Annotated in this window: 848 protein-coding genes, 12 tRNA genes, 3 rRNA genes and 7 pseudogenes (2 of these 870 cut by a window edge); 445 read left to right on the top strand and 425 right to left on the bottom strand. The window is 65.3% G+C overall.

The window, feature by feature from the left end; genetic code table 11:
- Window positions 1-817: the 5' portion of a DUF255 domain-containing protein gene (locus NKH51_RS16845; protein ID WP_254762828.1), read on the bottom strand. 812 nt of this gene lie to the left of the window's left edge; only the first 817 of its 1,629 coding nucleotides appear in the window; it begins with the start codon at window positions 815-817; its stop codon lies off the left edge, out of view.
- A 159-nt stretch (window positions 818-976) separates the two neighbouring features.
- On the opposite strand from NKH51_RS16845, the gene NKH51_RS16840 reads away from it, so the two are divergent.
- Window positions 977-1,564, top strand: coding sequence for an FxsA family protein (locus NKH51_RS16840; RefSeq protein WP_254762827.1), 588 nt, complete (start codon window positions 977-979; stop codon window positions 1,562-1,564).
- 67 nt (window positions 1,565-1,631) lie between these two features.
- Window positions 1,632-1,705, top strand: a tRNA-Ile gene (locus NKH51_RS16835).
- 807 nt (window positions 1,706-2,512) lie between these two features.
- Here the strand turns inward: NKH51_RS16835 and NKH51_RS16830 are convergent.
- From NKH51_RS16830 to NKH51_RS16810, 5 genes are all read right to left on the bottom strand, one after another.
- Window positions 2,513-3,961 carry an aldehyde dehydrogenase family protein gene (locus NKH51_RS16830; RefSeq protein WP_254762826.1) on the bottom strand — a complete coding sequence of 483 codons (1,449 nt, stop codon included), beginning with the start codon at window positions 3,959-3,961 and terminating at the stop codon, window positions 2,513-2,515.
- Window positions 3,962-4,256: 295 nt separating this feature from the next.
- Window positions 4,257-5,264, bottom strand: a complete 1,008-nt coding sequence (speB, locus tag NKH51_RS16825; RefSeq protein WP_254762825.1) for an agmatinase — start codon at window positions 5,262-5,264, stop codon at window positions 4,257-4,259.
- On the bottom strand, window positions 5,257-6,579 hold the full coding sequence (locus NKH51_RS16820) for an aspartate aminotransferase family protein (protein ID WP_254762824.1): 1,323 nt from the start codon (window positions 6,577-6,579) through the stop codon (window positions 5,257-5,259). The genes speB (NKH51_RS16825) and NKH51_RS16820 overlap by 8 nt, the downstream gene beginning before the upstream one ends.
- A gap of 15 nt (window positions 6,580-6,594) precedes the next feature.
- Entirely contained in the window at window positions 6,595-7,728 is a 1,134-nt protein-coding gene (locus tag NKH51_RS16815) for an ABC transporter ATP-binding protein (protein WP_254762823.1), read from the bottom strand.
- A gap of 39 nt (window positions 7,729-7,767) precedes the next feature.
- The gene (locus NKH51_RS16810; protein ID WP_254762822.1) at window positions 7,768-8,931 is read right to left on the bottom strand and encodes an ABC transporter substrate-binding protein; all 1,164 of its coding nucleotides are present in this window, start codon (window positions 8,929-8,931) and stop codon (window positions 7,768-7,770) included.
- 373 nt (window positions 8,932-9,304) lie between these two features.
- On the opposite strand from NKH51_RS16810, the gene NKH51_RS16805 reads away from it, so the two are divergent.
- The 3 genes from NKH51_RS16805 (at window position 9,305) to NKH51_RS16795 (ending at window position 12,417) form a co-directional block, all read left to right on the top strand.
- The gene (locus NKH51_RS16805) at window positions 9,305-10,105 is read left to right on the top strand and encodes an ABC transporter permease (protein WP_254762821.1); all 801 of its coding nucleotides are present in this window, start codon (window positions 9,305-9,307) and stop codon (window positions 10,103-10,105) included.
- A gap of 2 nt (window positions 10,106-10,107) precedes the next feature.
- A complete protein-coding gene (locus NKH51_RS16800) occupies window positions 10,108-10,944 on the top strand; it encodes an ABC transporter permease (RefSeq protein ID WP_254762820.1) in 837 nt (278 codons plus the stop codon).
- Window positions 10,945-11,073: 129 nt separating this feature from the next.
- Complete coding sequence (locus NKH51_RS16795; protein WP_254762819.1) at window positions 11,074-12,417, top strand: aspartate aminotransferase family protein; 1,344 nt, start codon at window positions 11,074-11,076, stop codon at window positions 12,415-12,417.
- Between the two features lie 132 nt (window positions 12,418-12,549).
- On the opposite strand, the gene NKH51_RS16790 is transcribed toward NKH51_RS16795, so the two are convergent.
- On the bottom strand, window positions 12,550-14,886 hold the full coding sequence (locus NKH51_RS16790) for an aminotransferase class III-fold pyridoxal phosphate-dependent enzyme (protein ID WP_254762818.1): 2,337 nt from the start codon (window positions 14,884-14,886) through the stop codon (window positions 12,550-12,552).
- A gap of 250 nt (window positions 14,887-15,136) precedes the next feature.
- Window positions 15,137-16,444, bottom strand: coding sequence for a glutamine synthetase family protein (locus NKH51_RS16785; RefSeq protein ID WP_254762817.1), 1,308 nt, complete (start codon window positions 16,442-16,444; stop codon window positions 15,137-15,139).
- Between the two features lie 159 nt (window positions 16,445-16,603).
- Here NKH51_RS16785 and NKH51_RS16780 point away from each other — a divergent pair, with 159 nt between their 5' ends.
- Window positions 16,604-17,233 carry a type 1 glutamine amidotransferase gene (locus NKH51_RS16780; protein ID WP_254762816.1) on the top strand — a complete coding sequence of 210 codons (630 nt, stop codon included), beginning with the start codon at window positions 16,604-16,606 and terminating at the stop codon, window positions 17,231-17,233.
- A gap of 31 nt (window positions 17,234-17,264) precedes the next feature.
- Here NKH51_RS16780 and NKH51_RS16775 read toward each other — a convergent pair whose 3' ends face one another.
- Window positions 17,265-18,590, bottom strand: a complete 1,326-nt coding sequence (locus tag NKH51_RS16775; RefSeq protein ID WP_254762815.1) for an aminotransferase family protein — start codon at window positions 18,588-18,590, stop codon at window positions 17,265-17,267.
- A 213-nt stretch (window positions 18,591-18,803) separates the two neighbouring features.
- On the opposite strand from NKH51_RS16775, the gene NKH51_RS16770 reads away from it, so the two are divergent.
- The 3 genes from NKH51_RS16770 (at window position 18,804) to NKH51_RS16760 (ending at window position 22,433) form a co-directional block, all read left to right on the top strand.
- Window positions 18,804-19,811, top strand: a complete 1,008-nt coding sequence (locus NKH51_RS16770) for an ornithine cyclodeaminase family protein (protein ID WP_254762814.1) — start codon at window positions 18,804-18,806, stop codon at window positions 19,809-19,811.
- Between the two features lie 416 nt (window positions 19,812-20,227).
- Window positions 20,228-20,722, top strand: coding sequence for an Lrp/AsnC family transcriptional regulator (locus tag NKH51_RS16765; protein ID WP_254762813.1), 495 nt, complete (start codon window positions 20,228-20,230; stop codon window positions 20,720-20,722).
- Between the two features lie 190 nt (window positions 20,723-20,912).
- Complete coding sequence (locus tag NKH51_RS16760) at window positions 20,913-22,433, top strand: aldehyde dehydrogenase family protein (RefSeq protein WP_254762812.1); 1,521 nt, start codon at window positions 20,913-20,915, stop codon at window positions 22,431-22,433.
- A gap of 195 nt (window positions 22,434-22,628) precedes the next feature.
- Here the strand turns inward: NKH51_RS16760 and NKH51_RS16755 are convergent, their stop codons facing one another.
- From NKH51_RS16755 to NKH51_RS16740, 4 genes are all read right to left on the bottom strand, one after another.
- Complete coding sequence (locus tag NKH51_RS16755) at window positions 22,629-22,988, bottom strand: hypothetical protein (RefSeq protein ID WP_254762811.1); 360 nt, start codon at window positions 22,986-22,988, stop codon at window positions 22,629-22,631.
- 759 nt (window positions 22,989-23,747) lie between these two features.
- Window positions 23,748-24,362: a rod-determining factor RdfA gene (gene rdfA / locus NKH51_RS16750; protein WP_254762810.1), complete on the bottom strand. Its 615-nt coding sequence runs from the start codon at window positions 24,360-24,362 to the stop codon at window positions 23,748-23,750.
- A gap of 252 nt (window positions 24,363-24,614) precedes the next feature.
- Window positions 24,615-25,385, bottom strand: coding sequence for an IclR family transcriptional regulator (locus tag NKH51_RS16745; protein ID WP_254762809.1), 771 nt, complete (start codon window positions 25,383-25,385; stop codon window positions 24,615-24,617).
- 135 nt (window positions 25,386-25,520) lie between these two features.
- On the bottom strand, window positions 25,521-26,684 hold the full coding sequence (locus NKH51_RS16740; RefSeq protein WP_254762808.1) for an acyl-CoA dehydrogenase family protein: 1,164 nt from the start codon (window positions 26,682-26,684) through the stop codon (window positions 25,521-25,523).
- Between the two features lie 223 nt (window positions 26,685-26,907).
- On the opposite strand from NKH51_RS16740, the gene NKH51_RS16735 reads away from it, so the two are divergent.
- From NKH51_RS16735 to NKH51_RS16720, 4 genes are all read left to right on the top strand, one after another.
- Entirely contained in the window at window positions 26,908-27,948 is a 1,041-nt protein-coding gene (locus NKH51_RS16735) for a TAXI family TRAP transporter solute-binding subunit (RefSeq protein WP_254762807.1), read from the top strand.
- A gap of 5 nt (window positions 27,949-27,953) precedes the next feature.
- Window positions 27,954-30,119 carry a TRAP transporter permease gene (locus NKH51_RS16730; RefSeq protein ID WP_254762806.1) on the top strand — a complete coding sequence of 722 codons (2,166 nt, stop codon included), beginning with the start codon at window positions 27,954-27,956 and terminating at the stop codon, window positions 30,117-30,119.
- 105 nt (window positions 30,120-30,224) lie between these two features.
- Entirely contained in the window at window positions 30,225-31,781 is a 1,557-nt protein-coding gene (locus tag NKH51_RS16725; RefSeq protein ID WP_254762805.1) for a long-chain-fatty-acid--CoA ligase, read from the top strand.
- A 319-nt stretch (window positions 31,782-32,100) separates the two neighbouring features.
- Window positions 32,101-33,240 (top strand): acyl-CoA dehydrogenase family protein, encoded by a 1,140-nt coding sequence (locus tag NKH51_RS16720; RefSeq protein ID WP_254762804.1) that lies wholly within the window; start codon window positions 32,101-32,103, stop codon window positions 33,238-33,240.
- Window positions 33,241-33,477: 237 nt separating this feature from the next.
- On the opposite strand, the gene NKH51_RS16715 is transcribed toward NKH51_RS16720, so the two are convergent.
- Window positions 33,478-34,620: a thiolase family protein gene (locus tag NKH51_RS16715; protein WP_254762803.1), complete on the bottom strand. Its 1,143-nt coding sequence runs from the start codon at window positions 34,618-34,620 to the stop codon at window positions 33,478-33,480.
- Between the two features lie 185 nt (window positions 34,621-34,805).
- Between NKH51_RS16715 and NKH51_RS16710 the strand changes: the two genes are divergently transcribed.
- Together NKH51_RS16710 and NKH51_RS16705 are read left to right on the top strand one after the other, a co-directional pair.
- Complete coding sequence (locus NKH51_RS16710; RefSeq protein ID WP_254762802.1) at window positions 34,806-35,693, top strand: 3-hydroxyacyl-CoA dehydrogenase family protein; 888 nt, start codon at window positions 34,806-34,808, stop codon at window positions 35,691-35,693.
- A 419-nt stretch (window positions 35,694-36,112) separates the two neighbouring features.
- Window positions 36,113-39,196 carry an FAD-binding and (Fe-S)-binding domain-containing protein gene (locus tag NKH51_RS16705; RefSeq protein ID WP_254762801.1) on the top strand — a complete coding sequence of 1,028 codons (3,084 nt, stop codon included), beginning with the start codon at window positions 36,113-36,115 and terminating at the stop codon, window positions 39,194-39,196.
- A 343-nt stretch (window positions 39,197-39,539) separates the two neighbouring features.
- Here NKH51_RS16705 and ahbB read toward each other — a convergent pair whose 3' ends face one another.
- Window positions 39,540-40,580, bottom strand: a complete 1,041-nt coding sequence (gene ahbB / locus NKH51_RS16700) for a siroheme decarboxylase subunit beta (protein WP_254762800.1) — start codon at window positions 40,578-40,580, stop codon at window positions 39,540-39,542.
- 170 nt (window positions 40,581-40,750) lie between these two features.
- On the opposite strand from ahbB, the gene NKH51_RS16695 reads away from it, so the two are divergent.
- Together NKH51_RS16695 and NKH51_RS16690 are read left to right on the top strand one after the other, a co-directional pair.
- Entirely contained in the window at window positions 40,751-41,818 is a 1,068-nt protein-coding gene (locus NKH51_RS16695; protein ID WP_254762799.1) for an anthranilate phosphoribosyltransferase, read from the top strand.
- Between the two features lie 98 nt (window positions 41,819-41,916).
- Window positions 41,917-42,714 carry an enoyl-CoA hydratase/isomerase family protein gene (locus NKH51_RS16690; protein WP_254762798.1) on the top strand — a complete coding sequence of 266 codons (798 nt, stop codon included), beginning with the start codon at window positions 41,917-41,919 and terminating at the stop codon, window positions 42,712-42,714.
- 489 nt (window positions 42,715-43,203) lie between these two features.
- Here NKH51_RS16690 and NKH51_RS16685 read toward each other — a convergent pair whose 3' ends face one another.
- On the bottom strand, window positions 43,204-43,941 hold the full coding sequence (locus NKH51_RS16685; RefSeq protein ID WP_254762797.1) for a 3-hydroxyacyl-CoA dehydrogenase family protein: 738 nt from the start codon (window positions 43,939-43,941) through the stop codon (window positions 43,204-43,206).
- A gap of 132 nt (window positions 43,942-44,073) precedes the next feature.
- Between NKH51_RS16685 and NKH51_RS16680 the strand changes: the two genes are divergently transcribed.
- The 8 genes from NKH51_RS16680 (at window position 44,074) to NKH51_RS16645 (ending at window position 52,989) form a co-directional block, all read left to right on the top strand.
- Window positions 44,074-44,325 (top strand): hypothetical protein, encoded by a 252-nt coding sequence (locus NKH51_RS16680; protein WP_254762796.1) that lies wholly within the window; start codon window positions 44,074-44,076, stop codon window positions 44,323-44,325.
- Complete coding sequence (locus NKH51_RS16675) at window positions 44,322-45,710, top strand: APC family permease (protein ID WP_254762795.1); 1,389 nt, start codon at window positions 44,322-44,324, stop codon at window positions 45,708-45,710. Before NKH51_RS16680 ends, NKH51_RS16675 begins: the two co-directional genes overlap by 4 nt.
- A gap of 81 nt (window positions 45,711-45,791) precedes the next feature.
- A complete protein-coding gene (locus NKH51_RS16670; RefSeq protein ID WP_254762794.1) occupies window positions 45,792-46,724 on the top strand; it encodes a ferritin family protein in 933 nt (310 codons plus the stop codon).
- A gap of 114 nt (window positions 46,725-46,838) precedes the next feature.
- The gene (locus tag NKH51_RS16665; RefSeq protein ID WP_254762793.1) at window positions 46,839-48,002 is read left to right on the top strand and encodes a CaiB/BaiF CoA transferase family protein; all 1,164 of its coding nucleotides are present in this window, start codon (window positions 46,839-46,841) and stop codon (window positions 48,000-48,002) included.
- Window positions 47,999-48,406 (top strand): hypothetical protein, encoded by a 408-nt coding sequence (locus tag NKH51_RS16660; protein WP_254762792.1) that lies wholly within the window; start codon window positions 47,999-48,001, stop codon window positions 48,404-48,406. Before NKH51_RS16665 ends, NKH51_RS16660 begins: the two co-directional genes overlap by 4 nt.
- A 99-nt stretch (window positions 48,407-48,505) precedes the next feature.
- Entirely contained in the window at window positions 48,506-50,191 is a 1,686-nt protein-coding gene (locus NKH51_RS16655; protein WP_254762791.1) for a long-chain fatty acid--CoA ligase, read from the top strand.
- A 24-nt stretch (window positions 50,192-50,215) separates the two neighbouring features.
- Window positions 50,216-51,484: an acyl-CoA dehydrogenase family protein gene (locus NKH51_RS16650; protein WP_254762790.1), complete on the top strand. Its 1,269-nt coding sequence runs from the start codon at window positions 50,216-50,218 to the stop codon at window positions 51,482-51,484.
- Window positions 51,485-51,552: 68 nt separating this feature from the next.
- Window positions 51,553-52,989: an amidase gene (locus NKH51_RS16645; protein ID WP_254762789.1), complete on the top strand. Its 1,437-nt coding sequence runs from the start codon at window positions 51,553-51,555 to the stop codon at window positions 52,987-52,989.
- 40 nt (window positions 52,990-53,029) lie between these two features.
- Here NKH51_RS16645 and NKH51_RS16640 read toward each other — a convergent pair whose 3' ends face one another.
- A complete protein-coding gene (locus tag NKH51_RS16640; protein WP_254762788.1) occupies window positions 53,030-53,815 on the bottom strand; it encodes an SDR family NAD(P)-dependent oxidoreductase in 786 nt (261 codons plus the stop codon).
- 160 nt (window positions 53,816-53,975) lie between these two features.
- Here NKH51_RS16640 and NKH51_RS16635 point away from each other — a divergent pair, with 160 nt between their 5' ends.
- The 3 genes from NKH51_RS16635 to NKH51_RS16625 all read left to right on the top strand — a co-directional run bounded on the left by NKH51_RS16635 (window position 53,976) and on the right by NKH51_RS16625 (window position 58,135).
- Complete coding sequence (locus NKH51_RS16635; protein ID WP_254762787.1) at window positions 53,976-55,145, top strand: thiolase family protein; 1,170 nt, start codon at window positions 53,976-53,978, stop codon at window positions 55,143-55,145.
- Window positions 55,146-55,316: 171 nt separating this feature from the next.
- A complete protein-coding gene (locus NKH51_RS16630) occupies window positions 55,317-56,567 on the top strand; it encodes an acyl-CoA dehydrogenase family protein (protein WP_254762786.1) in 1,251 nt (416 codons plus the stop codon).
- A gap of 317 nt (window positions 56,568-56,884) precedes the next feature.
- A complete protein-coding gene (locus NKH51_RS16625; protein ID WP_254762785.1) occupies window positions 56,885-58,135 on the top strand; it encodes an acyl-CoA dehydrogenase family protein in 1,251 nt (416 codons plus the stop codon).
- Window positions 58,136-58,282: 147 nt separating this feature from the next.
- Here NKH51_RS16625 and NKH51_RS16620 read toward each other — a convergent pair whose 3' ends face one another.
- Together NKH51_RS16620 and NKH51_RS16615 are read right to left on the bottom strand one after the other, a co-directional pair.
- Window positions 58,283-59,137, bottom strand: coding sequence for a hypothetical protein (locus NKH51_RS16620; protein ID WP_254762784.1), 855 nt, complete (start codon window positions 59,135-59,137; stop codon window positions 58,283-58,285).
- Window positions 59,138-59,189: 52 nt separating this feature from the next.
- Window positions 59,190-59,765, bottom strand: a complete 576-nt coding sequence (locus NKH51_RS16615) for a hypothetical protein (RefSeq protein ID WP_254762783.1) — start codon at window positions 59,763-59,765, stop codon at window positions 59,190-59,192.
- Between the two features lie 184 nt (window positions 59,766-59,949).
- Between NKH51_RS16615 and NKH51_RS16610 the strand changes: the two genes are divergently transcribed.
- Window positions 59,950-60,231 (top strand): hypothetical protein, encoded by a 282-nt coding sequence (locus NKH51_RS16610; RefSeq protein WP_254762782.1) that lies wholly within the window; start codon window positions 59,950-59,952, stop codon window positions 60,229-60,231.
- Window positions 60,232-60,306: 75 nt separating this feature from the next.
- Window positions 60,307-60,885, top strand: a complete 579-nt coding sequence (locus NKH51_RS16605) for an RDD family protein (RefSeq protein WP_254762781.1) — start codon at window positions 60,307-60,309, stop codon at window positions 60,883-60,885.
- A gap of 5 nt (window positions 60,886-60,890) precedes the next feature.
- On the opposite strand, the gene NKH51_RS16600 is transcribed toward NKH51_RS16605, so the two are convergent.
- From NKH51_RS16600 to NKH51_RS16565, 8 genes are all read right to left on the bottom strand, one after another.
- The gene (locus NKH51_RS16600) at window positions 60,891-61,976 is read right to left on the bottom strand and encodes an ABC transporter ATP-binding protein (RefSeq protein ID WP_254762780.1); all 1,086 of its coding nucleotides are present in this window, start codon (window positions 61,974-61,976) and stop codon (window positions 60,891-60,893) included.
- 43 nt (window positions 61,977-62,019) lie between these two features.
- Window positions 62,020-62,892, bottom strand: a complete 873-nt coding sequence (locus NKH51_RS16595; RefSeq protein ID WP_254762779.1) for a carbohydrate ABC transporter permease — start codon at window positions 62,890-62,892, stop codon at window positions 62,020-62,022.
- Window positions 62,889-63,842, bottom strand: a complete 954-nt coding sequence (locus tag NKH51_RS16590; RefSeq protein WP_254762778.1) for a carbohydrate ABC transporter permease — start codon at window positions 63,840-63,842, stop codon at window positions 62,889-62,891. Before NKH51_RS16590 ends, NKH51_RS16595 begins: the two co-directional genes overlap by 4 nt.
- 99 nt (window positions 63,843-63,941) lie before the next feature.
- Window positions 63,942-65,300, bottom strand: a complete 1,359-nt coding sequence (locus NKH51_RS16585) for an ABC transporter substrate-binding protein (RefSeq protein WP_254762777.1) — start codon at window positions 65,298-65,300, stop codon at window positions 63,942-63,944.
- Window positions 65,301-65,595: 295 nt separating this feature from the next.
- Entirely contained in the window at window positions 65,596-67,137 is a 1,542-nt protein-coding gene (locus tag NKH51_RS16580; protein WP_254762776.1) for a molybdopterin-dependent oxidoreductase, read from the bottom strand.
- 131 nt (window positions 67,138-67,268) lie between these two features.
- Window positions 67,269-68,576 (bottom strand): MFS transporter, encoded by a 1,308-nt coding sequence (locus tag NKH51_RS16575; protein WP_254762775.1) that lies wholly within the window; start codon window positions 68,574-68,576, stop codon window positions 67,269-67,271.
- 97 nt (window positions 68,577-68,673) lie between these two features.
- On the bottom strand, window positions 68,674-70,254 hold the full coding sequence (locus NKH51_RS16570) for a class I adenylate-forming enzyme family protein (RefSeq protein WP_254762774.1): 1,581 nt from the start codon (window positions 70,252-70,254) through the stop codon (window positions 68,674-68,676).
- A gap of 98 nt (window positions 70,255-70,352) precedes the next feature.
- Window positions 70,353-71,126: an SDR family NAD(P)-dependent oxidoreductase gene (locus NKH51_RS16565; RefSeq protein WP_254762773.1), complete on the bottom strand. Its 774-nt coding sequence runs from the start codon at window positions 71,124-71,126 to the stop codon at window positions 70,353-70,355.
- Window positions 71,127-71,830: 704 nt separating this feature from the next.
- On the opposite strand from NKH51_RS16565, the gene NKH51_RS16560 reads away from it, so the two are divergent.
- Entirely contained in the window at window positions 71,831-72,862 is a 1,032-nt protein-coding gene (locus tag NKH51_RS16560; protein ID WP_254762772.1) for an FAS1-like dehydratase domain-containing protein, read from the top strand.
- A 30-nt stretch (window positions 72,863-72,892) separates the two neighbouring features.
- On the opposite strand, the gene NKH51_RS16555 is transcribed toward NKH51_RS16560, so the two are convergent.
- Window positions 72,893-73,318 carry a Zn-ribbon domain-containing OB-fold protein gene (locus tag NKH51_RS16555; protein WP_254762771.1) on the bottom strand — a complete coding sequence of 142 codons (426 nt, stop codon included), beginning with the start codon at window positions 73,316-73,318 and terminating at the stop codon, window positions 72,893-72,895.
- Window positions 73,315-74,463 carry an acetyl-CoA acetyltransferase gene (locus NKH51_RS16550; RefSeq protein ID WP_254762770.1) on the bottom strand — a complete coding sequence of 383 codons (1,149 nt, stop codon included), beginning with the start codon at window positions 74,461-74,463 and terminating at the stop codon, window positions 73,315-73,317. The genes NKH51_RS16555 and NKH51_RS16550 overlap by 4 nt, the downstream gene beginning before the upstream one ends.
- Before the next feature lie 226 nt (window positions 74,464-74,689).
- On the opposite strand from NKH51_RS16550, the gene NKH51_RS16545 reads away from it, so the two are divergent.
- The 3 genes from NKH51_RS16545 to NKH51_RS16535 all read left to right on the top strand — a co-directional run bounded on the left by NKH51_RS16545 (window position 74,690) and on the right by NKH51_RS16535 (window position 78,316).
- The gene (locus NKH51_RS16545) at window positions 74,690-76,282 is read left to right on the top strand and encodes a class I adenylate-forming enzyme family protein (protein ID WP_254762769.1); all 1,593 of its coding nucleotides are present in this window, start codon (window positions 74,690-74,692) and stop codon (window positions 76,280-76,282) included.
- Window positions 76,283-76,285: 3 nt separating this feature from the next.
- The gene (locus tag NKH51_RS16540) at window positions 76,286-77,224 is read left to right on the top strand and encodes a D-2-hydroxyacid dehydrogenase (protein ID WP_254762768.1); all 939 of its coding nucleotides are present in this window, start codon (window positions 76,286-76,288) and stop codon (window positions 77,222-77,224) included.
- 102 nt (window positions 77,225-77,326) lie between these two features.
- Window positions 77,327-78,316, top strand: coding sequence for a TIGR03617 family F420-dependent LLM class oxidoreductase (locus tag NKH51_RS16535; protein ID WP_254762767.1), 990 nt, complete (start codon window positions 77,327-77,329; stop codon window positions 78,314-78,316).
- On the opposite strand, the gene NKH51_RS16530 is transcribed toward NKH51_RS16535, so the two are convergent.
- Together NKH51_RS16530 and NKH51_RS16525 are read right to left on the bottom strand one after the other, a co-directional pair.
- Complete coding sequence (locus NKH51_RS16530; RefSeq protein ID WP_254762766.1) at window positions 78,289-79,287, bottom strand: MBL fold metallo-hydrolase; 999 nt, start codon at window positions 79,285-79,287, stop codon at window positions 78,289-78,291. The two genes, NKH51_RS16535 and NKH51_RS16530, sit on opposite strands and share 28 nt — an antisense overlap.
- Window positions 79,288-79,296: 9 nt before the next feature.
- Window positions 79,297-80,493: an acyl-CoA dehydrogenase family protein gene (locus NKH51_RS16525; RefSeq protein ID WP_254762765.1), complete on the bottom strand. Its 1,197-nt coding sequence runs from the start codon at window positions 80,491-80,493 to the stop codon at window positions 79,297-79,299.
- A gap of 194 nt (window positions 80,494-80,687) precedes the next feature.
- Between NKH51_RS16525 and NKH51_RS16520 the strand changes: the two genes are divergently transcribed.
- Together NKH51_RS16520 and NKH51_RS16515 are read left to right on the top strand one after the other, a co-directional pair.
- Window positions 80,688-81,461, top strand: a complete 774-nt coding sequence (locus NKH51_RS16520) for an IclR family transcriptional regulator (protein ID WP_254762764.1) — start codon at window positions 80,688-80,690, stop codon at window positions 81,459-81,461.
- A gap of 720 nt (window positions 81,462-82,181) precedes the next feature.
- Window positions 82,182-82,286: pseudogene (locus NKH51_RS16515) on the top strand (SDR family oxidoreductase); the annotation flags it as partial.
- Here NKH51_RS16515 and NKH51_RS16510 read toward each other — a convergent pair.
- The 5 genes from NKH51_RS16510 to NKH51_RS16490 form a co-directional block, all read right to left on the bottom strand.
- Window positions 82,287-83,258 carry a succinylglutamate desuccinylase/aspartoacylase family protein gene (locus NKH51_RS16510; protein ID WP_254762763.1) on the bottom strand — a complete coding sequence of 324 codons (972 nt, stop codon included), beginning with the start codon at window positions 83,256-83,258 and terminating at the stop codon, window positions 82,287-82,289.
- 838 nt (window positions 83,259-84,096) lie between these two features.
- Complete coding sequence (locus tag NKH51_RS16505) at window positions 84,097-84,864, bottom strand: IclR family transcriptional regulator (protein WP_254762762.1); 768 nt, start codon at window positions 84,862-84,864, stop codon at window positions 84,097-84,099.
- A 207-nt stretch (window positions 84,865-85,071) separates the two neighbouring features.
- Window positions 85,072-85,863, bottom strand: a complete 792-nt coding sequence (locus NKH51_RS16500) for an enoyl-CoA hydratase/isomerase family protein (protein WP_254762761.1) — start codon at window positions 85,861-85,863, stop codon at window positions 85,072-85,074.
- 127 nt (window positions 85,864-85,990) lie between these two features.
- Complete coding sequence (locus NKH51_RS16495; protein WP_254762760.1) at window positions 85,991-87,562, bottom strand: acyl-CoA carboxylase subunit beta; 1,572 nt, start codon at window positions 87,560-87,562, stop codon at window positions 85,991-85,993.
- Window positions 87,559-89,235, bottom strand: coding sequence for an AMP-binding protein (locus tag NKH51_RS16490; RefSeq protein ID WP_254762759.1), 1,677 nt, complete (start codon window positions 89,233-89,235; stop codon window positions 87,559-87,561). Before NKH51_RS16490 ends, NKH51_RS16495 begins: the two co-directional genes overlap by 4 nt.
- A gap of 238 nt (window positions 89,236-89,473) precedes the next feature.
- On the opposite strand from NKH51_RS16490, the gene NKH51_RS16485 reads away from it, so the two are divergent.
- From NKH51_RS16485 to NKH51_RS16430, 12 genes are all read left to right on the top strand, one after another.
- Window positions 89,474-91,138, top strand: a complete 1,665-nt coding sequence (locus NKH51_RS16485; protein WP_254762758.1) for an AMP-binding protein — start codon at window positions 89,474-89,476, stop codon at window positions 91,136-91,138.
- Window positions 91,135-91,908 (top strand): enoyl-CoA hydratase/isomerase family protein, encoded by a 774-nt coding sequence (locus NKH51_RS16480; protein ID WP_254762757.1) that lies wholly within the window; start codon window positions 91,135-91,137, stop codon window positions 91,906-91,908. The genes NKH51_RS16485 and NKH51_RS16480 overlap by 4 nt, the downstream gene beginning before the upstream one ends.
- A 517-nt stretch (window positions 91,909-92,425) precedes the next feature.
- Entirely contained in the window at window positions 92,426-93,694 is a 1,269-nt protein-coding gene (locus NKH51_RS16475) for an ABC transporter substrate-binding protein (RefSeq protein ID WP_254762756.1), read from the top strand.
- 16 nt (window positions 93,695-93,710) lie between these two features.
- Window positions 93,711-94,574 (top strand): branched-chain amino acid ABC transporter permease, encoded by an 864-nt coding sequence (locus NKH51_RS16470; RefSeq protein ID WP_254762755.1) that lies wholly within the window; start codon window positions 93,711-93,713, stop codon window positions 94,572-94,574.
- A complete protein-coding gene (locus NKH51_RS16465) occupies window positions 94,571-95,545 on the top strand; it encodes a branched-chain amino acid ABC transporter permease (protein ID WP_254762754.1) in 975 nt (324 codons plus the stop codon). The genes NKH51_RS16470 and NKH51_RS16465 overlap by 4 nt, the downstream gene beginning before the upstream one ends.
- On the top strand, window positions 95,538-96,290 hold the full coding sequence (locus NKH51_RS16460) for an ABC transporter ATP-binding protein (protein ID WP_254762753.1): 753 nt from the start codon (window positions 95,538-95,540) through the stop codon (window positions 96,288-96,290). The genes NKH51_RS16465 and NKH51_RS16460 overlap by 8 nt, the downstream gene beginning before the upstream one ends.
- Window positions 96,287-96,985: an ABC transporter ATP-binding protein gene (locus NKH51_RS16455; protein ID WP_254762752.1), complete on the top strand. Its 699-nt coding sequence runs from the start codon at window positions 96,287-96,289 to the stop codon at window positions 96,983-96,985. Before NKH51_RS16460 ends, NKH51_RS16455 begins: the two co-directional genes overlap by 4 nt.
- Window positions 96,986-98,140: 1,155 nt before the next feature.
- A complete protein-coding gene (locus tag NKH51_RS16450) occupies window positions 98,141-98,659 on the top strand; it encodes a peptidylprolyl isomerase (protein ID WP_254762751.1) in 519 nt (172 codons plus the stop codon).
- Between the two features lie 97 nt (window positions 98,660-98,756).
- Window positions 98,757-103,337: a PAS domain S-box protein gene (locus NKH51_RS16445; RefSeq protein ID WP_254762750.1), complete on the top strand. Its 4,581-nt coding sequence runs from the start codon at window positions 98,757-98,759 to the stop codon at window positions 103,335-103,337.
- A 105-nt stretch (window positions 103,338-103,442) separates the two neighbouring features.
- The gene (locus tag NKH51_RS16440; RefSeq protein WP_254762749.1) at window positions 103,443-104,393 is read left to right on the top strand and encodes an oxidoreductase; all 951 of its coding nucleotides are present in this window, start codon (window positions 103,443-103,445) and stop codon (window positions 104,391-104,393) included.
- 69 nt (window positions 104,394-104,462) lie between these two features.
- Entirely contained in the window at window positions 104,463-104,804 is a 342-nt protein-coding gene (locus NKH51_RS16435; RefSeq protein ID WP_254762748.1) for a ferredoxin, read from the top strand.
- Window positions 104,805-104,890: 86 nt separating this feature from the next.
- Window positions 104,891-104,974: transfer RNA gene (locus NKH51_RS16430), tRNA-Leu, on the top strand.
- Between the two features lie 219 nt (window positions 104,975-105,193).
- Here NKH51_RS16430 and NKH51_RS16425 read toward each other — a convergent pair.
- From NKH51_RS16425 to NKH51_RS16410, 4 genes are all read right to left on the bottom strand, one after another.
- Window positions 105,194-106,351 (bottom strand): MFS transporter, encoded by a 1,158-nt coding sequence (locus NKH51_RS16425; protein WP_254762747.1) that lies wholly within the window; start codon window positions 106,349-106,351, stop codon window positions 105,194-105,196.
- Between the two features lie 108 nt (window positions 106,352-106,459).
- Window positions 106,460-107,932, bottom strand: coding sequence for an aldehyde dehydrogenase family protein (locus NKH51_RS16420; RefSeq protein ID WP_254762746.1), 1,473 nt, complete (start codon window positions 107,930-107,932; stop codon window positions 106,460-106,462).
- 89 nt (window positions 107,933-108,021) lie between these two features.
- Complete coding sequence (locus NKH51_RS16415; RefSeq protein ID WP_254762745.1) at window positions 108,022-108,450, bottom strand: hypothetical protein; 429 nt, start codon at window positions 108,448-108,450, stop codon at window positions 108,022-108,024.
- A gap of 91 nt (window positions 108,451-108,541) precedes the next feature.
- Entirely contained in the window at window positions 108,542-109,204 is a 663-nt protein-coding gene (locus NKH51_RS16410) for a DUF5806 family protein (RefSeq protein ID WP_254762744.1), read from the bottom strand.
- Window positions 109,205-109,392: 188 nt separating this feature from the next.
- Between NKH51_RS16410 and NKH51_RS16405 the strand changes: the two genes are divergently transcribed.
- The 4 genes from NKH51_RS16405 (at window position 109,393) to NKH51_RS16390 (ending at window position 112,671) form a co-directional block, all read left to right on the top strand.
- Window positions 109,393-110,529 carry a thiolase family protein gene (locus NKH51_RS16405; protein ID WP_254762743.1) on the top strand — a complete coding sequence of 379 codons (1,137 nt, stop codon included), beginning with the start codon at window positions 109,393-109,395 and terminating at the stop codon, window positions 110,527-110,529.
- Window positions 110,530-110,899: 370 nt separating this feature from the next.
- The gene (locus NKH51_RS16400; RefSeq protein ID WP_254762742.1) at window positions 110,900-111,217 is read left to right on the top strand and encodes a hypothetical protein; all 318 of its coding nucleotides are present in this window, start codon (window positions 110,900-110,902) and stop codon (window positions 111,215-111,217) included.
- Window positions 111,218-111,297: 80 nt separating this feature from the next.
- On the top strand, window positions 111,298-112,062 hold the full coding sequence (locus tag NKH51_RS16395; RefSeq protein ID WP_254765171.1) for a TraB domain-containing protein: 765 nt from the start codon (window positions 111,298-111,300) through the stop codon (window positions 112,060-112,062).
- Window positions 112,063-112,119: 57 nt separating this feature from the next.
- On the top strand, window positions 112,120-112,671 hold the full coding sequence (locus NKH51_RS16390; RefSeq protein ID WP_254762741.1) for an HD domain-containing protein: 552 nt from the start codon (window positions 112,120-112,122) through the stop codon (window positions 112,669-112,671).
- A 117-nt stretch (window positions 112,672-112,788) separates the two neighbouring features.
- Here NKH51_RS16390 and NKH51_RS16385 read toward each other — a convergent pair whose 3' ends face one another.
- Window positions 112,789-114,474 (bottom strand): aldehyde ferredoxin oxidoreductase family protein, encoded by a 1,686-nt coding sequence (locus tag NKH51_RS16385; RefSeq protein WP_254762740.1) that lies wholly within the window; start codon window positions 114,472-114,474, stop codon window positions 112,789-112,791.
- Between the two features lie 149 nt (window positions 114,475-114,623).
- Here NKH51_RS16385 and NKH51_RS16380 point away from each other — a divergent pair, with 149 nt between their 5' ends.
- Window positions 114,624-115,193 carry a DUF2391 family protein gene (locus NKH51_RS16380; protein WP_254762738.1) on the top strand — a complete coding sequence of 190 codons (570 nt, stop codon included), beginning with the start codon at window positions 114,624-114,626 and terminating at the stop codon, window positions 115,191-115,193.
- A 24-nt stretch (window positions 115,194-115,217) separates the two neighbouring features.
- Here NKH51_RS16380 and NKH51_RS16375 read toward each other — a convergent pair whose 3' ends face one another.
- The 3 genes from NKH51_RS16375 to NKH51_RS16365 all read right to left on the bottom strand — a co-directional run bounded on the left by NKH51_RS16375 (window position 115,218) and on the right by NKH51_RS16365 (window position 120,369).
- A complete protein-coding gene (locus NKH51_RS16375) occupies window positions 115,218-117,086 on the bottom strand; it encodes a cation:proton antiporter domain-containing protein (protein WP_254762737.1) in 1,869 nt (622 codons plus the stop codon).
- Window positions 117,087-117,328: 242 nt separating this feature from the next.
- Entirely contained in the window at window positions 117,329-119,287 is a 1,959-nt protein-coding gene (locus NKH51_RS16370; RefSeq protein WP_254762736.1) for an AMP-dependent synthetase/ligase, read from the bottom strand.
- 161 nt (window positions 119,288-119,448) lie between these two features.
- Window positions 119,449-120,369, bottom strand: coding sequence for an MBL fold metallo-hydrolase (locus tag NKH51_RS16365; protein ID WP_254762735.1), 921 nt, complete (start codon window positions 120,367-120,369; stop codon window positions 119,449-119,451).
- Window positions 120,370-120,522: 153 nt separating this feature from the next.
- On the opposite strand from NKH51_RS16365, the gene NKH51_RS16360 reads away from it, so the two are divergent.
- Window positions 120,523-121,662, top strand: a complete 1,140-nt coding sequence (locus NKH51_RS16360) for a sensor histidine kinase (protein ID WP_254762734.1) — start codon at window positions 120,523-120,525, stop codon at window positions 121,660-121,662.
- On the opposite strand, the gene NKH51_RS16355 is transcribed toward NKH51_RS16360, so the two are convergent.
- Window positions 121,663-122,577, bottom strand: coding sequence for a cation diffusion facilitator family transporter (locus tag NKH51_RS16355; RefSeq protein ID WP_254762733.1), 915 nt, complete (start codon window positions 122,575-122,577; stop codon window positions 121,663-121,665).
- Window positions 122,578-122,706: 129 nt separating this feature from the next.
- Between NKH51_RS16355 and NKH51_RS16350 the strand changes: the two genes are divergently transcribed.
- From NKH51_RS16350 to NKH51_RS16335, 4 genes are all read left to right on the top strand, one after another.
- Window positions 122,707-123,111 (top strand): CrcB family protein, encoded by a 405-nt coding sequence (locus tag NKH51_RS16350; protein WP_254762732.1) that lies wholly within the window; start codon window positions 122,707-122,709, stop codon window positions 123,109-123,111.
- Between the two features lie 20 nt (window positions 123,112-123,131).
- Entirely contained in the window at window positions 123,132-123,557 is a 426-nt protein-coding gene (gene crcB, locus NKH51_RS16345; RefSeq protein WP_254765170.1) for a fluoride efflux transporter CrcB, read from the top strand.
- 141 nt (window positions 123,558-123,698) lie between these two features.
- Window positions 123,699-124,274, top strand: a complete 576-nt coding sequence (locus NKH51_RS16340) for a magnesium transporter (RefSeq protein WP_254762731.1) — start codon at window positions 123,699-123,701, stop codon at window positions 124,272-124,274.
- Window positions 124,274-124,855, top strand: coding sequence for a magnesium transporter (locus NKH51_RS16335; protein WP_254762730.1), 582 nt, complete (start codon window positions 124,274-124,276; stop codon window positions 124,853-124,855). The genes NKH51_RS16340 and NKH51_RS16335 overlap by 1 nt, the downstream gene beginning before the upstream one ends.
- 123 nt (window positions 124,856-124,978) lie before the next feature.
- Here NKH51_RS16335 and NKH51_RS16330 read toward each other — a convergent pair whose 3' ends face one another.
- Window positions 124,979-126,187, bottom strand: coding sequence for a potassium channel family protein (locus NKH51_RS16330; RefSeq protein WP_254762729.1), 1,209 nt, complete (start codon window positions 126,185-126,187; stop codon window positions 124,979-124,981).
- Window positions 126,188-126,305: 118 nt separating this feature from the next.
- On the opposite strand from NKH51_RS16330, the gene serS reads away from it, so the two are divergent.
- Window positions 126,306-127,685: a serine--tRNA ligase gene (gene serS / locus NKH51_RS16325; protein WP_254762728.1), complete on the top strand. Its 1,380-nt coding sequence runs from the start codon at window positions 126,306-126,308 to the stop codon at window positions 127,683-127,685.
- Between the two features lie 121 nt (window positions 127,686-127,806).
- Window positions 127,807-127,953: a hypothetical protein gene (locus tag NKH51_RS16320; protein WP_254762727.1), complete on the top strand. Its 147-nt coding sequence runs from the start codon at window positions 127,807-127,809 to the stop codon at window positions 127,951-127,953.
- Window positions 127,954-128,228: 275 nt separating this feature from the next.
- On the opposite strand, the gene NKH51_RS16315 is transcribed toward NKH51_RS16320, so the two are convergent.
- Window positions 128,229-130,415, bottom strand: a complete 2,187-nt coding sequence (locus NKH51_RS16315) for an elongation factor EF-2 (RefSeq protein ID WP_254762726.1) — start codon at window positions 130,413-130,415, stop codon at window positions 128,229-128,231.
- A gap of 309 nt (window positions 130,416-130,724) precedes the next feature.
- Between NKH51_RS16315 and NKH51_RS16310 the strand changes: the two genes are divergently transcribed.
- The 4 genes from NKH51_RS16310 (at window position 130,725) to NKH51_RS16295 (ending at window position 137,068) form a co-directional block, all read left to right on the top strand.
- Window positions 130,725-133,196, top strand: coding sequence for a hypothetical protein (locus NKH51_RS16310; protein WP_254762725.1), 2,472 nt, complete (start codon window positions 130,725-130,727; stop codon window positions 133,194-133,196).
- A gap of 109 nt (window positions 133,197-133,305) precedes the next feature.
- A complete protein-coding gene (locus NKH51_RS16305) occupies window positions 133,306-134,061 on the top strand; it encodes a DUF5781 family protein (protein WP_254762724.1) in 756 nt (251 codons plus the stop codon).
- A 142-nt stretch (window positions 134,062-134,203) separates the two neighbouring features.
- Window positions 134,204-134,902 carry a DUF7504 family protein gene (locus NKH51_RS16300; RefSeq protein ID WP_425606706.1) on the top strand — a complete coding sequence of 233 codons (699 nt, stop codon included), beginning with the start codon at window positions 134,204-134,206 and terminating at the stop codon, window positions 134,900-134,902.
- 300 nt (window positions 134,903-135,202) lie between these two features.
- Complete coding sequence (locus NKH51_RS16295) at window positions 135,203-137,068, top strand: hypothetical protein (RefSeq protein ID WP_340674292.1); 1,866 nt, start codon at window positions 135,203-135,205, stop codon at window positions 137,066-137,068.
- Window positions 137,069-137,070: 2 nt separating this feature from the next.
- On the opposite strand, the gene NKH51_RS18950 is transcribed toward NKH51_RS16295, so the two are convergent.
- The 3 genes from NKH51_RS18950 to NKH51_RS16285 form a co-directional block, all read right to left on the bottom strand.
- On the bottom strand, window positions 137,071-137,199 hold the full coding sequence (locus NKH51_RS18950) for a DUF7503 family protein (RefSeq protein WP_425606675.1): 129 nt from the start codon (window positions 137,197-137,199) through the stop codon (window positions 137,071-137,073).
- 290 nt (window positions 137,200-137,489) lie between these two features.
- A complete protein-coding gene (locus tag NKH51_RS16290; protein WP_254762721.1) occupies window positions 137,490-138,104 on the bottom strand; it encodes a 30S ribosomal protein S7 in 615 nt (204 codons plus the stop codon).
- Between the two features lie 2 nt (window positions 138,105-138,106).
- On the bottom strand, window positions 138,107-138,535 hold the full coding sequence (locus NKH51_RS16285; protein ID WP_004267302.1) for a 30S ribosomal protein S12: 429 nt from the start codon (window positions 138,533-138,535) through the stop codon (window positions 138,107-138,109).
- Between the two features lie 314 nt (window positions 138,536-138,849).
- Here NKH51_RS16285 and NKH51_RS16280 point away from each other — a divergent pair, with 314 nt between their 5' ends.
- On the top strand, window positions 138,850-139,575 hold the full coding sequence (locus tag NKH51_RS16280; protein WP_254762720.1) for a hypothetical protein: 726 nt from the start codon (window positions 138,850-138,852) through the stop codon (window positions 139,573-139,575).
- 71 nt (window positions 139,576-139,646) lie between these two features.
- On the opposite strand, the gene NKH51_RS16275 is transcribed toward NKH51_RS16280, so the two are convergent.
- Genes NKH51_RS16275 through NKH51_RS16250 form a run of 6 tightly spaced genes read right to left on the bottom strand, consistent with a single transcriptional unit; the run spans window position 139,647 to window position 147,835 of the window.
- Window positions 139,647-140,072 (bottom strand): NusA-like transcription termination signal-binding factor, encoded by a 426-nt coding sequence (locus NKH51_RS16275; protein WP_254762719.1) that lies wholly within the window; start codon window positions 140,070-140,072, stop codon window positions 139,647-139,649.
- Between the two features lie 3 nt (window positions 140,073-140,075).
- The gene (gene rpoA2, locus NKH51_RS16270; RefSeq protein ID WP_254762718.1) at window positions 140,076-141,269 is read right to left on the bottom strand and encodes a DNA-directed RNA polymerase subunit A''; all 1,194 of its coding nucleotides are present in this window, start codon (window positions 141,267-141,269) and stop codon (window positions 140,076-140,078) included.
- Window positions 141,262-144,189: a DNA-directed RNA polymerase subunit A' gene (locus tag NKH51_RS16265; RefSeq protein WP_254762717.1), complete on the bottom strand. Its 2,928-nt coding sequence runs from the start codon at window positions 144,187-144,189 to the stop codon at window positions 141,262-141,264. The genes rpoA2 and NKH51_RS16265 overlap by 8 nt, the downstream gene beginning before the upstream one ends.
- 3 nt (window positions 144,190-144,192) lie before the next feature.
- On the bottom strand, window positions 144,193-146,022 hold the full coding sequence (gene rpoB / locus NKH51_RS16260) for a DNA-directed RNA polymerase subunit B (RefSeq protein WP_254762716.1): 1,830 nt from the start codon (window positions 146,020-146,022) through the stop codon (window positions 144,193-144,195).
- Window positions 146,023-146,026: 4 nt separating this feature from the next.
- Complete coding sequence (locus NKH51_RS16255) at window positions 146,027-147,607, bottom strand: DNA-directed RNA polymerase subunit B'' (protein WP_254762715.1); 1,581 nt, start codon at window positions 147,605-147,607, stop codon at window positions 146,027-146,029.
- The gene (locus NKH51_RS16250; protein ID WP_254762714.1) at window positions 147,608-147,835 is read right to left on the bottom strand and encodes a DNA-directed RNA polymerase subunit H; all 228 of its coding nucleotides are present in this window, start codon (window positions 147,833-147,835) and stop codon (window positions 147,608-147,610) included. It lies immediately after the preceding gene.
- 324 nt (window positions 147,836-148,159) lie between these two features.
- Here NKH51_RS16250 and NKH51_RS16245 point away from each other — a divergent pair.
- The 4 genes from NKH51_RS16245 to NKH51_RS16230 all read left to right on the top strand — a co-directional run bounded on the left by NKH51_RS16245 (window position 148,160) and on the right by NKH51_RS16230 (window position 151,527).
- Window positions 148,160-148,232: transfer RNA gene (locus NKH51_RS16245), tRNA-Asp, on the top strand.
- Window positions 148,233-148,421: 189 nt separating this feature from the next.
- Window positions 148,422-148,494 (top strand) — tRNA-Asp (locus tag NKH51_RS16240).
- Window positions 148,495-148,723: 229 nt separating this feature from the next.
- A complete protein-coding gene (locus tag NKH51_RS16235; RefSeq protein ID WP_254762713.1) occupies window positions 148,724-149,134 on the top strand; it encodes a group I intron-associated PD-(D/E)XK endonuclease in 411 nt (136 codons plus the stop codon).
- 230 nt (window positions 149,135-149,364) lie between these two features.
- Window positions 149,365-151,527 carry a bacterio-opsin activator domain-containing protein gene (locus NKH51_RS16230; RefSeq protein ID WP_254762712.1) on the top strand — a complete coding sequence of 721 codons (2,163 nt, stop codon included), beginning with the start codon at window positions 149,365-149,367 and terminating at the stop codon, window positions 151,525-151,527.
- Window positions 151,528-152,077: 550 nt separating this feature from the next.
- Here NKH51_RS16230 and NKH51_RS16225 read toward each other — a convergent pair.
- The 5 genes from NKH51_RS16225 to NKH51_RS16205 all read right to left on the bottom strand — a co-directional run bounded on the left by NKH51_RS16225 (window position 152,078) and on the right by NKH51_RS16205 (window position 156,008).
- The gene (locus tag NKH51_RS16225; RefSeq protein WP_254762711.1) at window positions 152,078-152,848 is read right to left on the bottom strand and encodes a protein-L-isoaspartate O-methyltransferase family protein; all 771 of its coding nucleotides are present in this window, start codon (window positions 152,846-152,848) and stop codon (window positions 152,078-152,080) included.
- A gap of 71 nt (window positions 152,849-152,919) precedes the next feature.
- Window positions 152,920-153,549: a protein-L-isoaspartate(D-aspartate) O-methyltransferase gene (locus NKH51_RS16220; protein ID WP_254762710.1), complete on the bottom strand. Its 630-nt coding sequence runs from the start codon at window positions 153,547-153,549 to the stop codon at window positions 152,920-152,922.
- A 72-nt stretch (window positions 153,550-153,621) separates the two neighbouring features.
- Window positions 153,622-154,275 (bottom strand): HVO_0476 family zinc finger protein, encoded by a 654-nt coding sequence (locus NKH51_RS16215; RefSeq protein ID WP_254762709.1) that lies wholly within the window; start codon window positions 154,273-154,275, stop codon window positions 153,622-153,624.
- 51 nt (window positions 154,276-154,326) lie between these two features.
- Window positions 154,327-154,908, bottom strand: a complete 582-nt coding sequence (locus NKH51_RS16210; protein WP_254762708.1) for an LURP-one-related/scramblase family protein — start codon at window positions 154,906-154,908, stop codon at window positions 154,327-154,329.
- 143 nt (window positions 154,909-155,051) lie between these two features.
- On the bottom strand, window positions 155,052-156,008 hold the full coding sequence (locus tag NKH51_RS16205) for an aminopeptidase (RefSeq protein WP_254762707.1): 957 nt from the start codon (window positions 156,006-156,008) through the stop codon (window positions 155,052-155,054).
- A gap of 226 nt (window positions 156,009-156,234) precedes the next feature.
- Here NKH51_RS16205 and NKH51_RS16200 point away from each other — a divergent pair, with 226 nt between their 5' ends.
- Window positions 156,235-157,248 carry a type II glyceraldehyde-3-phosphate dehydrogenase gene (locus NKH51_RS16200; RefSeq protein WP_254762706.1) on the top strand — a complete coding sequence of 338 codons (1,014 nt, stop codon included), beginning with the start codon at window positions 156,235-156,237 and terminating at the stop codon, window positions 157,246-157,248.
- Between the two features lie 94 nt (window positions 157,249-157,342).
- Window positions 157,343-157,744: an Hsp20/alpha crystallin family protein gene (locus NKH51_RS16195; RefSeq protein ID WP_254762705.1), complete on the top strand. Its 402-nt coding sequence runs from the start codon at window positions 157,343-157,345 to the stop codon at window positions 157,742-157,744.
- Window positions 157,745-157,777: 33 nt separating this feature from the next.
- Here NKH51_RS16195 and NKH51_RS16190 read toward each other — a convergent pair whose 3' ends face one another.
- The 3 genes from NKH51_RS16190 to NKH51_RS16180 all read right to left on the bottom strand — a co-directional run bounded on the left by NKH51_RS16190 (window position 157,778) and on the right by NKH51_RS16180 (window position 159,871).
- Window positions 157,778-158,650: an ATP-grasp domain-containing protein gene (locus NKH51_RS16190; RefSeq protein WP_254762704.1), complete on the bottom strand. Its 873-nt coding sequence runs from the start codon at window positions 158,648-158,650 to the stop codon at window positions 157,778-157,780.
- A 278-nt stretch (window positions 158,651-158,928) separates the two neighbouring features.
- Window positions 158,929-159,459: a 50S ribosomal protein L16 gene (locus NKH51_RS16185; RefSeq protein WP_254762703.1), complete on the bottom strand. Its 531-nt coding sequence runs from the start codon at window positions 159,457-159,459 to the stop codon at window positions 158,929-158,931.
- A 181-nt stretch (window positions 159,460-159,640) separates the two neighbouring features.
- On the bottom strand, window positions 159,641-159,871 hold the full coding sequence (locus NKH51_RS16180; protein ID WP_254762702.1) for a helix-turn-helix domain-containing protein: 231 nt from the start codon (window positions 159,869-159,871) through the stop codon (window positions 159,641-159,643).
- A 210-nt stretch (window positions 159,872-160,081) separates the two neighbouring features.
- Between NKH51_RS16180 and NKH51_RS16175 the strand changes: the two genes are divergently transcribed.
- The 3 genes from NKH51_RS16175 (at window position 160,082) to NKH51_RS16165 (ending at window position 163,258) form a co-directional block, all read left to right on the top strand.
- On the top strand, window positions 160,082-161,335 hold the full coding sequence (locus NKH51_RS16175; RefSeq protein ID WP_254762701.1) for a site-2 protease family protein: 1,254 nt from the start codon (window positions 160,082-160,084) through the stop codon (window positions 161,333-161,335).
- Window positions 161,336-161,447: 112 nt separating this feature from the next.
- On the top strand, window positions 161,448-162,464 hold the full coding sequence (locus NKH51_RS16170; protein WP_254762700.1) for an ABC transporter ATP-binding protein: 1,017 nt from the start codon (window positions 161,448-161,450) through the stop codon (window positions 162,462-162,464).
- The gene (locus NKH51_RS16165; RefSeq protein WP_254762699.1) at window positions 162,464-163,258 is read left to right on the top strand and encodes an ABC transporter permease; all 795 of its coding nucleotides are present in this window, start codon (window positions 162,464-162,466) and stop codon (window positions 163,256-163,258) included. Before NKH51_RS16170 ends, NKH51_RS16165 begins: the two co-directional genes overlap by 1 nt.
- Window positions 163,259-163,625: 367 nt before the next feature.
- Here the strand turns inward: NKH51_RS16165 and NKH51_RS16160 are convergent, their stop codons facing one another.
- A complete protein-coding gene (locus NKH51_RS16160; RefSeq protein WP_254762698.1) occupies window positions 163,626-164,642 on the bottom strand; it encodes an NADP-dependent oxidoreductase in 1,017 nt (338 codons plus the stop codon).
- Between the two features lie 123 nt (window positions 164,643-164,765).
- Here NKH51_RS16160 and NKH51_RS16155 point away from each other — a divergent pair, with 123 nt between their 5' ends.
- The 8 genes from NKH51_RS16155 to NKH51_RS16120 all read left to right on the top strand — a co-directional run bounded on the left by NKH51_RS16155 (window position 164,766) and on the right by NKH51_RS16120 (window position 171,137).
- Window positions 164,766-164,984, top strand: a complete 219-nt coding sequence (locus tag NKH51_RS16155; protein WP_254762697.1) for a hypothetical protein — start codon at window positions 164,766-164,768, stop codon at window positions 164,982-164,984.
- A 112-nt stretch (window positions 164,985-165,096) separates the two neighbouring features.
- The gene (locus NKH51_RS16150) at window positions 165,097-165,291 is read left to right on the top strand and encodes a cold-shock protein (RefSeq protein WP_005554588.1); all 195 of its coding nucleotides are present in this window, start codon (window positions 165,097-165,099) and stop codon (window positions 165,289-165,291) included.
- A 130-nt stretch (window positions 165,292-165,421) separates the two neighbouring features.
- Window positions 165,422-166,294, top strand: a complete 873-nt coding sequence (locus tag NKH51_RS16145; RefSeq protein ID WP_254762696.1) for a hypothetical protein — start codon at window positions 165,422-165,424, stop codon at window positions 166,292-166,294.
- A gap of 47 nt (window positions 166,295-166,341) precedes the next feature.
- Window positions 166,342-166,707, top strand: a complete 366-nt coding sequence (locus NKH51_RS16140; RefSeq protein WP_254762695.1) for a cupin domain-containing protein — start codon at window positions 166,342-166,344, stop codon at window positions 166,705-166,707.
- A 120-nt stretch (window positions 166,708-166,827) separates the two neighbouring features.
- Window positions 166,828-167,937, top strand: a complete 1,110-nt coding sequence (locus tag NKH51_RS16135; protein WP_254762694.1) for a FecCD family ABC transporter permease — start codon at window positions 166,828-166,830, stop codon at window positions 167,935-167,937.
- On the top strand, window positions 167,937-168,794 hold the full coding sequence (locus NKH51_RS16130) for an ABC transporter ATP-binding protein (RefSeq protein WP_254762693.1): 858 nt from the start codon (window positions 167,937-167,939) through the stop codon (window positions 168,792-168,794). The genes NKH51_RS16135 and NKH51_RS16130 overlap by 1 nt, the downstream gene beginning before the upstream one ends.
- Before the next feature lie 43 nt (window positions 168,795-168,837).
- Entirely contained in the window at window positions 168,838-169,947 is a 1,110-nt protein-coding gene (locus NKH51_RS16125; RefSeq protein ID WP_254762692.1) for an ABC transporter substrate-binding protein, read from the top strand.
- A gap of 56 nt (window positions 169,948-170,003) precedes the next feature.
- Window positions 170,004-171,137, top strand: a complete 1,134-nt coding sequence (locus NKH51_RS16120) for an ABC transporter substrate-binding protein (RefSeq protein WP_254762691.1) — start codon at window positions 170,004-170,006, stop codon at window positions 171,135-171,137.
- Window positions 171,138-171,212: 75 nt separating this feature from the next.
- Here the strand turns inward: NKH51_RS16120 and NKH51_RS16115 are convergent, their stop codons facing one another.
- On the bottom strand, window positions 171,213-173,606 hold the full coding sequence (locus NKH51_RS16115; protein WP_254762690.1) for a methyl-accepting chemotaxis protein: 2,394 nt from the start codon (window positions 173,604-173,606) through the stop codon (window positions 171,213-171,215).
- Window positions 173,607-173,797: 191 nt separating this feature from the next.
- Here NKH51_RS16115 and NKH51_RS16110 point away from each other — a divergent pair, with 191 nt between their 5' ends.
- Both NKH51_RS16110 and NKH51_RS16105 read left to right on the top strand, forming a co-directional pair.
- Complete coding sequence (locus NKH51_RS16110; protein WP_254762689.1) at window positions 173,798-175,918, top strand: DEAD/DEAH box helicase; 2,121 nt, start codon at window positions 173,798-173,800, stop codon at window positions 175,916-175,918.
- Between the two features lie 147 nt (window positions 175,919-176,065).
- Window positions 176,066-176,755 (top strand): DUF7504 family protein, encoded by a 690-nt coding sequence (locus tag NKH51_RS16105; RefSeq protein WP_254762688.1) that lies wholly within the window; start codon window positions 176,066-176,068, stop codon window positions 176,753-176,755.
- 16 nt (window positions 176,756-176,771) lie between these two features.
- On the opposite strand, the gene NKH51_RS16100 is transcribed toward NKH51_RS16105, so the two are convergent.
- Window positions 176,772-177,020 (bottom strand): pro-sigmaK processing inhibitor BofA family protein, encoded by a 249-nt coding sequence (locus tag NKH51_RS16100; protein ID WP_254762687.1) that lies wholly within the window; start codon window positions 177,018-177,020, stop codon window positions 176,772-176,774.
- 158 nt (window positions 177,021-177,178) lie between these two features.
- Between NKH51_RS16100 and NKH51_RS16095 the strand changes: the two genes are divergently transcribed.
- The 3 genes from NKH51_RS16095 to NKH51_RS16085 all read left to right on the top strand — a co-directional run bounded on the left by NKH51_RS16095 (window position 177,179) and on the right by NKH51_RS16085 (window position 182,770).
- Window positions 177,179-177,251 (top strand) — tRNA-Pro (locus NKH51_RS16095).
- Between the two features lie 999 nt (window positions 177,252-178,250).
- Window positions 178,251-178,898: a DUF502 domain-containing protein gene (locus tag NKH51_RS16090; RefSeq protein WP_254762686.1), complete on the top strand. Its 648-nt coding sequence runs from the start codon at window positions 178,251-178,253 to the stop codon at window positions 178,896-178,898.
- Between the two features lie 353 nt (window positions 178,899-179,251).
- Window positions 179,252-182,770, top strand: coding sequence for an LAGLIDADG family homing endonuclease (locus NKH51_RS16085; protein ID WP_254762685.1), 3,519 nt, complete (start codon window positions 179,252-179,254; stop codon window positions 182,768-182,770).
- A gap of 1 nt (window position 182,771) precedes the next feature.
- On the opposite strand, the gene NKH51_RS16080 is transcribed toward NKH51_RS16085, so the two are convergent.
- The 4 genes from NKH51_RS16080 to NKH51_RS16065 form a co-directional block, all read right to left on the bottom strand.
- Window positions 182,772-183,671, bottom strand: a complete 900-nt coding sequence (locus NKH51_RS16080) for a transcription initiation factor IIB (protein ID WP_254762684.1) — start codon at window positions 183,669-183,671, stop codon at window positions 182,772-182,774.
- 542 nt (window positions 183,672-184,213) lie between these two features.
- Complete coding sequence (thrC, locus tag NKH51_RS16075) at window positions 184,214-185,473, bottom strand: threonine synthase (protein ID WP_254762683.1); 1,260 nt, start codon at window positions 185,471-185,473, stop codon at window positions 184,214-184,216.
- A 52-nt stretch (window positions 185,474-185,525) separates the two neighbouring features.
- Window positions 185,526-185,903, bottom strand: coding sequence for a helix-turn-helix domain-containing protein (locus tag NKH51_RS16070; protein WP_254762682.1), 378 nt, complete (start codon window positions 185,901-185,903; stop codon window positions 185,526-185,528).
- Between the two features lie 80 nt (window positions 185,904-185,983).
- Complete coding sequence (locus NKH51_RS16065; protein ID WP_254762681.1) at window positions 185,984-186,232, bottom strand: DUF8001 family protein; 249 nt, start codon at window positions 186,230-186,232, stop codon at window positions 185,984-185,986.
- Window positions 186,233-186,341: 109 nt separating this feature from the next.
- On the opposite strand from NKH51_RS16065, the gene NKH51_RS16060 reads away from it, so the two are divergent.
- Entirely contained in the window at window positions 186,342-186,809 is a 468-nt protein-coding gene (locus NKH51_RS16060; protein WP_254762680.1) for a histidine kinase, read from the top strand.
- A gap of 415 nt (window positions 186,810-187,224) precedes the next feature.
- On the opposite strand, the gene argF is transcribed toward NKH51_RS16060, so the two are convergent.
- From argF to NKH51_RS16010, 10 genes are all read right to left on the bottom strand, one after another.
- Window positions 187,225-188,148 carry an ornithine carbamoyltransferase gene (gene argF / locus NKH51_RS16055; RefSeq protein ID WP_254762679.1) on the bottom strand — a complete coding sequence of 308 codons (924 nt, stop codon included), beginning with the start codon at window positions 188,146-188,148 and terminating at the stop codon, window positions 187,225-187,227.
- Window positions 188,149-188,171: 23 nt separating this feature from the next.
- Complete coding sequence (locus tag NKH51_RS16050; protein ID WP_254762678.1) at window positions 188,172-189,242, bottom strand: [LysW]-lysine hydrolase; 1,071 nt, start codon at window positions 189,240-189,242, stop codon at window positions 188,172-188,174.
- The gene (locus NKH51_RS16045; protein ID WP_254762677.1) at window positions 189,239-190,381 is read right to left on the bottom strand and encodes an aspartate aminotransferase family protein; all 1,143 of its coding nucleotides are present in this window, start codon (window positions 190,379-190,381) and stop codon (window positions 189,239-189,241) included. Before NKH51_RS16045 ends, NKH51_RS16050 begins: the two co-directional genes overlap by 4 nt.
- Window positions 190,378-191,250, bottom strand: a complete 873-nt coding sequence (locus NKH51_RS16040) for an acetylglutamate/acetylaminoadipate kinase (protein ID WP_254762676.1) — start codon at window positions 191,248-191,250, stop codon at window positions 190,378-190,380. The genes NKH51_RS16045 and NKH51_RS16040 overlap by 4 nt, the downstream gene beginning before the upstream one ends.
- Window positions 191,250-192,326 carry an N-acetyl-gamma-glutamyl-phosphate reductase gene (argC, locus tag NKH51_RS16035; RefSeq protein ID WP_254762675.1) on the bottom strand — a complete coding sequence of 359 codons (1,077 nt, stop codon included), beginning with the start codon at window positions 192,324-192,326 and terminating at the stop codon, window positions 191,250-191,252. The genes NKH51_RS16040 and argC overlap by 1 nt, the downstream gene beginning before the upstream one ends.
- Window positions 192,326-193,201, bottom strand: a complete 876-nt coding sequence (gene lysX, locus NKH51_RS16030; protein ID WP_254762674.1) for a lysine biosynthesis protein LysX — start codon at window positions 193,199-193,201, stop codon at window positions 192,326-192,328. Before lysX ends, argC begins: the two co-directional genes overlap by 1 nt.
- Window positions 193,202-193,292: 91 nt before the next feature.
- Entirely contained in the window at window positions 193,293-193,457 is a 165-nt protein-coding gene (gene lysW, locus NKH51_RS16025; RefSeq protein ID WP_005554620.1) for a lysine biosynthesis protein LysW, read from the bottom strand.
- A 228-nt stretch (window positions 193,458-193,685) separates the two neighbouring features.
- Window positions 193,686-195,242: an argininosuccinate lyase gene (argH, locus tag NKH51_RS16020; protein ID WP_254762673.1), complete on the bottom strand. Its 1,557-nt coding sequence runs from the start codon at window positions 195,240-195,242 to the stop codon at window positions 193,686-193,688.
- A 2-nt stretch (window positions 195,243-195,244) separates the two neighbouring features.
- The gene (locus NKH51_RS16015) at window positions 195,245-196,483 is read right to left on the bottom strand and encodes an argininosuccinate synthase (protein WP_254762672.1); all 1,239 of its coding nucleotides are present in this window, start codon (window positions 196,481-196,483) and stop codon (window positions 195,245-195,247) included.
- Between the two features lie 432 nt (window positions 196,484-196,915).
- Window positions 196,916-198,055: a helix-turn-helix transcriptional regulator gene (locus NKH51_RS16010; RefSeq protein ID WP_254762671.1), complete on the bottom strand. Its 1,140-nt coding sequence runs from the start codon at window positions 198,053-198,055 to the stop codon at window positions 196,916-196,918.
- 86 nt (window positions 198,056-198,141) lie between these two features.
- Here NKH51_RS16010 and NKH51_RS16005 point away from each other — a divergent pair, with 86 nt between their 5' ends.
- Entirely contained in the window at window positions 198,142-198,336 is a 195-nt protein-coding gene (locus NKH51_RS16005) for a DUF7554 family protein (protein ID WP_254762670.1), read from the top strand.
- A gap of 55 nt (window positions 198,337-198,391) precedes the next feature.
- Window positions 198,392-198,892: a 2'-5' RNA ligase family protein gene (locus NKH51_RS16000; protein WP_254762669.1), complete on the top strand. Its 501-nt coding sequence runs from the start codon at window positions 198,392-198,394 to the stop codon at window positions 198,890-198,892.
- A 26-nt stretch (window positions 198,893-198,918) separates the two neighbouring features.
- Here the strand turns inward: NKH51_RS16000 and NKH51_RS15995 are convergent, their stop codons facing one another.
- Window positions 198,919-201,090: an ATP-dependent DNA helicase gene (locus NKH51_RS15995; RefSeq protein ID WP_254762668.1), complete on the bottom strand. Its 2,172-nt coding sequence runs from the start codon at window positions 201,088-201,090 to the stop codon at window positions 198,919-198,921.
- A gap of 138 nt (window positions 201,091-201,228) precedes the next feature.
- On the opposite strand from NKH51_RS15995, the gene NKH51_RS15990 reads away from it, so the two are divergent.
- Window positions 201,229-201,636 carry a hypothetical protein gene (locus tag NKH51_RS15990; RefSeq protein ID WP_254762667.1) on the top strand — a complete coding sequence of 136 codons (408 nt, stop codon included), beginning with the start codon at window positions 201,229-201,231 and terminating at the stop codon, window positions 201,634-201,636.
- Window positions 201,637-201,648: 12 nt separating this feature from the next.
- On the opposite strand, the gene NKH51_RS15985 is transcribed toward NKH51_RS15990, so the two are convergent.
- On the bottom strand, window positions 201,649-202,596 hold the full coding sequence (locus tag NKH51_RS15985) for a cation diffusion facilitator family transporter (protein WP_254762666.1): 948 nt from the start codon (window positions 202,594-202,596) through the stop codon (window positions 201,649-201,651).
- Window positions 202,597-202,730: 134 nt separating this feature from the next.
- On the opposite strand from NKH51_RS15985, the gene NKH51_RS15980 reads away from it, so the two are divergent.
- From NKH51_RS15980 to NKH51_RS15965, 4 genes are all read left to right on the top strand, one after another.
- Window positions 202,731-203,252, top strand: a complete 522-nt coding sequence (locus NKH51_RS15980) for a metallophosphoesterase (protein WP_254762665.1) — start codon at window positions 202,731-202,733, stop codon at window positions 203,250-203,252.
- Between the two features lie 396 nt (window positions 203,253-203,648).
- Entirely contained in the window at window positions 203,649-203,798 is a 150-nt protein-coding gene (locus tag NKH51_RS15975) for a DUF7859 family protein (RefSeq protein WP_254762664.1), read from the top strand.
- Window positions 203,799-203,906: 108 nt separating this feature from the next.
- The gene (locus NKH51_RS15970) at window positions 203,907-204,944 is read left to right on the top strand and encodes a hypothetical protein (RefSeq protein WP_254762663.1); all 1,038 of its coding nucleotides are present in this window, start codon (window positions 203,907-203,909) and stop codon (window positions 204,942-204,944) included.
- Window positions 204,945-205,027: 83 nt separating this feature from the next.
- Window positions 205,028-206,122 carry an aminopeptidase gene (locus tag NKH51_RS15965; RefSeq protein ID WP_254762662.1) on the top strand — a complete coding sequence of 365 codons (1,095 nt, stop codon included), beginning with the start codon at window positions 205,028-205,030 and terminating at the stop codon, window positions 206,120-206,122.
- Between the two features lie 923 nt (window positions 206,123-207,045).
- Here NKH51_RS15965 and NKH51_RS15960 read toward each other — a convergent pair.
- The 3 genes from NKH51_RS15960 to NKH51_RS15950 are packed head-to-tail and all read right to left on the bottom strand — an operon-like array spanning window position 207,046 to window position 208,969.
- The gene (locus tag NKH51_RS15960) at window positions 207,046-207,699 is read right to left on the bottom strand and encodes an alpha/beta hydrolase (protein WP_254762661.1); all 654 of its coding nucleotides are present in this window, start codon (window positions 207,697-207,699) and stop codon (window positions 207,046-207,048) included.
- Window positions 207,696-208,319, bottom strand: coding sequence for a VOC family protein (locus NKH51_RS15955; protein WP_254762660.1), 624 nt, complete (start codon window positions 208,317-208,319; stop codon window positions 207,696-207,698). The genes NKH51_RS15960 and NKH51_RS15955 overlap by 4 nt, the downstream gene beginning before the upstream one ends.
- Before the next feature lie 41 nt (window positions 208,320-208,360).
- Window positions 208,361-208,969, bottom strand: a complete 609-nt coding sequence (locus NKH51_RS15950; protein ID WP_254762659.1) for an NAD(P)/FAD-dependent oxidoreductase — start codon at window positions 208,967-208,969, stop codon at window positions 208,361-208,363.
- Between the two features lie 1,347 nt (window positions 208,970-210,316).
- Here NKH51_RS15950 and NKH51_RS15945 point away from each other — a divergent pair.
- Window positions 210,317-210,709 carry a type IV pilin domain-containing protein gene (locus NKH51_RS15945; RefSeq protein WP_254762658.1) on the top strand — a complete coding sequence of 131 codons (393 nt, stop codon included), beginning with the start codon at window positions 210,317-210,319 and terminating at the stop codon, window positions 210,707-210,709.
- A gap of 588 nt (window positions 210,710-211,297) precedes the next feature.
- Here the strand turns inward: NKH51_RS15945 and NKH51_RS15940 are convergent.
- Window positions 211,298-211,372, bottom strand: a tRNA-Arg gene (locus NKH51_RS15940).
- A gap of 248 nt (window positions 211,373-211,620) precedes the next feature.
- Window positions 211,621-211,950, bottom strand: a complete 330-nt coding sequence (locus NKH51_RS15935) for a hypothetical protein (protein WP_254762657.1) — start codon at window positions 211,948-211,950, stop codon at window positions 211,621-211,623.
- 383 nt (window positions 211,951-212,333) lie between these two features.
- Between NKH51_RS15935 and NKH51_RS15930 the strand changes: the two genes are divergently transcribed.
- The 3 genes from NKH51_RS15930 (at window position 212,334) to NKH51_RS15920 (ending at window position 214,369) form a co-directional block, all read left to right on the top strand.
- Window positions 212,334-212,918 carry an AAA family ATPase gene (locus tag NKH51_RS15930; RefSeq protein WP_254762656.1) on the top strand — a complete coding sequence of 195 codons (585 nt, stop codon included), beginning with the start codon at window positions 212,334-212,336 and terminating at the stop codon, window positions 212,916-212,918.
- Window positions 212,915-213,328, top strand: coding sequence for an RNA-binding domain-containing protein (locus tag NKH51_RS15925; protein ID WP_254762655.1), 414 nt, complete (start codon window positions 212,915-212,917; stop codon window positions 213,326-213,328). The genes NKH51_RS15930 and NKH51_RS15925 overlap by 4 nt, the downstream gene beginning before the upstream one ends.
- A gap of 105 nt (window positions 213,329-213,433) precedes the next feature.
- Window positions 213,434-214,369 (top strand): CBS domain-containing protein, encoded by a 936-nt coding sequence (locus NKH51_RS15920; RefSeq protein ID WP_254762654.1) that lies wholly within the window; start codon window positions 213,434-213,436, stop codon window positions 214,367-214,369.
- Between the two features lies 1 nt (window position 214,370).
- Here NKH51_RS15920 and NKH51_RS15915 read toward each other — a convergent pair whose 3' ends face one another.
- The gene (locus NKH51_RS15915; protein WP_254762653.1) at window positions 214,371-215,369 is read right to left on the bottom strand and encodes a hypothetical protein; all 999 of its coding nucleotides are present in this window, start codon (window positions 215,367-215,369) and stop codon (window positions 214,371-214,373) included.
- A 123-nt stretch (window positions 215,370-215,492) separates the two neighbouring features.
- On the bottom strand, window positions 215,493-216,884 hold the full coding sequence (locus NKH51_RS15910; RefSeq protein WP_254762652.1) for a signal recognition particle protein Srp54: 1,392 nt from the start codon (window positions 216,882-216,884) through the stop codon (window positions 215,493-215,495).
- Between the two features lie 189 nt (window positions 216,885-217,073).
- Here NKH51_RS15910 and NKH51_RS15905 point away from each other — a divergent pair, with 189 nt between their 5' ends.
- From NKH51_RS15905 to NKH51_RS15895, 3 genes are all read left to right on the top strand, one after another.
- Window positions 217,074-217,295 carry a type II toxin-antitoxin system HicB family antitoxin gene (locus NKH51_RS15905; protein ID WP_254762651.1) on the top strand — a complete coding sequence of 74 codons (222 nt, stop codon included), beginning with the start codon at window positions 217,074-217,076 and terminating at the stop codon, window positions 217,293-217,295.
- A 102-nt stretch (window positions 217,296-217,397) separates the two neighbouring features.
- Window positions 217,398-218,927 carry a dihydrolipoyl dehydrogenase gene (locus tag NKH51_RS15900; protein ID WP_254762650.1) on the top strand — a complete coding sequence of 510 codons (1,530 nt, stop codon included), beginning with the start codon at window positions 217,398-217,400 and terminating at the stop codon, window positions 218,925-218,927.
- A gap of 31 nt (window positions 218,928-218,958) precedes the next feature.
- Entirely contained in the window at window positions 218,959-220,536 is a 1,578-nt protein-coding gene (locus NKH51_RS15895) for a sensor histidine kinase (protein ID WP_254762649.1), read from the top strand.
- 38 nt (window positions 220,537-220,574) lie between these two features.
- Here NKH51_RS15895 and NKH51_RS15890 read toward each other — a convergent pair whose 3' ends face one another.
- Window positions 220,575-221,324 (bottom strand): hypothetical protein, encoded by a 750-nt coding sequence (locus tag NKH51_RS15890; RefSeq protein ID WP_254762648.1) that lies wholly within the window; start codon window positions 221,322-221,324, stop codon window positions 220,575-220,577.
- Between the two features lie 79 nt (window positions 221,325-221,403).
- On the bottom strand, window positions 221,404-222,204 hold the full coding sequence (locus tag NKH51_RS15885; RefSeq protein WP_254765169.1) for a sulfurtransferase: 801 nt from the start codon (window positions 222,202-222,204) through the stop codon (window positions 221,404-221,406).
- A gap of 281 nt (window positions 222,205-222,485) precedes the next feature.
- On the opposite strand from NKH51_RS15885, the gene NKH51_RS15880 reads away from it, so the two are divergent.
- Window positions 222,486-223,343: a sulfurtransferase gene (locus NKH51_RS15880; RefSeq protein WP_254762647.1), complete on the top strand. Its 858-nt coding sequence runs from the start codon at window positions 222,486-222,488 to the stop codon at window positions 223,341-223,343.
- 105 nt (window positions 223,344-223,448) lie between these two features.
- On the opposite strand, the gene NKH51_RS15875 is transcribed toward NKH51_RS15880, so the two are convergent.
- Window positions 223,449-224,681: a polysaccharide deacetylase family protein gene (locus tag NKH51_RS15875; RefSeq protein WP_254762646.1), complete on the bottom strand. Its 1,233-nt coding sequence runs from the start codon at window positions 224,679-224,681 to the stop codon at window positions 223,449-223,451.
- 162 nt (window positions 224,682-224,843) lie between these two features.
- On the opposite strand from NKH51_RS15875, the gene NKH51_RS15870 reads away from it, so the two are divergent.
- Window positions 224,844-225,479: a rubrerythrin family protein gene (locus NKH51_RS15870; RefSeq protein WP_254762645.1), complete on the top strand. Its 636-nt coding sequence runs from the start codon at window positions 224,844-224,846 to the stop codon at window positions 225,477-225,479.
- Between the two features lie 380 nt (window positions 225,480-225,859).
- On the opposite strand, the gene NKH51_RS15865 is transcribed toward NKH51_RS15870, so the two are convergent.
- The 4 genes from NKH51_RS15865 to NKH51_RS15850 all read right to left on the bottom strand — a co-directional run bounded on the left by NKH51_RS15865 (window position 225,860) and on the right by NKH51_RS15850 (window position 228,383).
- Window positions 225,860-226,132: a DUF7553 family protein gene (locus NKH51_RS15865; RefSeq protein WP_254762644.1), complete on the bottom strand. Its 273-nt coding sequence runs from the start codon at window positions 226,130-226,132 to the stop codon at window positions 225,860-225,862.
- A 93-nt stretch (window positions 226,133-226,225) separates the two neighbouring features.
- A complete protein-coding gene (gene thiM / locus NKH51_RS15860; RefSeq protein ID WP_254762643.1) occupies window positions 226,226-227,056 on the bottom strand; it encodes a hydroxyethylthiazole kinase in 831 nt (276 codons plus the stop codon).
- Entirely contained in the window at window positions 227,053-227,718 is a 666-nt protein-coding gene (thiE, locus tag NKH51_RS15855; protein WP_254762642.1) for a thiamine phosphate synthase, read from the bottom strand. The genes thiM and thiE overlap by 4 nt, the downstream gene beginning before the upstream one ends.
- 59 nt (window positions 227,719-227,777) lie before the next feature.
- Window positions 227,778-228,383, bottom strand: coding sequence for a GNAT family N-acetyltransferase (locus NKH51_RS15850; protein WP_254762641.1), 606 nt, complete (start codon window positions 228,381-228,383; stop codon window positions 227,778-227,780).
- A gap of 281 nt (window positions 228,384-228,664) precedes the next feature.
- Here NKH51_RS15850 and NKH51_RS15845 point away from each other — a divergent pair, with 281 nt between their 5' ends.
- On the top strand, window positions 228,665-229,624 hold the full coding sequence (locus NKH51_RS15845) for an AEC family transporter (RefSeq protein WP_254762640.1): 960 nt from the start codon (window positions 228,665-228,667) through the stop codon (window positions 229,622-229,624).
- Window positions 229,625-229,668: 44 nt separating this feature from the next.
- Here NKH51_RS15845 and NKH51_RS15840 read toward each other — a convergent pair whose 3' ends face one another.
- The 6 genes from NKH51_RS15840 to rpl18a form a co-directional block, all read right to left on the bottom strand.
- Complete coding sequence (locus NKH51_RS15840) at window positions 229,669-231,390, bottom strand: Coenzyme F420 hydrogenase/dehydrogenase, beta subunit C-terminal domain (protein ID WP_254762639.1); 1,722 nt, start codon at window positions 231,388-231,390, stop codon at window positions 229,669-229,671.
- Window positions 231,380-233,080: a nitrite/sulfite reductase gene (locus tag NKH51_RS15835; RefSeq protein ID WP_254762638.1), complete on the bottom strand. Its 1,701-nt coding sequence runs from the start codon at window positions 233,078-233,080 to the stop codon at window positions 231,380-231,382. Before NKH51_RS15835 ends, NKH51_RS15840 begins: the two co-directional genes overlap by 11 nt.
- Window positions 233,081-233,381: 301 nt before the next feature.
- Complete coding sequence (locus NKH51_RS15830) at window positions 233,382-234,014, bottom strand: hypothetical protein (RefSeq protein ID WP_254762637.1); 633 nt, start codon at window positions 234,012-234,014, stop codon at window positions 233,382-233,384.
- A 64-nt stretch (window positions 234,015-234,078) separates the two neighbouring features.
- Window positions 234,079-235,596, bottom strand: coding sequence for a signal recognition particle-docking protein FtsY (gene ftsY / locus NKH51_RS15825; protein ID WP_254762636.1), 1,518 nt, complete (start codon window positions 235,594-235,596; stop codon window positions 234,079-234,081).
- 25 nt (window positions 235,597-235,621) lie between these two features.
- Window positions 235,622-236,080 (bottom strand): prefoldin subunit alpha, encoded by a 459-nt coding sequence (gene pfdA, locus NKH51_RS15820; protein ID WP_254762635.1) that lies wholly within the window; start codon window positions 236,078-236,080, stop codon window positions 235,622-235,624.
- The gene (rpl18a, locus tag NKH51_RS15815; protein WP_254762634.1) at window positions 236,077-236,253 is read right to left on the bottom strand and encodes a 50S ribosomal protein L18Ae; all 177 of its coding nucleotides are present in this window, start codon (window positions 236,251-236,253) and stop codon (window positions 236,077-236,079) included. The genes pfdA and rpl18a overlap by 4 nt, the downstream gene beginning before the upstream one ends.
- 151 nt (window positions 236,254-236,404) lie before the next feature.
- Between rpl18a and NKH51_RS15810 the strand changes: the two genes are divergently transcribed.
- Window positions 236,405-236,716, top strand: a complete 312-nt coding sequence (locus tag NKH51_RS15810; RefSeq protein WP_254762633.1) for an ASCH domain-containing protein — start codon at window positions 236,405-236,407, stop codon at window positions 236,714-236,716.
- A 32-nt stretch (window positions 236,717-236,748) separates the two neighbouring features.
- Here NKH51_RS15810 and NKH51_RS15805 read toward each other — a convergent pair whose 3' ends face one another.
- The 8 genes from NKH51_RS15805 to NKH51_RS15770 form a co-directional block, all read right to left on the bottom strand.
- Window positions 236,749-237,414: a translation initiation factor IF-6 gene (locus NKH51_RS15805; RefSeq protein WP_254762632.1), complete on the bottom strand. Its 666-nt coding sequence runs from the start codon at window positions 237,412-237,414 to the stop codon at window positions 236,749-236,751.
- 2 nt (window positions 237,415-237,416) lie between these two features.
- Complete coding sequence (locus tag NKH51_RS15800) at window positions 237,417-237,695, bottom strand: 50S ribosomal protein L31e (RefSeq protein ID WP_254762631.1); 279 nt, start codon at window positions 237,693-237,695, stop codon at window positions 237,417-237,419.
- 2 nt (window positions 237,696-237,697) lie between these two features.
- The gene (locus NKH51_RS15795; RefSeq protein WP_006184874.1) at window positions 237,698-237,850 is read right to left on the bottom strand and encodes a 50S ribosomal protein L39e; all 153 of its coding nucleotides are present in this window, start codon (window positions 237,848-237,850) and stop codon (window positions 237,698-237,700) included.
- Between the two features lie 113 nt (window positions 237,851-237,963).
- Window positions 237,964-238,911: a hypothetical protein gene (locus NKH51_RS15790; protein ID WP_254762630.1), complete on the bottom strand. Its 948-nt coding sequence runs from the start codon at window positions 238,909-238,911 to the stop codon at window positions 237,964-237,966.
- Between the two features lie 128 nt (window positions 238,912-239,039).
- Window positions 239,040-239,597 carry an RNA 2',3'-cyclic phosphodiesterase gene (thpR, locus tag NKH51_RS15785; protein ID WP_254762629.1) on the bottom strand — a complete coding sequence of 186 codons (558 nt, stop codon included), beginning with the start codon at window positions 239,595-239,597 and terminating at the stop codon, window positions 239,040-239,042.
- 42 nt (window positions 239,598-239,639) lie between these two features.
- Window positions 239,640-240,281, bottom strand: coding sequence for a helix-turn-helix domain-containing protein (locus NKH51_RS15780; RefSeq protein WP_254762628.1), 642 nt, complete (start codon window positions 240,279-240,281; stop codon window positions 239,640-239,642).
- 98 nt (window positions 240,282-240,379) lie between these two features.
- Window positions 240,380-241,471 (bottom strand): LeuA family protein, encoded by a 1,092-nt coding sequence (locus NKH51_RS15775; protein WP_254762627.1) that lies wholly within the window; start codon window positions 241,469-241,471, stop codon window positions 240,380-240,382.
- Window positions 241,472-242,689 (bottom strand): CaiB/BaiF CoA transferase family protein, encoded by a 1,218-nt coding sequence (locus NKH51_RS15770; RefSeq protein ID WP_254762626.1) that lies wholly within the window; start codon window positions 242,687-242,689, stop codon window positions 241,472-241,474.
- 249 nt (window positions 242,690-242,938) lie between these two features.
- Between NKH51_RS15770 and NKH51_RS15765 the strand changes: the two genes are divergently transcribed.
- The 6 genes from NKH51_RS15765 (at window position 242,939) to NKH51_RS15740 (ending at window position 250,597) form a co-directional block, all read left to right on the top strand.
- Window positions 242,939-245,002: a hydantoinase/oxoprolinase family protein gene (locus tag NKH51_RS15765; protein ID WP_254762625.1), complete on the top strand. Its 2,064-nt coding sequence runs from the start codon at window positions 242,939-242,941 to the stop codon at window positions 245,000-245,002.
- Window positions 244,999-246,864, top strand: a complete 1,866-nt coding sequence (locus tag NKH51_RS15760; protein WP_254762624.1) for a hydantoinase B/oxoprolinase family protein — start codon at window positions 244,999-245,001, stop codon at window positions 246,862-246,864. Before NKH51_RS15765 ends, NKH51_RS15760 begins: the two co-directional genes overlap by 4 nt.
- 22 nt (window positions 246,865-246,886) lie before the next feature.
- Window positions 246,887-247,528, top strand: coding sequence for an isochorismatase family protein (locus tag NKH51_RS15755; RefSeq protein ID WP_254762623.1), 642 nt, complete (start codon window positions 246,887-246,889; stop codon window positions 247,526-247,528).
- Between the two features lie 126 nt (window positions 247,529-247,654).
- Window positions 247,655-249,283: a hydroxysqualene dehydroxylase gene (locus NKH51_RS15750; protein ID WP_254762622.1), complete on the top strand. Its 1,629-nt coding sequence runs from the start codon at window positions 247,655-247,657 to the stop codon at window positions 249,281-249,283.
- Between the two features lie 90 nt (window positions 249,284-249,373).
- Entirely contained in the window at window positions 249,374-250,303 is a 930-nt protein-coding gene (locus NKH51_RS15745; RefSeq protein ID WP_254762621.1) for a tetratricopeptide repeat protein, read from the top strand.
- The gene (locus tag NKH51_RS15740) at window positions 250,304-250,597 is read left to right on the top strand and encodes a DUF424 domain-containing protein (RefSeq protein WP_254762620.1); all 294 of its coding nucleotides are present in this window, start codon (window positions 250,304-250,306) and stop codon (window positions 250,595-250,597) included.
- Window positions 250,598-251,977: 1,380 nt separating this feature from the next.
- Here NKH51_RS15740 and NKH51_RS15735 read toward each other — a convergent pair.
- The 5 genes and pseudogenes from NKH51_RS15735 to lipA form a co-directional block, all read right to left on the bottom strand.
- A pseudogene (locus NKH51_RS15735) lies at window positions 251,978-252,073 on the bottom strand (ABC transporter permease subunit); the annotation flags it as partial.
- A gap of 378 nt (window positions 252,074-252,451) precedes the next feature.
- Window positions 252,452-254,098 carry a dihydrolipoamide acetyltransferase family protein gene (locus tag NKH51_RS15730; protein WP_254762619.1) on the bottom strand — a complete coding sequence of 549 codons (1,647 nt, stop codon included), beginning with the start codon at window positions 254,096-254,098 and terminating at the stop codon, window positions 252,452-252,454.
- Between the two features lies 1 nt (window position 254,099).
- Window positions 254,100-255,095: an alpha-ketoacid dehydrogenase subunit beta gene (locus NKH51_RS15725; protein ID WP_254762618.1), complete on the bottom strand. Its 996-nt coding sequence runs from the start codon at window positions 255,093-255,095 to the stop codon at window positions 254,100-254,102.
- A gap of 4 nt (window positions 255,096-255,099) precedes the next feature.
- Window positions 255,100-256,206, bottom strand: coding sequence for a pyruvate dehydrogenase (acetyl-transferring) E1 component subunit alpha (gene pdhA / locus NKH51_RS15720; RefSeq protein WP_254762617.1), 1,107 nt, complete (start codon window positions 256,204-256,206; stop codon window positions 255,100-255,102).
- A gap of 256 nt (window positions 256,207-256,462) precedes the next feature.
- Window positions 256,463-257,536: a lipoyl synthase gene (lipA, locus tag NKH51_RS15715; RefSeq protein WP_256527482.1), complete on the bottom strand. Its 1,074-nt coding sequence runs from the start codon at window positions 257,534-257,536 to the stop codon at window positions 256,463-256,465.
- 108 nt (window positions 257,537-257,644) lie between these two features.
- Here lipA and NKH51_RS15710 point away from each other — a divergent pair, with 108 nt between their 5' ends.
- The 3 genes and pseudogenes from NKH51_RS15710 (at window position 257,645) to NKH51_RS15700 (ending at window position 261,262) form a co-directional block, all read left to right on the top strand.
- Window positions 257,645-258,160, top strand: a complete 516-nt coding sequence (locus NKH51_RS15710) for a PH domain-containing protein (RefSeq protein WP_254762615.1) — start codon at window positions 257,645-257,647, stop codon at window positions 258,158-258,160.
- Window positions 258,161-258,218: 58 nt separating this feature from the next.
- Window positions 258,219-258,820 (top strand): annotated as a pseudogene (locus NKH51_RS15705) (DUF7978 family protein).
- A gap of 84 nt (window positions 258,821-258,904) precedes the next feature.
- Complete coding sequence (locus tag NKH51_RS15700; RefSeq protein ID WP_254762614.1) at window positions 258,905-261,262, top strand: DEAD/DEAH box helicase; 2,358 nt, start codon at window positions 258,905-258,907, stop codon at window positions 261,260-261,262.
- 23 nt (window positions 261,263-261,285) lie between these two features.
- Here the strand turns inward: NKH51_RS15700 and NKH51_RS15695 are convergent, their stop codons facing one another.
- Together NKH51_RS15695 and NKH51_RS15690 are read right to left on the bottom strand one after the other, a co-directional pair.
- A complete protein-coding gene (locus tag NKH51_RS15695; RefSeq protein WP_254762613.1) occupies window positions 261,286-261,942 on the bottom strand; it encodes an HAD family hydrolase in 657 nt (218 codons plus the stop codon).
- A gap of 81 nt (window positions 261,943-262,023) precedes the next feature.
- A complete protein-coding gene (locus NKH51_RS15690) occupies window positions 262,024-262,626 on the bottom strand; it encodes a DJ-1/PfpI family protein (protein ID WP_254762612.1) in 603 nt (200 codons plus the stop codon).
- Window positions 262,627-262,948: 322 nt separating this feature from the next.
- Between NKH51_RS15690 and NKH51_RS15685 the strand changes: the two genes are divergently transcribed.
- The 8 genes from NKH51_RS15685 (at window position 262,949) to NKH51_RS15650 (ending at window position 269,862) form a co-directional block, all read left to right on the top strand.
- On the top strand, window positions 262,949-263,479 hold the full coding sequence (locus tag NKH51_RS15685; RefSeq protein ID WP_254762611.1) for a hypothetical protein: 531 nt from the start codon (window positions 262,949-262,951) through the stop codon (window positions 263,477-263,479).
- 7 nt (window positions 263,480-263,486) lie between these two features.
- A complete protein-coding gene (locus NKH51_RS15680; RefSeq protein ID WP_254762610.1) occupies window positions 263,487-263,861 on the top strand; it encodes a hypothetical protein in 375 nt (124 codons plus the stop codon).
- A 158-nt stretch (window positions 263,862-264,019) separates the two neighbouring features.
- On the top strand, window positions 264,020-265,174 hold the full coding sequence (locus NKH51_RS15675) for a helix-turn-helix transcriptional regulator (RefSeq protein WP_254762609.1): 1,155 nt from the start codon (window positions 264,020-264,022) through the stop codon (window positions 265,172-265,174).
- A 150-nt stretch (window positions 265,175-265,324) separates the two neighbouring features.
- Complete coding sequence (locus NKH51_RS15670; protein ID WP_254762608.1) at window positions 265,325-266,047, top strand: hypothetical protein; 723 nt, start codon at window positions 265,325-265,327, stop codon at window positions 266,045-266,047.
- A gap of 104 nt (window positions 266,048-266,151) precedes the next feature.
- Entirely contained in the window at window positions 266,152-266,382 is a 231-nt protein-coding gene (locus NKH51_RS15665; protein ID WP_254762607.1) for an Lrp/AsnC ligand binding domain-containing protein, read from the top strand.
- A gap of 77 nt (window positions 266,383-266,459) precedes the next feature.
- Complete coding sequence (locus NKH51_RS15660; protein ID WP_254762606.1) at window positions 266,460-267,242, top strand: endonuclease NucS domain-containing protein; 783 nt, start codon at window positions 266,460-266,462, stop codon at window positions 267,240-267,242.
- Window positions 267,243-267,537: 295 nt separating this feature from the next.
- The gene (gene endA / locus NKH51_RS15655) at window positions 267,538-268,608 is read left to right on the top strand and encodes a tRNA-intron lyase (protein WP_254762605.1); all 1,071 of its coding nucleotides are present in this window, start codon (window positions 267,538-267,540) and stop codon (window positions 268,606-268,608) included.
- Window positions 268,609-268,701: 93 nt separating this feature from the next.
- Window positions 268,702-269,862: an FtsZ/tubulin family protein gene (locus NKH51_RS15650; RefSeq protein WP_254762604.1), complete on the top strand. Its 1,161-nt coding sequence runs from the start codon at window positions 268,702-268,704 to the stop codon at window positions 269,860-269,862.
- A 35-nt stretch (window positions 269,863-269,897) separates the two neighbouring features.
- Here NKH51_RS15650 and NKH51_RS15645 read toward each other — a convergent pair whose 3' ends face one another.
- Window positions 269,898-270,827, bottom strand: coding sequence for an ornithine cyclodeaminase family protein (locus NKH51_RS15645; protein WP_254762603.1), 930 nt, complete (start codon window positions 270,825-270,827; stop codon window positions 269,898-269,900).
- A 65-nt stretch (window positions 270,828-270,892) separates the two neighbouring features.
- The gene (locus tag NKH51_RS15640) at window positions 270,893-271,288 is read right to left on the bottom strand and encodes a methylated-DNA--[protein]-cysteine S-methyltransferase (RefSeq protein WP_254762602.1); all 396 of its coding nucleotides are present in this window, start codon (window positions 271,286-271,288) and stop codon (window positions 270,893-270,895) included.
- 104 nt (window positions 271,289-271,392) lie between these two features.
- Here NKH51_RS15640 and NKH51_RS15635 point away from each other — a divergent pair, with 104 nt between their 5' ends.
- Both NKH51_RS15635 and NKH51_RS15630 read left to right on the top strand, forming a co-directional pair.
- The gene (locus NKH51_RS15635) at window positions 271,393-272,988 is read left to right on the top strand and encodes a tryptophan--tRNA ligase (protein ID WP_254762601.1); all 1,596 of its coding nucleotides are present in this window, start codon (window positions 271,393-271,395) and stop codon (window positions 272,986-272,988) included.
- A 105-nt stretch (window positions 272,989-273,093) separates the two neighbouring features.
- Complete coding sequence (locus NKH51_RS15630; RefSeq protein WP_254762600.1) at window positions 273,094-274,386, top strand: ICP22 family protein; 1,293 nt, start codon at window positions 273,094-273,096, stop codon at window positions 274,384-274,386.
- An 11-nt stretch (window positions 274,387-274,397) separates the two neighbouring features.
- On the opposite strand, the gene NKH51_RS15625 is transcribed toward NKH51_RS15630, so the two are convergent.
- On the bottom strand, window positions 274,398-276,065 hold the full coding sequence (locus NKH51_RS15625; RefSeq protein WP_345779986.1) for a histidine kinase N-terminal 7TM domain-containing protein: 1,668 nt from the start codon (window positions 276,063-276,065) through the stop codon (window positions 274,398-274,400).
- A 125-nt stretch (window positions 276,066-276,190) separates the two neighbouring features.
- Window positions 276,191-277,132 (bottom strand): UbiA family prenyltransferase, encoded by a 942-nt coding sequence (locus NKH51_RS15620; RefSeq protein WP_254762598.1) that lies wholly within the window; start codon window positions 277,130-277,132, stop codon window positions 276,191-276,193.
- 377 nt (window positions 277,133-277,509) lie between these two features.
- On the opposite strand from NKH51_RS15620, the gene pheS reads away from it, so the two are divergent.
- The gene (gene pheS / locus NKH51_RS15615) at window positions 277,510-279,036 is read left to right on the top strand and encodes a phenylalanine--tRNA ligase subunit alpha (protein ID WP_254762597.1); all 1,527 of its coding nucleotides are present in this window, start codon (window positions 277,510-277,512) and stop codon (window positions 279,034-279,036) included.
- Window positions 279,036-280,748 carry a phenylalanine--tRNA ligase subunit beta gene (gene pheT, locus NKH51_RS15610; protein ID WP_254762596.1) on the top strand — a complete coding sequence of 571 codons (1,713 nt, stop codon included), beginning with the start codon at window positions 279,036-279,038 and terminating at the stop codon, window positions 280,746-280,748. The genes pheS and pheT overlap by 1 nt, the downstream gene beginning before the upstream one ends.
- 159 nt (window positions 280,749-280,907) lie before the next feature.
- On the opposite strand, the gene NKH51_RS15605 is transcribed toward pheT, so the two are convergent.
- Entirely contained in the window at window positions 280,908-281,105 is a 198-nt protein-coding gene (locus NKH51_RS15605) for a hypothetical protein (protein WP_006111025.1), read from the bottom strand.
- A gap of 237 nt (window positions 281,106-281,342) precedes the next feature.
- Between NKH51_RS15605 and NKH51_RS15600 the strand changes: the two genes are divergently transcribed.
- From NKH51_RS15600 to pheA, 3 genes are all read left to right on the top strand, one after another.
- Window positions 281,343-281,651, top strand: a complete 309-nt coding sequence (locus NKH51_RS15600; protein WP_179261340.1) for a non-histone chromosomal MC1 family protein — start codon at window positions 281,343-281,345, stop codon at window positions 281,649-281,651.
- A 476-nt stretch (window positions 281,652-282,127) separates the two neighbouring features.
- Window positions 282,128-283,432, top strand: a complete 1,305-nt coding sequence (locus NKH51_RS15595; protein ID WP_345779976.1) for an MFS transporter — start codon at window positions 282,128-282,130, stop codon at window positions 283,430-283,432.
- A gap of 87 nt (window positions 283,433-283,519) precedes the next feature.
- Window positions 283,520-284,335 (top strand): prephenate dehydratase, encoded by an 816-nt coding sequence (pheA, locus tag NKH51_RS15590; RefSeq protein ID WP_254762594.1) that lies wholly within the window; start codon window positions 283,520-283,522, stop codon window positions 284,333-284,335.
- 35 nt (window positions 284,336-284,370) lie between these two features.
- Here pheA and NKH51_RS15585 read toward each other — a convergent pair whose 3' ends face one another.
- Window positions 284,371-284,535, bottom strand: a complete 165-nt coding sequence (locus NKH51_RS15585; RefSeq protein ID WP_254762593.1) for a hypothetical protein — start codon at window positions 284,533-284,535, stop codon at window positions 284,371-284,373.
- 400 nt (window positions 284,536-284,935) lie between these two features.
- Here NKH51_RS15585 and NKH51_RS15580 point away from each other — a divergent pair, with 400 nt between their 5' ends.
- From NKH51_RS15580 to NKH51_RS15570, 3 genes are all read left to right on the top strand, one after another.
- Entirely contained in the window at window positions 284,936-285,391 is a 456-nt protein-coding gene (locus NKH51_RS15580; RefSeq protein ID WP_254762592.1) for a peroxiredoxin, read from the top strand.
- Between the two features lie 59 nt (window positions 285,392-285,450).
- Window positions 285,451-285,870 (top strand): Hsp20/alpha crystallin family protein, encoded by a 420-nt coding sequence (locus tag NKH51_RS15575; protein ID WP_254762591.1) that lies wholly within the window; start codon window positions 285,451-285,453, stop codon window positions 285,868-285,870.
- 171 nt (window positions 285,871-286,041) lie between these two features.
- Complete coding sequence (locus tag NKH51_RS15570; RefSeq protein ID WP_254762590.1) at window positions 286,042-286,839, top strand: hypothetical protein; 798 nt, start codon at window positions 286,042-286,044, stop codon at window positions 286,837-286,839.
- 25 nt (window positions 286,840-286,864) lie between these two features.
- Here NKH51_RS15570 and NKH51_RS15565 read toward each other — a convergent pair whose 3' ends face one another.
- On the bottom strand, window positions 286,865-287,635 hold the full coding sequence (locus NKH51_RS15565) for an SDR family NAD(P)-dependent oxidoreductase (protein WP_254762589.1): 771 nt from the start codon (window positions 287,633-287,635) through the stop codon (window positions 286,865-286,867).
- Between the two features lie 187 nt (window positions 287,636-287,822).
- Here NKH51_RS15565 and leuS point away from each other — a divergent pair, with 187 nt between their 5' ends.
- The 4 genes from leuS to NKH51_RS15545 all read left to right on the top strand — a co-directional run bounded on the left by leuS (window position 287,823) and on the right by NKH51_RS15545 (window position 294,726).
- The gene (leuS, locus tag NKH51_RS15560) at window positions 287,823-290,471 is read left to right on the top strand and encodes a leucine--tRNA ligase (RefSeq protein WP_254762588.1); all 2,649 of its coding nucleotides are present in this window, start codon (window positions 287,823-287,825) and stop codon (window positions 290,469-290,471) included.
- Between the two features lie 431 nt (window positions 290,472-290,902).
- On the top strand, window positions 290,903-293,071 hold the full coding sequence (locus tag NKH51_RS15555; RefSeq protein ID WP_254762587.1) for a methyl-accepting chemotaxis protein: 2,169 nt from the start codon (window positions 290,903-290,905) through the stop codon (window positions 293,069-293,071).
- Window positions 293,068-293,832 carry a bacteriorhodopsin gene (locus NKH51_RS15550; RefSeq protein ID WP_254762586.1) on the top strand — a complete coding sequence of 255 codons (765 nt, stop codon included), beginning with the start codon at window positions 293,068-293,070 and terminating at the stop codon, window positions 293,830-293,832. Before NKH51_RS15555 ends, NKH51_RS15550 begins: the two co-directional genes overlap by 4 nt.
- A gap of 132 nt (window positions 293,833-293,964) precedes the next feature.
- Entirely contained in the window at window positions 293,965-294,726 is a 762-nt protein-coding gene (locus NKH51_RS15545) for a YqjF family protein (protein WP_254762585.1), read from the top strand.
- Window positions 294,727-294,842: 116 nt separating this feature from the next.
- Here the strand turns inward: NKH51_RS15545 and thrC (NKH51_RS15540) are convergent, their stop codons facing one another.
- From thrC (NKH51_RS15540) to rio1, 7 genes are all read right to left on the bottom strand, one after another.
- Window positions 294,843-296,072: a threonine synthase gene (gene thrC, locus NKH51_RS15540; RefSeq protein ID WP_254762584.1), complete on the bottom strand. Its 1,230-nt coding sequence runs from the start codon at window positions 296,070-296,072 to the stop codon at window positions 294,843-294,845.
- Between the two features lie 140 nt (window positions 296,073-296,212).
- Window positions 296,213-297,211 carry an ornithine cyclodeaminase family protein gene (locus NKH51_RS15535; RefSeq protein ID WP_254762583.1) on the bottom strand — a complete coding sequence of 333 codons (999 nt, stop codon included), beginning with the start codon at window positions 297,209-297,211 and terminating at the stop codon, window positions 296,213-296,215.
- 62 nt (window positions 297,212-297,273) lie between these two features.
- Window positions 297,274-298,053: a class I SAM-dependent methyltransferase gene (locus NKH51_RS15530; RefSeq protein ID WP_254762582.1), complete on the bottom strand. Its 780-nt coding sequence runs from the start codon at window positions 298,051-298,053 to the stop codon at window positions 297,274-297,276.
- A gap of 438 nt (window positions 298,054-298,491) precedes the next feature.
- A complete protein-coding gene (gene thsA, locus NKH51_RS15525) occupies window positions 298,492-300,156 on the bottom strand; it encodes a thermosome subunit alpha (RefSeq protein WP_254765168.1) in 1,665 nt (554 codons plus the stop codon).
- Window positions 300,157-300,351: 195 nt separating this feature from the next.
- The gene (locus NKH51_RS15520; RefSeq protein ID WP_254762581.1) at window positions 300,352-300,909 is read right to left on the bottom strand and encodes a KH domain-containing protein; all 558 of its coding nucleotides are present in this window, start codon (window positions 300,907-300,909) and stop codon (window positions 300,352-300,354) included.
- 107 nt (window positions 300,910-301,016) lie between these two features.
- Window positions 301,017-301,520, bottom strand: a complete 504-nt coding sequence (locus NKH51_RS15515) for a metallophosphoesterase family protein (RefSeq protein WP_254762580.1) — start codon at window positions 301,518-301,520, stop codon at window positions 301,017-301,019.
- A gap of 61 nt (window positions 301,521-301,581) precedes the next feature.
- Window positions 301,582-302,451: a serine/threonine-protein kinase Rio1 gene (gene rio1, locus NKH51_RS15510; protein WP_254762579.1), complete on the bottom strand. Its 870-nt coding sequence runs from the start codon at window positions 302,449-302,451 to the stop codon at window positions 301,582-301,584.
- Window positions 302,452-302,617: 166 nt separating this feature from the next.
- Between rio1 and NKH51_RS15505 the strand changes: the two genes are divergently transcribed.
- The 4 genes from NKH51_RS15505 to ligA all read left to right on the top strand — a co-directional run bounded on the left by NKH51_RS15505 (window position 302,618) and on the right by ligA (window position 307,232).
- Window positions 302,618-303,022, top strand: coding sequence for a 2Fe-2S iron-sulfur cluster-binding protein (locus tag NKH51_RS15505; RefSeq protein ID WP_254762578.1), 405 nt, complete (start codon window positions 302,618-302,620; stop codon window positions 303,020-303,022).
- A gap of 62 nt (window positions 303,023-303,084) precedes the next feature.
- A complete protein-coding gene (locus NKH51_RS15500; protein WP_254762577.1) occupies window positions 303,085-304,506 on the top strand; it encodes a selenium-binding family protein in 1,422 nt (473 codons plus the stop codon).
- Window positions 304,507-304,522: 16 nt separating this feature from the next.
- Window positions 304,523-304,897, top strand: a complete 375-nt coding sequence (locus NKH51_RS15495; RefSeq protein ID WP_254762576.1) for a 2Fe-2S iron-sulfur cluster-binding protein — start codon at window positions 304,523-304,525, stop codon at window positions 304,895-304,897.
- 91 nt (window positions 304,898-304,988) lie between these two features.
- Window positions 304,989-307,232, top strand: a complete 2,244-nt coding sequence (gene ligA, locus NKH51_RS15490) for an NAD-dependent DNA ligase LigA (protein WP_254762575.1) — start codon at window positions 304,989-304,991, stop codon at window positions 307,230-307,232.
- 318 nt (window positions 307,233-307,550) lie between these two features.
- Here ligA and NKH51_RS15485 read toward each other — a convergent pair whose 3' ends face one another.
- The 5 genes from NKH51_RS15485 to NKH51_RS15465 all read right to left on the bottom strand — a co-directional run bounded on the left by NKH51_RS15485 (window position 307,551) and on the right by NKH51_RS15465 (window position 311,133).
- Window positions 307,551-307,745, bottom strand: a complete 195-nt coding sequence (locus NKH51_RS15485) for a multidrug transporter (RefSeq protein WP_254762574.1) — start codon at window positions 307,743-307,745, stop codon at window positions 307,551-307,553.
- Window positions 307,746-307,790: 45 nt separating this feature from the next.
- Entirely contained in the window at window positions 307,791-308,774 is a 984-nt protein-coding gene (locus NKH51_RS15480) for an ArsA family ATPase (protein ID WP_254762573.1), read from the bottom strand.
- A 90-nt stretch (window positions 308,775-308,864) separates the two neighbouring features.
- Entirely contained in the window at window positions 308,865-309,815 is a 951-nt protein-coding gene (locus tag NKH51_RS15475) for an ABC transporter permease (protein WP_254762572.1), read from the bottom strand.
- Window positions 309,812-310,741, bottom strand: coding sequence for an ABC transporter ATP-binding protein (locus NKH51_RS15470; RefSeq protein WP_254762571.1), 930 nt, complete (start codon window positions 310,739-310,741; stop codon window positions 309,812-309,814). The genes NKH51_RS15475 and NKH51_RS15470 overlap by 4 nt, the downstream gene beginning before the upstream one ends.
- Before the next feature lie 122 nt (window positions 310,742-310,863).
- On the bottom strand, window positions 310,864-311,133 hold the full coding sequence (locus NKH51_RS15465; RefSeq protein ID WP_254762570.1) for a DUF7967 family protein: 270 nt from the start codon (window positions 311,131-311,133) through the stop codon (window positions 310,864-310,866).
- 148 nt (window positions 311,134-311,281) lie between these two features.
- On the opposite strand from NKH51_RS15465, the gene NKH51_RS15460 reads away from it, so the two are divergent.
- The 8 genes from NKH51_RS15460 (at window position 311,282) to NKH51_RS15425 (ending at window position 318,648) form a co-directional block, all read left to right on the top strand.
- Window positions 311,282-312,019 (top strand): hypothetical protein, encoded by a 738-nt coding sequence (locus NKH51_RS15460; RefSeq protein ID WP_254762569.1) that lies wholly within the window; start codon window positions 311,282-311,284, stop codon window positions 312,017-312,019.
- A 26-nt stretch (window positions 312,020-312,045) separates the two neighbouring features.
- Window positions 312,046-313,803 carry an excinuclease ABC subunit C gene (locus tag NKH51_RS15455; RefSeq protein ID WP_254762568.1) on the top strand — a complete coding sequence of 586 codons (1,758 nt, stop codon included), beginning with the start codon at window positions 312,046-312,048 and terminating at the stop codon, window positions 313,801-313,803.
- 102 nt (window positions 313,804-313,905) lie between these two features.
- Window positions 313,906-314,106 (top strand): hypothetical protein, encoded by a 201-nt coding sequence (locus NKH51_RS15450; protein WP_254762567.1) that lies wholly within the window; start codon window positions 313,906-313,908, stop codon window positions 314,104-314,106.
- A 146-nt stretch (window positions 314,107-314,252) separates the two neighbouring features.
- Window positions 314,253-314,546 carry an SUI1 family translation initiation factor gene (locus NKH51_RS15445; RefSeq protein ID WP_254762566.1) on the top strand — a complete coding sequence of 98 codons (294 nt, stop codon included), beginning with the start codon at window positions 314,253-314,255 and terminating at the stop codon, window positions 314,544-314,546.
- Window positions 314,547-314,591: 45 nt separating this feature from the next.
- Window positions 314,592-315,131 (top strand): GNAT family N-acetyltransferase, encoded by a 540-nt coding sequence (locus NKH51_RS15440; protein WP_256527529.1) that lies wholly within the window; start codon window positions 314,592-314,594, stop codon window positions 315,129-315,131.
- 130 nt (window positions 315,132-315,261) lie between these two features.
- Entirely contained in the window at window positions 315,262-315,744 is a 483-nt protein-coding gene (locus tag NKH51_RS15435; RefSeq protein WP_254762564.1) for a GNAT family N-acetyltransferase, read from the top strand.
- Between the two features lie 167 nt (window positions 315,745-315,911).
- Entirely contained in the window at window positions 315,912-317,234 is a 1,323-nt protein-coding gene (gene nrfD / locus NKH51_RS15430) for an NrfD/PsrC family molybdoenzyme membrane anchor subunit (protein ID WP_254762563.1), read from the top strand.
- Window positions 317,235-317,421: 187 nt separating this feature from the next.
- Window positions 317,422-318,648: a putative manganese transporter gene (locus NKH51_RS15425; RefSeq protein ID WP_254762562.1), complete on the top strand. Its 1,227-nt coding sequence runs from the start codon at window positions 317,422-317,424 to the stop codon at window positions 318,646-318,648.
- Window positions 318,649-318,651: 3 nt separating this feature from the next.
- Here NKH51_RS15425 and NKH51_RS15420 read toward each other — a convergent pair whose 3' ends face one another.
- From NKH51_RS15420 to NKH51_RS15410, 3 genes are all read right to left on the bottom strand, one after another.
- On the bottom strand, window positions 318,652-319,854 hold the full coding sequence (locus NKH51_RS15420; protein WP_254762561.1) for an outer membrane protein assembly factor BamB family protein: 1,203 nt from the start codon (window positions 319,852-319,854) through the stop codon (window positions 318,652-318,654).
- Between the two features lie 77 nt (window positions 319,855-319,931).
- Window positions 319,932-321,989 (bottom strand): excinuclease ABC subunit UvrB, encoded by a 2,058-nt coding sequence (gene uvrB / locus NKH51_RS15415; protein ID WP_254762560.1) that lies wholly within the window; start codon window positions 321,987-321,989, stop codon window positions 319,932-319,934.
- A 208-nt stretch (window positions 321,990-322,197) separates the two neighbouring features.
- On the bottom strand, window positions 322,198-322,908 hold the full coding sequence (locus NKH51_RS15410) for a DUF4397 domain-containing protein (protein WP_254765167.1): 711 nt from the start codon (window positions 322,906-322,908) through the stop codon (window positions 322,198-322,200).
- 306 nt (window positions 322,909-323,214) lie between these two features.
- On the opposite strand from NKH51_RS15410, the gene NKH51_RS15405 reads away from it, so the two are divergent.
- The gene (locus tag NKH51_RS15405) at window positions 323,215-323,484 is read left to right on the top strand and encodes a DUF7553 family protein (RefSeq protein WP_254762559.1); all 270 of its coding nucleotides are present in this window, start codon (window positions 323,215-323,217) and stop codon (window positions 323,482-323,484) included.
- Window positions 323,485-323,553: 69 nt separating this feature from the next.
- Here the strand turns inward: NKH51_RS15405 and NKH51_RS15400 are convergent, their stop codons facing one another.
- Window positions 323,554-325,494 carry a multicopper oxidase family protein gene (locus NKH51_RS15400; protein WP_254762558.1) on the bottom strand — a complete coding sequence of 647 codons (1,941 nt, stop codon included), beginning with the start codon at window positions 325,492-325,494 and terminating at the stop codon, window positions 323,554-323,556.
- 463 nt (window positions 325,495-325,957) lie between these two features.
- Between NKH51_RS15400 and NKH51_RS15395 the strand changes: the two genes are divergently transcribed.
- Complete coding sequence (locus tag NKH51_RS15395) at window positions 325,958-327,973, top strand: SLC13 family permease (protein ID WP_254762557.1); 2,016 nt, start codon at window positions 325,958-325,960, stop codon at window positions 327,971-327,973.
- 42 nt (window positions 327,974-328,015) lie between these two features.
- Here NKH51_RS15395 and NKH51_RS15390 read toward each other — a convergent pair whose 3' ends face one another.
- On the bottom strand, window positions 328,016-329,146 hold the full coding sequence (locus NKH51_RS15390) for an ORC1-type DNA replication protein (RefSeq protein WP_254762556.1): 1,131 nt from the start codon (window positions 329,144-329,146) through the stop codon (window positions 328,016-328,018).
- Between the two features lie 131 nt (window positions 329,147-329,277).
- Between NKH51_RS15390 and NKH51_RS15385 the strand changes: the two genes are divergently transcribed.
- A complete protein-coding gene (locus tag NKH51_RS15385) occupies window positions 329,278-329,601 on the top strand; it encodes a hypothetical protein (protein WP_254762555.1) in 324 nt (107 codons plus the stop codon).
- 14 nt (window positions 329,602-329,615) lie between these two features.
- Here NKH51_RS15385 and NKH51_RS15380 read toward each other — a convergent pair whose 3' ends face one another.
- Together NKH51_RS15380 and NKH51_RS15375 are read right to left on the bottom strand one after the other, a co-directional pair.
- Entirely contained in the window at window positions 329,616-329,783 is a 168-nt protein-coding gene (locus NKH51_RS15380; RefSeq protein WP_254762554.1) for a DUF1059 domain-containing protein, read from the bottom strand.
- Between the two features lie 64 nt (window positions 329,784-329,847).
- Window positions 329,848-331,881 (bottom strand): MutS-related protein, encoded by a 2,034-nt coding sequence (locus NKH51_RS15375; RefSeq protein WP_254762553.1) that lies wholly within the window; start codon window positions 331,879-331,881, stop codon window positions 329,848-329,850.
- 242 nt (window positions 331,882-332,123) lie between these two features.
- Between NKH51_RS15375 and NKH51_RS15370 the strand changes: the two genes are divergently transcribed.
- Together NKH51_RS15370 and NKH51_RS15365 are read left to right on the top strand one after the other, a co-directional pair.
- Window positions 332,124-333,083, top strand: a complete 960-nt coding sequence (locus NKH51_RS15370; RefSeq protein WP_254762552.1) for a DUF368 domain-containing protein — start codon at window positions 332,124-332,126, stop codon at window positions 333,081-333,083.
- Between the two features lie 183 nt (window positions 333,084-333,266).
- Window positions 333,267-334,442, top strand: a complete 1,176-nt coding sequence (locus NKH51_RS15365; RefSeq protein WP_254762551.1) for a glutamate-cysteine ligase family protein — start codon at window positions 333,267-333,269, stop codon at window positions 334,440-334,442.
- A gap of 26 nt (window positions 334,443-334,468) precedes the next feature.
- Here the strand turns inward: NKH51_RS15365 and NKH51_RS15360 are convergent, their stop codons facing one another.
- Window positions 334,469-335,038 (bottom strand): DUF6789 family protein, encoded by a 570-nt coding sequence (locus tag NKH51_RS15360; protein WP_254762550.1) that lies wholly within the window; start codon window positions 335,036-335,038, stop codon window positions 334,469-334,471.
- Window positions 335,039-335,165: 127 nt separating this feature from the next.
- Between NKH51_RS15360 and NKH51_RS15355 the strand changes: the two genes are divergently transcribed.
- The 3 genes from NKH51_RS15355 to NKH51_RS15345 all read left to right on the top strand — a co-directional run bounded on the left by NKH51_RS15355 (window position 335,166) and on the right by NKH51_RS15345 (window position 337,667).
- Window positions 335,166-336,179: an alcohol dehydrogenase catalytic domain-containing protein gene (locus NKH51_RS15355; protein WP_254762549.1), complete on the top strand. Its 1,014-nt coding sequence runs from the start codon at window positions 335,166-335,168 to the stop codon at window positions 336,177-336,179.
- A gap of 93 nt (window positions 336,180-336,272) precedes the next feature.
- On the top strand, window positions 336,273-337,121 hold the full coding sequence (gene larE / locus NKH51_RS15350) for an ATP-dependent sacrificial sulfur transferase LarE (protein WP_254762548.1): 849 nt from the start codon (window positions 336,273-336,275) through the stop codon (window positions 337,119-337,121).
- A 189-nt stretch (window positions 337,122-337,310) separates the two neighbouring features.
- Entirely contained in the window at window positions 337,311-337,667 is a 357-nt protein-coding gene (locus tag NKH51_RS15345; protein ID WP_254762547.1) for a hypothetical protein, read from the top strand.
- A 1-nt stretch (window position 337,668) separates the two neighbouring features.
- Here the strand turns inward: NKH51_RS15345 and NKH51_RS15340 are convergent, their stop codons facing one another.
- A complete protein-coding gene (locus NKH51_RS15340) occupies window positions 337,669-337,953 on the bottom strand; it encodes an amphi-Trp domain-containing protein (RefSeq protein WP_254762546.1) in 285 nt (94 codons plus the stop codon).
- A gap of 84 nt (window positions 337,954-338,037) precedes the next feature.
- Entirely contained in the window at window positions 338,038-339,807 is a 1,770-nt protein-coding gene (locus tag NKH51_RS15335; protein WP_254762545.1) for a nitrite/sulfite reductase, read from the bottom strand.
- Window positions 339,808-340,134: 327 nt separating this feature from the next.
- Between NKH51_RS15335 and NKH51_RS15330 the strand changes: the two genes are divergently transcribed.
- A complete protein-coding gene (locus tag NKH51_RS15330) occupies window positions 340,135-340,404 on the top strand; it encodes a hypothetical protein (protein WP_254762544.1) in 270 nt (89 codons plus the stop codon).
- A gap of 139 nt (window positions 340,405-340,543) precedes the next feature.
- On the opposite strand, the gene nasA is transcribed toward NKH51_RS15330, so the two are convergent.
- Both nasA and tatC read right to left on the bottom strand, forming a co-directional pair.
- Window positions 340,544-342,658, bottom strand: coding sequence for an assimilatory nitrate reductase NasA (gene nasA, locus NKH51_RS15325; RefSeq protein ID WP_254765166.1), 2,115 nt, complete (start codon window positions 342,656-342,658; stop codon window positions 340,544-340,546).
- Between the two features lie 347 nt (window positions 342,659-343,005).
- Window positions 343,006-343,986: a twin-arginine translocase subunit TatC gene (gene tatC, locus NKH51_RS15320; RefSeq protein ID WP_254762543.1), complete on the bottom strand. Its 981-nt coding sequence runs from the start codon at window positions 343,984-343,986 to the stop codon at window positions 343,006-343,008.
- Window positions 343,987-344,125: 139 nt separating this feature from the next.
- On the opposite strand from tatC, the gene NKH51_RS15315 reads away from it, so the two are divergent.
- From NKH51_RS15315 to NKH51_RS15305, 3 genes are all read left to right on the top strand, one after another.
- Window positions 344,126-346,465 (top strand): twin-arginine translocase subunit TatC, encoded by a 2,340-nt coding sequence (locus NKH51_RS15315; protein ID WP_254762542.1) that lies wholly within the window; start codon window positions 344,126-344,128, stop codon window positions 346,463-346,465.
- Window positions 346,466-346,514: 49 nt separating this feature from the next.
- Window positions 346,515-346,736 (top strand): hypothetical protein, encoded by a 222-nt coding sequence (locus NKH51_RS15310; RefSeq protein ID WP_254762541.1) that lies wholly within the window; start codon window positions 346,515-346,517, stop codon window positions 346,734-346,736.
- Between the two features lie 128 nt (window positions 346,737-346,864).
- Window positions 346,865-347,041 carry a ribbon-helix-helix domain-containing protein gene (locus NKH51_RS15305; RefSeq protein WP_254762540.1) on the top strand — a complete coding sequence of 59 codons (177 nt, stop codon included), beginning with the start codon at window positions 346,865-346,867 and terminating at the stop codon, window positions 347,039-347,041.
- A gap of 9 nt (window positions 347,042-347,050) precedes the next feature.
- On the opposite strand, the gene NKH51_RS15300 is transcribed toward NKH51_RS15305, so the two are convergent.
- On the bottom strand, window positions 347,051-347,827 hold the full coding sequence (locus tag NKH51_RS15300) for an RlmE family RNA methyltransferase (RefSeq protein ID WP_254762539.1): 777 nt from the start codon (window positions 347,825-347,827) through the stop codon (window positions 347,051-347,053).
- Between the two features lie 154 nt (window positions 347,828-347,981).
- Between NKH51_RS15300 and NKH51_RS15295 the strand changes: the two genes are divergently transcribed.
- Both NKH51_RS15295 and NKH51_RS15290 read left to right on the top strand, forming a co-directional pair.
- Complete coding sequence (locus NKH51_RS15295) at window positions 347,982-348,725, top strand: DNA polymerase sliding clamp (RefSeq protein WP_254765165.1); 744 nt, start codon at window positions 347,982-347,984, stop codon at window positions 348,723-348,725.
- A 107-nt stretch (window positions 348,726-348,832) separates the two neighbouring features.
- Window positions 348,833-349,147: a HalOD1 output domain-containing protein gene (locus tag NKH51_RS15290; protein ID WP_254762538.1), complete on the top strand. Its 315-nt coding sequence runs from the start codon at window positions 348,833-348,835 to the stop codon at window positions 349,145-349,147.
- 44 nt (window positions 349,148-349,191) lie between these two features.
- Here the strand turns inward: NKH51_RS15290 and NKH51_RS15285 are convergent, their stop codons facing one another.
- Window positions 349,192-350,061, bottom strand: a complete 870-nt coding sequence (locus NKH51_RS15285) for an alpha/beta fold hydrolase (RefSeq protein ID WP_254762537.1) — start codon at window positions 350,059-350,061, stop codon at window positions 349,192-349,194.
- 254 nt (window positions 350,062-350,315) lie between these two features.
- Between NKH51_RS15285 and priL the strand changes: the two genes are divergently transcribed.
- On the top strand, window positions 350,316-351,401 hold the full coding sequence (gene priL / locus NKH51_RS15280) for a DNA primase regulatory subunit PriL (RefSeq protein WP_254762536.1): 1,086 nt from the start codon (window positions 350,316-350,318) through the stop codon (window positions 351,399-351,401).
- Window positions 351,402-351,406: 5 nt separating this feature from the next.
- Here the strand turns inward: priL and NKH51_RS15275 are convergent, their stop codons facing one another.
- Both NKH51_RS15275 and NKH51_RS15270 read right to left on the bottom strand, forming a co-directional pair.
- Entirely contained in the window at window positions 351,407-351,796 is a 390-nt protein-coding gene (locus NKH51_RS15275; RefSeq protein WP_254762535.1) for a hypothetical protein, read from the bottom strand.
- Between the two features lie 42 nt (window positions 351,797-351,838).
- The gene (locus tag NKH51_RS15270; RefSeq protein WP_254762534.1) at window positions 351,839-352,105 is read right to left on the bottom strand and encodes a DUF7472 family protein; all 267 of its coding nucleotides are present in this window, start codon (window positions 352,103-352,105) and stop codon (window positions 351,839-351,841) included.
- 197 nt (window positions 352,106-352,302) lie between these two features.
- On the opposite strand from NKH51_RS15270, the gene NKH51_RS15265 reads away from it, so the two are divergent.
- On the top strand, window positions 352,303-352,932 hold the full coding sequence (locus NKH51_RS15265; protein ID WP_254762533.1) for an SWIM zinc finger family protein: 630 nt from the start codon (window positions 352,303-352,305) through the stop codon (window positions 352,930-352,932).
- 177 nt (window positions 352,933-353,109) lie between these two features.
- Window positions 353,110-354,948: an acyl-CoA dehydrogenase family protein gene (locus NKH51_RS15260; protein WP_254762532.1), complete on the top strand. Its 1,839-nt coding sequence runs from the start codon at window positions 353,110-353,112 to the stop codon at window positions 354,946-354,948.
- Between the two features lie 37 nt (window positions 354,949-354,985).
- Here NKH51_RS15260 and hjc read toward each other — a convergent pair whose 3' ends face one another.
- From hjc to NKH51_RS15245, 3 genes are all read right to left on the bottom strand, one after another.
- On the bottom strand, window positions 354,986-355,510 hold the full coding sequence (gene hjc, locus NKH51_RS15255; RefSeq protein WP_254762531.1) for a Holliday junction resolvase Hjc: 525 nt from the start codon (window positions 355,508-355,510) through the stop codon (window positions 354,986-354,988).
- A gap of 94 nt (window positions 355,511-355,604) precedes the next feature.
- The gene (locus NKH51_RS15250) at window positions 355,605-356,414 is read right to left on the bottom strand and encodes a CPBP family intramembrane glutamic endopeptidase (protein WP_254762530.1); all 810 of its coding nucleotides are present in this window, start codon (window positions 356,412-356,414) and stop codon (window positions 355,605-355,607) included.
- Between the two features lie 90 nt (window positions 356,415-356,504).
- Window positions 356,505-361,364 (bottom strand): PAS domain S-box protein, encoded by a 4,860-nt coding sequence (locus NKH51_RS15245; RefSeq protein WP_254762529.1) that lies wholly within the window; start codon window positions 361,362-361,364, stop codon window positions 356,505-356,507.
- A gap of 273 nt (window positions 361,365-361,637) precedes the next feature.
- Here NKH51_RS15245 and ddfA point away from each other — a divergent pair, with 273 nt between their 5' ends.
- Together ddfA and NKH51_RS15235 are read left to right on the top strand one after the other, a co-directional pair.
- Complete coding sequence (gene ddfA / locus NKH51_RS15240) at window positions 361,638-361,895, top strand: DdfA family disk-determining factor (protein WP_254762528.1); 258 nt, start codon at window positions 361,638-361,640, stop codon at window positions 361,893-361,895.
- A 105-nt stretch (window positions 361,896-362,000) separates the two neighbouring features.
- Window positions 362,001-362,822, top strand: a complete 822-nt coding sequence (locus NKH51_RS15235; protein WP_340674291.1) for a PAS domain-containing protein — start codon at window positions 362,001-362,003, stop codon at window positions 362,820-362,822.
- A 15-nt stretch (window positions 362,823-362,837) separates the two neighbouring features.
- On the opposite strand, the gene NKH51_RS15230 is transcribed toward NKH51_RS15235, so the two are convergent.
- The 3 genes from NKH51_RS15230 to NKH51_RS15220 form a co-directional block, all read right to left on the bottom strand.
- Window positions 362,838-364,127: an adenosylhomocysteinase gene (locus NKH51_RS15230; RefSeq protein WP_254762527.1), complete on the bottom strand. Its 1,290-nt coding sequence runs from the start codon at window positions 364,125-364,127 to the stop codon at window positions 362,838-362,840.
- Window positions 364,128-364,303: 176 nt separating this feature from the next.
- Window positions 364,304-364,984: a hypothetical protein gene (locus NKH51_RS15225; RefSeq protein ID WP_254762526.1), complete on the bottom strand. Its 681-nt coding sequence runs from the start codon at window positions 364,982-364,984 to the stop codon at window positions 364,304-364,306.
- A 163-nt stretch (window positions 364,985-365,147) separates the two neighbouring features.
- Window positions 365,148-366,446, bottom strand: a complete 1,299-nt coding sequence (locus NKH51_RS15220) for an amidohydrolase (protein ID WP_254762525.1) — start codon at window positions 366,444-366,446, stop codon at window positions 365,148-365,150.
- A 94-nt stretch (window positions 366,447-366,540) separates the two neighbouring features.
- Between NKH51_RS15220 and NKH51_RS15215 the strand changes: the two genes are divergently transcribed.
- Complete coding sequence (locus NKH51_RS15215) at window positions 366,541-367,212, top strand: stage II sporulation protein M (protein WP_254762524.1); 672 nt, start codon at window positions 366,541-366,543, stop codon at window positions 367,210-367,212.
- A gap of 105 nt (window positions 367,213-367,317) precedes the next feature.
- Window positions 367,318-368,193: a DUF4382 domain-containing protein gene (locus NKH51_RS15210; RefSeq protein ID WP_254762523.1), complete on the top strand. Its 876-nt coding sequence runs from the start codon at window positions 367,318-367,320 to the stop codon at window positions 368,191-368,193.
- Between the two features lie 52 nt (window positions 368,194-368,245).
- Here the strand turns inward: NKH51_RS15210 and NKH51_RS15205 are convergent, their stop codons facing one another.
- Both NKH51_RS15205 and NKH51_RS15200 read right to left on the bottom strand, forming a co-directional pair.
- Window positions 368,246-370,843, bottom strand: a complete 2,598-nt coding sequence (locus tag NKH51_RS15205; protein ID WP_254762522.1) for a heavy metal translocating P-type ATPase — start codon at window positions 370,841-370,843, stop codon at window positions 368,246-368,248.
- An 84-nt stretch (window positions 370,844-370,927) separates the two neighbouring features.
- Complete coding sequence (locus NKH51_RS15200; RefSeq protein WP_254762521.1) at window positions 370,928-371,515, bottom strand: AsnC family transcriptional regulator; 588 nt, start codon at window positions 371,513-371,515, stop codon at window positions 370,928-370,930.
- 127 nt (window positions 371,516-371,642) lie between these two features.
- On the opposite strand from NKH51_RS15200, the gene NKH51_RS15195 reads away from it, so the two are divergent.
- On the top strand, window positions 371,643-371,840 hold the full coding sequence (locus NKH51_RS15195) for a CopZ family metallochaperone (protein ID WP_254762520.1): 198 nt from the start codon (window positions 371,643-371,645) through the stop codon (window positions 371,838-371,840).
- A 60-nt stretch (window positions 371,841-371,900) separates the two neighbouring features.
- Here the strand turns inward: NKH51_RS15195 and NKH51_RS15190 are convergent, their stop codons facing one another.
- A complete protein-coding gene (locus NKH51_RS15190) occupies window positions 371,901-373,289 on the bottom strand; it encodes a permease (RefSeq protein WP_254762519.1) in 1,389 nt (462 codons plus the stop codon).
- Window positions 373,290-373,681: 392 nt separating this feature from the next.
- Between NKH51_RS15190 and NKH51_RS15185 the strand changes: the two genes are divergently transcribed.
- Together NKH51_RS15185 and NKH51_RS15180 are read left to right on the top strand one after the other, a co-directional pair.
- Window positions 373,682-374,050, top strand: coding sequence for an SHOCT domain-containing protein (locus tag NKH51_RS15185; RefSeq protein ID WP_254762518.1), 369 nt, complete (start codon window positions 373,682-373,684; stop codon window positions 374,048-374,050).
- Window positions 374,047-374,733 carry a hypothetical protein gene (locus tag NKH51_RS15180; RefSeq protein WP_254762517.1) on the top strand — a complete coding sequence of 229 codons (687 nt, stop codon included), beginning with the start codon at window positions 374,047-374,049 and terminating at the stop codon, window positions 374,731-374,733. Before NKH51_RS15185 ends, NKH51_RS15180 begins: the two co-directional genes overlap by 4 nt.
- 26 nt (window positions 374,734-374,759) lie before the next feature.
- On the opposite strand, the gene NKH51_RS15175 is transcribed toward NKH51_RS15180, so the two are convergent.
- The gene (locus NKH51_RS15175; protein WP_254762516.1) at window positions 374,760-377,144 is read right to left on the bottom strand and encodes a heavy metal translocating P-type ATPase; all 2,385 of its coding nucleotides are present in this window, start codon (window positions 377,142-377,144) and stop codon (window positions 374,760-374,762) included.
- A gap of 120 nt (window positions 377,145-377,264) precedes the next feature.
- On the opposite strand from NKH51_RS15175, the gene hisG reads away from it, so the two are divergent.
- The gene (gene hisG / locus NKH51_RS15170; protein WP_254762515.1) at window positions 377,265-378,125 is read left to right on the top strand and encodes an ATP phosphoribosyltransferase; all 861 of its coding nucleotides are present in this window, start codon (window positions 377,265-377,267) and stop codon (window positions 378,123-378,125) included.
- Window positions 378,126-378,139: 14 nt separating this feature from the next.
- Here the strand turns inward: hisG and NKH51_RS15165 are convergent, their stop codons facing one another.
- Entirely contained in the window at window positions 378,140-378,559 is a 420-nt protein-coding gene (locus NKH51_RS15165; protein ID WP_254762514.1) for a DUF7344 domain-containing protein, read from the bottom strand.
- A 327-nt stretch (window positions 378,560-378,886) separates the two neighbouring features.
- Window positions 378,887-379,447: a TATA-box-binding protein gene (locus NKH51_RS15160; RefSeq protein WP_006671604.1), complete on the bottom strand. Its 561-nt coding sequence runs from the start codon at window positions 379,445-379,447 to the stop codon at window positions 378,887-378,889.
- A gap of 505 nt (window positions 379,448-379,952) precedes the next feature.
- Between NKH51_RS15160 and NKH51_RS15155 the strand changes: the two genes are divergently transcribed.
- Window positions 379,953-381,071 (top strand): THUMP domain-containing protein, encoded by a 1,119-nt coding sequence (locus NKH51_RS15155; protein WP_254762513.1) that lies wholly within the window; start codon window positions 379,953-379,955, stop codon window positions 381,069-381,071.
- A gap of 24 nt (window positions 381,072-381,095) precedes the next feature.
- On the opposite strand, the gene NKH51_RS15150 is transcribed toward NKH51_RS15155, so the two are convergent.
- Entirely contained in the window at window positions 381,096-381,533 is a 438-nt protein-coding gene (locus NKH51_RS15150) for an acyl-CoA thioesterase (protein ID WP_254762512.1), read from the bottom strand.
- A gap of 98 nt (window positions 381,534-381,631) precedes the next feature.
- Between NKH51_RS15150 and NKH51_RS15145 the strand changes: the two genes are divergently transcribed.
- Window positions 381,632-382,147 carry a DUF21 domain-containing protein gene (locus NKH51_RS15145; protein ID WP_254762511.1) on the top strand — a complete coding sequence of 172 codons (516 nt, stop codon included), beginning with the start codon at window positions 381,632-381,634 and terminating at the stop codon, window positions 382,145-382,147.
- A gap of 22 nt (window positions 382,148-382,169) precedes the next feature.
- Here the strand turns inward: NKH51_RS15145 and NKH51_RS15140 are convergent, their stop codons facing one another.
- Together NKH51_RS15140 and NKH51_RS15135 are read right to left on the bottom strand one after the other, a co-directional pair.
- The gene (locus NKH51_RS15140; RefSeq protein ID WP_254762510.1) at window positions 382,170-383,174 is read right to left on the bottom strand and encodes an AAA family ATPase; all 1,005 of its coding nucleotides are present in this window, start codon (window positions 383,172-383,174) and stop codon (window positions 382,170-382,172) included.
- 126 nt (window positions 383,175-383,300) lie between these two features.
- On the bottom strand, window positions 383,301-384,434 hold the full coding sequence (locus NKH51_RS15135) for a DUF7282 domain-containing protein (RefSeq protein WP_254762509.1): 1,134 nt from the start codon (window positions 384,432-384,434) through the stop codon (window positions 383,301-383,303).
- Window positions 384,435-384,755: 321 nt separating this feature from the next.
- Between NKH51_RS15135 and rnz the strand changes: the two genes are divergently transcribed.
- Both rnz and NKH51_RS15125 read left to right on the top strand, forming a co-directional pair.
- Window positions 384,756-385,697, top strand: coding sequence for a ribonuclease Z (rnz, locus tag NKH51_RS15130; RefSeq protein ID WP_254762508.1), 942 nt, complete (start codon window positions 384,756-384,758; stop codon window positions 385,695-385,697).
- 66 nt (window positions 385,698-385,763) lie between these two features.
- The gene (locus tag NKH51_RS15125) at window positions 385,764-387,740 is read left to right on the top strand and encodes a DUF460 domain-containing protein (RefSeq protein WP_254762507.1); all 1,977 of its coding nucleotides are present in this window, start codon (window positions 385,764-385,766) and stop codon (window positions 387,738-387,740) included.
- A gap of 9 nt (window positions 387,741-387,749) precedes the next feature.
- Here the strand turns inward: NKH51_RS15125 and NKH51_RS15120 are convergent, their stop codons facing one another.
- Both NKH51_RS15120 and NKH51_RS15115 read right to left on the bottom strand, forming a co-directional pair.
- Complete coding sequence (locus tag NKH51_RS15120) at window positions 387,750-388,004, bottom strand: DUF8015 family protein (protein WP_254762506.1); 255 nt, start codon at window positions 388,002-388,004, stop codon at window positions 387,750-387,752.
- 67 nt (window positions 388,005-388,071) lie between these two features.
- A complete protein-coding gene (locus NKH51_RS15115; RefSeq protein ID WP_254762505.1) occupies window positions 388,072-388,251 on the bottom strand; it encodes a DUF7470 family protein in 180 nt (59 codons plus the stop codon).
- Between the two features lie 132 nt (window positions 388,252-388,383).
- On the opposite strand from NKH51_RS15115, the gene eif1A reads away from it, so the two are divergent.
- A complete protein-coding gene (gene eif1A, locus NKH51_RS15110; RefSeq protein ID WP_254762504.1) occupies window positions 388,384-388,674 on the top strand; it encodes a translation initiation factor eIF-1A in 291 nt (96 codons plus the stop codon).
- 457 nt (window positions 388,675-389,131) lie between these two features.
- On the opposite strand, the gene NKH51_RS15105 is transcribed toward eif1A, so the two are convergent.
- The 3 genes from NKH51_RS15105 to NKH51_RS15095 form a co-directional block, all read right to left on the bottom strand.
- Complete coding sequence (locus tag NKH51_RS15105; protein WP_254762503.1) at window positions 389,132-390,244, bottom strand: pyridoxal-phosphate-dependent aminotransferase family protein; 1,113 nt, start codon at window positions 390,242-390,244, stop codon at window positions 389,132-389,134.
- A gap of 250 nt (window positions 390,245-390,494) precedes the next feature.
- Window positions 390,495-390,980, bottom strand: a complete 486-nt coding sequence (locus NKH51_RS15100) for a plastocyanin/azurin family copper-binding protein (RefSeq protein ID WP_254762502.1) — start codon at window positions 390,978-390,980, stop codon at window positions 390,495-390,497.
- 124 nt (window positions 390,981-391,104) lie between these two features.
- Window positions 391,105-392,337 carry an MFS transporter gene (locus tag NKH51_RS15095; RefSeq protein WP_254762501.1) on the bottom strand — a complete coding sequence of 411 codons (1,233 nt, stop codon included), beginning with the start codon at window positions 392,335-392,337 and terminating at the stop codon, window positions 391,105-391,107.
- Window positions 392,338-392,475: 138 nt separating this feature from the next.
- Between NKH51_RS15095 and NKH51_RS15090 the strand changes: the two genes are divergently transcribed.
- Window positions 392,476-393,129 (top strand): DUF6517 family protein, encoded by a 654-nt coding sequence (locus NKH51_RS15090; RefSeq protein WP_254762500.1) that lies wholly within the window; start codon window positions 392,476-392,478, stop codon window positions 393,127-393,129.
- A 16-nt stretch (window positions 393,130-393,145) separates the two neighbouring features.
- Here the strand turns inward: NKH51_RS15090 and NKH51_RS15085 are convergent, their stop codons facing one another.
- Window positions 393,146-393,484 carry a DsrE family protein gene (locus NKH51_RS15085; RefSeq protein WP_254762499.1) on the bottom strand — a complete coding sequence of 113 codons (339 nt, stop codon included), beginning with the start codon at window positions 393,482-393,484 and terminating at the stop codon, window positions 393,146-393,148.
- A gap of 162 nt (window positions 393,485-393,646) precedes the next feature.
- On the opposite strand from NKH51_RS15085, the gene NKH51_RS15080 reads away from it, so the two are divergent.
- The 3 genes from NKH51_RS15080 (at window position 393,647) to NKH51_RS15070 (ending at window position 397,116) form a co-directional block, all read left to right on the top strand.
- Window positions 393,647-394,993, top strand: coding sequence for an O-acetylhomoserine aminocarboxypropyltransferase/cysteine synthase family protein (locus NKH51_RS15080; protein ID WP_254762498.1), 1,347 nt, complete (start codon window positions 393,647-393,649; stop codon window positions 394,991-394,993).
- Window positions 394,990-396,198, top strand: a complete 1,209-nt coding sequence (gene metX / locus NKH51_RS15075; RefSeq protein ID WP_254762497.1) for a homoserine O-acetyltransferase MetX — start codon at window positions 394,990-394,992, stop codon at window positions 396,196-396,198. The genes NKH51_RS15080 and metX overlap by 4 nt, the downstream gene beginning before the upstream one ends.
- 138 nt (window positions 396,199-396,336) lie before the next feature.
- A complete protein-coding gene (locus NKH51_RS15070) occupies window positions 396,337-397,116 on the top strand; it encodes a DUF7978 family protein (protein WP_254762496.1) in 780 nt (259 codons plus the stop codon).
- Between the two features lie 169 nt (window positions 397,117-397,285).
- Here the strand turns inward: NKH51_RS15070 and NKH51_RS15065 are convergent, their stop codons facing one another.
- Entirely contained in the window at window positions 397,286-397,663 is a 378-nt protein-coding gene (locus tag NKH51_RS15065; RefSeq protein WP_254762495.1) for a hypothetical protein, read from the bottom strand.
- Window positions 397,664-397,850: 187 nt separating this feature from the next.
- Window positions 397,851-398,495, bottom strand: a complete 645-nt coding sequence (gene serB, locus NKH51_RS15060; protein ID WP_254762494.1) for a phosphoserine phosphatase SerB — start codon at window positions 398,493-398,495, stop codon at window positions 397,851-397,853.
- A 121-nt stretch (window positions 398,496-398,616) separates the two neighbouring features.
- On the opposite strand from serB, the gene NKH51_RS15055 reads away from it, so the two are divergent.
- Entirely contained in the window at window positions 398,617-399,300 is a 684-nt protein-coding gene (locus tag NKH51_RS15055) for a DUF7978 family protein (protein WP_254762493.1), read from the top strand.
- A gap of 15 nt (window positions 399,301-399,315) precedes the next feature.
- On the opposite strand, the gene NKH51_RS15050 is transcribed toward NKH51_RS15055, so the two are convergent.
- The gene (locus NKH51_RS15050) at window positions 399,316-399,777 is read right to left on the bottom strand and encodes a universal stress protein (RefSeq protein WP_254762492.1); all 462 of its coding nucleotides are present in this window, start codon (window positions 399,775-399,777) and stop codon (window positions 399,316-399,318) included.
- Window positions 399,778-399,915: 138 nt separating this feature from the next.
- Between NKH51_RS15050 and serA the strand changes: the two genes are divergently transcribed.
- The 4 genes from serA (at window position 399,916) to NKH51_RS15030 (ending at window position 403,610) form a co-directional block, all read left to right on the top strand.
- Window positions 399,916-401,502 (top strand): phosphoglycerate dehydrogenase, encoded by a 1,587-nt coding sequence (gene serA, locus NKH51_RS15045; RefSeq protein WP_254762491.1) that lies wholly within the window; start codon window positions 399,916-399,918, stop codon window positions 401,500-401,502.
- 191 nt (window positions 401,503-401,693) lie between these two features.
- Complete coding sequence (locus NKH51_RS15040; protein WP_254762490.1) at window positions 401,694-401,963, top strand: hypothetical protein; 270 nt, start codon at window positions 401,694-401,696, stop codon at window positions 401,961-401,963.
- A 98-nt stretch (window positions 401,964-402,061) separates the two neighbouring features.
- Window positions 402,062-402,430 (top strand): phosphoribosyl-AMP cyclohydrolase, encoded by a 369-nt coding sequence (gene hisI / locus NKH51_RS15035; protein ID WP_254762489.1) that lies wholly within the window; start codon window positions 402,062-402,064, stop codon window positions 402,428-402,430.
- Between the two features lies 1 nt (window position 402,431).
- On the top strand, window positions 402,432-403,610 hold the full coding sequence (locus tag NKH51_RS15030) for a DUF7118 family protein (protein ID WP_254762488.1): 1,179 nt from the start codon (window positions 402,432-402,434) through the stop codon (window positions 403,608-403,610).
- A gap of 108 nt (window positions 403,611-403,718) precedes the next feature.
- Here the strand turns inward: NKH51_RS15030 and glmM are convergent, their stop codons facing one another.
- The gene (glmM, locus tag NKH51_RS15025) at window positions 403,719-405,095 is read right to left on the bottom strand and encodes a phosphoglucosamine mutase (protein WP_254762487.1); all 1,377 of its coding nucleotides are present in this window, start codon (window positions 405,093-405,095) and stop codon (window positions 403,719-403,721) included.
- Window positions 405,096-405,197: 102 nt separating this feature from the next.
- Here glmM and NKH51_RS15020 point away from each other — a divergent pair, with 102 nt between their 5' ends.
- The 3 genes from NKH51_RS15020 (at window position 405,198) to NKH51_RS15010 (ending at window position 407,679) form a co-directional block, all read left to right on the top strand.
- Window positions 405,198-406,112: an HVO_0234 family beta-propeller protein gene (locus tag NKH51_RS15020; protein ID WP_254762486.1), complete on the top strand. Its 915-nt coding sequence runs from the start codon at window positions 405,198-405,200 to the stop codon at window positions 406,110-406,112.
- A 68-nt stretch (window positions 406,113-406,180) separates the two neighbouring features.
- Window positions 406,181-407,038: a ribose-phosphate diphosphokinase gene (locus NKH51_RS15015; RefSeq protein ID WP_254762485.1), complete on the top strand. Its 858-nt coding sequence runs from the start codon at window positions 406,181-406,183 to the stop codon at window positions 407,036-407,038.
- 101 nt (window positions 407,039-407,139) lie between these two features.
- A complete protein-coding gene (locus NKH51_RS15010) occupies window positions 407,140-407,679 on the top strand; it encodes a heme NO-binding domain-containing protein (RefSeq protein WP_254762484.1) in 540 nt (179 codons plus the stop codon).
- A 57-nt stretch (window positions 407,680-407,736) separates the two neighbouring features.
- On the opposite strand, the gene NKH51_RS15005 is transcribed toward NKH51_RS15010, so the two are convergent.
- The 3 genes from NKH51_RS15005 to NKH51_RS14995 all read right to left on the bottom strand — a co-directional run bounded on the left by NKH51_RS15005 (window position 407,737) and on the right by NKH51_RS14995 (window position 413,440).
- Window positions 407,737-409,803 (bottom strand): hypothetical protein, encoded by a 2,067-nt coding sequence (locus NKH51_RS15005; protein WP_254762483.1) that lies wholly within the window; start codon window positions 409,801-409,803, stop codon window positions 407,737-407,739.
- Window positions 409,804-409,911: 108 nt separating this feature from the next.
- Entirely contained in the window at window positions 409,912-413,118 is a 3,207-nt protein-coding gene (ileS, locus tag NKH51_RS15000; protein ID WP_254762482.1) for an isoleucine--tRNA ligase, read from the bottom strand.
- Between the two features lie 91 nt (window positions 413,119-413,209).
- A complete protein-coding gene (locus NKH51_RS14995; RefSeq protein ID WP_254762481.1) occupies window positions 413,210-413,440 on the bottom strand; it encodes a DUF8151 family protein in 231 nt (76 codons plus the stop codon).
- A 139-nt stretch (window positions 413,441-413,579) separates the two neighbouring features.
- On the opposite strand from NKH51_RS14995, the gene NKH51_RS14990 reads away from it, so the two are divergent.
- The 4 genes from NKH51_RS14990 to NKH51_RS14975 all read left to right on the top strand — a co-directional run bounded on the left by NKH51_RS14990 (window position 413,580) and on the right by NKH51_RS14975 (window position 415,567).
- Window positions 413,580-414,302: a uracil-DNA glycosylase gene (locus tag NKH51_RS14990; RefSeq protein WP_254762480.1), complete on the top strand. Its 723-nt coding sequence runs from the start codon at window positions 413,580-413,582 to the stop codon at window positions 414,300-414,302.
- A 102-nt stretch (window positions 414,303-414,404) separates the two neighbouring features.
- Entirely contained in the window at window positions 414,405-414,824 is a 420-nt protein-coding gene (locus NKH51_RS14985; protein WP_254762479.1) for an HIT family protein, read from the top strand.
- A 149-nt stretch (window positions 414,825-414,973) separates the two neighbouring features.
- The gene (locus NKH51_RS14980; RefSeq protein WP_254762478.1) at window positions 414,974-415,279 is read left to right on the top strand and encodes a hypothetical protein; all 306 of its coding nucleotides are present in this window, start codon (window positions 414,974-414,976) and stop codon (window positions 415,277-415,279) included.
- A 60-nt stretch (window positions 415,280-415,339) separates the two neighbouring features.
- Entirely contained in the window at window positions 415,340-415,567 is a 228-nt protein-coding gene (locus NKH51_RS14975; protein WP_254762477.1) for a hypothetical protein, read from the top strand.
- On the opposite strand, the gene NKH51_RS14970 is transcribed toward NKH51_RS14975, so the two are convergent.
- Entirely contained in the window at window positions 415,568-416,581 is a 1,014-nt protein-coding gene (locus tag NKH51_RS14970; protein WP_254762476.1) for an A24 family peptidase, read from the bottom strand.
- A gap of 171 nt (window positions 416,582-416,752) precedes the next feature.
- On the opposite strand from NKH51_RS14970, the gene NKH51_RS14965 reads away from it, so the two are divergent.
- Complete coding sequence (locus tag NKH51_RS14965) at window positions 416,753-417,262, top strand: HPP family protein (protein WP_254762475.1); 510 nt, start codon at window positions 416,753-416,755, stop codon at window positions 417,260-417,262.
- A 187-nt stretch (window positions 417,263-417,449) separates the two neighbouring features.
- Here NKH51_RS14965 and fer read toward each other — a convergent pair whose 3' ends face one another.
- The 3 genes from fer to NKH51_RS14950 form a co-directional block, all read right to left on the bottom strand.
- Window positions 417,450-417,839, bottom strand: a complete 390-nt coding sequence (fer, locus tag NKH51_RS14960) for a ferredoxin Fer (protein WP_254762474.1) — start codon at window positions 417,837-417,839, stop codon at window positions 417,450-417,452.
- Between the two features lie 277 nt (window positions 417,840-418,116).
- On the bottom strand, window positions 418,117-419,298 hold the full coding sequence (locus NKH51_RS14955; RefSeq protein ID WP_254762473.1) for an inorganic phosphate transporter: 1,182 nt from the start codon (window positions 419,296-419,298) through the stop codon (window positions 418,117-418,119).
- A gap of 125 nt (window positions 419,299-419,423) precedes the next feature.
- Complete coding sequence (locus NKH51_RS14950) at window positions 419,424-420,605, bottom strand: inorganic phosphate transporter (protein WP_254762472.1); 1,182 nt, start codon at window positions 420,603-420,605, stop codon at window positions 419,424-419,426.
- A 303-nt stretch (window positions 420,606-420,908) separates the two neighbouring features.
- Between NKH51_RS14950 and NKH51_RS14945 the strand changes: the two genes are divergently transcribed.
- Complete coding sequence (locus NKH51_RS14945) at window positions 420,909-422,183, top strand: carboxylate--amine ligase (protein WP_254762471.1); 1,275 nt, start codon at window positions 420,909-420,911, stop codon at window positions 422,181-422,183.
- Between the two features lie 27 nt (window positions 422,184-422,210).
- Here the strand turns inward: NKH51_RS14945 and NKH51_RS14940 are convergent, their stop codons facing one another.
- Window positions 422,211-424,073 carry an SLC13 family permease gene (locus NKH51_RS14940; protein WP_254762470.1) on the bottom strand — a complete coding sequence of 621 codons (1,863 nt, stop codon included), beginning with the start codon at window positions 424,071-424,073 and terminating at the stop codon, window positions 422,211-422,213.
- Between the two features lie 118 nt (window positions 424,074-424,191).
- Here NKH51_RS14940 and hisA point away from each other — a divergent pair, with 118 nt between their 5' ends.
- A complete protein-coding gene (gene hisA / locus NKH51_RS14935) occupies window positions 424,192-424,953 on the top strand; it encodes a 1-(5-phosphoribosyl)-5-[(5-phosphoribosylamino)methylideneamino]imidazole-4-carboxamide isomerase (protein WP_254762469.1) in 762 nt (253 codons plus the stop codon).
- An 87-nt stretch (window positions 424,954-425,040) separates the two neighbouring features.
- Here the strand turns inward: hisA and NKH51_RS14930 are convergent, their stop codons facing one another.
- Complete coding sequence (locus tag NKH51_RS14930; RefSeq protein WP_254762468.1) at window positions 425,041-425,295, bottom strand: DUF8028 family protein; 255 nt, start codon at window positions 425,293-425,295, stop codon at window positions 425,041-425,043.
- Between the two features lie 274 nt (window positions 425,296-425,569).
- Here NKH51_RS14930 and hisB point away from each other — a divergent pair, with 274 nt between their 5' ends.
- Complete coding sequence (gene hisB / locus NKH51_RS14925; protein WP_254762467.1) at window positions 425,570-426,157, top strand: imidazoleglycerol-phosphate dehydratase HisB; 588 nt, start codon at window positions 425,570-425,572, stop codon at window positions 426,155-426,157.
- 9 nt (window positions 426,158-426,166) lie between these two features.
- Here hisB and NKH51_RS14920 read toward each other — a convergent pair whose 3' ends face one another.
- Window positions 426,167-426,973: a hypothetical protein gene (locus NKH51_RS14920; RefSeq protein WP_254762466.1), complete on the bottom strand. Its 807-nt coding sequence runs from the start codon at window positions 426,971-426,973 to the stop codon at window positions 426,167-426,169.
- A gap of 134 nt (window positions 426,974-427,107) precedes the next feature.
- Here NKH51_RS14920 and trpY point away from each other — a divergent pair, with 134 nt between their 5' ends.
- Window positions 427,108-427,611 (top strand): TrpY family transcription regulator, encoded by a 504-nt coding sequence (trpY, locus tag NKH51_RS14915; protein WP_254762465.1) that lies wholly within the window; start codon window positions 427,108-427,110, stop codon window positions 427,609-427,611.
- A gap of 9 nt (window positions 427,612-427,620) precedes the next feature.
- Here trpY and NKH51_RS14910 read toward each other — a convergent pair whose 3' ends face one another.
- Window positions 427,621-428,037 (bottom strand): DUF7522 family protein, encoded by a 417-nt coding sequence (locus NKH51_RS14910; RefSeq protein WP_254762464.1) that lies wholly within the window; start codon window positions 428,035-428,037, stop codon window positions 427,621-427,623.
- A gap of 196 nt (window positions 428,038-428,233) precedes the next feature.
- On the opposite strand from NKH51_RS14910, the gene NKH51_RS14905 reads away from it, so the two are divergent.
- Window positions 428,234-428,842, top strand: a complete 609-nt coding sequence (locus NKH51_RS14905) for an IMPACT family protein (protein WP_254762463.1) — start codon at window positions 428,234-428,236, stop codon at window positions 428,840-428,842.
- A 29-nt stretch (window positions 428,843-428,871) separates the two neighbouring features.
- On the opposite strand, the gene NKH51_RS14900 is transcribed toward NKH51_RS14905, so the two are convergent.
- The 3 genes from NKH51_RS14900 to upp all read right to left on the bottom strand — a co-directional run bounded on the left by NKH51_RS14900 (window position 428,872) and on the right by upp (window position 431,165).
- Window positions 428,872-429,759: a hypothetical protein gene (locus NKH51_RS14900; RefSeq protein WP_254762462.1), complete on the bottom strand. Its 888-nt coding sequence runs from the start codon at window positions 429,757-429,759 to the stop codon at window positions 428,872-428,874.
- Window positions 429,760-430,045: 286 nt separating this feature from the next.
- Window positions 430,046-430,423 carry a cupin domain-containing protein gene (locus NKH51_RS14895; protein WP_254762461.1) on the bottom strand — a complete coding sequence of 126 codons (378 nt, stop codon included), beginning with the start codon at window positions 430,421-430,423 and terminating at the stop codon, window positions 430,046-430,048.
- A 64-nt stretch (window positions 430,424-430,487) separates the two neighbouring features.
- Window positions 430,488-431,165: a uracil phosphoribosyltransferase gene (gene upp / locus NKH51_RS14890; protein WP_254762460.1), complete on the bottom strand. Its 678-nt coding sequence runs from the start codon at window positions 431,163-431,165 to the stop codon at window positions 430,488-430,490.
- Between the two features lie 274 nt (window positions 431,166-431,439).
- On the opposite strand from upp, the gene NKH51_RS14885 reads away from it, so the two are divergent.
- From NKH51_RS14885 to NKH51_RS14870, 4 genes are all read left to right on the top strand, one after another.
- Window positions 431,440-432,183 (top strand): four-helix bundle copper-binding protein, encoded by a 744-nt coding sequence (locus NKH51_RS14885; RefSeq protein ID WP_254762459.1) that lies wholly within the window; start codon window positions 431,440-431,442, stop codon window positions 432,181-432,183.
- Between the two features lie 87 nt (window positions 432,184-432,270).
- Window positions 432,271-432,993 (top strand): DUF5828 family protein, encoded by a 723-nt coding sequence (locus NKH51_RS14880; RefSeq protein ID WP_254762458.1) that lies wholly within the window; start codon window positions 432,271-432,273, stop codon window positions 432,991-432,993.
- 91 nt (window positions 432,994-433,084) lie between these two features.
- The gene (locus tag NKH51_RS14875; RefSeq protein WP_254762457.1) at window positions 433,085-434,278 is read left to right on the top strand and encodes an inorganic phosphate transporter; all 1,194 of its coding nucleotides are present in this window, start codon (window positions 433,085-433,087) and stop codon (window positions 434,276-434,278) included.
- A 48-nt stretch (window positions 434,279-434,326) separates the two neighbouring features.
- Window positions 434,327-435,070: a hypothetical protein gene (locus NKH51_RS14870; protein WP_254762456.1), complete on the top strand. Its 744-nt coding sequence runs from the start codon at window positions 434,327-434,329 to the stop codon at window positions 435,068-435,070.
- A 15-nt stretch (window positions 435,071-435,085) separates the two neighbouring features.
- Here the strand turns inward: NKH51_RS14870 and NKH51_RS14865 are convergent, their stop codons facing one another.
- The gene (locus tag NKH51_RS14865; protein WP_254762455.1) at window positions 435,086-436,498 is read right to left on the bottom strand and encodes a hemolysin family protein; all 1,413 of its coding nucleotides are present in this window, start codon (window positions 436,496-436,498) and stop codon (window positions 435,086-435,088) included.
- Window positions 436,499-436,610: 112 nt separating this feature from the next.
- Here NKH51_RS14865 and NKH51_RS14860 point away from each other — a divergent pair, with 112 nt between their 5' ends.
- From NKH51_RS14860 to NKH51_RS14850, 3 genes are read left to right on the top strand one after another with little or no spacing between them, the layout of a single operon-like run.
- Window positions 436,611-436,916: a glutathione S-transferase N-terminal domain-containing protein gene (locus NKH51_RS14860; RefSeq protein WP_254762454.1), complete on the top strand. Its 306-nt coding sequence runs from the start codon at window positions 436,611-436,613 to the stop codon at window positions 436,914-436,916.
- Window positions 436,916-437,431 carry a redoxin domain-containing protein gene (locus tag NKH51_RS14855; RefSeq protein WP_254762453.1) on the top strand — a complete coding sequence of 172 codons (516 nt, stop codon included), beginning with the start codon at window positions 436,916-436,918 and terminating at the stop codon, window positions 437,429-437,431. The genes NKH51_RS14860 and NKH51_RS14855 overlap by 1 nt, the downstream gene beginning before the upstream one ends.
- A 57-nt stretch (window positions 437,432-437,488) precedes the next feature.
- On the top strand, window positions 437,489-438,076 hold the full coding sequence (locus NKH51_RS14850) for an L-threonylcarbamoyladenylate synthase (protein ID WP_254762452.1): 588 nt from the start codon (window positions 437,489-437,491) through the stop codon (window positions 438,074-438,076).
- Here NKH51_RS14850 and NKH51_RS14845 read toward each other — a convergent pair.
- Window positions 438,073-438,756 (bottom strand): CRISPR-associated protein Cas4, encoded by a 684-nt coding sequence (locus NKH51_RS14845; protein WP_254762451.1) that lies wholly within the window; start codon window positions 438,754-438,756, stop codon window positions 438,073-438,075. The genes NKH51_RS14850 and NKH51_RS14845 overlap by 4 nt on opposite strands.
- A 212-nt stretch (window positions 438,757-438,968) precedes the next feature.
- Window positions 438,969-439,559: a conditioned medium-induced protein 4 gene (locus tag NKH51_RS14840; protein WP_254762450.1), complete on the bottom strand. Its 591-nt coding sequence runs from the start codon at window positions 439,557-439,559 to the stop codon at window positions 438,969-438,971.
- 180 nt (window positions 439,560-439,739) lie between these two features.
- Here NKH51_RS14840 and NKH51_RS14835 point away from each other — a divergent pair, with 180 nt between their 5' ends.
- A complete protein-coding gene (locus NKH51_RS14835) occupies window positions 439,740-441,926 on the top strand; it encodes a (Fe-S)-binding protein (RefSeq protein WP_254762449.1) in 2,187 nt (728 codons plus the stop codon).
- Between the two features lie 254 nt (window positions 441,927-442,180).
- Here NKH51_RS14835 and NKH51_RS14830 read toward each other — a convergent pair whose 3' ends face one another.
- From NKH51_RS14830 to alaS, 4 genes are all read right to left on the bottom strand, one after another.
- Window positions 442,181-442,906, bottom strand: coding sequence for a type 1 glutamine amidotransferase (locus NKH51_RS14830; protein WP_254762448.1), 726 nt, complete (start codon window positions 442,904-442,906; stop codon window positions 442,181-442,183).
- A 101-nt stretch (window positions 442,907-443,007) separates the two neighbouring features.
- Window positions 443,008-444,264 carry an AMP-binding protein gene (locus tag NKH51_RS14825; RefSeq protein WP_254762447.1) on the bottom strand — a complete coding sequence of 419 codons (1,257 nt, stop codon included), beginning with the start codon at window positions 444,262-444,264 and terminating at the stop codon, window positions 443,008-443,010.
- Between the two features lie 357 nt (window positions 444,265-444,621).
- Entirely contained in the window at window positions 444,622-445,407 is a 786-nt protein-coding gene (locus NKH51_RS14820) for an alpha/beta fold hydrolase (RefSeq protein WP_254762446.1), read from the bottom strand.
- Between the two features lie 69 nt (window positions 445,408-445,476).
- Window positions 445,477-448,251 (bottom strand): alanine--tRNA ligase, encoded by a 2,775-nt coding sequence (gene alaS / locus NKH51_RS14815; RefSeq protein ID WP_254762445.1) that lies wholly within the window; start codon window positions 448,249-448,251, stop codon window positions 445,477-445,479.
- Window positions 448,252-448,494: 243 nt separating this feature from the next.
- On the opposite strand from alaS, the gene NKH51_RS14810 reads away from it, so the two are divergent.
- Window positions 448,495-450,630: a GAF domain-containing protein gene (locus NKH51_RS14810; RefSeq protein ID WP_254762444.1), complete on the top strand. Its 2,136-nt coding sequence runs from the start codon at window positions 448,495-448,497 to the stop codon at window positions 450,628-450,630.
- Between the two features lie 20 nt (window positions 450,631-450,650).
- Here the strand turns inward: NKH51_RS14810 and NKH51_RS14805 are convergent, their stop codons facing one another.
- Window positions 450,651-451,643, bottom strand: coding sequence for a replication factor C small subunit (locus tag NKH51_RS14805; RefSeq protein ID WP_254762443.1), 993 nt, complete (start codon window positions 451,641-451,643; stop codon window positions 450,651-450,653).
- A 131-nt stretch (window positions 451,644-451,774) separates the two neighbouring features.
- On the opposite strand from NKH51_RS14805, the gene NKH51_RS14800 reads away from it, so the two are divergent.
- The 5 genes from NKH51_RS14800 to NKH51_RS14780 all read left to right on the top strand — a co-directional run bounded on the left by NKH51_RS14800 (window position 451,775) and on the right by NKH51_RS14780 (window position 454,771).
- Entirely contained in the window at window positions 451,775-452,869 is a 1,095-nt protein-coding gene (locus NKH51_RS14800) for a bactofilin family protein (RefSeq protein WP_254762442.1), read from the top strand.
- A gap of 105 nt (window positions 452,870-452,974) precedes the next feature.
- Window positions 452,975-453,298: a ubiquitin-like small modifier protein SAMP2 gene (gene samp2 / locus NKH51_RS14795; protein ID WP_254762441.1), complete on the top strand. Its 324-nt coding sequence runs from the start codon at window positions 452,975-452,977 to the stop codon at window positions 453,296-453,298.
- 39 nt (window positions 453,299-453,337) lie between these two features.
- Window positions 453,338-453,880 (top strand): redoxin domain-containing protein, encoded by a 543-nt coding sequence (locus tag NKH51_RS14790; RefSeq protein WP_254762440.1) that lies wholly within the window; start codon window positions 453,338-453,340, stop codon window positions 453,878-453,880.
- A gap of 3 nt (window positions 453,881-453,883) precedes the next feature.
- On the top strand, window positions 453,884-454,330 hold the full coding sequence (locus NKH51_RS14785; protein WP_254762439.1) for a GNAT family N-acetyltransferase: 447 nt from the start codon (window positions 453,884-453,886) through the stop codon (window positions 454,328-454,330).
- Between the two features lie 72 nt (window positions 454,331-454,402).
- A complete protein-coding gene (locus NKH51_RS14780; RefSeq protein WP_254762438.1) occupies window positions 454,403-454,771 on the top strand; it encodes a hypothetical protein in 369 nt (122 codons plus the stop codon).
- A 74-nt stretch (window positions 454,772-454,845) separates the two neighbouring features.
- On the opposite strand, the gene NKH51_RS14775 is transcribed toward NKH51_RS14780, so the two are convergent.
- Window positions 454,846-455,268, bottom strand: coding sequence for a hypothetical protein (locus NKH51_RS14775; RefSeq protein WP_254762437.1), 423 nt, complete (start codon window positions 455,266-455,268; stop codon window positions 454,846-454,848).
- A 150-nt stretch (window positions 455,269-455,418) separates the two neighbouring features.
- On the bottom strand, window positions 455,419-456,597 hold the full coding sequence (locus NKH51_RS14770) for an aspartate kinase (protein ID WP_254762436.1): 1,179 nt from the start codon (window positions 456,595-456,597) through the stop codon (window positions 455,419-455,421).
- Window positions 456,598-456,812: 215 nt separating this feature from the next.
- Between NKH51_RS14770 and NKH51_RS14765 the strand changes: the two genes are divergently transcribed.
- Window positions 456,813-457,250, top strand: coding sequence for a hypothetical protein (locus tag NKH51_RS14765; protein ID WP_254762435.1), 438 nt, complete (start codon window positions 456,813-456,815; stop codon window positions 457,248-457,250).
- 180 nt (window positions 457,251-457,430) lie between these two features.
- Here NKH51_RS14765 and NKH51_RS14760 read toward each other — a convergent pair whose 3' ends face one another.
- The gene (locus tag NKH51_RS14760; protein ID WP_254762434.1) at window positions 457,431-459,035 is read right to left on the bottom strand and encodes a DNA-directed DNA polymerase II small subunit; all 1,605 of its coding nucleotides are present in this window, start codon (window positions 459,033-459,035) and stop codon (window positions 457,431-457,433) included.
- A gap of 113 nt (window positions 459,036-459,148) precedes the next feature.
- Between NKH51_RS14760 and NKH51_RS14755 the strand changes: the two genes are divergently transcribed.
- Window positions 459,149-460,039: a S26 family signal peptidase gene (locus tag NKH51_RS14755; RefSeq protein WP_254762433.1), complete on the top strand. Its 891-nt coding sequence runs from the start codon at window positions 459,149-459,151 to the stop codon at window positions 460,037-460,039.
- A gap of 64 nt (window positions 460,040-460,103) precedes the next feature.
- Window positions 460,104-461,051, top strand: coding sequence for a S26 family signal peptidase (locus NKH51_RS14750; protein ID WP_254762432.1), 948 nt, complete (start codon window positions 460,104-460,106; stop codon window positions 461,049-461,051).
- 195 nt (window positions 461,052-461,246) lie between these two features.
- On the opposite strand, the gene NKH51_RS14745 is transcribed toward NKH51_RS14750, so the two are convergent.
- Entirely contained in the window at window positions 461,247-462,977 is a 1,731-nt protein-coding gene (locus tag NKH51_RS14745) for a Cdc6/Cdc18 family protein (RefSeq protein WP_254762431.1), read from the bottom strand.
- Between the two features lie 1,150 nt (window positions 462,978-464,127).
- On the opposite strand from NKH51_RS14745, the gene NKH51_RS14740 reads away from it, so the two are divergent.
- The 5 genes from NKH51_RS14740 to NKH51_RS14725 all read left to right on the top strand — a co-directional run bounded on the left by NKH51_RS14740 (window position 464,128) and on the right by NKH51_RS14725 (window position 467,349).
- Window positions 464,128-464,766: an Era-like GTP-binding protein gene (locus NKH51_RS14740; RefSeq protein WP_254762430.1), complete on the top strand. Its 639-nt coding sequence runs from the start codon at window positions 464,128-464,130 to the stop codon at window positions 464,764-464,766.
- 4 nt (window positions 464,767-464,770) lie between these two features.
- Complete coding sequence (locus NKH51_RS14735; RefSeq protein WP_254762429.1) at window positions 464,771-465,172, top strand: DUF2073 domain-containing protein; 402 nt, start codon at window positions 464,771-464,773, stop codon at window positions 465,170-465,172.
- Window positions 465,172-466,092, top strand: coding sequence for an OapC/ArvC family zinc-ribbon domain-containing protein (locus NKH51_RS14730; protein WP_254762428.1), 921 nt, complete (start codon window positions 465,172-465,174; stop codon window positions 466,090-466,092). The genes NKH51_RS14735 and NKH51_RS14730 overlap by 1 nt, the downstream gene beginning before the upstream one ends.
- Before the next feature lie 385 nt (window positions 466,093-466,477).
- Window positions 466,478-466,567 (top strand): hypothetical protein, encoded by a 90-nt coding sequence (locus NKH51_RS18945; protein ID WP_425606674.1) that lies wholly within the window; start codon window positions 466,478-466,480, stop codon window positions 466,565-466,567.
- Entirely contained in the window at window positions 466,567-467,349 is a 783-nt protein-coding gene (locus NKH51_RS14725; RefSeq protein WP_254762427.1) for a DUF7089 family protein, read from the top strand. The genes NKH51_RS18945 and NKH51_RS14725 overlap by 1 nt, the downstream gene beginning before the upstream one ends.
- A gap of 93 nt (window positions 467,350-467,442) precedes the next feature.
- Here the strand turns inward: NKH51_RS14725 and NKH51_RS14720 are convergent, their stop codons facing one another.
- Window positions 467,443-468,021, bottom strand: coding sequence for a DUF7090 family protein (locus NKH51_RS14720; protein ID WP_254762426.1), 579 nt, complete (start codon window positions 468,019-468,021; stop codon window positions 467,443-467,445).
- A 380-nt stretch (window positions 468,022-468,401) separates the two neighbouring features.
- Here NKH51_RS14720 and NKH51_RS14715 point away from each other — a divergent pair, with 380 nt between their 5' ends.
- The gene (locus tag NKH51_RS14715) at window positions 468,402-469,082 is read left to right on the top strand and encodes a class I SAM-dependent methyltransferase (RefSeq protein WP_254762425.1); all 681 of its coding nucleotides are present in this window, start codon (window positions 468,402-468,404) and stop codon (window positions 469,080-469,082) included.
- Window positions 469,083-469,342: 260 nt separating this feature from the next.
- Here the strand turns inward: NKH51_RS14715 and NKH51_RS14710 are convergent, their stop codons facing one another.
- Complete coding sequence (locus NKH51_RS14710; protein WP_254762424.1) at window positions 469,343-469,924, bottom strand: DUF1684 domain-containing protein; 582 nt, start codon at window positions 469,922-469,924, stop codon at window positions 469,343-469,345.
- Between the two features lie 443 nt (window positions 469,925-470,367).
- Between NKH51_RS14710 and NKH51_RS14705 the strand changes: the two genes are divergently transcribed.
- Window positions 470,368-472,740, top strand: coding sequence for an ATP-dependent DNA helicase (locus NKH51_RS14705; RefSeq protein ID WP_254765163.1), 2,373 nt, complete (start codon window positions 470,368-470,370; stop codon window positions 472,738-472,740).
- A gap of 38 nt (window positions 472,741-472,778) precedes the next feature.
- On the opposite strand, the gene NKH51_RS14700 is transcribed toward NKH51_RS14705, so the two are convergent.
- Window positions 472,779-473,291 carry an FAD synthase family protein gene (locus tag NKH51_RS14700; RefSeq protein ID WP_254762423.1) on the bottom strand — a complete coding sequence of 171 codons (513 nt, stop codon included), beginning with the start codon at window positions 473,289-473,291 and terminating at the stop codon, window positions 472,779-472,781.
- Entirely contained in the window at window positions 473,288-473,596 is a 309-nt protein-coding gene (locus tag NKH51_RS14695) for a DUF7521 family protein (protein WP_254762422.1), read from the bottom strand. The genes NKH51_RS14700 and NKH51_RS14695 overlap by 4 nt, the downstream gene beginning before the upstream one ends.
- A gap of 294 nt (window positions 473,597-473,890) precedes the next feature.
- On the opposite strand from NKH51_RS14695, the gene NKH51_RS14690 reads away from it, so the two are divergent.
- Window positions 473,891-475,762, top strand: coding sequence for an SLC13 family permease (locus NKH51_RS14690; protein ID WP_254765162.1), 1,872 nt, complete (start codon window positions 473,891-473,893; stop codon window positions 475,760-475,762).
- A gap of 37 nt (window positions 475,763-475,799) precedes the next feature.
- On the opposite strand, the gene NKH51_RS14685 is transcribed toward NKH51_RS14690, so the two are convergent.
- On the bottom strand, window positions 475,800-476,063 hold the full coding sequence (locus tag NKH51_RS14685) for a hypothetical protein (protein ID WP_254762421.1): 264 nt from the start codon (window positions 476,061-476,063) through the stop codon (window positions 475,800-475,802).
- A gap of 206 nt (window positions 476,064-476,269) precedes the next feature.
- On the opposite strand from NKH51_RS14685, the gene NKH51_RS14680 reads away from it, so the two are divergent.
- Both NKH51_RS14680 and NKH51_RS14675 read left to right on the top strand, forming a co-directional pair.
- Window positions 476,270-477,391: an AI-2E family transporter gene (locus NKH51_RS14680; protein ID WP_254762420.1), complete on the top strand. Its 1,122-nt coding sequence runs from the start codon at window positions 476,270-476,272 to the stop codon at window positions 477,389-477,391.
- Window positions 477,392-477,465: 74 nt separating this feature from the next.
- On the top strand, window positions 477,466-477,981 hold the full coding sequence (locus NKH51_RS14675) for a DUF5518 domain-containing protein (RefSeq protein WP_254762419.1): 516 nt from the start codon (window positions 477,466-477,468) through the stop codon (window positions 477,979-477,981).
- A gap of 36 nt (window positions 477,982-478,017) precedes the next feature.
- Here the strand turns inward: NKH51_RS14675 and NKH51_RS14670 are convergent, their stop codons facing one another.
- Together NKH51_RS14670 and NKH51_RS14665 are read right to left on the bottom strand one after the other, a co-directional pair.
- Window positions 478,018-479,328, bottom strand: a complete 1,311-nt coding sequence (locus NKH51_RS14670; RefSeq protein WP_254762418.1) for an ABC transporter permease — start codon at window positions 479,326-479,328, stop codon at window positions 478,018-478,020.
- Window positions 479,325-480,089 (bottom strand): ABC transporter ATP-binding protein, encoded by a 765-nt coding sequence (locus NKH51_RS14665; RefSeq protein WP_254762417.1) that lies wholly within the window; start codon window positions 480,087-480,089, stop codon window positions 479,325-479,327. Before NKH51_RS14665 ends, NKH51_RS14670 begins: the two co-directional genes overlap by 4 nt.
- Before the next feature lie 141 nt (window positions 480,090-480,230).
- Between NKH51_RS14665 and rpiA the strand changes: the two genes are divergently transcribed.
- The gene (gene rpiA / locus NKH51_RS14660; protein WP_254762416.1) at window positions 480,231-480,938 is read left to right on the top strand and encodes a ribose-5-phosphate isomerase RpiA; all 708 of its coding nucleotides are present in this window, start codon (window positions 480,231-480,233) and stop codon (window positions 480,936-480,938) included.
- 69 nt (window positions 480,939-481,007) lie between these two features.
- On the opposite strand, the gene NKH51_RS14655 is transcribed toward rpiA, so the two are convergent.
- Together NKH51_RS14655 and NKH51_RS14650 are read right to left on the bottom strand one after the other, a co-directional pair.
- The gene (locus NKH51_RS14655) at window positions 481,008-481,466 is read right to left on the bottom strand and encodes a hypothetical protein (RefSeq protein ID WP_254762415.1); all 459 of its coding nucleotides are present in this window, start codon (window positions 481,464-481,466) and stop codon (window positions 481,008-481,010) included.
- Window positions 481,467-481,632: 166 nt separating this feature from the next.
- Window positions 481,633-481,800 carry a DUF1931 family protein gene (locus NKH51_RS14650; RefSeq protein WP_254762414.1) on the bottom strand — a complete coding sequence of 56 codons (168 nt, stop codon included), beginning with the start codon at window positions 481,798-481,800 and terminating at the stop codon, window positions 481,633-481,635.
- A gap of 268 nt (window positions 481,801-482,068) precedes the next feature.
- Between NKH51_RS14650 and larB the strand changes: the two genes are divergently transcribed.
- The 5 genes from larB (at window position 482,069) to NKH51_RS14625 (ending at window position 485,970) form a co-directional block, all read left to right on the top strand.
- Complete coding sequence (gene larB / locus NKH51_RS14645) at window positions 482,069-482,827, top strand: nickel pincer cofactor biosynthesis protein LarB (RefSeq protein WP_254762413.1); 759 nt, start codon at window positions 482,069-482,071, stop codon at window positions 482,825-482,827.
- Between the two features lie 119 nt (window positions 482,828-482,946).
- Complete coding sequence (locus NKH51_RS14640; RefSeq protein ID WP_254762412.1) at window positions 482,947-483,096, top strand: DUF7563 family protein; 150 nt, start codon at window positions 482,947-482,949, stop codon at window positions 483,094-483,096.
- A gap of 72 nt (window positions 483,097-483,168) precedes the next feature.
- The gene (locus NKH51_RS14635) at window positions 483,169-483,417 is read left to right on the top strand and encodes a GIY-YIG nuclease family protein (protein ID WP_254762411.1); all 249 of its coding nucleotides are present in this window, start codon (window positions 483,169-483,171) and stop codon (window positions 483,415-483,417) included.
- Window positions 483,418-483,507: 90 nt separating this feature from the next.
- Window positions 483,508-484,506: a DUF8054 domain-containing protein gene (locus NKH51_RS14630; protein ID WP_254762410.1), complete on the top strand. Its 999-nt coding sequence runs from the start codon at window positions 483,508-483,510 to the stop codon at window positions 484,504-484,506.
- Between the two features lie 72 nt (window positions 484,507-484,578).
- On the top strand, window positions 484,579-485,970 hold the full coding sequence (locus NKH51_RS14625) for a phosphoglucomutase/phosphomannomutase family protein (protein ID WP_254762409.1): 1,392 nt from the start codon (window positions 484,579-484,581) through the stop codon (window positions 485,968-485,970).
- A 79-nt stretch (window positions 485,971-486,049) separates the two neighbouring features.
- On the opposite strand, the gene NKH51_RS14620 is transcribed toward NKH51_RS14625, so the two are convergent.
- From NKH51_RS14620 to NKH51_RS14590, 7 genes are all read right to left on the bottom strand, one after another.
- Window positions 486,050-486,931: a HEAT repeat domain-containing protein gene (locus NKH51_RS14620; RefSeq protein ID WP_254762408.1), complete on the bottom strand. Its 882-nt coding sequence runs from the start codon at window positions 486,929-486,931 to the stop codon at window positions 486,050-486,052.
- 470 nt (window positions 486,932-487,401) lie between these two features.
- Window positions 487,402-488,070, bottom strand: coding sequence for a hypothetical protein (locus tag NKH51_RS14615; protein WP_254762407.1), 669 nt, complete (start codon window positions 488,068-488,070; stop codon window positions 487,402-487,404).
- A gap of 1,111 nt (window positions 488,071-489,181) precedes the next feature.
- Window positions 489,182-489,592 carry a hypothetical protein gene (locus NKH51_RS14610; protein ID WP_254762406.1) on the bottom strand — a complete coding sequence of 137 codons (411 nt, stop codon included), beginning with the start codon at window positions 489,590-489,592 and terminating at the stop codon, window positions 489,182-489,184.
- A 285-nt stretch (window positions 489,593-489,877) separates the two neighbouring features.
- Window positions 489,878-492,838, bottom strand: a complete 2,961-nt coding sequence (locus tag NKH51_RS14605) for a hypothetical protein (RefSeq protein ID WP_254762405.1) — start codon at window positions 492,836-492,838, stop codon at window positions 489,878-489,880.
- A gap of 53 nt (window positions 492,839-492,891) precedes the next feature.
- Window positions 492,892-493,401, bottom strand: coding sequence for a serine O-acetyltransferase (gene cysE / locus NKH51_RS14600; RefSeq protein WP_254762404.1), 510 nt, complete (start codon window positions 493,399-493,401; stop codon window positions 492,892-492,894).
- Between the two features lie 200 nt (window positions 493,402-493,601).
- Window positions 493,602-494,270, bottom strand: coding sequence for a metallophosphoesterase family protein (locus NKH51_RS14595; RefSeq protein WP_254762403.1), 669 nt, complete (start codon window positions 494,268-494,270; stop codon window positions 493,602-493,604).
- A gap of 337 nt (window positions 494,271-494,607) precedes the next feature.
- Complete coding sequence (locus tag NKH51_RS14590; protein WP_254762402.1) at window positions 494,608-495,198, bottom strand: IMP cyclohydrolase; 591 nt, start codon at window positions 495,196-495,198, stop codon at window positions 494,608-494,610.
- 110 nt (window positions 495,199-495,308) lie between these two features.
- On the opposite strand from NKH51_RS14590, the gene NKH51_RS14585 reads away from it, so the two are divergent.
- From NKH51_RS14585 to NKH51_RS14575, 3 genes are all read left to right on the top strand, one after another.
- The gene (locus tag NKH51_RS14585) at window positions 495,309-495,866 is read left to right on the top strand and encodes a homing endonuclease associated repeat-containing protein (protein ID WP_254762401.1); all 558 of its coding nucleotides are present in this window, start codon (window positions 495,309-495,311) and stop codon (window positions 495,864-495,866) included.
- 135 nt (window positions 495,867-496,001) lie between these two features.
- Window positions 496,002-496,074 (top strand) — tRNA-Gln (locus tag NKH51_RS14580).
- A gap of 129 nt (window positions 496,075-496,203) precedes the next feature.
- Window positions 496,204-496,902, top strand: coding sequence for a rhodanese-like domain-containing protein (locus NKH51_RS14575; protein WP_254762400.1), 699 nt, complete (start codon window positions 496,204-496,206; stop codon window positions 496,900-496,902).
- A gap of 9 nt (window positions 496,903-496,911) precedes the next feature.
- Here NKH51_RS14575 and NKH51_RS14570 read toward each other — a convergent pair whose 3' ends face one another.
- Window positions 496,912-498,279: an oxidoreductase gene (locus tag NKH51_RS14570; protein ID WP_254762399.1), complete on the bottom strand. Its 1,368-nt coding sequence runs from the start codon at window positions 498,277-498,279 to the stop codon at window positions 496,912-496,914.
- A 175-nt stretch (window positions 498,280-498,454) separates the two neighbouring features.
- A complete protein-coding gene (locus NKH51_RS14565; RefSeq protein WP_254762398.1) occupies window positions 498,455-499,498 on the bottom strand; it encodes an NAD(P)-dependent alcohol dehydrogenase in 1,044 nt (347 codons plus the stop codon).
- Between the two features lie 186 nt (window positions 499,499-499,684).
- Here NKH51_RS14565 and NKH51_RS14560 point away from each other — a divergent pair, with 186 nt between their 5' ends.
- Window positions 499,685-500,749 carry an amidohydrolase family protein gene (locus NKH51_RS14560; protein ID WP_254762397.1) on the top strand — a complete coding sequence of 355 codons (1,065 nt, stop codon included), beginning with the start codon at window positions 499,685-499,687 and terminating at the stop codon, window positions 500,747-500,749.
- Window positions 500,749-501,546, top strand: coding sequence for an iron-sulfur cluster assembly protein (locus NKH51_RS14555; RefSeq protein ID WP_254762396.1), 798 nt, complete (start codon window positions 500,749-500,751; stop codon window positions 501,544-501,546). Before NKH51_RS14560 ends, NKH51_RS14555 begins: the two co-directional genes overlap by 1 nt.
- 18 nt (window positions 501,547-501,564) lie before the next feature.
- Here the strand turns inward: NKH51_RS14555 and cgi121 are convergent, their stop codons facing one another.
- Together cgi121 and NKH51_RS14545 are read right to left on the bottom strand one after the other, a co-directional pair.
- Entirely contained in the window at window positions 501,565-502,101 is a 537-nt protein-coding gene (cgi121, locus tag NKH51_RS14550; protein WP_254762395.1) for a KEOPS complex subunit Cgi121, read from the bottom strand.
- Complete coding sequence (locus NKH51_RS14545; protein WP_254762394.1) at window positions 502,101-504,515, bottom strand: ATP-dependent DNA helicase; 2,415 nt, start codon at window positions 504,513-504,515, stop codon at window positions 502,101-502,103. Before NKH51_RS14545 ends, cgi121 begins: the two co-directional genes overlap by 1 nt.
- Before the next feature lie 335 nt (window positions 504,516-504,850).
- Between NKH51_RS14545 and NKH51_RS14540 the strand changes: the two genes are divergently transcribed.
- Window positions 504,851-505,282: a universal stress protein gene (locus NKH51_RS14540; protein WP_254762393.1), complete on the top strand. Its 432-nt coding sequence runs from the start codon at window positions 504,851-504,853 to the stop codon at window positions 505,280-505,282.
- Window positions 505,283-505,303: 21 nt separating this feature from the next.
- Here NKH51_RS14540 and NKH51_RS14535 read toward each other — a convergent pair whose 3' ends face one another.
- The 3 genes from NKH51_RS14535 to NKH51_RS14525 form a co-directional block, all read right to left on the bottom strand.
- Window positions 505,304-506,509, bottom strand: coding sequence for an inorganic phosphate transporter (locus NKH51_RS14535; protein ID WP_254762392.1), 1,206 nt, complete (start codon window positions 506,507-506,509; stop codon window positions 505,304-505,306).
- Window positions 506,510-506,602: 93 nt separating this feature from the next.
- Window positions 506,603-507,397 carry a class I SAM-dependent methyltransferase gene (locus NKH51_RS14530; protein WP_254762391.1) on the bottom strand — a complete coding sequence of 265 codons (795 nt, stop codon included), beginning with the start codon at window positions 507,395-507,397 and terminating at the stop codon, window positions 506,603-506,605.
- Window positions 507,398-507,743: 346 nt separating this feature from the next.
- A complete protein-coding gene (locus NKH51_RS14525) occupies window positions 507,744-508,391 on the bottom strand; it encodes a hypothetical protein (RefSeq protein ID WP_254762390.1) in 648 nt (215 codons plus the stop codon).
- 510 nt (window positions 508,392-508,901) lie between these two features.
- On the opposite strand from NKH51_RS14525, the gene NKH51_RS14520 reads away from it, so the two are divergent.
- Window positions 508,902-509,147, top strand: coding sequence for a ferredoxin (locus tag NKH51_RS14520; RefSeq protein WP_254762389.1), 246 nt, complete (start codon window positions 508,902-508,904; stop codon window positions 509,145-509,147).
- Between the two features lie 123 nt (window positions 509,148-509,270).
- Here NKH51_RS14520 and mdh read toward each other — a convergent pair whose 3' ends face one another.
- On the bottom strand, window positions 509,271-510,185 hold the full coding sequence (gene mdh, locus NKH51_RS14515) for a malate dehydrogenase (protein WP_254762388.1): 915 nt from the start codon (window positions 510,183-510,185) through the stop codon (window positions 509,271-509,273).
- 184 nt (window positions 510,186-510,369) lie between these two features.
- Between mdh and NKH51_RS14510 the strand changes: the two genes are divergently transcribed.
- The 3 genes from NKH51_RS14510 to NKH51_RS14500 all read left to right on the top strand — a co-directional run bounded on the left by NKH51_RS14510 (window position 510,370) and on the right by NKH51_RS14500 (window position 512,723).
- Window positions 510,370-510,828 carry a TIGR00725 family protein gene (locus tag NKH51_RS14510; RefSeq protein ID WP_254765161.1) on the top strand — a complete coding sequence of 153 codons (459 nt, stop codon included), beginning with the start codon at window positions 510,370-510,372 and terminating at the stop codon, window positions 510,826-510,828.
- A 71-nt stretch (window positions 510,829-510,899) separates the two neighbouring features.
- Window positions 510,900-511,619: an Sjogren's syndrome/scleroderma autoantigen 1 family protein gene (locus NKH51_RS14505; protein WP_254762387.1), complete on the top strand. Its 720-nt coding sequence runs from the start codon at window positions 510,900-510,902 to the stop codon at window positions 511,617-511,619.
- 243 nt (window positions 511,620-511,862) lie between these two features.
- The gene (locus NKH51_RS14500; protein WP_254762386.1) at window positions 511,863-512,723 is read left to right on the top strand and encodes a phosphatase PAP2 family protein; all 861 of its coding nucleotides are present in this window, start codon (window positions 511,863-511,865) and stop codon (window positions 512,721-512,723) included.
- 36 nt (window positions 512,724-512,759) lie between these two features.
- Here NKH51_RS14500 and NKH51_RS14495 read toward each other — a convergent pair whose 3' ends face one another.
- Window positions 512,760-515,186, bottom strand: a complete 2,427-nt coding sequence (locus NKH51_RS14495; protein ID WP_254762385.1) for a DEAD/DEAH box helicase — start codon at window positions 515,184-515,186, stop codon at window positions 512,760-512,762.
- Window positions 515,187-516,406: 1,220 nt separating this feature from the next.
- On the opposite strand from NKH51_RS14495, the gene NKH51_RS14490 reads away from it, so the two are divergent.
- Window positions 516,407-516,907, top strand: coding sequence for a TspO/MBR family protein (locus NKH51_RS14490; RefSeq protein WP_254762384.1), 501 nt, complete (start codon window positions 516,407-516,409; stop codon window positions 516,905-516,907).
- A 23-nt stretch (window positions 516,908-516,930) separates the two neighbouring features.
- On the opposite strand, the gene NKH51_RS14485 is transcribed toward NKH51_RS14490, so the two are convergent.
- The 4 genes from NKH51_RS14485 to NKH51_RS14470 all read right to left on the bottom strand — a co-directional run bounded on the left by NKH51_RS14485 (window position 516,931) and on the right by NKH51_RS14470 (window position 521,759).
- Window positions 516,931-518,142: an MFS transporter gene (locus tag NKH51_RS14485; RefSeq protein ID WP_254762383.1), complete on the bottom strand. Its 1,212-nt coding sequence runs from the start codon at window positions 518,140-518,142 to the stop codon at window positions 516,931-516,933.
- A gap of 130 nt (window positions 518,143-518,272) precedes the next feature.
- Window positions 518,273-518,857 (bottom strand): diacylglycerol/polyprenol kinase family protein, encoded by a 585-nt coding sequence (locus tag NKH51_RS14480; RefSeq protein ID WP_254762382.1) that lies wholly within the window; start codon window positions 518,855-518,857, stop codon window positions 518,273-518,275.
- Window positions 518,858-519,151: 294 nt separating this feature from the next.
- Window positions 519,152-520,912: a glycine--tRNA ligase gene (glyS, locus tag NKH51_RS14475; RefSeq protein WP_254762381.1), complete on the bottom strand. Its 1,761-nt coding sequence runs from the start codon at window positions 520,910-520,912 to the stop codon at window positions 519,152-519,154.
- Window positions 520,905-521,759 carry a CBS domain-containing protein gene (locus tag NKH51_RS14470; protein ID WP_254762380.1) on the bottom strand — a complete coding sequence of 285 codons (855 nt, stop codon included), beginning with the start codon at window positions 521,757-521,759 and terminating at the stop codon, window positions 520,905-520,907. The genes glyS and NKH51_RS14470 overlap by 8 nt, the downstream gene beginning before the upstream one ends.
- Before the next feature lie 133 nt (window positions 521,760-521,892).
- Between NKH51_RS14470 and NKH51_RS14465 the strand changes: the two genes are divergently transcribed.
- Window positions 521,893-522,054, top strand: coding sequence for a DUF7556 family protein (locus tag NKH51_RS14465; RefSeq protein ID WP_176548145.1), 162 nt, complete (start codon window positions 521,893-521,895; stop codon window positions 522,052-522,054).
- A 20-nt stretch (window positions 522,055-522,074) separates the two neighbouring features.
- Here NKH51_RS14465 and merB read toward each other — a convergent pair whose 3' ends face one another.
- Complete coding sequence (merB, locus tag NKH51_RS14460) at window positions 522,075-522,617, bottom strand: organomercurial lyase (protein ID WP_254762379.1); 543 nt, start codon at window positions 522,615-522,617, stop codon at window positions 522,075-522,077.
- 184 nt (window positions 522,618-522,801) lie between these two features.
- Here merB and NKH51_RS14455 point away from each other — a divergent pair, with 184 nt between their 5' ends.
- Together NKH51_RS14455 and NKH51_RS14450 are read left to right on the top strand one after the other, a co-directional pair.
- On the top strand, window positions 522,802-523,176 hold the full coding sequence (locus tag NKH51_RS14455) for a winged helix-turn-helix transcriptional regulator (RefSeq protein ID WP_254762378.1): 375 nt from the start codon (window positions 522,802-522,804) through the stop codon (window positions 523,174-523,176).
- A 54-nt stretch (window positions 523,177-523,230) separates the two neighbouring features.
- Entirely contained in the window at window positions 523,231-523,737 is a 507-nt protein-coding gene (locus NKH51_RS14450) for a hypothetical protein (RefSeq protein ID WP_254762377.1), read from the top strand.
- 64 nt (window positions 523,738-523,801) lie between these two features.
- On the opposite strand, the gene NKH51_RS14445 is transcribed toward NKH51_RS14450, so the two are convergent.
- The 6 genes from NKH51_RS14445 to NKH51_RS14420 form a co-directional block, all read right to left on the bottom strand.
- Window positions 523,802-523,960, bottom strand: coding sequence for a hypothetical protein (locus NKH51_RS14445; protein WP_254762376.1), 159 nt, complete (start codon window positions 523,958-523,960; stop codon window positions 523,802-523,804).
- Window positions 523,961-524,175: 215 nt separating this feature from the next.
- Entirely contained in the window at window positions 524,176-525,495 is a 1,320-nt protein-coding gene (locus tag NKH51_RS14440; RefSeq protein ID WP_254765160.1) for an ABC transporter ATP-binding protein, read from the bottom strand.
- Between the two features lie 10 nt (window positions 525,496-525,505).
- Complete coding sequence (locus NKH51_RS14435; RefSeq protein WP_254762375.1) at window positions 525,506-526,669, bottom strand: ABC transporter ATP-binding protein; 1,164 nt, start codon at window positions 526,667-526,669, stop codon at window positions 525,506-525,508.
- 2 nt (window positions 526,670-526,671) lie between these two features.
- Complete coding sequence (locus NKH51_RS14430) at window positions 526,672-527,712, bottom strand: ABC transporter permease (protein WP_254762374.1); 1,041 nt, start codon at window positions 527,710-527,712, stop codon at window positions 526,672-526,674.
- Between the two features lies 1 nt (window position 527,713).
- Window positions 527,714-528,760 carry an ABC transporter permease gene (locus NKH51_RS14425; RefSeq protein WP_254762373.1) on the bottom strand — a complete coding sequence of 349 codons (1,047 nt, stop codon included), beginning with the start codon at window positions 528,758-528,760 and terminating at the stop codon, window positions 527,714-527,716.
- Between the two features lie 136 nt (window positions 528,761-528,896).
- A complete protein-coding gene (locus NKH51_RS14420) occupies window positions 528,897-530,483 on the bottom strand; it encodes an ABC transporter substrate-binding protein (RefSeq protein WP_254762372.1) in 1,587 nt (528 codons plus the stop codon).
- 266 nt (window positions 530,484-530,749) lie between these two features.
- On the opposite strand from NKH51_RS14420, the gene NKH51_RS14415 reads away from it, so the two are divergent.
- Complete coding sequence (locus NKH51_RS14415) at window positions 530,750-531,169, top strand: PPC domain-containing DNA-binding protein (RefSeq protein ID WP_254762371.1); 420 nt, start codon at window positions 530,750-530,752, stop codon at window positions 531,167-531,169.
- 1 nt (window position 531,170) lies between these two features.
- Window positions 531,171-534,806 (top strand): DNA polymerase II large subunit, encoded by a 3,636-nt coding sequence (locus NKH51_RS14410; protein WP_254762370.1) that lies wholly within the window; start codon window positions 531,171-531,173, stop codon window positions 534,804-534,806.
- A 249-nt stretch (window positions 534,807-535,055) separates the two neighbouring features.
- On the opposite strand, the gene NKH51_RS14405 is transcribed toward NKH51_RS14410, so the two are convergent.
- Entirely contained in the window at window positions 535,056-535,967 is a 912-nt protein-coding gene (locus tag NKH51_RS14405; RefSeq protein WP_254762369.1) for an alpha/beta fold hydrolase, read from the bottom strand.
- Between the two features lie 401 nt (window positions 535,968-536,368).
- Here NKH51_RS14405 and NKH51_RS14400 point away from each other — a divergent pair, with 401 nt between their 5' ends.
- The 3 genes from NKH51_RS14400 (at window position 536,369) to NKH51_RS14390 (ending at window position 538,062) form a co-directional block, all read left to right on the top strand.
- A complete protein-coding gene (locus NKH51_RS14400) occupies window positions 536,369-536,707 on the top strand; it encodes a DUF7130 family rubredoxin-like protein (RefSeq protein WP_254765159.1) in 339 nt (112 codons plus the stop codon).
- A gap of 95 nt (window positions 536,708-536,802) precedes the next feature.
- Window positions 536,803-537,096 carry a DUF7130 family rubredoxin-like protein gene (locus NKH51_RS14395; protein WP_254762368.1) on the top strand — a complete coding sequence of 98 codons (294 nt, stop codon included), beginning with the start codon at window positions 536,803-536,805 and terminating at the stop codon, window positions 537,094-537,096.
- A gap of 63 nt (window positions 537,097-537,159) precedes the next feature.
- Window positions 537,160-538,062 (top strand): ketopantoate reductase family protein, encoded by a 903-nt coding sequence (locus NKH51_RS14390; protein ID WP_254762367.1) that lies wholly within the window; start codon window positions 537,160-537,162, stop codon window positions 538,060-538,062.
- Window positions 538,063-538,167: 105 nt separating this feature from the next.
- Here the strand turns inward: NKH51_RS14390 and NKH51_RS14385 are convergent, their stop codons facing one another.
- The gene (locus NKH51_RS14385; protein WP_254762366.1) at window positions 538,168-538,530 is read right to left on the bottom strand and encodes a NifU family protein; all 363 of its coding nucleotides are present in this window, start codon (window positions 538,528-538,530) and stop codon (window positions 538,168-538,170) included.
- 82 nt (window positions 538,531-538,612) lie between these two features.
- Entirely contained in the window at window positions 538,613-538,930 is a 318-nt protein-coding gene (locus NKH51_RS14380) for a DUF5783 family protein (RefSeq protein ID WP_254762365.1), read from the bottom strand.
- A gap of 194 nt (window positions 538,931-539,124) precedes the next feature.
- On the opposite strand from NKH51_RS14380, the gene NKH51_RS14375 reads away from it, so the two are divergent.
- Window positions 539,125-539,517, top strand: coding sequence for a hypothetical protein (locus NKH51_RS14375; RefSeq protein WP_254762364.1), 393 nt, complete (start codon window positions 539,125-539,127; stop codon window positions 539,515-539,517).
- Between the two features lie 32 nt (window positions 539,518-539,549).
- On the opposite strand, the gene NKH51_RS14370 is transcribed toward NKH51_RS14375, so the two are convergent.
- The gene (locus NKH51_RS14370; protein ID WP_254762363.1) at window positions 539,550-540,350 is read right to left on the bottom strand and encodes a DUF7260 family protein; all 801 of its coding nucleotides are present in this window, start codon (window positions 540,348-540,350) and stop codon (window positions 539,550-539,552) included.
- Window positions 540,347-541,276, bottom strand: a complete 930-nt coding sequence (locus tag NKH51_RS14365) for a DUF7551 domain-containing protein (protein WP_254762362.1) — start codon at window positions 541,274-541,276, stop codon at window positions 540,347-540,349. Before NKH51_RS14365 ends, NKH51_RS14370 begins: the two co-directional genes overlap by 4 nt.
- A 1,046-nt stretch (window positions 541,277-542,322) precedes the next feature.
- Here NKH51_RS14365 and NKH51_RS14360 point away from each other — a divergent pair.
- Window positions 542,323-543,078, top strand: a complete 756-nt coding sequence (locus NKH51_RS14360; protein WP_254762361.1) for a CehA/McbA family metallohydrolase — start codon at window positions 542,323-542,325, stop codon at window positions 543,076-543,078.
- Window positions 543,079-543,464: 386 nt separating this feature from the next.
- Here NKH51_RS14360 and recJ read toward each other — a convergent pair whose 3' ends face one another.
- On the bottom strand, window positions 543,465-544,988 hold the full coding sequence (recJ, locus tag NKH51_RS14355; RefSeq protein ID WP_254762360.1) for a RecJ family nuclease: 1,524 nt from the start codon (window positions 544,986-544,988) through the stop codon (window positions 543,465-543,467).
- Between the two features lie 163 nt (window positions 544,989-545,151).
- On the opposite strand from recJ, the gene NKH51_RS14350 reads away from it, so the two are divergent.
- From NKH51_RS14350 to NKH51_RS14340, 3 genes are read left to right on the top strand one after another with little or no spacing between them, the layout of a single operon-like run.
- Window positions 545,152-546,030, top strand: coding sequence for a complex I NDUFA9 subunit family protein (locus NKH51_RS14350; RefSeq protein WP_254762359.1), 879 nt, complete (start codon window positions 545,152-545,154; stop codon window positions 546,028-546,030).
- 56 nt (window positions 546,031-546,086) lie between these two features.
- Window positions 546,087-546,770 carry a DUF4166 domain-containing protein gene (locus NKH51_RS14345; protein WP_254762358.1) on the top strand — a complete coding sequence of 228 codons (684 nt, stop codon included), beginning with the start codon at window positions 546,087-546,089 and terminating at the stop codon, window positions 546,768-546,770.
- Window positions 546,767-547,801 carry a YndJ family transporter gene (locus NKH51_RS14340; protein ID WP_254762357.1) on the top strand — a complete coding sequence of 345 codons (1,035 nt, stop codon included), beginning with the start codon at window positions 546,767-546,769 and terminating at the stop codon, window positions 547,799-547,801. The genes NKH51_RS14345 and NKH51_RS14340 overlap by 4 nt, the downstream gene beginning before the upstream one ends.
- Window positions 547,802-547,817: 16 nt before the next feature.
- Here the strand turns inward: NKH51_RS14340 and NKH51_RS14335 are convergent, their stop codons facing one another.
- From NKH51_RS14335 to hemC, 3 genes are read right to left on the bottom strand one after another with little or no spacing between them, the layout of a single operon-like run.
- Window positions 547,818-548,555: a uroporphyrinogen-III synthase gene (locus NKH51_RS14335; protein WP_254762356.1), complete on the bottom strand. Its 738-nt coding sequence runs from the start codon at window positions 548,553-548,555 to the stop codon at window positions 547,818-547,820.
- Window positions 548,556-548,558: 3 nt separating this feature from the next.
- Window positions 548,559-549,371: a uroporphyrinogen-III C-methyltransferase gene (cobA, locus tag NKH51_RS14330; protein ID WP_254762355.1), complete on the bottom strand. Its 813-nt coding sequence runs from the start codon at window positions 549,369-549,371 to the stop codon at window positions 548,559-548,561.
- 15 nt (window positions 549,372-549,386) lie between these two features.
- Window positions 549,387-550,520: a hydroxymethylbilane synthase gene (hemC, locus tag NKH51_RS14325; RefSeq protein WP_254762354.1), complete on the bottom strand. Its 1,134-nt coding sequence runs from the start codon at window positions 550,518-550,520 to the stop codon at window positions 549,387-549,389.
- A 145-nt stretch (window positions 550,521-550,665) separates the two neighbouring features.
- Between hemC and NKH51_RS14320 the strand changes: the two genes are divergently transcribed.
- The 3 genes from NKH51_RS14320 to NKH51_RS14310 all read left to right on the top strand — a co-directional run bounded on the left by NKH51_RS14320 (window position 550,666) and on the right by NKH51_RS14310 (window position 554,831).
- Window positions 550,666-551,031, top strand: a complete 366-nt coding sequence (locus NKH51_RS14320; protein WP_254762353.1) for a group I truncated hemoglobin — start codon at window positions 550,666-550,668, stop codon at window positions 551,029-551,031.
- A 199-nt stretch (window positions 551,032-551,230) separates the two neighbouring features.
- Window positions 551,231-553,546: a nitric-oxide reductase large subunit gene (locus tag NKH51_RS14315; RefSeq protein ID WP_254762352.1), complete on the top strand. Its 2,316-nt coding sequence runs from the start codon at window positions 551,231-551,233 to the stop codon at window positions 553,544-553,546.
- Window positions 553,547-553,646: 100 nt separating this feature from the next.
- Window positions 553,647-554,831: a sensor histidine kinase gene (locus NKH51_RS14310; RefSeq protein ID WP_254762351.1), complete on the top strand. Its 1,185-nt coding sequence runs from the start codon at window positions 553,647-553,649 to the stop codon at window positions 554,829-554,831.
- Window positions 554,832-554,844: 13 nt separating this feature from the next.
- Here NKH51_RS14310 and hemL read toward each other — a convergent pair whose 3' ends face one another.
- From hemL to NKH51_RS14290, 4 genes are all read right to left on the bottom strand, one after another.
- Complete coding sequence (hemL, locus tag NKH51_RS14305) at window positions 554,845-556,191, bottom strand: glutamate-1-semialdehyde 2,1-aminomutase (RefSeq protein WP_254762350.1); 1,347 nt, start codon at window positions 556,189-556,191, stop codon at window positions 554,845-554,847.
- 367 nt (window positions 556,192-556,558) lie between these two features.
- Window positions 556,559-558,235, bottom strand: a complete 1,677-nt coding sequence (locus NKH51_RS14300) for an ammonium transporter (RefSeq protein WP_254765158.1) — start codon at window positions 558,233-558,235, stop codon at window positions 556,559-556,561.
- 496 nt (window positions 558,236-558,731) lie between these two features.
- A complete protein-coding gene (hemB, locus tag NKH51_RS14295; RefSeq protein ID WP_254762349.1) occupies window positions 558,732-559,766 on the bottom strand; it encodes a porphobilinogen synthase in 1,035 nt (344 codons plus the stop codon).
- Between the two features lie 45 nt (window positions 559,767-559,811).
- On the bottom strand, window positions 559,812-561,437 hold the full coding sequence (locus NKH51_RS14290; RefSeq protein WP_254762348.1) for a succinic semialdehyde dehydrogenase: 1,626 nt from the start codon (window positions 561,435-561,437) through the stop codon (window positions 559,812-559,814).
- A 204-nt stretch (window positions 561,438-561,641) separates the two neighbouring features.
- Between NKH51_RS14290 and NKH51_RS14285 the strand changes: the two genes are divergently transcribed.
- The 3 genes from NKH51_RS14285 to NKH51_RS14275 all read left to right on the top strand — a co-directional run bounded on the left by NKH51_RS14285 (window position 561,642) and on the right by NKH51_RS14275 (window position 564,269).
- On the top strand, window positions 561,642-561,791 hold the full coding sequence (locus NKH51_RS14285; RefSeq protein WP_254762347.1) for a hypothetical protein: 150 nt from the start codon (window positions 561,642-561,644) through the stop codon (window positions 561,789-561,791).
- A gap of 364 nt (window positions 561,792-562,155) precedes the next feature.
- Complete coding sequence (locus tag NKH51_RS14280; RefSeq protein WP_254762346.1) at window positions 562,156-562,980, top strand: hypothetical protein; 825 nt, start codon at window positions 562,156-562,158, stop codon at window positions 562,978-562,980.
- A 500-nt stretch (window positions 562,981-563,480) separates the two neighbouring features.
- Window positions 563,481-564,269, top strand: coding sequence for a TrmB family transcriptional regulator (locus NKH51_RS14275; RefSeq protein WP_254762345.1), 789 nt, complete (start codon window positions 563,481-563,483; stop codon window positions 564,267-564,269).
- Window positions 564,270-564,328: 59 nt separating this feature from the next.
- Here NKH51_RS14275 and NKH51_RS14270 read toward each other — a convergent pair.
- Window positions 564,329-564,469: pseudogene (locus NKH51_RS14270) on the bottom strand (plastocyanin/azurin family copper-binding protein); the annotation flags it as partial.
- 70 nt (window positions 564,470-564,539) lie between these two features.
- Here NKH51_RS14270 and NKH51_RS14265 point away from each other — a divergent pair.
- The gene (locus NKH51_RS14265; RefSeq protein ID WP_076582629.1) at window positions 564,540-564,863 is read left to right on the top strand and encodes a 4Fe-4S dicluster domain-containing protein; all 324 of its coding nucleotides are present in this window, start codon (window positions 564,540-564,542) and stop codon (window positions 564,861-564,863) included.
- A 2-nt stretch (window positions 564,864-564,865) separates the two neighbouring features.
- Here the strand turns inward: NKH51_RS14265 and NKH51_RS14260 are convergent, their stop codons facing one another.
- Together NKH51_RS14260 and NKH51_RS14255 are read right to left on the bottom strand one after the other, a co-directional pair.
- On the bottom strand, window positions 564,866-565,030 hold the full coding sequence (locus NKH51_RS14260) for a DUF6757 family protein (RefSeq protein WP_254762344.1): 165 nt from the start codon (window positions 565,028-565,030) through the stop codon (window positions 564,866-564,868).
- Between the two features lie 51 nt (window positions 565,031-565,081).
- The gene (locus tag NKH51_RS14255; RefSeq protein WP_254762343.1) at window positions 565,082-565,867 is read right to left on the bottom strand and encodes a PHP domain-containing protein; all 786 of its coding nucleotides are present in this window, start codon (window positions 565,865-565,867) and stop codon (window positions 565,082-565,084) included.
- A 158-nt stretch (window positions 565,868-566,025) separates the two neighbouring features.
- On the opposite strand from NKH51_RS14255, the gene NKH51_RS14250 reads away from it, so the two are divergent.
- Window positions 566,026-566,313: a DUF5789 family protein gene (locus tag NKH51_RS14250; protein ID WP_254762342.1), complete on the top strand. Its 288-nt coding sequence runs from the start codon at window positions 566,026-566,028 to the stop codon at window positions 566,311-566,313.
- Window positions 566,314-566,653: 340 nt separating this feature from the next.
- Here NKH51_RS14250 and NKH51_RS14245 read toward each other — a convergent pair whose 3' ends face one another.
- Together NKH51_RS14245 and NKH51_RS14240 are read right to left on the bottom strand one after the other, a co-directional pair.
- The gene (locus NKH51_RS14245; protein WP_254762341.1) at window positions 566,654-567,715 is read right to left on the bottom strand and encodes a zinc-dependent alcohol dehydrogenase family protein; all 1,062 of its coding nucleotides are present in this window, start codon (window positions 567,713-567,715) and stop codon (window positions 566,654-566,656) included.
- Between the two features lie 107 nt (window positions 567,716-567,822).
- A complete protein-coding gene (locus tag NKH51_RS14240) occupies window positions 567,823-568,830 on the bottom strand; it encodes a DUF5784 family protein (RefSeq protein ID WP_254762340.1) in 1,008 nt (335 codons plus the stop codon).
- A gap of 118 nt (window positions 568,831-568,948) precedes the next feature.
- Between NKH51_RS14240 and NKH51_RS14235 the strand changes: the two genes are divergently transcribed.
- A complete protein-coding gene (locus NKH51_RS14235; protein ID WP_254765157.1) occupies window positions 568,949-569,122 on the top strand; it encodes a DUF5786 family protein in 174 nt (57 codons plus the stop codon).
- Window positions 569,123-569,232: 110 nt separating this feature from the next.
- On the opposite strand, the gene NKH51_RS14230 is transcribed toward NKH51_RS14235, so the two are convergent.
- Complete coding sequence (locus NKH51_RS14230; RefSeq protein ID WP_254762339.1) at window positions 569,233-570,294, bottom strand: YkgJ family cysteine cluster protein; 1,062 nt, start codon at window positions 570,292-570,294, stop codon at window positions 569,233-569,235.
- Between the two features lie 121 nt (window positions 570,295-570,415).
- Here NKH51_RS14230 and NKH51_RS14225 point away from each other — a divergent pair, with 121 nt between their 5' ends.
- Window positions 570,416-570,661 (top strand): DUF7561 family protein, encoded by a 246-nt coding sequence (locus tag NKH51_RS14225; protein ID WP_254762338.1) that lies wholly within the window; start codon window positions 570,416-570,418, stop codon window positions 570,659-570,661.
- Window positions 570,662-570,782: 121 nt separating this feature from the next.
- Here the strand turns inward: NKH51_RS14225 and NKH51_RS14220 are convergent.
- Window positions 570,783-570,871: transfer RNA gene (locus NKH51_RS14220), tRNA-Gly, on the bottom strand.
- Between the two features lie 192 nt (window positions 570,872-571,063).
- Between NKH51_RS14220 and NKH51_RS14215 the strand changes: the two genes are divergently transcribed.
- Entirely contained in the window at window positions 571,064-572,911 is a 1,848-nt protein-coding gene (locus tag NKH51_RS14215; RefSeq protein ID WP_254762337.1) for a helicase C-terminal domain-containing protein, read from the top strand.
- A gap of 200 nt (window positions 572,912-573,111) precedes the next feature.
- Here the strand turns inward: NKH51_RS14215 and NKH51_RS14210 are convergent, their stop codons facing one another.
- The gene (locus NKH51_RS14210) at window positions 573,112-574,329 is read right to left on the bottom strand and encodes a class I SAM-dependent methyltransferase (RefSeq protein ID WP_254762336.1); all 1,218 of its coding nucleotides are present in this window, start codon (window positions 574,327-574,329) and stop codon (window positions 573,112-573,114) included.
- Entirely contained in the window at window positions 574,322-575,491 is a 1,170-nt protein-coding gene (locus tag NKH51_RS14205) for a 60S ribosomal export protein NMD3 (protein WP_254762335.1), read from the bottom strand. The genes NKH51_RS14210 and NKH51_RS14205 overlap by 8 nt, the downstream gene beginning before the upstream one ends.
- Window positions 575,492-576,009: 518 nt before the next feature.
- On the opposite strand from NKH51_RS14205, the gene htpX reads away from it, so the two are divergent.
- From htpX to NKH51_RS18865, 7 genes and pseudogenes are all read left to right on the top strand, one after another.
- Window positions 576,010-576,897, top strand: coding sequence for a zinc metalloprotease HtpX (htpX, locus tag NKH51_RS14200; RefSeq protein ID WP_254762334.1), 888 nt, complete (start codon window positions 576,010-576,012; stop codon window positions 576,895-576,897).
- 24 nt (window positions 576,898-576,921) lie between these two features.
- The gene (pspAB, locus tag NKH51_RS14195) at window positions 576,922-577,527 is read left to right on the top strand and encodes a PspA-associated protein PspAB (RefSeq protein WP_254762333.1); all 606 of its coding nucleotides are present in this window, start codon (window positions 576,922-576,924) and stop codon (window positions 577,525-577,527) included.
- 751 nt (window positions 577,528-578,278) lie between these two features.
- Window positions 578,279-578,623 (top strand): hypothetical protein, encoded by a 345-nt coding sequence (locus NKH51_RS14190; protein WP_254762332.1) that lies wholly within the window; start codon window positions 578,279-578,281, stop codon window positions 578,621-578,623.
- 50 nt (window positions 578,624-578,673) lie between these two features.
- Window positions 578,674-579,867 carry an outer membrane protein assembly factor BamB family protein gene (locus NKH51_RS14185; protein WP_254762331.1) on the top strand — a complete coding sequence of 398 codons (1,194 nt, stop codon included), beginning with the start codon at window positions 578,674-578,676 and terminating at the stop codon, window positions 579,865-579,867.
- Between the two features lie 163 nt (window positions 579,868-580,030).
- Window positions 580,031-581,062 carry a DNA repair and recombination protein RadA gene (gene radA, locus NKH51_RS14180; protein WP_254762330.1) on the top strand — a complete coding sequence of 344 codons (1,032 nt, stop codon included), beginning with the start codon at window positions 580,031-580,033 and terminating at the stop codon, window positions 581,060-581,062.
- A gap of 413 nt (window positions 581,063-581,475) precedes the next feature.
- A pseudogene (locus tag NKH51_RS14175) lies at window positions 581,476-581,769 on the top strand (aminotransferase class III-fold pyridoxal phosphate-dependent enzyme); the annotation flags it as partial.
- A pseudogene (locus NKH51_RS18865) lies at window positions 581,752-581,928 on the top strand (sugar phosphate isomerase/epimerase family protein); the annotation flags it as partial. The pseudogenes NKH51_RS14175 and NKH51_RS18865, both read left to right, overlap by 18 nt.
- 133 nt (window positions 581,929-582,061) lie before the next feature.
- Here the strand turns inward: NKH51_RS18865 and sufU are convergent.
- The 9 genes from sufU to NKH51_RS14130 all read right to left on the bottom strand — a co-directional run bounded on the left by sufU (window position 582,062) and on the right by NKH51_RS14130 (window position 587,804).
- Window positions 582,062-582,481: a Fe-S cluster assembly sulfur transfer protein SufU gene (sufU, locus tag NKH51_RS14170; protein ID WP_254762329.1), complete on the bottom strand. Its 420-nt coding sequence runs from the start codon at window positions 582,479-582,481 to the stop codon at window positions 582,062-582,064.
- Window positions 582,482-582,623: 142 nt separating this feature from the next.
- Window positions 582,624-583,076, bottom strand: a complete 453-nt coding sequence (locus NKH51_RS14165; RefSeq protein ID WP_254762328.1) for a response regulator — start codon at window positions 583,074-583,076, stop codon at window positions 582,624-582,626.
- 139 nt (window positions 583,077-583,215) lie between these two features.
- Entirely contained in the window at window positions 583,216-583,638 is a 423-nt protein-coding gene (locus NKH51_RS14160) for a CBS domain-containing protein (protein WP_254762327.1), read from the bottom strand.
- A gap of 191 nt (window positions 583,639-583,829) precedes the next feature.
- Window positions 583,830-584,036, bottom strand: a complete 207-nt coding sequence (locus NKH51_RS14155) for a hypothetical protein (protein WP_254762326.1) — start codon at window positions 584,034-584,036, stop codon at window positions 583,830-583,832.
- A 235-nt stretch (window positions 584,037-584,271) separates the two neighbouring features.
- On the bottom strand, window positions 584,272-585,519 hold the full coding sequence (locus tag NKH51_RS14150; RefSeq protein ID WP_254762325.1) for an aminotransferase class V-fold PLP-dependent enzyme: 1,248 nt from the start codon (window positions 585,517-585,519) through the stop codon (window positions 584,272-584,274).
- A 342-nt stretch (window positions 585,520-585,861) separates the two neighbouring features.
- The gene (locus NKH51_RS14145; protein ID WP_254762324.1) at window positions 585,862-586,719 is read right to left on the bottom strand and encodes a sensor domain-containing protein; all 858 of its coding nucleotides are present in this window, start codon (window positions 586,717-586,719) and stop codon (window positions 585,862-585,864) included.
- Window positions 586,716-587,063, bottom strand: coding sequence for a DUF7521 family protein (locus tag NKH51_RS14140; protein ID WP_254762323.1), 348 nt, complete (start codon window positions 587,061-587,063; stop codon window positions 586,716-586,718). The genes NKH51_RS14145 and NKH51_RS14140 overlap by 4 nt, the downstream gene beginning before the upstream one ends.
- A gap of 79 nt (window positions 587,064-587,142) precedes the next feature.
- Window positions 587,143-587,460: a hypothetical protein gene (locus tag NKH51_RS14135; protein ID WP_254762322.1), complete on the bottom strand. Its 318-nt coding sequence runs from the start codon at window positions 587,458-587,460 to the stop codon at window positions 587,143-587,145.
- 2 nt (window positions 587,461-587,462) lie between these two features.
- Window positions 587,463-587,804, bottom strand: coding sequence for an ArsR/SmtB family transcription factor (locus NKH51_RS14130; RefSeq protein WP_254762321.1), 342 nt, complete (start codon window positions 587,802-587,804; stop codon window positions 587,463-587,465).
- A gap of 102 nt (window positions 587,805-587,906) precedes the next feature.
- Here NKH51_RS14130 and NKH51_RS14125 point away from each other — a divergent pair, with 102 nt between their 5' ends.
- The 3 genes from NKH51_RS14125 to lpdA all read left to right on the top strand — a co-directional run bounded on the left by NKH51_RS14125 (window position 587,907) and on the right by lpdA (window position 591,539).
- A complete protein-coding gene (locus tag NKH51_RS14125) occupies window positions 587,907-588,884 on the top strand; it encodes an ABC transporter ATP-binding protein (RefSeq protein WP_254765156.1) in 978 nt (325 codons plus the stop codon).
- Entirely contained in the window at window positions 588,881-589,756 is an 876-nt protein-coding gene (locus NKH51_RS14120; RefSeq protein WP_254762320.1) for an ABC transporter permease, read from the top strand. The genes NKH51_RS14125 and NKH51_RS14120 overlap by 4 nt, the downstream gene beginning before the upstream one ends.
- A gap of 313 nt (window positions 589,757-590,069) precedes the next feature.
- Window positions 590,070-591,539: a dihydrolipoyl dehydrogenase gene (lpdA, locus tag NKH51_RS14115; protein WP_254762319.1), complete on the top strand. Its 1,470-nt coding sequence runs from the start codon at window positions 590,070-590,072 to the stop codon at window positions 591,537-591,539.
- 90 nt (window positions 591,540-591,629) lie between these two features.
- On the opposite strand, the gene NKH51_RS14110 is transcribed toward lpdA, so the two are convergent.
- Window positions 591,630-591,926, bottom strand: a complete 297-nt coding sequence (locus NKH51_RS14110; RefSeq protein WP_254762318.1) for a DUF7521 family protein — start codon at window positions 591,924-591,926, stop codon at window positions 591,630-591,632.
- Window positions 591,923-592,300 (bottom strand): winged helix-turn-helix domain-containing protein, encoded by a 378-nt coding sequence (locus NKH51_RS14105; RefSeq protein WP_254762317.1) that lies wholly within the window; start codon window positions 592,298-592,300, stop codon window positions 591,923-591,925. The genes NKH51_RS14110 and NKH51_RS14105 overlap by 4 nt, the downstream gene beginning before the upstream one ends.
- Window positions 592,301-593,176: 876 nt before the next feature.
- Here NKH51_RS14105 and NKH51_RS14100 point away from each other — a divergent pair.
- The 5 genes from NKH51_RS14100 to NKH51_RS14080 all read left to right on the top strand — a co-directional run bounded on the left by NKH51_RS14100 (window position 593,177) and on the right by NKH51_RS14080 (window position 598,459).
- Window positions 593,177-594,648: ribosomal RNA gene (locus tag NKH51_RS14100) — 16S ribosomal RNA — on the top strand.
- Window positions 594,649-594,785: 137 nt separating this feature from the next.
- Window positions 594,786-594,857, top strand: a tRNA-Ala gene (locus NKH51_RS14095).
- A 224-nt stretch (window positions 594,858-595,081) separates the two neighbouring features.
- Window positions 595,082-598,001 (top strand): 23S ribosomal RNA (locus NKH51_RS14090).
- Between the two features lie 124 nt (window positions 598,002-598,125).
- Window positions 598,126-598,247, top strand: a 5S ribosomal RNA gene (gene rrf / locus NKH51_RS14085).
- Together the 16S, 23S and 5S rRNA genes with 2 tRNA genes alongside form the textbook arrangement of a ribosomal RNA operon.
- Before the next feature lie 136 nt (window positions 598,248-598,383).
- Window positions 598,384-598,459, top strand: a tRNA-Cys gene (locus NKH51_RS14080).
- A 300-nt stretch (window positions 598,460-598,759) separates the two neighbouring features.
- Here NKH51_RS14080 and NKH51_RS14075 read toward each other — a convergent pair.
- From NKH51_RS14075 to NKH51_RS14065, 3 genes are all read right to left on the bottom strand, one after another.
- Window positions 598,760-598,833 (bottom strand) — tRNA-Lys (locus NKH51_RS14075).
- 59 nt (window positions 598,834-598,892) lie between these two features.
- A complete protein-coding gene (locus tag NKH51_RS14070) occupies window positions 598,893-599,588 on the bottom strand; it encodes a DUF7119 family protein (RefSeq protein ID WP_254762316.1) in 696 nt (231 codons plus the stop codon).
- 56 nt (window positions 599,589-599,644) lie between these two features.
- Window positions 599,645-599,785 carry a hypothetical protein gene (locus NKH51_RS14065; RefSeq protein WP_254762315.1) on the bottom strand — a complete coding sequence of 47 codons (141 nt, stop codon included), beginning with the start codon at window positions 599,783-599,785 and terminating at the stop codon, window positions 599,645-599,647.
- A 595-nt stretch (window positions 599,786-600,380) separates the two neighbouring features.
- Between NKH51_RS14065 and NKH51_RS14060 the strand changes: the two genes are divergently transcribed.
- The 4 genes from NKH51_RS14060 (at window position 600,381) to NKH51_RS14045 (ending at window position 602,186) form a co-directional block, all read left to right on the top strand.
- Window positions 600,381-600,662: a DUF6360 family protein gene (locus NKH51_RS14060; protein WP_254762314.1), complete on the top strand. Its 282-nt coding sequence runs from the start codon at window positions 600,381-600,383 to the stop codon at window positions 600,660-600,662.
- Window positions 600,663-600,784: 122 nt separating this feature from the next.
- Complete coding sequence (gene rimI, locus NKH51_RS14055) at window positions 600,785-601,258, top strand: ribosomal protein S18-alanine N-acetyltransferase (protein WP_254762313.1); 474 nt, start codon at window positions 600,785-600,787, stop codon at window positions 601,256-601,258.
- 42 nt (window positions 601,259-601,300) lie between these two features.
- Window positions 601,301-601,741: a DUF5810 domain-containing protein gene (locus NKH51_RS14050; protein WP_254762312.1), complete on the top strand. Its 441-nt coding sequence runs from the start codon at window positions 601,301-601,303 to the stop codon at window positions 601,739-601,741.
- A gap of 25 nt (window positions 601,742-601,766) precedes the next feature.
- Window positions 601,767-602,186, top strand: a complete 420-nt coding sequence (locus tag NKH51_RS14045) for a DUF5809 family protein (protein ID WP_254762311.1) — start codon at window positions 601,767-601,769, stop codon at window positions 602,184-602,186.
- Window positions 602,187-602,210: 24 nt separating this feature from the next.
- Here NKH51_RS14045 and NKH51_RS14040 read toward each other — a convergent pair whose 3' ends face one another.
- A complete protein-coding gene (locus NKH51_RS14040) occupies window positions 602,211-602,402 on the bottom strand; it encodes a hypothetical protein (RefSeq protein ID WP_254762310.1) in 192 nt (63 codons plus the stop codon).
- A gap of 45 nt (window positions 602,403-602,447) precedes the next feature.
- On the opposite strand from NKH51_RS14040, the gene NKH51_RS14035 reads away from it, so the two are divergent.
- Together NKH51_RS14035 and NKH51_RS14030 are read left to right on the top strand one after the other, a co-directional pair.
- Window positions 602,448-603,029: an NUDIX hydrolase gene (locus tag NKH51_RS14035; RefSeq protein ID WP_254762309.1), complete on the top strand. Its 582-nt coding sequence runs from the start codon at window positions 602,448-602,450 to the stop codon at window positions 603,027-603,029.
- Window positions 603,030-603,107: 78 nt separating this feature from the next.
- Window positions 603,108-603,482, top strand: coding sequence for a rhodanese-like domain-containing protein (locus NKH51_RS14030; protein ID WP_254762308.1), 375 nt, complete (start codon window positions 603,108-603,110; stop codon window positions 603,480-603,482).
- A gap of 146 nt (window positions 603,483-603,628) precedes the next feature.
- Here the strand turns inward: NKH51_RS14030 and yciH are convergent, their stop codons facing one another.
- The 6 genes from yciH to NKH51_RS14000 form a co-directional block, all read right to left on the bottom strand.
- A complete protein-coding gene (yciH, locus tag NKH51_RS14025) occupies window positions 603,629-603,922 on the bottom strand; it encodes a stress response translation initiation inhibitor YciH (RefSeq protein WP_254521485.1) in 294 nt (97 codons plus the stop codon).
- Between the two features lie 161 nt (window positions 603,923-604,083).
- The gene (locus tag NKH51_RS14020) at window positions 604,084-606,387 is read right to left on the bottom strand and encodes a transglutaminase TgpA family protein (RefSeq protein WP_254762307.1); all 2,304 of its coding nucleotides are present in this window, start codon (window positions 606,385-606,387) and stop codon (window positions 604,084-604,086) included.
- Window positions 606,384-607,454, bottom strand: coding sequence for a DUF58 domain-containing protein (locus NKH51_RS14015; RefSeq protein WP_254765155.1), 1,071 nt, complete (start codon window positions 607,452-607,454; stop codon window positions 606,384-606,386). The genes NKH51_RS14020 and NKH51_RS14015 overlap by 4 nt, the downstream gene beginning before the upstream one ends.
- A 2-nt stretch (window positions 607,455-607,456) precedes the next feature.
- The gene (locus NKH51_RS14010) at window positions 607,457-608,437 is read right to left on the bottom strand and encodes an AAA family ATPase (RefSeq protein ID WP_254762306.1); all 981 of its coding nucleotides are present in this window, start codon (window positions 608,435-608,437) and stop codon (window positions 607,457-607,459) included.
- A gap of 209 nt (window positions 608,438-608,646) precedes the next feature.
- Entirely contained in the window at window positions 608,647-608,841 is a 195-nt protein-coding gene (locus NKH51_RS14005) for a cold-shock protein (protein ID WP_049991716.1), read from the bottom strand.
- A 96-nt stretch (window positions 608,842-608,937) separates the two neighbouring features.
- Window positions 608,938-609,156, bottom strand: a complete 219-nt coding sequence (locus tag NKH51_RS14000) for a DUF7573 domain-containing protein (RefSeq protein WP_254762305.1) — start codon at window positions 609,154-609,156, stop codon at window positions 608,938-608,940.
- Between the two features lie 83 nt (window positions 609,157-609,239).
- Between NKH51_RS14000 and NKH51_RS13995 the strand changes: the two genes are divergently transcribed.
- Complete coding sequence (locus NKH51_RS13995; RefSeq protein ID WP_254762304.1) at window positions 609,240-609,434, top strand: DUF8024 family protein; 195 nt, start codon at window positions 609,240-609,242, stop codon at window positions 609,432-609,434.
- Window positions 609,435-609,454: 20 nt separating this feature from the next.
- On the opposite strand, the gene NKH51_RS13990 is transcribed toward NKH51_RS13995, so the two are convergent.
- The 5 genes from NKH51_RS13990 to NKH51_RS13970 all read right to left on the bottom strand — a co-directional run bounded on the left by NKH51_RS13990 (window position 609,455) and on the right by NKH51_RS13970 (window position 615,615).
- Window positions 609,455-610,474: a 5,10-methylenetetrahydromethanopterin reductase gene (locus NKH51_RS13990; protein WP_254762303.1), complete on the bottom strand. Its 1,020-nt coding sequence runs from the start codon at window positions 610,472-610,474 to the stop codon at window positions 609,455-609,457.
- Complete coding sequence (locus tag NKH51_RS13985; protein ID WP_254762302.1) at window positions 610,471-611,241, bottom strand: coenzyme F420-0:L-glutamate ligase; 771 nt, start codon at window positions 611,239-611,241, stop codon at window positions 610,471-610,473. Before NKH51_RS13985 ends, NKH51_RS13990 begins: the two co-directional genes overlap by 4 nt.
- Before the next feature lie 69 nt (window positions 611,242-611,310).
- On the bottom strand, window positions 611,311-612,924 hold the full coding sequence (locus tag NKH51_RS13980) for a hydantoinase B/oxoprolinase family protein (protein ID WP_254762301.1): 1,614 nt from the start codon (window positions 612,922-612,924) through the stop codon (window positions 611,311-611,313).
- Complete coding sequence (locus NKH51_RS13975; protein WP_254762300.1) at window positions 612,921-614,969, bottom strand: hydantoinase/oxoprolinase family protein; 2,049 nt, start codon at window positions 614,967-614,969, stop codon at window positions 612,921-612,923. Before NKH51_RS13975 ends, NKH51_RS13980 begins: the two co-directional genes overlap by 4 nt.
- Window positions 614,970-615,063: 94 nt before the next feature.
- Window positions 615,064-615,615 carry a metallophosphoesterase family protein gene (locus NKH51_RS13970; RefSeq protein ID WP_254762299.1) on the bottom strand — a complete coding sequence of 184 codons (552 nt, stop codon included), beginning with the start codon at window positions 615,613-615,615 and terminating at the stop codon, window positions 615,064-615,066.
- Window positions 615,616-615,772: 157 nt separating this feature from the next.
- On the opposite strand from NKH51_RS13970, the gene NKH51_RS13965 reads away from it, so the two are divergent.
- A complete protein-coding gene (locus NKH51_RS13965; protein ID WP_254762298.1) occupies window positions 615,773-617,137 on the top strand; it encodes an eIF2B alpha/beta/delta subunit family protein in 1,365 nt (454 codons plus the stop codon).
- A gap of 34 nt (window positions 617,138-617,171) precedes the next feature.
- Here NKH51_RS13965 and NKH51_RS13960 read toward each other — a convergent pair whose 3' ends face one another.
- From NKH51_RS13960 to NKH51_RS13940, 5 genes are all read right to left on the bottom strand, one after another.
- The gene (locus NKH51_RS13960) at window positions 617,172-617,765 is read right to left on the bottom strand and encodes a DUF7504 family protein (RefSeq protein ID WP_425606705.1); all 594 of its coding nucleotides are present in this window, start codon (window positions 617,763-617,765) and stop codon (window positions 617,172-617,174) included.
- Window positions 617,766-617,767: 2 nt separating this feature from the next.
- The gene (locus NKH51_RS13955; protein ID WP_254762296.1) at window positions 617,768-618,184 is read right to left on the bottom strand and encodes a DUF7522 family protein; all 417 of its coding nucleotides are present in this window, start codon (window positions 618,182-618,184) and stop codon (window positions 617,768-617,770) included.
- 185 nt (window positions 618,185-618,369) lie between these two features.
- Window positions 618,370-618,933, bottom strand: a complete 564-nt coding sequence (locus tag NKH51_RS13950) for a S26 family signal peptidase (protein ID WP_254762295.1) — start codon at window positions 618,931-618,933, stop codon at window positions 618,370-618,372.
- A 138-nt stretch (window positions 618,934-619,071) separates the two neighbouring features.
- Entirely contained in the window at window positions 619,072-619,665 is a 594-nt protein-coding gene (locus tag NKH51_RS13945; RefSeq protein WP_254762294.1) for a DUF7504 family protein, read from the bottom strand.
- Between the two features lie 2 nt (window positions 619,666-619,667).
- The gene (locus tag NKH51_RS13940) at window positions 619,668-620,084 is read right to left on the bottom strand and encodes a DUF7522 family protein (protein ID WP_254762293.1); all 417 of its coding nucleotides are present in this window, start codon (window positions 620,082-620,084) and stop codon (window positions 619,668-619,670) included.
- Between the two features lie 196 nt (window positions 620,085-620,280).
- Between NKH51_RS13940 and ddh the strand changes: the two genes are divergently transcribed.
- Both ddh and NKH51_RS13930 read left to right on the top strand, forming a co-directional pair.
- The gene (gene ddh, locus NKH51_RS13935; RefSeq protein WP_254762292.1) at window positions 620,281-621,210 is read left to right on the top strand and encodes a D-2-hydroxyacid dehydrogenase; all 930 of its coding nucleotides are present in this window, start codon (window positions 620,281-620,283) and stop codon (window positions 621,208-621,210) included.
- A gap of 118 nt (window positions 621,211-621,328) precedes the next feature.
- On the top strand, window positions 621,329-621,769 hold the full coding sequence (locus NKH51_RS13930; protein WP_254762291.1) for a hypothetical protein: 441 nt from the start codon (window positions 621,329-621,331) through the stop codon (window positions 621,767-621,769).
- A gap of 196 nt (window positions 621,770-621,965) precedes the next feature.
- Here NKH51_RS13930 and engB read toward each other — a convergent pair whose 3' ends face one another.
- Window positions 621,966-622,583 (bottom strand): GTP-binding protein EngB, encoded by a 618-nt coding sequence (gene engB / locus NKH51_RS13925; RefSeq protein WP_254762290.1) that lies wholly within the window; start codon window positions 622,581-622,583, stop codon window positions 621,966-621,968.
- A 155-nt stretch (window positions 622,584-622,738) separates the two neighbouring features.
- Between engB and NKH51_RS13920 the strand changes: the two genes are divergently transcribed.
- A complete protein-coding gene (locus tag NKH51_RS13920; RefSeq protein WP_254762289.1) occupies window positions 622,739-624,028 on the top strand; it encodes a TIGR00341 family protein in 1,290 nt (429 codons plus the stop codon).
- A gap of 83 nt (window positions 624,029-624,111) precedes the next feature.
- Window positions 624,112-624,564 (top strand): archaellum stator protein ArlG, encoded by a 453-nt coding sequence (arlG, locus tag NKH51_RS13915; protein WP_254762288.1) that lies wholly within the window; start codon window positions 624,112-624,114, stop codon window positions 624,562-624,564.
- 36 nt (window positions 624,565-624,600) lie between these two features.
- Here the strand turns inward: arlG and NKH51_RS13910 are convergent, their stop codons facing one another.
- Together NKH51_RS13910 and NKH51_RS13905 are read right to left on the bottom strand one after the other, a co-directional pair.
- The gene (locus NKH51_RS13910) at window positions 624,601-625,464 is read right to left on the bottom strand and encodes an SDR family oxidoreductase (protein WP_254762287.1); all 864 of its coding nucleotides are present in this window, start codon (window positions 625,462-625,464) and stop codon (window positions 624,601-624,603) included.
- A gap of 167 nt (window positions 625,465-625,631) precedes the next feature.
- Complete coding sequence (locus tag NKH51_RS13905) at window positions 625,632-626,621, bottom strand: NOG1 family protein (protein WP_254762286.1); 990 nt, start codon at window positions 626,619-626,621, stop codon at window positions 625,632-625,634.
- An 82-nt stretch (window positions 626,622-626,703) separates the two neighbouring features.
- On the opposite strand from NKH51_RS13905, the gene NKH51_RS13900 reads away from it, so the two are divergent.
- The 3 genes from NKH51_RS13900 (at window position 626,704) to NKH51_RS13890 (ending at window position 630,016) form a co-directional block, all read left to right on the top strand.
- The gene (locus tag NKH51_RS13900) at window positions 626,704-627,075 is read left to right on the top strand and encodes a DUF5518 domain-containing protein (RefSeq protein WP_254762285.1); all 372 of its coding nucleotides are present in this window, start codon (window positions 626,704-626,706) and stop codon (window positions 627,073-627,075) included.
- A 58-nt stretch (window positions 627,076-627,133) separates the two neighbouring features.
- Complete coding sequence (locus NKH51_RS13895) at window positions 627,134-628,588, top strand: citrate/2-methylcitrate synthase (protein WP_254762284.1); 1,455 nt, start codon at window positions 627,134-627,136, stop codon at window positions 628,586-628,588.
- Window positions 628,589-628,855: 267 nt separating this feature from the next.
- A complete protein-coding gene (locus NKH51_RS13890) occupies window positions 628,856-630,016 on the top strand; it encodes a citrate synthase (RefSeq protein ID WP_254762283.1) in 1,161 nt (386 codons plus the stop codon).
- A 13-nt stretch (window positions 630,017-630,029) separates the two neighbouring features.
- Here the strand turns inward: NKH51_RS13890 and NKH51_RS13885 are convergent, their stop codons facing one another.
- The 10 genes from NKH51_RS13885 to NKH51_RS13840 all read right to left on the bottom strand — a co-directional run bounded on the left by NKH51_RS13885 (window position 630,030) and on the right by NKH51_RS13840 (window position 639,519).
- Window positions 630,030-631,121 carry an AAA family ATPase gene (locus NKH51_RS13885; RefSeq protein ID WP_254762282.1) on the bottom strand — a complete coding sequence of 364 codons (1,092 nt, stop codon included), beginning with the start codon at window positions 631,119-631,121 and terminating at the stop codon, window positions 630,030-630,032.
- A gap of 62 nt (window positions 631,122-631,183) precedes the next feature.
- Window positions 631,184-632,638, bottom strand: a complete 1,455-nt coding sequence (locus NKH51_RS13880; protein ID WP_254762281.1) for a hypothetical protein — start codon at window positions 632,636-632,638, stop codon at window positions 631,184-631,186.
- Window positions 632,639-634,090: a DUF58 domain-containing protein gene (locus NKH51_RS13875; protein WP_254762280.1), complete on the bottom strand. Its 1,452-nt coding sequence runs from the start codon at window positions 634,088-634,090 to the stop codon at window positions 632,639-632,641. It lies immediately after the preceding gene.
- A complete protein-coding gene (locus tag NKH51_RS13870) occupies window positions 634,087-634,926 on the bottom strand; it encodes a DUF7269 family protein (RefSeq protein WP_254762279.1) in 840 nt (279 codons plus the stop codon). The genes NKH51_RS13875 and NKH51_RS13870 overlap by 4 nt, the downstream gene beginning before the upstream one ends.
- Entirely contained in the window at window positions 634,923-637,142 is a 2,220-nt protein-coding gene (locus NKH51_RS13865; RefSeq protein WP_254762278.1) for a DUF4129 domain-containing protein, read from the bottom strand. Before NKH51_RS13865 ends, NKH51_RS13870 begins: the two co-directional genes overlap by 4 nt.
- Window positions 637,143-637,285: 143 nt before the next feature.
- Entirely contained in the window at window positions 637,286-637,570 is a 285-nt protein-coding gene (gene hisE, locus NKH51_RS13860; protein ID WP_254762277.1) for a phosphoribosyl-ATP diphosphatase, read from the bottom strand.
- Window positions 637,571-638,038, bottom strand: coding sequence for a bifunctional nuclease family protein (locus tag NKH51_RS13855; RefSeq protein WP_254762276.1), 468 nt, complete (start codon window positions 638,036-638,038; stop codon window positions 637,571-637,573). It lies immediately after the preceding gene.
- 93 nt (window positions 638,039-638,131) lie between these two features.
- Window positions 638,132-638,758, bottom strand: coding sequence for a pyridoxal 5'-phosphate synthase glutaminase subunit PdxT (gene pdxT / locus NKH51_RS13850; protein ID WP_254762275.1), 627 nt, complete (start codon window positions 638,756-638,758; stop codon window positions 638,132-638,134).
- Window positions 638,759-638,806: 48 nt separating this feature from the next.
- Window positions 638,807-639,199, bottom strand: a complete 393-nt coding sequence (locus tag NKH51_RS13845) for a hypothetical protein (RefSeq protein ID WP_254762274.1) — start codon at window positions 639,197-639,199, stop codon at window positions 638,807-638,809.
- A 158-nt stretch (window positions 639,200-639,357) separates the two neighbouring features.
- Window positions 639,358-639,519, bottom strand: coding sequence for a preprotein translocase subunit Sec61beta (locus NKH51_RS13840; protein WP_097379553.1), 162 nt, complete (start codon window positions 639,517-639,519; stop codon window positions 639,358-639,360).
- 117 nt (window positions 639,520-639,636) lie between these two features.
- Here NKH51_RS13840 and NKH51_RS13835 point away from each other — a divergent pair, with 117 nt between their 5' ends.
- Window positions 639,637-639,906, top strand: a complete 270-nt coding sequence (locus NKH51_RS13835) for a thioredoxin family protein (RefSeq protein WP_254762273.1) — start codon at window positions 639,637-639,639, stop codon at window positions 639,904-639,906.
- A 112-nt stretch (window positions 639,907-640,018) separates the two neighbouring features.
- On the opposite strand, the gene npdG is transcribed toward NKH51_RS13835, so the two are convergent.
- Both npdG and NKH51_RS13825 read right to left on the bottom strand, forming a co-directional pair.
- Window positions 640,019-640,687: an NADPH-dependent F420 reductase gene (npdG, locus tag NKH51_RS13830; protein ID WP_254762272.1), complete on the bottom strand. Its 669-nt coding sequence runs from the start codon at window positions 640,685-640,687 to the stop codon at window positions 640,019-640,021.
- A 276-nt stretch (window positions 640,688-640,963) separates the two neighbouring features.
- Window positions 640,964-641,221, bottom strand: a complete 258-nt coding sequence (locus NKH51_RS13825; RefSeq protein ID WP_254762271.1) for a hypothetical protein — start codon at window positions 641,219-641,221, stop codon at window positions 640,964-640,966.
- A 121-nt stretch (window positions 641,222-641,342) separates the two neighbouring features.
- On the opposite strand from NKH51_RS13825, the gene NKH51_RS13820 reads away from it, so the two are divergent.
- From NKH51_RS13820 to NKH51_RS13805, 4 genes are all read left to right on the top strand, one after another.
- On the top strand, window positions 641,343-642,170 hold the full coding sequence (locus tag NKH51_RS13820; RefSeq protein ID WP_254762270.1) for a glycerophosphodiester phosphodiesterase: 828 nt from the start codon (window positions 641,343-641,345) through the stop codon (window positions 642,168-642,170).
- Window positions 642,171-642,471: 301 nt separating this feature from the next.
- On the top strand, window positions 642,472-644,946 hold the full coding sequence (locus NKH51_RS13815; protein ID WP_254762269.1) for a cbb3-type cytochrome c oxidase subunit I: 2,475 nt from the start codon (window positions 642,472-642,474) through the stop codon (window positions 644,944-644,946).
- A gap of 114 nt (window positions 644,947-645,060) precedes the next feature.
- Window positions 645,061-645,828, top strand: coding sequence for a Nif3-like dinuclear metal center hexameric protein (locus tag NKH51_RS13810; RefSeq protein ID WP_254762268.1), 768 nt, complete (start codon window positions 645,061-645,063; stop codon window positions 645,826-645,828).
- Between the two features lie 62 nt (window positions 645,829-645,890).
- A complete protein-coding gene (locus NKH51_RS13805; protein ID WP_254762267.1) occupies window positions 645,891-646,961 on the top strand; it encodes a deoxyhypusine synthase in 1,071 nt (356 codons plus the stop codon).
- Between the two features lie 83 nt (window positions 646,962-647,044).
- Here the strand turns inward: NKH51_RS13805 and NKH51_RS13800 are convergent, their stop codons facing one another.
- The gene (locus NKH51_RS13800; RefSeq protein ID WP_254765154.1) at window positions 647,045-647,458 is read right to left on the bottom strand and encodes a pyridoxamine 5'-phosphate oxidase family protein; all 414 of its coding nucleotides are present in this window, start codon (window positions 647,456-647,458) and stop codon (window positions 647,045-647,047) included.
- A 126-nt stretch (window positions 647,459-647,584) separates the two neighbouring features.
- On the opposite strand from NKH51_RS13800, the gene NKH51_RS13795 reads away from it, so the two are divergent.
- A complete protein-coding gene (locus NKH51_RS13795) occupies window positions 647,585-649,885 on the top strand; it encodes a PAS domain S-box protein (RefSeq protein ID WP_254762266.1) in 2,301 nt (766 codons plus the stop codon).
- A 13-nt stretch (window positions 649,886-649,898) separates the two neighbouring features.
- On the opposite strand, the gene NKH51_RS13790 is transcribed toward NKH51_RS13795, so the two are convergent.
- Window positions 649,899-650,582: a glycosyltransferase gene (locus NKH51_RS13790; protein ID WP_254762265.1), complete on the bottom strand. Its 684-nt coding sequence runs from the start codon at window positions 650,580-650,582 to the stop codon at window positions 649,899-649,901.
- Between the two features lie 274 nt (window positions 650,583-650,856).
- On the opposite strand from NKH51_RS13790, the gene NKH51_RS13785 reads away from it, so the two are divergent.
- The 4 genes from NKH51_RS13785 to NKH51_RS13770 all read left to right on the top strand — a co-directional run bounded on the left by NKH51_RS13785 (window position 650,857) and on the right by NKH51_RS13770 (window position 653,742).
- Window positions 650,857-651,063, top strand: coding sequence for a hypothetical protein (locus tag NKH51_RS13785; protein ID WP_254762264.1), 207 nt, complete (start codon window positions 650,857-650,859; stop codon window positions 651,061-651,063).
- 198 nt (window positions 651,064-651,261) lie between these two features.
- On the top strand, window positions 651,262-651,762 hold the full coding sequence (locus tag NKH51_RS13780) for a hypothetical protein (protein ID WP_254762263.1): 501 nt from the start codon (window positions 651,262-651,264) through the stop codon (window positions 651,760-651,762).
- On the top strand, window positions 651,759-652,721 hold the full coding sequence (locus tag NKH51_RS13775; protein WP_254762262.1) for a tyrosine-type recombinase/integrase: 963 nt from the start codon (window positions 651,759-651,761) through the stop codon (window positions 652,719-652,721). Before NKH51_RS13780 ends, NKH51_RS13775 begins: the two co-directional genes overlap by 4 nt.
- Before the next feature lie 304 nt (window positions 652,722-653,025).
- On the top strand, window positions 653,026-653,742 hold the full coding sequence (locus NKH51_RS13770; protein WP_254762261.1) for a hypothetical protein: 717 nt from the start codon (window positions 653,026-653,028) through the stop codon (window positions 653,740-653,742).
- Window positions 653,743-654,040: 298 nt separating this feature from the next.
- On the opposite strand, the gene NKH51_RS13765 is transcribed toward NKH51_RS13770, so the two are convergent.
- Window positions 654,041-654,220 carry a hypothetical protein gene (locus tag NKH51_RS13765; RefSeq protein ID WP_254762260.1) on the bottom strand — a complete coding sequence of 60 codons (180 nt, stop codon included), beginning with the start codon at window positions 654,218-654,220 and terminating at the stop codon, window positions 654,041-654,043.
- Between the two features lie 96 nt (window positions 654,221-654,316).
- On the opposite strand from NKH51_RS13765, the gene NKH51_RS13760 reads away from it, so the two are divergent.
- On the top strand, window positions 654,317-654,964 hold the full coding sequence (locus tag NKH51_RS13760; RefSeq protein ID WP_254762259.1) for a DUF8102 family protein: 648 nt from the start codon (window positions 654,317-654,319) through the stop codon (window positions 654,962-654,964).
- A gap of 446 nt (window positions 654,965-655,410) precedes the next feature.
- Here NKH51_RS13760 and NKH51_RS13755 read toward each other — a convergent pair whose 3' ends face one another.
- Window positions 655,411-656,466, bottom strand: coding sequence for a hypothetical protein (locus tag NKH51_RS13755; protein WP_254762258.1), 1,056 nt, complete (start codon window positions 656,464-656,466; stop codon window positions 655,411-655,413).
- Window positions 656,467-656,678: 212 nt separating this feature from the next.
- Between NKH51_RS13755 and NKH51_RS13750 the strand changes: the two genes are divergently transcribed.
- The 3 genes from NKH51_RS13750 (at window position 656,679) to NKH51_RS13740 (ending at window position 658,714) form a co-directional block, all read left to right on the top strand.
- Window positions 656,679-657,191: a DUF8109 family protein gene (locus NKH51_RS13750; protein WP_254762257.1), complete on the top strand. Its 513-nt coding sequence runs from the start codon at window positions 656,679-656,681 to the stop codon at window positions 657,189-657,191.
- Between the two features lie 112 nt (window positions 657,192-657,303).
- A complete protein-coding gene (locus NKH51_RS13745; protein WP_254762256.1) occupies window positions 657,304-657,636 on the top strand; it encodes a hypothetical protein in 333 nt (110 codons plus the stop codon).
- An 82-nt stretch (window positions 657,637-657,718) separates the two neighbouring features.
- Window positions 657,719-658,714: a DNA repair exonuclease gene (locus NKH51_RS13740; RefSeq protein ID WP_254762255.1), complete on the top strand. Its 996-nt coding sequence runs from the start codon at window positions 657,719-657,721 to the stop codon at window positions 658,712-658,714.
- Window positions 658,715-658,845: 131 nt separating this feature from the next.
- Here NKH51_RS13740 and NKH51_RS13735 read toward each other — a convergent pair whose 3' ends face one another.
- The 5 genes from NKH51_RS13735 to NKH51_RS13715 form a co-directional block, all read right to left on the bottom strand.
- On the bottom strand, window positions 658,846-660,894 hold the full coding sequence (locus NKH51_RS13735; RefSeq protein ID WP_254762254.1) for a type IV secretory system conjugative DNA transfer family protein: 2,049 nt from the start codon (window positions 660,892-660,894) through the stop codon (window positions 658,846-658,848).
- Window positions 660,895-660,977: 83 nt separating this feature from the next.
- Complete coding sequence (locus NKH51_RS13730; RefSeq protein WP_254762253.1) at window positions 660,978-661,949, bottom strand: DUF8128 domain-containing protein; 972 nt, start codon at window positions 661,947-661,949, stop codon at window positions 660,978-660,980.
- Between the two features lie 4 nt (window positions 661,950-661,953).
- Window positions 661,954-664,347: an ATP-binding protein gene (locus NKH51_RS13725; protein ID WP_254762252.1), complete on the bottom strand. Its 2,394-nt coding sequence runs from the start codon at window positions 664,345-664,347 to the stop codon at window positions 661,954-661,956.
- A complete protein-coding gene (locus NKH51_RS13720) occupies window positions 664,341-665,270 on the bottom strand; it encodes a TrbL/VirB6 family protein (protein WP_254762251.1) in 930 nt (309 codons plus the stop codon). The genes NKH51_RS13725 and NKH51_RS13720 overlap by 7 nt, the downstream gene beginning before the upstream one ends.
- A 98-nt stretch (window positions 665,271-665,368) precedes the next feature.
- Window positions 665,369-665,734, bottom strand: a complete 366-nt coding sequence (locus NKH51_RS13715) for a hypothetical protein (RefSeq protein WP_254762250.1) — start codon at window positions 665,732-665,734, stop codon at window positions 665,369-665,371.
- Window positions 665,735-665,790: 56 nt separating this feature from the next.
- Between NKH51_RS13715 and NKH51_RS13710 the strand changes: the two genes are divergently transcribed.
- The 5 genes from NKH51_RS13710 to NKH51_RS13690 all read left to right on the top strand — a co-directional run bounded on the left by NKH51_RS13710 (window position 665,791) and on the right by NKH51_RS13690 (window position 668,360).
- The gene (locus NKH51_RS13710; protein WP_254762249.1) at window positions 665,791-666,894 is read left to right on the top strand and encodes a hypothetical protein; all 1,104 of its coding nucleotides are present in this window, start codon (window positions 665,791-665,793) and stop codon (window positions 666,892-666,894) included.
- A 99-nt stretch (window positions 666,895-666,993) separates the two neighbouring features.
- Complete coding sequence (locus NKH51_RS13705) at window positions 666,994-667,317, top strand: hypothetical protein (protein ID WP_254762248.1); 324 nt, start codon at window positions 666,994-666,996, stop codon at window positions 667,315-667,317.
- A 38-nt stretch (window positions 667,318-667,355) separates the two neighbouring features.
- The gene (locus tag NKH51_RS13700; protein ID WP_254762247.1) at window positions 667,356-667,631 is read left to right on the top strand and encodes a hypothetical protein; all 276 of its coding nucleotides are present in this window, start codon (window positions 667,356-667,358) and stop codon (window positions 667,629-667,631) included.
- A 90-nt stretch (window positions 667,632-667,721) separates the two neighbouring features.
- Window positions 667,722-667,874, top strand: coding sequence for a hypothetical protein (locus NKH51_RS13695; protein WP_254762246.1), 153 nt, complete (start codon window positions 667,722-667,724; stop codon window positions 667,872-667,874).
- Between the two features lie 33 nt (window positions 667,875-667,907).
- Window positions 667,908-668,360 (top strand): DUF8104 domain-containing protein, encoded by a 453-nt coding sequence (locus tag NKH51_RS13690; RefSeq protein WP_254762245.1) that lies wholly within the window; start codon window positions 667,908-667,910, stop codon window positions 668,358-668,360.
- On the opposite strand, the gene NKH51_RS13685 is transcribed toward NKH51_RS13690, so the two are convergent.
- Window positions 668,346-669,404, bottom strand: coding sequence for a Cdc6/Cdc18 family protein (locus NKH51_RS13685; RefSeq protein ID WP_254762244.1), 1,059 nt, complete (start codon window positions 669,402-669,404; stop codon window positions 668,346-668,348). The two genes, NKH51_RS13690 and NKH51_RS13685, sit on opposite strands and share 15 nt — an antisense overlap.
- A gap of 211 nt (window positions 669,405-669,615) precedes the next feature.
- On the opposite strand from NKH51_RS13685, the gene NKH51_RS13680 reads away from it, so the two are divergent.
- Together NKH51_RS13680 and NKH51_RS13675 are read left to right on the top strand one after the other, a co-directional pair.
- A complete protein-coding gene (locus NKH51_RS13680) occupies window positions 669,616-670,422 on the top strand; it encodes a Cdc6/Cdc18 family protein (RefSeq protein ID WP_254762243.1) in 807 nt (268 codons plus the stop codon).
- An 83-nt stretch (window positions 670,423-670,505) separates the two neighbouring features.
- On the top strand, window positions 670,506-671,513 hold the full coding sequence (locus NKH51_RS13675) for a DUF932 domain-containing protein (RefSeq protein ID WP_254762242.1): 1,008 nt from the start codon (window positions 670,506-670,508) through the stop codon (window positions 671,511-671,513).
- 134 nt (window positions 671,514-671,647) lie between these two features.
- Here NKH51_RS13675 and NKH51_RS13670 read toward each other — a convergent pair whose 3' ends face one another.
- Window positions 671,648-672,346 (bottom strand): hypothetical protein, encoded by a 699-nt coding sequence (locus NKH51_RS13670; protein WP_254762241.1) that lies wholly within the window; start codon window positions 672,344-672,346, stop codon window positions 671,648-671,650.
- A gap of 75 nt (window positions 672,347-672,421) precedes the next feature.
- Here NKH51_RS13670 and NKH51_RS13665 point away from each other — a divergent pair, with 75 nt between their 5' ends.
- The 8 genes from NKH51_RS13665 (at window position 672,422) to NKH51_RS13630 (ending at window position 684,533) form a co-directional block, all read left to right on the top strand.
- Window positions 672,422-672,997 carry a hypothetical protein gene (locus NKH51_RS13665; RefSeq protein WP_250140241.1) on the top strand — a complete coding sequence of 192 codons (576 nt, stop codon included), beginning with the start codon at window positions 672,422-672,424 and terminating at the stop codon, window positions 672,995-672,997.
- Between the two features lie 113 nt (window positions 672,998-673,110).
- Window positions 673,111-676,605: a DEAD/DEAH box helicase gene (locus NKH51_RS13660; protein WP_254762240.1), complete on the top strand. Its 3,495-nt coding sequence runs from the start codon at window positions 673,111-673,113 to the stop codon at window positions 676,603-676,605.
- A gap of 608 nt (window positions 676,606-677,213) precedes the next feature.
- On the top strand, window positions 677,214-678,353 hold the full coding sequence (locus NKH51_RS13655; RefSeq protein WP_250140239.1) for a hypothetical protein: 1,140 nt from the start codon (window positions 677,214-677,216) through the stop codon (window positions 678,351-678,353).
- Window positions 678,346-679,221: a phospholipase D-like domain-containing protein gene (locus NKH51_RS13650; protein WP_254762239.1), complete on the top strand. Its 876-nt coding sequence runs from the start codon at window positions 678,346-678,348 to the stop codon at window positions 679,219-679,221. Before NKH51_RS13655 ends, NKH51_RS13650 begins: the two co-directional genes overlap by 8 nt.
- Window positions 679,222-679,445: 224 nt before the next feature.
- Window positions 679,446-681,467 carry a serine-rich family protein gene (locus NKH51_RS13645; RefSeq protein WP_254762238.1) on the top strand — a complete coding sequence of 674 codons (2,022 nt, stop codon included), beginning with the start codon at window positions 679,446-679,448 and terminating at the stop codon, window positions 681,465-681,467.
- Between the two features lie 606 nt (window positions 681,468-682,073).
- The gene (locus NKH51_RS13640; RefSeq protein WP_250140236.1) at window positions 682,074-683,324 is read left to right on the top strand and encodes a tyrosine-type recombinase/integrase; all 1,251 of its coding nucleotides are present in this window, start codon (window positions 682,074-682,076) and stop codon (window positions 683,322-683,324) included.
- Between the two features lie 278 nt (window positions 683,325-683,602).
- On the top strand, window positions 683,603-683,926 hold the full coding sequence (locus NKH51_RS13635) for a hypothetical protein (RefSeq protein WP_254762237.1): 324 nt from the start codon (window positions 683,603-683,605) through the stop codon (window positions 683,924-683,926).
- A 97-nt stretch (window positions 683,927-684,023) separates the two neighbouring features.
- The gene (locus NKH51_RS13630; RefSeq protein WP_254762236.1) at window positions 684,024-684,533 is read left to right on the top strand and encodes a GIY-YIG nuclease family protein; all 510 of its coding nucleotides are present in this window, start codon (window positions 684,024-684,026) and stop codon (window positions 684,531-684,533) included.
- A 96-nt stretch (window positions 684,534-684,629) separates the two neighbouring features.
- Here the strand turns inward: NKH51_RS13630 and NKH51_RS13625 are convergent, their stop codons facing one another.
- The 6 genes from NKH51_RS13625 to NKH51_RS13600 form a co-directional block, all read right to left on the bottom strand.
- A complete protein-coding gene (locus tag NKH51_RS13625) occupies window positions 684,630-687,119 on the bottom strand; it encodes a DUF262 domain-containing protein (RefSeq protein ID WP_250140233.1) in 2,490 nt (829 codons plus the stop codon).
- An 84-nt stretch (window positions 687,120-687,203) separates the two neighbouring features.
- The gene (locus NKH51_RS13620) at window positions 687,204-688,769 is read right to left on the bottom strand and encodes an ATP-binding protein (RefSeq protein WP_254762235.1); all 1,566 of its coding nucleotides are present in this window, start codon (window positions 688,767-688,769) and stop codon (window positions 687,204-687,206) included.
- Between the two features lie 2 nt (window positions 688,770-688,771).
- Window positions 688,772-690,016: a tRNA-guanine transglycosylase gene (locus tag NKH51_RS13615; RefSeq protein WP_250140231.1), complete on the bottom strand. Its 1,245-nt coding sequence runs from the start codon at window positions 690,014-690,016 to the stop codon at window positions 688,772-688,774.
- Window positions 689,994-690,476 (bottom strand): DUF6884 domain-containing protein, encoded by a 483-nt coding sequence (locus NKH51_RS13610; RefSeq protein WP_254762234.1) that lies wholly within the window; start codon window positions 690,474-690,476, stop codon window positions 689,994-689,996. The genes NKH51_RS13615 and NKH51_RS13610 overlap by 23 nt, the downstream gene beginning before the upstream one ends.
- Window positions 690,477-690,674: 198 nt before the next feature.
- On the bottom strand, window positions 690,675-691,124 hold the full coding sequence (locus NKH51_RS13605; RefSeq protein ID WP_254762233.1) for a DUF6884 domain-containing protein: 450 nt from the start codon (window positions 691,122-691,124) through the stop codon (window positions 690,675-690,677).
- Window positions 691,125-691,132: 8 nt separating this feature from the next.
- A complete protein-coding gene (locus NKH51_RS13600; protein WP_254762232.1) occupies window positions 691,133-692,065 on the bottom strand; it encodes a hypothetical protein in 933 nt (310 codons plus the stop codon).
- 108 nt (window positions 692,066-692,173) lie between these two features.
- Between NKH51_RS13600 and NKH51_RS13595 the strand changes: the two genes are divergently transcribed.
- From NKH51_RS13595 to NKH51_RS13550, 10 genes are all read left to right on the top strand, one after another.
- Entirely contained in the window at window positions 692,174-692,614 is a 441-nt protein-coding gene (locus NKH51_RS13595; protein ID WP_254762231.1) for a hypothetical protein, read from the top strand.
- 208 nt (window positions 692,615-692,822) lie between these two features.
- Window positions 692,823-693,215 (top strand): hypothetical protein, encoded by a 393-nt coding sequence (locus NKH51_RS13590; protein WP_254762230.1) that lies wholly within the window; start codon window positions 692,823-692,825, stop codon window positions 693,213-693,215.
- Window positions 693,216-693,347: 132 nt separating this feature from the next.
- Entirely contained in the window at window positions 693,348-693,731 is a 384-nt protein-coding gene (locus tag NKH51_RS13585) for a hypothetical protein (protein WP_254762229.1), read from the top strand.
- Between the two features lie 146 nt (window positions 693,732-693,877).
- A complete protein-coding gene (locus tag NKH51_RS13580; protein ID WP_254762228.1) occupies window positions 693,878-694,411 on the top strand; it encodes a hypothetical protein in 534 nt (177 codons plus the stop codon).
- Window positions 694,412-694,542: 131 nt separating this feature from the next.
- Window positions 694,543-694,701 carry a DUF1059 domain-containing protein gene (locus tag NKH51_RS13575; protein WP_254762227.1) on the top strand — a complete coding sequence of 53 codons (159 nt, stop codon included), beginning with the start codon at window positions 694,543-694,545 and terminating at the stop codon, window positions 694,699-694,701.
- 12 nt (window positions 694,702-694,713) lie between these two features.
- Window positions 694,714-695,481, top strand: a complete 768-nt coding sequence (locus tag NKH51_RS13570; RefSeq protein WP_254762226.1) for a helix-turn-helix transcriptional regulator — start codon at window positions 694,714-694,716, stop codon at window positions 695,479-695,481.
- A 149-nt stretch (window positions 695,482-695,630) separates the two neighbouring features.
- Window positions 695,631-695,966 carry a HalOD1 output domain-containing protein gene (locus tag NKH51_RS13565; protein ID WP_254762225.1) on the top strand — a complete coding sequence of 112 codons (336 nt, stop codon included), beginning with the start codon at window positions 695,631-695,633 and terminating at the stop codon, window positions 695,964-695,966.
- Window positions 695,967-696,019: 53 nt separating this feature from the next.
- Entirely contained in the window at window positions 696,020-696,424 is a 405-nt protein-coding gene (locus NKH51_RS13560; protein WP_254762224.1) for a DUF7344 domain-containing protein, read from the top strand.
- A gap of 173 nt (window positions 696,425-696,597) precedes the next feature.
- Window positions 696,598-697,437 (top strand): ion transporter, encoded by an 840-nt coding sequence (locus tag NKH51_RS13555; protein ID WP_254762223.1) that lies wholly within the window; start codon window positions 696,598-696,600, stop codon window positions 697,435-697,437.
- Between the two features lie 57 nt (window positions 697,438-697,494).
- Window positions 697,495-698,856: a hypothetical protein gene (locus NKH51_RS13550; protein WP_254762222.1), complete on the top strand. Its 1,362-nt coding sequence runs from the start codon at window positions 697,495-697,497 to the stop codon at window positions 698,854-698,856.
- 69 nt (window positions 698,857-698,925) lie between these two features.
- Here NKH51_RS13550 and NKH51_RS13545 read toward each other — a convergent pair whose 3' ends face one another.
- The 3 genes from NKH51_RS13545 to NKH51_RS13535 form a co-directional block, all read right to left on the bottom strand.
- Window positions 698,926-699,390, bottom strand: a complete 465-nt coding sequence (locus NKH51_RS13545) for a pyridoxamine 5'-phosphate oxidase family protein (RefSeq protein ID WP_254762221.1) — start codon at window positions 699,388-699,390, stop codon at window positions 698,926-698,928.
- A gap of 79 nt (window positions 699,391-699,469) precedes the next feature.
- Window positions 699,470-700,525, bottom strand: coding sequence for an LEA/WHy family protein (locus NKH51_RS13540; RefSeq protein ID WP_254762220.1), 1,056 nt, complete (start codon window positions 700,523-700,525; stop codon window positions 699,470-699,472).
- 120 nt (window positions 700,526-700,645) lie between these two features.
- On the bottom strand, window positions 700,646-701,350 hold the full coding sequence (locus NKH51_RS13535) for a lysophospholipase (protein ID WP_254762219.1): 705 nt from the start codon (window positions 701,348-701,350) through the stop codon (window positions 700,646-700,648).
- A gap of 156 nt (window positions 701,351-701,506) precedes the next feature.
- Between NKH51_RS13535 and NKH51_RS13530 the strand changes: the two genes are divergently transcribed.
- The 5 genes from NKH51_RS13530 to NKH51_RS13510 all read left to right on the top strand — a co-directional run bounded on the left by NKH51_RS13530 (window position 701,507) and on the right by NKH51_RS13510 (window position 706,657).
- Entirely contained in the window at window positions 701,507-703,102 is a 1,596-nt protein-coding gene (locus NKH51_RS13530; protein WP_254762218.1) for a GMC family oxidoreductase, read from the top strand.
- 100 nt (window positions 703,103-703,202) lie between these two features.
- Window positions 703,203-703,871 (top strand): AIM24 family protein, encoded by a 669-nt coding sequence (locus NKH51_RS13525; protein ID WP_254762217.1) that lies wholly within the window; start codon window positions 703,203-703,205, stop codon window positions 703,869-703,871.
- A 68-nt stretch (window positions 703,872-703,939) separates the two neighbouring features.
- Window positions 703,940-705,325, top strand: coding sequence for a sodium:calcium antiporter (locus NKH51_RS13520; RefSeq protein WP_254762216.1), 1,386 nt, complete (start codon window positions 703,940-703,942; stop codon window positions 705,323-705,325).
- A 45-nt stretch (window positions 705,326-705,370) separates the two neighbouring features.
- Entirely contained in the window at window positions 705,371-706,108 is a 738-nt protein-coding gene (locus NKH51_RS13515; protein ID WP_254762215.1) for a hypothetical protein, read from the top strand.
- Window positions 706,109-706,198: 90 nt separating this feature from the next.
- Complete coding sequence (locus NKH51_RS13510) at window positions 706,199-706,657, top strand: DUF2391 family protein (protein ID WP_254762214.1); 459 nt, start codon at window positions 706,199-706,201, stop codon at window positions 706,655-706,657.
- A 100-nt stretch (window positions 706,658-706,757) separates the two neighbouring features.
- On the opposite strand, the gene NKH51_RS13505 is transcribed toward NKH51_RS13510, so the two are convergent.
- From NKH51_RS13505 to NKH51_RS13490, 4 genes are all read right to left on the bottom strand, one after another.
- Window positions 706,758-707,576 (bottom strand): GNAT family N-acetyltransferase, encoded by an 819-nt coding sequence (locus NKH51_RS13505; protein WP_254762213.1) that lies wholly within the window; start codon window positions 707,574-707,576, stop codon window positions 706,758-706,760.
- A gap of 71 nt (window positions 707,577-707,647) precedes the next feature.
- Window positions 707,648-708,073, bottom strand: coding sequence for a universal stress protein (locus NKH51_RS13500; protein WP_254762212.1), 426 nt, complete (start codon window positions 708,071-708,073; stop codon window positions 707,648-707,650).
- Between the two features lie 115 nt (window positions 708,074-708,188).
- A complete protein-coding gene (locus NKH51_RS13495) occupies window positions 708,189-709,844 on the bottom strand; it encodes an acetate--CoA ligase (RefSeq protein WP_254762211.1) in 1,656 nt (551 codons plus the stop codon).
- 59 nt (window positions 709,845-709,903) lie between these two features.
- Complete coding sequence (locus tag NKH51_RS13490) at window positions 709,904-710,200, bottom strand: hypothetical protein (protein WP_254762210.1); 297 nt, start codon at window positions 710,198-710,200, stop codon at window positions 709,904-709,906.
- Window positions 710,201-710,332: 132 nt separating this feature from the next.
- Between NKH51_RS13490 and NKH51_RS13485 the strand changes: the two genes are divergently transcribed.
- Together NKH51_RS13485 and NKH51_RS13480 are read left to right on the top strand one after the other, a co-directional pair.
- Window positions 710,333-710,887: a Rieske (2Fe-2S) protein gene (locus tag NKH51_RS13485; protein WP_254762209.1), complete on the top strand. Its 555-nt coding sequence runs from the start codon at window positions 710,333-710,335 to the stop codon at window positions 710,885-710,887.
- Between the two features lie 197 nt (window positions 710,888-711,084).
- Complete coding sequence (locus NKH51_RS13480) at window positions 711,085-711,528, top strand: response regulator (RefSeq protein WP_254762208.1); 444 nt, start codon at window positions 711,085-711,087, stop codon at window positions 711,526-711,528.
- Between the two features lie 18 nt (window positions 711,529-711,546).
- Here the strand turns inward: NKH51_RS13480 and NKH51_RS13475 are convergent, their stop codons facing one another.
- On the bottom strand, window positions 711,547-712,428 hold the full coding sequence (locus tag NKH51_RS13475) for a TIGR01548 family HAD-type hydrolase (protein WP_254762207.1): 882 nt from the start codon (window positions 712,426-712,428) through the stop codon (window positions 711,547-711,549).
- An 81-nt stretch (window positions 712,429-712,509) separates the two neighbouring features.
- Window positions 712,510-712,914 (bottom strand): UPF0146 family protein, encoded by a 405-nt coding sequence (locus NKH51_RS13470; protein ID WP_254762206.1) that lies wholly within the window; start codon window positions 712,912-712,914, stop codon window positions 712,510-712,512.
- A 39-nt stretch (window positions 712,915-712,953) separates the two neighbouring features.
- Here NKH51_RS13470 and NKH51_RS13465 point away from each other — a divergent pair, with 39 nt between their 5' ends.
- Window positions 712,954-713,475 carry an archaemetzincin family Zn-dependent metalloprotease gene (locus NKH51_RS13465; RefSeq protein WP_254762205.1) on the top strand — a complete coding sequence of 174 codons (522 nt, stop codon included), beginning with the start codon at window positions 712,954-712,956 and terminating at the stop codon, window positions 713,473-713,475.
- A 39-nt stretch (window positions 713,476-713,514) separates the two neighbouring features.
- Here the strand turns inward: NKH51_RS13465 and NKH51_RS13460 are convergent, their stop codons facing one another.
- The 5 genes from NKH51_RS13460 to NKH51_RS13440 all read right to left on the bottom strand — a co-directional run bounded on the left by NKH51_RS13460 (window position 713,515) and on the right by NKH51_RS13440 (window position 718,530).
- Window positions 713,515-715,329, bottom strand: coding sequence for a ribosome biogenesis/translation initiation ATPase RLI (locus NKH51_RS13460; protein ID WP_254762204.1), 1,815 nt, complete (start codon window positions 715,327-715,329; stop codon window positions 713,515-713,517).
- Window position 715,330: 1 nt separating this feature from the next.
- The gene (locus NKH51_RS13455; RefSeq protein WP_254762203.1) at window positions 715,331-715,648 is read right to left on the bottom strand and encodes an EMC6-like membrane protein; all 318 of its coding nucleotides are present in this window, start codon (window positions 715,646-715,648) and stop codon (window positions 715,331-715,333) included.
- Window positions 715,649-715,786: 138 nt separating this feature from the next.
- The gene (locus NKH51_RS13450; protein ID WP_254762202.1) at window positions 715,787-716,674 is read right to left on the bottom strand and encodes a hypothetical protein; all 888 of its coding nucleotides are present in this window, start codon (window positions 716,672-716,674) and stop codon (window positions 715,787-715,789) included.
- Between the two features lie 276 nt (window positions 716,675-716,950).
- A complete protein-coding gene (locus NKH51_RS13445; protein WP_254762201.1) occupies window positions 716,951-717,997 on the bottom strand; it encodes a hypothetical protein in 1,047 nt (348 codons plus the stop codon).
- Window positions 717,994-718,530, bottom strand: a complete 537-nt coding sequence (locus NKH51_RS13440; RefSeq protein WP_254762200.1) for a DUF7344 domain-containing protein — start codon at window positions 718,528-718,530, stop codon at window positions 717,994-717,996. The genes NKH51_RS13445 and NKH51_RS13440 overlap by 4 nt, the downstream gene beginning before the upstream one ends.
- Before the next feature lie 452 nt (window positions 718,531-718,982).
- On the opposite strand from NKH51_RS13440, the gene NKH51_RS13435 reads away from it, so the two are divergent.
- From NKH51_RS13435 to NKH51_RS13405, 7 genes are all read left to right on the top strand, one after another.
- On the top strand, window positions 718,983-719,474 hold the full coding sequence (locus NKH51_RS13435; protein WP_254762199.1) for a hypothetical protein: 492 nt from the start codon (window positions 718,983-718,985) through the stop codon (window positions 719,472-719,474).
- 48 nt (window positions 719,475-719,522) lie between these two features.
- Window positions 719,523-720,674, top strand: a complete 1,152-nt coding sequence (locus NKH51_RS13430) for a CARDB domain-containing protein (RefSeq protein WP_254762198.1) — start codon at window positions 719,523-719,525, stop codon at window positions 720,672-720,674.
- Between the two features lie 160 nt (window positions 720,675-720,834).
- A complete protein-coding gene (locus tag NKH51_RS13425; RefSeq protein WP_254762197.1) occupies window positions 720,835-722,010 on the top strand; it encodes a signal peptidase I in 1,176 nt (391 codons plus the stop codon).
- Window positions 722,011-722,170: 160 nt separating this feature from the next.
- A complete protein-coding gene (locus NKH51_RS13420) occupies window positions 722,171-723,346 on the top strand; it encodes a DUF5305 domain-containing protein (protein ID WP_254762196.1) in 1,176 nt (391 codons plus the stop codon).
- Between the two features lie 200 nt (window positions 723,347-723,546).
- Window positions 723,547-725,157, top strand: a complete 1,611-nt coding sequence (locus tag NKH51_RS13415; protein ID WP_254762195.1) for a long-chain-fatty-acid--CoA ligase — start codon at window positions 723,547-723,549, stop codon at window positions 725,155-725,157.
- A 210-nt stretch (window positions 725,158-725,367) separates the two neighbouring features.
- Window positions 725,368-725,661, top strand: a complete 294-nt coding sequence (locus NKH51_RS13410; protein WP_006180348.1) for a MarR family transcriptional regulator — start codon at window positions 725,368-725,370, stop codon at window positions 725,659-725,661.
- Window positions 725,662-725,704: 43 nt separating this feature from the next.
- Window positions 725,705-726,118 (top strand): hypothetical protein, encoded by a 414-nt coding sequence (locus tag NKH51_RS13405; protein ID WP_254762194.1) that lies wholly within the window; start codon window positions 725,705-725,707, stop codon window positions 726,116-726,118.
- 19 nt (window positions 726,119-726,137) lie between these two features.
- Here the strand turns inward: NKH51_RS13405 and NKH51_RS13400 are convergent, their stop codons facing one another.
- Both NKH51_RS13400 and NKH51_RS13395 read right to left on the bottom strand, forming a co-directional pair.
- Window positions 726,138-727,055 (bottom strand): NAD+ synthase, encoded by a 918-nt coding sequence (locus NKH51_RS13400; RefSeq protein WP_254762193.1) that lies wholly within the window; start codon window positions 727,053-727,055, stop codon window positions 726,138-726,140.
- Between the two features lie 283 nt (window positions 727,056-727,338).
- Window positions 727,339-727,941: a hypothetical protein gene (locus NKH51_RS13395; protein ID WP_254762192.1), complete on the bottom strand. Its 603-nt coding sequence runs from the start codon at window positions 727,939-727,941 to the stop codon at window positions 727,339-727,341.
- 165 nt (window positions 727,942-728,106) lie between these two features.
- Between NKH51_RS13395 and NKH51_RS13390 the strand changes: the two genes are divergently transcribed.
- From NKH51_RS13390 to NKH51_RS13375, 4 genes are all read left to right on the top strand, one after another.
- Window positions 728,107-728,832: a bacteriorhodopsin gene (locus tag NKH51_RS13390; protein ID WP_254762191.1), complete on the top strand. Its 726-nt coding sequence runs from the start codon at window positions 728,107-728,109 to the stop codon at window positions 728,830-728,832.
- Window positions 728,833-729,047: 215 nt separating this feature from the next.
- Window positions 729,048-729,923, top strand: coding sequence for a bacteriorhodopsin (locus NKH51_RS13385; RefSeq protein ID WP_254762190.1), 876 nt, complete (start codon window positions 729,048-729,050; stop codon window positions 729,921-729,923).
- A 201-nt stretch (window positions 729,924-730,124) separates the two neighbouring features.
- Window positions 730,125-730,910, top strand: a complete 786-nt coding sequence (locus NKH51_RS13380) for a lycopene cyclase domain-containing protein (protein ID WP_254762189.1) — start codon at window positions 730,125-730,127, stop codon at window positions 730,908-730,910.
- Window positions 730,900-731,961, top strand: coding sequence for a Brp/Blh family beta-carotene 15,15'-dioxygenase (locus NKH51_RS13375; protein ID WP_254762188.1), 1,062 nt, complete (start codon window positions 730,900-730,902; stop codon window positions 731,959-731,961). Before NKH51_RS13380 ends, NKH51_RS13375 begins: the two co-directional genes overlap by 11 nt.
- 60 nt (window positions 731,962-732,021) lie before the next feature.
- Here NKH51_RS13375 and NKH51_RS13370 read toward each other — a convergent pair whose 3' ends face one another.
- On the bottom strand, window positions 732,022-733,896 hold the full coding sequence (locus NKH51_RS13370; RefSeq protein WP_254762187.1) for a PINc/VapC family ATPase: 1,875 nt from the start codon (window positions 733,894-733,896) through the stop codon (window positions 732,022-732,024).
- 155 nt (window positions 733,897-734,051) lie between these two features.
- Between NKH51_RS13370 and NKH51_RS13365 the strand changes: the two genes are divergently transcribed.
- From NKH51_RS13365 to NKH51_RS13345, 5 genes are all read left to right on the top strand, one after another.
- Window positions 734,052-735,692: a globin-coupled sensor protein gene (locus NKH51_RS13365; RefSeq protein WP_254762186.1), complete on the top strand. Its 1,641-nt coding sequence runs from the start codon at window positions 734,052-734,054 to the stop codon at window positions 735,690-735,692.
- Window positions 735,693-735,813: 121 nt separating this feature from the next.
- A complete protein-coding gene (locus NKH51_RS13360) occupies window positions 735,814-736,908 on the top strand; it encodes a M20 family metallopeptidase (RefSeq protein WP_254765153.1) in 1,095 nt (364 codons plus the stop codon).
- 53 nt (window positions 736,909-736,961) lie between these two features.
- Complete coding sequence (locus tag NKH51_RS13355) at window positions 736,962-738,491, top strand: carboxypeptidase M32 (RefSeq protein ID WP_254762185.1); 1,530 nt, start codon at window positions 736,962-736,964, stop codon at window positions 738,489-738,491.
- 93 nt (window positions 738,492-738,584) lie between these two features.
- Window positions 738,585-739,328 (top strand): SDR family oxidoreductase, encoded by a 744-nt coding sequence (locus NKH51_RS13350; RefSeq protein WP_254762184.1) that lies wholly within the window; start codon window positions 738,585-738,587, stop codon window positions 739,326-739,328.
- A gap of 103 nt (window positions 739,329-739,431) precedes the next feature.
- A complete protein-coding gene (locus NKH51_RS13345; RefSeq protein ID WP_254762183.1) occupies window positions 739,432-739,938 on the top strand; it encodes a hypothetical protein in 507 nt (168 codons plus the stop codon).
- Between the two features lie 146 nt (window positions 739,939-740,084).
- Here NKH51_RS13345 and NKH51_RS13340 read toward each other — a convergent pair whose 3' ends face one another.
- Complete coding sequence (locus NKH51_RS13340) at window positions 740,085-741,200, bottom strand: family 43 glycosylhydrolase (protein WP_254762182.1); 1,116 nt, start codon at window positions 741,198-741,200, stop codon at window positions 740,085-740,087.
- Between the two features lie 221 nt (window positions 741,201-741,421).
- On the opposite strand from NKH51_RS13340, the gene truA reads away from it, so the two are divergent.
- Entirely contained in the window at window positions 741,422-742,267 is an 846-nt protein-coding gene (gene truA, locus NKH51_RS13335) for a tRNA pseudouridine(38-40) synthase TruA (protein WP_254762181.1), read from the top strand.
- Between the two features lie 27 nt (window positions 742,268-742,294).
- On the opposite strand, the gene NKH51_RS13330 is transcribed toward truA, so the two are convergent.
- The 3 genes from NKH51_RS13330 to hpt form a co-directional block, all read right to left on the bottom strand.
- On the bottom strand, window positions 742,295-743,668 hold the full coding sequence (locus NKH51_RS13330; protein WP_254762180.1) for a M28 family metallopeptidase: 1,374 nt from the start codon (window positions 743,666-743,668) through the stop codon (window positions 742,295-742,297).
- A 69-nt stretch (window positions 743,669-743,737) separates the two neighbouring features.
- A complete protein-coding gene (locus NKH51_RS13325; protein ID WP_254762179.1) occupies window positions 743,738-745,138 on the bottom strand; it encodes a uracil-xanthine permease family protein in 1,401 nt (466 codons plus the stop codon).
- 175 nt (window positions 745,139-745,313) lie between these two features.
- A complete protein-coding gene (gene hpt, locus NKH51_RS13320; protein WP_254762178.1) occupies window positions 745,314-745,859 on the bottom strand; it encodes a hypoxanthine/guanine phosphoribosyltransferase in 546 nt (181 codons plus the stop codon).
- Between the two features lie 167 nt (window positions 745,860-746,026).
- On the opposite strand from hpt, the gene pepF reads away from it, so the two are divergent.
- From pepF to NKH51_RS13300, 4 genes are all read left to right on the top strand, one after another.
- Window positions 746,027-747,820, top strand: a complete 1,794-nt coding sequence (gene pepF, locus NKH51_RS13315) for an oligoendopeptidase F (RefSeq protein ID WP_254762177.1) — start codon at window positions 746,027-746,029, stop codon at window positions 747,818-747,820.
- 196 nt (window positions 747,821-748,016) lie between these two features.
- Window positions 748,017-749,249: a proteasome-activating nucleotidase Pan2 gene (pan2, locus tag NKH51_RS13310; protein ID WP_254762176.1), complete on the top strand. Its 1,233-nt coding sequence runs from the start codon at window positions 748,017-748,019 to the stop codon at window positions 749,247-749,249.
- A gap of 292 nt (window positions 749,250-749,541) precedes the next feature.
- A complete protein-coding gene (locus tag NKH51_RS13305) occupies window positions 749,542-750,021 on the top strand; it encodes a pyruvoyl-dependent arginine decarboxylase (protein ID WP_254762175.1) in 480 nt (159 codons plus the stop codon).
- A 60-nt stretch (window positions 750,022-750,081) separates the two neighbouring features.
- Complete coding sequence (locus NKH51_RS13300; RefSeq protein WP_254762174.1) at window positions 750,082-750,480, top strand: DUF5811 family protein; 399 nt, start codon at window positions 750,082-750,084, stop codon at window positions 750,478-750,480.
- Between the two features lie 44 nt (window positions 750,481-750,524).
- Here the strand turns inward: NKH51_RS13300 and NKH51_RS13295 are convergent, their stop codons facing one another.
- The 3 genes from NKH51_RS13295 to NKH51_RS13285 all read right to left on the bottom strand — a co-directional run bounded on the left by NKH51_RS13295 (window position 750,525) and on the right by NKH51_RS13285 (window position 751,986).
- Window positions 750,525-750,929: a DUF6276 family protein gene (locus NKH51_RS13295; RefSeq protein ID WP_254762173.1), complete on the bottom strand. Its 405-nt coding sequence runs from the start codon at window positions 750,927-750,929 to the stop codon at window positions 750,525-750,527.
- A 32-nt stretch (window positions 750,930-750,961) separates the two neighbouring features.
- Window positions 750,962-751,678, bottom strand: coding sequence for a V-type ATP synthase subunit D (locus tag NKH51_RS13290; protein ID WP_254762172.1), 717 nt, complete (start codon window positions 751,676-751,678; stop codon window positions 750,962-750,964).
- A gap of 104 nt (window positions 751,679-751,782) precedes the next feature.
- Window positions 751,783-751,986 (bottom strand): zinc ribbon domain-containing protein, encoded by a 204-nt coding sequence (locus tag NKH51_RS13285; RefSeq protein WP_254762171.1) that lies wholly within the window; start codon window positions 751,984-751,986, stop codon window positions 751,783-751,785.
- A gap of 64 nt (window positions 751,987-752,050) precedes the next feature.
- Here NKH51_RS13285 and NKH51_RS13280 point away from each other — a divergent pair, with 64 nt between their 5' ends.
- Both NKH51_RS13280 and NKH51_RS13275 read left to right on the top strand, forming a co-directional pair.
- The gene (locus NKH51_RS13280) at window positions 752,051-752,338 is read left to right on the top strand and encodes a DUF8143 family protein (RefSeq protein ID WP_254762170.1); all 288 of its coding nucleotides are present in this window, start codon (window positions 752,051-752,053) and stop codon (window positions 752,336-752,338) included.
- Window positions 752,339-752,695: 357 nt separating this feature from the next.
- Window positions 752,696-753,583, top strand: a complete 888-nt coding sequence (locus NKH51_RS13275) for a PH domain-containing protein (protein WP_254762169.1) — start codon at window positions 752,696-752,698, stop codon at window positions 753,581-753,583.
- A gap of 278 nt (window positions 753,584-753,861) precedes the next feature.
- Here the strand turns inward: NKH51_RS13275 and NKH51_RS13270 are convergent, their stop codons facing one another.
- The 8 genes from NKH51_RS13270 to ahaH form a co-directional block, all read right to left on the bottom strand.
- On the bottom strand, window positions 753,862-755,274 hold the full coding sequence (locus NKH51_RS13270) for an ATP synthase subunit B (protein WP_254762168.1): 1,413 nt from the start codon (window positions 755,272-755,274) through the stop codon (window positions 753,862-753,864).
- 2 nt (window positions 755,275-755,276) lie between these two features.
- Entirely contained in the window at window positions 755,277-757,040 is a 1,764-nt protein-coding gene (locus NKH51_RS13265; RefSeq protein ID WP_254762167.1) for an ATP synthase subunit A, read from the bottom strand.
- 4 nt (window positions 757,041-757,044) lie between these two features.
- Window positions 757,045-757,374 carry a V-type ATP synthase subunit F gene (locus NKH51_RS13260; protein WP_254762166.1) on the bottom strand — a complete coding sequence of 110 codons (330 nt, stop codon included), beginning with the start codon at window positions 757,372-757,374 and terminating at the stop codon, window positions 757,045-757,047.
- Window positions 757,371-758,423 carry a V-type ATP synthase subunit C gene (locus NKH51_RS13255; RefSeq protein WP_254762165.1) on the bottom strand — a complete coding sequence of 351 codons (1,053 nt, stop codon included), beginning with the start codon at window positions 758,421-758,423 and terminating at the stop codon, window positions 757,371-757,373. Before NKH51_RS13255 ends, NKH51_RS13260 begins: the two co-directional genes overlap by 4 nt.
- A complete protein-coding gene (locus tag NKH51_RS13250) occupies window positions 758,420-759,001 on the bottom strand; it encodes a V-type ATP synthase subunit E (RefSeq protein ID WP_254762164.1) in 582 nt (193 codons plus the stop codon). Before NKH51_RS13250 ends, NKH51_RS13255 begins: the two co-directional genes overlap by 4 nt.
- Window positions 759,002-759,025: 24 nt before the next feature.
- Window positions 759,026-759,292, bottom strand: a complete 267-nt coding sequence (locus tag NKH51_RS13245; protein WP_254762163.1) for a hypothetical protein — start codon at window positions 759,290-759,292, stop codon at window positions 759,026-759,028.
- Window positions 759,293-759,496: 204 nt separating this feature from the next.
- Window positions 759,497-761,761 carry a V-type ATP synthase subunit I gene (locus NKH51_RS13240; protein WP_254762162.1) on the bottom strand — a complete coding sequence of 755 codons (2,265 nt, stop codon included), beginning with the start codon at window positions 761,759-761,761 and terminating at the stop codon, window positions 759,497-759,499.
- Window positions 761,748-762,080: an ATP synthase archaeal subunit H gene (gene ahaH / locus NKH51_RS13235; RefSeq protein ID WP_254762161.1), complete on the bottom strand. Its 333-nt coding sequence runs from the start codon at window positions 762,078-762,080 to the stop codon at window positions 761,748-761,750. Before ahaH ends, NKH51_RS13240 begins: the two co-directional genes overlap by 14 nt.
- A gap of 157 nt (window positions 762,081-762,237) precedes the next feature.
- Between ahaH and NKH51_RS13230 the strand changes: the two genes are divergently transcribed.
- Complete coding sequence (locus NKH51_RS13230) at window positions 762,238-762,861, top strand: methyltransferase domain-containing protein (RefSeq protein ID WP_254762160.1); 624 nt, start codon at window positions 762,238-762,240, stop codon at window positions 762,859-762,861.
- Between the two features lie 25 nt (window positions 762,862-762,886).
- Here NKH51_RS13230 and NKH51_RS13225 read toward each other — a convergent pair whose 3' ends face one another.
- Both NKH51_RS13225 and NKH51_RS13220 read right to left on the bottom strand, forming a co-directional pair.
- Window positions 762,887-763,348, bottom strand: a complete 462-nt coding sequence (locus NKH51_RS13225) for a type IV pilin domain-containing protein (RefSeq protein ID WP_254762159.1) — start codon at window positions 763,346-763,348, stop codon at window positions 762,887-762,889.
- A 132-nt stretch (window positions 763,349-763,480) separates the two neighbouring features.
- Window positions 763,481-764,722 (bottom strand): DUF7096 domain-containing protein, encoded by a 1,242-nt coding sequence (locus NKH51_RS13220; RefSeq protein ID WP_254762158.1) that lies wholly within the window; start codon window positions 764,720-764,722, stop codon window positions 763,481-763,483.
- 170 nt (window positions 764,723-764,892) lie between these two features.
- Between NKH51_RS13220 and NKH51_RS13215 the strand changes: the two genes are divergently transcribed.
- The gene (locus NKH51_RS13215; protein ID WP_254762157.1) at window positions 764,893-766,224 is read left to right on the top strand and encodes a helix-turn-helix transcriptional regulator; all 1,332 of its coding nucleotides are present in this window, start codon (window positions 764,893-764,895) and stop codon (window positions 766,222-766,224) included.
- A gap of 9 nt (window positions 766,225-766,233) precedes the next feature.
- Here the strand turns inward: NKH51_RS13215 and NKH51_RS13210 are convergent, their stop codons facing one another.
- Complete coding sequence (locus NKH51_RS13210; RefSeq protein WP_254762156.1) at window positions 766,234-766,929, bottom strand: hypothetical protein; 696 nt, start codon at window positions 766,927-766,929, stop codon at window positions 766,234-766,236.
- 216 nt (window positions 766,930-767,145) lie between these two features.
- Window positions 767,146-768,141 (bottom strand): radical SAM protein, encoded by a 996-nt coding sequence (locus NKH51_RS13205; RefSeq protein WP_254762155.1) that lies wholly within the window; start codon window positions 768,139-768,141, stop codon window positions 767,146-767,148.
- Between the two features lie 125 nt (window positions 768,142-768,266).
- Here NKH51_RS13205 and NKH51_RS13200 point away from each other — a divergent pair, with 125 nt between their 5' ends.
- From NKH51_RS13200 to NKH51_RS13190, 3 genes are all read left to right on the top strand, one after another.
- Complete coding sequence (locus NKH51_RS13200) at window positions 768,267-769,799, top strand: sensor histidine kinase (protein ID WP_254762154.1); 1,533 nt, start codon at window positions 768,267-768,269, stop codon at window positions 769,797-769,799.
- Between the two features lie 102 nt (window positions 769,800-769,901).
- Entirely contained in the window at window positions 769,902-771,815 is a 1,914-nt protein-coding gene (locus NKH51_RS13195; RefSeq protein ID WP_254762153.1) for a PAS domain S-box protein, read from the top strand.
- A 129-nt stretch (window positions 771,816-771,944) separates the two neighbouring features.
- Complete coding sequence (locus tag NKH51_RS13190) at window positions 771,945-773,060, top strand: DUF373 family protein (protein ID WP_254762152.1); 1,116 nt, start codon at window positions 771,945-771,947, stop codon at window positions 773,058-773,060.
- A gap of 6 nt (window positions 773,061-773,066) precedes the next feature.
- Here NKH51_RS13190 and NKH51_RS13185 read toward each other — a convergent pair whose 3' ends face one another.
- From NKH51_RS13185 to NKH51_RS13175, 3 genes are all read right to left on the bottom strand, one after another.
- Window positions 773,067-773,909, bottom strand: a complete 843-nt coding sequence (locus tag NKH51_RS13185; protein WP_254762151.1) for a polyprenyl synthetase family protein — start codon at window positions 773,907-773,909, stop codon at window positions 773,067-773,069.
- Window positions 773,910-774,056: 147 nt separating this feature from the next.
- The gene (locus tag NKH51_RS13180; protein WP_254762150.1) at window positions 774,057-775,010 is read right to left on the bottom strand and encodes an electron transfer flavoprotein subunit alpha/FixB family protein; all 954 of its coding nucleotides are present in this window, start codon (window positions 775,008-775,010) and stop codon (window positions 774,057-774,059) included.
- Complete coding sequence (locus NKH51_RS13175; protein WP_254762149.1) at window positions 775,007-775,795, bottom strand: electron transfer flavoprotein subunit beta/FixA family protein; 789 nt, start codon at window positions 775,793-775,795, stop codon at window positions 775,007-775,009. Before NKH51_RS13175 ends, NKH51_RS13180 begins: the two co-directional genes overlap by 4 nt.
- Before the next feature lie 205 nt (window positions 775,796-776,000).
- Here NKH51_RS13175 and NKH51_RS13170 point away from each other — a divergent pair, with 205 nt between their 5' ends.
- The 3 genes from NKH51_RS13170 (at window position 776,001) to NKH51_RS13160 (ending at window position 778,305) form a co-directional block, all read left to right on the top strand.
- Window positions 776,001-776,474: a TRAM domain-containing protein gene (locus NKH51_RS13170; RefSeq protein ID WP_254762148.1), complete on the top strand. Its 474-nt coding sequence runs from the start codon at window positions 776,001-776,003 to the stop codon at window positions 776,472-776,474.
- A 174-nt stretch (window positions 776,475-776,648) separates the two neighbouring features.
- A complete protein-coding gene (locus NKH51_RS13165) occupies window positions 776,649-777,641 on the top strand; it encodes an MBL fold metallo-hydrolase (RefSeq protein WP_254762147.1) in 993 nt (330 codons plus the stop codon).
- A gap of 205 nt (window positions 777,642-777,846) precedes the next feature.
- Window positions 777,847-778,305 carry a Tfx family DNA-binding protein gene (locus NKH51_RS13160; protein WP_254762146.1) on the top strand — a complete coding sequence of 153 codons (459 nt, stop codon included), beginning with the start codon at window positions 777,847-777,849 and terminating at the stop codon, window positions 778,303-778,305.
- A gap of 40 nt (window positions 778,306-778,345) precedes the next feature.
- Here NKH51_RS13160 and NKH51_RS13155 read toward each other — a convergent pair whose 3' ends face one another.
- Complete coding sequence (locus NKH51_RS13155) at window positions 778,346-778,558, bottom strand: hypothetical protein (RefSeq protein WP_425606673.1); 213 nt, start codon at window positions 778,556-778,558, stop codon at window positions 778,346-778,348.
- 141 nt (window positions 778,559-778,699) lie between these two features.
- Here NKH51_RS13155 and NKH51_RS13150 point away from each other — a divergent pair, with 141 nt between their 5' ends.
- The 3 genes from NKH51_RS13150 (at window position 778,700) to NKH51_RS13140 (ending at window position 781,480) form a co-directional block, all read left to right on the top strand.
- Window positions 778,700-779,485, top strand: a complete 786-nt coding sequence (locus tag NKH51_RS13150) for an SDR family oxidoreductase (protein WP_254762144.1) — start codon at window positions 778,700-778,702, stop codon at window positions 779,483-779,485.
- A gap of 48 nt (window positions 779,486-779,533) precedes the next feature.
- Window positions 779,534-780,505, top strand: a complete 972-nt coding sequence (locus tag NKH51_RS13145) for a hypothetical protein (protein ID WP_254762143.1) — start codon at window positions 779,534-779,536, stop codon at window positions 780,503-780,505.
- A gap of 75 nt (window positions 780,506-780,580) precedes the next feature.
- A complete protein-coding gene (locus NKH51_RS13140) occupies window positions 780,581-781,480 on the top strand; it encodes a DUF5518 domain-containing protein (protein ID WP_254762142.1) in 900 nt (299 codons plus the stop codon).
- Between the two features lie 75 nt (window positions 781,481-781,555).
- Here the strand turns inward: NKH51_RS13140 and ubaA are convergent, their stop codons facing one another.
- Window positions 781,556-782,392 carry an SAMP-activating enzyme E1 gene (ubaA, locus tag NKH51_RS13135; protein ID WP_254762141.1) on the bottom strand — a complete coding sequence of 279 codons (837 nt, stop codon included), beginning with the start codon at window positions 782,390-782,392 and terminating at the stop codon, window positions 781,556-781,558.
- A gap of 136 nt (window positions 782,393-782,528) precedes the next feature.
- On the opposite strand from ubaA, the gene NKH51_RS13130 reads away from it, so the two are divergent.
- The 4 genes from NKH51_RS13130 (at window position 782,529) to NKH51_RS13120 (ending at window position 786,142) form a co-directional block, all read left to right on the top strand.
- Complete coding sequence (locus tag NKH51_RS13130) at window positions 782,529-782,714, top strand: HVO_0416 family zinc finger protein (protein WP_254762140.1); 186 nt, start codon at window positions 782,529-782,531, stop codon at window positions 782,712-782,714.
- Window positions 782,715-782,860: 146 nt separating this feature from the next.
- Window positions 782,861-783,019, top strand: a complete 159-nt coding sequence (locus tag NKH51_RS18940; protein ID WP_425606672.1) for a DUF7563 family protein — start codon at window positions 782,861-782,863, stop codon at window positions 783,017-783,019.
- A gap of 64 nt (window positions 783,020-783,083) precedes the next feature.
- Entirely contained in the window at window positions 783,084-784,958 is a 1,875-nt protein-coding gene (locus NKH51_RS13125) for a UvrD-helicase domain-containing protein (RefSeq protein ID WP_254762139.1), read from the top strand.
- Complete coding sequence (locus tag NKH51_RS13120; protein WP_254762138.1) at window positions 784,955-786,142, top strand: M24 family metallopeptidase; 1,188 nt, start codon at window positions 784,955-784,957, stop codon at window positions 786,140-786,142. Before NKH51_RS13125 ends, NKH51_RS13120 begins: the two co-directional genes overlap by 4 nt.
- Before the next feature lie 71 nt (window positions 786,143-786,213).
- Here the strand turns inward: NKH51_RS13120 and NKH51_RS13115 are convergent, their stop codons facing one another.
- Window positions 786,214-786,468 carry a DUF7533 family protein gene (locus NKH51_RS13115; RefSeq protein WP_254762137.1) on the bottom strand — a complete coding sequence of 85 codons (255 nt, stop codon included), beginning with the start codon at window positions 786,466-786,468 and terminating at the stop codon, window positions 786,214-786,216.
- Window positions 786,469-786,734: 266 nt separating this feature from the next.
- On the opposite strand from NKH51_RS13115, the gene NKH51_RS13110 reads away from it, so the two are divergent.
- Both NKH51_RS13110 and NKH51_RS13105 read left to right on the top strand, forming a co-directional pair.
- A complete protein-coding gene (locus tag NKH51_RS13110; protein WP_254762136.1) occupies window positions 786,735-788,642 on the top strand; it encodes a sensor histidine kinase in 1,908 nt (635 codons plus the stop codon).
- Between the two features lie 45 nt (window positions 788,643-788,687).
- Window positions 788,688-789,296: a riboflavin synthase gene (locus NKH51_RS13105; protein ID WP_254762135.1), complete on the top strand. Its 609-nt coding sequence runs from the start codon at window positions 788,688-788,690 to the stop codon at window positions 789,294-789,296.
- 2 nt (window positions 789,297-789,298) lie between these two features.
- Here NKH51_RS13105 and NKH51_RS13100 read toward each other — a convergent pair whose 3' ends face one another.
- The 3 genes from NKH51_RS13100 to NKH51_RS13090 are packed head-to-tail and all read right to left on the bottom strand — an operon-like array spanning window position 789,299 to window position 792,347.
- Window positions 789,299-790,318: a PrsW family intramembrane metalloprotease gene (locus NKH51_RS13100; RefSeq protein WP_254762134.1), complete on the bottom strand. Its 1,020-nt coding sequence runs from the start codon at window positions 790,316-790,318 to the stop codon at window positions 789,299-789,301.
- A 57-nt stretch (window positions 790,319-790,375) separates the two neighbouring features.
- On the bottom strand, window positions 790,376-790,843 hold the full coding sequence (locus NKH51_RS13095) for a response regulator (protein ID WP_254762133.1): 468 nt from the start codon (window positions 790,841-790,843) through the stop codon (window positions 790,376-790,378).
- 22 nt (window positions 790,844-790,865) lie between these two features.
- Window positions 790,866-792,347: a sensor histidine kinase gene (locus NKH51_RS13090; RefSeq protein WP_254762132.1), complete on the bottom strand. Its 1,482-nt coding sequence runs from the start codon at window positions 792,345-792,347 to the stop codon at window positions 790,866-790,868.
- 147 nt (window positions 792,348-792,494) lie between these two features.
- Here NKH51_RS13090 and NKH51_RS13085 point away from each other — a divergent pair, with 147 nt between their 5' ends.
- A complete protein-coding gene (locus tag NKH51_RS13085; RefSeq protein ID WP_254762131.1) occupies window positions 792,495-792,872 on the top strand; it encodes a DUF7532 family protein in 378 nt (125 codons plus the stop codon).
- Window positions 792,873-792,978: 106 nt separating this feature from the next.
- Window positions 792,979-794,412, top strand: coding sequence for a ribonuclease FAU-1 family protein (locus NKH51_RS13080; protein WP_254762130.1), 1,434 nt, complete (start codon window positions 792,979-792,981; stop codon window positions 794,410-794,412).
- A gap of 233 nt (window positions 794,413-794,645) precedes the next feature.
- On the opposite strand, the gene NKH51_RS13075 is transcribed toward NKH51_RS13080, so the two are convergent.
- From NKH51_RS13075 to NKH51_RS13065, 3 genes are all read right to left on the bottom strand, one after another.
- The gene (locus tag NKH51_RS13075; protein WP_254762129.1) at window positions 794,646-795,098 is read right to left on the bottom strand and encodes an NUDIX hydrolase; all 453 of its coding nucleotides are present in this window, start codon (window positions 795,096-795,098) and stop codon (window positions 794,646-794,648) included.
- A 144-nt stretch (window positions 795,099-795,242) separates the two neighbouring features.
- On the bottom strand, window positions 795,243-795,377 hold the full coding sequence (locus NKH51_RS13070; RefSeq protein ID WP_254762128.1) for a DUF7560 family zinc ribbon protein: 135 nt from the start codon (window positions 795,375-795,377) through the stop codon (window positions 795,243-795,245).
- A gap of 183 nt (window positions 795,378-795,560) precedes the next feature.
- Window positions 795,561-796,220, bottom strand: a complete 660-nt coding sequence (locus NKH51_RS13065) for a helix-turn-helix domain-containing protein (RefSeq protein WP_254762127.1) — start codon at window positions 796,218-796,220, stop codon at window positions 795,561-795,563.
- Window positions 796,221-796,304: 84 nt separating this feature from the next.
- On the opposite strand from NKH51_RS13065, the gene NKH51_RS13060 reads away from it, so the two are divergent.
- The 3 genes from NKH51_RS13060 (at window position 796,305) to NKH51_RS13050 (ending at window position 797,909) form a co-directional block, all read left to right on the top strand.
- Entirely contained in the window at window positions 796,305-797,081 is a 777-nt protein-coding gene (locus NKH51_RS13060; RefSeq protein ID WP_254762126.1) for an SDR family oxidoreductase, read from the top strand.
- Between the two features lie 313 nt (window positions 797,082-797,394).
- Complete coding sequence (locus NKH51_RS13055; protein WP_254762125.1) at window positions 797,395-797,574, top strand: hypothetical protein; 180 nt, start codon at window positions 797,395-797,397, stop codon at window positions 797,572-797,574.
- 65 nt (window positions 797,575-797,639) lie between these two features.
- On the top strand, window positions 797,640-797,909 hold the full coding sequence (locus tag NKH51_RS13050) for a hypothetical protein (RefSeq protein WP_254762124.1): 270 nt from the start codon (window positions 797,640-797,642) through the stop codon (window positions 797,907-797,909).
- Between the two features lie 92 nt (window positions 797,910-798,001).
- Here NKH51_RS13050 and NKH51_RS13045 read toward each other — a convergent pair whose 3' ends face one another.
- The gene (locus NKH51_RS13045; protein WP_254762123.1) at window positions 798,002-799,057 is read right to left on the bottom strand and encodes an aldo/keto reductase; all 1,056 of its coding nucleotides are present in this window, start codon (window positions 799,055-799,057) and stop codon (window positions 798,002-798,004) included.
- Between the two features lie 145 nt (window positions 799,058-799,202).
- Here NKH51_RS13045 and NKH51_RS13040 point away from each other — a divergent pair, with 145 nt between their 5' ends.
- The 4 genes from NKH51_RS13040 to NKH51_RS13025 all read left to right on the top strand — a co-directional run bounded on the left by NKH51_RS13040 (window position 799,203) and on the right by NKH51_RS13025 (window position 801,365).
- Window positions 799,203-799,409 (top strand): hypothetical protein, encoded by a 207-nt coding sequence (locus NKH51_RS13040; protein ID WP_254762122.1) that lies wholly within the window; start codon window positions 799,203-799,205, stop codon window positions 799,407-799,409.
- 91 nt (window positions 799,410-799,500) lie between these two features.
- Window positions 799,501-800,388: an acyltransferase gene (locus tag NKH51_RS13035; protein ID WP_254762121.1), complete on the top strand. Its 888-nt coding sequence runs from the start codon at window positions 799,501-799,503 to the stop codon at window positions 800,386-800,388.
- A gap of 98 nt (window positions 800,389-800,486) precedes the next feature.
- Window positions 800,487-800,816, top strand: a complete 330-nt coding sequence (locus NKH51_RS13030; protein ID WP_254765152.1) for a DUF7577 domain-containing protein — start codon at window positions 800,487-800,489, stop codon at window positions 800,814-800,816.
- A gap of 234 nt (window positions 800,817-801,050) precedes the next feature.
- On the top strand, window positions 801,051-801,365 hold the full coding sequence (locus NKH51_RS13025; protein WP_254762120.1) for a HalOD1 output domain-containing protein: 315 nt from the start codon (window positions 801,051-801,053) through the stop codon (window positions 801,363-801,365).
- Window positions 801,366-801,400: 35 nt separating this feature from the next.
- Here NKH51_RS13025 and NKH51_RS13020 read toward each other — a convergent pair whose 3' ends face one another.
- Window positions 801,401-802,150: a TraB/GumN family protein gene (locus NKH51_RS13020; RefSeq protein ID WP_254762119.1), complete on the bottom strand. Its 750-nt coding sequence runs from the start codon at window positions 802,148-802,150 to the stop codon at window positions 801,401-801,403.
- A 470-nt stretch (window positions 802,151-802,620) separates the two neighbouring features.
- Here NKH51_RS13020 and thsB point away from each other — a divergent pair, with 470 nt between their 5' ends.
- From thsB to NKH51_RS13000, 4 genes are all read left to right on the top strand, one after another.
- Window positions 802,621-804,288 carry a thermosome subunit beta gene (thsB, locus tag NKH51_RS13015; RefSeq protein WP_254762118.1) on the top strand — a complete coding sequence of 556 codons (1,668 nt, stop codon included), beginning with the start codon at window positions 802,621-802,623 and terminating at the stop codon, window positions 804,286-804,288.
- 952 nt (window positions 804,289-805,240) lie between these two features.
- Window positions 805,241-805,313, top strand: a tRNA-Glu gene (locus tag NKH51_RS13010).
- 21 nt (window positions 805,314-805,334) lie between these two features.
- Window positions 805,335-805,628, top strand: a complete 294-nt coding sequence (locus tag NKH51_RS13005) for a hypothetical protein (protein WP_254762117.1) — start codon at window positions 805,335-805,337, stop codon at window positions 805,626-805,628.
- Window positions 805,629-805,673: 45 nt separating this feature from the next.
- Complete coding sequence (locus tag NKH51_RS13000) at window positions 805,674-807,146, top strand: RtcB family protein (RefSeq protein ID WP_254762116.1); 1,473 nt, start codon at window positions 805,674-805,676, stop codon at window positions 807,144-807,146.
- 118 nt (window positions 807,147-807,264) lie between these two features.
- Here NKH51_RS13000 and lrp read toward each other — a convergent pair whose 3' ends face one another.
- Complete coding sequence (gene lrp / locus NKH51_RS12995) at window positions 807,265-807,729, bottom strand: HTH-type transcriptional regulator Lrp (protein ID WP_254762115.1); 465 nt, start codon at window positions 807,727-807,729, stop codon at window positions 807,265-807,267.
- A 123-nt stretch (window positions 807,730-807,852) separates the two neighbouring features.
- Here lrp and glnA point away from each other — a divergent pair, with 123 nt between their 5' ends.
- Window positions 807,853-809,205 carry a type I glutamate--ammonia ligase gene (glnA, locus tag NKH51_RS12990; RefSeq protein WP_254762114.1) on the top strand — a complete coding sequence of 451 codons (1,353 nt, stop codon included), beginning with the start codon at window positions 807,853-807,855 and terminating at the stop codon, window positions 809,203-809,205.
- A gap of 75 nt (window positions 809,206-809,280) precedes the next feature.
- Here the strand turns inward: glnA and NKH51_RS12985 are convergent, their stop codons facing one another.
- Window positions 809,281-809,928, bottom strand: coding sequence for a metallophosphoesterase family protein (locus NKH51_RS12985; protein ID WP_254762113.1), 648 nt, complete (start codon window positions 809,926-809,928; stop codon window positions 809,281-809,283).
- Window positions 809,929-810,076: 148 nt separating this feature from the next.
- Between NKH51_RS12985 and NKH51_RS12980 the strand changes: the two genes are divergently transcribed.
- Window positions 810,077-810,346, top strand: coding sequence for a hypothetical protein (locus tag NKH51_RS12980; protein ID WP_254762112.1), 270 nt, complete (start codon window positions 810,077-810,079; stop codon window positions 810,344-810,346).
- A gap of 141 nt (window positions 810,347-810,487) precedes the next feature.
- On the top strand, window positions 810,488-811,006 hold the full coding sequence (locus NKH51_RS12975) for a gamma carbonic anhydrase family protein (protein ID WP_254762111.1): 519 nt from the start codon (window positions 810,488-810,490) through the stop codon (window positions 811,004-811,006).
- Between the two features lie 17 nt (window positions 811,007-811,023).
- On the opposite strand, the gene NKH51_RS12970 is transcribed toward NKH51_RS12975, so the two are convergent.
- The 4 genes from NKH51_RS12970 to NKH51_RS12955 all read right to left on the bottom strand — a co-directional run bounded on the left by NKH51_RS12970 (window position 811,024) and on the right by NKH51_RS12955 (window position 814,216).
- Window positions 811,024-811,512: a hypothetical protein gene (locus NKH51_RS12970; RefSeq protein WP_254762110.1), complete on the bottom strand. Its 489-nt coding sequence runs from the start codon at window positions 811,510-811,512 to the stop codon at window positions 811,024-811,026.
- Window positions 811,513-811,590: 78 nt separating this feature from the next.
- On the bottom strand, window positions 811,591-812,718 hold the full coding sequence (gene pdhA / locus NKH51_RS12965; RefSeq protein WP_254762109.1) for a pyruvate dehydrogenase (acetyl-transferring) E1 component subunit alpha: 1,128 nt from the start codon (window positions 812,716-812,718) through the stop codon (window positions 811,591-811,593).
- A 70-nt stretch (window positions 812,719-812,788) separates the two neighbouring features.
- Window positions 812,789-813,880 carry a CAF17-like 4Fe-4S cluster assembly/insertion protein YgfZ gene (gene ygfZ, locus NKH51_RS12960; RefSeq protein ID WP_254762108.1) on the bottom strand — a complete coding sequence of 364 codons (1,092 nt, stop codon included), beginning with the start codon at window positions 813,878-813,880 and terminating at the stop codon, window positions 812,789-812,791.
- A 39-nt stretch (window positions 813,881-813,919) separates the two neighbouring features.
- Window positions 813,920-814,216, bottom strand: coding sequence for a DUF6432 family protein (locus NKH51_RS12955; RefSeq protein ID WP_254762107.1), 297 nt, complete (start codon window positions 814,214-814,216; stop codon window positions 813,920-813,922).
- A gap of 210 nt (window positions 814,217-814,426) precedes the next feature.
- Between NKH51_RS12955 and NKH51_RS12950 the strand changes: the two genes are divergently transcribed.
- The 3 genes from NKH51_RS12950 to NKH51_RS12940 all read left to right on the top strand — a co-directional run bounded on the left by NKH51_RS12950 (window position 814,427) and on the right by NKH51_RS12940 (window position 816,507).
- Window positions 814,427-815,374, top strand: coding sequence for a DUF7093 family protein (locus tag NKH51_RS12950; RefSeq protein WP_254762106.1), 948 nt, complete (start codon window positions 814,427-814,429; stop codon window positions 815,372-815,374).
- Window positions 815,375-815,574: 200 nt separating this feature from the next.
- A complete protein-coding gene (locus tag NKH51_RS12945) occupies window positions 815,575-815,961 on the top strand; it encodes a DUF5611 family protein (RefSeq protein WP_254762105.1) in 387 nt (128 codons plus the stop codon).
- A 357-nt stretch (window positions 815,962-816,318) separates the two neighbouring features.
- Window positions 816,319-816,507 carry a hypothetical protein gene (locus NKH51_RS12940; RefSeq protein WP_254762104.1) on the top strand — a complete coding sequence of 63 codons (189 nt, stop codon included), beginning with the start codon at window positions 816,319-816,321 and terminating at the stop codon, window positions 816,505-816,507.
- A gap of 42 nt (window positions 816,508-816,549) precedes the next feature.
- Here the strand turns inward: NKH51_RS12940 and NKH51_RS12935 are convergent, their stop codons facing one another.
- Window positions 816,550-818,052: a heme-binding protein gene (locus NKH51_RS12935; RefSeq protein ID WP_254762103.1), complete on the bottom strand. Its 1,503-nt coding sequence runs from the start codon at window positions 818,050-818,052 to the stop codon at window positions 816,550-816,552.
- 169 nt (window positions 818,053-818,221) lie between these two features.
- On the opposite strand from NKH51_RS12935, the gene NKH51_RS12930 reads away from it, so the two are divergent.
- Window positions 818,222-818,749 (top strand): PadR family transcriptional regulator, encoded by a 528-nt coding sequence (locus NKH51_RS12930; RefSeq protein WP_254762102.1) that lies wholly within the window; start codon window positions 818,222-818,224, stop codon window positions 818,747-818,749.
- 27 nt (window positions 818,750-818,776) lie between these two features.
- Here the strand turns inward: NKH51_RS12930 and NKH51_RS12925 are convergent, their stop codons facing one another.
- From NKH51_RS12925 to NKH51_RS12910, 4 genes are all read right to left on the bottom strand, one after another.
- On the bottom strand, window positions 818,777-820,618 hold the full coding sequence (locus tag NKH51_RS12925; RefSeq protein ID WP_254762101.1) for a site-2 protease family protein: 1,842 nt from the start codon (window positions 820,616-820,618) through the stop codon (window positions 818,777-818,779).
- A gap of 65 nt (window positions 820,619-820,683) precedes the next feature.
- Window positions 820,684-822,351, bottom strand: coding sequence for a lysine--tRNA ligase (gene lysS, locus NKH51_RS12920; protein ID WP_254762100.1), 1,668 nt, complete (start codon window positions 822,349-822,351; stop codon window positions 820,684-820,686).
- A complete protein-coding gene (gene pyrH / locus NKH51_RS12915) occupies window positions 822,348-823,073 on the bottom strand; it encodes a UMP kinase (RefSeq protein ID WP_254762099.1) in 726 nt (241 codons plus the stop codon). The genes lysS and pyrH overlap by 4 nt, the downstream gene beginning before the upstream one ends.
- A gap of 92 nt (window positions 823,074-823,165) precedes the next feature.
- Complete coding sequence (locus NKH51_RS12910; protein WP_254762098.1) at window positions 823,166-824,203, bottom strand: CapA family protein; 1,038 nt, start codon at window positions 824,201-824,203, stop codon at window positions 823,166-823,168.
- 179 nt (window positions 824,204-824,382) lie between these two features.
- Here NKH51_RS12910 and NKH51_RS12905 point away from each other — a divergent pair, with 179 nt between their 5' ends.
- From NKH51_RS12905 to NKH51_RS12895, 3 genes are all read left to right on the top strand, one after another.
- On the top strand, window positions 824,383-825,219 hold the full coding sequence (locus tag NKH51_RS12905) for a molybdopterin synthase (protein WP_254762097.1): 837 nt from the start codon (window positions 824,383-824,385) through the stop codon (window positions 825,217-825,219).
- Between the two features lie 250 nt (window positions 825,220-825,469).
- Window positions 825,470-825,715, top strand: a complete 246-nt coding sequence (locus NKH51_RS12900; protein WP_254762096.1) for a DUF7123 family protein — start codon at window positions 825,470-825,472, stop codon at window positions 825,713-825,715.
- A 342-nt stretch (window positions 825,716-826,057) separates the two neighbouring features.
- Window positions 826,058-827,215: a site-2 protease family protein gene (locus NKH51_RS12895; protein WP_254762095.1), complete on the top strand. Its 1,158-nt coding sequence runs from the start codon at window positions 826,058-826,060 to the stop codon at window positions 827,213-827,215.
- A gap of 39 nt (window positions 827,216-827,254) precedes the next feature.
- On the opposite strand, the gene thiL is transcribed toward NKH51_RS12895, so the two are convergent.
- Window positions 827,255-828,133 carry a thiamine-phosphate kinase gene (thiL, locus tag NKH51_RS12890; RefSeq protein WP_254762094.1) on the bottom strand — a complete coding sequence of 293 codons (879 nt, stop codon included), beginning with the start codon at window positions 828,131-828,133 and terminating at the stop codon, window positions 827,255-827,257.
- A 93-nt stretch (window positions 828,134-828,226) separates the two neighbouring features.
- On the opposite strand from thiL, the gene NKH51_RS12885 reads away from it, so the two are divergent.
- From NKH51_RS12885 to NKH51_RS12875, 3 genes are all read left to right on the top strand, one after another.
- A complete protein-coding gene (locus tag NKH51_RS12885) occupies window positions 828,227-828,682 on the top strand; it encodes a 30S ribosomal protein S19e (RefSeq protein WP_254762093.1) in 456 nt (151 codons plus the stop codon).
- Window positions 828,683-828,788: 106 nt separating this feature from the next.
- Window positions 828,789-829,139, top strand: a complete 351-nt coding sequence (locus NKH51_RS12880) for a DNA-binding protein (protein WP_254762092.1) — start codon at window positions 828,789-828,791, stop codon at window positions 829,137-829,139.
- Complete coding sequence (locus tag NKH51_RS12875; protein WP_254762091.1) at window positions 829,139-829,729, top strand: DUF7411 family protein; 591 nt, start codon at window positions 829,139-829,141, stop codon at window positions 829,727-829,729. Before NKH51_RS12880 ends, NKH51_RS12875 begins: the two co-directional genes overlap by 1 nt.
- Before the next feature lie 12 nt (window positions 829,730-829,741).
- Here the strand turns inward: NKH51_RS12875 and NKH51_RS12870 are convergent, their stop codons facing one another.
- Window positions 829,742-830,788: a sensor histidine kinase gene (locus NKH51_RS12870; protein WP_254762090.1), complete on the bottom strand. Its 1,047-nt coding sequence runs from the start codon at window positions 830,786-830,788 to the stop codon at window positions 829,742-829,744.
- A gap of 173 nt (window positions 830,789-830,961) precedes the next feature.
- Here NKH51_RS12870 and hisS point away from each other — a divergent pair, with 173 nt between their 5' ends.
- Window positions 830,962-832,260 (top strand): histidine--tRNA ligase, encoded by a 1,299-nt coding sequence (gene hisS, locus NKH51_RS12865; RefSeq protein ID WP_254762089.1) that lies wholly within the window; start codon window positions 830,962-830,964, stop codon window positions 832,258-832,260.
- 89 nt (window positions 832,261-832,349) lie between these two features.
- Here hisS and NKH51_RS12860 read toward each other — a convergent pair whose 3' ends face one another.
- The gene (locus tag NKH51_RS12860; RefSeq protein WP_254762088.1) at window positions 832,350-832,568 is read right to left on the bottom strand and encodes a hypothetical protein; all 219 of its coding nucleotides are present in this window, start codon (window positions 832,566-832,568) and stop codon (window positions 832,350-832,352) included.
- Window positions 832,569-832,697: 129 nt separating this feature from the next.
- On the opposite strand from NKH51_RS12860, the gene NKH51_RS12855 reads away from it, so the two are divergent.
- The gene (locus NKH51_RS12855; RefSeq protein ID WP_254762087.1) at window positions 832,698-834,188 is read left to right on the top strand and encodes a sulfatase family protein; all 1,491 of its coding nucleotides are present in this window, start codon (window positions 832,698-832,700) and stop codon (window positions 834,186-834,188) included.
- A gap of 96 nt (window positions 834,189-834,284) precedes the next feature.
- The gene (locus NKH51_RS12850) at window positions 834,285-834,731 is read left to right on the top strand and encodes a hypothetical protein (RefSeq protein WP_254762086.1); all 447 of its coding nucleotides are present in this window, start codon (window positions 834,285-834,287) and stop codon (window positions 834,729-834,731) included.
- Between the two features lie 7 nt (window positions 834,732-834,738).
- Here NKH51_RS12850 and NKH51_RS12845 read toward each other — a convergent pair whose 3' ends face one another.
- Together NKH51_RS12845 and NKH51_RS12840 are read right to left on the bottom strand one after the other, a co-directional pair.
- A complete protein-coding gene (locus tag NKH51_RS12845; RefSeq protein WP_254762085.1) occupies window positions 834,739-835,182 on the bottom strand; it encodes a desampylase in 444 nt (147 codons plus the stop codon).
- On the bottom strand, window positions 835,179-836,180 hold the full coding sequence (locus NKH51_RS12840) for an ABC transporter substrate-binding protein (RefSeq protein WP_254762084.1): 1,002 nt from the start codon (window positions 836,178-836,180) through the stop codon (window positions 835,179-835,181). The genes NKH51_RS12845 and NKH51_RS12840 overlap by 4 nt, the downstream gene beginning before the upstream one ends.
- A gap of 140 nt (window positions 836,181-836,320) precedes the next feature.
- Between NKH51_RS12840 and NKH51_RS12835 the strand changes: the two genes are divergently transcribed.
- Window positions 836,321-836,500 (top strand): hypothetical protein, encoded by a 180-nt coding sequence (locus tag NKH51_RS12835; protein WP_254762083.1) that lies wholly within the window; start codon window positions 836,321-836,323, stop codon window positions 836,498-836,500.
- Window positions 836,501-836,681: 181 nt separating this feature from the next.
- Window positions 836,682-837,272 (top strand): hypothetical protein, encoded by a 591-nt coding sequence (locus NKH51_RS12830; RefSeq protein WP_254762082.1) that lies wholly within the window; start codon window positions 836,682-836,684, stop codon window positions 837,270-837,272.
- Between the two features lie 174 nt (window positions 837,273-837,446).
- Here the strand turns inward: NKH51_RS12830 and NKH51_RS12825 are convergent, their stop codons facing one another.
- The gene (locus NKH51_RS12825; RefSeq protein ID WP_254762081.1) at window positions 837,447-839,312 is read right to left on the bottom strand and encodes a molybdopterin biosynthesis protein; all 1,866 of its coding nucleotides are present in this window, start codon (window positions 839,310-839,312) and stop codon (window positions 837,447-837,449) included.
- A 123-nt stretch (window positions 839,313-839,435) separates the two neighbouring features.
- On the opposite strand from NKH51_RS12825, the gene NKH51_RS12820 reads away from it, so the two are divergent.
- Window positions 839,436-840,569, top strand: a complete 1,134-nt coding sequence (locus NKH51_RS12820; RefSeq protein WP_254762080.1) for a serine hydrolase domain-containing protein — start codon at window positions 839,436-839,438, stop codon at window positions 840,567-840,569.
- 78 nt (window positions 840,570-840,647) lie between these two features.
- On the opposite strand, the gene NKH51_RS12815 is transcribed toward NKH51_RS12820, so the two are convergent.
- Window positions 840,648-841,943 carry a molybdopterin molybdotransferase MoeA gene (locus tag NKH51_RS12815; protein WP_254762079.1) on the bottom strand — a complete coding sequence of 432 codons (1,296 nt, stop codon included), beginning with the start codon at window positions 841,941-841,943 and terminating at the stop codon, window positions 840,648-840,650.
- Window positions 841,944-842,221: 278 nt separating this feature from the next.
- Window positions 842,222-842,398, bottom strand: coding sequence for a hypothetical protein (locus tag NKH51_RS12810; protein WP_254762078.1), 177 nt, complete (start codon window positions 842,396-842,398; stop codon window positions 842,222-842,224).
- 150 nt (window positions 842,399-842,548) lie between these two features.
- On the opposite strand from NKH51_RS12810, the gene NKH51_RS12805 reads away from it, so the two are divergent.
- The 8 genes from NKH51_RS12805 to NKH51_RS12770 all read left to right on the top strand — a co-directional run bounded on the left by NKH51_RS12805 (window position 842,549) and on the right by NKH51_RS12770 (window position 852,091).
- A complete protein-coding gene (locus tag NKH51_RS12805) occupies window positions 842,549-842,911 on the top strand; it encodes an Hsp20/alpha crystallin family protein (RefSeq protein WP_254762077.1) in 363 nt (120 codons plus the stop codon).
- A gap of 76 nt (window positions 842,912-842,987) precedes the next feature.
- On the top strand, window positions 842,988-844,595 hold the full coding sequence (locus NKH51_RS12800; protein WP_254762076.1) for an ABC1 kinase family protein: 1,608 nt from the start codon (window positions 842,988-842,990) through the stop codon (window positions 844,593-844,595).
- An 85-nt stretch (window positions 844,596-844,680) separates the two neighbouring features.
- Window positions 844,681-846,357, top strand: a complete 1,677-nt coding sequence (locus NKH51_RS12795; protein ID WP_254762075.1) for an asparagine synthase-related protein — start codon at window positions 844,681-844,683, stop codon at window positions 846,355-846,357.
- A 50-nt stretch (window positions 846,358-846,407) separates the two neighbouring features.
- Window positions 846,408-847,493, top strand: a complete 1,086-nt coding sequence (locus NKH51_RS12790) for an enolase-like domain-containing protein (RefSeq protein WP_254762074.1) — start codon at window positions 846,408-846,410, stop codon at window positions 847,491-847,493.
- A 395-nt stretch (window positions 847,494-847,888) separates the two neighbouring features.
- A complete protein-coding gene (locus NKH51_RS12785; RefSeq protein ID WP_254762073.1) occupies window positions 847,889-849,880 on the top strand; it encodes an AAA family ATPase in 1,992 nt (663 codons plus the stop codon).
- Between the two features lie 188 nt (window positions 849,881-850,068).
- Window positions 850,069-850,443 (top strand): translation initiation factor IF-5A, encoded by a 375-nt coding sequence (locus NKH51_RS12780; protein WP_254762072.1) that lies wholly within the window; start codon window positions 850,069-850,071, stop codon window positions 850,441-850,443.
- Window positions 850,443-851,327 carry an agmatinase gene (gene speB, locus NKH51_RS12775; RefSeq protein ID WP_254762071.1) on the top strand — a complete coding sequence of 295 codons (885 nt, stop codon included), beginning with the start codon at window positions 850,443-850,445 and terminating at the stop codon, window positions 851,325-851,327. The genes NKH51_RS12780 and speB (NKH51_RS12775) overlap by 1 nt, the downstream gene beginning before the upstream one ends.
- Window positions 851,328-851,560: 233 nt before the next feature.
- A complete protein-coding gene (locus NKH51_RS12770; RefSeq protein ID WP_254762070.1) occupies window positions 851,561-852,091 on the top strand; it encodes an 8-oxo-dGTP diphosphatase in 531 nt (176 codons plus the stop codon).
- 17 nt (window positions 852,092-852,108) lie between these two features.
- Here the strand turns inward: NKH51_RS12770 and NKH51_RS12765 are convergent, their stop codons facing one another.
- The 3 genes from NKH51_RS12765 to NKH51_RS12755 form a co-directional block, all read right to left on the bottom strand.
- Complete coding sequence (locus tag NKH51_RS12765; protein ID WP_254762069.1) at window positions 852,109-852,624, bottom strand: PIN domain-containing protein; 516 nt, start codon at window positions 852,622-852,624, stop codon at window positions 852,109-852,111.
- On the bottom strand, window positions 852,624-852,914 hold the full coding sequence (locus NKH51_RS12760) for a hypothetical protein (RefSeq protein ID WP_254762068.1): 291 nt from the start codon (window positions 852,912-852,914) through the stop codon (window positions 852,624-852,626). The genes NKH51_RS12765 and NKH51_RS12760 overlap by 1 nt, the downstream gene beginning before the upstream one ends.
- A 74-nt stretch (window positions 852,915-852,988) precedes the next feature.
- On the bottom strand, window positions 852,989-853,963 hold the full coding sequence (locus NKH51_RS12755; RefSeq protein WP_254762067.1) for a quinone oxidoreductase family protein: 975 nt from the start codon (window positions 853,961-853,963) through the stop codon (window positions 852,989-852,991).
- Window positions 853,964-854,150: 187 nt separating this feature from the next.
- On the opposite strand from NKH51_RS12755, the gene NKH51_RS12750 reads away from it, so the two are divergent.
- Window positions 854,151-854,543 carry a DUF7994 family protein gene (locus tag NKH51_RS12750; protein WP_254762066.1) on the top strand — a complete coding sequence of 131 codons (393 nt, stop codon included), beginning with the start codon at window positions 854,151-854,153 and terminating at the stop codon, window positions 854,541-854,543.
- A gap of 93 nt (window positions 854,544-854,636) precedes the next feature.
- Window positions 854,637-856,118, top strand: coding sequence for a proline--tRNA ligase (proS, locus tag NKH51_RS12745; RefSeq protein WP_254762065.1), 1,482 nt, complete (start codon window positions 854,637-854,639; stop codon window positions 856,116-856,118).
- A 28-nt stretch (window positions 856,119-856,146) separates the two neighbouring features.
- On the opposite strand, the gene NKH51_RS12740 is transcribed toward proS, so the two are convergent.
- Window positions 856,147-856,731 (bottom strand): hypothetical protein, encoded by a 585-nt coding sequence (locus NKH51_RS12740; RefSeq protein WP_254762064.1) that lies wholly within the window; start codon window positions 856,729-856,731, stop codon window positions 856,147-856,149.
- A gap of 448 nt (window positions 856,732-857,179) precedes the next feature.
- On the opposite strand from NKH51_RS12740, the gene gltB reads away from it, so the two are divergent.
- Window positions 857,180-861,739, top strand: coding sequence for a glutamate synthase large subunit (gltB, locus tag NKH51_RS12735; RefSeq protein ID WP_254762063.1), 4,560 nt, complete (start codon window positions 857,180-857,182; stop codon window positions 861,737-861,739).
- 51 nt (window positions 861,740-861,790) lie between these two features.
- Here gltB and NKH51_RS12730 read toward each other — a convergent pair whose 3' ends face one another.
- The 4 genes and pseudogenes from NKH51_RS12730 to NKH51_RS12715 all read right to left on the bottom strand — a co-directional run bounded on the left by NKH51_RS12730 (window position 861,791) and on the right by NKH51_RS12715 (window position 865,540).
- Window positions 861,791-862,399, bottom strand: a complete 609-nt coding sequence (locus NKH51_RS12730; protein WP_254762062.1) for a peroxidase-related enzyme — start codon at window positions 862,397-862,399, stop codon at window positions 861,791-861,793.
- 45 nt (window positions 862,400-862,444) lie between these two features.
- Window positions 862,445-862,835: pseudogene (locus NKH51_RS12725) on the bottom strand (GIY-YIG nuclease family protein).
- A gap of 75 nt (window positions 862,836-862,910) precedes the next feature.
- Window positions 862,911-864,290, bottom strand: coding sequence for a hypothetical protein (locus tag NKH51_RS12720; RefSeq protein ID WP_254762061.1), 1,380 nt, complete (start codon window positions 864,288-864,290; stop codon window positions 862,911-862,913).
- Window positions 864,291-864,535: 245 nt separating this feature from the next.
- On the bottom strand, window positions 864,536-865,540 hold the full coding sequence (locus NKH51_RS12715; protein WP_254762060.1) for an RAD55 family ATPase: 1,005 nt from the start codon (window positions 865,538-865,540) through the stop codon (window positions 864,536-864,538).
- 150 nt (window positions 865,541-865,690) lie between these two features.
- Between NKH51_RS12715 and NKH51_RS12710 the strand changes: the two genes are divergently transcribed.
- Window positions 865,691-866,680: an NAD-dependent epimerase/dehydratase family protein gene (locus NKH51_RS12710; protein ID WP_254762059.1), complete on the top strand. Its 990-nt coding sequence runs from the start codon at window positions 865,691-865,693 to the stop codon at window positions 866,678-866,680.
- Here NKH51_RS12710 and NKH51_RS12705 read toward each other — a convergent pair whose 3' ends face one another.
- A complete protein-coding gene (locus NKH51_RS12705) occupies window positions 866,681-867,760 on the bottom strand; it encodes a M48 family metalloprotease (protein ID WP_254762058.1) in 1,080 nt (359 codons plus the stop codon).
- A gap of 119 nt (window positions 867,761-867,879) precedes the next feature.
- Here NKH51_RS12705 and NKH51_RS12700 point away from each other — a divergent pair, with 119 nt between their 5' ends.
- Window positions 867,880-868,941: an NAD(P)-dependent glycerol-1-phosphate dehydrogenase gene (locus NKH51_RS12700; RefSeq protein ID WP_254762057.1), complete on the top strand. Its 1,062-nt coding sequence runs from the start codon at window positions 867,880-867,882 to the stop codon at window positions 868,939-868,941.
- A 14-nt stretch (window positions 868,942-868,955) separates the two neighbouring features.
- On the opposite strand, the gene NKH51_RS12695 is transcribed toward NKH51_RS12700, so the two are convergent.
- The 3 genes from NKH51_RS12695 to NKH51_RS12685 form a co-directional block, all read right to left on the bottom strand.
- Window positions 868,956-869,777 carry an ABC transporter permease subunit gene (locus NKH51_RS12695; protein WP_254762056.1) on the bottom strand — a complete coding sequence of 274 codons (822 nt, stop codon included), beginning with the start codon at window positions 869,775-869,777 and terminating at the stop codon, window positions 868,956-868,958.
- On the bottom strand, window positions 869,774-870,715 hold the full coding sequence (locus NKH51_RS12690) for an ABC transporter ATP-binding protein (RefSeq protein ID WP_254762055.1): 942 nt from the start codon (window positions 870,713-870,715) through the stop codon (window positions 869,774-869,776). Before NKH51_RS12690 ends, NKH51_RS12695 begins: the two co-directional genes overlap by 4 nt.
- 76 nt (window positions 870,716-870,791) lie before the next feature.
- Window positions 870,792-872,642, bottom strand: coding sequence for a S9 family peptidase (locus NKH51_RS12685; protein ID WP_254762054.1), 1,851 nt, complete (start codon window positions 872,640-872,642; stop codon window positions 870,792-870,794).
- A gap of 204 nt (window positions 872,643-872,846) precedes the next feature.
- Between NKH51_RS12685 and NKH51_RS12680 the strand changes: the two genes are divergently transcribed.
- The 3 genes from NKH51_RS12680 to NKH51_RS12670 all read left to right on the top strand — a co-directional run bounded on the left by NKH51_RS12680 (window position 872,847) and on the right by NKH51_RS12670 (window position 875,045).
- Window positions 872,847-873,392 (top strand): hypothetical protein, encoded by a 546-nt coding sequence (locus NKH51_RS12680; RefSeq protein ID WP_254762053.1) that lies wholly within the window; start codon window positions 872,847-872,849, stop codon window positions 873,390-873,392.
- Between the two features lie 109 nt (window positions 873,393-873,501).
- Window positions 873,502-874,563, top strand: coding sequence for a glycosyltransferase family 4 protein (locus tag NKH51_RS12675; protein WP_254762052.1), 1,062 nt, complete (start codon window positions 873,502-873,504; stop codon window positions 874,561-874,563).
- Between the two features lie 65 nt (window positions 874,564-874,628).
- Complete coding sequence (locus NKH51_RS12670) at window positions 874,629-875,045, top strand: HIT family protein (RefSeq protein WP_254762051.1); 417 nt, start codon at window positions 874,629-874,631, stop codon at window positions 875,043-875,045.
- A 41-nt stretch (window positions 875,046-875,086) separates the two neighbouring features.
- On the opposite strand, the gene trpB is transcribed toward NKH51_RS12670, so the two are convergent.
- From trpB to NKH51_RS12655, 3 genes are all read right to left on the bottom strand, one after another.
- Window positions 875,087-876,238: a tryptophan synthase subunit beta gene (gene trpB, locus NKH51_RS12665; protein ID WP_254762050.1), complete on the bottom strand. Its 1,152-nt coding sequence runs from the start codon at window positions 876,236-876,238 to the stop codon at window positions 875,087-875,089.
- A gap of 117 nt (window positions 876,239-876,355) precedes the next feature.
- Window positions 876,356-876,664, bottom strand: a complete 309-nt coding sequence (locus NKH51_RS12660; protein ID WP_254762049.1) for a hypothetical protein — start codon at window positions 876,662-876,664, stop codon at window positions 876,356-876,358.
- Window positions 876,665-876,874: 210 nt separating this feature from the next.
- Window positions 876,875-877,489, bottom strand: a complete 615-nt coding sequence (locus tag NKH51_RS12655; RefSeq protein ID WP_425606704.1) for a trimeric intracellular cation channel family protein — start codon at window positions 877,487-877,489, stop codon at window positions 876,875-876,877.
- A gap of 232 nt (window positions 877,490-877,721) precedes the next feature.
- Here NKH51_RS12655 and NKH51_RS12650 point away from each other — a divergent pair, with 232 nt between their 5' ends.
- Window positions 877,722-878,654 (top strand): phosphatase PAP2 family protein, encoded by a 933-nt coding sequence (locus NKH51_RS12650; protein ID WP_254762046.1) that lies wholly within the window; start codon window positions 877,722-877,724, stop codon window positions 878,652-878,654.
- A gap of 70 nt (window positions 878,655-878,724) precedes the next feature.
- Here the strand turns inward: NKH51_RS12650 and NKH51_RS12645 are convergent, their stop codons facing one another.
- A complete protein-coding gene (locus NKH51_RS12645) occupies window positions 878,725-879,522 on the bottom strand; it encodes a prolipoprotein diacylglyceryl transferase (protein WP_254762045.1) in 798 nt (265 codons plus the stop codon).
- Window positions 879,523-879,811: 289 nt separating this feature from the next.
- Between NKH51_RS12645 and NKH51_RS12640 the strand changes: the two genes are divergently transcribed.
- The 6 genes from NKH51_RS12640 (at window position 879,812) to NKH51_RS12615 (ending at window position 888,727) form a co-directional block, all read left to right on the top strand.
- Complete coding sequence (locus tag NKH51_RS12640; RefSeq protein ID WP_254762044.1) at window positions 879,812-881,335, top strand: sulfatase; 1,524 nt, start codon at window positions 879,812-879,814, stop codon at window positions 881,333-881,335.
- A gap of 175 nt (window positions 881,336-881,510) precedes the next feature.
- Window positions 881,511-881,807 carry an Hsp20/alpha crystallin family protein gene (locus NKH51_RS12635; protein WP_254762043.1) on the top strand — a complete coding sequence of 99 codons (297 nt, stop codon included), beginning with the start codon at window positions 881,511-881,513 and terminating at the stop codon, window positions 881,805-881,807.
- Window positions 881,808-882,011: 204 nt separating this feature from the next.
- Window positions 882,012-883,334 (top strand): WD40/YVTN/BNR-like repeat-containing protein, encoded by a 1,323-nt coding sequence (locus NKH51_RS12630; protein WP_254762042.1) that lies wholly within the window; start codon window positions 882,012-882,014, stop codon window positions 883,332-883,334.
- Between the two features lie 265 nt (window positions 883,335-883,599).
- Entirely contained in the window at window positions 883,600-884,727 is a 1,128-nt protein-coding gene (locus NKH51_RS12625; RefSeq protein WP_254762041.1) for a GNAT family N-acetyltransferase, read from the top strand.
- Window positions 884,728-884,817: 90 nt separating this feature from the next.
- Window positions 884,818-887,322, top strand: coding sequence for a heavy metal translocating P-type ATPase (locus NKH51_RS12620; RefSeq protein ID WP_254762040.1), 2,505 nt, complete (start codon window positions 884,818-884,820; stop codon window positions 887,320-887,322).
- A 166-nt stretch (window positions 887,323-887,488) separates the two neighbouring features.
- Window positions 887,489-888,727, top strand: a complete 1,239-nt coding sequence (locus NKH51_RS12615; RefSeq protein WP_254762039.1) for an MFS transporter — start codon at window positions 887,489-887,491, stop codon at window positions 888,725-888,727.
- A gap of 88 nt (window positions 888,728-888,815) precedes the next feature.
- On the opposite strand, the gene NKH51_RS12610 is transcribed toward NKH51_RS12615, so the two are convergent.
- Window positions 888,816-889,202, bottom strand: coding sequence for a DCC1-like thiol-disulfide oxidoreductase family protein (locus NKH51_RS12610; protein WP_254762038.1), 387 nt, complete (start codon window positions 889,200-889,202; stop codon window positions 888,816-888,818).
- A gap of 132 nt (window positions 889,203-889,334) precedes the next feature.
- Between NKH51_RS12610 and NKH51_RS12605 the strand changes: the two genes are divergently transcribed.
- Window positions 889,335-889,529, top strand: a complete 195-nt coding sequence (locus NKH51_RS12605; RefSeq protein WP_254762037.1) for a hypothetical protein — start codon at window positions 889,335-889,337, stop codon at window positions 889,527-889,529.
- Between the two features lie 51 nt (window positions 889,530-889,580).
- Window positions 889,581-890,828 (top strand): hypothetical protein, encoded by a 1,248-nt coding sequence (locus tag NKH51_RS12600; RefSeq protein WP_254762036.1) that lies wholly within the window; start codon window positions 889,581-889,583, stop codon window positions 890,826-890,828.
- An 88-nt stretch (window positions 890,829-890,916) separates the two neighbouring features.
- Here the strand turns inward: NKH51_RS12600 and NKH51_RS12595 are convergent, their stop codons facing one another.
- From NKH51_RS12595 to NKH51_RS12550, 10 genes are all read right to left on the bottom strand, one after another.
- Entirely contained in the window at window positions 890,917-891,678 is a 762-nt protein-coding gene (locus NKH51_RS12595) for a DUF2270 domain-containing protein (RefSeq protein ID WP_254762035.1), read from the bottom strand.
- 153 nt (window positions 891,679-891,831) lie between these two features.
- A complete protein-coding gene (locus tag NKH51_RS12590) occupies window positions 891,832-892,158 on the bottom strand; it encodes a hypothetical protein (protein WP_254762034.1) in 327 nt (108 codons plus the stop codon).
- A gap of 2 nt (window positions 892,159-892,160) precedes the next feature.
- Complete coding sequence (locus NKH51_RS12585) at window positions 892,161-892,655, bottom strand: calcium-binding protein (RefSeq protein WP_254762033.1); 495 nt, start codon at window positions 892,653-892,655, stop codon at window positions 892,161-892,163.
- A gap of 576 nt (window positions 892,656-893,231) precedes the next feature.
- Entirely contained in the window at window positions 893,232-893,489 is a 258-nt protein-coding gene (locus NKH51_RS12580; protein ID WP_425606671.1) for a HalOD1 output domain-containing protein, read from the bottom strand.
- Between the two features lie 212 nt (window positions 893,490-893,701).
- Complete coding sequence (gene gnd, locus NKH51_RS12575; protein WP_254762031.1) at window positions 893,702-894,601, bottom strand: phosphogluconate dehydrogenase (NAD(+)-dependent, decarboxylating); 900 nt, start codon at window positions 894,599-894,601, stop codon at window positions 893,702-893,704.
- Between the two features lie 69 nt (window positions 894,602-894,670).
- Window positions 894,671-896,647: a sensor histidine kinase gene (locus tag NKH51_RS12570; RefSeq protein WP_254762030.1), complete on the bottom strand. Its 1,977-nt coding sequence runs from the start codon at window positions 896,645-896,647 to the stop codon at window positions 894,671-894,673.
- Window positions 896,648-896,724: 77 nt separating this feature from the next.
- The gene (locus NKH51_RS12565; protein WP_254762029.1) at window positions 896,725-897,159 is read right to left on the bottom strand and encodes a hypothetical protein; all 435 of its coding nucleotides are present in this window, start codon (window positions 897,157-897,159) and stop codon (window positions 896,725-896,727) included.
- Window positions 897,160-897,247: 88 nt separating this feature from the next.
- Complete coding sequence (locus NKH51_RS12560) at window positions 897,248-897,712, bottom strand: copper resistance protein CopD (RefSeq protein WP_254762028.1); 465 nt, start codon at window positions 897,710-897,712, stop codon at window positions 897,248-897,250.
- A gap of 85 nt (window positions 897,713-897,797) precedes the next feature.
- Entirely contained in the window at window positions 897,798-898,352 is a 555-nt protein-coding gene (locus NKH51_RS12555; RefSeq protein ID WP_254762027.1) for a metal-dependent hydrolase, read from the bottom strand.
- A 96-nt stretch (window positions 898,353-898,448) separates the two neighbouring features.
- Window positions 898,449-898,931: a deoxyuridine 5'-triphosphate nucleotidohydrolase gene (locus tag NKH51_RS12550; RefSeq protein WP_254762026.1), complete on the bottom strand. Its 483-nt coding sequence runs from the start codon at window positions 898,929-898,931 to the stop codon at window positions 898,449-898,451.
- A 286-nt stretch (window positions 898,932-899,217) separates the two neighbouring features.
- Here NKH51_RS12550 and NKH51_RS12545 point away from each other — a divergent pair, with 286 nt between their 5' ends.
- Window positions 899,218-901,188: an aconitate hydratase gene (locus NKH51_RS12545; protein WP_254762025.1), complete on the top strand. Its 1,971-nt coding sequence runs from the start codon at window positions 899,218-899,220 to the stop codon at window positions 901,186-901,188.
- Between the two features lie 136 nt (window positions 901,189-901,324).
- Window positions 901,325-902,245, top strand: coding sequence for an LLM class oxidoreductase (locus tag NKH51_RS12540; RefSeq protein ID WP_254762024.1), 921 nt, complete (start codon window positions 901,325-901,327; stop codon window positions 902,243-902,245).
- 69 nt (window positions 902,246-902,314) lie between these two features.
- On the opposite strand, the gene NKH51_RS12535 is transcribed toward NKH51_RS12540, so the two are convergent.
- The 4 genes in view from NKH51_RS12535 to NKH51_RS12520 are tightly spaced (at most 44 nt apart) and all read right to left on the bottom strand, a layout consistent with a single transcriptional unit that may run on beyond the window.
- Complete coding sequence (locus NKH51_RS12535; RefSeq protein WP_254762023.1) at window positions 902,315-903,532, bottom strand: serine/threonine-protein kinase; 1,218 nt, start codon at window positions 903,530-903,532, stop codon at window positions 902,315-902,317.
- A 17-nt stretch (window positions 903,533-903,549) separates the two neighbouring features.
- Window positions 903,550-905,232, bottom strand: a complete 1,683-nt coding sequence (locus NKH51_RS12530; RefSeq protein ID WP_254762022.1) for a protein phosphatase 2C domain-containing protein — start codon at window positions 905,230-905,232, stop codon at window positions 903,550-903,552.
- The gene (locus tag NKH51_RS12525; protein WP_254762021.1) at window positions 905,229-906,497 is read right to left on the bottom strand and encodes a serine/threonine protein kinase; all 1,269 of its coding nucleotides are present in this window, start codon (window positions 906,495-906,497) and stop codon (window positions 905,229-905,231) included. Before NKH51_RS12525 ends, NKH51_RS12530 begins: the two co-directional genes overlap by 4 nt.
- 44 nt (window positions 906,498-906,541) lie before the next feature.
- On the bottom strand, window positions 906,542-907,388 hold the 3' portion of the coding sequence (locus NKH51_RS12520) for a vWA domain-containing protein (protein ID WP_254762020.1). 359 nt of this gene lie beyond the right edge of the window; only the last 847 of its 1,206 coding nucleotides appear in the window; the start codon falls outside the window, past its right edge; the stop codon is at window positions 906,542-906,544.

The raw sequence follows: 907,388 nt of genomic DNA, 5'->3' as shown, positions 1-907,388 counted from the left end.
GGCTGTTCGCGAACGCCTCGGCCTCGTCGTTCCACAGCGTCGTCGTCAGGTACTCGACCGTGCGCTCGGCCGGTTCGCGGTACTCGTCTTTCCCGGTCAGGAGGTAGGCGTTCGCGAAGGCGCGTACGAGCGCACCGTTCGAGTCGAGGAGCTTCTCGCGCTGGAGCCCCGACCAGTCGCGCTCGGTCGCGAAGCGGTAGAAGCCGCCGTCGTACTCGTCTAACAGGTTCGCGCCGACCGCGTCGTAGGAGGGCAGCGCCATCTGCCGGTCGCGCTTGAGCGCGAACTCGAGGGCGTCGGGTAAGGGGAACTTCGGGCTCTCGCCCCAGCCACCGGCGGTCTCGTCGTAAGTGTCGGTGAGGTGACCGATCATCCCCTGTTCGATCTCGGCGGTCAACTCGCCCGCGGGCGGGTTGTCCTCGCGGAGCGGGCGGGGGACCCGGGCCGCGCCGTCGCCTTTCGTCTGCCACATGGTCCGAACGCTGTCCAGAACCTGGCGCATCCCGTCGGGGCCCAGATAGCCCGCGCCGGTCAGCACCTCGCCGTTCGGCGCGAGAAAGACCGTCGACGGGAAGCCGCCCATGTTGTACCGATCGCGGACGCGCGGGTGGCGGTCCACGTCGACCCGGACGGGCACGAAGCTGTCGTTGACGTTGGCCGCGATGCGCGGTTCCGCGTACGTTTCGGCGTCCATCTCGTGGCAGTGGTCACACCACGTCGCGGTCAGCGAAAGCAAGACGGGCACATCCTCGGCCGACGCCTCGTCGAAGGCGTCCTGCCCCCACTCGCGCCACTCGACGCGGGTCGTCTCGTTCATATCGGAGCGACGGGAGTCGCCGGCGTAAGCCCTTCGTTCGCCTGCGGAGCCCCGACGGTCACGGCCGGCCTCGAGTCACGGGCCTCGCCGCGAACGGCCGCGATTCCGTCGCTGGAACGAGAGTAAAGGATTTTCACCCTTCGGGCGCTAGATCGAGGTATGCTCCGGTGGATCTTCGCGCTGTTGCTCATCCCGTTTCTCGACGCCGTGTTGCTCGCGGTCGTCGTCAGCCAGACGAGCTACGTCGGCTGGGTCGGGATGGTCCTGCTCGTCGTCCTGACGGGCCTGATCGGCATGCTCCTCGTCCGCGCGGAAGGCCGGCGAACGATCGGGAAGATGCAGCGGTCGCTGGCCGCGGGGAAGCCACCGACCAACGAACTGCTCGACGGGGGCCTGCTGATCGCCGCCGGAGCGTTCCTGCTGACTCCCGGGCTGGTGACCGACGCCATCGGGTTCCTGCTCGCGATCCCGGTGACGCGAGTCCCGATCCGCGCCGCACTCAAGCGCTTCGTGATCATCCCCTATGCGGACAAGAAGACGAGCGGGCTCGCCAGCGGTACCGTCTGGACGTTCGGCTTCCCCGATCAGGGCGGGGCCGGCGGAGCAGACTCGAGCGACGGCGGGACCTACGATCTCGGCGACGACGACTACAGCGTCGACGACGAGGATTCCTATACGATCAACTTCGGCGACGATCGGACGGACGACGCGAGCGACGATCGGGACGACGATCCCCTCGCCCGGTAGCGGTTCGCACGGCCCCAGCAGAAAGAAACGCTTAAACGTCCCACCGAGCAACTACTGAGTGCGACCCGGGCCAATAGCTCAATCAGGTTGAGCGCCACTCTGATAAGGTGGAGGCTCTCGGTTCAAATCCGAGTTGGCCCACTATTCTCGGCGAACAACGTCGTGAGCCGAGACTATGTGCTGCCGCGAGGATTTGAGCCCTGGAAGTCGCACGCCCGGGAGCGAACGAAGTGAGCGACCCGGAACGTCTTCCTTCGGTTCAAATCCGAGTTGGCCCACTCAGTTTCTGAGCGGTTCTTAGATGTCCGACAACGCTAGTTTTAGCGTTCAACAGTTCCGTTCACGACGATCGAGTGAATCGGTCCCCTGGAATTCGCCGTGTAGTTACTTCGCTTCGAACGCGGGTCGTCGACAGCCCTATTGATCAGACTATAACCAATATAGGAGCCTGGTAGTATTGATGGTTTTGAGAAATAATATTGACCTATGTGTTCTCTCTTCCTCACTTTTACAGCGGATCGGCTCGGATGGAGCAGCCATCAGCCGATCACCGAAATCCTTCGATACCACCCAATAAATGTACGAACATTCATTCTAGACAGATATAGTCGATGTTATCGATAGATAGGGGGGATTCGTAATTTGATGGCTTCGAAATCGTATCGACGATCGGTTGTTTCTCAACTCGCGAATAGGAGCGGGATAAAGTGGGTTGTATTGTCCTATTCATGCACAGCTATGGGGCGAGTACGCCACTCTACCCATATCTATTACATACCTGTTGAGGCGTGAAACCGGAGCGTGACAATTGGAAGACCGATCAGCGCCTCGAGTTCGATGCTCGTTCCTCGAGCGCGGGGCCTCCCACCACGAGGAGCGACGTGCAGTCACCGGTTTCGGTCCCGTTTCTCCGGCAAATCGGCTGCCGAGCAGCGACTGTGACCGACGCTACTGGATCGTCTCGTCGAGATTCACCGAGATATTTTTCGTCTGCAAATACGATTCGAGCGCTTCGAGGCCCTTCTCGCGGCCGATTCCGCTCTTTTTCATCCCGCCGAACGGCGTTTCGATCGAACCGCCGAACCACTCGTTGACGTAGACGCTCCCCGCGTCGATGTCGCGAGCCAGGCGCAACGCCCGCTTGATATCTCGAGAGAACACACCGCCCGTGAGTCCGTACTCGGTGCCGTTCGCGATGTCGATCGCCTCCTCGCGATCGGCGAACGGGATCACCGAGAGCACGGGACCGAAGATCTCCTCGCGGGCGATCCGCATCTCCGGCTCGACATCGGAGAAGATCGTCGGCGGAAGGAAATGCCCGTCTCGATCGAGCGGTTCGCCGCCGGTCTCGAGGGTGGCACCTTCGCTTACGCCGATGTCGACGTAGTCCAGCACGGTCTCGAAGTGGTCGGCGTGGTTGAGCGGTCCCATATCCGGATCGTCGACGCCGGCGTCGAGCGTATACGACTCCGCTCGGTCGACGAGTCGCGCGACGAACTCGTCGTAGACCGATTCGTGAACGAGGGCGCGATCGGCCGCCGAACAGATCTGCCCGGCGTTCGTGAAGATTCCGGTCGCGACCCAGAACGCGGCCTCGTCGAGATCGGCGTCGGGCATCACGATCGCGGGGTTCTTGCCGCCCAGCTCGAGCGTCACGGGGGTGATCGTCTCGGCCGCGGATTTCATCACCGCCTCGCCCGTGGGGACGCTGCCCGTGAACGTGAGTTGGTCGACGCCGTCGTGCGATGACAGCGCGGCACCGGGTTCAGCGCCGCCGGTCACGACGTTGACGACCCCATCGGGGACACCCGCTTCCCGGCAGAGTTCGGCGAAGTGCAGCGCGGAGAGCGGCGTCGTCGGCGCCGGTTTCACCACGACCGTGTTCCCGGCGACGAGCGCGGGCGCCACGCCGCGAGCGGTGATACTCAGCGGGAAGTTCCACGGGACGATCTGCCCGCTGACCCCGTAGGGTTCGCGGGTGGTCATATCGAACGTCTCCGCTCCCCTCGGGACGCTCTTGCCCTCGAGTTTGTCGGCGACGCCCGCGTAGTACTCGAAATAGCGGACCGCGTCGTCGACGTCGCTGCGCGCCTGCTCGAGGGGTTTCCCCTGGTCGAGGCTCTCGATTCGTGCGAGGTCGTCGGCGTGCTCTCGAAGGAGATCCGCGACCCGGTGTACGGTTCGTCCGCGTTCGACGGGGGAGTTCGCTTGCCAGGCCGACAGCGACTCGCGAGCCGCCTCGACCGCGCGATCGACGTCGGCGCTGGTCGCCGCCGCGAACCGCGCGATGGGATCACCGGTCGCCGGATCCGTGGTCGTGAGGGATTCGTCGGTCGACGCCTGGACGAACTCGCCGTCGATGAACAACTGATAGCGGTCTTCCGTTTCGATAGTCATGAGCTCACCATTGGTGGACTTTTTCGGATTTCTTCCGAAATATTCCCCTGTGGTTGATTCGATGAGGGCAGACCCAATAACGCTATTCATACTCGTCCGTCAGCACTAACTAGAAACGGTTTCGAAACCGCGGCAAAAGTGGATGATCGTAGCCGGAAATAGTTACCGACACGTTCATCCAGTGGACGCTATCGGAGCTTGAAGAAACGGGATTCGGGTTCGAAAACGACGTGAGCGACCGTTGCTCGGAAGCCGATGCGGTTCACCAGGTCGCCGCTGTCACCCGGACCCGATATTACTCCGCGAACTGGCGTTCGACGAGCGTGACGAGGAGATACGCCGCGAGTGTCTGCGTCGACCGCGTCGGATCGCGTTCGGGGGCGACCTCCATGAGGTCTGCGGCCCCGACTGCGTCGTGTGCCCCGAGGGTCTCCATTATCTGGAGCGCCTCGTGGCTACCCAGTCCGCCGGGTTCGGGCGTGCCCGTCCCCGGCGCGATGCCCGGATCGACCGAGTCGATATCGAACGTGACGTAAACCGCGTCCGTCTCCGCGGCCGCTTGCTCGATCGCGTCCGTGACGACGTCCTCGACCCCCTTCGTCCTGACGTCCCGCATCGTGTAGAGGTTCAATCCAGATTCGTCGGCGAACTCGAAGAACCCCGGCGATTCGTACCCGCGGATCCCGATCTGACTGATATGCTCGTAGTCCGAATAGTCGGACTCGGCGATCAGCCGGGTGGGCGATCCGTGGAAGTGCTCTCCGAAAACGGGACTGTCCTCGGCGGTGTCGGTGTGCGCATCGATCTGGACGAGTCCGACGCTGTCGGCGTCGCTGGCCTCGGCGAAGCCACGAAACGACGGATACGTACAGTAGTGGTCACCACCCAACAGGACGGGAAACGCCCGCTCGGCCGCCGTCGCTACGTGCGCGGCGATACTTTCAGCGGACTTCTCCTGATCGAGCGGGAACACCGGAACGTCGCCGCAGTCGGCGACCGTCACGTCGCCGAAATCGACCTGCGCGCGCGTGTTCATGTTCGTCACTCCGCCTTTGTACCCCGACAGGTAGGCCCACCAGGCGCTCGCTTCGCGGATGGCCGTTGGCCCGTAACGCGCGCCTGGCCTGTTACTCGCGGCCGCATCGAGGGGCGCTCCCAGTACCGCGACGTCGGCATCTGCGAGATCCTCCACGTCGCGGGGCTCGCCCTTGAGGAACGTCCGCCTGCCGGTGTAGGCGAGTTCGGCGTCGGTCCCCTCGTATCGGTCGTGGAACACCTCGGCGCGCGACCGCTCGTCACTCATCGTCGGTCTCGGTGTCGATTGCTCTGCGGAGCGTCTCTACGGTCCGCTCGAGATCGGGACGGTCGATCGTCAGTGGCGGCTGGAATCGCATGACGTTCTTGTAGTAGCCGCCGACGCCCATAATGATCCCCTGCTCGCGGAGTTCGTCGGCGACGGCCGCGGCCAGCTCCTTGTCGGGAGCCGGGGCGATACCGCGCGGCCCCGTTTCGGACGGGTCGACGAGCTCGACGCCCTGCATGAGGCCGAGGCCTCGAGTCTCACCGACCGCGTCGAACTCGGCCTCGAGTTCGGCGAGTCGGTCGGCGAGCCACGCCCCCTGCTCGCGAGCGTGCTCGATGATGCCGTCCTGCAGTTCGTCGATCGTCGCGAGCGCCGCGGCACACGCGACGGGGTTGCCGCCGAACGTGGAGAGGTGATCGCCGGCCTCGAAGGCATCTGCAATCTCCGCGGAGGCGGTAAACGCGCCCAGCGGGAGTCCGTTCGCGATTCCCTTCGCCTGGGTCAGGATGTCGGGCACGACATCGAAGTGTTCGCTGGCGAATAACTCGCCCGTGCGACCGTACCCGGTCTGTACCTCGTCGACGATCAACAGCGCGTCGTGTTCGTGGGCGATCTCCCGGACGCGCTCGAGCCAGCCCTCTGGCGGGACGATGATACCGCCCTCTCCCATCACCGGTTCGACGACGATGGCGGCGAGGTCGTCGCTCGTGTGAGTGCCGATCACATGTTCGATCTCGGCCGCGGCTTGCTCCGCGACCGTCGCGTCGGAGCCCTCGTCGGCCCAGCGATAGCGGTAGGGCGCCGGGGCGTGGACCGCGTCGTTGATCGTCGGTCCCATCTCGTGTTTGTACGTGTGGTTGCCGGTGAGCGCGAGGCTCCCCAGCGTTCGGCCGTGGAACCCCATCTCGAGAGCGACGACCTCCTTGCTCCCCGTGTACTTGCGGGCGAGCTTCACCGCACCCTCGACGGCTTCGGTCCCGGAGTTACAGAAGAAACTCTTCTGAAGGTCGCCGGGCGTCACGTCCGCGAGGCGCTCGGCGAGGTCGGCGACCGGCTGATTGGGGTGGACGTACGAACACCCGTGAACGAACTCCTCGAGTTGCGTCTTCGCGGCGGCGACGACGGCGTCGTTCCCGTGACCGACGTTCGTCACCGAGATGCCGGAGAACACGTCGAGGTACTCGTTTCCGTCGAAGTCCTCGACCGAGCACCCCTCTGCTCGCCGAACGGGGACGTTCAGCGACTTCCAGATCGGCATCAGGTGTTCGTCGTACTGTTGCGTGACCCGTTCGTTCGACTGCATCTGTTGTGACATCCTGGCACCTCGTAGCTACGCTTCGATGACGTTACCGACTTTTGCCGGGAACCCAACTGTTACCCGATCTCCGACGTCGAAATCGGCAGTTTCCTCGTTTATCTGCCGTTCGATCTCCAGTGTCTGCGAGCCGATATCGACGTAATAGTTCTTCAGCGATCCTTTGTAGATCGTTTCGTCGACGGTTCCCTCCCACTCGTTCTCGAAGCCGGGACTTTCGTCCGAGCCGACCACCGCGATCTCTTCGGGCCGGACCGAGACGACGGCGCGGCGATCGCCGAGGGCCGGTTGTGCCTCGATGCGGACGTCGCCGTCGTCGCCTCGAACGCTCGTCCCGTCGGACGAGACGGTCCCCTCAAAGAGGTTCGTTTCGCCGAGGAACGTCGCAACGAACTTCGTCGCGGGATCCTTGTACAGTTCGTCGGCCGGCCCGACCTGCTCGATCTGGCCGTCGTTCAGGACGGCGATCCGATCCGACATCGTCAGCGCTTCCTCCTGATCGTGCGTGACGTAGATGAACGTGATCCCCAACTCTTCCTGAATCTTCTTGAGTTCGACCTGCATGTGCTGTCGGAGTTTGCGGTCGAGACTCGCAAGGGGTTCGTCGAGCAGCAAGACGTCGGGTTCGCGGACGATCGCACGCGCCATCGCGATCCGCTGTTTCTGCCCGCCCGACAGCTCCGTCGCCTTCCGATCCTGATAGCCCGGGAGTTCGACGAGCTCCAGCGCTTCGGTGACTTTCTCCTCCCGCTCGTCGGCTGGGACGCCGTCCATCTCGAGTCCGAACGAGATGTTCTCCTCGACGGTCATGTGCGGGAAGAGCGCCCACTCCTGAAACACCATACTGGTGTTGCGCTTGTTCGCGGCCGCGCTGGTGACTCGCTGACCGCTGATGAACACGTCGCCCGAGGTCGGCGTCTCGAGACCGCTGATCATCCGAAGCGTGGTCGACTTCCCACAGCCGGACGGGCCGAGCAGCGTGAGGAACTCGCCCGGGTTGATCTGCAGATCGACCCCGTCGACGGCGGTTACGTCCCCGAACTCCTTCCGCAATCCGTCGAGCTCTACGGTCCCGGATCGAGTCGCATCCGACTCGCCACGTTCGCTGGTCGCCGTTCCCGTGTTGTCGACTGCTGTTTCTTCTATCATAGACTCGCTTTTCGAGGATGTCGTGGTATCGCTTTCCATTTACACGTCGCTTTGCGCTTTCGCGTCTTCCCACATGTCCGTCCACGCGTCCGTATTCTCCGAGAATTCGTACGGTGTCGTCTGTTCCGAGATTGTCTGCGCGGCGTCGAACCCGTCCTCGCTGAACATGAGCGCCTCTTGCTGGTCCGCGTCGAACTGATCGAACGAGGCGGTGTTCACCGGCGGACTCTTGGCTGCGGGCTCCCAGGCGACGCTGTACTGTCCCTTCGGGGAAATCACCTTGTTCATGAAGTCGACCGCGAGGTCGGGGTTGGCGGGATCCTTGACCATGCACATTCCCTCGGTCCACCCCATTCCGCCCTGTTCGGGGAGGACGACGTTGACCCAGTCGTTGCCCTGAGCGCGGAGTTCGGACATCGTGAAATTCCCGACTGGGGAAATGACGATGTCTTCCTGCAGGAACGCCTGTCGGATCGCGCTGGTCCCGCTGTAGATCGCTCCCATGTTGTTGAACATCTCGACGAGTCGCTCCTTGATGTCGGCGAGTTGTTCCTCGTTCTGCTCGAAGGGCGGGTAACCCAGCGACTGCGCGATCTTCGGAATGTTCCACGTCGGCCAGTCCATGATACCCATCTTGCCCTCGTACTCGCCGTTCGGACCGCCGGTCCAGAGGACCTCGTAGGAGGAGTAATGCTCTTCGGGAACTACGTTCGTATTGACCGTCAGCGTGTCCCAGCCCCACCGAGTCGGTAGCGCGTACATCTCGTCTTCGTACGCGAACGACTCGAACGGCCACTGGAACTTCTCGAGGAAGTTGTCCATCTCCGGGAAGTCGTCGGGATTGAGCGATTCGATCGTCCCGGCCTCGGCGTGGCGGGCCGCCCAGGTGTTGTTCACTGTGAGCAGGTCGTAATCGGACGTCCCGCCGCTCTTGAGGATATTGAACCCTTCCGGGTCGCTGGCGAGGAGACTGATGTTGACCGTAGCGTCGTGCTCGGACTCGAACTCGTTGACGATCGTGTCGGTACCGTACCCCTCCCACGTCAGCACGTTGAGAGTCGTCCCGCCGCCCAACGCGTCTCCGAGACAGCCCGCCATCGCCGCCGTTCCGGCGATGCCGGCCGACTGAAGGAAGGTTCGTCGCGATGCACCGATACGTGCGCGTCCGTTGTCGTCGCCCGTTATGTCTTCGAATTTTCTCATTACGGCTCGTGTTACGTTGTCTCATAGGGATATATAATACTTTCCCACACTATCCAACGCACAGAGTTGTGATCTGACACCATCCAGCTATTAGTTATAATACTGAATCTGAGACAAGAGACCGTCGCCGTTCGTTCGGAATACAGGGTGATATAATCTGACAGTGTACGCGCTTCTGGGTAAATCCGCCCTGAGAACCGGAGAACGACCACATCGAAGCGACGGGCTCGGTGAGTGAATCACAAGCTATATTGTGCGCCGTTTTAACATAGCGGATATGGTAGCCGATTCAAGGGAAAATGATAGTCTATTTCGGACTATAGTCAACCGAGTCAGGGGATCGAACGGGTTCCTCGCGACGGGAGGGCCGATCTTGTTCCTCGAGCTGTTGTTCTTCATCGGTCCGCTCGCGATCATGTTCTTCATCGCGACGATGCGGATGGAGGACTTCGCGCTGCAACAGGCCTACACGCTCGAGAACTACATCGGAGTGTTCACCGGTCCGGCCAACCGCGCCGCGTTCATCAATACGACGACGATGGCGGTGCTGACGACGGTCACCGCAGTAATCGTCGCGTACCCGTTCGCCTACTACATCGCCAGACGTGGCGGGGAGTACCAGAACCTCCTCTTAATTCTGGTCATGATCCCGTTCTGGACGAACTATATCGTCCGAATCTACGGCTGGCAGATCATCCTCGGATCGAAGGGCATCCTGAACAGCATGCTCATCTGGATAGGCGTGCTCAACGAGCCGATCTCGTGGATCATCAACACGAAGTTCTCCATCTGGCTCGGGCTGACGTACCTCTGGCTGCCCTTCATGGTCCTGCCGCTGTACTCCAGCCTCGAGAAGATCGACGAGAGCCTGATCGAGGCCGCGTACGATCTCGGCGCGTCGCGACTGGCGGTGTTCCGTCGGATCGTCCTCCCGCTATCGATCCCGGGGCTCGTCGGCGGGATCATTTTCGTCTTTATCTTCAGCATGGGCGCGTACATCGTCCCGGCGATGATCGGCGGCGGCGAACTGTTCGTCGGAACGCGGATCGGGTACGCGTTCGGTATCGGCGGCGACTGGCCTGTCGGCGCGGCGCTGGGGAGCGTCCTCATGCTGATCGTCGCCGGCGTCCTCTGGTCGCTCATGGGCTACACTGACGTGGAGGAGATGTTCTAACGATGAGTACGAAAACGTCTGAGACCAACGCTGGCAGCGAGACCGTGACCAACTCGATCGGTTCGATCCTCGCGGTCGCGGAGCGGTACTGGCTCCCGATCTGGACCGTGCTCGTGTTCACGTTCCTCTACGCGCCGATCGCCGTGTTGATCCTCTTCTCCTTCGAGAAGGGGACGTTCTCGTCGGTCCCCTGGGACGGGTTCACGATGCAGTGGTACGCGGAGATGGTGAGCGACACGCGCCTCATCCGCGCGACGATGAACAGTCTCTACGTCGGTACCGTCGTGACGTTCGGAGCGACCACCCTCGGAACGCTCGGTGCGATCGCCCTCGTGCGGGCCGATTTCCGGGGTAAGGGGTTCTACCGCGCGCTCGTAGTCGCGCCCATGACGATTCCCGGACTCATCCTCGGGATCGCTCTCCTGCTCTGGTTCAACTTCCTGAACATCAACACGTCGCTAGTGACGGTGATGATCGGCCAGCTCGTGTTCGTCACGCCGTTCGTCTTGATCACCGTCAGCGCGCGCCTTCGCGGCTTCGACCCCGAACTCGAGGAGGCCGCTCGCGACCTCGGTGCCAGCAAGTGGCAGACGTATCGCCGGGTGACGCTCCCGATCCTGATGCCCGGTATCGTCAGCGGTGCGCTGTTCGCCTTCACCCTGTCGTTCGACGACTTCCTGATCGCGTTCTTCACCAGCGGCGTCCAGAACACGCTCCCCATCTACATCTGGTCGAAGGTCCAGCACGGGACCGACCCCGTCATCAACGCAATCAGCACGATGGTGTTGCTGTTCAGTATCGGGCTCATCGTCGCGAGCGAACTCATCCGCCGGCGCTGATTTCGCTCAGTCCGCGTCTGTACCCATTTTCGACAAAACATCTACGACTGATAGGACATAGTCCTATCAAATGGCATCCTTTTGAATGTAGTATAAATATTTATTACGGTACGAACGAACGAGCGACACATGGAGATCTGGGACAGTCTCGAGTCAGAATACGTCGATCGCACCCCCAAGAGCAAGGAACGGTTCGAAGAAATTCGGAACCACGTCCCCGCCGGCGTGGCCAGCACGTACCGCGCGTGGGATCCGCATCCGTTCGTGGTCGACCGGGCGGAGGGCGTCCACCTGCACGACGTCGACGGCAATTCCTATCTCGATTTCGACATGAACAACGGAGCGGGGATGGTCGGACACGCGCATCCCGCCGTCACTGACGCGGTCAAGACCCAACTCGACGAGGGGACGCTCTTCACCCATCCGCACGACCTCCTTGCGGAGGCCGCCGAGGAACTCAAGAAGCGGTGGGACCCCGTCGACCTCGTCCGGTTTACGAACAGCGGGACGGAGAGCACGATGCACGCCATTCGAATCGCGCGGGCGTACACGGGCAAGGACAAGCTTCTGAAGATCGAAGGATCGTATCACGGCGTCCACGACGCCGTCCTAATCAGCAAGTCGACGCCGAAAGGGAAACTGGGCCATCCCGAACGTCCGACGAAGCTGATCGAGAGCGAGGGGATCCCCGAAGCGATCGCCGACACGGTCGAGATCGCCCCGTTCAACGACCTCGAGTCGGTCGAAGCGATCATGCGCGAGCACATGAACGAGATCGGTGCCCTCATCGTCGAACCGATCGTGATGAACGTCGGCGTGACGCAACCGTACAAGGAGTTCCTGCAGGGGCTCCGCGAGCTCTGTGACGAGTACGGCATCGCCTACATCTTCGACGAAGTGAAGACCGGCGTCAAGGTCGCCCCCGGCGGCGCGGCCGAGTACTACGACGTCGAACCCGACCTCGTCGCGATGGCCAAGAGTATCGGCGGCAACTTCCCCGTCGGCGCTTTCGGCGGTCGCGAGGAAGTCATGCGAACGATCGAGGACGGCGCGGCCCACTACGGAACGTACAACGGGAGCCCGCTCGTGTTGCAGGCGGTCACGACCGTCCTCCGCGACGTGCTCACCGACGACGCCTATCAGCACGTCAACGCGCTCGGCGAGAAACTCGTCGGGGGCTACGAGGATATCATGGCCGACGCCGGGATCGACGGCCACGTCGAGAACGTCAACTCGCAGGGAATCGTCCACTTTACCGAGGAGCGGATCGAGAACTATCGCGATTACCTCGAGCACGTCGACACCGAGTTCCACGAGAACTACTGGTTCGCGATGCTCAACCAGGGCGTTCTGCCGCACCCGCACGACGCCTCCCAGCAGTGGACCATCAGCGTCCAACACGAGGAAGAACACATCGACGAGCACCTCGAGGCGTTCAAATCCGTCGCCCCGCTGCTCGCCGAGAAGCAGTAACCGAACCGGCCGCGCCGCTGCTCGCGCGACGGCACACCCGCTTCCTGCGAGAGAACGTGATTCGTTTTGCCCGTCCAGGACTGCTCGAAGAGTGCTATCGCCCGGCCGGGGCCCCGGCGGAACTTTCGGGAGTTAGTTCCCGGCGCTCCGTTCCGAGAGTGCGTCGTCTAACGCTTCCAAGAGGCGGTCCGCGTGTCCTTTTTCGAACACCAGCGGCGGGCGGATCTTCAGCACGTTACCCTCTTTGCCGGTCGAGCCGATGAGCACCCGACGCTGACGGAGCCCGTTGACTACTGCCGTCGCCTCGTTCGGTGCCGGCTCCCGGGTCGCTCGGTCTCTGACCAGTTCGACACCGATCATCAGTCCCCGTTGACGGACCTCGCCGATGCGTTCGTGTTCGACGGCCAGTTCCCGCAGCCCGTCACGAAGGTACTCGCCGACCTCGGCGGCGTGAGTCAGCAGGTCCCTCTCCTCGATCTCGTCCAACACCGCCAGCGCAGCCACACAGGACACTGGATTCCCGCCGAACGTACTGAAAAAGCCCGTCCGGTCGTACAGGGTCGACGCGATGTCCGACCGCGTCACGACGGCCGCGACGGGATGTCCGTTGCCCATCGGTTTCCCTATCGTGACGATATCGGGGATGACACCTGCACTCTGGAACCCCCACATATTCGAGCCGCTTCGTCCGTATCCAGCCTGTACCTCGTCCGCGACGACGACACCTCCGGCCTCGCGGACACGATCGATCATCGATCCCAATCGGCCTCCCTCGGGAGGGAAGATTCCGTCGCTGGTGAACAGCGAGTCGAACACGAACGCCGCAGTTCCCCGCCCTCGTTTCTCGAGAGTCTCGAGCGACTCGTTTATATCTTCGACCGGGTCTCGATCCGCGCGCGTCCGGCGGGGGAGTTCGTCGACCGGCGGCCGGACCGTCTCGACGTGGTCCGGGCGGAAACTCTCGGGCCAAATCGTGGGCGATTGCGCCGTCGTCGCCTCGGTGATACCGTGATACGCGTTCTCCGAAACGATCGCGCCGTCGTTTCCGGTGGCCGCCGTAGCCAGCCGCCAGGCGGTGTCGGTCGCCTCGCTACCGGAGTTGACGAACAGGACTCGGTCCAGTTCGTCGGGCATCGTTGCCAGAATGCGATCGGCTAACTCGACTGGTGCCTCGTGCAGGTACCGAGTGTTGGTGGCCAGTTTGCGCGCCTGTCCGCCGATGGCGTCCGCGACTGCGGGGTTCGCGTGACCTACGACCTGTACGTTGTTGTACGCGTCGAGGTAGCGACGGCCGGACGAATCGTACAACCACACCCCTTCGCCGCCGACGAAGTGGACGGGGTCGCGGTACGAGAGGGGCGACGGTCCGAGAACCCGGCGTCGCCGAGACTCCAAATCGGCCGTGTCCGTTCGAGAGTACGGAACGTTACCGGCCAGCGCGGCGGTTCGCAGGCGTCGACCGACGGTGTCCAACCCCAGTTCGTCGAGCGATCGCAACAGTTCCCATCCGTCGTCGACGCCGGCGACGCTGTGTTCGTCGGTCTTGTCGGGATGTTCGTCGAGCCGCCACGCGACCGTGACTCCCCAGGTGAGGTGCCGGGCCGCGACGAGGTCCGCCAGCAGGCCGGCCTCCTCGTCCTCGAGCGGCGTGACGCTGACGTAACCCCGGATCACCGCCTGGGCCGCTTCGATCGGGTCTTCGCGGCGATACATTACGCTCGCGATCGCCATCGCGAGGTCGCTCACGAGGGCCGTATGGGTGAGATCGCCGAAATCGACGATCCCGCTGACCCGATCGCGCTCGTCCAGCAGGACGTTGTCGAGCGTGAGGTCGTTGTGGATCACTTGCGCGCGGAGCGAATCGAAAACCGGTTCGACCCGATCTTCGAACCGATCGAGGATGCGGCCGGCGAGAGCGCGTCGCTCTTCGTCGGTGACACTGTCGAGTAGCGATCGAAGTTCGGCGGTGTGTCGCAGGTCCCACAGTATGTCGTAGTCCGCGTCGGGGTGGAAGAAGCCGCGAAGGGCCTCTCCGAGTCTCGCCGCCGTCGCTCCGTACTCGTACAGGGCCTCCCCGTCGAGTTCCGTCCCCGAAACGGTTCGCCCGGGCACGTGCGTAAACATCCGCACGAGATACGTCTCGTCGTCGTCGACGGACGTCCAGGGCGAGCCTTCGATGGTCGGAACGATCTCCATCACTGGGAGGTCGGGATCGGTCCGAGACACGTGCCGCAGGGCCTCGGCTTGCAGCTCGAGCGACGAAACGTCGTCGGCCGGACTGGAGATCTTCAGTACGTACGTCTCGCCGTCGTCGGCATCGATTCGGAAGTTCTGATCTCGCTCCCCGCCGAGTTCCGTCACCGTCCCTCGCTTACCGAACTCGCGTTCGGCGATCCGTGCCGCCCGCTGTTCGTCTAACGTCGGGGGCTGTACAATAAACGGGTCTAACAGCTCAGACGCGTCCGTCATCGGTCGTTCACGTCCGTTCGTAGGCGATTACCTTTCATATAGATTCCCCCATATATCATCAAAACACCACTCTATCCTGCGAATAGTGTTCGTAGTAGCGCTGTGCCAACGAGAGAGATTTTGGAATCGCGCCCCGATGCTTCCGGTTCGCTATGACTGCGATCAGTCGCTCAAGGGCCACGTCCTCCGCTTCACGTCGGGTGACCCCGATCGCCGCACCACTCTATGACTGCGCTTCCGATTCGCGCTGTCAAATCGTCTCCACGTACTGGTCGCGCTCCCAGTCGGTGACGTGATCCCGAAACGCCTGCAGCTCGCGCCGCTTGGAGGCCGCGAACATGCGCACGACATCCTCGCCGAGGAGATCGACGAGCGCGTCGTCCGCCTCGAGCGCGCGCAGGGCGAGCTCGGGCGAGCGCGGGAGCTCCGGGCGATCCCCAGTCGGGTCGCCGTCGGTCGGCGCCGGCGGCTCCAGCTCGCGCCGGAGCCCGTCGAGGCCCGCGGCGATCGTCCCGGCGATGACCAGATAGGGGTTGGCGTCGGCGCTGGCGATCCGCGCCTCCAGACGCGGCTCCCCCAACGGGACGCGGACCGCGGTCATCCGGTTGTCGTACCCCCACGAGGCGGTGTAGGGGACGAACGAACTCGGTTCGAACCGCTTGAATCCGTTAATGTTCGGTGTGCCGAGCGCGGTCAGCGCGTCGGCGTGTTCCATCAGGCCGCCGACGAAGTGCCGGCCCCGCTCGGAGAGCGTATCGCCCGTGTCGGCCTCGAAGGCGTTCTCCCCGTCGTCGAACGCGCTCACGTGGAGGTGATAGCCGCTGCCCGGCCGGTCGGCGAAGGGCTTGGCCATGAACGTCGGCCACTGATCGAAGCTGCGGCCGACCTGTTTGACGAGCCGCTTGAAGTCGAAGGTCGTGTCCGCCTGTTCGAGCGGTCGGCCGTAGTCGAATAGCACTTCGAGCTGGCCGGCACCGTGCTCGTGGTGGAGCGCGGTGAGGTCGATGCCGTAGTCGCCGGCCCACCCGGCGAGTCGGTCGTAGAAGTCGGAGACCTCCTCGGTCGCCCACGAGACGCACTCGTGGTTGCCGTCGGTCGCGGGGACATACTCGTTCCCGGAACCCTCCTCGAGGAGGTAGAACTCGAGCTCGCTCCCGGCGTAGAAGTCGAACCCGAAGTCATTGGCCGCGAGCACCGACTCCAGGGCCGCCCGCGGCGAACTCGCCAGCCGCTCGCCCTCGTGGGTGAACGTACACAGGACCCGGACGGCGTTCTCGCGCCAGGGCAGCCGCGTCGTCGTCTCCGGGATCGGGTGAACGATCCCGTCGCTGTGTCCGATCTCCGCGCCGAGTCCGGAGCCCTCCGGGACGTGATTGCGCGGCGTCTGGGCCAACATCACGAGGTTCATCGTGAACCCGTCGGCCCACTTCTCGAGGAAGGTGTCGGCGGTGAGCTGCTTCGAACGAGAGATGCCGTTGACATCGGCGAACTCGATGAAGACGTGGTCGATCGCGGGGTCCTCGACCGCTTCGATCATCCGATCGGTCGCGTCGGTCATTCGAGCATCGCCTCCTCGCGGATCCGTCCCCCGCGGTTCGGCCCCTCACGGATCGATTGCTGTGTGGTAGATATTCTCATTGAGGGTGTGGCACCGTCTGAATGGAGATTGCGGTAGAGGTACTATAATTTATTGTTCTCGGGTCAGTACCGAGCGTTGATGATACTCGTCCTCGACGACGAAGTCAGACCGGAGTATCGCTATCTCGGTCCGGAGATCGAACACTTCACCCCCGAAAGCGACTATCACGTGTACGCGGAGGATCGCGATCACCCACCGCTCGAGGAGTACGACGGCGTCATTATCAGCGGAAGTACCGCCAGCGTCTACGAGGAGGGATATCCGTGGTTCGACACGCAGATGGAGCTCGTTCGGACGGGTCGCGACCAAGAACTGCCGCTGCTCGGCGTCTGCTTCGGCCACCAATTGATCAACGCCGCGCTCGGCGGCGAAGTCGTCGAGGACCGGCGCCGAGCCACGTTCGTCGAAATGGTGAGCGTCGACGCGGACGACCCCGTCCTCGCCGGGGTCGAGCCGATCGTTCCCGTGCTCCACTCCGATCTGGTCGTCGAGCCCGGATCGGGAATGGAGGTCATCGCCGAAACCGAGTACAACGAGTACTTCTGTACTCGCCACGCCGACGCGCCGATCTGGACGGTCCAGTTCCACCCCGAGTTCACGACGCGCGTTCGCGATCGTCCCAGCGACTGGAGCGACGGCGATCACTCGTTCGACGAGTGCAACGCGACGGCGGTGCTCGAGAACTTCGCCGCGTACTGTCACCGATAGTCGCGACCGGAGAGAATCGATCGGGCAGCGCTTACTCGAAGACGGCAGTGAACGCCTCGTCGAGCGTCTCGACCGCGTCGTAGATGTCGGATTCGTCGATACAGAGCGGCGGCGCGACGAGCAGTTGGAAGTTCGGCCGGCCGACGCCGACGAGGAGCCCCGCATCCCGCGCCGCCTCGGCGACATCCTCGACCGGGTTCTCGGCGTCGTCGTCGACCCACGCGTTCGCGAACGGCTCCCCGGTTTCGGGGTCCTCGACGACGACCCCCCAGAGGAACCCTCGACCGCGGACCTCGGCGACGACATCGTGGCGTTCCGCGAGGGCCTCGAGTTCCTCCCGCAGGACGGGCGCCAGGGACTGGACGTTGTCGATGAGGCCGTCCTCGTACGCCTCGAGCGCGGCGAGGCCGGCGGCGCAGGCCACCGGATGGCCGGCGAACGTCTGCCCGACCGCGGTACCGCCGTCGCGGACGCGATCGGCGATCGCCTCCCGCATGAGCACACCGCCGAGCGGGACGTACGAACTCGTGACGCCCTTCGCGAACGTGATCATGTCCGGATCCACACCCTCGGTCTGCATCCCGAACATCTCCCCGCAGCGACCGAACCCGGTGATCACCTCGTCGGCGATCAGGAGGATGTCGTACTCGTCACAGAGCTCGCGGAGCCGTTCGAAGTATCCCGGCGGGGCCGGAAATCCACCGCTGGATCCCGCGACGGGCTCGATGACGATCGCAGCGATCGAATCGGGTCCTTCGTTCCTGATGACGAACTCGACGTGGTCGGCGGCCTTCTCCGCGAGCTCCGCTCCTTCGGCGTCGAACACGTCAGGGAGGGGCGGCAGGAACTTGACGCCGCCGGTCGTCGCCGCGTGAGATTGAACGGCGTTTCGAGTTTCGGGATCGCCGGTCAGGCTCGCCGCGCCGTACGTACTCCCGTGATAGGACTGCCATCGAGTCAGCACCTTCGGCGCGTCCTGACTCTCGCGAGCGATCTGGATCGCCAGTTCGTTCGCCTCGCTCCCCGAGACGGAGAACGTTACGTCCGTGAGCGGCTCCGGTGCCACGTCCGCCAGCGCGTCCGCCAGCCTCGCTCGCGCGTCGTTTTCCTTCGCCGAGGAGACGTACGGGATCCGTCCGAGCTGATCGGTGATCGCCTCGATGATCCGCTGGTCGTCGTGACCAGCGTTGACGCAGTACAGCGACGAGACGAAATCGAGGTAGGAGTCGCCGGCGGCGTCGGTCACCGTCGCGCCGCATCCCTCGGTCAGGGGGACTCCATCACCCTCCGGGTCGTACCAGTGGGGGATGTTGCTTGAGAGCTCGTCCAACTTTATGGCCGAATCATTGGATTTCATTCTAACCAACCTATTACAGTAGATGCTATATATTATTACCGGCGCTCCGAACCGAGGAATACCGGCCCGATCGACCGACGCGTCGGACGGACCCGTCGACGACCGCCGGGCGACCGGCATTAAACTGAATCCGATATTATAATCGAATGTGAGATATAAGACGATATTGCCGGGACGGGTCGAACTATTACGGTATGTGATACGTCTTGAGGTATGTCTGTTCGTCTGCTTTCCAGCGAGGACGTCAGCGAGAACGCGCAAATGTCGGACGTGGTACCGGCCGTTCGAGAGGCCTTCGCCGCGTACGAACGCGGAACGGCCCAGATGCCGCCGAAATCGTACGTGGACCTCGAGCGGTACAACGGCGACTTCCGTGCCATGCCCGCTTACCTGGACGCCGGCGAGTGGGACGCCGCCGGCATCAAGTGGGTCAACGTTCACCCCGATAACGGCGAGAAGCACGACCTGCCGACGGTGATGGGAACGATGATCTACTCCGACCCCGAGACCGCCCTCCCGCTCGCCATCATGGACGGGACCGAACTGACGATGAAACGGACCGGCGCCGCGGCGGCAGTCGCGACCGACGAGCTCGCCGTCGAAGACGCGACGAGCCTCGGTATCGTCGGTGCCGGGATCCAGTCGTACACGCAGGTCGAAGCGATCGCCGAGGTGCGGCCGATCCGGGAGATCGTCGTCAGCGATCTCGACGAGAGTCGGGTTCGAGCGTTCGCCGACCACTTCGACGACCGGTTCGCCGTCCGCGAGGGCGACGTCGGCGATGCCGCGTCCTGCGACGTCCTGTCGACGGTGACGCCCGTGAGAGACCCGATCGTCGAGTTAGACGATATCGGCGACCACACGCACGTCAACGCGATGGGTGCTGACGCTGCGGGAAAACAGGAGCTCGCCGACGACGTGCTCCTCGAGGCCACGCTGGTCATCGACGATCACGCCCAGACGACTCACTCCGGCGAGATAAACGTCCCCTACTCGACGGGCGTGCTCACTGACGAAGACATTCACGCCGCTCTCGGCGAGATCGTCGTCGGAACGAAAGCGGGCCGAGCGGGCGACGATGGTATCACCGTCTTCGACAGTACCGGCCTCGCGATCCAGGACGTCGCGACCGCACGCATCGCGTATCAGTCCGCGACCGAAAACGGGAGCGGAACGACGTTTGACCTCCTCGGCGTCGCAGACTCCCACGCCGAACGGTAGGGCTACTCGCCGCCGCCCCGACGCCGTCGCGTTTCGGCCGCGTTCGATTTCGGCTCGCATCCGACGGAACTCACGCGGAGTCTCACGCGACGCCGGTCCGACTCGTAGTCGTCAATCTGACAGTCCCTATCGATCTTATCCAAATATAGTGATTGCAACTGGACGAGATACGATAGATATATATTTCGTCGATCTGGATTCAGACCAAGGGAGGTAGTCATGGTTTTACACCCATATGCCTGTAATTTGAATCCGGCGTCCGCTTGCGGGTCGTGATCCATCGATCGAGACCGTCTCGAGGGACCGAATCGCTACTGGCATCCCTCATCCGTTTTAAATAACATACTTGCATATAACAATACAATAAAGTAGATAGGATACGACATACTGTCTACCAGACACCACGGACTCAAACCATGGACAGAAAAGATATCCGGATTCTTAACGCTATTGCGAAGATCGAAACGGGAAGTGCCGAAAAAATCTCCGAGGAAACCGATATTCCGAAATCGACCGTCCACTATCGGCTGGATAACCTGCAGGAGAAGAACGTGATCAGAAACGATCTGTTCGACCTGAATATGGAGAAGGTCGGACTGAATATCACGGTCATTACCGAGGTCTGGGCGGACTACGATAAAGGGTATCACAACGAAGTCGGAGAGCGACTGAGCGAGGTCGACGGCGTCAATCAGGTCTACTTCACGATGGGCGACACGGACTTCGTCGTCATCTCCCGACTGGCGAACCGAAATATGGTCGAACATATCGTCGAACAGTTCGAAGCGATCGACGAGATTAATCGGACGAGTTCCAAGTTCGCGATCAAGACGATCAAAGACGAGAACCGTCCACTCAACGACTTCGATCTCGAGTTACTGTTCGATAACCTGGAACCGCTTCAGGACTGAATCGGCCGTCGCTTTCACCGGTAACCTGTCGTCATGCCTTCCTATCGGCCCACACTATTTTGGAAGAATTTATAACTTATGCACACTATGATTGTCTCATGTTCCAGGCAAAAAGGAAAAGTCGAATTAATAGACGGGAAACCGATCCGACCGAACGCGTATCGACTCTCGCGTCGGTCCCCGAGTACCGATGACGACCGACGGCTTCACCGACACGCTCCAACGGAATCACGAACGAGCGATCGACGAGGCGACAGCGGACGTTCAGTTCGACGCCTGGATCGACGGCGCGTCGGTTCCGTCCGATACCGGCCGACGCTTCGAGACGCGTACGCCCGCAGTCGACGACCCGATCACGACCGTCCCGCGCTGTGCTGCGGCCGATGTCGACGCGGCCGTCGATGCGGCCGAGGCGGCATCCGACGGCACGTGGGGATCGATGACTGCCGACGAGCGATCGGACGCCATCCTCGAGTGGGCGTCGGTCCTCCGGGCGAACAGCGAAGAGTTGGCCCTGCTCGAGAGTCTCGACGCGGGCAAACCGATCGCGAACGCGACGTACGAAGTGGGTAAGGCACTCGATTACATCGAGTACTACGCGCACGTCGTCCGGGGCGAACAGGGCCACCAGATCCCGGTCGCCGACGACGTCCACGCGTTCACGAAACGCGAGCCCTACGGCGTCGCCGGACTCATCGTTCCCTGGAACTATCCCCTCATACTCACGGCGTGGAAGCTCGGCCCGGCGCTCGCGGCGGGGAACACCGTCGTGTTGAAACCCGCAGAGCAGACGCCGCTTTCGGCGACGCGGATCGCCCAGCTCTCCGAGGGTGTCCTCCCGGCCGGCGTACTCAACGTCGTCCACGGCTTCGGCGACGAGGTCGGCGCTCCGCTGACGCGTCACGAGGGCGTTTCCAAGCTCTCGTTTACCGGCGAGGATGCGACCGGTGAAACGGTGATGAAAGCCGCCGCCGAGGGAATCACCCCCGTGACGCTCGAGCTCGGAGGGAAATCGCCGTTCATCGTCTTCCCGGACGCGGACCTGGAAAAGGCGGCTTCGATCGCCGCCGAGGGCGTTTTCTACAACACGGGTCAGTCGTGTGAGGCTTTCTCCCGAACACTGGTCCACGAAGACGTCCACGACGAGTTTATGGACCTATTCGAGGCCGAGGCAACCGCACGGACCGTCGGCGATCCGCTTCGAGAGGAGACCACGACCGGGCCACTCGCGTCGAAACAACAGTTCGAGAAGGTCAACGAGTACATCGAACTCGGCCGGCGCGAAGGTGCGACGGTGGTCCGTGGCGGCGGAACAGATACGCTCGATGACGAACTCGCCGGCTGGTATGTGGAACCGACCATCTTCGACGACGTCACGAACGACATGCGGATCGCACAGGAGGAAATCTTCGGCCCGGTGGCATCCGTGCTCACGTTTTCCGACTACGACGAAGCGATTGCCATCGCGAACGACATCGACTTCGGCCTGGCCGCGGGGGTGGCGACGACGAACCTCTCGCTCGCCCACGCCGCTGCGGACGATATCCGAGCCGGCACGGTCTGGGTAAACCAGTACGGCCGTCTGGTTCCGGGGACGCCGTTCGGCGGATACAAACGGTCCGGAATCGGTCGGGAGTGTGCGAAAGAGACGCTCGAGGAGTATCAGCAGACGAAGACGATCAACATCCAGATCGACGATCCCGAACTCTAATCCGTCGTCTCTCCCCAGCCAGGAGCCGTCAGCCAGTCGACGCCCCCGCCGTTACTCGATCCCTTCGTCGTCGAGAACTTTCTCACAGGCGATATCAGCGATACAGAGAGCGGTTCGCAAGCGACGGGCCTCGTTCTTCGTCCCGACGCACGGATCGGATGCCGGCGGCAGCCGGCTCGGGACAAGCCGTCTCGGTCACGACAAGACCGGGGCCAGTAACGGTTCGCGAGACAGCAGGAGCACAACGTTGTTACTCGCGAAGAGCGCGTAGAGGACGACGATGGAAGTCACGAAGGCGATGTCGAACGGTTTCGAGAGGACGTAACCGATACCGACCACGAATCCGGCATAGATAAGGGCGGCGAGAACGACGCCGGCGAGACCGAACAGATCGTGCAGAAAGACCGTGACGGGATTCATCTCGGTGGCGTACGGCACGATAAAGAACAGAACCGTGGCGACGAGGTCGACGAACCAGAGGCTGAAGAACGTGGCCCGCAGTCCGGTGGTACCCGGTAAATCGAACCGCCTGTCGTGTCCGATTGCGTTCACCATAGATTCTAGCACGGGTTTGCGAGGGTTAGTGGTTCTACTTGCGGATTATGGCAGTGTCGGACGTTATTCATTCTCAAGGGGTAGCCGACCCGCCGGCGGGCGTCGGCACAAAATCAGCAGCCGGCGGCTCAAATTCGAGGCGTCGTCCGCGGACAGCGACACGTCCGACTGTCCGTTCGCCGACGCGGCCGGGCCGAGTTCGGTTCGATTGGCGACCGCGGCCGTGCGTCCGATGGCCACGCCTCCGAGACGATGGGTTCATCAGTGCGTGTTCGGAACGACCGCGATACGAGAGTGCGACGGTAAAACGTGTGCTGAAAGAGATAGATCCGAGAACATGTTCCGATCTAGAAGTTAATTAGCTCGATCGGCGAACGCCCGTCAATTCAGCCCTTCGAGCACGGTTAATGTCGATTTTTCGGGGAGCAAGCCCCAGTTCGACCGAAAAATGGATCGGGAACGCGGGTCGGGGACCGAGCGCGCGGAATCACCCTCCTCGTCGTGGATTGCTGCAACTATATCGCCGAGAAGGCCGATCGCTATCGGTTTCGTCGAGCTGAAACCGGTTCTGCCGACCGCCGCATCAGTTCACCACGTGAGACGACTACCATAATATTGAACTGTATATTCGATCGACACCATCGAGAGGATATCGCCGAACGAGCCGGAGCGGCGAAACGGGACGTGAGAGAAACATATAACATCAGTACGGATGTTACGGCTTTTGGACGAGTCCGCCGACCCACTTGAGGCCGGACGCTACGAGTCGTAACACTCGCACGCACCGCTCTCGAGCAGCGTGGCGACATCGTACTGTCGACCGCATTCCTCACAGAGAACCTGGATATCGGCGAGGACGCGGTGGGAGCCGAGCTGCAGGCGGTCGGCGTCGCACAGACGGTCGAGTTTGCTCTCGGTAACGGCGACCGTTCGCTGGCGAAGCCCCTCGATGGCGCTCACTTCCGTCGCACACGTCTCGTCGTCGGTCTCGGGAAGCGAGGCGTTTCGGTATCCCGTCAGATACGATCTGATCGCGCCGTAGGAAACGAACTCGTCGGTGATCGTCGCCACGTCGACGCCCGCCCGCTCGAGCCGTCGGCGGGCCGCGGTCTGCTCACCGCGGCTCCCCGCGTCGCCGTTGAGGAGGGCGTACAACCGGCTGACATCGTCGGTGATCGTCTCCACGTCGGCTTCGGCCAGCGCGGCGCGAAGAAGTCGCTCGTTGAACGAATCGGCGAGCGTTCGCAGGCTCGTTCGGTCCTCGGGACGAGTCCACTCTGCCTCGAGATCGTCGCCGAGGCCCTCGAAATCGTACTTTCGGATGAGCCGCAGGACCTTGGGGTCCGGCCCCGGTCCCGTAGATCGCTCGTTCATTGTACGGAAATTCGACTGGCTTAGGAAAGTGATTTCGAAGCGAAGGGCGAGGAAATTCACTTTCCGAAACGAACCGTCCGCGTGTCGGGTCGACTTTCCCATGCGGCGGCATAGAAGACAGTCGCGCGCTCGACGAGCATCGAGCAACTCGGCTTCGTTTCGACCCGTGAAACGATCGGATCGATCACCGATCGTCCGGTCGAAACCGGACGCGTATCGAACGTCGTAGGGGAAAGCGATTGCAAGAGATCGTTAGCCGTACGCGAGCGTAACTCTGATCTCGCCGGCCTTGTCTCGGAGGCGCGTCGGAAGGTCGTCGTGGACGTAGTCGTCCGTGAATCGGCTGGTCGGCCCGAACGCGGCCAACGCGCCGAGGAACTCGTCGTCGGGCGTGTAGACTGGAACGGCGACCCCGCGAAGGCCGTCCATGTGTTCCTGGTCGTTTACCGCGTACCCGCGGTCGCGAATCGTCTCGAGTTCGTCGAACAGCGCGTCGGGATCCGTGATCGTGTTCGCTGAAAGGGCTTCGAGGCCGACGGAATCGACGTAGTCGGCGACCGCGACGTCGTCCCACTCCGCGAGAATGACTTTTCCCGACGCCATCGAGTGGAGCGGCCGCCGATGCCCGATCATCGTGTTCGAGAGACTCCCGTATCGGTGGACGTAGACGGCCTCGTTGTCCTCTTCGACGATGAAGACGGCGCGTTCGTCGGTCTCCTGACCGAGTTCGAACACCGCCCGCTTGGCCGCCGTGTATCCCACTCTCCGGGAGCGGGCCTGCTCGCCGAGTTCGACGAAGCGAAAGCCGACGTAGTAGTGCCCGTCGCGTTCGATCACGTAGCCGAGGTCGGTCAGCGTCTGCAGATGCCGGTACGCCGTGCTCTTGCTCAGGTCAGTTCGGTCGGTAAGCTCCGCGATGGTGACGCCTTCCTCGTCTTTGAGCGCCTCGAGGAGTGCAAACGTCTTCCGCGTCGTCGAGACGCCGACCTCCTCGGCGTCGTTCTCGTCGCGATTCGTGCCCATGTCCAAATTCTACTCGTAGACTGCAATCAATGTTCCGGAGAGTGAAACGCGCTGTTCGTCGGTCGGAACAGCATCGGGAGACGGAGAGACGAGAGACGGGACGCAAAAAGCGACGGTCGAGAACGACAGAGACGGTTACTGGTAGGCCTGCAGCCCCGTGAGGTCCTCGCCGAGGATCAGCGTGTGGATGTCGTGAGTGCCCTCGTAGGTGTAGACCGTCTCGAGGTTCGCGAGGTGGCGCATCGGCGAGTAGTCGGTGGTGATGCCGTTGCCGCCGAGCATCTCGCGGGCGACGCGGGACTGCTCGCGGGCCATGCGGACGTTGTTGCGCTTGGCCATCGAGATGTGCTGCGGGCGGAGGTCGCCGCGCTCTTTGAGGTCGGCGACGCGGTAGACGAGCAGCTGGCCGAGCGTGATCTGGGTGGCCATCTCCGCGAGCTTGCGCTGCTGGAGCTGGAAGCGGCCGATCGGGCCGCCGAACTGGTCGCGGTCCTGTGCGTACTGGCGGGCCTCCTCGAAGCAGTCGCGGGCCGCACCGACCGCGCCCCAGGCGATACCGTAGCGGGCCTGCGTGAGACAGGACAGCGGCCCCTTCATCCCGGAGACGCCCGGCAGGACGTTCTCCTCGGGAACGTGGACGTCGTTGAGACCGATCTCGCCGGTGATCGAAGCGCGCAGCGAGAGCTTCTCGGTGATCTTGTTGGTCGTGACGCCGTCGCGGTCGGTCTCGACGAGGAAGCCCCGCACCGGGGAGTCCTCGGCCGACTGGTCGCGCGCCCAGACGACGGCAACATCGGCGATCGGTGAGTTCGTGATCCACGTCTTCGAGCCGTTGAGAACGTAGCCGTCACCGTCGCGCTCGGCGCGGGTCTCCATCGCCGTCGGGTTCGAGCCGTGTTCGGGCTCGGTCAGACCGAAACAACCGATCGCCTTCCCCTCGCCCAGCGCCGGCAGCCACTCTTCTTTCTGTTCTTCGCTCCCGTACGCGTGAATGGGGTACATCACGAGCGCGCCCTGAACCGACGCCATCGAGCGCAGCCCCGAGTCGCCCGCCTCGAGTTCCTGCATCAGGAGCCCGTAGGCCGTCTCGGAGACGTTCGGCGAACCGTAGCCCTCGAGATTCGGGGCGTAGAAGCCGAGCTCACCCATCTTCGGGATGAGCTCCTTCGGGAACGTCCCGTTCTCGAAGTGCTCGCCGATGTCGGGTTTGACGTGTTCCTCGACGAACTCCCGGGCCGTGTCCCGGATCATCCGCTCTTCCTGATCGAGATCTTCCTCGAGCTGAACGAAATCCAGCATACATAGACTTATGCGAATGGCACAATAGGCGTTGCGATACCGATGGTCTCGTGATCGACGACGAAACGGCGACTGGGGAGGATTCTTGCTGTCCGGAAACGAAGGCCACTTTCCAATCGGACCGAATGTTATCATTCTTACATATATATGATAACATACAAATAACAGCCAATTTCGGCAGATAGCGCAAGGACTATAATAGGTAACTATGAAGAAATGTCTCATGGCGAACGAACACAGTCACACGGATAGGCGTTCGACTCGACGATCGATTCTCGCAGCGACCGGTATCGGAGCCGCAACGGCGCTAGCCGGCTGTTCCGGGAGCGGTAGTGGAAGCGACGAAACGACTATTCGAATGCGGACGTCGACATCGAGTACGACGGCATACAGCGCGAATCAGGGGCTCGCGAGCGCGGTCAACGATCAGACCGACGAGCTCTTCGTCGAAGCACAAACGAGCCAGGGGACCGAAGCGAACCTCGGCGCTCTCCAGAGCGAGGACGCAGAGATGGTCTACCTCCAGAATTGGTCTGCCTACGACGTTCAACAGGGCAACGATCCGTACGGGCAGCTCAATTTCGACATGGTGCAGATCTTCCATTACTACGATCTGCCGTGGTTCTTCATCACCAACGACTCGGAGCTCGAGACGCTGTCGGACATCGGTGCTAACACGAAGGTTTCGCCGACACCGGAGGGATCCGGAACCGCACCCGCGCTCGAGAAGGCACTCAGTTACGCGACTGACGGATACGAGCGTGCCAGTGTCGGTTACGGCAGTCAGGGCAGCGCAATGAACGAAAACCAGCTCGATGTCGGTATGGGGACGCTAATGAATTTCGCAGTGACGCCCAGTTGGCTTCAGCAGATCGCAAGCGAAGTCGACATGAAGGTTCTCGATGTCGAAGACGCGACGGCCCAGGCGTGGGAGGACGACGAACGGCTGCTGTCCCAGACGGTCGACACCGGCTCGATCGAGAACGCGACGACGCCCGGCGAGATCGCCGCCCCGACGTTCGCGTACAACTTCGTCTCGCGCAACGACCTCGACTACGACGCAGTCTACAATTTCCTCACCGCGATGCACGAGCAGCAGTCGGAGCTCGCGGACTACCACGGCCTCTTGGCCACCTTCGAGAGCAACGACTTCTGGATCAAAAACATGTACGACGGGGTCCCGTTCCATCCGGCCGCGGCCGACTTCTACAAGGACGAGCTCGGCGTCTGGAGCGAAGACTTCGAGCGCGCTGACGAGAAATAGCATCGATGTCTACAACGGATCGACGTTCCGAACGAGGCGTTCCTCTGCGTGCCCTCGATGGCATTACCTACTGGTTAGGCGCCGGTTTGACGCTGTTTACCCTGCTGTACGCCGTCTCCCTCGTGTTCGGATGGCCGCTGGAGGGGATCATCGCCGAACCGGAGTGGGTGACACGGGTCGAACGGTACATGATCCTGTTCTTCGGAATGGGGGTAGCGCTGTACTATCTCGATTACGCCCAGGATCGATTCGGCGTAACGGGGGAAGACACCGACGACGGAGCTGGCGGCGATGCAGCGGCCGAATCTGGACTCCGAGGCATCTACGCGGTGATCGATCCATACATCGCCATCGCGTTGGCCGTGACGGCAGTCGCAGCGACGGCCTATATCTACGCCAACTTCACCCGACTTCAGGGAGACGCGTTCATCCTCGGATACAATACCATAGATCACGTTATCGGCGGGATAGTGATTGCGCTGGCGATCGACGTGACTCGTCGAGCGTTCGGGACGGTCATCGCGGCTGTCGCCGTCCTCTCTATCCTGTACGCTCACTCGATGGTCGGCACGCAGCTGTTCGGCGTGTTCCGCCACTCGGGAATGAGCTGGCAACAGATCGCCGAAAACGGCGCGGTCGGGATCAGTGGCGTCTACGATCCGACTCTCATGCGGGTCGGATCGACTTGGGTCGCGATCTTCATCATGTTCGCCGGGCTCGCCAAGACCTTCGGCCTGATGGAGTTCGTCCGCGAAATCGGCGAGGAACTCGGGACGAGTCTCCGGACCGGCGTCGTCCAGATCGCCGTCATCTCCAGCATGATCATGGGATCGATCACCGGCAGCGCGGCCGCGAACACCGCGACGACCGGCAGCTTCACGATCCCGATGATCAAGGACCAAGGCGTCAGCGACGACGTCGCTGCCTCGATCGAGGCGGTCGCCTCCGCGGGCGGCCAGATGCTGCCGCCGGTGATGGGCGTCGCAGCGTTCCTGATGGCAGACATTATTCAGGTCCCGTATCTGGACATCGTACAAGCGGGGGTCATTCCGGCAGCGCTGTTCTACTTCAGCGTCTGCCTGGCCGTTCACTTCACGATCCTCAAATTCGGCTGGATCTCGAGCGACCTGACGCCGTTCAACTGGCGGCTCCTCCTCCGGGGCTTGCACTTTACCGTCCCGATGGGCGTGCTCTTGGTGACGCTCGTGGTACTCCGATACTCACCGTTCACAGCGGGGATGTACACCATCTTCACGACCGTCGGTGTGATGTACGTCCGGAACCTCGTCGTCAGATTCCTCGAAGTAGATCTCGAGGACGGATTCGAACTCGAGACAGAAGACGTCTCGGGCGACGAGATCGTCGCGAGCGTAGCCCGGACGACCAAACAGACGCTTGACGGACTCAAACAGGGGGGCATCGACATGGCACCGCTCGTCGGCGTGCTCGCGGCGATGGGCGTGATCATCAAGCTACTCGAGGGGACCGGATTGACGGCCCGCGTCGCGACGAGTATCATCGGTATGAGCGAAGTGAGCATCCTCGGGTTCGGCGGAGGACTGTTCGTCGTGTTGTTCCTCGCGATGATCGCGAGTATCCTGTTCGGGCTGGGAATGCCGACGCCCGCGGCGTACATCCTCGTGGCCATTCTGGTCGCTAAACCGATCACTGACCTCGGGACGCCGACCATCGCGACGCACATGTTCGTGTTCTACTTCGCGATGCTGTCAGCGATCACGCCACCGGTCGCAATCTCGGTTGCGGTCGGCGCACGTATCGCGAACGCGAGCTTCCTCCAGTCGTGTAAGCAGGCGCTCCGTCTCGGTGCACCCGGGTTCGTCATCCCCTACGCCTTCATCGCGAACGACAGCCTCATCTACTGGTCGAGCGAGACGCTGCTCGCCTTCCCGCTCGTGTTAGCCGGCACCGTCGGCCTGATCGTCGCGACGATCGGTTTCGACGGAGCGCGAGACCTCTCCACTCCGGTCCGCGCGCTCTACGTCGTCGGCGCGCTCGGTGCGATGTTCGGCTCACTCGTTCACGTCGGGGTACAGCTCGTCGCCGCGGCCGCCATCGTCGGCGTGCTTCTCCACGCTCGAGTCGTCGTCGGATACGAGATGCCCGCGGAGACCGAAACGACTCCCGAAGCCGAGCGCTCGGCGCTCGACTGATCGGGTAATCGGCGCGGCATCCCGCTACTCCGCTTCGTCCACTACGCTTGCGTTGATTTGCAAGTAACAACCCTTTTGTGAATGCGTGCGACACACACCCAGAGGATGACGAATCTTGTCACTGACGTCGCCGAGACCGTCGAGGAACACTCGGACTCGGCCGCGATCGTCTACGAGGGGACCGAGCTGAGCTACGCGGAGTTCTGGGAGCGTACCGGCCAGTTCGCGCAGGCGCTCGAGGACCGCGGGATCGGCGAGGGCGACCGCGTCGGGATCTACCTGCCGAACCTCCCGCAGTTCGTCACGGCCTTCTATGGCATCTTGCGCGCCGGCGGGGCCATCGTGCCGATGAACCCGCAGTACAAAGCCCGCGAGATCAGCCACCTGCTCGGTGACAGCGAGGCGAAGGCAGTCGTCTCGCTGGCCGACAACGTCCCGAACGTTCTCGAGGTGCTCGACGACACCGACGTCGAGGAGGTCGTCAGCGTGGGCGGGGACGTCGACGGCGCGACCGAGTTCGACGAGTTCCTCGCCGACGAGACGAAAGACATCGTCGAGCGCGCGGACGACGACGTCGCGGTTCAGCCCTACACGTCGGGGACGACGGGCACGCCGAAAGGCGTCCTGCTGACGCATCACAACATCGGCTGGACGACGCGAGCGAACGCGGACGTCCCGCCGGGCGGGTTCCAAGCCTCCGACCGACTCGTCGGCGTCCTGCCGCTGTTCCACATCTACGGTATGTCCGTCGTCATGAACGGCGCGATGTACAGCGGCGGCACCTACTACCCCGTCCCCGAGTGGGACGCACCGACCGTGATGGACCTCCTCGAGGACGAGGAGCTCTCGATCATGTTCGGCGTGCCGGCGATGTTCAACGACATGATCAACCAGCCCGACGCCGAGTCCTACGAGTTCGAGGCGCTCCGATTTACCAACTCCGGCGGCTCGAGCCTGCCGATCGAGGTCTTAGAGCGCTTCGAGGACCTGTGGGGCGTCGAGCTCTACGAGGGGTACGGCCTCACCGAGACGAGCCCGGTGACCCACGCCAACCGCGAGAACGCCCGCCGGAAGGGGAGCATCGGTCAGCCGCTCGAGGGCGTCGAGGCGAAGATCGTCGACGAGGACTTCAACAAGGTCCCGCGAGTCGAGGAAGGGCCGATCGACGAGGACGAGGCCGCGATCCACGAGATCACGGGGGAACTCGTTATCCACGGCCCGAACGTGATGCAGGAGTACTACGGGCTGCCCGAGGCAAACGAGGAGGCCTTCACCGAGTCCGAGGGCAAGCGCTGGTTCCACACCGGCGACATCGGCTACTGGGACGAGGACGACTTCTTCTACGTCGTCGACCGCGAGAAGCACATGATCGTCACCGGCGGCTACAACGTCTACCCGCGCGAGGTCGAGGAGCTCCTCTTCGAACACGAGGATGTCGCCGACGCCGCCGTCGTCGGGATCCCGGACGAGCGCCGCGGCGAGACCGTCAAGGCCTTCATCGTCCCCACGCCCGACGCCGAGGCGACGCCCGAGGACATCAAACAGTACTGTCTCGAGAACCTTGCGGAGTACAAACACCCGCGCGAGGTCGAGTTCGTCAAGGAACTGCCGCGGACGACCACCGGGAAGGTACAGAAGTTCGAACTTCGCGACGAGGACTGATCGCCCCGCTCGACTTTCGTTCTCGAGGCGCGAGGGAGCCGCTCTGGCCCACCTCCCGGCCAGGTTCGATTCGCCCATCTAGACGAACGAGCCCGCGTAACGCGGGCTACAGACGCCACCTAATAACAGTTACTGAAACGAGTGACACACTACTCGCAACGCTGTCGTGCGACTAGATGTGCCATGTCGCCCCATGACACCGATAACGCGGTAGCCGTTCTACGGAAACGTATTAACATCGTTAGAACGGAGGAGTCGATCTTTTGCAACTGTTGAATATATCGAAGCTATTTTGGTACCGCTCTCCTAGTGGTTACGTATGGCATTCACGCTGTCCGACGAACAAAAGGCGATTCGCGACGCCGTGCGCGAGTTCGGCGAAAACGAGATCAAGCCGGTCGCAGAAGAACACGATCAGGAAGGCAAGTATCCCGAAGACCTCCGTAGGACGGCTGCCGAGTACGACTTCGTCGCACCGAGTATTCCCCTCGAGTACGGTGGTGCCGGGATGGACAAGATCGCCTCGACGATCGTCACCGAGGAACTCTGGCGTGCGGACCCAGGGATCGGCTCCGCGATCGGTAGCGCCGGGTTCGGCTCGAACATGATCATGGAGTTCGGCGACGAGTGGATGAAAGAGGAGTGGCTCCCCAAGATCGCCGACGGCGAGATCGCGTCGGTGTCGATGATCTCCGAGCCCGCACACGGCTCGAACGTCGCCGGGATCGAGACGGTCGCCGAGAAAGACGGTGACGAGTTCATCGCCAACGGCAACAAGATGTGGATCACCAACGGGACCGTCGCCGACATCGGCGTCCTCATGGCCAAGACGAGCCCCGGCGAGGGCCACCGAGGCATCACCGCCTTCCTCGTCGAGATGGACTGGGACGGCATCAAGACCGAAAAGATCGACAACAAACTCGGTATCCGCGCCTCCGACCTCGCGGAGGTCATTATCGACGATGTCCGTATTCCCGAAGAGAACGTTATCGGCGAAGTCGACAAGGGCTTCTACCAGCTGATGGAGTTCTTCGCCGCCGGTCGTGCCAACGTCGCTGCCCAGGCCGTCGGCGCTGCTCAGGGCGCGCTCGACGCCGCCATCGAGTACGCGAACCAGCGCGAGCAGTTCGACCAGAAAATCTCCGAGTTCCAGGCCATCCAGCACAAGATCGCCGAAATGGCCACCAAGGTCGAGGCAGCCCGCTCGCTGACCTACCGCGCCGCCTCGCAGGTCGAGAAGAACAACCAAGACGTCGCTGCCCAGTACTCGAGCATGGCGAAGTACTTCGCGTCCGAGATCTCGGTCGAAGTCGCCGACGAGGGCATCCAGGTCCACGGTGGCTCGGGCTACGTCACGGACTACCCCGCCGAGCGCTACTACCGCGACGCCCGGATCACGAAGATCTACGAGGGCACCAGCGAGATCCAGAAGAACATCATCGCCGACCAGATCCTGTAAGCGGCTCGGTTCGACGGTCGAACGTTCGGACTTTTTTGGAGACTGCGATCGGATAGTGGACGCGTTCCAGAGCACCTTTCGAGCCCTATCTCGGCGATTACATTCGTACTCGAGTCCGAATTTGAATCTCTCACAGAATTATATAGAGACCGAAAAGAGGGAGAGGCGGTCCGGCTCGATCGTCTCGAGTCGGGCCCGATCCGGCTCGACTCAGGTCCGACCGTACTCGAGCCGACCTTACTGCTCGGGGACGCGGAACTCGACGGCCGCGCCCTGCCCGTAGCCGACGCACATCGTCGAGAGCCCGAGGCCGCCGCCCCGACGCCGGAGTTCGTGGATCAGCGTGACCGGCAGGCGCGCGCCCGAGGCACCCAGCGGGTGACCGATGGCGATCGCGCCGCCGTTGACGTTGAACGTCTCGTCGTCGAAACCGAGTTCGTCCCGGCAGTAGATCGTCTGGCTGGCGAAGGCCTCGTTGAGTTCCACGAGGTCGTAGTCCTTCGCCGAGCGGCCGTTGCGCTCCCAGATCCCGCGGACGGCAGGTACCGGGCCGATCCCCATGACGGTGGGGTCGACGCCGGCGACGTTGTGGTCCTCGATTTCGGCCATGATCTCGAGGCCGTGCTCCTCGGCGAACTCGCGGCTCGTGAGCATGACGCCGGCCGCGCCGTCGGAGATCTGGGAAGCGTTGGCGGCGGTGACGGTGCCGTCTTCTTCGAAGGCCGGCGGGAGGCCGGCGATCTTCTCTTTCGTCGTGCCCGGACGGAGCCCCTCGTCCTCGGTGACGGTGCCGTCTTCGGTTTCGATGGGGACGATTTCGTCGTCGAATCTGCCTTCTTCCGTCGCTTCGACCGCGCGCTGCTGGCTGCGCGCGCCGTACTCGTCCTGAGCATCGCGGGAGATATCGTACTCGCGAGCGACCGTCTCCGCGGTCTGGCCCATCGCGAGGCCGGCCGCGTCGTACTGCTCGGCGATCCCCTCGTAGGAGCCGATCCCTTTGCGGCGCTCGTTGCGGGACATGTTCTCGACGCCGCCCGCGACGATGGCGTCGCGCTGGCCCGCCCGGATGGCGTCGCTGGCGCTCATAATCGCCTCCGCCGAGGAGGCACAGAGCCGGTCGATCGTCGTTCCCGGGACGCCCTCGCCCAGTTCCGAGAGCAGGGCGATGACCCGCGCGATGTTGTTGCTCTGCTCGTTGACCTGCTTGGCACAGCCCCAGCGCACGTCGTCGACGTCCTCGCCGGAGAGGCCCGTTCGCTCTATCATCTCGTCGACGAGCGGCACGGAGAGCTGTTCGCTTGGCGTCTCGGCGTAGACGCCCCCGTGTTTGCCCTGCGGAGTCCGGACTGCCTGCACGATGACTGGCTGCCGATCGCTCATTGGTAGGCAGTAACTCACTCTCCGACCGTAAAGTAGCTCCGCTCTGTCGCTCGGTTTCGCGCCGCCTTTCGTCGGCTTCCCGTCGCTCGAGACGATCGTTCGGAGACGGGAGCCGCCATACGATGTCATCGCCCTCGTTTCGCCGTATGAGAATCCTTTTGACCATTTCCCCAGAGATGTCGCACATGCAAATCGCAGTGCTCGGCGCCGGAAGCATGGGACACGGAATCGCACAGGTCTCCGCGATGGCGGGCCACGACGTGGTCCTCCGGGACATCGAAGAAGAGTTCGTCGAGAGCGGCCTCGAGGGGATCCGCGAGAACCTACAGGGCGGCGTCGACCGGGACAAGCTCACAGAATCGGAGATGGACGCCGCCCTCGAGCGCATCGAGGGGACGACCGACCTCGAGGCGGCGGTCGAAGACGCCGATCTGGTCGTCGAGGCCGTGCCCGAGGACATGGACCTGAAGAAGGAGGTCTTCTCGGACGTCGAAGACGCCGCGAGCGAGGACGCCGTCATCGCCTCGAACACCTCCTCGCTGTCGGTGACCGAGATGGCCAGCGCCCTCGAGCACCCCGAGCGCGCGGTGGGGCTGCACTTCTTCAACCCGCCGCATCTGATGGACTTAGTCGAGATCGTCATCGCCGAGCAGACCGACGAGCGCACGGAGGAACTCGCGATCGACTACGTACGTGACGTAGAGAAGGAGGACGTTGTCGTTCGGGACACGGCCGGCTTCGCCAGTTCGCGGCTGGGCCTCGCGCTCGGCCTCGAGGCGATCCGGATGGTCGACGAGGGCGTCGCCAGCCCGGCCGATATCGACGAGGCGATGTCGATCGGCTACGGCCACCCGATGGGGCCGCTGACGTTGACCGACCACGTCGGGCTGGACGTGCGCCTGCACATCGCCGAACACCTCCGTGAGGAGCTCGGCGAGCGGTTCAAACCGCCGCAGTCGCTGCGCCGGAAGGTCCGAGCGGGCAAGCTCGGCAAGAAAAGCGGCGAGGGCTACTACGTCTGGGAGGACGGCGAGCGCGTCGGGATGAGCGGCGACTGGGGCGACGACGCGTAAAGCAGGCGCGCGGGTCCCGACATCGAACGACCGGCCGCCTGTCGGTCTCGGCTATCCCAACTAGTTAGGCGTTCCGCTTGTTTTGTATCCCCGCTTACAAGCCAGTACCGCCCGAGTCATCGGGCGGCGGCCCCGGGGGCGCACGTGGGAAAACGACGGGGCCACTTTCGGACTCGGTCACCACTCCCAGCATCGGAACGCCCCGCGTGCCGGCCGAGCGGTTCGAGATCCGCCGTTCGGCCACCCCAATTCGTTCTCGAGCGGACCATCGAACGTAGACGCCACGGTTCGCGACACACCCCAGTCGACGCGGCGACGGCGTGAGCGGACGGACGAACGGCGGTCGTTCGCCCGCCCTCGTCGTCGGCCTGCGATCGGTAATGCGGGCACTTTTAGCCGCCCCTGAGCAAGAAAACGGTATGTCCCTGGAGCCGAGCGCGGACCCGGCCGCCGACCGGCGCGCGAACTACGACTACCGGAGCGACGACGTCGATCGCCCGGCGCTGGTCGCGGACCTCGAAGCCCTCGTCGACTGCGAGGTCAGGGCCGACTCGTACTCCCGCGAGCTGTACGCGACCGACGCGAGCCCCTACGAGGTGACGCCGATCGCCGTCGCCTTCCCCGAGTCGACCGCCGACGTAGCGGGCATTCTCGAGTACTGCGCCGCCCGCGGGATTCCGGTTCTCCCGCGTGGCGGCGGGACGAGCCTCGCCGGCCAGACGGTCAACCGAGCCGTCGTGCTCGATTTCAGTCGGCACATGACCGAGATCCGTGAAATCGATCCCGGCGAGCGGACGGCGACCGTCCAGCCCGGGACGATCCTCGGGACGCTGAACGAGGCGCTCGCCCCCCACGACCTCAAGTTCGCCCCCGACCCCGCGTGGGGCGACAAGAGCGCCATCGGCGGTGCGATCGGCAACAACTCGACGGGCTCGCACTCCCTGAAGTACGGCAAGACCGACGCCTACATCGAGGAGGTCGAGGCCGTGCTGGCCGACGGTACCGTCACCCGCTTCGGCGAGGTCACCACGGCGGAGATCGCCGAGCGGGCCGATCCCGACGGCGATCTCGAGGGCCGGATCTACGCCGAAGTCGACCGAATCCTCACGGAGGAGGCCGATCGCATCGACGAAACGTATCCCGATCTCAAGCGAAACGTCTCCGGATACAACCTCGATCGGCTCGTCGCGGAGGCTCGCGGCGACGAGTTGCCGGGCGGCGAGCAGACCGGCGAGCCCGGCACCGTCAACCTCGCGCGCCTGCTGGCCGGCAGCGAGGGCACGCTGGCGGTCGTCACCGAGGCGACGGTCTCGCTCGAGGCCGTTCCCCAGACGAAGGCGGTCTCCTTGCTCTGCTATCCCGACCTCCACCAGGCGATGCGAGACGTCGAACCGATCCTCGCACACGAGCCTTCGGCCGTCGAGGTCCTCGACGATGTACTGCTCGACCTCGCGCGCGACACCGCCGAGTTCGGTCCCGTCGCCGAGATGCTTCCCGATGGGACCAACGCCGTCCTCCTCGTCGAGTTTTACGCCGAGGACGCCGCCCACGGGAAAGCGCAGGTCGCCGGCCTGCTCGCCGACCGCGTGCCGTCGGCGACGCCCACGGGCGAACCGGCCGCCGACGCGGCGAAAAGCGAGGCCGAGACGCTCGCCATCGAGGCGCTCGAGGCCTACGACGACGCTGAGCGCGCGAAGCTCTGGAAACTACGCAAGTCCGGGCTCCCAATCTTGCTCTCGCGGACGACCGACGCGAAGCACATCTCCTTCATCGAGGACACCGCGATCCCGCCCGCCCGGCTCCCGGAGTTCGTCGAGCGCTTCGAGGAGATCCTCGAGGCCCACGACACCTACGCCAGCTTCTACGCCCACGCTGGCCCCGGCGTGCTCCACGTCCGGCCGCTCGTGAACACGAAGACGGAGCTCGGGCTCGAGCAACTCCACGGTATTGCAGACGACGTGACCGATTTGGTGGTCGAACTCGGTGGCTCGGTCTCGGGCGAACACGGCGACGGCCGCGCCCGGACCCAGTGGAATCAGAAGCTCTACGGCGACGAACTCTGGGAGACGTTTCAGGGCCTCAAGACGGCGTTCGATCCGGACTGGCTCCTCAATCCGGGGCAGGTCGTCTTCCGCGAGGACGACCCGACGGACCTGCGTGAACACCTGCGGTTCTCGCCGGACTACGAGTTCGAGACGGGATTCGAGCCCGAACTCGAGTGGGACAACGACAACGGGATGCAGGGCATGGTCGAGCTCTGTCACGGCTGTGGCGGCTGTCGCGGCGAGCAGTCGACCACGGGCGGCGTGATGTGTCCGACCTACCGGGCCAGCCGGGAAGAGATCACGGCGACTCGCGGCCGCGCGAACGCGCTCCGGCAGGCGATGAGCGGCGATCTAGCGCCCGACGAGGCCGTCTCCGACGAGTTAGTCGAGGAGGTGATGGACCTCTGTATCGGCTGCAAGGGCTGTGCCATCGACTGTCCGAGCGAGGTCGACATGGCGAAACTCAAAGCCGAAGTGACCCACGAGTACCACCAGCGAAACGGCGCGACGCTCCGGGACCGGCTCTTCGCCAACGTCGAACCCCTCTCGAGGTGGGGCTCGCGGCTCGCGCCGGTTTCGAACGCCCTGCCGAAGGTTCCGGGCGCGCGCAAGCTGCTCGAGGCCGTCGTCGGGATCGATTCGGGCCGGCCGCTGCCGACGTTCCGCGCGGAGACGTTTCGGGACTGGTTTCGAGAGCGAGGCGGCTCGCGGATCGGCGAGGCGGCAGCCCGGCGGACGGCCCTCCTCTACCCCGACACCTTCACCAACTACAGCAATCCCGAGGCCGGCAAGGCGGCCGTCCGCGTCCTCGAGGCCGCGGGCGTCCGCGTCGCCGTCCCCGACGACCTCGGCGACACCGGCCGGCCGGCCTTTTCGAAGGGGTTCCTCGAGACGGCGCGTGACGCGGCCCGCGAAAATGTGACAGCGCTCGCGCCGCGGGTCGAGGACGGCTGGGACGTGGTCGTCATCGAGCCCTCCGACGCGGTCATGTTCCAGTCGGACTATCTCGACCTGCTCTCGACGGAAGCGGCGGAGACGCTGGCGGGGGCGACCTACGGCGTCTGCGAGTACATCGATACCTTCCGTCTGGACGAGGAGATCGACTTCGACCCCGCGGCGGTCCAGCAGGACCTCACGTACCACGGCCACTGCCACCAGAAGTCCGTCGCGAAAGACCACCACGCCGTCGGCGTTCTCCGGCGGGCCGGCTACGCCGTCGACCCGCTCGATTCGGGCTGTTGTGGCATGGCCGGCAGCTTCGGCTACGAGGCCGAACACGCCTCGATGAGCGATGCCATCGCCGAGATCCTCTACGAACAGGTCGACGACAGCGACGGCGACCGCGTCGTCGCACCCGGCGCGTCCTGTCGCACCCAACTCGAGAACCGTCCGGGAGCCAGCACGGAGCCGCCGACGCCGATCGAGGTCGTCGCCGAAGCGCTCGAGCGGAGACGATAGCGCCGTTGACGCGTCGCTATTCGACGCGTCATCGCTCGCGAGACGACCGTGAAATCGACCGATGGCGCACTATCTGTCGCTTCGAAAGAGCGAAATCATTTATTAGGGATGTCGACAAACCACGAGACGCTTCCGGCGACGGAAGCTGCTGTGTGAGGGTCAGAACGGTAGGTGGTGAACGACCCTCACACATAGCGCACCTCGCGGTGCAGTTCGCCCATTCTCGCCCTGATCTAAAGAGACTATCCCCTGTTAATTTGGTCATTGTTGAACAATCGCAATGGATGATCGGTCTCGCGGCCGCCGACGGTTCAACGGTCAAACTGCCGATTCGGAACCGCGGTCAGATGCCGACCAGTTCGTCGTAGCGCGCGCCCGTCTGTTTCAGCGTCTCAGTCGAGTAGAGCCGCTCGTGGTCGACGGGGAGGTAGTCCGCGGCCAGTTCGTCGATCTTCTCGTCGACGGCCTCGGGGTCGCGGCCGTGAATCATGGTAAAGAGGTTGTACGACCACTCCTGATCGGGTCTGCGCGGTCGGTGATAGCAGAGCGTGACGTAGGGCAGGCCGCCCGCGCGCTCGCCCCACTCGTCGAGGCGGTCGTCGGGGACGTTCCAGACGACCATGCAGTTTGCGTCGAAGCCCGTCACGACGTGGTTGACGACACAGCCGATGCGCTTGAGACAACCGTTCTCGAGCAGGCGCTCGACGGCCGCGAGCACGTCCTCGACGGCGTATCCCAGCCGCTCGGCGACGTCCCGATACGGCGTCGCCGACAGGGGAAAGCCGTCCTGAATCTCGAGCAGCAACTCGGCCTCGAGCGCGGAGAGGCCGCCGGTCGCCGCCTCGCTGATCCGAGTCGCCGAGGCGTCGGTGCGCTGTTCGAGCGATTCGCGCGCGAAACGGTCGGCGTTGACCACCGGGAACTCGAGGTCGATGTAGTAGTCAGTCAGCATCGGGAGGTTCAACACGGCACAGCCGGTTCGCTCTTCGATCTCGGCGAGGATCTCGTCGCGGGTCTCCCGCGAGCCCGCGGTGACGACGAACCACATGTTCCACTCGTGGTCGCGGGCGTAGTTGTGGTTGACCTGCCGGTACTCGTTGACGATCGCCGCGACCTCGTCGAACCGCTCCTCGGGGGCCTGCACCGCGGCGAGCGTCGACGAGCCGATGACGGGCGGGTTGAGGACGGCACCGAACCGGCGGACGACGCCCGCCTCCTTCAGGTCGCGAACGCGGTCGACCGCGGCCGACTCCTCGAGGCCGATCTCGGCACCGACGCGGCGGAACGGTCGCTCGACGACGGGGAAGCCGCTCTGATAGCCGTCGATCAGCGCCGCGTCCGCGTCGTCGATGGCCTCGCGCCAGTCCCCCGACAGGCTACTCATTGATTGCTCTAGGGAGAAGGGGCCCGTATCGTTTTCGGGTCGGCCCGGATACCGGGAACGGTCGGTTTTTTCGGTTCCACCGTCCATCGGCTCGAAACCCGTCGTTTGACGGGCGAACGTCCGCCGGAAGCGGGAGGCTTTTGCGCGATCCGCCCCAACGCTTGCACGATATGGCGCAGGCAACCCAGGAATTCGGCGACTGGCCGCTCGAGCGGCTGATGACCGAGGTCGTCGGCTCCGGCCCGAAGTCGGCCGACGACATGACCCGCGAGCAGGCCCGCGACGCCTTCCAGCGCATTCTGGCGGCCGAACCCGACCCGACCACGCTCGGCGCGTTCTGGCTGGCCAACCGCTGGAAGCGAAACAACCCCGAGGAGCTGGCGGCCTACACCGACGTCATGCGCGAGGAATCGGTCGTCACCGCCGAGCCGAACTGCGAGCCGGTCGACTGCGGGGCCAACTACGACGGCAAGCACACCTCCGCCGTCCTCGGCGTGGGTGCCGGTATCGTCGCCGCCGCGGCCGGCACCCCCGTCGTCGTCCACTCCGGTGACCGCGTCCCGACCCAGAAGGCGACGGCCTACAAACACGTCCTCGACGAACTCGACGTTCGGACGGAGATAGAGCCCGCCGAGAGTGCCGACATGGTCGACGAGACCGGCTTTGGCTTCTACTACCAGCCCGCGTTCAATCCCGGGATTCAGGACCTCTACGACCGGCGCGATCGGATGGGCGTGCGCACGTTCGTCAACACGATCGAGACCATCGCCAACCCGGCGAACGCCGACGTCCACCTCGGCTCGTTCTACCACCTCGCGTTCGCGAAGAAGCTGAGCGACACGCTGGCCGAGAGCGAGCGACTCGACTACTCGCGGGCCATCTTCTTCCAGGGAATGGAGGGGTACGACGACATCCGACCCGGCTATACGAAAGTCGCCGAGTGGAACTCGGGCGAGGACCTCGAGGACTACGAGATCGAGACCGCCGAGTACGGGATGGAGATGGAAGCCGAGGACCTCGAGGTCGAGGACGTGACTGCCGACTCGGCGACGATCACCGAGGACGTCCTCGCCGGCGACCGCGAGGACCACTTCGCCGACGCGATCGCGTTGAACGGCGCGTTCCGGATGTACGCCCGACAGGACGTGGATAGTCTCGAGGATGGCCTCGAGCGGGCCCGCGAGGTCATCGCCGACGGCAGCGCGGCAGCAGTGCTCGAGGAGCTACGGGCCTTCTGAGAGGGGCGTCGGCGCTCGAGTGCTCGCCTCCGGCGGCGGCCGGTTGTTCGGGGCGACGAACAGTGTACCTTTTTGATCGTTGCCCGTGACCACCGTGCATGGACGAATCACTCGACACCGTCCTGGTAGAGTACGACGAGGACAGCGGCGTTGGCACGCTCACGATGAACCGGCCGGACGCGCTGAACGCACTGAGCGCCCAGTTGCGCGAAGACATCGTCGCCGGCCTCGAGTTGCTCGAGGAACAAAACGAGGGCGCCGACGGCGTCGCCCTGCGCGCGGTGGTGCTCGAAGGGGCCGGCGAGAAGGCCTTCTGTGCCGGCGCGGACATCGGCGGCTTCTCCGACGAGTCGTCCGGCGGCTCCTCGGCCCGGTCTCACTACGACTTCATCCGGGACTTCCCGGCACCGGTCATCGCGAAGATCGACGGCTACTGTCTGGGCGGCGGCTTAGAGACCGCGCTGGCCTGTGACTTCCGGCTGGCGACCGAGAGTTCGACGTTCGGCTTCCCGGAGGTCAACCTCGGCATCCTCCCCGGCGCCGGCGGCGTCCAGTACGTCACGAAGATCGCGGGCCCCGCCGTCGCGAAGGAGCTGGCGATGACCGGCGAGCACATCTCGGCGGCGCGCGCGGACGAGGAGGGCATCGTCAACCACGTCTACGACGACGACGAGTTCGAGGACGCGGTCGACGAGTTCGTCACCGACCTCGCCGGCCAGGCCCCGCTGGCCATCCAGTCGATCAAGAAGTCCGCCGACATGGCGGTTCACAGCGGGCTCGAGGAGGGGCTCGCCTACGACAGCTCCCTCTTCGCGGAACTGCTCAAGACGGAAGACCACGCCGAGGGCGCAGCCGCGTTCGGCGAGGACCGCGAACCCGAGTTCGAAGGGAAGTAACGGGACGAGTTGGGCGACCGACGTCTCACTCGGCCGATTTTTCGGCCTGCGGTGGCGCGCACTGTCGGTCGGCCGAACGATAGTGAAGGCGGCCGATGATACTGCGCGAGGTCTTCGTGAACGGAGTGAACGAAGGCCTGGAAGACGCGAAGCGTCTTCCTTCGGATGAGCGAGCGTCGCAAGCGAATCGGCTGGGGAGGGCGTGGTCCCCCCGTGTTGCCACGATAGCAGCGCGCGTTTTCTTGGTCACGGATACTCGTCGAACGGTGTTTAGAACTGACGAGTAAGAGCGTCCTGCTATCGTGGCAACTAGGGATTCCGCGTCCTCCCCAGCCGATTCGCTCAGTCACTCCGTTCCTTCGCTCATCCCTCGCGCAGTATCGAACCGCAGTTCGCTCGTCGCTCACTGCGGTTCAGCGCGCGCCACCGCATACCGATTCATCGGTCGGAGACTGACGGGACTCCCCAACAGTTGGCGAAACGGATCTTTCAGTCCCACTCCTCGCCGAGGCCGGCCAGCGAGAACGGACCAACGGGGAGGTTGTAGCCGTCCTCGAGGGCCTTGTCGACCTGCTCTTTCGTGGCGATGCCTTCGTCGACGATCTTCTTCGCTTCCTCGCGCATGGCCGCGTGACAGCGGTTGGCGAGGAAGCCGTAGGAACCGGGGTCGTCGTCGATGGTGACGCGGGTCTTGCCGAGTTCGTCGACAAGTTCCTCGGCGCGCTCGACGACGGCCTCGTCGGTTTCGGGTGCCTGGACGATCTCGACCATGTCCATGACCGCGACCGGGTTGAAAAAGTGGGTCACCGCGACGCGGGAGGGGTCGTCGACGGCGTTGGCGATCGACGTGACCGCGAAGCCGCTCGTGTTCGAGTACAGCGGCTGGTCGTCGGTGACCTCGTTTAGGTCGCGAAAGACCTGCCCCTTGATGGCGAGGTTCTCCGTCACTGCCTCGATGACGAAGTCGGTACCGTTGGTGGCCTCGTCGAGATCGGTGGTGAACGTCAGCCGGTCGAGGACTTCCTGTTTTTCGTCCTCGGAGAGATAGCCGCCTTCGACGGCGTCGTTCAGTCCGTAGTTACCCGAGACGATCCGTTCCTCGGCCTCCTCGGCTAACTCCTCGTTGATCTCGCGGACCGAGACCTCGTAGCCGTTGCGTGCGAGTACCTGTGCGATACCGGCGCCCATGATGCCGCCACCGACGACGGCTGCACTCTTTTGTGCCATGACACCATCCTTCACGAGAATCAACTTAATTCTTGGTAACCCGGCGGAACGAACGCTGTCACCGGCATCCGCCGCCCCCGGAGGTATCAGCTCCCCGAAAGATACTTTGCCGAGATCGTGGTGAGTCATTGCATGGCAATCGGACGGTACCGGGACGCGCCGGCGGAGATGGACGACATCGAACGGGAAGTGGCCGCGGCACAGTACCCGGAAGGTGGGCTCGTACTCGGGCTCGGCGTCGGGATCGTACTCCCGTTGCTGACGCTCGAGGCGCTGCTTCTCGCCGCGCCCGTGCTCTGTGGCGTCGCCGGGTTCGCCGCTGGCCGGCGGCTTCGCGACCGCGAGATCCGTCGCCGACGGGCCGAGCGGGCCGACGGGAGATGAGCGGATCGACGGAGAGCGGGTCGGAGACGCTCTCCTCGAGCATCGGCATCGTCGGCGTGCTGGCGCTGCTGGTCGGCAACGCGATCTCGGTGCCGATATTCGTCCTGCCGGGACCGCTGGCGGGGGCCGCCGGTCCGTCGGTCGTGCTGGCGATCGTGTTGGCAGCGATTCCGGCGAGTTTCGTCGTCCTCTACAACGCGTTGCTCGGCTCCGCGATGCCGGTCGCTGGCGGGCTGTACGTCTACATTTCCCGGCTTACGGCCCCCTACTGGGGATTTCTCGTCCCCGCTACCGTTCCCCTGGTCGCGTGGGCATCGCTGCTCGTGACGGCGACCGGCTTCGCCGAGTACACTCGTATCTTCTTCGACGTGCCGTCGATGGTGTTGATCTACGTCCTGCTCGGCTTCGTTCTCCTCATCAATCTGATCGGCCTCAGGCTGGTCGCGCAGGTGCAACTCGTCTTCTTCGCCGGGCTCGTACTGGTGTTGTTGACGTTCATCGTGCCCGGCGCGACCGCCGTCGACGCGGCCAACTACGCGCCGTTCTTCCCGGATTACGGCGCGTTCGGGCTCGCCGTCGTCGCGCTGTTCTACCCGTTCCTCGGCTTCGGGCTGCTGGTCGAACTCGGCGAGGAGATCGACGATCCCCGACGGACGATCCCGCTCGTGCTGGGGCTGGGAATCGGGATCGTCGCGCTGTTCTACGTGGCGCTGATCGCTGTCCTCGTCGGCGTCGTTCCGTTCGCACAACTGGGCGGCGAGGCCGACCTCGCGCTCGCCGCCTCGAGATTTCTCCCGTGGTGGGGCGAGTACGTCGTCGCCGCGGGCGCGATCTTTGCGGTCGTCACCACGGTCAACACGACGCTGCTGGTTTTCTCCCGGACGCTCATGCGCGCGAGCCGCGACGGCATCCTTCCGGGGGCGTTCTCGCGGATCCATCCCCGGTTCGATACACCCCACTACGCCGTCGCCGTCCTCGGTGTCCCGCCGTTCGTACTCGTTCCACTCGCGAACGAAATCGTCGGCCTCTCCGTCTTTATCGGACTGGCCAGCCTCACCGCGTACTTCTTCTGTGCGATCGGCCTCTGGAACCTCCCGCGGGAGTTCCCAGACCACTACGCCAATGCGCCGTTCCGGCTCCGGCGCTCGCGCGGTCTCCTCGCGGCGGTGATCGGCGGCGCGCTCGTCACCGGTGCGTTCTGGGTCGTCACGCTCCTCCAGCGACCCGTCGTCGGCGTCGTCCTCGTCGGCTGGTTTGCCGTCGCGTACTGCTACTACCGCTACCGTCTCGGCAAGACCGACCGCGTCGAGACCTATCGGACGATGACCTCGCTCGAGGGCCACGAGCGCGTCGACGGGGACGCGACCGACCGCGGCGGAGACTGAAATCGCTCGAGTGACCGTCGTGCGTGCGAGCGGATATCATAGCGACCATACATTTAATAGTTCGATCGGCGTCTTTGGTATATGGCAACGGAGTACACGCCAACGGAGATGATGGATCGGGAGTCCAGATCGAACCGGTACTATCGGAACGCGGTCGAACGCCACTGGGACCCCGGCGAGATCGACCTCGAGCGAGACGTCGAGAACTTGCTCGAGTATATCGAGGGAGCGGAGGAGTACGATCGGGAGTCGTGGTACGGCACGCTAAACGGCATCGCGAAGTTCGGCGCGGGCGAGGACGCGGTCACCGAGGACCTCGCGCCGCTTGGTGCAGTACTCGATAACATCGACGATCAGCTGTTCCTGACGACCCAGCTGTACGAGGAGGCAAAGCACGCGGACTTCTTCGACCGGTACTGGCGGGAGGTGATCTGGACGGTCGAGGACGAACTGGGCTGGGAGCGATCGAACCCGCGCCACGACAGGTGGTTCAACGATCCCTACATCGAACTCTTCGACCGGAACCGAAAGGCCCAGTTCCGGCTGCTCGAGGCGGACACCCCCGAGAACCGGGCAAAAGCCTACTGCCACTACCACCTCACGGTCGAGGGCATCCTGGCACAGACCGGCTACTACGGGATGCAGACCTCCTACGGCGGCGAGTTCGAGGAGCTACCGCACCTGCCGGGGCTGGTCGAGGGCTTCACGAAGATCCGCAGCGACGAGGGCCGCCACGTCGGCTTCGGGATGAACCAGCTCAAGAAGCTCATCGCCGAAGGCGTCGACCCCACAATTATCGAGGAGACGGTCGACGAGCTCCTCCCGCTGGTCCAGGGGATCACCGAAGACGAGCGGTTCCAGCCCGACGATCCCGACGAGCGCGTCGGTCTAGAGGAGGGGAAACTCGCCGCCTACGCCGTCGACAAACACACCGACCGGATGCAACAGATCACCGACGCCGCGGCCGACATCCCGGACGTCGACGAACTGGTGTCCCTCGAGGGCGACGACTGACGACGAAGCGACGGCGGGTCGTCGGGAGATCCCTCGAGCGGCGGGCGGGTCGTCGGGCGATTCGCCGAACGGCCGCGACGGTAGGCTTTTGGAACCCGCCAGAGACGTGATAGCATGCGACTCGATTCGGTGCGGATACTCGATCTGTCGCGGCTCCTGCCGGGGCCGTACGCGACGCAACTGCTCGCCGACGCGGGGGCGGACGTGGTGAAAGTCGAGGACACCGACGCGGGCGACTACGCCAGATACTCGCAGCCGACGACCGAACGCGGCGTCGGCGGCCTGTTCGACGGCGTCAACCGCGGCAAGCGAAGCGTCGGGCTCGACCTGAAATCGGAGGGGGGCCGCGAGGCGTTCTACCGGCTCGTCGCGGAGGCCGACGTGGTCTTCGAGCAGTTCCGGCCCGGCGTCGCCGAACGCCTCGAGATCGACTACGAGACGCTGCGCGAGTACAACGAGGAGCTGGTGTATTGCTCGCTATCCGGCTACGGCGGGACCGGTCCCTACGCCGAGCGCGCAGGCCACGACTTGAACTACGTCGGGGTGGCCGGCTTACTCGATATGACCCGGGAGGACGAGGAAATGGCCCCGCAGATCCCGGGCTATCAGATCGGCGACTTGGGCGGCGGGCTGTTCGCTGCCTTCTCGATCGTCGGCGGACTGCTCTCGCGCGAACTCGGCAACGGCGGCGAGTACGTCGACGTGGCCATGACCGACGTGGTCGCCTCGTTCTCGCAGGCCGTCGCCCACGACGCGCTCACCGGCGGCGACCCGCGACCCGGCGAGACGACCCTCACCGGCGCGGTCCCCTGGTACGATGTCTACGAGACCGCCGACGGGCGCTACGTCACCTTCGCGGCGCTCGAGCCGAAGTTCTGGCAGGCCTTTTGCGAGGAGACCGACCGCGAGGACCTCGTCGATCTGCACGGAACGGACGACCCGGCCGAACTGGAAGCCGTCCGCGAGGAACTCGAGGCCCTGTTCGCGAGCCGGTCGCGGGACGCCTGGCTCGACGAGCTGAGCGACGAAACGATGACCGGACCGGTCTGTACGCCGGCCGAGGCCGTCGAACACCCCCAACTCGAGGCCCGCGGGCTGGTCGAGCGGCCCGACGACGCGCCGCCGCGGGTCGGCTTCCCCGCGGTGGGGTCGAACGTCCCCGAGAGCCACGACGAGTCGGTGCCTGACCACGGCGAGCACACCGACGACCTGCTCGCCGAGGTGGGGTACGACGAGGGCGAACTGGCCGCCCTCCGCGACGCCGGGTCGATCCTGTGAGACTGTCTGCTGTCCGTACGAGCGCCGACGCGGTCGACGCGCTCGGTGTGTTCGACCAGATAGTCGCTGACTCGGTTCGCCGCGGCAGCGAGTTCAGCGACGGTGTACGTCTCGGTCTCGCCGCACTCGAAGTCGCGGATGTGGAGTCCCGTATCCTCGGAGTCGGCGTGACGGCCCAGCGCCTCCTCGGCGATGTTGAGCGACGCCTCGTCGCCGACGTGGACGTGCCCGTCTCACCCCATCCCCGACTCGTACCGGTCGTCGACGGCTTCATGTATGCTATCATCTGTCATCACCTACCGCTCCACGACCGCGTGTATAGTTTTTCGGCTACGTTGACAGGACGACGCTGGCGAAATGTAGCCGGTGGTCACGGGAGCGATCGTCTCCGAATACCGTGCTGAGCGCGCGAACGGGACGGTAACGATCCCCGAAAACGAGTTCAAGAGGCGACATCGACCCAAACCATAAGTCGCTGGACAGAATCACTGCAGACGGCCATGATGGGTGCCCAGTTAACACTTGACAAGATGCTCGAGCGGGCGGTCGACCTGTTCCCCGACCGGGAACTGGTGACGAAACTGCCCGACGGCAGCACGCACCGATACACGTACGCCGACGCGTACGAGCGGATCAACCAGCTCGCGGGCGCGCTCGACGACCTCGGGCTCGAGGAAGGAGACCGGGTCGGCGTCGTCGCGACGAACCACTATCGACACTACGAACTCTACTTCGGCCCCGCGTGTTCGGGGCGGTCGATCCACATGTGTAACATGCGGCTACCCGATCACCACTTCGTCCACACGATCGACGACGCCGAGGACCGCGTGATCTTCGTCGATCCAGGGCTCATCGAGAAGGTCGAGGCCAACGCCGACGACCTCGAGACCGTCGAGCAGTACGTCGTCCTCGACGACGAGGTGCCCGAGACGAGCCTCGAGCCGGTGACCGACTACGAGTCGCTACTCGAGGGCCAGTCGACCGACTACGAGTGGCCCGACCTCGACGAGGACGCGGAGTACGGGATGTGCCACACCTCCGGGACCACGGGGCTGCCCAAGGGCGTCGCCTACTCCCATCGGGCGATGTTCCTCCACAGCATCATGGGCGGTCACACCGACGCCAACGCGATCAGCGAGCGCGACACCGTGCTCCCGGTCGTCCCGATGTTCCACGCCAACGGCTGGGGAATCCCCTACGGCGCGACGCTCGTCGGCGCGAAGCAGGTCTTCCCCTCGGTCCACACCGATCCCGAGACGATCGCCCGCCTGATCGACGAGGAGGACGTGACGTTCTCCGCCGCGGTGCCGACCATCTGGCTCGAGATGGCGGAGTTCTTGGACGAGAACCCCGAAGTCGACATCTCGAACATCGACCGGCTGACGGTCGGCGGGTCGGCGCCGCCCGAATCGCTCATCCGGAAGTACGACGAGGAGTACGACGCGCCGATCATCCAGGGCTGGGGGATGACCGAAACCTCGCCGCTGGGCTCGCTCAGCACGCTCCGCAAGGAGGTCGCGGAACTGCCCAGCGACGAACAATACGAGTACCGCGCGAAGGCGGGGCTGCCCGTGCCGGGCATGCAGACCCGCATCGTCGACGACGACGGCGAGGAAGTGCCCGCCGATGGCAAGACGATGGGCGAACTGCTGGTCCGCAGCCCCTGGGTGACCGACGGCTATCACAACCGACCCGAGGAAAACGAGCAGTCGTTCACCGACGACGTCCCCGCGAGCGACACGAGCGGGGAGTCGGCGGACTCGTCCGCCGGAAGGTACCTGCGGACCGGCGATATCGCCACCCGCGACGAGATGGGCTACATCGACATCGTCGACCGCGACAAGGACGTCATCAAGTCCGGCGGCGAGTGGATCTCGTCGGTGCAACTCGAGAACGAACTCATCGCCCACGAGGGCGTTCGCGAGGCGACGGTCATCGGCGTCGACCACGAGCGCTGGCAGGAGCGCCCGCTCGCGGTCGTCGTCCCGACCGCGGACGCGGACGTCGACGAAGACGACCTCGAAGCCCACCTCTTGGAGACGTTCCCCTCGTGGTGGCTGCCCGACGAGTATCGGTTCATCGAGGAGATTCCCAAGACCTCGACGGGCAAGTTCGACAAGAAATCGCTGCGCGACGAGTTCGACATCGTCCTCGAGGCCGAGGACGACGAGCCCGCGCCACACCAATAAGTACGCGGAATGAGAGAGTCCACCATGGGAGTAAACACCACCGGCGGCGTGAGTTTCGACACGGACGAGGAGACCGAACTGATCCTCGATAGCATCGACGAGTTCGTCGAGCGCGAGGTCGAGCCGATCGTCGAGGACCTCGGCGACACCTATACGAATCCCCGAAAGGGTCACCACGAGAACGGTCGCTGGACCGACGAGCTGCTCGAGGCCCGCGAGGAGATCCGGCGCAAATCGGCCGAGGCAGGTTTCTACGCGATGAACCTGCCCGAAGACGCGGGCGGCGACGGGATTTCGCCAGTCACCTGGTATCGAGCGAAAAAGCACCTCGCGACCCACGGCGGCGGCCTCGAGCGCTACGTCCTCGCCGGCCCCGAAGGCCCGAAGCCGCTGCTCTTACAGGCCGAGGGCGACCAGCGCGAGAAATATCTCGAGCCCGTGGTCCGCGGCGAGAAGTCGACGGCGTTCGGTCAGACCGAGCCCGGCGTCGGGTCGGATTCGCCGAACATGGAGACCACTGCCGAAAAGAGCGAGGCGCGGAGCGCCTCGGAACGGAGCGGCGCAGCCGCGGAGAAGGACGGTGACGAATGGATCATCAACGGGCGCAAGCAGTGGATCACCAACGCGCCATACGCGGACTTCATCCAGCTCTTCGCGCGGACCACGCCCCAGAAGGAGGTCGGCCGTTACGGCGGCATCACCTGCTTCATCGTCGAGGCAGACGAGTACGAGATCGGGTCGTACAACAACGCCGTCGGCGCGGAGGGGTCCCAGGCCGAAGTGATTCTGGATGGCGTGCGCGTCCCCGACGACCGCGTCCTCGGGGAGGTCGACGAGGCCTTCTACGCCGCGATGGAGTTCCTCTCGCTGGGCCGACTCGAGCTCGGCGCCGAGGCCGTGGGGTACTCGGAGTACCTACTCGAGGAGGCCGGCGAGTACGTCACCGAGCGCGAGGCGTTCGGACGATCGATCGGGAACTTCCAGCAGGTCTCCGCCAAGCTCGCGAAGGGGCGGGCGAAGACCTACGCGGCCGACGCGGCGGGGCTCAAACTCGCCTGGAAGATGGCCGAAGGCGAGCGGACGATCATGGACTCGTCGGTGCTGAAGTGGTTCGCGACGAACGTCCTCTGGGAGGTCGCCGACGCGGCCGTGCAGGTCAACGGGGCCAACGGACTGGCCGAGGAGAGCCCCTACATGGACCTGGTCCACCAGGCGCGCATCCTGCGGATCGTCGAGGGGACCGACGAGATCCAGCTGAACACGATCGCGAAGTCGATGGGGATCACGGACTGACTCACGGTCGCGGCCCGAGGTTTCCCGTAGACGAACGTTTTTCACTCGGTACGCTGATACGCCATGCTATGGTAACACGGGTCACAGACAGAACCGCCGCCGGGATCGCGCGAGCGATCCGAGACGGCGACTACTCGGCCACGGAGGTCGTCGAGTCCACCCTCGAGCGCATCCACGATCGAAACGACCGGACGAACGCGTTCGTCACCGTCACGGACGAGTTGGCCCGCGAGATGGCCGCCGACGCCGACCACGCGATCGACGAGGGCGAGCCGCTCGGGCCGCTCCACGGGGTTCCCGTCGCGATCAAGGACTTAGACGACGTCGAGGGGATCCGAACGACCTCGGGATCGCTGCTCTTCGAGGACCGCGTCGCCGAGTCGGATTCGCCGTTCGTCGCCCGGCTCAGGGAAGCGGGCGCGATCGTGGTCGGGAAGACGAACACACCCGAGTTCGGGCTCGGGGTGACGACCGACAACCGCGTCGCCGGGCCGACGGGGACCCCGTTCGATCCCGACCGCGTCTCGGGGGGCTCCTCCGGCGGAGCCGGGGCGGCGCTCGGCGATCGGCTCGTGCCGCTGGCACCCGGCTCCGACGCCGGCGGCTCGGTCCGGGTTCCGGCGAGCTTCTGCGGCGTGTACGGACTCAAGCCGACGCAGGGAGTGATCCCGAACGTCAGCCGGCCCAACGCGTTCGCCAGTCACACCCCGTTTTCGACGAACGGACCGCTGGCCCGGACGGTCGAAGACGCGGCGCTGTCGCTGGACGTGATGGCGGGGGCGCACCCGCGCGATCCGTTCTCGATCCCGAAGGGTGGCGAATACCGCGACGCGGTCGACCGGCCGATCGACGACCTGAAAATCGCCTACAGCCCCGATATGGGGATCTATCCCGTCGCCCCCGAGGTCCGCGACGCGCTCGAGGACGCCGTCTCGGCGCTCGAGCGCGTCGGCGCGACCGTCGACGCGGTCGATCCCGACCTCGGACACAGTAACGAGGAGATCCTCGATGCCTACTACACGATGGCGACCGTGCGGTGGGGGTCGCTGCTCGAGAACTTGGAGGACGAGGGCTTCGATCCGCTCGGCGAGGACCGCGACCGCCTCCGGCCGTATCTCGTGGAGCTCATCATGGAGGCCGACGAGCCGACCACGCGGGAGTACAAGCGCGCGGACGTCGTTCGGACGCACGTCCTCGACGGACTGATCGACCTCTTCGGGGAGTACGACCTCCTTGCGACGGCCACCTGCGGGACGACGCCGTTCCCCCACGGAGAGGAGCCCGAGGAGATCGACGGCGTCGAGATCGAACCGTACCGCGGCTGGGTGCTCACGCAGCCGTTCAACCTCACCGGGCAGCCGGCGGCCTCGGTCCCGGCTGGCGTCGTCGACGGGCTCCCCGTCGGGATGCAACTCGCGGGCCCGCGACACGCCGACGACGACGTGCTCGCGGCCAGCGCCGCCCTCGAGCGGCGGCGACCGTGGCACGACGCGTACCCGGCGTAACGAAACGCACGGCGGATTCGAGACGGTCCCGAGTCCGCGATCAGAAACTGAAGAGGTCGATCCCGCCGGTGACGCCGACGATCTGTCCCGTGACGTAGGAAGCCTGCTCCGAGCAGAGGTAGGCGACCATGTTGGCCACGTCCTCCTCCGTCCCGAGGTGGCGCATCGGCGTCGCCTCGGCGATCCGGGCGTAGTACTCGTCGACGTTCTCGCGGAGTTCGTCGGGGCTCATCTCCGACCACGGACCGACGACGATGTTCGGCGCGATGACGTTCGAGGTGACGCCCGACTGGGCCCCCTCGAGCGCCATCGTCCGGCCGACGCCGATCATGGCGGCCTTCGTCGCCGAGTACGAAATCTGGCCGAAGCCGCCGTACCAGCCGGCCATCGAAGACATGTTCACGACGCGGCCCCAGCCGCGGTCGCACATCTCCGGGAACACCTCCGCGCTGATGTTGTATGTGCCCGTAAGGTTGATTTCCACGTCGCGGTTCCAGACGTCGTCGTCGTAGTCGGCCAGCCGCGAGCGCGCGTCGACCATCGCGGCGTTGTTCACGAGGATGTCGACGCCGCCGAAGGCGTCGCGGACCTCGTCCATGGAGTCGGCCACGTCCCCCCGGTCGGTCAGATCGCACTCGAGGGCCATCGCCTCGCCGGCGTCGGCCGTCTCGTCGATCTCGTCAGCGACTTCCCGCGCGCCGTCGGCGTCGACGTCGAGGACGACGACGTTCGCGCCCTCCTCGGCAAGCGTTCGACAGTCGGCACTTCCGATGCGGCCGGCCCCGCCGGTGACGACGGCGGTCCGGTTCTGGATACCAAAGTCCATGCCCGAGCGAATACTTCGTTATCTGACTTAATCATTGGGGAGCGGTACCAGATTTCACTGCCAAGGCGGGGAAAGATTCGACGGTACAGTCTCCATCTCGAACGATCGCGAATTTATGCACAACCTCTATGATCGATCGTGGAATACTCACGCACACGTCATGAACTCCGCAGTCATCGTCGACGCCGTCCGCACACCGTTCGGGAAACGCGGCGGCTCGTTCCGGGATACCCATCCGCAAGACCTCGCCGCCGAACCGCTCGAGGCGCTTCGCGAGCGCAACGGGTTCGAGCCGGAGACGATCGAGGACGTCATCTACGGTTGCGTGACGCCCGTAGACGAGCAGGGGCTGAACATCGCCAGACTCGCGCCGATGGTGGCCGGCTGGGGCGACATCGTCCCCGGCGTCCAGTTGAATCGGATGTGTGGCTCCGGCCAACAGGCGGCGAACTTCGCCGCGGCGAACGTCATGGCCGGCCAGCACGACGTGCTCATCGCGGGCGGGGTCGAACACATGACTCGCGTCCCGATGGGGTCCGACGGCGCGGACGGGGCGGACAGCGGCGACAGCCTCACCGACACCTACTTCGAGCACTTCGACGAGGTGACCCATCAGGGCGAGGGCGCCGAACGGATCGCCGAGGAATACGGCTTCTCGCGCTCGGAGCTCGACGAGATCGCCGCCGACTCCCAGCGCCGCTGGAAGGAGGCCTGGGACGAGGGCCGCTACGACGACCAGATCACGCCCGTCGAGACCGAACTCGACGGCGAGGAGGTCGTCGTCGAGCAAGACGAACACCCGCGTCCCGGCACCGACGAGGAGACGCTGGCCGAACTGCCACTGTCGTTCCGCGAGGAAGGCAACGGCTTCCACCACCCCGGGAACTCCTCGGGGATCGTCGACGGCTCCTGTGCGTTGCTGATCGCGAGCGAAGAAGCCGCAAACGCACACGGCTGGGAACCGATGGCCCGCATCGTCCAGACCGAAGTCGTCGGCGTCGACCCGATCACGATGCTGAAGGGGCCGATCCCGGCGACCGAGAACGTCCTCGAGCAGGCCGACATGACGATCGGCGATATCGATCTGTTCGAGGTCAACGAGGCGTTCGCCTCGGTGCCGGCGGCCTGGCTCGAGGAGACCGGCGCCTCCTGGGAGGACGTCAACGTCAACGGCGGCGCGATCGCCCACGGCCACCCGCTGGGCGCGACCGGCGCGATGTTGCTGACGAAGTTGGCTCACGAACTCGAGCGCACCGGCCAGGACACCGCGCTCTCGACGATGTGTATCGGCTTCGGTCAGGGGGTCGCGACGATCATCGAGCGGGTCTGATCGCCCGCTCGAGCGAGGGGTATCGCGGTTCGCTGGAGAGGGAACGGACGGGGATGTGAAGCGAACGAGGGCGGCGACAGGGGTCGAGGAGCCGATAGTCTCGGCGCCGTTTGCCAATTCATGTGAACCGGTACCTATAGCTTTACAGTGCTGTATGCGATCATGGGTGATATGGAGTACCACGACTCCGAGAAAGCCACGGAGGTCGCAGGCCGCGTAGAGGAGTTCATGGACGAAGTCGTCATCCCGCGCGAGCGGGAGGCACTGGCCACGGGCGAGGAGATCACGATGGACGAGATCCACGAGATGTGGGACATGGCCAAAGAACGGGACCTGTTCGCACCGCAGGTGCCCGAAGAGTACGGCGGCCAGGGGCTCGACTTCAGCGACATGCTGCCCTCGTTCGAACAGGTCGGGCGCTCGCTGATCGGTGCGCTCGCGATCCGTGCGAACGCGCCCCAGGAGGGCAACATGCACACCCTCGAGATGGTCGGCACGGAAGAGCAGAAAGAGGAGTGGCTCCGACCGCTCGTCCAGGGCGATATCCAGACGGCGTTCGCGATGACCGAGCCCAAGGTCGGGGCCGGCTCGGACCCGAAGATGCTCCAGAGCACCGCCGTCAAGGACGGTGACGAGTGGGTCATCAACGGCCACAAGTGGTGGACGTCCGACGGCCTCGGCGCGGACTACTATCTGGCGATGGTCCGGACCGACCTCGACGCCCATCCCTACGAAGGTACCTCGATCATCATGGTACCCCGCGACGCCGACGGCGTCGAAGTCCAGCGGAACATCCCTCACCTGGGTGGCCACGGCATCACCGAACGCGAAGGTGGCCACGCCGAAGTGAAGTTCGAGAACGTCCGCGTCCCCGTCGAGAACACCATCGGCGAGGAGGGCGAAGGCTTCCGGATCGCCCAGATGCGACTCGGCGGCGGCCGACTCACCCACTGCATGCGCTACTCCGGCATGGCCGAGCGCTCGCTCGACATCGCGAAAGCCTACCTACAGGAACGCGAGGCCTTCGGCACGAAACTCGAGGAGAAACAGGCGCTTCGCCACCGCATCGCCGACGCCGAAACGCGGCTCCACGCCGCGCGAACGATGGTCCGTCACGCCGCACGCGAGCTCGACCGCAGCGACGCCCGTATCGAGGTCGCGATGTCGAAGATGTTCACCGCGAACGTCACCAACGACACCATCGACCTCGCCTTGCAGTGTTGTGGCGGTAACGGGATCGGCAAGGACCTGCCGATCGCCCACTTCTACGAGAACGTCCGCGCCTTCCGCATCGTCGACGGGGCCGACGAGGTCCACCGGCGTTCGATCGCTCGCTGGGCCTTCGAAGATGTCGACGCGGCCGAGATCGAGAACACCCTCCAGTTCGACGAGGACCTGCGAATCGACGCGCTCGACGAGTAATTCGGTCGCTCTCGGAGCCAATTTTCGCTCTCTTTTGGCGAGCGTCGTTCCCGATGCAACCGCCCGTCTGTACGCGAAGAGGTCGCTACGTTCGTTCGAGCGGGGGCCGACGTATCGGCCTCGAGCGAGTCCGAACCGCTCGAGCGGGGGCCGACGCGGTGAGCCACGATGGGGAGAGGAAAGGAGAGAAGAGGAGATGAGAGACGATTGCGGGGTACGGTGGCAGGTCTCGAGGGATCGAGAGCACCACGAGCAGTTTCCAATTAATGCGATTCGTTACCTATATCTTTACAGTACTGGAGTTAGTCGTCGGTGATATGGAGTACCACGACTCCGAGAAAGCCAGGGAGGTTGCGGGTCGCGTAGAGGAGTTCATGGACGAAGTCGTCATCCCCCGCGAGCGGGAGGCGCTCGCGACGGGCGAGGAGATCACGATGGACGAGATCCACGAGATGTGGGACATGGCCAAGGAACGGGACCTATTCGCGCCACAGGTGCCCGAAGAGTACGGCGGCCAGGGGCTCGACTTCAGCGACATGCTGCCGTCCTTCGAGCAGGTCGGGCGCTCGCTGATCGGTGCGCTCGCGATCCGCGCGAACGCGCCTCAGGAGGGCAACATGCACACCCTCGAGATGGTCGGCACGGAAGAGCAGAAAGAGGAGTGGCTCCGACCGCTCGTCCAGGGCGACATTCAGACGGCGTTCGCGATGACCGAGCCCAAGGTCGGGGCCGGCTCGGACCCGAAGATGCTCCAGAGCACCGCCGTCAAGGACGGCGACGAGTGGGTCATCAACGGCCACAAGTGGTGGACCTCCGACGGTCTCGGCGCGGACTACTATCTGGCGATGGTCCGGACCGACCTCGACGCCCATCCCTACGAGGGCACTTCGATCATCATGGTACCCCGCGACGCCGACGGCGTCGAAGTCGTCCGCAACGTCCCCCATCTGGGCGGCCACGGCATCACCGAGCGCGAGGGCGGCCACGCCGAAGTGAAGTTCGAGAACGTCCGCGTTCCCGTCGAGAACACCATCGGTGAGGAAGGTGAAGGTTTCCAGATCGCCCAGATGCGCCTCGGCGGCGGCCGACTCACCCACTGCATGCGCTACTCGGGCATGGCCGAGCGCTCGCTCGATGTCGCGAAAGCCTACCTGCAAGAACGCGAGGCCTTTGGCACGAAACTCGAGGAAAAGCAGGCGCTGCGCCATCGCATCGCCGACGCCGAGACCCGACTGCACGCCGCCCGCTGTATGGTCCGCCACGCCGCGCGCGAACTCGACCGCAGCGACGCCCGCATCGAGGTGGCAATGTCGAAGATGTTCGCTGCGAACGTCACCAACGACACCATCGACCTCGCCCTGCAGTGTTGTGGCGGTAACGGGATCGGCAAGGACCTGCCGATCGCCCACTTCTACGAGGCCGTCCGCCGGTTCCGTATCGTCGACGGGGCCGACGAGGTCCACCGGCGTTCGATCGCTCGCTGGGCCTTCGAAGACGTCGACGCGGCCGAGATCGAGAACAGCCTGCAGTTCGACGAGGATCTGCGCATCGACGCACTCGACGAGTAACGCTTCCGCTCGAACGCTCCGTTTTCGGCGCCGTTTTTCGTCCGTGACTCGTCACCGCCGTTCCGCCGAGCGGATCGCACGCTCGCAGCGCCACCGGCGAGACGATGATCGGCAGGGCAGAGACGCCCTCGAGACGATCGACCGCGGTCAGTTGCCGAACTGTTCCTGTGCCGCCGCGAAGTCGTCCTCGAGCCGCTCATAGCCCCAGTCGTAGGCCTCTCCAACGCTCATCGAATCGGTGACGACGCGATTAACCATCCCGCCGTAGAACTGCTGGTGTCGCATGTACAGAGCCTCAGGCGAGGAGATGTCGGCCTCGTCGACGCTGCCGTAGTGGTCGCCCCAGATTTTCTCCTGGACGTACTCGAGTTTCTCGAGCAGGTGCGGATGCATCTGGCAGAGGTCCTGGTTCCGGAACTCGTCGGACTCGATCACGTCGGCGTAGGCCGGCAGGAACCGTCCGGGGTCCGTCTCGTAGAGACTGACGGTCCGTTCCATGCTGTCGGCGTAGAGCCACTCGAACCACTCCTTGGTGCCGGCGATGTTGCCTCCCCCCGAGAAGACGTGGTGGCCGTCGGGTGTCGGCGACGAGAGCCAGTTCTGGTCCGGGTCGACGCCGTCCAACATCGGGTACGCGATGACCTCGGTATTCATGGCAAGGGAGCGCAGCGCGTCGCTGTCCTCTGATTCGGCGACGTGGGCGGTGACGCCAACTGGCCAGCAGTTGATGTGGTGACACTGTCCGTACCGGCCCTGGACCCAGTCGCTGAGCGAGTTCGCCCACCCGATGTCCGTCGGATCCGTCGAGTACTCGGAGAGACGCTCGACGTACTGCAGGACCTCGGTCACCGTATCCTCGGGCCAGTGGATCTCGAGTTCCTCGCGGGCGTTCGGGTCCTGCCACCGAAGACCGATCCCGGGGATACCCGCGCTCGCCAACATGACGAGGAGTTCGTCCTGACTCTTGCCGGTCGGTGAGCCGGCGAGTCCGTACCCGCGCATGTGGGGGAATTCGTCGGACTCGTCGACGGCCTTGGCGTTCTCGAGGATATCGCTAAATCTCGGGCTCTTTGAGTCCGAGGGCCTCGTAGACATCTGCCCGGTACTGGAAGTTCGAAACGGTCAGTCCGTGGGGGATCTGATAGAGTTCGTCCTCTTCGCCGAGGAACGCGCCGCCGGCGTTCAGTTCCCCGTTGACCCCCTCGATCGAGGAGACGATGTCGGTGACGGTCTCGAGCTTGCCCGCCTCCCAGACGCCGGCCACCTGGTCGAACGTGGACGTATTCGCGCCCGGCGGCGTCCCCGCTTGGATCAGCTGAACGAGACGCTTCACACCCGTCCCGGATGTCCCGCTTTCTTCGATGGTCAGCTGGATGTCGGTCTCGTTCTGGAACTCGGACTCGAGGTCACCCCAGAGAGACTCCCACGCGGCGGTGTAGTAGTCAGTGAGGAAGTGAACCTCGCCGCCACTGCTGTGCTCGTCGATGTCGGCGCTCTCATTGAGACCGTCAGTGTCACCGGTATCGCCACCGTCAGTTCCGGTGCTGTCGCAACAACCTGCGATCAGACCGGCGCCACCGATACCGGCACCATACAGTATCCGGCGTCTGGTTGACTCCGACCCCCACACATTCTATCCAATTGTTCTAGTGTGATGTCAATTCACTGATGGAGACATCCCTGCCATCCCGGCTGATACCGCGACACGTGAGACGAACGGGCAACTGCTAGCGGGTGGCTGAGCGACCTGAGATCGCGTCCCGTGGCACCGACACCCATAGATATTTACGTTCGGCTGGGAATATCGGGTACATATGAGCGAAGATACCACATCACGGAAAACGGACAGTGCAGGACTTGAAAACATCCGAAGGGCGTCGGATGCGGTCGAGAAATCCACGACGAGCATCGCCCTCGAGAAGATTCTGGAACGCTGGCGGACGGTCGGTGCTATCGTCGTACTGGCGGTCACGAGCGTTCTGCTATACCAAGTTGACAACTATCTCTCTATCGACGTGCAGGTGTTTGGCGGGATCACGATTCTCATGTTGGGTTACTTCCTTGCAACGCTACGGACCGACATCCGCATGGAGTGACTGCGGGCAGACGACGGTAGGTATTTTGTGCTCACCGGCGAAAGAAGTCACCATGAACGGCGAGGCGGTGGGCCCGTGATCGACTGGAAGCTAGATGGATTTCTACCGAGTCAACGGCAACCGGAACCGAGAGTCGAGACCGCCAGCGATCGAGACGTGTTGCTTGCCCGCGGCGCCGCTGCGGCTATCGATCTGTTCATCTGCTACGTACTGATCGAGTTCCCGCTGATCTATGCCGTAGGTGAAGTCTTCAGCGGTCCCTACGAAGCGCTCGGTGGAGCTATCGTCCCACTGTCGCTGCTCTTGCTCGTACCGCTTTACGCCAGTTACTCGTTCGTCTTCGAGTGGCGCTATGGGCGGACGCCGGGAAAAGTCAATCGCGGTCTCCTGGTCGTCATGAATGACGGTCGCCCGTGTACCTATCGAGCCAGTGCCGTACGGAACCTCTGTCTATACGTCGATCTGCTCGGTGTCCCCCCACTGGTCATCGGCCTCGCGTTGGCGCTGGTGACTGACGGCCGTCGCGTCGGGGACCACGTCGCGGGGACAATTGTCGTTCGCTCGACGGCACCAACGGATCTAGACGCTGCGGCCGCGTCCGAGATTGACACGAGTGCCGCCGCTCGCGGAACGAGCGACGGCAAAAAGAACTGACCGAATCAGGAGATTCGGACGCCGGAATCAGCGTCGAACAGCTGGATGTACTTGTCGTCGAAGACAAGGCTGTACTCCTTGCCGTTGCCATTGAAGTCGGGGCTGGTGACGACGACGACCTCGCCGAACTCGGTATCGAAGAAGCTGTGGGTCGCATCGCCGAGCGGTTCGTCGAGCAGGTGCGTTGCTGGGATACCAGCATTGGGGTCGTCACTGACGCCGATGTACTGTGGCCGGAGGCCGACGCGGACGTCCTCGCCAGCCCAGCCTTCGAGGCCGTCGCGGGCGAGATCGTACTCGTAGCCACCGACATCGAGCTCGGCGGTCCCGTTGACGGAGCCGACCGATCCGTCGAAGAACTGCGTCGATGGCTGGCCGATAAATTGGCTGACGAACTGCGAGGCCGGTTCGTCGTAGACTTCCTTCGGCGGGGCGACCTGTGCCAGTTCGCCGTCGTTGATGACCGCGACGCGGTCGGACATGGTCATCGCCTCCTCCTGATCGTGGGTGACGTAGAGGGTCGGACAGCCAATCTCGTCGGTCACTTTCTCGATGACCGGCCGTAGTTCGGCCTTCAGTTTCGCGTCCAAGTCCGACATCGGCTCGTCGAACAGGAATATCTCCGGATCGCGGACGAGCGATCGCCCCAGCGCGACGCGCTGTTGTTGACCGCCCGAGAGGTCTGCGGGCATCTTTTTGAGCTGGTCCGTGATCTGGAGTAACTCTGCGGCCTCGTCGACACGAGCCATACGCTCCTCTCTCGAGAAGCCGGCGATCTTGAGGCCGTAGGCCATGTTCTCCTGAACGCTCATGTGCGGGTACAACGCGATGTCCTGGAAGAGCAACGCGATGTTACGCTCTTGGACCGGCTTGTCCGTCACATCGCGATCGCCGAACTTGATCGTGCCGCTGGTCGGCTTGTTCAGTCCCGCGACGCAGCGAAGCGTCGTGGTCTTCCCACAGCCCGAGGGGCCAACCAGCGTCACGAACTCGCCGTCCTCGATCGTGAGGTCGACGTCGTCGACTGCGATGATTTTGTTGCCCGATTCCTCGTACACTTTCGTCAGATTTCGGATCTCGATGTCTGGCATATGTTTGTGTTTCTGGTGGTGTTAGTTGTAAGGTTGGTGACTCTCAGAGCGCTCTGACCTGGAACCCCTGCAGCAGGTAGCTCTGCATGAAGTAGGCGAACAGCAGCGGTGGCACGGTCATGGCCAGCGAAATCGCCATCAGGTAGGCATCCGGCAGGAACTGGGCCTGCCCCATCGCCCGGAGGATACCGGGTGCGAACGTCGTGGTGTCAGTCTGGGGCAGAAGGATCTGCGCGAACGTGAAGTCGTTCCACGCGAGCGCGAAGGCAAACAGGGCCGCGGCGATGATCGCCGGTCGGCACTGCGGCACGACGACATCGCGGAAGCCACGCCAACGCGATGCGCCGTCGACCCACGCCGCCTCCTCGTGAGCCTCTGGAATCGTCATGATGAACTTCCACATTAGCCACACGGCGAACGGCATCGAAATCGCCGACAGGGCAATGATGAGCCCGAAACGGGCACCGAGGAGACCGATGCTCTGCCAGATCTGGTAGAGCGGAATCCCGATGACGATGGGACTAAAGAGGTACCCGATCAGGAGAACCCGCGCGAAGTTCTCCTTTTGCGGGAAGTCCAGACGCGCAAGACCGTAGCCAGCGAGCAATGAGACGAGGACAACCGTCACGATCGTACCGATAGCCACGACGACCGTGTTGAACATGTAGGTGTACATCACCGGATCCGTCAACACCGAGAAATTCCCCAGCGTGAAAATATCCGGTGTGGGGAAGATGGTGACAGCGTCCTCAACCGTCTCGTAGTCCGTGAACGCCAACTGGGCCATCCAGTAGATCGGCCACGAGCCGACGATGACGATGATCGCGGTGCTGAATAATTTCAGTGCTTCTATGATTCGGGTCTCGCCGTCGTATGAGAGGCCGAAGACGCCTCCCGGAGGTTCGCTCTGACTCATGTGGTTGTCTCCACCTCTTCGCTCGGGTTGAAGAGTTTGAAGTAGATGATTGCCGACGCCAACAGGAACAGGAACATGACGACGGAGATCGCGTTTGCGAGCCCGTATGCCTGATCCGTATAGACCGTTTTGTAGGCCAGCACTGGCAAGGTCGTCGTTGCGTTACCGGGCCCGCCTTGGGTGAGCTGCCAGATGATGTCGAACTTGTTGAACATGAAGACCGAACGGAGCAAGACGACGACCGTCACGATCCCCATGAGACGCGGCAGCGTAATGTCGCGGAACATCTGCCACCGGTTGGCTCCACAGACCTTCGCCGCCTCGTAGAATCGATCCGGGATCGCTCGCAGCTGCGCGAGCGTGAAGATCGTGACGAAGACGGCGAACTTCCACGTACCGATGAGGATCAGTAGCTCCATCGCCCAATCCCGCGAACCGAGTGGCGCCTCGTTGACACCCCAGAGGCCGAACCACTCGGCACCCATCATCTGGAAGACGCCCCCGAGCGGGTCGAACACTCGTAGTGCCACCAGCGAGACGATGATTGTCGGGATCAGGTAGGCGGTAAAGACCACTGCGGTGAGCAACTTCTGCCCGTACGTGATACGATTGAGCACGAGCGCCATCCAGAGCCCGACGGAGAGTTGGATGAGCGTGCTCCCAACCATGTAGATGACACCGCGCCATAACGATCCCCAGAAGGTGGAGATATTCAGGACCTCGCGATAGTTTGCGAGGCCAGCCCACTGCCACTCGGGATTGAGCGTGTGAATATCGTGTAACGATGCCCAGAACGCGAACGCGACCGGGAGCACCGCGATGAGCAAGTACAGAACGACGACGGGAAGAACGGTCCCGATACCGGCGACCGTCTCCCGCTGTACCGGCAGGTCGTCCCACGGGATGTACGTCCTGCCAGGTCGTATTGATTCTCCAGTTTCACTGGCCATATCTAGATCTCCTCTCCATGCATGTATGTTAATCTCACGGTTAGCCATAAACGATTCGCCTGCTCCGAATCGACCGAACGGGGACCGGCTACGATCGGATTATCCGCCGAACGATTCCTGTGCCTCAGCAAAGGCCTCCTCGAGCTGGCCGTAACCCCACTCGTAGGCCTCCTGGACGGTGTTTGTATCGGTGATCACGCGGTTGATCATCTCGCCGTAGAACCACTGCCGCTGCATGTACAGCGTCACGGGCGAGGAGGTGTTCGCCGCCTCGACGCTGCCGTAGTGGTTGCCCCAGATCTCGTCTTGGACGTATTGGAGTTTCTCGAGCAGGTGGGGGTGGGCCTGGAAGATGTCCTGATTCTGGAACTCGTCCGACCCGAGCACGTCGGAGTAGGTCGGGAGGAACCGACCGGGGTCCGTCTCGTAGAAGCTCACCGTTCGCTCCATGCTGTCTGCGTAGAGCCACTCGAACCACTCCTTGGCGTCGCCCGGACGACCGGAGTTCGAGAAGATATGGTGGCCGTCGGGGGCCGGAGATGACAGCCAGTTCTCGCTCGGATCGACCCCGTCCAGCATCGGGTACGGGATGATCTCGGTGTTCTCGGCGACGAAACGCAGTCCGTCGCTGTCGTTCGCTTCGGCCGCCTGTGCGGTGACGCCGACCGGCCAAGCGTTGAGATGATAACACTGGCCGTACTGTCCCTGCACCCATTGGCTCAGCGACTCGGCCCAGCCGATGCTGGTTGGGTCCGGGGAGTACTGGGAGATATCCTTGGCGAACTGCAGCACCTCGGTGACTACGTCTTCGGGCCACCAGATCTCGAGTTCGTCTTGTGCCTCCGGATCCTTCCAGCGAAGCCCGATACCGGAGATCCCCGCGCTCGCGAGCATGACGAGCATTTCGTCCTGACTCTTACCGGTCGGCGCCCCGGCGAGCCCGTAGCCGCGCATGTCCTCGTAGTCGCCGCCGGCCTCGTCGATGGCTCGCGCGTTCTCGAGGATATCGCTGAACGTCTCCGGCTCCTCCAGCCCGAGTGCCTCGTAGACGTCGGCCCGGTACTGGAAGTTCGAGACGTATACACCGTGGGGGATCTGGTAGATCTCGTCCCCCTCACCGAGGAACGCCCCACCGGCGTTCAGTTCCCCGTTGACTTCTTCGATCGACGAGACGACATCGTTGGTCGTCTCGAGTTGCCCAGTCTCCCAGATATTGGCCACCTGATCGAACGTCGATGAGTTCGCTTCCGGCGGATTACCCGCCTGAATCAGCTGTGAGAGCCGCGATTCCTGGCTTCCGGACATTCCGGCTTCCTCGATGGTGACCGGGATATCGGTCTCGTCTTCGAACGCCGGCTCGAGTTCATCCCAGAGCGCTTGCCATGCGTCGTTGTAGTAGTCTGTTAGGAATTGGACATCGCCGTCACCACCCCCACCGCCACCGATGCAACCTGCCATCGCTGCCGTAATTCCTGCACCAGCACCCGTAAGCACCCGCCGCCTGTTGATGTTATCCCGTGTCATTGGTTCACAATCACTCTTGTCCATTGCTATCATCCAACTACAGGCATATAAACATTCACGTTTTTTTCAGACAGATTCCAGCGTTGCTTTTTAGCATCAATATATTCCAGTACTTTATGTTACTCATCATACGTTGGCAACGACCGGTAAGACACCGCAGCCGATCCGCGAGACGGAAGTCGGACGACGGCCGGACGGACCCCGACCGACTGACAGTGAGCGGGTACATTCACCGCGGCTCCACGGTTTCGGAAACCCAGCCGGTAGCACCGTCGGGTTTCGGCCCGTCTTTTTCGGGGATCTGTAGGTTCCCGTTCCCGTCTCGAGCACGGACGATCACTTCGTGTCTCCCCGCCGCCCCGTACTCGTAGCGCCACTGTCGCCAGACATCGTCACCAGGGAGTGGTTCGGACAGTTCGGCCTCGGTCCAGGTGTCGCCGCCGTCGATCGATACCTCGACGGCGCTGATCCCTCGAGTACCGGCGTAGGCGTGGCCGGCCACCTCGATGCGGCCGCCGCTGCGGTGGTTGACCTGCCAGAGCTTGGCCACGGTGTGGACCGGACCGGTGCCGTGCCAGCCGCGGTGCTCCCAGTAGCCCATCGACTCCTCCTCGCGGACCTCGATCTCGGTCAGCCACTTCACGTTGATCTCGCCCCAGTGGCCGGGAACGAGGGCGCGAACCGGAGCACCGTGGCCCCGTGGCAGCGGGCGCCCGTTCATCCGATAGGCCAACAGTCCCGGCCACAGCGCCTCGATCGGGAACTCGTTGTAGTAGCCGTCGGCCCCGCTGAGGACGACGTAGTTGCCCTGAGGACCGGCCGCCTCGAGCAGCGACCGAACGGACACGCCGCTCCAGAGGGCGGTGTCCATCTGCCGGCCGTTGAGTTGATCGCCGACACAGCGCAGCGTGACGAACCGATCTTCGAGTGTCATCGCCTCGAGGTCGGCGATATCGTACGTCGCTTCCTCCTCGACGGCCCCCGTAATCGAGAGCGTCCACGCCTCGCGGTCGACGGCGGGATCGACGTTGTTGATGTCGACCTGGTAGAAGTCCGTGCTGACCAGCGGCTCGAGCCCCTCCACGTCGAACGACTGGTCTTTCGCGCGCGTGAGCAGCGTTCGAACCTCGGGTCGGGCGTCCTCGGGGATCACGAGGGGCGAGGCCACGGATTCAGTGTCGGTCCCGCGGACGAACAGCCCGAGCGCGCTCAGGCCGATCGCCGACCCGACGGCCCCGAGGACGCGCCGGCGGTCCGACGAGCCGAGGGGAGCGTCCGCCGTCGCAGCGCGTTCGACTCCGACCGCCACCAACACGACGAGGGCGGCCCCGGCGGCGGCACCGGCGCTCGAGGGCAGCGAGCGCGTCAGCCCGAACGCGACGGCCGCCGGCAGAACCGCTCCGACGATCACGCCGGCGGCGGAGACGTACCGCTGGTGGGACAGTGCGCTGTCGGCGGACGGGGCCCTTCGGAGGAGCGCGACGCCGGGCAGGGCCGCGAGTCCGAAGACGAGACTGGTCAGCACGATCGCCGTCAGGAAGGCCAGCCGGTGGCCGAGCGTCCCGAGTTCGGTGATCGCGAAGGTCACGAGCGCCTCGGGACTGAGGGTGACGACGAGCCGGTCGATCGGCGTCGCGACGAACGCCGGCCGTCGGCCGACGAAGAGGTACGAGCCCCCGACGGCGGCGAGTCCGGCGGCGAGCGCCACGGCGACCGCGGGAAGCCACGGACGCACCCGGGCGACCGCCCCCGATATGCGCTCCTTTGTCATGATAATACATACCAATAGTCGCGACTACACATGAAAGCTTCGCGCACGTGAGTAGGCTTCGTCGCGGAATCGCGCCGGTGAGCCCGACGGCCCCGCGTTCGCCCTTGCGTGGACGCGGGTCACCGCCTCGTTCAGTCGGCTTTCACTCCCGTCCGGGTGACCTCGGGGTTACGCAGTAGCGGCAGCGAGACGATCGTCAAGCAACTCAAGACGAGCACCGCACAGAGGACGTACGTCAGCCGATAGCCGAACCAGCTCTCGACGGCCGGAATCGCCAGCAGCGGGCCCAGGCTGAGCCCGATATCGCCCATCACCTGGTAGGCACCGCCCATCCGGCCGAGTTCGTCGCCGGGGGTGAGATCGCCCATGATCGCCAGCAGCGACGGCGCGGCCGCGCCCATACCGCCGCCGACGAGGACGATCGCACCGAGTAGCGCCTCGATCGTTGGCACGTAGGCGATAACCAGAAAACCGACCGCCATCGCCAGAAAGGCCGGCACCGTCAGAATCGTCCGATCGTCGACCAGATCCGATGCCCAGCCGGTGACGATCGTCAGCGACCCCGAGGTGAGCACGCCAAGGCCCATCACGATGCCGCTGATTCCGGCCGCCTCGAGAAAGGAGAGCTCGAGGCCGTAGACGCTCGCGTAGCTCGCGAGCGTCGAGAGGATGACGCCGCCCCAGAGGAATCGGACGGCAAAGTTCCCGTAGCCGACGAGGACGACGGTCGGATTGCCGGCCAACAGCGCGGGGACCTCGCGGAGGCTCACCGATCGGCTCTCCGAGCCCGCACCCGCGTGAACGTCCGGGAGGACGAGCGTCGCGACGGTGCCGGCGACCAGCGCGAGCGCGCCGGCGACGAGAAACGCCGTTTGCATATCGGCCAGGTCCGTCAGGATGCCCCCGAGGATGAGCCCGGTCGGGAAGCCAAGCGACTGGCCGCCGCGCATGTAGCCGACCCACCGCCCCCGGTTGTTCGTCGTCGTGACGTATGTGATCGTCGCGAACGCGCCGATGAAGACGAACGCGCTGCCGATCCCCCAGAACAGCCGCGCCAGGACGAAGACGACGCCCGGAAGCGACACGTCGCCGAGTACTGGCACTACGCCCAGATCGATCGGGGGCGTGTGGAGGCCGACGATGTAACCGAAGGGAGCCAGCGCCTGGGTGAACAGCCCGAAGATCATCGGTTTGCGCGAGCCGACCCGATCGATGATCGTCCCCGCCGGCGTGTTCATGAACAGCCGCGCGATGCGGTTGGCCGAGAGGATCACGCTCAGCATGATCGCGCTGATCACCAGCTTCTCGTCTAACAGCGGCAGCGTCGGGAACGCGACGCCCGTCGCGACCCCGCCGAAGAAGATGCCGGCGATAACCGCGAGCGCGATCGTCCGGATCTCCGCGTTCGAGTACGTGGAGTCGGCGGTCTCGTCAGTCATCGGCGGACGAGGGCGGTCGCCGAGAGCGGTCTCGGGCCCAGTAGCGCTACGTTCCGTCCAGTAGCGGTTCCTCGAGAGTTCGACCGATCGTGTCCCATCACGATTCCAGCCCGTGTTCCTCGACGAACTCGTCTTGCAGTTCCGTCTTGCGGATCTTGCCGCTGCCGGTCTTCGGGAGTTCGCGCCGGATCTCGACGACGCGAGGATGTTTATAGGGGGCGAGTTCCCCGAGGACGTACTCCTCGACATCGTCCTCGGTCAGTTCCGCGCCCTCCTTGGGCGTGATCGCGGCCGCGACGGTCTCGCCGCGGCGCTCGTCGGGGAGCCCGAAGACCGCGGCCTCGTGGATGTCGGGGTGTTCGTAGAGTAGGTTCTCGACCTCGCGCGGATAGACGTTGTACCCCGCGGTCAGGATCATCTCCTTCTCGCGACCCTTGATGTAGTAGTAGTTGTCCTCGTCTCGCATACCGATGTCGCCGGTGCGGAAGAAGCCGTCCTCGGTGAAGACGTCGTCGTTCGCCTCGGGGTTCTCGTAGTATCCCTTCATGACCTGTGGGCCAGCGATGAGGATCTCGCCTTCCTCGCCAGCGCCGAGTTCGTTCCCTTCCTCGTCGACGACCTTCGAGCGCGTGTGGCCAACCGGCTGGCCGACGCTCCCGGGCCGGTTGCCAAGGGACGACCACCGGATGGTGTGGCTCGTCGCGGTCGTCTCCGTCAGCCCGTACCCCTCAGAGAGCGGGACGTCGAACGCCTCCTCGAACTGCTCCTGTGTCGGCTTCGGGAGCTTGTCCCCGCCCTGCCCCGCCTTGATCAGCGTCGACAGGTCGTACTCGTCGGGCTCGTGGGCGTCGAGCAGGTCGACGAACATCGCGGCGACCCCGACGAAGGCCGGAATGTCGTGTTCGTCTAACTTCTCGAGGACCAGTTCCGGGTCCCACTGGTCGGGGCGAAGCAGGTGCAGCGTCCGACCGGCACACAGCGAGGACATCATGCCGAGCATCCCGGTGATGTGGTACATCGGCAGGACGATGATCCCGTCGCCCTCGATCGGGCCGGCGCTGTAACTCGAGACGCTCTGGGCGATCTGGACCCGAAAGTTGCGGTGGGTCAGCAGGACGCCCTTCGGTTTGCCCGTCGTCCCCGAGGTGTAGGGCTGGAGCAACACGTCGTCGTCCTCGCGGTCGACCACGTCCGGGTCGGCGTCGGCCGCGCCCAGTTCCGGCAGCGACCGGTAGTCGCCGCCGGAGGTCGTGGCGACGATCTCCGTCTCGAGGTCGGCGACGGCCTCGACGACGTAGTCGTCGGGCTCGCCCTCGACGAGGACCGCCTTCGCGTCAGCGTGCTCGAGCTGGTAGGCGATCTCACGACGGCGGTACTCGGGGTTCAGCGGGCTCGCGATGACCCCGGCGTGACAGCAGGCCCAGACTGCAGTGCAGAAGGGAATGCCATTAGGCATGTAGAGCCCGACCCGGTCGCCGGCCTCGAGGCCGAGTTCCCGAAGCCCGTCGGCGAAGCGCTCGACGCGGTCGCCGAACTCGCGGTAGGTGATCGTTTCGCCGGCGTGTTCGATCGCGAGCGCGTCCGGCTCGTCCGCTATCGCTCGCTCGAGCAGGTGTGCGACGTTCCCATCGTAGGGGGCCTCTAAAAGCGTCTCTGCGGGGACGACATCGAGTTCCATGTGCCCCGCGTTTGTCGTTCGGGATGAAAAATATACGGGTGGTGGTAACAGAGGACGTGTTTCGGGTCCCCAAGGGGAGTGTCTCGAGTCCGGTCGGCCTACTCGCCGAGACGCGGGAGCCCCTTGATCTCGACCGTCTCGCCGACCATGTAGGAGGAAGCCGGACTGGCGAGGAACTGCGCGAGGTCCGCGACCTCCTCGGGTTTGCCGATGGTGCGGTCCGGTGAGGTGCGGGCGATCTCGTCGGCGTCGTCCTCGACGCCCATCTGGGTGCGGACGCCCTCCGTCGCGACGAGGCCGGGCGCGATGCAGTTGACCCAGACGCCGTCTTCGGCCCAGTCGGCCGCGGAGGAGGTGGTGAAGTTGACGACGCCGGCTTTGGCCGCGCCGTAGTGGCTCATCGTCTTCGAGCCCCGGGTGCCCGCGACGCTGGCGAAGTTGACGATCCGGCCGCCGCCGTTGTCCCGCATATACTCGACGGCGAGTTGCGAGCAGTGGAAGGTGCCGTGGAGGTTGATGTCGACGATCGTCTTCCAGCCGTTCTCGCTAATTTCCGAGGGTGGCGCCTGAAAGCTCGCCCCCGCGTTGTTGATCAGGATGTCGAGGCCGCCGAACTCGTCGACGGTCTCGTCGATCATCTCCTGGACCGCCTCGCGGTCGGTCACGTCGCACTCGATCGCCAGCGCCTCGCCCGGTCGGTCGCTCTCGTTGATCGCGTCGGCGACCGGCTCGACGTTTTCCATCTCCCGCGAGGTGACGACGACGTTCGCCCCGTCGTCGGCGAACCGCTCGACGATCATCTTCCCGATCCCGCTCGAGGAACCCGTGACGATCGCCGTCTCACCCTCGACGCTGAACTGGTCCGTCGTCATCGCCGTCCCTCCATGTTCGCCGTGGTCTGAGCAGCCGATACGCCGGTTCCAGCGGTGACAGTGACTGGCATTCGTGTCTACGGATTCATCGACGTTCATTATAAGCTATTCGACCGGTGTGGGGGAGAGCGCTCGAGTCGGCCAGTGGTAGCGGAACCGAGCGACACGCGATCGGCCGACCACGTGCGGGTGGCGCGCGCTGGGCCGCGGTTTGCCTTGGCGAACCGCGGTCCGACGCCGTGCGAGGTCTTCGCGAGCCTGCGAGCGAAGTCGTTCGAGACGGCTTCGCCGTCTCGTGATGCCGAAAACGCGACGCGTTTTCGAGCAGCTCGGAAGACGCAATGCGTCTTCCGGTGGATGAGCGAGGGAGCCCTGTGACCGAGCGTTAGCGCGGGACCTGCGGTCCCGCGAACCATCCGAACGGCGCGGAGCGCCGTGAGGAGAAATCGGCTGGGGAGGACGTCGAAATCCCTTGTGTCCACGGAAGCAGACGCTCGGTTGCCCTCCGGTAGATGAACTATCGAAACCGGCTGCCTCTCACACAACCCTCGGATACGATCGACCCGGGTTCCGAGAGAGGTACTGTTATGCCAGTCGTGCTCAAATCGTCGTGGCAATGCAAGGCGGAGACGGCCCCGACCGACAGCGCAGGACGACCGAACGACCGGCGACGATCGGCAGCGAGCCCACAGAGGTGACTCGAGATGCCGAATAGACCGATCGAGGAACTCGAGGCGATGGTTGGCGACAGCCGCGTCACCGTCGAAGAGTTCCGCGTCGAGGCCGGCAAGGTCGAAGAGTTCGCGCGCGCGATCACGTCCGAAGACCCGATCTTCCGCGACGAGGCGGCGGCCGCCGAGCGGGGCTACGACCGCGTGCCCGCGCCGCTGACCTACAGCCAGGTCGGCCGGTTCCCGCGGTACACCCCCGAAGACGTCGACGGGAAGGGCTTCGACCTGGCCTTCCAGCCCGAGTACGTCCTCCACGGCGAGCAACACCACGAGTACGAGCGCCCGATGGCCGTCGGCGACGTCCTCGAGGGGACGACCACGCTCGCGGATGTCTTCCAGCGCGAGGGACCGCGTGCGGGCACGATGACATTCGCCGTCCTCGAGACCGAGTACCGAAATCGAGACGACGAACTCGTGTTAACCGACCGCACGACCGCCATCGAGACCTCGGGAGCGGTCGACGACGACGCCGACGAGGAGAGCACCGAAAGCGAGAGTGACGACGCCTCGAGCGAATCCGCCGAGGCAGCGACGAACGGCGGCGCCGCCGCGGCCGAGTCGGACGTGCCGCCGGCGACCGTCGGCAACTTCGATCGCGTCGGCGACCTCGCCGACATCGCGGTCGGCGACACCGGTCCGAACGTCGTCGTCGAGGACCTCGATCGCCAGCAGTTCGTCAAGTACGCCGGCGCGAGCGGCGACTTCAACCCGATCCACTACGACGAGCCCTACGCCACGGCCGCGGGCAACGAGAGCGTCTTCGGGCAAGGGATGTTCACCGCCGGCGTCACCTCCCGCGTCGTCGCGAACTGGTTCGAACTGCGGGATATTTCGAGCTTCGGCGTCCGGTTCCAGTCGCGGGTCTTCCCCGGCGACACCGTCGTCGCCAGCGGCGAGGTCGTCGAGATCAACGAGGCCGACGGAACGGTGGAGATCGAACTCGAAGCGTGGACGGACGGCGGCGAGACGCTGCTGACCGGGACGGCGACGGCCAACCTCGAGTGAAAAGACGGTCGCTGCTTTTCGAAGGGGCGCTCACTCCGGCACGAACACCGGCATGGCGGCCTCGTCGGAGATCCGCCAGAACCGTACCGCGACGGGCGTCCCGACCTCGAGGTCGTCGGGATCGGCGTCGATCATCGCGAGCAGCCGCGGCCCCTCGGCGAGTTCGATCGCGCCGACGACGTACGGGGTTCGGTCGCCGAAACCGGGTTCGCCGGGGACGTGGCAGACGGTGTAGGTGTAGATCGTTCCGACGCCCTCGCTCTCCTCGAACGGCGGGTCCTCCGCGCCGCAGTCGGTACAGACCGCCCGCGGGTAGAGCTGGCGGTTGCCGCAGTCACACTCCTGAAAGAGGAGGTCGCCCTCGAGCGTGGCCTCCCAGAACGGTTCCGTCGCGCCGGTCGGGACGGGGACAGGTCCCTCCCACTCCTCGCGGCGGTCCTCGACGGGCGCGTTCATGCTTCCCTCCGGAGGACGACGGTGCTACTCGAGGATAGGATGCCGCCGGTGCCGTGGGCGACCGCGACCTCGGCGTCGTCGACCTGGCGCTCGCCCGTGTAATCGCCCCGAAGCTGTCGGACGGCCTCGATGAGGACGAAGACGCCGAAGTGACCTGGATGGCAGTACGAGAGGCCGCCGCCCTGCGTGTTCATCGGGAGCTCGCCGCCGGGGGCGGTCGTCCCGCCCGAGACGAACTCGCCGCCCTCGCCCTTTTCGCAGAAGCCGAGGTCCTCGAGGGTCACCAACGCGGTGTAGGTAAACGAGTCGTATAGCTGGGCGACGTCGACGTCGTCGTGGGTAATCCCGGCTTGCTCGAAGGCTTTCGGTCCCGTGACCGCCGCGCCGGTCGTCGTCATGTCGGGCATTTCGCTGATGTCCTGACGGTGGGTGCTCGTCGAGGCGACGCCCGCGACCGAAATCGGGGGGACCCCGAGTTCGCGGGCCTTCTCCTCGCTGACGAGGACGACCGCCCCGCCACCGTCGGAGACCAGACAGCAGTCCAGCAGGTTGAACGGCTCGGCGATCTGTCGCGACTCGAGCACGTCGTCGACGGTAATCGGCTCCTGCTGAGCGGCTTTGGGGTTCATCGACGCCCACTCGCGGGTCGCGACCGCGATCTCAGCCAGCTGCTTCTCGGTCGTCCCGTACTCGTGCATGTGCCGGCGGGCGGCCATCGCGTACGCCCCCGGCGGTCGGAACAGGCCTGTGGGTCGAACGAAGCCGTCGACGGGATGGGTGACCTCGAGCGACTGGTCCCTGCCGGGCCCGGTCTTGCCCGTCGAGCCGTAGGCGACGACCACCACGTCGGCCTCGTCGCGGGCCATCGCGTCGCGGACGTGGCCACAGAAGTGCTCGAACGACGAACCGCCGATCTCCGTGCCCTCGAGGAACGAGGGCTCCTCGAGGTCGAGGTACTCCGAAAGGATCAGCGCCGGCATGTAGTCGTTCCCGCCGGCGACCGCGACGCCGTCGACCTCCTCGAGGGCACAGCCGGCGTCCTCTAAGGCGCGAACGGTCGCGATCGCCGCGTTGTCGAGCCAGTTCCGGTCGGGGGTCTCGCCGAGGTCGCTCTCGGCGACGCCCGCCAGGATCGGTTCAGCCACGGGTCTCCCTCCGTCTCGCGGACCGTGTCATCGTCTCCCGATATCGTCACCGAACCCAAATAACTTGTGGTAGAGGGTACCAATGCACGTATTCTTGCTCTCGGGTCGGCTCGCGTGACCGCTGGCGGTGCAGAGAGCCGCGAACGGACCGCGAGTCGGTCACAGGCCCGGCGTCAGCACGCCACACATGGATACTATTTTATATCATTCCATGATACCAATACCCATGGATTTGGCAAGCGTTAGCGAGGGTGCCAGAGCCGGCAACGTCGCCCGACTCCACGACGAGACGGTGCGCCACCACGGGGACGCGCAGGCGATCGAATACCACGGACAGACGCTGACTCACGAGGATCTCCAGGCCGCGAGTTCGCGCTTCGCCGGCGGGCTGGCCGACCTCGGGATCGAACCCGGCGACGTGATGCTGCAGTACCTGCCGAACTGCCCGCCGTACCTGATCGGCGCGCTCGGCGCGTTCAAAGCCGGCGCGATCGTCTCGCCGGTCAACCCCCAGTACCGCAAACGCGAGCTGACCTACCAACTCGAGGACACCGAGGCCACAGCCGTCCTCACGCACGTCGCGTTAGAACCGTATCTCGAGGAGGCCCTCGAGGCGATCGACTGGGACCCGGCGGTCATCTCGGTCGACTCCGAGAGCGAGGGCGTCCACGCCTTCGAGGATGTCCGCGGCGAGGAGACGTTCGTCGAGCGCGACGACGACGATGTGGCGCTCCTGCCCTACACCTCCGGGACGACAGGCAAGCCCAAGGGCGTCCAACTGACCCACCGCAACTTCCGCGCCCAGACGTTCTCGGTGCTCTCCCAGGAGAGCGAACTCGACGACGAGGACGTACGCAGCCTCGTCTGGCTGCCGCTGTATCACATCACCGGCTTCACCCACACCGCGTGGCAGCCGCTGGTCCGGGGCGGGAGCGTCTACCTGCGGAGTGCGGCCAACTGGGACGGCGACGCCGCGATGGAACTGATCGAGGAAGCCGGCATCACCCACTACGTCGGCGTCACCGCGATGTACGTCGACATGATCAACAGCGAGCGCTTCGGCGAGTACGATCTGACCAGCCTCGAGTCGGCCGGCGAGGGCGGCGCGAAGATGTCCGTCGCGGTCCAAGAGGAGTTCGAGGAGACCGCGGGCGTCGAGATGAGCGAGGGGTACGGCCTGACCGAGACCAACGGCGCGACCCACTCCCAGAGCGGGTCGACCTTCGGCCTCCGTCACGGCACGATCGGCCAGCCGACCCGGATGACCGAGGCCAAGATCGTCGACGGGAGCGGCGAGACGGTCGCCATCGGCGAGGAGGGCGAACTCCTCGTCCGCGGCCCGCAGGTCATGAAGGGCTACCACGGGATGCCCGAGGCGACCGAGCGGGCCTTCACCGACGACGGCTGGTTCCGCACCGGCGATATCGCCCGCCGGGACGCCGACAACTACTACGAGATCGTCGACCGCAAGAAGCACATGATCAACTCCGCGGGGTACAACATCTACCCGAGCGAACTCGAGGAGCTCCTCTCGGAACACGAGGCCGTCGCGGAGGGCGCAGTCGTCGGGATTCCGGACGAGCGGCGCAACGAGGTGCCCAAAGCCTACGTCGTCACCGCGCCGGGCGTCGTGGCCGGCGAGGACATCACCGCCGAGGAGATCAAGGAGTACTTCCTCGACAACGTCGCCTCCTACAAACACCCCCGCGAGGTCGAGTTCATCGACGAGCTGCCGCGGACCACGTCGGGGAAGATCCAGAAGTACAAGCTCGAGGAAGCGGACGGAAGCGAGGACGCCGAGGAAGCGGAGGACAGCTAACGCGTGACGATCGTCGTCTCCCCGCACATCCTCTCGGGCGGCGGACCGCGACTGGTCGCCGCAATCTGCGAGCGTCGGCCGGAGATCGACCTCGAGCACGTCGAAGACGAGGACGACCTCCTCGACGCAGTCGCCGACGCGGACGTGCTCGTCACCCACCGGCTCCCCGACGACGTGCTCGAGGCTGCCGGCGACCTCGAGTGGGTACAGGCGCTGAGCGCCGGGACAGACTTCTTCGATCACGATGCGCTGGCCGACCGCGGCGTGGCGCTGACGAACGTCTCGGGGATCCACGCGAAACCGATCGGCCAGCAGGTGCTCGGCTACCTGCTGCACTTCGAACGGGGCTTCGACCGGGCGGTCGCCCAGCAACGCCGGCGGGAGTGGGAGCGGTACATGGGCGGCGAACTCGGCGACCGAACGGTCGGCATCGTCGGCGTCGGCGCGATCGGCTCGAAAGTGGCTGAGTACTGCCGGACCTTCGACGCCCGCGTGATCGGAACCAAGCGGGACCCGACCGACGCGCCCGACGGCGTCGACGAGATCTACGGGGCGGACGAACTCGAGTCCGTCCTCGAAGCGAGCGACTACCTCGTCCTGGCCTGCCCGCTGACCGACGAGACGCGGGGGCTGATCGACGCCGACGCCCTCGCGACGCTCTCGGACGACGCGGTGCTGGTCAACATCGCCCGCGGCGGGGTCGTCGACCAGCCCGCACTCGTCGACGCGCTCGAGGCCGACGAACTTGGCGGAGCCGCGCTGGACGTCTTCGAAGCGGAGCCCCTCCCAGCGGAGTCGCCGCTGTGGGACCGCGACGACGTGCTCGTGACGCCGCACATGGCGGGCAGCACGCCCCACTACTGGGAGCGCTGCGCCGACATCTTCCTGCGGAACTACGACCGGTTCCGCGAGGGCGAGGCCCTCGAGAACCGGGTCGTCTGAGCGGGCGAAGACGCGGCCGGCTCGCCCCTCGTGCTCGTTTTTTGCTCGAGCGGCCGCGAAACGCGGCCATAGATTGAAGCCCCGTCACGTCGAGGATCGTGTATGTCAGACCTTCGCATCGACGCGATGGTGCCCGGCTTATCAACCGACTCCGGCGACGCGGCCGCGCGTGCCGAGGAACTCGGCTTCGACGGCGTCTGGACGCCCGAGATGGACAACGACGCGTTCCTTCCCCATCCGCTGATCGCCGACCGAACGGACGAGATCCAGCAGGGGACACGCATCGCGCTGTCCTTTACCCGCAGTCCAATGGCGCTCGCCTACACCGCCTGGGACCTCGCACGGTACTCCGACGGCCGGTTCGTCCTCGGGATCGGCACGCAGGTCAAGGGCCACAACGAGCGGCGCTTCAGCGTCGACTGGGAGTCGCCGGGGCCGCGGCTGCGCGAAGTGGTCGAGTCCCTCCAGCACATCTTCGACGTCTTCCAGGGCGAGGCCGACTTAGACTATCAGGGCGAGCACTACTCGTTCTCGCTGATGACGGACAACTTCAATCCGGGGCCGATCGACCACCCCGACGTGCCCATCTACATCGCGGGCGTCAACGAGTACAACATTCGGCTCGCGGGCGAACTCTGCGACGGGCTGGACATGCACGTCTTCAACACCCCCGGCTACACCGACGACGTCATCGCGCCGACCGTCGCCGAGGGGGCCGACCGCGGGGACCGCTCGCTCGAGGACGTGTCGCTCTCGGCGAGCCCGTTCGTCGTGACGGGCGAAACCGAGGAGGAACGCGAGCAGTCCCGCGCGGAGGTCAAGCGGCGAATCGCCTTCTACGGCAGCACCCGCACCTACCACGACGTGCTCGCCCACCACGGCTGGCGCTCCCTCGGGGAGGAGTTACATGAACTCTCGAAGGAGCAGCGCTGGGACGAGATGACCGACCTGATCACCGACGAGATGGTGGCGACGTTCGCGATCGAAGCGCCGCCCGAAGAATTACTCGCGGAGGCGGAGGACGTCTACGGCGGCATCGCCGACCGCATCGTCCTCCCGCTCGATCACGGCGAGGCCTTCTTGACCGAGTAGTGGCGGACCCCGTCGCGCTCTTTGTACTGGACCCGATCGCGGCCCTCGAGCGTGCCGAGCGCGCCGAGCGTATCGAGCAACTGCGCCGGATACCGGACCTCGCCGGCGCGGTGGCGGGTGATCTCCATCGGCGTCGCGGGGCCGACGCTCGCGACCGCCTCGAACGTCTCGCCGGTGAGCGACTCGAGCGCCGATCGCGTGCTCTCGATCGCCCCCTCGTAGTCGGTAAAGACCGGTCCGTGACCGGGGTAGACGCGATCGAACGGTCGGCCCTCGAGACGGTCCATCGCGCGGTGGAACGCGTCGACGGCGTCGTAGGCCTTGTAGTCGATCCCGACGTGGATCGCGCCGGGCCGGAACGGCTCGATGAGCGCGTCGCCGCTGAACAGCGCGCGCTCGCCGTTCAGTTCCGTCGCGAGGCTTGCATGGTGAATCTGGTGGCCGGGCGTGTGGATCGCTTCGAACTCGCGGCCCGCGACGGTAAACGGCTCGTCGAACTCGAACGGGACAGCCTCGTCGGGCGCGAGCAACCGCCGGTTGCGCCGCAGTGACGACTGGGCGCGCTCGACCTCGCGTTCGATCGCCTCGCCGCGGTAGCCCGCCGAGCGGCCGACCTCGCGGACGCCCGCCGCGAGGTCGGTCGCGTCGCGCTCGAGTTGCTCGAGAACGGTCCGGGGAGCGTATACGGTCGCGCCGGCCTCGCGCAACAGCGGCACCTGTCCGATGTGGTCGCTGTGCGGGTGAGTGACGACGACCGCTTCGATATCCTCGAGATCGTACCCTTTCGCGGCCAGCCCCTCGCGGATGGTCGCTTCGCCGCGGTCTTCCGGATCGCCGGTGTCGATCAGGGTCGGGGCCGGTTCCTCGATGAGATAGGCCGCGGCGTGTTTCGGCGGCCACTCGATGTCGAAGTCGAGCCGGGAGACCTGCGAGGTGGCGGCTTTCGTCCGCTGTTCCGTCGGGTCGTCCATCGTCGACCCTCAGATGAGTTCGCGGGCGATCGTCCGTTTCTGGATCTCGTCGGTCCCCTCGAAGATGCGGAAGACGCGGGCCGAGCGGTAGTTGCGTTCGATCGGGAGATCCTTCATGAAGCCGGCGCCGCCGTGGACCTGCATCGCGATGTCGGCGGCGTCGTTGGCCAGTTTCGCGCCGCGGAGCTTCGCCATCGACTCCTCCTTGCGGGCGCGCTCGCCGTTGTCCATCTTCCAGGCGGCGTAGCGGTAGAGTTGGCGGACCTGCTCGATGTCCGTCGCGAGTTCGGCCAGTTGGAACGAGATCCCCTGCCGGTGGCCGATCTTTTTGTCGAACGTCTTCCGCTCGCGGGCGTACTCGACGGACATGTCGAGCAGGTACTGCGCCGTCCCGACGGAGCCGGCGGCGATGTTGATCCGGCCGCCGCCGATCCAGTCCATCGCGGCCTGGAAGCCCTTGTCGACCTCGCCCAGGACCTGTTCCTCGCCGACGCGGCAGTCGTTGAAGTACAGCTCCGAGTGCGTGCCGGGAGTCATCCCCATCGCACGGTGAATCTTCCCCACCTCGAAGCCGGGGTTGTCGTCCTCCACGAGGAAGCACGTGATACCGCCTAAGTCGCCGTCGTCGCCGCTCGTCCGGGCGAACACCATCGCGAAGTCGGCGTACGGGCCGTTCGTGATGTAACACTTCTGTCCGCTGATGACCCACTCGTCACCGTCTTTCTCCGCAGTGGTATCCATGTAGTGAGCGTCGCTCCCGTGGCCCGGCTCGGTCAGCGCGAAACAGGTCGTGATCTCGCCGTCCATCAGCGGCTCGAGGTACTCCTCGCGCTGGCGGTCATCACAGGCGAGCAAAATGGGGGTCGGACCGCCCGCGCCGCCGAAGATCGAACTGTGGAAACCCGGCGGCCGGTTCGACATGTGCTCGCCGACGATCGCTCGCGTGAGGATGTCGACGTCGCCACCACCGACCTCTTCGGGCATCGTCATCCCGTAAAAGCCCGCCTCGACGGATTTCTGCCGAATCTGTTCGACGATGTTGCGATACTCGGGGACCTGCCGATGCTCGTCGTCGACGATCTCCTTTTCGTAGTCCGCACCGAGGAACTCGTCGTACTCGTTCTCGAGGGGAGCGACTTCCTGGTCGATGAAATCGTCGAGCGCCTTCTTGATCTGCACGGCTTCGGACGGTTCGCTGAAGTCCATAGCTTATCTCGCATAACTTACTACTTAAGCGTTATCGTGTGATTGGCTTTCAATGTGCATAGGAGCGGTCGGTCGGCCGATATCGACGGAGCCGATACCGAACGCGATGAAATTCGGCTCGGCAGGATTTTTTCGACCGAACACTGCGTTCAGCAGAGCGGAACAGTTTTGGTTCGTTTCGTCGAATGCGGAGTATGGCAACATCGGACACCAACGGGGGAAATCGGGTGGCGGCAGTGGTGAAAACCCTGGACATCCTCGAGGCGCTGTGGCAGGCCGGGGGTGCCGGGGTGACGGAACTCACCGAGCGAACGGATCTCGCCAAGAGTACGGTCCACGCTCACCTGACGACGCTGCGCTCGAAGGGGTACGTCGTCCAGGAAGGCGACGAATATCGCCTGAGCCTCCGCTTTCTCTCCTTCGGCGAACACGTCAAGCACGCCGAACCGCTGTACGCCGCCTCGGAGACGCCGCTGGACGAACTCTCGGCGGACGTCGGCCAGCGAGTGCTCTGTTCGACACACCAGAACGGGCTCGGCACCATCATCAACGTCAGTGAGGGGAGTCGGTCGTTCACCAGCGACATCGACATCGGCACGCACGTCTACCTCCACAGTTCGGCCGGCGGCAAGGCCATGCTGGCACACTTCCCGGAGGAGCGCGTCGACGAGATCGTCGACCAGTGGGGGCTGCCTGCCTTTACCGAGAGGACGATTACGGACAGAGAGAACCTCTCCGACGAGCTCGCGACGGTTCGTGACGAAGGCGTGGCCTACACTCGCGGGGAGTACTTGCCCGGCATCAGCGCGATCGGCGCGCCGGTTCTCGACAACGACGGCACCGTCTACGGCGCGGTCACCGTCACCGGTCCCGAACACCGACTCGAGAACGAGTGGGAGGAAAACGATCTCCGCACCCAGTTGCTGTCGACGGCGAACACGATCGAAGTGAATATGATGTTCTCATAACGGTTCGGCTCTGCTGAACAGACGTGTGGATTGCCCGCACGGGCCAAATGGTGTTCGACGGGAGTGTTCGACCGATACTCGAGCGATCGCCGACCGCGACCAGCCTCGCGGGCCCTTTTGGTTTACAAGCATATGTTTGTAATGTACTGGAGAGTAACTCGCGCAGACGGTCGGGACGCGCGTTCGAGACGAATGAACGGTGGAAAACTCGCATACGATTCAAAGAGTCTCGACGGGGACGGACGGTGTCAATAAGTGGCATCCGATCGGTATCGGATGCCCATACCTACCTATTCTATTTATAACTATAGTATCCGATACGATAGATCGAGTGCCCATCTCAGATCACAGGCCCGGAACTAGTTTCGACCGGCGCTCGAGGCACAGCGCAACGATCGATGTCACCGGTTTTCGCCGTCAAAAGCCGTTTCGGTTCCGATTTTCCGACATCCGGGTCGTTCGGCCGACCTCGGAGAGACCGGATCTGCCGCAGAATCGGTTTCACGTCTCACTACGCGTTTATTCACCCGACTAACCGACGTTCGATCTCGATCGAGGCCGTAGCGACGGGGCAACGACGCACAGCTACAGTTATGATGGGTTTCAGACTGATTCTTCGAATAAACAGTAGATTGATACTCCAGATTGCGGCGATTCGGTGCCGGTGCATCCGACAGCGACGGTTCGGACCGCGTATCCTTCGAGCGAAGCGCGTGAAGCGAGCGCGAGGAGATCGCGAACGCGATTCTGTTCCTCGCCAACGACGAATCCTCGTTCGTCAGCGGTCACGGGCTGGTCGTCGACGGCGGGTTCTCGACCTGCTGACTACGCCTCACGAGGCAGCGCCACGCTCGCGAGTTGGTCGCCCGCGGTGACCGTTGCCTCTTGTGTGAGCGCGTAGAGGATGCCGCTCCGGTCGGCCGACGCCTCGTGGAGCGGCGCGTACGTCGTCGGATGGTAGACCGTCCCGAGCGGGGTTCCCTCCTCGACCGTCTCGCCGACCTCGAGCGACGGGGTCGGCCTGAAGAGCCCCGACTCGTCGGCGGTGACCTGGCCGAGGTGATTCCGGGCCACCGGCAGGTCGCGGTCGGGGACATCGCCGGGGAGGAGGCCGAGATAGCGACAGACGTCGAGCAGGCCCTCGACGCCCGCCTCGACGGCGTCCTCTAGGATTTGCTTATTGTGTGCCAGTTCGGGCGTGATCGACGGGATCCCCGCGTCGGCGGCGACGACGCGGAGTTTGCCCGCGAAGTCCCGTCGATGCCACTCGCCGGGGGCGTCCTCGTCGGCCTGCTCGGACAGCAGGAGGTCAGTCCCGAACGCTTCGCCGAGGCTGCGCGAGCGCTCGTCTCCCTCACGGTAGACGACGTGGGGGAGCATGTCGGGGCTGCCCGTATGGAGGTCGACGAGAGCGTCGGCCGCCGTAACCGACTCCCAGAGCCGGGCGGCCATCCGCTGGTGGAGGCTGCCGTTCTCGTTGCCGGGCCAGATCCGATTCATGTTCTGGTTGACGCTGTCGAGTTGCTCCGGCGTCGTATACGAGACCCGATCGAACGTCAGCGGATTCGCGACCGGAACGGCGACGATCGTCCCCGACAGCGACTCGAGCGAAACGCGGTCGTGGAACCGTCTGAGTACCTCCGTGCCGTTGACCTCTCGACCGTGCTGGGCCGCCTGTACGTACAGCGTCGGCCCCGGCTCGTCGCCGCGGTAGGTGTGGACCGTCGTCGTCAGTTCGACCCCCGACGGCAGCCGTGCGAGCGTGATCTGCTCGGCCGTGTGCGTACCACCGCTCATGAAATGCCGTTCCACGGCCGGCGGTATGTAGCTGCGGCCGGCCATCGGAACGCGAGACCATCACGAGTTCCGTTGGAGGGCTGCAAGGTTCGTCTCTCGGGCCGACAACGACCCTCGGCGCAGTAGCTAAGGCGTTCCCACGCGACGGGAGAACGTATTGATCCGAGTATTGACGGCCTCTGCTCTGGTGCGATAAAAGTGACACATATCTGGTAGTACAGGTATGGAACCGTTCTATAAACATATAATCTGCAGTATCTGTGTGGAGGCCATTACGTCTGGAGCAACGATTGCACGCTCGCTACAGCCGGCTACTCTATCGACGAGAGAACGTCTGCCGGGCGCTGTCGTCGTAGCGTTCCTCGGAAGTTCTCGAGGCACCGTCAGATCACCGGAGAGCGGCCATCGTACGAAGAAGATCGGCGCAGAATCGACAGCGATAGACGGTCGATATCGGTCGCCGTCGAGTCGTACTTCGGTCTCGTCGCTCTCCCGATGCCCGGACTCGCACTCCGAGCGATCGTCGATCAGTTTTCAGTTGGGAGCAGTCGATAGACGGGAATAGTGGCCGATTATCGAGAAAAGTAACTGTATCCGAAAGAGGTATGAATTCGAACAGACGATAGCTATCGATCGCGGCTTTCGATCCGTGTAGTCGGTTCGGCCGACGATCCGCGGCAGGATAGAGCGCTCCGGAACTGGTAGCGAGAGGCAGCCGTCGCCGAATTGCTTTACATCCATATGCCCGTAATCCATTCGGCACCGTCGGCCGGTCGAATCGAGGATCCGATAATGCTGGATCCAGTGCGGCGATGGCTCCGAACGGGCATCTCGTCCGTTAGAGCAGGAGGTTTACCTCGATCTCGTTGGCCGCCTTCTCGACCGTGTCGACGAGTTCTCGGCAGTACTCTTCGTCATCCAATCGCTTAATCGGACCGGCGATCTCGAGCGCTCCGTGCGGTCGTTCGTCGTCGGAGAGGATCGGTTTCCCGATCTCGAACATCCCTTTGAAACTCTCCTCGCGCGCGTAAGCGATTCCGTCCTCCCGGATCGATTCCAGCGACGCGTTCAGTTCCTCACGCTCCGTGATCGTGTTCGGTGCCTGCGGCGGCATCCCCCATCGTCGGACGATCTCGTCGACTTTCTCCGGCGGCAGGAACGCGAGTATCGCTTTCCCCGAGGCGGTGGTGTGCATCCGCGTCTGCCCGCCCGGCAGAAACTGATGTTGAATCGATTTTTCGCCTTCGGTAATCGCGATATTCGTGGCGAGTCCGTTCTCCTCGACGGCGAAATAGACCCGTTCACCGGTCTCTTCTGCGATATTCTCGACGACCGGGGCGACTATCTGGCGGAGGTCGTGTGATTCCTCGATCGACCGACCGAGATGGACGAGGCGAAAGCTGAGGCGATAGGTTCCGTTGTCGTTCGCCAGATATCCGAGCTGATTCAGCGTCGAGAGGTGGGTGTGAACCGTGCTCTTCGGGAACCCGAACTGCTGCGAGACTTCTTTCACGCTCCCGGAGCCGTTCTCTTTGAGATGTTCGATGATCTTGAACGCCGTCCGCACGGACTTGAGCGGTTTCGTTCCGTTCTGGTGCCGGGCCATACCCGATACCGTATCCGTCAGAATATAAGTATATCCGATGATATCGGATGTGAGTCGCTGAGACAAAACGGTGACCGCGTCCGAACCGGCGGCGTGATCGCGGCGAATCGCGCAGAAACGCGGCCGCTAACCGGGCACGACGGGTATCAGTTCGTTATCTATCGGTCGAACGCCGTTTCGACGGGTCGAACGGGGAGCGCGATCCCGCTACGTCCCCTGAAACTCGGGGTCGCGACCCTCGAGGCGCGCCGTGAACCCCTCTGTGTAGTCGTCGGTGTCGGTCAGTTTCCGACCGAGTTCTCGCTCGAGTTCGAGGCCCTGATCGAGGGGCGTCTCGAGCGCCGAGTTCAACAGCTGCCGGCCGTACTCTATCCCGAGCGGGGCGTTCTCGGTGAGCGAGTCCGCCCACTCGCGGGCGCGTTCGTCGGTGTCCGCGCCCTCCGCGACGACCTCGTGGACGAGTCCGCACCGTTTCGCTTCGACCGGATCGATGTAGTCTCCCGTGAGAACGAGTTCTTTCGCCTTCGAGAGGCCGATCAATCGAGGGAGGCGCTGCGTCGCGCCGCCGGACGGGAACAGCCCCAGTTCGACTTCGACGACCCCGTACTTGGCGTCCTCGCTGATGATCCTGAAATCGACCGGGAGGACCAGTTCGAACGCGCCCGCGATCGCCGCCCCCTCGATGCTCGCGACCGAGGGGATCCGCATGTCGTCGATGAAGTGGGTGATGTCGTCGAGTTCGGTCTCGAGTTCGAACTCCGCTTCCTCGCCGCGTCGCTTCATCATCTCGAGGTCCATGCCGGCACAGAAGACGTCGCCCTCGCCGAGCAACGTCATCGCGCGGACGTCTTCGTTCGCGTCGACCTCCTCGAGCGCGGTCCGGAGGTCCCGCAGGAGGGACTCGTTCATGGCGTTCCGTCGCTTCGGGCGATTCAGGACGACGTCCGCGCGGTGATTTTCGATACCGAGTAGTACGTTACCGCTTCCGATCTCTCGCATGAGCCCTACTATCACGAACCGTTATATAAATTTTCAGTTAGATAGCGGCGCGGATCGGTCGAAACGAGCGGGGTCACGGTTCCGGTGTGCGACGGAAAAGACGGGCTCCGCTCCCGGGAGTCACCGCTCAGATGGGCGTGATCGGGCGTTTTTTCGGCGGCCAGTCCGAGTCGGACGCGTCGCTCGCCCGATCGAACGCGCGCCGAATTCGCTCGCGCGTCTGTTCCGGCTGGACGACGCCGTCGGTGCCGACTCGAGCCGCCGCGCGGACGGCGTCGGTTCGGTCCTCGAACTTGTCGATCAGTTCCCGTCGGCGGGCGTCGGAATCGGACGCGGCCTCGATTTCCCGCTCGTAGGCGATGTCGACGGCACCTTCGATCCCCATGGCGGCGATCTCGGCGGTCGGCCAGAGCACCGTCAACTCGGAGTCGAGCGAACGCCCGCCGCCCATCGCCACGTATCCGAACCCGTAGCCGCGTCGGAGGACGACGTTCGCGATGGGGACGGTCGCTCGCGCCAGTTCGAAGGGGAGCTTCGCCGAGTGGCGAGCGATCCCCTCCCGTTCCGAGTCCGGTCCCGGCAGAATTCCGGGAACGTCAGTCAGGGTAACGATCGGGAGCTCATAGGCGTCGCAGATCGCTGCGAAGTGGGCCGCCTTCTCCGAGGCCGCGGTGTCGATCGTGCCCGCCTTGATCCGCGGGTTGTTCGCGATGACGCCGATCGGATCACCGTCGAGGCGGGCGAACGCCGTCACGATGTTCCGCGCGTGGGTGGGTTTGAGTTCGAACGTCGAGTCACGATCGACGATCCCGTCGACGATCGCGTAGATGTCGTACCCCTTCCGCGTGTTCGCGGGGATGACCTCCCGCAACCGCTCGAGCGCCTCGTCGGTCGGCGGTTTCGGATCGGCGGTCGGCGGCTCGCGCCGAGCGTTCCGCGGGAGATAGGAGAGGAACGTCCGGATCGCGTCGAGACACGCTCTGTCGTCCTCGCAGGCGAGGTCCGCCATTCCCGTCTCGGTCGTCTGGAACCGCGCGCTTCCGAGGTCGTCCTTGTCGCCGTCGACGCCGAGCGCCGCTTTCACGAGCGACGGGCCGGCGACGCCCATCGTTCCCGTTCCGTCGACGATCGGGACGAAGTCCGAGAGCGCCGCGAAGTTCGTCGGCGCCGCGAAGGCCGGCCCCATCATCGCCGAGACGACGGGCACCCATCCGGACAGCGTCGTCTGCAGTTTCGAGAACCCGTTGTCGCCGCGGGCGAACGGTGCCGCATCGAGCCCCTCCTGAATGCGGTGTCCGCCGCCGTCGTGGAGCATGATCAGGGGGAGTCCGCGGTCCAACGCCCGTTCGGCGACGCGTTTCATCTTCCGCCCGCCGGCGTGACCGATCGAGCCGCCCTTCACGGTGAAGTCGGTCGCGAACAGCGCGACCGGCCGCCCATCGATCTCTCCGAACCCGGTCACGACGCCGTCGGCGGGAGCGTCGTCGCGTTCCCAGTCGACGGTCTCCGGCGTAGTCGGCATCGGTGCCGCGAGGCGTCCGATCTCGTCGAACGTGCCGTCGTCGAGGAGGTAGTCGATTCGCTCCCGGGCGGTCAGCTTGCCTAACCCGTGCTGGGACTCGACGGCGTCTTCGCGGGCCTCGTCCGAAAGCGACCGTTTCGCCTCGGCGACGTACTCGAACGGATCGTCGTCCGTCATTCGAGGAGTCGCTCCCTGAGTTCGACCTTCCGCATCTTGTTCGTCTCCGTCGTGGGGATCTCGTCGACCACGAACGTCTCGTCCGGCCGCATGAACTCGGGGATGCGGCCGGTGAGATGGGACGCGATCGCCTCCTCGTCCAGTTCGTCTCCGGCTCGCGGTTCGACCGCGAGTCCGACCTGATCCTCCCCGCCCTCCGGCGCCGGGATCGGGAACGCGGCCGCCGCTTCGACGGCGGCGTGGCTCGAGACGGCGTCCTGAATCTGCATCGAGGAGATGTTCTCGCCGCGGCGGCGGATGACGTCACCGAGCCGGTCGACGAAGTAGAAGTTCCCGCTCTCGTCCCGGTAGGCGGCGTCACCGGTGTGGAACCAGAGGTTGCGAGTCGCCTCGAGCGTCCGTTCCGGTTTCGCGTGGTACCGCTCGAGGAGCAGTCCCGGTCGCTTCGGTCTGATGCAGAGTTCGCCGACCTCGCCGGGCGGGAGCTCGCGGTCGCGATCGTCGAGGACCGCGACCTCGACGATGTCGTCGCGGACGCGACCCATGTATCGCTCCTCGTCGACGCCGTCGACGACCGGGAGGTTCAGTTCGCGGGCGCGCTCGGCGACCGCCTCGGGACCGAGACCGCGCCGATACGAGTCCGGGGTCCCGCCGAGCTCGTCCGTTCGGACGACGCCGACGATGGGGGAGCCGGTCTCCGTCTGGGCGAACGCGACCGTCACGATGTCGAACCCGAACCGCTCGGCGATCGTCTCGTACTCCTCCGGCAGCGGTTGCATGTGGACTTTGCTGAGCGTGTTCTCGCGGTCGGAATTGGTCTCCGGGGCGTTCGTCAGCCACGGCATCATCACCGAGATGAGCGTCGCCGACGTGGCCTCGTACTCCGCGATGCGATCCCAGAACGCCTGCGGGGAGAACTGGTCCCAGAGCGCGACGGTGCCCCCGGCGACCAGTCCGGCGACGACGTCCGCGTAGACGCCGCCGATGTGGTACAGCGGCAGCGACGTGTGGACGACGTCGTCGGCGTTCAGGACGGCGCGCTTCGGTGCGATGTAGTTCGCGAAGATCCACCGGTGGGGCAGGACGACCCCTTTCGGCATCCCCGTCGTCCCGGACGTGTAGACGATACTCGCGGTGTCGTTCCAGGAGACATCGACGTCGGGCTCGTCGGCGGACCCTTCTCGGAGTTCGGCGAAGGGCGTCGTCTCGAACGACGTCTGCGGCGTCTCCGCACCCGTGTCCATCACTACCACCTCGAATCCGACCTCGAGGTCGTCGCGAACGGCCTCGACGCGGTCGACGTACCGGTCCTCGATGACGAGCACCTCGGGATCGGTATCGTTGAGCTGATAGGAAAGCGCCTCGCCCTCGTATTCGAAGTTGATCGGCGAGTAGACGCCGCCGGCCTTGTTGATGCCGAACATGCCTAACAGCGTCTCGAGCGGGTGAGCGGCCATCAGGGAGACGTTCGATCCCCGTTCGACGCCGCGCTCACGGAGCCCGTTGGCGATGCGATTGGCGGTCTCGTTCAACGCCGCGTACGTGACGCGGCGATCGTCCGGCCCGTAGATCAGCGCCGTCTCCGACGGGATCCGATCGGCGCGCGTTCGGAGCATACTGTCTATCGTTATCTCCTCGATGGGTCTGGCGTCCAACGATTCCGGAGTTCCCATACCTCCCTAATCGATAACTACGATTGATAAGTATTTGGGTGTGTTAACAATGGTCTCGAGCCCCCGTCGGGTACCGTGCGGTTCGGTGGAGACGGCGAACCGAGACCGTGTCCGAGAGCGAACGGTCGAGCGATGTCCCCGAGCGACGACGGGACCGTCGCCGTCGACGCTAGTTGCGGAACCGACGACTGACCCGAATTTTTATCTGTCACCCCGATGCAGGTTGGTACCTGTACGCATGGTTACGACAGAGGCGGACGACTATCCAGCAGAGATTCCCCCCGAGCCCGAGTTCCCGCGGGGCGAGCAACCGCTGCACGAGTACCTCCGGGACCAGGCGGCCGAGACGCCGGACCGCGTCGCGATCAACTACTACGGGCGGGAGATCACGTACGGCGAACTCGACGAGAGCGTCGACCGGTTCGCGACGTACCTCCACGAGCTCGGCTACGAGAAGGGGGATACGCTACTGCTGTATCTCCAGAACTGCCCGCAGTACTTCATCGGGTATCACGCCGCCCATCGGCTCGGAATGGCCGTGAGCCCGTGCAGTCCGATGTCGAAGGAGCATCGCCTCGAGTACCAGCTCGACGACGGTGACGTGGAGGTCGTCCTGGCCCACGACACCTTCGCGGACACCATCGCGGCGGTCGCGGACGAGACCGACATCACGGACGTCGTCTACGCGCGGTTCGACGAATATCTGCCGGACGATCCGGTTCCGGCGATCCACGAGGACATGGCGGCGGCGATCGCGGCCGATCGGCTCGACACGGGCGGCGACGCGGTCTACTTCACGGACGCCCTCGAGGAAACGGACCCGGAGCCGCCGTCGGTCGACCACCACATGGACGACGTGATCCTCTTGCAGTACACGTCCGGGACGACGGGGATGCCGAAGGGGTGTGAACACACGTACTGGACCGTCCTCCACAAGGCCGCGGCGACGGCGACGATCTACGGGTTCGACGCGGAGACGAGCCATCTGGCGGTAATGCCGGTGTTTCACGTCGCCGGGAAGCTCAACGCCGTCGACGCGCCCGTCGTGGACGGCGGCACCGTCGTCCTGCTGACCCGGTTCGAGACCGAGCCGCTCATGCACGCGGCCGGCGCCCATCGACCGACGACGGCCTGGCTGACCACGCCGATGGTCAGGGGGGTGTTGAACCACCCGGACCGCGACGAGTACGACCTGACCTCCTTCGAGGAGATTCCGGCCACGAGCTTCGGGCAGTCGCTCACCGACGAACTCTGCGAGCGCTGGAAGTCGGTCACCGGCTGCGAGATGTACGAGGCCGCGTACGGTCTCAGCGAGACCCACACGATGGACACCTTCACTCGAGGACTCGGCGTCGTCGAGGAGGACTTCATGGGCCGCCCCGCCTACAACGTGGACATCGTCGTCCGCGACTGGGACACCCACGAGGAGGTCCCCCGCGGTGAACTCGGCGAGATCAGCGTCGAGTCGCCGTCCGTGATGAAGGGGTATCACAACAAGCCCGAGAAGACCGAACAGACGATGCACGACGGATACGTGCTCACCGGCGACATCGGCAAGATGACCGAGGAGGGGTACCTCTACTTCCTCGGTCGGCGCAAGAACATGATCAAGTACAGCGGCTACTCGATCTCGCCCGCGGAGGTCGAGACGATCCTCAAAGAGCACGACGGTATCGACAACGCGGTCGTCGTCGGCCGCGACCACGAGAGCAAAGGGGAGGAGGTCGTCGCGACGATCACGCTCGCCGACGAGTCACTGACGGCCGACGACGTTATCGAGTGGAGCAAAGAGAACATGGCGTCCTACAAGCGGCCCTGCGACGTGGTCATCGTGGACGAGTTACCGACGACGGACGTCGGGAAGCTAGATCGGCAATCGATCGAAGAGAGGGTCGACGGATGAGTTTCGAGACCATCGTCACCGAAACCGACGGCAACGTGCGAACGATCACGCTCGACCGCCCGGACGCCGGCAACGCACTGGATACGTCGACGCTAGAGGAGCTCACCGAAGCGCTGGAGGCGGCCGATTCCGACGACGCCGTCCACGCCGTGATCCTCGCGGCGAACGGAAACGTCTTCGTGGCGGGGTCGGACCTCGACGAGATGAAGTCGTACGATCCGGCGTCGTACATCGGCTACCTGGACTCGTTCAACGAGACGATGAACACGATCAGGGCGGTCGACGTTCCGGTCGTCGCCGCGGTCGACGGGCCGGCCTACGGTGGCGGGAACATCCTGGTCGGTGCGACCGACCTCGCCGTCGCCGGTGAATCGACGTCGTTCGGCCAGCAGGAGATCAACGTGGGAATCGTCGGCGGTGCCGAGCTGGTGCAGGATCTCCCGCGGAAGGTCGTCAACGAAATCGTCATGCTCGGCGAACCGTTCTCGGCCGATCGGGCGCGCGAACTCGGACTGGTCAACCGCGTCGTCTCCGATAGCAAGGTCGACGCCACCGTAACCCAGCTAGCTGAAAAGCTCGCCGCCAAACCGCAGGTCGCGCTCGCCGTCGGGAAGCGCGCGATTCGCGCCGCGGAGGACGCCGGTCCGCTCGGAATCGAGACGATGGAGGCGTTCGGTCTCTCGCTGTGCTTCGGTACCGACGATCAGGTCGAGGGAATGGAAGCGTTTCTCGAGAACCGCGAGCCGGAGTTCACCGACACGATCGGCTAATTCCGGTCACACCGTCACGCATCGTTGCGGTTTCGACGAAGGGGGCGGCCGCGGACGAAATGCGTTTCACGGACGCGTTCGCGTCTCGACGGCTGTGACGGCTCGACGTCGTGGCGGTCTCCATCGATACTTGCCTCGACAGGAAGGAAGCCGGTCCGTCACGAGGGAGCGTTGACGACGTCCGACCGGTGACCGGCCAAATCACCGCTCTGACGAAATCAGCGATCACTGGATGCCGTCCGACTGCCGTAACGTCCGAATTCAGGAACGCATACATAAGCGCTCGCCCGCCTGGAAAATTGGTCGAACAAGCTACTGGCTATCGAACGGGAGCCGAAAACGTCCGATCGCAGTCGTATTTGTAAGCGTTTTCCCCTAGATATATTAGAGAGAGTGATGAACGGGGGCCGTGATGGTCGATACCACAGACCAAACTACAGTCGGACTCGAGGACAAGTCAGACGAATCGAATGTACCTCGCCGAAGGACGTTTCTCAAGACGTTAGGGGCCGGCAGTATGGCCGCAACCGCCGGCTGTACGCTGATGAACAGCGGGGACTCGAGCGGTTTGCAGAATCGGGACGAAGTCCGAATCGGTCTCGTCACCGCGACTCAGTCCACCCTCGGCAAGGGTATGGTTCGATGTGCCGAGGCGGCAGTCGAAGACATCAACGACAACGGCGGCATCGCCGGCAAGGATGCGAAACTATTCGTCGGCGACACGAAGGCCGATCCCCAGAAGGGACTGACCGCCTATCAGAAACTCCGTGACAACGATAACATCGACGTCCTCTCGGGGATCTGGATCAGCGAAGTCGGGATGACGCTCCTCGAGCGGATCGCTCGGGACAACATGGTGACGATGGCCACGGCGATGGGGACGCCGCAGGCGACCAAGAAAGTCGACGAGAACTACGAGAAGTACAAGTACTACTTCCGGTCGCAGGTTCACACGAACCAGATGGTGGAGTGGTCGAAAGACTACATTCAGGAGTACATGCTCGAGCAGTTCGACGTCAATCGAGTCGGCCTCCTCGTCGAGGACGCGCTCTGGACCGAACCCTACGGGGCCGGCCTCCGAGATTTCTTCGAGAACGAGACCGACGTGACGCTCGCGTACGACGAACGGCCCGCGACGGACACGAACGACTTCAGTCCGCTTCTACAAAGCGCCGCGGACTCGGACGTAGACGCCCTGTACACGATCTTCTCACATCTCAGCGGAACGAACTTCTTCCAGCCGTGGAAACAGAACCAGTTCGACTATCTCCTCGACGGGTTCATCGCCACGGCAGGGAGTTTCAACTACTGGAAACAGACGAACGGAACGTCGAACTACGCGGCCTCACAGCTCCAGGCCGGGATGTCGGCGAAATCGCCCGAGTTCTACCGGCGGTTCATCGAACGCCAGCCCGACGACGACGTCGTGTTCCCGAACCCCCAGACCTACGACGGCATCCGCATCCTCGCGAACGCCATCGGCTCCGCCGAGACGCTGGACCCGGACGAACTCGTCGCCCAGCTCGAGGAGACGAGCCATCAGGGGCTCAACGGCCTCATCGAGTTCCACGGGAAAGACGAGGACCACACGCACAACCTCATGATGGACAAGGATCACTTCTACATGCGCAAAGTTCAGTGGCAGGGCCTCGATCAGACGGATCCCGTGACCGGAGGCGGTTACCCCTACTCCATCTGGCCCGCCCACGACATCGATGCCGACACGAGCGGCGTTCCGACCATCGAACAGGGCGAGTACGAGGTCCCTCCATGGGTCAGCCAGTAGCGATCACGGAGGGACCATGGTAAACGTCGGCTCGATACTCATCTCGGGGCTCATCATGAGCGCCCTGTACGCGCTCGTCTCGCTGGGATTCACGCTCATCTTGAGCCTTCGAGGGGTCGTGAACCTCACGTACGGCGGGTTCTTCCTGATCAGCGCCTACACCTACTTCACGCTGGTGAGCCAGTACGGGGTCAACGCCTTCGTCGCGGCGTTCGTCGGCGTCGCGGCGGCGGCCGTCGCCTCGCTGGTGTTGTACCTCGTGCTCGTTCGGTACATCGAACACAACGAGGAGCAGACGTTCATGGCGACGTTCCTCATCGTGTTCATCCTGCAGGAACTGTTCACCTATCACTACGGGAGCCCCGACCAGCTCCTGGCGAATCCGGTCGAAGGCGTCGTCGATGTCGGCGGTATCGCCGTGTCCTACTCCGAGATCGGCGCGCTGCTGTCGGCGACCGTCATCATCGGACTGTTCGTGGCGTTCGTCAACTACACGACGACCGGACAGTCGATCATCGCCATGTCGCTCGACGAGGTCGGTGCCACCCTCGTCGGCGTCAACGTCGACCGAGTCAACTACCTCACGTGGCTCATCTCGGGGGCGATGGCCGGGGTCGCCGGCATCTTCCTCGGGCTGTTCTTCAGCGCGTCCCCGACGATGTGGCTCGACCCGCTGCTCATCGCGTTCGCGATCGTCATCGTCGGCGGTATCGGTAGCATCAAGGGAACGGTCGTCGCCGCGCTACTGATCGGCTACGTACAGACGCTCACCGTGACGATGTGGTCGCCGGCCTGGCGCGGCGTCTTCGCGTACGCCATCCTGATCGCGATCATCCTCGTCCGCCCGCAGGGCCTGTTCGGCCGGGAGGTGTTGGAATGAGCGTCGAAGAAGGGCTCGTCTCCGGTCGGCTCACCTCGCTCCGAGAGCGACCGGCGTATCTCGTCCCGATCGTGCTCGCGGCTTCGCTGTTCGTGCTCCCGTTCGTAACGACCAGGTACATCCACTCGATCGTCATCATCGCGAACATCTTCGCGATTTACGCGATGGCCTGGGACATCCTCTCCGGGTACACCGGCTACATGAACTTCGGCCCCTCGTTCTTCGTCGGTGCCGGCGCTTACGTCGTCGGGATCCTCACCGTCAACTTCGGGGTGCCGGTCTACGTAGCGATTCCCGCCGCGTTCGTCATGTCGATCGTCACCGGCCTGGTCGTCGCCTACCCGTCGTTGCGAACCAGCGGCGTCTACTTCACGCTCATCACCATCCTGTTGCCGCTGCTGGGCCTGAAGTTCGTGACGATCTTCTCGGGCTACACCGGCGGGCGGCTCGGACTGCAGGGGCTCCCCCTGCTGTCGGTCATGGAGAGTTACTACCTCTCTGTGGTGTTCATGATCGTGACGTTCCTCGCGCTGTACTGGCTGGCGGCCTCCGACTTCGGGCTCGTACTCCGCAGCATCAAGGCCAACGAGCTCGCCGTGGCGAGCGCCGCTATCAACCCGACGAAGTTCAAAGTCGGCGCGTTCGTCGTCTCCGCGCTGTTCTCCTCGCTCGGCGGGATCATCTACGCCTTCTACGTGGGGATCGTCGCTCCCTCGACGACGATCGACCTCCACGTCTCGATCGTCCTGATCATCGCCGCCGTCATCGGCGGGACCGGGACGATCTACGGCGCGATCGGCGGCGCGTACTTCTTCATCGTCGCGAGGGAGCTACTGTCTCCCCTCGGCGATATCCGATTCGCCATCCTCTACGCGTTCGCGCTCGTCGTCGTGCTGGTCTTCCCGAAGGGGCTGACCCGATTCGCCTGGGAACGAACCAAGGAGATCATCGACGGTGATACAGATGACTGACCCGATCCTCGAGCTCTCGTCCGTGACCAAGGCCTTCGGCGGGCTCACCGCCATCGACCGCGTCGACCTCTCCGTCGACGACGGCGAGATCCTCGGACTCATCGGTCCGAACGGTGCCGGGAAATCGACGCTGTTCAAGCTGATCTTCGGCGTTCTCCCGGTCAGCGACGGAACGATCACGTTCGACGGGGCGGACATCACGGACGAACCGACCCACGAGATCGCCGAGCGGGGCATCGCGCAGTTCTACCAGGAGTCGACGCTGATGGACGACGTCACGGTCCGGGACAACGTCCGCGTCTCCGTCGTCCCGAACTCCCTCAGGAAGTTCAGGACCAGCCGCCGGCGAAGCGATCTCGTCGACGAGACGCTGGCGATGACGAATCTCGCCCACGTCGCCGACGAGCAGCCGGCGGACCTGACGCACAAGGAGAAACAGCAGCTCGAGCTGGCGAAAGCGATCGCCTGCGAACCGTCGTTGCTGCTGTTAGACGAGCCGTTCGCGGGCCTCACGAAAGACGAGGCCGACGAGATCGTCGAGATCATCGAGACCCTCAACGACGAGGGCGTCACGATCTGTATCGTCGATCACAACCTCCGCTGGCTCCGGTCGTTCGTCGACCGAATCGTCGTGCTGAACTACGGACAGATCATCGCCAACGGGCCCCCGTCGGAGATCGTCACCGACGAGGAGGTCCAGTCGGCCTACATCGGCGAGCGTAGCGAGGAGGTGACCGACGCGTGAGCCTCCTCGAGATCGACGATCTCTCGGTCAGTTACGGCCAGTCCGCGGTGCTGAACGACATCGACCTCTCGCTCGAGGCCGGCTCCCAGACCGGACTCATCGGCCCCAACGGGGCCGGAAAGACCACGATGCTCAAGGCCATCTCCGGCCGCAAGGAGTACGACGGGTCGATCACCTACCGGGGGACCGAGGTGAGCGAGCTCTCGACGAACGAGCTCGTCGACAGGGGACTGGTCCAGGTCTCGGAGGCCGGCAACCTCTTCGGTCCGATGACCGTCCGGGAGAACCTCGAGCTGGGCGCGATCGCCGCCGACGATACCGAGACGCAACTCGAGCGCGTCTTCGATGTCTTCCCGCGGCTCGAGGAGCGAAGCGACCAAGACGCCAACACGCTGTCGGGCGGCGAGCAGCAGATGTTGGCCATCGGTCGGGGCCTCATGGCCGATCCCGACCTGTTGATGGTCGACGAACCGACCCAGGGTCTGGCTCCGGTGATCGTCGACGATCTCTCGGAGGCGATAGATAAACTGTACGACGACCTCACGCTCTTCATCGTCGAACAGAACGCGTTCTTCGTCTTCGAACACACCGACTACGCCTACCTGCTCGAGAACGGACGGATCCACCGGTCCGGTGCGACAGCGGACCTCAGAGCCGACCAACACATCAGGGACGCGTACCTCGGCGTCGACTGAGGACGCGGAACGCGCCCGATCGATGGGATACCGTTCGCGTCGGCGCGTGACCGTTCGTCCGCGACCGATACCACCCATTTCTCCGACGGCGCGAGTGACCCTCCCGCTTCGATACGGCGCGAGTGACCCTCCCGCTTCGATACGGCGCGGGGACGTGCCGATTCGGCGATCGCACTGCGGACAGCGGTTTGGCCCGTCTACCGGACTCGACCGGTAATGCCCCGAGCTCGCTGCCGATCGCTCGTCCACTGTACCCTCGAGACGGGTCCAAACAGTCGACACCGTTATATGATCGTCCGGTGATAAGGCGTATGGCGAGGACGGGCTCCGCACCGTGTCGTTGTCCGCGTCGGTGAATCACAGTCACTCGTACGCACCGTCCTCCGCTACCCTTTCGGGATGGGGCGCTCGTTCTCGAGACCGTGACGTGTCCGTTCGGTAGTGCGGTCGATCACCGTACCCACGGCGGTACTCCCGGCGCCGACGCATCGGCTCGAGCAGCAGCGCCCCCTTCTCGCCGGTTTCCGTACCGACGAAAGATGATATGATATCCGACCATTTATCGATCCCATAATAGATGATATATTTTCGTTCGTGTTCGAGTTCCGAGGACATCGCCCCGAACCGGCAGTCGCGACGACAACGCGGCGCTCGGGGTCCCGACACCGCAGCGGAGCGGATCCGCGTCGTCGACGCGTCCCGTTTCGAGGGGGCCCGAGGATGCTTCGAGCACATATTGGAGATCCCGGCGGATAGGGCGGATACATAGCGGGAATCCGATACGGAACCGACGCGGACGTGCGACCGATATCGGTGTTCGCTGCGCCGGTTTCGAGGTCATCGACCGCACGGCGATCCGGATCCGTGCCGTCGCCCACCGTCCGGTCGCGCATCGCCGATCGATGGGGTCGAGACCCGAAGTACCAGCCTGTCATACTACATATAGAGCTGATCGTTTCTGGACGAGGCGGACCCGAAGGTCGTCGACGACTCTGCACAGTTTCCCGTTCTCACTGGAGGAGCGACACCCTCGATGACACGGGCGGTTCGATCAGCGATCGGCCGACCCGTACGGTTCCGTCCCTCGTCCTCGGCTGAAACGCGATCGCGGCTCGAGACCACTATCGTTTTCAGTCGGCCCGTCGACCCCGACGTATGGGAGACGTAACTGCAACCCTGCACACGAACAAGGGCGATATCGAGGTCGAACTCTACGACGAACGCGCGCCGCGAACCGTCGACAACTTCGTCGGGCTCGCGACCGGTGGCAAGACCTGGACCGATCCCGAGACGGGCGAAGAGATCGAGGGCGAACCGCTGTACGACGACGTGGCCTTCCACCGCGTCATCGAGGACTTCATGATTCAGGGCGGCGACCCGACCGAGACCGGTCGCGGCGGCCCCGGCTATCAGTTCGACGACGAGTTCCACGAAGACCTTCGCCACGACGACGAGGGTATCCTGAGCATGGCCAACTCCGGCCCCGACACGAACGGCTCGCAGTTCTTCATCACGCTCGATCCCCAGCCCCACCTCGACGACCGCCACTCCGTCTTCGGCAAGGTCATCGACGGGATGGACGTCGTTCGCGAGATCGGCAGCGTCGACACCGGCCCGAACGACCAGCCGCGGGAAGAGGTCGTCCTCGAGTCGGTCTCCGTCGACTACGAGTAACTGCGCGTCGATTGCGACCGACGGGTCCACCGCCGTTCCGTAGCGAATCGCTATCGACCGAGATATTTTACTGCCAGCGCTTCTGTGTACGGGTAGAATGGGACCGTCTTCACCCAGAGATCCGACACACGGTGCGTGGCTCCGCCAGCAGCAGGTGGTCGCGGATCTCAGCCAGCAGGCGCTGGAGACGGACGATCTCGAGGAACTGTACCGAGATGCGACGGCCGCCGTCGCGGAGACGCTGGGAACCGAGTACGCCGCCGTCTTCGAGTTGTTGCCGGGCGGAGCCGAGAGCGTGCTGCGTGCGGGTGTCGGCTGGAGCGAGGGGTCGATCGGGGTAGCGACCGTGCCGATGGATGCGCGCTCCCAACCGGGGTGTGCACTCCGCACGTCGGAACCGGCCGTGGTCGACGACCTGCTCGACGACGGGGGTGCCGCCGAAATAGTCGCCGACCACGGCATCACAAGCGGCGTGAGCGTCCGCATCGGCTCGGAAGACGACCCGTGGGGTGTTCTGGGCGCGTACGCGAGCGAGCGAGAAGGGGTTTCCGAGCGCGACGCCGCGTTCGTTGCCCGCGTCGCCGAAATCCTCGAGTCGGCCATCGAACAAAACGGGGCACGGGGCGACCCCGAGGAGGTGTACGGCCGGATCACGGATGCCTTCGTCGCGCTCGACGAGGAGTGGCGGTTCACCTACCTCAACGAGCGGGCACAGGAGCTGATCAACCCCGACGGACGGCGACTGGTCGGGGCCCGCATCTGGGAGGAGTTTCCCGCAACGCTCGGGCGGAAGTTCAAACCGAAGTGCGAGCAGGCGATAGCGGACGGAGAGACCGTCTCGTTCGAGGAGTACTATCCCGAGCCCCTCGAGGCGTGGTTCGAGGTTCGGGCCTATCCGTCCGAGACCGGGCTCTCCGTGTACTTCCGGAACGTCACCGAGCGCAAGGAACGCGAGCGCGAATTGCGGGAGAGCGAAAAGCGGTTGCGACTCGCTCTGGAGGCGGGAGAGATGGGAACGTGGGAGCTCGACCTCCAGACCAGAGACTCGTCCGTTCGTTCCCCACAGCACGACCGCATCTTCGGCTACGACGATCCGCTCGACGAGTGGGGCTTCGAGACGTTCATCGGCCACGTCCACGCCGACGACCGCGAGGAGGTGAAACGGCGCTTCGAGGAGGCGTTCGAAACTGGTGAGTGGGACTTCGAGTGCCGGATACTCCGAACCGACGGCGTACAGCGCGTGATATCGGCTCGAGGGGAGTTTCACTTCGACGGCGAGGGGGAACCGACTCGTGCGGTCGGCGTCGTCCAGGACGTCACCGAGCGCAAGCAACGCGAACGCGAACTCGAGGAGTCCGAACAGCGCTACCGGACCATCGCCGAGCACGTCCCGAACGGGCTCGTCACGCTGTTCGATCACGACTTCCAGTACACGCTGGCCGCGGGCCAGGGGTTCGACCGGCTCCCCGTCGAGCCCCGCGATCTCGAGGGGAAAGCTTTCGACGACGTCTGGCCCGCCGAGACCGCCGCCGAACTCCGGCCGGCGTTCGAGGCCGCGCTCGCGGGCGACGAACGCTCGGTCGAACTCGAGTACGCCGGCCGCGAATGGCTCCTCCACGCGGTGCCGATCACCGACGAGCGCGGCGATGTCTTCGCCGGGATGACGATGGCCCAGGACATCACCGAGCAGAAGGAACGCGAACGGTACTTCCGGGACGCCAAGTCTCAGCTCGAGGCGGCGACGGAAGCCGGCGCAGTCGGGACATGGGAGTGGGACATTCGGACCGACGAGATAGTCGTTGGCCCGTCGTTCGCCCGGACGTTCGGCGTCGACCCCGAAGCGGCCCATCGAGGCGTCTCGCTCGATCGCTTCATCGACGCCATCCACGAGGACGACCGCGAGCGGGTCGTCACGGCGATCGAGGACGCCGTCGATCGCTGCGGCGAGTACGAGTGCGAATACCGCGTCTGGAACGCCGACGGCGATCTCCGCTGGGTCGTCGCACGCGGTCGCGTCGAGTGTGCCGACGACGGCGAACCGCTGACCTTCCCCGGCGCGCTGACCGACATCACCGAGCGCAAGGAGGCCGAACTCGAGCGCCGGCGGACCACGGAGCAGTTGGAGACGCTGGTCGGGATCCTCCCGGTCGGCGTCGTCGTCGCCGACGCGGACGGGTCGCTGGTCAGAGCCAACGACACGGCGAAGGAGATCTGGGGCGGTGACGTGTTCGACGCCGAGTCGGTCGCGGAGTACGACAAGTATCCCGCGGTGTGGGCGGAGACCGGCGAGCCGGTCGCTCCGGAGGACTGGACGATGTCCCAGGTCCTCCGCGGAGCCGAGGTGACGGAGCCGAACGTCTACGAGATCAGCGCGTTCGACGGCGAACAGCGCATCATCATGGAGCACGGCATGCCGGTCAGAGACGAGTACGGCGACGTGAGCCGCGCCGTCGTCACCCTGTCGGATATCACCGAGCGCCGCGAGTACCAGCGCAAACTCGCCGAGAGCGAGCGCCGATACCGAACGCTCGTCGAACACTTCCCCAACGGCGCGGTGGGCCTGTTCGACGAGGACCTGCGCTATCGGATCGCCGGCGGCTCGGCCTTCGACGAGCTGAGTGACGGCCCGGAGGCAGTCATCGGCGAAACCCTCTGGGACCGCTACCCGCCGGAGTTAGCTGAGCGATTCGAGCCGAAGTTCGAAGCCGCACTGGCCGGCGAGACGGAGACGTTCGAGGTGTCGTTTCACGACCGAGAGTGGCTCGCGCACACGGTCCCCGTCACGGACGACGACGGCGAGATCTTCGCCGGCATGGTCATGGTCCAGGAGATCACCGAACGCAAAGAACGCGAACGGAAACTCCGCGAGCGCGAGCGTCGCCTCGAGGAGTACAAGGAGTACGTCGACGACATCCTCGACGCGATCGACGACGTGTTCTACGTCATCGGAGCAGACGGCGGGCTCCAGCGCTGGAACGAGAGCCTGTGCGAGGTGACGGGCTATACGGACGCGGAAATCACCGAGATGGAGCCGCTCGATTTCTTCGCCGAGGACGATCGCGCGGCCGTCACCGAGCGGATCGGCGAGGCCTTCGAGACGGGATCGGCCACCATCGAACTGGACCTGCTGACGAAAGACGGAACCGCTATCCCCTTCGAGTTCGCCGCGTCCGCGCTCGAGGACCCCCAGGGGAACGCGGTGTTGGCCGGCATCGGCCGCGACGTGACCGACCGCGTCGAACGCGAGCGCCACCTCGAGCGCTACGAGACGATCGTCGAGGAAGTCAACGACGGCGTCTACGTCGTCGACGGCGACGGCCAGTTTACCATGGTCAACGAGACGTACGCCGAGATGCTCGGCTACGAACCCGACGAACTCGTCGGTACCGACGCGTCCGTGGTCGTCGACGATGCGGTGATCGAGCGCCTACGCGAGCTCGAGGCGGCCGCGGCCGAGGGAGAGATCGACTGGCCGACGATCGAGGCGGCAGTCGAGACGGCCGACGGCGAGCGCGTCCCCGCCGAGGCGACTTTCTCGATGCTGCCCGACGACGATAGCGGTTGGTACCGCGTCGGCATCGTTCGGAATATCAGCGAGCGGAAGGCCCGTGAACGCCAACTCGAGGAGTCCGAACGCCGGTACCGAACGCTCGTCGAGAACTTCCCCGAGGGGTCGGTGGCCCTGTTCGACGACGACCTGACGTACACGGCCGTCGGCGGCCAGCTGCTCGAGGAGGTCGGCGTCGACGCGGACGACCGCGTCGGAACCACCGTCTACGAGATCTATCCCGACCGATTGGTCGAGGAGTGCGAGTCGTACTTCCACGCCGCCCTCGAGGGCGAGTCGAACTCCTTCGACCTCGAGCTCTACGACCGACACCTGTACGCCCACACGCTGCCGGTCAGAAACGCCGACGACGAGATCTTCGCCGGCATGATCGTCGTTCAGGACGTCACTGAACGCCGGGAGTATCAACGCAAGCTCGAGGAGTCGAACGAACGACTCGAGCAGTTCGCCTACGCCGCCTCACACGACCTGCAAGAGCCCCTGCGGATGGTGACGAGTTACCTCCAGTTGCTCGAGAAGCGATACGGCGACGCCTTCGACGAGGACGGCGAGGAGTTCCTCGAGTACGCGGTCGACGGCGCCGAGCGGATGCGCCAGATGATCGACGCCTTACTCGAGTATTCGCGGATCGAAACGCGGGGCGACCCGTTCGAACCGACGGATCTGAACGCGGTCGTCGACGACGTGCTCGCGGATCTCCAGCTCCAGATCGAGGAGACCGACGCCGAGATCGTGGTCGCTGACCTCCCGCGCGTCGAGGGCGACGCCAATCAGCTTCGACAGGTGTTCCAGAACCTGCTGGGCAACGCGGTCACCTACAGCGCCGACGAGCCCCCGCGGATCCACGTCAGCGCCGACCGCCGCGACGGCGAGTACGTGATCTCGGTCGACGACGAGGGGATCGGCATCGCGCAGGACGATCAGGACCGGGTGTTCACGATCTTCGATCGGCTCCACAGCCGCGAGGAGTACGACGGGATGGGCATCGGGCTCGCGCTCTGTGAACGCATCGTCGAGCGCCACGGCGGCGAGATCTGGGTCGACTCCGAGCCCGGCGAGGGGTCGACGTTTTCGTTTACCCTCGCCGTCCCGGGTGACGGGGAGGAGTGACCGGCGTCCGGGAACCACGAGCGCGACGCCACCCCTGCGACCCGACCCCGCTCGAGCGCCGTCTGCAGGGTGGTGATTTAGGGGACGGACGGCGTAGCGCGGGGTATGGGCTGGACAGCCGACGATGTTCCCGACCAGTACGGACGCACGATCGCCATCACGGGCGCGAACAGCGGCATCGGTCTCGAGGCGACCCGCGAACTCGCACGCAACGGCGCGACGGTGATCATGGCCTGTCGAAGCACGGAGCGCGGCGAGGAGGCCGCCAACGACGTTCGCGGCGACATCCCCGACGCCGACCTCCGCGTCGAGGAGTGTGATCTGGGCGATCTCGACTCCGTTCGCGCCTTCGCAGACCGCCTCGGCGACGAGCCGATCGACGTGCTCATCAACAACGCCGGAGTGATGGCGATCCCCCGCTCGGAAACCGAAGACGGCTTCGAGACCCAGTTCGGCGTCAACCACCTCGGGCACTTCGCGCTCACCGGTCTCCTGCTCGAGAACCTGCACCTCAACGAGGAACCCGACTCGCGGATCGTCACCGTCTCGAGCGGCGTCCACGAGCGCGGCCGGATCGACTTCGACGATCTCCAGAGCGAGGTGTCCTACGACAAGTGGGGTGCCTACGCCCAGTCGAAGCTGGCGAACGTCCTCTTCGCCTACGAACTCGAGCGGCGATTGCTCACCGCGGACGCCCACGCGAAGAGCATGGCAGTGCATCCGGGCTACGCGAACACCCAGTTGCAGTTCCGCGGCCCCGAACAGAGCGGCAGCCGGCTCCGAAAGGCCGCGATGAAGGTGACGAACACCGTCCTCGCGCAGTCGGCCGAGATGGGCGCGCTGCCGACGCTGTACGCCGCGACCGCGACCGACGCCGAGGGCGGCGCATACTACGGCCCCGGCGGCTTCCAGAACATGCGCGGCACCCCCGAGCGACAGGCCTCCTCGGATCGCTCCTACGACGAGGAGACGGCCCGTCGGCTGTGGCGAGTCTCGAGCGAGTTGACCGGCGTCACGTACGATCTGCCGGAGCCGAAAGAGGAGGTGCCGGCGTAACGATCGGCGGCTGTCCCTGTCGTTCGCACCAACCGTAACGCGAAAGACGGCTCGCTCGAACGGGTACACATGAGCGACGACGACGGCATCCAGCGCGCCAGCGATGTCGGCTCCAGCGACGCGCCGCCGGTCGAGGAGAAGCCCTACAAGATCATCTTCGAGGCCAACAAGTGCTTCGGCGCGGGCAAGTGCGCCGAGGTCAGCGCCAACTGGGAGATGTCCATCGCCTCGGGCATGGCCCAGCCCAACGAGTACTTCTTCGGCGAGGAGGATCTCGAGCACAACGTCCGTGCGGCCGAGGTCTGTCCCGCGAAGAAAGACGACGGCTGCATCCACGTCGTCGACCGCCGGACCGACGAAGAGATCGCGCCCGATCCCCACGGCGACGGCACGTTGAGCGTCGACTGGTAGGACCGTTCCACAGTGCAATCGACAGTCGTCGAGAGCACACCGAAACGCACATCCCCACCCCGTGACAACGGTCGACTGCGTTCTGCGCGAGGGTAGCCAAGCAGGCCAACGGCGGTGGGCTTAAGACCCGCTCTCGTAGGAGTCCTTGGGTTCAAATCCCAACCCTCGCATACCGACTCGAACGATAGTGAGAGTCGTGTATGCGAGACGCGGGATTTGAATCAGGGAAGTCGCAGCGCGAACGGAGTGAGCGACCGTCTTCCCGTGGTTCAAATCCCAAGCCTCGCATGTCGCCGCGACTCGACGCTGAGAGTCATCTACAGGTCATGAACGGTATCCACTCGAGCGCCACCAGTGTCGGACCCGAAACAGCGGATCGGCAGTCGGAGCTAACTCGGGAGTCGCCCCGCCCGCTCGAGCGCGGCCAGAACGACGATCGTCGCGCCGAGACACAGCGCGGCACCGGCGAACACCGCATCGTAAGTGTAGCCGCGCTCGAGGAAGAAGCCGACCGCGGACGAGCCGAGCGCTTGCGTCAGCATCCAGACGGAGCTGAAGACGGCGTAGGCGCTGGCTCGGGTCGAATCGGGGAGGGTATCGAGGAGGTAGGTGTCGGTGGCCGGGAACAGCGCGTGGACGACGAAGCCGAGGACCGCGGTGACGGCGGCGATCGCGAACAGGCCCTCGACGGCGGTCAGCGCCAGAAGCGCCGCGGCGAACGCGCCGACGATGCCGAGCAGGTAGGGGACCTGTGGGAGCCGATCGGCGAGATCGCCACCGACGAAAAAGGCGGGGACGCCGGCGGCGAAGACGAGCGTGAGCAACGCGCCCGCGGTCCGGTCCGAGAGCCCTTTCCATTGCATATAGAGTTCGTAGAAGTTGAACACGCCCTGCCAGACGAACACGGCCGCGCCGACGATCGCCAGCGCCGTCGCGATGATCCGCCACTCCGAGAGCGCCCCGGCGACGAAGTCGCGATCTGCCGCGCCGGCGTCCGGCAGGTCGGTCCGCTTCGCGGCGATCCACGTTACGGCCGTAATGACCGCCGCACCCGCGGCGATCGCCCACAGCGAGAGCCGCCAGTCGACGACGAGCGCGAGCGCGACGAACGGCGCGGCGATCACCGCGGCGATCTGGCTCGAGGCCCCGTGGATCCCCATGACGCGGCCGACGCGGGCCGGGTAGAGCTCGCTCAGGAGCGGGTTCGCCGAGACGAAGTAGATCCCGGAGGCGATGCCCATGAGGAAGGCCCCGGCCATGAGGTGGCGGACCGTGGTCGCGGTCGCGGCGATGGCACTCGAGAGCGCGAGCACGACGCCGGAGCCGAGCACGATTCGGTGTCGGGGGACTCGCGTGAGCAGCCAGCCGGTGGGAAGTCGGAGAGAGGCGCTCCCGACCCAGACGAGCGTCGCGATGAGGCCGGCGGTCGCCTCGGTGATCCCGAACTCGGCGATGAAGACGTCCAACAGCGGCGCGAAGACGATTCTGGCGAGATTGATGAGAAAGACGAAGCCGCAGAGGGAGGCAAAGAGTCGGTCGCGGGACACAGCCGCACTTCCTACCAGCGCGCCTCAAACGTTCCGAAACCGGCTGGTTCGTCGGCCGAAGCGTGGGGGCTCACTTCGAGCGCCTCTTCCGGGCTCGGCTCGAGTCCCTCAGAACGGGTACTCGCGGGGCTCGTGTTGGACCGAGATCCACTTCGTCGTCGTCACTTCCTCCAAGATCTGGTCGCCGTTGTACCGGCCCACGCCGGACTGTTTCATCCCGCCGAAGGGGACGTGGGGCTCGTCGTTGACCGGCTGGTCGTTGATGTGGATCATTCCCGTCTCGATCCCGTCCGCGATCACGCGGGCCTGCTCTAAGTCCTCGCTGTGGACCGAGCCCGAGAGGCCGTGGATCGTGTCGTTGGCGAGTTCGATCGCCTCCTCGTCGCTCGAGTACGGGATCACGGGCGCGACGGGGCCGAAGTGTTCGTTGCAGGCCGCGGCCATGTCGTTGTCGGCGTCGGCGAGGACCGTGGCCTCGACGACGAGGCCGTCGTGGTCGCCGCCGGCCGCGACGGTCGCGCCCTGGTCGGCCGATTCCTCGACGTAGTCGACGATCTGATCGCGCTGGCTCTCGTCGATGATGGGGCCGACGACCGTCTCCTCGTTGCGCGGGTCGCCGGTCGGCAGCGAGGCGGCCCGGTCGGCCAGCGCGTCGACGTAGTCGTCGTAGACGTCCTCGTGGACCAGATGGCGGTTGATCGAGATGCAGATCTGGCCCTGGTGGAGGAACGAGCCGAACGTCCCGCCGTCGACGGCCCGCTCGAGGTCGGCGTTCTCGGTGACGACGTGGACGTTGTTGCCGCCGAGCTCGAGGGCCGGCAGCGCGCAGTTGCCGGCGGCCTTCTCGGCGACGCGCTGACCGATCTCGGTCGAGCCGGTGAAGGCGATGACCCGCGGCGTCTCGTGCCCGGCGACCGCGTCGCCGATGTCGGAGCCGCGGCCGGTGACGACGTTGATAATGCCCTCCGGCGCGCCGGCCGCTTCGAATATCCGCGCAAGCAAGAGCCCGCCGGTGATCGGCGTGCTCGAGGCGGGTTTGAGGACCACGGCGTTGCCGGCCGCGATCGCGGGCGCGACGGCGCGCATCGAGAGGTGTAGCGGAAAGTTCCACGGCGAGATGACGCCGACGACGCCGACGGGAACTCGTTGCGCGATGTTCTCTTTCCCCGGCGTGATCGAGTCCGAGTGCTGGCCGTCCATGCGGAACGGGTAGCTCGCGGCCTGTTGCATCATCCCGCGGGCGGTCTGAATCTCGGCTTCGCACTTGACCCGCGTGCTGCCGCTCTCGACGGTCAGCAACTCGGCGATCTCCTCGCGGTGGTCGTCCACGTACTGGATCGCGGCGCTGATCACGCCCGATCGGGCCTGTGGCGGCTGTGTTGCCCACTCCGCCTGTGCCTCGGCCGCGGCCTCGTAGGCCGCGTCGACGTCCGCTTCGGTGCCCGCCGGGACGGTCGTGAGCTCCTCGCGCGTGTAGGGGTTTGCGTCGCTGATCGCGTCTCGGTCGCCGGCGTCAGCCCACTCGCCGGCGAGATACAGCGAGTTCCAGCCGTTCTCGGGTTCTAGAGGCAGGTCGGTCATACAACGCGGGTTAGCGCTCGAGCGAACAAAAAGAGCGGACGCGCAAGCGCAACGGGCCAGGGCTCGAGCGGCCGCCCGACTCGCCGTCGTTACGCGAGGCGCTGGGGAAGCAACACCGCCAGCGAGAGGTAGATCACCGCCGCGGCGAGGAGGGCCAGGAGGAGGCCGGTGAGGAGAGTCTCCGAGACGAACCGCCACCCGAACAAGACGATCCCGGCCGGCGGGAGCGCGAGCCCGGCCGCGGTTCGGTGGAAACCGCGGAGTCGCGTGCCGACATCGGCCGACGGGACCTCGTCGCCGGCCTCGCTCTCGTCGGCCATGACCTTCGGCAACAGGAGGTACATTCCGAGTCCGATGACGAGCCCGACGACCGCGCCGAACAGCAGGTCGTCGAACAGCACGAGGCTGACGTACGCGAACACCGGGACGTCCGTGGCACCGACGCCGAGCGCGATCAGTTCGAGCGGCGGCCCCCCGTCGTCGACGGAAGTCGCCTGCGCGTCGCGTGAGCCGTTCATTCGTATGCCGACCGAGTCACTGCAGCCACATTATAGTTCTCTGTCGGCCCCGCCCGGCGATCCCGATTTCTCGTCCACTCGCGAGTGAGAGCTACTCCGCGTCCCGCTCGCGGAGTTCCTCGCTGGCCTCGCGGACCTCGCGCATCACGCTCGAGATGCGCTCTTCGGCCTCGAGTTCGTCCTCGACGGAGAGGTCGACGCCCTCGACCTCGAGGAGGAACTTGGCGACCTCGGTGGCCTCGTACATCACGTCGTCGAGTTCCTCGGCGGTGAAGAAGTCACACATCGCGCCATAGAGGAACGTCGCGCCGGCCGTGCGGACCTTCTCTTCGAAGGAAGAACGGGCCTGATTGACCGCCTGCGGCGTGTAGGTGTCGGTCATAAACGGGACGAGTTCGGGCAGGTTCTCGCCGATCTTCGTCATCTCGACGCCGGTCTCGGTCCGGAAGTCCGAACAGAGCCGCGCGATGGCCCACTCGCGGGCGGTGATGTAAGTCCGGTCGCGCAGGAACTCGTTGACCCGGTCGTACTGCGCGCCGTCCATCTTCTTGAATCGGGCGTACTTTCGGACGTCTTCCGGCACGTCGTCGTCCTGCGGTTCCGGATCCGGAACGCTCGGCATCGATCCGCCGTCAGCGTCCACGGGGCCGCTCGCACCCGAGTCGTCGGGAGCGGCGTCGTCAGCGCTTTCGGTGTGTGTCGCCGAGTCCGCGTCACCGTCGAGTCGAGCCGCGTTCGGTCCGTCCTCGTCCATGCCCGCGTATTACCAGCAACCCGAGATAAGGGTTGTTCTCGAGCGAGCCGGTCTCGATCCCGCTGGATCGGTCTCGAGTCCCGCAATCGGCCGTGACGGCAGCGTCGGTGGCTCGTCGGCCCGTAAACGGTTCGCCTGTGAACGGGAGTTCGACCGGATTTAAGTCCGTGAGGGACATTCGGTAGTATATGTCACAGACACCGGTCGTAGTGAAGGCGGTCCGGACGCCACAGGGGAAAGAAGACGGCGTGTACGCCGACGTTCGCAGCGAGGAGCTGTCGGTGCCGCTGATCAACGAGATTCTCGCGGAGACCAGTCTCTCCGGCGAGGAGATCGACGACCTGATGTGGGGCTGCGCCCAGCAGCGCGGCGAGCAGGACAACAACCTCGCCCGCGTCATCGCCCTGCTGTCGGAACTCGGCGAGTCGGTCCCGGCGACGACGATCAACCGCTGGTGTGCCTCCTCGATGCAGTCGGTCATCTCCGCGTCGGACGCCATCGCGGCCGGCAACCGCGATGCCATCATCGCCGGCGGCGTCGAGAGCATGAGCCGCGTCCCGATGGGCGGCGGCTTCGAGGACATCAGCCCGCGACTGGCCGAGATGTACGACCTCGGTGATCTCCAGATGGGGATGACCGCCGAGAAGGTCGCCGAAGAGTACGGCGTCAGCCGCGAGGAACAGGACGAGTACGCCGCGCGCAGCCAGCAACGCGCCGTCGAGGCCACCGAATCGGGCCGCTTCGACGACGAGATCGTCCCGATCGAGACCGAAGACGGCACCGTCGAGGAAGACGAGGGCCTGCGTCCCGGCACCACCGCCGAGAAGCTCGCCGAGCTCCCGACGGTGTTCAAAGAGGACGGCTCCGTTACGCCCGGTAACGCCTCCCAGATCTCCGACGGCGCGGCTGCCCTGCTCATCACGAGCGAGGCCTTCGCCGAGGAACACGACCTCGAGATCATGGCCGAGGTCGGCCAGAACAACGTCGCCGGCGTCGACCCCACCGTCATGGGCATCGGCCCGGTCCCGGCCACGAAGGGGCTGCTCGAGCGCAACGGCCGCGACATCGACGACTACGACCTCGTCGAACTCAACGAGGCCTTCGCCAGCCAGGCGCTGTACTCCCGCGACGAGCTCGGCATCGACCCCGAGATCTTCAACGTCAACGGCGGCGCGATCGCCGTGGGTCACCCGCTCGGTGCCTCGGGTGCCCGCCTGCCGGTCACGCTGATCAACGAACTCCAGAAGCGCGGCGGCGGCCGCGGTCTCGCGACGCTCTGTGTCGGCTTCGGCCAGGGTGCGGCGATCGAGTTCGACGTCAACTGAGACGAGCAGTCGTTCGAATTTTCCGTTTCTTTAAGAGGGTGAGCGATAGCCAGCGGTGCGATTCACGTGCGGTGGCGCGCGCTGTCGCCGGCCGAGCGCTAGCGTGGACGGGCGACGATGTTGCGCGAGGGATGAGCGAACGAACGGCGTGAGTGAGCGAATCGGTTGGGGAGGACGTTGCGATTCCGTGTTGCCAGGGGAGCAGAAGCGCTTCGTTTCGTCCGAAGCGGAGACGGTGACTCACCCCATCTCGATCCAGCGCACCTCCTGGACTGTGGCTCGAGCAGAACCCGTTTTCAGTCGAAATACCGACCGATCGGTTCGAACGGACGACCGGCGATTTAGGTAGCTCGAGCCCGTCAGGACACGCATGAGCACGGCCCTACAGGCGATCATCGTCGGGATTCCGCTCGCCTGGCACCTCGGCCTGACCGCCGTCGCCTACTGGGACGCCGGACGAGTCGGCTTAGAGCCCCCGAAGAAATGGGCGGCGATCACCTTCTGTATCCCCATCATCGGCTTCTTCATCTACCTCTTCGAGCGCAGCGAGCTCTCCTACGACCCGGAGACCGACCCCTACCGGGGGAACAACTTCAACGTCCACCCCTCTCGAGCCGACGACACGCCACTGCCGTCGCGGGGCGACGATCGGCTCTCGCCGCTCGAGGACGACGACGAAGACGGATAACGGGGTACTCGAGCGCCGTCGGCAGCCACCCGCCGCGGGGTCGTGGCTTCAAGCCCGTGGCCGTCGAACGGGCGAGCGAGATGACAGCTACCGGCACCATCACCCTCGTCCCGAGCGTCCACTTCTCGGCGGTCCATCGCCGCCGAGTGCGGGAGACGATCCGCGAAATCGATCCCGACCTCGTCGCCGTCGAACTCGACGAGACGCGATTCGAGCGGCTCGAGGATCGCGACCGGCCGGAATCGACCGAACTGGCCCACGAGCTACCGCCGCCGGCCGCGGCGACCTACGCCACCCTGCGGGCGATCCAGCGGACGGTCGTCCGGCTGTACGGGCTCGAGCCCGAACAGACGGATATGGAGACGGCCGTCGAGACCGCCGCCGAACTCGACCGCGACGTGGCGCTCATCGACGAGCCGATCGCCGAGACCGTCACCGAAATCTCGCGCCGGCTGGGCCCGGAGACGCTCCCGAAGCTGATTATCCGCACGTGGGCGATGGGGCCCGAGCAGTACGCGACCCAGTTCGAGATGCTGTCGCTGCCGCTCGACGACGTTCGAGATGGCGACGACGTACAGCCGGCGATCGATCACCTGCGGCACCTCCTCCCCGAAGTCGCCGACGTGCTGATCGACCGGCGCGACCGCGCGATGGCCGAACGGCTCCACGTGCTTCGTCGAGAGGGCTACGACGTGGTCGCGGTGATCGGCGCGGGCCACCACAACGGGGTCGAGCGAGGGCTGGCCGACCTCGAGTCGGAGGAGTTGGACAGAGACGCAGTATCGGCCACGACGGTGCCGATCAGAGCGCCCGCTCGATCGGTGACCCGGATCCCGATACAGTAACGGCAGTCAGTAACTGCGAGACAAATATTTGTAGTGCTGAATAGAGACACCAGAGGCATGAGCGAGGATGGTGTCAGGGCCGCGTTCCCCGAACTCGAGACGATCGAGGACGACGATCTGCGAGCAGGCGTCGTCAATGCGTGGGCGACAGCCATCGAAGCGAACGATATCGACGACCTCACCGAAGTTCCGTGGCTACCCCCGACACAGCGTGCGTTAGGATTGGAGAACGAACGGCTGGTGAGCCACGTTCGGGACGTAACCGCCTGTGCCGTCACACTCGCAGAGACGCTCCGTGAGCGGCGTGAGATCGACCTCTCACTGGATACTGTAGTGGCTGGTGCGCTCATCCACGACGTGAGCAAACTTGCCGAATTCGACGGGCTGGCCGAGACGCCAGTTTACAACTTGCTTGGACACCCCTACTACGGTGTCTACGTCGTTGCAGCGGCGGATTTGCCGGTCGAGCTGGCACATATCGTCCTCTCCCACACGAGTCGGACGACGGTCGAGCCGGCGACGATCGAAGCGGAACTCATCAGGCGGGCCGACGAAGTTGCGGCAGCCGCCATCCGGTCACAGGCGACAGACGATCTTCGAACCGTGTAACTGCTACACTAAACGGTAGGCGCTTCGTCTGTACGTACTCCCAGTTCACGCGCCGTCTACGGAAAGAGATCGTGCTGCGGTCTACTGAGAGGAACGCCGATCGGCGACCGCGAGCGCTCAGTCGTCGGCCGGCGCGCCGTGGCCGCCCTCGAGCGCCGCATCGGGGACGGTCCCGTCGTCGTTCCAGCCGCGTTCGTCGTAGTACTCGGCCAGTCCCTGCTCGAAGTCCGGAATCTCGTAGGGTAGCGCATCGTCGTCGCTGTCGAAGCCGCGCTGGTTGTTGAAGTGGCGTTCCATCGCGACGACCTCGCCGCCGAGTTCGAGTAAGTCCTCGTAGTCGGCGTCGAGCAGCGTCTCCATGCGCTCGTGGCTCAGGAAGTCCCGCGAGAACTTACAGAAGACGGCACTGTCTTTGATCGCGTTGACGTTCTCGAGTTCGACGACCTTCGGCGGCTTGCCCTCGAGGCCTTCCTTGTCGAAGGCGTCGTCGGCGTCGACAAGCGGGTACTCGTAGGGGTAGAACTCGGCGTACATGTGGTCTGCGCCGCGGTTCGAGGTGGCAAATGCCAGCCCCTGGCCGTTCAGGGTGCGGCCGTCGTGGGCGGAGAACTCCATGCCCTTGACGGTCCAGTTCTCGACGCCGAGGTCGTCGTGGATTCGGTCGACGCCCTCGGCGAGGGTGTCGCCGACGCCCTCGCGGTGGGCGATCTTCTCGACGAGATCGTGGATGAGATCGGCGTTACCGAACTCGTCCTCGCTCGCGAGGTAGGCCGCGACGGTGTCGCCAGCCGAGATGGTGTCGAGCCCGTACTCGTCACAGAGCTTGTTCGACTTCATCAGGTCGACGATGTCGTCGATGCCGGAGTTCGAGCCAAAGGCCATCAGCGTCTCGTACTCTGGCCCTTCGGTCTCGAGGCCGGACTCCTCGTCGCGGGTCGGCAGTTTGCAGGCGAAGGCACACGCCGAGCAGGTGCCTTTCTTGTACTTCTTCTCCTCGACGCGGTCGCCGCTGATCCCGTCGATCCCCTCGAAGGACAGCTCCTCGAAGTAGTAACTCGGCAGGGCTTCGACCATGTTCGCGTACTCCGCGACCGAGGTCGTCCCCTGTGCCTTCATCGGGTGGTCGGCCTGAGCGGCCTCGCCGTGGATCTGCATCTGGACCGGCGGAATCTCGACCTCGCGGGTCGAATCGCCGTCGAAGGTGATTGCTTTGACGTTCTTCGCGCCCAGCACGGCGCCGAGCCCGCCGCGGCCGAAGGCCCGTTCCTTCGAGGTCATGATCGAAGCGAATCGGACCTCGTTTTCGCCGGCCGGCCCGATGACCGTGGTGTGCTCCGGTCCGAGGCCGTGTTCGTCCTCGATGTACTCGCAGGTCTCGGGAACGGTCGCCTCCGCGAGGTCGGGTACCGCCTCGAACTCGACGCCCTCGTCGGTGACGTGGACGATGACGAGCTCATCGCTCTCGCCGGTCAGTTCGACGGCGCTGTAGCCGGTTCCGGTGAAGTTCCGCGAGAGGAACCCGCCGGCGTTCGAGGAGAGCAGCCCGTCGGTCAGCGGCGAGACGCCGGTCGCCGACATCCGTCCCGTGAAGCTCATCGTCGAGTGTTGCATCGGCCCCGTCGCGAAGTAGAGCCGGTTGTCCGCTCCCAGCGGATCGGCGTCGAACGGGACCCGATCGTGGGCGAGTTTCGTCCCGAGCGCCCGGCCGCCGATATAGGACTCGAGGAGGTCGTCGATTGCCTCGGTCTCAGCCGTTCGCTCGCCAAGGTCGATCGAGCACAGTGGTCCCCGTACGTGTTTCATGATACCACAGTGGTGGTCACGGGCGCAAAACGGTATCGGTTTTTCGAGCGGCGAGGGCCCGTGTATCGAACGATCGGGGCCGAATGCAACCGATCACGACAGTCACACGTTCGGGTGCGTTTATCATCCCGCGGCGTCTGGGCTCGCTCATGTCGCGGCCGGACGACCTCCTCGAGCAGCCGACGATCGACGACGTCTACGAGCAACTCGAGGCACTCGAGGAGACGGTCGATACGGCCGACGAGCGGACGGAGGTGCGTCGGACGATGCGGCTGGTCGACAGGCTCTCGCACAACGCGGCGGTCGGGAAAGTGATCACCGAGTTCACGCGCAAGGACAAAGCCGAGGCGTTCGTCGGCAGCGTCATCGTCGGGCTGCCGATGCTGGTCGAGGACGGCGTCATCACCGTCGGCACGCATCTGGCCGCACATCCGGCGCTGTTGCTCGCGAATCTGGCGTTCACCGCCGCACTCGTCGTCGGGATCCTCTACGTCGCCGACTTTCGGGAGGTACAGATCCACGATCCGTACGTCGGCGTCGTGCCGCGACGGCCCGTCTGGGTGCTGGTGATCGCGTTCGCGACCGCGGCGGGACTACTGACGCTGTGGGGTCGCGTTCGGTGGAGCGAACCGTGGCTCGCGCTGTGTCAGGCCTCGGTCGTCTTCACGGCGATGGCGATCGGTGGCTCGCTCGGCGATATTCTCCCCGGCGAAGACTGACCCCGATTCCGGTGGCCGCCGGCGCTACACCGGCGTCCCGCAGCGTTCGATCGCTTCGCGGACCGCCTCGGTCCGACCGATGAGCGTGATGTGGTCGCCTTCCTCTAAGACCACGTCCGCGGAGGGAACCTCGTTGGTCCCGTTCCGGCTGACGAGCGCGATGAGGACGCCGTTCGGGAGTTCCTTTCCGACGTCGACGACCTGCTTGCCGACGAGGTCGGCGTCGGTGACCTTGATCTCCTGGACGTCGCCCGAGCGGCCGAGTTCGGACATCCAGTTCGAGAGCGCGGGTCGTTCGATCACGTTGTCGATCGCCCACGCAGTCGATTCGGCCGCCGAGATCGTCTCGACGCCGAGGTCCTCGAACGCCGACGCGTTCGACGGGTTATTCGCGCGGGCGACCACCGTCTCGACGTCGAATCGCGACTTCGCGAGTTGCGCGACGAGGAGATTCACGTCGTCGTCGCCGGTCGCCGCGACGATGATGCGAGCGTTCTCCGCGCCGGCAGATCGTAACACCTCGACGTCGGTCCCGTCGCCCTCGCGGGCGGTGTACCCGTCGTTTCGGAGGTTTTCGAGGGCTTCTCGATCGTCTTCGATCAGTACCACGTTTTCACCGCGCGCTTCGAGCCGTTCTGCCAGCGAGCGACCGACGCGGCCGCCGCCGACGATGAGTACACGCATTGGTATCACGTCGAGTTTCTCCGCGATCTGTCTGGCGAAGCCGCCCTCGAGGACGACCGTCACCAGGATAACGAGAAAGACCGTTCCGACGAGCAGATCCGCGCCGGCCGGATCGGTCTCCTGCAGCCGGATCGCAAACAGCGTCGCGACCGACGCCGGGATGATCCCCCGCGGGCCGACGAAGCTCATGAACAGCGTCTCGCGGAACGTAAACCGATCGCCGCGAGTCGAGAGGAACACCAGCAGCGGCCGCAAAATAAACATCACGGCGAGAACGACGGCCACGCCGCCGAGCCCGAGCGAGAACAGCTGCTCGAACTCGAGCAGCGCCGCGAGCGTGATGAAGACAAAGGAGAGCACGAGCAGCGTAATATCGCCTTTGAACGCCTCGATCTCCTCCTCGTAGGGGAGCCCGGCGTTGCCGAGGATCAGTCCGGCGGTCGCGGCGGCCGCGACGCCGGCCTCGGTGAAGATGTAGTTGGCCGCGCCGTAGGCGACGATCGCACCCGCTAGCGTGAGCAAGCGCGCATTTTGGGGCGCGTTGTCCGGTGAGAGATCGACGTACTGGAGCAGCGCCCAGATGACCGTCGCGACGATGATACCGACGAGCAGGCCCGTCCCTAACCGCTCGGCGAACAACTGCAAGTAGACATCGAGGCTCGGCCTCGAGGCCATCGCCTCGAACAGGACGACCGCGAGGATCGCCGCCGTCACGTCGTTGACGATCCCCTCCGTCTCGAGCGTCGCCGCGACCTGATCGCGAACGGGGACGACTTTCAGGATCGGCGTGATGACCGTCGGCCCGGTCGCGACCAGCAGCGCGCCGATCAACAGCGCGATGGTCCAGTGGGCGTCGAGGAAGTACCAGACCGCGGCACCGGTTCCGAGGAACGCGATCGCCGCCCCGATCGTCGTCAACCGCACCGCGGCCGCGGGTGCTTCCCTGAGCTTGTCGAGTTTGAGATGAAACGCGCCCTCGAAGACGATGATGGCGACGCTCAACCCGACGATCGTCGAGAGCCCGCTGCTTCCGCCCAGCGACTCGATCGACAGGACGTTGAGTCCCTCCGGCCCGATCGCGACGCCGGCGACGATGAGAAAGAGGACACTCGGAACCCGAAACTTCGCGGATAACAGCTGCGAGAAGACACCGAGTGCGACGATTACGGCGACGAGTATGAGGAGATCGCCACCACCTGCGCTGGTCATAGTCGCGACTGGAGAGCGGCGGACGGTCGATACGGCGACACTGCTAGCACGTCCATTCGTTTCGACGGAGACACTCCAATGGGTTAACTCCTACGAGAAGAGCCACCGGTAGCGGCGGCCGACGGTTCGCACCCTCGGTCGAACGGATGGTCGGCGAGACACGTCGGGCGTCGTCACCGACCGGCAAGCGGCAGCCCTCACGGGGTGCCATCACCGACCGGCGAACGCTCGAGGGCGCGCTCTCAGGCGTCCTCGTAGAGGCGATCGACGCGGTCCTCGAAGCGCTCGAGGATGACGCGGCGCTTCTTTTTCATCGTCGGGGTGAGCATGTCGTTTTCCTCGGTGAACTCCTGGGGCACGAGTTCGAACTGTTTGATCGTCTCGTGTTTCTCGAAGTTCTGATTGACCCGGTCGACCTCCTGCTGGATGTACTCGCGGACGCGCTCGTTGTCGCACATCGCCTGCGGGTCCTCGGGCAGGTCGATCCCCTCCTCCTCGGCCCACGAGCGGACGTGGTTCGTGTTGGGAACCAGCAACGCAGCGATGAACTTCTCGCCGTCGCCGACGACCATCGCCTGCTCGACGACCTCGCTGGCGGCGAAGGCGTCCTCGAGCGGGCCGGGCGCGATGTTTTTCCCCGTCGAGAGGACGATGATCTGCTTGGCGCGGTCGCGGAACTCGAGGTAGCCGTCGGGCCGGATGTGGATGATGTCGCCGGTGCGGAACCACCGGTCGCCGTCGTCGTCCTCCGTGAACGCGCTCCGGGTCGCGCCGGGCTTGTTCCAGTAGCCCTGCGTGACGTTTGGCCCCTTCACGAGGAGTTCGCCGACCTCGCCGGGGTCGTCGGTGAAGGCCGCCTGATCGGCCACGGACTCGTCGACTTTTACCTCGACGTTGGAAATCGGCGCCCCGATGGTGCCGATCTTGGCGGCGTCCGGTGGATTCGTCGAGACGACCGGGCTCGTTTCGGTCAGGCCGTACCCCTCGAAGATCGGCAGCCCCATCGCGTGGTAGAGCCGACAGAGCTCCGGCGAGAGGCTACCGCCGCCGCTGATGAGCAACTCGATCTCGCCGCCCAGCGCCTCGCGGACAGACGAGAAGACGAGTTTGTCCGCGACCGCCTGTTTGGCTTTCAACAGTGCGCCCGGCGAGTCGGTCTGTTGGTACTCGACGCCGACGTCCGTCGCCCACTCGAAGATTCGCTCGGAAACGCTCGAGCCGCTGGCCTCCTCGCGGATGCCGTCGTAGATCTTCTCGTATACCCGCGGAACGCTCGTCGCCGTCGTCGGGCTAACAGTGCTGAAGTCCTCCTGGAGCGTGTCCGGGCTCTCCGCGTAGGCGATACAGGCACCGCTTGCAAAGGGAACGAAGTGTCCCGCCGTCCGCTCGAAGACGTGTGCCAGCGGCAGATACGACACCGCCACCGACTCCTCGTCCAACACCGGCACGTCGTCGTCTCTGTCCGGGCGCGGCGCGAACCGTTTCCGGTTCGCGTTGACGTTCGACCGGAAGTTGCCGTGGGTCAGCTGGACGCCCTTCGGCTGGCCCGTCGTCCCGCTGGTATAAATCAGGCTCGCCAGATCGTCCCACTCCGTTTCGTCGATCCGCGCCTCGTAGGCCTCGAGATCGAACGTGTCTTCGCCGCGGTCATATACCTCCCCCAGCGTCAGGATATCGTCGCGGTCGTCGTAGCCTTCGATCTCGTCCATCGAGACGATGAACTCCAGGTCGAGGTCGTCCTCGACTTCCAGCACCGTCTCGAGGAGGTCCTCGTTTTCCACGATGACGCCGTCGGCGTCGGGGTCGTCGAGCAGATACCGGGCCTGATCGGGCGAGGAACTCGTGTAGACGGTGGTGATGACCGCACCCGCCGACAGCAAGGCGAAATCGGACTGAGCCCACTCCATCCGCGTGTTCGAGAAAAGGCCGACGCGATCCCCCCGTTCGACTCCCAGATCTCGAAAGCCCGCCGAGAGGGTGCGAACGATATCGCGCATCTCGGCGTAGGAAATCGTCCGGAACTCGCCGGGCGTCGCGGCGGGCAGGACCGAATCGGTCAGCGATCGGTCGTAGATACCCCCCTTGTACTTCTGTGCCGGTCGATTCGTATTTCGCTCGGCCGATTCCTCGAACATCCGCGCGAGCGTCGTCTCCCCAGTGACCTCGTCTTCGTACTCCCGTTCGGTGTCCAGCCAATCCATATACGCGTGAGAGTAGCTCCCGTGCGATAAAACGTGATGAAACGGATTTCATCCGTCTGCGCGTTTATCAGCCGCGCCGCGGCCGTCGAAAAACCACTCAGACGGCGGAAATCAATCCGTACACGGAAAAGAACCGAACGTTGATTGTCGCGACCGGCGGCTCACTCCCGGCCCTCGAGATAGCCCAGTACGCCGCGCGTGTTCATCACCGCCTCCGCGCTCGACTTCTCCTCGCCCCAGACGTCGTCCATCGCCGCCGTCTCGGCGAAGTGGTCGACCACCGCCTCGTCGTCGCCCAGTTCGTCGCGTTTCTCCTCGACCGCCGCGACCCACTCGGAGAGGACGGTCGCGTACTCGCCGAGCGCCGCCCCGGCGTCGTCGCCGACGTAGCGCGGTCCGAAGTGGGGGTAGAGAAAGACATCCGGATCGAGCGCTTTGAGCGTCTCCACGTCGGCGAGACAGCCCTCGAGGTCGAACTGCGAGGGCGGCGAGGTCTCCCTGATCTCCGCGGTCTGGGGCACCCAGATACCGGCGGCGTCGGCGACGAAGACCGCGTCGTTCGCCGGATCTTCGAAGACGACCTGATGAGGAGCGTGACCGGGGGCCGCGTGAACGCGTAACTCGTGGGCACCGAGGTCGATCGCGTCCCCGTCCTCGATGTCGACGATCCGCTCTTCGGGGATCGGTTCGGGCTCGACGTAGTACTCCCACTGCTCGCCGACGGCCGCTTTCGTCCCCGCGACCAGCCGCGAGGGATCGGCCAGGTGGGCGGCTCCGAGCGCGGGGACGTAGACGTCGGCGTTCGGACAGTCGCGAGCGAGAAGGCCCGCGCCGCCGGCGTGGTCGAGGTGGATGTGTGTCACCGCGATCACCTCGAGATCGTCCCGACCGATGCCGACCTCGTCGAGCGCCTCGAGCAGCAGATCGTAGTTCGTGCCGATGCCGGTGTCGACGACCGCGGGTCGGTCATCGTCGAGAATGTAGACGGCACCGTACTCACTCGTCCCGTACATGCCCGTGTCGAGGTAGTAGAGATCCGAACAGTCACCGGCCGCGACCTCGCGCACGTCTCCGACTTCCATACCGGGAACCCGTTATCGGGCGGGATAAAAGCTCGCGTCGCGGGTAACCGGCAAGCCTCGATTGGATGGAAGCCGTTACAGATTTTACACTCCGCTCTCTTGCACACGGTAGATGGTTCGAACCGCCCCGAAACCGACGCGATCCCCGCCGACATGAGCCACGACACGCCGGGCCTGCTCGACCTGCGCCCGTCCGCGCTGTGGCCGCCCCAAGAGGCGCTCCCCCGGGTGGTCAGCGGCTTCGGCGGGCTCTCGTTTGCGTTCCTCGTCGGCTGGTGGATCGCCTTCGCCGACGTGCTCGAGGCGACCACCGTCGTGCTCAGCCTCGCGCTGATCGGCGGGCCGGCGCTCGGACTCGTCTGGGGCGGCTACCGTCTCGAGCACAGCGACATCGACCCCTCACGCTACGGCCGCGTCCTCGAGTGGTTCTTCGGCGGCGCGCTCGGCTTTCTGCTGATCAACCTCCTGACGATGGCCGTCTACCCCTGGTCGCTCGCGGGGAACGTTTCATGGGCGCAGTTCGCCGCCAACGCCGGCGCCGTCGGCGGGTTCGCCGTCGGCTACGTCGAGGCACGCGCGATCCAGCGCGAGGTCGAGGCGACGGCCGCCACCGTCCGCGCCGAGCAGCTCGCCGACGAGCGGGAGCTGCTGACCTACCTGAACGACCTCCTGCGACACGAGGTGTTGAACTCCTCGCAGATCATCGGCGGCCACGCGACGTTGCTTCGCCAGGAGTGCGACGACGAGCGAAGGCGCGACCGGCTCGCGACGATCGAACGCGAGAGCGACGACCTCATCGGCGTCATCGAAGACGTGCGAGCGATGTTAGACGCCAACCGCGGCCCCGAAACCAGCTCTACCGTCGACCTCGTCGCCGTACTCGAGGAGCAACTGGCCGACTGCCGCGTCCGGTTCGACACTGCCGTCTTCGAGGCCGACCTACCCGACGCCGTCGCCGTCAGGGGGAACAAGGGGCTCAGGTGGATCTTCGCGAACCTCCTCGAGAACGCGGTCGAGCACAACGACGGCGACACCGCCCGCGTCCGCGTGACCGTCGACGTGACGGCCGAGAGCGTCACCGTCACCGTGGCAGACGACGGACCGGGGATTCCCGAAGCCAACAGCGAGACGCTGTTCGAGCGCAAGTCGGACAACCACGGGCTCGGGCTCTACTTCTCGCGGATCCTCGCGAACAGATACGGCGGGACGGTCGAACTCGCCGAGACGGGGCCCGACGGCAGCACGTTCGTCGTGGCGTTGCCGCGTGCGGGCGGCGACGGAGACGCCGCCTGATCAGCGCTCGTCGACCGACTCCTTCCACTCGCCGATCCCCGAGGGATCGAGGTGGACGTGCGCGTCGCCGACCTCCTCGAGCGCGCGCAGGCGGTCGACCAGTTCCGACTCGATGTCGTGGGCCTCGCGAAACGGCATATCACCGTCGACCTCGACGTGGACCTCGACCTCGAGGACGGGCCCGTCGTAGAAGACGGCCAGATCGTGGACGCCCTTGACGGCCGGGTGTCGCCGGAGCGCTTCCGTGATCTCGCCGCGTTTTTCGGGACCGGGCGCGGCGCCGATGAGGTAGTCGACGTTCTCCTTGCCGATCTCGACGCCCTGATAGACCACGAGAAGGCTGACGAGGCCGCCGGCGGCGGGATCGAGCAGCGGGAGATTCACCAGCACGCCCAGAACGCCGACGATGGCCGCGATCGACGTGTAAATGTCGTTCAAACAGTCCTTGGCGAGCGCGGCGAGGGCGGTCGACTGGAGAACGTCGTTGATCTCGACGGTGTAGCGGTAGACGAGGTACATATCGAGGATCGCGAAGCCGAGCGCCACGAGCAGCAATACGCTGAACTCGATCTCGGTGCCGTAGAGCAGGCCCTCGACGGACCGATAGAGCAGGTTGAGTCCGAGCAGGGCGATGACGGCCCCGACGAATAGCGCGGTCAGGGGTTCGATCCGGTCGTGGCCGTGGGGATGGGTGTCGTCCGGTTCGTCGAACGCACTGCGACCCCAGATCAGGACGACGACGCTGGCGACCAGATCGGCCAGCGAGTGGGCCGCGTCCGCCAGCAGGGCGACGCTGCCGAAGGCGAGCCCCGCGGCTCCCTCGACGCCGATCTTGGCGACGTTGCCGAGGACGTTCGCCCACGACGCCCGTGCGAACCCGCTGCGTCCGCCGTCCGCGGCAGCGTCTCTGACCATGGCTCGGTTTAGAGGCAGTCTAACCTTGGCTCTTTTCCTTCCGCGACCGGGTTCGGGCTTTCGCAACGCTCATTTCGCTCCTCTGAGAACGCCGCTGTATCCGATCACGGGTCTCCCAGATCACCAGCTATGGCAGCTCACCCGCTCGCTCGACTCGAGACGCTCGCGCTGATCGCCGTCGGCGGCTTCGCCGGCGCGAACCTTCGGCTGTTCGCGATGGGGCTGTTTCCGGACGTGCCCTCGATCGTCCTCGTCAACGCCGTCGGGAGCGCGGCGCTCGGCTTTCTGGTCTACGAGGCCGAGTACGCGGGTCACATCGGCTCCGAGACGCGGACGGTCTTCGCGACCGGCTTTCTCTCCTCGCTGACGACCTACAGCACGTTCGCACTGCAGACCGCGTTCGCGTCGGGCCCGCTCGCGATCGGCGGAATAATCGCCGCGAACTACTCGCTCGGCGCCGTCGGCGTCCTCGCGGGCCGGGCACTGGCCCGCCGCGTCGGCGAGCCGCGGCCGACCGGAGGTGAAACGGCGTGAGCGCGTGTCCAAACGCTGCGATGATCGCGGCCGCGCTCTTTTCAAAACCGCTCGTCGACGGCGCCCTCGTCTTCGACCCCGAGCCGGCTCACGTCGTCGGCACCGGCGGCGCGATCGGTGCAGTCTGTCGCCACTGGGTCGGCCGGCGGGTCTCGCGTCGCGTCTCGAGTTCCCGGTTCCCGCTGGCGACGTTCGTCGTCAACGTCGTCGGCAGCTTCGCGCTCGGGCTGCTCGTCTTCGCGGGCGCGAGCGAGTCGGTACTGCGACTCGCCGGCACCGGAATCTGCGGCTCGTTTACGACTTTCTCCTCGTTTTCCGTCGAGACGATTCGACTGTACGAACGCGGCGACCGGGCGCTCGCGGTTGGTAACGCCGCGGCCAACCTGCTGTGCTCGCTGGCAGCGATCGGCCTCGCGTGGGGGCTCGTCGCCGCGACGGCCCTCTGAGCCGCGGTGAGCGCGGGCCGCTCGAACGCGTGGGAACTGGTTAGCGACCGGTCAAGTGTGGTACTGAACAGCACGGCTGCGAGCGATCCCCTCGCGTTCGACCCGCGGTAGGTTTATGTCCGGACTGCGTTAGACGACGCTATGGAGGCTCGCCAATCCGCGTGGCGAATCTACCGCGAGTCGCTACCGATTCTCGTGGTCAGCCTCGCCGGTGGGATCTTCGCGGGGGCGGTGCTCGGCTCCGAGGGCATGACCGAGGGATTCCAGCGATTTCCCGGCATGCTGTTGTTGCTGCCGGCCTTTCTCGCGACGCGGGGGAACGTCTACGGCGCGCTGGGTGCGCGCATCTCGAGTGGCCTCCACCAGGGGATGATCGATCCCGAGTTCTCGTGGGACCGGCGACTGGTCAACGCCGTCGCGGCATCGTTCATCAACGGGATCAGCGTCTCGATCTTCATCGCCGTCCTCTCGTGGGGCATTCTGCACGTACTCGGCCGTGAATCCGCCAGGCTCGTCGAACTCGTCTCGATCATGCTCGTCGCGGGAATCCTGACCTCGACGACGCTGATCTTCGGACTACTAGCGCTCGTCTTCGCGAGCTATCAGTACGGACTCGATCCCGACAACCTGATCGGCCCGATCGTCACCACCCTCGGCGACGTCTTCGGCGTCGTCTTCCTCTTCATCGCGCTCACCGTCATCGGGGTGGTCTTCTGATGGCGGCCGCGGGAGCCGACGATCCGCACGATACCTGGACGATCCGGCACATCGTCGGCACGATGTTCCCCATCCTGATCGGCCTCTCGATGCTCGAGATGGGATCGGGCTACGTCCTCTCGGAACTCGAGGAGACCTACCTCGCGAACCCCACGCTGCTCGTGCTCGTCCCCGTGATGATCGGGATGGGCGGCAACCTCGGCGCGATCCTCTCCTCGCGGCTCTCGACGCGGCTGCATCTGGGGGTACTCGAGTTCGACCCTCGAGACGAGGTGCTCTGGACGAATATACTGGCGATTCTCGGGCTGGCTGCGACGGTCTTCTCCGCGCTCGGAGTCACCGCCTGGGTCGTCGGACAGGTCATCGCTCAGCCGATGCCCCTCGCCGACCTTATGATCATCTCGGTCGTCAGCGGGATGGTACTCGCCGCTATCGCCGTCGTGTTGAGCCTCGCCGCGACGTACGTTTCCTATACACGAGGGTTAGACCCCGACGACACGACGATCCCGGTGGTCACGAACGTCTGTGACATCCTCGGCGTGATCGTCCTCTCGGGGGTCGCGATCGTCGTCCTGAACTGAGCGACACTACGGCGAGCGACGAGCCGCCGGCTGTGGGACGTAAACACTCGAGAACGGACGATCTCCCGTCATAGCTCTACCTTGTGACCAGAGCTACTTAAAGAACGGACGGTGGAGTCGCCGTCAGGCGGCCGCGAGTTCGCGGAAGGCCGCCGCGGCCGTCCGGGTCCCCTTCGAGATGAGCACGTCGCCGCCGCGCAGTTCGGCGTCGGCGTCCGCGACCAGCAGCCACCCCTCGCTGGGTCTGCGGATGGCGATCACCGACATCGTCGACTCGGCGTCGGGAACGCCGGCCGTGACCGCCGTGCCGTCGAGCTCGCTTCCCTCCTCGACCGCGACGCGGGTGATGATCTCGTCGCTCTCCTGGACGGCCGCCTGCACGACCGGATGGACGTCGATGTCCCGCAGGACGCCCTCGCTGATCTCGATCGCGGTGTCGCTGATCCGTTCGGTGCTGCTTCCAAGCTGGATCAACCCTCGCAGGACGACCGGATCGGCCGCGTCGGCGGCCGCCCGGAGCGTCCACGCCTCGAACCGCGACTGCATCGCATCGACCTCGACCTCGAGGTTGCGGACCTCCTCGGCGAGTTCCTCACTGTCGAACAGCACGCTGCTGTATGCCAGATCGACCGCCAGCTCGGAGAAGTCCTTCATGTGGATGATCGTGTCCACGGCCCGTTCCAGATCGTCGATATCCGGGGCCTCGGCGGTCGGCGCTTCGTAGCCGTCGCCGGTCAGGGTCTCGTAGACGTCGCCGATCGCCGTATCGGGGCCTCGCAAGAGGGCCACGTCGTCGGCCTCGACGCGCGTGTTCGGCCCCGGATTGAGCAGCCAGTCGCTGCCCCGCCGGAGCGCGATCGCGCGGACGCCCGTCTCCGACTCGAGGTCGATGTCTTTCAGCGTCCGGCCGGCGTAGGGCGAGTTCGCGGCGACGACGCCCCGAACCAGCGTTCCCGCGGCGTCGGGCAGCGCCGCCCGCATTGCCTCGGGCAGGCCCATGTCCTCGAGAACGATCTTCGCGATGTCGCCGGCGGCGTCGCTGATCCCGTCCGCCGCGCCGACGATCCCCAGCACCGGTGCGAGCTGTTCGGCGTCGGCCGGCTTCCGGGCGGCCATCAGGAGGCTCATCCGCGCCCGCATCTCGAGGACGTCCATCCGCTCTTCGAGTCGGAGCACCTCCGTCGCGAGTTCCTCGCTGCGGTGGAGGACGGCCGAGTACGAGAGGTCGATCAGCAACTCCGCGGTGTCTTTCATCTCGACGAGGACGTCCTTGACGCTGACGGGCTCGTACTCGATCGGGGCCGACGACGTCTCGCCCTCGAGCGGGTCCATACCTCGAGAGACGAAGCCCCGCGGAAAAAGCGTTTCCCGCCGGCGGCGTCTGACTCGCGGCCGAGGCGACCTTCCGACACGGTTTTGGCCGGGCGCAAAGAACGCACGACCAATACCAATGCTCGACCGGACCTATCTGCGCGAGAATCCCGACGAGGTACGCGATGCCCTAGAGAACCGCGGGGCAGACGTCGACGTCGACGAACTCCTCGAGCTCGACGAGCGCTGGCGCGAACTGAAAGCCGAAGGCGACGACCTGCGCCACGATCGCAACCAGATTACCAAGAAGATCGGCAAGTTCGTCGGCGAAGGCGAAGACGAGAAGCGAGAGGAGGCCATCGAGCGCTCGCGGGAGCTCAAAGCCGAGATCGAGAACGTCGAAGACGAGGCCGTCGAACTCCAGGAGGAGCTCAACGAACGGCTGCTCGAGATCCCGCAGATTCCCCACGAGAGCGTCCCACTGGGGCTCGACGAGCGTCACAACGTCGAGGACCGGCGCTGGGGCTTCGACGACGGACACGAGTTACCCGACGAGGTGACGCCCCACTACGAACTCGGCGAGGACTTAGACATCATCGACGAGGAACGGGCCGCCAAGACCACCGGCTCCGGCTTCTACTTCCTCAAAGGCGAGGGCGCACAACTCGAGCACGCCTTGGTCCAGTTCATGATGGATCTCCACCGCGAGCAGGGCTACGTCGACCTCTTCCCGCCGATTCCGGTCAAGAGCGCGTCGATGCGCGGCACCGGCCAGCTCCCCAAATTCGCCGACGACGCCTATCGCCTCGGCGGCAGTAACGAGGAGGAGTACGAGGACGACGATCTCTGGCTCTGCCCCACCGCCGAGGTGCCGGTCACCAACATGTACGCCAACGAGATCCTCCTCAAGGACGACCTCCCGCTCAAACACCAAGCGTACACGCCGAACTTCCGGCGCGAGGCCGGCGAGCACGGCACCGAAACGCGGGGCATCGTCCGCGTCCACCAGTTCAACAAGGTCGAACTCGTCAACTTCGTCGAGCCCGAGGACAGCTACGACCGCCTCGAGAACCTGCTGGACGAAGCCGAAGAAGTCCTCCGGCAACTCGGTCTCCCCTACCGCATCCTCGAGCTCTGTACCGGCGATCTCACCTTCGCCTCCGCCAAGACCTACGACATCGAAGTCTGGGCCCCAGGCGACGACATGGACGACGGCCCCGAGGCTGGCGGCCGCTGGCTCGAGGTCTCCTCGGCCTCGAACTTCGAGGACTTCCAGGCCCGCCGAGCCGGCCTGCGCTACCGCCCCGAGCGCCACGAATCGGCCGAGTACTTACACACCCTGAACGCCTCCGGGCTGGCGATTCCACGGGTGATGGTGGCCATCCTCGAGTACTACCAGAACGAGGACGGGACAGTGACGATTCCTGAACCGCTGCGGCCGTACATGGGTGGGAAGGAGGTCATCGAAGGCCACGAGAAGGTCGGCGAGTCCGCGTTGGGTGCCGGCGAGCGGGAGTAGCGCTGCTCTCGACCGGAGTTTCGATCCGGAAGCGTATCGGTTTCAGTAACGACCTCGAGCGTCGCGAACGGGTACTAGATATTTCCACATGTTTTATATTCTATCTTTCTGATTGACAGTTATGTACATCGATCTCAGGCAGAAAGTGATCGCCGGTGTCGTGGGCGTGACGTTCGTCCTCGGCGCGCTGGTGCTGTTCTCGTGGTGGCTCGCGCTGTTCGTCTCCCTCGTCATGGGCCCGTTCTACATGAAGGTTCTGACGGCGTAGCAATCCGCCGAAGCACTGGTACTCGAGTCCGGGAGAGGCCCATGGAAAGACAGCGAGAGTAGCGCACAAAACCGAGGCCGCACAGCAGTCGTACGTAACGGCATCGACGCCCAGCGATCAGCTTGGCCACGCTGTCAACTGGGATTTACAGCGTTGAAAGCGGTCAGCAGTTGCTGGGTGGTGTGCGAGCGATACGCGACGCGAAGCGATACCCGGCGGTAGGCACGCGGCCGACAGCAGAACGAAATCGAAGAGACCGCAGAACCGAGTCGGGCTTAGATGTAGTCGATGCTCGGCGGCAGCTCGAGCTTCATGCCCTTGCGCTCGCGGATCTCCATGATCTTGTCGCGCTGGAGCGAGTCGGACATGAACTCGAAGCCGGCGTTCTCGGTGTTCCAGGAGGCACGGCCCTCGGTCGCAGACCGGATGTCGCTCGCGAACCCGATCATCTCGTCGACGGGTGCGATACCCTCGACGACCATGAGGTCGCCTTCCTGGTACATGTCGTCGACGCGGCCACGGCGACCCTGAATCTCGCCGGAGGCGGCGCCCATGTGGTCGTTCGGCACGTCGATACGGACGTCCTGCATCGGCTCCATCATCTTGATGTGGCCGTCGATGAGCGACTTGTGGACGGCCTCACGCGTGGCCGGGATGACCTGTGCGGGACCACGATGGATGGTGTCCTCGTGGAGCTTCGCGTCGTGGAGACGGATGAGCGTTCCCTGAACCGGCTCGTTGGCGAGCGGACCGTTGTCGAGGGCCTCCTCGAGCCCCTCGATGAACAGCTCCATCGTTTCGTTCAGGTGCTGGATCCCTTTGGTCTGGTCGAGCAGGATGTTCGTGCCGTGGATGTGTTCGACGACCTGGGAGTCGTCTTTGTCCATGCCGGCTTCCTGAAGCGCTTCACGGCGCTCGAGTTCGGGGATGTTCATCGAGGCCTCTCCCATCCGGATCGTCTCGACGATCTCCTCGCTGAGCGGCTCGGCGGAGATGTAGAACCGGTTGTGACGGTTTGGCGAGATGCCTTCGACCTCGTCGCTTGCACGGTCGATGGCCTCGCGGTAGACGACGATCGGCTCACCGGTGTTGACCGGGATGCCCTGGTTCTTCTCGATACGCTGGGTGATGACCTCGAGGTGAAGCTCACCCTGCCCGGAGATCAGGTGCTCGCCGGTGTCCTCGTTGATCGTAATCTGGATCGTCGGGTCCTCTTTCGAGACCTGTCGAAGCGTCTCGATGAGTTTGGGGAGGTCGTCCATCGTCTGGGCCTCCACGCTCTTCGTGATGACCGGCTCCGAGATGTGTTCGATCGACTCGAAGGGAGTCATCTCCGAGCTCGAGACGGTCGAGCCGGCGATCGCATCGCGCAGGCCGGTGACGGCCGCGATGTTCCCCGCAGGAACGTGATCGACCTCCTCGCGTTCCCCGCCCATGTAGATGCCGACGGACTGAACGCGGTTCTTGCCGGCGGTCCCGGAGACGTACAGCTCCTGGCCCTTCTCGAGGGACCCCGAGAAGACGCGGCCGGAGGCGACTTCGCCGGCGTGTGGGTCCATCGCGATGTCGGTGACCATGAAGACGACTTCGCCGTCCTCGTCGACGAGGCGCATCTGTTCGGCGAGGTCGGACTCGTCGTCACCGCGCCAGATGCGCGGAATACGACGGGGCTGGGCGTCGACCGGGTTCGGGAAGTGCTCACAGACCATGTCGAGCACGACGTCCGAGAGGGGCGTCTTCTCGTGGAGCTCCTGGCGCTTGTCCGCGCGCTCGAGTTCCATGATCTCGGCGAAGTCCATACCGGTGCGCTGCATCGAGGGCATCGAGACGCCCCACTTGTACAGCGCGGAGCCGAAGCCGACGGTACCGTCTTCGACGGAGACCGTCCAATCGTCGATATCGTCCATGTCCTCGGTCATGCCCCGGATGAGCTCGTTGACGTCGCGGATGACCGAGAGGAGACGCTCCTGCATCTCCTCGGGACCTTCCTGCAGTTCGGAGATGAGGCGGTCGACCTTGTTGATGAACAGGGTCGGCTTGACGCCCTCGCGGAGCGCCTGTCGCAGCACCGTCTCGGTCTGGGGCATCGCGCCCTCGACGGCGTCGACGACGACGAGTGCACCGTCGACGGCGCGCATCGCGCGGGTCACGTCGCCACCGAAGTCGACGTGGCCCGGCGTGTCGATGAGGTTGATGAGGTGGTTGGTGCCCTCGTACTCGTGGGTCATCGAGACGTTCGCCGCGTCGATAGTGATCCCACGTTCCTGCTCGTCTTCTTCCGTGTCCATCGCGAGCTGTTCGCCGGCGGTCTCGTCGGAGATCATGCCGGCACCGGCGAGGAGATTGTCAGAAAGCGTCGTTTTCCCGTGGTCGACGTGAGCGGCGATGGCGATGTTCCGGATGTTCTCCGGTTCGTCCATCAACCGTTCACACTCTTGGACGATCTTCTTGCGTCGGCCCATATACACCCCTTTACCGCCAGCGGGGTCAAAAGGGTAGTGTTTCGTCGCCGCCGGATTTCGTCGCCTCACCCCGTCCGGACGGCGGAACGTCCAATTTGCGTGAGTGAATGCCACGCAGTTTGGTCTCGGAGCGGCTACGAGGAGGGACGGACAGCGACCGGTATTCACGTCGTGAACACAGTTCACGAGGAGAGTATATCCGGGTTCGGTGGGAGGTGCTACCCGGACGCGATTGGGGGCGAGCGCGGCGGGTTTCAGTCGATTTCTCGGCGACCGACGTTCGCAGTGCGAGTCGCGTCGAACACAGACATGACAGGAACGGACGACCCTACCAACCGCCGAGCGCTTCTGCGAGCGCTCGGAACAGTATCGATCGCCGGCTCCGTGGCCGGCTGCTCCGAACTCTCCCTGTCGTCGCCCGAGGACGACTCGAGGACTGACGACCCAAACGGGACCGACGCCGATTCGGTGACGGACGACGGCTCCGGCGGCGGATCAGGGTACGGCGCGTGTGCGCTCGACGAACAGGAGCCGGGACCCGACTGCGATGCTCCCGTCGAGGTCGCTGCCAGCGTCTCGAGCGACACCGTCTGGGGCGACACGTGTTCGCACTATCGCGTGACGAACGAGATCCAGGTCACCAACGGCGCGAACCTGACGATCGAGCCGGGGACGGCCGTCTCGTTCGCGAACGGCGCGTCCCTGCACGTCCGCGACGGCTCGAGTCTGACCGCGCAGGGGAGCTGCGAGGAGCCGATCCGCCTGACCGGCGAGCAGGCTACGCGGGGGTACTGGAACGGATTGGTCTTCGACGGATCGAACAGCCTCGATAACCGGCTTCGCCACGTCACGGTCGAGTACGCCGGCGGAGCGCGAAGCCACCACACCGTTCGGGCCGCAGGCCTCGAGTTGCTCGATTCGCGCGTCGCGCTCGAGCGGTGTACGATCCGCGAGAACGCTGGCGAGGGGATCTACCTCCGATACGATGCGGCGCTCGACGCATTCGATCAGTGTCTCGTCACCGGCAACGAGACCGCAGCTGCGTGTCGGGATCGAAGCGCCCACCACTTCGACGGCGGAAGTGAGTACACTGGTAACGACAAGGACCGAGTTCGCGTGGCGCCGACGTCCGGCGGTATCCCCGGATCCGCGGACGTGGAGTGGGGTGTCACCGACGTCCCCTACGTGCTGACGGAGGTAGTGTCGAACTACGGTCGGCTCACGGTGGCTCCCGGCGCGACGGTGAGCTTCGAGCGGAACGCGGGGATCGACTCGCGAAACGGCGGCAGCCTCACGGCCGTCGGAATGAACGGCGACGAGTCGGTGGCACCGATCACGTTCACCGGCGAACAGAAAACCCGCGGCTACTGGCGCGGCCTCCAGTTTCGCGACACCGACCGCACCGAGAACCGACTCGAGCACGTCGTCATCGAGTACGGCGGCGCGGAGAGCTATCACCACAGCACCGTCGCTGCGAACGTCACCGTCCGTTCGGGCTCGCGGCTCAGAGTCAACGACGCGACCGTCCGCGAGAGCGGTGGTTACGGCGTCTGCGTCAGTTCGAACGAGACCGTCGATTCGTTCCACAACAACACGGTTACGAAGAACGCGAGCGGCGCCGCCTGGGTCCGCAGCTCGAGTTCGCACTACTTCTCGGACACGAGCACCTACGTCGGCAACGACGACGACCGTATCGATGTCGTGCCGACGAACGACGGCGTTCCGGAAACGGTCTCCGACAGCTGGGAGGCCGTCGATGCCCGCTACGTGGCCACCGACGTGCTTCCTGTCTACGGCGACCTGACGATCGAACCCGGCGCGACGGTGAGCTTCGCACAGGACGCCGGTCTCGACGTGCGGAACGACGGCAGCCTCAGAGCGGTCGGACTGAACCAGGACGAGTCGGTCGATCCGATCACGTTCACCGGCGAACAGAAAACCCGCGGCTACTGGCGCGGCCTCCAGTTCCGCGATACTGATCGGACCGACAACCGGCTCGCCCACGCCGTCGTAGAGTACGGCGGTGCGGAGAGCTATTACCACAGCACCGTCGCTGCGAACGTCACCGTCCGCGCGGGCTCGCGGCTCAGGGTCGATAGCTCCACGATTCGAGAGAGTGGTGGCTACGGCGTCTGTGTCAGTTCGAACGAGAGCGTCGACTCGTTCCACAGGAATACGGTCACGAAGAACGCGAGCGGCGCCGCCTGGGTCCGCAGTCCGAGTTCGGGCTTCTTCCCCGAGACGAGCACGTACGTCGGCAACGACGACGACCGCATCGACGTGATCCCCACGAGCGACGGGATCGAGGAGGGATCGTCCGTTACGTGGGAGGCCGTCGACGCCCGCTACGTCGTCGAAGATGAACTCGAGGTCCGAGGCGACCTCGCGATCGAGGCCGGTGCGACGGTGAGTTTCGAGAGCAACGCGGGAGTGGAGGTCCGGTCGACCGGGAGTCTCGACGCGACCGGGACGGCCGACACGCCGATCACGTTCACCGGCGAACAGCAGACGGCCGGCTTCTGGCGAGGGCTTTCCTACCGCGAGAGCGACCGCGTCGAGAATCGGCTCGTCTACGCGGTCGTCGAGTACGCCGGGTCCGAGCGCTTCAACCACCGGGTCGAACCGGCGAACGTGGCGGCGTACATTGGCTCGCGCCTGCTCATCGAGAACACCACGATTCGCAACGGCGCCGGGTACGGTCTCTATACCAACGCGAGCAATGTGTCGACGACGGCCGTCACCTATCAGAACAACGCCCTCGGCGGATCGGGGACGGCCTGAGGCCGCAGGGTTTCGAACCGCGGTGCGCACGAAATCGCACGATACCGGCCTGCACGCGCTGACGGCAGCCGTCACTGTAATAGCGCTCGAGCCCTTGGTACTGGTAAGCATGGATATACGTGTACAGGGACCGGGGCCGAGCGCGCCGTTTCTCAGCGCTCAAGACCTCTTCGAGACCGAACACGACCTCTCGCTGCCGGTTCACGTCCAGCTTCGGGACGACCCCGACGAGCGGACGTGGGCCGCCCACTACGACGACCGCCACGTCCTGAACATCTCGCGACAGGCCGCTTCGTCGGCGATGGCCCGCGAACTCGCCCTCCACGAGTTCGCCCATATGGCCCGCCACGAACAGCGACACCCTTCACACACACAGTCGACCGAAGAAGTGCTCTACCTCGGGCTGGCCGGTCGCAGCGTCGAGCGCCGCAAACTCTCTCACTGCTACCAGATCGCAAACCACATGAAAGACATCTACGCCGACGATATCACCCTCTCGGTCGGCCCCGGCGAGAAACTGCTCTCGTTCCTCGAGTCGAGTCTCGCGATCGCGCTCGCCGACCGGCCCGAGACGCCGCCTCGGCCGGGACTCGAGCGACTCTCGCCGAGCGCCGATCCGGAAATCACGGCGGTGAACGCGGCCTTCGCGCTGGCGCTTGCGGAACGACACGACCTCGTCGACGAAGACCACCGGCTCTACGACCTCGCCCACGCGGCCGCCATGGACGCCCCCGAGATCGATTTCGGCGAGTTCAAGCGCCGCTTCCGAGAACTCGCTCGCGAACCCGACGCGAGCACCTACCGCCAGGTGCTCGTCGACGCCACCCGCGCGTACGTCGGCGGTGACGGGCTCGCTGCGGACTGACCGCCCACCGATTGCTGCGGTATCGACGGTGACCGTATCGAAAGCCGAATCCCCAGCAAACCGCGTCAGGGCGCCGCCGAGCGGTACGCTTCAATCCGAACCTTTATTGTTTAAGGCAATGAAATGGCGGAACATACAAGTGATGCTCTCGGGAACGGACTGCGCAGAAATGAACGAGGACGGATTCTCCGACGAACTCGCGCGATTGAAACGCCAGGGTGCGGGCGTTCTCGTCGTCGGCTCCGTCCGGCCGGACCAGCGCCGCGATGCCTGTCGGCGACTACTGGGCCAGGAGTCGGAGCAACTCCGTCGTCGGATCCTCGTCTCGACGACCGGTGACTCGCACCAGCTTCCACTCCGTGTCGACGATCCCGACCCGGAGACGTTCTCACCGATCAGCTACGACGCACAGGCTCGCAGCGCCGCCGCGAGCAGCCCGCCAGCCGGCCCCTCGATTCCGGCTTCGCCGACCGAGGTCGACACGCTCGCCGACCTCGGTATTGCCATCTCGAGCGCGATCGAATCCTTCGAAACCGATGCGGGCGGCCTCGAGCCCGCCGAACTCCGGGTCGGCATCGACTCCCTGCTCCCCCTGCTCGAGGAGTACGGCAAACAGCAACTTTTCAAGTTCCTGCATCTGACCAACGGACGAACGCGAGATGTCAACGGGATGGCGCACTATCATCTCCCGGTCGAGCGGGACGCCAGGATCGTCCCGATCCTCTCGCCGCTGTTCGATATCGTCGTCGAACTCCGGGAACAGAACGGCAACTATCAGGAGCGGTGGATTATAGACGATGGGACCCACTCTTCCGGGTGGCTATCGGTCGGCCCCAAGTAACGTCTCGTCGCCACACCGCTGGTTCCGCTGTCGAGGCAGTACTGCAGTCGGCCTGCCAATGGCCGTCCGACACGAGCATCCGTTCCGATGAAACCGAAATTCGAGCCGACACAGGACGGGGTAGAGATCATCGATCCGATCGAACGCCACCGGTATCAGTTGACGACCAACGAACCGGTCTCGCTCGAGTCAGCGTCTGCTGATCGGATCGGGTTCCCAGTTGGTTCAGTAGTCCAGTTTACGGCGGGTTCGATTGAGCTACCGACTACTGAAGGAGTCCTCGTTCGCGATTCCAATGGTATGATGCTCGAAAAAGTGAGCCCTGCTGAACAGGTAGATCTTAAATACGCAGATTATACACTAGACCTGTCAGGTCCTTTAAAAGTATACGCACGCGTGAATAGTTCGGTGTGTGTTTTTTCTGATGGGGAAAAAACATACGTGAATTTCGCTGACGAGACAGACGTGGTCCTCGGAGCGCGATCGTTTCACGAGCGCCCAGCAGGAACGATTACGACAACAAAAGAGCCATCAGACATAATGGCAGCAGTGTCCGCGTTCGGTTCAGCACTTAAGACAGCAACACCCGAACGAGCATATCCGACGCTTCGGGGACATCCACCCAGTCTTGAAGTTGGCAAAACATTAAATATACCCGAGGAGTTTTCTCAATTAGAACATAACGTTCAGATCTGCATACCCAGTACACTTCGGCATGTGTTTTCTATCACCCCACTGGCGTATTATCTTGGCGCAAAAATAGTTCCAGGAGACGTTCCGAAGATAACAACAGGAAGTGGATACGCGTACGAGTTGGATGGTCCAGACGATTTTGGCTCATCGGTTAGACGTGTGTTAGAGAAGTTTTTCTTTCTCGACTGCGTAGTCAGAACGGAAGGGACAACTCCTCTCCCATTATTTGAGCGTCAATCGGTTGAACCACTCCTTCATTTCGATATTGAAACAGCATACAATCAGTCATTCAGCAAACGAGTTGAAACATACCTAAAGGAGCCATATGAGAACCTAAAACCGTACTTCCCAGATTGGAGATTTGAAACGAATGTTCGGCCAGCTGAGAAGTACATTCCGTTCCTCCCTTTCATCGCCAATGACCTCGCAGTCGTTTCCCCTCAAGAAAATGATGATGGATTGGTACCTCCCGAGCCAGTTGCAGAAAAAGCGATCGAGAGTTTTACGCGAAACGACTTCGTGAGGAGCGCACAGCCACATTCTGTTCGCGGGAACAAGTCAGCAATTGAACCCACAAATTCACCAGATCCAACAACAATCCAACAATCATGGACAGGCATCAATAATTCGAAAATCATCAGCACGACTCCGCTATCAGCATATCAGCACAATATGGGCCGAAAACCCAAGGATGGTCCAATTGAAATTCAAGTCGTCTGTAATGACCAAAGTATGCGTGAGGAATTGGAGAGTGTCAACGGAACATACGGAACCCGAGACGAGTTACCGTTTGATATAACATTGAATTACGACCTCTCAACAGAAGGTCTTGAAAACGTCCTCGCCAAAGATAGTGACTTCTTGCATTATATTGGGCATATTGACAAGGGAGGATTTCAATGTTCAGATGGGAAGCTAGATGCAGCAACAGTTGATACTGTCGGTGCGAAAGCCTTCTTGCTGAACGCATGTCAATCCCACGATCAGGGTCTTTATCTCGTTGAAACCGGAAGTATCGGTGGAATCGTAACATTAGGCAATGTTGTAAATAGCGGTGCTGTCAGTGTCGGAAGCACAATCGCACGGCTGCTGAACCTTGGGTTTCCACTCTATGCATCCCTAGATATTGCTCGGCACGAAAATATCGTTGGGGAACAGTATCTCATGGTTGGAGATGGTCGCACCACGATAGCCCAGTCTGAGACTCGTATTCCGAACGTCTGCCTGGTCACAGAAGATTCGGCAGGAGCAAAAATTAATTTGGTTACATACACTTCGGAGAAGTTCACAAGGGGAGGTGTCTTTTCGCCACATATCGACTCAATTGAATCGTTCTATGTAACACCCGGAAAGACAGGAAACATCTCAGTGACAGCAGAGGAGCTAAAGGCATTTCTTGATGAAGCACTCTTTCCAGTTCTATGGGACAACCAGCTCCACTGGAGCAAGGAGCTTCTTAAAAAAGAACACTAAGTCTATGGTCCCAGAAACCTAGTTCCGTTCGTCGCTGCGACATTTCCTGCTTGTGCCAGCAGTAACATAAGGGTGAACAGACCGCCGATCATTCGAGGGTGGTTCTTCAAGTAGTTTGTAATGTCCGTCATGGTACACTCGAGATATCGTCCCGACTAGTAATTAACTTATTTTAAAATAGCATATAGAGAATAGATAATACCAACCCTATATAATGCTGTTAGAAATATAATTAAACGAAGTAAAGAGGCCCGTGAACGGGCCCACCGAGTGCAGTCGAGCGAACTCGAGGGGACCGATACCGCTGAACGGCGCGGCGGGGTACGCTGAGCGAAGGTGACAGATACCGATAGTTAAAGCGGTCGATCGAGGGACGAACGGCTGTCGCTAGGTGAGAACGGAAAGAGAGAACTGAATCGCGTTAGCGTGCGGCTGCCGCGACGCGCTCTTTTTCTTCTTTCTGGCTGACCGCGTAGGTCTGGACGTCGTAGTTGGCCGCGCCGATGAGCTGGCGGGCGATGGCCTCCTCGACGGACGTGTTCGTCTTGAACGAGTCGTTGTAGACGCCCTCGGCGAGGAACTTCAGGGCCTGGTCGACCCGACGCTGCGGGGCGACGTCGACAGCTTTGGGGACCGAGATGCCACCGTACTTCAGGCGGACGGTCTCCTCCCGCGGAGCGGCGTTCTCGACGGCCGTGACGAGCACCTGAATCGGATTCTCCTCGGTGCGCTCGTGGATGAGATCGAAGGCATCACGGACGTAGTTGAGCGACTGCTGTTTCTTGCCCGTATTCTCCTCGGTCTGCATCAAGCGGTTGATGAAGCGCTCGACGATCGAGACCTGCGATTTCTTGAACTGCTTGCTGGCGTGACGGCCCGCGGTGTGTGCGACGGGCGTCACCGTGATGTAGCGCTCGGTCGAGGGGTCAGCGTACTCGAGTTCGCCGATCTCCCACGTTCCGAAGAGCTTCGCCGAGACATCCGCCTCCGCGCCGCCGGCCGGCGCGTCCGGGTCCGGTTGATCTTCTGCCGCCATGGTTATCGCACCGGTTTCTCCGCGTTCCCGCGGACGAGTTCTTTCAGCGCGACGCCGTTGACCTTGTCGACTTTGTAGTTGACGCCGGAGAGGTCGCCCATCGCGCGACCCTTCGCCCCACCGATCCCGGCGATGGTGACTTCGTCGTGCTCGTCGATGAAGCTGATCGCGCCGTCACCGGGACAGAACGCGGTGACCTGTTTGCCGTTCTTGATCAGTTGGACGCGAACGCACTTTCGGATCGCCGAGTTGGGCTGTTTCGCCTCGATGCCGACCTTTTCGAGTACGATACCGCGAGCCTGCGGTGCGCCCTCGAGCGGGTCGGACTTCTCGCGAAGTCCGCGGGCGCGGCGCGCGTAGTCCGAGTCGGACCACCGCTGGTTCTGGCGGTCCTTCTTGAGCTTGCGCGCGGCGTATTTGCCGTTTGCCATAGTACCCGTCGCTATCCGACGAAGGCACTTAAGCGACCCGTTTCGACTCCGCATTACGGCTCGAGAACCGTCGATCGACCCCAACGAAGGAATCTGAGCGGGTTTCGTCACCGAAGGGTCGCTCTCGAACCGTCCATGTCGTCGCTGGATCCGGTAGCAGAGCCGACGAATCGAACGGATCGTTCCAGTCGAGGTGCCGTGGTAAGGCCACTCAACCGACGCGGCGACCGGATCCCGCAAGTGCCACCGTCGACGGTTCCACGCACGCTATTTTCGGCCGAATATTTATCAGTTCAGAAGACAGTGTTCTGACGATGAAGCGTCGACGCGTTATCGCGGGGATCGTTACGACGACGCCGCTGTTCGCGGGGTGCGCCGAGCAGGGGTCGAGCGTCCAACTCGAGCCGCGAAACGTACGGGTCGTCGGAACCGACGACGACGGCTGGACGTGGGACGTAACCTTCGACGTGTGGTACCACCTGAACGCCCTCGCCAAAAGTGAAGGATTCTACGGCGTTCGCTCACATCTCGTCAACACCGACGGGGAAGAAATCGATCGGTTCGAGCACGGCGACCTCCCGTGGCACGCCCTCGAAACCGACGAGCGAACGAAAACCGACACCGAAGCGGGGACCGAGTACAACGGGACGTTCCGTGAAACGGTGTCGGCGACCGCGGATCGGTTTCCGAACTGGATCGTGTTTACCGTCGACCGGACAGAGACCTCCGGGCGGGCGCTCGTTTCGGTTTCCGGTGTGACCGCTGCCGATCCGGTTCCGCTGGAATCAACCGACGCCGACGATCGGAACCGGACGGACACAGGTACCGGTTCGAGGGGATCCGAAGCCGAGACCGGACCGATTCGCCTCGAGATCGCGGACGAGGACTGGACGCGGATCGAACTGGAACGATATCAGTCGTTTCCGCCGACCGGCGAGATCGGGTCGGCCGCGAACGCGACGACCAACCGAACCCGAAACACACCGTCCGACCCCAACGTCACGGACGACCGTGATGTCGACTCGAACTCGAGCGGATAGTTCCGATAGGCAGGCGGAGACCGGTCTCGCTGACTCGTTCGAAGTCGATTCAAAAAGCGGTCGGAGCCGCGTCAGATCAACTGCACGTCGTCGATCCCGCAGTGCCGACCCGCGAGGGTACGAGCGGCGTCGATCGTCCGACCGTTCGTACCGATTGCGACGCCGCGGTCGTCGTCGGCGACCTCGACGTAGGCGACGGTGTCGTTGTTCTCGCTGATAGTGACGTTGTAGACGGCCGCCGGCGCGAGCACGTTTGCGACGAATTCCTCGGGATCATCGGCCCCTTCGACGAGGCGGACCTGTGCGTCGACGCGCTCTTCGAACCGCTGGACGGTCCGGCCGCCGGGGCCGATCGCCTCGCCCATGCCGCCGCTCGCGACGACGATCAGCAACTGATCGCCGCCCTCGGTGACGAGGCAGTCCCGACCGTCGACGCCCGTCACATCCTCGAAGGCGGCGAGGTACTGCCGGGCATCGTCGTCGAGGGTGACGCCCATCGATCAGTCGGCCTGACTGCTTCCGGACGTCGTCGATCCCATCCGGAGGTCGACGTCACCGGTGCCGAGTTTGATCGGCTTCCCGACGATGACGTTCTCCGTGACGCCGTCTAAGTCGTCGACTTCGCCGTGGATCGCGGCGTTGAGCAGGTGGTTGACCGTCACCTCGAACGCCGCGCGGGCCAGCACGGACTCCTTCGAGCCCGAGATGCCGTGGCGACCGATCGACTCGATCTCGCCGCGGTTAGTCATGATGTCCGCGACGAGCATCAGGTGTCGGACGTTCACGTCGTCCAGCCCCTGTTCGGCCAGCGTGTTGTTCGTCTCCTCGATGATGGCCTCGCGGGCCGCTTCGATGCCGAGGTTGCGCCGGATCTCGTGGATGTTGTTACACGTCGTCCGCGAGGCGTCGACGCCCTCGATCTCGAGGACATCGCCAAAGGCCGAGCCCTCGGTGTAGAGGACGAACTCCTCGCCCTCTTCGAGTTCCTCGCGGCGGATGACGACGCGAGAGATGTCCTCGATTCCCTTGAACGTGATGTCGCGCAGCTCCTCGACGAGCTGGAGCAGATCACGGTAGGACGGCTCTTCCGGGCCGAACTGAATCTGCGTGCCCTGCTGGACCGTGCTCACACCCAGCGAGTCCTCGATGATCTCGGCAACCTCCTCGGGCGTGATCATCCGCTCGCGGAGGGTGTCCTCGTTGAGCGAGATCTGGACGCGCATGTCCGCGACGTTCGTCGAGACGTCGCCCAGCGCGAGGATCTTCGTCGCCTCGATCTTCCAGACGACCTCGTGGGCCTTCTCGCGCTCGGTGGCGTACTCGCCCTCGAGGTAGACGGTCATCATCGGCGTATCCGGGGTCTTCCGGGCGTCGACCAGTTCGATCAGCCGCGGCAGCCCCTGCGTGACGTCGATTTCGGCGACCCCCGCGTAGTGGAACGTGTTCATCGTCAGCTGCGTGCCGGGTTCGCCGATCGATTGGGCGCTGACGGTGCCGACGGGATCGAGCGGGTCGACCCGCGTGTCCAGGTAGCGGGTCTCGACGGCCTTCGCGAGTTCGTCGGCGTCCTCGACGGTGGCGCCCTCGCGGGCCTCGAGGGTCTCGTAGACGTCGTCTTTGAGCCGTCGCGGGAGGTCAGTGTCCTCGACGACCGCGATCGTGTCGTCGTCGACGTCGTAGTGGACCTCAGTCATCGGAGGTCACCTCCGTGCCCTCGGCGAGGCGATCGTCGGCGTGTTCGGAGAGGTTCGTCGGCCGCGGCCGGGAGCCGAGGAACTCCTGTTTCTCGGCCTCGGACTCGAACTCGGAGTCGAGGACGCGACTGGCGATGTGTTCGACATCGATGTTGTTCTCGTCGCCGGAGGAGACCTTGACCGGCGAGGTGCCGTCCTCGCCGAACTCGAACTGGACGATCGTGTCCGAGGTGTCCCGGACGGTGCCGTCGTACTGCGTCTCGAGTTCGGAGAGGGCGTTGATCAGCCGACGCTGCAGGTAACCGGACTTCGACGTTCGGACTGCGGTGTCGACCAGCCCCTCGCGGCCGCCCATCGCGTGGAAGAAGAATTCCCGCGGAGTGAGACCGCTCGTGTAGGAGTTCTCGACGAAGCCGTGTGCCTCGGCCGAGAGGTCGTCGGGCTCGTAGTGCGAGAGCGTGCGGTCCTCGTAGCCGCGGTTGATCCGCTCGCCTCGAACTGCCTGTTGGCCGACCGCGCCGGCCATCTGGGTCAGGTTGAGCATCGATCCGCGGGCACCGGAGTTTGCCATGACGACCGCGGGGTTCTCGTCGTCGAAGTGCTCGTCGGCGATGTTCCCGGCGTTGTCACGCGCACGCGAGAGCGTTTGCATGATCTTCATCTCGAGTGTCTCGTCGATCGTCCGCCCCGGCAGGCTCTCGAGTTCGCCGCGCTCGTAGGCCTCGATCAGCTCTTCGACGCGGTCGTTGGCGTCCTCAATGGTCTCGTCGATGCGGGACTGGGCCTCCTCGGGGATGGTCTCGTCGTCGATCCCGATCGAGAACCCGAAGTGCATGATGGCGCGCATCGCCAGCGTCGAGACCTCGTTGATGAAGATCCGCGCGCGGGTGTTGCCGTAGATCTTCGTGATCGTGTCGACGATCTCGCCGCCGAACTCGCCGACCTCGTCCTCGGCGATCGTTCCCTGGAGCAACTGGCCGTCCTCGATGACGACCTCGTCGCCGACGGTCCCGGTGAACTCGAGGTTGAGGTCGTCGGGCAAGAGCTCGGAGAAGACGTCGTAGCCGGTCCAGAACGGTTTGTCCTCGTCGTCGATCCCGCTGGGTTCGGGCAGTTCGTCGATCCGGGTGGCCCGAAGCAGGTCCAGCGCCTGGGTCTCGTTGAACCGGGGGTTGTCGTTGGTCAGCAGGTACATCCCGCTGATGTGGTCCTGAATGGCCCCGATGATGTTCTCACCGAAACGCGGCGAGAGGATCTGCTCTTGGACGCGCATGAGCACGCGGGCCTCGGCGCGGGCCTCCTCGTTCTGGAGGGCGTGCATGTTCATCTCGTCGCCGTCGAAGTCGGCGTTGTACGGCGGACAGACGACGGTGTTCAGCCGGAACGTCTTGTACGGCATGACCACGACCTCGTGGGCCATGATCGACATCCGGTGGAGCGACGGCTGGCGGTTGAAGATGACGATGTCGCCGTCGATGAGGTGGCGGTTAACCTCCCAGCCGGCCTCGACCTTCTCGGCGAGTTGCTCGCAGTTCTTCTCGGTCACCTTCAGCCGGCGACCGTCGGGCCGGCGGACGTAGTTCGCGCCGGGATGACCCTCGGGGCCGTTCGAGACGAATCGACGGGCGTCGGCGAGGTTGCGCTCGGTGACGTTCATCGTCTGGGTCATCTCCTTGGCGACGCGGTCCGGGACGCCGACCTCGTTCAGCGAGAGGGTCGGGTCCGGCGAAATGACGGTCCGGGCGGAGAAGTTCACGCGCTTGCCCGACAGCGAGCCCCGGAAGCGACCCTCCTTGCCCTTCAGGCGCTGGGAGAGGGTCTTGAGTGGACGGCCGGAGCGATGTCGCGCCGGCGGCGTGCCCGAGATCTCGTTGTCCATGAACGTCGTGACGTGGTACTGCAGCAGTTCCCAGAGGTCCTCGATGATCAGCTGGGGCGCGCCGGCTTCGCGGTTCTCCATGAACCGCTGGTTGATCCGGATGATGTCCACCAGCTTGTGCGTGAGGTCGTCCTCGCTACGCTGGCCGTTGTCGAGCGTGATCGACGGCCGCGCGGTGACCGGCGGGACGGGGAGAACGGTGAGGATCATCCACTCCGGCCGGGAGCGTTCGGGGTTGATGCCGAGCACCTCGATGTCCTCGTCCGGAATCGCCTCGAACCAGTCCCGGATGTCGCTGGGCATCAGCTTGTTCGTGTCCTCCTCGGTGAGGTCGATGTCTAAGGCCTTCTCGATGGCCTTGCGCTGGCTCTCGCGCGGACGGAACGACCCCGAGAGGATCTCGTTGACGCGAGTGAGGTCGATCTCGGTCTGCTCGGCGAGCTCGTCGGGCGTCGTCCGCTCGATGCCGGCCTCCTCGTCGCCCTGCATCGCGCCGGCGATGCGCTGGGAGTACTCGCTGGTGAGGACTTGCTGGACCTCGTAGTAGGTCGTCGGCTTCTCGTGGTCGATGTCGTACTGGATCTCGCCGCAGAACGGACACCGATCCTTCTTGCGGGCCTGCCGGATCGCGGCCTTGGTCACGTCGTTTAGGTCCCGGCTCAGCTTCCGGGACTCCTCTAACTGATCGCGGAACTCGTCGCGTTCGTCTTCCGTCAGCAGCAGCTTCGAACACTCCCGACAGGTCCCCCGCAGGAGCCGCCGGATGAGTTTCGTGAAGCCGACGTGGATGACCGGTGCGGCCAGTTCGATGTGCCCGAAGTGGCCGTTACACGACCCCGAGTGCTTCCCGCAGGTCTTGCACTCGAGTCCGGGGTCGATGACGCCCAGCCGCGGGTCCATCAGCCCCATGTCGATGGGGAAGCCGTCGTCGTCGTAGGTGTCGGCGGTGATGATCTTCGTCGCGCTCATCTCCCGATACTCCTCGGGCTCCATGAGCCCGAAGGAGATCTGTCCGATGTCTTTTGGTGTACTGTTTTGCATGGTTTAGACGGCGTCCTCCAGGTCGAGTCGCGGCGCGATACCCAGGGCCTTCATCTCGTCTAAGAGGAGCTTGAAGGCGTAGCTCATCTCGATCTCGTGGATATCGGTCTCTTCGTCGCAGTTCGGACAGTAGACGCGCCGTTGTTCGACGTTTTCGACCGCGCTCATCCCGCAGTTCGCACAGATGTGGATGAACTCGCGGTCGGACTCGTCGAGTAGTCGTTCCTTCAGCGTCATGGCCGCTCCGTGGCCGATGAACACGTCGCGTTCCATCTCCCCGATACGCAGCCCGCCCTCGCGGGCGCGCCCCTCCGTCGGCTGGCGGGTCAGCACCTGCACCGGCCCGCGCGAGCGGGCGTGCAGTTTGTTCGAGACCATGTGGTAGAGCTTCTGGTAGAAGATCACGCCGACGAAGATCTCCGCCTCGATCTTCTCGCCGGTGATCCCCGAATACATGGTCTCCTTCCCCGCGGAGTCGAAGCCGGCATCCTCGAGCCCCCCGCGGAGCTCGTCTTTGTCCTCGCCGAGGAACGGCGTCCCGTCGACGCGCCGTCCCTCCATCGCGCCGAGCTTGCCGCCGATCATCTCGAGGATGTGACCGACGGTCATCCGCGAGGGCAGCGCGTGCGGATTGAGCACGAGGTCTGGCACCACGCCCTCCTCGGTGAAGGGCATGTCTTCTTGGGGCGCGAGGTGGCCGACGACCCCCTTCTGGCCGTGGCGGCTGGCGAACTTGTCGCCGAGTTCGGGGATCCGCTCGTCGCGCACCGAGACCTTCGAGAGCTTCGAGCCGTCCTCGCCCTCCATCAGGGTGACGGTGTCGACGATACCGGATTCGCCCGAACGCATCGTCACGGAGGTCTCACGCCGCTTCTGCGGTGAGAGACCGCCCATGTCGTCGGGTTCCTCCAAGAACCGCGGCGGGCTCGTCTTCCCGAGCAGGACGGAGTTCTCGTCGACGTTCGTCTCGGGGTTGACGAGACCGTCCTCGTCCAGGTGGTTGTAGGCTTCCTCGCCGCGAGCGCCGCGAACGTCCTGGCTCGGAATCTCGAAGCGGTCTTCCTGTCCGCCGGGGTAGCGGCGTTCCTCGCCCTCGTAGGTGCGGAAGAAGTGAGAACGCGCGAGCGCTCGCTCGACGCTGGCCTTGTTCATGACCAGCGCGTCCTCGATGTTGAACCCTTCGTAGCTCATGACGGCGACGACGAAGTTCTGCGCCGCGGGGCGCTCGTCGTAGCCGATCTGCTCGGTCGTCTGGGTCTTGACCATCGAGAGCTGCGGGTAGTGCAGCAGGTGCTGGCGCGTGTCCGGCCGGATCCGGTAGTTCGCGCTCGGCAGCCCCAGCGACTGCTTGATCATCCCCGCCCCCATCGTAATTCGGGGCGAGGCGTTGTGCTCGGGGTAGGGAATCATCCCGGCACCGATCGAGAAGATCAGCGACGGGTCGATCTCGAGGTGCGTGTGTTTCTCGGTCAGGTCGTCTTCGTCGACGGCGACGAGGATGTCCTCTTCCTCCTCGGCGTCGATGAACTCGATGTAGCCGTGGTCGACCAGGTCCTCGAACTCGAGGTCGCCCTCTTTGAGCGCCTCGATCTCTTGGTCGGAGATGCGGGGCTCGCCGTTTTCGACGACCAGTAGCGGTCGCCGGGCGCGGCCCGCGTCGGCGTTGACGATCACTTCGCGCGTGCGGTCTTTCACCGAGACGTTGACCATCTCGGAGACGTCGCCGATGCGACGCGCTTCGCGGATCTGTTCTGCCAGTTCGTGCGGATCGGGATGGGTCCCCACCAGCGACCCGTTGACGTAGACTTTCGCCTCTCGTTCTTGGCTGCTCATGATATCAGTCGTCCCCTGACGCTGTCGTCCGTTCGATGCCCTCGAGGCCGGGAATGCCCTCGACGCCCATCGATGCCAGTTCGCGTTTGAGTTCCTGCTCGTCCTCGACGTTCTGGGAGAGCTCCATCGACTGCGCGAAGTTCTTCACCAGTCCGCAGTTCGGTCCTTCCGGGGTCTCCGACGGCCCGATACGACCCCACTGGGTCGCGTGCAGGTCCCGCGCCTCAAAGTGCGGTTGCGAGCGCGAGAGCGGACTGCGAAGCCGTCGCAGGTGCGAGAGAACACCCATGAAGTCCGTTCGGTCGACCAGCTGGGAGACGCCCGAGCGACCGCCGACCCAGTTGCCCGTCGCGATCGGGTGCTCGAGGCGTTCGGTGAGCACGTCCGAGCGGACGACGGTGTTCACCGAGAGCTGCCGGTTGCGCATGTTGGCGCGCTCGAGCTGATATTTCACGTCCCGGGCGAGCTTGTTCAGCGCGGTCCGGAACAGGTCTTTCATCAGGTCGCCGCTGACCTTCAGGCGCTTGTTCGCGTAGTGGTCCTTGTCGTCGGCCTCGCGCCGGCCGAGCGCGAGTTCGAAGCAGGCCTCGGCCATCCGACAGAGGTAGTGGGCCTTGTTGATCCGGACATCTTCTTCCTCGACGCCGTCCTCGTGGAGGTGCGGCAGGAGGTACCGGTCGATGACGTAGTTGGCCCGCTTGAGCTGGTAGTTCTTCCCCTGGCCGGAAGCGACGCGCTTCCCGAGGGCTTCGATCGCTTCCTCCTCGGTCTGGACCTCCGCTTCCTCTAAGTTCTCGAGCATGTACTTGACGACCTCGGGGTCGTTCGAGACCTTGTGGACGATCTCCTCGTCCGACTCCAGTCCGAGGGCGCGCACGAGGGTGACGAAGTTGATCGAGCCCGACACGGAGGGGAACGAGACCTCGAGCAGACCATCTCGCGTCCGCTCACAGAGGACCAGCGCGCGGTAGCCCCGACGCTGGGAGAAGGTCTTGGCGACCTGGATCTCGTCGCCGTACTTGGTGTCGTACTCGGCGAGGATCTTGTTCGGCGCTAAGTCCTCGCTGGTCATCAGCACCCGCTCGGAGCCGTTGACGATGAAGTAGCCGCCGGGGTCGGCGGGGTCCTCGCCGATCTCGATCAGCTCCTCGTCGGAGAAACCGGCGATGTTACACTTCTCGGAGCCGACCATGATCGGCATCCGGCCGATCTTCGTCTCGGTCGAATCGACGACCCGCTGGTCGCCCTCCTCGCCCTTGACGATGGACATCTCCATGAACACCGGCGCGGAGTAGGTGATGTTGCGAAGCCGCGCTTCCTGCGGGTAGAGCAACTCCTCGGAGCCGTCTGCCTCCCGAACGCGGGGGGTGACGACGCGGACGTCGCCCAGTTTGACGTGGACCGGCTCCTCGCCTTCCTTGTCACCGATGTCCGTATCGATCGTCGCCTTCTCGTCGACGACTTCCTGCATCCCTCGGTTGAGGAAGGCGTTGAACGAGCGGTAGTGGTGTTCGGCGATCCGTTCCTTCGAGAAATATTCGCGCGAGATCTCTCGCCGTTCGTCGCGGTTGAGTTCCATTGCCATTTATTCCACCACGAGTCGGTATACGATTGCTTGATCGGTCGTTCGCGAGTCCCGGACGATCTTGATCACGTCGCCGACCTCGGCGTCGTCCGGCAACGCGGGGTCGTTGCGTTTGATCTTCGGTAAGTCTGTGCGGTCGATATCGTATTCCTCGAGCACCTCGTCGAGGACGTCTTCCTCGAGGACGGAGTGCTCGGGAACCAGGTCGTGTTGGCTTACGTCTACCATGGATTGGTGTGGGTGTGCGTGTCGGCTATCGGGGGAGAAGCGGCTGTCACGAGATACTACAGGCAAATAGCGGCGGGAGGCATTTAACGGTTACTAAGTCGACGCACAAGCAGGGCTACCCGGCCGGGCGAACCTGACCGGAGCGGACGATCACACTCGAGAGTATCCGGTTCTCAGTTATATTCCTTGTGGGTCGTGGGAGGGTATGACATGATGGGGGCAGAGAAAGAGGACTCGAAGCGGTGATCGTGGCTGGGCGGCCCGTACCACACGCCCGCCGATTGAAAAGCCTTAATACCACCAGCAGGCAACGATGAATCGGAAGCCCGGGTGGTGTAGTGGCCCATCATACGACCCTGTCACGGTCGTGACGCGGGTTCAAATCCCGCCTCGGGCGTTTTCTACCGACGTAAGCCTACAAGTGGAGCGAGTGATTATCCTTAGATGGTAATAGAAACACTGACTAGGAGGGGCAAACGGTGCCAATCGACAGTACTTCACCAACACATCTCATCTGTCACCAAACGATGACAACAGAGTGGGAGCAAAACCCTTAATACTACCACGAAAAAACGGAGAGTTGCGAGCCCGGGTGGTGTAGTGGCCCATCATACGACCCTGTCACGGTCGTGACGCGGGTTCAAATCCCGCCTCGGGCGTTTTCTGCCGGCGTAAATCCACGATAGAGTGGTGACGACGGAACGAGGTCCAGACGGCTCCAAAGGCACCACTGACATTTTCCAGAGACAGTAGTCGAGTACCAGAAGCAGTCATCCGAAACGGGTGAAACAGGGAGGCACTCGAGAGTCGCTCGGCGGCACCCCCGATCCGCCGGAGAAGTTATTCGAATAACACATTATTATCGTAGTGGACTATGCCAGTAGAGCGATGAACACCAAACAAGTCGGTGACGAAACCGAAGCAAGAATTATAGCGGCGCTCATCGCAGAAGGATATTCCGTTTCCATTCCGTTCGGTGATAACGACAAATACGATCTCGTACCCGATACCGGACGACGGTTATTTCGAGTCCAATGTAAAACGGGCTGGATCGAAGAGGACGTTATCCGGTTCAAAACCGCGAGTAAAACGACCGTCAACGGAGATACAACGATGGTGAACTATAACGGTGAAATCGATGCGTTCGCTGTCCGATGTACGGATAACGGCAGCCTATACTGGGTGCCGCCCGAAGACGCCGGAAAAAAGAGCACGTACCTGCGGTTGACCGAGCCGAAGATTGACCATCCGAGCGTCAACAGAGCCGAAGAGTTCCGCTTCGATGTTCGTCTTCCCTAACTGGCCAGAATGTTGTTCCAGTTTCTATCACGAAGAGGCGATAGACGAGACGGAGCGGCTTCGGGCCGGGCGTTTAAATCGCCGCCAGTGCATATATCACCTAAAAGGTTAGAAATAGCAGATCCACTATCCTAATTTATTAGTGCCTCGGTGACACCCACTGATGTAAGCCGACGACCACATCTGCGGACGGCTGCCCGCAACGATAATCCGTCGGTGTTAGCAGAGCAATGACGAACCCGATCACCGTACTCATCGTCGACAACGAGCCCGGCTTCGCGGAACTGACCGGCGAAATGCTCGAGCGCGAGCGCGATGCGATCACCGGGCTCGCGGCGACGAACGGCACGGAGGCGCTGTCGGTGCTCGAGCGTCGCGACGTCGACTGTATCGTCAGTGATTACGAGATGCCGGAGATGACGGGCCTAGAGTTGCTCGAGGCGGTCCGCGAGGACGATCCCGATCTCCCGTTCGTGCTGTTTACGGGGCGGGGCTCGGAGGAGATCGCCAGCGAGGCGATCGCGGCGGGTGTCACGCAATACCTCCAGAAGGAGTCCGGCAGAGAGCAGTACGCGTTGCTGGCGAACCAGATCACGAACGCCGTGAGCCAGTACCGAACGGAGACGGAGCTCCGGGAGAGCGAGCGACGCTACGAGCGGACGCTGACGACGTTACACGAGACGACGCGGGATCTGATGCGGGCGGAGACCAAAGCGGAGATCTATCGGTCGGCAGTCGAGACGGCGGGCGAGATCCTCGACGTGGCGATCGCCGCGGCCTACGCGTTCGAGCCGACGGGCGGCGTGCTCGAGCACGCGGCGTCGACGCGGCGGTCCCCCGAGCGGGTCGATCCGGAGCAGACGTTCGAACGCGGCGAGGGGCTGATTTGGGAGGTGTTCTCGGAGGGCGAAAGCGCCTACTACGAGGACGTGAGCCGCGAGGAGAGCGAGGGGATGGTGACTCCGCGCTCGGAGGGTGGAGGAGGCGTCGAAGCAGCGAAAACGGCGAGTCGCAGCGAGCTAGTCGTGCCGCTGGGAACCCACGGCGTGCTCGTCGCCGGAACCGAAGGCGTCGACGGGTTCGACGAGACGATGACCGAGCTGTTGCACATTCTGGCAGCGAACACGGAGGCCGCGTTGGATCGCGCCGAGCGCGAGCAGCTGCTCCGGGATCACGACCGGACGCTCACGCAGCAAAACGAGGAGCTGACGCGGCTCAATCACACCAACGAGATCGTTCGCGAGATCAATCACGGCGTCGCGCAGGCGTCGACGCGAGCGGCGATCGAGGAGACGGTGTGCGATCGGCTGGCGGAGACCGATCGGTACCGCTTCGCCTGGATCGCCGCGAGCGACGACGATCCACCGGTGCCGACCGCCTGGTCGGGCATCGACACGGCCTACATCGATCGGATCCGCGACGACGGCGACTGTGCACCCGAGATCGAACTCGTCCGCGATGTGCTCGAGTCGGGCCGCGTGCGGCTGGTCGAGGACGTCCTCGAGACCGGCGGCTGGCAGACCCGACGCAAGGCGGCGTTGACGCACGGCTATCAGACGGTGTTCGGCGTCCCGCTGACCGCTAGCGAGCGCGAATACGGCGTTCTCGTGGTCCACGTCGCCGGGGCCGATTCGATCGGCGATAGCGAGCGGGAAGTGCTGGCCGAACTCGGGGAAACGATCGGACACGCGATCCGATCGGTCGAGCGGACGAAGGCGATGTTGACCGACAGCCGGCTCGAGCTCGAGCTCGCGGTCGGGGGCTCGCGGCTGCTGCTCAACCGGCTCTCGGAGCACGTCGCCGACGCGGCGGCGATAACGCTCGAGGGCGTGGTCGACCGGGGCGAAGACGGGGTCGTCCTCTTCATCAGTGCGCCGGTGACGGCGGAGCTCGCGTCGCTGGAGGATGCGTGGGCGTCGATCGAGACGTTTTCGATCGTTTCGGAGGGGGACGACGAGATGCTGCTCGAACTCACGGTGGCGTCGACGCCGTTCCTCGATGTCTTGCGAACGTACGACGTGCAGGTGCGGCTGGCGACGGCCGAAGGCGGAACGTCGACGCTCGTCCTCGAGGTGCCACAGCAGGTCGATACGCGGTCGCTGATCGAGGCGGTCAGGGAAGAGTATCCCGAAACGGAGCTGGTCGCCAAGCGGGAGACGACCGACACGCGGTCGGCGCGACAGCTCGATACCCATCTCGAAGAGCGACTGACGGGCAAACAGTTCGAAGCGCTACAGGCGGCCCACTACAGCGGGTTCTTCGAGTGGCCTCGAGAGAGCACCGGAGAGGACCTCGCGGCCGCGCTGGACGTCTCACCGCCGACGTATCACTACCACCTTCGCGCAGCGGAGCGAAAGCTCGTCACGCTGGCGTTCGACGGTACTTCTAATTAATTAGTATCCTGCTAGAGCGCCTCCAAAGAGATAGAAGGTATACTTAACCACTCCCCGAACCTACCCGTAAGTGGCGATCTGAGATAGACTGTCGCCACCCCCAATCCCCCCCCCCCTTTCCCCCGAACCAACGCTCGATAGCGATTGCGATCGTTCTGCCGGTCGTTCTCTCTCGATCCGATCAGTGGGCCGTCGCCGTTCTGATCCTGGCGTACTCGTGAGCGGGTACTCGAGGCGCGTCGTCGACGACCACCGGAGTCTGTACCGACCGGCGGCGGTAGCTGAGCGCCGAGTTCGCCCGCGAACCATCGGCACTAATTGATTAGTATTATCGTCTAATAGCTACCAAATAGTTAGAAAATATATTTACTTTCCCACGGGGCGTACCGATAAATGGCGATCTGAGATAGACTGTCGCCACCCCCGATCCCCCACCCCCATCCTACCCCCTTCCTCGACCCGAGAGAGGCCTCCACGGTGTAAAACGAACGAAGCGCTGTGAGGCCCCGCCTCGGCGACTCGGTAACCGAGAGTCGACGGGAGTGACGCCCTATCGCGAGCGACCGCGCCGGGAATAGCCGTCGGTGGCGTCGTCCCACTCGATCCAGTCCTGTTCCCAGCCGCGTCGCGATTCGGCGCGTCGCTGGGCGCGTTCGCGGTCCTCGCGGGTCATCCGATTGCGTTCGACCGCGCCCGACTGTTCGCCCTCGACCAGCAGCGGATCGAACGAAACGGGCCCGAGTCGATCGATCTCGCCGTCGGCCGAGACGGACGCGAGGTGCTGACGCTGGGAGCCCTGGGGTAACACCAGTCGACCGTCCTCGGCGAGTTGCTCGAGCAACGCGTGCGGCGGTTCGACAGCGGCCGCCTCGAGCAAGATTCGATCAAACGGGGCGTACTCGGGGAGACCGGTCGCGCCGTCGCGGCAGTCGACGAGGACGCCGTCGTAGCCCGCTTCGGCGAGGTTACCGCGCGCTTCGACGACGAGCGGCCGAGAGATGTCGACGGCGTGGACGTTGGTCTCGCCGACCAGTTCGGCGGCGACGGCGGCCGTGTAGCCGACACCGACACCGACGATCAGGACGGCGTCGTCGTCCTCGAGCGCCAAGGCCTGCAGGAGGCGAGCGGCGGTCCGCGGCGCGAGGACGCGGGTACCGAGGGCCTCGTGGTCGCGGTCCGCGTAGGCCGTCCGCTCGTCGTCGACGAACGCGTGACGCGGGACGTCGCGCATCGCGACGGCCACGTCCTCGTCGACGAGGACGTTCTTGGGCGCGGCCTCGAGGCCGTCGACCATGTCCTCTCGCAACACCGCGGGGTCCATACGCCAGCTATCGCACCGGCAGTTATCAATGGCGCGCTTGCGGGGTCAGTCCAGCGCGGAGGCCGGCCGCCTCAGCCGCGTAACCGGACGAACCGAACGCCGCCGCGTTCGGTCCGCTCGATCGAGCCGTCCGCCTGTTTCGTCGCGTCAACGAGCGTCTGCTGCCCGGTGCCGACGGGGGCGATCAGCTGGCCGCCGGGCCGAACCTGCTCGACGACCGCCGCGGGAAGCGCCGGCGTCGCGCAGGTGACGTAGGCGGCGTCGTAGGGGGCGTGCTCGGCCCATCCCTCGCGGCCGTCGCCGACCCGAACCGAGACGCCGTCGTAGCCCAGTTCCGTGAGCCGGTCGCGGGCTCGACGAGCGAGTGTCTCCCCGTACTCGACGCTGTAGACGTGCTCGTCGCCGACCAACTCGGCCGTGACCGCGGCGTGGTAGCCACAGCCGGTGCCGATCTCGAGGACGGTGTCGCCGGGTTCGACCGCGAGCAGGTCGGCCATAACGGCGACCATGTGCGGGGCCGAAATCGTCTGACCGTCGCCGATCGGAAGCGGACAGTCTGCATAGGCACTGTCCCGGCGGTCCGGCGGAACGAACGCGTGACGCGGGACCGACTCGAGGGCCTCGAGGACACGGTCGTCGTCGACGCGGGGCGCGACGGTCTCGACCATCCGCCGGCGGGCGGACTCGTAGCTGTCGGACATGGATGGGACGAATACGCGCTCGAGAACAGTAGGCGTTCGGTCGCGAGTGGCGAGGTCGGCGGTTCGACCCGGTTACCAGGCCGACCAGGCGCTGCTCTGCTCGTCGTAGGCGTAGATCCGTGTCGCGTCCTTCGCGAGGACGGTGTCGCCGTCCATCTCGTAGCGGTCGCGCTCGTAGCCCGCGGCGTCGTCGCGGACGACGAAGGCGTCGATCTCGAACTCGTCGTCGCCGAAGGACTCGACCGCACCGACTTCGAACTCGTAGTCGCCGGGGACGTGGACGGTGATGCCGCGGCTGTCGTCTCTCGAGCCGTCTTGCGGGTGGACGGTGACGTTGACCGCGACGTTGTCGACCTCGCGGGTCCAGACGGTCTCGATCTCGTCGGCCGGCGCGTCCTCGACGCGTTTCTGGCCGTCGAGTTCGACGCTCGTCACGCGAACCGTCGAGAGCACCTCCTCGGTCTCGAGGATGAACTCGTCGCCGACTTCGATCGACTCGTCCTCGGGCGCCGTGACGTTCGCGGTGAACGATTCGCCGCCCTGGGAGACGACCACGTCGAGGGTGACCTCGCGCTCGCGTTCGGGCTGTACTTTGTGCACGTGACTGCACTCGCTGCAGCGGACGGTCAGGTGTCCGCCACCCTCCGTCAGCACCTCGTGGACCGTCTCGAGGTCCGGCGAGCAGGAGGGACAGGGGGTCGGAACCCGATCCGGAATGTCGCTCATACCACCCCGTAGCGGCCACGCACCTAAAAGGCGATTGAAGCAGTCGTCGGTCTAGTTCCCCTGAATGGCGTCGATGACCATCGCCGCAGCCACGATCGGTTCTTTCGGAACCGTGCTGGCGTCGTCGATGGTGATCTCGTAGCGATCGCGCAGCGAGAACTGCCCGCTGATGGAGCCGACGTGGCGTCCCTGCTGGTCGGAGATCTCGTACTTGTGGGGGATCCAGCCACCGAACGGAACGATATTACGAGCGAGCGTGATCGCGGCGCCGCGGGAGTTGATCTCGGCTAACTTCTCCTCGGTGGTCGCGTCGCGGATCTTCCAGGTGTCCTGCAAGATCGAGTAGTCGTTGTCCAGCACGATGAGGTCCTCGCCGGTCTGTGCGTCGGTGAGGACGTAGTTCCCCGCAACATCGATGATTCCGCCGGCTTTCACCGTGAACACCTCGTTGCCGTCGGCGTCGACGAAGGGGAACTCCTCTTTCATCTTGAGCATCTTCTGTTTCCCCCTGAGGACGACGTTCCCGTCGGCGTCGAGCGCTCGGTACTTGTTCCGAATCAGCCCCTGTTCGACCGTGTATCGGTCGTCGGTGAGTTCGATCCCCGCGATATCGTATCCTCGTGTCTCACTCATCGTCCCGAACTGTCACTAGAGGTACTTGAAACCCATCGATTCCGACAGGTCTCCCGGGGATTTAATCGGTTGTATCATCGGAGAACTCCGACTCGAGAGGCGAACCCGGCGTCGAGGAACGGAAGCGACGCTGCGAACGTCGGTTAGGTGTCGATCGACTCGGGGAGATCGATCGGCGATCCGTCGGCGAAGACCGTCGGCTCGCGGATGATTCCGTCTACGTGAATCGGCGCGTCCGTGTCGCCGCCGATCCCCGCGTCGTCCCCGATCGCGATGTGGACGGTCCCGGCGGCTTTCTCGTCTAAGAGGACCGAGCCGACCAGTTCGGTGACGGCGACGTTCGTCCCGATCCCCAACTCGGCGAGGTTGTACGCGGCGTCGCCGACTTCGTCGGCCGCGCTCTCGACTTCCTCGCGGATGTCGTCGTCCGAGATGTGCGTAACGTAGCCGTCCGCGACCTCGAACGAGAGCGTCCGGCCGTCCTCGAGCAACCCGTGAGGCATCATCGTCCCGTCGACGACGAAGGTGCCGTCCGCGGCTTCGGGGCTGATGAACACCTCTCCGGCGGGCAGGTTAGACATCTGGCCGGATTCGTGGACGATGCCGGTGTCGGAGAACCACTCTCGCCCCCCAACGCCGAACGTGATGTCGGTGCCGGCGTCGGTCGTCACGCGGACCTCGTCGGCGTCGGCGACCTGTTCGCGGACCGCCTCGCAGTGAGACGCGATCGACTCGTAGTCGGCCTCGAGCCCAGTCGTAAAGACATCCTCGGTGATCCCCGGCAGCGTCGCGACTCGTGCGCCGGCCTCGTTGGCCTCGGTCCGGGCGCGGGTGTGACTCAGACTCTTGGTCGTCGGCGCGAGCACCACGTCAGCCCCGGCCATCGCCGCTGCGACGGGGTCCGGCGGTTCGCCGCCATGGGTCTCGCCCGGCGGATAGCGGACGATCACCGCGTCGTCGGTGATCTCGCTCGCCACCTCGTAGAGCGCTTCCCCGATCGGTTCCCGGTCGTCATCGGTGACGATCGCACAGGACTCCCCCGCCTCGAGACCCAGACACTGGCGGACGGCCGTCTCCGCCGCGCCTCGACGTGCTGTCATACGTGCGTCTGCGGCGAGCGGGCCGATATGTCTTGCCCTCGGTCCGGCGTGCGTGTTCCCGAGCGATGCCGGTCCGGTTCGAACGGATCGGCGCGGCGACGGATCGAGCGACGTGCCAACGAGTGCCGAGATCGGCCTCGAGAGCGATCGAGAACTCCGATCCGAGTAAGGATCGACTGCGAATCCTCGAAACGATTATCCCGCTCGGTGGACCACTCCCGGGTATATGCAACAGGTCGCTATCAACGGCTACGGCACGATCGGCAAGCGCGTCGCGGACGCGGTCCGAGCACAGCCCGACATGGAGGTACTGGGCGTCGCGAAGACGCGCCCGAACTTCGAGGCCGAGACCGCGATCGAGAAGGGATTCTCGCTCTACGCCGCCGTCGAGGAGCGCGAGGAACTGTTCGAGGAAGCCGGCCTCGAGATCGCGGGCCCGGTCGAGGACCTCGTCGCCGAGGCCGACGTAGTCGTCGACGCCACGCCCTCCGGAATCGGCGCACAGAACAAGGCACTCTACGAGGACCACGACACGCCCGCGCTCTACCAGGGCGGGGAGGACGCCGACCTCGTCGACATGAGTTTCAATGCTCGCTCGAACTTCGCCGAGGCCGTCGACGCTGACCACGTCCGCGTCGTCTCCTGTAATACGACCGGGCTCTCCCGAGTCATCGCGCCCCTCCGCGAGGAGTACGGCGTCGAGAAGGTCCGCGCGACGCTCGTCCGCCGCGGCGGCGACCCCGGCCAGACCGGCCGCGGTCCGATCAACGACATCCTGCCGAATCCGGTGACGATCCCCTCCCACCACGGCCCCGACGTCGAGACCATCTTCGACGATCTGGACATCGACACCCTCGGGATGAAGGTGCCCGCGACGCTGATGCACATGCACAGCCTGAACGTCACGCTCTCCGAGGAGGTCGACGCCGCCGAGGTCCGCGACCTGTTCGCCGACGAGTCGCGCCTGTTCCTGATCCCCGAGCGGATGGACATCGACGGCAGCGGGAAACTCAAAGAGTACGCGTTAGACGCGGGCCGGCCGCGTGGCGACATCTGGGAGAACTGCATCTGGGAGGAGTCGATCTCGACCGTCGGCGACGACCTCTACCTGTTCCAGGGCATCCACCAGGAGAGCGACGTCGTGCCCGAGAACGTCGACGCGATCCGCGCCGTCACCGGCAGCGCCGACGCAGAGGAGAGCATCGAGACGACCAACGAGACGCTCGGCATCGGCCTGTAGCGCGCCTCGAGACGCGCTACAGCGGTTCATCGCCGTCGGCGCTTCGTATAGCGACGACAGAAAGTTTTTGCCACCCGATACCCTAGATACCCCCATGCGCCGAGACGACCGCGACGAACCCTTCGACGACCTGTTTCGCGAGATCGAGCGAATGATGAACGAGATGATGAACGGAGCCGACACCAACGTGAACTTCGACTCCTCGACCAACGTCGACAGCGGCTTCGGCATGGATACCCACGTCGACATCCACGAAACCGACGACGAGGTCCGCGTCGTCGCCGACCTCCCCGGCGTCGAGAAGGACAATATCGAACTCGAGTGCGACGGCAAGACCCTGACCATCTCCGCCGAGAGCGAACACCGCCAGTACGACGAACGCGTCTCGCTGCCGACCCGCGTCAACGAACACACCGCCGCTGCGACCTACAACAACGGCGTCCTCGAGGTCGTCTTCGACCCCGCCGAGCAGTCTTCGGACATCAGTCTCGAGTGAGCGGCCAGTCGCGGTCGTCACCGCTCGTTTTCGTCACGCTTCGCCGGCAACGCCGCGGACCGCGGCCGCGAGCCGGTCGTAAAAGTCTGGCTCGTACTTCGTCGCCTCGTCGATCGTCGGCCGCGCGTTCGTCTCGTTGATCACCAGTTTCTCGCCCGTCTCGAGCAGGTCGACGCCGAGGAACGGAATCTCGAGTTCGGCGGCGACCGACTCGGCCAGTTCGCGCCACGGCTCGGGGAGGTCGACGCCGGTCGCTTCCGCGCCGCGGTGGACGTTGTGTTTCCACTGGCCCTCGCGGACCGCCGCGTCGGGCAGCCGGCGCTCGACCGCGCCGACGTACTCACCCTCGAGGATCATCACGCGGTAGTCGGTCGCGTTCGGCAGGTACTCCTGGACCAGAAACGACCGGTCGCCGGTCGCCCGGTAGTCGTGGACCAGCGAGAGGTAGTCACAGATCCCCAGAAACGAATCGAGGTCGTGGGCTTTCGCGACGCCGACGCCCCGCGTCGTCGAGTTCGGCTTGACGACCACTGGCGGCTCGAACCGCTCGAAGACCTCGACCAGTTCGGTCTCCGAGACGTCGTTCGAGACGTAGACGGATTCGGGAACGGGAAGATTCGCCCGCTCGAGGCGCGCCAGCACCTCGGCTTTGTTCCGCGAGGTCAACACCGCCTCGTGACCGTTGAGCCACGGGACCTCGAGCAGGGCGTCGGCGACCCCGCCTTCCATGAGCCGGCCAGGGTAGACGAAGCCCACGTCGTAATCGTCGGGCGACCACGGCGGGTCGCCCAGCGCCACTACCCGCTCGCTCGCGGGCACGTGATGAACACGTATACCGCGCTCGGCCAGCGGCTCTCGCATCCGCTGGAACGTCTCCTCCGCGTTCGCCACGGCGAGATCGATCATACTCGGGACTCGGGAGCAGAGCGGCAAAAAGGTGCACTGCTCGAGACCGAGAGTCCAAAACGCGGTGGCCGGGAGTGTGGCTCGAGCAGACGCGAGAGACGCACGACCCGGGGGAGGGCAGGCGGCTAACCGTTACTCACCGCGAGCGAGGCCGAAGGCCGAGCGAGCGGGCTGACGACCGATGTGGAGAACGCTATGCGTTCGGAACGGAGGGAGGAATGCTGTTGATCAAAATTTTACCGAGGGCCGCCGAGGGCGGCCCGCAGAGTAAAATTTTGTTAGGCGATGAGCTGCTCTTCGCCGCGCTCGACGACGACACGACACGGCGGCGAGATCTTGTTGTAGGCACGCCGGAGCGCGTCCTTGGCGAAGTCGGCGTCGTCGACGTCACACCAGATGGTGAAGATGCGCTCGCCGGCGTCGATGCGAGCCGCGGTGCCGACGATCTTCCCGAACGCCTGGCGCATCCCGTCGGAGACACGGTCCGCCCCGGCACCAGTCGCCTGCTTGTTCTCCCGGATGACGTGGTGGGGGAACTTTCGCAGGATCATCTTGTAGTTGCCCTCGCCGGCGTTTTTCAGCATGTGACGGTTGGCTGACAGGCGCGAGGCCTCGAGGCTGCCGTGGCGGATCTGGACCTCCTCTTCGGTGACGAGGCTGATCTGGACGGGGTAGTCTTCGGGGTCCGCGGCGGTGTCGCCCATCTTGTGCTGTGCGATCTTCGAGCCCGGGATGCCGGTGATGTACTCGCGTCGCGTGTACGCCGGCTTACTGATCTCCCGGTACATGGAGGCGGGTTTGTCGGACATGGTTGTGGTTACTTACGAAAACGCAGGCCCACCGCGCGGATAAAGGCTTCGAAGCGCCGCGTCCGCCGGTTCTGCGGGCGAGCACCTCGAGTCGGACCGAGGTGGGATCGCCAGCGCCGTCGGCGCGCAGCGACGACTCGAGGGGAACGGCCCACGAAGAAACGGCGACCCGACCGCGACCTCAACTCGCGAGGGCGTACCCGGCGTCGGTCCGCTCGATCAGGCCCTGACTCGAGAGCGAGGAGAGCACGCTCAGGATCGAGATTTTCCGCATGTTCAGCGTCCGATTGAGGTCCGTCACCGTCGCCTCGCCGGTGACCTCGAGGGTGAGGTAGACGAGCTTGCCCTGTGCGGAACCGATTTCGGTCGGGAGCTGGCTGGGTCGGTCGGTCGCCGTGGTCTGTTGCATCATCTTGCTAACACCGACGACGAACTCCTGTATAAACCTATGGGGTTGAAGATATATAGGAGTTAGTAGATATTATTGTGATTATATTTATTTAAGGCCAGGGCTCTCGGTCGCGGAGATGGTTGCGAGGGCGAAGAAAATTACCGATCACGCACGCGCGAAGTAACACGGTATGGCGGCGTGCTTAAGGTTCCGCCGCCGAAACTAGTCGCCATGAGGAGTTTTCGGATCGGATCGCTGTTCGGCATCCCGATCAAGCTCGATCTCACGTTCTTGTTCGTCCTGCCGCTGTTCGCGTATCTCATCGGGACGCGGATCGCCCCCGTCGCGGAGTTGTTGAACACCGCGCTCGGCGCGGGGATCGATGTCGGCGTGATCAGCGGCGGCGCGACGCCGTGGGTGCTCGGGCTGACCGCCGCGGTCGGGCTGTTCGTCGGCGTCATCCTCCACGAACTCGGCCACTCGCTGACCGCCCGGCGATACGGGTTTCCGATAGACTCGATCACCCTCTGGCTGTTCGGCGGGATCGCCTCGTTCTCCGAGATGCCCGAAGACTGGCGACAGGAACTCACCATCGCCGTCGCGGGACCGATCGTCAGCGTCCTGGTCGGTATCGGCTCGTACGGACTCTACGCGCTCGTCCCCAGCGTGCTGGGCGACGCCTCGCCGGCGATCCTGACCGGCGCGCGGTTCGTCCTCGGCTACCTCGCGCTCCTGAACGTCTCGCTCGCGATCTTCAACATGCTCCCAGCGTTTCCGATGGACGGCGGACGAGTGCTTCGCGCGCTGCTCGCCCGCAGCAAACCGTACGCACAGGCGACCCAGCAGGCCGCCAGCGTCGGCAAGTTGTTCGCGGTGCTCATGGGCCTGCTCGGCCTCTTCGCGTTCAACATCATCCTCATCGGCGTCGCCTTCTTCGTCTTCATCGCCGCCTCGAGCGAGGCCCAGCAGGTGACGATGAAAGCCGCCTTTCAGGACGTCACCGTCGGCGACATCATGACGCCGGCGAGCGAACTCCACACCGTCGAACCCGACACGTCGGTCGCGGAGCTCATCCGACGCATGTTCACCGAACGCCACACCGGCTACCCGGTCATCGAGCGCGGCGGCTTCGAGGGCGAGCGACTCGTCGGCCTCGTGACGCTGTCCGACGCCCGCGAAATCGAACCGGTCGAGCGCGAGGCCTACACCGTCGACGACGTGATGACGACGGACCTGCAGACCATTACGGCCGAGTCGGACGCGATGACCGCGATCGAGCGCATGCAAGAACACGGCATCGGTCGGCTGCTCGTCGTCAGCGGCGGAGCGCAGCCGTCCGCCGACGGCACCCTCGAGGAATCGTCGCGCGACGATGACGGGGACTTCGTCGGCCTGATCTCGCGCAGCGACGTGATGACCGCCCTCGATATCGTCCGGCAGAGCGGCTCGGTCTCTCCCTCGAGCCGGCCGCGGACCGCAGACTGACCGGACCGAGCTTCGAGGACGCGGTCCGACTCGGAGACGAGCCGCACCGAATCGGGTGTCTTGCGTGCCGCTACCACTATTCTTAACCGCCGCCGGAGCCGAGGCTGGGCCGATGCCACCGGCCATCGAGACCGTCGACCTCGTGAAGGAGTACGGCGATCTACGCGCCCTGCAGGAACTGTCGCTGACCGTCGAGGAAGGCGAGTTCTTCGGCCTGCTCGGCCCCAACGGCGCGGGCAAGACGACGTTCATCAACACGCTGGTCGGTCTGGTCCGCAAGACCGGCGGCGAGGCGCGGGTCTTCGGCCACGATGTCGAAGCCGACTACCAGCGGGCCCGCGACGCGATCGGGCTCGCGCCCCAGGAGTTCAACGTCGACCGATTCTTTCCCATCAAGGAGGTGCTGATGCACAAGGCCGGCTACCACGGAATCCCCGAGGACGAGGCCGCCGAACGGGCCGACGAGGTGCTCAAGCGCGTCGGCATCTACGACAAGCGCAACGAGCGCTTCGACTGGCTCTCCGGCGGGATGAAACGCCGCTTGCTGCTCGCGCGCGCCCTCGTCACCGACCCCGATCTCCTCATTCTGGACGAACCGACCGCGGGGGTCGACGTCCAGTTGCGCCACGACCTCTGGGAACTCGTGACCGAACTCAACGACGAGGGGACGACGATCCTCCTCACCACGCACTACATCGAGGAGGCAGAGCGCCTCTGTGACCGCGTCGCGATCATGAACGAGGGTCGGAAGGTGACCGTCGCGACCCCGGACGAACTGAAACAACGGGGCACCGACACCGTCGCCGTGGGACTCGAGTCGCCTCCCGCCACCGCCCCCGATCTCGGACCCTACGCACACGGAACGACGGTCTCCGGCAATCGCCTCGAGGTGCGCGTCGACGACGGCGGCTCGATCGCGCCGCGCCTGCTCAACGATCTCGAAGCGATGGGGTACGAGATCGCCGACCTCGAGATCACTCGAACGTCGCTCGAGGAGATCTTCGTGGACCTCACCCGAAGCGAGGATCGGACCGTGACCCGCTCCTCGGCCGAGAGCGCGGGTGCCGAGGACGAACCGCCGGCGAACCGCGACGAGGAGCGAGAACGCGAACAGGAGGGGGTCGCCTGATGCTCTCGGTCGGCTTCCGTGCGCTCTTCCGGCGCGAGATCCTGCGGTTTGTCCGTCGCCCGAAGAACACGTTCATGCCGCCGGCGATCACGAACGTGCTCTACTTCGCCGTCTTCGGGGTGATTCTGGGCGGCCGAATCGACCAGATCGCGGGCTTTTCTTACATCCTCTTCATCGTGCCCGGCCTCATCGTGCTGGGGGCGATCTCGAACGCCTTCGAGAACGCCTCGTTCTCGATCTTCCACGGCAGATGGAACGAGTACATCCACGAGACGCTGACCTCACCGCTGTCGTACGCTGAGATGGTCGTCGCCTACGTCGGTGCCAGCGCGGTTCGGGGCATTATCGTCGGCGTCATCATCGCCGGCGTCGGCCGCGCGTTCGTCGAAATTTCGGTGAAACACCCGCTCTACCTGATCGCCACGTTAGTCGTCATCACGGCGCTGTTCGCCGGCTTCGGAATCATCGGCGGGCTCGTGGCGCGGGATTTCGACGATCTCACCGTGATGAACCAGTTCATCATCCGCCCGCTGGTCTTTTTCGGCGCGGTGTTCTACTCGCTCGAGACGCTGCCGGGGATCTGGCAGCAGGTGTCGCTGCTGAACCCGATGGTGTTGATGGTCGACAGCGTGCGTTACGGCTTCCTCGGCTACTCCGATCTCGTGCAGGTCGCGCCGGCCGGCTACGCCGACATCGTCCCGCTGGCGTCGCTCGCCGCGCTGACCGTCCTCACCGCGGTCGTCGTTGCGATCGACGTCTACCTGTTCGAGATCGGCTACGGGCTGACCGACTGACGGCGGCTTGAGGGGTCGGCCTCACGACTTCTCGGTGAAACGAGGACCACCGCGCGTTCGATAGAGAGAACGACGTATCACACCGATCTGACCAACCGATGCGCGGTGGCGCGTGCTGTCGGTCGACCGAACGGTAGTGAGGGCGACCGATGACTCCACGCGAGGGATGAGCGAGCGACTGGAAGGAGTGAGCGAATCGGTTGGGGAGGACGTGGAAATACCCCGTTGCCACGATAGCGAGGCGCTGTGTTTCGCCTCTGTCACTGCTACTATCTCGCCCGATACACTACCGGCGTTATCGGTTCGCGTTTCGGGTAGTCCCGATATAAAAGAGCGCATGCGCTTCGGATCGGCGCTCGAGCGACCGTTACTCGCCGCGCTCGGCGACCTTAACCAACTGCTTGCCGATGTTCTCGCCCTCGAACAGCCCGAGGAAGGCGTCGGGCGCGTTCTCGAAGCCTTCGACGACGTTCTCGCGGTAGCGGATCTCGTCGTTGCGAACGAATTTCGAGAGGCGCTCGAGCGCCTCGCCCCAGCGGTTCTCGTAGTCGCTGACGAGCAGCCCTTCGACCTTCGCGCGGGTCTGGATGAGCTGGGCGAGCTTTCGGGGGCCGGTCGGGACGCTGGTCTCGTTGTAGAGCGCAATCTGGCCGCAGACCGCGACACGAGCGTGTTCGTTCAGCCGGGGCCAGACGGCGTCCGTGATGGGGCCGCCGACGTTGTCGAAGTAGACATCGATCCCGTCGGGACAGGCCTCGTCCATCGCGCTCGAGAGGTCGTCGGTCGTCTTGTAGTTGATCGCGGCGTCGAAGCCGAGGTCGTCGGTGAGCCAGTCGATCTTCTCGTCGCTGCCGGCGGTGCCGACGACGCGCGCGCCGTTGAGTCGCGCGAGTTGGCCGACGACGGAGCCCACCGCGCCCGCGGCGGCGGAGACGACGACCGTATCGCCGGGACTTGGGTCACCGATGTCGAGCAGGCCCCAGTAGGCGGTGACGCCGGGCATACCGAGGACGCCCAGCGCCGTCGAAACGGGGCCGAGTTCGGGGTTTACCCGCTGGAGTTCGTCCGCGTCGGCGACCGCGTGCTCCGCCCAGAGGAGGTCGCCAGTGACGACATCGCCCTCGTCGAACCGGGCGGCGTTGGACTCGACGACCTCGCCGACGACGCCGGCTTTCATGGGATCGCCGACCTCCCACGGTTCGGCGTACGATTCCGCGTCGCGCATCCGGCCGCGCATGTAGGGGTCGACCGACTGATACAGCGTCTTGACGAGGACTTCGCCGTGGCCCGGCTCGGGCCGGTCGACGGTGACGAGTTCGAAGTTCTCCATGGTCGGTTCGCCGACGGGACGGCTCGCGAGTTGCCACTGTCTGGTCTCTGCCATACCCACCCATAGTCGCGCCGGTAAGTGAATATTGGGCTCGCGGAACCTTGCGGCCTCGCGAGCGAATCAATCTCGGGAAATGCCGATAGCGTTTTGCGGGTCGGTTCGAAAGAGAGCGATACAATGCGCGACCGTCTCGAGTCCGATCTCGGCTTCTACTACGCCTTCGGGGTGTTCATCATCGCGATCTTCGTCGTCGGCCTCGCAGCGTTTGCCCTACTCAACCCCGGCGGCGTCGGGACGATCGAACTCGTCGGGCTCTCGGGCGGCTTCTTCGTGTTCATGCTGGTGTACTTCATTTCGATTTCGGTCCAGCGACTGGAAGACGGCGACCGTTCCTGATCGAACCGCGCCAGAAAGAGAATATCGGCGATAGAAGGTCTGTCTGATCGAATTTTGACGGTTATCTCGAGTCGGAGGGTTTATCAGTCCCGGAGCGTTCTCTTTAGAAGCAATGGCGAAAGGAACCGTTGATTTCTTCAACGACACTGGCGGCTACGGATTCATCGAGACTGAGGACGCGGACGACGACGTGTTCTTCCACATGGAAGACATCGGCGGCCCGGACCTGGAAGAAGGACAGGAGCTCGAGTTCGACATCGAGCAGGCCCCCAAGGGCCCGCGCGCGACGAACGTCGAGCGCCTGTAAGGCGGAATTCGTAACGGTATCGGCACTTGACTGCAGTATTTTACCACCCCCTGAGCGGTAGCTACACCGAACGGCGGTCGACGCTCTCCGCTCGGACATATTTATATTCGTCTGACACGTATCGGGTGTAATGACGAGTCAGTCCGACGTGATCACGTGGACGCGCCGCGCGTCGGAATCGACGCTCGGTCGGTGCTGTCAGTACCTGCAGGTCGGCTTTATCGGCGGGATGGTACTACTCGTGGTCGCCCTCGGCGTCGCGACGCTCGTTCTCTCCGCCGCAAACGGCGCGTACGAACAACTCGCGATACTCGTCCTGGTCTTGCTGATCGGCGGCCCGTTCTCGCTACTGTACGTGCTCCCGCTGCTCGACGACGACACGGCTCGCTCCTCGGTGGGGACCTGGCTGGACCGCACCGGGTACGACCGGCTCCGGCCGCTCCCCGCGGCGGTGAGCGTCCTCGCCGGTGCAATCGTGATCGTCGGCTCCGTCGCGGTGGCTCCGATGGCACCGTTCGTGCTGTTCCTCGCAGTCGTGTTCGGAACATCGCTCGGCATGCAGCCGCTGACCTCCCACGGCGAGATCGATCCCGCGGCGGGAACAGTTCGCGTGGACGGCCGATCGTTCGATCTCGAGGAACTCGCGGCCGTTCGCGGCTATCGCCTCCCGGCGGTCGAAGCCGTCGTGCTCCGACTGTCGTACGCGACCAAGACCCGAAGGGTGACGGCACCGGGGTACGTCACGCTGCCCCGCGACGTCTATGAGGAGGCCCGACCGTTGCTCGAGGCAGCCGCGAGCGAGACCGAACGGACGAGCCGACAGAGTGGGACCGAACGGGTCGTCCTCGCCGTCTTCGGCGTCGGCGCGCTCGTCGGGGCCGTCGGCGCTGCGCTCTTCGGCCTCGAGCGGGGCGGCAATGCGCTCGTCATCCTGTCGTACGTCGCGCTGATAGCCGGCTGCTTCGGGGTCGGGTTCCTCGCGCTGGCCGCTCGAGAACCGTGACGCCCTCGACCCGGACCGTTTTGTGGATTCGCCACCGACTTCGAGCCATGACGGAGCCACTGATCCGGCGCGGCGACGAGATCGAGTACGAGCCGGTCGAGGCCGCCGACGGCCTCGAGAAAGGCGTCTTGATCGCGGACGAGCACGGCGCGCCGAACTTCGCGATCCGGCGGTTCACCCTCGAGCCCGGCGGGGAGGTGCCGAAACACACGAACGATGTCGAACACGAACAGTACGTCCTCGCGGGCGCGTACACGGTGGGTATCGGGGAGGAAGAACACGAGGTCGAGGCGGGGGACTCGCTGTTCGTTCCCGCCGGCACAGTCCACTGGTACCGCAACGAAAGCGACGAGCCCGGCGCGTTCATCTGTGCGGTCCCGAACGGGGACGACGAGATTCAGGTGCTCGAGTGAGATCGCGACCGACTGGCCGCGATTCGACCGCGAACCCGACTGGCAACGTTCCTGACTGATTGCCATCATAACGTCTCGCAACCGCAACGACTAAACGTCTTTTAGGCGCACCTAAACGCGATGGCAGAAGCGCAGTCGGTCGGTGAGGAGGCGGTCACCCGGCAGCGAGAGGGTTGGATCACGGGAACGCTCGTCCTGTTCTGTCTGGCGAGTACGGCCATTACCGTCGTCGCCGGTCTGATCCAGGTAAGCTTCGGCGAGTACTCGATGACGTTCGTCGAGGCGTGGCAGGCGGTGTTCAACCCCAACGTGCTCTTCAACCTCGAGGCCTGGTCGGCGTTCCTCTTCGGGACCGAACTCCCGTCGATGAACACCGGAAGCGTCGTCGTCTGGAATCTCAGACTGCCGCGCGTGTTCGTGGCGATCATCGCCGGCGCGACGCTCGCGGTCTCCGGTGCGATCTTTCAGGCCGTCACGCGAAACGAACTCGCGAGTCCGTTCGTGCTGGGGGTCAGTTCCGGCGCGGGATTCGCCGTCCTGGCGACGCTAATCGTATTCGACGGACTCGCGCATCTGTTACCGCTGCTGGCGACCGTCGGGGGCGCGGTGGCGTTCCTGACCGTGTACGTGATCGCCTGGAAAGGCGGGACGAGCCCCGTTCGGCTCGTCCTCGCCGGCGTCATCGTCAACATGGTGTTCCAGTCGCTCCAGCAGGGGCTGTTCTTCTTCGCGGACGACCTCGGCGTCGTCCAGACGGCGATCGCCTGGCTCACCGGATCGCTCACGGGGACCGGCTGGGACGAGGTCCGAATCGCGATCCTGCCGGCTGTCGTCTCGATCGCGATCGCGATCGGCGGCGCGCGACAGCTGAACGTCCTGATGCTCGGCGAGCGCACCGCACGCTCGCTCGGGATGCGCGTCGAACGGACTCGGTTTTTCCTCTCAGTCGTGGCCATCCTGGCCGCGAGCGTCGCGATCGCCGTCGCGGGCATCGTCAGCTTCTTCGGGCTCGTTACCCCCCACATCGTCCGCAACACGGTCGGCGGCGACTACCGGCGGCTGATCGTCGGCTGTCTCTTCGCCGGGCCCGCGCTGATGGTCGTCGCCGACGTCGGCGCGCGGCTGGCGATCCCCGGCACCCAGCTGCCGGTCGGCGTCGTGACCGGGCTGGTCGGCGGCCCGTACTTCCTCTATCTGATGCGCAAACAGCAATCGATGGGAGAGTTATAATGGCACGCACACAGCGAGACGCGAGCGACGAACCGGATCGGATCACCGACGGCGACGACGTCGCCGTCGAGAGCGCGCTCGTCGGCGACGACCTCGAGTTGAGCTATCCGACCAGCGAGGAGACCGTCGTCGAATGTGCGCGCCTCGACATCCCCGAGGAGGCGGTGACCGCGCTCGTCGGTCCGAACGGCAGCGGCAAGAGCACGCTGTTGAAGGGGCTCTCGAGTCACCTCGAGCCCGACGCGGGGACGGTCCGGATCCACGGCGAAGACCTCGATTCGTTCGGGCAGAAGGAACTGGCGCGCGAACTGGGCGTCCTCTCTCAGGAGAACGACTCGCTGAGCTCGATCACCGTCGAGGACCTCGTCTACCACGGCCGCTACCCGCATCGCGGCTTCTTCGACAGCGTCGGCGAGGCGGATCGCAGGGCGGTCGAACGCGCGCTCGAGCTCGCCGGGATCGGGCACCTCCGGGACGCCGAGCTCGGGCAGTTAAGCGGCGGTCAGAAGCAACTGGCCTGGATCGCCATGGTCCTCGCACAGGACACGGACGTCCTCCTGCTCGACGAGCCGACGACGTTTCTGGACGTCCACCACCAGTTCCGCGTCCTCGAGACGATCCGCCAGTTGAACGAGGAGAAAGGCGTCACCGTCGCGGTCATCCTCCACGACATCGCCCAAGCGGCCCGCTTCGCGGACTACCTGGTCGCCATGCGCGACGGCGAACTCTACGACTGGGGACCACCCGAGGAGGTCGTGACCGAGCAGTTGCTCGCCGACGTCTTCGGCGTGGAAGCGACCGTCGAGTACGAGCCCGAACTGCAGGTCCTTCCCAAACGAGCGCTGCCGGACCGGTAAACGATCGGAACGGTTTTGTATTTTTAGGCCAGCCTAAAAATTGATGGCGAACGGGACGCGACAGACGAGACGGACCGTACTGCAGGCAGGTGCGGCGATCGCCGGACTCAGCACGACCGCCGGCTGCCTCGGCACTGACGAGTCGGACGACGACGGCGACGGGGCGTACTCGGTGACGATGGAACCGGTCGGGACCGTCGCGTTCGACGCCGTCCCGGAGACGTGGCTGGCGTTCACGGGCGACTACGCCGATATGGGCGTCGCGCTCGGTCAGGGCGACGGACTGGCGGCGATCGGCCTGCGGAGCCGGTACGCCGCCCACCACTACGAGGAACTGCCGGGCGTCACCGTCGATCCCGACGACCTGACCCAGCTCTGGGACGGCGGAACCGACAAGGAGATCTTCTACGAAGTCGGTGCGGACGTTCACGTCGTCGATCCCAATTTTACGATCAACCGGCTGGGCTGGGATCGGGACGACGTCGACGAGATCGCGGAGACCGTCGGGCCCTTCGTCGGCAACACGATCTTCTCGGCCAGCTACGACTGGCACGATTACACGCGCTATAGCCTCTACGAGGCCTTCGAGAAGATCGCCGAGGTGTTTCAGGAGCGAGCGCGCTACGAAGCCTTCGCGAGCCTCCACAAGGAGGTATTGACGGACATCCACTCGCGACTCCCCGACGAGCGACCCGAGGTCGCGGTCCTCGTGCCGAAGTCGGCCGAGCCGGAGGCGTTCTATCCGTACCTCATCGACGAGGGGACCCAGTCCAAACACTGGACCGATCTGCGGGTCGAGGGCGCGCTCGCCGCGAACGGCGTCGGCGACGCGCAGGCGACCGGCGGCACCATCGACTACGAGACGCTCCTCGAGATCGACCCCGACGTCATCGCGATCAGACAGCAGGGCGCGGTCTCGGAGTCGGAATTCGAGCGGGGGATCCCGTCGTTCATGCGCAACCACGATGTCGCGAGCGAACTTCGGGCGGTACGGAACGATCGAGTGATCTACGGCGGGATGACCTACCAGGGGCCGATCATCCACCTCTTCCAACTCGAGCGGGCGGCTCGAGGGCTCTACCCGGACGAGTTCGGCGACGAGGAACTGTTCGACCGGGAGCGAGTCGCGGAGATCGTCACCGGCGATTTCTGAGCGTCGGAGGGACGAGTTCGGAAGGCTTTTACTTTTTTAGGCCGGCCTAAAAGTTGATGAGCGACCACAGAACATGGACGAGACGCAACGTGCTTCGAACGGGAGGGGCGATCGCCGGCGTAAGCGCGCTCGCCGGTTGTATAGGCGGCGACGACAGCGGAAACGGAAGCGACAACGGATCGTCGAACGGCGGTCCGTACACGGTGTCGATGCCGCCGGTCGGCGACGTCGAATTCGAGAGCGTCCCGGAAACCTGGGCCACCAACAACGGGAGCTGGGCCGACATGGGGGTTGCGCTGGGCCAGAAACCGCCCGAGGCCGTGTATCTCACCAGTCGTTACCACACGCAGTACTACGACGAAATTCCGGACGTAAGCGTCGACAAAAGCGGAATGAAGGCGCTCTGGGGCGACGGCAGTCTGGGTCTGGAGGAGTTCCTGGAACTGAGCAAGGACGTAGACCTGTTCGTCAACGATCCGAACTTCATCATCGGCAGAGCCAACGGTTGGAAACAGGAGGACATCGACCAGATAGCGTCGACCGGGACACCGTTCTTCGGCAACAGCATCTTCTCGACCGGCTACAACTGGCACGACTACGACTACCTCTCGCTGTACGAAGCCTTCGAAAAGCTGTCGCAGGTGTTCAAGCAAGAAGAGCGTTACCAGGCCTTCGCTGACCTCCACGACGAGTTCCAGTCCAACGTCGAAGAGGTCGTGCCGCCGGAAGGAGAGCGGCCGACCGTCGCCATCATGTGGGCGGACGCGAGCGAGATGGGCTCGTTCTCGCCGTATCTGATCGGCGAGGGAACGAGTTTCAAGCAGTGGCGTGACCTCGAGGTCAGGGACGCGTTCGCCGAGACCGATGTCCGGGACTTCCACAGTACGCGCGGGAAGGTCGGCTACGAAACGCTGCTCGAGATCGACCCCGACTATATCATGTTCCGCGGGCAGGAGGGCAAGACCGCCGAGGAGTTCCAGAGCGCGATCGTCTCGAAGATGGAGGACGACGACGTCGCCCGCGAACTCAGCGCCGTCCAGAACGATAACGTCCACCGCGGCGGCCCGCTCTATCAGGGCCCGATCACGAACTTCGTCGCCACCGAGCGAGCGGCCGAGCAGGTCTACGGCGTCGACGAGGAACTCTACGACCGACAGCGAGTCAGCGACATCGTCAACGGCGACTTCTGAGCGGACTGTTTCTCGACGCCGTTCGCAGCGAACACAACCACAAGGAAGGTCGCCGACGGCCGACTCGAGCGACGGTTACTCCGCGTTCGGCCAGTCGAACTCTCGAAACGACGCGTCGTCCGTCGCGTCCGAACGCGGATCGGCATCGAGAGCGGGTTCGTCGGGACCGTCCGAGTCGACCACGTAGTCGTCGGCGGCCGGGAGTTGTCGCTCGGTGGCCGCCGTCGGATCGATCTCGTCGGAGTCCGTCGACTCCGCAGACACCTCGAAGGTAGAGAGCGTCTCGGAGAGCGCTCGCGCGCGCTCCGACAGCGACGTGGCGGTGTGTGAGACCTCGACGAGCGACGAAGTCTGTTCTTCGGCGGCCGCCGCGACCGTCTCCGCCTCGGCGCTGGTCTCCTCACTGATCGCCGTCACGTCGTCGGTCATCGTCACGACCTCCTGAGTCGCACCGGCCTGTTGCTGGGTCGCCGCCGAGATCTCCTGGACACCGTCGTTGGTCTCCTCGGCGAACGCCGAGATCTCCTCGAGCGCGTCGACCGTCGTCTCGACCGCGTTGCGGTGGCTCGCGATCCGCGCGTCGGTTTCCCGGACCACGGCCGCGACCTGCTCGGTCTGAGCGCTGACCCGCTCGAGGCGCTCCTCGATATCGGTCGCGGCCTTCTGGGTGTCGGCGGCGAGGGACTTGACCTCCTCGGCGACCGCGCTGAACTGCGCGTCTTCGGAACTCGAGCGCGCGGCCTCGATGCTCGCGTTCAACGCGAGCATGTTCGTCTCCTTGGTCACGTCGCCGATGAACGCGAGGAGGTCGTCGATCGCCTCGATCTCGGCCTCGAGTCGGTCGACTTCCGTGACGGCGTCGGCCGCCTCGTCCTCGATGGCGTTCATGCCGGCGATCGCGCGCCGCGCGGCCTCCCGGGCGTCCGCGCTGGTCGTCGCGGTCCGCTCCGCTAAGGTCGCGACCTGCGAGGAAGTGCCGGCGATCTGTTGGGTCGTCGTCGAGAGGTCGTCGATCTCGTCGCCGATCGCCGCGAGGTGGGTGCTCTGGCGCTCGGCTCCGTCGGCGATTCCCTGGACGGACGTGGTCACCTGTTCGGAGGCCGACCGGACCGCGACGACGCCGTCGGCCGTCGATTGGGCGGCCTCGTCGACCGCATCGGCGAACGCCCGCGTCGCGGCCACCGTCGCCTCGATATCGTCCATCATCGCGTTGAACTCGGTCGCGACCGTCACCATCGCCTCGCTCTCGGCGTCGGGCTCGAGCCGCCGGGTGAGGTCGCCGTCGGCGCAGGCGCGCATCGTCTCGCCGTAGGCGTCGGCCGTCCGCTCTAACTGCCGGGAGAAACGCTCGGACTCGGACCGTGCCTGCTCGGCCTCGGCCCGCGCCGCCTCCGTCTCCTCGATACGCTCGCGCAGCGAGCGACGCATCCGGTCGATCGACCGGTAGAGGTCGCCCAGTTCGTCGGATCGCGCCGACTCGAGGGGGTCGTCCAGATCGCCGTCCTCGATCGCCGACGCCCGTTCCGCGAGGTCCTGCAGCGAACCGGCGGTGTTCCGACCGACGGTCGCGCCCAGCAGGAGGAAGCTGCCGAAGACGACGGCGAGCATCGCCAGGATCTGCGTCGAGATGTCCGACTGCAGCGAGTAGGCCTGTGCGGCGGGGACGCGGGTCGTCAGCGTCCAGCCCTCGGTTTCGAGCGCCGCGTAGCCGACGACGGTGTCGGTCGCCCCGTCCCCGTCTGCCGGAAGCGAGGTCGTCCCGTTGTCGCTCGAGACGGCCGACGGATCGAGGGCGTCATCTTCGAGCAACAGGGATCGGTCCTCCGCGAGAACGACGGTCCCGCTTCCATCGACGACGATCACGTCGTTGGTCTCGTCGGAACCGATCATGTACTGGGACAGCGACTCGAGGTCGACGAGGCCGACGACGACGCGGTCGGCCTGGCCGGGAACACGGCTGACGGCGAGCATCGCGGGTCGCCCGTCGTCGGTCCGGAACGTCTCGGAGAAGACGACCTGCGAGTCGTCGTCCATCGCGGCCGCGAGCCGGTCGCGCAGCGTCGGGCGCAGCCCCCCGTCCTCGATGACCGCGGTCGCGCCCGCGTTGGCGTGGACGGCCCCCGTCTTGGCGTCGACGTAATACGCACCCTCGAACGCGGTCCGGTCGTTCATGCGGTGTAACGAGTCGGTGATCGCCACCCGATCGTCGTTGCGGAACGCGACCGAGCGAGGCAACGAGCCGAGATAGCGTTCGGTCGACTGAAACCAGATGTCGAGTCGGTTCGCGTCCTTCGTCGCGTCGCCGACGAGCTGTGACTTCACGTCGGACTGGAGTTCGAATCCCGTCTGCGCGTAGATATTCGCACCGAACAGCCCCACCACCAGGAACACGACGACGAGTGCGGAGACGAACCGAAGCGCGTAGCTGCGTCGAACGCCCGGAATACCCTCCCACGGATTCGGAATCATCGAGTAGGGAATCCGACGCACCCTGTATGTAAGTCGCTAAGAGCGGTACGTACGGCTATAGATCACATACGGTGACTACGCGCTTCCCGGTCGAACTGCAAGCCGGCTCGGCGGTCCGGCGAGCGGGCAGTCGAGCGCGACGCGCAGTGCAGTCCGAATCGCTGAAATACCGTCCCGCCGTACGAACGTGCGTGTCGAAGCAGGTCCCGCAGGTCGAAACGATCTTTTGTCACCAGACGGGCGACGACTACCTCGTCGTCGTCGAACGTGACGGACAGCGGCTCTTCCGGGCGAAACTCGGCCTCTCCGAAACGTCGGCCGGTCCCCGCCCCGCGAAGTTTCGCCTCAAAGACGGCTCGAGCGAGGAACCCCGCCAGCCCGACGAGTTCGTCGAACTCGCCCGCCGAGCCGAGCGCATCCGCATCTCCGAGCAGACCTCGCCGGAAGCTCGCCGAGAGCTGACGGAGATGCTGTCGGGCTATCAGCTCGAGGACAAAGCCAAGGCCGTGCGGACCTGCCGGTACTGCGCTTCCGCGGGCCGCTATTCGCCGGTGACGACCGAGACCGCGGTCAAAGACGACGAGGACTGGATCTGCCGCGACTGCGCGCGCCAGGAACTCGAGCGCCAACTCTCCTTTGCCGGCGGCGGCGAGGTGACCGGCGCTGCGAAGGATCGACTCGAGGACCTCATGATGGAGGTCCAAGACCTCGAACGGATCGTCAACCTGCTCAAGGGCCGACTCGATCCCGATCTGACGAAGTTCGATACCATTTCGGCGACGACCGACGAGGTCGATCCCGTCCGGACGGACTCGTTGAACCTCCATCCGGGGCTCCAGGGGCTGCTCGAGGACCGGTTCGAGACCCTGTTGCCGGTCCAGAGCCTCGCGGTCGAGAACGGGCTCTTCGATAGCGCGGACCGGAGTTCCGCGGACCACGCGAGCGGGCGAAGCCCGCGAGCAGACGGCGAGGACCAGCTGGTCGTCTCGGCGACGGCGACCGGGAAGACGCTCATCGGCGAGATGGCCGGCATCAACCGCGTGCTAAACGGCAAGGGGAAGATGCTCTTTCTCGTCCCCCTCGTCGCGCTCGCGAACCAGAAACACGAGGACTTCGAAGAGGAGTATGGCCACCTCGTCGACGTCTCCATCCGCGTCGGCGCGAGCCGAATCGCCGACAACGGTAACCAGTTCGATCCCAACGCCGACGTCATCGTCGGCACCTACGAGGGGATCGACCACGCCCTGCGGACGGGCAAGGACATGGGCGACATCGGAACGGTCGTCATCGACGAGGTCCACACCTTGAAGGAGGACGAACGGGGCCACCGGCTCGACGGCCTCATCTCGCGGCTGAAATACACCTGCGAGCAGCGGGCGAAACGCCGCGACGACTACGGCGGCGCGCAGTGGATCTCCCTCTCGGCGACCGTCGGCAACCCCGAGCAGTTGGCGGCGGCGCTCGAGTCGACGCTGATCGAGTTCGAGGAGCGGCCGGTACCGATCGAGCGCCACGTCACCTTCGCGGACGGCCAAGAGAAGGTCCGGGTCGAGAACAAACTCGTCAAACGCGAGTTCGACACCGAGTCCTCGAAGGGGTATCGCGGCCAGACGATCATCTTTACCAACTCCCGGCGGCGCTGTCACGAGATCAGCCGGAAGCTCGATTACTCCGCCGCGCCGTACCACGCCGGCTTGGACTACGGACGCCGGAAGGAAGTCGAGCGCAAGTTCGGCGACCAAGAGCTATCGGCGGTCGTGACGACCGCCGCGCTGGCCGCGGGAGTCGACTTCCCCGCCTCGCAGGTCGTCTTCGACTCGCTGGCGATGGGCATCGAGTGGCTCTCGGTCCAGGAGTTCCACCAGATGCTCGGCCGCGCGGGCCGACCCGACTACCACGACGAGGGGAAGGTGTACGTCCTCGTCGAACCCGACTGCACCTACCACAACTCGATGGAGATGACCGAAGACGAGGTCGCTTTCACACTCCTCAAAGGAGAGATGGAGTCGGTGATGACCCACTACGACGAGGACGCGGCCGTCGAGGAAACGCTCGCCAACGTCACTGTCGGCGGGAAAGCCGCGAAGGCGCTCAACGACCGGATGCTCGGCGAGGTCCCGACGAAACACGCCGTCGGCAAGCTGCTCGAGTACGACTTCATCGACGGCTTCGAGCCCACGCCGCTCGGTCGCGTCGTCACCGAGCACTTCCTGGCACCCGGCGAGGCGTTCACGCTCGTCGACGGCATCCGAAAGGACGCCCACCCCTACGAACTCGTCGCCGACCTCGAGCTCCGCGACGAAGAGCTGTAACTTCGAAATAATACCTAACGGTGACTACCGGTAGAGCTGTCGTAAAGCGGCCGTAACCGTTTTTGCTGATCTGTCTGCGGCCGGAACGGTAAAGAACGAGAGGAATCAATCGGTAGCCGACGCGGGGAACCGCACCGCACTGTCACCATGGACCCGATTACGCCAGCCGCGATCGACCCACCAGCGAACGTCCTGCTCGTCCACCCGAAACGGACGGAGCCGGACGCCTGTGAACGACTGTGCCACGGCGAGGACGGCACGGCGCGGCTCACGGTCACGTTCGCGGACGAGGAGCCCGACTGTCCGGACGCGGACGCAATCGACGGCAAACACGGACAGCTCACGATCGGGAACGTACTGACCGCCGACGAGTCGATCCCGGAGTTCGACCAGCCGGTCGTCACCGACTCGGTGACCGATCCGACCGACCTCTCGGCGGTCGGCGTCGCAGTCAGTCGCTTTTGCAAACACTGGTCCGAGACCGACGAAGACATAACGGTCTGTTTCGACTCGCTCGACGCCCTACTCCGGCACACCTCGCCCAAGGAGGTCTTCCAATTCACGCACGTCCTCACCAACCGCCTCTCGAGCGTCGACGCTTACGCCCACTTCCACTTCGATCCGACGCGCCACGAGGACCGCGTCGTCTCGACGTTCGGCACGATCTTCGACGCGGTCGTCGCCGACGACGACACCGACGAGTCGCTGCCGGAAGCGACCGACGAGGAGGTCGCGACCCTGCTGGCAGAGTGGGACAACGAACCGAGCTACGATCTCGAGCCCGACGCCAGCACCGAAGCGACCGACGAGGACATCGCACAGATTCTCGGGAAGTAAGCGGCTCCAAGAGCGCTCAGAACGCGACCCCGACGATCGACAGGACGATCACAAGCACCGAGCCCGGAACGCCGCCGATCGCGACGATTGCGAGGACGAGCGGCGTCACCGCGACGCCGACACCGAAGACGACCTGTGCAACGTAGAGCACCACGAGCCCGGCCACCGCGTTGATGATAAAGGGTCTGGCCGTCTGCACGAGCTGTGCCGCGCCCAACACGACGACGAGGACGAGGACCAGCAGCAGTATCTCGAGGCCGGACATACCCCACGCTAGTACGCCAGCAGCCAAAACCGTTCGGCCCGGCTTCCGTCGCTGCGACTCGAGAGCGCAACAGTCGCTCGAGCGCGGTGAATCGACCGCCCAGCGACACCGCCGGAAGAACGAAACGCTTTATGAGGTCGGGGCGGTAGCGAAGGTACGGGATCGTGGGTTAGCTTGGTATACTTCGGGCCTTGGGTGCCCGTGACCCCGGTTCAAATCCGGGCGATCCCATACGATATAGACGTGAGGCGAACATTTTCGCCACTTTACTTCACCCGTTCTCACACCGGTTAGCGGCGGCATTCTGGAGGCGATCGAGTGGATTCGTTTCGGCGAGCCAGCCGTCCGATGTCGAGAACCGGACGCTCATCGCACATCCGGCCCACGGGTGCGGGCGTTCACCGTGCGCTCGCCGACGACGGAACTGTCGAAACACCTGACGACAATGCTAATCTCTCACACACCGTAGAGGGGCCTGCCGAGTCGGGTGAGAGTAGCACTGGGTCATCATTGATCCCCGATTCGGTATCCGATTCTTCTGCGCCACCGTACCCGAACGAAAAGAGGCCTGAGACTGGCGAAGCCCTCGAGTACATCACGGACCTCAGAGCGGGGAACGCTCGCATAGCGATCGAATCGCTCGAGAAATCGACGCGGCGGGTCAATCGCTCGGACCGATCACAGAGCACGCTCGAGAAATCGATGCGGTGCACGACGAGGAGCGAGATGAGTGAACTGATTCGTGTATTGGTATCGAAAGTGACAGCGGGAAGCCGAGGATCGCGATAGAGTGGTTCGGGGCGTGACGTAATCCGGTGTGTGTCGTACACAGGGTACTGATCACGATGGCCACAGGGGTTTCCGTTCGAGTGAGTGATTTTGCTTGGTATTCGTTGTCACCACCTCATCAGTCGATAAGCAGTGTCCAATAATAAAGGTTTTCGTACGGGCAGTATCGACTATTTTCCAGCGATTAGAAGACATTCGGCCAAATATATCCGCCCGAGACCCATACAGAGGTATTTTCTCGGGCAGTTCGGATTGTCTTTCGGTCGGTTATCGATCCCGGACAGCCAGTGCCGGCGGGAGACGTGGGAGGTGGAATTCGCGTTTCACCGTTCGCGGTCGTCACGAGACAGGAGCGTGGGCGAGTCGAGAGCGCCGCAGGGATCGCCGAAAAGACCACCGCAAGCCAAACGGTTTCAGTGACGCCACGATTGTTCACGCCGTATGGTAGGTCTCGCCGGACGACTCAAACGATGGCTCGTGAACGGGGTCGTCATCACGATTCCGCTGGTCGCGACCCTGCTCGTCGTTCTCGTCGTCGTCAACTTCATTCTCAACGCCCTCACACCGGTGACCGCCGGCGTACGGTTCATCTGGCCCAATGACCCACCGGCGCCGATCATCGAGATCGTAACCCTTGGCTCGTTGCTCGGTCTCTTCGTCCTGATCGGGATCGTCGCGGAGTACACCCCCGGCGCGTACGTCTCGAGTCGCGTCCACGCGACGATGGAGTCCGTTCCGGGCGTGAGCACCGTCTACGAGAGCATCCGGCAGGCGAGCAAGGTGTTAGTCGACGACGACACCGAGCAGTTCCAGGACGTGAAACTCGTCGAGTTCCCCAACGAGGGGACGTACATGCTCGGCTTTCTCACCGCAGACACGCCCGCTGCCATCGAATCGGGTGTTGGCGAAGCGGAGATGGTGACGGTCATGATCCCCCTCGCGCCGAACCCGGCGACGAACGGGTACGTCACGCACCTCCCGACCGAGCGAGTCCACGAGGTCGATCTCACCGTCGAGGAAGCGTTTCGATCGATCGCGACGCTCGGCGTCGCCGCCGACGGGCTCGAGGGTGCCGAAGACGACTCCTAGCCGGGCTTCGGTGACCGTCGGATCGCCCAGTATCCAAAAATAATTGGCCGCGAGTACATTATCGTGGAGCCGGAATATTGGACGTGGCCACGCGGCCGGCCGATGGGAATACAGGACACGGCGTGTCGGACCGTGACCGGACGGCACCTCGTGATCATCGCGGTCGACGTGGCCCGAGACGGACTCGCTCAGTTTCGCGGGGTGCTTTCTGGCCAGTCGATACGCCCCGACCAGACGACACGGCGGCTCGAGTCGACGACCCGGCTTTGCCAGCGGACGCTCGCTCCCGACACCGATCAGTTTCACCGCGGTATACGACCATTTATACCCGATGGCGGCTTTAGAAGGGTGCAATGGCGCAAGCGGGAAATTCCGAACTTGTCGACGCTTTCGAGCAGTTCTTCCGCAACTACTACGACAACGAGATCAAACAGCTTGCGCAGCGATACCCCAACGAGCAGCGCTCGCTGCACGTCGACTGGCAGGACCTCTACCGGTTCGACCCCGACCTCGCCGACGACTTCATCGCCCAGCCCGAACAGCTCCAGCGCTACGCCGAAGAAGCGCTCCGACTCTACGACCTGCCGATCGACGTGAGCCTCGGCCAGGCCCACGTCCGCGTTCGAAATCTCCCCGAGACCGAGTCCCCCGAGATTCGAGAGATCCGCGCCCGCGATATGAACTCCCTCGTGCAGGTCCACGGCATCGTTCGCAAGGCCACGGACGTGCGGCCGAAGATCGAGGAAGCCGCCTTCGAGTGCCAGCTCTGTGGCACCCTCACCCGCGTCCCCCAGTCTAGCGGCGACTTCCAGGAGCCCCACGAGTGCCAGGGCTGTGAACGGCAGGGACCATTCCGCGTCAACTTCGATCAGTCCGAGTTCGTCGACTCGCAGAAACTCCGCATCCAGGAGAGCCCCGAGGGACTGCGCGGCGGTGAGACCCCCCAGTCGCTCGATGTCAATGTCGAAGACGATATTACCGGCGAGGTCACCCCCGGCGACCACGTCTCCGCGACCGGCGTCCTCCGGCTCGAGCAACAGGGCGACCAGCAGGAGAAGTCGCCTGTCTTCGATTTCTACATGGAGGGCATGTCCGTCGACATCGACGAAGAGCAGTTCGAGGACATGGACATCACGGACGAGGACAAAGAGGAGATCGTCCGCCTCTCCTCGAGCGAGGATATCTACGAGAAGATGATCGGCTCCATCGCACCCTCTATCTACGGCTACGACCAGGAGAAACTCGCGATGATCCTCCAGTTGTTCTCGGGCGTGACGAAGCAATTGCCCGACGGCTCTCGGATCCGCGGCGACCTGCACATGCTCCTCATCGGGGATCCGGGTACTGGTAAGTGCGTTCGCGGAGACACAAAGGTAACACTCGCGGACGGCCGAGACGTTCCGATTCGCGATCTCGTCGAATCGAATCTCGAGGATCCGAAACCGATCGATGACGGTTGGTGGGACGAGATAGATCTCGAGGTTCCGTCCTTGCAGGCCGACGGCTCGATCGTCCCACAGCGAGCGACGAAAGTCTGGAAGCGCGAAGCACCTGCCCGGATGTATCGCGTGCGAACCTCGAGTGGACGGGAGCTCGAGGTAACGCCGTCGCATCCGCTGTTCGTACAGCATGACAGTCAGTTCAAACCGATCGTTGCGGATGATCTCACCGAAGGACAATTTATTGCTGCACCCCGCATTCTCTCTACAGAGGGAGACGATACGCTCGATATCGATTTCCGCCGATCTCGATCGCGGAATGCAGTTCAGCTAGAGTTACCGAACGAATGGACCCCATCATTAGCTCGACTGATCGGCTACATCATCGCAGAAGGATACGTCAAGCAACGCGACAACAATATGGGATTCGTTTCGATTACGAATAACGACCGAGAAGTAGTAGACGACGCAGCAAACGCGCTCGGGAAACTCGGTCTCACTATAACGGAACGAGACCCTCACGAGGGGAAAAACGCGCGTGAGCTACGCTGTTCCGCAGGAGAGTTCGTAAGCTTCCTCCAGACACTCGAGCCGTGTATTCTCCAGTCGTCTGATTCCCAGCGTGTCCCAGAAGCCATATTTGGGGCGACTGAATCGACGAAATCGGAATTCCTCAAGGCATTCATCGAAGGGGAGGGTCATGTTTCGAAGTCCCAGCGGGAGATCACTATCGCTTCGATGAGTCGTGAACTTCTCGAAAACGTCCGAACTCTGCTTCTCTCAGTGGGGATCCGCTCACAGCTACATGAGCGGCATAATGGGAGTTTCCGACTCAGGATTAGTGGAGACGAATTTGAGACGTACGTCTCTGAGATTGGGTTTATAACCGACCGAAAACAACGGGCTACGGAACAGTACGTCGATACGAACGGGAATACGAACCTTGACGTCGTTCCAAACATCGGGACGGAACTTCGCCAGATTCGAGAATCGCTTTCACTGACACAGGCTGAGTGTGGATTACCGCGATCGACGTACCAGAATTACGAACGGGGATCGAAAAACCCGAGCCGAGAGAGTCTCCGAAAAATCGTCGTTGCCTTCAAAGACGGTCTATCGGGACAGGGGAGCCAAGACAAGGGGGCAGCGTTAGCTGATGGTGGGTCCTTACCGACGAGTATCGCTGCCCTCGAACAGTTCGTCGAAGGAGCGGTCGCTTGGGAACGGATCGAATCGATTGACACAGTCACACCCGATTACGACTGGGTATATGACCTCGAGATAGAAGGGACACACAACTACATCTCGAACGGCGTCATCTCACACAACTCTCAGATGCTCGGTTACATCGAGAACATCGCCCCACGGTCAGTCTACACCTCCGGGAAAGGCTCCTCCTCGGCTGGTCTGACGGCCGCGGCGGTCCGCGACGACTTCGGCGACGGTCAGCAGTGGAGCCTCGAGGCCGGTGCGCTCGTGCTCGCCGATCAGGGGATCGCGGCGGTCGACGAGTTGGACAAGATGCGACCCGAAGACCGGAGTGCGATGCACGAGGCCCTAGAGCAACAGAAGATTTCGGTCTCGAAGGCGGGGATCAACGCCACCCTCAAGTCCCGCTGTTCGCTGCTCGGCGCAGCCAACCCCAAGTACGGCCGTTTCGACCAGTACGAGCCCATCGGCGAGCAGATCGACCTCGAGCCGGCGCTCATCTCGCGGTTCGACCTGATTTTCACCGTCACGGACCAACCTGACGAGGAAAAGGATCGTAACCTCGCCGAGCACATCATCACGACGAACTACGCCGGCGAGTTGACGACCCAGCGCGAGGAGATGAGCTCACTCGATGTCAGTCAAGGCGAGATCGACGAGATGACCGCGCAGGTCGATCCGGAGGTCGATGCCGAACTCCTGCGCAAGTACGTCGCCTACGCCAAACAGAACTGTCACCCGCGGATGACCGAAGCGGCTCAAGAAACGATTCGGGACTTCTACGTCGACCTGCGCTCGAGGGGCACCGACGAGGATGCTGCCGTTCCCGTCACGGCCCGAAAGCTCGAGGCGCTGGTGCGACTCGCGGAGGCGAGCGCCCGTGTTCGGCTCTCCGATACGGTCGATGAGAGCGACGCCGAGCAGTCGGTCGAAATCGTCCGCTCGTGTCTACAGGATATCGGCGTCGACCCCGAGACCGGGGAGTTCGACGCGGATATCGTCGAGGCCGGCACTTCGAAGTCCCAGCGCGACCGGATCAAGAACCTCAAACAGCTCATCAGCGACATCGAAGAGGAGTACGACGACGGCGCGCCGGTCGACATCGTCATGGAGCGAGCTGACGAGATCGGCATGGATCAGTCCAAGGCCGAACACGAGATCGACAAGCTCAAACAGAAAGGCGAGGTCTACGAACCGAGCACGGACACGCTCCGCACGACGTGAGTTACAGTTCGTCGATCTCGGTGACCGTCGACCGGATCGTCGTCGGCGTGACGTCGGCGACGGCGGCCGCGTCAGCCTGGGTCACCGTCGGCCACTCCTCGCGTTCGCCGGCAGCCCTGTAGAGACAGGCCGCGGCGACGCCGCTGGGATTGCGGCCGCCGATCAGTTTCGCCTCGAGCAACGCCTCGAGATGAGCGCGCGCTCGGTTTTCGACGGCCGTCTCGAGGTCGAGCGCGGAGGCGAACCGCGGGAGGTACTCGGCGGGATCGATCGGCCCCGTTGGAAGACCGAGCTCCCGGTTCATGGCGTCGTAGGCGGCCGAGAGTTCGTCGGCGTCGGCGCGTGCGACGGCGACCACCTCGTCGATCGTGCGAGCGTTCGAGCAGGTCCGGCAGGTCGCGTAGACCGCAGCGGCGGCAAAGCCCTCGAGGGAGCGGCCCTGAAAGAGCCCCGCGGACTGGGCGGAGCCAAAGAGGACGCAGGCCTGGTCCCTGATATCGTCGGGCAGCGAAAGTCGAGCCGCGAGCCGTTTGATCTCCGTGAAGCCGTACACCTGATTCTGGTCCGCCTTGGTCGCGATACGGGCGCGGTTGTGTTCCCGACGGAGTCGGGCGATCTGGCGGCGCTTCCGGCCGGTCAGTCGGGTGCGGCGGGCGGAGCCGGAGCCGGTCCCGTAGCCGATCTTCGTCGAGAGTCCACGATCGTGTCTCGAGCGGGTCAACGGTGCACCGGTCCGCCGTCGATCGGTGTCGTCATCGTCGAACGAGCGCCACTCCGGGCCGCGATCGATCGCGTCTTCGGCGGCGACGAGACCGCACTGTTCACAGACCGCTTCGGTACCGTTCCATCGGATTCTGCCGGTACATTCGGGGCAAGCGACAGACGAGTCGGCATCTGACATGAGATCGGTGACCTCGTTGAATACAAGTTTTTCAGATTGGTATTTAAAGAATTGTAGATACTTAACGAACCAGAAAAAGCGACGGAAGATTAAATTCGCTACTGACCGATCAACCGCGACAGGAGGGCCAGCGGTCCTGCCGGCTCGGAGGGGACTGTCACGTCGTTCGTCTCGTCGCGGTTCCTCAGTACTCGCTCGTACTGGTCGATGACTTCCTGTCGGCGTCGTTCGCTCGTTTCGACGGCTCGCTCGAGTGCAGCGATACGAGTACGGAGTCGCGTGCGTTCGATCCGATAGGCGAGTGGCGGCTCGAGTCGATCGGCGTCGGTAGACGAATGTTGAGGTGGACGGTCAGCCCAAGGGCTCGGTTCGAGGGACGGATCGGTACCCGCGTTCCGACACCGGCCGTCGATCGAGGGGAGGGACGTGGGGTCTCGTTGGTCGGCGGACATGGCGCGGCACCGACTACCACGAACGCGCGGAAAAAGCTCAGTCAGTCGGCTGTCAGACGCGTCTGACGTCGGTCGTGCGCCCGAACGACGTTAGTCGCGAAGGTGGTCGAGGACGCCCTGCGTGTCGGCGGGAACGGGTTCGGGATCGCCGCCAGCGGCGGCCGCGGCGTCGGGGTCTTTGAGCAGGTGCCCCGTCGTGAGGCACGCAACGCGTTCGTCGGCGGCGACGACGCCCTCGTCGCGGAGCTTTCGCAGGCCGGCGACGGAAGCGGCGGAGGCGGGTTCGACGCCGATCCCTTCGCCCGCGATGGCCCGCTGGGCCTCGGTGATCTCCTCGTCGGAGACCGCAACCGCAGTACCGCCGGTCTCGCGGATACCGGGAAGCGCTTTCGGCGCGTTGACCGGGTTGCCGATCCGGATGGCGGTCGCGCGCGTTTCTACGTCGTCCCAGCGGCGGACCTCGTCGGCGCCGTTCTCGATCGCCTCGACCATCGGCGCGGCCCCCGCGGCCTGGACGCCGGTCAGCTTCGGCACGTCGTCTTCCGCGAGCGCGCCGGCCTGGACGAGTTCGCGGAACGCCTTGTAGAGCGCCGACGTGTTGCCCGCGTTGCCGACCGGGAGGACGATCCGTTCCGGAACGGCGTCGTAGTCCGCGAGGAAGCTTTCGAGGATCTCGAGGCCGATCGTCTTCTGGCCCTCGAGTCGGAACGGGTTCAGCGAGTTCAGCAGGTAGGCCTCGCCCTGGCCGGCGAGTTCCTGGACGATGTCGAGACAGGCGTCGAAATTCCCGTCGACCTCCAAGATGCGCGCACCGTGGAGGCTCGCCTGCGCGATCTTGCCCGCGGCGACTTTCCCTGCGGGGAGGAGCACGAGCGTCTCCTTCCCCCCGCGGGAGCCGTAGGCGGCCAGCGCGGCGCTGGTGTTTCCGGTGGAAGCACAGGCCAGCCGGTCGACGCCGAGTTCCGTCGCGACCTTGACGCCGACGGTCATCCCGCGGTCTTTGAACGAGCCGGTCGGGTTCATCCCCTCGTGTTTGATTCGCAGCGCCTCGACGCCGACCTCGTCCTCGAGTCGGGGCACCTCGTACAGCGGCGTCGCGCCCTCCTGGATGGAGACGCCCGAATCGAAGGGGAGCGCGTCGGCGTAGCGCCAGACACCCTGTCCCTCGAAGTCGTCAAAGGTCGGGAGATCGGCATAGCGGACCTCGAGTAAGCCGTCGCACTCGTCGCAGGTGTACCGGACGTCGTCGAAGGGAGCGAAGGTGTCACCGCACTCGATGCACTCGAGCCAGACGCCCTCGTCGGCGTCGGCAGGCGTTTCCGGCTGGTCGGCCGAGAGACTGAGACTCATTGTCGGCGAGACGAAGGCGAAGGGGAAAAAGTGAGTGGATTCGACGCTTCGCTCACTGTGCGTCGAAGTCGTCGATCACGTCGTGGACGGTCGCCGTCCACGCGTCGAGCGCCTCGTGGAGCAACTCCTTGGCGTCCGGGAGCGCGAGCGCAGTGTACTGATAGATGTCGCCGCCGCCGTCTAACAGGCGTCGGTCACGGCGGACGAGCCCCCGATCGCGCAGCGTCGATAGCGAGCGATTGACCGTGCTCCGGTCGCGCTCGAGCGTGGCGGCCAGTTCCTCGATCGTGCTCCCGGGTTGCTCGCACAGGACGAGGTACGCCCGCGTCTCGTGAGTCTCGATCCCGAACACGCAGCTCATCACCTCCTCGAACGGCGGGTTCGATTGCTCCATCAGTTCCCCGAGTCGGTGCTGCGGAGCGTCGGCCATAGCCGTCCGTACGGCCGAGAGCGTGAAAAGATCGCCGCAGCCGGCGTGGTAGCCGAGCGACCGCCACGGCGGCCACGACGTTACGCGTCCTCGCCGTCCGCACCGTACCCCATCTTGCGGATACAGGATCGCATCTCCCGTTCGCTCTCGTGGCGGTGCAGCCGCGTCGGCGTGTCGCAGTAGTACACCGAGCCGTCGTATCGCAGGGTCACCTCGTACTCGTTTTGGGCCGCCGTCGTCGTGATCACGACCCGGCGTCCGTCCTCGATCGCGGCCATGATCGCGTCCGTCTCGAGTTCACCTGCCGAGATGCGAAGCGGGGTCGCCATCGACTCGCCTTGGGCCGCAGACCCAATGAAACTTCGCGTCGGCGGCGGCTGTGCACGACGGCTGCCAGACCGAGATACCGCTACACGCATCCCTGTCGTTCGATAACACATGGCATCAGAGACCAGCACTCGAACGGCCGAGCGAACCGGAACGAGACTCGAGCCCTGGCAAGCGGGCACCGTCGGCGGGATCGCCGGCGCGATCGTCTTCGGTGCGATGATGGCGGCGCAGACGCCCGGCGTCCTCGAGGGCGCGATCCCGGCGTTATACGGTCTCGAAGGCGGCCTCGCGGGGATGGTCCTGCACGTCGCCCACGGAGCCGTCCTCGGGGTCGTCTTCGCCGCGTTGCTCGTCGCGACGGGGCGCTCCGATCCGGGGGTCGCGGCCGGCAGCGCGCTCGGACTCGGCTACGGCGTCGTCGTCTGGGCGCTCCTCGCGGTCGTCGTCATGCCGATCTGGCTCTCGGCGGTCGGCTTCGCGATGGCACCCGCCGTCCCGAACATCGCAGTCGAGAGTCTCGTCGGCCACGCCGCGTACGGACTCGTCCTCGGCGCGGCGTACGCGCTACTCGAGTAAGTAGCTCCGAGGAGTCGCCCCCCTCCTCCGGTTAGTCGCCGATACCCGATCCCACTCACAGCACGTACAGTGCCATCAGGGCCGTAGGCCCCGCCAGCATGAGCAGCGCCGCGAGCACCAGTCTGAACGACATGGTTCGTTCGCTTCGGCGACGAGGCCCACTATAACTGCGACAGATAGTTCAGGAATTATGACTCTCGTATAGAGGTGCTAATTCGGTTTTGAGCGAGGAAATAAGCCATTTCTTCGTCGAGAGAAGCGGTTAGCGGCGCTCGAGGCGCCACCGACGACTACTCGAGCAGCCAACTCAACAGCGCCTCCGTGGCCACCTTTTTTCCGTTCGGGTCAGCAAAGCTGACCACTCACGCAAAAATCTGGACCAAAAAACTCGGCCGCTCACTTCGTTCGCGGCCGGCTACTCGAGCAGCCAACTCAACAGCGCCTTCTGGGCGTGCAGCCGATTCTCCGCCTGATCGAAGACGATCGAGCGCTCGCCCTCGATGACGGCGTCGGTGATCTCCTCGCCGCGATGAGCCGGGAGACAGTGCATGACCGACGCCTCGGGGGCGTGCTCGAGCAGATCCGCGCAGACCTGGAAGCCCTCGAAGTCGTCCATTCGGACGTCTCGTTCGTCCTCTTGGCCCATGCTGATCCAGACGTCCGTATAAATGATATCGGCGTCAGTGACCGCCTCGACGGGATCGGTCGTGGTCGTCGGATCGCCGCCGAGGTCGCGGGCACGCTCGAGGACGTCCGCGTCGACCTCGTACCCCTCCGGCGTCGCGATCGTCAGGTCGATATCGGTCAGCGCACAGCCGAGGGCGAACGACTGGGCGACGTTGTTGCCGTCGCCGATCCAGGCCGCCGAGACGTCCTCGAAGCCGTCCTCGTGTTCGCGGATCGTCAGCAGGTCCGCGAGCGTCTGGCAGGGGTGGGCGTCGTCGGTGAGCCCGTTGACGATCGGGACCGAGGAGTACTCCGCGAGCACCTCGACGTTCTCGTGTTTGAACACGCGGGCCATCACGGCGTCGACGTATCTCGAGAGCGCACGCGACGTGTCTTTCAGCGGTTCGCCCCGCCCGAGCTGGATGTCGTCTTCCCCGAGGAAGATCGCGTGACCGCCCAGTTGCGTCATCCCCGTCTCGAAGGAGACCCGGGTCCGGGTGCTCGCCTTCTGGAAGAGCATCCCCAGGGTCTGTCCGGACAGGTCGGCGTGGTCCGTGCCGGCTTCGACGGCGCGTTTGTACTCGTCGGCCCTGTCGAGAACTGCGAGCAGTTCCTCCTCGGAGAGGTCGTCGACGTCAAGGAAATGTCTCGGCTGCGTATCGGTCGTTGTCATGGTATCAAACTCGTCTGAAAATCCTATTGTTCACTGAGCGTCCGCGCGACGCGCTCTAAGATCGCCACTGACTGGTCGAACTCCGACAGCGCCAGTCGCTCGTCGGGCGCGTGATCGAGGTCCGAGTTGCCGGGCCCATAAGTGACCATCGGACAGTCCCAGGCCCCGGCGTAGATGTTCATGTCACTCGTCCCGGTCTTTCGCACCAGGCGGGGATCGTCGCCTTCCTCGCGGATGGCGACGCGAAACGCCCGTGCGACCTCCGTTCGCGGACTCGACATCACCGGCGGGACCTTGTCCTTCCAGGTCACGGTCCCGACCTCGAGTTCGGCCTCCGCGGCCTCGCGGACGGTACCGACATCGAGCGCCGGTGGGACGCGCAACTGGACGTCCATCGTCGCCTCGACGGAGAGGCCGTCGTCGCTGACGCCGCCTTGGATGTCGACCGGCTTGGTCGTCACCTGTTCGAAGACCGGCTCGTACTCGTCACCCTCGAAGTGCTCTTCGACGGCCGACCACCAGCGGACGGCGTGTTGGATCGCGTTCGGGTCCGGCCGAGAGGTGTGGCCGGACTCGCTGGTCGCGACGTACGTGCCGGCGATCAGTCCCCGATAGCCCAGCGTGATCCCGTCGGCTCCGGAGGGTTCGCCGTTGACGACGGCGTCCGGCGGCTCCTCGCGGTCGTCGACCAGATAGCGCGCCCCTTTCGAGTCGACCTCCTCGCCGACGACGCCGACGAAGGAGACGCCGGTACGGACGGCGGCGGCCGCCATCGCCGCGAGCGGCCCCGTCGCGTCGACGCTGCCGCGGCCCCAAAGGATCTCGTCGTCGCCGGTCTCCTCGACCTCGACGGGGATGTCGCCCGGGACGGTGTCGATGTGCGAGGTCAACAGCACGGCGTCGTCCGCCGGCGCGCGGACGTTCCCGACCGCATCGATCCAGACCTCCCGGTCGTGAGCCTCGAAGAAGTCCACGAGGCGCTCGGCCGCCTCGCGTTCCTCGCGAGTCGGCGAGGGGATCGAGACGAGATCGACGAGTAACTCGCGGGCCTCGGCGGCCGATACGTCGCTCGAGGGGTCGGCGTTCGCGCTCATGATTCGGATGCGATGACTTCGGTCAGCGCGTCCACGAGCTGGTCCGCTTCTTCCTCGCCGATCACCAGCGGCGGCAACAGACGCAACACGGTCCGGCCCGCGGGCAGCGCCAGCACCTGCTGATTCATCGCCAGGTCGCGGGCGGCGCGGTTCGCGCCGCGTTTCAACTCGACGCCGACGAGCAACCCGTCGCCGCGGACCTCGCGGACCGAATCGTCCAGCGCCGCCTCGAGTTCCGTGACGAGGTAGTCGCCGATCTCGGCGGCGTGAGCGGGCCACTCCTCCTCGACCAGCGTCGAGACGGTCGCGTGGACCGCCGCGGCGACGACGGGCCCGCCGCTGAACGTGGCGTTGTGCGAGGCAGCGCCGTCGGCGATCCAATCGCGGACCGCGACCGCGCCGACCGGCAGGCCGTTGCCCAGTCCCTTCGCGGTCGTCAGCACGTCGGGCGTGACGCCGGCGTTCTGGCAGGCCCACATCTCGCCGGTGCGGCCCATGCCGGTCTGGACCTCGTCGAAGACGAGCGCCGCGCCGGCCTCGTCGGTGAGTTCGCGGGCGGTCTCGAGGTAGCCCGCCGGCGGGACGTTGATCCCGCCTTCGCCCTGGATCGGCTCCAGGATGACGGCCGCGGTCTCGTCGTCCACGGCGGCCGCGAGCTCCTCGCCGTCGCCGTAGGGGACGAATTCCACGTCGCCGGCCAACGGCTCGTAGGGCTTCTTGTACTTGTCCTTCCAGGTCGCCGCGAGCGAGCCCATCGTCCGCCCGTGGAACGAGCGGGTCGCGGCGACGATCTTCGACTCGCCGGTCGCCGATCGGGCGAACTTCAGCGCGGCCTCGTTGGCCTCGGTCCCGGAGTTACAGAACCACGCGGACTCGAGGCCGTCTGGCGCGGCCGCGACGAGCGCGGCGTAGGCACCCTCGCGCGACTGGACGGGGTACGAGGAGTCGACGAACGTCAGGTTTCCGACCTGCTCCTGAACGGCCTCGACGACCGCCGGATGCGAGTGGCCAAGCGGCGTGCAGGCGTAGCTCGCGCCGGCGTCTATATACTCCGTGCCGTCGGCGGTGTAGAGGTACGCCCCTTCGCCGCGCTCGAGGCCGATCGGCTTGCTGCCGGAGACGAAATCGAGGTCGCTCATTCCGCGGCCTCCTGTGCGGTCTCGTCCGTTTCGTCGTCGGCGAGCACGCCCGGCTCGAGGGTCGTTCCCTCGCCCGCTAACGCGGCCGTGATCGGGTCGTCGGCATTAGCCGTCGCGACGGTCACCGAGGACGCGCCGCCTTCGAGGGCCTCTTCGGCGGCCATGACCTTCTTCGTCATGAAGCCTTCCGCGGCGTCTTTGACCGCGTCGAACTCCCCAGGGGTCGACGCCGACTCGATCTTCGTCGACTCGTCGTCGGGATCCTCGTAGATCCCCGAGACATCCGTCAGCACCACGAGATCCGCCTCGAGCGCCCCGGCGATCGCGGCCGCGGCGCGGTCGGCGTCGGCGTTGACCGCGGTGTAGCCCCCGCCTTTCTCTTTGCCCAGCATGGGGACGGAGACGACGGGCGTGTAGCCGCCTGCGAGAGTCGTCTCGAGCAGGTCCGTGTTCACGGACTCGATCTTGCCCGAGTGGTCGCCGCGCTTGATCTTCTTCTTGCCGTCCTCCTTGACGCGGACGGCGGACTTGCGCTTGCCCTCGAGCAACTTGCCGTCCGTGCCCGAGAGGCCGACCGCGTCGACGCCCTCGTTGTGCAGGCTCTCCACGAGGTCCGTGTTGAGCTTGCCCGGCATCACCATCTTGAAGACGTCCATCGTGCGCTCGTCGGTAAAGCGGCCGACGACGCCGCCGGGCGTCTCGACGTAGGTCGGCTCCTCGCCGAGTTCCTCTAAGGTCTCGTCGACGGCGGTCGAACCGCCGTGGGTGAGGACGACGTCCTCGCCGTCCGCGACGAGGCTCGCCACGTCGGCGAGTGCGCCTTCGGGATCGACGGCGCGAGCGCCGCCGATCTTGACGACAGTCGTCATCAGGGTGCCCCCACGGGGTGCAGCCCCGTAAACTCGAGTCCGGCCGTCTCCTCGAGCCCCAGCGCGACGTTGGCGGCGTGGACCGCCTGTCCCGCGGAGCCTTTCATCATGTTGTCGATCGCCGAGAAGACGACGACGCGCTTGTTCGAGGGGTCGAGTTCGAAGCCAACCTCGGCGAGGTTGGTGCCGGCGACCGCCTTCGGCTCGGGGTAGCGGTAGACGCCGGAGCCGCCGGCGGCCATGCGGACGAACGGCTCGTCCTCGTAGCAGCCCCGATAGGCCTGCCAGAGGTCCCCCTTCGAGACCGGGCTCGAGGGGAAGACGTGGTTCGTCGCGCTCGCGCCGCGGATCATGTCCACGGCGTGGCAGGTGAAGGCGACCGAGGTGTCGAGGAACTGCTCGATCTCGGCCTCGTGGCGGTGGCCCGTCGGCGCGTAGGGGCGGACGACGCCCGAGCGCTCGGGATGGCTCGAGGCCTCGCCGCCGCCGGCCCCGCCCTCCGACGATCCCACTTTCACGTCGACGACGATCTGTTCGCCGCCCTCCAAGATGTCGTGTTCGAACAGCGGGTACAGCCCCAGAATGGTGGCGGTGGCGTTACAGCCGCCGCCGGCGATCAGTTCGGCGCCCGCGAGGTTCTCCCGATTAATTTCGGGGAGCGCGTACTCGGCCTTCTCCAGGTATTCGGGGGCCTCGTGGCCGTCGTACCACTCGTCGTACTGGGCTTCGCTCTCGAGGCGGAAGTCCGCCGAGAGGTCGACGACCGTATCCGCGATCTCGAAGAACTCGTCGATCTGGCCCATGGAAACGCCGTGGGGCGTCGCCGCGAACAGCACGTCGACGCTCGCTAAATCGTCGGGCTCCGTAAAACGCAGGTCCGACCCGCGCAGCGGCGGGTGGACGGAGCCGACGCTCTTGCCGGCCTTCGAGCGGCTGGTGACCTCGGTGATCTCGAAGTTGGGGTGGCCCGCGAGCAGGCGAAGGAGTTCGCCGCCCGTGAAGCCGCTGCCGCCGATGACGCTTGCAGTGACCGTCTCGGCGTTCTCGTCCGCGCCGGTCTCGGTGCCGACCGCCATCAGGCGGTCACCTCGAGTTCCGGATCGGCCGCCTCGGCTTTCTCCTCGAGCCAGTCGACGACGGTCCCGGCGACATCGGTCTCGACGGCGCCGTCGAGGGCCTTGAACTCGACGGTGTGGTTGACCTCGTGGACCGTATACCCGTCCTCGGTCTCCATGAGGTCGATACCGAGCAGGCCGCCGCCGACGGCGTCGCTGGCCTTCTGGACCAGCGCTTTCGCCTCCTCGTCCGGCTCGAAGACATCGGTCTCCGCGCCCTTGGCGGCGTTGGTGATCCAGTGGTCCGAGGAGCGCACCATCCCGGCGATCGGCTCGCCGTCGGTCGCGAGCACGCGGATGTCGCGACCCGGTTTCTCGACGAACTCCTGGACGTAGAACACCTTGTGCTCGTAGTGGCCGAGCGTCGCCTTGTGCTCTAGGATCGCCTCCGCGGCGTCGCGGGAGTCGATCTTGGCCATCAAGCGGCCCCACGAACCCACGACGGGCTTCAAGACACAGGGATAGCCAAAGTCCTCGATGGCCTCCATCGCGGCCTCCTTGGTGAAGGCGACCTTCGTCGCGGGCGTGGGCACGCCCGCCTTCTCGAGCGCGAGGCTGTTTTTCACTTTATCCGCGCAGATGTCCGCGGTTTCGTGGCTGTTGACCACGGGGATGCCGTACGCCTCGAGGAACTGGGTGGCGTACAGGCTCCGGCTCGTGGCGAGACAGCGGTCGACGACGATATCGATGTCCGCGAACTCGTCCGGAGCGTCCGAAATGTCGAACGTCTGCTTGCGGACATCGATCTTCGTCACCTCGTGATCGCGCTCGCGAAGCTCGTTCAGGAGGAGCTTCTCGTCTTTGCGTATCCGTGAATAGAGTATGCCTACGTTCACGCGAGCCACCTCTGGCTGGTCGTGAGGGACTCGCTACGAGTCCCTCGAGTCGTGTGTGCAGCGCGGACCGGTGTCGCGCCCGTCTGCAAGGTCACTCACCCCAGTCCTCTTCGAGCTCGGGGGCTCGCTCGAGGACTGGCGGCTCGGTGTCGACGACTTCGAGTTCGGCGCCACAGGTCGTACAGTCAACGATCTCTCCGACTTCCAGATCGTCGTGCAGGGACACCTCGGCCCCACACTCGACGCATTCGGTCATTGTATCTGCACGTGGGAGCCCGGATCCCTTAAAGCCTTCGAACTTAACAGCAAAATTATACTATCTGCACTCCCCTCTAACGGGCCGTGGGCGCCATCACACCGCAGGTCTACTTTGACATATCATGAAGTCGGTAGTTCATCCCCTTGCGGGGATCGCCGTCGAACCGGCCGACCGACGAGCCGAGATCGCGGCGGTCCGCCCGTCGGTCCCGCCGGCGGTGACGGCTCAGACATACTCGTTCACCTCCGACCGGAGCGCCTCGTGGGCCGCCTCGAGCGCCCCCGTTCGCTCGTCGTGTTCGTCCTCGTCCGCCGCCAGCGCCTCGCGGGCCGCCTCGAGCTGGTCGGCGACCGCTTCGGGGGCGGGACCGCCCTGCGAGTCGCGACTCGCGACGCTCTGGACCGGGTCGAGCGCGTCCTCGACGGCCGCGGGGTCGACGTGGGCCTCGAGCGATTCGCCGAGCACTTCCTGGGCTGCGGACTCGAGGGCGTCGTAGTCCGCCCCGTTCGCTCGCGGTTCATCACCGCTCGCGTTCTCCGCGGAACTGCGTTCCGCGCTATTCTCAGCGGCGATCGCGACCAGTTCGTGTGCGGTGCGGAACGGCAATCCGCTGGCCGCGAGCAGATCCGCGACGCCGGTGGCCGTCGAGAAGCCCGCACCGGCCTCCGCCGCGAGCGTCTCCTCGTTCCAGTCGGCCGTCGCGACCGCGCCCGCCGCGACCGCGCTGGCTTCGGTTACCGCGTCGACGGTCTCCCAGGCGTGGGTCGTCGCCCGCTGCAGATCTCGGTTGTACGCGCGGGGCAGCCCCTTGAGCGTCGTCGTCAGCCCCTGAACGCCGCCGGCCGCGTCGCCCGCGACCGCACGGACGAGTTCGAGCGTGTCCGGGTTCTTCTTCTGGGGCATGATCGACGACGTCGAGGAATAATCGTCCGAGAGGTCGACGAAGCCGCGGTTCGCGAAGATGATCACGTCTTCCGCGAGCCCCGACAGCGTCGTCGCGTGCGTCGACAGCGCCTGCACCGTCTCGAGCAGGAAATCACGGCTCGAGGAGGCATCCATCGAGTTTGCGACGACGCCCTCGAAGCCGAGCAGATCGGCGGTGCGTTCGCGATCGATGTCGAACGTCGTCCCCGCGAACGCGGCGCCGCCGAGTGGCGATTCGTTGCTCCGTGCGAAAGCCTCGAGCAAGCGCTCGGTGTCGCGGCGAACCGCGCCCTCGTAGGCCAGCGCCCAGTGGGCCACGGTGGTGGGCTGAGCGGGCTGGAGGTGAGTGTAGCCGGGCATGATCGTCTCGCGGTGTTCGGCCGCAACCTCGACCAGCGACTCGCGCAGCGCGAGCGTGGTCTCGATCGCCTCGAGAACGTCCTCGCGCAGGCGATACCGGATGCAGGCCGCGACCTCGTCGTTGCGCGAGCGTGCGGTGTGCATTTTGCCGCCGTCCGCGCCGATGCGCTCGATGACGGCCGTCTCGATGGCCTCGTGGACATCCTCGCCATCGGGCAATGAGGCGTGGCCGTCGACCTCGATGGCGTCCAGCGCCGTGAGGATCCCGCCGGCCACATCGTCCGCGATGATATCCTGCTCGGCGAGCATGACCGTGTGCGCGCGGTCGACCTCGAGATCGGCCTCGAAGATCCGTTCGTCGGCCGCGAGCGAGGAGAGGAAACTCCGGGCGGGGCCGCCGCTGAAGCGGTCCCGGCGGACGACGCCTTCGTCGTCCCCGCCGTCAGTCCGCAGCCCATCGGACCGCGTCCCGTCGTCGGGAGCGCTCTCCTCGGTCATCGTTAGTCGTCTGCCTCGTCACCACTGCCGTCGGTGGCGATCTCGGGTTCCTCGTCCGCGGCGTTCGCGGCGATCGCCTCGTTCGCGAGGCGGCGCTGGAAGCCGTGATACTTCGCGACGCCGGTGGCATCCTCCTGTTTGATCTTGCCGACCGTCTCGGTGTCGAAGGAGGCGTGCTCGGCGGAGTAGGCCGCGAACTTGCTGTCGCGGGCGACCGGACGGGCCTGGCCGCCTTCGAAGCGGATCGTGACGGTGCCGGTCACGCGCTTTTGGGTCTCGGCGATGAAGCCCTCGAGTGCGCCCACGAGCGGCGCGTCGATCAGGCCCTCGTAGCCCTTCTGGGACCACTGCTGGTCGATCTGCTGTTTGAACTGACGCTCCTCTTGGGTGAGGACGAGGCCCTCGAGCGCTTCGTGGGCGTTCAGCAGCGTCGTCGCGCCGGGGTGCTCGTAGTTCTCGCGCACCTTGAGCCCGAGCATGCGGTCTTCCATCATGTCGGTACGGCCGACGCCGTAACTGCCGGCGAGCTCGTTCAGGTGCTCGATGAGTTCGACGGGCTCGTACGCCTCGCCGTCGACGGCGACGGGGTAGCCCTCCTCGAAGGTGATTTCGATCTCCTCGGTCTCGCTACCGGGCTCGTCGGTCCACGCGTAGATGTCACGCGGGGGGACGTAGTTCGGGTCCTCTAAGTCGTCGCCCTCGACCGAGCGACTCCAGATGTTGGTGTCGATCGACCAGTCGCCGCCGCTGCCGCCCTCGACGGGGAGGTCCTTCTCGGCGGCGTACTCCTGTTCCCACTCGCGGGTGAGCCCGAGCTCGCGTACGGGGGCGATGACCTCGAGGTCCGAGTCGCGCCAGACGGCCTCGAACCGCAGCTGGTCGTTGCCCTTGCCCGTACAGCCGTGGGCGATGCCGGTGCAGTCCTGTTCCTCGGCGACCTCGAGGATCGCTTTCGCGATCACCGGGCGGGCCAGCGCCGTTCCCAGCGGGTAGCCCTGATAGGTCGCGTTCGCGCGAACGCTGTCGAAACAGAGGTTCGCGAACTCGTCTTTCGCGTCGACGACGTAGTGCTCTAAGTCGAGCGCTTCGGCGGTCTCCTCGGCTTCCTCGAACTCCGAGGCCGGCTGTCCGACGTCGACGGTGACGCCGATCACGTCGTCGTATCCGTACTCTTCCTCGAGCAGCGGGACACAGACGGTCGTGTCCAGGCCGCCCGAAAACGCAAGTGCCACGCGGGTCATGTCGTATTCGAATTCACACTCAGGACGGACTTAAGCCCGTTGGTTTCATTTTCGAAAATAAAGGAGAGAGCGTCTGCTAACCGGAAATTCTGCAGTTTCGGAGTCCGTGGAACGAAGCCGGAACGTGAGGTGGAAGAGAGTACGGGCTCAAAAGGCCCGTCGCGGTCGTCGCTCTCGAGCGACGGCCCCGTCGGTGGCGAAAACGGCGAGTGCGGTGCCGACGGAGCGACTCATTGCCCGAACGGTGTCGATCCACGGTATTAAATCCTGCTACATGGCGCTCTCGGCAGGTGGACACCGGAACAGTCGGTTTCGCGACTCGAGTGTCGAACATCGCTCGACAGCATCCGCCACCGAACGCCGGCCAGTCTGCCCGCAATAATCGGTCAGTCCCCTCCCTCGAGCGCCGAACAGCGGCAGCCGAGGTTCGAATCACTCCTCGTCGGGCAGCGTCAGGACGTTCTCCCGGCCGATCCGGAAGACATCGATCTCGTCTTCTTCGCGCAGGTCGCCGACGACCTGGCTCGTCTTGGCCTCGGTCCAGGCCAGTTCCGAGACGACCTCCTGTTGCTTGATCCGGCCGCCGCGGTCCTCGAGCAGGCGCAACACCCGTTCTTCGTTGCTCAGGAGTTCCGGCGGGGGCTCGGTCTCGGTGGTGGCGGTCGAGTCAGCGTCGCTCGAGCCGTCGGCCCGTCGGACGGCGTCCGTGCCGGCGTCGCTCGGCGCCGGACCGTCTCTCCGGCGGCGACCGAGCTGCCAGCCGACGACGCCGACGGTCGCGAGCAGGGCCAGCGCCAGGGTGACGATCGCCCACGGCATCGTCGGCCCCTGCGCGGGTTGGGTCGATTCGTTCGGGTCGGTCGTCGCACCGGCGTTTTTCATCAACACGATTCGGGGCTGGTTGTCGGTAAACGAGGTCTCGTCGCCGCGCCAAGTGACCGACCCGTCGGGCGTATCGCTCGGCGCGGGGTCGACCTGCGGCTCCCCCTCGTGCTGGTAGATCCCGTACGCCTCCGGCCAGCGGAACTGCAGGGTCGTGCCGTCGTCGAGCGTGAAGCCCGAGAGCGCGGCGCCCGCCTCGATGCGGTTGATGTTAACGAACGCGAACTTGGACCACTGGAACGTGACCGTGGCGTGGCCGATCGTTCGTGGGGCGCTGTCTACCTCCGTCGTGATCGAGACGTTCGAGATGTTCATGTCCCGTTCGGTCACGTTTTCCCCTTCGACGAGCGTGGCGTTCCACTTCGCTCGCTCGTCGGCGACGTGCGTGGACGTATTCGACTGGATATCGCGTCGGAGTTCCTCCCACCGGGACGTGGAGTTGTTCCCCTGATCGAGACGGAACTGATAGTCGACGGTCATCAGCGCGGACCCGTTCTCGGCGATGAGGACATCGATGTGAATCGTGTCGGCATCCTCGAGCGCCATGCTCTCGTTGCCGTTGTCCTCGGCCTGCAGCGCCGCTCGGTGACCGGCGGCGTCCGCCACGCCGGCGGTCGAGGCCGGGACGGACACGAACGAACACACCACCACGAGCACCCATATCAGGGCCCGAAGCCCCTTCCCGTCCATTACCCGGACATGCCGTGGCCGTCTAAATAGGTCTTTCCGACGAGAGAGGCAGTTTGTTTTTCACATAGTCGTCCGATGGTGAACGTATGAGAGACGACCGCGGCGAACTCGAGGTCGAAACGCTGCTGAAGATCGTGCTCGGACTGATCGGGGTTCTACTCGTCCTCGAGATCGTCGAGGCGATCATCGGAAGCATCGCGGGCCTGCTCGGGCCGTTCTTCATCGTCGTGCAGCTCGCGATCGCGGCGTTGATCGTCCTCTGGCTGCTCGATCAGCTCTGAGACGCAGGGACGGGATCACCAGACTGATAGCCACAGCGCCCCTCTATCAAGCCACGTGTACAGCGTCAACGTTCCGGTCCCCGGTCGCGTCCGCCGGCTCGCGGACCGGCTCTACCCCGACCTCGTCGGGTTCGAGACCGTCCGCGAGGATCACTCGTGTCTGCTCAAACGGCTGGGCGAAGCCGACCACGTCGCACAACTCCAGCACCGCGCCCACCGCGCGCTCGAGGGCGCCCCCGCCGTCGAAGCCGAAATCACGGGCATCGACTACTTCGCGGACCCGCCGCTCGGCTCCGCGCCGGTCGTCTATCTGGCCGTCGAGAGCCCCGGACTCGAGGGGATCCACGCCGACCTCACCGAGGCCTTCGGGACCGTCGAGGGACTCGAGGGCGGCGACTACGTCCCCCACGTGACGCTGGCCCGCGGCGGCGACGTAGAGACGGCGAAACGGCTGGCCGACCGCGAGGTCGAATCGGTTGGGTGGACGGTCAGCGAACTCGAGTTCTGGGACGGGACGTACAAGCTGCCGGTGAGTCGGGTGTCGCTGCCGTCCTGATCGCTGTCCGAACGGAATCGAACCGGTCAGGGTGCCGGCGGCTCGCCGTCGTACGCATCGTGATCGCCGTAGAAGTTGCGCATCGCGAACTTGAGCTTGTCCGGGCCGATATCGATCAGTTCCTCGCGCTCCTCGTGGGGGAAGGTACCGTTGACGCTGTACTTCCCGAGATCTGACTTCGCGGAGCGCGAGTAGCGCCGATCGAGCAGCGCGCGGACGCCGACGTCTTCGGGCGATCGGATGACGCGGCCGAGCGCCTGTCTGGTCTTGCGGACCGTCGGGATCTCGACGGCGTAGCGCCAGCCGGTGTCGGTGCCCTCGAAGGCCACGTCGTAGGCCTCCTGGACCGCCTCGGCCCGATCGTCGAGGTGGGGGTAGGGGACGCCGACGACCAGCACCGTGTGGGCGTCGTCGCCGTCGAAGCTCACGCCCTCCGCGAGGGTCCCCCACAGCGAGGTACAGAGGACCGCGTCGTCGTCGGCGACGAACTCTTGTCGAAGCTCCTCGACGGATTTGCCCGGTTCGTCCAGATAGACCGTCGTCTCGCCGCGGCGCTCGAGCCGGTCTGCGTACCGGCCGGCCTCGCCGTAGTTGGGGAAGAAAGCGAGCGTGTTGCCGGGCGTCATCCGAACGGCGTCGCGGATCGCTTCCGTCACCTCGTCCTGCACCGCGGGGTCGTCGCGGTCAGAGGAGAACAGCGGCGGGGTCTCGACGGCGTACGTCCGGCGGTTCTCCGCGGGGAACTGGAGCCCGTAGGCCATCGTGACCGCGTCCTCGAGCCCCAGCACGTCCTCGGTGACGTCGAAGGGCTGTAACGTTGCGCTCATGAGGACGGTCGCGTAGATCTCGTCGAACAGTTGCCCGGTCACCTGTCGAGGCAGACAGGAGTACAGTTCCGCGCGGCCGTAGATCTCGTCGGTGCCGGCATCGCGCGTGACGGAGACGACCGGGTAGAGCCCCTCCTTCGAGCCCTCGTTCATCCACGCGCTGACGAAGCCAGCGGCCTGTAGGGTCTGACACTCCGTCCGGGTCGCGGTCTCGCCCTCTCGATAGGCCTCCTCGTACTCCTCGTCGAGTTCCTGGCCGAGTTTCATCGCGGCCTCGAGGTCGTCCTCGATGCCGCGTCCCGAGTAGCGCTGGAGGAACTCGAGCGTGAGATCGTCCTTGCGGTCGTCGTTGGTGATGGGCACGTCCGCCCAGTTCTCGCCGATCGATTCCCGGTCGCCGAAGCCGAAGGAGTCCTCGTAGCTCTCGACGAGCGCGCGGTGAAAGGCCGAGAGGACGTTCGCGGCGTCCTCAGAGCGCGGGTCGTCCGTGTCGGCCAACTCGTCCAGCGCGGCGTCGAACGTGCGCTCGGAACAGGTCCGGGTCGCGTGCTCGCGGGCGGCGTCCTCGACGTTGTGGGCCTCGTCGAAGACGGCGATCACGTCGTCGGGGTCGCGGCCCAGCCAGCGGAAGAACTGCTCCCGGATGGTCGAATCCAGCAAGTGATGGTAGTTACAGACGACCAGATCGACCCCTTCGATCCCCTCCTTTAAGAGTTCGTACCCGCAGAAGTGCTGATTCTCGGCGTACTCGTAAATCTCGTCGGGCGTGCGCACGTCCTCGAAGAGCCACGCGAAAAAGTCGTCCGTGTCTTCGGTCAGGTTGTTCCGGTAGTAGTCACAGACGTTCTGCTCCTCGAGATCCGCGAGTCGGTCCTCGATGCTCTCGAGTTCCTCCATCACCGCCGAGCGGGCGTCGGCGGCGCTGCCGTCGCCCTCCTGACTCTCGGCTAAGAGTTCGCGCTGGCGGCGCTCGAGTTGGTCGCGGTCGCGCTCGGCGTCGACGACGGCGCGGGTGTTGTCCCGCAGGGTCTGACACTCCTCGTAGCCGACATCGATGTGACACATCGAGGATTTCCCCTTGAACACGATGGCGCGGATGGTTTCTTCGCGCGTGATCGCGCGGGCTTCGGCGACGAACTGGCGCATCTGCTGGTGGACGTTGGTCGTGATGACGACCGTCTTGTCCTGTTCGCGGGCCACCTCGAGGGCGGGCACCAGCGAGGAGAGGGTCTTGCCGGTCCCACAGGCCCCCTCAAAGAGCACGTTCTGGCCGCGGGTGAGGGAGTTGTGGATGCGGTCCATCGCCTCGCGCTGGTTCTCGTACGGCTGGTCGTACGGAAAAAAGCGCATGTACCCGGCTGTCTCGGACACAGTACGTGATAGGTTCGCGCTGCGATAAAAGGATTCGTCTCGATTCGGTCGTCCTCGGTAGACGACCGCGGGAGACGATTATCACCGGCCGGCGAGCGCGCGGTACAGGGCCATGTGTCTCGAGTCCCTGCCCCCGGTATGGCTATTCCCGGATACGATTCCAGTAACGTCGCCGAATACACGCTCGAGAGCGCTGGAGCCCGCGTCGATCTCGTCGCCGGCGTCGTCCCGGACGGGTTCGGCCTCGAGAAGAGCGTCAGCGAGCCGTCGGCGGATAGCCTCGCGGAGCCGGTCGACCTCGTCGCCTGTGAGGACCTGAAAGCGGTCGAAGCGGTTCGGATCGCGCTCGTCTACGATCCCTCGAAGCTGCCGCCAGGGGCGAGTCCGACCGATGTGACGGTCGCCGTCGAAACGGACGAGGGATGGGACCCGCTACACTCGACGGTGGACCTCGAGGAGACGACGGTGACGGCGGTGTTGAACGATCGGCCGCCAGGGTCGACGATCGTCGCGGCGTACGAGGAGGGGGACGACTCGAGCGAGTGACGCGGGTCGCTATCAGTTCGTCTGTGGTTCGATGTAGATCCGGTTGACCTGACTATCGTGGTCTTTCAACGCTCGCTCGAGGCCGGTGATGCGCTCGTCGATCGTATCGGCGTCGAGGTCCGGTTCGAACGCGACATCGGCCGTGACGAGCAGTTCCTCGGCGCCGAAGTAGACGGTCCGGAAGTCGACGAGTTCGGTGACGCCGTCCCAGCCCGCGACGATCTCGCGCAGTTCGTCCTCGTCGGCCTTCGGGAGGCTCTCGCCGACGATGAGCCGCTTGTTCTCCCAGGCGAGGGCGACGGCAAAGCCCATGAGCATGATCCCGATGATGAGCGCCGAGGCGGCGTCGTACATCGGATTTCCGGTGACTCGACTCAGGTAAATGCCGAACAGGGCGATCGCCGCACCTGAGAGCGCGATCGTGTCCTCGGTGAGCGCGGTCAGCGTCGTCACGTCGCTCGTTTTCTTGAAGGCTTCGCGAAAGGTCGACCAGCCGTACTCGTCCATCTGGCGGCTCATCCCCTGATAGGCCTTCCAGAGCGCGTAGGATTCGAAGAGGATCGCACCGATCAACACTGCGTAGTTGACGTAAACCGGATCGAACGTCTGTCCGAGCAGCGTGACGTCCTCGCTGACGCGATGGACGCCGCCGTGGGTCAGGGCATTGTACCCGTGGCGGGCGCTCTCCCAGCCGGCGATGCCAAAGAGCATGACGCTGACCAGCAGGCTGTAGAAAAACTGCGCCTTCCCGTGGCCGAACGGGTGGGTCCGGTTGGCCTCCTGTGCGCCGTACTTGATCCCGATCAGGAGAAAGACCTGATTGCCCGTGTCCGACACCGAGTGATACGTCTCCGATAACATCGCGGGACTGCCCGTCAACAGAAACCCGCCGAACTTCAGAACCGCGATCGCGCCGTTCGCGAACAGTGCGGCGAGCACGACGGAGGTGCTACTGGCCATCGGCGACGACTACGAAGGGGCCCCCTAAAAGTGTAAGCGGTTCTAGAGCCAGCCTCTCACGGTTCCTGCTGCCGCCGTCGACACCCGGTGACCGGATCCGAAAGGGACCTGTCGGAAGCGGGCGAATCGCGACTATGCTCGCGATCTTCTCGGATACTCACAGCACCGACGGCCACGACCTCGAGGGGGAGGCCCTGACCGCGGCCCGCGACGCCGACACCGTCGTTCACGCGGGCGATTTCACGACTGAAAGTTCGCTCGAGGCCTTTCAGGACGAGTGCGAACAGTTGTTCGCCGTCCACGGCAACGCCGACAGCGCAGCGGTCCGCGACCGGCTGCCGACGGCCCGCGTCGTCGAGGCGGGCGGCGTTCGGGTCGCCGTCACACACCGGAGCGACGGCGGCGAGACGGGACTGGCGATGTTCGGTCGCTCGCACGCGGCCGACATCGTCGTCTTCGGTCACAGCCACCGGCCGACGGTCGTCGAGACCGACGACGTGACCCTGTTGAACCCCGGCAGCCACGCCGATCCGCGCGGCAATCGGCCCGGATTCGCCGTCCTCGAGTCGACGGACGCGGGAGACGGCGGGCTGACGGGCGAGATTCGGGAGCCGGACGGAACGGTGATCGAGACGCTCGAGGTTTCGACGGCATGACGGGCGGTTCGCGGCGCTCGTGGATTCGGGACCGACGACGACTATCGGGTACGAGGCGCGCCGTAAGACCGACACAGCGTCAGCGGGGACGATAGTCGGACGGGATGTCAGAGGGAGGTCCGTCGCCCCGGTCGGATTCGGGCTGTCAGACGGGAGCGGGGCGACGGACGGACCGGCGCGGTCGACAGGGGAGGGCGGCAGGCCCCGATCCCGAGGGCAGTCCTCGGACGGCAGATGGTGGGTGGAGGGGTGCGATCGAGGCCTACCAGACCCTATGGACGGACCCACGTTATACGCAGCGCTAGCTGAAACGCCGATTGTAGCTAGCGTTCGGGGGTCGATTTCACCGACTCGAGGTCGAAACGATTAACCGCGCTGACAGAGTACGCGGCGCACATGCTGGACCTCATCACCGGTCTCCTCCCCGACGATCCCGTCATCATCGCGGTCGTCCTGATCCTGCTGTCGCTGGTCTTTTTCTTCTATCTCCTCTTGCGACGGACCGTCCTCGAGTTCCGCGACGGGATGCGCGGCGGCGAGCGGTAAGGAGACGATCCACACACTCGTCGGTCTCGCTTCGAACGATCGCCGACCGACAGGAACACGTTCGCGTTCATCGAAACGTTCATCTTCCCAATACATGTACGGCGAATTATGGCTCCCGCTCCGGACGGCTCTCCGCCGCCCACCGACGGGTCGGACGACGACCGACCGCACTCGTTTTCGTGGCACGCCGACCGCGTCGTCGACCGGTTCGGCGAACTCCGGATACTCGCTCTCGTCCCGCTACTCGTTACAGTGCTCAACGTCGAGGCGGTCCGACGAACCGTCGGTTCCGCCGGCCGCGGGTTCACCGTCGGCGTCAAATTCCTCTTTCCGGCGCCGCTTTCGAGCCTGTGGACGTTCACCGATCCGCCCGCACCGGCCGTGCCGTTCCGTGACGAGCGCCGAATCGGCGATTCGACGGTCGGTGCGGTACAGCCCGAGACGACGCCGCGTCGACGCTCCGGTTTCGGCACCGACGTGACGATCCAGACGCCGATCGAAAACGTCGAGCTCCCGCTCGAGGCGATCGGCGTCGAGTTGGGGGCCCGGATCGGGCTTCTGGTCGTCGCGTACGCGGTGATCAGCGGCATATTGATGGCGGCCTACGTCGGTGGTATCGATCGGTTGCTCCGCGGCAACCCCGTCTCGGTCCCCGCGTGCGTCACGACGTACGCTCCGCGGTTCGTTCTGTACAATCTGGTCGCGTTCGCCGGCTTCCTGCTACTGATTCCGGCGGTCGCGATGGGGCCGGTCGGACTCGTGCTCGCGTTCCCGGCCCTCCTGCTCGTCGGCTACCTCTTCTATCCCGTTCCATTCCTGTTCGTCGTCAGCGACGCCCCGTTCCTCGAGGCGTTCCGCCGCGCCGTCCGGCTGACGGGGGCCGGCGGACCGCCGCTTCGTTTCGCGCTCTGGCACCTCGCCGCGGGGGTCGCCGTCTCGCTCGTCCTCTCCCTGCTGGTGAATCTCGGAGTCCCCGGTTTCCTGTTCGCGCTGGGGATTTCGGCGCCGGTCGCACTCCTCCTGACGGCGACGACGGTGTCGTTTTTCCAGGAATACGACGGCGACGAGCGCTTCTCGGATGACGAGCCCTCGAGTAGCGGTCGCGAACCGTTCGAGACCGACGAAGACGGATGGGCGGCCAACTGAGAAAGGCCGGAACGGGAACCGCTCGAGTCCCACCCGATGCCTCATCACGAATTGTTTTTTCCTCCCCCGGTCAATAGCGGGGCATGGACCCACGCATTCGCGAGCACGCGGAGATCATCGCGAACCACTCGGTCGACTTGGCGGAAGGCGACAACGTCATCATCGACGCCCACCCCGTCGCCGAGGATCTGGTCGTCGCGCTCCACGAAGTGATCGGCGACCACGGCGCGAACCCCGTCACGACGAGCCAGCGAACCGGAAAGCGCAGTCAGCGCGCGTATCTCCGGGCATCTGACGGCGAGTTCGAGACGCCCGAACACGAACTCGCGTTGATTCAGAACGCGGATGTCTACATCGCCATCCGGGCCAGCGACAACGTCACCCAGACCAGCGACGTCGATCCGGAGATCAGCGCGGCCCACCAGCAGGCCCACCGGCCCATCCTCGAGGAGCGGCTCTCGAAGCGGTGGTGTCTCACGCAGTTCCCCGCGCCCGCGAACGCGCAACTCGCCGAGATGAGCACGGAGGGCTACGAGAACTTCGTCTGGGACGCCGTCAACAAAGACTGGGCGGAACAGCGCAACCACCAGGAGCACATGGTCGAGATCATGGACCCCGCCGAGGAGGTCCGCATCGTCAGCGGCGACACGACCGACGTGACGATGTCCGTCGCAGGCAACCCGACGCTGAACGACCACGGCGAGCACAACCTGCCCGGCGGCGAGGTTTTCACCGCGCCCCAGCCCGACAGCGTCGAGGGCGAGGTGCTGTTCGACATGCCGCTCTATCACCAGGGCCGGGAGATCACGGACGTCTTCCTCGAGTTCGAGGGCGGCGAGGTCGTCCAGCATTCGGCCGCGAAGAACGAAGCCGTGCTGACGGAAGTGCTTAACACCGACGACGGCGCGCGCCGGCTCGGAGAACTGGGCATCGGGATGAACCGCGACATCGACCAGTTCACCTACAACATGCTGTTCGACGAGAAGATGGGCGATACCGTCCACATGGCCGTCGGCCGGGCCTACGACGACACCGTCGGCGAGGGCAACGAGGCCAACGACTCCGCGGTCCACGTGGACATGATCGTGGATATGAGCGAGGACTCGTTCATCGAAGTGGACGGCGAAGTGGTCCAGCGCAACGGGACGTTCCGGTTCGAGGACGGGTTCGAAGAGTAACCGCTCAACCTCGCCCCTTCACTGCCGCTTTTCAACAATCGGATTCACATCTGCGACGACAGCGACCCGAACAACTGCATCCGGTGGCGCACGCTGGGTCGCGGCGAGCGAACGCGAGACGCGGTCGGACTACGTGCGAGGGATGAGCGAGCGGTGCGAGGCCGAACGGAGTGCGGCCTCGAAAGCGAACGGTGACGGACGGAACCGTGAGCAGCGAGCGAATCGGCTGGGGAGGAGGTGGCGATCCCCGTGTCCACGATAGCAGAACAGGTTCCCATCCAGCCAATCCGCAGTAGCCTACTCGAGGAAACCCGACAGTCGAAACGACGAGGATCGAAATCGACTCGAGCCCCGCTTTCGGACCGGCCGTTCGCCGTCGGCAGTGGTTTCGATGTGGCGTCCGACGGCGGGCGGCCGGCTTGCCGCCGGGGCGCGAGCGAACAGCTAACCTACGCGCCCAGTGAACATATCACTCGCGCTCGAGGGGGACACGGCTGTCGAGACCGAACACCCACAGGGGCAACGGTGTCGGTGTGAGAACCGGTGACGACCGAGACCGAACGCGGACTCGAGGCTGGTCGTGGCGGGCGGTTCCGGGGTCGCACGGGACGGCTCCACGAATTGGGTCACGTTCGAAGTGACGACGAGGCAGAGCAGCAGAACTCGAGGTGCGTTATCGGCAGGACCGATTCTCGAAGCGGAGAGAAGACGGAGCATCCTGCTATCGTGGACACGGGGATGGCCACGTCCTCTCCAGCCGATTCGCTCGGGCGAGGTCGGACCACGGTCCGTCAGCGACTCACCGTGCTCCAGCGCGCGCCACCCCAAGCGGAAGGCCGGTCCGAAGCGGGAGGACGTGCCTCTGACAGCCCTCAATCGGGACGGGCGGTCCGCCCCTCGAGAGTCCTGCTTCGGGCCCGAGTTCAGTCGACCAGATCCGCGACCATTCCCGAGACGAACTCGAGTTCGTCCTCGTTGATGCCGTGGCCCATCCCCTCGTAGAGGCGTTTGGTCACGTCGGCGTGCATCGATTCGAAGACGGCGGCCGTGTCGTGGACCCGCTCTTCGGGGATGTGTGGGTCGACGTCGCTACAGCCGAGGAAGACGGGAGTTGCCTCGAGGTCGCCGGGGTACTCGTCGTCGAGTTCTTCGCCGATTAGCCCGCCGCTGAGGGCGGCCAGTCCGCCGTACCGCCGCGGGTTGCGCGCGATGTACTCGCTGGCCAGACAGCCCCCTTGCGAGAAGCCGACGAGTATGACCCGTTCGGCCGGAATTCCGGCAGCGTTGGCCCGCTCGATGGCGTCCGTGATCGCCCGCAAGCCCGACGATCGGCCGGGCTCGTTGCGTTCGACGGGCGCGAGAAACGAGTTCGGGTACCAGGTCTGGCGAGCCGCCTGCGGCGCGAGGAAGGCGACGCCCTCCCGGTGGAACTCGTCTGCCATCTGGATCATGCCGCGCGCCGTCGCTCCGCGGCCGTGGGTGAGCACGAGCGCCGCCTCGGCGTCCTCGAGGTCGGTGCCGCCGGTGACGAGTTGCTGGCCCTGGTGGGGGCCGTCTCCGTCCGCGCCGGCACTCATTCGACACCACCGACGCCGGCGCTGGCGTCGGGAAGGTCGTGTTCGACGACCTCGAGGCCGAGCGCTTCGATCGCGCCGCGGAGGTGTTCGTCCTTGGCGTACTCTGCGCCGTCTTCCTCACGGAGTTCCTGGGCTTTGGCCAGCACCTCGCCGCGGCGGTCATCGGGGATCTCGTACTTGTCCGTCGAGAGCTCGATCACGAGCCCGTTGTTGTCGCGGGTGTAGATCGAGTGGAAGATGCCCCGGTCGAAGACGTTGTAGTGGTAGCCGGCCGCCTCTAAGGCGTCCATCGTATCCTCGTACTCGTCGGGCGCGATGCTGAAACAGAGGTGGTGGACGGCCCCGACGCCGCCGCGCTGGCCGCGCTGGTTCGACGGGCGGTCGTCGCTGACGAAAAAGGTCAGGATGCGCCCGTCGCCCGTATCGAAGAACAGGTGGGTCTGGGACGGATCGTCTAAGTTCGGCTGGCGCAGGACCAGCGGCATACCGAGCAGATCGCGGTAGAACTCGATCGTGTCGGCCTCGTTGCTCCCCCAGATGGTGATGTGGTCGGTACCCGTCGTGTGGACGGGGCTGTCGGGCAGTTCCGGCGTGACTGGATTGGTGGATTCGTTAGACATGGTGATTGGGTCGGTCCGATCGCCCGGCGTCGTCTCCGCGACTACTCCGCGAGGTGTTCGCCGAAGACGCGCTCGGCGTCGGCGGGCACGTCGAAGTCGTGGAAGTGTTCGCCCTTTACGGCGGAGAGGATGTTGAGTGCTGCGGCGGCCCCGTCGCCGACGGCGATGGCGGCCTGCCACTCCTCGGCGCGGACCATCGCGCCGGTCGCGTACGCGCCGTCGACGCTGGTCTCCATCGAGACGCCGACCTCGACGGGGCCCTCTTCGGTCAGCTCACAGCCCAATTCCTCCGCGAGGTCGCGGTTCGCGCCCGTCGCGAGGACGACGTAATCGGCCTCGTAGCTGCCTTCCTCGGTTTCGACGGCGAAGCCGTCACCGGACTCGCTGACCGCGGTCACCTCTTCGCCCTGTCGGCGGTCAGCACCGAAGTCGTCGACCTGCTGGCGGGCCGTCGCCATGAACTCGCTGCCGCCGACGGAGCCGATCCCGAGGTAGTTGAACAGGTGGGCCTTGTGCATCCACGTCCCGTCCGCATCGAAGACGGTCGTCTCGAGGCCGTTTTTCGCGGTGAACAGCGCCGCGCTCAGTCCGGCGGGGCCGCCACCGACAACGATTACGCTCGCATCGTCCGCAGTCGTCTCGTCGCTCATGTAGTTACACTATGTTACTGCAGGAGTATCAATCCGGTAGCAACCCCGGGGCAACCACGTAACATCGGTGTCAGTGGCTACAGCCGTCCGATCAGCCGCGGGAAAACGGACGCGTTCGCGCTGCTAACGGGTACCACGACCTGCGAACGCAGGCTCAATCTGGATGCTTTTATTGTGATTTGTGTGGAATAGAAAGGAATGATTGAAGAAACACGAAAACGAGTGGAGCGAAGAATTTCCAGTTATTAGTGGTTCTCGCCGTTGTTCTTGGCGTCCCAGCGGCCCTTTATTTCGGTCTCTCGAGAGTGGTCGGGCCCGCAACCGCGAATGGACTCGCTCTTACCGTCTCCCTTCTCGGCGCTATCGCGGTGTTAGTCATACTAGTATTGCGATGAGAGCAGTCATCCCGAAGGAGACTTCCCCGATCTGGTTATAACGTAGTGAAACAACGGTTCCAATAAGTCATACGGCTGTTGCGCTCGCGCTAGTGCGTACAAACGTCGTGAGGCCCGTATCGTCACCTCACCGGAACGTACTCGTTTGGACTCGAGAGTGTTTGACCGGATCGGACGACTCTACAGATTCCTAAGAGACACAGTCTGTTCGAGCACGTTACCGGCCGCTGGTGGCTATGTATCGAAAGGGTGTACACAGTCGGCAGCGGGGATGGCGATCGTCGTGCGTGCGTGGCGATGATCGGTGCGTCCCCCGTATCCCCTGTGATGCCATCGGTCGGCTCTGCCGACGACCTATATAACGTTAGTGGCCAACATTAGTGTATCGGAACCAATCAGATAGCAATACTGTTGAGCGATGCTGCCCCGATGGGCGATCCAGCGAGAGACGGCGGATCGAGCGCCGTCATCATCGATACCGGATACGGCGAGCACACGGACGCACCGCTTTAGGAGGGGCCGGCCTCGTCTTCCGGTGTCCGCTCGTGCAGCCGGCGCAAGGAGAACAGCCACTCCGTCGAAGGACCATCGACAGAAGACGGTCACGACAGCGAGCTACTCGAGACGCGCGCGGCGGCAGATGGTCGGGTTTCGGTCGAAAGAGCAATCGAGAGCCGATCCGCCTCGTTCCCAGCAACACGAGAAGAGCGACGGACGGAACCGCTTCAAGCGGGAGTTGGACGCGAGATAGGAGCCGTTGATTCTCAGCTCTGAAACCGTCTCACTGCCCGGTCCGTGCTACTATTCCGTAGATATATACGTTTGGACGAGTGGTACTACCAGAATCGGAACATGGCGGTGGAGCCACAGGGACATGGCGATTTGTCCATTTGCACCTCGGTGACGCGAGGAAGGCAGACGCGCGCACCGTCAGGACCGGTAGAGGCTACCTATGAATTCGAACGACGATAGCAACACGCGGGAGGACACCGACGGAGACCGAGCAGTATCACCCGTGATCGGGGTTATTCTCATGGTCGCGATCACCGTGATTCTCGCTGCCGTGATCGCGACGGCCGTCCTCGAGCTCGGCCAGACCCAGACCGTGAGCGCGTCGGCAGGGGTGGCGATCTCCCAGAACTCGAGCAGCGGGGACGTAACCGCGACGTGGGTGCAAGACGACCGAACGAGCGGGACGCTCACCGTCGTCGAAGGAGCGAGTTCGTGCTCGAGTGCGACGCTGGATAGTGTCGGGGACAGCATCACCTGTGACGGCAGTTCGGCGCTCACGATCACCGCCGAATACGAGGGCTCGAACACCACGGTCGCAACCTGGGAGCCCTAACACGCAGTCCCCCACGACCAGATGAGACGCAACTCACGGTCGCAGCAAGGCTGCTGATTTGGAGGGGGCTCCGCTCTCACTATTCACTTACGCCGCCGGATTCGAACCCCGCAGGCCGCGTTCTCGGCAACGACGTACCGACGACCGGCTCCGTTCCGTCTCGGTACTGGACTCGAGGAGGGCTCGGAGTTCCTCGCGGTACGTCCGGACTCGGAACGTTTCTCGCTCCGGTTGCACTCGAGGACGTCGAGTACGAGCGAGTGACAGCCGTCTGGAGTGAACGGAGAGGGTGACTCGTCCCGTCCGAGGACGTATCTGCTGGTCCGGACAAGAGTTGGGGCGGTAGAAGTGAGATGGCGTTAGACATCAGGTCGAGTTATCGACCGATGGCCACGGTGCGACCGTCACGCCGACCGCCTCGCAACCCGCCCGACAACGGAAAAGACGGGTAGACGGAGGGAGGTGTTCAACTGGTGAACGGAATCCGGATTTTCAGGATGAGTACCGAGTCCGAATTGCCTCCAATTCTGACTATACCGGAGATCTACCGCACTGTTAGGCAGAACTTCTAGAATGACAGTTTTCGCACGGGCACGATGGGATTTGAACCCACGACCGTCGGATTAGAAGTCCGACGCTCTTTCCGGACTGAGCTACGTGCCCTCGAGTCAGAATCCACGACGGAACAGTATAAGCAGTTGGGATTTCGGGCCGTCGACGACCGCGGTCGGCGAGCGCAGCAACTCACATCAGGTTCGCCGGCCGGATCGCCTGCGATAGGAGCCACCGATAGTCACTGCACGCCAGATCGCACAGCCCTCGTGCGATCGGTGTGCAGAATGGTGCAGTTGATACTGTGGTCAAGCAGCAGTCAAAAGAGAAAATCCCACGGGCGTGCGCGTCAGTTCCGATTAGAACTCGACCTCCGAGCTGTTGCCGCTCTCGTTTGCGGTGTCGGCAGTCGATTCGTTGGTCGTACTCTCGTTGGAGTCGGTCGTGGACTCGTTGTCCGTCCCGCCGGCTTCGGACTCGTTGCCGCTGGCGTCGTCGCCGGGTTCGTTGCCATCGGAGTCTTCAGAGCCGAGGCCGTCGGTGCCGCCGGAGTCGGCGCTCGAGTCGCCGGAGTCGTCGCCCGACTCGTCGCTCGATTCGCCGCTGTCCATACAGCCGGCCACTGCTGTGACCAGTCCGACGCCGAGTCCGGCCGTGAACCGACGCCGATTGCTTCGCATTTCTGTCATAGTACGGCACTCGTCTCCGCAACGGACTGGCACATAACGGCGACAGTCCGTTTCGACTATCAGTCGGTCTTTGATCGAATCGTTCCGAATTCGAACGATTGAGTCGGGCACGACGGCCAGATCGGTCAGTTTGGAACGAGCGAAAAGACCGATAGTGGAGCCATAAGAGACGCGGCCCGCGTAGAGACTGCCCGTGTCGATCTCGACTCGAGGAGCGGGCGCTGGCGCTGGTCTCGTCTCGGTCGACGTGGCGGGCGACGCTGCAACGCGACAAAGAGCGGCCTAAAACCGTTGCACGAAGCCGGAAGAGGGAGCGACGGGCCTTGCCGTTCGACGGGCAACGAACACAGCGTTTATGCACGTCTCGCCGGTACGTCACCTCGATGCACGTCATCGGAACGGTGGGACTCCCCGGGAGCGGTAAGGGCGAGGCCGCCACCGTCGCACGCGAAGACGGGATCCCGGTGGTGACGATGGGCGACGTCGTTCGCCAGGAGACGGCCGACCGCGGCCTCGATCCCACGAAGGATCACGGCACGGTCGCGCAGGCGTTACGCGAGGAGAACGGCCCGACGGCAATCGCCGAGCGGTCGCTGCCCATGATCGAGGACCGCCTCGAGGACCACGAGACGGTGCTGGTCGACGGCCTCCGCTCGGACGTGGAGGTCGACGTCTTCGAAGCCGAGTTTGGCGACGCGTTCACGCTGGTCAGCATCGAGGCTCCCTTCGACCTCCGCGCGGAGCGGATCGACGACCGCGGCCGGGACGCGAGCGAGGACGACGGCGGCGAGGGGCTGGCCGCCCGCGACGAGCGCGAACGGGGCTTCGGGATGGACGACGCGATGGCCCGCGCCGACGTGGTCATCGAGAACACCGACTCGCTCGAGGCGTTCCGCGAGCGGGTCCGGGCGATCATCCGGGAGGGGATCGACGACGAGAAAGCCGCCGACCCCGAACTGGAACCATGAGCGACATCTACCGCGTCGACGTCGAGATCACGGCACCGGTCTACGACACCGAGGTCACGAGCCGCGTGATCGACGCCGTCGCGAACGTGTTCCCCACCGCCGACATCGAGGAGGAGTTCGGCGAGGTCCGGGGCGAGGCCCACGCGCTCGATCACTTCTCGGACCTGCTGCACCGCCAGGAGATCCTCGACACCGCCCGCGGCGAGTTCTTCGCGAACCGCGAGGGCGATACCTTCTCCTTCGCGCTCAAAAAGCAGGCGGCCTTCGAGGACCGCGTGAACTTCTCGGTCGGCGAACCCGACGAACTCGGCGAGATCTCGGTTCGGGTGCGGGTCGACGAACCGAGCCTCGAGGCGTACATCGACCACATCGCGCCGCCGACCGAGGACGGCCGGCCGGTCGACGCCTGATTCAGTTTTCCCCTTCGGTTCGCGCTCCCCCCTTTTCGGGTCCCGATCGCCGATACCGTTTCCGACCCCCAACGACTGTAGGCCTCGGCGGCGTATTGGTATCAAATGCACGACACGATACCCGTCGCCGAGATTATGGTCGAGACCGTCGTCACGGCTGCACCGGATGCGACCGCGACAGAAGCGGCGACGCTGATGCGCAACGAGCGCGTGAGTTCGGTGGTCGTCGTCCGGGACGGCGAGCCCGTCGGCATCGTCACCGAAGGCGACTTCGCGACTGAACTCTGCGAGCGGAAGGACCTCGGCCGCCTCGAGCTGTCGGCGGTCATGGCGAGTCCGCTGACGACGATCACACCGACTGCCTCGATCGTCGACGCCGTCGACCTGTTGCGGTCGACCGGGATCGAGCACTTGCCAGTGGTCGAGGACGGCGACGACCGCGACACGCTCGCGGGCATTCTTACGACGACCGAGCTCACCTACTACGTGCCACATCTGGCACGCGGGCCAGGTCACAACGAGCCCGAGCCGGCGCGGCGACGCGTTCGCACCGATACCCTCTACGAGCGCGACGACTGGGAGTTCGAATACCGCGGCGCGGACGAGACGACCGTCTCAGTCGGCGACATCGCCCGCTTTTCGAAGACCCTCTCCGAGGACGATGTCGAGGCGTTCGCGGAGGTGACGGGCGATACCAACCGCGTCCACCTCGACGCGGCCTACGCCGCCGAAACGCGATTCGGCGAGCGGATCGTCCACGGCGTCCTCGCGAACGGGCTGATCAGCGCCGCGCTCGCGCGGCTGCCGGGGCTGACGATCTATCTCTCACAGGAGAGTAGCTTCCGCGCCCCGCTCTCGGTCGGCGATCGAGCCACCGCCGTCTGTGAGGTCGTCGAGGATCTCGGCCGGGCGAAATACCGGATCGAGACGACCGTCTTCGACGGCGACGACACCCCGGTCCTCGAGGGCGACGCGGTCGTCCTCGTCGACGAACTGCCGCCGACGGCGGCCCGCGAGCGCGACGCGTCGGCGATACAGTGACTCAGTTCGTACAGTTATTGACGTCCTCGAGGGCGTCTTCGCCGTCGTTCTTCCGGGCGTTGGCGGTGACGGGGTCGCCGTCGGCCGCGGCCCCCGCGGCGTCGGCGAACGCACCCGCTGCCGTCGACAGGTGCGTGGTCTGGCACGCCGCCGTCTCGACGTACTGCACGAGGCCCTCGGGGGTCGACCCGGTCTCGCTCTCGAGGCTCCCCTGTGCGTCCGCGAACGTCGACTCCGCGGTCTCGAACTCGCGTTCGGCCGCCGCGTACTCGCCGTTCTCGAACTTCGTCCGGCCCGCTTCGAGCGCGCCGTAGCCCGACTCGAGGTCCAGCGTGGAGTCGTAGGCCGCCGCGAGCGTCTCGAGCGAGCCGACGACGGCGCCGAGGGCGTTCGCTCCCTCCTCGAGTTCAGCGAGGTCGATCCCGGCGAGTTCGGCGAGCCGGTCGCCGTCGAGGGTCTGGATAGTCGTCTCCGCCTGCTCGAAGCGCTCGTGGGCCGACGAGATCTCGGTGTACCGGGCGTCGACGGTCTCGCTCGCCGCCTCGAGATCCCCCTGTTCTTCGAGGGCCGTCGTGACGGTGTCGATGTCGTCGGTGATCGAGGAGTCGGAAACGGTGGCGGTCACCGCGATCAGCCCCTCAAGGGCGTCGGCGTACGACCGGAGCGTGTCGATGTCTGTCTGGCGGTCCTCGCCCAGTTCGGACTCGGCGGTCTCGAGGTGGTCGCGCGCGTCCGAAATCTTGGCCCTGGGCTCCGAGGGATCGAACTCGACGGTTTCGGGGTCCTCGAGCGAGAGTTCGTTCAGTGACTGGGCGGCCTTGTTCAGGTTGCCGGCGGCGCGGTCGATCGCGCGGACGCCGGCCCGACTACCGACGTCGGCGTCGCCGTTGCCGTCGTCCGATGACCCGGAGAGGTCGCCGAGACAGCCGGCACCGCCCGCGAGAAGCCCGGTCGCCGCGCCGGCAGCGCCGGCGCGAGTCAGATACTGTCGACGGTTCATGCTACTCGAGGGTTCGTCTAGAGATGCATTAACGTAGCGGCAGGGTGACTGTCGATCGAATCGAAACGGACGCGAAAAACGGAGCCCGGACGGGCCGAGTGCGTGACGGACTCGGGGTCGGCGTTATCCGAACGGACCCATGCCGCCCATGCCACCGCCGCCACCGCCGCCCTGTTGCATCTGTTTCATCATGCGCTGCATCTCCTGGTCGGAGCCCATTCCTTGGAACTGCTTGATGGTGCGTTCCATCATCTTGTACTGCTGGAGCAGCTGTCGGACCTCCTCCTCGCTGGTGCCCGAGCCGCGGGCGATGCGCTCGATCTGGCTCGCGCCGATGGCCTTCGGATACTCCTTTTCGGCGTCGGTCATCGAGTCCATGATCACGCTGAAGGTGCGCATCCGCTCTTGGGTGACGTCCATCGCGTCGTCGGGGAGCTGATCTTTGATCCCGCCGCCGAAGCCGGGGATCATGTCCATCACTTGATCGAGCGGCCCCATGTTGTTCATCGCCTCCATCTGCTTTTGCATGTCCTTGAGGGTGAACTGGCCCTGCAGCATGTCCTCGGGGTCCCAGTCGTCCTCCTCGATGTCGGTCTGCTGCATGGCGCGCTCGACGCGTTCGGCGAGTTGCGAGAGGTCGCCCATGCCGAGCAGGCGCGAGATGAAGCCGTCGGGCTCGAAGCGCTCGATGTCCTGAACCTCCTCGCCGGTGCCGAGGAAGGCGATCGAGGAGTCGGTCTGGTCGACCGCGGTCAGCGCGCCGCCACCCTTCGCGGTCCCGTCTAACTTCGTGATGACGACGCCGTCGATCCCGATCGACTCGTCGAACTGCTGGGCCTGGTCTTTCGCGCCCTGCCCGATCGCGGCGTCGAGGACGAGCAGCGAGGTGTCGGGGTCGACGACGCTCTCGATCTGCTCGATCTCGTCGATCAGGTCGTCCTCGAGCGCGTGGCGACCGGCCGTGTCCACGATGTGCACGTCGGCTTCGCTGGTCTCCTCGAGGCCCTTCCGGGCGATCTCGACGGGATCGTCGTTGTCCGGATTCCCGTAGAAGTCGACCTCGGCGCGCTCGGCCATCTCCGCGGCCTGATCGTACGCGCCGGGCCGGAAGGTGTCGGTCTGGATAACCGCCGGGCGCAGCCCCTTCGTCGAGAACCACCAGGCCATCTTCGCCGCGGACGTGGTCTTACCGGACCCCTGCAGCCCCGCGAGCAGGATGGTCTGTTCCTCGAGTGGCAACTCGGTCGACTCGCCGATGAGGTCGACCAGTTCCTCGTAGACGATGCGGAGGACGAAGTCCCGCGCCGGGGTGCCGGCGGGGGGTTCCTCCTCGAGTGCGCGTTCTTTGATGTTGTCCGAGAGCGCCATCACGAGCGAGACGTCGACGTCGGCGGAGAGCAAAGAGCGCTGGATCTCCTTGACGATCTCCTCGACGTCTTCCTCGCTGAGCCGCGACTTCCCGCGGAGCTTGTCCAGAGTGCCCCGCAGAGAACTCCCGAGATCGTCGAGTACCATTTGCTCCGTCTACGGGGCGATGGCGTTAAAGGCTTTTTCTACGTCCGGCACGCGAGTGCCGGTTCGATCGCTCGACACACCGCTGGCATCCCGAATCGGGCGACCGCTCGCCCGACCCCCGACCGTCGTCGCGCCGGGCGCTCGAGCGGCGTCGGTGGGTATTTCACTCGACCGGGACAACTCCCGCGTATGAGTTCCGACGCAGACGTCGACCCCTCGGAGTACGAGGCGCTCGCGGACGCGGACGTGACGATGCGACAGAACGAGCACGGGCTCCACATCGCCGACGACGAGGTCACCGGCGTCTCGAGCCAGGGCCAGACGCCCGAGGAAGCGCTGGCGAACCTCGCGGCGGCGGTCGACTCCTACAAGGAGGCGGTGGACGACGATCCGGGCGACGACTGGCTTTGAGGGGCGGTCCCTAGCGGCGGTCTCGGCGGATCGGAGGACGGACCGTCGACCGCGCGAATAGCAGGCTCCAATTTTACGCGGTCGTTCGTGGTCGGACCCCGTATGGACGAATACGACATCGTCGTCGTCGGCGGGGGATCGGGAAGCCAGGTCGCCACCGCGGCGGCCGAGCAGGGCCTCGAAGCGGCCGTGATCGAGCGCGGCCCGCTCGGAGGAGCCTGCGTCACGCGGGGCTGTGTCCCCTCGAAGGCACTGATCCACCGGGCCGACGTAGTCAGCGAACTGCGCCGCGCCGACGCGTTCGGCGTGCACGCGGAGCTGACCGGGATCGATTACGACGAAATCACGACCGCGATTCGCGACACGGTCTTCCAGAAGGCGGACAATCAGGCCACGAGCCTCCGAGAGAACGAGAACGTCGCCCTCTACCGGGGCGAGGGGCGATTCGTCGACGACCGAACGCTCGAGGTCGAGCCGACAGAAGCCGAGGCGGGGAGCGCCACCGAAGACGGTGGGAATGGCGGAACGGTACGCGGCGAACACGTCGTCATCGCCGTCGGGAGCCGGCCGATGGTCCCGCCGATCGACGGGCTCGAGGATGTCGATTATCTCACGAGCGACGACGCGCTCTTTCTCGACGAGCGGCCCGATGACCTCGTGATCGTCGGCGGCGGCTACATCGGTGCCGAACTGGGCTACTTCTTCGCCGCGTTGGGGACCGCGGTCTCGATCGTCGGCCGCAGCGACCGGCTCGTCCCCCGCGAGGACGACGACGTGAGCGCGGCCGTGACCGACTCGCTCGAGACCTACTGTGACGTCTACACGAGCTATAAAGCGGCCTCGGTCGACGAGACCGGGGCCGGCGGCATCACGGTGACCGCCGAATCCGCGGCCGACGGGAGCGGCGACGGTGACAGCGACGAGACCATCGAACTCGAGGCCGACGGCCTCCTGCTGGCGACGGGCCGCCGTCCGAACACCGACACGCTCGAGCTCGAGGCGGCCGGCGTCGAAACGGACGACGAGGGCTACGTCGAGACCGACGGGCGACTCGAGACGACCGCGGACAGGGTCTGGGCGCTCGGTGACGTTCTCGGCGAGCAACCGTTCAAGCACGCGGCCGACTACGAATCGAGCGTCGTCGCTGCAAACATCCTCAACGGCGAAGCGCGTACCGCCTCGGACAGCCGAGCGGCGAAGCCACGAGACGACGCGGGGAAAGAAGTCGACTATCGGGCCATGCCCCACGCAATCTTCACCGATCCGCGGGTCGCGAGCGTCGGGCTGACGGAAGGAGAACTCGAGGACGAGGGCCGCGAGTACGAGGCCGTGACCACGCCCTACGGGGCCGCGCCGCTGGGGATGATCCTCGAGGCCGACGAGGCGTTCGTGAAGGCACTCGCCGCGCCGGACGGCGAGATCCTGGGTTGTCACATTGTCGGCCCCCAGGCGGCGACGTTGCTCCACGAGGTCGTCGTCGCGATGGACAGCGCCGACGGGACCGTCGAGGACGTGGCGAAGCCGGTTCACGTTCATCCGGCGCTGAACGAGGTCGTGTATTCGGCGTTCGACGAACTCTCCGACACGACGTACTCGACGGCCCCGGACTGGCGGGACGTGAGCAGCGGATAGTTTATTAGTGGCAGACCCCTCACAGTAGCAAATGGCCGAGCGATCGGACTCGCCCGGACCGCAGGAAAGCGACGTTGCGACGGCCTATGGGCGTATCACCGACGCCGTCTTCGCGGTCGACGAGGAGTGGCGGTTGACGTTCTGCAACGAGCGAACCGAGCGGTTGCTCGAGCGATCGGAGACGGAGTTACTCGGAACGGTCGTCTGGGACGGCGTCCCCGAGGCGGTCGGTTCGGCGCTTCGGGACGAGTACGAGCGGGCGATGCGGACCCAGGAACCGGTCGCGTTCGAAACCGTCTCCGAGTCGCTCGCCGCCAGCCTCGACGGGCGTGCGTATCCCTCCGAAACGGGGCTGACGGTTTCGATACGGATCGGCAGCGAGCGCACGCGGCGGGCGGCACGACTCCGGGACCGCGAACGGGCACTGCAAGACGCCTACGAAGTGATCGCGGACCCCGATCGGCCGTTCACCGACCAGATCGAGTCGCTGCTGAGCGTCGTCCGGCAGACGATCGGCACGGACTACGCGACGCTGTCTCATGTCCACGAGGACGCCGACGAGTACATCTTCGAGGCCGTCGACGCGCCCGCCAACGCCGACTTGGAGGCCGGTGACGCCACCGCGCTGTCCGCGACGAACTGCGAACGCGTCGTCAACGCCGAACGGACGCTGGTCCTCGAGGACGTCGACGCGGACGCGCCGGAACTCGCCGACCGGACCGGGAACGCCGAGTGGGGCATCTCCTGCTATCTCGGCACGCCGGTCTCGGTCGGCGACGAGGTGTACGGCACGTTCTGCTTCTACGACATGGAGGCGCGGGTCGAGGAGTTCACCGACTGGGAGGTCACGTTCGTCGAACTGCTCGGCAACTGGGTGAGCGCCGAACTCGAGCGCCGGCAGTACGAGCGCGACCTCGAGGCGTCGAACGAACGGCTCGAGCAGTTCGCGTACACCGCCTCCCACGATCTCAAAGAACCGCTGCGAATGGTCTCCAGTTACCTCTCGCTCGTCGAGGATCGCTACGGTGACGACCTCGATTCCGACGGTCGGGAGTTCATCGCGTACGCCGTCGACGGCGCCGAGCGCATGCGCGAGATGATCGACGGCCTGCTCGCCTATTCCAGGGTCGAGACGCAGGGCGACCCCTTCGAGCCCGTCGATCTCGACGCCGTGCTCGAGGACGTGCGGAGCGATCTGCGGTTCAAGCTCGCGGAGACCGACGCGACGCTCTCGAGCGAGTCGTTACCTCGCGTCGAGGGAGACGCGGATCAGTTGCGGCAAGTGTTCCAGAACCTGCTAACGAACGCGATCACGTACAGCGGCGACGAGCCGCCGACGATTCGCGTCGCGGCCAGCCGAGCGGAAAGCGACTGGCTCGTCTCGGTCAGCGACGAGGGGATCGGCATCGATCCCGACGACCGGGAACGGATCTTCGACGTCTTCGAGCGGCTCCACAGCCACGAGGAACACGCCGGGACGGGGATCGGGCTCGCGCTCTGTCGGCGTATCGTCGAGCGCCACGGCGGCGAGATCTGGGTCGATACCGAGCCCGGAGAGGGGGCGACGTTTCGGTTCACGCTACCGACCGTCGACGGAGACGACTCCTGACACCGCAGTCGCGCCCCAGCGCCGCTATCGGGTCGGCACTACGCCGATTCGGGGTCGACGATCGAAAACGGGACGGTGTACTCCTCGAATCCGGTGTCGAACACCGCCGTTCGCTCCCCCGCCCCCGCGTCCTCGTCGATCGTTACGTAGGTCATGAAGCTGGCGTACGTTCCGCTGTCGACCTGCTCCGAGAACACCTTCGGCGGCGCGCCTGACACGTCGAAAACGCCTTCGAACGAACCCGGTCCACCCTTGTTCCAGACCCGAACGTCGAGCCCCATGAACGCACCGGGCCGAACCTCCGGGTCGGCGTCGAACGAGACGTTCGTGAACCGGGGCGGGTTCGCCAGGCGATCCAGAACGTCCCGGTAAACCGAGTTCGATTCGCCGCCGACCAGCACGGCCCCGCTCTCGGCCGCCACGTCGCGAGGGACCTCGAACCCGATCTCGAGTCGGCCGTCCCTCGTCGCGGTGAACGAACCGGTGTACTCGGTCCCGTCCAGTCGAAACGCGACATCGCTCGCGTCGACCGTCGCTGCATCGAACGCGGCGACGACGTACTGGTGGCCCTCGGTCGCGAGGACCTCGGGCCGTCCCTCGTCGGTCGCCGGACGGACGTACTGGAGCGTCGCCGAGAGTCCCTCGAGTTCCACCGACGCAGTCGCGTCCGGGTTCTCGGCGGTCTCGTTCGACGGCGAATCGCCGGTGCTCGAGGACGAACAGCCCGCGAGCGCGCTCGCGCCGGCGGTCGCGAGGAGGAACCGACGCCGGCCGATAGCCGCATTCATGGCTCCCGATTCGTGTCGATGACCATCAACGTACGGGATAGCAATAGGTCGGCGGCCGGCTCGCGGGCGATCGGAACAGTTACTCGTCGACCGGGCCGCGCTCGACTGCGCCGTCGTTTTCGAGCCACTCCGTCAGGCTCCCCTCGTAGAAGGCCACGTTCTCGTAGCCCAGCGCTTGCAGGACGACGTAGGTGTGGCTGATCCGGCGCGCCGTGTTACAGTAGAGGACGATTTCGCGATCCGGGGTGATCCCGTGGTCGGCGAGCAGGTCCTCGAGTTCGGCTTCGGGTTTCAGCCGCCGCGTCTCGTCGTCGACGGCCTCGCGCCAGTCGAACCGCACCGCGCCGGGCAGGCGGGCTTCCTCGAACTCGTCTTTCTCGCGGGTGTCGACGAACAGGGCGTCGCGCTCGAGGGCGTCCGCGACGGCGTCGTAGCCGACCAGCGGGCTCTCCTCGGGTGCCAGCGGATCGGGCTCGTAGTCGGTCGGTTCGATCTCGAGCGCGTCGCTCGTGGTCTCGTACTCCCGGTTCCAGGCGCTGTAGTCGCCGTCGAGCAGGCGCACGTCGTCGTGGCCGTACTCGAGCGCGGTGAGGACGAAGCGGGCGGCGAAGACCCCGTGGGTGTCGTCGTAGGCGACGATCGTGTCGTCGGGCTCGATCCCCGCCGCCCCCAGCAGATCGGCGAAGGCCTCGGCACCGGGCAGGGTGCCCCGATCGACGTCGCTCTCGTCGCGGTAGCTGTCGAACGGGATGCTCACCGCACCCGGAATGTGGCCGATGCCGTCGTACTCCCAGGCGTCTCTGACGTCGACGATGCAGACGGTGGGATCGTCCAGACGCGATGCGAGCCAGTCGGGGGAGACGACGACGGTTTCGTCCATTAGGCGATCCATACGAAACGCAGACCCGAGTACGCACCGATTTCGCACCGAATTTCGGCTACCGGGACAGTGGCAATCTTTGCTGGTGTCCGGCGAGAAATCCCCTCGGTATAGCCCAAAATGTACCGAGCGAGAGCCGACACCGCCGGATTCGGTCGCCAGTCCGACGAAAACGGCGCTCGAGCGCCGAGTGAAGCGGCAATTTTGTCCGACAGGATCGACCGGTGTCCGAATTGACCGGTTAAGAAGTCCCTTTGTGTGTCGCCATTGAACGGCCGTGTATGGCAAGCGACTACGCCAACGACGTACTCGTCACGGCCGATTGGGTCGAGGAGCGACTCGAGGACTTCGAAGACGACGACTCCGACCTCCGGCTGGTCGAGGTCGACGTCGACACGGAAGCCTACGAGGAAGAGCACGCCCCCGGCGCGATCGGGTTCAACTGGGAGACGCAGCTTCAGGACCAGACCCAGCGAGACATTCTCGAGAAGGCGGACTTCGAGGACCTGCTCGGCAGCCACGGCATCAGCGAGGACGACACGGTCGTCCTCTACGGCGACAACTCCAACTGGTTCGCCGCCTACGCCTACTGGCAGTTCAAGTACTACGGCCACGACGACGTCAAGCTGCTCGACGGCGGCCGCGAGTACTGGCTCGAGAACGACTATCCGACCACCGACGAGGAGACCGACTTCTCCGCGACCGAGTACGACGCCGCCGGCCCGCGCGAGAGCATCCGCGCCTACCGCGAAGACGTCGAGAACGCGATCGAGCGCGGCGTTCCGCTCGTCGACGTCCGCTCGCCCGAGGAGTACTCCGGCGAGGTCCTCGCGCCCCCGGGACTCCAGGAGACCGCCCAGCGCGGCGGCCACATCCCCGGCGCGAAGAACATCTCGTGGGCCGCCGTGACCAACGACGACGGCACCTTCAAGACCTACGACGAGCTCGAGGAGCTCTACGCCGACGAGGACATCGACGGCGACGAGACGACCGTCGCCTACTGCCGCATCGGCGAGCGATCCTCCGTTGCGTGGTTCGCCCTGCACGAACTGCTCGGCTACGACGACACCGTCAACTACGACGGCTCCTGGACCGAGTGGGGCAACCTGGTCAACGCCCCGATCGAGAAGGGCAACTGAACGGCACAGCGTACGACCGACCGAGCAATTTTATCGCATCCGTTGTCGTCGTCCCTGCAAAAAGAGCGCCAGCAACGCGACGGGGACTCGATGTCTTCTGACCGACTACGGCTCGTAGACGTGATTCGACGCGACCTCGTCCGGGCCGACGACCTCGAGATCGCCGGCCGATGCGGCGTCCGCGAGGTACGACATCGTCTCCTCGAACGCCGCGGCCGTCTCGCCGGAGAGCTCCGGATAGGAGAGGGTCGTGATCGTCCGGAACTGCGCCGTCCGGTCGATCAGTTGCTTTGCCTCGTCGGCCGACGGCCCGACCGCACGCGGTGCGAGCGCCGGATTCAGCAGGTCGGCGTGACCGGCGTAGCCACCGACGAAGCCCAGCTCGTGGTGTTCGTCGACGAGGGTCATCGCCGTCTCGTCGTACCGGTTGAGCGGATAGGCAAAGTAGCTCGCGCCGTCTTCGAACCCGTTGCGCTCGAGCCAGTCGATCGCGCCCCGAATCTCACGTTGTTGCTCGGACTCGCTTTTCCCGACGAGGCCGCTGCCCGACTGGCCCTGACTGCCGATCGTCCAGCCCTCGCTCGAGAGGGTCCCTAACTGGTCGCTGCTGAGGTAGCCCTCGCGGCCGACGTAGTTCGTCGGGACGAACGCCGTCGCGGGAAAGCCGTGGTCGGACAGCGTCGAACGGGCCCGCGTGTAGGCGGTCTCGGTGCCGTCGCCGAACTGGATGAGGACCTTCCCCGTCTCCGGTCGGGAGACGAAGTAGAGGTCGTCACACCAGACTGTCGCCGGGTCACCCTCGCCGGCCCACGCCGAGATTTTGACGTGTTTGATTGCACTCAGGTCCGGGTCGCCGTCGGTACGGGCGACGCTCGGATTGTGGTGAAGCAGCGGTAGCCCCGGCGGGACATCGGTCTGGAGGAGGAGCCGATTCCCGCCGGTGTCGGTGAGCTGCACGAACGGGGCGATGTCCTGCTCCGACGCCAGTGCCAGCGCGGGGAACTCGTTCGAGAGGTCCCGCGGCGTGTCGAAGCGCCGTTTGATCATCACCCGCGTCTCGGCTTCGGTCGCTTCCATGCGGCCGGACTGGTCGCCGACGTACGCCCGGTCGGTGTCGAGTTCCAGCGAGCCTTCCATCACTTCCCACATCGAGAGGTCGTCGAATCGGTCGAACGAGCCGGCCTCCTCGTCGATCGTCTCCTGCGGGGCGTCCGTCTGGGTGGTGTTCCCGTCGTCGCCGTCGTCGGGAGTCTCGTCGGACGCACTCGAATCGCTCAGGGCGGCGCAGCCGCCGAGGGTCGCCGCGGCGGCCGTCACGAGATACGCTCGTCGTTTCATTCCGATCGATGACAGTCCGGTGATCGATATTGTTATGCCGCGGTTGGGGGTTCACTCGCGAACCGTAGCCGCCGCCTATCGCCCGCCACCGCGGGCGCGGCTGGTCGTCTCGGCTGCCGCCGTCACGATAGACATAACTCGAGCCCTCCCGAAGGTCTCGCCATGACCGATCCGGACACGTTCGTCGAGACCGTCAGCGAGGCAAACCAGACCGCACTCTCGCGACTCGGCTCCTCGAAGTCGCTGTACGCAGACACCGGCGGCGACATCGACACCGAACCCGTCCTCGAGGCGACCGCCGACGCCGAGTACGCCGCCTGGCAAACCTTCCTCGAGTGGGCCGACGACGAAGCCGACGACGAGGCCCGCGCGGCCTTCGAGGCCACGGCCGAGGAGGAACGAGACCACTACGAGACCGTCGACGGCAAACTCGCCGACGACGAGTACGAACCCGAGGAAGTCCCGAACCTCCACGAGTACCTCCGGGACCGCGAGGAGACGGTCGAACGCGTCGGCGCGTTCGTCGGCCGCATTCTCGCGAGCAAGCGCTCGAAAGACCAGGTCGTCGGCTACTTCGTCGGCGACGCCGACCCCCAGACCGCCAGCCTGTTCCGCGGCTTCGGCGAGGAACTGGACGACCAACTCGAGCGCGCTACAGAGTTGCTCGAGGACGTTTGCGAGACCGACGAGGACTGGGAGCGCGCCGAAGAGGCCGCGACGGGCGCGATTCAGGCCGCCTACGACGAGTACGTCGAGACGCTCGAGGGAATGGGCGCGAACCCGAAACCCGTCTGTTGAGCGAGACGGTCAGCCGTTTCGTGGGAAGAACGCGCCGCAGTCTATGGAAAGTGGTGCGGCGTCCTCTGCCTCGTTCCTGATCGATCAACTGGCCACGGTGGCGTGCGCTGGTGGTCGGCCGAGCGAAAGCGAGGGCGACCAGTGATACTGCGCGAGGGACGAGTGAGTGAGCAACGCGAACGAACGAGTCGGCTGGGGAGGACGAGGAGGTCCGGTGTTGCCACGATAACGGACTCTGACCCCGATTCTTCGATCTCGAGGCGACGCGTCGCGATCGCTCACTCACAGACGCTTTCGCAGGCCACGTAACAACGTCGAATCGATACTCCTCGAGCCGCTGAAAAATACTCGTCCCGTCCTCGATCCTCGACGCCGAACCGCTAAACACCCTCGACCGTCGACCGGAACGCGCTGATCGACTCGAGCGCGTCCTCGAGGTTCGATTCCACGTCGCCGCCTTCGTCGTCGGCGATGTCGTTCAGGATGTGTTCGTGGCGCGCGAGCTGACCGTGGTCCGGCCCGCGGTCGGCGTCGGCGTAGTCCGCGAACTTCGCTGCCTGATTCTGGAGTCGCTCCTGTGCCTCCTCGTCGGACGCGGCGTCGGCCGCCTGTTCGATCGACTCGGCCGCGTTTTCGAGTTCGTCTCGAGCCATAGCTCACAGTTCGTTCCGGGGGATGAAAACGGTTTCAATCCGTTCCGACCGACGGGAATCTCAGGAATCGTGATGGGTTCCGATCGGCCCCACTCAGAGGACCTGTTCGGCGCGGTCTGCAAGATCGAGAGCGGCGGCTGCGTCGCCGGTCAGGCCGTAGACGGCGTCGCGGAAGTTCGTCCGGTAGCTGCCCGGCCCCGCGTACTCGAGGTCGGCCGCGCGCTCGCCGGCGATCCCGAACGCGAGCGTGCCGTGGACGGCCGCGGCGTGGGTGTCCTCGAGTGCACCACAGAAGGTGGCGACGGTTGCACCGAGCATGCAGCCGGTGCCGACGACCTCGCCGAGCATCTCGTGGCCGGCGGCCAGTTCGACCGCGCCGTCCGCGTCCGCGACGATGTCGTCGACGCCCGAGGCGACGACGACCGTGTCGGTCGAGTCGGCCAGCGAGCGGGCGGTCCGCTCGATCTCCTCGTAGTCGCCGACGGATTCGACGCCCTTGACCTCGGCCTCGAGGCCCGCGAGTGCGCTGATCTCGCCGTAGTTGCCCTTGATGACGGTGAAGTCGATCTCAGAGAGGAGGCTCTCGGCGACCGCTTGCCGCGAGGGCGTCGAGCCGACGCCGACGGGGTCGAGGACGACCGGAATCCCCCGTTCGTTTGCTTTCCGGCCGGCTTCGTGCATGGCCTCGACGCGGCCGTCGGGCACCTGGCCGATGTTGATCAGCACCGCGCGCGCGAGGTCGGCCATCTCGCCGGCGTCGCCGAAGGAGTCGGCCATCACGGGCAGCCCGCCCCAGTGGAGGGTCAGGTTCGCCACGTCGTTGATCGTCACCGTGTTGGTCAGATGCTGGACGAGCGGCTCCGTCTCCCGAACTGCGCGGACCGAGTCCGCGAGGTCCGCGGCGGCGATGTCAGTGACACTCATTCGTCTGCCCCTCCGTGATCGATGGCCTTCGGGGTTTCGACAGCCGCCGCGAGCGCCTCCGTCGCGGATCGCGGGTCCGGGGCTCCCGTGATCTCGCTGATGACGGCCACGCCGGCCGCGCCGGCCTCGGCGACCGGCCCGGCGTTGTCAGCCGTGATACCGCCGATGCCGACGATCGGGATCGAGACGGCGTCGGCGATCGCGGCGATCCGCTCCGGCCCGACTCCGTCCTTGCCGTCGGCCACGTCCTTCGAGGAGGTGCCGTAGACCGCGCCGACGCCGAGGTAGTCCGCGCCCTCGGCTTCCGCCTCCCGGGCTTTGGCGACCGTCGCGGTCGAACAGCCCACGATCGCGTCGGCTCCGAGCAGGTCCCGAGCCACAGCGACGGGCAGGTCCGACTGGCCGACGTGGACGCCGTCGGCGTCGATCGCCTGTGCGATGTCGATCCGATCGTTGACGATGAGGTCGACGCCCGCCTCAGCCGTCAGCTCGCGCAGTTCGTGTCCGAGTTCGTACCGCGACCGGGCGCTCGAGTCTTTCTCGCGCAACTGGACGGCGTCGACGCCGCCGTCGATAGCCGCCCGAACGATCTCGAGCGTCGATCGGTCGCCCGAGAGCGACGCCTGCGTGACGAGGTAGGTTCGCCAGCTCGAAGGATTCATGCGAGATACCAGTCGGTGGTCGAAGAAAGCGGCTTCGGTCTGTGGCGGTCGCGATCCGTTCAGGGCCGGCCGAGGGACGACTCGCCCGACCGGACGAGCGATTCGCAGTCCTCGTCCTCGCGGACCGCAGGAAACGGACGCGGACGGTCGGGCTCGTCTGGCTTCTCAGCCAGCGGCCGCCGCCACCAGGCCACGTCTCGCCACTCACCGTCCGCGTAGCCGATCGCCGGAAAGTCGACCACACGCTCGAACCCTACGGACTCGTGGAACCGCTCGGTCCCGGGGTTGGGAACCGTCGTCACGGCGTAGGCGTCGCGGATCCCCTGACGCTCGAGGACGGCGAACAGCGACTCGTACAGCGCCCGGCCGACGCCCGAGCGGCGGATCGACTCGGCGAGATAGATCGATAGTTCGACGACCCACTCGTAGGCGCGGCGCGTTCGCAGCGGCCCCGCGTAGGCGTAGCCGACGACCTCCGTATCGGTTTCGCAGACGAGCCAGGGATGCGTCTCGAGGGTCGATTCGATCCGGCCGGCTATTTCGGCCTCGGTGGGCGCGGTTTCCTCGAAGGTGACCGCTGTCGATTCACAAAACGGGGCGTAGATGTCGCGGACGGCGGCCGCGTCCGCCGGCGTCGCGACCCGGATTCGGGCGTCGGCTCCCATACGCAGACGTTCCGTGCACGCCGAATAAACGCGCCGAAGCCCCAGGCTACTCGGGTAGTTCCACCGCGAGAACGGCCAGCCTCCCGTCGTATCTACACCTTGTGACCAGAGCTACTTAAACGGCGAGCGGCGACGGGAATCGAGTAGCAGATTCCGGCGACGGCATCGTAAGCCCCATAGGGAGCACGAGGAGTAGCTGACCCCGTAATGCAGGACACGACCGGTCGGGGGCAGCCGAGCGCCTCGAGCCGAACGCGCGGGTGCGGGGCGAGCGCTGACCGATGACCGACCTCCTCGCGATCTTCGCCTCCGCGGTCGGGCCGATCGTCGCCATCGCGGCCGTGGGCTACGTGCTGGCCACCGTCAGAGAGATCGATCCGGAGCCGCTGAACACGGCCGTCGTCTACGTGTTAGCTCCCGCGCTGGTGTTTCACAGCCTCGCGACGACGAGGCTCGAGGCGTCGACGCTGCTGCGGGTCGCAGTCGGGATCGGCGTCTTCACGGCCGCGATGTGGGTGATCGCCGAACTCGTCGGGCGCGCCGTCGGCGAGGAAGAACCGGCGCTGAGCGCCCTCGTGCTGGTCGCGATCTTTACCAACTCGGGGAACCTCGGCATTCCCGTCTCGGACTTCGCGTTCGGCGCGGTCGGCCGTCAGACGGCCGTGCTCTTTCTCTCGGTCCAGTCCGTGCTGATGTACACCGTCGGCGTCTACGTCGCCTCCCGGAGCAGCGGTTCCGCCGGCCTCGAGGGCGTCCGGCGGGTGTTCTACATCCCGCTCGTATACGCCGTCGTCGCCGCGCTGGGCGCGCGTGCGCTGGATATCGTCCCGCCCGCTGACACGGCGGCGATGGAGACGCTCCAACTCGTCGGCGACGCCTCGATCCCGCTCATGCTGCTCATCCTCGGGATCCAGCTCGCGCGTTCGAACACCGCAACCGCCGTCTCGCGGGCCTGGCCCGCGACCGCGCTCAAGATGGCCGTCGCCCCCGCCGTCGGTCTCGGGGTCGCCCTCCTCGTCGGCTTCGAGAACGCGACCGTCGCGCGCGTCTTCGTCCTCGAGACGGCGATGCCCGCTGCCGTGACGCCGCTGATTCTGGTCATCGAGTTCGCCGGCAGCGCCCGAACCGAGGGCGTGCTCGTCTCGGAGTACGTCTCGACGTGCGTCTTCCTGACGACGCTGCTGGCGATCCCGGCGCTGACCGTCCTGATCGCGATCTTACAGTCCGGGATCGTGATCTGAGTCGTGACGAAACGAGCGACGAAAAATCGGGAAACGATTCGACCTTAGTGCCCCTGATCGTGGGGATTCAGCGCCGTGCCGTAGTTCTCGGCGTGGTCGGTGTAGTCGATGAACCGCGGCGCATCGGGGTCGAAGGGCCGCTCGAGACTTTCGAAGGCCTTCTTCTTGTCCCAGCCCTGAAGCTTGCCGACCGCCGACTTGTCCTCGAGATCGTGGTAGTCGAGTTTCGGCTCGGTCAGCTCCCACGCCTTCATCCCCTGCTCGGTGCGGATGATGACGCTCGAGTACTCGTCGGAAGAGCCGACGGAGCCGACGGTGATGTCCGAACAGAAGCCGGTGAAGTCGGCACACTCGTCACAGCCTTTGAGCGCGGCGTCGTGGAAGTTCTCGATGTCCTCCTCAAGAATCATCTCGCCGTCGTGGCCGTAGACCATCATCTTGCCGTGGAGGACGTCCATCTTGCCGATCTCGTCGGGCGAGATGTCGCGTTTTTCCTCCAACTGCTCGCCCATGAGGCTGTAGTAGTTGAAGTTCTTGGTGCACATCAGCGCGATCGTGTAGTCGACCGCGCGAATGCCCTCGTTCTGGGCCTGGTAGTCCCACTCGAAGTCCTGGAGAGCGCGGATACCTTCGATCTCACAGGGGGTGCCGACGATCGCCAACGAGAGGTCCGCCCAGTCCTTGTCGGGGAGCTTGTGCTCCCACTGTTCGAGATCGAGGTTCCCCAGCGCGAGGGTCTGATTGTAGACCGTGCCGGCGTTTGCGATGAGTTCCTCGGTCGTCGTCGCGAGGAAGCTCTCGGCCTTCCAGGGTTCGTCCTCGCTCTCGGTGGCGACGAGCGCGCCGTCGATCTCGCCTTCCTCGAGTAGGGTCGCGAGGACGCCGGTGACGACGCCGCCGTCCTGGGCCCCGTCGGTCCAGTCGTCGTCGACCTTCGCGGAGAACTCCGTGATCGGGTCGCCCGCACCCTTGACGTTGTCCTCGCCGCCGGTGATCTTCCACTGGCGCTCGTACCGGAGCCCGCCGCGGGGACAGAAGTCCCAACAGAGCGAACAGCCGGTGCACATCTTGACCAGTTCCGGCAGGCCGTCGTCGCCGACGCCGATCGAGTCCGACGGGCAGGCGGCGACACAGGTCCCACACTGGATACAGCGGCCGGCGTCGATGACGGCCTCGTCCAGTTCCATGAACCAGGTCTTCTCGTCCGGCGTCTCGATGTCGTTCATCTGCGACCGGATCGAGTACTCCGGCGTGTCCAGATCGACGCCCTCGGGAATCCCGACGCGGGTGTCGGGCGCGTCGTCGTAGACGTCCTGACTGGCGTTCTCGGCGGGCTCGGTGAACTCGAGGTCGCCGAGTTCGCCCATCTCGTCGACGTTGGCGACGCCGGCACCGTCGGTGGCGACCGGCTGGTCCGTCGTCGTCTCTCGGGTCTTCTCGCCGCAGGTACAGGTATCGGGCGAGCAGCTGTCGCCGTCGGAAGCGCCGCCGTCCGTCGCGATTGCACCCTCTCGAGCGTGATCCGTCCCCTCGCGAGAACGGGACGCGCCAGCGCCGGCGTCCGGCACGATGACGGCGTCGTCATCGTCGTCCGAGTCGGGGACGCGGGGGAAGCGACGTTCGTCGTCGCTCCCTCGCGGGTCGCTTCGCTCCCCGCTCGCTCGATCCGAGGCCGAGCGCAGCGAGGCCTCGCGGCTCGCGTGTCGCTTCGCACCCGCTCGCTTCTTCGAGGACTCACTACGTTCGTCCTCGCGGTCAGTCCCCATGGGCAACACCTCGCGCAACCGGTGCCTCAGCGCTGTTCATAACCTGCCGGAGCCGATCGTTGTCGACGCGACGACACCACTCGTAGAACTTCTCGCCGTCGTCGCGATCCTCGGCGTAGGCATCGAACAATTGCTCGAGTGCTGGGATCACCGAATCGGCGGGCACCGCGTTCTGAATCCAGTCGAGGAACTCGTTTTCCGCACCCAGCGAGCCGCCGAGGCCGAAGTCCATCCCTTCGACGAGGTTGTCGCCCTCCTCGTTGGGGCTGTCTTCGTCCTCGAGTTTGACGGTCTCGCCGCGGAAGCCGATGTCGGCGATCTGGGGCTGGGCACAGGAGGCCGAGCAGCCGGACATGTGCATCCGGATGGCCTCGATGTCGTCGGGCACGTCGATGCGCTCGTCGAGCTCGCGGGCCCAGCGCTTGGTGCGCTTTTTCGTCTCGATGATGGCGTAGTTACAGAACTCGTTGCCCGTACAGCCGACCGCGCCCCGCGAGAACGGGCCGGGGTCGGGACTGTACTCCTGAGCGAACGGCTCCGCGAGGAGGTCGTCGACGTTCTCCTCGGGGATGTGAGTGATGAGGAAGTTCTGATCCGTCGCTAGACGGACGGAGGCGTCCTCGGTACCGTACTCTTTCGCGGCGCGGGCGGCCTCGGCAAACTCGTCGCCGCCCATGCGGCCGGCGATGACGTTGAAACCGACGTACTTGAGGCCGTCTTGCTTCTGGTCGTGGACGCCGACGTGGTCGCCCTGGTAGCCGACGGTCAGGTTCTGGCCGCCGGTCGGGAGATCGACGGTACAGCGGTCGCGGATCGCTTCCTCGAACTTCTCCGGGCCGAGCTGTTCGACGAGATAGCGCATCCGGCAGACGCCGCGGTTGTTGCGGTCGCCGATCTCCTTGAACGTCTGGGCGACGGCGCGGCAGAACTCGACGGCGTCCTCTGGTTTGATGAACACGTCGAGTTCGGAGCCCATCCGCGGTCCGTCGGAGAGGCCGCCGCCGACGCGGGCGTGGAAGCCGTAGAGGTGCTCGCCGTCGATCTCCTTTTTCGCAGGGACGAGGCCGACGTCGTTGATCTGGGACTGCGCGCAGTCGTGGGCACAGCCGGTGATCGTCATCTTGAACTTCCGCGGGAGGTTGGCGTACTCGCGGTTCTCCGTGAAGAACTCGTTGACGGCGTCGATGACCGGCTGTGCGTTGAAACACTCGTGGTCGTCGAGACCCGCGGCGGGGCAACCCAGCACGTTCCGGGCGGAGTCGCCACAGCCCTGAACGGTCGTCAGGCCGACCTCGTCGTAGCGGTCCCACATCTCGGGGACATCCTCGACGCGGATCCAGTGTTTCTGGATGTCCTGACGGGTCGTGATGTCGAGGTAGGCGTCGCCCCAAAGTTCGTTTTGCTCCTCGCCGCCGTACTCGTCGGGGGCGACCGCGAGGTCGTCGGTGACCTCGCCGATCACTTCGGCCTGTTCGGGCGTCAGGTAGCCGCCGGGCGCCTTGGTCCGGATCATGAAGTAGCCCTCCTGCTTTTGGGCGTACATCCCGGCCCACTTCAGGCGCTCCCACTCGCCGCCGCCCGCTCGCTCTTCGATCTCCTCGAAGGAGAGTTCGTCCTCGGCGTAATCGTAGACGTCGTCGACGACATCGAGGGGGTGTTTCTCCTGTTTGTGCTCTTCGACTGTATTCATACGAACCACCCCGTGGTTCGTGTGGAGTCGGAAGAGTCTGCACTTTCGAGATACTGGTGGACCATCGTTTAACGGGTAATACTCCCCCACCCCTATACGCTCCCGCAACTCGGCGAATCATGACGTGGGTCGTTTGCACCAGTAAATATTGCCCCATCGGTCGGCCGCCGCCGATCGGGACGGCCGAAAGCCCCGACAGGGCCCGGCGATGCGTGACTCGAGGCCCGTCCCCGCGCCGAACATGTCGGTGATAGCGGCAATCGTGTCCGGTAACGTGTGAGCGCCGAGCCGATCGCTGGCGCTACCGGAAGCAGGCGACGGGCTTGCCCTGCCGCCGTGGGTCCGGCTCGAGCGTCGGTTTCTCGGCGATACCTGCGTACCGCGCCCGGAGGAGGACGTTCTCGTCGAGGTAGTAGGTGACGCGGGTGTCCCACTCGTCGCTCGGCGGCGACTGCCGCGTGCCGGTCGTCAGATCGTAGACGATCGCCACGAGAACGGCAGTCCCGTCGGTTTCGGAACCGACGGACGCGGTCCGACGAGTACCGAGTCGAAAGTCGAACGTTCGGGTCACACCACCGTACCGGGCGATGAACGCATTCAGTCGGTAGGTCCGTTCGAACGCGGTGACGTACTCGGCTACGTCGGCGGTCGGTGCCGACGGCGACGAGCGGTCGGTGGAACGACGGTTCTCGTCGACGCGCCGCGCCGACGGCGGCGAGGGATACGCCCGGGGCTCGAGCGCGTGCTCGGTAGCCGGCGCGTCGGGTGCCGGCCGCGTAACGTCGCTACAGTCGTACCAGTCGTCGGGGACGGTTCCCGACTCGAGCGGCGGCGCGTCCGCACCGCTCGAGCCGTACTCGAACCCACCCGCCGTAACCGCTGCGGCCGTCGCGACGGACGCGACGAGAGCACGTCGAGAGCGAGGGCGGACCATACCCGAACATCTCAGCCGTATAATAAGTGTCTTCTGAAACGATTGACAGCTGACGGGAGGAGAGTTACTCCGCTGCCAGCAACCGGTCGACCATCTCGTCGGGATCGAACCGCTCGAGATCGTCGTATCCTTGCCCGACACCGAGGAAGAGAATCGGTTTCCCGGTGACGTGCGCGACCGAAATCGCCGCTCCGCCGTTGGAATCGGCGTCGGCTTTCGTCAGGATTGCGCCGTCGATCTCCGCGGCGTCGTTGAACTCTCGAGCACGGTTGACCGCGTCCTGTCCGGCGACGGCTTCGTCGACGAACAGCGTCATGTCGGGACCGACGACGCGCTCGATCTTCTCGAGTTGGTCCATCAGCCCCTCGTTGGTGTGGAGCCGTCCCGCGGTGTCGCCGAGCACGATGTCGACATCGTTGGCCTCGGCGTACTCGACGGCGTCGTACAGCACCGCCGCGGGGTCGCCGCCCTGTTCGTGGCTGATGCACTTCGTGTCCAGCGCGTCGGCGTGCTCCTGGATCTGCTGGTTCGCGCCGGCGCGGTAGGTGTCGCCGTTGGCCATCACCGTCGAGTAGCCTCGCTCCTCGAAGTAGCGGCTCAGTTTGGCGATCGACGTCGTCTTCCCGACGCCGTTGACGCCGGTGAAGATGATGGTGACGGGCGTGTCCTCGACGGCGATCCGCTCGTCGAAGTCGAACTGGCCCACGCTGATCACGTCGTAGATCGCGTTGTGGAGCGCCTCCTCGACGACCTCGCCGGTCGAAGTGGTGAACGTGCGGGTCTCGCCGACCAGTTCGTCGCGGATGTTGTCGAGGATCTCCTCGGCGACGCCCATCTCCACGTCGCTCGAGAGCAGCGCCATCTCGAGTTCGCGCAAGGGCCCCTCGAGGTCGTCTTCCTCGATGACGAACTTTCCCTTGACGAGGGACTTGGCTTTGGTACCGAACCCGGTTCCGCCGGTCTCGGCGGCGTCGTCACCTTCGTCCGCTTCGTCTTCGTCCGCTTCGTCCTCGTCCACTCCGTTCTCGTCGACTGCTGTCTCGGCTACCGCTTCGTCAGCGGCCGGCTCGTCGGCGTCCGCCTCGGCCGGTTCCGATTCGTCGGACGAGCCGCTGAAGAGAGACCGGGCCTTGGCACCGAGACCGGACCTGTCGTCGTCATCGGTTTCGGCCTCCGCAGCCGCTGGCTCCTCAGCGTCGCCGGTCGCCTCCACGTCGTCGACGGCCGGCTCCGCTTCGGATTCCGCGGCTTCCTCGCCGAAGTCAGGGTCGGCATCGGTCGCCGGCTCCTGACCCGTCGACTCGGCCGTCCGCGCCGCCACCGAGTCGCCGGTCGCGTTCGGCTCCTCGAGTTCGGAGTCGGGGTCGGCCGTCGACGCGGCAACCGTCTCGGCCGGCTCGTCGTCGGCCAGTTCGGAGGCGTCCGCCTCCGCCGTGTCGGACTGTGTCGTCTCGGGGTCGTCGACGTCATCGAGTTCCGCTTCCTCGAGTTCCTCCTCGTCGACCTCCTCGGCGTTCTCTTCGGCGGCTTCCTCGGCGTCTTCGCGGAAGCTTCCGAGCTTATCCTTCAGGTTATCGAACATGAGTTATCGAGTGGGGTCCGACGCGTTACTCGTCGGGACCCTGCGGGCCCTGACCGCCGCCCATCTGCTGCATCTGCTGTTGCATCGCCTGCTGTTGGAGCTGCTGGGCCTGCTGTTCGAGTTCGCTGCTCTCGGTCTCGAGCTCGGCGATCTCTTCGTTGAGGTCGTCGATGCGGTCGTCGAGTCGCTCTTTCTTGTTCTCGAGGGCGTCGACGGCGTCGTCCTCCTCGAACTCGGCGGCGTAGTCGGCGCCGAGATCGACGATCACTTCGTCGATGTCCTCGATGGTCGCACGGAGATACGCGCCGCCGCCGACGGGCACCTGCACGGTCGAGTCGGTCTCGAGCGAGTCGAGGGCCTCGATGGCTTCGTCGACTTCGGTCTTCTCCTGTTGGACGGCCTCGACGTTGGTCTGGAGGGTCTCGATCTGTTCTTCGATCTCTTGGAGTTCTTGGGAAAGCTGCTGGAGTTGCTGCTGGCTCATCGTTCGGATACCTCGTCGAGTTCGATCTCGGTGCGCTTGAGCCCGTGCTGGCTCCCGAGCTGGGAGTAAGCGTGTTCGCGGGCGACGTTCTCGTTTTCGGCGTCGATGGTCGTCTCGAACGGCGCGAAGCCGTCGCGGCTCTTGAACCGACCACTGACCGTGAATTGACTCATACGTCTCCATCCGGCAGGCAGTCGGAAGAATCTTCCCTTCCGGGTCCGACGGTCGCGGCCGGCGAGCGACGCCGCGAGAGGGTCGTCGGCGTCCGATCCGCCGACGAGCGGAGGGTCAACGATTTTACGACGCCGGGCCGAATCCGAGGGCATGAGCGAACTCGATCCCGGCGAACTGTTGCCCAGCGAGCGAATGCAGACGCAGGTACTGGAGGGCGAGGTCACCCAGATTCATCGGGGCCACCGGTACGCCGACGAAGGCGATACGTTCGCCATCGACGGAACGACGTTCGAAGTGACCGAGATCCGCGAGCGTACGCTCGGCGATCTGACCGACGAGGATGCCCGAGCAGAAGGGATGGACGACCTCGAGGCCTACGAGCGGCTGCTCGAGCGCGCCCACGAGAACTTCGAGTGGGACGACGACAGCGAGGTCGTATTACACCGATTCGAGCGACAGTAAGAACAGAAGCGTCGAAGCAATCGCGTCAGCCGTCAGTCGAGATAGCCGAGCGCGTCCTCGATCCGGCCCAGTTCCGGGCCGGTGGTGTCCTCGCCGACGACGTAGCCGGCCTCGTTCGCGATGAGTCCGGAACCGACCAGCGGCGCACCGTAGTTGACCGTTCCGACATCGGCCCGGACGTCGAGTGCTTCCTCTAAGGCGTCGAGTTCCTCGTCGGTCGCCTTCGGATGACAGAGGACGCCGGTGTTATTGGCAACGGCGGCCGTGCCGACGGTTCGAACGCCCGCGAGGTCGCCGCGTTCGACGGGCACCTCGAGCGTGTCTTCGACGATCCCGATCGCCTCGCGGGGCAGGTCCGGATGGACGTAGGCCCCGTAGTCGTTCGCGAGGACGACGTTGCCGGCGGCGTTGATGTTGCCCGGCAGTTCGGCGACAGGTACGTCGACTTCCGCCTCGAGCGTCTCGCGTTCGTACTCGAGGACGCGAGCGCTGACGAGCAGGCCGTTCTCGTTACCCGTCGCTAACGCGCCGACCGTCGAGGAGCCGCCGACGGTCGTCCGAACGGCGGGCACCTCGAGTTCGTCGGCCAGATCGGCCACCACGTCGTCATCGATGTCGGGGCGAACGAGTACGCACGAGTCGGTCGCACGGGCGAAGACCCCGACGTACGCCGACCCGGCGAAGGCGAGGCGTTGCAAGTTTAGTCGGCGACCTCGGCTTCGACGACGGCCTCACCCTCTTCGTCGAAGCGAGCCGCGCGGACGCGCAGCTTTCGCGGCGGGTTGGAACGCCCGTTCGACCAGACTTCCTCGTTGATCGAGGGGTCCAGTCGGATGGCCGCTTCGTCGACCGCGAAGTGTTTCGCGAGGTGTTCGCGGATCAGCCGCATCGCGAGGTCGGCGGCCTCGTGGTTCGCGCCCTTCTTGACGTCTCGCAGGGGAACGGTAACGACGCGTTCCTCGAAATCACTGGCACTCATCGTTACTCGTCAGTGTCGTTGCGCCGCCAGTTGCGTCGCTTGGGGTTTCGCTGCACGTCCATGTCGGTCTTCATCATGACCCAGGCCGGCACGCGGCTGTTCTGGTTCTCGAGTTTGGCAAGTCGCTTCTTCTTGCCCTTCGATTTCTTACCCATAGTGGCCGGACGTAGCCCACGCTGGCTTAAAATCTTGTCCATCTTGCAGGGACCGCCGCTGGCCGTCGAAACGGCAGCTACCGGACCGATCCGCGCCTGTTCCGACGGCCGAGTCACCGCTCGAGGTGGTCCTCGAGATATCGCGTCACGCCCTCGAGGGTCGCCTCGCTGAGTTCGGTCGTGTAGGTCCAGTTTTCGATCCCCTCGGTTCCGTCGTGGCGAGAGAACCGGTCGTGATCGTAGCAACCGGTGCCGTGAAAGCGCGTCCCGCCGCCGATTCGGTCGGGGCCGGCGTAGGCGGTCGCCATCGGCGAGATCCGCAGGGTATCCGGGGCCGTCCGAACGGCCGCTCCGAGTTCGTGATCGCAGACTGCCGCACCGAGGTCGTCGACGATGTCGCTCGAGAGGAAGGTGTGAAGCGTCTCGTGGATGGCGATGTTTCGGGTCACCGCCCGCGAGTCCCAGACCTCGGTCGCGCCGACGTTCGCGACCGTCTGCGCGTCACCGCCGTCGGCGGCGCCGGTCAGCGCGTTCGGGGACACCGTCCCGCCGTAGCCGACGCGGTAGTTGAGCGGCGACCAGTGCAACAGGAGGTGACAGGACCGATCGGTGAGCGCGTTCCGTTCGCGCAGTCGGTCGCGGAACCGGCCGAGCAGCGTCTCGGTCGACGGCACCACGGCGTCGGCCGACAGCGGCATCTCCGCGGGCGGGAATCGGATCGACGGGCCGGGCTCTACGCGGACCTCGAGGTCCGCGAGCCGTTCGCGCTCCCCGGCGTAGGTCAGCACCTGCTCGAAAGCGGACTCGACGGCGGCCAGCGCGTCCCGCAGCGGCCGCGGCCAGTCCCCGCGAAGCGCGTCGGGGCCGTACCGTAGCCGCGCCTGAAGCGGAACGGCGCCGGGACAGACGCGAACGAGAACGGGGTCACGGCGGTCGGCGGCGACGGCGCTCGCGGTGGTGCCGGTGGGAGCCGCGAGGGCCGCACCGCCGACCGCGGCCAGCGCCTCCCGGCGCGTGACGGACAGCCGACTCCGCGCGCTCGTGGCGTCGTCGTCGGACATCCTCCGCGCTCGCTACACCGAAGCCCCTCATGATACCCCGTTCTGTAATTCCTGACTATATCGACGAGAGTCGGACTAATGTTCCCGTTCAGCCGACAGTCGCGCTCGAGAACGAAACGCCGCCAGTCCTACTCGAGTGGGAACGACTCGACCGTCGAGTAGACCGGCCCCTCGTCCGTGAGGGTGCTCTCGGTGAGCCGAAGTTCGTCGACGCGGACCTCGCCGACCGTCGGGTTGCACTCCCGGACGAGGTCCTGGACGAGGGATTTGCCGCCGGCGTGTTCCATCCGCGCGAGCGTGACGTGGGGCGTAAAGTCGTGGTCCTCGGCGTCGAACCCCATCGCGGTCGTCCGGTCCTCGATGGCCTCGTAGAGCCGCGCGAGTTCGTCGCCGCCGTCCTCGACGCCCAGCCAGACGACGCTGATGTAGTCGAGGCTCGGAAAGACGCCGAGGCCGCCGTAGCGGACGGTGAAGGGGTCGAGGCCGGCGTCGTCGACCGCGGCGGCGAGTTCCCGCTCGAGGTCGGTGACCTGACTCTCGTCGACATCGCCGAGGAACTTCATCGTGATGTGGGCCTGCTCTGGATCGGTGAAATTGAGCCCGCCCGCGCCGGCGAACTCGGCTTGCAGGTCCGCGACCGGCTCCGCGAGGTCGTCGGGGAGGTCGACGCTGACGAACAGTCGCATACGAGGGCGTTCGGGCGAGCGGCTATTGAACGTGGGGTCGCCCTACGGTTCCGCCCGTTCCGTCGATTTCAGCCGGTCGTTCTCTTCGATAGCGCTGGTCAGCAGCTTCGACTGTGCCTTTCGGAGGTGTTCGAGCATCGTCGTTCGACTGATCCCCAGCCCCTCGGCGAGTTCCTCGCTGTCGATTCGCCGCGGCCACTCGAAGTAGCCCTCCTCTAGGGCGCGCGTGACGACCTCGAGCTGTCGGTCGGTGAGCATCGATTTCGACCGCTCGAACTCCGTGAGCTTGCCGAGCGTGACGGTCCCGATCCGGCTGAAGTCGTCGATCATGGCCCGCAGATCCTCCCGACGGAAGAACAGGACGGTGTAGACGCGGCGGTCGCCGCGGACGCGGCTCTTTCGGCGGAGGACGCCGTGATTCCGCTCGACCGCGGAGTACGCGCCACACGAGGTCTTCGTTATCAGATAGGTGGCCTCGTCGAGTCGTTCGACGTGCTCGACCTGCTCGGCGTCCGCGAAGAACTCGACGTACTCCTCGCGGGGCTCTTCGATGCGGATGGTAAACGTCACGAGATGGTCGTGGAGCTCCTCGATCTCGACGTCGAACGACGTGCCGAAGTGGTCCGCGAAGTCGTCGAGCACGCAGGCTTTCTCCTGCTGGAGGTGAATTTCGGCTTGAAACATCTTCGCCGGTCGTCTTCCATATGTTACTCCATCCCACGGCATAACGTTTGCGTAAGTATACCCGACCAGCGTTGGCTCGAGCGAGGACCGCGCGTCGATCAGTCCTCGTACTCACCCTTCGCGAGTGCGACGGCCTCGTCCAGATCGAGCGGACCGCGCTCGGCCAGCGTCGCCTTGAACGACGCCACCGCCTCGTCATCGGGCTCGAGGCCGGCTCGTTCGAGGAGTTTTCGCGCACCGTCGTTCCCGGTCGGTTTTCCGAACACGAGCCGCCGTTCACCGCCGAACTCCGCGGGATCGAACGGCTCAAGCGTCGCGGGGTCGCTGAGCATCGCCGCGGTGTGGATCCCCGACTCGTGTTCAGAGATTTCCTCGCCGAGGATCGCTTTCCGACCGCCGTACTCCTCACCGAGGGTCTCGAGCACGCCCCGGCAGACGGGAACGAGTTCCGCCGTCTCGATACCGAGGTCGTCCCCGAGGTCGACGGCACAGGCGACGACGACTTCCTCGAGCGAGCTGTTCCCCGCCCGTTCGCCGAGGGAAGCGACGCTGACGTCGGCCTTCGCGACGCCGGCGTGGTAGGCCGCCAGCGCGTTGGCCGTTCCACAGCCCATGTCGTCGTGGAAGTGGACGCCGACGCGGGAGAAGTCCACGTCCTCGTCGAGCCGATCGAGCGCCGAGCCGACGGTCGCCGGGGTCCGCGCGCCGACGGAGTCGGCGAGGGTGACGAACGGAACCGTCGGGACCGCCTCGAAGACCTCGACCAGATCCTCGTGGTCCGTGCGGAAGGCGTCCGCGAGCGTGACGTGGGGCGTGACACCGCGATCCTCGATGTAGTCGACCGCCTCGGTCAGCATCGTCAGCATCTCCTCGCGGGACGCGTCGAGGAGGTGCTCGAGGTGCCTGTCCGAGACCGAGACGAACGTCTCGACCACGTCGGCCCCCGCGTCGACCGCGGCGTCGATGTCGCGCTCGAGGGCGCGGGCGAGGGCGACGATCTCCGCGTCGGTCGTGCCGCTCAGTTCCGCGACGACGGTCCGATCTTTCTCGCCCGTCGCGGGAAACGCGGGCTGGACGAACGGAACGCCGAGGTCGTCGAGCGCGCGGGCGCACTCGATCTTCTGATCGGCGGTGTACTCGCGGCCGGGCATCTGGTCGCCCTCCCGGAGGGTCACGTCGGTCAGTTGCATCTAGATGATCCCCTCCGCTTCCAGTTCGGCGTACTCCTCGTCGGTCATCCCGAGTTCGCCCCGATAGACGTCCTCGTTGTGCTCGCCGTGTCCCGGGCCGAGAAACTCCACCTCGCCGGGTGTCCGGGAGAACTTCGGGATGGGAGCGAAGGTCTTGATAGATCCCACGTCCGGGTCCTCGACCTCGACGATGCTGTCTCGAGCCCGAAACTGCTCGTCGGCGAAGATGTCGGCCATATCGTAGACGGGGCCGACGATGGCGTCGTGGGCCTCTAAAACCTCGGTCGCCTCCTCGGTCGTCCGCTGGCGCGTCCACTCCTCGATCGCCGCGTTGAGCGGCTCGTTGTTCTCGACGCGGGCCTCGTTGTCCTCGAAGCGGGGGTCCTCGATCAGCTCGGGTTTGTCGATGGCTTCGGCGACCCGCTCGAAGATCTTCTGGTTCGAGGCGGACATCGTCATGTAGCCGTCGGCGGTCTCGTAGATGTTCCGCGGGGCCGTACTCGGGTGCTGGTTGCCCGTCCGTTCGCGGACGTGGCCCATTCGGTCGTAGGCCTCGACCTCGCCGAAGAAGAGTCGCCAGAGCGGTTCGATCAGCGAGACGTCGATCACCTGTCCCTCGCCGCTCCCGCCGCGGCCCACGTCGCGTTCGAAAATCGCCATCATGGCGGCCTGCATCGCGAACTGGGCCGCCGTCAGATCCGCGAGGCTGATCGGCGGGAGCAGCGGCTCGCTGTCCGGGAAGCCGTTCGCGTGCGCCCAGCCGGAGATCCCCTCCGCGATGGTCCCGAAGCCGGGTTTCTGGGATTTGGGCCCCGTCTGGCCGTAGCCCGAGAGCCGGACCATGATCGCCGCCTCGTTGACCGCGTGGACGTTGTCGGGGCCGAGCCCCCACCGTTCCATCGTTCCCGGACGGAAGTTCTCGAAGACGATATCGGCGTCTTCGATCAACAGAAGGGCGATCTCGCGTCCCCGCTCCGAACCGAGATCGAGCGTGATACACCGCTTGTTGCGACCCAGCGACTTCCAGGCCAGCGATTCCCCGTCCTCGGTCTTCTGTGGCCACTCGCGGATCGGATCGCCCGTCTGGGGGTGCTCGACCATCACGACGTCCGCGCCGAAATCGCCCATCATCGTCGTCGCGAAGGCGCCGCTTATCATGCCGGACATGTCGATAACCCGGAGCCCGTCGAGAGGGCCGGTTCGTTCTCGTGCAGCCATTTCCCTCTACCACTTCCCCCCGCCCAAAGACAGTTGGTCCACCCAGTGTAGGCTATTTATATACTCGCTTGGAAAACGGGTCGGGACCGAGTCGAGACGGCTACACGGGATTTACCGCCGGAAACCGTGAATGTCGTGGACACCGGCTCTCGACGCCGACCGCGGTCCGCGGCGCTATATAAACCCCCACCACTCGTTGGGAGAACGCTTACTCGAGCGGCTATGGTCTTGGTACCTGTACGATAACACATGGCACACAACCTAGGAGTGGACGTGGGTGGGACGTTCACCGACGTAATCGTCTTCGACGAGGACACCCACGAGCTCACGATAGACAAGGTGCTCTCGACGCCGTCGAATCCCTCCGAGGGCGTCATCACCGGGATCGGGGAGGCCGTCGACAAGGCCGACACCGCCGTCGGCGACCTGAACCTGTTGTTCCACGGCACGACGGTCGTTACGAACATGCTGCTCGAGGAGACCGGCGCTCGCGTCGGATTGCTCACCAGCGAGGGACACGAAGACGTCCTCCACCTGGCGCGGGCGTGGACGCCCGGCCCGCTCTACGGCTGGATGGATATGGAGAAGCCGGACCCGCTGGCCGACCTCGTCGACACGCGAAGCGTCGGCGGGCGGATCGCCTCGCCGGAGGGGACCGAGGCGGAGCCGATCGACGAGGACGAGGTCCGAGACGCGGTCCGCGATCTCGCCGATTCCGGCGTCGAGTCGCTGACGGTCGCCCTGCTGAACTCGTATCTGAACCCGGCCCACGAGCAGCGGGTTCGGGAGATCGTCCGCGACGAGTACCCGGATCTCCCGGTGTCGATCTCGTCGGAGATCGTCCCGGAGTACGGCGAGTACGAGCGGACGCTCACGACGGTCATCAACGACTACGCGCGGCCTCAGGTCATCGAGTACCTGGAGGATCTGGACGCCTCGCTCGAGGACGCGGGCTCGACGGCGACGATGAACGTCGTCCGCTCCGACGGCGGGCTGATGAGCTCCGAGGCCGCGAAGCACCGACCGGTCGAACTCGCCCTGTCGGGGCCGTCGGGCGGCGTCGTCGGCGCGGCGACCATCGCCGAGAAGAAGGGCGTCCCCGACGTGCTCACGCTGGACATGGGCGGCACCTCGACGGACGTCTCGCTGGTCGAGGACAGCAGACCGGAGACGACCAGACAGACGAAGGTCGGCTACCGGGAGTTCAAGTCTCGAGCCGTGGACGTGAACACGGTCGGTGCGGGCGGGGGCTCCATCGCGCGGGTCCAACTGTCCGGCTCGCTGCAGGTGGGTCCCGAGAGCGCCGGCGCGGACCCGGGGCCGGCCTGTTACGGACAGGGCGGCGAGGAGCCGACCGTGACCGACGCGAACGTCGTCCTCGGGCGCATCCCCTCGAACGTCCGCCTCGGCGGGCGGATGGAACTCGACCGGGACGCCGCCCGGGACGCGATCGAGACCATCGCCGAGGAGCGCGACAGCTCCGTCGAGGAAGCCGCGCAGGCGATCCTCGACATCGTCAACGAGAACATGCACGGCGCGCTCCGCGTCGTCTCCGTCGAGCGCGGCTACGACCCGCGGGACTTCGGGCTCGTCGCCTTCGGCGGTGCGGGACCGATGCACGCCAACGCGCTGGCCGACGTCATGGACGCGTATCCGCTGATCGTCCCGCCGGGGCCGGGCGTCATGAGCGCGTTCGGCTTCCTGACCAGCGACGTTCAAAACGAGTTCTCCGAGACCTACCTGAAGACGGACCGAGACGTCGACGGCGAGGAGGTGTACGACGCGTATCAGGGGCTGCAACGCGAGGCGACCGACTGGCTCGAGTCGGAAGGCGTCGGCGAGGCAAACCACGCCTTCGAGTACTACGCCGACTGCCGGTACTACCGCCAGGACGTGCAGATGTCGATCCCGATCGACGTCTCGAACCTCCGGACCGACGAAGGCGTCGCGGAGATCAAAGACGACTTCGAGGCGCGACACGACCAGCGCTTTGGCTTCTCGCTCGATGCACCCCTCGAGATCGCAAATCTCCGCGTCATCGGGAAGGGGACGATGCAGGGCGTCACGTTAGAGGAGAGCGACCTCGGCGACGAGGACGCAGGCGACGCCCGCGTCGGCTCGCAGGACGTCTTCTTCGACGACGCGTACCACGAGACGCCGATCTACGACCGCGAGCGGATGCGGCCCGGCCACGTGATCGACGGACCGGCGATCGTGACCGATGACGACTCGACCGTCGTCGTCCAGCCCGATCACGCGGCGACGGTCGATCGCTACGCGAACCTCGAGATCAACCGGAGTGATTCGAAATGAGCCAGCACGCAGCGGACGCCACGCCCGACTTCGTCGGGGACCACGACATCGACGCGACGACCCTCGACATCATCGAGAGCACGCTCTCGAACACGCGCCACGAGATGGACCGCGTCGTTGAGACGACGGCCATCAGCCCCGTCATCCGGGAGCAGTCGGACCAGTTCCCCCTGATCGCCGACCCGAAGGGTCGGATGATCATGGGACAGTTCGGCAGCGCCATCGATACGATCATCGAGAACGCGCCGTTCGACTGGGACGACCTGAACGACGGCGACGTCGTCGCCACCAACGACCCCTACATGTGCGCCGGGGCGGTCTCGCACACCCCGGACATGCTGCTCCTCAGGCCCATCTTCTACGACGACGACCTCGTCGGGTTCTCCAGCCAGTGGGGGAACCTGATGGACGTCGGCGGGAAGACGCCCGGCAGCATGCCCGTGCAGGCGACCACCGTCTTCGAGGAGGGAATGCGCCTCCCGCCGGTCAAGCTCTACAAGGAGGGGACGTTCGACGGCGAACTGCTCGAGACGTTCGCGCACAACACCCGCCTCCCCGAGCACGCGGAGGCAGACATCAAGGCGCTCGCGGCCGGGACGGCCGCCGCCGAGACCCGCGTCCACGAGCTCTGTGACCGCTTCGGGAAGGAGACCTACCTCGAGGGCTGCGACGCCATCCTCGACCGGACCCGCGACGGGATGATCAACCTCATCCGCGAGTTCGTGCCCGAGGGCGAGCGCTACACGTTCGAGGACTACGTCGACGACGACGGCATGGGCAACGGGCCGATCAAGCTCCACCTCGAGATCTACCGCGAGGGCGACACCGTCTACCTCGACTGGGAGGGGACCGACGCCCAGGTCCCCGGCACGGTGAACTTCCTCCTGAACGAGAAGATGTTCAAGATGTTCACCGGGGTCTTCCTCATCATGGCCTTCGACCCGTTGCTGACGTTCAACGACGGCTACTACGATCTCTTCGAGGTCAATCTGCCCGAGGGGAGCGTCGTCCAGCCGGAGTTCCCGGCCGCGCTCGGCAACCGCCTGCCGCTGATGGCCCGCCAGTTCGACGTCCTGCAGGCGACCTTCTCGAAGCTCATCGACGGCTTCTCGGTCGCGGGGAGCTACGGCACCTCGCCGAACCTCGTCTACGCGGGCACCGACTCCGAGGGTAACGACTTCCAGATGCTCGAGATCCTCTACGGCGGCATCCCCGCGCGTCCGGGCGGCGACGGGCTCGACGGCCACTCCTGGTGGCCGCTGTTCCGGACCGTCCCCGCCGAGTACCAGGAGGCCTACTACCCGCTGACCATCGACGAGTACAGCACGCGGGCCGACACCGGCGGCGCGGGCGAGTTCCGCGGGGGCCACGGCATCACGAAGGTCTACACCTTCGAGGAGGACGGCGCGATCACGTTCCAGGACGACCGCGCCCACACCTATCCGTGGGGCGTCGACGGCGGGAAACACGCGAAGACCAGCGAGAAGCGCCTCGTCCGGACCGACGGAACCGAGGAGGAACTCCCCTCGAAGGTCGAGAACGTCCCCGTCTCCGCCGGCGACAAACTCGTCTTCCGGACCGCCGGCGGCGGCGGCCTGGGCGATCCCTTAGAGCGAGACCCCGAAGTCGTCGCCGAGGAGGTCCGACAGGGGCTCGTCTCGCCCGAGGCTGCCCGAGAGGAGTACGGCGTCGTGGTCGACGACGGGACCGTCGACCGCGCCGCGACCGAGGAGACCCGCGAGGAGAGTCGCAAGCAGCGCGACGATCTCGAGGAGTTCGACTACGGACCGCTGCCCGACGACGACGAACTCGCCGACCGGATCGCCGCCGAGCGCCGCGAGTTCGACGACCGCCACCGCTGAACCCGACCAACGACACCGAACCATGGACTGGATCGAAGCCACCGAAGACCGCTACGACGAACGGGAGTTCGGCGAGAGCGTCGGCATGGGAGAGCGGCCCGCGCTGCTCGTCATCGACCTCATAAACGCCTTCACCGATCCCGAGTCGAACCTCGGGTCGGACGTCGACGACGTGGTAGCGCAGACTGCGCGCCTCCTCGAGGCGTTCCGGGAGCACGACCTCCCCCGGTATTTCACCACCGTCGCGTTCGAGGACTCTTACGGCGACGCGGGGATGTTCGTCGAGAAGGTGCCCGCGCTCGAGGAACTCCGACTCGGCACCGAACGCGTCGCGGTCGACGATCGGGTCGCCCCGGTCGGCGACGAGCGCGTCGTGCTCAAGAAGTACGCCAGCGCCTTCTTCGGTACCGACCTCCAGTCGGAGCTCACGACGAACCGCGTCGATACGCTCGTCATCGCCGGGGTGACCACCAGCGGCTGCGTCCGCGCGACGGCGGTCGACGGCCTCCAGCACGGCTACCGCACGCTCGTCCCCGCCGACGCCGTGGGCGACAGGGCGGAGGGGCCCCACCGGGCGAACCTCCTCGACATCGACGCGAAGTACGGCGACGTCGTGACGACCGACGCGGTCCTCGATCGGCTCACCGCCGATTTCGAGGACTGACAGCGACCCGTTTGCGACCGACGGGCGGTCCGGCCCTCCGCCGGCGGGGTCGGCCCCGGTGCCGGCCGCGGCCGACCTTGGATCGTTAGGGACGCGGGTTATTCCCGTGGAACTCCTGGAACGCCTATGACCGACGTAGCCGTCCTCGGTGGCGGGATCGGCGGCCTCACCGCGGCGCACGAACTCGCCGAGCGCGGGGTCGACGTGACCGTCTACGAGGCGAACGACCGCTTCGGTGGAAAGGCCCGGTCGATGCCGATCTCCGACGAGCCCGCACCCCTCCACGGCGAGCACGGCTTTCGCTTTTTCCCGGCGTTCTACCGCCACGTCATCGACACGATGGAGCGGATTCCCGACGGACCCGGCACCGTCGCGGACAACCTCGTCGAGACCGAGGCGACGCTCATCGCGAGCACCACGGGGCCGGGCCAGATCGCCGAAACGACCACGCCCGACTCGGCCCGCGGCTGGCTCGAGGCGCTGCGCCCCGCCTTCGCCGAGGACCTGCCCGCCAGGGACGTGCGCTTCCTCCTCGAGCGGCTGTTCTACCTGCTGACGACCTGCGAGGCCCGCCGGGAGGAAGAGCTCGACGACGTCTCCTGGTGGGAGTTCATCGACGCCGAGAACCGCTCGCCGGAGTTTCGCGACCGGCTCGCGTTCGCCGTCCAGTCGCTCGTCGCGCTCCGGCCGCAGGTCGGCAGCGCCCGGACGATCGGGTCGATCTACCTCCAGTTGCTGTTCGGCCAGCTCGATCCGACGCAGCCCACCGAACGGGTGCTGAACGCGCCGACGAGCGAGGCCTGGATCGATCCCTGGCTGGCCCACCTCGAGTCGCTCGGCGTCGAGTTCCGGCCGAACACCGCCGTCGGGCGGCTCGAGAACGACGGCCGCCGCGTCACGGGGGCGACGCTGGCCGACGGGGAGGCGATCGAAGCCGACGAGTACGTCCTCGCTGTCCCGGTCGAGGTCGCCCCCGAGCTGATCCCAACGGAATTGGCCCGGAACGCGCCCGAACTCGAGCGGATCGGGCGGCTCGACACGGCCTGGATGAACGGCATCCAGCTCTACCTCGCGGACGACGTGGACCTGACCCGCGGTCATCAGGTCTACGCCGACGCGCCCTGGGCGCTGACTTCGATCTCCCAGCGCCAGTTCTGGACGGGGTACGATCTCGAGGAACACGGGCCCGACGAGGTCGAGGGCGTCCTCTCCGTGATCGCCTCGGACTGGGACACGCCCGGAATCGTCTTCGGCAAGCCGGCGAGGGAGTGTACGCCCGAAGAGATCGCGACGGAGATCTGGGAACAGCTGAAAAACCACCTGAACGGTCCCGACCAGCGGCTGCGCGACGAGCACCTCGTCGACTGGTTCCTCGATCCGGCGATCGTCGAAACTGAAGGCGGCGTCGAGAACCGCTCGCCGCTGCTGATCAACACCGTCGGCTCGCTGCGAAACCGACCGCCGGCGGACGTTGCCGTCGAGAACCTGACGGTGGCCAGTGACTACGTTCGCACGAACGCCGATCTCGCCTCCATGGAGTCGGCGAACGAAGCGGGGCGGCGCGCGGCCAACGCCGTCCTCGAGCGACGCGGAGTCTCCGGATCGACAGCTCGGATCTGGGAGCTCGCGGAGCCGGCGGTGTTCGAGCCGTTCAAACGGCAGGATCGGGTCCGCTATCGGCTCGGCCTGCCCCATCCGGGCGCGGTCACGCAGTCGATTCGGGGGGTCACCCGACGGTTCGGCGAGCGAGTCTGAGGCGCGCTCTAACTCGCAGGGCGTCGCGGCGAAACCGCCGTCGATACCCGGGTCGCAGCCCTTAACAGTCGTCACCGCCAATTCGGAGTAATGACCGACCGAGACGACGACCGCGACCACCGCTTCTCCGAAGGAGAGGGGTTCGGCGATCCCTACGAGGAGTTCGACCTGGACCCGCCGGAACTGGGCGTCGATCCGTCGAAGGTCGACCCCGTCGACTCCCGCGTCGTCACCGACACGTTAGACGAACACAACATCGATCGGGACGACGTCGACGCCAGCGAACTACTCGACGTGGGGCTGAACTACATGCAGATCAACCGCTACGAGCAGGCCACCGACGCCTTCGAGCGGACCGCCCGCTTCGCCGAGGACGAGCGACTCGAGCAAGAAGCCTGGGTCAACAAGGGCGTCGCCCACGGCGAACTCGAGGAGTGGGACGAGGCGATCGGCGCCCACCGCGAGGCCCTGCGGATCGACGACTCGAGCGAGCACGCCGCGACCGCCGAGACGAACCTCGCCTACGCGCTCTGGGAGTTCGGCGAGACCTCGGAGGCCTTAGAGCACGCCGAACGCGCCATCGAGATCGACGAACGCTTCGCCGCCGGCTGGTTCAACCGCGCGTTCTTCCTCTCCGAGCGCGGGTTGGCCGAGGAAGCGCTGCACTGCATCGACAACGCGATCCGGCTCGGTCTGCGCAACGCCAAGGTGCTCGAGGAAAAGGCAGAGATCCTCGAAGAACTCGGCGAGTTCGATCAGGCCGAGGAGATCGCCGAAGAGGCCAACCAGATGCGCGAGCGCGCCGAGCAGGAAATGATGGACGACCGCGAGGAGGCCCTCGGCGGGGGCGGCCCCGGCGGCGCAGGCGCCGGACCGGGAGCCGGCGGCCAGCCCGGACTCGGGGCCGGACGCCAATCGCCCCAGCGAGGCGACATCGGTCTCGAGGACCTCGGGCTCGGTGACATCGCAGGCGACGCCGAGGACGAAGACGAAGACGACCGCGAGTGGGAACTCGAGTAGATGATCGTCAACGAACGGGAGACCCAGGAGGGGCTGCTGGTCGCCGTCTGTGACGAGGACGTTCTCGGCGAGACGTTCGAAGACGGCGACCTCTCCCTGACCGTCACGGAGGAGTTCTACGGCGGCGACGCGGCCGACGAGAACGCCGTCCTCGAGAGCCTCGCGCAGGCGGACGTCGCCAACATCGTCGGCACTCGCGCCGTCGAGTTGGCTATCGAAGAGGGATTCGTCGACGAGGCGAACGTCCTCGAGGTGGGGGCGACGCTGCACGCGCAGTTACTGCGAATGCAGTGACCGTCCGATCGCGGTGATCGCTGTCCGACCGACGCCCCATTTTCGCGCCGATCGATTCGATCGACGGCGACCGGCGAGTCGTCAGCACGCGACGACGCGGCCGGGCGGCAACCGGTTCGGTGTCCGCGCTGTGATCACCCCGTCGAATCGGTCGTGAACGACAGTCCGACGACCCACGAGGCGAATCCCTGCGGCTGTCGCGTCCCGGGACGCTTTCTCGAGGAAAACGGAATCGGCACCGAGTGAGGTGATCGGGGCGCGGTAGCGGGTCCTCGGAAAGATGACGACGCGCTCGGTTTTCGCTCGGAGCCGACCCAGATCGCACCGCTCCGCCGCTCGACTTGGTACTGTGAACAGTAGATAGTAGCCGGCTCTACTCTGCAAAATAATCCCTGTAAAGCACGGTAGGTAAAGAGGGACACCGAAGGAGATGAAGTTGTTAATATATCCAGTAATGGATGGGCTGAAAACATTGGGTGGTTTTGAAGTGATGATGGTAATAAAAAAGAAAAGTTCGACGAAACCACCAACCCCTGGGGAGATATGTTAGTGCTCTCTACCAGAAAAAGAAAAATGACGTATGCGGGTGGTCCATATGGTGCGTTTACTGAGTATCCAGAGACTACCATCGGTGCTCTTCCGGATGGTGGAAGTGGCGTCAACGAATGTTACGGCGATGGGTTGGGTATAGAAAATGTTGATGGTCGATATGTGTGTGGAAGTAGCTCATAGGGTCAGATAAACACACAGATCCCTAAATGTATTGAAAAGTGTGCTGATGGGTCTTCAATATGCCATCAGCCGCCGAATCGCAATCCTCCTCTATATGTAAAGGTGTCAACCCCTTAGCAGCATGTTTATTTTGAACATTAATCACTTTCTAGATAACCATCGACAAACGCCAGTATTGAAAAGACCCCAACGGCGATTATCAGTGTTAACAGCCCGCCATCATTCGGTTTATAAAATTTGTATACTACGCCATAAATGACGAGACTTAGGAGTGCGGAAACCAGTGCCATTGTGAAAAGGCGTACATTCGAGGTATCCACCATGATAGTATTTTCTTATACACCACGATATAATTAATGGTCTCCTCTGTTTATACCTCCATAGATGGTAAAAGGAATCACATAGCAAATAATCCAGGTGAACGACCCATCATTTCAGCACGTCATTTTTATCAGTACCCATACATTCTGGTCACGACTCTAGTAACTGTAGATCCGTACTAATCGATCTCGACCTTTGCAGATCATACCAAAGTTCGTGCGACATTCGCGCACGGACTTACCGTCGTCGTCTCGGTCTCAGGAACGTCCTGCAGACCAAGACAGTGTTGCTAACTACTACTATCTGAAGTCGGTCCGCGGTCGCGGCTCACAGATCCGTTCGGCGGAACCGATAGTAGCCGATCGCGACGGGCACGACCAGCCAGCACAGCAGGACGACGACGCCGAACCAGTCCTCGAGGTGGGGTCAACGCTGCACGCCCAATTGCTACGAATGCAGTGATCGGTTCTGACAGCCGTTGGACGTCGGCGACGCACCCGACGGCGTGATACCTCCGCTTCGCTGACAGCACGGTTACTGTTGTCGTGAAAGCGGACCCTGAACGCGCCAAACGCGACCAGACCGCACTCCGACGGTACGTGCTGCGCGAACCGCTCGAAGACGGAACGCGGTTCTTCGCCGAGTTGGCCGACCGCCCAGATCCACGGACCAGCGAAGGCAGCCGGCTCGCTCGCGAAACCGACGCGGTATCCCGTCGAGACGGCGACGGGATCGACACCGACGGAGGGGCGTACCGCCGCCATCAACATACGTCGGAACAGCCCTACCGGCGATCCGCCATCACTCGAGCAGTAGGAAGCTCGGGTTCTCGAGGTACTCCATGACAGTGTTCGTAAACCGCGCGCCGACGGCCCCGTCGATCAGTCGGTGATCGAACGACAGCGACAGAGTCAGCACCGACCGCGGCTCGATCAATTCGTCGCCGTCGTCGTCGGTCACCACGCGTGGCTTGCGCTTGATTTCGCCGATCGCCAGAATCCCCGCCTCGGGGTAGTTGAGGATCGGCGTGGCGTACTCGCCGCCGATGCCGCCGACGTTCGTGACCGTGAACGTCGAGCCCCGCAGTTCGTCGGGGCTGATCGTCCGGTCGCGGGCCTTCTGGACGAGTTCGTTCATCTCGGAGGAGAGCTGCAAGAGGCCCTTCCGATCGGCGTCCGCGAGGACCGGCACCATCAGTCCGACGTCGGTCGCGGTCGCGATGCCGACGTTGTAGTAGTCGCGGTAGACGATCTCCTCGTTGTCCTCGTCGATGACCGCGTTCATCTCGGGGAACTCCTTCAGCGCCGCCACGACGGCTTTCAGAATAAAGGGCATGTAGGTCAGCCGAATGCCGCGTTCCTCGGCGCGGGGCGCGAGTTCCTCGCGGGCCTCGACGAGTGCGGTCACGTCGACCTCGTCGTAATGCGTGACGTGGGGCGCGCTGTATTTCGACTCGACCATCGCGTCGGCGATCGTCTTGCGGACCCCGCGGAACGGTTCGCGGCGTTCGCGCTCGCCCTCGGCGAAGTCCGTTCCCTTCGTCTCGGCCCGTCCGTCGGCTTCGATCGCCTCTCTGTCCGCCTCCTGGGCTCGACGCTGTGCCTCGGCGTACTCGTGAACCGCCTCCGGCGTGACGAACGCCTCGCCGTCGCGCGTCCCGTCCGCGGGGACGGCGTCGATGTCGATTCCCGCCTCCTCGGCGATCCGCCGGGTCGCGGGGGCGGCAAGCGTCCTGTCGCGGTCGGCGGACTCGGCCGCCGCCAGTTCGGTCCGCTGCGGCCTCGAGGCCGCCTCGGCATCGGCGCTCGCGCCCGTAGCGGTGTCTTTGCCGGCAGCGGCCTCGCTCGAGTCGGCCGAGCCAGAGTCAACCACACCGGACTCCACAGTCTGCGGCCGGGACTGAGCCGCCGCGTCGTCGACCGCGGCGCTCGCCGCTGCTCGAACGTCGGCCGCAGTGATCCGACCGCCGGGACCGCTGCCCTCGATTCGAGAGAGGTCGATCCCCTCCGCGCGTGCCATCCGGCGGACGCGGGGCGGTGCGAAGACTCGGTCATCGGGCGGCGCGACTGTCTCGGTATCGGACCCCGTCGCGCCGGAATCCGCGGTCGACTCGTCGCCGCCGCCCGCCGGTCCGCTCGGCTCCGCCTCGCCCTCGCTCACGGCTTCGCCGTTCGCGCTTTCCGAGGCGCCACGCTCCTCGCTCTCCTCGCCTTCGACGTCGAACGAGATGATCACCGTCCCGACCGGCACCACCTCTCCCTCTTCGACGTGTAGTTCGCGCACCGTACCGTCGACCGGTGCGGGCACTTCGACGAGCGCCTTGTCGGTCTCGACCTCGGCGACCGGCTGGTCCTCCGAGACCGCGTCGCCCGCCTCGACCAGCCACGAGACCAGTTCGCCCTCCGCGACCCCCTCGCCGACGTCCGGCAGTTCGAACTCCCGGACCATCTCAGAACCCCACCGCGTCCCGGATGCCGTCCTCGATGCGCGCCGCCTCGGGCAGGTAGTAGTCCTCGAGCGCGTACAGCGGGAAGGGCGTGTCGAAGCCCGTGATCCGCTCGACCGGCGCTTCCTGGTAGAGCAGCGCCTCCTCCTGTAAGGTGGCGGTGATCTCCGCGCCCAGTCCGCCCGTCTTCGGAGCTTCGTGGACGACGGCCGCGCGGCCCGTCTTCTTGAAGGAGTCGACGATCGTCTCCTCGTCTAACGGCGAGACCGTCCGCAGGTCGACGACCTCCGCGTCGATCCCCTCCTCGGCGAGGTTCTCCGCGGCCTCGAGCGTCGGTCGGGTCATCGCGCCCCACGTGTAGACCGAGATGTCCGACCCCTCGCGGCGGACGGCCGCCTCGCCGATCGGCACCTCGTAGGATTCCTCGGGTACCTCCTCGCGGAACGCCCGGTAGATGAGCTTCGGCTCGAGGAAGAGCACCGGGTCCGGGCTCCGGATGGCGCTGGTGAGTAGCCCCTTGGTATCGTACGGCGTCGACGGGATGACGACCTTCAGTCCGGGCTGGTGGACGAACATCGCCTCCGTCGACTCGGAGTGGTGTTCGGGCGCGCGAATACCGCCGCCGTAGGGGGCGCGGATAACCAGCGGGCACGTGAATCGTCCACGCGAGCGCGTCCGCAAGCGCGCGGCGTGCGAGACGATCTGGTCGAATGCGGGGTAGATGAAGCCCATGAACTGGATTTCGGGCACCGGCCGCATGCCGTAGGCGGCCATCCCGATCGCCGTCCCGACGATCCCGGACTCGGCGAGAGGCGTATCGATCACCCGGTTCTCGCCGAACTCGTCGTACAGCCCTTCGGTCGCGCGGAAGACGCCGCCGTTCCGGCCGACGTCTTCGCCCATGACCACGACGTCCTCGTCGCGTTCCATTTCGGTTTGCAACCCGTCCTGTACCGCCTGTACCAGCGTGAGACTCTCAGAGGGTGATTTTGCTGCCATGGTATCACTCCAGAAGCGCGTCGTCGCCGTGGTCCTCGCGGATCGATTCGAAGTACTCGAGTTGCTTTTGCAACCGTCGCGGCATCCCCTCGTAGACGTGCGCGAAGATCTCTTCGGGCTCCGGACGTTCCGACGACTCCGCGGCCTCGATCGCGTCGGCCACGTCGTCCTCGATCCGCGATTCGATCGCATCGACCCGCTCGTCGTCAAGGATCCCGTTCGACCGGAGGTAGGTCTCGAGGCGCGGGATCGGATCTTTCCCCTTCCAGCGTTCGACCTCCTCGTCGTCGCGGTAGACGGAGGGATCGTCCGCGGTCGTGTGCGCGCCAAAGCGGTACTGGACAGCCTCGATCAGCGTCGGTCGTAGTTCGCCGGGGCCGGGATCTTTCGCCTTCTCGACGGCCTCGCGGGTGACTTTGTACACCGCGAGCGGATCCATCCCGTCGACCTGAACCCCCTCGAAGCCGTACGCGGTTGCCTTCTGAGCGAGGGTTGCGCTCGCCGTCTGGCGCTCGCGCGGCACCGAGATGGCCCACTGGTTGTTGTTACAGAAGAAGACGTTCGGCGTATCGAAGACGCCGGCGAAGTTCAGCCCCTCGTGGAAGTCGCCCTCCGAAGTCGCGCCGTCGCCGAAGTAACAGACGAACGCCTTCTCCTCACCTTTGAGCTTCGACGCCCAGGCCGCGCCCGTCGCATGGGGGATCTGGGTCGCGATCGGGACGGCGACCGAGAACATGTTGACGTCCTCGGGGATGTAGTTGCCCTGCTCGTGGCCCATCCAGTAGAGCAGGGTGCGCTCCAAGGAGAGCCCGCGAACCAGCCCGACGCCGTGCTCGCGGTAGCTGGGGAACACCCAGTCCTCGGCGTCTAAGGCGTGGGCGCTGCCGACCTGTGCGCCCTCCTGGCCCGACAGCGGCGGATAGGTCCCCATCCGCCCCTGGCGCTGGAGGCTGACGGCCCGTTCGTCGAAGCGACGCACGAGGCGCATCTGCTCGTACATCTCGAGGAGTTCGTCCTCGGTGAGGTCGGGCACGTCGGCACCCTCGCGAACCCGACCGGCGTCGTCGAGTACCTGTACTCGCTCGTCGGGATCGCGCTGTAACGTACTCACGGGGAGACCCACCTGTACATACACTACCAAACTATCGCTCACCGTAAAGGAGTTTCCCAAAATAGTTTACTATTGGTGAGAGTATTGCCTCACAGCCGTGGAACTATCGGGCGATACGCGACAGTACTGGACATGATCGGCCGAAAATAGGCATTTTTTGATGGCCGTCGTATTCTGTCTCCATTTCAGAAGCGAGACTGGACGAAAGAGAAGTACAACGAGTCCGAACCGAAGTCGTTCGAACGAAGACCGCCTCTCAGGACTCGGTCTGTCGAGGCGCCGATCGGTGCGCGTCGGCCCTCGCTTCCGCAACGGTCTTGCCCTCTCGCAACACGGCGTCGACGAACAGTTCGCCGGCCTTGTACGACGAGCGCACCATCGGGCCGCTCGCACAATAGAGGAACCCTAACTCCTCCTCGGCGACGCGTCGCCACGTCTCGTACTTGTGCGGATGGTCGTAGCGCTGGACCTCGAGGTGATCCCGCGAAGGGCGTAGATACTGCCCGAGGGTGACGATGTCGACGCCGCGCTCGCGCAGATCGGCCAGCGTGCGGTAGACCTCGTGGTCGTACTCGCCGTGGCCGAGCATGATCGAGGTCTTCGTGTAGATCTCCGATTCGCGCTCTACCTGCTCGAGCACCGAGAGGCTCTGCTCGTAGCCGGCGCGGCGGTCGCGGACGGGAAACTGCAGGCGCTCGACGGTCTCGACGTTGTGGGCGATCACGTCGGGTTCGGCGTCGATGATCTTCCGGACGAGCCGTTCTTCGCCCCGAAAGTCGGGAATCAGCACTTCGACGAGGATGCCGGGATGGCGGGCCTTGATCTCGCGGATCGTCTCGGCGAAGTGGCCCGCGCCCTGATCGGGGAGGTCGTCGCGGTCGACGCTCGTGAGGACGACGTAGTCCAGCCCGATCTCGGCGACGGCGCTCGCGACGTTTTCCGGCTCGTCCGGGTCGAGGGGCTCCATCCCGCCGGTCCGGACGTCACAGAAGTTGCAGGCGCGAGAGCAGCGGTCACCCAGCAGCATGAAGGTGGCCGTCCCGCCGCCGGTGTCTGACTCGCCGCCCCCGCCGGGACCGGCCCGTCCCGACCAGCACTCGCCGAGGTTGGGGCAGTTGGCCTCCTCGCAGACGGTGTGGAGGTCGTGCTCGCGCAGCGTCTCTCGGATGCCGGCGAACTCCCGCCCCGACGGCGGCCGACTCTTCAGCCAGTCGGGCTTTCGCGCGCGGCTCATAGTCGTGTCTCGGGCCCTGCGGTGAAAAACCGTGTCGGTCGTTAGTCGCGACCGACCACCCTCCGTCGCCTCGCGCCCGCCCCACCGGCTCCGCATCGAGCCGATCGAGCTGTGCCGTTAGTCCGCCTGACTCTCCGCAGTATCGGGATTAACCACCCCGTTACCCCGATAGCTTTACGGAGAGGTGTGGAATAGGCGGGGCCGATGGCCTTTGGCTCGACGCCCGACTGGTTCCACATCAGCGACGACGAGAGCGTCATCTGGGAGAGCCGTCCCCACCCAATCACGATGGGGAGCAAACTTCCGGTCGGAGTCGGGATCGCGCTCGCCGGGATGCTCGTCGCCGGCTGGAGCGGGACCGACGGCGTCGGTCTCCTGACCCTGCTCGGCGTCCTCGTCGCGGTCGTCGGTGCGGCGATCGCGCTCGGGCGCTACCTGGTCTGGACGAACACCCGCTACGTCATCACCTCCTCGGAACTCTACAAGAAGCGAGGGGTTGTCTCGAGAGACGTCACCCAGTTCCGCCTCGAGCGCGTCCAGAACACCAGTCTCAGCCAGAGCGGGATCGGCCGCCTCTTGGGCTACGGCGACCTCACCGTCTACACCGCCGGGTCGGGCGACCCGGAGCTGACCTTCGAACGCGTTCCCCAGCCCGAACGAGCGAGTAGCCGGCTCAGCGACCAGCTCGAGAACGTCGCTCCCGATCGGTCAACCGTTTGAACGGATAGCGGTCAGACCACAAGACACATAAGATCAAGTGTGATTCGAGGCCGACACAATGGCTTCGAACCTGTCCGCATCGGATCGGATCCCAGCGACGCGTCGCTCGAGTCTCGCGGCGAGTGCGGGGCCGGCGTCCTGGCCGCCGCGGTCGGCTACCTCGTGACCTACCTGCTCGTCAGCGGCGAGGTCCGCGATATCTTCGGTGACGACGTCGCGACGTGGAAGGGGGTCGCCTGGTACTTCTACGAGGCCCATCTGGTCGACGTCCGGGCCAGCAGCCAGGTCGGCTCGCTCGGCGGGTCGAGCACCCTCGACCTCATCGCTCAGTCGGAAAGCGCGGGCGTTGGCCTGCTCGTGCTCCCGCCGCTCGTGTTGCTCGCGGCCGGCGGCCTGCTGGCGGTCCGATGGAACGCGACCGATCTCGGCGAGGCCGTCGTCGCCGGCGCGCCGGTAACGATCGGCTACGGCGCGGTCGTGGGCCTCGGCGCGTTCGTCACCGAGGCGAGCGCCAGCGGGTCCGCGTTCGGAATCGAAGCGAGCACCTCGACCGCCCCGGAGACGCTCCCCGCTATCGTCCTCGGCGGCGTGCTGTACCCGCTCGTGTTCGCCACCGCCGGCGCGGTCCTCGCAGCCGCGATCGCGGTCGCGACGCGGTGAGTGCGCGGCGATCGACGAGCACACGATGAACGCGCCGGGACTCGAGGGAAACGCCTTTGACCCGGCACCCCCCGTTTCCGTGTGATGGAGGTCGCCGAGGTTCTCCCCGAATTCGCCGACGCCTTTGCCTTCGAGGAGTTCAACCGGATGCAACGCGAGGCCGTGCCCGCACTGCTCGAGACCGAGGAGAACGTGGTCGCGAGCGCACCGACGGCCTCGGGGAAGACCGCGCTCGCCGAACTGGCGATCTGTAAGACGCTGGCCGAGGGTGGGACGGCGCTGTTTATCGCGCCGATGCGGGCGCTGACCAACGAGAAGGAAGACGACTGGGACCGCTTCGAGGGGCTGGATTACTCCGTCTACGTCGTCACCGGCGAGCGCGACCTGAACCCGCGGCGCGCGCGTCGGGCAGACATCCTCGTGATGACCCCCGAAAAACTCGACTCGGCGACCCGCAAACACGACTCGAGACGCTACGACTTCGTCACCGACATCGACGTCTGCGTCATCGACGAGGTCCACCTGTTAGACGCCGACCGCCGGGGCTCGGTGCTCGAGGTGACGATCTCCCGGCTGCGGCGGCTCTGTGAACCCCGTATCGTCGCGCTGTCGGCCACGATGCCCAACGTCGACGACGTGGCGGCGTGGCTCGACGCCCCGGCGGCGAACACCTTCGAGTTCGGCGAGGAGTACCGCCCCGTCGAACTCAACGCCGGCGTCAAGACCTACACGCACGGCGAGAACTCCTTCGCGGACAAGTACCGCCGCCTCTATCGGGCGCTCGACCTCGCCGAACCCCACCTCCGAGAAGACGGCCAGTCGCTGGTGTTCGTCTCCTCGCGCCAGGACACCGTCCGCGCCGCCAAGAAGGCCAGAGACGAGATCGCCGAGCGCGATATCCCGATGGGCGCTCGCGGCGACTACGATTTCCATACTGAATCGAAGGAACTCGAGAACGACACGCTGCGGAACTCGGTGTTAGACGGCGTCGCCTTCCACCACGCTGGGCTCTCGAAGAACGACCGTGACCTCATCGAGGAGTGGTTCAAAGCGGGCCACGTCGAACTGCTCTTCTCGACCTCGACGCTGGCCTGGGGCGTCAACCTGCCCGCCCGCTGCGTGGTGATCCGCGATACGAAGCTCCACGACCCGCTCGAGGGCGAGGTCGATATGAGTCCGCTGGACGTGCTCCAGATGCTCGGTCGCGCGGGTCGCCCGGGCTACGACGACGTCGGCTACGGCTGGGTCGTCTGTGACTCGGCCGAGGCGGATAAGTACCGGCGGCTGCTCCGGGACGGCAAGGAGATCGAGTCCCGCCTCGCCGAGAGCTTAGAGACCCACCTCAACGCCGAGATCGCGATGGGGACCATCACCGATCTCGAGGACGTGATGGACTGGCTCGAGACGACGTTCTACTACGTCCGCGGCCAGTCGAAACCCGACGACTACGACTTCCCGAACCTGCGCCAGCGGGTCCGCGACTGCCTCGAGGGGCTGGTCGACCGCGGGTTCGTCGAGACCGGCGAAGACCTCTCGATCGAGGCCACGCCGCGGGGCGTCCTGACCTCCAAGTACTACCTGCGCCTCGACACCGCGGCCCGCTTCGCCGCGCTGTGCGATCGCATCGCGGAAGACGAAGCGACGCTCACGACCGGCGACGTCCTCGAGGCGGTCGCGACCGCCGAGGAGTTCGACTCGGTCTCGGCCCGTCAGGACGAGCGCGAGGCGGTCAACGCCGTGTTGGTCGGCGAGGAGACGACGGATCTCGACGCGGGCGAGCGGAAAGTACTCGCGATCCTCCGCGGGGCGGCCAGCGGCTCCACGCCGGCGGAACTGCGCAGCGACGCCTGGGTCATCCGGCAGAACGCGACGCGGCTCCTCTCGGCGCTCGGGGCCTTCCTCGACCGGTTCGTGGGCCCCCACGCCGCGAACCTCGCGCGCCGGGTCGAGGCCCGCATCGAGAACGGCGTCGCCGAGGACGCGGTCGGGCTGACCGCCATCGACGGCGTCGGGCCAGGCCGAGCGAGCAAACTCGCCAAAGAGGGACTGGCGACCCCCGGCGACATCGTCGGCGCGGGCGTCACGGGCCTCGTCGACGCCGGGCTCTCGGAGGGCGTCGCCGAGCGCGTCTACGAGGGCGCCCAATCGCTGCCCTCGATCGACCTCGAGTGGGGACAGTTCCCCGACTCGATCGCGACGGGGGAAAACGACGTCTGCGAGGTCACGGTACGAAACGTCGGGGAACCGGCCCGCGCCGGGATTCGCGTGACCGTCAACGGCGTGGAGATGACGAGCACGAACACCTACCTGCGCGACGCCGAGACCCTCCCGATCGGCGTCTTCGGTGCCGACGCGGCTGAACTCGAGTTTACCGTCAGCGTGGCCTTCCCCGAAGAGCCGCTGTTGCCGATCGAGGCGAGCCGGACGGTCGACGTGCGATAGCGCCGCGGAGAGACGGCGACCCGCTACGCCCGTTCGACCAGTTCGAGCACGGCCTCTCGAAGCTCCGCGGGCGAGTCTACGACCTCGTCGGCCGGCGAGCGATCGATATCGCCGTGGGCGTCGATCCGGTAGGCGACGACGATCGCACCCGCTCGAGCGCCCGCTTCGATCCCGTTTTCCGAGTCCTCGACCACGACACACTCCTCGGTCGAAACGCCGAGTTCGTCGGCCGCGTACTCGAAGACATCGGGCGCAGGCTTGCTCGCGGCGTCGATATCGTCGGCGCTGATGACCCGGTCGAACGCGCCCTCGAGGTCGAAGCGCTCGAGGACCATCTCGATCCAGTCGTGCGGTGAGGAAGAGACCAGCGCCGTCGCGACGCCGCGGTCCTCGAGGTCGGCCAGCAGATCGTGGAGGCCGTCGAGCGCGTCGGCGCGCTCGGTATAGATCCCCTCGGCAGCCTCGTCGAACCGCCGGATCCACTCTTCGCGGCTGATCGCGGTGCCGTACTCGGCCTCGAGGTAGTCGTAAATCTCGCGGAAGTTCATCCCGCTCGTCTCGGCGAGATCGACGGTCTCGTCGGGGACGGCCTCGGGGAGGAGATCCTCGCGCTGGAAGTCGACCCAGTAGTCCTCGCTGTCGACGAGCACGCCGTCCATATCGAACAGCACAGCAGGCATGTGCGTCGGGCTATTCGACGGCCGCGTATAGCCGTTTGGCACGCGGCAGCGGGACTCGGCCGCGTCGGCGTTCGACGACGGTCACGCGACGACCTCGCCACGTCGCTCGTACTCCATCCCCGTCGCGACCGCGTCGGCCACGTCCGCGCCGAACTCGCGCTCGAGCAGCCACAGCGCCAGATCGATCCCCGAGGTGACCCCGCCGGCGGTGAGGATACCGCCGTCGTCGACGACGCGCGCGTCGGCGAGATCCGCGCCGGCGGCCGCGAGGTCGTCCCGCGCGACAGCGTGGGTGGTCGCGGGCCGGCCCTCGAGCAGCCCCGCCTCGGCGAGCACCATCGCGCCGGTACAGACCGAGGCGACCGTCGTGCCCGCGATGTGGCGCTTTTCGACGGCCGCGGGCAGCGGGCTGTCCTCGACCGCGGCTCGGACGCCGGCGTCCTCGCTGGTCCAGCCGCCGCCGGGAACGAGCAGGAGATCCGGCTCGCCGAGCGTTCCCTCAGATTCCACGCGAAGGCCGTGACTCGCCGTCACGAGTTCGTCGTTCCGCGGTTCCTCGAGCGTGACCAGCCGCGTCTCGAGGGCCGCACCGGCCTGCGATCCGTTCTCGAGGACCTCGTAGGGGCCGATCGCGTCGAGTTCGTCGAAGCCGTCGAACAGCACGATTTCGGCAGTCGTGACCATACCGTAGCGATCGCCGAGCCGGCTCATATCCGTTGTGTCCCCGCGCTGCCGGTCGTCAGCGCTCGGCGATCGGGGTCCGGGCTCGAGGGCAGATCAGCGCGGACTCGAGGGCGCGGACGAGGCGCGCGCAGCGTCGGCCGCGCCCGGGTTCGCACCGCAGCGACAGGGGTCGGTTCGCCCTGGCCGCGAGCCGCCGTCGATGCGCACCAAACCGGCCACAAACCCGTTCAAACGTCCGTCAAATGGCCGCAAACGGAAGCAAACCGAGGTCACGGCTGCCCCCCTTCAAGTCGATCCGGCGACCCAGGACCGACTGCGAGCTATGAAACGAACGACACTGATCGCAGCTGTGTGCGCGCTGCTGGTCGCCGCGACCGGCTTCGCCGCCGCAGCTCCCGGCAACGCACCCGCGACCGTCGACGCGAACTCGACCGACGCCGAACAGCACGCGAACCACAGCGACGCGCGACACGCGAACGACAGCGACTCCCGAACCGAAAACGGCAGCGCTGCCGCCGACGGCGCGGAGAACGCAGGTGAACGGGGCCCGGCAATCGACCTCCCCGCACAGGTGCCCGACGCGGTCTCGGACCGCGTTCCGGAGAACCCGGTCGACCGCGTTCCCACCGACCTCCCCGAGCAGGTGCCCGACCACGTCTCAGAGATCCACGACCGGATCTCGTCGTTCCTCGAGGGCGACCTGACCGGCTCGCTCGGAGACGCCGTCAGCGACATCGTCTCCGGCGACGGGAGTGACGACGGCAGCGACGGCAGCGAGCAGTCCGCGACGAGCGATGACGCGGGTGCCGATGGGACGGCCGAGTCGACCGAAACCGACGAGCAGACCGCGTAACTGACCCATGCCCGCACCCGCTCCGCCGACGCCGATCGGCCTCGAAGACCGACTGCTGGCGTTCGCCGTGAGCCTGCTGATCGGCGGCGCCGCCGTCCACGCCGGCACGCACGTCGTCGCCGACGCCCGCGACTACGCCCACGCGGTCCTGACCGCGCTGTGTGGCGCGCTGGTCTGGGCGCTCCTCGAGCCGATACCGCTGCTCGGCGGAGTGCTGGCGATCGTCGCGTGGGTCGCGGTCCTCAAGTGGCGCTACCGGCTCGGCTGGCCGCGGTCCGCGGCGGTCGGTGTCGCCGCCTGGGCGGCCGCGGTCGTCGCCCTCGCCGCTCTCGAACTGGTCGGTATCGGCTCGGTCTCGGCACTCGGCGTGCCGGGAGCCTGACACAGTCCCGCTGACGCTTCTGACTCAAGCCCTCCGTTACGCTTCTCGCGCTGCAAACCGAATTTTTCGACCGGCCGCAGGTCGACCGCTACTGACAACGAACGTCCACGAATCGAGCGTTTCGTGTGGTTTAAGCGACGGCACGAGCATCGAGCGATATGAACGTTCGCGTCGGCGTAACGGTCGCAGTGGTCGCGGCGCTGCTCGTCAGCGTCGGCCCGATCGCGGCCGCGACCGGTGCGTCCCCCGTCGACTCCGACCACACGAGGGCGTCTCCGTTCGCGCTCCAACAGGATCAGATCGACGCGGACGAGGTTCGAATGAACGTCGCGCTCCGGCCGAACGGGACCGCCGAGTGGACGATCGAGTTCTGGATGCGTTTAGACGACAACGAGAGCACGGCGGCGTTCGAGTCGCTGCGAGACGACATCCGGGACGATCCGGCCAATCACACGCAGACGTTCGCCGACCGAATGCGTGACACGGTTTCGACGGCGAGCAACGCGACGGGCCGCAAGATGGCCGCCGACGGCTTCGCGGTGGAGACGGATCGACAGTCGTTCGCGCGCGAGTACGGCGTCGTCAGGTACACCTTCCGCTGGCGCGGCTTCGCCGCCGTCGAGGGCGACGAACTGCGCGCGGGCGACGCGCTCGAGGGGCTCTACCTCGACGACGGGACGCGGCTGTTGATCGCGTGGCCCGAGGGCTACGAGCGAGCGTCGGTCGCGCCGGAGCCGGACGAGGAACGCGACGGAGCCGTGCTCTGGCGCGGCGGCCAGACCGACTTCGTCTCCGGGGAGCCCCGCGTCGTCGTTACCGCTGCGGGATCGGGGCCGCCGGCGGCGGTGTTCGCAGCGATCGCGGCCGCCGTGCTCGGCGGGGCCGCCGGCTGGTGGTACTACACGCGTCGTACGGAGCGATCCGACGGCGAGGAGGCCGATCCCGGCTCGGCCTCCGACAGCGAGTCGACTCGATCCGATCGGCCCGAGCCCGAATCCCCGCCGTCGACGACGGCGGGTGCCGAGGGGTCGGACGCCGACGCAACCGGCGCTCCGGATCCGGAACTGCTCAGTAACGAAGAGCAGGTCCTCCGCCTCGTCAGGGAGCGCGGCGGCCGGATGAAACAGCAGGCGGTCGTCGATGAACTCGACTGGACCGACGCGAAGACGAGCAAGGTCGTCAGCGGGCTCCGCGAGGAGGGACGGCTCGAGTCGTTCCGACTGGGGCGCGAAAACGTCCTCTCGCTGCCCGACGCGGACGAGGACCTCGTCGCGGATACCTGCGCGGATGCCGGTAGCGAACGAACGGAATGACGCGAACGCGCAGACGCGACGAGCTAGACGGGACCAAACCGACGAAATCGACAGACGGCAACGAATCGAAAACGGCGTTAAACGGCGTTGACCGTCGCTGAAGCCAAGTCATCGCCTCGAGTATACAACACCGACCGAATACGATATCCAATGAACCGAACCACGACGATCACGCTGGCAGCGCTACTCGTCGCCGCAGCGGTCGCGGTCCCCCTCGCCGCGGCGAGCGTCGTCTCGAACGGAACCGCGCAGTCGGATGCCGACGCCGCGGGGAACGACTCGATCGAGCCCGGCGCCCAGTTCGCCGCCGCGGTCGGCGTCCAGAACGCCGACGTCGGCGGCGAGCTCTCGGAACGGACGTACAGCGTCAGAATCGCGAACGCGGAGACGAACGAGACGAAAGCGGCCATCGTCGACGACCAACTCGCGGCGACCAGCGCGCGCCTCGAGCGCCTCGAAGCGAGACTGGAATCGCTGAACGAATCGCGGGCGGCCGGCGAGCTCGGCGAGGACCGCTATCGCGCGGAGGTCGCGACGACCGTCGCACGGATCGGGGCCGTCGAGCGCCAGGCCGCGGCGCTCGAGCGCACTGCAGCCGAGTTGCCCGAGCGCGCGCTGGCCGACCGCGGCGTCGATCTCGAGTCGATCCGATCGCTGCGCGACCGCGCCGGAGGGCTCGGCGGTCCGGAGACCGCGGCGATCGCTCGTTCGGTCGCCGGCGACGATGTCGGCCGGTCGTTCGGAAGCGACCGCGAGCCCGGAGATCCGGTCGCTGGCGAGAATCGGCGCGGCGGTCCCGCTGCGAGCGCAGAGAACGGGACGGCAACGGGATCGAGCAGCGGCGGTACCGAGTCGGATTCCACTGCCGAATAGGAGGACAGCACCTCCGGCGCGGCCGGTGGCCGGGACCACGCGTTCGCATCGACCGGGAAAGGCGCACTCTCGTTTTTTGCCACTCGGTGTCGAAGCCTCGCGAAATGGTCTACGCGTATGCGACGGTCGATACCGCGACCGATACGGCCGAATCGGTATGCGACGCCCTCGCAGACATCGAGAGCGTCGTCGACGTGCACGTCATCGCGGGCGACTTCGACGTAATGATCGAACTAGAAGGCGAGACGCCCCACGACGTGCTCGAGACGATGACGTCGGCGATCCGGCCGCTCGAGGGCGTCGGGACGACGCGAACCTACATCGCCATCGACTGATCGCGTCGAACGACAGGCGCGGCGGGGCACCGTCGGACGGCCGTGGATTTAAATACGAAACCGCGGCCAACGACCCTATGATCGACGACGCGATTCGCGTGCTGGCGGGCGACTGTACCGTCATCGCCGAGAACAGCGAGCGAGCGGAGTACCGCGGCCGAGTGACGACGATCGTCAAACCCGACAACACCGTGTTGGTCCACGACACCGACGGCTATCAGCCCGTCGCGTGGCTCACCCGCGCCGACAGCGTCTCGAGCGACCGCACGGGCGATTTCACCCTCGTCGCAAAAAAGGACACCCAGACGCTGCGGATCGCCGCCCACGAGCAGGACGGCTTCGCTCACTACCCCACCTCCGCGGCCGGCACGCCCGTCGGCGACTGCCCGGACTGCGGCGGCGCGCTCGTTCGCTCGAGCGGCGTTCACTGTGTCGCCTGTGGCGACCGCTACGGTATCCCGGCGGATGCGACGATCCGCGACGACCACTGTGCGTGCGACTGCGGGCTCCCGAAAATGCGCGTCGAACGCGGCCTCGCCTTCAACGTCTGCCTCGACCGAGCCTGTGAGTCCCTCGACGCGGCGGTCAAACAGGCCTTCGACCGCGAGTGGGACTGCCCCGAACCGGACTGTGACGGCGACCTCCGAATCCTTCGGCGCGGCGGCCTCATCGCCGGCTGCGAACACTACCCCCACTGCGAGGCCGGCTTCGCCGTCCCGGCCGGCGTCGTCGACGGCGAGTGCGACTGTGGCCTGCCGACCTTCGAAACCGGAAGCGGCATCCGCTGTCTCGACGCGACCTGTGACCGCGCGCTCGAGGGAGCGGGAGCGCTCAAGGCCGACCCCGCGGCCGACGACTGACGGTTCGCTCGAGGCCGAGCGACCACCACGCAACAGCCGTCAGACCAGTCACCACGCGATAGCCGCCCGACCAGCCGCTGCGGTGGGTGGGACTGAAAGGGGCTGCCTCGCTCCGGGAAGCCGGACGACGCAAGGACCGCAGCCGAACGAAGTGAGGCGAGGACCACAGCGAGTCCTGCGACCGGAGCGAGGCAGGGGCTTTCGTAGCAGTCGAATCTGAAGCAACCTCTCGCTCACAATCAGTGAAGGAGGATCGATCCGCAGCCACTTAGTCACGGCCGGCCAACAGCCGGCTATGGCACTCGAGGGGCGGTTCGACGACGGCGTCGTCCGCGTGGGCGGCGACGCGCGCCAGCGGTATCACGATTCGCGGGGCTACGGCTACCCGCTCTCCGGCAACGAGATCGCCCTCGCGCCCGTCGAGGCGGCCCACCTGCTGTATCGGGGGGACCTCGAGGCGGTCGTCGGCAGCGACGGCGACCGCCTCGAGTTCCGGGAGTTCGTGGCCCGCGAGCCGGGCGAGCGCTTCGGCGTGCGGTTTCTGGTTTACGCGGACCTGCGCGAGCGCGGCTTCTACCTCTCGCCGGCCGCCGAGCCGTGGCTCTCGGAGCCGCCGGGCGGCGAGGCCGACTTCGCGGTGTTCCCGCGCGGGAAAGGGCCCGGCGACGGTGAGATCGCCTACGCGCTGCGAGTGATCGGCGAGCGGACCGACGTGCCGGCCGCCGAACTCCGCGAGGGCGTGCTCGCGGTCGTCGACGAGGAGAGCGAGATTACCTACTTCGAAGTGAAACGGCGGGACCCGACGGGCACCTCGAGACGCGAGGGCGGGCTCCCCGAGCACTGCGAGGCCGATCTGCTGGCCGATCGGGTCGTCGTCTGGGAGCCCCCGCTCGAACTCTACGAGGAATCGTTCTACGGCCAGCCCCTCGAGGGGCGGGAGTACGACGAGCCGACGCTCCAGTGTTCCCTGCTCGAGGCGGCCTACCTCGCCGAGCGAGGGGCGCTCGCGCTCGAAGCCGAAACGGTCCGCGAGCGGGGCCGAGAGGTCGAGGGCGAGCGGTTCGAGCGGCGACTGACGGTCTATACCGAACTCCGCGAGCGCGGCGTCGTCCCCAAGACGGGGTACAAGTTCGGCGCCGACTTCCGAACGTATGCCGACGTGGAGTCCGTCGACGACCTCGGGCACTCCGAACTGCTCGTTCGCGTCCACCCAGCCAAGTACGTCTTCGAGCCGCGCGACCTCGCGCTCGACGTGCGGCTCGCCCACGGCGTCCGGAAGACGATGGTGTTCGCGCTCGTGAGCGACGATACTAGCGGCGCGGCCGGTGGAATCGAGTGGTGGTCGCTCGAGCGGCTGACGCCCTGACACGATGCGTCTCCCCGAAAATGCGTCCCGCCGCCGACTAGAATCCTTCTCTGCGAGGGAAACACAAAAGGGGCGAGGCGAGAGCATGGGGGTATGCAACTCGCGGTGATCGGCGTCGGGGGCGCGGGCTGTCGGATCGCGTCGGCGGTCGGGACCACGGGGCCCGCGGCCGACTCGTTCGTTTCCGACGTCTTCGCGTTCGATACCGACGGCGACGCGCTGGCGGCACTCACCGACGTATCGGAGTCCCACCGATATCGGTACGGACCGGATGGCGATATCGACCTCGACGACGACCTAGAACGCGGCCTCGAGCTCGGACGAGAGCGCGCCGACGAACTCGTCGACGTGCTGGATCGGGGAACACCGGCGGCCGCGGACGCGATCCTCGTCGCGGTCGGCCTCGGCGGGGCGACCGGCGGCGGAACGGTCCCCCCGCTGGTCGCGACGCTGCAACGACGGTACGACGCGCCGGTGTACGTCCTCGGGACGCTCCCGGCAGACGGCGAGTTCGGGTCCGACGGCGGTCCCGGCGGGACCGATCGCCGACCGCAAGCAGCCGGACCCGCCGTCGACCCCGACGCGCCGGCAACGCCACCGCGACCGCACGCTCCGGCCAACGCCGTCGACGCGCTCGAGCGACTCGACGGACGCGCCGACGCCGTCCTCTGTTTCGACAACGAGCGGTGGCTCCGCACCGGCGAGCGCCTCGCCGAGGGCCGCGATCGGTGCAACCGGGAACTGGCGACGCGGATCGCGGCCGTCTTCGGCGCCACCGAACCGAGCGACGAGGGCGGCGAACGGGGCATCGACGCGGACGACATCGGCCGCGTCGTGGGGAGCACGACAGACATCGTGACGATCGGGTACGCCGAGCAGGACGTCGACACCGGCGGCTCGCGCTTCGGGCTGGGACTGTTTTCGACGGAGGAGACCGTCGACCGGACCAGCGCGGTCAGCGCCGTCGAGACCGTCGTTCGGAAGGGAATCCACGGCAAGCTCACGCTCGAGTGCGAACCCGAGGCCGCCGAGCGGGCCATGCTGCTCGTCGGCGGCCCGCCGGCCTGGCTCGACCGGCAGGCGATCGCCGACGGACGGCGCACGCTCGAAGACGCCACCGACGGGGCACGAACGCTCGGCGGCCACGTCCCCCAGCCGGACGCGGAGTCCGTCTTCGCGGCGGTCGTCCTCGCCGCTATCGCGCCGGTCGACCGACTCGAGGAGTTACGGGCGATAGCGGATCGATCGGCGTGAATCGGGCGCTCCCGTCGTGCTGCCCAGTTACGTGATCACGCGAACCGCTCGAGGAACTCGCGTCCGAGCACGACCTCTGTTCCGGCCAGCCCGACCGAGCAAAACAGCGTGACATCATCGGTGTGCTGCCGGCCGTGGTCGGAGTCCTCGAGCACCGCGGCGAGTTCGACCATCCGCTCGCGGTCCGCGCCGGAGGCCACGTACGGCCGGTCGTAGGCGTCGACCTGCGGGAGCGAGTCGGTCGCGATCACATCGGCGCGGCCGACGACTTCGAGCGGGAGTTCGTGAGCGTCCTCGAATCGCGGGCCGATCGTCGTGACGTGAGTGCCGTCCTCGAGCCAGTCGGGGTCGAAAACCGGTTCCTCGCTGTTCGTCGCACAGACGAGCGCGTCGGCTTCGCGAACGACCGGTTCGGGGTCATCGACCGCGCGGACGGGCGGCTCGACCTCGCCGTCCGCCGTCTCGGCGAACGACTCGCGGCTCTCCGCGGTCGGGCTGTGGACCAGCACCTCCGCGAAGTCGCGGGCCGCACACGCCGCGCCGACCTGCGCTCGAGCCTGAAAGCCCGTCCCGAGCACGCCGAGCGTCTCGCTGTCCTCGCGAGCGAGCGTGTCGATCGCGACGCCGCCGATGCCGCCGGTTCGGAGGCCGCCGACGGCGTAACCCGCGATGAGGCCCTCGAACGCGCCGGTCGTCGCATCGAAGACCGCCACGAGCTCAGTGAGCCCGTCGTCGGATCCGGAATGCGTCGTGTAGACGCGGAAGCCGGTCGCGTTCGCCGGCCCGGTCGCGGAGCCGGCGGTGAATACGATGTCCCCCTCGCCGGCGTCGACCCGCCAACGCGGCGGGGCCTCGAGCGTGCCCGCGGCTCGTTCGGCGAACGCCGCCCGCATGGCGTCGACGACCTGCTCGTAGTCGAACTGGGAGTATACGTCGCCGTCCGTCAGGATGGGAAACCCGGTCATGCTCGCTGTATCAGCCGGACGGAATATAACAGGTACGGCGCGGAGACCGTTCGGGCAGCGACCTGCTACGGCTCGCCGGGAATCGCCGCGCCCTCGTGCTCAAGCAACTGCCGTTTCAGCTCGAGCCCGCCGCCGTAGCCGACGAGGGAGTCGACGCCGACGATCCGGTGACAGGGGACGATCAACGGGACCGGGTTGCGGCCGCAGGCCTGTCCGACCGCGACCGGCGCGCTCTCGAGGGTCCTCGCGATCTCGCCGTACGTTCGCGTCTCGCCAGCCGGAATCTCCGTCATCGCCCGCATGACGGCTCCCGTGAAGCCGTCGGGGTACGCGATCTCGAGGTCGAACGCCCGCCGCTCGCCGGTCTCGTACTCCCCTATTTGCTCGCGAATCGTCTCCGAATCGGCGTCGATCCGCGATTCGTCGATCGTCAGTTCGCTCCCGAACAGTTCGACGTACATCGCCCCTCGGTACGCGCCGGCGGGATATCAACGCTCGCGGACCGAAGATTTCGGCGGCGGCGAAGCCGAAGGCTTTTGCGCGCTGGCGCGGCAAGGGACAGCTAATGACCGGAGACGACCCACTCGAGGAGTCCGAGTCAGGGGAACCGACGACCGGGGAACCGCTGCCAGATGGCGGCGCTGCAGGCGCAGACGATGTCGCGCTGGACCCCTGGGGTTCCTCGTCCGTCTCCGACTACCGCAAGTTGTTCGAGGAGTTCGGCATCGAGGAGTTCGACGAGGTCTTAGAGGAGGTGCCAAACCCTCACTACCTGATGCGCCGTGGCGTCATCTTCGGCCACCGCGACTACCGACCGGTCGCCGAGGCGCTGCGAAACGACGAGCCCGCGGCCGTCCTCTCGGGCTTTATGCCCACCGGCGACCCACACATCGGCCACAAGCTGGTCTTCGACGAGATCATCTGGCACCAACAGCAGGGAGCGGACGCCTACGCGCTGATCGCCGACCTCGAGGCCAACTCCGCACGCGGGATGTCGTGGGAAGAGATCGACGAACACTCCCGAGACTACCTGCTGTCCCTGCTCGCGCTCGGCTTCGATCCCGAGGAGGGGACGCTCTATCGGCAGTCGACCAACCGCGAGCTACAGGATCTGGCCTTCGAACTCGGCGCTGAGGCCAACTTTTCGGAGCTTCAGGCGATCTACGGCTTCGACGGCGAGACCGACGTCTCGCACATGCAATCGGTCGTCACCCAGATGGCCGACATCCTCTACCCGCAACTCGAGGAGCCCAAACCGACGGTCATCCCCGTCGGCCCGGACCAGGACCCCCACGTCCGGCTGGCCCGCGACCTCGCCGAGCGGATGCGCTTCTTCAAGGTGAGCGAAGCGTACGCCAGCTTCGAACTCGAGCCCGCGGAACGCGACCTGGTCGCCGACTTCTACGACCGGCTCGATCCCGCCGACTTCGACGACGACAGCCTCCGCTGTGTCCACGTCGCCGAGGCGATCGAGGAGACGCCGCTGTCCGAACTCGCAGTCGACGCCGACACGCTGAGTTCGGTCCTGACGAAACTCGAGGAGGCCGGCATGGAGCCGGTCCGGCCGCGCACCCGCTTTTTCGACCGGCGGGCGACCGACGAGGCCTTCGACGCGCTGATCGACGCCATCGACGGCGAGAAGCGGGTATACGAGAGTCACGTCGATGCCTTCGAGATCGACCGCGAGGAAGCCGAGGAACTCGCCCGCGAGATCGAAGTCGACAACGGCGGCCACGGCTTTCAACCGCCCTCGTCGATCTACCACCGCTTCATGACCGGGCTGACCGGCGGCAAGATGTCCTCGTCGATCCCGGCCTCCCACATCTCGCTGCTGGACGACCCCGAGGACGGCTACGACAAGGTGAAGGCGGCGACCACCGGCGGCCGCGAGACCGCCGAGGAACAGCGCGAGAAGGGGGGCCGAGCCGACGAGTGTCCCGTCTACGAACTGTACGCCTACCTGCTGTCCGGTGACGACGACGAGTTCGCGAAACGCGTCTACGACGAGTGCGTCGGCGGCGAGCGCCTCTGTGGCGACTGCAAGGAGCAAGCGGCGCAGTTGATGCGGGAGTTCCTCGAGGAACACCAGGAGAAACGCGAAGAGGTCGAAGACCTGCTCGAGCGGACGGATATCGAACTCGAGTCGCCGCGGCGTCGCTGAGGGCGCGAGTCCGTTCGGACCGCCGTTTTTGCGAGGGGGGGCCGGAGATACGTTTTGGCGTCTGACGAAGATATATACGGGCGTTCGTGGAAGCCGGAGGTATCGATGGCCCCCTCCCGCCACGTATCGACCGACGACCTGCTGGTCCCTGCCGACGTCCTCGGTGCGTTCGGCGTCACGCCGGCGGATATCGGCCGCGAACACGACGACGATACCCTCGAGGGAGCGCTCGCCGAGGCGCTCGCGGCGGGAGTCGACCGAACGACGGTACTGCGACGGACGATTACGCGGAGCGACCGCGGTCTCGCCTGTCCGGCCCGGTACTCGGCGGCCGACCTTGAGTCGGAACTCGTCGCCGTTTTCGGGGCGATCGGCTGGTCGCTCACCGTCACGCACACGCGGACCGGCGTCGAACTCACTGCGACCGACCCCCGCGGGCGACGGCTCGAAACGTCGATCTCCTACCCCGAAACGCCACTCGGGAGCGACAACCTCCCCGCCGTCCTGTGGGCGATCAACGAGGACGTACTCGCGGCGACCGACGCGCGGTTCGTCCTCCTCTCGTCGGGCGTCGACCGCTGGCGAGCCGCGCTGATCGAGACGAGCGAACTCGAGCGGCTCCGCGACCGCTACGGGCCCCGAATCGAGGCCGTCGATCGACCGCTGCTCCCCGAGTACGATCTCGAGGCGTACGTCCGGGCGGCGTCGACCGACGATCCGTCCGGACGGGGCGGGGGCGACTCGAGCGAGGGGGAGCCGTGGCCGCCGTGGGCGCTCGAACCGGCACCCCAGCGATCGATATCGAGCGCGGCCGTCGCGTCGCTCATCGACGAGGCCGAGCCGACCGCGGGGCCCGAATCGGGATCGGAGCCAGATGGCGTCTCGCACGGTCCGGGGACCGCACCGGCGAAATCGTCCCCCGCGGCCGAGCACGACGGCTTCGAACTGCGGGGAACGCCGACCGTCTCGCGAACGGACGGCGACGATACGGCGCCGATCGAAGACGGTACTCCCCAGCGGGAGCGCGAACGCTCGCCTCTCGGCTCGAGCGAGGAGGACCGACAGCCCGAGTTCGGCACGCTCTCCGGATCCAGCCCGACGGCGCGCGTCGCGAACGACGCGTTTGGGGCGGGCCTCGAGGGCCAGTCCGAGGACGACCGGTTCCGCGCGCTCGGGGCGGCCCTCGACGCGGGCGGAGCCGTCTCCGTTCGAGGGCTCCTCGCCGACGACGACTTTCTGCCGGCGCTGCCGGCCGCCGAACCCGACGAGGTTCGCATCGAGTTCGCCGACGGCTGTCGTCCCGTCGAGGTCCCCGACGCGACGGCGGCCGCCGAGCGGTCCGGCTTCGAGTGGGTCGATACCGGCTCGCTCGAGTCGACGCGGGTGTCGAACGGGTAGCCCGCGCGAGGTTACGGCGCGAGTTCGCCCGACGCGGTTCGCGTCTCTTCGGTGTCGGCGGAGGACAACAGCGGCACCTCGACGGTGACGACCGATCCGGTCGGTTCGTTCGCTTCGAAAACCACCGAGCCGTCGGCGATCTCGGCCCCCCACTTGGCCAACCAGAGGCCGAGCCCGCTCCCGTGTTCCAGCGGGGTTTCGGTGCCGCGTTCCAGCGTCGATCGTTCGGTGACATCGATTCCGGGACCGTCGTCCGCGATCCGGACGCGGACCCAGTCGTCGTCGGTCTCGACGCGGATCCGGACGGTCGGATTCGGATCCGGGTTGTGCTCGACGCCGTTTTCGACGAGGTTCGCGAAGACCGGCTCGAGGACGCCGGCGACGTAGAGGCCGTCAGCTGACTCGCGCTCGATGCGCGCGTCCGGGTACTCGTCACGAACGGGTTCGATGCTATCGTCGAGAAGCGACTCGAGCGCCACGGCTTCGGTCGACTCTCGGGCCCGCTCGAAGACCGCGATGATCTCGCGGGCTTTGTTCGCCAGTTCTTCGATCCGTTGCGCGCTCTCGGTGATCTCGTCGGCACCGCCCTGCGTGTCCGTATCCGCGAGCAGTTCGGCGTAGCTGCTGATGACGTTGGTTTCGGTACGGATGTTGTGACGGAAGACGCGGTTCAGGACCTCGTGGCGCTGTTGCTGTCTGACGTGCTCGCTGATGTCGTGAAACGTGATGACGTGACCGATCGTTCGGTCGTGGATGTCCGTCACGGCGGTGCCGGTCACGTCGTACAGCCGCTGGTCATCGGGGCTCTTGAACGGCCCGTGGTCCAGGTCCGACTCGCCCGATGGAACGAGCGAGTCGTCGGGAACGAGTTCCCGAAGCGGTCTGCCGAGCGCACGACGGCGTTCGGTTCCTAAGAGCTCCGCGCCGGTTTCGTTAATTTCGACGACGTTCCTGTGCCCGTCGGTCACGATCGCACCGTCGGGCATCCGGTCGAACAGCAGCCGACGCGCCCGTGGGTTCGGCGACGGACTCGTGCCGAACAGTTGAAAGCGAGTGAGCGCGCCCAGATAGGCGACGCCGGAAATCGAGAACGCGACCGGCGTGGGGTCGAGTCCCGGAACCGGAACGGCGTCGGCGAGAAAGAAAATGTTGCTGACCCACGGCGCCAGGATACCGACGAGCAGCGCCGCGCTCTGGCCCCTGAACGGCAGCGAGTCGTTCCGGATCAGATCCAGCAACGGAACGGACCCGAGCAGCCCCAGCAGATACGTGTACGCGGTGATGACCCAGAACCAGGGGCCGGGCGTCCGACTCAACAGCAGGAGTCCCCCCTTTCGGACGAGTTCCGACTCGGTGTACAACAGCGGATTGCCGGTCAACGCGAAGACGACGGTGAGCAGCGGCACGACCGAAAACAATGCGACGTAGCGCGGCCGAACGTACTGGTCTCGGCCGGTGTACTCGAGCGAGAAGAGCATCCAGCCGAGTGGAACGGCGACGACGCCGATCCATCGGAGGTTCGCCCAGAACACTTTCGCGCCGAGCGTCGACGCCTCGAGATCGAAGATGAGGAGGGCAGACCACCAGCACTGGCCGGCGAGCATCACGACGAGTGGAGCGGAACCCGGTTCGGGTCGCTCTCGCCAGGAGAGCAGTGCGGCGGTCGCACCAGTGGCAATTGTTGCAAGTAATATTCCCGACAGGATCGTGGAAGCGAACACCGATATAGTGTGGATGAGCCCAGCAGGTATTAAATATACGGGGAAACTGTACTATCGAAAATGTAATTGTTGTGGTTATTAAGTCAGGAAAGCAGGACAACGATCACGAGCGCGGTGAAGACGACGATGTACTCACACTCGGCGATCCTCGCGAGCAGGCGCTCGTTGTCGTACCGGCCGATCAGCGAGGAGACGCCGACGGAGTAGGCGATGCCGGCGAGCAACGCGAGACCCAGTCCGGGAGCCAGATAGCCGGAGCGAGCCGCGAACACCACGAGTGCGCCCGTACAGAGATCGATGCCGAGGAGAAACTGGCGCGTTCGGTCCACGCCGAACACGACCGGAATCGTTAGCACACCGATGGCTCGGTCGCCCTCGATGTCGCGGACGTTCGGAATCTCCGTGTTCGTAAAGACACGAAGGAAGAAGTAGCAGAAGACGATCAGCACCGATTCCGTGACGGCGCCGTCGGCGAACGCGAGGGGCAGGAACGTCAGCGTCACGGCCCACGCGAGCGCAACCACGGTCGTATTGAGGAGGAAAATGTCTTTCAGTCGTCGGACGTGTGCGCCGGTGCCGGGTACCCAGTCCGTCGCATAACAGACCCAGAGCGCGCCCGGGAACAGGGTTATCGCGAGTGCGATCGGACCGCCGAGTACCGAGAGCGCAACGGCGAGGCCGTACGCGACCGACGCCAGTACGTAGAGTACGTCGCGGTGTCGTTTGACGAACGCCGCCTGTCGCGGATTCGAGACCGCGTCGGTGTCGGCGTCTGCGAGGCGATCGTTGGCGTAGATGGCGAAGACGATCAGTCCGACGACGAGGGCTGCCGGGCTCGGCGGCAGCGCGAGGAGCGCCGAAACGATCACCACCTCGGCCATCGCGATCAGCGACAGATAGGCCGAACTGTATATCAGTGCGCCCAAAAATCGCTCCACACTCGAGGGGAGCAACGCGAACAGGGCGTTGTGGATAGCTGCCGCAGTAGTGTTTTCGGTGGAAAGTGCGTGATTTTTTCGTTCCATAGTTCGTTAGCTTTCGGAATCGCCCGATTAGTGGACGTCCCGTGTTTGATGCATAGAAATCGAACCACGATGTAATTATGGGTGACTGCCTAAGCACATAACCACCACCAGTTGTCCGGACGCAATGTTTTTGAGCGATCGACGAGAGTCGGCATGTATGGCACCCGGATCCCACGCGATAGGTGTCGCCAGACAGGGAACTCGCCGACAGACGGGATTCGGCTTCTTCTTCGCCCGGTGAGGCCGGGCCGGTGGATCCGTCGACGCCCACATCGGGCGTTCACGGCGAAACCGACCGTTCGACACCGCCGCCGGGACACCGCGCGGACGGTATCGGAACCGCTAACTGACCGACACGCAGGCATACGAACAAGCGAATGCAACTTTCCGAACAACAGGTCGCGGTCTTGGAGGCCGCGAACGCGGACGAGGCAACGCCCGTCGACGCCCTCGCCGCGGCGACCGAACTCCCCCCGGAAACTGTCACCGGGGCCGTCTTCGAACTCGAGGACGAGGGACTGGTCGCCGTCAGTGAGCGCGTCGACGAAACCGTCGCCCTGACCGACGAGGGGCGCGACTACGTCGACGAGGGACTACCCGAGATCCGGCTCTACGAGGCCGCTCTCGAGGCCGGTGCCGACGACGATCCCGTCTCGATGGGGCAGGTCATCGGCGCATCGGGGCTCGAGGGCGGCGCGGTCGACATCGCGCTCTCGAACTACGCCCGGAAGGGCTACGGCGTCATCGACAGCGGCGAACTCACCGCCGATCCCGACGCGGACCCCGACGCCGACGCGGAGGCAGTCGCTCTCGAGGACCTCGCCGACGCGGACGACGCGCCGGTCGATGGCGTCGCCGTGGACGGCGGGACCCTCGAGCAACTGGAACGGCGTGGCCTGCTCGACCGGCGCGAGTCGACGGTCCGCGAGGTGACGCTGACCGAGGCTGCCGTCACGGAGCTGATGGCGGGGATCGAGACCGCCGAGACGGTCGGCCAAGTGACGCCGGAGCTACTCACCAGCGGCGAGTGGGCGGACGTCGAGTTCTCGGAGTACAACGTCGAGGCCGACGCCGAGCGCTTCGAGGGCGGCAAGGTCCACATCCTGCGCCAGACCGCAGAACGGGTCAAAGACGTCCTCGTCGGGATGGGCTTTCAGGAGATGGAAGGCCCCCACGTCGACGCGGACTTCTGGATCAACGACTGCCTGTTCATGCCCCAGGACCACCCCGCTCGCACGCATTGGGACCGCTTCGCCCTCGAGAACCCCACGCACATCGACGACCTCCCGGAGGACCTCGTCGAGCGCGTCGAGCGCGCCCACAAGCAGGGCGTCGGCCCGGACGGCGAGGGGTATCACTCGCCGTGGGACGAAGACTTCGCGCGGGCGCTCGCGTTACGCGGGCACACCACCTCGCTGTCGACGCGATACCTCTCCGGCGAGGAGATCGGCGACCTCGAGCCACCACAGCGCTATTTCAGCGTCGAGAAGGTGTATCGGAACGATACGCTCGATCCGACCCACTTGCTCGAGTTCTTCCAGATCGAGGGCTGGGTGATGGCCGAGGACCTCTCGGTTCGGGACCTGATGGGCACCTTCGAGGAGTTCTACGCCCAGTTCGGCATCACGGACATCGAGTTCAAGCCCCACTACAATCCCTACACGGAGCCCAGTTTCGAGCTGTTCGGCACCCACCCGACGACCGGCGAACTCGTCGAGATCGGCAACTCGGGGATCTTCCGCGAGGAGATGCTCGAGCCCCTCGGAGTGGACTGTGACGTGATGGCCTGGGGACTCGCCTTAGAGCGCCTGCTCATGCTGATGTACGGCTTCGAGGACATCCGGGACATCCACGGGACGCTGTGTGACCTGGAACTGCTGCGCGAGACGGAGGTGACTTACTGATGCCCACGGTCGACATCGACCCCGACGAACTGCGCGAACTGACCGGCCACGACGAGAAAGGCGACGAGGACCTCAAGGAGGACCTGTTCGGCCTCGGCCTCGAGTTCGAGGGCCGCACCGAGGAGGGCACGTTCGAACTCGAGTTCGCGCCCGACCGGCTCGACCGACTCTCCGTGGAGGGGATCGCCCGCTCGCTGCGCTACCAGTACGGCGACGCGCGGGGGATCCACGTCCCCTCGCCGAACTCGCCCGACTGGACCATCGCAGTCGACGAATCGGTTCCCGACGAACGACCCTACGTCACGGGCGCGGTGATCCGCGACGTGAAACTGGACGAGGACGGGCTGGACTCGCTCATCCAACTGCAGGAGAAACTCCACGCGACGATGGGGCGCAAGCGCGCGAAGGGCGCGATCGGGATCCACGACCTGACGATGCTCAAAGGGAGTCCCGCCACCGAGGGGAACCCGACGATCGAGTACGTCGGTGTCGAACCTGACGGGGACCGGTTCGTTCCCCTCGATTCGGACGCCGAGATGACGCCCGCGGAGGTGCTCGAGAACCACCAGACGGGGCAGACCTACGCCGACTTGGTCAGCGAGTACGAGCGGTATCCGGCGATCTACGACGATATCGGGCTGTTCTCGTTCCCGCCGGTCATCAACGGCCGCCGGACCGAAGTCTCGACGGACTCGAGAGACCTGTTCGTCGAGATGACCGGCACCGACCAGTGGACGATCGACAAGATGCTGAACATCGTCTGCTACGCGCTCGCTGCGCGGGGAGCCACCATCGAGGAGGTGACGGTAGAGTATCCCGACCGCGAACTCGTCCGTCCAGACCTCTCGACGAAGACGAAGACGGTCGCCCACGACCGCATCGAGACCATCCTTGGCATCGGGCTCGACCCCGAGGACGTGATCGACCTCGCCGAGCGCTCGGGACTCGAAGCCGAGCGCGACGAAACCGAGGACGGGGATCTCGTCTACGAGGTGACGATCCCGCCGTACCGCGTCGACGTCCTCCACCCGCTCGATATCATCGACGACCTCGGGCGCGCCTACGGCTTCAACGACCTTGAGCCGCGCTACCCCGACGTGGGGACCGTCGGCGGCCGCCACGAGCGCTCCCGGCTCGAGCGAGCGGTCCGCGAGGGACTCGTCGGGCTGGGCTTCGAGGACCTGCTGAACTTCCACATGATCAGCGAGGAGGAGAACTACGACCGCCTCGATATCTCGCCGGGCGAGGACGCCTACGGCGCGGGCGAGCCGCCGACGATCAAAGGGCCCTACAGCGAGGACTTCACCATGCTCCGGACGTGGGTCATGCCCTCGCTGCTGATGGTCTTAGAGCGCAACACCCACCGCGCGTACCCACAGAACCTCGCCGAAATCGGCTTCGCCGCCGAGATCGACGACTCGGAGAACACCGGCGTCGCGGAGGGCCGGCGCGTCGGGGCCGTCCTCGCCCACCACGATACGGGCTACGAGGACGCCAAAGCGCGCCTCCAGGCGCTCGCGCGCAACTTCGACGCCGACCTCGAGACACCGCCGACCGACCATCCGACCTTTATTTCGGGTCGAACCGCCGCCGTGGTCATCGACGGCGAGGAAGCCGGCGTCATCGGCGAGGTCCACCCGAAGGTCCTCGTCGAACACGACCTCGAGGTGCCGGTCTCGGCCTTCGAGTTCGATCTCGAGGCGCTGCGCTGAGGCGGAAGCGGTTTTTCTCGAGCGCGGTCTACGTTTGTGGAAGCGGTCTAACGTGTTGTACCGCGAGCGACCGCAGGGAGCGAGCGGGTCTTTTTGGTCGAGATTTTTGCGCCGAGCGGTTCGCTCTGCGAGCGAACCCGAGGCGTAAAAAGGTCGGTTCTAGAATTCGTGTTCGACGTCCTCTTCGTCGGCTTTCTGAATGATTATTTTCCCGTCCCGGACCCGGACGAAGACCTCGTCGCCGATATCCATGCCCGCGACTGCGAGTTCATCCTCGTGGAGGTTGAGGTGGACGTTGTGGTAGTTACCGTCTTCGTCTTTCGCACCGCTTGGACTCAGCTTCTTTTTCCGTACCATCGCGGGATTCTATCCCGAACTTCGCCGTAGGATATACTTAAGTGTTTTCGACGGCACAACGACTGCGCTCGAGCGGCGGCCAGCGAAACGACGAGTACGACGGGAAAACGAACGCTGGATACGAATACTGCGGGGAACTGGTGTCCGCAAAGTACTTAAATATACCGACGCAGTCGGTCGATTTGCGGGGATATCTTTATGTCCGACCGTGCGTTGAATTGACACGGAGGCGAAATCATGGTACGCGAAGACGGTAAACGAAACTTTGCGCTGCGTGAATCGGGCGGCGACGAATCGAGCGTCTTCTCGGGCAACACGCCCCGACAGGCGGCGCTCAAAGCGGCCAGGCGGCTCGAGCCCGGTTCGAGCGAGGAGTCGGCCGAGCGCGTCGAACTGAAACTGCGAGAGAAAGGGACGGACAAGGTCCACATCTACGACGGCTGGGCATGGGAGGAGACCGCGCCGAGCGACAAGCCGGACTGGATGCCCGACGAAATCACGGAAGCGAACGTCTCGAAGAAGGGAATCGAACATCTGGACGAGTAAGTCGCGGTCACTTTCTCCGACCGCAACGGTCCAGCGATGCCGTTCGACGGCCAGTGGCGCGATACCGCGTACCGATACGTAGCCCTCGAGTCGGACTCGCCGCCGAGGTCGAATCGCGGTGGGTCGATCGGCGCGCATTTCGAGAATCGGCGGTCACCCCCGATCTCGTTTTACATTCGGATATCTTATGCGGCATGTTCGGCAACTGTTCAGGAATTAAAGCACATAATACTGAACGTATTTGTCGGGATAGTGCCGTACAGTTCGAAAGGCGTTAATAATTAGGTTTATACGTGAATCGCGACACCTGCCGAGTGAAGCATGTGGGAGTACGTCGAAATAATTGGCAGTATAGGGGCAATAAACAGGACTATAGGTGGCTTCAGACGAACATTCGTGTCGCTAGAAGCCCGTTTCGAGGCCGGAATGAAACATTCCACCAACACGGTCGAACGGGGTGAGCAGGCGTGATCAAGATGACCAAGTACCGGACGCTGGTGCTGGCGACGATCGGGTTCAACTTCTCGTTCCTGATCTGGTTCTCATTCGCCCCGTTTACCGGGCCGATGGCCGACGAATTCGGCCTCTCGCTCGCGGAGATCGGGATCCTCGCGAGTGCGGCGATCTGGCTCGCGCCGTTCGGTCGTATTCTGACCGGCTGGCTCTCCGACCGCTGGGGTGCGCCGACGGTGTTCGCTATCGTGCTGGCGTACGTCGGCGTCTTCTCGATGGCGTCGGCGTTCGCCCAGTCCTACACCGTCTTCTTCATCGAGCGGCTGATCGTCGCGACGGCAGGGATCACCTTCGTCATCGGCATCCAGCACGTCTCCGAGTGGTTCGACGAAGAGGAGCTGGGCACCGCCGAGGGGATCTACGCCGGCGTCGGCAACGCCGGTGCTGCGGGCGGTGCGCTGATCCTCCCGCGTGTATTCGGCGAAAACTGGAGTGGACCGCTCTTCGAGACGAACTGGCGAGCGGCGTTTTTCTACACCGGCGTCGTCTCGATCCTGCTCGCGATCGTCTACTACTCGATCGGGGAGGCCGCAAAGTCCGATGAGCGCCGACAGGCGACCGCCGAGAGCGCGACGTTCAAGCAGTGGATCCACACCGCCACGCGCTACGGGACCGTCGTCCTCGCGCTGGCGTACGTGATGAGCTTCGGTCTCGAGCTCTCGATGAACGGCTGGCTGGCGACCTACTACCGCGAAGGGTTCAACACGGACAACCTCGTGCTGGCGAGTACGTTCGCCGCCACGTTCTCGGTCGCGGCCGGTCTGTTGCGCCCGATCGGCGGCTACATGAGCGACCGGCTTGCCCGCAACGAGACGGACATCCTCCCGTTCTTTACGGGGCGATACCGCGAGCAGTGGACGTTCGTGACGCTGTGTCTCATCGTCCTCGCGATGATCGGGATGAGTCTCGCAGGGCTGACCGGCGAAGTGCTGCTGGCCGTCGGAGCCGGCTTCATCGTCGGGATGAGCTGTGCGTTCGCCGAGGGAGCGATCTTCGCTCAGGTGCCCGCGATGTTCCCCAACAGTTCGGGGAGCGTCGCCGGCGTCGTCGGCGGCGTCGGCACCGTCGGCGGGATCGTCTACCCGCTCGTCTACGCCGCACCGCTGATGCCGACGCTCCACACCGGCTACTCCGTCGTCGCCGCGACGATGATCCCCATCCTGTTGCTCTGTGCGTGGGTCTTCCAACCCCACGTCGCCTCCCGAGCGACCGAAGACGGCTTCCTCGCCTCGAGCGAGTCCGGAGCCGGACTACCGACCGACGACTGATGGCTGCTGGCTGAGAATCGACGTACTGATATCGTGCCCCCGCGAAACCCGACGGTCTTTTGACCCGTAGCCTGCTATCGACGGGCAATGGCTGCAGTCACGCTCGGTCCCGAAGGTACCTACTCACACAGAGCGACGAGTGCCATCGCCGACGACGGCGAGATCGACTTCCGACAGTCGGTCACGGCGATCGTCGACGCCGTCGCGAGCGGCGAGTACGACCGGGGCGTCATCCCCATCGAGAACAGCATCGAGGGCAGCGTCACGGAGAGTCTCGACGCGCTCGCCGACTACGAGGTCGCGGTCGTCCGCGAGGTCGTCACCCCGATCAGACACGCCTTGCTCGCTCAGGGGCCGGAGTTCGATACCGTCGCCAGCCACTCCCAGGCGCTGGCCCAGTGTCGCACCTTCCTCGAGCGCGAGTACGCCGACGCGACCCTGGAAGCGGTCGCGAGCACCGCCCAGGGCGTCGAGTTCGCACAGGAGGACCCGTCGGTCGCGGGCATCGGACACCCCGCGCTGGGCGACGAGAGCGACCTCGAGGTGCTGGCCGAGGACATTCAGGACCAGGACTCGAACGCGACACGCTTTTTCGCGATCGCACCCGCCGACGAACGCTCGACGGGCGGCGGTAAGACCTCGCTCGTGGTCTACCCGAACTCGAACTACCCCGGACTCTTGCTCGAGTTGCTCGAGCCCTTCGCGGACCGCGATATCAACCTGACCCGCGTCGAATCGCGGCCGAGCGGCCAGCGGCTGGGTGATTACGTCTTCCACGTCGACTTCGAGGCCGGCCTCTACGAGTCGCGAACGCAGGAAGCGATCGAAGAACTCGAGGAACTCGCGGAGAACGGCTGGGTCCGGCGGCTGGGATCGTACGACATCGAACACGTCGTCAGCTAACCGCCGTGACGACGGAAGCGGAGAGCCGAGAACGCTCAGTCGCGCGTCGTTTCGCGTTCGGGGCGGAGCCACGAGCGGATTCGGTCAGCGTAGGCGGCCGCACCGAGGCCGAGTCCGGCGACGAACGTCAGCAGCGCCGGTCCGAGGATCCACAGGAGATTCGGGTGTTCCGTACCGGTGTGAAGCGCGATCTCTTCCATGCGATCACGTACGGGACAGAGCCGCCATAAGCGGACCGACGTCGGCCGACCCACCCCGACCCGACCGTCCCCGATACCGGAGCCGAACGCAGGGTCCGAACCGACGGGACGATCGTCAGCGTCCCCACGAACAGTCCGGGTGCGAGAATCGAACTCCGCGTCTCAGCCCGCACAGGCTGAAGGATAGCCACTACCCCAACCCGGACACGCCGCGTCTCGCCGCATTCCTCGGTACCACGGCCCTTCTGTAAGGCGTGCTGATTCTCCACAGTGGCTGTAAATCAGGGAAGCGTACTTGATACGCCGGGCCTCGAGCGAGCAGCCACCGTTTCGCCGCCCGAGACGGAACCGTGCTCGCCGGGACCAAAAACTGTTTTCCGTATCCCGCGGTACGGCGAGTATGTCACTCAACGCCGGCGACGACGCGCCGACCGTGGCCGCATCGAACCAGGACGGCGAGGAGGTCACCCTCGAGTTCGAGGAGCCGACCGTCCTCTACTTCTATCCGAAAGACGACACCCCCGGCTGTACCGTCGAGGCCAACCAGTTCCAGCGCGAGCGCGAGACCTATCGGGACGCCGGCGTCGACGTCTACGGCGTTTCGACCGACGGCGTCGACTCCCACCGGTCCTTTTGCGAGTCGGAAGGCCTCGAGTTCGACCTGCTCGCGGATCCCGACGCGGCGATCGCCGACGCCTTCGGCGTCGAATTGCGGGACGGCAAGACCGCACGCACAACGTTCCTGCTGGCCGACGGCGAGGTGCAGGCGGTCTACGAGGGCGTCGACCCCGACGGCCACGCGCGCGAGGTCCTGTTCGACGCCCTCGACGACGGACTGGTGACCCTCCCCGAGTAGCCCCTTCTGTCGTCACACTGCGGGCAGAATTTATCCCCGTCGGGATCCTACATGCCGCCATGCGACGCAATCCGTTCGACGAGATCGAGGAGCTGTTAGACCGCGTGAGCCGACAGGTCGAGGAGGGGATGAGCGCCGGCGGCCTTCAGGTACCCGGTACCGTCCCGATCGACGTCGCCGACACCGGCGAGGAGTACGTCGTCACCGCCGACCTGCCGGGCTACGAGACAGACGACATCGACCTGACGCTCTCGGAGGGGTCGCTACGCTTCGAGGCCAACCGGACGGACGAAGCCCAACACGCCGATGGCCGATACCTCCGTCGCGAGCGGACGAAAACGTCCGCGAGCCGACGGGTCCGCCTGCCCGAACCGGTCGACGAGGAGGCTGTCGCCGCGGGTTTCGAAAACGGCGTGCTAACGGTCCAGCTGCCGAAAGAGTCGGGCGGCGAAGAGACGCGCCACATCGATATCGAATAGCGCCAGCAGCGACGGGACTCAAGTTCGAAGCCGCTGGTGGCCGGTGGTTCGGTCCGTCGAGACCCGCATGCCGAAACGTGATCGACGAGCGATAGCGATCGACAGCTACCGACCGCGTCGCTGGCGGGATATATCACACCATTATTATATCTCGTTTACACATGCACGGGTATGGAGACACTGTTCGTCCTCGCTGTCGCAGCAGGCTTCGTGCTGTTCGGTGTGATGGCGTTCTCGAGCGCCCGGCGGTTGGGCAGTCGGCAAACGACGATCGACGAACTCGAATCGACGGACGAAGGTCGGCTCGAGCCGGGAGGCGAAGCGACGGTCAGCGGACCGGTCTCCGTCGTCGAACCGGCGTCGCCGGAGCAAACCGGTCCAGAGTCGAACGAAACCGATTCGGCCGCCCTCTGGGCGTGGCGGCTCCGCCGGAAGGAGGGAACGGGGAACGGCAGTCGATGGCGGACCGTCGACGGCGAACTTGCGGTCGGCGACGTTGCCGTCGATCATAGCTGGGACCGCGTTCGCATCGACGCCGCGGCGCTCGCGGCCGACGTGGACGACCCGTTCGACTCGTCGCAGGTGTTTCTCGGTGAGCCGAACACGGACGTCTATCTCGGCGAGCTCGACCCGATAAACCGGTTCTTAGAGCGAACGGGGCTGGCCGGCGAAGACGGCGTGTTGAGCGACGTAGAGGTCACGGTCAGCGTCGGCAAGAAGACGACCATGCCAGACAAGTATCAGGCCACCGTCGTCCATAGCGGCGACGAACTGATCGTCCACGGCGAACTGACCGAGACGGCAGACGGGTACGTCCTTCGGGGCACCGACGAGACGCCGCTGTCGATCGCGGCCGGCGACCTCGAGGCCCAGGAGGAGCGGTTGCGCTCGGAGATCCGCATGCGAAAGGTAGTCAGCGGTGTGTTCGTCGGTCTCGGCGTGCTCGTCGCGATACTCGGTATTCTCTAAACGCGGGCTCGGCCCATTCCCGGCGTTAGTACCACGCGCCGCCGGACGAGACGTTGATATCCTGCCCCGTAATGTGTCTCGAGTCCGCGCTCGCGAGGTGGACGGCCAGTTCGGCGACCTCCTCGGGCGGGACCAGGTCGTCGATCATGAGGCGATCGACGACTTCCCCCTCGACCGCTTCGGCGGGAACACCCGCCTCCTCGGCCTGGCGTTCGAAGACGTTCCGGATCCGCTCGCCCTCGACCGGGCCGGGACAGATCGCGTTGACGGTGACGCCGTCGTCGCCGAACTCCGCGGCCATCGCGCGGGTCACGCCGATCAGCCCCATCTTCGAGGCGGCGTAGGGCGTCCGGTTGGCGTAGGGGCGTTTGCCGCCGATCGAGGAGATGTTGACGACGCTCCCCCGTTCGGACTCGCGGAGATGGGGAGCCGCCTCGCGGGTGACGCGAGCGACGCCGACGACGTTGACGTCTAAGGTCTCGAGCCACTCGTCATCGGTCGTCCCCTCGAGGGGCGCGGTGGGGCCGGCGATTCCCGCATTGTTTACGAGACAGTCCAGACCGCCGAAGGTCGCGACCGTTTCGTCGATCGCGTCGGCAACCGAGTCGGGGTCTGTCACGTCGGTCTCGACAGTGAGCGTCCGACCCGGTGCGTCGATTTCCTCGGCGGTCTCGTAGATGCCGTCGCTGCGGGCCGCGAGCGCGACGTTCGCGCCCTCGTTCGCGAACGCGACGGCGATTTCGCGGCCCAGTCCCTGGCTCGCGCCCGTGACGAAGACGGTGGAATCTGCTACCATGGAACGAGATGGGACGAGGGGAAGATAAAACTCCTCGCCTTCCGGAACCGCCCGGACGGCCGACGGTGAGGTCTGTTTCGAGGTAACGGTCGGTCGGCGAACGCGTCGGTTGCGAGGAAGGTCGTCGGGGCGGGCTAGTGTATGGAAAGGTATAGGGCGGCGTCCCCGCCTAGTGGTATATAAGCAAATGAGTGACGCGGGATACGACCACGCGGCGGTCGAACGGCGCTGGCAGGAGGCGTGGGACGAGTCGAACGTCTACCGGACGCCCGACGGCGTCGACGATCCGACGTACGTCCTCGGGATGTACCCGTACCCGTCGGGCAAGCTCCACATGGGCCACGTCAGAAACTACACGATCACGGACGCGTACGCCCGCTACCGACGGATGCGAGGCGACGAGGTCCTCCATCCGATGGGGTGGGACGCGTTCGGCCTCCCCGCCGAGAACGCCGCCAAAGAACGCGATACGAACCCGCGGGACTGGACCTTCGACTGCATCGAGACGATGAAAGGCCAGATGGAGGCGATGGGCTTTGGCTACGACTGGGAGCGGGAGGTCACCACCTGCACGCCCGAGTACTACCAGTGGAACCAGTGGCTCTTCGAGCGCTTCTACGAAGAAGGCCTCGTTGAGCGCCGCGACGCCGAGGTCAACTGGTGTCCCACCTGCGAGACCGTACTAGCCGACGAACAAGTCGAGGGCGAGGCCGAACTCTGCTGGCGCTGTGATACGCCCGTCGAACAGCGCGAACTCGACCAGTGGTTCCTGCAGATCACCGAGTACGCCGACGAACTGCTCGAGGCCATCGACGACCTCGAGGGGTGGCCCAACTCGGTCCGGCAGATGCAGCGCAACTGGATCGGCCGGCAGTACGGCAGCGAGGTCGATTTCCAGATCGAGGGACACGGCCCGGTCACGGCGTTCACGACCCGCCTCGACACCATCTACGGGGCGACCTTCTTCGCGCTCGCGCCGGACCACCCGATCAGCGAGGAACTGGCCCGGGAAGACGACGCCGTCCACGAGTTCGTCCACCACGAGGCCGATCCGGAGGGCGACGAGCCAAACGGCGTCGAGACGGGCCTGACCGCGACCAATCCCGCTACCGGCGAGGAGATCCCCGTCTACGTCGCCGACTTCGTCCTCTCAGACGTCGGAACGGGCGCGCTGATGGCCGTCCCCGGACACGACGAGCGCGACCACGCGTTCGCGAAAAAGCACGACATCGACATCCGACCGGTCATCGCCCCCGAACCCGAAGGCGACGCGAAGCCGACGGCCCCGGACGTGGACGAGGCGGCGTTCACCGAGGACGGCGTCCTGATCGACTCCGGGGAATACAGCGGCCTCGACAGCGAGACCGCCCGCGAGCGACTCACCGAGGATATCGAGAGCGCCGAAGAGGCCACGCAGTACCAGCTTCGCGACTGGGGAATCTCCCGGCAGCGCTACTGGGGGACGCCGATCCCGGTCGTCCACTGTTCGGACTGTGGCCCCGTGACGGTCCCCGAAGAGGACCTGCCCGTCGAACTCCCCGAGTTCATCAACACGACCGGCAACCCGCTTGACGCCGCCGAGGAGTGGAAGGAGACGACGTGTCCCGAGTGCGGGGCCCCCGCCGAACGGGAGACCGACACGATGGACACCTTCGTCGACTCCTCGTGGTACTTCCTGCGGTACGTCTCGCCGGACCTCGAGGACGCGCCCTTCGACCGCGAGCGGGCCAACGACTGGATGCCCGTCGACCAGTACGTCGGCGGCATCGAACACGCCGTGATGCACCTGCTCTACTCGCGCTTTTTCACGAAGGTGCTGGCCGACCACGAGGGACTCGAGCACCGCGAGCCCTTTACGAACCTGCTCGCCCAGGGGATGGTCCAACTCGAGGGCGAGAAGATGTCCAAGTCCAAGGGCAACGTCGTCTCGCCCCAGCGGATCGTCGAGGAGTACGGCGCGGACACGGCGCGGCTGTTCATGATGCAGGCGGCCCAGCCCGAACGCGACTTCGACTGGAGCGAGGAGGGCGTCAAGTCGACGTACGCCTTCCTGACGCGGCTCAAAGAGATGGTCGCGACGTACGCCGCCGAGCGGCCGGCCGGCGACGACGACGCGATCGCGAGCTACGTCGACGCGGAGATCGACGCGACGATCGCCATCGCCAGCGAGGAGTACGACGCCCTGACGTTCAACAAGGCGCTGCGAGAGACCCAAGACCTGACGCGGACGCTGCGCCAGTACGTCGACTACACCGAGCCCCACGCCGAGACCTACGAACGCGGACTGTCGACCGTCGTCCGCCTGCTCGCGCCGGTTGCGCCGCATCTGGCCGAGGAACTGTTCGACGACTTGGGCGGCGAGGGCTTCGCCGCCGAGGCCGACTGGCCGACCGCCGAGATCGACCGTGACCGGGTCGCCAAGCGCCGCCGGCTGGTCGAGAACACGCGCGAAGACATCCGCGACATCGTCGACGTCGCGGGGATCGAGGATCCGACGGCGATCGACGTCGTCGTCGCCCCCGACTGGAAGTACGACGCCTTGGAGATCGCGATCGAAAGCGACGCGGACAACCTGATCGGCGAACTGATGCAACAGGACCACATCCGCGAGCAGGGTGACGCCGCGGCCAGTTATGGGCAGGATCTGCAAGCCGAGCGAGAGGCGCTCTCGATGACGCTCGAGTCCGACGAGGAGTACGCGGCGCTCGAGTCGGCGGCGTGGCTGATCGAACGCGAGTTCGAGGCCCCGGTTCGCGTCGTCCGCGCCGAGGAGGCCGACGCGGACGTGCTCGCGAACGCCGAACCCGGCCGACCGGCCATCGAAATCGACGACTGAAAGCGCAGCGGGATCGGACCGACCGGCGACACTCCCCCGATACCGCGCCGTGATCGCTCGTTTTCGTTCTTGCAACTATCGCTCTCGCGGTTCTCAGCGCCGATCGTCCGCGGAATCGATCGACCCGTGCGGACTGCTGTTAGCATTACGTTAAAACTGAATTTACGTTCATCGGATACGACCGTCGCTAGAATTATACCGCACCGTCACTGTCTGTATCCCACTCTTAGACGGGATCATTACTGACTACCTCGGGCAACAATCAATTCAACCGATACATTCAATGGGGAAGGAAAACAGGGATTAGGAAGGCAGAGAGCACTGGGTTGCTCAACCGATGTGACAATATGGCACTCGAGGACACTATCCCGGACCGGCTCAGAGAAACGTATAGCGTAAAGATCGGATTGATTTTCGTGTTAATAGCGGTGATGACGCTTGCCGTCGGCACACTCTTTCTCGGCCACGTCTCGGGGTCCGTCGGCCCTGCGGCGGCGGATCACTTCGATGACCGGACCGACGACCGAAGTGACGTCGCCGCGGTCTGGCTCGAGACGACCGGCGAGACGGCGAGCGGACTCGCTACCGATCCGACAGTCGAGGGGGGAACGGCCGACGAGATCGAAACCGAGCTTGCGGCGACCCACTCCGCCCGTGAGGGTCGGATCGCAGCGATACACTATCTCGACGGGGACGGGAGCGTCCTCGCGAGCAGTACCGACGGGGCCGTCGGGGAGAGCTTCTTCGAAGCGGCCGGGGTCGAGGGAGAGACGAACGGGCCGAGTGCCGCTCATCAGGGGGTGGCGACCAACGGTTCGGTTCTCTCTTTCGTCACCAGCGTCGAGCGCGACGACGGCAGTCAGGGCTACGTGGTCGTCTCCGCACCCGTCGACGCGTTCGCGTCGGTCCTCGAGACGGAGGGCGCACGGACGGTCGTCACCGACGGCGACGGCGCAACGGTCGCGGCGGTCGGTGACGAGGCGTCGATCGGCGACGGCTCGGTTCTGACCGCCGTCTCGCCGTCCGACGACGGTGTCGTGACGGGGGTTCCCGAGGGGACCGACACGGAGTACGCGGCGACGGCGGCGACCATCGATATCGGCGAAACGTCGCTAACGGTCACGACCTACGACACCGCGACGGCCGTCTACGCGCCGCAAAACACCGCGACGGCGTCGCTGGTCGCGATGCTTTTCGTCTTCTTCCTCCATCTTGGGTTCGTCGGGATCGTCCTCGGGGGCAACATCTCGCTGAACCTCCGTCGGCTCGCGAACAAAGCCGAGCGGATGGGCGAGGGCGACCTCGAGGTCGATCTCGAAACCGACCGGATCGACGAGGTCGGGACCCTCTATGCCTCTTTCGCCACGATGCGTGACTCGCTCAAGGAGACGCTGTCCGATCTGGAAGACCAGCGCGAACGCGCCCGCGAGGCCCAGCAGCGGACCGAACAGCGCAACCGAGAACTCGAGGCCGAGGCCGAACGCTACAGCGAGGTCATGGCGGCGTGTGCCGCCGGGGACCTCGAACAGCGCCTCGAGCCGGAGACGGACCACGAAGCGATGACGTCGATCGCCGAGGCGTTCAACGAGATGATCGCCGACCTCGAGGAGGCAGTCGCACAGGTCAAGACGATCTCCGCGGAGGTCGCCCGAACGAGTACCGAGGTCCAGACCAGTTCCGACGAGATTCGACGGGCGAGTCAAGAGGTCAGCACTTCGGTGCAAGAGATTTCAGACGGCTCCGCAAAGCAGGCCGAGGACCTCTCGGTCGCGACGACCGAGGTCAAGGAGATGTCCGCGACCGTCGAGGAGGTCGCGGCCGCGACGAGTTCGATCGCCGAGCAGTCCAACGAGGTCGACGAACTGGCCACCGAAGGCCGGCAGGCGGTCGCGGAGACGACTGCGGAGATGCACGCGGCCAGCGACCAGACGGAAGCCGTCGCCGAGACGATCCGCTCGCTCGACGAGGAGGCAGAACAGATCCAAGAGATCGTCGAGTTGATCGACGAGATCGCCGGGCAGACGAACATGCTCGCGTTGAACGCGGCTATCGAGTCCGCGCGATCCGAGAGCGCCTCGAGCGATAGCGGCGGTTTCCAGGCCGTCGCCGACGAGGTCAAGGAACTCGCAGCACAGACCCAGTCGGCAGTCGACGACGTCGAAATCATGATCGAATCGATTCAACAGCGGGCGACCGAGAGCGCAACGCAAATACAGCAAGCAGAGGCGACGATCGGTTCCGCGACCGGTCGGGTCGACGATCTCTCGCGGAAGTTAGACCGGATCGCGACGGAGATCGAACAGGTGGCCGCCGGCGTCGAGGAGATCGACCAGGCGACCGACGAACAGGCCGGCTCCGCCGAGGAGCTGGCGACGATCGTCCAAGACGTCGCGAGCGTCGCCAACGAGACGACCTCGCAGGCCCAGCAGGTCGCCGCGGCCGCCGAGGAGACGACCGCGACGATCAGCGACGTCTCGGCCGAGGCGACCCGACTCGACGAACGCGCAGCGGATCTCGCCGACGCCGTCGACGAGTTCTCCGTGTCGTCGTCGGCGAATCCGACCGCAGCCGCCGCGGGACAGGGCGGTGATTCCCGATGATCCCCGAACTACAGCTCTACCGATTTGCCTTCTACGTGCAGGTGGCCGCGACGCTCGGATTCCTCGTCTGGGTTAGTCGAATGCCCACGGGCAAGCGCCGATACTACCTCTCGATCCCGCTCATCTGCGGGACGCTCGCGCTCGGTTACTTCGGGATGTCGGCGGAGCTGTTGACCGCCACGGCGGCCAACGGCCAACCGATCCCGATGAGCCGCTACATCGACTACGTCATCGCGACGCCGGTCATGATCATCATCGCCGGCCTCGTCGCGGGCGCGAGCACACGCCAACAGGTCGCGATGGTCGTCTTCGGTTTGGGCTGGGTCGGCGTGACGGCCGTCGGCTACTTCCTCGAGTCGCCGCTGGATTCGGTGGCTACGCTGTCCGCGCTCGTCAGCCTCGTCGTGCTCATCTATCTGATGGTGTGGCCGGTCACGAGACGGTCCGGAAAACAAAGCGGCGAGCGCGTCCTCCTCTACGGGAAGCTCCGTAACCTGCTCCTCCTGCTGTGGGTGCTCTATCTGGTCCTCGGTATCGCCTCGCGGCAGAACCTGGGACTGCTCGACGCGTTCAGCGGGGTCTTCCTCGCTGTCTACCTCGACGTACTCACCCGCGTCGGATTCGGCGTGTTGGTGCTTCGGGCCACCGACGCGACCGAGCAGGTGATCGAGCGGATCGAATCGGGCGGATCGAGCGGGGACGGCTCGGACGGTGTCACCCTCGAGAAGCCGGACGACGCCGCGATCGACCCGGCTGATTGAGGCCGACCGGCGCGATTCGATCGCGAGCCCACGATCGCGGCTGGCGACCGAACCACCACCGGATCTGACAGCTGGCTATCCGATTTATACGTCGGTACGTGGTACGGGTGGGTACAGTACCTGTTGCCGAGGATGAACGCACAACGCACGGATTCGTTTCGATGGAGGTTCGCAGGGGGGTCGGCGTCGAAATCACCACACATCACCTCGATGACGTGGCGCGACGGACTGTTCGCTCACTGGCCGGTCGAACCCGACGAGCTTCGGCCACACGTTCCCGGCCAGTTGACACTCGAGACCCGCGATGGACACGCCTGGCTGAGCGTGTTGCCGTTCGTAGTTACGAACGTCGGGATCCGCGGGACGCCGTCGATCACCCGGCTAGCGTTCGCCGAACTCGCCGTCCGAACGTACGTCCGTCACCGGGACGAACCGGGCCTGTATTACTTCAGTATCGACGTCGGCAGTTCGCTGGTCGCGACGACCCTCGGTCGAACGACGAGTCTGCCGATCTACGACGCGACCATGCGAGTCGGTGCGACCGAAGAGAACCACGTCGCCTTCTCGAGCGAGCGGCAGTTCGCGGACGGCGACACGCCAGCCCGGTTCGCGGCGACCTATCGACCCGACGGAGACGTCTTTACCGCCGAACCGGGCTCGCTCGCTTACTGGCTCACCGCCCGCCGCCGTATCTACGTCCCGACCGCGAGCGGCGTCCTGACTAGCGAACTGGCCCACGACCCGTGGCCGCTCCAGCCGGCGGTCGCGACGATCCACGAGAACACGATGTTCGAGGCCAACGGATTGCCGACGCCGACCGACGATCCGGTGTTGCACTACGCCGACGAACTGCCGATGACCGGTTCGGTCCCGCGGCGACTGTCCCGCGGGTAAGCCGCGCGCGACCTCCGACGGGTCTCGCTCGAAGAACGGCAAGCGGCGCGACGCCGAGGCGGGAACTCGGATCACCGCGGGGCGTTGCCGTCGGCTCCGGTTCGGGCGGCCGGCCGTCACTCGGCCGAATCGTACCGTCGGTCGACCTCGGCGATCTCCGGTGTGATCTCCGTGACGTTTCCGGACGCCCGCATGGCGCTTTCCGTGTCCTTCAACCCGTAACCGGTGACGACGGCCAGCACCGATTCGTCCGGATCGATGATCCCCTCGGCACGCGCTTTGCGGACCCCCGCGATCGGCGTCGCCCCCGCGGGTTCGGCGTAGATCCCTTCCGTGCTTCCAAGCGTCTTCTCCGCTCGGAGGATCGCCTCGTCGCTGACGAGGACGGATGTCCCGCCGCTTTCGCGCAGCGCTTTCACCGCCTTGACCGTGTTGCGCGGCCGGCCGACCGCGATGCTGTCGGCGAGCGTATTCACGACCTCGTCGGTCGAGTCGTGGTCGTGGAACGCGTCGTGGATGGCGCTCGCTCCATCGGCCTGAACGCCGAGCAGATTCGGCACTTCGTCGACGAAGCCGAGGTCGCGGAACTCGCGAAACCCCTTCCAGCCGCCGTAGATCGTACAGCCGTCGCCCATCGAGAACACGAGCCAGTCCGGCACGTCGCCTTGCGTCTGCTCGGCGAGTTCGTGCCCGACGGTTCGCTTTCCCTCGACCTGAAACGGGTTGACCGCGGCGTTGCGGTTGTACCAGCCGAACGCCTCGGTCACTTCCATGCTGAGGTCGTAGGCCTCGTCGTAGCTTCCGTCGACGGCGAGGACATCGGCACCGTAGACGAGCGGCTGCGCCAGCTTCTCTTCGGGCGCGTCGCCGGGAACGAAGAGCCGACAGTCGAGGCCGCCGCGAGCGGCGTAGCCCGCGAGCGAGGCCGCGGCGTTGCCCGTGGAAGCGCACGTCACGACATCACGCCCGGCGTGAGCGGCCTTCGTCACCGAGACGCTGGTCGCGCGGTCTTTCAGGACGCCCGTCGGATTGCGGCCGTCGTCTTTCACGCGCATGCGGACCCCCAGTTCGTCGCCGAGTCGCGGCGCGTCGTAGAGCTCCGTTCCCCCTTCGTGTAACGTCACCGGCTCCGCGTCCGCATCGACCGGGAGGAACGCCCGATACTTCCACTGATCTCGGATATTCCCGTCGAGAGGTTCGTCGAAGCGGTCGCGCACGACATCGTAATCGTACCGTACCTCGAGAATCCCCCGGACGCCGGGGTGGTTCGAACAGGTGTAGACGATCTGCTCGGGGTCGTACGTCTCGCCACAGAGCGTGCACTCGAGCGTCCGGACGTGGTCCATGCCGTCTCACAAAACGGGGGACAGATAGAAAACACCCCCTCCCGCGGACGGCACCCGCGCTGGAATCCGGTCGCGAATCGGGGCCGCGGAACCGCCCACCACCGAGCGCGCGGCGCGCCCGAATCAGATCGAAGTCCCGGCTACGACGAACCGCCGACGCCGATCATATCGAACTCGTACCCCGCGCCGTCGGTCGACGCTCGCTCGTAGACTACGCGCGCGGCCGCCACGTCCTGGATCGCGAGCCCCGTCGAGTCGAAGACCGTGATCCCCGTCTCGTCGATCCGTCCGTCTTTCGCTCCGACAACGAGTTCGCCGATCTCGCCGTAGATGTCCGCGTCGGTCAGCGTCCCCGCTCGGTAGGGGACGTTGATCTCGCCCGAGTGAGTGCACTGCTCGTGGTCGTCGATGACGATCGTCGCCGCCGCGAGCAGCGCGTCCGCGAGTTCGTGTTTCCCCTCGGCGTCGGCCCCGATGGCGTTGACGTGCGTGCGCTCGCCGACGTCGTCGCGACCGACGATCGGCTCCTCGACGGGCGTCACGGTCGAGCACACGTCGCAGTGACCAGCCTCGGAGATCGAGCCGCCGCGAACGTCGAACCGGTCCTCGTAGGTCTCGACGAACCGCCGGACGCGCTCGTCGTCCGGATCGGAGACGACGACCTCCTCGATCGGCCGAACCTCGCTGATCGCCTCGAGTTGCGTGTACGACTGGACGCCGGCCCCGACGAGGCCCAGGCTCGAGGCGTCGTCGACGGCCAGATAGTCGGTGGCGACGGCCGCCGCTGCGCCGGTCCGCTTCATCGTGAGCGTCGTGCCGTCCATGATCGCGAGCGGGAACGCGGTCTCGGGGTCGGAGTAGATCATCGTCCCGAGGACCGTCGGCAGGTCGTGGTCGGCGCGATTGTCCGGGTGGACGTTGACCCACTTGAGTCCAGCGGCGTCCCACTCGCCGGTGTCCAGGTAAGCGGGCATCGACCGGAAGTCGCCGTTGTACTGCGGGAGGTCGATGTATGATTTGGCGGGCATCTGCGTCGTCCCGCGCTCGAAGGCCCCGAAGGCCTGCTCGACGGCGTCGATGACGTCGGCCAGTCGCGCGTGGTCGTCGACGTCGTCGCTGTTCAGAAGCAGCGTGTTCATACGAGTGACTATCGCGGGACGCTACTTAGTCGTCAGTATCGCTCGCGTGGGATGCCGACACCTTAGACCGTCGCCCGGAACAGCGCGACGCCCGTTCGATACGAGACCAGCCGCTGTCCGTCACCGTCGCCGTCGGATTCGTACTCGAATTCGAACGCCTCCTCGAGCGCCGCCGGCGCGTCTGCCAGCATCCCCCTGCTCTCCCGCCGGCGGTCGGCCGGCACGTCCATCCGATCGAGCCAGGCGTCGACCTCGAGCCGACGGCTCGTCTCGCGGTCGGCCTCGACCGTCAGCCCGGTTTCGGCGAAGAGTTCGAGCCAGCGCGCTCGAGAATAGGTTTCGACGTGACCCGGATCGCGCAGTCGCTCGAGCCGGTTGACGTACGCGGCTAGCTCTGGATCGGACGGGACACAGAGGTCCTCGAGCGCGACGACGCCGCCCGGCGCGACGACGCGTTCGACCTCCGACAGAAACGCCGCGGGGTCGGGAAAGTGATGCGCGGCGAAGCGGCACGTGACCGCATCGAACCGATCGCTGGCGAACGGCAGCCGTTCGGCGTCGACCGCCACGCCCTCGGCGCGGGGATACTCGGTCGTCGCCGTCCGGACCATCTCCGGGGAGAGATCGGCGGCGACCACTCTCGAGACACCGGCGTCAGCGAGCGCACCGGCAACGTGTCCGGCACCTGTCGCCACGTCGAGCGCACGCGTCGCGTCGGCCGACCAGTCGACGAGTTGCTCGAGGTCCGCGCCCTGCTTGAGTACGTCACCCGTCAGGTAGCCGTCCGTCGCGCCGCCGAAGGCGCTCGCCACGTCGCGTTTTCTGTCGGCGTCGTTCGTCACGAAAAGGAGTTGTAGTGAAAGAAACAATAGAGTTGCGTTGAAGCGCCTCGCGAGCAGCGGCTACGTGGAGTGAGAAAATCGGAGCGAAATCGCGACCGCGTCGAGCGAGCGGAAGAAGCGCGGAGTATGGAGTGTTCCACTGGGTTCGGGAGCAGCGACCAAAACGCCGAAATGAAAGTATGGGCCGACTTCAAGAGGCGGTCGAGCGGTAGCGTCCTCCGTTATCGCCGCGAGGGCCGGCAAGCCCGAGCGGGCCGACGACCGATGTGGAGGGACGCGAAGCGTCCCGGAACGGAGGGAGGAGTGCTTTTATACTAAATTTTGCCGAGGGGCGGCTTGCCCGGCCCGCAGAGCAAAATTTAGTTTTAGCTCGCGGGTCACTCCGTTCCCCGCTCGCTTTCAGCGGTTCTCACTCACTGCGTTCGTTCCGAACCGCTCCTACATCATGCCGCCCATGCCACCGCCCATACCGCCCATGCCGCCGCCCATGCCACCGGGGCCGCCGGCGGGCATGTCCTCGTCATCGTCGTCGTGGGAGACCGCGAGGTCGCCCGCGGCGATGACGTCGTCGATGCGCAACAGCATAACGGCCGCCTCGGTGGCGGACTCGATGGCCTGCGTCTTGACGCGCAGCGGCTCGTAGACGCCCTCGGCTTCCATGTCGATGGTGTCGCCGGTGTAGGCGTCGAGGCCGGCGGCCGTGTCGCCGCCGTCGTGGGCACTACGGAGTTCGACCAGCGAGTCGATGGGGTCCAGTCCCGCGTTCTCGGCCAGCGTTCGCGGGATGACCTCGAGCGCGTCGGCGAAGGCCTCAACGGCGAGCTGTTCGCGGCCGCCGACGGAGTCGGCGTAGTCCCGAAGCGCGAGCGAGACGTCGATCTCGGGCGCGCCGCCGCCGGCGAGCACTTTGCCGTCCTCGATGGTCGTGCGGACGACGCCCAGCGAGTCCTCGATGGCGCGGTCGACTTCGTCGATGACGTGTTCGGTGCCACCGCGGAGGATCAGGGTGACGGCCTGTGCGTCCTCGACATCCTCGACGAAGATGCGCTGGTCGCCGGCGATCTCCTTCTGGGCGACGCTACCGGCTGTGCCCAGATCGTCCTCGGAGAGGTCGTCGACCGTCGAGACGGGCGTCGCGCCGGTCGAGCGAGCCAGCTGGGACTGGTCGCTGGACTTGACGCGGCGGACGGCGATGATACCCTCCTGAGCGAGGTAGTGCTGGGCCATGTCGTCGATGCCGCCGTCGACGAAGACGACGTCGGCGCCGACGTCGGCGATCGTCTCGGCCATCTCGCGCAGCTGGGCCTCCTCCTGTTCTAAGAACTGCTCGAGCTGGTCGGGGTCGGTGACGTTGACCTCGGCGTCGATCTCGGTCTCCTTGATCTCTAAGTCGCCGTCGATGATCGCGATGTTGGCGTCTTCGGCGAAGTAGGGCATGTTCTCGGAGACGCGCTCCTTGTCGACGATGACACCCTCGACGAGCTCGGAGTTCTCGATCGAGCCGCCGACGACCTTCTCGACTTTGATGTTGTCCGTGTCGACGCCGTCGTCGTCGGCGACCGTCTGGACGGCCTCGACGACGAGTCCCGAGAGCAGGTCCTTGGCGTTCTCCGCGCCCTTGCCGGTCATCGCCGTCGCGGCGATCTGTTCTAAGATCTCCGTGTCGTCTTCGTCGACATCGATGGCGATCTCCTCGAGTGCCTTGGTCGCTTCCTCGGCGGCCTCGCGGTACCCCTGTGCGAGGGTGGTCGCGTGGATGTCCTGGTCTAAGAGGTCCTCGGCCTGGCTGAGGAGTTCACCGGAGACGACGACGGCGCTCGTGGTGCCGTCACCGACCTCGTCTTCCTGCGTCTCCGCGACTTCGACGATCATGTCGGCTGCAGGGTGGTCGATCTCCATCTCCGAGAGCAGCGTGACGCCGTCGTTCGTGACGATGACGTTGCCCGAGGAGTCGACGAGCATCTTGTCCATCCCCTTCGGGCCGAGCGTCGTCCGGACCGACTCGGCGACGGCCTTGCCGGCCTGTACGTTCATCGACTGCGCGTCTTTGCCGGAGGTCCGCTGGCTGTCCTCCGAGAGTACGATGAGGGGCTGGTTGCCCATCTGTTGAGCCATAGTCAACTGAGAGATTGATTGCTATTCTATATAACTCTTTTGCTATTGGTTGAATAGACCCGCTCGAGTTCACCCCCGTCCGGTGGTTTCGGTCCGGCCGTCGAGTGGGTATTTATACCAAATGCGGAAACGACCGGGCGAGACGACGAGCGGAGAGACAGAACCGACGTGAACGCGCAGCGATCAGGACTGGCCGCCGGGGAACCGGTGGTACTCCATCCCCTGGTGTTTCATCTCGTTGTGTTTCTCCTCGAGGAACGAATACACTGCGCCGTGTGGGGCCCCGTCTAAGAGCATCTCGGCGGCGCTGCGGACGGCGTCGACCTCCTGTGGCGCGCCGATGATTCCGAGCGTCGAGCCGTAGATGACGACGTCGGCCCCGGTCAGTTCCTCCATCAGTTCCCGGGTGCGGCCGCCCTCGCCGATGAGCCGACCCTTCTTGCGTTTCATGTCGTTTTTGTTGCGCGCGGCGGCGTCGATGTCGACGAGGTCGAACAACATCATATCGTCCTCGAGCAGCCGCATGGCCTCCTCGGGTGCGAAGCCGCGGCCGATGGCGCGGACGATTTCGGGTGCTTTGAGCCCCAGAACGGGATCGCCGACGGTCTCGACTGCGACGGAGCCGTTCTCCGAGTCGATGTCGAGTCGCACTTCCGCTTCGGCCTCGATCTCGCGCATCGTCTCGCCGCCTTCGCCGATGAGAACGCCGATGCGGTCCTGCGGAATCTTCACGTGCTGCATACAGCCTGCTACTTGCTGAGCGAGGTTAAGCGCTTGGTCCGCGACCACCGGGTGGGTCGTGGGAACGACGCGCGTGGCCGTCTCCGGTCACAGCGTGGCCGACCCCCTCACTCGCGGACTGACCGGAACTGCACCGATTCCGTGTGCGTATCGAGGATCGCCACGGTTCGGTCGTCTTCGGATTTCGTCAGGAAGTGTGCGCCCGGGTTGACGACGGTCGTCCGGCCGTCCTCCGAGCGGTCGCGCTGGTGATGATGGCCGTAGCAGACGAAGTCGTAGGTCTCCCCGGCTGCGATCGCCTCGACCTCCGCCTTGCTCTCGCCGTGGAGGACGGCGACGGAGAGCCCGTCGAACTCGAGGTCGGCAAAGCGACCGTGCAGTTGGCTCTCGCCGCCCAGCGAGTCGAAGGCGCCCTGCAGGTTCGCCGCGTCGCCGTCGTTGTTCCCGAGGACGCCGTGGAGTTCGAACTCCTCGAAGTAGGGGATCATCAGCGGCGCGACGAAATCGCCGCAGTGGATGACGACCTCGACGCCCTCCGCCCGAAAGATCTCGGTCGCGCGTTCGGTCGCCTCGGCGTTGTCGTGCGTATCCGAGATGATACCGATCTGCATACTCGTTCGCGCGAGGGCGAGCCACTAATGCGTTCGGGACCGGTCGGGCAGGATTCGGCGGTCAGTCCCGGGACGGGTCCGGCTCCGGGCTCGTGACGAACTCGAGGAGGTCCTCCTCGGTTACGTCGAGTCCCTGCCGCGAGAAAAACGAGGCGACGTTCCGGCAGTCACGTTCGAGAAAGTCGCGACTGTTGGGGTGGTGGACGGTGACGGCCTGCCCGAGGTCGATGAGCACGAGTTGGCCCTCGTCGAAGACAATGTTGTACTCGCTCAGGTCGCCGTGGATCAGCCCCGCCGAGTAGAGCCGTCGCATGTACTCGCGCATGACCTCGTAGGCGGTCTGGGGGTTCTCGATCTGGACCTCGCCAAGTCGTTTCGCGCGACCGTCCTCGTTGCCGATGTACTCCATGACGAGGACGTTTCGCTCGGCGGCGATCGGTTCGGGAACGCGGACGCCGGCGTTCCGCGCGCGTCGGAGATTGGCGAGTTCCTTCTTGGTCCACGCGAGGACGACGTCTTTTTTCTTCCCACCTAACCCCTCGAATCGGGGGTCGCCCTCGAGATAGTCGCGCATCTGCCGGAAGTTCGAAGCGTTGATCCGGTAGACCTTGACCGCGACCTCGCGGTCGTCACCGAGCGCGTGGTAAACGTTGGCCTCCTTGCCCGTCGAGAGCGGGCCGCCGAAGGCCTCGACGTAGCCGTCCTGGACGAGCTTGTACAGCGCTGCGAACGTCGCATCGTCGAACACCGACTGCTCGACCTTGAACTGATCGGCGTCCTTGATCCGCTCCTCGAACTGTTCGAACTCGCGGTCACGCTTGCGAGCGATCTTGTCCGCTTCGGTGTCCGAGACGTCGATCTCCTCCCACTCGTCGCCCGGGGTGTCGACTTCCTCGAGATCGACCAGTCCGTACTCCGTTCCCTGTCCCATCTATCCGCGGCTACGGGTCGGACGTGGGTAAAGACTGGGTATCGTCCGCCAGCGCAGGCCGGCAGCGGTCGACCGCACACCGGGTCAACGCTTTTTCCTCGCCGACCGTAACGTCGCCCATGAACAGAGGAGACGGCCACCAGCGGACGACGGAGACGGGCGACCGATGACGCGCCACGACGTGACCCTCGAGTGGCCCGACGGCCGGACGCAGGAGATCGAAGTCGACGGGAAGGAGACCGTCCTCGAGGCGGCCCAGCGGGCCGGCGCTCGGCTACCCTACGACTGCCGGAAGGGAACGTGTATCACCTGTGTCGGTCGGCTGATCGAACTCGAGGACGGTCGGGACGAACCAAACGATGACGGGGCGGCCGCGTCCGACGCAAACGGGACGGAAGCGCCGCGCGACGCCGCGGCCGCGTTCACCTACCGGCGGTCGCCCGCAGCGCTGACCGACGGCGAGCAGGCGGACGGCTACGTCCTGCTCTGTATCGCCCACCCGCAAGCCGACTGCCGAATCGAGGTCGGGCCGCGGGTCCGCGCCGGAGTCGGCGACAGTCCCTGGGCGTAGGTCCCCGTCCGCTCTCGTCACCCCCGACCAGATTTATTTACTCGTTCGTGGTCGGGAGTACCATGAGTGACGCTAGCACGCCAGACGACGCCGAACCGAGTCACGACCACGAACACCATCACCACCGCCTCGAGGGGCCCGGCTACGCGACGCCACAGGCCGCCATCGAGGAAGGCGGTCGAGAGAAACTGGCCTACGTGATGAGCCTCTACGTCGGCACCGATGTCGACGCGCCAGACTTCGTCGCGGTTGTCGACCTCGATCCAGACTCCGAGACGTACTGCGAAATCGTCGACCGCATCGAACTCCCGAACCGCGGGGACGAACTCCACCACTTCGGCTGGAACGCCTGTTCGTCGTCGTGTCACGTCGAAGGGTTGGAGCGACGACACCTGATCGTCCCCGGCCAGCGCTCCTCGCGGATCCACGTGATCGACGCGAAAGACCGGCGGAACCCCGAACTCGCGAAAGTCATCGAACCCGAAGAGGTCTACGAGTACGACCTCTCGGCACCCCACACGGTCCACTGCATCCCCGACGGGGAGATCCTGATCAGCATGCTCGGGGACGCCGACGGCGAGCTGCCGGGCGGCTTCCTCGAGCTGAACGACGACTTCGAGATCGAGGGCCGCTGGGAGCCGCCGGGTGAGATCGAGATGAACTACGACTACTGGTACCAGCCCCGCCAGAACGTGATGGTCTCGAGCGAATGGGGCGCTCCCAAGACGTACTACCCGGGCTTCGACCTCGAGGATGTCGAGGCGGGCAACTACGGCCGGAAGATCCACTTCTGGGACTGGGAAGACGGGACCGTCGAGCAGACGATCGACCTCGGCGAGGAGGGGCAGATTCCCCTCGAGGTGCGCTTTCTCCACACGCCCGAGTCGACCCACGGGTTCGTCGGGGCCGCGCTCTCGTCGAACATCTTCCACTTCTGGCGCGACGAGGACGCTACCGGCGGTGACGAGAGGTACCGCGCCAAGAAAGTGATCGACTTCGAGCCCCGCGAGCACGAGGACTGGGACATGCCCGTCCCCGGGCTGACGACCGACATCCTGATCTCGCTGGACGATCGGTACCTGTTCGGCTCGAACTGGCTCCACGGCGAGGTCTGGATGTACGACATCTCGGACCCCTCGAACCCGCGGCGGGCCGACTCGCTCTCGGTCGGCGGCACCTTCGGCGAGGTCCAGGAAGTCCAGGGTCGCGAACTGAGCGCCGGCCCGCAGATGATCCAGCTCTCGCTTGACGGCGAGCGCCTCTACTGGACCACCTCGCTGTTCTCCTCGTGGGACGAGCAGTTCTACCCCGAGGAGGGCGAGCGCGGCTCGGTGATGCTGAAAGCCGACGTCGATCCCCGGAAGGGCACCCTCGAGTTAGACGAGGAGTTCCTGGTCGACTGGGGCGAGTGCCCGGCGGGACCGGCCCGCGCCCACGAGATCCGGTGGCCCGACGGCGACTGCACGAGCGACGTCTGGCAGTGACCGACCGCTCGAGCGGATGACGAGCCACGACGTGACCCTCGAGTGGCCCGACGGCCGCACACTGACCCTCGCGGTCGACGAGGACGAGACGATCCTCGGGGCCGCCGAGTGCGACGGGGCCGTGCTCCCGTACGGCTGCCGGACGGGCGCCTGCGGGACCTGTTCCGGACGGCTGCTCGAGGTCGAGGGAGCCGAACGCGACGCCGACGGAACCATCGACGCGTGTGCCGTCGACGACGCCATCGCGTACCGCCGTCTCTCGCGGGCGCTGAAGGACCGACATCGGGCGGCCGGCTACGTGCTCCTGTGTATCGCCTCCCCGCGGGCCGACTGTCGGATCGCGGTCGGCTCGAGCGTCCACACCGAACTGGTGGACAACCCGTGGAAATGAGCCGTCTCGGGACGGCCCGAGACGGAACGGGGCGGGGCGACCGGGCTGCGGTCAGTAACGTTAACGGGGAGCGAAGGGCAACTCTCGAGCAATGTCTGTCGCCGACGAGGACGAAGACAATCCCTATCTTCGGGATCCGCCGACCGACTTCGTACCGGTCGAGGACCTCTCGGAGAGCGAGGCCGAGCGGCAGGTCGAACTACTCCGCGAGGCGATCCGCGAGCACGACCGCCGGTACTACGTCGAGAGCGAGCCGCTGATCGCCGATCGGACCTACGACGCGCTGTTCGCCCGACTGCGCGACCTCGAGGACGCCTTCGATCTCTCCCATCCCGACAGCCCGACGCGAGCGGTCGGCGGCGAGCCGATAGAGGAGTTCGAGACGGTCGAGCACGTCGCGCCGATGCTCTCGATCGACCAGAGCGGCAACGCCGAGGACGTGCGGGAGTTCGGCGACCGCGTGCGGCGCGAAGTCGGCGACGTCGACTACGTCTGCGAACCCAAGTTCGACGGCGTCTCGATGGAATTCGTCTACGAGGACGGCCGACTCGAGCGCGCGGTCACCCGCGGCGACGGCCGTGCGGGCGACGACGTGACCGCCAACGCGCGCACCATCGGCTCCGTGCCCCAGCGACTCCACGGCGACTACCCCGACTTCCTCGCGGTTCGCGGCGAGGTCTACATGCCCAAAGACGCCTTCCAGGAGCACAACCGCGAGCGCATCGAGCGCGGCGAGGAGGCATTCGCGAACCCCCGGAACGCCACCGCCGGCACGATCCGTCAGCTCGACCCCGCGGTCGTCGCCGAGCGCCCGCTCGAGGTCTTCTTCTTCGACGTGCTCGCGGCCAGCGAGCTCGAGGACACCCACCGCGCGGAACTCGAGCGCTTCCCCGAGTTCGGTCTGCGGACGAACGACCGCGTCGAGACGGTAGAGGCGAGCACGGAACCCCGTTCCGCGACCGAGTCGAGTAGCGCGGAGCAACGCTCCGCGGACAGTCAAGCGGCGGAGTCGTTCGAGACGGCTTCGCCGTCTCGTGATGACGGAAACCGCGAAGCGGCTTCCGAACCACCACGAGACAGCGGCGACGAGCCGCGAGACCCGGTCGAGGAGGCGATCGACTACCGCGACCGCATGCTCGAGGCCCGCGACGATCTGGACTACGAGATCGACGGCGTCGTGATCAAGGTCGATTCGCGCGACGCGCGCGAGGACCTCGGCCGGACGGCCCGCCACGACCGCTGGGCGTTCGCCTACAAGTTCCCCGCCCGCGCAGAGGTCACGCGTATCGCCGACGTGGCGGTGCAGGTCGGACGGACCGGCCGGCTGACTCCCGTCGCCTTGCTCGAGCCGGTCGACGTCGGCGGCGTCACCGTCTCGCGGGCGAGCCTGCACAACCCCGAGGAGATCGACGAGAAGAACGTCAACGTGGGTGATACAGTCCGCGTCCAGCGGGCGGGGGACGTGATCCCCTACGTCGAGGAGGTCGTCGAGAAGGGGAGCAAAGGCCACTACGAGATGCCGGATAGCTGCCCCGTCTGCGAGAGCCCCGTCGAGCGCGACGGCCCCATCGCGTTCTGTACCGGCGGGCTGGGCTGTGACGCCCAGCTCCGGCGCTCGATCGAGTACTACGCGGGCGACGACGGCCTCGACCTCGAGGGGCTGGGCGAGCAGAGCGTCCGCCAGCTGGTCGATGCCGGCCTGCTCGAGACGGTCGCGGACCTCTACGAACTCGACGCGGCGGACCTGACGGACCTCGAGGGCTGGGGCGAGACCAGCGCCGAGAACCTCCTGTCCGAGATCGAGGCCAGCCGCGAACCGCCGCTTGCGGACTTCGTCTCGGCACTGGGCATCTCTCACGTCGGGCCGGCGACGGCCCGCGAGCTCGCCCGCGAGTTCGGCACCTTCGCGGCGTTCCGCGAGGCCGCGGAAGACGAGCCCGCCCGGCTCGAGGGCGTCGACGAGATCGGCGAGACCGTCGCCGAGACGATCCACGACTTTTTCGCGAGCGAGGCCAACGCCGCCGTCGTCGACGCCGTGCTCGCACACGTCTCGCCGCGGGAGGCCGAGACCGACGCCGGCGGCGACGAACTCGCGGGGCTCACCTTCGTCTTCACCGGCTCGCTCGAGGGGCTGACCAGAGGCGAGGCTCAGGATCTCGTCGAGACCTACGGTGCGAACGCCACCGGGAGCGTCTCGGGGAACACGGACTATCTCGTCGCGGGCGAGAATCCGGGCGCGACGAAACGGAGCGACGCCGAGGACGAGGACGTGCCGATCCGCGACGGAGACGAGTTCCGGGCGCTGCTCGAAGAGAAGGGGATCGACCTCGAGTGACTGCCGTCGGTCAGTCCGGGATCCAACGCTGAGAGACGGAGCCGACAAGATACAGAAGCGAGAGCGCCGACTACTTGATGCGAACGAGTCGCTCGTTCCAGCATTCCTGACAGGTACTGTCCTTGGACTCGTACGTACAACCGCAGTTCGAACACCGATAGATCCGCTGTGGAGATTTCGGCCGATACAACCGTTCCAGGTACTTCTCGAGGAGGTTCACGTCGATCAGTAGCGTGCCAGCTACGGATACGACCACCCGTGAGGCGCGCATAAGCTTCGTGGCTAGTGTAAATTTCTCTACAGGATTTGCGGACCCGTTTACCGCCGACCGCGACGAGTGACGAAAACGTATACGGCGATCACGCCGGCGACGGCACCGATGACCGTCGGCAGGAGTTGGTCCGATCCCCACTCCCAGCCCAGAACCTGCGTGCCGACGAGTGCGACGAGCGCGACGGTCACGCCGATCGCCGTGAGAAGCGGGGACGAGTCGCCGCCGAGGGAGAGCTTCATGGATGAGTGTTATGATTCTGACACCATAAAGGCGGCGGCCGACGCTCAGGTCGGCAGCCGCGCGGCGATCACAGCGAGCGACTCGCGACCCTGTACCTCTCCCTCGAGATCGGGCAGCGTCAGCACCTCGAGGTCGGGAAACGTCTCTCGGATCGCCGCCAGCCGGTCCTCGTGGCGCGCCTGCTGGGACCGACAGCGGGGACAGCCCTCGTGGGGATCCTCGAGCACCCGATTGACGACCAGTCGATCGACCGCGACGCCGGCCTCGCGAAGCCGGTCGACGAGCCGGTCGGTCTCCGCGATCGCCATCGACTCCGGGATCAGGACGACGCGAAATTCGGTGCGCTCGGGATCCGTGAGGATCGCGCGAGCGCGCTCGAGGCGCGCCCGAAACGACTCGAGGCTCTCGTCCTCGTCGTCGCTCCTCCCGGCCATCATCGACATCGGTCCGAGCACCGCCGTCCGGGCCGCGTTGCCGATCCGTCTGGCCTGCCCACGAAGCGATTGAGCCGTCTCGAGGGCCAGCCCCATCGCTTCAGGCATATCGAACAGCCGCAGGGTGTGGCCCGTCGGCGCGGTATCGAAGACGACGGTGTCCCACCGCCCCGCATCGACGTACTCGACCAGCAGATCCAGCGCCGCGATCTCGTCGCTGCCGGCCGGCGCGCCCGCGGCGAAGAAGCGCTCGATCTCCGCGTCGGACAGCGAGATGCCGGCGCCCCGGAGGTCGGCGGCCAGCGCCCGCGCCAGTTTCTCGTAGCGCTCCTTGCGCGCCTCGGGATCGATCTCGACGGCCCACAGCCCGCCTGCGTCGTCGCCGGACTCGAGGCCCGGCGGTGTGTCGGCGTCCTCGAGTTCGGTCGGCTCCGGCCCGAGGTCGGCTTCGAAGGAGTCGGCCAGCGAGTGGGCCGGGTCAGTCGAGACGACCAGCGTCTCTCGGCCGGCGGCGGCGAGCGAGAGCCCGGTCGCGGCCGCGCAGGTCGTCTTGCCGACGCCGCCCTTTCCGCCGTAGAAAATGCAATCAGTCACGGCTGGCCGTACAATGGGTGATGACGTAAACGGCACCCCCGACGAAAGAGCGACCGGGCGACAGATAGAAATCTCGAACGCTGTCCCGAATCAGATGTCGACGCGATCGAACCGGTAGAGCGCGATGGCGATCGGCACGACGATCCAGAACAACAGGATCAGGAACGAGAACCACTCCTGCAGGTAGAACGGGATCCCGTTAGGATAGGCGGCTTCTCGGAACGCTGTGCCGAGCTGATCTCCCGAGATCGCGCTGAATATCGTGATCGTGTTCTGATACGAGGTGCCGGGATCGATCATGTTGATGAACTGCGCCCAGTTCGGGAGACGGGTCACCTCGAACGACTGTCCGCCCGGCCCGGACATGGTGTACGTAACGCCCTCGAAGTACCCCATATACATCAGTTCCCGCAACGCCCGCTGGATGGTGTTCCAGACGATGTAGAAGAGGACGAAGATGCCGGCCATGGCTGCACCGGCGATCGTCGTCGAGGAAGTCACCGACGAGAGCGAGACGGCGATGCTCAGGTACGCGACCCCATACAGGATCGTCATCGCGAGGAACGCGATGTACGCGGAGTAAGAGAAATCCTGTAGCGCGAGGGCGACCGCGACCATTCCAATGAGGAAGCCGATGATCAGCGACAGCGAGAGGACGGCCGCTCGACCGAGCAACTTGCCGAGAACGACGTCCTTCCGCGAGTGCGGGAGCGACAGCAGGATTTTGATACTCCCGGAGTCGCGTTCGCCCGCGATCGATTGCCAGCCGAGCGCGAGTGCGACCAGCGGAATGAGGAGTTTGCACACCAGGCTGACGATCGAGATGAACTGGGTCGTATTGAAATCCGCATCGATCCAGACGATGATGCCGGCCACGGCGGCCATGAACAGGAAAAAGAGGAGACTCAACCCCCAGAACAGCCACGACCGAACCGCGTCCTGAAAGTCCTTCTTCGCGACCGCGCGGACGCTCTCGAGATTGATCGAACTCGAGGCCGGGCCACTCGTCGAACCGGCGGCAGTCCCAGTGTCGGTGCTCATCGCGCGTGCACCTCCTTGGCGTCGGTCGTATACGACTGGAAGACATCCTCGAGCGACGCCTCGGTCGTCTCGAAGTCCTGCACCTCGATGCCGCGGTCCTCGAGCGTCGAGAGGACGGCCGTCTTGGAGCCGTCGACTTCGGCGACGAGCGTCGGCTGCTCTCCGTCTTCGACGGTAGCGTGGGTCACGTCGGGCAGCGAGCGGATTGCCTGAAGGGCGTCGTCGTCGAGTCGGTCGACGGTGACGCGCAGCGTCGTGCCGCCCTCGACGGAGTCGCGCAGCCCTTCGACGGAGTCGACGGCGACCATCTCGCCGTCGCGGAGGATGCCGACGCGGTCACAGACCGCCTCGACCTGCTCCATGATGTGACTCGAGAAGAAGACGGTCGCGCCCCGCTCGTTTTCCTCGCGGACGAGGTCGCGCATCTCGCGGGCCCCGTTGGGGTCGAGGCCGGTGGAGGGCTCGTCGAGGATGAGCAGGTCGGGCTCGCCGACCAGCGCCATCGCGAGCATGAGCCGCTGGGACATCCCCTTCGAGAAGCCGCCGGCTTTCCGATCGATGGCGTCCTCGAGGCCGACGCGCTCGAGCAGCGCTTGGGGGTCGTTGTCGGCGTTTTTCGAATCGATCGCGAACTCGAGGTGCTGGCGGGCGGTCAGCCGGTCGTAGGTCTGGACGCCTTCGGGGAGGACACCGGTTCGCTTCCGGATCTCCCGGCTCTGGCGCTGGGCGTCCATGCCGAGGACGGAGACCGAACCGGACGTCGGGCGGGCAAAATCCAGCACGATATTGATCGTCGTCGACTTCCCCGCCCCGTTGGGCCCGAGGAAGCCGAACACCTCCCCCTCTTCGACCTGGAAGGAGAGGTCGTCGAGCGCGAGGGTCTGACCGAAGGACTTGGTCAGGTTATCGACTGTGATAGCTGGCATGTGCGTATGCACACAGCGTTCCCGGATAAGGTTTTTGACATCAATAGAGTGCCTGAAACCATCGATTTCGCGACGCTCGAGTGTTCGCACGTCATTTCAGCCGTTTGACGGCTAGGGCGACCCTAGATCGGATCGTCAGGCGCGTATCGATCGGCAGTCCGGTCGACCTCCGCCGCGTATCGCTCGCGGGTCTCGTCGTCGGGCACGGCCTCGAGTTCGTCCTCGGGGATCTCGACCGCGGCGGTGACTGCGGGACCGGTTCGCAGCGCCGTCGAGGACCGCTGGCGCTGCTGGAAGCGCGAACCGTCCGGCGTCGCGTAGACCAGCGTCACGAAGTCCCGATCGCCCAGTTCCCGTTCGACGAGCCAGCACTGTACCGTCGAGTCACTCATACGCGGCGGGTTAGCGGTCGATGCCCGAGAAAGTACCGCGTTCGATCGACCGAAGCGATAGCGGCGACCGAGCCGGAAGGCACGCCCTACACGTTCGAACGAGCACGGACGTACTTGGCGGTCGGCGTCGGACCGACGACGAACACCGATGGCCGAGCCCCCGACCGAGCGCGACGACCGGTGGAGCGACAACGTCGACCAGCTGTGTGCCGACGGGGAGACCGTCGAGCGACGCGTCGACCTCGAGCGCGCTGCGGTCGTCGTGACCAGCCACCGCGTGCTGGTGTTTACGCCCAGCGCGAGCGGCCGGAACTTCCGCGAGGTCGAGCGGCCGAACGTCGGGACCGTGACCGTCGAAACGGACCAGCGGTTGCGCCAGCTCTGCTGGGCACTCGTCGCCGCCGCCGCGGGGATCGCGCTCGTCGAGACGGCTCGCGCCGTCGATTTCGCCGGGTTCGCGCCCGACCCCGACCTCGAGCCGACAGCCGCGCTGCCGGGTGTCGAGGTCATCACGAACGCCGTCGAGACCGTCCTCTCGGCGATCGAAACCGCCCTCCTGGTGCTCGACTGGGCCGTGCTGACCGGCGGGGTCGCCGCGTTCATCCTCGCGGTCGGTTTCGTCGTCCGGTACGTCCGCTCGCGCTCGCGGCGGCTCCGTATTCGAGTGAACGGCGGCAGCGATGTCGAGCTATCCGCGGCGGGGATCGACCGCGGGGCCGATCTGGCCGCCGACCTCGAGACGGCGATCCGACCGGGACCGACGCCCGAGGCCACCGACGCGACCGCTGGCGCGAGCCAGCGGTCGGGGAACGAACGGTCGGACGATGACCGGGCGCGGAACGACCGGCCCGGTTCGGAGTGGCTTGGCGACGAGGAGTCAGGCTGAAACCTGCTGACTCCGTAGGCCCGCCGATGAACGCCGACGGGGTTCGCGAGCGGGCCGGATCGTTGCCGCGAGAGCCCGGCGTCTACCAGTTCCGCGAGGGCGACACGACCCTCTACGTCGGGAAAGCGGTCGACCTGCGCGATCGGGTGCGGTCCTACGCCGACCCCCGCAGCGCGCGGATCCGGCGGATGGTCGACCGCGCCGACGGCATCGAGATCGCCGTCACCGACACCGAGACGCAGGCCCTGCTGCTCGAGGCGAACCTGATCAAGCGCCACCAGCCGCGGTACAACGTCCGACTCAAGGACGACAAGTCGTACCCGATGGTGCAACTGACGAACCACGACGCGCCGCGGATCGAGGTGACGCGAGACCCCGACGAGTCCGCGACCGTCTTCGGGCCCTACACCAGCAAGACACAGGTCGAGACGGTCGTGAAGGCCCTGCGCGAGACCTACGGCGTCCGTGGCTGTTCGGATCACAAGTATTCGGGCCGCGATCGGCCCTGTCTCGACTACGAGATGGGGCTCTGTACCGCCCCCTGCACCCGCGAGATCGACCTCGAGAGCTACCGCGAGGACGTGACCGCCGTCGAGCGCTTCCTCGAGGGCGAGACGGGGATTCTTGCCGACCCGCTCCGCCGAGAAATGGACGCCGCATCGCAGGAGCGGAACTTCGAACGGGCGGCGAACCTGCGCGATCGACTCGAGACCGTCCGGGCCTTCCACGGCGAGGGCGGCGAGGCGGTCCAGTCGGTCGGCGACGAGCGCGCGGTTGACGTCCTCGGCGTCGCCATCGAGGGCGAAGATGCGACCGTCGCCCGCCTGCGTGCCGAAGACGGCAAACTGGTCGACCGGGACCGGCACACGCTCGAGGCGCCCGGCTCTGCGGGGGCCGACGTCGCCGGTGAAGCAGACGGCGTGGCGAGCGTGCTCGCGGCCTTCATCGTCCAGTACTACGCCGAGCGCGAGTTGCCGGACGCCCTGCTGCTGCCCGAACGGCACGGCGACGAGGAGGTCGCGGCCTGGCTCGAGGCCGCGGGCGTCTCGGTCCGCGTACCGGGCGCCGGACGGGAGGCGAAGCTCGTCGATCTGGCGCTGAAAAACGCCCGACGCAACGTCGGCCTGCGCGACGAGTGCGGGATGCTCGCCGACGCCCTCGAACTCGAGTCCGCCCGGCGGATCGAGGGCTTCGACGTGAGCCACGCCCAGGGGAAATCCGCGGTCGGCAGCGACGTGACGTTCGTCGACGGCAGCGCCGAGAAGGCCGACTATCGGCGGAAGAAGCTCACCGATCAGAACGACGACTACGACAACATGCGAGCCTTGCTCGAGTGGCGCGCCCGCCGCGCCGTCGAGGGCCGCGACGACCGCCCCGACCCCGACCTGCTGTTGATCGACGGCGGCGCGGGGCAACTCGAGGCGGCCCGCGACGCGCTCGCGGCGGTCGGCTGGGACGTACCAGCGATAGCGCTGGCGAAAGCCGAGGAGCGCGTCGTGACACCGGACCGGGAGTTTTCGTGGCCCAGCGACGCGCCCCACCTCCACCTCCTCCAGCGCGTGCGCGACGAGGCCCACCGCTTCGCGGTGCAGTACCACCAGACCGTCCGCGACGAGGTCAAGACCGTGTTGGACGACGTGCAGGGCGTCGGCCCCGAAACCCGAAAGCGGCTGCTGGGGCGGTTCGGCAGCGTCGAAAACGTCCGCGAGGCGAGCCTCGAGGACCTCCGGAGCGTCGAGGGGATCGGTGAGAAGACGGCCGAGACGATCAAATCACGGCTGTAGAGGGCACGAAACGCCGTCTCGCACGGGACGAGTGACACCGAAGCACGAAGCGAAGACGTGTCGGCTCGAAATTATTTTAGACCAGTCGACGAACGTGCTGGTATGGTCATTTCCACTGAATCTGCCTGGGACGATATTGCCGACGAATTCGCCCGTGAGTACCGCGATGCCGTCGTGTACGCGGACTTCGAGCAGGAAACGGTGCTCCACGAGGGGGACCTCCGGATACTGGCAAACGGCTGGGTGGAACTCCCGACCGGCCGTCTGCTCTCGCCCGACGCCGTACACCACATCGATACGTGACGGTCCCGTAGGCGACACACGAAGCGAGCGCCGACGCTCGTAACGAGGTCGGGAAAGGGGAGTACCGAACCATCACGACGCCCGTCTCCCCCGCCCGTTGCAGTGGCAAGGTCAGGGCTATCCTCGAGCACAATCCATGTGAAGATATGGCAGACGACGACCTCGACGACCTGCTCGACGAACTGGACAGTCAGGGCGACCTCGAGACTTCACAACAAGTCCTCTCGCTGCGAACGGAGAGCCGACGCTACGACAAGCCGGTGACGATCATCGAGGGCTTCGACCTGCCGAAATCGGAGCTCGAATCGACCGCGTCGGATCTCAAGAGTTCGCTGGGGACCGGCGGCACGGTCGACGAGGGGCGGATCGAACTGCAGGGGGACCACCGTGACCGCGTACCGGACCTGCTTCGGGATCGGGGGTTCGACGTGCGCGAGTGAGCCGCCGGTCCGTCGGCAGCCCCACTCGCGGCCTCGAGCGAGGGGCTGCCGGTAGACTGTCGCCCTCGTGTCAGCGAGTTATTTAAGCCCCTCCTCACAAGTACGGGTATGAACGTTCGATCCGCGACGGCCGACGACTTCGATCCGATCACGGCCGTCGCTCGCGCGACGTGGCACGACACCTACGACGAACTCGACGCCGACATGATCGACCGGACGGTCGACGACTGGTACACCGACGACTCGATGCCGCTCGAGGCCCCCGGCACCGTCGTCCTCGTCGCCGAGGTCGACGACGAGATCGTCGGCTTCACGCACGCGGTCGTCCAGGGCGAGACGGCCGACATCCTCCGGATGTACGTCCACCCGGACCACCAGGGAGCGGGGGTCGGCTCCGACCTCCACGAGCGGCTGATGGCGGAGATCGAAGCTCAGGAGGCCGAGCGGGTCCGGTCGTTCGATTTCGCGTTCAACGACGCCAGCCGCGCCTTCTACGAGGGGCTCGGCTTCGAGCAGACCGACGAGGGCGAAGTCGAGATCGACGGCGAGTACTACGCCGAAGCGGTCTACACCCTCGAGCTGTAGGAACGAGGGCGGTCGAGAGGGGCCTCGAGCACCGTCGCGTTCGTCCGTGGACACAGCGCGTTCCGGCTCGCAACGGCACCTAACACTGTGAGGTACTACCACTTTGACACTCGCTGTCGTAGCGTTTCGCATGGAGATCAGACCGGCCACCCGCGATGACCGCGAACAGATCCGAGCTGTCGCCCGCGAGACCTGGCACGACACCTACGACGAACTCGACGCCGACACCGTCGACGAGACGATCGACGAGTGGTACGGCGACGAGGCCCTCGAGACGGCGCTGTCCAAGCCCGGTACCGCGTTCATCGTCGCCGAAGTAGCGGGGGAGATCGTCGGCTTCACCCACGGCGTCGTCACGGCGGAGGAAGGCGATGTCCTCCGGATGTCCGTCCATCCAGCCTACCAGAACGAGGGGATCGGCACCGCCCTCTACGAGCGGCTGCGCGAGGACCTCCGGGACTTCAACATGGAGCGGATGCGCGCGATCGATCTCGCTTCGAACGAGGGCGGCCGGGAGTTCTACGAGACCCACGGCTTCGAGCCGACCGACGAAGACGAGGTCGAGATCGGCGGCAAGCAGCGCCGAGAAGTGGTCTACACGCTCGAGTTGTAGCGGCTCACTCGCTCCGTGAATTGTACCGACTCACTCCGCTATAACGTGTACGGGTCACGCGTCTTGCAACCGATGTCGCGCGCCCCGTACACACCAGGAGACACCTTGGGCTTGCAAATGCATCGCACGGAGGAAAGAGGGTCGATTGCGTGTCTTACGGTGTTACAATGGGGACGAAAACGCCGAGCGAGGCCGACATTTTGCGGCCGATCGGAACGACCTCGAGAACGTATTTCATCATGGTCGCCGTCGCAGGGCTGGCGCTACTGGCGTTTCTGGTCGGGTGGGCCTTTCAACTCGAGGATGGACTGGTCGTCACCTCGTTAGGTGATTGGGGAAGCGGTGGCGGCGTCACGTGGGGGATCTACATCGGCGCGTTCATCTGGTGGGTCGGGATCGCCCACGGCGGAATCATCCTGTCGGCCGCGGTCCGACTGCTCGGCATGGACCGATACATGCCGGTCGCGCGCCTCGCCGAGTTGTTGACCATCAGCGGCCTCTCCGCGGCGGGCTTTTATATCATCGTTCACCTCGGTCGGCCGGACCGGATGGTCACGAGCATCATCGGTCACTACCACATCACGATCCACAACTCGCCGCTGGTGTGGGACGTGACCGTTATCACGGCTTACTTCGTGCTGACGGCGACCTACCTCTCGCTGACGCTGCGCTACGACGTGACCCGACTGCGCGATCAGCTCCCCGATCGGTTCGATCCGCTCTACAGGATGATGACGATCGGCTACACGAAGACGGAAGACAGGATCGTCGATCGGATGGTCTGGTGGCTCGCGCTGGCGATCATCATCATGGCGCCGCTCTTGCTCCACGGCGGCGTCATCCCGTGGCTGTTCGCCGTCTTGCCGAACTATCCGACGTGGTTCGGCGGCGTGCAGGGCCCGCAGTTCCTCACGATCGCGTTGACCTCCGCCATCAGCGGGGTGATCATCCTCGCGTTCGCCTTCCGACGCGCCTACGACTGGGATCACATCATCACCGACGACATCTTCCGCGGATTGCTCCTGTGGCTCGGGTTCTTCTGCCTGCTCTTCCTCTGGCTCCAGCTCCAGCAGAACATCACCGGGCTGTTCAAAGCGCCCATCGACCTGACCATCGCAGCCGTGGCGAGAGCCACCAACCCCATCTACCTCACGTCGATGTCGCTGGTCTTCGTGACGCTTTCGTACATCTTCGCCCAGGCGATCCGGCCGACGCTGTTCACCAAGCGACGGGCCGTCGTCGCCGGCCTCGCCGTCCTCACCGCGACGATCCTCGAGAAGGTGCTGTTCGTCGTCGAAGGGTTCCTCCACCCCACCTTCGATATCTACGCCGCGGTGCCGGGCGTCTACATCCCGAGCCTGATCGAAATCGCCTCGATCATCGGGACGATCGGCATGGTCTGTCTGTTCTTCCTCACCGTCGCCAAGCTCGTCCCCGTCGTCGAGCTCCACGCGATCGAACACCTCCGCGACGAGCACGAACGCGAGTAACGCGACCAACGCCACGCTGTCACCTTTTTCGCGCGATCGACGAACGGCGGGCCGCGAGTCCGTCGATCGCTCGAGACCCGGTTCGACGAGAGCGGTCACCAGCAGCTATTTACCTCATGGCGCTAAACCTATTTTTAGAGATGTCTAATCTTCGGTTCGTCAGTCCGTTCGTTGCGAGTGAGACGGCATGAACGAGGTGATAGACGTACTGTTCGCGTCGCTCCGGGACGGCTACGTCCAAGTGAGCGCGTTCGTCGCGGTGACGGTGTTAGCGTTCGGTCTGCTCCAGTACTGGACCGACGGGGCCGTCGTCGGCGCGATCGAGAACAACGAACGGCTTCAGGTGCTGTTCGGCGGGTTGCTCGGGCTGACGCCGGGCTGTGGCGGCGCGATCGTCGTCATGCCGTTGTACGTCCGCGGCACCGTCAGCTTCGGGACCGTCGTCGCGACGCTGGGCGCGACCGCCGGCGACTCCGCGTTCGTCATCCTCGCGCTCGCGCCCGAAGCCGCGCTGTACGCCTACGCCATCGCCTTCGTCGCGAGCGTCGCGACCGGCTACCTCGTCGACTCCGTCGGCCTCGGCGTCTCGCGGGTCGACGCCGCCGTCGCGCGGCTTTCGCCCGCCGCGACGCCGGACGGCGGCACCGTCGTCCGCGGCGGCGTCGGGCCGAATCCCACCCACGACTACGGCGGCCCGGCACCCACCCACGCCCACGAGTCCGGGCCGGATCGGCGCTCTCGAGTGCTCACACCCCTCTCACACGGCGCACACGTCGCGTGGTGGGTGACCGCCGTCGCCGGCCTCGTCCTCGGCGTGCTCTACCTGCTTCGAGGCGGCCCCGAAGTCGCGCTCACGCTCGGCTTCGGGTTCGACGGGCTCTTCACCGTCTTCGGCATCGCCGGCGCAGTGCTCTCGCTGTACCTCTACGCCGTCGGCCGCCACTACGTCGGTGAGGGGGAGATCGCCCGCGCTCGAGACTCCTTCGCGTCGGCTTACGACACGCTCACCCACGCGGCGATGGAGACCAGTTTCGTCACCGTCTGGGTGCTCGTGGCCTTCCTCGTCTACGAGTACGCCGTCCTCTTTACGGGGGTGAACGTCGCCACCGTCGCCGCCGCGGCCGGCGTGCTGGCCCCGATCGGCGGTGCGATCGTCGGGGTGATCCCCGGCTGTGGCCCCCAGATCCTGCTGGCCAGCGTCTACGCCGAGGGTGGGCTGCCGTTCTCCGCGCTGACCGCCAACGCGATCGCACAGGACGGCGATGCGCTGTTTCCGCTGCTGGCCGTCGACGCCAAAGCCGCCATCGTCGCGACGATCTACAACTTCCTGCCCGCCGTCGTCGTCGGCGTCGCCCTCCACCTCCTGTGGGGGCCGGTGTTCGGGATGGCGGAGTTCGGGTTTGGGGTGTTGTGATCGTCACTCGAGCGCGACGAGCCGGCCTTCGTCGGTGCCGACGAAGACTGCCCCGTCGGCGACCGTCGGCGCGGTCGCAGTAGTGCCCTCAAGCGAGCGAGACCACAGGACGGTGCCGACTTCGACGTCCAGCGCGAACAGTTCCGGGCCGATCATAGTCACGTAGACGGCCGCGTCGGTGACGGCGGGTGCCGAGATTGCGTACTGACCGACCGAGCGGCCCCAGCCCGCGTCGCTTCCGTCACGTTCGTGACTGACAGCGCCGACGAAGCCGAGATCGGTTCCGTAGACGGTCAGATCCGGCGTCGCGGCCGGTGACGCGAGGACCTCACCCGTTATTCCGATCTGCCGACGAGAGCCGTCGTCTCTCGGCAGAACTTCGATCGTTGAAAAGGGAGCCAGAACCCCACTCTCGGCGACAGTGGGTGGCTGCATTCGGGTTCCGTCGTACTCCCACCGATCGGAGCCGTCGGCCGCCTCAAGGGCGTACACCCGCCCGTCCCAGCCGTCTTGGGCACCGACGTAGACGCCGGCACCGTCGACGGCGGGGTAATCGTCGGCGTCGACGGCCAACGGGGTCGACCACAGTTCGTCGCCGGTAGCGGCGTCGATAGCGGCCGCGGTCGGTTCTTCCCCCGTTCCGACGTAGACGGTCCCCCCAGCCGCGGTCGGTCCCGAAACGGGACCGGCCAGTTGGGCCGTCCACTCCCGCGTGCCATCGGTCGCGCTCAGGGCGACGAGTTCGCCCGTGTCGGTGCCGACGACGACCAATCCGTTTACGAAACACGGACACTGCGAACGGCCGCCCTCGAGCGATTCGGTCCACTGCTTGTCACCCGACGCTGCATCGAGCGCGTGGACGATTCCGTCGTCAGTCGCGGCGTAAACGGTCCCGTCGACGACCGCGACCTGCTCATCGATCGTACCGGAAAGCGTCGTCGACCAGCGTTCGGTGGGCTCGTCCGTCGGTGCCGTCGACGGGGAATAGCCGTCGTTGCGTGCCGTTCGCTGGAACGACGGCCAGTCATCGGGTGCGAGCCCGCTGGTCGACTCGTTGGTATCTCGATCTCCGTCGCCGCCGTTGCCCTCATCCGCGTCCCTCTTCTCGTCGGACGTCTCGTCGAGCAGGCTCGTACAGCCGGCACCGGCGCTCAGTGCCGTTGTACTCGTCGTAACCGTCAGAAATCGTCGCCTCGAAGCATTCATGCACCGTACAGTTCAGCAGAGAATAATAAACCCAGAGGAAGAGAGGCGCTGAAACGGATCGGTCGGTGGCAATCCGTTCAGAACTCCTCGGCCGGCGGCGCGATCCCATCGTCCTCGCCACCGTCGAGGTCGAACTCCTCGCGCACTTCCCGAATCCGATCACGGATATCGGCCGCTAACTCGAACTCGAGGTTGCTCGCGGCCTCCTGCATCCGATCCTCGAGTTCGTCGACGTACCGCGCGGCGTCGTCTTCGTCCTCGAGCGTGCGACCGGAGACCTCGGTGGTGTCGGTCTTGCTCCCCGGAAGGTTCGTCTCGCCGACCTCCTTCTCGATCGTCGTCGGCTCGTGGCCGTGCTCTTCGTTGAACTCCTGTTGGATCTCGCGGCGGCGCTGCGTTTCCTCGATGGCGGACTCCATCGCGCTCGAGGGCTCGTCGGCGTAGAGGACGACCTCGCCGTTGACGTTTCGCGCCGCGCGACCCATCGTCTGGACGAGCGTCGTCTCCGAGCGGAGGAATCCCTCCTGGTCGGCGTCGAGAATCGCCACGAGCGAGACCTCGGGGATGTCCAGCCCCTCCCGCAAGAGGTTGATCCCGACGAGCACGTCGATCTCGCCCAGTCGCAGGGAGCGGATGATCTCGTGGCGCTCTAAGGTATCGGTCTCGTCGTGCATGTAGGCCACGTCGACGCCCGATTCCTCGAGATACTCGGTCAGGTCTTCGGCCATCCGCTTCGTGAGCGTCGTCACGAGGGTGCGCTCGTCGCGCGCGATGCGCTCGTCGATGCGGTCCATGAGGTCGTCGACCTGTCCCGTCGCGTCCGAGACCTCGACTTTTGGGTCGACGAGGTGGGTGGGCCGGACGATCTGTTCGACCACCTGCTCGCTTTCCTCGTACTCGTAGTCGCTCGGCGTCGCGGAGACGTACAGCGTCTGGTCCGTTTTCTCCTCGAACTCCTCGAAGGTCAGCGGCCGGTTGTCGTACGCGGTGGGGAGCCGGAAGCCGTTCTCGACCAGCGAGTCCTTGCGGGACTTGTCGCCGGCGTACTGGCCCCGGATCTGGGGGAGAGTGACGTGGGACTCGTCGACCACGGTCAGGAAGTCGTCGGGGAAGTAGTCGAGCAGCGTGTATGGTGCCTCGCCGGACTCTCGATCGGAGAGGTAGACCGAGTAGTTCTCGATCCCCGAACAGTAGCCCGTCTCCTGCATCATCTCGAGGTCGAACGTCGTCCGCTCCTCGATGCGCTGGGCCGCGATCAGGTCGCCTTTGCGCTCGAAGTAGGAAATCCGCGAGTCCAGATCGTCGCGGATCTCGTCCATCGCCTGCTCGAGGGTCGTCTCCGGAATGGAGTAGTGCTCCGCGGGGTGGACGAGGACGGCCTGCTGTTCGTTTTTCGTCTCCCCCTCGAGCGGGTCGACCTTGATCATGCGGTCGATCTCGTCGCCCCAGAGTTCGACGCGAACGGCATACCGGCCGTACATCGGGTAGATCTCGATGGTGTCGCCCCGGACGCGGAATGTGCCCTGCGTGAAGTCGACGTCGTTGCGCTCGTAGTTCAGATCCACGAGTTGGGCCAGGAGTTCGTCGCGGCCGATCTCCTCGCCGACCTCGAGTCGCAACGACATATCGACGTAGTTGCGCGGGTCACCGAGGCCGTAGATCGCCGAGACGCTCGCGACGACGATGACATCCTCGCGAGTCAGCAGCGACCGGGTCGCGGAGTGGCGCAGTCGGTCGATCTCGTCGTTGATCGAGGCGTCCTTGTCGATGTAGGTGTCGGTCTGCTCGACGTAGGCCTCGGGTTGGTAGTAGTCGTAGTAGGAGACGAAGTACTCGACGGCGTTGTCCGGGAAGAGGTTCCGGAACTCCTCGTAGAGCTGGGCCGCCAGCGTCTTGTTGTGGGCGATCACCAGCGTCGGCTTCTCGATCTCCTCGACGACCCACGAGACGGTGTTGGTCTTCCCCGAGCCGGTCACGCCCAGCAGGGTCTGTTTGTCCATTCCCTGCCGGAAGCCGTCGACCAGTTCCTCGATCGCCTCGGGCTGGTCGCCCGCGGGCTCGAAGGGCGCGTCGACCTCGAACGACCGATCGACGTCCGGCCGGTCCGGCTGGAGGGGACCTTGTGCGTCGCTCATTAGCGGAGTCAGGGGCTCGAGCCACTTTACGCGCTCGCATGGTCGACGAGCGACACGGGAGACCGCCGCGCTCGAGCGGTCGATCTCCGAGACGGCCGCTCGACGACGGCGCGATTCGACGGAGCAGGGAGGTGACGAGGGCCGACGATCCGTGGCGGGGCCGACGGGGCCGCCGGCCGCTTTGTCGTGGTCAGCCTCCCGAGACGGATTAGCAGTCGTCGTCCGCCGCGGCGTCGGCCATCGGACCGTCGATCGTCGGCTTGACGGTGAACGCGGGAGCGTCCGCGGTCGGTGGCTCGAGATAGCCGATCGCGTAGGCGGTGGAGGCGGTGCCCCGCTCGAGGGTCACGTCGAAGGAGGCGACGGCTTCGTCACCGCCGGCCGGCCGGACGGAGACGGTGCGTGCGCCGGCCGGGACCGGAACGTAATCGGTCGAATCGGTGAACGCCACGTCTTCGAAGACCAGCTCGCCGTCGGCGTAGACGTCGACCGCGGGAGCGTCCGGCGAGGCGTGGACGAGCCGAACCAGCGCCGAGCCCGCGTCGAGCAGGACCGCCGGCTGGAAGGTTCCGGCCCCGAGTTCGCCGATCGCGGCGACGGTGTAGAAGGCGGGACCGAATGTCACCTCGCCCTCGAACGCGACCGTCTCCGGATCGCCCGCGGCCGTGATCGTCACGGTGTAGCTCCCCGGCGTGAGCTCGAGGTACGGCGAGACGTCGCCGTAGGCGACGTCGGCGAGCACGCGCTCGCCGTCGACGTATACGTCGACGTTCGGCGCGTCCGGCGAGAAGTGCGCGACTCGGACGGCCGCACCGCCCACGTCTTTCGATTCGTCTTTAGTCGATCGTTCGTCGTGTTCGTGTTCACCGCCGGCCAACACGGAAGCGCTCGCTGCAGTCAGCCCGCCCGCGACACCCATCGTCTTCAGGGCCGTTCGTCGTGATACTGGCATGATGCGACCGAGTCGGAGGGCTAAGTCGGAAAAAAGCGGTCAGTTAGTATCCCGAGTAGTCCCGACGTTTCCGCCGCGAGCCGCTTCGATATGCCCACCCTGCCGCCGGAAGGAAGACCGTAGCCTACGCGGGAGCCGAAGAAGGTGGAGACTACACTCGTTCGGCCCTCCACCGACCGGACGGACTGGGACGACGCCGCGGCGCGGAGGAGCGAGCACGACGTGGCCATTGCTCGCCCAACCGTTATGACTCGGCTCGCCGTCGATCCGGCCATGACGGAGCACCTCCAACAGGCGCGAGACGACCTCGAGCAGGCGGAGAAATCCGCCGACGACAGCGACATTCGCGAGGACATCCGCGAGACGGCGGACGCGTTCGCCGACTACGCGATGGGCGATACCGAGCCGGACCACGCCCTCGTAGACGAGCGGCTCAACACGCTCCGACAAATCAAGGAGCGATCGGACGGTACCACCGAGGACAAAGTCGAGTCGGCGATCGAGTCAGTCGAGGAGTACCGCGAAGGTATCGAACAGGCCTGAGACGATCCGCGGCCTCGAGACAGAATGGGAGTGCCGGTCAGCTACCGACGTGTCAGGGAGCGGTAGCCATTACCAGCCCCAGTCGTCATCGTCGTCCTCGTCGTCTCGGCCCCAGCCGTTTCCGTGATTCCAGTCTTGGTCTTCCCAGCGGTCGCGCCAGCCTCGGTCGCGGTCCCGATCTCGATCTCGGTCACCGCGGTCCCGGTCCCGGTCGCGTCGCCCTCGGTCCCGGTCGCGTCGCCCGCGGTCCCGGTCGCGTCGGCCCCGGTTCCGTCCGCGGCCCTTCCCGCCGACGACCTCGAACTGGCGCATCATCGCGTGTTCTTCGTGCTCTAAGACGTGGCAGTGCCACGGATACTTGCCGGTGTAGTTCTCGAATTTCACGAGGATGCGAGCGGTCTCGCCCGGATCGACGCGGACGATGTCTTTCGGCCCGCGCTCGTTCGGTGCGGGCTCGTGGGTCCCGTCGGGGCCGCGTCCGATGATCTCGAAGTTGACGAGGTGCAGGTGGATCGGGTGGGAGTGATGACCGGTGTTCTCGAGCTCCCAGATTTCGGTCGAGCCGAGTTGGGGCTTGGCATGCTCGCCGCCCTCGAAGGACGCCTTCCCGTTGAGGACGTGCAGATCGGGCTCGTTCATCTTCATCCGCATCCCCAGCGTCATCTGGCGCGTTTCTTTGACGGCGTTCTCGTTGGGTCCGTGCCAGCTCGGCAGGTCCAGTTCGGCGGGCTCGGCGCTCCGATCCGGCTCGCTGACGGAGTCGGCGACGCGGAACTGCATGAGTTCCGGAATGTCGGGGAAATGCTTGTCGCCGCCCATATCCATGCCACCGTCGCCACCCATGTCCATGCCGCCGTCGCCGCCCATGTCCATGTCGCCGTCGCCGTGGCCGCCGTCGTGGCCGCCGTGTGGCCCCGCGTACGGGAACGCGGCGTCGTTGGTCATGGTGAGCGTCTCGCCGGCGTACTCCGAGAAGTCGACGACGACCTCGGCGCGCTCGTACGGCGAGATGATCAACTCCTCGAGGTCGCCCTCGTGGCCGATGGAGACGACGTCTTCGAGGAAGCCGTGGCCGGGCGCGATCTGGTGCATCGCGGGGGCGTCGTGGCCGTCCTCGTTTTCCAGCGCGATGGCGAACGTGCGACCGTTAGACTGGTTGACCAGCCGGAACCGGTAGCGGCGGGGCTCGACCTCCATGTACGGCCACACTGCGCCGTTGATGAACGCGGTGTCGCCTGCGAAGTTCGGGACGAACGAGTCGGGATAGTGGAGCGACCCGTCCTCCTCGAACGCACGGTCCTCGAGCATGATCGGCACGTCGTACTCGCCGCGCGGGAGGTTCAGTCGCTTTTCCTCCCAGCCCTCGATGAAATAGAAGCCGTGCAGGCCGGCGTAATTGTTGAGACGGCTGACCCCGAGCGCATGGTCGTGGTACGTCCCGATCATCCGCTCCTGGCGGTTGGGCAGTTCGTGGACGTGTTTGACGAACTGCGGCCCCTTCGTCCCGTCCGGGGCGTCCCACGCGCGGGCCTGCCCGTCGCTCGAGCGCTCGACGTTGAGGCCGTGCTGGTGGATCGACGTGCGGACTTCCGGGACGGCGCCGTCGTAGCCCTCGTAGTCCTCGGGAGAAGTCCCGTGGATCATGTCGTCGACCTCGAAGATGTGCTCCTCGGGAAGGGCGCTGTTGTCGTAGCGGACGTTGATCCGCTCGTAGCGGTGTGACTTGATGACCGGGCCGGGGACCTGTCCGTCGAAGCCCCACATCGTCGTCGGCGGAAGATCCGGGTGGACCTTCTTCTCGACTTCCTCCATCGGGATCTCGTAATAGTCCCCGCCGCGCCACCAGCCGTCCGGCTCCAGAACGTCCGGAATCGGCATGGGCTGGACGAACTTCTCGAGCTCCGGGGTGGATTCCGAGGCCGCCACGGTATTCCAGGGTAGTACCCCCGCCATACCGAGGGCGGTCCCCGCCTTCATGAACCGCCGCCGGTCCAATCCGTATTCTGTCATACCTCCTCAATCATTCTGCATCCTTAATTAATCCTCTGATATACATAACAGCTATTTGATTATTTTGAACGGTTAAACGGTCCTCTGCGGCGTTAGAATGGCAATTTCCACCACCAACTGCTGATAGATGTGCAAGCAGCGGACGAAAATATTCGCCTGGGTCGGCCCGTGACCGCAACGCCGTCGTCGAGTTAGTACGCGCTGTCAAATAAATTATGGATGTCGTCTAGTGTCGGAAAGACTATCTAACCGCTGGTGAGGGGCTGATAGAGTGGCGGACGGCGCGCCGCCGTCCTGCCATTCTCGCTATGTGCCAGATGCCACGAACCCCACCTTGATATATCCACTGGCCGATCGAGACGGGCCGGCGATCGTCCCGGGCGCGTCCGACCCGAAACATAGATTTGTCAATAGCTCACAGAAACGAGGGTATGACCGACGAGGGACCCGCCGGGGGTGGCCGATGATCGAGACGGGGCTTCCCGGGGGTGCGCTGGTGGTGTTCGGACTCATCGCCACCGCCCTCGTGCTATTCGTCTCCGAAGTCGTTCCGAACGACGTCACCGCGATCGGAATCATCGTCTCGCTGGCGGCGCTCGAGCCGCTGACGGGCGTCGGCCACCGGGCGGCGATCTCGGGGTTTGCCAACACCGCGACGGTGACGATCGTCGCGATGTACATGCTCAGTGCGGGCATTCAGCAAACCGGTATCGTCCAGCGGCTGGGTCTCTCGCTGGCCACATTCACGGACGGCGACGAGACGCGGGCGCTGGCGGCGACGATCGGAACGACCGGGCCGATCGCGGGGTTCATCAACAACACGCCCGTCGTCGCGGTGTTCGTCCCGATGATTTCTGACCTGGCCGAGCAGACCGGCATCTCGCCGTCGAAGTTGCTCTTGCCGCTCTCGTACGCCGCCATCCTCGGCGGTACTCTGACGCTCGTCGGGACGTCGACGAACTTACTCGCAAGCGAGTTTGCCGCCGAACTGCTCGGCCGCGGTCCGATCGGGATGTTCGAGTTTACGCCCCTCGGCCTGCTGATCCTGCTCGTCGGCCTCGCCTACCTCATGACCGTCGGCCGGTGGCTGACCCCAGCGCGGATCCCCGTCGACGCCGACCTCGTCGCCGAGTTCGACCTCGAGGACCACCTCACGAAGGTCCGCGTCGGGGCGGACTCGGCACCGGTCGGCTGTACGGTCGACGAACTCGAGGCCAGAACGGCGGCGAAGGTTCGCGTCCTCCGACTCCGTCGCGATGGCGAGCGCAGCGAACGGGACGACGAAGCCGAGCACGTGTTACGGTACGACGGAGACAGCACCCGCGCCCGTGCCGTAGAAACCGGCGAGGCGAGCCGCGACGGACAGCCTCGCTCCGACGCGGAACTCGCCGCGGAACCCGACGCTGACGCCCTCACGAAGCACCGCGAGACGAGCGAGACGTTCGTCGCGGCCGAGACGGACCAGCGGATCCGGGAGGGCGACGTGTTGACGGTCCATGGCAGCCTGCAGGCGGTCAATCGGTTCGTCGAGAACCAGGGACTGCGTCAGCTACACCGGGAGTCGGTGACCGAAGACACGTTCGACGACGCCACCAGCGAGGACCTGCTCGCCAGGGCCGTCGTTCCCGACGCCTCTCCGTACGTGGGCGAGCGACTGTCCGAGACGCACCTGCGGGACGTGTACCAGCTCACCGTGCTCGCGATCCGCCGCGACGGCGAGCTGTTTCGGACCGATCTCGCGGACGTGCGGCTCGCGGCCGGCGACCTCCTGCTGGTCCAGACAGTCCCCAGCACGCTCGAGTACTTCACCGAGAGCGGCGATCTCCTCGTCGTGGACGACGCCATCGATCGGCTCCGCGAGGACGAACTCGAGGAGATCGCGCCGCTGTCGCCGAAGACACCGCTCGCGCTCGCGATCATGGCCGGCGTGGTCGGGACCGCCGCGCTCGGCCTCGTCTCGATCGTCATCGCGGCGCTGGCCGGCGTCTTCCTCATGATCGTGACCGGCTGTCTGTCGACGACCGACGCTTACGACGCCGTCTCGTGGAACGTCGTCTTCCTGCTCGCGGGCGTGATCCCTCTGGGGATCGCCCTCGAGGCGACCGGCGGCTCGCAGGTTATCGCGGGCGGGCTGGTTGCGACGGCCGAGTTCCTCCCGCTCGTGGCAGTCTTGCTGCTGTTTACGATCGTGACGGGACTGCTCGCGAACGTCATCACGCCCGTCGCGACGGTGGTGTTGATGATCCCCATCGCGGTCGACGCTGCGGGAACTCTCGGTGCGGAGCCGTTTTCCTTCCTCCTGGCGGTGATGTTCGCCTCCGCGACCTCGTTTATGACGCCGGTGGGCTACCAGACGAACCTGATGGTCTACGGTCCCGGCGGCTACGAGTTCACCGATTTCGTGCGGGTCGGCGGACCGCTGCAGTTGCTACTCGCCGTCGTCACGACGGTCGGGATCGTCCTCCTCTGGGGAGTCTAACGGGGAGGCGGCGAAACAGCGATCCGATACCGTCTCAGCGGGTCACTCGAGCCGATCCAGCACCGCGTCTTTCTCGTAGGACAGCGAGAGCGAGCGCGATCGGCCCCGCCCGTCGACATCGGCGTAGTCGGCGTCGATCAGGCCCAGCTGGTCGAGCTTGTTGACGATCTCGGAGTAGCGCGTGTAGCCCAGCTCGGACCGCTCGTGAAAGACCTCGTAGACCTCGCCGGCCTGGTCGCCGTCGTGCTCGGCGATCACCTCGAGCAAGGTCCGCTCGGTGTCGGTCAGCCCGGACAGCGACCGCGAGAGGTTGATGTATTTGGACTTCTCGTAGGCCTCCTCGACGTCTTGGCGCTCGACGGTTCGGCTGGCCCGCATTTCGGCGTTGAGCCCGGCCCGGCGGAGCAAGTCGATGCCGACCCGGAGGTCGCCGCTGTCGGCGGTGAGTTCGGCGACGTACTCGAGGGTCTCCCGCGAGATGACGCCGTCGTGAAAGCCCCGCTCGACTCGTTCGGCGAGGATGTCGGCGATCTCGGGCTGGTCGTACACCGGGAAGTAGACGTCTTCCGGGCGGAAGACGCTCTGCACCCGCGAGTCGAGTTCGTCGATCACGTCGAGCGCGGGATCGGAGGAGACCACGATGACGCCGATCTTCGCGCCGGGATACTCCTCGTGGGCCCGAAGCAGCGAGTACAGGGTATCGGAGGCCTCGTTCTCGTAGAAGAGGTAGTTGACATCGTCCAGAGCGACGACCAGTACTCGGTCCTCCTCGACGAGCTTCTCGGCGATCTGGCCGAACAGCTTCTTGAAGGAGATACCCGACGAGGGCGGTTCGTAGTCGAACGTGCCCTCGAACAGTCGCGAGAACACCGAGTACCGGGTCGCGTTGACCTGACAGTTGACCCGGATCGTCCGCACGTCGCTCGTCTGTGCTCCAACCTCGTCGAACAGCTTCTGGATCGCCGTCGTCTTCCCGGTGCCCGGCGGCCCCCGGACCATGACGTTCAGCGGCCGCGACCCCCGCACCGCCGGGCGCAGCGCGTACGTCAGGCCCTGGGTCTGGCCCTCGCGGTGCTTGAACGTCTCGGGGACGTAGTCGATTTCGAAGACGTGCTCGTTTTTGAACACGGATTCGTCCCACGACAACATCCCCCCGTCGGGGTCGTCTCCCATCACTTTCACCCTGCTTCCCCAGCGTCTTAATGGTTCGGTGGCGCGATATCACGCCGTGTCGGAAAATGATGCGTTACTGTGTGCCACAGTCACAATAGTTAATATTCATTAAATTGATCTAGGGCATAACGATGACGATGCCGAACCCACCGGACGCCATTCCGGAGTTCATGCACGAGCAGTTCGCCGAACTCTCGCCGGAGACCCTGCGGGGCGTCGGCGAGTACGCTCGAACGGACACGTACGTCGCACCCGACGGGATGCCGGATTCGCTGAAAAAGTCGTTCGCACTTCAGGACGACGAGACGCTCGCCGCGATCGCGGACTACGTCGACGAACTCGCCGCCTTCCTCGAGGAACTCGAAGCCGACTCGCTCGAGGCGATCACCGACGATTCGGGCGACGAAGAAGAGAAGTGGGGCCACCGGCGGATCCTCGAGTGGCACGGCGGCTGAGTCGACGGGAGGACTCAGGCGGCCTCGATCCGCTCGAGCCATCGCTCGAGGTCGGCCGGGGCGATCCGATTGCGGTGGGCGACTCGCGTGTGAGCCCGCGCGAGTCGCGCCGCCTCGTGGTCGGCGTCACAGCGCAGTTCGAACGAACAGCCGTCCCTGGGGCACTCGAACTCGTATGGCATGCGCTAGTAGAGGCAGCCACCCGTGGTATGTGTTGTACTTGCATACCCCAGTGGCGGACGGCGGTCAGTCGAACTTCTCGAGCAGCCGGTCGTAAAACAGCGGTTCGGACCCACCCTCGCCCGACGAGTGTACACCCCCGTTCGTCGCCGCCCGCGACTCGTCGGCCAGTTTCTCGACGATCAGTTCCGGCGTCGACCGCGCGAGGTGGTCTTTGACCGGCGAGCGGTTCACCTCGAGTTCGCCGTCGACCAGCCCCACGGCCTCGATGCCGTCGACGGTCACGTCGAAGTCGGCCATCTCGCGGATCTCGCCCGCGAGATGCGAGACGAACACCGCCGTCGCGGCGTTGTCCGACAGCGCCTCCAAGATGCCGGCGATGATCTTCGCCGACGCCCCGGGCTCGGTGATGCTCTCGAGTTCGTCGACCAACACCAGCGAGCCCTCGCCACCCTGTGCGAGGTCGGCGAACTCGCGGACGGTCGACTCGAAGGCCCCGGCGTCCAGCGTCCCCTGCGTCTTCGCGTGGTAGTGCAGGTCGTCGAACCGCCGCAATCGGACGCGCTCGCCGGGGACGGGCAGCCCCATGTGAGCCAGCACCACCACGCTCGCGACTAGATCCAGCATGGAGGTCTTCCCGCCGCTGTTGACCCCCGAGAGCAGTGCCACGCCGGAGACGGCGTAGTCGACGGGGTCGATCGCCTCGAGGGGCTCGTCGAGCAGCGGCGAGCGGCCGCCCTCGATGTCGAACCCCACGTCGGCCGTGGACCCCGCGAACTCCGGCATCGTACACTCGAACTCCCGGGCGAATCTGGCGACGGCGAGTTCGACGTCTAACTCGAGGGCGTCCCGGACGAGCTGGCGAGCGCCCTCGCGCTGGTCGGCCAGATCGGCCGCGAGCTCGCGCTTGAGTCGGCCGGCGCGGCGCTCCTTCGCGGCCGTCAGCTCCTCGCGCAGCCGCCCGACGGCGTCCTCGTCGCGCTCGACGGGAAACGTCGGCTCGTCGCCGAACGCCCGCCGGGCGATCTCGGCTTCGCCCTGATCCAAGTCGAGCGCGTCGACGAGGTGGTCGCGGGCGGCCGCGACCGCCTCCGCGTACTCGTCGGCGAGTTCCCGCGAGAGCAGGGAGTCGACGCCGGCCCCGCGCTCGACCAGCGAGAGCAGGTCCGCGCCCTCGATCGTCACGTCTTGTTCGCGGATCGCCTCCCGCAATCGGTCGTTGGCGACGTTTTCGGCCGTGCCCGCCGCCGCGTCGAGGTCGTCGACCGCCGTCGTCAGCCGGTCGAGTTCGTCGTCGCCCGCGACCGTGCCGTCCTCGGCCAGCCGCGAGAGGCCGTCCTCGAGCGCCTCGAGATCACAGGGCGGCTCGAGGTCGGCGGCCCGGTGGACCGCGGCGGCCGCCCGCAGGCGGTCCCGGTTGCGCGCGAAGAAGGCCAGCGGTCGCTCGGGGACGACCTCGGCCGGCGTCTCGAGGGCGTCCGGGCGAACCTGCACGTCGCCCTCGAGCGTGACGCCCGCGAAGGACTCGTCGAGGGCGATCACCGTCGAATACCCCCGCGCGAGTTCGGCCAGCCCTTGGGCGTCCTCGACGATTTCGACGGAGAGCTCCGGGATCGCCTCGCGCGCCTCCGAGTAGCGTTCGGCGTCGGTCGTCGCCAGACAGCGCTCGCGGACTTTCACGTCGCCGGGCTCTCGGAGGGGTTCGACGCCCTCGAGTGCTCCGAGAACCTCCGGGCTCGGCTCGCGCTCTACGGCCGCGGCCGCGAACGCCTGGACCTCCTCGATGCGCGAGCGCTTCGGGCTCGGATAGATCGTCTCGAGGCGCTGGGCGGCGTAGTCGGTGACGGTGCGCTCCTTGAGCAGGCCCAGCACCTGCCGGTAGACCTCTCGCGCACGGTCGGTCGCCAGAAAGCCGCCGGGATCGTCGTGCTCGAGCCGGATCGCCCCTCGCGCGATGCGGGCGGCCCGGCCCTGGGTGATCCCCGGCGCGGCCGCGATCGCCGCCACGTCGCCCGCCCGGAGCGCGCGTTCGGGATCGTCGAGTTCGGCCAGCGCTCGGGCCGTCTTCTCGCCGACGCCCGGAATCGACTCGAGGTCCATGTTCTCGAGCGGCGTAACAAACCGGAGCGAGAAAAAGTTCCCGCCCGGACGAGCCCCGACCGGCGTGGATTGCCGGGATGCGCCGAGGTAGCACGCGTTGACGACGGTGTGCACTTTTATACGGCCGCGCGTCGCCCACTCGAGTATGCAGCCGACACGGCGGCCCGCTCCGTCGGACGCGAGGCGGTGGCATCGCACGCTGTCGACCCAGCACCCGAGTCGCGGACGCCGAGACCGAACGAATGGAGTATAACACCCCTGACGTGGTCGTCGACCGCCTCGAGTTGCTCCGGGCCTACGGCTACGGGCTCTGTATGGGGACCGCCGACGCCCTCCCCGGCGTCTCCGGCGGCACCGTTGCACTCCTGCTTGGCTTCTACGGGCGGCTGATCGCCGCCGTGACGGCGTTTACGCCGTGGCGAGCCGCGGCCATCCTCCGGGGCTACCGACCGGAGCAGCGCACGCGGGCCCGCGAAGCGTTGCTCGAGCTGGATCTCGGCTTTCTGCTCCCGCTGGGCGTCGGCATGGCCACCGCGGTCGTGCTCATCGCAGACATCGTCTCGTCGCTCGCGAAGACGCATCCGGTCGCGATGTTCGGCTTCTTCACCGGGCTGATCGCCGCCTCGGCGATCACGCTCGGCCGGAATCTCACCTTCACCACGCCCGTCCACGCCGGGACCGCGATCGTGGGCGCGGGACTCGCGCTGTTGGTCGCCGCCGACCTGGTCACGCTGCCGGGGAGCGGCCCGGTCGTGATCCTCGTCGCGGGCGCGATCGCGGTCAGTGCGATGATCCTGCCGGGGATCTCCGGCTCGCTGATCCTGATCCTGCTCGGCCAGTACGTCTTCCTCTCCGACGAACTGACTGCGTTCGTCGGCGCTATCGGCGACCTCCTCGGCGGCGGCTCGCTCGCGGCCGTCGTCGATCCGGGAACGACCGTCGCCTTGTTCCTCGTCGGCGGCGTCGTCGGGCTGCTCTCTATCGCCCGTCTCGTCCGCGCGGCGATGGCACGCCGCCGTGAGCTGACGCTCATTTTCCTCGTGAGCCTCGTCGCCGGCTCGGTCCCCGCCCCGCTGACGAACATCAGCCAGTCGCACGCGTGGACGACGGAAACGATCGCGCTGACCGCCGGGTGGGCTGTCGTCGGTGCGATCGCACTGTTCGGCCTCGAGTACCTCGTCGGCGGCTTCGAACCGGAGTGATCCGGTTCGCGCACGTCCACGAACGACGGCGGCGGCAGGCGGCTGCAGGGCACGCTCATATCAGGAGAGTTGACCAACCATAGCGTAGCAACGAGGGCAACGAGCCGATCGGCGAGCGGAACCGGGTCGTCCGAATCAACGCTCCCCGCGGGGCAGACCGACGGGACCGACGGAATCTCGAGCATGAACACGAGCATCGAAGTCGAGTACTGGGTCGTCGACAGCGATGGGAATCTCACCGAACCGGGACCGCTCGCGGACGTCTCGAGCCAGACCGAGCGGGAGTTCGTCGAGCCGCTGTTCGAGGTGAAGACGCCACCGTGCGAGACGATTTCCGAGCTTCGGACGGCGCTCGTGGGTGAACTCGAGGACGTGCTCTCGAGGGCGGCGGAAACGGACAGACACCTCGTTCCGTTCGGCACGCCGATCAACTGCGACGCGATCGACCGCCGGCCGGACGAGCGGGGTCGCATTCAGAAGGCGGCGATCGGAACGAACTTGGACTACGCGAAGTACTGTGCCGGCACCCACGTTCACCTCGAGAAGCGCAACGTAACCGATCAGCTCAACGCGCTCATCGCGCTGGACCCGGCGCTCGCGCTGGTCTCCTCCTCGCCGTACTTTCAGGGGGAACGGATCGCCAACGGTGCCAGACCGTACTGCTACCGGAAGAAGAGCTACGCGGAGTTCCCGAAACACGGCCAGCTCTGGCGCTACGTCGAGACCGTCGGCGAGTGGCACCGGCGACTCGAGCACCGCTACGAGGAGTTCGAAGCGGCGGCCGTCGACGCGGGGATCGACGCCGCGGTGGTCAAGGAACACTTCTCGCCCGACGACGTGGTCTGGACGCCCGTCCGGCTGCGGGATTCGATGCCCACCGTCGAGTGGCGCTCGCCGGACGCCGCCCTGCCCAGCCAGCTGCTCCGGCTGGCCGACGACCTCCGGACCGTGATGGAACTGGTCCCCGAGACCACCGTTCGGATTGACGGCGGGAGCACCGAGCGGCGGGACCGAGACACCGGTCGCGACACCGTGGGTGGCAGCGATCCCAGCGGCTACGACCGACCCGACGGCGAGGACGGGCCGACCGCCCGCCCCGGCCACGTCACCGACGAGGGGATCGCCCTTCCAGCGTTCGAGACCGTCTGCGACCTCGCCGAATCGGCGATCCACGACGGCCTCGAGTCGCCGGCCGTCGCGGGCTACCTCGAGCGAATGGGGTTCTCGGTCAGCGACTACCACCCGATCGCGGCCCGGATCGACGGGCGCCAGTACGTCACGAAAGCCGACGCCCGCGACCTGCGACTCGAGTACGCGAATCTGCTCGAGGAGGACGTCGCGGAGCTGGCGCGGTCGTAGCTCTGTCGCCGCCCGATACTCGCCCGTCAGTTGCCGCCCTGATACTCGTACTCCGCCTCGGGATCCTCGACGCCCTCCGTCCGCGAGCCGACCCAGGCGCCGAGCGAGAGCCCGTAGACGAGGTGGCCGGCGTGGAAAAACGCGAGCTCGTCGGCCTCGAGGCGGATGCCGAGCAGGTCCTGCAGGACGACCTGCACGCCGACGGCCGACAGGGCCATCCCGTAGACCGCTCCCCAGACGAGCCCGCGCTGTTCGGGCTCGATGGAGCGCCCCGCGTCGTAGATCGAGAACAGCACGCCGAAGAGGGCCCCGGCACTGATGCCGTAGAGGAGGTGGAACGCGATGGCGGCGACCGAGTGCTTTCTGGGGTCGTCACCGGCGACGTACTGCGACCAGAGGTTGGCCGACGGCGGCAGCGATCGCAGGAGCGGCAACCGGAACGCGGACATGATTAGCGTCGCGACGAACCCGCCCTGGATCCCGCGCAACACCGCGTCGGCGACGTGCTCCTCGCGGGGGCGTTCGTCGACGTCTTCGGTGTGGCCCTCCGTCTCGGTGATCGAGCGCAACCGCGACAGGTGATCTGATACGGCCATAGTAGTCTCGAGGCGACCTACTGTAGACACTGTCTTAACCGCCCGGCACGCGGATTACGGCATTCGGCGGTCGCCGTCCCGAATCCCGGGGACCAGAGCTATGGGCGCTCCCCGCGACAAGCGGCGTATGCGCGTCGCAGCCGCGACCAGCCTCGAGGACCCGTCCGCGATCGCCGTCGCGAACCGCCCCGATCCGACGCCCGGACCCGGCGAGGCGGTCGTCCGCGTCGACGCGGCGTCGCTCAACCACCGCGACCTCTGGAAGCTCGAGGATGGCCGACTCACACACGAGGACCTGCCGTTCGTCCCCGGCGGTGACCTCGCCGGCACCGTCGCCAAAACGGGTGACGGCGTCTCGAACGTCGCTGAGGGAGACCGCGTCGTCCTCTGTCCGCTCCTGACCTGCGGCGAGTGCCGGCCGTGTCGGGACGGTCCCGAAAACATGTGCGAGAACTACGACAGCTACGACGGCGCGTTCGCCGAACGGGCGCTCGTCGACGCGAGCCGCCTCGTGGCGCTCCCCGACTCGGTCTCGGTCGTCGACGCCGCGGCGCTGCCGATCGCCTACGTGACCGCCTACCGGATGCTCCAGCGCGGCGACGTCTCCGCGGGCGACCGTGTCTTCGTCCCCGGCGCGACCGGCGGCGTCGGCATCGCCGCGGTACAGCTCGCCGATCTCATCGGTGCCGAGACCGTCGGCACGTCGTCGTCCGCCGAGAAACTCGAGCGCGTCGAACAGGAGGGGCTCGACCACGCGATCCACACCGCCGACCCCGACGCGATGCGGACGGCCGTCGCGGAGCTCGGCGCGGTCGACGCGACGATCAACCACCTCGGCGGCCCCTACACTCACGTCGGCGCAGAAGTCCTGCGAACCGACGGCGCGATGGTCATCTGCGGCCGAACGGCCGGCCAGTTCCCCGAGTTCGACGCCCGCGACCTCTACTTCGGCCACAAGCGCATCCTCGGCAGCACGCTCGGTACCCAATCGGACCTCGAGCAACTGATCGAGTTCGTCGCGGACGGCCGCCTCGAGCCGGTCGTCGGCGAGCAGTATCCGCTCGCCGAAACCGCGGCGGCGGTCCGAGACATGGAGGCCCGCGATCTGGTCGGAAAGCTGGTCATCAGGCCCCAGGAGTAGAAGCCGGTATCGCGAGAGCGAGCGACGAACGGGCGGCGACCGGCGACGGCCCGACGCAACGCGCTTTTGCCCGTCCGGTTCGAATCACGGGCCATGACAACGGTCGAGGCGAAACTCGAGGCCGCCCGCGACGATCTGGCGGCCCGCGACGGGGTCCTCGTGGCCTTCTCCGGCGGCGTCGACTCGAGCGCGGTGGCCGCGCTCGCCCACGACGCGCTCGGTTCGGACGCGGTCGCCTGCACCGCCAAAAGCGAGACCCTGCCGGCGGCCGAACTCGAGGACGCAAAGCGGGTCGCGAGCGAGATCGGCATTCGCCACGAGATCGTCTCCTTCTCCGAACTCGAGAGCGACGCGTTCGTCGAGAACGACGACGAGCGCTGCTATCACTGCCGGACGATGCGCTTGGGCGAAATGATAGAGACCGCCCGCGACCTCGGGATCGGCACGGTCTGCGACGGGACGAACGCCGACGATCCGGGCGCAGGCCACCGGCCCGGTCTGCAAGCCGTCGAGGAACTGGACGTTCACTCGCCGCTGTTGGCCCACGACATCGCGAAAGACGAGGTCCGTCAGATCGCCGCCCGCTACGACCTGTCGGTCGCCGACAAGCCTTCGATGGCCTGTCTCTCCTCGCGCATCCCGACCGGACTCGCGGTCACCGACGACCGGCTGACCCGAATCGAGCGTGCCGAGGCCCTGCTTCGCCAGTGGGGGTTCGATCAGTTCCGCGTCCGCGACCACGACGGCCTCGCCCGCATCGAGGTGGCGCCCGACGAACTCGAGCGCGCGCTGGAGCGGGAGTTCGTCGAGACGGTCCGAGCCGAGCTCTCGAAACTGGGGTTCGACCACGTCACGCTCGACCTCCACGGCTACCGGACCGGTAGCGTCAGCCCCGAGGGCGACGAACGAGCCGGCGAGCCGGTCGGCGATCGGCAGACGTGAGCGAAAACCACCCCTTGCCGGGGAATACATTCGTCGTTCGTCCTCGTTTCACCGCGTTCAGTGACCGTTCGTAGAAAATATAACCGCATCTCGCGGGAGTATCCGCCGTTGTTTGCAGTTCTGTACTAACGTCCGGTAATATTGCGTATTGCGATACGAACGTAGCGCTTGAGTTGGTATCAGTGATCGATGGACGCCGACGCGCCGCTCGAGTGGACCACCGAAGAGTCACGGGCCTACACCCCGGCAGACACGGATCGGGAAATGCAGTATCGGACGTATCTCCACGAATCGGGCGATCTGCGATTGAAGGTCGCGCCGGCCTCGCTCGACGGCGAGGACCACCCGGGATACACGCTGACGGCGACGAGCTATCCCGGGCTGGACCTCTCGGAGACGATACGCGTCAGGACCGTTCTGACGTTCGAACGCTGCGAACGGATCGCCGGCGAGTTCATGGATCTGTTTTCGGCGAGCTACGACGGCCCCGGATCGCTCGAGGACGCACTCGACTACGCCTACGAACGGACCCGCGACCACCGCTGATTCACTCGATTTCCAGACTTCCACCGTCGCCGCCGTCCTCGCCGGCTTCGTCCCACTCGAGTTCGAACTCGACGCTGAGTTCGCCGGGCGCGTCCGCCGGCCCCTCGCGCTCGGCTTTGACTTCGAACGTCGGGTGAGCCGGCGGCTCGAGGGTGACGGACTCGGAGCCGGCCTTGAGGGAGATTGCTTCGCCGTCATCGAGATTGTCCGCCACGCGACGGAGCAGCGACGCGATCTCGGACCGGCTGTGCTTGCTTTCGGATTTGAAGAGTACTTCTTCCGGCATACACCCCCGTACGTTCCGCGAGCTGATAAGTAGTGTGCGAGCACGCGGCGGAAAGACGAAAAGAGCGATCGCGGGTGGTTTCCGTCAGTCGTCCGATGGCACTGTGGATTCGTCGGCCGTCGCGGCCGCCGCGGACTCGCTCTCCGCGAACGGGTACCACGACTGCTTGGCGTCGTCCATGTACGGCGCCTCGAAGTCGGTCTCCTCGGGCGTACAGAACTCGACGAGCTGTTCCTCGGCCGTCGCCTCGACCCATTGGCGGAACGTCTGGCCCTCGGAACGGTGAGCGGCGTAGGCCTCGAGTAAGTTCCGGATCGCACCGGGGGCCTCGTCGGCCGGAACGCGCTGTTGGACCCAGTCGATAAAGGAGGGGTTCTCGCCGACGCCGCCGCCGACGCCGATGTCGAAGGCCTCGACCATCTCGCCGTTCTTGCGGGCGCGCATTCCCTGCAGGCCGATGTCGGCGGTCATCGCCTGGCCGCAGTCGGCCGTACAGCCCGAATAATGCATCTTGATCTTGCCGACGTCTTCGGGGAGGTCGACGTTCTTGTTGAGCCAGCGCAGCATGCGGGCCATCCGGCCTTTCGTCTCGGTCAGCGCGATCGAGCAGAACTCGGTGCCGGTGCAGGCCATCGCGCCGCGCTCGAACGGGCTCGGTTTCGGCGGGTACTCGGAGAGCAGCGGTTCGGCGAGCAGCTCCTCGAGGTCGTCGTCGGCCACGTCGACGACGACGGGGTTCTGCCGACGGGTCAGCCGAACTTCGCCGGAGCCGTACTCGTCGGCCAGATCGGCCAGTTCGATGGCGTCCTCGGCGGGCAGGCGGCCGACCGGGACGCTCAGCCCGACGTAGTTTTGCCCGTCCTGCTGATCGCCGACGCCGACGTGGTCGTGCTGGCCGTCCGCGACGGGGCGGCCGGCGTTGTAGGTGTACTCGGAGCGGAAGTCCTCCCCGGCTGTGTGCATCTCGAAGTCGACGTATTCGTCCTGTAGGGTCTCGCGAATCTTCTCCATGCCCCAGTCCTCGGCGAAGAACCGCGCGCGGTTCTTCGAGCGGTTCTGTCGGTTGCCGTAGTCGTGGTAGAGTTCGACGAACCCGCGGCCGACCTCGTAGGCGTTCTCGGGCCGGACGAAGACATCAAGCGGCGTCGCGGCGCGGGGCTGACGACCGCCGAGGCCGCCACCGATACGTACGTTGAAGCCGCGGACCTCCTCGCCGTCGATCTCCTTGGTCGCCGGCTCGAACCCGATGTCGTTGATCGAATCCTGGGCGCAGCCGACCGTACAGCCCGAGACGCTGATATTGAACTTTCGGGGCATGTTCGCCAGCGCGTCGTCCTTGCGAAGTTCCTCCTCGAAACGCTCGAGGAGCGGGCCGGACTCGACGAACTCCTCGGCTTTGCCGTGGAGCGGACAGCCCGAAATGTTGCGCATCGTGTCCCCGCCCGACGAGCGCGAGTGGACGCCGACCGACTCGAGTTTCTCCCACACTTCGGGGACATCCTCGAGTTTGAGCCAGTGGAGTTGTACCGACTGGCGAGTCGTCAGGTCGATCCAGCCGTTGCCGAACTCGGGGTTCTCGACGGGGCCTTTCGCGTACTCGCGGGCGACCTCGCCGATGGTTCGCAACTGGTCGGGCTCTAAGATGCCACTGGCGTTGGTCAGTCGCATCATGAAGTACGATTCCTGCCCCGAGCGCTGGTGGAACAGCCCCCAGAACTTGAACCGGGTGAACCACTTCTCGTGTTCGTCCTCCGGAATCGCCTCGTAGCCACCGTTTTCCGCGAACTCGAGGAGATGTTCGCGGACGTCGTCGCCGTAACAGCCCTCCTTGAGTTCCTCTTTCTTATGCACCATCGACCCTCACCCCACTGACCGAACGATCGGACTCGAAACTTCGAATTTCCTCATCGAACATGTCGTAATTCACGTTTCAGCAACATGGTTCTAAACCATATAACAGTAACCGTTTACAAACATCTGTTTTTCCCGCGCGTTCGGGCCCGGACGTAGTATCTCCAATGGAATATGATCTATATTAGGACGTATGTCGCGCGTGACAGGGAAGAGAATGAGCGAATGCAAACGCGTTCGGCACGGAAGCGGATCGAGTGACGACCGGAGCCGGCTGGTTTCTCGAGCGGACCAGTAGATACATTGACTCGTCCGATAAAATCAGGCCAGATGGCGATCGAAGTGCTCGGACAGCCGCTCACTGATGCGAGCGGTCTGCTCGTACTGGTGTCGCTACTGGCGGCGCTTTCGGGCCTCTTTGCGTACCGCAAACGGGGGAGAACGGCGACGAGCACCGGGCTATCGGTGATCGCGTTCGTTCTGCTGGGCGCGTACGCGTTTCGAGCCGGGAAACACGTCGCCGCCGGCCTGACACTCGTGGCGGCAGTTGCGTCGGTACTCGCGTTCTATACGAAGTGGACGGAGCGCGAGCGCGCGTGAGGAACGAACTATCGAGCGAGAGACGCTCGAGTTCGGTCGCGGCGGGCTCGTCACAACCGCGCCGGCGAAGCCCTGCGTCGTGGAGCTTCGTATCGCGGATTCCCTCGAGCCGTCGCCCGCCGGGTCGGCGAGGAGAGCGTCAGGCGCTCGCTTCGGCGACCGCGCCGATGTCTCGCTCACGGGGTGGCTCGAGGCGGACCGCACACTGCTTGAAGTTGGGCTCGTTCGAGCGGGGATCGACGTCCGGCAGCGTAAGGTCGTTCACGTCGGGATGGTGGATCGGGAGCCAGACGACCCCGTCGGGGATCGCCTCGTCGGTCTCGACGCGGACCGTAACCGACGCCCGCCGGGAGACGACGCGGCCGTACCGGGCGTCCGCGTCCTCGGAGGCGTCGACGGGGGCCTCGAGTTCGTCCGCGAGCGCGGCAGCCGTCGCCGGGCTGACCCGCGCCGTCGGCGGCTCGTCCTCGCGGGTCCGCACGCCGGTGTTGTAGGCGTCCGGGCGGCGCGCGGTCGTCAGCGTCAGCGGGTAGGACTCGTCGGTCGGCTCCGGAAGCGGACGGGCCTCGCCGCTCGAGAACCGCGCGCGGCCGGAGCCAGTGGGGAACGACCACGATTCGTCGGTCGGCTCGGCCTCCGCCGATTCGCCGCCATCCGTCGTGGCGTCGTAGTAGCGGTACCCCGCCGCGACGTCCGGTGCGGGTGCCGGCCAGCGGACCGCGCGCTCGGCCTCGAGGCGCTCGTAGCTGATTCCCGAACAGTCCGCGGGAGTGCCGGCGGTCAGCGCAGCGAACTCGTCGAAGACGGCCGCGGGCTCGAGCACTTCGTCGAACAGGTCCGGGACGATACGGTCGGCGAGACCACCGATCAGCTCGAGGTCCGTGCGGACGCCACTTGGCGTCTCCGTCGCCGCGCGAACGCGGGAGATCGTCCGCTCCATGTTGGTCGTCGTCCCCTCGGACTCGCCCCACGTGGCGGCGGGGAGGACCACGTCGGCATACTCGACCGTCTCGCTGCGGAAGGCATCCTGCACGACGAGGAACGCGTCCTCGAGTTTCTCGCGAACGCGCGTCGCGTCGGGCATGCCCGCGACGGGGTTGGTCGCGACGGCGTAAACGGCCTCGACCTCGTCGCCGATCGCGTTGACGATGCCGACCGGTCCCGGACCGGGATCGTCGGGGAACCGCGAGACCGGCACCTCCCACGTCTCGGCTACCTCACGGCGGTGGTCGGGATCGGCGAACGGCCGGTGTCCGGGCCAGGACCCCTTCGAAGAGCAGACGCGGGTCCCCATCGAGTTGGCCTGGCCGGTCAACGAGAACGGTCCCGAGCCCGGCCGGAGGTTGCCGGTCGCGAGACAGCAATCGATGAGCGCACCCGCGGCCGCGGTTCCGTTGACGCTCTGGTTGATGCCCATCCCCCAGTACAGCAGGGTGGGATCCTCGAGTGCGTTGGCGAGTTTGTCGACATCGGCCATCGAGACGCCCGCCATCTCGGCGGCCTCGGCCGCGTCGGGTAGTTCCGCGCGGAGTTCGTCGAAGCCGGTCGTCGCCTCGGCGACGAACGATTCGTCGACGCGATCGGTCTCGACCACGCGAGCGAGAATCGCTCGTGCGAGCGCGAGGTCGCCGCCGGGCTCGAGCGGAACGTGGTGGTCGGCCACCTCGGCCGTCTCGCTGTGGACGGGATCGACGACGATCAGTTCCGAATCGTCGTCGTCGGCCGACTGACGGATCCAGCGGAACATAACTGGGTGGGCGGCCGCCGGATTCGCCCCCCAGACGACGTGGCTCCGGGCCTCGGGAATGTCGTCGTAGGTCGGCGGCGGCGCGTCGCTGCCGAAGGCATCGTAGTAGGCCGTCACCGCGCTCGCCATACAGAGTGTCGTGTTCGCGTCGTAGTACCGCGTCCCGAAGCCGCCGCGGGCGAGTTTGCCCAGCGCGTAGGCGGCCTCGTTGGTCTGCTGGCCGCTGCCCAGCACCGCCACGCCGTCACCGTCGCTTTCGAGTGCGGTGCCGAGCCCCTCGGCGGCGCGCTCGAGGGCCGACTCCATCGTCGTCGGGACGAGATCGCCGTCCTTACGCACGAGCGGACGGGTCAGCCACTCACCGTCGGGATCGGCGGTCTCGCTGACGCCGCGCTGGCAGGCCAGTCCCTGATTGACCGGATGGGCGGCGTCGCCGCGGACTGTCTCGAGGCCGTAGCCCCGCTCGGGGGCCTGCTGGACGTGACCGCAGCCGACCGCACACCGCATACACGTGGTCGGCACGAGGTCGGTCACGGCTCCCACCCCGCGGAATCGGAGCGAGCGAGTCCACACGATTTACAATCTCGCCAATCTGAGAGAGATTCCCTCGCCATCATTCAGATGTTCACGCTCCAGAAGAACATATGCAGCTACTAAACGATGATCGTTTACGAACCGTGTGTTTTCTCTCTCGAATCGTCTGGAATCCGCAATATGCGAACGGATAAGAAGAATATAAGGACAGTATACGACGGTGGGCCGGGCGGGGCGACCGACCGAATGGGCACGGGCCGACGATGGATGCCACTACTCGCGAGCAAAACGGCACAGCCCGGATCGCGACTCGAGTCGGTCTAGTCGACGCCGACCCACTTCAGGACGAGCAGCGTCCCTTCGAAGAGCAGGATCATCGTGACCGCGACGATGACGGGGGCCATCCCCGTCGGGTCGAACGCGAACATGAACGCCAGACCGGCGAACGCCGCCCAGAAGTACAGCCGCTTCTGGGCGAGCCAGCGGCGGGTCGTCACGCCCATCATGATCGCCAGCATGATAAAGAGCGGAATCTGGAAGACGACCGCGAGAAAGCCCGTCAGCGTGATGATCAGGTTGAACGTCTCGCCGAGCGCGTACGCGATCTCCGCGCTCCCCTCGGCGTAGTAGGTGAAGTACCTGAACAGAACCGGCAGGACGAGGATGTAGGAGAACACCATCCCGATCGCCGCCAGCACGACGCTGGTCGGGACGGCCGCGAGGTAGTACTTGCGCTCGTTGGGGTACAGCCCCGGGCGCATGAACAGGTAACACTCGTAGACGAACGCCGGCAGCGCGATCATGATACCCAGCAGCGACGAGATCTTGATCCGGGTCAGCCAGAGCTCGAGCGGGTGGTAGACGTGCGGCGGCGGCACCTCGCCGTCGGCGTAGGGGAAGACGTTGTCCCAGACGAACTGGATGGCGTCGGACGCCCACAGCAGGCCGATCGCCGTCCCGCCGGCCCCGAACAGGAGGACGACCGCCAGCCGGAGGACCATCTCCTCGATGTGGTCGGCCAGCGGCATCTCCTCGTCGTCCGGCGGCGTCGAGATGCCGCCGATGTCGTCGTCGGGATCGGGATACGTCGGTTCGGGGTTTGGCCGATCGCCGACGACGCCCTCGCCGTCGGTCTCGAGGTCCGGAAAGTCCTCGCGTTCGGCCTCAGTAAGGTGGTCAGCCCCGTCGAACTCGGGATCGGATCCGGCGGCGTCGGCGGGCGCTGGCTGTCGCTCGTCAGGGGCGTCCTGTGGCTCGTCGGGGCCCTCGACGTCGCGTCCATCGGCCGGCTCGTCCGACATCTAGGGGTTAGTGATAGGCCACCGGTTATAGGCCTTTTTCTTACGACCCCCCGCGGAGAGTGAGAAGCCCGTTCGATCGACCCTCACCCCCCGTATCCACTCGAAAGGTTGATAACTGGATGTCAGTTACCCCAACCCAATGAGTTCTGCCCTCGACGAGGACACCGCCCGCGCCCTAAACACCGGCCGGGAAACGATCGGCACGCTCCTCTCGGGTGCCCAGCAGCACCTCCAGAAGGTGTTCATCGTCTTCCTCATCGGGTTCGTCGGCTCCTTTTACGCGCTTCGCGTCGTCATCTGGGACTTCCTCGAGGCGACCGCGACGTCGCAGATGAGCGACAACGTCGTCGCCTCGACCGACGTCATCACCCGGACGCCGTTCGAAGTGATCCTCCTGCAGGCGAAGATCGGGATCATCACCGGTATCATCGTCGCGATTCCCGCACTTCTCTTTTTCACCCGCAAGGCGATCCGTCGACGCGGCTACGACAGCGTCGTTCCGATCTCGAAGGGGTACATCGCCGGCTTCGTGACGATGTCGCTGGTGTTGTTCGCGCTCGGCGTCTTCTACGCCTACAGCGTCTTCTTCCCCTTCGCGTTCGCGTTCCTCGCGGGCAACGCCGTCAGCGCCGGTATCAAGCCCAGCTTCGGTATCACCGAGTTCACCGAGTTCATGGCGCTGCTGACGCTGTCGTTCGGGCTCGCCGCCCAACTGCCGCTGATCATGGGCGTCCTCTCCTACACCGAGATCATCCCCTACGAGACGTTCCGCGACAAGTGGCGACACGCCGTCGTCGCGATCGTGATCTTCGGCGCCGTCTTCTCGCCGCCGGACCCGTTCACGCAGGTCATGTGGGCAACGCCGATGGTCGTCCTCTACGTGTTCAGTCTCGGACTGGCCAAAGTCGTCTCCAACGCCCGGCGGCGCGGGGCCGCGAAATCCGGCGGGTCGGGGACTGGACACGTCAAATGGCGACTGCTCCAGTTCGGCGCCATCTTAGCGGTCGTCGCGGCCGCGGCCACCGTCGCCGTCGAGCAGGGGGCCTTCGACTACCTCCACCAGACGGTCTTCCCCGCGTTCCCCGACCTGATCCGTCCCACGGAACCGCTCGGCCTCGAGACGACGGCGGACACCCACGGCCTCGCCGGCGCGGTCGCGGTCGGGACCATCGTCAGTCTCGTCGCCGGCTTCGTCGTCCTGCTCGGCTATACGATCCGCGTCCTGCAGGGGCCGGTCTATCCGCGCGAGGACGACATCCGGCGCGCCGACACCCACGAGGACATCGACTGGGAGACGCTCGAGGCCGAGGACATCTCCGATATCTCGACGCAGGTCTTCCTGAGCATGAGCGAAGACCAGGCCCTCGAGTACTCCCGACAGGCGATGTACGACGACGATCGGGACAAGGCCCAGGCCATCCTCGACCGGTTCGACTCCCTCGAGGCGGCAGCCGAGAGCGATGGCTCGGCCGCGGGCGGAGCGGCAACCGCCGCGGCGAGCGGTGGTGGGGGCGGCGGTGGCGGGGACGAGAGCCTCTTTGCCAACACCGCCGCAGGGATGCTCGACCCCTTCACCGAGGACGAGACGACCGAGGACGACATCGGCGGCTACGCCTACGACATCGCCTTTATCTTCAACAGCCTCACCTCGAAGGTGTTCCGCATCGTCGGGCTGTTTATGCTCGTCATGGGCGGTTCCTTCTTCTGGCTCTACTCGGGCGGGATCAGGAGGATCCTCGAGCTCTTCCTCAGCCGAGTGCCTCGAGACGTGCTCGTCGAGGTCGTCGGTGACGGCGTCGATCTGTCCGAACTGAGTTCCGCCGAGGGCCTCGACGTGCTCATCAACGAACTGGACATCGTCGTCGCACTGCACCCCGTCGAGGTGCTCATCTTCGAGGCGAAAGTGAGCGCGCTCGCCGGTCTCGTGGCGACCCTTCCACTGGTACTGTACTACGCCTGGCCGGCCGCCAAAGAGCGCGGTCTGGTCTACGGCGACCGGCGAACGTTCATCTTCTGGGGCGGCGGCCTGCTGGCCGGCTTCGCCGTCGGGACCTACCTCGGGTTCTTCTGGGTCGCGCCGTCGATCATCTCGTATCTGATCTCGGACGCGCTCGCCAACGGGATGGAGATCTCCTACCGGATCAAGAGCTTCTTCTGGCTCGTCATCTTCACGACCGTCGGCATCGGCTTCCTGTTCAACATCATCGTCACGATGGCGCTGTTCCACGTCGGTGGCATCATCAGCTACCGCATGATGCTCGAGCGCTGGCGGCCGGTCGTCGTCGCGATCTTCGCCCTCGCGGCCTTCTTCAGCCCCGAGGGCATCCTCATGATGTTGCTCTTTGCCATCCCGATCTCGGTTACCTACCTGATCGGGCTGGCCGTGCTCTACGTCCTCACCGCCGGCGGACGGCTGTTCGACGGCGGCGGCGGTGGAACGACCGCGCAACCGGACGCCGAAGACGCCGCGGCGAAGTGACGACGGCACGCCGGGAAACGCTTTCGTCGGCCCCACTCCTAGCACGGGTATGTCGACCACCATCGAGACGCCCGACGCGGACGAGACCTGTGCGTACTGTGGCTCGCGGATCTTCGATCACGACCCGATCTGCGTCCGCGACTGCACCGACGACTGTGGATCGCCCGCGTACTTCTGTAACTACGCGTGTCTCTCTGCGTACGTAGACGAGAACGACCTGACGACGGGCGATGCATGCGAGTGGTCGCCCGACGACGGCGGGTGCTGTTGACCACGGCAGCCCGTCCCGCGACGGGACTGCCCGACGCGCTGGTGAGCGTATCGGCTCGAGTCCGCGGCGACGGAGCCCCGTCCACCAACTACCCTTAAGTCAGGGACGTGCGAACGGCTACCTAACTGATGCCCAAGATCAGCGTCGAAATCCCGCAGGAACTCCTCGAGGACCTCGATGACCACGTCGGCGACGACGGCAAGTTCGTCAACCGCAGCGACGCGATCCGTGCCTCGATCCGCAAGACCCTGGATATTCTAGACGAGATCGACGAGCGCCACGACCGCCTCGAGAGCGACGAGTAACGGCGCGGCTTACTCGCCGTCGAGACGCTGTGCGAACCCGAAGTTCGGCTTCACGTCCTCGACGCGGACCGTTACGGTCTCGCCGACCTCGGTATCGGGCACGAACAGCCGGTAGCCCTCAACCGAGGCGATGCCGTCGCCCTCGCCGCCCACGTCTTCGATCTCCACCTCGAGTTCGTCGCCCGGTCGGACAGACGCAGTCAGTCGCCCCTTCCCAATGAAATAGACCTCGGAGGACTCGTCGCGGCTTGCCTTCGGCGAGGTCGCGCGGACGTACTGGAACTCCGCCTCGACGTCGGCCCGGAAGTCGTCGACGTCCGGCCCCTCGAAGACCTTCACGACGAAGTCGCCGCCGCTGTCGAGCAACTCGAGGGCGGTCTCGAATGCCTGTCGCGCCAGATGGAGCGAGCGGGCCTGATCGAGCGAGTACTCGCCGGACATGTTGGGTGCCATGTCCGAGAGTACGGCGTCGACCGAGCCGCCGGCGGCGTCGATGACCCGGTCGCGAGTCTTCTCCTCGATCATGTCGCCACGGAGCGTCTCGACGTTGTCGTGGTCGTCGAAGTCCTTGATCCGCTGGAAGTCGACCCCGATCACGTTCCCCTGCGGGCCGACGGCCTCGGCGGCGACCTCGAGCCAGCCGCCCGGCGCGGCCCCGAGGTCGACGACCGTGTCGCCCCGATCGAGGACGTTCTCCAAGTCGTCGAGCTGTTTGAGCTTGTAGGCCGCTCGAGAGCGATAGCCCTCCTGCTTGGCCTTGTTGTAGTAGTGGTCCTTGCGACTCATTTGGGCCAGATAGCGGTTCGAGGGGGATACGCGTGTCGTTCACCGGTGACCGCGGCGAAACGGCGTGGGCAGGCAGTTCGAGCGGCGGCGCGACCCGGGCCCGCCCGCGCGTAAAGGGTGGCTTTTTATGGCAACCGTCCGTACGGCGACCTATATGTTCAAGGCCATCGTGAGCGCCGAAACGCTCACCAGCGCGCTCGACTCGGTGAGCGTGCTGGTCGACGAGTGCAAGATCCACCTCGAGGAGGACGGCCTCGAAATCCGGGCCGTCGACCCCGCGAACGTCGGGATGGTCGACCTCTCGCTCGATGCGGCTGCGTTCGAATCCTACGAGGCGGACGGCGGGCTGATCGGCGTCGACCTCTCGCGACTCGAAGACATCGCCGGCATGGCCGACTCCGGCCAGCTTATCCAGCTCGAACTCGACGAGGAGACCCGCAAGCTCCACATCCAGATCGACGGCCTCGAGTACACGCTCGCGCTCATCGACCCCGACTCGATCCGCCAGGAACCCGACATCCCGGACCTCGATCTGCCCGCGGAGGTCGTCCTCGAGGGCAAAGACGTCAACCGCTCGGTGACGGCCGCCGACATGGTCTCGGACCACATCGCGCTGGGCGTCGACGAGGCCGACGAGTACTTTTACGTCGACGCGGAGGGCGACACCGACGACGTCCACCTCGAGCTCACCCAAGAGGACCTGATCGACCTGCAGGTCGGTCCCGCTCACTCGCTGTTCTCGCTGGACTATCTCAAGGACATGAACAAGGCGATCCCCAAGGACACCGAGGTCACGCTCGATCTCGGCGAGGAGTTCCCCGTCAAGATCTACTTCGGCTTCGCGGAGGGACAGGGACAGGTCACCTATATGCTCGCGCCGCGCATCCAGAGCGACTGACCGGCTGGCCGTCGCCAGGAGACTCGTTTCGCCAACTCGTTTTCGTCGTTTAAAAGAAGAACATAGGCAGGGCAGCGGCTACCGGGCGGGCGGCCCTGTGGTAGCGCATGCCCTCCACGAGCGATTCGCCGGACGAGCCCGAGTCACGCGACCAACGGTACGTCACGACGTTCGACCCCGCGGACGAGCGGCCGAGCGAAGCCGTCGTCACCGCCGTCGCAGCGGTTCTCGAGGCCGAGCCGGAGACGCTGTCGCCGCTGTACGACATCGTCGATCCGGACGCGCTCAATTCGCTGGTCGACCACGCCCAACGGGCCGGGACGAACGGAACGCATCTGATCTGGTTCACCTACGAGGGACTCGACGTTGGCGTCCGAAGCGACGGCCAGATCCGGATTCGAGACGCCACCGCGGCCAGCTAACGACGCCGTCTCAGTCGGCATCGACGCGACCGCAGCGTCGTCTCTCAGTCCTGCTCTTCGAGGAACGCGAGCAGTTGCTCGTTCACGGCGTCGTCATCCTCGATGAAAAAGAGATGGGAGCCGCCATCGACGAGTTCGAGGCGGCTGTCGGCGATCTTCTCCTCGAGCAGCCGCGCGTTCGTCACGGGAACGACCCGATCGTTCGTCCCGTGGAGGATCAGCGTCGGCACGCGGAGGCCGTCGAGGCGGTCGCTCACGTCGAAGTTCTGGACGGCGGTCGCCTGTGCTTCGCGGGCGGGATCGCCCGCGTCCTGCTCGAGTCGCCACTCGAGGATCTGATCCATCAGATGGGGGTTCCGATTGGTGAACCGGTCGTTGAACGCGGGCCGCATGCGATGGCGGAGCGTCTCCCGCTCGCTCGCGCCGTCGGGAGTATCGAACATGTGCTCCTGCGTCTCGTCGGGGACCGGCGCCGCGTCGGGGCCGCCGTGGCTCGTACAGAGCAGCGTCAGCGACTTCGTCCGGTTGTACTCGAGTGCGTAGCGCTGGGCGATCATCCCGCCCATGCTCGCGCCGACGATGTGAGCGTCGTAGATCCCCGCGTCGTCGAGGACGGCCTCGAGGTCGGCTGCCAGCCCGCCGATCGAGTAGCCGGCCAGTTTGAGGATGACGAGCGCACGGAGTGTGCCCGGTAGCCGCGGGACCAGCGGGGGAAGACCGACGTCCGAGCGGCCGGTCCCCCTGTTGTCGGGGGCCACGACCTCGTACTCGGGAGCGACGGCCTCGCGCTGCCATCGCCACATCCACCGCCCGAAGCCCAACCCTTGGACGAAGACGACCGGCGCGGTCCGGTCGCCGGCTCCCTCCTCGCGCTCGTAGTAGATCGACACGCCGTCTCTCGTCGCCTGTGGCATATCCGAGGTGACGTGTCGAACGCCCTTGAAATCGATCCTCGCGGCGGACGCGACCGGCGGCGTCGAGCGACAGCGGTCGCCGCCCGCCCGCCGGCCGCCGGTAACAGCGTCTTACCGCCGCCGCGAGCCTCGAGTCGGCGCAGTGGCACCGGCAATAAATCGTCGGGAAATACCCGCCGAAACGGACGGTTCCTGATAAAAGATGATTGGAGGAACCAGCGCGTTTATCCCGCCGGAGTAAAATCGTTTTACCGATGCAGCGACGCCACGCCCGGTACCCGTTTCTCGAGGCCGCGCGCGAGTCCGTCGCGACGGAAGCGGTCGATCTCGCGACCGTCGTCGAGCAGGACCGGGCGGTCGTCGACCGCGCGCGCCAACGCGTGATCGCCGCGCTCGAGGCGGGCGAGACCGGCGAGCCACACCGCGAGGCCAGAGTCGAACTCCTCTCCTATCCCGTCGCGCGCGTTCTCGTCTCGCTGGTCGAAGAACAGGTGCTCGTCCGCAAGTACGCTCGTGCCGAGTCCGAGACGGCCTACGACCGGTTTACCGCCGACATGGCGGACACGACCGAACTCAAGAGCGTGGAGTCGACGGGGCTGGCACTCGCGGACCTGCTCGCCGAGTTCGACCTGCAAGGAGCGGTCCGCGAGGACGGCGACGGCTACCGGCTCGACGTCGGTACGTACCTGCCATTGGCCGAGGATCTGTGGGACGACACGTGGCGACTCGTCAACCGCCCGCTCTCGGCCGGCGAGGTGCCCGTCGACGAGGACGAACTGCTCGCGCTCGTCCGGGAGGCGATCCGGAGCCGCATCGAGGACGGCCTCCCCTTCGAGGTCCCCGACGCCATCACGACCGCGCTCGAGGACGACGCCGCCGAGATCCGCGAAGTGCTCGCCGACCTCGACCTCACTCGCGAGATCGACACCGTCGTCCCGGACCTGTTCCCGCCGTGTATGAAGGCACTGCTCGACCAGATTCAGAAGGGCGAACACCTGCCACATCACTCCCGCTTTGCGATCACCGCCTTCCTCGCGAGCATCGGGATGACGACCGACGAGATCGTCGACCTCTATCGGGTGAACTCCTCGTTCGGCGAGGAGATGACCCGCTACCAGACCGACCACATCCGCGGCGAGACCTCGCCGACGGAGTACTCGCCGCCGTCCTGTGCGACGATGCAGTCCTACGGCGACTGCGTCAACAAAGACGACCTCTGCGAGCGCATTCCCCACCCGATGGCCTACTACGAGGAGCGGATCGACGACGCCGACGACGACGACCTCGAGGACTGGCGGGAGCGAACCGACGGCGAAAACGAAGCCGCACGCGGCGACTGACCGCGTTACTGTCGTCGCGGCTCCTCGGTCAGTTCATCGGCCCGTTGGTGTATTTCCCGTACCGCCTGTTCCTGTTCGCCGCGAGTCATCCCGCCGGCTTCGACGTGTCGACCGTCGTACTGCCAGGTCGGAATCGCGTTCCAGACGCTCGAGGCATCGTCCTCGCGCGTGCGCTCGCTCGGTCCGTCGTCCGGCGGCGATCGGGGCGACGGGACGGCCCAGCGCCAGCGACGGAAGAGCGCGAATCCGACGAGAACGGCGACGGCACCGACGGCAACGACCGGATCGAGGACGGTCGTCGCGAGACCGAGTACCGATGCGCTGAGCAGGACAAGCGTGAGGAGGGCGGCGATCCGACTGCTCGTCGATCGATCGGCGCTATCGTCGGGGCGCATACCGGATGTCAGCCGGACAAGATGAAAAGCGTGTCGACGCGTCTAGATTCCTCGAGCGTCCGTCTCGTCGTCGTCGTTCGTCTCGAGGTCGTCCTCGGGATCGTTCAGCAGGAAGGCCAGCCCGATCCCGACCGCGGTGAGTACGACGATGAAGCCGACGATGACCCAGACGAGCATCCAGCCACCTTCGGTCGAGAGGGTACCGTTGCCGTTGCCGTAGGTGGAGGCGACGCCGAGCATCCCCGCCAGCATCAGAACGACGGCAGCGATGGAGACGCCGATTTCGATGACCTGTTCGCGGTCGAGCATTGTCGGATCGGTTTCGTCGGCCGGGTGAAAAGCGCTTCGAAGGGGGCGTCGGACGGCGAGTCCCCGTGGCGGCCGCGAGCGCGCGAATTCAGCGTATAAATCGCGGCCCTGAGGGTGCAAGCGAGCCCGTTATTTCGCTCGAGCCCCTATTTGTTTCGAATAGCCAGCCGACCAGCGAGTCCACCTTCGACGCACCTATGAAAACAACAGCGTCACCGAAAGCACCGCTTCCAGTACCGTCTTCCGACCACCTCGCGGAGCGATCGCGGCGCGCCCGCACCGAGCCGATGTCGGTGTTGCCGCTGGGCGACGGCCTCTACGAGATCGAGTCTGCGAGCGACCACACCTACCTCGTCGATCTCGAGGGCGGTCGGTGTACCTGTCCGGATCACGTCTTCCGCGAGGCCCGCTGCAAGCACATCCGCCGCGTCGCGATCGAGATCACGGAGGGCCGAACCCCGCCGCCGGGCGAGGTCGCCGTCGACTGCCACGACTGCGGCGAGACGATCTTCGTCGACGAGGACGAGTCCGCACCGTTCTACTGCGAGACCCACGCGATCTATCCGGGCGACGCCGTCGTCGACCGCGAGACCGGCGATCGGCTCACCGTCGTCGACGTCTCCGAACTGCGGGCCGACGCCGTCGAGATCGGTGCGGTCGACACGACCGTCGCCGAGTACGAGACCAACGAGGGGTACGCCGGCGACGTGCCCGTCGTCGGCGCGGTCTATCCCCACGCCAGGGTCGCCCGCAACGGCGTCGTTCCCTCGTCGCTGCGAGTGTACGTCTTCCCGCGGACGCGCCTCGAGCGCGCGGCGCGAAGTTGATCTGAGCGCAGTGGCGTAACGAGCGGTGAGGAACGAACCGCAAGCGCGAGGCGCGAGCCTGACGCGAACGCGGCGCGAACAGTGCGAGACCGGCGTCTCGAAGGACGACAACGGTTTGCAACGCACATCGCATTGCCATCGCCCGTTTTCTTGTGCCCTGACAGCGACTAGCGAGCCATGGGCGCGGGCATCGAGTACGGCGCGTTCGAGGCGGGACGGCACGTGAACTACTGGGAGCTCGACCGCACGCTCCAGCGTGAACTGCGTCGGGTGTACGACGCCGACGAGTTCGAGTGGGCCGAGCCTCGGCTCGCCGACTTCGGCGAGGTGATCGGCCACACCGTCGCCGACAACGCCGATTACGTCGACGACCACGGGCCGGAGCTCGAGACGTACGACAGGTACGGCGACGTGCAAAATTTCGTCCGGTACCCGGCCGAACAGCTCGCAAACGACGAACTGGCCTACGAAGCGGGCATCGTGGCCGACGCGTTCGAGGCCCCGCCCGGCCGCGAGGAACCGATGCCGATCAGTCACTCCCTCGCGATGTTACAGCTGTTGTCGTACGCCGACGCCGGCTTCGGCTGTCCCGTCGCGATGACCGCCGGCTCGGCGCTGGTCCTCGAACGGTTCGACGACGGGAATCTCGAGCCCTACTATCGGGGCCTAGTCAGCCGCGACTACGACGACCTGATCGAGGGCGCGATGTTCCTCACGGAGGAACAGGGCGGCAGCGACGTGGGGGCCAACGAGACGACGGCGCGGTACGACGAGGACGCCGGCTGCTGGCGGCTCACCGGCGAGAAGTGGTTCTGTTCCAACATCGACGCTGAAGGGACGCTCGCGCTCGCCCGGACCGAGGACGCGCCGGCGGGAACCGGCGGGCTCTCGATGTTCCTCGTCCCCCACGGCGATCCCGACGAGGGGGTACTGACCAAGGGTGATCGCCGGGACTTCGAGGGGGCGCCGCCCGGCGAGGCGCTCAACGACCAACTGTACCGCCGGCTGAAGGACAAGCTCGGCACGATCGCCGTCCCGACCGGTGAAGTCGAGTTCGAGGAGACGAAAGCATACCTCGTCGGTGAGCAGGAAGCCGGTTTCAAACAGATGACCGAGATGCTCAACCTAGAGCGGCTCGCCAACGCCGCCGCCTCCTGCGGGGTCATGGGCCGGGCGCTGCTCGAGAGCAAGGTTCAGGCCGCCACGCGCGAAGCGTTCGGCAAGACGATCGACGAGTTTCCGCTGATGCGGGAGGACTTAGTCGACATGACCGTCGACTACGAGGCCGCGACGGCGTACGTCCACGAGGTCGGCCGGCTGTTCTCCGAGCGCGAGCGGGCGCGGCGCAACGGGGACTCGAGCGACGACGTCGACGACGAGTACCGGCTGCTTCGGCTGTTGATCCCGATCGCCAAGCTCCGCACGGGACGGATGGCCGTCGACACCGCGTCGTATGCGATGGAGATCCAGGGCGGAAACGGCTACGTCGACGACTTCGTCACCAATCGCTTACTGCGGGACGCGCAGGTGCTGCCGATCTGGGAGGGGACCGAGAACGTCCTCTCGCTGGACGTGGTCCGCGCCCTAGAGCGCGAGGACGCTTTCGAGCCGTTCGCGGCGGCGGTCGAGGCGCGACTCGAGGCCGTCACCCACCCCGCGCTCGCGGACGCGGCCGAAACCGTCGCCGCGGAGTACGAGGAGCTGACCGAGGCGCTGGTCGCGCTGGCCGGCGAAGACTCGGAGTACGCCCAGCTCTCGGCCAAGCGGCTCGCTCACTACGTCTTCGAGGTGTTCACCGCCGCGCTGTTGCTCGCGGAAGCCCAAGCCGACCTCGAGGACGGCGACGGCCGGACGGCGTTGGTCGCGCGGCGGTTCGTCGCGACAGCACTCGAAACCCGTGAGGCACGGGGGATTACCGGCGGCGACCGGTCCGTCCTCGAGGCGTTCGAGCCGATCGTCCACCACGCGCCGGTCGATCCCGAGACGCTCTCCGAAGCGGCGCCGGCCGACGACTGAACGCCGGTCGGCCGACCGGTGTGGGAGACCTGCTCGGCTACTCGAGCAACTCCGCGGCCTCCTCGACATCCATCACGCCCTGTGCGACGGCGTCGAGCACGCGGAGGGTGTCTTCGTCGGGGCCGTCGTCGCCGCCGGCCGCCGCGGCCTCCTCGAGAGTGACCTTCTCGGAGCGGCCGGTGAACTCGGCGAAGTCGGTGCCGTCGGCGAGGGCAGTTTCCTTCTTGACGCGGTAGTTCCCGCCGTCGGTGACGTGGAGGTCGCCGGGGTGGAAGAAGTACCAGTCCTCGCGGTCGAAGCGGACGCCGATGCGGGGCTTCGCACCGAAGTTCTGCGCGAAGTAGATGAGCGCCTCGACTTCCTCGCCGGTGAGATAGATCGGGTCGCCGGCGCTCGATTTCGCCTCGATCGCGTAGAAGCGCTCGCCGTCGCCGGCCAATACGTCGGGGAGTTCGCGTTCGGTCGCGGAGCCGCTGGCGGGCGCCCGCATCACCGCGAAGCCGGCCTCGTCGAGCGCGTTGACGAGTTCGCGTTCGCGGCGGTCGCCCTTCGCCTGAGACATACCCCTTCCTCGCCCGCCGGTGCTAATAAAAGAACGGACGACGCGGCGACCGCGACCGATCGGCGCGGCTCCGGCACGGCGGTCGCCGACGCGGCTACAGCGGGACGGCCGCCGCGAGGTCGACCAGCAGCGCCGCGGACGAGTCGGCGGCCTCGAGGTCGTACTCGAGGGCGATGTAGATCAGGCCGAACTGGAGGGCGTTGAACGAGGCGTGAGCGGCGATCGGCACGAAGAGGTTGTCCGTCTTCGCGTAGAGCAGGCCGAAGATGAGCGAACCGCCAAAGACGACCACGACCGGGACGACGGTCGCGAGCAGCGATTCGGAGACCGCATACGAGACGACGTGAATCAGCGCGAAGATGGCGCTGGCGATGACGACCGCTTGCACGCGGGAGAACGCATCGTAGAGCCGCTTCTGGACGATATTTCGGAAGAGGAACTCCTCGGCCGGCGCGTTGAAGAAGAAGACGATCGCGATCATGACGAGGACCATCGTCTGATCGTCACCGATGTAGGTCATCACCGAGTTTCCCGCGGACGGCAGGGAGAGCAACTGAACGATCACGCTGACGAGGACGTAGAAGACGATGCTGCCGAGAACGCCCGCGAGTATGTACAGCCAGCCCTGTTTCGTCGGGGGACGGAGATCGACGTACGACCAGCCGCGATCGGTCGCGGCGAGATAGATCGCGCCGGCGAGCACGAAGCCGACGAAATTCAGGGTCAGCAACAGCGTTCGGCTCGCGATCGATGCATCGAGCGGTGAGGTGATCACTGCCGGATCGAGCAGCAGGGCAGGGAGAACGGTAAACTGACTGGCGAGAATGCCAAACGCCGCCAGCCCGACCGCGACCATCGTCGATCGAATCGGGCCGTCCTCTCGTTGCTGCGAGGTCGTCGCCATGCACCAGCCTACGGGAACCACGTCCTTGTGCGTTCCTCTCGAGGAATTCCCACCCGCGGTCGAGCCGAAGCAACGCAGCCACGAACTCGCTTACTCTCCGACGGCGACGAGGGACTCGTCCTCGAACAACGCCGCCAGCAGCCGCTGCTGGCCGACCCGCAGGTGCCGGTTGACCGTCGGCTGGCTTACCCCGAGCATGTCGGCGATCTCTTCGCCGGTGCTGCCGCGGGGCCAGTCGAAGAAGCCGGCGAAGTAGGCCGTCCGCAACACCTCGCGCTGGCGGTCGGTCAGCGCCTCGAGCAGCGAGGTCACGAGTTCGTGTCGCGTCTGCATCGACCGCTCGACGTGTCTGCGGGCCTGCAGTTCGACGGACGCGTACCGCTCCTGTAGCATGTCGACGAACTCCCGAACGTCGGTCCCCGGAGGGACGTCGACGGTGACCTCCGTCCCGGTCTCGTCGGCGTGCATCGAGCGGGGACTGCCGCCGTGACGAACCAGATGCGACGCGATGACGTCGCCGGTGACGGTCGCCTCGAATCGGCAGTCGCCGTCGGCGTCGCCGATGAGCCGGTAGTCGGTCACCGAGACGGTCTCCTCGAGGGCCGCGCGAACGTCGTCGGCCGGCGCGCCGCTGGTCTCGAAGAATAGCAGCGTCTCGTCGCCGGCGTGCGTACCGAGCCCTTCGTATTCGACGTGGGCCCCCGTCATCGACGTGATCCGGGAGAGGAGGTCGTCCGGCCCCTCGATCCGGAGCGAGAGTTCGAGCAGCGTCTCCGCGTGGAGCGCTTCGCGGGTTTTGACGGCGGTGATCGCGTTCGCGATCCCCTCGCCGAGTTCCGTGACGACTGTCCGCTCGAGGTCCTCGAACGCGTCCGGCTCGTCGGCGTACACCGTGAGCACGCCGTAGGAGTACTCGGCGTACGACAGCGGGACGCTGATGACCGACTGGAAGCCCCGATCGAGGGCGTGACGCCGCCAGTCCTCGTCCTGGAGCCCCTCGACGACGTTCGAGACGACGGTCGGCGCGTCGGAGCGCGCGGTGCGGACGGCCGGTTCGGTCGCGGCGTCGTAGCCCAAGCCGACATCGTCGAGATACTCCTGTCTCGAGCCGGCCCAGGCGCGGGGCTCGAGTCGCGTCCCGGTGGCGTCGAGTTCGCCGATCCACGCGAACGTGACGGCGTCGGCCTCGAGCAGCCGCTCGGGGACGGTCCGTTCGATCTCCTCGCGGCTGTCGGCTCCGATGATCGACTGATCGATCCGCCTGATGAGCTGGGTGATCGCTATCTGGCGGTTGAGCCGCCGGTTTCGCTCCTCGAGTTCCGCCTCCCGCTCGCGGAGGCTGGCCTCGCTCTCGAGGCGGTCGAACGCGGCCTCGGTCGTCGCGACGAGCGTCTCGATCAGTCGCCGGGCCGCGGCGTCGATCGGCTCGTCCGCCGACGCGACGACGAAGACGCCGTGGTCGCCGATCGGAACGACGACGACGCTCTCGACGGTCGGCCCGAAGACGCGCGACCGATCGACCGACGCGGGGTCGTCGACGACCGTCGCGGCCCCCGTCACGTACGCGTTCCAGAGGGCGGAGTCGCCGTCGCCGACGGCGATCCCTGGGGCGTCGTCACAGAGCGACGCGAACGCGTCGGTAGCTGCGACGGGCTCGAGCCGGTTGACGGCGGGATCGAGGTGATAGACGGCCATCCCGGAAGCCTCGAGGATGTCGTCAGCCGTGTCGACGACCAGTTCCGCGACCTCCCGTTCGGTCTCGGTACCGAGCAGGTCGCGCGCGGCGCTGTGAAGCGCCTCGAGCGCCAGTTCGTGCTCCTTGCGGTCGGACACGTCCTGAATCGTCCCGCGGACCCCGACGATGTCGTCGGACGGTTGCGGTCGGTCCCGAGTGCCAGCGACCGGCTCCTCGTGACCGTTCCGATAGACCGGTTCGCCGAGCGATCGGACCCAGCGCTCGTCGCCCTCGGCCGTCTGCATGCGGTGTTCGATCTCGTAGCTTTTCCCCTCCTCGAGCGCCGCATCGACGGTGTCGCGGACCAGCGCTTCGTCGTCCGGATGGGGGAACGACGACGCCAGTTCCGGGCTGATGTCTACGTCCTGTGGCAGGTTGTAGAGCCGACGCAACCCATCGGTCAGCGTCACCTCGGGGGGGTCGGCGCTCACGTCGAACTCCCAGCCGCCGATGCCGGCGATCCGCTCGGCCTGTTCGAGCAGTTCGGTCGTCCGCTCGAGTTCGCGTTCCTGTTCCTTGCGTTGGGTGATGTCGTTGTTGATGCCAACCATGCGGTCGCTCCCGTCCTCGTCGTGGACGACACGACCGCGGGAGCCGACCCAGGTCCAGCTCCCGTCCTCGTGTCGGAGCCGAAACTCCGTCTGGAACAGCTCGTCGTTCTCGATCGCCCGGCCGACCTCCTCTCTGACGCGGGCCACGTCGTCGGGATGGACGCGCTGCTCGAAGGCGTCGAACGTGCCGCCGAACGCCCCCGGCTCGAGCCCCAACAGCCCCTCGTAGGTCTCGTTCCAGTCGACCCTGTCCGTCTCGAGATCCCACTCCCAGACACCCGTGTTCGTCCCTTCGAGCGCGAGTTCGAGGCGGCGTTTCGTCTCCCTGAGATCCCGCTCGCGCTCTTTTCGCTCCGTGATGTCCCGGCTGATCGCGATAAAACGGTTCTCGTTCTCGAGGTCGATGTGAATCAGGTGCACTTCGACGGGGAACGTCGACCCGTCGCAGCGCTGATACTCCCCTTCGAACTTCCGTCGCTCGCCGACCGACATCCCCTCGAGCAAGGTCGCCGCGTCGTCCGCGTCGACCAGGCGATCGTGCTCCCAGATCTTCGTGCCGAGCAGTTCGTCCGCGGCGTAGCCCAGTTCCTCGGCGAGCCGTCGGTTCGCGTCGACGATCGTCCCACCGGTATCGAGCACGTTGATCATGTCCGGCGAGTTCTCGAAGAGCGCTTCGAGCCGTGCGCTCGTCGTTCGGAGCCGGCGCTCGCGCTCCTTTCGTTCGGTGATGTCGCGGACGACGCCCGCCGCCCCGGCGAACTCCCCGTCGGGCATCGGCAACAGCGCCATGTGGTTTTCCGCCTCGATCACTTCGCCGTCGGCGGTCTCCAGGTCCATCTCGAACGTCCGAGAGACCTCGTCGGCCCGAAGCAGGTCACGGATCCGGTCTCGGGCGATCTCGAGATCCTCCGGCGTCATCACCGTCGAGACGTGTTCGTCGATGAGGTCGGCCGGTTCGTAACCGATGATCGACGTGATCGCATCGTTGGCGAACTGGAAATCCCCCTCCTCGTCCAGCGAGTACACCATTTCGCCCAGGGCCTGAATGATGGTCTCGCTGCGCTCGAGTTCGCGCTCGCGCTCCTTGCGGTCGGTGATGTCCTGAAACGATCCGCGGAGCGTGACGACCTCGCCGTCGGCTGACTCCGCTCCGTTCTCGTAGACCGGTTCGCCGATCGTCCTGACCCACCGTACTTCGTCGTCGTTCGTGACGATTCGGAGTTCGAGATCGTACGGCTCGCCGTCCTCGATCGCGCGGTCGATCGCCTCGCGGATCTGCGGGCGGTCGTCGGGGTGGTAGAATTCGAGTGCCTCTTCCAGCCCGACCGACCGATCGGCGGCGATGCCGTGTATTCGGCGGACCTCTGCGGTCAACCGGAGATCGACCGGCTCGGTGGACAGGTCGAGTTCCCAGGCACCGACGTTTGCCAGCCGCTGGGACTGCTCGAGCATGTGCGTGGTCCGCTCGAGACGCGCCTCGCGCTCGCGGAGTCGGCGCTCTCGCTCCTCGCGTTCGGTGATGTCTCGGCCGATACCGACCTCGACCGGCCGGCCGTCGGGCGCCTCGAGCACCGACGCGATGAACTCGTAGGGAATCCGATCGCCCGACTTCGTCCGCAGGTCGGCTTCGACGCGGGTCTCACCGGTCTCGAACGCCTCCTCGATCGAGTCGCGTATCGCACCTCGACTCGATTCGTCGAAGAAGTCCAGCGCATGCATCGACTCGACCTCGGCGTCCGTATAGCCCGTCACCGCACAGAGGCTCTCGTTCCACCGTCGGAGGTCGCCGTCCTCGTCGAGGATGTAGAAGACGTCGTCCAGCGCGTCTAGCACGTCGTTCGTGAACTCCTTGTACCGCTCGAGATGGTGCTCTTTGGCCTTCCGTTCGCTGACGTCGCGGCCGACACCCGCGATGATCTCCTCTCCCGCCGGGTTCTCGACCGTCGACGCGACGAACTCGTAGGGGATCCGATCGCCCGATTTCGTCCGCAGGGCCACTTCGACGCATGCGGCCCCTTCGTCGAAGACCTCCGCTATCGTGTCCGTGATCAGGTCGTGGTCGGATTTGTCGAAGAAATCCAGCGTGTGCATCGATTCGATCTCGGCGTCCGTATAGCCCGTCACCGCACAGAGGCTCTCGTTCCACCGCCGGAGGTCGCCGTTCTCGTCGAGCAGATAGACGACGTCGTCGACGGCGTCGAGCATGTCGTCGGTGAACGCCTGTGCCCGCTCGAGGCGGCGCTCGCTCTCCGTGCGTCGACGTTCGCGCTCCCGGACCGCCACCGCCAACTCGTCGATCACCTCCGACAGTCGACCGACCTCGTCGTCACGGTCGATCGTGAAATCAGTCCGTTCGCCGGCGTCGACGAGTTCGAGTTCTTCGCCGTCCGACGGCGTCGCGTCGCTGTCGATTCGTGTGACGAACTGACGGACTTCGTCGGTGAGTCGTTCGATATCACCCGTCCGGTCCGATCCGCTCCGGGCGGCGAGGCCTACCAGAAGCACCCCCGGTCCCGGATTGACGGTCGGCTCGAGCGCACTGAGGCCCGCAACCGGGCCGCCGATGCCGGTGACGAGCGCTCCACCGAGCACGCCGAGCAGTATCGCGAGCGCCACCTGTCGGACGGTCACGTGTGTCCTGATCTGAACCGCGGCGACGACCATACGCCCGTCTAGACGCCGACGTGCAATGATTTATGCGGTTACTTTCCTGAATACAGGTCACGATTCAGTGAGGATCGCAACCGAGAGATTCCCCGCGAATACTCGCCGACCGGCGTTCGCTCCGGACCCCGTCCTCACACCCCATCATTGCGGCCGATGACGGCGCTCGCGTCCGGTTTCCACGAGACACTATACACGTAGTGTCGATTCGCTGCTGGAATTACGCATATAAGGGGTAGGCGGATACCGTCAGGTCCCTAATCGAGAAACAGCATGACCAGCACGACCCTGGATTATCATAGCGACTCTATCAGTCTCCGCGTCGTCGAAGCGCTCGCAGCCGCGACCGACACTGACCCCTCCGAACTCGAGCCGCTGTACCACGCGATCGACCCCGAGGCGCTCGACCAGCTCTTCCAGTCCGACTCGAGCGCCGACGTGAGCGTCGAGTTCGGATACCACGGCTCACTGGTCGAAGTTCGAAGCGACGGCACCGTCGCGATCGATGGAACGGTCCATGGCACCGAGTGAACGTCCCCGCAGTGACACGCCCACTACGCCGCGTTCGAGACCCACGAGCCGACGGTCCATCGACGGAGATTCGCCTGCACACCACCGCCCCGCCGGAGAACGAGTATGGATCCGATGCTGATTCCGCCATCAGCCCCAGCACCGACCGATCGAACGCCGCCCGCGGAAACGCGGCTGTTGCTCGTCGCCGACGAGCAGCGACGCGAACAGCTCGAACCCGCGTTCGACGACGGGCGTGAGTTCGTTCTCGAGACGGCGACGGAACTCCCGAACGCGCGCGGACGATTCGACGAGATCGACTGTCTCCTCGTCTCGCTGCACGTGATCGCGAGCGACGGCGGCGACGATGAGGCAGGGGACGCCCACGCGGCGGTCGACGACCTCCTCGAGTCGGTCAGAGGCGACGCGCCCGACCTCCCGGTCGTCACCCTAGTCGACGAGCGGACCCCGGCCCTCGCGGACGCAGTACGGTCCCACGAGTGGACCGCCGTCGTCGAACGGGACGCGACCCCCGAACGGCTCGCCAACCGCGTCCGGGAACTCGTCGAGCACCGCCGGCTGGCCGTGCTGTCGCGCCGGTCGCTCGCCGGCCTGGAGTTTGCCGGCGGGGCGGTCGCGATCATCGGCCCCGACGACGAGATCCAGTTCGCGAGCCGCCCGTTCGCGATGCAGTTCGATGCGGACCGCGACGCACTCTCTGGCACTCCCTGGCAGGCGCTGTTCACCGACGAGACGGTCGCCCGCCTCGAGTCGACGGCGCTGCCGACCGTCGCGGACGGCTGGCGGTGGACCGGCGGCTGTACCGCCCGGCGGACGACCGGCGAGCCGTTCCCGGTCCGACTCCGGCTCGGCGGCCTCGAGGACGGGAGTCTCGTGTTCGTGGTCGAAGCGGCCGAAACGGCCGAAGAACGGGAACGCGAGGAGTGACCTGCGGCGACCGGTTCAGGTCCCGTGGTCCCAGCTCCCCATGTACTCGCGCTGGGTGTCGGTCAGCGAGTCGAAGTCGACGCCCTCGGCCTCGAGTTTGATCTCCGCGATCTCCGTGTCGAGTTCGTCGGGAACGTCGTGGACGCCGGCGTCGTACGCGTCGCCGTTTTCCAGCATCTCGCGCACGCAGACGGCCTGAATACCGAACGACTGATCCATGACCTCGACGGGGTGACCTAACGAGACGGGCGCGGCGAGGTTGACCAGTCGGCCCTCGGCGATGACGTTCAGTCGACGGCCGTCCGCGAGTTCGTAGGCCTCGACGCCGTCGCGGGCCTCGTAGCGGTCGACCGCGAGGTCGTCGAGCGCCTCGAGATCGATCTCGATGTCGAAGTGGCCCGCGTTGGCGAGCAAGACGCCGTCGCCCATCTTCTCGAAGTGCTCCTCGACGATGACGTCGCGGTTGCCCGTCGTCGTCAGGAAGACGTCGCCCACTTCGGCGGCCTCGTCCATCGGCATGACCTCGTAGCCCTCCATGTGGGCCTCAAGGGCGCGCCGAGGCTCGACTTCGGTGACGATGACGTTGGCGTTCTGGCCCGACGCTTTCTGTGCGACGCCTTTCCCGCAGTAGCCGTAGCCCGCGACGACGACGTTCTTCCCGGCCCACGAGAGGTTCGTGGTCATGGCGATCGACGCCAGCGATGACTCGCCGGTGCCGTGGACGTTGTCGAACAGCCGCTTCATGGGGGTATCGTTGACCGCGAAGACGGGGTACTCTAAGGCGCCGTCGTCGTCCATCGCGCGCAGGCGGTGGACGCCCGTCGTCGTCTCCTCGGCACCGCCGACGATGCCGTCGATCAGCTCGGGGTAGTCCTCGTGGATCGCGGCGACGAGGTCCATCCCATCGTCGACGGTAATCGTGGGTTCGTGGGCGATGACGGCCTCGATCGCGTCGTAGTACTCCTCGTCGTCGACGCCGCGCTTGGCGTAGCTGGTGATGTTCTCGTGGGTATCCAGCGCCGCCGACACGTCGTCGTGGGTCGAGAGTGGATTGCAGCCGGTGACTGCGACTTCGGCGCCGCCCTCCGCGAGCGTCTCCACGAGGATCGCCGTCTTGGCCTCGACGTGCATCGCCATCCCGATGCGCTCGCCCTCGAAGGGGCGCTCGGCGACGAACTCCTCGCGAACGTGCTCCAAGATCGGCATGTGTTGGGCGGCCCAGTCCATCTTCCGGCGACCCTCTTCGCGAGCGGACTCGAGTTCCTCGAGTTGCTCGCTGATCGGGGGATACTCGGCGTCGGTCATGGGTCGACTGAGTGGGACCGAGGCAAAAACGGTACCGAACCGAGCCGACGGTGACAGAAGAACGGCGGCGCGGCCGCTCGAGTCATCAGTGAGTCGGCCGAAAAACGAACCGCGAAATCTGGTGGTGGTGGGTTCGAATGCTACGTGCCTCGTCGATCGAACGGGACTACGATGCGTTACTCCTCGCTGTCGGCATCGTCGCCGTCACTCGGCGGACCGGCGTGGCTCGGCGGGCCGCCACCTTGTTTGCCGTTGTCCCCGTCTTCGCTCGGCCCACCGGCGTGGGCCGGCGGCCCCTGTTTGCCGTCGCTCTCGTTGCCGTCGTCGCTACCGGGCGGACCGGCGTGGCCGGGCGGGCCGGCGTGGTCCGGCGCGTTGCCGGGGTTGTTCTCGACGACGAAGTTCGCGACCGCGAGGCCGATCGAGCCGTTCGTCTCGTTTTGCTGTTCCTCGACGAACTGGGAGACGATCGCGCCGAAGTTCGTCGCGGATTCGTCGTCGGACTCGTTCCCGGCCGCGTCGGCCGTCAGCGTCGTCGTGGTCGTCGCGGACGCGTTATCGGCCGTCGCGGTGATCGAGACGGTCACGTTCCCCTCGGGTGCGGGGAGATCGACCGTTCCGTTCGCGTCGGTCGCGTAGTCGCCGGTTCCCGCGTACGAGGCGTTCTCATCCGTCGTCGCGACGGAGACGGCCGCGCCGTCGACCGCAGTACCGTTCGACGTCACGGTGACGACGGTCCCATCGGCGGCCACCGACAGATCGCCCCCGCTTTCCTGTGCAGCCACCGTGCCCGCCGATGCGAACACGGACACGATCATGACGGCGACGAGTGCCGTCGTCAGCAGTCGGTTCTTCATCTTCCGAGCGTGACTTTCAGGGATTATTAGATAAAGCCGGCCGGCAGTTCTCGAGGTTTGTTGCAGGTCAAAACGCCACGAGAATCGTTTTGGGAGTTTATCCGCAGCGCTGAGCGTTTACTTTCCGTAACGCCCATCCCCGTCAAGAGGCTCGAGACCGCGCCTACCCGTCGGCGCGAGCGGCCAGCGACTCGGCCGCCTCGAGCGCCCGTTCCCGAACCGCCGCCTCGTCCAGCGTCAACACCTCGCGGTCGCGCATGAGGACCCGCCCGTCGCAGACGGTATGGCGCACGTCGGCCGCCGCGGCCGCGTACGCGAGATGACTCACGAGGTCGTGGGGCGGCGTCAGGTGCGGTTTATCGAGGTCGATCACCGCGAGGTCGGCCGGCGCGCCTTCCTCGAGCCGCCCCGACTCGAGGCCGATCGCCGCGGCGCTGCCCCGCGTCGCCAGCTCGACGACCGCCTCGGCGGGCACCGCGCTCGCGTCGTCGGCGGCGAGCTTGCCGAGCATGGCCGCGTCGCGGGCCTCGTCCAACATCGAGAGATCGTTGTTCGAGGCCGCGCCGTCGGTTCCCAGCCCGACGGTGACCCCGGCCTCGAGCATGCGTTCGACGGGGGCCATCCCGCTGGCGAGTTTCATGTTCGACGCCGGGCAGTGGATCACGCCCGTTCCGGCGTCGGCGAGCAGGTCGATCTCCGTCTCGTCTATGTGGACGCCGTGGGCGAGGAAGTCCTCGGGCTCGAGCAGTCCCCGGTCGGCGGCGTACTCGAGGGGGCGCTGACCGTGTTCGTCGACGATCGGGGCGACCTCGTCTGCGGTCTCGTTGGCGTGGTAGTGGACCGGCACGCCCGCCTCGCGGGCCTCGGGGACGAACTCCGCGAGATACTCGCTCCCGACGGTCGTCAGCGAGTGGGGCATAAAGGCCGTCGAAATCCGGCCGTCGGCCGCGCCGTCGTACTCGCGGGCGATCTCGAGGCTCGTTTGTGCGTCCTCGCGTGCGGTCTCGCCGTCCTTGCCGACGGTGACGATCCCGTGGCCGAGCCGGGCTCGCACGCCGGCGTCCTCGACCGCGGCGGCGACCTCGGGGACGTGGAAGTACATGTCCGCGAACGCGGTCGTGCCGGCCTTGATCAACTCGAGCAGGCCCAGTTCGGCACCGACGCGAACGTCTTGGGGGGTCAGTTCACCCTCCGCGGGCCAGATATCCTCCTGCAGCCACGCGTCGAGAGGTTTGTCGTCGGCGTACCCCCGAAGCAGCGTCATCGCGACGTGGCAGTGACCGTTGACGAACCCCGGCGTGACCAGCGAGTCCGCGGCGTCGAGCGTCTCGTCGGCGTCGTCTCCGAGATTGGGTCCGATCTCGAGGATCTCGCCGCCCTCCCGATCGACCAGTACGTCGGCAGTCGTCACCGACTGGTCGGACCGAAGGACCCGCCCGTCGGTGATCGCAAGCGTCGTCATCGGATGGAGGTTCTCGTCGGGCCGCCTTAGCCTGTCGATGGCCCGCCGCGAACCGAGTCGCGGCCTTTATGGTTTATTTCGAAGAGATACCAGTATGGATACCCAGACTCGAGGGGAGCGTCCACCCTCCGGCAGCTATCCGCCTCGGGCCGCGCTCGCGGACGCGTGGGACGAACACCGCCGCTACGTCGGGTTCGCCGCCGGCCTGTTCGCGGTCGGCATCCTCATCGGCATCGCGTTGATGGCCGCCGGCTACAACCTCCTCGAGATCATTCAGGAGGCGCTCGGACAGCCGCTGTTCCCGGACATCAGCGGCCAGAGCAGGGCCGAACTGGCGCAGTTCCTACTCCTGAACAACAGCCGGGCGTTCATCCTCTCGATCCTCGGCGCGCTCACGCTCGGCCTCCTGACGGCCTGGGCGATGCTGTTCAACGGCGTCATCGTCGGCAACATCGGCGCGTACATCGCCAGCGAGGTCGGGATCGGCTACATCGTCGTCGGCCTGCTCCCCCACGGGATCTTCGAACTCCCGGCGCTGTTCGTCGCCGCCGGCGTCGGCTTCCGACTGCTCTACCGCGCCGGTCAGCGCGTCCGCGGCTCGCGCGACGCAATCTTCACGAAAGCCTACGTCTATCGGACCGCCGTCCTCGTTCTCGCCGCCTGGCTTTTGCTGCTCGTCGCCGCCCTCGTCGAGGCGTTCGTCACGCCCGCCCTGCTCGAGACGCTGTTCGCCGGGCAACTCGAGGGCGCGAGCGCCGCACCCTGAGCGACGACGCTCGGTTACGGTTTCGATCAGTTCACGGCGCTGAACTGTTCTGAACGGCGTGTATCGTCTCCCCCCTTTTCCTCATTCAGATTACTTTCGGCGGATATGAACAGACGCGCGATCCAACTGGTACTCGTGGCGGCGCTGGTCGCCATCGCCGGCTGTGCCGGTGGCATGGGTGGGGAGCCAGCACAGCAAGCGACGAACGACGACGGAGAGACGATGGGCTCGAGCGACGGCGGCGTCGGCACGGCGGCGTTCTACGTGAGCGACGAACCGAACGTGATCGACGACTTCGAGCACCTCAACGTGACGATCACGAAGGTCGGCTTCAAGAAAGCCGGCAGCGCGAGCGACGGTGACGGGAACGAAACCGACGACGGCGGAACCGAATCCGACGGTTCCGAGTCGGGGAACGAAACGGCAGCCGACGAGGGTAACGAAACCGACACCGGCAACGAGACGGACGCCGACGACGCGGGCAACGAGACGGACGCCGACGAAGAGGCGAAAGACGGCGACGGCGGCGCGCCAGAAGCGGGGTGGATCGAGTACGACGTCAACGAGACGACGGTCGACCTCACCGAGTTGAAGGGTGCGAACGCGTCGATGATCGACGAGTTCGAGCTACCGGCCGGCGAGTACGAGACCGTCTTCATCTACGTCAGCGACACCGAGGGCGTCCTGACCGACGGAAGCACGACGCAGGTGAAACTGCCCAGCAACAAGCTCAAACTCCACACGACGTTTACCGTCGGCAACAACGAGTCGGTCGACTTCGTCTACGACATCGCGCCCCACAAGGCCGGCAAGAGCGGCAAGTACGTCCTCAGGCCGGTGATCAGTCAGAGCGGAACGGGTGACGACGTCGAGATCCGCGACGTAGAGAAAGAGCAGGACGACGAAAAAGCGGACGGCGAGACGGGCAACTCCGGCGGAAACGGCGACGGAAAAGCCAAAGAAAAGCCCCGAGAGAACTGACGCGGAACGCGAGCGCTACTTCTCGAGCGGGTCGATCCCCGTTCACCGACGCTTATCGACGGAGCCGACCGAGCAGTCGGTAGTCCCGGTCGGGCGTGTACCGGCGGAACAGCAGGCTGTTCGAGAGGACCGAGACCGACGACAGCGCCATCGCGCCGGCCGCGAGGACGGGCTGGAGCAGCCCGAGCGAGGCCAGCGGGATCATCGCGGTGTTGTAGCCCAGCGCCCAGACGAGGTTCTGCTTGATCTTCTGGAGGGTGGCCTCGGAGATCCGAATCGCCTTCACCACGTCCAGCGGATCGTCGCGCATCAGCGTCACGTCCGCGGCTTCGATGGCCACGTCCGTCCCGGAGCCGATGGCCGTGCCGACGGAGGCGACCGCGAGCGCGGGCGCGTCGTTGACCCCGTCCCCGACCATCATCGCCTTGCGGCCAGACGACTGGATCTCCTCGACGGCGTCGGCCTTATCCTCCGGCAGGACGCCCGCGCGGACGTTCTCGGGGTCGATCCCCACGCGCTCGGCGACGGCGCGGGCCGTCCGCTCGTTGTCGCCCGTGATTAGCATCACGTCGAGGCCGCGCTCTCGGAGAGCGGCGACCGCGTCGGCCGAGCTCTCTTTGACCGTGTCGGCATCCGCGACCACGCCCGCGACCGCGCCGTCGACGGCCACCAGCATCGCGGTCTTGCCCTCGCGCTCGAGCCGTTCCATCGCCGACTCGGCGGGCGCGGGGTCGACGCCAGCGTCCTCGAGCAGCCGCCGGTTGCCGACCAGCACCTCGCGGTCGTCGACAGTCGCCCGAACGCCCTGGCCGGGGACGTTCTCGAACCCGTCGGGGTCGGTCGGCTCGAGGCCGCGTTCCTCGGCTCCCTCGACGATGGCCTGCGCGAGCGGGTGTTCGCTGTTGCGCTCGGCGCTGGCCGCGAGGCGAAGCACTTCGTTTTGGTCGAGGCCGGCTCGAGCCGCGAGCGCGCCACCGTCGGCGGCCGGTTCACCGCCGTCAGCGGCCGCCGTCTCACCGTCGCCCTCGAGCGCGACCACGTCGGTCAGCGTCATCTCGCCGGTCGTCAGCGTGCCGGTCTTGTCGAAGACGACGGTGTCGACGTCCTTCGCGCGCTCCAAGACGTCCCCGCCCTTGAACAGGACGCCGTTCTGAGCGCCCAGCGTGGAGCCGACCATCGTCGCCGCGGGCGTCGCCAGCCCCAGCGCACAGGGACAGGCGATCAGCACCGCGGAGGCGAAGACGACGACCGCGAACTCGAACGTCGAGAGCGCGGCCGGGCCGCCGCCGACCAGCCCCCACAGCGGGAGCGAGCCGACGAAGCCAGCGAGCGCTTTCGGGAAGAGAAACCAGACCAGCCCCCAGAAGATCGCGTTCAGAATGACCGCGGGGACGAAGTACGCCGAGATGCGGTCGGCGAGGTTCTGGATCTCCGGCTGGCGCGCCTGGGCTTCCTTGACCGTCCGGACGATCTGCTGGAGCGCCGTGTCTTTCCCGACCTTCGTCGCCTCGACGACGAGCACGCCGTTCTCGTTGACCGTCGAGCCGACGACTTCGTCGCCCGACTCTTTCTCGACCGGGACCGACTCGCCGGTCACCATCGACTCGTCGACCGCCGACTGGCCGTCGACGACGACGCCGTCGGTCGGCACCTTCTCGCCCGGCCGGACCTTCATCCGGTCGCCGACCGCGACCTCCTCGAGTGGAATCTCCGCTTCGTTCCCCTCGTCGTCGACCACAGTGGCCGTCTCGGCCTCCATCTCGAGCAGTTTCCGCAGTGCCTCGCCGGCCTGTCCCTTCGAGCGGGCCTCGAGGTAGTTGCCCAGCGTGATGAACACGAGGATCATCGCGGCGGTGTCGAAGTAGAGACTCCCCGCGAGCAGGTCAAGCAGGACGACGACGCTGTAGAAATACGCCGTCGACGAGCCCAGCGCGATCAGCACGTCCATGTTGGCCGACCGGTTCTTCGCGAGCGCCGTGTAGGAGTTCTCGAGGAACTCACGTCCCAGCAGGACGTAGACCGGCGTCGCGAGCAGGAATTCGACCCAGCCGAACGAGACGCCGAAGATCGTCTCCGGAACGTACGCGCCCTCGAGCAGGAACTTGTCGGCGAGGAAGAACAGGAACGGGGCCGACAGCACCGCGCCGAAGATCGTCAGTCGGCGCTGTTTGCGGATCTCCTCCCGTCGGGCCGCGTCGCGTCGCTCTCCCTCCGACTCGTCGCCGCCCTCGTCGCGGACGGGCGTGTACCCGGCCTCCTCGATGGCCTCGTAGAGCGCCGACAGCGAAGTGTTGGCCGGATTGTACTCGACGGCCGCCTCGTCGGTCGCGTAGTTCACGTCCGCGTCGATGACGCCGGGGGTGTCCTCGAGGGCCGACTCGTTGGTTTCAGCGCAGTTCGCACAGGACATGTCGGTGATGCCGATCGAACGCTTCTCGCGGTCGGCCTCGTAGCCGGCGTCCTCGATCGCGGCGTAAATATCGGCGAGCGATACCGCCTCGGGGTCGTACTCGACGGTCCCCTCGTCTGTGGCGAAGTTGACGGTGGCCTCGCGCACGCCGTCGAGGGATTCTAGGGCATCGGTGATCGTCTGCGAACAGTTCGCACAACTCATGCCCCGGATGTCGAGGTGTGCAGTCCTGACACTCATTACCGAGTTCTAGGGGATCCGGCTTTACCGGCTTTACTGACCAGAATCCAAAGCCGATCGGCAGTGGAACTTAGAAATGAAAGGTCAGGCACCCTCCTCGAGTCGCTCGTATCGGGTTTCGAACCGGCTCGAGCAGGAGGGACAGCAGAAGTGGTACACCTCGCCGTCGATGCGGGTCGACTCGCCCTCGCTGTCGACGGTGTTGCCACACTCCGCGCAGGTGAGCGCGAAGGAGGTGCCGTCGAGCGACGGCGTCCACTCGGCGTCGTCAAGCAGCGTCACCGCGTAATCGACGCCGTCAGCGGGAAAGATTCCGTCGAGCCACTCGCGGACCCGCTGGACCTGTGCACGCGCGTAAAACCAGAGTTCGCCGTCGGCGGTGACGAACACGTGCTCGACGGCGTCGGCGTCCGCGACCGCCGCCCTGCAGTCGTCGACGGCGCGCTGTGGAACGGTCGCCCGCACGAACACCGGAATTCCCGCGCGGAGCTGTGACTGATCCACGTCGACGGTGAAGCCCTCGATGACCCCCGCTTCCTCGAGGCGGTCGACTCGGTCCGAGACGGCCGGCCCGGAGAGGCCGACGTGCTGGGCGATCTCGCTGTAAGGCCGACGGGCGTCCTCGCCCAGCAGCCGCAGAATTTCCATATCGGTCTCGTCGAGGTCGCGCATACCAGGTCGTTCGGGCTCGGGAACAAAGAGAGTAGCGCCGACCGCTTTCGATGAGAAAGCGAGAACGGATTCAGGCTTCGGATCAGAAGGAGCAACGTACAAAGAGCACCAGTCCATACGCGTATCTATGAGTCAGACGATCACCGTCGAAGGCATGTCCTGCGAACACTGCGAACAGACCGTCGAAGAAGCGCTCGAGGGCGTCGACGGCGTCGAGACGGTAAACGTCGACCGCGACGCGGAGCGAGCGACCGTCGAGGGCGACGCGGAGACGACGGCCCTCGTCGAAGCGGTCGACGAGGCCGGCTACGAGGCGTCGGCGTAATCGAAGCCCCTTTTCCAGCGTTCGAACCGGGTCGAGAGCCGACAGAGCGGACCGCAGCGGTTAATGGTGCTCGTGATCTCCGGCCTCTGAAACGCGCGGCGATGCCGATGCGAATTCGGCGGGCGACGCTTCGAACGCCCGCTCGCAGGCGGTCGAGCAGAAATAGTAGGTGTCGCCGTCGTGGGTCGCAGACGGACCGTCGTCGTCCGTTCGCATCCCGCAGACCGGATCGCGGTACCGGCCGGGTGCGCCCAGCCCGCGACGGTACACGTACAGCAGAAAGCCCGAGAACGCGACCGCGACGAGGTTCAGGTAGAACGTGTAGTTCAGTTCGAAATACGTCCGCTCGGTCGCCGTCTCGCCGCCGGCCAAGTTCGGAACGATGCCGAGCGCGTCGAAGAGCAGTTCCATGAGAAAGCCGGTGAAGGCCATCGTCACGAAGAAGACGGCGAGGATATAGAGCATGACCTTCCAGCCGTAGTACTTCCGGTAGACGTTCAACACCGGGATCGTGATGAGATCGGCGTAAACGAAGGCGATGACGCCGGCGAAGCTGATCCCACCGCCCCAGAGGGCGACCGCGAACGGGACGTTTCCCATGCTCCCGACGAAGCTGATAACGGCGATCGCGACGCCCATGATCGCGTTTTCGGCGGTCACGAGGATCCCGTCACCCTGAATGAACAGCGCGTTCCAGACCCGCTGCGGGACGAACACGATGACGAACCCCGAGACGAGAAAGCCCGCGACGACGTCCTTCCAGATCATCGACCACTCCTTTCGGTACTGGTTCCCGATCTTGTACCAGCCGCCCCACGACCGGAGTTCGTCGTGCCACGCACCGCCGCTCGCCGCCCGCTGGCGATAGGTCTCGAGACACCCCTCCGAACAGAACGTCAGCGTCTCGCCGCCGTCGGTCACGATGGCGTGTTCGTCCGTCCCCTCCATCCCACAGGTCGGATCCGTCATCCCGCCGTGACCGTGCCGGTCGAGTTCCGCGCGAACGTCGTCGAACAGCGCTTCCGGGAGCGTGAATCGGACGATGAGCGCCATCACGGCGATCAGAACGAGTCCGCCGAGGAGTTCCGCGACGAGGAACTCCCAGCCGAGCAGAATCAGGATCATCAGCCCGAGTTCGACGATGAGGTTCGTCGACGCGAACATGAACGCGAGGAAATTCACCGCGTGTGCGCCCTTCGCGAAGAGGCCCCGTCCGATGGCGACGGCACCGAAGCTACAGCCGCTGCTCGCCGCGCCGAACGCCGTCGCCTTCGCGAGGCTCGAGAGGGAACTCTCCCCGAGAACCCGCGCCATTCGCTCCTTCGAGACGTATACCTGCACGAGGCTCGTGATGGTCAGTCCCATGATGATCGCCCACGCCGCCGTCCAGAGAAACCCGAAGCCGATCCGGAGCGACTCGAGAACCCCCTCAATGAGTGTCGCCTCCATACGTCCTCTATCGGAGGAATCGGCTATTGCGGTTGCCCTTCGGATCCACTGGATTTTCAGCCGACAGAAGTAGCGTTCGAAAGTGAACGGGGCTGTGAAACTAAGATCGCGGTGTGTATCGGTACCGGATGCAGTGACGGCACCTCGGCCAGAGGCCGCTCGGAACGGTCTTCGAGCGGAGAGGATCGCGTCGAGATCGGTATCGAGCGAGTTGTTGCCGACCGGAGCGTGGCCTCGGCAAGTCCGCGTTCGAACTCGGTCGTCGAGTCGCTCGGAGCTGTGTTCATCAAAGGAGAACTGTGCGGAGACATTGGATTCGAAGGGAGAATCGCATTGAATACGGAGACCGTACTTTTAGCTGGAGACGGACGACCCGTCACCGGTGAGCACTCATGACAACAGATACACGCGACACCCGACTCGCCACGGCCGTCCTCATCGCCATCGGCGCTCTCATCGTACTCCCGATGATGTTCATGGGATTCGGAATGATGGGCTTCGGCCCGATGATGGGCGGCACGTGGGGACACGGAATGTGGGGAAGCGGAACCGGGGCCGGTTGGATGGCGCTCGTCGCCCTCGTCATGCAGTTAGCGTTCCTCGTCGCGATCGTCGGCGGCGGCTACCTCCTTTACCGCGCGATCAGCGGCTCGGACGGAGACGACCGGGCACTCGAGGAACTGCGCGTCGCGTACGCCCGCGGCGAACTGAGCGAGGAGGAGTACGAGACACGCCGGAACGCCCTCGAGCGCGACCGATGACGCCGCGTCGGTCCGGCGCGTCTCGAGCGACAGTCGGCGAGCCCGCATCGGGCCCCGCTTCCGACAGACCCGCGTTCCCGCGGTGGCTCGATCGGTACGCGACCAACGGGATCTACGGGCTCGGGGTCGGAACGGTACTCTGTCTCGCGGCGCTGTTCACGAATCCGGTCCCCGATCCGTCGTTCCCGTGGGCGACGCTCCCGCCGGCGCTCCGGCTCCCGATCCAACAGCCGCGGATCGAGCACTGGCCGGTGACGTACACGATCGGCATCTGGCTCTGGGTCGCCGGCTTCCCGGCGCTGTTTCTCGCGGGCTACCGCCGGTGGGGCTCGAGCGACCGACGCAGTGTCGCGCTGTGGCTCGCCGGGCTCCCGTCGCTCGCGATGCTCGGCTGGACGACCTACTGTCGGTTCCTCTGGCCGAAACTGCAGCCGCCGACGTGGAACGCGCCCTCCTACACCCTCGTCTGCTGGCTGTACTGTTCCTCGTACGACCCGATCTGGAGCAACGCCGCGTACGGCGTCGCCGCGCTGGGCGTCGGCGCGACGCTGCTCGCGATCCGTCGCGGGCGTTTGCGGGCAGCGACCGCGCTTCTCGGCGTGTTCGGCGTGCTGGCGTTCCCGCTCGGTCTCCCGGCGGGATACGCGGCGCTCCGACGCGCTCGAGCGCCGGACGGCGGCTGACTCCCCCGGTCCGAGACGGTCGGAGCTCAGTCTGCGGGCCGCGCCTCCCCCGGTGCGGAGCCCCCCGGCAGACTCGGTACGGAAAGGTCGACGCGCCGGAGGAACTGCGCGTTGATCGCGACGATCACCGTGCTGAGCGACATGAGCAAAGCGCCGACCGCCGGCGAGAGGAGAACGCCGATCGGCGCGAGGATCCCGGCCGCCAGCGGGAGCGCGAAGACGTTGTAGCCCGCGGCCCAGACGAGGTTCTGTTGCATCTTCCGGTAGCTCGCCCGGCTCAGTTTCACGAGCCGGACCACGTCCATCGGGTTGTTCTGGACCAGGATGATGTCCGCCGACTGGACGGCGACATCCGTCCCGCTCCCGATCGCGATCCCGATGTCGGCTCTGGTGAGCGCCGGCGCGTCGTTGACCCCGTCGCCGACCATCGCGACCGATTTCCCCTGCTCCTGTAGCTCCGTAATCTTCGCGTCCTTGTCCTCGGGCAGCACCTCGGCGAAGACCGTGTCGATCCCGAGATCGGCCGCGACCGCGCGGGCCACGTCCTCGGAGTCGCCGGTCAACATCGCCACCTCGAGCCCGAGCTCGTGGAGCGCGTCGACCACGCGGTAGCTCTCCTCGCGGATCACGTCCGCGAGCGCGAACGCGGCGACCGGTTCGCCGCTCGTTCGGTCCGAGGGCTCGCTACGCTCGCCCTCGCGAACGAGATACACGACCGTCCGCGCGTTCTCGCCGGCTCGCTCTGCGAACCGTTCGAGCGCCCCCGGCACGTCGCCCTCGAGTTCCGCAAGCAGGTTCGGCCCGCCGACGTAAACGCGCTCGCCGTCTCGCGGCTCGTCGCCGCCAGACAGCCCGGCGGCGCGAAGCGCCGTCCCGTCGACCGTCGCACGAACGCCCCTCCCTTTCAGCGCCTCGAAGTCGGTGGCCGAACCCGTCTCGAGGCCGCGTTCGTCGGCCGCCTCGCGGATCGCCCGGGCGATCATGTGCTCCGAGTCGCCCTCGACGGTCGCGGCGAGCGCGAGGGCCTCGTCCTCTGAGACGCCGTCGACGGTCGCGACATCGACGACGCCCTGCTCGCCCTCGGTGAGCGTCCCGGTCTTGTCGAAGACAACGGTGTCGAGGGTCCGGGCTTCCTCCATGGCGATCCGGTCGCGGACGAGCATCCCGTTGCGCGCGGCCAGCGAGGTGTTGATCGCGACGACCAGCGGGATCGCCAGCCCGAGCGCGTGCGGGCAGGCGATGACCAGGACGGTGACGACCCGCTCGATCACCGCCGCGTCGAAGCCCGTCGCGATCGTCCACGCGATCGCCGTGATGACGGCCGCGCCGAGCGCGACGTAGAACAGCCAGCCCGCGGCGCGGTCGGCCAGCGCCTGCGTTTTCGACTCGCTCGACTGGGCCTCCTCGACCAGCCGCATGATGCCGGCCAGCGTCGTCTCCTCGCCCGTCGCGCTGATCCGCACCCGGAGGCTGCCGTCGCCGTTGACCGTGCCGCCGATCACCTCGTCGCCCGGCTCCTTCGAGACCGCCGTCGACTCGCCGGTGATCATCGACTCGTTGACCGCCGAGTCGCCCTCCTCGACGACGCCGTCCGCGGGCACGCTCGCGCCGGGCCGAACGAGCACGAGGTCCCCCTCCTCGAGGTCGGTCGCCGGAACCTCCTCGGTTTCGCCGCCCTCGGCGATCCGCTCGGCGGTGTCGGGCATCAGCTTTGCCAGTTCGTCCAACGCGCTCGAGGCCCGCCGGACGGAGCGCATCTCGATCCAGTGGCCCAGCAGCATGATGTCGATCAGCGTGACGAGCTCCCAGAAGAACGCCGCCTCCGTGGGGACGACGACGCTCGCGAGGCTGTAGACGAACGCGACGGTGATCGCCATCGAGATGAGCGTCATCATCCCCGGCGCGCGCTCGCGCAGTTCGGGGACGGCCATCTCGAGGAAGGGGACCCCGCCGTAGGCGAAGACGATCACCGCGAAGACGGGGGTGAGCCAGTCGCTGCCGGGGAACGCGGGGACCGAGAAGCCGAGCCACGCCTGAAGCGTCTCGCTGTACAACAGGACGGGGATCGAGAGCAGCGTCGAGACGAAAAAGCGCCGCCGGAACATCGCCTCGTGGCCCTCGTGCATTCCGCCGCCGTGATCGTCGTGACCGTCGCCACGACCGTCGTGATCGCGGCCGCCAGCGCCGTGTGTCCCCTCGTCGCCGTGACCGCTCCCGCGGTCGTCGCCGTGCTCGTGTCCGACGTGGTCCCCGTGTTCCTGCCGGTCTCGAATCGCCGCTCGTCCCCGCTCGGCGTCGTCGACCTCGTCCTCAAGCAGCGACTCCTCGACCCGGTCCGACCGCTCGCCGTCGTCGCGGTCGATATCCGTCGAGTCCTCGCCGGCCTCGGATCGGTGGTCGCGGTCGTCCATCGCGACCGAATACGCGCTCGAGAACCAAGGAAACACGGGCCGGCGATCGCCGAAACGGGCCGAGGCGGACACTCGCCCGGATGAAAAGACAATTCCTTGCTGCCGCCCAAACCCCGCTATATGCGAATCGCCGTTCCCAACAAGGGCCGCCTGCACGAGCCGACGATCGACCTCTTAGAGCGGGCGGGGCTCCACCTCGAGAACGGTGCCGACCGCAAACTCTACGCCGACACCGTCGACCCCGACGTGACCGTGCTGTTCGCCCGCGCGGCCGACATCCCGGAGTACGTCGCCGACGGCGCGGCCGACCTCGGCATCACCGGCTTCGATCAGGTCTGCGAGGCCCGCGTCGACAACGTCTCCGAACTGCTCGACCTCGAGTTCGGGCGCTGCCGGCTGGTTCTCGCCGCGCCCGAGGACGGCGACATCGAGTCCGTCGACGATCTGGCGGGCAAGATCGTCGCCACCGAGTTCCCGAACATCACCGAGGACTTCTTCGCCGACACCGGCGTCGAGCCCGATATCGTCGAGGTGTCGGGTGCGACGGAGCTGACCCCCCACGTCGAGATGGCCGACGCCATCGTCGACATCACCAGCACCGGCACGACGCTCAAGATGAACCGGCTGGCCATCGTCGAGGAGGTGCTCGCCAGTTCCGTCCGGCTGTTCGGCCGCGACGACGTGCTCGCGGAGCCGAAAGTCGAAGAAGTTCGAACGGCGCTGTCCTCGGTCAAACACGCCGAAGGGAAACGCTACCTGATGATGAACGTGCCACAGGAGCGACTCGAGGACGTCCGCGACGTCATTCCGGGGCTGGGCGGACCGACGATCATGGATATCGCCGACGAGAACGACGACGAGGCGAAGGTGGCGGTCCATGCGGTCGTCGACGAGAGCGACGTCTTCGAGACGATCACCGAGGTCAAAAAGGCCGGCGCGAGCGATATTTTGGTAACCGAAATCGAGCGACTCGTCGAATAGCTACGGGCGGTCTCTCACTCCAGTCGGGCCGTGATCGGCCGCTCGAGCGACTCGATCTCGAGTTCGGCGTCGAACGCGGCGAGGTTCGCCGCCGGCCCGACGAGGCTTCGCACTCGGTCGTAACTCACGATGTCGTGGTCCGCGAGCAGCGGGAGGTGGGTCCGGCACAGAGAGACGTGGATCCGCTGGCGGAGCTGGTGGATCGTCGTCTCGAGGGTCGCGTCGTGTTCGGCGTCGGCGAGGCGGCCGACCAGCGTCCGCACCGCGATCGGACCGTCCGCGGCGAGGACACAGCGGAGCACCTCGCGCCGGCGATCGCTGTCCAGCACGCGGGAGACCGTCTCCTGCGGGAGTGACCGACGACCGAGCGCGTCGTCGCGTCCGGGGAACAGCGGGGCGGAAGCGGCCGTCGTTCGGTCTGGATGGATCGTCATGGGAACGTGAGAGTCGGGGATGCGAGGCCGAATAAACGGGGTCAGTCGTTCGGACGAATCAGTGCCGATTCAGCCGGTTGGGCCGCGTTCCGGCGGAATTGAACGGTCGACAAGCCGGCCCAAGCGACGCGAACGGTTCGCTCGGCGGCCGGTAAGCACTGATTGACTCTCGAGTAGGGACGGACGAACGGCAATCGGGTCGAATCGATCGCGACTGGCTGCGACTGACCCGTGAGAACGATCGCGTCGGCGGTCACGATCGGATCGAGCGCCGGAGCGCGAGCCGGTGGCGTCGGCGGTCGCTCGAGCGGCGAACCGGCGACGGCGTTACTCGAGCAGGCCCAGATCCTCGAGCCGGGAGACGATCTTGTCGACGGCGTGTTCGGCGTCTTCGGGCTTCTTGCCGCCGGTGATGACGAGCTTCCCGGAGCCGAACAACAGGGCCACCACTTCGGGCTCGTCGAGGCGGTAGACGAGACCGGGGAACTGCTCGGGCTCGTACTCGATGTTCTCCAGGCCCAGCCCGATCGCGATCGCGTTCAGGTTGAGGTTGCGGCCGAGGTCGGCCGAGGTGACGATGTTCTGGACGACGATCTCGGGGTCCTCGTTGACCTGAATCTGGAGCTCGCGGAGCTTGTCGAAGACGATGCGCAGGCTCTCGTGGACATCGTCGGTGCTCTTCGCGCCGGTACAGACGATCTTCCCCGAGCGGAAGATCAGGGCGGCGGACTTGGGATTCTGGGTTCGGTAGACGAGACCGGGGAACTGCTCGGGGTCGTAGTCGGCCCCCTCGAGGTCCATCGCGACACTCTGGAGGTCGAGTTCTTGCCCGATACCGGTCGACGCCACCACGTTTTCGATGTTGATGGTGTCCTTCGGATCCGTCATTAGTCGCTTAAAAGGACGTATTTAAGATTTATAAAGGTTGGTACCGCCACCTGATATATCCGGTATATACGGCGGGGCCGAGCCGCGAACATTGCCGGTTTCCGGTTGCTTGCATGCGCAACGGTGGGGTCTCGCCCCGGGACTACCGATCGATTGCGGTGGCGCACGCTGAGCGCCAGTGAGCGACCAGCGAACTGGCGGTCGACGGCGTGGGAGGTCTTCGCGAATAGTGCGGGACCGGAGGTCCCGTATACCATGCAAACGGGCAGTGCGCGGCACAATGCGCCGCGACTGTCGGGACGGTTTCACCGTCTCGCAGCGCCCGTGAAGAGAAATCGGTTGGGGAGGCCGTGGCAATTCCCCGTCGCCACGCTAGCAGGACGCTCGCTTCCGACGACACCGGTCTCAAATCCGCAGTCGACGAAGTGAGGCGACTGGCCAGTCGTCCCGCAACTGATTCCCGAAAAACGGCAGCCTCATACCCGAGGCCCCGTCACCATCGATCGTGTACCTGCTCGAGTTAGGCGGCGAGGACGACGCGTTCGCGGCCCGCGAAGCTGAGAGCGCCGCCAGCGGCGTCGAACGGATCGCCCCCGGCCTCGCCGTCGCGAACGCCGTCAGCCCCGAGCGCGTCCGCGGGCTCGTCTACACCCACCGCGCCAGCGACCTGCTGGGCCGGGGCGACGCCGACCTCGCGAGCGCCCGCGCCGTCCTCGAGGCCGCCTCGATCGACCGCGAGGGGTCGGTTGCCGTGCGCGCGACCGACGTCCAGGGCTCGAGTGGCGTGAGTACCGGGCAAGCGGAACGCGAACTCGGGCAAATTCTGGTCGATCGGGGCTTTTCGGTGGATCTCGAGGAACCCGACCACGTCCTGCGGGTCGCGTTTTCGGAGGGGCGACTCGAGGCCAGCGGGGGTGACGTGCTCGAGCGACCTGCGGACGACGACCCGCTCGAGCGCACAGACGATGACGATGGCGACGAGCCGGTGGGCGAACATGTCTCCGTCTGCGCGCTCGGCTGGCTCGCGGCCGAGAGCGTCCGGGACTTCGGGAGCCGCGCGCCGACGGACAAACCCTTCTTCCAGCCCGGGAGCATGGACCCGCTGCTCGCCCGCGCCGTCGCGAACGTCGCCGGCGCGCGGCCGGGCACGACGATCTTGGACCCGATGTGTGGCACCGGCGGCGTCCTCGTCGAGGCCGGTCTCGTCGGCGCGGACGTGGTCGGCACCGACGCGCAGGCGAAGATGGCAGCCGGAGCGCGGACGAATCTGCGGCACTTCCTCGAGCGAGACGCGCCCTCGCCGACCGGCGTTTCACGGGGGACCTGGCACGTCGGCCGGGGTGACGGGACCCGACTGCCCATCGCCGACGACGCGGTCGACGGCGTCGTCTTCGACGCGCCCTACGGTCGCCAGTCGAAGATCGACACCCATCGGCTCGAGGACCTCGTCGCGGGCGCGCTCTCCGAGGCTCACCGGGTCGCACCGCGGGCCGTGGTGATCTCCGATCGCTCGTGGGCCGAGGAGGCGCGGGCCGCGGGCTGGGAACTCGAGTCGGCGTTCGAGCGCCGGGTCCACCGGTCGTTGACGCGGTACGTGCTGGTCCTCGAGCGGCGGTCCCCGTGATTGCTGCGAATCGAGGCGGACGGGTCAGCGATCGGTCTCGAGCACGCGGTTCCGGAGCCGGCTCTCTTCCTCGGTCTCGATCGACAGGTCGGGGACGGGGACTTTCTCGCCGTTCGCGTCGATCGCGACGAACGTGAACGTCGACTCGGTCGTCTTCTCGGTCTCGCCGGATCGGGGCTCTTCGCGCCAGGCGCGCAGCGCGACGTGAACGCTCGTCCGGCCGGCGTCGTAGACGTACGCCTCGATCAGCGCCGTGTCGCCGATGCCGATCGGCCGCTCGAAGTCGAGTTCGTTCACGCGTGCAGTGACACAGCCCTCGCCAGCGAAGCGCATCGCCGACATCGAACCCACCTCGTCGAGCCACTTCATGAGATTGCCGCCGTGGAGCGTGTCGTTGTTGTTCGCGTGGTGTGGCTGGACACGGAATCGGTTCCGAATGCGGGTCTCGTGAAGTGTCGGCATACTCGCCGTTCGTCTGGCGTGCGGATAACGGTCCGCGAGGTGCCCATATTGACCGGTGAATCCCACGACTTCTTCACCGTGGTCTCGAAACCGGCGGCATGGTCGATTTCACGCTGGCGTGGTTCGGGCTCGGTGCCACCGTCGTCTTGCTGTGCTGTAGCGCGTTCTTCTCGAGCGCGGAGACCGCGATCTTCACACTCCCGATCGAGTGGGTCGACGAGCGCGCAGCCACCGACGATCCGAACGCGAGCACGCTCAAGGCGTTACGAGACGACCCGCATCGGTTGCTGGTGACGGTGCTCGTCGGCAACAACGTCGTCAACGTCGCGCTCTCGAGTATCGTAACCCTCGTCTTCGTCACCTACCTCCCTGCGGGCGTGGCCGTGACCGCGGCGACCGTTGTCGTCAGCGTCGTCGTGCTGATCTTCGGCGAGATCGTTCCCAAGTCCTACGGACTGGGCAACGCCGAGCGGTGGGCGGTCACAGTCGCGCGGCCGATCTCGCTGGTCGAGCGCGCGCTGTCGCCGCTGGTGAGCGTCTTCGATATCGTGACACAGTGGCTCACCGATCTGATCGGCGGGGACGCCGACCTCGAGCAGCCGTACGTCGACTGAGGAAGGGGCAATCACGCGGCCCTCAGGTGTCCCGGCCCAGCTCCGCCAGTAAATGTGAAACGTGAATCCGGTCGCTCGTCCCCTCGTGCATCTCGAACTCCACGTCGGCGGTCAGCCGGTGGAGTCGCGCGAGCCGCTGGCCCTGATAGCGCTTGCGTCCGATTCGGAGGATCGCCTCGAGCACCTCGCCCCCGTCGAGTCCCTCGTCGACGAGCAGGTCGTCCAGCGTCGATCGGGCGTCGGTAAAGTCGCCGGCTTCGGCGTCGTCCAGCATGGACTCGATCTCGTCGTCGACGCCGACCTCACCGATCGTCTCGTAGGCGGCGCTCATCGTCAGTTCACCGGCGTCTTCGACGGTCGTCTGGGCAGCAAGAATCGCCTGACGGAGGTTGCCGTTGGCGTAGCCCGCGACGAACTCGAGGCCGTCGGCGTCGTAGTCGACCCCTTCTTCCGTGACGATGCGCTCTAAGACGGTCACGATCTCCTCGCTCGATGGCGAGCGAAGCGAGACGGGGAAACACCGCGAGCGGATCGGCGGAATGAGCTTGGTCGGCTGGCGCGTCGCGATGATAAACTGGGTCGTCCGGTGGTGTTGCTCCATGATCCGGCGTAGCGCCTGCTGGAAGTCCTCGCGGACGTCCTCGGCGTTGTCGAGCAAGATCGTGGTGTAGCCGCCCGAGACGGGCGCGTAGCCCGCCGACTCCTTGAGGACGTGGTTGATCATGTCCCGTTTGGACAGCGACGAGCGGCCGACGAGGAAGTGCTCGAACCGCGGGTCGTTCTTGATCTCGGTTTTCGTCCGGGCGAAGAAGTCCGCGACGTTGATCTCGACGAAGTCGTTGTCCGGGTCGTCGTGTGCTTTGCGAGCGAGTGCGCGCGCTGCGGCCGTCTTCCCGCTTCCAGGCGGCCCCTGCAGGAGGAGGTTGATCGGCTCCTCGACGGCTCGCTGTAAGTACTCGCGGGCGTCGTCCTGTGGCAACTCGGCCAGCTCCGGGGCGTGGGTGTCGGTCCACAGCGGCGCGTCCATCGCCGGCAGGTAGGGACGGCGCGGGTAAGAATCGGTCGATTGTTCGGCGATCGGAGCACGCCGAGCGGGCATGGACGTGCGGGGAGCCGACGAGTCGCCGATCGGATCGGCGCTGCCGACAGTCGACTAGCCGCCCGAGTCGGCACCACCGCCGCTCGAGCCGGCGTCGCTGTCCGATTCGTCGCCGGTCACCTCCGCCAGCGTGAACGTCGTCCGGACGGGGGCGCCCTCGAACGTGATCGGCGACGCCGCGCTCGCGTTAGCCGGGGTGCCCGCATAGAGGGTCGCCGTCAGCTCCTCGTCCTGGCCGATCTCCGCGTCGCCGGCCAGTTCGACGGTGACGTTCTCGTGTTCGCCGGGCGCGAGCTCGTCGCTGGTGCCCACGATCGTCCCGTTGCGCTCGACGGCGACGAACCCGCGCTCGGGAATCGCCGCGGAAACGGTCACGCTCTCGTTGCTCGCGTCGGCGACCGCGACGCTCGGCTCGGTGTGGAACTCGAGGTCGATCCCGGTGACCGCACCGCCGTCCTCGGTGTAGACGCCGATCGTCCGATCGCCCGGCGGCGCGCCCCGCGTCTCCGTCTCGAGGGTCACGTTCCGGGCCTCGCCGCCCTCGAGGTCCAGCACCTGCCGTTCGTAGACGACCCCGTCGATGCGAACCTCGACGGGCTGTTCGGCCCGGTACTCGGTCGGGTTGCGGATCCGAGCGCTCACCTCGATCGTCTCGTTGGTCGTCGCCGACGCGGGCGCGTCGATCGAGTCGACGAGGAACGAGTCGCCGAGCGCGTTCTCGTCGGTCGAGGTCACCGTCGCGGTCGCGCTGACCGGGAACCCGTCCTCGAGGTACGGCTGATCTTCGTCCCCGTTCGTCTCCGCGTACGCGTAGCCGTCCTCGTCGGACGTATCCTGATGAACCGTCGCCGTCAACGAGCCGACGAGTTCGCGCGTCGCGTCGTCCTCGCGTTCGACGGTGACGTTCTCGTGGGTCCCCGCCTCGAGACGCTCCGAAACGGCGAGCGGATCGTCGCCGCCGTCGGTGACGACGACGTAGCCGCCATCGGAGAGCGTGACCTCCCGAATCGTGACGGCGGTGCCGTTGCCCTGTTGGTCTTCGAACGTGATCGAGGCCTGTGGGTCTTCCTCGACGCCGAAGATAGCGGGTGCCTGACCGACGACGATGCCGGCGGCGACGACGATCGCGACCGCCAGCAGGATCGCACCGGCCCGCTTGACCGTGCCGAACGTCAGTCTCGAACTCATTGGGGTGTCGTCGTCATCGCGTTCGGACTCGACGGACGTAAAACGCGCAGTCCGTTCGCAGGGCATCGAATCGGTTCACGACAGTTCGCACGAATAGTCACTGATTACCACTGTTCACGAACGCGATCCGTCGGCCGACCCTGACGGACAGGGCTCCGGACCGAACGGAGCGCTGACCGGTACGCGCCTCTAGACGGATCGGTTGGCACCCACTACCACACACACGGGCTCGGCGGCGCTCGAGACGACCGACCGGCCTACCGAGCGTTCGACTCGAGCGATCCGAAGGCGGTTTAGCCACGGCCCGCCGAAGATCGACCGATGCCACTGCGCGTGACGTTCTTGGGGACGGCCGGCGCGATTCCGACGACGGAGCGAAACCCGAGCGGCGTCTTCGTCGCCCGCGAGGGCGAGGGGCTCCTGTTCGACGCCGGCGAGGGAACCCAGCGCCAGATGATGCGCTTCGGCACCGGCTTTTCGGTCTCTCACCTGTTCGTCACGCACCTCCACGGCGACCACGTCCTCGGGATTCCGGGGCTGCTCCAGACGATGGACTTCAACGACCGCGAGGCACCGCTCGCGATCCACACGCCCCACGGGACGCGCCGCCAGCTCAAATCGCTCGTCAACGCCCTCGGGAACCGTCCCACGTTTCCCGTGCGCATCAGCGAAGTCGGCGACGGCGACATCGCCTACCGCGCCGACGAGTACGAGGTCCGCGCGTTCGAGACCGACCACGACACCCGCTCGGTCGGCTACGCGCTCGTCGAGGACGAGCGCAAGGGTCGCTTCGACCGCGAGCGCGCCGAGGAACTGGGCGTCCCCGTCGGGCCGAAGTTCTCGCGGCTCCACGAGGGCGAATCCGTCGAACTCGAGGACGGCACCGTCGTCGACCCCGAGCAGGTCGTCGGCGAGCCCCGGCCCGGCCGGTCGATCGTCTACACCGGCGACACCCGCCCCGCAGCGGCGACGATCGAGGCCGCCGACGAGCCCGACCTGCTGATCCACGACGCCACGTTCGCCGACGATCGGGCCGACCGGGCGACCGATACCGCTCACTCGACCGCCCGTCAGGCCGCCGAGATCGCGAATCGGACCGGCGCGAAGCGACTCGCACTGATGCACGTCTCCTCGCGCTACGCCGGGCGCACCGAGGACCACCTCGCGCAGGCCCGCGAGGTCTTCGCCGGCGACGGCGAGAACGTGTTCGTCCCCGAAGACGGGCAGGGCCTCGAGATTCCGTATTCGGACGGCGCGGAGTGAACGCGCCGGCAGATCGTCCTGCGAACCCGCGCCGGATTTATAGCCGACTCGTCCCTATAGCTCGCTGTGAGTACGCGAACGAGTGCGCTCGATGCGGTCGTCTTCGGTGTCGACATCCAGAGCGGTGACGTGCGCGGTGATGCGCCATCGTACGCGCTCACCGTCTACGACGGCGACGAGGTGAGACGGGACGTCGTCTCCCACCGGAAACTCCGGCGACTGATCGACGACGAGGAGCCGGCGATCGTCGCGACCGACAACATGTACGAGCTGGCCGCCGACAAGGACCAGCTCATCCACTTCCTCGGCTCGCTGCCGTCGGGCACCCGGCTCGTCCAGGTGACGGGGGCCGAACAGCCCGAGCCGCTCTCTCGCGTCGCGAAACGCCACGGAATCCCCTACGGGAAGGACCCGATGCAGGAGGCCGAGGCCGCCGCCCGACTAGCCGCCCACAACGTCGGCCACGAAGTATCGGCGTTCACCGACACGACCGAGGTCAAGGTCTCGAGGGGGCGCTCGACCGGCAGCGGCGGCTGGAGCGAGGACCGCTACACCCGCCGCATCCACGGCTCGGTCAGGAAGCGATCCCGCGAGGTCGAGTCCGAACTCGAGGACGCGAACCTCGAGTACGAGAAAGAGGTCCGCGAATCCTACGGCGGCTACGCCAACGCCGTCTTCACCGTACAGGCCCGGCCCAGCGACATTCCGGTCTCCCGAAATCGGTCGGGCGACGTCCGCGTCGAGATCGAGCGCGAGCGCAGGGACGGCATCGAGTTCCAGCCGCTCGTCAAACGGCGCGACCACGTCGTCGTCGGGATCGACCCCGGGACGACGACCGCCGTCGCCATCGTCGGCCTCGAGGGCGAGGTATTGGACGTCTGGAGTTCCCGCACCAGCGACACCGCCGACGTGATCGAGTGGATCGTCGAGCGCGGCCGGCCGATCGTCGTCGCGGCCGACGTGACGCCGATCCCCGAGACCGTCGAGAAGTTCCGCCGGAGCTTCGACGCCGCGGGCTGGACGCCCGACAGCGATCTCCCCGTCGACGAGAAACAACACCGCACGCGCGACCACCCCTACGACGACGACCACCAGCGCGACGCGATGGCCGCCGCGCTGTACGCCGTCGACGCCCACACGGATCAGTTCGAGCGCATCGCCGCCAAGCTCCCGCCGGGGCTCGACCGCGGCGAGGTCACCGCCCGCGTCGTTGCCGGCGAGGAGAGCGTCGAGGCCGTCCTCCGGGAGCTGAGCGACGACGACGGCGGCGACGAGGAGGAGTCGACCGAGCACGAACCCCGCGAGCTCACCGAGGAAGAACAGCGGATCAAGGACTTAGAGCGGCAGGTCGAGCGCCTCCAATCGCACGTCGAGACGCTCGAGGGGCGCATCGAGGACCGCGACGAGCGGATCCACGAACTCGAGAACAGCCTCAGCGGCGCCCGACGCCAGGAGCGCAAGGAAGTCCGCAAAGACCGCGAAGTGAGCCGCCTCGAGCGGAAGGCGAACCGACTCGAGCGCGAGCGCGACGACGCCCGCGAGGAGGTCGAGACCTTGGAGAAAAAGGTCGAGCGGATGAAAGCCCTCTGGAAACTCGATCACTCGAACTTCAGCGACATCTCGGCGAAAAAGGAGGGACTGGTCCCGGTCAAGGTCGTCGAGAAGTTCACCAAGGGCGCGATCCGCGAGGCCGACGAACAGTACGGCATCGCCGCCGGCGACGTGGTCTACCTCCGGGACGCCAGCGGCGCGGGCCGATCGACGGCCGAACTGCTCGCCGAGTTCGAGCCTCGAGTGATCCTCAAAGACGGCGGCCTCTCGGAGATCGCCGACGAGATCCTCTTCGACGCCGAGCTCCCGATCGGCCCCGCCGACGACGTTGCCATGCAGGAAGTCGACGAACTCGCCGTCGCCCGCGAAGACGATGTCGAGGCAGTCATCGACGACTGGCACGAACGCGCCGAAGCCCGGCGACGAGATCGGAAGGCGGCGATGGTCGACCAGCTCATCAGCGAACACCGGGCCGGCGACAACGAGGTCTGAGCGCCGGTCTCAGTCCGCCGACTCCATCGGCGACAGCGCCTGTGGCACCTCCTCGAGGGCGACCTCCTCGGTCAGATCCTCGGTCGTGTCGACGGGGCCGTTGACGAACAGCGCGTGGGCGATGAAGGCGATCGCGACGACGCCGAGCCCGACGATCGCGACCGGATACGGGACGGGCGTGGCGTAGCCGACGCCGGCACCGAGCCCGAGGCTCATCCCGATACCGACCAACACGAGATCGTAATACTGCAGGGTATACGCCATACGCCACATTCACACCCCAGGGGCAAAACGCTTGAGCCGCGGGCGGGAGGACGCTCCTCGAGGCCGGTCAGAACATCCCGAAGTTCTGGAGCATGCCGGAGATCAGCGATCGGACGACCAGCCCGAGGCCGGCGAGGACGAGCGCCATCCCGAGCGCGACGACGATATTCGCGTAGGCGATGAGTGCGATGCCGGCGAGCAAGAGCAGGAGCCCGACGATCCCGAGCGCACCGAGATTCCGTAACATACCCAGGCGTGCAGAGGCGAGCGAAATAAACGGCGTGGTTTCGCCGCTCGAGATCGCGGCGTTCGCCGACAACGGACACTCACGCGGCGGGATCGATAAAACGTTAAACCGCTCGACCGCGAATCCGCGGCCATGAGCGACGACGGCGACGGTGGTCGGAAGAACCTCCGAATGCCCGAGGACGACGAGGTCTTCGCGACCGTCACCAACATGCTCGGGGCGAATCGGGTGAAAGTACGCTGTGCCGACGGGACAGAACGCACCGCGCGCATCCCCGGCAAGATGCAAAAGCGCATCTGGATCCGCGAGGACGACGTCGTGCTCGTCGAACCCTGGGACTGGCAGGACGAGAAAGCCGACATCACCTGGCGCTACGAGAAAAGCGAGGCCGACCAGCTTCGCCGAGAAGGCCATATTCAATAACCAACCTTTTGGGCTGCGGGCGCGGCGGAGCCGCGCCCTCGGCAAAACGGTGATGAAAAGCACTCCTCCTTCCTCTCCACTCACTTCGTTCGTTCCGAGTCAGTCGTCGGCCCGCTCGCGCCTCCGGCGCTCGCGGTAAACGGCGTCGGTCACGGGTCACTCCGTTCCCCGTTCGCGTTCTCGGGGTTCGGAGCGAGCGAAGCGAGCGAGAACCGCGTACCGCTCGAGTGCTCCGAACCGCTCACTCGCTGAGCGTTCGGTGATGGACGTCTCGCTGGAACGTAGCTGCCTTCGCACCAGAGTACCGCAAAATCCTTCAAAAGCCTGCCCTTCCCCGGATCGTACGCCTCTCGTATCACTCGAGGCGTACTCACGGCCACCGGTCGTCGATTCGATCGTCAGTCCTCGGGCGGAAAACGGGGTAGCGCGCGGCGTACTCGCGGCCTCGAGCGCCGACTTACAGTCCAGCGACGTCTTCGATGGCGTCGGTTAGCTCTTTGATCGACTCGAGGTCGTGTTCGCCCATGTGACCGATGCGGAACGTTTTCTCGCCGAGTTGGGAGCCGTAACCGTTCGAGAAGACCATGTCGTACTCCTCGTCGACGGTCGCGATCGTCTCCGCGACATCGATCCCCTGCGTGTTCTCGATGCAGGCCACCGTCTGGGACTCGTAGCCCTCCTCGGGGAACATCGCAAAGTGCTCGCGGGCCCACTCGCGGGTGTACTCGGCCATCTCGCGGTGGCGCTCGTCCCGACCGTCGTGACCTTCCTCGAGCATGTGTTTCATCTGTTGTCGATACGCGAGCATGACTGGGATGGCGGGCGTCGAGTGAGTCTGGCCCTTCCGGTCGTAGTAGTCGAGCGAGCGCTGGAAGCCGCCGTACCACGACGCGGAGTCCTTCTCGACTTCGCGGTCGTAGGCTTCGTCGCTGACCACGCAGACCGCCAGTCCGGGGGGCATCGCGAAGGCCTTCTGCGTGGAGGCGAAGATGACGTCGATGTTGTGCTCGTCGATGTCGACGTAGTCCCCGCCGAGCGCGGAGACGGCGTCGACGACGAAGTACGTGTCCGGATACTCGGCGACGACGTCGCCGATCTCCTCGATGGGGTTGCGGACGCCGGTCGAGCTCTCGTTCATCACCGTCGCGACGACGTCGTAGTCGGTGTCGTCGTCCTCCAGTTCCGCGCGGATGTCTTCGGGCTTGATCGCCTCGCCCCACTCGTACTCGAGTCGGTCGACGTTCTTGCCGAGCCGTTCGGCGACGTTGGCGTGTCGCTCGCTGAAGCTCCCGCAGGTCGGGACGAGGATGTTCTCGTCGACGAGGTTGAGCGTCGAGGCCTCCCAGAACTCCGTGCCCGAGGCCGTGAGGATGATGACCTCGTTGTCGGTGCCGAGGAACTCCTTCGTGTCCTCGACGATGGTCGTATAGAGGTCGGTCATCCGGTCCATCCGGTGGCCGAACATCGGCTCGCACATCGCCTCGATCACGTCCTCGCGCACCTCGGTCGGGCCCGGAATGTACAGCGTCTTGTCGGGATAGTCGTCTTTATATTCGCGTTTGTCGGTCACGCAAATCACCTGAGTACGACGTACTGCGTCGCGGGACGGTATGGTACTTTTGATGCCGTACGGGAGCAACGTGGCCGCCGAGCGGGCCAGAGCCGCTCGCACACCGCTGTCGGCCGGATCTCGACGGGGGCGGTTGGCCCGCGGTAGTTTCGGTCGACTACTGGAACCCAACTTGCGGCGCTCCGAAGGTGGCGATACGAATCGCCAGTACGTAGCGATTCGAAACGAGAGAAACTGAACGGGAGCGGCGTTACTCGACGTTGATGGAGCCTTTCATGCCCGCGCCGTAGTGGGGCTCACAGACGTATTCGGCCATATCGCTTGAGGCCTCGATCTCGAGGATCTGGCCGTCGCCGGGCTCGGAGACCTGCTCCGTCTGGTACTCGCCGACGACGGATTCGCTGTCGTCGTAGATCGCGAAGTTGTGGCCCTGACCGTCGCCCTCGTCCCAGCCGATCGTGTAGGTTTCGCCCTCGGTGAGCGTGATCGTCGGGTTCTCCTGACCCTCGATTCCCGACGGGGATTTACCGACCCACTTCAGGCTGTCCGCTTTGAATCGGATATCGGCGCCGGACTCGATCGAGACGGCGCCGCCGCCGTTCCCGTTGCCGTTACCGTTCCCGTTCCCGTTACCGTCGTCGCTACCACCACTACAGCCGGCGACGAGCGCCGTCGACGCGGCCGCACCCGTGAGCTTCAGTGCCGTTCGCCGTGAAACTGCCTTGTCTCGTGCCATCACCGGGGGTTGGGCCCCTGAACATAAAAATTGATACCTTCTCACCCTACAATGTTATGTGAATCCATACCACAACGAAAGATTGTCCGATTCAACGATGAGTCGGTATTCGGTCTCGCTCGAGTCACGCATCACCGCGATCGCTCGTCCGAAATCGGTCGGCCCGCGTTATCGAGAGTCGCAAGAATACGGGCACGGTGACGACGGCGATAGCGACCTCGAGGCCGCCGACGACGAGAAAGGCCGCGCCGTAGCCGTAGCTGCTGGCGACGGTGCCGCCGAGGAGGAAGCCGCCGAGGAAGCCGAGGCTGCCGGCGAGGTTGAAGCCGGCCATGGCGATCCCGCGCTCGTTTTTATCGGCGAGATCGGTCACGAGGGCCATCGTCGCGGGGGCGACCAGCGCGCCGAGGATGCCGACGCTGACCATCGCCGCCGCGGCGGTCGGGACCGACGGCGCGGCCCCGACGGCCAGAATCCCGACGCCGTAGCAGACCGAGCCGACGACGATCGGGATCGTCCGCCCGATTCGGTCCGACAGGGCACCCATCGGGTACTGTAGGAGGGCGAACGGCGCGAAAAAGCACGCCAGCATGAGCCCGGTCGCCCCGGCGTCGAGGCCGAACGCCGACTGGAAGTAGAGGGTGCCCACCAGCGCGAAAAACCCCGCCGTGAGTCGGTCGACGAAGCCGAAGGCGTAGGGAATCGACAGCGTCGGCCGCCGGCGGACACCCTCGAGCAGCGCGCTGGCCGTCCGGCGCTCGTCGGGCGTGCGGTCGTCGACGAGGGAGACGAGCGCGCCCACGCAGACGAGCAGGCCGGCCGCGACGGCAAGCGGTGCGACGGGGGAGAGTTCCGTCAGTTGGCCGCCGACGGGCGCGCCCAGGGCGGCACCGAGCCCGATGGCGATGCCGGCCGCGCCCATGTTCCGCCCGTGGCCGCCCTCTAAGTCCATCAGCATGGTCATCGTCAGGGAAAACGCGCCGATCGTCGTCGCGCCCTGAAAGACCCGCAGGAGGAGGACGGCCTCGAAGGGGAGCGAGCCGACGGCGGGGACGGCGGCAAGGGCGGCGTAGCCGAGGGCACCGGCCAGCGCGCCGGCCACGATGAACGGCCGACGACGGCCGGTCGCGTCGCTCGCGAGGCCCCAGAGGCCGACGAACGCGACGTAGGCGGCGAACTCGGCGACCAGAAACCACATACTCGCGTCCAATGCCGTCGCCGCGAACGCCGATGTCGCCGCGTCGGCACCCAGCGTCTCCACGAGCGTCGCGACGCCCGGATAGAGCAGCACCTGCGAGAACAACACCGCGAAGACGAGGCCGGCGAGCACGGCGCGATCGCGGTCACTCGAGTGCACGAGCGCCCCTTGGCGCTCGGGTACTATGAAATCGTTCGTCTCGACCGGCGGCCGGTCGCCGAGTCACCGAACTCGAGACCGCTACCTCGGCCGGGGGAAACCGATGCGTTTTCGTCCGCGACCGACCAGTAGTTCTCGATGACAGTCTCACGTCGGCGTCTCCTCGCGACGGGAGCGACCGCTGGAGCAGTGCTCACCGCCGGCTGTACCGGCTTTCTCAGCGACACGCTCTCGTCGACGCAAGCGACCGTCTCGCAGGCGTCGTTAGACGAAACCGGCTACGACGAACACACCGTGGAGACGGTCACTATCGAACGGACCGTCGGCCGCTTCGGGATCGAACGCACGATCGAGGTCGAAAACTGGTACGCCGAGTACGACCGTGCGATTTCGCTCGACGCGCTGGGCCTGCGACGCGTGCAGGGGGCGGTCGTCGCCGTCCTGACCACGCCGCAGATCTCGTTTCTCGGGAAGACGTTCAATCCGGTCGGCGAGTACTCGACGGACGAGCTCGTCGCGCTGATCCAGAACCGGTACGACCGACTCGAGAACGTCCGGCCCGTCGACGAGGAATCGATCTCGATTCTCGGAAGCGACACGACGCTCGCCCGATACGAGGGGCGCGCTCGGCTGACTTCAGCCGGGACCTCCCTCGACGTCTACTTGCAGCTCAGCGAGCCCGTCGCCCACGGCGAGGACTTCGTGGTCTGCGTCGCGGTCTACCCGCAGGTCGCGGGCCTCGAGAGCGAGTCCGGGGCAGTTCGGACGATGCTCGAATCGCTCGAGCACTAGGTGTTCGCGCCCGCGGCTACGGACGGATGTAGGCGTACCCCTCGTTTTGCAGCCGCGTGAGTTCGCCGCCGCCGGAGGGAACGGTCTCGACGCCCTCGACGAGATCCGACTCTGCGAGGTCTTTCAAATCGAGCGTGTTGCTGCAGGCCTTGACGTCGATGCCCGTCTCGAGCAGTGACTCGACCGTGTCGCTGCCGTCCCCGCCGGCCGTCAGCGGTTCGATGCCATCGGCTTGGGCGACGATCGCGATGTCGTCGATCTCGACGGAGTCATCCTGTGTGAGGTTCTCGGCGATCGCGAGCGCGGTCTGTTGCTGGGCCGGATCGTCGGCGATGAGGTGGAAAACTGTCTGCACACGAAGACGGGCGCGCCGTCTGCCAATAGGAGTTGAGCCTGCAAGCGAAGCGGTCAGCGGCATGGGACGGCTGAACGGCTAATTCATGCGTGACGTTCTCTAGCCTGCCGTATTTGCCGTTACTGAGACGCATATGAACGTGGGGGAGTATGCATACTAAACATGAGCGACGACGCGAGCGACGGGACCGACGCTGGTGGTGAGCGTGGCGAGCGCGGCTTCGGGACGCGCAGCGTCCACGCCGGCCAGTCCCCCGATCCGGCGACCGGCGCGATGGCACCGCCGATCTACCAGACGACCTCCTACGTCTTCGAGGATGCCGACACGGCCGCCGCCCGCTACGCTCTCGAGGACGACGGCTACATCTACTCTCGCATCGCCAACCCCACCGTGACGACGCTCGAGGACCGACTCGCTTCCCTCGAGGGCGGGGCCGGCGCGGTCGCGACCGGCAGCGGTATGGCCGCACTCGATTCGGCGACGCTGATCCTCGCCGAGGCCGGCGACAACGTCGTCTGCTCGACCGACACCTACGGCGGCACGACGGCCTACTTCTCGAAGACCGCGACCCGGCGGGACATCGAACCGCGGTTCGTCCCCACGCTCGAGTACGACGCCTACGAGGCGGCGATCGACGAGGACACCGCCTTCGTCCACGTCGAGACGATCGGCAATCCGTCGCTCGTGACGCCCGATTTCGAGCGCGTCGCCGAGATCGCCCACGACAACGGCATCCCGCTTGTCGTGGACAACACCTTTGCGACGCCGGCGCTGTGTCGCCCGCTCGAGCACGGGGCCGACGTCGTCTGGGAGTCGACGACCAAGTGGCTCCACGGCTCGGGGACGACCGTCGGCGGCGTCCTCGTCGACGGCGGCTCGTTCCCCTGGGGCGAGCACGGCTACGACGAGATCGAGGGCCAGAACCACGCCTACCACGACGTGGACTTCTCGCGGGACTTCCCCGAGGCGCCCTTCGCCGCGACGGCCAGATTCCGCTCGCTCCGGAGTCTGGGGAACCAGCAGTCGCCGTTCGACGCCTGGCAGACCTTGCAGGGCCTCGAGTCGCTGCCCCTGCGCGTCGAGAAACACTGCGAGAACGCCCAGATCGTCGCGGAGTTCCTCGACGACCACGAGGACGTGGCGTGGGTCACGCATCCGGGACTCGAGGATCATCCGACCCACGACAACGCGAACCGGTACCTCGAGGACTACGGCGGCATGGTCGCGTTCGGGCTCGAGGAAGGGTTCGAAGCGGGCAAAGCCTTCTGCGAGAACGTCGAGGTCGCCCAGTTCCTCGCGAACATCGGCGACGCGAAGACGCTCGTCATTCATCCGGCGAGCACGACCCACGGTCAGCTCACGCCCGAAGAGCGCGAGGAAGCGGGCGTCACCGCCGACCTGACCCGGATGTCGGTCGGGATCGAGGACCCCGAAGACATCCTGGCGGATCTCGAGGGGGCGATCGAGGTGGCGACGCGGGCCTGTCGAGGGGAGGGTGATCAGTCGTGACGACGAAGGAGACGGTCAACCTCGGCGAGTTCCAGTTCGAATCCGGGGAGTCGATTCCGAGCCTCGAGGTGGCCTACGAGACCTACGGCGACTTTACCGGTGACAACGCGGTGCTCGTCTGTCACGCGCTGACCGGCAGCGCCCACGTCGCCCGCCGGCCGGACGCGGGCGGCGAGACGGCGGGCCAGGCCCGGGCCTGGTGGGGCGACGTGGTCGGCCCCGGGAAGGCGATCGACACGAGCGAGTACTTCGTCGTCTGCGCGAACGCGCCTGGTTCGTGCTACGGGACGACCGGCCCCGCCAGCGAGAACCCCGAGACGGGCGAGCCCTACGGCACCGACTTCCCGCCGGTCACCGTCGGCGACTGGACCCGCGCCCAGCGCAAACTGCTGGACGAACTCGGCGTCGGACGAGTCCACGCCGTCGTCGGCGGCAGCGTCGGCGGGATGAACGTCCTCGATTGGTTGCGCCGCTACCCCGACGACGTGGAGCGGGCGGGAGCGGTCGCCACCGCCGCCCGACTCGATGCGCAGTGTCTCGCGCTCGATACCGTCGCCCGACGGGCGATCACGAGCGATCCGAACTGGAACGGCGGCCACTACTACGGCGGCGAAGAACCCGAAGCGGGGCTGGCTCGAGCGCGCCAGATCGGCCACATCATGTACCTCTCGAAGGCCTCGATGGGGCGCAAGTTCGGCCGCCGGTCCGCGGGTCGGGAGGCCGTCCGCGAGGAGCCGCCGGACCCCGCGGCCGCCTTCTTCCCCTACCGGGAGGTCGAGTCCTACCTCGACTATCAAGCCGACAAGTTCACCGATCGGTTCGACGCCAACAGCTACCTCTACATGACCCGCGCGATGGACGATTTCGACCTCTCGGCGGGCTACGAGTCCGACGCCGACGCGATGGCTGCCTTCGAGGGTGAACTCCTCTTGCTCTCGTTTACCGGCGACTGGCACTTCACCGTCGAACAGTCCGAAGCACTGGCCGAGGCCTGCCGCGAGGCGGGCGTCGACGTCGCCCACCACGTCGTCGAATCCGACCACGGCCACGACGCCTTCCTCGTCGAACCCGAGAAGGTCGGCCCGCCGCTCTCCGAACTGCTCGCGGAGGGGCTCGCCGGTCGTGCGATCACCGACACCGCCACGGAGGGAACGGAGGAGACGGGAGAGTTCGCCCCGGTCCACACGAGCCTCTTTTCTGAGTGATCGGTTGTCGAAACGAATTTCTTATAGTTATAGTTGGGTCGAGAACGCCCACTCAGTGCGCTCAGAGTGAGGAATTTAATCGGTGTGTGATAGAACAGTGCCGTAAATTATAATATTCCACTGTCTGATGTATTGGTGATGTCAGACGGGAAGCAACTGGAATACGAAGAGGAGGACGAATCGATAGAACAACAGCGGATTCCGCGGGACGACGGAACGGAACTGCCGATCAAACAGGGGGCAGTATTCGGGGCCATCGCAGTGGTCGCCACGTATCTCACGCACCTGTTTCTGACGATGATTACGACGGCCCGCTCCAGCCCGACCGCCAGGCAGGTAGGGGACTCAGTCGTTGTCACAGAAATGGTCGCCTCGTGGAAGGCTGCAGGTTGGAGTTATCTCAGCGTGTTCGGAACGGGATTTCAGGCGGATGGCGAAACTGCAACGCTCAGCGACGCTCCGAATCACGCCGCCGCGTTCATGGGCGGGTCGTTCACGCTATCGACGCTATTTCTGTTCCTCGTGACGGTCGGCGGCGTCGTCGCCGCCGGCTACGCAGTCGCCAAATACACCGACGCTGACGACGCCGTCGATGCGGTCAAGGCCGGTGCTACTGTCGCCCTCCCATACGTCGTGTTCGCTGTGCTCGCTGCGTTCGTAATGACGCAAACGTACTCAGAGGTGCCGACCGTCGTGGATCTCATCGGTTCCGAACAGTCCGATGTACTCGGACTCACAGCCGGAGACTACCTCAACGATGCGGGAGACTCGGTCAGTTCTAACGTCACGTTCGGTCCGTCGACCACCGACGCGATCCTTTTCGCCGGAATCATCGTTCCGGCAGTCCTCGGTGCCGTCGGCGGCCTGCTCACGCAGCCTCGAGACGCACTCGAGACCGTGATGGCGAAGGTTCAGTAACGGCTGAGCCAACCGGTTGTCCCGTTCGTGGAATAGCCTGCGGGACGACGTATTTTTCTCGCTGTGACGGCGGCTGCAGCCGCTCCCACGATCGGCAGTGCTGACAGTCGAAGCACAAGCAAACTGAAAAACGAGATACTGGTCGACTTCGGACGGATACGGGTGGGCTTCAGTACTGCTGTTCGTGGCCGTGCTCGAACGAGACGTAGTGGTCTGCATACGGACGGTCGGAGCGCCGGCGATCGATCCAGTACTCGAGGTCGGCGACGAACAGCACGAGGTTTTCGCGAGCGAGTAACTTCATCGAGACGCCCCGTGGCGAGCGAAACAGGGCGATCAACGACCACATCGTCCCGGCGGCGAATGCGCCGACGGCGGAGAACGTCATGCCGAGCGTGAAGAACGTCGTCGCGTAGACGAACCCGATCCCCATCGAGGGCAGGCTCGTGCCCAGCGGGACCCGCGCGCTGGCGTCGCGAAGCGTCGGCGCGAGAAACGCGATCGAGAGGCCGCTTCCGAGCGTGAATACGAGGTCTTGCCACATCATACTAACTACTTACTCGTCCTCGAGTTAATAACCTCATTGGTCTGGAAATAGCTCGTTGGTCCCGACAATCACCCGCTCGGACTAGAGAGATCGAAGAGGCGTACAGCGAGCGTACCAACGGTAACCGAGGTCGCGAGAGGGAACTAATACGCGATTACGGGCGCTAAGACGCTGTTACTCGAGTCGATCAGGGCTCGGTGAGGACGGACTCCTCGAGCAGCACCTCACGGGCCTCGGCCATCGACGAGACGACGACATCACAGTGGGGTTCGACCGCTGGCTTGGGTTCGAAGCCGACCGCCAGTCCGGCGACCTCGAGCATCGGCAGGTCGTTGGCTCCGTCGCCGACCGCGACGGTGTCCGCGAGATCGACGCCCACGTCGTCGGCGAGGTCCTCGAGCGCGTCGTCTTTGGTCCCCTCGATCAGCGGTCCCTCGACCGCGCCGGTGAGTTCGCCGCCCCGCATCGGGAGCCGATTCGAGACGATATGGTCGACGGCGACGCCCTCGCGCTCTAAGGCAGCCGCGACGCCGCGTTCGAAGCCGCCCGTGAGGATGGCGGTCGTGACACCGGCCGCGTTCAGTTCCTCGATGAGGTCGGCGGCCCCCTCCCGAAGGACGACCTCGTCGAAGGCGGCCTCGGCCTCGGACTCCGGGAGCCCCTCGAGGAGGGCCGCGCGTTTGCGCAGACTCTCGGCGTAGCCGATCTCGTCGTTCATCGCGCGCTCGGTGATGTCGGCCATGTCCTCGGCAACGTCGCGGCGGCTACCGAGCAGCACGGTCATCTCGGAGTCCGAAAGCGTCCCGTCGAAGTCGAAAGCGACGACTGTCATTGTGCCCCGGTTGTCGGTCCCCGGATAAACCAGTTCAGGTTTCGGACTGGCGCTGCGGGCCGCTGTTTTCGGTCCGGGACCGACCGAAACGTATTATCGACCCGCTTTCGTTGCCCGATACATGTCGTCAGATCGACGGTTCGAGTACGACAAAGGACCACGTCTCGAGGACGAACGAGAGAGCGACGAGGACGATGCCGACGACGAATGCGAGGAAGAACCGACCGACACACGGTATCCACGGCAGCGGCGGTTGGCCGTTCCGCCGTGGAAAGCCGGGGCCGTCTCGGGTATCGGTGCCTTCGTCACCGTCGTCGCAGTGACGTACCAACTGGTCGGAGCGATGTTCGCCGGGGGGTTGTTCAGCGGTATGGAGGACCGACCGAGCCGCGTGGTCATCACGGGACTGATCGCGCTCGGAAGCCACGGCGCGCCGATCGAGCGCGGCGAGGAGGCGATACAAGGAGCGTACGGAGTCATTCGCGGTCTGACGACCAACGTTACCGCTCTCGTCCCGGCCGTCGTTCTATTGATTGCCGGCTACCTCCTCGTGCGCAGCGTCCGCCTCGAGACGAGGCGGGAAGCGGGCCTCGCGCTCGGCTCGCTGTTGCTGAGCTACGTCGTCCTCACGGCCGGCCTCGCGACGATCGGTCGCTGGACGCCAACCGGAGACCGTGAGACCGAGACGATCGCCGTCGCGATCGAGCCATCCCTGTTCGCGGCGATCGGCGGCACCGCGGTGGTGTTCACTGCGATCGGAGCCGGCGTCGCAGCCGTTCCGAGGCTACTGGCGGCTGAGCGGTGAGCCGACGGTCTGGAGTCAGTCCGCGTCGTCTTCTTCTACCGGCGTTTTGACGATCGTCACCGGCCGCGAGGCCAGCCGCGCGACGCGGTCGGTGACGCTCCCCAGCAGTTGACGGTACTCGCCGGACCGTTCCTTCGACCCCATCACGAGCAGATCCACGTCCGCCTCGTCGGCGTACGCGAGGATTTCCTCGTGGGGCGAGCCGTGTCGAACGACCGTCGTCGGCTCGAGCCCCGCCTCCCTGGCCGCTTCGGCCGCCGACTCGAGGGCGTCCTCGCCGACCTGTTCGAGGGCGGCCTCGAGTCCTTCGAACTCGTGGACGTACTCGTCGCCGCTGTAGGAGGCGTAGACATCGCTGTCGACGACGTACAGCAGGTGTAGCTCCGCGCCGGTCCGCTCGGCAGCAGCGATGGCATGTTCGGTCGCCAGTTCCGTCCCTTTCTCCGCGTCGGTCGGCAGCAGAATCCGGTCGTACATACTCGAGGAGACATCGCCTATAGGCATAGTTCGTGCCGTGGATTTTCAGCGTGCAGGAACGCCGTCCCGAAAGCGGTATTTTTTGCCTGCCCCGACCACAACGGAAGGGTTTACGTTCTCCGCGCGGTTGTCCCGCGCATGAAGGTTCTCGTCACGGATCCGATCGCAGACGCGGGTCTGGACGTACTCAGAGACGCCGGCCACGAGGTCGAGACGGGCTACGAACTCGAGGGCGACGCGCTCCTCGAGGCGGTCGCGGACGCCAACGGACTGATCGTTCGCTCCGGGACGGAAGTCACCGAGGAGGTCTTCGACGCCGCCGAGGAACTGGCCATCGTCGGCCGAGCCGGTATCGGCGTCGACAACATCGACATCGACGCCGCGACGGACCACGGCGTCATCGTCGCCAACGCCCCCGAGGGCAACGTCCGCGCGGCCGCCGAGCACACCGTCGCGATGACGTTCGCGGCCGCTCGCTCGATCCCGCAGGCCCACATCCGCCTCAAGAACGGCGAGTGGGCCAAAAGCGACTATCTCGGGGCCGAACTCGACAGCAAGACCCTCGGCGTCGTCGGCCTCGGCCGCGTCGGCCAGGAGGTCGCCAAGAAACTCGACTCGCTGGGCATGGATATCGTCGCCTACGACCCCTACATCAGCGAGGAGCGCGCCGACCGCATCGGCGCGGAACTCGTCGATCTCGAGGCGAGCCTCGAGCGAGCGGACTTCCTGACCGTCCACACCCCGCTCACGCCGGAGACGGAGGGGCTCATCAGCGAGGACGAACTCGACCTGCTCGGGAACGGCTACCTGATCAACTGCGCCCGCGGCGGCGTCGTCGACGAGGACGCCCTCGCGGCGAAAGTCGAAGACGGCACCGTAGCCGGCGCGGCGCTGGACGTCTTCGCCGAGGAACCGCTCTCGCCCGACTCGCCGCTGCTCGAGCACGACGACATCATCGTCACGCCACACCTCGGGGCCTCGACGGAGGCCGCCCAGGAGAACGTCGCGACCTCCACCGCGGAGCAAGTCAACGCCGCGCTGATCGGCGAGCCGGTCGCCAACGCTCTCAACGCCCCGTCGATCGACGAGAGCGCGTTCCCCCGCGTCGAGCCCTACATCGAGATCGCCGAGACCGCCGGCAAGGTCGCCGCCCAACTCCTCGAGGGCCGCATCGAGGACGTCGAGGTCGTCTACGAGGGCGACATCGCCGGCGAGGACGTCGAGTTCGTCACCGCGAGCGCGCTCAAGGGCATCTTCGAACCGCTCGAGTGGCAGGTCAACGCCGTCAACGCGCCACAGATCGCCGAGGATCGCGGCGTCGACGTCACCGAGTCCAAGACCCGTCAGGCCGAGGACTTCCAGAGCCTGATCTCGGTGACCGTCAGCAACGACGACGACGAGGTCTCGGTCGACGGCACCCTCTTCGCCGGCGACGACCCGCGCATCGTCCGTATCGACGGCTACCGCGTCGACGCCATCCCCCACGGCCGGATGGTCATCGCGCGCAACACGGACGAACCCGGCGTCATCGGCCTCATCGGCTCCGTCATGGGTGACTACGACGTCAACATCGCCGGCATGTTCAACGCCCGCGAGACCATCGGCGGCGAGGCCCTGACCGTCTACAACGTCGACAGCGAGGTGCCCACCGAGGCCAAAGAGGAACTCGAGGCCGACGAGCGGATCATCGGTATCAACGACATCACGCTGAACGGCCAGAGCTAAGCGCTCGACCGATACTGCCCCTCTGTTTCGTCTCAGTCCGAGAAACGATTAGCCGCCGTGATCTCGTTGTGGGCGGTCGTAGAGAGGAAAGGACCCGCCGGCCGCCAACCGCCCGAGATCCGGACAGTCCGGTCCGCCGTGAGCGCGGTTTATGCTGAATGCTAACGTACGTACCAGCAGAGGCGAGAGAGATGGCAACCCCCTACCGCGGTCCAGAACAGTACCCGACGAAGAGCGCCCTCGAGGACGCCGCGGCGACGAGGTGGGGGATCCGCGAGGGGATCGGACTGGCGATCGTCTCGATGTTCGGCCTCCTGCTACTGGTCGTCGGACTCATGCTGATGTCGGGGCTGATCGCGGCGTCGACGAGCGCGACTGGGACGGTCGTCGTGGCGATCGGCTTCGTGGCGGCGGCGATCGCACTGGTCGCTCTCGCCCGCTGGAGTTGGAACGGCCGGTAGCGCACCACTCGCTTTTTCAGTCCGATGCCCCTCGAGACGATTCTCGGCGGCTCGCCCGCGGCAAAAGACCTATCGCTCGGCCGATCAACGTCTCGCGTATGGACGACGACGTTTCGGTCGACTTCGGCGAGGACGGACTCGTCCCCGCCGTGGCACAGGACGCCGACACCGGCGAGGTGCTGATGCTCGCGTACGTCTCGCCGCAAGCCCTCGAGCGAACTCGGGAGACCGGACGCGCACACTACTACTCGCGGAGCCGGGACGAACTCTGGGAGAAGGGGGCGACGAGCGGCCACGTCCAGTCCGTCGAGGAGGTCCGCGTCGACTGCGACGCCGACACCCTCCTGTATCTGGTCGACCAGGCGGGCGGGGCGTGCCACACCGGCCACCGATCCTGTTTCTACCGGACGGTAGAGGGCGAACACGTCGGCGAACAAGTGTTCGACCCCGACGCCGTCTACGAGTGAGATGAGCGAGCGCGCCCCTCCCACCGACGCCGGCTCGAGCGCCGGGGTCGGAAGCGACGGCGAGGCGACGCCGCTCGAGGCCCTCGAGGCCGCCCGCGACCGGCTCGAAGCGGTCGAGACGCGGATCGACGACCGCGGCGAGGCGACCGTCACGGAAGTTGCGACGGCCTATCGGAACGCGACCAAACTGCTCGAAGACTACGTCGACCGCGCGACCGGGACCGGGAAGGAGAACTTTCAGGCCTACATCGAACTCGAGGGAAAATTCGATACGCTCGTCTCGGACCTCGACGACGACCTCCCCGAGCGCGAGGCGTTCGAAGACGCCCTCGACGCGATCGACAAGCGCCGGCTCAGCGAATCGGACTTCGAGCGCGCTCACGATGCGCTCGAGCCCGCAGCGGAGTACGCCGACATGCTCGACGAACGCGAGACCGCACGCGAGGCCCTCGCCGAGGCGCGCAAGACCGCGAACAAGCGCCGGCGTGACCTCGACGATGCGATCGTCGAGCGCGAACGGCTGCTCGAACTCGCGAACGCCGATCTGGACGCGCCGGTCGAGCGACTTCGCGATCCGATCCAGACCTACAACGAAGCCGTTCGTGAGGCGTTCGACGAGTACCGGCTCGCGGCCAGCGCGCGGGAGGTGTTCGACCTGCTCGAGCGCAGTCAGTGGTACCCCTTCGTAGGCTACGAGCGCCCGCCCGACGATCTGGCGAGGTACGTGCGGGAGAATCCAGCGGGGGAGTATTCGATTCCCGAATTGCTCGAGTACGCCGACTACTCCCGGTCGAAGCTCTCTCATTACGTCGACAGCGCCGACGAACTCAAGCGCAACGTGGCGACCCAGCAGACGTTCCTCGACGGGATCGACGCCGAGCCGCTGACGATCGACTGGCCGCCGGGGCCGGCCGGGGAACTGCGCCATCGGGTGCGAGAGTACCGGCCGTTCGTCGCACGGGTCGCCGACGAGGAAGTCGTCGCGGCGCTGCGCGCGGTTCGCCTGCTGGCGACCGACGCCGACTACGATCGGCTCCAGACCGCGGCGCAGGCCGTCGCGCAGCTCACCCCCGAGGAGCGAGAGCGGCTGGCCGACGGCCGCGTCGACGCCGAACTCGAGGAGTTACGGACGGAGCGCGAGCGACTCGAGGCGGCGCTCGAAGTCGACGATCCGATCTAACCCCCCGGAACGGTTCGGCACTATCGGACCGCCTGAGAGACGAGTGGCGGACGCTCTCCGATAGCGGACGCGAAACGGAAACGATACGAGAGTAGCAGCTGAGACGATTCAGACGTCGGCTTTCGCCGCCGCCAGCGCCTCGTACATGTCGTCGGCGAGTCGCGCGGCGCGGTCGCCATCGCGGGCTTCGGCGTAGATCCGGACGAGCGGCTCGGTTCCGGAAGGGCGGGCGAGCACCCAGGCGTCGCCGTAGTCGAGCCGGTAGCCGTCGCGAGTGTTCAGTTCGGCGTCGGCCGCCTGCGCCTGGTTGGCCGCCGCGTCGAGCATCGCGTCGCGTTCGGCCGTCGACTCGTACTCGACGTTGCGCCGGACGTTGACGTAGCCGTCGTAGGGCGCGACGATCTCGCTGACCGGCCGCTGGGCGACTAACTCGAGGAAGCGCGCCGCGGTGAACGCGCCGTCACGGGAGAGCCGGTAGTTCGGGAAGAAGATCCCGCCGTTGCCCTCGCCGGCGATCGGCACGCGTTCGCCGTTGTCCTCGAGTTCCTCGATGCGGGTGATGATGTTGGTCGAGCCGATCGGGGTGAGCTCGAGTTCGGCGTCGACCTCGTTCACGACGTCGACGAGGCGCTGAGAGACGTTGACAGCGGAGACGGTGGTGTCGCCGGGCTCGAGTTCGGCGGCGGCGAGCGCGGCGAGGGTGGCGTCGCCCTCGACGTACTCCCCGTTCTGGTCGAAGAAGATGGCGCGGTCGGCGTCGCCGTCGTGGGCGATCCCCACGTCGGCGTCGGTCGCGCGGACGAGCCGGCCCAGATCGGCGAGGTTACTCGGGATGGGTTCTGGATCGCGACCGGGGAAGTGGCCGTCAGGCTGGGCGTTGACGGTGACGACGCGACAGCCGAGTTCGCGGAAGAACTCGGGGCTGGTCAGCGAGCCCGCGCCGTGACCCGGATCGAGCGCGACGGTGAGCTCGGCGTCGGCGATCGCCTCCCGGTCGGCGGCCGCGAGCAGTTCGTCGACGTACTCCCGCCCCGCGCCGTCGATCTCGCGGACGCGGCCCGTCTCGTCCCAGGGAGCGACGGCGAACGATTCGGTTAGCAGCGTCTCCTCGATCGCCTCGAGATCGGCGATCGAGAGCTCGACGCCGTCGTGGCCGACGAGTTTGACGCCGTTGTACGGCGGCGGGTTGTGCGAGGCGGTGATGACCATGACCGGCACCCCTTCCCGTTCGGCGTAGGCCTGTGCCCCCGGCGTGGGGAGGACGCCGAGGCGGTCGACATCGGTCCCCGTACTCGCCAGCCCGCTCGCGGCCGCGTCGGCCAGCATCCGCCCGGTGTGGCGCGTGTCTCGAGCGATGGCGACTCGGGCCCCACCGTGACCGTCGTCCCAGGCCGTTCCCGCCGCTTTCGCGACGCGCAGGACGAACGCGGGCGTCAGCTCCTCGTTGGCGACGCCCCGGGTCCCGCTCGATCCGAACACTTGCATTACGCGTTAGTCTAACCGGCCTCCTCAAAGGGATTCCGCAAAACGACCGTCGCGCAGGCCCCGTGACGGAACGTTTTCGGCCCGCCCACCCGACGGTCACGTATGGACACGATCGAGGAAAAGCGCGTCTTCGGCGACCGCGAGGGGGCGATCACCGTCTACGTCGCGAGCGCGATCGGCGTCGTCCGCGTCCGGGTCGCCGGCGACACCGTCGGCGAGTTCGGCCTTTGCGAGCGCTGTACCGCGCGCGGCGTCGCGGCGACGCCCAGCAGCGTCGCCGTCGCGACCGACGAGGACGTTCGGGAGTTCGCGCTCGAGGACACCCAGACCGACGACGGCGGAGCGGGCGACGGGCCGGTCGCCGCCGGCGACGAATCGTTCGCCGAAACGGGGTTCGGCCCGGCGGTCGCCGTCGGCTACGACGGCGGCGACCTGCTCGCGGCCGGTCGGGACGGCCGCGTCGCCCGTCGCCCGGCCGGAACCGACGCGTGGACGACCCTCACCGACGATCTCGGCACGCCGGTGCGAGCCATCGACGGCGATCTGCTGGGAACCGACGATGGCGTCTACCGCGTCCACGACGACGGGCTCGATCACGCCGGACTGACGGACGTGCGCGATGTCTCGGCCGCCGGCGTCCCGCTCGCTGCCACCGCAGACGGGCTCTACAAGCTCGGCAACGGCTGGATGGAGGTTCTCGAGGGCGACTTCCGGACCGTCGCGGCGGACCCGCGCTCGGAACGGGGCCGCCTCGAGCGCGCCCACGCCGTCTCGGACGACGCAGTCTACGAGTACGCTGCCGACGGGGAGTGGCGGGCGCTCGAGGGGGTGAGCCAGCCCAGCGGCGGGATCGTCGGTGTCGGCTACGGCGACGCGGTCTACGCAGTCACCGCCGACGGGACCTTCCTGTCGGCGAGCGAGGGCGGTTGGCGGACGCGAACCCTGGGCGTCACCGACGTGGCCGGGCTGGCGATCCCCGCGGCCGCGGCACCGAGCGCGGACGACGGCGCCGACTGATCCCGAAATCCGGGGCGAATCGCCGGCAGAACGAAAACGGGTTTACCCCCCGGCCTGTCCCACCGACTATGATCGTCAGCGGATCCGCGTCGCAGGCCCTCGCCGCGGCGCTCGCACGCGAACTCGAGGAACCACTCGCCGCCGTCGAGTACGACCGCTTTCCCGACGGCGAACTGCTCGCGGCCGCCCCCGGCGTCGCCGACGCCGAGCCCGATCGGGCGGTGATCGTCGCCTCGACCGTCTCGAGCGACGCCCACCTCGAGGTGCTCCAGTTGCAGGACGCGGTCCGCGAAGCCGGCGTCGAGGAGGTCATCACCGTTTTGCCGTACATGGGCTACGGCCGGCAGGACGCGGCCTTCGAGCCAGGGCATCCCATCTCCGCGCGGGCGGTTGCCCGTGCGATTTCGACCGGGACGGACCGCGTCCTGACCGTCAACCCCCACGAGGAGGGCGTCTGTGAGTTCTTCGAGCCGACGGCGACCGCGGTCGACGCGGCGAGCCGGCTGGCCGAACCGCTACCCGACGAGCTCGCGGAGCCGGTTTTCCTCGCGCCCGACGCCGGCGCGACCGAGCTCGCCGAGACCGTCCACGACGCCTACGGCGCGGGCGAGACCGACTACTTCGAGAAGACTCGCCACTCCGGCACCGAGGTCGAAATCACCCCGAGCGACGTCGACGTGGCCGGCCGCGACGTGGTCGTCGTCGACGACATCATCGCGACCGGCTCGACGATGAGCGAGGCCGTCGCCGTCCTCCGCGACCGGAGCGTCGGCCGCGTCTTCGTCACCTGCGTCCACCCACTGCTGGCCCGAAACGCCGTCACGAAGCTCTCTCGGGCCGGCGTCGAGGCGATCTACGGCACCGACACTATCGAGCGCGGCGTCGACACCGTCTCGATCGCCCCGCTTCTCGCACGACACTTGTAAGCAAACGATTAAGTAGTCCCCAGACACTGACCTAGCTGTTAGCGCGTGGCACGATGGAGGCGACCGCGAGAGTGCCGCGAGAACGGATAGAAGGGAGCCACATGCACGGAATCGTCCACAAGTCCCTCAAGGAGTACGTCGTCGAGCGAACCGACGACGACACCTGGGACACGATCGTCGAGCAGACCGACCTCGAGCCGAAGCTATACCTCCCCGTCACCCACTACGACGACGCGGAGATCGACACCGTCCTCGAACGCCTCTCGTCGATGGCGACCCAGGACAGGGACGCTATCGAGCGCGATTTCGGGCGGACGCTCGCCCCCGAACTGCTCTCGACGTTCAGCGCCCACTTGCGCCGGGACTGGGAGTTCGCGGAACTGCTCGCGTCGCTCGAGGACGTCTACGACGACGTCGACGACGCGACGAAGGAGGCGTCGCTCCCGGCCATCTCCTGTTCCCGCGAGTCAGACGGGACGGTCGTCACGTACGACACCCACCGGGACCAGCAGTACTGTGGACTTGCTCACGGCATCCTCGAGGGGTTCGCCGCCGCCTACGGTGCCGACGCGACGGTCACGGAGACGGCCTGCGTCGACGACGGCGCCGACGAGTGTACGTTCCGGGTCGACCTCGAGTAACCGACACGTCGCCGCGTTCTCGGTTCCGTTCGGCCGATCGCTCCGCGAGTACGGCCGTCAGCGACGCCGGGCGAGCAGCGCGCCCGCCAGTGCCGTCGCGACGGCCGCGAGCGCCGAGGGCACACCGAATCCGGACACTTCTTCGACCGTCGCAGCCGGACCACCGACGCTGACCGTCGTCGTCGCCTCGCCGACGACGACCTCGTACCGGCCGCGGTCGTCGAATCGGAGTTCGGCCTCGACCGTCGTCGTCTCGCCCGGCCGAACCGCCACCGGCCGCTCCGCGACGGTTCCCTCGACGGTCCGGAACGCGAGGACCGCCGCGCCCGGTCGCTCGTCCGCGGCTTCGACCGTTGCGGTCATCGTCACCGACTCACCGGGACTGGCGGCTCCGGACGTGACCCGCAGTTCGGAGACGGTCACGCTCGAGGGCGCGCGGACGACGGCGGTCAGTCGCTCGGAACCGACGCGAACGTCGTACGTACCCGGCTTAGCCGGCGTCCACGTGAGCCGGTGACTCGTCCGTTCGCCGGCCGCGAGCGTTCCCCGCCGGTGATCGACGACCCGTCCGTCGACCTGCAACATCGCGTCGTAAGTCCCGTCGCGCTCGCCGACGTTTGCGGCCGCGACCGGGATCGAGACGGATTCGCCGGCCGGAACCGCGATCACGTCGGGAGCTTCGCTCTCGCCCCCGCTCGCTGCTGCCGACCAGCGCTGCCACTCCTGGCCCGCCACCTCGAGCGGACCGCTGTCGATCCCGTATTCGAAGACGGCGACCGGCTGGTCGAAGGCGACCTCATGGTCGCGTCGGCTCCACATCGACGGCGTCGCATCGGTTTGCGTGTATTTCTCGGCGGCGGCTCGAACCGCGTTGCCGCCGGCGTCCTCGAGCGCGTCCAGGAAGTCGGCCTCGGTTATCGTCCCCTCGCGTGCGTTCAGCGTTCGGAAGACATCCTCGAGCGTGCGATCACCGTCGGTCGCGAGCCGCAATCGGCGGTCGAGTTCGCCGGCGACGAGCGCCCCCTTCGCGTAATCGGTGCGGTCGTCCTCCCACGTCGACGGCCGAGCGAGCACCCCGTCGGCGTACAGCGAACGCTCGCCGCGCTCGAGGAGGTCACGAAAGTCCGAAAAGTCGGTGAGACCGCCCTCGAGGGCGAGCAGGCCCGCGTAGTAGTCGGCCTGCCCCTCGACGAGCCACGCGGCGTCGGGCGCGAGGTCGTCCTCCGCGGTGGAGAAGCGCTGGCGGACGTGGACGTACTCGTGGAGCCAGACCGGGTTCGGTTCGTCGAGGCCGGCGTCGTCGACCACCCACGCGTCCGACCGGCCGTACTGGATGCCCCGCGGCCCCCAGTCGACCGTGTTCGGCACTGCGACGACGAACACCTCGTCGCTTCGCATCCCGACCTCGAGCCGGCCGCTCGCCGCGGTCAGCGCCGAGAGGATCGCATCGGGCGACTCTTCGAGGTCGGCGGCCTCGGGGACGACCAGCCGGAACGTCTCCCCGTTCGCGTCGCGCTCGTAGGTCGTCACCGGGCCGAAGAAGGCGATGTCGCCGCCGGTCGCGCCCGGTCCGTCGACGGTCACCGTCTCCTCGAAACCGACGGGCTCGGTCCGCCCCACCGTGATCCCCACGCCGGGGACAGGCACGACGCCCCACTCGCCCGTATCGACGAAGGTGTAGCCGTCGCCGGACGCCGAGGCCCGCTGCTCGCCCTCGCCCGTCCGATCGGCCGGCATCGCGTACCGCACCGTCGGCGACGCCGTCCCGCCGGTCCACTCGAAGGTCCGCTCGCCCGTCCGCTCGAACCCGCGCGTCGACTCGACGCTCGCCTCCTCCTCGAGCGTGATCTCGAGTTCCGTCACCGAGTCGGGGACCCGAAAGGTCATCTCGACGCCGAACGCGTCGGTGTCGTCCGGGCGGTGGCTGAGAACCGTCGTCCGGTGGAGCACGTCCTCGCCCCCGCCGGTCGTCACCGTCGCGCCGGAACTCATCCCGGCCGCGGCGAGCGACGCGGCCGGTGCCGGCGAGGCTGGCTGGGGAGCCGGCTCGAGCGCGCCGACGCCGGCCGGGACGCTCCCGACGAGCACGACGACGAACACGACGACGGCGGCTCGAGATGTCACTACGCCTCTCTGGTAAGTCAGCGCTCAAGACGTTTATGGCAGCGCGAGTGTCATGTCGCGCTGAAATCGGCGAGTGCAGGAACGTTCGGGCTCCGATTACCGGAGTCGTTAGTCCGACGCCTCGGCCGCCGCCAGCGGCTCGATCGCGATCTCCATCGTCACGCCGTCGACGTCCCACTCCTTGCGGTGACCGTCCTCGAGGTCGCCGAGTTCGTCGGCGCGGACCTCCTCGCGGATCAGGGCCTCGCGCTCGGCGACGAGGTCGGTCACGCGGTCGTCGTCGATCTCGAGGTCGAGCGCGATCCGCTCGTCGACGTCGAGCTCGAGGTCCTTGCGCATCTCCTGGACGCGGCGGATGACCTCGCGGGCGTAGCCCTCGCTCTCGATGTCGTCGGTCAGGGAGGCGTCGACGTAGGCGACGCCGCGGTCGTCGCCGTCGGTGCCGAAGGCGGTGCCAGCGACGCCGTCGGGCGTCTGGGTCACGAACGAGACCATCTCGTCGGTGATCGCTTCGTCGTCTTGGAGTGCGTCCGCGACGGCCGCCTCGAGCGCCTCGAGGCTCGGCTCGTCGATGCGGGCCTCGTTCAACGCGTTCATCACCTGCCCGGCGCGGTCGCCGAACGCGGGGCCGAGTTCGCTCATGTCCGCCTCGGCGCTGTACCGGAGTTCGCCCCAGCGGTCGTCCGGCGAGACGAGTTCGATCTCGCGGGCGTTGAGGCGATCCTCGAGCAGCCCGGTGTGGCGCTCGACGGCCTCGACGACGCGGTCGTCGTCCGCGGCGACGACCACGCGCGGGACCGGCCAGCGCAGCTTGCGGCCGGCCTGCTGGCGGGCGTTCGCGCCGGCCTCCTCGATGGCCCGCAGGAGGGAGACGTCCTCCTCGAGTTGCTCGTCCTCCCAGTACTCGTCGACCGCGGGCCAGTCTTCCATGTGGACCGTGAGGTGGCCCGCATCGCCGGTCAGCGTGTCGTAGATCTCCTCGCTGATGAAGGGGGCGTAGGGAGCCAGCAGCGCGACCGTCTCGCGGAGCACGCGGTAGATCGTCGCGTAGGCGGCCGTTTTGGAGGCGCTGTCCTCGTCCTCCCACATGCGCTCGCGGACGGCCTGGACGTAGAATCGCGAGACATCCTCGACAACGAACTCGATCAGGGCGTCGATCGCGCGGTCCTGCCGGTAGTCCTCGAAGTGGTCGGTCATCTCGGCTTTCGTGGACTCCAGCCGGGCGAGCACCCACTCGTCGATCAGCTCGAGGTCCGAATCGACATCGTCCAGACTCGTCTCCTGCGGATCGAAGTCGTCTAACCGCATGTACGGCAGCGGGAATCGGAAGACGTTCCAGAGCGTCCGGAGGTGGTTCTCCATCGTCTGCATCCCGTCCCACGAAAAGCGCATGTCGTCGCCCTGCGGGTTGTTCGACAGCAGGAACATGCGCATCACGTCCCGACCGTGGCGGTCGATCGCCTCGTGGGGGTCGACCAGAATGTCCTTGGATTTGCTCATCGCGCGGCCGTCGGGCATCAGCGCGTGGCCGTGCATCAGCACCTCCTCGTAGGGGATCTCGCCGATCGCGGCCGTGCCCATCCCCAGCTGGGACCAGAACCAGCCCCGCGTCTGGTCGTGGGCCTCGAGAATGAGGTCTGCGGGCCAGAGTTCGTCGAATCGGCTGTCGTCCGCGGGGAAGTCGAGGGTGCCCCACGACGCGACCGAGGAGTCGAGCCAAACGTCGAAGACGTCGGGAACGCGCGTGTAGGTGGTGCCGTCTTCGGTGATCGTCAACTCGTCTACCGTGTCCTTGTGGAGGTCGACCGCGTCGGGGTCGACGTCCTGATCGACGCGCTCGGCGAGTTCCTCGCGGGTCCCGACGACGATCGTGTCCTCGTCGTCGTCGCGGTCTTCAGGGGTCCAGACCGGCAGCGGGATCCCCCAGTAGCGCTGGCGGGAGACGTTCCAGTCGGGCGCTTCCTCGACGAAGTCCCGGAAGCGGTTGTCGCGGGCCCACTCGGGGTGCCACTCGCTGTCTTCGATGTTCTCGAGCAGTTCGTCCTTGACGTCCGTGATCGTGATGAACCACTGGTCGGTGACGATCTGGATGATACCCGTGTCACAGCGCCAGCAGTGCCCGTAGCTGTGGGAGATCGTCTCCGAGGCCAGCAGCGAATCGTTGGCCTCGAGGTCCGCGATGATGTCCTCGTTCGCGTCGCGGACGAACTCGCCCGCGTAGGCGCCCGCCTCGTCGGTGTAGACGCCGTCGCCGCCGACGGGACAGAAGATCGGGAAGCCGAGTTCGCGACCGCGCTCGAAGTCCTCCTCACCGTGGCCCGGCGCGGAGTGGACGAGCCCGGTGCCGTCACCGCCGGTATCGACGTAGTCGGCGGCGTAGACCTCGCAGGCCCCCTCGTGGTCGGGGTGGTCGGGGACCTCTTCGGCCATCGGGTGGTCGTACGACCAGCCGAGCAGGTCCTCGCCCGCGTGTTCCTCGACGACCTCGTAGTCGTCGTAGCGGCCCGCTTTCAGCACCTCCTCGTGTTTGGCCTCGGCGACGTAGAGCAGCTCTTCCTCCCCGCCCTTTTCGGCGCGGACGCCGACGTAGTCGCCGTCCTCGTCGACGGCGACGAAGGTGTTCGCCGGGATCGTCCACGGGGTCGTCGTCCAGATGACGAGTTTGCCGTCGCGCTCGGCGAGGTCGAACTTGACGTAGATCGAGGGATCCTCGACGTCCTCGTACTCGACCTCGTTGTTCGCGATGGCGGTCTCACAGCGCGGACACTGGGAGATCGAGCGGTGACCTTTCTCGACCAGACCGCGGTCGGCGGCGTTCGAAAAGCCCCACCACGCAGCCTCCATGTACTCCGGGCTGACCGTCCGGTAGGGGTTCTCCCAGTCCATCCAGACGCCGAAGTCCTGAAAGTCCGACTGCAGCCCCTCGAGCTGTTCGTCGGCGTACTCCTTGCAGGCCTCAATGAAGTTCTCCTCGCCGTACTCCTCGATGTCCTTCTTGTTCTCGAATCCGAGTCGCTCCTCGACGCGGGTCTCGATGGGGAGCCCGTGCATGTCGTAGCCCGGCCGATCCGTCACGTCGTACCCCTGCATCCGCAGAAAGCGGATGTAGACGTCTTTCAGCGACTTGTTCCAGGTCGTCCCCATGTGCGCCGATCCCGACGTGTACGGCGGGCCGTCGACGAAGAAGAAGGAGTCGCCGTCCGATCGGTGCTCGACCGTTCGCTCGTAGGCGTCGACGTCGTCCCAGTACTCGAAGACCCGCTGCTCGAGTTGGTGTGGGTCGTACTGGTCGTCGACCTCGCCGAACCTGCTCATACGCGACCTAATCGCCTCCGGCAGTAAAGAGGAATCGATATTGCGGGTCGTCCGTCCGCGTCGACTCGAGCGCCCGGGAGCGACTCGACGCCTAGACGAGCCGCGAGAGGACCTTCTGATAGCCGACGCCGTAAGTGCCCGCATAGAGCATGACGGCGCCGAGCGCACCGAGCCACAGGGCGATCATCGCTTCACCGGCACCGAGGTGCTGGAGACTCGCCTGCTCGACGAGGACGCCGCCGACGGTCAGCGTACCCGCGACGAGGGTATAGATGAGTAACTGGAGCGATTCCACGAGGAGTTCCGGGCCGATCGATGACATTGGGAGTCTCTTAGTCACCCGGCGAAAGTAAACCTGTCCCCTCGAGTGCGACGCGATCCCACGGCGGCGGACCCACTGGGCGAGCGAGTACGTTCGCGCGGACCGACTCGCATATATCCTCGCGGCCGTACCCTCGAGTGTGCCCGCCACCGACGACACCGACGCAGAATCCGATTCGGCCGACGGCGACGCCGAATCCGACTCGACTTCCGGCGGCGAGCCCGCCTATCCGACCCGTCGAAACGTCCTCGAGCCCGACTGCACCCGCTGTCCGGCGCTGGCCGACGCCCGCGAGTGTATCTCGTGGGGGACCGGCGACCCCGACGCTGCGGTCGTGGTCATCGGCGAGGCCCCCGGCTACGGAAATCCGGACGCCGACCGCTGGCGGGGCGGCAACTGGACCGGCAAGGCCTACACCTCGCGCCACTCCGGTCGGCGCATCCGGCGCCTGCTCGACGACATCGGCTACGGCGACGACACCTACTTCACGAACGCGGTGAAGTGCTTCCCGGCCGATCCCGACGACCCGACGACCAATCGGGAGCCCACACCCGAAGAGCGCGCGAACTGTCGGTCCCACCTGCTAACCGAACTCGAGTCTATCGATCCGTCAGTGGTGCTCGGGACCGGCAAACACGCGACGAAGACGGTGCTGGCGGCCGAAGGTCGAAAATGCGAGGGCTTTCTCGACAGCGTGCTCGAGCCGGTGCGGTGCGAACGGCTCGGCGTTCACCTGGTGCCGATCCTCCATCCCTCCTATCAGGACGTCTGGATCGGCCGACTGGGATACGAAGCAGCGGGGTACCTCGAGGCGATCGGGGAGACGCTCGACGGACTCTGCGAGCCGAGCGGCGGGAGGTAGATAGCCGCCCGCCGCCCGAGCAGAGCCGGCCGAGGAACGGGGACCGACGCTCCGTCTACGAGTCGGGAAACCTTCATACGGAGCGCCGACGCACACTCGAGCATGAGTACGATCTTCAGCCAGATCGTCGAGGGAGAGATTCCGGCCCGAATCGTGTACGAAGACGAGACCACGGTCGCGTTCCTCGACGCCAACCCGCTGGCACCGGGCCACACGCTGGTGATCCCGAAAGACGAGTACGAGCGGCTGAACGACGTCCCCGACGACGTCGCCGCCGATCTCTACGACACCGTCCACCGCATGGTCCCCGCCGTCGAGGAGGCCGTCGACGCCGACGCGACCACCGTCGCGTTCAACAACGGCGAGGAGGCCGGCCAAGAAGTGCCCCACGTCCACTGTCACATCGTCCCCCGATTCGAGGGCGACGGCGGCGGACCCATCCACGCCGTCGCAGGCGAGCGACCGGACCTCGCGGACGACGAACTCGACGACATCGCCGCCGACATCGAGTCGCGAGCCTGACTCGAGCGACGCGATCGCGGTCCCGTTCTCCTCGCCGTCGGCCGGCCCCGGCGGTGCTCGAGGCCAGCTCCGCTGACCGCTCGGAACCGCAGGCCCGGCGAAGATGTTCGTCGCGAGACCCTTCCCTCGTCGCGTCCGAAACGGGCCATATGAGCGATCGAGAGGCAGCCCTTCGAGACCTCGCGGCGCGGCTCCGGGAGGACGACGCCGTCAGCGACGCCTTCGTCGCGAAGAGCTTCACCGACCAGCAGTTGATCCTCGACCTCGAGGACGACGCGTCACTCCCGCGGGAACTGGCCGACCTGCTCGCGGCACACGACTTACGCGGGGCGAACGAGGTGTACGGAAGCGGCGGCTCGGACCCGTCGTTCGCGGGCGATCTCGAGGGGGCGACACGTCACCAGTTCGTCGACACGCGGACCCGCGGCGACCACCAGTCGTACGTCGTCGACTGACGACGGAGCCGACGCGTGGATTGCCGTGACGCTTTTACCGTCACCGATCGAGGCTCGCGTATGGCCCTCGCCGGTATCGCCGCCCGCGTTCGCGAGTACCCCGTCGCCGCGATCCTCGAACTCGGTAGCGTGCTCGTCTGTCTCCTGCTGTTCGCAGGCCTCTTCGTCCTCCTCCTGAACGGCGTCCCGACCGGCCGGGGCGACCCGTGGCTGGCGCTGATCGGCGTCGGCGTCGCGTTCGTGCTCTTCTGGACGGCTCTGGTGCCGCTGTACGAGCGGACGCTGTAGTCAGAACAGCGTGCCGAGCAACAGATCGCCGTAGCCCAGCGCGATCACCAGCCCGGCGAAGATCGGCACGAGAAACGGCGTGCCCGGCGAGATCCAGACCGTCTCCGCGGTCGCGAGCACCTCGAGCCCGTCGCGCAGCGTCTCGGGGCTCGTGCCGTAGGCCGTCCCCTCGATGTCCTCGAGGAAGGCTTCTGCACCCCACGGATCGTCCGACTCGGCAGTATCCGCCGCAGCGACCGGGCCGTCGGCGCTCGCCTCGAGCGTCCCGCCGTCGCCGCGAGCCTCCACGTCGGCGGTCACCGCCCCGTCCGTCGGCAGGTTCGGCTCGGCGGGCAGCGTCGCCGGATCGCGGTACCGGTCGGGCTCGTCGCGCAGGTCGGCGAGCGTGAGCCCCCGCCAGCGGAGGTACATCCGCAAGGCGTCGAGGTCGAGACCGCCCCGAGAGAGCCCCGACGGGGTCTCGAGAAGGCGACCGTGGGTCTCCGGAACTCGGTCCCACGGGATCGGCCAGCCGACGAACATCACCGGCGCGATCCGGCCGGCGACGGCGTTACGGACGGCGAGAACGACCGGCAGCGTGACTCCCACGAGCACGGCGTTGGTCAGAATCGAAAACGAGAACGCGCCGATCGGCGGCGTCTCGAGCGGGACCGACCACGGCCCGAGCCCGTACTCGGGAAACGTCGGAAAGAGAACGGCCAGGACGAGCAGGGCCTTCGCGTCGGCGCCGCCGAACCCACCGACCCACCAGAACAGGTAGGCGATCGGGACGACCAGCCCGACGCTGATCGCCGTCGGAAGCAGGAACTCGTACGTCCAGACCGATTGGCCCGCGGTCCACGCCAGCCAGCCGTCCCAGACCAGCAGCGCAGCCCCGAGCACCGAGAGCGGGATCCAGACGGCGCTCGAGACGCGCCGCGTTTTGATATCGCGGACGGCGGTCCAGGCGAAGACGGGGACGGCGACCAGCCGAAGCAGGTCCGGGCCGGTCGCCGCGACACCGGAGAGCGTCACGACGGGGTCTCCGGAGCGCGGTGCCCTTACGTTTTCGGCCCGGCTCGAGGGGGGGCGAGGCGGGAGGCATCTCGAGCCCGTTTAAATTCGAACTCGAGAAACAGTCAGTTACCGCCGGCGCTCGAGTCGAAAACTGAACATCTATCCGTTCGCATCTGCAAGGACGCGGCCATGAGAGAGGGCGCGGCGGTCTCGACGCTGTACGCTGGCGTCTTGCTCGCGGTCCCGGGCGCGCTGGCCTGGCTGACGGGTGAAGCGCTGCTCTTCCCGAGTCTCGGCCCCTCCGCGTTCCTGCTGGCGACGGGTCCGGACGGCGAGGCGACTCGCCCGCGACGGGTCATCGGCGGCCACCTCGTCGGCATCGCGGCCGGGCTCGTCGCGTACCACACGATCGCTCCCGGACTCGTCGTGACGGCGAGCGCGCCGATGCTCGCCGGTTCCCAGTTCCGGCTCGTCGCCAGCGGCGTCCTCGCCGTCGCCCTCACGTCGGGCGGAATGCTCGCGACCGAGACGGGACACCCGCCCGCCTGTGCGACGACGCTCATCGTCTCGCTCGGCCTCCTCCCGTCGCTCGTCGACGGCGCGCTCATCGCCGTCGCCGTCGTCGTCCTCGTCGTCGTCCACGAGCTCGCGACCCGGACCCGGAACCGATCGGTGTCCTCGAGCGGCTCGTCGCCGTAGCTCGGTGACGCGACGACGCTTCCGACGCTGGATCTCGAGTCGTCGCTCGGCTCGACGACCGCCGGGAACAGCGCCGACAGCAGCTAACTGCGGGCGCGCCGCGAGACGAACACCGAAAGGGGGCCGTGCGCGTGAACGGAAGTCGCTGCGCCGAAAAAACGTGTCTGTGGCCGTCGGCCACGATTGTTTAAATGACGCGGTTCTGGAGGTAGTCGAGGTGCTTGGCGTTGTAAACGATTTTGACCTCGTCGGTCTCGGCCGAGCCGATGCAGGTCAGGCGAACGTTCTTGTCCTCGACCTCCTCGTCCGAGAGGATCTGCTGCATGTCCATCTGGATTTCGCCCTCCTTGATGATCGCCGCGCAGTTCGCACAGGCGCCCGCGCGACACGAGAACGGCCAGTCGTACCCCTGGGCCTCGGCCGCCTCGAGGATGTATTCGCCCTCGGCGACGTCGAGCGTGCCGTAGTCCTCCTCGCCGAGGCCGGCGTCGGCGGCCTCATCGAAGAGATCGTCGTCGTCTATGTCCCAGCCCTGATCGTCCAGTACTTCGTAGTTGAGGTATTCTACCGTGGGCATCACTCGGCGGTTCGAGTCCCGCACTGGTATAGCTTGCTGTTCAGTCCTAAATTGTCTTTGAGTCAGAACCGGCCAGTTCGAAGGGAAGAATGCCGTCATTTGTTAGAAGATGTTCGGTCGAACGGGAGAGGAGCGAGATCTGTTTCGCCGAAGCCGGAAGGATATACAGTATTTGCCGCATTCGAAATTCGGGGGCAGACGAGCGAGCGGCGACGGATCCGACAGCCCTGGGTCGGCGGGCGACCGGGATCGGGCGCCCGCGAGCGATCTCGGGAACTCAGATCGGGACGACGAGGAAGAAGGCGTACGCCAGGCCGGCCGACGCCGACGGGCCGATGATCCAGAACGCGACGAACCGCGCCACGGCGGCCGGCCTGACCAGATCGTCGGCCTCGAGGATGTCCTCGGGTTCCTCCTCGCCGATCTTGGGCACTTCCTCCGGCGTCTCCTGCGTGAGGACGTTCATCGAGAGCTCGAGTTCCTCCTCGCCGCGCGCGAGGCCGGTGATCGTGGCGGTGCGGCTGGCTCGACCCCAGCCCAGTCCGACGATGGTCATCACGGTGGCCATCACGAGGCTGATCGGGATACCGATCGCGGAGAGGAAGGTCGTGATCGTGGCGGCGGTAACGGCGACGATCAGCGCCGCCAGCAGGGGAAGTTCGGTGAGGTCGTTACCGACGGCCTCCATCGTCCGCCGCGCGATGGTAAACCCGCCGAGGCTGATCGCGAGCGCACCGATCGCGATGCCGAGGTTCGTCCCGTCGTACCCCCCGATATCGAGCGCTCCGCTGCCGACCAGCGGCGCGACCGCGTTCGCGACGTTGCTCGCGCCCGCGCCGAAGGCCATGTAACAGGCGATCACGACGATGAGAATCGTCGTCGCGAGCTCCTTGCCCGTCGTCCCCGGCCCCATCGCGGGCTGTGGAACGAGCCCCGATCGTTCGAGCGTGAGCAGGGGCCCGCTCGACTGACGGATCTCGAAGAAGCGATCGAGGTACGGATAGAAGTAGCGGCCGACGATGCCGCCGATCCAGAACGCGAGGATCGGCGTGACGACCCACCAGGAGATGATCCGGCCCATCACGACCATATCGAGCGTGCCGGTCGCGAGCCCGAGGCCGGCGATGGCTCCGACGGCGGTCATCGACGTGGGAACGGGGACGCCAAAGAGGTTCGCGACCAGCATCCCGAGCCCGATGAAGAACAACACGATGATGCTAGCTTGCAGCGTGAAGATTTCGGCGGGGACGATGTCGCCGCCCATCGTTTCGATGACGTTTCGGCCGACGGTCCAGCCGCCGACGAAGACGAAAATCGACATGAGCGCCGCAGCTGCCGTCTTGCCGATGACGCCAGCGCCGACGGCCGGCCCCCAGGCGATCCCCGTAGACGAACCACCGATGTTGAACCCGACGAAGACGGCCACGACGATCCCGACCAAGAGAATCGCGGAAACCATACCCGGGACCATTCTCCCTGCCGAAAAAGACGTTTCGGAGCGACGATACGACTATCATCGGCCACGACAGGTCGACCCCCTCGAGCGCTCGAGGACGGGCCATCCGCGACCGTGTCCACGGATCGTCAGAAGCCGAAGAGCGGAACGAACCGAAAGGTGAGGTAGGCGCCGATCGTCGAGATGGCCGGCACGACGTTCTGCATGAGGATCACGCGGGCGGTCGTCGACGGGTCGAAGAGGTCCGACGCCTGCGGGATATCCTCGGGTTCCTCCTCGCCGATTTCGGGGGAGCGTTCGCCCTCCTCCTCGGCGGTCAGCGCACCGACGGAGACGCGGGTCTCCTCGCCGGCGCGGACGCCCGAAAGCGTCGTCGTCCGAGTGGCCCGGCCCCAGCCCAGCCCGACGATGCTCATCGTCGCGATGACGACGAAGCTCGCGGGAATGCCGAGCCACGAGAGCGTGACGACGATCCCCGAACTGATGACCGCGACGACGATCGCCGCGGTCAGCGGCAGGTTCGTGATATCGCTGCCGAGCGTATCGAGGGTGCGACGCGCGATCGTAAAGCAGCCGATCGCGACCGCCGCACAGCCGATCAGGATGAGCGGTATCATGTCGACGTCGCCGGTGCCGTAGATCGGCGCGATCGCGTTCGCGATGTTGCTCGTCCCGGAGGCAAAACCCATCAGACAGCCGATGGCGACGACGACCAGCGCGCCGGTGATCTCCCGGCGGTCGCCGTCGGCACGGAAGCCGAGGCGGGGCACGACTCCCGACCGGTCGAGCGAGACCATCGGCTCGCCCTCCTGATCGCCCTCGATGGCGATCCAGGCGTTGATCCGGGGGTAGAAGTAGCGGCCGACCACGCCGGCAACCCAGAAGCCGGTGATGGGCGCGACGACCCACCAGACGACGACCTCGCCGAGAACATCCCAGTTGAGTTCGCCGGTCGCAAAGCCCAGCGCGGCGATTGCCCCGACGGCCGTCATCGACGTCGAGGCCGGGACGCCGGCGTAGTTGCCGACGAACAGCGCGCCGCCGATGAAAAAGAGGACGGCGACGTTCGTCCGGAGCGTGAAGATCGCCGTGTCCTCGACGAGTTCTCTCCCGAGCGTCTCGACGACCTGCGGGCCGATCGTGTACGCACCGACGAAGAAGAAAACCGACATCAGTGCGGCGGCCATCACTTTCGTGATCACGTTCGCGCCGACCGCCGGCCCGAACGCGGGCCCGGTCGTCGAGCCACCGATGTTGTAACCGACGAAGATCGCCGTGAGGAGTCCAACGACAAGCAGTACTTCCGGCACGTTCGGTAGTCATGCGAGCCGACGATAAAAATCACGTCGTTCGAACGGCGACGCGACCTCTGGACCAGAGTTATGACTCGTTCGTCAGTTGTATCCGTTCCCTGAGCAGCGAACGCCGTCCGATTGGACGATAAATCGCGTCCAACAGCCCGCCGTTCTCGCCGATCGCTGCTCCACTGACACCGGAGTGCTGTACCATCTCCATTACAATAGGGCCCGGCGTGCTCGGTCCGCGTACCGACCAGCGTGTCAATACATTCAACTCCACCCACCGGTCCGAACGGTACCGACGGCGAGTCGATCGTGCTGTCCGCCGTCCCGGTTCCCAGTTCCGACGCCTGCGTTCGATCGCTGGCACAGACCGGCGTCAACACGATCGTCATCTCGGAGGATCCGACCGCCAAGACGTTCTGTTCGAAGTACTGCGACGAGGCCGTCCTGACGCCGGATCCGACGACCGATATCGCGGGCTACGCCGACGCGCTCCTCTCGCTCGCGCGCAGAGACGATGTCCGGACGATCGTCCCGCTCCGCGAGGAGGACGCGTTCGTCCTCGCGAAGCGCCGCGACGCGTTCGCGGACCACGTCGCGACGCCCTGGCCGACCCTCGAGACGCTCGAGCGCGTCACCGATCGCGTCCGGCTGCGGGAGGCCGCCGAGGCTGCCGGCGTCCCGGTTCCGCGGACCGTTCCGATCGGCGACGTCGGGACGGTCGACTCGAGGGCGATCGTCAAGTCCCGATACAACCTCGTCGCCGACGAGTTCGTCGACACCGAATCGCCCGGGGAGACGAGCCGAGAGCAGACGATCGAGCACCTCGAGCCGGGCGAGTCGCCGGACGTCGCGGAACTGCGCGCGGCGTTCGGACACGAGCCCATCGTCCAGGAGTTCATCCCGATCAAGGAGGAGTACATGTTCGCCGGGCTCTACGACCGCGGCGAACCGGTGGCGACGTTTCAGCACGAACAGATACGGGGCGCGTCCTACACCGGCGGGGGCGGCGTCTACCGCGAGTCGGTCTTCGTGCCGGAACTCGAGGAGGCCGCGCGTCGGCTGCTCGAGGAACTCGACTGGCACGGGCTCGCCTGTATCGAGTACATGCGCCACCCCGAGACCGGCGAGTTCTACCTCGCGGAGATCAACCCGCGGATGTGGACGTCGCTGGCGGCGAACGTTCGAATGGGGGCCGATTTCCCGCGGTATTACTGGCAGCTGGCGACCGATCGAACCGACGAGATCGAGGCCGGGTACGAACGGGGCGTCGGCAGTCACTACCTGAAGGGCGAACTGAACTACCTGCTGAGTCACTTCCGGGACGAGTCGTCGCTCGTGGATCGGCCGAATCCGCTCCGGTCGATCCGGGAGATCGTCGAGTCCTGCTATCGACAGCCCCAATTCGACGTGTACAGCCGCGACGATCCCGTCCCCTTCGTGCAGGACGGACTCCGCGAACTCGACGAACGAGTTCCCATCGACCGTTCCCTCGCGGAGTACGGGCTCCGACTCGGCCGGTCGGAGCCGCCGGTCGACTGGCGCGAGGCCGGGGAGCAACGACGACCGACGACCCGGCCGCGGTGAACGTCGTCGGCGACGCCGGACCGGGCTTTAGACGCCCCAGAACAGGGCGATCCCGCCCACGGTCACGACCGACAGCAGCAGCTGTAGCGGCGCGCCGATCCGGAAATAGTCGCCGAATCGGTAGCCGCCGGGGCCGTACACGAACAGGTTCGTCTGATAGCCGATCGGCCCCAGGAAGGCGGTGCTCGCGGCGAAGGTTACCGCGAGCACGAACGCGAACGGGTTCGCGCCGATGCCGGCCCCCGCGGCCGCCGCGACCGGAAGCAGAAGGACGACGCTCGCGTTGTTGCTGATGACTTCCGTGAGCAACCCCGTCAGGATATAAAAGAGCCACAGCACGGCGATCGGCGGCAGGAAACCGGCCGACTGGACGACCAGCCAGGCGAGATACGCCGCGCCGCCGCTGGCCTCAAGCGCGATCCCCAGCGGGATCACCCCCGCGAGCAGGAAGATGATGTCCCACTCGACGGCGTCGTAGAGTTCGTTCGGCTCCAAGACGCCGGTGACGACCATCGCGACGACGCCCGCGAGCGCGGAGACAAGGATCGGGTAGAGCTCGAGGGCGGCGACGGCGACGACGCCGACCATGATCGCGATGGCGACGGGGGCCTTGTCCGTGCGGTAGTCGGGACGGGGCGGTTCGCGGGCAACGATCACGTCGTCCCGTCGAGCGAGTCGATCGAGCGTGTCCGGCGGTGCCTGTACGAGCAGCGTATCGCCGACATCCAGACGGTTGCCGACGATGCGGTCGGCGACGAGTTCGCCGTGGCTGCGCAGCCCGAGAACGGCCGCGTTGAACTCCTCGCGGAACGATTCCGGATCGAGGCGCTCGCCCACGAGCCGCGAGTCGAGCGAGACGACCAGCTCCGTGAGAACGCCCGTTTCCGCGTCCGTCGACAGCTCCGCCGCCGAGCCCGGCCCGCCGACGAGTTCGACGCCGGCGGCGTCCTCGAGCGTCGCGATCGCGTCGCGGTTCGTTCGGACGACTAACACGTCGCCCTCGCGGAGAGGAGTCGCCTGTCGGGGGGCGACCGACCGTACCTCATCACGGATCACCTGCACGACGTCGATCTCCGGGCCAAGCGATTCCGTCGCGTCGCGGACCGTCTCGCCCACCAACGGCGATCCCGGAATGATGGCCAAGTCGGCGAGATAGTCACCGACCTTGTACTCCTCGAGGTAGTCGGCATTGGGCGGAACCCGCTCGGGAAGCAGGTAGTGGCCGACGAAGATCAGATAGAGCGAGCCGACGACGACGACGATAGCGCCGAGGCCAGTGAATTCGAACATCGAGAATCGGTGAAGTTCGGGGTACTGAGAGCCGAGGCGGGCGCTGACGTCGCTCGCGAGAATGTTCGTCGAGGTACCGATGAGCGTGAGCATCCCACCCATCTGCGAGGCGTAGGAGAGCGGGATCAAGAGCTTCGAGGGCGACGTGTTCCCGCGGTTGGCCACGTCGGTAACGACCGGCACCAGCAGCGCGACGACCGGCGTGTTGTTCAGAAAGCCGGAGACCGGGCTGGTCGCCGCGACGGTCGCGAACAGCTGTTTGCGGAGGCTGTCGCCAGCGAACGCCGCCATCCGCCGGCCGAGTTCCTGAACGACGCCGGTCCGGCTGATCCCGCCGCTCAGGATGAGCATGGCGAGAACCGTGATCGTCGCCTCGTTCGCAAAGCCCGAGATGCCGGTTTCGGGATCGACGCCCGTCCAGGGTTCCAGAACGACCAGCACCACGATCAGCAAGATCGCGGTCACGTCGATCGGCAGGCGCTCGGTGAGAAACAGGACGAGGGCGAGGACGACGACGCCGAAGACGACGAGCGCATCCGTCGTCAGTTCGGGTCGAGTGACAGTCGCCTGTGCGATGAAAACGCACGCCGGCAGCGGCATGGGACGATCCACACCGACCACACTTGTAACGATTCTGTCGAGTGTGGATACAGTGTGTCGGCGATGGTCGTTCGCCGAAACCGTCGCCTTTACTCGCAGCGGGCTCCCCTACAGGGATATGAACACCGATGCGAGCGACGGAGGCGGCGGACTCGAGGCGTTCGAGGTGATTCCGGCGGTCGACGTACAGGACGGCGACGTCGTCCAGCTCGTTCAGGGCGAGCGCGGCACGGAGAAGACCTACGGCGAGCCCGTCGAGGCCGCTCGCCGATGGATCGACGCCGGTGCGGAGACGCTCCATCTGGTCGACCTCGACGGCGCGTTCGAGGGCGAACGCGAGAACGCCGACGCGATCGACGCGGTGGTCGACGCCGTCGACGTACCGACGCAACTCGGCGGTGGGATTCGCACCGCCGAGGAGGCGTTCGACCTGCTCGAGCGCGGCGTCGACCGCGTCATCCTCGGCACCGCGGCGGTCGAAAACCCCGACATCGTCGCCGAGATCAGCGAGCGACACCCGGATAGCGTCGTCGTCAGCCTCGACGCGAAAGACGGGGAGGTCGTCGTCGAGGGCTGGACCGAGAGCGCGGGACTCTCGCCCGTCGAGGCCGCCGAGCGGTACGCGGATCTGGGCGCCGCCGCGATCCTCTTTACGAACGTCGACGTCGAAGGTCGGCTCGAGGGGGTCGCAACCGAACCGGTCCGTGACCTGGTCGCGGCGACCGATATTCCAGTGATCGCCAGCGGCGGCGTGGCCACGCTCGAGGACGTGCACGCGCTCGCGGACGCCGGCGCGGCCGCGGTCGTCGTCGGTAGCGCGCTCTACGAGGGGAACCTCACGCTCGCGGCGGCACAGGACGCGGTCGGCGAAGACGAGTAGGTCGAGACGGGACGCTCGGGCGGCTCCGACGGAACCGAACGGACGGGCGGAGGGCACAGCGTTCGGTCGTCGGACCGACGAGACGAGTCAGCGGTTGTAGCCGTGTCCGAGGTAGAGCGCGAAGACGTTGACCGCCAGGAGGACGAAAAACGTCAGCGTGACGGTTGGATCGCCGAGCCCCTGTGCGAGGAGGGGGAGATGCACGAAGGGCAGGGCGATCGCGACCCAGAACGACAGGAACTGGGCGGGGCCTTTGACCGACCGGAGGAGTCGGTGCTGGCGCTCCGCCTCAGGGCTCGACGGAGCGATCGATTCGTTCGAAACGGGGGAGGGGTTTGACATCGGGTCGGGACACCTCGTCTCGAGAGGGACATTCACCCCACGGATCATATAACGGGTCGAAAATTGGCGTCGTTTCGGTCCGTTTCAGCCCGATACCGGGGAGTAACAGCAATTTTATACCGTCTTAGGTTCGTTTAGACGTTTTACAATCGATTTAGAGAGGTTTTTCTCCGTCGTGCGCCGAAGGGCGATCGACCGACTCGTAAACGGGTCCGCCGTGGCGGCGAGGCCGACGAGCGGAACCCCCTTGTACCGGGGGCGGCATGAGTATCCCATGAGCGAGCGAGCGGCGACCCGCACGCGCGAGACTGCCGAGACGTCGATCGAGTGTACGCTCGCGGTCGACGGGTCGGGCGCGGCGGCGATCGACACCGGAATCGGCTTTTTCGACCACATGCTAACGTCGTTCGCCAAGCACGGTCTGTTCGACCTCGAGATCGAGTGCGACGGCGACCTCGAGATCGACGACCACCACACGGTCGAGGACGTGGCGATCGTCCTCGGCGAGGCGTTCGACGAGGCGCTGGGCGATCGCGCGGGGATCGTCCGGTACGCCGACCGCAAAGTGCCGCTGGACGAGGCCGTCGCGGAGATCGTCGTCGACGTGAGCGGCCGGCCGCGCTTTTATTTCGACGGTGCGTTTTCCCAGGAGTCGATCGGCGACTTCACCAGCGATATGGCGCGTCACTTCGGCGAATCGCTGTCGATGAACGCCGGGCTGACGCTCCACCTCGCGGTCGACGGCGAGAACGCCCACCACGAGGTCGAGGCGCTGTTCAAGGCGCTCGCCCGCAGCCTCGACGACGCGACGCGGCTCGACGAGCGTCGGGAAGGGACGCCAAGCACCAAAGGAACGCTGTAGCCGCCACCGTTAGGGCCGCTCGAGCATCTCGCGCTCCTCGACGAACTCGCCGTCTTCGATCGCGTAGTCGACGACCGCTTCGACCTCGTGGTCCTCGAGGTCGTAAGCTCCCGCGGCCAGTTCTTCGACGGCGCGTCGCTGCATGGGAAACTCGCGATTGCGAAGGAGCCGAACGACCTTGCCGTAGGCCGACGGCGGACTCGTCGGGGCGTCGGTCGACTCGGCATCCGACGACGCCTCCTCATCGTGTTCGTCGTCGTCTGTCTCGTCGGCCTCGATCTCCTCGTCGGCCGCCGCGACCAACTCGGCGACCGCGTCCGCATCGACCTCGGTGTCGGCCGCTTCGTCACCGTGTTCGAAGGTGATCCCCTCCTCGAGCAGCGAGACGCCGCTCGAGTCGGTGCCGGTCTCGGCGTCGGAGTCGCCTTCGGTCTCGGCGTCAGCCGCTGTCTCCGAAACGGGTTCGGCCGCGGTCTCTGCGGCGTCGGTCTCCGGCTCCGTATCGGGCTCGGAAACGGTCGCGTTCGAATTGGGGGTTCGCTCGGGCGATTGCGTCGAGTCGTCGGCAGCGGCGACGACGGCGCTGGTACTCCTCGAGCCGCCGTCGGCCACATTGCGCTCGTCGGCTGTAGCGTCGTGCTCGGCACCCGCGCGGGCGAGCAGTGGGTCGATCAGTACCTCGAGGCGCTCCTTGCAGTCGAGACAGAGGACGACGCGGCGTTGTTCGGCCTCGGTCGGCTCGAGTTCGGGGGGAACGATTTCGAACGCGCCAGCGGCGTCGGCACCACAGAAGTCACAGCGTTGGAGTGCATGCATAGCTGCCCCATCAATGGCGGTGTATAAAAATTTCAGGCTGACAGACCATCTCCGAAACGAGACCGTCGTCGCGGACGACCAGCCGCGACTGACCACCGAACATTATATCCGGGCGTGCGTACACTCGCGGACGAATGTTCGACGAGATCATGGAGAAATTCGAGGGGTCGCCGAGCCAGCAGGCGGTCATCCGCCTGTTGCTCGAGCGTGGCTTCTCGGTCAACGACGACGGTCGGGTCGTCTCGGGCGGGATCGAGATTCCGAACACGGGGATCGCCCGCGAGATCGGCGTCGACCGCCGAGTCGTCGACTCGACGACGGACGTTATCCTCGAGGATCCCGAGTTGCGGCGCATCTTCCAGAACATCTCGCAGGTGCCGAGCCTGATGGATCTCGCGCCGGTACTGGATCTCACCGTGCTGTCGATCGCCGTCGACGACGCCGAACAGGAGGGGATCGTCGCCGAGATCACGGGCACGCTGGCCGACCACGGCATCTCGATCCGCCAGACCATCAGCGAGGATCCCGAGTTCACCGACGAGCCGCGGCTCTACCTGATCACCGACGAGGAGCTCTCGGGCGGCGTGATCACCGCAATTCGCGACCTCGAGTTCGTCCGGAAGATCGAAATCCAGTGACGCCGACGATCAGGCGTCCCCGCTCTCGCCCTCGACGTCGACGGTGTCCGCGAACTCGTCGAGGACCGACTCGAGGGCGCTTGTCAGTTCCTCGAAGCGCTCGATCGACATGTCGTCGGTCGTCACCCAGACGCCGTGGGGGCCCCGAATGACCCGCGAGAGGAAGCCGTTCTCGAACATCCGAATCGTCGCCTGATACTCGCCGAGTTGCGTGTTCCGGTAGGCCGACTGGGAGTGAAAACCCAGTCGTTCGTGGTCCGCGAAGCCGATCAGATCCGCCGTCTGCTCTAGGTCCGAGCGGAGATACAGCTGTTCGACGTTCTCCTCGGTGAAGTAGGTGATACTGCGTAGTTCGTCGCCCACCGTCGTTCGACAGACGCTGTGGATCTCGTCCGCGAGTTCGGTATCGATAGTCTCACCGTCCATATATCCATTCAATACGCGGAGGAACAATAGCGTGAGGGTCCCAGCGAGACGGTCAGACGAGCCGGTCCGTTCGTGGTCCGCCCCGAGCGGTGGGACCGACGGTCTCTTTTCGCGGGCCGATGTACCCATCCGACATGGGCAGCGTCGAGACGGACGGCGGGAGGCGAGCGAGGCGGAACGGCCGAGGTGACCGGCAGTGACCGGTGCCTATCGGACCGTCGCCGAACCCGCCACCGCCGAGTTCGTCGTCCAGGGGTCGGAGTTCATCGGCCACGTTCGGCCCGTCGACGGCGTCGACGCCGCCGAATCGTTCGTCGACGCCGTCAGCGAGGAGTACGCCGACGCGACCCACAACGTCCCCGCCTACCGCGTCCGGACCGGAACCGAGGGCGAGTTCCTGCGTGAGTACTCGAGCGACGACGGCGAGCCCTCCGGTTCGGCCGGCAAGCCGGCGTTACACGTCCTCACACAGCGGGACATCGAGAACTGTGCCGTCGTCGTCACCCGCTACTACGGCGGAACGAACCTCGGCGTCGGCGGTCTCGTTCGGGCTTACTCCCGCGCGGTGACGGAGGCCGTCGACGCGGCGGGCGTCGTCGAGGAGCGGCCCCACGACCGAGTGACGATTACGGTCGAATACGACGATTCCGGTACCGTCCGCTCGATTCTCGAGAGCGAGGGGTACGAGTTCGACGCCGAGTACGAAACCGCGGTCACCTTCGACGTGCGCGTCCCGCTCGCAGAGAGCGCAGCGCTGCGAGACCGGCTCCGAAGCGCCACGAGCGGCCGGGCGGACCTCGCGTGAAGCAGGGCCGAGACCCGCGAACGCGGCGACTATCGCGGCGCGGTGCCCGGACCGGCCCGACTCGCGTCGAGGTGCTGTTCGATCACCGCCCGCGCGGCCTCGAGGTCGGCGAGCTGGTCGCGCTCGAAGCGGACGTCGAAGAAGCCCCGATCGAGGACGAGTTCGTCCTCGCGCAGCCGGACGCGGGACACGTCGGACCACGGGACGATCGCCCGCGTGTAGGGCCGTTGCGTGACGAGCCCGGCATCGTGGACGCGAATTTCGGGCGGTTCGCCGAACGACGCGATCCGCCACCGACCTTCGGCGAGACCGGTACACATCCAGCCGAGCGCGAGCCCCGTCCAGACGATCGCGCTCGCCCACTCGCCGCCGTAGGCGTTGGTCGCGCCCAGCAGGAGCCACACCGCGAGGACGAACGTATCCAGCCGCCGCGTGCTCGGCGGCTCCCATCGCCAGTGCGCTCTGGGCTCGTCGGCGGTGATCGACGCCACGTAACAGGTCTCCGCCAACCGCATCGTGACGAGGCCGATGATCGCGACGAGGAACATCGCGCCGAGCCCGACGAGGCCGACATCGGGCTCGAGCCGACCGAGCCACGCGGCGCCAGCGATCAGGCCGAGCGGCGCGGCCGGGCTCAGGACGGCGGTCCGTCGACGCCAGCTCCGGCCGAGACGCACCGGGAGCCGCTGGTCCCGTCCCGCGATGGCGACGCCAACGAGCGTCCCGACGAGAAAGCCGACGACGACGACCGCGCCGGCGACAGTCGGCGAGATGTCCACGCGCACGACGGCGAACGCCGCGAGGGTGGCAACGAGCGTGCCGACGTAGCCCGCGAACGCGAACGGAAACGTCGCCTCGGGCGACTCGGCGATTCGGTCGCCGATTGCGGGCCGCTCGGTCGAGCCACGACCAGTCATATCCGAACGGACGGGCGGTTGTGTTAAAATAGTAACGAGTGGAGTCGTCACGGCGGATCGCCGATTCGGGCTAGAAGCGGAGTTCGACCGGAAACGAAGGGGTTGGACGGGCCAACGCTATTCACTCACGACCGTCCGACCGGGTGCGGATCGAGGCGTCGGCGGCGATCGCCTTCCGGCCACCGTTGCCGGACGCTGCCTGGTGGACGCGTTGCTCGAGGTCGACACCTGCGGATGCGGCTCGCGAGCGCCGGGAGCGTGAGACGGCTCGAGCCCCGCTACACCGTCACTCGTCGGGCTCGTAGGGCACGGCGTCGCCGCTGACCGGCGGCGCACCGATGGCGACGACCGACACCGGCTCGTCGGCGTCGACGGGGTTGTACGCCCGGTGGGGTGCCTCCGGCGGGGCCGCGAACAGCGATCCCGCGGGCACCTCGAGGTCGCCGTCGGGCGTCTCGACGTGTAACGTCCCCGAGAGGACGACGAACGCCTCTTCTTGCGTCTCGTGGTAGTGGTAGGCCAACGGCAGCTGTTCGCCCGGTTCGGCGTCGAAGCGGTTGATCGCGACTGCGTCCATCCCCGCAGCCTCGCTTAGCCGCCGGAGGTCGCAGGGGCGGTCATCGACGTACTCGAGATCGTCGGGATCGACGACGCTGTAGTCCATACGGGTTCGATTCCGTGTATCAGCAAAAATCCGTCGGCAGTCGAAAGCCGCGACGACCGCAAACTCAGGTCGTTCGGAACGCCCGGTCGCCGGCGTCGCCGAGGCCGGGGACGATGAAGCCGTCGTCGTCGAGGCGGTCGTCGATCGAGACGGTCAACAGGTCGGCTTCGGGACACTCCTCGCCGACGCGGAGCAGGCCCTCCGGGGCGGAGACGGCCGAGAGGACGATCAGGTTCTCCGGCTGCGCGGCGTTCTCGACGACGTGCTCCAAGACGGTACACATCGTACTCCCCGTCGCGAGCATCGGGTCGGCGACGATGACCGTGTCCTCCTCGTGGATCTCGGGGAGTTTCACGTAGTCGACCGTGATCGGGAACGAGCCGTCCTCGTCCCGGCCGGCCGCCTCGTCGCGGCTCGCGCTGATGACGCCCTGTCTGGCCCGCGGGAACGCCTTCAACAGCCCCTCGACGAACGGCGTCGCGGCACGCAAGACGTTGATGATCACCACGTCCTCGAGGCCGCGGACGCGCTCGCCCATCGTCGGCTCGAGGGGCGTCTCGATCTCGACGTACTCGGTCTCCATCCGGCCGTCGATGATCTCGTAGCCACAGATCCGGCCGAGTTTGACGAGCCCCTTGCGGAAGCTGACCTGCTCGGTCTCGACATCGCGCAGGCGCGAGAGCGTGTCCTTCGCCAGTGCGTGCGTAATGAGATACGCGTCGTCCCGGTCTTCGATCGGCATATCCCTACAGCGACCCGCCGGGTAGTTCACAGTATCGATCAGCCGCGAACGCCGCTCCGGGGCACGGTCCTCGGCCAACGCACCCTTCGAAAGCGGAGATTGGAGGCACTAACTATATATTACCGCGTCCGCCGGCGCGTTTCGATCCGACTTCGGCCGCCGTCACGCCGATCCGAAAACAGCGTGTTGCCGCCGAAAACGGTCGTAACGGTGGCCCCGGTTTAATCAATGGATCGGCGTAGGCTCCGACGCCCGGCTACGGGCGGCTATCACAATGAGCCACCAGTACCAACACCAGCCACAACAGGGACAGCCGACCGAACAGTACGGACAGCAACCGACCCAGTCGATGGGCGGCCAGCGACCCGTGTCCGGCGGCCAACAGCCGATACCAAGCGGTCAGCAGCGAACACAGGGAATAGGCGGCCAACAGATGAGGCCACAAGGGACGGCCGGCGGGCGAGGACCGGGCGGGCAACAGATGCAGCACCGCCAGTCGTTCGAGGGCCACCTGACGAACGAACTTCGGATCGCGCTCGAGGACTTTACTGAACTGTCGAACGTCGCCGACTGGTGTGCAACGGAGTGTGCCTCGGAGGGACGACAGCTCGCGACGTGCGCCCGGATTTGTCACGACATCGCGGAGCTCGCCGACCTCAACGAGAGTCTGATCGCACGCGACTCGATGTTCGGTCCCGAAGTCGCGGACGCGTTCGTCCGGGTGGCGACCGAGGGGCTGGCGGAACTCCAGCAGTACCAGCAACACCCGCACATCGCCGAGACGATCTCGGTGATCGATCGAACGATCGACTCCTGTTCGATCGTGCTCGGCATGGTCGACGGTCAGGCGGCGGGCGGCCAACAGCCCGGTTCCCAGCCGATCGGCGGCCAGCAACCGATGACCGGCAACCAACCACAGCAGCAACCGATGACCAGCAGCCAGCCACAGCGAATGAGCGGGCGACAGCAGCCGACACAGGGTATGACCGGCGGCCGAGGAACGGGGGGTCAGCGATAGCCCGTTCGGCCGACCGACAATGCCCGCGCAGGCGGGCGACGGCAGAGAAGTTTATACCGATCCGGACGCTATCACTCGGCCAGCCGAATGGAAGAGAGCATCTCGGGGTTCAAGGTCCGCGGCGATTGGGGCGACATCGTCGAGCACGGCGAACGCATCACGCGCGCGCTTCGAGACACGGGTGTCCACGAGGCCGAAGCGGACTCCGAGGCGCACCTCGCCCGCGCGTTCGACGAGTGGGACGAGTGGCGACCCAAGGCCCACGAAACCCTCGACGCCGACGTCAGCGAGAAGACCGCCGACCAGGCCAGCGTCGAGGAGGGCAAAGGCGAGAAAGCCGGCAAGCAGCCAGACGAGGACATCAAGACGGCCGGCGAGAAGCTCTCCGAATCCTACGAGCGCCTCGAGGACGACGACGCCGAGGCCGCGGTCGGCAACTGGAAGGAGTCGATCGACTACGTCGCGCGGGCGGCCGACTCCGCGAGCCGCAAGGCCCTGCGCCGGGTCGAGGACACGGTCTATCAGAACGTCATGACCCAGCTCGCGCCCTACTACTTCGACAACGAACTCGTCAGCGCCAACGTCCAGCAGTCGACGCGAAACGGCAACAACGGTGAGCAGTTCGTCTTCGAGGTCAACGTCAACGACGACGAGCTCAAAGACGTTGTCTCCGACCGGCTCTCCGAGTACGAAGACGAGATCGACCGCTGGCACGTCGAAGTCGAAAAAGACACCGACGCGGCCGAGGCCATCGAGGGCGTGGAGCCGCCGCCCGAACCCGAGGACAACTCGAGATCGACGACGAACTGAGGGGCTCCGGCGTTGGTCGCGGGCGAACGGCCACCGCTATCGGCGACAGGTCGGCACACACTTGTAGGATCCGCCAATAGGAAGCGAGTAGATGGTCGATATCGCCACGCTGGGCACTTTCGCCGTGGCCGCGCTCGCGAGTCTCTTCATGGCCTGGGCGATCGGCGCCGGCTCGAGCGGCTCCACCCCGTTCGCACCGGCCGTCGGCGCGAACGCGATTTCGGTGATGCGAGCCGGGTTTCTCGTCGGCCTGCTCGGCTTCGGTGGCGCGGTCCTCCAGGGGGCGAACGTCTCCGAAGCGGTGGGGACCGAGCTGATCGGCGGGGTGACGCTGACGTCGCTCGCCGCTACGATGGCGCTGCTCATCGCGGCCGCCCTCGTCGCGATCGGCATTTTCACTGGGTATCCGATCGCGACGGCGTTTACCGTCACCGGGGCGGTCATCGGCGTCGGCCTCGCGATGGGCGGGAGTCCGGCGTGGGCCAAGTACACCGAGATGGCGACGCTGTGGATACTGACGCCGTTCGTCGGCGGCGGCATCGCGTATGCGGTCGCCCGGCTCCTCCGCGCCGAAGGTCTGTCGGAGGCGTACCTCATCGTCGTGCTGGCCGGGATCGTCGGTGCGATCGTCGCGAACGTCGAGTTCGCGCTGCTCGGGCCGCCGGATGCCGGCGGCGCCTCGATCGCGCAGGTCGCGGGCGGCTGGCTCCCCGGCTCGGAACTCGTCGGCGTTGCCGCCGCGACGCTCGCGATCGCAGCGCTGTGGTCGGGCGCGATCGCGCTCGATCTCGGCAACGGCCTCGAGCGCGGCGAGCGCCACTTCCTGCTCGTCCTCGGCGGCCTCGTCGCCTTCTCGGCCGGCGGCAGTCAGGTCGGATTGGCGATCGGGCCGCTGATCCCGCTCTCGAGCGAACTCGAGTTACCACTTATCGCGATGCTCGTCGGCGGCGGCTTCGGGCTCCTGTTAGGTTCGTGGACCGGCGCGCCGCGGATGATCAAGGCGATCTCGCAGGACTACTCCTCGCTGGGGCCGCGTCGGTCGATCGCGGCGCTCATCCCCTCGTTTATCATCGCGCAGGCCGCGGTCTTCTACGGCATTCCGGTCTCGTTCAACGAGATCATCGTCAGCGCGATCATCGGGAGCGGCTACGCCGCAGCCGGCGCCGGCGGCGGCGTCAGTGCGCGTAAGATGGGTTTTACCGTCCTCGCGTGGATCGGCTCGCTGACCGGCGCGATCGTCGTCGGCTACGTCGGCTACACCGCCATCGGCGCGGTCGCGCTCTAAGCCGGGCGATATCGAACGGTCTTTACACGACGGGTCGTGAGTGCGAGTATGGACGAGGATACCGTCCGCACTGGAGACGGGGCAGAAACGGACACGATCCAGTGGCGACGGGACACCAGCACGTCGCGTACCGTCCGGCTCCTGTGGATGTTCGGCGTCGGCACCTTCTTCGCCGCGATCGGCACCGTCATCTGCTGGCGGCTATACCGACTGGGCGGCGAGGCCTTCGGGGCGATCGGTCGGACCGCAGTCCTCGCGCTCATTGCAGCGTTCGCGGCGACGATCATCGCGCTGGCCGTCGCCGGCGATCCGGAAGGGCACTTGGCGCGGATCAGCGGGCCGCTTCCGTTCGACGCCCCCACGGGGACGAGCGCCGACCGGGCCGTCGACGCCGCGGTCGGGACGGTCGCGATGGGCGCGATCATCGGCGTCCTGATGGGCGTCGGACGATACGTCTCCCAGAACGAACTGCTCGCCGTCGGTGCGGGCCCGTTCACCGGGCTGGCAGCGCTGTTCCTCCCGATCGGGCTGGTCGCACTCGTGCTCGCATCGTTCCTGCAGTCGGTCGGCACGCTCGACGCCGAAGAAGGCGCGATCTACCTCTACGAGCCCGACCAGCGCATCGATCTCGAGGTGATCACCGACGTGTCGATCCGTCGGCTGGGGGACGCGGCGATCCTAAAACTCGACTACGCACAGCCCGGCGGCCAGTACGTCCAGGGACCGCGCCGGATCGTCGTCCCGCCGGCGGTCGCCCGCGACGTGGCGGCGCTCGTCCGGTCGCAGACCTGAGTCGGCGGAGTAACGCTACGGTTGCGTATCGTTTTCGTCGATCTCGAGGGTCGCGGTCTCGTCGTCCTCGTCGGCCTCCGGTTCCTCCGCGGCGATCTCGAGTTTCCGGAGGCGGGCCTTCATGATGCGGGTGTTCTCGACGGTCTCGACGGTGATGCGGACGCCGTCGTAGGTAATCTCTTCGCCTTCCTCGACGAGCCGACCCGCGCGGTTGAAGATGAAGCCGGCGATGGTCTCGAACTCCTGCCCTTCCGGGAGGTCGATCTCGAGGGCCTCGTTGACGTCCTCGATGTTGACCTCGCCCCGGACGAGGACGGTGTCGTCGTCGATCTCCTCGATGGGCTGTTCCTCGCCGCCCTCCAAGATCTCGCCGACGATCTCTTCGATCATGTCTTCCATCGTGACCAGCCCCTCGGTGGTGCCGAACTCGTCGATGACGATCGCCATGTGCATCCGGTTTTCGCGCATCTCGGAGAGCAGTTCGTCGACGTTTTTCGACTCGGGGACGTGCAGCGTCGGCTGGATGAGATCGCCGAGTTCGATCTCGTCGTTGCCGGTCTCGCCGTAGTTGAGATCGCGGACGAGATCGCGGATGTGCGCGACGCCGAGCACGTTGTCGAGGCTCCCCTCGTAGACCGGGACGCGGGCGTGGCCGCTCTGGATACAGGTCTCGATGGCCTCGTCGATGCCCGCGTCTTTGGGCACTGCGGTCATGTCCAGCCGCGGCGTCATGACCTCCTTGACGATGGTGTTGTTAAAGCGGAAGATCCGCTGGAGCATCTCGTGTTCTTCCTCCTCTAAGACCCCTTCGCGCTCGCCGGACTCGATCATCTCCTGGATCTCGTCGCGGGTGACGTAGGGCGTCTCGATCGCGCCCGTCGAGCCCGTGAGACGGTTGATCTGCCGGGTGAGATAGTCGAAGAGGACGACGAGCGGGAACATTATCCGCTCGGCGGCCTTCAGCGGCCCGGCGACGCGGATCGACCACGATTCGGTGTTCTCGACCGCGTACGATTTGGGGGCGCTCTCGCCGAAAAGCAAGACGACGGCGGTGATCCCGAGGGTGGCGACCGTAACGGCCGCCAGCCCGCCGAAGTAGAGCCCGAGGATGGCCGTCGCGATCGACGACATCGCGATGTTGACGATGTTGTTCCCGACGAGGATCGTCACGAGCAGCCGATGTGGATCCTCCTTGAGCGCCTTGACGCGCTCTGCGCCCGGAATCCCGTCTTCGACCATCCCCTCGACGCGGTGTTTCGGGATGGAGAAGAGCGCGATTTCGGACGACGAGAAGAACGCCGAGAGGCCGACGAGCGCGACGAGCGCGAGCGCTCCGAGGACGGTCACCACCGACTGCTCGATCTCGAGTCCCACCACTGGGACCTCGTATGCAGCCAACACGACCTCGAGGGGTGGAGACGACGCCATTGATATACAGCGTTACGTCTGGATCGGTTAACCGTTTCCCATTTGACGATCGATGACGGCCATCGCCGCCGCCGACGACACGTTTACCCGGCCGTTTGCCCTACGAGTGTGCATGAGCGCACCCGACGATCCACCGATTACGTTCTACCGCCTCCAGGGCTGTCCGTACTGCGAGCGGGTCGCCCGGCGGCTGAACGAGTACGATCTCTCGTACCGATCGCGGTTCGTCGAACCGATGCACTCCGAGCGAAACGTTGTCAAGCGCGTCGCCGGCGTCCGCACCGTCCCCGTCGTCGTCGACGAGAATACCGGCGTCACCATGGCCGAAAGCGCGAACATCGTCGACTACCTCGAGTCGACATACGGCGAGGGCGACCGCCCCGACGCGACAGCAGCGGGCGCGGGAGGTGACGACTGATGCCCGACTTCGAGGTCGTCGAGTTGGGTTCGACGGACCACCCCGAACCCGGCGACGAGGCCGCCGACTTCACCCGCCCACTCGTCACCGACGAGTTCTGGGAAGACAGCACACTCTCGGAACTCGTCAGCGAGAGCGACGGCACGACGATCCTCGTCTTCACGCCGATGACCGGCTCGTTCCTCGCGAAGTACGTCTGGGACGAGCTCGCGGAGCGCGAGTGGGACGAGCGCGCGGATCGGGTCGTCGGCGTCACGGCCTCGACCCCCTACGGCATCAAGCGGTTCCTCGCGGACAACGACTACCCGTTCCAGTTCTTCACTGACCCGAGCAACGAGGTCGCCGAATCGTACGGGATCGCCAACGAGCTCGACGGGATGACCGGCGTCAGCGAACCCCGCGTCGCCTTCTTCGCGCTCGACGGCGACCGCACCGTCGAGGGCGCGTGGGTCGCCACCGACTGGCCCGAGTTCCCCGACTACGACGACCTCGAGTCGGAACTCGGCCTCGACTGAGGCGATACCGATCCCGAGCGATACTTTTTTGACCGGAATGAGCCGAGTTCGAACCGAATGAGCGAACTCGACCGCGCGGCCGAGGCGATCGACGCGGGGGAACTCGTCGTCTACCCCACCGAGACGGTCTACGGCCTCGGGGCGGACGCGCTCGAGCCCGACGCCGTCGAGCGGGTGTTCGCGGCGAAGGGCCGGGATCGATCCAAGCCCCTGTCGTTCGCCGTGCCGTCGGTGCCGTCGGCGCTGCAACACGTCCGCGCGACCGATCGGGAGCGGCAGTTCATGGCGACGTTCCTCCCCGGGCCCGTAACGGTCCTCTGTCGGCGGCGAAAAAGCGTCCCCGACGAACTGACGGCGGGTCGGGACCGTGTCGGCGTCCGGGTGCCGGATCAGCCGCTCGCGCTTCGCCTGTGCGAGCGAGCGGGTACGCCGATCACCGCGACGAGCGCGAACGTCAGCGGCCGGGCGAGCGCCCGCCAGGTCGCGGACCTCGACCTCGAAATTCGGGAGGCGGCCGCGGTCGTCCTCGACGATGGTGAAACCGACGGCGGGACCGAGAGCACCGTCGTCGACGTCTCGAGCGGGACGATTCACCGCCGTGGGGCAATGGCCGACGAGATCGAAACCTGGCTCGAGACCCACTAGAGGCCGAGTAGCGATCGCAGCGTTCTCGTTTTGACGCCGCACTCGGCGGCGAACTCACAGGGGTCGCACTTCGAGCGGTTGGTCGTCCGCGCCGGCGGGCCGTCGAGTTCTCGGACCGCCCGGAGCGCACTCCGATACTGCGCCTTTCGCCGCGTCGTGAGCTTGAGAGACCGAATCTCGCCGTAGGCCGGATACTCGAGCCAGGCCCGGTCGACGGTTTCGCCGTGCTCCCAGGCCAGCGCCTTCGCTGCCGCGACGGCGTGGACCGACTGGGGTTCCCAGACGCCGTTTTCGGGCGGTTCGCCCGTCGAGAGCAAGACCGGTTCGAGCGGCTCGGAGAGTACCTTGTGAACGACGCCGCGGCAGTGGCGGCCGGCCGCGAACACGTCTCGATCGTCGGGGTTTCGGAGCCGGTACCAGTGACCAGCGTCCTCGAGTCGGTCGCGAGTGGACGCCAGTCGATCGCGGTAGCGGACGGCCGAAACCGCGATCGGCTCGCGCTCGAGGTCACTCGGTGGGGCCTCGAGGAGGGCTTCGTATCGGGGCTCGAGCCCTCGAATCGACTCGATCTCGGGTGGCGGTGCGCGGTCCTCGTCGGGCAGCGCTCGCTGGTAGTAGCACTTTCGCGGGCAGTAGGCGGCAGTCCGGAGGTCACTGAACGAAACGTGCGTACGGGTCACGGGCCGTCTGGCCGCGGCTTGATATAAAAAATCTCACCAGGATCGGCGAGCGATGGAGACGGAGTCAGCCGACGTTCTGCTCCAAACCGGTGGTGGACCACGGGGGCAAGCGATCGTACCGAGCGTGAGCGAAGCGAACGCTCGGCCTTTTTTCATCGACGTTTTTTGCTCGAGCGGTCGGCCTCCGGCCGACCCGAGAGTAAAAAACTTCGTTAGAAGTCCACGTCGGTTTCCATCCCTTCGGTCGCGTCCTCGAGGCCGTCTTCTCGAACGTCGGTCGTCATCCGCTCGGAGAGTTCGGCGTCGGCGAGAATGCTGTCGAACTCGTCGCGGTAGCGGTCGTTGGCGGCTCGAGACTGGTCTTCGGCCTCGGCGACGCGGCGGTAGCGGCGGATCTGAGCCTCGCTGACATCGTACTCGTCGGCCAGAGTCGCGTCGTCCTCCTCGCGGTCGCGGATCGCCGCGAGGTCGACCTCGTCGGCGTCGTCCTCGCCGACGAGATGCAACGCCATTCGTGCCTCGAAGACCTCGTCCTCGTCGACCCCCAGTTCCGCGGCAATTTCGGCGTCGCTCCGGTCGTCGTAGAAGCCTCTGGCGACCGTGAGCAGCTCGTCGTCCGAGAGCGCCGTGTCGACCCCGTAGCGTTCGCGCATCTGCTGGACGACGCTCTCGAGGCGCTCTTCGTCGGTCCGTTCGTCGCGCTCGAGAGAGCCACGAGTGTCCTCTTGGGATTCGGTGACGGTTTCCTCGCCGTCGGTGACGGTGGTGAAGATATCCCGGAGTTCCTCGGTTTTATCGTTCATGGATGGACACTCCCGACGGGCGGCTATTTAAGCCTGTTGCCAGCCAGCGTTGGTCGGTGAATCGAACACGGTCGACGATTATAAACTCAGAATTATGTGAAGATTTTCGCAAGACTGCGGCGAGATGGTCACGCAGCCGGTGTGGCAAGAATTAAGTTACAGCCCTGCTCCTCATTGTACATGCGCGCAATAGCACAGTCGGGCGTGGGGAGAGAGACGTACTGGGGGATCACCAGCGTCGAATACGCGGTGTTCTATTTCCTCGCGTTCGTCGCCGTCGCCGTCCTCGCCTACGGCGTCTATCAGCGGTTCGCCCGCTACGCCGAGGGCGACGACGACTCGTTCGCCCGCGTCGACGACCTGCCGGATCGAATCGTCAGCAGCACCAAGATCGTTCTCTCGAACGAGAAGCAATTCAACAGGGACCTCTACGGTGGGCTGATGCACTCCTTTATTCTCTGGGGATTCCTGACGCTGTTGATCGCGACGACGATCATCGCGGTCGATCAGTACGCATTCCAGAAGGTCCTGCATATGACCGTCTGGGAGGGTGACTTCTATCTCGCATACTCCTTCATCGTCGACGCCATGGGCTTGTTGTTCGTCGTCGGCATCGGGATGGCGATGTACCGGCGCTACTGGGTCCAAAACCGCCGCCTCTGGGACCGCCACACCTCCATGGAGGACGACATCTTCATCTGGACGCTCTTCGCGCTCGGCATCGGCGGCTTCCTGCTCGAGGGGCTGCGGATCTACAGCGCCGGCATGCCCGACTACGAGATCGTCAGTTTCGTCGGCTACGGACTGGCGGTCAGCTTCGACGCGGTCGGCCTCTCGACGCTCGGCCCCGATCAGGCCGGGCTCAACGGCGCCGGCTTCAACGTCGAGAACCTCCACTGGCTCGCGTGGTGGACCCACTCGCTGATCGCCTTTTTCTTCGTCGCGTGGATCCCCTACGCCAAGCCGTTCCACATGCTCTCCTCCTTCGCGAACGTCGTCACCCGGGACGAGAAGGCCGGCCGGCGCCTGCCCAACGTCCCCTCGGATCTGGATGCGACCAACGCCGAGTCCATCGACGACTTCACCTGGAAAGAGATCCTCGATCAGGACGCCTGTACCAAGTGCGGTCGCTGTTCCTCTGTCTGTCCCGCGAAAGCCTCCGACCGCCCGCTCGACCCGCGCAACGTCATCCTCGACCTGAAATCCTACCGCGAAGAACTCGACGCCGGCGGGGAGGAGAAACCGATCATCGCCGACGGCGGCACCTCGGTGATCAACTCCGAGACCATGAACTCCTGTATGGCCTGTATGGCCTGCATGGACGCCTGCCCCGTCGAGATCGAACACCTAAAGAGCTTCACCCGGCTCAACCGCCAGCAGACCGATCAGGGCGACGTCTCCTCGAGCATGCAGGACGTCTTCCAGAACGTCATGCAAAACGGCAACACCTTCGGCGACTCGCCGCGCAACCGCGGCGACTGGACCGACGAACTCGAGTTCGATGTCACCGACGCTCGCGAGGAGGAAGTCGACTACCTCTGGTACGTCGGCGACTTCCCGAGCTACGACGAGCGCAACAAGCAGGTCGCCCGCTCGCTGGCGACCATCCTCAAAGAGGCCGACGTGAGCTTCGGCATCCTCTTCGACGACGAGAAGTTCGACGGCAACGACATCCGCCGCGTCGGCGAGGAACTGCTCTACGTCGAACTGGCCGGCCACCACGTCGAGACCTGGGAGGACTGTGAGTTCGACAAGATCGTCTGTACGGACCCCCACTCGTACAACACCTTCAAGAACGAGTATCCGGAGCTCAACTTCGACGAGTTCTCGGACGACCCGATGATGCCCTTCGAGTACGACGAGCAGTGGAACGATGACGGCGAGATCGACGTGCTCCACTGGACGCAGGCCGTCGAGGAGCTCGTCACCGACGGCAAACTCGACCTGAACGGTACCGAACTCGACTACACGGTCACCTACCACGATCCGTGCCATCTGGGCCGATACAACGACGAGTACGAGGCCCCGCGCGAACTCATCAAAGCGACGGGCTGCGAGCTCGACGAGATGCCCCGCAACCGCGCCAACTCCTTCTGCTGTGGCGGCGGCGGTGGTGGCCTCTGGATGGACTTCGAGGAAGAGCCCAAGCCCAGCGAGGAGCGCATTCGGGAGGCGCTCGAGGACACCGACGCCGGCAGCGGCGTCGAGAAGTTCGTCGTCGCATGCCCGATGTGCATGACGATGTACGAGGACGGCCGCAAGACCGGCGGCTACGAAGACGAGATCGAGATCGTCGACGTGGCCGAACTCATCGTCGAAGCGATCGGGAAGGAAGACGAGGCGAAGGTCGAAGTCGCTGCTGACTGATCGACTCCCAATCGGCGCCGTTTCTCCGATCGACTCGCGTTCTCCGAGTTGCATTTACGAAGACAGCCACACTGGGAGGACGCTACGGACCGTTCAGCCACGGTGGAGAACCGTCGCGGAACCGGTCGACCGCTTCGTCTTTCGACCCGTAGGCGACCCGAGCGATTCGCTCGAGGAGTCCCGTGGAAAGCGTTTCCGATCGTGCTGAACGTTCGAGTATCGCGGGGGAACCGGCAACCGTGGAGATTCGGTAACTAGTCAGAACAACCGGCCGACACCGAAGCGTCGGCGGCGGCATCGACGCGTTTCGTCTCGCGGACGAACTCGAGGAAGTTCTCGAAGACGAGTTTCGCCTCGCAGGACCGCTGATAGTTCTCCTCGGTGATCTCGTCGAGGACCGACTCGCGGCGTTCGTCGGAGAGCTCTTTGCGGTGGACGAGTTCGCGGGCGGTCTTGGTATCGTACTCGGGGTGAAACTGGACGCCGAAGACGCGGTTCTTGCGGAAGCCGTGGTTCGAGTAGTCGTTCTCGGCCAGCGGCGCTGCCCCGGGGGGCAGCTCGGCGACCTCGTCGGAGTGGCTGGTAAAGGCGAGGAAGGTGTCGTCGATGCCGTCGAACAGCCGCGACTCGCCGGTGTGCTCGATTTCGCTGTAGCCGACCTCGTAGACGCCCATATCGGCGACGGTGCCGCCGAGCACGTCGGCCAGTAGCTGGTGGCCCCAGCAGACCCCGAGGAAAGGGACGCCGCGGTCGATCGCCTCGCCGACCCACTCCTTGACGGGCCGCATCCAGTCGTCGTCCCAGTAGACCGACGCGCGGGAGCCGGTGACCACCGCGCCGTCGTACTCGAAATCGTCGGGGACCGTGCCGTCGGTGGCGTCGAACTCGGCCAGCGAGGCGTCGAGTTCGCGCCGGAAGTTCCGCGTCGTGTTCTCGTCCCGATGGGCCGCGTTCAGGACGGCGATTCTGAGCTGACTCATCACACGCTAGTGGCGGCTGGATAAGAATAGGCCTTGCGCACGGTGCCGTCGTTGCCGTCAGCGGTGACGGCGGCCGGGGCAGGCGGTCGAGTCGAAAGCGATCATCGCGGATAATAGTGCCCGTCCTCGTCCCGGCGGAACCGCTCGCCGGTGTCGAACCAGCCGTCGACGAACCGGCCGCGGTCGTCGGCCGCGTCGTCGGCTGCACGCTCGAGGCCGGCCGGCTCGTCCCAGTTTTCGTCGTCAGTTCCGGCAACGGTTACATGGCCGTCGGCGACCACCGATCCCGAAAGCTGGAGGCGGCCGACCGCCACATCCTCGAGCACCTCGCCCGCCTCGTCGACCAGTCGGACCCGACAGTCCGGGACGGGGCGGCCGACGCTGGGTTCCTCGTCGCTCGAGCCGTCGCGGTCACCATCGAACCCCTGACTCAAGGCGGTCGGACACTCGAGGCGGCCGTACGCTCTCGCGACCGACACGTCGCACTCGCGGTAGGGAGCGACGATATCGTCGGCGACGGCACCCTCGCAGACGACGCGCTCGAGCGACGCCGCGGCGTCCGCGAACTCGGTTTCTGCCGCGATGTCCCGGATTGCCGTCTCGCGACCGGCCAAAAACGTCGCGTCCTCGGCGGCCATCGCGGCCGCGGCGTCACCGGGGTCGAACGCGCGGTCGAGCAAGAGCGTGCCGCCGACGTACAGCGTCGACAGCGCGACGCGAACCAGTCCGCCGGCGGTCGACAGCGGCATCGTGAGGGGAACGGTGTCGTTCGCGGCGAGCCCCCACGCGACGACGGCCGTGGCGCAGTTGCGCTCTATGGCGTCGGCCGAGTAGCCGGCGACCGGGCGCCCCGATTCGCCGTGAAGGGCAAGCAACGGGTTCGCGTTCGGCCGTCCGCTCTCGAGGTCGACCGAATCGCGCTCCGTCTCGGTCAGTTCCTCGAGCGTCACGAGCCGATCGAACGGGATCGAGCGCAGCAGGTCGCGCTGGGCCGCCTCGCCGACGACGAGGGCCGGCTCGAGGACGCCGAGCGGGCGGTCGACTGAGGCCGGCGTCAGCAGATGGGATATCGGCGCGAACGTGGCCCCGAGCCGCCGGCACGCGAAAAACAGCGCGAGGGAGGCGACTCGGTTGCGCGTGACGAGACAGACGGTATCGCCCGGAACGACGCCGCGCGTCGAGAGTCGCTCGGCCGTCCGCGTCGCGATCGTCGACAGCCCCTCGTACGTGACTCGATCCTCGTCGATCGTCTCCGCGGGGGCGTACAGCCGCGCTTCCGAGATATCGACGACCGCGGTCCGATCCGGGAAGTGCGCCGCCCGACGCGCCAGCGAGAGAGTCACGGCGGGGACTCCCACGCTCGAGCACGTAGTAGGCGGGGGGTCAGTCGCAAGCACGGACGGCAACGGTCGGCGAGGCTCGAGGACGCTACTCGTAACGGCGACTGAGCGACCCGATCACCGTCTCGGCGCGCTGTGCAGCGATGAGCGACAACGAGGCGCGAATGGCATGAGCGCCTCGGAAAACGAACGGCGAGCGGAAGCGAGCCGTGAGTCCGCGAATCGCTGCTCGAAGCGCGAGGGATGAGCGAACGAAGTGAGCGAATCGGCTGGGGAGGGCGTGGCGATCCCTCGTTGCCACGATACGTCGGTAGTACTGCGGCAGGAGAAACTCACCACTCGGACGGTGCTACAGATCCGAGGCCGACCGACGAATTACCTCGAATCGTCCGTCTGCGCCTCGAGAAAATCCACCAGCCGATCGTTGACGGTCCGCGAACGCTCGACGAAACAGAGGTGGCCCGCCCCCTCGAGTTCGACGAACTCCCCGCGGGGCAGCCCTCGCGCCAGTTCCCGTCCCGCGTCGGGCGAGACCAACTCGTCCGCGCCGCCGTGAATTACCCGCGTCGGTTGAGTCACCTCCACCAGCCAGTCGGTCGCGTCGAATCCCTCGAGCGCCGCGACCTGCGCTTCCCAGCCCGCGCGGTCGGCGTCGCCGTCGGCCCGCCAGTCCACGATCCCATCGACCGCGTCGGGCTGTGCCTCGCGAAAGTCGGCCGAGAGTCCCGCCTCGAGCGACCCGAACAGCGCGTCTCGATCGTCCGGCGGAGCGAACAGCGCCTCGAGATCGAAGGCCTCGCCCCGGGCCGCGGTCCCGAACAGCGACAGCGTCGCGACGCGACTCGAGGTCCGGGCCGCCGCCAGCGCGACCGCGCCGCCGAGGCCACAGCCGACGAGGTGGGCGTTCCGGAAGCCGCAGTCGGCGAGGATCGACTCGAGGTCGGCGACGAGCGTCTCGAGGTCGTAGGGGCCGACCGGCGCGTCCGAGCGGCCGGTGCCCCGGAGGTCCCAGACGACGGCCTCGTGGGGACCCGCGATGGCGGCGTGTTGCCAGCCCCAGAGCCAGCCGCCGAGGCCGGCTTCGGAGACGAAGACGACCGGCGCGCCATCACCCGCGCGGTCGTAGTACAGCGAGACGCTCCCGTTCGACGCAGTGGGCATGAGTACCTCGAGGGGACGGCGGTGAAAGAAGGGGACGGTTTCGACTCGAACGGATCGGTCGCGGCTCGGTCAGGCGTTCTGGACCTGCCGAAGGACGTCGGGGGCGTCCTCGAGTGCGTCGTCGAGATCCTCGACGTTGGGGCCGCCGCCCTGGGCGAAGTCCGGCGGACCGCCGCCGCCGCCTCCGACTTTGGAGGCGAGTTCGCCGACGACTTCGCCGGCGTTGACGCCGACGGCGTCGGGGACGGCCACGACGAACTGGGCACCGCTCTGGCCGCTGCCGAGCACGGCGATCTTGCCGTCTTCGGCGAGGGCGTTGGCGGTCGCGCGCAGTTCGTCCATGTCGGCGTCGATCCGGTCGACGACGGCGGTCGCGTCGCCGACTTCGACTTCCTCGCCGCTGCCACCGCCGCCGGCGCGGGCTTCGGCGAGTTGTTCTTTCAGATCCTCGATCTGCTTGCCGCGGTCTTTCCACTCCTCGAAGAATCGCTCGGCGGTGTCGGGCACGTCTTCGGGCGAGACATCGAGGATCTCGGCGGCCGCGTAGAGGGCGTCTTCTTTCTGCTGGGTCGCCTCGACGGCGGCCTCGCCGGCGGCGAAGGTGATCCGTTCGACGCCGTCCTGAACGCGCTCCGTCGAGAGCACTTTGATCGTGCCGATGTCCCCGGTGCGGGCGACGTGGGTGCCACCACAGGCCTGTACGTCCTCGTCGACGGTGATCAGGCGGATCTGCTCGCCCGGCGGGATACCGCCCTGGTAGAGATCGAAGCCGTGTTCGGCCTCCGCGTCGTGGCGGTCGGGCCACTCCTGGGAGACCGCGGTGTTGGCCATCACGATCTCGTTGGCGCGAGACTCGATGGCTTTGACCGCCTCGCGGGAGATCCGGTCGTAGTGGCGAACGTCGATCCGGGAGCTCTCGACGCCCTTCTGAGCACCCGCCTGTCGAATGTGCTCGCCGAGTACCTGACGCGCGGCGTGGATGACGATGTGGGTCGCCGTGTGGTGGCGCATGAGCTGCCGGCGGCGGTCGCCGTCGATCTGCCCGTTGACCAGTTCACCCTTTCCGGGGTTCTCGTCGGCCCGGTGGAGGATGACGCCGTCGACGATCTGTACGTCCGCGATCTCGACGGTCGTATCGTCCGTCGAGAGGGTTCCCGTGTCCGACGGCTGGCCGCCGCCTTCGGGGTAGAACATCGTCTGATCGAGGACCACGTCGTAGCCGTCCTCGCGCTCGAAGACGTCGAGGACGACCGCCTCGAACTGGGTGCGCTCCTGATCGTCGTAGTAGAGCTTCTCCGTTTCCGGGAGGTCCTCGAAGCGTTCGTCTTCGCCCTCCTCGGCCTCGAGTACGGCTTCGGGCGTGTCGTGGCGCTTCGCGACGAGACTGTAGAAGTCGTCCGGCACGTCGACCTCCGCACCCGCTTCGTCGGCGATTTCGGCGACCATGTCCGGCTGGATGCCGTGGGAGTCGTAGAGCTCGATTAGCTCGTCGGTCGGGATCGGCTCGCCTTTCGTCGCGTACTCCTCGGCCAGCGTCTCGACCCGGCGACCGCCGCGTTCTAAGGTCTCGCGGTACTTCTCGACCTCGGTGCGGACGATGTCGCGGATCGTATCGCGGTTCTCGTACGCCAAGCGCTCGGCCTGCATGTCGACGAGTTCGTCCAGCGGCGCGTCGACGCCGGCGGTGTCACAGAGCCGTTTGGTCCGGCGAAGGACCATCCGCGCGAGGTAGCCCGTCCCGACGTTCGAGGGGACGATGCCGTCGCCGAGCATGTACGCCAGCGTTCGGCAGTGGTCGGCGATGGCGTAGATGTCCTCAAGGGGCTCCATGAGCTCTTCTAGTGCCGCGGCGTCGACACCGAGTTCGGCGGCGATCTCGCCGCGGGCGGTCTCCATGTCCTCGGCCTCGTCGATGTCCATGTGGCCCGCGAGTTTGGCGGCGCGGTGGACGAGAGCCTCCTCCTCGTCGGTGTGCTCGAGCCCCGCGTTGTCCTTGAGGAAGGCGATCATGTCGGGATAGACTGCCTCGTAGACGGTCGGGGTTCCCTGAGAGACCCAGGTCCAGCGCTCTAACCCGTAGCCGGTGTCGACGATGTAGGTGTCCATCGGGCTGTAGCGGTTCCCGTCTTTCATCTCGTACTCGCCGTCGGGGTCTTGCTCCATCGACATGAAGACGAGCGTGGCGAGTTCAACGCCCCGATAGATGACCTCGATCGCGGGGCCGGCGTTGCCGCCACCGACCCACGGATCCTCGATGTAGATGACCTCCTCGAGATCGACGCCCAGCGAGTCGAAGAAGCCGTCACAGAGTTCGACGGTCTCGTCTTTCCAGTAGACCTCGCCCTCGTAGGCGTACTCGTCTTCGGCGTCCTCGCGCGCGTTGAACGCGTGGTGGGCCATCATCTCGAAGGCCATCGTGTGCCGGCCGGTCTTGCCGACGTTGTCGATGTCCTGCATCCGGATGCAGGGCTGGGAGACACACAGCGGGTTCGCCGGCGGCGGCGTCTCGCCCGACGTGACGAGGGGCTGGAAGTCGTAGATCGACGCCTGCGTCAGTAACACGTCGTCGCGCCAGCGGTTCGCCGCGACCGGATAGGGGTCGATTCGCTCGTGCTCGTTGGCCTCGAAGTAAGAGAGAAAGGCCTCGCGCATCTCCTCGAGGCTGTAGGCGTCGTCGAACCCCGAGTTGTCGATGAACCCGTACTCCTCGCAGGGCGGCTCGCCGCAGGTCACCCTGTCGCTGTCGCGCGTCCAGAAGTGCGCCCCACACTCCGGACACTCCTTGCGCTCGAACCCTTCCTCCTCGAAGTACTCGAGGCGGTATTCCTCCGCCAGTTCGCTCATTACGCGTCTAGTGGCCCTGCAGCGCGTAAAACAGTTCCGCAAACCGGCCCGCGGGGCCGTCCCCGACCGTTCGAAACCGCAGCAGGGCGATCGATTCTCAGTCGGCGGTCGCGACTCACTCGAATACCCGTCTTCGAAGGGCCACGACGGGTATCTACGGGGTGACTCAGCGATCGATACATCCAGTAGACCCAATAGGCTGGCGTGCAGTGGTCACGGAGAGACGAGACAGGTTCCGACGGAATGACGCAGCCGCCAGCGACCACGCGACCGCGGACGATCCTCTACGTCGCCGCGACCGACGCGGCCGCCAGCGACGGCGCCGACGCGCTCGAGACCGTCGAGTCGGGACCGGACCGCTCCGTTCGGCCGGCGACGACGGTCGAACGCGTCCGGAACTGGGCGCCGGCGGTGGACTGCGTCGTCTTCGGCGAGACGCCGACGACCGCGGCGGGGTCGACCCTGCTCGAAGTAGCCGACGCCTGCGGCGAGACGCCGCTGGTCCTCTTTTGCGATCCGTCGTACGCGCCGACGGCCGCTCGATCGACCGACGGGATCGACGGCTACGTCCGCTGCGATACCGACGACGCCGTCAGACACCTCGCAGACGAGGTCGAGTGGGTGTGCCACGACGCCGGCCCGGACGACGCGGCAGGCGACGAGCCGATCGTCGCGGCCGCCTCGCCAGCCGTGGACTGGCGACCAGCGAACCGGCTTCTCGAGTCGGTCCCCGACCTCGTCGCCTGCCGCGACCGCGACCGGCTCTTCGAACTGGTGGTCGAGGCCGCGGCCGCCGCCATAGAGCGCGATCACTGCTGGCTGTCGACGGTCCACTTCGGCGAGTTCGTCCCGCGAGCGACCACGGCCGCGATTTCGGACGCCAACCTCGCGTCCGTCCCGCGAACGGGGCCGCTCGGCGACGCCCTGCAGGCGGGCGAGCCCGTTCGCATCGACGACTTCGCGGACGAGGACCGGCTATCGGCACCGCTCGAGGGGAGTCGATCGCTGTGTTGCGTGCCGATGGCCGACAGCGGCATCCTGCAGGTCGCCGCCCCCGAAGCGAACGGGTTCGACGAGCGCGACGCCGACCTGCTGTCGGCGTGGGGAGCGGTCGCGGCCGCAGTCCTCGAGCGGATCGACGCCGCGGAAAGCCGCGGGAGAGAACTGCAGCGCCTGCGGGAGAGCCGGGAACGGCTCGTCGCCAAACGGAATGATCTAGAAACTGACCGCGACGAATTGGCTGCCGAGCGTGACCAACTGGCGGCCGAGCGTGACCAACTGATCGCCGAGCGCGACCGCTACCGCTCGCTGTTCGAGAACGTCCCGGAGCCGGCGATCCGCTACGAGATCGACGACGGCCAGCCGGTCGTCAGAACGGTCAACGACACCTTCACCGATGTTTTCGGCACCGACCCCGAATCGGTCGTCGATCACCCCGTCGACGAGGACACCGTCCCGCCGGGGCTCGAGCACCGGCGAGCAACGCTGCTCGAGGCGCTGCGGTCGGGCGAGCGCCGCCAACTCGTCAGCCGCCGAGAGACTGCAGCGGGCGTCCGCGAGTTCCTGCTGACGCTGATCCCGCTCGAGGCGAACGCCGGCGGAGAAAGCGGTGCTTCCGACGGTCACAACCCCGAAGGCCTGATCATCTACAGCGACGTGACCGAGCACAACCGCCGGGAGCGGGAACTGGCCGCCGCCGAATCGCGCCTCGAGACCATCGCGGATCTGGTCGACGACGACGCGCGGACGCCGCTGAACGTCGCCCGCGGCTACCTCGAACTCGCCGCCGAAACCGGCGACCGGGAGCACTTCGCGGAGGTCGACGACGCCCAAGAGCGACTCCGCGAACACCTCGACCGGCTGGTCGCGATCGCTCGCGAGGACGACGTACTCGTCGACACCGAACCCGTCGCCGTCCACGACGTGGCCCGCCGGGCCTGGGTCGCCGTCGAGACCGGCGACGCGCGGCTCGTGACTCGATCGCCGGAGAATCGCGTCCTCGAGGCCGACAAGACGCGGCTCCGCGAACTGTTCGAGCGGCTGTTCCAGGCCGTCGCCGACGAGACTGACGATGGCGACGACGAAAACGGGGCAGCGAGCACCGGTGCAGGCGACGCGACGGCAGTCGTCACCGTCGGCGCGACCGACGACGGCTTCTACGTCGCCCGCCGCGCCGCCGAAACCGACGCCGAAGTAGTCGACGGCGGACTCGAGACGGACCCCGTCCCCGGCCGGCTGGCCGCGGCCGACGGCACCGGCTTCGGGCTCGGTACGGTCGAGCGCATCGCCGACGCCCACGGCTGGAACGTTGGTGTCGCCGAGGACGAGAGTCGAATCGCGTTCGCGTTTCGGGGCGTCGACGCTCGGGACGGTGAGTAAAAGGGAGCAGTGTCGGACGACTACGCCTCGTTCTCGAGCGCCAGCGACGCCAGCATCGCCTCGAGTTGGAGCCGTTCGTTCGCACCCTCGGTGATCCGGTAGTCGACTTCGCCCAGCCGCTCGAGCAGCCGGACGGTCGCCTGTTCGGGGATATCGAACTCCCAGGCGGAGCGGTGCAGTTGGTCGATCACGTCGCCGCCGGCGAGGCCGCGGTCGGTCAGCAGGTCCTCCAAGGCGGCGCGGGCGGCGGTGAAGTCGCCGGCGATGGCGTGATCGACCATCGCCTCGACCTCCTCGGGGCGGGCGGTGGCAGTGATCGCGAAGACGGTCTCCTCGTCGACGGTCTCGCCCATCACTGCGGCGGCCTGCAAAGCGTTGATCGCCTTCCGCATGTCGCCGTCGGCCGCGTAGACCAAGGCGTCGACGCCGTCGTCGGTGACTGCGATCCCCTCTTCGGCGGCGATTTCGCGGACCTGGGCCTCGATGGCGTCCTCGGTGAGCTCGGTGAATCGGAAGACCGCACACCGCGACTGGATCGGATCGATGATCTGGCTCGAGTAGTTACACGAGAGAATAAAGCGCGTGTTGTTCGAGAACTGCTCCATCGTCCGGCGCAGGGCCGACTGGGCGTCGGAGGTCAGCGCGTCGGCCTCGTCCAAGAAGATGATGCGGTGGTCGTAGCCGCCGAAACTCGAGCGCGCGAAGTCCTTGATCCGGTCGCGGACGACGTCGATCCCGCGCTGGTCGGAGGCGTTCAACTCGAGGAAGTTCTCGCGCCAGTCGTCGTCGTAGACCTCGCGGGCGATGGCCTGTGCGGCGGTGGTTTTGCCCGTACCCGCCGGCCCCGCGAACATGAGATGCGGCAGGTCGTCCTGCTCGACGTACCGCTGGAGTCGCGGGACGATGTTCTCGTGGCCCTTGATCTCGTCGAGGCGCTCCGGTCGGTACTTCTCGATCCAGACTTCCGTCTTCCCGGGGGTGGGCTCCGCTGCCTCGGCGTCGGCCTCGCTCATACCGGTCGAAGGCGCGGGCGCAAGATAAATCGCCCGAAGGGCGTTCTCGCCTCTCGAGCCGCCGTCGAAACCGCCACGGATACTGATATCTGCGTAACACGTTTTTCTATCTGCTCGTTGGAGACCGTCCTATGGATGGGGAAAACCACCGATCACGGCTCGTCGTCGCGTTGCTGGTCGCGGTCGTGATCATCGGTATCGTTCCGATGACGGTCGCCGCCCAGTCCGGCGCACAGGCCGGCGGCACCGTCGTTGTCGACGAGGGAGAGACGGTCGACGACCTCGAGGCGTTCGGCGGCACGGTCGTCGTTCGCGGCACGGTCACCGGCGACGTGAGCGCCGTCGGGGGCGACGTGACGATCGCGAACACGGGTCAGGTCAACGGCGATCTCGAGGCGGCCGGCGGGAGCGTGACCATCGCGGGAGCCGTCAACGGAAACGTCGAGGCCGCCGGTGGGAGCGTGACGGTGACCGAGTCCGGCACCGTCGGCGGCGAGTTTACGGCCGGCGGCGGGAACGTAGTCGTCGACGGGACCCTCGAGAGCGACGCGGTGATCGGCGCGGACACGATCCGACTGGGCGACACCGCCTCGATCGCGGGCGACCTGCGATACGACGGCGATCTGCAGGGCAACACCGATGCGGTCGCGGGCGCGATTCAGGAAGATTCCTCGCTCGGCATCGACGTGGCGCCGACAGTCCAACCGTTCGCGTCGTGGCTGTTCGCGGTCTACGCCTTCGCGGTGAACCTGCTGCTCGGGGCCGCGCTGCTCGCGCTGTTCCCGCGGTTCTCCGGCGGCGTCGCCGACAGCGTCTCGACGGGCCCGCTGCGCTCCGGGCTGGCCGGGCTCGGCGTCTTCGTCGGCATCCCGATACTGCTGATCGCGCTCGCGATCACCGTCGTCGGGATTCCGCTCGCGGTCCTCGGCGCGATCGCGTTCGCCCTGCTACTGTGGATCGGCACCGTCTACGGCCAGTTCGCCGTCGCGGCGTGGCTCCTCTCGGCGGTCGGAATCGGGAACCGCTGGCTGGCGCTCGTCGTCGGGCTACTCGGCGGGGCCGCCCTCTCGAGACTCCCCATCGTCGGCGGCGCGATCAACTTCGTCTTCCTGCTGCTAGGGCTCGGTGCGATCGCCCGCGGGCTGTACGGACACCGGCGGCGGGCTCGAGAGCGGGAGCGCGATCGACGGGTCGGTCCCGGCACCGACGAGCCGACGACCGACTGACGCGGCCTCGCGGACCGCGGCTCGGCCCCGGACGGCCATGCTCGAGCGGCGCGCCCGATACTCACGGAGCGACGCGCTCAAGGCCCTCCTCCCGCAACTCGAGGTATGCACGTCACCGTCGACGTCAAGGGCGAGGATACCTTCGAACTCGAACTCGAGGCGGTGGCAGACGCCGAGGCGGACGAGAGCGCTGGCGGTTCCGAGGCCGATACGACGCCGACCTACGCGGACCTGCTCCGCGAGATCGATCTGAGCCCCCACGAAGTGAGCGTCCTCGTCGACGGGCGACCGGTCCCGGAGGATCAGCCGGTCGAACACGACCACGTGACGGTGTTGCGGCTCATCAAGGGCGGCAGCGACGCCCGCTCGAGTAACGAACCGCCCGCGACGGCCGACGAAAGGAGACGACGGGTCGACGCAGGGGAGTGAAAGCCCGGTCGTTTTGCCGGGCCGCAGGGAAAGGGCAATATGCACAGCAACCCCGTCGAGGTGGCCCTGCCGAACGTCGGACCGGGGCCGGATCCGCTCGCGCTCGTGGACCTGACCGAACCGGTCGTGCCGACCGATCCGACGACGACCGACGAGTCGGATCCCACCTACGACGCCGTCGTCCTGTTGCTCCACCGCGACCACCACGCCGGGCAGTGTCGCCGGCAGGTCCGGGCGATCGGCGACCGGTACGACGAGTTCCGCGAGCGGGGCTGTGAGGTCGTCTCGATCGTCCCCGAACCGCGCGAGCGGGTCCGAGAGTGGCAAGAGCAGTACGAGCTGCCGTACCCGATCTGCGCGGACCCGGAGGCGAGGCTCGGCGACGCCTTCGACCAGCCCGTTCGTCTCGGCACGCTCGGCCGGCGGTTCGACCTCGTCGGCCGGATGCCCGCCGCGATCGTGTTCGACGTGCGCGACGCCGACACGGACGAGTTGCCGATCGCCGCGGCCTACCGCGGCGAAACGATCCTCGACCGACCCGAAATCGACGCCCTGTTGGCCCAGGCCGACCGCTGTTCGTGACGCATGTTCGTCCGTACCGCCACCCCAGACGACGCCCTCGAGGTCCGACGGATCCTCGACGCCGCGTTGCTCGAGCCCGGCGACGTCGAGGAGCGGATCGCCGCCGGGGACGTCCTCGTCGCGGGCGATCGACGAGGGGGAACGGAGACCGACGGCCACGGTGGCAGTAGCGACGGCGACGACGGCAGCGAGCGGATCCTCGGCACGGCCGTCCTCGAGCCCATAGCGGCCGACTCCGGCGCGCACGTCGGCGCGATCGGCGTCCGGCGTCGCCATCGGGGCCAGGGGATCGGCCGAGCGTTGATCGAACGCGCCCTCGAACGCGAGGGACGGCTCACGGCCCGGTTCGACGACGGCGTGCGCCCGTTCTACGAGCGACTGGGGTTTTCGATCGAGCCGATCGACGAGCGGCGAAACCGCGGCGTCGCGGTGACCGCCGAGCGCGCGTGATCGGCGGCACCGACGGAACCCGTCTCCTGCCAGCGCAGTTTTATCCGACAGAGCGTGGTAGGAATCTCTCGCATGGCGCTCCAACGGATGCTCAGCGGCGATCCGTCGAAGAGTTCGAAGGTCTATCTGGCGATCGGTGCCCTCTCGCTGGCGAAAGCGATCGCGGTCCGAAAGGATCGAGAGCGGTTCAGACGCGAGTTGCTCGACGCCGGCCTCTTCCTCGGCGTCGGACTGGTACTGCGTCGGTTCAGCAAGATCAAAGCCGAAAAACAGCGGGAACTCGAGTCCCAGTTGCCGGACTGGGCGGCCGATATCGCCACCTCCGACGCCGCCTCGCGCGGGGTCCGAACCATCGCGAAACAGCGATTCCGCGGCCGGTCCGAGCCAGAACCGGAACCGACGCTCCGGGACCGGGCTCGTGCGGTCATCGCGAGTCTGTAGCCGGGCCTCGGCGACCGTTTTCTCGCTCGAGGAGGTCACCCGCTATCGGTTCCGAACCAGCCGACGCCCCGGAGCTATACGTCGATCCAGGCGAACTCGGCCGTGGCGTCGCCGTCTGGCTCGAAGCCGAACCCGCCGAAGGCGTCGTTTTCGATTCTCGTCGCCGGTGGTTCGGGACCGACCAGTTTCCAGTCGCCGTCGGAGGCGGTACTCCTCCGGCCGCCGGACTCGTGATGGCCCGTCGCATATGCCGTCTCCGCGGCGGGTTCGTCCCTCGTCTCGGCGTCCGAAACCTCGAGCGAGATCGCTTTCAGGTCCGCGAACACCTCGCTGGCGGTCACGTCGTCGGCGTCGACCGCGTCGTCGGGAACCGGGTCGTGCTCGCCGGCCCCCTCGAGGACGGACTCGGGGGAGTCCGCGTCGAACGCCCCGAGGATCGCGTCCGGGTCTGGTTCGATCTCCTCGAAGACCTCCGTCACTGTCGGGTCGCTGCTCATAGCGCTGAAGGCACCGTCACCCCCCTTCGTTACGATGCTGTTACCACTGGCTAGCAGGTCGTTTCATTCGCTGCAACGATAGTCACGGCCCCCTACTTGTCCGCGATCGGAACCCGAACACCGGGACCGAACGTCGAACGAGGTCGCGGCTCAGAACAGGTCCTGAGTGAGCTCTAAGGTCTCCTCGCGGTCGTCCCAGTCGACGAAGAGGGCGACGCTGGTCGCGCTCGTGATGATATCGTTCAGGTGGATGCGCGCCTCGGCGAGGGGGTTGACGATCTCGCTGATGATCCCCGGCTGGTTGGGGAGTTCGCCGCCGGTGACGCGGATGACGGCGACCGGCGAGTCGACGGTGACCGAGGAGAGTTCGTCGCGAGCGATGACCTCGCGGTGGAGGATGTTCTCGGCGCGTTCGGCCTCTTCCTCGTCGATGTAGAACGTGACGGTGTCCATGCCGCTGGCGACGGCGTCGATGTTGACGTCGCTCTCGGCAAGCGCCTCCGAGAGGTGGTTGAAGATGCCGGGCTGGTTGCGGATCGCCCGACCGGCGACGGTCAGACAGGCCAGCGGCCGCTCGCGCAGGTCGACGAGGTTCCGGAACTCGCCTTCGATGCTCGTCCCGCCCGAGAGGAGGTCGCCGTGCTGGTAGTGGACGACACGAACGTCGAGTTTGCCGTCCTTGTACGACAGCGCGGAGGGAGCGACGACCTCGGCCCCGCGGAAGGACAGATTCCGAAGTTCGTCGACGGAGATTTCGCCGACGTTGCGGGCCCCTTCGACGACGTGGGGATCGCCGGTCATGACGCCCTCGACGTCGGTCACGATGACGACCTCGTCGGCGTCCATGTACTTGCCCATCATGACCGCCGTGGTGTCGCTGCCGCCCCGGCCGAGCGTGGTGATCGAACCGTCCGGCCCCTCCGCGAGGAAGCCGGTGATGACCGGCACCGTCCCATCGAGTTCCGCGGCGACCTTCGCAGCGCGTCGCTGGGTCTCCTCGACATCGACCTCGCCGTACTCGTCGGTGACGATCGGCCACTCGTCACTGCCAGGCTCTAAAAAGGTCGCGTCGATGCCGCGGGCCGACAGGGCAGCCTTGAGCATCCGAACCGACGTTCGCTCGCCCATGCTGACGATCTGGGCGCGGTCGGCCTCGTCGGTCTCGAAGGTGATCTCGTCGAGCAGTTCGTCCGTGGTCGACCCCATGGCGCTGGCGACGACGGCGATCTCGTGGCCATCCTCGACGGCCGCGGCGATCGAGTCGGCGGCGCGGTTGATCCGGTCGCCGCTCCCCAGACTCGTCCCACCGAACTTGGCTACGACGCGCATGCTGCCACCTCGCGGACGGCCCGCATTGCGATGCTGTGACTCATACCCGAACCGTTACCAGAGCGGGCAGATAACTGTGTCCCATCGCCCGTGTTTTTACCTGCCCCGGCTGCAGAGACCGACGGACGAGTCGTCGACGCCGCGCTGACAGCCGACCGATCGCTCGCTCGGTCGCGACCGGGATTTATTGTCACGCGCATCATTACCATACGTCGATGAACGTACGGGATGCACTCGAAGCCGACGCAGACGCGCTCGCGTCGATCGCGGACTCCCCGACGGACGTAATGCGAAATCTCGTCCACGACCGGACGGTGCGCGTCGCCGAGGATGGGAACCACGATCCGAACGCCGATGTCTCGGACTCGCAGTACGACGGCTCGGACCCGGAGGACTTACTCGGATTTATCAGCTTCGACGCCCGCGAAGACACCGTACACGTCACCCAGCTCGATGGCACGGACGAGGCCTGTAAACGGCTGCTGGGCGAACCCGTCCGATTCGCCGAGCGCGAGTCGATGGCCGTTGAGGTGCTCGCTTCGCAGGACGCGGAGCCGATCCACCGCGCCGCCGAAGAAGTCGGCTTCGAACGACGCGGTCGCGGCCCGCAGTTCGACGGCTCCCCGACAGTACGGTTTCGACTCGAGCCGTAGGAGAACGTGAGACGGCCTCGAAGCGAGGAGTTGTACCGCGAGTGAGTGCCGAAGGCGCGAACGAGCGGGCCGACGACCGATGTGGAGAACGCTACGCGTTCGGATCGGAGGGAGGAGTGCTTTTCATCAACGTGTTGCCGAGGGCGCGGCTCCGCCGCGCCCGCAGCGCAAAAGTTCGGTTCAGGAAAACTTCTGGACCGTCACGTCGAGCGTATCCAGATCGACGATCGGGGCGAAGCCGGCGTCGGGGTCGATGTTGACGCTCTTCTGGAAGTCAGTCTGGGCCTGCCAGCAGCCGGAGTTGATTGCGAGGACGTTGTGGTACTTGCCGAAGCCGAGTTTGTGGACGTGACCGGTATGGAAGATGTCGGGGACTTCCTCCATCACGAGGTAATCGCGCTCTTCGGGCGCGAGGCGCGTGTGGCCGCCGAACTGCGGCGCGACGTGGCGCTTCTTGAGGAGGTGGTACATCGCCTTGTGGGGGTCGTCGTAGCTGGCTTTCTCCTCGGGGAGTTCCGCGATGACTTCGTCCAGCGAGACGCCGTGGTACATCAGGACGGAGACCCCCTCTACGGTCACCGTCGAGGGGTTGCTCACGATCTGTGGGTCGTGGGCGGACATGATCCCCCGGAGTTCCTCGTCGAACCCCGGCTGTGGTTCCGCGAGGCGGACCGCGTCGTGGTTGCCGGGGATCATGACGATCTCGAGGTCGCCGGGTACTTGCTTCAGGTGCTCGTTGAACGCCTCGTACTGCTCGTAGATGTCGACGATGTCGAGTTCCTCGTCCTGATCGGGATAGACGCCGACGCCCTCGACCATGTCGCCGGCGATCAGCAGGTACTCGACGTGCTGGGCCTGCTCGGTGTGAAGCCAATCGGCAAAGGCGTTCCAGGCGTCCGCCATGAACTCCTGGCTGCCGACGTGGACGTCGCTGATCAGCGCCGCCTGCACGTGGCGGTCGGCCGTCGACGGCTCGTGGGTCCGGGGGACATCCGGGAAGTACATCGAGTCGACGAAGGCGATCCCCGAGTCGTCCGCCAGCGTCCCCTCCATCGCCAGCACCTCGTCGCACAGCAATTCGTCGACGAGGTCGACGTACTCCCGGTCTTTCATCACGAGCCACGGGAAGGTCCCGGTCGCGTCCTCGAGTTCGATCAGCCAGTGGCCGCTGGCGGTCGACCGGATATCGTTGACCAGCCCGACCATCCCGGCCTCGCTACCGCCGGGCATGTTCTGGATCGCCGAGGCCGGCCGGTGGTTGACTCGGCCGCGGAGCTTGCCGCCGAGTCTGTCGAGTCGGTCGCGAAAGACGGAGACGAAGTCGCTGTACTCGCCGGTTCCCGTGCTCTCGCCGGTCATATCGCCGACGATCTCGAGCGACCGCAGGGCGGGATCCACGGAGCGTTCGATGCGAGACGACCCCTCCGTTTCGACTGGAGATCGATCGGTCGATTCGCCGGCCGTGGGTAGGTCAGTTCCAGTTGAAACGGAGGGGGTCGACTCGGCGGGGGGAGACGCGTTCGCGGCCGTCGAAGCCGGATCGACGGCACCGCCATCGGCGAGTCCCTGCCCATCGACGACGTCCGCGGCGTCGGCCGTCGAGAGCGCGGCCGTCACGTGGTTTGTCCGAACGACCAGCGCGTCGTCGGGAACCCCCTCGAGCACGCGCTCGAGGGCCGCGCTCGGATCGTCGGCGGCGGCGAGCCGGGTGACCGCCTCGCGCTCGACGTTGTAGCCGCGGCTCGTGAGTTCGCTGACGATCCGCGCCGGAGCCTCGAGTGGCACAGCCCAGACATTCGCGAGCGACGGCAAAAGGATAGCGGATCCCGGGCCATCGAGCGACGAGACGACATAATTCGCCGGAAGGTTGATGCCCCGGTCCGAGAAACGGGTGTCCGATGAACGGGCGCGACGCCGGCGACTCGGGCCGTCCCCACGCCGATTCCCGAGCCGGACGGCCGGGAGCCGACGAGCACCCGAGCGACGACGCTTCGGTCGGCGATCCGCGGCCGCTGGGGGATCGCTCGGCTCGAGTCCGGCGCGACGAGACCGTCCGAATCGAAGACGGACTCGTTCGCTGGTTCCTCGAGACCGACGACCGAACGGTGTCGGCCGTCCGCGTCGTCCTGGCGAGCCTCGCCATCGTCGCGATCGTCGGGCTCCTGCTGTTCTTAATTAGCGGCCAGTTTCCGGTGCTCGTCGCCATCGAAAGCGGGAGTATGACGCCGAACATGCACGCCGGCGATATCGTCTTCGTCGTCGAGGAGGGCCGGTTCGCCGGCGACGGTGCCGTCGAGGGAACCGGCGTCGTCACCCTCGAGCAAGGGCGAGAAAACGGCTATCGAAAGTTCGGGAAGCCCGGAGACGTGATCGTCTTCCGGCCGAACGGCGACCCGACCGCGACGCCGGTGATCCACCGCGCACACTTCTGGGTCGAGGCAGGCGAAAACTGGGTGCAGACGACGGCCGATCCCGGCTCTCTCGAGGGCGCGACCTGCGCGGACATCCGCTCGTGTCCGGCACCCCACGACGGGTTCGTGACGAAAGGCGACGCCAACCCGGCGTACGACCAGCTGCCACGCTCCGGGTCGGAGACCACCGTCGTCAGCCCCGACTGGGTCACCGGCAAAGCGATGTTCAAGATGCCGCAACTCGGCATGATTCGACTACTGGTCGACTCGATTCGCTCGGCGGTCGGCCTCGGCTCGATCATCGGCGTCGTCTTGGCAGGTGCGGTCGCGCTACTCCTGTTCGGAGCCCTCGCCGGATCGGACAGGGGCGGCTCGTAACGCACTCCGTTTCGCGCTCCGACGAACAGAAAGTTGATTGTCGACCCCGGCAAAACGGGTCACGATGAGCGGTTCTAGCTCCGGGAGTCCGCCAGACGATCCCGGCGACGACGAGGGCGGCCGGCAGGACAGCAGCGCCGGGGCGTCTCGAGCGTCGGGCGGTCCGCCCCGATCGGCTCCCGATCCCGACGCCGTGACGATCGAAGACGACGGAGTCGTCCGCTGGTTCTTAGAGACCGACGACGAGAGCGTCATGATGGTACGCGACGTGCTGAGCAGCGTCGCCATCGTCGCCGTCGTCGGCCTCCTGCTGTTCGGAATCAGCGGCATCTGGCCGCCGCTCGTCGCGGTGGAAAGCGGCAGCATGGAACCCCACATGGAACGCGGCGACCTGATCTTCATCGCCGAGGAGGGGCGCTTCGCCGGCGATGCAGCCGTTCAGGGTACTGGTATCGTCACCCTCGAGGAAGGGAAAGAAGCCGGTCATAAGAAGTTCGGGAAAGCAGGCGACGTAATCGTCTTCAAACCAGGAGGGAGTGAACGGAAGACGCCGGTGATTCACCGCGCTCGCTTCTGGGTCGAGGAGGACGAAAACTGGATCCAGACCAAGGCGAGCGAAGAACTCGTCGGTGACGTATCCTGCAATGACGTTCGTACCTGTCCCGCACCCCATGCAGGATTCATCACGAAAGGCGATCACAATCCGAGCTACGATCAGTTGAGTGGCGGCGCTGACACGACTGTGGTCAAACCGGAGTGGATCACCGGCAAAGCGATGGTCCGCATCCCGTGGCTCGGCCACGTCCGCCTGACCTTCGACAAACTCCTCGGCGGGATGATCGTCCCGACAGCGCCCTCGAGTCCGCCGCTACAAGGAGCGGCACCCGCGACGACAGCGGTGACGCCGACGCCTTCCGGACCCTCCAGCTCCGGACTCGACGGCGAGTTCGCCGGCATGGCCGCCGTCGCCGGTGTCGGTACCGCAGCAGCCGCCACTCGATATCGTCGCTGAGTCAGCCGTGTCGCTTCGCGCTCGGTTGCATCGCTCCGCCTCCCTTTTCCATTCGTTCCCGGCGCTGGCTGCCGGCGGCGCGCGTCGAGACAGCAGTGACCTCTCCTCGCCAGCCACGCTCGAGTCGAAACGGGGGGAAACGCGAGACGGCGAACGACGACCGGGGAGTCGAGAAGAGAGTCGGGAACGGCGCGTTCAGTTCTCGAATCGGGCCTGGACGAACGGCTGCACGTCGTCGATGTCGCTCAGTCGGGAGTCGCTCAGAAGCACGGCCTCCGTCTCTTCGAGTGGAACGGAGAGGCTGATCTCCTTGGTCCGGCCGTATCGGCCCTTCGAGACGACGATGGCGTTGACGATCCCCAGCATGTCGAGTTCGCTGATGAGGTCCGTGACCCGCCGCTGGGTCAACACGTCCGCGTCGATCTCCTCGCAGAGGCGCTTGTAGATGTTGAACACCTCGCCCGTGTTGATGCTGTGGACGCCATTTTTCTCGAGCAAGATGATCGCGAAGAGGACGAGCTTGCTCTGGGTCGGAAGGGTGCGGACGACCTCGACGACGCGGTCGAGTTCGATCTTGTCCTGGGCCTGCCGGACGTGTTCCTCGACGATCGTCTCGGCCTGGGAGCGCTCGGCGAGTTCACCGGCGGTCCGCAGTAAGTCTAGCGCGCGTCGCGCGTCCCCGTGTTCCTGCGCGGCGAAGGCCGCACACAGCGGGATTACGTCCGACGAGAGCGCACCCCCCTTGAACGCGACTTCCGAGCGGTGCTCGAGGATGTCCCGCAACTGGTTCGCGTCGTAGGGCGGGAAGACGATCTCCTCTTCGCCCAGCGAGGACTTGACCCGCGGGTCGAGGAAATCGGTGAACTTGAGGTCGTTCGAGATGCCGATGATCGAGACCCGGGAGTTCTCGAGTTCGGAGTTCATCCGCGAGAGGTTATAGAGCGTGTCGTCGCCGCTTTTCTCGACGAGTTTGTCGATCTCGTCTAGCATGATGACGACGACCCGCTCGTCGTAGTCGACGGCATCGAAGAAGACGCTGTAGACCCGGTCAGTCGGCCAGCCGGTCATCGGGACCTCCTCGAACGAGTCCTTGTCGTCCTCGAGGTCCGCGATTCGCTCCTCGACCGCGTTTCGATCGTCGAACGGCGTCGACTCGAGCGGGTGCTCGGATTCCAGCGCCGTCGACTCCGTCGCGGGATCGCGCTCAGTGTCGTTGGCCGTCGGCGTCGTCCGCTCAGAAGACCCCTCCGCTTCAGGTGGAGAATCACCAGACTCCGTCTCGATATCGTCTCCATTCGAACTGTCGGGAGGTGACTCGATTTCCTCGTCCGAGACGAAGTCGAACGGATCGGATGCCGTCGCGTCGTCGGCGCTGCCGTCGCCCGCGGTGGACGTTCGGTCGTCCTCGAACTCCTCGAGTTCTTCGAGTAACGACTCGAGGTCGGCGACACGGTCGTCGATCCGTGCTTTGTTCTTCTCGATGAACTTGTTCGCGAGCTGTGCGAGGACGCGATACTGTGTGTCCGTGACCTCACAGTTGATGTACTCGACGTCACACGGGACGCTGTACTTCTGGGAGGTGCTCTCGAGTTCCTTGCTGACGAACTTCGCGCTCGCCGTCTTTCCGGTGCCGGTTTTGCCGTATATGAGGATGTTCGACGGCGTTTCCCCGCGGAGCGCGGCGACGAGAATCGTCGCCATCTTGTTGATCTGATCGCTCCGATGGGGGAGTTCGTGTGGCGTATAGGAGGGTCGGAGGACTTCCTTGTTCTCGAAGATCGGCTCGCCGCTGAGCAGGTCGTCGAACAGGCCCTGATTCGACTCCTCGTCACCGAGATCCGCGTTCTCGAGGTTCGTCGAGAACCCGCTCGTTTCGTCGATATCGACCTCGTCCGAACCCGCAATCTCTGAGTTATCGTCTGACATTCGTCGTACACGAACCCCCTTATTTCGAGTGGAGCGCCGAACCAAGAGGTGGAAATTTCACGGCGTGATAGCCTCCGCGAGGGTATCTATCGTTTCCAGATCTCGATTCGGGTCCAGTTGATGCAAACGAACCAGAGGAAAAGCATGCTAATAAATTCTTCCTTTCCCGTCCCCAGTACGGGACCGATAACGCCGCTCGTTCGCAGCGAAGTCAGTCGAACGGTCCCGAGAGGGGGGCGGTTCGAGTCGAAACGACGACGAAACAGGGCACCGTGATCGATATTCTGTCTCGTCGGCCGGTACGTTCCTTTCACCGGAGCTCCGTATCACTGCCGGACCGTCACTGCTGGAACTTTTGATGGAGACGCGAGTCCGCCGGTGACGAGAGATGGGAGACCGACTGTGACTACAACGGTCAGAGATTGTGATCCATCCGCATCCGTGATCCGCCGACTCGGTCGAAATGGAGGATCCTCGTCGAATGGGATTCCGGGTCCGGAAGAGACAGGTCAGCTATCGGGAAGCCCCCCACCCCTTCGTTTCAGGTGGAACGCTCGAAAGGGAGGGTGGGGGTCGAAGGTGTCTCTAGTGATGAGAGGTTTTATAACAATAGCGAAGAAACAGTATCCGCAGAACTAGCAGAATAGATTTCTTTACTAGATGATTGTTGTGTATTGCTAGTTGCTCCTAGAAGTCCGTTTCACGGTGTCTCGAGTTACTAGACTGATCGTGATATTACTAGCGAGATCTCGTCGGCCGTAATCCGCCGCAAAATCGTCCAATGCGTGCCTCGAGTGGAAAAGAGGGGGTTGAGGTCAGTTCGTTCCGCCTCGACAGCGCTGGTTTCCACCGGGTCTCTCGTCGCTCTCCAGTTGAAACGAAGGGGTGGGGGTGTCCGGAAGGCTGGAACTCACGACGTGTCCCGGTATCGATGGCGGCTCTTGTCGACACCCGGTTGGCTTCGTGGGCGCATGCTCGAGGAGGCCTCTCCGACTGGGTCGCACCTTGTCGTTCCGTCCTCCCGGTTCCGAACGATCGTTCGTGGCGGCAATTCACTCCCGTAGGACAGTCTACATGTCTGACGTAGGCTTAAGTGGGTCCAGTTAGTAGTACGCGCAGATGCACCCCGCGGTGCTGGAGGCCCCCACAGATGGGACTGTTCACAGAACTCAAAGATAGTATCTCTCGGGTTACGGATCGCCTGTTCTCGGAACAGGAGCCCAAACGAATCGGTATCTACGGTCCGCCGAATGCAGGCAAGACGACGCTTGCAAACCGCATCGCACGCGATTGGACGGGTGACGCCGTCGGCGCGGAGAGTCGTATCCCTCACGAGACGCGTCGCGCACGCAGGAAAGAAAATGTCGAGATCGAACGCAACGGGAAGACGGTGACCATCGATATCGTCGATACGCCCGGCGTGACGACCAAAGTCGACTACGAGGAGTTCACCGACGAGATGGACGAAGACGACGCCATCCGTCGCTCACGGGAAGCGACCGAGGGCGTCGCCGAGGCGATGCACTGGCTTCGAGAAGACGTCGACGGCGTTGTCTATGTCCTGGACAGCGCTGAGGATCCGATCACGCAGGTCAACACGATGCTGATCGGCATCATCGAATCCCGCGATCTCCCGGTTCTCATCTTCGCGAACAAGATCGACCTCGACGAATCCAGCGTCAAGCGGATCGAGGACGCCTTCCCTCAGCACACGACTGTGCCCCTCTCCGCGAAGGAAGGTGACAACATGGACGAAGTCTACGACAAGATCGCGGAGTACTTCGGGTGATACCATGCCGAAAGCAACTAATGCGGACGACTCGGAGCCATCCGACGGCGTACAGATCGACCTGATCAGCGGCGAGCGCATGGACGGGATGGCGACGATGGAAAAGATCAGGATGATCTTAGACGGCGTCCACGACGGCAACATCGTCATCTTGGAGGAAGGGCTCACGCCCGACGAGGAGAGCCGACTCATCGAGGTGACGATGGCCGAGATCAGTCCCGACGAGTTCAACGGGATCGAGATCGAGACCTATCCCAAATCCGACACCCACGACTCGTCGCTGCTCGGCCGTATCATGGGCGGCGATCAGGCCGAGACGAAACTGACGGTGATCGGCCCGGCCAACCAGATCGAAACGCTTCACAAAGACGAAACGCTCATCAGCGCGCTCGTGTCCCGCAACTAATGCCTCATCAGTGTACGAACTGCGGCCGAACGTTCGCCGACGGCTCCAAGGAGATGTTATCGGGCTGTCCCGACTGCGGCGGGAACAAGTTCCAGTTCGCGCCGACGGCCACGGCCGCAGCCGAATCGTTCGACGAGGGTGGCGGTGCGGGGGCGACCGCCACCTCGGGATCGCCCGCTGCGACCGGCACGTCCGACTCGGCCGACGCCGGCGAGAGCGACGCCCGACCGACCTCCGGCTCGGACAGCGTTACCACGCGGGCCGCAGAAACCGTCCGCGAGTTCGTCTCCGCTCGCTCCTCGGACGACGGCGACGGCTCCTGGCCCTCGAGTGCGAAACCCGATCCCGTCGAGCGCGAATCGCCGACCGACGGCGAGTTCGAGGAGTGGCCCGAGACGGCACGGCGACCCGAAGATCGATCCGACGGCTCGAGCGAGCCCGCCGGCCCCGACGACGACACCCAGTTGGACGCCGAGCGGCCGGATCCGTCGTCCGATCGACCCACTGCCACGCTCGCGGACGACGAGAACTCGGCACAGGCCGACGCTCGAAGCGAGGTCGTCCCGTCCGACGATCTTCCGCCGCACGCTGGCGGTACCGACCAGCGGGAACCGGGACACGAAACGGCCGGTCGATCGGTCGATCACGACGGGTCAACGACGGCAGAGCGCGACGATGATTCGCCACCGGAACACGGCCGCGTCGTCAGCGAACCGAGCGGCGAACGGCCGTCGATCGAGGAACTCCGCGCGGAACTCAACGAGCAGTTCGAGAGCATCAAGATCGTTCGGCCGGGACAGTACGAACTCAATCTGATGGAGCTCTACAACCGTGACGAGTACATCATCTCGCTGCAAGAAGACGGCCGGTACGTCATCGACGTTCCCGACTCGTGGCGCGGCGACGACGGTGACGACTGACCCGCCGACTGCGGTGGTCTCTGTATCGCGCTCTTTGCCCGCATCTGCCGACCGACGGTCCCGTCCCGCGACCGGCCGCCGTCCACCGGCTCGTTTCGACTGCAACCGTTCTACTCACGCGGCGGTTCTGTATACGTTCCCGTAAGGGGATTCCACTCGAAACTCTGGTTTTCGAAGGCGTTCCGGATCGACGATAGCCGCTCTCGCTACTCGAGGACGACCGACACCGAACCGATCGACAGTCCGCGCCTGACGGATTCTCCGTCTACGACGCCCTCGAGTCGGCGCGGATGAGCAGCGACTACCGGCGTGGTGGACTGGAACCGAGTTGGACGGACGGCCGGAGACAGATGGATTTAAGCGACGCGGATACGACGCCTCGCACATGAGTACTGCAACCAAGGTCGTTCTCGCCACGATCGCTGTATCGGCACTGCTGTCGGTCCTGCTCGTCTTCCAGTCCGCGTTCGCCTGATGTTCGAGGCCCGTGCGCTCTCGGAGCGGGTCGCGGCCGTCCGCGAGCGTCACGCGCCGGACACTCGAGTCCTCGACTGCGAACGCGATTTCGAGACGCTTCCGCCGGCACAGGCCGAGGATCTCGGTTTACTCGTCAACGCGCTCGAGCCCGCGACCTATCCCGCGGCCTGGCTTCCCGACGACGCCCCGACGTTGCTCGCCCGCTATGCCGGCTCGGATCTCACGATCGGAATGCCGGGCGACGGGAGTATCGCCTGGACGCGACAAACAGAACCGCCGGTGGTCATCGTCAAGCCCCGCGTCGAGGGCTCGCCCGAGCCGTTCGTCGACTTCTTGCTCGCCGAAGCGTTCGTTCAGGTAGGTCTCGAGGTGCCAGAACACTTCATCGGCTTCTTCGAGGAGTCCTACCGCGAACTCGACCGGGCGACCCCGCTCGATCCGAACGGCACCTACCAGATCGCCGCCGCGCTCTACGACGGCTGGATCGGCCTCCAGACTCGCGAGGTGTTCGCGGGCTGGCGCGACGACGAGTCGGACCTGGCCGACGCCTGGCAGGACGCCGGGGACCGGCTCGAGGACCGCGTCACCGATCTCTCGCGTGCGGTCGCACGCGGTGACACCGACTTTGCCGACGCGACGGAACTCGCCTGCGCGGCGATCAAACACGCGATCGAGCTGCCGGCCCCCTTCGCCGCGCTCGACACCGAGGCGTATCTGGATCACGGACCCGAGTACGCGATCCGCTGGGCCGAAAAGACGTTCGAGTCGCTCGAGGGGTGAGCCCGTATCCGCTCCCCGTTTGCTGTTTCGACTGGAGCACCGTCTGTGGCTGCGCGGTGGTTCGACGAGAACTATCGTCCGTACCGCTCGCGCTCAGAAGTCGGCGTCGATACTCCCGTCTTCGTCTAAGTCGACGACGCCGTCGAACAGCGCGCGGAACTCGTCGACGGTGGCCTCGTCGTGGGGTTCTTCCGAGAGGTGAAAGAGGCCGACAGCGTCGTGGTCCTCGAGCAACGAGAGGATACGTTCGACCGCCTCGAGTGCCTCCTCCTCACCGGCGTAGTAGGCGAGTTCCGTCACGGAGTCGAAGCTGATGCGGAGTTTCCCGTCGTGGTCGCCGAGGAAGCCGTCGATGTGGTCGACGATGCCGTCGATATCGTCGGGGGCAGCGACGTAGTGGACGGTATCGGACGAGCGCCGGGAGTAGCCGCGTTCGATGCTCAGCGTGTCCAGAATCTCGGCGCGTTCCTCGTCGACGTCGTAGTACTCGAGTTTCTGTCTGACCTCTCGAGCGGTGGTTCGCGTGGAGATGACGAGGAAGTTGTCGGTGTCCGTTTTGAGGAAATCGGTGTCGATGCGATCCGTTTCACCCGTGCTCGGATGCAAGAGAAGGATGCCGGTCCCACCCGGTACCGTTTCCGGCGTCCCGTCGATTTCGAGCGTGTATTCCATACTGCCGTGAACAACTTTCGGCAATCCCTTAAGAGTGCGGATGTGTCTCGTCGGATTCGACGCCGAACGCGGAGGAAGGGTCTGAAACGGGTCGAGGGGTGGGACAGTCGTACTCACCGAGTCGAACCGAGATCCGGATGCCCACGGATTTCGGTCGATCGACCCTTCACTCGTTATAATTTAGGCCAGCCTAAAGAATCTATCGGCGGTTCTCGGAAGGGTGAGAACGGAGTCGGTCGCCGCTCGAGTCGCCCACCTCCGCTTCGAGTCGGACGCCGCGACAGCGTGACCGATTCGGACGAGCGCGGCCCGGACGAAAGTAAGCGGTAAACGCGGGGCCATGCGAATGCGTTTATCCCTGGGAATCCCACCGTCCGCTCATGAGCGTTCGTGAGGAGTTCGACGACTGGGCAACGAGCGGCCGGGATAAGGGCATGGAGGAGCGCCACTGGCACACCGCCAAGCACGCGCTGGCGCGGCTGCCCGTCGAACCGGGCGACACCGTCCTCGATCTCGGCTGTGGCAGCGGTTACGCGGGCCGGGCGCTCCGGGACACCAAAGACGCCGGCCGGGTCTACGGCCTCGACGGCTCACCCGAGATGGCCCACAATGCGGCGGGCTACACGGACGACGACGCCGTCGGCTTCGTCGTCGGCGACTTCGACTCCCTGCCCTTCGCCGACGACTCGATCGATCACGTCTGGTCGATGGAGGCTTTCTATTACGCCGCAGACCCCCACGAAGCGCTCCGTGAGATCGCCCGCGTGCTTCGGCCCGGCGGCACCTTCTACTGTGCGGTCAACTACTACGAGGAGAACGTTCACTCCCACGAGTGGCAGGAGTTCATCTCCGTCGAGATGACCCGCTGGGACCGTCGGCAATACCGCGAGGCCTTCCGCGACGCCGGCCTTTACGTCGCCGAACAGGACAACATCCCCGACCGCGAGATCACGATCCCCGCCGAGGCCGAGTTCCCGATAGAGGAGTGGGACACTCGCGAGGCGATGGTCGAACGCTATCGCGAGTTCGGGACGCTGCTCACCGTCGGCGTCGCGCCCTGATCGTCGGCGGTTCACCGCCGTTTTCCGTCCCCGCTTTCGGGTACCGCTCGCTTCGCGCCCCCGAACCCCTTGGTTTCCACTCGAGGATCCAAACTACCCGGTACAACCCGTGACGGGCCCGCTGACTCGAGTCGAAACGGTCCGACGATGCCGGTTACAATCATCGGGAGCGATATATTGTGCTCCCCAGACGCGATCGCTCGTCCACGTCGAGCGCGGGCGGTCGCTACCGTCTCCTCGCTCGCTGGCTCGAGCGGCCGTTACTCGAACCGCTCGCCGGCCGGAATCGCCACCTCGAGCCAGTTTTCCTCCGGCGGGAGCGGGCAGTCGAAGGTGTCACTGTAGGCGCAAAACGGCGAGTACGCGAGGTTGAAGTCGACGACGAGCTTGTCGCCGTCCGCGATCTCGTCTTCCGGCGCGAGTTCCATGTATCGCCCGCCTTGATAGGTCTGCTGTCCGGTCGTCTTATCGCGGAACGGCACGAACAGCGGCTGCTCGGTCGGGCGCTCCTGTTCGTAGGCCGCGAGTTCGAACGTGCCGTCCTCGAGGTCGTCGTCCTCGCGGGACAGTTCGAACTCGAGGGTCGCGACGCGGAGGTAACGCATCTCCCGGCCCGCGGTGGTGTCCAGCAGGACGACCTCGGGGTCGTCGTGGACCGTTGCGGTCGCGGTCACGCGATAGGCCGGATCCGGCTCGAAGTAGTCGAGGCCGTCGAAGGCGTCGCGGTCCTCGGGCGGGATCGGCGACTGCGGGTGGTCGGCGAAGAACTCGTCTTTCTCGGTGCGTTTCGACTCGAGTTCGTCGCGCCAGCGGTCGACATCGACGGATCCGGTGTCGCTCATAGCGGGGGTAAGGTGCCGGGAGGGGAAGGCGTTACGTTCCGCTCTGCTCGATCCGTTCAGACGTACTCTCTCGAGATGTCGTGGTGTCGGCCGCGCTGTACCGGACGAAACGAGGGTGACGGAGCGTTCTGCTCGCGTGGAGACGAGGGTTTCCACGTCCTCCCCAGCCGACTCGCTCGCTGCTCACGGCTCCCGGCGGTCACCGTTCGCTCTCGAGGGAGTCACTCCGTTCACCCCTCGCCGCCGCTCGCTCGCCCCTCGCGCGCTATCGCCGGGCGTCCTCACGTTCGTTCGGTCGCCCGTCAGCGCGCGCCACCGCACGTTGATCCTCGAGTCGTGCTTCGTCCCGCCCTCCCGTCTCGTCCGTCCCGATGTTTATATACCATCGCGCGGCCAGTTCGGTCCGTCAACCCTATGAGCGACCGACGATGAGTACGGCAGGAATGACGAACTGGCGGACGGTGTTCGGCCACGACAGCCCCTATGAGCCGCAGGTCGACGGCACCGAGGCCGCCATCGATACCGGGCGGGAGGGCGGCTACACCGTCATCGAAGGGGCCTGTGGCACCGGCAAGACGATGATCGCGCTCACCGCGGGGATCGATCTGGTGCGCGATCCGGACACCGACTACGAGCGCGTCCTCGTGCTGACGAGCGTCAAACAGCAACTGCGACAGTTCGAGGCCGACCTCGAGACGATCAACGCGAACCTACCCGCCGACTGGGATCCGATCTCGGGGCTGACCCTCGTCGGGAAAGCCGATGTCTGTCCGTACAACCGCGAGAACGCGGCGGGGATCGACGACGGCAACGTCTACGACCGCTGTGAAACGCTGCGAGACCGCACCCGCGATCTCACCGGCGAGGGCGGCGACACGACCGCACAGAATCTGGCCGCTCGCGCCCGGAGCCAGCAGATCGGATTGGCCGACAGCGGGGCGCAGTCGACCAGTAGCTTCCTCGAGACCGCGGGCGAACCGACACCCTACCCCCCGGACCTGCCCGAGTACGGCGAGGGCGGCCCCGTCGGCGCCGAGACCGAGTACTGCCCGTTCTACGCGCAGTACTTGGAGGACCTGCCGGACGACGAGGACGGCGCCGCCGCCGAAGCGGTCCCCTACGACTTCACCGCTGCTGGCATGGTCACGCCCGAAGATCTCGTCGCTCGCTCGGTGAAACACGGCACCTGCCCGCACTCCGTGATGGGAGCCGCGCTCGGCGAGGTCGAAGTCGTGATCGGCAACTACTACCACGCCTTCGACCCCCGAACGGTCGGCTCCTTCACCGGCGCGCTACTGGACGACTCCACCTTCGTCGTCTGCGACGAGGCCCACATGCTTGAGCCTCGCGTGCGCGATCTGGTCAGCGAGGGGGTCGCCGATACGACGCTCCGAGACGCCGAAACAGAACTCTCGCGGGTGATCCAGCCGATCAAGTTCGAGCGTGAGGGCCGACAGGCCCAGGGCGGGTCGAAGACTGCCGACGCCGACCTCGTCCGCGCGGAACTATCGGACAGCGACGTCTCCTACGAGGAACTCAATCGGACCCTCGAGTTCGTTCAGGATCTCCGGGCCGAACTCGACCGCCGGGTCACCGCCTTCCTCGACCGGAACCACAGGGGGTGGGAATCGAACCTGACCGACCTCCCGGACGCCGAACTCCCGCTCCGCGATCCCGGAATGCCTGCCGAGGACGACCTTACCGAGTGGGCTCGCGAGGCGGGGTATGGCGACGCCGACTGGGTCCGCGCCGAGGCCGTCGGCGCCGTCGTCGCGCGAATCTTGAACGACGCCGAGGACGAGGACCGAACCCGCGCCGCGCCCGCCGTCGGTCGCGTCCTCGGCGAGTGGTATCGGCAGGGCCACACCGATTACTTCCGCGAGATCGAACTCGAGCGCACGTGGGACGACACCGAACCCGCCGACTCCTGGCGGCGGGCCTACAACGCTCGCCTCTCCTTGCACAACTGCGTCCCCAGTGACGCGATCGGCGACCGGCTCGCGATGTTCGGCGGCGGCATCCTGATGAGCGCGACCCTGGAGCCGATGGACGCCTTCACCGAAGTCACGGGGCTCCAGTACCTCGCACGCGAAGAAGACCGGCCGGTCGTCGAGCGCCGCTACGGCCTCCACTTCCCCGCGGAGAACCGCGAGAGCTTCGCCGTCGCCGCGCCCAAGTTCACCTACGACAACCGTGGCCGGCCGGGCGAGGAGAACCCGACCCGGACCCACTACGCCGACGCCATCGCGAAAGTCGCCCGCGTCTCGGGCAACGTCCTCGTCGGGATGCCGAGCTACGCCGAGGCCGAGTGGGCCGCCGGCGTTCTCGAGGAGCGGATCGACAAGCCGGTCTTGCTCGACGCCGCGAGCGACGACGAGACCACCCAGTCGCTCAAAGACGAGTTCTTCGCGGGCGAGGGGAAGGTGCTCGTCACCAGCCTCCGGGGGACGCTGACCGAGGGCGTCGACTACAGCGGCGATCGCCTCACTGCGGCGGTCGTCTGCGGTGTTCCGATCGTCAACACCTCGAGCCCCCGGACGAAGGCGGTCCGGCGGGCCTACGAGGACGAGTTCGGCGACGGCTTCACCTACGCGCTGACGATTCCGGCGGTACGGAAAGCCAGACAGGCGATCGGCCGCGTCATCCGCAGTCCCGAGGACGTCGGCGTCCGCGTCCTCCTCGACGAGCGCTACGCCCGCGACAGCTGGGACTCCGTTCGTCCCTACCTGCCCGACGACGGCGAGTTCCAGCCCGTCAGCCCCGACATGCTCGAGGTCGGCCTGGAGCGGTTCCGGTCGCGGCGTTCGTCGCAGTAAGTGGGGTCGAATCACGAACGACCGAGGTCTCCCCGGCGTCAGTCGTCGGACTCCGCCTCGAGAGTCGCTTGCCGCTCGCTTGGATCTCGACCGCGTTCGGCCAGAATCCGGTCGACGATATCGCTGCTCGAGTACAGTCCCTCGTCGCTCGGCTCGAGTCCCCTCGCTCGTTCGACCCGGCAGTCGATCCCCCAGTCGGCGAGCGCCCGCTCGATCTCGCTTGCGTCGTGGTGCTGGTCGTGGCCGAGGACGAGCACGTCCGGGTCGATCTCCCGAATCGGAATCGAGAAGTCCTCGGTGTGGCCGAGTCGGGCGTGATCGACCGCCTCGAGCGCGGCGACGGCGTCGCGGCGCTGCTCGCCCGACAGGACTGGGTCGGGCTTGTGCGTCACACTCGCCGCGCGGGCGACGATAACGTGGAGTTCGTCGCCGGCCGCGGCGGCCTGCTCGAGGTAGCCGACGTGGCCGGGATGGAGCAAGTCGAAGGTCCCCTGGGCGACGACCCGCGTCGGCCGCCCCGTCGATCCGTCCGCGGTCGGTCCGTCGGTCATAGCTTCACCTCCGCGGTGACGGTCACGTCGGACGTTTCGGCGTACAGCGAGTAGAGCAAGATCGCGAAGCCGAGGGCGGTCACCGCGCTCTGGAGGGCCACGCCGAGGGCTACCGCGTCCCAGAGGAGGTGGATGCAACCGCCGAGCACCGAGCCGGCGACGATGACCGCGAAGCCGACGGCGACCGCTCGCAGCGCCGCGGCGCCGGTCCGGCGAAACGCGCGGTAGGCCAGCATTGCGATGGCACCGCCGGTCAGCACCGTCGCCGTGTTCGCGACCGCGATGGGGAGCGCGTACTCGTTCATGGCTCGTCGCACCGATTGCGTCGTCCGTTCTCTATTCGGGCTCAGCACTTGAGTACCGCTACACTTCTTGCCTCGAGGGAATTCGCACGAAGATGTTCGCCGAACGTCGACCGGAGAGCGAGAGCGCTTCGGCCCTCGTGGGCTCGTCGGTCCCATTGTACCGCTGTTGAATCGGGGCTTTCAAGCGGGGCCGTCACCGATTCCGCACCATCAACCGTGTCTGGCTGTTTTCCGTTCGGTCCCGGCGCGTTTCCGCTGGCCGCTGGCACCGGCGAACTCGCGGTCACCCCCGAGATGCTGGTCGTGTTCGGGATCATCGTGCTCGCGTTGGTCCTGTTCGTGACCGAGTTGCTACCGATCGACGTGACTGCCATCCTCATCATGGTCCTCCTGATGGTGCTGGGGGCCGACGGCGTGGTGAATCTCACCGAGATCTCGACGGCCGAAGGAACATCGGGCTTCTCGAACTCGGCGACGATCACCGTGCTGGCGATGCTCATCCTCAGTTCGGGGATCAGTCAGACGGGGGTCGTCCAGATTCTCGGGCGGAAGATGTCCGCGTTCGCGGGCGACGACCTCGACAAACAGCTGCTCGCGACGATCGGCGTCAGCGGCCCGATTTCGGGCTTCATCAACAACACACCGGTCGTCGCCATTCTCGTTCCCGTCATCTCCGACATCGCACATCAGGGGAAGACCTCGCCCTCGAAACTCCTGATCCCGCTGTCCTACGCCTCGATGTTCGGCGGGATGCTCACGCTCATCGGGACCTCGACGAACATCCTCGCGAGCGACGTCTCCGCACGCTTGCTCGGTCGTCCGTTCTCGATGTTCGAGTTCACCCAACTCGGGATCGTCGTCCTCCTCGTCGGCAGTCTCTATCTCGTTACCGTCGGCCACCGGCTGCTCCCCGAGCGCGTCCCCGTCGACGAGGACTACGTTCAGGAGTACGCCATCGAAGAGTACCTGACCGAGGTCGTCGTCGACGATGACTCGCCGCTTGCTGGCACCACCGTTGCGGACGCCATCGACCACGTCGAGTTCGACGCCGACATCCTCCAGGTCGTCCGCGACGGCGAGGAGTTCATCGAACCCATCGGCCAGAAGGCGATCCAGGCCGGCGACCTGCTGCGGCTGCGCGCCGACCGCACGACCGTCCAGCAACTCGTCGACCGCGAGACCGTCACGCTCGTCGGCAGCCCCGAAACCGACGCGGAGCTAGAGCCCGACGAGGTCCCCGAGCGGACCCTCGTCGAGATCGTCGTCCCGCGCGGTTCCTTCCTCGTGGGCGAATCCCTCGAGAGTTCGACCTTTCGCCAGCGCTACGACGCGACCGTGCTGGCCTTCCGTAGCCGGGGCGAGACCGTCCGGAGTAACATGGACGAACGCCGCATTCGCGTCGGTGACACACTGCTCGTTCAGGCCGCGCCCGACAGCATCGACCGCCTCTCGCGAAACGACGACTTCATCGTCGCGCACGAACCCGAGGAGCCCGACTACCGGACCGAGAAGATTCCCCACGCAGCGGCGATCATGGCCGGCGTGGTCGGCTTCGTCGCCGTCCCGTGGGGCGTGATCGGCTCCGCGGCGGCGGCTGCGACCGGCGTCGGCGCGCTCGAGGGGCTTGCCGCGCTCTCGTTGCCCATCCTCGTCACCGCGCTCGCGGGCGTCGTTGCGATGGTCGCGACGGGCGTCCTCCGGCCGACCGAGATCTACGACGCCGTCGAGTGGGACGTGATCTTCCTCCTCGCGGGGATCATCCCGCTGGGAATGGCTCTAGAGCAGACCGGCGGCGCGGACCTGCTGGGGACCCTCGTCGCCGCGACGGGTGCTTTCCTGCCGGCGTTGGGCGTGTTGTGGGTGTTCTACATCGCGACCGGTCTCATCACGGGCGTCATCTCGAACAACGCGAGCGTCGTCTTGATGCTGCCCGTGGCCGTCGAGACCGCGAGACAGATCGGCGCCGACCCGTTCGCGTTCGTACTCGCGGTGACCTTCGCGGCTTCGACGGCGTTTCTCACGCCAGTGGGCTATCAGACGAACCTGTTCGTCTACGGCCCCGGCGGCTACAAGTTCTCGGACTTCGTCCGGATCGGCGCGCCGCTGCAGCTGCTGTTGTCGGTCGTGACCGTCCTCGGAATCGCGTTCTTCTGGGGGCTGGCATAGCGGCTCCGATTCCCCAGTCGGCTCTCGAGCCGTTCGGTCAGCGCTCGTCCGGCGGTTCGACCGGGTAGCGCTCCGTGAGCTCGGGTGCGATATCGTCCTCGAGCACCGGTCGGACCACGGTCTCGCCGTCGCCTGGTACCTCGATCGAGATCTCGTCGGTCGGTCGATCGACCGCGGGATCGTCCTCGCGGGGCGGCTCGGGTTCGTCGCTTCGCTCGAGGGCCTCTGAGAGTTCCCGTTCTCGCTGGCGCCGTTCGGCGTTGCGGGCTTTCTCGATCCGACTCGCCTTGGTGTCTGCCATGCTATGGCACACAGCGCGGCCCGAGATAATAGTATGGTATTCATTCACACAGGCAACCGAGAAAGCGAGTGAATCTCGCTTTCGACGCGATCGGTCGGTCTGAAGTGGCCGGCGGTACGCGGTGGGAGAAACGGCTGTGATCGGACCGTCTCGGTCGACCGTCACCGAGACCGAAAGATTATGCCGCCCGCACGCAACCCACGCCTGTGACAGGGACCGAGAACCCGACCGCGAACGCGCGTCGTCGATACGTTCTCGCGGCGATCGTCGTCGCGCTCGGCCTCCTGACCGGCGGCATCTTACTCGAAGTGCTCGGGACGATCCTCTTCGCGCTCACGGTGGCCTACGTCCTCGTGCCCGTCCAGCGCTGGCTCGTCAGGCGCGGCCTCTCGGAGTGGACCGGCGCTCTCGTCGCGACCCTGCTTGGCTTCCTGAGCGCGGTCGCCGTCTTCACGCCGCTGGCCGTCGCGCTCTACTTCCGACTCGAGCAGGTGCTCGCGGTCGTCGCCGGCCTCCCCGAGAACGTCTCGGTCGCGGCCTTCGGGATGACCCACACGATCGAGGTGGGGCAGGTTCAGGCTGCCGCCCTCGAGTTCCTGAGCGGGGCCGCGGCGACGTTCGCGCTGGCGCTGCCGGTGCTCGCGATCAAGCTCGCGCTGTTCGTCGTCCTCCTCTTTGGCCTGCTGCTCAAAGGCGACGAGGCCGGTCGGGCTGCCATCGCGCCGGTTCCCCACGGCTACCGAGATATCGTCTACGCGCTCGCGAAACGGGCACGCGAAACGCTGTACGCGATCTACGTCCTGCAGGTCGCGACCTCGATCGCCACGCTGGCGGTCGCCTATCCGCTGTTCTGGCTGCTCGGCTACGAGGGCGCCCTGACGCTGGCGATCGTCGCCGCGATCATGCAGTTCGTTCCGATCATCGGTCCCAGCATGCTCATCGCCCCGATCACGCTCTATCACGTTGTCGCCGGCGATCTCGCCGCGGCGGTGCTGATCGGCGGGCTCGGCCTCGTCCTCGTCGCCTGGCTCCCCGACATCGCCGTCCGCCCCCGGCTGGCCCGCCGGTCGGCCGGCCTCCCCGGCAGCCTCTACTTCGTCGGCTTTACCGGCGGGCTCTTCACGCTCGGCGCGATCGGCGTCGTCGTCGGCCCGCTGATCGTCGCCGTCTTCGTCGAGGCCGTCGACCTGCTGGCCGACGAGGTCAACACCGACGCCACGTTCAGCGAGCTCGTCGAAGCCGATCTCGAGGAGCCCCCCGACGCCGACGACACCGACGACGCGGAGGCGACCTTCGAGGAGCCCAGTTCGCGGGCCACGAACGACTGACCGCGGACCGACTGCTATCCGAGTCGACACCACCGACCACCGACACTTTTCCCCCTGCTCCGCGTTCGTTCGGTATGGTCCGCAGCCGAACCGCCATCAACGCGATCATCGGTGCCCTCGTCGGCGTCGTCCTCTCCTTTGTCCCGCTGTCGACCGTCCTCGGCGGCGTCGTCGCGGGCTTTCTCGAGGGGCCCAACGAGCGCGACGGGACGATCGTCGGCGCGCTGGCCGGCGCGATCGCTTTCCTGCCGATCGCGGCCGTCGGCTTCTTTTTCATCGGGTTCTTCGGTCTCGTCCTCACGGGTGAGCTCCCCGTTAGCGGGATCGTACTCCTCTCGATACTGGTCGTCAGCGCCGGTCTCTTCTTCCTGTTGTACACCGTCGGCCTGTCGGCGCTGGGCGGCTACCTCGGCGCCTATCTGGCCGCGGAGTATCCCGACCGACGGCGACGGACCCGAGAGACGATCGGCTTCGAGACGGCAGCCCGCACTCGGGACGCCGACGCCGCACCGACTCGTGACCGCGAGCCCGAGGAGTGGGACGGAGCGCAGGAACCGGACCCGGAACGGGAACGAGACTGGGATCGATAACCCGTCCCTCGAGCGCAGTCGTCGGTCCGGCTCCTCTCACTCGTATCTGAGCGCGTCGATCGGATCCGTCCGCGCGGCCCGCCAGGCCGGGTAGAGCCCGGCGACGATGCCCACCAGCATCCCGACGACGACCGCGAGCGCGACGTACTCGAGGGGGTAGACCAGCGGCAGATCGATGTACTGCGCGCCGAGATAGCCCGCGACGAGTCCCAGCCCCGTTCCCAGAATCGCGCCGATCACGCCGAGGATCACCGATTCGGTCAGGAAGAGCCCGAGTACGTCGCGGTTTTGCGCGCCGACTGCTTTCATGATGCCGATCTCGCGGGTGCGCTCGGTGACGCTCACGAGCATGATGTTCGCAATACCGATCGAGCCCACCAGCAGGGAGATGGCAGCGATACCGACGATGAAGTTCCGCAGGAGTCCCAGCACGTCCTCTAACTGCTGGAGCAACTCCGTGCTCGTTTGGAGTTGCACCTCGAGGTCGTCGCCCATCAGCTCGCTCGCGTCGGACCGATCGCTCTCGAGATAGTCGGCCGCCGCTTGTCGGGCGGCATCGATGTCGGCGGCGTCGTCCGAAGGGGCCTCGACGACGATCGCGAGGAAGCGAGCCTGACCGCCGCCGGTATCGGCGCTCTCGTTGCCGCTGTCGTTGGCGTTGTCACCGCCCCCGCCTCCGCCGAACCCCAACCTGGCCGCCTGTTCGACGTAGTAAGGATCGGTCGGGACGTAGATCCGCGGTGAGGCCTCGAACCCCTCGAACGGGCTCAGCCCTTCGCTGTCCTCGGTGATGCCGACGACCTCGATCGTCGTCCGCTCGCCGCCGAGGAAGGTCACGGTGAGATTGTCGCCGACGGTGACGTTCTCCTCGAACTGCCCCGCCGCCGCGGGGTTGATCACCGCTTCGCGCTCACCCATTCGGAACTGTCTCCCCTCGGCCAACTGATCGTCGCGGATGTACGACGGCCCCGAGGCGATCAAGCCGTTGCCCTGAGCGACCGTCTCGTTGCCGTTCGAGATCGCTTGCGTCTGGATCGTCGCGTAGCCGTAGGCCGCGTCGACCTCCGCTAACTCCTCGACGGCCTCGAGGTCGTCCTGCGTGAAGACGGGCTGGGCACCGGCCAGCGGGCCGCCCTCCGTGTCGGGTTCGGCCGCCCAGCCGTAGAGACTGCGCTGATCGTCGGGGCTGATATCGCCGATGATCCCTGCCTGGAGGCTCGCGCCGAGACTGACGAACGCGATCACCGCCGCGATCCCGATGATGATCCCGAGCGTCGTCAGCGCGGACCGGAGCTTGTGGCCGCGAATCGAGCGCCACGCGAGGCGCAGGCTTTCGAGCGGGTTCATTCGGAATCGCCTCCCGCACTCGAGCCGCCCGTCGCCGAATCGGCCTGCGACGTGCCGGCCGCGCCGGCACCGTCGAGCTCCTCGATCCGCTCGATCTTCCCGTCGAGGAGGTGAACGATCCGCTCGGCGCGCTCGGCGACGTGGCGCTCGTGGGTGACCACCAGCATCGTCGTCCCGGCGTCGTGGAACTCGTCGAAGAGATCGAGGATTTCGGCCTCGGTCTCGGTATCGAGGTTCCCGGACGGCTCGTCGGCCAGCACGATCGCCGGCTCGTTGATCAGCGCCCGCGCGAGCGCGACCCGCTGGCGCTGGCCGCCCGAAAGCTCGTTCGGCAGGTGATCGCCCCGATCGGCCAGCCCGACGCGCTCGAGCAGATCGCGCGCCCGCTCTCGACGCTCCGTCCGGTCGACACCCTGAAACAGCTGCGGCAGCGCGACGTTCTCGACGGCGTTCAACCGCGGCATCAGGTTGAACGTCTGGAAGACGAAGCCGACCTCGGTCCCCCGGAGACGCGTTCGCTCGCGGTCGCTCAGCGCGCCCACCTCGCGGCCGCCGACGACGACCTCGCCCTCGGTCGGCGTGTCGAGACAGCCGACGAGGTTCATCAGCGTCGACTTCCCGGAGCCGCTGGGACCCATGATCGCGGTGTACGATCCCTGCGGCACCTCGAGTGTGACGCCGTCGAGGGCGTGGACGGGTTCGCCGATACGGTAGGTTTTGCGGACGCTCGAGAGGGAGACGGCCGTGCCCGAAGTCGCCATGCGGGGTGGACCACGGACTATTTAAAAAATGTTCTGCGCAACGAGGGGCGACTTCGGTGCGTCGCGGCGGTACCGAGTGCCACGGGGCGGACCTCGCGTCGAGATGCAACGCTTTTCCCGTCGCCGCTCGCTTGAGCAAGCATGAAGACGGAGGGCGGCTCCGATGGGGCGAAGCGCCGCGCCGGCGAGCGCGCGGCCGAGGACGTCGAGGACGGGTTCGTCGTCGGGCTCGGCACCGGCTCGACGACCGCCCACGCGATCCGGGCGCTCGGCCGGGCTGTGGACGACGGCCTCGAGATTCGCGGGATCCCCACCTCGTTTCAATCGCGCCGGTTGGCGCTCGAGGTCGGCATCCCCCTGACCGACCTCGACGCGGTCGACGGCGTCGACCTCGCGATCGACGGCGCGGATCAGGTCGTCGACGATCCCGAAGGGGGGAGCCACGGCGCGCTGATCAAGGGCGGCGGCGCGGCCCACGCGCGAGAGAAACTGATCGATGCGGCCGCGGACCGGTTCGTCGTCGTCGCCGATCCCTCGAAGCTCGCCGATCGGCTCGAGCGGCCGGTACCCGTCGAAGTCCTCCCGGACGCTCGCCCAGTCGTCGCCGAGCGCCTCCGCGAGATGGGCGGCGAGCCGACGCTCCGGGACGCCGAGCGAAAGGACGGCCCCGTCGTGACCGACAACGGCAACCTCGTCTTCGACTGTGCGTTCGGGGCGATCGACGACCCCGACGCGCTGGCGGCACGGCTCTCGCGGATTCCGGGCATCGTCGAACACGGGCTGTTCGTCGGGCTGGCCGACGCGACCTACGTCGGTTCGGCGGACGGCGTCTCGGTTCGCCGCTACTGACCGTCTGGCCAGCCGACGCGGCAGTCGCTTTCGGCTGCAGCGCGGGTCGCACGCCGAGCAGGTCGGCGCTCAGCGCGAGGTGAGCCGGAGCCGACGCGTCGATTCTTCGGTTTCGCTGTCGCTATCGCTCTCGGTCGCCGTCGCCTCGCCCGTGCTCCGGGAGAGCAGCGTGACGGTCAGGTAGAGGACACCCAGCAGCCGCGCTGCCGGGACCACCCACGGCTGTAGCTCGAGGTCGTCGGTGTTCGTATAGACCAGGTGCTGGCTGAGCGTGATCATCGGCCGGGGAAGCATCACGAGCGCCAGCCCGGCAAGCCCGAGGAGTCCGCTGACCAGCGTCGACCCCTTCCGACCGCGGACGAGCAGCCAGACGAAGACCAGCCCCTCGAGTCGCGCCCCCGACTGCGCCAGCGGTCGTCGCTTTACCGACTCGGGGTTTCGCAGTCCGATCCGTTCGCACGCCCCGATGATCGGCTCGGGCTTGACGATCTCGACGAGCCCGAAGCCGACGAGGAGTTTGCGTAACATGTGTCACGGCCGTACCACGGCGGGGGGCAAAAAACTCGAGCCGGCAGCCGTCCACTGGCTGCCGAGTAGCCCCGCTGTCGCTGGTCACGAGTCTCGTCGCGGATCCGCTGGGTAGCGGCGCGGCTGGTCGATTAGCGGCCGAAAAAAACGTCTCGCGTGGCGTTCCTTACAGGTCGCGGGGCTGGACCGTCTTCCGGTCGTTGGCCTCGGCTCGTCGGGCGGCGTCTTCGAGCAGCTCGGAGACTTCGTCGTCGAGCGCGTCGTAGAAGTCCGAGGCTACGTTTTTGTCATCGAGCGCTTCCTTCACGGCGGCTTTGACGATAAGGTCTGCCATACGATGTATCCGTTTCCCGTTACCCCATATAAAAATTCTGGTTAGGGGCGGAAATACGGGGGTTGCAGCGGTTCATTCGCCCGTTTCGGAGCCCAGAATCACCGGAAAGTATATGTTTGATGAGCGGCCCGGCCCCCGTTTCGTCCCGATCGAACCCCGGAACGCGGCTCGCGCGCGCTCTCCGGGCCTCGCACACGCGTTCGGCACTGATCCGATTCGCTCCGAGACAGGGCGACGGATTCGAGTACGTCGGCCGTCGAAGACGAGTATGCGCGAACTCCTCGAGGCCGTCGCCGACGGCTCGCTGTCGCCGGCCCAGGCCGAAGCCGAACTCAGGGGCTACGCCACCGGCGAGGCGGGTCGGTTCGACGCCGCTCGCGACCGCCGCCGCGGCGTCCCGGAGGCGATCTTCGCCGACGGGAAGTCGATCGCCCAGGTCGTCGCACTCGCCGAAACCGCACTCGAGACGACGGACCGTGCGCTCCTCACTCGGGTGTCGGAACCGCAGTTCGACGCCCTCGAGACGCTCGTCACGGAGACGGTTCCGGACGCGACGATCGATCGGCGTGGGCCGACGGTCCACGTCGCGATGCCCGACTACGAGCCGCCCGAACTCGCGGCGACGGTGGGGATCGCGACCGGTGGGACGGTCGACGAGTGGGTCGCCGACGAGGCGGCGCTCGTCTGCGAAGACGCCGGTGCGACGGTCGATCGAGTCCACGATATCGGCGTCGCGGCACTGTCCCGAACCTTGGACCAACTCGACCGACTCCGCGACGCCGACGTGCTGATCGTCGCCGCCGGCCGTGAAGGCGCGCTGCCGACCGTCGTCGCCGGCCTCGTCGATACGCCGGTCATCGCCGTTCCCGTCTCGAGCGGCTACGGCCACAGGGGCGACGGCCAGGCAGCGCTCGCCGGGATGTTGCAGTCCTGTACCGTGCTGTCCGTCGTCAACATCGACGCAGGGTTCGTCGCCGGCGCCCAGGCGACGCTGATCGCGCGAGCGATCGGCGCCGCTCGCGACTAACGTGCACACTCGATCTCGAAAAAATACTTCCCACAACCGGAAACCCAAACAGCGTTTGGAGAAGGTTATTTAACCGTTCACCCGGTAGTGCGTAGTACCGGCTTCGGCCGGTGTGACCAATGCCCAAGTGTGACCACTGCGGCGCGCACGTCTCCGAACGCTTCGCGCGTGTCTTCGCCAACGAACGCGGCGAGATCCACGCGTGTGTCAGTTGTTCGGCCAATGCCGGAATCGCGGAAGCCGCGAAAGAGCGCGCTCGCGGCGCGTAACGCATCGCGACCGATCACCACGCGCCCCCACGGACGTGACGCTTTTTGTGCACCCGCATGTTTTCACAGCCAATGACCGAGCACGTGGTCTACGTCCTCGAGTGCGCCGACGGCTCGCTGTACACCGGCTACACGACCGACCTCGAGCGACGCGTCGCCGAACACGACGCCGGCGACGGCGCCAAGTACACGCGCGGGCGAACGCCGGTGGAACTCCGCTACCACGAGCGCTTCGACTCGAAATCAGCGGCGATGTCCCGCGAGTACGAGATCAAGCAACTGCGCCGCGCCGAGAAGGAACGGCTCGTCGGCCTCGAGTGACGCCGTCGTCCGCCCGCTGGGTCGTCCGCTATTATCTTTCCTCACCCGTCCGAAAAATAGATATCTCTCGGACGTGATACTCTCCTCGAGATGCAAATCGACGTCGTCGACGATCTGAAGCAACCCGAGTACACCGGTGAGAACCGGTGTGAACCGTGTACCGTGTTGAACCTCCTCATCGCGGCGGTGGTGGGCTCGCTCGTCGCGCGCAAGTCCCGACTCGGCGGTCTCGTCGCCGTCGGCGTCTCGCTCGCGCTGATCTACCTCCGCGGTTATCTCGTCCCCGGAACGCCGACGCTGACGAAGCGATACCTCCCGCCGGCGGTCCTGCGCTGGTTCGGCAAGGACCCCGAATCCGAGGTAGCCAGCGGACTCGGCGGCGTCGATACCGCGACGTCGCGAGACGCCGAGTCGATCAGCGTCGCCGATTCCACGGACCCGTCGCCGCCCGCGGACGATGTCGCGACCTTCGACGAAGCCGACGTCGACGAGGCCGACGGTCCCGACGAGACGGAGCCGGCAGCGGACCGACCCGCCGAGGCGTCGACCGACGCCGACGCGCCCGAGATCACCGATCTCGAGACGTTCTTCCTCGATCACGAGGTCCTCGAGCCCTGCGAAGAGCGGGACGACCTCTGTCTCACCGACCCGTTCGAGGCCGACTGGTTCGACGAGATCGAACCGCTCGACGAGGGCGGCGTCGACGCCGCGGCGGCCGTCGACGCGTTCGGCTTCGAGGCCGACCCCGACGAGTTCGAACTCGATTCGCAGGACGATACCTACCGGCTGCTCTCGCGCTCCGGCGGGGCCGGCCGCTGGCCCTCTCGCGCCGCGTTGATCGCCGACGTCGCCGCCAGCCGCGCCTTCGCCTCCTGGGTCGACGACTGGGACGCCGTCCCCCCCGAGACGAAAGGCGAGGTCCTCAACGGGCTCCGGATGTTCCTCGAGACCTGTCCCTCGGGCGGGAACGTCCAGATGGGCGAGGAAGTCGTCGAATCCTGTTGTAGCTCCCACGAGGTCGTCGCGGTCACCTGCGAAGAGACCGGCGAGCGCCTCTTCGAACAGCGTCTGGCCGACGTCGACGTCTGACCGCGTTCGCTCGAGTCGCACGGGCTGGACCGTCCCGTCGCTTTTTTCGCACCGGCTGACGAGGGTCCGCGCATGGAGACGATCAGCTTCGGCACCGACGGCTGGCGGGCGACGCTCGAGGAGTTTACGGCCCCCCGAGTTCGGATGGTGGGGCAGGCGGTCGCGACGTACCTCGCCGACGAGGGGCTCGAGGGGCCGGTGGCGGTGGGGTACGACGCCCGCGAGACCTCGCGCGGGTTCGCCGAAGAACTGGCGCGAGTGCTGTGTGCGAACGGCATCGACGTGTTGCTCTCCGACCGCGACCGGCCGACGCCGCTGGTCGCCCACGCGATCGTCGAGCGAGACCTCGCGGGCGGGCTCGTCATCACGGCCTCGCACAACCCGCCGGAGTACAACGGCGTGAAGTTCATCCCCGAGGACGGCGCGCCGGCGCTGCCCGCCGTCACCGACGCCATCGCGGCGCGGCTCGCCGAACCCGACCCGCTTCCCGAGGACCAGCACGGGACCGTCAGCGAGGTCGACTTCGCCGGATCGCACGCCGACGCCGCCCTCGAGCTGGTCGCGGAACTGGCGGGCGACGCCGACCTCTCGGGGCTGACCGTCGCCTACGACGCCATGCACGGCAGCGGCCGCGACACGACCGATGCCCTCCTCGAGCGCGCCGGAGCCACCGTCGAGCGCCTGCGCTGTGAACGCGATCCCGATTTCGGTGGCGGCTCGCCCGAACCCGCCGCCGAGAACCTCGAGGCGCTGATCGAAGCTGTCAGAGCGGACGACGGCGTCGACCTCGGCATCGCCAACGACGGCGACGCCGACCGGATCGCCATCGTCACGCCCGAACGCGGCTATCTGGACGAGAATCTCTTTTTCGCTGCGCTCTACGACTATCTGCTCGAGGACGAGTCAGGCGCGGCGGTGCGCTCGGTCTCGACCACCTACCTGATCGACCGGGTCGCCGAGGCCCACGGCGAAACCGTCCGCGAGGTCCCCGTCGGCTTCAAATGGGTCGCCGAGGCGATGGCCGACGGCGACGCCTTGGTCGGCGGCGAAGAATCGGGCGGCTTCACCGTCCGAGGCCACGTCCGCGAAAAGGATGGCGTCCTCATGGCCCTGCTCGCGGCCGCGATGCACGCCGACGAACCGGTAGACGAGCGCGTGGATCGCCTGCTCGAAGCCCACGGCACCGTCGCCCAGGACAAGATCAGCGTGGACTGCCCCGACGACGAGAAAGAACGGGTGGTATCGGATCTCGAGGACGAGATCCCCGCGACCGTGGCGGGAACCGATGTCGAGGACATCAACACCGCCGACGGCTTCAAGCTCCTGCTGGCCGACGGCTCCTGGCTGCTCGTGCGGCCCAGCGGGACCGAGCCCGTGTTGCGGGTCTACGCCGAGGCCGAGGACGAGGAGCGGATTCGGGCATTGCTCGAGGCGGGGCGGGAACTGGTCGAACCGCTGGTGTAAGTCTGCGTGTTGGTCACACCGACTAGCTCCCGTCCTCGATCGTTCACGAACGCGTCAGCGACTGCTAATACCGGAGAGTTCACCGGTCGCCCTCAAGGCGTTCGAGGGCCGCTTCCGCCGCAGCACGAACCTCGGGATCAGGGTCGTCGCGAGCCGTCTCGAAGATTGTTCGAGAGCGCGACTCGCCGATCTGGCCGAGTGCTTCGACGGCCGCGGCTCGGACGTGAGCGTGCTCGGAGTGAGTAGCGATCTCCTCGAGTTGCTCGAGCACGAACCGGCGTTCCTCTCGCGTTTCCTCGAACGTCTCGGACGTTGCCAGCAGTGTCCCAAGAATCGAAATTGCTCGCGGCCCAAACCGTGGACCGTCGTCCCAGACGAACAGCAGTAACCCACCGATCGCACCCTGATCCGGCTCAGTGGCCAGCGCATCCAGCGTCCGTTCTATAATCTCGTCCTCGAACGACAGGAGCAAGGACTTGTACCAACGTCGGGCCGTGTCCGCGTCTGCGGGCCGAATCCGCTCGTCGATTAGCTGCTCGATCGCGTCGGTCTCGCGGGCGCGATGAAGAAGCCAGTCGTCTCTGATTGGTCCGAAGGTATCGTCAGCACTCGTGGAATTCTCTAGGAGTAGTTCTTCGTATACGTCAAGCGAGCTATCGAAGACTAAACTGGAACACTCTTTGATAGACTCTAGTGCTAGTTCTACATCTTCAACCAACGTCGGTAGCGAACCACGGACTGTGGACGGGTCTATTCCATGCTCACGGTAGAACGCTATCGTCTCTTGACCGGCCTCTGCCACTGCTGCAAGCTGCTCCGTGATTGAAACCGGAATTGGATCGATCGACAGCTCTGACTCGAGTTCAACCTCCTCCTCAAAGCGACCTTTCCCGCCTTCGGGTGCCACCTCCCCAGAAACCTGAACGAGATCGACCTCGACCGTACCTGTCTCTGCTTCCATTGGCCGGTAAATCAGTGAACTCTCTCCGCTCTCGACCTGCTCTCCCTCACGTCGATAGTACCAGCGCACCGGCACTGCCCAGGAACGTGCTCCGTCGGTCGCGTCGAGAATCGCCCCGGCAGTGAACTCGACGAACTTGCTGATAGGGTATCGAAGCGAAGCTCGAGTTCCCGGTCCGTCTCGTGATCGGACACCGTAAGCACCAGGACTGGCCAAGCCTCTCTCGCTTTTTGTGTTTTCTTCACATCTAGCTCTCCAAAGGAGATCGATATCTCCGTCGCACATCTGTTTCTCGTATCGACCATGGCAGGGATTCTCTTCCTGAGTATACGAAATCTATCCAACATGTGAACTTAAAAATAGAGTGAGTCATAGATCTGCAGTCTGCAGGAGGCCACGGTCTACCTCTGATGGAGATCGTGGGCGGTACTTGTACTACCCTGTCGCAACCCTGAGATAACGATGATTGGTTATAGTCCGCATTCCTCCAGAAGCACCGTCTCGGCGTCCGATCGCTGTGTCTCGGTACAGGTATTTGGATTGTCGCTCAATAAGAGGAGACGGCCACCGTCGGAGAGTTCCGTGAATCGAGCGGTCGTCAGCCCTTCGAGACACGCTTCGCCCAGCGTCTGTACCAGCCGTGGTCCAAATGCGAGTAGCCAGAACGCCCGATCGATATATCCTGTCTCGATACGTTTCCGGTCGAGAGAAGAGTCCTCGAGATACGTGCCACCGTAGACGAACACTGGTTCGGTATACTCGTACAGTGGGATGACGATATTGTCGACAACCGTTCGAACGTTCTCGCTCCGACTGATCCGAACGTAGTGATCGGGGACTGAGACTGTTACCGTTGCCGGACTGTCGGTGTCAGGATGGATGTAAACTCCGAACTCGATGTCATCTGTTTGGAACCAGAGAACTCCATGGCGCCCCGAACTGACGCGTTCGATCGCGTCCTCGAGTGGGAGTTCGGATGGAAATTCGCCGGCGGCGTTCGGACCGAGACACCGCGTCGTAGAGGGATCGTCGCCGGATAGATCGAATGTGCGACCGCAGTAGCGAAGCAAATCCGCTATGTCGACGCTCGTCCCTCGATCGGGGATGTAGAACCGAACTTCCAAAAACTCAGTCGTCATAGGTGGTCTTGGATTTCGATTGGAACGGGTTGACAACGAATCGAACGAGTAGGATTTCGTCGGCTAATACTTCGATTTCGGCATCTGGATCGCTTGGACGAATCTAGAGCCCCGATCATTAGCCGGAGAAGGCAGGAGTCATTTCTACTCTTCATCGACTGACTGTGTACCACGCTTTCGTTTGTTTGAGCGTTGAGCTCACTGTCAATATACCTCCTCCGGGTCAAAACTGCCGACGAGCGATCGAATATCTAGATCGTTCCACATATCCGATGCAGAATAGACTTCTCGATCCACCTTCTCGACTGGAAGAGTATCAGAAAGGCGCCCGAGAAACGCCGATAAATACGCTCGATTAGTTTCGCCTCGTTCGGTCTTCGCTAACCAGATATCACTACGAAGTGAAACGGAGATATGAAAGAGATATGGTGAATCGATATCGTCGTGATATCTATTCGGAGCGAACGAGATAGTGAGGTCAAGCGGATCCCACGTTGGGTCCCGATTTACCGGTTCTCCTTTCTTATATGCTATACAGTACGTTCGATCGATATACTGATCGCTATTATTGAGTCGAACCTTGAGCCGATTGTGATGGAATGGGACTCGCGGAATGAATCGTGACCCCGAGTGATCAATCTGAGTTGATGTCATGAAATCATCGGCCGTTAGTCCACATTCGTCGCTCAATTCCCGTACATACGTTTCTGTGGGTTTGGACGTGTTATCTCCATATGGAAGGCTTTGATTCTTCGGATATACTCGGAGCTGATACGTTAGTCCGACAGGTAATAGGAACTCACCAAACGAACACAACAACTTCGAACAGAGTTCCGTCATTTCGTTCGACTGTTCGGAGCACGTAGTCGCGTCTGATGGAATGATGAAGTCCCAATTGACGCCGCTGTCGGTGGAAACTCTCGCGTGGTCCTCATTCTCATTCTCCATGAATTGACTGTGATTGGTTCGGATGTCCCGGACGAACGAGTGCGTCAGCTTCGAATCGCTCATCAGCTAGATCTCAAATCCGAATACCATTTTATCGACATTCTGCTGGTATATTCTTCGAGTTGGTACTATCTATACTATAAACCAAAGGGGTTACCTCATATCAAGATGAGCTCAATAGTATTTTCCGAAGTTGTCGTTTACGTTCTGGTCCAAAATCGAGTGGGTTGGCAACGAACTGAACGAGCAGGCTTTCATCGGCTAGCACTTCGATTTCGACGTTTGGATCATTGTATACGTCTTCCAACTGGATCGCTTGGACGAATTTAGATTCAAGGATCATAAGCCAGAACACATCCGAAATTCGGCGGTTACGAACGTCGTCTGCCGTTAACCGAAATTCGAGTTCACCTGTTCCGGCCTCGTCGACGGATTCAATCGTCGCGAATGCGAGCACCGCATCGAATCGCTTGTAGAACAACTTCATGAGACTGACCCATTCGTCAACGCGATCTCCACGGTCGCCAGTCGTCGAAGCGGATTTGAACGTTGATTCTTCCGTTGAGACCGTCATGCTGTCTACTCCTTCGAGCGAACCCATCCCGATCGAAATGGTGAATGCCAGGCCGTCGCTCTGAAGACCAGTGATCGTTCCCGAACCGTGCGTGACAATCGCGTTTACCGCATGTGACAAGGGCACTTCCTCATCGAACCAGACATCGGTAGCCGGACACGAATACCGCACAGATGAAGAATCGTGACACCACCTATGACACGCCCACTCGAGGTACTCGTGCTGTTCTGAATTTGACAGGGGCTGGCTAGGGACGATTTCAAGAGTATGGTGACATTCGGTCATTCAGATGAGTTCCTCTACTGTCGTCTGCAGAAGGTCTCGGTCACTGATCAGTTGATCAACTCGTTTGCTTGTTTTTCCTCTGATGATCACGTATCCCTTACCTCCCTGCATATTCGCTCTGCGGTACTGCTGGTGAACAGTTAGCTGGTTCGCCAGGCGATTGAACCGACGTTGCTGTACACCTTTCTGGGTTGGATCTAGCTTCAGGTCTCCCGACTTTATTTCTATCGTCGTCCCGTCTCTTAGCACGAGGTCGAGTTCAGACGATCCAACACCGTCAACTGAGATATCACGTGAAAGCTGAACGATCTGGCGTGTATTACTTCGTTTAATCGTCGCTGCGACATCAGCTTCGGCAGCCGCTCCTCGGAAGTTCTTCTTTCCTCCGCCTCGCACTATGCTCTCGACGACATCCGAAAGACCGGTTGTCCCTTGCAACTCATCAGCGTTCTGAACGAATCGATCGATCTTGGCTGACGAGACGCCCTGGCCGTGTAATCGGAACAAGTTCTCCCGAAGCTGTGCGTTGTCTGTCTGTCGCACCGACAGGGAGAAGAATTCGTCCGTGCGTTGCGGACCGAGATCATCAACGAGCCGAACACCGTTCTGATAGCGTCCGAGGTGGCGCAACAACTCTGTTCGCTGCGCCCCATCTAGTTTCTTCAGTACTGCTGTATCGACATCGTCAAGCCGCTTCACGATCGCCGCTGTTTTTCCTGCAGTACTCACTTTCGGGACATTGTCGACTATCCGACCACCATCAGGCAGCGTTATTCGGCGGCCACCATCAGCAAGCACCTTCTGTGATACACGCCCCGTTTTCGATACACGCGTGACGCGTAACGTGGGTGTGTAAGCTTTCCGTGCGGCTTTGAGCCGCTTTGAGACCCCCGTTGCTTTGCTGATCCCTCTCGTAATAGTGCCTCCATACGCTACGGAAGCGACGAAATGGACAACGTATCCCTCATACCAGCCCTGTGCGTACTGCAGACACTTCGTATCTCCAGGGTCACAGGCGCTATTTCCGTCGGTGTAGGGGTTGTCTAGACGCTGTTGATCGCGAACACTCGCAGGCAGATTTGAAATTAATTGCTGTAATAACTCTACACCAATTCCCTTGCGGAACGCATAGATTGCGTTTCCTGTCTCGACAGGTTGTGTCAACACCAAGTGGACTAACTCCGGAAGTTCGGATGCACTGTGGGTGAATCCTGAAAGTCGGCCCACATCCTGAGCGGGGACCCCCTCTTTGGCAAGATTTCCGTAGACCGATGTCTGCGCATAGAGCAGCTTTCGCTGGGAGTTCCCGTGAACATCTTCGACGTAGATTTCCGACTTTGACCCCCGCAGAGCGGTCATCGAGCCCTCCCAGAGGGATTCGTAGGGCGCGACGCCAGAGATAACATTAGGACAATATCTTCCGCCACTAGCGATTGTTGTACCTTCGCGTGTTACTTCGTATTCAGCAATGCCAGCCTTGTCCTCAACAACAAAGGTATACTCGAAGTACCATTTTGGACCCTCGGTATCGGGTAACTCCAGCCCAGGGTCCCAATCAAAGCTCGGCGGTTCCGACCACTGTCGATAGTCTACTAACCGTGCCTTTGGGGGTGTCGTGGTAAACACCGTCGGATCTTCGCGAACTGACTCGAGTGCCTCGTCATCACTGATCCCATCACCAGTCGTGTCTCTCGATTCTGGATCGGTTCCGAGGTCCGCTTCCCTAACGTCAGAGAGACTGTCGTGGTCTGAGTTGTTGACCAGCGGATTCGCCTTTACCGTCTGTGTCTCGAAGAATTGTAAGGAATCCCGATTATCATCTTCATCGGTATTGATCTTGTGTAATTCCGTAGCAGCATCGTGGTTGTCGATAACCTCGACCTCCCAGCCCTCGAGTTGCTGTCTATCCGTCAGCCCGTCACTCGTCGTATCGATCCGCGCGGGGTGAGCTTTGGCACCGGTGACCTCCGCTGCGAGTATCTGTTTCCCTGCATCGTACTCTTCGTACCGCCACTCGATGTCGACGACCTCGCTGTCGCGAAGGCCGTTACCGCTCGTATCCGCCTGTGTCGGATCCAGATCGAGCGGTGTGCCGACGACGCCGTCGCCGCCAGCGGGCATCCTGAGATCCAGCTTCTCGACTTCGTCCGGGAAGCCGCTCCCGCTGGAGTCGACGAGGGTCCCGACGTAATCGACCGTCAGTTCGGCGGTCCCCTGGGTCTCGAGCTGTACCGTCACTTCTTCGCCCGCGAACGCCGACAAGTCCGCCTCGTGGGTCTGCCAGCCCGTCGACCCCTGCTCGTTCACGTCGATGATTTCGGTGTCGGACTCGCCGGTCACGACGATCGCAGTGCTCCCCTCCGAGACAGTACTCGAGGCACGAGTCTCGAACCAGACGCGCTCCGCGCCGGCCGGAATTTCGAACGTGCGGGTGAGCCGTGCACTCTCGCCGCTGCCCTGCGTCGCAACCTCGGACGCCGTCTCCGTGGCCGACGCGGACGAGAAGGGGAGCCACGGAACCGACCAACAGCCGACGATCGGCAGACAGATTTCCGGTGGATCGTCACCGGTATCGCCCCCGTCGCCACTTCCGCTGTCACCGTCGTCACCGCCGCCGATACCACCGCCGCCACCGCCATTGCTGTTCTCGGCCTCGCTAGCGAGCGTTACGTGGCCGTCGGTGACCGAAACGTTCCCCTCCTGATCCCATCTCGCTGCCGACTCGAAATCCTCGAGTTGGGGCCACTCGAGCGCCGTTTTGTCCCCGGTTGACGGGATGAACGAGGACTCGAGTATCGTGAAGAACGAGAACGAAGAGACGTTGGTCGTCGCCGTCAGATTGTCCGCGTCGATCTCGGTCTCGACCTTGTGCCACCGCCCGTCTGTGCTCGGATCCCACTTGTAGACCGACAGGTTTCCATCGGTTCGCTCGAGCGCGCCCTCGTCGATCGGAATCGTCACCTCGGCCTGGTCGAAGGATGTCTCGTTGCCGGCGGACCGTCACCGCCGATTTCTCAGTCCACTCGCTCCGCCGGCACGCCGACGACGGTCGCGCCTGGTTCTACGTCCCCCGTGACGACCGAGCCGGCGCCGACGGCCGCGTCCTCGCCGATCGTGATGTCGCCCAGCAGCGTCGCGTTCGCGCCCAACTGTGCGCCCGATTCGACCGTGGGATGTCGCTTGACCGGTTCGTTCGCGTCGCCGCCGAGGGTGACCCCGTGGTACATGTGGACGTCATCGCCGATCTCGGCCGTCTCGCCGATGACGACGCCCATTCCGTGATCGATCGTCACCCGGCGGCCGATCTCGGCGGCCGGATGGATCTCCACGCCCGTTAGGAATCGCACGAGGTTCGAGAGCAGCCGCGCGGTCAGCCCGAAGCCGGCGTTCCAGAGCCGGTGACACAGTAGGTGCATCCAGACGGCGTGCAGCCCCGGATAGCCGAGCAGGACCTCGAGCCACCCTGTCGCGGCGGGATCGCGTTCGCACATCGCGCGCACGTCTTCGCGGATGCGCCTACACATCGCCCTCGCCGATCGCCACCGCGGACTCGATCTCGCGACGCCGCTGGCCGCGACCCGACGACCGCGTCGGCGACCGACAACACCGGCCCGCGGCGCGACGCGGATAGTTCCTGTCGAGACACGCGGTGGGGCCGGTGGCTACCATAGCCGAACGTAGCCGTGGGAGCAGTGTAAAAAGATTCGTTTCGCCCCCTCGCGGCTCACTCGCCGCGAGCCAGCCGCGTTCCGATGCGGTCGGGGAGGCCGGCCTCGCCGACCGCCTCCTGGACCGCCTCGATATCGTACTCGACGCGGTGAGTGTCGACGGTCAGGGCATCCAGATCGACGACGGCGTAGCCCGCCCGCGGATCGCCGTCGCGAGGCTGGCCGACGCTGCCGGGGTTGACCACGATTCCCTCCGCGAACTGCTTTGCGCCCTGGACGTGGGTGTGGCCGAGCACCAGCACGTCTTCGTCGCCGAGCATTCGGGGCGAGAACTCTCTGGGGTACGTATACCGGGTGTACCGGTCGGGATCGTCCGGATGCCCGTGGACGAGTTTCACCCGTCCGTCGCACTCGCAGCGCTCGCCGGGCAGCGAAGCGAGCCACTCGAGGTGCCCCTCCGAGAGCTGATTCTTCGCGTGCTCGACGCCCGCTTTGGCCATCCCGTTGAACCGGAAGGGGGTCTCCGCGGCGACCGCGGCGTCGTGGTTGCCCATCACCGTCGGCACGTTCCGTTCCCGCAACTCGTCGACGCAGTCCGCCGGCCAGGGGTTGTAGCCGACCACGTCGCCGGCGCAGTACAGCGCGTCGACCGCTGGCATGTCCGCGAGGACGGCCTCGAGGGCGACCCGATTGCCATGGATATCCGAAATGAGTCCGACCTTCATGCTCGAGGGTAAGAGCCGCGAGGGATTTGTAGGTTATCCGGTAGTCGCCCCGAACCCGACTGTGGGCACCGATGGGAACTACACGTCACTCCGGGCTAGTCCACCGCCGTGCGGTGGCGCGCGCTGTGCTGCGGTGAGTCACCGGCGAACCGCAGCAGGAAGCCGTGCGAGGGATAAACGAGGGAACGCAGTGACCGAGTGAATCGGCTGGGGAGGACGTGGCAATCCCCCGTGTCCACGGTAGCAGGGTGCGTCGTTGGCCTCATCATTGCACGACGCTACGTGTACGCATCCGGACACTGAACGAAGACAGCAGTTCACGAGGGAGGCTCGGAACTCAGTCGCCGTTCTCGAGTGCCGTCTCGAACCCGTCCTCGGTTCGGGCCACGCCGGCCGCACACACTGCGTGTTCGAACTCGAGGTCGTAGGCCTCCGTCGCCGCGTCCTCGGCGCTTCCCGCCTCGAGTTCGATCGGCTCCGGCGCGTCTTTCTCGTAGGTCGCGACCAGCGTCGGCTCATCGACGGTCTCGACCAGCAGCGCGTCCTTCCGGATCGTACCGATCAGCGCCTCGCCACCGCCGCCGATCGTCGCCGCGATCCGGGGCGTGTCGTAGTCGTCTTTCTCGTAGTCGAGCGCCAGCAGGCTCTCGGCCAGCGCATCGCGGGCGGGATAGCCCAACTCGAGTTTCTCCGCGATCGGATCGACGTGCGAGCCGTTACCGAACGTCGCGGTCTCGCCCGTCGGCGTCTCGACGACGCGGAGGCAGTTGTAGGAGACGTAGGGGTTGTCCGTCTCGGGAGCGTCTTCGGTGGGACCGACCGTGAGCGCCTCCTCTCGAGCGGTGATCTCGCGGTTCGGGAACGACCGCGACGACACGCGGTACGCCCCGACATCGGGGCCGACGACGACGAATCGTCCGACGTACATATTCGGGGATGGACGCGAGAGGGGAAAAGGGATGTCGGTTCGCGCTCGAGGGGGCGAACATCGCTCCTATCGTCTGCGAATTTATAGGCGATGCCGCGGCCAACGGCGGTGTGACGACGGAAGACGAGTGCCTCGAGGCGCTGCAGGAGGCGGCCGATCGCCTCGGCGAATCGCCGACGAAAGCACAGTACGAGGAACTAGGGCTGACACCGGCTTCCGCGACGATCATTCGGACGTGTGGCGGGTGGAACGACGCGAAAGAGATGGCGGGGCTACAGACAAACCCCTCGAGAGGGGCACGCGTCGGTTCGAAGCCGGACGATGTCGATCTTCCCGACGGAACGTCGTGGGAGGAGCTTTCCGTCGACCAGCGGTGGCACTATAAAAACGCCGACTGGAATACCGAGCGTTCGCTCGAAAGGCGAGAATCACACAGGGCTTGGGCGAACCGACTGCAACGAATGCGTGGCGGTTGTGCTCGCTGTGACGAGACGAACCCGGTCTGCCTCGACTTCCATCACGTCGACGAGGGGCGAAAAGAAATGGCTGTCGGGAAGATGATCGCCTTCGGATACGCGAAAGACCGAATCGAAAACGAGATCGAGAAGTGTATCGTTCTCTGTGCGAACTGCCACCGGAAAGAACATTCTGACACCGAAATGTCGTAATTGCGAACGCAACTCGGATTCAGTATTCGAATCCGCCTATCGGTTCCGGACTGCAACCGAGTTCGTAACACTCTAATACGGAACCGAACTATAGGTCACTACGCCGTCGGAGACGAAGGCCGACGGAACATGTCAAGTCCCATGGGGTAGCGGCCAATCCTGAAGCCTTCTGGGGGCTTCGACCCAGGTTCGAATCCTGGTGGGACTACTTCTCTCGCGTTTCGACTCGAGTTGTCTCGTTCCCCAGTCCTTTGATCTCCAGTTGAAACGAAGGGGTCCAGCGGTAACTGTGGCGTCACCAGAAGCCATATCTCGTCGCCGTCATTAGTTCTCGAATATGAATCGACGGACGTTCCTCGCTATTGGAGGGACGGCGGCGATCGGCGGGGTTGCCGGCTGTCTCGGAAGCAACGGTGGCACGCCGGCCAACGAGTACGGGTACGAAACGACGACCACCGACGGGACGAAGGTACCGCTGGCACCGGTCGACGACGTGTATCAGTGGTACGAAAACGACGAGGCGAAGTTCGCTGATGCACGCGGCCGAGATCAGTACAACGCGGTCCACATCACGGGTGCCGTCTTCTCGCCGGCTCCGACTGGGACCGAGAACGATCCGGTCGAGGAGTGGGCGACCGACACGCAGATCGTGACCTACTGTGCGTGTCCTCATCACCTCTCGACGATGCGCGCCGCAGCGCTGATCGACGCGGGCTACGAACGCACATACGCGATCGACGAGGGACTGAATGCGTGGATCGATCGCGGCTATCCGATCGAGGGAGCGAACGTCTCGGCGAACAGGACGACCTACACGATCCGGGGCCGGTCCGATGCAGCCCACACTGGGGAGATGGTCATGCTCGAGCAAGTCGACGCCGACCGCCGCGAAGCAGCACCGATCGCCGGCGACGGTTCTTACACCCTGCAGCTTCACTACGCCGGCTCGACCGATTCCAGATTCAGAGTCGAAGCCCCCGACTACACCGTCGAAGGAACCCTCGAGGAGCTGACGAGCACCACGATTACGGCCTGAGCCGACCCGCTACGTTTCGGACCGTTCGTACGCTCCCGCTCGCTCGAGTTCGCCCCGTTTTCGAAGCACGTCCGGGGTCCGGCAGATCCCCGGTGCGCCCGTCACTTGTGGAACCGTGCAGTTGTTACAGCTCTCACAGACGACGCGCGGGTTCTCGGTCCCGGAATCGGAATCGAGCAGCCGCGCGCCCAGCCGCGGTTCGGCGTAGAATGGGCGGGCCATCCCGACCATATCACAGGCCGGCACTCCGTGGCTGTCGCCGTATGCTCCCGTCTCGCTCGAGCCCAACAATCGATCCATCTGCGCCCGCTCGCGAATGCCGCCCTCCGCCAAGACCGGAATCGACACCTGTTCGCGAACCCGCCGGCAGAAGTCCTCGTTCCACGCCGGCTCGAAGTCGTACTGCAACGACTGCACGCGATTGGCCAACGCGACGAGTCGCCTCCGGGCTGGCCCGCCGAAGGCCGCGTCGTACCCCTCACGCAGCGCTTCGTTCTCCCACGCTCGAGCCGGATACTCCCCGCGGACGATGCTCATGTCCCACGCGACCGACGTCTGAACGGGGACGACCGCGTCGTAGCCGATCCGCTCGAGTCGACGAGCGATCTCGACCCCGTCCTCGAGCGAGAGTTTCCGGCGGACGACCGGCGATGGGGGTGCCGGCGTCTCGGCCGGCACCTTGGTCATGATCGGCACGTCCCCGGCCCGCTCGCGGATCTCGTCGTGGACGACCGCGAGGAACTCGAGGCGGGCCTCCGGCGAACCGCCGAACTCGTCGTCGCGGCGGTTGTAGAAGGGCGACAGGAACTGCTGGACGATCCCCATGTTCGCCCCGGCGAGGTGGATGCCGTCGTAGCCCGCCTCGACGGTTCGGGCGGCCGCGCGGCCGAAGTCCGCTGCGAGGTCGTACACCTCGTCAGTCGTCAAGACGTGTGGCTCGTAGTCGAGAAAGCCGAGCCGATCCAGCGACCGCAACTGCCACGGCGGTTGCGAGACGGCGAGTTGCTCTATGTCCGGATGCTCCTCGCGATACTCGGCGTGCCAGGTCTCCATGCTCCGCAGGCCGCCGTGCTCGAGTTGGACGAAGAGCCGACTCCCGTGGTCGTGAATGCGGTCGGTCAGCCGCGACAGCCCCTCGACGAAGTCGGGATCGTGGACGCGTGTCATCCCCGGCGCGGCACAGCCCCCCTCGCCGCGGACGATCGTCGCGCCCTGACAGAGCAGCCCGACGCCCGACGCCGCGGCGGGCTCGAGGTCGTCGATCAGCGCGTCGACCGCGTCGGGGCCGTTGCCCGCACACTCGAGCAACGGCGCGCGGTAGAGTCGATTGGGGACCGTGACATCGCCGATCTCGATGGGGTCCTCGAGCGTGGCCATGCAGGGCGTATCGGACGGTCACACAAGAGCGTAGCGCCGATTCCGAGTTCGTTCCCGTCGGCGCGCCGATCGCCGTAGACTGGCCGTCGCGAACCGCCCCGTGTTTTCGACCGACCGTCAGGAGCGAAATCGAACGAGCCGTCCGCGGCGACGGCGACGCGGCGACGGCTGTCCATCAGGGCGGGAGGACGACCGCTCGCCCTTCGATCTCGTTGTGCTCGAGTCGCTCGGCGACCGCGTTGATCTCGCCCAAGTCGTGGCGCTCGGTGCGGAGTTCGACCGCCCCACGGTCCACGAGCGCGACCAGTTCCTGGAGCTCTGCGTACTTGCCCACCAGCGTCCCGCGGTAGGAGAACTCACCGTTGACCAGCGCCTGACTGGGCTGGTGGACGTGACCGCCGTAGCCGACGACGTGGTGGTCGCCGCCGGCGGCGACGATGTCGGGTGCCATCCCGGTCGTCTCGTCGCCGCCGACGAAGTCGATCACTTGCTGGGCCCCCTCGTCGTCGGTCAGATCCGCGACGACGTCGGCGACCTCCTCCTCGGCGGAGTTGACGGTGTGTCGCGCCCCCAGATCCTCGGCCAACTCGAGCGCCTCGTCTTTGATGTCGACGGCGACGATGTCGGCGGCGCTCATCGCCTCGAGACACTGGAGTCCGATGTGGCCGAGGCCGCCGACGCCGATGACGACGCTGGTATCGCCGGGGTTCAGTTCATTGACCGCCTTCTTCACGGCGTGGTAGGCCGTGATTCCAGCGTCGGCGTGGGGCGCGATGTCGGTCGGATCGACGCCGTCGGGGAGGGGGATCACCGCGCGCTCGTTGGTCTGCAGGTACTCGGCGAAGCCGCCGTCGGTCGTGAGTCCGTTGAACGCGCTGTTTTCGCAGTACATGTCCTCGCCGAGCCGGCAGGGGCGACAGATGCCGCAGGTCTGGACGGGATGGCAGATCACGGGATCGCCCTCCTCGACCAGCGTCACCTCGTCGCCGGTCTCGGCGACGACGCCGGCGTTCTCGTGGCCGAGCGTCATCGGCAGGTCCTGTGGCGCGTAGTCGGCCCACATTCCCTCGATGATGTGGTTGTCGGTCTGGCACCAGCCCGCGCCCTCGACCTCGACTAGGACCCCGTCGGACTGCTCAATGTCGGGGCGGTCGACCTCGTCGATTCGCAGCGCGTCGCTCATGTCGTCGGTGTACTCGTGGAGCCTGGCTGCTTGCATGGGACTGGGTCACAGTTCACCGTCATCGGTCATAACGTTCACCACCCGTTTCGCTTCGTGTGAGTGTTCAATAGTTGATATAGAGTCCGGTGAAAACTCATGTGGAGGGCGAAAATCGCTATCAGGTCGTAACTCAGTCGTGTCTGAAAAAGAGTAATGTGGTGTGGTAACGATATACACTGTGCCATGTACCAGCACAACGGCGAGGAGATATTCGTCATCGACGGGCACGTACACCTGTGGGACGCGACGGCGGAGAACATCGACCACGACGGCGGAGAGGAGTTCATCCAGTGTTTCTACGACTATCACACGACGTTCACGCCGGAAGATCGCCAGTGGAGCATCGAGGAGTACCGGAAGTACGGCCCCGACCGGATGGTCGAGGACCTGTTCGGAAACGCGGCCACGGATATGGCGATCTTTCAACCGACGTACCTCTCTGACTTCTACGTCGAGGGGTTCAACACCACCGAGCAGAACGCCGACCTCGCGACCGAGTATCCGGAGCGGTTCGTCCTCAACGGCTCCTTCGACCCCCGCGACGGGGAGGCGGGCCTCGAGTACCTCGAGGAACTCCACGAGGCGTACGACATCCCGGGCGTCAAGCTCTACACCGCGGAGTGGCGCGGCGACTCGAAGGGGTGGCGACTCGACGACGAGGAGGCGTTCCGTTACCTCGAGAAGTGCGCCGAACTCGGCATCGAGAACATCCACGCCCACAAGGGACCGACCATTCGACCGCTGAACCGCGACGCATTCGACGTCGCCGACGTCGACGACGCGGCCTCGTCGTTCCCCGACCTCAACTTCATCGTCGAACACGTCGGTCTCCCGCGGCTCGACGACTTCTGCTGGATCGCCGCCCAGGAGAACAACGTCTACGGCGGCCTGGCCGTCGCCGCGCCGTTCGCCCAGAACCGGCCGGGCAAGTTCTCCGAGATCATGTCCGAACTGCTCTGGTGGCTCGGCGAGGACCGCATCCTGTTCGGTTCGGACTACGCGCTGTGGAACCCCGACTGGCTCGTCGAGGAAGTCCTCGAGGCCGAACTCACGCAGGAACACCGCACGGAGTACGGCGTCGAGTGGGATCTCGAGACCAAGCGGAAGGTGATGGGCGAGAACGCGGCCGACCTCTACGACATCGACATCGAAGCGAAGCGCCGAGCGTTCCAGGACGACGAGATCAGCCGGGAGTTCGGTCTCGGAGACCACTACGCCGGCGAGGAACCCGCGGCGGCCGACGACTGATGACCGGGACCGAACGCGCGACGCCCGAACCCAGCCGAGCGGCCGTCCGCGACCGACTGGACCGCGTCACCGACCCGGAACTCGACCGCTCGATCGTCGCCCTCGAGTACGTCGATCGGATCGAGATCGACGGCGCCCGCGTCGCGGTCGAGTTCACGCTCCCGACGGCGTGGTGCTCGCCGGCGTTCGCCTGGATGATGGCCGTCGACGCCCGCGACGAGGTCGAGTCCCTGCCGACCGTCGAGACCGCCCGGATCACGCTCACCGCGCACATGCACGAGACGGAGATCACCCGCGGCGTCAACGAACGCCGCTCGTTCGCCGAGGCGTTTCCCGACGCCGACGGCGACGTCGCCGCGGTCCGCGCCGAACTCGACGAGAAGGCTCGAGTCGCGCGCCAGTACGACGCGGTCGAGGCGCTGCTCGAGGCGGGTCTCGATCCGGACGCGATCGTTGCCCTCCGGCGACGCGACTTCGAGGGACTCGACGGCGGGACGGCGGCCGACGGCGCGGACGAGACCGTCGCCGTCTACGTCGGCGATCGCTCGTTCGCCGTCACCGCGCCGGCGGCCCCGATCGAGCGCTACCTCGAGAAGGCCCGCGAGACCGGCCTCGTCTCCGACCCGGACGATCGACTCTTCCGAACGCCCGAGGGCGAGCCGATCGACCCCGACGCGTTCGACCTCGTCCGCCGACGCGGCCGACTCGCTAAAGTCAACATGTCGAGTCAGGGCGGGATCTGCGACGGCCTCCGAGAGGCGAGGGAGGGGCGACTCGAGAAGTCGGCCGACGACTGACGGCGGTCGGCCCGCGGGCTACTTCTCGACTTCGAGCAGCGCCACGCGCTCGCGGACCAGCGCCGACAGCGAGGCGTCGGTCGCCCCGCGCTCGGCGTCGGTGATCTCGAAAAAGGACGACAGCGTCTCCTCGTCGGACTCCTCGAGCGTCGGTTCGGTCGACGTGACAGCCTCGAGAGCGGCGACCTCCTCGAGGGCGGCCGCTTCGTCTTCCTCGCCGCGACCCGCTTCGCTTCCGGTGGAACCGCTGCTCCCGTCGACGAGGATCACGGCCCGATTGTCGCCCTCGCCGACGCCCATCTCGAGGGCGCGGTCGATCTGTCGGCGGCCGGCGGCGTACAGCAGGATCTCGACGGCGCGGTCCCGCGCGACGTTCTCGCCGCGCTCGATGGCGCGATCCGCGAGTTCGACGGCCCGCTCGAGGTGGCGCCGATCCGCGACGTAGCGGGCGTCGAAGGCCTGTATCGTCACGCCGTGGCGGTCGCCGAGATCGCCGAGATCGGCCACGAACGAATCGAGGTCGTCGATCGTCAGTCGGCACTCGAGTAGCTCCATCAGAAATCACCCAGACTGGACTGGCTCTCGTCGGATTCGGTCGCCTCCGTCAGGGGCCGATCGTCGTCGTTCGCCCCTTCACCCGAATCAGCCGTGGCGCTTCTGGTACCCGACCCCGACGATGTCGGCTCGATGCCGTCCATCGAAGGATCTTCGCGACCGGCGTTCTCGAGGATGGTTTCCGCTGTTTTCTCGCCTTTCAACACGCTGAGGACCACACCCTTGTCCGCGGTTCGCAGGTCCGCGGGTTCCTCGATTCCCGCGTCGTAGAGCCGTCGGGCGCGCTTGCGACCGACGCCGCCGACCGAGACGAGCTCGAGCAGTTCCTCGCCGACGCCGTGTTCGACGCGGGCGCGGGCCTCCCGGACCGCGACCGTCCACTCGCTGTCGATCTCGGCGGCCAGCGACTCGGCCGCGCCGAGCAGCCACTCGGCGGTGTCGACTTTCCCCCGCAGATCGCCCGGCCCGATCTTGTACCGGTCAGTCAGCTGCTCTTCGTCCGTTTCCTCGGCCCAATCCTCGAGCAGCGTGCCCGTCTTGAGCGCCGAGAGCCAGTCCTCGAAGCGCTCCTCCTCGAACTCGCTTGGCGCATCGCCGAGCAGTTCGGCCTCGCGCTCGTAGTAGAGTTCGCCGAATTTCTCGTCTTCGCCCGAGCGCAAGTAGAGTTCGTACATGTCCGGCGTCCGCGAGATCAACTGGTAGAGGCCGAGCGCGGTCGGGCGCTCGTCGGCGTCTGCGAGCCCGTGGACGATCTCGGCGGCGCTCATCGGATCGAGGTAGAGCCGCGAGACGGTGTGGCCGAGGCTGGTTGCCTCGAGCGACTCGTCTCGGCCGGCGCTGTCGGCGAGATCGGCCGCGGAGGTGAACGCGCCGCCGTCGTCGGCTGCAGCGTCGTCGTCACTACCCTCGCGCTCTCGCGGTGAACCGCTCGAGGATTCCGAGGCGCTACGCGCCTCGCGTTCGATGAAGTCGTTCGACTCGAGGTACTGTAAGACCGTGTCGGTCACCGTCTCGAGCCGGCCGGCTTCGCTCGACTGGCTCGCGTAGAGGGTGGCCTCGAGGAACTCGAGGAGTCCCTCACGTGTGCGGGCGAAGCCGGAGGCGATGGTCGCGAGCACGTGCGTTCTGAGTGCGGGCTCGGCCGCCAGCTTCGAGCGGACGGGCTCGGGATCGGCCCAGATGTAGCGGTCGAACAGCTCCTCGCTCTCGTCGTGGCTTTTCGCGAGGAGGACGGCCTCGCCGTAGGGATCGAGGCCCGGACGGCCCGCTCGGCCCATCATCTGGTGGACCTCGAGGACGTCTAAGGGAGCCATCCCGCCGGCGCTCGGGTCGAAGCGCCGCCAGTCGCGGACGATCACGCGCCGAGCCGGCGTGTTGACCCCGGCCGCGAGCGTCGGTGTCGCCGAGATGACCTTCAGCAGCCGATCGCGAAAGGCTTCCTCGACGAGGCTCCGCTGGGTGCTCGAGAGGCCGGCGTGGTGGAAGGCTGCGCCGCGCTCGACGCAGTCGGCCAGGTCCCTGCTGGTCTCGGTGTCGCTGTCGTCTCTAATTTCGTCGGCCAACTCGGCGAGTTCGGTTCGCTCTTCGGCGGTCAGTTCGTTTTTCGAGACCCCGCCGAGCCGCCGCGCGGCCGCCTCGGCGTTGCGCCGCGAGTTGACGAAGACGAGCGAGGAGCCCCCCTCTTGGAGGATGTCGCGGACCAGCGCGGCCTCCTGCTTCTCGCTCCCCTCCACGGGGACCTCTCTGGTCGAGCCGTCGTCGAAGTTCAAGGCGTTGCCGTAGTGGACCCCCATCTGCAGGTCGATCGGCCGCCAGTCGGTGTCGACCAGCGCGGCGTCGAGCCAGTCGGCGATCTCGTCGGCGTTGCCGACCGTCGCCGAGAGGGCGACCACCTGCATGCGCGGGTTGAGCTGCCGGAGTTTGGCAAGGGTCACCTCGAGCGTCGGGCCGCGATTCCGGTCGTCGATCAGGTGGACCTCGTCGCTGACGACGCAGGTCAGCTCGGAGAGCCAGTCCGCGCCGTTGCGCACGAGCGAGTCGACCTTCTCGCTGGTCGCCACGATGATGTCTTTCGTCGCGAGCCAGTCGCTGGTGCTCTCGTAGTTGCCGGTCGTCACGCCGACCGTGACGCCGAACTCTCCGTAGGCCTCGAACTCCTCCTTTTTCTCGCTGGCGAGCGCCCGCAGCGGGACGATATAGAGCGCCTTCCCGCCGCGTTCGATCGCTGACAGCATCGACAGGGCGGCGATCATCGTCTTCCCGCTGGCGGTGGGGACGGCGGCCACGAGGCTCTCGCCGTCGGTCGCGCCGGCCTCGACCGCCTCGGCCTGGGGCGGGTAGAGCTCCTCGATGCCCTCCTCCCGGAAGTGACGGGTCGCACCGGGCGGGAGCCCCGACAGCTCCTCGATATTCATTGTCCGTCCTTGGCGCGTCCCGTGGTTTAAACTGTCGTCTCGCCGACCGCGGGCACGCCCTCTCGAGCGTTCGATGAACGGATGGAGTACCTCGAACCGATCGAGCGGCATGCGGTGGCGCGCGCTGTCGACCGATCGAACGTCAGTGAGGGCGGCCGACAATCTCCGTGCGAGGGATGAGCGAATGAAGTGAGCGAATCGGCTGGGGAGGGCGTGGCGACGCCATATTGGCGCGATAGCAGGACGCTTCCTTCCCACCCTTCCCTCGACGTTTACCTGACAAACACGATAGAAGGGGCGACAGATCGATGGGACCGGCGACCGAACCCCTGTCCATGGTCGATCCTGACCGCGTTCTCGTTCCCACGCTCGGCCGCCCACGAGCCGACGAGGCGCTCGCCTACGCCATAGAGACGTTCCCCGACGCCGAGATCACACTACTCGCCGTCGTCACGCCGCTTGGCGCCCCGCTCAGCGAGGGCGGCGTCCTCGAGCGAGACGAGGAACGCTCTGCAGAGGCACGAGCCAGCGCGACGGACCTGCTCGAGTCGGTCGCTCCCGACGCGACCGACCGCGTCCGGATCGAGACGGCCGAGGGGCGACCCGCGAACGTCGTCCCCCGCTACGCGTCCGAGGAAGGGATCGACCACGTCGTGATGGCCGGCTCCGGCGGCGGCGCGGACGGCTTCCTCAGGCGGTTTCTTGGCCGCGGGATCGCCGCGACGGTGGTCGAACGGACGGCGGAGCCGGTGACCGTCCTCGAGTGAGCGGGCGGCGGCGTTCGCGGCTCACCCGATGACCATCGCGAACGCCTGGTAGAGCCCGTAGCCGACGACGACGGAACTCCCGAGCGTCAGTAGCCAGAAGGCGATCGTGACGCCGATCTTGCGCCGCGAGACGCCCGCGGAGCCGCCGGCGAGTCCGCCGCCGATCACGCCCGAGAGGACGATGTTGTTCAGCGAGATGGGGATGCCGAGCGCGATCGCGATCTGGGCGATGATAAAGCCCGGCACCAGCGCCGCGATCGAGCGCCGGACGCCGAGTTGGGCGTACTCTCGCGAAGTCGCCTGCAGCAATCGCGGCGCGCCCATCCACGCGCCGGCGAGGATGCCGGCCGCACCGATCGCGAGCAGGACGATCCCCGGCAGACCGAGTTCGGCGCGAAAGAGGTTCTCGAGGGGGCCGGTCGCGAGCCCGACCTGGGAGCCGCCCGACGAGAAGGCGACGATGCCGCCGAGGACCAGCAGGAACGAGCGGATGCCGTCCTCGACGGAGACACGAACGCGAGCGCGAACCCACACGAACGCGAGGGCACCGACCGCGATCGTCACGAGGACGGTTCCGAGATCGATGCCCGCGGCGAGCGTCGGACCGCCGCCGAACTGTCGGGCGACGAAGCCGGCGAGGGTGCCCTGTGCGGCCGTCGGATCGGGGATGACGCCCAGCCGAACGTTGGCGACGATCGCGCCGACGATGCCGGCCAGCAGCGGGACCCCGACCGTTTCGGGAACGTCGTCGCGCCGCAGGATCGTCGCCGTCGCGTACGCCAGCCCGCCGGACATGATCGGCACCAGCGCCCAGAAGATCCCGAGCCGCCGGTAGGTGGCCATCGCCGGGTCGCCGCCCAGCGAGAGCCCGACACCGATCATCGCGCCCGTCGTCGCGAACGCCGCTGGAATCGGATACCGCGTGTAGATCCCGACCGCCATGAACGTCGCCGCCGTCAGCAGGCCCGCGGTGGCTGCAAGCGGCGTGATCGTGACGCCGTTGATCAGGTCCGCTCCGATGGTTTCGGAGATGCTCCCGCCTTGCATCAGCGCCCCCGCGGCGGCGAGCAGTCCGATGACGAACGCCGCTCGCATCGTCGAGATCGCGTTCGCGCCGATCGCGGGCGCGAAGGGTGGCGAGTTGCTGTTCGCCCCGAGTACCCACGCCATGAACAGACAGGTGAGAATCGCGGTCCCGACGAGGACGGCGAAAGATAGTGCGACCATTCGGTCTCGTACCTCGTCGTTCCACGACCGACTGGAAAAGCGTTCCCTCGGTATCGTGTCGGTCGCCCGTTCGTCGCGATTCAGTCGCTCCTCTCAGTTGGTCTTCTCGAGCACCGTGCTGTAGTGAGCCGCCTCCTCGTCCGTTCGGTTTGCGTCGTCTCGAAGCACGTCGCGAACGCCCCACGGCGTTCCGATCGTCGCCTCCCGGAGTCGGGCGGGCGAGCACAGCAGGAACTGCAGCGTCCGCCCGATCTCCCGCCGCTGCTCGCCGTCGGCGGTCTCGTGCTTGAACTCGAGGTGGAAACACCGATGGGCGATCCCCTCGCGGGGGTCCGAGCGGTAGCCGAAGAAGTCCGCGTCCAGCCGCGTCGGGTCGTAGTTGTCGACGACGGCGACCCCGTCGATGTCGGTGACGCGAGCGAACTCGGCGAGCAGAGCGCGGATGCCGGCCAGCGACCGGCCGAGCCCGATCTGCGTCCCGACGGCGTGAACCGCTCCGAACGCGCCCGTCGCGACCGGCAGGTCGAACATGTCGCCGACGAAGACGCCCTCGAGTCCGCGTTCGCGGGCCGTGCGCACGGCGTTCGGACTCACGTCGACGCCGACTGCTTCGACGCCGCGGTTGGCCCACCACAGGAGGTGCTTTCCCGCGCCACAGCCGACGTCGAGTACCGGTTCGTGGTCGGTCAATCGCTCGAGGAGGTCGATCGTTTCCCGATCCCACGACTCCGCACTCGAGAAGTAGAACTCGGCGACGGAACCGTCCTGTACGTCCGCGCCGTCACGATAGGTCAGCCGGCCCGGCGTGTCGCGGTGGTGGGCGAGCATCGCTCGTCCCAGTGGGTCCGCCGGTCGCAATCCGGCAGATTTGGGACCGTTCTCTTCCATGCTTGAGTCGAGAGGACAACCGATAATAAAAAATTGATTTATCTATGGTTTCTGTCCTCGCAGGGCGCACGATAAATTTTCTTAGCGGTATTATTTCACTTTCAAAGAAAGTGTGCTATGAATGCAAGAGTGTTGGAAGAAATGAATAGATGAGAACAACTATCGTAGCGATCAAAAACGGAAAGGCAAGGGGCTCATCATGAAGAATGAGCGCGGCTGCTAGAACTGCAAGTGCTAGGGCAGCTATAGTAGAACGAATTGCACGGAGATGTGCTTTGCTGGATAATTCACTGTCGTTAACCATGTCGTAAATAATATTCAGACCGGTATAAATATTATCGCCTATTCAGTCTGGGAGGTCATCCTTGGGATCCGTGGGAAGAGCCTTACTCCACGCCTTTGCGGCAGAAAGGCTGACTTCCACCCCAAGTCCATTTTTTCCACCCGAGATATTCTTGATCGACCCGGTGGGATCCGGAGAGAAGGTATGCGTGTAGGATCCCCAGAGTGTGGTTGGCACCTTATCCTCTCTCAATTTGAACTTTCCAGTTAAGCCTACGGTAGCATCTGGGAGCCTGTCACTCGCGCCACTACCGTATTGCTTGTCGGAGTGGTCTTTCAATTCTACGGTGCCAGCAAGTGCATCATCGGCGACGTCTTCAGCCGTGTATTTTGCTGTATGGTCATGAGTCGCGCGGACAGATGGTTCTCCCACAGCAGCCCAATCATTGGCATTGTACCCGACACCGATGGCGTCGGGACACCACCACGAGTTTCTAAGCGTGTACTTGGGATCCTCGAGGAACATACTAACACTCATCCACACTTCGGGGTCGCTACCTATCGCTGGACTTGAAGAAACGACGAGTGAGGAATCAGTATCCTCCGGATCGCCGTAGACGTACTGCGGACTAACCTGTTGATCGTCTTCAGATACGTCACGGTTGGCCAGTTTGCTTTCTTCAACAGTTGGATCCAATCCAAGATCCTCCAATGCTTGCTTTGCCCCTCGTGCTCCGTTTTCAGTGATGCCTGAAAGGAACTCTCTGTTAACTTTCTCAGTCGAAAGTTCCGTATCTCGCTTACTTGCACTTACTGTTCCAATCGTACTAATCGTCGCCAGTGACCCTGCAGATAACAGGAATTTTCTTCGCCCTCGCATTCCATCTGGTTATTGCTCGCAGCTATAGTTAATTCCCTGTCAGTATATTCACAATCTGAAAACCGTAATATGGATATTATATGTGTAGAACAAACCGAAATTTGGGGCGCTCGGTACACCAACCGCAGACCGTCCCGATATCGGATGATGGCGGCTCGTGATCGAATCCTTTTTGTTACCGAGATCGACTGATACTTTTCGACCCCGGGTCCGACATCCGTATCGGTAGTGTCCATACGACAATCGTAACTCGAGGAACGTTCACCGCGTTCTCCCGTCCAGTGGCAGTCAAGATGACGAACGACCGCTAACGATTTACGGGGATCGACCCAACCCTCGCGCATGAAGGTCGAGTACGACGAGGACACCTGTATCGGGATGTTCCAGTGCGTCGCCGAGTGGGACGCCTTCGAGAAGGACAAATCGAAAGGGAAGGCCGTCCTCGAGGGGAGCGAGGAGACAGCGGACGGGGTTTTCGTCCGCGAGGTGCCCGAAGACGCCGAACTCGACGCGAAGTTCGCCGCCCGAACCTGTCCCGTCGACGCGATTCGGATCTACGATGACGACGGCGAGCAGCTGATCCCCTGACCGGTGGCTCGCGCGAACTCACCTACGTTCGTTTCTCTTTGCTGATACTGAACGACCATTGCTGTCCGCCAGCGGAACGTCGTCGCGACGATACAGCGTGGCCGTCACCGCCGCTTGTCGGACTTAGTTGATCTTGTCGTACTGTTCCGAGAGCTTCTCGGCGGCCTCGCCGAGCTGGTTGCGCTCGTACTCCGTGAGGTCCCACTCGACGACCTCCTCGACGCCGTCGGCGCCCAGCTTGACCGGGACGCCGAAGGCGGTGTCCTCGTGGCCGAACTCGCCCTCGAGCTTGACGCTGCCTGGCAGCACCTCGCCGGTATCGCGCAGGATGGCTTCGACCATGTGGCCGACGCCGGTCGCTGGGCCCCACTGGGTCGCGCCCTTCTTCTCGATGACGTTCATCGCCGAAGTCTGGAGTTCCTCGAGGAGGTCTTCTTTCTCGTCCTCGTCGAACGCGGGGTCCCGTCCGTTGACCCGCACCTTGGAGAAGACGGGGACCTGGGCGTCGCCGTGCTCGCCGAGGATGGTCGCCTCGACGTTCCGGACGGGGGCGTCGAAGCGCTGGGAGATCACGTAGCGAAAGCGGGCGGAGTCGAGCCGGCCGCCGAAGCCGATTACCTTCTCGCGGGCGCGGTCGCCGGTCTCGTAGAGGTGCCGGTTCAGGAGGTCGACCGGGTTCGACGTGGTGACGGTGATGAAGTCGTCGTTGTGCTCGGCCAGCGAGGAGCCGATGTCCTCCATGATCGGCGCGTTGTCGCCCGCCAGATCGATCCGGGTCTGGCCCGGCTGGCGCGGAATCCCTGCCGTGATGACGACGACGTCCGAGCCGGCGGTGTCCTCGTAGCCGCCCTGCCGGATCGTCGTGTTCGAGTCGTAGGCCGCGCCGTGGTTGGCGTCGGCCGCCTGTCCGATCGTGTCGTCTTCCTTGTCCGGAATGTCGACGAAGACGAGTTCGTCCGCGATGTCCCGAAGCGCGATGTTGTAGCCTGCGGCGGCCCCGACGGTGCCGGCCGCGCCGACCACGCTAACTTTCGTCATACCACGTAACCCTCCACCTGCCTCCGCGTTAAATCCGTCGAAACCCACGACTTCCGACAGTTCGACGATGTATATTACGACAGCCGTCGAATCCGGTGATCGCCACCTCGCGTCTCACGGTCGGATCTCCGGCCCCCTCGAGACCGAACCGACCAAACCCCGCGCTCACGTCTGTCAGCCCGGTATGCGCGTCAGCGTCATCGGCGGTGGCACGATCACGGACGAACAGACGACTCGAGCAAACACGGTGGGACGCGAACTCGCCGCCCGCGGGCACACGGTTGTCTGCGGGGGGCGGGGCGGGACGATGGAAGCGGTCTGTCGCGGGGCGAAAACCGAAGGTGGGACGACGATCGGCATCCTGCCGGGCGAGCACCGCGAGCGGGCGAACGACTACGTCGACATCGCCATCGCCACCGGGCTCGGCCACGCCAGAAACGCCCTCGTCCCGCTGAACGGCGACGCCGTCATCGCGCTCGCGGGCGGCGTCGGCACGCTCTCCGAGATCGGCTTGGCCGGCGTCTACGACCGACCCGTCGTCGGCCTCGGGACGCACGACCTCTCGGGGCTCGAGATCGACCTCGAGGCCGTCGAGACGCCGGTGGCCGCCGTCGACGCGGCCGAAGCTGCCGTTGAACAGTAATCGGACCCGTCGCGTCGCGCTGACTGTCGGTTGTCGCAGCTTTTTCGACGCTTGGACACGTCTCAACGGATATGAGCGACTTCGACAAGGAAGCCGAGCGCGAGAAGCTTCGCGAGAAGTACGAGCGCGACCAGAAAGAGCGCGAGGCGACCCAGCGCATGAGCGACCTCCTGCTCAAGGGTGCGACGATGACCAACGCCCACTGTGGCACCTGCGGCGATCCCCTCTTCCAGCAGAACGAGACCACCTTCTGCCCCAGCTGTCACGGCAACCCTGACGCCGTCGAGGGGACCGACCTCGAGGCCCGACCGGCCGAGGGCCAGCCGACGGACGACGCTGGCGCGGGACAGGCTGCCGGGCAAGCGACGGCCGACGCTGGACGCGCCGACGAAACGGGTGCTGACGCGACGAACGCACCCACGCCGGAGGCCGTCGACGCCGCGGCCGACTCGACGACCGACGCCGGTACGGAATCGACCACCGTCCGTCACGAGCGCCGCGCCGACGACCCCCGCGACTCTCGATCCGAGGCGGCCGCCGCGAGCACCGACCCAGCACCGCAGTCGTCGACCTCGTCGCGGGACCGCCAGTCGCCCACTCAGTCCAACGCCGCCCCGTCCCGTCGCGGCCCCGCCGCGGTCGACGACGACCTCGAGGCCGCCCGCGACGACCTCGTCCGCGCCCTCGAGAAGTTCGCCGCGGAGGCCGCCGCGACCGACGATCCCCGATACGCGCGTGACTGCCTCGAGGCGGCCCGCGAGGCCAGCGAGACGCTGTCGACGCTTCGCTGATGGAGTCCGATACGGCGGGACGCGTCCGCTTTCCCCGGGTCCGGACGATGCCGTGTCGATCGACCCTGACGGCAAACATATACCAATAGATATAAGTTTAGCAAAAATATATGATCGTTCGACAAATCGCGTTCGGCCGGTCGGGACGCCGGCAGTCGGGTACCGACCGCCGCTCGCCCTCCACAGTCGCCGGCGCGCTCGTCGCGACCGGTCTCCGGTCACGTAACCCACACCATACCTAAGATGGCACTCGGATTCGTCGTACTACTCACGGTACTCGTCGTTTGCACCGGCCTCGTCGGGACTGGCACGCTCTGTCTCGACCGAACCAGTCTCCGCCGAACCGCGGCCGAACTCGACGATCGGCTTCTCGAAATCGCGCCGTATCTCGGCGTCGCGGCGCTGTTCTTCCTGGCAAAACGAGCGACACACGGACTCAGTCTGCGGATCTCGAAACAACTCGACTGGGATCTCACCGCGGCAATCTACGCCATCGAAGGCGAGTTCGTCGCGGTCCTGCAGGACGTCGTCCCGCAAGCGGTCACGCTCGAGTTCTTCTCGGCGATGTACATGTTCGGGTTCCCGTTCTTGCTGGTGACCGCGCCGATCCTCTACTTCATGTTGCCGAACCAGCGCCACCTGAAGGAACTCCTCGTCGCGTACGTGTTCAACTACGTGATCGGCTCGCTGTGCTACACGCTGTTCGTCGTCTACGGCCCGCGCAATCACCTCTCGTCCGTCTCGGGTCTGATGTACTCGTTTTACCCGCAGACACAGGACCTGACGGCAGCCGTATCGGCCAACACGAACGTCTTCCCGTCGCTGCACACCTCGCTGGCGGTCGTCGTGATGCTACTCGCCTGGCGGTCGCGCGAGGAGTACCCGCGCTGGTTCCCGATCGCCTCGTTCGTGACGGCCTGCGTCGTCTTCTCGACGATGTACCTGGGAATTCACTGGCTGATCGACGTGATCGCGGGCATCCTCCTCGCCGTCGGCAGCGTGTTCGCGGCCGAACGGATCGTCGGCCGGGCGGAGGGCGGGGCCGACCCGACGCCAACGATAGACGAGGCGACGGACGGAATCGCCTCGGAGTCCGACGACTGATATCCACGCGGTTGCCGTGCCGTCGGTCTCGACTTCTTATCCCGAATAATCGCTCCCGACGACTTCACGAATCCGCTCGGCGGTCACTTTCCCCACGCCGTCGGCTGCCTGCAACTCGTCTTCGGTCGCGATCATCACGCCCTCGACGGTGCCGAACTCGGAGAGCAGCGACCGGGCCGTGACGGGGCCGATCTCGGCGATGGAGGCGACGACGTACTCCTGTTGCTCGCTCAGGGTCTTGGTGCCCTTCTCGCCGTGGACCGACACCTCGCGGTCGGCGGTTGCCTGTTCGCGGCCGGCGATCACGGCGAGCAGTTCGGTCGTGTCGTCTTCGCTTTCGGTCCGCAGGACGCTCGCGCCGAAGTCGACGGCGAGACTCGAGAGCGCGCCCCGGACCGCGTTCGGGTGCACGTCGCGCTGTTCGTACAGCCCCGCGCCCTCGACGACGACGACCGGCCGCGAGTAGTGGCGGGCCATCGCGCCGACCTGCTCGAAGACCGAGCGGTCGCCGCCGACCAGCGAGTCGACGAAGTCCGCGACGGACTTGCGCTCGACGACGACCCGATCGGAGAGCACGTAGTCACCGACCTCGAGCGTCTCGAGGCGCACGTCGATCTCCTCGCGTCGCGAGAGGTCGCGGGCGATGTTGGCGTCCATCTCGCGCTGGTCGGCGACGAGTTCGACGGTCTCGCCCTCCGCGTGTGGCTCGTGCGTTTCGATGTCGTCGTCCGGGTCCGCGGCGTCGGCTCCGTCGGCAAACTCCTGTAATCCCGGTTGGTCCGCAACCCCTCCGCTTCCGCTGGAAGAATCGCCGACTGCGTCGGGATTCCCGCCGTTGTCGTTCACTTTCGCTCCGCTCTCTCCGCCGTCCTCGAAGTCGGCCAACGACTGCTGTGAGTCGTCGAGTTCGTCCTCGAGGTCGTCGGCCATCCCTTTCAGGTCGCGCAGTTCGGACTCCATCTCCTTCTCGCGGCGCCGCGAGATCCAGAAGTAGGCCTCGTCGCGGGTGTCCTCGGCCATGAGGACGACGACGCGACCCTCGGACTGGCGGCCAGTCCGGCCCTTCCGCTGGATCGAGCGGATCGCGGTCGGGACGGGCTCGTAGAAGAGCACGAGGTCGACCTCCGGTACGTCCAGCCCCTCCTCGGCGACGGAGGTCGAGACCAGCACCTCGAACTCACCGGCCCGGAACTCGTCTAACACCTCTTGCTGTTGCTTTTGGGTCATCCCGTCGGAGCCCTCGCGGTCGCCCTGGCCGACGAACCGCTTGGCGTCGAAGCTCTCCGAGAGGAAGTCCGTCAGCGCCTCGGCCGTATCGCGGGACTCGGTGAAGACGATGACGCGCTCGCCGCCCTCGAGCCCTAACGTCTCGGCGAGTAGCATCCGCGCTTTGCTGTACTTGGGGTGGATCTCGTCGAAGTTCTCAGCTTTCCGCATCGCCTCGCGAACGCGGGGGTCGGAGACCATCCGCTGGCTCGCCTTCGACGCGCCCGACGAGCGGGCCTGGTTGCGCTGGCGCTCGAAGTACCGGCGTAGCGCCTCGACGCTCTGGGTCTCCACGAGCGTGACGGCCTGCCGTAACTTCATCACCTCGGCGTGGACCGACATCCCTTCGAACCCCTCCGACTGGTCGTTGTTGATCAACTGCTGGAGTTCGGCCCGCATCCGGTTGAGATCCTTCTGAGACTGATCGGGCTGGGTCGATTTCGCGACGCCGAGTTCCTTTAACTTCTCGAGTCGTTCTTTGATGACTTCGTTCAGTGCGTCCCGGATCGCTATGACCTCCTCGGGGAGGTCGATCCGCTCCCATTCGACGTCGGTGTCGTGGGTGAACTCGTCGACGTCGGCGTCCTCCTCGGTCATCACCTCGACCTCCTGGAGGCCGAGGTTCTCACAGACCTCGAGGATGGCCTCCTCGTCGCCGCCGGGCGAGGCCGACATGCCCGTCACGAGCGGTTCGCGGGCGTCGGCGTGGTAGCGCTCGGCGATGTAGTTGTAGGCGTAGTCGCCGGTCGCCCGGTGGCACTCGTCGAAGGTAACGTGGGTCACGTCCGCAAGCGAGATGCGGCTCCCGACCAGATCGTTCTCGATCACCTGCGGGGTCGCCATCACGACCGTCGCCGACTCCCACATCGCGGCGCGGTCGTCGGGGCTCACGTCGCCGGTGAAGACGACGATTTCGTCGTCCGGAATCTGCAGGGCCTCGCGATAGAAGTCCGCGTGCTGTTGGACGAGGGGCTTGGTGGGGGCGAGCATCAGGGACTTTCCGCCAACCTCCTCGAGCCGTCGAGCGGTCACCAGCAGGCTCACTGTCGTCTTCCCCAGCCCCGTGGGGAGACAGACGAGGGTGTGGTGGTTCGCGGCCGTGCCGGCAAGTTTCAACTGGTAGAGTCGGCGCTCGAGGAAATTTGGTTCGAGGAGCGGGTGCTCGATAGAAGCCGGTTCCTCGTCTGCCGTAGCCATTGGCGTCGATTCGATACGGGCCCGGTTAAGCGTTGAGAAAGCACGGTGAAAGTGTAACTCCCGTGTGTTGCATTGTGATTGGCTTCCCCAGTGGGGTGTGGGTGACGTTCTACGATACGCTCGTCTCTGCCGCAGGAACCGTCCGAACCCACACAAGGGTCCGGGCCGAGAGCGATACTGTGCCGTCGACTGGTGGTTCCGGACGCCTCTACCGAGCCGCCGATCGATTCTTCGACACGCACTTATCGACGACTGAACGAAACGAAGGCCTTGAGGATCTACCGCACCCGTTAGTACGTCGTATCGTTCGAGAACGACCGTGTGCCCATCGGGCTGCATCTATTTCGGCACGAGAACTGAGCAGCACTTCTGTTTCTCTGACTACTTATAAATCTCGTACAATATGAGTATAGCCCCGGTTGCGTGCAAGGCGACGGCACCGGGTCGTAGCGACTCTTGCATAAAGGCAATTGGTAATGCGGCCACCCACACTAGCGCCAACGGAAGCTCGAACAGCGGACGCCCTTTCACGACTCCGAGAGCAGTACTCAATACTCCCCCCACCCCGATGCTGACGAGAATGACCACCCAACTTATAGAGAATCCCTGCACAAAACAGACGACGCCCGATACTACCGTTAACAATGAAAAAAGGACAGAATCGCGCCACCTATCGCGACGGGTTACATCCCTGCTATCCATGGTTCTTTTCTTTCATGTCAGATGAAAAATCTTCTGATGGTCTGTTCCTTAGACTGGCAGGTGAACGTTATAATCAAATTCCTTGCTAACTCCCATCTCGTCCTATAACGATGAGGGCATCTAACGATACAATTGGTCAGTCTATCGTTTGAACAGTTTGGGGTCCTGAAACGCAACGCTACGATTACGAGATACGGTGAACTAGTAATCCGGATCGACGAACGACTCGTCGGTCCGACTCCGATGTCGACGTTTCGATGAGCACCGACGTTATCGGCGTCGATTTCATACGAGGTTCGACACGCTGTCGCCGCGGCTCGAGCAGCGGCACCGTCGTATCCTCGTCCGTCGCTGCCATTGTCGGTCGCTCACCGCCGCCCCGAAGAAGGGTTCCCGTCCCGCGGTGAAAGTAGTCCCTCGCTCGAGCGGGCGACAGAACGCCGCCTCGTGGCGCCAGTTCGATCTCCCGAGTGGGTGGTCGGCCATCGGTATAAGCGCGCTCGCGACGTAGCGAACGTATGGAAACCCGAACGCCCTCGTTTTCCGCTCCCGATCCCGGTTCGCTGCTTCGGGCAGCCGGGTTCGTCCTCCTAGTGAACGTCGTCGGCGGCTTGCCGGGCGTCCTCTCGTCGCCGGACAGCGCCTGGTTCCGCAGCCTCGCGAAGCCGTGGTTCTACCCGCCGACGATCGCCTTCCCGGTCGTCTGGACGGCGCTCTTCACGCTGCTCGGCGTCGCGCTCTGGCTCGTCTGGCGTAGCGACGCCGACGGCCGGCGGCTCGCGCTGGGGCTGTTCGCCGCACAGATGCTGGTCAACGTCGTCTGGACGCCGACGTTTTTCACTCTCGAGGCGCTGTTCGCCGCGTTCGTCGTCATCGTCGTCCTCTGGGCGCTCGTCGCCGCGACGATCCTCGCCTTCCGCCGGGTCGACCGGCGCGCGGCGGCGCTGCTCGTCCCGTACCTCGCGTGGGTGACGTTCGCGGCCGTGCTCAACTACGAACTCTGGCGGCTGAACGCGTAGCCGTAGCGGCTTCCCGAGCCGAGTCACTGTTCCGGCAACCACCACGTGAAACCGATCGCAACGGCAACGAACCCCGCCAGCACGAAGTACGCCTCGTCGAAGTACCCCCGGTCGGCCAGCGCGCCGACCATGACCGGGCTCAGCGCGCCGACGGTCATGTAGACGGTCCGCAGGAAGCCCAGTCCCGTCCCCTGCATGTCCGAGGGAAACGCCGAGGTCATGTACGGGAGGGTGATCGTCCCGTAGCCGAGGATGCTCGAGAGGACGACGGTCCCGACGACGAGGGGCCAAAAGCCCTCGAGGAAGGGGAGCGCGATCAACGACAGGACGACGATCCCGAGCACCGGCGGCAGCGATTTCCGGATGCCGAACCGGTCGTAGAGCCGGCCCGTCAGCGGCTGGACGACGATCCCAGCCGCGAAGAAGGCGCTGAAGAGTCCGGTCGCGGTGGCCTCGGAGAAGCCCTTGATCTGGATCAGGTAGGTCGGATAAAAGCCCGTAAATCCCTGCCAGACACAGTAGGTGAGGATCTGGATCGCCGCGACGGTGAGGATCTCCGGCCGGCGCAGTTGCGCACCGACGTAGCGAACCGTCTCGAGCGAAACGCTGTCGACGGCGCTGGTCGAGCCCGAGGTGCGCGCGGGGACGACGAACCGGAGCCCGATCGCGACGAGCGCGAACGCTGGGACGACGAGGCCGAAGCCGTACTGCCAGGCGAACGCCGACGCGATGCCGCCGGCCGCGAGCGGCAGGAGGGTGTTGCCGGCCTGACCCGCAGCCATCGTGATCCCGATCGCGGTGCCGTCGTTGTCGGGGTAGGTGTCCGACAGCGTCGTAAAGCGGGCGACGCCGTACAGCGCCGTCCCGAAGCCGAACGCCGCCGTGGCGACGTAGACCACCGGCGCGGAGCCGGCGACGGCGACGAACCCGAGCGTTACCGCCGAGATCACGGTGCTCGCGACGAGGACGTTCCCCTCGCCGAACCGGTCGGCGAGCAGGCCGCCGGGGAGCTGTCCCAGTGCGTAGCAGAGCCAGAGGGCAGTCAACAGCAGTCCGGCGGTCGTCAGGTCGAGCCCGAAGGTTTCCCGGAGGTATGGAAGCAACACCGGATAGGCGAGCCGGACGCCGATCGAGAGGAACCAGCCGGCGGCGACGGCGACGAGGATCGAGCCGCGGCCGTCCGCGAAGAAGGCCCGCACGCTCGACAGTCGCTCGCTCGCTCCCGGCTGTGACACGGTAGGTGCTCTCGTTTGGCGGCGAGCGTCTTGATAGCTCCAGAACGGTACGGGCTTGCCGATTTCGGAACCGGCCGTTCGCCGCCCGGAACGGCGTCGGCACGAGCCCGAGCGGTGCTGCGACGGCGGCTCACGCGGCGACGACCTTCATCGCGACGAACGCCAGACAGGCGGCGTAGATCGGGATCGTCAGGTTGTCGTCGATGATGTAGGTCCGGATCTCGAGGGTCACGCCGTCGGCGATCGTCGCGCCGATCGCGGCGACCACCGCGACGGGCAGCGGGAGAAACGGGATCGCGACGAGCGTCGAGACGAGAAACATCGTTCCGAGCACCTTCGGCGGCTTGATTCGCTGGAGGCTGTTGTCCGAGACCGCGCCGCTGATCGGGTCGCCCAGCGAGAGCATCAACATGGCGGGGAGGGCGATGTCCGGATCGAAGGCCACCACGACGGCGGCCATGCTGATCAGGTAGAGGGCGTACGCGGCCGGGTTGTCCTGCTCGTACTCGCGCGTAAGCACGTCGTAGAGCCGCCAGTCGAGTCCGACCTGCAGCCGAAGGAACTCGAGGACGAGTGCGCCGGCCGCGAGGGTAACCATGAGGAGCTTGAACCGGGGCCACGTCAGTCCCAGCTCGAGTGCGCCGGCGAGCAGATAGAGCGCGACCAGTCCCGAGCCGCTGGCGTGGACGAGCCGCCGCTTCAGTTCGTCGGCCATCGTATTGAGCCTCGAGTGAGGTGACCTTCAGTCCGTCGATCAACTCCAACCTTTTACGCTGTCGTTCGAAAGGCGCAAAGCGCCTTTCGTGATCACGAGACGGCGAAGCCGTCTCGAACGACGCTCACTCGCTTCGCTCGTTCGCTCGGTAAACGGTTGATCAAAAGTCTCCTCCTTCCCCGCCAGCCGCGCGTCGCGCGGCTTCTGGGTCAGTCGTCGGCCCGCTCGCTCACCCTTCGGGTTCGCTCGCGGGTGCAACAGCAGTGGCCGCCGCCGATACTGGCAACACGTCCGCTACAGTTCCTCGAACTCGAGGTCGCCGGCCCGGATCGCCGACAGCGTCTCGGGGAGCTCGTCGATCGGCAGGCGTTTCTGTGCGGTCGTGTCCCGCTCGCGGACCGTCACGGCCCCGTCCTCGAGGCTCTCGTAGTCGACGGTCACGCAAAACGGCGTGCCGACCTCGTCCTGACGGCGATAGCGCCGGCCGATGTTGCCCGAGTCGTCGTAGGTGACCGACAGCCCCGCCTCGCGCAGGTCCGCGGCGATCTCCGTTGCTTCGGTCTCGAGTTCATCGTCGCTTTGCAGCGGGAAGACGCCGACGAAGGTCGGCGCGACCTCCGGCTCGAGCTCGAGGAAGGTGCGCTCCTCGCCGTCGACTTCGTCCTCGCGGTAGGCGTGGTGCAAGACGGTGTAGACCAACCGGTCCACCCCGAAGGAAGGCTCGACGACGTGGGGCGTGACGTGCTCGCCGGCCTCGGTCTGCTCTTCGACCGCGAAGCCGGTCTTCTCGACGGGGAGCGCGTGGCTCTCGCCCTCGAGGTCGATCTCGACGGTCTCTCCGTCGAATGCGTCGCGGTCGCGCGCGGCCAGATCCTCGAGTTTCCCGACTACTGCCTGTGCGTCGCCGCCGAACTCCGGCCCCAGATAGCTCATATCGGGGTCGACCGTGGCGCGCTCGACGGTCTTGGGCTCGTCGTACTGCCGGAAGACGGTAAAGCGGTCGCCGGAGTGTTCGGCGTGTTTCGAGAGGTCGTAGTTTCCGCGGTGGGCGAAGCCGGCCATCTCGATCCAGTTGCCGTCGATTTCGCTCTCGGCGTCCCAGCAGTCGCTGGCGTAGTGGGCCCGCTCGCCCGAGAGGTGCTGGCGGTAGCGAAACCGGTCCATGTCGACGCCGACCGCGTCGTACCACGGCTTCGCGACGCCGAGGAAGTAGGCGACCCACTGGTCGGTGATGATCCCGTCCTCGACGGCGTCGCCGATGGTCGTCTCGAGTTCCTCCCCGTCCTCGGCGTTCTGTTCGCTGGCCGGGTACAGCGTCACCTCGACGTCTTCTACGTCGGAGAGATCGGGCTCGTCGGTTTCGGGATCGACGAAGTACTCGAGTTCAGCCTGCGTGAACTCCCGCGTGCGGATGATCGAGCGCCGGGGGCTGATCTCGTTGCGGTACGCGCGGCCGATCTGGGTGACGCCGAAGGGGAGCTGGTTGCGCGCGTACTCCTTGAGCCGGGGGAACTCGACGAAGATGCCCTGTGCCGTCTCGGGTCGCAGGTAGCCCGGCTGGGAGTCGCCGGGGCCGATGTTCGTCGCGAACATGAGGTTGAAGGCCTCGACGGCCTGGCCCGCCAGTCCAGCGCCGCAGTTCGGACAGACGAGTTCGTACTCCGCGATGACATCTTCGACCTCCGGGATGGGGAGGCTCTCGGCGTCCTCGTACTCCGTGTTGTCTTCGACGACGTGGTCTGCGCGGTGGCTCTCGCCGCATTCGGGACACTCGACGAGCATGTCGTCGAAGCCGTCTAAGTGGCCCGAAGCCTCGAAGACGGGTTCGGGCATGATCGTCGGTGCGTCGATCTCCATGTTGCCCTCCGCGACCGCGAAGCGATCGCGCCAGGCGTCCTCGACGTTGCCTTTCAGCGCTGCACCCTGCGGGCCGAACGTGTAGAAGCCGCCGACGCCGCCGTACGCGCCCGAGGACTGGAAGAAGTACCCCCGCCGCTTGGCCAGTTCGACCAGTTTCTCGCTCGTCGGTTCCGCCGCGTGCGCTTGCTCACTCATAGAGTACCTCCAGCAGGTCGATGTCGCGGACGATGCCGACCAGTTGCTCGCCGGTCACCAGCGGGATCTGCTCGATGTCGTTGCTGATCATCCGCTGGGCGGCCTCCTGAACCGACGTGTCCGTCGAGACCGTCACCACGTCGTCGCTCATGAACTCCCGGATCGGGCCCGCCGGGATCTCGATGTCTCGAGTCGGGAGATAGCGGCTCCCGACGGCCTTGATGCCCTCCCAGGACCACTCGTCGTCCTGATCGCCGAAGTTGTCGCCGGTCGCCTCCTCGCCCTCAACGATCCGGGCGACATCGATGATATCGACCTCGGTGAGGACGCCGCTCATCTCTCCGTCCTCGTCCAGCGCGACGGTGTAGGGGACGTTCGCGTAGGAGAGTTCTCGCTCGGCGACCGGCAGCGGCGTGCCCTCGTAGGTCGTGTTCACGTCCTCGCTGACATAGGACTCGACGGCGTCGTCGGTCTCCTGGTCGCCCGCCGCGATCGCGTGGATCACGTCGGTCACCGTGATGATCCCCTCGAACTCGCCGTCTACCACTGGAACGCGCCGCGCGCCCGTCTCGACCATCAGCCGCGCGGCCTCCTCGAGAGCAGTCTCGGCGGTCGTCGTCGGCACGTCCTCGTCCATCAGCATGACGAGTTGGTCCTCGTCGGGCTGTTCGATGAGCGTCTCTCGAGAGATCAGCCCCCGATACTCGAGGCCGTTGTCGGTCGGCTTGACGACCGGCACGGACGAGAACGACTGTTCTTGGAGATACTCGAGGACATCCGAGCGCGTACCCGGCAGGTCGGCGGTCACCACGTCCTCGCGGGGCGTCATCGCGTCGGCTACGTTCATATCCCGTCGGTACGGCGAAAATGAGTATAAACCCAGTGTTTCATTGGCCGGCATTCGTCCGATCGCCGATGGGTATCGTGAACGGACAGTCCGATTCGATGAGTTTATATGTACGTGGTTGTGACTCTCTCACATGGCGACGAACCCCCACGCCATGACGTCCGACGACACGATCGTCGGTTCGATCGATTCGACGGCCGCGAGCGACGAGTACGTCATCGCAGACATCTCCGCCGACGGTGCCTGGCTTTCCATGCAGGCGGACGACGCGCCGACGCTTCCGGCTTGGCGATAACTGGGGAAAGGGAACGGGATCTATTCGTCTACGAGTCCGGCTGCGACCGCTGTCGCGGCCGATGCCGGCATACCGATAGTCGCCGCGTTCGTTTCTGCTGCCCACCGTTCGTAGGCCTCCCGCGTCGGGAAGGCCCTGACTGCCGGACAGATCGCACTGTAGGCGTCCTCGAGCGTCGGTGTTCCGTCCGTCACCGAGTCGTCGGTCACGATCCCGAACGAGACGGCCGCCGTCGACGGCGTCGCGCTGAGGTCGCCGTCGCCCGTCGCTCGAGCCTCGATGACTGCCCCACTCGGACTCTCCGTGCGGATCTCGACTGGCTCCGAGGCCAGTTCGGCCAGCGCGACGGCATCGTAGAAACATCGGAAGTGGTACCGCCTCCCGTCGAGGTCGCCCCAGTGGGGCGTCTCTCCCTCGGCGTGACAGAGATCATCGACGTCGATCGATCCGCCGCCGGTCCGTGCCCGGAGTTCGGTGACCCAGTCCTCGAGCGTCGCGATCGACGCGTCGCCGAAGAACCGGTCCATCGCCGTCCGAACGTCGTCCGGCAGGGGCGTTTCCATGACCGATCCGTCACCGACCCACCGATCGACCGACGCTTCTTCCTCTCGGTCTTTTTCCGGGGACCGACTTTCGACTGTGCCGCAACACTCGCAGGTTTGCTCCGTCATACGACGTTACTTCGAGTCGCGAAGTACTTGTACTGTCGACTCCGAAGTAACGGAGTAACTTCGGTGACCGAAAGCCATGAGCGAATCCGACGACGACCGACTCGAGCCGGCCGAGACGACCGATGCATCCGATACGCCGTGCGATCTCGACTGCTACTGCCAACTCGACGGGCTGATGGACCTCCTCAGCCGTCGGTACGCGATGCAACTGATCTGCGTCGTCGGCGCGATCGGCCCCGCGCGCTACGGCGAGATCGAGGAGACGTTCGAGGACGTGAGCAGTTCGACGCTCTCGACGCGGCTCGAGGATCTCGTCGACGCCGGCTACCTCGAGCGCGAGCAGTACGCGGAGATACCACCGCGCGTCGAGTACGACCTCACCGACGACGGCGACGAACTCTGTCGTCGGCTCCAGCCGCTGCTCGAGTGGGCCGCCGATCGGGAGGCGTAGCCGCGAGCCGACGCCACCGGTAACAGTTTGGGATCTCGTGACATAGGCGAATACATGTCGCTCGAACAGGTGTTCGCCCGGTTGCCCGACCCCGGTTCGCACGCCTTTCCGGACTACTCGTTGCCCAACGGCGACCCCGTGATGCCCATCGCGGTCACGCGCGGGGAACTCTCCTCGATCCTCGATCTCTACGAGACGTTTCGGGCCGTGGATCCGACGGGGCTCGATTCGAACCCGTTTCTCGAGGCGGCGACGACGTACATGCAGCGGACGTTCGGGGTGCCGCGATATCGGCCGGACGACCAGCTTCACGACGACATCGCGGCGCTGCTGAACGACTTCTCGGACGACCTCGGCGGCCGCTCGATGGGCGTCATCGACGCGACGCCCGACCACCACCGGACGCTGTACTTCTTCCTGCTCAGTTGTCGGGGCTATCACGCCGCGCCCCACGTCCGGTTCGACCCCGATGAAACGGCAGTAGAGGCGCTCTACGACGTCTACGAGCGGGTGACCGAACAGGACGTGTACCTCAAGGGGCCGTCGTCGGTGTTCGACTGAGCGGCGCCGAATCGAGCGAAAAGTGCAGACCGCGGCCACGGGGGTCGATCATCGACTCGAGTCCTCACCCGGTGAGAAAGCCGCCCGGTGGAATGCGCGTGGCTGGTCGCCCGCTCTCGTCGGTCGGCCGGTCGCCGCCGAAGTCGGGGGAGTGGGCGATCGTGCGTCGGGTCTTCGCGAGTCGGTTCGTACTTGCTGTGACGGTGGTGAGTAGTTTACTCATACAGTAGTAAAGAAGTGTGGCGGTTGTATAAGTGTTTTCGAGATGAACGATCGTGTGGGTTCGACGGCGCCAGTGACGCGTGTGGTGTCGGACGCACGACGGTATTGAGACACGTATCGTCGGTATTCGTTCGTTCCATCGGCGACGGGTCTCGAGGTTCGCGACCGGCTCACAAATGAGGGAAAGCGGACACGATGGCGGACCTCCTCGCTTGCTCACCGGTGTAAGTGACACGCCGCGAACCGCTCGCCCGCTCCGTCCGCCGACTCGAGGTCGTACGCCGGCCGTTCGCGCGCGCAGATACTCCGTTCGGCGAAGGACTCGAGCAACAGGTCGGTCGCCGCCTCCCACCGGACCGGGCCGTCTCCCTCGCGGTCGCCGTCCGGTTCGCGATCGGTCGCGACGAGGTCGATGGCTTCGGCGACGACATCTCCCGCCTGGCCGTCCGGCAGGTCGCCGTCGAAGAACGCGGCGTCGACCTCCGCGGCCGGCATCGGCTCGAACGTTCGGCGCTTGACCGCGCGCATGAACGCCCGCGTCCGCTCCCACTCGCCGTCGCCCCAGTCGTACGCGTCGGGCGCGATCAGGCGCGGACAGCGGGTCCGGAACCGACAGCCGGAGGGCGGATTCGCCGGACTCGGTACCTCGCTCTCGAGGACGCCTCTGGTTCCCGTCTCCCGTGGATCGGGGACGGGGATCGACTCGAGCAATGCACGCGTGTAGGGGTGCTGTGGGTTCTCGAACAGTTCCTCTTTCTCCGCTAGCTCGACGATGTGGCCCAGGTACATCACCGCCACGCGGTCGGAGATGTGGCGGATCACCGAGAGGTCGTGGGCGATGAAGAGGTAGGTGAGGCCGAACTCCTCCTGAAGTTCCTCCATCGTGTTCAGCACCTGCGCCTGGATGGAGACGTCCAGCGCGGAGACGGGCTCGTCGCAGACGACGAAGTCCGGATCGACCGACAGCGCCCGCGCCAGGTTGATCCGCTGGCGCTGCCCGCCGGAGAAGGCGTGGGGGTACCGGTTGTAGTGGCGCGGATCGAGCCCGACCTTCTCTAACAGCTCTTTCGCGCGGGCCTCCCGCCCCTCGTCGTCGAGCATGTCGTGGGCCTGCATCGGCTCCTCGATGATCCGGCCGACCTTCATCCGCGGATCGAGCGACGACTGCGGGTCCTGAAAGATCATCTGCATGTCCGACCTGGTCTGGCGCAGTTCCTCGCCGCCGAGATCGGCCAAGTTCTCTCCTTTGAAGTAGATGTCTCCCTCGGTGGGCTCGAGCAGGCGCAGGATCGTCCGGCCGAGCGTGCTCTTGCCGCAGCCGGACTCGCCGACGAGCCCGAGCGTCTCGCCCGGCCGGATCTCGAGGGAGATGTCGTCGACCGCTTCGACCCGCCCGCGGTCGACGCTGACCGGCGGAAAACGGCTGGAATCGAACTGGACGCCCCCCAGCAGCCCCGACTCCTGGGCGAAGTATTTGGAGACGCCCTCGAGTTCGAGCAGCGGTCCCTCTCGGTCGTAGCTGTCCTCCTCGTCCATCCGGATCCCGCTACTCACCGCCCTCACCTCCGCTCTCGTCCGCGACCGGATTGGCCGCGAGTTCCGATTCCGGCTCGACCGTCTGTGGACTTTCTTCGGCTTCCGCCGCCTCGAGCGGCGGGCTCCCGTCGTAGTCGGCGTCGAACGCGCCGTGTTTGACGCAGGCCGCGCGGTGCGGTTCGCCGTCGGCGTCGGCGACGACCCTCGGTTCGGGGTGGACCCGCGTGCACACTTCGTGCGCGTCGGGACAGCGCGGGTGGAACCGACAGCCCGACGGCGGATTGATCGCCTCGGGCATCACGCCCTCGATCGCCTCGAGGTCCGAGACGGTCCGATCGGGGCGGGGAATCGAGTTCAGCAGCGCGTTGGTGTAGGGGTGTTTGGTGTCGTAAAACAGCTCGTCGACCGGCGATTGCTCGACGATCTCGCCTAAGTACATGACGTTCACCCGGTCGCAGATCTCGGCGACGACGCCCAGATCGTGGGTGACCCAGATGAAGCTGGTCCCGTACTTCTCCTGGAGGTCGTCCACGAGATCGAGGATCTGCCCTTCCACCGTCACGTCCAGAGCCGTCGTCGGCTCGTCGGCGATGATGAGGCTCGGCTCGCAGGCCAGCGCCATCGCGATGAGTACGCGCTGGCGCATCCCGCCGGAGAACTGGTGGGGGTACTCCTCGTAGCGCTGCTCGGGATCGGGGATGCCGACCTCGCGGAGCATGTCGATCGCCTCGGCTTTCGCCTCGTCTTCCGGCAGCCCGCGGTTGAGTTCGATGAACTCCCGGAGCTGTCCGCCGACGGTGAAGACGGGGTTGAGCGACTCCATCGGATCCTGGAAGATCACCGCGATCTCGTTGCCCCGAATGCGGGTCCGAATCTCCTCGCTCGAGAGGGCGTCGTCGCGCTGTCGGGGCTCGCCGTCCGGCCCCTCCTCGATGCCGACGATCGTCTCGCCCTTGTAGGTGATCTCGCCGGCGACGATCTCGCCGGGGCTCTCGACGAGCCGTAGCAGGCTCATCGAGGCGACCGATTTGCCGGCGCCGCTCTCGCCGACGAGGCCGACGATCTCCCCTTCGTAGACTTCGAAGGAGATGCCGTCGACGGCGCGTACTGTTCCTGCTTCCGTATCGAACTGCGTTTTGAGGTTCTCGACGCGAAGTAGTGGTTCCGAACTCATTGTCAGTCATCGATTCGCGGGTCGAGGGCGTCCTGCAGGCCGTCGCCGAACAGGTTGAAGCCCATGATAGTGATCACGATCGCCAGCCCCGGCCAGATCGAGAGCCAGATGTTCGAGTGCATGTAGCCGTGTGCGGTCTGGAGCATCTGGCCCCAGTCCGGGGTCGGCGGCTGTGCGCCGTAGCCGAGGAAGGAGAGCCCGGCCACGATGAGGATCGTCACGCCGATCTGGAGTGTCGCGTACACCAGCACCGGCGCGAAGCTGTTCGGGACGACGTGTCGCATGATAATGTGGCGGTCTTTCACGCCGGCGGCGCGGGCCGCCTCGATGTAGTCCATCTCGCGGATGCTCAGGACCCGGCTCCGAATGATGCGAGCGAAAACCGGTACGAACGCGATGCCGACGCCGAGGACCGCGTACCAGATGTTCGCCCCGCCGACGAAGACGGTGAAGACGATGATGAGGATCAGCGGCGGGATGGCGTAGATCATCTCGACGAGCCGCATCAGCGTGTCGTCGACGCGGCCGCCGTAGTAACCGGCGACGGCCCCGACGATCGTCCCGCCGGAGAGCCCGATGAACGTCGAGATCAGTCCGACGAACACCGATACCTGTGTCCCGTAGACGATCCGGGTGAAGTAGTCTCGACCGGTGTGGTCCGTCCCGAGCGGATGGTCGAGCGTGCCGCCGGCAGGTAGCGGGTTCCACGACTGCTCGGCCAGCGGGAAGTACGGCGGCATGTGCTGTGTTCCCTCACCCGGCGGCGGAATGTGCGTCGGGTGATCGAAGATCGGGAGGAACTTCGCGAACGTGAAGTCCGACAGCAGCCCGAACGTCAGCAGTGAGAGGTGGCTGTCCACGAACGCGTAGACCGCGACGAACAGGACGGTCGCGACGATGTACAGCCCCCAGCGGGCCGTGGTGTCGCGCTTGATCTGCGCCAAGGTGTGGCGCCAGCCGACGCGCGCCTCGACGTCGTCTCCGGCCGTTTCGCCGGCCGCCGAGTCTCGTTCGCCGTCGTAGTGTGAGTCGCCGATTGCCATCTTATTCTTGCTCTCCGTAGGTGACTCGCGGGTCGACGTACGCGTACGAGATGTCAGTGATGATGACGCCGACCACGAACAGGACGCCGAGCATCATCGTGACGCCCATCACGAGTTGATAGTCGTTCTGCTGAATCGCGCTAACGAACAGCTGTCCCATGCCGTTGATGTTGAACACCGTCTCGACCAGGACCGCCCCGCCCAGCGCCGTCGACAGGTTGAGGCCGACGATGGTGATGATCGGCAGCTGGGCCACCTGGAACGCGTGCTTTCGCAGGATCGTCCGCTCGGGCACGCCGTAGGCCCGCGCTAACTTGACGTACTCGCCCTGCAGGGACTCGATCATCTGCGTGCGCTCGACGCGCATGATCGTCGCCATCTGCAGCGTCCCCAGCGCGATCATCGGCAGCAAGAGGTGTCGTATCGTCTGATAGTACAGCTCGATGTGGCCGTTGATCCCACGGTAGGCGCTGGGCGGTCGCCACGGGTAGACGAGCCCGCTCGAGGGCAACGGCAGGCCGGGTATCGCGGTCAGCAGCGAGAGCGGCCAGGGGAAATTGGGTAACTCGACCGCGAAGATGAGGATCAGGACGATCCCGATCCAGAACGACGGGGTACTGACGCCGACGAGCGCGGTGATGCGCGAGGCGTGATCGGTCGGCTCGTTGCGCCGGTCAGCGGCGATGATACCGAGGGGAATCGCCGTCACGAGCGCGAACGCGTACGCCGACAGGACCAACAGGAGCGTCGGCCCGATGCGGTCCAGCATCAGGCCCGTCACCGGCCGTTCGTAGTAGATGCTTTGCCCGAGGTCGCCCTGGAGCAGGCCGGCCATGTACGTCAGATAGCGTTCGTGCAACGGTTTGTCCAGCCCGTACTTCTGTTCGATCGCCCTGACCAGTTCCTCGCTGTGTTCCTGGCCCTGCAGCATCAGGCTGACCGGATCGCCCGGTCCCAGATTCGCGAGCAGGAACGTGATGACGGAGATCCCGATCAGGACCGGAATCGCCTGCAAGAGTCTGTATATCGCGTACTTTAGCAGTTTCATTGATCAGCGAATGGTCTAATATCTCGTCGCGGCATCGGTTTCGGTCCCCGCCCTCGAGTCGGCAGGGCGGTCCCCGCCGACCGCGGGCGGTTCGCGCGAGCGGCCGGTTGGTCGCGGTCGCTCGAGCGGGCCGTCCTCACTCGAGCGAGACGTTCGTATACTCCGCGACGAGCGTCGGATTTCTCGTCACCTCGGGGTGGGCCTGGAGGCCGGAGACGTAGTTTCTCGAGGCCATCGTGTTGTCCTGAGTGAACGCCGGCATGACGGGCAACTGTTCGACGATCTCGCGAATAACGGGTTCGTAGAGGTCGTACCGTTGCTCCTGGTCGGCCGAGTTCCGGGCGTCGGCGATGTTCTGGTGGAAGCCGTCGCTCCCGCCGTAGTAGTGGCCCTGGTTGGTCCCCGCCTGACTCTCGTGGAAGAGCGGGTAGAGGTAGTAGTCGGGGTCGGGGCCACCGGTCCAGCCCAGCAGGTACATCTGGTAGTCGCTCGCGTTCCCGGTGGTGTACTTCTCGACGAGCGTCGCGAAGTCGAGCTTCTGCACGTCGGCTCCGTATCCGATCTCGTCCAGCCGGGTGGCGATCCGCTCTGCCAGTTGCGCGCGGATCCCCTCGGGCGTGATGATCGTCGGCGTGAAGTCGTCCGGCGCGTGCTCGTCGAGCAGCGACTGGGCCCGATCGGGGTCGTACGACGGTAGCATGTTCTGGTACTCGTCCTCCGGGAACTCCCAGACCTCGTTGACGACCGGCGGGATCGGACTGTACATCGGGGAGGTCACGTTCCCCGCGTTGGACTCGATGAAGTCCGACATCGAGAACGAGTGGGCGATGGCCTTCCGTACCTGCGGGTTGGTCGTCGGACCTTCGTTACAGTTGAAGGCCATGTACATGAACGTCGGGCTCTCGGCCGAGTGGAGCTGGACGCCCTCCTCGTTCTCGAGGACGCTCCAGTCGTCGTTGGGGATCCCCGCGATGGCGTCGGTGTTCCCCGCGCGGATGTCCGAGACCCGGCCCGCGTTGTCGTCGTGGGCCACGAAGCGGACGCTGGGAAGGTTCGGCTCGAGGTCGTCCCAGTAGTCGTCGTTGCGCTCTAAGTCGACGTACTCGTTCTCCTGAAGTTCGGCGAACGTGAACGGACCGGAGCCGACCGGATTCGTGTTGTACGCGTCCCGGTCTTCGGTTCGAGCGCTCTTGGACACCACCGTGACGCCCATCGTCGCGAGTTCGAACGGACCGTACGGCTGGTCTCCGAGGTCGACCTGCAGCTGGTAGTCGTCGATGACCTCGGTGTTCTCGATCATGTTGTACTCGGCGGCGTTCTCCGTCTCCTCCTCGACGGGTGCGACGAACGAGTGTTCGACGTCTTCGGCGGTCACCTCGTCGCCGTTGTGGAACGTCGCGCCCTCCTCGAGTTCGAAGATGTACCGCGTCCCCTCGCGTTCGACCGTCGGCTCGCCGGCCGCGAGTTTCGGCTGTAACTCGAGGTTCTCGCCGTACTCGTAGAGGCCGTCGAAGACGAGCTGAATCACCTGGAAGCTGTAGGCGTCGTTCGAGACGACGGGATCGAACTGTTCCTCGCGTGATTGCTCCTGCGTGAAGTGGAACCGGTCGTTGTTTCCGGACCCACCGCCGCCACCGATGCACCCTGCGATTACTGACGCTGAGACGGCCGCTCCCGAGCCCAGGAGCCGCCGTCTGGTGATATTTGCCACGTTATGTGACATACTTTCGCATATGCCATAGTCTTCCTTATATAACTTTTGATGTGTGTATCGTTTATGTCGATAATACCGGGGTGGTGGATTAGAATTGTCACCTTATGCCCGATACTGGTGTACAATCTGTATTAATGTCCAGTATTGGGCTGAAATTACCAATGGGGGGCACTTTATGGTCATCTTTGCCCACTATCGTGCATATCGTTAGCATCGAATTGCCTGCCACTGACCGAACGCAGAACTTTTTCTATCGGCAGCTACTGATGTGTCGTATGAACTATCGAGCCGTCGACCCCGCCGGGGAGTACGTCGCCCGCCTCGAGACGGGTGCCGACTGGCGGGCCGAGATCGAGTCGCTCGCGGACGCGGTCGAGGCCGATGCCGCCTGGTTCACCGCGATCGGCGCGGTCCAGGACGCCGAACTCTGGTTTTACGATCAGGAGGACTGCGAGTACCATCCGATCGAGTTCGACGAGCCGCTCGAGGTGGCAAGCTGTACGGGGAACGTCTCGTGGCTCGAGGGGGAGCGCTTCGCCCACACGCACGCGGTCCTCTCGGGACCGGACGGCGAGACGGTCGCCGGCCACCTGAACGAGGCGACGGTCTGGGCCGGCGAGGTCAACCTGCGCGCCTTCGAGGACCCCCTCGAGCGCGAGTACGACGAGACCACCGAACTGGACCTCTGGCTCTAACATGCGGGCGGAAGACGAGCGCTACTTCGAGCGACTCGAATCGCAGCTCGACGAGGCCTTCGACGTCGCCGAGCGGGCCAAAGAGCGGGGCGGCGATCCGAAACCCGAGGTGGAGATTCCGGTCGCCAAGGACATGGCCGACCGGGTCGAGAACATCCTCGGGATCGACGGCGTCGCCGAGCGCGTCCGCGAACTCGAGGGCGAGATGTCCCGCGAGGAGGCCGCGCTCGAACTCGCGGCGGACTTCGCCGAGGGTCGCGTCGGCGATTACGAGACGAAAGCGGGCAAGATCGAGGGTGCGGTTCGGACCGCGGTCGCCCTACTGACCGAGGGGGTCGTCGCAGCGCCTATCGAGGGAATCGATCGGGTCGAGATCCTCACGAACGACGACGGGACGGAGTTCGTCAACGTCTACTACGCCGGCCCGATCCGTTCGGCCGGCGGAACCGCGCAGGCGCTGTCGGTGCTCGTGGCCGACTACACGCGCGCGCTCGTCGGCATGGAACAGTACGACGCCCGCCAGGAGGAGGTCGAACGCTACGCAGAGGAGATCTCGCTGTACGACAAGGAGACCGGTCTCCAGTACACGCCGAAGGACAAGGAGACGAAGTTCATCGCCAAACACATGCCGATCATGCTGGACGGCGAGGCGACGGGCGACGAGGAGGTGTCCGGCTTTCGTGACCTAGAGCGGGTCGACACCAACAGCGCCCGCGGCGGGATGTGTCTCGTCCTCGCGGAGGGGATCGCGCTGAAAGCGCCGAAGATCCAGCGCTACACCCGCAATCTGGACGAGGTCGACTGGCCGTGGCTCCAGGACCTCATCGACGGCACCTACTACGACGACGCTGACGAGGAGGAAGCGACCGACGACGAAGCCGACGATGACGGCGATGCCGAGGCGGAAGCGGTAGACGGCGATGCAGAAGAGACCGACGAGGACGCGGGCGGCGAACCCGAGGGGCCGCCCCGCGTCGAGGAGTCTACGAAGTTCCTCCGGGACCTGATCGCCGGTCGCCCGGTCTTCTCCCATCCCTGTGCCAAGGGCGGCTTCCGGCTGCGCTACGGCCGGGCGCGCAACCACGGCTTCGCGACCGCCGGCGTCCACCCTGCTGCGATGCATCTGGTCGACGACTTCCTCGCGACGGGGACCCAGATCAAGACCGAACGCCCCGGCAAGGCGGCGGGCGTCGTTCCCGTCGACTCCCTCGAGGGGCCGACGATCAAACTAGCAAACGGCGACGTCCGGCGAATCGACGACCCCGAGGACGCCCTCGAGATCCGAAACGGCGTCGAGAAGATCTTGGACCTCGGTGAGTATCTGGTCAACTACGGCGAGTTCGTCGAGAACAACCACCCGCTGGCCCCCGCCTCTTACACCTACGAGTGGTGGATCCAGGACCTCGCGGCCGCCGGCGCGGACACTCAGGCCCTCGAGGACGACCCCCGCATCGACCTCGAGTTCCCCGACGCCGAGGATGCCCTCGAGTGGGCCACGGAGTACGACGCGCCGCTGCACCCCGAGTACACATATCTCTGGCACGATCTCTCGGTCGACGCCTTCTGTGATCTCGCGGCGGCGGTGGCCGACGGCCGGATCGAGGACGGGGACGCCGGGAGCACGCTCGTCCTCGCATACGACGAGACCGTCAGCGATGCGCTCGAGGCGATCGTCATCGAACACCGCCAGCGCGAGAGCGAAGGCCGTATCGAGATCGACGACTGGCGACCGTTCGTCCACACGGTCGGCTGTGAACCCCGACAGGCGGTCACCGACGGTGCTGCGATCGACCCCGACGGGGTGGCAGACGGGTCGACGATCGAACTCGAGTGCACCTGGGACGCGGATGACCTCTCCGAGCGCGCGCGAACGTGGGGCCACGAAACCGAGGGCGACAACGCCATCGAGGCGGTCAACGAGGTCGCCCCGTTCCGGGTCCGCGAGCGGGCGCCAACGCGAATCGGCAATCGGATGGGCCGCCCCGAGAAGTCCGAGCGCCGCGACCTGAGCCCGCCCGTTCACACGCTCTTTCCTATCGGCGAGGCCGGCGGCGCACAGCGCAACGTCGCCGACGCGGCCAAACACGCCGAGACGATGTCCGATACGCCCGGCATCGTCGAACTCCAGATCGGCCGCCAGCGCTGCGAATCGTGCGGGACGGAGACGTTCAAGAACCGCTGTCCGGACTGCAACGCCCGGACGACGCCGGACTACCGCTGTTACGACTGCGACGTGCAAGTCGAACCCGACGAGGCCGGCCGCGTCGAGTGTCCGCGCTGCGAGCGCGAGGCGACCTGCGTCGACTCCCGCGAAATCGACATCAACGACGAGTACCGTTCGGCCTTGGAGTCGGTCGGCGAGCGCGAGAACGCCTTCGACATCCTGAAAGGCGTCAAGGGGCTCTCCTCGACGAACAAGGTCCCCGAACCCATCGAGAAGGGGATTCTGCGGGCCAAACACGACGTCTCGGCGTTCAAAGACGGCACCGTCCGCTACGACATGACCGACCTGCCGGTCACGTCGGTCCGTGCGAGCGAACTCGACGTCGATGTCGGCCAACTGCAGGCCCTTGGCTACGAAGAAGACATCCACGGCGAGCCGCTCACCCACGAGGACCAACTGGTCGAACTCAAAGTTCAGGACATCGTCCTCTCGGACGGCGCGGCAGAACACATGCTCCAGACCGCCGACTTCATCGACGATCTCTTGGAGCAGTACTACGGCCTCGAGCCGTTCCACGAGTTCGAGGACCGCCAGGACCTCGTCGGTGAACTCGTCTTCGGGATGGCTCCGCACACGTCGGCGGCGACTGTCGGACGGGTGATCGGTTTCACGAGCGCGGCGGTCGGATACGCTCATCCGTACTTTCACGCCGCGAAACGCCGCAATTGTGACGGTGACGAAGACTGCGTCATGTTGCTTCTCGACGGACTGCTCAACTTCAGTAAGTCGTTCCTCCCCGACCAGCGGGGCGGCAAGATGGACGCGCCCCTCGTCATGTCCTCGCGGATCGATCCCTCGGAGATCGACGACGAGGCCCACAACATGGACGTCGTCTCCCAGTACCCCCGCGAGTTCTATCTCGCGAGCCGCGAGCAGGCCGACCCCGAGGACGTCGATGTCGAGATCGCCGAGGAGAACCTCGGCACCGATCTCGAGTACACCGGCTTCGAGCACACCCACGACACCACCGACATCGCGATGGGGCCCGACCTCTCGGCGTACAAGACGCTCGGCTCGATGATGGACAAGATGGACGCCCAACTCGAGCTCTCGCGCAAACTCGAGTCGGTCGACGAGACCGACGTGGCCGAGCGGGTCATCGAGTACCACTTCCTGCCGGACCTCATCGGCAACCTCCGGGCGTTCGCCCGCCAGGAGACTCGCTGTCTCGACTGCGGCGAGAAGTTCCGCCGGATGCCCCTGACCGGCGACTGTCGCGAATGCGGGGGTCGCGTCAATCTCACCGTCCACAAGGGCTCCGTGAACAAGTACATGCAGACCGCGATTCAGGTCGCCGAGGAGTACGACTGCCGGCCCTACACGAAACAGCGGTTAGAGGTCTTAGAACGGTCGCTCGAGAGCATCTTCGAGAACGACAAAAACAAGCAAAGCGGGATCGAGGATTTCATGTAGGAAATTTTGCTCTGCGGGCGCGCCGACGGCGCGCCCTCGGCAAAATTTCCATCAAAAGCACTCCTCCTTTCCCGTCACTTCGTTCCGAGTCAGTCGTCGGCCCGCTCGCTCACTTCGTTCGCTCGCGGTCAGTTCCTGGGTAACGGCCTGCCCTTCCCCGGGTCGTGCGTCTCTCGCGGCTGCTCGAGACGCACTCCCGGCCAACGGAGAACGGACGGAGAACGGATGGAAAACGGACGAATAGCCGACTCAATCGCTGCTAACTCGAGTGACGCCCGGCATCTCCGCCTTCGTGTACTGTAGCTGTGGCACACATTGTGGATCGGGCAGCCAGTTCTCGAGACGCTCGTTGAATCGCTCGGGTCGCTCGCGCGTCGTCCAGTGGCCGCAGTCGTCGACGAGGTCGAGTTCCGAATCCGGAATCAGTTCCGCCGCGCGGATCGACCACTCGACGGGGACCAGCGGGTCCTGTTTCCCGTGGACGAGCAGCGTCGGGACGGACAGCGACTCGAGGTCGTCGACGTAGTTCGTCTCGACGCGGCCGCTAAAGGAGAGTTCGTTCTCCTGGAACTCGGTGAACGCCTGGATCGAGCCCGGTTCCATCAGCTTCCGCCGGACGTCGTCGACGAACGGTTCGGGCAACTCGTCGGCGTCCGCGACGAGGTTGTCGAGGACCATCCGGACGCTCGCCGTGGTGGTGCTGGCGGCGATCTTGCTGAACTCAGTCATGCCGGGGACCTGCGAGAGGACTTTCCACTGGAGGGCGCTGGGCAGTCGCTTGCCGAGGCCGTAGCTGTCGACGAGCGCGAGGCGATCGACGCGGTCCTGATTGGCCAGCGTGTAGCCGAGTGCGACGCCGCCGCCCATCGAGATGCCGGCCAGCGAGACGCGTTCGAAGGGTAGCGTCTCGAGGAATCCCTCGAGGACCTCGATGTACGTCTCGACGGTGTGGGTCACGTCGCCCGTGCTGTTGCCATACTCCGGCCAGTCGATGGCGTAGACGCGGTAGTCGTCCGCGAGGGCGTCGATCGCGTGGTGCCACGAGACGGTCGCGTCGTCGATCCCGGCACCGTGACAGAGCACGACGGGCGGTCCGCTCGTCCCCGCCCGTCGGTAGGCGATCCGACAGTCGCCGATCGTCGCGACGCCGGTCCCGCTCATGGTCGGATCACGTCAGCAGGACAATGACCTGCGACCGTCTGCGGGGCTGGATTGCTCCCGAGCGGTTGTATCCGAGCCGACGACAGCGGCGTCCCCACCGTTCGTACCGAGCACCCACCCTTTCGTTTCGCCACACTGATCGGCGCCGTTCCCAGCCCCCCTCCCTCACGAGGGCGCGTCCGGACCGAACGGGTATCGCCGACCGACAGTGGTGTGAGACGAACTATCATGAACCATGTCTCTTGTTGGAGGGTGTATATTGTTTTCTATTATCGTGTGGACACCTCGCACGACGAGTTCGTCGCCGCGTGTGCCCCGCGTTCGTCTCGCTGACGCCCTCGAGCGGCCGGTCGAACAATGCGCGCTTGGGCTTTATTCGCGTCGCCGGCCTGCATCCGGTCATGGTCAACACTGGCGAGACACCGGCGAAAGAGGGCGACGAAGAGGCCGTCGAGGAGGTCCAGAAGCTCAGCTTCGGACAGACCGTCTACGACGAGGACGGCAACGAACTCGGTCGCATCCGGGGCTTCGAACAGAGCGGGTTCTTCGTCACCACCCGCGAGGGCGCCGAGGCGCTGAGCGTCGATCACGCACGGGCGGGTCACGAGTTCGGGGAGGCCGAACTGATGTGGCGCTGTATGGAGTGTGGCGAGATGGGTGATATCGACGACGGACTCCCCGACGAGTGTCCGAACTGTGGCACCGAGAAGGAGAACCTCATGTACTGGACCGAGGACTGAGTCCAGCCGGCCGACTCGTCGCCCCAGTAGCCAGATTCCGTATAGCACTTGTGGGTTTATTGCCGACCGAGGCGTACCGTCCACCGGTGAGCCACATGGCCGAGGAACAACCGCGACTGGCGTTCGGAACGACGGTCTACACCGAAGACGGCACGGAAATCGGACGAATCCGCGGCGTCGACGAGAACGGACTCTACGTCACCCTTCAGGACGGACTCGAGGGGCTGAGCGTCGAGCACGTCCGCTCTGGCCACGAGTTCGGGGAGGCCGAACTGATGTGGCGCTGCTGGGAGTGTGGCGAAATGGGACGACTCGACGACGATATGCCCGACGCGTGCCCGAACTGCGGTGCCGACCGCGAAGACCTGTACTACTGGACCGAAGACTGAGCCGCGGCGACCGCACGGCCGCCGACGGCAACCGTTTTTACCGCGCTCGCTCCACCTCGAGCCATGCACATCGTCGTCTTCGGTGCGGGCAGCCTCGGGAGCCTCGTCGGCGGCCTGCTCGCGCGCGACCACGACGTGACCCTCGTCGCGCGCGAGGACCACGCCCGTGCCGTCCGTGAGTCGGGACTGCGTCTCGAGGGCGTCGTTGACGGCCCGACGACCGTCTCTCCGGCCGCGGTGACCGACGGCACGGGACTCGAGGCCGACCTCGCCGTCGTGACGGTCAAGTCGTTCGACACGGCCGCGGCCGCGACCGCGCTCGCGACGGGCTCGTTCGACGCCGTTCTCTCGCTACAGAACGGGATGGGAAACGAAGCGACGCTCGCATCGCGCCTCGAGACGCCGATCCTGGCCGGAACGGCGACCTACGGTGCGATCCTGCGGGAGCCGGGAGTCGTCGAGTGTACGGGCCGCGGCGAGGTCGTCCTCGGCGCTCGAGACGGCGGTTCCTCGTCGCTTGCGGATCGGGTCGGCGCGGCCTTCGCCGCCGGGCTCGAGACGACCGTCGTCGAGGACATGCCCCGTCGGCTGTGGGAGAAGCTCGCGGTCAACGCCGGCATCAACCCCGTGACGGCGCTTTCCGACACTGACAACGGGGCGATCCTCGCCGACCCGGCGAGCGACCTCGCGCGGGCGGCGACCCGCGAAACCGCTCGCGTCGCCCGCGCCCGTGACGTGTCGCTTTCGGATCGCGAGGCGCTAGCCGCGCTCGAGGGCATCGCCGAGGCGACCGCGGCGAACACGTCCTCGATGCGCCAGGACGTACTGGCCGGCCGGCGCACCGAAATCGACGCGATCAACGGCTACGTCGTCGACCGCGCGGCCGAGGCCGGGTTCGAGGTTCCGACGAATCGAGTGCTGACGACGCTGCTCAGGACCTGGGAGCGCGGTCGGGGCTTGCGGTAAGCCGACCGCGCCACTCGATTGTCACGACGCGACGACCAGCAGAGCTGTGGCTCGCCGAGCGAAATACGAAACGTATAGCCGAAACCGAACGGGACGACCGACGCGTTAGAACGGTGCTTCCGGCCCTTCGTCGGCTTCGCCGTCGTCGTCGACGGTCTCGCCGGGGAAGGAGGGACTCATGCCGCCGCCCATGTCGTCGCCGCCGTCCATGCCGGTGTGGGCGTTGACCTGCTCGATCTCGGGAATCTCCTTGACCATCCGGCTCTTGATCGCCTGGATCGTCATCGGCGAGATGCCACAGCCGCTGCAGGCGCCGCCGAGCGCGATGGTGACCTCGCCGGTCTCGCGGTCGAGGTCCTGAATCGCGGCGCTGCCGCCGTGCATCTGGATCTGCGGGAAGTTGCGACGCAGGAAGTTCGTGACGCGCTCCTCGAGGTCGTCCCCGTCGTTCTGGGTCTCAGTACTCATAGAAATGCCTTGGGTATCAGCCCCCCTAAACCTTCCGTCCTTCATGTTCGCCTGCCGGCGTCGGCGACGGTCGCGGCCGTCCTCAGGCGAAGCCGAAGATGCGCTGCAGTTCGGTCTCGATCTCCTCGACGTGGGTCTCGAGTACGTCCTCGAACTTCGCCTCGTCGACCACGACCCCGGAAATCCGTCCGTAGGGATCGTCGGGAAGCTCGATGCGGAACTCGCCGTCACCCTCGTAGAAGGGCTCGCTTTCGTTCAACACCTGCTGGTCGATCGCGTGGACGAGCTGGGAGTCGTAGCGGTCGTTCATCCGGTTGAACGCGTTCTTGTACGCCTGCTGGAGCTCGGGGAAGTAGTTGGCGTACTTGTCCTCGAACTGCTCGGGGTCGAAGTCAGCCATACTCTAGAATACGCGGGAGCGAGGACAAAAGTCGGACGATCGGCCCCGGTCGTCGGCGCGTCGCCCCCGTTCGTTCGTCGATCGGTACCGCAGCCTCGAAATCACCAACTCGCTGATGTTGTAGGGGGTCCCTATACAGATGCCCGCGCTTGCAGGCGGAACGAACACCCTTCCCCTCGGCGAGAGCGCTCTGTATGGCCGTTGATCAAGACCCCATCCCGCGAGAAGCGCTGCCGCCGCGGTGGGGGCTCGCAGAGTGCTGTGGCGATCGATTCGTCTACCGTCACAGCCGGCCGCCGATCGAACTGATCGCGGACAGTACCATCGCCGATCGGTCGCATCCCGGACTCGGCCTCTGTCGGTGCTGGGAACTTCGGTACCGGTACTTCATGACCGATCGAGCCATCTCTCAGTCGATCGGCCGCGTCTCGACGCGCCGAGCGGCCATCGACGGTGCCCTCGAGTGTATGCGACGGATCCACGATACCGTCTCGGCGACCGACGGCCCGCCCGAGGTCGGCGACGTGCTCGATAGCGTATCGCTCTGTGACCTCGTTCCGGAGGGATTGTCGCGCTCCCAACAGTAGGCCAGCCCCCCGCGGCCGGTGGCTTGGCCGCTTCAGACGCGACGCGCGAGGTGTGCCCGAATCGTTCGCTGGCAGTCCTCGCAGATCCCGTACAGCCGCGTCGCGGTCGACAGTAGCGGATAGCGAACGGGGAGCTCGGAGTAAAACGATACTACCACCGACCGGCGGCTCGTGCCCCCGGTTCCGTACCGGTTCGTCGAGTCGGTAAGCCGCGCTTGCCGCTCGCTCGTGAGCGTCTCGAGCCGGTCGCGGTAGCGCTCGAGGCGGTCGTGTTTCGCCCGCAACGCGTCGAAATCACACTGCAGGAGCGACTCGTCGGCCGTCGCCTGCAGCCACGCGACGATCTCGTCGATCTCGTCGCTCGCCGCCTCGAGCGACCGCCGTTCGTCGTCCAGTGTCTCCCGAAACGCCGTTGCCTCCCGCTTTCTGTCTGCGATCTCCTCGAGGACGGCGCGCTTGAGCGCCGGCGTCCAGCCGGTTTCGGCCGCGAGCGCGACGGCGATGTCCTCGGTCAACTCCGCTGCGATCGTTTCCGCGAGGGACTCCTCGGCCGCGATGTCGGCGGTGCTGTGGGGACGGATCGTCTCGGCGAACGCCTCGCGGACGGTGACGCAGCGCTCACCCGGCGTCGGTGCCGACCCCGACGGCCCGGCCACCGTCGCCATCGTCGTCGCCGCCCCCTGTTGCTGGCCTGCCGCGAGCGCGGGCGTCGTCGCTGGCACGTCCCGAACGCGCTCTTCGAACGCCTCGAGCGCCGCTTTCCGATCCGCGACCGCCTCGCGTTCCGCCGCGACGCATCTCCGCGCCCGGTGGACGGCCGTGGCGTCGCTCACGCGTGCTCACCTCGCGTGCAGACGAGGCCGCCGTCTCTGTCCCCGCCGCTGGTCAGAACGAACCGCCAGTCGCCGTCGCCGAGGGCGGTCACGTCGGAGACGCCGAACGCCTCCGTCGGCGCCGCCGTCCGCCGCAGGATGTCGATTCCGATCGGCAGCGTCGGGAACCGCCGCTCGCCGCACTCGATGGCGTAGCCTCGCAAGGAGACCGCCCACGCCTCGCCGGACTCCTCGTCGGACTCACGGCTCACGCCGTACTCGCGCACCAGCGAGAGCGAATTCAGGTGTTCGAGGCTCGCTTCGACCGGATCCGACGCGGGGTCGACCGGCGGCAGGGCCGCCGCTGCCGCCGTCAGCACCCGCGCCCGCTCGGCCGCGTCGAGCTGTCGCTCGAGTTCCGTCGCCATCGTCTCGAGCATGACCAGACAGAGCGTGTTCCGGTCGGTCGGCGCTTCGGCCGCGGCCAGATACGCGTCCATGATCGCCCGCTCGGCGGCCCCGTGATCGCGGGTCGAGAGCGCTTCGAAGACGGCCCCCGAGACATCGTGGCAGAACTCGATCAGCGGGTTCTCGGTTCTCGCTCGCTCCTCGTGGTTGACCCGTTCGGACGGGTCGCGGGTCATATTCGATCGATCCGAACCGGACGATTCGGCGTCGACTGTGTCACCGCCGCCGCCGCCCGTCGATCGCTCCTCGCAGACGATCGGATCGTAAAACGGCACTTGCGGATCGTAGCGTCTGAGCGCGGCGCGGTACTGTTCTGTCGCTCGAGCGGCTTCGACTGCGGCCGTCCGGGTCGCGAACCGGTGGCCGGCGACCGGGACGGGTCGTTCGCCCGAGCGCGCCCCGACGACGGAGAACGCGCCGTCGTCGCTGGCCAGACGCTCGATGTGATCGCGAATCTCTCGGAGTGTCGTTCCGACCATGGGTCCCTCGTCTCGTTCGTTCTTTAGGCATACCTAAAACGTCATAAGTCCTCCGGACTTTAGGCCAACCTAATAATCCGAGTCGCCGTGTCGCCCGAGCCGTGGAGGGGCGGAGCGGTCCGACCGGATGCGGGGAGTCACGCGCGGTATCGTCGATGGCCGCCACTACGGAGTATCGGTACCGTCGTTCGTCAGTCGCTCTCGCCCCGCTTTTGTATATCGATATGGAATTCACAAGACGTCATCGGCGGCTACGACGACCATCGGGCCTCGTCCGGGACCCACCGGATCGGTATCGCCACCTCCTCAAGCGGAGGCTGGCCGGACCGGCCGCGGCCAGTGACCGGTTAGTTCGAACGGCAAAGCGCTCCGGTATACCCCGTGGAGTGACAGTACCGTGACCATCCTGGGGGCCGTCGATCGACGGCTCACGCGAGAGCGTAACCCGTTGTTACCGCGCCGCCGCTACTCTCACCGCGAGGTGAGGTGATGCTCGCTCGAGGACGTGCGAACCGTCGCCCCGTCGGGGCGATGCGTCGACGGTCGTCTCGAGGTTGATCGCTGTCACGGATGTAGGCCTTCGGAGACCGGTCGCGAACGGTGGGTGCAGCTGCTATCGACACGACGGCGAGGGTCGTCGGTCCACTGTCGGCCGTACCGGGCCGTCGTCGGACCGTCGAGTGGCGGCCCGTGCGCAGCGACGGTGAGGCGAGTCGGGAACACGGCTACCTCCAGATCCGTCGGTCCGTCGCGCCCGCATGTCCAACTGGTCGGCCACTGTCTCACAGACCCGTGACTGGTCGCGGTACGCCGGGTCGTGTTCTCTAGTTCGTCCTTCTCGCTGTTTTCGTCCAACGTAGGCCGAGTAGCCGTGTCTCGCGCCGCGACCGGTTTCCGTTTGCCACAGTCGATCCCGATCCGATAAACTTCATAACAGTATATTGAATCTGCTCCGTGGGGGAAGCCGGCCGGCAGCACAGCGTTTATGCGCGCCAACAAGCTATTGGAGGTAGCGTCTCCGCTACACCTGATATTCGGTACCCCCTATGACCACGCAGATTCCGTTCGCGATCGACTTCCACGTCCACTCCGACGAGTCCTACGACGGGCACGAACCGATCGAACTCATCCTCGAGCACGCCGCCGACATCGGGCTCGACGGGGTGGTGATCACGGACCACGACGAGATCGACGAGTCCCGCCGGGCCGCCGACCTCGCCCCTGAGTACGGCCTGATCGGCATCCCCGGCGTCGAGGTCTCGACCAAACATGGCCACCTGTTGGCGATCGGCGTCGAACGACGCCCCGATCCGGGCCGGCCGTTCATGGAGACCGTCGAGACCGTCCGCGAGCTGGGCGGCGTGGCGATCGTCCCCCACCCGTTCCAGCGCAGTCGTCACGGCGTCCGCAAACGCCGGATCGACGACGCCGACGCGATCGAGACCTACAACTCGATGCTGTTTACCGGCTACCGGAATCGCCGCGCTCGGACCTTCGCGAAGCGACGCGACTACCCCCAGATCGGGGCCAGCGACGCTCACTACCTGCCGAACGTCGGCAAAGCCTACACCGAGGTGCTGGTCACGCCCGATACGGCCACCCCGACCAAGGCCGACATCGACGGCGACGACCTCGTCGACGCCATCCTCGAGGGTCGGACCCAGATCCACGGCAAGCGAACGCCGATCCGCAAGAGCGCCGTCCAGTACGGGAAGGGGGCGGTGCGCAAGACGGCGTACATGTTCACCTCGCGCGCGCCGCTGGTGCCGACGGTGCCGGCCTCCATGGACAGATCGACCTGATTCAGACACGATCTCGAGTCGCTTCGGTCGTCCGACTCGGGTGGTCTCGTAGCTCGAGGGTTCCGTCTGCAGTGGATTCGTCCGTGACCGGACGCTCGAGCCCTGCTATCGTGGCAACCGGGACGTTCCACATCCTCTCCACCCGATTCGCTCGGACTCCCGTCCTCGCTCAGCCACCGGAAGACGCGCCGCGTCTTCCGAGCCGTTCGCTCGCAGGCTCGCGAAGACCTCGCGCAAGGATGAGCTGCGGTTCACTGACTCACGGTTCACCGTCGCTCGCCGTCCGTTTTCCGAGGCGCTCAGTCCGTTTGCGCCTCGCGTTCGTTCACCGCGACTCAGCGCGCGTCACCGCGGATCGGTCCGGCGGTCTGAACGAAGATACCGCTCTAGGAGAGCTGTTCGCCGACGATTTCGTCGGCCCGTTCGAGAAATGCCTCCTCGTTTCCTTTCGGGACCGTCGCGCCGGCTGCGACGTCGTGACCGCCGCCGTCGCCGTCGACGGCGCGGGAAGCCTCTCCCATCACGGCCGAGAGGTCGAGTCCCTTGCGAACGAGCGAGTGGGTCCCTCTGGCGGAGACTTTCACCTCCTCGTTGCCCTCCACGGCTTCGCCGTTCCGGTTCGCGGAGCCACGCTCCGCGCTCTTTTCGGCGAACGCGATGATCGGCTTCGAGCGGCTGATTCCCTGATTCCCCATCGCCATCCCGGCGACGATGCCGACGATGGTCTCCCGGATCTCGTCGCCCGCGTGGAACCACTGGATGTGCTCTTCCTGGGTCGCCCCCTCGCGGGTGACGAGCTCGATTCCGTTCGAGAGGTTCCGCCGGTGCTCGCGCAGGAGTTGACGCGCGCGCTCGAGCGCTCCCTCCCGGTCCCCAAGACAAACCCCGAGGCCCACGTCGGCGCGCTCGTAGCGCGCGGTCGCGTTGAGCAGCGTCGAGAACTCGCTGGCGTCCCGGAGTTCGGTGCCGACGGGCTCCTCGCTCAGAACGTAGGCCGTGCTGACGAGGCCATCGATCTTCGACGCCGGAACGCCGCTCGAGACCGCCTTCCGGACCAGCGCGCTGGCGACGGTCTGCTTTTCCTCGTTCGTCAACCCCGACCAGCGCCGCCACTCGCCGTCGCGTTTCAACTCGAGGTCGAGCCCGTCGAGAAAGCGCAACGCGCCGTTCGCATCGTTCGAGATACCGGGAATGTGGACGTCGGTGGCGTACTCGAGCAGCTTGGGCAGCGGCCGGGTCTGTTTGCCGTAGAGTGCGAGGTCTTTCCCCGTCTCGAGGACGCCGGCCTCGACGCCCTCGGCGACGATCTTCGCGTTCGCGCCGTGGAGTTCGCCGCCGGAGGCCTGCATGTCACCGACGGCCCCGACGACCGCGAGCGCGGCGAGGTCGCGGTTGTCGGCCCGGCCGGTCGCCCTGGCGGGGTCGGTAACGGCCCCACCGTCGGTGGCAGCGCCTCGGGAACTGCTGGCGACGTCCGCGAGCGCCCGCGCGAGCACGTAGCTCGCGCCCGCTCCCGACAGCTCCGACGCGCCGTTGATCCCGAACAGCAGCGGATTGAGGTGGTATTCCGTCTCCCGGTCGGCGGGCTGGTGGTGGTCCGCGATAACGGGGGTGAAGTCGCCCGCGTCCTCGTGCTCGCCGATTATATCGAGCTGGCCACTCCCGAAGTCGGTAAACAGGACGGTGTCGTACTCCGTCGCCGCGATGTCCGCGATCGCGGCCTCGTCGAGCTGTTTCTCGAAGACCGTCTCGAACGGAATCTCCGCCCGCTCGAGCGCCTGCGCGGCGATCGCGGCGCTGGTGAGTCCGTCGGCGTCGATGTGAGAAGCGAGCAGCACGCGGTCGGCCGCACACAACCGCTCGGCGCAGGCGCTCGCGCGATCCTCGAGTTCGGGGACCGGCCCTGTCATCGGTGCATCGGTCGATGATGGGTCGCCATTCCGGATAAACTTCAGGATGCGCGTTCCGTCGTCGGTCCGACGTGTTCCGTTACCGCCGCTCGAGCGTTCTAAATTGGATTGTGATACGTCAGTACAGCGGTAACTTTAGGAGCCATCGACCGAACGAAACCGTATGAACGTCCTGGTCGCGGGCGGTACGGGATTCGTCGGCCGGTCCCTCTGTCGCGTCTTGGTCGACCGCGGACACGACGTGACGGCGGCTTCGCGGACGCCCGACGCGACTGGACTGCCCGACAGCGTCGAGACAGCGGCGCTCGACGTGACCGAGCCGGATCTCGGGACCGCCGTGGCCGGTCACGACGCAGTCGTCAATCTCGTGGCGCTCCCCTCCCACGTCCAGCCCCGCGGCCGGTGCCACGAGGCGGTCCACTACGACGGCACGCGCCACCTCGTCACTGCGAGCGAAGCCGCTGGCGTCGAGCGGTTCGTCCAACTGAGCGGGCTGGGCGTCGACGACGGCGTGAAGACGGCCTACTTCCGTGCCAAGCGGCGGGCCGAACGCGTCGTCCGTGACGCGAGCCTCGAGCACGTGATCTACCGCCCGTCTGTCGTCTTCGGCGACGGCTGTGCGTTCGTGCCGTTCGTCGAGCGGCTGGTCCCGCCGCTCGTGACGCCACTGCCCGGCGGCGGCCGGATGCGACTCCAGCCGATTTGGGTGGAGGATCTCACTCCGCTGATCGCCGACGGACTCGCGGACGACCGCCACGCGGGCCGGTGTTACGAGATCGGTGGCCCGGAGCGGCTCACCCTCGCGGAGACGGTGACGACGATCCGCGGCGGCGGCGTCGTCGTGCCGATCCCGATGGCCCTCGCCGGACTCGCGGCGCGAGCCGTCGAGCCGCTCCCCTGGCCCCCGTTCGGTCGCGATCAGTACCGCGCGATGGGGTTGGACAATACGACGACCGACGACGCCCTCGCGGCCTTCGGCGTCGATCCGGACTCGCTTCGGACGCTGTCGGCGTACGTCGACGAGACTCGAGGTGAGGGGTAGATGAACTCGACTTCGGCTACCGTCGGTCGATCCGCTCCGGTCGCGGAGGGTCGACCGTGACCGGGCTCTTCGAGCGCGCGGTCGGCGAGGGCTGGGAAACCCTCCATCCCCGCGTGCGAGAGCGCTACGGCCTCGAGGCCGGCGAGGACCGCGAGGCGATCGGCGTCGGCCGGATGGACGAACTGGACCGAAATTCGCTCGCGACGCCGATCCGCTGGCTCGGGACCCTCGACGACTTCCTCTTTCCGGAGGGCGGCACCGACGTGCCGTTCTCCATCGTCACGGCGGCGTTCGTCGACGACGCCGGGAACGAGGCGCTCGCCCTTCACCGAACATTCGAGACCGACCCGCCGCGGGAGTTCGTGGACACGCTGCGGTGGAACCCCGCTCGAGGCTGCATCACCGACCTCTTCGGCCGCCGGGGCCACGTTGCTGCAGACCTCCACCTTCGCGCCGACGACGGGGCGCTGGCGCTCTCGATCGGGACGCAGTGGCTCCGCGCGGGTGGACGCTACGTCGCTCTCCACGGCCCGCTGTCGGTCGACGGCCGGCTCCGCGACTGGTACGACGACGAACGCGACCGGTTTCGCGTGGCGGCGGAGCTCACCAACCCGCTCGTCGGGACCGTGTTCGGCTATACGGGCGGGTTCGAGAGTGACTTCCGGGCCATCGACCGCGACGTGGCGGCTCGGACTCGATCCGGTCTCGACGGCGTCGACCTGCCGGGTGAGAACGCGTGACCGACCCCGAGTCGCCGACCGCTCGGACGCGTCGCTCCGCTTCGGCTCCGTTCCCGACCGTCGCCGGCCGGCGCGTAACCGATCTGAGTACGCTATTCGGCAGTGGGGTCTGGCTGGCGCTGGCCATCGGAACCGTCGGCGGGCCGGTCCCGCTCTCGGCTGTCGAACTATACGTCGCCCTCGCGACGCTGATCGTCGTGCCGCTGGGCCTCGGATTGCTCGAGTCGACGAGCGCCACCGCGGGTTCGCTCCCCGATCGAACGGCGACCCCCTATCGAGTCGCCGCCGCCGGCCAGTTCCCGGCCGCGCTGGCCGTCGTCGCCGGACTCGCCGCACCGCAGGGCACGCTACTTGCAGTGGCGCTCGTCGCCCCGTGGCTCGCCGTCACCGGGGCGATCGCACTGGCCGGAGTCCGACGATTACTAGCTCGAGGCCCCGGTCCACTGCCGGAACTCGCGATCGACGCCGCGCTTCTCTACGTGCCGGTGGCCGCCGTCTTCCTCTGTCTGCACGCGGCCGGGATCAGTCTGCGATTCGCACCGATCATCGTCCTCCTGACGGGGGTCCACTTCCACTACGCCGGGTTCGCCCTGCCGCTGGTCGTCGGCCTCACCGGCCGTCTCGTGGCGACCGGCGAAGGCGGGTTTCCGCCCACCGCCGCGGGACGGGCGGCAGCCGCAGTGACGGCCGTCATCGCGGTCGGTATCCTCCTGATCGCGGTCGGTATCACCTTCTCGCCGCTACTCGAGGTGATCGCGGCCGTCACGTTCTCGGCCGCCGTGGTCGGGTTCGCGGTGCTCCTCTTCCGCACGGTCGTCCCGGCAGTCCCGCGGCTTCCGGGGGCGCTGTTCGCGCTCGCCGCGATCTCGCTGTGCTGGACGATGGCGCTGGCGCTCGCGTTCGCGTACTCGGCGCTTCCCGACACTGCGTCGCTGGTATCGATTCCGGAGATGATCCGCTGGCACGGGAGCGTCAACGCCTTCGGGTTCGCGCTGCCGGCGCTACTCGCGCTTCGGTCGCTCGAGAAATAGCGGTTCGACCGTCGCCTCACTCGTCGTCGATCGCCGCGACCGTCTCTCGAGCGAGCGCCTCGAAGGTCGCCTCGTCGGGTACCACGTCGACCTCGAGGCCGCGCCCGGCGGCGGTCTCGGCCGTCGGCTCGCCGATGACGCCGACGGTCGCCGCTTCGAGTCCCTCGAGCGCCGCCTCCTGAACTCCGCGCTCGGCGGCGGCCGCGAGGAAGTGCTCGACGGTCAGCGACGAGGTGAAACAGACCGCGTCGAGGTCGCCGTCGGCGGCCAACTCGGCCGACTCGCCGCTCCCTTCGGGTCGAACCAGCCGGTAGAGGATCGTCTCGTGGACGTACGCGCCCGCATCCTCGAGTCCCTCGAGTAACACCGCGCTCCCGTGGTCGCTGCGGGCGACCTCGACGCGCGCGCCGTCGACTCGGCTCTCGAGTGCGGCAACGAGCCCGCTCGAGGTGAACTCCTCGGGGACGAGGTCGACCGCGTACCCCTCCGCGCGGAGCGCGTCGGCCGTCGCGGGGCCGATTGCACAGACCGTCTCGTCGCCGGGTTCCCAGCCCGCCTCGGAGACGAGTTCGGCACCGGTCTTGCTCGTAAAGAGGACGTAGTCGGCGTCGGTCCGGGGGGTCGCGTCGGTCGGTTCGACGGCGAGCATCGGGTCGGGGGCCGGTTCGGCGCCCAGCTCCGCGAGCAGTTCGACGGCGCGCTCGAGGCGGTCGTCGTCGGGCCGGAAGACGGCGACTGTGGGCGTTCCGCTCATCGGTTACTCCTCGGCCCCCGGCTCGGCGTCTGCGGCCGCGCCGTACTCGTTCTGTAGAAAGTCGACGACCGACTCGCGCGTGCCCGCCACGTCGCCGATCACCGTCACCGCGGGCGGCGAGATATCCTCCGCGTCACGGACGTCGACGATCGTCTCGAGGGTGCCCGTCGCGACCCGCTGGCCGGGCCAGGTCCCGCGTTCGACGAGCGCGACCGGGGTTTCCGGTGCCATGTCGGCGTCGAGAAGCGCGTCGGTGTAATCCGGCAGGCGGCCGACGCCCATCAGGACGACGATCGTGCCGCCGGTCGCCGCCAGGGCTTCCCAGTCGACCGTCGACTCCGGTTTGGTGGGGTCTTCGTGGCCCGTGACGAAACTTACCGACGAGGCGTGATCGCGGTGGGTGACGGGGATGCCGGCGACCGCGGGCGCGGCGATGGCGGAGGTGACCGCGGGGACGACCTCGAACGGAACGTCGTGGGCCGCCAGATACTCCGCTTCCTCGCCGCCGCGGCCGAAGACGAAGGAGTCGCCGCCCTTGAGTCGGACGACCGACTTTCCTTCGCGGGCGAGTTCGACCAGCCGCTCGTTGATCTCGGACTGGGGCGTGCGCTCGCCGCCGGCGCGCTTGCCGACGTCTTCGCGCCGAGCTTCCGGCAGCCGGTCGATGATCTTTGGGCCGGGGAGCTTGTCGTGGAGGACGACGTCGGCGGCCTCGAGCAGTCGCGCCGCCTTGACGGTCAACAGGTCGGGGTCGCCGGGGCCGCTGCCGACGAGGTAGACGGTGCCGGGTTCGGCCTCGATCTCGGGTCCTGACATATCGATACTCGCTAGCTACTTCCCCTCGGGCTTATCTTCCTCGGAGACGCCCTCGTCGTCCGTGTCTTTGCGTGCCTCTTCGATCAACTCGGCCGCGCCGCGGTCGGCGAGGTCCCGTGCGAACTCGCTGGCGGCCTCGGCGTGGTGCTCGACCGGGAGGTCGCGGCTGGCGGTCACCGACTCGTCGCCGTCGCGATCGAAGACGTTGACGGTCGCGTGGACGTACTCACCCTGCACGACCGCGTAGATGCCGATCGGGGCGATACAGCCGCCGCCCAGTTCGGCGAGGATCGTCCGCTCGACGGTCGTCTCGACACGGCTTCGGGGATGGTCGATCGCGCTCTGGATCGAGCGGGCCGTCTCGCCGTCCCGGGCGGTCACTGCGAGCGCGCCCTGGCCGGGCGCGGGGACGAAGTCGCTCGTCGGAAGCTGCTGGTAGTCGACGTGGTGTTCGAGCCCGCTGCGCTCGAGGCCCGCCCGCGCGAGAACGATCGCGTCGTACTCGGTCTCGACCTCGCGGCCCAGCGCCTGCTTTTGCAGTTCCGGGAGGTCGTCGAACCAGTCGTCGACGTTGCGGTCGTACTCGGGCTCGAAGTCCTCGTTGCCGGTGTTCCCCTTCCGCTCCTTGTCCGCTTCCGAGCGCTCCTGATGCTCTTCTTGCAGCGCGGGCGCGAGCAACTTCTCGAGGCGCGTGTCGACGTTCCCCCGCAGCGGCTCGACCGTGAGATCGTCGCGCTCCGACAGCAACTGAGCGCGCCGGCGCAGGCTCGAGGTGCCGACGGTCGCGCCGGCCGGCAGCTCCTCGAGGGTCTTCCCGTCGGGCGTGACGAGTACGTCACCCGGCCGACCTCGCTCGGGGACCGCGGCGGTCACGAGTTCGTCGGGCTGTTCGGTCGGCATGTCCTTCATCGAGTGAATCGCGCCGTCGAGGTCCCCCTCGAGGACGCGCTCGTCCAGTTCGCGGACGAACGCCCCCGTCTTTCCGAGCCGGTGGATCAACTCGTCTCTGATCTGGTCGCCCGTCGTCTCGACGGTGACGAGTTCGACCTCGTACCGGCGGTCCTCTAAGGCCCCCTTTACCAGTGAGGCTTGCCGCCGAGCGAGTGCGGAGCCCCTCGTCGCCAGTCGCAGCGTCCCGCGCGTTCTCATGGGCGTCAGTCGGAGCCTGGGGTATGAAAAGCGCACGCTTGCCCGCCGACCGGAAACCGATCGCGCGACGAGACCGCGACCGAGCGGACCTCACCGAACAGGTTCGCCCCGGAATTTATGTATGTAAGTTTAGTACACGCTCACGATGAGTGAAACACTCTACGAACGACTCGGTGGCGAAGACGCGATCGCCGCTGTGGTCGACGAGTTCTACGATCGCGTCGTGGCGGACGAGCAGGTCGCACACTACTTCGACGACATCGACATGCAGGAACAGCGGGCCCATCAGACCAAGTTCATCAGTTCGGTCACCGGTGGTCCGGTCGACTACTCCGGCCGGGAGATGGCGGCGGCTCACGCAGACCTCGAGATCGGCCCGGCCGATTTCGAGGCGATTGCGACCCACTTGGACGAGGCGCTGGCGTCGTTCGATGTCGACGACGACGATCGGCAGGCCGTCCTCGAGGCGGTCGCAGGGCTGCGAGACGATATCGTTACGGCGGCCGATTGAGAGCTGCCGGCCTCTTTCGGCCGATCATTGATCCGGGAAAACGAGGTGGCGTCGAGCCGCTGGGCTACGCGCCTCGAGTCGAACACGAACTACCCCGTCGGCTCCCCTAACGGCTGCCGCGAACACGTTCGCCCCTTCTTCCAGCCGGTAGGAAAAGGGGGGTCGTTTGACGGTCGTCTTCCCGTTAGTCGTAGCCGTCATGCAAGTGAAACGAAAACAGCTGGCGACGTTCCTCGCGACGATCTTCGTCGTAAACCTCGTCGTCATGGGCGGCGGCGCGTGGCTCTCCTACGCCAACTCGCCCGATATTCCCGACACTATCGTCGGACCCGACGGCGAGACGGTCGTGACGAACGAGGACGTCCGAGACGGCAAGCGAGTGTTTCAGGAGAACGGCCTGATGAATCAGGGCTCGATTCTGGGCCGCGGCAGTTACTACGACACCGACTACACCGCTCACACGCTCGAGTTGAAGACGGAGTACATGCGCGAGTACTACGCCCAGGAGCGCCACGGCGAGAACTACACGGCGTTGAACGCCACGGTGCAGGCGGGCATCGACGAGCGGGTCCGGCAGGAACTCCAATCGAGCGAGTACGGCTCACAGGTTCGGTACTCCGCGGCCGAGGTCTACGCCCACGAGCAGGTCCGCGCGGACTACGTCGAGCGCTACCACGAGGGGGACCGCGAACACGGCATTCCCGAGGGACAGGTGCCGAGCGCCGAGGAGGCCGAGCAGTTCGCCGACTTCGCGCTGTGGACCGCCTGGATCTCCCACACCGACCGCCCCGGCTCGACGGTCTCCTTTACCAACGACTGGCCGTACTCGCCCGCTGCGGGCAACGCCGCCGGCGGCGCGATCATGACCTGGAGCGTCATCGCCATGGTGTTGCTCGTCGGCGGCGCGGGGATCGCAATCTGGCTCTACCAGTCCGTCGAGATCCCCGAACCCGAGTCCGGCAGCGTCTCGATCCCCCACCCGTCGGAGATCGAACTGACGCCGAGCCAACTTCTGAGCACCAGGTTCGTCCTCATCGGCGCGCTGTTGTTCGTCGCGCAGACGTTCCTCGGCGGCTTGCTCGCCCACTACTACGTCGAGCGCGACGGCTTCTTCGGCCTCAGCGAGACGATCGGCTTCGACATCCTCCAGTGGCTGCCCTGGTCGATCGCGCGGACCTGGCACGTCGATCTGGGCATCCTCTGGATCGCCACGATGTGGCTCGGCGCGGGCCTGTTCCTCGCGCCGCTGCTGACCGGCCGCGAGCCGCCCAAACAGGCGCTGTACGTCAAGGGCCTGATCGGCGCGCTGCTGGTCGTCGCCGTCGGCGGCCTCGTCGGCATCTGGCTGGGGACGAACAACGTCTTCGGCGACCAACTGTGGTGGCTGCTCGGCAACGAGGGACTGGAGTATCTCGAAATCGGCCGCGTCTGGCAGGTCGGCCTGCTGGTCGGCTTCCTCGGCTGGACCGTCCTCGTGGCGCGGGGCTTCAAGCCACTCTTGGACCGCGAGCCCCGCTACGGGCTAGCCCACATGATCGTCTACGCGGGCGGCTCGATCGGCTTGTTGTTCATGGCCGGCTTCCTCTACACGCCCAAGACGAACATCGTGGTCACGGAGTTCTGGCGCTGGTGGGTCGTCCACATGTGGGTCGAGGGCGTCTTCGAGTTCTTCATCCTCGTCGTCATCGCCCTGACGCTGGTCTCGATGAACCTCCTCTCGAAAAAGGCCGCCGAGAAGGCCGTCATCTTCCAGTCCGCCCTCGTCATGGGCAGCGGCATCATCGGCGTCTCCCACCACTACTGGTGGGCCGGCCTCCCCGAGGTCTGGCTCCCCATCGGCAGCGTCTTCTCGACGCTCGAGTTCATTCCCCTGCTGTTCATCCTCTACGAGGCGCTGGGCCAGTACCGCGCGATGGACACCGCCGGGAACGATTTCCCCTACCGGATGGCCTTCTACTTCATCGTCGCCTCCTCGGTCTGGAACTTCTTCGGAGCCGGCGTGATCGGCTTTTTCATCAATCTCCCGCTCATCAGCTACTACGAGACCGGCACCTACCTCACGGTGGCCCACGCCCACGGCGCGATGTTCGGCGCGTTCGGCCTGCTCGCGATGGGGATGGCCGTCTACATCCTCCGGTTGACCACCCGCGAGAGCCGCTGGACCGACCGACGCCTGCGCTGGTCGTTCTGGTGCTGTAACACCGGGCTCGCTCTGATGATCTTCCTTTCCCTGCTCCCGATCGGTTTCCTCCAGCTCGAGGTCGGCTTCACGCAGGGCTATGCGGCCTCCCGGGCCCTCGAGTTCTACAACGGGGGACTCGTCCAGACCCTGTTCTGGCTGCGCATGCCCGGCGACACCCTGCTGATCGCCGGAGCGGTGTGCTTCGCGTGGGACGTGGCCGCGAAGCTGCTCTTCCAGCGGAAGGCGACTGCTGGGGAAACGAGCGATCACGTTATCGCCGACCGGCTCATCCCCGACCGCGGCTCCGTCGACCCGGTCAGCGACGACGACTGAGACGCACACTGATTTTCTTTCGACCGTGTAGACCGGCGAACGGCCCAGTTCGAGGGTGTTGGCCGGAACTACTAACCGAGCCGGCGGGTATTAGCGGGCCATGCAACGGCTCGAGAATGCCGGCCTCATTCCCGAAGACCGGCTCCCTACGTATTTGACCGGCTTCGGAGCGGGACTAGCGCTCGTGTTGCTCGCGGAAGTCGCGTTCGGCGTTGCGGTCGGCTCGCCACTTGTCACTGACGGGACGTTTCTGGTCGGAGTGATCACGACAATTCCGTTTCTCGTTGGGATCTCGTACGCCGGCTACTGGCTCCGTTCGTCCGCCCTTTCGCCGGCGCGATACCCGCGCATCGGGTGGTGGTGTCTGAGCGGTCTCGGCGCCTTCCTGTTCGTCAACGCCGCTCTCATCGCCGTCGACCCGATCGAATCGTGGGTCGCGATCCTCTCGTGGCTTCGATGGGCCGTCGCGTTCGGTGCCGGGACCGGGCTGCTCATCGGCTGTATCGAAGCCCGCGCCATCGAGCGCGCCTTGACCGCCGAACGGGCCGTCCTCCGGACGGAACACGTCGAGCAGCAACGGGATTACCTCGACTACCTCAACGGCATCCTCCGCCACGAGGTGTTAAACGCCGCGACGATCATCAACGGCTACGCATCGACGGTTCTGGAGACGGAGTCGGGCTTGTGCGATCGAAATCGCCACCGCCTCGAGATCGTCATCGACGAATCCGAGGAGATGTCGACGGTGATCGACGACGTTCGCGTGCTATTACGGACGACCGAGGGAAGCTATCAGCCCGAGGCCGTCAACGCGTCCCGCGTGCTGTCCGACGAACTCGACAAACTATCTAACCGGCGACCCTCCCTCGAGGTAGCGGCGTCGATCCCCGATGATGTCTTCGTCCGCGCGGACGACCTGCTGGCTCGCGTTTTCGGGAACCTCCTCTCGAACGCGGTCGAACACAACGACGCCGCGACGCCCCGCATCGAGGTCACGCTCGATCCCGGCCCCGAAACCGTTCGAATCGAAATCGCGGACAACGGCCCCGGTATTCCGAACTCGAAGCTCGATGTCCTCTTCGACCGCGTCGAAAGCCGCGGGCAAACGCACGGCTTGGGACTGTATCTGGTCTCTCAACTCGTGGCCCGCTACGGCGGGACCGTCGACCTCGTCGAGACCGGCCCCGACGGCAGTCGCTTCGCGGTCGAACTCCCGACGGCCTCGAGCGGTCGGACCGCCGACCCGATCGAGGAGTCGTCGACGACGGCGCTCGTTGTAACGTAGCGCGCTCGATCCCCTACAGCGCTTCCTTGTACGCCTCGAGCGTCTCCTCGACGTCGTCGTCGGTGTGGCCGTAGCTGACGAACTGGCACTCGAACTGGTTCTGCGAGAGGAAGATATCTTGTTCTTTCATCTGCCCCCAGAAGATGCGCCGCCAGCGCTCCGTCTCGGCGTTTTTCACGTCCGCGGCGTTTTTCGGACAGTAGTCGTAGCGCGGGCAGGTCGGGTCCTGCCGGCAGCCGGCCTCGCACTGCTCCTCGAGCGAGTCCGGTCCCGGACCTCCTCTGGTAAAGATCACCTTGAACATGCTGTCGGTGCCGGTGACGGTGTAGCTGGGGGCCTGATCGGCGATGATGTCGGTCAGCCCGCTCCGGAGCCGGTCGCCCAGCCCGTTGACGTGGTCGTAGACGTCGTTTTCCGCGGCGAACTGCAGGGTCTCGAGGCCGGCGGCCATCGTGACGGGGTGGCCGGAGAAGGTGCCGGCCTGAAAGACGTCGCCGGAGGGGGTAAAGCCCTCGACGATCTCCGCGCGGCCGCCGATCGCGCCGACGGGGAAGCCGCCGCCGATGATCTTGCCGAACGTCGTCAGATCGGGCGTGACGCCGAACTCGCTTTGTGCGCAGCCGAGGCCGCCGACCCGGAAGCCGGTGATGACCTCGTCGAAGATCAGCAGCGAGCCGTGCTCGTCGGTGATCTCGCGGAGGAACTCGTGGTAGCCGTCTTCGGGATAGACGATGCCGTAGTTGCCCAGGATGGGCTCGGTGAGAACGGCCGCGATGTCGTCGCCGTGTTCCTCGAAGACCTCTCGCATCGCGTCCTCGTCGTTGAACGGCACCGGAAGCGTGTGTTCGGCGAAGGACTGCGGGATGCCCGCGGAGGACGGCGTCGGGTTCTCGGCGTCACCCTCGACCAGCGTCGACTCCTGTGCGCCGTGGTAGCCGCCTTGCATGACGACGATCTTGTTCCGGCCGGTGTAGCCTCGCGCGAGCCGGACCGCCGACACCGTCGCCTCGGTCCCCGAGTTGACGAAGCGGATCTTCTCGACGCTCGGGACGTGGCGAACGACGAACTCCGCGAGATCGACCTCGACTTCCGTCGGCGTGCCGTACATCGGCCCTTCGCTGGCCGTCCGCTGGATGGCCGCTCGGACGGGTTCGGGAAGGTCGTGGCCCAACAGCAGCGGTCCCAGACCCATGACCCAGTCGATGTACCGGTTGCCGTCGGCATCGATAACGTGGCCGCCCTCGCCCTTGCGGACGAAGAACGGATACGGCTCGATCGCCGCGCGGACCGCGGAGTTGACGCCGCCGGGCAGTACCGACAGCGCCCGATCGTAGAGTTCGCGTGAGTTGTCCTCGGTCATGCGCGGCCTTTCGGATTCGGACGGCAAAGTAGTACCGAGGTCCGTCCGCGAACCGCCGGCCGGCGACCGAACGTGTCCGCCTCGAGTCCGACGGTATCGGCTCGCTTCGGGAGGGTTCCCTCGCTCGAGCGCTGCCGCTCGGGAGAGTGAAAACAGCGAGAAGCGGCCGACCAGGGCCGCGGCAGTGTCGATGACAATCGAAACTCCGGCGGAGCACACCGTCCGTCGGCTCCGGTTCGGGACCCGCGTTCGAACGCGGGCGGCGTCTCGCCGAGTACAGTAACACACTGTGGGACGTGGGTCGCGTGAGCATCACGTCGCGGGCCGTCGGCGGGCGGCCGCGATCTATCGACCCCGTGTGCCGAGCTTAGACGGCGTCAGGGCCGGTCTTGCCGGTTCGAACCTGTGTCGCGTCCTCGACGGGAAGGACGAAGATCTTGCCGTCGCCGGGTTCGCCGGTTTCGGCGGCAGTGCGGATGGCGTCGACGACCTCCTGTGCGGGGATGTCGGCGACGACGCACTCGATCTTGACCTTCTGGTGGAGGTCGACCGTGTACTCCTCGCCGCGCCACTGGCCCTTCTTCGCGGGCTGTGAGCCGCGACCGGAGACGTTGGTGACGGTCAGCGACGGCGCGCCGGCTTCGGCCAGCGACTGCTTGATCTGGCCGAGGCGGTCGGGGCGGACGATCGCGGTGACCATCTTGATCTCGCCGTCGTTTGGCTCGCCGCCGTCGGTGCGGATGATTTCGTCGGAGCCACCGTCGGTGGCGACATCGGGCTGGCCGAACTCGGGGTAGGTATCGACGCCGTGTTCGGAGACGTCGAGGCCGTCGCGCTCGTGTTCAGGCGTGACACGGGCCTGTCCGATCAATTTGAGTACGCCCCAGACGAGCGCGGTCATGACGACCGTCCAGGCGGCGATGACGACGACGCCGAGGAACTGTGCGATGAACATGTCCACGCGGCTACCGCTGATGCCGCTCATGTATTCGGGTGCGGCCACGATCGGGAGCATCAGCGTCCCGAGGACGCCGGCCGAACCGTGAACCGGGAAGACTGCACAGACGTCGTCGATCTTCAGGTAGTTCTCGACGATGTCGAAGACGATGGGGAGCTGGGCGCCGGCGAGGCCGCCGACGAGGAACGCGCCCCACCAGGTCGACGCGTGGGGGATCGCGGTGATCCCGACGAGACCGGCCAGCAGGCCGTTCGCGACGTAGAGGGTGTCGACTTTTCCGGTTTTGAGCCAGGCGACGAGCCCGGCACCCATCGCGCCGCAGGCCATCGCGATCGTCGTCGTCATGGCGACGCGGCCGACGGTCGCGAAGGCACCGAGCGCCAGTTCGCCGTCGGTGACGGTGAACACCGTCGCAGCGGTCCCGACGTTGAAGCCGTACCAGCCGAAGGCCAGGATCAGCGTCCCGAGCACGGCGAAGGTCAGCGAGTGGCCGGGGATAACGTTCGCGGAGCCGTCCTCGTTGTAGCGGTCGAGGCGCGGTCCGAGCATCCAAGCGGCGGTGAGTCCGGCGATGCCGCCCATCCCGTGGACGATCATCCCGCCGGCGAAGTCGTCGAACAGCACGCCGTTGTACGAGAGCAGTTCGCCCGACCACGTGAGACCGGTGACGACGGGGTAGATCACCGCGGCCAGCAGGAAGGTGTACGTGACGTACGCGCGAAGCTTCGCGCGACCGGCGACTGCTCCGGAGACGATCGTCGCGGCCGTCATCGCGAAGACGGCGCCGAACAACCAGCCGACCCAGTCGTTGACGGCTGCGACATCGAATCCGGGTACGAACCCGCTACCAGCGACGAGCCCATCGACGCCGACGCCGATGAGGAAGAACACTGTCACACCGACCGACCAGGTCAGCAGGTTCTTCGTCAGCTGGTTCGCGACGTTCTTCGAGCGCACCTGACCCGCCTCGAGCATGGCGAAGCCGGCGTGCATGAAGAAGATCAGGAAGCTGACGACGAGCACCCACATGAGGTTCACGCCGTCGACGATAACCTGTGGGTCGACCTGCAAGGGCATCGGCTCCATCAGTCCCACACCCCCGTGTGGTCTGTATCGCTACTGTGTTGTAGACGTTTGTCCACGCCTGAACCGCTCGACCTCATGGTTGTATTCTGAATCACGTCTGAACCCGATGGACTAGCTTCATATAAGGGTTAGCGTTGACAATTGGCTAAAATAGTCTGGGTAATAGGGACAAGCGAACAAATCTAGAGGAGGTTTAATGTGTATAAGGCAATTCGATCTTACGGATTTTTCGAGCTCTGGTTATATATTCTCTCTTTGTAAAGCTGGGAAAACCCGGGCGAGAGACGGATCGGTTCGTAGAAGGGCGAAATAGCGCCTCCGAGTGGCAGATGCGGCTCGCGCGCGGCAGATGTTGCCACTCGTTTGGCTTTGAGCGCAGATGGATGGACGTTCGTCCGAATGGGTTCCGAATTACATCGCGCTGCCAGCGCCGACTGCGACGAGAGCGCGAAGAGGACTCAAGTCCGCAGTGACCGCGAGAACGAATGGTTGCCGTCTACCGGCGTCGGTCCGCAGCGAGGTGCTCCGCGACATCCTCCGCGAAGTACGTCAGAATCAGGTCCGCACCTGCACGTTTGATCGAGAGCAGCGACTCGAGTGCCACGTCATCCAGTTCGAGCCACCCCTTTTCGGCGGCGGCCTGCAGCATGGCGTACTCGCCGGAGACGTTGTAGGCGGCGACGGGACGGTCGAACTCCCGGCGGACGGCGCTGACGATGTCGAGATACGGCAGCGCGGGTTTGACCATCATCACGTCCGCGCCCTGCTCGGCGTCGAGGCGGGCCTCCCGGAGCGCTTCCCGGGCGTTCGCGGGGTCCATCTGATAGTGTCGCCGATTGCCGAAGGCCGGTGCGCCGTCGGCGGCGTCCCGGAACGGGCCGTAGAAGGCGCTCTCGTACTTGACCGCGTAGCTCATGATCGGGACGTGCTCGAACCCGTCGCGGTCCAGGGCGTCGCGGATAGCGCCGACCATCCCGTCCATCATCCCGCTGGGAGCGATCATGTCCGCGCCTGCGCGAGCGTGCGAAGTGCTGATCTTCTCCAAGGCCTCGAGCGTCGCGTCGTTGTCGACGGTCAGCGTCGGCTCGCAGGTCGGTCCGTCCGATTCGACGACCTCCTCCTCGGCTCGCAATTCCTCCTCGAGGGGCCCGCAGTGACCGTGGTCGGTGTACTCACAGAGACAGACGTCGGTGATGACGTAGGCATCGGTCTCGCTCGTGATCCGGCGCAGCGCCTCCTGGATGACGCCGTCTTCGGCCCAGGCGCGGCTCCCCTCGGAGTCTTTCGATTCCGGGATACCAAAGAGCATGACCGCTTCGACGCCGGTCTCGAGGACTTCCTCCACGCGGGCAACCGAGTCGTCGATCGGGACCCGCTCGTGGCCGGGCATCGACTCGATCGGGACCCGCTCGTCGGCCGTCGCGTCGACGAACACCGGAGCGATGAGATCGGCGGGCTCGAGGCTCGTTTCGCTGACGAGCCCGCGGACCCGGTCCTGACGGAGCCGCCGAGGGCGATGTGTGAGATCCATACGCGGGTATTCGAGGGGAGCCGCAAAAGCGCCTCGTTCGCGGATTCAGTCGCCGGACGCAGCCTCCCGGAGCCGGCGCTTGACGCTCGAGACGGTCGGCAACCGGTGTTGCAGCCGCGTCAGCGCGAACATGCCGCGGGCGTACCACGCGGTCGGCACGCTCGGTGGGGCGTCTAGCGGGCCGATCCGGGAGGTCGCGATCGTTCTGGGCTCGAGGTAGCGCTCGATCCCCTCGGGGCCGTGGCGGCGGCCGAGCCCGGAGTCGCCGAAGCCGCCCATCGGCGCGTCGACGGCCGCCCAGCCGGAGATGTAGGCGTCGTTGACGCAGACGGTGCCGCAGTCGATCTCGCGGGCGACGGCGACGCCGCGTTTTGGGTTTCCGGTCCAGACGCTCGCGTTCAGGCCGTACTCGGAGTCGTTGGCCTTCCGAATCGCCGTCGCGACGGTCGGGACCGACTCGACCGCGACGACCGGGCCAAAGGTCTCTTCGCAGGCGGCCGTCGCCTCGGGCTCGAGGTCCGTCAGGATCGTCGGCTCGTAGCAAAACGGCCCCGCGTCGGGCCGGCGCTCGCCGCCGGTCAGCACCGTCGCGCCCCGCTCGCGAGCGTCCTCGACGTGGCGCTCGACGCGCTCGAGTTGGTCGCCGTCGATCAGCGAGCCCACGTCGTCCGCGAAGTCGAAGCCGGTCCCGAGCGTGAGCTCCTCCGTCGCCGCGACGAACGCCTCGACGAACTCGTCGGCGATCGCGTCGGCGACGTAGATCCGCTCGGCGGCGAGACACAACTGACCGGCGTTCGCGAAACAGGCCTGGACCGCGCCGCGAGCGGCCTCCTCGATATCGGCGTCATCGAGGACGATCAGCGGGTTCTTGCCGCCGAGTTCGAGCGAGCAGCCGATCAGGTTCCGGCCCGCCTGTTCGGCGACGAGCTGGCCCGTCTCGGTACTGCCGGTAAAGGAGACGTAGTCGACGCGGTCGATTAGCGCCGGCCCGACGGTCGCGCCGCGGCCGGTGACGATCTCGAAACAGCCCTCGGGAAGCCCCGCGCGCTCGAGCAGGTCCGCCAGCGCGAGCGCGGTGTACGGCGTCTTCTCGTCGGGTTTGAGGACGACCGTATTACCCGCGATCAGCGCGGGGAGCACGTCGGTCAGCGAGAGCGTGAGCGGGTAGTTCCACGGTGAGATCGCGACGACGACGCCGACGGGCTCGTAGGTCACGCGGGCCGTCGTCGCGTGCGGGAAGACGCCCCGCCGTCGATCCTCCCCGAGCGCCGCGTCGCCGCGGTCGGCGTAGTACGAGCAGGTCATCGCGACGTCGAGGACCTCCTCGACGGCGTGGCGACGGGATTTCCCCGTCTCGAGTTGGAGAATGTCGAGCAGTTCCGCCCGATGTTGCAGCACGAGATCGCCGAACCGATCGAGGATCTCGCGTCGCTCGTCGATCGACGTCTCGGTCCACGTCGACTGGGCTGCTCGAGCGCGGTCGACAGCCCGTTCGACGTCGGACCCGGCGCAGTCGGGAATCTCTCCGATCTCGGCGTCCGTCGCCGGCGCTCGTACGTCGATCGTGTCGGTGCCGTCGGCGTCGACCCGATCGGCCAGCGTCGCGAGCCGATCCGCGGAGACGCTCGTCGCCGCGAGGACGTCTGTGCGTGATTCGGTCTCGAGTACCATGGCTACTCACATCGTTCGTACTCGCACCCATACGCTTTTGCATCGCGGAGGGCCCCTTCTTTCGTTCTCGTCTGCAAACAGGTTCTCGCGACCGTTCGCTGCCCGGTTGGAAGCAGGACCCCGTTGTTACGGCTGGAGTACACGCCAGTCTACTCCGTGCTCACTCACGACCGGCTTATGAGTCCTGGCGGGAAACGGAATTTCATGGCAGCACAGTCACGGCGGAAGGGCGCGGCGCGGTGTACGGACTGCGGCAGAGCGCTGGCGGTCTGGTTCTCGTCGGACGAGATTCGGCCGATTGGAAGTGCCGACGGCTGTCCCTGCGGCGGAACGTCGTTTCGGCCGCTCGGCTAGCCAGCAGAAGTTAATACTACGACATGAGAGGACACCGATTGCTCTGTTTGACTCCAAGGAAGTGATCGCAGCGCCTCTTAATTAGCTGTTGAAATCGCAGACCGAGGTGTGTCCGTCTGTTGCTATTTAACTGTAAGTACGTTCCCTCAATGAGATCAGAGGTGTGATTATCAGTGTGTGCTTAGGAGGAATATTCACACTGCTTATAGCGGTTATGACGCTATTCCCCTCGCCATGGAATTTATTAATTCTGTAGTGAACGGTCTCATAGTTATATTGCTATATTAATTCAGACATCTTATATTAGCATACAATATATAAAATAGTTAAATATTTATAAGAAGATACCTAATAATAGGTCTCAATGAGGATCTCACGACGCCAGACGGTTGCATCACTTGCATCAATTACGGGATTCAGCGTTATCCCAGCAGGCGCAACTCAGAACGACCCAACTCCTGCAGCGCGGGAAATAGGGATTGACAAACGAGTTCAAGAACTACTAAGAAACGGAAAAGAGGAAGTAGCTCACTCCCTCCTCGAGAAGCACAGTATTAACTACGCTTCTACGTCAGACGTATACAAATCAGCATTCGAGGGTTATCATGGCAAGGGTGGAGTATCGACAAGTGATGTCTGGATTCGAGATGAAGCACGCGCCACATTTACCGCGTGGAATGTATCGGATAATCTATACCATGCCACTCTTGCTTGGACTCTTGATGGGCGGTCTAACGACGTAGACGCAGCGATTCCATGGGACGGTGCAATGATAGGATGGGAGGATAGCACATGGAGCTTTGAGCCGGATTCTCCTACATTAATAGTTCTAAACGAGTTTGGCGATGGAACTACAAACTCGGCAACTGCATCGATACAGAACCGACCTTTGTTTGATGCACCGACTAACGCAATTGGCGCACGCGTGGGGGATGGTGAAGCCGATAGTGTAACAAGAGGAGATACCAAGATGCGTGGTAGTCTAGAGGTAGAATTAACGAAGGAAAGAAATTCTGAAGCAACTATTGGAGGAAAGTATACGCATACCTGGACTTTCGGACTGGGTCAGAACGGAGTCTCATTCACCGGTGCAAAGAACGGAATTGGAATTGGTCTGACTTTACCACTGGGAAGGAACGACAAATGGACCATTCCGAAAGATCCAAGTGACAGATACATAAAACTATAGATAGGAAAATGGGTCGAGAAGATAGATTAATAATACTGCTACTATGTTTATTATCATTTCAATTGTCTGTGGTCATACTTGGCACATCCGGACGAAATGCGCAACTATATCGTTCGACAGCCTTCGTAGGAGTCTATGTCGGATTTCTCCTGAGCATCGTAGTCGCACTGAACGTATCAGCCGATAGTTTACGGAGATAGACACTAGGCTTGTCCATCCAAACGCCCCTGAAAGATTCATTTGTGATCCTACGGACCGTTCTCTGTCCGTCGGTGACACTTTTCCGACGTTCTCGGCATCCGTGATGTTTTCTTTTTGACTATTGAAGCCGCAATATGGCTCCTGGATTGTAGCGGGGTAATCAGGTGTACCGACGGCTGTCCCTGCGGCGGAACGTCGTTTCGGCCGTTCGAATAGCTGACGATCGACGACACTCCACTTATAATGGCGTGGCGCGGGAAGGCAGCGCCCTTTCCTCGAAGATTAGTCATATATTCGCTATGTCCGACGCCGAGGAAGCCGTCGGTGCGCTCGAGGAGTTGGGCCTGACCGAGTACGAGGCCCGTTGCTTCGTGGCGCTCACGCGCATTTCGAAGGGGACGGCCAAGGAGATCAGCCAGGTCGCGGACATCCCTCGCTCGCGGGTGTACGACACCATCGAGCGACTCGACCGCAAGGGGCTGGTCAGCGTCCAGGAGACCGAGCCCCGCGAGCACAAGGCCGTCCCGGTCGAGACGGCCTGTCGACGGATCCGCGAGGACTACGACTCCCGGATCAACGCCGCCGAAAACGCCCTCGGCCAGCTCGAGGAACCGGACTCGCCGGACGACGAAGGGATGTGGGCGATCAACCAGCGCGAACACGTCCCCGAGCGCATCGTCCGCTTCCTCGAGGAAGCCGAGGAGACGGTCCACTATCTCGTTCCGGCGACCGAGGTCTCGGACCGCGACATTCTCGCGGCGCTCGAGTCCGCCGCCGACCGCGGCGTCGACGTCTTCGTCGAAGTGCCGACCGACGACGACCGCGCGGAGTTCGTCGACTCTGTTCCGAGTGCGACCGTCACGCTCGCCTCGGACCTCGAGACGACGAACGACGTTTACGACGAGTGGCCGGCGCAGTTAGTGATGATCGATCAGCGAGGGATCGTCGCGGCCGGCATCAAAGAGAGCGACCTGCCGGACGTGGTCGACGAGATGGCAGTCTGGACCTACGGCCGCGATCACGGCTTCGCCGTCTGGATCCGCGAACTACTCGATACCCGTCTCTCCAACGGGGACGAGGATCGCTGACTCGAGACGGCCGATCGCCGCGCTCGGGTCGCGCCGTGGCGACCGCCCGTCCGCCGTCGTCACTCCACGACGATCGTGCCGACCATGCCGGCTCTCTCGTGGGGAATGCAGACGGACCCGTGTTCGCCGGTCGTCTCGAAGGTGGGAACGTACGACTGGCCCGACCGTATCGCGCTCTTCCCGTTCTCCCAACTCTCGCGGGGCGGCCGTCGCGCGGACTGTATCGAAGACGTACTTTTAAGTAAACGTCCCTCGTCCGATCTGTTAGCAATGGCCATAGACCCACAGTTCCACGAGAACCGCGAACAGGTCGACGAACACGAGGGACACGTCGTCTGGGGTCCCGTCGACGAGCCCGAGGAACTCGGGATCCACGGTACGCACGTTGCGGTCGACTTCGACCTCTGCATCGCGGACGGAGCCTGTCTCGAGGACTGCCCGGTCGATGTCTTCGAGTGGGTGGACACGCCGGGCCACCCCGAGAGCGAAGAGAAAGCGGATCCCGCGAAGGAAGCGCAGTGTATCGATTGTATGCTCTGCGTCGACGTCTGTCCGGTCGACGCGATCGACGTCGACGCCGGACGAACGGCGTAGAATTACTCGGCGCGGTCGACGTCGACTTTCTCCTTTAGGTTCTCGAGGCCGTCAGCTTCGGCGAGCTCCTGTAATCGCTCGCGGAAGTGTTCTTCACAGAGGCCGACTCTGAGCCCGTCGGACTCTGCAGCGAAGGCGGCCTCGCGGTCACAGTAGTGACAGTTCATACCCAGCCGTAAGGACCACGACGCATTGAACCCTCCGCTATCGGCGAGCGTTCAGGGAGCCCCCGTCGGGAGGTCGAGTCGCTCGTAGGCCCCTCGGGAGAGCCCGTCGACGCCGAGGCGCTCGTCGTGGGCGTCGCTCCCGCCGGTCGCGAGCAGGTCGTGACGTTCGATCGCTCGCTCGATCGGTCCGCGGTCGACTTCGCGACCGTAGGGATACCGCAGTTCGACGGCGTCGAGGTCGGCCGCCAGCGCGAGCGCGCTCTCGGGGTCGCGGTAGCGCAGCGGATGAGCCAGCGAGACGAGCCGGCACGACTCGGTCAGCGCTCCGTGGCCTCGCTCGAACGACGGGACCTCTCGAGGCACGTAACACGGGCAGTCGGAGCCGATGAGGTGGTCAAACGCGCCCTGATAGTCGTACTCTGCCTCGGGATGGGCCTCGATCGCTCGCGCGATGTGGGGCCGGCCGAACCCGCCGTCGATCGTCACGTCCAGCTCGATCCCCAGCCGCGATTCCACGCAGTCGACGATCGCTCCCCCGCGCTCGATCCGGTTCTCCTGAATCTTCTCGAGAATCGCCTCGAGCTCCGCGCTCGGCTCGAGGCCGTACCCCAGCAGATCGATCCGCTGGCCGCCCTCCGTCCCGACCCGCAGTTCGATCCCGTGGAGCAGCGTCACGCCGTCGCGCTCGACGACCGGCCCGTCGAACGGCTGGACCCGGTCGTGGTCCGTCACCGCGACGACGGAGACCCCGTCGCGACGCGCGACCTCGGGCACCGCCTCGAGCGCGAGGCTCCCGTCCGAGCGCGTCGTGTGGACGTGTAAGTCCGCGTATGGCATACCCTATCCGAACGGTTCCGCTCCTAAAGGCGTTTCTCCGCGCTTGCTCCCGGTTTTCGAAATCTCTAGGGTGCTACTAGGACCTTTAGGTGTACAGTGTGACTAGGAAACATAGATGGACAATGTTTATAATTATCGTTCACGGAGGACCGGGTGTAATGCTGCTCAATGGCACCGGCGAGGTCATCGACGACCACGAGTACCCCGCGACGACCGAGGAACTGATCGAGGAGTACGGGGACCGCACCCTCGAGCTCCCCAACGGAAGCGAAACGGTCGGCGATGTACTCGCCCGCCTCGAGTCCGAGACCTTCGAAAATCCGGAGGACGCGCGCTTCGCCGTCTACTCCGCCGTCAGCGACAAGGCCGTCGGCCGCGTCGGCTACAGCGACCGCGACCCGACCCCGGTCGGCAGCCCGTACGCGCCCGACGCCGTTTCCTTCTAACCAAACTTTTTACGCGGGGTCCTCGCTCGCTTCGCTCGCTCGAACCCCGCGCAAAAACTTTGATGAAAAAGGCCGAGCGCGCCGACGGCGCGCTCGGTACAGCCACTTGCACTTACCACAGGCGGAGAGTCCACCGTTAGCAGCCGTGAGCGACCGTAGGGAGCGAGCGGGCCGACGACTGATGTGAGCGAGCAGCGCGAGCGAACGGAGGGAGGAGTGCTTTTGTACTAAATTTTGCCGAGGGTGCGGCGAAGCCGCGCCCGTGGTTCGAGAGAGCTTCGCTCTCTCGTCATCACGGAAGACGCGAAGCGTCTTCCGAACGACAGAGCAAAATTTAGGTTCAGAACGTGTCGATGACCGGAATGCCTTCGGTCTCGAAGTCCGTCATCGCCTCGAGTTTGTCGCTGACGTCCTCGAGGGCGATCGTCTCGGAGACCACCTTCTCGGGGTGGAGTTTCCCGGTCGAGACCATCCGGAAGATCTCGTCGTAGCGGGTCGGCGGCATCCCCAGCGAGCCGATGAACTCGATCTCCTGCATCACCATCGCGTCGGACGGGAGGGAGATCATCCCCTGTTCGTCCTGGGTCGTGAGGCCGACCTGGATGTGCTGGCCGCGGGCGTCGAGGCTCGAGACGGAGTTCTGGCTGGTCGTCGCGATGCCCAGCGCGTCCATCGAGACGTGAGCGCCACCGTCGGTGATCGCCGAGACTTCGCCGGGGACGTCGCCGACGTCGTCCGCGTTGATCGTCTCGACCGCGCCGAGTTCCTCGGCTTTCTCGAGTTTCTCGTCTTTGAGGTCGACGGCGATGACGTTGGCGCCGAGCGCGTCGGCGATGTGGACCGCCGAGAGGCCGACACCGCCACAACCGTGGATCGACACCCAGTCGCCCGCGCCGACGTCCGCGCGGTGGGCCAGCGCGTGGAACGAGGTCATGAACCGGCAGCCGAGGCCGGCCATGTCGACCGAGGAGACGCCGTCGGGGAGTGCCACGAGGTTGTGGTCGGCGACGGGGACGTGGACCTGCTCGGCGAACGCGCCCTGGGCCTGCTCGATGAACCCGAGCGGCATCACGTTCTCGCAGATGTTGGAGTGGCCGCGCTGACACCGGGGGCAGGTCCCGTCGCCGAGGTTGAACGGAACGGCGACGTGATCTCCCTCTCTGACGCTCTCGACCTCGTCGCCGACGGCGACGACGCGGCCGGCGGGCTCGTGGCCGAGGATCTGTCCCGGCTCGGTCTCGAGGCCGAGCCACCCCCAGTCGCCCTGCCAGCCGTGCCAGTCGCTCCGGCAGACACCGCAGGCTTCGAGTTCGACGACGGCCCCGTCCGGCGTCGGCTCCGGCGCGTCGACGTCTTCGATCGATAGCGGTTCACCGTGATCCTCGAGGACAGCTGCGCGCATGCGTGTGCCTCACGTTGTCAATCGACAAATACACCGCACACGTTCGCAGCGACTGAGAGTGCCCTCGCAGTGGGCGGCGGGTAGCGAGCGTCGACCGATCCGATCGATCAGTCCAGAAAGTCGATCGCGTCGTCGAACTCGAGGGGCACTCCACCCTTCCGGTAGCCTTCGACGCGGCCGTCCGGTCGGGCGCGGTAGACGACGGCGGGACGGTGGCGCACGTCCGGTTGTTCGCCGCGGACGGCGGCCCAGGCGTCGTCGCGGAAGCTCGAGCAGTCGACGAACAGCGTCGCGCCGCCGCCGTGTGCGGCCAACTGGCCGTTGGTCTTGGTCTCGGCGGTGTCGCGGACGGCGGCGACGGGGCCGGCGGCGGCTCGAGTCCCCGGCGGCTGCGGGCGGGTGACCTCGACGAGGACGTTCGTATCGCTGTCCTCGGCCCGGTAGTCCAGTGAGTGTCCGGTCGTTACCTCGATTTCGGGCACGACGCCGTAGCCGGCGTCGGTGAGGACCTTCGCGGCGATGAACTCGGCCATCGCGGCGCTCATCCGGACGCGGTCGACGTGGTTGCTGGTGCCGAGTTTGCCCGACATGACGTGTCGGTACTCGTCCAAGACGCCGGTCTGGAGAAACTCCTCGAAGAAACGCGTCGCCTCGTCGCGGCTCGCGTCGGGGAAGCCGGCGGCGTGCTCGCGGAAGAACGCGCGCGTGGAGTCGCGCCCGTCTTTGGACATGAACACCGGGAGGAAGAACCACGAGAGATGCGGATAGTCGGCGAGCCAGGGGGACTCCTCGTGCAGCGTCGCGGTCAACTCCCGCTTGGCCCACCGCGAGACGTGATGGGGGACCTCCTGCCAGCCGAATTTGTTCGTCTTCCAGAGCGCGGAGGGCGTCTCCGTGTTGCCCATCCAGTAGGCCTCGTCGTCGGTGCGCGCAAAGAGGGCGATGTCGCCGTTGTCCATCTCGAATCGGTGCGATTGCCAGTCGCCCCCGACCTTGAACCACGGCGTGACGGAGCGTGCGCCGATATTGGACTGCAGCGGTTGGAGGATATCGTTGTGAACCCGCCCATCGCTCCAGGACTGGGGCGAGTATCGAAAGCGAAGCGGCCGTGCCACGGTCACTCCTACGCAGCGGGAGTGCATACGTCTTACGCGACGCACCGAAACGGGGGTGCGGGGTATGAGGGACCGTTACATTAATAATCGACAGTCGCCTATCTTGGGTATAGTTACCATGTCAATGGGTGCCTATGACGAGGATGAGCACGAGCGCCGTGAACAACAAGCCTCTACGGTCGACACTGATTTCGACGACGAGCGGACGATCTATCACGGAGAAGTCGAGTACGACTCCGGCGACTCCGCGGAGGAGCTTCTAGACCAGTTCGAGCGGATCAAATCCGAGTGACGACTAACTCGACATCCGTTCCTCCTTCGACGAATTAGTCGACCTCGAGAGCCGTCGCGCTTGAGCGTGCCGTCTGGCCGCCGTGACTTTGTCGAACGGCTCGCACCGACTCACTCGAGGGCGTCCCAGCCCGGCGTTTCGGGTGCGCCGCGGGCGACCTCCACGGCGTCGGCGACGGTCGGCGCTGGAACCGTCTCGCCGGCTTCCCGGCAGCGCCGTTGCCAGTCGCGAATCGCCTGCCCGACCCAGGACCCGCCGTCCGCGGTCGCTGATTCGTCCGTGTCGTTGCCCGTCCCGGTTTCGCCCGCGAGCAGCCGCGCTTTCGCCCGCTCGTAGTGGGGCTCGGAGATCGCGAGCGTGCCGGGGCTCGAGGCCGCGGCGACCGCCACGGTCTCGGCGCGGTCTTCCCGTCGGAGATCGCCCGCTACAGCGCGATCGGCGAGCCCCTCGAGGTCGGCCGGTCGCGGGTGACAGAACAGCTTCGCGCCGATCGCCTGCGAGCCGAGCAACAGGCCGTCGGTGTCGCCGTAGCTATCCTCGAGCAGGCGGTCGCCGCCGAAGGCGCGTTCGACGCGCTCGCACTCGGTCTCGTGTGCGAGCGCGAGGTTGTACTCCGGATACGCGCCGCACTCGTCGGGATACAGGTCGTCGCCGTGGAGCCGACACTGCAGCGTCGTCGGGTCGAGAAAGACGCAGGTCGGGAGCCACGTCGGCTCCTCGCGGCCGAAAGGGGCGACCGGCTTCGGCGGTTTCCGCAGCCCCACGAAGAACGCCGGCCGGCCCGCGACGGCGGCGACGCTGTGGCCGTCGATATCGACGCCTTCGCCCGTTCGTGGAGCGTCTCCGCTCGAGGACCCCGAAGAGCGTGCCCCCTCGCCCTCCTCGCGGGCGTGCCAGAACCGCGGCATGAGCGCGTCGCCCATCCCAGCCTCGAGGAACGCCCGCACCTCGTCGCGGGTCAGCGCCACGAAGCTGGGGTCGTCGTCGAGCGGCTCTCGCGACGGCTTCGCCTCCCGGTCGCTACCGAACGGATCGCGGCGTCGCCGGTGTCGCTTCGTCGCTACCCCGTCGCTGTCGCCGTCGGCGGTCCCGTGAGAAGCACCGGCCTCGTCCTCGAGCAGCCCTCGCCAGTCCATACAACAGCCCGCACAGCCCTCGCAGTTCACCTCCATGCGCGGCGGTACATCGTTGGGGCCTATAACGACTGTGCGGGCCCTCGCCGCTTGGACGGCCACGTCGACCCGCGGTCACACGGGGCGAACGCCTTTGCCCGTTCGGCCCCCACGCTCGCGTATGTCGAAGACCTCCTGTGACGGCTGCGGCCGGACGGTCACGGTGTCGGGCGGGATCGCGAACCTCTGGTCGTTCGGGACCGACGCCGGCACCGTCGGGACCGCGATCACACTGGATCTCGAGGACGGCACGTCGCACCTACTGTGCTATCCGTGTCTCGAGGCGATCCCGGATCACCCGACCGAAGCGGATGTCGAGCGACTCGAGCAAGTCGACGAGGAGACCTCGGAGTTGCGGACGCCGTAGGCTCGACGGCGACCGGTCGAAAAAATGGCGTACGTCGGGGAGTGGAGGCGATGTGACGGGCGGTGCGGTCGGCCGCGACGAGCGTAGGCACGACGCGATCGCAGCGGACCGCAGCCGCGAGCGGAAGGGGTGGGATTCGAACGCCACGGGGCGAAATGCCGCCGCGGAACCAGGTGGCACCGCGGTGCTCTGCCGCTGAGCGACCCTTCCGCACGTCAGTCCGACGGCGGAGTTCGTATTTGTAATCAGCCGGTTACCTGGCGGAATCGTCGCGTATGCAGTTGATACCGTGCAGTAGCTGGCGGTTTCGGTTCCGTTTCGGTCCGCGTGCGAGCGGCCTCGAGTCCCAGCCGACGCGACGGTCCGCAGGGTTTAGGATGCGGCCGCGCCGTGTCTCGAACGGTGAATCCCGAGCGGATCTTCGAGGCGTTCCCCGCGCCGAGCTACCGCGGGGCCCAGGAACAGGCCCTCCGCGACATCCGCGACGCCTTCGCGGCCGGCAACGACGTGGTCCTCGTGCGCGCGCCGACGGGCAGCGGCAAGTCCCTGCTTGCCCGCGCCGTAGCCGGCTGTGCCCGCCGCGCCGACGAGGGCGACCCCAGCGACGCCACGGGGGCCTACTACACGACGCCGCAGGTCTCGCAGTTAGACGACGTGGCGGCCGACGACCTGCTGGCCGACCTCAACGTCATCCGCGGGAAGTCGAACTACACCTGCATCCTGCCCGACGAGCGGTCGACGCCGGTCAATCAGGCACCCTGCGTGCGCGAACGGGGGTACGACTGCTCGGTTCAGCATCGCTGTCCGTACTATTCCGACCGCGCGATCGCCTCGAACCGCGAGATCGCGGCGATGACGCTCGCCTACTTCATGCAGACCGCGGGCAGCGAGGTCTTCCGCAAGCGAGACGCGGTCGTCGTCGACGAAGCCCACGGTCTCGCCGAGTGGGCCGAGATGTACGCGACCATTCAACTGGGCCCCCGCACGGTGCCGTTCTGGGACGACCTCCGCGTCCCCGCGGTCGCCTCGATCGAACGCGCCGTCCGCTACGCCGAGAGCCTCGCGGGAACCTGCGAGCGCCGGAAGGACGATCTTCTCGCCCAGGACTCGCTGTCGCCCGGCGAGGTGCGCGAGCGCCACCGCTTGCAGGAACTCATCGGCGACCTCGAGTGGTTCGTCTCCGACTTTCGGGACCCCGAGAGCCCGACGACGTGGCTGGTCGACCAGTCCGAACCGCGCTCGAGCGACGGTAACGACGGCGATGACGGCGACGGCCCCGCGGGCGGCCCGCTGACCATCAAGCCGATGAACCCCGAGAAATACCTCCAGCACACCGTCTGGGACCGGGGCAACAAGTTCGCGCTCCTGTCGGCGACGATTCTCAACAAGGACGCCTTCTGCCGGCAGGTCGGCCTCGAGCCCGAGAACGTCGCCCTGGTCGACGTCGAACACACCTTCCCCGTCGAGAACCGGCCGCTGTACGACGTGACTCAGGGGAAGATGACCTACGAGGAGCGCGACGAAACGACGCCGAAGATCGCCCGGACGATCGTCCGGCTCATGGCCCGCCACGCCGACGAGAAGGGGTTGATCCACGCCCACTCCTACAGCATTCAGGAGCGACTCGCCGACCTCCTCGCCGACTTCGGCGTCGGCGACCGGATTCGGACCCACGACCGCGACGGTCGCGACGCCGCCCTCGAGGCCTGGAAAGCCAGCGACGACCCCGACGTCTTCCTCTCGGTGAAGATGGAGGAGGCCTTAGACCTCAAAGGCGACCTCTGTCGCTGGCAGGTGCTCTGCAAGGCTCCCTTCCTCAACACCGGCGACTCGCGGGTGGCTCATCGCTTGGAAGAGGGTCAGTGGGCGTGGTACTACCGGACGACGCTGCGAACCGTCATTCAGGCCTGTGGCCGGGTCGTCCGCGCGCCCGACGACTACGGCGCGACGTATCTGGCCGACTCGAGCCTGCTTGACTGCTTCGAGCGCGCCCGGACCGACATGCCGGAGTGGTTCGCGGCGCAGGTCGATCGGATGGAACAGCCGGACCTCCCGGCGTTCGAACCGCAGGCGGCGCTGGGCGACGCCTCGAGTTCGAGCGCGCGGACGACGTCCGGAACGAGCGGCCGCTCGAGCGGTGCGGAGTCCAGCGATCGGCGGCGAACCGACAGCGGCTCGTCACGGTCGCGTCGGTCGGGACGCTCCTCGCGCTCGAGTCCGCTCGCGGACGTCTGGGACACGGACGGCTGATCGCACGCTCCTTCGGCGGCTCGCCGCCGGGACTGTCCTACAGAAACGCCGATGCGCTGTAGGCGACCACCGAGGACACCATGAGGAACGCGAAGAGGAGGGCGATGAGCTGATTCCTGTCCATACTCCGAGCAGCGGTTGCTCGAGTATCAATCCCACGACCTTCTCGATTGTCCGGCCGGCGGCGACCGGGCGCGGTGCTACTCGAACCGCGCGTCGACCACGACGTGTGCGACGCCCGCGCTGTGGCTTTTCACCCGGCGTTTCTCGAGTACCTCGAGCCCGCGTCCGGCCTCGTCGGCGGCGGATTCGAGACGCGCCATCGGGCGGTCCCACAGCAGGGATTCGGGGGTCGCCTCGTGGTAGTGGACGACGCCGCCGGGGGAGAGCGCCTCGAGGGCGGCCGGGAGGAAGTCGGCCGCCTCGTCGGTTCGCGTGCCGTGGTCCGCCGCCTCGTCGCCACCCCCGGACCCGCCCGTGTCAGAACTGCCGTAGTAGCCCATGACGACGCGGTCGGCCTCGATTTCGCCCGCGAGGTCGCGGCAGTCGGTCATGTAGGCGTCGACCCGGTCGCCGACATCGTTGAGTACGGCGTTCTCGAGCAGGTAGCGGAACGCGGTCGGGTTGATCTCGGTCGCGGTCACCCGCGCGCCCGCTCGGGCCATCGGGAGGGTGAAGTAGCCGATGCCGGCGAACATGTCGAAGACGCGTTCGTCGTCGCCCGCGAGTTCGCCCATGCGGGCGCGCTCGGCCTGGTTGCCGGGCGAGAACATCACGTTCGCAGGGTCGAGCCCGTACCGGGTGCCGTGTTCGGTGTGGATCGTCTCCGTGTCCCGCTGGCCGGCGATCAGCCGGGTGCGAGGCTCGCGGTAGGTGCCCGCGTCGCCGTCGTTTTCGATCCCCTCGTCGGCCAGCACGCTGTCGGCCTCGCCGTGGAGTTCGAGTAGGGCCTCACCCAGCTCGGACTCGTCGGGGCAGTCCTCGGGAACGGTCACGAGGATCACCGAGCCGATCACCGCCCACGAGCCGGGCGCTGACGCGAGGTCGTCCTCGCTCCAGCCCCGGTCGGCCAGCAGCTCCTCGAGATCCGGACTTCTGAGTTCGGGCTCGAGCTGGCGGACGACCTCGAGGACCGCCGTCTCGGCCGGCGGTTCCGTCACGGGGAGCGCGACCCTGCCGGGGCCGTCCGAACGGTCGGAGGGCTCCGCTTCGCTTCGCCCTCGCGCCTCGCGCACGCGCCGCGAGTCGTCGTAGACCCCCTCGGCGCGCAGCGACTCGATGGCCGTCTCCGCGCGGGGCTTCTCGACGACCGCGGCCAGCGGGGCGTCGGCCTCGGCCCGCTCGAGGATATCGCCGGCTGTGGGCTCGAGGCCGCTTTCCTGCGCGTCCTCCGGTCGGTCGGCTCCGTCCTCAGTCATCGCGCTCGTCGGGAAGTACGTGCAGTCCGGCGCGGCTCTTCAGCACGGGGACGGTCTCGGCGTCCGGATCGAAGTACTCCGGCCGTGCGACGGTTTTGGCTTGGTAGGTCTCGGGGTCGAGCACCTGCACTGCGTTGTCGTCCTCGACGGTGACGACCGTGGCCTCGGCGGCGTCCTCGAGTGTGCCGAGCCTGCGCGCGTCGGGCGAGTTCCCCTCCTCGTAGCTCGCCTCGTATCGCTCGCCGGTCGTCGCGCGGACGCCCTTGAGGTTGCCGCGGGCGCTGCGGACGATGACCGGGCCGCCGTCGTCCGCGAGGTCGATCACGTCGCCGGGGGTGTACGGCGGCAGGCGGACGGCGAAGGTGACCCGGTAGACCTCGTTGCCGTCCTCGTCTTCCGTGACGAGGGTCTCGGCGTCGTTGACGGTGCCGCCGAACTCCTCGACCATCTTGTTCGCGATCTTCTTGCCGATCTTGTTGGTCGAGACCTTGATGTTCAGTCCGTCGGGGGTCTCGCTGGTCTCGGTGACGAAGGCGTTGCGATCGCCGGTGGCTTCCATGTCGGCGACGATCTTGTTCGCGATCTCCTCGGCGCGCTCGGTCTCCTCGGTCGTCGGGGTGCGGTCCTCGGCGCGGATCTGGACGATGCTGGCGTAGTAGTCGCCGGCGATCCGCCCGCAGCGAGTGCAGGTCTGCCGGGCGATCTTGACCGGCACCGTCACCTGCTCGTCGACAGGCGTTCCGCGCACGACACCCGTGAAGTAACAGTGCATCCGGATCGTGTTCTGGTCGACCTGCTCGGGGTCGATCTGCCAGGCGACGTCCTCGACGTCGACGTGGACGCCAAGCGCCTCGCTGACCTCCTCGATGGCGATGTCGGTGTAGTCTTCCGCGCCGACGTCGACCCACCGCTTCCCCCGGTGGACCGCACCGCAGCGCGAACAGACGCGGACGTCGATCCGATCCGGCGCGTCCACGAAGTCGAAGTCCTCGAAGTAACACGAATCGCAGAGTTCGACCTCCGCGCCGGGTCGCAGCGGGTCGTTTGCGTGCCCGCTGGCACGTTCGGCGGCGGTCCCGTCGGGACCGCCGTCAGTGTCGGTCGCCGACCGCTCGGGCACCGCGTCCCCGCACCGGGGACAGAACGCACGCGACTCACTCATTATCGCCGATTGGGACTTCGCGGAGTTAAGGGACCCGCTCCAGCCGTCGTCCCGTCTACCTCGCTCCCGGGACTTGCGCCGTTCCGCTCGTGGGCCGCGGTCGGTTTCCGCTCGTGACGGTCACGTCGTTCTACGCGAAACGAAGGGGTTCGCCGAGCCGCTTTCGGTCAGACACGTGTCAGACGCTGTCGAAATCCGGCCCGTCAGACGTGACCGTGTCCCGTGGTCTCCATGCGAAACGAAGGGGTTCACCGAACCCGACGAACTCGTATCAATCCATAAACCAATCACGGTCGCTCGAGCGCGTCGGCGACCGTCGCCTCGAGTGCCGACTCCGATCCGTTCTCGTCGCTCACCGTCTGTCGCTCCGTGTGCGCTGACACTCGCGGCTGGGTTTGAAAACGGTTACTCTCCGAACTATTCGGTGGCGGCGGCTCTCCTCGGTGCCCGCCGGCCCTAGAACCCTGTTCGGGCGTCTCAGCAGGGCACTTATTTCGTCGGAGCCCCTCGATTCACGTATGAACTGGCAGGCGGACTGGGGGTTGCGCGCGCGGATGTTCGTGACGATGTTCCTGCTGTTCGCGCTGTACATCGTCTTCGCCGGCGCGCTCACCTTCTACATCGGCGGTGGGCTGTGGCTGTTCGCGGTGCTGTTCGCGAGCTTCTCGCTCGTGCAGTACTACTTCAGCGACACGCTCACGCTGAAGAGCATGGGCGCGAAGACGGTCTCGGCCGACGAGTACCCGCAGCTTCACGCCTCGATCGAACGGCTCTCCCAGCAGGCCGACCTCCCGAAGCCGAAGGTGGCGGTCGTCGACTCGAAGGTGCCAAACGCCTTTGCGACCGGACGCAACCAACGCAACGCCGCGGTGTGCGTGACGACCGGGATCATGAACACGCTCGACCAGGACGAACTCGACGGCGTGCTGGCACACGAACTCGCCCACGTCAAAAACCGCGACATGATGGTGATGACGATCGCGTCGTTCCTCTCGACGATCGCCTTCATGATCGTCCGCTGGGGGGCTTTCTTCGGCGGTGGCCACGGTCGCGGCCGTGAAGGCGGCGGTGGCGGGATCATCGTCGCGATCCTCGTCTCGCTGGTCGTCTGGATCATCAGCTACCTGCTGATCCGCGCGCTCTCGCGGTACCGCGAGTTCGCCGCCGACCGCGGGGCCGCGGCCATCACCGGGAACCCCTCCGCGCTCGCCTCGGCGCTGCTGAAGATCTCGGGCGAGATGGACAAGGTTCCGAAAGACGACCTCCGCGAGGAGGCCGAGATGAACGCCTTCTTCATCATCCCGATCAAGTCCGGCATCGTCGGCCGGCTGTTCTCGACGCACCCCTCCACCGAACGCCGCGTCGAACGGCTCCGCGAACTCGAGCGCGAAATACAGTCTTTCTAAGGCCTTCGAGCCCGCACTCGAGGTATGGGACTGCTGGACGGACTCCGGGCCGTCCTCGGACTCCGCGCCGAGACCGACGCCGGACGCGACGCTGACCCCGACGACCTGTTCGGAATGAGCACCGCCTATCTGACGATGGAGGCGGATCTGGGCTACGAGTCGCTCGACGTCGGCGCACTCTGTTTCTCCGGCGTCGACTCGAGGGACTTCCGGGACGCCGTCGACGAGGTCGAGGCGATCTTGGAGGCCGGCCAGGAGGAGACCGGCACGGACTTCTCGGTGACGGAAGACGGCCACGGCTACCACTGGGTCGTCCTCGCGGACGACGACCCCGAGGACCTCATCACGAGTATGCACTTCGCGGCCGATACGTTCATCGAGCACGGCTACGGCTCGCGGCTCCTGGCGGCGGTGTTCGCGTACAGAGATCGCGACGGACCGGCATACTGGATCTACTCCTTCCGGCGCGGCCGGTTCTATCCGTTCGTTCCCCGCGACGGTCGGGAGCGGGACTCGAGCGCGGAGTTCACCCTCGAGTCGGCCTTGGACGGCGAACTCGAGATCGAGAGCGAGAAGGACTACTGGTATCCGCTCTGGCCCAGCGAGCGCGGCACGCATCCCTGGGAGTGAGCGGGTCGGGAGCGGGTGGACCGGCGGCCGTCACAGGCGCGTTCGCGCTCTCGATCGGCGGAGTTCCAAATCGTGTTGGGGACACCGGTATTGCAGGTCGGCGCATACGGTAGCATACGCGGCAGGAGCCCACTGACAACCATCGAAACCACATCATCACAACTGCGCCATACACCAGTTGCTCCCCTTTCTCCTGTCGCACCCCCTTCCGTTCGGTGAGCCAGAGGCTCGAGCGCGAGTCGGCAGTTTCGTATCAAGAAGCGAGTATAGCGTCCGTTCGGTGAATCGTATTGAACGTGATAGCAGTGATGGCGGTGAAACAACGTGTCCTGCTCCCGTGGCAACGGGGAATTTCCACGTCCTCCCCAGCCGATTCGCTCGATCACTACGGTCCCTCGCTCATCCCTCGCGCGGCGTCATCGGTCGCCCTCACCCTCGTTCGGTCGACCGACAGCACGCGCCACTGCGCGTCGGTTGGCTGGACACGTGACACGTAGTTTTCCTGTACCCCATAGTTCTTCTCCGGGCAGGGTCGGTGTTTGTACCCACTGTTATGCCGGTTCGGTCGGTAGCCACACGTAGTGACCGATCGGGACAGATACGAGCGCGGGTCGACGAGCAGGGGACTCCGGCGCGACCTTGAGGACCGTCCCGTATTGCCGAGCCCCGTGGCTGGAACGTTTCGCCATAGGAGGCTTCGACGACAGCGTCCACTGCAACTACTGGGTGAGTGAGCACTCCTTTCTCCACCATGGCTGGCCGCTACTGGATACGTGTCATCGTCACGAGTGTCGTCTACAGTATCGCGATCGGTCTCGGTGGCTATGTCTTCGTACCGAATACAGCTCCTGTACTACTCGCCGTCCCGTTCGTCAGTGGATGTCTCCTTCTTCTCCATGCGATACAAACGACGAATCTTGACGAACTCGGCTTCGCGATTGTGGGGATGTGGACCGCAATTCTCGCTCTGTCGGTCGCGATCGGTGTCCTCGACGAGCTTTTTCGATCTCAGGCCGTCGATCTGACGACCGCTCTCGGCACCGTCGGTATCACTATCGTGCTTGTCGCTGGCTATCTGGTCGCAGTGAACCGCTGAGAGGTCGAGACGGCCGACAGTTATACCCTTGGCGTCAGTACCAACGCGCAGTGACCGAGTGGAACCAGCACAAGGGCGGGCCGACGAACGCAGGACTCCGGCGCGACCTCGAGGGACCCTCGCGCGTGACCGAAGCCTGGACCGCCGACCTCGCCAGGCCGCCGGGATCGCCCGTCTGTGACCGCGACACCGTCTACGTCGGGACGAGCGCCGGGAACTGCTACGCGCTCGAGACCGAGACGGGCCGCCGTCGGTGGACCGTCGAGACGACGGCGGCGACCGATGCGACGCCGGTCGTCACCCGCGAGCGCCTCTATCTGGGGACCGCCGACGGGACCGTCCGCGCGCTCGATCCCGCTACCGGCGACGAGGAGTGGCGGACCGACCTCCCGGCCGGGCTCGAGTCCGCGCTCACGCTCTCGGAGGGGCGGCTCTACGCCGGGCACGAAGCCGGGCTGACGGCGCTCGAGGCCGAGACGGGCGAACGACTGTGGACTCACGAGACCGAGTCGCCGGTAGTCGGTCGGCCGGCGGTCGCCGACGGCCGGGAGTACGACCGGTCTCGAGCGACGCGAAGCCCGCTCTCGGAGTCGGTCGCTGCGGCCGACGCGGACCTGCTCGAGGACGACCGGCAGGAACCGGACCAGCGGTGGATCGACGAGCGCGCGTTCGCCGGGACCGCGGACGGGACCGTGTTCGCGCTCGAGGCCGAAACGGGCGAGGAGGTCTGGACCGCGCCCGCGGCCGGTGCGGTCGCGACCGGGCCGACCGTCGCGGACGACCGGGTCTACGTCGCCGACGACGCGGGGACGCTGCTCGCGCTGGACGCCGCGACCGGCCAGTCGTGGTTTACCTACGAGATCGGCGACGCGTTCACCACGTCACCGACCGTGCTCGCGGCCGCCGAGACGACGTTCGTCGGGGCCGCCGACGGCTACGTCCACGTCACGGACACGACCGTCGGCCGGCGCAAACTCCGGGGCTGGCTGTTCTCGCGGACGGGCATCGAACTCGACGCTCCGGTCCGCTCTTGCCCCATCGTCGTCGGCGACGTGCTCTGCGTCGGCGACGCCAGCGGCTCCTTCTACGGAATCGATGTCGACGAGGCCGACCCGCTGTGGAACTTCCGGGCCGACGAGGCCATCGCGGGGACGCCCGCGATCGCGCCCGGCCGGCTCTTCGTCGGGAGCGACGACGGACGACTCCACTGCCTCGAGTGGGATACCGACGACCGGGGCCGCTGAATCAGGGCCTCTCCTTTCGCTCACGGCCGTGCTCGCGTAGCTACCGCCCCTTCGTTCATTCGCCCGTGACTGTCGCGTCGAATCTCCCCGACGCCGTCCGGCACTTTCACTTTCACTCCCCTGTAAACGAGGCTTTATGGGGGGTCCGGCACAACGGAGGAGTATGCCCGAAGCAGATCTCGAGACGCTCCCCGGCGTCGGACCGGCAACGGCAGACAAACTCCACGACGCAGGCTTCGACTCCTTCCAGAGCCTGGCCGTGGCCTCGCCGTCTGAACTGTCGAACACGGCCGACGTGGGCGAGTCCACCGCGGCCGACATCGTCAACGCCGCCCGCGACGCCGCCGACGTCGGCGGCTTCGAGACCGGCTCGACCGTCCTCGAGCGACGGAACCAGATCGGCAAGCTGAGTTGGCACATCGATGAGGTCGACGATCTGCTCGGCGGCGGGATCGAAACCCAGTCGATCACCGAGGTCTACGGCGAGTTCGGGGCCGGCAAATCTCAGGTCACCCACCAGATGGCCGTCAACGTCCAGCTCCCCAAGGAAGTCGGCGGCCTCCACGGCAGCGCCATCTTCGTGGACAGCGAGGACACGTTCCGGCCCGAGCGGATCGACGACATGGTACGAGGTCTACCCGACGAGGCCATCGACGCGACCCTCGAGGACCGCGAAATCGAGGGCTCGGCCGACGACGAGGAGGCGGTCGACGCGCTCGTCGAGGACGTCCTCGAAAAGATCCACGTCGCGAAGGCGTTCAACTCGAACCACCAGATGCTGCTCGCCGAGAAGGCAAAGGAACTCGCCAGCGAACACGAGGAATCGGAGTACCCCGTCCGACTGCTCTGTGTGGACTCGCTGACCGCCCACTTCCGCGCGGAGTACGTCGGCCGGGGCGAACTCGCCGACCGCCAGCAGAAGCTCAACAAGCACCTTCACGACTTAGATAAGGTCGGGAACCTCTACAACTGTGCCGTCATCGTGACGAACCAGGTCGCCTCGAACCCCGACTCGTTCTTCGGCGACCCGACCCAGCCGATCGGCGGTAACATCCTCGGCCACAAGTCCACCTTCCGGATCTACCTCCGCAAGTCCAAGGGCGACAAGCGGATCGTCCGACTCGTCGACGCGCCGAACCTCGCCGACGGCGAGGCCGTCATGCGCGTTCAGGACGAGGGTCTGAAGCCGGAATAACCGTCGAACGTCCGTTCTCGACCGCCGCCGGCTCGTCTTTTCCATCGCCGTCGATCTTCGCGCGCCAGCAACGCGGTTCGATCGACGGCCGGACGCTCCCTCCGCGAGCGGTGCCACCGACCGACCGACCGCGTTTTCGGTCGTTCCAACCATCACGTGCGCGCTGTTCGTCCGTTTTCTCTTCTTGCGCAGCACCCCGAGAGCTACCTTCTCGAGTCGCCCGACGACTCGCCCGTCGCTCACCGTTGCTTCACCTTCATTTCGCGCGTCTGAGCGGGACAGTTATATATTTTAGGTTGGCCTAAGGACCGGCACGTTTTTGTATTTTTAGGCGAGCCTAAAGACCGCACGATAGTAGAGAAATACCAACCCCCGGAGATCGAGTATCAGCAGCGACAGACCGGTGATCGGCCGTGACCGAGGCCGATTCGACGGCCGAGCGCATCCTCGCACAGCAGGCGCGTCGCGAATCGAACGCGCGAACCTATCCGCGGTCGCTGCCGCTGGCGATCGAACGCGCCCGCGGTGCGATCCTCGAGGATGTCGACGGCAACGAGTACGTGGACTGTCTGGCCGGCGCGGGGACGCTCGCGCTCGGCCACAACCATCCCGCGGTCGTCGAGCGGATAGAACGGTTGCTCGAGCGCGACCGGCCGATCCACACGCTCGACCTGACGACGCCGGTCAAAGAGCGGTTCGTCGATCGATTCGGCGACCGGATTCACCTCGTCCATCTCCACGACAACGACGGGAAGACGGACGCCCACGACCCGCTTCCCGCCTTTCGATCGATCGGCGACGACATCGGCGCTCCGTACAACGTCCTCGAGATGAAATCCCGCACCGACATCGACCGATCGCTCTGACGGCCTCCCTGTCGTTCTCGTCCCTTACAACCGTGGGAGTGAACCCGTACAACAAATAGCGCCAGTCCTTCTCACATCGCCGCGCCGTCCGCACGCTGTGCAGCGGGAACAGTCGTCGCTGACCGAGACTCCGCTACTCCTCGGTCGTCGTCTTGTCAACGTCGAGTTCGCCCCGATAGATCTCCGCACCGTCCTGTGCGACCTTCTCGGCCAGGACGGCACATTTGACACGCATTGGCGAGATGTCGACGCCGAGCATGTCGATCACGTCGTCGCGGTCCATCTCCTCGAGTTCCTCGAGGGTCTTACCGGCGAGTTTCCCCGAGAGCATGCTCGCGGAGGCTTGACTGATCGCACAGCCGTCGCCCTGAAAGGCGACTCGCTCGATCGTCTCCTCGTCGTCGGCGAGTTCGACGTCCATGCGAATCTCGTCGCCGCACATCGGATTCTCGCCGACGTGGGTGAACGTGGGATCCTCGAGTTCCCCGTAGTTACGGGGGTTCTTGTAGTGGTCGAGGATCTGCTGTCGGTACATATCCGAGCCCAGTCCCATTGTTGTGTCCGGATAGGCCAGTGAGTTGTAAAAGGGTTCCGGGGCCGAAAGGCCGCTCGAGTCCGTCTCTGCTGGCTACGGCCACCGATCGGGGGTTTTCGTATCGCGTCCGGACGGCGAGACACCGTTCGGACGCCACGGATCACTGTGACGGTTTCTCGACGATCGCGAACCAGAACTCCTCGACCGACTGGACGAACTCGACGAACTCCTCGGGCTCGACCGGTTTCTGCAGGTAGGTGTCGGCCTCGATGCCGTGCGATTTCACGACCTTCTCGCCCGCGTCCGAACTCGTGAGCACGACGACCGGAATCTCCTCGAGTTCCGGCTCGTTTTTCAGTTCCGAGAGCACGTCGATCCCGCTCTTGCCGGGGAGCTGTGGCTCGAGCAGGACGATGTCCGGACGCGATTCGTCCGCGTACTCGCCGCGCTGGGCGAGAAAGTCGAGCGCGGTTTCTCCGTCGGGAACGGTGTGGATGGTGTTGAGGAGCTTCGCGTCCCGAAACTTCTCTTCGAAGAGACGGCTATCGCCGGGGTTCGGTTCGACGAGCAGGATTTTGATCGGGTCCGCCTGCTGTCCGTCTTCCGAGGACATTTGCCGTACATATCATGCGTACCATTAAAAACTCGCGGTCGACGCAAACTTTCTTTCTTCGTTCGGACGATTTGCGCCCACAAACTCGGCGAAATTAATTTCGGGGCCGCGCTCGATCGGCCGACTACCGACGACGCGATCAGTATTCGGGCCGCTGCGATCGGATCACGTCCGCGAACTGCATGTGCTCGTCGGCGAGGAGTTCGGTGAGGTCGTCGGCCGTGATGATCCCGACCAGTTCGTCGTCGTCGTTGCAGACGGGGAGTCGGCGGACGCCGTGCTCGCTCATGTGTTCGGTCGCCTGGTAGAACCCAGCGGTCTCCCTGATGGTCGCCAAATCGTCGGACATGATGTCACTGGCCGTCGCGTCCGTCGGATCCCGTTCGTCGCCGATCACGCGCATCGCCAGATCGCGGTCGGTGACGATTCCGACGGGCTCGTCGTCGTCCGTAATCACGACGCTCCCGACTCGAGACTCGTCCATGCGCGTCGCGAGTTCCTGGACGGACTCGTCTTCGTGTGCCGTTACTACGTCGCTTCGGGCGAGGTTTTCGAGAGGCATGAACCCAGGTTGGCGTCCCACTGACACGAATATAAACCCACACTGCACCGCCAGCTCATCGCGACTGTAGTGCGTGGTGACGTGACGAACTCGTCGTCTCCGACCCACACCGCCTGACCGGCCGGCTCACTGAAATCGCTGTCCGCTATCTCTCCCATGCTTCTCCGAGGGGCGCTTCTCGCCGATGTCGACTATCCCTGCCGGCGTTGAATCGCGTCTAACGCGGCCGAACGGGACGGATAGCCGATGCCGAGCGCATCGCAGTCGACGCATTCCCAGCGGTACTCGCCTCTGAAGCCGCGAACGGAAACGACGGCGTCGCAGTTCGGACAGCGCTTGCGCCGACGCAACTCTCGTACTCGCTCGAGAATATCGATAACGGTCCGGTCCTCGTTCATTTCGACTGCTGCTGTCTATCGTCTCGGCATAGGCTTTCTCCTTGGCGACCGTTGTCGGTGGGCGACCCCGCTCCGAATGTGTGGGGAGGAGTGCCTCGAGCGGACGGGCCCGACGGGTCGCCGTCACGTCGCCTTCCGCGGACCGGAACAGCCGCCGCGGTCTACGAAACGGCGTCGCCGCTTCGAGCCTTGGCTCGCTTTGCTCGCCAACACGACCCTCGCGGTCAGCGTTCGCTCATGCGAACAGCTGACGCGCGTCCTCGATGGCGTCGACCAACTTGTCGATCTCCTCCTTCGTGTTGTAGACGTAGAACGAGGCTCGAGCGGACGCTGCGACGCCCAGTTTGTCGTGCAGCGGCTGGGTACAGTGGTCGCCGGCGCGGATCGCGACCGCGTGGTCGTTCATGATCGAGGCCAGATCGTGGGCGTGGACGCTCTCGAGGTTGAATCCCACGAGGCCGCCGCGCTCGGAGCCCGGCTCGGGGCCGTAGATCTCCACGTCCGGCTCGGCGTCGAGTTGCTCGTAGGCGTAGCGGGCCAGTTCCTCCTCGTGGGCTTCGATCCGGTCCATGCCGATCTCCTCGAGCCAGTCGATCGCGGCGACGAGGCCGACGGCTTCGGCGATCTGGGGGGTACCGGGTTCGAACTTCCAGGGGAGGTCGTCCCACGTGGAGTCCTCGAAGGTGACCTTGCGGATCATGCCGCCGCCGTAGAGGTACGGCTGCATCTCCTCGAGGAGCGCTTTCTTGCCGTAGAGCGCACCGATGCCGGTCGGCCCGGCCATCTTGTGGCCGGAGAAGGCGTAGAAGTCCGCGTCGATCTCCTCGACGTCGACGGGCCGGTTGGGAACGGCCTGTGCGCCGTCGATGAAGGCGAGTGCGTCGTGGTCGTGGGCAATATCTACGAGTTCGGAGACGGGGTTGACTGTGCCGAGCGTGTTCGAGACGTGGACCGCCGAGACCATCGCGGTGTCGTCGGTGATGACCTCGCGGGCGTGGTCCATATCGAGGGTTCCGTCGTCCGTCACCTGGATGTACTTTACGTCGGCGCCGGTTCGCTTGCCGATCTGCTGCCAGGTGACCAGCGAGGCGTGGTGTTCCATCTCGGTGAGGACGACCTCGTCGCCGGGGCCGAGTTCGTTCAGGCCCCACGAGTAGGCGACGAGGTTCTCCGCTTCGGTCGTGTTCTTGGTGAAGACGATTTCCTCGCGGCCGCCGCTCGCACCGACGAACTCCGCGACGCGGTCGTGGGCCTCCTCGTAGAGAATCGAGGCCTCCTGGCTCAGGTGGTGGATCCCGCGGTGGACGTTGGCGTTGGACTCGCGGTAGTAGTCGCTCATCGCGTCGACGACCGGATCGGGCGTTTGGGTCGTCGCCGCGTTATCGAGGTAGACGACCTGCTGGCCGTCAAATTCCCGCTCGAGGATCGGGAACTCCTCCCGAATCGCATCGACGTCGAGCGGCTCGAGGTGGTGTTGACTCATTAGTGACTAAAACGGACCCCACGCAAAACACTTCTTCGGTCCGTCTCCTGCCACCGTCTCCGCGATCGCGGTCATCCGGCCCGAATTGCCGATTCTGCCCCGAATCGTGGCGGCGCCGGGTACCTGTCGGTCGCCGGTGTGGAACGGGAAGGGGGAAGGGGAGGTGAGGGGGGACGGGTCGGGAGGTGGAACGGCAGGGGGTGGGGAGAGGTGGTACCCTGGTGGGTGTCCCTGCCGCAATACGGGGTTCGTGTGCTTCGGGGATACCGATGTCTCCAAACGTGTTTGGTACTCGGACGCGCCGACTCGAGACCGCCCTTTCCTCCGGCCAGTTCGAACCGCTCAGGGCGGTTCGGTGACGATCGACGGCTGCGTATTTCTCAGCAGGAGTTCGGTGTATCGGGCGAGGAGCCACGCGACGGCGTTGAACAGGTGCAAGACGCCGAGGCCGACGACGACGCCGACCGCGGAGACGGCCAGCGCCGCCGGGAGCGAGTCGACGTACAGCGAGAGCAGTTCGCCGTCGGCGACCGAGAGCGTGACCGGCGAGATGTCGACGGTCCAGCCCTCGTGTTGGTAGGTGAACTGTGGGACGAACTCGATCGGATCGCCGATGTGGATGCCGACGGTTTCGCCCCGGTAGTGCAGCGGTGCGGCGACCAGCGCGTACGTGAACGTGACGCCGATCGTGAGGAGGACGAACGAGGCCGTTCCGTAGAGGAACTTGCTGAACAGGTAGCCGACCCCTGTCCACGTACCGCGGTCGAAGACGAGCAGTCGCGCCCGCTCGCGGACGCTCCCGGCCGGCTCCGCTGTCGGGATCTCGGCCCCGAGCAACCGCTCGGCGAGGAGTCGTTCGAGGGCGGTCAGCTCGCTCGCAAGAAACAGCGTGACCAGCGCGGCCGGCAGCCCGATCCCGACCCCGAGCAGTAGAATCGGAATCCCAGCGAAGACGAGTACGACCGGCTCCGACAGCCCGATCTGGACGAACGCGAACGCGAAGCCGGCCGGCAGCGCGAACCCGGTTACGAGCGCCGTGAAGTAGCCGACTCCGAGCGGGAACGCGAGCAGGAGATAGAGGAGATTGGAGTAGGTTCGCTTGCGGGCGGCGACGCCGACGAACCGGCGACTCCACGTTCGAACGCGAGCGAGCGCGGCCGTGACCCCGACGCGCGGGTCGGACGTGCGCGACGAACTCATGCGGTATCGGGCCTCCTGAACGACCGAACGATCGAGACGAGTCCGAGCAGGTGACAGGCGGTGACGACGAGCAACACCGTCGCGTCGGTCGCGGCCGTCGCCAGGTCGACCGTATGCGAGAGGACGAACGGGATCACCGTCAGGAAGGCGACGCCCACGGCCAGAAACAGCATCGGCCGACTCTCGTTGCGGACGTAGCCCCGGTAAGCCGTCCACGCCACCACCGATCCGAGCGCGGCGCTTGCCAGTCCGACGAAGAAGATCGTCGTCCCCTCGTCGAGTCCGAAGACCGTCGTCTCGAGGACGTGAGCGGCGCGCAGTCCGACGGCCGCGAGTCCGGTCATCGCCACCACCTCGAGCGTGCGGGGAGCACGATCGCGGCCGGTCCGGTCGCGTCCGTCGGCGCGGCGCGCGGTACGGCGTTCACGGCCGTCCGTAGACGGTGTAGAGGATCGCCGTGAGGCCGGCGATCTCGCTCGTCGTCGCGACGACGCTCGTCGTCAGCGAGGTCGCCCCGAGCAGCGTCGGAAACAGGAACCGGACGACCGTCGGCACCGCAGACAGCAGTGCGATGCCGAGCGCGAGCCAGAGCAGCGCCGGGCGGCGCGCGTCCCGGTAACCGTCGTAGGACCGTTTCGCGATCCAGCAGGCGATGACGAACGCGGTCGCCTGTCCGACGAGGACGGCGACCGCGACCGTCGGGGCGCCGCCTTCGACGGTCTGGAGCGCGGTTCCGGCCATCGTCACAGGTCCTCGAACAGCCGGGTGAACCGGTCGGCGGGGTCCTCGTCGCGGCGGTACACGTCCAGTTCCATCGAGCCCTCGGCGATCTCGATCGCCACGCGCTCGAGTCGCGTGCTGTAGGTCTTGTAGTGGTGGCCATCGGGATCGAACTCCTGGTATTCGTCGAGGAACCCCTTCGCCTCGAGCCGGTCGATCCGCCGGTAGACCGTCGGGGGCGACGCGTCACAGCGGTCGGTGAGTCGGTCGACGGACATCGGTTCCTCGCTGGCGGCGATGAGGATACGGCGGGCGTACTCGTCGTCGAGTAGGGCGAGCACCTCTTGGCCCTCATCGTCGGTCATCCGGTGGTTCGTATGGAAAGAAGATATAAAAGCGTCCACAGTTTCCGACCGTGAAATCGTGGCCGATGGACTATTCGTATGCCAACTGAAGTCGCCGATGAGATGACCGCGATAGAGACGTCCGGTTTGACGAAGGAGTACGGCGATCTTACCGCCGTCGACGACCTCGATCTGACCGTCGACGACGGCGAGGTGTTCGGCTTCCTCGGACCGAACGGGGCCGGGAAGTCGACGACGATCAACATGCTACTGGACTTCACGCGTCCGACGGCGGGCTCGGCGACAGTGCTCGGCTACGACGCCCAGGCCGAGGCCGACGAGATCAGCCCCCGCGTCGGCGTCCTTCCCGAGGGATTCGATATCTACCCGCGCCTGTCGGGGCGGCGCCACGTCGAGTTCGCGATCGAAACGAAAGACGCGGCCGACGACCCCGACGAGATCATCGAGCGCGTCGGGCTCTCGAGTGCGGACGCCGCGCGGCCAGCCGGCGACTACTCGAAGGGAATGGTCCAGCGGCTCGCGACCGGCATGGCGCTGGTCGGCGACCCCGACCTGCTGATCATGGACGAGCCCTCGAGCGGGCTCGATCCCCACGGCATCCGCGAGATGCAGGAACTCGTCCGCAGCGAGGCCGAGCGCGGGACGACCGTCTTCTTCTCGAGTCACATCTTAGAGCACGTCGAGGCCGTCTGCGACCGCGTCGGCGTGTTGAACGAGGGCGAACTCGTCGCCGTCGACACGATCGCAGGCCTCCGCGACGAACTCGGTGGCGGCGCGACGATGACGCTCACGCTCGGCGGCCCCGCCGTCGACCGGCGAACGGTGGCCGACGACGTGCCGGGCGTCACCGACGTGACCGCGTCCGGGCACACGCTCGAGTGTACGATCTCCGACCCGACCGCCAAAGCCGGCGTCGTGATCGCGCTCGCTGACGCCGGCGCGACGATCGAGGACGTGCGACTCGAGGAGGTCTCGCTCGAGTCGCTGTTCACCGCGCTGACGAACGGCGACGCGGCCGAGGCGGCGGCGAACACCGAGACGCCGGAGTCCCTCGAGGCGGAGACAGGGGTGGCGCGATGACCTCGCATATCACCACCGTCGCCCGCAAGGAGTTCGACGACGCCGGCCGGTCGAAGCTCCTCTGGTCGCTGATCGGGTTGCTCGTCGGCCTCGTCGTCATCGGCTACGTCGCGATCTGGTATTCGGTCGACGACGTGACCGCGGCCGAGGTGTTGAGCTTCCTCGGGACGCCGCTGCAGGTGATCCTCCCGGTCGCCGCGCTGATCGCGGGCTACATGGCCGTCGTGGGAGAGCGCCGGTCGGGCAGCGTCAAACTCCTGCTCGGCCTGCCGCCCAACCGGACCGACGTGGTCTTCGGCAAACTGCTCGGTCGCATGGGCGTCGTCGGCGTCGCCGTCGGCCTCGCCTTTCTCACCTCGCTCGTGCTCGGCGCGCTGTTTTTCGGCTCGGTCCCGTTCGTCGACTGGCTCGGCTTCGCCGCCGTCTCCGTGCTGTTCGGGACGACGTTCGTCGGACTGGCCGTCGGCGTCTCGGCCGGCGTCTCCACCCGCGGCAAGTCGATGGCCATCGTCGTCGGCCTCTACATGATCTTCGTCGCGCTGTGGGAACTGCTCACCGCCGGGCCGTACTACCTCATCTACGACGAGCCCGTGCCGGTCGAGGCCGAAACGTGGTTCCTCGTCCTCGAGCAGTTCAACCCGATCCTCGCGTACACCAACCTGGCCAGTTCGATCGTCGAAGGCTCGATCTTCCCCTTCCAGTTCCGCTACGGCCTCCAGTCGATGGAAGCCTCTGGCATGACTCCCGCCGAGCGCTATCCGGGCGACGCACCCTTCTACCTCGAGGACTGGTTCGGCGTCGTCGTCCTGCTGTGCTGGCTGGTCGTGCCCGTCGCGATCGGCTACTATCGGTTCCAACGGACCGATCTGTGAGTTCGCCGGCCAGTGGCGCCAAATGGGAACCGATCGCTCGGATGTCGCCACGGATGTCATCGAGCTCGCCGGACCGCTGACGCTCGATGGTGATCCGTTTCTGGGAGTCGACAGTTATCTGACTGCCCGCGAGTGCTCTTCGGGCGCCACCGTACTCGGCGATCGAACGCGACCGCAATATCAGCCGGACGGTCCCGTACGCATCTCGGACGTTCTCGTCGCCCCATCGAGTGTTCGCCCATCGCCTCGTTTCCCGCTCGTCTGCCGTCGCCAAGGAATACCTACAGTATCCTTCGGCCCTTTCGTTCGCGTAATGGTCGTCGGAGACGTCACCACTGGGACGGACGTACTGGTCATCGGCGCGGGGCCCGCCGGCTACGTGGCCGCGATCCGCGCCGGACAGCTCGATCTGGACGTCACGCTCGTCGAGAGAGACGCTTACGGCGGGACCTGCCTGAACTACGGCTGTATCCCGTCGAAAGCGCTGATCACCGCGACGGGCCTCGCCCACGAGGCCGCCACCGCCGAGGAAATGGGCATCCACGCCGAGCCGGCGGTCGACCTCGCCGGCATGATGGACTGGAAAGACGGCGTCGTCGACCAACTCACGAGCGGCGTCGAGAAGCTCTGTAAGGCCAATCAGGTGAACCTGCTCGAGGGAACCGCTCGCTTCGCGGACGAGAACACCGTTCGCGTCTCCCACAGCGGCGAGGGACAGGGCTCGGAGACCCTCGAGTTCGAGCACGCGATCGTCGCGACCGGTTCCCGCCCGATCGAGATCCCGAACTTCGAGTTCGCCGACGAGCCCGTCCTGGACTCGAGACAGGCACTCGCCCTCGAGTCCGTTCCCGACTCGCTGGTCGTCGTCGGCGCCGGCTACATCGGGATGGAACTTGCGAGCGTCTTCGCCAAACTGGGGACCGACGTGACCGTCCTCGAGATGCTCGACTCGATCCTTCCGGGATACGACGAGGATCTCAAACGACCCGTGAAGCAGCGGGCGACCGATCTCGGGATCGAGTTCGAGTTCGGCTACACTGCGTCGGACTGGCACGACCGCGAGGATGGCGGGGTCCGCGTCGTCGCCGAGCCCGCCGACCAGCCAGCCGCCGACGGTGGCGGCGAGGCGACGCAGGTCACCGACGAGCGCCTCGAGTTCGACGCCGAGAACGTACTCGTGGCCGTCGGCCGCGAACCGGTCTCGGACACGCTCGACCTCGAGGAAGCCGGCATCGAGACCGACGACCGCGGATTCATCGCGACCGATTCGCGCGCACGCACGAACGTTGGTCACATCTTCGCCGTGGGCGATGTCGCCGGCGAACCGATGCTTGCCCACAAGGGAAGCGCCGAGGGGAAAGTCGCTGCCGAGGTGATCGCCGGCGAACCCGCGGCGCTCGACCACCAGGCGATGCCGGCCGTCGTCTTCACCGACCCCGAGATCGCCACCGTCGGGATGAGCGAATCCGACGCCGAGGACGCCGGTTTCGAGACCGCGATCGGGACGTTCCCCGTCCGCGCCAGCGGCCGCGCGCTGACGACCGGCCACGACGACGGCTTCGTCAAGGTCGTCGCCGACGAGACCGAGGGGTATCTGCTCGGCGCGTCGATCGTCGGTCCGGAGGCGTCGGAACTGATCGCCGAACTCGGGCTCGCGATCGAGTTGGGGGCGACCCTCGAGGACGTCGCCGCGACCGTCCACGCCCACCCGACGCTCTCGGAGTCGGTGATGGAAGCCGCCGAGAACGCGCTCGGTCACGCGATTCACACGCTGAATCGGTGACGAGGGACGCTGTCGGGACACGGTTTCCCGCGTTCGCGTGGCGACTCGCGACCTCGAGATGTGGCAGAGACGACGAGTTTCAGAGACGACCTACTGGACGTACAGCGAGTAGGCGATCACCAGAAAACCGACGAGGACGAGACAGCTCTCGAGCAGGATTCCTGTCGCGAGTTCCACGCCGAGGACCTCGTATAGCATGCCCGCCAGCACCAGCCCGAGCGTGACGAGTCCGAACCCGGCCGTGAGATAGCCGAGTGCTGGCTGCCGTGTCCGACGGTACGCCTTGAACGCGAAGTACGTGATGACGCTCCCCACGACGAGCACGAGCGTCTTGACAACCGCCAGCGCGAGCATCATCCCGGCCGATCCGCTGGGGAATGGATTCATGTTTCTTTTCGCACCTCCGACCACAGTTCCGCGAGCCGCTCGTCTGCCGTCCGGGCCGGCCGCTCGATCTGGACGGTCAGCGATCGATCCTCGTCCAACGAGAGCGTGATCTCGTCGAAGGCGATCGAGTACTTGCTCGCGTGGTGGCCGTCCTGGCGGATCTCGGTCGACTCCTCGAGCAGGGTCGACTCGGTCAGTAACTCGAGCTTTCGGTACAGCGTCGACTGCGGGATCTCACATTGCTTCGTTAACTCCGAGGCCGTCATCGGCTCCTCGAGCTTCCGGATGATCTCGCGGCAGTCGGGATCGTCCAGCGCAGAGCAGATTTCCTCTGCGGACGGCGTCGACTCCGAAGCGAACGGGTCCCGGACCATTCGTCTGCCCCTTACAACGCACGTGGTTTATCGGCATCGATGCGTGCCCCGCGACACGACACCTTCTTGCGCGTGTGCGCTCGAGTGCGACCACGCGGGTATCATCCGGCCCGACCGTACCTTCGAGGGTGGGATGACCGGCCGACCTCCGCCCGCGTGACATTCTGCTGAACAGATATCGCCGCTCGCTCGCGCTAACTCCTTTATTAGTGTCAGCGAGGTCACCTTCTCGTGGAAAACCGTGCCATGGTATCGGGTTCCGATGGCCGCTCGAGACGACGGCCTTATATGTGAACCCGGCCTTCGACATTAATGCGAACGACGTGGCGCACGCCGCCACGTTCCCTCCGGCCGAAACCCGGCGCGGAGGTAGGCACTGCATCCACCCTCTGACACGCCGTCGGTTCGATCCGATGGCCTTATCAGTATACGGGCGTTCCGGAAAAGATGTGCTCGCGGCCGGCATCGCCGGCCGCAGCGATCCGACGCCTTTATACGTATCAGGGCGTTCAGTTTGGATCGCACACACCCTCGCCGGATGCGGTTTCCGGCGTGGGAACGATCCGACGCCCTTAAGTGTACGAGGGCACTCGGATGTGACGTGAACGGCGGCCCGCTTTCAGCGGGCTGCCAGCTCGGACGAGAAGGGTTCGAAGGGGTTATGTACCCCTGGTGGCCTATGAATACGTCCGAAGGAAATGAGGATCCTACCCCTGCGGTCCGCCGTACAGATGGGATCTGATGTTAGCCTTGGTAGTTCGGTGACGCCCGACTGGTCATCGCGACCGACTGCGTCATCGAACGTGGACCATATAGCGAAGTGTGAGTGTGTACCTACATTCACCGCCAACCTCCCCGGCTCTGCCGGGGAAGAGCATTCCGGTTGATCCTGCCGGAGGTCATTGCTATTGGAGTCCGATTTAGCCATGCTAGTTGCACGAGTTCAGACTCGTAGCAGATAGCTCAGTAACACGTGGCCAAACTACCCTATGGATCCGAACAACCTCGGGAAACTGAGGCTAATTCGGAATACCGTTCACAGCCTGGAGTGGCGTGAACGCGAAACGCTCCGGCGCCATAGGATGTGGCTGCGGCCGATTAGGTAGACGGTGGGGTAACGGCCCACCGTGCCTGTAATCGGTACGGGTTGTGAGAGCAAGAGCCCGGAGACGGTATCTGAGACAAGATACCGGGCCCTACGGGGCGCAGCAGGCGCGAAACCTTTACACTGCACGAGAGTGCGATAAGGGGACTCCAAGTGCGAGGGCATATAGTCCTCGCTTTTCACCACCGTAAGGTGGTGGTGGAATAAGTGCTGGGCAAGACCGGTGCCAGCCGCCGCGGTAATACCGGCAGCACGAGTGATGACCGCTCTTATTGGGCCTAAAGCGTCCGTAGCTGGCCGCGCAAGTCCATCGGGAAATCCGCGCGCTTAACGCGTGGGCGTCCGGTGGAAACTGCGTGGCTTGGGACCGGAAGACCAGAGGGGTACGTCTGGGGTAGGAGTGAAATCCCGTAATCCTGGACGGACCACCGGTGGCGAAAGCGCCTCTGGAAGACGGATCCGACGGTGAGGGACGAAAGCTCGGGTCACGAACCGGATTAGATACCCGGGTAGTCCGAGCTGTAAACGATGTCTGCTAGGTGTGGCACTGGCTACGAGCCAGTGCTGTGCCGTAGGGAAGCCGTGAAGCAGACCGCCTGGGAAGTACGTCCGCAAGGATGAAACTTAAAGGAATTGGCGGGGGCACTACAACCGGAGGAGCCTGCGGTTTAATTGGACTCAACGCCGGACATCTCACCAGCATCGACAATGTGCTGTGAAGGTCAGGTTGATGACCTTACTGGAGCCATTGAGAGGAGGTGCATGGCCGCCGTCAGCTCGTACCGTGAGGCGTCCTGTTAAGTCAGGCAACGAGCGAGACCCGCACTCCTAATTGCCAGCAACACCCTTGTGGTGGTTGGGTACATTAGGAGGACTGCCAGTGCCAAACTGGAGGAAGGAACGGGCAACGGTAGGTCAGTATGCCCCGAATGTGCTGGGCGACACGCGGGCTACAATGGCCGAGACAGTGGGATGCAACCCCGAAAGGGGGCGCTAATCTCCGAAACTCGGTCGTAGTTCGGATTGAGGACTGAAACTCGTCCTCATGAAGCTGGATTCGGTAGTAATCGCCGTTCAGAAGACGGCGGTGAATACGTCCCTGCTCCTTGCACACACCGCCCGTCAAAGCACCCGAGTGGGGTCCGGATGAGGCCGACGTAACGTCGGTCGAATCTGGGCTCCGCAAGGGGGCTTAAGTCGTAACAAGGTAGCCGTAGGGGAATCTGCGGCTGGATCACCTCCACAGACCGGGACTGGGGCGACGCCCCAGCCCACACGGTTCGCGTTCGATCGACCACGTCGTCCGACCGGCCGATCGGGCACCTTTGAACTACCAAGGCTAACACTAGATGTCCCATCGCGTCCAAGCGCGATGGGAGTGGGCCCATAGCTCAGTGGGAGAGTGCCTCCTTTGCAAGGAGGATGCCCAGGGTTCGAATCCCTGTGGGTCCATCACTCGGTGGAAATCTCGGATCGTGCCCCTTAAGTGGGGCAAGGCCCGACGATTGAATCCGAACGAAACCGATGCACCAGCCCGTGTAAACGTGGCTGGGAAGGGTTAATGCAGGCCGGCCGTCTACCGGCGTGCAGATGAGACCGTGTGTACGTGTAGTCCAGGCGTCCACTGGACCCGTTCCCGGGTCACGATGTTGCACTTCGGTGCAACGCCGATCCGATGAACGTGGCTACTGTGCCAGCTGGTGGATCGCTCGGCTTGAGAGCTGAAGAAGGACGTGCCAAGCTGCGATAAGCCTATGGGAGCCGCACGGAGGCGAAGAACATAGGATCTCCGAATGGGAATCCCCACCGCAATTGCTTCGCGCAATGGGGAACGTCGAGAATTGAAACATCTTAGTATCGACAGGAAAAGAAAACGAATGTGATGTCGTTAGTAATGGCGAATGAACGCGATACAGTCCAAACCGAAGCCTTCACGGGCAATGTGGTGTTCGGACTGACGATCACTTCCCGAACCGCGACACGAAGTCTCTTGGAATAGAGCACGAGACAGGGTGACAGTCCCGTACTGTCGATTAGTAAGGAACGAGTCAGCTCCAGAGTAGCGGGGGTTGGATATCCCTCGTGAATTTCGCGGGCATCGACCGCGAAGACTAAACACTCCTCAAGACCGATAGCGAACAAGTAGCGTGAGCGAACGCTGAAAAGCACCCCAAGAAGGGAGGTGCAATAGGGCGTGAAATCAGTTGGCGATGGAGCGACAGGGCATAGAAGGTCCCGGACAAAACGAACCAGGCGCGAGCCTCAAGTAGGAAGTTTGGGAAGCCGATGTTCTGTCGTACGTTTTGAAAAACGAACCAGGGAGTGTGCCTGTTTGACGAGTCTAACTCGATTATCGAGGAAGGCGAAGGGAAACCGACATGGCCGCAGTCTTACGACGAGGGCCGCCGTGTTCAAGCGCGGGGAGTCAAACGGGCACGACCCGAAACCGGACGATCTACGCAAGGGCAAGGTGAAGCGTGCCGAAAGGCACGTGGAGGCCTGTTAGAGTTGGTGTCCTACAATACCCTCTCGTGACCTTTGTGTAGGGGTGAAAGGCCCATCGAGTCCGGAAACAGCTGGTTCCAACCGAAACATGTCGAAGCATGACCTCTGCCGAGGTAGTTCGTGGGGTAGAGCGACGGATTGGGGGACCGCACTCCGAGAGGAGTGCGCCCCCCTGTCCAACTCCGAACCTACGAACGCCGTTTGACGCAGGGAGTCCGGTGCGCGGGGTAAGCCTGTGTACCGTGAGGGAGACAACCCAGAGCTGGGTTAAGGTCCCCAAGTGTGGATTAAGTGCGATCGAAGGTGGTCTCAAGCCCTAGACAGCCGGGAGGTGAGCTTAGAAGCAGCTACCCTCTAAGAAAAGCGTAACAGCTTACCGGCCGAGGTTTGAGGCGCCCAAAATGATCGGGGCTCAAATCCACCACCGAGACCTAGCAGTGCGGATCAAACCGCAATCTTGTAGGTTGGCGTTCTGTTCGGGTGGAAGCACGGCTGAGAAGTCGTGTGGACCGTTCAGTAACGAAAATCCTGGTCATAGTAGCAGCGTTAGTCGGGTTAGAACCCCGACGGCCGAACGAGTAAGGGTTCCTCAGCAATGCTAATCAGCTGAGGGTTAGCCGGTCCTAAGTCAGCCCGTAAGTCGAAGCTGACAACAGGGAAATAGGTTAATATTCCTATGCCAGTGTGCACTCAAAGCCGACGCTTTGGGGCCGCCTCTGCCGGGCCTTCGCCCGGTCGAACAGTCGAAATTCGTGGAAGCCGTAATGGCACGAAGCGAACGAATGGCTGGATAGCGTAAGAGAGGCCAACCTAGAGCCCGTGAAAAGGCAAGCACACTGTCCGTACCGAGATCCGACACAGGTACTCGTGGCGGCGAAAGCCAAGGTCTGTCGGGAGTAACCGACGTTAGGGAATTCGGCAAGTTAGTCCCGTACGTTCGCAATAAGGGATGCCTGCCCCGCGAAGGGGCAGGTCGCAGTGACTCGGGCGCTCCGACTGTCTAGTAACAACATAGGTGACCGCAAATCCGCAAGGACTCGTACGGTCACTGAATCCTGCCCAGTGCAGGTATCTGAACACCCCGTACAAGGGGACGAAGGACCTGTTAACGGCGGGGGTAACTATGACCCTCTTAAGGTAGCGTAGTACCTTGCCGCTTCAGTAGCGGCTTGCATGAATGGATCAACGAGAGCGCCACTGTCCCAACGTTGGGCCCGGTGAACTGTACGTTCCAGTGCGGAGTCTGGAGACCCCCAAGGGGAAGCGAAGACCCTATAGAGCTTTACTGCAGGCTGTCACTGAGACGTGGTCGCCATTGTGCAGCATAGGTAGGAGCCGTTACACAGGTACCCGCGCTAGCGGGCCACCGAGGCAGCATTGAAATACTACCCGATGGTGACTGCGACTCTCACTCCTGGCGGAGGACACTGGTAGCCGGGCAGTTTGACTGGGGCGGTACGCGCCTGAAAAGATATCGGGCGCGCCCCAAGATTTCCTCACTCGGGTCGGAGACCCGAGGAAGAGCGCAAGAGCAAAAGGAAGTCTGACAGTGTCCGGCACAACGACGGACGCTGACGCGAAAGCGTGGTCTAGCGAACCAATTAGGCTGCTTGATGCGGCCAATTGCTGACAGAAAAGCTACCTTAGGGATAACAGAGTCGTCACCCGCAAGAGCACATATCGACCGGGTGGCTTGCTACCTCGATGTCGGTTCCCTCCATCCTGCCCGTGCAGAAGCGGGCAAGGGTGAGGTTGTTCGCCTATTAAAGGAGGTCGTGAGCTGGGTTTAGACCGTCGTGAGACAGGTCGGCTGCTATCTATTGGGGGTGTTACGGTATCTGACGGGAACGTTCGTATAGTACGAGAGGAACTACGAATGGGTGCCACTGGTGTACCGGTTGTTCGAAAGAGCACGTGCCGGGCAGCCACGCACCACGGGGTAAGAGCTGAACGCATCTAAGCTCGAAACCCACCTGAAAAAGAGATACCACCGAGATCACTCGTAGAAGACGAGTTCGATAGACTCGGGGTGTACGCGCCAAGGCAACGAGGCGTTGAGCCCGCGAGCACTAACCGATCGAGCCACACACTCATACTACATCGCATTGGATCCGTGACGCGAGAACGGGTCCGGACGCAAACTGGACTACACGTACATGACGGTCAGACACCACCGATATTGGCATGATCGCGGTTCGATTCCGTGAATCGGCGTTAAGGCGGCCACAGCGGCGAGGTTCCTCCCGTACCCATCCCGAACACGGAAGATAAGCTCGCCTGCGTTTCGGTCAGTACTGGAGTGCGCGAGCCTCTGGGAAATCTGATTCGCCGCCGACCACTCATACTTCATTTCAAGCCTCACAGCGTCGCGGTTAGCGCTGTGGGGCTTTTTGCAGTTTTATACGAAATACTGAGTAGACCGTTCGTGTCGTACCGCTATGCTTAAACGAACGCAGTGACAACGGTAGAACGCGCCAAGGTGGCAGAGTCCGGCCGAACGCAGCGGCCTGCAGAGCCGCCCACCGCCGGTTCAAATCCGGCCCTTGGCTTTCTCATGAGACACTTTCGTCGAGCCGAAGCGCTCGAGACCGTTTCGAGAGTACTATCGAGACGGCTGACACTGTACTGACACCCGCTCCGCTCGAGCAGCACGAGTCTCGTCTCCTCCATTGATCGGCCTCGAGAGATCGTGCTGGCGTCCGCGGTTCGTGGTGCATTCTACTCGGTACGGGGAAGGGCGCAACTCGAACGCACGGTCGATCGCTTCGCTCGTGAGACGGTGCATGCTCTGCGTTCAAATCCCGTCGGTTCCGGCACGACAACTCACGAATTTCTTTGGCGTCAGAAAGCGGGCCGGGCGCGATTTGAACACGCGACCGTCTGGTTAAAAGCCAGACGCTCTGCCAAACTGAGCTACCGGCCCTGTAGTTTCCCTTTCCGGCGAGTAGCGGTTAAACGTTTCTTTCTCCGCTGCCTGTGGGCTCACTCGAGATACTGTTCGAGGGCCTCGGTGACGAGCTGACCGGGATCGACACCGTCGATGGAGGCGCGCCGCCGGAGGTCGCGGTAGGTGCTCGGCGACAGGGTAAGCTCGAGTCGGCCGAGGGTGATGCCGTGGTCTGCGAGGGCCTGGTCGAGGGGGGTATCGTCGTTGACGGCGCTGGCAACGCTGCGGACGTCGCGGACGGTGAGGTTGCCGTCGAGGGTGGCCCACGCGAGGAGGAGTCTCGCTTCGCCGGCGACGCGGGCGATGTGTTTGGCGGCGGTCGGTGCGATCTGGCCGAGTGCGACCTGTTTGCGGACTGATCGGGGGAGGTCGTGAACGCGGGCCCACTTTCGGATAAACGAGACGGTGGCGTCGCCGCCGGCGCGTTCGGCGGCAGCTTTGTACGAGCCTTCACCGCGGACGAGGGCGGCACAGGCGGCCGCGCCGCGGAGCATGAAGAGATGGTCGTCGCCGCTGTCGCCGCCGGCGAACTGGCGGACGGTTTCGGCGGCATCGGCGAGGCTGTCGGGATCGTCGGGATCGAACTGAACGGCCTCGCGGGCGCGAGTTCCGGCGACCGATTCGTCGCCCCGGATTACGGGTGCGCCGACGGGCGATTCGCGGTCCGTCGGAATCGATCGACCGTTCTCGCCGCGGCGGTTCGAACGATCGCCGGGTCGATTGTCGGTCATGAATCTCGGTAGGAGGCTTGCCGTAAAAAGGTCGTTGCCCAGGCGAAACGAGCGTGTTACTCCTCGCGTTTCTCGGCGAGGTGTTCCCAGATCTCCGTACAGCCGGCACCTTCTTCGATATCGTCGAGGTGGGCGTCATCGCGCTCCTCACCTTCCTGCTCGGCCGGCTCCGGCTTACATTCGGCTGCATCTGTCATGGAACCTGTTTCGAACCCTATCGGCATAAGTACCGCTTCGGCTGCAAGCGATACCCGTGTTCACTCGTAGCGGAGCATTATGCCGCTATCCCCGACGAAAACTCAGCGGGCGTGAGTGTCTCGCGTTCCGTGTCGCGACATCGCTTCCGTCGCGTAACTCTCGGCGATGTGCGAGTCGACCGTCGTACAGATCGTCGGTGTCGGCATCTGGTCGGTCGGTGCGACAGAACGACGGTGCGATCCGTACGTGGGGTGGTCATGTCCGGCAGCGCCCGCGTACGGGACTCGAGTCCATCATCGTGGGAACGTATCGTCTTGCGTCGGCCGGTTATTTCGCTCACACGCCGGAGATGCCGGCCGGTATCCTCCGTCGTTCTGAGGGATATGATAGCGCCGGATGAGCCGTTTTCTCGTCTCTTGATCGCTTTCGAACCGCAGTCGCTTGCCGGTCCTTTATCCGGAAACAGTTGCCGCTAGAACGTGCACTCGAGAGGGGAACGGAGGCAGCGGACCGACTCGAGGGTCGTTCGATCGCGGTCTCGTCGTTCGGGAGAGCCGGCAGTATAAGTACTCGCGCCGTGAGACTCGAGGTAGCATGTCCGATCGACTGATGACGGTCAACGCGTACACGACGCTGGATTACGTCGAGGGGAAAGCGATCGGTGAGGCTTTCGAGTGGGAGTCCGTCGCCGTCGTGAACGCGACCGCCGACCGCGAGGCCCCCGACAGCGTTCGCCTCCAGCTCGAACTGGACAACCTCGCGGAGGAGTATCTGCCAAAGCACATGCAGGAACTCGAGCTGACGCCGTCGCAGGCGCGCGCTCTGGCGGCGGACCTCGAGAAACACGCCGATCGCGTCGAGAGCGCGACGGAGTAGCGGTCTCGCAGGAACGCTGCCGAGGTTCGTGTCCGTGCCTTTTTGCCGGTCTGCTCGGCGTTCACTCGAGCGGCGCTGCCGGGACGGTACGGCTTTTACCGTTCCGCGCGTTACCCCTTGATGTGACGACGCACGCCCGCGAGGACGGCGACGAGGTGTCGATCAGGCCCGCGGAGCGTGCGGATCTCCTCGCTGTCGTTCGCATCGAGAACGACTCGTTCGCTCAGCCCTGGCCGTACGACGCGTTCGAGCAGTTCCTCGGCGAACCCGGCTTCCTCGTCGCTCAGACGGGCGGCGAGATCGCCGGCTACGTCGTCGCCGACGTCACGCAGCAGGTCGGCCGCTCGCTCGGCCACGTCAAGGACATCGCCGTCCACACGGACCACCGCGGGGCGGGCGTCGGTTCGGCGCTTCTCTCCCGCTCGCTCGGCGTCCTCGCCGCCCGCGGTGCCGAGACGGTCAAACTCGAGGTTCGGCGATCGAACGACGAGGCGAAACGGCTCTACCGGCAGTTCGGGTTCGAACCGCTCCGGCGGGTGCCCGGCTACTACGGCAACGACGAGGACGCGATCGTGATGATTCGGAAACTCGGCTGAGGTCGGCGGGACGTTTTAGCGGCTGGGTCCGTACGCTCACCTATGGGATACGCTTGTCCGGTCTGCGACGCCGAGGAGGCGGACGCGGTCCACCTCGCGAACCACCTCGCGATCACCGCCTCGCTCGGTCGCGAAGAGCACCGCGCGTGGCTCGAAGAGCACGCGCCCGACTGGAGCGACTGCAGCCCCGAGGAACTCGGCGAACTCGTCAGTCCCCACGCCGAAGAGACCGACACGCCGGATTTCGACACGGCCGGCCACCAGCACGGCTACGATCCTGGCCGTCCGGACTCGCTCGAGGGGGGTATTGCACGCCAGAGCCGCGGGCCGGGGCGTGGCTCGATGACCGCCGAAACCGAGAACGTCCTGCAAGAAGCGGCCGAGTTGACCCGCGAGATGCAGGACGGCAACGGGGCCGACGCGGACGAGGGGGCGGCCTCGGACGGTGACGGCGGGGACCCCGAGTCGAACGAAAACGCGTAACTGCCCGTCGACCCACCGTGTGGGTATGCACACGGTCGGGACGGTTTCGCCGGCGTCGGCAGAGGCGGCACGCAAACGCTACGAGGAGGTCGGCCCCGCGGCACAGACGGTCGTCCGCGAAGTCGCGAAGGCCATGGCGTTCGACCGCGACGAGTACGACGAGCGCGTCACCGGCGAGGTCGTCGAAACCGCCCGCGACGCCCTCTTCGCGAGTCTGCTCGAGGTCCACGTCGGGAGCCGCGAGGAGTTCGAGGAGTGGCGCGAGTCCTCCGACGGCGAGGTGACGACGGTCGGGAGCGAGAACGTCGACCGCGTCGTCTGGCACGTCGGTCCCGAGAGCGAAGCCGTCGCGGCGACGTTTCAAAACGAGGAAGACGCGGCGATCGCGACGCTCCGACGGCAGGCGTTCGGCCGGCTCTACCGGCCGCTCGTCGACCGGTCCTGACCCCTTCGATTGGTAGTGAGCCGGTTACGGTGGCTGCGCCTCGTCGCCATCGAGTTCGGTTTCGGCCTCCGGGTCGAATTGCCCGTCGCCCTCGAGCGCGGCGGTCGGTGACGTGTCGGTCGCGACGGCGCAGTCGATACCGCTCTCCTCGCGCTCGAGAAACTGCATCACGAGGTCGCAGAGTGCGCGGTCGTCGTCGACGTGGCGGATCGACATCGGTCGAAACGCCACCTATTACCCGCTCGCGGACGCAGGTCCGCTATGACTGTCCCCGACGAGTGGGCGCTTCTCGAGGAGCACACCGAGTACGAGACCGGCTGGTACGACGGCGGCTACGACCTGCTCGAGCAGCCCGACGGGAGCGAGAAACGCTACTACTGGGCGGAACTGCCGTCCGCGGTCGTCGTGGTCGCGCGGATCGACGCGGACGTCATCGCGGATGCCGACGACGCCGATTCCGCGGACAGCGACCGCCTCCTGTTCGTCGAGCAGTATCGGCCGACGATCCGCGAGACCCACCTCGAGCTCCCAGCGGGGATCGTCGAGGACGGCGAGTCCTACACCGGGGCTGCGGCCCGCGAACTCGAGGAGGAGACCGGCTTTCGACCGACGAGCACCGCGCTCCTTCAGGAGTACGCCGTCGCGACTGGCGTCCTCCGTCACGACCGCGGCGTCGTCTACGCCGAGGGCCTCGAGCCCGGCGAGCGCGAACTCGACAACAACGAGTTCCTCGAGGTGACGACTGTCCCGGTCGACGAGGCGCTCGAGCGGGCCCGCGAACGGCCGGCGAACGATTCGACGCTCTCGGCGCTGTTGCTGGCGAAAGAAGACGGCCTCCTGTAGCCCGGCCCGGCGGAGGACCGCTCTTCGGCCGTCCTCGGACCCGTATCCTTATTCGGCGCGCCGCCTAACGCGCCGGTAATGGACGGCGAAATCTCCACCGACGAGGTCAAGGAACTCCTCGACGACGGCGCCGACGTGCGCATCGTCGACATCCGCGACGAGCGCAACTTCGCGCACAGTCACATTCCCGGCAGCGAGAACATCCCCTTCCACGAACTCACGAACCGGGTCGACGAACTCGAGGACGCCGACCGGATCGTCACCGTCTGTCCCCATGGCAAGGCGAGCGTTCAGGCCGCACAGCTCATCGGTTCGTACGAGGGAACGGCGGACGCCCGCGTCGAGAGCATGGACGGCGGCCTCGAGAAGTACGGAATGAAGTTCGGGCTGGCTCGCGACGACGGCGACGAGTCGGTGGACGGCGAATCGGCCGAGCGCGAATCGCCGTTCTGATCGCGGATCGACCGCGGATCCGTTCGTAATCGACTCGTTCGACAGTTCGATCGGCAGCGACGCAACTGGCCGGTAGCGGCGTCGAAAAGGTAGTGAACGCGCGGCGCGGTCGTGGGGTCGGAAGTCGTCTCAGAGCATCGCGGGCATTATGCGACGTTGAAGCCGCGGTCCCGAAGGAAGTCCTCGATGCGGCCGGTGTGATTGCCCTGAAGTTCGATGTGGTCGTCCTCGACGGTGCCACCACAGGCGAACTTGGACTTGAGATCCGACGAGAGACTGTCGAGATCGACGTCCTTCGGATCGAATCCTTCGACGATCGTTACCTCTTTACCGTATCTGCGCTCGTCAATGCGGATGTTGAGTTGCTGTTGGCCCTTGGCCACGTCCTCGCAGACGCAGAGTTCTTGGGGCAGCCCGCACGTCGAGCAGACTTCCGACATTACGTTCGTAGCTATGAAACGGGCATATTAAACACTATCGGGACCCGCATGCCCTCGCGTGGTTCTTTTTGAGTGTGCAGGGGGATTTCGGCTGGATAGAAGTGGGAAATCGACGCCGAGGGCCCGTCCTCGAATGATGCCGCTCGATCCGGCGACCAGGTTCAGGGAAGGCGGCGGACGATCGGCAGCCGGGCACGAGCGAGGTCGTCGACGATCGACACCGCCTCGTCGGCGGCCGATCGGCTCACGCCGTCGCCGTAAACCGCCCGTTCGTAGCATTCGAGGACCCGCTCGGTTCGGGGATCGATCGATTCGCCGTCGTCCCCGTCGGCCGCTTTCGAGAGCGCCGTTAGATACGCGCGAGCCGACTCCGAGCGGCGTCGCGGCCTGTACTGCCGGGCGAAGAGTCGCTCGAGCCGACGGAACGCGCGCTCGGCGTCCCGGTCGGGATCGCCTCGCGAGCCGTGCCAGTAGATGCCGAGCTCGCGGCGAGCGCGCCCGGTCGCGCCGGTCCGGCGTGCGCCGGCGGCGAGACCGACGAACAGGACGAGCCCGATCGCGGCCGTCTCGCGCGTGATCGTGACGATGCGGGAGAGCCACGAGCGACGGTCGTCGCCGTCGCTCTCGTTCGGTCCGCTGTCGATGTCGGGCGAGGACTCGTTCGGCTCGGTCGGCGGCTCCTCCGACGGCGGCGTCTCGTTTCGCGTTCCCGGATCGGACGGCGATTCGTTCGGGGTCCCCTGATCCGTGTCGGACGTGTCGTTGGGCGTCTCGTCGGGCTCGTCGCGGATCGGTTCGTCCTCGCTTTCCGGAATGTCAGCGGCCTCGTTGCCGTTCATGCGAGCCTGCTGGAGCCGCTCCGTGTGAACCTCACTTCGCGATTGGCCGGGCGTCGGATCGAACCGCACCCAGCCGTGGTCGGGGAAGTAGACCTCGACCCAGGAGTGGGCATCGAGCCCGCGGACGAGGTATTCGTCGTCGTCGATTCGCTGCCCACTCGTGTAGCCGGTAACGTAGCGGGCCGGGATCCCCTCTTCGCGGAGCATCTGGGTCATCGTCGTCGCGAAGTAGACGCAATACCCCGCGTCCATCTCGAGCAAGAACCCTTCGGCGACGTTGCTGGGAGGCTGCGAGACATCCAGCGAGTACGTCTTCGTCGACTCGAGGTGGTCTTCGATCGCGACCGCGGCCTCGTAGGGGGTGTCGGCCTCGGCCGTGATCTCGGCGGTGCGCTGGCGGAACTCGCTCGAGGTCCCTTCCGGCGTCTGGAGGTAGTGGTCGGCGACTTCGTCGGGGTAGTCGGTCCCGGCGGTTCGGAGCCGAGCCGGCCGGGGGTCGACGATCGCGCTCTCGACGCCGTAGCTCATCCCCTTCTCGAGCGGCGCGTCCGGCCGCGGCTGGTCGTGGGCGGAGAGCAGTGCGCGCTTGGCGGCGTCGTCACCGAGCGACACCGGCTGCGGCGCGACGGGCATGATGCCCAGTTTCGTCTCGGCGGTGACGGTGTACTCGACGGTCTCGTAGTCTCCGGGCGGAGAGGCGATCCTGCTGCCGTCGTACCGGCTGCTCTGGCCGGTTCGCACCCACTCGTCGCCGGTGAACCGGTCGTAGACGCCCGTCCGCCAGTACGACGGCTCGTCGGACTCGACCGTGAACCGGACCTCCGGCGAGAGGTCGACCTGTCCGGAGATCCCCGACCGCTGGGGCGCGGTGTCGAGCGTCGCCTCGAGCGTGCCGTCTCCGCCCTGGACGAGGTGGGTCGGCCCGGACGGGTCGCCGGGAACGGCCGTGACGGTCAGCGAGAGGACGATGGCCAGCGCGAAGAGGGCGGCAAGCAGGTCGGCCTGTGCGATCGAGCCGCCCCGTTTCTCGAGTTCGCCGGCGGCGACGGCCCCGATACCGGCGAGGGTGCCGGCTAACGTGACGAGGGTGCCGGCGTCGCCGGTCAGGACGAGAAAGCCGAGCGCTCCGCCGCCCAGAATGGCGCTCGAGCCGTAGCGGCCCCGGAGGGCGAGATACCACGAGAGGAAGACGGGTGCGGGCGCGAACCCGAGCGTCCAGATCCCCGCCTGAACCATCCGGAGCAGCGGCAGTCCGGTCGCGAGCGCGACGGTGTCGGAGACGATGGCGTCGGTCGACGTGAAGACGACGCCGAGTTCGACGCCGGCCGACGTGAGGTAGTGTGCGAAGCCGAACCCGGCGGCCGACAGCGCGAGGGCGACGGCGGTCCGCGGGCGGACCGCTCGCGCGGTCACCGTCGCGGCGAGGAGCATTCCGCCGACGATCGCGAGCAGCGCCGTGCTCCCGCCGACGACTCGCGTTACCTCGTAGAGCACGCTGACGTACGAGGCAGTCAGGGCGAGCACGCAGGCGAGCGCCAGTCGGCGAAGGGCGCCGGCCTCGAGGGGGCCGCTCGCGCCGACCGATATCGTTCGTTCGCTGGCGCGAGTCGACGAGTCCGTGCTCACGCGTGCACCTCCGTCTCGCCCTCGACGGTACGGCCGGATCGGTCGTTTCGATCGGATCCGCTTCGACGCGCCTCGAGTTCGCCGTCCCGTCCGCCACAGAGCCGGTCGAAGGGGATCTCGCGGTCATCGACGACGATCGTCGTCTCCTCCTCGTCTGTTCGGACTAGTACGTCCGCGTTTTGGCGCGTTCGCTCCGGAAGCTCGCCGGGTTCGGCGACGGCGAGTAGCCCCAGGAGATCGCGGTGATGAGATCGGCCCGACCCGGGCGGGTACGTTCCGTCGGGGACGGTGAGCCCGACCGTCGCGCCCAGTTCGAGTAAAGCGGTCACGACGCTGGCAGCGGCTGACGCCAGCTCGTCATCGCGATCGCTGACGCACTCGGCGGCGACCGTGACGGCTCCGGCGTCCGCCTCGTCGGCGTACTCGACGACGGTCAGTTCGTCGTCGGGGCGCTTGGCGGCGCTCTTCCAGTGGACGTCGCGCAGGGCGTCGCCCCTGCGGTACTCCCGGAGGTGGTCGAACTCCTTGGCGTCGCGGACCGGCGCGACGCTGGCGAGCGTCTGCAGGTCGGCCGTGGGACCCCTGCTCAGGTCGCGGACCCGCGGGTAGACGAGGACGGATGTCGTCTCCTCGTACTCGAATCGCCGCTCGGCGAACCCGAGCACGTCGCTGACAGCGATCGACAGCGGCCCGACGCGGCGGTCGCCCCGCTCCTCGAGTTCCACGTCGTACGCGAACGTCTCCGCGCCGGCGAGGGTGGTCTCGGTGATCGGCTCCTCGGCCGTCGATAGTCCATCGCCGACCGTATCGCGGACGGTCGCGGCGACAGTGCCGTCGCTTTGGATCGCGACCTCGACCTGCCGCCGTTCGCCGATGAACCCCTCGCGGACGGGGTGGCGGTCGACCCGCGGTCGGTCGGCTCGGCCGACGGACAGCAGGCCGGCGAGCACGACGACGGCGAGCGGGACGACGACGGCGTTCAACGCCCGCGGACCGGCCTGCCAGCTCATCGCGACGGCGAGTACGACCACGCCGACGGCGGTCCAGCCGCGGAGCGTGAGTCGCACGTTCATTCGACGGCAACGCGCTCCAAGGCGTCCTCGACGACCGCGGCGCCGTCCCGGTCCCGTCCGGTCGTCTTGATCCGGTGGCTCATCACGACGGGCGCTTCGACCTGAATGTCGTCCGGGAGCACGTACTCGCGGCCGTCGGTGACGGCGCGGGCTTGTGCGGCCCGGAGCAGCGAGATCGTGCCACGTGGGCTGACGCCGATGTGGGCGTTCTCGCGGGTGTAGGCCGCCAGCCGCGTGGCGTATTTCCGAACCGGCTCGCGGACCTGAACCGTCGAGACGGTTTCGCGGGCGGCGACGAGGGTCTCGCGGTCGGTCACCGCCTCGAGCGACTCGATGGGATGGTTGCCGACCGTCCGGCCGAGCAGTTCGGCCTCCTCGTCGGGGTCGGGATAGCCAAGGTGGAGCTTCTTCATGAAGCGGTCGACCTCGGCGAAGGGGAGGTCGTAGGTGCGGTTGGGCTCGACGGCGTTCTGGGTTGCGATGACCGTAAACGGCGTCGGGAGCTCGCGGGTCGTGCCGTCGACGGTGACCTGTCCTTCCTCCATGGCCTCGAGCAAGGCGGCCTGAGTCTTCGGCGGCGCGCGGTTGATCTCGTCGCCCAACACGATGTTGCCGAAGACGGGGCCGGACTGGAACTCGAACTCGCGGGTCTGCTGGTTGAAGACGTTGACGCCAGTGACGTCGGTCGGGAGTAGATCGGGCGTGAACTGGACGCGGCTGAACGTGCAGTCGACGGACTTTGCAATCGAACGCGCGAGCATCGTCTTGCCGACGCCGGGCACGTCGTCGAGGAGGACGTGGCCGCGTGCGAGGACGGCGGTGACGACGTGTTCGATCACGTCCTCGTGGCCGACGATCACGCGCGAAACGTTCGACTCGATGTCGGCACAGAGTCGTTCGACCGCGGCTATCTGGAGGGCGTCACCGTCGGTCGTGGGATCGGTACCTGTCTCCGCTGTCGGATTGGCGTTGGTCATACTCTCAAAGGTATCGCGGGGGACTCGGACGACCCAGTCGGTACGAGAATATCCGTCGCTGCGGACCATAGGTTTTGTGTCATGTGAACTACCGGTTCTGTGAGAAATCCCTCACTGGCGTGCCCCGGCTGCGGCGTCGCGCTCCACAGCCGAGAGCCGCCGCTTCTCGCGTAACGATCTGAAAACGATGCTCCTGTGGAATCGCCTGCCTAGAGCCGCTCGACGTTGGTTGCGCGTGGCCCCTTCTCGGCCTCGACGATTTCGAACTCCAGTTCCTGACCCTCCTCTAAGTCAGGGCCGCCGATGTCCTCCATGTGGAAGAACACGTCCTCGTCCGCGTCGTCGGTCTCGATGAATCCGTAGCCGCCAGTGTCGTTGAAGAATGCGACCGTACCTTTCGCCATTGCAGGTCAATAGAACCACGACAAAAATATAAAGCTTCGGGGGCGCACTCGCCAGGACGGGCCGAGAAGCACGGTGTTACTGCCGGCAGTCGCCGTTTACCACTCCTTGCATTCTGGGCAAACGAAGTCGCCGTCGTCGCGCCAGACCCGCTCGGTCGCCGCTCCGCACCGACCGCAGGTGTACTCGCCCCACGCGTACGTCGAGAACCCGGAATCGCCGGGCGTCGCCTCGAGGGCGTCCTCGGCGTCGCGTGTCTCGTCGACCTCCTCCTCGTCGGTCGGCACGAAGTCGGAGAGCGTCGCGTCGTCGGTCACGGTCGGAGATACGTACGGCGGCGGTTTAATCGCTCCGCCGCGGGACCGGCACGGCCAAGTAGGACCGGTCACAACCCCCGAACATGACCACCGTGACACCGCTGAACCTCATCGTGGACAACATCACCGAAATGACCAGCCTCTTCGGCGACGTGGCGATGGGCGACGGACTCGCGCCGCTTCTGGTCCTGATGGGTGCGCTCCTCGTCGCCTTCTCGATGGCCGTCTTCGGCGTCCTCACCCTCGGTGCGGTCGGCAGCCTCTTCACCTCGAGCTGAGTTCCTTTTTCTTCGTCCGGTTACTCCCCGGTCGCGCGCTCGAGCGCCTCGCTCGCTCGTTCGACCGCGTCCTCGAGGTCCGGCCCAAGCGGCGAGCCGACGACGATCCCGTCGACGTGGGTCAGCGCCGCTTCGAACCGCTCCGCGACGGTTTCGGTCGTCCCGGCGATACAGAACGCGTCGATCATCGCCGGGGTAACACGACCGAAGGCCTCGGTAAGATTTCCTTGCTCTAGCGCGTCGCTCACCGCGGTCGCCGCCTCGGGGTCGATGTCGTGGCGCTCGAGGACCGGGTCCGCGGCCCCGCCGACGATGAAGGCGACCGGCGGGCGGGCCGCCTCGCGCGCTTCGGTCTCGTCGCCAGCGACGCTGACGCTCGCGAAGGCCAGCGATTCGAACGCCTCGCGCTCGTCGGGTCGCTCGGCCAGCCCTTGCTCGAGCTGGCCCGCGGCCCACTCCAGATCCCGCGGGTGGGCGGCGTTTATCAGCACGCCGTCGGCGTGTTTCGCGCTCATGCGGAGCATGTGCGGGCCCTGCGCGCCGACGTAGACCGGAATTCGATCCGAGGGCGGCTCGAGGTTCAGCGACGCGTCTTTCGCGGTGAACGTCCCCTCGTGGGTGACCGTTTCCCCGGCCCAGAGGTCGCGGGCGAGATCGAACGTCTCGAGGACGCGCCGCAGCGGGCTGTCGCGCTCGATTCCCAGATTCGACAGCGAGGAGCGATCGCCCGCGCCGACGCCGAAGACCGCGCGCCCGTCGCTGATCTCGTCGATCGTCGCCGTCTGCGCGGCCAGTTTCACGGGGTGGGTCTCGTAGGGGTTGACGACGCCCGGCCCCAGCCGCAGGTCGTCGGTCGCGTCGGCCATCCGCGACAGCACCACGAACGGGTCGCGGTTGAAGTAGTGGCTGCTCGCGAACGCGGTATCGAATCCCTCGTCCTCAGCCAGCGCCGCGAGATCGGCGACCCGCTCGGGTGGGTGTTCGGGGGTGAGTTCGATGGCCCAGGTTGCGTCTTGCGTTGCTCGAGTCTCGTCCGTCATCCGTCGAACCTCCACTCCCGCAGCGCCCGTCGCACGAGGTCGTCCTCGACGGCGCGAAAGAGTTCGTTACTGCCCTCGTGATCGCCGAACTCCCAGTCGCGAACGACGACCGCGGGCGTCCCGCCGTCCCCCTCACCGGTCACGAGGTTCGCCGCGGCGGCGAGTTCGTCGACCACCGACTGGACGGTAACGCCGAGTTCGTGGCCGTCCCGGTCGAGTTCGCCACGCCAGTCTCGGCTCGCGGACATCCCGGCCCAGCCGATCGCCACGCCGGTCTGCCCGTGGCGGAACGGCCGCCCGCAGGTGTCCGTGACGATCACGGCCACGTCCTCGATGCCGTACTCGGCGAGCCCCGCGCGAATCCGCTCGGCGCTCTCGTCGGGTCGCTTCGGCAGGAGCAGCAGATCGTGGTCCGGCACGTTCGAGCGGTCGATCCCCGCGTTCGGGCAGATGTGCCCGAAACGGGTTTCGGCGAGGATGAACGGGGCGTCGATCAGCACCTCGCTGCTCTCATCGAGGATCGCCTGCGCGAACCGCGGGTCCTTCTCCTCGCCGGCGATCTCCTCGATCCGGTCGGCGATCTCTCGAGCCCGGCCGCTGACGGGATAGTCCTCGAGGTCCGCCGTCCGGCCCTCGGCCTTCGAGACGATCGTGCTCGCGACGGTGAGCACGTCGCCGGGCTCGAGGGCGGCCCGATCCGCGACGAGGGCGGCGATGTCGTCGCCGGGGCGGATCTCGGGCAGGTCCGCCACGCCGTTGAGTTCCATACCGAAGGGTAGGCCAGCGGCGTCAAAAGGGCACCGTCACCGGAGAATAGGCGTGAACGCCCGCGTGCTCTACTCCCCCTCGTCCGGCTCGCCGTGGCCGCCGCCGCCGGGCGTTCTGACGGTCACCGTCGTTCCGGCGTCGACGTCGACCGTCGTCTTCGCGGGCACCGCCTCGCCGTCGATCAGGTTCTCGCCGGTCGCGCCGTCCTCGCCGCCGGCGACGCCCGTCGGCGCGTGGCGGCGGCGCTCGGTCAGCAGCGACACCGTCGCCGGCGTCTCGACGGTCACCGCGCGCTCGAGTCCCTCCCCGCCTCGATAGCGCCCGCGGCCGCCGCTGCCCTCGCGGAGCGCGTAGCGCTCGACCCGGAGCGGGTACTCGGTCTCGAGGGCCTCGATCGGCGTGTTCAGCGTGTTGGTCATGCCGACCTGAACGCCGTCCATCCCGTCGCGGTCGGGGCGCGCGCCGAAGCCGCCGCCGATCGTCTCGTAGTAGGTGACCGAGCCGTCCCGCGCGCCGATGGTGAGGTTGTTCATCGTTCCCTGGCCCTGTGCGGGCACACGGTCCGGCGCTGCCTCGGCGAGCGCGGTGAAGACCACGTCGGTGACCCGCTGGCTGGTCTCGACGTTGCCCCCGACGACCGCCGCGGGCGGCTCGGGGTCGAGCAGCGACCTCTGGGGCGCGTTGATCGTCACCGGCTCGTAGCAGCCGTGGTTCGGCGGGATTTCGGGATCGGTGAGACAGCGGACGACGAAGTAGACGGCGCTCTTCGCGACCGCGAGCGGCGCGTTCAGGTTCCCCGCGAGCTGGTCGGCGGTCCCGGAAAAGTCCACGTCGATCGTCTCGCCGTCGATCGTCACCGCGACGGCGATCTCGATGTCGTCGTCGGTGACGCCGTCTCCCTCGAGCACGTCCGTCGCCTCGTAGCTTCCGTCGGGAAGCGCCGCGATCTCGCTTTCGACGCGCTCGCGGGAGTAGTCGATCACAGCCTCGAACGCCTCGAGCACCGTTTCTCGGCCGTGTTCGTCGAAGAGATCGGCGAGCCGGGATTCGGCGCGTTCGTTCGCCGCCCGCTGTGCGCGGAGGTCGGCTCGGCGCTCGCGGGGGTTGCGCACGTTCGCGAGGAGGAGCGAGCGGACATCCTCTCTGACGCGGCCGCTCGCGACCAGCCGGGTGGGCGGTAGCCGCAGTCCTTCCTGGTAGATCTCCTGTGAGCCGGCCGGCATACTGCCGGGAGTCGCGCCGCCGACGTCGGCGTGGTGGGCCCGTGAGACGGCGTAGCCGACGATATCGCGGTCGCCGTTGCTACCGTCTCCGGGCGCGAGCGGCGACACCATCGTCACGTCCGGCAGGTGGGTCCCACCAGTGAAGGGATCGTTGAGGACGAACACGTCGCCCGGCTCCGGATCGCGTTCCCGAACCGCGTCGACTGCCGCGGGCATCGCCCCGAGATGGACCGGGATATGCTCGGCCTGGGCGACCATCCGGCCGTCGGCGTCGAAGAGCGCCGTCGAGCAGTCCCGGCGCTCCTTGATGTTCGGCGAGTAGGCCCCTCGGATCAGCGTCTGCCCCATCTCCTCGGCGACGCTCTCGAGTTGGTTGCGCAACACCTCGAGGGTGACCGGATCGATGCCGTTCCCGTCGGTTCCGTCGCTGTCGTCCGTTCCGTCGGTGTGCGTAGTCATCGTGCCTCCGTCGTGTCGCTGTCTCTGGTCAGCACCAGCGTCCCGTCCGCGAGCACCTCACCCGTCCACGCGGGCGGGACGACGGTCGTACTCTCGTCCTGTTCTAAGATCGCCGGGCTCGAGATCGTCGCGCCCGGCGCGACTCGATCCCGGTCGAAGACGGTCGCCGTCCGCGGACCGACGTCGGGGAAGTGCGCGCGACGGGTGCCGATCATGTCGCCGCCTTTCCCTTCGTGACGGACCGTCGGCTCGGAGCCGGGTACCGCCGCCGTCGCGCGGAGGGTGACGATCTCGACCGCTTCGTCCATCGCGTAGCCGTACGCCTGTTCGTGGGCCTCGCGAAACCGCGTTGCGACCGTATCCGCGTCGAATTCGCTACCGACGGGAACGGTCAACTCGAAACTTTGGCCGTCGTACCGGCAGTCCGCCGCTCGCTCGATCCGCGTCGCACCCGGATCGGAGGCGTCTGCGAGCACGTCAGTCACGAGGTCGTCGTAGACACTCTCGAGTGCGTCCGGCTCCGCCGTCTCGAGGTCGACTCCCACGGTTCTGGCGGCGTCGTAGCTCTCGTCGGCCGCGAGCAGGCCGAACGCCGAGAGGACGCCGCTCGGTCGCGGGACGACGACGCGATCGATCGAGAGCGACTCGGCCAGCGCCGTGGCGTGCATCGGTCCCGCGCCGCCGAAGGCCACCAGCGCGAATCCTCGCGGGTCGTGGCCCCGCTCGACCGTCACGGACCGGATCGCCCGCGTCATCGTCGCGTTGGCCACGCGGTAGACGCCGCGGGCCGCCTCGAGCGCACCCTCGAGCCCGGCCTCGTCGGCCAGCCCCTCGAGGGCCTCGCGGGCCGCGTCGACGTCGAGGGTCAGTTCGCCGCCCAGCGCCGTCTTCGGGCCGATGTAGCCGAGCACGACGTTGGCGTCGGTGACCGTCGGCTCCGTCCCGCCGTTGCCGTAGCAGGCCGGGCCGGGATCGGCGCCCGCCGATTGTGGCCCGACACGGAGCGCGCCGCCCGAATCGACCCAGGCGATCGAGCCGCCGCCCGCGCCGACGGTGTTCACGTCGACCATCGGCGTGCGGATCGGCAGCCCGTCGATCTCGGCGTCGGTCGTCCGTTCTGCCCGTCCGTCGCGGACGAGGCTCACGTCGCTCGAGGTCCCGCCCATGTCGAAGGTGACGAGGCCGTCCACGTCGGTCTCGTCGACCGTGGCCGCCGCGCCGACGACGCCCGCGGCGGGTCCCGACAGCGTCGTCGTCACCGCCTGCTCGCGGACTGTCTCGGCGTCGGCGATGCCGCCGTTGGCCTGCATGATCCACGGTTCGGGGATTCCCGCGTCGTCGGCTTCCTCGACCAGCCGGCCGACGTAGTCGTCGATCGCCGGCCGGAGGTAGGCGTCGACCGCCGTGGTCGACGTGCGCTCGAACTCCCGGAACTCCGCGAGCACCTCGTGGGAGGCAGAGACCGGGACCGTGAGTTCCTCGCGCAGCGTCTCCGCGACGATCCGCTCGTTCTCGGGGTCGGCGTAGGCGTGCAGCAGGCAGACCGCCACCGCCTCGACCTCGCGCTCGCGCAGGTCGGTCGCGAGATCGCGGACCGCCTCGGGATCGATTTCTCGCTCGACGCCCTCGGCTGTCGCTCGCTCCTCGACCTCGAACCGCAGGTCGCGGGGGACCAGCGGCTCTGGCTTTTCGGCCTCGAGGTCGTACAGCGCGGGGCGATCTTGACGACCGATCTCGAGGACATCGCGAAACCCAGCGGTCGTCACGAGCGCGGTTTCGGCACCGGCACGCTCCAGCAAGGCGTTGACCGAGACGGTCATCGCGTGGGCGAAGCCGTCGATCTCGCTCGGCTCGATGCCGGCGCGGTCGCAGGCCTTCTCGATCCCCTCGAGGACGCCGACGTGCTGGTCGTCGGTCGTCGGTACCTTCGCGGTGATCAGCCGGTCGTCGACGGACAGCGCCACGTCGGTGAAGGTCCCGCCGACGTCGACGCCGATCCGGGGGCCCGATCCGGAAGCGGTGAACGTTTGTTCGGGAGTTCCCATCGATACGCGTCGGGTTGTGCTGCCGTCGGTTTATAGTTCGCCGTCTTCCGTTCGAGATTTTCACGTTTGCTCTCCGGTCTCGAGATCGGCTGCCCTATCCGCTTCGCCGGTCGATCGTGAGGGAGCCGTCGGTCACGGTCGCGACGAACATCGTCTCGTACGTCGTGGGTGCAGCGCCGGTGGCGCTCCCCGGATTGAGTACCCGGACGCGACCGGCTGCGTGGCCCTCCTCCGCCGGGTGGAACTCGTCGAACGTGACGGTCTCGTCGACCACCTGGTGGGTGTGACCGGCGACGGCGACGACCGTCGTTTCGGCGTCCGTGCCCGCTTCCTCGCGGGCCGTCTCGACGACTCGTTCCAGCCAGGTGCCCGACGAGCCGTCGCCGTGGGTGACGACGAACGTCACGCCGTCGATCTCGAGGGTGGCCGTCCTCGGCGCGTCGAGCGTCGCCGGATCCACGTTGCCTCGAACGGCCGTCAACTCGCCACCCGTGAGGTCGACGATCCGCTCGTAGGCCCCGAACGACTCGAAATCGCCGGCGTGTATGGTGTGGTCGGCCGCCTCGATCTCGGCGACAGCCCACGCGGGGATCTCCGACTCTCGAGTGGGCACGTGGGTATCGGAAATAATCGCGATACGCGTCATTGCTCTGCGTTCGTTCGCCAGTTCAGAAAAGCGTTCGTGAGCGGGCGATTCCCGATCGTCCGTTTCGCTCACTCGTGGACGGTTTCGAGTCGAGCGCTTCGCGGTCCGCAACGGCGCGTTCGAAAGCGACACGTTCCCGGTCATCGTGGGCCATCGTATGTGCCCGGACGACACCACGTACGACGAGTCGGCTCACGTCGTCACCGCGTTCCTCCGCCATCGGAGCGAGGTTCTCTGCTTGCGCCGCAGTGACGCCGTCGGCACCTACCGGGGCCAGTGGTGCGGCGTCTCCGGGTTTGCGGAGGGCGATCCCGACGAACAGGTCCGCGCGGAGATCCGCGAGGAGACGGGCCTCGAGGCCGATGCCGTCTCGCTCGTCCGCTCCGGGCGGCCGGTCGCGTTCGAGGACCCAGCCCTCGAGCGCGAGTGGGTCGTCCACCCCTACCTGTTCGACTGCGAGACCCGCGAGGTAGAGTTGAGCGAGGAACACGACGCCTTCGCGTGGGTGTCCCCCACCGAACTGCTCGAGGGCGTTGGCGACGACCGCGAGACGGTGCCGAAACTGTGGACGGCCTACGAGCGCGTCGCGCCCACCGTGCGGTCGATCGCGGCCGACGGCGACCACGGTGCAGCGTATCTCTCCGTGCGCGCGCTCGAGGTCGTTCGGGATCGCGCGGGACTACTCGTCGCCGAACGAGCCGAATTCGGTGTCGATCCCGAGGGCGAGCGGGACGAACTCGCGGAACTCGCCGGTCGACTGCTCGAGGCGCGACCGTCGATGGCCGTCCTCCGGAATCGAGTGAACCGGGCGATGGCCGAAGCGGACGTGAACGAGGGGTCGGGGACGGGCGCACCCTCGGTCCTCGAGTCGGCGCTGTCGGGGATCGACCGCGCGCTATCGGCCGACGAAGACGCCGCCCGGAACGCGGCCGAACGTCTCTCGGGGAGCGTCGCGACGCTCTCGCGGTCGGGGACGGTCCTCGAGGCGCTCCGCGAGGGCACGCCCGACCGCGTCTACGTCGCCGAATCGCGGCCGGCTCGCGAGGGGATCGCCGTCGCCGAGAGGCTGGCCGCGGCGATCGACGGCGCGGTGACGGTCCACACCGATGCAGCGGCCGCACACGTCCTCGCGAGCGAGCCGATCGATCGCGTCGTCGTCGGCGCGGACACCGTCCTCCCCGACGGCTCGGTCGTGAACAAGACCGGGACGCGGGGGCTGGCGATCGCCGCCGATCGCGAGGGGATTCCGGTTTCGGTCGTCGCGGCCACGGACAAGGTTTCGACCCGCGAGGACGTGAACCTCGAGTCCGGCGACCGCGTCGCGGTCTACGACGGCGACGCCACAGTCGACGTGTTGAACCCGACGTTCGACGTGACGCCCGCCGACTGCGTGACCGAGGTCGTCACCGAACGCGGCGCGCTCGAGCCCGCCGAGATTGAGGCCGTGGCCGAGGAATTACGCGGACTCGAGGGGTGGCGCGACGACGGTGGGACGACGGACCGGAACGCCTCGGAAGAGTAGGCGACTGGTGGCGCGATACCGTCTCCTCCTCGCGCTAGTAGCGCGTCGAGACCGTGACCTCCTCGCCCGAGCCGCCGGTGTCGACGATCGCGTCGAACGGCGATTTGATCGTGCTCACCGTCTGCTGGTCGTGAGCGGCCGGATTGAGGTGAAAGTGGGCGATCCCCTCGACGTGTTCGATGCGCCGCGTGATCACCCGCAGGAACCGAAACAGCGACTTGCGGTTCGTGTACTGCAGGAGTTCGGTGATCGACTCGACGCAGATCACCGTCTTCGCGTCCGCGTCTCCTCGACTCGAGAGGTAGTCGCTCAGTTTCATGCCGATTCCCGTGAGGTCCGCGGGGTTGACCGAAACCGCGGTCACGTTGTCGTACTTCCGCTGGGGCTGCGAGGGTGACTCTTCGAGCGTGATGATCCCGATGCGTCCCTCGTGGGGCGCCGGATCGCCGGCCCACGCCCGGAGCCACTGGTCCGGCGACCGAAAAGTAAGCGCCAGGATGTCGGTCGGAGCGTCGGTACCCGGCGACAGGAGCGCATTGTGAGTCCGCTGGGGCGACTCCTCGAGCATCGACCCGAGCAAGAGAACGTTCGATGCCTTCGCCAACCGCTGTTCGGCGTCCGCTCGCATCGTCACGAGGGTGCCTCGATGCTGTCGTACACGGCGTCGATGATCTCGTTGAACGGAGCGTCCCGATCGACCGAGATGTAGAGCCCCGTCCGCTCACCGACGAATCGGAAAATCACACTTCGCGTGAAGAAGACGCTGAAGGCGCGTACCTCGCCGAGTTCGGCGTAGACATCCTCGTACATCTCCTTTTCAGTGAAATCGAGTCGATAGTCGCTGTGGATCCGATCGGAGAGGTCATCGATTTCGTCCTCGCTCTCGAACTGGTCGACCATCCGCTCGCTCATGTACATAATGTTGTACGTCTGGGCGTCGTACTCCGCGAACGAGCGCACCCGATCGTCACAGATCCCGAGGATCTCCTCGAGGATCGCGTCGGCGTCGAACTCCTCGAACGACGACCTGTTCTCGATTGCAGCCATTCGCTACTCTTTCAGACCGAACTCGGATAAAGGCACGATCGATTTCGAAACGTGAGCGGCGGTTTTCGACGCGTTCCGTTCGGGGGTGGATCGTTCGCCCGGTCGACCGCCGCTGACGTCGTCGGTTGACTCGGTGACGCGAGGTTGCGGCCACGGAGACGCGCGGACTCGAGGCGGCCAGCCGATCACCTGACCGTCGTCGCAACCGATTCGACGACGCTGAGCCCGAGCAGCGACTCGAGCAGCGGCCGAACGTTTCCGAGCCAGGGGATTCTGACTACCGCTTTGCCGACGATCCAGTCGGGACGAACGACGGTCGTGTTCGGCTCGTTGCCGCCGATCTGGTCGTACACGCTGTTCGCATCACCTCTCGTGATGAACCCGTCGTGGGGGCCGGACAGGCTCGGATCTCCGCGCAGGGGCGGTTGAACGTGTAGGCCGGGTTGGCTACTGGCCTCGACCCAGTAGTAGGCTCGGTGGATGACCGGCGTTTTCGACGGATCTCCGTTCGGCCGAAACACGATCACGTCGCCGGCCCGTCCGAACCGTTCGTCCCCGCTACCGCGACCGTTTTCGACGGGGACGATACCCGTCTCCGCGACGGACTCGTCGCCGGCGAACCGCCCTTCCCGGACGACGAAGAGCAGGTCGCCCGTGTGAATGTTCGGCTCCATGCTCGCGCTTTCGACGGCGACGAACGGCGGCCAGATGCCGCTGATCGCAAAGAGGAGACACGCGACGACCGCCACGACGCTCGCGGCGAGAAACGACAGACCGAAAGACCTCGACGGAGTAGCCACGACTGGCGGCCGTGACGAAGAGTTACCCCCTCCGAGCCCCTTGTGACGAGGGCCTTTCTCCGAGCCGCCGCTTCCGTCTGCGAACGGCTAGTAGCGCGTCGAAACCGTGACCTTCTCGTCCGGGCCGCCGATGTCGACGATCGCGTCGAACGGCAATTTGATCGTGTTCACCGTCTCCTGGTCGTGAGCGGCCGGATCGAGGTGAAAATGGGCGATCCCCTCGACGTGTTCGATGCGCCGCGTGATCACTCGCAGGAACCGGAACAGCGACTTGCGGTTCGTGTACTGCAGGAGCTCGGTGATCGACTCGACGCAGATCACCGTCTCCGTGTCCGCGTGGTTCCGACTCGAGAGGTAGTCGCTCAGTTTCATGCCGATTCCCGTGAGGTCCGCGGGGTTGACAGAGACGGTGGTCACGTCGTCGAACTGCCGGCCCGGCTCTGAGGGCGATTCGTCGAGCGTGATGATCCCGATGCGCCCCTCGTGGGTCGCCGGATCGCCGGCCCATGCCCGGAGCCACTGGTCCGGCGACCGGAAGGTGAGCACCAGAATGTCGGTCGGCTCGGACGTGTCCGGCGACAGGAGCATGTTGTGGACCTGCTTGGTCGAGTCGTCGAGCATCGACCCGAGCAAGAGGACGTTCGACGCTTCTGCCAACCGTTGTTTTTCGTCTCTGTGCATCGTCAGGAACTCTCTGCGAGATTCTCGTATACGGATTCGATGGCTTCGTTGAAGGGGGCGTCCCGGTCGAGCGACACGTATATTCCCTCCCGCTCGCCGACGAAGCGAATGATCGCGCTCTGCCTGAAGAACACGCTGAACGCGCGCACTTCTCCGAGTTCGGAGTAGACGTCCTCGTACATCCGTTTCTCGGTGAAATCGAGCCGGTAGTCTTCGTGGATCCGGTCGGCGAACGCCTGCAACTCCGCTTCGGTCTCGATCTCGTCGACCAGTCGCTGGTCGAAGTAGAGGACGTTGTACGTTTTCGCATCGTACTCCGCAAACGCACGCACTGTCTCGCCACAGCACTCGAGGAGATCCGCGAGAATCGCATCGGCGTCGAATTCGTCGGCGGTCGACGTTCGGTCGATATCTTCCATTCGAACCTCGTTTCGCGCCTGCAGCTATAAACTCGCTGGCTCGGTCCGTTTTGTGGACCTCGCGCTGTCCCAGACCGACCGCTCGCGGCGCCTCGAGGCCGATCCGTACCACCGGCCGGGTAGCGATCGGTGGGGTCGCCGATCGCGGATATCGAGTCGCAAACCTTCAACACGGCGTCGCCTGTAGGCGTCGGTGATGACGTTCGAACTCGAGCGACTCGGAATCCACGAGTCCGTCGACGATGTCTTTCCGCCGACGGAACTCGCGGACTCCCTTGGCGATCTGTCGATCGAAGTCGCGGTGATCGGCGACGATGGCATCGCTGCCTGCGACGCGGTCGTCACCCTCGAGCACCGGGCGGCGTTCCTCGAACTGGACTGGATCCACTCGATCCAGGCCGGCGTCGACCGGTTCCCGTTCGACGCGCTCGAGGCGAACGACGTGGTCCTCACGAACAGCACGGGGATCCACGGCCGGACCGTCGGCGAGACGGTCGCGGGCTACCTGCTCATGTTCGCCCGACGACTCCACGATCACGTCGCGAACCAACAGGAGCGACGGTGGGACCGCCCCGACTGGGACGAGGCGTTTACGCTGCCGGGGTCGACGGCCTGCGTCGTCGGCACCGGGACGCTCGGACGCGGCGTCGCCGAGACGCTGGGCGCGCTCGGGCTTCGCGTGACCGGCATCCGCCGCTCCGGCGATCCCGTTCCGGGGTTCGACGAGATTTACGCGACCGACCGGCTGCTCGAGGCGATCGGCGACGCCGAGTTCGTGATCGTCACCGTGCCGCTGACCGACGAGACGCGCCATCTCTTCGACGCCGACGCGTTCGACGCTATGCGCGACGACGCCTACTTCGTGAACGTCGCCCGCGGTCCGGTGGTCGACGAAGCGGCGCTGATCGACGCGCTCGAGGCAGACGCCCTCGCCGGCGCGGCGCTGGACGTTTTCGAGGAAGAGCCGCTACCCGAGGACTCCCCGCTCTGGGAGATGGACGAGGTCATCGTTTCGCCCCACTGCGCGGCCTACACGCGGGACTATTTTCGCGACGTAGGCGAGATCGTCCGCGAGAACGTCGCTCGGCTCGAGACCGGTGAGGAGTTTCGTAACCACGTAGTCTGATCGCGGGATCGATGTCGATGGCCGAGTGCCAGTTCGTATCGATATTCACGAACTGGTCGCAGTCACATGGGATTTCGACCATCGACACCGGCAGATATTCATTCACCGAAGTGAATATATGATTATGAGGAGGAGAAGATACCTTCAGCTATTCTTAGGCAGCACAATATCTATTTCTGGATGTGCTAATATAGATGGGGATAGTAATCCAGAAGCTGATTCATCTGTTCAAATTAACAAAAGCCTCTGTGACGACACAGAAAGTACTGTAGAAATGACTAACTTCACGGATAATAGTATTGGTTTCCGTGGGGTAATCAGTGGAGTTGCAAAGAAGTATGGGATTACTGCTTCCCACTATATTTCATCTGAAGATGAAAGTATAGTATGTATTATAAACGCATCAGAACAGTGGTCACCACCGTCAGTTGATTGTCAAGGGAGTATAGAATATTCTGGCGAAATAAAATATTCAAATATAAATGTTTCTGAAATAGTTTTCATCCATAAAATCAATCAAGAACAGAATTTCGGAGAGAATATTACTTTGGAGAGTTAGATGGAGTTAGAATTATTCTGGACAGATTCTATGTGCGCAGCATCGGGGGAATGTCGATAGAGGGGGTTCATTTTCTGCTTTAGAAGTATTCCTCGTACTGTATTTCTGACTCGTCATTACGATCACCAACTATGTGCGAGTGACGATCTGGCCCGTAAGAACCTCGAGCCACAAGACGAGTCTTATGACTCGTTCTCTAAAAGAATTTGAATAGATCGTCCCGCTGTTGCTCGTGCAACTGGGAGCGAACGGCCTCGTTGAGTGGCTCGAGTTGACCCTTCTTCGCGCTAATTGGGGCGATGGTCTCCTGCCACTGTTTCCACGGCGGATAGAGCCCGAGGCGGTCGCAGAGTTCGTTCAGCCGCTCGTCGCGGTCGTCGACCTTGTCCATCTTGTTGACGGCGACGACGGTGGGGACGTCGAGTTCGCGCAGGAAGTGGAACATCTCCACGTCGTAGGGGATCTCGTCGGGGCCGGAGTGACGATCGATGATGTCGATGACGCTCTTCCCGTCGACGACGAGGATTGCCACGAGGACGTTGTCGGCGTACTCCTCTAAGTAGCGGACGATGTCGGTCTTGATCTGCTCGCGGTGGTCCTCGTCGACGCCGCTCATGAAGCCGAAGCCGGGGAGGTCGGTGATGACGAAGTCCTCCGGGGCCCAGTCGTAGTGGTTTGGCGAGCGGGTGACGCCGGGTTTCCCCCCGGTGTCGAAGCTGTGGCCGGTGAGTTCGCGCATGAGCGTGGATTTGCCCACGTTCGAGCGGCCGACGAGGGCGACTTCGGCCTCCCGGTTCGGGCGGGTATCGAACATACGCCGGTGTAGGAACGTCGCGGGTTAATATGCACCGAGACGGCTGCCGAGCGTCGTCGCTCCGGGCGTCCGACGAGCGACTCGAGTTCGTTGCGACCCGCTGCGTGGAACGGAATGCCCCGGAGTTATGACCCCCGAGTGTCTCAGGTCGTACCGTGCGGCTCGTACAGCTGACGGTGCCCACGGGCAAGCGGGAGACGATCCTCGGGACGCTCGACGATCGAGGGATCGACTACGTCCTGACTGACGAGGACAGCAGTCGGGAGTATACGGCGGTCGTCTACTTTCCGTTGCCCGACGCGGCCGTGGAACCGGTGCTCGACGAGCTACAGGACGTGGGGGTCGACGAGGACGCGTACACGGTCGTCGTCGATGCCGAGACGGTCGTCTCCCGGCGATTTCAGGCGCTTCGCGAGGAGTACGAGAACGGCGACGTGGAGTCCGAGCGCATCTCGCGCCACGAGTTGCGGGCCGAGGCCGAGGAGTTGACGCCGACGTTTCCCGTCTACGCCGTGATGACGATCATCAGCGCGATCGTCGCGACCGCGGGACTCCTGCTGGACTCGCCGGCGGTCGTCGTCGGCTCGATGGTGATCGCGCCGCTGATCGGGCCGGCGCTGGGTGCCAGCGTGGGAACGGTGATCGACGACGAGGAACTGTTCGTCGAGAGCGTCACCTTCCAGATCGTCGGCGTCGTCCTCGCGATCGGCGCCGCCGCTGTGTTCGCCCTACTCGTCCGAGTGACGAACATCGTCCCGCCGGGGCTGGTGTTGACGAACGTCGGCGAGATCTCGGAGCGGCTCGCGCCCGACCTGCTCTCGCTGGCGATCGCACTCGGCGCTGGCGTCGCGGGCGTCGTGAGCATCGCGACCGGAACCTCCGTCGCGCTCGTCGGCGTGATGATCGCCGCGGCGCTGATCCCGCCTGCGGGCGTCGCGGGGATCACCCTCGCGTGGGGACAGCCCTCGGCCGCCATCGGCGCGACGGTCCTCGTCCTCGTCAACCTCCTTTCGGTGAACCTCGCCGGTCTCCTGACGCTGTGGTACGCGGGCTACCGGCCGGAGAACCTGTTCCAGATAGGAGAGACGGAACAGCGGCTTCGCCAGCGGATCGTCGGCCTCGTCGTCATCGTCCTCGTCTTCGCGGTGTTTCTCGGCGGCATCACCTACGCCTCCTACGAGGCGGGCAACTTCGAACAGGACGCCCGCGAGGAGGTCGAGGCGGTCCTCTCGCAGGGGCAATACGAGGAGTTTCAGGTGCTCGAGCTCGAGGTCACGATGAGCGACAACTATCCGTTCCGGAGTCCGGAACGGGTTGTCGTGACGATCGGCGGGCCGCCGGGCGAGTCGGTGCCCGAACTGGCCGACACCCTGAGCGAGCGGATCAACCGCCACGCCGACCAGCCCGTGGACGTCGAGGTCAGATACGTCGTCGTCCTCGATTAGAGTGGGGCGACGGGTGGCGACCGCGGCCGTCGCCGTCCGGCCGGTAGGCATATCACGTACCTAACGCTGGCTTTCGAATACGGATGGTCCGTACCGCCGTCGCTCAGGTGTTGCTGTTCATCGCCGCGGTGAGCATCGCGGCCGCCTTTGCCGGTACGATCGTCACGCAGTCGTCGGTGTTCGCCCAGTCGACCGCCGACGAGGCCGACCGGACGGTCGCGACGATCGACGCGGAGATCGTCGTCATCAACGACCCCGCGGCGGGTGCGACCTACGACGACGCTGACGGGCAGGTCACGCTGTACGTCAAGAACGTCGGCGGCGAGACCCTCGAGCCGGCCGCACTCGAGGTGGTACTCGACGGGACGTACGTCGGGTCGGGCGAGCGGTCGACGCGCGTCCTCGAGTCCGGCGACGAGTGGCGGGTCGGGACGGTACTCGAGGTGACGATCGATCGGTTTCTCGCGGCCGGCGAGCATCGCGCGGCGGTCACGATCGACGGCGCGCGGGATCGACTGGTGTTCGACGCCGGCTAGCGGGGCTCGCGTCGGTTCGAGAGCGGTTGTCCGCCGCTACGATCTGTTACTTTCGGGTCGTGAGTAGTCGGGATCGAAGAGCTGTGCCGACATCGGTGCTGGGTCGCCGTCGGTGAGATTGTACCGCGAGAAGTCCTCGATGCCGGCTTCCCAGAGGAAGTCTTCGTCGTAGACGTAGTTCCCGGTGAACTCGGCTGGATCGCGGTCGAGTATCCCCAGCACCGTATCCGAGAGGATTTCGGGTGTGCGCCAGTCGTCTTCGGTCCCCATGCCGAAGTAGCGGGTCGCGCGCGTGTCGATGGCGGTAACGGGCCAGAAGGAGTTACAGCCGATCTCGTCGTCGGCCAGTTCGTCGGCCAGCGACAGCGTGATGAACGACATCCCCATCTTCGACCAGGCGTAGGCGGCTCGCCCCGGCGCGCGGTCCATCGTGACCGGTGGTGCGTTCGTCAGGATCCAGGCGTCTTCGTCGACCTCCCTGAGGTGGTCGATGAAGCCCCGCGAGACGAGGTAGGTTCCGCGCACGTTGACCTCGTTCATCAGGTCGTACCGGTTCGCGGGCATCTCCTCGACGGACTCCGTCTGGATCGCCGAGGCGTTGTTGATGACGATGTTGATCTCGCCCATCTCGTCGATCGCTTCGTCGATGGCCGCCTCGATGTTCTCCTCGTCGCGGACGTTCAACTGGATCGCATGGGTGTCGACGCCCTTTTCCGCGCACGCCTCGGCCGTCTTGTGGATCGTCCCCTCCAGATCGGAGTCCGAATCGTCGACCGTTTTCCCGGTCGAGACGATGTTACATCCTTGTTCTGCGAGTGCGAGCGCGAGTTGCTTGCCGATTCCCCGCGTTGTCCCCGTGATGAACGCGGTCTGGCCGGTCAGATCTGGTTTCTCGAGCATCTGTGCTTGGTACTCTCCCTCAACGCACTAATAGACCTGCAAACGCCGTTCGCTACCCCCTCGAGTGCAACCGCCGGCGATACGGCGATCGGTTGTCGGCGATGCTCGCCCGCCCCCGTGCGAGAACCGGGCGGGAGACCGTTTCGCGGTGACTTCCTCTCGAGCGATTATCCCTCGAACGGCAACTCGGGTTCGTGATCGATCGCCTCGACGGCCGCCGCGAGCACGGTCTCGACGTTCGCGTCCGTTTCGACGCTCATGGTGTAATCGGCCGCGATCGCCTCGTCGAGTTCGGCAGCGTCGAACCGATCCGCCTTGTTCGCCACCGTCAGCACCGGCACGTCCTCGAACTGGGCCGCGATCGCGTCCCGGAGCTCGAGTTGCGAGCCGATCGGATAGCCACACTCGCCGGTGGGGTCGACCATCACGAGCATGCAGTCGGCGAGGTGTTCGATCGCGCTGACCGCTTGCGATTCGATCTCGTTGCGATCCTGCGGCGGGCGGTCGAGCAAGCCGGGGGTGTCGACGATCTGGTAGCGGATGTGATCGCGCTCGAAATGGCCGAGCCCGATCCCCTTCGTCGTGAATGGGTAGGAGGCAGTCTCACCGCGGGCGTTGGTCACGTCGTTGACGAACGACGATTTCCCGACGTTGGGGTAGCCGGCGACGACGATCGTCGGCTCGTCGGGGTCGATCTCCGGCAGATCGCGCAGGTCGTTTCGCGACTCGTTGATGTACAGCAGTTCGTCGTCGATCTGCTCGACGATGTCCGCGAGTCGGGCGAACGCCTGTTTCCGGTGCTTTCGCGCGGTGTCGACGTCGGTCTTGCGCAGCCGCGGCTGGTACTCCTCGTGGATCTCGCGGGCCTTCCGACTGGCCCACATCACCTCCGAAAGGCTCTGGCGGAGCCGATCGACGTCGACGATCGCGTCCGCGAGCTCGTAGTAGAACGGATGCACGTCGTCTTCGTACTCGAAGTCCGGCCACGCCGTGACCACGTTCTCGAGATTGTCGGAGATGATGTTGGCCGCCGTCTGGAGCATCGACTGCTGGGCCTCGAGGCCGCCTTTGGCCTTCCCGGCCCGCGCCGCCCGCGAAAACGCCTTGTCGATCAGCTCTTCCGACGTGGGCGTCGTCGGAAGGTCTTCGAAAATCATGCTCGCGGATAGGACGCGTGCCCATAAAAGGGCGTCCGTTGGCCGCCGCGAGCTTATCCCTGCCGCTGTCCTACGATATCCTATGACAGACTGGCGCGCGGTCTTCGTCGGATTCGTCGTTGCGACCGTCCTCGGGATCGTCGGCCTCGTTGTTCCGGGCATCGGCCAGCTCGCGGCGGGCCTGTTCGGCGGCTTCGTCGCCGGCTACATGGCCGGCGGCGGGCTCGGACGTGGCTTCTGGCACGGCCTGCTCGCAGGCTCGCTCGGCGGGATCATCGGCGGATTGCTCATCGCCGTCGCCGTCGGTATCGCCGGCCTCACGCTCGGTCCCGTCGGCGGTGCGATCTCCGGCGCCGCCGGCATCGGCATCTTTCTGCTCGCCGTCGCGATCTCGGTCGTGATGGCCATCGAGAGCGCGGTCGCCGGCGCGGTCGGCGCTGCGGTCAGCGAGTGACTCGCCGACGGCGCGCTGCACAACCATTACAACGGCCGGCTCCGATCCTCTATCCGTCGTGTCACCGTCCGTCTTCGATCCGCAACTCGAGTACGTCACCGTCGCCGAAACCGCGCTCAGCGACATCGACGGCGAGCGCGGCGAGCTGATCGTCGGCGGCTATCCGATCGACGACCTCGCGACCAACGCGACCTACGAGGAGTGTGTTTTCCTCCTGTTCGAGGGTCGACTGCCGACCGCGGCGGAACTCGACGCGTTCCGGTCCAGCCTCGCGAGCCGCCGCGAGATCCCACCCGAGGTCCGGGCGCTGCTCGAGCGCGCCGCCGAGACGGGCCACACTGCGATGGACGCGATCCGGATGGGTGTCGCGGCGGCGACCCTCGAGACCGACGGGACGGCGTCCAGAGCGGCCGCCGAACGCGTCGTCGCCGTCGTGCCGACGATCGCGGCGACCTACTGGCGCTACCGACGGGGGGCGGAACCGATCGAGCCCCGCGACGACCTGGGTCACGCCGCGAACTACCTCCACATGCTGACCGGCGAGGAACCGACCGAAACCGAGGCGCGCGCCATCGAGACCTTCCTCGTGACGCTGCTCGAGCACGGCCTCAACCCCTCGACGTTCACCGCGCGGACCGTCATGTCGACCGACTCCGACGTCGTCTCCGCCGTGACGGCCGCCGTCGGGACGTTCAAGGGGCCGCGCCACGGCGGTGGACTCGAGTTAGCCGTCGAGATGCTCCGTGAGGTCCACGATTCCGGGAACGGAAAGCGGTACGTCCGCGAGAAGCTCGATGCCGGCGAGCGAGTGCGGGGGTTCGGCCACCCCGTCTACCGGGGCCGCGATCCGCGGGCGACGGTGCTCGCGGCGGCCGCCGACCGCCTCGTCGAGGCGACGGGCGACGACGGCTTCCTCGAGACCGTCCGCGAGTTCGAGACCGTCGCCGGCGACGTGCTGGCAGCGCGAGCGCCAGACCGCGGGACGGAGCCGAACGTCGAGTTCTACGCCGCCGCGTTGCTCCACGAACTCGGGATTCCGACGGCGCTGTTCGCCGCGACGTTTGCCGTCTCGCGGGTCGGTGGCTGGGCGGCCCACTGTCTCGAGCAACGCGAGAGCGACGACCTCGTCCGTCCGACCAGCCAGTACGTCGGCGCGACGGAGAAGGCGTGGACCCCGGTCGAAAACCGAGACGTCGCCGGAGACTCGCTGATTCGAACCCCGGTTCGGTCGACGGCGCTCGAGCCCGTCTCCGACACGCTCGCCGTCCTCTCGGAACCCGATCGCCTCGAACTGCTCCTCTTGCTGGCCGACCGAGACGACCCCGTCGCATACTCGACGCTGCGCGCGTCGTCCTCGATCGAGGATAAGGGCCGGTTCAACTATCACCTGCGCCAGCTCCGGGACTACTTCGTCGCCAAGGGTGAGGATGGCTACGAGCTCACCGACGCGGGCCGCACCGTCGTCGAGACCGTCCTGACCGACGAACGACTCCTCGACGATCTATCGGAGTGACCGCCGTCGGACGGGTCGGCGGGCGGGGAGAAACTGCGTTCCCCGATAGCGTCGGCCGATTTCGGCCCGATCGCTGGAAGCGGTGATCCTCCCGAACGGCCCCAAATCCCCGCAACGACGCCGCTATCGTGGGCTACTGCCGATCGCTTCGACGAGAGCGTTCCGGCAGTTCGGGCGATACTGTCGGCGAGAGATTCCGCCTCCGGCGGCTCGAGGGGAACGAGATTGCTCCAAGCGCTTACATTTACGTCGGCCCTTCGTCCGGCTATGAACGAGTCGATCCACCCCGGACTCGAGGGGATCACCGTCGCGGAGACGAGACTGAGCCACATCGACGGAGAGAACGGTGAACTGGTCGTCTGCGGGTTTCCGATCGCGGACCTCGCGACCAACGCGACCTACGAGGAGAGCGTCTTTCTCCTGTTACACGACCGGCTGCCGACGGCCGACGAACTGGCCGCGTTCCGGGCCGACCTCGCGAGCCGTCGCGACCTCCCCGACGAGGTCTGTGCAGTGCTCCGGCGCGCCGCCGCGGAGGAAACACCCGCGATGGACGCCCTGCGGATGGGTATCGCGGCGGCGAATCTCGGCCCTGAGGGCGATGCCTCCGCGGCCAACGCTGCCGGAGCCGATGATTCGGAGGCCCTCGCCCGGCGCCTCGTCGCCGTCGTCCCGACCATCGTCGCGACCTACTGGCGCTACCGGCAGGGAGCCACCCCCGTCGAGCCCCGTGACGACCTCGGTCACGCAGCGAACTACCTCCACATGCTGACCGGCGACGAGCCCGACGACGCGGCGGTTCGCGGGCTCGAGACCTACCTCTCCACCGTCGTCGACCACGGCGTCAACGCCTCGACGTTCACCGCCAGAACCGTCGTCTCGACCGAGTCGGACCTCGTCTCCGCGGCCACCGCCGCGGTCGGCTCGCTCAAGGGGCCGCTCCACGGCGGCGCGCCGGGCCCGGTCCTCGAGATGTTGCGGGATGTCCACGAACTCGGCGATCCGGCCGGCTACGTCAAAGGCAAGCTGGCGGCCGGCGAGCGGCTGATGGGCTTTGGCCACCGCGTCTACCGCGTCCGCGATCCGCGAGCGTCGGTCCTCGAGTCGGCTGCGGAACGCCTCTACGCCGAGTCGGCCGACGGCGACTTCTTCGAGACCGTCCGCGAGTTCGAGGCCGTCGCCGTCGAGGCGTTAGCCGACCACAGCCCGGACCGCCGACTGGACACCAACGTCGAGTTCTACACCGCCGCCTTGCTCGACGGCGTCGGGATTCCGAAGGAGCTGTTCACCGCAACGTTCGCCGTTTCGCGGGTCGCCGGCTGGATGGCCCACTGCCTCGAGCAGCGCGCGGACAACAGACTGGTCCGTCCCGACTCCCGATACGTCGGGGCGACGGACCGCGAGTGGACGCCCGCCGACGAGCGCTGAGTCGCGTCGACCGTTACCGATTTCGAGGCGAGGCGGAGTCGGCTCCGGGTTCGGTGGCGTCGTCGGACGCGTCCTCGAGTTTCGGCTCGTGGTCCGTCTCCGATTCGGCGTCCGACTCGGGTTCGGGCTCGTCGCGTCCGGGCGCGACCGCCGGCACGTCGACGGCGTTGACCGCGTGGCGGACGATGGCGCTCGGCTCGACGCCCTCGACGGTCGCCTCGGTGGTGAGGACGATCCGGTGGGCCATCGTCGGCCGGGCGAGGCGTTTGACGTCGTCCGGGGTGACGTACGACCGGCCGTCGATCAGCGCGGCGGCGCGGGCCGCTTCGAACACCCGCTGGACGCCCCGCGGCGAGACGCCGGTGTCGGCTCGCCGGTCGGCCCGCGTCTGCCGCGCGAGGTCGACGATGTAGCCCCGGACCTTCTCGTCGACGGTGACGTCCTCCGTCAGATCCTGAAGCGTCGTGACCGCCTGCCGGCTCGCGACCGGCTCGACGCTCGGCGAGAGCGACCGCCGGTTCGCCCGCCGCTCGAGTAGCCCCAGTTCGCCGTCGCGGTCGGGATAGCCGAGCGAGGTCTTGACGCTGAAGCGGTCGCGCTGGGCCTCGGGGAGGCGGAACGTCCCCTCCTGTTCGATCGGGTTCTGGGTCGCGACGACGACGAACGGCTCGGGCAGCTCGTAGGTCGTGCCGTCGACGCTGACCTGGCGTTCCTCCATCGCCTCGAGCAGCGCCGCCTGCGTTTTCGGCGGCGCGCGGTTGATCTCGTCGGCCAGCACGACGTTCGTGAACACCGGCCCCTGAGCGAACTCGAACTCGCCGGCTTGCTCGTCGTAGATCATCGAGCCGGTCACGTCCGAGGGCAACAGGTCGGGCGTGAACTGGATCCGCTTGAACTCGAGCCCCATCGACTCGGCGATCACTCGAGCGGTGACCGTCTTCCCCGTCCCCGGCACGTCCTCGAGCAGGACGTGGCCGCGGGCGAGCACGGCGGAAAGCAGCGTGTGGAGGACCGTGCGGTCGACCACCGCCGCTTCCTCGATGCGTTCGACGACCCGCCGGACGGTGCGTGCGGCGTCGTCGGGCGTCGCGTTCGTCTCGTCCATACACGACAGTGACGCTAGATGACCAAGAAGCCTCCCCTCTCGCCTGTCCGGGTCGCGACCGGCTAGCCGCGGAGGGGAACCAACAGGAGCAACACGCCCAACACGACGACGAGCGCGGCGCCGGCCGCACCCCCACCCCCGAAAACGCCGCGTCCGACCCCTGCGAGGCCGGCCACGACCGCCACGGCGGCGACGCCGACGCCGACGGCGATGGCCCCGTGGAACAGTTCGAGCCGACGAGTCTCGGGTACGTGACCGAGTTCGGCCGTCACCCCGAGTCCGAACGTCGAGAGGTCCCAGACGAGCACCGCGGCCGCGATACAGCCAAACGCGAGGAGCGGTCGCACGCTCTCGACGCCGATCGCGGCGACGACCAGCCCCGTCGCGGCGATCGTCGGTCCGGTCGCCCGCGCGGGGAGCAGTCCCACGGCGGTACAGACGGCGCCGCTGCCGAACACGAACGCGGCCGCCAGTGGTCCGACCAGCAAGGGGATCAGCAGCGCTCCCGCGAGGAGGACCGGGCCGACGACGACCCCGTTACTGGCGATCAGGAGCACCACCCCGAGCAGGAACGGCAGCGAAAGTCCGACGCCGACGACGATCGCGGCGGTCCGGCGCGTCGCGTCGGCATCGGCCTCCCGCGTGAGCCGTCGCAGGACGAGCGCGATCACGCCGGCGGCGGCGCTTACCGCGCCGACCGCGACGATCGGCCAGACGACGATCGGCGAGGACAGCACCTCGAGCCCGCCCGAAAGCGCCGGCTGCCGGGCCGACAGCCTGGCCGTCGCGCCCCCGAGTACGAGGCCGGAGAGGGCGATGACCGCGACGACCGCCCCCGAGATCGTCCACGTCAGATATCGCCGGACGGACGCGAGCCGCCGTTCGACCGCCGGCCGCCGATCCCGGGGGGTCAACGCCACGATCGGGAGCCACCGCAGCGACAGTCGGACGACGACGGCGGTTCCGGCCCCGACTATCAGGAAGCCGGTGAGCGACCCGATCGGGCTCGAGACGCCGGTGATTCTGCCCACCACCGCCGTGGCGAGATAGCCGAACGCGAGCAGCACCGTTACCGCCGCGCTCGAGGCCAGCATCGAGACGTAGCCGAGCACGCTCCCCGTCGCGGCGGTTTTCAGCTTCTCGCCGCCGATATCGGCCCAGGCGGCCCCGGTCCCGGCCAGCGCCAGCGCACACCCGCTCACCGCGAGCCCCGGCCCGGCGACGAGCGGAGCCGCGAGGACGATCAGCGAGAACGCCGTCCCGACCGTCAACAGGAACGCGTGGGCGACGAGTTGCTCGACGAACCCGTGGCGCTCGAGCAGCCCGACGCCCGCGACCGTCAGCCCGACGACCAGGCCAAGCGTCGGCAGCAGCGACGGCTCGCCGATCGCGACGCCGACGAGCCCGACGGCGGCGACGACGGCCAGCGTGGCGATCCAGAGACTCGTCGCACGCGCCCGCCCCTCGTCGCCGATCGCGGACGGCCGATCGAGGCGGGGGCCGCCGGCCAGCGACATCTAGTCGTCACCTCCCGGCCGCGTCCGCCGCCCGGTCTGGGGGTCTCGTTCGGCGCGTTCGTCGTGTTCGCCTCCCGCCGCTCCGTCCTCGTCCGGTCCGCCGCCGTCGTTCGCCGACCCGCCGCCACCGAGGAGCCGCGTGTTCGAGAGCCGCGCGTCGGCGGCGAAGGCGTGCTCGATGACCAGCGGCAGCGGCGTCCCCCGCCGCCAGTCGACCGTGCGAGCGCCGGCGGCCTGACAGCGCGCCAGTCGCGTCCGTCGTCGCACCTGCTCGTACTGACCGCTGACGGTGTTTTCGGGGACGATATCGGGCGAGCAGACCGCGACCGGTAGCCCCGCGCCGCGCCAGGTCTCGACCGCGTCGACCGGGGCCCCGTCGAGGGCGGCCGTAAACAGGGCGAGCTGTGCGTTCGGCGGGACGAGCTCGAGCACTTTGCGGACCTGTGCCTCCGTCCGTCGGGCGTCCGCCCGCGTCTGATTCGGCCGGCTGTCGGCCGCCGAATCGCCGTCGGCCGCCGTCCGGAGCAGTTCGAGCCCGCGCGTCCGCTGGTCGCGCCCGCTGGCCGGCTCGAGCCAGTGACAGCCCGCGGGGCCGGGGCCGTCGAGGCCGATCACGGCGACGCCGACGTCGTGGCCCGATTGCAGCAGGTCGGTCAGCGCGTGCGTCGCGGCGTAGGCCTCGAGTTCGACGCCAGTTGGCCGCCCGCGGCCGGCGACGACGCGGTTCGCCGCGCGCGCGTCGACGACCAGCACGACGGTCGCCGACACCTGTCGCTCGTAGTTGACCGTCGCGAGCGTCCCGCGTTTCGCGTAGTGTCGCCAGTCGATCCGGTCGGCGGGGTCGTCGGGGCGGTACTCCCGGGTCGAGTGAAACGAGACGCCGTCGCCGGGGTCATCAGCGGTGAACTGGCCGGTGTGGCCGGCCCCGTCCTCCTCGATCGGCGGCGCGTCGGCATCGAGTCGGCAGACGAGCGACCGGTCGCCCGACACCGGCAGTGAGACCGTCGCCACCGCGCTCGCCCCGAGCCCCCGGAGCCGACACTCCGGCGGGTCGAAGTCGTACTCCCCGCGCCGGGCCACGACGAGGTACGTCACGCTGTGGCTCTCGCCGGGCTCGAGCGTCACGCCGGCCCGCGGCGTCCCCTCGAGGACGGCCAGCGCTCTGGGGACGCCGTCGGCGAGTCGAACGTCGGTCAGCGTCCGGTCGCCGTCGTTTGTCACCTCGAGGGTGACGGTCACAGGGCGGCCCGGCGGCGCGGGCGTCGGCGCGACCGTCCTGGTCGCGACGAGCCCCTCGGGGTCCCGAACGCGGGACAGCGACCCGTAGGCGACGAACGCGAGCGGAACGATCGACCCGAGCAGCAGGGCCGGCGCGTTGCCGACGAATCCGACGACCGCGAGGGCGATCGTCGCCGCGATGGCACCCCGCCAGCGTCGCTGTCGACGGCTCACGCGCCGGTCTCCTCCGTGATCTCGGCGCGATAGTCTCGCCCGTCCGTTCCGTCCGATTCGGCATCCCCGAGTTCGTCGCCGACCTGCGGCCGGCGCGGCTGCGGTCCGCGGGCGATCGCCCGCGGATCGACCGCGCGCTGGAGCCGCCCGTCCGCGCCACGCTGGAGGTCCTCGAGAGTGGGCCGGACGACCGGTACGGTTCGAGGCGCGGTCTGGCCTGGGACCGTCGGCAGCGCATCGTCTGCGGCCGCGGCGACCGCGTCGGTGGCCCGTCGGGCCCGCTGGCGGACGACGCGCTCGGGCGAGAGCCAGACGCGAACCCGCTCGCGAAACGAGCGATTCGGCGGCGCCACGTCGGCCGCGAGGACGCTCGCGGCGACCCGGTCGTCGGTCCAGCTCCCGTCCGTGAGCGCCGCCTCGACCTCCGATCGCGAGCGCCCGCCCTGCTCGAGCGCGTCGATCAGCGTCTCTCGGAGCGCGGGGCGGACCGCCTCGAGTCCCTCGTCGACGCTCTCCTCGTCTCGGGCCCGCTCGCCGGCCGTCTCGATCAGCCCGGCGAGGTCGTCGCTCGAGAGCGGGGGCTTGCGGTCGGTCCGCTCGGGCGCGGGGGTCGCGAAGGCGTCGTCGCCCGCCCACGGAACGGTCGGTGCGTCGGCGGTCCCGTCGAGCGAGCCGCGGACCGTCTGAAAGCCAAGACCGAGCGCGACGAGGACGAGCAGGGCGACGAGCCCGCCGGCACCCCCGGAGTCGCCGGGCTGGACGACTCCCAGACCGGTCCCGATCGCGACGAGCGCCAGCCCGAACAGGGCGACGATCGTCGTTCGACGGGGCCTCACGATCGCTCCCCTCCGTCGGTCGCGGACGCCGGTTCGGTCGTCTGCGAGTCCGCCGTCTCCGCACGCTCGCGCTCCGCTTCGATCTCGTCGTAGGCCGCCGCTGCCCGGTCGCGGCGCTCGCTCGAGCGGGGTCGGCCGCCGTACTCCACCTCGCGAAAGAGCGTCGTCAGTTCGCGCACCGGCTCGCTGGGGTACCCCTCCGAGAGGGCGCGACGCTCGATCTCGCCGGGCGTGCGCGTTCGCCACCGGCCGGGCGAGACTCGCCGTGCGAACGCACGCCAGAGTTCGCGGAACGAGCGTCGCCGCTCTCGGTTCGGTGTCTCCGCTATCGGCTTCGACGCTGCTGGCTCGCCGTCGTCGCGGTCCTCGTCCGCCTCCATCGCCTCCGCCTCGTCGGAGCGGTAGCGGATCACGCCGGCGACGGCGAGGCCGCCCGCGACGAGGGCGGCCCCGCGGAAGCCGTCGAGCACGTAGCCGCCGACGAGCAGGGCGACGGCCCCGAGCCCGACCGCCGCCGTTCTGAGCGGGAGCGTCCTCGCGACCACGAGCGCGCGTCGAAGTCCCGATCGAACGCGTGCCGGAACCGTCCGTAGCCAGTCCGCGAACCGCGCCCAGAGCCCGCTCGCCGACCGCGGCAGCGATCTCAGCCACCCGCGAACGGCGGCCGCCAGCGCCCGTCCCCGGTCGGCCAGTACCTCGAGGCGGTCGACGAGCCACATCGTTCGGTCGACGAGCCACGTCAGGAACCGGTCTAGCGCCCCGCGGATCGAGGGCAACTCGCGGTCGCGGAGCCGCTCGCCGTCGGACCGCCCGGCGACGAGTCCGAATCCGAGCAGCGAAACGGCGGCGAGCGCCGCGAGCCCGGCCCACGATCCGTAGAACGCCTCGACGACGAGCACCGCGAGCAGCGCCGCGGCAGCGCCGCCGACGGCGACCGATCCGCGGCGGCCGTGCGTGCGGTGTGCGAACGCCGCCAGGCCGGCGACGACGACCGCGGTCAGGGCCGCGAGGCCGCCGTAGGCACTCAGGAGCGTCACGCTCGCGGTCTGGTTTGTGGTCCGATCGCCCGTGTGGACCGTCACCGTCGTCGTCGGATCGCGCGGCAACACGACCGGGAGTCGTCCGTCGGCACCCGTCGTTCCCGCGCGTTCGCCGCCGACGGTGACGGTGGCGTTCGCGACCGGCTCGCCGTCGATTACGGCCTCGACGGTGCCGGGACTGCCGGGGATCGGCGCGAGTCCGCCGGGCCGGAGCCGCGCCTCGAGCAGGAGTACGTCGATCCGTTTCGTCCCCGAGAAGTCACCACGGGTCACCTCGAGTTCGAGCCGCTCGGAGCCGTCGTCGGGGACGGTCACCGACGCCGTGCCGTCGTCGTCCGTCCGACCGAACGTCGTCCCGTCGACGGAGACGGTCGCATCGCGCATCGGTACCCCCTTGATCGTCGCCTCAGCGGTGACCTCCTCGCCGGGGTAGGGGTCGCCGCGAACGTCGATCTCGACCTCGCCGGTGACCTCGTACGAGCCGGTCGCGTTTTCGGCCCCATCCTCGTCCTCGGCCGTCGACTGCGTCGTCAGGATGCCGTCGGCGGCCTGCGCCGCCACCAGCGTCCCCGCGGTGGCGCTCGCCGTCGTCCCGGACGGCCGTCCGTTCGCACTTGCGTCGGCGGCGACCGCTCCGCTTGCCGTGCCCGCTCCGGCTCGACACGTCACGTCGTCGCCTGCGCCGACTCGAATCTCCATCTTCGTGACGTACGGGACGGTACCGGTCACTCGCCCGTACTCGTCGGTTCGCCCCACGTATCGATCCTCGAACCACACCGGCGCGTCGTCGAGGAACTCGCCCTCGTAGTGGATCGTCGCCGTCACCTGTCCGCCGGGCACCGGCGTTCGATCCAAGCTGATGACACAGGCCGCTTCGGGGTCGGGCTGCTCCGTGTCACGGTCGCCCCTGTCGATGTCGAGCAACTCGAGCAACCGTCGCCAGTCGAACTCCACGTTCGGTCCGTCACCGCCCTCACCGCCGCCACCGCCCCCGCCGGCCGAATCGCCGGGCTCGAGGCGCGAGTCCGTCTCACTGCTGGACTCCGAGCCGGCCGGCACCGCGACGCCGGGCGTGAACGCGGCCGCCAGCACGAGCGCGACGGCCGCGAGCGCGACGAACGAGAGCTGCCGGTAATCGGGCGCGCTGGCGTCGTCGGGAGTCGAGTCGTCGGGCACGTCCGTTCACCTCCGATTCGGTCGGCCCGCTGCCAGACCTGTCGGTATCACAATGAGTGGGTATGGAACCTACCCCACAATGAAGGTACGCCTTCTGTCCCGATACCGGGCAGCGATCGGATCGAGTCGAGCGGTCGGGGCCCTTAGCGGCGCGCCTCGAGTTCGGCCTCGAGCTCCGCGAGGTCCACGTCTTTCATCGAGAGCAACACGAGCAGGTGGTAGACGATGTCGGCGCTCTCGTGGGCGATCTCCTCGCGATCGTCGTCTTTCGCGGCGAGAACGAGTTCGGTGGTCTCTTCGCCGAGTTTCTCGAGCACCGCGTTCTCGCCTTTCTCGTGGGTGAACAGCGAGGCGGTGTAGGAGTCCTCGGGCAGCGTTTCCTTTCGGTCTTCGATGACGGCAAACAGGTCGGCGAGCACGTCGTCCATCTACAGATCACCGGATACGTTGCGGATGTCTTCGAGTTCGTCGAACTTCTCGCTGTCGTCTCGGCTGTCCTCGAAGACCGCCTCGGAGATCTCGATCGGCGCGTTCGTCCGGGCGGCCAGCGCCAGCGAATCGCTCGGCCGGGCGTCGATGACCGCCTCGCCGCGGGGCGTCTCGAGGTGGATGTCCGCGATGTAGGTGCCGCCCTGGCCGCTGTCGCGCTCTTTGATCTCGGTGACGACGACGCGGTCGATGCGGCTCCCGAGTTCCTCCATCACGTCGAGCAGGAGGTCGTGGGTCAGCGGTCGGCCGATGTCCTCGGCCTCGAGTCCCCGGGCGATGCTGGTCGCCTCGTTGAACCCGATGAAGATCGGCACGACGTCGTCCTCGTCGTCGACGGCAAGGACGACCACCGGAACCGGGCCCTGGGGCGTCCCTGCGACGCGAACCGCGTCGATGGATGCCTGCATACCCCTACCGTTGGGGAGGAGGGGCAAAACATGTCCGGTCGCGAGTGCATGCAGCGGCCGGGATCGGCACTCCTGTCGCTCCCGTCGCTCGCGTCACGACCGGCGCGACCCCGATCCCTCGAGTGGCAGTTCCACCGCGTCGTTTTCGAAGAAGGCCAGGCCGTGGATCCGACTGTCCGTCGTCAGTTCGGGGTGGAACGCGGTCCCGACGACGGGGCCGTCCCGGACTGCGACCGGGCGCTCGTCCCAGGTCGCGAGCACCGCTGCCGCGCCGACCGTATCGATCGCGGGTGCGCGAATGAACACTGCCGGGAAGGGGTCGTCGAGGCCCGTCACCTCGAGGGGCGCTTCGAAGCTGTCCTTCTGCCGGCCGAAGGCGTTGCGCTCGACGCTCGCGTCGATCACGCCGAGTTCGTCGACCCGGTCGTCGCCGGCGTCGCTCGAGGCGACGATCAGGCCAGCACAGGTCGCGAGCAGCGGCTTGCCGGCGGCGACGTGATCCCGGATTTCGGGGGCGATTCCCTCGCCGTGGATCAGTCGGGAGATGGTCGTCGACTCGCCGCCCGGCATCGCCAGCAGATCGCAGTCGGGAACGATCCCCGATTCGCGGATCTCGCGGACGGCAACCTCGTGCCCGTGGGCCTCCGCGGCGCGTTCGATCGCCGCCGCGTGTTCGGACACGTCGCCTTGCACCGCGACGACGCCCGCAGTCAGTGACATGGCCACCGGTAGGAACGGTCCGCTCAAAAAGGTCGCGCCACGGCGCTCTCAGCCCTCCTCCGACCGCGCCACGTCGCGGACGAACAGGTAGAGCGCGAGGACGGCGAAGGTCGTCGCCACGGTCCCCGTGAACGCACCGACGAGAAGAAACTCCATCCCGCCGAGCAGCCAGATGACGCCCAGATAGACGGCCAGTCCTGCGCCGAGGAGGTACAGCAGCGAGTGCCAGTACGGCGTCACGTAGACGAGCGGACCGACGAGCAACACGGCTCCGATGACCAGAAACGTCGTCGCGCGATCGTCGGGGACGAACGGCGCGAAGAACGCGAGATACAGGTGAACCGCTGCGAGCACGAGCGCCAGCGAGAGGAACGCCCAGTCGAACGCGTCCGGCGTCGAGCGAGCGCTGTCAGTTCCGGTGACCATCCGTTCGCTGACCACGTACGAACCCTCACTACGAAAACGTTGTTCGTCGCGGCCGGCTCGCCGGCCGCCCGAGGGCTGCTGACTGATCTCTCGAGTCGGCGGTTGCGCGAGTAGCGACGGCGCTATCGAACGGACTCGTCGCCTCGAGCGGCGACGCCAACAGAAGAGGGTCGTTACGAGACGAAGGTCAGGAGCTGTACCAGCACGCCGAGCATGACGCCGAACGCGATGACCGTCTTCGGATCGATGCGAATCGCGTTCGAGTCCTCGGAGTCGAAGTACCGGACGAGACCGGCACTGGACATCAGCCCCCCAGTGTTCTGTCCTTTATCCATATCAGTTCCTTCGGCTCCCTCGAACTAAACCTTTCGACCCGCCGCGTCGGCGATCACGGCAACGTGGTGGGAGTGGGAAACCCTTATGCGAGACGCGGAGCAAGTAGCGGTGACCGCATGACCGTCACACTCAAGGACTTCTACGCGGACTGGTGTGGCCCCTGCAAGACCCAGGACCCGATCCTCGAGGAGCTCGAGGACGACTGGGAGGGGCGATTCGAAGTCGAGAAAGTCAACGTCGACGAACAGCAGGACATCGCCAACGAGTACCAGGTGCGCTCGCTGCCGACGCTCATCATCGAGAACGACGACGGCATCGTCGAGCGCTTCGTCGGCGTCACCCAGCGCAACGACATCGAAGACGCCCTCGAGTCCGCTGGCGCCTAAACAGGCCGCAGCGTTCTCTCGATTTTCGCGACCCGTAAGCGACGCGGCCGGTCGCCTCGCTCGTCGCGACGAATCGTTCGAAACCCGTCGAAGCGGCGACCCGAGTCGCCGCCTAGATCCACTTCACGCCGACATCGTGCATGTCCTCGTTGTACTTCGCGATGTTGATGACCAGCGGCGTGACGCTCTCGACCTCCGCCGCGTTGGCCAGCGGGCCGGCCCCGAGCGCGCGCAGGCCTTCGATTTCGTTTGCGAGGTCGACGACGGTGTCGCCGGCCGCGTCGTCGTCGGCGACGACGAGCGTGTCGAGGTCGAGGTCGTTCTCGAGGTTCGACAGGGCGTCAGCCGCGAGGTTGTGGAACGCGCCGACGACCGGGACCGCGTCGGGCGCCCGCCCTGCGACGAGTTCGGTGACGCTGCCCGCGCTCGGCGGGTGGTAGTGCAGGCCGTCCTCGTCGCCCTGCATGCCGACCGCGGGGGTCACGAGGACGGTGTCCGAATCGAGGCTGTCGGCGACCGCCTCGACGGTGTCGCCGACGTAGTACGGCGGGACGCTGAGGATGACCACGTCCGCGCGGTCGGCCGCCATCTCGTTGCCGAAGCCCTTGATGTCGACCTCGCCGGTGCGCCCCTCGAGTCGCTCCTCGTACTCCGCGACCGCGTCGCGGGCCTTCTCTGGATCTCTCGAGCCGATGAGGATCTCGTGGCTCGTGTCGCGAGCGAAACGGAGCGCGAGTCCTTCGCCGATGTCGCCGGTGCCGCCGAGTAGTGCGATTCGCATACCTACCACTCGGGAGGGCACCCGAATAAAAGGGCCGGAGATCGGCCGATCTCGCCGCGTTCTCGGACGAACTATCACCGTCCGCGGAACGGGAGCCGTCGAGTAGGGACAGCGTCGAACGATCGACAGGTGCTCTGCTCGCGTAGCAACTAGGGGCTACCACGTCCTCCCCGGCCGATTCGCTCGGTCGTTCTTCTCTCGCTCATCCATTGGAGAGACACGTCTTCCGAGCCGTTCGCAACGTCAGAATGGATGGCGTTGCGAACGGCCGGGCCACTATGGCGCGTCGTCTTCGCTCGGATTCATCGACGCCCCCAGCGCGCCGTCGTAGGCGTCGCGCTCCTCGACCTCGCGGATCCGCTGCTCGAGGTCGGTCTCGAGTTCCCGTCGCTGCCCCTCGTCTACCTCGGCGTCGGTCCCCAGATCCTGCAAATCCTGTCGGGCCGTCCGGAGGATGGAGACCGCCTCCTCGGTCTCGAGGTCGGTGGCGCGGTCGAGCGCGCGTTCGACGTCCGCGAGCGTGGTCTCGGTCATAGTGGATCGTCGCGGAGGAGGCGAATCAAAGGCGGGCCGGGAGTTGCCACGTCCCGGCTCCGCTCGACCGCGGGTTGGCGGCGACCGGAGTTTCAATACCCCACCGTTCGTCGCTCTCGGTATGAGCCGTCCCGCCGTCATCGCACACCGCGGCTACGCCGGCGTCGCGCCCGAGAACACGATCGCCGCCGTCGAGCGCGCGGTCGCACACGACGAGACGGCGATGCTCGAGATCGACGTGCGGCCGGCGGCCGACGGAACGCCGGTGGTCGTCCACGACGAACGCCTCGAGGGGACTCGCGAAGGGCGGCCGCTGACCGACGCGACCGGACTCGTTCGAGAGACGCCGCTCGAGGCGATCCGCGAAGCGCGGGTTCTCGGCACCGAGGCGACGATCCCAACGCTTTCTGAACTGCTCGCTGCAGTTCCCGAGACGGTCGGCGTCAACGTCGAACTGAAGGGGTGTGGCCGATCGGACCTGCGGGTCGGCGAATCGCTCTCGTCGGCCGAGCGCGATCGGCGACGCGAGGCGTGGCGGCCGTTCGTCGAGCGCGTCGTCGCCGACTGCGCGGCCTTCGGCGGCGACCTCCTCTTCTCGTCCTTTTGCGAGGGCGCGATCGCGGCGCTGCGCGAACTCGCCGATTACGCCACCGCGGCCCTGCTCTGGGACGACCTCGAGGCCGGCCTCGAGATCGCGCGTCGTTACGACTGCGAGGCGATCCACCCGCCGCGGAACGCGATCGTCGGGACGGAACTGGCCGGAACGGCCTACGCCGGGCTTTCGGGCGAGCCGTCGATCGACGTGCTCGCGGAAGCTCACGCCGAGGGCCGCGCGGTCAACGTTTGGACGGCGACGAACTGGCTCCAGTTCGACGCGCTCGCGGCGGCTGGCGTCGACGGGATCGTCGCCGACTATCCGGGACTCGGCGATCGTTCGCCGTCGCGGTAGCGACGCGCCACGTGTCGTTCGGTCGCCGTATCGTCTGCTGTCGATCTTCGGGTTCGCGCTTCGATGCAGCCGCATCTCCGTCCCCGTGTTTCGGAGACAGCCGTTCGGACACGCCTCAAATACCGCCTGCAAGTGCACCGAACACGCTGATACGGCGAATCGTCCGAGGATGTGGTGACTATGGACTCCGTCGCCTGTCAGCGTCGTCGCCTCGGCCTGCGGTTCTCGGCGATCTCCGGCCGAGCCGCAGCCGGCGACGATGTCGATTCCAGAGACCGGCCCGGACGGGAGGTGTGGCTCGATGAGTGATTTTCCGCCGCGGACGACGATCAAGCGGTGGCTGGTGACGACCAACCACAAGGACGTTGGCATCCTCTATCTGGGGACCGCGCTGTTCTTCCTGCTGGCCGGCGGTCTCCTCGCGCTGTTGTTCCGCATCCAGTTGTGGGAGGCCGGCGGGACCGGCTTCCTCACGAACACCGAGTACAACCAGGCGGTCTCGATCCACGGCCTGTTGATGGTGTTCTGGTTCATCTCGCCCTTTGGCTTCGGCTTCGCGAACTACGTCGTCCCCCTACAGATCGGGGCGAAAGATCTGGCGTTCCCCCGCCTGAACGCGTTGAGTTACTGGTTCTATCTCTTTTCGGGCGTTCTCGTTCTGGTCTCGTTCTTCCAGGGCGTGACGTGGGCCAACGGCTGGTACATGTACGCGCCGCTGAACGTGCCGATCTACAACCCCGGCTACACGCTGACGATGGGCGGGAACACGACGATCCTCGCGTTGACTCTGTTTACCATGTCGGTCTCCCTCGGCTCGGTGAACTTCCTGACGACGATCCACCGCTGTCGCGCCGAGGGGATGGGCACCTGGAACATGCCGCTGTTCACCTGGGGCATCCTGCTGACCGTCTGGATGATGCTGTTCGCGTTCGCGGCGCTGCTGGCCGCCCTGATCCTGATGCTCACCGACCGCATCCTGCTCACCCAGTACTACTCCTCGACCGCGGAGGGCTCGAGTCTGCTGTGGGGACATCTCTTCTGGTTCTTCGGCCATCCGGAGGTGTACATCGTCTTCTTCCCCTCGCTGGGGATTCTGTTCGAGACGTTCCAGACGTTCACCGGGCGACGGCTGGTCGGCCGGAAATGGGTCATCATCGCGATGGTCCTCGTGGCCGTCCAGTCGTTCCTCGTCTGGATGCATCACATGTTCCTGACGACGATCAACCTCGAGATCAAGACGCTGTTTATGGCGACGACGATCGGGATCTCGCTGCCGTTCGACCTGATGGTCTTCTCGCTGATCTACACGATGGTCAAGGGGCGGGTCCGGTTTACGACCCCGTTCCTGTTCGCACTCGGCGCGCTCGTGTTGTTCATCCTCGGCGGGATCACGGGGGTGTTTCTCGGCGCGGTCGTGCTGGACTACGAGTTCCGCGGGACCTACTGGGTCGTCGCCCACTTCCACTACGTGATGGTCTCGGGCGTCACCGCGCTGATCGGCGGCCTCTACTACTGGTGGCCGAAGATCACCGGGAAGATGTACTCCGAACGCCTCGGGAAGCTCAGCTTCGCGGTGTACTTCTTTGGCTTTAACCTGCTGTACTTCCCGATGTTCCTCGCCTGGGAGACCCCCCGCCGGGTCTTCAACTACCCGCCGGGAACGGAGTTCTTCCAGCAGCTCGCGACGGTCGGCGCGTTCGTGCTCGGCCTGTCGGTCTTGCTCGTGCTCGTCACGCTCGCGAAGAGCTTCGTTTCCGGTCCCGACGCACCCGACAACCCGTGGACGTACTCGCGGACCGCCGAGTGGGCGACGACATCGCCGCCACCGCTCGAGAACTGGCCGGACCGCCCCAGCTACGCCAGCGGGAAACTCGAGTTCGTCGACGACCGATCGGCAGCCGCGACCGACGGCGGTGCGGTCGCCCACGAGCGAACGCAGGCCGAACCGCTCGAGGCGGACCACGAGGACCACGCGAGCATCTGGCCGTTCGCCATCGGCATCGGGATGTTCGTCACGTTCCTCGGGCTCTCGGGGCTGACGCCGTATGTCGCTAATTTCGCCACCTCACACGGGGCTGAACTTGCCGGTCAAACGTCGGGGAGCCCCACTCTCCTCTATCCCGTGCTCTCGGTAGTCGGCGTCGGCATCCTTCTCGGCGCGTTCTTCCAATTCGGGCGCGAGCAGTTCAACGCCCCCGAAATGGCTATCGCCGAGCGCTGGCCGTTCGAGGGCGTCGGCACGACCAAGACCGGCGTCTGGATCTTCCTGGCCTCCGACGTGGTCGTCTTCGGGGCCGTCATCGGCGCGTACATCTTCATGCGACTCCACACCGGCTGGCAGGAAATCGGGACCGTCCCGCCCTCAGCGCTCGTCGGCCTGATCAACACCTACGTCCTGCTCACCTCGAGTTTCACCGTCGTCGTCGCGCTCGTGATGGCCGAACGCGGGAACAAACGAGGGCTGCTCGGAGCGATGGGCGCCACCCTGTTGCTCGGCCTGACGTTCCTCACGGTCAAGGGCTACGAGTGGAGCCAGGAGTTCGCCCACGACATCTACTGGTTCACCGACCTCGAGTACTCGATGTACTTCGTGACGACCGGGCTGCACGCGCTCCACGTCATCCTCGGACTACTCATCGCCGGGTTCATGATCTACCGGATCGCGAGCGTCGACGCCTACCTCGAGGACGACCGGCCGGTGGAGTACTTCGGCCTCTACTGGCACTTCGTCGACATCGTCTGGGTGTTCCTCTTCCCGCTGTTCTACCTGATGTAGCTCGGCTCGACGCGCTTCGGTTTCGTTTTTGCGAGCGGCTCCGGGCCAACGGCCCCCTCCCCACGGGCACCGAAAGCAGCCGGATACAAGGCGATCGCTCCTAAACGAGCGGATATGAAACTCTCGAGCGTCGTCGATCGACTCGACGAGGAGCTGCGGACCGCCGACTACGCCGACCTCGACGCCAGCGCGAACGGGCTACAGATCGGCCCCGACGAGGCCGAGATCGACCGCGTGGCGGTCGCCGTCGACGGCGTCCGCGAGACGGTCGACCGCGCGGTCGAAGCCGACGCGGACCTGTTGGTCGTCCACCACGGCATGTCCTGGGGCGGCTTCGATCGTCTCACGGGCCGCACCTACGACCGAATCGCGCCGCTGATCGAGAACGACCTCGCGCTGTACGTTTCCCACCTCCCGCTGGACGGCCATCAGGAACTGGGTAACGCCGCCGGCGTCGCCGACGTACTCGAGCTCGAGGACCGCGCCCCCTTCGGCGAACTCGGCCCCGAGCACATCGGCCAGCGCGGGACCGCGGCCGACCCCTTCGCCCCCGCCGAACTGCGCGACCGGCTCGAGGCGAACCTCGACACGGGCGGGCGGCCCGTCCAGTTGCTCGACTTCGGGCCCGACGAGATCGCGAACGTGGCGATCGTCACCGGCAGCGGAGCCGACTGGCTCGACGAGGCCGTCGCGGCCGGCGCGGACGCGCTGGTGACCGGCGAGGGAAAACAGCAGGTCTACCACGAGGCACGGGAGGCCGGCATCCACGTCGTCCTCGCGGGCCACTACGCCACCGAGACCTTCGGCGTCCGGTCGCTGCAGGAGTTGGTCGAGGAGTGGGGGCTCGAGACGACGTTCCTCGACGTGCCGACGGGACTGTAGCGTCGGCGATCGATTCGACCGAGACCGCGACGTTCAAACCGGTGGCTCGCGGAATTGAGGACATGAGCGACGAGCACGATCACGGGAGCGACGGCGGCGACGAGGCAGCGGGCCACCACGAGCCCGAGCGCCACACCTTCTCGCACGACCCGATCGGACACGCGGAGGTCCGCGCGGGGATGACGGTGGGCGAACTGGCCGACGAGTACGGCAACGCTGGCGTCGGCGCGGCGGATCTCCACGAGGCCGTCGACGTGACCGAGGCGATGTTCGACGACGACGTGACCGTCTTCTTCAGCCTCGCGGGCGCGATGGTCCCCACGGGGATGCGAGCGATCGTTGCCGACCTGATCCGGGAGGGCTACATCGACGTGCTGGTCACCACGGGGGCGAACCTCACCCACGACGCCATCGAGGCCATCGGCGGCAAACACCACCACGGCGCGGTCCACGCCGAGGGCAAGACCGAACGCGAGCACGACGAGACCCTGCGTGACGAGGGCGTCGACCGCATCTACAACGTCTACCTCCCGCAGGAGTTCTTCGCGACCTTCGAGTCGCACCTGCGCGACGAGGTGTTCCCGCCCCTCGAGACGGAGTGCGAGGAAGACGGGCTCGTCTCGATCCAGCGGCTCACCGAAGAACTCGGTCGGGCCAACGCCGAGATCAACGAGCGCGAGGACGTCGACGAGGACCCCGGCATCGCCGCCGCGGCCTACGAGAACGACGTGCCGATCTACTGTCCCGCCGTCCAGGACTCCGTCCTCGGGCTCCAGGCGTGGATGTACTCCCAGACCTCCGCGTTCTCGCTGGACGCGCTCGCGGACATGACGCCGCTCACTGACATCGCCTTCGACGCCGACGAGGCCGGCGCGTTCGTCGTCGGCGGCGGCGTCCCCAAGAACTTCACCCTCCAGACGATGCTCGTCGCCCCCGGCGCGTACGACTACGCCGTTCAGTTGACGATGGACCCCAAACAGACCGGCGGCCTCTCCGGCGCGACCCTGGACGAGGCCCGCTCGTGGGGCAAACTCGAGAAGGACGCCGACAACGTCTCCGTCTACGCCGACGCGACGATCACGCTGCCGCTGGTCGTGGCGGCGGCTCGGGAGCGACTCGAGGGAGAGCGGTAGACAGCGGGCCCCTCCAACGCGGCGGCTACGGCTCGAGCCCGCGAGCGAGGTGTGGCAGTCGTCCGGGGTCCGCCCGGAACCCGTCAGTAGGTCCGATAGGTCGCCGAGCCGGCCTCGATTCGGACCAGCGTGTTCTCGGCGTAGGCGTCGGGCTCCGCGCCGTACTTCTCGTTGATCCGACGACGCGCTGGGGCCGTCTCGGCTTCGTCTTCGATCACCGTCGCCGTTCCGAGCAGCGAGACCATCCAGCGGGTTTGCCCGGCATCGTCCTTCTGAATCGAGAGGGCGACGCGCGGATTCCGCCTGACGTTCGCCAGCTTCCGGCCGGTCGTGACGATTTCGACGACGCCGTCGTCGTACCGGTACCAGACCGGCGCGACGTGGGGTCGGCCCTCGGCGCAGGTTCCCAGGTGGGCCATCACGGGTTCGCTCTCGAGCAGGTGCTCCGCCTCCGATGGAACGGTCGACACGTCCGTACCGCCGACGAGAAGCGACAAAAGCGGTCGCCCTGTCGGTGCCGGCGAACAGGGGCTCTCGAGGACGGACTGTCTGAACCCATACACGTCTGCCACACGGCTTATTACCTCTTCGTTCGTCCACGTCACGTATTCAGTGGATCTTTCATGACCAGGCCGACCGTCGCCCGGACGGACACTGACGCTGCGGCCCGCGAGATCAGCGTGGGGTACGTCGGCGACGATCCAGCGACCGCCGCCGAAATCACGCGCGCGCTCGAGGCGTCGAACGATCGGCTCACCGTCGAGTCGATCGCCGACGACGCGACGGCGCTCGCCGACGACGCGACGTACCGCGTGGACTGTCTCGTCGGCCGGGTCGCCGGAGACCGCGAGGAGTATCCGCTGCTCGAGCGGGTCCGCGAGGACCGCCCGCGGCTGCCCGTGTTCGTCGTCACCGACGACTGGGACGAGGACGCCGCCAGCGCCGCGCTCGAGGCCGGCGCGACCGGCTGTCTGCCCGAATCGGCCGCCCGTCACGGGATGCGGCTCGCGACGCGGATCGAGGGGGCGGTCGAGCGTGCGACCGAGCGACGCGATCTCGAGGCGGCGACCGCCCGGTTTCGGGCGTTCACTGAGAGCGCTACCTTCGCCGTGGTGACGGCGAGTGACGACGGGAGGATTCAGTACGCCAACGACGCTGTCGAATCCGTCGTGGGCTATACGCCCGGGGAACTGGTCGGCGAGCGGATCTCGACGATCGTTCCGGCGAAGTATCGGAACAGCCACCGGGACACGATCGCCCGCTACCTGCGGACGGGCGACCGAAGCCTCGACTGGGACTGGGTGGAACTCGACGCCCTCCACGCGGACGGTCACGAGGTCCCCGTGGGCATCTCGTTCGGTGAGGCGCTTGTCGACGGCGAGCACCTCTTCACCGCCGTCATCCGCGATCTCCGCGACCGCAGGCGCTTAGAGCGCGAACGCGAGGCGACCCTCGAACGGATCGCCGACGCTTTTGTCTCTATCGACGCCGACTGGGAGTACACCTACGTCAACGAACAGGCGGTCGACCTCCTCCAGCAACCCCGCGAGGAACTGCTCGGACAGCCTTTCGAGACCGCGTTCCGGACCGTCTCCGGGACGGATGTCGAGCGGCAACTCGAGCAGGCCTTCGCCGAGCAGACGGCGGTCAGCTTCACGGAGTACTTCGCGGCGCTCGAGAGCTGGTTCGAGGTCCGGGCGTATCCCTCCGAGGACGGGCTCTCGATCTTCTTCACCGACGTGACCGACCGGATCCACGCGGAGGAGGAACTCGAATCGAACGTGACGGCGCTGCAGGCGCTGTACGACGTGTCGACCAGAACCGACGCCTCGTTCGCGGAGAAGCTGCCCGATCTGCTCGAGCTCGGCTGCGAGTATCTCGACCTGCCCTACGGCTTCCTGACGCGAATCGACGTCGACGAGCGAACGCAGACCATCGTCGAGTCCCAGAGCGATCACCCGCTCTTGCAGGAAGGCGAGTCCTGCCCCCTCGCGAAGGCATACTGCCGGAAGACGATCAAGACTCACGGCCTCGTCACCGTCGCGAACGCGCCCGACGAGGGCTGGACCGGCGATCCGGCCTACGAGCTGTTCGAACTCGGCAGCTACGTCGGCGCGAAGGTGACCGTCGACGGCACCATTCATGGCACCCTCTGTTTCGCCTCGAGCGAACCCAGGAACGGTGACGGCTTCTCGGCGGCCGAGCGCACGCTGGTCAAGCTGATGGCCAAGTGGGTCAGCTACGAGACCGAGCGCGAGCAGTCCCGCGAGACGCTCGAGGCCCAGAACGACCGCCTCCAAGAGTTCGCGAGCGTCGTCAGTCACGATCTGCGGAACCCGCTGAACGTCGCACAGGGCGCGCTCGAGCTCGCCGCAGAGGGCGACCGCTCGCAACTCGAGGCCTGTCGGGAGGCGTTAGACCGGATGGAACAGCTGATCGAGGAGTTGCTCTCGCTGGCCGAACAGGGGGCGACGGCCGCCGATCTCGAGCCCGTCTCGGTCAGCGATTGCGCGACGAAGGCGTGGTCGATGGTCGACACCGGCGACGCAGCCCTCGAAGTCGGCGACGACTGCTGGATCCGGGCCGACCCCGACCGCCTACAGCAGTTGCTCGAGAACCTGTTTCGAAACGCGCTCGACCACGGAATCCCCGAAGACGGGTCCAGCGCCGACCTGACAGTCACCGTCGGTTCCTGCGATGACCGCGACGGGTTTTACATCGCGGACACCGGCCGCGGGATTCCGGCCGACGAACGCGACGCGGTCTTCGACATCGGCTTCACGACGGCCGAGGACGGCACCGGCTTCGGTCTCGGTATCGTCGAGCGGGTGGCCGACGCCCACGGCTGGTCCCTCGAGGCGATGGCGAGCGAGGCCGGCGGCGCTCGCTTCGAACTAACCGGGGTCGACCGACCCCGCGAGTGAGACGCCGCCCCGGTCAGCACTCCGCCCGAAGCCGCCGGACGTCCAACCGCGCGTAGTGCCACAGCGTCCCCGTCAGCCCGAGGTCGGCGATCCGACGACCCGAACGCTCGACCAGGACGGTCGGACAGTAGGCCGTCGGGTAGCGCCGCGAGAGCATCCGACTGAAGGCCGTGTCCTCGTTCGGTACGTCCGGAACGCCGCCGAGTTCCTCGAAGGCTCGTCGGTGGACGAAACAGTTGAATCCCGGCAGAATCGGACGCTCGAGCCGCGAGAAGAGGTGGTTGATGGTCAGTTCCAGCAGCTTCGCGCGGCGGGGGCCCGTGATTCGGCAGTACGAACTCGCCGCTGCGAGCCCTTCGGCCTCGACGAACCCGAGCAGTTCGGTCACGTAGTTCGCCCGCACCCGCGTGTCGGCGTCGAGAAACCCCAGCCACTCGCCGCGTGCCCGCTCGGCGCCGAGATTTCGCGCGGCGGCGATGCTCGAGTCACCCCCCTGAACGACCGTCGCCCCGTATTCGCGGGCGATTTCGCCCGTCTCGTCGCTCGAGTCCCTGTCGACCACGATGGTCTCGTAGGCGTAATCGGTGTCCAGTGCTGTGAGACTCGCCAATGCCCCTCGGAGGTAGTCAGCCTCGTTTCTGGCCGGAATGACGAAACTGACATCGGCGTCGTCGCCGTCCGACTCGTCGCTCGTCATCGCTTACTCGAGCGGTCGCAGGCGTGGGTTCTCAAGCTATCGGACTATCGCGGCGTGGTAGGCGGTGTGTCGTCGAGGTGGCGCCGCCGAATCGTGCCACCCTCTCCCGTGGTGTTTGGTTTCAGACAGCTGCTCGCAGAGACGATATCTATCATGAACTTTTATATCCTTGGGGCCAGTACGGAGGAGTAAGATGTCGGTCGTACACGTAGCAGCCTGAGTTCGTTGCCGACGACGAGTACCGATTTTCGACGACATTCCAACCCCGACCGACATGAGCACCCAACACCTCACCCGACCCGACGCCGAACTGACGCCCGATCGAACGCAGACCACATCCCAGCGCACCGTCCCCGAGCCGCGCACTGCCACCGCTCGCGCCCCCCGGACGTTCTCCCACCGGAACGACGCGCGACTCGAGAACCTGATCGACGAGTGGAACACCGCCTTTGCGAACGCGGCCGGCGACGACGCGGCGTAAGTACTGGCTCGAGTGCTCGGAATCCAAACCGTCTTTGGAGCGACGCGTGTAGGCTCGCGTGGCCGATGACGACGCACCCGCTCCGAGCCGGACTCGGCACCCGGCCGTGACGAGCCCTATGAGTGCCGAGGCCACACTATTAGGACTAGAGATAAAAGCATTGGTAGACAAACGTCCATATCGGGGTGCAATATTGCGATGACTGGTCGACGATTGTCCAAAAGTGAAGAACGGGAAGTAGTCAAAACCTATGCGGTCGAAGAAGTGAAGCGGGAGTGGAAGTCCGAGGCGGAAGAAGAAGGTTTGTCGCTTAGCAGGTATCTTCATAACCTGGTTCAGGAAGCGCGGGCGATGCGGCAACAAGGCCGACTAAAAATCGGTGACCGGCGGAAAGTTGAAGAGCTACAGCAGGAAGTTGACCAACTTGAAACCAGACTGGAGAACAAGAAGCATACTACTTCAAACCCGGAATCTGGTTCTAACCTGATTCAGACCCGGACAATGGAGGAACTGGTCACTTCGGAGTACAAGCCGTTAGATCAAGTCTTGAGAGAGTTAGTAGGTAGTGAGGAGTTTCAGCAACGTCTCCGCAACGAACTGAAATCAGAGCTCTACCGGTCAGCGAACCAAGGAAAAGTTGAGTACCGGCGTGGCAGCGGCTGGAAAACACTCCGGAACAACGGCGGTGATCGGCGATGAGCAATTCTGAATATCTCTTCGAGGCTGATAGCTGGGAAGAGAAAGTCTATCGGAACCAGCATACAGCAATCAATGACTGGCTTCGAAGCAAGGAAACCACGGGAAAAACACGGCGAACACTCAACGAGTACAGCCGGACCGCCAAGATATTCTTCCACGACGAGTTCCCCGACCTCGATCCCGAAGATGTTGAAGTCAGAGACATCGAAAGGTATCTGAGCCGGTTGAACCAGCGAGAACTCAGCCAGAACACCAAACGCCGCTACCTTGAAAGCCTGTCAGCGTTCTACAGCTGGGCGCTCCAACGACCACGATACGAAGAAATCACGGGAAACCCGGCTGCCGTCATCCTCGAGGAAGTTCCAAAAAATGTTCCCAACCGACCCGACTGCGCAACCTGGGAAAACGCAAGGAAAATCGTTGACGCAGTCGAAGACCCGCGAAACTTCACAGTGACCGCGGTACTCGCGAAAACCGGGTGCCGAGCACGTGAAGCCTGTGAAATACGAGAAGACGACCTCCTTCTCGATGAAGGATTCATCCGGCTACGGAAACGGAAAGGAGGCAAACAGACGGTCGTCCCAATCGACAACGAACTTAGAGAGATTATCGAGTTCTATCAACTAATTCGGACGGACAAGGGCTCAGACTATCTCTTCGAATCGGTGAAAGGAGGACGAATGACACGGGAGCAGTTACGTCGGCACGTCCGTGGTGCCGCTGTCCGAGCCGGAGTCATGGAAGAAGGTGAAACAAGGTTCCACAAGAAGTTTACACCCCACACCTTCCGAACCGTGTTCACCACATTGATGCGGAACCAAGGAATGAGCGACCACGTCCTAAAGTACATTCGTGGTGACTCAAAGACCGAGACAATGGATATCTACACTCGTGTTGACCGGACACAAGCACGAGAAGAATACTTAGACTGTATCAAGAAGCTGGACGTCCACATCTAAACACCAATCCTCTTCTCTTCCCCTTGGCTTGGAAACAGGATACAGTGTATAGTCGCCGGGTATTACAACCTCAGGATACAGTGTATAGTCGCCGGGTATTACAACCTGATTCCGACCTGGTTTCGCAGACCGGATTCGGGCTTATACTAACCTGATTGACTCCGTTGAAACCTTCAGCCGTTAATAGAAATCGCGTGCAAGATACAGAGCTTGAATTCATCACCGGAGATGTTTTGATGATTTACGTTTATGGCAAAGCGCGTGTATAGTCATCTTTTAACCCACGGAAGGAAGCTCAATGAGCATGAAACAACGATCCAAGGAGTTTGCTTTCACTTATTTTTCATGGCTAAGTCTGTCTATTATCGTTCTTGAGGCGGCAATCATCTTCGGATTGATTTATTTTTTCGTTCCAGTTGGGGAATTACTGAAGGGTATTTCTCGTTTCTTTGGTACAATTCTATCAATTCTGATCGGTATCCGTATCGTCGTCTGGTTTTATCGTGAGACTCGTAGTCTCTTGACTAGTAAATCTACAACAGAAGGAGGCCAGTTAGAGGAGAAAGGCTCCAAAACCCGTTCAATTGAAGCTGCGCTACAGACTACTGACGAACGTTTTGATGAAGAAGTCAGTAGAGTTACTAATTGGATTAACGTCGATGAGCATGGTGATATTACACTAGTACCAGAAGATGATATTAGCGATGATCCAAAATATCTCTTGTACGTGATCGCAGCGAAAGTCGCACATGAACTTGATGTACGAAACACTCCTAAGGTGCCATACGAAGAACTCAGCGAGCAAGTAACTACAACGTTTCCAGTGCAACCATTTCTCGGCAAAGCCGACCAGTTTCTAAACTTCTATTACCAGGGAGATCCGGTCGAGCGCTGGTCAGATGTTCCCGTTCATCCGAGAAAAGAAGTTGAGGTGGAGATTGATGTAAGCCAGATTGAGAGAGCTGTCGAGTGGATTAAAACGGGAAGCAGGAACGTTCCTCAACACCTTACTGATGGTTGAAAAGTAGCTGTGCTCTTCGCGACGAGTTATCATTTCTACGCAACAGAAGGTCGAAGTCTCCATTAAGGGACAGGAAATCGGGTTAGGCATTTATCTTCTGGTCAGGGAAGTTCCAGAGTTCGGTTGAAACGCATGGGCCTCATTGATTGTCAGGATTTTCTCTCCCGATACGCAGCTGGCGAAAGCTACAAATCACACGGAGGCCCTCTCCAAGACGGCATACAACCCGTTGTTGGTCTGTGATCACCAGATGTTGTTCGACGCACAGAAAATTCCCCGTATCCGGGCAGCTACGAGTCTACCGGCGGACACCGGCCATCGCCTGCTCTGTTGTGACGTAGCTAGCGATTGCGACCACCAACGCCACTAGCCAGATTGCAAGCTGGGCATCGCCTGTAAACGTGGTCGGGAACATCCCGGCCACGACATTTATGAGTGCGAACATCGCTACCGCCGCGAGCAGTCCTATTGTGGACATACACGTTCATCCAGACTGGGGTCGAAATTAACTGATTTGGCGTCTAAGCCAAGAGACTAAGACTCTTCCCCTAATCATTAGCTAATAGACTAACGGATGTCAGATGAGTTTGAATGGGTTCATCGAGACCGGGGTGTATTGACAGAGAGAGATCGAGAGATTCTCGTGGGCGAGTCTGGAGGAGACCTGAGCCAGAACGCGTTGAACCAGCGGTTCTACAATATCCGCAATCGGATTGAGAACTCGATATTGGACTTCCATCTTCTCGCTCAACACCTTCCACTGACCGACCTTCGCCAACTCTTCGAACCGGCGTATGATTGGTCACGGGAGCGACGGCATCTGAATGAGCATGGACGGACATCAACGCACCCCGACTTGTCCCCGTTCCTATTGAGCTGGATGTCGCTCTTTGAGTTCTTCAGTTACGGGATGTATGCAGGCGGCAAGAACGAGACTCAAGTACTAATGAAAGGTCTCGTCGAGAACGGACTTGAGCGTGGATTTCGTCAATACCAGCACGAGAATCGACAGACGTACAGGGAAATTGATGTATCGCTCGAGTTCAACTACGGGAACCCCATGCTTCGGAACAATTACTTGAGAAACATCCACAACGACCTCTCCAGTGATCCGTCTAAAATCGCCGAACAGATAATGACACTACGACGACAGCGGAAAATTCCGTATCGTGTCGCTTCACGGTGGATTGATGAGTACGTTAGAACTCCAAGTCTCGAATAGTAGCCCGCAGGCTGGCGTTTATTTGGTAACTCGCGCATCGATCACCTATACCGACGGTGAAAATGATATGTTCGGCGTGCGACAGTCGGGTCAGCCTCATTACCAACGTCTCCGTGGAAATCTTCTACTGCCCGGAATGCGGCCAGTCGTACAAGGTCTCGGAGCGTGGTTCCCCCACCGTCCTGTCCTAAGAGAAGCGTCACGAGAAACTCCGAGAGTGGGATGAAGAGGTGTTGAACGACTGATACCGGTCGTTCACGCGAACTGCGACCGCGGTGGCGAGGTCATTTACACGGGCGTGTGCGAGGACGGCGAACTCCGTGAGTGCCCCGACTGCTCGTGCGAGGGGCCGTCGACCCCGCGGTAGATGAGGTGCTGCACGTCGAGTCGGAGTGAGAGGGGTTCCGGGGTCACCGATCACGAACACCATAGGAGAGCTAGACCACTCAATCAAGCCGCTCTCGTAGGAAGGACTCGAACTCGCTCACATCAGTAAAGATATCCGTTCCAAATGCCTCGTTGATCCCGAACCGGTATAGCATCCCACCGAAGAACTGCTCGGTCACGACTATGTCAGCGTATGGTGTAGCCACAGCCAGTTGGCTGATGTCAAGAACGTCGTTGAATTCAGGGTCGTTGTTCCTTCGAGCATCGGCGGCGAAGCATAGAGTTGCGTACGTGTAGAACGCCGGAAATTGCTGGAAAAAGGCCTCGAATGACCGCTGATAGGGGTCTGTCATCACCGGCTCTGCCGGATGGAACCCCAGTTCGAAGGCGTACTGCCTAAGGTCGGGCATCATTCGTTCGGCGAAGACATCAGCGAGGTACAGTCTCCTGTCTTCGTCACTATCAGGATCTAGCTCTCCATCCGCCTCTTGCACGTTCTCTCGGTACCGTTCCTTGTACTCCCTTCTCTCCTCATCCGAAACTCCAGGTGCTTCCTCGCTCAGCGCCCGACTCTGGAGCAGTCTTCGGTTAATCTCCTCGTCCTTGAGTACCTTCTCGAACTCCTCCTCGAAACCTTCCGGAACCTCCATATCTCCCTCTGCTTTGATCCTCCAGTCGCCACCGACATGGACGAGACCCTCATCGAAGACGAACGACCGCGTGTCCAGCCCGGGCAGTAGCTCATGCCACTCACAGAGGTAGCGCCGCACCTCGTGATCAAACACGTCCAGATAGTTCCTGATAGAGCGGTTCCCCGACAAGTCCATCATCGTGTCGAACAGGTTGGTCTTGAATTCCAGATCACTCGCTGAGGTAGTTTCGATCAGGTTCTCTATTGAGAACGGGTAGACGAAATCCAATTCGTCGCCGGAACGTTTGGTCAGTGTGTCGAGAGAGACATTGTCGGCATCCGAGGAGTTCGTGGCCTCCCATGTCGCGCCCCAAGCCTTCTGGTCGAAGTAGACGATGGTCTTGTCGGATAGATCGGCGTCAACATCGTTCTTGGGGTTCGAGACCGCTTCCTCGATTAGTTCTTTGGGAATGTCCTCATCCATAGTGAATCGTAAGGGGGGTAATCACTGACTGATTCGACTCGTGAATAGATGATTGTTGGGTGGCGTGTGTGTGAGTGACTTAAGCTACCAAAGGGGTATGCCTGTCCTCAATCCACCGACCGCAGTCAACGAGTGCCTCATGAGACATGAGTGCCGGTGGTGAGGTCTTCTTCTCTGTAATCTCGATGCCATTCTGCCTCCGTGGTCAAGCGATGCTGGTCACAAGTTTCCCTATCGAGGCTGCAACTCAACGAAAAACTTTAGTGGAATTAGTGGTATATGTGGAAATGGAAATGGCGTCATACGAAGTGATTAACCGAGAAGAAGTGGAGAGCTGGGGAACCGGCGACGGCCACGCAGAGGTACAGGCGGTCAAGAACAAAGATACCGGCGAGTACAAGGTAAGACCTTGCCATTTTCAGGACAACGGACGGTTCGGGCAATCAGCTCCTACTCTGTCTCCCGACGAAGATGTCACCCAGCGAGTGATAGAAGCGTACGAGAAGATGGCGACCGTAGCGCGGAAGAAACAACGAGAAGAACGCCTCAACGAGATTGACGACCTCATCCAACAGGTCGGTCTTGACCGGGCCAAAGACATTCTCCAAGTAGAGGCAGAGAAGGATGGTATTGAACAGATAGTTGATGATTCAAAACGTGCATCGAAGCTGAACAACCAGAAGAACGAGAACAAGGGAGAGACAGAAGAGGTGGAGAGTGACTAGCCTTCCTAACTGGATGTGTTGTTACAGAGAAAGTCAGTCCTCGATCCTATCGAACGTGGATGCATAGAACGGCAGAAGACACTGTGAACTGAAAAAAGGACACATAAACGGTATGAACTATCCTAACGACCGGCTTAAGAAAGACGGAAGGATTACGTGGGTGAATGACTACTGCGAAATTACGGAAGATGGGCGCGTTTCCCGTGAATGCGTAGAAAGGAATTGGAAGAAATCAATCTTAGCTAAACACCCTCTTAGAAGTAATTATCGTCAGCCGGAACCGTTCACCGGGCACGCCGTTTGTGATGAGGATGATGGAGATGACTGTGACGCTCATCGCGATACATGGCATCCAGACGTGAACCCGTGGGGACACTTCACAGATGACTTCATCACGAGCTATCTCCCTGATGACGGCGAAAATGATGTAACGTACATCAACTAAGTACCCGATCACAAATGCTAACCGGTGACGGTCACCGAGTGTATTTTACCAGACGAACACGAATATCACACGATTACCAAATGTGACTGAAATTGTCCACACTGCTGATCTTCATCTTGGAAAAGGCCAATATCAGCTCCCAGAAAGACGTATTGATATTTTTGATGCGTTCCACCAAATTGTCGATGGTTGCCTGCGTCGAGAGGTAGATGCGCTTGTAATCACTGGTGACATCTATGATCATGAATACCCAAGTGATGATACTGTTGAGTCAACGATTGACTTAGTTTCGGACTTAAGCTCAAAAAGAGATGGCCCTTTTGTTCCGGTCTATCTGATTCATGGTGACCACGATCATCCTCCAGGAAAGAGAAATACTCCCGGTGTAGACCGACTTATACAGAATACTCATGCTGAACGATTAGATAGTCATCCGACTTCCGTTAGTGATGATCTCGTATTATATGGAGTCCACCATGAGAATTTAAGCGATCTAGTGGATGATAACCTCTCTTTCAGCCCTCCACCTGATGATACGTACACCGCACTTTGCACGCATATGATGGTTCATAAATACAATTATGTAGGCAAAGATAACGCCTATTGGCCATTCCAACTTTTGAAACCAGTGCCCTTCGATGTAGATGTAATGTTATGCGGAGAACTACACAAAAGAAAGCACTATCCGATTCATAGAACTGATATCTTCTATTCAGGAACCCCTGCACGAATCCATAGAAGATATCGGGATTATTCTCCGAGTGTTTTTCTTCATGAAACCACACAGGAGAGTATCAATTCAACAAAATACTTCGTACCAGCGCGGCCTTGGAACGATATAACCGTTAGCGTTGATCACGATGACGACATTGAAGCTGTTCTTAGTCGAGTAGTTGAAGAACTGAATCTTCAAAACAGGGAACGTCGAATGATTTTAGAGGTCACCTTGGACGGAGAGAATGATGATTTCACCCAAAGTGAAGTTAAATCTCAGTTAGAAGACTGGCCGGGAGTCCTACATGCATCAGTGAACGCGACTAGTCCTAATCAAGGGTGGATTCCTGGAGTACCACGATAAATAGCTGATCACCATTGTCTCGGGGCTTTGCCAATCTTCTCTTTTGCTATTATCCCCCCAATATAATTCCGATGGTGATTTCGGGCCTTGCTGAATATGCGCACTCTATTCAGCACACTCTCGCCAAAATATCACTGATTAAGAGTTTCAATAGAGCCACCTGATTCAAACCCGGCTTCGGCTTTTGGCGTTAGCTCAGCGACTTTTACCTGGAACACCCGTTTCTGTCCATCAATTATCCGCTCAACAGGCTCATCTGGTTTCTCAACGGTTATCAACCCGAGTTCTGCAAGTTTTCTGAAGCTGTAATTGACCTTGTGGTTCGGGAGACCGGTAGTGGAGGTGATCTGCTGGACATCATGCTTACCCTTTTTGATACAACTGAGGACGGTCTGGTCAATCTCTCTAAGGTCTTCAAACCGATTCTCGGAATTCTGTGTTTCTGTGGTGTCGTACTGGCTGTCTTCAGCACTCACTTCATCAGAAGGGTTGTTGAGAGTGAGTCCATCTTCGGAGACTTCCAGAATCCTGTAGTCGGAATTCTCTACCCACTCGACATCGGTAAACGGTTCTCCCCCTTCATCAATGTAGTAGCTGAACGGACCCTTGTCATCCTCGTGCTGTCTGCCTTGTCGGTTAACTGGGTCAGAGAGGATGTTGACAAGCTTCTTGACGTGACCTTCTTCAACGACGAAGATACATTCACGGTCCCGTTCATGGGCTCTCTGAAGGTTTGTGAGAGTTTTTGCCGGTTTGGAGAGTGTGTGGTATTCTACTTCCAGATGGGCTACGGAGCCGTCCGGGAGGTAGACGTATGCGTCCGGCTTGTCGTCCCCTACTTCTTGGTGGAGATCCTTTACGCGGAGACCGCGTTCTGCTAACTCACTCTTCGCCATCGACAGCAGTTCGGTATGTCTCCTTCCGCCCGCATTCCCACTGGTTCCCACAACGAGGTCTTCAAGTATTGAGTCGGGTGCGGTAGCAGATGTGGCGGCTTGTTTAAGTTGGCCGATATCGACGTTGTCAGTCTCCCAGGGTGGGTAGGTGTCCACAATGGTAGCGGTCTGTCGACGATGAGTTCCTGGCGATTGAACAATGGCGCGATAGTCGCCCAAGGCAGTCATCTGTCTCTGATCGGTGCCGCGAAGCATCCTTTTGAGTTTGGGAAGATCTTCCGATCCTGAAGGGTCGAAGACAAGTTTGGTTCTGCAGTTGTTCGAAGCTGCGTCACGCATAGCACGGGGCAGCTGAGAGAGATACTGGGTGGCAAACCAGCAGCCTAAGCCATATTCCCGGGCTTTACTCAGAATCTCTGCAAAATGGGTGCCCTCGCTCGGGAACGTTTGAAGTTCATCGATGAACAGAAAGAAAGGATCATAGACATCGTTGTTTTGGTAGTACCTTGCTTGTGCGGCAGCCCAAAGCTTCGTAATCACTATTGAAGTCAACAGTTCGGTTACCGTGGTTCCGACTTCTCCTTCACGGGCGTCGATTAACAGTATTTTCTGGTGGCTCAGTACTTCTTGAAAGTCGATATCGCTCTTTTCCCGGTTGATCACATGTCTAACGGTTTTGTTTTCAGTAAAGTCGTTTAATCGTCGGACAAGTGGTTCGAGCTCACGGTCTGAGAGGTTGTTCTTGATGTTGACCAGCTGTGAGCGGAGTTCGGGATCTTCGGTATCATCGATTAGGTCTTTGAGTTTGTCGTCGTCGGTGGCGCAGTGCTTTATGTCGAAAAGCGTGTATCCGGATTGGTGTTCGATGTTGGCATCGATTCCAGCGCGAAGCAGTGTGGCGAGCACTCTTCCGAATCTTGCGCCCCAGTTGTCGGTACGTCTCTTAAATAACTGAATAAGATTTGATACGATGAGTTCTGTCTGATTGGTTTTCGCTGCAAGCGAGCCGGTTGCTCCGATATAGGTTTCGAGGACGTTGATCCCGGTGATCGGTTGCTCCGAAGGGTTGACATAGATTAGATCGTCGTACCGATTTTCAGGGATTTTAGCCAGGTATTCGTCGATGAGTTTTCCCTTAGGGTTGATGATGACGAGTCCACGGCCTTTCTGAGTGTCCTGTAACGCGACGTGTAGAAGTTCCTTGGTTTTACCGGTGCCGTTAGCTCCAGTTGTCAGAACGTGTTTGATGCGGTGTTTATCCTTGATGGAGACGTTCTTTTCCACTCCGAGGATGCTGGTCCGGGAACCTATGTGCGTTACATTGGAATTCTTGGAGTTTCTGATCAGCTTCCGTGTCTCACTGGGCTTCATACAGTCTTTATCAAGTTTTCTTGTTCACGGTCCGGGATTGAGACTAGAGCTGCGAGCTCTTGAGTCGAGAGCTGGAATGAATGACTGAAGCTCCGGTCTCTAACAGCTTCTACAGCCCTGTAAATAGGAGATTTTCGTAAACTTCGAACCGTAGTGGTTCTGAACGACTGGCCGGTATCCGAGCTAGCGAATACATTAAAACCACCAGAGACCTCCTTAATTCTGCTGGCTGTATACTCATCCGCGCCAACCGCTAGTATCCTGGCTGATACTTTGAACCGAGGGCTTCCCGCTTTTTCGTCGACGCGGCGTGCTTGGTGCTTTTCACGCGGAGTTGCATCCCGGTCATTCCAAGGAAGCAATCCTACCTTCTCGCTCCGAAGATTCCGGCTCTCTTTTGATGCTTCCCGATGCCAGATACGTTTCCCAACCGGGTTCCCTGCCATGGGCTTGAATAGGATCTGGATGACTATACTGGTGTCGCGCATCGCATCAGGGTGCAGTGGTGTAATGACTGAGTTGATCGGCGGTCTTTCAAACTCAGTCTCTAATGGGTAGACATCCTTTCTACGGAGGGTTAGAACTCCGACACCGACAGAAACGCTGTCTGACAGAGGAAGCTTGGTAGTCCCTTCTTTAAAGTTGATTCCAGGGATCTGCTCGAGGAGATGGGTTCGAACCTTCCTGTCTAATCGACTTGACTGAACCGCGAACTGTAGCCGGATTCTGGTTGGGTCAAACCGCTGGATTTCGAAAGCAACGGTCGGCGAGGTGTTCTTCAGTCCGAGCAACTGTGTCTGGTACTCCGTGATCCCCTTCACAAACCGATCAAGCGTGGCGGGTAGCTCAGTGTCAAACGGTAGTTGGACTTGAGCGGTCAGAAAACGCTCTGAGGGCTGCCCAAGCTGTTTCTCTGTAGCCTCGTCGAGTGTCACGTAGCTGTTGCCGACGCCTGAGAAAATCCCCATCGACTTACCTCCTGGGCTGTGCCAGCCAGTTTTCTACGCTCAAGAGCAGTATCCAGAGAAGTTCGGCCGCTATGAGGGTAGCTGTCCAAACTGCGAGGATATCGACCAGTGTCCCGTTGAGAGGCAACCCTATTGGAAGAACCGACGTCAACATGTTATTCCAGTAGAGAGCCGTAGCTACGGGGAATCCAGCAAGTAAGCCGTACTCGAACAAACCGATTGGAGCTCCCAGAACGAATCCGATCAGCTTCAGGAACCCGTACTCTTCGGTGGATTCTGGGTCCGTGTTATCGGTTGATATGGTTTCGTGGCCGCCGTCGGTTCGACTTCTCTTCTCTCCGTTTTCCTCAGTCCGAGGTTCTACGGAACCAGCAGAATCCAGTGATGGAAGCATCATGTCTCGGTTTTCACCGTTTTCAAGCAGACGGTGTTCCTCCTGACTGGCTTGGACTCTGATACGGGTATCAACTGGTCCCTTAACAATTGCCTCACTGAACGGTAGACTATTTCCGGTTCTAAGTTTCCGGAGTTCAACACTTTGTTTTTCGGAAAGTTGGAAGAAGTCGGTGACTTGGCTAGCGACATCTTTCTGCTTGAAGAAGAGGTTGCAGTCGACGTTCCGTAGAATGTTTCTGCCCTCGTTGGACCGTGTGAACTCGTCGGCGTTCTGTGTGACGAGTGTTGCAGCCACGTTTTTATGCCGGGTTTCACGGATCAAGTTCGAGAGTGCCTGAACGCCGTCTTGATAGATCCTGTTGCCTTTCGTGGTGACACGGTGAGCTTCGTCTATAACCACCAGTGTCTTCCTATCGGTCTTCGAGGCCTGACGATGGATATATCGTACCGTCTCAGCTAATTTCTCCGTGTTATCCCGTGAAGGATCTTCGACCGTGAACCGAACCACGTCATTCCCGTTTCCATTGAAGTCCGCTTGGCTGACGAACACGGTTTCGCCGCCTAGCGCATCAACGATATCGCTGTAGTCGCCTTTCTTCGGGTCGACAATATATATCTCAAGATCATCATAGGCTACGGCAGACCGAACCAAGGTTAGACCGGTCCAGTAGGTCTTTCCAGAGCCATTCTTACCCATAACGGTGATGTGACTTGCGTCCCAGGAAAACCGGTCCAGAATTACAGGGGAATCGTTCCGATGGTCACCCACCTTAATTCCGCCGGCTTCTATACTGTCCTTAGTACCGAAGCTGAATCCCGTGGCCGCGGAGTCTCCGGGAACGATCTCTGACTCGTCGAATCTACAGCGGTGGAAGGCTGAGATAGCCTTCACGGCTTGGTTAGAATACCGTGGTTCACGGGTCTCCACACGGTGCCTGTTTAGAACGGACTTGACTGCGTCCATGGTTTTATCGGCTTCACTACTTGTTTCGCCACGAGCGATGACATAGATTCCGTGATTGACCAGTGTTTCTCCGCTTGCCTCAGCATTCATCCGTTGCTCTATGCCGAGTTCTTGTTCCCGGAGATTTGCCTGGCGTGACGGCCTCCATGTAGCAGATATTTCTGTTCGTACCCGGGCGAGCATCCGGTCCATCCAGTTCCGCTGGTAGTTGGAGACTGGCTTTACGTCTTGGACTATATCTATCAGTCCGGGATTCTGCTGGTTCAATACCTCGGCTATCCATCCGAGCGGTAGCTGACCGGGGTATTCGTCGATGTAGAGCATACGACAGACCCGTTTCTGGCCATACTCGGTCTCGAACCCTTTCCGGGAAAGGTGTAGCTTGCCAAGGTAGAGGTTCTCGACGGCGGCCTTCAACTCTGCTCCGGTCAAAGATTCGGCGTAGAGGTCGCCTGCGGTCAATAGGCTCCGAACTTCTGTGCCCCGTCGTTTCACCTCACGGTGATTTTCAGCCAACGTCTGTCTGGATGACTTTACGATGACATAGTGGTCGGTTGTGACCGTTGATCCATTGGTTCCCTGGTATTCCGACAGGTCAACAAGTCGTTGCTGGGAATAGATTTCTACAGGGTAATCAACGCCGTTCAGCAGTTCCGAGACTGTATCGCGGTTTGCTCTTCTTTCTGGTTCCGAGGCATAATCTAAGTCATGGGAAGAGACTCGAACAATTCCGAGAACGGTATCATCATCCAAAATAACTGTTCCATCTACGAGTTTCCTTAGTTCTGGGCTGGAGACAGTGGGGGCGGTCGTTATCCGCTTGACAGCGTCAATGAGGTAAGCATCGAGGGTTTTGCCACCGGGCTTGAACTCAGTAAGCAAGAACCCGAGAAAGATACCGATGGTGGCTCCGGCAGACTCCGCGAGAAGCCAGCCAATGGAAGCCAGGATGCTGATCCGGATAATATCCCAGACCGTGTAGCGATCCAGAAACTTGACTCTCGGATCAATGGACGACGGGAAATCTGCTTTCACCATCGATCATCACCCCCTCTTCGGTAACGGTTTCCACGGCCTCGTGGACCGGATTCATCCGACCAATCGCTTGGCTCGTCTCGGTCAGTGTCTCGAGCCTGGTTCCAGCCTGATTTGACACCGCCCCAGGCCTTTCCAACACCCCTGTTAACAACACGGGTCATCGGAGCGAACACGATGGCTCCCGCACCTAACAGGATCAACGGCAACCCGAAGAGGAGAGCGATTCCTCCTAAGCCCCAGAGATAGTGTGGAGTCTCGGTGAGTGATCCCATTAACGACAGGGTTAGATCCAGAACCACGACATTGAGTGGACCGATCAGTAGACAGGCCAGCCAGATACTAATCAGTCTGTCCGCAAACCGTCGGAAAGGAGGCGTCACCGCCATCAACGCAATCAAGGGTGCCATTGCTACACCCAGCATCAGATAGACATCGCGGGCGACGAAGATCATCACGGTGCCCAACAACAGGAATACATCGATAACCGCGACCAGAAACAGTTCGAAAGATAGTCGTGTCAACGCTGCAATCCCTGGATCAGTCGGTGCAAGCGCCTCAGTGGTTAGACGTGACAGCTCAACCGGGTACCGGAGAAGCGAAGGTGCGACTGCTCCGAACGCCACTGCTCCCAGTAGGTAGACCACTGGTCGGACACCATCAACACGGTTCGACATATGCAGTATCCCGATCCAAGCAGCGGCGGCTGATGCCAAGCCCAGCGACACCTGAAACACCTTCTGGTGGAGACTCAGAACAGCGGACTGCTTTACTTCGGGGTAGCTCACGAAGATCCGGATCAACACCTGATTCAGAGTCTCTGTCAGCCCTTCCACCATGTCCATCAGGACCGAGACTATGGCTTTTTGAAACTGGCTACCAATATCGAGACCATTGCCTTCATCGGACCCGTCCTGAACTGGCATTGACTGCGAAGTCGTATTATTGACTGCTACCGCAGTTCCAGGGACTACAGCCATGATGACCAGCAGAAGGACGACCAGGCTGAGAGCGGTGGACCGCATCAAGCACCGCCTCCACAAAGCACGTTTGTAACGATGGAGACCAGTCCGTCGCTCAGGATTACGATGGTGAGGCCGACAAATGTGTTAATGAATATCCGGCGTGCCCGTCTCTGCTGCTCTGATGAACCGGTTTGCCAGAGTAATCCGGACACTGTCAGCATTAGACCCGCCAATGGAATTGCGAAGGTAACTGCGGTGGTCTGAAGATGACGAGTCAACTCGATAAGCTGAACTATCGCTGGCGAGACTTCGTTAGAACATTGCGGTGCAGCTTGAGCCGTGTACTGTACGGATAAGCCCAGTATTGCAGGGACTTCACCGATGCTATTCCAACCATTTTTACCGGACTGAATCCAGTGAGCCATCGAAATTACAAAGGAAATGGAGGTATGAATGTCATCTAGAATAGGGGTGGAGACAGGTGAAATATAAAAATGCAGATAATACTGGGGAAGAAGGTGATCCATACCGGGTGGAACTAAAGTATAACTCAGGGACGTACTACGTTCCAGTTCCGGACGCTGCTTTCGAATGTGAAGAGCTTGCAGAGCTAATACAACGGATTCAACGGTTAGAGGAGACAGAGGGTGATTCAACTGAGAGAATTAAGCTAGAGAGACGGAGGACATTCTACCCTAAAATTGTCGAAGGTGGCTCAGTTGAAGACAAGCCGGAGCCGAAATTGGACAAGGACCCACCGAATTATATCCGGGTTGATCTTTCGGATAACGGTGAAAGATCCTACAGTTTGTCTAAGAACCCTAATTCAGAGGAGTTCAGGTATGCACTTACCTGCCCCTCGGAGTGTCTGACATTCTACAAAAGCCCCTTGACCGATCTCGACAAAGGAGACGACGTGATGTTAGAGGTCAACCGGAGGGGAGACCAGTTGGGTACCAAAAAGAACCATCTTCGGGTATACTCGGTCGATGACTACTTTCGCTACCGGTTTCTCGAGTGGAAGAAAATAGGATCGAACTCGGTTCCACGGGTATTCCCGGTTCTGGGAGGGATATTCTCCAAGTACATTGATCGGCCGGTGGACTGCTCTGGACCATTTGTGGGAGATAAATTCCAACTGGTGGCTTTTGACGCTCACCATCCTGTTTTCACCGAACAGTCCGAGAGAGAGTTTAATGAACACACTGTTCCGTCATCAGATCTCTTCTTTAAAATCTGTAGGAATGGCGATCTTCCCCAGAAGAAAGTAGAAAACATAGAGATTTGGTGGGACCCACGCAACGGAAAAAAGAAGAACCATGATCCGTCAATTAAGCTGTTTGAGACCGAGAATTGTGCTGAGACATCAGTGATTCTTCCAAAACAGGGATACTTCCTCGTGAAATCTACTACTCGAGATGGGACACTCAAAACTTGGCTTAGTCGTTCATCACTGGAGCGGGTTCAGGAGAGCAAGGGCTGGGAAAGAAGAGTGGGTGACGGCTGGTACGGGTTCTTTCCGGAGGACCGTGATGATGAAGATGGGGTTCGGCTCTATGTCCCTGCTAAAACTATGAGTGAATAGAGAATTTACTGGTTCTCGAGTAACGTTATTTTTTGTACGTTCATCTGAACCGTAGTGTCCGGTAACGGGTTTGAGTACTACTCTCTAGTTTAGATACCGGTGATTGATATGATGGGTTATGACAATGAGGAGCCGTTAGCGGTCTGGGAAGCATTTCTCTTGCCGAACTGGCGGTGGGAAGCCTACGAGAAAACAGAGGAAAACCTGTATCTTGGCAGGGTAAGATCTCCTAATACCTATGGCCGGTGGGAGTACGGATCTTTCAGCCGGGAACAGCTGGAGACGGCAGGTGCGTACCGTGTTGATACCTCAGTCGACAGTGACGAGGAATTATTCCCGGACGGCGGCTACGAACTAACCCGGGTTGTTGAAACCGAGTTCGAAGCATTCCAAGAATCTGGTGATGGCCTATTCGGGAGATAGCTGAACTACTGGAGTACTCGAGGAGACTAGAACCGGAAGTGAATGACGGCGACCCCTATCTTGATCAGAGAAGAGACACGGTCTACTGCTGGTTTAACCCGGAAAGCGGGGACACGCTGTACCGGACGGACGGTGCTGAAACAGACCTGTTTTTCCACTCGGTCGGTGAAGCAGAACGATTCCTGAAGCAGGAAGCAGCCCAATACACCGGAAAGGACTACACCAGGATGTGTCTGTACGAGATCCAAGTTCAACGGGTCGAATACGCTGCGAACGTCTTGATGGACCAGTCCGAGATCGACGACTTCCAGTAGAATAAACTGAAGAGTCTCAAGTGTAGCCGGGCCTCCACGTATTCACTAAGCCTCTCCGTTCGAACAGTTCCAAAAGGGTGGTAGCCACAGATGTCGATGAATGAACTAGCGGAAGCCGAAGAACTTCTCGAAGAGATATCGTCCTGGTCAGAAGACGAGGTCAAGTCGCTTCCACGGTTCTACCGGGAGGCCGCTGAACAGTACCGTGAACTACTGAACCAAGGCGACACAGAACTCAGGTAAGTCTGTGCTGGACCTACTAACATAGAATCCGGTATGCGGTATCCCGAGTATGAAGAGTTGTTGGCAGAATCACGTCCCGGTACTGCGGCCTATACCCCGCACACCCAGACTGATCTACTCAAGGAAGATGTGGATATAGAGAGACTATTGACCGGGGCACAAAATCAGGAACAGGGACGCATAGAAGCGGAACTCGGTCAGATTGAGAGCCGACTCCAGGACCGGAAAGAACTCCACGATGAATCGGTTGCTGAACTGGAGGATGCTGTTCGCGTTGAGAAGGATCGGCTACAGCGGTTGCAGCACCCTTTCTCTGCGGAGGACCGTGTGACCAGTCAGAAGCGGCGGATACGAGAGCTTGAGCAACAGCTTCAAGAGATACAGCGAGCATACTGGCAGGACTGTGAACAGCTTCAGCGGGAGAGACGTCGACTGCAACGGGAACTAACTGAACTCTCCGATACCGACCTCTCACTCTTCTTCTGACGGATTATCGCTGTTCCAGTCTACGAGCCGGATTTCCCGGGTTTTGCCTTTCCGTCCCCCGTAGTGATAGTCAGCCTCGATTAATCCCAGGAGTTCGAGATGGGTCAAGAAATCGCTGGTACGCCGCTCGCTTAACGGTCTGACATCGGTGTCAGAACACCGTTCGCGGTACGTATCATACACAGTGCCTGAGAGAGAAGTCTCTGATTCGTTCTGTTCCAAGAGTTCAATCGTTTCGTATAACCGCCGATGGTGAGGTGTGAACTCGTCGAGTAACTCAGAGACGTACTCAGCATAACCAGTATACTGAACCTCGTCAACGACGTCGCGAGTAACTGCGTCATCAGTTGCTTCAGCAGCCACCCGTAGCCAGGAGAGACAGATAGCGATGTTCGGGGTTGTTGAGGCAATCCGTGAGAGCGCTGTACGTTCAACTGACTGCGGCTCCAGCGCCCGTCGGGCACGTTCTGAAAGAATCTGTTCTACTTGACTTGGTGTGCACGGGTTCAATGTAAGGACTTGAGGCTGGAACGAACTATAAGTTCGTGCATCCAACTCGGATTCGAGGCTTCGGTGGTTGGCTGAAACCGTTATTACTGCGGTATTCTCCAGCCGGGTGAGGAAGTAGAGCAGATCATCGCCATCATTCAAGAGAAGGAAGTCAACTTCGTCGAGAACGATCACGGTCTCCAAGGTCAGCGTCTGTTCAATCCGGCGCTGGAGACCAGAGACATGATGGCCGGTTCCAACGCGTTCACCGGTCAACTGTTGGAGCAGTCGTTCCAAGACTTTGTACTGGGTGTCGTGTGGCCGTCCTGAGACGTAGCAGGTGGTCACTGTTGAAGGAAACGTTGTAAGAAACTGTTTGACCAGATGGGTTTTCCCGGTCCCACGGGGTCCGTAGATATGGATGTGCTGAAGCCGAGTCTCTGTATCAGCCGCAAACGCTTCTGACAGGGTCTCCTGTTCTGATTCTCTATCGATGAGTTGTGCGGGGAGATACGTTCGAGTCAACGGGTCAGCGGTATCGATAATATCGGTCATAGACTTAGTATTTGGAGGTCAGGACTCACACGGATTTTCGGACACTGGCCTTCAGTTGGGAAAAACATGACCCAAGGGGGATACCCCATGAGAGAACTATTAGCGGTGTATCCATTCGAAAGCCTGTACACTCTCCCACATACGAAATAGTATCCCAGGTTCTGCTTTTGAATACCCACTGACAGACAAACCAAGTGAAGGTGATCCACCAATGTTTGACAACACCTCTACTAGCAGTGGCATCATCTATTCAGAACGCTACCTGAACGGTGAAGCCAGCCTCAAGCCCACGGGTCGCGACAAAGAAATCCATGCGATCCGTGACGGTCTCCGGCCACTGATCAAACGCAATACACCTGAAACCCTGCTTATCCACGGAACGCCCGGAACCGGGAAAACCATGTGTGTCAACCATGTGTTCGACGCACTCGCAACCGAGACCAGTGTGAAAACCATTCAGATCAACTGCTGGCAGTACTCTACTCGTCCCGCGTTACTCACCGAACTACTGATCCAACTCGGATATCCAGCACCACGCAAAGGCAAACCGGTCGACGAACTACTCTCCAAACTCCGTGAATGGCTTCAGAAAAACCGGAGTGTCGCCGTATCGCTTGATGAATTCGACCAGTTGAAAGAAAAGACCGAGGTTGCGTACGACCTCCATATGCTCAGCCAACAAACCGAAAACAAACTTGGACTAATCGTGACATCCAATCTCCCACCGGACGAGCTCATGCTTGACTCACGGAGCTGGAGCCGGCTTAACTGCCGAACCATCGAGTTCGAACCCTACACCGCTACCCAGCTTGAAAAGATCCTTCAAGATGCCGTGGAACAGACATTCAAACCCGGAACGGTCAGCAACGAAGTGATTGAGACTATCGCAGAACAGGTCGCAGACAATACAGGTGATTGCCGGCAAGCTTTCGAACAACTGCTTCAGGCCGGACACCGGGCAATGCGGCAAGGCACACGCGAGGTCACAGAACAGGATCTCACCGAAGTAGATGATTGATTGAATTCATACGAAACAGGGTATCCCCTTGGCTACTACTCTCTTCAACCCCACTTCCTCTGGTAGAACGAGGCGATGTACAGATGCAAGAACAAACCTATGCTTTCGACGACTTAGACCAACTATACGAAACCACGGATAAACTACCACAGGTTGAGCGTCACGAGGTCTACGCACATCACGAGGGCGAGGACGTGTGGGAGGAAATCCCGTATAGAGACTCGCTGTGGACGGATGATCTGCGGGCAACCGGCGTGGTCTCCTCCTCGAAAGACTTCTACAACATCATCCAATACGGAGATATCTTGGAGACGATTTGTGATGCTATAGATCGTCATCAAGACAGCTACGATCTTGGTGTCACTGGAACCATCAGTCTATCACCTACTGCACACAAAATGAGTGCTAAAATCGGCTTCACCGGCGACACAACTGTATATGCAGCCGACGATGATCCTATCGAGCTCGGACTACAGATCCAGTCTGGCCACTCCGGCTTCCACGCAGTCAAATACGATGTCGGAGGGATGCGTCAGGTCTGCAGCAACGGAATGATGGCCTTCGACGGACGGCTTCATTTCGAACAGACACACAGCGAGCCATTCCAACCCAGCCTTGCCTACAACGCGGTTGACAGCGTTGTTGAAAGCCCGGAAATCGTCGAGAACCGGATTAAAGAAGCACAGAACCAGACCTTTCTCAACCAGGACGAAGCACTACTGGTCCTACTCGAGCAAGGTCTCGGAGAGTACCTCGAGCAGCCAGTACCCGACCTCCTGAACTCCTTACACGACGAGATCAACGACAAAGACAGTCCGACGCTCTGGGAGACATACAACGCTGCGACACGTGCGCTCACACATTACAGCAAAGATGTTCCCGACTACGAACTCGACACTGGCTTCGAGAAGGCAGCGACCCTCCTGGAAAACGGATACTCGAAACTACCGAATGCCAACAAACTTGGAAAAGAAACGGTAGAGGACCGGGCTGACCAGTTCATCGAAGAACAAGACGAGACAGAGACGTACTGGAATGGGGAGGAAGAAAGCCTCCGGGAACTTATGGCAGAACATCAGACACGGGCCTAAACCCCTGCCTTTTCCTCTTTTTAAGCAGTTGTAACAAGTTCTATCTAAGAAGTGTAAATAATTATGGGTTCGACAAGTCTGTTTGCGTGCTGGTTATGCTGGACCAGTAATCTCCTAAACCATTCCAGCTAATTTCAGTTTTGATTTACAGTCTCTTTCTGTTTGAACCCATTAACTTTCTCCGACAGCGTCTCTTCCCACTGTTTTTTAGGGGACGAACGTCCCTCATTTTCCGATGAGAGCTTCGACTCAATTAAACTCCGAACCGATAATTTCTGCTTGCTAGGAACGAAAGGTATCAACGTTCGGTAGCCGTGTTGATCCATTTTGACCATCGAATGCCAAATTCCACTGAGTTGAGGGACTGATTTGTTCAACCTGTGTCGTCTTTTGTGCAGCTGTTCGAATTCTTCGGCTAGCGTATCGATATTTCGACCAGGGTCAGCGATAGCCAGGTTGACAAAGTTCTCGTACTCGTCATGAAGTTCTTGAAGGTCCTGCCCTGCTCTATAGTACCTGATCGACCGGGCCTCCGGTGAGTAAAATGCGTCTATCAATGAGACGATGAGCAGCAAAATCGCTAGAACGTCGTCGGTTCCTTGAAGATATCCACTGATCACTGGTAAGTTGAACGTGGCTGATGTGATCACATACAGAAGAACGGCACCAATGATTGCTGTGAGCCCCGTGGAGATCCAACCTGCTTTCGTTGTGATGTGATGGGCCCTATAATACCGACTGTAGGTCTTGTATAACAGATTCTTATCTTTCATCGCCTGTCGGAACAGTAATTCTCGCCTTCGCCAAGAATCATCATCTGTATCAGAATTCATCGTCAAGAGAGTGTACGGTATCAATTGTACAATGGGTGTAAATATTTTTCCAGTTCCAATCCCACAGACCCACTAATGCAACTTCAGGAATCAGAGATAGCATCGAACGAACTCTTACACTCGCTGAAACAACGTGATAGGTGGGCATGTTTCAATGCTGATAAGGAGCCTATTGACCCTGCATCAGGCAGGGCCGTTGATGTACTCAAAACGCAGGAACATCATATGAGTTATCAGGAAGCACAACTTGCGTACGCCGATCACGAAGCTCCAGAAGGAGTCGGCTTTGCCATGGGTCTTGATGACGAACTTGTCCTTATTGATTTAGACGATTGTCTTGACAACGAACTTCGATTCACTAACGACGCCAGCAAGGATATCTTTACCACAGTCAATTCGTACACCGAGGTCTCGGTCGGCGGCCATGGACTCCATATCTTAGCATCAGGTTACAATTTAGAAAGTGAATACGGCCATGCAAAGAACTTCCCGGTTGAACTCTTTGACGGACAGAAATTTTTCACATTCACTGGTCGTCACATCAAGAGCCCCCACGATGTGCAGGAGCGGGCAAGCGAACTCGCCACCATACACAGACGATACAGCCCATGGGTTTCGTATAAAGAATGGCTACGACAGAAAGATAGATGAGGGCAGTACTCGACGAAATCACTACTACCGTGTACCGTCTAGTTCTTTTCCCTTAGTAGGAAGGGAATGAATAGGACAAGTTAATGAGAAGTGCGGGAATTTATTAACTAAGAATGGATTCACGGCTTCTTCCTGACGGTGACCCACAGACGGTTCTCCAAGATCAATTGCTTCCACAACTGCGGCCAACCACTAAGGATGCATCATATCTCGACCGACTCTCTGTAGAGCACCTCACAGATTTTACCTACCGCCGCGGCGTCCGTACTGACGAAGTTGGTGATGGAAATTGTCTCGTCCCGCGCCCGGTTGGTGGGTTCGACGATGCAATGTTCAAAAACCCGTCTGCCCACCGTGTCCACGTTCTTGTCGAACGCGACAGTCTTGACGCTGAGTTAACCGTCGCTATCGACGGATTCGTCGGTGCATATCTGGATGTTGATTACAGTTCGCCGTATCAACTAACAGAAAATCACTTGCCAACGCTCATGATTGGTGGGGAACCACACAACATGTATACCGCGGAGCGACCGTTTGCGACCACAGCGATTCCCGTTCAGTTCGAAGCTGGGCCAGAATCCATCCCCATTTCGAACGATACAGACTACGAAGAAACGATCACGATCGCAGGAACCCAGACGCAGGCTGCAGTCATCAACCCAAACCGAGATGCTCAGGAGAGACGTGCGCTTGATCGCACGGGTGCAACCGATGATAATCTCTCAGAATTGAGTGGAGATACTGCCGAGATTAATTATAATCGGCCGACACTAACACTGAGTCTCACAGTATCGGTGAACGAAGATCTCGGGGGTTTGACGCCGGCGGGCGATTCCGATGACTACGTCCGGCTCACAGTGACGATGAGGAACGAGACATATGTGGACGAAAACGACCAGTCAGGGTGGGCCGAACGGCGCGTCTTCTATCCATCAATGGAACTCGAATTCGACGAAATGGTCGTTGATTTTCCGAGTCAACAGCACGACGTGAAACTACAGTCGGCACTGTCTGCAGAAGATAATTCCCGTGACGTAAGTGAAGAGAACCGGTATCGGCAACAGGACTGCTACCTCACACGGACTGTCGAATCATTCGAGACACGGTTGGAGACAAGAGATGTGCCACAAGCAGGCGAACGGTTCAGAACGACATCATTCGGGGTGTACGATTACGTCGAAGAGGAACCGGTCACCTCGGGTTACCGGCTGGACCAGTTAGTCTGTATGGACAATGATGAGCTGCTAGAAGCTGCTCCTGTGCTAGCCCAAGAGGCGACGGCCGCTCGTGAACACGAGACCCTGCTCCGAAATCTTCGGGGAGTTCTATTGGCACTTCGACACTACCTTGGTGACCTGCCTCCCATCGAGAGCGACGAGTACGAATCAGGGCGTACCGCAGACGACGAACCAACACTTCACAAATTCCAGTGGGACGCAATCCAAGAAAGGGCACTTGCCCTCCTTGATGATGAGACGTCACCAGTCGTCGTTCAGGCACCGACCTCTGCTGGGAAGACCATCGTTTACTACGGTTCAACGCTGTTGACAATCCTCGAGCGAGATACACGCGCCGCATTCCCGTTTCCGACGCGGATGCTAACCGAAGACAAACTAGAGGAAGTGATCGAACTCGCTACAAAATACAAGCGATACGTCCAAGGACAACACCATTCCAATGCAGGGAGTTTGATGCCCGATCAAGAGTTCTCTGTGGGGGTCGCAATCGGGCGGCAGTATGATGAGACCGGTGAGCGGACATACTTGGATGCCGATGATCTCGTTGGGTATATTGGGAGCTGTGATTGCTGTGGCTCCGAGTTGGACACAGAGTGTCAAGATTGTGACTCCAGACACTGTCTCGACACGATGGACAATCACCTACAGTTCCCCGTCTGCACCAACTCTGAGTGCGGGTTCCTATACGACTTCGTATACGACGTGGAGCGAACCCAACAGTATCTGCCGAGTTTGACCGTCGGAACGCCGGAGAAGTTCTTCACGATGCCGACCGTAGAGTCGAATACGCACCACTCAACCTTCTCCACGTTGCCGTTCTATGGCGCTCCATACAGTAAATGCGAGAACTGCGGAAGAGCACTCACTGATATGAACAATTATCGAGTGCTCAACGACCGGGATGGACTGGTGTGTTTCGTTTGTAACACCAACGATCGTGTCACCACTCCATGGAACGGGGTGGATTGGAAGGTGAGTGAATCGGATCGCGAGGGTGCCGAGCACTCACCAATCGGTCACATCGTGCTAGATGAGACGCACATGTACACTGGCCAGTTCGGAATCTCCATTTCGATCATTCTCCGCTTTTTCGAAGTACTGGCTTCGCGTCTACGGTCTGGTGAGACTCGGGACCGAGATAGCCATGCCATCTCAGTCGACTCAGGGACAGCGACGATCAGTAACAAATTCGAACACATCTCACGGTTACTACGCGCCTCCGAAGACGAGATAGTTGCCGTCCCAGACAGTGGTGAACATGGCGACTACTTTAGTATGGTAGAGAACCGTGTTCGCTATCGAATCCTCGCAGGGACACCGGTCGCAACGTCGAACAGAGGGTCATTCCGGGAAGCGATCGTACAACTGTATGATGACTTCCACAATACGACGTCTGGAACGGAGTTCCGCAATGATTTCGAGGAAGCGATCCGAGACGCCCGTGTCGATGCTGATATCAGTCACTACGAACAGATTCTGGGCTATCTTCACCGGAAATCGGACGGGTATTCGCTACGGGAGTCTATCGGGGACCGAGCGGATCAGATCAGTGACGGAGGCCTGAGTGATCTACAGTTTATTTCCGGCGAGTCGTCAAAATCTGCCCTTCGAAAATCAATGGGGATGGGGAGCGAAGCGGCAGACCCGGTAGTGCTAGCGAACTTGGTGGTGTCCCTGGGTATCGACATCCCGGAGCTCAATAACCTACTCTTGTTCGGTGCGCCCCGAAGCATGTCGGAGCAGATGCAGACCATTGGGCGAACAGGACGAAAAGATGCAGCTGGCCACGCAGCTATCCATCTGTATCCTGGAAAGCCACGCGACATGCAGATCGAACGGAAATTTCACCAGCTACTTGGGAACGTTGACGACTACTACGACACTGCCGCAATTCATCCAACAAATCCATACTTGGCGCGTATTCTCTTCGAATTCTTGCTCGGGCCGTTTCTGACGATAGAATACGCGATTCGCGAGCAGGCGTTCGACTATGACAATCCGCACGACATCCAAGACTTAGTCAAAATGTTCGACGAACACGACCGGCCATTACAGAACCCTCATGCACAGGAGCTGTATGCTGACATGCGCAGCATTTTCTGTCCTCCCGACGTTCAACTTGACAGTCAGATTCTAGACGTTATTGATGAACAGGTAATAGATCAGTTGTTTGATTTTATCGGGACCAGAGAGCATGAGAGTAAATGGTTTGAGGCCGCGACCCAGGCCCGCGTAAATAATAGATCCATGAACATCAACGAGTGGTTCTCTGAATACTTCGAAGACAAAGATCTCGAACTCCGGGGAACCTCGGACGAACAGGTCGGGACAACGATTGAGTGGAAGCTGCCCTCGGAGGTGAACGAGTAATGTCACGGTTATCGCAATATCAGGTCCTACTGACGGCGTATCCTGGGAGAGTCCGTTCCGAAGATGGCCACCGAGTGCAAGTGCAGACCATTCGTGAAAACAAAGAACCAACTGATCTTGGTCCATTCGCCGACCGACTCGCGACCGTTATTACCAACTTGGACACCGAGTTTTACTCGTACACAGCCGACGCGAGCAACCGACAGCAGGCGGCATACGAACAGCGAGACACGGACGAAGATGTGGCTGACGAACCGGTCACAGATGATATGCCAGACGCATTCCGCCGCTACGCCGAACGCTCAAGCGCGACCAATAATACGAATAGCGCCGGCGATACCAACGAAACGACACGTTCGTACGATTTTTCGTCTAGCGATATCGAATTAGCGGAGTTATGTGAGGACTCAGAAGTTATTAGTGTCCCATTCCCGCGAGTGTATCGGTGCACCGATCCGTCGTGTAATCATTTCGGAGTCGAGAGTCCGGATGCGATGAAACGATCCGTCGACTGTCCCCACAGCTCACGTCATCAGATGCGCCGGTTCCCGTACTTGTTTGTCTGTCCACGATGTGCACACATTGAACAGGCGAGTCCACACCAATGGATGCAAGAATCCATTGACGGGCCAGGGCCGAGCGTGGTGATCAGCAAGGAAGACACTAGAGACCGCATTGCCTGTCCAGAGAACAATTGTAGTGGTCACCTGCACGTCAATCTTGGTGATCGGCTTGCCGGCGTTCGGTTCTTTTGCTCGGAGAGTCGCAACCACAATGACCAGTTCTATGGGCAGTGTCCGACCTGTCACAAACCAGCTGCTGACGGCGAAGAAGAAGTCCTCTCTGAGATGCGGCCGAAGACTATCGATGCTAAACACACGCAACCGCTTATCCTCGAGGACATCGTGAGTAACGACGGGACGGGAACAAGCCTAGAAGCACTCTACGAAGCGAGCGAGATAAACCAGGCTGACGACGATACGTATCACTGGAACCTCGACACAATCACGCCTGGCAGTCAGGCCATCTTCTACGATACGTTCAGTCTAAACGATGTCTTCACAGTTTCTGATGTCAGTTCCGTGTCCGCAGTGTATGGGTATGAATCAAACGTCGACTCACGTGGAACCGACCTCGAGACACACGGTCGGTTAGCTCGTAGCTTTAGTTCGAGCGATTCAGACCGAGAACGTACAGCCTACCTTACCCGACGCGAGGGACGTGGCATCGTCTTCGACCTCCGGACCGATGTCTTGGCAGATGTCGTGAGTAATGGCGATGCCGAGTACGAGGCAATCGCAGCACGGGAACTGACACAGTTGAACGATTTTGACACAGACGAAATTGCAGATGGTGAGACTGGGTTACGACTTACTCCACTCCTTCATGCTTACCAGCACGCCTTGTACCAAGCAGCCATTGAGGAGACAGGTCTTGAGGACTTCCTCGCCGCGAAGGTACTCATCGAAGAAGGTGCGATCGTTCTCGTCGAACAACGAGACGTAGGCGCGGGTGGACTGAGTCAAATCACGATGAACAAGACAGGCAGCGTACTCCTACGGACATTACAGCGGACTGAAGAGATACTCAGCGACTGTTCCCGTGATTGTACTGACGCCTGCCTTTCATGTGTGTTCACTGATGACGCTCGGTGTCATCCGTTTGTCTCACGAGAGGTCGAAGGATACGTTCCTGCAAATAGCCTTCTTGACCGGCACCTCGCAGCGGAGGTGATCCGTCGTGCGTGAGGACGACATCTACCTCTGGATTCACGAGAGGTTGCGTACCACCGGTAAGGTGTCGCTCGACGGGATTCCAGACCAGTACGATGACCCGGATGTCCGAAACTTTGTGAGAGAATACCTCGACGCTCTCGTACGGAGAGACATCGTCGCCGGGCACAGCGACGGCCAATTCAAACTCGAGGATCCAGAAGCGGAACGGGAAGCCTATTACCAGGTGTTAGAATCCGAAACACTTCCAGGAGGGAGGGGAGTGACAGACGAAACGTACCAACCGGTTGTGAGTATCCCCACCAAACATCAGGAAGAGTGGAAAGACTATGCGGAACACCAGAACATCAATTCGGGGGTCTGGTTAGAGAACGCACTCGCCGAAGTGTTCGAGACAGCCGATTCAACACTCCGATTAGTGGTACCATTCTTCGAACTTGATGGATTACTTCGCTTAGAAGACGAGTTCCATCAGGCAGCTTCGTCGGGAGCGAATATAAAATTCCTGACGAGAGAACTCTTACGACCAGCAGACGACTTCGGCCACAACCGAGGTCGAAAGGCTATTCTAGAACTTATGGATCGGTTCGAATCGGTCGCCTCCTCTGAGAGTTCACTCTCCGTGTATGATTTCTATCACGCGATTGGAGGAAAACAGCCGAAGCTGGATCGAAGCATTCATGCGAAAATGATAATTGCGGACAATCAACTTGCGTACGTCGGAAGTGGTGAGTTACGCAATAGCTCTATGATGCTTAATGGCGAAGCGGGATATCTGACGCGCAGCCAAACAGACATTGAGACGTGGACCGGTTTCTTCGATTTCTTCGAAGCCAAGGCAGACGCTGTGACACGTGAAATTCTTGAGGAGTCAGTAGAATAGTAGCGACGGGAGTAGCGGGGCGGTATAATTTTTCAACGCTGTCCCATTGTGACACGATCAAAAGCTCGAGCTGATATAAGATTATCGGCCTAATTTCCATAAAGTAGTAACTTTGCCGTGCGTTTCACAGAGTACCCCAGATAAAGAAACAGAATTGCCATCGACCGGTAAGGGAAACAGAGTGTCCACAATTATATTCGAACTTGTCTCTCAAGCGTTAACGTATGGCCACTGACTCTCGCTCGAGAAATCGGATGTCCTTGCTTAAAGTACTTGAGAAAGAGGAGCTCTCGGATCCACGTATCCGGCGTCTCGTACTGTTCAACACCCTTGCACCGGAGCCGCTTCAGAAACACGGACGCCAAGCACTGGCAGCCACGTTAGCACAGAACCGCGCATACCCGTTCAAACCTCCGGTTACAGCAGGCACTCCTACTTCAGAGGGACTCAGTATCGGGACAACCGGTTCGAAACATGCCTACGGCCTCGATGAATCACTGCTCTCGAAACACCTCCTGGCCATCGGCCAGTCAGGTTCCGGAAAAACCACATTGTTCTATAACCTTCTCTCCCAGTTAGACGTCCCGTTCTGGTGCTTCGATCTCAAACAGGACTACCGCCACCTCACCCAAGAAAGAGACGACATACTGGTTTTACCGTGGACAGAACTCAAGTTGAATCCGTTAGTCCCACCACCTGATGTCCAACCTCGGCGATGGGCACAGGTCGTCAGCGAGATCTTCGGCCACGCTACCGCCCTCCTGTCCGGATCAAAAAACCATCTCTTAAAATCCATTCTCAAACTGTACCGTCTGTACGGACTCTTCGATGAGAACTCGCCGCCGTATCCCAGCTTCCATGAACTCGAGCAGTTCCTCACCTCCGACTACATTAACTACGTGCGGAAAACCTCGAACTACCGGGACACAGTCCTCAACCGTATAGAAGCGATGAACCTCGGAGCCGGAACCATCTTCGACTGTAGTCAGGGCTATCCACTCGCTGAACTCCTCGAACGGAATGTCGTGTTCGAGTTTGACGGATTAAGTCGTGACACGCAGAACTTTCTGATGGAGATTATCCTCGCGGCTGTCTACGAATACCGACTAGCCCAGTCCCACCGTTCAGACGATCTCAACCATGTGTTCGTCCTTGACGAGGCAAAGCAAGTATTCAGCGTCTACAAAGAAAGGCAGGATGAAGCAGGTATCCCGGCCGTCGACGAACTGACGGCGAAAATGAGGGAGTTCGGGGAAGGACTGATCGTAGCAGATCAGGAGGCTTCGAAGTTGACCGATTCAATCAAGGCAAACACGTACACCAAGATCCTTCTCTCTACCGGCGACCGGAAACAGTTCCACGCGGTTGCGGAGTCAATGAACCTTACTCAGCGGCAAGCCAATGCCGCTAAAGACCTCGATATCGGGGAAGCAGTCGTACAGGTCGGAAACAGCGATCCGGCCAGAGTAACGCTTGACGAGTATCAGTTGGCGAAAACTGTTACGGACCCGGATCTACAGAGGATTCAAGGCCAACTCTGGAACTCACTGACGGCTGAGCCACGCAAGCAGCCACCACGGTTCTCAGAAACCGTCCAGTCCGAGAACACCGACTCCGAGGAAACCTCGGTAATCGACGACCCGCCATCCAAAGTCACGGTCTCCGACGAAGCGGAACACCTCCTGAAAGGGGTGGTGGAAAAACCGTTCATTCCGTTGACTAAGCGGTATGACCGCTTTTCAAGTCGGTACAAGGGTAATAAGGCTAAGACTGAACTGGTAGAGACAGGATTAGTCACAGAACATTCGACCCATACAGAAACCGGTGCTCGGAAACTGCTTGAGCTGACGGACAGAGGCCGTACTCACGTCAAGGATACGTTGGATCTCGATCCAAGCCACGAAGGTCGTGGCGGTGTTGTCCACAGGTACTGGCAACACAAGGTGAAAAACGCCTTCGAAGAAGCGGGGTGGGCCACAACTCTCGAACTCTTCGATGCAGATGTCTATGTCAATACTGGCCAATTCGAAGTCGCTATCGAGGTTGCTATGGAAAACACCCCGCGAGAGCGGGAACACGTCGAGAAACACCTCGAATACGGGTTCGATGTGATCTGGGTTGTATGCAAAACAGAGAACATCCTGGACGGGTTGAAACGACGGTTCGACGATGCAGGGATTGATACGGATCAGGTCGTCTTTCACTTGGTACGGGACGTTTCCGATGCCCTCGACGAATGGCCATAGAGTCGCCGTATCAAACGGTATAACGTCTTGTTCTGGCATCATCTACTGCAGACTATTCTCTGTAATCTGCCACCCAGTACACCAGAAACGGTTGGAACAAGAAGGATGTGGGAAAGGCGACCTAGTTCGGCCACTTCGGCAGAAAACCATGCCAAAGAATCCTGCTCAGTAGGGTCTTAGGGGTATTCGGCAAGACGGAACATAGTGTCTGGTAACTCGCTTGCCTGAGAAGGATACCAGTCGCACGTCACTAAGAGCAAATGCACCCGCCAGTTCCGATGCGTGATAGAGACATAAAATGGGTATCCGATCGTACGATGGCTGCGCGAGTCACCAGACGGTGTCGACAACACCGCAGAACAACAGATGAAATATACAGGGATCTGCAGTAGTGCTTAAAACTATTGCTCGAGAGGATAAAGATGAAACCCAATCGAAACGAGGAGAAATAGTGGACCGAGACCACGCTCCGAACCGTTAGTTCAGAGCCCCGAGAGGGCGTCGGACACACAGTTCACTGCCTACCAACCGAACTCCGGTAAAAGACGGTCAATAGAAGCGTGGCCTCACCGACACCTCATCTCTATTACCACGTGAACCTACACCATGAGCACAACCGATTACGTCGATATCGATCGAACCCTTCAAAATCTAACAGAAAGCGAACTCCAAGCAGAGAACATCGACGCGATACAATCGTTCGTCGATCACTGCGCCGCCGAAGGCATCAGTGAAGTCCGACAGACCCGGCTCGTCTCCGCCTTCAAGACACTGCTTAAGAACTTCGCGCCCGACGAGTTCATACTCCGTACCGCGAATGAAGACGACCTCAAGCAATTAGTCGCTGGCCTCAATCGGAGTGACTACGCAGACGCCACGAAGTACACGCTCAAGAGCGCGCTCAAGAAATTCTACAAAGTCGAGAACGGCGGACGCGAACATCCAGAGAAAGTCCAGTTCTTTAGTCTGGCTGGCGGCAAACAGACACAGGTCACACGAGAGGACCTCTTCACGGCCGACGAACTCAAACGACTCTACCAGGCGTTCACCAACACGCGTGACCGTGCATTCACCAAAATCCTATACGAGTCCGCAGCACGACCAGGCGAACTCCTTGCGACGAACATCTGTGACTTCACTAGCACCGAACACGGCGACTTCATTTTCCTCGAAGGTCTCAAAGGCACACCAGATCGAACCAACCAGCTCGTTCGCGCCGGACGAACAGTCAGAGAGTGGCTCGCCCAACACCCATTTGGCGGCGAACTCGGAGACATCAAAGATCTATCGGCTCCGCTCTGGGTGAAGACTGAACAGCAACAATGCCACCACTGCGGAAACACACCACAGAGTCACCCTGAAGACTGCGGCTACGAACCCGACCGCAGCGATCGACTGCCATATGATGCCTTTCTCCGCCGATTCAAACATGCATGTGAAAAGGCCGAGGTCCCAGAGAACAAACGTCGACCGTACAACTTGCGCCACACCCGTCTGACAGAGGTCGCGACGTTCATGGGATACGAGCAACTGAACAAGTTCGCTGGCTGGAAACCCGGGAGTAATCGTGCGAAGGTCTACGTACACCTCAACAACGACGACGTCAACCAAGCCATCAGAGATGAATACGGGCTCAGTGGCGAAGAAGACGAGAACCAACCTGTAAACTGCAGTTTCTGTGGTACTGAGAACCAGCCAAAAGAAACCGAATGCCGGACATGCGGACGACCATTGTCCCTCGAGAAACAGTCGACACAGAAGGAGAAACACCAGATCCTCGAACGGCTCGCAGAACTCGAGGAGAAAGGAATACTCGACCAATTGGACGCGTTCACACAGTCAAACGAAGAAGAGTAAACTAAGTTCCCTGACGCTGAATTAGAGGTAACAACTGTAACACGGCCTCTCGTTATTTATAACTCTGCTGCACTGTCAACTAGTGTACAAATAACAGTGCTGTGGATGGACGAACGGTCGAGCCAGTTGACGTGAACGCCGTAGACTCTACGGAAACCGATCAGAAGTGACGGAAGTATATCAAAATCTGCACTACCAGATAACACAGGTAGGGTGCTGAACAAATAAGTCTCGATGAATCAGGGGTACTGTCCAAGTAGAACAATCAGGTGACCGGAATGGGAATCAATGATGAGAACAGAATTGTGGAAACATACGAGCTACGGCTGTCAGCAGATGAACTGCTCGAACTCGAGTCGGTCATCCGGGCGGACTGGAATGCCCTGTCTGAGCCGTGTCCCAAGTGCCAGGGCACTGAGTTCAATCACCTGCGGTATGAGGGCGGGCACTACGGCCACCACGAGGACGGAGTGGTCCAACGCACCGATTATTGGGACCAGAAGGGGAGTCTGTACACCGCATGCAAATCCTGTGATGAGGTACTGTACAAGCATCCTGCGTATGATCTGTTGGAGCAGTGGAGTGACCACTACGTGAAATAGTAGGGGCTTTAACTAGTTGGAAACTGGAAATCACCGCTGACGGATGATATCAGAAAATCTCAAATCGGTGCCAGCCGGGACTGCTGGAGTCTACTGCATGTTCGATCTTGACGGGAAGCCGGCTTATGCTGGGCAGACCAGTAATCTTCGAAATCGGCTTCGACAACACTTTATCCGCCAGGATTCTAGTGTCGTGAGTTATGGGCGGTTAGACATCTGGGATATCGCCTACGTGGACTGGTGGGAAACAACCGACACGGATCGCGCCGAACGAAAGGTCCTCTCCACGCACACGCCGTACCTCAACTTTGACGCCGAGATCGCCGCACCACAGGGGTCGGTCGCCCTCGATCTCGACCGGCCGGACGGCACGCTTGAACTGGTATCTGATGAAGAGCGGGTGTTCCGGGCCGATCCATACAACCGGTCAAAGCAGAAACTGGAGCACCTGCTGCGGATGGTCGACACGATCAAACTGGCCGGCCACAGCGAGGCCACCAAGAAAACGTTGTATGTCCATCAGCGTATTTTCCACGAGAACGTGTCCGAGTTCCTCGAAGTGGATCCCGAAGAGTCTTCTTCTACTCTTTCCGACTGGACCGAATAGCCCAGAACACGACCCGTTCTGTGGCCGGTGCTCCACTGCCAACACCGTGAGTAGTAAACAGAGGTTCGCAGCTCTGATGGGGGTGGGCAATGAGTGTCAGGCGGTCAACACTGCCAGCCGTTTTTCGATGTCTTCCCCGACGTAGTCTTCGATATTGTCCATGTACGGTTCGAACTCGTCAGGTTCCGTGCGGAACTTCAACGATTCCAGAATGGCCGTGATGAGCTGTGCTTTCCGGTCGATCAGCTGTTCGTAGGTCCACCACTCGTTGAAGTACTGGACCGTGGGATAGACGTCTCCGAACTGAGTTTCATCCTCTGGCAGCTCCAACCCGAGAAGCTCCTCGAGTTTGTCGGTCGAGACGTTATCGGCGGTCGAGAAGTACTGGTTCACGAGGTTGTCCATGTCCTTACTGTGCCGGAGGTGGTATTCTCGGAGCTTCACCGAGAACAGCCGGTTCTTGATCGGTTTATTGACCTCTTCGTCGAGGAGCATCATGTTCCCCAGGTCGCGGACGAACCGTTCCTCGATTCCCTCGATGATCTGCTCGATCTCATCGTAGCCGGGATCGTTAGAGGAGAGGAGATGGGCATCCCGTGTACGCAGATAATCGATCTGTGTTTCGATCATGTTGCGCTTCCCATTATCGAAGAAGCACTCCAGCCATGCATACGGGTTCTCTTTGCCGGGGAGGAAGTACGAGATGGGGAGGATGTGCTCGATGTGGACCTCGCTTGGATCCTCACTTAATTCGGACTTCGTGATCCCGGTCTGGTTACGTCGCCGGAAATCCTCGTCCGCGATCTTCAGGAACAATTGCTTCGTCTGGTTGTTCCGCCAGTTTTCACTGGTGACAAGAATATCGATAAACGACTCGCCGAAGAGCTGCCGTGCCGAACTGTCGATGTTATCGACCAGTGTTGCACTGATCTGCTCAGTATCGAACTGGTTCCCGGACTGTTCGAGCTCCCGGAACGCTTGGCAGGTTTTCGGATACGTATCATCCACAACGGTCGCCACGAGATCGGAGATCGCGACGCGGAACGTGATGTTCTCGACCGTTTTCAGGATGTCGCGCAGGAACGCATCCTTTCCGGGGGCCTCGGTCACGGCCTGGTAGACGTACATGACGAACGGCCGCCACTGTGTTGTTCCCAGCTTGTTGAGCCGTTGGAGGATAGCTTCGCACTCTTCCCGGTACTCCTTTTTCAGTTCGGTGTCGTCATCGGTCAGGTCCGCGGTCACGATCTCCCGGTACCGGCCAGCGTAGTTTTCCAGTTCCTCGAGGAAGTCGCGGGCCTGCCCGGGGCTTGCCAGCCGTGACTTGATATCACGGCGGCCGATCTGCTTCAACCGGAACGCTTCCAGCATGTTACTGCGGGCATCCGTCACGGTCTCGAACGATTTCTCGGTCGCAGCTAGGTAATGGGCAAGGAAGTCTTCAACGGCGTCTGCATCACCGCCGAACATCTGGACCACGTTCTCCCAGCGGGCGATCTGTTTGTCACTGTCGGACTCGCCCTGGAACCGGCCGACGATCCGGGCCCGGACCTTGTCCATACTGGAGAGCTCAACACCACGGTCGTTCAGCGACTGGAAGACCTCGATCCGGAGTTCCTGGTTATCAGTCTGGAAGATGCACTCGGAGACGCGGAGAGACCGCAGCGTGAAATGGGCGAGGTTGAGCAGGGCCTTGACCTCCTTCTCGGGCGTATCGAACTCCTCCCGGTCAGCGAACGCGGCAACCTTCGCGTCGTAGTATTCGTCGGTTCGTACGAGCCGCCGGTGGGAATCACCAAAGTACCGGAACGACTCCAGCAGATCGGTGTCAGCCAGTTCCTCGTCCTCTTCGTAGACCTCTTCCGGGATACCGACCTCGTCGAAGAGGTCCCGGAGACGGATGGCGTTCTGCTTCCGGCCGTCGTACTGGTCCATCGCCTTCAGGGTCTGAACCTTTTTCTCCGGGTCCTGGAACAGCAGTTCGTAGATGCTGTCGTCGTGGTCGTTGAGTTCCAGGAACGGTGTTTCGGTCGGACCTTTCCGCCGATACAGCAATTCATCAAGGTATTCCTCGCAGATATGCTCGGCGTACGCCTGAAGTTGACCGTCAACCTTCGTCCGCTTGTCTTCGAGGTGGTCCTTGATGTTCTTCAGCAGGATGGAGACCGTGGAGAGGCGTTGTTGGCCGTCAATGATCTCATAGACTTCGCCCTGGGCGGACCGGGCAATATACACAGTGCCGAAGTAGGTGTCCACGGGGAGTTCGCCCGATTTCGGTTTCAGCGTCAGAATTGACAGCAACGTATCCCAGAGTTCCTCGTGCTGTTCTTCTTCCCACGAGAAGTTTCGCTGGTACTCCGGGACTTCGAACCGCTCCCCGTCGGTTACGCGGAGGAGAGATCGGTTTTTCAGCTTGATATCTTGCTCGAGAGAGCGGATGAACTGGGTACTGTCCACGAAGTCTAGATCCTGATAGATCTCCCGGTAATCGGTGGGATCGTAGTCGATGATCCCTGTCCCGTCTGGGTCACCAGGATACAGGAAGACCCGAGTACCGCAAAGTGGTGTTTCGTCTGAGCTTTCCATGTCCCTACACCTGTATCAGATTCATGTTAATATTGTGGTAGCAGACAGTCCGGTACTCCGGTTTAAGAGGTAGCGGTCACCGTGTTAATCCAGTGAGGTGAGTGGCTGGTGCTCTAGAGCGGCCAACCGGTCAGAGACCGTGATGATGTCCACGGTGTGACGGTCCTCATGGTGGTAGATGATTTGGTTGTCTTGAAGATCGATTTCCACGTCACCGCCGTGGTATCCGTTCCGTTCATATTCTCGCAGGATATCGATGTCGCCGTAGCTCCAGCAGAGAATCGTGTCGGCTGACCCGAGCGGGTAGTCGTCTTCGAAATGCTCGGTGAGTTCGACGTATACGTGACTGGTTCGTAGCGTATCATCGTCTAGCAGGATAGCCGGGACCTCATGGTCTGCTTTATATTCTTTCACGGTGATACTGTTGTCCGCCTCATTGTTTGAGCGTTCAAGTGCGAGCAGGACCTCCGATCTGTTGGTCGGTTTGAACTGGCCGTTGGTATCAATGGACTCCAGCCGTTCTTCGAGTGACGTTGTCTGGGACTGTGCGCGTCGCCGAAGCTGTGCGCGCTTGCGGGTTTCCAGATAGTCTTCCTTGAACCAGGGGTCCTCCGCAATCTTCGTCATATAGTGCTTCAGTTCCTGTTTCAACGTTTTGTACAGCGAGCTTGCTTTGTTCCGGACCTTCCCCCGGTTCGCGGCGAGTTCCAGGTTCTGGCAGTTGGCGATAAAGAAGAAGTGGATGAACTCGTTGTCGTGGGTGAGGACTTCGTTGATCTGTTCGACCTTGATATGGTCTTTCGCCAGCCAGACACCGAACTGGACGGAGTGCCGCCCGTACGTGGGAAGTTCGTTGCGGGCGTCTTTCCCTCCGATCATGCCAACGATTTCGACGGTCGATGATCCCTCGTCATGTTCAAATTCGATTTTGCGTGGGGGGTAGTGTTTACACATCCGGGTCGCGGGGAATTCGCCGGTCGATGGCTGAAGCTGTTCACGGGGGAATGTGAGCTGGTTGGTTGTGGTGAGCTGGTCACGGGTGTCATCGATTTCGTCATCCAGGTCCACCACGACCTCCATCTCCCGCTGGCTATCATCGAAAAAGTGTGCTGTCGATCCGGCGATGGTCTTCCACTTCAGGTAGTGGTGGATCTTGTCGTACGTCAGGGATTGCGGGTCGAATCCTTCACCGGACCGGAAACCACTGATCTGGATCCTAGTACCGGTATTTCCTGGCCGTGTATCTGTCTCTGAGACCTCGTATTCCGGTAATGTCTTCTCATTGAGCTTCTCCCAGGGCCGGTCCATGACCGCGTGGAAGTTTGAACCGTTGTGTGCGGTGTCAACGACGATACGGTCGCTCTTGTAGAAGATTTTTGTTCCGTGGCCTTTGTGGCCGATTGAGTCGGTCTTTCGGGAGTTTCCGAGGTCGAAGAAGGACTTGAGGTCGTCTCGGGACATGCCGTGCCCGTCGTCTTCGATGATTATGTCGGAGCCTGCGGCACTGTCGCGGATCGTTATCACGACCTCTGTCGCACCGGCATCGTACGCATTCGATAGTGATTCGCGGATGATTTCGAGGGGGTCCTCGAAATCGCTGGCAATTTCAAGAAACTCCTGTACTTCGTTGACTTCCGGGTGTTGTTTCATTGTTAGAAATATCCTCCGAGCGCTTCGTTGACAACGCGATGCGTCTGTTTGCGGATTGAGTCGTTCCGGCCCACGGTCTCGTCAAGGTAGTCGATAACTGGGTCTGTGCCGTGCTGTTTGATCCGCTGCCGGAGTTCTCGCACCTCCTGTCTGTGGATGATAAGATTGTGCATAGCGACCGGGCCGAGAACATCTTTCTGGTATTCAGTGTTGCCCTGCATCCAGTTGACCAGCTTTGGGTCGGAGCAGACAGCACAGTCACACTGGTTGAAATCAACTGCGTCCAGCGGAATGTGCTTGGTCAAACTCACGGCGTACTTTTGGTTGATCGCGTTCTGGATGTAGGTCGTTGAGTCGAACGTGTCCGCGCCGGCGGCGACGAGGAGCGGGATAGATCCACTGCCAATCCCCAGTACGTGGAGTGGCAGATCGGCAAGCCCGCGTTCCTCCATGATTTCGACGCAGTCCATGACCGCGGTGATCAACGCTGCCTTGTCATCTTTCTTCGGGACAAGGCTTCCGAGGGCGATCCCGTCAAACAGGGTGGAGATATCGATATTCCCGAACTGGGATTGAATGTGGTCGAAGAACCGGTCGAGCATCGAATAGTTATATCCGTGGACGGTCAGGTACCGGGCACCGGGATAGGTCTGGGTAAGACGTGCGAACTCGACCGCATTTTCGGCGGTGCGTTCGGCCTTCTGTTGCCGTTCGTCGAACGTGTCGTTGGGTGCGATCGGCCGATCAAGGTTGACGATGATATCGCCGCCGAGCTGCTTCTGGATGCGGAACGCTTCCCGCTGATCGATCTCTATCTCGAAATCACTCCCGTCAAGCCCATTGTTATGTAAGAATTTGTATCCGCCAGAATCAACGAAGATGAGGCCGTTATAGTCGGAAAACGTTTCTCGGTCTTTGATTCGGTCTGAGGTGTAATCGTTAAACCGTTCTTGGTTGATGCCATAGTCGGTGAGGGAGGCAACGGAGGTCATCGTTCCGCGGAAGTATTTGTCGTACGTTCCGCCACCGATCTCCTCCTTTCCGAGCATGAACTCCTTTATTGTCCTATGAACGCCGCCGCCGAAGACGCTGGATTTCGTTCCACCGCCGTAGAAACTTAGAACGGGGAAAAACGTTGGAGTGTCGAGTGACTGGCCGTTGATGGTGAGGGTCCCGGCACGGGCATCGCCGGCTGTCGCGGTAACCTGGAATGAGGCAGTCTGCTCAGTTTGCTTGAGCTGTGGCATTCCTCACCTCCATCTCAAGCGACGAATAGTTGCCCCGGATGATCTGTTTGAGTGTGTGTCCTTTGTATCCGATGCCATCGCCTTCGATAAACTGGACCGATGCCGGAAGGTCAGACAGATCGCCGATCGCACTCCTGTATGCTGATCCGAGATTGAAGATGACATGCTCGTAATCGTTCTCAGCAACTCTTCCTCGCAGTTCCGTTGTAATGTCATCCCGGATCTCAGCTGCTCGATCCGGGTTCATGTGTCGGTCGTAGTAGCTGATTTCGTCAGTTGTATCGATTAATCCGTGTTCGGCCGAGAGAACGCAAATATCGATTTCATCCTGCAGTTCATCATCACGTATCGCTTTCTTGATGATTTTGAAGAAGTATCCCGAGTACAATTCAAGGGCATTGACCGGTTCTCCCGGCCTATTTTTGGACTTTGAGCATGACTGTACCAGCAGTATTGACATGGTTCCCTCTTTCGACCCCGAGACCTTATAGCTTACCACGTTCTCTACCGCGCCGTGTAACAGGTGAATTCAACAAGTACAGGCATCATACCGGCGGTTTCTGAAGTGTATGGATATAGAGTGGTAACCGGAACCGACTAGTCAATTATATACTCTTATGGTTTTGTTTTGGGGGAAAAAGTCGGATTTTATCGGGCGTCATTCGAACGATCCAAGTGTGGACTGATCTGGGGGAGAGGTTTGGTTGAGCCATTCCATCTGTTCGAACAGCCTCTTTCCCTGAAACGGCCACTGCACCGTGGGTGCTGCTTGGCGAAGTTCGTCACTGATTGGGGCAAAGTAGTCACGGCCAGCGAGGACGACAACGTTGTCAAAGTTACTGAGCTGTGGACCCAAATCGGCTATGACATCTGTCGCCCATTCATTGGTCTGCTCGTCGCTGAGGTCGGCCATCGCAGTATCGTACGGTTCCAAAACAGTGGCTGGGTGGACAACCCCGTGTTCAGCAGAAAGGATACGCCAGGTATCGCATCCTTCGGCCCACTGCCGTTTTTTAGCGAAGTAGGTGGAGGTATAGAGTGACTTCGCTTCCGTCCGCTTATCACGTTTTTCGCTTCCACAGCCTACAAGCGCCAAGGTTTTCGTCATGACCCGGGTTATTGGTAGTCGCTGATACTCTTCTGGTTCGTGGTAAACTCGGTATTGTACTTGGTGAGCCGGTGCGTTGCCTGGAGGAGGATTCCGAACTCGAATGCACCTGCGACCGAGTTCCGCATCTGTCCTTCGACCAATCCAAATGGTTGTTTTTGCCAGTGCTTGTCAAGCAGGCCGTCGTTAAGAATAGCCTGTGATGGACCGCTGTTATCAACGGACTCAATCAGGTCCGGATTGTGTCGGAGGGATTCAACAAGGGCGTCCGAGAGCCCCCAGCCCAGTCCGTGGAGGTCCGGCTCGCCACCGATTTCGTCTCGGAGGGCCTGAGCTTCACTGATCCGTCGTTTCGGGTTCGCGTTTTTGAGCCCGCCAAGCATGTACTTCTCCTCGAGATGACTGTCGACGACAATTTCCCTGATATCTTGTATGTGATCGACATACGGGGGCTGCAGCGGGATATATGCCGGGGGGTGCCGATCGGGATCGTGGAGGTCGATAAATTCCTGGATGCTTTGGGTCGTTGCCTCTCTGTGGCTTGCTGCCCCCGTCAGCTCTTCCAAGTCAAACTTGCGATCATAGAGATGAAATGGCAGGTAGTCTTTGGCAACGACAGCTGTCGCGTCCTTCTGTATCGCCTCCTCAAGGATGTCCTCATTGGTGACCCGTGGATCGGTGATATTAGAATCCAAGATGCGGTGCTGACTCCGCCAGAACGATGCCGGAGCACACTCCCCGGCCTTTTGCAATCGATATGGCCAGGGATGCTTAAGCGACGATGCCGCATAGATATTCACAGGACATTCATCCAAGATCATCTCCAGGCGTTGAAAGTATCCTAAGACCAGATGAGGATCAAAATGTTCCAAGTCATCAGGATCCGCGTGGAAGTCCTCGACTTCCTCCGCAAATGCGCCAATCTCAGGCCGTTTTCCCATAGCAGGGACTTACTAGACCAGTTGGTTAAGCCGTTTGGGTTATGAAGCGAATTGTGTCCATATAAGCGTGAGAGATATATCACTCAGATCTTACCGCTGTATCCGTGTATGAGCGTCTATATCCAGAAGGTGCCGATCTTGGTGTCAGAGGACGATATAGAGTCTGCGTTCAAGGAACTCACAGATACACTCATGCTCATTTTCGTGGATATCGCAGAGCTTGATATTGATGTTCAGTCCCCGACACGTCACATTCACCGATCCTTTGATATAGGACTTGGTCCAGTTAGCATTGATAATATTATATCATCTGACAATAAGTTGGGTGAATTATGTGTTCAAGAGATTATAACTAAAGTACTGACAGTATTTCTAGAGAGAACTTTTGAAAATGAATTGAACTATAGTATCACCTATTACCGAAGTATTCTAGTCGTCTCAGATCCTATAGAAGACTGTGGTAATTGTAGTACCACAGTAGAAAACCATGAGTGCCGAGGCCCACACATTCCCGATGCTTCATCTCTCTCGTCCATCGTAGACCTCTAGACGAACTGCGCGCCATGCCAGGGGTTGCTGAGTGACCCGTTTCTCGCTCGTATCGTTGGTACCCAGTCGCCGTCAGGAGCACTGACGCAGTGGCGAGCAGCGATCCGCTCTTTTCGCCGAATATCTCTGGTAGTATTTCTCCAGGACACGACGATGGATCTGTCTACAGATAGGAAATATTATAGTATATCATTACTGAAACGCGGTTATGGGGGAGAACCATCGGCGAACGCTCCTGAAGATGGTGGGGGCGGGCGCGATTAGTAGTACTGCAGGTTGTCTCAGTGCGCTGTCGACCGATCTCAACGTCTGGATACGAAACGACATCGACGAGCGGATCGACTACGAGATTCGTATCGAGGACTTCGAGGAGACGGGGTCGGTGGCCGGTGGCGAAATCGATCGGTTCGAAAATGCACTCGAGTATCCAGGGAGCGGCCGCTCGGTCGAGATCGAGCTTCGGTTCGGTATCCGGGAGGGGGACGAGTTCTTCGAGCTCGCGTCCGAGACGGATACGCTGCCGATCGAGACGGGCGCGCAAGCAGTGTTCGCTCGCTATACCGAGATGGGAGCGTTCTACGGGGTGACGGACGAAGCGTAAGCCGGTATCGTGTCTCTGGACTCGGGTAGCACTCGGTGAACCGGACCATACTCGAAGAGCAACTCTCGAATGAATCGCGCTCGAAACCGGGCGTGGTCACTGCTCCGCCGCGGGCGGATAGCGTGTTCGAACGTGCTCACGATCGCGTTCTTTCCGGCGGTCGCCGCCTCGGACCCGATGTGTGTCGTCCCGGTGCGAAATCGATTGTTCGACCGCCTTCACGACGATACCGTCGCGACCAGGCGGGCTGCAGCCCGCGCCATCGCCAGCCTCGCCGAGACCGAGCCGCTGCTCGTCGAGCTTCGGCTCGAGACCGTTCTGACTGCCGTTGCGGACAGCGACGAACGCGTCAGGAAACACGCTATCGTTGTCGTCGCGTCGACCTGCCCGATCCGATCGACGACGAAGCGGGTCGGACCGCATAATCGATCGCCAGCTCGTGACGATGACCGACTGCCGGTCGCTCGCGAATCGGCGACAGTCGGTCACTCGTCGGCGGCGTTTTTGCCGAACTGACCGAGCACGACCACGCCGCGGTTCGGCGACCGAACTGCAGGCCACGATCTAACGTCTGCTCGCCGGACTCGAGCGTGCCGCGGAGAGAACGGTGGCAGCAGTTGCCGACGGAGCCCCTTTTACTGTCGGCGGTGTAGCTCGCCCCGATGCTCGGCAGCGACGTTCGACCGACCGTACCCCGCCGGCTCCGTCGGCGAATGGGGCCCGCGATCGATCGAGTGGCACAGCGAGTCGGCCAACCGGAGTACCGCGTCTGGCCGAAAGGGTACGTCGCGACGGTTCCCGTCCCGATCGAAGAGCTAGAGGAGAAACTGCACGACGAGGGCTTTTCGTGGGACCCGTTGAGCCTGTATCACTACACGCTGGTCGGCAACGAGTCGGACGGAAGCTGGGCCTATCGGCCGTCGTGGCTCGCCGACCGACAGCTCCACGTCGTCCTCTTCGAGCGGAGCCGCGACCGGACCGATATCTATGCACACACCGAGTACAGTTGGCTCAGCCATCCGCTCAAACACGCCGATCAGGAGGGAATCCGGCGATCGGACGGCGTCGAAGTGATGCGGCGAGTGCTCGAGTCGTGGGGCGTCGACTCCACCCGCGAGTCGCTCGTCACGCGGACGCTGCGCCACGCCGTCGTTCGACTCCGTGACGAAGTACGGCTCCGGCGCGGGTCGTCGTAGACCGCGCTCGGAGTGGCAACCGCGAGCGAGTCGCCGTTCCGACCGTGGGGCGCGCTCGGCGGTCGATTCGGGGTTGCAGTTGCCGGGGGCGGCTTTACCCGTCCTCGCGCCGTTTCTTGCATCGTCTTATCATGGCATACAAGTTCGAGTGCTTCCAAGACGGCTGTTCGTTCCTCGTGCGCGCCGACAGCACCGACGAGATCGTCCACCTCGTCGACAAACACGCCGCGTACGCACACGACCTCGACATCGAACGCGACGCCATCGAACCGGAAATAGAAGCAGTGTAGCCAGTGGTCGCGATGCCCGGAGACGAGACCGCGCCCGATCCCGTCGAGCTGATGCGCCGCAGCGAACTCCTCGCCGCGCTGTTAGACGGGCCGAAGACGCCAAACGAACTCGACGAGGAAACGTCGCTCTCTCGGTCGACGATCCACCGGGCGCTCGAGTCACTTATCGACCAGTGCGTCCTCGCCGAGACGGGCAACGCGTTCGAACTCACCGGACTCGGCCGCGCCGTCGCGGCGGAGATTACCGGCTGTCACACGACCATCGAGACCGCGGGCCGGCTCCGCCCGCTGCTCGAGGAAGTCGATACGTCGGCCGTGACGTTTCCGCTCGAGCACCTCGCGGACGCCGAGGTCACGTATCCGAACCGAGCACACGCCCACGCCACGACCAGACGGATCGCCGACCTGATGGCTGACGCCGATCGGATCCGCCTCTTTGCGGGCGTGATCTCGCCGATCTACCTCGATATGGCCTACGAGCAGGTCCGGAACGGGACGGAGGTGGCTGCGATTTTCGACCGTGAGGTCGTCGAGATCCTCTTTTCCGAGTACGGTCGCGACGCCCGTAAGGCGGCTCGAACCGGCTGCTTCGAGGTACTGGTCTACGGTCACTGTCCGTTCGCGCTCTTCATCTGTGACGAGACGGTCGGCATCGCCGCCCACGACGACGACGGCTTCCTTCGGCTCTTCGTCGCCTCCGACGATCCCGACGTCTTTCAGTGGGCGGAATCGCTGTACGAGCGGTATCGAGACCGGTCGGAATACGCAACACTATTCTGAGAGTTCTCCAGCAGTGGACTCGTTTTCATTCGTGGGAACGATTTCGTCATTGGGAAAATATCGGGATATGGGGGCTAAGGGCGCCAAATTTAACAGTCTAGCGAGTGTATCACGGTCAGCGGATCCCCCGTCTCCGATGTTGTCCAACTATGTCAGAAAAGAGCCACCAGCCGACCGATGGTCCGACTTTCGACCCGCGGACCGGAACGTACGAACAGTCATACGATACCACCGACGGACTGGCAATCGTCGTCAGCGCGATCAGATCGGTGGCCGACGTCGCCGGCGTTTCGCCGGTCGAGATCGATCCGGTCGGCGAGAGCGTCGACGCCAACGTCCTCGTCAACACGGTCGAGGCGGCCGCGGCGAACGACGATGCCGATGTCGGCGTCACAGTCGCCATCCACGACCACGATGTCACTATCGGCGGCGGTCGAATCGTTATCGAACCGCCGGCAGACAGTCTCCGCCGACCCGGCCCGTAATGGTAGCGGGCGCAAGCCACGCATCTTAGTGGCTGTACCGTCGTGGAAGGTGTATGACGGTGCGATACCGCGGACACACCCCGCCACCGCGTCGGACCAGCGACATCCCCGGCCGGATCTGTACCGACGGCGGCTCGTCGCTCTCGGTCGACGACGCGTTCACGATCCTCACAAACCCGACGCGACGCCACGCCCTGAGCTACCTCCGCCGCGAGGGATCGGCGGTCGATAGGACGGAACTCGCCAGACACGTCGCCGCCCGCAAACTCGAGTGTCCCCCGGACGCGGTCCCGGCCGACGAACTCGAACGGGCGGAAATCGATTTGCACCACCTCGCGCTCCCGTTGTTGCGAGCGCACGGCCTCGTCGAGTACAGCGACGGTGTGGTCATCTTTCTCGAGGACGAGCCGACGATCGCCAGACTGTTAGACGCCGCCGAAGCCGCGTCTTCGTCGTAAGGGTTCGGACTGCTTCGGATCACGGTATCACACCGGGGACGCGGCCGTCGTTCGATTCCACTGCGCGCCGATCGTCCGCGACCGTTCCGACGCGATCCGGTGACCGCCCCGCCACCGACCGCCGTCCGGCGGATCCGAGGGTCTACGTATCTCGACTCCGGAGCTACGGTCGAATGACGACCGAGTCGAGGGCGCGGCACGGCGATCTCCGGCAGGCCGTTCGCTTCTATCTGTTGGACCATCGGACGTGGCTGGGGAAAGGCATCGATATCGCGTTGCTGGCGCTGAACCTCGTCTTCGTCGCCATCTTCGTCGCGGAGACGTACCCCCTCTCTCCGTCCCTCGAAACCCTCCTCTGGAACGCTGAGATCGCCATCGCCGGCGTGTTCCTGCTCGAGTACGCCCTGCGACTCTACGGTGCAGCGGATCGTCTCGGAGAGGTGTTCAACGCCTACACGCTGGTGGATCTGCTCGCGATCCTGCCGACGTTTTTCGTCCTGCTCTGGCCGGGGGCGGTGATGGTCGCCAACGTCGGCTTCCTGCGCGTGATTAGGGTCGTCCGCGTACTCCGGTTCTATCGGTTCACGAAGGACGCGGAGTTCTTCTTCGGGACTGTCTCCGACAACGCCCTGCGTGCGCTGAAGCTCCTGTTGACGGTGCTCGTCCTTTTGTTCGTCTCCGCCGGCCTGTTTTACAGCGCGGAACACGCCGTCAACCCCGCCGTCGATACGTTCGGCGACGCCTTTTACTACGTCGTCGTGGCGCTATCGACCGTCGGTTTCGGCGACATCGTCCCGGTGACGGCCGCGGGCCGATGGGTGACCGTGGCGGCGATTCTGGCCGGCATCATCGTTCTCCCGTGGCAGGCCAGCAAGATCATCCGCGAGTGGACCCGACGGGACAAGGTCGATGTCACCTGCCCCAACTGCGGTCTCTCGGCACACGACCGGGACGCCTCCCACTGCAAGGCGTGTGGCCACGTCATCTACCAAGAGTACGACTCGAGCGAGTGACCCTCAACCGGGTACACCGACCGTTCGTTTATCACCCATGTCGTGATAGACCATGGCATGCAGACCCCGTTCACTGCGCCGGGAGCGGACGCCGACTCGCCGATGTCCATCGACCGATACCTGCCCGAGTACGACGTAACGACGACCCGACACGCGGTCGTCGACGCCGACCCCGAGACGACCTACGAGGCGATGCTCGCGGCCGATCTGACCGACACCGGACCGATCGTACGCGCGCTCGGATGGCTGCGGGACGCGCCGACGGCGGTTGCCCACTGGATCGGCGGCACGTCGCGGGACGCGCCCCCCAAGACGCTGCGGTTCGCGGACGTTCCGGAGACCGACGAGTGGACCGAACTCGCCGACGAGCCCGGCGAGGAGTTCGTCTTCGGTGCGATCGGTAAATTCTGGCGACCCGCGATCGAGTGGCGGCAGATCGACGCCGACGCGTTCGCAGCGTTCGACGAACCCGGCTACGCGAAACTCGCCGTCGGCCTCTCGGTCCGCCCGTACGGCGACGGCCGGACGCTGCTGACCTACGAGGCGCGCACGGCGACGACCGACGAGCGCGCCCGTCGCAACTTCCGGCGGTACTGGCGGCTCATCGGCCCGTTTGCCGGCTACCTCATGTCGAAAGCCCTCGAGCGGATCGCGGCCGACGCGACGGCTCTCGCACGCCGGCGATCACGGGCGGAGCGCGACCGCGACGACGACCGCGGGGGGTCGATCCTGACCGCCCGGCGGCTCCTCGGGGCGGTCGCGCTCGCTGCGGCCGGCGCGTACCACGTCGCGATCCGGCCCTGGCAGCGCCGCTGGGGGGCTACCGACCGGGAGACGCAAGCACCGCTTCCCGGCGACGACCTGCTACCGGACGCGACGGAGCAGGTCACCCGCGCGGTCGAGATCGACGCGCCCGCGGAGGCGGTCTGGCCGTGGCTCGTCCGGCTCGCCGGGGGCCGAGACGCGGCCGACGGCGAGGACCCCCTCGAGACCGCCGTCGGCGCGGGCGGCAACGCCGTCTCCCAGTTCGCGCCGGGGGTCTCCGATCTCGAGGCGGGCGACACCGTCGACGTCGCCGACGGCTCGCCGCTCGCGCCCGCCGAATCGCCGGAGATCGCCCTGTTCGAGCCCGGACACGCGCTGGTCCTCGAGCCAGCGGGCGAATCTCCCCCGTGGACGTGGGCGTTCGTCCTCGAGCCGGTCGACCGGGAGACGACGCGGCTGCTCGCCCGGACGCGATCGGATCTGGGAGGGGCCGCGAGCGACTCCTCGGTCCCGGTGCCGACGCGTCACGAGGCGCTGAACTACCTCTGGTGGGAGCCCGCCCACTTCGTCGTGGAGCGCGGGCTGCTCCGGGAACTCAAGCGGCGAGCCGAATCGGGAGCGCGCCTCGAGTCGCCGCTGGCCGCGTACCGGTAGGCGGACTCGGTTCGATGATCGGGCGGGATCGCGCTCGAAGGATCGTGGCCGTCCCCTCTACGCGTTCGGCTATCCAGAGCCGTCGCTCGAGCCCTGGCCCATCCGACTCGCGTAGTCCCAGCTGTAGATCTCCCGGGGCTCGATCTCGATGCGGACCTCCTCGCGGTCGTCGGCGAGCAGCCACCGGGCGAGCGAGGAGTCGGTGCCGCCCAGATAGCGCTCGAGCAGGTCCCGGAGGACCGCCTTCCCGTCGTCGCGTTCGATCGTCGTGGTTCCGGTGCCCCTGATCCCGCGGTAGGGAACGTCGTTCGTCGAGATATCGAAGCCGATATCGGGGTCGTGACGCAGGAACCGAACCAGATTCGAATTCGCGCCCGTCGCGCACTCGAGGACGCCCTCACGATAGCGATACCACAGCGCGACGGGCCACAGCGAGCCGTCCGGACGACGGGTGGCGATGCGGATCGGGATCGTCGCCTCCCCCAGGAAGGTCTCGACCTCGTGCTCGGTCCAGGCGCCGCGGAAGTCGGTCATACTCGATCGTTCGCGGCGGAGCGTGAAATAGCTCGAGTCGCTCCCGGTAGCCTCAGGTCGAGACCGAAACAAGGCTTGCTCAGTCTCCGCGAGAGCTGGACGCACCGTCACTCCCGACGAACTGTGTTCCGTTCTTGGCCGGCTCCTGCCCGCCGCCTTCGCCGCCGTTTCCGTCACTCCCGGACTCGTTCGCGCTCGCGTTCCCGGTTGCGTTCCCCGTCTCGAACAAGTCCGTCCGGAACTGGCGCTGGTAGGAGAGGAACTCGAGCGGGAGGGTTCGTTCGACGCCGCCGAACGCGACGGTGGCGTTGAAGTCCACGGTCAGGTTCGAGACGCCGCCCTGCCGGCGGTGTGTGACCCACCACTCGTCGAGTTTGGAGTTGTCGATGGCTGCGCTGGCCTCGAGCGTTCGCGTCCGGTTGGGCTCGAGCACGGTCTGTTCGGCGGCGACGCCCTGGCCGACGACGAGCCCGTTCAGCCGGACCGTGTAGCCGATCTGGGTGATCGGGACTGGAACCCCGAGCGAGTTGGTGATCGTCGCCGACGCCTCGATCGGCGTCCGGTCGACGGTGACGGTACCCCACTGCGCGTCGGTCTCGTTGACCACGAACACCGTCCGATTCGCGACCTGGAACTGCCGACTCTCGTTCGTCGCGAGGGGCTCGAGCAGATCCGTGCGAACGGTACGGGTGCGCGTCAACGACTCCGCGGGAAGCCGAAGCCCGGCGTAGTCGACGACGATATCCGGCTCGACGCGGACCGTCGTTGTCTCGTTGTTGGCGACGTGGGAGGCCCACCACGCCGGAATCTCGTCGTTGTCGATCCACGTCGAGACGGTGACCGTACTCTCGTCGCCGGCGAGTCGGACCCGTTTTTCTTCCCCCGTCGCGACCTCGACGTCGTTCAGCGAGACCGTATAGGAGATGTCCGCGGCGGCATCGCCCACCCGGAGCAAGAACGGGTTGTCGACGGCCACCTCCGTTCGAACCTCGGTCCGCTCGCTCGTCACGGCCCCCCACTCGTTCTCGACCGATTCGACTTGCGGCCGATCCACGGCGACGACGCCGTAGGCTACCGTCGCGACGATCAGGACGAGTGCCACCAGCGCCACCTGCCACGTTCTGCGACGAACCATCTACCGGGGGTTCCACGCCACGATAGTTCGACCGTCGCGTGGAACGTTCAGGGCGTTGAAGTCCGGCCGGCCGTCGGCCGGAGCGGCGACGGGCGGTCCGATGCCGTCGCCGACTGCCGGTCACTCGAGCGCGGCACGTCCCTCCGCGAGCGCCGCGAGGATCGTCTCGATGTGTTCCTCGCGCGATGGCGAGTCGAACAGCTGGTGGCCGCCCTCGTAGACGACCTGATTGGCCTCCGGCGCACGCTCTCGGATTGTCGCGGCGCTGACGACGGCGTCGTCGGGCGTGTAGAAGACGGCGCTGCGCTCGGGAAACTGGAACGGCGGGAGGTGTGCCTGTGCTCGTTTCGCTTCGTGCAGAAAGGTCGGTGCGATGCGGCTCGGCGTGTCCGCGAGTTGCCGATCGGTGGCGAGTTCGCCGAGCATCTCGCGGTCGGTGCCGCCGGTCGGCAGGATCGACCACGAGAGCGGCACCTTTAGCGCCAGCGAGACGATCGGGTTCTGCAGATCGTCGTGGAACCCCCACCACGGACTCAGGTAGACGCGGTACTCGGCCCCCTCGAGGTATTCGGCGATGAGCCCGCCCGTGCTGTGGGTCAGCAGGCGGTAGTCCTCGAGGCCGTCGACGTACTCCGCGACCGGCTTCACCCACTCCGTTTCGAAGTCGGTGACGACGGTCGGAATCTGGAAGACGGTGACGCGGTAGTCGGCGTCGACCAGCCGATCGACGAGCCACTGGACGTTCTCGTGTTCGATTTTGTTGCCCCACCCCAGCACGAAGACGAGGTCGCGCTCCCCCGACTCGTTGAACACCTCGTGTCGCATATATCCCGAGATGAGTGGATGTCTATTTAGGCCTGTCGCAGCCGCGAACTAATCGATCCTCGTTCTCCTCGCGGTCCCTATCGCCGGCCGACCCGATCGAGCGGGCGAACTACCGTGCAACGCTTATTATCATCCAGCAATACGATATGGTGTATCATGTCAGGGGCAGGGCGGTCCTACGACTACGTGATCGTCGGCGCGGGGCCGGCGGGGTGTGTGCTCGCGAATCGGTTGTCGGCCGACGCCGAGACCGAGGTCCTCCTCCTCGAGGCCGGAAAGCCCGACGAGGAGCGCGAGATCGGCATTCCGGCGGCGTTCTCGGAACTGTTCCAGTCGGACGTGGACTGGAACTACCACACCGAACCGCAGTCGGAACTGCACGACCGGGAGCTCTACTGGCCCCGCGGGAAGACGCTGGGCGGCTCGAGTTCGATCAACGCGATGATCTACGTTCGGGGCCAGCCCGAGGATTACGATCGGTGGGCCGAACTGGGCAACGAGGGCTGGGGGTACGAGGGCGTGCTGCCGTACTTCAAGCGGGCCGAGCACAACGAACGCGGTCCCTCGGACGCCCACGCGATCAGCGGGCCGCGGAACGTGGCCGACATCCGGTCGCTGAACGAACTCAGCGAGGCGTTCGTCGAGGCCGGACGGGCCGTCGGATTGCCCCACAACGAGGACTTCAACGACGGCGACCAGGAGGGAGTCGGTTTCTATCAGGTCACGCAGCAGGGCGGTCGTCGCCACAGCGCCGCCGACGCGTACCTGAAGCCGGTTCTCGACCGCGACAACCTGACCGCGGTGACCGGGGCGCGGGTGACGCGAGTGCGGTTCGACGGGCAGCAGGCCGTCGGCGTGGAGTACGCTCGAGACGACGCCGACGGCAGTCCCGCGACGGTCGATGCGAGCGAAGACGTAATCCTCTCTGCCGGCGCGATCAACTCGCCGCAGGTGCTCATGCTGTCGGGGGTCGGCCCGGCCGACCACCTCGAAGCGCACGGCATCGACGTCGTCCACGATCTCCCCGGCGTCGGCCGGAACCTGCAGGACCACCTGCAGGTCGGGGTCAACTACGAGTGCGAGAAACCGATCAGCCTCGAGGACGCCGACTCGCTCTGGAACCTCCTCAAATTCCTCGCGCTGAAGAAAGGGCCGTTGACCTCGAACATCGCGGAGGCCGGCGGCTTCGCGTCCGTCACCGACGGCGTCGACCGACCCGACATCCAGTTTCACTTCGGGCCGACGTATTTCGTCGAGCACGGGTTCGACAACCCGGAGGGTCACGGCTTCTCGCTCGGTGCACTCCGGCTGCGACCCGACAGCCGCGGCCGGATCACGCTCCGATCGGCCGATCCCTTCGACGAACCCGCCATCGACCCGCAGTATCTGACCGCGGACGAGGATCTCGAGGTCTTGCTCGAGGGGATCAAACTGGTCCGGGAGATCCTGCGGGCCGCGCCGTTCGACGAGTACCGCGGCGAGGAGGTGCTACCGGGGTCGGACGTGCAAAGCGACGAGGGCTTGATCGAGTACATCCGCGAGACCGCCGAGACGCTCTACCACCCCGTCGGCACCTGCAAGATGGGCGACGACGACATGGCCGTCGTCGACGACCGGCTCCGGGTCCGCGGGCTCTCCGGGCTGCGCGTCGTCGACGCCTCGGTGATGCCGACTATCACGAGCGGGAACACGGACGCGCCGACGACGATGATCGCCGAGAAAGCGGCGGATTTCGTCCGGAACGAAGCGTAGCCGCGGCCGTATTTCACCGAGTGAAAAAGTATCTACGCGTAACTATTTGATACCTCCCTTCCAACCGGGCCGACAGAGCCGTTCTCAGGCTCGAAACATTATGAACGTCGACGAATTTGTCAACGCAAACGAACCGAGAGAAGGCGGCGAATCGTTTCAACTCGAAAATGGGAAGCTACTCGATATCAACCTCGACGGGACCGTAACCACGAAGACCGGCTCGATGGTCGCCTACAGCGGTGACATCTCGTTCACGGGTAAGTCCTCCGCTGAAGGCGGCATCACGGGGTTCCTCAAAGAGAAGGCGACGGGTGAAGGGACGGACGTGATGGAAGCAAGCGGCACTGGTCACCTCTACGTTGCCGACCAGGAAAAGAAGATCCAGATCATCGAACTCGAGGCGGGAGACGAGATCTCGGTCAACGGAAACGACGTCCTCGCGTTCGAGTCGAGCGTGAACTACGAGATTCGGACGATGAAGAGCATCGCCGGGTTCTCGGCCGGCGGAATGACGAACGTCTTCCTCACCGGGCCGGGTTCCATCGCGATCACAACCCACGGTGAGCCGCTGGTCTTGCGGCCGCCGGTTCGAACGGACCCCAGCGCGACCGTCGCCTGGAGCGGGAATCTGTCCCCGGGCAACTACGTCGACAAGAGCCTCTCGAACATGATCGGATCGTCCTCCGATGAGACCTACCAGCTCGACTTCTCCGGATCTGACGGGTTCGTCGTCGTCCAGCCCTACGAGGAACGCGGGCCACAGCAGTAGCAGGCAGTACCGTCACCGCAACGCATTACTTATAATCGTCCGGCTGCACCCGTTTCAGTACGACCCGTATGAGACGACAAGCGCTCGGCGCGATTTCGGCCGCCCTCGTACTGACACTTCCCTGGGTCGCCGTCTGGGGGACCACGGAGGTCCTCCCCTGGATCGCGACGGCAGCGGGGGTCGGCTACGGCGCGCCGGCGCCCCTCGAGTCGCTGTCGACGCTGCAGACCGTCCTCGTGACCGGGCTCGCCGTCCTCGGCGCCTCGTTCCTGCTCGCGTGGGCGGCCGAGACCGCCGAGAAGGACGTGCCGCGAGCGTTCGCGATCGCGGTGCTCGCGGTGCTCGCCGTCGCGCCCGAGTACGCCGTCGACGCCCTCTACGCCTGGAACGCGGGCGTGTTCGCGGGAACCGAACGCGGCGTCGAGGCTGGAAACCTCGCGGTCGCCAACATGACCGGCGCGAACCGGATCCTCATCGGCATCGGGTGGGCCGGCGTCGCCCTCTTTACGATCTTCCGCCGGGGATCGTCGACCGACCCCGCGGTCGAGCCCCGCTCCGGCTTCCTCGCCGACGTCGTCGTCCTCGACCGGGATATCGGCCTCGAGGTCGTCTTCCTCCTCGTCGCGACGGCTTGGGCTTTTCTCGTCCCGTTCAACGGCGGCATCGATATCTTCGACATGCTGTTTCTGGTCGGCCTCTACGTGCTTTACATCGCGGTCATCCTCCGCGGCGAGGCCGAACCCGAGACCGAACACGTCGGCGTGCCGGCCTATCTCCAGCAGTTTTCGCGGGGTCGCCGCGTCCTGACCGTCCTCCTCCTCTTTGGCTACGCCGGCGCGATGATCTTTACGGCCGTCGAGCCCTTCGCTCACGGGCTCGAGCACCTCGGTCAGGAGGTCGGCGTCCCGTCCTTTTTCATGATCCAGTGGATCGCGCCGCTGGCCTCCGAATCGCCGGAACTGATCGTCGTCATCTACCTCGTCAACAAGGCACGCTCGACGGCCGGCTTCAACGCGCTCATCTCCTCGAAACTCAACCAGTGGACGCTGCTCATCGGCACCCTCGTCGTCGTCCACTCGCTCGCGCTGGGCCGGTACGGCGTCCTCGCCTTCGACTCCAAGCAGTCCGCGGAGATCTGGCTGACCGCCGCCCAGTCGTTTTTCGCGATCGGCCTCTTGCTCAATTTCGAGCTGTCCGTCAGGGAGGCGATCACGCTGCTCGCCCTCTTCCTCTCGCAGGTCCTCCTCGAGTTCGCCATCATCCAGGAGTACTTCGGGTTGCCGATCGAGAGCACCGAACTGTTGTTCGTCTACACCGGGATCTACCTGCTCCTCGGGCTCGCGCTGTTCGTTCGCCGCTGGCAGTCGTTCCGCCGGCTCCTCCGGCGAACGGCCGGAACGGTCGGCGCCGCGATGCCGGGGGGGAGCGATCGGGCGCACAGCGTCGACGACTGAATCGCCGGCCAAGCCATTTGTTCGCCCCTCGCATACTCGTCGGCGATGTCTCCGAGCGAGTCGGCGGCCCCCGCCGCCGGGGTTCTCTTCGCGTACGCGATCGTCCTCGCACTAGTCCACTTCTTCGCCGGCCGGTTGGGTATCGGCGATCGGATCCCCCGGAGCCGATGGCTCTCGATCGCCGGCGGCGTCTCGGTCGCGTACGTGTTCGTCCACCTCCTACCCGAGATCCACGACGCCGCCGCGACGATCGACCGCCACGGGCTCCCCGTACCGCTCGGCGAACAGTACGGCTATCTGGTGGCCCTCGTTGGGTTCGTCACCTTCTACGGCCTCGAGCAACTCGCTCGCCGGGCGAACGCCGACAACTCGAGCGGAGACGCCGTCGCGGCCGGCGTCTTCTGGCTCCACCTCGGCGCGTTCGCCGTCTACAACGCCATCGTCGGCTCGCTGCTCTGGGACCCCGAACTCGATAGCGTCGCCCTGTTCGTCGTCGCGATGGCGTTGCACTTCGTCGTCACGGACGACGGCCTCCGCGAGCACTACGGCCGCCTCTACCACCGCCGAGGGCGCTGGCTCCTGTCGGTCGCGGTGCTCGTCGGCTTCGGAGCGGGGTACGCACTCGAGGGGACCGAACTCCTGATCGCCGTCTTCCTGCCGTTTCTGGCCGGCGGTGTCGTTCTCAACGTGATCAAGGAGGAACTCCCGTCCGACCGCGAGAGCCGGTTCTGGGCGTTCGCGCTCGGCGGCGGGGGATACGCAGCGCTGTTGTTTTTCGTCTGACGGCGATTTCGATGGCCCGGTCGACGCCCGCGGTCCGCGATCAGGTACGCAAACGGGACCGTTTTACCGTTCCGCCGTAATCCCCCCGCTATGAAGCTTCGACGGCCGCGCCGTCCGCAGCAATTTCGGCTCGCGGACTCGGCGCAGCAGATCGTCGGCGGCATTCTGCTCGCGGGCCCGTTCGTGGTCACCGCGGAGGTCTGGGAACTCGCGGCGAGCATGAACGTCTGGCAGGCGCTCGGCACCGTGATCGTGGTGTTCGGGATCGGCTACGGCGCGCTGTACACGGCAGACACGACCCGCGACGTGGAAGACGAGCAAGACGTCGCTGGCGTCCCGCTTCGTTTCATCTCGCTAATGATCGTCTCCTTTGGCTCTGTGGCGCTGCTCGCGCTCCTGTTAGATGCTCCTGACGTCTTCGCCGGTCAGTTCACCGAATCGCCCCGCGACGCCCTCGAGACGACGTTCAAGGCCGTGAGCGTCGGCTCGGTCTTCAGCGTCGTCGGCGCGGCGACGGCCGACAGCATCTTCTCGAAACAGAACGGATAGCGTATCGCACTGCCCGGCCGGACGATTTTCGCGTCGGCACCGACGACGGCCCTTCGGCGGGTCGGGGTCCGCTCGTCGCAGTTGCCGGTCGCGATAGCCTCTAGAGGTACGATTCGTCGTACGCTTCTCCGGAGCGTTCTGCGTGGGCGTTCCCGCAGTCGCCGCACTCGAGGCGGTCCATGTTGTCCATCGAGATGTCGAGCGAGCCGCAGTTCGCGCAGTAGAAGCCGTACTGCTCGGTGAGATCGGCGTCCTCGTAAGTGACGTAAAACGAGGCCGCGGTACCGGACTCCGGCTCGTCGCGATCGATGTACACCGTCTGGCCGACGTCTGTCATCGTCAGCGAACCGTCTTCAGCCTCCGCTTCGGGAAACTCGTCCTCGCTCACGTCCGCGTCCGTCGAGTCGCTCGGGAGATCCGCGTCGACGTCCGGCTCCGCGTAGACGTACTTCACGAGGGACTCGTCGGCGATATCGACCCGGCGGTCGTCGGCGTGCTCGAGGTCGAATCGCTCGACGAATCCGTGTCCCTCGGTGTTGGCCTCGAGGACGGTGACACAAAGGGTTTCGGCACCGCGGTCGCGGAGCGTCTCGGTTACCGTCTCGTAGAGCTCCGTCCCGATCCCTCGGCCCCGGTGTTCCGGGTCGACGAACAGCCAGTTCACCTCACCCCGGTCGCCCTCGAGGCGGCCCTCGACGACGCCGGCAATGGCTTCGCCCTCGATCTCCGCGCCGGTTTCGGCGACGCGAAAGACGGTGTTCTCGTCCCCGAGCCGCTCGGCGACGGCGTCGTCGGCGAACTGTTCGTCCGTCACCGCGCCGATCTGCCCCGGACTGAGCGTGAACGAGGTCGTCATCGAGTTCTCGACGACCTCGCGGATCCGCGCGGCCTCGTCCGCCTCCGGTTGCCGAATTGCCATACCGGACACTCGGCATCGATTCGGATAAGGTGGCTGCCGGCGGGAACAAGCGGCGGGACGGTCGGTCGCGGTTACTCCTCACCGCCACCGCCGGTGACGACCACCGGCCGGTCGGTGCTGAGGATGACGCCCTGGGTGGTGCTGCCGAACAGCGCCTTGCCGACGGGCGAGCGCTTCCGCCCGCCGAGGACGATCTCGTCGACGTCGTACGCCGTTGCCTCCTCGAGAATGTCGTCTTCCGTATCGCCGCTGTCTTCCAGGATCGTCACCGAGACGCCGGCCTCCTCGAGAGCCTCCTTGGCGCGGCGGACCGAACCGATCCGAGAGGCGGATTTGAACTTCTCGAACTCCTGAGGGAGGTCTTCGCCGTCCTCGCTGAAGACGAACAGAATGTAGGCCTCGACCGAATCGGCGGCGTTGGGCAGCGACGCGACGTACTCCGCTTGGGCCAGCGCGCGATCCTCGTTGGTGTCGACGGGCAGCAACACGCGATACATGATTCGACCTTTCGAATGTGGAATAATAAAACCGTCTTTACTTCTCGCCCGTTCGGAGCGTGCCGGCGGACGATCGAGCGCCGGTCGACGACGCTCGCGGGCGATAACGGGGACGCTACGGTTCGTCGCCCTCGTCCCGCAGGGACCGCCGCTGGATCTTGCCCGTCGTCGTGGTCGGCAGCGTCTCCACGAACTCGATGTGCTGGGGGTACTCGTACTCGGCGAGTCGGTCGCGGACGAGGTCGCGGATCTCCTCGCGGAGGTCGTCGGGCTCATATGCATCGGTAGCGGGCTCGACGAACGCTTTGATCGCCTCGCCGCGGGTCTCGTCGGGAACGCCGACGACGCCGGCCTGCTCGACGGCCTCGTGGGTGAGGATCGCGTCCTCGACCTCCATCGGCCCCACGCGGTAGCCGCTGGTGAGGATCACGTCGTCGGCCCGCGAGACGAACCACAGGTAGCCGTCCTCGTCGCGCTCAACCAGATCGTCCGTCAGGAACCATCCGTCCTCCGTCCGCTTGTTCGCCGTCTTCTCCGGCAGGTTGTGGTACTCGTCGAAGAAAACCCGGCGATCGCCCGGCTTCACCGCGAGTTCGCCGGTTTCGCCGCGCTCGAGTCGCTCGTGCGTCTCGGGGTCGAGCACGGCGATCTCGTAGCCGGGGAACGGTTTGCCCATGCTACCCGGTCGCGTGTCGAACCACGTCTCGGCGTTGCCGACGACGAGGTTGAGTTCGGTCTGGCCGTAGAACTCGTTGATCGCCACGTCCTCAAACGTCGACTCGACCCAGTCGACGACCTCCGAGGTCAGCGGTTCGCCGGCCGAGCCGAACGTCTCGAGCGAGAGGTCGTAGGCGTCTTCGGGGTCATCGACGCCCATCAGCATTCGGAGCGCGGTCGGGGGCATGAAGGCTTTCGTCACGTCGTGGCGCTCCATGAGGTCGTAGGCTTCGGCGGGGTCGAACCCGTCGCGGGGCCAGCCGACGATGGTACAGCCGTGGTGCCACGCCGCGAACAGCGTCCCGCCCAGCGCCGCGCCCCAGGCCCAGTCGGCCGGGGTCCACAGCGTCGCTTCCCCTTCCGCGAGCCCCTGATCGAAGTAGTTGTATGCCGCGGCGGCCCGCCCGAGCCAGAGTGCGTGGCTGTGGCGAACGCCCTTCGGCGGCCCCGTCGAGCCGCTCGTGTACATGATCGCCGTCGGCGTCGCCGGCGTCGCGTCGTAGACCTCGATGCCGGGCTCGTGGGCGGCGACGAGGTCGTCGAAGGCGCGGGCCTCGCCCGTTACCGAGTCGCCGTCGCCGAGCTCGATCACGGCCTCGAGTTCGGGACACTCGTCGCGGATCTCGTCGACCGTCTCGCGGACGCTCGGGTCGACGACGACGGCTTTCGCCTCGCTGTCCGCGAGTCGATACTGCAAGGCGTCGCGGCCGAACAGCACCGTCAGCGGCACCGACACCGCGCCCAGTTTCCAGTTCGCGAGGTGGGTCAGCGGGTTCTGTGGCTTCTGGGGAACGACGACGCCCACGCGGTCGCCGGCTTCGACGCCGAGGTCGGCCAGCGCGGCCGCGAGGCGATCCGACCGCTCGTCGAGGTCGTCGAAGGAGTATGTCTCGAGGCCCGTCTCGGGGTCTTCGTAGCGCAGCGCCGTTCGACTCGTGTCCTCGTGTTTTCGCAGAAAGTCGACGGCCGGATTGTACTCGTCGGGGAGGTCCCACGAGAACTCCTCGCGAGCCGCCTCGTGGTCGTCGAACGTCGGCATTACCGTCCAGCTCATGTTCCGGCCTTCCGGTGCCAGCACATAGCGTCTTTCGACACGCGCGAGGATCCGTCGGTTCAGTCCTCCTCGTCGGCCTCGTCTTCGTCCGCCTCGGCCTCGGAATCGTCGGTTTCCCCGTTATCTTCGGCGGCTTCCTCCTCGGTCTCGTCGGCTTCGGCGTCGCTCTCCTCCGGTTCGTCAGGCGACGCCACTTTCTCGCCTTCGACCTCTACTTCGGCTTCGACTTCGATCGTGAGCCCGCCCGCCTCGAGTTCGCCCTCGAACTCGCGTTCGTCCCCGACTTCGATCTCGAGTTCGCTCGAATCGACCGCCACTTCGACCTCGACGTCGACGGTGACTTCGGCGTCGTCCATGGGCGTTCGTTCTTCGGGCTCCCCTAAAGGAATACCGCGCGTTCTCGCCGGTCGAGTCCGTCGCTCGAGCGCGGTGTCGTCGGGCAGCGGTCGGTCCGGAACACACTTTTAGGCTGGCCGAAAATAGGGCGTATGACCGATCCCGTCCGCGTGACCCTCGAGAGTGCAGCCGACTCGGCGTCCGTCCGCATCTACGACGACGAGGGCGACGTTTCGACCGACGACGCGACGTTCCGCTTCAGCGTCGGCGGCGACCGCCCGGAGAGCGAACCCGCCGATACCGATGAGGGACCCGTCGCCGATAGTGAGGCGGACGATCCCCGTCGCATCGCCCCGCTCGCGGACGTGCCGACGAAGGGAACGCTTCGCTGCGAAGCTCGGTCCGGCAATCGCGGAACGGAACTGATCCTCCGGCGAGAGGGCGAGACCGTATCGGCGTGGCGAAACTCCTGTCCGCACAAGCCGGCGGTCCGGCTCGATCCCGGCTCCGGCGCGATCGTCCGCGACGACCAGCTGGTCTGTCATGAACACGGCGCGCGCTTCGAGTGCGGCGACGGCGTCTGTACGGCCGGCCCGTGTCGCGGCGACGCCCTCGAGTCGATCGCGGTCGCCGTTCGCGACGGAGCCGTCTATCTGACCGACGATCGGTTCGATTCCTGTCGTCGACTGACCGAGTCGGCCGCGTAACGCTGCCAACGCTGGCCCGAAGTCGTCGTGCCGTCGGTCGGATTCGTTCTAGTCTGGTGCTATCAACGACTGTCGGTTAGCCTGATTCGCCGCTTCCGGGACCCAATCTTCGTATTCTGGTAGGTATCGATGAACATTCCATCCATTTCACTGGGACTAACCGCTCATCTCTTTTGATCGGACACCGAATTATGGGTATGTCCCCGCCCATCGAGGACGCCATCACCGTCCTCTTGGTCGAACCGAACCCCGGTGACGCGCGGCTATTCTCCGAGTCGTTCGACGACGCTACTATCGCTTGTGACATCCGCACCGTCACCGACGGGGAAGCCGCTCTCGATTTCGTCCATCAGCGCAACGATCACGCGGACAGCCCGCGACCCGACATGATCCTGCTCGATTTCCAACTTCCCGGCGTCACCGGTGCCGATGTCCTCTCGGAGCTCAAATCCGAGCCGGCGCTGCGATCGATTCCCGTGATCGTCATGACGAGCTCCGCTTCGGAGGAGGACATCGCTCGCTCGTACGACCTCCACGCGAACGCCTACGTCCAGAAGCCGGTTGGACCAGACGAGTTCATCCGCCTCGGGCGTTCGTTCGAGGACTTCTGGCTCACATTCGTCCGCTTTCCCGACGACTGAGGCGACTGACCCGCTCGCTTACGACTCGAGCCAGTCGGGAACGGCATTGACTGATTCCAGAACCGCCGCCGCGCCCGCGTCCTCGTACTTTCGCCGTCCCTCCTCGCCGGTCAGCCCGCCGGTCAGCACGCCGACGCCGCGGTACTCGCGGTCCGGATCGGCCTCGCTCGCGTTGACCGCCGTCCGAACGTCGTCTAGCGTGTCACCGACGAAGGCCACCGCGTCGGCGTCGAACCGCGCCGCGAGCGTCGTCAGCGCCCGCGGGTGGGGCTTGCCCTCCTCCCAGTCGTCCATCGTGAACCGTCGATCGGCCGGGATCGCGTCGTCGAGTCCGACCCGCTCGAGGGCGATCTCGGCCTCGGCCGCCGGCCGGCCGGTCAGCACCCCCACGTCGTAGCCCTCGAGCAGCTGATCCCGCGCCTCCGGCTCGAGCAACACCGGCTCGTCGTGGATAAAGCCCGGCGTCTCGCGCTCGAGATCGGGCTCGCCGCCTTCGAGGCCGCGATAGAGTTCGTCACCCAGATAGAGTTGCTGGAAGACATCGCGCAGGCGCTCGCGGTCCCAGCGCTCGCGGACGCGCTGGGTCGCCTGCGCACCGATCGCGTTCCGAACGACGGTTTCGGCCGCCTCGAGGCCGCCGCCCGTAGCGCCGATGTCGTCGGTGAAGGCCTCGAGCGAGCGGTCGTACCCTTCCCCGGTCGCCAGTACGTAGAGCGCGGCCGCGTACGTCAGTTCCCAGTCGTTGTTGAACCCGCCAGCGTCCTTGAACTCTTGAATGTCGTCCTTGCGAATCGTCCGGTCGTAGACTGCCTCGACGGACTCGACGATCGCCCGCCGGTAGGAGTCGGCGACGTCGACGAGCACCCCGTCGATGTCGAGGACGACTGCGTCTGCGTTCATGTCCGCTAAGACGGGACGACGGGGATAAAGGCGGTCGGATTGCGTTCGCGCGAGGACCGATCGGCCGCGACTCGCCGCTCGTCACTCCGGCAGCGCTCGAGCAACGTACAGCGTCCCCTCCGCGATCGTCGTCCGCTCGACCGGTACCGCCGGCTGGTCGCCACCGAGGGTCGTAAACAGGAAGTCGGCGCCGGCGTCGCGGGCCGCCTCGAGCGCGGGGCGATGAAGTTCCGGTGGCAGGTTCCGCGCGTACACCGCGTCCGCGCCCGCGTAGACCGTTGGCTCCGGGTCGACGATATCGTCGCGGACGAACTCCACGCCGTCGGGAACCGCCCGGTCGTGAACGTCCGTCGCGGTCACCGAGAGCCCGCGGTCCGCCAGCGCTCGAGCCGTCTCGGTCCGACGGCCGATCCCGATCTCGACGACGCGCTCGTAGTCGGCGAGGTGATCATTCAGTGTCGTTAAATTCCGGCGGGAGTGGGCCACGGCGGGACGTTTATGCCGCCCGCGGCCATACCACTTTCCATGCTCGTCGATATCGTGCCGGTCGGCAACGTCCCCGCGGAGGTCAAGCGGTCGGCCTCCACCGCGTTGCGATCGGTCTACGACTGCGACGTCTCGGTCAACGACTCGCAGTCGGTCCCCAACGGAGCCTACGACTCCGACCGAAACCAGTACTCCGCCGAAACGTTCATCCAGCTCGCCGAGCGGATCGGCCGCGGCGAGAAGAACATCGCCATCACCCCCAAGGACCTCTTCTATCGACGGCGCAACTACGTCTTCGGCCTGGCCTACCTCGACGGCAGCGGCAGCGTCGTTTCGACCTATCGGCTCCAGACCTCGAGCGACGGCGGCTTCTCGAATCAGAGCGCCGCCGACATCTTCGAGGACCGCGTCCGCAAGGAGATCGTCCACGAGATCGGCCACACCTACGGCTTAGAGCACTGCGACAACAACCGCTGTGTCATGAACTTCTCGCCGACCGTCCGCGAGGTCGACATCAAGGAGGAGAACCTCTGTGGGAGCTGTCAGCGCCTCATGGGGTGAGGCCCGTTCTCCGATATCGGCGAGAAACGATACGGCCGATCAGGGCGCGTAGTAGTACTCGCCCTCGCTTTTCTGCTGGCGATCCAGTTGCGACTCGGGCTTGTTGATCCGCGGGCGCGAGGTGCGCTCGTCACGGCGGAAGGTCACCTCGAGGTTCGCGAGGAACTCGTTCATGCCGTCGCGCATGGGCTGTGGTTGGCCGGCGCGACCGCGAACCGCAGGTTCGCCGTCGAAGACCATCAGCCGGTCGGCGAGCAGGTCCATCATGTAGATGTCGTGGTCGATGACTAACACGGTGGCGTCCTGCTGTTCGGCGTAGCGGCGGATCGCCTTCGTGGCCTGGACGCGCTGTTCGACGTCCAGGTGGGCGGAGGGCTCGTCCAGCAGGTAGAGATCCGCCGAGTCCGAGAGACACGCCGCGATGGCGACTCGCTGGCGTTCCCCGCCCGAGAGGTCCGAGAGGGTCTGCTCCATGATCCGCTCGAGTTGGAGCGGCTGAGCGATCTCGGTGTTCCAGTACGACGAGCCGAACTGGTCCGTAATAGAGGAGAGGAAGGCGTCGACCCGCATGTGCTGGTCGATGGTGACGTACTGGGGCTTGTAGGAAATCTCGAGGTCGAGATCGGCGTCGCCCGCGTCGGGAGAGAGGTTGCCCGTCAGCAGCTTCGCGAACGTCGACTTCCCGATCCCGTTGGGACCGACGACGCCCAGCACTTCGTTTTCGCGGATCTCGCCGCCCTCGACCTCGAGGGTGAACTCCCCATCGCCGTAGCTCTTGGTCAGATCGGGGTACTCGACGAGCGTGTCCGCGCGGGTCACGCTCCGGGGTGCGTGTTCTTCGAACTCGATCGGGTTCGGCCGGATCCGCATGTTCTCGTTGTCGAGATAGCCCGAGAGGTACTCGTTGATCCCGTTGCGGACCGACTTCGGCGACGTGATAACGCCGTACGCGCCGGGCTCACCGTAGGCGACGTGGAGCGTGTCGGCCAGCAGGTCCAAAATTGCGAGGTCGTGTTCGATGACCAGCATCGACTTGTCCTCTTCCTCGGCGAGTTCGCGGATCAATCGCGCCGCCGTCACGCGCTGGCCGATGTCCAGATACGGCGTGATCTCGTCCAAGAAGTAGAAATCCGTATCGCGAGCCAGCGTGGCCGCCAGCGCGACCCGCTGGAGTTCGCCGCCCGAGAGGTCGTCGATCGACTGCTCCATGACCGGCCCGATCGAGAGCCGCTCGACCAGCGACTCGAGGGCCCCCCGCTCGTCGGTTCGCTCGAGCAGTTCTCGCGTGTTGCCGTCGAAGCTGTTCGGGATCTGGTCGACGTATTGGGGCTTTCGCGCGATCGTCACGTCGCCGTCGCGTACGTCAGCGATGTAATCCTGTAGCTCTGTCCCGCGGTAGGCTTCCAGCACCTCGTCCCAGCCCGGCGATTCCTCGTAGCGGCCGAGGTTCGGCTCGAGTTCGCCTGCGAGGATGCGGACGGCGGTCGTCTTCCCGATCCCGTTGGGACCGAGGATGCCGGTGACCTGTCCGTCCTGGGGTGCCGGGAGCCCGTACAGCGAGAAGGCGTTCTCGCCGTAGCGGTGGGCGGGCTCGTCCTGTAATTCCTTGGGCAGGTTGATGATCTCGATGGCGTCGAACGGACACTTCTCGACGCAGATCCCGCAGGTCTCGCCCAGACAGATCTCCTCGGAGATGTGGATCTGTTCGGGTTGGCCCTCGTCGGCCTCCTCGCCGCGGAGGGTGATACACTCCTTTCCCGTGCGGTTAGGCGGACAGTAGTTCTTGCACTCGTAGCCACACCGGTCGGGCTGGCACCGGTCTAGATCTACGACGGCGATGCTGTCGTCGGCCATCTTAGCCCGTCGCCTCCGCGGTGAGCAGGATGCCCCACGTGACGAACCAGAGTGCGAAGGTCATGAACCCGATGAACAGGTAGTGTTTCGTCCCGAACTCGTCTTCGCCGTAGATCCCCGAGACGTTGATGAGCAGATACTGGACGAAAATCGCGCCCAGGACGAACGCGAGCGCCTGCGTGTTCTGGGCCGCCGCCTCCGAGAGGCCAACCCAGGTCGCGGAGGCCAGCGCCGCGGCGACACCCGCCAGCGCGGACAGGGCGGTCACGCTGACCGAGCGAATGTGCTCGCGTCGGTCGCTGATCGATTCGGTCGACATGGGGGAACGTGGGAGGCCGGCGCTAAAAAGGCGTTCGCATTGATCGACGACGGTCTACCGGACGCAGCCACGGCACCTCACAGCGGTGTCGACTCGAGGGGACAGCGGACCGCGATTCGGTCTCGGTTCGTCAGCAGCCTACCCGGTGAGATAGAAGATATCGCTGTCCTCGCGGTTGTTGCTTCCCTTTCGTTGCTCGGTGTAGGTGACCGTATACCGCTCGCCGGCGCTCCCGGTGACGTCGATTCCGTCGATCCGGATCTCGATCGTTCCCTTCGGGTTGCCGGACGTAGTGTAGACGATCCGGTCGGTGGCGGCGTCGTAGGTGGCTGTGCCGCTGCCGGTGACGACGGTAGTCCCGCCGGTGTAGTCCACGCCACCGCTCGTCTGTGGGTCGCTGAGATCGATGTACGCCTCGTCCCTGTTCTTCAATCCGTCCGCGTTGAACGAGAACGTCTGGCTCGTGTTTGTGGTGGCGATGTCGTCGGCGCTGAAGTTCACGACGCCGCTGCCGCTGCCTTTGTTACACTGGATATCGACGGTCACGTTGAACGAGACGCCCCTGATCGTGGTCGTCGGACCGTCGACTTCGGTCACCTCGACTTCGACGTTGCGGACGCCGACCGAAGTCGATTCCGCGCACACGAGCGTCACGTCGTCGCTCGTTCCGGACGCGATCGTCGAGCCGGGGGTCGGACTGTCGACCGCTAACGCGTTGCCGTCGTTGGTGATTTCGAATCCGAGGACGTCGACGTCTTCACTGAGATTGTTGGTCAGGGTCGCGGCTCGCTTCGGCGAACTGTCACCGCGGAGCGTTCCGATGTCGCCCGCACTGTCGACGGCGAGGTTCGCGTTCGCGTCGGCGACGACCTCGCCGCTGACGCCGCGATCTGCCGCGAACGAACTGAATCCGAACGACGGTCCGGCCAGTAAGAGCGTTCCCGCGAGAATGCACACGACCGCCGGTTTGACCATCGGATTCCTGAACACGCCTTCCCCCTTCCTGTTCCATTTGCGATCTGGCAACCGTCGATGAACACCGCATCACGGCCACGATTCGGACGAGATCCGGCGACGCCGTTCGGTTTCCCGACGCTTGCTACCTTCCGCTTCCGGTCAGGTCCGTATAAAGACGGTATACCATTCAGAACGTTCATTCGATCCAGAATCGTTCATTCCGATCTAAACGGGGTGAACGCGGAGAAGAGCGGACGCTCACGGGCAAGCGCGCATCTCTTTTTTCTCGGTGTCGAACCGCTTCGCAACGGATCCGTTCGGACCCACCGTCGGACGACCGTGGCGCTACGGCGGAAGCGTAAGCTCCGTCTCGATACCGACTTCTTCGCCGGTAGTGTTGTCCTCGACGACGAGCACCACCGTAACCTCCGTTCCGCTCATATCGACCTGGGTGTTGAATCCGTCCTCGCGGAACTGCTCTATCGCGACCGTCGCGGTGTCGCCCGTCGCGATCGTCGCGTTCTGGTCGAGGTCGTAGGTGTTGCCCTCGCCGATGGCCATCGCCTCGTCGACGCTCCGGTAGCCGTCGGTCGTTCCGTCGATGGTGACTTCGTTGTCCGTCGCGGTACAGCCGAAGAACCAGTAGTTCGCACAGTAGTAGACCTCGTTTGCGGTACTCGTCGTGTTGTACACCCCGATGCCTGTCACCATGATATCGTCCGACCCGTCGTTTCTCACGTCGAACGTGACTCGGCTTCCCGGCTCTTGCGATGCGCCGGTCGATTGTTCGGCCGCGACGCTTCCGTTGACGAGGGTGAGGTCGGTCTCTCCGATCGGCATGATCTCGTCCGGCCCGCCACTGCCCGCGCTTTGCGTTCCTTCGCACGCGAACGAAACGCCGCTTACCGTGTACTCCCGGCGATCGATGGTGACCGGCGTACCCGACGCTTTCAGGTCGAGATCGACCGTCGCGTCGCTGGCCTCGCCAGCGACTTCCTGACTACACCGCAGTTCGACCGTATCCGTCTGCCCACTTCCGAGCGTCAGGCTGCTCGAGACCGGAGCTAACACCCGTTGGTCGTTACCGCTCGCCCAGACGACCGACGAAACCTCGGCTTCGACGGTGAACGGACTATCGACGTTGTTCCGGAGCTCGGCGACCGTCGCGGTCGTGTTCGTCCGCGGGAATCCGAAGAAGCCGGTCTCGTACTCGATCGTAGTTCCGTCGTACGTCGTCCGAACGCCAAGCGGTGCGTTTTGCTCGTCGTCCGCGACGCTCGCGTCGATCCCGCGATCGATAGCGAGAAAGTCGAACCCGAACGCGGGCGCGAGTAGCGTGAGAGCACCCAGCAGCACGAACAGGACGCCGAGTTTCGTGACCCTGTTGGTCATGGCGGCCGTTCCATCTCTCCGAGGCGCATCCGCCGGCTCTGCGCGACGTGGACGACCGCGGAGATGCCAAACAGCGCGAAGACGAGCGTCGCCCACCCGAGCGCGGAGACCGGTTCGGTCGGAATCACGTCGAGCCACAGCCCGGCCATCACGACGGACCCGACTGCGGTCAGCCCCAGATAGTAGTACCCCCAGGGGATCGAGTCCTCCGGGACGACATCGAGGTAGACATCCAACTCGGACGCCTCGTCGGTGAGCTCGATCGTTCGATCGTCGAACTTGATCATATCGGCCTGCTCGAGCGTGGGGAGGTGGGTTTGCTGAAGCGACGTGTACACCCGTTTTCGCTCGGCCGAGGTGATTTCGTCGACCTCCTTGTCGAGTTCCCAGGCGGCGACGTGTTCGGCGAGGGTGCCGAGCGTCACCGGCTCGTCTTCCCGCTTGCAGTAGTGAATCGCGTACCGACGACGGTGATTGCTCAGGAGATCGAAAATCTCGCCGCGCTGGGGCCCAGCCTCACCCTTCGTCGCCATGGTACGCCCCCATTCTGTCGCGAACAAACGAATTACTGTCACATAACCCTTATCGCCGACGTGTGTGTCTCGTGAACGTGGATTACGACGCTGGCTCCCTGCCGACTCGCCCGGTGACATCGTCCTCCGTCCCACCAGTGTTGGCTCACTGTCGACGTCGCTCGAGGGCTCGTCTCGGTCCCGTTCCTGCAGCGACCGACCGACACATCCGGTCGACTCTCTCGAGCGAGGCTGCCACTCGGTTCAAACCGGTTTTCGGACGGATTCTCGACCTGCTTTCGGCTCGAGCCGCTCCTTCAGGGCCGGCTTGAACGGCCGTATGGCCGGTCTTTCTGACGTTCTGGCGGCTCAATACAAAGTGGATGACGTTCATAGGATCGAGTAAGAACCGGGCCGGTCAACCGTCGCATACGGTTGCCGGGGCGGTCCGAAACGAGATCATACCCATGAGAATGAATCGACGCAATGTGCTGTTCGTGCTTGGAACGACGATCCTCCTCGGCGGGATGCTCATCGCCTCCGGGGCGTTCAGTCAGGTGGAAGCGACGCGTGACGTGACCGTGGAGACGACCGGCGACGCAAACGCTGCGCTCGGACTCGAGCTAAACGACACCGTGACGGACAGTTACGTCCAGAACGGGTCGGGCGATGCGATCCAGATCCAGTTCCAGGACCTAAACGAGAACTCGACGATCTACTACGACGGACTCCTGAATATCACCAACAACGGCGCGGAGAACGTCGACGTGACCGTCAGCAGTAGCGGCAGTGGCCTCATGGTTTACGATGGCGACACGCCCGGTACCTTCGACGATAGCCAGACCGCCAGCATCGGTACTGTCAACGCCGGTAACACTGGTGCGGTCGGGATCGCGGTCAATACGACTACGTTCGACTCGGCCGACGATCACACGATCACCATCGAAGCGACCTCCACGGCCTGATACTAACGCGCTCACCGTCCTGTTCGGTTCCCTAGCTGTCATCGACCCATGTCACTCCGTACCGCCGCCATCGTCGTCCTCGTTATCATGGGGATCGTCCCCACCGGCGCGGTCGTGATCGCCGCGACGGGCGGGACGCAGGCCGATACGACCTCGAGCCTCGAGCTGGCTCCCTCGAGCGGTCCGAATGGCCAGTACGCGACGGTCTCCGGCGGGGCAGTCGAACTCAATCTCGAGAACTTGAACGACGACGCCGTCACGCGTGCAGATAACGTTTTGACGATCACCGTCACCGAGGACGAGGTCGAGCGGGTCTGGATCGAGAACGACGTCGCGGGGCTCACGTTCTACAGGGGCGACGATCCGACCGATGTCGTCAGCGAATCGAACCCGCTCGAGCTATCGACCGGCGACACGGCACACGTCGGGGTCGCGGTCGACACCCACAGCGCTCAGAGCGGGACGGAATCGTTCTCGGTCGTGGTGGAGTACGCCGACGAAACGACGCCCGAATCCGGTTCCCAGCCGGCGATCGAGGGGACGAACCTCACGGTCTCGCCGACGGCGCTCGAGACCGGCGATACGTTGACGGCCAACGTCACGTACCACAACTACGGCGACGAACGAGGGACGACGACGGCGTCGCTGACCGTCGACGGGACGGTCGTCGATCAGCGGACGCTCGAGCTGCGACCCGGCGAGACGAAATCGGTCGCCTTCGAGCGGACGATGTACTGGCCGGGCGCCTACGAGGTCGGCGTCGAGGGAATCGGGAGCAGGCGGGTGACCGTCGAGGGGCCGCCGATCGAGGTGGTTACCGCCTCCGTCGGCGACGAGACGGTCACTGCGGGGGAGACGGCGACGATGCAAGCGACAGTCAGGAACCCGACCGACGCGCCAGTCGACCGCACGCTCGAGCTAGCGGTCGACGGGATCGTCGTCGAGAGTCGGGCCGTTTCGATCCCGGCCAACGGCGAACGGACGGTGACCTTCGAGCGGGCCTTCGCCGAGCCGGGAACGTACGAGATTTCGGTCAGCGGGGTCGCCGCCGGAGCGGTGACGGTCGAGGAGCCGGGGCCGTTTACGATCCGTAACCGGGAGCTGTCAGCGTCGACGACGGCCGCACTCGCGCCGCCAGCGACGGCGGGGCTGTTGTTCCTCGCGGTGACGGCGAACCGTCGCTGGGCGATCCTTCGGTAGCCGTCCGTGCAGCCGATTCGACCGCGTAGACGAAACTACAACTCCTCGAGCGCGTCGACCTCGAGTCTCCGTCGTCGGAACTCTCGCGGGCTTTATACTGGAGCAGTCGCATAGTGAACTCGAACCGTCAGCCAATCATGACCGTCCTCGCATCCTGCCCATGACCGCCACCGACCTCGTCAAGCGGGGACTCGGCTTCGTCGTCGCGCTGGTCGTCATCCTCTTGCTCGTCGGTCAGCTCCTCGGCCAGCCGATCCTGCTGGGCTACGTCGCGACCGGCAGCATGGAGCCGACGATGGACGCCGGCGACGGCTTCGTCGCGGTTCCGAGCGTCGTCTCCGGCGACGTCGAGGAGGACGACGTCGTCGTCTTTCAGGCCAGAGAGCTCCACGACGGCGGCCTGACGACCCATCGCGTCGTCGACGAAACCGACGACGGCTACGTGACGAAAGGAGACGCGAACCCGTTTACCGATCAAGACGGCGGCGAGCCCCCCGTTCAGGAGGGTCAGATCGTCGCCGAAGCCCTCCAGATCCGCGGGACGGTCGTGACGATCCCTCACCTCGGGAGCGCCGTCATGGCGATTCAGGGGCTCGCAGAGCAGGTCTACGGGACGGTCGCGCCGATCGTCGGCGTGACGACGACGGCCACCTCCGACGGCCTTGGCTCGATGCTGGTCGCCGTCGGCGTCGCCTTGCTCGGCTTCGGCACCGTCTTCGAGCGCCTCGGACCCGAACACCGAGAAACGACCAGACGCCGCTCCCGCGAGAACGTGATCGCCTTCTGGACGGCGCTCGGGCTCGTCTTGCTCGTGTTCGTCACGTTCGCGACCGCGGCGATGGTCGTGCCTTCGGGCACTTACGAGTACGGACTCGTTAGCACCGAATCGCCGAGCGACGATCCGCAGGTCGTCGCGCCAGGCGCGACGGCCGAACTCACGCGCACCGTCGACAACGCCGGCTATCTCCCGGTGGTCGTCGTCCACGAGGCCGAAAGCGGTGGGATCGCCACGACGCCGGAGTGGCAGACGGTCGGCAGCCGCGCCGGCGGCGAGACCACGGTACGACTCTCCGCACCGGAGGAGACCGGGGAATACACGCGCCACCTCGGCGAGTACCGCTATCTCGCCCTCTTTCCGCCACGGGTGCTGGTCTGGCTCCACGGCGTCCATCCGCTCGTCGCGATCGCCGCGGTCAACGGCGTCATCGTCGGCCTCTCCGTCGCGCTCGTCCTCGTGATCTTCGGCAGCGGCGACATCCGGTTTCGCACGCCGGGCGATCACGTCGCGCTGTCGACCCGTCTCCAGCGAAAGCTTCGCAAATGGTTGCGAGACTGACCGCCGGCGACTAGAGAAGCCACTACGCTTATAATAGTCGATTTCCTTCATCTATCCGTGATTATCCCGGTATTCAACCCCGCTCGCGGGACGGCCGACCGCGGGTCGAACCGGGCTGGCGGACGGCAGGTCCAATCGCGATTCGGCAGGTGTCCCACGAGTGATCGATAATCCGCGGCTCGATCTGTTGCTCGCACGAAGCGGTCGATCGATCGTGATCGTGTTGGCAGTCGTCGGCGTGCTCGCCATCGGCGCGAGCGGCTGGGCCGTCGCCAACCCGGTGACGACGACGGAGCCGCAGTTCGGCGAAGAGCGCGTGACGACCGGCGTGGGGACGAGCGCTGTCGTCACCGAAAACGGCACGCTCTGGAACGAGGGCGAACGGCTCACCGATAGCTCCGTCTACGTGCTCAACGCCTCGCCGGAGCTGACGGTCACGCCGAAAACGCGGCTGCGAGAGTCGGGCGGCTCGCTCGAGGACGCGAACGTGACCCACGAGCTCGTCCTCCGCTTTGAGGCGACTCGCGACGGATCGACGTTCTGGAACGAGACCCACGAGGTGTTACGGGAGTCGCCGACGATCGAAGACGGCGTCGCGACCTCGGAGGCGACCATCGACATCGAAGACTACCAGCAGCGACAGCAGCAACTCCAGCGCGAAGTCAGCGGCATCGGCTCGGTCTCGCTCACGATGGAGCTTCGCGTCACGTACGACACCGGCCGGCAGTCGGGGACGTTGACCTCGACCGCTCCGCTGCAGATTACCGGTAATGCCTACTGGGTCGGCGGCTCGCTGTCCGACTCGGCGACTCACAGCTATCAACGCGGCGTCGAACGGACGACCGAGTCCCGAGGCACGGCGCTGATCGGCGGCCTGTCGGTGCTCGGAACGCTCTCGCTCGTCAGCGCTGCGGTCGTCGCCCGGCGCTCGCCGACCGATATCGACGCCGCCCGCCGAGCGGTCCACGAACAACGCTACGCGGAGTGGATCTCGCGGGGCTCGATTCCGATGTGGATCGGCGATTACCACGTCTCGCTCGACACGTTAGAGGACGTGGTCGACGTGGCCATCGACACCAACGAGCGCGTCGTCCACGACCAACAACGCGGGCTGTTCGCGGTCGTCAACGACGGCGTCGTCTACTACTACAGCGACCGCGGCCTCTGGGAGGAGACCGCCTGGCCGGAGATGGACCTCGAGGAGCAACCGCCCGTCGTCGACGCCGACGGGGACCTCTCGGCCGAGGACCTCTCGGAACTCGAGGGGGGCGACGCGTTCACCTCGTCCGACGAACCGGACTTCGACGACGACGAGCAAGTCTGGGAACAGCTCTGACGGATATCGCGGCTGTTCTCGGTACCTCCCCGCGCGTTCGGTTCTGCCGTCGAGACCGGCTTTCGGTCCGTTTCTGCACCGCTCTCCGTCCGTAGCGATTCGTCACCGTCGTCGCCGCCCCACCTCTTTGGGGGCGCCAGTTCCGACCAGTTGATAAGAAACGAAATACGTATCTGCCGCATTCGCAAAAATTGCGTCGTATGGAAACGCCACTCATTGTCACGGACTTCCTCGAGCAGGCTCGCACCTACTACGGGGACGAGGACGCGATCGTCGGGGTAGACGGCGACCGATACACGTACGCGGAGTTCGGCGAGCGCGCCGACCGGTTCGCCGCGGCGCTCGAGCAACGGGGCATCGAGAAAGGCGACCGCGTTGCGGTACTCGACCCGAACACCCACTACCACCTCGAGGCGGCGTTCGGCGCGATGCAGCTCGGGGCGATCTTCACGCCGCTGAACTACCGCCTCGAGCCGAACGACTACGAGTATATCCTCTCTGATGCCGGCGTCGACGCGATCTACGCGGATTACGAGTACGCCGAGAAGATCGAGGCGATCCGCGACGACGTGCCGACGGAGACGTTCGTCACGAACGACGCCGACGCGGTCGAGGGCCAGTGGGAGAGCTTCGACGCGGCGCTCGAGGAGGCCGGCACCGAGTTCGACCAGCCCGAGATGAGCGAGGACGAGATCATCACGATCAACTACACCTCGGGCACGACGGGCGACCCGAAGGGGGTCTGCCGGACTCACCGGACGGAGACCATCCACGCCTATCTGATGTCGATCTATCACGAGATCACCGACGACGACACCTACCTGTGGACGCTGCCGATGTTCCACGTCAACGGGTGGGGCCACATCTACGCGGTGACCGGGATGGGCGCGACTCACGTCTGCACGCGCGGGGTCAACGCGGACGAGGTCGTCGACGCCATCCGCGCGGAGGACGTGTCGTTCCTCTGTGCCGCTCCCGCGGTGCTCAATCAGTTGATCGACTACTACGAGAGCGAGGGCGAACCCGAGATGATGGGCGAGAAGCAGGTTCGGGTGACGACCGCCGGTAGCGCGCCGCCGGAGGCCACCATCCGCGCCGTCGAGGACCGCTTCGGCTGGTACCTGAAACACCTCTACGGCGCTACCGAGACCGGTCCCCTCATTACGATCTCCGACACCAAGCGGCTGATGAACGACGAGAACCGCTTCGAGATCAAGAAGCGCCAGGGGATGGGCGTCCTCGGCACCGAGGTTCGCGTCGTCGATGACGACGGGAACGATGTCCCCCGCGACGACGCGACGCTCGGCGAGATCGTCGTCCGCGGCAACCAGGTGATGGACCGCTACTGGAACAAGCCCGACCAGACCGACGAAGCGTTCAACGACCGGGTCGAGGGCTACTACCACACTGGCGACCTCGCGACGGTCGACGACAACGGGCTGATCGCCATTCGGGACCGCAAGAAGGACATCATCATCTCCGGGGGCGAGAACATCTCGAGCATCGAACTCGAGGACACGCTGTTCGACCACGATGCGGTCGCCGACGCGGCGGTGATCCCCGCACCGAGCGACGAGTGGGGCGAGACGCCGAAGGCGTTCGTCGTCCCGTCGAACGGCGATCCGAACGACCCACCGGTGTCGGCCGACGAACTGACCCAGTTCACCCGCGATCGACTGGCGAGCTACAAGACCGTCCGTCGGATCGAGTACGTCACGGAACTCCCCAAGACAGCGACCGGGAAGACCCAGAAGTACGAACTGCGCAAGCAGGAGTGGGAGGACGAAGACCGGATGATCGGCGAGGGCTGATCGCCTCGGCCGTCCCCTCGCGATCGAACGCGTCCGATATCCCCACAATCTCCGCGGCATATATGTGTCTGCCTCCCGGGCGCAATTTTCACATCTCGAGGTTCGGGGGCTCAAACAGAATTATACTCGGTAGAATACATAGTAATATATAATAATTGCCGTTCGGGTAAGGCTCAACTTTTATACTGCTGGGGCCTTTCGATTCGTAGTATGGCAGAGACCGACGGGGAGGAGATCGAAGACTTGCCACCGAGTGCGAAACTCGTCTTCAAGGTTCTCGAGTACGACGGGCCGCTGACACAGAAACAGATCGTCGAGGAATCGATGCTCTCGGCCCGGACGGTGCGGTACGCGCTCGAGCGACTCGAGGAGATCGGGATCGTCGACGAGGATATCTACTTTGCGGACGCCCGCCAGAGTCTCTATCGGCTCGAGGAACCGGTCGCGGCCGACGGCAACGGCGTCGAGGAGTCCCCGAAGAAGGACGCCTGCTGCGCGGAATAACGTCGAGCGGTAGCATTATTTTCTCGCGGTGACCGTCCACGGTATGGACAAAGAGCGGTTACCGCGCTGGGGCTGGCTGATGATCGGGCTGTTTCTCGCCGTGTTAGTCGCTAACTTGCTCAATCTGCTCGTCCTCGTGCCGGCCGTCTTCCCGGAGACCTACCGAGCGATCACGGTCATCGCGACCATGTCGCCGGTGGTGATCTACGTCGGGGTCTGGTACGACGAGGACCGACAGGAGTACTGGAGGGCCTCACGGACGAAGATCGTCGGTGACGTGCTGTTCGTCGTGAGCGGAGCCACGACCGGGGCGGCGATCGCGCTCGTCGCTGTGGCCGATCTGGGACTGTCGTCGTTCCTGCTCGACATCCTCGCGATGGCTGCCGGCTTCCTGTTGGCGTGGGGGCTGTTCTGGTGGCGCAATCCGGGGCTGTACGCGGGCGACCGCGAACGCTGACTCGGGTTCGGGTGCCGACTCACTCGGGTCCGTCCGCGCCGTCGCCCGAGTCGCCGTTGCCCCTGTTGGCGATCCCCGGCGTCGGCGGCAGCGACCGTTTGTGGTCGGTCCCGGCGTGCATCGAGGCGATTTCGTCGGCCGTCTCGCGGTCGATCCGCAACTCGGCGACGGCCTCGTCGATCGGCCGATCTTCTTCGACGAGCCGGTACAGCAGCGGATCGATATCGTCGTACCGCGCGCCGAGTTCGCCCGCGTCGGTCTGGGTGGCCCAAAAGCCCGCGGTCGGCTCCTTGCTGACGATCCGGCGGGGGAGCCCGATGTGTTTGGCCATCGCGCGGACCTCGGTCTTGTAGAGGTCGCCGATCGGGTAGGCATCGGCCGCGCCGTCGCCGTACTTGGTGAAGTAGCCGAGCAACACCTCCGAGCGGTTTGCGGTGCCGAGGACGAGCCGCGACCCGCGGTTCGCCGCGTAGTAGGCGGTGATCATCCGGAGGCGCGCAGTTGCGTTGCCGATCTCGTGGTTGCGCTCGTTCGGCCGGTCCGCGTCGTTCGCCGGCGACTCGAGTTCGCTCGCGACGGTCTCCTCGAAGGCCTCGAGCAGCGGTCGAAGCTGGATCTCTTCGAACTCGATGCCCATCCCCTCCGCGATCGTGCGGGCGTCGCTGACGTGGGCGGCATCGGTCATGTTACAGGGGAGGCCGAGCCCGAGGACGTTCTCGGCTCCGATGGCCTCGACTGCCAGCGCCGTCGTCAGCGTCGAGTCGATGCCGCCGCTCATCGCGACGACGACGCCGTCCGCACCCGCATCGGCGACCGTCGTCCGAATGTCGGCGACGATCCGCTCGCGGACCGCCTCGAGCGACCGGTGATCGGTGCAAAACGGTCCGCTCGTGTGACCGATACTGGAGTAGACGAACGTCTTCTTATCTACGCTCATGCGTTGGGATCACTCTTGTTCACGCTACTTCTCCAAACGATTGTCTCATATAAGAAGCTAATGCTTAAACAGCTAGTAGTCGGTGGTGTGGTTTGCACCGACATGGACGGGTCCCGATCGGTTCGGTGACCGTTCGTCCACTCTGCTGTCGCCCCGTTTCGTGGTGGAGGCGGCGTTCTACTGTCGGCAGGACCGTCTGTCACCCTAACGGGCGCGGCTTCGCTTCGCTCCTGGACGGCTTCGGGGACGAACCGGGCGGAAAAGGCGTTTCCGGCGCCGTCACTCACTCCGGGGAGAGGTATCGACCGACGGCGTAGACGCCGCAGGAACTGATCGCTGCCGCGACACCGACGATGATGACGGGTACCGACACGCCTGTCTGTCCGTAGGGATCTCGAGGCGCGGATTCGACGACGGCGGTGAACGTGTCGACGCCGGCGTGACCGACCAGGAAGAACCCGACCGTGATCAGGATCGCGAAGCCCCCGGTCGCCAGTCCGAACATCGACGCGACGTCTTCGACGTTCAACAGCGCGTGTACCTGCGACTCCGAGAGATGGTGTTCGTACCGCCGGCGCGCGATCGCGACCGCGACGAGACAGGTCGCGGTCCCCAGTTGAATACCGCCGGCGGAGACCCCGACCCAGAGGACGAGCGGCGACGACCACAGCGGATCGCCGCCCGGAAACGCCGCCTGCACCGACGACGGATAGGTCGCGACGATCGGGACGACCAGCGCGAGTGCGAACAGCAGGCCGCTCTGGTAGCGGAGTTTCTGTGGGATTCGCCGCTTGATCAACGCGTACCGCTCCACTCTGAGTCGTTCGTACGTCGATTCGCCGAGCAACGCATCTGCGATCGGGTCGTTCGGATCAGTCTGAGTCATCGTTCTGGAGGGCGCTCCGCGCTCGGGCTATCCGACCGGACACAGAGCGTCCCGAAATACGCTGCGATTTCACAGCCAACGTCAGATTTCCGGTTATACAGGGCACTCTAGAGTTTAATTTCGTTAGGCTCAACCAGTATATATTCGCTCGCCTTAGAATCGTTCATGGTCGCAACAGTAGGCGCAGAATCCGTCTGGCTGTGGATCGGCACGATCGGGATGACGCTCGGAACCCTATACTTCATCGGCCGTGGGCGCGGCGTTCGCGACCCGAAGATGCAGGAGTTCTACATCATCACGACGTTCATCACCACGATCGCCGCTGCGATGTACTTCGCGATGGCGACCGGCTTCGGCGTCACCGAAGTCGTGGTCGGGGACGAGGCGCTCACGATCTACTGGGCGCGTTACGCCGACTGGTTGTTCACGACGCCGTTGTTGCTGCTCGACCTCGCGCTGCTGGCGGGGGCGAACCGAAACACCATCGCGACGCTGATCGGCCTCGATGTCTTCATGATCGGGACCGGTGCGATCGCGGCGTTCGCGGCCACTCCCGGCACCCGGATCGCTTGGTGGGGTATCAGCACCGGCGCCCTGCTCGCCCTGCTGTACGTCCTCGTCGGGACGCTCTCCGAGAACGCGCGCGGTCGGTCCCCCGAGGTGGCGTCGCTGTTCGGGCGACTCCGCAACCTGGTCATCGCGCTGTGGCTCCTCTATCCGGTGGTCTGGATCCTCGGCACGGAGGGCACCTTCGGTATCCTCCCGCTATACTGGGAAACCGCGGCGTTCATGGTGCTCGACCTCTCGGCGAAGGTCGGCTTCGGGGTGGTCCTGCTCCGCAGCCGCACCGTCCTCGAGCGGGCCGTTTCGCCGACAGCTGCACCGGCCTGAGGACGGCACCGACTCCGACCATCGGCCTCGCGACGCTCCGGTCGCGGCCGGTCAGCGATCGATTTTGTCGACAGTTCGAACGCGAGTGACCGACGGGCGGCCATCGCGCTCGACGCGATAACGGCTCTCGAACACCGGTTCGGTCACCGCTCGTGAGTCTCCGGCTCGCGACGAACAGTCGTTTATGTGTCGCGGTGGTGAAGCGAACCGCGCTCATGCAGTCAGCCCACGCCCTCGGTTTCCGCGTCCAGAACGCCGTCCTGCAAAACGGCGCGACGGACCGGGAACTATTCGAGTACGTCTTCGGCGGTGACAACGCCCTCCTCGCGCTGTCGTTCGTCCTCAACATCGCTCTGGCCGGGCTCACGATCCTCGGGATCGCCTACCTCGGGCGGAACCTGACGGATTCCCGGTCGAAGGCGATCGCGATGGCGCTGATGTTGATCTCGATCGTTTCGATCTCGAGTTACACGGGCCTCGCGTCGGGGCTGACTCTGGGTATCGTCGAGATGCCGCCGGGTCACCCGGCTGCGGGTGCGACGACGGCCGGACAGGACGGCGTCCTGACGATGTGGGGCCGCTACCTCACGTGGACGTTCTCGACCCCGTTCATCCTGATCGCGCTCGGGATGATCGCGGGGTCGAACTGGACGAAGATCCTCACGACCTGCGCGTTCACGATCGCGATGTGCGTCACCGGTCTGGCCGCCGCGTTGACCACGTCCTCGCTGGTGCTGCGGTGGTGGTGGTTCTTCCTGGGGTCGATTTTCTTCCTCGTGATCGTCTACGTCATCCTCGTCGACTGGACAGCGGAAGCGCGGACCACCGGCACCGCCGACCTGTTCGGAACGCTGAAACTGCTCACCGTCGTCGGCTGGTTCGGCTACCCGATCCTCTGGGCCCTCGGCGTCGAAGGGTTCGCCGTCCTGAGCGTCACCGTCACTTCCTGGGGGTACAGCGTCCTCGACATCATCACGAAGTACGTCGTGACGTTCGTCGCCATGCGCTACATCGCCGCCGAACCCGACGCGATCACCGGCGGGGCGGACTACGGCGCCAGCACGCCCGGTCCCGTCCCAGGCGACGACTGATCGAACCGGTCCGCGATCGATCCGCGGTCGGCGAGAGGGTTCCGCCCGGACCGCCGCTCTTCGCCGGCTTCGACCGGTCCGATCGACCGTCTCCAGTGCCCCTAACCAGTATGGACACGCCGCTATTGGGCTCCCGGTCGTATCTCCGCTCGCGGAGGTATCGTTTCCCCCGGGGCACCGACGGCCACCGCCGACCCGCTCATGACCATCCCGATCACGTACCTCGGAATCCACGTCGCCTTCCTGCTGCCGCCAATCCTGATTCTGTGGTCGCTTGCGGTCCGGCGCGACCGCGTCTGGTTGGGCCTTCGCCCCCTCTCGGGCCTCGGCATCGTGATCCTCCTCGCGGTCGCCTACACGACGCCGTTTACGAACCACCTCATTCCCGCCGGCGTCTGGTGGTACGGGGACGGAGCAGTGCTCGCGACCGTCTGGCACACGCCGATCGAGGAGTACCTCTTCTTCGTCCTCCAGCCGATCCTGACCGCGCTCTGGCTGTTTCAGGTGCGACCGGCCGCCGACCGGCCGCTGACGCTCCCCCGCCGACACCGGCTGCTCGGCGTCGCCGGCGGGCTGGCGGTCGCCGTCGTCGGCCTGCTGCTACTGTTCGGCGATCTCTCCACGTACTACCTGGGCTGGCTGTTCCTCTGGGCCGGGCCGGTCCTCGCCGTTCAGTGGGGGTTCGGATCGACGTACCTGTGGACGGTCCGCAGGTCGCTGCTGGTCGCGATCGCCGTCCCGACGCTGTATCTCTGGCTCGTCGACCGGATCGCGATCGAACTCGGCGTCTGGGTCATCTCCGACGCGCACACCACGGGGTACGCGCTCCTCGGACTTCCCATCGAAGAGGCGCTGTTCTTCCTCGTGACCAACCTCTTCGTCGTTCAAGGACTCGTCCTGTACGTCTGGGTGCTCGAGCGATTCGACGGACTGCCGGAACGGACGGGCGAGTCCCGGCAGTTGGCGACGAGTTCCGATGAGTGGTGACGCGATCGACGGGCGCGCCGACGTGCGAGCGGGGTCCAAGCGCCGATCGCGGGCCGCGCGGTTGAGCCTTGGCGTCGGCTCGCTGCTCGCCGTCGCCGCCGTGGCGACGATCGCGTTCGGGTCGCCGCCGCTCGTCTACCAGTACGTGCCGTTGGCGGTCAGCGTCGTCGTTCTCGGCCTTCCCCACGGCGCCGTCGACCACCTCGTGTTACCGCGGGTCCGAGACGACCCGGTGACTCCGCGGTCGCTTGCCGCCGTCGGCGTCCTCTATCTGCTCCTCGGGGGCGCGTACGCCGTCGTCTGGGTTCTCGCGCCCGCCGCTGCGTTCGTCTCGTTCGTCCTCGTCACGCTCGTCCACTGGGGACAGGGCGATGTCTACGCGCTCCTCGCGTTCGTCGGCGCCGACCACCTCGAGACGCGAGCCAGCCGGCTGCTCGCCCTCCTCGTCAGGGGCGGTATCCCGATGCTCGTCCCGCTGGTCGCCTTCCCATCGCAGTACGCGTTCGTCGCCGAGACGCTCGTCGGGCTGTTCGACGCCGACGCGGCGACCGCGCTCGAGCCGATCTTCACACCGGCGGTCCGGGCGGCCGTGACGTTCGGGTTCGGGTCCCTGATCGCGCTTTCGCTTCTCCTCGGGGTCCGTCGAACGAGCCCCGGTGAGCGGTGGCCGTGGTTCGTCGACGCCGCGGAGACGATCGGCCTCGTCTGCTACTTCGCCGTCGTGCCGCCGATCCTCGCGATCGGGCTCTACTTCTGTTGCTGGCACTCGCTCCGACACGTCCTCAGAACGATGCTCGTGGATCCCGTCGCCGGCGCGGCCCTCGAGCGCGGCGCGATTCGGATCGCATTTCGTCGCTTCGCCCGCGACGCGGCACCGCTGACCATCGCCGCGCTGGCCGTCCTCGCCGGTATCTGGTTCGCCGTCCCACGGACGCCTGCGACCGTCCCCGCCGTTCTCGCCGTGTATCTGGTCGCGATCGCCGTGTTGACGCTCCCGCACGTCGTCGTGGTTTCGCTGCTCGATCGAGAAGAAGGAATGTGGTCGGTCTGAGCCGCTCGCGTCAGACACTAAAAACCGCTCACTCTCTCCGTTCGTTTGCGGTTCGTGCGCTTATGACGGAACGATCGTGATCGGATCCTTCCGATCGATCGCTCGCTCGAGTTCCTCCGCGATCGCGCTGCCGCGCGACACCTGGATCTCGCCGCCGCGGCTCACCGTCGCGGTGAAGAGGTAGTCGCCGGCAGCCTGCACCTCGACGGTCTCGCCGTGGTTGCCGTCGACGGGGATGACGATGTGTCTCGAGGTGATCTCGGGCTGGACCATCTGACCGGCCTGCGACGCACTGCCGCCGTCGGCGTTCGCGCCGCCGCCGGCAGCGCCGCCCGCGCCGTAGTTGGGGTTCTCGTCGTGGGTGCGGACGTCGATGTTGATCCCCAGACGGTTCTCGACGTCGGTGATCCGGCCGCCGCCCTTGCCGATGACGCTCGAGATGTCGTCTTCTTCGACGTAGACGACGGCTTTGTCCTGGCTCTTGAGTTCGACGTCGACGTAGCCCCGCGCGATCGAGCGGATCTCGCGTTCGATCTCCTGTTTGGCGATGCGGTCGACGCCGGACTCGCTGCCGGGGCCGCCCTCCTCGTCTTTGAGCGGGACGGTGACGACCTGGCGGTTGAAGGTGTAGATCTCGTACTCGGGCTCGCCGGTCTGGAAGTTCGTCACCTGAATGACGGGGCGGGCGAGGTCTTCCTCGGTGAGGCCGGCGGGCACCTTGACCTCCGTTTTCACGTCGTAGACGGTCTCGACCTCGCCGGCCTCGATGTAGACGACGGTGTCGACGACCTGGGGGATCATCCCGAGTTCGACGCGGCCGACGAGCCGCTGGAGCGAGTCGATTGGCCGGGTCGCGTGAACGACGCCGATCATGCCGACGCCGGCCAGCCGCATGTCCGAGAACACCTCGAAATCGTCCGTCTTGCGGACCTCGTCGTAGATGGTGTAATCGGGCCGGACCATCAGCAGGGCGTCGGCGGTCTTCGCCATCTGGCCGCCCAGTTCCGTGTACTGGGTGATGTCGGGGCCGACCTGCAAGTCGCGAGGCTTCTCCATCGTCTTGACCGAGTAGTCGTGGTCTGCGATATAGCGGGCGACCGCCTGCGCGAACGTCGATTTCCCCGCGCCGGGCGCGCCGGAGATGAGGACGCCGCGCTGGCGCTCGAGCAGCCGCTCTTTCAACTCGTCGGCGTGCTCGTAGTCTTCGATGTCGGTCTGGGCGATCGGGCGGACGGCCGTGATCTCGATGCCGTCGGAAAAGGGCGGCCGACCGATCGCGATCCGGTAGTCCCGGAACTGGACGATCTTCATCCCCGGTTCCGAAAGCTCGATGAAACCGTCCGGGGCTTCCTTCGCGCCGTCGACGACCTCGCGGGCGTACTCGTCCATCGTCGCCTCGTCGAGTGGCTCCTCGGCGATCGATTCGTAGCGCATTGCATCGAGTTCGCCGCGCTTGGCCTTCGGGACGGCGTCGGTCTTCAGGTGGACGCTCATCGTCTGGTCGTCGAAGAACTCCTCGATCGCGAGCGTGCCGACCCGCCGAACCTCAGGGGAGACGTGCTCTACGTCCAGCCCCTTCGCTTTCGCGACCTCGGCTTGCACGATGTCGCTCGTGACGAAGGTCGCGTCGAGGTCCTCCGCGAGGTCCCGAATCAGGGCGTCGATCTCGCCCTCGGAGGCGTGGCCCCGCTCGATGGCGTTGGGCCGCTCGCCGACGTACTCGAGGTCGATGGTGCCGTCGTCGGCCAGATCGGCCAGCCGCTGGAGTTCCTCGAGTCCGTCCCAGCCGCTGTCGATCCCGTCGTTGGCCTGCGCCTCGAGTTCCGCGACGACCGCCTCGGGGACGCAGATCGTCGCTCCCTCGAACTGCCCGTCTTCGATAGTCGCCGAGACGCGGCCGTCGATGACCACGCTCGTGTCCGGCACGACGTTCATACGTAAACTGGTCGTCGTACGCCCATAAGGGTGTCCACAGCAAATCCGCGGGTCGCGCTCTCACGTCCCATACACCGACGCCGGGCCTCGATCCTCGTTCCTACCCGCTGGGAACACTCACAGAAAAGTAAACGACTGGCCGAACACGTTCTCACATGCAACCAGCAGAGACGTTCGGTCGCGGGGGACTCAACGGCTTTCTCGATGTCGACGAACTCGTCGATCGGATCGGGCTCGATGACGCCGAGATCGCCTGGCGAAAGGAGTTCATCGGGTTCGACGCGGACGACGAACGGCGGCTATCGGAACTCGAGCCGCTGTTGCGCGACAATCGCGAGGAGATTGCCGACGACTTCTACGAGAACGTGCTGCGCTACGAGGGGACGCGGGAGGTCGTCGACCGCTCCCCGAAGGGAGTCGACGCCCTCAAGCAGACCCAGCAGGCGTACCTCGTTTCGCTGGCAACGGGCGACTACGACCGATCCTATTTCCAGAACCGGGCCCGGATCGGGAAGCTCCACGAACTGCTGGACATGCCGCTGAAACACTACGTCGGACAGTACGGCGTCTACTACGATCTCATCCTCTCGAGGCTCAACGAGCGGGTGCAGGATCGAGTCGTCGACGCCATCGAGGAGTGGGCCGAGGAGCGCGAGGCCCAACGGGAGGGGAGCGGCCTCGAGCGGTTCGTCGGCGCGCTGGGACTCGGCGACGAGGACGACGGGGCGGACGGGCTCGAGGACTCCTTCGAGGAGGCGGTCAGGGGAGCCATCGACGACGGCATGATGGACGTGCTCTCGCTGCTGCGGATCATCAACCTCGACCTGCAGATCGCGACTGACACGTACGTCGACTCCTACGCCCAGCGACTCGAGGAGTCGATCGAGCGTCGGGAGCGACTCGCGCGCGAGGTCGAACGCGACGTGCAACAGCCGATCACGGACCTCTACGACTCGAGTCAGGTGGTCGCGCGCCGTGCGGAGGCGATCAGCGATCACACGGAATCGCAGGCGGCCGGCGTCACGAGAGCCGCGAACGAGCTCAACGAGGTCAGCGCCGCGGTCGAGGAGGTCGCGAGCGTCGCCGACGAGGTCCGCGAGGAGAGCGACCGGACCGAACGGCTGGCCGCCGACGGCGTCGATGCGGCCGACGACGCCTTGGACGAACTCGAGGCGATCGAGGACGCGACCGACCGCGTCGCTGAGGCCGTCGACGCGCTCGCCGAGCGGACCGACGAGATCGACGAGGTGGTCGAGCGACTCGACGATCTGGCCGAGCGGACGACGGTGCTGGCGGCCAACGCGAAGATCGAGTCCTCGCGAGGTGACGCTGGCGGTGAGACGATGGGCGTCATCGCGAGCGAAGTCCGTTCGTTCGCCGAGCAGACGAAATCGGACCTCTCGGAGATCGAGTCCGCCGTCGAAGCGGTCCGTGAGGAGGCCGCGGCGACGGTCGAGACGACCGAGGAGACGGTCGCCCGCGTCGATGCCGGCACCGATCGCGTCCGCGAGACGGTCGACTCGCTCGAGGCGATCCACGAATCGGCCGAGGAGACCGCGGCCGGCATGGAGGACGTGGCCGCTGCGGCCGACCAGCAGGCCCGCGGCGTCGAGGTGGCCGCGGAGACGCTCGAGGACCTCTCGAACTCGGCCGATCAGGTCGCCAGCGCGGCGGAGTCGGTGGCGGCGGCCAGCGAGCAGCAGACGGCCAGCCTGCGCGAGGTGCGCGACTCGGTCGCGCGGCTCACCGACGACGAATCCGACGCGGAGCCGCCGGTCTACGAGCGGGTGGAGTGAGTCGGGGCGCTGTCGCGCGATGAACGCGGGTACAGCCGTCGCTCGAGGAGGGTCGTTCGACCGCCCGACGGTGATCTCCCCTTCCGGTGGACTGAACACGCCGGCCGTCGAGACGCTTGCTATGACTCTCGTCGCCCTCACTCGCGACCTCGTCTCGATTCCGAGCTACGAGGACGAGACCGCCGCCGGCGACTTCATAGCGGAATGGCTGCGCAGCGAGACCGATGCCGACGTGCAACGGGACGACGCCGGCAACGTAATCGCCCGAAGGGGGGCGGGCGGCGACTCGCTCGCGCTGGTCGGCCACCACGACGTCGTCGAGCCAGCCGAGTCGCAGGTCGCCAGCGCGGACGGAGACGGCGCGACCGAATACGCCGTCGAGGAACGAGACGGCCGACTCTACGGTCGCGGGACGGCTGACATGAAGGGCGCGGTCGCCGCCGCCCTGCTGGCCTTCCGGGAGGCCGATCCCACGGGCGAACTCGTCTTCGCGAGCTTCGTCGGCGAGGAGACTGGCGGCGTCGGTTCTCAGTACGCGATCGACGAGGGGTTCGCCCCCGATTACGCCGTCGTTGGCGAGGGCTCGACGAACTACTCCGGTCCGAACGTCACCGACGTGGCCGTCGCCCACAAGGGTCGGCGCGGGAGCACGATCACCGCCCGCGGGACCGCGGCCCACGCTAGCGAGGCCGACGCCGGCGAGAACGCTATCTACCGGGCAACCGCGGCCATCGACCGCGTGCGCGACCTCGAGCTCCCGTCGGTCGACGTGGCCGGCGAGACGCTCGACGGTCGGCTCACCGTCACGGAGATCGAAGGTGGCTCCGCCTGGAACGTCGTCCCCGCCCGCTGTGCGTTCACGATCGACGAACGGACGGTGCCGGGCGAGCGCGCCGCCCTCGAGACGGTCGCCGAACTCGAGGGGATCGAGTGGACCGTCGACCAGGACTGGCCGCCGATGGAGTGTACGGACGAGGCGTTCGCCGAGACCGTGCTCGCGGCCGCCGCCGATTCGCAGGACGTCGATCCGGAACTCGTGACGAAACCCCACGCGACCGACGCGGGCTGGCTCGCCGCGGCCGGCACGGAGTGTGTCGTCGTCGGCCCTTCGGAGCCCGGCGAGGCCCACACCGACGACGAGAGCGTCTCGATCGCCGCCCTCGAGCGCTGCCGGGAGACCTACCGGCTGGTCGCGGAGACGTGGCCGGCGCGGTGACGCCGGTTCCTCGACCACGACGTTGATACCGTTTCCGAGCGAACGGTACGCCCATGGCGACCGATCAGGCCCCCGGTGACGCCGCGGCCGACACCTACGAGCAGTTCGAACGGCGCGTCAAACGCATCTCGAACGTCGGCAACGCCGCCGGCGTCCTCCAGTGGGATCAGGAGGTCGTGATGCCCGACGAGGGGACCCCGGCCCGCGCACAGCAGCTCTCGACGCTGTCCTCGCTCAGCCACGAGCTGTTGACCGACGACGAGACCGGCGAGTTGCTCGAGCGACTGGAAGGCGAGAACTTGGCCGACGAGCAAGCGGCGGTCGTCCGCGAAGTCCGCCGGAAGTACGACCGCGAGACGAGCGTTCCCCAGGAGTTAGTCGAGGAGATCTCCGCGACGGCCTCGAACGCCCACCCCACGTGGAAGCAGGCCCGCGAGGAGGACGACTTCGAGCAGTTCGCGCCGACCTTGGAGAAGCTGGTGGAACTCAAACGCGAGTACGCCGAGCACATCGACCCCGACGCCGATCCCTACGCGGTGCTCTTTGCGGACTACGAGCCGTACATCGACCTCGAGACCGCCGAACGAGTCCTCGAGCGCCTGCGCGAGGAACTCGTTCCGCTGATCGACGCCGTTCAGGAGAGCGACGCCGACCTCGAGACGGACGCCTTCGCGGGCGAGTTCGACGACGACGATCAGGAAGCTCTCGCGCGCGACGTGCTGGATTCGCTGGGCTACGACTGGGGCCGCGGCCGGCTCGACACCGCGCCACATCCCTTCTCCTCGGGGACGCAATTCGACGCGCGCGTGACGACTCGGTTCGAGGAAGACGACCTGTTGGGGTCGATCACCTCCACGATTCACGAGTTCGGCCACGCCAACTACACGCTGGGGCTCCCCGACGAGGGCTACGGCACGCCGCTGGGCGAGGCCCGCGATCTCTCGGTCCACGAGTCCCAGTCGCGACTCTGGGAGAACCACGTCGGTCGCTCGCGTCCCTTCTGGGAGCACTTCCTCCCGATCGCCCGCGAGCGGTTCCCCGAACTCGAGGACGTATCGCCCGAAGAGGCCTACGAAGCCGCCAATCAGGTCCACGACGACAACCTGATCCGGGTCGAGGCCGACGAGCTCACCTACCACCTCCACATCGTGATCCGCTTCGAGATCGAGCGCGATCTGATCCGGGGCGACCTCGAGGTCTCGGAGGTGCCCGAGGTCTGGAACGACAAGTACGAGGAGTATCTCGGCGTGCGCCCGGAGACCGACGCCGAAGGCTGCCTGCAGGACATCCACTGGTCCCACGGCGACTTCGGCTACTTCTCGACGTACTCGCTGGGGTCCGTGCTCGCCGCACAGCTGTACGCCGCCGCCGAAGCTGATCGCGGCGAGTTCGACGAGCAGATCCGAGAGGGCGAGTTCGACGAACTCAACGGCTGGCTCCGCGAGAACGTCCACCGACACGGCAAGCGCTACGTCACGCCCGACCTGATCGAGCGGGCGACCGGTGAGGACCTGACCGCCGACCACTTCCTCGCGTACGTCACCGAGAAGTACGGCGAGCTGTACGACCTCGAGGACTACTGAGGCGCTCCCGTTCCGTCCCCCCCACGCGCGATTCGTCGGCCTCGTCCTCCGCGACCCTCGATTTTAGGGCACTGCCCGTCTAGCCGTCGACCGATGACGAACTCACTCGAGCGAAAAACGGCGATCGTGACGGGCGCGAGTACCGGCATCGGCGCGGCGACCTGTCGCGAACTCGCGGCCGCGGGCGCGAACGTCGTCCTCGCGGCCCGCAGCGAGGATCGGCTCGCCGAGATCGCGGACGACCTCGAGGCGACCCACGATGTCGAGACGCTCGTCGAACCGACGAACGTCCGCGAGGAGGACGCGGTCGACGCGCTCCTCGAGGCGACCGTCGACGAGTTCGGCGGGATCGACGTGCTGGTGAACAACGCGGGGCTGGCCCGCGGCGGAGACGTCGAGTCGCTGTCGACCGACGACTACGAGACGATGCAGGAGACCAACGTCGACGGCGTCTTCTACGCGACGCGGGCGGCGATTCCCTCTCTCCGCGAGCGCGACGGCCACGCGATCTTCGTCGCCAGTTTCGCGGGTCGGCATCCGCGGCCATCCAACCCGGTCTACGCCGCCACGAAGTGGTGGGTCCGGGGCTTCGCCAAGAGCCTCGCGGCGCAGGTCGGCGACGACGATATCGGCATCACGATCGTCAACCCCGCGGAAGTCCGCTCCGAGTTCGGAGCGGCCTACGGCGAGAGTTTCTCCGAGCGGTTCGACGAAGGCGAGGTCACCGAACCCGAGGAGGTCGCGCAAGCGATCCGCTTCGCCGCGAGCCGCGGGGGCTCGAGCATCAGCGAACTCGATATCAACCGCCGGGACAAGTTCACCGACACCTTCCACTGATGGCGGCGACGGGACGCGGACGACGGACCCGGCCCCGGCCCCTATAAAACGAGGCTGGAAGTGCCGGGTGGGGACTCACCCGTCCGCACCGTCTCTCACGGGTATGCGAGTCTCCATTCCGCGCGTTCCCGGTGTCTACTTCGATACCGACGGCGAGTCGACGGCCAAAACCATCGCGCTGAGCGCCGCCGGCCGACGAGCGCCGAAACCGCAGGGCTACGCCCTCCAGATCCTCCCGTACCTCTGGTCGTTCGACGTCGACCTCCGGGAGGTACCGACCGAGCACCCGCTCCAGTACCTCCACCCCGAGGGCGCACAGAGCGTAGGCGAACTCCCATCTCGGCGAGGCGTCCGCGATGCCGGCACCGAACTCGAGTCCGTCCTGCGGTTCGTCTGGTCGGTCAACCAGCAAGTGGAGTCGGCGACCGGCCGGCTACTCGGCATGGCCGACGGCGAGGACGGTGTCACCATCGAGATCCAGGACGGGGCCATCAGCGCCGACGGATCGGCGCTCGAGACCGACGCGTTCGATCTCGACGAACCCGGAACCGACGATATCGGCGCTCACGACCCCGACAGCGACCGGTTCGACCCCGACGACCAACTGTAGGTCGCCCGCAATAGCTCCTGGAATCGACCCGCCTGCGACAACGGGTTCGCGAGCGGGGTGAACCGGTGGATCGCGGGTGAGGGCAGAGACTAGCGAACGCTGGGCGACGATACCGCGTCCGCCGTCAGCGAGTTGCTATCGTCCTATTAGAACAGATCGAACGGCCAATCGCCGCTTCCGGTATCGTCGTCGTCAGAGGTGTCGCAATCGTAGCTGCCGCTGCCCGGCAGCGGGCTCTGTGTGCTCGGCGTCCCATCGCAGGCGACGACCGGCCAGCCGTCTTCCCACTGAATCCGATCGATCATCATCGTTCGATCTTCCCGGTCGGCCGTGGCCTCGACGTGGTAGAGCATCCACCAGTCGCCGTTCTCGTCCTGAATCGCAGTGTTGTGACCAGGACCGATGAACTCGTTCGTCCCCTCGAGGATCGCCACGCCGCTGCGGTGTTCGTTCAGGTCGCGCAGATCGGTCCCGTTCTCGTTGTGGTAGGGGCCGAAGAACGACTCGGAGCGGCCGACTTCGACCTCGTAGGTGCTGTCGGAGCCCTCACAGCAGTGGCCAGTCGAGTAAAACAGGTAGTAGTAGCCGTTCTCTCGGACGATCATCCCGCCCTCGCGTTTGTCGCCGGCCAGGTGGAACGTCGTCCCCGGAACGTAATCCGTCCCGTCGCTCGTGAGTTCGACGCCGTGGATCCCGTACCAACTCCCCCACACGAGATACGGCGTGCCGTCGACGACGCGGAACTCCGAGTCGATAGCGTTGGTCATTCCGAGGTCTTCGGCCCTGAACACCGGCCCCTGGTCCTCGAACGGACCGTCCGGCGAGTCGGCGGTCGCGAGGCCGATTCCGGGGTTGTTCTGACTCCCCCACGTCGAGTAGGAGTAGTAGAGGTAGTACTGGCCGTTGTAGTAGTTGATATCGGGTGCCCACACGCCGGCGTCAGGATTGTTGCGCCAGTCGGGGTAGCTGTCGAGTGCCGAATCGATGTACGTCCAGTCCACCAGATCGTCCGAGGTCGCTATCGGAACGATGTCGTTCGGCGTTTCGGTCCCGTACGCGTAGTACGTGCCGTCGTCGGCCTGGATCGCGGTCACGTCACCGAATCCGACCGGGCCGACCGGATTGTGGTAGTGGTTCCAACTGGCGTCGGCGTTCGCGGACCCGCTCGCCGCAACCGCGCCCGTCGTCGCGAGTGCGCCGGTGCCGATCGATTTCAGGACGCTTCGTCGCTTCGTGTCTCTGTGGTCGTGAGTATCGAACACGCTGGCGCATCAGACTCGTCCCACCGATAATAGTTCAATTCTACTCATCTGAGTCTACATAAATCCTGTCGGGTCCGGGCGCTCTCGTCCGGATCACTTCGTCCAGTTTTTTCGCTTCGTTCTACGAACCGCTCGCCGGTCGGCGGCTCGAGCAGCGGCGCGAGCCGTCGTCACAGCGAACGGTATAACACACTCGCCGCGCTGGGTCGACTCGAGAACCAATGTCATTGCGCGCGTTCCGGATCGCCTACGACGGGACTAGTTATCACGGCTTCCAGCGCCAGCCTGACGTCCCCACCGTCGAGGACGCCGTCTTCGACGCACTCCGCACGCTCGAGGTCCTCGAGCCCGACGCCGACAAACCGGCGGGCTACGCCGCTGCCGGCCGGACCGACGCGGGCGTCTCTGCGATCGCTCAGACGATCGCTCTCGAGGCCCCCGACTGGCTCACGCCGCGGGCGCTGAACGGCGACCTCCCCGCCGACGTTCGAGCCTGGGCGGCCGCCGACGCGCCCGAAGGGTTCCACGCGACTCACCACGCGAGCCGCCGTATCTATACCTATCACCTGTACGCGCCCACGGAAGCGGTGTCTGGATCGAGACGCGCCGCGCCGGTCATCGACGATGACCGATTTCGCGCGGCCTGCGAGGCGCTCTCCGGTACCCACGACTTCCACAACCTGACGCCGGACGATCACAACACCGAGCGCGCGCCGTCGCTCGAGGTCCGCCGCGACGACGATTACCTCGTCCTCACGGTCAGCGCGGGCGGGTTCGCCCGCGAACTCGTCCGCCGACTGGTGTCGCTCGCTCGCGCCATCGGAGCCGGCGACGAACCGCTCGCAAAGATCGACCGCGTCTTCGAGCCGGAACCGCTGCCCGGTCACGAGGGAATCGCGCCCGCCCCGCCGGAGCCGCTGGTGCTGACCGACGTGCGCTATCCCGATCTCGCGTTCGAGATCGACGAGGACGCGGCCGACAGCGCTCGAGCCGTCTTCGAGCGACGGCGGATCGACCGGACGACGGGCGCGCGGGTGGCCGAGCAGGTGGCCAATGGAATGCGGTGAGGGAGTCAGTCGACCGATCGGTTCGACTCACGACCACGGCTCGGGCCAGATGTCCGCCGCGCGCATGCCGGGTTCGTACTCCTGCGCTCGCAACTGCTCGCGGAGCTCGTCCTCGTCGACGCGGGGCATGTCCCGCGTCGCGAGCTCGCGGACGCACAGCGCCGTCAGTATCGCGTGCTCTCGGAGGGTTCGCGGGTCGACCTTGTCGCGGGTGTCGGCAGCCGTGTGCCCCCAGCCCCGACCGCGCTCGCCGCCCTCGGGCGGTTCGCTGTGGAGTTGCAGCGCCGGCACCCCCGCTCGAAGGAACGGCCAGTGGTCGCTGAACGGATGCGGATCGGGCTCGTGGACGACCGGTTGGCCGGCGGCGTCGGTCACGTCCTCGGCGAGCGTCTCGAGCGCTGTCGAACCGTGCGAAAACGCCCGCAGATTCCGGTGGCGGCCCGCCCCGTCGACGTTGACGACCGCGCGGACGGACTCGAGGTCGAGTTCGTCGGCCAGCGCCTCGGCCCCGAGCAGGCCGAGTTCCTCACAGCCGACGCCGACGATACGAACCCGACACTCGAGGGCGTCCTCGATCGCCGCGAGGATCGCCGTCGCGCCGGTGACGGTGGCGATCCCGCAGCCGTTGTCAAGCGCTCCCTCGCCGATATCGTGGGCGTCGTAGTGGGCGAGGACGAGCACTTCCTCGTCCGTCTCCGGTCCGAGTCTGCCACAGACGTTCCGACTCGAGCCACTCCGCGTCGTCGCGTCGACGCGGAGCCGCGCTTTGGCCCCGCGCTCGGCGTACTCCGCGAGCCAGTCGCGCGTTTCGGCGCTGACGCCGACGCCCGGCACGGCGGCCTCGGCGTCGAACTGCAGCGCGCCCGTCGGCGGCAGTTGACCGGGAACGTGGTTGCCGAAGACGAACGCCGCCGCGCCCGCCGCGACCGCGTGGCCGAACTTCTCCAGTCGGTGGACGAACCGCTGCTCGGGCGGCGTCGTCGTGCTCGCGACGGCGATCGCGCCCTGCAGGTCGACTGCGTCGATCTCCTCGGGGGTGCCGTGCCCGATGTCCACCAGCGGTCCCTCGATGTCCCCAGCCGGCGAGTACGGCAGCGCGACCGCCTCGAACGAACGGCCGTTCGCGTCCCCGCTCTCGAGGACCGCGAACTCGGTCGCGCCGCGTGTCCAGTGTTGCATGGGAAACTCGTCGAGTCGAACGTTTTCGAGTCCCGCCTCGCTCAGTGCCTCGCGGACGATCCCGGCGGCCCGTCGTTCGCCACTCGAGCCGCCGAGCCGGTGGGGGAGTTCGGTCAGGCGGGTCAGTAGTTCCCAGGGTCGATCGTCGGTCCACGCGCGACCGATCACACGCTCGAGCGTCGGCGAATTAGCGAAACCGGTCTCTCGGTCGCCGTCGTCCATACCGTCGGTTCTCCATCGAGCGGGAAAAAAGCGGGCCAGGGGCTCCCCGGCCGTCCGCGCCGAACCGAATCAGTCGTCGCTGGGTTCGACGGGCGCGGACTCCGCAGCCGAGTCCGACTCGACGGACGGTGCGTCGAACAGCGGGCTCTCCGTGCCGGGAACGAACGTGTTGAGGACCAGCGCCGAGAGCGCGGTCACGATGACCGACTGTCCGAAGAACAGCTCCGCACCGCTCGGGAGTCCCGCCAGCGCCTCGGGCGTCGTCGTGACGCCGAGCCCGAGGCCGAGCGAGACGGCGACGATGACCGTGTTCCGACGATCGAGCTCGACGTGCGTGACGATCAGCCGGAACCCACTTGCGGCGACCATCCCGGCCATCAGCAGGACGGCCCCCCCGAAGACCGCGCTGGGGATCGTCGTCACGGCGGCGCCGACCTTCGGGCTCAGTCCGAGGACGGCGAGGAAGACGCCGCCGATGCCGACGACGTGCCGGCTCATCACGCCGGTGAAATTGACGATGCCGACGTTCTGGGAGAACGACGTGATCGGGAACGCACTGAAGACGGCGCCGATCGAACTCAGCAGCCCGTCGTTGAACAGCCCGCCGCGGAACTCCTCGTTCGTCGGGTTGCGCCCCTCGGCGGCCGTGACGCCGGACATGTCGCCGACGGTCTCCATCGAGGAGACGAGAAAGAGGACGGCGAACGTGGCGATCGCGATCGGCTCGAACTCGAAGCCGAAGCGCGTCGGCGACGGGAGCGCGATCCACGCGGCGCTCCCGACACTCGAGAAGTCGACGAGCTCGAGGCCGGTCGCGAACGTGAGGGCGATGGCGGCCGCGTAGCCGACGACGATCGCAAACAGCACGGACAACAGTCGCGTGACGCCGCGCGTGAACATGTTGAGACCGACGGCGATCGCCAGCACGAGCGCGGCGAGTCCGATGTGGTGTGTGGCACCGAAGTCCGACGCGCCGACCCCGCCGGCGGCATAGTCCATCGCGACCGGAACGAGGTAGAGACCGATGATGACGACGACGAGGCCAGTCACCAGCGGCGGGAAGAAGGGTTTGATACGTTTGAACTGCCAGCCGATCAGCCCCTCGACGACGAAGCCGGTCACGAGGATCGCACCGAAGACGGCGGCCAACCCGAAGCTCGCGCCGATATCGATCGTCGCACCGACGAAGGTAAAACTCGAGCCCATGACAATCGGCAGCCGCGCGCCGACTGGGCCGACGGTGTACGCCTGGACCATCGTTGCCAGTCCGGAAAACAGCAGGACCATCTGGACGAGATAGGCCGCGTCGGCCTCGACGCCGACCCCGTTCGCGACGACGTACGCCACCGCCGTCGCCGGCACGATCATGACCGCGACGTGTTGCAAGCCCAGCAGGATCGATTTCGGTAACGGCGGTTTTTCGTCGACGCCGTATTCGATTTGAATGCCCCCGTCAGTTTCGTTCGACATACTATACCCTCCCCGTAGCGAATCGATGTACAAAAAATCTCGTATATGCGCTCATCGAGCGGTCGACTGGGGCCGACTATATCCACGGTTGTGCATAGGGGTGCGTTAGCACCGATGCGGATCCGTCGCTACCCACTGCTCTTTCGGGATGAACGACGGAAACGAACGGGCTCGGTCAGTGCACCGTCACGTCGCCGTCCTCGACCGTGATGTCGACGAGGCTCGTCGCTTCGTAGTCCGTCTCGTCGAGCGCCGAATCGCCGACTTTCCGCAGGACGACGACGATATCGACGATCTCCGCGCCGATGCCGTCGAGCGCGTCGCAGATCGCCGCCAGCGTCCCACCGGTCGAGAGCATGTCGTCGACGATCACGACGCGATCCCCCGCGTCGATATCGTTGATGTACATCTCCGACTCCGAGTAGCCGGTCTCCTGATGGAGCGACACCTCTCCCTCGAGCCCGTAGGGCCGCTTGCGGATGACGACCAGCGGAATGTCGGTCTGCAGCGAGAGCGCGGTCGCGAGGTGAATACCCATCGCCTCGGGCGCGACGATCTTGTCCACGTCGAGGTCCGCGACCCGCATCACCTCGATGACGACCTCCCGCAGCAGGGCGGGATCGAGCCGCGGGACGCCGTTGCTGATCGGGTGGACGAGGTACTCGTACCCGTCCTTGTCGATGATCGGTGCGTCGTCTAACGACTCGAGGAGCCGGTCCATAGTGCCGAATCGGGAAATCGGAGTGAAAAGCGGTTCGTTATGCCGTTCCGGCCCCGCCTCGGAGTGTCGGCCGTCGCCCGTGACCGCGCTCGACAGCTTTTCGGTGTCGCCCGCCGCGCGTGAAGGGGTCCGACACGCTTTACCGCCGCCGCTCCGAATCCGTCCGTATGAGTTCCGTTCCCGACCGCTCCGAGGTCGACGAGGAGTACACCTGGGATCTCGAGAGCGTCTACGCCACCGACGCCGACTGGGAGGCCGCCTACGAGGCCGTCGCCGAGCGCGTCGCGGACCTCGAGAGCTACGAGGGAGAGGTCACCGAGGACGCCGAAACCCTCCTCGCCGTCCTCGAGTTACGCGACGAGGTCATGCGCGAGGTGTCGACGGTCGCGGCCTACGCGCGGATGCGCCGCGACGAGGACACGACGAATCAGCAGTATCAGGCGCTGACTGCCCGCGCTCAGTCGCTCGCGGCCGACGCGCAATCCGCCGCTTCGTTCATCGATCCCGAGATTCAGGAACTCACCCGCGAGGAGTTCGAGTCGCTGGTCGAAGCCGAGTCCGACCTCGAGACCTACGACCACTACGTCGACGACGTCCTCCGGATGAAATCCCACACGCGCTCGGCCGAGGTCGAGGCGCTGCTGGCGGACTTGAGCGAGGTGACCGGCGCGACGGGCGAGGTCTACAACATGCTCTCGAACGCCGACATGACGTTCCCGACCGTCGAAGACCCGACGGGGGACGCAGTCGAGATCACCCAGAGTAACTTCACCAACTTGCTCAAGCGACCCGACCGCGAGTTCCGCAAGCGGGTCTACGAGGGCTACTTCGACGAGTGGGAGTCGGTCCGGAACACGGTCGCGGCCAGCTACAAGAACAGCGTGAAAGCCGACGTCAAAACCGCTCGAGCGCGCAACTACGACACCGCGCGCGAAGCCGCCCTCGACGGGCCGAACGTTCCCGCCGAAGTCTACGATACGCTCGTCGACACCGTCCACGACAACGTCGACACGCTCCACCGCCACGCCGAACTCAAGCAGCGCGCGCTGGGTGTCGACGAACTGCAGATGTGGGACCTCTACATGCCGCTGACCGGCGACGAAGGTCCCGACCTCGAGTACGAGCAGGCGACCGAGTACGTCGTCGACGCGCTCGCGCCGCTGGGCGAGGCGTACCAGTCTCGCGTCGCGGACGGACTCGACTCCCAGTGGGTCGACGTCTACGAGAACGAGGGCAAACAGTCCGGCGCGTACTCGGGGGGCACCTACGACACCCAGCCGTTCATCCTGCTGAACTACCAGCGGGACATCTCCTCGATGTACACGCTGGCCCACGAACTCGGCCACTCGATGCACTCCGAACTCACGAAAGAGGAACAGCCCTTCATCTACTCGAACTACGAGATCTTCGTCGCCGAGGTCGCCAGCACGGTCAACGAGGCCTTACTCACTACCCACCTCCTCGAGACCGTCGAGGACCCCGAGTTCCGCAAGCACGTCTTGAACGAGTTCTTAGAGCGGGTGCGCTCGACGCTGTACCGCCAGACGCTCTTCGCGGAGTTCGAACACGAGACCCACCGACTCGAGGAAAACGGCGAGCCGCTGACCGCCGACCGGCTCGACGAGGTTTACCGCGGGCTGAAGGAAGACTACTACGAGCCCGCCGTCATCGACGACCGGATCGCCCGCGAGTGGATGCGCATCCCCCACTTCTACCGGGCCTTCTACGTCTACCAGTACGCGACCGGTATCTCCGCGGCGCTGGCCATCGTCGACGACGTGTTAGCGCGCGGGCAGCCGGCCGCCGAGGACTACCTCGAGTTCCTTCGGCGGGGCTCCCGCGAGTACCCGCTCGAGCTCCTGCGGATCGCCGGCGTCGACATGAGCTCCTCGGAGCCAATCGAGCGCGCGCTCGAGACCTACGGCGACCGGCTCGCGGAGTTCGAATCGCTGCTCGACTGAGCGGACAGCCGCAGTCCGGCGATTCCGCGCTTCGTCGTCACCGCGCTCGTGACGGCTGTTTCGGCGTGATTCTCGCAACGACACCGTCCGTCAGTTCGCCCTGCGACCGCTGGATGGTGATTGATACCATACAACAGAAATCCCTCCGGGACCCAAAGGCACATTTACTGTCGCTATCTTATCGGCGTACATCAGGATGTCTCGAAGCCCGTCTATTCCCGACCGACCTCACCGCGATATCGACCCCGATCTCCCGGACGACGAACGGCTCGAGGCGCTTCGCGGGCACTACGCGGACCTCGTCGACGTCAACGAGCAGCTGTCGGCCCAGCTCGACGACGCCGAGGATCGCCGTGAACGCCTTCGGGAGAAGGTCGACCGCGTCGAGCGCGAAAACGAGACGCTGAAGAGTTCCTCGCTGTACATCGCGACCGTCGAGGACGTGCTCGAGGGCGAGGAGGTAATCGTCAAACAGCACGGTAACAACCAGGAGGTGCTCACCGAAGTTTCGACGCGGATGAGCGACCGCGTCGAGCCCGGCGACCGCGTCGCGGTCAACGACTCCTTCGCAATCCAGACGATTTTGAACGCCGAGACCGACGCGCGCGCCCAGTCGATGGAGATCACCGAGAAACCCGAGGTCACCTACGCCGACATCGGCGGGATCGACGAGCAGGTCCGGGAGGTCCGCGAGGCCGTCGAACAGCCCCTCGCGGAGCCCGAACTGTTCGACGAGGTCGGGATCGACCCGCCCAGCGGCGTCTTGCTGTATGGCCCACCGGGGACGGGCAAGACGATGCTCGCCAAGGCCGTCGCCAACGAGACCGACGCCACCTTCATCAAGATGGCCGGCTCCGAACTCGTCCGCAAGTTCATCGGCGAGGGCTCGCGGCTCGTCCGCGACCTCTTCGAGATGGCCCGCGAGCGCGAACCCGCTATCATCTTCATCGACGAGATCGACGCCATCGCCACCCGCCGCACCGAATCGAAGACCTCCGGCGACGCCGAGGTCCAGCGGACGATGATGCAACTGCTCTCCGAGATGGACGGCTTCGAGGCCCGCGGCGAGATCCGCATCATCGCCGCGACCAACCGCTTCGACATGCTCGATCGCGCGATTTTGCGTCCGGGCCGCTTCGACCGCCTCATCGAAGTCCCCGAACCCGACGAGTCCGGCCGCGAGCAGATCCTCGAGATCCACACCCGAAACATGAACATCGCCGACGGCGTCGACTTCGCGGCGCTGGCCGCCGACACCGACGGCTACTCCGGCGCCGACATCGAGAGCCTCGCCACCGAGGCTGGCATGTTCGCCATCCGCAACGACCGCGACGAGGTCACTCACTCGGACTTCGCCGAGGCCTTAGAGAAGATCGAAAACGACGACTCGAGCGACGTGGTCTCGTCGGCCGGGTATTTCTACCAATAGAACCGAAATTTTACGCTGCAGTCGCGGCTTCGCCGCTCCCTCGGTAAAATTTCGATTAAAAGCACTCCTTCCTCCGTTTCGGCTCACGTCGCGAGCCTTCACATCGGTCGTCGGCCCGCTCGCTCAGCCTTCGGCTTCGCTCGCGGTGGGTATCAGTGAGTCGCCTGCTCTCCCCCGACTCGCGGTGCCCTCAATTCTTCGGGTGCCGCTCGCGGCCGCTGTAGGATCGTCCGACGACAGTAGAGCGATCCCGGATCGCAACGCCTTACGCCGCTCGTCACCGAGGGCGAGTATGAGTCTGATTCGAGTCGTCTGGGGGTCGGCGTCGGGCCCCACGGCGATGGCCTCCTACGACGCCGCGCTCGCCGAGGCTGGCGTCGAGAATTACAACCTCGTCTCGGTGTCGTCCGTGATTCCTGCTGGCGTCGAGGTTGAGGACATCGGTACCGCGCCCGATCTCGGCCCCGCCGGCGAGCGCCTGACCGTCGTCGAAGCGCGGGCCACCACCGCCGGCCCCGGCCGCGTGAGCGCCGCCCTCGCGTGGTCGCAGTCCGTCGACGATGGCCCGGGACTGTTCTACGAAACCTCGGGCGAGATGGATCGCGAGGATGTCGAACGCAAGGTCCGAGAGGGACTGGCGGCGGGCCAAGCGCTCCGCGACTGGGAGTTCGCCGATCCGCGGGTGGCCGTCGAGAGTTGTCAGGCGGATTCGGGGCGGTACACGACCGCGGTCGTGCTCGCCGTCTACGGCGACAGCGAACCGATCCTCTAGGATTGTCCGAAGGCGAACCCTTTTCACCTGCCATCCCATTGCTACGGGCACACACTTCTCATGAACGGAAATACGCCGTACGCAGGGTTACCGGGCGAGACTGGTGCTGGGCAGCGCGCCGCGGCGGACGTTCCGGACCTCTCGAGCGCACAGAAACGGCTGCTCCACCGCGATGTCTCCCGGATCGCCGCCCGGACGCGGGAGTTTCTCCCCAGCGAATACGTCGTCGACGCCGACGTCTCGAGCGGCCTGACCGGTCCCCAGGTCACCGTCGCCGTCCGCCCGCCCGTCGGCCACGCCGTCAGCGCCGGTTTCACGCCGGAACTGGAGGAAGAAGCCGCCGCCGAGGAGGTCATCACCGCCGACGAACGCGACGAGGTCGCCCGGGGTCTGGCTGCCAGCGCCGCTTTGCAGGTGAAACAGGCCGTCAGCGACAGCGTCCGGCCGACCGGCAAGTAACGAACGGCTCGTTCTCCGCTTCGCACGAGGTCGCGATCGATGCGTCAGTACAACAGTTGCTCGAGTTGATGGCGCCTGCGCTCGAGGTCGATCGCGGGCTCGACCGACGGGTCGGCGACGAGCCGATCGAGGACGAGTAATGGATCCGCGCCGGCGCTCTCGACCTCCCTGAGCAGCAGTTCGATCGCGGTGCGGTTCGTCGCCAGCGACGAACAGAGGCCGAGCGCGAGCGCGAGCGGGATCGCCCGCTCCGGGCGCGTAGGGAACGCGTCGCTCACCCGCGAGAACTCGGGCGTGGCGTCCGGAGAGACCTCCCGCTCGGCCGCCGGCTCGAGACGCAGACAGTGAGGACAGAACAGTACGACCGCGGCGTCCGACGGCGCGTACCCGCGGTACTCGTCGGGGAGGGAAATCGAAACCGGCGACGCGCCGCACTCGGAACAGGCCATGATTCACTCGACCGCGGCCGCTCGGCGTTCGATCAGTCGTCGTCGGCGGTCGCCTGCTCGAGTTCGGTCTCGTCTTCCGACTCGGGCTCGGTCTCGCCTGCGGTCTCGCGGGCTTCTTTCTCCTCGGCTTCCTTCTTCTCCTTGATCTTCTTCAGGCGGAACGTCTCCTCGCGTTCCTGTTCCTCGAGTTTCTGCTCGATGTACTCCTGGTTTTCGTAGAGTTCGGGGAGGAGCTTGAACTCCAGCGCGTTGACGCGGCGCTTGGTGGTCTCGATCTCGCGGAGCATCTTCTTCATCGCCGTCTCGACCTCGGCGGCGAGGATGATGCTCTCCAAGAGGTCCTCGTAGGCTTCGGCGGCCTCGTCGATGCGGGCGGAGGTTCCCATGATCCCGTAACCGCGTTGATCGAGGCTCTTCGAGACGCGCGAAGACTCGATCTGCGGGACGACGACGCCCATGATGTTTTTCGATTCGGTGGTGATTTCGGGGTGTTCCTGCAGCGCCGCCGCGGCACCGCGGACGGCGACGTCGCCTTCCATCGCCCGGGCCATGTTGATCTTCTGCTGGGCCTGTTCGTAGTCGTCGGCCAGATCTCCGCGGACGTCCTGGGCCTTGTCCAGGATGTCCATGAACTCCATGATCAGCCCGTCGCGTTTCTTCTCGAGCGTCCCGTGTCCCCGCTCGGAGAGCTCGATGCGATCCTCGATCGCCATCAAGTTCTTGCGGGTGGGCTTGACGTCGTTGGCCATCTTGTCGGGGGCTAGCGCCCCCAGTCGGATAACTGTTTACAGTTTCCGCGCCCGCCCGCGCCCGCTGTAGGCGATGCGTTGACTCGGTCTGCGGTCGCGAACCGCTAGCCGAGGAACAGGTCGACCATGTCGCCCGACGACTGCCCCTTGTAGAGCTCTGAGTAGCCGCAGTTCGTACAGCTCACGACGTGGAATCGACGGTTCTGGATGTCGAACATCTTTGACAGCCCGCCTCCGGTCGTCGAAATCTCGTCGATCTCCGTCTCCGTCTCTCCGCACTTCGGACAGCCGTGCCCGTCGTCTCTCATATTCATGCTATTATTGTCAATTCATAAAACATTTGTGCTCGGGCCGTCGAGTATTCCTCGAGTCATGTCCGCCGCTGTCGTCTTCGCCCTGCTGTTCGCGATGGCGCTGGTGATCCCGTTAGTACTCTGGGCGGCGATCAGCCAGGAGACGGCGGAGCCGACCGTGGTCGACCGTGCCGAGGCGGAACGGATCGCAAAGGAACGCGGCGGCCGCGGATCGTCGCGTTCGACCGCTCCGCCGGACGGGGCCGACTGCGGCGATCAGCACGAGGAGTTCGGCTGGAACGGCCGGCGGTTGACGACCGAGGAGAGGGACGACGGCGACGAAGGGGACGAACGACGCGGGTTCTGACGATCTTCGCTGGACCGCCGAATCACCCCTGCCCGACCATCCGCTCTTCGTCCTCCTACTCCTCCTGTCGGAGTTCGTACTTCTGGACCTCCCCAGTCGCGGTGGTCCGCAACTCGTCGACGAACTCGACCCGGTGGACGACCTTGTAGTTCGCCGAGTTCGTCGTACGTGAAACCGGTCCCCCGTGGTGGCGACGACCGCCTCGTCGTCGCCGTAGTAGGTCCGTGCCCGGTCTAGGAACCCCGGAACGAGCAGTGGTTTGTGCATACATATCAAATTTCATTGACAGAATATGCGGTTGTTTCGATCTGCCGAATTCAGTGACATTTTATCACCTCTCGTTCCGTACTCTGGCTCGTGTTTCCGACGGCTGCCCGCGGTCTCTCGCACCCCGACGATTTCGACCCCCCCGACACCGGCTTCCGGGTCGGGATTGGCGTCTACCTCGCCGCGATTCTGACCGGCACGGCGCTCGTCGCCGGCGTCGCCCTGAACGCCTCGAGCGGCATCCTCGTCGCCACCGTTCCAACGACCCTCTCGATCGGACTCGTGGTCGGCAGCGCCCTCGCGGCGAGGGCCAACGGACTACCCGAGCGAACGGGTTGCAGCGGCCGGCTGACGGCCGCGTGGTTCGTCCCCGCAGTCGCATTTGCGGGGGTAGCGTTCGCAGCAGTCTTTCTGCCATCGATACCAACCGCGATCGCACTCGCGAGCGGTCTGGCGACAGTCGCCGCGCTGTTCGGCGCGGCCGTCGTCGCCACGATGGCCCGGACGCGGTACGTGGCGGCGATCACCCCCGACGACCCGGTAGCGGCCTGGCAGTGGCGCTCGCCCAACCGGGCGCTGTGTCTGTACGCGCTCGCTATCTGCTACTTCGCGCTCGGTTTCGTCACTCGAGAAATCAGTTATCTCACCGTGCAGTGGTTCCTGTTCGGTCTACTCTTTCTCGCTCAGGGACTCGAGGTGAGTGGGCGACTCGATCGGCTGGACGTAGATCTGGGCGGGGCGCGGACGGCCCGCGAACTCCGCATTCACGAGGCGGGCCTGGTCGCCGCGGGACCGACCGGAACGCGGCTGGTTCCCTGGACCGACATCGGGAGCGTCTCACTGACCGACGAGAGACTCGTCCTCGAGCGATCGTGGCTTGATCTCCGGTGTGATCGCTCGGTGATCGACGACCCCGAGGGAGTCCGCGCGGCGATCGAACAGCGCCGAAATCGGGCAGCGGGTCTCGACTGCGCGTGAACGACAACGGCCCTCGCGGTAGTGCTCCGCGATGAGGTCCTCGTCGATCCGGTCGAGCGCTGTCACTCCGAAGCCAGCAACCCTGGTCCCCATCGGCTACCGATAGCAACCACGACAACCGTTATTTTCTCTCTCTTTGTGGGAGCGAAACCGTTTTCGCATCCTTTTTCTCATTCATTTCTCTGTTCACCGTTGCGCGTTGGCGGGCGCTTAAGCCATCGCTATGTCACAACCGGACGATCGAAACAGCAAAAACTGATGCGAGCGATCCGCGGCGATTAGTCGGCCTGCACGGCTTCGGCCGTCTCGTCTTCGCGGTAGTGCTCCTCGATGAGCTCTTCGTCGATACGGTTGAGCTCCGTTTTCGGCAGGTTCGAGAGCAGGTCCCAGCCGATCTCGAGGGTCTCGTCGATCGAGCGGTTGGTGTCGTACCCCTGCTGGACGAACTCTTCCTCGAAGCGGTCGGCGAAGTCGAGGAACTTGTTGTCCCGTTCGGAGAGCGCTTCGCGGCCGACGATGTTCACGAGGTCGCGCAGGTCCTCACCCTCTGCGTACGCGGCGTACATCTGGTCGGAGACGTCGCCGTGGTCCTCGCGGGTCAGGCCCTCGCCGATCCCGTCGTCCATCAGCCGGGAGAGGCTGGGCAGGACGTTGACCGGCGGCTCGATCCCCTGACTGTTGAGGTCCCGATCCATCATGATCTGGCCCTCGGTGATGTAGCCGGTCAGGTCCGGAATCGGGTGGGTGTCGTCGTCGCCGGGCATCGTCAGGATCGGGATCTGCGTGACCGAGCCTTCCTTGCCCTCGATTCGACCGGCGCGCTCGTAGAGCTGGGCCAGGTCGGTGTACATGTAGCCAGGGTAGCCACGGCGGCCCGGAACCTCCTCGCGTGCGGCACCGATCTCGCGCAGCGCCTCACAGTAGTTGGTCATGTCCGTCAGGATGACCAGCACGTGGTAGTCCTGCTCGAAGGCCAGATACTCGGCCGTCGTCAGGGCGAGTCGCGGCGTGACCTGCCGCTCGACTGCGGGGTCGTCCGCGAGGTTCATGAAGACGACCGAGCGCTCGAGCGCGCCGGTGCGCTCGAAGTCGTCCATGAACTCGTTTGCCTCTTCGGCGGTGATTCCCATCGCGCCGAAGATGACTGCGAATTCGGAGCCTTCGCCCTCGCCTTCCTCTTCTTCCGGCACCGTCGCCTGTCGGGCGATCTGGAGCGCGAGTTCGTTGTGGGGAAGCCCCGACCCGGAGAAGATCGGCAGCTTCTGGCCTCGAACCAGCGTGTTCATGCCGTCGATGGCCGACACGCCGGTCTGAATGAACTCCTCGGGGTACTCTCGAGAGTAGGGGTTGATCGCTTCGCCGACGATGTCGCGGCGCTCGTCGGGGACGATCTCCGGGCCGCCGTCGATCGGGTTCCCGGAGCCGTCCAGAACCCGCCCGAGCAGGTCCTCGGTGACGGGCATCTTCATCGTCTCGCCCAGGAATCGAACGGAGGCGTTGCGGTCGATGCCGCCCGTCCCTTCGAACACCTGGATCGAGACGATGCCTTCGCTCGATTCCAGCACCTGTCCGCGGAGGGTGTCGCCCTGGGGCGTCTCGATCTCGACGATCTCGTCGTAGCCGACTGGTTCGTCGACCTCGGCGAACACCAGCGGACCGCTGATTTCCGTGATAGTCTGGTACTCTTTCATTGTTAGTACAGTGCGCGCAGTTGCGTTTCGAGGTCGCTCTCGATCTCGTCGATGAACTCGTCCCACTCCTCGGCGGTGCCCATCCGGTTGAGCCGTGGGGCAGCGTCGACGTCCGTAATCTCCTCCGGCGGCACGCCGGCGTCGAGTGCCTCGAAGGCCTCGTCGTTGAACGTTTTGATGGCCTCGAGCATCCGGTAGGTCTTCTCGGGTTCGCAGTAGGTGTCGACGTCGTGGAGCGCGTTCTGCTGAAGCCAGGCCTCACGCAGGTAGCGCGCGACCTCGAGCGTGAGCTGCTGGTCTTCCGGCAGCGCGTCTTTCCCGACGAGCTGGACGATCTCCTGCAGTTCGTCCTCCTCGTCGAGCACGTCGACGGCCCACTGGCGGGTCTCCGCCCAGTCGCCGGCGACGTTCGACTCCCACCACGGGTCGAGCTGGTCCTTGTACAGCGAGTAGGACTCGTTCCAGTTGATCGACGGGAAGTGCCGACGCTCGGCGAGGTCGGCGTCCAGCGCCCAGAACGTCTTGACGATACGCAGCGTGTTCTGGGTGACCGGCTCGGAGAAGTCGCCGCCCGGCGGCGACACTGCGCCGACGACCGAAATCGATCCCTCGCCGCCGTTGATCAGTTGGAACTTGCCGGCGCGCTCGTAGAACTCGGAAAGCGCGGCGGCCAGGTACGCGGGATACCCCTCCTCGCCGGGCATCTCCTCGAGTCGGCTCGAGATCTCACGCATGGCCTCCGCCCACCGCGAGGTGGAGTCGGCCATCAGCGCGACGTCGTACCCCATGTCGCGGTAGTACTCCGCGATCGTGATCCCGGTGTAAATGCAGGATTCGCGGGCTGCGACGGGCATGTTCGACGTGTTGGCGATGAGGCAGGTTCGGGCCATCAGCGGGTTCCCGGTCTGCGGGTCGGGCAGTTCCGGGAAATCCTCGATGACCTCGGTCATCTCGTTGCCGCGCTCGCCACAGCCGATGTAGACGACGATGTCCGCGTCGGACCACTTGGCGAGTTGCTGCTGGGTGACGGTCTTCCCGGAGCCGAAGGGACCGGGAATCGCCGCCGTCCCGCCCTTCGCGAGCGGGAAGAGGCCGTCCTGAACGCGCTGGCCCGTCACCAGCGGCTCGGTCGGCGTCTCCTTATCACCGGCGGGGCGGGCCTCGCGGACCGGCCACTCCTGGTGCATCTGGATCTCTTCGCCGTTGTCGAGTTCGACGACGGTCTCCTCGACCGTGAACTCGCCGCTCTCGACCGACGTGACTTCGCCGCCCTCGTAGTCCGGCGGCACCATGACCTTGTGGTCGATGGTGATCGTCTCTTCGACGACCCCGACGATGTCGCCGGGTGCGACCTCGTCGCCCTCTTCGACCTCGGGGGAGAACTCCCACTGTTTCTCGAGGTCGATGCCCGGCGCGTCGACCCCGCGGTCGAGGAACGCCGTCCCCATCTTCTCCTCTAGGACGTCCAACGGTCGCTGGACGCCGTCGTAGATGGAGTCTAGCATACCGGGTCCGAGGTCGACGCTCAGGGGCTCGCCCGTGTTCTGGACGGGTTCGCCCGGGCCGACGCCGGAGGTCTCCTCGTACACCTGAATCGTGGTCAGGTTCCCTTCGATCTCGATGACCTCACCCATCAGTCCTTCGTCGCCGACGTAGACGACGTCGTTCATCCGGGCGTCGAGGTCCGTGGCGGTCACGACGGGACCGCTCACGCTTTCGATTACACCGTCTTCGTCGACGGATTCGATGTCTTCTGCCTGGCTCATAGTGTTACTCGCTGTCTTCGTCCATCAGGTCGATACCGATCGCTCGCTTGATCTGGTCGCGCAGTCCGCCGCCGCCCGTGCCGCTGCCGATGGTGACGACGACCGGTTCGACGCTCGTCTCGACCTCTTGGCGAACGTTGCGCGACAGGTACTCGAGGTCGTCGTCGTGCATGACGACGATCCCGACGCCCTCGTCTTCGATCGCCGTCGTGACGGCGTCGTCGAGCGCCTCCGCTTTGTCGTCATCCGGCACGTTCTCGAACCGTCGCACTCCCGCGAGGCGGAAGCCGGTCGTAAACTCCGGACTGCCGACGACTGCGATTTCCTGGCTCATAGGATCACCAACTCCTCTTCGATCTCGCTCTCGTCGAGGCCGACCTCGCGTCCCCGCGCGATCGCACGGATGTTCTCGACCTCGCGCTCTTTGGCGAGGATATACGAGAGAACCGGGGAGATCGAGGTCGGATACACGCTCGAGAGCGTGTCCGCGTACTCGAGCAACGCAGCGTCTAGTGCGTGCTCGAACTGTATAAGGCTGTCAGCATCCCGCAGGCGATCGAGCGCCCCCGAGAGGCGGTCGCCGTAGCGCTTGTTGTCGGCGATGTGGTCGACGAGTTCGTCGTACTGGCCGATCAGTCGGCTCAGTTCCGACTCGTCGAACAGGACGCCGCCGTCGATGTAGTAGGCCGCGGGGTCGAGATCGGCACCACTTCGCGCGAGTCGCAACGCGTTGCGCGCGTTCCGGAAGTCGATCTCGGTCTGCAGGAACTCGACGTACTTGGACTCCGGCCCCTCCTGTGGCCGGCCGAGGTCCTCGAGTAAGCTCTCGTAGAACGCCCGGTCGAGCGCGTTCTCGAGCGGGACGAGCGTCCCGCCGGCTTCGAACTCCTCGTAGGCGTTCTCGAGCGGGTCGGCGAAGATCGTTCCGCCGAGCAACTCGACAGCGTCTTCGATCGAGCCGGCCTCGACCAGCCGGTCGATCGTCCGATCGTCGAGCTCTCCGGCAAGGATGAGGTCCGTCCGGATCGAGTCGGGATCCGAGTCCGTGTAGATCCCGCGGATGATCGTCTTTACGTTCCAGACGTCGAACTTCCGGAGGTAGCGGGCGATGAGGTCGTAGAGCCGACCGTTCGCCCACTCCAGCAGATCGTCGAAGTGCTTCGCGAGGTTGCGGTTCAGCGCGTACTCGATCAGGTCGACGCCCGAGAACCGCGTGCCGAGTTGGTTGATCTCGCGTTCGTACTCCGTTTCCTCCATGAACCGCGCGATTTCGCTCGGCCCCATCCGGATCAGCTTGCGGTAGTCCTCGTCGGACAGCAGCGCCGCCTGACGCGAGCGAACGCGAGCGTTCACGTATTCCGGATTCGAGGCTCCCGTACTCATTGCTCGAAGAGTCGGTTGCTGATATCCCGGAGGTTGTCTTCCCATACGTCCTCGAGCACCGTATCGAACGTGTTGTTGATACGGACGCGGGACTGTTCGCTCTCGGCGACGACGCCGCCGAGACAGTCGTACTCGCCGGCGTACTCGTAGCCGTCGTAGTCGGCGAGGATCGACGCGATCAGCTCCTCGTCGCCGCCCCGACCGTAGACGTTGACGTCGTCGCCCTCGTCGAACTCGTCGGTGGCCGCCTCGAGCAGGTCTCGAGTGAGCTCCTCGCGGGTGTCTCCCTCGAGGGCGGCGAGTTCCTCCTCGACTCGCTCGCGGACCTCGCCGAGGACGTCGCGACGCGCCTCCAGGCGCTTCTGTTTCGCCTCCAGCTTCGCACTGGAGAGTCGCTGTTCGCGCAGCTGGTCGATCTCGCGGTCGGCCTCCGCCTCGGCGTCAGCGACGATCTGATCTGCGTCCTCACGGGCGGCCGACTCGATCTCTTCGGCGCGCGTTTCGCCCTCAGAGCGGATGTTCTCCGCACGCGCGTGAGCCTCTTCTCGAATGTCCTCAACGACTGTGTCCAGACTCATTGTAAGAAAGTTCGATAGGGCGCTTTAGACGAAGAGCGCGACCAGTGCGAAGATCACGAGCGTCTCGGGCAGGACCGTCATCAGAATCCCGATACCGGGCGAGATGGAGTCCTCGGCGAGCGCGCCGATGACCGACGCCCCGATCCCTCGCTCTGCGTAACCCGCACCGATGGCCGCCAGACCGATACCGATCGCCGCAGCCGGTCCCTGTTCGAGGATCACGAGCGGGATGGCGGTGTCAACGAGACTGTTCACTGCGAGTGCAGCTTGGGGTAGAGTTTCGATTGTCATGATTGAGTTTCCTCGTGGTTTTGCAACCGGACAGGTGGTACTACTCCCCAGCGTCTTCTTAAAACTTCCCAAACTAAACTGCCGATTCTGGCGTCCTAACCCTTGATACGCGCCGTCCAGAGGTATTATCCTTTCGATATGGGTGGCAAAATACGAGGGTGGCTACCAAACGAACCGGTAACGAGGTGGCGCCGACGATCGACGTTAGTTGTCGTCGTCGGATCGAATGCCGCCGAAGGGCTCGAACGCTCGACCGCCGCCCTCGTAGAACTTGTTGAAGAACTCGACGTACTCGAGACGGATCCCCTGCAGACCGGCGCTCGTGACCCCGAGCAGGAGAACGACGATGTGGCCGAGGACGAGGATGAACACGCCGATGATGGCCAACACGATGCCGCCGTGAAGCAGGCCGCCGAACATGACCTCGGTCACTTCGTGACCGTGGTAGGTGCCCTGCTCGAGCATGTGCTGTGGCGCGTGGCTGGTGCCGAAGTGCCACTCCGCGCCCGAATCGGTCTCGACGACGTACACCCCGAAGAAGAGCATATTGACGACGAACGCCATGCCTGCCTTCGCCAGGATGACCGCCGCGATCCGGAGATACGAGAGGACGTCACCGAGGACGTTGAAGCTCTCGAGACCGCCGATGATGATGCCGAGGACGCCGTAGTGTTTGACTTCGCCGTAGACCATCGTCACGAACCCGACGACGGCAAGCGAGAGCCCGACGAAGAGTCCGACTTCCGCGGAGAAGCCGGTGAAGCCGAGCTCGTAGGCCGCCTCGGACCCGGTTCCGAACGAGGTGAACAGGAAGTCCGGCTTGACGCTATCGGCGTGGCGGCTGAAGATCCAGACCCAGACGCCGATCATGAGCAGCGCCCACGAGCCGTTCTCGAGGAACGCGTCACCGACGCCGTGGTCGAGATCGTTGATGAAGCCGAAGACGTACCCGAGGGTCAGGTGGGCGAGCCCGATGATGACGCTCAGCATCAGCCACGTCTGACCGTACTTCGCGTACACGGGCTGGAGTCCCTTGTGCAGCGGCGGGCTGCCGCCGAAGACGATGTCTCCGAGGAAGTGCATCCCGAAGAACTCGCCGTACAGGATCCCGAACAGCATCGTGAATCCGCCGGCCCAGATACCGATCGCACCGAGGCTGCGGATAATGTCCTCGTCGAAGCGGCTGTACAGCAGATAGCCCGCGCTGGTGTACAGCATTCCGTACCCGAGGTCACCCAGCATGAAGCCGTAGAACGCCGGGAACGTCAGCAACAGGACGATCGTCGGATCGAGTTCGCTGTACTTCGGCCGGTCGATCAGCCGCAGCAGGAACTCGAACGGCTTCGCGGGGCCGATGTTGTCCTGGACGACCGGGGGCTCGTCGACCATCGTCACGATGCCGCTGCTCGCGGTCGTCGTTCCGCCGTCGGCGGCCACTTCCCGCGTCGCGACCTCCCGCTCTTCTTCGTCGGTCGTCTCGTCTTCGCCGCCGGGTCCGCCGTGGTCGACCTCTTCCGTGTGCGTCGGATACCCCTCGTCGTTGTAGTCCGCGCGGACGAGTTCTTCGATCTCGACGCTGTCGCCGACGGCGTCGTTCAACGCCGCGACGAGCCGGTCGTACTCGTCGGTGGGGAGCCAGCCTTCCGCGACGAACGCGTGCTCGGTCGTCGCGAACTGCAGCGGCGCTTCCGCCTGCTGGACCTCAACCGTCAGCTCCTCTTCGACCCGCAGGAGGAAGCCGGCTTCCTCGCGTTTGACCGCCTCGAGCTCCGCATCGATCTCGTCGAGCTGGGACTCGAGGTCGCGCTTTCGATTCTCGAGCTCCGAGACGTAGTCATCCGGGCTCTTGTCGGTCTCGGGCACCTCGTAGCGGGTGAACTCGAGGCCGACCAGCGCGTCGTCGATCGGACTGTCGCCGGCGTCCTCGGCGGGCGCGGCCACGATGGCCACGATGTCGCCGCCGGTGAACGTCTCGAACGCGCGGATCTCCTCAGCGTCGGCGACGGCCGCCTCGACGTCCTCGTGAGAGCCGTCGCCGACGAGCACGTCGACCGTCTCGTACCCCGACAGCAGGTCGAGGTCGATGCCCAGTTCCGCGAAGGGCTCGACGCGGTCGATCTTCTCGTTGACCGTGCGCAGTTCGTCGTTGATCTCGGTCTGGCGGTCGTCGAGTTCGTTGATCCGCGTGCGAATCTCCTCGAGTCGCTCCTCCCAGCCGGCCGTGAGCGCACCCGGTTCGGCCTCGTCGGCCGACAGATCGAGGGTACTCTCGAGGGCACGGACGGTCACCAGTTTCTCGGAGGCCTCCTCGGCCCCTTCGATCGGGTTGCCGTTGTCGAACGCCTCCCACGAGCCGTCGTAGTCCGAGAGGTCGACCAGACTCAGCTCGTGAACCGTCTCGATGACCGTGGGCATCACGCCCTTGGAGCCGGCCACCGACACCTTGCTCATCCGCTCAGGTCTGAGCATGGACGTCCTCCTGGAACAGTTCGACGACGTGGTCGGTCACTTCGTCGATCCGATCCCGGGCGCGCTCGGCGAGCGCCTCTCGCTCGCGTTCGCCCTCTTCGAGGACCTGCTCGCACTCCGCGTCGATCTCCTCGCGAGCCTCCTCCAGGCGGCGCTCCTTCAACTCTCGCGCCTCCTGTTCCGCTTCCGTGCGAATCTCCTCGGCACGTTCCCGGGCCTCGGCTATTCGCTCGTCGCGGTCGTTCGTTGCCTGTGCGACGATCTCGTCGGCCTCGTCCTCCGCCGACTTAATTCGTTCGAGAACCTCTGGCCTCGGCATACTCTAAGCAGTCGAACGTTTGCCAGAGCGCGTATATGGTAGTTGCGAAAGTCCCTCAGCGCGAGCGCGCTGTGGCCGACCGGTAAGTACGAGTTACTCCCGGCAGCCAGCGTGCAGAACAGCAGACATATGCCGTTCGGACCGAAACTCTCTGACAATGGGTGTTCTCGAGAACAAGGCCCGCGCTCGACTGTTTTACAAGTACCTCTCGCGGGTCTACGACCGGGTGAACCCCTTCGTCTGGACCGAGACGATGCGCGCCGACGCGCTCTCCTTGCTCGAGTTCGACGATGATATGACCGTCCTCGACGTCGGCTGCGGGACCGGCTTCGCGACCGAGGGACTGCTCGAGCACGTCGACGAGGTCTACGCCGTCGACCAGAGCGAACACCAACTCGAACAGGCCTACGAGAAGTTCGGTAAACGCGCCCCGCCGGTCCATTTCCACCGTGGCGACGCCGAGCGGCTCCCGTTCGCGACCGATACGTTCGACATCGTCTGGTCCTCGGGGTCGATCGAGTACTGGCCCACCCCAATCCTCGCGCTCCGGGAGTTCCGTCGGGTTCTCAAACCCGGCGGTCAGGTGTTGGTCGTCGGACCGAACTACCCCGACAACCCGCTCACGCAGCGACTCGCCGACGCGATCATGCTCTTCTACGACGAGTACGAGGCTGACCGGATGTTCAAGACCGCCGGCTTCGAGGACGTGAAACACGCGTTCATGGGCCCGTCCTACGACCCGGACGTCGCGATCACGACGATCGGTCGCGCACCCGAGTAACCGACAATCCGTTTCTCCCGCAGGGTCACGTCGCCGTCGTCTCGAGCCTGGCTATCTGTCGCCCGTCGACGGCAAGCGTGACGGTGACCGAATCGCCAGTCGCGAACTGCGGACTATTCGTTCCGGCGACGGACAGTCCGGCTCGCTCCCCCGGCGACCACTCCGGGTCGGCTCTCGCGTTGAACGGCCCGTCCGGTGTCCCGTCGAACCCGCTCGCCCCGACGAACGGAACGGGAGGCTGTTGTGCCAGTTCCGTGCCGTTTACCGCGATCGTCACCGACAGTGCCTCGACATCGATCGCGTCGCCCGCAACGTGGTCGATCACGATCTTTGAGCGGTCCCCGTCGGCCGACAGATCGAAGCTCCCGGTCGGTCCGGCGGACTCGAGGCCCATTCCACTAACGCCGACGGCGACGACGACCGCTAGGCAGACGGTGAGCGCGAGCAAGACGAGGACGCCGACGATCGGACTGACGGCGCGATTCATACTCGACCGAGACGGCCGGTCGCGTTCCCCTCCGATCACGCACCGCTCTGGCCGCTCCTTCCCGTATAAACCTCCGCGCGAACCCCGGCGCACTTCGCACGGAACGGACGATTAGTGTCTCGCGCCTTCGTCTTATCGCGTCACGGTCGCGTTGACGGTTCCGCTCGCCGTTTTCGCCTCGAGTTCGTGCGAGCCGATCAGCGGGATGACCCAGAGCGTTCCGTCGTCGCCGGTTCGACCGACTTCGACTCCGTCGAACGTGATGGCGGCGTCGACGGGCTCGTTCGTCTCCTGATCGGTCACGGTCACCTCGACCGGTCCGGTCCGCGCCGTTTTGTTCATCGTCATGTTGAGCCCGTCACCGATCCACGGTCCGACCGCTCTGTCGGTCTGCGGAAGCGACGACGCCGTGAGAACCTGTATTTCGCGGAACACCTCCCCGGTTCCGCCGTCGAGATAGACCTCGAGTCGCCCCTGCGTGTGGCCGAATTCGGTCCAGTAGTAGTTCTCCGGCGTCTGACTGTTGTCCTCGAAGGATAACCCCTGTTTGTGCTCATCGGTCCAGGGATAGAGGCTTCTCGAGTGCTCGAGTGCTTCTTCTAAACTTGCAAACCTGTCGGGCGCTGTTCGGTCGCGATTGTCGAACCGAACCGTCTCGACGACGTACCGATCGCCGGATATCAGCGACAGGCTATACCCGTTCTGTGACGTCGAGACGGAAACATCGTGATGGCCGTCGATCGGCGTCTGGGTGCCCTGTGTGATCGTCTCCCGGAGTGGGGTCTGATGGAAACCGAACGTGAGCGTGTCGGCGCGTATTTGTCGTTTCGAAATCGAGTACTCCGATACCCGATTCGATCTGACGTATAGTTCGTCTAGACGTTCCGAAAGCACCGCCGCTTCGTTGTGATTTCGTAACAGCGTTTGAAGTAGTCCGGCCGTCGAGAGCTCTCCGGCCGCATGCGCACTCACCGCCGCTCGTTCGCGTTGCTCGAGTTCGTTTGCACGTTGCATAAGCTGTTCGTACGCTGTTTGGAGCATCGCTGCCCGTTTCTCGTCGGATGCGCTTTCGAATTCCTTGCCGACGATAGCGTACTGCTGATGGTCGATTCGGAGCCCGTCGTCGGCGCTCGCAAGCGCCATTCCGAGACCGGGGCGGTATTCGGTGTACCCGCTTCGGACGTCACCAGTGAGCTGGAGCCGGTTCGTCGAATTGGTAACCTCGGCTTGTACCAGTAGTGGGGAAACTTGCTGCTGAACGACTGCGGGAGAGCCGTCGTCAGCCCCGCCCGCTGGCTCTCCGGCGGCGACGGTCGCCAGAGGAACCGAGAGGACGAGAAGGAACGCGAGGAGGGCAGGGGTCGCGTTGTTCATCGCACCACCGTACGCACTCCTGATACAAAAACAGGTCGTCTATCGTCGAGACCGTGAACCCACTCGTTTTAGGACCGTTCAGGGCTTCTGATACCGTTCAGAGCCGCCGGTAACGTTTTATTTTTCGATGGAAAGGGTTTTTTCCCCCGGGAAACCACCCGTTGGTACGCATGCGGATTACCACTGCCGCCACACTCGCCCTCGCGGTCCTCCTCGCTACAACCACGCTGGGGGCAGTGGCCGCCACACCGTCGGCTCAGCCGTCACCGACGGTCGAGCGGTCCCCATCGGCGTCGCCCTCTCTCTCCCCAGCCCTCGAGCGATCGGATGCCGTCTCGCCCGTTTCGACCACCCCGCCGCCGCTCGAGCGTCCCGCCACTTGGCAGGTGATCGAAGTGCAGGTCACCGACGACGGGGACGCGAAGTGGACGGTCGAAAGCCGGTTTCTCATCAGCAACGACATTGACGAGGAGACGTTCGACGAATACGCTGCAGCGGTCATCTCCGGTCAGCGACCGGCACCGTACGATCGACAACTGTTCGCAGAACACGTGGCTCGCGCGGCCGAATCGACCGGCCGCGAGATGACGATCGAAAACGCCGACTGGGACGAGCCCCGGATCGAACGGATCGAAGCTGAAGCCGAGGCCGAGGGATCGGGGACCGGCGACGAGGTCCGGGTCGGTATCCTCTCCTACTCGTTTACCTGGACGAATTTCGCGACCGTCGACGGCGATCGTATTCACGCTGGTGAGGCCCTCACCACGGCCGACGGGCCGCTGATTCGGACGTTAAGCGATGGCCAGCGTCTCGTCATCAGACCGCCGAACAACTACGGCTTCGTCGATGCCCCGACGGGGACGGAAGACGGTGCGCTCGTCTGGAACGGCCCGCACCGATTCGAAGCGGACAGTCTCGAGATCACGATCCTTCGCGGCGCCGGTCCGCAGCCGTTTTCGGGTTGGAGCCTGCTGATCGGCGGCTTCCTCGTGCTTACGGTTCTCGTCGGCGCTTCCAGTTATCTGCTCGCCCGTCGGGGAGTCGCGGTCGATCGATCGCTTCCGACCGACCGCCTTCCGTCGATCGGGCTGCTCGAGACACTCGGGCTGTCGGAACGCCTCGGAAACCGCGCGAACGCCGGCGAGGAGCGGCGGCGCCCCACGGCCGAGGGCGACGGCGGGTCGCCGACGGTTCCGAGCGCGACGGCCGAATCACCGCCTCCGGAACGATCCGTGACGGGGACGGAACTCGAGTTCGAGGAACCCACCGACGACGGCATCGATCCGGAGCTGTTGAGCGACGAGGAACGCGTCCTTCGCCTTCTCAAGCAAAACGGCGGGCGGATGAAGCAGGCGTCGATCGTCTCCGAGACCGGGTGGTCGAACGCCAAAGTCTCGCAGTTGCTCTCGAAAATGGACGACGACGACGAGATCGAGAAGCTTCGGATCGGGCGGGAGAACCTCATTACCTTGCCCGGGGTCGATCCGACCGCGGTCGACTGATCGACTCCGTCACTGTGCAGTAGCGTTCGCGGACCCCGCGTTCGGCTCGTATCGGATCTCTTTGCCCACGGCGTCGTAGATGTCGTCCCAGTCTTTGTCCTCGTCCATCAGGAAGACCTCGACTGTCAGCGGCCCCGAGCCGAACTCCTCGATGCCGGCCGGTCGCACGTCGATCTGGAACGTTCCGTTGTCCGTCATCCGAACCTCCCCCGTGCGTTCGATGATTTTCCGGTTACCCGGTCCCTCGTTGATCTTGACGAAAAAGTACGGTTCGCCCACGACATCCCCGTGGCTCGCCGGGTCCACCCGCTCCATGCTGGTATTGGCGACGACCTCGAGGTTGAAGTTCGAATAACCGCCGGTACCGTTTACGGGCGTTTTGTCGACGAACCGGACGCTCTCGATTCGATCCTGATGTTTGTGCTCGAGGGGCCGGTTCGGCTCCTCGGGCGGGTACCAGGCCGCGTTCGCCGTGTCGTCCCCGCCGTCTGTCCCCTCGTCCTCGTCACCCGCGCTCGTCTCCGTCTCGTCTGTGGGGTCGGTGTCATCCGTCGTCTCGTTCGTCTCCCCGTCACTCAGGGGCTCAGTTTCCTCATCGTCCGTTTCGTTCGGCGACGCATTCGTCTGTGATCCTCCGAAGGCGCTACACCCCGACAGGACCACGAGCAGTGCGACCGCGACGATAGCGGCGTTTCGAAATTGCATCGTAGCCCTTCTTCCGGAAGGGGAGCCATTATTACAGCCCGGATAAGCGGTTCGTACCCGTTCGGCGATGAACGCACCCGAGAGGCGCTATATCTGCCGTTTTATCCCCTTTCACGCTGTGGAACGATCGCGAAGACGCGCAAAAGCGAGCCCGAGTAGAAAATATCCGTCAAAAATGTCGCGCCCACTCGTGGTGCTCTGTCGCGGTTCAACGACTTACGCTAACGGCGTCCGCTCGACGACCTGCCCGTCGTAGGTCGGATACTGCTCGACGATTTCACCGTCCTCGAGGTCGCCCTCGTCGATCATCTCCTCTAAGAGCCACCAGGCGACCTCGACGTGGTCGGTTTTGACGGTGTAGAACTCCTCGGGGACGCCGAGCGCTTCGAAGCGCTCGGGGTCGGCGTACGTTTTGCCGTAGACCAGCGTGCCGTCGTCGGTGATGTCGTCGAACTCGCGGCGGACGTTGCGGGCCATGCGTTTGAGCCGACGCCGGTGCTGGGCCGCGTCCTTGAACACGGAGGTGCAGAAGTAGACTCGCTCGTGGTCGCCCATCACGTCGAGGATGTCCTCGCGGGAGCCCTCGACGGCGCTCATGTGGTCCTCTTTGAGCTCGAAGCCCTGTTCCTGCATTCGGCGGTAGTTCCCCTGGGACATCTCGAACTCGTTGACGTTGCAAAAGTCCGCCGCGCCCTCGTCTAAGAAGTCGAGGAACTCCTCTTCGGCCCGGATGCCGGGGATCTCGAACGCGGGTGTAAGTCCCTCTTCGCGGGCGGTATAGAGGATCTCTTCCCACTCGGTGCCGTGGAGGTCGCCCCACTGTTCGTACGGCGGGTGGAACCGAATCTCGTCCAGCCCGGCCTCGCTGAGGCGACGCATGTTCTCGCGGCCGCCGGTGATGCCGGTGTAGAGATGGGTGTGGTGGTCCGCGCCGAATTCGTCTTTCAGGAGCTCGAGGTAGTGACAGGTCCGGTCGAGGGCCTCCTGGGGTTCGCCGCCCGTGATCGAGGTGCCCAGCGCGTCCATCCGTTTGGCTTCGGTGAGCACGTCCTCGTCGCTCTCGACGAGCCGTTCGTTGGCGTAGACGTCGGTGACGTTCTTGCGGTTCTCGCCGAGCGGGCAGTAAAAGCAGTCGCGCTGGTCGCAGTAGCCGTAGACGAACAGGACCATCTTGCCGCCTTTCGCACACTGCTCACAGCCCCTCGAGATCATTCGAGAGAGCCTACCCGTCCGAGACTCAAAAGCCGTGCGAAAACGAGCGGACCGCGGTGTGCCCGACGGTCACGCGGCGCAGCCGCACTCTTATTATGTCGTGGTACCCAACAGTCGCTCAGTAAATGCCCCCCGGGATCCACGTTCTGTGCGTCGACGACGACCCGGACGCCTGTGACCTGTTGGCGACCGTCCTCGAGCGGACGAGCGACGACATCGACGCGTCGACGGCGGGCAGCGCCGCCGAGGGGCTCGCGGTGCTCGACGACGATCCCGCGGCGGTCGACTGTATCGTCAGCGACTACGAGATGCCCGGCATGGACGGGATCGAGTTTCTCGACGCGGCTCGAGAGCGCGATCCCGAGATTCCCTTTCTCCTGGTAACCGGGCGGGAGCCCGCTGCGATCGCGAGCGAGGCACTCGCGGCCGGCGTCACTGACTACTGTCGGAAAGGTGGCACCACCCAGTACGAACTGATCGCCCACCGGGTCGAACGCGCCGTCGAACAGCGCCGCACGGAGCACGCACTGTACACGTCCGAGCGCGAACTCGAGCGCTTCGAACAGATCGTCGGTCTCGCACCGACGGCGCTGTTCATCCTCGACGCCGACGCGACGATCGTCTGGTGTAACGACGAGTACGCCGACGTGTTCACCGAGGACCGCGCTGAACTCCTCGGGATGCCGTTTCCCGAGCTCGTCGAACGCGGCTACTATCACGAGCGTGTGACGACCAAGTACGCCGACGAAGTTCGGACGCTGCTCTCCTCGCGGATCGACTGTGACCGCGCGAAGTATCAGGTTCGGTTCCGGTCGCCCGACGGTGAGGAACGGATTCACGACGTTCACACGGAACTCCTGCCCCTCGACGACGGCGAGTTCACCGGTACTATCCACGCCGTCCGCGATATCACCCGACGGCGTCGCTACCGGCGCGAGCTCGAGCGCCAGAACGAGCGCCTCGAACGGTTCGCGACCGTCGTGTCCCACGACCTGCGAAATCCCTTGAACGTCGCGCAGGGCCACCTCGAGCGCCTCGAGAAATTCCGCACCGACGGCGATGTGGAGGGAGACGACGGCGACGCCGAGGACGCGCTTCGAGCGTCCGTCGGACCGCTTCGGCGCGCGCTCGATCGAATGGACGAACTGATCGAGGACCTCCTCTCGCTCGCCCGTCACGGTCGGTCCGTCGACGACCCGGAACCGGTCGACCTCCCGTCGCTCGTCCGCGAGGCCTGGGAGGTCGTCGATACGGCCGACGCGACCCTCGAGTGTACGGTCGAGGGACCGATCAGTGCCGACGAGGGCCGCGCGAAGGCGCTGTTCGAGAACCTCTTCCGAAACGCGATCGAACACGGTGGCCCGGACGTAACCGTTACCGTCGGGCCGCTCGAGGGCGGCGTCGCAGACCACCCGTCGCAGACGGGTTTTTACGTCGCCGACGACGGTCCGGGGCTCGAGGCCGACGCCGACGACATATTCGAGTTCGGGCTGACGACGACGGCGGACGGCACCGGGTTCGGCCTGGCGATCGTCGAGGGGATCGCCGAGGCACACGGTTGGACCGTCACTGCGGACAGCGACGGGGACGGTACCCGTTTCGAGATTCGCGGCGTCACCGTACCGAGGGACGGGTCCAGACCCCGAAACTCCACGTAGCGGCATCGCTCGGGCCGAACGAGACAGTCGGCGCCGATACGAAACCACTCACCGTTGGCCTATAGACTTAATTGATCCGATTCCCACCTAGCTCTTGTATCGATGGGAAACGCTTTCCATGTCCTCTGGGTCGGTGACGATCAGGAGCCGACCGTGCAGGCACTCGACCGGCGCCCTGATGCGTTCACCGTAACGGCTCTCCCGACGCCGGCTGCTGCGATTTCCCGCCTCGAGCGAGAGGATGCCGATTGCGTCGTCATCGGGACCGACACGACCGGCGCGGCCGAGACCGACGGCGTCGAGTTTTGCCGAACCGTCCGCGAGCGCGCGCCGTCGCTGCCCGTGATCGTCTGCATCGACGAGTCCGGAGCGCGAGCCGAGGCGGCGCTCGCGGCCGGTGCGACGGACTTTCACACGCTCTCGAGCAACCGCGACGGGGGCGAGCTGCTGGCGAGTCGCATCGAACTCGCAGTCGGCCGCGACGGAGCCGAGACGCGACGCGACCGCGACCCGACTGACGCGACGGACGATCGAACCGACGGCGACGCGCCAGCCGCGACGCGACCGGCGTCGCTCGCCGAGACCTTCGATCCCCTCACTGACCTCGACCGCTTTCAGTCGTTCGCCGATCGGATCGCCGATCCGACGTACGTCCTCGACGATCGGGGACGCTGTCTCCTCGTCAACGATGCACTCCTCGAGTACACCGGCTACGACCGGGACTGGATCGAAGGGCGACAGGTCGACGAGATTATCGCCGATTCGGACTACGAGACCGCGACGGAGACCATCGAGCAACTCTACGATCGAACTGATCGCGTTCGTGATTCGTTCGAAGTTACGATTCGGGGGGCCGATGGGAGCACGCGGATAGCCGAAGCGCACGTCTCGGTAATCACGGCCGACGGAGGCGATTTCGCTGGTTCAATCGGTGTACTCCGAGACATCACCAAGCGGAAGGAGCACATTCGGGAACTCGGCCAGTACGGGGCGATCGTCGAGACTGCCCCGGTCGGACTGTTCGTGGTTGACGAGGACGGCTACCTCCGCTGGCACAACGAGGAGTTCACGGCCGATATCGGTATCGAACGGGAGATCGTCGGCACTCACTTCACGAAATTGGTCGACGAGGGATACATCTCCGAAGAGGTCCTCGAGAACCACCTCGAGCGCGTTCGCCGGCTCCTTTCCTCGGAAAACGACGACGACCGGATCACCTACGAGGGGGAGTGGGTTGACGCGAACGGCGAACGCGGTGTTACCGAGTTCAGCATGGGACTGCTCCCGCTCGAGGACGGCGAGTTCGCCGGCACCGTCCACGCGTTTCGGAACATAACCGAACGCGTCACGTATCGTGAGGAACTCGAGCGCCAGAACGAGCGCCTCGAGAAGTTCGCCAGTCTCGTCAGTCACGACCTCCGCAATCCGTTAAACGTCGCACAGGGTCATCTCGACCTGCTCGAGACGGAGTGCGAGAGCGAGTCGATCGGCGAGACGCGGTGGGCGATCAACCGCATGGAAGAACTCATCGACGATCTGCTCGCGCTGGCCCGCTACGGCCGGACGGTCGCCGACCGCGAGCGTATCGAACTCGCCGATCTCGCCGAGGTAGCCTGGGCCGGAGTCGACACCGCCGACGCGACCTTGGTGGCGGATCTCGAAGGGTCGATCACCGCTCACAAGGGACGCGTCCGGGAACTCCTTGAGAACCTCTTCCGAAACGCCGTCGATCACGGCGGCGATGACGTCACCGTCACGGTCGGCCAGTTAGAGAGCGACACCGACCCTAGTGGCTTCTTCGTCGAGGACGACGGCTCGGGGCTGCCGGATACCGACGATATCTTCGAGTTCGGACGTACGACGGCCGACGACGGCACCGGGCTCGGGCTGGGCATCGTCACCGAGATCGCCGAAGCACACGGCTGGCAGGTCACTGCCTGTGACGGCCAGGACGGCGGCGCGCGCTTCGAGATCCGGGGCGTCACCATCCTCGAGGAGGAGCAACCGGCCGGCTAACGACGCCTCATCGATTCGATCCGACTCGATCCGTCTCCGGCAGACGTTCTTCCTCGGCGCTCTCGAGGGCGTTGGCGGCGTTGTTCTCCCCCAGAAGATGGAAATACCCTGCGGTCGAACGTTCGACCGATGCTGCTGGTCCTCTGTGTCGACCTCGACGACGACCTCGGCCGGAAGACCGGCTTCTCCACGCCGGTCATCGGTCGCGCCCCCGTCGAGGAGGCGGCCGTCGCCCTCGCGACCGCGGACCCGGAGGACTCGGATCTGAACGTCATTTTTCAAGGACTGCACATCTACGACGACCTCGCCGACCGCGAGGAAAGCGTCGAGGTCGCCGTCGTCACCGGCAACGACGAGGGTGACGTCAGCGCCAACCGCGAGGTCGGCGACGAAGTCGACACCGTCCTCGCGAGCCTCTCGACCGCGGAGGACGTTACCGCACTGGTCGTCACCGACGGCGCACAGGACGAGTCGGTCATTCCGATCATCCGGTCGCGGGTCCCGATCGACGGCGTTCGGCGGGTCGTCGTCCGACAGGCCCAGAACCTGGAGTCGATGTACTACACGATCAAGCAGGTGCTGGACGACCCCGAAACGCGCGGCACGGTGCTCATTCCGCTTGGGATCCTCCTGTTGATCTATCCGCTCGCCCTGATCGGTACCGTGTTGAACATGCCGGGACTCGTCCTCGGGACGACATCGGCGTTGCTCGGCTTCTATCTCATCTCGCGCGGACTCGGCCTCGGCGACCGGCTGGACGCGGCCGTCGAACGCGGTCGTCGCTCGTTGTACGCCGGGCGGACGACCCTGCTCGCGTACGTCGTTGCCGCCACTCTGTTCGTCCTCGGTGGCGTCAGCGGCTTCGACTACCTCGAGGCAGTCCAGCGATCGACCGTCGGCGACGTCGAGGTTCCGGTCATGCTCGCCGCCCTGGTCTACGGCTCGATCCACTGGTTCGCCGCCGCCGGCCTCACGACCAGCCTCGGTCAGATCACCGACGAGTACATCGCCGGCTCGCTCGAGTGGCGCTACCTCAATGCGCCGTTCTACGTGCTCTCGATCGCGGTCGTTCTCCACGCGGTGAGCGCCTTTTTCTTAGACGAAGTCGGCATCACCTACCTCGCGGCGGCGCTGACGGCGGGGACGCTGCTGGGTATCGTTAGCACGCTCACCTTCGCCGTCGCGGAATCCAGGTTCTCCGACGGAGAGCGAGAAGACGGAACGCGAGGGGCCGAGCGCGTCTGAAACGGCCTACCGCTCGCGCTCGACGACGAACTCAGCCAACTCGAGCAGGTAGCGTCGGGCCTCGGCGTCGGCGACCTCGACCCGCTCTAAGGCGTCGATCGCCCGGTCGGCCTCCGATCGGGCGGTGGCGTTTGCCTCTTCGGGCGTGAGATCGGTCACCTGGACGACTGACGGGCGCTCTAAGGCGGCGTCGTGGCCGGTCGGTTTGCCGAGTTCCTCTGGGTCGGCGACGGCGTCTAATACATCGTCTCTGATTTGGAAGGCGATGCCGACGCGTTCGGCGTACTCGCCCAGCGCGTCGACGGTCACGGGGTCGGAGTCGGCGGCAATCGCGCCGAGTTCGGCCGCGGCGCGAAACAGCGCGCCGGTCTTGCGCCGGGCGAGCGTCATGTATTCCTCCTCGTTTGCGGGCTCGGCCGAGAGCTCGGTCGCTTCGCCGACGCCGAGTTCGACCATCGCGTCGGCGACGACGCGGGTCGCGTCCGGGTCGGCCGAAAAGAGTGCGAACGCCTCGCCCAGCAGCCCGTCGCTGGTGATGATCGCCGGCCCGTAGCCGAACTCGGTCCAGGCGCTGGTCGTCCCACGTCGCAGTTCGGAGCGGTCGATGATGTCGTCGACGACCAGCGACGCGGTGTGGACGAGTTCGATCCCGACGCCGAACTCGACCGCGTCCTCGGCCCGGCCGCCGACCGTCTCGCAGGCCAGCAGCGTCACCATCGGCCGGACGCGCTTCCCTCCGGAGAGCGCGACGTGGCGAACCTCCTCGGAGAGCGTCTCGGGTTCGACCCCCTCGACCACCTCGACGAGACGCTCTTCGATCAGCGCCCGTCGGCGCTCCAGCAGTTCCATCACCCGCGCTTAGGATGGGGTAGAAAAGTAGCTAACGGATCAAGAACGACCTTCTCCGCTCGGGTGACCTGTCCGACACGTCACCACCCGCGCAAAAAGTTCCAGATGAAAAAAGCCGCTCGCTCGCGTCGCTCGGTCGCGGTGTGGTTACTGGAACTCTTCGATGAGTTCGGGGACGACATCGAAGAGGTCGTCGTGGATCGCGTAGTCGGCGATGTCCATGATCGGCGCGTTGGGGTCCGTGTTGATCGCGACGATCGTATCGGAGCCCTTCATGCCGGCGACGTGCTGGACAGCACCGGAGATACCGATTGCGATGTAGACGTCGGGCGTGACGACCTTCCCGGACTGACCGACCTGCCGGTTCTTGGGGAGCCAGCCGTTGTCGACGATCGGGCGCGACGAGGACAGCGTCGCGTCGAGCGCGTCGGCGAGATCACGGATGAGGTCGAGGTTCTCCTCTTCTTCGATCCCGCGGCCGATCGAGACCAGCAGGTCCGCCTCGCTGATGTCGACGTCGCCGCCGCCGACTTCCTCGAAGCCGGTCACGGTCGAGCCGATGGCGTCCTCGTCGATGTCGGCGTCGAAGGCCTCGATGGCGGCATCGCCAGTGCCTTCGGCGGCGGGCCACTCGGCACCGCGGATCGTGACGACCGCGTCACCCTCGAGTTCGTTCGTGGTCTCGACTTTGCCGCCGTACATCTCGCGGGTGGCGACGAGCGTGTCGCCGTCGGCTTCGAGGCCGATCGTGTCGGTGACGATCGGGAGGTCGAGTTCGTTGGCGATGGCAGGGGCGTAGTCGAGGCCGTTGACGCTGTTGGGGGTCACCACGTACTGCGGGGCGAGCTCGTCGTAGAGCTGCGTGACAGCCTGCGAGTAGACGTCGTGGTTGAACTCCTCGCCGTGGGAAACGGTGTGGATAGCGTCGACGCCCTCTCGGTTGAGCTTCTCGGCGAACTCGTCGACGGTGCCGCTGATGACCGCGACGTGGAGGTCGCCGCCGGTCTCGTCGGCCAGCTCGCGGCCGGCGGTGACGAGCTCGTAGCTCACGTCGCGCAGGTCGCCGCGGCGGTGGTCTGCGACTGCGAGGATGTCGCTCATTGTGCCACCCCCTTGTCGCGAAGCAGGTCACCGAGCTCCGATGCGGTGTCCTCGGCGCTGCCCTCCCAGACGGTGACGTCGCTCTCGCTTTCGGGCTCGTACATGTCGGTCAGCTCGAGGTCGGCCTCGATAGCGCTCTCGTCGACGCCGATGTCGGCGAGGCTCTGGACATCGAGTTCCTTGCGCTGGGCCTGTCGGATGCCCCGGAGGCTGGCGTAGCGGGGCTCGTTGATCCCCGTCTGGATCGTCAGCACCGCGGGCAGTTCGATCTCGGTCAGCTCCTCGACGCCGCCTTCGAGTTCGCGGCGGACGGAAGCGACGTCGCCGAGGTCGTGCTCGAGGTGGTTGACGACGGCGCCCCACTGGTAGCCGACGTTTTCGGCGACGGAGACACCGGTCGCGGCGAAGCTGTCGTCGCCGGCCTGCACGCCGCTGAGCACGAGGTCGGGGTCCTCGGCTTCGACGACGGCGCTCAGGATCTCGGTTTTCGCGCCGACGTCCAACACGTTGGTGTCCTCAAGGGAGTCGTCCCAGACGCGAACGGCGCGGTCGGCACCTTTCGCGAGAGCCTGCCGGATGGTCTGTTCGCACTCTTCGGGACCGATCGTGACGGTGACGACCTCGTCGGCGATGCCGTCTTCCTGCAGTTGGACGGCTTCTTCGATCGCGTAGTCGTCCCATTCGTTGAGATCGGCACCGAGGTACTGGTCTGCGATCTCCGTACCCTGGATTTCGAACTCGTCTTCGACGGTCGCTACCTCTTTGACCGTAACGAGAATTTTCATCAGGTCTCACTGCAACGTCCATACCGTAAACCTTTTCGAAACGCCGCGTCCCACAGAAGTCGTTCAGTTACCATATTTTGGCCATTATTTTACCGGCGTTACGGCTGGTGTCGATTCGACCGACATTCGCTACCAGCGTTTCCCTCGAGTGCGTCGGAATACGGAAGACGGAAACGGTTTAACGCCACCGCTAGTAGTACGGAGCATGGCAGACTGTCCACTCGCTGACGACTGTCCGAGCTTCTCCGAACGGATCTCGGGGATGGGGTGTCAACACTACGGCGATCGGGGTGGCAAGGAGTGGTGTAACCACTACAGCCAGCCGATCGAGGACCTCAAGACGCAACCGGTCAAGCCCGGCGAGGAAGTCGTCATCGATGTCGTCGACATGCACGAAAGCGGTGCCGGCGTCGGCCGGACTGAGGATGGGTTCATCGTGATGGTCGACGGCATCCTGCCGGACGCTCGCGCTCGAGTCAAGATCACGCGGGTTCACAGCAATCACGCGCGAGCAGAGGAACTGGAGCTCCTGCCGATGGACCCCGACGAGGACGAGAGCGAGGAGTCCGACGCCGAGACGGGCGCCGAAAGCGGTCCCGAGGTCGACGCCGAGTCGGACGACGACGGCAGCCCGGAACGCGAGCGCCTCGGCAGCCGCGAGAACTTCTGGGGCTCCTGAGTCGGCACTCGCAGTGGACAGTCGGCGGAGCGATCGCGCTCGAGTTCGCCCCGCCACCGCGTTTTTCGGCCGCGTTTCGCCCGATCGTCGCGTCGTCTCAGTGCGCCCGGCTTGCGCCCGTCGTGACCTTCCGCTTCAGACAACGTTTTCTCGCTTCCCATGAGATGTGGGGCCATGGAACGCATCTCGTTGTCGAACTCGGCGTTCGAGGGCGATAACAACGCCTACCTGTTCGCGGACGGCTCGGAGACGGTACTGATCGATACCGGCGACTGGATGGAGACGACTCGCGAGCAACTCGAGGCGGCGCTTTCCGATCGCGGCCTCGCGTTCGACGATATCGACCGCATCTTTCTCACCCACTGGCACCACGATCACTGCGGACTGGCCGGCGAGATTCAGGCCGAGAGCGGAGCCGCGGTGTACGCTCACGCCGCCGACGCAGCGCTGATCGAGGGCGACGAGGACGCCTGGGACGCCATGCACGACCGACAGAAGCGCTACTTCGACGAGTGGGGGATGCCCGAAGAGCGACAGGAGGTCCTGCTCGAGCGGATGACAGACGGCGAGACGACCGTCGAGACGCCGACGGTCACCGCCTTCGAAGACGGCGCGACGTTCCCGGTCGGCGACGCCGAACTCGAGGTCGTCCACACGCCCGGCCACGCGGCCGGCCTCACGATGTACGAGGCGACCGTCGACGGCGAGCGGGTGGTCTTCTCCGGCGATACGCTGTTGCCGGTCTACACGCCCAACGTCGGCGGTGCTGACGTGCGCGTCGACCGCCCCCTCGAGAAGTACCTCCGCGCGCTGCGGGGGATCGTCGAGGCCGACTACGACCGCGCGTGGCCCGGCCACCGCGATCCGATCGACGACCCCGCCGACCGCGCCCAGCACATCATCGACCACCACGAGGAGCGTTCCTGGCGGGTCCTCGATGCCCTCGATCGCAAAGGGCCCTGTGACACCTGGACGGTCAGCGCCGACCTGTTCGGCGACCTCGAGGGCATCCACATCCTCCACGGCCCTGGCGAGTCCTACGCCCACCTCGAGCATCTCGAGCGCGAGGGGACCGTCGTCCGCGACGGGAGCGAGTATCGTCTGGCCGATGGCGTCGCCGACGACCTCGCCGCGACCGACGAGGAGCGCTGGGACCTCGAGTACTGACGCCCGCGCCGTCGTCCTCGAGACGCCGACCGGTGCCGCGTCCGACTCCGGCCCGACTGAGCGGCCGACTAACCGACACGTCTCTCACACCCCGCCACGGTCTCGTCCCCGGCTCGACCGGTGCCGGGACCGTGGAAGCTTTGATCCCGCCACCTCTAGCTGTTACTATGCGCGTGCGAGTCCGCGGTGTCGGGGTGGGGGTGCCGTGATCGACGATGTCGAGGAACTTCTCGAGGAGATCGGGTTCGAGGCCGAGACCAGCGTGTTGACCTACCGGCAGGCGCAAGTCCTCGCGTTGCGCGAACGCGGCGTCTCGCAGGCCGACATCGCCCAGGAACTGGGCACCTCTCGGGCGAACGTCTCGTCGATCGAGTCCAGCGCCCGTGAGAACGTCGCCAAAGCCCGCGAGACGGTCGCGTTCGCGGAGGCGCTTCGCGCGCCGGTTCGGGTCCGCGTCCCGGCCGGGACCGACCTCTACGACGTGCCGGGAATGGTCTACGACGCCTGCGACGAGGCCGGCGTCAAAGTCGACCACACCGCGCCGGATCTGATGAAGGTCGTCAGCGACGCTGCTGGGGCCGCGGTCTCGGGGCGACAGGTGTCGACGCCGCTGATCGTCGGCGTGACCTCGGAGGGGATGGTTCGCGTTCGTCATCAGGACTGAGGGGTAGCTACGCGTCTGCCCCGTCAGCCGCCCGTGGCGCTCAGTCGGCCGTCGCCGTGTGATAGACCGCGCTCCCCGAGACGAGTGCGATCACCAGTCCCGCGCCCGCACCGACTGAAAGTCCCGTTCCGATGTCGCCACCCATGAGAGCGGCCATGACGATCCCCCACCCGGCACCGAGCGCGACGCCGATGCCGATTCCAGCGCCGATCGCCCTCGATCGGCGCGAGTCGTTTGAGATGCTCACGTCCATCTGGATACCCGCCTCCCGCCCATCAACGTTCGGGACACAGCGGATCGGACGGCCGCGGTCGCCCAGCACGTGACATCACGGTAACCGGGACCGGCTGCCGACTCCCCGAGAGATTTGTACGTTCACGGCGTCGGCTCCCGTATGGACTTCGATCTCGTCGATAATTCGGCACTGGTGACCGCCGCCTCGAGCGGCCTCGGCTTCGCGAGCGCGCAGGCGCTCGCAGCGGAAGGCGCGAACGTCGCGATCTGTGGCCGCGACGGAGACCGACTCGAGTCGGCCCGCGAGGAACTCGCCGAGGCTGGCACGGGGGACGTCCTCGCCGTGCAGGCGGATTTGACCGATCCCGACGACGTCTCGCAGCTCGTCCGCGAGACGGTCGACGCCTTCGGTGGGCTCGATCACGTCGTCACCTCCGCGGGCGGCCCGCCGAGTACGACCTTCCTCGAGACTGACGAGCAGGACTGGTACCAGGCCTACGACCTGCTGGTGATGAGCGTCGTCTGGACGATCGAGGAGAGCTACGAGCACCTGCTCGACTCCGAGTACGGGACGATCACCTGCATCACCTCGCGGACCGTCCGCGAGGTCGTCGACGGCCTCTTGCTGTCGAACTCGGTGCGCCGGGGCGTGATCGGGCTCGTCAAGACGGTCTCGCGGGAGTTCGCACCCGAGATCCGGGCTAACGCCGTCCTCCCGGGGACGATCGAGACGGCCCGAATCGAGGAACTCGTCGAGGCTGGCGTCGAGCGCGGCACGTACGACGATTATGAAGCCGGACTGGAAGCGATGGCCAGCGACATCCCGATGGAACGCATCGGCGAACCCCGCGAACTCGGCGACGTGGTGGCGTTCCTCTCGAGTCCGCGCTCGAGTTTCGTCAACGGCGTCGAGGTGCCGATCGACGGCGGCCTCATGCGGAGCTGACGCGTTCGAACCGTAACCCTCTCGGGTCCCCTTCGGCGAGTGGGCTACGTGTACGGTCGGATGCAGTTCGCTGGATACGTCGCGTTGTTGCTGACGCCGGCCGCGTTGCTCTTCGACGCCGTTGTCGCGCCGGCGAACCCGCTGTTCGGGACGGGCAGCGTTCCGCTCGGAATCGTCCTCGCCGGAACCGTCGCAGCGACGACGGAGCGCCGCCGGCTCTCGCCGTTCGACGCATCCGGGTTCGATCGAACGGACGCCGTCGACGCCTTGGCCGTCGCGGCCGGTGCCGTCGGCACGTACGTGCTGAGCGTCGACGCCGGGCTCGGTCCGGTCCTCGCCTCCGCGCTCGTCGGACTGACCGTCGGACTTGCCGTGCCGCGGGTCGACGGCCCCGTCTACTGCGGCTCGTTCGTCGGGATGGTTTCGCCGACGGTCGTTTCGTCGCTCGAGGTCGTCGCGCTGGCGGGACTGATCGCGGGACTCGCGTTCGTCGCGACGGCGGAGTCGTTCGGCGGCGTCGGCGGGAAATACGGCACGATCGCCCTCTGTGGCTGTCTCGTCGCCGTGGCGCTGACGGGTGCCGACTACGCCGCCGGGAGCGCACTCGAGTGGCGCCTCGCTTCCGCGATCGTCCCGACGGCGATCGTTGCCGCGGTCGCGACGGTCGGCCTTCGCACCCGCGCTGGCGCGAGTTCGGTCGTCGCCTCTGCGGCGGTCGGTGTCGTCGCCGGCGTCGTCTTCCCCCTCGTCCTACCGGCGCTGGGGTCGACGCTGGCCCTCGTCGCCTTCTGTGCCTCGTTCGTCGGGATGTCGAGCGCCGAGCGCCTCGAGTCCGCGGCACAGATCGCCGGTGCCGGCTTCCTCTGTGGCCTCGTCTTTCTGGCGGTCACCCCCGCGCTGGCCGGCGCGGGCGGGAAACTCGGCACGACGGCGTTTGCCTCCTGTCTCGCCGTCGCCGGCGCACTGGAGTTGCGAGCCGTCGTCCGCTCGAGCGTTCGTCGCGTCGATTTCGTCCGGTAACGGACACCCGATGCGGAATGGTTGGATCGAAAACAGTTTCAATACTCGGCGAATAGTAGCGAGCGAACGAACACGATGCCTCCGCTTCGCAACGCCATCGCGGACCTGACCGACGAGCGGTTTCGAGCGGCGGTCATCCTCGGACTCGCGTCGATCCCGTTCACCGTCGCCCTCTCGTGGCGGTCCGCTCCCGGCTCGGTGTCGGGGACGGCCGTGCTCGTCGCCGGACTGCTCGTCGGCTTTCGATACGGCGACCGGTCGGCCGAGAACGGCGACGTGGGTCCGCTCGAGGCGTATCGCTACGGCAAGCGCCCGGCCGCGAGCCACAGGGCAGGGGTCGTCGCCGGCGTCGCCGGGTCCGCCCCCGCGGTACTGTGGGCGATTACCGACGTGCTCGCCCTCGCAGGGTCGCTGTCCGCGTGGGGGGCCGCGATCGTCCTCCTCTTGCTTCCGGTCATCGTCGCGATCGGCGTCGGGGTGTTCGCGCTGTCGGGGGCGATCGGTGCCTACGTCGGCGACTGGGTGGTGACCCGGAGCGATCGAGCTCGAGACCGAGTCCGTTCGCGGGCGAACGCAGATTCAGACGACCCTTCCGGCTGGTGGCGATGGGTCGCCGCGTACTGCGTCCTCGCCCCGGCGGTGTTGCTCTACGTCTTCGGCCTCCGGCCCGACAGCGGTGCCAGACTCCTCCTCGCCATATTGGCACTGTTCGTGTTGGTTCCGCTCGCCGTCATCGCCGCCGTCGCGCTCTTCGAGGATGCGGTTACCCTCGGAGAAATAGGACCAGAGTGGACGCCCAACTACTGGGCGTACGTCGGCGCGCCGCTTGGCGTCTACGCGCTCGTCTATCTGGTGGCGACGCTCACGGAGTCGGTAAACCCGTCGGGAGACGGGATGTACGGATTCATCATCGCTCTCTGGTTCTCGGCGCTCGTTTATCTGAGTGGGCGACACCGATACGTCGGTACGCCGTAGCCGACTGCCGTCGCTCTGGTTTCCTTCGGTGACCGTCTGCGCACGGCGCGATGCGCAGTTTGCATCCCGCTGCGCTCAGTCCGCCGAGATCTCGCAGGTCCCCTCGTAGGCCACGTCTCTGACGGACTCGATCTCGGGATCGTCCCCGCAGACCGGACACGCCGGATTCGACTGCATCGGCACCTCCTCGAAGCTCATGTCCATCGCGTCGTACATCAGCAGGCGGCCCTCGAGCAACTCGCCTTTCTCGAGCAGGTATTTGACAATCTCGGTGGCTTGGATGCAGCCGACGGTGCCGGGGAGGACCCCGAGGACGCCCGTCGTGGCGCAGTCTGGGACGGTGCCGGGCTCGGGCGCTTCGGGGAAAATACAGCGGTAACACGGCGGCGACTCCTCTCCGCCGCGCTCGTTCGTGAACGTCGTCACCTGCCCCTCGAAGCGGTAGATCGCGCCGTGAGAGAGCGGCGTCTCGGTGAGCACGCAGTGGTCGTTGAGCAGGTACCGGGTGGCGAAGTTGTCGCTGGCGTCGAGGACGGCGTCGTAGTCCGAGACGAGCTCCGCGACGGTGTCCGCGGTAACGCGAGTCTGGTGGGTCTCGACGTCGATGTCGGGGTTTAGCCGCTCGACGTAGTCTGCCGCGCTCTCGACTTTCGGCCGGCCGACATCCGCGTCCCCGTGGACGATCTGGCGCTGCAGGTTCGAGCGCTCGACGACGTCGTCGTCGGCGATTCCGAGTCGGCCGACGCCCGCGGCGGCCAGATACTGGATCGCCGGCGATCCCAGCCCGCCCGCGCCGACGATCAGCACCGACCCGTCGAGCAGCCGCCCCTGGCCCTCCGGGCCGATCTCGTCCATGATGACGTGTCTCGAGTAGCGGTCGAGTTGGGTCGCGTCGAGGCGAAGATCGCTCATACGCGATCGTTGGGGTGAGACCGGCAAAAGTCCGCGGGTCGGGGGTGCCGTCGGCGAACCGCCGCCCCGGTCCGACGTGGAGGCAGTATCTTCATCGACCCAACGATTTAATACTGTGGCACACATTCACACGCCTATGGCAACCTCACCCACGGATGCCGGTGACGACGTCATGGATCAATTTCTGTCCGATCGCGGTCACTCGGTCGAACGAGTAGGGTGGGAACAGGAGTATAACAAGAAGCAGTGCCCCGACTGCGGCGGGCTTCACGATACGTCCGCCAGTTCCTGTACCGTCTGCGGGTGGGAGCCGGCGTCGTAGCGCCCAGTTCTCTGCGAGGAACGGTATTTCCTCGTGAACCAGTAGTCGTCTCGACCACGCGAAACCGCTCGCGCACCGCCGTTTTTATCAGTGCCAATCCGACACGATTATAATGTATTATCAAATATCCCTTACTGAGAAAACATATGCCGAAATGCCAGAACTGTGGCGGATTCGTCACCGATGCGTACGCCCGAGTATTTACGCCTCGAGGTGTCGACAACCCGCGGGTCTGCCCGGACTGTCAGGACAAGATCCGCGACGGTGCTGACGTCCGCGAAGCTCGTTCTCCCCGCGATCCGTAGTCCCTCGGTTTCTGTCGACGAAAACCCACGTCACTTATGGGCGTCGCGCTCCTGTACAGCTACAATGGCTACGACGGACACGAAGGTCACCCGCCTGTTCGGTGGCCCGGGAAGCGGCAAGACGACGGCCCTTCTCGACCACGTTGAGGATATCCTCGAGCAGGACGGCGTCACCTTCCGGGACATTCTCGTCGTCTCGTACACGCGAGCGGCAGCACAGGAGGTTCGGGAACGGCTCGCTGACCGCCTCGACGAGAGCCCGCGTGCACTGCAAGGAAACGTCTGTACGATGCACGCCAAGGCGTACGAACTGCTCGATCTCTCTCGAAGCGATGTCATCGGCGAATCCGACAAGGAGGAGTTCTGCGAGGAGTACGGCCTCGAGTACGAAGACGAGTACTCGGGTGCCGGCCGCCGGACCGCCCGGTCGACGACCATCGGCAACAAGACCATCGCGACCAGCCAGTGGCTCCAGCGGACCAGCCGCGACGTCTCCGACTGGTACGATGTCCCCTTCCAGTGGGACGAAGAAGAGGTCCGGCTCCCGCCCGAAATCGACCCTAACGCCCAAGAGGGCAACAAGTACACGCCGACCTGGCCCAGCGACGACGACCGGATCGACGTTCCGGAAGCGATCCGCGCCTGGCGCACCTACAAGGGCGAACAGGGCAAGATTGGCTTCGCCGACATGTTAGAGCGCGTCAAACAGCGCTCGCTGCTGCCGAACGTCGACTATCTGGTGATCGACGAGTTTCAGGACATCACCACCCTCCAGTACGACGTCTACGAGGAGTGGAAACCGCACATGAAGCAGGTCCTGATCGCCGGCGACGACGATCAGGTCGTCTACTCCTGGCAGGGGGCCGATCCCGCGCTCTTGCTCGAGGAGGAGGTCGACGAGGACATCATTCTGCCGAATTCCTATCGCCTGCCCTCGAACGTTCTCAACGCGGTCAACAAGGAGATCCGTCACATCGACCAGCGTCAGGACAAGGACCTCAAACCGCGCAAGGAAGGCGGTGCCGTCGAAGCGCGAACCAACGCCTCGATGCTCGACGTGGTCCGGATGGTCCGGCGCACGCTCGTCGAGGGCGACGGCACCATTATGGTGTTGTTCCGGGCCCGCTACCAGATGTTCCAGTTCATCGACGAGTTCATCACCGAGGGCGTCCCCTTCACCTCGCTGACCGACCAGCGGATGTGGACCGACCGGCTCACCCAGTACGTCCGCGCGGTCGAGGCGATCGACGCCGGCGAGGACGTGACCGGCTTGCAGGCCCGTCGGCTCGCGGATATGCTTCAGGACTCGGCGTTCGGGACCAACGAGCGCGACGCGCTCTTCGACGAGATCGACGAAGGTCAGGAGGAAGCCGGCATCGACGACTTAGCGGAGCTCATGATCCCCGCTTCGGTCATCGAGGAGCACGCCCCCTTCATGCCCGGCCCCGCGTCGGCATCGGACATGCTCCGGAAGGTCACCAACTTCCAAAAGAAGAGCGTCCGATCCTACTTCGCGATCGGCGAGTACCAGGGAATGGACACCGACCGCGTTCGCGTCGGCACCATCCACTCCGCGAAGGGTCGCGAGGCCGACCACGTCTTCGTCGGGACCGACCTCACCGAGAAGGTCGTCGAGCAGATGGTCGCCACCGTCGACGACCCCGAGGACGTTCCCGGCTGCGAGGAGTTCACCAAGACCACCTCGCCCGTTCCCGTCCTGACCGACAACGAGCGCCGCGTCTTCTACGTCGGCATGTCGCGGGCCCGCGAGCGGCTCTTCCTGCTCGAGAACCTCGTCGACGGCGCGCCGACGCTGCCGATCGACGTCCTGCTCAAGAACCACCTGACCGACTCGACGCTCGAGGAACTGATCGAGGAGGCCCAGGAACCCGCCGAACCGGACGCCGACGGAGTCGAGGCGGAAGCCGAAGCGCCGTGACCGGTCGGTCCGATCGCGAGAGCGGGGCCGTCGATACCGACGGCGATCTCGTCCGCGAGCGCCGCGACCGCGCGGCTGGCGTTCTCTCGGCCGCCCTCGAGGACAACGAAGCCACCGCGTTCGTTCACGTCGGCACCGACCGCGATCCGGCGATTCGGTACTGCGGTTCGACGCTCGCGAACGGGCCGACGCCCTCGGCTGGGCCCACCGCCATCGCCTACGACGGCGTCGACCGGGAGTGGCTCGTGCGTTCGGCGGCCGACGAGTCGGATGGCCACCCCGCCGACCGTCTCGCCGCCGCCCTCGCGGACCGCGGCCGCGAGGGGACCGTCCTCGCGCCGGCACGGATTCCACACGACGCGGCGCTGTACCTCGAGAACGCAGGATTCGATCTCGCCTCGACGGACGCCGTCGAGCGGGCGCGAGCGACGACGACGGGCGGCGAGCGCGAACGCATCGCGGCCGCCCAGCGGGCCGCCAGCGCCGGCATCCGGCGGGCCGCATCGTTGCTGGCCGACGCGGCGGTCGTCGACGGACGGCTCGCGATTCCCGGTGACGGCGGAGCAGCCAGCGACGCCGATCTCGAGCCCCTGACGCCGGCCCAACTGCGCACCGAAATCGACGCGGCCGTCGTCGCCGCGGGCGCGTTCCCCGACGGCAACACGTCCGTCAACCCACGCTCTAGCGTCGAACCCGACGATACTCCGCTCCGGCCCGGCGAGCCGATCGTTCTCGAGGTGACACCGCGAGAGCCGGCGGGGTACTACGGCGGTCTCGTCCGGACGCTCGTGGTCGACAGCGACGGCGGACGGGAGCGCCGGGTGCACGTCGCGGTCACCCAGTCGTTTCGCTCCGCGCGGTCGATGCTGACAGCCGGCCCGGAGTCGGTGACCGCCGTCGCGGCCGACCTCGAGGCCGAAGTTCGCTCGTTCGGCTTCGGCGACGGCGACGCGATCGAGACGCGGGTCGCCGGCGTCGGCCTCGAGCCGAGCGAGCGACCGATCGACGGCGGCGCCACGGTAGCGGCTGGAACCGTGGCGCGCTTCGACGTGGCCGCGCGCGTCGACGACGATCGCTGGCTCCGGATCGCCGACATCGTCGCGGTCAACGACGAGGGCGAACGCCCCGAGTGGCTCGCGGCCCCGTCGCAGTCTCTCGAGCCGGCGGCGCTGCTCGAGGAGTAGCGCGCTTTTCGATTTCGGTTCGACTCGAACCGACGGCACTGCCGGATCTTCGGCTCGAGTGCCGGCCCTGGTTACCGGTCGTCGTCCGGGTCGGTCTCGGACTCTTTCGCGACCGTCCCGACGACCCGTTTGGCCAACAGTTCGGGGATGTCCGTCGGAAGCGTGAGCCAGTGTTGGATGGCGACGAGCCCAACCGCGAGCGCGAGCAGTGCCACGCCGACGGCCGTCTGCCCGCGAAGGAGCAGGAAGTCGAGCCCGGCGAGTCCGGCGGGGAGCGCGAGGACGAGGGTTCCCGCGAGCTTGATCGTGTCGATGATACCGGCCATCGGGCTGGGATAGGGCGGGTACCGACAAAAGGACGACGGGACCGACCGATGCGGCGGTCTCGACCCCGCCTCGGACGAGGCCTTCGAGTCGATCTCCCGCTTCGCCGATCTCATCAATCTATGATCATGTTGTATTCCATGGCGGACCGCCGATTTCTCGGCGAAACGGTCGCGACCGATTCATTTCTGACGGACGTTACGGATCCATTACTCAAAGCTTGAAACCCGTTGCGCACCGTGGTTCGGTATCGAACTGCCCGGACCACATGCCTGATCAACGCCGACACCGATACGAAGCGATCTGCGAAGCGTCGCCCGACGCGATCGTCCTCGTCGATGGCGACGGCCGAATCACCTACGCGAACGCGCGCGTCACGGATCTGTTCGGTTACCGCCCGGACGAACTCGTCGGCGAGCCGATCGAGATCCTCATCCCGAAACCGTCTCGGAGCGCCCACGTCGCCCAGCGAGACGCGTACATCGAGGATCCCGAGACGCGGCCGATGGGCGCGAACCTCGATCTCTCGGGGCGCTGCAAGGACGGCTCGCTCGTCCCCATCGACATCAGTCTGAGTCCGATCCAAAGCGAGTGCGGGCTCGAGTTCATGGCGGCGGTTCGGGACATCAGCGAGCAGCAGGCGCTGCGGACGAAGTACCAGACGATCCTCGAGGCGGTTCCGGACGCGGTCGTCGTCGCGGACGCGACGACCGGCGAGATTGTCGAGGCGAACGAACACGTCACGGACCTGTTGGGCTACGATCCGGACGAACTCGTCGGGAAGCGCCAGTCGATGCTCCATCCGTCGGGAGAGGGAGACCGCTATCGGGGGCTCTTTGAGACACACATCGCGACCGATCAGGCGATTCTGAGCCAGTTCCCTGACGGGGCGGATATCTACGTCGAAACCAGCGGCGGCGATCGGGTCCCGGTCGAAATCAACGCCCAGGTGTTCGACCGACAGGACCGACGGCTGATCGCGGGCGTCTTCCGTGACGTGACAGCCCGAAAGGAGTACGAGCGCCAGCTTCGGGCGCTCCACGAGGCGACGCGCCGGTTGATGCGAGCGGACGACCGCGAGGAGATCGCAGGGCTCGTCGCCGACGCGGCCAACACGATTCTCGACTACCGGAGCAACGTCGTTCGACTCGTCGACGACGAACCGCGGCTGTGCCCCGTCGCCGTCACCGAGCGGGCCCAGGCGACGATGGGCGGCCGACCGGAGTACCGGATCGACGGCGAGAGCCCGGTGAGTCGCGCCTACGAGAGCGGCGACCTCCTCCGGTACGACGACGTTCGCGAGCTCGACGACGGTCACGACCGCGGGGACGCGCGCTCTGCGCTCTACCTTCCGATGGGCGACCACGGCGTCATCAGCATCGTCGATCCGGCGGTCGGCGCGTTCGATCGGTCGGACGACGAACTCGCCTCGATCCTGTCGCTGAACGCCGAAATCGCGCTCAACCGGCTCGCCCACGAACGCGAACTCGAGCGCCAGAACGAACGACTGGACGAGTTCGCGAGCATTCTGGCACACGACCTTCGGAACCCGCTCAACGTGGCCTACGCCTTACTCGAGGGGAGCGACGCCGAACCGGCCGACGAACTCGAGCACACGCTCGATCGGATGGCGGGGATCATCGACGACGTGCTGACGATGGTTCGGAGCGGATACGAGGTCGACGCGGTCGAGGCTCTCGAGTTCGACGCCGTCGTCGAGGAGTGCTGGGCCAACGTCGCGACCGCGGGCGCGTCGCTCCGCGTCGACTCCGCCGGCCTCTTCTATGCCGACTCGACGCGGATTCGAAACCTGTTCGAGAACCTGTTTCGCAACGCCGTCGAACACGGTTCGACGAGCCCTGACTCGCAGGCTCGTCGGGACGCCGTCGAACACGGCGGAGAGACGGTGACCGTCTCTCTCGGCGTCACCGAGGACGGCTTCTACGTCGCCGACGACGGCCCCGGCATTCCGCCCGGCGAACGCGATCACGTGCTCGAGCCGGGGTGGACGACTGACGAAACCGGGACGGGACTGGGGCTGAACATCGTCCTCGAGATCGCACAGGCCCACGGATGGGAGGTCGACGTGGGCGAGAGCGAGAGCGGCGGCGCGCGCTTCGAATTCACCGGAGTTCACACCGCGGCCTACGACGAGTCGTTCGCGGTCGACACCTAGACTCGACCCGGAACGGCTTTCCCCCGTCGCCCGCCACCTGTAGGTATGTTCACGGGGATCGTCGAGGAGATCGGCGAGATCGTCGCTCGAGAGCGGACCGACGACGGCCTCCGGCTGCGGATCGGCGCCGACGAGGTCGCGACGGGGCTCGAACACGGCCAGAGCATCAGCGTCAGCGGTGCGTGTCTCACCGTCGAGCGGTACGCGGAAGGCGAGTGGTTCGAGGTCTTCCTGGCGAGTGAGACCGTCGACCGGACTTATCTGGGCGACCTCGAGACGGGCGACGCGGTCAACGTCGAGCGGGCGATGCCGGCCGACGGCCGCTTCGACGGCCACGTCGTGCAGGGCCACGTCGACGCGGTCGCGACCGTCACGGACATCGAGGCCGTGGACGAAGACTGGTTCTTCGAGTTCGAACTCCCCGAGGGGTATGGCCGCTACGTCGTCGAGAAGGGCTCGATCACGCTCGACGGCATCAGCCTGACCGTCGCCGAGCTGGATACCGAGCGCGGCCGGGTGACCGTCGCGATCATCCCGACGACCTACCGGCTGACCACGCTCTCGGAAAAAGAGCCCGGCGACCCGGTCCACCTCGAGGTCGACGTGCTCGCGAAGTACGTCGAACGGCTGCTCGAGGCGCGCTTCGAGGACTGAGTCTAGCGCTGTGGCGGGTCGAACTCCGTCAGCTCCGGTCGCGAGACGCTTTCGGTGTTGCCCCTGACCGCGCGGTACGTCCGTCGGTACCGCGAGAGCTTCCGGTAGAGGTAGTAGCCGATCGCGGCGTCGTAGACGATCACGTAGCCGACGAACGCGACGCCGTAGCCGATCACGGGGACGGCGTTCGCGACGGCGCTCGGGACGATACCGACCGTGACGTTGTACGTGCCGTGGACGAACGCCGCGACGAGTAGTCCTTTGAGGACGATCGGGCCGGCGTCGTCGGGGTTGAACTTCGCCAGCCCGAGGTAGTAGCCCGCGATCGCCGAGTAGATGACGTGACCGGGGCCGGCCAGCGCCCGAACGGTCGTGATCCCGCTCGCGGTGACGAGGATGTTGGCCGTGGGGCTCGCCTCGCCGATGACGCGACTGATGTAAAGCGCGTTCTCGATGGCCGCGAAGCCCAGTCCCGCGACGGCCCCGTAGACCGCGCCGTCGATGACGGCGTCGAAACTGTCCTTCTGGTAGGCGAAGACGTAGACGGCGAGCAGTTTCACCGTCTCCTCGACGGGGCCGACGATCAGGTAGAAGAAGAGCGCGGTGCCGCCGATGCCGAGCAGTGCCGAACTGACCGAGTTGACGACCGCCGCGAACGTCGCGAACAGTACCGAGAGCAGGAACGTCACGACGAGCAGCGAGAGCGGCTCGCTCGTGGTGATATCGGCGTACCAGATATACCCCGCGAGCAACGCCGCGGGCACGACCGAGAGCCCGAAGAAGAAGGCGACGAACGGGTCCTCGAGGACGACCGCGGCCGGCGAGACGAGCAACACGAGCGTGATCGCGAGCGCGATCAGCAAGACGAGCGCTCGAAACCCGTAGCTGACGGCGTTGTAGAGCGTGTACGCGAGCAGATCGACGGCTGATCGCGCCTCCCACGTCGAGATATCGTAGAGATCCGTCGATCCGTCGCCGTTTCGCTCCTCGGCTCGCTCGATCGGATCGCGCCTGCGCTGCATGGGCGTTCGTACGGACGCCTGACCGGTATAGGTTCGGCAAGCGGTGATGGCGCGGGGCTACTCGATCGGATCAGTCGTCGAATACGCTCCCGGCGGCGGTCGTCCGGTATCGGAGACCGACGCCGCGATCGCCCGCACGAGCGCGATGTATTCGTTCGGGTCGACCGGCTTGACGTGATAGCCGTCCGCTCCTCGATGGTTCGTTTCGCGGATATCCTCCGCCGACTCCGAACTCGAGAAGACGACCACCGGAACGGATCGCAGCGCCGGATCGGCCCTGATCGCTTCGAGGATCGTTTTCCCGTCTACCTTCGGCAGGTTCAGATCGAGAACGACGACGGCCGGGGCCGAGCCGGCGTCGTCCCACCGGTCCACGTAGTCGAGGGCCTCCGCCCCGTCGGTGATGACGGGCACCGAACCGTCGGTGCTGCCCTTCTCGAGGGCCTCCCTGATCAAGTGGATATCGCCGGGGTTGTCCTCGATCAGCAAGATGTCGGCCGGATCGATGCCGTGGTCGCGAGTCATCGGCTGCTCTCGTTCGAACGCGTCATCGATCGGCTCCGACGAGCGTGAAGTAAAACGTCGCCCCCTCGTCGGGTTCGGCGTCGACCCAGATGTCGCCGTCGTGGATATCGACGATCTTTCGACACAGCGCCAGCCCGATCCCGGTCCCCTGGTACTCCTCGGTCGAGTGGAGGCGATTGAAGACCTCGAAGATCTGGTCCGCGTACGCCGGATCGATACCGATTCCCTCGTCGGCTACCGAGAACACGTAGCGATCGCTCCGTCGCTGCGCGTCGATTTCGACGTGGGGCGGTCCGTCGTCGGTGTACTTGATCGCGTTCGCGACGAGGTTGTGAAACACCTGCTCGAGCTGGGTCGGATCGCCGACGACCGTCGGGAGATCGCCGACGACGACCCCGGCGTCGGTCTCCTCGATCTGCAGTCGGAGGTCGTCAAGCACGGCCCCGAGGATGTCGTTACAGTCGACCGGCCGGAACTCGGCGTCCTGCGTATCGATCCGCGAGTACGAGAGCAGTCCGTCGACCATCTCCTGCATTCGGTTGGCTCCGTTGACGGCGAAGTCGATGTACTCCGCCGCCTCCTCGTCGAGTTCGTCCCCGTATCGGCTCTCGAGCAACTGCAGGAAGCTCGAGATCATCCGCAGGGGTTCCTGGAGGTCGTGGGAGGCGACGTACGCGAACCGTTTGAGGCGCTCGTTCGATTCCGCCAGCTCGTCGATGGTGTCGCCGAGCTCCGCTTTCGCTTCGGTCCTGTCGACGAGCGTTCCCAGCATCCGGTCGACATCGCGAGCGGGCTCGTCGGGGCCGAAGTACGCCTGCGGCGGCGTGTAGTAGAAGTTGTGACAGAGCGCACCGTCGTAGACGAGATGGGGGTGGGTCCGAACGATGTCCGCGAGTATTCCCGGCGGCATCGCCGGGCGGTCGTACTGGCAGAGCGCGATGCAGTCCTCGCCTTCGAAGAGGTCGTTCACGCGGCTCTCGTAGGCCATGAAGTCCTCGATCGACGTCCCGTCGTCGAGGAGCCAGTTCGTCTCCGCGGTGATCCGAAGCCCCTCGTACGCCCCCGCCGTCGCCTCGATCGTTTCGGCGTAGAACTCGAGCATCTCGTCGGGATCGAACGCGCCGTTCCGGAGGTAGGTCTCCTCGACCGAGTGGAACGTGAGCGCCCCGGAATCGGTGGCGGCGTCGACATCGACCCCGCCGTCGCGCAGTGCCGTGAGCACGTCCGCTTCGGACTGCTCGTCGATGACGTACATCACCCGTTCGCCGCGCTCTATCCCCTGTCTGACGAACGGAACCGTGGCCGCGATCCGCTCGTCGGGGGAGTCATAGAACAGCGCGATGTGTTCGTTCGCGTCCGCGCCATCGAGGGGCTCGACCGGCCCCCGAAACTCCGAACTCGAGCGGAGGGCTTCCAGGCCGGTTTCTACGCTCAGGGGTTCGGAGCGGGTCTCAGGTCCCCCCGACGTCTTCCCCGGGGCGTTGGATTCTGCCTCCTGACTCATTAGCCACTGGTGGTCGCCCGTCGGTAAGTATGCTTTGCCGGGTTTTCCGGACGCTCCGATCCCCGGAGGGGTCCGACGGGCAGCGCGGCCCCGTGACGGCCGATCGGACTCGGAATCCACAAAGGCCCGCCGCCCCAACCGACGCGTATGCACTTCGACCAGCGAACACAGCGCGCGCTTCGCGACGCCGGCCTCGAGACCGACGATCTCCGGGCCGCCTCCGTGGCGGTCGTCGAGGCCGTCCGGCGGGACGCGACGGCGCTCGAGGACTTTTTTGACGACCACGATACCGTCTACTCCGACATGGACATGGCCCACTCGCGTTCGGACTATCCGGAACACGCCGTCGACTACGCGGACATCACAACCCACGGCGGCGAGATGCGCGGTTGGCTCCGGTTCGACACGTGGGGTGTCTACGTCGAGGACGGCCGGATTCTAGACGACGGCTCGGTCGAACTCACCCTCGGACCGACGATCAACGATCGGGTGCGGTTCGCCGCCGACCGCGAGACGCTGCGGTGATCGCCGTGTTCGAGGACGCGGTTCGATCGCACTCGAGCGCGGGACGACGGCGGCTCGGAGAGCGACGGCCGACGGCGGGCCGTCGAGCGGTCACGGGGGACGGGCGATGACGACGGCCCGCGTCCGCGGCATCTACACCACGGCCGTCACCCGGCTGCTGGCCGAAGCCGGCTGCGAGGTCGTCCAGGCCTCCGAGCCGATTCGCGAGCGCTTCGACCGATCCTTCGACGCCGCGCCAGCGGCCGCCGCCGTCGAGACGACTCGCGACCGCCAGGGGGTCGGCGTCTCGGGCGAGCCCGACGCGGTCGAGACGGTCGCGGACGAACTCGAGGCCCTCGCGATCGACGCGTTCCGCTGGGCGGCCGACGCACCCCGGGGAGCCGTCTTCGACGCCGAAGTGCTCGAGGCCGGCGGCGGCAGCGGCGCCGTCGTCGATCTGGGTGACGGCCGCCGCGGCTTTCTCAAATACGACGGCGTCGACGGCTACGTCGACGACGGCAACCGCTACCGGGTCCAGGTCCGCGAGCCCGCGCCGCCGTGGGACGACGACCGACCGCTCGTCGCGCCGACGCTCGAGGTACAGGGTGGGCTCTGTACCCTCTCGCGCGATCGAAGCGGCGTCTCGGCGGCGCTGCGGGGCGAGCGCGCCGAGGAACTCGTCGGCATGACCGACCTGCTCTCCGTCGAAGTGCCCGACGGCTGGGGGATCCGCTGGCAGCATGCGGCCGCCGACGCGGACCTCGAGGCGATGGGGGACGCCCTCGAAGACGCCGCGAAGCGCGCGCGGCAACTCGAGGACGCCGTCGCCGACGCGCCGGCCGAGCCCGGCGAGCCGGGGCTGCTCGCCGCGCCCCGACGGACCGAGTGGTGTTGGTTCGGCCGCGAGTCCAGATTCGCCCTGGACGACGTTCGGCGGCGCGTCGAGACGACGATGCCGGGCCACCACCGGACGAAGGCGGCCGATCGAGCCGCGAGCGCGGCGGTCGACTTCGCCGAGGCGATCTGTGGCTCGCTCAGCGACAGCGTCGGCGACGGCGAGTTCCCGTTCGCCGCGGTCGCGCGCCAGTTCGGCCCCGAACGAGGCGACCGTCTCGAGATCGGCCACGGCAAACCCGACGGCCGACGCATCTCGCTGGGGCGAGGCGAGGTCACCGACTGGGCGCCCGAGGGGAAGGTCACCCTCGAGCGGTCCATGAGCGGCGGCGGCAGCTACGACGCGCTCGGCGCACCCAAAGAGGAAGGCGACGTGGCCGTCACGAAGTTCCGCGAGGGACGCTGGTGGTATCCGACGACGTACAAGGCCGCCGACGGCGCCTCGAAGGGGACCTACGTCAACGTCTGCACGCCGGTCGAACTGTTCCCCGACTGCGTGCGCTACGTCGACCTCCACGTCGACGTGATCCGGCAGAGTGACGGGACGGTCGACATCGTGGACGCAGACGAACTCGAGGCAGCCGTCGACGACGGGCTGGTGTCCGACGACCTGGCCGAGAAGGCGACGAACGTGGCCGAGGCCGTCGAGCGCGCGCTTTCAAAATAGGAGGGGCCGATCCACCCGGTCGTCCGACAGGTGGCTCTCGTCGTCGAGCACGCCCTCAGGCGGCCGTCGGCGAACAGGCGATCGATCTGACCGCGCGTGAAGCGGCCGTCGCAGTCGTCGCCGACGACGGTGACGATACCGTCGGTGGAAGCCCATCCCCGGAAACGCCGGCAAATCTAGCTCTTGTGGCGCGCCGGAGCGGCTCCTCCTCGTCGGGAAGGGGCGAGGAAGCGTCAGTCAGACGCGCTCACGGCGTCGCTGGAAACGGAGGCGGTCGGGAGGAGGCCGACGTACTCGTCGAGATCGAGCGCGAACTCTCGGGCGGTCGTCGGGCGGACCCAGCGGAACGCGAACTCGGCACCGTCTTCGTCGCCGCCGTCGCTGACGGTGTGGGTCCACTGATCGCGGGGTTCGTACACCGTCGAGTGGAAGAAGTGGCGTACGTACCGCCTGCCTTCGCGTCGCGTCCAGATGTCGGTCGTCAGATGTCGCGTGTCGCTCAGCGCTCCGAGTCCGCTCTCCTCGCGGACCTCTCTGAACAGCGCTTCTCGCGGCGATTCGCCGGGCTCGAGCGTCCCTTTCGGAATCTGAAGTCCCGCGTGTCCCGGACCGTCGAAGACCAACAGCTCGCCCGTCCCGCGAGTGATGTACGCACACGCCTTCCCGACGTACGTAACTTCGGTCATGATGCTAGCTACCACACCGTTCGGGTGTAAAAGCGTATCATGGGGGAGATTAAATGAGACTAAGGGTGTTGTATGCTGTTCTTGAAGTACCGTAATCGGGAGGGCGGAGACGGTACTCGAGCCTGCGTGGGTTCTCGATCGCGGTCACGTGGCGAAATGGTCTGCGCTTACTGACCGCCCGCAGACGGGACAGCCGTTCGCCAGCGTCGCCTCCCGCATCGGGCCCGTCACGGGGATCTCTCGACCGCAGTCTGGGCAGGTAAATTCGTACGGTTTCATGGATTTGGATGGTGCGTGCTCCGCCTAGAACATCGTTCTCGTCCCGGGTAGGGGGTGAGCCCAGATATAGAGGGACATATATATGGACTCTCGCTCGAGCGCCGTCGGCCGCCGCCCGATCGGCGGGATCGAGTCCACCGGCGTAGCTGTGTCGCTTCGCCGCGGGTTCGTCGCAGCGCTGGCTCACCCCTCGAGGACCGATTCGAGGAGCTTCGCTTCGGCCTTTCGCAGGTGTTCGGCGGCCGTACTCGGCGCGCAGTCGATCGCGTCTGCAATCGCCCGGTGGTCGGCTTCGCGCGGTATTTCGTAGTACCCCAACTCGTATGCGGCATCGATCGCCTCCCGCTGGCGCTCGCTCAGCAGCGACGCGAGGACGCCCGGCGCTGCCGCCAGCCCGCCGATTCCGCCGATCGTGGCGGTGATCGGCTCCGGAATCCTCTCGATGGCCGTCTGAATCGCGTCGGCCGGGCCGAACGCCGAGTACGACACCGTTCCGTCGGCGGCGTACTCGATCGGCGGGACCACGACGACCGGCGTTCGCGTAATCGTTTCGAACAGGTCTCGTGCCGACTCGGTGGTCGCGTCTCTGGTATACACGTAGAACGCGTCCGAACCGGCCGGCGCGACCTCGTAGGCCAGTACTTCGGAGATTTCGTCCATCGCCGAGACGAACGGTTCGCGGTCGCCGACGACGTAGTGCAACGCACCGAGTTCGTCGCCGGCGGCGTTCCACTGTAGCGCGGTCGCCCGGTCGACGTACGGTGCGTTCGTCAAAACGTCGTACATCGGGTGGATCTCGTCCTCGCGGCCGGCCGCGTCGAGCGTCACCCGAACGTGTTTCATGGGATAGCTGTCATCGTCACTGACTTAAATCCCACAGACGGATCCGGCAGTCACGATTCGACCGTCCGGGACGAACGCGTCGCTATGACCTGCCGAACGCTTCTGACGGGTGCCACCGGCACGCTCGGAACGGCGTTGCGACCGCGACTGCTCGAGGCGGGCCACGACGTGCTGGCCGCGAGTCGTTCGCCGCCGGACCACGGCGACGACGACCTCGAGTGGGTCGCGATGGATCTGGCCGACGGGACGGGCCTTCGAGACGCCGTCGCGGACGCCGATGTCGTCGTCCACGCGGCCAGCGCGCCCCGCGGCGACAGCGAGGCGATCGACGTGCGCGGCACCGAACGGCTGCTCGAGGCGGCCGCCGACGCGGGCGTCTCGAATTTCGTGTACGTCTCCATCGTCGGTATCGACGACGTTCCGTATTCGTACTACGAACACAAGCTGGCGGCCGAGCGGGCGGTCGAGGCGAGTGCGGTTCGATCGACGATCATCCGTATCACGATGTTTCACGAGTTCGTCGCCGAGTTGCTCGGCACGGTCTCGCGGCTGCCCGTTTGGCCGCTCCCGACCGGAATTCGCTTACAGCCGATCGACGTCGGAGAAGCGGCGGACGCAGTCGTCGGCCGCGCCACGCCCGAACCGGCCGGCCGTGTGCCCGATATCGGCGGCCCGGCGGTGCGAACGGTCGGTGATCTCGCACGGACCTACCGCGACGCCCGCGGCCTGCGGCGGCCGATTGTCCGTCTCCCGATCCCCGGAAAGACCGCCGCCGGTTTCAGAGCGGGTGGGGCAACCTGTCCGGACCGGGCCGTCGGGACGGTGACGTGGGACGAGTGGCTCGCGGAGCGGTTCGACTGACCACGGTCCCGCGAGCGCTGCCCATCCCCACATCGCCGCGACGAACGCGACCTGCGAGGCCACGAGCGTCGTCAGGGTCGCGAGCACGCACATAGAGCCCGCGGACGCGATCGAACTCGCCGTCGGCGGCGCGCTCGAGTCCTCGTCCGAGCGTCCGTAGTCCGAGCGTCCGTTAGCGCCACGAGCACGGGGAACGTGGCCAGCGCGAGGGGTGCCGGCGCGTGTTCGGGGCCGTAGTAGGTGCCGACGCTCCAGTTCAAGCGCGTTCGATGGACGTGTCGATGGCATCACGTGTCGACCGACGGGACACGGGATGAAAGACCGGCGCGCGCGACTGCAGTGGCGCGCGCTGGCGCTCGCCGTCCCGTTCCTGTTGCTGTTGGCCTACGTCGCGCTCCCGTTCGTCTCGGAACCGGTCGCGGCGATCCTCGGTCAGTGCAGTCAGGTGACGGGACTGGTCGCGATCCTGTACGCGCTTCGGATGCCGGCGTAGCCCGGTATGAGCCTCCGTACAGTTCAGGCTCAACGGTTAAGGTGTGTTACCATCAACCATCGTCGATGGGCACGTTAAACGAAGAGATGGCCGACGTACGGTCGGATGTCGACGGCGTGCGAGCACAGCTCAGGGAGGAGGTCCCGGAGTTCTTCGAGTTCGACGTCGCCGTCGGCAACATCACGTACAACGCAAACAGCAACAGCGTCTCCGTCACCGTCGAGCCGAGCTCACGGGCGCGAGAGCAGCTCTCGGAGGCACTCGGCGGCGTGAACGTGAAGACGGACGGGAAACTGGAGTTCGAGTTTCGACTCGTGAACTCGGAGGGCGACTGAGCGGATCGAACGCCCGGTGGCCGTCCTCGTGAGCCCGCCGCCGACCCCGGCTCGAGCCGTCGGTCGAATCGACTCACCCGCCGCGAGCCGATTCAATCAGCCGCGAGTTTGTCCAGGCCGGCCGATTCGATGTCCTCGCCGCCGACCGACGAGCGCAGCGCGTCCATCCCGTCGTCGCGGTCGATGTCGAAGCCGTTCGCGTAGAGGTCGTCGATGCGAGCCATCTCCTCGTTGGTGAGCCGCTGCAGGTCGCTGGCGGCCGCCCACTCGTCGATATCGTCCGTGGTGCGGAACGTCGGCGTCACGGTCGCCACGGGGTCGTGCGAGAGCAGCCAGATGATCGCGGCCTGCCCCATCGTTCGCTCGCCGTCGCGCTCGAGGAATCGGAGTTGCTCGAGTTTCTCCCAGCCGGTCTCGTACCACTCGTCGGGGCGGAAGCCGCGGTGGTCGCCCTCGCCGAGTTCGGTGTCGGGCGTGACCTGCTCGTTGAGGATGCCCGAGGAGTGGGGGACTCGCGGGATCAGGCTGGTCGACGAATCCGTTCGCCCGATCGTCTCGAGGAAGTGGTTGCCGACTTCCTGCTCTAAGACGTTCCAGACGAGTTGGACGGAGTCGAACTCCTTTTCGATCGCGAGGTCGCCCTCGGCGAGCCAGCCGATCGAGGGGCCGAGCGCGAGCCCGGTCGCGTCGATCAGTCCTTCCTCCTCGAGTTCGTCGAGGAGTTCGAGCACGTCTGGCGTGATCTCTTCGACGTTCGCGTTGTGAAGCTGAAGCACGTCGACCGAATCCACGCCGAGGCGCTCGAGGCTCTGTTCGACGGCCTCACGCAGGTACTCCGGCTCCATCTCTTTCGGGAGTTCGCCGTGGCCGGCCTGCGGATTGTTGTAGAAGTCGTAGCCGACCTTGGTGGCGACGGTGACCTCGTCGCGGACCTCGGACAGGGCCTTTCCGAGCAGTTCCTCGCTGCGGCCGTGCCCGTAGACGTCACCCGTGTCGAAGTAGGTGATCCCCTGATCGACGGCGTACTGAATCATTTCGAGGGCGTCGTCCTCCGAGCGGTCGCCCCACCAGTCGGTGCCGACGACCCACGCGCCAAAGCCCACCTCGCTGACCTCGACGCCCGAGTCGCCCAGTTCGGTATATCGCATACGCGCCCGTTCGGAGCGGGGGAACTTAGGGTGACCGGAACGCTTGAGCACCCGATCCGAACCCGTTCGGCGAGCGCCGCGCTCGCGCTCGGCGGCCCGACGAGTCGAACCGCTCTTGGTCACTCGCTCATACGTATCCGCAACGATGACGGCTCCCCGTTCGCGGCCCGTTCGACGCCTCTTGCTGGTCCTCGTCGCTGTCGCAGTAGTCGTCGCCGTCGCCGCGCTGTCGCTCGAGTTTCCGCGCGACCGCGTCACGGTCGGTGCGCTGATCGTCGGCGCGTCGCTGCTCGTCGGTGCGCTCGCGTTACCCGCGCTGATTCTCGCCGGTTGGCGCTCCAGCGGCGAGTGAATCCGTTCCCGGTAACCCGCGTGCAAGCGGGTCCGGCAACCCCCGCTGTACAACCGAACCACTATCAACTCGGCGGGCAATACTTCGGAGTATGACAAAGCGGTACGTGTCGCTCCCCGACGAGGCCGAAGCGGGGATGCGCGAGTTCATCGACGAGGTCGATCGACGGCTCTCGAGCGACGAGGACACCTGCTCGGTCGTCGAGGATGTCCTGATCGACCTCTCGGGTGACCGCGAGGCCTACGAGCGCTGGCAGAGCGGCGAGTCCGTTTCGCCGGCCGAGCGCGTCCGCCTGCAGAGCTACGATCCCTGTAACACGACCCTCGAGAGCGAGTACTACGCCGAGAAAGACGAGGAGCAGTTCCGCACCTCCAAGCACCTCCAGTGGCTCTGGCGGCAGTTCGACAGCCTGCCGATCGCGGACAACGTGGAGTTCGCGCTGCGCTTCCGGCGGATGCTCGCCGATCACCTCTTCGAGGAGTGTGGCGACGGCTGTCGCTTCTTCAAGGGGATCTCCTTTACCTACGGCCACAACATCACGATCGGCGACAACGCCGTCGTCCACGACGATGTCCACCTCGACGACCGAGGGAAACTGACCATCGGCGACCGCGTCTCGATCTCCGACGGCGTTCACATCTACAGCCACGACCACGATGTCGTCGACCAGACTGAGGTCCGCAACTACCACACCATCGTCGAGGACGACGTCCGTCTGACCTACGACTCGATGGTCCGCGCGGGCAACAAGGTTGGCGAAAACGCCATCGTCGGCGCCCGCGGCGTCGTTCAACACGATATCCCCGCCCACCACATCGCCGTCGGGATGCCCGCCCAGAGCGTCAAGATCAAACCCGGCTGGGAGGATGTCGCCACGCCGGTCGAGGAGGCCGGCGTCAACCGGCAGGAAGAACGCCATCTCCCGTACGACCTCCCCGACGACCTCGAGGTCTTCGACGAGTTTCAGCGCGACCTCTAGCCCTCGTGGCGGCCCGCCGTCGATACTCTTCGTGCCCCGACTTTCACGAATCGAAATGCGGGGAATATCCAAGTGCCTCGAGAACGTATCACATGCCGATGGAGCTCTGGGGCTGGCTCATCGGCTATATCGCGTTGTTCGCCCTGCTCCACCTGTTACTGTACTATCTGTACGCCCGCCGCGACGACGACGAGAGCGAGCGCACGCCGTCGCTGGCCGATCCGAACCGCGCGAGCATCCACTCGTCGCCCGGTCCGGATCGGTATCCCCGCGCCTCGGACGAGTTCGGCGACACCGACTTCCCGATGGACGCTCCCGAATCCGATCCCGACGGGGAGACGGTCCGTTGTCCACACTGTGGCGCGCCCAACGAGGCCGACCAGACGTTTACGTACTGCTGGAACTGCGCCTCCGCTATCCGGCAGTGATCGGTACTCGCGGACCGACCGCTGTCGGCCGAGAGAACGTCGCCCGTCGAACCGCTCTCGAGGGGGGCGACTCAGTCGTTTCGCTCGAGACGACAGTCGGAACCCAGTTCGGTCACTCTGCAGTGAATTTCACCGGAAGTGATTGCTAACGTCTGTTCGATCTGACGAATCGGGCTGGTAATGAACGATTACGCTTTTAGTCTTCAAACAGAGAGTGGTAGGAGACGAACCGCCATGAACGGATACGCACCTCCACCGTCGCAGTCTCGCTCTCCATCCTTGTATCGCGCCTCGCACGACCCCAATGGACCGGCCGCGCTGAGTACGACCGTGATTCACGCCCTCGCCGACTGTATGGGTGTCGACGTGACCGATAGCCGCGTCTCGCTGTACGATACCGTCGATCCCGACGCCCTCGACGACCTCTTTCGGCCCCGTTACGACGGGACGCCACGGGCCGGCGGCACTCTCTCGTTCGTCGTCAATGGCCACCGCGTTCGAGTCAGCGGCGACGGCGAGATTCTGATCGAACCGCCCGCACACCGCTAGCACATCGGTTCTCTCTTTCCGTCGAAACCCCGCCCCTACGCCGAGAGCTCCGCTGCGAGTCGCGCTAAGTGGTCGACGCCAACGACGGCGACGACGGTGCCCGGCTCCGAGCGAATCGTCTCGAGTCGATCGACCATACAGCGTTCGCGCGTCTCGTCTCGATACGCGAGCGCGCTGCCGTCGGTGTCGATGCTGCCCAGCAGCGCCTGCACGCCGGCGACGTGGGAGCGTTCGTGGTCGGCCTGGCGCTCGGGCGGATCGGTTCGATCGCAGTCGTACTCGATCCGATCATCGGGTGCGACGGTCATCGAGGTCGCGTGAGTCAGCGTCGCTGCGATCCGGCAGGCCATCGCCTCGCGGGTCGCGCCGCCGAGACCCGAGAGAACGCGCCGGGCCGTCGCGGGCGAGACGCGGTCGGCAACGAGTCGCGTGACGAGCTCGCGGACGAACGACCAGTTGGGGGCGTCGATTCCGACGGCGTCGGCGTCGGGAGCGGCGCGGATCGCCGCGCTCATCTCGCCGCCAAAGCGCGGCGGGGTCGGATCGTCCGCGTCGCCGCGGGCGTAGATCCTGTACAACGGCAGGGCCGCCGGGGGAAGTTCGAGTGCGAGCGTGTCGGGACCGACACGCTCTATGACGCGTTCCACTCGGGCGACGCTCGCGGGGTGGTCGTGGACGACGCCGACGAGTACGAGGTCGCCGGTCGTCTCGGGGAGGCGACGGCAGAACTGCGGAGTGACTCGCGGGTCGTCGAACGATTCGGTGACGGACGGGGACTCGTCCATTGCTCGAGTGGTAATACGGGACTACCGGCATAACCCTTCCGTCCCGTTGACTCGGACTCGAGTCAGTATTTCTACCGGTCGATCGACACCGGGATGGACACCGTTTCGTCGATGGAAAGCTGTGATTGAACGGCGAAGCGGTCCGCTCGGCGCGAACGTCGGGGCGGTGACTGTGGACCTTTGGCCGATTCGATCCGCGGATCGACGGTTCCGCCGGTCGTCGGAACCCTCGCTCTCGCGGTGTCCCGGCGCTCGAGCGGGGGCGACGCGGCCACTCACTATCCGATATAAAAACCCCTTGTCGCCCGCCGTCTGGGAACGATTGACGATCCGATTTCGCCGCCTGAATCGACGGCTGTCGTCCCGCACTACCCTGGTTTTTCTCGGTCGACGCTGAGAACGTCCGAGGACGAAGTCCAGCGGGATTGGGCAAGATTTATATAGAATCACAATCAATCATCCGCTCGACTATGAGTCAGCGAATGCAGCAGGGTCAGCCGATGATCGTAATGAGCGAGGACTCCCAGCGCGTCAAGGACAAGGACGCGCAGGATTACAACATCAGCGCCGCCCGTGCGGTCGCTGAAGCCGTTCGCTCGACGCTCGGTCCGAAGGGGATGGACAAGATGCTCGTCGACTCGATGGGATCGGTGACGATCACCAACGACGGCGTCACCATCCTCAAGGAGATGGATATCGACAACCCTACGGCCGAGATGATCATCGAGGTCGCCGAAACGCAGGAAGACGAGGCCGGCGACGGCACTACGACAGCCGTCGCGATCGCCGGTGAACTCCTCAAGAACGCCGAGGACCTTCTGGAGCAGGACATCCACCCGACGGCGATCATCAAGGGCTTCCACCTCGCCAGCGAGCAGGCCCGTGAGGAGATCGACGACATCGCGACCGACATCGACACCGACGATGAGGAACTCCTCCGAAAGACCGCCGAGACCTCGATGACCGGCAAGGGCACCGAGGTCAACAAGGAGTATCTCGCCGAGCTCATCGTCGAGGCCATCCGCCAGGTCACCGTCGAGGACGAGAACGGCGACAACGTCGTCGACCTCGAGTTCCTCAACATCGAGACCCAGACCGGCCGCAGCGCCGGCGAATCCGACCTCCTCGAGGGCGGCATCGTCGACAAGGACCCCGTCCACGACAACATGCCCACCGAGGCGACGGACGCCGACATCCTGCTGCTCGACGAGGCCATCGAGGTCGAGGAGACCGATGTCGACACCGAGGTTTCGGTCACTGACCCCGACCAGCTCCAGAAATTCCTCGACCGCGAGGAGAAACAGCTCCGCGAGAAGGTCGACCACATCGTCGACCTCGGCGCCGACGTCGTCTTCTGCCAGAAGGGCATCGACGACCTCGCCCAGCACTACCTCGCCAAAGAGGGCATCCTCGCGGTCCGCCGTGCCAAGAAGTCCGACCTCGAGTTCCTCCAGGAGGTCGTCGGCGCGTCGATCGTCTCCGATCTCGAGAGCGCGACCGCCGAGGACCTCGGTTTCGGTGACATCACCCGCGACGAGGAAGACGAACTGTTCTACGTCGAGGGCGAGGACGCCCACGGCGTCACCCTCCTGCTGCGCGGCTCGACCGACCACGTCGTCGACGAACTCGAGCGCGGCGTCAACGACGCGCTGGACGTCGTCGCCCAGACCGTCTCCGACGGCCGCGTGCTGGCCGGCGGCGGCGCGATCGAGGTCGAACTCGCCTCGCGCCTGCGCGACTACGCCGACTCCGTCTCCGGTCGCGAGCAGCTGGCCGTCGAGGCCTTCGCCGACTCGCTCGAGCTCGTCCCGCGCGTGCTCGCCGAGAACGCCGGCCTCGATTCGATCGACACGCTGGTCGACCTGCGTGCGGCCCACGACGACGGCGACGTCACGGCCGGTCTGAACGTCTTCACGGGCGATGTCGAGGACACCTTCGAGGCTGGCGTCGTCGAACCGGCCCACGCGAAGGAACAGGCCGTCACCTCCGCCGCCGAGGCCGCGAACCTCGTGCTCAAAATCGACGACATCATCTCCGCCGGCGACCTGTCGACCGACAAGGGCGACGACGAGGAAGGCGCGCCCGGCGGTGCCGGCGGCATGGGCGGCATGGGCGGCGGTATGGGCGGCATGATGTAGGAGCGGTTCGGAACGAACGCAGTGAGTGAGAACCGCTGAAAGCGAGCGGGGAACGTCGTCGCTCGGGTTCTTCGAACCGCTCGCTCGCCGACAGTCGCCGCGTAGTGACCGACCGGCATCGTTTCAGCTATTTTGAGACCGGTCAGAGACGCTAGCGCTGCTGTGTGGCCGTGGCTATGTGTCCCATACCCTGGGTAGAATTAATACAATCGCGCCGTGATGAGTAACTGAAGCGTTCACACCACGATCATCTTCGGTGACTCCACATGACGATCGCACACACCACCCGACGACCCGTTCGCTCGTCGCTAGTCGCGGGTGGGCTGGCCACCGGGCCAGTGGGCGATCAACGTGTGGAACCGGCCGTCGGTCACTGGACGATCGGTCCCATCGATTATCTCGAGGGGGCCACGTCCGGCGAAGGCCGGCTTTCTTCGCCCGTATAACTCGACCCCACGTGCGGACTACCCGCCCGGGGTCGGGGAACACGGGCTCGCCGCGTTCACTCCCATAGCAACGGTTCGATCCCGACGTTGGGATCGACGCTGGTGTGACCTGCGGCGCTTCGACCATCGTTTGCGTCGGATAGCGCTGCGGATCGTGGCTCGAGTAGCCACGACCCGTTCCATGTCCACGACCAGCAACGGCTGCGTGCCGACGCCGGGCGCTCCCGGCATCGGTCGTCGAACCCGGATACCGAACGCGGGGATGCTCATCGAGGCAGGCACACTCGACTGGCGCGCTCGAGCCGAGCGCACCGGGCGGTGTCGGCCCCGGAAGGGGCTGGAACCTGCACGAGCCGATGTAGCAGTCCCGGCCGCCAACGCGGCCGAAGCTCGCCCCACGCAGACGCACAGACGGACAACCACCTCTCGAGTCGAGGACGCGGCGGCCAGCAGTGCGGGAACGGGTGTTCGATGCACCCTCCCGCCGTCGTCGCGACGGATCCATTGCTCCAGTGGAGTAGCGGCCAAACTCGCGGCCCTTTCGAGGCCGATCCCCCGGTTCGAATCCGGGCTGGAGCATCCAGCTACCAATGTGATACGATGCCCCTCACCAGTACTACCGATACCCGACAGCGGACGACCCGTCTCGTCACGACCCGCATTCCGAACAGAGCGACGGGCGACCTCGAGACCGAGGCGGAGCGCCGTCTCGCGCGGATCGACGGCGTCGTTGCTGCAACTGTCGACGAACTGCGCGGGCTTGAACCCGCCCTCTCGGCGACGACCGTCACCGTCGCCGTCACGCTCGAGACGAGCGACGAGACGGCCGAGGCGAACCTGCGCGAGCGGCTCCTCGACGCCCCGTGCGTCGAAGATGTCACAGCCGTCTCGTAGGAATCAGTAAAGATACACGAATGAACACTGCAACAGACATCACCCATGACATTCGAAATCGATGGCGAGCAGACGACAGCAGTCGTACTGGGACCGAGAACGGCGTTCGACGAGAGTTTCGTCGAACAGGTTCAGGAGGTGGTCGACCACGAGGCGTTCCGGAATCCGGTTCGGATCATGCCCGACGGCCACCCCGGCGCGGGGAGCGTGGTCGGCTTCACGATGGCACTCGGCGACCGCATCTGTCCGAACACGGTCGGCGTCGACATCGGCTGTGGCATGACTGCGATCCGGCTCGACGACGACACCGGTCGGTGGCTGACCGACAGCCGCGGAGACGAAGCGCGGATGCACGACCTCGACGAGGACGTTCGACAGGCGATTCCGATGGGGCGATCGACGTTCGGCGATGCCGACCACCCGCCCCAGACGTACCATCTGGTCGATGACTTCCCGTGGGACCGCTGCGAGGCGAAACGCGAGTCGCTAAACGAACACTGGAACGGTGAGCCGATCGCCTCGCCACCGTACGGCAAGGAGTACTTCCTGGCTCTCTGCGACCGACTCGAGTACTCGCCGAAGCGGGCCATCGACTCGCTCGGGACCCTCGGCGGCGGGAACCACTTCGTCGAGATCGCCCGCTCCGAACGGACCGGCGCCTACTGGGTCATCGTCCACTCCGGCTCGCGGGGGATCGGCCTCTCGATCGCACGGTACTGGCAGGAACGGGCGACCGAGCACTGTGACGACCGCGCCGACGAGATCCGCGACCGCCTCGCCCCGATCGACGACCGCTACTACACGTTCGACCTCGAGTCGGTCAGCGACCGCGAGCTTCTCGACTGGGTCCAGGGCGGGATGGGCGAGGACTGGAAGGTGATGGACGCGGTCGTCGCGGACTACCGTGAGACCGAACCGGACCGGATCGACGAGACGAAAACCCGGCTGAACGAGATCGCCCGCTACGCCAGCGAGAACGGCGGCGGCGACGAGTTGGACTACCTCGAGGGGAGCGCTCGCCACGGCTACCTTCGAGATATGATCTTCGCGCAGACCTACGCCGCCGAGAGCCGTCGGCTGATGACTCGAGCCGTCGCGGACGTGCTCGACGCCGATATCGAGGAGACGATCGTCTCGACGCATAACTACATCGACTTCGAGGATCTAGTCATCCGCAAGGGTGCGACACGCGTTCACGACGGCGAACGCGGCGTTATTCCGTTCAATATGCGCGACGGCTCGATCGTCGTCCGTGGCACCGGAAACGACCGGTGGAACCGGTCCGCACCGCACGGTGCCGGGCGGCGCGGCTCGCGCACCTGGGCGTTCGAGGAGTTCACTCTGGCGGAGTTCAGCGCCGAGATGGCGGACGTCTTCTCGACGAGCGTCACCGAGGAAACGATCGACGAGGCGCCGATGGCCTACAAGGACCGCGACGTGATCAGAGAGCGGATCGGCGAAACCGCGACGATCGAGGACACTCTCGTTCCGGTGCACAACATCAAAGCCGAGGAGTGACGGCTCGGCCCGCTTCGCACAGCGTGGCTGCAGTCGTCGGACGGTGGACTAGCGGCTCTCTCGAGAGACACCAGCGTCACCACTCTCGATCGCGGAGCCGTCGAAAAGGACCGGCCGTTCAGGCGCTCTGCTCGACCTCAAGCTCGAACTGTTCGTTCTCGCTCACGGCGTTCAGGACGACGCTGGTGTTCGAAGCCTTGATATCCGGGTCGGTCAGAAGCTGTTTGATCTGGTCGTTCATGCCGTCGGTGTTTCTGAACTTGCCGATAGCGATCACGTCGTAGTCGCCGGTCACCTCGTAGACACTGGTCATCTGGCGGTGGTCGCGCAGCGTGTCGGTGATATCGGGCAGGGCGTTCCCTTCGACTTGCAGCTGGATGACCGCGGTCACGTCGTAGCCGACGGCGTCGTAGTCGACCTTCGGCGTGTAGCCTTCGATCACGCCCTCGTCCTCGAGATCGGAGAGGTGATTCGAGACGGTAGTGACGGAAACGTCGAGCTCCTCGGCGAGGCTACGGAGGCTCGCCCGGCCGTCGCCGAGAAGTGCATTCACTAGTTTTGCATCAAGATTTTCGTACGTCATCACATCTACCCACTCATTGGGGCCTTTAGAACTTTACGAATATGCAGTTTCCCGATAGTGAGCGAAGATTTGCACGGAACAGTAGTGTTTTAGTATACTGGTTACGAGGATACGACGAGAAAGATGACAAGCGGAAACCTCTCTGAGACCGAACAGGCGGTGCTCGACGAGATCGAAGAACAGGACGTGGACTTCCTGCGACTGCAGTTTACGGACATTCTGGGGACGGTCAAGAACGTCTCCGTGCCGGCCCGTCAGGCCGAGAAGGCGTTTACCGAGGGTATCTATTTTGATGGATCTTCCATCGAAGGCTTCGTTCGCATTCAGGAGTCGGACATGCGTCTCAAACCCGACCCCGAGACGTTCGCGATCCTCCCGTGGCGCCAGAAAGAGGAGAGCGCGGCCGCCCGAATGATCTGTGACGTCTACGACACCTCGACGGGCGAACCGTTCGAGGGCGACCCGCGTCGCGTCCTCAAGAACGCCCTCGACCGCGCCGACGAGATGGGCTATATGGTCAACGCCGCGCCCGAGCCGGAGTTCTTCCTCTTCGAGGAGGACGAGGACGGCCGTGCGACGACCAAGACCAACGACGCCGGCGGTTACTTCGACCTCGCGCCGAAAGACCTCGCCAGCGACGTGCGCCGCGACATCATCTACGGCCTCGAGGACATGGGCTTCGATGTCGAGGCGAGCCACCACGAAGTCGCCGAGGGTCAACACGAGATCAACTTCACCTACGACGACGCCCTGACGACGGCCGACAACGTCGGCACCTTCCGCACTGTCGTTCGCGCGATCGCCGCCCAGCACGATCTGCACGCGACGTTCATGCCCAAGCCGATCCCGCGAATCAACGGCTCGGGAATGCACACCCACATCTCGCTGTTCGAGAACGGCGAGAACGCCTTCCACGACGACGACGACGAATTCAACCTGAGCGAGGAGGCCCACTCCTTTATCGCCGGTATCCTCGAGCACGCGCCGGCGATCACGGCGGTCTCGAACCCGACGGTCAACAGCTACAAGCGCCTCGTGCCCGGCTACGAGGCGCCCGTCTACGTGGCGTGGTCGGACCGCAACCGCTCGGCGCTGATCCGCAAACCGGCTGCCCGAACGCCGGCCGCCTCGCGCATCGAAGCGCGCTTCCCCGACCCGTCCTGCAACCCGTATCTCGCGCTCGCCGCGCTCATCAACGCGGGTCTCGACGGCATCGAGAACGACCTCGAGTGCCCGGACCCGGTCCGCGAGAACATCTACGAGTTCGACGAGGAGAAACGCGAAGAGTACGGCATCGACACGCTCCCGACCAACCTCGGCGAGGCCGTCGAAGCCCTCGAGGAGGACGAGGTCGTCTACGATACGCTCGGCGACCACGTCGCCCCCAAGTTCGTCGAGGCCAAAGAACAGGAGTTCGAAGACTACCTCGTCGACGTCTCCCAGTGGGAGCTCGACCGCTACCTCGAGACGTTCTGAATCGCGCAGTGCTGTAGCTCGGCTTCGAAGTTCCGTTTCGTTTTTCGTAGTTCGATTCGACAGTTGCCGCGTTCGTCACTCCTCGCCTGCGGACAGTTCGTGGTCGTGGCCCTCGAGCGCCAGCGTCTCGGGGTCGAGCGTGTAGTACCGCTCCCACGCGGGGGCGAGGCTCACGACCCTGGTGTCTCCGACCACGCTCTCGCGGTGGCGGTGGTGGTGACCGACCAGACAGAGTTCGGGCTCGAGCGCCGCGAGCAGGTCGTCGACGTGCTTGCAGCCGGGGTCGTAGCCGTAGGACAGCAGGTCGGTCGGGGCCTCGTGGGTGAGGAAGATGTCGATATCCTCGAGCGCGGCGGCCCGCTCTACGTCTTCGTGCGTGAAGTGGCGGCGACGGTCGCCCTCGAGTTCGTCCCGCGGGAGGTCGTACTTCGTCGGCGCGAAATTGCCCGAGAGGCCGGCGACGCAGAGCCCGTCGACCGTCGCCGCCGTACTCGCCAGCAGGTGGACGTTTCCCGTCTCCGGCGGCTTCTCGCCCGCCCGGAGCGCGTCGATCACGTCGAAGTCCTCGTTGTTGCCCGCGACGAACCACGTCGGCGCTGGAAGGTCGTACCGCTCTAAGTCGCCGACCTGAAGGACGCTGTCGGGCTCGAGGGTGCGATAGAGCTCGAGCAACGTTTGCTGTCGGTCCGGCTCGGAAGCATGGGCGTCGCCGAGGACGAGCATGGCTGTGCTACGGGCGCGAGCCGGATAGTGCCGGTGCCGAAGGTTGCTGGCGGCGGAGACTCGAGCGTGCCGCCGACCGCTAGCTGACTTCGCCGGACGGTGCACGTTCAAGACCGGATTGAGACGCGCCGACGGCGGACGCTCGCGTATGACCGGTACCCCGGACGTCAACGCGGTCGAGGCGGACGACGACTACGTCCACGTTCGGTTCCGCGATCCGGACGAGTACGAGGAGATCCGGACCCCCGACTGGGTGGAGCAGCCCGCCGAATCGATTTCGGAGGGGAGCGAGGTCAGGACCGGCAAGCTCGAGGGTGAAGACGATTGGGAGGTCACGAGCGTCCTGATCGACAAACACGTCGGCGAGGACAAAGCGAAGAAGGAAGCAGAGGAGATCGTCGAGAAGATCGAATCGTGAACGCCGGTCCCCCGCTGCTGTCGATCGAACGGCTCCCCGAGAGCCGTCTGCTTCGAATCGAATTTCGCGATCGTCAGCTAGCGGTGACGGTCACGATCGTCGGGATCCGGTATTATGACCGCGACCGTAGTACGTTCACGCATGGTCGACAGGAGGGCCTACGAGTTCGAGGGGCAGCGACCGACGATCGACGACGCGGCCCGGGTGAGCCGCGAGGCGACCCTCGTCGGCGACGTCACCATCGAGGCGGACGCGAGCGTCTGGCCCGGCGTCGTCTGCCGGGGCGATATCGGCGCCGTCCGAATCGGGCGGGAGACCCACGTCGGGGACAACGCGACGCTGCACGCCGCGCGACTCGCCGAGTCGGTGATGGTCGGTCACGGGGCCGTCCTCAACGAGGCGACCGTCGAGGCGCAGTCGCTGATCGGGTTCAACGCGACGATCAACACCGACGTGACGATCGGAAGCGGCAGCATCGTCGCCGCGGGGACCGTCGTCCCCGACGGCTACGAGATTCCGCCCGAATCGTTCGTTCGCGGCGTCCCCGCCGAGGTCTCCCCGCTCTCCGAGACGGGGATCGACGCCGGGGAAATCTTCGAGGAGTACTCCTCCGGTGAGTACACGGATCTGGCGACGCGTCACGGGGAACTGTTTGAGTGAAGACGGGCGAACTCGAGCTACCGATTCGCGCCGAACTCGAAGATTTCGCGATAGAGGCCCGCCGCGAGCCGATCGAGATCCGACTCGGCCTCGCTAGCGGCCATCGTGTCGCCGATACCGCGCCACTCGACCGAGAGTCGGGCGATCGGGAGCAGCGCGACCCCGCCGATGACGACCTCGCCGTCGGGGGTGTGAACCCGCCATTCGGTCCGCGTTCCGCTCGAGGAACGGGTGACATCGTCGACCCGTCCGCCGGCCGCGACCCATCGCTCGACGAGCCCGTCGGTGATCCGACGCAGTTTCCGCTCGCCGAGTAGGTGAAGCGAGACGCCGCCCGCGGAGAGCAACGCGAACGCGACAGCCGCCGTCGGCAATCCGCCGTACGGGAGGTTTATCGACGCCGCGAGCGCGGCCGTTACGACGACCAGTCCGAGGACTCGCGTATCGACCGCGTTCGGCACCGTGCCGTTCCAGGTCGACGCCCGGCTCGGCTGCTCGAGTTGCATATCGGTCCCCTCTCTGCACGTCGTCCCGATAGCCCCTCGCCTGTCCCAGTGGCGTCTTTATCTCGCTCTCGGTGGGACTTACTCGTCCTCGAGTAACGCATCGTCGCCGTGGGTCTCGCGAAGCCGCTCGAGGTCCGCGCGTTGTTCCTCGAGGCGCGGTGTCGGCTCCGCGTAGGTGTATTCGAACATCTCGGCGGGGTCGCCTTCGACGGCTTCGGCGCGCTCGACCAGGGTCGCGATCGTCTCTTCGATCTCGGCTTCGACCGTCTCGATCCGGTCGTCGTCGAGGACGCCCTCGTTCCGCAGGTAGGTCTCGAACCGGTCGATCGGGTCACGCTCGCGCCAGCGCTCGACCTCCGCGTCGTCCCGGTAGGCCGAGGGATCGTCCGCGGTCGTGTGCGCGCCGTAGCGGTACTGGATCGCCTCGATCAGCGTCGGCCGGGCTCGGTTGCCGTCTCCCGCGACGGCCTGCTCGCGCGCCGCTCGCGTGACGACGTAGGTCGCGAGCGGGTCCATGCCGTCGACCTGCACGCCCTCGAAGCCGTAGGCGTGGGCCTTCTCAGCGATGGTGGCGCTCGCGGTCTGGCGCTCGCGCGGGATCGAAATCGCCCACTGGTTGTTGTTGCAAAAGAAGATCGTCGGCGTCTCGAAGACGCCCGCAACGTTCATCGCCTCGTGGAAGTCCCCCTCGGAGGTCGCGCCGTCGCCGAAGTGGACGACGCTCGCGCGCTCGTCGCCCTTGAGTTTCGCCGCCCACGCCCAGCCGACCGCGTGGGGGAGGTGGCCGCCGATCGAGATGTTCAGCGGGAAGACCTCGACCTCAGCCAGCGCGGCGTTGCCGTCCTCGTGGCCCATCCAGTACAGCAGGTACTCCCACGGCATCCCCCGCGCGGCGACCGCGCCGTGTTCGCGGTACTGAAAGGAGAGCATGTCGTCGTCGGCCAGCGCGTACGTCGAGCCGATCTGGGACCCTTCCTGTCCGGCCAGCGAGGCGTAGGTCCCCAGCCGACCCTGCCGCTGGAGGCTGATCATCCGCTCGTCGAACCGCCGGGAAAACCGCATATCCCGGTACATCGACCGCAGGGTCTCCGCCGCAAGATCCGGCTCGAGGTCGGGAGCGACGACGGTCCCGTCCGGGTCGAGTACCCGAATCCGGTCGTCCGGCTCCCGCTCGAGGAGGTCGACCTGACGGACGTCTCCTGACATGGATCTACCCTCGCGTCCGCGATACATAACGATGGCTCCGAAAGCGGGCCGATTCAGCCCCACGAGCCGCCTACTCGTAGTCGGGAAGCCGATCCGACCGATCCGAGCCCGCGACGAACGGGAGGTCCGTCACGGCCGCGGGGACCTCCTCGCCGCCGATTCGAACCGTCAGGTCGTCGCTTGCGAGGCCGTAGTCGACGAGCGCGAGCGCGATGACCTCCTCGCGGATCGGGCTCTCGCCGGCGCGGGTCACCTCGCCGACCGACGCGTCGCCGTCGAAGACGGCCGCGCCCGAATCGGGAACGTTCTCGCCCTCGAGCGCCAGCCCGACGAGCTGTCGGCTCGGCTGGCCGCGGTTCTCGACCCGGGAGACGACCTCCTGACCGACGTAACAGCCCTTCTCGAAGTCGAGCGCGTTTCGCAGGCCCAGCACGTTCGGCAGCGTCCCCTCGAGTTCGGTCTGAAAGAGCGGCGAGCCGGCCTCGAGTGCGAGGCTCTCGAACGTTCGATAGCCGAACGGAGCGGCGTTGAGCCCCTGATTGAGCAGCGTGTCGTAGACGGCTTCGGCGTCGTCGGCCGCGCAGACGACCTCGTAGCTCTCCTCGCCAGTGAGGGCGTCGGTGCGGATGACGGTGACGCCCTCGTCACCCATCGTGCCGCGGACGAACGAGTAGCGCTCGTCGGGTGAGGCTGCCCCGTTGAGGACGCTCGCGATCTTTTCGGTCGCTTGCGGGCCGTGGATGCCGAAGACGGCGTAGTCGTCGGTCGCGACGCGGATCTCGACGTCCTGAATGAACACCTTCTCGGACCACTCTTCGGCCAGCGGCTCGGCCGTTTCGGGTTGGGTAAAGAGCAGCAGGCGCTCGCCCGCGTTGTAGACGTAGAGCTCCACCTCGATCCCGCCCTGTGGGTCGAGGACGAGCGCGTAACAGCCCTGTCCGTCCTCGGTGGGGACCCGATTCGAGACGACGTTATCGACGTACTCGAGGCGGTCCTCGCCTTCGACGACGATCACGCCGTAGGCCGGCTCGAGCAGGCCGACGCCGTTGCGGACCGCGCGGTGGGTCCGCTCGGGTCGCCCGAAGTGGTCGACGATCGTCCGGCCGCCGCGCTCACCGAACGTGGCCCCGTGATCCTCGTGGATGGACTCGATGACGGTCATGCGTACCTTCTGGGGCCTGAAGCCCTCAGGCGTTTCGATTCAAAAGGGAATCCGCTCGCGCAGCCACTCTCCCAGCGACTGTTCGTCGTCCTCGTCGGCCGGTTCGTCGGGCACGACGCGCTCGGCGGGCTTGATGACCGTCTCACCTCCCGATTCGACGACGATCAGATCGTCCTCTTTGAGCGTCGCCAGGGCGTCCTCGAGTTCGTCGATGTCGACTTCGACGGCCGCGCGGAGCTCGAAAACGCTCATCCCGTCGTCGGCGCGGTCGACCAGTTCGTCGAGCACCGCCACCTCGGTCCCCTCCCGGTTTCGGTACTCCCGCTTTGCTCTCATCCGTATAGTCATTCGACAACCTGGGATTTGACGTTTGTCGTTCCGACGGTGTCGGCTGCCGCCCTTCCGAGTGACCGGTGGCACGCGATACCCGAACTCGAGGTCGGTCTCGCGGTCGACCCGCTCCGACCGATCGTCGCGAAAGACTGTCACGGAACTGGGACAAACAGGCAGCACGTTTTTTATGGGATGGCTCGGTACGGTGGGACAATGGTCCTGCGATGTTCGCTGCTCGGGCACGATTTCGGCGAGTCCGAAGTCGAACGCGAGCGCGAAGAACGGGGCAGTGAAGTCGTCGTTACCGTCCAAGAGTACGAGGAGTGTTCCCGCTGTGGCGAGCGCAACGTCATCAGCGAGAACACCGAAGTCACGAGCCTCTCCGCCGAGACGGACGCCGACGCGCTCTCCGACGAGCCTGCTGGTGAACCGACAGAACAGCCATCCGAGTCAGACGCCGACGCCGCCGAATCGGGCACGGACGCCGAGTTCATCGACGCCGACGCAGCCCCCGCTGCCGACGCCCTCGAGGCGGACGCGTCCGCGGACTCGACGGCCGACGCTGCCGACGATATCGAACTCCCGACCGACGAAAACGGCGACCCCGTCACCGACGACGGCGAGATCCTCGAGGACGACGGGCCCGAACCCAACCGAGACCGTGACCACGGCGAGTGGCCCGACTCGGACGATGTCGGACCGCCGGTCGGCGCGGAGTCCGAACCGGCCGCCTGGCCCGACGACGAGTCCGACACCGACACTGACACCGCCATCGCGGACGACGGCGACGAGATCGATCCGGACGAGATCGACGACGACGCCGTCCTCCTCGAGAACGACGCGCCCGCGGACGGTCTCGGTGGCGCAAGCGCCACCGACGGCGCGGCCGGCACCGACGCTCGATCGGTGACCGCGGAGGCCCCTGCCGCCAGTGCTGCCGACGCCGACGGAAACGGGGCGTCCGACTCCGGAATCGGCATCGAACGCGCCCAGTCGGCACCGACCCCGGCCGAGAGCAGCGGCCAATCCGACGACGTCCCGACCGAATTCTACTGCCCGCGGTGTGACTACGCTGCCGGCGGCGACGGCGGCTCGCTGCGCGCCGGCGATATCTGTCCCGACTGCCGGAAGGGCTATCTCAGCGAGCGCGAACGGCAGTAGTCCCCTACGCGGGTCCTCGATTCTCTCCGTCTGTGCTGTCGTCTATCGCCGCTTTTCCCAGCAGCTGTGTCGCTCCTCGCTGGGGCTCCGGTCGTCCTCAGCACCCCTGTAGCCGCCGGTTTTCGGCCCCGTGTACCCATCAGACACCCGAAACATCGGCTATGAAAAGAGGTAAACACTCCCCCGTGCTTCTTCGAGCCATGAAGGAGTACAAGATGCGTCGCGGTGAATATCTCGAGGAACGAATCCCCGACATGGAGGCGACCGTCGAGGACTACTTCGGTTCCATCACGGGAACACAGGAGTTCAAGGGAAGCGACCTCTACCTCATCGAGGAGCCCGACAATCCCGTCTTCGAGAAGATCGTCGTCGGAGCCGTCGAGTACTCCGGCAAGAAGGACAAACTCGCCGTCGAGTTCCACGAACGTGACCCCACCGAACTCGGCCCCGACGAACTCGAGGCCGCCGGCGAGGCCGTCGACGCGAAAAACGACTTTCTGCTCGAGGCGACCGGCCGAGACGCCAAGTCCCGCCGCGACTCGATGAAGCGGAAAGTCGAGGACGACCCGGACCACGACTTCGACTAGCGACCTTTTACTCTGCGGTCTATCGCGAGCGAGGCGCGTAGCGCCCCGCTCGCGATGTCCCTCGGTAAAAGGTCGATCAAAAGCACTCCTCTCTCCGTTCGCTCGTTGCTCGCGGCGAAGCCGCTCGCTTTCGCGGCACGTAGTGCCGCGCTCTCGCTCACATCGGTCGTCGGCCCGCTCGCTCACCCTCTGGGATCGCTCGCGGTCGGAATCGGGTGACAACCTGCCCTCCCCCGAGTCGGCCGGCTCACCGCGGGCGCGGTGAGCTGCCCTCCCGGCCACGACCACGGCGATTCAGACCCGTCCCCGACGACCGGCTTCGTAACGGCTTTGCTCACCGCGTCGAACCCTCGAGCAATGGAACCGCAGTCGTTTCTCGCCGCGACGCTCGTCGCACACGTCAGTTTCGCGATCGTCGTGACCGTTCACGCGTTCGCGAACGACCGAGAACCCGGGAAGTGGCCGTTCGTGGCGCTCGCGTTCGGACTAGCCGGCATCGCGGCGTACTTTTTCTACGACGACTCGCCGGGAGCCGGTGAGCGCTGATCGGGGCCCGTCCTCGAGTGGGGCAAAATATCCGCGTCGCGCTCAGGCGAGGAAGACGTGTCGCGGCCGGTCGGCGAGCACGTCGCGGCCGAACTCGACGGCCTCCGAGAAGGCGTCACTGCGGAAGAACTGCATCGCGTCCTCGCGGGAGTCCCAGCGGCTGGCGATGAACATGTCGTTTTCGTCCTCGCGGTTGACCAGCAGGTCGGTCTTGCGGTGGCCGTCCATCTCCGCCAGCAGGCCGGCGGCGTCCTCGAAGGTGCCGGTGAAGTCGCTGCGGTGCTCTGGCTTGACCGTGTAGAACATCCCCATCGTCCCCCACGAGTCGTCATCGTTATCTCCCGCTTGCCGGACGATCTCGGGGAGATCCGCGAGGAAGCCGGCGGCCGTGTTCGCGGCGCGGTCGGTGTCCCAGAGGCTGACGATGGCCGTCTCGGCATCCTCCGCTCGAGACTCGTAGACCGCGGTCTTCACGTGCGTATCGTAGTGGTCGAAGTTCCCTCGCAGCCCGTCGACCTCCTCGAACAGCTCGTCGGGGTCGGCCGCGGAGTAGAGGACGACCGCGTGGACGTCCTCGCCGTGGGGTTGGCCCGCGTAGACGCCCATCTCCTCGAGTTCGCTGCGGACGTCTTCGTCGTCGTCGTCCTCGTCGTCGTGGGGGTGGCCGCCCGAACTCGAGTCGCCGTGGTGGTCCCCGGAACCGTGATGATGGCCCGCGGACTCGCCGCCGTGGGCGTGGGGATGGTCGCTGCCGTCGCCGTCCTGCGGGACGCGCTCGCCCGCGAGGAACGCGCCGAGGTCTTCGGGCGGGAACCGACGCGCCGAGAGGAACCGCCCGAACTCGGCGAAGCGGGAACTCGAGGGGTCGAAGCGCATCTCGTAGAGCAGTTCCTTCACGTCGGTGGGGTCGTCGCCGAACAGGGTGATCCCCCACTCGAAGTCGTCGAGGCCGACGCTGCCGGAGATGATCTGCGTGACGCGGCCGGCGTAGTCCTTGCCGATCTCGCCGTGGTTCGAGAGGTAGTCCGCGCGCTCGTCGAAGGGCAGTTCGTACCAGTTGTGGTCGGGACCCCGCCGCTTGCTCATCGGGTAGAAGCTCAGGAACTCGCTGTCGGGCAGTTCGGGTTTGAGTCGGGACTCGATGTACTGTGCAATCCCGGTATCGGCGGTCTCGCCGTCCTCGAAGTAGTCCTGGGACATGTAGCCCGAGACCTCGGTCACCGAGAGGTAGGAGTCTGCCCGCTCGGTGAACTCCGCGAGCGCGGTGTGTTCGAACCGCCGCTCGAGCGTGTCGATGTCGCCGAGCGTCGGCCGCAGGTGGAGGACGAGCAGGTCCGCTTTGTGTCCGAGCACCGCGAACGTCGCGGACTCGCCCGCGTCGGCGTCGTCGACGGCCTCGCAAGACGCGAGATAGTCGATGCCCTCTTCGATCGCCTGCGAGCGCCGACGCTCGGGGGCGTCTCGCCAGGCGTCCCAGTCGATCGACCGGAAATCGTGCAGGACGTACCAGCCTTCCTCGGTCTGTGGCGGCTGCCGTCGTTCCATGCGCGGCGGTTGGGGCGGCGAGGCTAAGAAGGGCCGGGTTTCGCCCCGTCGTTCCCCACCATCGCCCCCTCATTTGACCCGTCGCGGCGGGGCGCCGTCCCCGTCGTCGGCCGACCGTGCCGGATCTGACCGAAACCCTTTACGTCCGTCCGTTTAATCCACGACGTACATGCGGAAAAGTGGGCCGCCGAAAGGACTCATCGCCTACTTCGTCCTCGAGTTGCTCGAGGAGAAGCCGCGATACGGCTACGAGATCTTGAAGGAGATCCGTGAGATCAGCGGCGGCCACTGGGAGCCGTCGTACGGCTCGGTCTATCCGATCCTCTACAAGTTCGAGGAGAAGGGGTGGGCCGAGCGCATCGAGCGCGCGGACGAGCCCGATCGGAAGTACTTCGAACTTACCGACGAGGGCCACGCCGAACTCGCCGAGCGCCGCGAGAGCGGCTGTGAGAAGGCCAGCGACTTCGCTGACGTCATCCTCGGGTTCTTCCACGTCTACGCGGCGTTCTCGACGGACGATCGCTTCGAAATCCCCGAGACGGAAGGCGAGTGGCGCTTCGACGAGGAGTTCAGCCGCTGGGTCGTCGAACAGGTCGTACGCCACCACGAACACTACTTCGACACCGAGTTCGAACGGCTCGAGGAGACCCCGGCGGAGTTCTACGAGCGCCACGGCATCGATCCCGACGAGTCGTAGCCGGCCCGACGGCTCGCGGCGGCCCGCTCAGCCGCCAAACAGTTGCGGGCCGAACAGCATGAGGAGGAAGCTCACGAGCATCGTCACCCCGACCGTCGTCGTCACCACGCGGACCATCCCGCGCGTCGCGTCGATCGGGAGCCGGGAGACGATCGCCTCGGTGCTGGTCCGGAGGATGTGCCCGCCGTCGAGGGGAAACGCCGGAATGCAGTTGAAGAAGCCGAGCTGAACGTTGATCCAGCCGGTCCAGAACAGCAGGTTCGCGGCGAAGAAGACGACCCCGTCGCCGAAGACGCCGAGGGGGCCTTGCACCGCGTAGAAGTTCTGCACCCCGCCGGTGAAGCCGGCGAAATTAAACGGCAGCAGGTCGATCACGCCGAGGATCGGCAGGAACAGCGCGACACCGATCTGACCGAGGAACGTGTCGGTGACGGGGCCAAAGGGCGAGTCGCCGCTCCCGCCCAGCAGCGCCAGATAGTCGCCCGCCGGATAGAGCTGGACACCGATGTCGCTGACCGCGACCCCCGAGGTTCCCGGATGCGCTCGAATCCCGAGGAAGCCGCTGCCGGTCCGTGGGTTTTCGTCGAGCGTCACGGTGTACGTCCGCCGTTCCTCGCCGAAGTAGCCCGCCACGGTGGCCTCCTGACCGGGCTCGGTCTCCTCGAGCAGCGAGCTGAGCCGCTCGTAGCTGTAGACCCGCTCGCCCTCGAACCGGGTGATGACGAACGTCTCGTCGGTCGGACCGGTTTCGGCCTCGAGTGGCTCGTCTTCGACGACCGAGACCGCGGCGCCGATCGGGACCGTACGCTCGACGCGCTCGCCGCCGTCGGTGGGTTCGATCGTTAGCGTAACCCGCCCTTCGTCGCCGACGGCGTCGAAGAAGCCCTGTTCCGTCGCGATCGACTGGCCGCCAACTGCGAGGATCTTGTCACCGGCCGAGAGCCCCGTCGGTCCGTCGTCCATTGCCGCGGTCACGGACAGTGCCCGGTCGACGGTTACCGTCTCCTCGCCGTTGAGTTCGACGGCCATCCGCTCGCCGTCGACGGTTTCGACTCGTTCCGGGAACTCCTCGTTGCCTTCGACGGCGGTGCCGTTGATCGCCGTGATGCGATCGTTGGGCTGAATGCCGGCCTCTGCGGCGGGCGAATCGGGTGCGACCCCGCCGACGGCGGCCCCGGGTGCGACGGCGATCGCGCCGACGATCGGCCCGAACAGCAGGGCGAACGCGAGGAGTGTCACCGCGAAGTTGTTGGTGACGCCGGCGGCGAACATCCGCGTCTGGCCGCCTCGGGAAGCCGTCTTGCTGCTCTCCTGGTCGGGCTCGACGAACGCGCCGACGGGGAGGATCGCCAGCATCGCGATCCCCATCGAGTCGATCTCGATGTCCTCGACACGACAGAGCAGCCCGTGGCCGCCCTCGTGGACGACGAGCCCGACGAGCAGTCCGAAGACGATTCCCGGTGTGGCCGACAGCGGCAGGAAGTCGTTGACACCGGGAATAACGAGGATGTTGCGCGGCTGGCGGACCGCCGAGGTCGCCGGCTGGGGAGACGAGAGCGCGTTCATCGACGCCTGGAGGAGGAACACGAACATGCCGACCATCACGACCAGCGCGATGCCGACGCCGAGGTTTGACCACGCCCGCCAGAACCGCTTCGGGCGAGCGAGCCTGTCGAGCAGCTTCCGGCCGCGTTTCGTGTGGAACGTGAGAATCGGGCCCTGCGTGCCGACGTAGTCGGGCAGCAGGTCCGCGTTCTGGAGCGCGACGACGGCGCCCCAGTAGAGCGCGAGGCCGAGCAACACCCAGGTGAGGACCTCCGAACCGTAGATCGCGGGGGGTGAGACGAGGGCGAAGGAACCGTAGTCCATCTATATTACCTCCGTGGGGCGCTCTCAAAGGGCTTTTGTCTACGGAACTCGCCTCGGGGGTCGGGTTAGCGCTCCCGTCGGAGTCGGCCGACGACGAACTCTCGATCGACCTTCGCGAGGAACGGGCCGAGCTTCGGCCCCTGCTCTTCGTCGAAGAACAGCCGGTAGCCCGCGCCGAAGAAGTCGCCGACGTCGACGTCGTGGCGCTTCGCGGTCTCGTAGATCTCGCCTTGAATCTCGTCGGGCTCGTGGCCCGCCTCGATGAAGTCGGCCAGTTCCGCGAGCGCCGCTTCGGTGTCGGCGTCGAACTCGTGGTCTGGAATCTCCGTCCGCTTGAGTTCGTAATCGAACTCGTTTCCGGTGCGGCGCGCCCAGTTGCGAGCCTGTTCGACGCGCTCGAGCGCCCCCTCGACGGCCCAGTCAGGTGCGTCGTCCGGAACGTGCCCCTCACGGCGGGCGATCTCCTCGCGCAATTCGGGATCGTCGGTCATCCCTAGTACCGCGGCGAAGGTGTAAGGGAGCCGAATGCGTTCTTCTCGAGGTTCATCGACGATGAACGGATAGACCCGCTCGGCGAACGCGCGCTCGTCTTCGCTGCCCTCGAGTTCGCCGAAGTAGATCGCCTCGAGCCGGTCGAACTCGTCAACCAGCTGGTCGAGGCGCTCGATGCTGAAGTCCCGCGCCTTCGAGGGGTCCTTCGCGAAGAAGTAGCGAAGCACCTCGGGCTCGAGCAACTCGAGTACGTCCGAGACGAGGATCACGTTCCCCTCGGAGGAGGAGAAGGGCTCGCCCTCGAGGGTGAACCACTCGTAGACCATCGGGACCGGCGGCTCGATCTCGAGGACGTTGCGGGCGACGTCCTGACCGCTGGGCCAGGAGCCCTCGGCGTGGTCCTTGCCGAATGGCTCGAAGTCGACGCCGAGTAGCTGCCACTGTGCGGGCCACTCGAAGCGCCAGGGGAGTTTTCCCTCGCGGAGCGTCGCCGTTCCCTCGTGGCCACAGCCGTCGATGGTCCGGTCGCCGGCGTCCATATCGGTACAGCGGTAGTCGACGGTCCCCGCATCGCCGGCGTTCAGATCGACGCTCGTCACCGTCTCGGTGATCTTGCCGCACTCCTCGCAGATCGGGTTAAACGGCACATAGTCGCCGTCAGCGTCGACTTTGTCCTGATACTTCGAGAGAACCTCCCGCGCCCGGTCACGGTGCTCGAGGACGAATCGCGTCACGGAATCGAACTCGCCGGATTCGTAGAGTTCCGTGTTCGAGACCAGTTCGATCGGCACGTCGACGGCGTCGGCGCTGTCTCCGATGATGGTCGCGAAGTGGTCGCCGTAGGAGTCACAGCAGCCGAAGGGGTCCGGGATGTCGGTGTAGGGCGCGCCGAGGTTCCGGCCGAGCGCGCCGGCGTCGACCTCGCCTAAATCGACGAGGTTCCCCTCGAGGTCACAGAGGGTTCGCGGCAGTTTGCGGAGGGGGTCGCGGTCGTCGGCGGTGAAGACCTGCCGGACCTCGTGGCCACGGTCGCGAAGCACTTCGGCGACGTAGTAGCCGCGCATGATCTCGTTGACGTTGCCCAGGTGGGGAACGCCCGACGGCGAGATGCCGCCTTTGACGACGATCGGCTCCTCCGGATTCCGCTCTTCGATGCGGTCGGCGACCGTATCGGCCCAGAACGCGTGGCGCGCGTCCGCGCCGTCCTCGCGTTGCAGGGTATAGGGACTGTCGTCGCTCATCGCTCGTCGCTCGCCCAGTAGGTCGGTTCCGCGCCGACGCCTTCGGGGACGATATCCGTCCCCTCGTGGTCGCCGTGGCGGACCGCCCGCGCGATCCGGTCGGGGTCGGTGCCGTCGAGGACGATCGTGCGCATCCCGGAGCGCTCGATGATCTTCGCCGCCAGCAGGTCGACCGGAGCCGACGCGCCGGCGTTCATCTCGAGGCCGGCGATAGCGTCGACCAGCTCCCCCGCGGAGAGGTCGTCGTACTTGATCGCGTCGTCGTCCTCGTTGGGGTCGTCGCTGTAGACGCCGGGAACGCTCGTGGCGTAGACCAGCAGGTCGGCGTCGATATACTCCGCGAGGGCGGCCCCGACGGCGTCGGTCGTCTGGGCCGGTGCGACCCCACCCATGACGCAGATGTCGTCGCGACGGAGCGCCTCGCTGGCCTCCTCGTAATCTTTCGCGGGCGACGTCACGGACCCTTCGCCAAGCGCGGCGATGAGCAACCGGGCGTTCAGCCGCGTCACGTCGATGCCGAGCTGATCGAGTTCGATTTCGTTCGCGCCGAGGTCCCGGGCGGCCGAGATGTACTCGCGAGCGACGCCGCCGCCCCCGACGACGGCACCGATCCGACAGCCGTCCGCCGCGAGGTCTTCGATGACGGCAGCGTGCTCGGCGACCCGATCCCCGCCGGGCTCGGGCACGAGGACGCTCCCGCCGATAGAGACGACCACTTTCATACTACCCCGGTGTAGCGGAGTTGCTATCTTAAGGGTTGTCAACTGCCCGGATGACGTGGTGACACACCGCTCGAGCCCGTTCGGCGGATCGCTCATTCGTCCTCGTCGTCCGACTCGCTCCCGTCGAGCGAGAGCACGAGCGCCTCGCCGTCGCGCTTGAACGCGGTGCCCAACGGTGCCGACAGCTCGCGCATTCGGTCGCGGGACCACCCGGCCGCGTCCGGCCCCGCCTCGTGGACCGCACACCCGTCGATCTCGGTCGGGTACAATCGCAGTTCGGTCGGCCGCCCGTCGGGTGCCACCGCGAGGACGAACAGGAAGCTCCGGTCGTTCCGCAGGTCGTCGTCGACCGCGTAGTCGTCGACGAAATCGCCCGCGTCGTAGAGGATCGGGCTCCCGTCGTGGATCTCGATCCCCTGAAAGACGTGAGCGCTGTGGCCGTGAACGATGTCGACGCCGTTCTCGACGAGCCAGCGACCGAACTCGCGAAACGACTCCGGCGGCTCCGTCACCATGTTCGGCCCCCAGTGCAGCGACGCGATCAGCAGGTCGGGATCAGTCTCGCGTGCGCGCTCGAGAGCCACTCCGACGCGCCGGCGTGTTTCCGCGTCGTCGACGGCGAATTCGACTCTGGCCGTTCCCGGCGACTCCTCGTCGGCGGCGTACTCCGGCGTGTTGTCGGTCAGCGAGACCATCGCCACGTCGATCCCCTCGTTCGCACCGTCGCCGTCGGCCGCGAACGTCGCCGGCTCGAGGGCCTCGTCGATCGTCTCGCCGGCGCCCGCGCGGGCGATACCGGCCTCGTCCAGCGCCGCGAGAGTGTCCCGTAGCGCCGCTTCCTCGTAGTCGAGCACGTGGTTGTTCGCCAGCGCGCAGGCGTCGACGCCAGCGCGCTCGAGCGCGGGGACGGCCCAGTCGGGATCGGCTCGGAAGTGAAACGGCCGACGGGTTCGCGTCCACTTCCGACCGCGCGTCGAGAGCGCGCACTCGAGGTTGAGCACCAGCCCGTCGAGTCCGCGCAGGCGCTCGAGGGTATCTCCCCAGACGGCGTCGACGGCCCGACCGCGCTGGCGGTCGTCCACGAGCCGACCGAGCATCACGTCGCCCGTGAAGCCGATTCGAAGGGACATATCGGACGTTCGCTCCGCAGGTGCAAAATCCCGCCTCCGCTACGGAACCGGTTCGCCGTCGTGTGACGGCCGGCAGCGACGGAGGCGCGGGGCGAGACTGAAAGAGACGCTGAGCAGCCCCGGCCGGCGCGGGCGTTCTTGCCGACAGCTACAAAGCCGAACCAGTCCATCGTTCGAACATGCACGTACTCGGTGTTCGCAACGGGGGTGCCGGCGGCGACGCGCTCGAGCGCGTCGTCGACCGGGTCATCGATCGGCTCTCCGAGCGGGGGCGCGTCGGTGTCGTCAGGTACGACGCGACGATCGCCGACGGCACGCACGCGGGCGAGGCGATCACCTTCGGCGGCGACGTCACCTACGATCTCGGCGTCGACGGGGACTGGGCGGCCTCGGGGACGGGAATGTCGGTCGGCGACGCGCTCGACAGCCTGTCGACCGACTGCGAGTACGCGGTCGTCGTCGGCGTCCGCTCGCTCCGCCATCCGTCGATCGTCGTCGGAGACGCCATAGACGACCGCGAGATCGAGGGGCCGATTCTCGCGACCGTCGGTGGCCCCGCCGACCTCGAACTCGATGAACTCGTCGCGCGACTCGAGTCCGCCGAACCACACGAGAGCCTCGAATCGCTGGTCGCCCGCGTCAAGCGCTCGCCCAAGGCCGACCGCGCGGGCGCGATCGCGACGTTTACCGGCCGCGTCCGCGCGAAAGACAGCGCGGACGACGCGCGGACCGAGCACCTCGAGTTCGAGAAGTACGAGGGTGTCGCCGACGAGCGAATGGCAGCCCTCGAGACGGATCTCGAGGCGCGCGACGGCGTCCTCGAGGTCGAACTCTACCATCGGACGGGCGTCGTCGCGGACGGCGAGGACATCGTCTTCGTCGTCGTCCTCGCGGGCCACCGCGCGGAAGCGTTTCGGACCGTCGAAGACGGAATCAACCGTCTGAAAGACGAGGTGCCGCTGTTCAAGAAGGAAGTGACGGTGGAAGACGAGTTCTGGGTCCACGACCGATCCTGACCGTTACGTGCGTTCACCACACGAGCTAAAATAGTGGATCGGTCGCGGAACACGAGAGTAAATCGATCGTGACTATTTTGGTCGCGATAATGAGTTAGCTGCGGTTGTAAAACGTCTCGGCTGATTTGAGCCAATAATTAAGAGTGTAATAACCACCTGTAAAACGTCTTTTACCCCCCAGATCGCTGAACACAATCGAAACGCGGCTAACCATCCTTCCTTTATAACAGATTGCCGTCGGAAGGGACGGATGTCGATGAGCACGACAGCCCAACCCTCCACGGACAGCAAGGAACGCCGGCTCAAACGCTACCTGCGCGAACGCGCCGAAGACGGCGAGCTGTACTTCAAAGGCAAGTTCATTGCAGACGATGTCGGCATGTCCCCCAAAGAGATCGGCGCACTGATGGTCAAGCTCTCGGACTCGGTCAGCGACCTCGAGATCGAGAAGTGGTCCTACACGAGCGCGACGACCTGGCGTGTCGCTCCCGCCTGACTGTCCGTTCGGCTCTCGACAGCCCCGAACCGCCCGACGAACATCCCCGCAAAACTCCCTCACGCACCGCGGCACATCCGTGTCGCACCCCCTCACGCACCGCGGCACATCCGTGTCGCACCCCCTCACGCACCGCGGCACATCCGTGTCGCACCCCCTCACGCACCGCGGCACATCCGTGTCGCACCCCCTCACGCACCGTGCCGGCGCGCCACCGACGCCTCCGGCACGATCACCGTGGTTCCTCACGTCCCTGCTGACGCCGATCAGTCTGGCCTGGAGAAACGGTCAGGACCTGCCGACGGCAGTCGATTTATACCGTCAGATCGTGAATCACTGGTGATGGAAGATGTCGATCGGTCCGGATTCGACACCGCGGGACGCGGCGGTCGGTCCCTCGAGGACGGGCCGCCGATCGATCGGATCGAATCGGTGTTTGCGGTCTACGAAATCCAGCGAGAGGACGATCGGCTCGTGTACTACGGCGACCCGCTCGCGCACCCGGAGCGGGTGATGAACGAGCTCTGGCCGGCGTTTCGCGAACGTGGCTACGACGCCGATCTCGAGTTGCGCCGCGGCGAGTACGCCCTCGTCGCCGAGCCGACCGATGTCGGCATCGATGGCATCCCGTGGACGAACATCGTCCTCCTCCTGTTGACGATCGGCTCGACGCTGTTCGCCGGTGCGATGTGGTACCAGATCGACCCGTTCGCCGATCCGACCGCGATCTGGCACGCCTGGCCGTTCACGGCCGCTATCCTCGGCGTGCTCGGCGTCCACGAGATGGGCCACTACGTGATGAGCCGCTACCATCAGGTCGACGCTTCGCTGCCGTACTTCATTCCGCTGCCGACGCTCATCGGGACGATGGGGGCGGTCATCAAGATGAAAGGCCGGATGCCGGACCGCAAGGCGCTGTTCGACATCGGCGTGGCCGGTCCGCTGGCGGGCTTCGTCGCGACGGTCGTCGTGACCGTGATCGGACTGCACTTACCGCCCGTGACCGTTCCCGAAACGGTGTTGCAGGATCCCAACGCGATCACGATCCGACTGGGCTATCCCCCGCTGCTCGAGTTGCTCGCAGCCGGCTTCGACCAACCGCTGTACCGCGACGACCCCACGAGGGGCGTGAACCCGGTCGTCATCGGCGCGTGGGTCGGGATGTTCGTCACCTTCCTCAACCTGATCCCGGTCGGCCAGCTCGACGGCGGTCACATCCTCCGGGCGATGACCGGCGACCTGCAGGAGACGGTCGCCGCGATCGTTCCGGGCGTCCTGTTCGCCCTCGCGGGCTTTCTCTACTACGTGCAAGATTATGGCCTGAACACGGTCTTCGTCTGGATCCTTTGGGGGCTGTTGACGACGCTGTTCGCGTCGATGGGGCCGGCGACGCCGATCCGCGACGAATCGCTGGGACGCGGCCGGTTCGTCCTCGGAATCGTCACGTTCGGGATCGGCTTGCTCTGTTTCATGCCGGTGCCAGTGGAGATCGTCACCTGATCTATTTCCTTCCCGCGCGTATCGACGCTCGTCCACGCCTCAGCCGTGCGTGTAGCCGCGATCGGCGAGCGGTTCGCCGTCCATCGCGATCTGGCTGCCCGCCTCGAGCACCGACCCGAGTACCGAGAGCGACACGTCGAGCTCACTTCGGACGGCCGAGACCGCGTCCTCGGGGAGCGTCGCGACGAGTTCGAAGTCCTCGCCGAACGTCGTCGCGAGCTCGAGCGCCTCGTCCTCGCCGTCGGCCACGTCACGGACGGCGTCGTCGATCGGGAGCCGCTCGGATTCGATCGCGAAACCGCAGTCGCCCGCCTCGGCGAGCTGGTGGAGCGAGCGGGCGAGCCCGTCGCTCGAGTCCATCATCGCGGTCGCGTGCGGGGCCAGCGCCCGGCCGGCCGCGATCCGAGGCTCGAATCGGAACAGGTCGTTCGCCCGATCCGTGCAGCCCCGATCGAACAGCTCGAGGGCGGCCGCACTTCTGCCGAGCGTGCCGGTCACGCAGACGAGGTCACCGGCTCGAGCGCCGCGCCGACGGACAGGGTCGTCGGTGCGGCCGATCGCGGTCGTTGCCACGGTGAACTCGTCGTGGCCGTCGAGGTCGCCGCCGACGTACTCGGTCCCGACGCGCTCGCAGACGTCGCTCGCGCCGCGGACGAAGGCGAGCAGTTCGTCGCGGTCGAATTCGGGGGAAGCGTAGGCGGCGACGGCAGCCGTGGCCTCGGCCCCCATCGCGGCCACGTCCGACAGCGACGCGCCGACGGCGCGCCAGCCGGCCGTGTAGCGGGTCGTCCCCGGTGGAAAATCCGTCCGCTCGTGGAGCATGTCCGTCGTCACGACCAGTCCGTCGACGACGGCCGCGTCGTCGCCGGCCGCCGCGAGTTCGCCCGACAGCAGTCGCAGGGCGGCGCGTTCGTCCATACCCCCCGTTTCGACTCGAGGGCGAAAAGCGGTCCGGGCCGCGCTCGCGGCGATACGATGCTCTTAAATGCCGCCGACGGAAACCACACGCCAATGGCTACGATGTACGACGTTCCGGCGGACGACCTCATCGAGGCGCTCGCCGACGATCTGGCGGAGCGACTCGAGGAACCGGAGTGGGGCGCGTTCACCAAAAGCGGCGTCGACCGGGAACTCCCACCCGAGCAGGATGACTTCTGGGCGACTCGCGCGGCGAGTCTCCTGCGCAAGGTCGCCGACCGCGGCCCCGTCGGCGTCGAGCGACTCTCGACGGAGTACGGCGGCTCGAAAGGCGGTTCCAACCGCTACCAGGTCGCGCCCGACCACCGCACCGACGGCTCGAAGAACCTCATCCGAACCATCCTCCAGCAGCTCGAAGAGGAAGACCTCGTCGAGACCGCCGAAGGTGAGGGCCGCCGCATCACCGCCGAGGGCCGTAGCCTGCTCGACGACACGGCCGGCTCCGTCCTCGAAGACCTCGACCGCCCGGAACTCGAGCGCTACGCCTGATCCCGAGATCGTTTTCGTGTCGGTTTCGCCGCGGAGAGGCGTCGCTACGCGTCTGTGTCCGTAATCATTTTCCCGCCAGCGAGAGAATTAGCGAGTAGAGATAGCTATGAGCGGCTCACCAGACGACGAACGACTCGAGGAGCTCCGACAGAAGAAAATGGAGCAGCTTCAGGACCGCGCCGAGTCCCAGGGGGACGAGGCGAGTCAGGAGGCGGCCCAGCAGCAGGCCGAGGCACAGAAACAGGCCGTGCTCCGTCAACACCTGACCGACGACGCTCGCAAGCGGCTCAACACGGTCAAGATGAGTAAACCCCAGTTCGGCGAACAGGTCGAGCGACAGGTGGTCAGCCTCGCCCGGAGCGGTCGCATTCAGGGCAAGATCGACGACGAGAAGATGAAACAGCTCTTAAAGGAGCTCAAGCCCGACTCGCAGAGCTTCGACATCCAGCGGCGCTGATGGAGCTCGGACTACTCTACAGCGGCGGCAAGGACTCGACGCTGGCCGCGCTCTTGCTCGAGGAGTTTTACGATGTCACGTTGCTGACGGCCCACTTCGGGATCAGCGACGACTGGAAACACGCCCGCGAGACGGCCGATCGAGCTGGCTTCGCCTTCGAGCGCCTCGAGTGCGATCCCGACGTCGCCCGTGAGGCCGTCGACCGGATCCGCGAGGACGGCTTCCCCCGCAACGGGATCCAGCGCGTCCACCAGCACGCCCTCGAACGGCTGGCGGCCCGCGAGTTCGACGCCGTCGCCGACGGCACCCGCCGTGACGACCGCGTCCCGACGGTCTCGCGGGCGCAGGCCCAGAGCTTAGAGGATCGTCACGATATCGACTACATCGCCCCGCTGTCGGGCTTCGGCCGGTCGGCCGTCGACCGACTCGTCGAGGACCGCCTCGAGGTGATCGTCGGACCGAGCGAGGAGATCGATCGGGCCGACTACGAGGCGGAGCTTCGCGCGACGATCGCGGACGAAGAGGGGCAGCGAGCCGTCGCGGAGTACTTCCCGGATCACGACCAGACGTACGTGACGAACGTCCGCTGAGCGCGCTCGTTTCTAGCCGCCGCGGGTGAACTCGAACCGCGCGCCCCCGGCTTCGCTCTCGGTGACCGCGACCTGCCAGCCGTGGGCGTCCGCGATGGCCCGAACGATCGCCAGTCCCAGCCCCGAGCCGTCGTCCGAGGTCGAGTACCCCTGCTCTAAGACCTCGTCACGCTCGTCTGTCGGGATCCCGGGGCCATCGTCGGCGACGAAGAAGCCGCCGTCACAGGGGCCGACGCGGATAGTGGCGTCCTCGCAGCCGTGCTCGATAGCGTTCCGGTAGAGGTTCTCGAAGAGCTGTTTCGCTCGCGTCGGGTCGACCTGCAGGGTCCGATCGCCGACGGTCTCGAAGGTCGCCTCGCCCGTGTCGACGGCCGTCCACGCCTCGCTCGCGAGTTCGACCAGCGACACTTCGTAGGGGTCCTCGACCTGCGTCCCGCTGCGGGCGACCGACAGCGTCTCCTCGATGAGTTCGTCCATTCGCGTCAGCGCCGCGTCGACCTCTTGGAGGTGTTCGGCCTCCCCCGTCGTAAACGCCGCCCGGAGCCGTCCCTGAGCGACGCTCAGCGGGTTCCGCAGATCGTGGCTGACGACGCTTGCGAACTGCTCGAGTCGCTCGCTCTGGCGCTCGGCTTCGCGGACCGCGGCCCGCTGTCGGATCTCGTAGATGCCGGCGACCGTGCCCGCGCCGACACCGACGGTGCCGCCCACCAAGAGCAGATACAGCGGTGCCAGCGCGCCGGTCCCCTCGAGATACAGCACGAAGAGATGCAGCGATGTCACGACGACCGCCGCGAGGAAGCCGCCGAGCCCGTAGCCGAAGACGGTGAGCCGATCCCGCATCGCGATGTCTCTGGTGACCAGCCAGCGGTCGGCGAAGACGACCGCGGTCGCGGCCGCCAGCGGAAAGACGCTCTCGAGCAGTGCCCGGGTTGTCAAGTGCTCGAGCGCGAGCCGCGTCCCGATGACCGCGGCGAGAAAGAGCCCGAGCACCGACAGCGGCGAGACCGGCAGTTGCTCGCCGACCTCCGCGACCCAGTCGTCGTCAGCCACGCGTTGCACGGTCGCACTCTCGAAGCAAGTCGCTATCAACCTACGGGACTATCTCGAGACCGAGACGCTCGAACTAACGGTAATCAGCGTTGAACCAAACGGTAGACGGGCCAGCCACGAGCGCGATGGACCGCCGTCACCGAACGGAAGGATAGAAGTTCGCCGTGGCCGAACCCGTTTCCATGTACGACCGGATCAAGGGCTTTCGAGACTTCTATCCCGGCGAGATGGCCGCCAGGCGGGCAACCATCGACGTCTTGGAGGACACCGCCCGCCAGTATGGCTTCCGCGAGATCGGGACGCCAGCGCTGGAACGGGCCGAGATGTGGACCGACAAGAGCGGCGACGATATCGTCGACGAACTCTACTCGTTCGAGGATCAGGGCGGCCGCCACGTGACGCTTACTCCGGAACTGACGCCGACGGTCGCCCGGATGGTCGTCGCGAAACAACAGGAGCTGTCGAAACCCATCAAGTGGTTCTCGACGCGGCCGTTCTGGCGCTACGAGCAGGTCCAGCAGGGCCGCCAGCGCGAGTTCTACCAGACCAACGTCGACATCTTCGGCTCCTCGGAGCCCGAGGCCGACGCCGAGATCCTCGCGTGGGCCGCCGACGCGCTGACCGGCCTCGGACTGACCGGCGACCACTTCGAATTCCGAATCTCCCACCGCGACATCCTCGGGGGCGTCCTCGAGAGCTACGACGCTGAGATCGACACCGAGGCGGCGATCCGCGCGGTCGATAAGTCCGACAAGCTCTCGCGAGCGGAGTACCACGACCTGCTGATCGAAGCCGGCCTCTCGGCCGACCAGGCCGCCGAGTTCGACGACCTCATCGCGGGCGGCGACCTCGAGGCGGTCAAATCGTTCGCCGACACCGAGCGCGTGGACGCGGCCGTCGAGAACCTCCAGAACGTGCTGGCCGCGGCCGCGGACTTCGGCGCTCGCGAGTACTGTACGATCTCGCTCGAGACGGCCCGCGGGCTGGACTACTACACGGGCGTCGTCTTCGAGTGCTTCGATTCGGCCGGCGAGGTCTCCCGGTCGATCTTCGGCGGCGGCCGCTACGACGATCTCATCGAGGGCTTCGGCGGCCAGCCCACGCCCGCGGTCGGCGTCGCGCCGGGCCACGCGACGCTGCCGCTGCTGTTGCAGCGCGCGGGCGTCTGGCCCGAAGAAGAAGTCACGACGGACTACTACGTCCTGCAGATCGGGGATACGCGGACGGAGGCGGCACGGATCTCCCGCGACCTGCGCGAGCGCGGCCACGTCGTGGAGACCGATGTCGCCGGCCGCTCCTTCGGCGCACAGCTCGATTACGCCGACTCGATCAACGCCGAGACGGTCGTCATCGCCGGCGAACAGGATCTGGCGAACGACGAAGTGACGATCAAGGACATGGAATCGGGCGACCAGACGCAGGTGCCCGTCGACGAGTTCCCGGGCGATCTCGAGCGACCGACGCTCGCGGATTTCGAGTGAACTGCGGCTCTCGGTTCACGGTCCGACCGCTTTCCGACCCGCGACCGATTTTCCCGATTCGGTTTAGGCGTTCGTCCGCCGGCGATCTATCACTCGCGACGCGGGCTCGGCTTCGATTCGGCCCCGCCGCTCGAGGTTGCCACTGCTCCGTGGCCGCATTTCTCGAGGCGTTCGTCTACGTCGTCGCGTTCGACCGGCGAGTGTCCGGTCTCGACGAAGTGGTCGATCATCGCCCGGCTGAGCGCTCCCGGCTCGTCGCCGTCGACTCGGTACTCCCACTCACATTCACCACAGTACGCGCTTGGCACGCGTCACGCCTCGAACGGAGGGATACTGAATGGTCGGGTTCACACCCCGGTCGCTTATGACCCGCCGATAGCACGAGCCGTCCGCACGCAGGTCACACCATTAACTACGGTCTCGATGTACGACGCCCGATGGCAGACGCTGATGCCGACGCCGACGGCCGTCCGAACGTCCTGCTCGTTCTCACCGATCAGGAGCGATACGACGCCAGCGCCCCCGACGGGCCGCCGGTCGAGACGCCGACGTTCGACCGGCTCTCGAGCGAGGGGCTGCGTTTCGAGCGCGCGGTCACACCGATCAGCATCTGCTCGAGTGCCCGCGCGTCGCTGCTGACGGGACGATTCCCCCACGGCCACGGAATGCTGAACAACTGCCACGAGCCGGACGCGATCCGGGCGAACCTGCCCGCGGGTCTGTCGACGTTCTCGGCGGAACTCGACGCCGCCGGCTACGACCTGACCTATACCGGGAAGTGGCACGCCGGCCGCGATCAGACGCCCGCCGATTTCGGCTTCTCGTACCTCGGGGGAAGCGACACGCACCACGACGATATCGACGAGGCGTTCCGCGAACACCGGGAAGAGCGCGACGTGCCGATCGGCGAGGTCGATCTCGAGGAGGTGATCTACACCGGCGATGACCCCAGAGACGACAGCGAGGGGACGTTCGTCGCCGGGAAGACGCCGGTCGACGTCGAGGAGACCCGAGCGCACTTCCTCGCCGAGCGGACGATCGACGCGATCGAGGCCCACACCGACGGCGACCGGGACGGCCCCTTCTTCCACCGGGCGGATTTCTACGGCCCTCACCACCCCTGGGTGGTCCCGGAGCCGTACGCGTCGATGTACGACCCGGACGAGATCGAACCGCCCGAGAGCTACGCCGAGACCTACGACGGCAAACCGCGAGTCCACGAGAACTACCTCTCCTACCGCGGCGTCGAGGACTTCGACTGGGAGCTGTGGGCCGAGGCCATCGCGAAGTACTGGGGCTTCGTCACGATGATCGACCACCAACTCGAGCGAATCCTCGATACGCTCGAGAAACGCGGGCTGGCCGAGGAGACGGTCGTCGTCCACGCTTCCGACCACGGCGATTTCGCCGGGAGCCACCGCCAGTTCAACAAGGGGCCGCTGATGTACGACGACACCTACCGCATCCCGCTGCAGGTCCGCTGGCCCGGCGTGGCCGACTCGGGTGCGACCAGCAACACCCCGGTCCACTTACACGATCTGGCGGCGACGTTCCTCGAGATCGCCGACGTGCCCGTCCCCCAGAGCTTCGACTCGCGGAGTCTCGTCCCCATCCTCGAGAACGGCGGCGATCCGCCCGCGAACCTCGAGTGGCGCGACTCGACGTTCTCCCAGTACCACGGCGACGAGTTCGGCCTCTACAGCCAGCGCATGGTCCGCACCGACCGGTACAAGTACGTCTACAACGGGCCGGACATCGACGAGCTGTACGACCTCGAGGCCGATCCGGCGGAACTGCAGAACCTGATCGACCACCCTGAGTACGCCGACGCGCGACGCGAGATGCGCTCCCGACTGGCCGACTGGATGGACGAGACGGGCGATCCGAACCGGATCTGGGTGACCGACGTGCTGGAAGCGGCGTCGTGACGCTACCCGAAGTCGCAGAAGGAAGCGTACGTTTACGGTCTCGAAGCCGATACGACCGTACATGAACGCCACCGCCGACGAACGGGAGGGGAAGCGATGACACGCCGACGGGACGACGACCTCGAGGATCCAGCCGAACTCCGCGAGCAGGCCGCGAGAGACGAGGAAATCGCCGACGCCCTCGAGGACCTCCTCGAGGAACTACGCGAGGCGGAGATCAAGGACTCCCGGCTCGAGGGACTGTTCGACGAGGTCAGCTCGAGCAACCCGAACATCTGGAACATCGTGAGCGCGTTCATCGACGTCGAAGACGGCGAGGCGGTCGTCACCGACGAGTCGAAGCTGGCCCAGGGCAGTTGGGCACCCGAGATCGTCGAGAGCTGTGATACGATGATCACCCTCGATATCGAGTACGGGATGATGCCCGACGAGTTCAAATACACCGCCGGGAAGAAGCTGCGCCAGCGGATCGAGGAGTTCCGCGAGGAAGCGAAGTCGGCGCGGCAGAAAGCCGACGAACTCGAGGACGGATCGGACGACTGACTCCGGCTCAGTCGACGACGCGTTCGCGCTCGAATCGGTCTTCTGAAGCACCGTCCCCCTCGCCCTCGTTCTCGGTCGCCGTCCGCCACCGCCACGATCCGATCTCGCATGGCTCGAGCGAGACGATCACGTACGACCGATCGGGCCACGTTGCCAGCGCGGCGTCGGTCTCGCTCGGCCCTGCTGGCCCGCGGGGATGGGAGTGGTAGAAGCCGACGACCACCTCACCGCGGTCCTCGAGGCGCTCGAAGATCCGAAGCTGCTGTTCGGGGTCGATCTCGTAGCGCGTCCGCGGCGCGTCGGCGACGTTTTCCGCGGGGTACTGCGACCGCACGCGGCTCCGGCCGTCGGGGGCGTACTCGCCGCCGAGGATCCCGCAGATTTCGCGGGGTTTCCCCTCGCGGGCGCGCTCTGTGATCGCCTCGCGGAGTCGGGCTGGAAGGACGATCACGGCCGCGAATCGATTTCTGGCTGCGATTCGGAATCCGGCCCCTCGAGCGCCGCGAGTTCGTCGAACGGCACCGCGATCTCCTCGAACGACGCTGCGGCGTCGGCGAGCGTCTCCTCTCGGTCGAACAGCTCCGGCCGGACGATCGGTGCGAGCGCCTCGAGCGTGTCCACCAGCCGCGGGCCGGGCCGGTTGAGGTAGTGGTCGCCGTCCAGCGCCCAGACGCGGCCCTCCCGGACTGCCGTCAGGTCTGCCCAGCCGTCGCGCCCGGTGAGATCGGCCCTGTTTCGCGCGATCTGCTCGAGCCCGAAGCCGCAGGGGGCGACGACGACGATCTCGGGGTCGTACGCCAGAATTTCCTCCCACTCGCGCGGCCGCGAGCGCTCGCCGGGGTCGGCCAGCCCGTACGTGCCGCCGGCCCACTCGACCAGGTCGGCCGTCCAGTGGCCCGCGATCATGACGGGGTCGGTCCAGTCGAAGATCGCCACGCGCGGGCGGTCCGCGGCCGCGAGGTCCGCCGTCTGACTCCGGATGGCGTCGATCCGCGACTCGAGATCGGCACGGACCTCCCGAGCCCGATCCTCCCGGCCGACCACGCGGCCGATCCGCTCGAGGTCGTCGAGCACGTCGCCGACGGTGTGGGGATCGGTCGGGACGATCTCGGGGGCGGCCGAAATCCGGTCGACGACGGCTTCGACGACCGCTTCGTCGACCGCGCAGACATCACACATCCCCTGCGTGACGATCGCGTCCGGCTCGAGTTCGTCGAGCGTCTCGACGTCGATCTCGTAGACGCCGGCTTCGGTGTCGCTACTCTCGAGCACCTGGCGGTCGATCTCGGCGCTCGAGGCCGACGAGTCGGCCTCGATCCGCGATCGGGTGACGGCGGGAGCCGAGGCCGCGCCCGGCGGGTAGTCGCATTCGTGGGAGACGCCGACCGGCTCGAGTCCCAGCGCGGCGACGGTCTCGGTCGCCGAGGGGAGCGTCGTGACGATTCGCATGGGCGCTCGTAGGGGCGGGGAGAGCAAAAAGGACCGCTCTGTGGCGCCGGTCGGCGACCGAAACGGCGGTCCGCCACTATGGAGGGGTTCGCCCGCCGGCTCACAGAAATGCATTTGCACCAGCAGTTTCTGCAGACCGTATGGTCGTTCCGCTCCAACTGTTCGGCGCGAATCCGCTCGGCGGGCTGGTGCTCTCGATCGTCGTCCCGTTGCTCGTCGTCGCCGGCGGCACGTATATCGGGGTTCTGATGGCGCTGCAGACGTTCTTCGACGCCTCGTCGTGGCGAGAGGCGACCGAGAGCGACGCCTCCGAGGAGTAGTGATCGGCGATCTGCCGGTCGAAAATCCCGTCCGCTTCTGACAGAAAGCATTTACTACGTCCTCTCGGATGGCTGGTATGAACCGACGAGCGCTTCTCGCCGGAGTCGGGTGTAGCGCGGCCGGACTTGCAGGGTGTTTACAGGGTCGCGATGACGGAAGTCTTGCCGTCGAGTACGAACGATGTGGCTCCACATCGTTTCCCTCGATCGCTTGCCAGACCCCGCTACGGACGAGGCGATGGCTGCCATCGAGGGGGATACGTACGAGACTGACGGCGAACTGATCCTTCCCTCCGTGATCGAGATCGACGAGTCGTATCTCATGCGTCACGAGTCTGAACGCACCTATTACGACATGTCCGTCGAGACTGACGAAGGCGCGACGTGGCTCCGCGCCGAAGAACGCCTCCCGGAGGCCGACACCGTGAGTGTGAAAAACACGAGTGAGACCGACTTGACGGTCGATATTCGTCTTGAGCACGAGAACGAGCTACTCGTCGAAGAGACGGTGGCCCTCGACGCGAACCGAACGACGTGGCTCGATGGCGACGACGCCGAGTACCGGTATGGGAGCTATCGCGCCGAGGTCGTCGTCCACGACGGGGACGAGCGCGTAGACGAAACGATCGAATGGAGCGTGACCGATTGGAGTCATCAACCCGACATCAGGATTACGCCCCGTGAGGTAACGCTCCGAGGGGCCGTGTCGGAGAAAGCACCCTGCGAGTGGAACGATAGCGGTGAGCTCGTTAGCGGTCCCAAGGCCTCGTGATCTTGGCGGTGTCCGATCTGTGCTCCCCGCCCGTCGGTATACAGTCGAACTTGGGGCACGAACTGCTCCAGGGCGGTATAACGAATAGAACTAGGACCGGTTCGAACAAAGCGGGTATACCAACCGTCAATCGAACGTAGCGTCAGCGATACTGCTGACGGCCGTCGCTCGCCGCTATCGCTGTGCAGACGATACGTCGGAGATTGCCCGCTCGAGTTCCTTCACCCCTTCTTTCTCGATCCGATCGGGATTCGCCAGCACCCGAACCGGCTGTTCGCCGAGGGAGATGAACCCCAGATCGAGCCGCTCGGCGGTCTCGCGCAGGCCGAGCCCCGCATCCGCGTCACCCGCGATGACCTTCCGCGCGGGGCTCTCGTGGGCGCGCAGCCCGAGGTCGAAGCCGTCGATCGCGTCCACGAGGTCGTGGCGCTCCGTTCCTCGCTCCTCGGCGAGGTCGGCGATCGCCGCGCCGAGACTCGAGCGCAGCCCCGAGTCGGTCGTTCGGTTGACGAAGCGCAAGTCGCGGTCGATCAGGTCGGCGAGTCCCTCGAGCTCGTCGGGGTTGCCCGCGCGGACGACCAGTCCCCACTCGCGCTCCCAGCGGCAGAGTTCGGTCGCCTCGAGATCGTACTCGAGCGGTCCCGCGGCCACGGCCACGTCGGGGACCCCCTCGCGGAGCCGCCGCAGGCCGGGTCGGCTGCCAACCGAGAGATAGCGCGGGCGCTCGAGGCCGTCGAGGACCCGCGAGAAGGTCGGATCGTCCTCGCCGACGCCGAACAGCGTGGGTGGTCGAACGTCCGGCGAGAACAGCGTGACCGTGACGGGCTCGCCTTCCTCGAGGTAGTCGGTCTCGGGGCCGACCTCCACGACGCCGTCGGCGTCGGCGAGACTGGTCGTCGCGCCGCTGCCCTTGTCGACGGGGTAGACGAGCGTCTCGCCCTCTCCGTTCTCTACGAGGCCGACGGGCATGAGCCGGTGGCGGCCCTCCTCGTAGCGCTCCTGGCGGGCTAGCCGCCCCGAAACGGTTGCGGACGCGGGCTCGGGTTTTCCGGCGGCCTCGCGGATCGCCGGTGCGACGAAGGTTCGAAAGACCATCATCGCGGAGACGGGGTAGCCCGGAAGCCCGACGTACGCGGAGCTGTCGAGCCGACCGATCAGCATCGGCTTCCCCGGTTTGACGCTCACGCCGTGGAGCAGCAATTCGCCTTGCTCTTCGATGACGCGGTAGATCACGTCGACCGCGCTCGCGCTGGTCGACCCCGACGAGAGCACGAGATCGCACTCGTCGGCCGCGGTCCGGAGAATCTCTTCCATCTCCTCGGCTTCGTCGCCGGCGTGGGGGTACAGTACGGCCTCGCCGCCGGCGTCTTCGACCCCCGCGGCGATGGTGTAGCTGTTGACGTCGTAGATTTCGCCGCGTGCGCTCTCGAGTTCGTCGCCCGGTCGTACGAGTTCGTCGCCCGTCGAGACGATGCCGACGCGCGGTTTCGCCCGGACCGGCACCTCGTCGATCCCCAGTGCGGACAGCAGGCCGATGTCGCGGGGCGTGATCTGTGTTCCGGGGCCGAGTGCGCGCTCGCCCGCGGCGACGTCCGCGCCGGCGAACATGACGTTGTCGCCCGGCGCAACGGAGGTGCGGATCAAGACCGTCTCGCCGTCCGACGCAGTGTCAGTGCGCTCGACCGGAACCATCGCGTCTGCGCCGTCGGGCATCACCGCGCCGGTCGAGATCTCGACGGCCTGGCCCTCCTCGAGCGACACGTCCGGCTCCTCGCCGGCGTGGACCTCACCGACCAGGTCGAGTCGGGCGGGATCGGCCTCGTCCGCGCCGAACGTATCCCGCGCCCGTAGCGCGTAGCCGTCCAGACTCGCGCGGTCGAATCCCGGCACGTCGAGTTCGGCGTCCAGCCGCGCCACGAGCACCCGGCCGCGCGCCTCTTCGAGCGAGACGCGCTCGATGCCGCCCTCGAGGGAAAGCGAGTCGATCGCCTCGCGGGCCGCCGCGGGGGACGCGAGGTCGCGAAACTCCTTGCGGTTCATAGCGCCCCTTCGCACGCCGCGGGTAAAAACGTCGGTCGCCCGGACGGCGCCGCGGCCGTCCACCTTCCTGTCATATGTTCTCGTACGACAACGACTAAGAACCAGCCCGAAGAGTACCGATCCATGTCACGGATCTCCGAGACCGACCGGGAGCGCATCGCGGACCTCTTCGACCGACACCTCGAGGCGGGGCTCCACCACGGGGCGCAGCTAGCGGTCTACGTCGACGGCGAGCCCGTACTCGACCTCGCCGGCGGCGTCGAAGCGCCGGACGGTCCCGACGAAACTCGCGAGACGCGTCACGTCCTCTTCTCGAGCACGAAACCGTACGCCGGCGTCACCCTGCACTCGCTCGTCGAAGAGGGGAAGCTCGACTACGACGACCGGGTGGTCGACCACTGGCCCGAGTTCGCCGACGAGGGAACCGAGAAGGCCGAGATCACGGTTCGACAGGTGCTCAGTCACACGTCGGGACTGAACCGCGGCGAGATCGACGACCGGCCCGACCTCTGGGGGGACTGGGACGCCGTCGTCGAGAAGCTAGAGGAGATGGAGCCGAACTTCACGCCGGGGGAGACGCCCGCCTATCACGCGCTGACGTTCGGCTGGCTCGTCGGGGAACTCGTCCGGCGGGTGTCGGGAACGCCGATCGAGGCGGCCGCGGAAGAACGAATCTTCGACCCGCTCGGGATGGACGACACGGGAATCGGTCTCCGGGAGGACGAAGACGACGACGTGGCGACGCTGGTCGGCTTCGAGCCGTTCGATCGCTGTCGCGACCCCGGCGAAGGGCTCGGGAAAAACGCCGAGGTCGCGGCGCCGTTCAACGCCGAGGAGGTCCACCGCGCTGTGATTCCCGCCGCCAACGGCATCGGCACGGCCGGCGACATGGCCCGCTTTTACGCCTGTCTGGCGAACGGTGGCGAACTCGAGGGGACGCGTATCCTCGAGCCCGAGACCGTCGAACGGATGGCGGAGGTGCAGGCCGAGACCGACGCCGACGGGACGATCGGCCGCGAGGGGCGGTTCGCGCTCGGCTTCTGGAAGGGCGGCACCACGGTCGCGCCCTACGGCTCGCTCTCGCCGAAACACGTCTTCGGGCACGCCGGGCTGGGCAGCAGCGTCGGCTGGGCCGATCCAGAAGAGAACGTCGCCTTCTCCTACGTGACCAACGGCGTCCGAGACGGCTCTTACGAGCACGTCGCCCGCGTGAACGCGCTGGCGGACGCGGTCCGGCAAGCGCTTCGAAACCAGTAGCCTGCTCGAGTGCGCTGCCGATTCAGAAGGCTCGAGCGCCGACTCGTTCCGGCCGAACGGTGAGAGGGCTGCTAGAACTCAGACGGTCGGCTCCCAATTCTCCACGCTAACGATCTCGCCAGCCGGAATCCCCTCGCGGTCGTCGTCGACGACGACCCAGCCGTCCGCTAAGGCGACGCTCGAGAGGACGCCAGAGCCGCTCGCCCGCGTCGGGATCGCCGTGTATCGCGGGTCGTCGCGATCCGATTCCTCCGCGTCGCGTTCCTCGAGTCGGACCCGCGCGAACGTCCGCGTCCCGGGCTCGCTCGGGATCTTGCGCTCGAGCGTGGCTCGCGTGGTCGAGTGGGGGTCGGGCGTCGTTCCCTCGAGCCAGCGCAGGGTCGGCCGGAGGAACTGGACGGCGTTGACGATGCAGGCGACCGGGTAGCCAGGCAGCGCGAGGACAGGGGTGTCCTCGACGACCCCGAGGCAGACGGGGTGGCCGGGTTTGAGGCCGACGCCGTGGACCAACACGTCGCCCAGATCGTCGATCACCTCCGGCAGCAGGTCGCGCTCGCCGACGCTCGAGCCGCCGGTCGTGACGATCACGTCCTTCGTCAGGTCACGCTGGATAGCCACGCGCAGCGATTCGCGGTCGTCCGTGACCACGTTGCGGTAGGTGGCGCGAGCGCCCCAGCGCTTTGCCAGCCGCGAGACCGTGAGCCCGTTCGTCTCGATCACCTCGCCGGGGCCGGGATCGCCCGCGACGAGTTCCTCCCCCGTCGGCACGACGCCGACGGTGGGCTGTCTGGCGACCGCGACGCGGCCGTAGCCCGCCGAGCGAAGCAGGCCGAGATCGGACGGCCGGAGTCGGTGGCCCCCGTCGTAGAGGTGCTGGCCCTCCTCGATGTCCTCGCCCACGGGCGCGACGTTTTCCCCCTCCGCGACCGCGTCTTCGACCTCGAGTTCGCCGGCCGCCTCGAGTTCGGTGACCCGCTCAATCATGACGACGGCGTCGGCCCCCTCGGGGAGCGCGCTGCCGGTGTGGACCCGCGCAGCCGTTTCTGGGCCGACGCTGGCGTCCGCGCCGGTTCCTTCGGCGATCCGAAGCACCTCGGGCGACCGGCCGCTGGCTCCGAACGTGTCCGCGGCCCGGACGGCGTAGCCGTCCATCGCCGCCCGCCGGTAGTGGGGCACGTCGCGGGCCGAGTCGACGGGCGCGGCCAACACGCGGCCGTCCGCTCGGTCGACATCGACCGTCTCCGTCCCGCAGGGCACGGCCGAGTCGCCGTCCCCGCTCCCTTCGACTGCGTCCCGCAAGATCCGGCGCGCCTCGTCGACCGGCGTCCGCACCTTGAACCCGGACTCCGTGCGCTCGCGGTCGGCTCCTTCCATACCCTGACTCGAGTCGTGAGACGCCAAAAGCGTGGGGGACCCGGCTCGAGCAGTCGGGGTTCGGGCCGATCCGATCTGCTGGAGACGGTGGCGCGTGCTGTGCGACGGTTCGCCGACGGCGAACCGTCCGCCCAACGGCACGCGAGGGACGAGCGAACGGAGTGAGCGAGTCGGCTGGGGAGGGCGTGGCCAAGCCCTGTTGCCGTGATCGCAGGACGCTTCGTTTCACACGATCGCGTTCGATCCGACTCTGCTATTCACTCGAGAACCCGAGCAGCTCACCCCTCTACGTACCACAGCGCCGAGACGCCGATCCCCATCGCGACGAAAAACGAGAGGACGAGGACGAACGCCCCTATTCGTTCGCTGAAGTAGATGACTGTGAGGACGATCCCAAGCAGGCCAGACACGAGCGCGATGAGAACATCGAGCCGGCGACGAACCCCACGATCCATATGGTGTGGTGCTGTCGCTCACCCATAAATATACACAGAACGTAATTGTAGGAACGCTCAGTGTGATCTGCCGCCTCGAGGGCCGGGATGACCGCACGACGAATCGCCGCGACCGCGGGGTTTTTCGTATCGGCGTTCGAACCTGTATCCATGTCAGCGCTCCGCGACGCGTTGCGGGACCTCTCGGAGGATGTCTTCTTCGATCTACTCGAGAGCGAGGACGCCTACCTGCTCGTCCTCGACGTGCCGGGGGTCGCCGCCGAGTCGCTCGATATCGCGATCGAGGACGGCCGGATCTTCATCGACGCTCGCCGGGAGAAATCCCCCGCCGGCGACTATCGATACCTCGAGGAGAACCGCTCGCTCTTTCTCGACGTCGACCTGCCGCTGCCCGACGACGCCTCCGACGCCAACGCCGAGGCGACGATCGACCGGGGCGTCTTAGAGCTCACCCTCCCGAAACGCGGAGCCAGCGGCGAGACGACGATCGACATCGTCGACGAGGACGAGTAACACGGGGTGACCGAGGCTGGCCTCACTCCGCGCCTACAAGCGGTTCGTTCTCGTCGCGTGGCAGTTCCTGCCGCTGTTGCTCGCCTACGCCCGCGACCGGCGGCGCTTCCTGCTGTTCGGTCGCCGCCGGCAGGTCGACGCCGAGACCCATCGCCACCGCGCCGAGGTGTTGCTCGAGTCGCTGCTGACGCTCGGGCCGACGTTCATCAAGCTCGGCCAGTTGTTGTCGACCCGGCCGGACGTGCTCCCGCCGGCGTACATCGACGTGCTCTCGGCGCTGCAAGACAACGTACCGCCGGCACCGTGGCCCGAGGCGCGTGCCGTTCTCGAGGACGAACTCGGCCCCGTCGACGAGCGCTTCGCGTCGTTCGATAGCGACCCGATCAGCGGCGCGAGCCTCGGGCAGGTCTATCGCGCTCGGCTCGAGGGCGGCCGCGAGGTCGCGGTGAAGGTCCGCCGCCCGAACATCGAGGCCCTCGTCCGAGCCGATCTGCGGGTCGTCAAGTGGTCGCTGCCGATCCTGCTGTACTTCGTCGACGACGCCCGCGCGTTCTCACTCGAGAACCTCGCCGAGGAGTTCTCGAAGACGATCCGCGAGGAGATGGACTACGAGCGCGAGGCGGAGATGTTAGTCGAGATCCGGGAGAACTTCGCCGGCGACGACCGCTTCGTCATCCCCGACGTGATCGAGAGCCACTCCGGGCCGCGCGTGCTGACGATGGAGTACGTCGCGGGGACGAAGATCAACGACCTCGAGGCACTCGAGCGCAAGGGGATCGACCGGACGACGGTTGCGGAGAATTTAGAGCGGTCGTATCTACAGATGATCATCGACGACGGGGTCTTCCACGCCGATCCCCATCCCGGAAATCTCGCGGTGACCGACGACGGCCGAATCGTCTTCTACGACTTCGGCATGTCGGGGCGGGTCGACCCGTTCGTCCAGGAGAAGATCGTCGACTTCTACGTCGCCGTCGCGAACCAGGATATCGACGGCATCTTGGACGCCTTAGTCGAGATCGGCACCCTGAGTCCCGACGCCGACCGCGGCGTGATGGCCGAGGTGATGGAGATCGCCATCCAAGACGCCCGCGGCGAGGACGTCGAGCAGTACCGGGTCAACCAGATCGTCGGCCAGATCGAGGACTCGATCTACGCCTTCCCCTTCCGGCTGCCCAAGAACCTCGCACTCGTGTTGCGAGTCGCGACCGTCGTCGAGGGAGTCTGTGTCACCTTGGACGAGGACTTCGACTTCATCTCGACGGCGACCGACTACCTCACCGAGGAGGGCTATCGCGAGGAATCGATCCGGCAGTACGTCGACGAGACCGGCCGGCAGCTTCGCCGGTCGGGCGAATCGCTGACCCGACTCGCGCCCAAGGCCGAACGCACGCTCGACCGGCTCGACCGGGACGACCTCTACGTCCGTATCGGCCTCGAGGACGAAGAGCGAGTCTTCGATACGCTCGCGAAGCGGCTGGTCTACGGCATGCTGCTGACGATGTCGCTGTTCTCGACCGGCGTGTTGTACGCGCTCGAGGCGCCCCGCGCGTCGATCGTCGCGGCGGTCTTCTCGGTGGTCGTCGTGATTCAGTTGTACCGGTCGTTTCGCACCCCCAAATCGATCGGCGCGCGGCCGCAGTTTACCCGCCAGAACCTGCGCCAGCGCCGCGGCGAGGAGTGAGCGCTCCGTTCACCGCAGCCTGACTGTTGTCACGAGTGAAGTATCCGTCGCATAACAATGTCGCCGCGACCGGTCCGGGGCGGTAATGGCCACGGTACTGCTCGCGAATCCGAACGCCGCCGTCGTCTCGCGAGACGGTCGGCGCTGGATCGTCTGGGGAACGCACACGCGCGACCTTCGAACTGCGATCGAGGACGGCGCGGACTTCGAGACGGCCCGAGACCTCCACGGCTCGCTGCCCGGCGAGGGAACCATCGTCTGCCTCTCGGAGCGGTCGGACGAGCCGACGGTCCGCGCCCACCGCGGGATTACGTCGGCCTACGAGGTGTTCTACTGCCTGGACTCGAGCGGCGAGCCCGTCCTGACCGACCTCTTTCGGAACGCGCTCGCCCGCCTCGAGCCGGCCGACCGGACGGTCTCGGCCCGCGCGAAAGCCGATCACCTGCTCTACCGGACGACGCCGATCGACTCCTACGTCGACCGGATCCACCGGCTCGGCCACGGCGAGACGCTCACCTGGTCGCCCGGCGAGACGACCCCGCGGACCGACCTGACGGAGACGCTCGAGCCCGAATCGGGACGCTCGGCCGCGAGCGCACACGAGCGGCTCGACGAGGTGCTGTCGGCCGTCTGTGCCCCCATCGCGGACGAGGCGTCGCTCATGCTTTCCGGCGGCGTCGACTCGACGGTGCTCGAGCCCTACCTGACGAACCCGACCGAGAGCGTCACCGGTTCGTTCGACACGCCCGAACTGGCGTTCGAACGCGAGTACGCCGACCGCGCGAACGACCTCGTCGAGACCGACCGCGAGGTCGTCGAGATGGCCGAGTCCGACTATCTCGAGCGCCTCGAGGCGACCGTCGACGCGCTGGGGATGCCGCCCCACCAGCTCCAGACGCCGACGTTCGACGGGATCTACCGCGAGTTCGACGCCGATACGGTCGTCAGCGGTCAGGTCGCCGACGCCGTCTTCGGGCTCGGCGGCCAGCTCGAGCTCGCCCGTACGGTGTGGCGCACGCGCCACCTCCGGTACGTGCCGCCCGTCGCCGAGAAGCTCCGGCGCCACCGCGACGCGCTCGCCAAACTCGAGTGCCATCCGTCGGATCCCGACGGCCAGGCGCTGCTGTTCGCCCTCTACACCGACGTGCCGTCGGCCGTCGATGCGATCGGACGACGGGCGTTCGAGCGGCGACAGCGAGCGCGCTACGAGTACGCGATGGCCCGCGTTCCCGACGCGGTGGGCGACCGCTACGCCCAGCACGTCCACGTCGGCCAGTGGGTCGACTTCTTCTGCGAGGACGCCGTCACCGTCTGGCGGCAGGCGGGACTCGCCCGCGGCCGCGAGATGTACACGCCCTTCGCCGGCAAGGCGGTCGCCGAACTCGCCCTCGGCCTCGATTCGCCCGAGCGGTACGTCCGCGACGGCGAGCCCAAACACGTTCCCAAAAACCTCCTCGGCGAGTGGTACCCCGAGTACGACCGAAGCAAGCCGAAGGGCAACGGCAACTTCCCGGCCGAGCGGTTCCTCTCTTCGGGCCCGCTCGAGGCCGTTTTCGACCGCTACCCGGTCCCCGAGTTCGCGCCGGCCGTCGATGGCGACCTCGTCGACCGCTCACCCGGCCTCGCCTGGAACCTCGCCGGCTACGCGATTTGGCGCGACCGCGTCCTGCGATCCGACGACCTCGAGCCGGCACCGCACAGTCGGACCGTGTCGATCCCCTCGAGTACGCGTACACCGCGATCCGACGCCGAGACGGTCTGAGCGCTGGACCGACGACGTACCTCTTTCCGTCCCGGGAGCAAAGACAGGGTATGGAGTACGATCTCATCGCCGATCTTCCAGTGACGATCGAGTCCGTCTCGCTCGACCGACTCGAGCGCGAGACCTCGAGCGAGTTCACCCGCGTGACGACCGAAATCGCCCTCGCGGGGCCGGCTGCGGGCGACGGGACGGTCACCGGGCGCGGCGAGGACGTTACGTACGAGACAGCGGATCACGACCGGCTGGCGGAGACGGGATTGCCGGACCTGACCGGCGAGTACACCGTCGACTCGTTTTCCGACCGGCTCGCCGATCTCGACCTCTTTCCGGGCGGCGCGCCCGACCGCGAGGTCTTCCGGAACTACCGGCGCTGGGGCGTCGAGAGCGCCGCGCTGGACCTCGCGCTCCGACAGGCCGAGACCGATATCGCGACGGCGCTCGACCGATCGCTCGAGCCGGCCCGCTTCGTTGCCAGCACCCGGCTGGGCGATCCCCCCACGACCGGCCGTCTCGAGGCGATTCGCGAGCAAGTGCCGGCGCTCGCGTTCAAACTCGATCCGACCCCCGAGTGGGACGCGGACCTCGTCGCCGCCATCGACGACACGGTCGGGACGGACGCGGTCCGCATCCTCGACCTGAAAGGGCAGTACGAGGGGACCGATGTCGACGTTCCCGCCGACCCGGAGCTGTACGACCTCGTCCTCGAGTCGTTCCCGGACGCCGTCGTCGAGGACCCGGCGTTGACCGACGAGACGCGGCCGCCGTTCGAGGATCCCGACGTTCGCGCACGGGTCTCGTGGGATGCGCCGATCCACGGCCTCGACGACGTCGAGGCACTGCCGTGGGAACCCGAGTGGCTGAACATCAAACCGTCGCGGTTCGGCTCGCTCGAGTCGCTCGCCGAGACGATCGCCCACTGCGAGGAGCGCGGGATCAGGATGTACGGTGGCGGCCAGTTCGAACTCGGCGTCGGGCGCGGGCAGATCCAGACGCTCGCCTCGCTTTGCTATCCTGGCGGGCCAAACGATGTCGCCCCGCGTGCGTACAACGACCCCACCGTCGGGGACGGACTCCCGGCGAGTCCGCTCGAGCCGCCGGCCGACGCTGTGGGATTTCGGTGGGACTCGAGCGTGTGAGGCGGGGGCGGTTGGATTCGTGTCGTCGATCCGGCCCCACTCCTGTCGCTAGCCAGTAACTCTTTGAGACGGTATCGCAAACCGAAGAAGTCCGGGTTGGACTGGACGCCTTTGAGGAGCTCGGTCCAGCCTGGATGTGAGTTTTTTACCCGGACGGTTCCGGGTTTCGGACACACCCATGAAAATATATGGGATTCGGCTATCGACTCGATCGGTCGGGAGCGTCCGCCGTCCCCGATTTCCGAGTCGGGGCCGTGACCAGTGCTCGAGCCCCGGATCGCCGTCGTCGGATTTTGGTCGGACTCGACCGCTCGCGCCATCGTACCCCCGGCGGACTATGCCGTCCGCGCTCGAGACCAGAATCGTTATGTTAACTTCGCATCAATTACCGCGTAATGTTTGTACTGCTGAGTCTCGCACAGAGTAACACGTGGGGTGGGCTCGTTCCGGGGCCGAACGCGCTTTTGGCTGCCGTGCTTACGTTCGGGACGCTCGCGGTCGTTCTCCGGACGGTGGCCTGGGTTGCGTCCGCGCAGATCGACCGGTTGCTTCTCGGGTTGGCGTACGTCGCCGGTCTCGCGGGCTTTGCCCTGACGCGCGAGCCGGCGCTCGTCTTCGCACCACCGACGGCGACCCTGGCGTGGCTGTTCGTCGCGCGTCGGAGCGACGCCGCGGCCGTTCGCGGCTCCCCCTCCGACGATGGGCTGGGGAACGGGTCGGGCGGCAGTGAGGGAGCGAGCGACGACACCGCACTCGACGCGAACGAACTCGATACGGATCCGCCGGGCCACGACTTCTCGGACGTGGGCGGGATGGACGCGCTCACGGACACGTTACACGATCGGGTGATCGACCCGCTGACGCGGCGAGACGTGTACGACCACTACGGGATCGGTGCCGTCAACGGCGTCCTGTTCCACGGCCCGCCCGGCTGTGGAAAGACCTTCGTCGCGAGCGCGGTCGCGGCCGAGACCGACTACAACTACATCGAGGTCACGCCCTCCGACGTGACGAGCAAGTACATCGGCGAGGCCGCCGACAACGTCGCAACGGTGTTCGACGCCGCTCGCGAGACCGAGCCCTGTCTGGTGTTCATCGACGAGATCGACGCGATCGCCAGCGACCGCTCGGGACGGATGTCGACGAGCGAACAGCAGATGGTCAACCAGCTACTGACCGAACTCGAGACTCAGGACGACTCGGAGATCGTCGTGTTCGCGGCGACGAACTACCTCGACGATGTCGACGACGCGATCCTGCGCTCGGGCCGGTTCGACGAACGGGTCGAGGTGCCCCCGCCGGACCGACAAGCCCGCCTGGAAATCCTCCGCCTCGAGCTGGCGGACGCGCCGGTCGCCGACGACGTGACCCTCGAGGCGATCGCGGACGCGACCGCCGGCTACGCCTCGAGCGACGTGACGGTCCTCGCCGACGTGGCTATCCGCCACGCGATCGCCGACGAGTCGCCGGTCGAGCAGTCGCACCTGCTTCGGGCCGTCGACGAGATCGATACCAGCATTCCGGGCTGGCTCGACCGCTACGAGGGCCGCTTCGGCGAGGATCTCGGCCGGTCGGCGACCGAGGAACAGGTCTCGTTCGCGGACCTGCCGGGGATGAACGACCTCACCGCTGCGGTCGAACGACGGGTTCTCGATCCGATTCGCAACGCAGACGGGTACGAACGCCACGGTGTCGCGCCCGTCGACGGCGCATTGCTGTATGGCCCGCCCGACGCGGGGAAGACGACGCTCGCCCGCTCGATCGCCGCGGAACTCGATCGCCCGATCGTCGAGATCAGTTCGGATCGCTTCCGTCGGGAGGGCGTCGACGAGCCGGCCGACCGCGTGGCAGAGATCGTCGAGGACGCGCGCTCGATCGCACCGAGCGTCCTCCTTCTCGACGATCTCGACGAACTCGCGCCCGTCTCGGGCGGGTCGAGGACGACCCGCCGGATCAAGACCCGGCTGGCGACGCTCTTGCCGACGCTCGAGGACGACGTGCTCGTCATCGGGACCGCACGGGCAGTTGATCGGGTGGACATCGACGTGCTCCACGCGGGCACGTTCGACGAACGGATCGAGGTTCCACCGCCGGACGGCACGACCCGCGCTGCGATTTTAGACGAGATGCTCCCTGGTGGGATCGTCGCCGACGATGTCGATATCGACGTCGTGGCCGACGCGACGGCCGGGTTCAGCATCCGCGACGTCCGGCATCTCGCCGGTCGGGTCGGTCGCGAGGCCGTCCGTCAGGAGGCACAGATCACGACCGACCGACTCGTCGCCGAGGCTGACGCGGTCGAGGCGACCCTCGAGGGTTGGGACGGGGGTCGTTCCGGTGAGCTGACACCGGAGCTCGTCCCCGACAGTCTCGGTCGGCATCGATAACACGGTGGCACCACGTTCGGCGTCGCCTCTCGATCGCCGACGATCGGCCGCTCCGTCACGACTGGACCGCCATCGAGGGCGCGACGAAGAAACCTCCACTGCACGTTGGAGCGAACCCGCAGTCGGCCTGAACTCGCCGTAGCGGCCATTCCAAACGGTTTATGCACGTCGGTTGATTACGCCGGGATATGGCGAAACAGCAGACCGAAGTTCGCGACCTCCAGGAAGGCAGCTACGTTATGATCGACGACGCGGCGTGCAAGATCAACGCCTACTCGACGGCGAAGCCGGGCAAACACGGCAGCGCGAAGGCCCGCGTCGAAGCCGAGGGCGTCTTCGACGGCAAGAAGCGATCGCTCTCCCAGCCCGTCGACGCGAAGATCTGGGTCCCGATCATCGAGCGCAAAAACGGACAGGTCGTCTCCGTCGACGGCGACGACATGCAGGTTATGGACCTCGAGACCTACGAGACCATCACGATGCGTATCCCCGACGACGCCGACGTCTCCCCCGACGAGAACATCGAGTACCTCGAGATGGAAGACCAGCGAAAGATCGTCTAATGTTTCCCGGGGCGGCCGACGAACGCGAGGGGACCGACGCGGCGGATACCGGCCGCGGCGGCGACACCGACACGCGAGGGCGCGAGCCCGACCGTGGCGGCGCGAACTTCGTGGTCGTCGGTGCGCCCCTGGACGCCACGACGACCTTTCAGCCGGGGACCCGATTCGGCCCGCGGCGGATCCGATCTTTTGCCGAACCGTTCGACGATTACGACCACCGGACGGACCAGTGCTTTTCCGACCTCGGCGTCGTCGACCGCGGTGACGTTCGCGCGTGGGACGATATCGCAGAGTACCTCGAGTACCTGACGAGCGCGCTCCGCGAGGCCGTCTGGGACGATAGCGTCCCCCTCCTGCTCGGGGGTGAACACACCGTCTCCCTCGCGGGCGTCCGCGCGGTGGAACCCGAAGTCTTCGTCTGTCTCGACGCTCACCTCGACCTGTACGACGCTTACGACGGGAATCCCCTCTCGCACGCCGCCGTCACCCGGCGGATCCTCGAGGATGTCGATTCCGTCGAAGAGGTCGTCTTGCTCGGCGCTCGCACCGGCAGCGAGGCCGAGTGGGAACGCGCGGCCCACGACGACGTGACCGTCGTCCCGCCCGAGGACGTGGCGGACTGGAGCCCCGGCGACCGCCTCGCAGACCGCGAGGTCTACCTGAGCGTCGATATCGACGCCGCCGACCCCGGCTACGCGCCCGGTACCGGCACGATGGAGCCGTTCGGCCTCGAGCCCTGCGAACTCCGCGACGTGGTCCGCGCGGTCGCCCCCTCCGCGGGCGGCTTCGACGTGGTCGAAGTCAACGACCGCGACGACGGGCAGGCCGCTGGGCTGGCTGCGAAACTCGTCCGAGAGTTCGTCTTTTCGCACGCCGACGGCTGACGCCGCTCGTCGGCCTTCGTCGGTATCGGGCGGTGGCGCGTGCTGTATACCGCTTCGCGGGGGATGAGCGAGCGACCGGTGGGAGCGAGTGACTCGGTCGGAGGGGGCGTGACGATCCAACGCGTCCACGATAGCAGCGCGCTCTTCCGGATCACCGTAGCCGTACGAACAACTCGAGATTCGCACGGGGCGAGCCGACACACCCTTTTCCGACCCCGAACGAACTCCCGCGTATGCTCGAGACGACGCTGTGTTTTCCGCTCCGAGACGCCGGGGACGACGGCGACCGCACTACCGACGACGCCGACCGGGAGGTCCTCCTCATCGAGAAACGCCGCGGCCTCGGCGAGGGCTGGTACAACGGTCCCGGCGGCAAGTGCGAACCCGGCGAGACCCCGCGGGAGTGTGCGGTCCGCGAGACTCGCGAGGAGGTCGGCCTCGAGGTGGCAGCACTCGAGAAAGCCGGCGAACTCACCTTCCTGCTCGACGGCGAGGGCCACACCTTCTGTCACGTCTACCGCACGCGCTCGTTCGAGGGCGAACCCGCGTCCTCGGCGGAGGCACACCCGGAGTGGTTCCCCGTCGACGACGTGCCCTACGACCGAATGTGGGACGACGATCACCTGTGGCTGCCCGGCGTACTCGAGGGCCGGACGGTCAGCGCCGAGTTTCGCTTCGAGGGCGGCGAACCGCTGGACGAAGCCGAGTTCGTCGATCACGACCTCGAGTGGGGCGTTTCATTTACCGGAGCGAGGAAGCCGTAACCCGTCGGACTCGTCCGCTACGCATCGCCGAGCGAATCCAGTTTTTCTCGGATCTTCGCGTACTGATTCGGCGAGCAGTACCATCCCTCGTCCAGCATCGTTTCGAACGTCGTTCGCGCTTCTCGTACATCGATGTGGCCGTCTTTGACTAGCGAGAGGACGAGATACGCCGTCCCGCGGGTCGAAATCCCCTCACTGCGAGCGACAGCCCGACCGTGTTGCTCGTCCATCACGGCGATCGCGTCGTGCTTCGCAGCAAGTGCGAGCACCGCTCGGTCGGCATCGCTCAGGGCTTGGTTCGCCTCGAGGCGTTCGAAAACGGCGTTCGACGCTACATTTCGAACAGTAAACGTCGCCGCCTCGACGCATCGTTGAATCCGTCGCGCGTCGGGATAGTCTCCCTCGAGACCGTCGGTGACGACCTCATCGTAGACGCGCTTTGGGACCAACCGCGGTCCCCCGATTCGCTCGAGGTGCGAAAGCCGTTCGGCCTTCGCGAGGTAGATCAGCAGCGTCGCGTCGAACACCCACATTACAGGTCCTGCAAATCCGATTCCAGTCCTTCGTCACCGACCCACGTGATGTTACGCTCCTGTGCTAACTGAGACAACTCCCAAACGGTCACGTCCGCGATTTCGGCCGCACGGGAAAACGTGATCTCGCCCGCCTCGAGTTTCTCGAGTGCGCGATCGCGACGCCATGCGTCGAGTCCCTCTGCGAGGAGTTTTCGAACGGCGGTGCTCCGGTCCAATCGCTCGGACTCGAGATACGCCTCGAGTTCGTCTTCGAGCTCGTCCGGAACGCGCGCCGAGATCGTGCCCATGTGTAAACATCGTATGCGATGTATACAAGCGCTGCGGACGTATTCCGTCTCTCGACGACACGGTTACCGCCGACTCACGGCTCGAGCACGAGCTTCCCGGAACTCTTCCGGTCCTCGAGGTACTGGTGGGCCTCGGCCGCGTCCTCGAGCGCGAAGGATTCGCCGAGGATGATCTCGAGGTCGCCGCTCGCGAGACCCTCGGTGAGTTCGGGGACCGCTTTCATGACCCGGCTCGGGTCGTGCATGGCGGCCTGCCCGAGGTGGAAGCCCTTGACCGTCTTGTTCTCGAAGAGCAGGCGCTGATTGCTGACCTCGGCGGGGACGCCGCTGGCGACGCCGTAGGTGACCATGCGCCCGAAGTGGGTCATCGCATCGAGGCTGCGCTCGAAGACGTCGTCGCCGACGCTCTCTAAGACGAGGTCGACGCCCTCGCCGTCGGTCTCCTCGTCGACGATCTCGCGGAAGTCCGTGTTCGTGTAGTTGATCGCGTGATCGCAGCCCAGCGAGTTCGCGAGCTCGAGCTTCTCGCGTGTGCTCGCGGTGCCGAACACCTCCGCGCCGGCGTTCGACGCCAGCTGGACGGCGGCCGTCCCGACCCCGCCCGCGGCGGCCTGAATCAGGACTGATTCGCCTTCCTCGAGTCCGCCCCACTCGAAGAGACAGGCGTGGGCGGTGAGAAACTGGACGGGAAAGCCGGCGGCCTCCGCGAAACTCATCGCCTCGGGAACCGGGAAGAGCGACTGCGCGTCGGCGGTGACGTACTCCGCGTAGCCGCCGGTGTTGATCATGCCGACGACGCGGTCGCCCTCGCTCAGGTCGTCGACGCCCTCGCCGACCGCGTCGACGGTGCCCGCGGCCTCCATGCCGGGGGTGTACGGCGGCTCGGGGCCGCCCGGATAGTGGCCGCGTCGCTGCATCACGTCTGCGAAGTTGATCCCCGCGGCCTCGATGTCGATTCGCACCTCGCCCGCATCCGGTTCCGGCGTCTCTCCGTCGACGACGGAGAGTTCACTGCTGTCGCCGTACGCCTCGACTTCGATTGCCCTCATGTCGATTCCACGTAGGCCACTCAGTCGCATAAAACCGTGAGAACCGGACGAAACTATACAAAAGTTTGGAGTTTCAAAGTGAGGGGCGCGAATCCCTCGGACCAACGATTAAGTGTAGAGAATCCGAATCGAACGCCGTGTCTCTCCGCACCCGAAACCGACCCCACCGCTCGAGTCCCACAGACCCATGAACGAACGCCGGAATCGTCGACTCAGCGCCGTCGGCGGCGTATTTCTTCTCCTCGTCGCCGGTGGCGCACTCGTTCTGCTCGGAAGCAATGCCTTCGACGCGCCGCTGTTGCTCGGCCAGCTGGCGTTGATGGGGCTGGCCGGCGTGTTCGACGTCGTGGCAGCGACCGAAACGGGGTTGACCGACCGCTGGGCGTGGTACCGGTGGAGCGGCGCCGGCAACGTCCTGCTCGGGCTATCGCTCCCGCTTGGATTCGCCGAGAGTGGTGGTCTCTTGTTCCTCCTCCTGATCGGCGTCGGCGGTCTCTCGCTAGCGGCGATGGGCGTCGACATGCTCGCGTTCCACGGGAAGTACACCCGCGGCGAGCGACTCGACCGCACAGGCGGTTGATCGAGCGGTGACGCCCGGCGAGGGAGTCGCCTCCCGGGCTCGGGCGTCCGGCCTTCGCATGGTTTAAGCCTGCGCTGCCTGAGAGTCGAATTAATGAGCGACGAGAGCCAGGAACTCGGGATCACCGAGTCGAAATCGCACAAGCCCGGCGAGTGGTACGCCGAGGTCGTCCAGAAGGCCGGCCTCGCCGACTACGCGCCGATGGGCGGATTCATCGTCACGAAGCCCCGCGGCTACGCGCTCTGGGAGGGCATCCAGGACGCGCTCGACGGCTGGTTCAAAGAGACCGGCGTCGACAACGTCTACTTCCCGATGTTCATCCCTGAGAGCTTCCTCGAGCGGGAGAAGGACATCGTCGAAGGCTTCGACCCCGAGGTCGCGTGGGTGACCCAGGGCGGCCACGAGGAACTCGAGGAGCGCCTCGCGGTGCGGCCCACGAGCGAGTCGATCATCGCGCCCTTCATGGCCGACTGGACGCGCAGCCACCGCGACCTGCCGCTGCGGCTGAATCAGTGGTGTTCGGTCGTCCGCTGGGAGGCCACGGAGACGAAGCCGTTCTTCCGGACGAAGGAGTTCATGTGGCAGGAGGGTCACACCGCCCACGCGAGCGACGAGGGCGCGTGGGAGGAGGTCTGGACCCGGCTCGATCAGTACGAGCGCGTCTACGAAGACGTGCTGGCGATCCCGGTGCTGCGGGGTAAGAAGCCCGAACACGACAAGTTCCCCGGCGCTGACACGACGACGACCGTCGAGGCGCTGATGCCCGACGGCAAGTCCGTTCAGGGGGCGACCAGCCACAACCTCGGGCAGAGCTTCGCGGAGGCGTTCGACATCACCTTCGCCGACGAGAACGAGGACGAACAGACGGCCTACACCACCTCGTGGGGGCTCTCCTGGCGCGCTCTCGGGGCGCTCATTATGACCCACTCCGACGATCAGGGGCTCGTGCTCCCGCCGACGATCGCGCCCACGCAGGTCGTCATCGTCCCCATCTGGCAGGAGGACACGAAAGACGACGTCCTCGAGTACTCACAGGCGATCGCCGCGGACCTCGAGACGGCCGGGTTCCGCGTCGAACTCGACGACCGCGACGAGCGCAATCCCGGCTTCAAGTTCAACGAACACGAACTCAACGGCATCCCCCTCCGCCTCGAGATCGGGCCCTACGAGGTCGAGGACGAGGAAGTCACGCTGGTCCACCGCCCGGACAACGAGGAGGCCGTCGAGGACCGCGACGAGATCGTCGATGCCGTCGACGAGCATCTCGAGACGATCTACGACAAACTGTACGAGGCGGCCGAGGAGAACCTGGAGGAGAACATTCGCGAGGCCGACAGTCCCGAGGAGATCATGGGGACGATCGGTCGGCACGGCGGCTACGTGAAGACGGCGTGGTGTGGCGACGAGGCCTGCGAGGAAGCCATCAAGGAGAAGGTCGCCGCGGAGATCGTCATGCAACCCCTGAACGACGAGGGCGGACAGACCGCGGCTGCGGTGCCCGAACCCGAGGCCGACGAGTGTACCGTCTGCGGCGAGCCCGCCGACGAGATCGCGTACTTCGCGAAGTCGTACTAACTACCGAGTCGTCTCGGTTCGCGTCCGGCTACGACGCGACGGCGCTGCACGGCCACGTATCCATCTCCAGTAGTTTCACGTGTCGCTCTGTGCTGATCACGCCGTGAACGTTCTCCGCGGGGACGAGTTCGCTGTCGATCTGGCGCCGATTGTCGCCTTTGACGACGAGGACGTGTCTCCCCTCGAGCACCTTCGCCTCCGTCATCGTCATGTCCGTCGCGACGAAGGTACGCTGTGGCAGGTCCTCCCGCGCGAGGAGCCCGTCCTGGTACAGGTAGTGGTCGGCCTCGCTGCTGTCGTACGACTCGTACTCCGCGATGACTCGATGGGCGAACCAGCCGCCGACATCGGATCGCCCGAGGCTCATCTGTGGCCCTGTCACGTCGACCGCCTGGGGATCGTACGCGACCACTCGTCCCTCGAGCGAAGATTCGCCGTCCCAGTCGTGAGCGGACGCGATGCTACAGCCCGACGGGATCGCCGGGGCCATGCTCGTCCCGCCCACGAGTACGTACCCGCCGTACGGAAGCGCGAGATTCGTGACGCCGAGGACGAGCAACACGAGTGCGGTCGCGCGGACGGATCGACTCGTGAGACGACACCAGACTGCCATCACCTGCAAATCGAATGAACATATTAAATATATTTTTATACGACCCAGAAATGGAGGATGCGGGGTTTCGTTCGGGGCCACCCACCGGCCGAGGAGTGGAGTGAACGATACCGAGACCATGCGTGACGGCCTCAACCAAACCTAACTCTTTAACCCGAGGTTGCTTATCCGGTGGCAAAAACTAATTGCCTGTGGTGTTCACTCTGGTGGGTGGACACTACGTGCCTCTGACATTCCCCGCTGCCGGAAAGCCCGTTTCCGGAGGGGGGTTCGGTCGAACAGGGGATCGGCCGATGCGCATCCTCGAGCCGACTGTCGAGTTGAGCAGTGGCGATGCGGTTACGGCGACTAAGGCTTTACATTATACCTTATATTAGACTATATGTGTTTATAATACGCTTAGTCATAATGGGTTAGCCTCTTATAGTCGTTTCCGCTACGGGTGTGTATGCCACAGCCACATATAGCGTCATCCACCGAGCGTTCCACGGGGCTCGCCGACCCCGAGGACGCGCGGTCGAACTGCGGCGTCGGCGTCGTGATGGACCTCGATGGGGATGGGGGCCACGACATCGTCGCCGACGGACTCGAACTACTCGTCAACCTCGAGCACCGCGGGACCACCGGGGCCGAAAAGGACACCGGCGACGGGGCCGGCATCATGCTCCAGACGCCCGATTCGTTCTTCCAGGACGTTCTCGACGCTGAGCTGCCGGACACCTACGCCGTCGGCTCGATCTTCTTCCCGCAGGACAGCGCCGCTCGTGACGAACTCATTTCGCTCGTCGAGGAGACTTTCGACACCTACGATCTCGACGTGCTCGAGTGGCGCGACGTACCGACGAACAACGAGGACCTCGGGAAGACGGCCGTCGACTCCGAACCCGACGTCTGGCAGGTCGTCGTCGCGCCCGAAGACGACATCTCCGGCGACGACTTCGACCGCAGACTCTACGTCGCCCGACGCGCTCTCGAGAACGCCGTCGAAGACACGGATCCCGACGGCGCCGATCGCTTCTACGTCGTCTCGCTCGACTCGAAAACGGTCGTCTACAAGGGCCTGCTGAAAGGCGTGCAGGTCCCCTCTTACTACCCCGATCTCACCGACGAGCGGATGGAGTCGACGTTCGCCATGGTCCACGAGCGGTTCTCGACGAACACGCTCGGCGCCTGGCACCTCGCTCACCCCTACCGGAACATCATCCACAACGGCGAGTTCAACACCATTCAGGGCAACATCAACTGGATGCGCGCCCGCGAGACCGACATCGAGAGCAAGGTTTTAGAGGACCTCGAGGCGGTCAAGCCGATCATCGACGACCCCGACCAGTCCGACACCGCGAGCGTCGACAACGCGCTCGAACTGCTGATGCAGGACGGCCGGGACCTAGAGCACGCGCTTCGAATGCTCGTCCCCGAGGCCTGGCGCGGCGACGACGCGATGGATCCCGATCGGAAAGACTGGTACGATTTCCACGCTTCGCTCGTCGAGCCGTGGGACGGTCCCGCGCTCGTGGCGGCGACCGACGGCGAACGCGTCGGTGCCGTCCTCGACCGCAACGGGCTCCGACCCTGCCGGTACGACGTGACGACCGACAACCAGCTGATCATGGCCAGCGAGGCCGGCGCGCTCGAGACCGAGCCCGAAAAGATCGAGGAACGGGGACGCCTCCAGCCCGGCCAGCTGTTCCTCGCCGACCCCAACGAGGGGCGCGTCATTCCCGACGAGGAGGTCTTCGAGGACCTCACCGACGACCGCTACGGCGAGTGGGTCGCTCAGGAGCAGGTTCACTTAGACGATATCCGAACCACGAACGACCGTGCGCCACAGGAAGCCGTCGACGGTCTGCGCGACTATCAGGCCGCCTTCGGCTACACGCACGACGAACTCGAGAACATGATCGAGCCGATGACCCAGAAGGGGAAAGACCCCGTCGGCTCGATGGGCGACGACACGCCGCTGTCGGTGCTGACCGAGTTCAACCGGCCGCTGTTCTCCTACTTCAAGCAGCTGTTCGCGCAGGTCACCAACCCGCCGCTTGACTATATCCGCGAGGAACTCGTCACCTCGATGGAGTCGCGGCTCGGCTTCCAGCGTAACCTGCTCGACGAGTCGGCCGAGCACGCCCGCCAGCTCGTGCTCGACTCGCCGATCCTGACCGACGCCGAACTCGAGTCGATCCGCGACTGCTCGGCCAACGATATCACCGCGGCGACGATCGACATCACCTACGAACCCGAAAGCGACGAACTCGGCTCCGACCTCGAGGCGGCGATCGAACGCGTCCGCGAGGATGTCGTCGAAGCGATCGAAGACGGCGACCACGACGTGATCGTTCTCTCGGACCGCAGCGTCGACGAGGACCGGGTCGCGATCCCGAGCCTGCTGGCGACGGGTGCCGTCCACCACCACCTCGTGCGAAACGGGCTGCGCAACCACGTCGGGCTCGTCGTCGAGTCCGCCGACCCGCGTACGGTTCATCACTTCGCGACGCTGGTCGGCTACGGCGCGGGCGCTGTCAACCCGTACCTGGCCTACCAGACGATCGAGGACATCACTGCCGGCCCCGACGGCGCGGACACCGAGGTCGCGATCGACGCCTACGTCGGCGCGGTCGAGGATGGCCTCCTGAAGATCATGGCCAAGATGGGGATCTCGACGGTCGAGAGCTACCAGGGAGCCCAGATCTTCGAGGCGGTCGGCCTCGAGTCGGACCTCGTCGAAGAGTACTTCGAGGGCACCGAGAACCGCACCGAGGGGATCGGCCTCGCAGAGATCGAAGAAGACGTCCGCGAGCGCCACGAGACCGGCTTCGGCAGCGGCGAGGAAGAACCCGACCTCGACCGCCACGGCGAGTACGAGCACCGCTCGGACGGGATCTACCACCAGTGGAACCCCAAGACCGTTGGCGCGCTCCAGCAGGCCGTCCGCTCGAACGACTACGAGCGCTATCAGGACTTCGCCGAACTGATCAACGACCAACAGCAGAACCTCCAGACGCTTCGGGGACTGCTCGAGTTCGAGTCGGACCGCGATCCGGTGCCGCTCGAGGACGTCGAGCCGATCAAGGACGTCGTCCAGCGGTTCTCGACGGCGGCGATGAGCCTCGGCTCGCTCTCGCCGGAGGCCCACGAGAACAACTCGATCGCGATGAACCGGCTGGGCGGCAAGTCCAACTCCGGCGAAGGCGGCGAGCCGCCGGAGCGGTTCAACACCGAACGCGAGTGTAACGTCAAGCAGGTCGCCAGTGGCCGCTTCGGCGTCACCTCGACGTACCTCTCGAACGCCGACGAGCTCCAGATCAAGATGGCCCAGGGTTCCAAGCCCGGCGAAGGCGGCCACCTCCCCGGCTCCAAGGTCAACGAGATGATCGCCCACGTCCGGAAGTCCACGCCCGGCGTCGGCCTCATCTCGCCGCCGCCGCTGCACGACATCTACTCGATCGAGGACCTCAAACAGCTGATCTTCGATCTCAAAGCCGCGAACGAGGCGGCCGACATCAACGTCAAGCTCGTCTCCGAAGCCGGCATCGGCACGGTCGCCGCCGGCGTCGCGAAGGCCAACGCCGACGTGGTCCACATCTCGGGTCACTCCGGCGGCACGGGCGCTTCGCCGCGCACCTCGATCAAGAGCGCCGGCCTCCCTTGGGAGCTCGGCCTCGCCGAGGCCAACCAGATGCTCTGTGCGACCGGCCTGCGCGACCGCATCCGCGTCTCGACCGACGGCGGCATGAAGACCGGCCGCGACGTGGCCGTCGCCGCCTTGCTCGGCGCCGAGGAGTACATCTTCGGCACCGCGTCGCTGGTCACCGGCGGCTGCGTGATGGCCCGGCAGTGTCACAAGAACACCTGCCCGGTCGGCGTCGCCACCCAGCGCGAGGACCTGCGCAAGCGCTTCCCCGGCGAGCCCGAACACGTCATCAACTACATGACGTTCATCGCTCAGGAACTGCGCGAGATCATGGCCGAACTCGGCTTCCGCACCATCGACGAGATGATCGGCCAGGTCGACGTGCTCGAGCAGCGCGACGACGTCGACCATCCGAAGGCCCGCAACGTCGACCTCTCGGAAGTGCTGGCCGACCCCGGCAGCGAGGTCCGCCGGAAGATCCGCGAACAGGACCACGAACTCGAGGACCAGCTCGACCGGGACCTCATCGAGGCCGCGGCCGACGCGATCGAGAACCAAGAGCCCGTCTCCCTCGAGACCGAGGTCACGAACGTCGACCGCACCGTCGGCGCGATGCTCTCGAATCAGATCACGAGCCGCTACGGCGAGCCCGGCCTCCCCGAGGACACGCTCACCGTGGACCTCGAGGGGACCGCCGGCCAGAGCTTCGGTGCGTTCCTGGCAAGCGGCGTCTCGATGCACCTCGACGGCAGCGCCAACGACTACGTCGGCAAGGGGCTCTCGGGCGGCAAACTGACGGTTCGGACGCCCGAGACCGCTTCCTACGATCCGACCGAGAACGTCGCGATCGGCAACGTCGCGCTCTACGGTGCGACCGACGGCCAGCTCTACGTCAACGGCGTCGCCGGCGAGCGCTTCGCGGTGCGCAACTCCGGTGCCAAGGCCGTCGTCGAAGGCGTCGGCGACCACGGCTGTGAGTACATGACCGGCGGCGTCGTCGCCGTGCTGGGCGAGACGGGCAAGAACTTCGCCGCCGGGATGTCCGGCGGTGTTGCCTACGTCTACGACCCGGACGAGGAGTTCAAGGCCAAGGCCAACACCGGTATGGTCTCGCTACACGACGACTTAGAGGAGAAAGACGAGCGGATGCTTCGTCGCCTCGTCGAGAACCACGTCGCCTACACCGGCTCCGAGCGCGGCCGATCGCTGCTCGAGAACTGGGAACGTGCCCTCGAGTCCTTCGTGAAGGTCATGCCCGAGGCCTACTACGAGGCGATCACCGAGCAGGGCAGCGACGACGTGCGCAACGAACTGCCCGGCGCGCCCGAGGCCGACCTCGAGGCGGAGTCGGCCAGTTTCGCAGCGAGCGACGACTGATCGCGACGCCGCGGTCGTCACCGTCGAGCTCTTTTCTCGTTGTTCGGACCGCTACCGCCCGAGCGTGTGGAACTCGTCGTTGGGCCGCATTTCGGCGAACGCCGCCATCCGGTTGCTCATGTTGTAGTAGGCGGTGACGGCACCGATATCCCAGATCGCTTCCTCGCTGAAGCCCGCCTCGCGCAGTTTCTCGAGATCGGCGGGTTCGATCGCGTCCGGCCGCTCGGTGAGCTTGACGGCCACGTCGAGCATCGTCCGGTGGGTCTCGTTGATATCCGCGGTCCGGTAGTTGGCGATCAGTTGGTCGGCCAGCGTCGGATCTTTCGCGTAGATTCGGACGAGCGCGCCGTGGGCGACGTTGCAGTAGTAGCAGTGGTTGACGCCGGAGACGGCGACGACGATCATCTCGATCTCCTCGCGCTCTAGGGCGGTGTCTTCGACGAGCGCGTCGTGGTAGTCGAAAAAGGCCCGGAAGTGGGAGGGTTTGTACGCGAACGCGGAGAACACGTTCGGCGTGAAGCCCGCCTGCTCGGTCTCCTCTGCGATTCGATCTCGCAGGTCCTCGGGGAGGTCGTCGAACGCCGGCACCGGAAACTGTCCCATGGCGTCGTCGCGGAGCTGTGGCGCGGCGTCTTCGCTGTCGGAGTTGGTATCGCCCATAGGTACCGATTCACAACCGATCGGCATAACTCGAGGGGCTGCCTGTCACTCCGTTCGCCGGAGGACCCCGCCAGCGCCGGCCGCAGCTTCGCGGACGGCCTCGCCGCTGGGTGCCTCGAGCAGGTGGGCCTCGCAGTCGCAGTCCGACGCGCCGAAGTCGGAGACCGGTTCGCCTGGCAGCAGTCCGGCGAGTTCGCACTCGCGGTCGGCGTCCGGGAAGGTGATTGCGGCCTCGAGGCTCACCGGCGGATCGCCGAGCAGGTAATCGATGTGCCAGTGGCGTTCTCGCGAGCGAAGCGAGTGAGAGCTTGTCGGAGCTTGCTCCGACAATGGGCGTCTCGCGCTCGCCGGCGGCGAACTCGCGCTCGCTCAGCGCGCCCACCTCGATAGTGGTGGGCCGCGCCACGTCGACGAGAGGGACGTAGGTCCCGCTCATGGCCGTTTCTCGAGCGCGCGAGACAAAAACGAGCGTGATCTCGACCGCGGTGCAAGACGGGAGCGACCGGCGGCGTTAGCTGGACCAGTCCTCGTCGCGAGCACGGTCCTCGTCGTTGGTCGGATCTCGCTCGTGGACGTGCCGGCGGTTGTCCATCTCTTCGTCGTCCGACTGCTGGTTCGGGTCGTTCTCCCGGCTCGAGCGGTTATCGCGGTTCGATTCGCGGGAGTCCGACCAGTCGTTCTGCTCGGATTGCTGGCCCTGCTGGGGACCGCTGTTCGACTGCTCTCGATTCATGCGGCCGCCGGAGCGGTCGGCCTCGCTTCGCTCGCGGTCGAACTGTTGGCTGTCGCCGTACTCGCGGTCCGTCTGCTGGCCGTACTGATCGCTCCGGTCGCGCTGCGTGCTGGACTGGGTGCCCTCGCTTCGCTGGTGGCGACCGGATTCGGACTGCCCTTGCTGGTACTGGCTGCCGTGTTGCTCGCTGCCGCTCTGATGCCAGGTCTGCTGTCCACGCTCGCTGTCGCCCTGATACTGCTCGGCGGGGTTCCGGCGCATCGCGTCGGGCTGGTTGTCTCGGTTCTCCTGCCAGCGCTGCTGGGTGCTGCGCTGGGACTCGCTTTGCTGTGTCCCTCGCTGACCGGTCTGCTGGCGCTGCCGGTCTCGCTGGTGGCCCTGTTGATACTGCTGGTTCCCCTGTTGACCCTGCTGGTTGAACTGCTCTTGCCAGCCGAATTGTTCCCGGTGGCTGCCTTGGCCGCCGTAGTGTCCCCCGCGTCGAGCCTCGCCACCGTACTCGAGGTTGCTCTGCTCTCTGGCGTTCGTTTCGAAGCCGCTGTGTTGCTGGCCGCCCTGCCGGCGTTGCTGGCTCCCCTGCTGATGCTGCTGGTGGCGGTGCGCGTCCTGTTGCTGGGAGTGCCCGCCGTGCTGGCTGAAGCGCTGTCCGGGTTCGCCCGGCTGGTGTCGCTGGCGGCCGCTGTGTTGCTGTTGACCACCGTGTTGTTGCCCTGTGCCCTGCTGACGTTGCTGCTGGCCGCTCTGCTGGTGTTGCTGCGTACCTTGCTGTTGCGTGTGCTCGCCTTGCTGGCTGAACTGCTGGCCCTGCTGGTGCTCGCTGCTGCGATCGGATCGTCCGCGCTGCGAGTACTCTTCTCGGCCCTGGCCGAACTGGTCGCGCTGTTGATTCCGGTCGGTCGAATCGGTGGTGCGTCCCCAGCCGATGTCGCCGGTGTATCTTCCCTGCTGTCCTCCCGTTCGATCTCGGCCCTGCCGTTCGGGGCTCTGCGGACCGGCGTCCCCGCTGTCGCCGCGGCTGAACATCCCGCGGAGCCAGCCGCGGTCGCTGCCCTCTCGATTTCGGTCGTTCCGATCCCAGCCTTGGTGTTCGGTGCCGCTCGAGCGGTCGGTGTGCCGTTCGTCCGTTCGCCGTCGATCGCTGTCGTATCGGTCGTTCATAGAGATGATTGTATAGGTCGCGGCCGGTCAGTTGTCGATCGATAACTCGCCCCGATCGATGCGCTCGCCGCTGGCGGTCGTGGTACTGCGGCGACTGCTATCCCCGACAAGGGAATAAAACCCGAGCGTGAGTGCGCGTGCATACTCGAGCGGTGGTTGCGGGACTACACCGTTCGATCGGTGCGACGGAATGGCGGACGCCGTTGATGGGGGTCGAGCAGACCCGGCACCACCACCGGCTTTCGTTACCGATGCTGATTCGACTGCATCGTCCCGTTTCCGAACTCGTAATGCTGTTGTGCGTCCGTGTTCGGCCCGAACGCGAACAGGCCGCGAGCGGGTTCGTACTCGTAGGTCACCCACTGCGGGAGGAACTGCGCACCGACTAACTTGCGAACGGCGAGCTGTTTGAGCCGCGCATCCGGGGCGAGCCGATCCGTCAGCCGCAGATCGATAATCCCGTCGAAGACGTACTCGGCGGCGGAGAAATCGTCCTCACCCGTCGCCGCCGCGCTGGCGACGATCGGAACGAATCGCGCCTTACAGACCCTCGCCCGAAGGCCCCTGAGGAAATCGTGGACTCCCTCCCGTTGTAGCAGGCTCTCGAGTTCGTCCAACGAATCGATCGTGACCAGCCCGGTCTCGGTCATCTCGAGGTCCTCGAGCGCCCTCTGAATGCCGTGTGTCACCTCGCGCCGGTCGCTGGGGTCGCGAACCTCGACGATCGCGTCTTCGGCGGCCTCGCCGACGAACTCGGCCCACTCGTTGCGTTGGTCGATGAACTCGTCGCGGTCGTCGAGCCGGTGGGTAAAACAGTCGACGATCCGTAGCCGGTCGTTTTCCAGCGCCGGCAAGACGTTCCAGCCGTTCTGGTAGAAGCGCTCGAGCGCCGTCGTCGGCGGATCGGCAAAGGAGACGACGACCGCTGGCTCGCCGCGCTCGAGGGCGCGCCAGGCGAGCTCGACGCCGAGTTCGGTGCGGCGGGTCCCTTCGTCGCCCGAGAGCAACAACAGCGAATCCGCCGGGACGCCGTTCGGGATGAGCGAGTCGAGCGGTTCGACGCCCGTTACGACCCGCTTGTAGGCACTGGGTTCGGCCATCGTCGAGCCGTCTTCGGCGGCCTCCAGACAGGCGGTCGAACAGTATCTTCCCTCGCCGTTCTCCTCCGGTTCGTCGGGGATCGGATAGTGGCAGTGGTCGCACTCGAGGGGATACTCGGTTGTGTAGTCTGCGTTGAGTTGTTCCGTCATGCTGAGACGCGCTTCGACGAACGTGTAAATAGAACCCTCCCCTGACCGTCACCGGGCTTACCTGTCCCGAATGGCGTCGGCGCGGCAGGTCCGCCGCCGGTCGATTCTCGCGTCCGCCACAGTTTTCTCCGCGAGCGGCGACGACCACGCATGGACAACGCACTCGTTATCGGCGGCACGCGCTTCATCGGCCGGCATCTCGTCGACGAGTTGCTCGCACACGACTACGACGTGACCCTCTTCACTCGCGGCAACCGCGAGAATCCCTTCGCGGACGATGATCGCGTCGACCACGTCGAGGGTGACCGGACGAACGACACGGCGATCGAATCGGCCGCGATGACCGTCGATCCCGACGCCGTCTTCGACTGCGTCGCCTACTATCCGAAGGACGTCCGCGCCGCGACCCGCATCTTCGCGGACTGCGAGGCCTACGTCTACGTCTCGAGCGGCGCGGCCTACGGCCGTGAGGAAATCCCCAAACGGGAAGGAGAGACGCCCCTCGAGTCCTGTACGCCCGAGCAGGCGACCGACGACAGCTTCGAGACCTACGGCAATCGAAAGGCCGAGGGCGACCGCGCGGTCGTCGCGGCGGCCGCAGAGGGCGTCCGCGCGATGACCGTCCGCCCGCCGATCGTCTACGGCCCGCACGACTACACCGAACGACTGGACTGGTGGATCGACCGCGTCAACCGCTTCGACCGCGTCGTGGTCCCCGGCGACGGGACGAACCTCCGCCACCGCGTCTACGTGGAGGATGTCGCCAGCGCGCTGCGGATCGTCGCCGAGCGTGGCGCGGCCAGCGAGGCCTACAACGTCGGCGACCGCCGGCTCGTCACGCTCGAGGAGCTGGTCGACCTGATCGCCGACTCGCTCGAGACGACCGTCGAGATCGTCCACGCCGGCCCGCGAGAACTCGCGGCCGGCGACCTCGCGCTCGAGGACTACCCACTGTACCGGACCTACCCCCACGTCCTCTCAACGGCGAAACTCGCCGCGCTGGGCTGGGAGTCGACGCCACTGGCCGAAGCGATGGATCGGACGGTCGCGGATCACAGAGAGAACGACCGCGGCGGCGTCGAGGCGGAGCCGGACCGCGAGGCCGAAGAGCGCGTCTTGGATATTCTGGACACGCTCTGATCAGGGGTTTCGGAGTCGCTCGAGCCGACGCGCTCGCGACGGCCGAGCCGCGAGCAACTCGTGAAGCCGGCCCCGGTCGTCGGACAGGTCGGAGCCGGCCTCGAGGGCGCTCGCGAGTGTATCTGCGTCGACGGCTCGAGTCGCGCGCCGATCGGCGGCGAACTCGGACCGCTGGAGGAATCGAGCGAGCAGCGGTCCGGCGACCGCCAGGCCGGCGACCGCGACCGTTATCGATGTCCAGACGGTCAGGCTAAGCAAGAGTCCGAAGACGACGCCAGCGACGAGCGCTCGGCGCTCGAGCAACCAGAGCCCGTCAGCGGCGTTCGAGCGGGCACACAGTGCCGTCACCTCCTCGTCGTCGAGCGCGTCGAGTGCGTAATCGGTAGCGTACACCCGCCGGTTCCAGAACGGACCGTCGAGGTAGAGGTCGGCGACCTCAGTCTCGCGGCCCGGAATCACGCCGCCGATCGTCGCTGTCAGCCCAGTCCGCTCGGCCGCGTCCTCGAGTCGCCGGCGCTGTTCCCTCGTCGGCTCGGTGACCGATTGCGAGAGTCGGACGCCGTACTGTATCCAGGCGTACACCCCGCCGGTGAGGACGACGAACAGGAGCGGGATCAGCAGCGGGCTGGGATCCGACGCGGTGACGAGCGCCGTGAACATGGCGAGCGCACCGACCACGAGGATCGCCACCGCGGTGAGGTACCTGGCGAGCCGGGCGACCGCCGTCCTGGCGGAGATCTCGAGACCGCGGCGTTTCCGGGCGTACGGAAAGACGCCGAGGTACGCGACGAGAACGGCGACGATCGTGCCGAGCGCCGTCGGCAACCAGACGAGCGGCGTGGCGAGCCCTCCTTCGAGCGCCGGGTGGACGGACGAGAGCGCGCGCTCGGTCGCGTCGGTGAGTCCGGTGAACGTGAGAACGGCGACGGCCACGAGGCCGACGACGGTGAGGAGGCGATACGTGCCGCGCGAGCGGCCGTCGCCGTCACCCGCGCGTCGGAGCGTATATCGCCCGTACAGCCGGCCGCCGACGTAGCCCATACCGAGCAGTCCGAACCACAGCACGGTCGCCGCTATCATATCTGTCTCGTGCGGTTGGAAATATTATAAGATCGCCGATTGAGTCGGATTCGTCGATCGCTCGAGACCGGCGCGCCGACGAGGAAAAACACATGTCCCGGGGGTGTGTCAGGGCTGGTATGTTCGAGAAGTCGACGTGGATCCGCCTCCCGCGGAACGTCGTCGTCGGCCACGGCGTCCGCAGCGAGGTCCTCGACGTGGTCGACGACCTCCACCTGCAGGGGCGGCCGCTGTTCGTCACGAGCCCAACGCCCCGCGAGGTGGCCGCGGATCCGATCGCGGCCGACTTCGAGGCCGCCGGGATCGAGCCCGCGATGGTAACGGTCGAGAAGGCGACGTTCGACGCCGTCGAGCGCGTCATCGAGATCGCCGAGACCGAAGACGCCGCCTACCTCGTCGGCATCGGCGGCGGGAAAGCCATCGACATCGCGAAATTGGCCAGCTACCACCTCGAGATGGGATTCCTCTCGGTTCCCACGGCGGCCAGCCACGACGGCATCGTCAGCAATCGGGGATCGGTCCCGGACGGGGATTCGCGCCACAGCGTGGCCGCCGAACCGCCGCTGGCGGTCGTCGCCGATACGGGCGTCCTCGCCGAGGCACCGTGGGAGCTGACGACCGCCGGCTGTGCCGACATCATCTCGAACTACACCGCCGTCATGGACTGGCGGCTCGCCAAGCGGCTCAAAGACGTCGAGTACTCGGAGTACGCCGCCGCGCTCTCCGAGATGACCGCCGAAATCCTCGTGGGCAACGCGGATCTCATCCGGCCGGGGCTCGAGGAGTCGGCCTGGGTCGTCACCAAGGCGCTGATGTCCTCGGGCGTCGCGATGAGCATCGCCGGCTCCTCGCGGCCCGCGAGCGGGGCCGAACACCTGTTCTCGCACCAGTTAGACCGGCTGGCGCCCGGCGTGGCCCTCCACGGCCATCAGGTCGGCGTCGGCTCGATCATGACCGCCTACCTCCATCAGGGCGAGGACGGCATCTGGCGGGACATCCGTAACGCACTGGCGAGCATCGATGCGCCGACGACTGCCGACGAGCTCGGCATCGACGACGAGACCGTCATCGAGGCGTTAACGACCTGCCACGAGATCCGGGATCGCTACACGATTCTCGGCGACGGCATGAACGAGCGGGCCGCTCGAGACGTGGCGCGAAAAACGGGCGTTATCGACTGATTCTCGAGGGGTCGTCAGCCGAGGTCGGCCCGTTCGAACTGCCAGATTCCCAGCGCGAGCGGGACCACGAGCCAGCCGAGCATGACGACGACCATCACCTCGCCTTGCAGGAACCACGGCAGGTCCCCCGGAATGCCCCTGAAGCCCTCGGGGAACGCCAGCCCGGTGGAGTTGACGTACGCCGACGTCGGACTGACGAGCGTCTGGACGAACGTGATCTGATACATAGAGACGTCGAGTCCCGCAAGATCGTTGAGTACGTAGTCGATGGCGAGTTGGAGCGGTCCGAACACGTTCAACACGCTCGTGACGAAGAAGAAGGCGATGGAGCCGCCCATCGCCCGCGACCGAGAGGCGGTCGCGGCGGAGATGCCGATCGCGACGGCCACGTAGGTCAGCGCGTACAGGACCGTCAGCGCCGTCATGACGGCGAAGGTATCCATTTCGGGCGAGGGATACCACGCCAGCGTGAGCGCGCCGCCGATCAGGAACGCGACGAGGATCGACGCGCTGACGATCGCCGTTCGAGTCACGAACTTCCCGAGCACGACGTCTCGACGGCTGTTCGGGATCGACAGCATGTACTTGATACCGCCGGACTCGCGTTCGCCGGCGACCGCGAGGTAGGCGGTCACGAGCGCGATCAGGGGAATGAACATCGCACCGACGGCCGTCAGGTTCCAGAGTGCGTTCAGAATAGTCGGATCCGGACGCCCGTTCTGTCCGAAATACACCAACATCGCCATGAAGGCGACGTACAGCGCACCGACGAACCAGACGATCTTCGTCCGGCGAACGTCGAGGAAGTCTTTCTTCGCAACGGCGAGCGTGCTCATGCCGACACCTCCGTCGGTTCAGCCTCCTCGTCTGCCCGCCCGCCGTTCGTATAGGTGTTGAACAGCTGCTCGAGCGAGACGTCTTCCGAGACGATATCGCGGACGGCAGTCGAGTCGGCCACGTGGCGAACCACATCGACCTTGACCGAGGGGTCGGCGCAGGTGGCAGTGATCTCCGCTCCCTCGACAGTGACCGAGCGGACGCCGTCGAGACGCTCCAACCCGAGCGAGTCGGGGACGCTCTCGACCTCGAGTGTGATCGGCGCGCCGAGGTCGAGGTTGCCCTGCAGGTCGTCGAGCGTGCCAGTTGCGACGAGGCGGCCCTCGTTCATGATGCCGATACGGTCACAGACCGCTTCGACCTCGCCTAAGATGTGACTCGAGAAGAAGACGGTCGTCCCGTTCGCCGCTTCCTCGCGGATGATCTCACGCATCTCTTGCATCCCCGCGGGGTCGAGTCCAGAGGAGGGTTCGTCGAGGATGAGCAGATCCGGATCGCCGATCAAGGCCATGCCGAAGCCCAACCGCTGGGCCATCCCCTTCGAGTAGCCGCCGGCGGGGCGGTCACCGTCGCCGGCGAGGCCGACCCGCTCTAAGATGGCGTCGGGATCGTCGTCGGCCCCTTTCGTACCGATGACCCACTCGAGGTGTTCGCGCGCGGTAAGCCGGTCGTAGACGCTGGCGCCTTCGGGGAGGACGCCGATCCGATGGCGGATTTCGTCGGTGTCGGCCTGCGCGTCGAGACCGAGGACCGTGGCGGTGCCGTCCGTCGGGCGGACGAAATCGAGCAACATGTTGATCGTGGTCGACTTCCCCGCCCCGTTGGGACCGAGAAAGCCGAACACTTCGCCGTCCTCGACGGTGAGGTCGAGGTCGTCGACGGCGAGGACGGTCTCACCGTATCGCTTGGTGAGGGAGGACGTTTGGATGGCGGACATGTTCGACCGTCTCCGGCCCAGTCATGTATAACTTTTGTAACTATATTTCGAACGGAACGACGGGGAACGCGCCCGTTCAGACGTGTTCGTCGAGGAAATCGGCGATCGCGGAGTACGCTTCGATGCGGTTCTCGAGCTTCGAGAAGCCGTGGCCCTCGTCCTCGAAGATCAGTTTTCGAACTGGCACGCCCTGCCCGGCCGCTTTCTCGGCGATCTGTTCGGCCTCGCCGACCGGGACGCGGGGATCGTTCTCGCCGTGGAGGACGAACAGCGGGGCCTCGATGTGCTCGACGTTGTTGATCGGCGAAATCTCCTCTAAGAACGCCCGGTCGTCGGCAAGGCTCCCGTACTCGGCCTCGCGGAGTTCGCGCCGCCAGTCGCCGGTGTTCTCGAGGAAGGTGACGAAGTTGGCGATGCCGACGACGTCGACGCCGGCGGCCCAGAGGTCGGGGTACTCCGTCAGCGCGGCGAGCACCATGAAGCCGCCGTAGGAGCCGCCCTTGGCAGCGATCCGGTCGGGGTCGATCGCGGGATGGTCTCGCAGCCACTCGACGCAGGCGTCGATGTCCGCGACCGAGTCCATCCGCTGTTCCACGTCGTCGAGGGCCGCGTAGTCGGCACCGTACCCCGACGAACCCCGGACGTTCGGCTCGAAGTAGGCGTACCCTCGATCGAGGAAGTACTGCTTGACGCTCGAGAAGGAGGGGCGGCGCTGGCTCTCGGGGCCGCCGTGGATGTCGACGATGACCGGGACGCCGTCACCGTCGTCCGCGTCGGCTCCGCTATCGCCGGCCTCGTCCTCGTCGGGGAGGGTAAGGAAGCCGGGCACCTCGAGTCCGTCGAAGCTCTCGACGCTCACGAGGTCGGAGCCGTCGAACGTCTCCGGGGGAATGCCGGCTGTCGGCGCGCTGGTCCAGCGCTCGGCGTCGCCCGTCTCCGCGTCGACGACGAAGACGTTCGTGTTGACCGTGTCGCCGCTGGTCGAGATGGCGAACCGCTCGGCGTCGGGATCGAAGCTCACGCCGCCGGAGATCCCGCCCGGCAGGTCGGGCTCGGGGAACGTCTCGTAGGCCGTCGGCTCGTCGGCGTCGAACTCGCCGACGGTCAACTCGGTGTAGCCCTCGACGTTCCGCGAGCAGACGAACCGGCCGGTGTCGTCGTCCAGCGCGATGCCGTCGACGTTCCACCCATCGCCGTCGATGACGGTCTCCAGATTTCCGCTCGAGCGGTCTAAATACGCCAGATAGAGGGTGTCGGCGTCGCCCTCGTCGGTGACGAGGTAGATCCCCTCGCCGTCCGGCGCCCAGCTCGCGCTCTGATATCGCACGTCGCCATCGTGGGGCGTGAGGTGCTCGAGGTCGGGTTCGTCGGCCTCGAGATCGAGTACGTACAGGTCCTGATCGAAGTTGGAGTAGGCCTGCGAAACCAGTAGTCGGGAGTCGTCGGGGCTCCAGCCGGACAGCGAGAGCCAGCCGTCGCCCTCGTAGACGAGTTCGGCGTCGTCTCCCCGTTCGTCCCGGTCCTGCACGTACACGTCGAAGACGGACTCGTCGCGACGGTTCGACGTGAAGGCAAAGCGCTCGCCGTCGTCGCTCCAGCCGCCCCAGCGGTGTTTCGCGTCGGGCATCGCGGTCAGGTTTTCGATCACGCCGGTCTCGGCGTCGAGCCGGAACAGCTGGGCGCGCTCGTTGCCGCCCTCGTCCATGCCGAAGATCAGCTCCGGACGCTCGGGCGACCACGAGGCAAAGGTCACCCGTTCCTCGTAGAAGGTCCGCTGTTCGGGCCAGCCCCGCGCCGACTCGAGGGTCCAGACCTGCGAGGTGCCGGTCGTGTCCATCAGGAACGAAAGGCGGTCGCCGTCGGGCCCGAACGACGCGCCGTAGGCGCTGCGGACGTTGAGATAGCGCTCGATGTCGTAGCTGCTCATGGCTCAGCCGTACGGGCTCGAGGGGGTAGGCGTTTCGGTCGCCCCAGAGGACCCGACCGAGGCCGACAGCGGCGGGTAGCCACCACTTACCAGGTTCCGCGACTGTCTCGAGCGCGCGAACGACGCGCCCGAAATCGCCGGGTCTCGAGGGGCGGTCGGGATGGCCGTGCGTAACAAAGCCGACGGCGGTGGCCCGTTCGGTCGATGGAACGCACGACCGACTCGTCGCCGTCCGGCAACGTTCTCGTGACGACCGTGCTCTTGCTCGCGGTGTTCGGGCTGACCGTCGCCGCCGTCGGCCCGGGCGCGTTCGAGGCCGACTCGAGCGGGCCGCTCGGAACCGACGGCGAGACGGACTCGTTCGCGGGCGAGAGCGACCACGGGGGCGAGCGGGCCGGTGGCGCTGCGCCTGACGACGACAGCGGAAACGAGAGCGGTGGGAACGAGAGCGAGCGCGCCGGCAACGAAAGTAACGGCGGGACCGACCACGTCGCCAACGGAACCGAGGGTGGGAACGAAACGACGGTCAACGAGAGCGAGGGTGGGAACGAAACGACGGTCAACGAGAGCGACGGCGGAAACGAGACGCTCTCCGATGGGAACGAAACGACCGACGGCGAAAGCGACGAGGGGGAGACAACCGACGGAGAGATGGCGACGAGCGACGGCGCCGACGCCGAAGCGCGGACGACCGACGACGACGGAACGGACACGTCGGACGGCGATACCGACACCGACGGCGGCGGGTAACGCCAACGCGAGAAGGGCGGCCGCGAACGCCGTCCGTCGGTGATGGCAGGCCGGGGCTCCGGCGGAAACAGGTAGGGTTTTTACCCATTCGCTCGCATTCCACGAGCAGATGCAGGTCGCGTTCGTCTCGTTCGAAACGGCACACCACCGCGACACCGAGACGAACCAGCGGTTTCGGACCGTCCTCGAGTTGCTCGTCGAGCGCGGACACGACGTGCACTGTTACTGTGCCGGCTTTTGGGCCGGCGAGGAGTCGACGTTCGAGCAGGACGGAATCACGTACCACGCGGTCTCGAGCGGCCCGGAAGCCAAGAGTGCGTTCTCGCTGCGGTTGCCGTTCGTCCTCGCGGCCGCGAACCCGGACGTGATCCACGTCAACGCGCGGCCGCCGGGGCAGGTGCTGCCCGCTCGCGTGGGTGCGACGCTGGCCCGCGCGCCGCTGGTCGCCGAGTGGTACGGCGACGGCGGCGTCGACGACACGCGGTGGGCACGGCTCGCGACGGGCCGGCCGGACCGAATCGTCACGCCCTCGGAACTGGTTGGCACCTGGGTCCGCGAACTCGGTGCCGACGGCGACATCGTCGAGACCGTTCCGAATCCGATCGACTGCGAGCGGCTTCGGGATGTCGAACCTGGTGAGGAGGTCGACGTGATCTACGCCCGGCGACTCGACGAAGGCGCGAACCTCGAGAGCCTGCTGCTCGCGCTGGCCGAACTCCGCGATCGCGACTGGTCGGCGACAGTCGTCGGCGACGGCCCCGAGCGAGAGACCTATGAGCGACTGGCGCGGGACCTCCGGATCGACGGCCGGGTGACCTTCGCCGGGAGCCTCCCACTCGAGGAGCGGATCGCGGCCTACCGCGGCGCGCACGTCTTCGCGCAGACCGCTGAGCACTGCGTCTTCCCGACGGAGATGCTGTGGGCGCTGGCCGCTGGCTGCGTCGGTATCGCCGAGTATCACGTCAACTCGAGTGCCCACGAACTCGTCGAAGGGTGGGACCGCGGATTCCGGACCACCAGCGAGGACGAACTGGCCGAGGCCATCCTCGCGGCGGGCGACTTAGAACACCGCGAGTACGACGATCGGTTCGCCGACTACGACCGCTCGGCGGTGGCCGATCGCTATTTGGACGTTTACCGGACGGTCCAGGAAGAACGGGGACTGCTGTAAGTCCGCGGCGCGTCGCGAGCGCCGTTCGGACGCACCTATTTGTCGGTTCGGACGAACGTCTGCCTATGCACGACGACTGTGAGTTCTGTGACATCATCGCTGGCGATCGGCCGGCGCACGTTCTGTACGAAGACGAGCGAACGCTCGCGTTTCTAGACGCCAACCCGGCTGTGACGGGCCACGCGCTCGTCGTTCCACGCGCCCACGAGGAAGACCTCCTGACGATCGACGAGGCGACCTCGGCCGCCGTCTTCGAGACCGCTCGAACCGTCGCGAGCGGACTCGAGGCGGCGCTTGAGCCCGACGGCTTCAGCGCGTTTCACACTAGCGGGCCGCTGGTCGGGCGTATCGAGCACGCCCACCTTCACGTCGTGCCCCGGTTCGCGGACGACGACGTGTCGCTGTCGCTAGCGCGGACGGACCTCGCCGACGGTGAAGCCGCGGCGGTGGCAGAGCGCGTCCGGGCGCACCTCGAGGGCTAGACCGGGACGCGCCGACCCGCGCTCGATGCCGGAGGCCCCGCTCAGAGGTCGAACTTCGCGGCGGCAGTCTCCATGTCCTTGTCGCCCCGGCCCGAGAGGTTCACGAGGATGGTATCGTGCTCGCCCGCCTCCGCGAGTTCGATCGCGCGGGCGATCGCGTGGCTGGACTCGAGCGCCGGAATGATCCCCTCCGTCTCGCTGAGTTCGCGGAAGGCCGCGAGCGCCTCGTCGTCGGTGACGCCGGTGTACTCGCAGCGACCGACGGCCCGGTACATGGCGTGTTCGGGGCCGACGCCGGGGTAGTCCAGGCCCGCGGAGACGGAGTGTACCTCCACGTCCTCGTCGATGACTCGCGTTTTCATCCCGTGGATCACGTCGTCGGTCCCCTTCGCGAGCGGGGCGGCGTGGCGACTCGAGTCCGAGCCCTCGCCGCCGCCCTCGGCGCCGAAGAAGTCGACATCGTCGTCGCGGAAGGCGTGGAAGAGCCCGATCGCGTTCGAGCCGCCGCCGACGCAGGCGACCGCGGCGTCGGGCAGATCGCCCGTCCGCTCCTGGATTTGTTCGCGGGCTTCGCGGCCGATGACGCTCTGGAAGTCCCTGACCATCCGCGGGAACGGGTCGGGGCCGACGACGCTGCCCACCAGGTAGTGGGTGTGCTCGACGTTCTGGGCGAAGTCCTCGAGCGCCGCGTCGACGGCGTCGGCCAGGCCCTCGTCGCCGCGGGTGACCTCGTTGACCTCCGCGCCCATCAGCCGCATGCGGAAGACGTTCATCTCCTGGCGCTCGACGTCTTTTTTCCCCATGTAGATCTCCGTGTCGAGGCCGAGTAAGGCACCGACCATCGCGGTCGCCGTACCGTGTTGGCCCGCTCCGGTCTCGGCGATGAGCCGGTCGCGGCCGGCCTGCTTCGCCAGCAGGGCCTGCCCGAGACAGTTGTTGATCTTGTGTGCGCCGCCGTGGAGCAGGTCCTCGCGTTTGAGGTAGATCTCCGCGCCGTAGCGCTCACTCAGATTGCGCGCGTAGTACAGCGGACTCGGCCGGCCCGCGAACTCCTCGAGCAGACCGCGTAACTCCGACTGGAACTCCTCGGTGTTCGCGACCTCGTCGTACGCGGCCGCCAGTTGCTCGAGCGGTTCCCGAAGCGGTTCCGGAACGTGTCGCCCACCGTACCCTTCGAACTCTCCGTTGGACATACGCCGGTGGATTGCGCGCTCACTGCCAAATATGTTCTTGTGGCGTCGGCGTCGGTCAGCGCGCCGCCCGTTCGGTTCGCCGTTCCGTTGTGGGACCGACGGAACGTGGGACACGCGTTAGCGCTTCGCTCTCCGCTGGCGAGCGACCCGTCGAATCGTCGCTCCCCCGAGGTAGGCGAGGCCACCGAGGACGACCGCGATCAGGAGGGCGTAGACGGGGCCGTGGGTGATCCCCTCGAGCAGTTCGCCGCCCGGAGAACGCTTGTAGCCGAGGATTCGGGGCGGCGTGTATCGCGTGTCTGCCGACCACCGGAGGTAACCCACGAACGGCGGAACGACGAACCGCCAGAGCACGGTGAGAAAGACGGCCCCCAGCCCGGCGAGCGCGCCGGCGCGCGTCCACCCCGCGTAGAACGCGATCGACACCGCTGGAAGCAACACCGATGCGCCGAGGACTCAGTCGTACTCCATTAGAAAGAGTACGGTCGCCGAAAGCGAGATCCCGACCGCGAGTACCGCGACGGTCCATCGCGGTCGCGGTTCGCCGACGATGGCGCTTCGGATGCCCATAGTCCGACCTGTTTGACAGCTATAATAAACGTTCGTGGCGGCCGTTCGACTCCCGCTCGAGCGACCTTAGGTCCCGTCGTGCGCCGGTCCGCGCAGTTGCGCCGTCGGCAGCCGCCAGCCGTACGTGACCGCGGCCAGTCGCGTTCCGATCGTCACGAGGGCGCACGCCGCCGCGGCGGAACTCCCCGTCACGCCGACGGTCGTCGCGAGCCAATAGGTGGCTCCGCCCAGAACCGCACAGCTGGCATAGAAGTCCTCGAGCAGGACGAACGGCGACCGGTTCAGGAGGATGTCCGCGAACGCGCCGCCCCCGACCGCGTTGATCGTGGCGATGGCGACGACGCCGAAGCCCGAGGTCCCGGCGGCAGTCGCGACGATCGCCCCTGCGGTAGTGAACGCGGCGAGTCCGACGGCGTCGGAGAGCTGTGCGATCGGGTGCTCGTCCGGGCGAGCCAGCGCGACGTTCAGCCCGACCGCTAGGCAGACGCCGAGCACGCCGAGGGTCACTTCGCCCGTCGACCGGAGCGCCAGGGGCATACGCCCGACGAGGACGTCTCGGGTAGCTCCACCGGCGAAGGCCGTCGTCAGCCCGACGACGGCGACGCCGAACAGATCGAACTCCTCGCGGATCGCCTTCGTCGCGCCGACCAGCGCGAACGCGACCAGCCCGATCGTGTTCATCACGGCGAACGGGTCCCCGAGCAACACGCCGACGATGTCTCGAACCACTACCGTCGGCCACGGAAGGGAGCGTCTTGAGCGCTGCGAATCGGCGCTGAATCGGCGTCGACTCGAGAGGTACCTGACGCGCCCAAGGCGGTACCGGCTCCCGAGGCTCCCGCTCGAGGCGAGACGCTGTCCCCTGTACCGTCAGCGGAATCGCTTATGTATCTCGTCGTCCCTACCGTGAACTATGTCTCGCGGGATCGGCTGGTTCGACGCCTTCCGAGAGGTCGCGCCCGAGTGGAGCGTGATCCTGTTCGGCGTCGTCACCCAGCTCGGCGACGTCTGGTTTCTCGGCTTGCTCGTCAGTGCCGTCTACTGGACGGACACGTCGGATCGCGACGAGGCCGCCGCCGTTCTCGGGCTCACTCTCTCCGGCCTCTCGCTCATCACGGGCCTGAAAGCCTTCTTCGCGCTCCCGCGGCCGGAACGCGTGCTCGTAGAGATCGGCACGCTGCCGACGGTCGCCCGGCCGCTGTACGAGGCGACGGCGACGGCGACCGGTTACGGGTTTCCGAGCGGCCACGCGCTGATGTCGACGGTCGTCTATCTGAGCCTGGCCCAGTACTGGTCGGTCAGCACGCCCAGGCGTCGGTACGCCGGGGCCGCGGTGACGGTAACGCTCGTTTGTTTCTCCCGCGTCGCGCTCGGCGTCCACTATCTGGCCGATGTGGTCGCCGGCGTCACCGCTGGACTGGTGTTTCTGGCCCTCGCGTCCGCGCTTCTCGACCGCTCGCGGGGCCACCGCGGCACGCTCGCGTTCGGTCTCGCAGTCGCCCTCGCCGTCGCCGCCCTCGTCGTCTCCGAGTTGACGCCCGACGCCGTCCTCCTGTTCGGCACGTCACTCGGCGCGTTCGCCGGCTGGCAACTCGCCGTCGTCGCGCGGCAGGTGGGCGAGGGCCGCGGCCCGATCCGCTCGGATCGGGTTCTGACCGTCAGAACCGTCGTCGCGGCGCTTCTGCTCGCGTCGCTGGCCGCCGTCACGCTCTCCGGCCCCTTCTCGCTGGCAGGCGGGAGCGGCGCGCTCGGCCTGCTCGGCGCCGCGTTCGTCACGGCACCCGTTCTCTACCGTCGCGAACATCTCTATCGGACGACGGGCGGATCACCCTCGAGATCGCAGTAGTTCGCCTCACCGGCTCGAGTTCACACTAGACCGCCTCGCCGTTCTCGACCGTCACTCGAACCGCGCCGCTTCAGCTGTCGTGCTCGTCCACGTCGCCGCTCTCGTCGTCTCCGGCGGTGGTCTCCTCATCGTCCGTCGACGCCGCGTCTTCGTCCCCGTCCGGCGGATCCACCTTCATGTGCGAGGCGTCCTCGGCGGGGCTTTCCTCCGGTTCGGTGTCCTCGGTCCGGGTCGGCTGGGCCTGTTCGGGGTCCGGTCCCGTCGCCTCGCTCTCCTCTTCGGCCATCGCCGGATCGGAGACGTCGATCTCGATCTCGTCGGCCTCCGTTTCGCGTCGCGGGTCCTCGTCCGTCTCGCTCTCGAGGGTCGGGCTCGAGCGCGGTTCGCTGCGGTCGTGTTCGTCGGTGAACTCGATCTCCGAGTCACCGGGTTCGGCCTCGTCGATCGCGGGCTCCGCGGCGATCTCGCCGTCGGGCTCGATCTCGGAGACGCGGCCGGCGTCGACGCGCTCGGCGGCGGCGCTGGCCTCGTCCGAGGTCTCCTTGTCCTCGATGCCGTCCGCAACAGTTGGCGGGCCGCTCGCTTCCTCCTCGCGGCTCGAACGCCGCTTCCGGAGCCCGTACCCGATCAGGCCGGAACCGGCGATACCCAGGGGGATCGCCCGCGGCCGGTTCGCGGCCAGTGACCGGATCGCGGCCGCGAGCAAGAGCCCGCCGCCGACCAGCGGGAGCGTTCCGCGCTCGTGTGCGTCGGCTGCCGCCGCGGTCGCGCTCTCGATCGGTGCCGCCGGCTCCTCGCGTTGCTCGCGCTCGAGAAATTCGTCTATCGACTCGTTCGTCGCTGCGTCGTGATCGTGGTACTCGGTCATCGGAAAGCCTCCGAGCGACAGCGCTGGCGGTGCCACCATCGAACGGCTCGACACGGGACCGATCGTGGCGGACGCAGGCGTCACTCACGGGATGTACGCGGTCCGGTCAGATGAAGATTCGACCGGCAACTGAACACCGCCGTTCGCGCTCGCGTCGGTCACAGGGGCCGCCGACCAGCGCCCCCCTCGCGAACGGACGCGCTCACCGGGGAACGGCCGCCATATCCAATTATGGCCCTGCATACTCCGGGCCTGTGACCTTCCCCGCGTGGCGTGGAAGTACCGTATCATGTCGGATTCCAACGGACGTGACGACGAGTCACATCGTACTGTGCGGAACGTCGTTCTCGTCGTTCTCGATACGGCTCGGGCGAAAAGTGTTGGCGGAGACATCGTTTCTGCGACTCCGCGGACCGTCGACGCGGATCCGACGCCGACCCTGACGCGTCTCGCCGACGAAGGGACCGCACTCGAGAACGCGTTCGCGACCGCCCCCTGGACGCTCCCCTCCCACGCGTCGTTTTTCACCGGTACCTTTCCCTCCGAACACGGCACTCACGGCGGCCACACCTACCTCGACGACGACCTCCGGACGCTCCCCGAGGCGTTCGACGACGCCGGCTTTCGGACGATCGGCGTCTCGAACAACACTTGGATCACCGAGGAGTTCGGCTTCGACCGCGGGTTCGACGACCTCCGCAAGGGCTGGCAGTACATCCAGTCCGACGCCGATATGGGTGCAGTCGTCCGCGGCGAGGACCTCCGCGAGAAGCTCGAGGCAACCCGAAACCGGCTTTTCGACGGCAATCCCGTCGTCAACGCGGCCAACATCCTCTACAGCGAGTTCTTCCAGCCGGCCGGCGACGACGGGGCCGATCGATCGACGGACTGGGTCGCCGACTGGCTCGCCGACCGCGACGACGATAGCCCGTTTTTTCTGTTCTGTAACTTCATCGAACCCCACGTCCAGTACGATCCCCCGCGGGAGTACGCCGAGCGGTTCCTTCCAGATGGTGCCGACTACGAGGACGCGGCATCGATCAGGCAAGATCCGCGCGCCTACGACTGCGAGGACTACGACATCTCCGACCGCGAGTTCGCCATGCTCCGCGGGCTCTATCGGGCCGAACTCGCGTACGTCGACCAGCAGGTCGGTCGACTCCGGACCGCCCTCGAGGCGGCCGGCGAGTGGGAAGACACCCTGTTCGTCGTCTGTGGCGACCACGGCGAACACGTCGGCGAACACGGCTTCTTCGGCCACCAGTACAACCTCTACGACACGCTCCTCCACGTCCCGCTGGTCTGTCACGGCGGCCCCTTCACCGGCGGCGGCCGGCGCGACGACCTCGTCCAGTTGCTCGATCTCCCCGCCACGTTGCTCGAGAGCGTCGGCATCGACGACCCCGAACTTCGCGAGCAGTGGTCGAGCCGGTCGTTTCACCCCGATTCCGACGCCGAACCCCGCGACGCCGTCTTCGCCGAGTACGTTGCCCCGCAGCCCTCGATCGAGCGCCTCGAGGCCCGTTTCGGCGAGATCCCGGACCGCGTCCGCGCGTTCGACCGGCGGCTGCGAGCGGTCCGGACGGACGAGTACAAGTACGTCCGCGGCGACGACGGCTTCGAGCGCCTCCATCGCGTCTCGACCGACCCGTTCGAACGCGACGACATCAGCGACGACCGGCCCGAAACGGTGCGGACGCTCCGACGGCGGCTCGAGGAGCGCTTCGAGCCGTTCTCGGCGGCAGACGAGACGGGCGAGGTATCGATGCGCGAGGGGACCAAAGAGCGGCTGGCGGATCTCGGCTATCTCTGAGGCGACCGGGGGAGCCGATGTCTGTCTCGGGCGTCGTCTCGCCAGCGCGTGTGAGCACACCGGTGGCGCTCCGTGATCTCCTGACCGACCGAAATCGGGCAGACTGTGGGTGTCTATATCAATCGTACAGCTGTCCAGCCGGATGCGTTTCCGATCGCGGTCGAGATTACCCTCCGTGTCCTCCACTTCGCCTCCCGAAACGACGTCGTTTCCGTATCCGACGCAGGTCGTCTACGACGGCCCGGCCGACCGACTGCGCATCACCGTCGACGTTGCCCCTGCGACCGTCGACGATCTGACGGTCGAGGCCGGCCCGAGACGCCTCCGGATCACAGTCGCTCGCGGCGACGACGTTGCCGAGCGGACCGTCACGCCGCTTCCCCGCGGCCTCGCCTTCGGTGCCGACCGCGAGGGAGTTTACAACAACGGTGTTCTTACCCTCTCGCTCGAGACCGTCCCTCGCCGCCGATAGCGCGACCTCCGCTCAGCCACCGATGTCGGCAGTTGCTCGCTCCGACTGTCTGAGCGGATTGCCGACCGGTGGGGACCTCGGTTCGATCGACGAACTGCTCGAGCCGTCACTCGAGGTTCGGACCGGTTTCGGCGGTCGGATGCCGGCAACACGCTTTTGCTCGCCAGTCGGGTAGGTGCGCCAACGCAGTACCTCGCTCGACCGATGGCTACCCACGACGCGCGCTCCGCCGACGGGTTCGTCCCCTTCTTCCGTCGCTACGCGAAGACGTGGGTCCACGGGGTCGCGACGGCCGGACTGACCGCGTTCGGGACGCTGACGTTCGTCAACCGTTGGTTCGCCGTCCTCGCGATCGCCGCGTACGTGCTGCCGCCGCTCGTACTGTACCTCCGGCGGCCGCTGGCCGATATCGACGGCGTCGATCCGGGGAACAGCGTCGATCGCGCGACTCCGAACGACCGCGGGACGGACACGACACCGGGAGCGCGCAAACCCCACGTGTCGACGGCCGACCGTGGGTTGACCGCGGTAACGGACGACGGGGCAGGGGCCGAAACGACGGCCGACAGCGCGGCTGCCGAAACGCCGGCTGACAGCGCAGCTACCGTCTCCCCGGCCGACCGGTCCCTCGTATGGCGCGTCGCCGACGCGCCGACCGAGACGACGCTTCGAGACGTTACCGTCACCGACGGCGGCGCGGTCTACGCGGTCGGTGACGGCGGCGTGACCCTCACCGATGAGGGAACCGCTGCGGACGGCGACGCGCGAGAGTGGTCGGTCGTCCTCGAGGACGGGCCGGCCGCTTCGGGGGCCGACCTCCGCGGCGTCGACGCGACCGCAGACGGCGACGCGGTCTGGATCGCGGGCGACGGCGGCGCGGTGGCCCGGCTCGAGGCCGACAGCGGCCGGCACACGGACTTTACGGCGCCCACGGGGATCACCGACAACTGGCTGGGCATCGCCGTCGGCGGGACCGGCGGCGACGAGACGATCCTCCTGATCACCGGCTCCGGCGCGGTCTGTCGCGGCCGCTATCGCGACGGCGACCTCTCCTGGAGCGAGCCGGTCGCGCCCGGCGGCGGCTCGAGCCTGAACGCGGTCGCCCTCGCGGACGCCGCGGTCGGCTACTGCTGTGATACGAACGACGGCGTCTTCGAGACGACCGACGGCGGCCGCTCGTTCGAGGAGATCGGGCCGGTCGATGCAGAGGGGACGCTCGAGGCCGTCGCGACGCGCGGCCGCGAGGACTGTCTGGTGAGCGCGGACGACGGTGTCGTCCACCGCTACGGCGGCGGAACGTGGACGCCGGAGCGGGTCGCCGACGGCGCGCTGCCGGGGCTGGCCCGCCGCGATGGAGAGACGGTCGCCTGCAGCGCCGACGGGGGAATCTACGAGCGAACCGACACAGCGGATTGGGAGCGAGCGGACGCGGACGCGCCGGCGTCGCTGTTGGCCGTCTCGGTCGATTCGGACGGTGAGCAGGCGGTGGCAGTCGGCGTGGATGGGACGGTCCTCGAGCGGCGCTGACGCGATCCCGGCACGATCGGCCCACGGCCGCTCCTTCTCAGCTGCGAAACCATTCCTCCCCTACCGGTCGATTTCTTCCCCTCTCGTCCGCCACCGAAGATACGATCGGCTGATAGTCGGATTCGCGGAACAGTCCGCGAACCTGTCGAAATCGGCGTATTCAGGGCCAACTGGTATTCCCATCTCGGGCGAAGGCCCACGCGTCACAGCCACGCTGCGGGTCGCTCGAGTTCGCCTCGCAGCCGGGCGTGAAACGGCCTCGACTATGAGCACGTCACCACGAGCGGCGACGCGACAGACCGTCCGCGCGTTCGCACCCGCCGATAGAGCGGCGTTCTTGTCGCTGTACGAGACCGTGTTCGGTCACGAGAGAAGCGCCGACTGGTTTCGCTGGAAGTTCCGCGAGAACCCCTACGTTGATCACGTCCCGATCGTCGCCGCGACCGTCGGCGGCGAGCCGGTCGGCTTCCGGTCGTTTTTCGCCCAGGAGATGCGGCTCAGCGGCGTCGTTCGGACCGCGTTCCAGCCCTGTGATACGATGATCCACGCCGACCATCGCGGTCAGGGCCTGTTCGGCCGGATGAACGAGCACGCCATCGAGCGCTATCGCACCGGCCAGCCGTCGTTTTTCTTCAACTTCCCCAACGAGCACTCGAAACCCGGCAACCTCGCACACGGCTGGAAAGAGATCGGAACGGTACCGGCCTACTACCGCCCGCAAAACCCCGTCAGCGTCCTCGAGGATCGAACCGACGCCGGCCCGTCGTCGCCCGCTACCGACCCGCGAGCGGCCGACGGCCGGCGGATCGCCGCGCTCGCGGACGCTCTCGAGGGTGCGATCGCGACCTCCCACCGGGCCGGCGACCGGCTGCTCGTCGGCGCCGACGGCGACCTCGAGATCGAACGCCACGAGACGCCGCCGCCCGAGATCCTCGAGACGGTCTACCGGCGTTCGATCCCCGACGCGATCCACACGAACCGCACCGCCGCGTTCTACCGCTGGCGGTTCGCCAACCCTGCGCGGACGTACGCGGCTTACGTTGCCCGGCGGGACGACGAGCCCGTCGCCGCGCTCGTCACCTCGAGCACCGACGCGTACACCCGCGTCGTCGAGACGCTCCCGCGGACGCTCGAGGCGGGGGCGGCGATAGAACGCCTGCTCGCGGCGGCGCTCGACGACCACGCGGACCGCGGCTACGTCGAGGCGTTCGGCGAGACGCTGCCGGCGCCCCTGCGATTTCGCTTCTATCCGGACACGCGCTTGCCGCTGTCGGCGCTGCTCCAGCCGACCGCGCGGACGCTCCTCGCGCGCGATCTCGGTGACGGGATCGGTCTCGAGTCGAGTTCGATCGACGCGTGGTCGTTCTCGCGGCTCGATCTGGACACGACGTGACGGACCGGGTCGGACCCATCGGGTCGACGCCGTGCTCGGCGAGCGACCGGATCGGTCACTGTTATTGCCGTCGAACCCGGAGCGACGACCGTGAGCGATCGACGCGCAGAGAGCGACCGGCACGAGCGCTGCCGGCTGTGTGGGACGGCGCTGTCGGCGGCCGACGACGGGCTCGAGTCGGACGGTTTCTGTTCGACCGGCTGTCGCGATGTCGCCGCCGAGTACGGGACGAGCGACGGCGATAGCGACGCTGGTACGCCGGCCGATATCGGCGGTCCCGACGACCGAACCAACGGACAGGGGGACGCGGACGCGACGACCAGCACGTTCCTCCGGATCGACGGCATGCACTCGGCGACCTGCGAGGCGTTCCTCGAGAAAGTCGCCGAGGGCCGCGAGGGCGTGGCCGACGCCGAGGCGAGCTACGTCACGGAGACGGTCCGGGTCGATCACGATCCGGAGCGAATCTCGCCGGCCGAGCTCGAGGACGCGCTGAGCACGGTCGGCTACACGGCCTATCTACGGGAGGAGGCGACGGCCGACGAGGAGAGCGGCGGCACGCGTCGCTCCCGCGAGATGTCCGGGCTGCGAAAGCGCCGGGCGGACGACATGCTCGAGATGCGGTACGTGGTGGGGGTCGTCTTCGGCTCGTTCCTCCTGTTGCCGTTCGTGGCGGTGTTCTACCCGATGTATCTCACCGCGTTCACCGACTGGGGCGCGATCGAACACTTCGAGGGCGCGTTCACCGGCTTCAGCGGCTCGCTGTATCTCCCCCTGTTCATCGTGCTGACGGGCGCGATCGTCTACCTGACCGGCGGCCCGCTGCTCCGGGGCGCGTACGTCAGCCTGAAGCTGCGGCGGCCGACGACGGACCTGCTCGCGGCGCTGACGATCTGTAGCGCGTACGTCTACGCCGCGATCGTCTCCGTCCTTGGGGGGACCGATGTCTACTTCGACCTCACGATCGTCGTCGCCGCGCTCGTGATGGGCGCGATCTACTACGAGTCGACGATCAAGCGCCGCGCGGCTGACCGGCTGACTGACCTCACCGTCTCGCAGGTCGACACGGCCCGGCTGTACGCGTCGGACGGCTCGACGACGGAGATTCCGGTCGCCGACCTCGAGTCGAGCGATCGGGTGCTCGTCCGCGAGGGCGAGCGCATCCCCGTCGACGGGACGCTCGCCGAGGGCGAGTGTGCGGTCGACGAGGCCGTCGTCACGGGCGAGTCGCTGCCGGTCACGAAACGCGCGGGCGACGCGGTGATCGGCGGTTCGGTCGTCACCACCGACGCGGCGGTCGTCGACGTCGGCGAGCGGACGACCAGCAGCATCGAGCGGCTCACGCAGGTCGTCTGGAACGTCCAGAGCGCCGACCACGGCGTCACGCGCCGGGCTAACGAGTACGCCGCGATTATCGTCCCGATCGTCCTCGCCGCTGCGGTCGTCGTCGGCGCGGGCTCGTTTCTCCTCGGTGCGAGTCCGGTGGCGACCGCGCTGGCCGCCTGCATGACGATCATGGTCGCCAGCCCGTGGGCGCTGGGCTTCGCGACGCCGTACACCGTCGCCGCGAGCCTCCAGGCCGCCCTCGAGCGCGGGATCGTCGTCTTCGACGAGACGATCTTCGAGCGCCTGCGCGCGGTCGATGTCGTCGTCTTCGACAAGACCGGAACGCTCACCACGGGCGAGATGGCCGTCCGAGAGGCCGACGCCCCCGCCGACGTACTCGAGGCGGCGGCCGCCTTAGAGCAGCGCGCGGCCCACCCGGCCGCGGCGGCGATCGCCGAGGCCTTCGACGGGAGCGGTGACGGAAGCGAGAACGCGCGAGCGGACGGCGGCTCCACCGCGTCCGCCGATTTGGCGGTCGAGGACTTCCACACCCACGCGACCGGCGTCGAGGGAACCGTCGACGGGAAGCGGGTGCTGGTCGGCCACCCCGATCTCTTTCGGGAGCGCGACTGGGCGCTCGGTGCGGACCTCGAGACGCGACTCGAGCGCGCCCGCGAGGCCGGCCGGCTCCCGGTCGTCGTCGGCCGCGACGGCGAGGCGGCGGGGCTCGTCATCGTCGGCGACGATCCCCGCGAGGGGTGGGACGAGACGGTCGCGGCGCTCGATGCGGACGGCGTCGACGTCGTCGTACTGACCGGCGACGAGGGGGCGGCCGCCGAAAGCTTCGCGGCGCATCCGGGCGTCGATCACGTCTTCGCGGGCGTCTCGCCGGACGCGAAGACGGCGGCCGTCAGGCGGATGCGAGCCGAGAACCGTGTCGCGATGGTCGGCGACGGGACGAACGACGCGCCCGCGCTCGCCGCGGCCGATCTGGGCATCTCGCTTGGCAGCGGCACCGCCCTCGCCGCCGACGCGGCCGATATCGCGATCGCGGACGACGACTTGGCCGCGGTCGAGCGCGCGTTCGCGCTGGCGACGACGGCCCGCGACCGCCTCCGACAGAACGTCGGGCTCGCGTTCGTCTACAACGCGATCGCCGTCCCCGCCGCCGTCCTCGGCGTCGTCAACCCGCTGGTGACGGCCGCCGCCGTCGTCACGGGGGCGCTGCTCATCGTCGGCAACGCCGAACGGCCACTCGTCGACGACTGACCGGTGCGTTTTCTCCCTCGAGCGCGCTCTACGAACGCCCGTTCGGCGGGCGTCATGGGTCGACGGACATCGTCCGGATAGAAACGAGTCCGTCCTCACCGCCGTCGTCGGGCCAGGCTACCGCTACGGCAAGATACTCGGGCCGGGGCCGTCCACGCACGGACGGATGACCGAACGGATGGATCGTCGTCGCGCGTACGCCGCCGTCGTCGTCGGGACGCTCGGCTACACGTGCCTGATGTTTATCTGGTTCTCGCTACCAGCGTACCTCTCGACGATCATCGACGATCTCGCGCTCTCCGGAACACAAGCGGGCGTCGTCGCGGGGGCGGTCCCGCTGACGTACATCCCGATCGCGCTGTTTACGGGGATGGTCGTCGACCGAGTCGGGCCGGGGCGGAGCCTCGCGGCCGGCGTGCTGGTCTACGGCGTCGCGCAGGTCGGCCGCAGCTTCGCCGTCGGCTTTCCGTCGCTGCTCGGTGCGACGCTGCTCATCGGCGTCGGCGCGACGGCCATCACGTTCGGATTACCGAAGCTCGTCTCGGTGCTCTTTCCGCCCGACGAAACCGGTTTTCCCTCCTCGATCTACCTCGTCGGCGCGTCGGCGGGGACGGCGAGCGCCTTCGCCGTCGGTCGCCCGATCCTGGGGCCGCTACTGGGGGGCTGGCGCGACCTGTTCTTCTGGAGCGGGGTCGTCGCGGTCGGCTACGGCCTGCTGTGGTTCGTCGTCGCACAGCGGTTGGGGATCGACGCCCGAAACCGCGCGGCCAACGACGCCGACGCGGCGGACTCGTCGCTCACGCTCGCCGCGATCCGCCGGGATCTGAAACTCGTCCTCACCCACCGTGAGCTGCAGCTCGTGGTCGTCGTCGGGACGATGTACCTGCTGATCGCCCACGGAATGCAGGGGTGGCTCCCGACGCTGCTCGAGGCCCGCGGCTTTTCGGCGGACCGAGCCGGTCGGACCACGAGTCTGCTCGTGGCCGCCAACGTCGTCGGCGTGCTGACCATCCCGGTAGTGGCGGATCGGTTCGGCGCTCGTCGCACGGCGCTGATGGGTTGCGGGCTCGTCGCCGCCCTCGGCATCTCCGGCGTGGTCGCGAGCGGTGTCGGCCTCCTCTTGCTCGGGAGCATCCTCGTCACCGGATTCGGATTCGGCGGCCTCTCCCCGCTCGTGCGGGCGATCCCGCCGGACCTCGAGGGGATCGGCGCGCGGCTGACCGGCACGGCCGTCGGCTTCATCTTCGCCGTCGGCGAGATCGGCGGCTTCCTCGGTCCGGTGCTCGTGGGGACGTTGCGCGATCTCACAGGGTCGTACGTCCCCGGACTCCTCGTGTTGGCCTCCGGGGGGCTCGTCGTCGCCGTCGCCGGTGGCGTGTTGCGGTATCGGTACGGCGATTCCTGACGGAGCGCGAGCGCGTCGGGACGTACGTCCGGTCGGTCTCGCTCGAGGAGCTACGGACTCGACAGCCGCGGCTTCGATGAGCACCTGCTCAGCTGTCGTCCGACTGTCTGCGAGCCGGCGGCGTCCGCGAGACGAACTTTCCCCACGTGTCGCGGCGGTTCGCGACCCATCGGTAGGACCGCTCGCGGAGGCGCTGGTAGTCGTCGAACTGGCGGAGGAACGCGACGACCTCGTCGGCAGGCGCGGCGAGGTCGGCGCGGACGAACGCCTGCTCGATCGATGCGCCACAGGAGTAGACCCCGTCGTCGGTCACCAGGTGCGCGCAGTCCTCGTAGTCGGCCGGCAGCCGCTCGCGGAGGTCGTCCGTGAGGTCGGCAAAGCCGACGATGCGGATGTCGGTCCGCCTATCGAAGTACTCCGCCCACCACGTACAGAAGCCGCAGTCGTCGTCGTAGACGAGCGTCGGCGCGGTCATAGCCGTCTGCACGGGCTCGAGACACAAACGCTTGTTCTCCGTAATGATCGTCCTCGAGCGGGGCTACGGTGCGCGCAGCGTGGGATCGCTCGAGCGCCGGGATACTTGGGACGGGACGGCTAACCGAGCGGTATGGAGCGGTTCGTCCGACTGATGGTCGCCGGCGGCGTGGTGCTGGTCGGCGGGCTCTGGCTCGCGGCGCTCGTCGATTTCGGCTCGGGCCCGTGGCTGGCGGGGATCGCGCTCGCGCTGCTCGGGAGGGCCGGCGTTTTTGCCGGGATCGCGAGCGAACTCGAGCCGGGCGCGTTCGCCGTCGGCGAGGAGTGATCGACCGGTCGTCGCCAGAAGGTTATTGAGACTACTGTTCGATCCTCGAGCATGAGCAGCGCGGGTCGGTCGCTTTCGGAACCGCAGGTGCTGGCCCACACCAAGCGGCGGCTCTTTCCGACGGACTCGGAGGAGTCGGCGACCTACGCGGTGGTCGACACGCAGTTTTCCCAAGCCGAATGGCGGCCCGGCGAACCGGTCGATCCCGCGATTCGAGAGCGGCTGGCCCCGTTCAACCACGTCCGGATCGGCGGCGGCTATCCGGATCTCGTGGGCGTGCGGACCCTCGAGTCCGAGCTGCTGGCCGTCGAACGCCTCGGCGACGAGCCGCCGCTGATCGCGATCGAAGCGAAGGGGTACGCCGGCGGCGGCGTCGACACGCAACGCGGGATCGTCCAGGCCTACGACCGGCTCCACGAGGCCAACGCGGCCTACCTCGCCGCGCCGGCGGCGTCGATCTCCGAGACCGATCGGACGCTCGCGCGCGAGCTGAACGTCGGCGTCCTCGGCGTCGATTCCGCGGGAACGGTCGAACCGCTCGAGGTACCCCGCGTCGTCGGTACCCGGACGACCACCGAGGCGACGGCGCTGCGGTTTCAGGCCAGCGCGCAGGGCGTCGCGGGGGAATCGTTCGGACTGAACCACCCGAAGAACTACCTCGGCTATCCGCTGGCCCACTACGCGGACGGGGAGACGGCGGCGCTGCTGTCGGAGTACGACGTTGTGAGTGCGGTCGCCGACGCTCGCCAGGGCGCTGCGTTTCTGGGACTGATCGAGGACGGACCGCGCGGTGTCGAACTGACGGGGCTCGGGCGCGAGGTCGTCAGGTTCGCGCTGAACCGCTCCGGGACCGTAGAGCGGGCGCTCGAGGAGTTCGGGGGCTGGTACCGGTCGCGCAAACGGTTCGTCGACCTCGCGCCAGCGTGGGGACAACTCGCTCGCCGGGTGATCTTCGCCTATCCGGCGACCGAGTTGCTGGTCTCGGAACTTCAGACCATGCACGACGACGGCATCGCCGAACCGTCGCTCGTGGACCTCGTCGAGTACCTGCACGAACTCCACCCCTCGTTCACCGTCGAGCTATTCGTTCGGGGCGACGACGGCGTTCGCGGCCGCGTTCTGACCGGCGACGGCGACCTTCGGCGATCGGAACTCGCGGACGGCTCGGTGTATCACTCCCCGACCGTCTTCCAGCTGAAAGCGATGCTGTACCACGCCGGCATCCTGACCGAGCGCGGAGCGGAACCGCACCGCCTCGAGCCACTCGAGGATGTCTGGGCGCTCCGCGAACCGGTTTAATTTCGCCCGTGCAGTCTCGGTGATACCGCGATCACGCGAGAGCGACCCAAGCCGCTTTCGGGTGGCCCGATACGTCGGCTATCGCGCGCTACTTCTCGCGGAGGTCCTCGGTCATGAGCTCGGTCTCGGCGTGCCACGTCTTCCGGTTGAGCGCGACGAGGAGCAGCCCTCCGTACCCCAGCACGACGATCGCCGTGACGATGCTGCCCGGAATTTGACCGATCGCCGCACTGGTCGGCCATTGGGCGTCCGCGAAGGCCGTCACGCGAACGAGCCACGCCCCGAGCAGGACGCTCATCAACGGTAGGTAGACGCGCCGGAGCCGGTGGGCGAGGGCCTCCGTCCGCGAGATCTCGAGCCGGGGCTGTCGGTAGTCCTTGCTTAACTTGGCTCGCCAGTTCTCGTCTGCCAGCCCCTGTGAGGGATCGAGCCCGTACGCGAAGACGTTCTTCTGTAACGCCCGCATCCGCGATCGCCAGATGTCGTACCCTCGATACCGCCGCGCTTCGATGACCAGGAAGACGCCGAGGACCGCCGCCCCCGCCAGTAGCACGTAGTGGGGGTTCGACTCGCTCGAGAACGCCCAGGTGAGGAGGGCCGCCAGCACGATAACGGCCCAGTTGGTCGTCCGGTCGAGGCGCTCGCGCCAGAAGCGCATGCGGTGGATCTCGCCGCGGTAGAGGTGGGCCATCGCTCCGCTCGGCCCCATCTCCTCGTCGAGGAGGCCGCGGCCGACCTCCCGGTGGGCTTCGTCGGTCGCGTCGACCTCCGTGTCTTCCCGATCGGGTGTGTCGGCGTCCCGGCGGTCTTTGGCAGATGTCTCGGGGTCGTTGCTCCCGCTCTCGCTCATCGGTACCCCCTCTAGGATGGTCGTGTATAATAATCCTATGAATGCACAATACTACTTGGGGCCCACGACGGGACCGCCTCGCAGGCGGGCCACGTCGCTGTTCGACGCTCGCACCGCTGATCTCGAGCCCGCCGAAACGCACCCCTAGAGCCGTTACTCGAGCGATGTCTCGAAGAGGTTCAGTCGGGAACTGAACATCGACGCGTCTTCGCTGAGTGTTTCACTGTCGTCGGCGCTGAACGTCCGATCGCGGACGAACAGAACGGTCGTGGGCTCTAACGGACCGTTGTCGCTCCGGTTCCGGACGACGTAGCCGGTGTACTCGTCCGGCTGTGGAATCTCCGGCACGGTCTCTCCGTCGGTGGTCCGGAGCAGTGCCACCGTCGTCCCTGCCTCGAGTTGCGAGATGACGTCGAACGTTGCGCCGGCTTCATAATCGTAGGTGAAGAGCAGGACGCGCGCCACCCGTTCTTGTGCCATCGTCATCCACCTTCGTTCTCGGTGCGTGTCTCGGGCCCCTCGGTTGCCTGCTCGCCCCTCGGTCCGGTACCCTCGCCCAGTGTCGTCTCGAGGAGGTTCAGATCGGAACTGAGCACCGATGCCGCCGGTCCGATCGTTCCGCTGTCACCGGCGTTCAGCCCCTGTCCGCGAACGAACAGGAACGTCGTGATCCCTGCTCCCTGGCCGATGTCGTATCGGATGAGGTGCCCGGTCCACTCGTCGGGTTGGGAGATCTCCGCGACCGGTTCGTCGTCGACCTGCAGGATGTCGACCGTCGTCCCCTGTTGAAGCGGTGCGACGACCTCGAAGGTCGCCCCTGGGTGATAGCTGTCCGCGAAGACCGCTACTTGTTCCTGTTGAGCGCCGACCGCGGCAGTGCCGAACGCGCCCGTCCCGAGCGTCAGCGCGGCCGTCGCGAGGGTGCTTCTCGCCATGAACGACCGCCTCGTGTCGCCCACCGTAGTTTCATCACTCATACTCCCCTCACTTCGTCTCCCCTCCGGTGTCCCCGCTCCAGAGGCACAATAGTCTACGCCAGCGATCGATATAAGGGGGGCTGACCGTTCTGCTGGACGGCGATCAGACGCCGGCCGATAATACGATGTAGTGCGTGGTTGTCGATCGATTCGGGTCTATTTTCGAACGAACACGCGGCTCCCGTGAGTGCTGTGTTACCCACTCTCAGATTTAATCCGATAGCTCTCGGTCCGATGCCAATTACGTGTTGTGTCGTAACTGGGTCCGCTCAGCGACGAGCAGTCAAATGTTACATCCGTCGCGTCATTGATCGACTACCCCTCGGCCGTCGGCCACTTCTATGCGTCGTGGCCACCAACTGCGAGACCGATGTCGTCACGGATTCCCCATCGATTACTGGCTGCCAACCGCGTCTCTCGTTCGGGTTGGGCGGGCACGGAGGGGCCGTTCTCTCCCGAATCTCGGCCCGGAAGCGAGAACTCCGTCCGCCGGGCGACGCGCACTCGAGCGATAGCAGCGCCGACGAAAACTGACTGGTTCCTTCCCCGGATCGCTCGCCGGCTGTGTTCGAGTAGCTACGTCGACGAACCGGTGTCGAGGAGATTGGTGTTCGAGTCGTCGGTCGAAACCCCCTTGCTCTCGAGGGCGACCGTGACGCCGTCGGCCGCATCCTCGACCGTCACAGTGTAGCCGTAATAGGCGAACTCGAGGCGCGTAAAGCCGTCCGAATCCGGAAGCGAGTCGAGGAGGTCGGGGTCGATCGAACCGTACAGCGGCTCGAGCGAGATCGGATCGGTGTCGGTAGCGGTGGCGACGAGGTCGATGACAGTCATGCTGACCGATCCGTCTGCTGGGACCGATGTGGACTCGAACGGATTCATAACTCCGGCTGGGAGACCTGGAGTAAAGAAGATATTCCAATATTTCGGCCGCCCGATATCGGAGAAAAGAACGATTCAGCACGCCGAACTACGCGGAAGAGACGTTTCGACAGCCGCCGACTATTCCGAAGGCGTAGATACGTGTTACGATGTTCGGTCGCCTCTCACTCGCGGCGCGGGACCTCGTGGCGGCCGAAGCCGTACCGGAGCCGGTTCGCGAGTCGCCGCGAGAACCGGCCGTCGTCGGCCCGCGAGCCGAACCGCTCGGCCAGCGCCGTGTAGATCAGCGGGAGCGGGACCTCCTGTTCGAGCCCCTCCTGGACGGTCCAGGTGCCGGTCGAGCCGCCCTCGATGCGATCGGCGACGGTCCCCAGATCGCTGCCCTCCTCGCGGAATGCCTCCTCGCAGAGCTCGAGCAGCCACGAGCGGATGACCGCGCCGTTGTTCCAGACCGAGGCCACGTTCTCGAGGTCCAGGTCGTACCGGCCCTCGTGGAGCAACTCGAAGCCCTCGCCGTAGGCCTGCATCAGGGCGTACTCGACGCCGTTGTGGATCATCTTGACGTAGTGTCCCGATCCCGCGGCCCCCATCCGCTCGTGACCGTCGGGGCCGGTCGCGACGGCGTCGAAGATCGGCGCGAGTTCGTCGTAGGCCCACTGCGGGCCGCCGACCATCAGCGAAAAGCCGAGTTCGGCACCGGCGGGGCCGCCGGAGGTGCCACAGTCGAGGTAGGCCGCGGGACAAGATTCGGCGCGGCGCACGGAGTCCTCGAAGTAGGAGTTGCCGCCGTCGACGACGACATCGTCGCCGTCGAGGTGGGATTCGAGTTCCTCGAGCGTGACATCGACCGCCTCGCCGGCGGGGACCATCAGCCAGATGCGCTTGTCGCCCTCGAGTCGATCGACGAGGTCTTCGATCGAGTCCGCCGGCTCGGCACCGGCGTCGGCCGCCGTCGCGACGGCTTCCTCGTCCAGATCGAAGGCGACGATATCGTGGCCCGCCGCGAGGGTGCGCTCGACGACGATCTGTCCCATCCGCCCGAGTCCGATCAGGCCCAGTTGCATGGGTAGGCGTCGGCCGGCCGGTGTGGTAGTGGTTGCGGTTCGGCGGCGGTCGCGACCGCGATCGGTCGATCAGGGCGACGACGGCGCGGCCTCGAGGGTGACCTCGACGCGGCTGCCGCCGGCGGCTGACTTGGAGAACGAGATGGTGCCGCCGTAGCTGTCGACCATCCAGCGGACGAGCCAGAGGCCGAGCCCGCTGCTGTGAGTGAGCTGCGTGATGTCGCTCTCGCCGGTGACCACGTCGATCTCGGCCGGCGGGATGCCGGGGCCGTCGTCGGCGACCGCGAGCCGAATCTGCCCGTCGTCGCGTGTGACCGAAATCTCGACGGCCGGCTCCGGTGTCGCGTGTCGGATCGCGTTCTCGAGCAGGTTGTCGACGACGAGTTCGACTCCGGGGTCGGCCAGGGCTCGGTGGGGGCCCGCCGCCGAGACGGTGACGGTCCCGTCGGCGATGTCGCAGTTCGCGACGGTCTCGTCGACGATCGCGGCGATGTCGACCGGTTGGCGCTCGCCGTCGCGCTCGAGGGCGTACTGGATCGCTCGCGTCTTCTCGCTGGTGGCGGCGAGGTCGGTCGCGGTCTGGCGGAGCGTGCTCGCGGCGGCCGCGAGGTCGCGGTCCTCGAGGTGTTCACAGAGGAGTTCGGCGTAGCCGATGACGACGGTGAGGTCGTTGCGCAGGTTGTGCCGGAGGACGCGGTTCAACACCTGAAGGTACTGCTCGCGCTCCTTTCGCTGGGTGATATCCCTGACGACGTTGACGGTCCCTCGGAACTCCTCGGTTCCGCCCTCGTCGTCGCCCGGGAGGAGCGAACACTCGATTTCGACCGGGAACTGCTCGCCGTCGGCGGTGATATAGGCGGTCTCGAACGGGCCGGTATTCGCTTCGGGGTCCGAGAGGAGCCGCTTGACGTGTTCGACCGCGCGGTCGTATTTCGACTCGTCGAAGACCATCGAGGCGGGCTCGCCGAGCAGTTCCTCGCGGTCGTAGCCCAGCCGCTCGGCGAAGGGATCCGTCACCAGCGAGAACCGGGCGTCCTCGTCGGTCGCGTACACCATCCCCTCGACGGTCTCGAGGACCTGTTCGTGTCGCAGGAGGTCCTCGCGGCGGTCGGCCCGCTCGAGCGCGGCGGCGGCGCTCGCCGTCAGTAGCTGTGCGAGCTGGACGTGGTGGTCGTCGAACGCCCCGCTTTTCGGCGAGCCGACGTTGAGGAGCCCGTGGTCGCCCAGCGGGATGGTCATCGCGCCGCGGATCGATCCGTAGTCGTACGGCGACTCGGTCTCGATGTTCTCGAAGACGATCGGCTCGGTCCGTCGGAACGCTTCGCTCATCTTGCTCTCGTAGATGCCGACGCGCTTTCGCTCCTCAAAGTGGTCGTCGACGGTGTCGGAGGCGGCCGTCAGTATCAGCGCTTCTGCCTCGGGATCGTAGAGGCGGACCCCAACGATGTCGAACCCGAGGACGCGCTCTGCAGCCTCGACGACGACGCTCGCGACATCCGTCTGTGACTCACAGGAGAACAGGGCCTGCGTCGTCTCGAGTAACTCGGTGACGACGTCCGCGCGGCGGTGCCGACCGGTCGCGTCCGTGAGCGCGGCCGGTCGCTCGGCGACTAATGTCTCGGTATCGGCGGCCGCGTCGCGCTCTGCAGAGTCGCCGCACACGATCTCGGTCGCGGTGGTCTGTGTGGCCGTTCGCGCCCGGTCGGCAGAGACGGCCGCGATGCGATCCGCGAGGGTCTCGTCGGCCGTCGCTGTGAAGTACTCGGTCGCGCCCGCGCGCGTCGCTGCCGCCGCGGCGGCACCGTCGGGCGTCGCCGTCGCGTAGATGATCGGCACCGCGGGAGCCCCCTTCCGGATCGCGGCCACCGTCTCGACGCGATCGGCGTCGCTCCCGTCGACGACGACGCAGTCGACGGCGGCCGTTTCGATGCGCTCGAGGACCGCCCCTCGGTCTTGGATCGCCACGACATCGAACGCGCCGCCGAGTTCGTGGGCCGACGTCGGCTCGTCGCCGACGACGACGACGGACTGTCCGGCTCGAGTCACTGTCGGGCCTACGGAGGCAGTCGGCAGAAATGAATGTTATGGCGGATTGGTCGGCCCAGCGACGTGATCGCGGCCGATCACTGGATCGGATCTTCGAGTCGCGCCCAGCCGATCGCGTCGAGGACGACGATCCGGTCGTTGTATCGGACGTAGACGCCGTTGTACGCGTTGTCGTCACCGTCGTAGTAGGGGAGTGACTCTCGAATGCGGTCGACGACGGACCAGGCGCCGTCTCGCTCGATCGTGATGTGCTCCCATTCGTTTCGTGCGCCGTTTCGAACCGCCCGATCGAGCGCCCGCCGCGCGCCCGGAATCTCGCCGAGACGCTGTGCGGAGGCATCGACGACGACCGCGTCGGCCGGGACGTCCTCCGATCGGATGAGACGTGCGCCGAGATCCGCCTTCGATCGCGACGTGTAGGTCTCCGACTGCTCCGTATGCAGGACGTAGCCAGCCACGGCAGCCGTTCCCACTGCGAGCAGTGTGATTGCCATGTCTTTACCCCTGATCATTAGCCACTACCTTACAGTAACCGACTAAGTATCTTTCGCAAGAATGTTCATTTCTAATACGTTCGGAACGAAAACCGCGATCGGCGTCTCAGAACAACCCGCCGACGTTGGCCGAGATCAGGCCCGCCACCACGAGCAAGCCGATCGCGGCGAGTGCGGCCCCGCGAAACACCGGCAGCGCCTCGCGGGCCGGTTCGCGGATCTTCTTGCCGGTGAGCCCCGCCTCGAGTCGCTTCGTGCCGATTTCGACGAGTGCGGTCAGGACGAGCCAGAGCGCGACCATCGCGAGCACCAGGCGGCCGTTGATCGACCCGAAGAGCCCCTCCGCGGTGTAGCCGGTGCCGGCCATGTGGCCCCCGGAGAGAAAGAGGACGAGCGAACTCACGCGAGAAATCGCCGTGAGCTTGCCTGAGATGACTTCGAGCGGTCGAGTCGTGTTGAACGCCCCATCGCGGGCCAGCGGCAGGACGACGGCGGCGACGAAGCAGACGCTGCCGGCCCAGAGAGCGGCAAACAGGAGGTGTGTCGTTCTGGCGACGACCTCGTCGATCATACGGGGTCGCTCGGCGAGCGGGCGTATCAGCGTTCCGACTTCGGCTCGCTTGAGAGTCGCCATCGGCGACCGTTCCGAGACGGAGTCACTCGAGCCAGTCGGGCGTCCACGCGACCAGCCGTCGTCGGAGCAGCGCGTAGACCAGCGAGATAGCGACTCCGCCGGCGATCACGGACGTGAGCCAGCCGTCGAAGACGACCAGTGTCGGCACCGCCAGCGCTACCGCGACGGCGGCGTCCTCGGGCGCGCCGTCGTAGCGAATCCACCGGCGCGGTCGGATCCACCGACGACGAACGTGGTCGTAGACTGCCCGCTCCGTACGATCGTTCCACGGGTCCATCTCCAGTCCGCCGCCGAGGGCGTCGCTGGCGGCGTGGAGCCAGGCCGTGACCGCGACGGCGGCCAGCGCGAGCGTCGGGCTCGAGGGGGCGACCGCGGCCACCGCGACCGCCGGAACGGCCACCGCGAGACCGGCGACCGGAAAGTGCAGCGTCCGCCGATGGGCCAAGACGAGGTCGAAATCGGGTGCGAGCCCGCCGACGATCGCGCCGACCGCGAGCGCGACTGCGAACTCGGGGACGAGGTACGCGACCGGGGCGACGACCGCCAGCCCGGTGAACACGTGGGTGGTCGCCATCATCGCTACTCGCTCGAGCCTACGGCGGGGAGGTGCAAAACGGTACGCGAACCGGCGGTCTGGGGCACGCTCCGGGGATCCGTCGGTCAGTCGAGGCGGTCAGTCGAGGTTCTCGCCCTGATAGCTGCCGTCGTAGACCTCCTCGTGGCCGGCCTCGGCGAAGACCAGTTGCGCGATCCGGGCACCGCGCTCGAGTTCGATGTCGTGGTGGACCTGTAGCAGTCCCTCGCCGCGTCCCTCGTAGCCGGCGTCCCAGACCGCCGTGTTGAGCATACAGGAGTTGCGCATGAGCGACGACCGCGGGTAGACGAAGCCGACGTGGCCCTCCGGGATCGCGATCCGCTCGCCGTACCGGACGACGTAGGCCCCTTTCGGTAGGTAGTACGTATCGGGGTCGGCCTGCTCGAGTTCCTCGAGGGGGCGAGCGATCCGCTCGCCGATCTCCTTGCCGTCCCGGCCGATGCGGCCCGGCTCGAGCTGCTCGAAGACGACGTCGGCGGTGAGATCCACTCCGTTCGGCTGGATCTGCGCGTCGGTCGTCGGCGAAACGTGGTCGGCGACGAACACACCGGAACGGAACATGTGGTGGCAAGGCCGCGGGGACGAGAAAAACGTATCCGTTCGCGGCGGCTCGACGGGACGCTACCATTCGACACGCCCCGGCTCGATGGATCCGACCGACTGGGCACGGACCGGGACTCGGTCCCGGTACTCACGGATCACGAAGCGCGATCCCGGCCCGGTTGACGAACGGTCGTCAGACTGGCAATATTTTCTCGAAACGTTCCGTTACGATGGGCAGTACGCCGGTCCAGCCTCATAGAAACACGCTGGATTTATCAGGGCGGACAGCCGACTTCTGTGTGCTATGGGACAGACTCTCACCGAGAAGATTCTCGACGACCACCTCGTCGAGGGCGAACTCGAGACCGGCGAGGAGATCGGGATCGAGATCGATCAGGTGCTCACTCAGGACACGACCGGTACGATGGTCTGGCTCCAGTTCGAAGCGATGGGGCTGGACGAAGTGCAGACCGAGATCGCTGCACAGTACTGTGATCACCAGACCTATCAGTTCGACTTTAAAAACACCGACGACCACCGTTTCCTCCGTTCTGCGGCCGGCAAATACGGCGCTCACTTCTCTCGCCCCGGTAACGGCATCTGCCACAACGTCCACCGCGAGAACTTCGCGGCTCCCGGCAAGACGCTGCTCGGTTCGGACAGCCACACGCCCACGCCCGGCGGCCTCGGCGAACTCGCCATCGGCGCCGGCGGGATCGACGTCACCGTCGCCATGGGCGGCGCACCGTACTACATCGAGATGCCCGAAGTCGTCAACGTCCGCCTCGAGGGCGAGCTCCCCGAGTGGGCCACCGCGAAAGACGTCATCCTCGAGCTTCTGCGACGGCTCTCCGTCAAGGGCGGCGTCGGCAAGATCCTCGAGTACACCGGCCCCGGTGTCGAGACGCTGACCGCGCCCGAGCGGATGACGATCACCAACATGGGTACGGAACTCGGCGCGACGACGTCGATCTTCCCGACCGACGAGCAGACCGAGGACTACCTCCAGCGCGTCGGCCGCGGCGACGAATACGTCGAGCTCCAGCCCGACGACGACGCCGACTACGACGACGAGATCGTCGTCGACCTCTCGGACCTCGAGCCGCTGATCGCTCAGCCCTCGATGCCCGACAAGGTCGTTCCCGTCAGCGAAGTCGAAGGCGAGTCCGTCGAGCAGGTCATCGTCGGCTCCTGTACCAACGGCGGCTACGAGGACATCCTCCCCGTCGCCAAGATGCTCGAGGGTCGCGAGACCTCGATGGAAACCGACACCATCGTCGCGCCCGGCTCCAAGCAGGCCTCCGAGATGCTCGCCCGCGAGGGCTGGGTCGCTGAGATGATGGCCGCCGGCGTTAACTTCTCCGAGGCGACGTGTGGTGCCTGTATCGGCATCGGTCACGTCCCCTCCTCGGACTCCGTCTCGCTGCGGACGTTCAACCGCAACTTCGAGGGCCGCTCGGGTATCGAAGACGACAACGTCTACCTCTGCTCGCCGGAGGTCGCCGCCGCCGCGTCGCTCAAGGGCGAAATCGTCGACCCCCGGAACCTCGCCGACGAACTCGGCGACCTCGAGGCCCCCGGCGTCGAACTCCCCGACGAGTACGACGGCTCCAAGACGGACCTCATCAGCCCCGACGAGGCCGTCGACGACGAGCTCATCAAGGGCCCCAACATCGGCGACGTGCCGCTGAAAGACCAGCTCGACTCCGACATCGCGGGCGAGGCGCTCCTGAAGATGGAGGACAACATCACGACCGACCACATCATCCCTGCAACGCAGGACATCCTGATGTACCGGTCGAACGTCCCCAAACTCTCCGAGTTCACCCTCTCGCGTGTCGACGAGACCTTCGCTGACCGCGCGCTCGAGGCCGACGGCGGCTTCCTCGTCGCCGGCGAGAACTACGGTCAGGGCTCCTCGCGCGAGCACGCCGCCCTCTGTCCGATGTACCTCGGCATCGAGGGCGTCCTCGCACAGAGCTTCGCCCGGATCCACCGCGCGAACCTCTTCAACTTCGGGATCGTCCCGCTGACGATCGACGAGGACACCTACGAGAACATCGACCAGGGCGACGAGATCGAGATCGTCGACGACGTCTACGACGCCGTCACGAGCGGACAGGAGGAGTTCACCGTCCGCGTCAACGGCGATGAGTACACCGCGACGCTCGACGCCTCCGAGCGCGAACGCGCCATCCTCGCGGCCGGCGGCAAGCTCTCCTGGACCAAAGAGCAGGCCGAAGGCGGCAGCTCTGGCGCACCCGCCGACGACTGATCAACTCGAGCGACGACCCGGCTGCCGACTCTCGCTTCGATTTTCCGTTTTTTACTCGCCGACGAGCGACGGCGGCCGATGCCGGCGGCAACTCGTATCGTCACCGTCATGGCCCAGCGCCCGATAGCACTACTGAATGGCCGACGGACACGAGAACGCCGGATATCGGCGGTTGTTTTCGGGCGACGGGATGACGTTCGGCACCGGTTTTCCGCTGACGGGGGCCAACCGATCGACGCCGTCGATCGAGGACGAGCTCCGACTCGCAGCGCACGCCGAATCGGTCGGCTTCGACGGCCTCTGGACGCGGGACGTGCCGACCTACTGGCCGAAGTTCGGCGACGCCGGCCAGACGTTCGACACCTGGCCGTGGCTCTCCCACGTCGCGGCCCACACCGACGAGGTCGCGCTCGGCACCGCGAGCGTCGTCCTCACGCTCCGCCACCCGCTGCACGTCGCGAAATCCGCCGCGACCGTCGACCGACTCTCGGACGGGCGGCTCGTCCTCGGCGTCGCCTCCGGTGACCGCGACCCCGAGTATCCCGCCTTCGATGTCGAGCACGACGAGCGCGGCGCGCTCTTTCGCGAGAGCGTCGAGGCCATGCGGACGGTCTGGTGCGAGGACTTCCCCGAACTCGAGGGGCGCTGGGGCTCGCTCGAGGGTGACCTCGACGTAGTTCCGAAGCCGACGGCCGAGACGATTCCCCTCCTCCCGACGGGCCACGCCCGCCAGTCCCGCGAGTGGATCGCCGAACACGGCGACGGCTGGCTGTTCTATCACCTGCCCGAGCGCACGCTCGAGGACTACGTCGCTGACTGGCGCGCGGACGCGGGCGAGAAACCCTACGCGATGGCCGTCCGCGTCGAACTGGCCGACGACCCCGAGGACGAGCCCGAGCCGCTCCATCTCGGCTATCGCGCCGGCCTCGAGTGGTTTCGGGAGTATTTCCGCGATCTCGAGGCACTCGGCGTCGACCACGTCATCGTTGGCCTCCAGAGCGACGAGCCCAAGCAGGCGCTGTCGACGTTCGCCGACGAGCTCATCGACGGACCGTAGCGATACGACCGTTTCCAGCCGCCCTCGACGCGGATACCGGTCCCGCCACCGACGGCTCGAGTCGCGCCGTTACGCCTCGGTTCGAAACGTTATCCGACAGCCGTAGTCGGGACTGACGGGAGCGATTCGATCGCCGTCGGAGAGCCGGGTCGATGTCGGCGGATCGGGCCGGGGAAGCGGCGCGTCGGCGCTCTGGCGCTGCTTGCGACCGTCTCGAGAGAGCAGGAACTCCCAGCCGGCGTCCCGGCGGACGGCGGTGCCGTTGAGGCTCCGATCTCGCAGGTGCCAGGCGACGCCGTCGTGTTCGAGGACGGCGTGTTCCGGATCGAGGAACCGCTCGTCGTCGGGGAGCACGACCGTCGGAATCCGGCTGTCCGCGGCCCAGCGACCGAAGGTGTCTCCGGGGCGAACGCGAACCGTCCGTCCGGACGGCTCGTGGACGAGGCGGGCAGACCGCGCCGGCACCTCGAGACCGGGAACGAGGGCGTCGGACAGTTCGGCCGCGTCGTCGAACCGATCGCGAGGGTCCGGTGCGGTCGCCCGCCGGATCGCGTCGACGATGGCGGACGGCGGGTCCGCGCCGGCCGATCGCAACGCGGCACCCGTCCGCGCCGTCGACGTGGGCGTCTCCGCCGCGGCCGTTCCGGTCAACAGAAACGCGATCAGCACGCCGAGCGCGTACACGTCGGACCGCGGTCCGATCGGCGACGCGCGGCCGTTCGTCCGCGTCAGTTCGGGCGCCTTGAACGGGTCCTCCCCGAAGCGCACGTCCGGCTCCGTCTCGGTCGACACCGCGGCGTTCAGATCGATCACGGCCGGCTGCCCGGAGCGACGAACGAGCACGTTACTCGGCTTCAGATCGAGGTGGGCGACGCCGTTGCGGTGGAGGAACGCGAGCGCCCTGCAGACGGGGCCGCCGATCGCGCGGACGGCCTCGAGCGACGGCTCCGTGTCTCCGCGGTCGAAGCGTTCGGCGACCGAGCCGCCGTCGATCAGCTCCGTGGCGATGTACGCCGTCTCACCGCCGACCGATCCGTCGAGAAAGTGGACGAGCGAGCCCGGAACCGGCCCGCCTTCGAACCGGCGGAACCACTGCAGTTCCCCCCGAAAGTGTGCTCGGATCTGTTCTCGATCGTGAGCGCCGTCGGTCTCACACTTGAGTGCGATCGGCTGCTCTCGTTCGCGGTCGATCGCCCGCCAGACCGTTCCGAGCCCGCCGGCGCCGAGGCGCTCCTCGAGTCGAAACCGATCGTCGACGACGGATCCGGGACGGAGTTCACCTGACATTACGTCGGGCTCGGCGGTTACGTCCGGAACCCGCTGAAGGGTCGTCCGCCGGTCGAATCGCTCCAGCGCGTCCGGTTCCGGGCGTGGTCGACCGACGAGAAGAAGCGGAACGTGATCGGGTTCTCCTTCCGGGGGTCCTCGAGCGTGAACGCCGTCCCGTCCCGCAGTCGCGACGTCTCCGACAGCTCGCCCTCCGCGGCGGCGGTCGGATCGAACCCGTGCTCTCGGTGCAGCGCCGCCCCTTCGCTCGAGAGGAGCACCGCCCACTGCCCGTCGGTCTCCTCGACGAACGTGCCGACGGCGCTGATGTCGCGAACGTGCCAGTCGCCGTCGTCGAACTCGAGACGGGCGTGGTTCGACTCGACGGGATCGTCCTCGTCGACGACGAGGCCGATGTTGGGAGTGTGCTCGCGGTCGTCCGTCGTCCGGCCGATGGTGACGCCGTCGACGACCTCGAAGATGGTCTCGTCGCCTGCAATCGTGACCGCCGCCGATGGCGGCTCGCCCTCGCCGGCCGAGACCACTTTCGCGGTGCCGCCCTCCCTCGGCGCGGCGCTCGACCCGTCGGAGTCCGAGTCCACCGTCCCGTCCGACTCGCGTTCTGTGTTAGCCGAGTCCGGCTCCGCAGTCGCGTCTGTGCCATCGTCGCTCCCGGCCGGCTCGATGACCGTCTCGCGGTCGGTCAGCTCGCGGGAGTCGATCTCGCCTCTGAACGGCGGCGTGTCCGGCGAGGGCGTCGTCCCCGGATCCCGCGCGAGCGTGATCGAGAGGTTGTCCTTGCCGCCGCGCTCGTTGGCAAAGGAGACGAGCCGTTCGACGGCGTCGTGGAGGTCTTCGGCCTCGAGGACGATCTCCCGGATCTCGTCTTCGGTGACGAGCGACTCGCGGATCTCCTCGCGGACGGCGTCCACGTCGGACGCCTGCTGGTAAGCCTGCCGAAGGGAGCGGTTGTCCGGGAACGCGTCGATCAGCCCGTCGCTGGTGAACAGGACGATGTCGTCGCGGTAGATCTCCGCAGTGCCGAACTCGACGTCGACGCTCGGCTGGCCGTGTGCCGAGCCGCCGACGGCGTTCGTGATCGCCGTCGCGTCGGGGTGGATGCGGGCGTACACCTCGTCGTCGATCTCGCCGCGCTCGAGCAGGTCGTTCGTGACGGCGTGGTCTCGCGTGAGTTGTCGCGTCTCCTCGTGGCGCTCGTTGATGACGTAAATCCGGCTGTCGCCGACCCAGCCGTAGTGGAGTATCCCGTCGACGTAGACGCCGACGACGAGCGTCGTCGCCGGGCGGCCGCCGATGGTGCGGGCGAACTCCTGGACGTGTTGCTGTGCGGCGTCGATCCCGTCCTGAATCGCGGCCCGAATCCGCTCCTCGGAGATGGAGCCGGCCGATCCGTCGGCGGTGTCGACCGTCGGCGGCGTCGGCTCGTAGGAGTCGATCTCGAACGCCTCCGGGAGATCGGTGCCGGGGCCGAGGAGTTCGTCCGTGAGTCGCTTTCTGACCACGGTCGTCGCCAGGAAGGCAGCTACGTCGCCGCAGGCCTCGCCACCGACGCCGTCGCCGAGAACGAAGATCCCGACCGGCCGATCCGTCTGCCGGTGGTGGTTCTCGAAGACCGCCGTCGCGATCGCGTCTTCGTTGATTCCGTCGCGTCGTTGCTTTCGCGCGCCGATGTCGATGGTGCTCGCGTATTCCATGGTCATTCCGCGGGTTGGTGGTCGAACTGGAAGTAGAACCGTTCCGGATACGAGGGACTGACCAGGGCGATAGTGTCGCCCGGCTCGAGGGCGCTCGCGGCCTCGAGGTCGTCGGGGACCGACTCGCCGCGGCGTCGCTGACGTTCCTGTCCGGTTTCCGAGAGCAGGAGGTTCCACTCCCGCTCGTCGTGTTTGCTGATGTAGGTGCCGTTGAGGCTGGTGTCGATCACGCGCCAGTTGCCGGCCTCGTCGGTGTCGAACCGACAGTGGACGGCGGACAGCGCCTTGTGGCGGTCGTCCGCGAGCATGATCGAGGGCCGCGGTCCGTCCGCCGTCTTTCGGCCGATGGTGTCGCCCGGGCTGATCGTCCATCGCTCGTCGCGGCCGAGCCAGCGGACCGACGCCTGCGTCGGCATCGTCGCGTCGCGCTCCTCGAGGGACCGCTTGAGCACGGACGCGTTGGGATAGCGGTCGACGGTGTCGTGGCGGGTCGAGCGCTCGATGATCTCGTCCATGTACGGTGCCGTCTCGATACCGAAGTCCGAAGGCGCGACGCCGTCGGCGTCGGGCACCCAGCCGACCTTGAGAAAGCAGAGGATCTTCCCGATCGAGTAAACGTCGCTCCAGGGGCCCTGGCGCTGTTCCGAGCCTTGATTCAGCTCCGGCGGTTTGAACTCACCTGGCACGGTCGAGTCGGCGTTCGATTCTCCGGCCGCGGAACTCGCGGCCTCGCCCGTCGTGAACTCGGCGCCGCCTCGTTCGGGGACGAAGCCCTTGGCAGTGGTAAAGTCGATGATCTTCGGCGTTCCGGAGCCGGTGATCATGACGTTGTCGGGCTTTAGGTCGCGGTAGATGAGGTCGTGATCGTGGAGGAAGGATAGCGCGTCGCAGATCCCGATGCCGATCTCGCGGACCTTCTCGTCGTCGGTGATCGGATCGTCGTTTCGGACGACGGTACCCAGTTCCTCGCCGTCGATCGACTCGACGACGAGCACCGGCATCCCGAACCCGCGTTCGGTCCCGTGGTATCCCATGATGTTCGGGTGCCCGCCCGCCTCGCGGATGTCCTCCAGCACGTCCGTCTCTCGCTCGAAGTACTTGTCGACGAGGTCGTCCGGCGCGTTGCCGTTGTAGTTGGGGTGTTTCAGTGCGACCGGGCGACCCGTTTCGGCGTCGTCGGCGCCCCAGACGACGCCGAACCCGCCTCGCCCGAGCTGTTCGCGGATCTCGTACCGGCCGGCGAGTTCGTCCCCGACTGTTGGCTCTGACATGCTCATTGTAATGTATTCGAATCGTCCGTCGCGGTCGTCTACACTCAGTCGAACCGACCGGCGTCGTAGACGACCGTGGTGTCTTCTTGAATCTCGCGGACCTCTTCCTCGTCACCCTCCTCGATCCGGGTCACGTTCTCCCGGAGCGCGTCCGTGATCTCCGTCTCGCCGGTGATGACTTCGGTCTCGTCGATCAGGTCCTTGACATCGTCGAGGTCGTCCTCTTCGGCGTGGGCGATGCGCGTCCGGAGGTCGGTCTCGTGGTAAGTGAGGGTAACGTCCTCGTTTTGGGTCGCCAGCTTCGACTCGTCGTCGGTGTAACTCACCGAGATGTCGGTCGTCGCAGAGGACGAACCGGCCTGCAGTTCCACGTCCGCGATCGCCGCCGTCGTCTCGAGTTCGCCCGCCGGAGCGTCCATCGTCAGGACGAGTTGCTGTTTCTCGCGGTCGAGCAGGTCCGGGAGTCCGATGACCGCGCGGCTGCCCGCGTACTCGACGTCGACCTCTTGGACCTGCGGGAGCCGGCGGTAGACGTCGCCGACTTCACAGCCCTCCGCCAGGTCGATCACCAGTTCGGGGTTGTTCGCGACGACCGTCGACGCCTCTTGGACGACATCCCCGAAGAACGACCGGATGTCCGTCGGGTTCTCGACGTGGGCCCACTGGCCCTGCGAGTGTTCGCCGAGTGTGCGGATGATCCCTTTGTCGTAGTTCGAGCCGATGCCGGCGGAGTAGATGGAGGTGCCGCCGTCGGCGGTCGCCTTCGCGAGCGGCTCGAAATCCGGCTCCTCGAGGCGGATGTCGCGGCCGTCCGAGAGCAGCAGGATGCGCTTTGCGATCCCCTCGCCTTCGTCTAAGCCGCGCAGCGACTTCCGGGCTTCCTCGAGGCCG

Origin of the sequence: Natrinema marinum, assembly GCF_024296685.1 — an archaeon.
Taxonomy (GTDB): domain Archaea; phylum Halobacteriota; class Halobacteria; order Halobacteriales; family Natrialbaceae; genus Natrinema; species Natrinema marinum.
This window is presented reverse-complemented; position numbering and strand designations above follow the sequence as displayed.

Bases quoted from the DNA above. Each gene is read 5' to 3' on its own strand.
- NKH51_RS13355 (WP_254762185.1), top strand. From the start codon at position 736,962: ATGGCGACCGATCAGGCCCCCGGTGACGCCGCGGCCGACACCTACGAG.
- NKH51_RS13635 (WP_254762237.1), top strand. From the start codon at position 683,603: ATGGGAATCAATGATGAGAACAGAATTGTGGAAACATACGAGCTACGG.
- NKH51_RS13595 (WP_254762231.1), top strand. From the start codon at position 692,174: ATGAGCGTCTATATCCAGAAGGTGCCGATCTTGGTGTCAGAGGACGAT.
- NKH51_RS16485 (WP_254762758.1), top strand. From the start codon at position 89,474: ATGGTTACGACAGAGGCGGACGACTATCCAGCAGAGATTCCCCCCGAG.
- NKH51_RS13230 (WP_254762160.1), top strand. From the start codon at position 762,238: ATGGGTGTTCTCGAGAACAAGGCCCGCGCTCGACTGTTTTACAAGTAC.
- NKH51_RS13855 (WP_254762276.1), bottom strand. From the start codon at position 638,038: ATGCAGGCATCCATCGACGCGGTTCGCGTCGCAGGGACGCCCCAGGGC.
- engB (WP_254762290.1), bottom strand. From the start codon at position 622,583: ATGTTCGATACCCGCCCGAACCGGGAGGCCGAAGTCGCCCTCGTCGGC.
- rpl18a (WP_254762634.1), bottom strand. From the start codon at position 236,253: ATGAGTCAATTCACGGTCAGTGGTCGGTTCAAGAGCCGCGACGGCTTC.
- NKH51_RS14050 (WP_254762312.1), top strand. From the start codon at position 601,301: ATGGGATACGCTTGTCCGGTCTGCGACGCCGAGGAGGCGGACGCGGTC.
- hisA (WP_254762469.1), top strand. From the start codon at position 424,192: ATGAACACCGATGCGAGCGACGGAGGCGGCGGACTCGAGGCGTTCGAG.
- NKH51_RS13720 (WP_254762251.1), bottom strand. From the start codon at position 665,270: ATGCCAGTTCAGGACGGGTCCGATGAAGGCAATGGTCTCGATATTGGT.
- NKH51_RS16230 (WP_254762712.1), top strand. From the start codon at position 149,365: ATGACGAACCCGATCACCGTACTCATCGTCGACAACGAGCCCGGCTTC.
- NKH51_RS14210 (WP_254762336.1), bottom strand. From the start codon at position 574,329: ATGACTGAGGACGGAGCCGACCGACCGGAGGACGCGCAGGAAAGCGGC.
- NKH51_RS13345 (WP_254762183.1), top strand. From the start codon at position 739,432: ATGCGAGTCTCCATTCCGCGCGTTCCCGGTGTCTACTTCGATACCGAC.
- NKH51_RS13370 (WP_254762187.1), bottom strand. From the start codon at position 733,896: ATGAACGTCGTGCCGGACACGAGCGTGGTCATCGACGGCCGCGTCTCG.
- NKH51_RS12550 (WP_254762026.1), bottom strand. From the start codon at position 898,931: ATGTTCCGTTCCGGTGTGTTCGTCGCCGACCACGTTTCGCCGACGACC.
- NKH51_RS14535 (WP_254762392.1), bottom strand. From the start codon at position 506,509: ATGGTCGCACTATCTTTCGCCGTCCTCGTCGGGACCGCGATTCTCACC.
- NKH51_RS12895 (WP_254762095.1), top strand. From the start codon at position 826,058: ATGGAAGATGTCGATCGGTCCGGATTCGACACCGCGGGACGCGGCGGT.
- NKH51_RS13155 (WP_425606673.1), bottom strand. From the start codon at position 778,558: ATGGACGTGAGCATCTCAAACGACTCGCGCCGATCGAGGGCGATCGGC.
- NKH51_RS16195 (WP_254762705.1), top strand. From the start codon at position 157,343: ATGCGCCGAGACGACCGCGACGAACCCTTCGACGACCTGTTTCGCGAG.
- NKH51_RS13930 (WP_254762291.1), top strand. From the start codon at position 621,329: ATGATTATGAGGAGGAGAAGATACCTTCAGCTATTCTTAGGCAGCACA.
- NKH51_RS15945 (WP_254762658.1), top strand. From the start codon at position 210,317: ATGAATTCGAACGACGATAGCAACACGCGGGAGGACACCGACGGAGAC.
- NKH51_RS15630 (WP_254762600.1), top strand. From the start codon at position 273,094: ATGGCCCCCTCCCGCCACGTATCGACCGACGACCTGCTGGTCCCTGCC.
- NKH51_RS16415 (WP_254762745.1), bottom strand. From the start codon at position 108,450: ATGAACGGCTCACGCGACGCGCAGGCGACTTCCGTCGACGACGGGGGG.
- NKH51_RS12650 (WP_254762046.1), top strand. From the start codon at position 877,722: ATGTCTCGCGGGATCGGCTGGTTCGACGCCTTCCGAGAGGTCGCGCCC.
- pfdA (WP_254762635.1), bottom strand. From the start codon at position 236,080: ATGAGCCAGCAGCAACTCCAGCAGCTTTCCCAAGAACTCCAAGAGATC.
- NKH51_RS14350 (WP_254762359.1), top strand. From the start codon at position 545,152: ATGAACGTCCTGGTCGCGGGCGGTACGGGATTCGTCGGCCGGTCCCTC.
- NKH51_RS14800 (WP_254762442.1), top strand. From the start codon at position 451,775: ATGGATGGGGAAAACCACCGATCACGGCTCGTCGTCGCGTTGCTGGTC.
- lysS (WP_254762100.1), bottom strand. From the start codon at position 822,351: ATGAGCGACGACAGTCCCTATACCCTGCAACGCGAGGACGGCGCGGAC.
- NKH51_RS16735 (WP_254762807.1), top strand. From the start codon at position 26,908: ATGGCGAACGAACACAGTCACACGGATAGGCGTTCGACTCGACGATCG.
- NKH51_RS13535 (WP_254762219.1), bottom strand. From the start codon at position 701,350: ATGCGACACGAGGTGTTCAACGAGTCGGGGGAGCGCGACCTCGTCTTC.
- NKH51_RS13390 (WP_254762191.1), top strand. From the start codon at position 728,107: ATGGTCGCAACAGTAGGCGCAGAATCCGTCTGGCTGTGGATCGGCACG.
- pan2 (WP_254762176.1), top strand. From the start codon at position 748,017: ATGTCTCGAAGCCCGTCTATTCCCGACCGACCTCACCGCGATATCGAC.
- NKH51_RS16745 (WP_254762809.1), bottom strand. From the start codon at position 25,385: ATGGGCACGAATCGCGACGAGAACGACGCCGAGGAGGTCGGCGTCTCG.
- NKH51_RS14530 (WP_254762391.1), bottom strand. From the start codon at position 507,397: ATGGAAGAGAACGGTCCCAAATCTGCCGGATTGCGACCGGCGGACCCA.
- NKH51_RS12545 (WP_254762025.1), top strand. From the start codon at position 899,218: ATGGGACAGACTCTCACCGAGAAGATTCTCGACGACCACCTCGTCGAG.
- NKH51_RS16640 (WP_254762788.1), bottom strand. From the start codon at position 53,815: ATGGACTTTGGTATCCAGAACCGGACCGCCGTCGTCACCGGCGGGGCC.
- pdxT (WP_254762275.1), bottom strand. From the start codon at position 638,758: ATGTCACTGACTGCGGGCGTCGTCGCGGTGCAAGGCGACGTGTCCGAA.
- lpdA (WP_254762319.1), top strand. From the start codon at position 590,070: ATGGTCGTCGGAGACGTCACCACTGGGACGGACGTACTGGTCATCGGC.
- NKH51_RS15900 (WP_254762650.1), top strand. From the start codon at position 217,398: ATGGACGAATACGACATCGTCGTCGTCGGCGGGGGATCGGGAAGCCAG.
- NKH51_RS15210 (WP_254762523.1), top strand. From the start codon at position 367,318: ATGAACAGACGCGCGATCCAACTGGTACTCGTGGCGGCGCTGGTCGCC.
- NKH51_RS16275 (WP_254762719.1), bottom strand. From the start codon at position 140,072: ATGGGCGTCACCCTCGACGACGATGCCCGGCAGTACCTCGCCGCCTTC.
- NKH51_RS16650 (WP_254762790.1), top strand. From the start codon at position 50,216: ATGGGAGTAAACACCACCGGCGGCGTGAGTTTCGACACGGACGAGGAG.
- NKH51_RS14125 (WP_254765156.1), top strand. From the start codon at position 587,907: ATGACCGCGATAGAGACGTCCGGTTTGACGAAGGAGTACGGCGATCTT.
- NKH51_RS14035 (WP_254762309.1), top strand. From the start codon at position 602,448: ATGACTGTCCCCGACGAGTGGGCGCTTCTCGAGGAGCACACCGAGTAC.
- NKH51_RS12880 (WP_254762092.1), top strand. From the start codon at position 828,789: ATGAGCGGCTCACCAGACGACGAACGACTCGAGGAGCTCCGACAGAAG.
- NKH51_RS15235 (WP_340674291.1), top strand. From the start codon at position 362,001: ATGGATCCGATGCTGATTCCGCCATCAGCCCCAGCACCGACCGATCGA.
- NKH51_RS13815 (WP_254762269.1), top strand. From the start codon at position 642,472: ATGAGTGATTTTCCGCCGCGGACGACGATCAAGCGGTGGCTGGTGACG.
- cobA (WP_254762355.1), bottom strand. From the start codon at position 549,371: ATGTCAGGACCCGAGATCGAGGCCGAACCCGGCACCGTCTACCTCGTC.
- NKH51_RS14670 (WP_254762418.1), bottom strand. From the start codon at position 479,328: ATGAACCCGCTCGAAAGCCTGCGCCTCGCGTGGCGCTCGATTCGCGGC.
- NKH51_RS14650 (WP_254762414.1), bottom strand. From the start codon at position 481,800: ATGGCAGACCTTATCGTCAAAGCCGCCGTGAAGGAAGCGCTCGATGAC.
- NKH51_RS13970 (WP_254762299.1), bottom strand. From the start codon at position 615,615: ATGACGCGTATCGCGATTATTTCCGATACCCACGTGCCCACTCGAGAG.
- NKH51_RS16465 (WP_254762754.1), top strand. From the start codon at position 94,571: ATGAGCGTCGAAGAAGGGCTCGTCTCCGGTCGGCTCACCTCGCTCCGA.
- NKH51_RS16125 (WP_254762692.1), top strand. From the start codon at position 168,838: ATGGCGAACGGGACGCGACAGACGAGACGGACCGTACTGCAGGCAGGT.
- NKH51_RS14900 (WP_254762462.1), bottom strand. From the start codon at position 429,759: ATGACTGGTCGTGGCTCGACCGAGCGGCCCGCAATCGGCGACCGAATC.
- NKH51_RS15270 (WP_254762534.1), bottom strand. From the start codon at position 352,105: ATGCTCGACCGCGAACAGGTCATCGAAATCGGCGTCTCCATCGCTGCC.
- NKH51_RS15065 (WP_254762495.1), bottom strand. From the start codon at position 397,663: ATGATGTGGCAAGACCTCGTATTCACGCTCGGAAGCGGCCTCTCGATC.
- NKH51_RS15955 (WP_254762660.1), bottom strand. From the start codon at position 208,319: ATGTCTAACGAATCCACCAATCCAGTCACGCCGGAACTGCCCGACAGC.
- NKH51_RS16100 (WP_254762687.1), bottom strand. From the start codon at position 177,020: ATGTCCGGCCTCGAGATACTGCTGCTGGTCCTCGTCCTCGTCGTCGTG.
- NKH51_RS16740 (WP_254762808.1), bottom strand. From the start codon at position 26,684: ATGCTGGATTTCGTTCAGCTCGAGGAAGATCTCGATCAGGAAGAGCGG.
- NKH51_RS16690 (WP_254762798.1), top strand. From the start codon at position 41,917: ATGGACGAATCACTCGACACCGTCCTGGTAGAGTACGACGAGGACAGC.
- NKH51_RS13005 (WP_254762117.1), top strand. From the start codon at position 805,335: ATGCCCCTCACCAGTACTACCGATACCCGACAGCGGACGACCCGTCTC.
- NKH51_RS13810 (WP_254762268.1), top strand. From the start codon at position 645,061: ATGAAACTCTCGAGCGTCGTCGATCGACTCGACGAGGAGCTGCGGACC.
- NKH51_RS15950 (WP_254762659.1), bottom strand. From the start codon at position 208,969: ATGAGCGACGAGACGACTGCGGACGATGCGAGCGTAATCGTTGTCGGT.
- uvrB (WP_254762560.1), bottom strand. From the start codon at position 321,989: ATGAGCGACGCACAAGGTCCCCTCCAGCCGGACCGGCCGGACGTCGAT.
- NKH51_RS16490 (WP_254762759.1), bottom strand. From the start codon at position 89,235: ATGGGAACTCCGGAATCGTTGGACGCCAGACCCATCGAGGAGATAACG.
- NKH51_RS13510 (WP_254762214.1), top strand. From the start codon at position 706,199: ATGAAGCTTCGACGGCCGCGCCGTCCGCAGCAATTTCGGCTCGCGGAC.
- NKH51_RS14380 (WP_254762365.1), bottom strand. From the start codon at position 538,930: ATGGCTGACTTCGACCCCGAGCAGTTCGAGGACAAGTACGCCAACTAC.
- NKH51_RS14275 (WP_254762345.1), top strand. From the start codon at position 563,481: ATGTCCGACGCCGAGGAAGCCGTCGGTGCGCTCGAGGAGTTGGGCCTG.
- NKH51_RS14450 (WP_254762377.1), top strand. From the start codon at position 523,231: ATGTCGCTCGAACAGGTGTTCGCCCGGTTGCCCGACCCCGGTTCGCAC.
- NKH51_RS14775 (WP_254762437.1), bottom strand. From the start codon at position 455,268: ATGAGCAGCGACCCGACAGTGACGGAGGTCTTCGAGGAGATCGAACCA.
- NKH51_RS13780 (WP_254762263.1), top strand. From the start codon at position 651,262: ATGACTGGTCGACGATTGTCCAAAAGTGAAGAACGGGAAGTAGTCAAA.
- NKH51_RS13530 (WP_254762218.1), top strand. From the start codon at position 701,507: ATGTCAGGGGCAGGGCGGTCCTACGACTACGTGATCGTCGGCGCGGGG.
- NKH51_RS13080 (WP_254762130.1), top strand. From the start codon at position 792,979: ATGACGACGGCCCGCGTCCGCGGCATCTACACCACGGCCGTCACCCGG.
- NKH51_RS15935 (WP_254762657.1), bottom strand. From the start codon at position 211,950: ATGACAGAAATGCGAAGCAATCGGCGTCGGTTCACGGCCGGACTCGGC.
- NKH51_RS14705 (WP_254765163.1), top strand. From the start codon at position 470,368: ATGACGAACTGGCGGACGGTGTTCGGCCACGACAGCCCCTATGAGCCG.
- NKH51_RS13200 (WP_254762154.1), top strand. From the start codon at position 768,267: ATGCCCCCCGGGATCCACGTTCTGTGCGTCGACGACGACCCGGACGCC.
- NKH51_RS16360 (WP_254762734.1), top strand. From the start codon at position 120,523: ATGAGCCACGACACGCCGGGCCTGCTCGACCTGCGCCCGTCCGCGCTG.
- NKH51_RS16190 (WP_254762704.1), bottom strand. From the start codon at position 158,650: ATGATCGATCTCGCCGTGGCGAACGCGGAGGAGACGTTCCAGCGGATG.
- pspAB (WP_254762333.1), top strand. From the start codon at position 576,922: ATGGGACTGCTGGACGGACTCCGGGCCGTCCTCGGACTCCGCGCCGAG.
- NKH51_RS14465 (WP_176548145.1), top strand. From the start codon at position 521,893: ATGGCGACGAACCCCCACGCCATGACGTCCGACGACACGATCGTCGGT.
- NKH51_RS13980 (WP_254762301.1), bottom strand. From the start codon at position 612,924: ATGACTACGCACACCGACGGAACGGACGACAGCGACGGAACCGACGGG.
- cgi121 (WP_254762395.1), bottom strand. From the start codon at position 502,101: ATGGAGCTACTCGAGTGCCGACTGACGATCGACGACCTCGATTCGTTC.
- NKH51_RS14540 (WP_254762393.1), top strand. From the start codon at position 504,851: ATGGTCGATCCTGACCGCGTTCTCGTTCCCACGCTCGGCCGCCCACGA.
- NKH51_RS12925 (WP_254762101.1), bottom strand. From the start codon at position 820,618: ATGGACTACGGTTCCTTCGCCCTCGTCTCACCCCCCGCGATCTACGGT.
- NKH51_RS12980 (WP_254762112.1), top strand. From the start codon at position 810,077: ATGACCGGTACCCCGGACGTCAACGCGGTCGAGGCGGACGACGACTAC.
- NKH51_RS14385 (WP_254762366.1), bottom strand. From the start codon at position 538,530: ATGAGTACTGAGACCCAGAACGACGGGGACGACCTCGAGGAGCGCGTC.
- NKH51_RS18945 (WP_425606674.1), top strand. From the start codon at position 466,478: ATGAGTACTGCAACCAAGGTCGTTCTCGCCACGATCGCTGTATCGGCA.
- NKH51_RS14470 (WP_254762380.1), bottom strand. From the start codon at position 521,759: ATGAACGTAGCCGACGCGATGACGCCCCGCGAGGACGTGGTGACCGCC.
- NKH51_RS12600 (WP_254762036.1), top strand. From the start codon at position 889,581: ATGAGCAGCGCGGGTCGGTCGCTTTCGGAACCGCAGGTGCTGGCCCAC.
- ahbB (WP_254762800.1), bottom strand. From the start codon at position 40,580: ATGAGTAGCCTGTCGGGGGACTGGCGCGAGGCCATCGACGACGCGGAC.
- NKH51_RS15550 (WP_254762586.1), top strand. From the start codon at position 293,068: ATGATCCCCGAACTACAGCTCTACCGATTTGCCTTCTACGTGCAGGTG.
- NKH51_RS12885 (WP_254762093.1), top strand. From the start codon at position 828,227: ATGGCTACGATGTACGACGTTCCGGCGGACGACCTCATCGAGGCGCTC.
- NKH51_RS13750 (WP_254762257.1), top strand. From the start codon at position 656,679: ATGCTGGTCACAAGTTTCCCTATCGAGGCTGCAACTCAACGAAAAACT.
- NKH51_RS16495 (WP_254762760.1), bottom strand. From the start codon at position 87,562: ATGACGGACGACGATCCGTTCGAGTACGTCGCCGAGGCGAAACGGTCG.
- NKH51_RS16160 (WP_254762698.1), bottom strand. From the start codon at position 164,642: ATGGCAGAGACCAGACAGTGGCAACTCGCGAGCCGTCCCGTCGGCGAA.
- NKH51_RS14940 (WP_254762470.1), bottom strand. From the start codon at position 424,073: ATGCCGCTGCCGGCGTGCGTTTTCATCGCACAGGCGACTGTCACTCGA.
- NKH51_RS16710 (WP_254762802.1), top strand. From the start codon at position 34,806: ATGCAAATCGCAGTGCTCGGCGCCGGAAGCATGGGACACGGAATCGCA.
- NKH51_RS15150 (WP_254762512.1), bottom strand. From the start codon at position 381,533: ATGCCGACACTTCACGAGACCCGCATTCGGAACCGATTCCGTGTCCAG.
- NKH51_RS15730 (WP_254762619.1), bottom strand. From the start codon at position 254,098: ATGGTCCGGGAGTTCGAACTGCCGGACGTCGGCGAGGGGGTCGCGGAG.
- NKH51_RS12730 (WP_254762062.1), bottom strand. From the start codon at position 862,399: ATGGGCGATACCAACTCCGACAGCGAAGACGCCGCGCCACAGCTCCGC.
- NKH51_RS13620 (WP_254762235.1), bottom strand. From the start codon at position 688,769: ATGAAACAACACCCGGAAGTCAACGAAGTACAGGAGTTTCTTGAAATT.
- NKH51_RS13455 (WP_254762203.1), bottom strand. From the start codon at position 715,648: ATGTCGACCGAATCGATCAGCGACCGACGCGAGCACATTCGCTCGGTC.
- hisB (WP_254762467.1), top strand. From the start codon at position 425,570: ATGAGCGAGCGAGCGGCGACCCGCACGCGCGAGACTGCCGAGACGTCG.
- NKH51_RS15740 (WP_254762620.1), top strand. From the start codon at position 250,304: ATGATCGTCAACGAACGGGAGACCCAGGAGGGGCTGCTGGTCGCCGTC.
- NKH51_RS15755 (WP_254762623.1), top strand. From the start codon at position 246,887: ATGGACTGGATCGAAGCCACCGAAGACCGCTACGACGAACGGGAGTTC.
- NKH51_RS13265 (WP_254762167.1), bottom strand. From the start codon at position 757,040: ATGAGCCAGGCAGAAGACATCGAATCCGTCGACGAAGACGGTGTAATC.
- NKH51_RS14545 (WP_254762394.1), bottom strand. From the start codon at position 504,515: ATGAATATCGAGGAGCTGTCGGGGCTCCCGCCCGGTGCGACCCGTCAC.
- lipA (WP_256527482.1), bottom strand. From the start codon at position 257,536: ATGCGGAGCCGGTGGGGCGGGCGCGAGGCGACGGAGGGTGGTCGGTCG.
- ahaH (WP_254762161.1), bottom strand. From the start codon at position 762,080: ATGCCGAGGCCAGAGGTTCTCGAACGAATTAAGTCGGCGGAGGACGAG.
- NKH51_RS12615 (WP_254762039.1), top strand. From the start codon at position 887,489: ATGACCGAACGGATGGATCGTCGTCGCGCGTACGCCGCCGTCGTCGTC.
- NKH51_RS15985 (WP_254762666.1), bottom strand. From the start codon at position 202,596: ATGGCCAGTAGCACCTCCGTCGTGCTCGCCGCACTGTTCGCGAACGGC.
- NKH51_RS16560 (WP_254762772.1), top strand. From the start codon at position 71,831: ATGCCGAATAGACCGATCGAGGAACTCGAGGCGATGGTTGGCGACAGC.
- NKH51_RS14320 (WP_254762353.1), top strand. From the start codon at position 550,666: ATGAGTGAAACACTCTACGAACGACTCGGTGGCGAAGACGCGATCGCC.
- NKH51_RS15460 (WP_254762569.1), top strand. From the start codon at position 311,282: ATGGCCGAGCCCCCGACCGAGCGCGACGACCGGTGGAGCGACAACGTC.
- argF (WP_254762679.1), bottom strand. From the start codon at position 188,148: ATGACAACGACCGATACGCAGCCGAGACATTTCCTTGACGTCGACGAC.
- NKH51_RS16070 (WP_254762682.1), bottom strand. From the start codon at position 185,903: ATGGCCGACGCTCCGCAGCACCGACTCGGGGAACTGATGGAGCAATCG.
- NKH51_RS16720 (WP_254762804.1), top strand. From the start codon at position 32,101: ATGGCATTCACGCTGTCCGACGAACAAAAGGCGATTCGCGACGCCGTG.
- pheA (WP_254762594.1), top strand. From the start codon at position 283,520: ATGGCTGCAGTCACGCTCGGTCCCGAAGGTACCTACTCACACAGAGCG.
- rpiA (WP_254762416.1), top strand. From the start codon at position 480,231: ATGAAGACGGAGGGCGGCTCCGATGGGGCGAAGCGCCGCGCCGGCGAG.
- NKH51_RS16655 (WP_254762791.1), top strand. From the start codon at position 48,506: ATGGGTGCCCAGTTAACACTTGACAAGATGCTCGAGCGGGCGGTCGAC.
- NKH51_RS16590 (WP_254762778.1), bottom strand. From the start codon at position 63,842: ATGGCCAGTGAAACTGGAGAATCAATACGACCTGGCAGGACGTACATC.
- NKH51_RS16265 (WP_254762717.1), bottom strand. From the start codon at position 144,189: ATGCAAAACAGTACACCAAAAGACATCGGACAGATCTCCTTCGGGCTC.
- thsA (WP_254765168.1), bottom strand. From the start codon at position 300,156: ATGGGCAACCAGCCCCTCATCGTACTCTCGGAGGACAGCCAGCGGACC.
- NKH51_RS13380 (WP_254762189.1), top strand. From the start codon at position 730,125: ATGACCATCCCGATCACGTACCTCGGAATCCACGTCGCCTTCCTGCTG.
- NKH51_RS13395 (WP_254762192.1), bottom strand. From the start codon at position 727,941: ATGACTCAGACTGATCCGAACGACCCGATCGCAGATGCGTTGCTCGGC.
- NKH51_RS15080 (WP_254762498.1), top strand. From the start codon at position 393,647: ATGAGCGACGACGCGAGCGACGGGACCGACGCTGGTGGTGAGCGTGGC.
- hemC (WP_254762354.1), bottom strand. From the start codon at position 550,520: ATGAGAACGCGCGGGACGCTGCGACTGGCGACGAGGGGCTCCGCACTC.
- NKH51_RS16830 (WP_254762826.1), bottom strand. From the start codon at position 3,961: ATGACTATCGAAACGGAAGACCGCTATCAGTTGTTCATCGACGGCGAG.
- ygfZ (WP_254762108.1), bottom strand. From the start codon at position 813,880: ATGACCGTCATCGAGTCCATCCACGAGGATCACGGGGCCACGTTCGGT.
- NKH51_RS14570 (WP_254762399.1), bottom strand. From the start codon at position 498,279: ATGGCCACGCTCGAGGACCCCATCGAGATCGGCGATGTCACGGTCCCC.
- NKH51_RS14435 (WP_254762375.1), bottom strand. From the start codon at position 526,669: ATGAGTTCGGAACCACTACTTCGCGTCGAGAACCTCAAAACGCAGTTC.
- NKH51_RS15140 (WP_254762510.1), bottom strand. From the start codon at position 383,174: ATGGACGCGCCGCTGTGGACCGACACCCACGCCCCGGAGCTGGCCGAG.
- hjc (WP_254762531.1), bottom strand. From the start codon at position 355,510: ATGTCTCAGGCGAAGGGCGACCGCCGCGAACGCGAACTCGTCAACGCG.
- sufU (WP_254762329.1), bottom strand. From the start codon at position 582,481: ATGGGACTGGGCTCGGATATGTACCGACAGCAGATCCTCGACCACTAC.
- NKH51_RS12825 (WP_254762081.1), bottom strand. From the start codon at position 839,312: ATGAACCGCAAGGAGTTTCGCGACCTCGCGTCCCCCGCGGCGGCCCGC.
- NKH51_RS15690 (WP_254762612.1), bottom strand. From the start codon at position 262,626: ATGGTCACGACTGCCGAAATCGTGCTGTTCGACGGCTTCGACGAACTC.
- NKH51_RS13000 (WP_254762116.1), top strand. From the start codon at position 805,674: ATGACATTCGAAATCGATGGCGAGCAGACGACAGCAGTCGTACTGGGA.
- NKH51_RS16375 (WP_254762737.1), bottom strand. From the start codon at position 117,086: ATGACCAGCGCAGGTGGTGGCGATCTCCTCATACTCGTCGCCGTAATC.
- NKH51_RS15595 (WP_345779976.1), top strand. From the start codon at position 282,128: ATGACCAAGTACCGGACGCTGGTGCTGGCGACGATCGGGTTCAACTTC.
- NKH51_RS15345 (WP_254762547.1), top strand. From the start codon at position 337,311: ATGGACGCCGACGCGCCGCTCGAGTGGACCACCGAAGAGTCACGGGCC.
- NKH51_RS13195 (WP_254762153.1), top strand. From the start codon at position 769,902: ATGGGAAACGCTTTCCATGTCCTCTGGGTCGGTGACGATCAGGAGCCG.
- rnz (WP_254762508.1), top strand. From the start codon at position 384,756: ATGCCACTGCGCGTGACGTTCTTGGGGACGGCCGGCGCGATTCCGACG.
- nasA (WP_254765166.1), bottom strand. From the start codon at position 342,658: ATGCGGTGTGCGGTCGGCTGCGGTCACGTCCAGCAGGCCCCCGAGCGG.
- NKH51_RS13215 (WP_254762157.1), top strand. From the start codon at position 764,893: ATGCGGATTACCACTGCCGCCACACTCGCCCTCGCGGTCCTCCTCGCT.
- NKH51_RS14030 (WP_254762308.1), top strand. From the start codon at position 603,108: ATGGACGGCGAAATCTCCACCGACGAGGTCAAGGAACTCCTCGACGAC.
- NKH51_RS14060 (WP_254762314.1), top strand. From the start codon at position 600,381: ATGTCCGATCGACTGATGACGGTCAACGCGTACACGACGCTGGATTAC.
- NKH51_RS15885 (WP_254765169.1), bottom strand. From the start codon at position 222,204: ATGGACGAAACCGTCGTCGTCTCCCCCGACTGGCTCGCATCGCGTCTG.
- trpY (WP_254762465.1), top strand. From the start codon at position 427,108: ATGTTCGACGAGATCATGGAGAAATTCGAGGGGTCGCCGAGCCAGCAG.
- NKH51_RS15225 (WP_254762526.1), bottom strand. From the start codon at position 364,984: ATGAAGAACCGACTGCTGACGACGGCACTCGTCGCCGTCATGATCGTG.
- NKH51_RS13085 (WP_254762131.1), top strand. From the start codon at position 792,495: ATGCACTTCGACCAGCGAACACAGCGCGCGCTTCGCGACGCCGGCCTC.
- NKH51_RS16080 (WP_254762684.1), bottom strand. From the start codon at position 183,671: ATGTCAGATGCCGACTCGTCTGTCGCTTGCCCCGAATGTACCGGCAGA.
- NKH51_RS14575 (WP_254762400.1), top strand. From the start codon at position 496,204: ATGAATCGACGGACGTTCCTCGCTATTGGAGGGACGGCGGCGATCGGC.
- NKH51_RS16335 (WP_254762730.1), top strand. From the start codon at position 124,274: ATGGCGGCCGCGGGAGCCGACGATCCGCACGATACCTGGACGATCCGG.
- NKH51_RS13025 (WP_254762120.1), top strand. From the start codon at position 801,051: ATGAACGGATACGCACCTCCACCGTCGCAGTCTCGCTCTCCATCCTTG.
- NKH51_RS14565 (WP_254762398.1), bottom strand. From the start codon at position 499,498: ATGCAAGCAGCCAGGCTCCACGAGTACACCGACGACATGAGCGACGCG.
- NKH51_RS14005 (WP_049991716.1), bottom strand. From the start codon at position 608,841: ATGGCGAAAGGTACGGTCGCATTCTTCAACGACACTGGCGGCTACGGA.
- NKH51_RS13110 (WP_254762136.1), top strand. From the start codon at position 786,735: ATGCCTGATCAACGCCGACACCGATACGAAGCGATCTGCGAAGCGTCG.
- NKH51_RS14510 (WP_254765161.1), top strand. From the start codon at position 510,370: ATGCGCGTCAGCGTCATCGGCGGTGGCACGATCACGGACGAACAGACG.
- NKH51_RS16765 (WP_254762813.1), top strand. From the start codon at position 20,228: ATGGACAGAAAAGATATCCGGATTCTTAACGCTATTGCGAAGATCGAA.
- NKH51_RS14850 (WP_254762452.1), top strand. From the start codon at position 437,489: ATGAGCGAACTCGACCGCGCGGCCGAGGCGATCGACGCGGGGGAACTC.
- NKH51_RS15565 (WP_254762589.1), bottom strand. From the start codon at position 287,635: ATGGTAGCAGATTCCACCGTCTTCGTCACGGGCGCGAGCCAGGGACTG.
- NKH51_RS14135 (WP_254762322.1), bottom strand. From the start codon at position 587,460: ATGGCCGGAACCGCGCTCCAGACCGTCGAAGGCGGCGCCCCGACGGTC.
- NKH51_RS15980 (WP_254762665.1), top strand. From the start codon at position 202,731: ATGCTCGCGATCTTCTCGGATACTCACAGCACCGACGGCCACGACCTC.
- NKH51_RS14010 (WP_254762306.1), bottom strand. From the start codon at position 608,437: ATGACCAACGCCAATCCGACAGCGGAGACAGGTACCGATCCCACGACC.
- NKH51_RS14560 (WP_254762397.1), top strand. From the start codon at position 499,685: ATGTACCAGCACAACGGCGAGGAGATATTCGTCATCGACGGGCACGTA.
- priL (WP_254762536.1), top strand. From the start codon at position 350,316: ATGCAGCGACGCCACGCCCGGTACCCGTTTCTCGAGGCCGCGCGCGAG.
- NKH51_RS14715 (WP_254762425.1), top strand. From the start codon at position 468,402: ATGAGCGTTCGTGAGGAGTTCGACGACTGGGCAACGAGCGGCCGGGAT.
- NKH51_RS13615 (WP_250140231.1), bottom strand. From the start codon at position 690,016: ATGCCACAGCTCAAGCAAACTGAGCAGACTGCCTCATTCCAGGTTACC.
- NKH51_RS14965 (WP_254762475.1), top strand. From the start codon at position 416,753: ATGAGAGAGGGCGCGGCGGTCTCGACGCTGTACGCTGGCGTCTTGCTC.
- NKH51_RS14410 (WP_254762370.1), top strand. From the start codon at position 531,171: ATGCGGGCGGAAGACGAGCGCTACTTCGAGCGACTCGAATCGCAGCTC.
- htpX (WP_254762334.1), top strand. From the start codon at position 576,010: ATGAACTGGCAGGCGGACTGGGGGTTGCGCGCGCGGATGTTCGTGACG.
- mdh (WP_254762388.1), bottom strand. From the start codon at position 510,185: ATGACGAAAGTTAGCGTGGTCGGCGCGGCCGGCACCGTCGGGGCCGCC.
- NKH51_RS16115 (WP_254762690.1), bottom strand. From the start codon at position 173,606: ATGATTCCGAATCCGTGGGAGGGTATTCCGGGCGTTCGACGCAGCTAC.
- NKH51_RS14685 (WP_254762421.1), bottom strand. From the start codon at position 476,063: ATGGCAGACACCAAGGCGAGTCGGATCGAGAAAGCCCGCAACGCCGAA.
- NKH51_RS16145 (WP_254762696.1), top strand. From the start codon at position 165,422: ATGACGAGTCAGTCCGACGTGATCACGTGGACGCGCCGCGCGTCGGAA.
- NKH51_RS13210 (WP_254762156.1), bottom strand. From the start codon at position 766,929: ATGCAATTTCGAAACGCCGCTATCGTCGCGGTCGCACTGCTCGTGGTC.
- NKH51_RS15830 (WP_254762637.1), bottom strand. From the start codon at position 234,014: ATGGTCCGCCCTCGCTCTCGACGTGCTCTCGTCGCGTCCGTCGCGACG.
- NKH51_RS14920 (WP_254762466.1), bottom strand. From the start codon at position 426,973: ATGCATGCACTCCAACGCTGTGACTTCTGTGGTGCCGACGCCGCTGGC.
- NKH51_RS16780 (WP_254762816.1), top strand. From the start codon at position 16,604: ATGATACTCGTCCTCGACGACGAAGTCAGACCGGAGTATCGCTATCTC.
- NKH51_RS16535 (WP_254762767.1), top strand. From the start codon at position 77,327: ATGTCAGACCTTCGCATCGACGCGATGGTGCCCGGCTTATCAACCGAC.
- larE (WP_254762548.1), top strand. From the start codon at position 336,273: ATGACAACGGTCGAGGCGAAACTCGAGGCCGCCCGCGACGATCTGGCG.
- NKH51_RS13965 (WP_254762298.1), top strand. From the start codon at position 615,773: ATGTGCCCGGACGACACCACGTACGACGAGTCGGCTCACGTCGTCACC.
- NKH51_RS16385 (WP_254762740.1), bottom strand. From the start codon at position 114,474: ATGAAACACGTACGGGGACCACTGTGCTCGATCGACCTTGGCGAGCGA.
- NKH51_RS14675 (WP_254762419.1), top strand. From the start codon at position 477,466: ATGGTCCGCAGCCGAACCGCCATCAACGCGATCATCGGTGCCCTCGTC.
- NKH51_RS13280 (WP_254762170.1), top strand. From the start codon at position 752,051: ATGTCCGCCGCTGTCGTCTTCGCCCTGCTGTTCGCGATGGCGCTGGTG.
- NKH51_RS12675 (WP_254762052.1), top strand. From the start codon at position 873,502: ATGCAGGTCGCGTTCGTCTCGTTCGAAACGGCACACCACCGCGACACC.
- NKH51_RS16645 (WP_254762789.1), top strand. From the start codon at position 51,553: ATGGTAACACGGGTCACAGACAGAACCGCCGCCGGGATCGCGCGAGCG.
- NKH51_RS18950 (WP_425606675.1), bottom strand. From the start codon at position 137,199: ATGACGGACATTACAAACTACTTGAAGAACCACCCTCGAATGATCGGC.
- NKH51_RS16210 (WP_254762708.1), bottom strand. From the start codon at position 154,908: ATGAGTGAGACACGAGGATACGATATCGCGGGGATCGAACTCACCGAC.
- NKH51_RS15335 (WP_254762545.1), bottom strand. From the start codon at position 339,807: ATGGTGCATAAGAAAGAGGAACTCAAGGAGGGCTGTTACGGCGACGAC.
- NKH51_RS16330 (WP_254762729.1), bottom strand. From the start codon at position 126,187: ATGGACCCGCTCGAGGGCGAGACGTCGTCGGCCCCGATCGAGTACGAG.
- NKH51_RS15365 (WP_254762551.1), top strand. From the start codon at position 333,267: ATGAACACGAGCATCGAAGTCGAGTACTGGGTCGTCGACAGCGATGGG.
- NKH51_RS15910 (WP_254762652.1), bottom strand. From the start codon at position 216,884: ATGGTACTCGACGATCTCGGGAGTTCTCTGCGGGGCACTCTGGACAAG.
- NKH51_RS16295 (WP_340674292.1), top strand. From the start codon at position 135,203: ATGATGCTCGAAAAAGTGAGCCCTGCTGAACAGGTAGATCTTAAATAC.
- thpR (WP_254762629.1), bottom strand. From the start codon at position 239,597: ATGCGACTGTTCGTCAGCGTCGACCTCCCCGACGACCTCGCGGAGCCG.
- NKH51_RS13755 (WP_254762258.1), bottom strand. From the start codon at position 656,466: ATGGATGAGGACATTCCCAAAGAACTAATCGAGGAAGCGGTCTCGAAC.
- NKH51_RS13730 (WP_254762253.1), bottom strand. From the start codon at position 661,949: ATGGGGATTTTCTCAGGCGTCGGCAACAGCTACGTGACACTCGACGAG.
- NKH51_RS14855 (WP_254762453.1), top strand. From the start codon at position 436,916: ATGCCCGACTTCGAGGTCGTCGAGTTGGGTTCGACGGACCACCCCGAA.
- NKH51_RS16520 (WP_254762764.1), top strand. From the start codon at position 80,688: ATGGCAACATCGGACACCAACGGGGGAAATCGGGTGGCGGCAGTGGTG.
- NKH51_RS13435 (WP_254762199.1), top strand. From the start codon at position 718,983: ATGAATCGACGCAATGTGCTGTTCGTGCTTGGAACGACGATCCTCCTC.
- NKH51_RS16600 (WP_254762780.1), bottom strand. From the start codon at position 61,976: ATGCCAGACATCGAGATCCGAAATCTGACGAAAGTGTACGAGGAATCG.
- NKH51_RS12595 (WP_254762035.1), bottom strand. From the start codon at position 891,678: ATGAGCGAGAGCGGGAGCAACGACCCCGAGACATCTGCCAAAGACCGC.
- NKH51_RS14555 (WP_254762396.1), top strand. From the start codon at position 500,749: ATGACCGGGACCGAACGCGCGACGCCCGAACCCAGCCGAGCGGCCGTC.
- NKH51_RS15030 (WP_254762488.1), top strand. From the start codon at position 402,432: ATGAGCGAGCGCGCCCCTCCCACCGACGCCGGCTCGAGCGCCGGGGTC.
- NKH51_RS16315 (WP_254762726.1), bottom strand. From the start codon at position 130,415: ATGGGCCGACGCAAGAAGATCGTCCAAGAGTGTGAACGGTTGATGGAC.
- NKH51_RS13385 (WP_254762190.1), top strand. From the start codon at position 729,048: ATGCAGTCAGCCCACGCCCTCGGTTTCCGCGTCCAGAACGCCGTCCTG.
- NKH51_RS16120 (WP_254762691.1), top strand. From the start codon at position 170,004: ATGAGCGACCACAGAACATGGACGAGACGCAACGTGCTTCGAACGGGA.
- NKH51_RS15515 (WP_254762580.1), bottom strand. From the start codon at position 301,520: ATGCAGATCGGTATCATCTCGGATACGCACGACAACGCCGAGGCGACC.
- NKH51_RS15475 (WP_254762572.1), bottom strand. From the start codon at position 309,815: ATGAGCACCGACACTGGGACTGCCGCCGGTTCGACGAGTGGCCCGGCC.
- NKH51_RS15620 (WP_254762598.1), bottom strand. From the start codon at position 277,132: ATGGAACGAAAAAATCACGCACTTTCCACCGAAAACACTACTGCGGCA.
- NKH51_RS14290 (WP_254762348.1), bottom strand. From the start codon at position 561,437: ATGGTACTCGAGACCGAATCACGCACAGACGTCCTCGCGGCGACGAGC.
- NKH51_RS12905 (WP_254762097.1), top strand. From the start codon at position 824,383: ATGCACGTACTCGGTGTTCGCAACGGGGGTGCCGGCGGCGACGCGCTC.
- NKH51_RS13100 (WP_254762134.1), bottom strand. From the start codon at position 790,318: ATGCAGCGCAGGCGCGATCCGATCGAGCGAGCCGAGGAGCGAAACGGC.
- NKH51_RS12700 (WP_254762057.1), top strand. From the start codon at position 867,880: ATGTTCGAGAAGTCGACGTGGATCCGCCTCCCGCGGAACGTCGTCGTC.
- merB (WP_254762379.1), bottom strand. From the start codon at position 522,617: ATGGAAACGCCCCTGCCGGACGACGTTCGGACGGCGATGGACCGGTTC.
- NKH51_RS12955 (WP_254762107.1), bottom strand. From the start codon at position 814,216: ATGAGAGCAAAGCGGGAGTACCGAAACCGGGAGGGGACCGAGGTGGCG.
- NKH51_RS16045 (WP_254762677.1), bottom strand. From the start codon at position 190,381: ATGAGCGACCTCGATTTCGTCTCCGGCAGCAAGCCGATCGGCCTCGAG.
- ligA (WP_254762575.1), top strand. From the start codon at position 304,989: ATGTCTGTCGCCGACGAGGACGAAGACAATCCCTATCTTCGGGATCCG.
- NKH51_RS16355 (WP_254762733.1), bottom strand. From the start codon at position 122,577: ATGGTCAGAGACGCTGCCGCGGACGGCGGACGCAGCGGGTTCGCACGG.
- NKH51_RS13910 (WP_254762287.1), bottom strand. From the start codon at position 625,464: ATGCTCGAGAAACCAGATCTGACCGGCCAGACCGCGTTCATCACGGGG.
- NKH51_RS16610 (WP_254762782.1), top strand. From the start codon at position 59,950: ATGAGCGAAGATACCACATCACGGAAAACGGACAGTGCAGGACTTGAA.
- NKH51_RS12610 (WP_254762038.1), bottom strand. From the start codon at position 889,202: ATGACCGCGCCGACGCTCGTCTACGACGACGACTGCGGCTTCTGTACG.
- NKH51_RS16755 (WP_254762811.1), bottom strand. From the start codon at position 22,988: ATGGTGAACGCAATCGGACACGACAGGCGGTTCGATTTACCGGGTACC.
- NKH51_RS15275 (WP_254762535.1), bottom strand. From the start codon at position 351,796: ATGCGCCCCGACGATAGCGCCGATCGATCGACGAGCAGTCGGATCGCC.
- argH (WP_254762673.1), bottom strand. From the start codon at position 195,242: ATGACCGAGGAGAGCGCTCCCGACGACGGGACGCGGTCCGATGGGCTG.
- NKH51_RS15545 (WP_254762585.1), top strand. From the start codon at position 293,965: ATGAACGCACAACGCACGGATTCGTTTCGATGGAGGTTCGCAGGGGGG.
- NKH51_RS15970 (WP_254762663.1), top strand. From the start codon at position 203,907: ATGGCTCCCGCTCCGGACGGCTCTCCGCCGCCCACCGACGGGTCGGAC.
- leuS (WP_254762588.1), top strand. From the start codon at position 287,823: ATGAGTGACGCGGGATACGACCACGCGGCGGTCGAACGGCGCTGGCAG.
- NKH51_RS16380 (WP_254762738.1), top strand. From the start codon at position 114,624: ATGTCGCGGCCGGACGACCTCCTCGAGCAGCCGACGATCGACGACGTC.
- glmM (WP_254762487.1), bottom strand. From the start codon at position 405,095: ATGCAAGTGTTCGGATCGAGCGGGACCCGGGGCGTCGCCAACGAGGAG.
- NKH51_RS16820 (WP_254762824.1), bottom strand. From the start codon at position 6,579: ATGTCACAACAGATGCAGTCGAACGAACGGGTCACGCAACAGTACGAC.
- NKH51_RS14415 (WP_254762371.1), top strand. From the start codon at position 530,750: ATGAACTATCGAGCCGTCGACCCCGCCGGGGAGTACGTCGCCCGCCTC.
- NKH51_RS13560 (WP_254762224.1), top strand. From the start codon at position 696,020: ATGACGGTGCGATACCGCGGACACACCCCGCCACCGCGTCGGACCAGC.
- NKH51_RS15455 (WP_254762568.1), top strand. From the start codon at position 312,046: ATGAACGCCGACGGGGTTCGCGAGCGGGCCGGATCGTTGCCGCGAGAG.
- NKH51_RS15410 (WP_254765167.1), bottom strand. From the start codon at position 322,908: ATGGGTGTCGCGGGCGGGCTGACTGCAGCGAGCGCTTCCGTGTTGGCC.
- NKH51_RS13770 (WP_254762261.1), top strand. From the start codon at position 653,026: ATGAAACAACGATCCAAGGAGTTTGCTTTCACTTATTTTTCATGGCTA.
- NKH51_RS14430 (WP_254762374.1), bottom strand. From the start codon at position 527,712: ATGGCAATCGGCGACTCACACTACGACGGCGAACGAGACTCGGCGGCC.
- NKH51_RS16450 (WP_254762751.1), top strand. From the start codon at position 98,141: ATGGGAGACGTAACTGCAACCCTGCACACGAACAAGGGCGATATCGAG.
- NKH51_RS13805 (WP_254762267.1), top strand. From the start codon at position 645,891: ATGAGCGACGAGCACGATCACGGGAGCGACGGCGGCGACGAGGCAGCG.
- NKH51_RS16505 (WP_254762762.1), bottom strand. From the start codon at position 84,864: ATGGCCCGGCACCAGAACGGAACGAAACCGCTCAAGTCCGTGCGGACG.
- NKH51_RS16370 (WP_254762736.1), bottom strand. From the start codon at position 119,287: ATGGATTGGCTGGACACCGAACGGGAGTACGAAGACGAGGTCACTGGG.
- NKH51_RS15635 (WP_254762601.1), top strand. From the start codon at position 271,393: ATGACCGGAGACGACCCACTCGAGGAGTCCGAGTCAGGGGAACCGACG.
- hpt (WP_254762178.1), bottom strand. From the start codon at position 745,859: ATGGACCGGCTCCTCGAGTCGTTAGACGACGCACCGATCATCGACAAG.
- nrfD (WP_254762563.1), top strand. From the start codon at position 315,912: ATGGGGACGAAAACGCCGAGCGAGGCCGACATTTTGCGGCCGATCGGA.
- NKH51_RS15800 (WP_254762631.1), bottom strand. From the start codon at position 237,695: ATGAGTGCCAGTGATTTCGAGGAACGCGTCGTTACCGTTCCCCTGCGA.
- NKH51_RS16090 (WP_254762686.1), top strand. From the start codon at position 178,251: ATGGTAGGTCTCGCCGGACGACTCAAACGATGGCTCGTGAACGGGGTC.
- NKH51_RS12765 (WP_254762069.1), bottom strand. From the start codon at position 852,624: ATGTGGGTGTTCGACGCGACGCTGCTGATCTACCTCGCGAAGGCCGAA.
- NKH51_RS13040 (WP_254762122.1), top strand. From the start codon at position 799,203: ATGACGGCTCCCCGTTCGCGGCCCGTTCGACGCCTCTTGCTGGTCCTC.
- NKH51_RS14065 (WP_254762315.1), bottom strand. From the start codon at position 599,785: ATGACAGATGCAGCCGAATGTAAGCCGGAGCCGGCCGAGCAGGAAGGT.
- NKH51_RS16565 (WP_254762773.1), bottom strand. From the start codon at position 71,126: ATGACGACGGACCAGTTCAGCGTCGAGGGTGAGACGGCGATCGTCACG.
- NKH51_RS14725 (WP_254762427.1), top strand. From the start codon at position 466,567: ATGTTCGAGGCCCGTGCGCTCTCGGAGCGGGTCGCGGCCGTCCGCGAG.
- NKH51_RS14610 (WP_254762406.1), bottom strand. From the start codon at position 489,592: ATGACGGTCTCAACGGAAGAATCAACGTTCAAATCCGCTTCGACGACT.
- NKH51_RS15400 (WP_254762558.1), bottom strand. From the start codon at position 325,494: ATGACAGAATACGGATTGGACCGGCGGCGGTTCATGAAGGCGGGGACC.
- NKH51_RS15370 (WP_254762552.1), top strand. From the start codon at position 332,124: ATGGAGTATAACACCCCTGACGTGGTCGTCGACCGCCTCGAGTTGCTC.
- NKH51_RS15055 (WP_254762493.1), top strand. From the start codon at position 398,617: ATGTCGTCAGATCGACGGTTCGAGTACGACAAAGGACCACGTCTCGAG.
- NKH51_RS13295 (WP_254762173.1), bottom strand. From the start codon at position 750,929: ATGGCCTGTTCCGAGTGCGGCGCGTCGCCGGTTTCGATTTCCCTCCCC.
- NKH51_RS12640 (WP_254762044.1), top strand. From the start codon at position 879,812: ATGTCGGATTCCAACGGACGTGACGACGAGTCACATCGTACTGTGCGG.
- NKH51_RS16585 (WP_254762777.1), bottom strand. From the start codon at position 65,300: ATGGCAGGTTGCATCGGTGGCGGTGGGGGTGGTGACGGCGATGTCCAA.
- recJ (WP_254762360.1), bottom strand. From the start codon at position 544,988: ATGACAGGGCCGGTCCCCGAACTCGAGGATCGCGCGAGCGCCTGCGCC.
- NKH51_RS15770 (WP_254762626.1), bottom strand. From the start codon at position 242,689: ATGGCTGCACGAGAACGAACCGGCCCTCTCGACGGGCTCCGGGTTATC.
- NKH51_RS13520 (WP_254762216.1), top strand. From the start codon at position 703,940: ATGAGACGACAAGCGCTCGGCGCGATTTCGGCCGCCCTCGTACTGACA.
- NKH51_RS14045 (WP_254762311.1), top strand. From the start codon at position 601,767: ATGCACACGGTCGGGACGGTTTCGCCGGCGTCGGCAGAGGCGGCACGC.
- NKH51_RS14635 (WP_254762411.1), top strand. From the start codon at position 483,169: ATGACCGAGCACGTGGTCTACGTCCTCGAGTGCGCCGACGGCTCGCTG.
- NKH51_RS14740 (WP_254762430.1), top strand. From the start codon at position 464,128: ATGGGACTGTTCACAGAACTCAAAGATAGTATCTCTCGGGTTACGGAT.
- NKH51_RS12795 (WP_254762075.1), top strand. From the start codon at position 844,681: ATGGCCACGGTACTGCTCGCGAATCCGAACGCCGCCGTCGTCTCGCGA.
- NKH51_RS14785 (WP_254762439.1), top strand. From the start codon at position 453,884: ATGTTCGTCCGTACCGCCACCCCAGACGACGCCCTCGAGGTCCGACGG.
- NKH51_RS12565 (WP_254762029.1), bottom strand. From the start codon at position 897,159: ATGATCAGGGGTAAAGACATGGCAATCACACTGCTCGCAGTGGGAACG.
- NKH51_RS15880 (WP_254762647.1), top strand. From the start codon at position 222,486: ATGGCAAGCGACTACGCCAACGACGTACTCGTCACGGCCGATTGGGTC.
- NKH51_RS16570 (WP_254762774.1), bottom strand. From the start codon at position 70,254: ATGGAACTCGATGTCGTCCCCGCAGAGACGCTTTTAGAGGCCCCCTAC.
- NKH51_RS16060 (WP_254762680.1), top strand. From the start codon at position 186,342: ATGGCATCAGAGACCAGCACTCGAACGGCCGAGCGAACCGGAACGAGA.
- NKH51_RS12950 (WP_254762106.1), top strand. From the start codon at position 814,427: ATGGTCCTGCGATGTTCGCTGCTCGGGCACGATTTCGGCGAGTCCGAA.
- hemB (WP_254762349.1), bottom strand. From the start codon at position 559,766: ATGGATCTCACACATCGCCCTCGGCGGCTCCGTCAGGACCGGGTCCGC.
- NKH51_RS13715 (WP_254762250.1), bottom strand. From the start codon at position 665,734: ATGGCTCACTGGATTCAGTCCGGTAAAAATGGTTGGAATAGCATCGGT.
- NKH51_RS16760 (WP_254762812.1), top strand. From the start codon at position 20,913: ATGACGACCGACGGCTTCACCGACACGCTCCAACGGAATCACGAACGA.
- NKH51_RS13940 (WP_254762293.1), bottom strand. From the start codon at position 620,084: ATGGAAGATATCGACCGAACGTCGACCGCCGACGAATTCGACGCCGAT.
- NKH51_RS14495 (WP_254762385.1), bottom strand. From the start codon at position 515,186: ATGGCTACGGCAGACGAGGAACCGGCTTCTATCGAGCACCCGCTCCTC.
- NKH51_RS13245 (WP_254762163.1), bottom strand. From the start codon at position 759,292: ATGACAATCGAAACTCTACCCCAAGCTGCACTCGCAGTGAACAGTCTC.
- pheT (WP_254762596.1), top strand. From the start codon at position 279,036: ATGCCCACGGTCGACATCGACCCCGACGAACTGCGCGAACTGACCGGC.
- NKH51_RS12840 (WP_254762084.1), bottom strand. From the start codon at position 836,180: ATGCGAATCGTCACGACGCTCCCCTCGGCGACCGAGACCGTCGCCGCG.
- NKH51_RS16280 (WP_254762720.1), top strand. From the start codon at position 138,850: ATGAAGCGTCGACGCGTTATCGCGGGGATCGTTACGACGACGCCGCTG.
- NKH51_RS13785 (WP_254762264.1), top strand. From the start codon at position 650,857: ATGAGCACCCAACACCTCACCCGACCCGACGCCGAACTGACGCCCGAT.
- lrp (WP_254762115.1), bottom strand. From the start codon at position 807,729: ATGACGTACGAAAATCTTGATGCAAAACTAGTGAATGCACTTCTCGGC.
- NKH51_RS15015 (WP_254762485.1), top strand. From the start codon at position 406,181: ATGATCGTCAGCGGATCCGCGTCGCAGGCCCTCGCCGCGGCGCTCGCA.
- NKH51_RS12685 (WP_254762054.1), bottom strand. From the start codon at position 872,642: ATGAGCAGCTACGACATCGAGCGCTATCTCAACGTCCGCAGCGCCTAC.
- NKH51_RS15100 (WP_254762502.1), bottom strand. From the start codon at position 390,980: ATGGCACGAGACAAGGCAGTTTCACGGCGAACGGCACTGAAGCTCACG.
- NKH51_RS13975 (WP_254762300.1), bottom strand. From the start codon at position 614,969: ATGGGAACTCCCGAACAAACGTTCACCGCTTCCGGATCGGGCCCCCGG.
- thrC (WP_254762683.1), bottom strand. From the start codon at position 185,473: ATGAGTCTCAGTCTCTCGGCCGACCAGCCGGAAACGCCTGCCGACGCC.
- hisG (WP_254762515.1), top strand. From the start codon at position 377,265: ATGCGAATCGCCGTTCCCAACAAGGGCCGCCTGCACGAGCCGACGATC.
- NKH51_RS15310 (WP_254762541.1), top strand. From the start codon at position 346,515: ATGTCGACCACCATCGAGACGCCCGACGCGGACGAGACCTGTGCGTAC.
- NKH51_RS12605 (WP_254762037.1), top strand. From the start codon at position 889,335: ATGGAGCGGTTCGTCCGACTGATGGTCGCCGGCGGCGTGGTGCTGGTC.
- NKH51_RS12715 (WP_254762060.1), bottom strand. From the start codon at position 865,540: ATGACGGAACAACTCAACGCAGACTACACAACCGAGTATCCCCTCGAG.
- NKH51_RS16320 (WP_254762727.1), top strand. From the start codon at position 127,807: ATGTACATCGATCTCAGGCAGAAAGTGATCGCCGGTGTCGTGGGCGTG.
- NKH51_RS15265 (WP_254762533.1), top strand. From the start codon at position 352,303: ATGAAAACAACAGCGTCACCGAAAGCACCGCTTCCAGTACCGTCTTCC.
- NKH51_RS15585 (WP_254762593.1), bottom strand. From the start codon at position 284,535: ATGGAAGAGATCGCGCTTCACACCGGTACGGAACACCCGAATCTCCTG.
- NKH51_RS13570 (WP_254762226.1), top strand. From the start codon at position 694,714: ATGCCCGGAGACGAGACCGCGCCCGATCCCGTCGAGCTGATGCGCCGC.
- NKH51_RS15605 (WP_006111025.1), bottom strand. From the start codon at position 281,105: ATGGTACGGAAAAAGAAGCTGAGTCCAAGCGGTGCGAAAGACGAAGAC.
- NKH51_RS14490 (WP_254762384.1), top strand. From the start codon at position 516,407: ATGGAAACCCGAACGCCCTCGTTTTCCGCTCCCGATCCCGGTTCGCTG.
- NKH51_RS15380 (WP_254762554.1), bottom strand. From the start codon at position 329,783: ATGCCATACGAGTTCGAGTGCCCCAGGGACGGCTGTTCGTTCGAACTG.
- NKH51_RS13430 (WP_254762198.1), top strand. From the start codon at position 719,523: ATGTCACTCCGTACCGCCGCCATCGTCGTCCTCGTTATCATGGGGATC.
- NKH51_RS16545 (WP_254762769.1), top strand. From the start codon at position 74,690: ATGGATTTGGCAAGCGTTAGCGAGGGTGCCAGAGCCGGCAACGTCGCC.
- NKH51_RS14880 (WP_254762458.1), top strand. From the start codon at position 432,271: ATGGAAGAGAGCATCTCGGGGTTCAAGGTCCGCGGCGATTGGGGCGAC.
- NKH51_RS13240 (WP_254762162.1), bottom strand. From the start codon at position 761,761: ATGCTCAGACCTGAGCGGATGAGCAAGGTGTCGGTGGCCGGCTCCAAG.
- NKH51_RS15700 (WP_254762614.1), top strand. From the start codon at position 258,905: ATGGAGGTCGCCGAGGTTCTCCCCGAATTCGCCGACGCCTTTGCCTTC.
- NKH51_RS15450 (WP_254762567.1), top strand. From the start codon at position 313,906: ATGGTCATTTCCACTGAATCTGCCTGGGACGATATTGCCGACGAATTC.
- NKH51_RS16220 (WP_254762710.1), bottom strand. From the start codon at position 153,549: ATGTCCGACAGCTACGAGTCCGCCCGCCGGCGGATGGTCGAGACCGTC.
- NKH51_RS14285 (WP_254762347.1), top strand. From the start codon at position 561,642: ATGGCAGCACAGTCACGGCGGAAGGGCGCGGCGCGGTGTACGGACTGC.
- NKH51_RS15990 (WP_254762667.1), top strand. From the start codon at position 201,229: ATGGCTATTCCCGGATACGATTCCAGTAACGTCGCCGAATACACGCTC.
- NKH51_RS14720 (WP_254762426.1), bottom strand. From the start codon at position 468,021: ATGGAATACACGCTCGAAATCGACGGGACGCCGGAAACGGTACCGGGT.
- NKH51_RS12875 (WP_254762091.1), top strand. From the start codon at position 829,139: ATGGAGCTCGGACTACTCTACAGCGGCGGCAAGGACTCGACGCTGGCC.
- NKH51_RS15810 (WP_254762633.1), top strand. From the start codon at position 236,405: ATGAGCGAACTCGATCCCGGCGAACTGTTGCCCAGCGAGCGAATGCAG.
- proS (WP_254762065.1), top strand. From the start codon at position 854,637: ATGAGCGACGAGAGCCAGGAACTCGGGATCACCGAGTCGAAATCGCAC.
- NKH51_RS16675 (WP_254762795.1), top strand. From the start codon at position 44,322: ATGAGCGGATCGACGGAGAGCGGGTCGGAGACGCTCTCCTCGAGCATC.
- NKH51_RS15870 (WP_254762645.1), top strand. From the start codon at position 224,844: ATGACCGATCCGGACACGTTCGTCGAGACCGTCAGCGAGGCAAACCAG.
- NKH51_RS15840 (WP_254762639.1), bottom strand. From the start codon at position 231,390: ATGGGGACTGACCGCGAGGACGAACGTAGTGAGTCCTCGAAGAAGCGA.
- NKH51_RS15570 (WP_254762590.1), top strand. From the start codon at position 286,042: ATGGAGACACTGTTCGTCCTCGCTGTCGCAGCAGGCTTCGTGCTGTTC.
- NKH51_RS15160 (WP_006671604.1), bottom strand. From the start codon at position 379,447: ATGACGGATCCGAAGGACACCATCAACATCGAAAACGTGGTGGCGTCG.
- NKH51_RS13415 (WP_254762195.1), top strand. From the start codon at position 723,547: ATGGAAACGCCACTCATTGTCACGGACTTCCTCGAGCAGGCTCGCACC.
- NKH51_RS13175 (WP_254762149.1), bottom strand. From the start codon at position 775,795: ATGAAAATTCTCGTTACGGTCAAAGAGGTAGCGACCGTCGAAGACGAG.
- NKH51_RS15070 (WP_254762496.1), top strand. From the start codon at position 396,337: ATGTCAGACGGGAAGCAACTGGAATACGAAGAGGAGGACGAATCGATA.
- NKH51_RS15645 (WP_254762603.1), bottom strand. From the start codon at position 270,827: ATGACCGGGTTTCCCATCCTGACGGACGGCGACGTATACTCCCAGTTC.
- NKH51_RS13485 (WP_254762209.1), top strand. From the start codon at position 710,333: ATGACCGATCCCGTCCGCGTGACCCTCGAGAGTGCAGCCGACTCGGCG.
- NKH51_RS15290 (WP_254762538.1), top strand. From the start codon at position 348,833: ATGCCCTCCACGAGCGATTCGCCGGACGAGCCCGAGTCACGCGACCAA.
- rpoA2 (WP_254762718.1), bottom strand. From the start codon at position 141,269: ATGACTGAGGTCCACTACGACGTCGACGACGACACGATCGCGGTCGTC.
- NKH51_RS15745 (WP_254762621.1), top strand. From the start codon at position 249,374: ATGACCGACCGAGACGACGACCGCGACCACCGCTTCTCCGAAGGAGAG.
- NKH51_RS12850 (WP_254762086.1), top strand. From the start codon at position 834,285: ATGACACGCCGACGGGACGACGACCTCGAGGATCCAGCCGAACTCCGC.
- NKH51_RS16205 (WP_254762707.1), bottom strand. From the start codon at position 156,008: ATGACAGCACGTCGAGGCGCGGCGGAGACGGCCGTCCGCCAGTGTCTG.
- NKH51_RS13425 (WP_254762197.1), top strand. From the start codon at position 720,835: ATGACCGCCACCGACCTCGTCAAGCGGGGACTCGGCTTCGTCGTCGCG.
- NKH51_RS13640 (WP_250140236.1), top strand. From the start codon at position 682,074: ATGAGCACAACCGATTACGTCGATATCGATCGAACCCTTCAAAATCTA.
- NKH51_RS14365 (WP_254762362.1), bottom strand. From the start codon at position 541,276: ATGGTCGGAACGACACTCCGAGAGATTCGCGATCACATCGAGCGTCTG.
- NKH51_RS14985 (WP_254762479.1), top strand. From the start codon at position 414,405: ATGAGTACGATCTTCAGCCAGATCGTCGAGGGAGAGATTCCGGCCCGA.
- NKH51_RS13725 (WP_254762252.1), bottom strand. From the start codon at position 664,347: ATGGTGAAAGCAGATTTCCCGTCGTCCATTGATCCGAGAGTCAAGTTT.
- NKH51_RS15965 (WP_254762662.1), top strand. From the start codon at position 205,028: ATGGACCCACGCATTCGCGAGCACGCGGAGATCATCGCGAACCACTCG.
- NKH51_RS14870 (WP_254762456.1), top strand. From the start codon at position 434,327: ATGGACGAGGATACCGTCCGCACTGGAGACGGGGCAGAAACGGACACG.
- NKH51_RS14400 (WP_254765159.1), top strand. From the start codon at position 536,369: ATGGTCAACACTGGCGAGACACCGGCGAAAGAGGGCGACGAAGAGGCC.
- thsB (WP_254762118.1), top strand. From the start codon at position 802,621: ATGAGTCAGCGAATGCAGCAGGGTCAGCCGATGATCGTAATGAGCGAG.
- NKH51_RS15120 (WP_254762506.1), bottom strand. From the start codon at position 388,004: ATGGCGTATACCCTGCAGTATTACGATCTCGTGTTGGTCGGTATCGGG.
- NKH51_RS15915 (WP_254762653.1), bottom strand. From the start codon at position 215,369: ATGAACCGTCGACAGTATCTGACTCGCGCCGGCGCTGCCGGCGCGGCG.
- NKH51_RS14995 (WP_254762481.1), bottom strand. From the start codon at position 413,440: ATGTCATCGATCGGCCCGGAACTCCTCGTGGAATCGCTCCAGTTACTC.
- NKH51_RS13760 (WP_254762259.1), top strand. From the start codon at position 654,317: ATGTCAGATGAGTTTGAATGGGTTCATCGAGACCGGGGTGTATTGACA.
- NKH51_RS14805 (WP_254762443.1), bottom strand. From the start codon at position 451,643: ATGAGCGAGGCCGACGCCGAGGCAGCGGAGCCCACCCCCGGGAAGACG.
- yciH (WP_254521485.1), bottom strand. From the start codon at position 603,922: ATGTCGGAAGTCTGCTCGACGTGCGGGCTGCCCCAAGAACTCTGCGTC.
- NKH51_RS15790 (WP_254762630.1), bottom strand. From the start codon at position 238,911: ATGTCCGACGACGACGCCACGAGCGCGCGGAGTCGGCTGTCCGTCACG.
- NKH51_RS12855 (WP_254762087.1), top strand. From the start codon at position 832,698: ATGGCAGACGCTGATGCCGACGCCGACGGCCGTCCGAACGTCCTGCTC.
- thrC (WP_254762584.1), bottom strand. From the start codon at position 296,072: ATGGACCACGTCCGGACGCTCGAGTGCACGCTCTGTGGCGAGACGTAC.
- NKH51_RS16530 (WP_254762766.1), bottom strand. From the start codon at position 79,287: ATGGACGACCCGACGGAACAGCGGACGAAAGCCGCCACCTCGCAGGTC.
- radA (WP_254762330.1), top strand. From the start codon at position 580,031: ATGCCCGAAGCAGATCTCGAGACGCTCCCCGGCGTCGGACCGGCAACG.
- NKH51_RS14820 (WP_254762446.1), bottom strand. From the start codon at position 445,407: ATGCCCACTGCGTCGAACGGGAGCGTCTCGCTGTACTACGACCGCGCG.
- NKH51_RS13775 (WP_254762262.1), top strand. From the start codon at position 651,759: ATGAGCAATTCTGAATATCTCTTCGAGGCTGATAGCTGGGAAGAGAAA.
- NKH51_RS16775 (WP_254762815.1), bottom strand. From the start codon at position 18,590: ATGAAATCCAATGATTCGGCCATAAAGTTGGACGAGCTCTCAAGCAAC.
- NKH51_RS16630 (WP_254762786.1), top strand. From the start codon at position 55,317: ATGGAGTACCACGACTCCGAGAAAGCCACGGAGGTCGCAGGCCGCGTA.
- NKH51_RS13765 (WP_254762260.1), bottom strand. From the start codon at position 654,220: ATGTCCACAATAGGACTGCTCGCGGCGGTAGCGATGTTCGCACTCATA.
- NKH51_RS15090 (WP_254762500.1), top strand. From the start codon at position 392,476: ATGACAGTCTCACGTCGGCGTCTCCTCGCGACGGGAGCGACCGCTGGA.
- NKH51_RS15575 (WP_254762591.1), top strand. From the start codon at position 285,451: ATGCGACGCAATCCGTTCGACGAGATCGAGGAGCTGTTAGACCGCGTG.
- NKH51_RS14375 (WP_254762364.1), top strand. From the start codon at position 539,125: ATGGCCGTTGATCAAGACCCCATCCCGCGAGAAGCGCTGCCGCCGCGG.
- NKH51_RS15360 (WP_254762550.1), bottom strand. From the start codon at position 335,038: ATGGCCGTATCAGATCACCTGTCGCGGTTGCGCTCGATCACCGAGACG.
- NKH51_RS15650 (WP_254762604.1), top strand. From the start codon at position 268,702: ATGCAACTCGCGGTGATCGGCGTCGGGGGCGCGGGCTGTCGGATCGCG.
- NKH51_RS16410 (WP_254762744.1), bottom strand. From the start codon at position 109,204: ATGGACGAGGACGGACCGAACGCGGCTCGACTCGACGGTGACGCGGAC.
- argC (WP_254762675.1), bottom strand. From the start codon at position 192,326: ATGGCGGTCGGCACCGAGACCGGCGCGGACGAGAACGCCGAGACGGTC.
- NKH51_RS15330 (WP_254762544.1), top strand. From the start codon at position 340,135: ATGGCGATCGAAGTGCTCGGACAGCCGCTCACTGATGCGAGCGGTCTG.
- NKH51_RS16350 (WP_254762732.1), top strand. From the start codon at position 122,707: ATGGCAGCTCACCCGCTCGCTCGACTCGAGACGCTCGCGCTGATCGCC.
- NKH51_RS13465 (WP_254762205.1), top strand. From the start codon at position 712,954: ATGCTCGTCGATATCGTGCCGGTCGGCAACGTCCCCGCGGAGGTCAAG.
- NKH51_RS16665 (WP_254762793.1), top strand. From the start codon at position 46,839: ATGCGACTCGATTCGGTGCGGATACTCGATCTGTCGCGGCTCCTGCCG.
- NKH51_RS15245 (WP_254762529.1), bottom strand. From the start codon at position 361,364: ATGGTCGTCGCCGCGGTTCAGATCAGGACACACGTGACCGTCCGACAG.
- NKH51_RS15520 (WP_254762581.1), bottom strand. From the start codon at position 300,909: ATGCAGCACGTGAAGATTCCGCAGGACCGCATCGGCGTTCTCATCGGC.
- NKH51_RS14300 (WP_254765158.1), bottom strand. From the start codon at position 558,235: ATGGAGCCGATGCCCTTGCAGGTCGACCCACAGGTTATCGTCGACGGC.
- NKH51_RS15920 (WP_254762654.1), top strand. From the start codon at position 213,434: ATGCACGACACGATACCCGTCGCCGAGATTATGGTCGAGACCGTCGTC.
- NKH51_RS16365 (WP_254762735.1), bottom strand. From the start codon at position 120,369: ATGGAAGTCGGAGACGTGCGCGAGGTCGCGGCCGGTGACTGTTCGGAT.
- NKH51_RS14745 (WP_254762431.1), bottom strand. From the start codon at position 462,977: ATGTCAGACGATAACTCAGAGATTGCGGGTTCGGACGAGGTCGATATC.
- NKH51_RS15780 (WP_254762628.1), bottom strand. From the start codon at position 240,281: ATGTTTCAAGCCGAAATTCACCTCCAGCAGGAGAAAGCCTGCGTGCTC.
- NKH51_RS15180 (WP_254762517.1), top strand. From the start codon at position 374,047: ATGACGCCGCGTCGGTCCGGCGCGTCTCGAGCGACAGTCGGCGAGCCC.
- NKH51_RS12975 (WP_254762111.1), top strand. From the start codon at position 810,488: ATGGTCGACAGGAGGGCCTACGAGTTCGAGGGGCAGCGACCGACGATC.
- NKH51_RS14150 (WP_254762325.1), bottom strand. From the start codon at position 585,519: ATGAGTCAACACCACCTCGAGCCGCTCGACGTCGATGCGATTCGGGAG.
- NKH51_RS14865 (WP_254762455.1), bottom strand. From the start codon at position 436,498: ATGGCGTCGTCTCCACCCCTCGAGGTCGTGTTGGCTGCATACGAGGTC.
- serS (WP_254762728.1), top strand. From the start codon at position 126,306: ATGCTCGACCGGACCTATCTGCGCGAGAATCCCGACGAGGTACGCGAT.
- NKH51_RS16005 (WP_254762670.1), top strand. From the start codon at position 198,142: ATGAGAGACGACCGCGGCGAACTCGAGGTCGAAACGCTGCTGAAGATC.
- NKH51_RS12645 (WP_254762045.1), bottom strand. From the start codon at position 879,522: ATGACCGAGTACCACGATCACGACGCAGCGACGAACGAGTCGATAGAC.
- NKH51_RS12535 (WP_254762023.1), bottom strand. From the start codon at position 903,532: ATGTCAGGTGAACTCCGTCCCGGATCCGTCGTCGACGATCGGTTTCGA.
- NKH51_RS15680 (WP_254762610.1), top strand. From the start codon at position 263,487: ATGCCCGCACCCGCTCCGCCGACGCCGATCGGCCTCGAAGACCGACTG.
- NKH51_RS12820 (WP_254762080.1), top strand. From the start codon at position 839,436: ATGTCACGGATCTCCGAGACCGACCGGGAGCGCATCGCGGACCTCTTC.
- hemL (WP_254762350.1), bottom strand. From the start codon at position 556,191: ATGACCGAGGACAACTCACGCGAACTCTACGATCGGGCGCTGTCGGTA.
- NKH51_RS18940 (WP_425606672.1), top strand. From the start codon at position 782,861: ATGCCGAAATGCCAGAACTGTGGCGGATTCGTCACCGATGCGTACGCC.
- NKH51_RS15875 (WP_254762646.1), bottom strand. From the start codon at position 224,681: ATGAAACGACGAGCGTATCTCGTGACGGCCGCCGCGGCGACCCTCGGC.
- NKH51_RS16235 (WP_254762713.1), top strand. From the start codon at position 148,724: ATGAACACCAAACAAGTCGGTGACGAAACCGAAGCAAGAATTATAGCG.
- NKH51_RS14830 (WP_254762448.1), bottom strand. From the start codon at position 442,906: ATGAGTCAGCTCAGAATCGCCGTCCTGAACGCGGCCCATCGGGACGAG.
- NKH51_RS15975 (WP_254762664.1), top strand. From the start codon at position 203,649: ATGCTGGACCTCATCACCGGTCTCCTCCCCGACGATCCCGTCATCATC.
- NKH51_RS15665 (WP_254762607.1), top strand. From the start codon at position 266,152: ATGGTCTACGCGTATGCGACGGTCGATACCGCGACCGATACGGCCGAA.
- NKH51_RS13285 (WP_254762171.1), bottom strand. From the start codon at position 751,986: ATGAGAGACGACGGGCACGGCTGTCCGAAGTGCGGAGAGACGGAGACG.
- NKH51_RS14310 (WP_254762351.1), top strand. From the start codon at position 553,647: ATGCAACGGCTCGAGAATGCCGGCCTCATTCCCGAAGACCGGCTCCCT.
- NKH51_RS13575 (WP_254762227.1), top strand. From the start codon at position 694,543: ATGGCATACAAGTTCGAGTGCTTCCAAGACGGCTGTTCGTTCCTCGTG.
- NKH51_RS15535 (WP_254762583.1), bottom strand. From the start codon at position 297,211: ATGAACACGCTGCTTCTGAACAGCGACGACGTCGACGACCACGCGCGA.
- NKH51_RS15010 (WP_254762484.1), top strand. From the start codon at position 407,140: ATGCACGGAATCGTCCACAAGTCCCTCAAGGAGTACGTCGTCGAGCGA.
- serA (WP_254762491.1), top strand. From the start codon at position 399,916: ATGAAGGTTCTCGTCACGGATCCGATCGCAGACGCGGGTCTGGACGTA.
- NKH51_RS16015 (WP_254762672.1), bottom strand. From the start codon at position 196,483: ATGACCCGCGTGGCACTTGCGTTTTCGGGCGGCCTGGACACGACCGTC.
- NKH51_RS15710 (WP_254762615.1), top strand. From the start codon at position 257,645: ATGGCCTTTGGCTCGACGCCCGACTGGTTCCACATCAGCGACGACGAG.
- NKH51_RS15600 (WP_179261340.1), top strand. From the start codon at position 281,343: ATGGTACGCGAAGACGGTAAACGAAACTTTGCGCTGCGTGAATCGGGC.
- NKH51_RS14335 (WP_254762356.1), bottom strand. From the start codon at position 548,555: ATGAGCGGAACGCCCACAGTCGCCGTCTTCCGGCCCGACGACGACCGC.
- speB (WP_254762825.1), bottom strand. From the start codon at position 5,264: ATGAGTGACGAGCGGTCGCGCGCCGAGGTGTTCCACGACCGATACGAG.
- NKH51_RS13825 (WP_254762271.1), bottom strand. From the start codon at position 641,221: ATGACCGAGACCACGCTCGCGGACGTCGAACGCGCGCTCGACCGCGCC.
- NKH51_RS16580 (WP_254762776.1), bottom strand. From the start codon at position 67,137: ATGACAAAGGAGCGCATATCGGGGGCGGTCGCCCGGGTGCGTCCGTGG.
- NKH51_RS15250 (WP_254762530.1), bottom strand. From the start codon at position 356,414: ATGGCGACGACCTCGCAGCAACGAGAGGACGGCCCGATTCGATCGACG.
- hisE (WP_254762277.1), bottom strand. From the start codon at position 637,570: ATGGACGACGTGCTCGCCGACCTGTTTGCCGTCATCGAAGACCGAAAG.
- NKH51_RS12625 (WP_254762041.1), top strand. From the start codon at position 883,600: ATGAGCACGTCACCACGAGCGGCGACGCGACAGACCGTCCGCGCGTTC.
- NKH51_RS15375 (WP_254762553.1), bottom strand. From the start codon at position 331,881: ATGGACCTCGAGTCGATTCCGGGCGTCGGCGAGAAGACGGCCCGAGCG.
- NKH51_RS15115 (WP_254762505.1), bottom strand. From the start codon at position 388,251: ATGTTACGGAATCTCGGTGCGCTCGGGATCGTCGGGCTCCTGCTCTTG.
- NKH51_RS16810 (WP_254762822.1), bottom strand. From the start codon at position 8,931: ATGAGAAAATTCGAAGACATAACGGGCGACGACAACGGACGCGCACGT.
- NKH51_RS14750 (WP_254762432.1), top strand. From the start codon at position 460,104: ATGAGCGGTTCTAGCTCCGGGAGTCCGCCAGACGATCCCGGCGACGAC.
- trpB (WP_254762050.1), bottom strand. From the start codon at position 876,238: ATGTCCAACGGAGAGTTCGAAGGGTACGGTGGGCGACACGTTCCGGAA.
- NKH51_RS13290 (WP_254762172.1), bottom strand. From the start codon at position 751,678: ATGGCCAACGACGTCAAGCCCACCCGCAAGAACTTGATGGCGATCGAG.
- NKH51_RS13185 (WP_254762151.1), bottom strand. From the start codon at position 773,909: ATGGAACTGCTGGAGCGCCGACGGGCGCTGATCGAAGAGCGTCTCGTC.
- NKH51_RS14975 (WP_254762477.1), top strand. From the start codon at position 415,340: ATGGCCCTCGCCGGTATCGCCGCCCGCGTTCGCGAGTACCCCGTCGCC.
- NKH51_RS15205 (WP_254762522.1), bottom strand. From the start codon at position 370,843: ATGAGTGTCAGGACTGCACACCTCGACATCCGGGGCATGAGTTGTGCG.
- NKH51_RS13505 (WP_254762213.1), bottom strand. From the start codon at position 707,576: ATGGCAATTCGGCAACCGGAGGCGGACGAGGCCGCGCGGATCCGCGAG.
- NKH51_RS15445 (WP_254762566.1), top strand. From the start codon at position 314,253: ATGGCAGACGACGACCTCGACGACCTGCTCGACGAACTGGACAGTCAG.
- NKH51_RS13050 (WP_254762124.1), top strand. From the start codon at position 797,640: ATGGGCACGTTAAACGAAGAGATGGCCGACGTACGGTCGGATGTCGAC.
- NKH51_RS12690 (WP_254762055.1), bottom strand. From the start codon at position 870,715: ATGTCCGCCATCCAAACGTCCTCCCTCACCAAGCGATACGGTGAGACC.
- NKH51_RS12585 (WP_254762033.1), bottom strand. From the start codon at position 892,655: ATGAGTGATGAAACTACGGTGGGCGACACGAGGCGGTCGTTCATGGCG.
- NKH51_RS15020 (WP_254762486.1), top strand. From the start codon at position 405,198: ATGGACACGATCGAGGAAAAGCGCGTCTTCGGCGACCGCGAGGGGGCG.
- NKH51_RS16225 (WP_254762711.1), bottom strand. From the start codon at position 152,848: ATGGACCCCGCGGTGTTGCGAGAGGACATGGTCGACGGCCTCGAGGCC.
- NKH51_RS13960 (WP_425606705.1), bottom strand. From the start codon at position 617,765: ATGCGAGCGGACGCCGAACAGCGGTTGGCGAAGGCATCGAACGTTCTC.
- NKH51_RS13605 (WP_254762233.1), bottom strand. From the start codon at position 691,124: ATGACGAAAACCTTGGCGCTTGTAGGCTGTGGAAGCGAAAAACGTGAT.
- NKH51_RS14700 (WP_254762423.1), bottom strand. From the start codon at position 473,291: ATGACCGACGGACCGACCGCGGACGGATCGACGGGGCGGCCGACGCGG.
- NKH51_RS13445 (WP_254762201.1), bottom strand. From the start codon at position 717,997: ATGACCAACAGGGTCACGAAACTCGGCGTCCTGTTCGTGCTGCTGGGT.
- hisS (WP_254762089.1), top strand. From the start codon at position 830,962: ATGTACGACCGGATCAAGGGCTTTCGAGACTTCTATCCCGGCGAGATG.
- NKH51_RS13545 (WP_254762221.1), bottom strand. From the start codon at position 699,390: ATGACCGACTTCCGCGGCGCCTGGACCGAGCACGAGGTCGAGACCTTC.
- ddfA (WP_254762528.1), top strand. From the start codon at position 361,638: ATGACCAGCACGACCCTGGATTATCATAGCGACTCTATCAGTCTCCGC.
- NKH51_RS14165 (WP_254762328.1), bottom strand. From the start codon at position 583,076: ATGTCCTCGGAAGACGGACAGCAGGCGGACCCGATCAAAATCCTGCTC.
- NKH51_RS12815 (WP_254762079.1), bottom strand. From the start codon at position 841,943: ATGGAAGGAGCCGACCGCGAGCGCACGGAGTCCGGGTTCAAGGTGCGG.
- alaS (WP_254762445.1), bottom strand. From the start codon at position 448,251: ATGAGCGAACTGGCGGAGGAATACCGCCTCGAGTACTTCGAGGAGGAA.
- NKH51_RS14315 (WP_254762352.1), top strand. From the start codon at position 551,231: ATGCAAGTGAAACGAAAACAGCTGGCGACGTTCCTCGCGACGATCTTC.
- NKH51_RS16705 (WP_254762801.1), top strand. From the start codon at position 36,113: ATGTCCCTGGAGCCGAGCGCGGACCCGGCCGCCGACCGGCGCGCGAAC.
- NKH51_RS15505 (WP_254762578.1), top strand. From the start codon at position 302,618: ATGACGCGCCACGACGTGACCCTCGAGTGGCCCGACGGCCGGACGCAG.
- fer (WP_254762474.1), bottom strand. From the start codon at position 417,839: ATGCCCACGGTAGAATACCTCAACTACGAAGTACTGGACGATCAGGGC.
- NKH51_RS15285 (WP_254762537.1), bottom strand. From the start codon at position 350,061: ATGCCACAGGCGACGAGAGACGGCGTGTCGATCTACTACGAGCGCGAG.
- tatC (WP_254762543.1), bottom strand. From the start codon at position 343,986: ATGTCGGACGAGCCGGCCGATGGACGCGACGTCGAGGGCCCCGACGAG.
- NKH51_RS14625 (WP_254762409.1), top strand. From the start codon at position 484,579: ATGGAGACGATCAGCTTCGGCACCGACGGCTGGCGGGCGACGCTCGAG.
- NKH51_RS13985 (WP_254762302.1), bottom strand. From the start codon at position 611,241: ATGGAACTCAACGGCGTGGCGGACCTGCCCGAGATCCGCCCCGGCGAC.
- lysW (WP_005554620.1), bottom strand. From the start codon at position 193,457: ATGACCGAATGCGTCGAGTGTGGGGCCGAGGTGTCCCTGCACGACGAT.
- NKH51_RS13675 (WP_254762242.1), top strand. From the start codon at position 670,506: ATGCAAGAACAAACCTATGCTTTCGACGACTTAGACCAACTATACGAA.
- NKH51_RS13405 (WP_254762194.1), top strand. From the start codon at position 725,705: ATGGACAAAGAGCGGTTACCGCGCTGGGGCTGGCTGATGATCGGGCTG.
- NKH51_RS14235 (WP_254765157.1), top strand. From the start codon at position 568,949: ATGTCAATGGGTGCCTATGACGAGGATGAGCACGAGCGCCGTGAACAA.
- NKH51_RS12780 (WP_254762072.1), top strand. From the start codon at position 850,069: ATGGCGAAACAGCAGACCGAAGTTCGCGACCTCCAGGAAGGCAGCTAC.
- NKH51_RS15385 (WP_254762555.1), top strand. From the start codon at position 329,278: ATGACGATGCCGAACCCACCGGACGCCATTCCGGAGTTCATGCACGAG.
- NKH51_RS13795 (WP_254762266.1), top strand. From the start codon at position 647,585: ATGACCAGGCCGACCGTCGCCCGGACGGACACTGACGCTGCGGCCCGC.
- NKH51_RS15470 (WP_254762571.1), bottom strand. From the start codon at position 310,741: ATGCCAGCTATCACAGTCGATAACCTGACCAAGTCCTTCGGTCAGACC.
- NKH51_RS13105 (WP_254762135.1), top strand. From the start codon at position 788,688: ATGTTCACGGGGATCGTCGAGGAGATCGGCGAGATCGTCGCTCGAGAG.
- pyrH (WP_254762099.1), bottom strand. From the start codon at position 823,073: ATGAAAGTGGTCGTCTCTATCGGCGGGAGCGTCCTCGTGCCCGAGCCC.
- NKH51_RS16390 (WP_254762741.1), top strand. From the start codon at position 112,120: ATGAGCGAGGATGGTGTCAGGGCCGCGTTCCCCGAACTCGAGACGATC.
- NKH51_RS16435 (WP_254762748.1), top strand. From the start codon at position 104,463: ATGAGCGACGACGACGGCATCCAGCGCGCCAGCGATGTCGGCTCCAGC.
- pdhA (WP_254762109.1), bottom strand. From the start codon at position 812,718: ATGTCAGGAGACGTCCGTCAGGTCGACCTCCTCGAGCGGGAGCCGGAC.
- NKH51_RS16620 (WP_254762784.1), bottom strand. From the start codon at position 59,137: ATGCGCGGGTACGGACTCGCCGGCTCACCGACCGGCAAGAGTCAGGAC.
- gnd (WP_254762031.1), bottom strand. From the start codon at position 894,601: ATGCAACTGGGCCTGATCGGACTCGGGCGGATGGGACAGATCGTCGTC.
- NKH51_RS13375 (WP_254762188.1), top strand. From the start codon at position 730,900: ATGAGTGGTGACGCGATCGACGGGCGCGCCGACGTGCGAGCGGGGTCC.
- NKH51_RS16155 (WP_254762697.1), top strand. From the start codon at position 164,766: ATGCGCGACCGTCTCGAGTCCGATCTCGGCTTCTACTACGCCTTCGGG.
- NKH51_RS12805 (WP_254762077.1), top strand. From the start codon at position 842,549: ATGTCAGCGCTCCGCGACGCGTTGCGGGACCTCTCGGAGGATGTCTTC.
- NKH51_RS13260 (WP_254762166.1), bottom strand. From the start codon at position 757,374: ATGAGCCAGGAAATCGCAGTCGTCGGCAGTCCGGAGTTTACGACCGGC.
- NKH51_RS16200 (WP_254762706.1), top strand. From the start codon at position 156,235: ATGCAACAGGTCGCTATCAACGGCTACGGCACGATCGGCAAGCGCGTC.
- hisI (WP_254762489.1), top strand. From the start codon at position 402,062: ATGGACGACGACGTTTCGGTCGACTTCGGCGAGGACGGACTCGTCCCC.
- NKH51_RS14875 (WP_254762457.1), top strand. From the start codon at position 433,085: ATGGTCGATATCGCCACGCTGGGCACTTTCGCCGTGGCCGCGCTCGCG.
- NKH51_RS14695 (WP_254762422.1), bottom strand. From the start codon at position 473,596: ATGAACGAGTACGCGCTCCCCATCGCGGTCGCGAACACGGCGACGGTG.
- NKH51_RS14255 (WP_254762343.1), bottom strand. From the start codon at position 565,867: ATGCCATACGCGGACTTACACGTCCACACGACGCGCTCGGACGGGAGC.
- NKH51_RS15695 (WP_254762613.1), bottom strand. From the start codon at position 261,942: ATGCCTGCTGTGCTGTTCGATATGGACGGCGTGCTCGTCGACAGCGAG.
- NKH51_RS15895 (WP_254762649.1), top strand. From the start codon at position 218,959: ATGGCCGAGCGATCGGACTCGCCCGGACCGCAGGAAAGCGACGTTGCG.
- NKH51_RS16625 (WP_254762785.1), top strand. From the start codon at position 56,885: ATGGAGTACCACGACTCCGAGAAAGCCAGGGAGGTTGCGGGTCGCGTA.
- NKH51_RS15660 (WP_254762606.1), top strand. From the start codon at position 266,460: ATGATCGACGACGCGATTCGCGTGCTGGCGGGCGACTGTACCGTCATC.
- upp (WP_254762460.1), bottom strand. From the start codon at position 431,165: ATGCCGATCGAAGACCGGGACGACGCGTATCTCATTACGCACGCACTG.
- NKH51_RS13655 (WP_250140239.1), top strand. From the start codon at position 677,214: ATGCAAGAATCCATTGACGGGCCAGGGCCGAGCGTGGTGATCAGCAAG.
- NKH51_RS14225 (WP_254762338.1), top strand. From the start codon at position 570,416: ATGTCGAAGACCTCCTGTGACGGCTGCGGCCGGACGGTCACGGTGTCG.
- NKH51_RS16440 (WP_254762749.1), top strand. From the start codon at position 103,443: ATGGGCTGGACAGCCGACGATGTTCCCGACCAGTACGGACGCACGATC.
- speB (WP_254762071.1), top strand. From the start codon at position 850,443: ATGTTTCCCGGGGCGGCCGACGAACGCGAGGGGACCGACGCGGCGGAT.
- NKH51_RS12630 (WP_254762042.1), top strand. From the start codon at position 882,012: ATGGCTACCCACGACGCGCGCTCCGCCGACGGGTTCGTCCCCTTCTTC.
- NKH51_RS14640 (WP_254762412.1), top strand. From the start codon at position 482,947: ATGCCCAAGTGTGACCACTGCGGCGCGCACGTCTCCGAACGCTTCGCG.
- NKH51_RS14140 (WP_254762323.1), bottom strand. From the start codon at position 587,063: ATGACCGGACTCGCGGCCGTCGGACTGCGCGCCGCTCACGTCCTCGAG.
- larB (WP_254762413.1), top strand. From the start codon at position 482,069: ATGCGCGAACTCCTCGAGGCCGTCGCCGACGGCTCGCTGTCGCCGGCC.
- NKH51_RS12810 (WP_254762078.1), bottom strand. From the start codon at position 842,398: ATGGATCGTGGGGTTCGTCGCCGGCTCGATGTTCTCATCGCGCTCGTG.
- NKH51_RS14425 (WP_254762373.1), bottom strand. From the start codon at position 528,760: ATGAAACTGCTAAAGTACGCGATATACAGACTCTTGCAGGCGATTCCG.
- NKH51_RS12530 (WP_254762022.1), bottom strand. From the start codon at position 905,232: ATGACCATGGAATACGCGAGCACCATCGACATCGGCGCGCGAAAGCAA.
- NKH51_RS16255 (WP_254762715.1), bottom strand. From the start codon at position 147,607: ATGGCAATGGAACTCAACCGCGACGAACGGCGAGAGATCTCGCGCGAA.
- NKH51_RS15835 (WP_254762638.1), bottom strand. From the start codon at position 233,080: ATGAATACAGTCGAAGAGCACAAACAGGAGAAACACCCCCTCGATGTC.
- NKH51_RS16420 (WP_254762746.1), bottom strand. From the start codon at position 107,932: ATGACCGACCTGCCTCTAGAACCCGAGAACGGCTGGAACTCGCTGTAT.
- NKH51_RS12525 (WP_254762021.1), bottom strand. From the start codon at position 906,497: ATGTCAGAGCCAACAGTCGGGGACGAACTCGCCGGCCGGTACGAGATC.
- NKH51_RS14070 (WP_254762316.1), bottom strand. From the start codon at position 599,588: ATGACCGACAATCGACCCGGCGATCGTTCGAACCGCCGCGGCGAGAAC.
- NKH51_RS13220 (WP_254762158.1), bottom strand. From the start codon at position 764,722: ATGAACAACGCGACCCCTGCCCTCCTCGCGTTCCTTCTCGTCCTCTCG.
- NKH51_RS13075 (WP_254762129.1), bottom strand. From the start codon at position 795,098: ATGACCGAAGTTACGTACGTCGGGAAGGCGTGTGCGTACATCACTCGC.
- NKH51_RS16340 (WP_254762731.1), top strand. From the start codon at position 123,699: ATGGAGGCTCGCCAATCCGCGTGGCGAATCTACCGCGAGTCGCTACCG.
- NKH51_RS16770 (WP_254762814.1), top strand. From the start codon at position 18,804: ATGTCTGTTCGTCTGCTTTCCAGCGAGGACGTCAGCGAGAACGCGCAA.
- NKH51_RS14405 (WP_254762369.1), bottom strand. From the start codon at position 535,967: ATGAGCGGGACCGGCGTCGCGACGATCGGCGACTGTCGGATCGCCTAC.
- NKH51_RS12945 (WP_254762105.1), top strand. From the start codon at position 815,575: ATGAAGGAGTACAAGATGCGTCGCGGTGAATATCTCGAGGAACGAATC.
- crcB (WP_254765170.1), top strand. From the start codon at position 123,132: ATGATCGCGGCCGCGCTCTTTTCAAAACCGCTCGTCGACGGCGCCCTC.
- NKH51_RS15195 (WP_254762520.1), top strand. From the start codon at position 371,643: ATGAGTCAGACGATCACCGTCGAAGGCATGTCCTGCGAACACTGCGAA.
- NKH51_RS16150 (WP_005554588.1), top strand. From the start codon at position 165,097: ATGGCGAAAGGAACCGTTGATTTCTTCAACGACACTGGCGGCTACGGA.
- rpoB (WP_254762716.1), bottom strand. From the start codon at position 146,022: ATGAGCAGCCAAGAACGAGAGGCGAAAGTCTACGTCAACGGGTCGCTG.
- NKH51_RS14885 (WP_254762459.1), top strand. From the start codon at position 431,440: ATGAGCCACCAGTACCAACACCAGCCACAACAGGGACAGCCGACCGAA.
- NKH51_RS13680 (WP_254762243.1), top strand. From the start codon at position 669,616: ATGTTTGACAACACCTCTACTAGCAGTGGCATCATCTATTCAGAACGC.
- NKH51_RS15905 (WP_254762651.1), top strand. From the start codon at position 217,074: ATGAGTTCCGACGCAGACGTCGACCCCTCGGAGTACGAGGCGCTCGCG.
- NKH51_RS16525 (WP_254762765.1), bottom strand. From the start codon at position 80,493: ATGGACTTCAGCGAACCGTCCGAAGCCGTGCAGATCAAGAAGGCGCTC.
- NKH51_RS12580 (WP_425606671.1), bottom strand. From the start codon at position 893,489: ATGACTGTCATCGACCTCGTCGCCACCGCTACCGACACCGATCCGATC.
- NKH51_RS12720 (WP_254762061.1), bottom strand. From the start codon at position 864,290: ATGAACGACCGATACGACAGCGATCGACGGCGAACGGACGAACGGCAC.
- NKH51_RS16050 (WP_254762678.1), bottom strand. From the start codon at position 189,242: ATGAGCGCGAACGCCGACCCCTCGAGCGACGTATCGGCCGCCGAGGCC.
- NKH51_RS13365 (WP_254762186.1), top strand. From the start codon at position 734,052: ATGCAACCAGCAGAGACGTTCGGTCGCGGGGGACTCAACGGCTTTCTC.
- NKH51_RS13995 (WP_254762304.1), top strand. From the start codon at position 609,240: ATGACCACCGTGACACCGCTGAACCTCATCGTGGACAACATCACCGAA.
- NKH51_RS15405 (WP_254762559.1), top strand. From the start codon at position 323,215: ATGACGGAGCACCTCCAACAGGCGCGAGACGACCTCGAGCAGGCGGAG.
- NKH51_RS14790 (WP_254762440.1), top strand. From the start codon at position 453,338: ATGCACAGCAACCCCGTCGAGGTGGCCCTGCCGAACGTCGGACCGGGG.
- NKH51_RS14440 (WP_254765160.1), bottom strand. From the start codon at position 525,495: ATGGACGAGGAGGACAGCTACGACCGAGAGGGACCGCTGCTCGAACTC.
- NKH51_RS16575 (WP_254762775.1), bottom strand. From the start codon at position 68,576: ATGACTGACGAGACCGCCGACTCCACGTACTCGAACGCGGAGATCCGG.
- NKH51_RS12540 (WP_254762024.1), top strand. From the start codon at position 901,325: ATGGCCGACGGACACGAGAACGCCGGATATCGGCGGTTGTTTTCGGGC.
- NKH51_RS13590 (WP_254762230.1), top strand. From the start codon at position 692,823: ATGGGGGAGAACCATCGGCGAACGCTCCTGAAGATGGTGGGGGCGGGC.
- NKH51_RS14190 (WP_254762332.1), top strand. From the start codon at position 578,279: ATGGCTGGCCGCTACTGGATACGTGTCATCGTCACGAGTGTCGTCTAC.
- NKH51_RS13400 (WP_254762193.1), bottom strand. From the start codon at position 727,055: ATGAGCGTAGATAAGAAGACGTTCGTCTACTCCAGTATCGGTCACACG.
- NKH51_RS13955 (WP_254762296.1), bottom strand. From the start codon at position 618,184: ATGGCTGCAATCGAGAACAGGTCGTCGTTCGAGGAGTTCGACGCCGAC.
- NKH51_RS13170 (WP_254762148.1), top strand. From the start codon at position 776,001: ATGGCAGACTGTCCACTCGCTGACGACTGTCCGAGCTTCTCCGAACGG.
- ileS (WP_254762482.1), bottom strand. From the start codon at position 413,118: ATGAGCAGGTTCGGCGAGGTCGACGACCAGTACGACCCACACCAACTC.
- NKH51_RS14040 (WP_254762310.1), bottom strand. From the start codon at position 602,402: ATGTCGATCCGCCACGTCGACGACGACCGCGCACTCTGCGACCTCGTG.
- NKH51_RS13540 (WP_254762220.1), bottom strand. From the start codon at position 700,525: ATGGTTCGTCGCAGAACGTGGCAGGTGGCGCTGGTGGCACTCGTCCTG.
- NKH51_RS13180 (WP_254762150.1), bottom strand. From the start codon at position 775,010: ATGAGCGACATCCTCGCAGTCGCAGACCACCGCCGCGGCGACCTGCGC.
- gltB (WP_254762063.1), top strand. From the start codon at position 857,180: ATGCCACAGCCACATATAGCGTCATCCACCGAGCGTTCCACGGGGCTC.
- NKH51_RS13035 (WP_254762121.1), top strand. From the start codon at position 799,501: ATGACAAAGCGGTACGTGTCGCTCCCCGACGAGGCCGAAGCGGGGATG.
- NKH51_RS13695 (WP_254762246.1), top strand. From the start codon at position 667,722: ATGTCGATGAATGAACTAGCGGAAGCCGAAGAACTTCTCGAAGAGATA.
- NKH51_RS16815 (WP_254762823.1), bottom strand. From the start codon at position 7,728: ATGATAGAAGAAACAGCAGTCGACAACACGGGAACGGCGACCAGCGAA.
- NKH51_RS15500 (WP_254762577.1), top strand. From the start codon at position 303,085: ATGAGTGACGCTAGCACGCCAGACGACGCCGAACCGAGTCACGACCAC.
- NKH51_RS14205 (WP_254762335.1), bottom strand. From the start codon at position 575,491: ATGAGTGAGTCGCGTGCGTTCTGTCCCCGGTGCGGGGACGCGGTGCCC.
- NKH51_RS14250 (WP_254762342.1), top strand. From the start codon at position 566,026: ATGCTGCTCAATGGCACCGGCGAGGTCATCGACGACCACGAGTACCCC.
- NKH51_RS16670 (WP_254762794.1), top strand. From the start codon at position 45,792: ATGGCAACGGAGTACACGCCAACGGAGATGATGGATCGGGAGTCCAGA.
- NKH51_RS15305 (WP_254762540.1), top strand. From the start codon at position 346,865: ATGCCCAAGATCAGCGTCGAAATCCCGCAGGAACTCCTCGAGGACCTC.
- serB (WP_254762494.1), bottom strand. From the start codon at position 398,495: ATGACAGTCGTCGCTTTCGACTTCGACGGGACGCTTTCGGACTCCGAG.
- NKH51_RS14110 (WP_254762318.1), bottom strand. From the start codon at position 591,926: ATGAATCCATTCCCCAGCGGATCGGCCGGGATGATGCTCGCGCTGGCG.
- NKH51_RS13835 (WP_254762273.1), top strand. From the start codon at position 639,637: ATGACCGTCACACTCAAGGACTTCTACGCGGACTGGTGTGGCCCCTGC.
- NKH51_RS13665 (WP_250140241.1), top strand. From the start codon at position 672,422: ATGCAACTTCAGGAATCAGAGATAGCATCGAACGAACTCTTACACTCG.
- NKH51_RS15230 (WP_254762527.1), bottom strand. From the start codon at position 364,127: ATGACCGACGCCGAGTATCCCCCGATCAGCGAGCAACTCGAGGAACTC.
- NKH51_RS15750 (WP_254762622.1), top strand. From the start codon at position 247,655: ATGACCGACGTAGCCGTCCTCGGTGGCGGGATCGGCGGCCTCACCGCG.
- NKH51_RS14395 (WP_254762368.1), top strand. From the start codon at position 536,803: ATGGCCGAGGAACAACCGCGACTGGCGTTCGGAACGACGGTCTACACC.
- NKH51_RS14265 (WP_076582629.1), top strand. From the start codon at position 564,540: ATGGCCATAGACCCACAGTTCCACGAGAACCGCGAACAGGTCGACGAA.
- NKH51_RS13645 (WP_254762238.1), top strand. From the start codon at position 679,446: ATGGCCACTGACTCTCGCTCGAGAAATCGGATGTCCTTGCTTAAAGTA.
- NKH51_RS15145 (WP_254762511.1), top strand. From the start codon at position 381,632: ATGGTCGATTTCACGCTGGCGTGGTTCGGGCTCGGTGCCACCGTCGTC.
- NKH51_RS13130 (WP_254762140.1), top strand. From the start codon at position 782,529: ATGGCAACCTCACCCACGGATGCCGGTGACGACGTCATGGATCAATTT.
- NKH51_RS13885 (WP_254762282.1), bottom strand. From the start codon at position 631,121: ATGGACGAGACGAACGCGACGCCCGACGACGCCGCACGCACCGTCCGG.
- NKH51_RS12900 (WP_254762096.1), top strand. From the start codon at position 825,470: ATGTCGATGAGCACGACAGCCCAACCCTCCACGGACAGCAAGGAACGC.
- glnA (WP_254762114.1), top strand. From the start codon at position 807,853: ATGACAAGCGGAAACCTCTCTGAGACCGAACAGGCGGTGCTCGACGAG.
- pepF (WP_254762177.1), top strand. From the start codon at position 746,027: ATGAGTTCCGTTCCCGACCGCTCCGAGGTCGACGAGGAGTACACCTGG.
- NKH51_RS12935 (WP_254762103.1), bottom strand. From the start codon at position 818,052: ATGGAACGACGGCAGCCGCCACAGACCGAGGAAGGCTGGTACGTCCTG.
- NKH51_RS16300 (WP_425606706.1), top strand. From the start codon at position 134,204: ATGCTCTCGGGAACGGACTGCGCAGAAATGAACGAGGACGGATTCTCC.
- NKH51_RS16165 (WP_254762699.1), top strand. From the start codon at position 162,464: ATGCTCTCGGTCGGCTTCCGTGCGCTCTTCCGGCGCGAGATCCTGCGG.
- NKH51_RS16715 (WP_254762803.1), bottom strand. From the start codon at position 34,620: ATGAGCGATCGGCAGCCAGTCATCGTGCAGGCAGTCCGGACTCCGCAG.
- NKH51_RS12680 (WP_254762053.1), top strand. From the start codon at position 872,847: ATGGAACGCACGACCGACTCGTCGCCGTCCGGCAACGTTCTCGTGACG.
- npdG (WP_254762272.1), bottom strand. From the start codon at position 640,687: ATGCGAATCGCACTACTCGGCGGCACCGGCGACATCGGCGAAGGACTC.
- NKH51_RS13490 (WP_254762210.1), bottom strand. From the start codon at position 710,200: ATGGACGACGCCGAAGTCACCGTCGACGTCGAGGTCGAAGTGGCGGTC.
- NKH51_RS15435 (WP_254762564.1), top strand. From the start codon at position 315,262: ATGGAGATCAGACCGGCCACCCGCGATGACCGCGAACAGATCCGAGCT.
- NKH51_RS16840 (WP_254762827.1), top strand. From the start codon at position 977: ATGCTCCGGTGGATCTTCGCGCTGTTGCTCATCCCGTTTCTCGACGCC.
- NKH51_RS16065 (WP_254762681.1), bottom strand. From the start codon at position 186,232: ATGGCGACCCCGCTTCGCATCTCGGCAGGTGAACTCGAGACGGACGCG.
- NKH51_RS12760 (WP_254762068.1), bottom strand. From the start codon at position 852,914: ATGGGCACGATCTCGGCGCGCGTTCCGGACGAGCTCGAAGACGAACTC.
- NKH51_RS14160 (WP_254762327.1), bottom strand. From the start codon at position 583,638: ATGCCTCTCGAAAACCTCGCCCGAAGCGACGTAGTAACGGCACACGAA.
- NKH51_RS13515 (WP_254762215.1), top strand. From the start codon at position 705,371: ATGTCTCCGAGCGAGTCGGCGGCCCCCGCCGCCGGGGTTCTCTTCGCG.
- NKH51_RS13990 (WP_254762303.1), bottom strand. From the start codon at position 610,474: ATGACGGACGAGACTCGAGCAACGCAAGACGCAACCTGGGCCATCGAA.
- NKH51_RS16040 (WP_254762676.1), bottom strand. From the start codon at position 191,250: ATGACGACTGTCGTCAAGATCGGCGGCGCTCGCGCCGTCGATCCCGAA.
- NKH51_RS16470 (WP_254762755.1), top strand. From the start codon at position 93,711: ATGGTAAACGTCGGCTCGATACTCATCTCGGGGCTCATCATGAGCGCC.
- NKH51_RS13115 (WP_254762137.1), bottom strand. From the start codon at position 786,468: ATGGCCGGTATCATCGACACGATCAAGCTCGCGGGAACCCTCGTCCTC.
- NKH51_RS14280 (WP_254762346.1), top strand. From the start codon at position 562,156: ATGAGGATCTCACGACGCCAGACGGTTGCATCACTTGCATCAATTACG.
- endA (WP_254762605.1), top strand. From the start codon at position 267,538: ATGGCACTCGAGGGGCGGTTCGACGACGGCGTCGTCCGCGTGGGCGGC.
- rdfA (WP_254762810.1), bottom strand. From the start codon at position 24,362: ATGAACGAGCGATCTACGGGACCGGGGCCGGACCCCAAGGTCCTGCGG.
- NKH51_RS14780 (WP_254762438.1), top strand. From the start codon at position 454,403: ATGGCGCTCCAACGGATGCTCAGCGGCGATCCGTCGAAGAGTTCGAAG.
- NKH51_RS13890 (WP_254762283.1), top strand. From the start codon at position 628,856: ATGAACGAGTCGATCCACCCCGGACTCGAGGGGATCACCGTCGCGGAG.
- NKH51_RS13095 (WP_254762133.1), bottom strand. From the start codon at position 790,843: ATGACTCGCGACCACGGCATCGATCCGGCCGACATCTTGCTGATCGAG.
- NKH51_RS14840 (WP_254762450.1), bottom strand. From the start codon at position 439,559: ATGAACGATAAAACCGAGGAACTCCGGGATATCTTCACCACCGTCACC.
- thiL (WP_254762094.1), bottom strand. From the start codon at position 828,133: ATGGACGAACGCGCCGCCCTGCGACTGCTGTCGGGCGAACTCGCGGCG.
- NKH51_RS16185 (WP_254762703.1), bottom strand. From the start codon at position 159,459: ATGTCCGACAAACCCGCCTCCATGTACCGGGAGATCAGTAAGCCGGCG.
- NKH51_RS16685 (WP_254762797.1), bottom strand. From the start codon at position 43,941: ATGGCACAAAAGAGTGCAGCCGTCGTCGGTGGCGGCATCATGGGCGCC.
- NKH51_RS13190 (WP_254762152.1), top strand. From the start codon at position 771,945: ATGCTGCTGGTCCTCTGTGTCGACCTCGACGACGACCTCGGCCGGAAG.
- NKH51_RS14455 (WP_254762378.1), top strand. From the start codon at position 522,802: ATGAGCGAATCCGACGACGACCGACTCGAGCCGGCCGAGACGACCGAT.
- NKH51_RS16180 (WP_254762702.1), bottom strand. From the start codon at position 159,871: ATGATGCAACAGACCACGGCGACCGACCGACCCAGCCAGCTCCCGACC.
- NKH51_RS16445 (WP_254762750.1), top strand. From the start codon at position 98,757: ATGGGACCGTCTTCACCCAGAGATCCGACACACGGTGCGTGGCTCCGC.
- NKH51_RS16475 (WP_254762756.1), top strand. From the start codon at position 92,426: ATGGCCGCAACCGCCGGCTGTACGCTGATGAACAGCGGGGACTCGAGC.
- NKH51_RS14595 (WP_254762403.1), bottom strand. From the start codon at position 494,270: ATGAAGGTCGGACTCATTTCGGATATCCATGGCAATCGGGTCGCCCTC.
- NKH51_RS12940 (WP_254762104.1), top strand. From the start codon at position 816,319: ATGGAACCGCAGTCGTTTCTCGCCGCGACGCTCGTCGCACACGTCAGT.
- NKH51_RS12560 (WP_254762028.1), bottom strand. From the start codon at position 897,712: ATGATCGACGAGGTCGTCGCCAGAACGACACACCTCCTGTTTGCCGCT.
- NKH51_RS13820 (WP_254762270.1), top strand. From the start codon at position 641,343: ATGAGCCGTCCCGCCGTCATCGCACACCGCGGCTACGCCGGCGTCGCG.
- NKH51_RS13410 (WP_006180348.1), top strand. From the start codon at position 725,368: ATGGCAGAGACCGACGGGGAGGAGATCGAAGACTTGCCACCGAGTGCG.
- NKH51_RS13480 (WP_254762208.1), top strand. From the start codon at position 711,085: ATGTCCCCGCCCATCGAGGACGCCATCACCGTCCTCTTGGTCGAACCG.
- NKH51_RS14445 (WP_254762376.1), bottom strand. From the start codon at position 523,960: ATGAGTAAACTACTCACCACCGTCACAGCAAGTACGAACCGACTCGCG.
- NKH51_RS15050 (WP_254762492.1), bottom strand. From the start codon at position 399,777: ATGTACGACCGGATTCTGCTGCCGACCGACGCGGAGAAAGGGACGGAA.
- NKH51_RS16400 (WP_254762742.1), top strand. From the start codon at position 110,900: ATGAGCACGGCCCTACAGGCGATCATCGTCGGGATTCCGCTCGCCTGG.
- glyS (WP_254762381.1), bottom strand. From the start codon at position 520,912: ATGAGTGAGCAAGCGCACGCGGCGGAACCGACGAGCGAGAAACTGGTC.
- NKH51_RS12695 (WP_254762056.1), bottom strand. From the start codon at position 869,777: ATGAGCACGCTCGCCGTTGCGAAGAAAGACTTCCTCGACGTTCGCCGG.
- NKH51_RS15165 (WP_254762514.1), bottom strand. From the start codon at position 378,559: ATGACGATCCATCCAGACCGAACGACGGCCGCTTCCGCCCCGCTGTTC.
- NKH51_RS16730 (WP_254762806.1), top strand. From the start codon at position 27,954: ATGTCTACAACGGATCGACGTTCCGAACGAGGCGTTCCTCTGCGTGCC.
- NKH51_RS13900 (WP_254762285.1), top strand. From the start codon at position 626,704: ATGACAGACTGGCGCGCGGTCTTCGTCGGATTCGTCGTTGCGACCGTC.
- NKH51_RS13495 (WP_254762211.1), bottom strand. From the start codon at position 709,844: ATGAGCTGGACGGTAATGCCGACGTTCGACGACCACGAGGCGGCTCGC.
- NKH51_RS14710 (WP_254762424.1), bottom strand. From the start codon at position 469,924: ATGAGCGACACCGGATCCGTCGATGTCGACCGCTGGCGCGACGAACTC.
- NKH51_RS16105 (WP_254762688.1), top strand. From the start codon at position 176,066: ATGGACCCGATTACGCCAGCCGCGATCGACCCACCAGCGAACGTCCTG.
- NKH51_RS12740 (WP_254762064.1), bottom strand. From the start codon at position 856,731: ATGGCAGTCTGGTGTCGTCTCACGAGTCGATCCGTCCGCGCGACCGCA.
- NKH51_RS15175 (WP_254762516.1), bottom strand. From the start codon at position 377,144: ATGGACGACCGCGACCACCGATCCGAGGCCGGCGAGGACTCGACGGAT.
- NKH51_RS14665 (WP_254762417.1), bottom strand. From the start codon at position 480,089: ATGGCGACTTCGGGCACGGCCGTCTCCCTCTCGAGCGTCCGCAAAACC.
- NKH51_RS14620 (WP_254762408.1), bottom strand. From the start codon at position 486,931: ATGGAAGCAGAGACAGGTACGGTCGAGGTCGATCTCGTTCAGGTTTCT.
- NKH51_RS16085 (WP_254762685.1), top strand. From the start codon at position 179,252: ATGGCGCAAGCGGGAAATTCCGAACTTGTCGACGCTTTCGAGCAGTTC.
- NKH51_RS14130 (WP_254762321.1), bottom strand. From the start codon at position 587,804: ATGACCGACGATGAGGGCCAAGAGGTGCTCGCCCTACTCGACGACGAG.
- NKH51_RS13670 (WP_254762241.1), bottom strand. From the start codon at position 672,346: ATGAATTCTGATACAGATGATGATTCTTGGCGAAGGCGAGAATTACTG.
- cysE (WP_254762404.1), bottom strand. From the start codon at position 493,401: ATGTGTAGGCGCATCCGCGAAGACGTGCGCGCGATGTGCGAACGCGAT.
- NKH51_RS14755 (WP_254762433.1), top strand. From the start codon at position 459,149: ATGAACGGGCGCGACGCCGGCGACTCGGGCCGTCCCCACGCCGATTCC.
- NKH51_RS15190 (WP_254762519.1), bottom strand. From the start codon at position 373,289: ATGGAGGCGACACTCATTGAGGGGGTTCTCGAGTCGCTCCGGATCGGC.
- NKH51_RS12985 (WP_254762113.1), bottom strand. From the start codon at position 809,928: ATGCTCGTCCTCGGCGACGCCCATGCTTCCGAGCCGGACCGACAGCAA.
- NKH51_RS15495 (WP_254762576.1), top strand. From the start codon at position 304,523: ATGACGAGCCACGACGTGACCCTCGAGTGGCCCGACGGCCGCACACTG.
- NKH51_RS16500 (WP_254762761.1), bottom strand. From the start codon at position 85,863: ATGCGAGAGATCGGAAGCGGTAACGTACTACTCGGTATCGAAAATCAC.
- NKH51_RS12670 (WP_254762051.1), top strand. From the start codon at position 874,629: ATGCACGACGACTGTGAGTTCTGTGACATCATCGCTGGCGATCGGCCG.
- NKH51_RS13525 (WP_254762217.1), top strand. From the start codon at position 703,203: ATGAACGTCGACGAATTTGTCAACGCAAACGAACCGAGAGAAGGCGGC.
- NKH51_RS16790 (WP_254762818.1), bottom strand. From the start codon at position 14,886: ATGACGGACGCGTCTGAGCTGTTAGACCCGTTTATTGTACAGCCCCCG.
- NKH51_RS16555 (WP_254762771.1), bottom strand. From the start codon at position 73,318: ATGAACGCGCCCGTCGAGGACCGCCGCGAGGAGTGGGAGGGACCTGTC.
- NKH51_RS13790 (WP_254762265.1), bottom strand. From the start codon at position 650,582: ATGACGAGCGACGAGTCGGACGGCGACGACGCCGATGTCAGTTTCGTC.
- NKH51_RS13055 (WP_254762125.1), top strand. From the start codon at position 797,395: ATGAAAGACCGGCGCGCGCGACTGCAGTGGCGCGCGCTGGCGCTCGCC.
- NKH51_RS15890 (WP_254762648.1), bottom strand. From the start codon at position 221,324: ATGAATGCGGCTATCGGCCGGCGTCGGTTCCTCCTCGCGACCGCCGGC.
- NKH51_RS16725 (WP_254762805.1), top strand. From the start codon at position 30,225: ATGACGAATCTTGTCACTGACGTCGCCGAGACCGTCGAGGAACACTCG.
- NKH51_RS13880 (WP_254762281.1), bottom strand. From the start codon at position 632,638: ATGTCGCTGGCCGGCGGCCCCCGCCTCGATCGGCCGTCCGCGATCGGC.
- NKH51_RS14145 (WP_254762324.1), bottom strand. From the start codon at position 586,719: ATGAGTTCGTCGCGCACGTCCGACCCGCGCGTCGGGGTCACGGCCGCG.
- NKH51_RS14260 (WP_254762344.1), bottom strand. From the start codon at position 565,030: ATGAACTGTCACTACTGTGACCGCGAGGCCGCCTTCGCTGCAGAGTCC.
- NKH51_RS13125 (WP_254762139.1), top strand. From the start codon at position 783,084: ATGGCTACGACGGACACGAAGGTCACCCGCCTGTTCGGTGGCCCGGGA.
- ubaA (WP_254762141.1), bottom strand. From the start codon at position 782,392: ATGAGCGATCTTCGCCTCGACGCGACCCAACTCGACCGCTACTCGAGA.
- NKH51_RS12910 (WP_254762098.1), bottom strand. From the start codon at position 824,203: ATGTCCCTTCGAATCGGCTTCACGGGCGACGTGATGCTCGGTCGGCTC.
- NKH51_RS13440 (WP_254762200.1), bottom strand. From the start codon at position 718,530: ATGGCGACGAAGGGTGAGGCTGGGCCCCAGCGCGGCGAGATTTTCGAT.
- NKH51_RS14480 (WP_254762382.1), bottom strand. From the start codon at position 518,857: ATGGCCGACGAACTGAAGCGGCGGCTCGTCCACGCCAGCGGCTCGGGA.
- NKH51_RS13140 (WP_254762142.1), top strand. From the start codon at position 780,581: ATGCCTCCGCTTCGCAACGCCATCGCGGACCTGACCGACGAGCGGTTT.
- NKH51_RS15420 (WP_254762561.1), bottom strand. From the start codon at position 319,854: ATGAATGCTTCGAGGCGACGATTTCTGACGGTTACGACGAGTACAACG.
- NKH51_RS13325 (WP_254762179.1), bottom strand. From the start codon at position 745,138: ATGTCGAACGAAACTGACGGGGGCATTCAAATCGAATACGGCGTCGAC.
- NKH51_RS13045 (WP_254762123.1), bottom strand. From the start codon at position 799,057: ATGCGATATACCGAACTGGGCGACTCGGGCGTCGAGGTCAGCGAGGTG.
- NKH51_RS15315 (WP_254762542.1), top strand. From the start codon at position 344,126: ATGAGTTCTGCCCTCGACGAGGACACCGCCCGCGCCCTAAACACCGGC.
- NKH51_RS15640 (WP_254762602.1), bottom strand. From the start codon at position 271,288: ATGTACGTCGAACTGTTCGGGAGCGAACTGACGATCGACGAATCGCGG.
- NKH51_RS13660 (WP_254762240.1), top strand. From the start codon at position 673,111: ATGGATTCACGGCTTCTTCCTGACGGTGACCCACAGACGGTTCTCCAA.
- NKH51_RS14105 (WP_254762317.1), bottom strand. From the start codon at position 592,300: ATGGTCCGGGACCCGTTCGCTTCGGAGTCGACGCCGTCCGCAGAGGAA.
- NKH51_RS13745 (WP_254762256.1), top strand. From the start codon at position 657,304: ATGAACTATCCTAACGACCGGCTTAAGAAAGACGGAAGGATTACGTGG.
- NKH51_RS15925 (WP_254762655.1), top strand. From the start codon at position 212,915: ATGAGCGACATCTACCGCGTCGACGTCGAGATCACGGCACCGGTCTAC.
- NKH51_RS13685 (WP_254762244.1), bottom strand. From the start codon at position 669,404: ATGACCGATATTATCGATACCGCTGACCCGTTGACTCGAACGTATCTC.
- NKH51_RS13460 (WP_254762204.1), bottom strand. From the start codon at position 715,329: ATGGCCGACGACAGCATCGCCGTCGTAGATCTAGACCGGTGCCAGCCC.
- NKH51_RS12555 (WP_254762027.1), bottom strand. From the start codon at position 898,352: ATGATGGCGACCACCCACGTGTTCACCGGGCTGGCGGTCGTCGCCCCG.
- NKH51_RS13205 (WP_254762155.1), bottom strand. From the start codon at position 768,141: ATGATCTCGAGGGGCTGTGAGCAGTGTGCGAAAGGCGGCAAGATGGTC.
- NKH51_RS13500 (WP_254762212.1), bottom strand. From the start codon at position 708,073: ATGTATCGCGTGTTGCTGCCCGTCGACACCAACGAGGATCGCGCGCTG.
- NKH51_RS13600 (WP_254762232.1), bottom strand. From the start codon at position 692,065: ATGGGAAAACGGCCTGAGATTGGCGCATTTGCGGAGGAAGTCGAGGAC.
- NKH51_RS12755 (WP_254762067.1), bottom strand. From the start codon at position 853,963: ATGAGGGCAATCGAAGTCGAGGCGTACGGCGACAGCAGTGAACTCTCC.
- NKH51_RS13330 (WP_254762180.1), bottom strand. From the start codon at position 743,668: ATGGACGACGGCGACCGAGAGACCGGTTTCGCTAATTCGCCGACGCTC.
- NKH51_RS16695 (WP_254762799.1), top strand. From the start codon at position 40,751: ATGGCGCAGGCAACCCAGGAATTCGGCGACTGGCCGCTCGAGCGGCTG.
- NKH51_RS15040 (WP_254762490.1), top strand. From the start codon at position 401,694: ATGGCAACCCCCTACCGCGGTCCAGAACAGTACCCGACGAAGAGCGCC.
- NKH51_RS16215 (WP_254762709.1), bottom strand. From the start codon at position 154,275: ATGAGCGACATTCCGGATCGGGTTCCGACCCCCTGTCCCTCCTGCTCG.
- NKH51_RS13610 (WP_254762234.1), bottom strand. From the start codon at position 690,476: ATGTCAATACTGCTGGTACAGTCATGCTCAAAGTCCAAAAATAGGCCG.
- NKH51_RS15390 (WP_254762556.1), bottom strand. From the start codon at position 329,146: ATGGGAGACGACCCCGACGGGGGGATGTTGTCGTGGGACGAATCCGTG.
- NKH51_RS13060 (WP_254762126.1), top strand. From the start codon at position 796,305: ATGACCTGCCGAACGCTTCTGACGGGTGCCACCGGCACGCTCGGAACG.
- NKH51_RS14655 (WP_254762415.1), bottom strand. From the start codon at position 481,466: ATGTTACGCAAACTCCTCGTCGGCTTCGGGCTCGTCGAGATCGTCAAG.
- NKH51_RS15295 (WP_254765165.1), top strand. From the start codon at position 347,982: ATGTTCAAGGCCATCGTGAGCGCCGAAACGCTCACCAGCGCGCTCGAC.
- NKH51_RS14895 (WP_254762461.1), bottom strand. From the start codon at position 430,423: ATGGACTACAGCGTCGTCGATCCCGACGATCTCGAGTACGTCGATGAC.
- NKH51_RS16800 (WP_254762820.1), top strand. From the start codon at position 10,108: ATGAGTACGAAAACGTCTGAGACCAACGCTGGCAGCGAGACCGTGACC.
- NKH51_RS16250 (WP_254762714.1), bottom strand. From the start codon at position 147,835: ATGGTAGACGTAAGCCAACACGACCTGGTTCCCGAGCACTCCGTCCTC.
- NKH51_RS14930 (WP_254762468.1), bottom strand. From the start codon at position 425,295: ATGTCAAACCCCTCCCCCGTTTCGAACGAATCGATCGCTCCGTCGAGC.
- NKH51_RS12835 (WP_254762083.1), top strand. From the start codon at position 836,321: ATGGTCGTTCCGCTCCAACTGTTCGGCGCGAATCCGCTCGGCGGGCTG.
- pheS (WP_254762597.1), top strand. From the start codon at position 277,510: ATGCAACTTTCCGAACAACAGGTCGCGGTCTTGGAGGCCGCGAACGCG.
- NKH51_RS16460 (WP_254762753.1), top strand. From the start codon at position 95,538: ATGACTGACCCGATCCTCGAGCTCTCGTCCGTGACCAAGGCCTTCGGC.
- NKH51_RS15340 (WP_254762546.1), bottom strand. From the start codon at position 337,953: ATGCCGGAAGAAGTACTCTTCAAATCCGAAAGCAAGCACAGCCGGTCC.
- NKH51_RS12970 (WP_254762110.1), bottom strand. From the start codon at position 811,512: ATGCAACTCGAGCAGCCGAGCCGGGCGTCGACCTGGAACGGCACGGTG.
- NKH51_RS15960 (WP_254762661.1), bottom strand. From the start codon at position 207,699: ATGAGTGCCGGCGCGGACGGAGACGGCCCCCACCAGGGCCAGCAACTC.
- NKH51_RS12705 (WP_254762058.1), bottom strand. From the start codon at position 867,760: ATGATAGCGGCGACCGTGCTGTGGTTCGGACTGCTCGGTATGGGCTAC.
- NKH51_RS13630 (WP_254762236.1), top strand. From the start codon at position 684,024: ATGTTCGATCTTGACGGGAAGCCGGCTTATGCTGGGCAGACCAGTAAT.
- NKH51_RS12590 (WP_254762034.1), bottom strand. From the start codon at position 892,158: ATGGCACAAGAACGGGTGGCGCGCGTCCTGCTCTTCACCTACGATTAT.
- NKH51_RS13065 (WP_254762127.1), bottom strand. From the start codon at position 796,220: ATGAAACACGTTCGGGTGACGCTCGACGCGGCCGGCCGCGAGGACGAG.
- truA (WP_254762181.1), top strand. From the start codon at position 741,422: ATGTCATTGCGCGCGTTCCGGATCGCCTACGACGGGACTAGTTATCAC.
- NKH51_RS14615 (WP_254762407.1), bottom strand. From the start codon at position 488,070: ATGACGACTGAGTTTTTGGAAGTTCGGTTCTACATCCCCGATCGAGGG.
- NKH51_RS15775 (WP_254762627.1), bottom strand. From the start codon at position 241,471: ATGCAACTGACCGACGTGACCCTCCGGGAGGGCGACCAGATGCCCGGC.
- NKH51_RS14420 (WP_254762372.1), bottom strand. From the start codon at position 530,483: ATGTCACATAACGTGGCAAATATCACCAGACGGCGGCTCCTGGGCTCG.
- NKH51_RS15200 (WP_254762521.1), bottom strand. From the start codon at position 371,515: ATGCGCGACCTCGACGAGACCGATATGGAAATTCTGCGGCTGCTGGGC.
- samp2 (WP_254762441.1), top strand. From the start codon at position 452,975: ATGCACGTCACCGTCGACGTCAAGGGCGAGGATACCTTCGAACTCGAA.
- NKH51_RS13030 (WP_254765152.1), top strand. From the start codon at position 800,487: ATGGAGCTCTGGGGCTGGCTCATCGGCTATATCGCGTTGTTCGCCCTG.
- NKH51_RS13305 (WP_254762175.1), top strand. From the start codon at position 749,542: ATGAGTCTGATTCGAGTCGTCTGGGGGTCGGCGTCGGGCCCCACGGCG.
- NKH51_RS12750 (WP_254762066.1), top strand. From the start codon at position 854,151: ATGAACGAACGCCGGAATCGTCGACTCAGCGCCGTCGGCGGCGTATTT.
- NKH51_RS15135 (WP_254762509.1), bottom strand. From the start codon at position 384,434: ATGAGTTCGAGACTGACGTTCGGCACGGTCAAGCGGGCCGGTGCGATC.
- NKH51_RS14910 (WP_254762464.1), bottom strand. From the start codon at position 428,037: ATGGACGGTGAGACTATCGATACCGAACTCGCGGACGAGATCCACAGC.
- NKH51_RS15300 (WP_254762539.1), bottom strand. From the start codon at position 347,827: ATGAGTCGCAAGGACCACTACTACAACAAGGCCAAGCAGGAGGGCTAT.
- NKH51_RS15675 (WP_254762609.1), top strand. From the start codon at position 264,020: ATGAACGTTCGCGTCGGCGTAACGGTCGCAGTGGTCGCGGCGCTGCTC.
- NKH51_RS14500 (WP_254762386.1), top strand. From the start codon at position 511,863: ATGGCACTCGGATTCGTCGTACTACTCACGGTACTCGTCGTTTGCACC.
- NKH51_RS13250 (WP_254762164.1), bottom strand. From the start codon at position 759,001: ATGAGTCTGGACACAGTCGTTGAGGACATTCGAGAAGAGGCTCACGCG.
- NKH51_RS14505 (WP_254762387.1), top strand. From the start codon at position 510,900: ATGAGCGACTTCGACAAGGAAGCCGAGCGCGAGAAGCTTCGCGAGAAG.
- NKH51_RS15845 (WP_254762640.1), top strand. From the start codon at position 228,665: ATGACCGACCTCCTCGCGATCTTCGCCTCCGCGGTCGGGCCGATCGTC.
- NKH51_RS12710 (WP_254762059.1), top strand. From the start codon at position 865,691: ATGGACAACGCACTCGTTATCGGCGGCACGCGCTTCATCGGCCGGCAT.
- NKH51_RS12830 (WP_254762082.1), top strand. From the start codon at position 836,682: ATGTGGCTCCACATCGTTTCCCTCGATCGCTTGCCAGACCCCGCTACG.
- NKH51_RS13270 (WP_254762168.1), bottom strand. From the start codon at position 755,274: ATGAAAGAGTACCAGACTATCACGGAAATCAGCGGTCCGCTGGTGTTC.
- arlG (WP_254762288.1), top strand. From the start codon at position 624,112: ATGGTCCGTACCGCCGTCGCTCAGGTGTTGCTGTTCATCGCCGCGGTG.
- NKH51_RS16170 (WP_254762700.1), top strand. From the start codon at position 161,448: ATGCCACCGGCCATCGAGACCGTCGACCTCGTGAAGGAGTACGGCGAT.
- NKH51_RS12930 (WP_254762102.1), top strand. From the start codon at position 818,222: ATGCGGAAAAGTGGGCCGCCGAAAGGACTCATCGCCTACTTCGTCCTC.
- NKH51_RS14630 (WP_254762410.1), top strand. From the start codon at position 483,508: ATGCAAATCGACGTCGTCGACGATCTGAAGCAACCCGAGTACACCGGT.
- thiE (WP_254762642.1), bottom strand. From the start codon at position 227,718: ATGAATCCTTCGAGCTGGCGAACCTACCTCGTCACGCAGGCGTCGCTC.
- NKH51_RS14520 (WP_254762389.1), top strand. From the start codon at position 508,902: ATGAAGGTCGAGTACGACGAGGACACCTGTATCGGGATGTTCCAGTGC.
- NKH51_RS13360 (WP_254765153.1), top strand. From the start codon at position 735,814: ATGACTCTCGTCGCCCTCACTCGCGACCTCGTCTCGATTCCGAGCTAC.
- NKH51_RS14120 (WP_254762320.1), top strand. From the start codon at position 588,881: ATGACCTCGCATATCACCACCGTCGCCCGCAAGGAGTTCGACGACGCC.
- NKH51_RS16480 (WP_254762757.1), top strand. From the start codon at position 91,135: ATGAGTTTCGAGACCATCGTCACCGAAACCGACGGCAACGTGCGAACG.
- NKH51_RS16140 (WP_254762695.1), top strand. From the start codon at position 166,342: ATGACGGAGCCACTGATCCGGCGCGGCGACGAGATCGAGTACGAGCCG.
- NKH51_RS16635 (WP_254762787.1), top strand. From the start codon at position 53,976: ATGAACTCCGCAGTCATCGTCGACGCCGTCCGCACACCGTTCGGGAAA.
- NKH51_RS16305 (WP_254762724.1), top strand. From the start codon at position 133,306: ATGGATATACGTGTACAGGGACCGGGGCCGAGCGCGCCGTTTCTCAGC.
- NKH51_RS14765 (WP_254762435.1), top strand. From the start codon at position 456,813: ATGAACGTACGGGATGCACTCGAAGCCGACGCAGACGCGCTCGCGTCG.
- NKH51_RS13225 (WP_254762159.1), bottom strand. From the start codon at position 763,348: ATGAATCGCGCCGTCAGTCCGATCGTCGGCGTCCTCGTCTTGCTCGCG.
- NKH51_RS13070 (WP_254762128.1), bottom strand. From the start codon at position 795,377: ATGAAACCGTACGAATTTACCTGCCCAGACTGCGGTCGAGAGATCCCC.
- NKH51_RS12655 (WP_425606704.1), bottom strand. From the start codon at position 877,489: ATGAACACGATCGGGCTGGTCGCGTTCGCGCTGGTCGGCGCGACGAAG.
- NKH51_RS15465 (WP_254762570.1), bottom strand. From the start codon at position 311,133: ATGAGTGACTCGACGGTACAGTGCTGGCTCGTCGAACGGGAACTGGGC.
- NKH51_RS12785 (WP_254762073.1), top strand. From the start codon at position 847,889: ATGTTTGTACTGCTGAGTCTCGCACAGAGTAACACGTGGGGTGGGCTC.
- NKH51_RS15760 (WP_254762624.1), top strand. From the start codon at position 244,999: ATGAGCCAGCACGCAGCGGACGCCACGCCCGACTTCGTCGGGGACCAC.
- NKH51_RS14980 (WP_254762478.1), top strand. From the start codon at position 414,974: ATGAGCGATCGAGAGGCAGCCCTTCGAGACCTCGCGGCGCGGCTCCGG.
- NKH51_RS15395 (WP_254762557.1), top strand. From the start codon at position 325,958: ATGATCGAGACGGGGCTTCCCGGGGGTGCGCTGGTGGTGTTCGGACTC.
- NKH51_RS16290 (WP_254762721.1), bottom strand. From the start codon at position 138,104: ATGGCGGCAGAAGATCAACCGGACCCGGACGCGCCGGCCGGCGGCGCG.
- NKH51_RS15670 (WP_254762608.1), top strand. From the start codon at position 265,325: ATGAACCGAACCACGACGATCACGCTGGCAGCGCTACTCGTCGCCGCA.
- NKH51_RS14810 (WP_254762444.1), top strand. From the start codon at position 448,495: ATGACGCAGCCGCCAGCGACCACGCGACCGCGGACGATCCTCTACGTC.
- NKH51_RS16010 (WP_254762671.1), bottom strand. From the start codon at position 198,055: ATGGACGGGAAGGGGCTTCGGGCCCTGATATGGGTGCTCGTGGTGGTG.
- NKH51_RS13150 (WP_254762144.1), top strand. From the start codon at position 778,700: ATGGACTTCGATCTCGTCGATAATTCGGCACTGGTGACCGCCGCCTCG.
- NKH51_RS13565 (WP_254762225.1), top strand. From the start codon at position 695,631: ATGTCAGAAAAGAGCCACCAGCCGACCGATGGTCCGACTTTCGACCCG.
- NKH51_RS12770 (WP_254762070.1), top strand. From the start codon at position 851,561: ATGCTCGAGACGACGCTGTGTTTTCCGCTCCGAGACGCCGGGGACGAC.
- NKH51_RS13905 (WP_254762286.1), bottom strand. From the start codon at position 626,621: ATGATTTTCGAAGACCTTCCGACGACGCCCACGTCGGAAGAGCTGATC.
- NKH51_RS14230 (WP_254762339.1), bottom strand. From the start codon at position 570,294: ATGGAGGTGAACTGCGAGGGCTGTGCGGGCTGTTGTATGGACTGGCGA.
- NKH51_RS15215 (WP_254762524.1), top strand. From the start codon at position 366,541: ATGGATACCCAGACTCGAGGGGAGCGTCCACCCTCCGGCAGCTATCCG.
- NKH51_RS16285 (WP_004267302.1), bottom strand. From the start codon at position 138,535: ATGGCAAACGGCAAATACGCCGCGCGCAAGCTCAAGAAGGACCGCCAG.
- NKH51_RS13350 (WP_254762184.1), top strand. From the start codon at position 738,585: ATGACGAACTCACTCGAGCGAAAAACGGCGATCGTGACGGGCGCGAGT.
- NKH51_RS15485 (WP_254762574.1), bottom strand. From the start codon at position 307,745: ATGAAGCTCTCCCTCGGCGGCGACTCGTCCCCGCTTCTCACGGCGATC.
- NKH51_RS15355 (WP_254762549.1), top strand. From the start codon at position 335,166: ATGCGCGTCGCAGCCGCGACCAGCCTCGAGGACCCGTCCGCGATCGCC.
- NKH51_RS13475 (WP_254762207.1), bottom strand. From the start codon at position 712,428: ATGAACGCAGACGCAGTCGTCCTCGACATCGACGGGGTGCTCGTCGAC.
- NKH51_RS13690 (WP_254762245.1), top strand. From the start codon at position 667,908: ATGCGGTATCCCGAGTATGAAGAGTTGTTGGCAGAATCACGTCCCGGT.
- NKH51_RS15930 (WP_254762656.1), top strand. From the start codon at position 212,334: ATGCACGTCATCGGAACGGTGGGACTCCCCGGGAGCGGTAAGGGCGAG.
- NKH51_RS15725 (WP_254762618.1), bottom strand. From the start codon at position 255,095: ATGGCAGCAAAATCACCCTCTGAGAGTCTCACGCTGGTACAGGCGGTA.
- NKH51_RS13165 (WP_254762147.1), top strand. From the start codon at position 776,649: ATGGAACGCATCTCGTTGTCGAACTCGGCGTTCGAGGGCGATAACAAC.
- NKH51_RS13255 (WP_254762165.1), bottom strand. From the start codon at position 758,423: ATGAGTACGGGAGCCTCGAATCCGGAATACGTGAACGCTCGCGTTCGC.
- ddh (WP_254762292.1), top strand. From the start codon at position 620,281: ATGACGTTCGAACTCGAGCGACTCGGAATCCACGAGTCCGTCGACGAT.
- NKH51_RS14860 (WP_254762454.1), top strand. From the start codon at position 436,611: ATGAGCGCACCCGACGATCCACCGATTACGTTCTACCGCCTCCAGGGC.
- NKH51_RS15865 (WP_254762644.1), bottom strand. From the start codon at position 226,132: ATGGCTCGAGACGAACTCGAAAACGCGGCCGAGTCGATCGAACAGGCG.
- NKH51_RS13580 (WP_254762228.1), top strand. From the start codon at position 693,878: ATGCTCGGCAGCGACGTTCGACCGACCGTACCCCGCCGGCTCCGTCGG.
- NKH51_RS15850 (WP_254762641.1), bottom strand. From the start codon at position 228,383: ATGGGAGCCGACGCCCGAATCCGGGTCGCGACGCCGGCGGACGCGGCC.
- NKH51_RS14245 (WP_254762341.1), bottom strand. From the start codon at position 567,715: ATGCGCGCAGCTGTCCTCGAGGATCACGGTGAACCGCTATCGATCGAA.
- NKH51_RS14770 (WP_254762436.1), bottom strand. From the start codon at position 456,597: ATGCGCGTCGTAGCCAAGTTCGGTGGGACGAGTCTGGGGAGCGGCGAC.
- NKH51_RS16395 (WP_254765171.1), top strand. From the start codon at position 111,298: ATGACAGCTACCGGCACCATCACCCTCGTCCCGAGCGTCCACTTCTCG.
- NKH51_RS13840 (WP_097379553.1), bottom strand. From the start codon at position 639,519: ATGGATAAAGGACAGAACACTGGGGGGCTGATGTCCAGTGCCGGTCTC.
- NKH51_RS16405 (WP_254762743.1), top strand. From the start codon at position 109,393: ATGTCACAGACACCGGTCGTAGTGAAGGCGGTCCGGACGCCACAGGGG.
- NKH51_RS16175 (WP_254762701.1), top strand. From the start codon at position 160,082: ATGAGGAGTTTTCGGATCGGATCGCTGTTCGGCATCCCGATCAAGCTC.
- NKH51_RS15795 (WP_006184874.1), bottom strand. From the start codon at position 237,850: ATGGGTAAGAAATCGAAGGGCAAGAAGAAGCGACTTGCCAAACTCGAG.
- NKH51_RS15580 (WP_254762592.1), top strand. From the start codon at position 284,936: ATGTCACTCAACGCCGGCGACGACGCGCCGACCGTGGCCGCATCGAAC.
- NKH51_RS14155 (WP_254762326.1), bottom strand. From the start codon at position 584,036: ATGAACGAGGACCGGACCGTTATCGATATTCTCGAGCGAGTACGAGAG.
- NKH51_RS16510 (WP_254762763.1), bottom strand. From the start codon at position 83,258: ATGAGCGGTGGTACGCACACGGCCGAGCAGATCACGCTCGCACGGCTG.
- thiM (WP_254762643.1), bottom strand. From the start codon at position 227,056: ATGAGTGTCACTGACATCGCCGCCGCGGACCTCGCGGACTCGGTCCGC.
- eif1A (WP_254762504.1), top strand. From the start codon at position 388,384: ATGAGCGACGACGGCGACGGTGGTCGGAAGAACCTCCGAATGCCCGAG.
- NKH51_RS13625 (WP_250140233.1), bottom strand. From the start codon at position 687,119: ATGGAAAGCTCAGACGAAACACCACTTTGCGGTACTCGGGTCTTCCTG.
- NKH51_RS14835 (WP_254762449.1), top strand. From the start codon at position 439,740: ATGCGCGCAATAGCACAGTCGGGCGTGGGGAGAGAGACGTACTGGGGG.
- NKH51_RS13550 (WP_254762222.1), top strand. From the start codon at position 697,495: ATGCAGACCCCGTTCACTGCGCCGGGAGCGGACGCCGACTCGCCGATG.
- NKH51_RS14360 (WP_254762361.1), top strand. From the start codon at position 542,323: ATGACCACGCAGATTCCGTTCGCGATCGACTTCCACGTCCACTCCGAC.
- NKH51_RS16310 (WP_254762725.1), top strand. From the start codon at position 130,725: ATGACAGGAACGGACGACCCTACCAACCGCCGAGCGCTTCTGCGAGCG.
- NKH51_RS13300 (WP_254762174.1), top strand. From the start codon at position 750,082: ATGAACGGAAATACGCCGTACGCAGGGTTACCGGGCGAGACTGGTGCT.
- NKH51_RS14390 (WP_254762367.1), top strand. From the start codon at position 537,160: ATGCACATCGTCGTCTTCGGTGCGGGCAGCCTCGGGAGCCTCGTCGGC.
- NKH51_RS16135 (WP_254762694.1), top strand. From the start codon at position 166,828: ATGGCAGAAGCGCAGTCGGTCGGTGAGGAGGCGGTCACCCGGCAGCGA.
- NKH51_RS14955 (WP_254762473.1), bottom strand. From the start codon at position 419,298: ATGGTTTCCGCGATTCTCTTGGTCGGGATCGTCGTGGCCGTCTTCGTC.
- NKH51_RS16595 (WP_254762779.1), bottom strand. From the start codon at position 62,892: ATGAGTCAGAGCGAACCTCCGGGAGGCGTCTTCGGCCTCTCATACGAC.
- NKH51_RS15685 (WP_254762611.1), top strand. From the start codon at position 262,949: ATGAAACGAACGACACTGATCGCAGCTGTGTGCGCGCTGCTGGTCGCC.
- NKH51_RS15555 (WP_254762587.1), top strand. From the start codon at position 290,903: ATGACGCTTGCCGTCGGCACACTCTTTCTCGGCCACGTCTCGGGGTCC.
- ftsY (WP_254762636.1), bottom strand. From the start codon at position 235,596: ATGTTCGATAACCTGAAGGATAAGCTCGGAAGCTTCCGCGAAGACGCC.
- NKH51_RS16680 (WP_254762796.1), top strand. From the start codon at position 44,074: ATGGCAATCGGACGGTACCGGGACGCGCCGGCGGAGATGGACGACATC.
- NKH51_RS15260 (WP_254762532.1), top strand. From the start codon at position 353,110: ATGGGCGCGGGCATCGAGTACGGCGCGTTCGAGGCGGGACGGCACGTG.
- rio1 (WP_254762579.1), bottom strand. From the start codon at position 302,451: ATGGGACAGGGAACGGAGTACGGACTGGTCGATCTCGAGGAAGTCGAC.
- NKH51_RS14730 (WP_254762428.1), top strand. From the start codon at position 465,172: ATGCCTCATCAGTGTACGAACTGCGGCCGAACGTTCGCCGACGGCTCC.
- NKH51_RS16130 (WP_254762693.1), top strand. From the start codon at position 167,937: ATGGCACGCACACAGCGAGACGCGAGCGACGAACCGGATCGGATCACC.
- NKH51_RS15185 (WP_254762518.1), top strand. From the start codon at position 373,682: ATGACAACAGATACACGCGACACCCGACTCGCCACGGCCGTCCTCATC.
- NKH51_RS15765 (WP_254762625.1), top strand. From the start codon at position 242,939: ATGGCACACAACCTAGGAGTGGACGTGGGTGGGACGTTCACCGACGTA.
- NKH51_RS13555 (WP_254762223.1), top strand. From the start codon at position 696,598: ATGACGACCGAGTCGAGGGCGCGGCACGGCGATCTCCGGCAGGCCGTT.
- NKH51_RS13945 (WP_254762294.1), bottom strand. From the start codon at position 619,665: ATGCACAGAGACGAAAAACAACGGTTGGCAGAAGCGTCGAACGTCCTC.
- NKH51_RS14735 (WP_254762429.1), top strand. From the start codon at position 464,771: ATGCCGAAAGCAACTAATGCGGACGACTCGGAGCCATCCGACGGCGTA.
- NKH51_RS13090 (WP_254762132.1), bottom strand. From the start codon at position 792,347: ATGAGTCAGGAGGCAGAATCCAACGCCCCGGGGAAGACGTCGGGGGGA.
- NKH51_RS16795 (WP_254762819.1), top strand. From the start codon at position 11,074: ATGGAGATCTGGGACAGTCTCGAGTCAGAATACGTCGATCGCACCCCC.
- NKH51_RS14690 (WP_254765162.1), top strand. From the start codon at position 473,891: ATGCTGGTCGTGTTCGGGATCATCGTGCTCGCGTTGGTCCTGTTCGTG.
- NKH51_RS15425 (WP_254762562.1), top strand. From the start codon at position 317,422: ATGAACGAGGTGATAGACGTACTGTTCGCGTCGCTCCGGGACGGCTAC.
- NKH51_RS15220 (WP_254762525.1), bottom strand. From the start codon at position 366,446: ATGACGACGCTTGCGATCACCGACGGGCGGGTCCTTCGGTCCGACCAG.
- NKH51_RS16785 (WP_254762817.1), bottom strand. From the start codon at position 16,444: ATGACCGACGCGACCGATCGGATGATCGAAGCGGTCGAGGACCCCGCG.
- NKH51_RS13020 (WP_254762119.1), bottom strand. From the start codon at position 802,150: ATGGACGAGTCCCCGTCCGTCACCGAATCGTTCGACGACCCGCGAGTC.
- NKH51_RS14590 (WP_254762402.1), bottom strand. From the start codon at position 495,198: ATGTACGTCGGACGATTCGTCGTCGTCGGCCCCGATGTCGGGGCGTAC.
- NKH51_RS12790 (WP_254762074.1), top strand. From the start codon at position 846,408: ATGGAGTACGATCTCATCGCCGATCTTCCAGTGACGATCGAGTCCGTC.